We start from the raw sequence: 922,746 nt of genomic DNA on the forward strand, positions 1-922,746 counted from the left end.
CGTTTTTGTTTTGTGAAAAGTAGATATGTGAACTATTACTCATGCTAAATAGAAGGGATGTATTCATCTTAACTTTATCTTAATATAATTATTATCAAATTTAAAAAACCGGCAGCCCCATTTAAGAGCTACCGGTTTCAAATTTTATTTCTTCGTATTATCCACAAATGCCCCGTACTGTCTGCGCTGATGTTGCACGGACAGCCATTTCAAGGTAGTGAATTCCTCTAGCACCCATTCGCCGTTAAAGCGGCCGAGGCCGGAGTCTTTTTCGCCGCCGAATGGCATATGCGCTTCGTCGTTGACCGATTGGTCGTTGACGTGAATCATGCCTGTCTCGATTTGGTGGGCGATGTTCGTGCCGTGTTCGATATTCACTGAATGCACAGCACCACTCAAACCAAACGGGTATTTATTGGCTTGTTCGACCACTTCTTCGTCGCTGTCGAACGGAATGAGAATCGCGACAGGGCCGAAGATTTCGTTCTCTGCAAGCGGCATGTCGTTCGTGACGCCGGTTAAGACTGTCGGCTGGAGGACATTGCCGTCCGCTTTGCCGCCAAGGCGGATCTTCGCGCCTTGTTCGACAGTGGCGTCAATGTCTTTTAGGATACGGTCGACTTGGTCGCGGTTGATAAGCGGCCCGACTTGCGTATCTGCTTCTGCAGGGTTGCCGTATTTCAAGTTGCCGGCGCGTTCAATGAACTGCTCGGCAAATTTGTCGTAAATGTCCTTGTGGACGAAAATACGGTTAATCGACATGCAAATCTGTCCTTGGTGATAGAACTTGCCGAATAGGGCAGACTCGACTGCCTGGTCGACATCAGCGTCTTCAAGGACGATGAAATTATTATTGCCCCCAAGTTCCAAAGCGGTTTTCTTCAATGCGCCACCAGCAAGTTCGCCGATGTGTTTGCCGACAGGCGTCGAGCCTGTGAACGAAATCAAACGCGGCGTTGGATGAGTGACGATGTCATCACCAATTTCAGAACCGCGGCCGACGACAACATTGAGCAATCCTTTAGGCAACCCAGCTGCTTCGAATAGGCTCGCGAACAATAGCCCGCCAGTGACAGGCGTATCGGTCGCCGGTTTGATGACGACGGCATTGCCAGTGGCAAGTGCCGGCGCGATAGAGCGAATCGCCAAGTGGAACGGGAAGTTCCATGGGCTGATGATGCCGATAACGCCAAGCGGGTTGCGGTAGACGCGGTTTTCTTTGCCCGGCTGTTGGGAAGGCATGATTTTTCCTTCCATGCGGAACGGGAACGTCGCCGCTTCTTTCAAGATGTTCATCGATGCGCCGAATTCGACGGTCGCTTTGATTTTCGTACTGCCGGCTTCTTTGATGAGCCATTCGATAATCAATTCTTTGTTTTCTTTCATGACTTCAATGGCTTTTTCCATGACCGCTTGTTTTGCTTGCGGCAATTCCTTCGCCCACTCAAGTTGGGCGGTTTCTGCTGCTTTATAAGCGGCGTCCAAATCGTTCTTGTCGGCTGCTTGTGTCGTGACCAATTCTTCGCCGGTGAACGGATTGGTGTTTTTCATTTGGCTATCGCTGGACCCGGAAGTCCATTCTCCGTTTATAAAAATCTTGGAAAAATCGGTTTTCATTTAAATCGTCTCCTTCTTTTTCTTAAGGCTGTTGTCTCGGACGGATCAAGATTTCGTTAACGTCGACGTGTGATGGCTGTTCCACCGCATAGCCGATAGCATTCGCGATATCTTCTGCCTGCAGCGGTTCCATGGATTCGGACATGCTCTTGAAGCTGTCGAGTACATCATCATCCGTGATGGTATCTGTCAATTCGGTTGCGACTGCACCCGGCGATACGATGGTCACGCGGATTTCATGCGATGGGTCGATCTCTTGGCGCAGACCGTCTGAAATGGCGCGCACGGCGTATTTCGTGCCGCTGTATACGGCGCTGCCTTTCATAACTTGATGGCCTGCCACAGAGGAAACGTTCAAGATGTGGCCGGATTTCTGCTCTTCCATGATCGGAAGAACAGCCGCGATGCCGTAAAGGACACCTTTAATGTTAACGTCGACCATCTGGTCCCATTCATCGAGTTTCAACTTATTCATATAGGACAATGGCATAAGTCCGGCGTTATTGACGAGAATGTCAATTTTTCCGGTTTTCTCTAGTGCTGCTTGCGCCAGTGATTTCATCTCGTCGGCTGAGGTGACGTCGGTTACTTTATAATCCGCGCTTCCACCTTCAGCTTCGATTTCTTTTTTCAGGTCCACTAAGCGCTCTTCGCGCCGTGCAGCGAGCATGACGTGGTAGCCTCTTGCTGCCAGTTCCTTTGCAGTAGCTTGACCGATACCACTGCTTGCCCCTGTAATGATTGCGGTATTTTTCTGTGTCATATCTATTCAGCTCCAGTTCTGTTTTAAGTGATGGCGAAAATGTCCTGAAATAAAGACATCTTACTTTCCTTACCCGCATGAACGGCTTTTCTAAACAAAAGATGCTTGGGCACAATTAAATCCCTTGCTGCCAAAGCGCAGGAGTAGATTGAATGAGCTCTAATTCTTTATAATGAAAAGAATAGAGTAAAAGAATTAGAACCCAAAGCCGTCTAAGTTGATTCAGTCCATTCTCGTAGGCAATTGGGCTTAATTTCCATTGTTTCGTTCCACAGGGTGATGGGTATTTGATATTGAACCTAAGCGCTTTAGTTGATATACAATTCAGACAGTTGACAAGCGCGCCAATGTTCCGTAGCGTTATATCTTGTGAAGAAATTCAAAGGAGGAGACTATATGAAGAAAGTAACAAATGTGTTTTGGATTGCGATCGTCCTAATTGCTTTGGCAGTTGGTTACGGTGCGCTTGCTCCAGAACATTTTGCGGAAGTTACCGGCAATATGGAATCATTCCTGACTACTTCGTTCGGTTGGTATTATTTATTGATCGTTTCAGTAATGGTTATCTTTTGCTTGTACTTCCTTGTTAGTCCAATGGGACAAATTCGATTAGGGAAAGACACAGACAAGCCGGAATACTCATTTGCAACATGGATTGCGATGCTGTTTTCAGCGGGCATGGGTATCGGGCTCGTATTCTGGGGTGCGGCAGAGCCGCTATCGCATTTCGCGATCGACCCGGCGACAGCTGAGCCGGGATCTCAGGAAGCGTTCCGGGAATCCATGCGTTTTACATTTTTCCACTGGGGCATCCATGCCTGGTCGATTTACGCAGTAGTTGCGTTATCGCTGGCATACTTCCAATTCCGTAAAGGTGAGCCGGGACTCATTTCCTCGACGCTTCGCCCATTGTTCGGCGACCGCATGAAAGGCCCTTGGGGTGTTCTTGTCGACGTTATCGCCGTATTCGCAACAGCGGTCGGTGTCGCAACAACGCTCGGCTTTGGCGCTATCCAAATCAATGGAGGGCTCGCTTATTTGTTTGACGGCATCCCAGGAGATAGCCTGATTACACAAATCATCATCATCGCAGTCGTTACTGTGTTGTTCATGATTTCATCCTGGTCAGGCATCAGCAAAGGGATCAAGTATTTGTCGAACACCAATATGGTGCTCGCCATTGCATTGCTGGTTTTGGTCATCGTTCTTGGCCCGACCTTGTTGATTTTCAATATGTTCACCGATTCACTCGGAAGCTATTTCCAGAACTTGATCAATATGAGTTTCCGTGCAGCGCCAATCGATGGAGAAAACCGGTCATGGATTGACGGCTGGACCATCTTCTATTGGGCTTGGTGGATTTCTTGGTCACCATTTGTCGGGATTTTCATCGCCCGCGTTTCCAAAGGCCGGACCATTCGTGAATTCCTGTTTGGCGTCTTGCTCATTCCGACGTTTATCAGCTTCATCTGGTTCGCTGCATTTGGTACAACGGCAATCGATGTGCAAAGCAGCGGCGTCGATTTGACTGGATTGTTGACAGAAGAAACTTTGTTCGCAGTGTTCAATGAATTGCCTCTTGGCATGTTGTTGTCAATTGTAGCAGTATTGCTCATTTCGACTTTCTTCATCACATCTGCCGACTCGGCGACATTCGTTCTCGGCATGCAAACTTCCAACGGCTCGCTAGACCCAGCGAACGCTGTGAAGCTGACATGGGGGATTGCGCAATCGACCATCGCGGTCATCCTGCTCTTTGCAGGCGGACTCGGGTCCTTGCAGACGGCATTGATCATCGCCGCCTTCCCATTCTCGTTTATCATGCTATTGATGATGGCGTCGTTCTATAAAGCCTTGACCCTTGAATACAAAGCAATCAAGCGCAAACGATAAGCTATTAAAAGATGCTGAACTAGAGGATAGCTTTCTATTTGTAAAAGTGAGCAAAAGCTTATCCTGTATAAAAAATTCAGTGAACTGTCTAAGTGTTTGGAGAAGCGTTTGCTCGTAACCCCTTCTGCTCAATAATGCTACGCATTACTTCGCAAAGATAAGTTCTCACATAGTTCGATCTTATCTTTCCTGTGGGATCAGCGGGTTTGAGAGACCCCGCAGGCAATGATTAAGCGAAGCATTGCTGAGTCTAATCATTTGCGACGCATCTGCTATGCAGATGTGAGAGCACAAAGGTTTCGAAGCGGTTGAGGAGGCTCGATTCCCGCCCCACGGAAAGCAAGCAAGTAGCTTCGGAAAACACAGAACGAAAAGGGTGCCGGAAGTCCGGCACCCTTTTTCTATGGAAAGTCGCGTATAATGAATAAAGGAAATCGTGTTGAATGGGGGAATTTTTGTGGAAAAACCACATATTATGCTTGTAGACGGAATGGCGGTCTTGTTCCGTTCGTATTTTGCCACAGCAGGCGTCGGACAGTTTTTCCGCACAGAAAGCGGACTTGCCACAAATGGCGTACAAGGATTCGCGCGCCACGTGCTCACTGCGAAGTCATTGATGAAGCCGACCCACATTGCCGTATGCTGGGACATGGGCGCGCATACTTTCCGCACCGAGATGTTCGACGGCTATAAAGCAAACCGGCCGGCGCCGCCTGAAGATATGGTGCATCAATTCGATCAGGCGCGTGAAGTGTCCGAGCTTCTCGGCTGGAAAAATTATGGAGAAAAAGGCATCGAAGCGGATGATTTTATCGGCTCGTTCACAAAAAAATGGCCGGACGAAGCGGATTACACAATCATTACCGGAGATAAAGACATGCTTCAGCTATTGACCCCGTCGGTCAAGATCGCTTTCATGAAAAAAGGCTTCCACATCTATGATCTTTACACCGAGGCGCGGTTCGGGGAAGAATATGGCATCTTGCCGGAGCAATTTGCTGATGTAAAAGCATTCATGGGCGACCCGAGTGACGGCTATCCGGGCGTCAAAGGCATCGGCCCGAAGACGGCGCTTCAGTTGATCCAACGCTACGGCTCGGTCGAAGGCGTCCTGGAACATATCGAGGAACTGAAACCAGCGCAGAAAAAGAAAATCGAAGAGAATCAAGACATGCTCGCGCTATCGAAAAAGCTGGCGGTCATCAAAGATGACCTCCAGCTCGATGTGGCACTCGACGAAATCGCAGTGCCGAATTATTCTTCTGATTTGGTAAGGTTATGCGACGAGCGGGAATTCCGCCTGCTCGCAAGACTCTTGGAAAAATCATTTATCTGACTTGGACACCGGCGCAATCTGGATGAAACTCAATACGCCCTGGTTTTCCCGGAACGACACCGCCCGCAGTTTGCTCGGGCGGTTTTTTTGTCCGTTGTCATGAATGTACAACAGCAAATCGTCCCCAGTTTCCTTGTAGCCGATGAGCGGGACCCAGTGATAGGCGAAAGTGGTTTTTTGGCGCCAGCGCAATGAAAAATAGCGGTCGAACTTTACAGCAAGCGGATAGCCGGCATCGAGCTGTTGTTTAATGTGTTCGATTGAATGAATCCGCTTAATATCGTAACGCGGCCCGGCCAGTTTTCTCAGCCGCCGGATTAGGCAAAACGCGCTCAAGCCGATCGGCGTCGCTCCGAGCAATTTATAAAGCGGCCCGATCCCCGGTGCCACGCCTTCATGGTAGAGCAGGATGGAGGCAGTGGTGACCGGCCCGCATGCAGAAGCTCGGTAGGCGGCCGGTACATGTTCAGCGTATTGGTTCATTGCTTGAAAAGGCAGCAGCGCTTTCATGATGCATCCTCCTTCTACACGGTTCAGCGCAGCTTGGCTTCTCGTTCATCGAGCAAAGTTTGCAAGGCGCTGCGGAATGTCGTATAAACTTCCAAGTCAACGTGAATGCCGGCATGGACTATCTCCCTGACAAAACGAGGGTTGAAGCCGACATAGATGCCGCGCAAGCCCATCAGTTTCAAGGCGCTGTTCAATTGAGTCAATTCAAGTGCGAGTTCATTGAAGTCAAATGACTGGACATCTTGCATCGTCACGCCGGTAAAGTCGAAGACCACTTGTTCTGTATCGCGATGGCTATCAGCATAATCGAGCACTTTCGTCCGGATCGTCTCGAAACGGTCGCGGAAAATGTACCCGGCAATCGGCACGAGAATGGTATTCGGGACGATCGACGGGATGATCGGTGCCGACATATTGTAAATGACGTCTTGGTAGTACGCCACGAGTTCTTGCAATTCCTTAATTTCTTGTTGTGGATCCATTTCGGCACCTCTGCTTTATAATATTCGTGAATGTTTCGGACGTCTGTCTTTAAGTTTGTTGATCTTCCAGGAAGTGGATGACAGAAGCCGGGGTTTTGGCATTAGCACTGTGGAGGTGCGCTTGTTTTACGCCGTCCTTGAAGATCAATAGGCTTGGGATGCCCATTACTTCGTATTGCTCTGCAATTTCCGGGAGTTCGTCGCGGTTGACGTCAACCCATTGGTAGTTGTCGTATTGTTCGATGATCGGGTCGATGAACATATCCATGCGTGTGCAATCAGGGCACCAGCCAGCCTGGAATTTCACGATGACCGGTTCGCCGTTTTGGATTGTATCGTTGAACTGTTCAGTTGTTTTTAGGGATTTCATTGAATTGCCTCCTTTAATAGTCTTTTTAATCTTACCCTTTTTTTGCATTCTCTCCAAGCGCTTGGATAAAAGCGGGAGAAAAATCTTCCGATTAAATATTGCGAAAATAAGCAATTTAATTTACACTAAGAACAAGAAGGACAGCATTTCTTTTTTTTACCCAGAAAATGAATGAGGGTTCATTCAAAAACAGGAGGGTTTGCCCGTGTCATACAAAATCAAAAAAGCGGCTGTGCTCGGATCAGGCGTCATGGGATCCGGAATCGCAGCGCATTTAGCCAATATCGGAATTCCGGTCATGCTGCTCGACATTGTCCCGAAAGAGGCAACGAAGGAAGAGCAAGCGAAAGGATTGACCTTGGAGGACAAAGCAGTCCGCAACCGGATCGCAGCGACTGCCACCCAAAAGCTATTAAAGCAAAAACCTGCTCCGCTGACACAAAAGAAAAACTTGCAATTGATCACGCCAGGCAACTTGGAAGATGATCTCGAAAAGCTATCCGACGTGGATTGGATTATCGAAGTCATCGTCGAAAACCTGGATATTAAGAAATCACTCTATGAAAAGGTGGATGCAGTCAGAAAGCCCGGCACCATCATTTCCTCCAATACATCAGGCATCAGCATCAATGCGATGTCAGAAGGGCGCTCGGAAGATTTCCAGAAGCATTTCCTTGGCACCCATTTCTTTAACCCGCCGCGCTACTTGAAATTGCTTGAAGTCATTCCGGCACAGGCAACAGCTCCGGAAGTCGTTGAATTCATGCAGCAATTCGGTGAAGACCGCTTAGGCAAAGGCGTCGTTTTGGCAAAAGATACGCCGAACTTCATCGCTAACCGCATCGGCACGTACGGCTTGCTCGTCACGGTGCGCGAAATGCAAAACCGCGGCTATTCTATTGGTGAAGTAGATTCCGTTACCGGCCCATTGATCGGCCGCCCAAAATCGGCGACATTCCGTACACTCGATGTTGTAGGTTTGGATACGTTTATGCACGTATCGAAAAACGTCTACGACCAAACCGAAGGCGAAGAACAGCAAGTATTTAAAACGCCTGAATTCATGAAGAGCATGGTCGAAAACGGCTGGATCGGCGCCAAAGCCAAGCAAGGCTTTTTCCAGAAGAAAGACAAAGAAATTCTGGAGCTCGACCCGGACACGATGGAATACCGCCCGGCGCAAAAATTGAAAACGCCTTCACAGGAGGTAGCCAAGCAGCAAAAAGGCTTGTCCGCAAAAATGAAGACACTCGTTTATGCAGACGACCGCACAGGCGAATTGCTGTGGAGCATCCTCGCTCCGACACTCGTCTATTCGGCGCAATTGCACGGCGAGATTGCAGACGATATCGTCGCCATCGACAACGCCATGAAATGGGGCTTCGGATGGGAACAGGGACCGTTTGAAGTTTGGGACGCAATCGGCGTCAAGCAGTCGACAGAAAAAATGGCCGCACAAGGTTTGGAAGTACCAGCATTTGCACAAGCCTTATTGGATAAAGGATTTGATTCCTTCTATAAAGAAGAAAACGGCGATCTGTATTATTTCGACGGGACCGATTATCAGCCCGTTCCGGTCAATGAAAAAGTGATCGACTTGAAGAGCTACAAGAAAAAGCATGGCGTCATCAAATCGAATTCCGGCGCAAGCTTGATCGATCTTGGGGACGGCATCGCATTGCTCGAATTCCATTCGCGGTCGAATGCGATCGGCCTCGATATCATGCAGATGATCAATTTCTCGGTCGATGAAGTCGAGAAAAATTATAAAGGGCTCGTTATTGGCAACCAAGGCAAAAACTTCTGTGTTGGCGCCAACCTCGGCATGATTTTGATGGAAGCTCAAGACGACAATATCTTTGAACTGGATTTGACGATCCGCACCTTCCAGAACGCCATGCTGAAATTGAAATATAGCTCGAAACCGGTTGTTGCGGCACCATTCGGCATGACACTCGGCGGCGGGGCAGAAGTCATCTTGCCAGCAGCACGCGTGCAGGCATCCATGGAAACTTATATGGGCTTAGTGGAAGCAGGCGTCGGGCTCATTCCAGGCGGCGGCGGAAACAAGGAACTTTATATGAAGCAATTAAAAGGCTTGCCGAATCATGTCACGGCTGACTATGTCAATGTAGCAGCGGGCGTGTTCGAATCGATCGCGACTGCGAAAGTGTCGACCTCAGCAGACGAAGCACGTGAAAACAATTTCCTGAACTTCGTCGACGGCATCAGCGTCAATAGCGACCATTTGATTTATGATGCGAAGCAATTGGCATTGTCGCTCCATGATAATGGCTACCAGGCGCCAAGAAGAGAAAAAGTGCCAGTCGCAGGGGAAGCGGGCTATGCCGCGATGCTGCTTGGGGCTGAAGGCATGTTATTATCCGGCTATATCAGCGAACACGATATGAAAATCGCCAAGAAACTGGCGTATGTATTATCAGGCGGCAAACTGCCATACGGCACGAAAGTCGATGAGCAGTATTTGCTCGATTTGGAACGTGAAGCATTCCTGAGCCTCGTTGCTGAACCGAAGTCACAGCAGCGCATGCAGCATATGCTTGTCAAAGGGAAACCATTACGCAATTGATCGCCGATTAGATAGAGGAGGAAATGATATGCGCGAAGCAGTAATTGTGGCCGGAGCCAGAACACCGGTCGGTAAAGCAAAAAAAGGTTCTCTCGCCTCGGTGCGCCCAGATGATTTCGGGGCACTTGTCGTACGGGAAACATTGAAACGGGCTGGATATGACGGCCCCATTGATGATTTGATTATGGGCTGTGCCATGCCAGAAGCAGAACAAGGCATGAACATCGCCCGCAATATCGGGGCGCTCGCAGGGCTTCCGGATACGACGCCGGCCGTTACCGTCAACCGTTTTTGTTCGTCAGGCTTGCAGTCGATCGCTTATGCCGCTGAACGAATCATGGTCGGCCACGCCGAAGCGATCGTTGCCGGCGGCGTCGAATCGATGAGCATGGTGCCGATGATGGGCAATGTGCTGCGGCCGAACGCCAAAATCGCCGAAACCGCCCCGCAATATTACATGAGCATGGGCCATACGGCAGAACAAGTGGCGACACAATACGGTGTCAGCCGGGAAGACCAGGATGCATTTGCGGTCCGGTCTCATGAAAATGCAGCTAGGGCTATCGAAAAAGGACATTTTGTCGATGAAATCGTGCCAGTTGAAGTGATCCAGCGCTATGTCGATAGCCAGAATAAATACCAAGAAAAATCGTTCATGTTCGAAATGGATGAAGGGGTGCGCCACGGCACATCCATCCAGACGCTCAATAAATTGCGCTCAGCATTCTCAGCGCGCGGCACGGTGACAGCGGGTAATTCTTCGCAGACTTCTGACGGCGCAGGTTCTGTGCTTGTCATGGACCGTGAAAAAGCGGAAGCGCTTGGCCTTAAGCCAATCGCGAAATTCCGTTCATTCGCAACAGGCGGCGTGCCGCCGGAAGTCATGGGCATCGGCCCGGTCGTTGCGATTCCTAAAGCCTTGAAACTGGCCGGCTTGACGAAAGACGATATCGACGTCTGGGAACTGAACGAAGCCTTCGCTTCACAGTCGCTCGGCGTCATCCGCGAGCTTGGCTTGGATATGGATAAGATCAATTTGAACGGCGGCGCCATCGCACTCGGCCATCCGCTCGGTGCAACAGGTTCGATTTTGACTTTGCGCATGCTTAGTGAATTGAAGCGCCAAAACAAACAATTCGGTGTCGTCACAATGTGCATCGGCGGCGGAATGGGCGCAGCCGGCGTCTTCGAAATGTTGTAAAGAGAACTTTAGGGGATACGGTTAACAGGGGATTCAAGATAAACGATAAATTGGGAGGAATAGAAAATGGAACAAGAAAAAACATTGATCAAAGGCGGAAGCTTTTTGATCGAAGATGCAGACCTATCGCGTGTGTTCACGCCGGAAGATTTCACAGAAGAGCATAAAATGATCGCCAAAACGACAGAGGATTACGTCAACACAGAAGTTATGCCTTTGGTCGAAAAGTTGGAGAACCATGAATTTGAGCATTCCGTTAAGCTCTTGAAAAAAGCAGGCGAACTTGGCCTTCTCGGCGCAGACGTTCCAGAACAATACGACGGGCTCGGGCTCGACAAAATCGCCTCTGCCTTGATTGCTGAGAAGATGTCCAAAGCGGGCGGTTTCTCCATCACACACGGCGCACACGTCGGCATCGGTTCTTTGCCGATCGTCTTATTCGGTAACGAGGAACAGAAAAAGAAATACTTGCCGGTTCTTGCAACGGGCGAGAAAATCGCAGCTTACGCCTTGACTGAGCCGAGCTCCGGATCAGATGCTTTGGGTGCGAAAACAGTCGCGAAACTGAACGAAGCGGGTACGCATTACGTCTTGAACGGCGAAAAGCAATGGATCACAAACGCAGGATTTGCGGATGTCTTCGTGGTCTATGCAAAAATCGACGGCGAACAATTCTCAGCATTTATCGTCGAGCGCGACTTCGGGGGCGTATCGGTTGGCCCGGAAGAAAAGAAAATGGGCATCAAATCGTCTTCTACACGTACATTGATCTTGGAAGATGCGGAAGTACCAGTGGAAAATCTTCTCGGCGAAGCAGGGCGCGGACACATCATCGCCTTCAATATTTTGAACATCGGGCGCTATAAACTGGGCGTCGGCACAATCGGCGCATCCAAGCGCGCAATGGAATTGACGATTCCTTACACGAACCAGCGCCAGCAATTCAAGACGCCGATCTCTTCTTTCAACCTGACAAAAGAGAAATTGGCGACAATGGCCTCTAAATTGTATGCCGTGGAAAGTTCCGTGTACCGTACAGTCGGCTTGTTCGAAGATCGCATGAGCGGCTTCACGGATGAGCAGCAGGCAGACGGCAAACTGGTCGCGGATTCTATCGCGGAATTTGCCATCGAATGTTCATTGAATAAATTCTTCGGAACGGAAACTTTGGATTATATCGTCGATGAAGGCGTACAGCTTCATGGCGGCTACGGCTTTATGCAGGAATATGAAATCGAGCGCATCTACCGCGATTCCCGCATCAACCGAATCTTCGAAGGAACAAATGAAATCAACCGCCTGCTCGTGCCGGGAACATTGCTACGCAAAGCGATGAAAGGCGAATTGCCGCTATTGCAACATGCGCAAGCTTTGCAGGAAGAATTGTTGATGATGATGCCTGAAGAAGTCGGCACGGAAGCGTTGGCACAGGAAAAAGCATTGGTGAAAAACGCCAAGAAAATCGCCATCCTCGCTGCAGGCCTTGCTGCACAGACTTACGGCAAGAAACTGGAAGCAGAGCAGGAAGTGCTCGTGAACATCGCGGATATCGTCAGCAATGTCTTCGCAATGGAATCGGTTGTCTTGCGCACTGAAAAAGCAATCGCAGCAAGCGGCGAAGAAAAGGCGAAGCAGAAACTTCTTTATACGCAGATCTTCTGCCAGGAAGCTTTAGAAGAAATCGAGAAAGACGCGAAAGAAACCTTGATCGCAGCAATCGATGGCGATAACCAGCGCATGATGTTGTCTGCACTTCGCAAGTTGACGCGTTCAACACCGTACAACTTGATCGCGAAAAAACGCGAAGCATCCGAAAAATTGATCAGTGTAGAAAAATACGTCGTCTAATAGATTGCACAAAACAGGAAGGGGAAACCCTTCCTGTTTTTTTAAGGTTGTCGATATAATTGTGAAGTCGTATTTTCCGAAGCTTATCGCTCGCTTTTCGTGGGCTCGCACCCAAGCCTCCTAAGCCTCCTCAGTATCTACGAAACCTTTGTGCTCAACTCTCACTGCGTTCGAGCATCGCAGAAAACCCGTTTGCTCTAACATCTACCTGGCAGATGCGTCGCAAATGAATGTTCTCAGCTAAGCTTCGCTCATTCATTCCTTGCGGGGGCTCGGTTGTCTCGTCGCTTACGCTGCTCCACTGGAAAGATAAGGTCGGCCTACGGGAGACATTATCTTTGCGAAAGTAATGCGCAACATTAGTGAGCAGAAGGGGTTACGAGCGAACAATTTTCCAAATACTTAAATAGGTCTTTGATTTTGAATGTCGAAAAGATGGTCCGATTTTAATTTATACCGACTTATTAAACTTCTTCAACACTCTGAGAATGGGAAGGAAAAACCTTTTCCTTTTTTTGTTTAAGACATGCACGAAGAGGAGTTATATAATTTTTGTATAAAGTGTTTCTTCTGAGAGCAACAGAAACGGTGAGATTTAATTAGCATTTAAGGTTTTTCCTTCGTTCAATACACAATACCGGATGGGAATGGAGACGGCGACTCCTGCGGAAATAGCACGAGCTGAAGACCCTGGACTGAGCGCAGCGAAGGAAGCGGCTGAAGCCGTGTCCTGGCAGCTGGCACCGCGACGTCCTGTCGCGCCAGCTGCATGACCCACATCCTGTGGGCCCGAAAGCGTCCGTCGAAATGGACATCCGATTTTTCATACAAGAAAGTCACATTTTCAATTCAATTTTCACTAACTCCCTTCCAGTCGACTGCTCCGGGGCATTTTGATATGCTTGATTTACAAGACAGGAGGAGATTTGATGATCCAGTATTACGCTTACCCGAAATGCTCGACCTGCCAAAAAGGCAAGAAATGGCTTGAGGCAAATGATGCGGAGTTCGACTATATCGATATCTCGCAAAATCCGCCTTCCGCGGCACAGCTGAAAGAGATCCACCAAACGAGCGGCATCGAGCTGAAGAAGTTTTTCAATACGAGCGGCAAAAAATACCGTGAACTCGAACTGAAGGAAAAGCTGCCGGAAATGTCAGCAGATGAGCAATACAAATTGCTAGCATCAGACGGCATGCTCATCAAACGCCCGCTTGCATGGGACGGCTCTCAGGCGACACTTGGCTTCAAGGAAGAGGCTTACGGAAATACATGGAGCTGACAAGTTTGTCATCTTGTTTTTCATCCTTGGTTGTGGCAAACTAAAATTGAGTCAATTACATATTTGGAGGGGTTTGGATGAGCACACCACAAGAGCTTCGCTATTCAAAAGAACACGAATGGGTCAAAGTCGAAGACGGCAAAGCACGTATCGGCATTACTCATTTCGCGCAAGATGAACTTGGAGACATCGTATTTGTCGAGCTTCCGCAAGTCGGCGACGAGCTGAAAAAAGACGAGCCATTCGGCAGCGTCGAATCCGTTAAAACAGTATCGGAATTGTATGCGCCAATCAGCGGGAAAATCGTCGAAGTCAATTCTGAGCTTGAAGACAGCCCGGAATTCGTCAACGAATCACCTTATGAAAAAGCGTGGATGGTCGTTGTGGAAGCCCCTTCCGAAGATGAGGTCAATGCATTGATGTCAGCTGACGAATATAAAGAAATGACAAACGAGTAAGTTCTGAAAGCGCCTCTTTATGGCGCTTTTTTTCATATAAGGTTTTCTGGGGGGATACGTATGGAGAAAGTGATAGTGGTTGAAGGGATCAGCGACAAAACCCGGATAGCGCCATTGATTGCAGAACCCGTGACGATTCTTTGCACAAATGGTACAGTGAGTGCTACAAGACTCGAGGAAATGCTGCTGCCTTTTGAAGGGCAGGATATCATCATCCTGGTCGATGCGGACGCTTCAGGCGATAAATTGCGCAAGCTCATCAAGCGTGAGTTTCCGGAAGCCCGCCATTTCCATGTCGACCGAAGTTATAAAGAGGTGGCGACGACGCCGCTGCGGAAGCTGATCGATGTGCTCATCGCAGCAGATGTACGGGTCTTAAATCCAGTAGCAGGGAATGACTAGCATGAATGAATGGACACATAAAGAATGGCTGAAGGAAAAAAACACACAGCCTGTTTCAGCTTATTATCTGTATACGCCGATGTGCGGCACGTGCCAAGTGGCCAGCAAGATGCTCGGCGTGGTGGAAGAGCTTTTGCCAGACCTTCCAATGGGCAAAGCCAATTTGAATTATGTACAGGAAGTGGCGGAGCTTTATGAAGTGGAAAGTGTGCCGTGCCTGTTGATTTCACAGAATGGCAAAGTGACAGACAAGGTTTATGCTTTCCAGTCGGTGCCGTATTTGTACGAGAAATTGAAAACGGTTGACGAATACAGCCAGCCATGATAAATTTAATTTCTGAAATTAACTTAATAGCGTAGCTCTTATAAAGAGAGGTGGAGGGAAGTGCCCGATGAAGCCCGGCAACCGTCATGAAAATGAAATGGTGCCAAGTCACTCAAAGTGAAAACTTTGAAAGATGAGAGAACGGTTTATTGTGTTTACACATGTGCCTTTCTGCTTATCTGAGCAGGAAGGCTTTTTTATTAGCAAAAGATTTAGGAGAGTGCCCAATCATGATTGAGTTAAAAGGATTGACAAAAGTTTTTGATACTGGCAAAGCGCGCTTGACGGCTGTCGACCATGTCGACTTAACGGTGCCGGTCGGTGAAATTTTTGGCATTATCGGCTATAGCGGAGCGGGGAAAAGTACCTTGATCCGCCTGCTAAATGGTTTGGAAAAACCGAGCGAAGGCTCCGTTGAAATCAACGGCCAGAACATCACGGCGATTTCGGGGCCGAAACTCCGCAAAGCCCGCCAAAAGGTCAGCATGATTTTCCAGCATTTCAATTTGCTGTGGTCGCGGACCGTCCGCGAGAACATTGAATTCCCGCTTGAGATTGCAGGAGTCGGGAAAGAGGAGCGGCGCAAGCGTTCTGCAGAGCTGATCGAACTGGTTGGCCTCGAAGGACGCGAAAGCGCATATCCAGCCCAGCTTTCCGGCGGTCAGAAGCAGCGCGTCGGCATTGCCCGTGCGCTGGCGAATGACCCGGAAGTGCTTTTGTGCGATGAAGCGACATCGGCTCTTGATCCGCAAACGACCGATGCGATTTTGGAATTATTGGTCGACATTAACAAGCGCCTCGGCTTGACGATTGTTTTGATCACGCACGAAATGCACGTCATCCGCAAGATCTGCCATCGCGTGGCAGTGATGGAAGGCGGACGCGTCGTTGAACTTGGCGAAGTGCTGCATGTCTTCCAGCATCCGAAGGAAACGATCACGAAGCGCTTTGTTGCCCAAGTAACCGAGACGGAAGATTCAGCAGAGACCGTCCGCCATCTGCGCGAGCAATATCCGGAAGGGCAATTGGTCAAGTTGATATTCGTCGGGGACCAGGCAGAGCAGCCGATCCTGACTCAGCTGATCCGGGAATATAAAGTGGAAGTCAATATTGTCCACGGCAACATCTCCCATACCCAACGGGGTGCTTATGGAACGCTCATCCTTCAACTGAAGGGCACTGCAGATGAAATAAACAAAGCTTTAGCTTTCCTCGGTGCACATGATGTACAGACGGAGGTGATGGGCAATGCTTGAGACCTTATTCCCGAACGTAGATTGGGCGGATATGTGGGAAGCAACACTCGAAACCATTTATATGACGGCCATGTCCACGTTTTTCACATTTGTTATTGGTTTGGTCCTGGGGATCGTCTTATTCCTTACCGCACCGAACCAGTTATGGGCAAACAAAATCGTCAACTGGCTGACGGGTGCTTTCGTTAATATTTTCCGTTCGATTCCCTTCATTATTTTAATTATTTTGCTGATTCCGTTTACGAAATTTTTGATCGGCAGCATTCGCGGACCGAACGCTGCGCTTCCGGCATTGATCATCGGGGCAGCTCCTTTCTATGCCCGCATGGTGCTTATTGCGTTAAAGGAAATCGACAAAGGCGTCATCGAAGCTGCCCGGTCGATGGGAGCGACGACTTGGACGATCATTCGCAAAGTATTGCTTCCTGAATCCAAGCCGGCATTGATTTCTGGGATTACGGTGACAGCTATCGCATTGGTGGGCTACACCGCAATGGCTGGCATTATCGGCGCAGGAGGGCTAGGGACCCTTGCCTTCCTGGACGGTTTCCAAAGAAGCCGAGAAGACGTCACCTTGATGGCGACGATTGCGATTCTGGTCATTGTATTCATTGTCCAATTTATCGGTGATTACTTAACTAGAAAAGCAGACAAGCGTTAAATTTCGCACCGTCATGGAATTACTGGAGAAAATAGGGCTTTTTAGTCCAAAAAAATAAAAACTACATTTAATAGAAGAAAAGGGGAAATTTGTAATGAAAAAATTAGTATTTGGTTCATTTGCAGCAGTATTGGCATTATCCGCTTGCGGGGCAGAGGAAGAAAACAACAGCGGCGCATCAGAAGGAGAAACGAGCACATTGACAGTTGGGGCTTCGAACGTTCCGCATGCTGAAATCCTTGAACAGGCTAAACCGATTTTGGAGGAACAGGGCATCGAGTTGGATATTCAGACATACCAAGATTACATCTTGCCAAACCAAGACTTGGAATCAGGCGATTTGGATGCAAACTATTTCCAACATACGCCTTACCTGGAATCGCAAATTGCTGATCATGGCTATGACTTTGTAAGTGCTGGCGGCATTCACATCGAGCCGATCGGCGTTTATTCTCAAGACTACTCGTCTCTTGAAGATTTGCCGCAAGATGCGACAATCCTCATGAGTAATTCAGTCGCTGACCATGGCCGCATCCTGGCTATGCTCGAAGCGGAAGGTTTGATCACGTTGGAAGAAGGCATCGACAAGACGACGGCCGAAACTAGCGATATCGTAGAAAATGAGAAAAACCTGCAGTTTGATACAGAGTACGAAGCAGCTTTGCTTGTGCAAATGTATGAAGCGGGTGAAGGCGATGCGGTATTGATCAACTCGAACTATGCAATTGATGCTGGATTGAGCCCGATGGAAGATGCCATCGCTCTTGAAAGCTCAGATTCTCCGTACGCCAATGTCATTGCTGTTCAAGCGGGAGACGAAAATAACGAAGACATTCAAGCCTTGGTTGACGTATTGACGTCGCAAGAAATCCAAGACTTCATCTTGGAAGAATGGAACGGGTCAATCGTTCCAGTCGAACAATAAACCTTTTAGCCAGCCTATTCTCTTTAGAATGGGCTGGTTTTTTCGTGCGCATAAAATGCCCTGGTTCAGGTGAAATGCCGTGGTAAGTAGACTAAAACTAAGCGTGAAAGTTTTTAGGTCATTTTTCCAGAATAATAAAAATATTACGTGATTTAGAAAAAAGCTATTAGCTTTTCGAAAACTATGGTAATTTCACATAATAACAAATAAACAACTGTTTACACAGGGAGGACAAGAACATGAAATTTCAATTCGGTTTGCTGCCGCGGATTGTGCTGGCCATTGTGCTTGGCGTACTCATCGGCTCTGTGGCGCCAGAGGAACTCGTCCGTGTATTTGCTACGTTCACAGGAATTTTCGGCGGGTTCTTGAATTTTATCGTGCCATTGATTATTCTCGGTTTTATTGCACCAGGCATTGCAAAGCTTGGAAAAGGTTCAGGGAAATTATTGGGGCTTGCGACTGCAGTTGCGTATTTATCGACCATTGTGGCAGGCGTCCTGGCATTTATCGTGGCTTCTTCCCTTTTGCCGAATTTGATGGAAGGCGGTTCATTGAGCAATTTGGATGATCCCGAAAATGCTCTCGCTTCCAGTTTCATTGCTTTGGAGATTCCTCAATTGTTCGGGGTCATGAGCGCCTTGATCTTGGCATTTCTGCTCGGAATCGGCATGGCTTCTACAGGAAGCAAGACAATGGCATCGTTTTTTGAGGAATTCCAAGAGATCATCGAAAAAGTTATTTCATACATCATAATCCCACTATTGCCTTTTCACATCTTCGGTATTTTTGCGAATATGGCATACGGCGGTGCAGTGTTTGAAATCCTTTCTCTCTTTGCGGTAGTTTTCATCCTGATCATCGTTTTGCACTGGGTCATGCTTACGGGCCAGTACACCACTGCGGGGATACTGAGAAAGAGCAATCCGTTCGCTTTGATCCGGACGATGCTGCCGGCTTACTTCACGGCGCTCGGGACACAGTCTTCAGCAGCTACCATCCCGGTCACTTTACGCCAAGCACGTAAAACAGGCGTGAAAGAACGTGTGGCGGACTTCACGGTCCCGTTGTTTGCAACGATTCATTTGTCAGGCAGTACCATTACGCTCGTCACTTGTGCGATCGGCGTAATTTTATTGACAGGGGATGCGCCATCATTCGGCAACTTCTTTCCATTCATCCTCATGCTTGGAGTGACGATGATCGCAGCTCCCGGCGTTCCGGGCGGCGCTGTCATGGCAGCCATCGGTTTGCTGGAAGTGATGCTCGGCTTCGACGAGACGATGGTCGCTTTGATGATCGCGTTGTACATGGCTCAGGACAGTTTTGGGACTGCAGCCAATGTGACGGGAGACGGCGCGCTCGCAAATATCGTCGACCGTTTCACTCCATCCCAAAAAGTATGAATTGTGCCGGAATTCAATGAATTCCGGCTTTTTAATGCTCTCTATACGGATAAATCTGGCTATGCTATCATATGCTGGATATGAAATTCAGGAGGCACGAACATGAAAAAGATGACAATTCTTAGCCTATCTGCTGCTTTGATGCTTGCAGCATGCGGAAACGAACAATCTACTGACACAACTGAAACGGATTCTGGATCTGCCACTATGGAATCTGGAAAAGAAAGCGTTAAGAGCCAATTGATGCAATTTTATCTTTCCGTTTCTAAAGAAATAAACAAAGAAGATGCACCATTGAATGATTTTGAAATCGCTCAAGCTGAAGAGACGCTGCCAAGCGGCGCAGAACTTTCAGAGTTGAAAGAAGCTGCTGCAACGTCTGCTGAACAAGCGAAGCAAGCGGTAGAATCGATGGAAGTGCCGGAATCACTAAATGATTACCAGGAAGAAATCGATGGGGCATTGGCTTCAATTACTGAATCTTATGAGATGAAAATCGAAGAACTTGGAACAGAAGCACCTGATTTTCAAGCAGCTGCCGATAAATTTGCCGAAGCTGACGCTGCTTTCAATGAAATATTAGAAGAAAACGGCTTGGTTGCGTCTAACCTCTACAACGAAGTAAGCCAATAATTTGTGAAAGCTGCCCATATAACGGGCAGCTTTTTCTATATATTCCCATTAACTATGACGATAGGTCTATTTTCAGATAAATTAGATTATTACTCTTGTTTAACTTTCGAACGGTCGGGTATACTTGTAAAAGTAAAATAAGATAACTCGAAAGGAATGGTTTATTATCGATTCTCAAGGTATTGAAAAGACGGAAAAAATAGAACAGGCATTCAGAGACGTACACGGGTACGGACTGAACGAATACCAAAATGACCCGCAAAAAATCCTTGAAGTTGAACAGCGCCGTGAGCAAGATTATCGCCAAGGCCAGTCGGTTGCGGCACAAATCGAACGCCAAGCGCACCGCGAATAGCAATAGATACACGATCCACATACATTCAAACATTCAAATGAAGCTGCCGGACAGAGTGAACATCTCTGCCCGGTTTTTCTATGTCGAAGCACAGGGAATCCAGTGGCTTGAACGCAGTTTATTGAAATGAATTCTCATTTAGCCTAACTTTATTGAAAATGCAGGAAATAGGCAAAGCTCTCTGGAAATAGCTGCCTGACAGCAGGAAATCCGGATTTCAAAATGGTTTTTGGCGGAGGCTTGCGGCCGATTTTAACATTTGCTACTGAAGTCGATATAAGTTAAGATTAGAATGATACTAATTAAGAGTGCGAGGCATTCTTCAATAACATTATGGAGGTATTTACATGTCAACTTTGGTCATTAAAGATCTACACGTTGAAATCGAAGGAAAACAGATTTTAAAAGGTGTAAACATCACAATTAACACGAGCGAAATCCATGCCATCATGGGGCCGAACGGTACAGGGAAATCTACCTTGGCGTCAGCAATCATGGGGCATCCTAAATATGAAGTAACACAAGGCACGATCGAATTGGACGGAGAAGACGTATTGGCGATGGAAGTCGACGAGCGCGCACGCGCAGGACTCTTCCTGGCTATGCAGTACCCGAGCGAAATTTCAGGCGTCACAAATGCTGACTTCATGCGCTCTGCGATGAACGCACGCCGCGAAGAAGGCAACGAAGTTTCATTGATGAAATTCATCCGTGAACTTGACAGCAAAATGGAAACTCTTGCAATGGACCAGGACATGGCACAGCGCTACTTGAACGAAGGATTCTCCGGCGGCGAGAAGAAACGCAACGAAATCCTCCAAATGATGATGATCAAACCGACATTCGCTGTACTCGATGAAATTGACTCCGGTCTTGATATCGATGCATTGAAAGTCGTTTCTGACGGCATCAATCAAATGAAGGGCGAGAACTTCGGCTGCTTGATTATCACTCACTATCAGCGCCTGTTGAACTACATCACGCCAGATCACGTCCATGTTATGATGCAAGGCCGCGTCGTTAAATCCGGCGGACCTGAACTTGCGCATAAATTGGAAGCGGAAGGCTATGACTGGATCAAGGCAGAACTCGGCATCGAAGACGAGACTGTCGGACAAGAAGCATAATTGGAAGGAGAGACTAACGTGACGGTTGAAACAAAACTAACGATGACCGAGCAGGATGTACGCTCCTTCTCGGCTTCGCACTCAGAACCAGAAGAATTTACAAACTTGCGCGTACAGGCTTTGGCTGCTGCCGAAGCGTTGCCGCTCCCAAAACCCGATAAAACGAAAATCATCAACTGGAACTTCACGGACTTCCCGGTCCATACAGTAGAAAGCTCTACGTATGGGTCGTTGGATGAATTGCCGGAGCAGGTAAAGTCCATTGTTGATACGGATCAAAAAAATCTATACATCCAGCACAACAATACGCCGGCTTATATTTCCTTGGATAAAAATCTGCAGCAACAAGGCGTTATTTTGACAGATATCCAAACGGCGATCCGTGAGCACGGTGATTTGGTCGCTAAGTATTTCATGACAGAAGCGGTCAAAGCGGAAGAACATAAATTGACGGCTCTTCATGCAGCGCTTCTAAATGGCGGGATGTTCCTATACGTGCCGAAGAATCTTGCCATAAAGAATCCGGTGCAAGCGATCTTTGTACATGACAATGAGGAAGCTTCTCTGTTCAATCACGCATTGATTGTTGCCGATAAAGGCAGCGAAGTAACTTATGTGGAGAACTATATTTCCACAGTACCGAAAGCAAAAGGCCAAGCGAATATCGTTTCAGAAGTCTTTGCAGAAGACAATGCGTCTGTCACTTACGGCGCAGTGGACGTACTCGCTGAAGGATTCACGACTTATGTGAACCGCCGCGGAGTAGCTCAGCGCGATGCACGCATCGAATGGGCTCTCGGCATGATGAACGATAGCGATACCATTTCCGATAACACGACATTCCTAATCGGCGATAATTCAGTCGGCGATACGAAAACAGTAGTAGTTGGAAGAGGCGCGCAAAAGCAAAACTTCACGACACAAGTCATCCATTGGGGCAAAAACTCCGACGGCCAGATCTTGAAGCACGGCGTCATGAAAGATTCCGCTTCTGCTATCTTCAATGGCATCGGCAAAATCGAACATGGCGCGACTAAAGCCAACGCAGAACAGGAATCCCGTGTTCTGATGTTGAGCCCGAAAGCGCGCGGCGATGCAAACCCGATCCTCTTGATCGATGAAGATGATGTAACGGCAGGACATGCGGCATCAGTCGGACGCGTAGATCCGCTTCAATTGTATTATTTGATGAGCCGAGGCATTACAAAACAAGAAGCTGAACGTCTTGTTATTCACGGCTTCCTGGCACCGGTTGTAAACGTGTTGCCAATCGAAGGCGTTAAAAAGCAATTGACGGAGGTTATCGAAAGGAAAGTCCGCTAATGAATCCAGAGATCAAGAGCTATTTTCCGATACTCAACCAGGAAATCAATGGACATCCGCTCGTCTATTTAGACAGCGCGGCGACTTCCCAGAAGCCGATGCCAGTCATCGAAGCGCTGAAAGAATATTACGAGTCTGATAATTCCAATGTCCACCGCGGCGTTCACACGCTCGGCAACCGGGCGACAGAGAAATATGAAGGCGCCCGCGAGAAGGTGCAACAATTCATCAACGCGAATTCGACGCAGGAAATTGTCTTTCTCCGCGGCACGACGACCGCGATCAACTTGGTCGCGCAAAGCTATGGCCGTGCCAATGTAGAAGAAGGCGATGAAATCGTCATCACGTATATGGAGCATCACTCGAACATCATTCCTTGGCAGCAGCTCGCAAAAGAACGCGGCGCTGTCTTGAAATACATCGAGCTCGAAGAAGACGGCACCATCTCACTTGAAAATGTCCGTGCAGCCATCACCGACCGGACAAAAATCGTGTCGATGGTTTACGTATCCAACGTGCTTGGCACGATGAACCCGGTGAAGGAAGTGGCGAAAATCGCCCACGAACATGGCGCTGTCATGATGGTGGACGGAGCACAAGCTGCGCCTCACTTGAAAATCGATGTCCAGGACTTGGATTGCGACTTCTTCGCATTTTCCGGCCACAAAATGGTCGGCCCGACTGGCATCGGCGTCTTGTATGGCAAAAAGTATTTGCTAGAAGCCATGGAGCCTGTGGAGTTCGGTGGCGAGATGATCGACTTTGTCGGATTATACGATTCGACATGGAAAGAGTTGCCTTGGAAATTCGAAGGCGGCACACCGATCATTGCCGGGGCAGTCGGTTTGGCTGCGGCCATCGACTTCCTGCAGGAAATTGGATTGGATGAAATTGAAAAACATGAACACCATATGGCAGCCATCGCGATGGACAAGATGTCGGCTATTGAAGGGCTTGAGATTTACGGCCCGAAAGACCCGGCGAAACGTGCAGGAATCGTCACTTTCAATTTGAAAGAAGTCCATCCCCACGATGTAGCGACTGTGCTCGATATGAGCGGCATCGCTGTCCGCGCAGGCCATCACTGCGCACAGCCATTGATGAAATGGCTTGACGTGACAGCGACAGCACGCGCAAGCTTCTATCTTTATAATGACGAATCGGATATCGATCGCCTAGTGGAAGGTTTGCGTTCTGCAAAGGAGTATTTTAGCGATGTCTTTTAATAATTTAGATCAATTATATCGACAAGTAATCATGGACCATTACAAGACGCCCCGCAACAAGGGTGCGCTTGAACAGGACAGTGTCAATATCGAAATGAACAACCCGACTTGCGGCGACCGCATCCAATTAACGCTGCAAGTGGAAGATGGCATCGTCAAAGACGCCAAATTCGACGGGGAAGGCTGCTCGATTTCAATGGCATCTGCTTCTATGATGACGCAAGCCGTCAAAGGCAAAGATGTAGATACAGCATTGAAGCTGTCCGAGATTTTCTCGGACATGATGCTTGGCAAAGAGTACGACGATTCAGTGGACCTTGGGGATATTGAAGCATTACAAGGTGTATCCAAATTCCCGGCGCGTATCAAATGCGCGACCTTAGCGTGGAAAGCCATGGAAAAAGGTGTGCACGACGAAGAAAAATCGTAACAGAGAACGGAGGAACGACGATGGCGAAAAAAATGCCGGAAATCGGAGATTATAAATATGGGTTCCATGACAAGGATGTCTCCATCTTCAGATCCAAACGCGGTCTGACGGAAGACATTGTCAGAGAAATTTCGAAGATTAAAGAAGAACCGGAATGGATGCTCGAATCACGCTTGAAAGCGTTGAAACTATTCTATTCCATGCCAATGCCGCAATGGGGCGGAGATTTGAACTCGCTGGATTTTGACGAAATTACCTATTACGTCAAACCTTCTGAAGCGAGCCAGACTTCATGGGATGAAGTTCCTGAAGAAATCAAGCGTACGTTTGATAAACTGGGAATTCCTGAAGCTGAACAGAAATACCTCGCAGGTGTTTCTGCACAGTACGAATCCGAAGTTGTTTACCATAACATGAAAGCGGATCTTGAAGACATGGGCATCATCTTTAAAGATACGGATGCAGCGCTTCGTGAAAACGAAGACCTCTTCAGAGAAAACTTCCAGACAGTCATTCCAGCAGCAGACAATAAATTCTCTGCATTGAACACGGCTGTTTGGTCGGGTGGTTCGTTCATCTATGTACCGCCAGGCATCAAAGTGGAATCGCCGCTGCAAGCCTATTTCCGCATCAACTCGGAAAACATGGGCCAATTCGAGCGTACGATGATTATCGTCGACGAAGGCGCAAGCGTCCATTACGTAGAAGGCTGTACGGCACCAGTTTACACGACGAACTCGTTGCACTCAGCAGTAGTTGAAATCATCGTGAAAAAAGATGCTTATTGCCGCTATACAACGATCCAAAACTGGGCGAACAACGTATACAACCTGGTAACGAAACGTGCTTTCGTTGACGCGAACGGCACGATGGAATGGATCGACGGCAACATCGGTTCGAAATTGACAATGAAATATCCTGCAGTCTTCCTTAAAGGCGAAGGCGCACGCGGCATGACGTTGTCGATTGCGATCGCCGGCAAAGGCCAGCACCAGGATGCAGGCGCGAAAATGATCCACTTGGCGCCGAACACATCTTCATCAATCGTCTCAAAATCGATTTCGAAGCAAGGCGGGAAAGTTTCTTACCGCGGAATCGTGCATTTCGGCCGCAAAGCGGACGGCGCACGTTCGAACATCGAATGCGATACTTTGATTATGGACAATCAGTCAACATCCGATACAATTCCTTATAACGAGATCATGAACGACAACGTATCGCTTGAACACGAAGCGAAAGTGTCGAAAGTCTCCGAAGAGCAATTGTTCTATCTGATGAGCCGTGGCGTTTCTGAACAGGAAGCGACAGAAATGATCGTCATGGGCTTCATCGAGCCATTCACTAAAGAATTGCCGATGGAGTATGCAGTCGAAATGAACCGTCTTATCAAGTTCGAGATGGAAGGTTCGATCGGTTAATCAATCAATTAATCAATCCCCGGCATGGAAAATGCCGGGGATTTTTTATGCCGTTTTGGAGGAGTGGATCTCCTCGTTTGCACGTACTTCGTTTTACTGCTTTTCCTAAGGGTATACAAGGGGTGAAGCAAAAATTTGAGGAGGGATTTTTCTAATGAGCCAAACTTTTGATGCGTTAAAAGAGAAAATCAGCAACGCTGACATGGGAGAAGCGAAAGAAATCATCACTCAAGTCAAGCAAGCATACGATGACGGCAAGATTGATGAAAGCGAAAAAAACGAATTGATGGATCTCGCAAAATCCAAAATCGGCGGCGGTGGGCTTGGAGGATTATTCTAAAAGCCTGCAGCTCAACTGAAAAAATAAGCTTTGGCATCTGTTAAGGATGGCCAAAGCTTATTTTTTCATGTGTTTTAAAGCTTCCCGCCTGCTCAGTGGCTGAAGCGTATGGGTAGAAACGAAGTCCAAGACCCAAATGGGATCTGTTTTTGCATATTCCCGCAAAGCCCAGCCGATGGATTTCTGAATGAAGAATTCGCGGGATTCGGCATGTAGAGAGATGATAGAGCCGAGCATTTCCCTGTCGGTCTGTTGTTTGAATTTCAACTGGTGCAAGATGGCTGCTCGCTGGGTCCATAAGTTTTCTGCATGTGCCCACTCAATAAGGATCGGGGCAGTAGTTTTTCGGTCGAGCAATACAATATGACCGGCGAGTTTCGGGGCAATGGCATCGACAGTGTCCCACCAGGAATTGGATTCGATTAGCAGGCGCAAAAACGGTAGGTCCTCCTGAGCCAATTCTTTTTTTGCTTTTTCCAGCAATTCAATGGCCGCGTAATGATATTCGCGTTCTGGCATTGCATACAATGCTTGGACGATGGACTTCAATTGTGCTTTTTCAGGGAGGAGATAGGCGGATAGCTGCTCTTTCATTAACGCGGTACGCAGAGGTTTCTGAATTCCTAAAAATGGGAAGTGGTGTTTCATATAAGCGGCCATCGGAGCGGCAAGCTCCGGGTTGCGATTGTCTTCAAAGCGTGCGATTAGGGCAGCTGTGTCCCATGGTTTTTTCATTTCCAAATACCTCCTGAAAAATAGATTGATGTGCGATTGTAACCATGTTTGAAATAGGGTGGGCTTTGCCTGGCATTGCATTAGCGAATCTCAAAAAGGACGCCTGTTTTGTTCTATGCTATCATAAAATAATAACGAAAATGGAGGCAGGGCGATGATTTATGTTGGATTGACGGGCTGGGGAGATCATCCAGATGTGTATAGCCCCGGGTCGAAACAAAAAGATAAATTGGTCGATTATAGTGCGCATTTTCCGATTGTGGAACTGGATTCTTCATTTTACGCAGTCCAGCCTGAGCGCAATATCAGCAAATGGATCCGCGAGACGCCGGACAATTTCCAATTCGTCGTAAAAGCATATCAGGGCATGACTGGGCATCAGCGCGGGGAAAATCCATTCGAGACCCGCGAGGAAATGTTCGAAGCTTACAGGTTGTCTGTCCGGCCGCTGAAAGAAGCGGGGAAGCTAGCCATGGTACTGTTGCAATTTCCGCCGTGGTTCGACTGCCAGAAAGATCATGTCGATGAAATCCGCGCCATTATCGGCGAATTGCAGGAATTCGACTTGGCGATCGAATTCCGCCATCAATCTTGGTATGCGGATGGCATGAAAGAAAAAACGCTGGAATTCCTCCGCGAACACGGGTTGATCCATTCGGTCTGCGATGAGCCACAGGCAGGGGATGGCTCAGTTCCGCTTGTCCCCGAATCCAGCCGTCAAGATAAAGTGCTGCTGCGTCTGCACGGGCGTAATGTCCACGGCTGGCTGAATCCCGGTAATGCTGAAAAATGGCGGGAAGTGCGTTATCTATACGATTATAACCGTGAGGAACTAGAAGAGATCAGCCGGGCTGTGAAGCATCTTGAACAGCAGGCAGAGCAGGTATATGTGATCTTCAATAATAATTCAGGCGGACATGCAGCGGGCGATGCAAAACAGTTCCAGGAATCAAATGGTTTGCATTTCGAAGGCTTGTCCCCGAAACAGCTCGACCTGTTTGAAGGCGGGTTCTGATGGTATTCCTGATCCTTTTAGTAGTCGGACTTGCTTCAGGGATCGTCGGCGCGCTTATCGGCCTTGGAGGAGGCGTCGTCTTGGTGCCGGTGCTGCTATTCCTCAGCTCTTCGGTAAGTGTATTTCCAAACTTATCGCCTCAACAGATTGTGGGGCTATCGGTCGTTATGATGATCTTCATCGGCTTATCTTCAACGATTGCCTATATGAAGGTTGGCACTGTCGACTACCGAAGCGGGTTCATTTTCTTTATCGGCAGTGCGCCTGGAACGGTTTTAGGCGCCTTCGTCAACAGCAGTCTTGATGTGCCGTCCTTTCAATTGTATTTCGGCCTGCTATTGGTGTTCTTATCGTTGCTGCTGTTGCTCCGGGATCGCTTAAAGGCGGTGAGCTGGTTCGTTGATCACGGCAAAAAGCTAAGTTTCCATGACCGTCGAGCTGATCAGGAATATGTCTACGGTTACCCGATATGGTTTGCGCTCTTATTGACTTTTTTCGTCGGCTTTGCGTCCGGGCTATTCGGCATCGGCGGGGGTTCGATTCTCGTACCCGCCATGATCTTGCTGTTTTTATTTCCGCCTCATGTAGCCGTTGGGACGTCGATGCTGATGGTCTTTCTGTCGGCCATCGTTAATTCCATTACGCATATTTCACTCGGCAATGTCCCGTGGATCTATACTTTGGCCATTATCCCCTCAGCCTATATCGGCGCGAAAATCGGTGCCAAGCTGAACCGCAGTATCAAATCCGACACACTGGTCCTCGTGCTGCGGCTCGCATTATTATTACTCGGGCTCCGCTCGATTTACGAAGGAATTTTCAGTTCATAATGAGGTGTTTGACATGAGTGAAATCATCCATATTTATCATACGAACGACCTGCATAGCCATTTTACACACTGGCCCCGCATCAAATCCTTGCTGACAGAGCGCAGGCATTGGCACGAGGAAGCGGGCGACGTGTGTTTAGTCCTCGATATTGGGGACCACGTTGACCGTTCGCATCCTTTTACGGAAGGAACGGCCGGCAAAGGCAATGTGCAGCTGCTCAATGAAGCGGGTTACGATGCCGTGACTATCGGCAATAATGAAGGGATTACACTGTCCAAAGCAGAACTGGACGAATTGTACGTGCAGGCAGATTTTTCTGTAGTGGTTGCGAATCTATTGGATTTGGATGGCAAGCAGCCGGAATGGGCAAGCCCGAACCAAATCATCGTAACGAAGGATGGCACGAAAATCGGCATCATTGCAGCAACAGCGGAATTCACTCCGTTTTACCGCCGTCTCGGCTGGCAAGTGACGAACGGCAGGGAAGTGATTAAGCGGGAAGCGGCCGAAATCCGCCAGTCGGTCGATTTTCTTATCTGCATGTCCCATCTTGGCATCAGGGAAGACGAACTGTTGGCAGCAGAATGCCCGGAACTCGACATTATCTTGGGGGCGCATACCCATCATCTATTCCATCAAGGAAAAGAAATGGGCGGGACCTTGCTCGGTGCTGCCGGTAAGTTCGGTTATTATATCGGCCATATTGAAATTGATATAGCGACACGCAAGATGACCGCGGAAGTGATTGAAACCGACCAGTTGCCAGAAGCTGATGAAGGGTTCAATGAATACTTGGTCGGCGTCGGCAAGCAACAAATGGCTGAGACGGTTTTCTACAATGATCGGCATTTAAAAGCTGAATGGTTCAAACCTTCTCCTATGGCAGAATTATTTGGCGATGCCTTGGTTTCGTTCGCCTCGGCGGATTGCGGATTGTTCAATGCCGGCATTTTCATGGAAGATATGCCAAAAGGCGAGATGACGCGCTACGATTTCCACCGCATGCTGCCGCATCCGATCAATCCGTGCGTCATCGATCTCAGTGGCGCGGAGCTAAAAGAAATTTATCTTCAATCCTTGAACGAAGACTGGCCGCAGCTCGAGCTTAAAGGTATGGGCTTTCGGGGAGCGGTGTTCGGCCGGATGATTCATAGCAACATGGATATGGACGAGCATCAACTGATGGTCGGGGGCGAACCTGCTGACCCGAATCGCATTTACCGGCTGGCGACACTTGACCTGTTTACATTCGGCTACTTTTTCCCAGCATTGAAGCGGGCGCAGAAGAGCTATTTCATGCCTGAATTCCTGCGTGATGTTTTCGGTGATTATTTTCGCATGAAAGCCATTAAATAGAAGGAACATTCAAAATGGACTGTTAGTTGATTTCGTGTGCTTTTTGGGCTATGCTTTTTATGAATTAGATATCGATGGGTAGAGGCTGCAGCCTTCATCAGTAGAATGTGCGAGTTTGACCGCGTTGACCACATTCGAAAGGGAAGCTTGCCGAAATCACTGTTTCCGGGTCAGGGGAGCGGAGATTGGGGGCATTTCGAACAGGAATGCCACTGTCATTTGCAGTTTACTGCGGATGGAGAGCTACAGGGTTGTTTGATGCTTGTGCACACAGACGAATTGTAGGAAGCCGGTTTATCCCTTGGATAAACCGGCTTTTTTGGTCTAAGCCTTACCATCAAAACGAATAGGAGGAAATCTAATTATGGAAAACACAATCTTTTCGATACTGCCGCCAATTATCGCGATTGCGATGGTCCTGTTGACGCGTCGCGTATTGCTGTCGCTCGGCGTCGGCATCGTAGCGGCTGCGCTGATCTTGACTTCGTTTGCGCCAGTTGAGGCAGCGAATGAATTATTTACTTCATTTGCAGTGATTTTTTGGAATGAAGGCTTTAACGCTTACAATGTCTTCATCATTTTGTTCTTGTTATTGCTGGGAGTGATTACAGCATTCGTCAGCTTGTCTGGCGGTAGCCATGCATTTGCCGATTGGGCATCTGCGCGTGTGAAAACACGCCGCGGGGCGAAATTGGTTACGGTATTTCTCGGCATCTTGATTTTCATCGACGATTACTTCAATGCCTTGGCCGTCGGGCAAGTCGCACGGCCGATTACGGATCGCTATAAAGTATCGCGTGCAAAACTAGCTTATTTCATCGATTCCACGGCTGCACCGATTTGTGTCGTGTCTCCCGTATCCAGCTGGGGAGCTGCCATCATCGGGATCATCGGAACGATTTTAGCTGGACAGACCTTCTTGGAATACTCAGCGCTGGAAGCCTTCCTATGGATGGCACCGATGAACTTCTACGTCATCGCGGCACTCGCCATCGTATTCTTCGTCGCGATCCGTGATGTGGATTTCGGGGAAATGAAAAAACATGAACGCCTGGCGATTACAGAAGGCCAGTTGTTCAATCCAGATAAAGTGATTCCCGGGGAAATGAAAGAAGATTTCCCGAGCCACGCACACGGACGTGTCCGTGATTTGCTGTTGCCGATCCTGTTATTAATCGTCGGGACAGTCGCAGCGATGATGTGGACAGGATATGTAAATGCCGATAGAGTATTTGACATCTGGCTCATTTTCGAAAACACGGATGTGCCATTATCCTTGATCACAGGCGGAATCATCGGTGCGCTTGCTGCGATTATCCTGTACGCCATCCAGATCAGACGAAACGAAGTGGCAAAAGTGCAGTGGATCGGCAGAGGCATCTGGGCTGGCATTCAATCGATGGCTGGTGCAGTGTTTATCTTGATCTTTGCGTGGTCGCTGACTTATTTGATCGACGCGTTGCAAACTGGGACTTATCTTGCCGATGCAGTGGCACGCGGCAATGTGCCGACTAGTGTACTGCCGGTTCTATTGTTTGTGCTAGCAGGAGTCATGGCCTTTTCAACAGGCACTTCTTGGGGCTCGTTCGGGATCTTGCTGCCGATCGCTGGAACGATCATGATCCAGGCAGAACCTGAATTATTGCTCGCTTCTTTGTCTGCTGTATTGGCAGGCGCGGTATTCGGAGATCACTGTTCACCGATCTCAGATACCACCATTTTGTCGTCAACAGGTGCAGGAAGCAACCATATGGACCATGTCGTCACACAGTTGCCGTATGCATTGACTTCTGCAGCGATCGCAGCGGTAGGGTATATCGTCATAGGCTTTACCGGCTCCTTGCCTCTGGCTCTCGGAGCGGTAGCAATCGTCTTGGCAATACTATTCATTTTCTGGTCTAAACGCACAACTTTAATGGAGAAACATGAACAGAACTAAGATTTGAAAGGTGGAGATACTATATCTCCACCTTTTTATTATTATAATAATAGTTTTTCTGAGAAATTTTCAGAAATTATCTTTACTTTGAACAGGGTCCTAGTTATACTAAATTTAGATTCCAAAATAATCTGAATATAAACAAACTTCCTATTTTTCTGTTAAAAAATTGGAAGCTACCAACAAAGGGGGAAGAGAAATGGAACGTTCTACATGGGGAACGAGAGCCGGTTTTATCATGGCGGCGGTCGGTTCAGCAATAGGACTAGGGAATATTTGGCGGTTCCCGTATGTAGCATATGAAAATGGTGGGGGCGCATTTTTTATACCGTATTTGTTTGCTCTTTTAACAGCCGGGATTCCAATTCTTATATTGGAGTTTACTATCGGCCATCGTTATCGCGGATCCGCACCACTTTCATTCTTTAGAATGAGCGGCAAGAAAGCCGAATGGCTCGGCTGGTGGGCGATGTTCGTGTCGTTCGTCATCTCAGTGTATTACGCGGTTATTATCGCTTGGGCGATGCGTTATACCTTGTTCTCATTCAATCAGGCATGGGGGGAAGATACAGAAGGCTTCTTATTCAATGACTTCCTTCAACTAACAGTGAATCCAGGTGAGACAGGGGGAATCGTCTGGGGCATTTTCATTCCGTTAGTGATTGTTTGGGCCATCACACTCGGCATTTTGCTTGCCGGCGTTAAAAAAGGAATTGAGATGGCCAACCGCATTTTCATTCCGACTTTGGTATTGATATTCATTGTTATCGTTATCCGTGCGGTCACATTAGACGGGGCAGCGCTTGGACTAGAGGCATTCTTCGAGCCGAACTTTGATGCCATCATGGATCCGACCGTCTGGGTTGCGGCCTATGGGCACATATTCTTCAGTTTATCGGTCGCCTTTGCGATCATGATCACATACTCTAGTTATCTGCCGAAAAAATCGGATATCACAAACAACGCGTTCATCACCGGTTTTGCCAACTCAAGCTTTGAATTGCTTGCCGGTATCGGGGTGTTTGCGGTACTTGGTTTCATGGCGACGCAATCCGGCGTAGAAGTGGCGGATGTGGCATCTGCCGGGGTTGGGCTCGCGTTCGTCGTATTCCCGGCGATAATCAATGAATTCCCAGGGTTCAACGGCCTCTTTGGCTTCTTGTTCTTCCTGTCATTGACATTAGCGGGACTTACATCGCTCATGTCGATCACAGAAACGTATGTCGCTGGATTCAGTGAAAAGTTCGGCATTTCGCGCCGCAAAGCAGTTGCATTCGGCGGCGGCCTTGCCGCATTGATTTCCGTCCTATTCGCTACTCAAGGCGGATTGTTCTTCTTGGATATCGCCGATTACTACATCAACCAATTCGGTGTCGCGGCAGTCGGTCTTGTGGAAGTCGTCATGGTTGTCTGGATCTTGCGTAAAGCAGGCGATTTGCAGAACCATGCAAACGAAATCTCGGATATCCACCTGGGCGGTTGGTGGAAATTCAGCCTTGGCGTTATCACACCACTCATTCTCGGGTATATGATGTTCGGCTTGCTGCGCTTGAATATCTTCCAGCAATTCGAAACGGAAACAGGAAACTATGAAGGCTATTCCAATATGTTCACTTTATTCGGCGGTGTGGCTGTCGCAGCAGGAGCCCTGCTCTTCGGCATCTTGTTCTCGCTCGGCAAATGGCATAAAAACTATCGCTATTACGACGAGCATTCCGAACATCCGGCGAAAGAAAAAGAATAAGGAGGGATTGACATGTCAGTTAGCGCAATTGTAGTCATGATCATCGGGATGGTCCTCCTATGGGGAGGGCTTGCAGCAAGCATTTTCCACGCTGTGAGATCGAGCAAAGCAAATAAAGCAGAAGATTTAGGATAGAATGGGAAACCTCCGGCAAACACTCTGCCGGAGGTTTTTGTTTATCTGGGCACCTATAGCGCAGCTTGTCCGCATAGCCTTGGTGTGATACATTTGAAGCAGGATTCTAGCAGGAAAAGCAGAATGATGCGAGCCTAGGCTTTTGTCATTACTAGGTATGGATGGTGAGAATATTGATCACAATTGAGAAATGGAATTACGAGGTGATCGTGGATCATCGCGAAGGATTTCAGGAAGAAGCGTTCCAGAACAGGTACAGCGATATTCTGTCCAAATACGATTACATCCTGGGTGACTGGGGATACGGGCAGCTTCGCCTAAAAGGCTTTTTTGAGGATAGCAACAACAAAGCGAGCTATGATACGAAAATCAGCACGCTCCAGGATTATTTATACGAATACTGTAATTTCGGATGCTCTTATTTTGTCTTGAAAAAGGCCGGAAAAGCGCCAGAACCAGAAGTACAGGAACAACCAGAACCAGAAGTGCAGGAACAACCCGAATCCCCTGAGGCAGATTGAGCCGCTGGGGGTTTTTTTGGGTCCATATGATATGATAGAGAAGAAACGAAACAGCGAGCAACAGCAAAATGGAGGGACTCAATATGTACTTTATCGACCGCGGAAAAATCAAGCAAGCCATCACTTATATGGATGCGCTCATAGCTTTATATGAAGAGAATGGCCAGTGGGATTCGTTGAAAGATCAATTGGCTCTGGAGCGTCTCGCACTCGGGGCGATTGAAGCAGTGATCGATGTCGGGAATTCCATGATAGATGGTTTCATTATGCGCGACCCGGGTAGTTACGAAGATATTATCGATATATTGGTGGATGAAAAAGTGATTACCGAAGAAATGGATCACCCCTTAAAAGAGCTCGTCGGGCTGCGCAAGATGCTCGTACGTGAATTCATAGCCGTCGACCACGGAGAAATCGAACGCGTGATGGATGCACATTTGGATAGCCTGAAACAATTCGGCCCTAAAGTGGCCCATTACCTTGAACATGAACTTGGCCCGGTCTCGGCGTTCATTCCGGAGAACGAGAATGGAAAAAATTAAGCGCTATAAGGCGTATTGCCTGGATCTGGATGGCACGGTGTACCGGGGCGAGGCGCCTGTAAAAGAAGCTGCCGAATTTGTCAGCCGTTTGCAACAACAAGGCATCGAAGCTTTTTTTGTCACGAACAACGCTTCCAAAACGCAGGGGCAATTGCATGAAAAGTTGAAAAGAGTCGGTGTCAATGCCGATAAATCGCGCATCATGTCTTCGGCGGTCGCTGCTGCGAAATACATCAAGCGTTGGTATCCGGGCCGAACGGTTTATCTGATCGGTTCGGATGGCTTACATGAAGCACTTAATACCGAAGGAATTGAATGCGTCGAAAAGCAGGCAGATATCGTCCTAATGGGGCTCGACCCGCAGATCTCCTATAAAAAGCTTTCGCGTGCTTGCCTTGAGGTGCAGAATGGAGCCGTGTTCTTGTCGACTAACCAGGACTTGGCATTCCCTTCGGAAGAAGGATTTCTTCCAGGCAACGGAGCGATAACGGCCGTCGTGTCAAAAGCGACAGATGTCGATCCGGTATTTATCGGCAAGCCGGAAATCCATATGCTCGAAGCCATCCAATATGAATGGGGATTTGAAAAAGAGGAGATGGTGATGATCGGGGATAATTACGACACCGATATCCAGGCAGGGATCCGCTTTGGCATCGATACGGTGCACGTCAATACCGGCGTGACCCCGATGGATGCGGTGTTGCAAAAAGACCATCCTGCGACACATATGCTAGAAAACCTCAGTTTTTGGAAGCATTAAAAAAAGCCGTCCAACAGGCGGCTTAAAATAACGGGTTTTCTTCTATGAACTCATATATTTTCTTGGTTAGCTCTTCAGGGGTATCCGCTTCCACAATTTCACCGTTCACAAGTGCAAACAAGGATTCGGCACATTGGCTGCAGTAGCTTAAACAACCATATTCGAGTACATCCAAATTCGGGTCCTGCTCTAATTTTGCAAAAGACTCTTCCGAACCATTGGCGAGATTGCTCATGCAAAATTCAATAATCGGGTTCATTCCAGCTCACCTCACTACAAGGAAATCCTACCGTGTTTCCGTGCAACCGTCAATTAATTGATTTTGCCGTGAAAGGATTGTGAAAGTTATCACAATCAGCTATACTCATATTTGGAATCAACAGCAGAATGACGGGCTAAAGGAGAATTATATGAAAAAACTAGTCTTACTAGGTGGCGGCTATGGCAATATGCGGGTCTTGCTTCGGCTCTTGCCGAATAATTTCCCGCAAGACATGGAAATTATCCTCATTGACCGCACGCCTTTTCACAGCATGAAAACAGAATTTTACGCACTTGCTGCAGGCACAGAATCAGACCACGAGGTGCGTGTTCCGTTTCCGGAGCACGAACGCTTGAAAATCGTCAATGGCGAAATTCGGGAAATCGGCCTTGAAGAAAAATGCATCTTTTTAGAAGACGGCCAGCGCATCGCTTATGATGAATTGGTCATCGGGCTCGGGTGCATTGATAAATACCACGGGGTCCCGGGGGCGGATGAGTTCACATATAGCATCCAGACCATCGGCAACTCCCGGAAAACCTACGAAGCCTTGCTTGGCTTGAAATCAGGGGCCACTGTTGGGGTGGTCGGAGCAGGGCTCAGCGGCATCGAACTTGCCAGTGAATTACGCGAAAGCCGCAAAGATCTGCAAATCAAGCTGTTTGACCGCAGCCCGCGGATTTTGCGTGACTTCCCGGAGCGGCTCAGCAATTTTGTCAAGAAATGGTTCGACAATAATAACGTTGATGTCGTGTCCAATTCGAACATCACCAAAGTAGAGCCGAATCTGCTCCACAACCATGAAGAAACGATCCCGGTCGATGCAGTCGTCTGGACGGCGGGCATCCAGCCGGTCAAACCGGTGCGCGACTTGAATTTGGAAAGCGACAGCAGCGGGCGTGTTATCATCAACCAATACCACCAATTGCCGAACGACGACAATGTCTATGTCGTCGGGGATTGTGCCGCACTTCCAATGGCGCCTTCTGCACAGCTTGCGGAAGAGCAAGCCGAACAGATCGTCAAAGTGCTGCGCATGAAATGGAAAGGCGAGGCATTGCCAGAGACGATGCCGGAGATCAAGCTGAAAGGCTTCCTCGGCTCGCTCGGGAAAAAACAAGGCTTTGCCTACCTCGCAGACCGCACCGTCACTGGACGCATTGCGCGTCTGATGAAATCGGGCGTCTTGTGGATGTACAAATGGCATAATGGGTAAAGAAAAAAACGCTCCCCGGAGCGCTTTTTTTTATTCAGCAGCGGCAAAGCCGTGTTTCTCGAGCTCCTGGTAGACGGGCTTCAATTGAATATAGCCTTCACCGACGACTTCGCCTTCGATCAGCACAAGTGGATAGAAAAATTCATCTTCCAAGATGCGCTCCGCGTATTCTTGCTGCTTGGCATCTTGCAACGGTTTCTCAATATCGATATAGCTTATTGAAAATGGCTGATCTTTGTATTTTCTCGAGATGGCTGCCTCGAGCCATTCGTAGGTATCCTTGGATGACGGAGCGTTTACACAGCTGGCACAGATCTGATCGGTTCCATAAACTTCGATGTTCGGTTTTTTTGTCATGAATATTGGCCTCCTGAAAATTCATTATTGGCTTTTTGTGCTTATTCACATTATAATGATTGTAATGAAAGGAGTCGATAGAAATGACTGAAGCTATGATGGAAGATCAAGTAATGGAAGTCTTAGATAAATTACGGCCATTCCTTTTGCGCGACGGGGGAGACTGTGAATTGGTGGATGTAGAGGACGGCATTGTAAAATTGCGCCTACTCGGTGCTTGCGGCAGCTGCCCAAGTTCGACCATCACATTGAAAGCGGGCATCGAACGCGCGCTTGTCGAGGAAGTTCCTGGCGTCGTTGAAGTGGAACAAGTCTTTTAATGTCCAGGGGCCTTCTACAGGTCCCTTTTTATGTCCGCCATCAATCAGGCGGTAAAATGGAAAAGAAAGGGTGAACGTAGATGACACAAGTTGTAGAAATTACAGAAGCCGCTTCTTTCCAAGTGAAGGAAATGATGCGCCATAACGAAGAGGAAGGTTCTTATCTGCGCGTGGCTGTAAAAGGCGGCGGCTGCAGCGGCCTGACATATGGCATGGGTTTCGAGCCGGAAGTGGCAGAAACGGACGATCAATACGAACAGCACGGCATCCGCATTTTGATCAATAAAGAAGATGCGCCGATTTTACAAGGGACTATAGTGGATTACAAGCAATCCTTGATGGGTGGCGGATTCACCATTGATAACCCGAACGCTATCGCCTCATGTGGCTGCGGCACAAGTTTCCGCACCGCCAAAAAAGCAGGGACTCCTGAAAACTGCTGATGCAAGAACCCGCTTTGTGACAAAAGCGGGTTTTTTTAATTTTCGTTTTTGCTGTGCATCCCGTGTAAGGGCATTCAACTGTTGAAAAGCATTTGCAAAAGGGCTAATATAGAGGGTAGGTGTTTACTGGAATCTGTTTTATTATTTCCGGTACATAAAATGACTTGAAGGTGGTTGCGATTGTGTTGAAAAGACCGTCAATATTAGTATTAGGTGCAGGCTATGGTGGATTGACTACTGTAGTGAACCTGCAAAAAGAATTTGGGACAGACGCTGCGGACATTACGCTTATCAACAAAAACGAATATCATTATGAAAGCACATGGCTCCATGAAGCGGCAGCGGGAACACTGCTTCCGGAACAAGTGCGCTATGATATCGCAGACGTCATCGATACGGGCAAAGTGAACTTTGTTCAAGCCACTGTCGAAGGCATCGACGTAGACAGCAAGAAAGTTTCGACGGACAATGGGGAATTCACGTATGACTTCCTTGTCATCGGACTTGGCTTTGAAGGGGAGACTTTCGGAATCGAAGGACTCGACACATATGCGTTGTCGATTGCAAACGTAAAAGCTGCGCGTTACATCCGCGAGCATATCGAATTCCAATTTGCGACTTGGTCCACTGAAGAAGTGAAGAACGACAGCCGTTTGACGATCGTTGTCGGCGGAGCCGGCTTCACAGGAATCGAATTCCTTGGGGAACTTGCAAATCGTGTGCCGGAACTTTGCAAAGAGTATGACGTGCCGCGCGAAAAAGTACGTGTCATCTGCGTAGAAGCTGCACCGATGGTCTTGCCAGGATTCGATCCGGAATTGGTAGACTATGCAGTCGGCCATCTTCAAGCGAAAGGCATTGAGTTTTCTATCGGAACGCCGGTCGTCGAAGCGACTCCTGAAGGCGTGAAGATCAAGAAAAATGACGATGAGTTCGAATTCATCCATGCCGGAACTGTCGTTTGGGCAGCAGGCGTCCGCGGCAACCGCTTGATTGAAGAGACATCCATCGAAAGCATGCGCGCGCGCATTAAAGTTGAAAAAGACATGCGTGCACCAGGTTATTCCGATGTATTCATCGTCGGGGACTGCGCATTGATGATCAATGAAGAAACAAATCGTCCGTACCCGCCAACTGCACAAATTGCGATGCAGCAAGGCGAACGCATTGCGAAAAACATCAAAGCACTTGCAGGCGACGGTACGACAGAAGAGTTTGTTCCTGATTTGAAAGGAACTGTCTGCTCACTTGGCGAAGAAGATGCGATCGGTGTTGTCTTCGGCAAGAAAGTGACTGGCAAGCGCGCGTCGTTCATGAAGAAAATGATCGATAACCGAGCATTGTACATGATCGGTGGGCCTGGATTGGTCTTGAAAAAAGGTAAATTCAAGGTACTATAAAAATGAAAGCCTCCCAGTGCGGGGGGCTTTTTTTCACATCGCAATAAGGAGTGGAAGCCATGTCGAGAAGCAAAAGGGGAGATGTCTGGCTCGGTGCTGCCGGGCTGGTCGTAAACCAACGGAACGAATGGCTCGTCGTCAAGAAGCGCTACGGCGGGCTTCACGGAAAATGGTCTTTGCCAGCAGGATTTGTCGAAAAAGATGAAACAGTGGACCAAGCAGCCTTAAGGGAAGTCAAGGAAGAGACCGGTATCGATTGTGCAGTGCTTGGCATGATCGGTTTCCGCTCGGGAGTGATCAAGGAGAGGGTCAGCGACAATATGGCGGTCTTCCTGCTGCGTCCGCTCGAAGAAGAACAACCCATCCTAGCACAGCAAGAAGAGCTTTATGAAGCCGCGTGGCGCTCTCCGCAAGACTTATCGGAAGATCAAGATGCCTCGGTCATGCTCCATGAAATGGCTTCGTACATAGTAGAGGAAGGGTTCGAACCAATCGAAGACGTCGACCCCGGTCATATTTTCGGCTACACCGACTATAAACTGTTTTTCAGGCATAAATACTGAATATTAATTAACAGATAATTTAGAAAAAGAAAGAATGATAAAGAATAAAAGAGAATAACGGAGATAAATACGTTTGTATCCGTTTACAAACGTCTTTTTTTATTTGCAGTGGTTTGCGATACGTGATATATTACCAATTATCAGAATATTAAAAACAGAGGAGGTGTTTCGAATGACAGTCTTCAAGAAGAGAACAACTGCAACCCATTGCCCATATTGCGCGGGCCAAGGATATTTCCAACTACGGTTGGGCGGCTCCGAAACGTGCTCCTGCTGTTCAGGATCCGGGAAAAACAAATAAACTGTGAAAATGCCAAAGGGGCTGTCCCATAAGCCCCTAAAATAAAGCAGACGGAGAAAAAGAATTTCTTTTTCTCCGTCTGTTTTTCATTTATTGGTGAGGTCACTGAAAGTAGCCGGCGCATGCCGGCTACTTTCAGGAGGTTGTGGGCCAATGCCACAATCCCGAACTCTGTATGCACTTTCTCTAAGCCCCGGAGGAGAAATCGGCGGAACGACCGATTGCCCTTGATATGACCGAACACACTTTCTACGTCAATTTTGCGTTGGGCGTAGATTTGTGTCTTCGTTTCATCTTCAAGAGCTGCTTTGGCCTTCGCTTTCATTTCTTCATAAATGGGATTCCATTGGACTTGTCGGTTGCCTTTTGCTTTCGTGCAGAGGGCTTTTAACGGACAATCCGAACAGTCTTCGCATTCATAGATTTTTAAGTTTTGTTCGTAACCGGAGGCATTCTTTTTATTCAGGTATTTTTTAAATGCGACACGCCGACCATTCGGACAGATGAAACAATCTTCCTCCTCTAGGTATGTCCAATTTTTCGCGTGTTTGATATTCTTCTTGTAACTCGCTGATTTTTCCTTCAGATACATTCCATATGGAATGAGAAAGTCGAAATGCGGCTCTTTTTCATCGCCCAACGCATACAGGTAATTCTCTTCACTGCCATAGCCTGCATCGGCAATGACCGTCTTCGGCATGGGCAGGCTGGAAGCCGCTAGTTTCTCCAGATGCGGAAGAAAACAGCGCGTGTCCGTTGGTCGCTGATGTATCGAATAATAAAGAATGAACTGATTTTCTGTGGCCATTTGTACATTATAAGCTGCTTTCAATTGACCATTTTTCATGTGATCATCTTTCATTCGCATAAAGGTCGCATCCGGGTCTGTTTTCGAAAAGCTGTTTCGATCACCGAAGATCTCGTGGTACTGACTATATTTCTCCAGACGCGGAAGGAAATCTTCGCGAATCGCTTTGACCGGCTTTTTCCACTCACTGCGCTTGGACCGGAGTTGCTTTCGTTTTTCGGTATCGTCTTCCAGATCAAGGGCTTCCGTGAATGCGTCAATCTGTTCTTCCATGGCTTCCGCCATTTCTTCCAGCTGTTCAGGCGTTGCTTCTTCTACCTGTTCGTTGAGTGGAATCGCTTCAGCTGCGGCCAGTTCATGGATATGCTGAATCGTTTCGGCAATCTTTACCTTCAACTTGCCTTCGAAATTCTGTGTCGCTTTTTTCCAGACGAATGAATACTTATTGGCATCAGCTTCAATTTTGGTGCCATCCAAAAAATAATGCTCCATAGTGATGTAGTTCTGTTCGATCAGCTGGTGAATCATCTGTTCAAAAAGGGAGTCCATCATCGCTTTTAAGTGGTCCGAACGGAACCGGTTAATCGTTCGGTGATCTGGTTGTTGGCCAGCTGCGAGCCACATGGACGGAATGTGTTCAGTAAGTGTTTCTTCAATACCTCGAGAAGAATAGATTTTCTTCGAATAAGCGTAAAGGATAACTTTGGTCATCATCTTTGGATGGAAAGAGCTTCTTCCGCCGCCTTTATAGTGCGCGAAAAACAGCTCATCATCAATCAATTCCACCATTTCGTCGATGACCCGGGCGACATGGTTGGCTGGCACAAGATCTTGTATATCAAAGATGGCAAAGCCTTGTTGGTTGTTATAGGGAATGAACGTAGGACTCGCTTTTTTGGATAGCGGAACGCCAGTTCCTTCTCCCAGAGCGAGTGGAAATGCGGCTTGTTCAGTGTTATAATTTGAGGAAGTAATCTTCGGATTGCACATAAAAATCGTCCTTTCTCTAATGGTGGTGTGGTAACTCCCATTTTACAGAAATGGACGATTTTTTTGTATCCTTTTTTCTTTTTAAACCGGCTGATGGGAATGGAGACGGCGACTCCAGCGGGAACAGCGCGAGCCGAAGACCCTGGACTGAGCGAAGCGAGGGAAGAGGCTAAGGCCGTGCCCGCGGAAAGCGTCCGTCGAAATGGACATCAGCCTTTTCTTTAGAAGACGAAAATGGACTGCCCCTAAAAGTCACTTTTCATGACCTTTTGGGACAGCCCCTTTTTTATATGGACTGGGCTTCTGTGACAAAGTCATGAATACTGTCCCTCCACATTGAAAGGGCTTTGTCTTTCGGGTAAACTGAGGAAAGGAATAACGGAGGTTAGAGTCCATGAACAGTTCATTTACCATTGTCCAATTGATCATTTCCATCTTGCTTTTCTACGTGATGTTTTTCGGCATCGGCTTTTTGCTGAACATGCTGCTGCGCATGACATGGCTGATGGCGGTTGTATATCCGGTTGTCATCTTGCTCGTCATTGACGATGTTGGCGTCTTTGATTATTTTACGGCTCCAGGCGAATCCTTTTCCATGCTTGGGGAGACAATCCGTTCATTGACGGGAAGCGATATTGCCGTACTGACGGCTGGGTTCCTCGGGGCAGTTACTTCTGGAATCGTTATGAAAATATTGCGCAAGATGGGGTATCAAATGTTTTGATGCCGCTTATAGAAAAGCCGGTCCGCATCTGCGGGCCGGCTTTTTTTCTAGAGCATGCTGTAGAAGACCACGGACAGCGCGATTCCTGTCAGCGCCCCCATGAACACTTCGCTCGGTTTGTGGCCGAGCAGTGTTTTGAGCTCTTCAATTTTCTCTTCTTCTTTCTTTGATGGCCATTTACGGGTTTCTTCCATAAAATTATTCAAATCCTGGCGCAAGCGGTTGATCGTCAATGCTTGTTGTCCAGCCTGAAAACGCACCCCTGTTGCGTCATACATGGTAATCACCGCAAACAAGGCGGAGACTGCGAATACTGTGGATGAAATGCCTGCTTCATAGGCAACTGCGGTTGTCAATGAAGTCACCGCAGCGGAATGAGAACTCGGCATTCCGCCGGTCGATGTGAAAAGTCCCCAATTCAATTCCCGAGTGACCGCGAATTGAATGGGAATTTTAACGAATTGGGCGAAAAAAATCGCGAACAGCGCAATCATTAATGGCGTATTGGATAAGAGTTCCATTTGGCAAGCAGCCCCTTCCACTTAAATTCCGTACAGAAAGTATAACATACGCCTAGGGCGGCACGCGCTTAGTCAAGCTATTCCGGAAGCCGAAGTAATGTTACACTGGATATGCAGTTAAAAGGAGGATACTTATGGAAATCAATGTATTGAAACCAGAACAACAAAACGAAGCAGAAATTCTAATCGTCGGCTTGAGCCGCCATGCCGAAAACGCAGATGGCTGGAAAGGCTTGGAGAAGCGCTTTGACGGGCATCTTGCCGGCTGGATAAAAGGTGGGTTATCCTTCGATTCAAACTCGCTGAGCATTTATCCTACTTTAAAAGGGGATATTTCGCGTGTGCTATTTGTCGGAATCGGCGACCGTAAAAAACTGACGGAAGATGATTTGCGCCGTTCATTCGGCATCGCCGGAAAGCAATTGGTCAAAGAAAAAATTCGCCATGCAGCCATCTACACGGCTTCTTTCGAAAATGAGGATGTGAACAGCGAACAAGTCGCGCACGTAGCAGCTGAAGGCATTCAAATGGGCGCTTACCGCTTTGCCGATTATAAAACCAATTCCAACGAAGTGGATCACCGTGTGGAATCGCTGAGCTTTCTGACAGACCAGCCGGCCGATGCCATTCGCCAGGCGGCTTTCGTCGGCACAGTTCATGCAGAGGCAGTCAATGAAGCGAGAACGCTGGTTAATATGCCGGCAAATATCCTGACTCCGACAGCGATGGCTGAATATGCACAGGAACTTAGCGAAACTTACGGATTTGAAACGGATATTCTGGGGCGCAGCGAAATCGAAGAGCTCGGCATGGGCGCACTGCTTGCAGTCAACCAAGGTTCAGTCGAAGAACCACGTCTCATCGTCATGAAATACAAAGTGACAGACAGTTTTGAAGCACCACTTGCACTCGTTGGAAAAGGCATCACCTTCGACACAGGCGGTTATTCCCTTAAGCCGAAAGACGGCATCGTCGGCATGAAAGGGGATATGGGCGGAGCAGCGGCTGTGCTCGGCGCGATGCGTGTTATCGGTGAACTGAAGCCGGATAAGGACGTAGTAGCTGTCATTGCATCGACTGACAATATGGTATCAGGCAATGCCTTCAAGCCGGATGATGTCATCACTACGATGAGCGGCAAGACCATCGAAATCCTTAATACCGATGCAGAAGGGCGTTTGGTACTAGCGGATGCTGTCACGTACGCCAAGCAGCTCGGCGCAAGCCAAGTGGTGGATGTGGCGACGTTAACAGGCGGCGTCATCGTCGCACTCGGCAAAGACAAAACGGGCGCATTGACCAACGATGACGCCTTTTACGGAAAATTGCTGGACGTCTCGAAGAAAACCGGTGAGTTCGTCTGGCAATTGCCGCTCACGGAAAACGACAAAAAGCGGCTGCGCAAAAGCGATGTCGCAGACTTGAACAATTCGCCCGGGCGCGACGGCCATATGATCTTCGGCGGCGGTTTTGTCGGGGAATTCGTCGGCGACACGCCGTGGATTCACCTCGATATCGCCGGAACCTCACACGCCGATGCAGCGCATGATCTGGGCCCTGCTGGAGGCACTGGCGCCATGGTAAGAACACTGGCGTTATTTGTGGAGAAGTTAGGCAATAAGGAATAAAAAAACGCAGCCAAATTGGCTGCGTTTTTTTTATTCGTTTTCGAGTTCTTCCTGCTGGTTGTTTTTGCGTTTTTCAATCGCTGGGCCCATATCGTCGCGCACCGTTTCTTCCGCGACTTTGATGCCTGTCATATAAGCGGCACGGCCGATCAGATGGCCGGCGACGGGCTGCGTGATAAACAGGAAGGCGATGGCTATGACCATCTGCGTATTGAAGATGCCTTCATTAAACCAAAAATGGACGAAGGTACCGAGCAGGATCGATAACACACCGAGTGTCGAGCTCTTAGAGGCTGCGTGTGTCCGTGTGTAGACATCCGGGAGCCTGATGAGCCCGAGGGCGGTGACGGCACTGAAAATGACGCCAGAGCCGATTAAAATGATTATGAGGATATCAACGAGGATCTCGATCGAAAATCTCCCCTCTCTCCAGGAATTTCGCAAAGGCGGCTGTTCCGATAAAGGACAAGATGCTCATCAATAGAATGACCTCCAGGAAAAACTCCGTCTCAATGATGAGTGACAACAAAGCGACGATCGACACCAGTGTGACACCGATTGCATCAAGTGCGACAACACGGTCTGCAACTGTTGGTCCTTTGACAAGGCGGAACAACAGGCCAGCAAAGGAAATGCTGACGATGAATAGGGCAACCCAGTAAAACATCATCATGACCGGCTCACCTCCAATATCGCCCGTTCAAACGTATTCTTGATGGATGAAACGGCCGAGTCAATGTCTTCGAAATCCAAGGCATGGATATACAGGCGTTTTTGGTCTTCAGAAATGCCGATAACCAAAGTGCCTGGCGTTAATGTAATCAAGGCCGACAGCAAGGTTACTTGCCAGTCGTCATCGAGTTCCGTCTCCATTTCAAAAATGGCCGGTTTGATGTTCATATTTGGGCTTATAACGATCGACAGCACCTGGATGCTTGACTTGAAAAGTTCACGAAGGAACAACAGGAACAGTGAGATCAACGCCCAGACGCGAAGGATGTACAACCGTTTTGAGAAAAACCGGCGCATCAAGATGATGATGCCGAGGCCAATCAAAAAGCCGATGACGAATCCGGAAGGAGTGAACGACACGGTCATGAACATCCAGACGAGCGCCAGGAAGAAATTCAATAGAACTTGTAAAGACATATTGACCTACTCCTTTAATACCGCGTCAATATAAAGCGATGGATTCAGCAGCACTTCACCTGCGTCCGAAATGAACGGCATGAAGAGTTCCGCGCCGGCGCCGAGGAATACAGTCAAGGCGACGAGTATAGCTGTAGGAACGAACATCGATAGATAATGTTTTCGGTCGATCGTGACAATCTTCACCGGTTCGCCCCAGAACGCATAGATGAAGATCCGCACGACGCTGAGCAACACGAGCAAACTAGTCGCCAGGATCACGAGGCTGCCCCAGAAATGGGTGCCTTCGAAACCACCTTGGACGATCAGCAATTTGCCGGGGAATCCGCTAAGTGGGGGAATGCCGGCAAGGCCAAATGCTGCAACAAGGAAGGTCCAGCCCAAGAGCGGATAGCTCTTGATTAACCCGCCCATCTTGCGCAAGTCGCTCGTTCCGAAAATGACGGTTAAGATACCGACTAGAAGAAACAGCGCCGCTTTAATGAGCATGTCGTGCACTAAATAGAAAATGGAGCCTTCAACACCGGCTGCGTTCATTTGCGAAATGCCAAATAGGATAACGCCGACCGCGATGATGATGTTGTAGATGATGATCTTTTTCACATCAAAATATGCAAGGGCACCGACACAGCCTGCCAGGATCGTCAAAATCGCGATGATCGCCAGCAGTTCGTGGGTAAAACCGGTATTCATTGTGAAGAATAACGTATAGGTTCTCATGATGGCGTAGACGCCGACTTTCGTCAGCAATGCGCCGAACAAGGCGAGAATTGCCATTGGCGGTGCAAAATAGGAACCTGGCAGCCAGAAGTAAAGCGGGAAAATTGCCGCTTTGAAACCGAAAACGACCAGGAACAAGACGGCAATGACTGTCAGGATGCCGACTGCTTCGATCTGTGGGATCTTGACAGCCAAGTCGGCCATATTGAGCGTTCCGGTAACAGAGTAAAGGTAAGCAACAGCAGAAACGAACAAGGCCGATGAAATGATGTTCACCAGCAAGTACTTAATTGACTCGCGCAGCTGCGGCTTTTCACCGCCGTGAACGATCAATGCATAAGAAGCCATCAACAGCACTTCGATGAAGACGAACAAGTTGAAGATATCGCCTGTTGTGAAGGCGCCGTTAACTCCGGTCATCAAGAACAGAACAGCTGGATAGTAGAACGACTGCTCGCGCTTCACGCCAATCGTCGGGATGCTGTAAAACAATACGAACAGTGTGACGATGGTGGAACTCAGTACCAATAGCACCGAGAACATATCGGATACCATAGAGATGCCGAACGGGGCAGGCCAGCTGCCGAGCGTGACAGCTTGGACGCCATCACTGTTAACTTTCGAGAATAGCACAAGCGCTGAAGCGAGTGTCGCGACAACGCCGGCAATCGCCACTGCGCGCTGCATGTGCAGCTTTTTCGGGAACAGCATCAAGATGGCGGCAAAAATCAATGGAATGACTACGGGGAACAAAGCTAAATTACTCATAATCTTCTGTACCTCTCAATAGCTCCATATTGTCTGTGCCAAGTTCCTGGTAGGCGCGGTAGGCGAGTACCAGGAAAAATGACGTGACCGCGAACGAAATAACGATCGCTGTCAGGATCAGCGCCTGTGGCAGAGGGTCGGCATAATCGCTAACCGTTACCCCATCAGCCACAACAGGCGGTGCAGTGCCGCCGAGGCCGCCCATTGTCAATAGCAAAAGGTGGGCGCCGTGGCTCAAAAGGCCTGTGCCGATAATGATGCGAATCAAACTTTTCGATAGCATTAAATATACAGCCGCCATGAACAATAAGCCGATGGCAACCGACATGACTATTTCCATTATTCATCCTCTCCAATCGTTTGAATAATGGTCATCGTTACTCCTACAACAACCAAATAGACGCCTATATCAAATAACAATGCCGAGTGCAGGGAGGTTTCGCCGAACAACGGCAAATCGAAATAATCATAGGCATGTGTGAAGAATGGGACATCAAAAAAGATCGATGCGCTGGCGGTTGCGATAGCAATCAACAAGCCGACAGCGGTCAGCACGACGTAATTAATCGGCAGGATTTTCTTGATGGTCGGGATGTCGAACGCAAGCATCAGCAAGACGATGGCACTTGCGGTTAGCAATCCCCCAACAAACCCTCCGCCCGGCGTATAGTGGCCGGCGAAGAAAATATGGACAGCAAACATCAAGATGATGAAGGTCACCACTTTCGTGGCGGTTTGAAGCATGACATCATTTGTTCTCATGCTGACCCTCCTTTTTCGTGAGGCGAAGGCGGATCATCGTAATAATCCCGATGCCCGCAATGCCGAGTACTGCAATCTCGAACAAGGTATCAAACCCGCGGTAATCGACGAGAATGACGTTGACGATATTCCCGCCGCCCGCTTCTTTATAAACCGTTTCCTTGTAGAATTCGGAAATCGAAGGCATAGCTTTTTGTGAATGGGCCGACAAAGCAACTAAGGTCATCGTAACACCGACGCCAAGTGCAACGAGTGCATTGCCAAAGCGGAATTTCATGCGCTCTTCCTTGCGGCTGATCTGCGGCAAGTGATAGAACGCCAGCAAGAACAAGGCGACCGAGATGGTTTCGATGACGAGTTGAGTCAACGCCAAGTCAGGTGCGCGGAAGATGACGAACAGCAGTGCCACTGAATAGCCGACAGCCCCGAGTGCGATAATCGCGGTCAAGCGAGACTTGGAACCGAGAATCGTCAAGGTTGCGCCGACCAATGCCAGCAGGATGACGATTTCGTAGACGCCAATTGGCGCCAAATTGCTGAAATCGATCTGGAACGCTTCGTTCAAGAACAAGGTCAGCAAAACGATAAAGGTCATGAAGCTGAACATATAGACAAGGTAGGACCGAATAAAGCCCGTCATATAGAGCCGGGAGAAGCGGTTGGCCCCTCCGTCGCTGAGCAGCATCATTTCATCGTAGAGACGGTTCAGTGAAATTGAATCGGGATACAAATCGTATAGATGCTGCCATTTGCGCAGCGTCCAGAACATCAAGCCGCCGATTGCAAAAATACCGAGCGTCATGAACAATTCGGTATTGAATCCGTGCCATGCGGAAACGTGAATATCCACGTTCTGCGGTGAATCGTAAAGAAACGGCTGGATTGCGGCAACGGCTGGTTTGACGAGCCAATCGCCGATCAAGTTCGGGATGAAGAAAATCAACACGACCAGTGCGGCAAGGAAAACCGGTGAAATAAGCATGCCCACCGGTGCTTCATGCGCTTGTTTTGGCAATTGCTCCGGCTGATGTTTGCCGGCAAAAGTATGGAACACGAAATACAAGCTGTAGATGAACGTGAAGACCGAGCCGATCCAAGCGATGATCGGGAACAATACCCACCAGACGTCCATTGAGAACATATTGAATTCCTGCAGCGACAGCATCGCCGTCAAGAACATTTCTTTACTGAGGAATCCGTTGAAAGGCGGGAGGCCAGCCATCGACAAGGAGCCAATCAATGCGACCGTGAAACTGACCGGCATCAAACTCATCAAACCGCCGAGTTTCCGGATATCGCGCGTTCCTGTTTCATGATCGACGATGCCGGCGATCATGAACAGGCTTCCTTTAAAGGTTGCGTGGTTGATCAAATGGAAGATCGCCGCGAACGCTGCGTATTTTAAGTAAGTATCAGCAGCGCCTTCCACGTGATAAGCTGCTGCGCCAACACCAAGCAGAGACATGATGAGGCCCAACTGGGATACGGTCGAGAAGGCCAGGATTCCCTTCAGGTCCTTTTGCTTCAAAGCAAAGAACGACGCCCATACCATGGTGAACAACCCGACGCCGGCGACGAGCCACATCCACACTTCAGACAAGGCGAAGACAGGGGTTAAGCGGGCGACTAAATAAATGCCGGCTTTAACCATCGTCGCGGAGTGGAGATAGGCGCTGACAGGCGTGGGCGCTTCCATCGCATCTGGCAGCCAGATATAGAATGGAAACTGTGCTGACTTCGTAAATGCGCCGAGCAGCACGAGCACCAATGCCCAGATGAAGAAATCATGCTGTGCTAGTTCCGGGGCCTGGGCGATCAATTCGCGGATCGAATACGTGCCGCCCATGATGCTGAGCAATACAAAGCCCCCGAGCATCATCAAGCCGCCGAAGACGGTGATCATCATCGACTTCAATGCGCCAAATCTGGAGCGGTCGCGCGTATACCAATAGGCGATCAACAGGAATGAAGAAATCGAAGTCAATTCCCAGAACAAGTACAGCGTAATCAGATGATCTGATTGCACGACGCCAAGCATGGCGCTCATGAAGATCAATAGATATACATAAAAATTATGTAATTGTTCGCGGTGCTTGTCCAAATAGAAAATCGAGTAAAGCACGACGAGCGCGCCGATTCCGGTGATCAGCAATGTGAACAATAGACTCAGCCCATCGAGATATGCAACAAAGGCGATATCGAGGGAAGGGATCCAGGAAAATTCAGATACATAAGTGCCACCTTCCATAACTGAAGGAAGGCGGGTGGCGTAGTAGAAGAACAGCGCTGCCGGAACCAGCAAAACGAACCAGCCTGTATGGATCTGGCCGAGTCGTTTGAATAGCAGCGGAATAAACAACGCTGCAAGGATCGGTATAAAAATCAGAAATACAAGAGACAAATGAATCCTCCTTCCAAAGTGGTACGTGATGAGTTTCTAATTAAAAAGTATAACGCATTCAGAGCGGTTTTGCACCGCACACCCTCGCGGCAAAGAGAAGCGGCGTGAAGATTTCCAGCGTTTTGTAATAGGAAGAAACTCTGTAATCTGACTATTGCGGATTTAAAAATGCGCAAAAAAAAAGACCGGTTGAAGGAGTGTCACTCTTTCAACCGGTTCTTTTTGACTGAAGTTAGGAATGTTTTAATTCCTGTTCCAGGAGCACATCCTCGAAATCCTGGTCTGGTTGTTTTTTCGTATACCAAAGGAAAGCGAAAGCAAAAACAAATAATGAGCCGGTTACGATGAAAACGGAAGAAATTCCGATAAACCCGCTGATGATGCCGCCGAACATCGGCCCGACGATATTGCCGAGGAACCGGAAGCTGGTGTTATAGCCCATCACTTCACCTTGGATGTCGATTGGTGCTTCACGGCGCATCAGGGCAGTCGTCGTCGGAATCATGCCTCCGACTGCTACACCGAAGAACAAGCGCAAAACGATGAGCTGCCATAGCTCGGTAACAAAAGCTTGTGGGATGATGAATACAAACGCGAGAAGCAGCAGCAAGCCGAGAATCTTCTCGTAACCGACCGAATCCCCGAGCCGCCCCCAAAGCCTAGCGAACAGCAGATTGCCAACGCCTGTCGCACTGAAGGTGACGCCTGCGAGAAAGGCTACTTGGGCGGTGCCTTCCGTCAATTCCGCTACGTATAGAGACAATAAGGGCTGGATGCTGAAATTGCCGATTTGGATCAATGCTGTGATGATCATGACATTGAGCAATAGGCGGTGGTGCAAGATCCCGTGGATCACGGTGCTGCGCGCATAGACATGGGCGCCTTTTCGTTTTGTCTTGCGGATTTCTTTCAGCCCGAAGACGACGAACAATGCGGCGATGCCAATGATGCTTGCGGTAATGAGGAAGGTGTATGTGAAACCGAACGCATCCGCCATCAAGCCGCCGATTACCGGCCCGAATAAAGTGCCTGATACACTGCCCATTTGAAGCGTGCCGAGCGTTTTGCCGGCGGTCTCCTTGGACGTCTGGGAACTGACGAAAGCTAGTGAAGTCGGGATGAATCCCGTCACGACCCCCATGAACAAACGGATCATGAATAATCCGAGCACCGAATCGGCCGTCCCCATCAAAAAGATGCTAGTGGCAATCCCGAAGCCGTTGATGATCAATATCGGTTTGAAACCGTATTTGTCTGCGATGCGCCCCCACACCGGCGACATGAACAATGCGGCAACGAAGGTCACGCCAAACACCAGCCCTGACCAACGCTGCACATATTCATCCGAAAAATTGCCGAGTGATTCAATGTACAGCGATAAAAACGGCATAATCATTGTCGTGCTGCCGGCGACCAGGAAATTGGTGAACATGATAATGTAGAAATTTCTTTTTTGAGTATCCAGTTGGAACCCCTTCTTTCTGAAAACCAAATCTCTTCCTATATCATATAATAGTTCGTTACCCGAAAAAAGCAGAATAAATTACCACTGTATTCTGAATTATTCTGTGCTAGAATAAAGCGGGGTGAAACGAATGAAAAAAAGTTTATGGTCAATAATGCTCCTGGTCTCTGCAGTTGCGCTAGCAGCTTGCGGCAGCTCGGGAGAACAACAGGAGACAGGCGGGGCGGAGCCTGCTTCAACAGAAGAAGTGCAAGGTTATCCGCAGCTGGAACAAGGCATTACAGAAGAAACGGTTGTGGATTTAAATACATCTGAAGGCACGATCCGCATCCGGCTATTCCCGGAAATCGCGCCAAAAGCGGTAGAGAATTTCCTCGGGCATGCCGAATCCGGTTATTATGAAGGCGTCATTTTCCACCGCGTCATTGAGGACTTCATGTTGCAGACCGGTGATCCAACCGGCACAGGAGGCGGAGGCGAGAGCATTTACGGCGAGCCGTTCGAAGACGAATTCAGCGATCAGCTGTTCAATTTCCGCGGCGCTTTGTCGATGGCAAATGCTGGGCCGGGAACGAATGGCAGCCAGTTCTTTATCGTGCAGGCCAAAGAAATAAAAGAAGGCAGCGCCTCTGATTATCCTGAAGAAATCACTGCCGCTTACAAAGAAATGGGCGGAACGCCTTGGCTTGACGGGATGCATACCGTCTTCGGCCAAGTCGATGAAGGCATGGACGTCGTCGACAAAATCGCAGCTGTTGAAAAAGGCGCAAATGATAAACCGCTTGAAGACATCGTCATCGAATCGATCGATATCATCGAGCAATAAGAAAAAGCTATCGCCTCGAGCGATAGCTTTTTTCCTGTTTATAATGAATCATCAACGGAGTGCGCGGATAATTCGGCTAACGCCATCTTCCAAGGTCTGCCTAGGGCACGCGATGTTCATGCGCAAGAAACCGCGGCCGGCTTCACCGTATTTCGATCCCGGTTCAAGCGCCACTTTGCCTTTTTCAAGCAGGCGTTTCATCACTTCGTCTTCACTGAAACCGAGCGCCCGGTAATCGATCCATAATAAATACGTCGATTGCGGCTTGCGGATCTTCAAGCCAGGAACTTCTTGTTCGAGCCGTTCCACCGCATAATCGATATGGTGGGCCAATACTTCGAGCAATTCAGTCAGCCATGGTTCGCCCTGTTCGTACGCGGCTTTCCAGGCAACAGGCGCAAATGCATTCAAAGAGCCGGTGCCGTGTGCTTGCATATGCTGTTCCAAACGCAAGCGCTTATTCGGGTCGGGAGCGACAATCATCGCTGCTTGAATACCGGCCAGGTTAAAGGTTTTCGTCGGCGCGATGCACGTGAAGATGCGGTTTCGCTCGCTGCCGGCAGCCGACAGCAGCGGTGTATGGCTTTCTCCTGCATGGATTAAGTCGCTATGGATTTCATCCGAAAGAATCAACACATCATGGCGTGTGCACAACTGGACGATGTTCTCCAATTCAGCAGGTGTCCATAATTTGCCTCCGGGGTTGTGTGGATTACATAAGATGAACAAACGGGCTTTTTCAAGCTTGGCTTCGAAATCAGCCCAGTCGATGGTGTACTCGCCGTCTTGCTCTGTCAATTCGGAGTATAGGACGTCGCGCCCGAGATTTCTAGGGATGGAGAAAAATGGCGGATAGACAGGCGGCGTCACCAGCACTGAATCGCCTACTTCAGTAAAGACATCAATGATGCTGGCCATGGCCGGGATAACACCTTGGTGAAACAGCATCCAATCTGTTTCGACTGTTAAGCCGTGGCGTTTTTTCAGCCAATTTGCAGCTGCGGTTTTGCATTCCTCGCATATGTATGAGTAACCGAAAATCGGACGTTCCAATCGTTCTCGCAAAGCGTCAGTCACTGGAGGCGGAGCCGGAAAGTCCATATCCGCTACCCACATCGGCAAAATGCCGGATGCATCCTGGATTCCGTAGATTTTCTCCATCCGTTCCCATTTCACGGAACGGCTTTTCCTGCGGTCATGCACTTGTTCGAACAAATTCAAAGCAATCTCCTCATTTCTTTTGGGTTTCTATGATATTATAGCTGGTAACGATACAGGAATGATAGGTGAAAACGAATGGATACGGTGGACATGGATAAAAGAGCGCTAAGGATTATGGAAGGGTGGGACCCCTTTTCTGTCGGTACGGCCGAATACAGTACAGAAGCGGGCGATGTCATCGACAAGCTGCACGATATCGACCATCCATCAGATTTAGCGAAAGCGATCCAGGGTATATACGAATCAAGCTTCAAGCAATGGATTCCGCTGGAAAAATGCGTAGAAGTTTCCTATAAGCTATTGGCCGTAAAGTATGAAGCGAAACACATCATTTGAAAAAAGCCAAAATAAAAAAGCTTCGGCACATTGCCGGAGCTTTTTTATTTTGTTGTTTCCAACCCGTCAAGCAAATTGGAAGCAGGAACTTCGAGTGCATTCGATAGCACAAGGATCGTTTGAACGGATGGAACTTCTTCGCCGCTTTCATAGGATTCAAGACGTGCTGTGCCGATGCGTGTCTTTAAGGACAAGTCATCGAGCGACAAATTGCGTTCTTCCCGCAGCATTTTCAATTGGGTGTGCAAATCTTTTTTCAAAGTCATACACTCCTTTTCTTAAAGACTTCCTTCTAGCTCTATTATACCACGCGGGAGTGTTTTCTTATATAAAGAGTTGTGGCATTTTTCGAACAATGGAATCAAGTAAAGATGTCGATCATGCCGTTGATGAAGACAATGACGATAGCGGCAGGCGCAACATAGCGCACCAATACACGCCACACTTCGACCCACGTCTTTTGCTGCGTCAGTTCATTGTGCGCATCTTTATTGCTGAGGACATATCCTGCAAACAAAGAGATGAACAATGCTCCGAGCGGCAAGCCGATGCGGCTCGTCAAGATATCCACGAAGTCAAAGAAGGTATAGCCGAAGAAAACGGGCTCGCTCATGACGCCAAACGATAGGGCGCTTGGTATGCCGACAACGAAGATTGCCAAGCCGATAATGAATGCCAAACGGCGGCGGCGGTCGTATTTGTTTTTGACGGCGATCGATACCGTAATCTCAAGCATCGAGATGGATGAGGTCAAAGTAGCGAACAATAATAGGATGAAGAAAATGATGATCAGGAATTGCCCCATGAACAATTGGTCGAAAATGGCCGGCAAGATGATAAACACAAGGCCCGGCCCTTGATCCGGCAAGTAATCAAGTGCAAATACTGCCGGGAAAATGATCAATCCGGCCATGATGGAAATGACGATGTTCAAAGTCACAACGCTTACAGCTGAACGCGTCAAATTCTCGGATTTCTTGAGGTAAGACGCATAAGTGATCATTCCGGCAACGCCGACACTCAAGGAGAAGAACGCTTGCCCAAGAGCGACAAGTGCCGTTTCGAAATTGAAGAACGACCAGTCAGGCACGAACATAAAGCGAACGCCTTCCATCGCGCCGTCGAGTGTCAATGAACGGATCATCAAGATGACGAAGAAGATAAGCAAGGCCGGCATCATGATTTTGCTGGCGCGTTCAATACCGCCCTTGATGCCGCCTTGGACAATCCAGATGGTCAAGGCCATGAACGCCGCTTGTGCGATCAATACTTCCCATGGATTGCTGATGATGCCGCCAAACAACTCGGCAAAATCTGCATCGCCCAGCCCCGACAATTGCAAGGTAACGGCGCGTACTAGATACGATAGCACCCAGCCGCCGACTACACTGTAAAAGGAAAGGATCAAGAAAGAAAAAATAAATCCGGACCAGCCGATCAAATACCAAGGCTTTCCGGGGGCTTGTTTTTTGAGTCCGCTAACGGCATCTGCCTGTCCGCGGCGCCCGATGACGAATTCAGCAAGCAAGATCGGCAAACCGATCAAGACGGTGCTCAAGATGAACAGCAAAATGAATACGCTGCCTCCGTTTGCGCCGGTTTCGTATGGGAACTTCCAGATCGCCCCGAGGCCGATTGCACTGCCGGCTGCTGCGAGTATGAAACCGATCTTGGACGTCCATTGTTCACGTGCTTTCATAATTGGTTCCTCCTAAATCGATTAGATTTCACTATTTTACACGAGCCCCCCAGAAAAAAATAGAATTATTTAAAAATGCATTGAATTTCTTCTGTATAATAGAAATAAAAGGAAATTCACCAGAAAGAGAGCTGATGGGGAGATGGGTAAAAACAGCAATCCAGTAAGCGGGAATAACCGAAACGAGGAAAGGGACATGGACCAACTGTTAGAAGCGCTCAGGCGATTTGCTTATCAAAATGGCATGGCGGCCGAAAAGACGGATGCCTTTGCCAAGCAGGTCCAGGAACGTGTAGTTAAAACGGATATTACGGGCGATCAGGAGATAAATCTCTATCGTGCCGCTGCAGCGCAATTAGCGCAATTTCCCGATCTGCAAAACGACGGCAATTTGATTGGCTTTCAAGAAGATCGTGAAAGCCATTTGGCGCTGCAATCACTTCCGGTCAATAAGCGCATGGCAGCTGTTCTCCATTTGGTAAATGGCCATAAAATATCTTTTGCATCACGAGTGCTGCAACTGGAAGAACAAGAGATGCTCGGTTACATAGACAGCGCAAAAAGCGAATTGGCGAAAAAGTTGGCCATAGAGGATCAGCAAGAACTGATGCAACGGCTGCAATTTCTGGACAAATCCATCAAGCGGATCAAGCTCCCGGATAGTAAGGAGCCGGTTGCTGAAAGCCCGATTATTGATGAACAGCAAAAAGAACTAGTACCGAAAGTGAAAAAGCCGGCCATCTGGCTTGTCGCGGCATCGATCGCCCTGCTAGCCGGAGTCGTCGGGGCATCCTTTTTCTTCGACAACTTCCGCCTGCCATCTGCCTCGGAAGCTTCAGAAGGGCAGCTGACGCAGGAAATGGCAGATGAGATGGAACAGCAATACGAGGAAACGAGGGAAAATGCCAAACAACGCCTAGGGGTGGAAGAAAGGCAATTTGCGGAGTTTACCTTTGTAGCTAACGCCGATCAAGAAAAAGACGAGCTGTTCAGCCGGAGCGAGCTGCAGCAACACAAAGACGACGCGGAACTTTTCACTCAACAGATGGAAGAGTTGATTTGGATGATCGAAACGCCGAAAGGAATGGGCGAATCCTTGGCGAACTCAGGCCATATGCCAATCGATGAAATGGACCGTTTTATGGAACTATATTTGATGAAAACAAATGAACTGCAGGATTTTGCAGAAAACATTTTAAAAAATAATGAAGAACAATTACCCGCTGCATCCGAACATTATGGCGAGCCGCAGTTATTAATAGAAGATATCCCAGACGCATCTGCTGAACTGGAGCAATTGCTTGCTGCATGGCCAGAATACGGGTTGCGTTTCCGTCTGTCAGATCCTGACAGGATGCATTTGTTGACGAAGGATATTGAACAGTTACAGCAGCTTCCACAATTCCAGACACATCCATTTGCAGGGATGTATCTACCATTGTTCATGTTCCACCCTTATTTTGATGAACAAGGCTGGCTGGTCGAGCCGAACCATATGATTGGCGCATTCGACGCTATGCTTTATTTATTGATTGATGAACCAACGGACAGCGCTTTAAAAACTGAGATCGAAGTGATGTATGAGCAGATCTTCTGGCAAATCACCAAAGGTTCGGACAGCGAAATTTATGAAGAGGGCACCGTTAAGCCCAAAATCCGCAAACTCTGGAAGACGCTCTCCTCATATGACCCAGTGGCGGCAATCTTATTGCCGGTGATCGATGAAATGGAAGACAGCGGCTGGCAGCAATCCGACTCTTTGGATCGCTTGGAGTACGGAGACAGCCTGAAGATGCTCAAACTGGAACAGCAAGGGCAGCTGAGTTCAACCTTGCCGAACGGTGATTTTCCATTAGAGTCGGAATTGGTAGACTTGGCGGACTTCGATTACGATCGCGTCAAGGAACTGTATGCGCGTTTCAAACAATCCTATGATATGGATTTGCTAGCCGGCGTGCAGCCGCTGGATATTTACTTCCTTTATTTTTATGCCAACCACGAGAAAGACCCGGAAACGATGTACCATCTGTTGGCGGACAGCAAACTTAAGCCAAGCCTGGAGCAGTATAAGGCAGACTGGGAGCCGATTCCTGAATTGACGGAAAATGCACTTTGGGTAGAAATTCAGCAAGAAATGACGCAGCGCATCTACAAGAAAGTGATGATCCAGCCGACAGTGGCGTATGAAGAGCAGGATATCGGGTTCCGCCGGTCCAATCCGCTTCAGCCAGCTTTAGTAACGGAACAGGACCATATTTGGCTCGTTCAATACGAGCAGCAAGAATTCTTGCAAGCGCCGGATCCTGAGTTGCAGAAACAAGGCATGGAGGCGTATAAAGCATTGGCGAATCAAGAGAAACTGCCGAAAAATACGTCACCGCTCGTCGTCACATATGCCTTATTGCATGCGATCGAACAAGAAGACACAGCGGTCGCCAATGCCTTGCTGGCACCCGGGACCGAGGGCCAGGAAATAGAGTTTTGGCGTAATTTTGCCGGCAGTCATCAAGTCGCCGGTTTCGATAATTTAAGGTCAGTGTCATTCACAGCAACGGATTTAAATATCGAAAATGAAGTAGATGCCAGTCTTGAAATCTTATATGAAATAGAGGACGCCAGTGAATGGTACGAACATTTGAATATGAAGAAAACGCCGGATGGCTGGCGCTTCGAGTTGTTTCCTAGTTACTGATTTTACTCTTACAAGGAACCTGTGCTATAATATACAGATGCCAATAGGTGTACAGTAATTAGATATAGACTAGGAGCGGTTAACTATGACAAAAACGTATCAAGCAGGAGATAAAGTCTCCGGTAAAGTAACAGGAATCCAGCCATACGGTGCATTCGTTGCACTGGACGACCAAACACAAGGACTTGTCCACATTTCAGAAATCACACACGGTTATGTGAAAGAAGTCAGCGAATACTTGTCTGTTGGACAGGAAGTAGACGTGAAAGTTTTGGACGTCGATTCTAAATCGAAAAAAATCAGCTTGTCGATCCGCGCGTTGCAAGAACAGCCGCCGGCAGCTCAAAAAAGCGAAAAACCACGTCAATCTCTTCAATCACACGTGAACGAGAATGACTCTGAAGGATTCAACTCCTTGAAAGACAAAATGCAGGAATGGATCAAACGTTCCGGCCAATAAGCATATTAAAACGCACAACCGACTTTAAGTCGATTGTGCGTTTTTTTTGATTTTCCGCAAACGGTATTGAAGGTTCTGGCGGCTCATGCCGAGTGCTTGGGCAGCCTTCGTCACATTGCCCCCAAACAAGTCCATCGCCTTTTCCAGGTAATACATTTCCGCCTCTTGCAAGTATTCCTCCAAGGGCAGCAAATCCTTATCGGAGCGGACCAGGAAATCTTCCGGCTGCAGCGAGCCGCTTTGAGTTTTCAGCTTAAAGTGATGCGGCAGCATGGAAGCTGTCACGATTTCCTGTGTCGTGATGAGCGACGTGATTTCATCCAGCAGCAATTCGAGTTCTTTTAGGTTGCCCGGCCAGTCATAGCTGAGGAATAATTTCTCCACTTCATCCGACAAGGAACGGATGACCGACCCGACTTTCATGCGGTGGCGGGAGAAATAATCTTCGACAAACGGCAAAATGTCTTCTTTTCTGCGGCGCAGCGGCTCGACTTTAATGGTCATCGCCGAGAAGAAGTAATACAAGTCTTTCACCAAGGTATTGGAAGAAATCAATTCGACCGGATCATCGCCGACGCTCGCAACAAAATAGCACTCGCCTGCTGCATGCCGCTCGACCACTTCAAGCAATTGAATCTGCAAGGCGCGCGGCAATAAATCGATACGCTCGCAGTAAATCGTGCCGTACTGCATGCGTTCGATGTCCTTATCCAATTCAACAATCAAACTGCTATCGGTGCCGTGGCAATACAAAATATGCAGTGGAAGCTCGGAAGCGTGGGCGGAGTGAATCGCTTCTGCAAGCAGCTCTTTGCCGGTTCCGGACTCCCCGACCAATAACACCGGCAGTTTGGCAGCGGCAGCTTTTTCTGCACGCGCAATGATGTTTTTCATACTTGCCGATACGGCAGTCAGGCTGGCGAAAGTTATCGGCTCCTCGTATTTCTTCAACGGTTGGTAAATGACCCGCTCCAAGGTCGTGACATCCCGTGCGAGCTCAATCGCCCCGATCAGCATTTCGCCTTCAAACACTGGATAACTGTCGTTGATGGTAGTGATTTCTTGCCCTTTGCGATTCCAATATGTCTGCTTGATGTTCAATATGGGGGTTCCGCTCGTCAGCACTTGAAGCAATGTGCTCTGCGTTTGATCAAAACGGAACATCTCCAAAAGCGACCGGTCCGTTAATTCCTGAAAATCGAAGCCTTCGATTTCCCGCATCTTGCGGTTATATAAAATGGTCTTCCCTTTGCTGTCGATGGCGTGTAAACCTACAGCCACGTGGTCTCCAGCGAATTTATAAAAAGGGGCCAAGTCTATTTGCGCATCGTTCATGGCCATCACTCCAAAACTTTTTTGACTTTTTAGATTAAAATACTTGAAAAACGCAATAATCTTTTGCATTATTATAAGTGGAAACAGATTAAGAGTGCAAATTTTTTTTGCGCTCGCTCAATTATAAGGAGGATTCCCAATGATTCCCTACAAACATGAACCATTCACAGATTTCTCGATCGAGGAGAATCGCAATGCATACTTGGAAGGCCTGAAAACGGTTGAAGGATACCTCGGCCAGGATTACCCGCTAATTATCGGCGGAGAACGCGTAACGACTGAAGACAAAATCGTTTCATTCAATCCGGCGGATAAAGAAGAAATCGTTGGGCGCGTCTCCAAATCAAATAAAGAACTCGCAGAAAAAGCTATGCAAGAAGCGGACGCTGCATTCAAAACATGGAAAAAAGTGAAACCTGAAGTACGCGCAGATGTCTTGTTCAGAGCAGCTGCAATCATTCGCCGCCGCAAGCACGAATTCTCGGCGCTACTCACAAAAGAAGCAGGTAAACCTTGGAATGAAGCGGATGCAGATACTGCAGAAGCGATCGATTTCCTTGAATATTACGGCCGCCAAATGCTGCGCCTAAAAGACGGCATGCCAATGGAAAGCCGTCCAGGCGAGTACAACCGCTATGACTATATTCCACTCGGTGTTGGCGTTGTCATCTCTCCTTGGAACTTCGCATTCGCGATCATGGCGGGTACAACAGTTGCAGCGATGGTAGCAGGCAACACGGTGCTCTTGAAACCAGCTTCAACAACTCCCGTTGTCGCATATAAATTCATCGAAGTATTGGAAGAAGCAGGCATGCCTAAAGGCGTCGTCAACTATATCCCAGGGCCGGGATCTGAAGTCGGCGACTATTTGGTCGACCACCCGAACACTCGCTTCATTTCATTCACTGGTTCAAAAGAAGTTGGCTTGCGCATCGCAGAACGTTCTTCAAAAGTAAATGAAGGCCAAATCTGGATGAAGCGTTTAATCGCTGAAATGGGCGGCAAGAATACGATGGTCGTCGACAACAACGCAGACCTTGAACTTGCGGCACAATCCATCGTAAAATCCGCTTTCGGCTTCAGTGGCCAGAAATGTTCTGCAGGATCACGTGCTGTCATTGTAGAAGATGTCTACGACGAAGTACTTGAGCGCGTAGTGGAATTAACAAATGAACTGACGATCGGCAACACAGTTGACCAGTCGAACTTCATGGGTCCTGTCATTGACGGAAACTCATACAAAAAAATTATGGATTATATCGAAATCGGCAAAGGCGAAGGACGCCTAGTTGCTGGTGGAGACGGCGACGATTCCACAGGATTCTTCGTGAACCCAACGGTCTTCGCTGACTTGGATCCACAAGCCCGCATCATGCAGGAAGAAATCTTTGGGCCGGTTGTCGGCTTGATGAAAGCAAAAGACTTCAAAGAAGCGATTGATATCGCCAACAACACAGAATATGGCTTGACTGGCGGCGTGATCACCAACAACCGCGAACACCTCGAGTATGCGCGCGACGAGTTCCATGTCGGCAACTTGTACTTTAACCGCGGCTGCACAGGCGCAATCGTAGGCTATCAGTCATTCGGCGGATTCAACATGTCCGGAACCGATTCAAAAGCAGGCGGGCCAGACTACTTGGTTCTTCATATGCAAGCACAAACAACTTCTGAGATGTTTTAATTATTCGGTTGATGGTATAATAATGCACAAAAGGCAGACTCCGTGTCTGCCTTTTTTTAAAAAGGGTACCGTTAAGCGCATACATTTACAGGAAATGCTTACTAGTTTCTAAAGCTCAGCGGGTTTTACCTTAATTTTAAGGAGGAATTTGGAATGACACAAACACAGTCAATCATTGAAAAAACAGAACAGTATGGGGCGAAGAACTACCATCCACTGCCGATCGTCATCTCAAAAGCGGAAGGCGTATGGGTAACAGATCCAGAAGGCAATAAATTCATGGACATGCTCTCTGCCTATTCAGCAGTGAACCAAGGCCACCGCCATCCACAAATCATCCAGGCATTGAAAGACCAAGCCGACCGGGTGACTCTCACATCGCGCGCATTCCACAACGATCAATTGGCGCCATGGTACGAAATGATCTGCAAGATTTCAGGCAAAGAAATGGCCTTGCCGATGAATACAGGTGCGGAAGCGGTCGAAACAGCCATCAAAGCTGCCCGCCGCTGGGCATACGACGTTAAAGGTGTTGAAGAGAACAAGGCAGAAATCATCGCATGCGAAGGCAACTTCCATGGCCGTACGATGACTGCTGTCTCACTTTCATCTGACCCTGAATACCGCAGAGGCTTCGGCCCGATGCTTCCAGGAATCAACATCGTTCCATTCGGTGATATGGAAGCATTGAAAAATGCCATTACGCCAAATACTGCAGCTTTCCTCATCGAGCCGATCCAAGGTGAAGCAGGTATCATCATGCCGCCAGAAGGTTTCTTGAAGGCAGCGCGTGAACTTTGCCGCGAGAACAATGTTTTGTTCATCGCTGACGAAATCCAGTGCGGCCTTGCACGTACCGGAAAAATGTTCGCTTGTGAATGGGAAGATGTAGATCCGGATATGTACATTCTTGGTAAAGCGCTTGGAGGCGGAGTATTCCCGATTTCGTGTGTTGTCGCAGACCACGAAGTGCTTGGCGTCTTCAATCCAGGGTCACACGGCTCCACATTCGGCGGCAATCCGCTTGCTTGTGCCGTATCCATTGCTTCCATGCAAGTCATTCAGGATGAAAACCTTACAGGGCGTTCTCAGGAACTCGGCACTTACTTCATGGATGAACTTAAAAAACTCGATCATCCTGTCATCAAAGAAGTCCGCGGCCGCGGACTGTTCATCGGAATGGAGCTCACTGAAGCTGCGCGTCCTTATTGCGAACAGTTGAAAGAACTCGGGCTTTTGTGCAAAGAAACCCACGATACCGTCATCCGATTTGCACCGCCATTGATCATCACAAAAGAAGAGCTGGACTGGGCACTTGAGCGTATTCACCAAGTGTTCACAAAATAACAATCGATGTGGCAAATGGAAGTTTGCCATGTTACACTAGATGCGGGTAATTACTAAAACACAAAGAGGCGAAACTAAACAATGGCTGAAAACTTGAACTTGTTGACGTCAACGCAGGATGTCATTAAAATTGCATTGGATAAACTTGGATACGAAGATTCGATGTATGAACTTCTGAAGGAGCCGATGCGGATCTTGGAAGTGCGTATCCCGATCCGGATGGACAATGGGAAAACCAAAGTGTTCACGGGATTCCGTGCCCAGCACAATGATGCTGTCGGCCCAACGAAGGGTGGAGTCCGCTTTCACCCTGATGTGAACCGCGACGAGGTTATCGCGCTTTCCATGTGGATGACATTGAAATGCGGAATCGTGGACTTGCCATATGGCGGCGGTAAAGGCGGCATCATTTGCGATCCGCGCGAAATGTCCATGCACGAAATCGAAAAGCTGAGCCGCGGTTATGTACGCGCCATCAGCCAGATTGTCGGGCCGAATAAGGATATCCCTGCGCCGGATGTATTCACAAACTCGCAAATCATGGCATGGATGTTCGACGAATACAGCAAGATTGACGAATTCAACTCACCAGGATTCATTACAGGTAAGCCGATTGTGCTGGGCGGCTCACAAGGCCGTGACAAAGCAACTGCACAAGGCGTCACGATTGTGATCAATGAAGCAGCGAAAAAACGCGGCCTTGATATGAAAGGCGCACGCGTTGTTATTCAGGGATTCGGTAACGCAGGAAGCTTTTTGGCGAAGTTCCTTCACGATGCAGGGGCCAAAGTAGTCGGCATTTCAGATGCTTACGGGGCACTGCACGATCCAGAAGGACTCGATATCGATTATCTTCTTGACCGCCGCGACAGCTTCGGGACAGTCACAACGCTTTTCGACAATACAATCACAAATAAAGAATTGTTCGAAATCGATTGCGATATCCTTGTGCCGGCAGCGATCGCCAACCAGATCACAGAAGAAAACGCACACGATATCAAAGCTTCTATCGTAGTCGAAGCTGCAAACGGGCCAACAACGGCTGAAGCAACGAAGATTTTAACGGATCGCGGAATCTTGCTTGTGCCTGACGTGCTTGCAAGTTCCGGCGGTGTAACAGTTTCATACTTTGAATGGGTGCAGAATAACCAAGGTTATTATTGGACGCAGGAAGAAGTGGACGAGAAGCTGGAGAAAAAATTGGTGGAAGCTTTTGAGAACGTATACAATGTAGCCACCAACCGGAACATCGACATGCGCCTTGCAGCGTATATGGTCGGTGCAAGAAGAACTGCAGAGGCATCACGCTTCCGTGGATGGGTATAAGAACCAACCGCTCGGCATTAGCCGGGCGGTTTTCTTGTGCTCAAATTTTTGCTTTTTAAGGACCGGAAATTCATAATGAAAATTGAACGCATTTCGGAGGAGGAGATTATATGAACGCATTTTCTTTTTATAACCCTGTAAAACTGATTTTCGGTAAAGGGCAGTTAGAAGCTTTGAAAAAAGAAATACCAAATTACGGTAAAAAAGTATTAGTCGTTTACGGTGGCGGCAGCATCAAGAAAAACGGCCTATACGATGAAGTCATGTCGACATTGAATGAAATGGGTGTCGAAATCCATGAACTTTCTGGTGTAGAGCCAAACCCACGCCTTTCAACGGCAAAACGAGGAATTGAAATCTGCAAACAGGAAGACATCGACATGCTGTTAGCTGTCGGCGGTGGTTCTGTCATCGACTGTACGAAACTCATCGCAGCCGGAGCAAAATACGATGGCGATGCATGGGATTTTGTCACACGCAAAGCGACACCTGAGGAAGTCTTGCCGTTTGGCACAGTCTTGACTTTGGCGGCTACAGGCTCAGAAATGAACGCCGGTTCTGTTATCACAAATGAAGAAACAGAAGAAAAATACGGCTGGGGCAGCCCGCTGACATTCCCGAAATTCTCTATTTTGGACCCAACATACACGAAATCTGTGCCGCGTGACCACACAGTATACGGCGTAGTGGACATGATGTCCCATATGTTCGAGCAGTATTACCATAATGCAACGAACACGCCAGTACAGGACCAGATGATCGAGGGCGTGCTGCGTGCAGTGATTGAGACAGCTCCGAAGCTCATGGAAGACCTTGAAAGCTACGAGCACCGTGAAACGATTCTATTTGCCGGAACGATGGGGCTTAACAACTTCCTGCAGATGGGCTATAACGGAGACTGGGCATCCCATAACATTGAGCATGCGGTTTCTGCTATTTATGACATTCCACATGCAGGCGGCTTGGCGATTTTATTCCCTCAGTGGATGCGCCATAACGTTCCAGTCAACCCGTCACGATTTGCACAAATGGCCATCCGTGTATTCGGCGTCGATGCTGCAAACAAATCCGAAGAACAAATCGCAAACGAAGGAATTGACCGTCTAGTAGAATTCTGGACGTCGATTGGGGCTCCAAGCAGCCTGAAAGATTACGACATCGATGATTCCCGCTTCTCTGACATCGTTGACAAAACACTCGTCTACGGCGAATTCGGCAACTTCAATAAATTGAATGGGGAAGATGTAGAGAAAATCCTGCAAGCTTCGCTATAATATAAAAAATCCCGATGCATGATGCATCGGGATTTTTTTATTCGGGTTTCTTCAGTGAATCAGGACGCTTACTAACGTGTACCCAGTGTTTTTCGCCATCGTCTGCATCGAGTGAGACAATCACATCGTCCACGCTAGGCTGGCTCAAAATAAGTTCAGCCAAGCGGTTTTGCAATTCGTCAGCTTCCTTAACGGTTAGGTTAGGGTCAACTTCCACCAAAGTTTCAACGTGTAAAAATTCACCCTCTTTAACTACTTCCAGTTCACGGATATCTTTGACAGCAGGTCTGTCGGAAAGGAGATGTGCAATATGGTTAACCATTTGTTCATCCGTTTCTCCAATGACCCCACGTGCATTATCCAAGAAAATTTTCGTCACGACGTAGAACATCATCAAGCCGATTGCGATGGATGCTGCGCCTTCAATTTGCAGGAATCCGGTATAATGTGCGATCAAGACAGCAACTAGAGCCAGCAAACCACCAGAAGTTGCAACCAAGTCTTCCAGGAACACCAGTTTTGTAGCTGGTTTTGCGCGGTTCAAATGAGTAAAACTCGTAGTGAGCGGGGCAAGTGCGCCGCCTTTCACGCCAGCTTCATGCAGTACTTCCTTACCGGCTTTATAAAGAACGAACAATTCAAGTAAAATGGCAATTGATAGAACGACAACGCTAATAATAAAGCCTTCTGCCTCAATAGGGTGCAACATTTGGTGCCAGCCCTCACGGATGGTTTCATAAGCCATGATTCCCACGATTAGAACAGCTGCAAGCAAAACTAAATTTAACAGCCGACCAAAACCATTTGGAAAACGCTTAGTCGGCGCTTTTTTCGATAATGCAGATCCAATAAAAACGAAGTATTGGTTCGCCGCGTCACCGATCGAATGCATCGTTTCGGCAAACATGGCAACATTTCCGGTAAAAGTAAAGGCGACGCCTTTCATAATAGCAATAAACGTATTGATAAGTGCTGCGTAAAGAGATGGTTTATTTCCTCCCTTTAACAATCCAAAAAATTCTCCCAAAAAAATTCCCCCTTCAGTTAATCATTTCGATATCCACTTGCTTTACGTTATTAATAGAAGAAACCTCCTTATACAATTCGATAGTTTCTTTTTCTTGTGCGTAAGACATGCGGATCGAAAGTTTGTAGTACCAATTTCCGTTTTGCTGCTCAGGATGAAGAATTGACAAGTTTTCAATGGTCATGCCACCATACTTCAGCTCTTTCATTACTTCACTGATGGCTTCCTCATCCGTAACATAAACGGTGAGTCTTGCTTCTATCTGCCTCAGGCGTTTTGGTCCAAAATGGAAAAGGAGAGGAGGGATGACCTCGATCCCAATAATGACTAGCAAAACTGCGGTCAATGCTTCAATATAAAAGCCGGCGGCAACAGCAATGCCAATTCCGCCAGATCCCCAAATCATTGCTGCTGTCGTCAGTCCCGATATTGAATCATTCCCTCGCTTCAATATCACTCCAGCTCCTAGAAATCCGATACCTGAAACAATTTGTGCTGCAAGCCGGAGCGGATCCATTGTAATATTTACACCTTCATGGCTACTCGATTCTGCAATATAAGCAGATTCAATTGAAATAATGGTCAATAAGCAGCTGAATGTGGCAATGACCAAGCTTGTCTTCAACCCAACAGGCTTCCTCTTTAATTCCCTTTCCAACCCTATAACTAAACTTAAAACGGCAGCAATCGCTAATTTCATAAATGTTTCGAATGAAGAAATTTCGAGTGTGCTGAAAAATTCCAAAATCACGACCTCCATTTCACTTTGCGGTTGAATGTGGAGCCGGCAAATGGCAAACTGAAAAGTGATGTCAAAATCTGATGCAGCAAGAGGTGCCTAATGGAAAAACCAACGATTCATCCTTATATACCCATTCTGATCGGAGTTATCTCAGTTGCTATGTCTGCAATCTTTGTTAAAATGACCACAGCAGATGCGGGTGTTACTGCCTTTTACCGGATGTTATTTTCTATTCTATTAATGTCCCCGGTATTCCTCTATAGCTATCTGCCTGAAGTAAAGAAACTAAATAGAAGAGACTGGTCTTTTTCAGCAATTGCCGGTATCTTTTTGGCTTTCCATTTTATCCTCTGGTTTGAGTCACTTAACTATACTTCTGTAGCGAGTTCTACTGTTTTAGTAACATTGCAGCCTCTTTTTGCATTTGCTGGCACATATTTTTTCTTTAAAGAGCACCTCTCTGCAAAAACCTTAATCTCTGGGGCAGTTGCCATCACAGGAAGTATTGTAATTGCTTATGGAGACTTTCAGGTAAGTGGAAGTGCTTTATTTGGTGACATATTGGCGCTCATCGCTTGTGCATTGATTACTGCTTATTTATTATTTGGTCAAGATGTGCGGAAGCGATTGTCTTTAGTGACATATACATTTATTGTTTACAGTTTTAGTACAGTAACGCTATTTTTCTATATTATTGCTAAAGGAGAGACGTTTGGTCCTTATCCAAAGGAAGAGTGGATGTGGTTTCTTCTATTAGCTCTTATCCCAAATCTCCTTGGGCATACTTTATTTAATTGGGCAGTGAAGTGGGTGAGCACAAACGTAATTTCTATCGCTATCCTGTTTGAGCCAGTAGGTGCAGCAATCCTGGCATATTTTATACTCGGAGAACTGGTTAGTAAATCACAAATTATTGGTGGAAGTATTGTAATCGCAGGGTTATTATTTTTTGTAACTGATTATAAAAGAATTAGAAAAATCTTTTTTCGGGAAACTGCTTGATTTTTTTTATCAGGCAGTTTATAGTAATAAATGTCCTCGAAACAAGCTGTTAAAAATATTTCGAAATAGTATTGACAACACGTTTTAAAAAGGATATAGTAATCAAGTCGCCGAAACAAGGCGCACAACATGAACCTTGAAAACTGAACAGCAAAACGTCAATAATACAGCCGCGAGTGATCGCGGCAAACGTACTGATCAGCGTATGCAGATCAAAGCGAATCGCGCGTCTTTTAGACGGCGATACGCCAGCAACTATTGAGCAATCAATACTACTCTATAATGGAGAGTTTGATCCTGGCTCAGGACGAACGCTGGCGGCGTGCCTAATACATGCAAGTCGAGCGGAGATAGTGGAGCTTGCTCCATTATCTTAGCGGCGGACGGGTGAGTAACACGTGGGCAACCTGCCCTGCAGATCGGGATAACTCCGGGAAACCGGTGCTAATACCGAATAGTTTGCGGCCTCTCATGAGGCCACACGGAAAGACGGTTTCGGCTGTCACTGCAGGATGGGCCCGCGGCGCATTAGCTAGTTGGTGAGGTAACGGCTCACCAAGGCCACGATGCGTAGCCGACCTGAGAGGGTGATCGGCCACACTGGGACTGAGACACGGCCCAGACTCCTACGGGAGGCAGCAGTAGGGAATCTTCCGCAATGGACGAAAGTCTGACGGAGCAACGCCGCGTGAGTGAAGAAGGTTTTCGGATCGTAAAACTCTGTTGTGAGGGAAGAACAAGTACCAACTAACTACTGGTACCTTGACGGTACCTCACCAGAAAGCCACGGCTAACTACGTGCCAGCAGCCGCGGTAATACGTAGGTGGCAAGCGTTGTCCGGAATTATTGGGCGTAAAGCGCGCGCAGGCGGTCCTTTAAGTCTGATGTGAAAGCCCACGGCTCAACCGTGGAGGGTCATTGGAAACTGGGGGACTTGAGTGCAGAAGAGGAAAGTGGAATTCCACGTGTAGCGGTGAAATGCGTAGAGATGTGGAGGAACACCAGTGGCGAAGGCGACTTTCTGGTCTGTAACTGACGCTGAGGCGCGAAAGCGTGGGGAGCAAACAGGATTAGATACCCTGGTAGTCCACGCCGTAAACGATGAGTGCTAAGTGTTAGGGGGTTTCCGCCCCTTAGTGCTGCAGCTAACGCATTAAGCACTCCGCCTGGGGAGTACGGCCGCAAGGCTGAAACTCAAAGGAATTGACGGGGGCCCGCACAAGCGGTGGAGCATGTGGTTTAATTCGAAGCAACGCGAAGAACCTTACCAGGTCTTGACATCCCGCTGACCGCCTAGGAGACTAGGCTTTCCCTTCGGGGACAGCGGTGACAGGTGGTGCATGGTTGTCGTCAGCTCGTGTCGTGAGATGTTGGGTTAAGTCCCGCAACGAGCGCAACCCTTGATCTTAGTTGCCAGCATTCAGTTGGGCACTCTAAGGTGACTGCCGGTGACAAACCGGAGGAAGGTGGGGATGACGTCAAATCATCATGCCCCTTATGACCTGGGCTACACACGTGCTACAATGGACGGTACAAAGGGCTGCAAACCCGCGAGGGGGAGCCAATCCCAGAAAACCGTTCTCAGTTCGGATTGCAGGCTGCAACTCGCCTGCATGAAGCCGGAATCGCTAGTAATCGCGGATCAGCATGCCGCGGTGAATACGTTCCCGGGCCTTGTACACACCGCCCGTCACACCACGAGAGTTTGTAACACCCGAAGTCGGTGGGGTAACCCTTACGGGAGCCAGCCGCCGAAGGTGGGACAGATGATTGGGGTGAAGTCGTAACAAGGTAGCCGTATCGGAAGGTGCGGCTGGATCACCTCCTTTCTAAGGATTATATCGGAACCGATTCTTAACGGATCGGGTTGACGTTTTGCGTTCAGTTTTGAAGGTTCACTCCTTGCGGAGCACTTTCAAACTTGTTCTTTGAAAACTGGATAGATCGACATTGATTAAGAAACAAGCATCAAGTAGCGTGATCGCTTTGCGATCAACTTATTTTTTTGACCATTCAGTGGTTAAGTTAATAAGGGCGCACGGTGGATGCCTTGGCACTAGGAGCCGAAGAAGGACGGCACTAACACCGATATGCCTCGGGGAGCTGTAAGTGAGCTGTGATCCGGGGATTTCCGAATGGGGAAACCCACTGTTCGTAATGGAGCAGTATCCATGTGTGAATACATAGCACATGAGAAGGCAGACTCAGGGAACTGAAACATCTAAGTACCTGAAGGAAGAGAAAGCAAATGCGATTCCCCAAGTAGCGGCGAGCGAAACGGGATCAGCCCAAACCAGAAGGCTTGCCTTCTGGGGTTGTAGGACACTCTATACGGAGTTACAAAGGAATGGATTAAGCGAAGCGACCTGGAACGGTCCGCAAGACAGGGTAATAGCCCCGTAGCTGAAAGTTCATTCCCTCCAGAGTGGATCCTGAGTACGGCGGAACACGAGAAATTCCGTCGGAATCCGGGAGGACCATCTCCCAAGGCTAAATACTCCCTAGTGACCGATAGTGAACCAGTACCGTGAGGGAAAGGTGAAAAGCACCCCGGAAGGGGAGTGAAATAGATCCTGAAACCGTGTGCCTACAAGTAGTTAGAGCCCGTTAATGGGTGATAGCGTGCCTTTTGTAGAATGAACCGGCGAGTTACGATTGCATGCAAGGTTAAGGTGAGAAGCCGGAGCCGCAGCGAAAGCGAGTCTGAATAGGGCGAATGAGTATGCAGTTGTAGACCCGAAACCAGGTGATCTACCCATGTCCAGGGTGAAGGTAAGGTAACACTTACTGGAGGCCCGAACCCACGCACGTTGAAAAGTGCGGGGATGAGGTGTGGGTAGCGGAGAAATTCCAATCGAACCTGGAGATAGCTGGTTCTCTCCGAAATAGCTTTAGGGCTAGCCTCAAGAAGAGAATCCTGGAGGTAGAGCACTGTTTGGACTAGGGGCCCATCCCGGGTTACCGAATTCAGACAAACTCCGAATGCCAGTGATTTATGCTTGGGAGTCAGACTGCGAGTGATAAGATCCGTAGTCAAGAGGGAAACAGCCCAGACCACCAGCTAAGGTCCCCAAATATCCGTTAAGTGGAAAAGGATGTGGCGTTGCTTAGACAACCAGGATGTTGGCTTAGAAGCAGCCATCATTTAAAGAGTGCGTAATAGCTCACTGGTCGAGTGACACTGCGCCGAAAATGTACCGGGGCTAAACGGATTACCGAAGCTGTGGATGGACATCGTAGATGTCCGTGGTAGGAGAGCGTTCTAAGGGCGTTGAAGTCAGACCGGAAGGACTGGTGGAGCGCTTAGAAGTGAGAATGCCGGTATGAGTAACGAAAGACGGGTGAGAATCCCGTCCACCGAATGCCTAAGGTTTCCTGAGGAAGGCTCGTCCGCTCAGGGTTAGTCGGGACCTAAGTCGAGGCCGATAGGCGTAGACGATGGACAACAGGTTGATATTCCTGTACCACCTCCCCGCCGTTTGAGTAATGGGGGGACGCAGAAGGATAGGGTGAGCGTGCCGTTGGTTGTGCACGTCCAAGTTGTGAGATGAGAAACGAGGCAAATCCCGTTTCTATGTACATCAAGCAGTGATGGCAAGAGGTTTAACCTCAGAGTCCCTGATTTCACACTGCCAAGAAAAGCCTCTAGCGAGGCGGGAGGTGCCCGTACCGCAAACCGACACAGGTAGGCGAGAAGAGAATTCTAAGGTGAGCGAGTGAACTCTCGTTAAGGAACTCGGCAAAATGACCCCGTAACTTCGGGAGAAGGGGTGCTCTGGTAGGGTGTTACAGCCCGAGAGAGCCGCAGTGAATAGGCCCAGGCGACTGTTTAGCAAAAACACAGGTCTCTGCAAAACCGTAAGGTGACGTATAGGGGCTGACGCCTGCCCGGTGCTGGAAGGTTAAGGGGAGTGCTTAGCGCAAGCGAAGGTGCGAACCGAAGCCCCAGTAAACGGCGGCCGTAACTATAACGGTCCTAAGGTAGCGAAATTCCTTGTCGGGTAAGTTCCGACCCGCACGAAAGGCGTAACGATCTGGGCACTGTCTCAACGAGAGACTCGGTGAAATTATAGTACCTGTGAAGATGCAGGTTACCCGCGACAGGACGGAAAGACCCCGTGGAGCTTTACTGTAGCCTGATATTGAATTTTGGTGCAACTTGTACAGGATAGGTAGGAGCCAGAGAACCCGGAGCGCCAGCTTCGGGGGAGGCGTCGGTGGGATACTACCCTGGTTGTATTGAACTTCTAACCCACAAGCCTTAGCGGCTTGGGAGACAGTGTCAGGCGGGCAGTTTGACTGGGGCGGTCGCCTCCTAAAGAGTAACGGAGGCGCTCAAAGGTTCCCTCAGAATGGTTGGAAATCATTCGCAGAGTGTAAAGGCGCAAGGGAGCTTGACTGCGAGACGGACAGGTCGAGCAGGGTCGAAAGACGGACTTAGTGATCCGGTGGTTCCGCATGGAAGGGCCATCGCTCAACGGATAAAAGCTACCCCGGGGATAACAGGCTTATCTCCCCCAAGAGTCCACATCGACGGGGAGGTTTGGCACCTCGATGTCGGCTCATCGCATCCTGGGGCTGTAGTCGGTCCCAAGGGTTGGGCTGTTCGCCCATTAAAGCGGTACGCGAGCTGGGTTCAGAACGTCGTGAGACAGTTCGGTCCCTATCCGTCGCGGGCGCAGGAAATTTGAGAGGAGCTGTCCTTAGTACGAGAGGACCGGGATGGACACACCGCTGGTGTACCAGTTGTTCTGCCAAGAGCATCGCTGGGTAGCTATGTGTGGCCGGGATAAGTGCTGAAAGCATCTAAGCACGAAGCCCCCCTCAAGATGAGATTTCCCATTGCGCAAGCAAGTAAGATCCCTCAAAGACGATGAGGTAGATAGGTTCGGGGTGGAAGCGTGGCGACACGTGCAGCTGACGAATACTAATCGATCGAGGACTTAACCAATAACTGAAACGCAAGTTTCCCCCAATGTCGATTTATCCAGTTTTGAAAGAATAAGAATTTTTGCCTTCGGGCAAAAAAGACTTGTAAAACTCGTCAGAGTTGGTATAATAAATCTTGTCTTTCAAAAAACCTTATAGTCCAGTGATGATGGCAAAGAGGCCACACCCGTTCCCATCCCGAACACGGAAGTTAAGCTCTTTTGCGCCGATGGTAGTTGGGGGGTTCCCCCTGTGAGAGTAGGACGTCGCTGGGCATACATACGGAGGATTAGCTCAGCTGGGAGAGCATCTGCCTTACAAGCAGAGGGTCGGCGGTTCGATCCCGTCATCCTCCACCATTTTTTCTCCATGCCGGAGTAGCTCAACTGGTAGAGCAACTGACTTGTAATCAGTAGGTTGAGGGTTCAAGTCCTTTCTCCGGCACCACTCATGTTTGAGCCATTAGCTCAGTTGGTAGAGCATCTGACTTTTAATCAGAGGGTCGAAGGTTCGAATCCTTCATGGCTCACCATTTTAATTTCATAATTGCCACGCGGGTGTGGCGGAACTGGCAGACGCACTAGACTTAGGATCTAGCGCCTTCGGGCGTGGGGGTTCGACTCCCTTCACCCGCACCAAGCGGAAGTAGTTCAGTGGTAGAACGCCACCTTGCCAAGGTGGAGGTCGCGGGTTCGACCCCCGTCTTCCGCTCCAATTTTTTATCTGTCCAATGCCCCGCCGGGGTGGCGGAACTGGCAGACGCACAGGACTTAAAATCCTGCGGTAGGTGACTACCGTACCGGTTCGATTCCGGTCCTCGGCACCACTGTTTTATAAAATTTTATATTATGCGCCCGTAGCTCAATTGGATAGAGTACTTGACTACGAATCAAGCGGTTAGAGGTTCGAGTCCTCTCGGGCGCGCCATATTTTGTCATCATCCTATTTAGTCGGGAAGTAGCTCAGCTTGGTAGAGCACTTGGTTTGGGACCAAGGGGTCGCAGGTTCGAATCCTGTCTTCCCGACCACTTTATGGGGCCTTAGCTCAGCTGGGAGAGCGCCTGCCTTGCACGCAGGAGGTCAGCGGTTCGATCCCGCTAGGCTCCACCAACTATACTATTTAAAGATCCTGGCGGCGTAGCTCAGCTGGCTAGAGCGTACGGTTCATACCCGTAAGGTCGGGGGTTCGATCCCCTCTGCCGCCACTTTTTTAGGACCTTTAGCTCAGTTGGTTAGAGCAGACGGCTCATAACCGTCCGGTCGCAGGTTCGAGTCCTGCAAGGTCCACCATTTAATGTTTATCACGGAGGAATACCCAAGTTTGGCTGAAGGGATCGGTCTTGAAAACCGACAGGGGAGTCAAATCCCGCGGGGGTTCGAATCCCTCTTCCTCCTCCATTTTTTAAAAATGAGTGGACAATTTTTATTCAATACTATTATCGCGGGGTGGAGCAGTTCGGTAGCTCGTTGGGCTCATAACCCAAAGGTCGCAGGTTCAAATCCTGCCCCCGCAACCAAATGGTCCCGTGGTGTAGCGGTTAACATGCCTGCCTGTCACGCAGGAGATCGCCGGTTCGATCCCGGTCGGGACCGCCATTTTTATGAATATGTGGGTCAGTAGCTCAGTCGGTAGAGCATTAGATTGAAGCTCTAAGTGTCGGCGGTTCGATTCCGTCCTGACCCACCATATTGCGGGTGTAGTTTAGTGGTAAAACCTCAGCCTTCCAAGCTGATGATGAGGGTTCGATTCCCTTCACCCGCTCCAACAATGGGCCTATAGCTCAGCTGGTTAGAGCGCACGCCTGATAAGCGTGAGGTCGGTGGTTCGAGTCCACTTAGGCCCACCATTGTTCCGAAGTAGCTCAGTGGTAGAGCACCGCACTGTTAATGCGATGGTCGTAGGTTCGAGTCCTACCTTCGGAGCCATACTGGGGAAGTACTCAAGTGGCTGAAGAGGCGCCCCTGCTAAGGGTGTAGGTCGGTAACACCGGCGCGAGGGTTCAAATCCCTCCTTCTCCGCCAGTATTTGGCCCCTTGGTCAAGCGGTTAAGACACCGCCCTTTCACGGCGGTAACACGGGTTCGAATCCCGTAGGGGTCATATTAAAAAGCGTTATGCATTCATATGCATAACGCTTTTTTCATTTTCTGAATTTTGTTCATGACGGGAAGCAAAACTGTGTACTGCCATTCCTAGTATTACCATTGTTAAGCCAATTAATGCTACGGGAGATGGAAATGCAATGTTTAAAAGAAAAAGTTCACCTATCAATGTAAATATAACTTCCATAGACTGTGTGGCTTCAACTGCGGCAAGCTTTGACATGTTGTTTCTGACCATATCGGTAGCCATAAAGAATAGAACTGTCGCTACTACTCCCGAACTGATTGCAACTATCAAAGATTGATAAATTTGAGAATTAGAAGGTAATCCAGTTGTCGAGAAGCCATAAATAGAGAGAACCAACCAAAGGGGGAGACTAGCAATTGTCATTCCAAGCACGCGTTGATATGCGTCTAACCGACCTTCGCAAACCTCCATCATTTTCCGATTTCCAAGTGGGTAAGCGAAAGCTGCAATTAAAACAGGCACTAGCCCAAGCAACAACGTGGAAGTAGTAACATTAGTTAGATGATCAAGTTGAAGAAGAGTTATTCCAGCTAAGATAATAGTTGAAAATAATAACCCTTTTATTGGTATACATTGTCTGTGTATTACGGTGTGGCCGGATATATGAACTTTAATGAAAAAAAGAGGAGCGAGTAAAGTGCCAGCGATAATTGTGAATTGCCAAGTTCCGGCGATTAGCCATCCCGGAGAGTAAGCCGCTGCAAAACATAAAGGGGCATAAAAAAGACCGAATCCTACGAAACTCCATAACAACCATTTTACTTTATATTTCCTCATTTCCTGGAGGAGTGGGCGTAAATTACCCCTGAGAATTACAATTAATAAGAGGAATGGGATCATAAATAGATAGCGCAGGGACGCGCTCCATACCCAATGACCTCCTTGCGCTTCCATTAAAGCATTAACAACAAAAGTGACTGCAAAAAACATTGCTCCGGCTAGGCCCAATACAATTGGTTTCATGGAACCCTCCTTTTTTATATATTATATACAATATATCGCAATAAGGATGGTTTCACCACCGCTATTTATAGAGAAGCCTTCTTTTAACTATTTCTACAATAAAAAGCTGATGGGCTTATTGCCATCAGCTTTAAGGGGTTAAGATAAAAAGTAATCTACTAATAAACCAATTGCCAGGAGGAAGTTGAATAAAGTATTGGTGATTCCTGTATCTTTCATAGCTGGCATTACTTGCATTGGTTCAGTGTACCGCTTAAATGTCATGATTACTTTCAGTGGTTTAATGACACTTAATAGTACCAATAAAGCCCAGGGCGTCACGATGCCGAGCAACACCAATAAAATAATCCAAGCATAAGACAAAATAAAAAACCACGTGAAAATTGTTACTGCAGCCGGTCGACCGGCTAGGATTGCTAAGGTGCGACGCCCGCTTTTTTTGTCTCCGACCATATCACGGATGTTATTGGCCATCATTATTGCTGCTACGAGCAATGTGCTGGGTACGGCCAGCATAACAGCGGTGGAGGTGATCGTTTCTGTTTGAATATAGAAAGCGACGATCACGATGAGGAAACCCATGAACAATCCTGAAAACAGTTCACCTAATGGCGTGTAAGCAATCGGGTATGGCCCCCCGGTGTAAAAGTAACCGACAAGCATACCAATTCCTCCGACTGCCAATAGCCACCAACTGGTAGAAGCCGCAATATAAAGCCCTAAGACCGCAGAGATCGCGTAAAGCAGGAATGCCAGGACCAAAACGGTTTTAGGTGAAACGCCATTCCGGACGATAGCGCCACCAATGCCAATGGATTCTTCAGTATCGAGCCCTCTCGCATAATCATAATATTCATTGAACATATTAGTTGCTGCTTGAATCAGTAAGCTTGCGATAAGCATGGCTAAAAATAGCGTCCAATTTAAAGCGGTATAATGAATCGCGATCATGGTCCCAAGAAATACCGGGGCGAAAGATGCCGTTAAAGTATGAGGCCGGGTGAGCTGCCACCAGACGCGCCATCCGCTGTCAGCTTGTATGGAATGTGTCATTTCTATCTCTCCTATTCATTTCTTTCCAACCTATATTGTACTTCAAAACGCAGAGATTTACAGCATATGTTGTGCTGAATTTCGGAGAAAGGGGTATGATAGAAGATAGAGATTAAAATGTATCGCAGTGAATTGAAACTGCAGTAAACGGAGGTAATCCGGTGAATTCACAATCGTATTCATCAACTGAACAGATGGAAGCGAACCGTTTTGACGGCTATCGCTTTTATACAGAAACTATTGAAGTATCTACAATGTCCGCTCTGGCATTTTTTGAAGCAGGGCAGACCCAATATGAAGGCAAGCGTATGTTTTGGCAGAACCGTGAAAAGTCCTTTACGATGGTAGGCCTTGGACATGCTTACGTGCTAACGGCTGATGACTATAAAGGGCGTTTCAGCAACATTCAGAAGGATTGGAAGGCCTTGAGTGCCCAATTGGTGAATGAGGAGACAGCCGTGCAGCCAGTGTTGTTCGGTGGTTTTTCATTTGACCCTCTGAACGATCAGCCGAGCGAGTGGCGAAATTTCCCACAGGCTTATTTTGCTGTGCCGACGTTTCAGCTTATTATCAAGGGGGAGCAGGCATATGTCAGCGTCCATTTAATCACTAAGCTACCAAACAGCTTTATGGATTTTGAAGTGCTGCGGAAAGAACGTGACCGACTGATTCACGGCGCGCAAGTTTCAGAGCCAAAAGCATATCAAAAACCCAAAGTTTCAGAAAAGAAGGAACTGAAGAAAGAAGAATATATGCGGTCCATCGAAAAAGTGACAGACGTAATCCGTGCAGGCGAAGTCGATAAGGTAGTTATCGCCAGAGCGCTGGAACTTCATTTTAAAGAAGCTTTAGCGCCCGCATCGGCCCTTTATCAGGCAGCGAATGAACAGCCTGAAAGCTTTTTGTTCGGGCTAGAAGCTGGCGAACAATTCTTTTTCGGGGCAACTCCAGAACGCCTCGTTAAAGTGGAACAGCAAAAAGCTTTGTCTACTTGTTTAGCAGGTTCTACACCTCGCGGTCAATCCGTTGAACAGGATGAAGCCTTGGGGCAAGCCTTATTAAATGATTCGAAAAATCGTTCCGAGCATCAGTATGTTGTCCAAATGATCGGCGATGTGTTCGAGGAGCATTGTTCTAATCCGCGCATTCCGCAAAAGCCTAAGCTAATGAAAATTCGAGATATACAGCATTTGTATACGCCTGTGGAAGGCGAGCTGAAAAATGGCAGTTCGCTATTGGATCTTGTCGAAGCGCTGCATCCAACACCTGCGCTTGGCGGAGAGCCGAAACTGCAGGCATTGAGCTTAATCCGTTCTTATGAACCTTTAAATAGAGGGTATTATGCAGCACCAATCGGCTGGATTGATGCAAAAGGCGATGGTGAATTCGCTGTAGCGATCCGTTCTGCTTTGCTGGATGGAGATAAAGCTTATTTATTCGCGGGCGGCGGCATTGTGGCAGACTCCACGCCAGAAGCTGAATATGATGAGACATGGGTGAAGTTCCGCCCGATGCTTCGTGTACTGGGAGGAAATTTGCATGACGAATCGTGAGTTTTTAACTGAATATGTTTCGGCGTTTACGCATTCCTTACTCCACGCCGGGGTGAAAAAAGCGGTTATCAGCCCGGGCTCGCGTTCAACGCCTCTTGCTTATGCCTTTATGAAACAGGAAGGGATAGATACGTATCGGCAAATAGATGAACGTTCGGCTGGGTTTTACGCGCTTGGCTTAGCAAAAGCTTCGAACAGTTCAGTTGTATTGATTTGTACATCAGGGACCGCGGCAGCCAATTATTTCCCTGCGATTGTGGAAGCCTATTACGCACGTGTCCCACTTCTTGTCGTGACAGCGGACCGACCTCATGAACTTCGTGAAGTTGGGGCTCCGCAAGCAATCAACCAAATCAATCTTTTCGGCTCCCATGTCAAATGGTCGGCCGATCTGCCATTGCCGGAGCAAGGCAACCGTTTGGACTTTCTGAAGCGGCATTTGGGGCGTGCTTCAGCCATGGCTGAAAGCGCGCCAAAAGGTCCGGTTCATTTGAATGTGCCGTTCCGTGAACCGCTCGGAATTGACTTTAACCAGCCATATGAAAGTCAAGGAGAACTATACCGTTTTGAAAGTGGCCAGCAGCTGACTGATGAAGCAGCTAGTTTTTTAAAGGAAGTGTTCGGACAGTCTCGAGGCCTATTAATTGCAGGGGAAAACGCCGGAAAGATTTCAACAGAGCAATGGGAGTTTATCCGACGCCTCGGTTGGCCAGTGCTTGCCGATCCGTTGTCGAATCTGCGTTCGAATGTACCTGATGATCTAATGGGTGTCATCGTCGATTCGTATGATGCCTTGCTGAAGAACGAGAAATTCGCTACTAGTGTATCGCCGGACGTAGTGGTAAGGATTGGGCCTCAGCCTGTATCCAAGCCACTCAGCCTGTTTTTGGGGAAAGCCGAGCTTGCGAGTTATGTCGTGCTCGATGAAAGCCCGATGCTCAGAGATCCGCAATCTGCTGTCACGCATCACATCCAACAGCATGCTTCTGCCCTATGGAAGTTGAGTTTGGAAGCGAAATCGTCGAATCCGTATCTCGAACGATGGATAAAAGCAGGGGAATTGGTGCAGGAGACGATGTCTATCCATTGTCAGCAAGAATTGGATGAAGGCGTATTGGCGAAAGCCTTTTTTGATGAGCTCGATGGGTGTGATTTAACTGTTAGCAGCAGTATGCCGATCCGGGATGCCGATACGTATTTCCAGGTGACGCAGCGGGACGTCCAGATTTATGCCAACCGCGGCGCCAATGGCATAGACGGAGTGGTATCGACTGCTTTCGGGATCCAGGCAGCGAATAAACGTCCTAGCTATCTATTAATCGGTGATTTGGCTTTGCTGCATGATATGAACGGTTTGCTTGCTTCGAAACTGCAAGCTGCCGATATGACGATTGTCGTCATGAATAATGACGGCGGCGGGATATTCTCTTATTTGCCGCAGTCGAAAGAAGAGCGCTATTACGAGGAACTTTTTGGTACACCGACTGGAATCCAATTTAAAGCAGCAGCTGAAATGTACGATGCGGAATATTTCTCTGCGGAGACTGTAGAAGAATTGCAGTCGGCGCTCAGAACGCCGAAAGAAAAGCCGGTACGCATCATTGAAGTGGCGACGGACCGCGCCAATAATGTAACGATTCACCGGAAATTGTGGAGCCGGCTGGATGAGGGGCTAAACACATGGAATTGATGGCAAATGGAGTTCACTATCATATTGAAGTGTCGGGAGATGAAACCCTTCCTGTCCTAGTCTTGCTCCATGGCTTTACGGGCAGCACCGCTACATGGAAAACGGTCATTGAAAACTGGAGAGACTATAGGATAGTGGCGATCGACTTGAACGGGCATGGTCAGACAGAAAGCCCGGCAGACGAAAGCCGTTATGCGATGGAGCGGCAGCTGGATGACCTTGATTTCATTTTTAAGGAAATGAAGTTGGAGAAATTCACATTGCTCGGCTATTCGATGGGCGGGCGTACGGCACTTGGCTATGCATGTGAATTTCCAGACCGCATTGACCAGCTTATTTTGGAAAGTGCTTCACCTGGCTTGAAAACAGAAGCTGCAAGAGAAGAGCGCCGAGAACGGGATGCGCAGCTAGCCATTAATATTGTTGATGGTGGACTAGAGCAATTCGTTGAGAAATGGGAGAATATCCCGTTGTTTGCCAGCCAGAAATTCTTGTCGGAACACGTGCGGCAGCAAATAAGACAAGAACGGCTGGCACAATCTGTGCTAGGTTTGGCGAATAGCTTGAAGGGCATGGGCACAGGTTCACAGCGATCTTATTGGGACTGTTTGCCGGAATTGGATATGCCAGTTTTGCTGGTGACCGGGGAACTGGATTCGAAATTTTGCGCCATCGCGCGTGAGATGGAGGAATTATTGCCAAACGCGGAACACCGCATCATTTCCGCGGGACATGCGATTCATGTGGAAAAACCGGCTGAATTTGCTACAATGGTTATGGAACGATTAAATGGAATTAATGAGGAGGACTAGTATGTCAACACGTCAATGGGTTACAGAACTTACATATGAAGACATTAAATACGAAACATATAATGGGATTGCAAAAATCACCATTAACCGTCCGGAAGTGCGCAATGCATTCCGCCCGAAAACAGTCCATGAATTGATCGACGCGTTTTCACGCGCGCGCGACAACTCGGATGTCGGCGTCATCGTCTTGACAGGCGAAGGCGAAAAAGCATTCTGTTCAGGTGGCGATCAATCCGTCCGCGGACATGGCGGCTACGTCGGGGAAGATGAAATTCCGCGCCTTAACGTCCTGGACTTGCAGCGTTTGATCCGCGTCATTCCAAAACCGGTTGTTGCAATGGTTGCTGGATTCGCGATCGGCGGCGGACACGTGCTTCACGTTGTTTGTGATTTGACGATTGCTGCAGACAACGCACGCTTCGGCCAAACTGGACCGCGCGTCGGTTCATTTGATGCAGGCTATGGCTCCGGCTATTTGGCACGCATCATCGGACATAAGAAAGCTCGCGAAATCTGGTACTTGTGCCGCCAATACGATGCACAGGAAGCGCTTGATATGGGCCTTGTTAACACAGTTGTGCCTTACGAGCAATTGGAAGACGAAACCGTGAAATGGTGCGAGGAAATGCTCGAAATGAGCCCGACTGCATTGCGTTTCGTCAAAGCGGCAATGAATGCGGATACGGACGGCCTTGCTGGACTTCAGCAAATGGCTGGAGACGCGACTTTGCTTTATTACACAACGGATGAAGCGAAAGAAGGCCGCGATGCGTTTAAAGAAAAACGCAAACCGGACTTCGGCCAATTCCCGCGTTTCCCTTGATTATATGAATGAATTGAGCTGTCTTCTTCGGAGGCAGCTTTTTTTCAATCAATGGCTAATAAATGAACTTGCTTGAAGAAAGGATTTTGAAAATGACGTATCCGAATTGGCTGTCGCAGCGTGCTTACCTGACGGGAAATCAATTGGCCTTATCATTCGGCGAGGATGAATGGACATTTACACAAGTGAACAAGCTCGCGCTCGATTATGCCGGGAAGCTGGCGCATTTTGGCGTCACGGAACATTCGCGTGTGGCCTTGCTCGCTAAATCGAATGCCGAGTCTGTTTTTGTTATGTACGCCTGTCTGCATATCGGCTGTGAAATGGTCATGCTCAATGAACGGCTGGCGGGAGCGGAATTAGCGTATCAGATTGAAGACGCAAAGGTGGACCGAGTATTTGTGGGTGCTGAGTTATTCGAAAAAGTGGCAGCAGTGCAGCCGGTTTCTTTTGAGCAATTGAGGCAGGCGCCATCTACGGACTTTAATTTGCGGGCAGAATGGGCGAAAGACCGGACTGTGTCGATCATGTATACTTCGGGTACGACGGGCAATCCGAAAGGGGTTCGGCAGACAGCTGAAAACCATTTTTCGAGTGCGGTGTCTTCTGCGCTGAATTTGGGTGTGTCGCCTGACGATGTCTGGCTCTGCACGGTGCCTTTGTTCCATATCAGCGGATTCTCGATTTTGATGCGGTCGCTTGTTTACGGAATGGGTGTCCGGCTTTACGAGAAATTCGACGCTGTGGCGTGTGCGGATGAATTATGCAAAGGGCAAGTGACGCACAGTTCGATGGTCGCTGTCACGCTTGATCAAGTACTTAGGGAAATCGAGCAGCGCGAACTGCGCGTTTCGCCACGTTTTAAGCAGATTTTGGCGGGAGGCGGCCCGGTTCCGGTGTCTTATTTGCAGCGTGCGGAAGCGCATGGCATTCAAGTGCTCCAAACCTACGGCATGACCGAAACGTCTTCGCAGACGACGACCTTGCAGCCGGCTGATGCGAAAACGAAGATCGGTTCTGCGGGCAAGCCGCTATTTTTATATCAGGTGAAAATCGAAGAAGCGGCTACAGGGGAAGCGGGAGAGATCCTCATCAAGGGGCCTCAAGTGACTCCTGGCTATATCGGCAAGTTCAAAGACCGGGCCGTGCAAAAAGACGGCTGGCTCGCAACGGGTGATGTCGGTTATTTAGACGCAGAAGGATTTTTATTCGTCGTCGACAGGCGCTCGGATCTGCTCGTTTCTGGCGGAGAGAATATTTATCCGGCAGAAATCGAGAAGGTGTTGATGGCACATCCTTCCGTCCGGGAAGCCGGGGTTTGCGCAATGGCAGACAGCACGTGGGGAGAAGTGCCGGCTGCGTTTGTCGTGCTCGATGAACCTGAAGTGTTGGATGAGCTGGCGGAATTTTGCCGCGGTCAGCTGGCCGGCTATAAAGTGCCAAAACTTTTCCGTGTGGTGAATGAGCTGCCTCGGAACGCGTCGAATAAATTGCTCAGAAGGGAATTGAAGACATGGCTGTAATTGCCGGCATTGAATTCCATAAGGTGAAGCAGCCTTTGAACCAGCCTTTCATTACTGTCTTGCAGAAAGTACAAGAGCGGGAAGTGACGATAGTGATTGTCCGGGACGCTGAAGGGCGCGAGGGCTACGGTGAATGTGTTGCTTTTGATACGCCTTGGTATACCGAAGAGACCGTGACCGGCAGCCGCTTTGTGATGGAGCAGGTGCTCGCCCCGCTATTGCTGGGTGGGCAAATGGAGCATCCGGCTGAGACGGCGTGTTTATTTTCAACAGTAAAAGGCAATCATATGGCAAAAGCGGCTGTTGAAATGGCTGTATGGGATTTATTCGCCAAGCGACAAGGCTTGCCGCTTTATGAATTTATCGGGGGAGTCTATGCCCCGATTCCTGCAGGAGTGGTCGTCGCAGGGGAAATGGAAGATTTGTCGCAGAATATCAAAATGGCGATCGACAGTGGTTATCGGCGCATCAAACTGAAAATTTCACCTGATACCGATGTGGCTTTATTGAAAAGCTTGGTTGCGGCCAATCCAGAGATCTCGTTCTATGCCGATGCCAATGGCAGTTTTTCAGGACGCGCATTGGAGGAATTGCTGGCATTTGATCAGGCCGGTTTTGTGTTGATTGAGCAGCCATATGGAGAACATGAGTGGGAGGCACACCGGATTGCACGTTCAAAAATGACGACGCCAATCTGCCTGGATGAAAGCATTCATAGCCTCGAAGATGTAAAACGCATGGCGGAACAGCAAGCAGGGGATGTCATCGTCTTGAAGATGGGGCGTCTCGGTGGTTGGGCAGAAACCTTGAAGGTCGTCGAGTTCTGCAGAAATGAACAGATCGGGATGTGGGTCGGCGGCATGATCGAGTTTGGCGTCTCGAAAGCGCATAATCTGGCGCTTGCCTCGCTGCCGGAAGTGAAACTGACCGGGGATTTTTCAGATTCAGGCCATTTTTGGCAGACAGATATCGTCTCTCCGGAAATCTATGTGGAGCACGGGAAAATCAAATTAAGCGAAAGCCCGGGAATCGGATATAGGCTGAACATATAAAAAACTCGCCGAATGATCGGCGAGTTTTTTTATTTCAAGACTGTTTCGAGTGCTTGCAGATTTTTTTCCATCAAGGTGAAATACGTTTCATCGTTGTCGATGTTTTCTTGGGTCAAGACTCCGAGATTATGCATTTCAATCGCTTCGGCGCCGACTTCGTTTTGGATGACTTCCGTCAAATTCGACGAAACATTTTGTTCAAAGACGATGTATTGAATATCTTTTTCACGCGCCATGTCGACGATTTCCGTCAATTCTTTCTGGGACGGTTCATCTTGGCTGTTCAAACCTGCGATAGCGACTTGCTCAAATCCGTAAGGTGCTGCAATATAGCCGAATGCTGAGTGGGACACAAAGAAGATGTCGCGTTCGACTTTTTCGTTCAAGTTTTGGAAGGATTCATCAAGGGCTTCTAGTTCAGCGACGAGTTCTTCATAATTCTTATCGAATTCCTCTGCGCCTTCCGGGTCTTTTTCCGTTAAAGCATCACGGACAGAAGCGGCGAGATCCTGGCTTAAGACAGGTGAGATCCAGACATGTGGATCAGTGGAGCCGTGGTCATGGCCTTCGTGGCCTTCTTCCTGTTCATCATGTCCTTCTTCTTCATGAGCATCTTCCTCTTCATGCCCATGCTCGTCTTCACTTTGTGTCTCGGCTTGTTTACCAGCCGCAGCTTCGAGTTGTTCATCGGTGATTCCGTCTGCCGTAGCGACAAATTCGAGATCTTCATTTTGCAGCGTTTCCTGTGCGCTGTCGATAAAGCCTTCAAGTCCTAAACCAACATAAAAGAGCAGATCGGCGTCCGCCATATTAATCATGTCTTTTTGGGTTGGTTCAAAGCTATGCTCGTTGGCGCCAGCCGGGTAAACGGATTTGACGTCGACACGCTCGCCGCCGATGCGTTCTGCAAAATAGACGAGCGGATAAACCGTTGCGTATACATCAAGTTTCCCTTCGGTTGCATCGCCTTCAGCCCCGCTGTCGGTTTCTGTGTTGCTGCCGCACGCAGCCAATAATAAAATGAGTGCTATTCCTGCAAATAATGCTAGTTTCTTCATGAAATGTCCCTCCAAATTATAATACATGTTCATAAAATGTAATCGTTACGTTTTGTTGGCTCTTAGAATCATACAATAGAATCTTCTTGAACACAAGAAAAAAACCCACCTATTTTTTAGGGGGCCATTCTTCCGGAACAAAATCCACTCCGCCTTTATGGAACGGATGGCAGCTCAATATGCGGCGAATTGCGAGATAGCCGCCTTTTAATGCACCGTGTTTTTCCACCGCTTCGATCCCATAATGGGAGCAAGTCGGATAGAATCTGCAGCTTGGCGGCGACAAGGGGGAGATGAAGCGTTGATAAAAACGGAACAGCTTCACTAATGCAGTTTTCATCGTGATTCCACTCTTTTCTTGTTTAGTTACGGTTCGTTGATGTTTATTGTAGGGCTTTTAGAGGTATTTATAAAGTACAAGAGCTTATAAAAAATGGAGAGTGATGAATTGTGTCAACAGCATTAAATGAAGAATTAAACGTACAAGTCGCTACATGGTCAGTGGTCTATACGAAACTACATAATTTCCACTGGTATGTCAAAGGGCCATCTTTCTTTACCTTGCATGTAAAGTTTGAGGAGCTGTATAACGAAGCGACGCTCCATATGGATGAAATTGCGGAACGCCTGCTGGCACTCGGCGGCAAGCCGGTAGCGACAATGAAAGAGCAGCTGGAATTGTCGGTCGTAGATGAAGCGACAAGCAGCGAGAGCGCGGAGCAGATGGTCGATACCATCGTTTCCGATTACGACAAAATCATGAAATCCTTGAAAAAAGGCATGGAACTTGCTGCTGGAGACGGCGATGACATGACAGAGGATATGTTCAATGCCATCCATCAAAACTTAGAGAAGCATTCGTGGATGCTGTCTGCATTTCTTGGCGAAAAGAAGTAGAATAGAAGAAATGGGCGTACGACCGTTAGCCGGTTGTACGCTTTTTCTGAAGCCGGGAGGATGTTTGATGGAATATAAGGACTTGAACGGCTGCACTTGCCGTTTATTTTTTGAAAAAGGACAGTCGCAGATCGAAAGCCGGCATGTGCTGGTCATAGGAAAGTATAATGGCAGCTGGCTGTTGACGAGGCATTCCATGCGCGGCCTTGAATTTCCCGGCGGCAAAGCCGAGCCAGGCGAATCGCTGGATGAGGCAGCGAAGCGGGAAGTATACGAAGAAACCGGAGCCATTGTGAATGAATTAAGTTGGCTTGCGGAATATACGGTTTATACAGATAAACCTTTCAGCAAAACGGTATTTACGGCCACGATTGAGGACATGAAGCAAGTGGAGTGGATGGAAACTGACGGCCCGGCGTTGGTGCCTGAACTTGTGATCGATGAAAATTACAGCTTCCTCATGCGTGACTCGGGCATGGAAGCGATTATAGAGAAGGTGAAGACTGTTGAAAAATGGTGATATTGAATCGATGAGATGGTATCCTTCGCCGAATCCAAACGTGCGCTTGCGGGAAGTGACGTATTGGTCTGAAGGTTTGCGTATTAAAGGCTTGCTGGCGCAGCCGAAAAAAGATGATGCCGGGAGTGGAATCTTGTACCTGCGCGGTGGCATCCAGTCCATCGGCATGGTGCGGCCGGCACGGATCGCGCAATTTGCAGGAATGGGATTTACCGTTTTTGCACCTTATTACCGCGGCAATCGTGGCGGCGAAGGGAAAGATGAGTTTGCCGGTGAAGACCGCTATGATGCTGTGAATGCCGTGGAAGTGCTGAAAAAATTCAGTGCAGGGCCTGTGCATTTGCTGGCATTTTCAAGAGGCGGCATTATGGCGCTGTGGACTGCTGTGCTGAGAAGCGATATTTGCTCCGTCGTCACATGGGCAGGCGTCACGGATACGGTGCTGACGTATAAAGAGCGGCTGGATATGCGCCGCATGATGAAGCGTCTTTACGGCGGCACGCCGAATACGGCGCTTCCGGCATTTGAAGAACGCAATCCCTTGATGCGCATCGGAGAGAGCGATGCTGCTTACTTGATTATCCATGGCTTGAAAGACGACAATGTTTCGCCTCAGCAAGCCTTCTTGTTGGAAGAAGCGTTACAGCTCAACCATCAGCCGTGTGAAACGTGGTATTTCCCGGAGTACACACATTTTTTCCCTCCTACGGCAAATCGCAAGACTGCGAAGGCCTTGACGGTATGGATGAAAGAGCAGGAAAAGCGTGACAGGGCATAGTCAAGCCTGGCCATGATAAAGCAGAGGCTTAGCCAAGGCGATCAGTAGTTAAATAAACACAAAAAAGGATCAAGAGAAATAATGCATTTCTCTTGGTCCTTTTTGATTGGATTAATTATGGGTAGGCCCGCCTTTTTGGCTGATGCCAGCATCCACAGTGCCGAATTTTTCAAAGTTGTCTTTGAATTTCTTCGCCAATTCCTGTGATTTTTGGTCATAAGCTTCTTTATCAGCCCATGCATTGCGCGGGTTCAATACTTCAGTCGGCACGCCTGGGATTTCTTTTGGCATGTTCAAGCCGAAGACGGATTCGTGTTCCATTTCCACGCCGTTCAAGTCGCCGCGGATCGCTGCGCGGACCATTGTGCGAGTGTATGACAGTTTCATGCGGCTTCCGACGCCGTATACTCCGCCAGTCCATCCCGTGTTTACTAGGTAGACGTCTGCGCCGTGCTCATCAATTTTATCGCCGAGCATTTCTGCATAGACAGTCGCGTGAAGCGGAAGGAATGGTGAGCCGAAGCATGTCGAGAATGTCGCTTCCGGTGAAGTGACGCCGCGTTCTGTGCCGGCAAGTTTCGATGTATAGCCGCTAAGGAAATGATACATCGCTTGTTCTTTCGTCAATTTGCTGATTGGAGGCAATACGCCGAATGCGTCCGCAGTCAAAAAGACAATCGTTTTCGGGTGGCCTGCAACAGAAGGGACAACGATATTATCGATAGCATCGATCGGGTACGCTGCACGCGTGTTTTCTGTCAATGATCCGTCGTCGTAATCCGAGATGCGCGTGTCTTTGTCAACGACGACGTTTTCAAGAACAGAGCCGAAACGGATGGCATCGAAGATTTGCGGTTCGTTAGCACGTGACAAGTTGATCGTTTTTGCATAGCAGCCGCCTTCGATGTTGAAGACGCCGTTATCGGACCAGCCGTGCTCATCGTCGCCGATCAATTTGCGGTCTTCGTCAGCCGACAAAGTCGTTTTCCCTGTACCGGAAAGGCCGAAGAACAAGGCAACGTCATCGTTTTTGCCGACGTTCGCCGAGCAGTGCATCGGCAGGATGCCTTTTTCAGGAAGGATGTAGTTCATGATCGAGAAGATGGATTTCTTCATTTCGCCTGCGTATTCTGTACCGCCGATCAAGATGATTTTCTTTTCCATCGAAACGATGATGAATGTTTCGGAATCCGTTCCGTCCACTGCAGGATCTGCGTGGAAAGTCGGGGCGTAAACAACAGTGAATTCAGCTTCATGCGCCTTCAGTTCTTCCGCAGTCGGGCGGATGAACAATTGATGGGCAAACAGGTTATGCCATGCATATTCGTTGATCGTCTGAATCGCCAGACGGGACTCAGGATCTGCACCGGCAAAACCTTTGAAGACATACAAAGCGTCTTTTTCTTTCAAATGATTAAGGACTTTAGCATATAGGTTTTCAAAGATTTCAGCGGAGATTGGGCGGTTGACGCTGCCCCAGTCAATTTTATCTTTCGAAATCGCCTCTTCTACCATATACTTGTCTTTAGGCGAACGGCCCGTGTATTTGCCGGTTTCCGCTTTGACCGCGCCTTCACGCGTCAATACTGCCTCCCCGTGGGATGTTGCAGCTTCCACCAATTGTGGAACGGATAATTGCATATTGATATTCGAGCCGTTCAAAAGCTCTTTCAAATCATTTGCTAGGTTCACTGAAGTCATATATATGTACCTTCCTTTTCGTTTATTCCCAAATGAATGGGGAAGATCTATATTCGAACATTAGTATAACACATTGACGCGATTAGTCTATACTAATAACTAGAAATCTGTCAATGTTCATGATTTGTGTTCTTTCAATAGTAGAAAAAGATGCATGCTTAAAAGTCTGACAATCGTTTCCGGTAAAAACGTTGACAGTGCTTGTTGCATTCCGTATGATGGGAAATTGAACGGATACTCTTATTCCGAGCTGGTGGAGGGTGCAGGCCCAATGAAACCCGGCAACCTGCTGCAATTGCAGCGATGGTGCCCAACCTGAAGCAAGGCGAATGCCTTGGACGATAAGAGTGAAAGGTGCTTATGATGATTATTCCTTTCCTCATTACTAATGGATGAGTGAAGGGATTTTTTTATGGAATGCCCTTAATCCTCGTGTGCAGGCTGAAAAAGCTGGAAGTTCAATTCCTATAAACGGAAACGGACTTGACATGGGAAAACGAGTACCGTATCAATTTCGAGAGCAATCTCGCAGGATATAAGGAGGAACTTTTTTTGACAAACCGTCGATTATTCACATCAGAATCAGTAACAGAGGGCCATCCGGATAAGATTTGCGACCAGATTTCAGACGCAATCCTGGATGCGATCCTAACAGAAGACCCGAATGCGCGTGTCGCATGCGAAACGACCGTAACGACAGGGCTCGTCCTTGTTGCCGGCGAAATCACGACATCCACATATGTAGACATTCCGAAAGTAGTCCGCCAGACCGTTAAAGAAATCGGCTATACACGCGCGAAATACGGATTCGATTCCGAGACAAGCGCAGTGTTGACAGCGATCGATGAGCAGTCGGCAGATATCGCTGCAGGCGTCAACGTGGCACTCGAAGCGCGTGAAGGCCAGATGACCGATAAAGAATTGGATGAGATCGGAGCAGGCGACCAAGGCTTGATGTTCGGTTATGCGTCAAACGAAACAGAAGAATTGATGCCATTGCCAATCAGCCTGGCGCACAAGCTCGCACGCCGCTTGGCAGAAGTGCGCAAAGAAGAAATCTTGCCGTATTTGCGTCCTGATGGCAAAACGCAAGTAACGATTGAATATGATGAGAACAATAAACCAGTGCGTGTCGATACGATCGTCATTTCGACACAGCACCATCCAGAAGTCAGCCTAGAGCAAATCCAGCGCAACTTGAAAGAATATGTCATCAATGAAGTCGTGCCGGCTGAACTGCTAGACGCTGAAACCAAATACTTCATCAACCCGACAGGACGCTTCGTCATCGGCGGGCCTCAAGGAGATGCAGGGCTTACAGGCCGCAAGATCATCGTCGATACGTACGGCGGTTATGCACGACACGGCGGTGGGGCATTCTCCGGTAAAGACGCGACGAAAGTCGACCGTTCGGGTGCCTATGCAGCACGCTATGTGGCGAAGAATATCGTCGCTTCTGGGCTTGCCGACAAATGTGAAGTACAGCTCGCTTATGCAATCGGCGTAGCACATCCGGTGTCGATTGCTGTCGATACGTTCGGCACTGGGAAAGTCAGCGAAGACAAATTCATCGAACTCGTACGCGCAAACTTCGACTTGCGCCCAGCCGGCATCATCAAGATGCTCGATTTGCGTCGCCCGATCTACAAACAGACAGCGGCTTATGGCCATTTCGGCCGTACGGATGTCGACCTTCCGTGGGAACGCACAGACAAAGCGGATGCTTTGAAACAACAGGCTAACGCATAATAAAAAGCAGGCGGATATTTTCCGCCTGCTTTTTCTATTGAAGTGATTTATAATAAGCTGCTTTTTCTGCGTACTCCCGGACGATGCGTTCCATATCCTTTTTGTCTGCTTCGTTCAGTTCACGCACTACTTTTGCTGGGCGCCCGAATGCCAATGTGCCCGGCGGGATTTTCTTTCCTTGTGCCACAAGGCTTCCTGCGCCGATAAATGCTCCTTCGCCAATTTCTGCACCATCCAAAATGATTGAGCCCATGCCGATCAGAGCGCCTTTTCTAATTTTGCAGCTGTGAAGCGTCACTTGGTGGCCGATAGTGACATCGTCTTCTAAGATGAGCGGGTTGTCCGGACTTTGGTGGAGCATCGACAAATCTTGGATATTGGTATTTTTCCCGATGACAGTCGGTGCGACGTCGCCGCGGATGACTGTGTTGAACCATACAGAGGAGTTCTCGCCGATCGTCACATCTCCTGTGACGGTCGCATAATCAGCAATGAATACCGATTTGTCAATCTTTGGTGATTTGTCTTTATATGGATAGATCATGGCAAAGCTCCTTTATCATTGATAAGATGTAATTAGTTCTAATCGTATCAAAACAACGGAAAAGGTCAATCGATCAAGCTGTATAGGGGAGGCGCGGATTATGTGGAAATGGCAAGCGGAAGGCGATGCAAAAGGCGTTATCGTGTTGATCCATAGTGCATACGAGGAGCATAAGCGCTATGCATGGCAAATCGAGAAATGGCGCAGGAGTGGGTTTCACGTCTATATGGGCGATCTGCCAGGACATGGGACACAAGCAGCAGATGATTCTGTGCACCGCGAACAATTTTTCGAGTACGATAAAACAGCCGCTGAGCTGCTGCGATTGGCAGCAGGAAATGACTTGCCGATTGTACTCGCGGGACACGGGCTTGGAGCAGCGATTGCCATCCATGCCCTTGCTGAAAACCGCCATCCGATAGCAGCGCTTATTGTCACGTCACCATGGTTTGAATTGCAAAAAGTGCCGAGCAAGCCAACGCTTGCATTGTCCGGCATCAGCAAGCTTACCGGAAAAGGGAAAATCGACCATGGCATCGAATTGCGCCATTTGACGAGACGCAAGTTCCAGGACGAATCGGCGGGTGCCGATCGAGCGATCCAGTCGCTCAGTTCACCGGCCTGGTGGAAGGAATTGCAAGGCTATTTGGAACAAGCAGCACAAACACAGCTTCCTGATTTGCCGGTCATGCTCCACGTTGGCCAGCGCGATTTGATTACGCGGACGACAGCTGGTCGCACTTGGCTGTCCAAGCAAGCGGTCAATGAGTTCCATTTCAAGGAATGGCCGTTTTGCTACCACGACCTCTTGCAGGAACCGGAACGGGACGAAATTTTCCGGTCGGCGCTACGCTTTGCCGAATCGGCAGCGGAATCCGAGAAAAGTCGCCGCAGCCAATAACACTTCATGATCAGCCTCTGTATTAAATGATAGAAAGGAAAGATCAAGATGCCACTTCGCTTCAGTATATTAGACCAATCCCCGATCTCGCGGGGCCAGACAGCCCGCGAAGCTTTAGCCAATACGGTCCAGTTGGCGCAACACGCAGAACAATGGGGCTATACGCGCTTTTGGGTATCGGAACATCACGATGCCAAAACTTTGGCGGGCTCTTCTCCGGAGATCCTGATCAGCCATATCGGCGCCAGGACTTCATCAATCCGTTTGGGGTCCGGGGGCGTCATGCTGCCGCATTATTCGGCGTTTAAAGTGGCAGAGAACTTCAATTTATTGGAGAACCTGTATCCCGGACGCATCGATGCGGGAGTGGGACGTGCGCCAGGCGGCATGCCAAGAGCATCGTTCGCTTTATCGAATGGCCGCTTGCGGGATGCGGGCCGCTTTCCTGAACAACTGGATGAACTGCGCATGTATTTGGAAAACAGCATTCCGGAGTCGCATGACTATTATGGAATGACTGCAACCCCTGTGCCACCGCAAGCACCGCCGATCTGGATGCTTGGTTCAGGCGAGGGGTCTTCGCAACTGGCCGCGGAAAAAGGCTTGCCTTATATGTTCGCGCATTTTATCAATGGCGAAGGCGGGCAGGAATTTACAGCCAATTACAGAAAAAATTTCATTTCCCATAATGGCAATGAACCGTATACTGGCTTTGCGATTTTCGCCGTTTGCCAGGAAACTCGTGAACAGGCGGAATATGTCGCTTCTTCACTCGACCTGTCGCTTGCGATGGGAGCGCAGGGCATGCCGTCTGACGGTACGCCGCCTCCGGAACAGGCAGCCGCTTACGAATACTCGAAATTCGAAAAGCTGCTCGTTGCGGATAACCGCCGGCGCATGGTCGTCGGCGACCCTGTGCAAGTAGTGGATCATTTGGAAGCGCTCGGGGAAGAATATGGCGCCGATGAAGTGATGATCGTTTCCGTCGCCTATGATTTCAATGATAAGTTAACGACGTTCCGATTGATCGCTGAAGAAATGACCAAAAGAACGTCCGAAAAAAAGCAGTAGGCTGAAAAAACAGCTTGCTGCTTTTTTGCATGTTTGCCAAAAAAGGTTTAGAGATGAGCTGGAGGGATAAAGAGATGGAACAACAGAAATAAGGAAAGAAGGAATGTATATGTTTGAACGCACGGCAGGAAGCCACGTTGTCGAGCTATTGAAGCAATGGAATGTAGACCATATATACGGAATGCCTGGAGATTCCATTAATGAATTGATGGAGGAACTGCGCAAAGTGGAGATTCGCTTTATCCAGATCCGCCACGAAGAGACAGGGGCGCTCGCTGCTTCGGCCTATTCGAAATTGACTGGGCGCATCGGCGTATGCCTATCGATCGCAGGACCTGGAGCAATCCATCTGCAAAACGGGTTGTATGATGCAAAGAAAGACAAAACACCGATGCTCGCGATTGTCGGGCAAGTGACAAGCAGTTCTGTCGGGACCGATACCTTCCAAGAGTTGAAATTGGAATCAATGTTTGAAGACGTTTCGGTCTATAACCGCCGCGTGCAAAATGCCGAGCAATTGCCGGATATGCTCAATCAGGCGGTGCGCGCAGCTTATGCAGAAAAAGGCCCGGCTCTGCTCGTTGTGTCGGACAATCTATTTAGCACGAAAATCAAGCGGGAAAAGGAGATGACCTCGCCGGAATATTCCGTGCCGCATATCCGGGCGGCGGAAGAAGATTTGAAGGAAGCGCTGAAGCTCTTGGAGACTGCGAAAAAGCCAGTCATCTTGGCAGGCAAAGGCGCACAGGATGCACCTGGCGAAGTATTGGCATTTTCGGAAAGGCTGAAAGCGCCAATCATTGCATCGCTTCCGGCTAAAGGTTTGATTCCAGATGATCACCCGAATAACCTAGGGCAGCTTGGGCAACTCGGGACAGAACCGGCTGAACAGGCGATGAAACAAGCCGACTTGGTGATCCTGGCCGGCACAGCCTACCCGTACCGCGAATATTTGCCGGACAAAGCGCCGGCCATCCAAATTGATCTCGAGCCGCGCGTGATCGGAAAATATTATCCGGCGACGGTAGGCGTAGTCGGGGAACTCGGGCCAGCGCTTGCCTGGTTGACAAGCAAGCTTGGTGAAAAAGATCCGGGATTCTTGAATCAATTTCAGGAGAAAAGAAGTGCTTGGCATGACAAGCTGCGTGCTGATATCGATAAGCAAACCGACATGCTCCAACCCCAGCAAGTGTTGGGCGAAATTCAGCACATCATGGAGCGGGACGCTGTTGTTTCACTCGATGTCGGGAGTATCACCATTTGGTCAGCGAAATACTTGCAGCTGACTGGGCAAAAACTGGTCTTATCTTCATGGCTCGGGACGATGGGCTGCGGTTTGCCGGGAGCCATTGCAGCGAAACTGGCATATCCGGAAAGACAAGCCATCGCAATCGTCGGGGACGGCGGATTTTCCATGGGCATGCAGGATTTTGTCACTGCAGTTAAATACGAACTGCCGATGATCATCGTCGTCTTCAACAACCAGAAGCTTCAATTGATTGAAGACGAACAAAAAATGGCAGGCAATAAGCCGACCAATGTCGAGCTTGCCAATATCGACTTTGCGGCGTTTGCCATTGCTTGCGGCGGTGAAGGCTACACAGTAAAAACACGTGCCGAATTGCAGGATGTTTTATCAAAAGTGAAAGCAAGCAAACAGCCAGTCGTCATCGATGCATACGTGGAAGACATCTCGGCTGTACTATAGAAGAAATTGCAACATGCATATGAATAGATGAAAGGAAGGCGAAATGGATTGAATTCGAAAATGATAGCACTTGGATTTTATAAACCCGGAAATACGGAACAACCGCCTCAGTTCGAAGCGGTGGAATTGGACAAGCCAGAGCCAACAGGTCACGATTTGCTTGTGGAGGTAAAGGCGGTATCGGTGAATCCGACCGATTACAAAACGCGTGATTCGAAAAAACCGGACGACGATTCCTTGACGATCGTCGGCAGGGATGTCGCGGGTGTTGTAGTATCGACGGGAAGCGATTGTTCCTTGTTCAAAGAAGGCGATGAAGTATTTTATGCAGGCACCAATGTACGGGCAGGCGGCCATAGCGAATTTCATTTAGTTGATGAGCGCATCGTCGGCCACAAGCCAAAAAACTTGGATTTTGCGCATGCAGCCGCATTGCCATTGACGGGATTGACCGCAATGGAAGCCCTGTTTGTCCGCTTGGGCATCTCGAAAAACCCGCAGGACAATGAAGGCAAGAACATTCTAATCATCGGCGCTGCGGGAGGTGTCGGTTCGATCGCCACGCAGATCGCCAAATTAGCAGGGCTCACTGTAATTGGGACAGCATCAAGGCAGGAAACGGTCGAGTGGGCCAAAAAACACGGCGTCCATCACACGATTAATCATCACCAGGAATTGCTGCCTCAATTGAAGGAACTGGATATTGACGGCTTGGACTATATTTTCTGCCTGACCAATACTGACGACCATATGGCAGGCATGGCGGACGCGATCCGGCCGCAAGGAAAAATCTGTTCAATCCTGCCGGCGTTCGAACCGCTCGCTCCAGGATTCTTCGGAAAAAGCGTGACCTTCGTCTACGAATTGATGTACACGCGCTCGATGTACCAGACCGAAGACATGATCGAGCAGCATCATTTATTGAATGAGCTGTCAGAGTGGGCAGATAGCGGCAAGGTCCAGTCGACGCTCAATGAAACGATGGCACCAATCAATCCAGAAAACTTGAAAGAAGCTTACGGAAAACTGATGTCTGGCAAGACGATCGGGAAAATTGTTCTCGAAGGCCCTGTCGAGAAATAAGTGAAAGAGCAGCGTGCATGGGCACGCTGCTCTTTTAGATTTAGCCATTATTTCTTTTGGCGCTGCTGTTTTTTCTCGATTGCGACCAAAAATGGGGGTGAATGCTGTTGGTTGATGAATTCATATTTCATGACGTCGTAGCGGGTTTGCGGCAATTGCTTGACGTAATCCATCACCGCGTCGCGCTCTTCGCTGCCGCCATCGTGGCCAGAATAAATGACGACTAACACCAAGCCGCCTGTCTTTAAGCGCTCGAGGCATTGGCCGATTGCCTGCAAGGTGCTGTCCGCTTTGGTGATGATGGCGTGATCGCCTTTTGGCAAATAGCCGAGATTGAAAACGGCGGCTGCGATTGGTTCTGTAACGTATTGTGCAATTTTCGCGTGGCTGTCGCAAATCAATTCAACATGACGAAACGCTTCTGTGCGCTGTCTAGTCGCTTCGATCGCTTGTTGCTGGATATCGAATGCATAAACTTTTCCAGATGCACCGGTAAGACCTGCCAGGAAATGGGTATCATGCCCGTTTCCGGCAGTGGCATCTACCACGCTGTCACCTTCGTAAACGACTTGTTCGAGCAAAGATTTGGTGAAAGGCAAGACGCGCTGCAAAGTCATAATGCCACACTCCCCGCATAATGCTTGCCTTGCCAGCTGCCACGCATCTCGAGTTCCTTATCGATGCCGTTCAGCACTTCCCATTTATTCGTACTCCACATCGGGCCGATCATCAAATCGATCGGGCCGTCGCCGGTGATGCGCTGGACGACCATGTCAGGCGGAATGATTTCCAGCTGGTCGGCGACGAGTTGGATATAGGCGTCCTTTTCCATGAATTCGACTATGCCTTTTTCGTATTGCTTGACCATTGGCGTGCCGTTCAACAAATGCAGCAAGTGGATCTTGATTCCTTGGACGTCGAGTTTTGCGACCGTCTGTGCCGTTTCCATCATCATATCTTTGTCTTCAAGTGGCAAACCGTTAATGATGTGGCTGCAAATATTGATGTCGTGTGCCCGCAATTTGTCGACACCTTTTTTGTAAGTGTCAAAATCATGCGCACGGTTGATGAGCTGCGCAGTGCGCTCGTGGACAGTCTGCAGTCCGAGTTCCACCCATAGATAGGTGCGTTCGTTGAGTTCAGCTAAGTATTCAACAACTTCATCCGGCAGGCAGTCGGGCCGCGTGCCGATGCTGATGCCGACCACATTTTCCTGTGCGAGTGCCGCTTCAAATTGTCTTTTGATGACGTCGATCGGCGCATGGGTATTCGTATAGGCTTGAAAATAGGCGATGTATTTGGCGTCTTTCCATTTGCGGTGCATTTTCGCTTTCACCTGCTCGAATTGCACAGGAATCGGGTCAACGCGGTCTCCGGCAAAATCACCGGAACCAGCGACCGAGCAAAACGTACAGCCGCCAAAAGCAACTGTGCCGTCGCGATTCGGGCAGTCAAATCCAGCATCGAGCGAGATTTTCATGATCTTTTCGCCAAACTGCCCGCGCAAATGGCGGTTCCACGTATAATAACGCTTCCCGTCACTCGGGAAGGGGAATTCATTGTCCATAATAAAACCACTCCTTAGCTGTCATTATAGCACGCAGTTGACGGCCGAAAAGCTGCCAAAAATCGTGCGCCCATTGTCCTTGTTGCGTTTCCCATGGAGTTTTGGTTAAATTGTAAATGGAAGCGTTTTATTGAATTAAAATTCAGTTAATGTTGCAGAGGGGGAAACGCGCGATGAAACCGATTTACAATTCTGCCAAAGAGGCAGTTGAACCGATACAAGACGGTGCCACCATCATGGTTGGAGGATTCGGGCTGGTCGGCATTCCAGAACAGCTGATCCTAGCGCTTGTCGATAAAGGGGTAAAAGATCTAACAATAATTTCCAATAACTGTGGGGTCGACGAATGGGGCCTTGGTTTATTGCTGAAAAACAAGCAAATCAAGAAAATGATCGGCTCGTATGTCGGCGAAAATAGAGAATTCGAACGCCAAGTATTGTCAGGCGAAATCGAAGTGGAACTCACGCCACAAGGTACGCTCGCTGAAAAAATGCGCGCAGGCGGAGCCGGAATTCCGGCATTCTTCACACCGGCAGGCGTCGGCACAACCGTCGCAGAAGGCAAGGAAATCCGTGAATTCGATGGCAAGGAACACGTGCTCGAAATGGCTTTGAAAGCAGATTTCTCACTGGTCCGTGCACATACTGCAGATAAAATGGGCAATCTCGTCTACAACAAGACGGCACAAAACTTCAATCCGCTAGCGGCAGCTGCCGGGAAAGTGACAATTGCTGAAGTCGAGCATGTAGTGGAAATCGGCGATATCGACCCGAACCACGTGCAAACGCCGAGCATTTACGTACAAGGCTTGTTGCAAGCAGACCAAGAAAAACGAATCGAGCGTTTGACGACGCGTTAAGAAAGGGTGGGGACAGCAGTGGATAAACAGGCTATCAGAGAACGAATCGCAAAACGAGCGGAAAAAGAAATCAACGATGGAGATTACGTCAACCTGGGCATCGGCATGCCGACTTTGGTTGCGAACTTCATTTCCGATAATAAGCAAGTCGTCTTGCAGTCCGAAAACGGATTGCTCGGCATTGGGCCGTATCCGACAGAAGACCAAGTCGATCCCGATTTGATCAACGCCGGAAAAGAAACTGTCACGACTATTCCAGGCTCCGCATTCTTTACGAGCGCAGAGTCATTCGCCATGATCCGCGGCGGTCATATCGATGTCGCGATCCTTGGCGGCATGGAAGTCGCAGAAAACGGCGACCTGGCCAACTGGATGATTCCAGGAAAAATGATCAAAGGCATGGGCGGCGCGATGGATCTCGTGCACGGAGCGAAGAAAGTCATCGTTATCATGGACCATGTCTCGAAAGACGGTTCAGCGAAAATTAAAAAAGCATGCGAATTGCCGCTTACGGGGAAAGCGGTCGTCAATTTGATTATCACGGAACGCGCGGTGATCGAAGTGACGGATTCCGGCCTCGTGTTGAAAGAAGTATTCGAAGGCCACACAGTAGACGACGTCGTCGCTGCAACCGATGCCAACTTGAACACAGACAGCGTGAAAGTGCACTGAGCTATTGCATAAAAACAGGCGCTCAGCTAAAATGAAATCAATAGCAAATGGCCGTGAAGAGGAGCAGTAGGACATACAATGCATAAAAGAGAGCCGGCGGATGGTGCGAGCCGGCATGCAGGATGTTTGAACTCGCCTTGGAGTCTGCGCAATGATTGCGTCGTTTTCCGCGTTAAGGAATCAAGTTGGGCGCCTGAGCGCTAATTTGGGTGGTACCGCGGGAAAAATCCCGTCCCTTAGTTTAATTTAAGGGGCGGGATTTTTTATTTTGCTGAAAACTATGCAGGGCATGCGGACATCCGCTTGTATTTAGAGGAGGAAAATAGGAAATGTCTTTTAACCACAAGGAAATCGAAAAGAAATGGCAGCAGCATTGGCAAGAAAACAAAACCTTCAAAACGGAGAACACGCCGGGCAAGGAGAAATTCTACGCACTTGATATGTTCCCGTATCCGTCAGGCGCCGGGCTTCACGTCGGGCATCCGGAAGGCTACACAGCGACCGATATCTTAAGCCGCCAAAAACGCATGCAAGGCTTTGATGTGCTTCATCCGATGGGCTGGGATGCATTCGGGTTGCCAGCTGAGCAATACGCGCTTGATACCGGCAATGACCCTGCGGAATTCACGGCGAAAAACATCGAGACCTTCAAGCGCCAAATCCAGGAACTTGGCTTTTCATATGATTGGGACCGTGAAATCAACACGACCGACCCGAACTATTACAAATGGACGCAATGGATTTTCATCCAGCTTTATAATAAAGGTTTGGCATATGTCGATGAAGTAGCGGTTAACTGGTGTCCGGCACTCGGCACCGTCCTTGCCAATGAAGAAGTGGTCGACGGGGTTTCTGAGCGTGGGGGCCATCCAGTCGAACGCCGCCCGATGCGCCAGTGGGTGCTGCGGATCACGGAATACGCAGACCGCTTGCTTGAAGACTTGAACGAACTTGATTGGCCGGAAAGCTTGAAGGACATGCAACGCAACTGGATCGGCAAATCCGAAGGGGCCGAGCTCGATTTCAAAATCGACGGCACTGGGCTTTCTTTCCGCGCCTTCACCACGCGCCCGGATACGATTTTCGGCGCAACTTACGCGGTGCTTGCTCCTGAACATAAATTGGTCGGGGAAATCACGACATCCGAACAAAGTGAAGCAGTTGCTGCCTATATCGACAAAGTAAAAACGAAAAGCGATTTGGAGCGTACGGATCTTGCAAAAGACAAGACGGGTGTCTTCACCGGAGCTTATGCGATCAATCCAGCAAGCGGCGAGAAAATGCCGATCTGGATTGCCGATTATGTCCTCGCGACATACGGGACAGGCGCGATCATGGCCGTGCCGGCACATGACGAACGCGATTATGAGTTCGCGAAACAATTCGAGCTGCCGATCGTCGAAGTCGTCTCAGGCGGCAACATCGACGAAGAAGCTTACGCTGGCGACGGCGAACTCGTCAACTCCGGTTTCCTTGACGGCTTGAACAAAACCGAAGCGATTGGAAAAGCGATCGACTGGCTCGAGCAAGAAGGCGTCGGCGAGAAGAAAATCACCTACCGTTTGCGCGACTGGCTGTTCAGCCGCCAACGCTATTGGGGCGAACCGATTCCGATCATCCACTGGGAAGACGGCACGATGTCTCCGGTCGATGATAAGGATTTGCCGCTGGAACTTCCGGTCACAACGGATATCAAGCCGAGCGGGACAGGCGAATCACCGCTTGCCAATATCGAAGAATGGGTTAATGTCACGCATCCTGAAACCGGCATGAAAGGCCGCCGCGAAACGAACACGATGCCGCAATGGGCAGGCAGCTGCTGGTATTATTTGCGCTTTATCGATCCGACAAACGACGAAGCGATCGCGGATCCGGAATTATTGAAACGCTGGCTTCCGGTGGATGTCTATATCGGTGGTGCGGAACACGCCGTCCTTCACTTATTGTATGCGCGGTTCTGGCATAAAGTTCTGTATGACCTTGGCGTCGTGCCGACGAAAGAGCCATTCCAAAAATTGTTCAACCAAGGGATGATTCTCGGTGAAGGCAATGAGAAAATGTCGAAATCCAAAGGCAATGTCGTCAACCCGGACCAAATCATCGAAAGCCACGGCGCGGATACGCTGCGCATGTACGAAATGTTCATGGGGCCGCTCGAAGCGTCCATCGCCTGGTCGACAAACGGACTAGACGGATCTCGTCGTTTCCTTGACCGCGTGTGGCGTTTGCTCATCGAAGACGATGCGATTTCGAGCAAAGTCAGCGACCAAAATGACGGAAAACTGGAGAAAATCTACAACCAGACCGTCAAGAAAGTGACCGAAGACTTCGACGGCCTTCGTTTCAATACAGCGATTTCGCAAATGATGGTATTCATCAATGAAGCGTATAAAGCCGACAATTTACCGAAAGAGTACATCGAAGGCTTCGTGAAGATGCTGTCGCCAATCGCGCCGCATTTGGCCGAAGAGCTTTGGAACAAACTTGGGCATAGCGAGACGGTAACGTATGAAGCGTGGCCGACATATGACGAGTCGAAACTGGTCGATGACGAAGTCGAAATCGTCGTCCAAGTGAACGGCAAAGTGAGAAGCAAGCTGACTGTCGCAAAAGACAGCACGAAAGAACAACTGGAAGAAGCGGCACTCGCCGACGAGCACGTCCAAAAAGCGGCAGAAGGCAAGCAAGTCCGCAAAGTCATCGCCATTCCAGGGAAATTGGTTAATATCGTTGTAGGATAAATAATGAAAGCCGCCAGGGAAATTTCTCTGGCGGTTTTTTATATTGAATACCAATGTGACAGTGAAATTTTAGAAATCCTTGAGACTGTAAGAGTCAATTTTAGAAAAGTGAGTGGAAAAGCTTCTGCTTTTCGACTGCGTTGCAGGGGGCTGCTTGCCGTGGGGCGGGTGTTGAGCCAACGTGTCGCAAAGTGCGCGACACGTTTGTCTCGCCAGCCCGCTCGGTCCCACAGGCGTCAGCCCCCTTCCACTCCGTCTTCTAGTTTTAGAGTGGAAGTTAATTTTTTTAGTTCAATCAGCTGAAGGTTTGGAGATGGATTATATTCTCGAGCTTGCTTCAACCAGATCTGAGAATGAAGTCACATCGGTTTTCAACCGCTAAACAAAACAAACATTTTTCCAATTCAAGGACTGGCCGGTCAGGTGCTTCATCTCGGGAAGCGATTTCCCCGCTAGCCGGCAACTGAATAAAGAAGCTAATCTGCTTAAACCGTCTTCATACAATGAAATCTCTTAGCCGCCGAGCGTAAAGGGGTGAGCCGACGCAATAAGACAGACGTTCTTTCTGGCTTATTGCCAAAGGCCAACCCAAAGCCGAGCGGCGACTATGAAGGGAAACTGTACTTCAATATTCAGTAACATTTTCACGAGAAAACTCCCGCTATCTTTGATTCTGTCTACTTTAAGAAGTGAGTCCTCATTTGCTCTTTCAACTTTACTCCAAAGAAAAAAGCCCGATTGCTTATGCAATCGGACTTTCGGTTTGATAAGATGCAGCGAACTCGGCTGCGTTTTTTCCTGCGACGTGTCCGGTGACAAGCGCGGACGTGATATTATAGCCGCCGGTGTAGCCGTGGATGTCGAGGATCTCACCGCAGAAGAACAAGCCGGGCTTTTTCTTCGAATGCATCGTCTTCGGCTCGATTTCCTTAATCGATACGCCGCCGCCCGTGACGAACGCTTTTTCGATCGGCTGCGTGCCGGAGACGGTCATCGTGAATGCCGTCATTTCAGCCGCGAGCGCACGGACTTTATCCGACGGTAATGCTGCACCGGTCAGCTGCGGGTCAATGCCTGCTCGGTCCAATAGGAACAACAGCCAGCGTTCTTGCGCCAGACTTTTCCAAACGTTCTTCAACGCTTTTTTTGGTTCGTCTTTCATTAGCTTATTAAGCAGCTGGAAAGCCGATTCCGCATTGTCCTCCGGCATGGAATTGATGCGGACGGTGACAGCTTGGCCGCCGTTTTTCTTCATTTCCTTGACGACGTACTGGCTGCAGCGCAGGATGGCAGGCCCGCTCAGCCCGAAATGGGTGAACAGCATATCCATCTGGTGCGTGACGAGCGCTTTGCTTTTTTTGTTGAGCACCGTCACGGCGACATCGCGCAGGGCAAGCCCTTGTAGGTCGCGTGATTTGATGAACGGTTCATTCGACAATAAAGGAACTTCCGTCGGATACAGGTCGGTGACGGTGTGTCCCGCTTTTTCCGCCCACGGATAGCCATCTCCGGTCGATCCAGTTTGCGGCACCGCTTTGCCGCCGACTGCGACAACGACCGCGTGCGATTCGAATTCTTCGCCTGAGTGCAGGCGGATGCCGGTCACTTTATTGTCGTTCATCAGCAAGCTTTTGACGGGGGAATCGAGTTTTCGCTCGACGCCGAGCCGGTCCATCTCGCTAAACATCGCATCCGCGACGTCTTGAGCGCGGTTTGACACAGGGAACATGCGACCGTGGTCTTCTTCTTTCAAGGCGACGCCAAGGTTTTCAAAAAACTCGATGATGTCTTCGTTATTGAATACGGAAAACGGGCTATACATAAAGCGTCCATTTCCAGGAATGTGGCGGACGATTTCTTCTAAAGGCAGGCGGTTTGTTACATTGCAGCGGCCGCCGCCGGAGATGATCAATTTCTTGCCGAGCTTTTTGCCTTTTTCGACGAGCAGCACGCGCTTGCCGTTCGATGCGGCAGCGATGGAGGCCATTAAGCCGGATGGGCCTCCGCCGATGATAATGATGTCATACATATAATAAAAACTCACTTTCGTTTTTCTTTTCAGTATACACGATGAGGCAAAACACGTTGAGTAATTTTGTCTATAGGTGTAAACTATCGTGTAGATTGCTTTTTATTTTGAACAAAGTCAGGGAGTGCAAAATGTCCTCATTAATTAAAGGTACCGCCATTTTAACTTTAGGTTTATTTCTGTCGAAAGTGCTCGGCGTCATCTACATCATCCCGTTCTACAGCATGGTTGGAGCAGATAATATCGGACTTTACCAGTACGCATACATACCGTATAACTTGATGCTTGCGCTGGCGATTTCCGGAGCGCCCATTGCGTTTTCCAAGTTCACGGCTAAATACAATTCACTCGGAGATTACGAAACCGGGAGGCGATTATTGCGCTCAGGCTTGCTGACGATGATGATTACCGGCTTTATATCGTTTTTGGCGCTTTATGTGCTGGCTGAACCGCTCGCGCGTATTACCATTTCGGAAGATGAAATCCTCTATTCGGTAAACGATATCGCTGATGCGATTCGCTGGGTCAGCTTCGCGTTGATCGTCGTGCCGTTCATGAGTCTGTGGCGCGGCTTTTTCCAAGGCTATAACTATATGATGCCGACCGCCGTGTCGCAATTGATCGAACAGATCGTCCGCATCATCTTTCTGCTCGGTGGCGCATTTGCCGTCATTTACCTTTTTGACGGCACGCCGAAGACCGCGATCCAGTTTGCTGTATTGTCCGCTGCAATCGGTGCGCTCGGCGGGCTTGTCACTTTGTATTATTTCTGGCGTAAAAAGAAGCCGGAATATAATCAGCTACTCGCAACATCCGTTGAATCTTATGATGTGCGGTTGCGGGATATGTACCGTGAAATCCTGCTATACGCCGTACCGGTTATTTTCCTCGGCATCGCCAATCCTCTGTTCCAGTTCGTCGATTTGATGACCTTCAACCGAGCAATGGCAGCCGGCAATAATATCATGGAGACGGACCTCCTCGGAATCTTGAATTTGACTGCCCATAAACTGGTCATGATTCCGGTAATGCTTGCGACAGGATTCTCGATGGCGCTCATTCCGCTCATCACGAAGCATTTCACGCGCAACGAACATCTGCAAGTGACGAAAACATTGGACCAGTCGTTCCAGCTGATTTTGTTCTTGACCTTGCCTGCCGTCATCGGCATGACGATGCTGTCGGATGAGCTTTATCATGTCTTTTATCAAGTGAGTGAGATTGGTTCGGAGATTTTGGCGCATTATTTACCGGTTGCGATTCTTTTTGCCGCATTCCCTGTGACAGCTTCCATCTTGCAGGGGATCAATAAACAGAAATGGATCATCATCAACTTGCTCATAGGTCTCGGCTTGAAAGCATTGCTGAATACGCCGCTGATCATGTGGTTCGAGACGGACGGTGCGATCGCTGCAACGATCATCGGCTATGTCGTTGCGATCACGATGAACATGATCGTCATTTCAAAGGCAATGAATTACCGCTCGAAAATGGTGTTCCGCCGCATTTTGCTCATTCTCATCTTGAATGCCGTCATGGCGTTCGCTGTGTATTTTGCAATGAACGGTCTCGATTATATTATCGGCATGGACAATAAATTATTGTCGATGATCCGCATCATCTTAGTCGGCGGGGTCGGCGCTATTGTTTACGGATACCTCAGCTTGAAGACAGGGCTTGCCCAGAAGCTGCTCGGCGCGAGAATTACGCGCATTACAAGACGCTTCGGCTTCTAGGAGGAAATGATATGAGAATCGATAAATTATTGTCGAATTCAGGATTCGGCTCAAGAAAAGAAGTTAAGATTTTACTGAAATCGAAAGCGGTGGAAGTGAACGGCGAAACGGTGCGCGATCCGAAGTTTCACGTTGATGAGAAAGCGGATGACGTATCGGTCGCCGGTGAACCGGTCGTCTACCGGGAGTTTATCTATTTAATGATGAACAAACCGCAAGGCGTCATTTCAGCGACAGAAGACCGCTTCGATGAAACCGTCATCGATTTACTGACGGAAGATGAGCAGCGATTCGAGCCGTTTCCGGTCGGGCGCCTCGATAAAGATACGGAAGGGCTGTTGCTGATCACAAACGACGGCAAATTGGCTCACGAGTTGCTGTCGCCGAAAAAGCATGTCGATAAAACCTATTACGCAAAAATCGACAGCCCCGTAACTGATGAAGACATAGAAGCATTCAAACAAGGCGTCGTGCTCGATGATGGTTACGAAACAAAGCCTGCGCAGCTGCACATTTTACGCAGCGGGGATGAATCCGAAATCGAATTGACCATTACGGAAGGGAAATTCCACCAGGTCAAGCGCATGTTCGAAAGCGTGAATAAGCAAGTGGTGTATTTGAAGCGTTTGTCGATGGGCATGCTCCAATTGGACGAAACGCTTGAGCTTGGGGAATACCGTGAATTGACGGAAGACGAATTAACTAAATTAAAACAAAGAAAATGACCGCCTGGGCGGTCATTTTCTTTGTTTTCAGGACGTCATTTTGACTTTTTTCTCCGTCGTTGTCCATTTGCCCCGAACTGGGCTTTTTATCAGTTCGTTAAAGGCCAACACATTCAAATCCCTTTGAATGGTGCGAGGAGTGATGCCGAATTCATCGACCAGATCCTGTGTGGTCACAGTCCCGTTCTCGAGAATGTACTTGTACATGTCTTTGATTCGAATGAGCATGCGGTCAGTTGTGGGTTTCATAAGTTAAGAACCACTCCTTCATCTTTAATACCAATGGCAAAGACTAGCGGACGCGTGAGTGTGGTGTATACAGCGATTAAGGAATAATAGCGGTAGACAGCTCCTTTTTCTAGAAAATCCGTCAATTTGACTTGTCTGACAATTTGATTATATCGAAAAAACGTCTCAGATTCCATGATTTCGAGTTTTCTTTACTGGAACTTAATATGAATGAAATAGAAAATATCTACAAAAAATAACCGGCTGTTCTTTAAATAATTTGAAAAAGGTGTACAATAGCCATAACAAAAAGGAGTGTGAGGCATGGATTGGCAGCAGGAAGCAGAGCGGCGTAAAGAAGAATTGCTCAGTGAATTGCAGGAGTTGATCGCAATTCCGAGCGTATTAAACGAAGACGGAAATCCTGGCGCTCCTTACGGAAAAGAAGTGCGAGAAGCGCTCGATTGGTTTTTGGAAAAAGGAGAGCGTGCAGGGTTTAAGGTGAAAAATGTCGATAACGTGGCAGGGCATCTGGAGACCGGAGAAGGTGATGAACTTCTCGGAATTCTTGGCCACGTGGATGTCGTGCCGGCTGGAGACGGTTGGACAAAAGACCCGTTTGGCGGCGAGATCGCCGACGGGAAATTGTTCGGGCGCGGGGCCATCGATGATAAAGGCCCGACAATCGCTGCATGGTTGGCGCTGAAAATGGTCAAGGATGCAGGATTCGAGTTCAAGCGTCGAGTCAGGTTAATCATCGGCACTGACGAGGAAAGCGGCTTCCGCTGCGTGGAGCGTTATTTCCAAACAGAGGAAATGCCGGATATCGGATTTGCGCCGGATGCGGATTTCCCAATCATCAATGCGGAAAAAGGCATCGCGGACCTCCAGTACACGCTTGGATCTGCAAAAACCGGTGAATTGCTGGAATTTACTTCAGGTGAACGGACCAATATGGTGCCGGACCGTGCGGTGGCAAAGCTAGCACTGGAAAGCGGCGAGATTGATGCGACCTTCCAGAAATTTTGCGAAATGGAAAAAGTGTCGGGCGACTGTACGTCGTCTGCTGACGGCGCCGTGTTGACTGTATACGGCAAATCGGCCCATGCCATGGAACCCGACGCAGGCGTCAACGCGGGCATTGTGCTCGCGAAATTTTTGCAAGATAAAGTTACGGGAGACGGTTCTGAGTTCGTCCGCTTTATCGCCGATTATTTCAGCGGCGATTCCAGAGGCCGAAAGCTCGGACTCTCGTTTTCGGATGATGCGTCCGGTGACACGACATTCAATGCCGGCATCATGCGGTTCAAGGCGGGAGAGCGTGCCGATGTACGCGTCAGCATGCGCTATTCCGTCAGCTGCCCATTTGATGAATTGATGGCAGGACATCAAATAGAAGGCATTAAAGTGGATATAGTATCCAATTCGCAGCCGCATCATGTGGATGCAGCCGATCCGTTTATTCAAACACTGCAGCAGGCTTACGAGAAGCAAACCGGCGAGCCGGCAGACTTATTGGCGATCGGTGGCGGCACTTATGCACGCGTGCTTGATAAAGGCGTCGCTTTCGGGATGTTGTTTCCGGGAGAACCTGATGTCGCGCATCAAGCCGATGAATTCGTTGATATTGACAATTTGGTAAAAGCAACAGCGATATATGCAGAAGCCATTTATCAATTGGCTTGCAAATAATTACAGGAAAGAAGGAATGGCAATGAAATGGATTTTGTCTAACGGCGAGATTGTAAAAGAACAGGATTTGGAGATTTCAAAAGAAGACCGCGGGTATCAGTTCGGCGACGGCATTTATGAAGTCATCCGCGTTTATGAAGGGGATCTGTTCACGGCAACGGAACACACCGACCGTTTCTATGCCAGTGCAGAGAAAATCCGCATTACGGTTCCTTACACAAAAGACGTATTTCATAAGATGCTCTACGACTTGGTTGAACTGAATCAGATCGACAACGGTCAAGTGTATGTTCAAATTACCCGGGGAGCGGCTCCTCGAAATCATCAATTCCCGGAAAATGCAGAGCCGGTTGTGGTCGGTTACACGAAATCGGTCGAACGCCCTGTGACATTCCTGAAAGAAGGTGTGAAAGCGGTCTTGATTGAAGACATGCGCTGGTTGCGCTGCGACATCAAGAGCTTGAACTTGCTTGGCAATGTTATGGCGAAACAACAGGCTTATGAAGAAGGTTATTTCGAAGCGATTCTTCACCGCGGCGATACGGTAACGGAAGGTTCATCGTCGAATATGTACGGCATCAAAGACGGTGTTCTCCATACCCATCCAGCGACCAACTTGATCTTGAACGGCATCACGAGACGCGTCATATTTGAGCTATGCGACGAATTGGGGATAGACGTAGTGGAGACGGCGTTCACGAAGCAGCAAGCACTTGAGATGGATGAATTTTTCCTGTCATCCACGACTTCCGAAGTCATGCCGGTCACTGAGATTTCCGGTCAGAAAATTGCGGATGGCAAGCCTGGCGAATTGACGCGCAAACTGCAAAAAGCTTTTGAAGCGCGTATTAAATTGGGCGTTATTTCCTGATTCCTGCACTTATTATGCAATCCCGGGACCGGCAAAGAGCCGGTCCTTTTTTTGCGCCCGTCAGTTATAATAAAGTGAGGTGATGATTATGAGCACGCATTATTTTATCGGAATTCGGATTCCGCAAAAAATAGCAGAAAAAATTGGGCAAGCGAGAGATTCCTGGGAGCTGTCTACCCATAAGCGTTTAACTCCTCCTGGAGACATGCACATTACCTTGGTCTTTATTGGCGAAGACCGCTATGGCGAATTGGGAGAGATTGTTGAACGTCTCCGGCAAATTGATCAAGCGCCGTTTCGCTTGCAACTCGACGGCGTGAAGACTTTCGGCAATCCTGAAACTCCGCGCATTGTCTATGCTGCGTTGGCTGACAGCCCTGGGTTGATGGAACTTCAACAGGCTGTAGAGCAACAGCTGTGGCCATTGCAACTGTCTACTGACCCGAAACCTTTTGTTCCGCATATTACACTCGCCAGCCGCTGGAAAGGCGGCGAATTGGCAGGGAACTGGCAGCTGGAAGAACTGGAATTTGAGGTTGATTCATTCTCTTTATTCGAAATTCATCCACGGGAAACCCCGCGATACAAAGAAATCCAAACTTATCGATTGAAAGGCGGCGCTTAAGCGTTAGGGGGGAAATATGGAGATTGTCTTTATCATTAACCCAACAGCCGGCAACGGGGCGGCACTTAGGAAATGGCGCAAGTTTTCCGAAGCGATCGATTTTCCTTTCGAGCAATTCGTCACCCGCTCTCCAGGGCATGCATTTCAATTGGTCGAACAATTGAAAGAGAGGGAACGGAAGACTTTGGTGATCGGCTTTGGCGGAGACGGGACGATGCGTGAAATTGCCGCAGCTGCGGCCGGCTCGAAGCATCTATTCATCGCTTCGGTTCCCGCCGGGTCGGGCAATGATTTCGCGCGTACGTTCAGTTGTTTTTCCTCTACGCAGGAAATCAGCCGTTTTTGGGCAAGCCCTAAAGGCCAGCTGACCGATATCGGTCAGCTGGGCGTTCAACCTGAGCAGCTGTTTGCCAGCAGTTCAGGCCTCGGCTTTGACGCAGCCGTCGCACATGCTGTCAATCGTTCGAGAACGAAGCTGTGGCTGAATAAATTCGGGCTCGGCAAATTGGCGTATTTGATTTTCGTCGTCACGACCTTGTTTGCATTCAAGAAGTTCTGCCTGACGGTCGAATTGAATGGCGCAGTTTATCATTATGAGGATGTGTGGCTCGCTACTGTCAGCAATCAGCCGTATTTTGGCGGCGGTATGAAGATTTCACCTAATTCTTCTGTCCACGATGGCCTGCTCGAATTGACGGTCGTCCACCGTCTGCCGAGATTGAAACTACTCACCGTTTTTGGTACGGTATTTAGCGGAAGCCATACGAAATTTCCGGAAGTCGTACAGTTCAGCGGCAATCATTTTTCGCTCGCCGTGGATCGCCCAGTACCGCGTCATGTGGACGGGGACGACGCGGGAATGGCAGATGCGCAAGAACCACTTGAGTTTTGTGTTTCAGCTAAACAATGGCAACAAGCAAAATTATAAGCAGAAAGAGGATGTCTATACATGAGAGCAAGATATAAACCATGGGCGGCAGAGTTGATCGAAGCCCATCCGGAGATCGTCATTCCTAATCCGGAAGCGCTAAAAGGCAAATGGCACGAAAAGTTTGGCAATGACCGCCCGATCCACATCGAGGCCGGAAGCGGGAAAGGTCGTTTCATTACGGGCATGGCTCAAGCCAATCCGGACATCAATTACATCGGAATTGAATTGTTCGAAAGCGTGATCGTGACGGCGCTTCAAGGGGCGTTAGAGCCGGAAGGCGGCATTCCGAACTTGCGCCTCTTGCAAGTGAATGCACAAGAGCTTGAAACGTTTTTCGAAGCAAGCGAAATCGATCGCGTCTACTTGAACTTTTCGGATCCTTGGCCGAAGACGCGACACGCGAAACGGCGTTTAACGCATGAGAGTTTCCTGAAATTGTACGAGCGTGTGTTGCCTGAAGGCGGCGAAATTCATTTCAAGACTGATAACCGCGGGCTTTTTGAATATTCGCTCACGAGCATTTCCGAATATGGTATGTTATTGAAGGATGTATCGCTGGATCTTCATGCCAATGAACCGGAATGGAATATCATGACGGAATATGAAGAGAAGTTTTTGAAAAAAGGACAGCCGATCTACCGGCTGGAGGCGAAATTCCAGGCGTAACATCAACTCATAAGGGGGAGTTTGTATGCAGAAATTTCAATTTCACGACATGTTGTTAACTTGGCTTGATGGGGGAACGACTTGGCTTGATGGGGGAACGATGTTCGGCGTCGTCCCGAAAGTGGTGTGGTCGAAACGCTATCCTGCAAATGAGCAGAACCAGATCGAATTGCCGACACATCCGATTTTGGTGCAGTTCGATGGGCATAACATCCTCGTCGACAGCGGCCTCGGCAATGGCAAATTGACCGATCGCCAAAAGCGCAATCTGGGCGTTTCCTCGGAATCACTTGTGGAAGAGCAGCTGGAAGAGTTTGGCTTGTCTGCACAAGATATCGACACGGTCTTGATGACGCATCTACACGGCGATCACGCGGCTGGCCTGACGAAAAAACGGGGCGAGGATTACGTGTCTGCGTTCCCAAATGCCAAAATTTACGTGTCAGCTGTGGAATGGGAGGAAATGCAAAACCCGAACATCCGCTCACGCAATACGTATTGGAAAGAAAATTGGGAGCCGATTACCGGACAGGTTGAAACCTTTACCGACAAAGTGACCGTGTTCGATGCCATCACCATGATCCACACGGGCGGCCATTCGAACGGCCATAGCGTCATCAAGTTTGAACAGAACGGAGAGACGATTCTCCATATGGGGGACATTATGCCGACCCATGCCCATCAAAATCCGCTGTGGGTATTGGCATTCGATGATTATCCGATGGACTCGATCTATGCAAAAGACAAGCTGATGAAAGAAGCGCTGCCGGGCAATTTCTATTTCAGCTTCTATCACGATGCCTTTTACCGACTCATCAAATGGAACGAGGACGGCAAAGAAATCGTTGATGCGCTCGAACGCAAAGAAAAAGTGTTTGAATAAAAAGAAAGCAAAACGCCCTGCGGACATATCCGCAGGGCGTTTTAATGTGTTCTTTTATGATTTGGTGACTTCCAAGACGGCTCCTGTATAGGCATCGGCCAGAAACTCGTACTGCTCGAGTTCATCGTCGCGGTGCCGCGTGATGCCGCCTTTATACACTTCCGTCTTGACCGCGTGCTGATTGTAAGGCTCGGTTTTCATAAAGATCCACGAACCGTCGATCGGTCCTTCTTCTTTGAAGGACTGTTTGACTTTCTTCAACACATCATCGGCCGGGTAAAGCGTCTGTTTGTTTTCGTAAACTTCCTTAGCGATATAGGCTGCTGCTGCACCGGCAGCAAATCCAACGAGCAAATCACGATTTTTCATGAAAACCCCTCCTTTGCATTCTGGCTAAATTGTACCATAAAGCGGAAAAATACACCCAATGAACGGTGAACACTCAAAATATTTCGTTAATCGAACTACCTGAACTGGCATTCATAACGAAAAAGCTCTAAACTGATAAAGGATGCACTTACATATTTTATCAAGGGGGAACCAAAATGAACCAGGATACAAGAGTGATGTTTAAAACCTTAACCGAGCTTCCAGGAGCACCTGGCAATGAATACGCGGTGCGCAAGTTCATGCGCAGTGAGCTTGAAAAATATTCGGATGAACTGATCCAGGACAATCTCGGAAGTATATTTGGCGTCAAAAAAGGCGCACACGATGGGCCGCGCGTTATGGTAGCCGGCCATATGGATGAAGTCGGCTTCATGGTAACGCAAATCACTGACAATGGCATGCTGCGCTTTCAACCACTCGGCGGCTGGTGGAATCAAGTCATGCTGGCGATGCGTGTGGACGTGGTTGCAGGAGACCGCATCGTTCCGGGAGTCGTCGGGTCAATCCCGCCGCATCTGCTAGATGAGGCGACGCGCCAAAAGCCGATGGACATCAAGAACATGCTAATCGATATCGGCGCAGATGATAAGGAAGATGCATTGTCAATGGGCGTTCTCCCTGGACAGCAAATCGTCCCATACAGCCCGTTCACGCCGATGGCCAATGACAAGAAAATCATGGCAAAAGCATGGGACAACCGCTATGGCTGCGGATTGTCGATTGAATTGCTAAAAGAATTGCAAGGCGAGTCTTTGCCGAACCAATTGTTCTCCGGTGCAACGGTCATGGAAGAAGTGGGACTTCGCGGTGCGCAGACAGCCGCCAATTTGATCCAGCCGGATATCTTTTATGCGCTGGATGCAAGTCCGGCAAACGATGCGACAGGGGACAAGAACGAATTCGGCCAGCTAGGAAAAGGGGCGCTGTTGCGCATCCTCGACCGCACGATGGTTACACACCGCGGTATGCGCGAATTCATTCTCGATACTGCTGAAACACATAACATCCCTTACCAATACTTTGTCTCGCAAGGCGGGACAGATGCTGGGAAAGTTCATATCGCCAATGAAGGGATCCCAAGTTCTGTTATCGGCATCTGCTCACGCTATATCCATACTTCCGCTTCGGTCATCCATACAGACGATTACGCAGCGGCCAAAGAGCTGCTCGTTAAACTAGTGAAGGCAACAGACCAATCGACGATTGACACAATCAAACAAAACGTCTGATGAAAAGCGGCCCCCGGGCCGCTTTTTGTCTGGCTGCGGATAAAAATTTTACATGAAGCAAAGGAGAGAAACAGATGAAATTATGTGTAGCATCAACCAATCCAGCTAAAACCGGGGCAGTCGCGTCAGCTCTTGAGAAATTAGGCATCCAGGCAGAGATCAACCAGCAAGAAGCACAATCAGGAGTTTCGGCACAGCCTTTTTCTATTGAAGAAACCAAAGCCGGGGCGATCAATCGCGCACATCATGTGCTTGCTGATTGTGACGCTGCAATTGGATTGGAAGGGGGCGTCTTCGAACTCGACGGGACGATGTATCTATGCAATTGGGGAGCCCTGGTTACATCCGATGGAGATGTTTACGTGGCAGGCGGGGCGCAAGTGCCGTTGCCTGCGGAAATTGCCATGCTGTTGCGTGCTGGCGAAGAACTCGGCCCTGTCATGGACCGCTATGCACAGGAAACAGGCATCCGCCACCATAAAGGAGCGATCGGCATTTTGACAGCCGGCAAGTTGAACCGGGTTGAGCTATTTTCTCAAATCGTTGTCTTATTGTTCGGGCAATGGCAAGCAAACAGCGATTAAGTTGCATGTGCCCACAAACATCTTTAAAATGTAGCTAGAAAAGAAAAGCTTATTCAATCATGCCTGTTTCACTGCTTTAATCAGGAAACGGGAAGCCGATGGAGAAAAAGAGGGGGAAATGCTGTGCTTCGAATGGGTTTACAAATGATGTTGTTTTCGTCAGTCCTGGTTCTCGCTGGCTGTGTCAGTCCTGAGGACAATCTGGTGGAAGGCGTTTCAAGCGCCAGGGCGGCATTTGAAGAGGAAGCGCCGAAACCGAATGAAACGGCCGGCGAAACGGAACTCTATGTTCCCGGGGGCTATGAAGTGCAACAGCCTTCAGATGATCATAATGTATTGATCACCCGCGGTAGCCAAGCGTTTGCGTTGTTCCTCAACCCAAACGAAGCACCGGACAGCACGTTCTTCTATGATTTGCAAAAAGCGAAGCCGGAAGAAACCTGGCTTGCGGATGAGAAATTCAGCCAACATGGCCGGTTCGGGTTCGTCACGGTCCGGACGATTGCAGAAGACCGCTATGAATTGGTGGTCAGTTCCGGAGGCGCGAAACTTTCAACGATTACAGAGCAAGCCGCGCTTCGAAACCATATGGAATGGATGATGGAAACCGCCCGTTCCATCGAAGCGGCACAAGAGGAGTGAACAATATGGAAAAATTGCAGTCAGTCGAGCAATTTACGCAACTAGCAAACTCAGAGAATGTCATCTTCATGTTTACAGCTGGATGGTGCCCGGATTGCCGGGTGATCGATCCCATCATGCCTGACATTGAAGAGAAATTCAGCGACTATACTTTTGTCTCAGTCGACCGAGATGAATTCATCGATTTGTGCATCGAAAAAGATATTTATGGGATCCCGAGCTTTCTTGGATTCCGTGGAGGCGAGGAGCAAGGGCGTTTCGTCAGCCGCGACCGCAAGACGCAGGAGGAAATTGAATCGTTTATCTCCAACCTGTCGAAATAAAAGGGAAAACGGTTCTCCTGTATGCAGGATGAACCGTTTGTTTGTGAAAAGGAGGAAAATAGGAATGAAATCCGCCGAGTTATTTACTATACTGAAAGAGCGGGTTGCAAATGACCAGTTGAACTGGACATTGGACCGCCAAAAAGATATCGCAAATGTTAGGCATAAAAAGCTGGGGAAAGGCATGACCATTTCCTTGCCGCAAGTAATCAACCGTTTTGAAACGAAAGGTGATTCAGCGATCGAAGAAATCACTTATACCATTTCCGAGACCTTCCAAGCGATGGAACGCGAGTCAGCTGGGGAATTGCCGGGCGAGCAGCATATTTACCCGGTTATCCGTTCGACTTCGTTTCCGGAAGAATCGCGTGAAGGCCATCGCTTCCTGACTTCGCCCCATACAGCAGAAACGCGTGTTTATTATGCACTCGATGCAGGGACGACTTACCGGCTGATTGATGACAAAGTGTTGGAAAGCCTAGCGCTGACAGCCGATCAAGTACAGGAAATTGCCAAATTCCAAGTGAAGAAGTTAAAAACTACTGTCAAAGAAGACCATGTAGCAGGAAATGTTTTTTACTTCCTGAATGAAAATGATGGTTATGATGCCACACGCATCTTGAATGAAACATTTTTGAAAGACATGAAAAACAAAGTACAAGGGGACATGACCGTCTCAGTCCCCCATCAGGACGTCTTGATCATCGGCGATATCCGCAACGAGACCGGATACGACGTGCTTGCCCAGATGGCAATGCATTTCTTCACGAACGGCAAAGTGCCGATTACATCCTTATCGTTCGTCTATGAAAACGAGGCGCTTGAACCGATATTCATCTTAGCGAAAAACAGACCCGAGAAGGAGAACGATAAAAAATGAATGCATTCTATAATAAACAAGGCGTCGGCGATGTGCTGCTTGTCCAATTGACATTGGACAAGCCGGAAAAAATCCATACGGAACAATTTGGGGATGTGACTTTGATCAAAAATGGCCAGCAGGAAATCGCCGGTTTCAACTTGTTCCAAGCAAGCGATTATGCAGACTTGCCGGAAGGTCAGCCTGTAGAAGTGACGGAAGCACTCGTGACGGCGCTTCAAAATGCATTGGAGAAAAACGGTGTCTCCCATACGCTGGAAGTTGATTTAACACCAAAATTCGTTGTCGGCTATGTAGCGTCGAAAGACAAGCATCCGAATGCCGACAAATTGAATGTGTGCCAAGTGGCAGTCGGCGAAGAAACCTTGCAGATTGTTTGCGGTGCGCCGAACGTAGAAGCAGGCCAAAAAGTGGTCGTCGCTAAAGTCGGGGCGGTCATGCCTTCTGGTATGGTTATTCGTGATGCAGAACTGCGCGGCGTCGCTTCTAGCGGAATGATTTGCTCAGCGAAAGAATTGGACTTGCCGGATGCGCCGGCGGAAAAAGGAATTTTGGTATTGCCGGAAGATGCGCAAACAGGATCTCCATTTGAAATGAAGGTGTAACGATGAGCTGGATGAAAAATATGTGGAATAAAATGTTCACAGAAGACACGGAAACAGAAGAAAAGCCGTTTGTGCACAGTGAGGAAATACAGCATTCCCAGACGAAACCACAGGACAGCAAACCGGCCCCGTTCCGGTTTCCGCTTATTTCTGATGAAGAAGCGAAAGGCATGCCTGTAGAAAACCGTAAACCTGAACGAAGGGAAGAAAAGCCGCGTTTTGATGCGCCTTTAAAAGAAACGGAAGAAAAACCATACGAACTCGATGCCTTGGAGCCGAGTGGTAAATTGCCGAAACCAAATGCAGGGCGCAATAAGAAAAAACGCCCCCATGTGCCGAAAACAGCTGAACCGCAAGGCCTTGATTTGCCGGGCAACACGACGCGGCGCTTCCAGCCGACGCGTGTAGCTTCCCCGGTGCACGGATTTACAGACCGTCCGGCGCCAATCGATGAATTATTGGAACAGGAAGCGAAAAAGAGAGCCGAACTTGAACGCAAAAACGATTGGTCGCAGCGCAGCCTGCAAGAATTGTACAAGAAGAGCGATGATCGGTTGCCACAGGCGAAAAAACCGAATTCCACTATGGAAACAACGGTGTATAAGCCTGTAGAACAAAAAGAGCAGGCTCCCGAAACGGCATCTGCCAGTGAAAAACCACATGAGAATGCATTAGCGGAAGAAGACCAGCAAGTGGAAAAAAAGCCTGAACCGCATTATGAATGGGCAGACCGCAGCCTTCAGGATTTATTGCCGAAAAACCAAAAAGTTGACCAAGAACCTGAAAAAACGCCTGAACAAGAATCTGAACAAGCGGAAGTGACGGTATACCGCACAGCCGATCAAGAACAGCCTTCAAATGAGTTGGCGGATGCTGGCAACCCTGAAGAAAATGGCGAAGTCTTCGAGGAAGGCACAGGCAAAGGCGGCCCAACGGCAATTGTTGAACCGCCTGTAACGGAATCAAAAGCGCATGAAAACACGGCGGTAACTGCAAAGCCGGAATCCGAGCGTGAAGACCATATACATAGCCCGGATCCGAAACCAGTATTGCCGCAGGCGAAAACACAGGATAAAGGCAAAAAAGAACGAACAGTGCCATTCAATGTGTTGATGTTGAAATCGGATAAAGAACGTTTGCCGAAACAGCAGCAAGCTCCGATAGCGGAAAAAAAAACGGCATTAATAGAGGAAACCGCAGCTGAACCAGCAAATCTTACTGATTCAAGCCATGCTGGTTATCAATTGCCCGCGCAAGAGTATCTCTTAGAGCCTGAGAACGACTTGAAAGATGAAACATGGATGGAAGAACAGGGCCATCGCCTAATCGAAGCTTTGTCCCACTTCCAGATCAAGGCGGAAATTGTCGGAACGGTGCAAGGGCCGGCCGTCACCCGTTTTGAGCTGCGTGTCGCGCAAGGAATCAAAGTGAGTAAAATCCGCAACTTGGCCGACGACTTGAAATTGGCGCTTGCGGCACGGGATATCCGCATACAAGCCCCAATTCCTGGGAAAAGCTCTATTGGCATCGAGATTCCGAACCGCCAAAGCCGCGCAGTGCGCTTGTCGGAAGTTATCGGAAGCCCGAACTTCAAAGCATCGGATTCACCGCTTGAAGCAGCACTCGGGCTCGACCTGGCCGGGAATCCAGTTACGCTTGATTTGCGCAAGATGCCGCACGGTTTGATCGCGGGTGCTACAGGCTCCGGAAAAAGCGTATGCATCAATTCGCTGCTCATCAGCCTGCTGTACCAATCCTCGCCGCGCGACTTGAAAATGCTCTTGATCGACCCGAAAATGGTCGAGTTAGCTCCTTATAACCATATTCCGCATTTGGTCAGCCCGGTCATCACAGACGTCAAGGCAGCGACCGCTTCCTTGAAATGGGCAGTGGAAGAAATGGAACGTCGTTATCAGCTATTCGCCCATACTGGGGTCCGCGATTTGGATCGTTACAACAAAATGGTCAATGACAAAGGACAGCCGGCACAACATCTGCCGTATATCCTGATCGTCATCGATGAATTGGCCGATTTGATGATGATGTCGCCTTCGGATGTGGAAGATTCCATTTGCCGCATCGCCCAAAAAGCACGTGCCTGCGGAATCCATTTGGTAATTGCTACCCAACGCCCATCTGTGGACGTCATCACAGGCTTGATCAAATCCAACATTCCGACGCGCATCGCTTTTTCTGTCTCGTCGCAAGTGGACAGCCGGACGATCTTAGATACCCAAGGAGCAGAGCGTTTGCTTGGGCGAGGGGACATGCTGTATTTGGGGAACGGCATGGCCGCACCGAACCGCTTGCAAGGAACTTTCGTGACGGATGATGAAATCGAAAAAGTCATTGCCCATGTCCGTGCGCAAGGAGAGCCCGATTATATTTTCAAAGAAGAGGAATTGATGCAGCGCAGCCAGTCGCCTGCCGAACAGGATGATTTGTTTGAGGAAGCCTGCCGGTTTATCATGTCACAAGGAAGCGCCTCGACTTCATTGTTGCAGCGGAAATTCCATATCGGCTATAACCGGGCCGCGCGCTTGATGGACCTGATCGAAGAGTACGGGTTCATCTCCGAACAGAACGGCAGCAAAGCGAGAACGGTGCTAATTACGGAAAGCGATATCGAAGAAGTGTTCCGTTGAACCTAGAAGCCGCCAGAATTACAGGAATTATTGATTATTTCAGTGCCTCTATACTTTGTGATATAATCGGAGCATTGTGAAAAACTACCCAGCTATTGATTCCGCATCGGCGGTTTGACTAGACTAATTTTCCACTCCCACAGGAGGTTCATTTATGACAGTATTACATTTTACGGGCATTAAAGGCTCTGGCATGAGCGCGCTGGCCCAAATCATGCATGATATGGGCGAGTCGGTACAAGGTTCTGATATCGCGCAGCATTTCTTCACGGAAGAGCGGCTGCGAGACAGAGGCATCACGATTTTGCCTTTCGATCCCGAAAACATTTCGCAGGACATGACAATCGTCGCCGGGAATGCATTTAACGACGAACATCCAGAGCTGGTCAAAGCCCGTGAAAGCGGCGCGACCATCATCAGGTACCATCAATTCCTTGGCGATTTGATGAAGCAATACGTATCGGTCGCCATCACCGGCGCACACGGGAAAACTTCGACGACCGGGCTTATGGCACATGTGCTGAACGGCTATAAGCCAGTTTCTTACCTAATCGGTGACGGAACAGGGTCGGGCCAGGAAAATTCCCATTTCTTCGTAGCGGAAGCATGCGAATACCGCCGCCATTTCTTGGCGTATCACCCGGATTATGCGATCATGACCAATATCGATTTCGACCATCCCGATTATTTCGGCAGCGTTGACGATGTCTTCAAGGCATTCCAGGAAATGGCGCAGCAAGTGAAGAAATGTATCATCGCTTGCGGAGATGACGAATATTTACAGCAAATCCAAGCGCCGGTTCCGGTCGTCTATTACGGTTTTGGTGAGGAAAATGATTTCCAGGCACGTAATATCGTCAAAACGACGGAAGGCACGACGTTTGATGTCGTTATCCGTAACGAATTCTTCCATACGTTCACCATTCCGATGTACGGCGACCATGCTGTACTGAATGCACTCGCTGTCATTTCACTTTGCCAGTATGAAAGCATCCCGGCGGATATCATCCAGCGCCAATTCGTGAGCTATGAAGGCGTCAAGCGTCGCTTTACGGAGACGGTCATCGATGACCGTGTGCTGATCGATGATTATGCACATCATCCGACAGAAATCCGTGCCACTTTGCAATCGGCGAGTCAGAAATATCCTGAGCGCGAGCTGATCGCGATTTTCCAACCGCATACATTCAGCCGCACCCAGACCTTCCTCCAGGAATTTGCTGATTGCCTGCAGGAAGCAGATCATGTCTATTTATGTGATATCTTCGGTTCAGCAAGAGAAGAAGCGGGTACTTTAACGATCCGGGACCTTCAGGAAAAAATCGAAGGCAGCCAGCTCCTTCAATTGGAAGACATTGGAAAACTAACTATCCACAATAACGCAGTATACCTTTTCATGGGAGCTGGAGATGTAACGAAATTCCAGCAAGCCTATCAAGAAGTATTGACCATACCGAAAAAAGCCTAACCATTACATATGGTTAGGCTTTTTCTTTTGGTGAATAAAAAAGTCATTACGAACATAAAAATATTCGGCGAAGTGGGAGGGCATTTAAAAGCTTTTGCCGAATAATAAATTAGTGGCGTGTTTAAACCCATATAGGGCAGGGTAGAAAATAGGTATACAAAATTTAACTAAACCGAAGGAGGAAACAGAAATGGATTGGTCAATCTTGCTTTACATTGCCGCGATTGTTGCTGCTGTTGGATTTTTAGTTTTATGCGTAGCGCTGGCGATGACTTTGAATTCACTCAAGAACACATTGAAAGAGGTTTCCGGCACTGTTTCAGGGCTGGAGAATCAATTGCAGGGAGTCACGTTGGAGACGACGAACTTATTGCATAAGACGAACGAACTTGCAGAAGACATCACAGTCAAATCAGAGAAATTGAATGGGGTTGTCGATGCAGTTAAAGGCGTCGGAAACTCCGTAACAGACCTGAACTCTACAGTACGCCACATCACTTCACGCGTCGGCGTGCAAGTTGAGCAGAACGAAGATAAAATTGCTCAAGTGGTCCAGTGGAGCAATGTTGCAATGGGCATTGCTGATAAATGGAAAGAGCGCAAAGTATATCAAACACGCAGCACAGAGCAATACACGCCGGTTCCTGGCCAGAAGAAATTGCCAGGCAGCAGCGATCAGTACTAATACCATCAAATCACCAATATAATGGAGGAATGAACAATGGGAAAAAACAAAAATACTTATTCGAAACCTGATTATAATGAATCCCAGTACAATGGCGAGTATTATACGCAAGGCGGCAAATACAGCGACCAAGGCGGACAATACGAACAAAGCCAATACGTACCGCAATCATACGGTTCATCAAGCCGCTATGACGATCTATACGATTACGAAGAATCGAACGGCGGATCAGGCTTCTTAACAGGCATGATCGTCGGCGGTCTTGTCGGAGCGGCGGCAGCATTGTTCTTCGCGCCTAAAGCAGGCAAAGAGTTGCAAGCTGACTTAAAGACACAAGCGACTACTATCAAAGAAAAAGCGCAACAGTCGAAAGACACAAGCGATTCAAATGACGGCCCTGGTTTCACTCAGCAATTGAAAGAGCAGTCGACAAAAGTGGTCGATAAAGTGAAGAACATGAAAGGCAGCAATTCACCGATGGATGACGGTACCGCTTCATCTGAAGGCGAGGAAAGCGTAGAATTGCTGGAAACAGTACAAAACAAAGTAGATAACGGCGACAAAGCCGGAAACGATGCGTTCACATCTACAGCTAATGCTTTGAAAGAAGCGGTTGAAGAAGTGAAGGAAGAAAACAAATCAAGCCATAACGACTCGAAGACATCAGCAGGTACAAATGCATCTGCAAGCCTTCAAGGTTCAGCTGATGCAAAATCTTCCTCAAGCGCTAAAGGCTCTACATCTTCACAAGGGTCTTCAAATGCCAAAGGCTCTTCAAATTCACAAGGGTCTTCAAATGCAAAAGGGTCTTCTAATTCACAAGGATCTTCAAATGCAAAGGGGTCTTCTAATTCACAAAGCAATCAGAACAAAAAGAATTAATTTTGGGAGCGGTTGAAATGGAAAACTTTGTACATGTAAGAAACTTGGATGAGCTTAAGCAAGCGGTCGGCAATGAACAGCATTATTGGCTCCTCAAGCATAGCAGCACTTGCCCGATTTCAGCAGGCGCATGGAAAGAATATTCAGAGTATGCCTCATTGCATCCCCATCAGCTATTCCTTTATCTAGTCGTCCAGGAAGATAAAGAACTTTCGACGTCAGTTGAAGAAATTACTGGGGTTCGCCATGAGTCTCCTCAACTCTTCCATTTTGCCAGCGAGCAGGTTGACTGGCATGCAAGCCATAACAAAATTAAAAGCAAAGCGATGGAGGAATTCATCGCCTAGCCCAAATGCTTAAACAGGAAACGCGGATGGACTTGTTCCATCCGTTTTTCTATGGAAAAAATATTTTCTATAAAGGCTGTGAACCCCGCTGCGAGTACATTCTAGCTTCGATAACTGTAGCGAAAACGCTTTAGCGCGTTGAATCGCTAAACAAATCTCGTGACTTTGCTGAATAGTTTGCTTATAATGGTCATATCGTGTTAATATGACACCTATTATAGGGTCACTCTTGAAAGGGGAAGTGTAGAATGAGTCAGACAGAATTGGAACAGCTTAGAGAACAAGTGGATGCAGTAAACCTGCAAATTCTTTCTCTTATCAACGAGAGAGCTTCTGTGATCCAAGAGATCGGGAAAATCAAGGAAAAGCAAGGTGCTGCAAAATACGATCCATTACGCGAGCGTCACATGCTTAATCTATTGAAAGACAATAACAATGGTCCACTCGATCAAAAGACGGTCGACCATATTTTCAAGGAAATCTTCAAATCGGCACTCGATATGCAAGAAGAGGATAGCCGCAAAGCACTTCTCGTTTCCCGTAAGAAAAAAGCGGAAGATACGATCGTTTCCGTCAACGGCGAGAACATCGGCGAAGGCGCACCATCATTCATCTTCGGCCCATGTGCTGTTGAGTCGCAAGAGCAAGTTGACCAAGTGGCACAAGCTATCAGCGACAAAGGATTGAAACTGATCCGAGGCGGGGCATATAAGCCGCGTACATCGCCATATGATTTCCAAGGCTTGGGCTTAGAAGGCTTGAAGATGCTGAAAAAAGCAGCTGACCAGTACAAGCTGGGTGTGGTATCTGAAATTGTTACACCGCATCATTTGGAAGAAGCACTGGATTATGTGGATGTCGTCCAAGTCGGTGCACGTAATATGCAGAACTTTGAACTATTGAAAGCTGTAGGGCAGATCAACAAACCGGTGCTATTGAAGCGCGGCATGTCTGCTACGGTCGATGAGTTCATCAAAGCAGCTGAATACATTATCGCCAACGGAAATGACCAAATCATCCTTTGCGAGCGGGGCATCCGCACATACGAAAAAGCGACGCGCAACACGCTGGATATTTCCGCGGTGCCGATCTTGAAACAAGAAACGCATTTGCCGGTATTCGTAGATGTCACGCATTCTACTGGCCGTCGCGATTTGCTATTGCCTGCAGCTAAAGCGGCAATCGCCATCGGAGCTGACGGCGTGATGGCAGAGGTTCACCCAGATCCTGCAGTCGCACTTTCTGACGCACAGCAGCAAATGAGTTTGCCGCAATTCGATGAATACTACGATTCATTGATGAAATTCATGAAGCAGTACGAATTGAAAGTATGAGCAAAAGCCGGACTCGTTCCGGCTTTTTTGTGTTTTAAAAGCCAGGCAGCGGGAAAAGGTCATGGAATAAGTATTTAAAGATGGACAGTTTAATGAACTTTCCAGGTAAGTGCTGCTGCATTACATAATAAGAGTTGATATTCATAAAGCGGTTATCGTATCATTGAATGAAAGAATGGAACAGGAGGGAGCAAAATGACCGTTACGATTTATGATGTGGCACGTGAGGCAAATGTTTCCATGGCTACCGTATCCCGGGTAGTGAATGGCAACCAAAATGTAAAACCAGCCACAAGAAAAAAAGTACTGAAAGTGATCGAAGAACTCGGCTATCGTCCGAATGCCGTAGCTCGCGGGTTGGCGAGCAAGAAAACAACAACGGTCGGCGTCATTTTACCGGATATATCCAATAGCACGTATTCTGAATTGGCACGGGGCATCGAAGATATCGCGACAATGTATCGCTACAATATCATCCTGTCCAATTCTGATCAAAACCCGAACAAAGAGCTTCAATTGCTTGAAACGATGCTCGGCAAGCAAGTGGATGGCATCGTCTTCATGAGCGATGTGATTTCCGATGAATTGCGCAAGGAGATGGAACGTTCCCCGACACCGATCGTATTGGCAGGGTCGCTCGATGATACAGCATCGATCGCTACTGTGAATATCGATTATTACGCGGCGGCCTATGAAGCCGTGCAAAAATTCATCGATAGCGGCCATAAGAAAATCGCTTATATTTCAGGGCCCTTGTCTTCTGAAATCAACCGTGAACATAAGCTGAAAGCTTATCAGGATGCATTGAAGGAAGCAGGGCTTGATTATGACGAGCGCCTTGTCGTCGAATGCAATAACACATACGAAGAAGGCCTTGAAGCCGTGAGTACGTTGGAATCCATTGAACCGACAGCATATTTTGTCAGCAATGATGAAATGTCGATCGGCGTCATCCATGCAGTGGAAGCGCTCGGTAAAAAGATTCCAGAAGATGTGGAAGTGATCACTTATGAAAACTCCAAGCTCGCTCGCATGGCACGACCGATGTTGACAGCTGTGGCACTGCCGCTTTATGATATCGGCGCGGTGTCGATGCGTTTGTTGACAAAATACATGAACAACGAAGAAATTGAAGAAAACCAAGTTGTGCTGCCTTACCGCCTCGAAGAACGGCAGTCGACGAAACACGAGTAGCCTATAGTGGCTGCCGCTGGCCAATAGAAAACCGCCCTTGCGACGGGATTGAATCCAATCCTGAAGCAAGGGCGGTTTTTTTATTTAAGCTGCGGAATATTCCGACTACATAAGCCGTGATTTATTGGTTGCGAATCATATACAATGCCTTATCGAGCATTTGCTGGTTTTTTTCGGTGATTTCCTCTTTTCGGGGAATCGGCTTATACATATTCTCTGGATCTTCCCATGTCTCGATCAAGGGTACAGGGGAATCGGGCTGCCAGCGCTTGAGCCATGCTTCAGGCAGCTTCCCGTGGGGCAACGGATGGCTGTTCATTTCCATCCATAGCAGCGACCAGGCGCGCGGCACGACCCGCCAGATGTCATAGCCGCCGCCGCCGACCGCAATCCACTTGCCATCGCAAAACTCATGCGCCAATTCATGGGCAATCTTCGGGATTTCGCGGTAAATTTCCATTGTGCTGCTCAGATGGGTCAAGGGATCCAAATAATGCGCATCGGCGCCGTTTTGGCTTAAAATAACATCCGGCTTAAAATGTTCGACGATTTCACGCATGGCGGTCCGGTAAATGTCCAGAAACGATTCGTCTTCCGTGAAGGCATCGATCGGGAAGTTGAATGAAGTCCCGTAGCCTTGGCCGCTTCCGCGCTCGTTGATATTGCCGGTGCCAGGGAAGAGATAGCGGCCCGTTTCGTGGATTGATACTGTGCACACCTCTGGATCGTCATAGAAGCACCATTGCACACCGTCGCCGTGATGGGCGTCCGTGTCGATATACAGGACGCGTGCGCCGTATTTCTCTTTCAAATAATGAATGGCGACTGAACTGTCGTTATAAATGCAAAAACCGGACGCCTTTCCACGGAAGCCATGATGCAAGCCGCCGCCGAGATTCAAGGCATGTTCTGCCTTGCCTTCCATCACTTGGTCAACAGCGGTCAATGTGCCCCCGACCAAACGCGCACTCGCTTCGTGCATGTTTTCGAAAATTGGCGTATCTTCCGTACCGATGCCGTATCCTTCGCCGGCTTCTGGCGTGACTTCGCCGCGGCTCGCTTTTTTGACGATATCGATATAGCGCTGGTCATGCGCGAGCAATAGTTCTTCATCTGTCGCAGTCCGTGCAGGCACAATCAACTCTTCTGGAAGAGCGTCCATTTCCCTGAGTAAATCAATAGTAAGAATGAGCCGTTTTTGGTTGAACGGATGCGTATCAGAAAATTTATACCCCAATTGATCTTCTGAATAGATGAAGACAGCGTGTTTTTTCATTCTTGCATGAGATTCGGCCATAAGACATCGAAACCTTCTTTACGCAGATCTTCAATGATGGAAATGGGGTTCATCGTTTTGATACGAAAAGCCAAGATCTTATTGGAATTGTCTTCCCGGTCAGGGTAGACGAGTACGCTCAATACATTGACTTTGTGCTCGTAGAACACTTTGCTCACTTCATAAAGGGCGCCTGAACGGTTCGGGACTTTAATTTCGATTTGGGAGCCCGGTTGGTGTGCGCCGGTCAATTCGATGTACGTATACAACAAGTCGGTTTCTGTCAGAAAGCCGACGAGTTCATTTTGGCTTACGACCGGAAGGCAGCCGATCTTCTGTTCATAGAACAGCAAGGCAATCTCTTCGACAAAATCGAGCGGATGGGCAATCATCGGATTTTTGGTCATGATCTCCGATACTTTCTTTTTATATGGTTCGCCTTTTGGAGACACCGTGAACATGGAAGGCATGGCATCTTTCAAGTCGCGGTCGGTGACGATGCCGACAACTTTCCCGTCATCGACGATGGGCGCGTGGCGGATCCGTTTTTCTTCGAACAGATCCAGTACGTCTTGGACGGTCTGGTCTGAGCGCAGCGTGAAAACATCTTTCTTCATGATTTCTTCTACTAGCATACAAACACCCCTTCATTAATCAGTACATATAGCGGTTCATGAAACGCAGCTGGTCGAATTTTTGGACCGATTCTGGATCGACGCGAGAACCGATGCGTGCCATCAACGTGTTGGCTGGATGCGAGCTGATTTCCGGATCATCTGTGGCGAAATATTCGAGACCGCCCGCTTGCATCATCTTTTCCATAATCTTTCGATATTCCCATACATTGAGCCCTGTCCCTTTTAAATCCCAATGCCAATAATATTCAGTTGTGATGACGATGAAATCATTAAAGGCATCATCCATCATCGATACTTGCAGCAGCGCTTTACCGACGCCAGTCCCGCGGTATTTCGGAATGACTTCAATCGCCCCGAGCTCGATCAAATTTTCCATCTTCCCCTCGGACCAGCGTTCAAGCGGGTCCGGATAGAGGTATGTAACATACCCGACAATCGTGTTTTGATCGCGCGCAATCAAAATGCGCCCTTCCGGCAAGTCCGCAATTTCCGTGATGGCTTTATGCTGCTGTTCCGGTGGGCGGAAAGCGACCAAGTCTTCATGGAAATCAAGCTCTTTCAATTCCTTTGATGGGACCGGTCCTTCGATGATGAGCGGCCCGTGTTTCGTTTTCAATTCCATCGCATTATACGTCTTCTTATGTTCCATCATTTCACCGCCTGTGGTTGCAATTAGCTCCATTATACATGAAGGGCAGAAGGAAAAGAAAGTTGCTTGGATAAATACACCGTATTTTCTAAAGAATTAAAATTATTAGCATTTCCCTTCCAGGTTGATGTAGAATATAGAGAAACAAAGGGAAAGGGTGATTTAGGTGAAAGTGGAAGCATTGCCAGCAAAACCAGGAGAGCATTACTTACATAATTACGAAGAGCAGTCGGCGGGTTTCGATTGGTCGGAAGTTGAAAAAGAGTTCAGCTGGTCCCAAACGGGAAAAATCAATATGGCCCATGAGGCGATTGACCGCCATGCTGAATCAGACCGCAAAAACAAAGTCGCTCTCTATTATAAAGACCAGCATCGTCATGAAACCTATACATTCTATGAGATGAAACGCATGACGAACCGTGCGGCTAATCTCTTGAAATCACATTCCGACTTGGAGAAAGGAGACCGCATCTTCATCTTCATGCCGCGTTCTCCTGAATTATATTTCCTCATGTTCGGCGCACTTAAGATGGGGTTGATCGTTGGCCCGTTGTTCGAAGCTTTCATGGAAGGGGCCATCTATGACCGTCTGGATGACAGCGATGCAAAATCGATTATCACAACACCGGAATTGCTGCCGCGCATCCCGAAAGACCGCCTTCCGAACTTGAAGACAATCTTCCTTGTGGGGGCAGAAGGAGCCGAAGAAAGCGGGGGGCACGTTGATGTGCTCAAGCATCTCGATTCCTGCTCGGATCAATTCGATGTCGAATGGCTCGAAAAAGAAGACGGATTAGTGCTTCATTATACTTCCGGTTCTACAGGCAAACCAAAAGGCGTCCTGCACGCGCAATACGCCATGGTGCAGCAATACCAGACAGGTAAATGGGTTTTGGATTTCCAGGAGCAGGACATCTATTGGTGCACCGCTGACCCTGGCTGGGTGACGGGAACGGCTTACGGTGTGTTCTCTCCATGGCTGAATGGCGTCACGACTGTCATTCTCGGTGGGCGCTTTTCTCCGGATGCTTGGTACCAAGCAATCGAAGATTTTGGCGTCACGGTCTGGTACAGCGCCCCGACCGCGTTCCGCATGTTGATGGGCGCAGGGGATGCATTAGTGAAAGAATACGACCTGTCGACATTGCGCCATGTTTTGTCCGTGGGCGAGCCGCTGAACCCAGAAGTGGTCAAATGGGGAGCGCAAGTTTTCGATAAACGGATCCACGATACATGGTGGATGACGGAAACTGGTGCACAAGTCATTTGCAATTACCCATCGATGGCGATCAAGCCAGGTTCGATGGGTAAACCGATCCCTGGCGTCGAAGCAGCGATTGTCGATGACCAAGGCAAGGTATTGCCGGCCAACCAAATGGGCAATCTGGCCATTAAAAAAGGCTGGCCATCCATGATGCGCCAAATCTGGAACAATCCGCAAAAATACGATTCTTACTTCTTAAATGATGAATGGTATGTATCGGGCGATTCAGCTTATATGGATGAAGACGGGTATTTCTGGTTCCAGGGAAGAGTGGACGATGTTATCATGACGTCAGGCGAGCGTGTCGGGCCATTCGAAGTCGAAAGCAAACTACTCGAGCATCCGGCAGTCGCTGAAGCAGGGGTCATCGGAAAACCTGATCCGGTGCGCGGGGAAATCATTAAAGCGTTCGTCGCGCTAGTAGAAGGCTACGAGCCATCCGATGAATTGAGCGAGGACATTCGGCAGTTCGTCAAGAAAGAACTGGCCGCCCACGCAGCACCGCGTGAAATCGAGTTTAAGGACAAGCTTCCGAAAACGCGAAGCGGCAAAATCATGCGCCGTGTACTGAAAGCTTGGGAGTTGGATCTGCCGACTGGCGATTTATCCACAATGGAAGATTAGAAAAAGCCCCTCTGCATTTGCAGAGGGGCTTTCGTTATGCTGCGTCTTCTTCACTATCCGGAGCTTCCGTGTCCGGTTCTGACGGCTCTTCAGGTGGTGCTTCTTCCACCTCTTCAGGTTCTTCCGGAGCTGGAGTTTCTTCGGCCGGTTGTTCCTCAGCCGGTTCTTCTTCAGGCTCTGCTTCCGGTTCTTGTCTTTCTGTTTCTTGCGGTGGCGCTGGTGTTTCTTCTCTTTCCGGTGCAGGAGCAGCTTCCGGTTCAGGTGTTGGTTCTGGTGTTGGATCAGGAGCAGGTTCCGGTTTTGGCGCTTGAATCGTTACGCCGTTGGACGCTGCCGATTGACGTCCTGTAATGTCCACTGCGACGACTGTATACGTTCCAGGACCAGGCGCGCTATAGGAATTGCTGCTTGATTCAGAAACAGAAGCGACTCTGCTTCCGCTGCGGAATACACGATAGCCGACGACATCGTTCGAAGCGGAATCGCTCCAAGTGATCGTGCGTCCATTAATCGATGTTCCGACCGGTGCAGGAGCTGCGCTGTCTGCGTTGAAATTAGCGCTGGAAACCACGTTGCTAAATCGTGAACTGCCAGGGAATAGTTTGCCAGCATCTCCGCCAAACGGGGCGAGCATGCGGTCGACGTATTCTTCTGAAACGCCCAGGCCGCCGCCAGAAACAAACTCACTTGGCGTATTCGATAGGGCAGCATAGCGTTTGCCGTTGATGGTCGTGTACGATCCGCTGCTCAAGCTGTCATCGCCGTCTTTTGGCGTCATGATATCAGCGATGAATAAATCGGAACGGACTAAGCCGGCTTTTTGGCAAGCATCGTTCGGAGCGAATCCGGAGATGCCGCAGAATGAGCGGGAGACAACGCCTTCAGGTTCCTGGAATTTATCGCCGGAGCCGATGGCGTCAGGTACCACGTCATACGTTGCATTCATCAAGTTAGCCCATAATTGATTAACACGGACTGATGGCTGCAAGTTCTGGTTTTTGAAATTATCCAGAGAGTATTTCTCTTTATCGTAGCCGAGCCATACGCCCATCGTGATGTTCGGGTTATAGCCAACGAGCCAAACGTCGCGTGTTTCTTGTGTAGTTCCAGTTTTTCCGGCAAAGTCCGCATTGAACTTCAGCATGCCATTTGCACGGTTAGCTGTTCCGCGGTCTGTCTTGAAGACGTCGCGCAGCATATCGGTCAATACATAAGAAGCTTGAGGCGTGAAAACATCTTTCGCTTCGGCTTTGTGTTCATAGATGACATTGCCGTCTGCGTCTTCGATTTTATCAATCATCGTCGTTTCCATATGCTTGCCGCCATTGGCGAGGGAAGCGTACGCGTTGGCGACTTCTTCAACGGAGCCTTCGATGCCGCCTCCAAGTGCTGAGGAAACGACGCCATCGCCTTCATCGACTCGTGAGAAGCCATTATCAATCAAGTATTGGATCGGCATGTCATCGCGCATTTGCGCAAACAAACGCAAAGCGGGAAGGTTCTGGGATTGCGCGAGCGCATCGCGCGCAGGCATGATGCCTTGTTCGCTTGTCGGAATAAAGTTTGTCGGTTCATAGCTATTGCCGTTATCGTTCATCGTAAATTTCACATCGACCACCGGACTGCCGGCGCCGATTAAGCCATTTTCCAGTGCTGGACCGTAGACAAGCAAGGGCTTGACCGTCGATCCGATCGAGCGGTAGGCCTGCGTTGCGTGATTCAAGTTCTCGATTTCATGGTCACGCCCGCCGACAAAGCTCAAAATCCGGCCCGTGTCGTTTTCCAAGGTGACACTGCCGACTTGAACAGGCAATTGGCGGGTTTGGGTTTCGCCGTCTTCATCGAGATAATCTTCCGATAGGGTCGTACCATATCCTTGATAGGCTTTCTGCGTTTCTTCTTGTGCTTCGTATAGTTCTTTATTGATGCTGGAATGGATGCGGTAGCCGTTCGACCGGACGGCGCGGTCCGCTAAAATCGCATATTCCTCATACAAGTTTTGGTCTTGATCGAGATTTTCAGGGTCTACACCGTTTTGTTCAGCTAAGACATCCATAATAATGCGGGTGGCACGTTTCTCTAACTCTGCCGTTACAAAAGGATGGTCCTCGTATGAACGGGTTTCGCCTTCACGAAAATCTGCTACGATGTCGTACGTTAATGCTTCTTCATATTCAGCTTCTGTAATATAGCCTGTTTCAAGCATTCGGTAAAGGACCGTCTTCATCCGATTCAAGCCCGGTGCTAATCCTTCTTCTTCCTTTATTGCTCCAGTATTCGTATAAGGAGTATAACTAAACGGCGCTTTCGGGATCCCGGCAATGAATGCCGCTTGCGGCAAGTTCAATTCGCTGGCTGGAACATTGAAGATGCCTTTAGCCGCCGTCTCGATTCCTGCAATATTTGTGCCAGCTGAATTTCGGCCATATGGAATGATGTTCAAATAAGCTTCCATGATGTCTTCTTTGTTCATGAATTTCTCGAGACGCATGGCCAAAAGAATTTCTTTTGCTTTACGTTCGTAAGAGACTTCATTTGTCAAAATTTGGTTTTTGATTAATTGCTGTGTCAAAGTTGAGCCACCGGATTGGCTGTCTGAATTGGAAACATCCTGGAATAATCCACGCATGATTGCTTTTGGGACAATTCCTTCGTGTTCAAAGAAATACTCGTCTTCAGTGGCCAGTACTGCGTCTATGGCAGTATCGGAGACATCTTCCAAAGTCGTTTCTTCCCGGTCTAGGTCAGTCTGCAATTTGCCGAGATACGTATTGTCGGCAAAGTACAATTGAGAAGTTTCTTCATAGCTATAGATGTCCGACAGCATTTCATCTTCGGTCCGCAGCTGTTCTTCATCCACTAGGGAAGCGAAATAGCCAGCTCCGGCCGATGCAGCAAAGACGCCGCCTGCCACCAGTATAATAGCTAGAATGATTGCCAAATTCCAAATGACGCCCGTCGTGATTTTAAAACGCCTAAACCACTTATGGGACGTCCATCTATCGGTTGTTTCTTCTGCCTTCAATAACCATCTTCTAAACTTATCGCGCACGTTATCAACCTCCTAAAAATCTTTTTCATTATAGCATAATCCGATAATTGAAACGAAAGATATTGACAATCTTTAGGATTGAAGTACACTACATAATAGAATCTTCATATTTCAAACGAAGAAAAGTCCGAAGTAGGGCATGCGATTTTGAACCAAGAGAGCCGGTGGGTGGTGCGAACCGGCCAAAACGCATGCGGCGAATTACAGGCTTGGAGTTTGCGGAAGTGCCCCGTCTGGCACATTCGAGTGGGAGGATACGTCCTCCAAGCTGGGTGGTACCGCGCATATGCGCCCCTGCATGAATTTCATGCAGGGGCTTTTTTGTGTCCCGGCAATCAGGTGATGGAGAAAGAGGAGGAAATTTACATGACGAATTCATTGATCGAAGATTTAAACTGGCGCGGGCTTCTATACCAGCAAACAGACGAAGAAGGAATGGCGGAAGTGCTGGACCAGGAAAAAATTTCATTATACTGCGGGGTCGACCCGACAGCTGACAGCATGCACATCGGACATATCGTGCCGCTTTTGACGCTGCGCCGTTTCCAATTGCATGGCCATCGCCCGATTCTTTTGGTTGGCGGAGCGACGGGCATGATCGGGGATCCTTCCGGCCGCAACGAAGAGCGCCAATTGCAATCGACGGAACAAATCGACCGCAATGTGCAAGCCATTAAAAAACAAATGGAACAGATTTTTGATTTCCAGACGGAGAACGGTGCGAAAATGGTCAATAACCGCGACTGGATCGGCGACATGAGCGTTATCGAGTTTCTGCGTGATTTCGGCAAATTGATCTCCGTCAACTACATGCTGGCGAAAGACTCGGTTGCCTCGCGGTTAGACAGCGGGATTTCATTTACGGAGTTTTCCTATACCTTGATCCAGGCGATCGATTTTAACCATCTCTATAATGAATACAATTGCCGTGTGCAGATCGGCGGTTCGGACCAATGGGGCAATATCACTTCGGGCCTTGAGGTCATCCGCAAGACACACGAGGAAGAAGCGAAAGCATTCGGCATCACCATCCCGCTCGTGACAAAAGCGGACGGCACAAAATTCGGCAAGACAGCGGGCGGCGCAGTTTGGCTTGATGCGAAAAAGACCTCCCCTTACGAGTTCTACCAGTTCTGGATCAATACGGCTGATGCAGATGTCGTGAAATACTTGAAGATTTTCACGTTCCTCGAAAAACAGGAAATTGAAGCACTCGCCGAAAGCGTTGAAACGGAAGCGCATCTCAGAAAAGCGCAAACCGTGCTCGCTGAAGAAATGACTAAGCTTATCCATGGGGAAGAAGCGCTCGCGGATGCACAGCGCATCACGAAAGCCTTGTTCAGCGGCGACCTGAAAAGCTTGAGCGCAGACGAAATGAAGGCGGCTTTCAAAGACGTCCCTTCTGTCGAGATGGCGAAACAAGCGAAGCCGATCGTTGATTTGATCGTTGATGGCAAAGTGTCTCCTTCAAAACGCCAAGCCCGTGAAGATATCACGAACGGCGCGATCTCTATCAACGGCGAGAAAATCCGCGACCTCGAATACGTCGTCGATGGAAAAGACCGCTTGGACGATGAGTTCGCTATCGTCCGTCGCGGAAAGAAAAAGTACCATATGATTCATTTCATCTAAATGCGAATGCCGTTTGCACATGCAAGCGGCGTTTTGTATTTATTGGTGAATGTTTAACGTCCCTTCGACCGGGAAACACAATTACTAGAAACATGAACAGGATTCCAAACTGATAAGGGAGGACGAAGGACATGTCACGAGTTGTTGGATCGTACGGTACGGAGATGGAAGCAGTGGAGGTCATAGAAGATCTTCAGCGACAGGGCTACCGGGATGAAGATATTTCGGTTCTCAGTAAAGATAAGGGAGACGTGGATCGTGTTACGGAAGAAACTGGTACGCAAGCCGGTGAAGGAGCAGCTGCGGGTGCTGCTACAGGAGGTGCACTAGGCGGTCTCGGCGGCGTCTTGGCAGGCCTCGGTGCGCTGGCGATTCCTGGCATCGGGCCAATTGTGGCAGCGGGCCCAATCGCAGCTGGACTTACAGGCGCTGCAGCGGGCGCAGGCGTCGGCGGCATAGCCGGTGCTTTAATCGGACTCGGTGTGCCAGAAGACGAAGCGGAAACATATGAAGCTGAGTTTAAGGAAGGGCGGATCCTTGTCTTGGTAGAAGATGAGGAAGCGAAGCAACCTGACAGCAACGATGTAGATAGGTTCACTGATCGGGAAGATCCGTTGATCGGAACGGAACGGACCACGAACATCCGCGGAGATGCTGGAACGCGACGCGGCCGGCTTTAATTTCCAATAGACTAGCAAACCCCACGGCGCTTTAAAAGTGCCGTGGGGTTTTTTTAGATATGCGATTGCTTTTCCTTAATGAAGGAAGGAAGCGGGAAATCCTCAAAGGCTTGTGGGTGGACCAGCTTACCTAGTTTGATGGCTCCTTCTAGCAAGCGAGGAGAAGGCCGGCAGAACAGAGCTTCTTCCATGACGTGGATCTGTTCAATGCCTTTCATCGACTGCCAGTCCGGACGTTTCAATACAAGTTCCGGTTTCACTTTTGAGGTCATGATGCCGACCCATGCCAAAAGGATATAATCTGGCTCGCGTTCTCTCACGGCTTCCCAATCGGTTTGGATGTTGGCGGTTTTTTCATCTTCGAAACAATTGCGCGCGCCGACTAGCCGGCTGATTTCGCTGAGCCAATTGACGCCTCCTGGAGTGAACACCGGCTTCGGCCACCATTCCCAGTACAAGGATGGAGAAGAGGCAGCCGTTTCTCCGCGTTTCTTCAGTTCGGCAATGGTTGCATCATATTCCACAAGAACCGTCGAGCTGTCGAAATGGATCGCTTCGGCCACCGTCTCCAGGTCGTGGCGGATGTCTGCGAGCGATTGCGGGTCCAGGATGAGGTGTGGAATCTTGCGTTTTTTTAGCTCTTCGATATTTTTCTCCATGCCGGGTACGCTGAGCGATGCCAGCACAAGGTCCGGAGTGAGTGCTTCGACTTCATCCATGCGAATGGATAGGTCCGGTCCGAGACGCGGAAGCTTTTCGATGCTCTTCGGCCAGTCGGAATAATCATCGACGCCGACCAGCAAATGATCGGCATTCAAAAAAGCGAGCAATTCGGTGTTGCTTGGGCAAATGGATACGATTCGCATAAAGACGCCTCCTTTATGGATTCAGTTTAGCACAGCTCGAGAAAGGAATCGACGAAACCAGGGAGCCTGGCATCTTTAAAACTAAAGGCTGACAAGATGCTTGCGAAATAAACGCCATAGAAAAAACCCTCCAGGTACGCCTGGAGGGTTTTCATCAATCGATTAACGTGAGTAGAACTCAACGATCAATTGTTCGTTGATTTCAGCAGACAATTCGCTGCGCTCTGGGAGACGAACGAATGTGCCTTCTTTTTTGTCAGCGTCGATTGAAACGTATTCTGGAACGAAGCTGTTTACTTCGATCGCTTCGTTAACAACATCAAGGTTGTTAGACTTTTCGCGGAAAGCGATTGCTTGTCCTGGTTTCACGCTGTAAGACGGGATGTCTACGCGTTTGCCATCAACAAGGATGTGGCCGTGGTTTACCAATTGGCGAGCTTGGCGGCGAGTGCGCGCAAGGCCGAGGCGGTAAACAACGTTGTCAAGGCGTGTTTCAAGCAAGATCATGAAGTTCTCGCCGTGTTTGCCTTCCATTTTACCAGCTTTGTTGAACAAAGTTTTGAACTGGCGTTCGTTAACTCCGTACATGAAGCGTAGTTTTTGTTTTTCTTGCAATTGCAAACCGTATTCAGAAACTTTACGGCGTTGGTTAGCACCGTGTTGACCTGGTGCGTAAGGGCGTTTTTCGAGTTCTTTACCTGTGCCGCTCAAAGAAATTCCAAGGCGACGTGACAGTTTCCATGCTGGACCTGTATAACGAGACATAATGAGTCTCCTCCTCTAATTTGGTTTTTAGAGTAAAATAAAAACCAGATGTATTCATGCTGTAAGCCATTTTGTTTTCATGTACCTTCGCTCAGCAGCCAAGAGTTACGCGATACACCTCCGCAGAGGAACAAAATGGGCAAACCCGCACATACAACTGCTGCGATTATTTTACACAAAAGCTAGTATAACCGAAAGTGACTGTGGCAGTCAATGGATAATGGGCAACAAGCGTAAAAATGAAGCTTTCTTTTTTTATCTCCTCAGAGTAAAATGAAGATAGTTGTAAATGTAAGCGCTTTCTATTTTAGTGAGGGGTGTATGAATAATGAAACGAAAGAACAAGTTTGAAACGGCCGTGATCCATGAGGGCTATGACAGTTCTGTGCATCATGACAGTTTGGCTACGCCGCTTTATCAGACGTCTACGTATTCGTTCGCGAATGCAGAACAAGGAGAAGCCCGTTTTGCTGGGGAACAAAGCGGAAATATCTATTCGCGTCTTGGAAATCCGACGGTGCGCGTGTTGGAACAGCGCATGGCGGAGATCGAAGGCGGGGGAGGCGCGCTGGCATTTGGTTCGGGGATGGCTGCAGTCAGTGCTATTCTGGTTCATTTAACGAAAGCAGGCGACCATGTGCTATGCTCACGCGGAATTTATGGCTGCACGTTCGGCTTATTGGAAATCATGGAAGAAAAGTACGGCATTACGCATTCACTCATTGCAATGACGACGCAACAACAAATCGAACAGGCGATCCGTCCGGAGACAAAAGTCATCTACGTCGAAACGCCGATCAACCCGACCATGGAATTGGTCAATCTGCGCGCGGTTGAGGCGGCCGCAAGAAAACATGGCTTACGGGTGGTGGTCGACAATACGTTCAGCTCGCCGTATCTGCAGAATCCGCTCGAGTTCGGCGCTGATTTCGTGCTTCATAGCGCGACCAAGTATTTGAATGGCCATGGCGATGTCGTCGGCGGGGTACTCGTCGGGGCAGATGCGGAGGAAATGCAAACGATCCGCATGACTGTGCAAAAAGATTTCGGGGGCATCATGTCACCGTTCGATGCCTGGCTGTTGATCCGCGGATTGAAAACTTTGCACGTGCGGATGGACCGCCATATCGACAATGCGGAAAAGATCGTCGCGTTTCTACATGGCGAACAGGCGGTCAAGCGCATTTTGTATCCATTTGATGCCAGTCACCCGCAAGTGTCGATTGCCAAAGGCCAGATGCGCCGCGGCGGCGGATTGATTTCATTTGAGCTAGAAGGCGGAAAAAAACAGGCGCAGGAATTTTTGAATGCCTTGTCACTCATCAAGATTGCCGTAAGCCTGGGAGATGCCGAAACCTTGATCCAGCATCCGGCAACGATGACCCATGCGGTCGTCCCTCCGGAAGAGCGGGAACGGATGGGCATCCGAGATTCACTGGTGCGCTTGTCGGTCGGGCTTGAGAACGTCGAGGATTTAATGGCCGACCTTGAGCAGGCTTTCGCTCAAATCAAATCCAATTTGCAGGAAATCTAAAAAAGATCCCGGCAGACTTTGAACTGACCCGGTAATTTGAGACATTAGAAAAAGCACTAGGCTGCCATTGTCCGATACTCAATCGGGGAATGGCAGTTTAATTTTTGGAACGGTCGGATGTAGTTGTAATAATACATGTAATCTTCTGTTTTTTGTTGTACAATGGCATTGGTTAGGTGCACCCTTTCTAGGGTGTAGAATTCTTCCGACTTTAGCGAGGAGTGGAAGGATTCGATGACGGCGTTATCAAAGCAGTTTCCTTTGCGGGACATGCTGGTGATAATGCCGTTTTCTTTTGTCGCCAGTTGGAATGCACGCGATGTGTACTGAGCCCCTTGGTCACTGTGCAGAATGATTCCGGCGGTGTTCCGTTTCCGGCAAGCAATCTCCAGGGTATCCAACACGAGCTGGGCATTCTGAGTGTCACTGACTTTGTAAGCAATCACTTCGTTGTTATACAAGTCCAGAATGGTCGACAAATAAAGCATGCTTTCCCCGAAGGGAAGATACGTAATATCCGTCACCCATTTTTGATTGGGGGCGTCCGCTTTGAAATTCTGTTCCAACAGGTTTGGCACCACCAAGTGCGTCTCACCGGTCATCTTCTTCGCTCGCTTGGGTTTCACCCGGCACTGGCTGTTGTATTTCTGCATGATGCGCTGCACCGTCTTCCGATTGACAAGGATGCCGGCATTTTTTAACAACCCTTTCACCGTCCGGTGACCTGCCCGAAATTTCAGCTGTTCACAGATTGCGATAATCTCTTTCTCCAATTCCGTTTTGCCGAATTTTTTCTGGCGCCACCGGTAATAAGTAGGGCGAGGGACGCCCATGCATTTACAGATCATCGTGATGGAATATTTCTCTTTGAACAATTCCACCAGTTTTAGGAAGAGGGGCGGTTCCACCCCCTTTCCAGTTCCCGGTACTTTCCCATCAGTTCTTCTTTGATTTCGTAATACAGCACCTTTTTCCTTAGCTCTTCCACCTCACTCAACTTCTTCTCATAAGCGTATTGTTTCCCCACACCTTGTGCGAGCCGATGGAGCTCGTCTTTCTGGTACCACTGCATCCACCTCTTAATTTGCGTCACACTTTTAATTTGGTGAATCTCCATGATCTCGGCGTTGGTGTAGTCCCCACTCAATTTCATCTCGATGACCTCTAGTTTGATTTCCTCCGGATAGAATCGCTTTTTTGAACCCATACAGAAAAACACCTCCAGTTTGTCGTTGTTACTACATACGACTTTGGGGGTGCTTTTTCCTTGTCTCATTTTATTGGGTCACTCTACTTCCTGCCGGGATCTTTCGTATGTTTAGATGTGCTTCAATAAGGTTTCTGCAAACTTTTCAAGCCCGATGCGGTCTTCTTCTGTAAAGCGGGCAAGTTCCGGGCTATCGATGTCGAGCACGCCGTAAGCTTCGCCGTCTTTGAATAGCGGGACCACAATTTCAGAGCGGGAAGCAGCATCGCAGGCAATGTGGCCAGGAAAAGCATGGACGTCATCGATGAGCATCGTTTCATTTTTGTCGATGGCCGTGCCGCATACCCCTTTTCCGACTGGGATGCGGACGCAAGCAGGCATTCCCTGGAATGGGCCGAGGACAAGCTCGCCTTCTTCCATTAAATAAAATCCGACCCAGTTGATGCGGTCGAGGAACTGGCCAAGCAATGCCGAGGCGTTCGACAAATTGGCAATGCGGTTCGGTTCGCCCGCAAGCAAGGCGTCGAGTTGTTTATTCAGCAGATTGTATTGTTCTTCGCGTGTGCCGCTGTAAGTGGATGTAGCAAACATGGAATCATCTCATTTCTAAAAGTTTCTATTTAATAGTGTTCAGTATAAAAGCGATCTGCGTATTTGTGCAAGCCTTCAGCACTGTGGGCATCCGAACCGAAAACAAGCGGGATGCCGAGCTCTCGTGCATAGGCGATGTAAGGCTCCGGCGGATAAAATTCCAAGCAGCCTGGTTTCGATAAGCCTGCTGAATTGACGTCCAGTTCATAGCCGTGTTCTTTTATCATTCTCAGGATCTTGCGGATGCGGGCATCGTCATCGATTCGTTCCTGATGGACATGCTGGAATTTATGGCATAAAGTCGGGTGGCCGATGCGTTTCGGTTTATAGGGGCCGAGGTCCGCCAATATGGAAGCTTCGACCGTGTCATAATATAGATCATAGACGGCCTGTACCGAACCCATGTCTTTTGCGAGTTCTATAAATACTTGTGCGCTGAAATCCGAACAGATCCAGCGGTCCTGATAGTGCAGGAAATGGACCGACAGAATAGCGTCATCCAGTTTTGGGCCGGCGTGTTCGAGTAGTTGGGCGGTCTGTTTTTCGAACCCTTGAATAAAATCCACTTCCAGGCCGCTGCGGATCCGCATGCCCGGAGCTTGCGTTTTTACCTCGGCAAGCGCCTCGAAATAGGCGGGCAACTCGTCTATATTCATGCCGCTGTCTTGATCAGGCGTCGTATCCGTAAAGCCGTCGGGTAACGGGGCATGCTCGGTAAAGCTGATGTCGGTAAATCCATTTTTTTCCGCTTTTTCGATATAGGCGTAAAAGGGATCGCTAGTACCGTGAGGGCAGAAAGGGGTATGAATATGGCCGTCGCGTTTATTCATAAAGTTCACCATCTTTTCGATTTGATAAAATTATTCCCTGTTTTCTTCTAATTTGGCAAACAAAAGAGTAGAATACATGTTAAAATAAAAGAATCATTAAACATACTTATGTAACCGGTAATGTATTTGGAACAGGGGGCTAAATGACTTATGATGGAGTATATCATCATTGCGGTCATCATTCTATTGGCGCTGCTTATTATCGGCATGGTGTTTCGAAAAAAACACAATGCGGAAATTGAGCGTCTGGAACAACTGAAACTGCAACTAAAAGAGAAACCAATTATGGAAGAACTTACTAAAGTGAAACAATTGAACTTGAATGGCCAGACAGAGGAAATGTTCGAGCGCTGGCGCAATAAATGGACTGAAATCATGGATGTCGACATCCCGAAAATAGACGCAACACTCTATGACGCAGAAGAATCGATCAAACGTTTTAATTTCCCGAAAGCTTCCAAGCTCGAAAAACAAGCTGAAGTGAAAATAGATGACGCTGACCAGCAAATTGCGGTCATTTTCGCAGAGCTGGACGAATTGATCGGCAGTGAAGAGAAGAACCGCAGTGAAATGGATTTGATCCAGGACAAATACGTCCGCGCCCGTAAAAACCTGCTCGCGCATAAATCTTCATACGGCGCAGCCGCTGAGCCTCTCGAAAAGCGCCTGGAATCATTTGTCCAGCGCTTTGAGGAATACGATCAGCTGACAGGTGAAGGCAACTATTTAAGAGCACGTGAGACGGTCATCAATTTATCCGCAGACAGTTCACAAGCATTCATGCTGGTGGACGATATCCCAATGATGCTGACGGAAATCGATGAGAAAATTCCACAGGATTTGGCGCAGCTACGTCAAGGCAAACAAGAAATGGAAGAGCAGTCGTATTACCTTAACCATCTTGGGTTGACCGAGAAAATCGAAGAAAGCGAACAAGAGCTGGCTGTCTTGAAAAAACAACTGGAAACCCTGGAAGTGACCGATAGCAACAACCGTGTCGACGAAATCAAGGACCGGATCGATGCCATGTACGACCTGCTTGAAAAAGAAGTGGCGGCAAAGCATTATATCGACCAGCATCTCATGGATACCGAGCGCCATCTGCAAGTGGTCGCGCGCGATACCCAGGAACTGGAAGAAGAAAGCCGTTACGTGCAGCATAGCTACAAAATAACGGATCAGGAAGCGGCGATTCCGAAAACCTGCCTAGAGAAAGTCGAGCAGCTGGCGAAGCGTTTCGAACTATTGTCGAACCGACTGGAAGAAGACCAATCGGCCTACTCGAGCCTTCAGGACGAACTGATGCATATCCGTGAAGATTTAACGATTGTCGATTCCACACAGATGGACTTTACCGATGCGTTGAAAAACCTGCGCGTCGAGGAAAACAAAGCCCGTATTCATGTGGAAGAACTGAGACGCCGCCTTCAGGAAACGGATCGCATGCTGCATAAAGCGAATATCCCCGGCATTCCGGAAGATATGGATGTCCGCCTCGAGGAAGCGGAGGAGCATTTGTTTGTGGCAATGCGTGCGCTCCGTGAAGTGCCCCTTAATATGAAACTAGTCGATAATTATATGGAGCAGGCAGAAACCAGTATTACGGATGTGGAGATCAAAGCAAAAGAAATGGTCGAAAACGTCTTGCTGGTGGAACGCATCATCCAGTACGGAAACCGTTACCGGAAGACGAACCCACAGCTTCACGCCCATCTTTTGGAAGCCGAGGAATCGTTCCGCCAAATGCGCTATACGAAATCGCTCGAAGAAGCGGCGACAGCTGTTGAGAATTTCGAACCCGGTTCGATGAAACGGATTGAAGTGCTCGTAAAAGATAAGGACTAAGAAAATAACGAAACCACCAGCAGACGAGCTGGTGGTTTTCTTTTCGGAGGGATTGCAATGATTTATTTGGATAATAGCGCAACGACCGAACCCGACCCGCAAGTGCTCGAAACCTTTGTCAAGGCGAGCAGCCGCTATTTCGCAAATCCAGCTTCGCTTCACCGATTGGGAAATGAAGCGGAAGATTTGCTTGAATCGGCGCGCAGCCAGATCAAAGGCCTGCTCGGTTATGAGCGAGTCATTTTCACATCTGGAGGCACCGAAGCGAATAACTTGGCGATACGCGGTGCGGCTTATGCCAATCAAGAAAAAGGCCGCCACATCATCTCGTGCAAAACCGAGCATCCATCGGTTTTGGAACCCTTGAAGAAACTGGAAAAAGAAGGATTTGAAATTACCCTGCTGTCAGTCGATCGGAAAGGCGCGATCGATCTTGCTGAACTGCAGCAGGCGCTTCGGGAAGATACGATATTGGTCAGCTTGATGCAGGTCAATAATGAAATCGGCACGATTCATCCGCTGTCAGCTATTCGGCGCATGCTTAACAACCACCGTGCGCTGTTTCATGTCGATGCAGTGCAAGGCGCCGGCAAACTGCCGCTTGATGAGCAGGAGATGCCGGATTTATTGACTGTCTCTGCACACAAACTTCATGGATTGAAAAACAGCGGGATCCTGGCCGTCAATAAAGCGCAACTCGAGCCAATCCTGTTCGGGGGCGGCCAAGAAGGCGGGCTTCGCAGCGGGACAGTCTCGGTTCCGAACGCTGCAGCACTGGCAAAAGCGTTGCGCCTTGCAACACCAAAGCCTGATCATCTACAATGGAATGCGGAATTGCGCAGCTTTTTCTCTGGATACAAAGACATTTACATCGTCAGCCCATCCGGCGCCGCGCCGCATATCCTGGCGGTGGCGATCGCTGGCATGCGCGGGGAGACTTTGGTCGGCGCGCTGCAGCAAGAAGGCGTCATCGTCTCCACTTCGAGTGCCTGTTCTTCCAAGAACAAGCAGGCAAGCCACGTCATTGAAGCGATCGGCTTGCCGCGCGAATACCGGGACGGCACGATCCGCATCAGCTTCGGCGCCGTGACCAGCCACGAAGACATCATCGAATTGAAGAAACGTTTCCATAAAGCGCATCAAACGATCAAAGGAGTCGAACAATCATGAAAACCAACCAAATTCTTATCCGCTACGGCGAGCTGTCGACAAAAGGCCGCAACCGAAAAGCGTTCATCTCACGGCTTCGCAATAATATCCAGACTTTGTTCGCAGGTACGCCGACTTTGCGCATCAAAGCAGAACGTGACCGAATGTTCTTGTTCTGCGACGACGAACAAGGCATGGAAGACATTGTGTCTCGCCTGCCTTACGTGTTCGGTATCCAGTCGTTTAGCCCTGTGACACAGACCAGCCTGGAATTGGATGATATGAAGCATACCGCTTTAGCGATCGTCAGCAAGATGGATACCAAGGACAAGAGCTTTAAAGTTTCCGTCAAAAGGCCGAATAAGGAATTTCCTTACGAAAAACCGGAGATCATGCGCACAATCGGGGGGTATGTACTCGGCAATACACCCGAACTGACAGTCGCCATGAGAAACCCTGACATCGACTTGAATGTCGAAATCCGCCAAGACGCCGCTTATATGATGGCTGAAACGATCCAAGGCGCAGCCGGCTTGCCGATCGGCGCAGGCGGCAGGGCGCTCTTGATGTTATCAGGCGGCATTGACAGCCCTGTCGCTGGCTATCATATGCTGAAGCGCGGAGTAAGGCTTGAACTGATTCACTTCTTCAGCCCGCCGTTTACGACGGAGCGCGCAAAAGAGAAAGTGCTCGATCTCGCGGAGAAATTGAGCGGCTTCGGAGCTCCCGTCACCTTGCACATCATCCCATTCACAGAAATTCAGCAGGAAGTCCATAAACAGGTGCCGGATAATATCACGATGACATCCACGCGCCGAATGATGATGCGCATAGCGGACGCCGTGCGCGCAAAAACGGACGCTAAAGCAATCATCACTGGCGAAAGCCTCGGCCAAGTCGCCAGCCAGACGCTTGAAAGTCTGCAGGCGATCAACGCTGTGACAAATACGCCGATTTTACGTCCCTTGATCGCACAGGACAAACTCGAAATTATTGAAACGGCGCAAGCCATCGGCACATACGATATTTCCATCCGGCCATTTGAGGATTGCTGCACGATCTTCACGCCGGCCAATCCGAAAACGAAACCGAAAACGGATAAAGTGGAGCATTACGAGAGTTTTGTATCATTTGACGAGATGATCGATCGAGCGGTAGCCGAGCGCGAGATCATCGAATTCCCAAGAAACAAACAACAGCGTTTCGAAGATTTGCTGTAATCCGATTCATTCGAATAGCCCAGCCAAGAACAAGCATCCTGTTCTTGGCTGGGCTTTTGTAATGAAGAGAATTCATTATTCTATTAGAACAATCACTTGAAATATGGATATTGGTTTTAGATGGAAATGAATGGAGACAAAACAAACAAGCAGGAAAATCAACCACATTTAAGGGCTCTTTATTTTAAATAATTATTTTGAATAATTAAATATTTATTGTATAATAATATAAGAATAATATTAGTTCATTGGCAAAGGGGAGATTGGAATGAAACGCGAACAATTGCTGGCACCTGAAAACTATAATTTGGTGGAGGAATTCGAACGCTTTGCGACAGGAGATGGGCGCAAGGCGATCATTTGGGAAAATGACCAAGGGGAAAAGAAAGACCTTACATATGACGATTTGATCCAACAAGCGAACCGTGCAGCGAACAGCTTCGAGAAAGCGGGCCTTAAAAAAGGCGATGTCGTATTGGTCATGGTGCCTCGCCTCATTGAAGCCTATGTTGTCTACACAGGGGCATTGAAAGCAGGGCTCGTGGTCATTCCAAGTTCTGAAATGCTGCGGGCGAAAGACATCTCTTACCGGCTGAATCATAGCGAAGCCAAAGCGGTCATTGCGTATGAACCGTTTCTGGGCCAGTTCGAGGGAGTGGCGGAAATGTATGGGCTGACGAATTTCGTCATCGGCCAAGGATCGGATTCCTGGATTTCATTGACTGACGAAATGGCTTCAGCTTCTGATCGTTACGAAGCGGCGCCGACCAAGAATGATGATATGGCGTTTCTTTCTTATACATCGGGGACGACCGGCAATCCCAAAGGCGTGGTCCATAGCCATGGCTGGGCGTACGCACATTTGCGCACCTCAGCAGAGCATTGGCTCGGGGCAAAAACAGGCGATTTGGTGTGGGCGACGGCGAGCCCGGGCTGGCAAAAATGGATCTGGAGCCCGTTCCTTGCGACACTTGGAAGCGGAGCGACGGCATTTGTCTATAACGGCAAATTCGACCCGGCACTATACTTGGAGTTGCTGGAACAGCGGAAAATCAATGTGCTATGCTGCACGCCGACAGAATACCGCCTGATGGCCAAGCAGAAAGATTTGGCGAAATATGATTTGAGCGCGCTCCACAGTGCCGTCTCGGCCGGTGAGCCATTGAATGCGGAAGTGATCGATGTGTTCCGGAAGCATTTCGATTTGGATGTGCGCGACGGGTATGGGCAGACTGAAAATACATTGCTTGTGGGCACGATGAAAGGCACAGAAGGGCGCACAGGCTCGATGGGCAAACCGACGCCAGGCAACCGGGTGGAAATCATCGACGATAACGGCGAGCCTTGTCCAATCGGAGAAGTCGGGGACATCGCTGTGCACGTCGAGACGCCGGCCTTGTTCAAGGAATATTTCAAAGACGCCGAGCGGACGCAAATGCAGTTCCGCGGTGATTATTATGTAACGGGCGACAAAGCGTCGAAAGACGAAGACGGCTTTTTCTGGTTTGAAGGGCGCGGCGATGACATCATCATTTCCTCAGGCTACACGATCGGGCCGTTCGAAGTAGAAGATGCGCTCGTTAAGCATCCTGCCGTGCAAGAATGTGCCGTCGTCGGTTCGCCAGATGAAATCCGTGGGACGATCGTCAAAGCATTCGTCGTCTTGACTGAAGGACATGAAGGCGGAGAAGAGCTCATTACGGAACTCCAAAACCACGTAAAGGAATTGACGGCGCCGTATAAATATCCGCGTGCGGTCGAGTTCCGCAGCGAGTTGCCAAAAACCGCATCCGGCAAGATCCGCCGCGTCGAACTGCGGCAAGCCGAAAACGCAAAAAAATAATATTTTAGCCAAAAGCCTCCGTAAGTATCGGGGGCTTTTGCTGTATTTACTTTCCAATAGGGCAGGCATATAATGGGTCTATTATTTCGTGAATAAAAATAATTTAAGAATGGTGCGCGATGCGAAGATGACTGATGAGAAAAAAGGGACATTGTTGACGATTTTGACTTACACGATTTGGGGATTTCTCCCGATATTCTGGAAGCAAGTCGACCATGTGCCCGCTGATGAATTATTGGCTGGCCGTATTTTTTGGGCGTTTTGGCTGACGCTTGGCTTTATTGTGCTGACAGGGGGCGGCAAGCGGTTTATGGATGATGTAAAGTCTTTGTGGAAATCGAAGAAAACCTTCTTCCTGCTGATGCTTGCTTCGTTCCTGATTTCGGCCAACTGGTTTTTCTATATATATGCCGTGACCAACGACCGGATCGTTGAAACCAGCCTCGGCTATTACATCAATCCGCTGATTTCCGTGCTGCTCGGCTCGTTCTTTTTAAAGGAAAAGCTGTCGCCAGCCGTGAAAATTGCATTCGTACTTGCCGCAATCGGCGTCTCGGTCATTACGATTTCCTATGGGACGCTGCCTTGGCTGGCGCTTGGCATGGCATTCAGCTTTGCGTTCTACGGATTGATCAAGAAGACCATTCAATTGAATGCGCTGAGGGGGCTCGCGATCGAGACGCTGTTCGTATTGCCGTTTGCGACCGCTTACTACATCTATTTGTTTTCGATCGACCGTGCGGCATTTCTGCATAGCGGGGTGTCGACCGACTTGCTCGTCATCCTCAGTGGTTTCCTGACTGCTTTGCCGCTATTGCTATTCGCCATGGGCGCGCCGCTCATTCCGTTGTATATGATCGGCTTCCTTCAATACATTGCCCCGAGCTTGATGCTGTTGATCGGCGTCTTTCTGTACGGGGAGCAGTTCGGCTTGATATCGGTCATTTCCTTCTCGTTCATCTGGAGTGCCTTGATCCTATTTACCGGCTCAAAAATCATGGAGGCCAGGCGGACGAGAAAGAACCGCCATTTAGTTGGTGCCGAATTTAGCGGAAAGTGAAACATTTTGAATGCTATGCCGTATAGTTAAATGGAATACTTAAGGAGGGAACTGAAACATGATGAACACAAAACGATGGATCGCCTTACTGGCCGCTGCTGCCTTGCTGGTGATATCTCTAGTCATTAACTCGGCCTTTTCAGTGCTGCAGTCGGATTTCACTTCGGGCTTTGACGATTGGACAGGCATGGAACAGACGGCTTTAAGCGAACAAGTGGTTGAATCAGGCGATGCTTCCAACCGGATTGCCGTGTTGAACGTGGACGGAGCGATCCAGGATACGGGAGAAGCTTCCGTTTTTGCCGCTGCCGGCTATAACCATGATTTGTTCATGGAGCAATTGCAAGCTGTTAAGGAAGACAGCAGCGTCAAAGGCGTTGTCTTGAAAGTCAATTCACCTGGGGGAGGGGTCGTTGAGTCTGCGCAGATTCACGACAAGATTAAGGAAATCCAGGAAGAAACCGGCAAGCCGCTTTACGTTTCGATGGGCGCAATGGCTGCCTCAGGCGGTTATTATATTGCCGCACCGGCTGAAAAGATCTTTGTCAGCGAAGAAACTTTGACAGGATCAATCGGCGTCATCATGCAAAGCGTCAATTATGGCGAACTTGCTGAACGCTACGGCGTGGATTTTGTCACCATCAAATCGGGGCCATATAAAGACATTTTGAGCCCAACGCGTGAAATGACAGATGACGAGCGTGCCCTCTTGCAAGAGATGCTCGATAGTTCTTATGAGGAATTCGTTGATGTCATCGAAGAAGGGCGCGACATGACGGAAGCAGAAGTAAAAAAATATGCGGATGGGCGCATCATGAACGGCCGCCAAGCGGTTGAAGCGAACCTGGCGGATGATTTCGGCTTTGAAGAAGATGTCATCCAGGCAATGCGCGATGATTTCGATTTAGCAGGCGGCGAAGTCTTTGAATATGGTGCCGGTGACGACTGGTCTTCACTCTTTGCGATGAAGGCAGGATCATTCTTCGGCATGGACATGGAAACGAAGTTCATCTCGGATATGCTGTCCCAAAATAGCGGGCCGCGCATGATGTATCTATACGGTGAAAACTAAGGAGGTGGAGAAGCATGACTGATCACGTCAATAATGATGCGGCGGAGCGAGCGGCTGCAACTCCGCCGGTCCGGCCGGAAAACGATAGAATCCTTTTTTATGAACGCAAGCCGGCTGGTTTCTGGATGCGCTTCTGGGCGTATTTGATCGATATCTTGGTCATTTCAGCAGTTTCTTCTATTTTAATCCGCCCGCTGTTTGCGCTCTTCGGGTGGGAGACGGCTGAGACGGCATGGTACGCCCCTTATGCGATCTTGACAGCAATTGTCTTTTACGGCTATTTTGTCTTGATGACTAAGTTTTTCGCACAGACGGTCGGCAAAATGATATTCGGTTTGCGCGTCGTTTCACTGAAAACAGAGCGTTTGTCATGGTCCACTTTATTGTTCCGCGAATGGATCGGCCGCTTCATATCAGTGACGATCTTGCCTTTGTACTGGATTGTCGGCTTTACGCCATTGAAGCAAGGCGTACATGATTTTATCGCGGATACGACGGTTGTCCACGAGGAATCTTACCGCAAACAGCAGATGGCGAGAAAACGGCTGGAAGGGTCTCAGTTGCAAGAGAGCGAAAGCATTTAGTATGATGAAGGTAATCTGAAAGGGAGGCGTTGCAATTTGGTACAAATCACATTCAAGCAAAACCCTGTAACATTGCCAGGCAATGAAGTGAAAGTAGGCGATCAGGCACCGGATTTCACGGTGTTATCGAACAGCCTGGAACCGAAGACCTTACAAGATTTCAAAGGCAAAGTGCTGTTGCTGAGTGTCGTTCCATCACTCGATACAGGAGTGTGTTCCGATCAGACAAAACGTTTCAGTGAAGAAGCGGCATCACTCGGAGAAGACGTCGAAGTGCTGACGGTTTCCTGCGATTTGCCATTCGCGCAGAAACGCTGGACAGAAATCAACGGTGTAGACTCCATCACGACATTGTCCGACCACCGCGACCTTTCATTCGGTGAAGCGTACGGCTTGACGATGCAGGAGCTGCGTTTGTTGGCACGTTCCATTTTCGTAGTCGACACAGACGGCAAAGTGGCATATGTGGAATATGTGGCAGAAGGCACCGATCACCCTGATTACGACAAAGCGCTCGAAGCAGTCAAAGCACTGACAAACTAATACCAGGAAACCCACTCTTGCCGAGTGGGTTTCCTTATTGAGGACGGAGATTTATGAATTCATCTATGGAAAGCATTTTTACGGCAATCGACAATGAAACGGTGTCGATCCAAAGACAGGAAGAAACTTCCTATTTAGAAAGTCTGCTTACGACGACCGAGCGCTGGCTGGACGGGCAATTGAGTATCGCAGAAGGCGCAACGAAAGAAGATATGCGAAAAGCGCTTCAGCTGTCGATTTTGAAAGGCATGAAAGAGCATGTCCAGCCCCATCACCAAATGACGCCGGATGCTCTCGGGTTGTTGATCGGCTACCTGGTAGAGCTATTCGTTAAGGAACAACAAGCAACTGTCCTGGACCCGGCTGCGGGCACGGGAAATCTGCTGTTCACGGTGATGAATTATTTGGACGGCCGCATGAACGGGACAGCTGTTGAACTGGACGATTTGTTGATCCGCCTGGCTTCGAATATCGGCAATTTGATTGAGCAGCCGGTGACATTTTATTTGCAGGATGCACTGCAGCCATTACTGATCGATCCGGTCGATTGCGTCGTTTCCGATTTGCCGGTCGGTTATTACCCGGACGAAGCGACTGCCTCAAATTATGAATTAAAAGCGGAGGAAGGCATGTCCTATGCCCATCATCTGTTCATTGAACAATCCTTGAAGCATACAAAAGAAGGCGGTTATTTGTTCTTTGTCATTCCAAGGAATATTTTCGAATCGCCGCTTGCCGGGCAATTGCACAGTTTCCTGAAACAACAGGCGCATATCCAAGCCGTGATGGAACTGCCGGAGAACATCTTCAAAAATGCCCAGCATGCCAAAGCCGTGTTGGTTTTGCAGAAGAAACAGGATGGCTTGAAAGCACCGAAAGAAGTGCTCCTTGCGCGCGTCCCGAATATGTCGAAGCCGGAGACGATGGCGAAATTCTTCACGCAAGTCAACGGATGGTTTAAAGAAAACAAATCATGACACAAGCCGGCCCTATCCGGATAGGGCCGGTTTTTTCGTTTCTGGAAAAAGGCAGGAACTTTCAAGCAAACGGCGAATAGCGTAAAGAGACAAGAGAACGATCAGCTTGAAAGGAGTGGGACTATGTATCAGAACATCTTATTGGCCGTTGACGGTTCGGAAAATTCCATTCGTGCAGCTAAAGAAGCAGTGAAGATCGCTAGTTTTGCCGATGGGGCGGAAGTAACGGTCGTCTATGTTTCCGATTATAAGGAAGATGAGAATGAAGTGATTCACGACGCATCAGCGATGGAATTCGATTTGGCCAGAAAGAAAAAAATTCAGCCAATTGCGGAAATGCTCGACAGGGAAAAAGTATTTCACCAAATTGAAGTGTTGCATGGCATTCCAGGCCCCGCCATCGTTAAGATGACCAAGGAAAAGGCATATGATCTTGTTGTCATCGGCAGCCGTGGGTTGTCGCCGATCCGCGAAGTGATGCTCGGCAGCGTCAGCCATAAAGTCGTCAATCATGCAGAATGCCCTGTACTTGTAGTCAAATGAAAATTGGCCCTTGCGCCTCGCGGTGATTTGGTATACTAAGAACATCTATCGGTACAAAAAGTGCCGTGAATTATGGGAGATGAGTAGATAGATGATGGAGTTGCCGAATTGCCCGACATGCGGTTCACAGTATACGTATGAAGATGCGGGGATGGTGGTGTGCCCGGAATGTGCACATGAATGGAACCCGGTTGAACAACCGCAAGAAGAAGCAGTGCGTGATGCCGTTGGAAATGTTTTGAGGGATGGGGACGCTGTTACGGTCATCAAGGATTTGAAAGTGAAAGGCAGTTCCAATACCTTGAAAATCGGCACGAAAGTCAAAAGCATCCGGCTCGTGGACGGTGACCATAATATCGATTGCAAGATCGATGGCTTCGGCGCGATGCAGCTGAAATCGCAGTTTGTGAAAAAAGCCTGATTGTTTGAATATGGATCGCACTAAAATAAAAACCGGCCATCTCCCAATTTTTAGCGGGATGGCCGGTTTTTTGTTGCTATTTATACGCCGCGCTTATTGCCCCATAACAGTGTGTGGAGTTGCGGCAGCACTTTTGCATCGTTGAGAGCGGCGGAAACCAAATGCCTGTCGATGAGCCATTGATAGCGCTCAAGCAGATGCTGGACCAGTTTCTCGTCTTCTGTCGTCTGCGTGTCATCATTGCCGACTTGCAAAAAGAATGGGAATGACGGATAACGCAGGTGCAGCTGTTCCGCGAAAAAGAAATCGGCTTCGTCAAAAACGACGACTTTCAAGCTGGCTTGAGCCGATGATAGCTTGCCGAGCATGGCATCCAGCTTAGAGTAGTCCAAAATCATGCCCGAACTCGGGGGCTTCGGAGAGACGGTGACTTCATCGATCTCCGGTAGCCAGTCTTGCCAGATGCTGCCTTGCGTTTCGACAGCCGTGCGCCAGCCATTTTCTTGGCATAGGGCAACCAGTTCCGCAATGCCTTTATGAAGTGCCGGATTGCCTCCTGAGATGGTGACATGTGAAAAGGCATCTTTGCCGAGCTCCTCAAGCTGCTGGATAATTTCGTCTGCGGTCATCATGACGCTTTTTCCTGTGCCGTCCCAAGTGAATTTGGAATCGCACCATGAACAGGAATAATCGCAGCCGGCCGTTCGGACGAACATTGTCTTCTGGCCCATGACCATGCCTTCGCCTTGGATTGTCGGGCCGAATACTTCCATTACAGGTATCTTCATGAAGACACCTCTTTCGGCCGGTATATAACATAGCTTGTCGGGGTTTCCCGAACGATGACTTGTACACAAGCAGGCTGGTTATCCGAACGGTCGAGCGTATCCTGAATCAGCTTGTGTATTTGCTGTGCGAGCTGCTCGGTCGTCGGAAAGGTATCTGTGAATTCCGGATGGTCATTCAATACGCTATGGTCGTAGCGTTTATGGATCAAGTCTTTCAATTGTTTGAAGTCGATAAGAAAGCCGGTGCCGTTCAATTGGTCGCCGGCAATCGTGATATTTAAATGGTAGGTATGGCCATGCATTTTGGCGCATTTGCCGACTTCTTCGGCAGGAATATAATGCGCAGCGGAAAAATGCATATCTTTATTTAATTCAAAGCTATAGGGGTGCGGGACCGATGGGTAGAATTGCTGCATCAAGCTTCCGCACCTGCCTTTTGGGCCAAGTACGTCTGCAAGCCTTCGTTTCGCAGTACGCAGGACGGGCATGTGCCGCATCCTGCAGCCGGAATGCCGTGGTAGCAGGTCAAGGTCTCGGTCTGGACGAACTCGAATGCGCCAAGCTTGTCGGACAGTTCCCAGACACCTGCCTTATCGAGCCACATGAGCGGCGTATGGATGACGAATTGCTTGTCCATCGATAAGTTGAGCGTGACATTGAGCGAACGGATGAAGGTATCCCGGCAATCCGGATAACCGCTGAAATCCGTCTCGCTGACACCGGTCACGAGGTGGCGCGCGCCGAATGCATCGGCGTAAATTGCCGCAAAAGACAGGAACAATAGATTGCGCCCGGGAACGAATGTGGAAGGAAGGCCATCCTTTTGCTCTTCCACTTCAATCGAATCGCGTGTCAAGGCATTAGCGGATAATTGGTTGATGAGCCCCATATCAAGGACTTGAAGCGAAACGCCCAGCGTCTCTGCGATGCGTTTGGCATGGTCGATTTCCTGCGCATGGCGCTGGCCGTAATCGAAAGTGACGGCGAGCACTTCGCTGAATTGTTCCAATGCCCAAAATAAGCAAGTAGTGCTATCTTGCCCGCCGCTAAAAACAACGACTGCTTTTTCATTTTTCATTATAACTACAGCTCCTTAGTTTTTTAGAGAGGGAGTTTGCGAACCTCTTTTATGAAACAGTTACCATAATAGCATAATTAGGCAAGTTCCTGTGCTTTTTTAGGTGTAGTGAAATGAAGTCAGGGTATACAGGTGGTAAAAGGGAGGAGTGGCTGCAAATGAAAGCTATAGTCATCGACCAGTACGGAGGAAAAGAGCAATTGAAAGAACGTGAAGTGGAAATGCCAGCCATTTCAGCGCATCAAGTGTTGGTGGAAGTTCACGCAACTTCAGTCAACCCGATTGATTGGAAGCTGAGGGAAGGCTATTTGAAAGAAATGCTGCCATGGGAATTCCCGATTATTCTCGGATGGGATGTTGCCGGAGTCGTCAAAGAAGTAGGCGATGAGGTCAAGCATTATCATCAAGGCGACCGGGTTTTTGCGCGTCCGGATACCACGCGTCAAGGAACATATGCAGAATTTGTCCCAGTTGATGAAAATCTGCTGGCGCGCATGCCGGAAAGCATGAGTTTCGAGGAAGGCGCAGCGATTCCATTGACTGGGCTAACTGCATGGCAATGCCTGGTGGAGATTGGGCATATCAAGAAAGGCGATAAAGTGCTGATCCATGCGGGAGCTGGCGGTGTCGGAAGCATGGCGATCCAGATCGCCAATAGCGTCGGCTGCTATGTAGCGACAACAGCGAGCGATAAAAATGATGAACTCGTCACTTCTCTCGGCGCGAACCGCGTCATCGATTACCACGAAGAGGATTTCTCAGAAGTGCTGGAAGATTTTGATTTCGTGTTGGATACGATGGGCGGCGAAACGCTTGAAAAAAGTTACGGCGTATTGAAGCGCGGCGGCAGGCTTGTCAGCATAGCCGGACAGCCCGATGAAGAACAAGCGGAAAAGCTCGGCATCGACGTCAGCAGTTTCTGGCTCGAGCCAAATGGCCAGCAATTGAAAAAACTGGGCGATTTGTTCGTCAGCGGGGAAGTGAAGCCGGAAGTCGGCCACATCTATCCATTGACGGAAGAAGGCGTACGAGAAGCGCATGAATTAAGCGAATCCCATCATGCCAGAGGAAAAATCGTCATTAAAGTGAAGTCATAGTACATATAAAAGCACGCGGCGTAGTTGGCCGCGTGCTTTTATATGTGTTATTCAGTTTTTCCGGAACGTTCTTCCGAATAATAATCGTCTGGTGCATCGCTTTGGGCTTCGTCTGTACGGACGACGAGCACATCGCATTTAGCAGAACGGACGATATGTTCTGAAACACTGCCGATGAGGAAACGTTCGACTGCATTCAAACCGGTCGCGCCGCAGACGATCAAGTCGGCTTCGACTCTTTTAGCGAGTTCACGAGGAATCATTGTCTTAGGGGAACCGTAATCGACCACGATATTGACTTTTTCAACACCGCCGGCTTCGGCTTCTTTTTTATAATCCCCAAGCAAGTCTTCAGCGAATTTCTGCGCTCGGTCAGCAATCGAACGGTCATACGCTTCAATTGCGGCGAACGAACGGGTGTCGATCACGTTTACCAGATTCAGCGTCGCGTGGTTGCGTGTTGCGATGCCGATGGACTTTTTGAAAGCCCATTCCGCTTCTTTCGACCCGTCGACTGCTACCATGATTTGATTATACTTTAATGTCATCTGTACATTCCTCCTTTGTCTATACTGTAACTTTCGAGGCATAGGCAAATTGTTCCTTCCTAAAAGAGGTAGATTTATCGATTTATTTACCAAGTTATTTTCTTTCGCTATATGGATATATCTTTACATCATTATGCAAGCGCTTTCCTTTACTCTTTTGACGGTTAAAAAATTATCTCTTGATAACACAAATTAATGGAGCAATATCAAATAGAATCTGTTAGAATGGATGTGGTTTCAAATGCTGATAGTTTGGTTCATTTTATTATTTCAGACACAATATAATGGAGGGTTTTGTAATGCGTATCGGGGTACCTACAGAAGTTAAGAACAATGAAAATCGTGTGGCTATGACACCGGCGGGAGTAGTAAACTTGGCACTTTTCGGCCACGAAGTTTTCATCCAATCGGGTGCGGGGCTAGGATCCGGTTTTACGGATTTTGATTATGAAGCAGCTGGCGCTGTCATCGTCGCTGATGCTGACCAAGCGTGGGCGCAGGATATGGTCATGAAAGTGAAAGAGCCGGTAGCTAGCGAATACAAGCATTTCCGTGAAGGCCAAGTGCTCTTCACTTACTTGCATTTGGCGCCGGAAGTGGCATTGACGAATGCTTTGCTCGAGTCGAAAGTGACAGGCGTGGCTTATGAAACGGTCCAACTTCCAAATAATTCATTGCCGCTCCTTACGCCGATGAGCGAAGTGGCTGGCCGCATGTCGACGCAAATCGGTGCTCAATTCCTCGAGAAAATTCACGGTGGCGGCGGCATCCTGCTTGGTGGCATCCCTGGCGTTTCACGCGGTAAAGTGACGATTGTCGGCGGTGGTGTAGCTGGAACCAACGCTGCGAAAGTAGCGATCGGGATGGGCGCAGATGTAACGATCCTTGACTTGAACCCAGAACGCCTGCGCCAACTGGACGACCTGTTCGGCAAAGATGTGCAAACATTGGTTTCTAATCCGCTTAACATCGCACAATCGGTTAAAAATTCGGATCTAGTCATCGGAGCGGTATTGATTCCGGGAGCGAAAGCACCGAAATTGATCACTGAAGACATGATCAAATCGATGAAGCCAGGTTCTGTTGTAGTGGATATTGCCATCGACCAAGGCGGCATCTTCGAGACAAGCGATCGCATCACGACCCACGATGCACCGACTTACGTAAAGCACGATGTTGTTCATTATGCCGTTGCGAACATGCCGGGTGCCGTTCCGCGCACATCGACGATCGGCTTAACGAATGTAACGGTCCCTTACGCAGTACAAATCGCCAACAAAGGGCTTAAGCAAGCAGTCCTCGATAACGAAGCATTGAAAAAAGGCGTCAACACGATGGATGGCCAAGTCACGTATAAAGCCGTGGCTGACGATCAAGGCCTCCAATACAAATCAGTCGACGAATTGCTTCAATAACAATGGAAAAGAGCTGTTCCTGGAAAATCCCCCATAAGGATTTTCGGAACAGCTCTTTTTTATCGGTTGATGATGGTCAATTCTTTTGGATATTTGGTCAGCACTTCGTAGCCGTCTTCTGTAACGACCAAATCGTCTTCGATGCGCACGCCGACTTGATCCGTGACATAAATGCCGGGTTCGATCGTAAATACCATACCCGCCTTGAGCGGCATATCGTTGCCTCCATGGATCGACGGGAATTCATGGACAGAAATCCCAAGGCCGTGGCCAAGGCGATGCGTGAAATATTCCCCGTAGCCTGCGTCTTCGATGGTCTTGCGGGCAATCCCGTCAAGTTCCGCCGCTGTAACGCCAGGTCGCACCGCATCAAGTGCTGCTTGTTCTGAGCGCTTGACGATATCGTATACTTCTTTCGCTTGTTCGCTTGGTTCGCCGAACGCCAATGTGCGGGTGATGTCCGAGCAATAGCCTTCGTAAATGACGCCGAGGTCCATTAGCACGAGATCGCCGCGTTCAATTTTGCGTTGCCCTGTTTTGCCATGTGGAGAAGCGGCTTTCGGGCCTGTCAGGACGGTGGTGTCAAAAGACATATGGGTGATGCCGCGTTTTTTCAATGCCGTTTCAATTTCGGTCATCAATTCGATTTCGGTCATCCCTTCTTGCATCACGTCGGCTGCCACTTCGATGGCGTAATCCGCAAGTGAGGCAGCATGGCGCAAGATGTCAAGTTCTGCTTCATCTTTGATGACGCGCATGGCATTCATCTGAGCATCGATCGAATGGATTTCGGGCGACTGGAAATAATGGTTGATCGCGTCGTAGCGCTCGACGATCATATGTGCTTTCTCGATAGCGATGCGCTTTGTCGGCTGATTGCGTTTGGCTGCCGTTTCGTACAACACTTGCATCGCATCTTGCGTATCGGCGTGTCCCGCAATTTCGCCTGTCCAGCCGGCAGCTTTCGCATCCGGCGCTTCCATTGCCGGGCAGATGAGGAATGGTTCTGCCTCCGCGAACACCATAACGGCGAGCAGCCGCTCTTTCGGATCGCTATTAAAGCCGGTCAAATAGAAGATATTATGCGGGTCGGTGATGAGCGCCGCATCGAGTTGCTGCTGTTTCAAAAATTTTTGCAAGTTAGTCAATTTGTTCATATGTATTCCTCCCCTTCATGTGTAGCATATCAAAAATCAGGGTATAAAACAGCAGAAAGCAATGAGCCAAAACTCTATTGGAGGGATATCATGAAAATCTCATATCACGGCCATTCGGTGGTAAAAATTCAAACCGGAGGCAAAACGATCCTCATCGATCCGTTTATCACCGGAAACGAATTAACGGACCTGACGGCAAGCGAAGAAAAGCCGGATGCAATCCTGTTGACGCATGCGCATAATGACCATGTCGGCGATACGGTGGACATCGCAAAATCAAGTGGTGCAGTCGTTGTGGCGCCTGTGGAGCTCGCAAACTACCTTAGCGGACAAGGCTTGGATGCGGTCGGCATGAACCTCGGCGGCGCCAAAGAGTTCGAATTCGGCAAAGTGAAATTCACGAAAGCGTTCCATAGCTCCTCCTATACGACAGAAGACGGGGAAGTCATCTACGGCGGCATGCCGGCCGGTATTCTGTTCGAAGCGGAAGGAAAGACGGTGTATCATGCTGGGGATACGGAAGTGTTCGGGGACATGGAAATCATCGGAAAACGCCATTCGATCGACTTGGCGTTTGTCCCAATCGGCGATTTCTTCACGATGGGCCCAGAAGATGCGGCTTACGCCGTGGAACTGATCAATCCGAAGACGGCGGTGCCGATTCATTACAACACCTTCCCGCCAATCAAGCAGGACCCAGAACAATTCAAGCAAGCAGTCAAGCAGGCGGATGTCCAGATCATGGAGCCTGGAGACAGCATCGACTTATAAAATACAATAGCAAACAGGCAAGGGGAGACAATCATTCCCTTGCCTGTTTTTTTAATTACCGAGAGCCAAGCCCTGCTTTTCAAAGGCTGCCGCCGGATTGTCGACTTCCATTCGGATTATGATAAACTAAGGGGTAGAGGATAGCAGAAAGATTGGTGAAACAATGGCGACGAAACACGAACAGATTTTGGACTATATCGAAACTTTGGCTGTGGGGGAGAAAATCTCCGTTCGCCGGATTGCCAAAGAGCTTCAAGTATCAGAAGGCACCGCTTACCGGGCTATTAAAGAAGCGGAAAACAAGCGGCTGGTTTCGACGATCGAACGGGTCGGCACCATCCGCATCGAGCGCAAGAAGAAAGAGAATATCGAACGGCTGACGTACGCGGAAATCGTCAAAGTCGTAGACGGCCAAGTGCTCGGCGGGCGTGCCGGGCTTCATAAATCATTGAACAAATTCGTCATCGGGGCCATGCAGCTCGAAGACATGATGCGCTATACGGAAGCGGGCAACCTGCTCATTGTCGGGAACCGTTACAAAGCCCATGAATATGCTTTGCAGGCAGGGGCAGCAGTTCTTGTGACAGGGGGCTTTGACGCTTCTGACCAAGTAAAAAAGTTGGCTGATGAACTGGAATTGCCGGTCATCTCCACCAGCTACGATACGTTTACCGTGGCCACGATGATCAACCGGGCGATTTATGACCAATTGATCAAAAAAGAGATTCTGCTCATTGAAGACATCTTGATCCCGCTGGAAAACACTCATTTTCTTCACGTTAAAGATCCGATCAGCCGCTACAATGAACTGAACAATGAAACGACGCATGGCGGTTTTCCAGTCGTCGACAGCAGCGACAGGCTGGTCGGGATCGTTACTTCACGAGACGTCATCGGCGCGTCAGATACAGAATTGATTGATAAAGTGATGACCAAGGACCCGATTACTGTGTCGCTGCAGACGAGCGTTGCGGCAGCAGGGCACCGGATGATCTGGGAAGGAATCGATTTGCTGCCGATCACTGACGACAACCATCATTTGATGGGCATCATCAGCCGGCAGGATGTATTGAAAGCGATCCAAACAGCCCAGCGCCAGCCACAGCAAGGCGAGACGATCGACGACATCATCAAGAGCCAATTGAACCAAGTGCAAGAAGACAAGCTCAGCCTGGAATTTCGCGTCACGCCCCAAATGACCAACGCGTACGGCTCGCTGTCGTACGGAGCTTATACAATGGTGCTGACAGAAGCGGCGGCCACGGCACTCAAGACAAAAAATCGCAAAGACAGCGTGCTGGAAAACATCACCGTTTATTTCCTGAAACCTGTGCAGCTGGACGCGGCATTGATCATCCGGCCGACAATCCTGGACATCAGCCGCAAATCAGCGAAAGTTGATGTCGAAGTGCTGTACGAACAGCAAGTAATCGGCAAAGCGATGCTGACGTTCCAATTGCTCGACCGCTAATGAGCGCTAGCTTGACTGAATAGGAGTCTGTGACATGCAACAATCGCCCACAAAAAAACCTCTCCGCAAGGGAGGGGCTGTTTTATGGGTTCAAGCGGGTTTCTTCGTCAAGAAACGCTTGGTAGTGGCGGTTCGCCTTGAAATTATGGACGATCAGCGCCAAGCCAAGAACAATAAAGATGCCGGCGATGATATAGGTGACGACGGTTTGGAAAATGAACAGCTGGTTGATGCCGAAAAAGGCGATAAAACTGCCGAGCGCAATTTGGGCGCGGCTTGCATACCAATTTTTTCGTACAGGCAGACGCGTTCGAATCTGTTTCGTTTTATAGTAAAGATAGAATACAGCAGAAATAATAATCAAAAATATGAATATGAGCATGGGGAACCTCCTGTTATGCAAATCTATTTCCATTGTAATGGGGATGATCAGAAAATGCGAATGGATTTCCCTGTCCACTGGAGGATTGAAGCAATGTATAGTCAAATCATCGACACAATTAAACAATTCGATACGATCATCATCCACCGCCATGTGCGTCCGGACCCGGATGCCTATGGATCCCAGATCGGCCTGAAATACATATTGAGCCACAACTACCCGAACAAGCGCGTGCTTGCAGCTGGAGAGCATGATTACACGATGGATTTCCTTGATTTTCCGGATATGGTCAAAGATGCGGATTTCGAAGGGGCGTTGGTCATTGTTACGGACACGGCGAATACGGACCGAATCGACGACCAGCGTTATCACAGCGGGGCGAAATTGGTGAAAATCGACCATCATCCGAATGATGATAATTACGGCGATATTTGCCAAGTGGATACACGAGCGAGTTCTTCTTCCGAAATGATCTATGAATTGTTTACATATGGGCAAGCGGAAGAAAACTGGTCCATGCCGGATGCGGGTGCCAGGCTGCTCTATGCAGGAATCATCGGCGATACCGGTCGTTTCCTGTTTCCAAGTACGACGCAGAAAACCTTTGACGTGGCGGGCGAATTGATCAAATATGATTTTGACCGCAACGAACTCCATAACGGTATGTATGAGATGGATCGGAAATTGCTTCATCTCCAAGGGTATATGTACCAAAATTTCCAAATAGATGAAAATGGTGCGGCTTTTGTTAAAATTACACAAGACATTTTGGCGAAATTCGATGTCACTCCGACAGATACGTCTTTGCTGGTCGGTTCGCTTGGCAACGTCAAAGGCATCAAAGCCTGGGTTATTTTAATAGAAGAAGATACTGAAATACGTGTCCGGCTGCGTTCAAAAGGGCCAGTCATCAATACGCTCGCAAAAGAATTCGGGGGCGGTGGGCATCCGATGGCGTCCGGCGCAGTCGCTTATTCCTGGGACGAAGCTGACCGGGTCATCCGGCGCCTGGAGGAAATTTGCGCGAAGGCATAAGGAAAGAAGGTGTTGAAATGGTCTACCCGCATATCGTGACGGCGGCTGATCCGCTTAAAAGCACGATTCGCCTCGAAGAACTGTTTGCAGTTCTCGCCGAACAAGGCGCCAGCGCGGCAGCCTTAGTCAATTCCAAATTATACGGCGTCCTGCCATTTTGGGACGCTTGCAAAAAGGCCGGCATCCACGGGGTGCTCGGCCTTTCCGTGCCCGTCGACTTTGACGGTGCCGCGCTTCCTGTGGTGCTGTATGCGCAGAACAACACCGGCTACCATATGTTACTGAAACTGACGAGTGCATTATCGACTCGTGACGTAGAAGCCATCCCGCAAAAATGGCTGGCAGCTTATCAGGAAGGTTTATTATGTGTAATTCCCGATAATACGGCGTGGGTGCTGACAGACCGCAGCGCAGCGCTCGGTATGCTGTCGGGGTTGTTTGGCGAGCGCTTATTCGCCAGCATCGAACGGCCTGGAGGAAGTGTACAGGGGACCGAAGAAGCATTTACTGAATTCTGCTCGACGTTCGGCCTCAAATTTATGGCAAGCCATGAATGCCGATATGTGAAGCAAGAAGATGCCTTTGCGTATGAAGTGGCGAGGTCAATCGGGGACGGCTTCAAGTTAAGCGATCCTGAACGCCCGAAGCCTGAACATTCAGCGGCATTCGTGCCGACGCAAGCACAATTATCGGAATGGTTCTCAGACCATCCTGAATGGCTGGAACAAAGCCGTGCACTGCTCATGAATTGCCGAGTCACCATCCCATTGAACCGCCAATTGCTGCCGAAATATCCTGTAAAGGAAGGCGGCGACAAAAACGAGCTGATCCGTTCGCTTTGCCTGAAGGGGCTGGAAGAACGCGTCGGGAAATTAGCACAAAGCTATTCGGCCAGGCTCGATTATGAACTGGGCGTCATTTCGGCCATGGGATACATCGATTATTTCCTCATCGTTTCGGATTTCATGGCTTATGCGAGAAAAAGAGCCATCCTGACAGGACCGGGCCGCGGATCCTCTGCCGGTTCGCTCGTGGCCTTCGCGTTGCGCATTACGGATGTCGACCCACTCGCCCATGGATTGTTATTCGAGCGCTTCCTGAATCCGGAGCGCGTCACTTTGCCGGATATTGATATTGACTTCGCAGACCACCGACGCCACGAAGTTGTTGAATACGTTGCGAAAAAATACGGTGCCTTACAGACTGCACAAATCATCACATTCGGCACCCTGTCTACAAAAGCGGTCGCGAGAGACACGGCGAGGGTATTCGGTTTCGAAGCCGAAGAGCTCGACAAGATCTCCAAACTCATCCCGAGCCGGCCGGGTATCACTTTGCGCGAAGCTCTCCGCGAATCGAAAGCGCTGGAGGATTGGATCATCGGCAATGAAACCCGTGAACGCTGGTTCAAGACGGCGCTGAAGCTGGAAGGCCTGCCACGGAATTCGTCGATTCATGCAGCAGGTGTCATTTTGAGCCCGGGCCCATTGGTGGATTATGTTCCGATCGAAAAAGGCAATGATGATATTTTCATTACCCAATGGCCGATGCAGGAACTTGAAGCAATCGGCTTATTAAAAATGGACTTTCTCGGATTGCGAAATTTGACGATTCTTGAAAACATGGCACATATGCTAAAACGCGACCGGAACTTGGTGATTGATTACCGAAGTTTGCCGCTCGACGACAAAGAAACCTATGCTTTACTGGCGAAAGGCGATACAGCGGGTATTTTCCAGCTGGAGTCTCCTGGCATGCGGCGCGCGTTGATGCTCATCAAACCAAGCGCTTTCGGCGATATCGTCGCAGTCAATGCTTTGTACCGTCCAGGCCCGATGGAATTCATTCCGCTTTATGCGAGGCGTAAGCACGGCGAAGAGGCGGTAGCCTATATCCATCCGGTACTGGAGCCGATTTTATCGGAAACGTACGGCGTCATCGTCTATCAAGAGCAGATCATGAAAATCGCCGCCGAAATGGCGGGCTTCAGCTTAGGCGAGGCCGATTTATTGCGCCGCGCTGTCAGCAAAAAAAATCGCCAAATCCTTGACGAAGAACGCCAGCATTTCATCGGCGGAGCCACCGCGAAAGGCTATACTGCAAATGAAGCGGGAGACGTCTATGACTTGATCGTGCGATTTGCTGATTACGGCTTCCCGAAAAGCCATGCGGTCGCTTACAGTATGATTTCCTATCAGCTGGCCTATATGAAAGCCCATTATCCTGTGCAGTTCTATGCTGCCCTATTATCGAACACCCAAGGGAATAATGAGAAAACGGCCCAGTTTATGCGTGAAATGAAAGAGCGTGGAATTTCACTTGCCGCACCGTGCATTGCAAATAGCCGCTATGGGTTTTCGTCAGAGGCACAACAAGTACGGGCAGGCCTCAGCATCGTAAAAGGCGTTCCGGGAACGGCGGTCAAAGCCATCTTAGCAGCGAGAAAGGAAGGGCCTTTCCAAAGCCTGTTCAATATCGCTGAACGGATATCAGCAGTGCATTTCACCCGTAAGGCTTTCGAACCGCTTATCAAAGCGGGGGCACTGGACGTACTCGGAAAAGACCGTGCCGTCCTGCTCGCGTCTCTTGACAGCGCGATCAAGCATGCGGAACTGGTAAAGCCGAATGAAGACCCTGGGTTATTTGATGACATGGGATCTAGCTTCATGAAACCGAAATATACCAAAGCCGAACCGATGCCGGATGGGCTTAAGCTCGACTTTGAAAAAGAAGCGCTCGGTTTTTATTTGAGCACGCATCCCGTGGAACGGGAAAAAGAGCAGCGCAACAAAGCCTATACAGCACTCAATGACCTGCCGAAGAAAAAAGACCGTGAGCGTGTGGAAGTGCTCGGGTTGGTGGAAGACGTACGGCGCATCCGCACGAAAAAAGGCGATGCGATGGCGTTTGTCACCTTGCAGGATGAAACCGGCGTGGCGTCGGTTACGCTGTTTCCGAAAGAGTATGCGCAATACAACGAAATTCTGGATAAAGATGCCTTGCTCGAAATTCTAGGAACAGCCGAAACTCGCCAAGGCAAGACGACCATCATCTGTAAAACCATTGTGTGAAGGTATGGAATAGCCTACATTCATATAAGATAATCAATAACGGACTGCATTTCTTAAAAAGAAATGCAGTTTTTTCTTTACGGCAGCCGAAATTTTTTGTAAGGTATAGAAAGATTAGTGGTCAGACCACTTTCAAAAAAATGGAAACAAAAGGAGTTTTCATGAATCAGCCAAAACGCTATTTAAATATTGTAAGTGAAATGCGGGACATGATTCGGGAACAGAACATTCGACCGGGCGACCGGATCCCTTCAGAACGGGAGTTGGCTGAAAAGCTGGCGGTCGGCCGTTCGACGATCCGCGAGGCGCTTCGGAGCCTGGAATTGCTGGGGCTCATCGAAACCCGTCGAGGAGAAGGGACATTTTTAACTGACCCAAGAAAACACCGGCTCGTCGAATTGCTCGCGACCTTCATATTGCAGGACAATAAAACCCTGGAAGATGTGCGGGAAACGATGTGCATACACGAAACTGCGGCCATCCAGGTTATCTGCGCAAGCGATGCATCCAAACTTCCGGTATGGGAAAGTTTACGTGAGCGGCTGGATGGGCATGAATTCATAAGGGAAGATTTTGTCCGCGAATTGATGGTGCTGTCTGGCAACCGTCTTTCGCTGAAAATTTGGTTCTTATTAAAGCAATACGGGGGCAATCCTTATGACGGCGAAGTCATGCCGGAAGAGAGACCCTTGCTGAAAAACATCCTGCAGGCGATCGAGCAGCAGGATGCTGAAACGGCCATCCGGGATTTTAAAGCCTGGAGCAGTGTCTTAATTAAAGGAGAGAATGCGCAATGGCAATGATACGCGATATATTCAAGAAAAAACGAGATGAAAAAGAAGCGACGATTCCTTCCAAAGCGGCAAAAGATGTGCCGGAGGGCTTGATGACAAAATGCCCAAACTGCAAACACATCACCTTGACGAAAGAATTGGAGAATTTGGGGAAAGTCTGCCCTAAATGCGATCATCATTTCAAAATGACGGCCCGCGAGCGAATCGTCCACCTTTTGGACGATTCGAGCTTCGATTCAGTAGACGATCATTTAAAATCTGAAAACCCGTTGAATTTCCCGGGTTACAGCGAAAAAGTCCAAGCCGATAGCGAAAAAACCGGCTTGAACGAGGCGGTGTTGACAGGGACCGGTTCGATCAAAGGCCAGCAAGTGGTCGTGGCCGTAATGGATTCGCATTTCCGCATGGGCTCGATGGGCTCAGTGGTTGGGGAGAAAATCACGCGCGCTGTCGAGTTGGCAACTAAATTGAAAGTGCCATTTTTGATCTTTACTGCAAGCGGTGGAGCGCGTATGCAGGAAGGCGTGCTGTCGCTCATGCAAATGGCGAAAACGAGTGTTGCGTTAAAACGCCACTCGAATGAAGGCTTATTGTTCGTATCCATCTTGACGCATCCAACGACTGGCGGCGTATCTGCCAGCTTTGCTTCTGTCGGCGACATCAATTTGGCGGAACCGAAAGCATTGATCGGCTTTGCAGGGCGGCGCGTCATCGAACAGACGGTGCGTGAGAAATTGCCGGAAGACTTTCAGACGGCGGAATTTTTGCTTGACCATGGCCAGCTCGATGCGGTCGTGCATCGCTCTAAAATGCGCGAGACGCTGTCGACCATTGTGCAATTGCACGTGAAAGGGGCTGGATCCAATGCCTAAAAAGAAAATGAAGACGATGGCGTTTGAAGAACCTTTGATTGAATTGAGAAAAAAGATTTCAGAGTTGAAGGAATATACGCAAACGGCAGATGTCGATCTTAGTTCGGAAATCACTTCTTTAGAAGAGCGTTTTGCGAAACTCGAGGAAGAAATCTATGAGAACATGAAACCATGGGATCGCGTTCAAGTGGCGCGCCACCCGGAACGACCGACGACTTTGGATTATTTGCCGCTCGTCTTCAAGGACTTCATCGAACTGCATGGAGACCGTGTCTACGGGGATGACGAGGCAATCATTGGCGGCATCGGGAGTTTTGAAGGACAGCCAGTGACGATCATCGGCCATCAGCGCGGCAAGGACACGAAAGAAAATGTCCGCCGCAATTTCGGGATGCCGCATCCTGAAGGCTATCGGAAAGCGCTGCGCTTGATGAAGCAAGCTGAGAAATTCGGACGCCCGGTCATTTGCCTGATCGATACAAAAGGCGCCTATCCGGGAAGAGCTGCAGAAGAACGCGGGCAAAGCGAAGCAATCGCGCGCAACCTGGTCGAGATGGCCGGGCTTGAAGTGCCGGTGCTGTCCATTGTCATCGGAGAAGGCGGAAGTGGCGGAGCACTCGCGCTTGGTGTCGGCAACCAAATCTTGATGCTCGAAAACTCGACGTTCTCGGTCATTTCGCCTGAAGGAGCGGCGTCGATTCTTTGGAAAGATGCGGCGCTTGCGAAAACTGCAGCGGAAGCCATGAAAATCACGGCGCCTGATCTATTGAAGATGGGCATCATCGAGCATATGATTCCCGAAGTACGCGGCGGCGCTCATCACGACACCTCTCGCCAGGCACAATTGATCAGCGGAGCAATCCGTTATTCATTGAAGGAATTGGAAGGCTTGAGCGCAGAACAATTGATTTCACAGCGCTATGATAAATTCAGGGCGATCGGCGTTTTCACAGAATAAAAATCAGGCCGCGTAATGCGGTCTTTTTATTTTTCGGAATTCAATAAAAAACGCATGCTGAACAGGAGTTATAGACTGACAGCACAGGCCCTGCGTGGTAAGGTGAATAAAGTAAAAAGGAAGTGCAGGAGGCGGTTTTGGTGAAGAAAATTGGAGTGTTGACAAGTGGCGGCGATTCGCCGGGGATGAATGCGGCGGTTCGCGCAGTCGTCCGGAAAGGGATTTACCATGGCATCGAAGTGGCTGGCGTCTATTATGGCTACCAAGGCTTGATTGAAGGCAATATTAAAGACCTGCAAGCCGGAGATGTCGGCGATATTATCCAGCGCGGCGGCACAAAGCTCTATTCGGCCCGCTGTGACGAATTCCGGACAGATGAGGGGCAATGGAAAGCAATTGAACAGATGAAAAAAAAGGGGCTTGAAGGCTTGGTGGTCATTGGCGGGGATGGTTCATACCGCGGGGCGATGGCTTTGACGAAAAAAGGATTCCCGAGCATCGGGGTACCGGGAACGATTGATAACGATATTCCGGGGACAGATTATACAATCGGTTTTGATACGGCATTGAATACTGTCATCGAAGCGATCGATAAGATCCGCGACACGGCGACGAGCCACGAGCGGACATTCATCATCGAAGTGATGGGCAGAGACGCCGGCGATTTGGCTTTATGGGCTGGGCTTGCCGGCGGTGCCGAAACGATCCTCATCCCCGAAGACCCGTACGACATCGATGATATGCTTGAACGCCTCGAAAGCGGGCGCAAGCGCGGCAAGAAACATAGCATCATCATTGTGGCCGAGGGCGTCATGAGCGGCGGAGAACTGGCTGAGCTCATCTCGGACAAGACCAATGTTGAAACGCGTGTTTCGGTCCTTGGCCATATCCAACGCGGCGGCACGCCGACTGGACGCGATCGCGTGCTCGGCAGCCTGTTCGGCGCACGAGCAGTGGAAGTGCTGCTCGAAGGAAAAGGCGGCCTGGCGATTGGCATGAAAAATCATCAGGTGGTAGACTATGATATGACAACGGCGTTCGAAAAAGAGCACGATGCCGATATGAGTTTGTACAAGCTTTCTAAAGAATTATCAATTTAAACAGTTAATTGGAGTGAGTCTATTGAGAAAAACGAAAATCGTCTGCACAATCGGACCGGCAAGTGAATCACCGGAAGTACTAGAACAATTGATGAAAGCGGGCATGAACGTTGCCCGCCTGAACTTCTCGCACGGCGACCACGAAGAGCATGCCTTGCGCATCAAGCGCATCCGCGAAGCTTCAGAGAAGACAGGCATCACAGTGGGGATTCTTTTGGATACAAAAGGCCCGGAAATCAGAACCCATAAAATGGAAAATGATTCCATTGAACTTGAAACCAACCAGGAAATCACCATTTCGATGACAGAAGTACTGGGCACAAAAGAGATGTTTTCGATCACGTATGAAAAATTGATTGAAGATGTCCATGAAGGCTCGATGATTTTACTGGATGATGGCTTGATCGAATTGCGCGTTACAAGCATTGACAAAGAACGCGGCCAAATCCATACGGTCGTTGAAAATGCCGGTACATTGAAAACGAAAAAAGGCGTTAACGTTCCAGGCGTATCCGTTCAATTGCCAGGAATCACTGAAAAAGACGCGGCCGATCTTCTATTCGGTATTGAACAGGATGTCGATTTCGTTGCTGCATCCTTTGTCCGCAGACGTTCAGATGTTATGGAAATCCGCAGCTTGCTGGAGAAAAATGGCGGAGCTCATATCCAAATCATTCCGAAGATCGAAAACCAGGAAGGCGTCGACAACTTAGATGAAATCATCATGGTTTCAGACGGATTGATGGTTGCACGTGGAGATCTTGGTGTAGAAATTCCTGCAGAAGAAGTGCCGATCGTACAAAAATCGATGATAAACAAATGCAATAGTGCAGGAAAGCCGGTAATTACGGCGACTCAAATGCTGGATTCCATGCAGCGCAACCCGCGCCCGACACGCGCAGAAGCAAGCGATGTCGCGAATGCCATCTTTGACGGCACGGACGCCATCATGCTATCAGGCGAAACGGCAGCAGGGCTTTATCCGGTAGAATCAGTCGAAACGATGCACCGCATTGCAGAGACAACGGAAGCTGCACTTGACCATAAACAAATCGTTTCCAACCGCCGCAAAGAAAAAGAATCGAATATGACAGAAGCGATTGGACAGGCAGTTGCATACACCGCGCTTAACTTGCGCGTGCAGGCAATTTTAGCGCCGACCGAAAGCGGCCATACGGCTAAAATGATTTCGAAATACCGTCCAGGTTCGCCAGTCATTGCAGTGACATCAACTGCACGAACTGCACGCAAACTGACTTTGATCTGGGGCGTTCAGCCGATTGTTGGAACACGCGTTGAATCGACAGATGAAATGCTTGATGTCGCAGTGGTAGAAGCGCTTAAGCACGGCTTGATCAAGCACGGTGACCTTGTCATCATCACAGCGGGCGTTCCAGTGGGTGAAGCAGGAACAACCAACTTAATGAAACTGCGCGTCATCGGTGACATCTTGGCGAAAGGGCAAGGGATCGGCAAGAGCGTCGGCTTCGGCGAAGCAGTGGTTGTGCGCAATGCTGAAGAAGCATTGGCAATGGATACCGAAGGCAAAATCATCGTCACTTACGGTACCGACCGCGACATGATGGATGCTATCAATAACTGTGCAGGCATCGTGACAGAAGAAGGCGGTTTGACAAGCCACGCTGCGGTAGTGGGGTTAAGCCTTGGGATTCCTGTAATCGTAGGTGTTAAAGATGCAGTAACGAAAGTGGAATCCGGCCAGGATATCACGATCGATGCAGATGCAGGCGTCATTTATCACGGTCATGCAAGCGTATAGTAAAGAAAACATGGAGGTCGATTGACTATGATGAAATGGATCTTTCTGGCATTGGTGATCGTACCGACTCTTGAGCTTGCGATTCTAATTTGGGCAGGCGGGCAGATCGGATTCTTCTGGACACTCGCCTTGATTGTGACGACTGGATTGCTTGGGGCTTACTTGGCAAAACGCCAAGGGCTGAAAGCGATCCGTGATATTCAATCGAGCATGAACCAGATGCAGCCGCCAGGCGATCGCTTGATCGGCGCTGCTTTTATCCTAGTGGGCGGAACATTGCTGCTGACGCCTGGATTTATCTCAGATGCGGTCGGGTTTAGCTTATTGTTCGCTCCGACTCAAAAGCTCTACAAGCCGTTCGTTTATCGGATGCTGCAGAAAAAGATGAAAAATACCCGGATTATTGTAGGATAATCCGGGATTCATTCATCATAAGCCAATCGTTTTTAAATTTTACCAAGCGTTTTCATTCACAAATTATACAAAGTTGATTATAATGACTAGGTAAGTCCATTTACGGAAAAGTGCATGAAAGCAGATGGCTCATCGTTCTGTTTTTTTTTTGGAATGATGAAGTAGAATGTAGAAGGAGAGATTTACATGACATCATCAAAAGGTTTAGAAGGTGTAGTCGCAACACAATCGGCGATCAGCTCGATCATCGATGATACCCTTACATACGTCGGCTACAACATCGACGATCTGGCGGACAACGCCAGCTTCGAAGAAGTGATTTACCTGTTGTGGCACCAGCGTTTGCCGAAGGCAGACGAACTAGCGGAGCTCAAACAGCAGCTTGCTGACAACATGGCAGTGCCGCAAGCGGTGCTCGACCACTTCAAGACATACGACATCAAGCACGTCCACCCAATGGCGGCACTCCGTACAGCGGTCTCTATGCTCGGCCTCTTTGACGAAGAAGCGGAAGTCATGGAACCGGCGGCGAACTACCGCAAAGCCATCAAAATCCAGGCGAAGATCTCGACGCTCGTAACGGCATTCGGCCGCATCCGCGCCGGTAAAGAACCGATCCAACCGAAAACGGATTACAGCTTCGCGGCAAACTTCCTGTACATGCTGTCTGGTGAAGAGCCAAAAGACATCGAAGTTGAAGCGTTCAATAAAGCGCTTGTGCTTCACGCCGACCACGAACTGAACGCTTCGACGTTCACGGCGCGTGTCGCAGTTGCGACTTTGTCCGACGTCTATTCCGGCGTAACCGCCGCAATCGGCGCCTTGAAAGGCCCGCTGCACGGCGGTGCCAACGAGCAAGTCATGAAAATGCTCACAGAAATCGGTTCTGTCGACAACGTCGAGCCGGTCATCAAAGAAAAACTGGCGAACAAAGAGAAAATCATGGGCTTCGGCCACCGCGTCTACCAAAAAGGCGACCCGCGTGCGAAGCATTTGCGTGAAATGTCGCAAAAGCTCACAGAGCTTCGCGGCGAATCGAAATGGTATGACATGTCCGTGAAAATCGAAGAATTGGTGACCAGCGAAAAACCGCTTCCGCCAAACGTCGATTTCTATTCGGCTTCGGTCTACCACTCGTTGAACATCGAGCATGACTTGTTCACGCCGATCTTCGCGGTGTCCCGTGCGTCGGGCTGGCTCGCGCACATCCTGGAGCAATACTCGAACAACCGCTTGATCCGCCCGCGTGCGGAATACATCGGGCCTGGCATGCAAACTTACGTGCCGGTTAAAGAACGTTAATTCAGGCAATACAATAAAATTTGATGGGGCTGACACAATGTGCAGCCCCATGACTTTGAACTCAGGAGGAACTTACACATGACTAACGGAGAAAAAATCTCAGTAGAAAATGGCGTCTTGAACGTCCCTAACAATGCAGTCATCCCATACATTATCGGTGATGGAACTGGGCCGGATATCTGGAACGCAGCTTCACGCGTATTGGAAGAATCGGTAAACAAAGCTTATAACGGCGAAAAATCAATCGTCTGGAAAGAAGTTTTGGCTGGCCAAAAAGCTTTCGACGAAACTGGCGAATGGCTTCCAGAAGAAACACTTAACGTTATCCGCGAATACTTGATCGCAATCAAAGGGCCTCTTACTACGCCAATCGGCGGCGGTATCCGTTCATTGAACGTGGCACTTCGCCAAGAGCTTGACCTATACACTTGCTTGCGTCCTGTACGCTATTTCGAAGGCGTGCCTTCACCAGTTAAACGCCCTGAAGATACTGACATGGTCATCTTCCGTGAAAACACTGAAGATATCTACGCTGGTATCGAATACGCTAACGGCAGCGACGAAGTGAAAAAATTGATCTCATTCCTTACTGACGAAATGGGCGTCAAAAACATCCGCTTCCCTGAATCATCAGGTATCGGCATCAAACCGATTTCTGAAGAAGGAACAAAACGTTTGGTACGTGCTGCAATCAACTACGCGTTGACTGAAGGCCGCGATTCCGTAACACTTGTACACAAAGGGAACATCATGAAGTTCACTGAAGGAGCTTTCAAAAACTGGGGCTATGAAGTGGCTGAGCAAGAATTCGGCGACAAAGTCTTCACGTGGAACGAATACGATGCAATCAAAGACGAAAAAGGAACAGATGCTGCGAACAAAGCGCAAGAAGATGCTTTGGCTTCAGGCAAAATCCTTGTTAAAGATTCCATCGCTGACATCTTCCTTCAGCAAATCCTTACACGCCCAAGCGAGTTCGATGTTGTTGCAACGATGAACTTGAACGGTGACTATATTTCCGATGCCCTTGCTGCGCAAGTCGGCGGAATCGGGATCGCGCCTGGCGCGAACATCAACTACGATACAGGACATGCAATCTTCGAAGCGACTCACGGTACGGCTCCGAAATATGCTGGACTGGATAAAGTAAACCCTTCTTCTGTCATCCTTTCAGGCGTCTTGATGCTTGAACACCTTGGCTGGACAGAAGCTGCAAAATTGATCTCCGATTCAATGGAGAAAACAATTGCGTCTAAAGTTGTTACTTACGACTTCGCTCGCCTAATGGACGGTGCGACAGAAGTGAAAACATCTGCGTTCGCTGATGAGCTAATTAAAAACATGTAAAATGAAAGAGGAGGCTTTTGCCTCCTCTTTGTTGTATCATCCGAAGGAAAGGGGAGTTTTTCATGACATTCAAACGCAAAAAGATTTCGGTAATCGGTTCTGGATTTACAGGCGCCACGACAGCATTCCTGCTGGCGCAGAAAGAATTGGGGGATGTCGTCATCGTTGATATTCCTGCAATGGAAGATCCGGCCAAAGGAAAAGCGCTGGATATGGCGGAAGCAGCGCCTGTGTTGAATTTTGATGCCCATATTACAGGAACTTCGGATTACGGGGACACGAAAGATTCCGACCTCGTCATCATCACGGCGGGCGTAGCGAGAAAACCGGGCATGAGCCGCGATGATTTGGTGCAGACCAATCAGAAAGTCATGAAATCTGTCACAAAAGAAATCGTCGCCCACTCGCCAAACGCGACAATTCTGGTGCTGACTAATCCGGTGGATGCAATGACTTACACTGTTTTTAAAGAATCCGGCTTTCCGAAAGAACGGGTCATCGGCCAATCCGGCGTGCTTGATTCAGCACGTTTCCGCAGTTTTGTAGCGGAAGAGCTCAATCTGTCCGTCAAAGACATTACAGGATTCGTGCTGGGCGGCCACGGGGATGATATGGTGCCACTTGTCCGCTATTCATTTGCTGGCGGAATTCCGCTCGAAACCCTTATCCCGAAAGAACGGCTCGAGCAAATTGTGGAACGGACGCGAAAAGGCGGGGCAGAGATCGTCAACCTTCTCGGAAATGGCTCCGCGTATTATGCGCCTGCCGCCTCTTTGGTGGAAATGGCTGAAGCGATTCTTAAGGACCAAAAACGCGTCTTGCCTTCGATCGCTTATCTTCAAGGCGAGTACGGCATGGATGGCATCTATCTGGGTGTGCCGGCAGTGCTCGGTGCATCCGGAATTGAAAAGATCATTGAAATCGAGTTGAACGAAGAAGAAAAACAAGCTCTCGACAAGTCCGCTGCATCAGTGAAAGCAGTCATGGATGTATTAGCGTAAAACATGGAGCCGGGCAGGAAATCCTGTCCGGCTTTTTCTGTACATATATGCAAACTGGATTCGGGCATTGATTCACGGAGTTGCAAAGCGAGCGAGCTTGCACTTGTGCTCATGAAATTGATACTATAAGGGTATGAACCACTTAGGGGAGGGAAAGCCTGTGTTGCTCGGAAAAAAACGCAAATTAGGCAGAAAGATTGAAGATATTACGGTCGGTGAGAAGTTGAAGTTGACGGAAAAGGTCGAAGATAAGGACTTGCTTTTGTATCTCGGTCTGACGAACGATGGAAATCCATTGTATATCCAGCATGATTTTGCATCAACGACCAGTTTTGAAAAACCGGTTGTGCCGAACATCATGTTGACGGGAATCGTCACATCAGCAGTATCCAAATACATGCCAGGCCCAGGTTCGTATATTTGCGAACAGCATTTGGTTTTTAAAAAGCCGGTCTACCATTATGCGACAGTCGATTTTCTATTGGAAGTGGCCGATGTGGATGTAAGGGGTAATTTGGTGACCATCCGTGTAGAAGGCACCGATGAAGAAGGCGCAATTTGTATAGAGGGAAAAATTGTGGCACAACCGCCAAAGACCTCAAACAAATTGACGACGCAGGCGATGGAGAATTTTTAAAGCGGTTTGGGATGGGGGTTCCAAATTGAGTGTGGAGGATGCAAAATGCCGAAGAAAATTTTGATCATTGAAGACGAACATTCAATCGCAACGCTATTATCGTATAATCTGGTGCAGGCTGGATATGAAACAATCATCGCGAATGACGGTAAACAGGGCTATGACCTTGCACTGAGCGAAAAGCCGGATTTGATCGTGCTGGATTTGATGCTGCCATCAATGGATGGCGTGGAAGTGTGTAAATCACTGCGCCAGCAGAAAGTAAACATCCCGATCATCATGTTGACGGCAAAAGGCGATGAATTTGATAAAGTGCTTGGCTTAGAACTGGGCGCCGATGATTATATGACCAAGCCGTTCAGCCCGCGTGAAGTAGTTGCCCGCATCAAAGCGGTGTTGCGGAGGGCTGAGACAAGCCCTGTCATCCAGCAGGACGGGTCAGCCCCATATGTCTTCGGTAAACTACAAATTTTCCCAGACAGATTTGAAGTGTTTTTGGATGACAAGCAATTGGAATTTACACCGAAAGAATTCGAATTGCTTGTCTACTTGGCAGAAAATAAAAATAGGGTATTGACCCGCGATCAATTATTGAGTGCTGTGTGGAAATACGATTTTGCGGGCGATACCCGGATCGTCGATGTCCATGTCAGCCATTTGCGTGAAAAGATTGAAGCGAATACGCGCAAGCCGACTTATATCAAAACGATCCGTGGCTTGGGCTATAAATTCGAGGAGCCGAAAAGTTCATGACTTTCCGGCGCCGCCTGCTGATCTCTTTGCTGCTGTGGATCGGTACGTTGCTCGTCGGACTCTATTTGATCGTGCTTCAGTTTCTTCCTTTATATGAAGTGGCGGCAAATAAATCCGCTGTGTGGTTGGCGTTGGGGCTTATTTTCCTGATAGGGCTCGGGGCATCGGCCGTCATCGGTAATCGTATTATCCGTTTGCAAGTAGAGCCGGTGGAAAATGCCACGGCGACTGCAGTGGAGCTCGTGAAGGGGAACTACCGTGCACGCGCTTATGAATCCGATGCCCAGGGCAGCTTGGAGTTGAACAAGACGATCAACGTGCTTGCCCGCAATCTGCAGGAAGTCGCAACTGTCCGCCTTATGGAGCAAGAGCGGTTGAAAACCTTGATCGAGAATATGGGCAGCGCACTGGTCATGATTGACCGGCAAGGGACGATTTCCCTGGTCAACCGTGCCTTTCTCGAAGAAACCGGCTTGAGCAGTGGTGCGGTTCTTGGCAGTTTGTACCGTGAAATCGATATCGCGCCCGAGCTGAAATCCTTCATTGAAACAGTATTCATGACTGAGACCCGTTCGCGCGATCAAATCGAGTTTGCTGAAGGGTTGAAAATGAAGAACTTGGATGTCTACGGCGCACCGGTCATCGGCGAACACGAACGCTGGCTGGGTGTAGTCATTGTTTTCCACGATATTACCGAGCTGAAAAAACTAGAACAAGTGCGCAAGGATTTTGTGGCGAACGTTTCCCATGAATTGCGCACGCCCGTCACCTCCATCAAAGGTTTCTCGGAAACCTTGCTGGATGGCGCTTATCAAGATACAGATACCTTATTGTCCTTTTTGGAAATTATCCAGACAGAAAGCAACCGCTTGGAAATGCTCATCAATGATTTGCTTAACCTGTCGAATATGGAGCGTTCCGCATTCCACATCGAGTTGGAGCCGACGGACATGAAAGCGGTCATTGAACGGGCCGTCGAAACGGTGCACCCGAAACTGGCAGAAAAGAATATTAGCCTTGAATTGGATCTGGCACCGGTTATCGTGAACGGCGACGGGAACCGGCTCATCCAAGTCATCGTCAATTTATTGATCAATGCTTCCACTTATTCACAGGAAAACACCAAAGTGTCGCTGAAGCTTTATGCAGAAGGCGATCAGGCCATCGTGAAAGTGGAAGATCAAGGAATCGGCATCGAAGCATCCGAAATCGGCCGCTTGTTTGAGCGCTTTTACCGAGTTGACCGGGCCCGCAGCCGGAATTCGGGCGGCACTGGCCTCGGGCTTTCGATCGTCAAACATATCATTGAAGCGCATCATGGCAATGTCGAAGTGGAAAGCGAAGTCGGCGTCGGGACGACCTTTACCGTTCATTTGCCACTTGCGGAAGAAATTTAGGAGGAACATATGGAAACCAAACACCCATTTTTGCCGATCATTGTCGGCACCGATATGAATGCTTACAATATGGCAATTTCATTTCATGAAGCTTACGGCATCAAGCCGATTTTGATCGGCAAGGAGCCATTATCCTTCACGGAGATGAGCTCGATCACTGAAACAATCGAATTTGATAAAAAATTATCGGAGCCTGAACATTTCGCTGATATTTTAATCGCCATGGCAGACAAATACAGAGCTCCCGGCAAAACTTTGCTGCTAGTCGGCACGAACGATTTATACGTACGCTTGATCATCGAAAATGCCAAAGTGCTGCGTGAGCATTATGTGTTCAATTATCCGAACGAAGCATTGATGAACCAGCTGCAGATGAAAGCGAATTTCTATGAATTGTGCAAAGAGCACGGCATCGATACACCGACGACTTATTTTTACGACTGCAGCCAGGATGTGCCGTTCGATGATAGCGACATGATGTATCCGGTCGTTGTCAAACCAAGCAATGGCATCGAATACAGCCGCAATAAGTTCGAAGGCCAGGAAAAAGTCTATAAAGTGGACAGCCCGAAAGAATTATTCGAAGTCGTCCAGAAAATCAAGGCAAGCGGCTACCGCGATGAATTAATCATTCAGGATTTCATTCCGGGCGATGATACATATATGTGGGATTCCGTCATTTACGCCAATTCGAAAGGCCAGACGCAATTGGTGACATTCGCACAAGTCGTACTGCAAGAGCACACCGTGACGGCGATCGGCAATTATACGGCGCTCATCACGCGTTTCGACAAGGAAATGATGCAAAAGCTCCAGCATTTCCTGGAAGCTGTCGACTATACCGGTTTCGCCAATTTCGATTTAAAATACGATTCGCGCGACAAGAAATTCAAGGTCTTCGAAGTGAATATCCGCCAAGGACGCTCCAGCTATTACGTGACGGCGCTTGGCCATAATATGGCACAGTACTTAGTCGATGATTTAATCTACAAAATGGAAAAGCCGATCACTTATTTAAATGAAGATTTCCTGTTCACTGTCGTTCCAAAAGTGGTATTGCGCAATTTCGTCCAAAACCAGGCGGTCCAAAAAGACATCAAGCGCTTGATCAAGGAAAAGAAATACGGCAATCCGCTATTTTATAAAAAAGACACCCATATGAAACGCAAACTGTATCTTTTTGCGCGCCAAGTGAATTATTATAAAAAATACAAAAACAATCAATGGTAAGTTTACAAAGGCTTAACACCAGCTTCACAATCAGGTGCTATTCTTAAATAGAACCCCCTTCAACCGCATGACTTGAAAAAGAGCCCCTCCCCGGGCTCTTTTTCTATTTTACTGAAACTATTTCACTATCATTCCGTATACATAGTTATAAAGATAAAAAGGGGGAAACACCATGACTACGAAACGAGTGCTGTCGATTATCGGTTTATCGGTTGCCGGCATACTTTTATTGGTCGCTGTCTTTACTTCCTGGTATACGGTTGATGAATCGGAGCAGGCAGTCATTAATACATTCGGTGAAGCGGGGGAGCCGGTCACAGAATCAGGCCTTCATTTCAAGATGCCTTGGCCGATTCAAAAAGCGGAAGTGATGTCAAAAGAAACTTACAGCCTTCAATTCGGCTATGACCAAAACGAGGATGGCGAAGTCACTTCATACGACAAAGAGACCAAGATGATCACAGGAGACGAGAACATCGTTTTGACGGATCTCGTTGTGCAATGGAAAATTACTGACCCGAAGAAATTCCTGTTCAATGCAGAAGATCCTCGTGAGATGCTCCATGATGCCACATCCGCCTCGATCCGTTCAATTATCGGCAGTTCCTTGATCGACGATGCCTTGACTTCAGGAAAAGCGGAAATCGAAGCGGAAACACGCGACTTGCTATCATCGCTTATCGAAGAATACGATATCGGCATTACCGTCTTGGCAGTGAAGCTGCAGGATGTGGAGCTGCCGAACGAAGAAGTCCGCGCAGCGTTCACGAACGTGACGGATGCACGTGAGACAATGAACACAAAAATTAATGAAGCGAATAAATACGAGAACCAGAAGCGCAACGAAGCCTTAGGTGAGAAATCGGCCATTAATTCACGGGCAGAAGCGCAGAAAGTCGAGCGGGTCGAGCAGGCGACAGGGGATGTTGCGGTATTCGATAAACTGTATGCCGAATACGAAGGCAATCCTGAAGTAACCAGGCAGCGCTTGATCATGGAAACCTTGGAATCGGTGCTGCCGAATGCCAAACTCTATATTATGAATGATGACGAAGGAACAATGAAGTATTTGCCGCTCGGTGAAATGCAGACTGTGGTACCGCCAGCAGCGGAAGAAGAAACTGAAGAAGGGGGCGGCAACTGATGGATCCGAAACAGCCATTCGGCAATTCCAATACGACGGACATCTTCGGCAATAAAAACCGGGCAAAAAAACCGAGAGAGCCGAGAGAACCAATCAATTACAAGAAATACTGGAAACCGATCCTCATCTCGACAATCGTCTTTTTCTCACTGCTGATCGTCTTGACCAATACCTATGTTGTAAAAGAAAACGAATACCGCGTCGTCCGCCAGTTTGGCGAAGTCGTCAAAGTTCAGGAAGATCCCGGCATCAAAATGAAGGTTCCGTTCATTCAAAGCGTGACGACCATCCCGAAATACCAGATGACCTATGATGTGACGGAAGCTGAGATCAACACGCGGGACAAAAAGCGAATTCTCATCGATAATTACGCAGTTTGGCATGTGACCGACCCGTTGAGTATGATTTCCAATGCCGGCACGATCATCAACGCCGAATCGCGCATGGAAGAGTTTATCTATTCCGTCGTGCGCACCGAGCTTGGCCAACTGAATTATGATGAAATCATCAATGATGAAAATTCCTCGCGCGGCAGTTTAAATGATACGGTGACTACAAGAGTCAATGAATTGCTAGAAACGGATCAATATGGCATTGAAGTCGTCGATGTCCGCATGAAACGTACCGATTTGCCGGCAGAAAACGAACAAGCCGTCTTTACGCGGATGATCTCAGAACGTGATTCGACTGCGCAGGATTACTTGTCGCAAGGCGATGCACGCAAGCGTGAAATCGAAGCGCAAGCCGACCGCGAAGCACAGGAAGTCATTGCGACCGCCAAAAAAGAAGCAGCCTTGATCCAAGCAGACGGGGAAGCAGAAGCTGCCCAGATCTACAATGAATCGTTCTCGAAAGACCCTGAGTTTTATGAGTTATACCGTTCACTCGAATCGTATTCGAAAACGGTCGGTGAAGATACAGTTATCATCATGCCGTCGGATTCACCTTATGCAAGACTGTTATCTGGAAATCTTGAATAGCTAATGAGCCGTCATTTCTCTTCTATTTGCCTGCGTGGTAAAATAAAGGGAATGACGGCTTTTTTTATGGAAAGGGGTAATTTTGTGTCAAAGAAAATCTTATTGCTCGATGGCAACAGCCTGGCATACCGCGCATTTTTCGCGCTGCCGCTATTGACCAACGATAATGGTGTGCACACGAATGCAGTATACGGCTTCACGACGATGCTGCAAAAGCTATTGGAGGAAGAAAAGCCGACACATATGATGGTGGCATTCGATGCCGGGAAAACAACTTTCCGCAACGAAGCCTATAAAGAATACAAAGGCGGACGGCAAAAGACTCCACCCGAACTGTCCGAGCAATTCCCGTATTTGCGCAAGCTGCTTGCTGCATACAAGATCAAACAATACGAACTCGATAATTACGAAGCGGATGATATCATCGGTACGCTGAGCCTTCAAGCCGAACAAGCAGGCGACCAGGTCGTCGTCGTTTCGGGAGACAAGGATTTGACGCAGCTCGCCTCAAACTCGACGGTTGTCTACATCACCCGCAAAGGAATTACCGATATCGAGAAATACACAGTAGACCATATTCAAGAGAAATATGGCCTGACGCCGTTGCAGATTATCGATATGAAAGGCTTGATGGGTGATTCCTCCGATAATATTCCAGGCGTGCCGGGCGTCGGCGAAAAGACAGCTTTGAAGCTGCTCGCCAAACACGGGTCGGTTGAAGGCGTCTATGAAGCAATCGAGGAACAAAAAGGCAAAATGAAGGAAAAGCTCGTGGAAAATGAAGAGCTTGCCTATCTGTCCAAAAAGCTGGCAACAATCGAACGCCAAGCACCCGTGGAAGTATCGATCGATGAACTCGATTATGCAGGCCCCGACCAGGATGAATTGGTGCGCATTTGGAACGAGCTCGCTTTTAAATCATTGCTGGAGAAATTGGATTATACGGCAGAGGAAACCGATAAAGAAGAGCTGCATTTCGAAGTGCTCGAATCAGTCGATCAGAGCCTGCTTGAAGATGGCATGGCGGTCCACTTGGAATTGTATGATGAACATTACCATAGCTGCGATTTGCTGGGTGTTTCATTGGCATCTGAAAAAGCCACCTATGTCATCCCAATGGAAGTGGCGGAACAATCAGAAGCGCTGAAGGCGTGGCTCGAAGACGCGGTGGCCGCCAAATATATGTCCGATTCAAAAGCCGCGACTGCGGCATTCCTCAGAAAAGGCATTAAGATCGATGGAGTCGACTTTGATCTGATGCTCGGCGCCTATATCGTCAATCCGTCGCTGAAGTATACGGACTTGGCTGATATTGTCCGTGAATACGGTTATTCGGATGTCTCGACCAACGAACAGGTCTACGGCAAAGGGGCAAAGAAAAAAGTTCCTGAAGCGGCTGAATTGAATGAACATATGGCGAGAAAAGCGAGAGCAATCTATAATGTGCGCCCCGTGGTCGTCAAAAAGCTGGAAGAAAACGAGCAATTTGACTTATACGATAAATTGGAGCTGCCGCTCGCAAAAGTGCTCGGGCAAATGGAATCGCTCGGCGTCAAAGTAGACCGCGGCCAATTGACTGACATGGGCGTGGAATTGAAGCGCAAGCTCGGCATGATCGAACAGGAAATCTATTCGCTTGCCGGACAGGAGTTCAATATCAATTCGCCGAAGCAGCTTGGGGTTATCTTATTCGAGCAATTGGGCTTGCCGGCGATCAAAAAAACCAAAACCGGCTACTCGACTGCAGCGGATGTGCTGGAGAAATTGGAAGGCAAACACGAAATCATCCACCATATCCTGATGTACCGCCAGCTCGGCAAATTGCTGTCGACGTATATTGAAGGTTTATTGAAAGAGATTCACGAAGACGGCAAGGTCCATACCCGTTTCCAACAAGCCTTGACGACAACCGGCAGGCTCAGTTCCACGAACCCGAACTTGCAAAACATCCCGGTACGCCTGGAAGAAGGCCGCAAAATCCGCAAAGCGTTCGTCCCATCAGAACCTGGATGGGTCATGGTCGCGGCGGACTATTCACAGATCGAATTGCGCGTGCTTGCTCATATGTCGAAAGACGAGAGCTTGATCGAAGCATTCCAATCGGATCTGGATATCCACACGAAAACAGCCAGCGACGTCTTCAATGTGTCGCTCGAAGAAGTGACTTCCGACATGCGCCGCGCGGCTAAAGCGGTCAATTTCGGCATCGTCTATGGTATTAGCGACTACGGCTTGTCGCAAAACTTGAATATCACCCGTAAAGAGGCAGCTGACTTTATCGAGCGGTATTTGGCAAGTTTCCCAGGCGTGCAGGGCTATATGACCTCAATTGTCGAACAGGCGAAAAAAGATGGTTTTGTCACGACCTTGATGAACCGCCGCCGCTATTTGCCGGACATCAATAGCTCGAACTTCAATTTGCGCAGTTTTGCGGAACGCACCGCGATGAATACGCCGATTCAGGGAAGTGCGGCCGATGTTATCAAGCAGGCGATGATCGAAATGGATATCGCCCTTGAACGTGAAGGATTGCAGTCGAAGATGATCTTGCAAGTGCACGATGAATTGATTTTTGAAGCACCTGCCGAAGAACTCGAAAAACTCATGGAACTGGTTCCTGAAGTAATGGAGTCGGCTGTGAAACTCAATGTGCCTTTGAAAGTCGATATCGCGTCAGGCGATACTTGGTACGATACAAAATAAGGAGGAATTTGTAATGCCGGAACTTCCGGAAGTAGAAGGGGTGGTCCGGCAAATCCGCCCCGTGTCGATCGGCAAACGCATCGTCTCGGTCGATGTGTCCGATACGATCCGAAAATCAAAGCAATCGGGTAAAGAAGCGATCTTGAAACGCATCGAAGCGGATGACTTTCAAGAGCGTCTGACCGGTGCCCAAATACTCGCCGTCGAACGGCGCAGCAAATATATTTACATGACCATGAAAGACGAGCAGGAATTCCTGCTCGTCAACCATCTGGGCATGTCGGGGGCATGGTTTTTCGTCGATAGCCTGCTGTCGATTCCAGAAGATAAGTTCAGGCGCCACGTACATGTGGTGCTGACGCTTGATGACGGCAATTTGTTGGCGTTCTCGGATATCCGGCGTTTTGGGGAAATGCGCGTGCTCACGAGCGAAGCGGATTTTCCGCCGCTTCTGTTAATGGCGCCAGAGCCTTTTGCTGACGAGGCACTTGAATGGTTTTTGCAGCAATCGGAAAGCCCAAAATTTCGCAATAAGCCAATCAAAGAAGTCATCATGGACGGTACGGTCATCTCAGGATGCGGCAATATCTATGCGACAGAAGCGCTGTTCCGTATGAAAATCCATCCGAAGCGCGCAGCAAGCCGCATTAGCCGCAAGCGCAAAATTGAATTGTTCCAGGCCATTGCCGCTATTCTGCTCGAGAGCATCGAAGCAGGTGGCAGCACGATTTCCGATTACCGCAATATCAACGGGGAATCAGGCAGCATGCAGAATCGTTTTGGCATGTACGGCAAGAAGACGTGCACGGTTTGTGGGACAGAGACTAAAACAGTAAAAATCGCGAGCCGGGCGTCCGTCTATTGCCCATCTTGCCAGAAATGAGGAACATACATGATCATTGGACTCACCGGCAGCATTGCGAGCGGCAAGAGCACTGTCTCACAAATGCTCAAGGAATTGGGATATCCGGTCGTTGACGCAGATCTGGTCGCTAGACAGGTTGTCGAGCCCGGAACGGAAACATTGAACAGCATCGCGCAAGCTTTCGGCCCGGAAGTGATCCTTGCTAATGGATCGATGGACCGCGAAAGAGTCGGGAAGATCATCTTCAACGATCCAACGAGCCGAAAAAAATTGAACGACATCATCCACCCGGCAATACGCCGGGAAATGCTTAGGCAACGCCAAGCATTTTTGGATGAAGGATATGAAACCGTTATCATGGACATTCCGCTGTTATTCGAAAGCAAGCTCCAGCGTATGGTCGACAAAATCCTGGTAGTCAGTGTATCAGAACAACAGCAATTAAAACGCCTCATGGAGCGCAACGGATTGGCCGAACAGGAAGCCAAAGCACGAATTGCTTCGCAGCTGCCCTTCAGTGTCAAAGAACAAGGTGCAGATGAAGTGCTGGATAACAACGGTTCTGTGGATAACACAAAGCGCCAATTAATGCGCATATTGGACAATTGGCAGACACATCCATAAAAAAGTATGCGCTTTCTTTTGTTTTCAGGTTCTCTAAAAAGAATAATGTGTTATACTATATATCGAATTGAAAATATGAGTATGACTTATTTAAATGGGGGACAAATACATGACAGTTTCGATTGCAATTAACGGGTTTGGCCGCATCGGCCGTATGGTTTTCAGACAAGCAGTTTTAATGGATGACGTGACAATTTCGGCGGTCAACGCCGGTTATCCAGCAGAAACACTTGCTCACTTGATTAAGTATGACACAAATCACGGTACCTTCTCCGGTGAAGTGAAAGCGGAAGAAAATGCGTTGGTTGTAAACGGAAAGCGTATTCAATTGGTTAACGAGCGCGACCCATTGAAACTCCCTTGGGAGGAAATGGGTGTCGATATCGTCATCGAAGCGACAGGCAAGTTTAACTCGCGCGATAAAGCTGCTCTTCATCTGGAGGCAGGAGCGAAGAAAGTCATCTTGACTGCTCCAGGCAAAAATGAAGACATTACGATTGTAATGGGCGTCAATGATGACAAATTGGATGTCGAAAAACACCACATTATCTCGAACGCCAGTTGCACGACGAATTGCTTGGCTCCTGTCGCTAAAGTGCTGAATGATGCATTCGGGATCGAAAACGGATTGATGACGACTGTCCATGCGTATACCAATGACCAAAAGAATTTAGACAACCCACATAAGGATCTTCGTCGCGCGCGTGCTTGTGCGCAGTCGATCATTCCGACCTCAACAGGAGCTGCCAAAGCGTTGTCACTTGTTCTCCCTGAACTGGAAGGGAAACTGCACGGCCTGGCTCTTCGCGTCCCGACACCGAATGTGTCGCTCGTTGACCTTGTCGTCGATGTCCAGCAGGATGTGACAGTAGAAGATGTTAACCGGGCATTCATGGATGCGTCGGAAGGGGCGCTTGCAGGCATCCTCGATTTGACGATGGAGCCATTGGTGTCGATCGACTTCAATACAAACCCGAGTTCTGCAATCGTTGACGGCTTGACTACCATTGTCATGGGCGACCGCAAAGTGAAAGTGCTCGCTTGGTATGATAACGAATGGGGCTACTCTGCCCGCGTTGTCGACTTGATGAAAAAAGTAGCCAATTCTATGGCTGTCGCTTCAAAATAATGCAAAAAGATTCCGCTTTTCTTCTTACTAGAAAAGCGGAATCTTTTTTGTTGTTGTATTGAAAAAAATATCGGATAGAGCATTTATTTATTGCATTTCGAAAACATTCATCATATACTATGAATCGTAGCCAAAAACGGCTGCCACTTCTCAATTTCTATTTACTGGAAGAGCAAGGAATTAGGAGCGTATATTATTATTCTTTTGACTGCTTAAAGGGTTAGGACCTCTTTGGACTAACTTTCCCCCGTGGTAGTCAGCTTTGAATATTTTGCGCAAAACCAAAATGTTATCAAAGGGGGAAACGAACCATGGAAACTATGGGACGTCACGTAATCGCAGAACTTTGGCAGTGTGATTTTGACAAATTAAACGATATGGACTATATCGAAAAGACTTTTGTTGATGCAGCACTCAAATCAGGTGCGGAAATCCGCGAAGTCGCTTTTCATAAATTTGCACCACAGGGTGTCAGCGGCGTAGTCATCATTTCGGAATCACACCTGACTATTCACAGCTTCCCGGAACACGGGTATGCGAGTGTCGATGTGTATACTTGCGGAGATCTTGATCCAACAATTGCAGCTGATTACATCGCGCAAGCTTTGGACTCAAAGCAAAGCGAAGTAACTGAAGTGCCACGCGGCATGGGGCCAGTCGGCGCCGGAGCTACAAAAGTATCACTGACGGTGTAACTGACCGCTAATAACGCAAAACACAAGCAGAGGAGAAAATCCTCTGCTTTTTCTAATGTTTGGGGAATTTTTTTGTTATACTGTTACTACCAGATAGAGAATTTTCGGGGAGATGTCTACCATGAAATGTCCAGCTTGCCAGCATAACGGCACCCGCGTAGTAGATTCGCGGCCAATAGATGAAATGAAATCAATCCGCAGGCGACGTGAATGCGAAGCGTGTGGCTACCGCTTCACCACGTTCGAAAAAGTGGAAGAGATGCCGCTGATCGTCGTGAAAAAAGATGGCTCCCGTGAAGAATTCAGCCGCGAGAAGGTGTTGCGCGGATTGATTCGCGCGTGTGAAAAGCGCCCAGTCTCGCTTGATATGCTTGAAGGGGTCGTTTTCGATATCGAAAAAGAACTTCGCCGGAGCGGAAATCCTGAAGTGAAATCGGAAGAAGTCGGAGAACTGGTCATGAACCGTTTAGCGGATATCGATGAAGTGGCCTATGTCCGCTTCGCATCCGTCTATCGCCAGTTCAAAGACATTACGGTCTTCATCGATGAACTTAAGGATCTGCTTGACCGCAATCCCGGTGATAAGGACAGCAAATAAGGCGGTGAGCACATGACGATGTACAAAGAACTCCAGCCCGCCGACTTGTACCGGATCCGCATGCCGTATCCATTTTCCAATTACGACCGACAATTGCTGACACTGCTCTATCAGCCGATGATTGGTTCGGATGCCATCTCCCTCTACTTGACGCTGTGGGCGGATGGGGAAATGCGCTCCGAGGATTCGACCCATTACACGTTAATGAATACACTCGGAAAACCGGTCAAGGCGATTTTCGAATCCCGCATCCAATTGGAAGCGATCGGTTTATTAAAAACTTACCGGAAAGACGGGGAAGACCGTTCCTTTATCTATGAACTGTGTCCGCCGCTAGACCCGAAACCTTTTTTTGCCGACCCGCTATTGTCGATGTTCCTGTTCAGTAAAATAGGGGAATCGTCTTATCGGAGGGTCCGCGACCGTTTTATCATCCAGACGCCGCTTACTGCTGGATACGAGGAAGTCTCCAGAACCTTCACGGATATTTTCCAACCGGTGCATGCGAAGTCCGGTTACCCTGCAGACCAAAAAGAGCTAGAATCACGGACAGACGGGGAATATGAGATGGAACAGGACTTTGATTTTGCGCTGTTGCGCCAGGGCCTATCTGAACAACTTGTGCCAAAGCGTGTGTTGACGCCGGCCATCCGCAACTTTATCGTCAAACTGTCATTTCTCTACGGTTTTGGGCCGCTTGAAATGCAAAAAGTCGTATTGCTGGCGATCGAAGATGATTACCGGATAGATGAAGAGGGGCTGCGCAAGGCTGCTTCCGATTATTATAAAATGACCGTCACGACAACTGCACCGAAACTCGAGCCGGTTAAAAAGGCAGAACCGAAAACGCAACAACCTGATGCACAACAAGGGCCTGTAAATAAAGAAGACGAGTTGATCGCATATTTGGAATCAGCATCACCGCTTCAAGTACTGCGCGATATCGCGGACGGCAAAGAACCGCTGCCGGCCGATGTGCAATTAGCGAACCAGTTGGTGACGCAGCATGGCATGGAGCCGGCTGTCGTCAATGTATTGCTTCAATACGTCCTGTTGCGTACGGATATGAAACTGACAAAAGCGTATGTAGAAAAAATTGCCTCACATTGGTTGAGGAAAAATGTCACGACTGCTAAACAGGCGATGGAATTTGCACGCATCGAGCATACACAGTATATGAAATGGAAAAACGAATCAGGTGCCGCGCCTAAAAAATCGGCATCTTCCGGCCGCAAGCCGATCCGAGAAGAAAAGCTGCCTGAATGGTTCAATAATAAAGACGAAGTGGAAACGCCTGGACAAGGGGCTTCAAGTGAACAGCTCGAACAGGAAAAACAGAAATTGCTTGCGAAGCTTGCGTTGAAGAAAAGAAAGGGTGATTAGATGGAACCGATTCGTGAAACGATGAAGCGAGTGGTCAATGCGCCCTCATTTTCCGAGCGCTATGATGCAATGAAGAAAGAAGTGCTGGAACATCCCGGCGTCCTTAAATTCCTTAAAGAGCACGAAGAGGAAATTGACGGGCCGACAGTGGAAAAAGGGATGGGCAAGCTATACGAATATATCGACCAATCGCATGACTGCAATAAATGCCCGAACCTCGGCGGCTGCATCAATCATCTAAAAGGATTCGAACCGAATCTCGTATTGGAGCGCGGCAATATCGGTATTTCGTACACCAAATGCCGGTTGAAGACTGCTGAGGACAATAAGCGGCATGCATCTTCCTTGATCCACAGCATGTACATGCCAAAAGAAGTGATGGCAGCGAGAATCGAAAACTTTGAGCTGGACGACCGCAGGCTGCCTGCTTTCCGTGCAGTTGATGACTTCTTGGAGAAAGCGACCGGGCCAGACTCGCTCCCTGAAAAAGGCTTGTATTTATATGGCAAGTTCGGGACTGGTAAATCCTATTTGCTGAGCGCTGTTGCGAATGAGCTGGCAGAGATCAACGTCAAAACGGTTCTCGTATTCGTGCCGGAATTCATGCGCGAAATGAAGCAAGCGATCGGCGACCATACACTTCAGGAGAAAATCGAATACGTCAAACGAGCCGATGTGCTCATGCTCGATGATATCGGGGCTGAAGCGATGTCGAGCTGGACGCGCGACGAAGTGCTCGGTACGATTCTTCATTACCGGATGGCGGAGAAATTGCCGACTTTCATGAGCTCGAACTTCAGCTATTCTGAACTCGCGCACCATTTGACTTATTCACAGCGCGGCGAAAAAGAAGACTTGAAGGCAGCACGCATTATGGAACGGATCCAGGCATTGACCGTCCCAGTCAAACTTGAAGGCGAAAACCGCCGCAACAAGTAAGAGAAACTATTGCCTTTTGATTTTTTTCATCGTATAGTAAGAAACATCAATAATGATTTACATGCAATGACAAGGACATGAGCGATCGCGCGCGGCACACAGAGAGGGAAGACACGGCTGAAAGCTTCCCGGCACAGCGTTTTCGTTTACCCCCTTCGAGCAGCGCCTGCGAACTTCAGTAGCAGGCGACGGTACCGGCCCGTTAGCCGATGCAGAGCTTCATTCCGCACGCAAAAATTGTGTGGAAGAGAAGAAGGGTGGAACCACGAACAGAGCTTCGTCCCTTTTGGGATGGGGCTTTTTGTGTGGAAAAAAAGAAAAGCGGAAGCTGCCGAAAGCGGAAGCTAACCTAAGTGCGCGACGTCCTGTCGCAACGGTTAGCTGACCCACATCCTGTGGCCCTCCGAAAGGCTTAAGGCGCACTGGCGAAGCGGCGCTTTCTGCCGCACAGCCAGGGTGACTTAAGACCCCGAGGAGCTAGGCGCTGAAGCTACCGTTCTGGCTCGACAGGCATAAGCTGGGTTCCCGAAGCGGCGCTCTTTGCCGCACAGGGAGACTGGCTTACGACCCGAGAGGCAGGCAGCAGAAGCTAGACAACAAAAAACCTGAAGCGCTGAACCAGACCCTGTGGTTCTCGATTCACCCGATATCATTCAAAGGAGAGATTCATATGGCAGACATGATTCAATTAAAATTCCCAGACGGCGCAGTAAAAGAGTTCGCCAAAGGAACATCTACAGAAGAAATCGCTCAATCCATCAGCCCAGGCCTTCGCAAAAAAGCGGTAGCAGGAAAGCTTTCCGGCAACTTAGTCGATTTGAAAGCCCCTCTTGAGGCGGATGGCGACATCGCGATCATCACACCGGAATCCGAAGAAGCATTGGAAGTACTTCGCCACAGCTCAGCGCATTTGATGGCTCAAGCAGTCAAACGCTTGTATCCGGATGCCAAGCTTGGCGTTGGGCCGGTCATCGAAAACGGCTTCTATTACGATATCGATACAGAGTCGGCGATTACAGCTGAAGATTTGCCGGTCATTGAAAAAGAAATGAAGAAAATCATCAACGAAAACTTGGACATCGTCCGTGTGGAAGTATCGAGAAATGAAGCGCAGCAACGATTTGAAGCGATCAACGATCCATACAAGCTGGAGCTTCTAGAAGCGATCCCAGAAGATGAGCAAGTGTCGATCTACGAACAAGGCGAATTTTTCGACCTGTGCCGCGGCATCCACGTGCCATCGACTGGCAAATTGAAAGAATTCAAATTACTAAGTGTCGCCGGTGCTTACTGGCGCGGCGATAGCGACAATAAAATGCTTCAGCGCATCTACGGAACAGCTTTCTTCAAAAAAGAAGAATTGAAAGCCCATCTTGAAATGCTGGAAGAAGCGAAAGAGCGCGACCACCGCAAAATCGGCAAAGAGCTCAATTTGTTCATGAACTCCCAAAAAGTCGGGCAAGGCTTGCCGATGTGGCTGCCGAAAGGCGCAACAATCCGCCGCATCATCGAACGCTATATTGTCGACAAAGAAGAGCGCATGGGCTATGACCATGTTTACACACCGGTCATGGGCAGTGTCGAATTGTATAAAACGAGCGGCCACTGGGATCATTACCAAGAAAACATGTTCCCAGTCATGCAAATGGACAACGAAGATTTGGTGCTGCGCCCGATGAATTGCCCGCATCACATGATGATCTACAAGCAAGGCATTCATTCCTACCGCCAATTGCCGATCCGTATCGCAGAACTTGGGCTGATGCACCGCTACGAAATGTCAGGTGCCTTGTCGGGCTTGCAACGCGTGCGCGGTATGACATTGAACGATGCCCACCTGTTCGTGCGCCCGGACCAGATCAAAGAAGAATTCAAACGCGTCGTCAACCTCGTCATCGACGTATACAAAGACTTCGATTTGAAAGACTATTCGTTCCGCGTATCCTACCGCGACCCGGCGGATAAAGAAAAATACTACGACGATGACGCCATGTGGAACCGTGCGCAATCGATGCTGAAAGAAGCGATGGATGAACTCGGCCTCGATTATTTCGAAGCAGAAGGTGAAGCGGCATTCTACGGGCCGAAACTTGATGTTCAAGTGAAAACAGCGCTTGGCAAAGAAGAAACTTTGTCGACTGTCCAGCTCGATTTCCTCTTGCCGGAGAAATTCGATTTGACATATATCGGTGAAGACGGCAAACAGCACCGCCCGGTCGTCATCCACCGCGGCGTCGTCTCTACAATGGAACGTTTTGTCGCATTTCTCATCGAAGAATACAAAGGCGCATTCCCGACTTGGCTCGCGCCAGTACAAGTGGAGATCATCCCGGTATCGCTTGATGTGCACAGCGAATACGCAAAAGAGCTTCAGGAAAAAATGCAACAGCATAAATTGCGCGTCGATATCGATGAGCGCGACGAAAAGCTCGGCTATAAAATCCGCGAAGCACAGATGCAGAAAGTTCCATATATGCTAGTCATCGGCGATAAGGAACTGGAAAGCGGCTCAGTCAATGTCCGCAAATACGGTGAGCAGAACTCCGAGAGCATGCCATTCGAGGACTTCCTTAAACTCGTTCAATCCGAACTTCACTAAAGTGCTTGACAGTAAAAGTGCTGCGTGATATTCTTATTTAGGTTATTGAATACTTATATGTGCAAGCAGGAGCGCCCGCTTCTCACCTGATCGACCGATTGTTGGCAGGTAGACACGATTGACTTTTACATGCATCTAGCATGTGTCATATTATGGCGGGCGGACTCCTCGGGGTTCGCCCGCTTTTTGTTTGCACCTGTGAACCGGATCGTCCGGTTTACACATTTAAGCTATTCGCGACACTACCCGGAGGTGGATCATTATTAGCAGAGACAACAATGTAAACGAAGGCATTCGTGCACGTGAATTACGGGTTATTGACCAAAATGGTGAACAGCTCGGCATCAAATCACGCAACGAGGCGCTCGAGATTGCAGCCCGTGTCAACTTGGATCTAGTACTAGTGGCTCCTCAAGCTAAGCCGCCGGTCGCACGGATCATGGACCACGGCAAGTTCAAATTTGAACAGCAGAAAAAAGAGCGCGAAATTCGTAAAAACCAAAAAATCATCAACGTCAAAGAGGTTCGCTTGAGCCCTGGCATCGATGACCACGATTTTAACACGAAGCTCCGCAATGCCATCAAGTTCCTTGAAAAAGGCGACAAAGTGAAAGCTTCAATCCGTTTCAAAGGCCGTGCGATCACGCACAAAGAAATCGGACAACGTGTCCTTGAGCGCTTCGCAGAAGAGTGCAAGGAAGTTGCGACGGTTGAACAGCGCCCGAAAATGGAAGGCCGCAGCATGTTCTTGATGCTGAACCCGGTCAACGAGAAGGAATAATAGCATAATTGTTTAGGAGGAACCCGAAATGCCGAAAATGAAAAGCCACAGTGGAGCGTCTAAACGCTTCAAGAAAACTGGAACTGGTAAAGTAAGACGCAACCGTTCCCACACTAGCCACTTGTTCGCAAACAAATCGACTAAGCAAAAACGTAAGCTTCGCAAGAGCTCATTGGTTTCTGCAGGCGATTTGAAACGCATCAAATCATTGATCTACAACATGAAGTAAAACTAGAAAAGCGCAAGCGCCCGGTTAGATTCGACGGGCATAAGACGAAGGGGCGAAGCGGCGCTTTTTGCCGCACAGCCACTTTGACTTATGACCCCGAGAATCTGGGCGCTGCAGTCTAGACAACACCCACAACTACAAAAATCGAATTTTTCATATTCAAGCAGGAGGTAATTCAATATGCCACGCGTAAAAGGCGGAACAGTGACGCGCAAGCGTCGTAAAAGAGTATTAAAATTAGCTAAAGGTTATTACGGTTCCAAACACTTACTATTTAAAGTAGCGAACCAACAAGTTATGAAGTCAGGTAACTATGCTTACCGTGACCGTCGCAACAAAAAACGTGATTTCCGCAAATTGTGGATCACACGCATCAACGCAGCAGCTCGTTTGAACGATATTTCTTACAGCCGCTTGATGCACGGATTGAAACTTGCTGGCATCGACATCAACCGCAAAATGCTAGCTGAAATCGCTGTATCTGATGCAGCTGCTTTCACAGCTTTGGTTGACCAAGCGAAAAAAGCATCTAACAACTAATTCACACTGGGCCTAGCGCCTGGTTCGATAGAAAGGAGGTCGGCTAATTGCCGGCCTTTTTTTATTGAAGCCGATGGGGAGGGAAGATAATGATCATTTTGGCAGCTTATTTGGCCGCCATGTCGAGTTTTGCCTTTATCATGATGTGGGCGGACAAACGGCAGGCACAAGCACGTGGCCCGCGCATCCCTGAAAAACGCCTATGGCTGGTGGCAGCAATCGGCGGGGGCATCGGGGCATATCTGGGAATGATGCTGTTCAGGCATAAAACAAAGCATACGAATTTCCGCATCGGATTCTTTGTCTTAGCCTTGATCCAAGCCAGCCTGCTAGTTTGGATAGCATCTCAATAACAAAAGAGGAAGAAGCTCAGGCTTCTTCCTCTTTTTTCATCAATTGTTCAATTGGGCTTTTCCAGGAAATTTTCGCATCGGGGTAATTCATGCGAATTTCCTTCTCCAGAAAATGAAAATCTTCTTTTGAAAAGCCGATCAGTTTATCCGGCGTCTCTGTCCACACGAAAATGGAGACGACATCGAATGCTTCTTTCGTTGTACCTAAATATTTCTCGCCTTCAAACAGAACGCCGCGCATGGCAATGAAAAAGTTCTTGCGGACATTTCCTACATCGTCATGGAAGTAATAAGTGCCGGATTCAAGCGCAGCGTCGAGCTTGCGCTTCGGGTCAAATATGAATTTGAGGAGACGGTAAAATAAGTAGATGATCAAGGCGATGATGATCAAGCGGATCAAAAATGCCATCGGATTGCCCCCCTTATCAAGATAGTCTTGTGTATAATACGTAGCAGAAGCTTGGAAGTTTCACTATTTTAATCGAAAAGGAGAAAGTCTATGAACTTACAGGAATTATTTCACATGCAGCGGGAACTCGACCGCTATATTCAATCCAACCGAAATGTCGAGGAATCGGTGTTCCGTAAGAAAGTGCTGGCCCTTCAAGTGGAATTATCGGAGCTTGCAAACGAAACGAGATGCTTCAAGTTCTGGAGCACGAAGGCACCATCAGATAAAAGTACCTTGCTCGAGGAGTATGTCGATTGCATTCATTTCATCCTATCGCTCGGCATTGAAAAGGGCTTTGATTCTCTAGAACAATGGCCAGCCCCGACGAGTGAACAAGACCTGACGGAACTGTTCCTCTCTGCGCATCAAGGTGTCGGCCGATTTGCAGAACAAGCAACGTTCGAAGAATACCTGAGTTTATGGCGGACATTCGGCGCATTGGCAGAAGCGCTTGGCTTCAGCTATGAGGAAGTGCTGACGGCATATGTGGAGAAGAATGAAACCAATTACAAGCGCCAGCAGCAAGGGTATTAAATGAATCTTTTGATAACGTAACCGCTTTCCTATATACTGAAAAAGCAATGACTATTTAGGAGGTCGAAATAATGTCGAAATTAGATGAAACGCAACAAATGTTGAAAGAGCTTACAGATGCTAATGGCATTCCCGGCAATGAACGCCAATCCCGCGAGGTTATGAAGAAATACATAGAGCCATTTGCCGACACGATCGAGACGGATAATCTTGGCAGCTTGATCGCCAAAAAAGAAGGGCTTGCAGACGGGCCGAAAATCATGGTTGCTGGACATTTGGATGAAGTCGGTTTTATGATTTCCCAAATCGACGACAAAGGATTCTTGAAATTCCAAACGGTCGGCGGCTGGTGGAACCAAGTCATGCTTGCTCAGCGTGTAACGATTACCACGCGCAGCGGAAAAGAAATCACAGGGGTTATCGGATCCAAACCGCCGCATATCCTGTCTCCGGAAGCACGCAAAAAACCGGTGGAAATCAAGGATATGTTCATCGACATCGGCGCATCTTCACGTGAAGAAGCGAAAGAGTGGGGCGTAACGCCAGGCGATATGGTCACTCCTTATTTCGAGTTCACGGTCATGAACAATGATAAACTATTGATGGCGAAAGCTTGGGACAACCGCATCGGCTGCGCAATTGCCATCGATGTCTTGAAAGGCTTGAAAGGCGTCGACCACCCGAACGTCGTTTACGGCGTCGGAACGGTCCAGGAAGAAGTTGGCTTGCGCGGCGCGAAAACGGCGACTTCATTCATCCAGCCGGACATCGGGTTTGCAGTGGATGTCGGCATCGCAGGAGACACGCCAGGCGTCACCTCAAAAGAATCCAATAGCAAGATGGGCGACGGCCCGCAAATCCTGTTGTTTGACGCTTCGATGGTGTCTCACCGCGGCTTGCGTGAGTTGGTTGTCGATACAGCGGAAGAATCAGGAATCCCGTTCCAGTTTGAAACGATTGCAGGCGGCGGAACAGATGCCGGCTCGATCCATTTGACGGCAAACGGCGTACCGGCCTTGTCGATCGGTGTAGCAACACGCTACATCCATTCACACGCAGGCATCTTGCACCGCGACGATTACGAAAATGCTGTAAAATTAATCATTGAAGTAATCAAGAAGCTCGACCGCGACACGGTAACAAAAATTACATTCGACTGAATAATGAAACCCCTCCAATTTTTGTGGAGGGGTTTTTATTGGTTAAAAGCCGAAGTGAAATTGGCAAAAAAGCGTTTATATTTCACAAATAAAATAAGCCGATTGGCAAACAACTAGAGAAATACCACAAATAAACCATAGGATTTTGCAAAGAACGTTAACCATCTCGCAAACAAAATGATCGGAAAAGTCCATAAGCGCCAATTTGTGGTGAAGGAGGCCTCGCGGAATGCTATACTTCAACTATCATATTAGGAGGTGTTCAATGGGCAAAAAAGAAATAGCATTATTGTCTGAAATAGAGTCACTGGAGAGGTTATTATATCGATTGCCTGACAATCATTCGCGCCGGGAATTTATTCAAGTTGAAATTTTCAAGGCAGCGGCCGGAAAAAGAGGCGAAGAGAGGCTGCACCGGAAACTGATTGAATTCGAGACAGAGGAACAGCACCGATTTTTGAAAAATGTATGTTTGTCAAGAGATCGGTGGAAAGTCCAAGTGGATGGATTGTTATTGACGGAGCGCGGGGCGATCGTCATCGAATCAAAAAATATTAGCGGCCAACTTTATTTTGATGATGACACCGGTGAGTTTTCAAGAACCAATATAGAAGGCGTAAAAACGATAATGGAGGACCCGACGATCCAGTTAAACAAGCATATTCGTTTCTTGAGGTTATTTTTCAAACAGCAGAATATCGATTTGCCCATTTCGGGGATTGTCGTATTTACATCTAAACATTGTGAATTTCTGGCTAAGCCAAAGCAACACCACGTCTGCAAAACATATCAATTGGTCGATTATTTATTCAACATCATTCAGGAATTCCCCCTAAAAAATACCCCTCACAATTTGTCGAAAATCCAGAAACTCCTCGAGCGATCTCGGGCCCCTTATGAGAGGAAACCGTTGTGTCATTTATATTCAATAAAAGAAACCGAACTGCTTATGGGCATCTTGTGTAAAAGTTGTAAAAGTCTTAACATGACGCGGAAACATAAGAAAGGATGGGTTTGTGCAGACTGCCGGGCGGTGGATCCGCTCGCTTTTCAACATACAATCCAGGAATATTTTTCGCTGATTAATACACATCTTAGCAATAGGCAGCTCCGGAAATTTTGCAAGCTGGAATCGCCTTATGTTACTTCCCGTCTGTTGGCGGCATATGAGTTAGAGTCTGCTGGCGCTTTGCGCAACCGGACATACTCCATAAAGAAAAAAGACTAGCTTTTCACGAAATGTGAAAAGCTTTTATGGGGTTATGCAAATAAATCGATGTATTCTACAAACAATAAATAGTATTCCGCAAATAACTCAACGAATTTCACTAATAAGCTAATGCATTCGACAAAGAATCCTCCATATTCCGCAAATATATCGAAACTCCCCAATTAAATAATTGCATCTACATTAGCTTTGCTTGATAAAATGTTAAGTTTAGTATACATTATGTTATATAAACCTAACATTTTTATAGAAAGGATGAAGCGGATGCTAAAAAACCGGGTGAAAGAGCTGCGGGCGCGATATGGCTTTACGCAAAGCGAGCTGGGCAAGCAAGTGGATGTGACGCGGCAGACCATTGCGTTTATCGAGAAAGGCGAATTTTCACCGTCAATTACATTGTCTTTGAAGCTCGCTAAGGTTTTGCAAGTGGAAGTAGGCGACTTATTTTGGTTGGAGGAGGAATAAAGATGAAACAAGATTTCCGCATGACATACCCGCTTTGGAATATGGCATTTATCTTGATACTGGCCGTGATGGCGGTCGGATTCACTTCAAGCTTCGTCAATGTCACCAAGACGGAGGCGAGCCTGAGCATCGAAGCGCAGGCATTGGAAGGGTTTTTGACCTTCGCTGCGCTGATTGCCTATTTGGTGTTGATCACCATCTATCTGTTTGCATTGCAATCCTATAACCGGAAAAATCCAGACAAGAAAATTTCTCCATTTTCAATGCGCCCTCCTGAATACATGGAACAAGACGAGGGCATGACGTTCATCACAAGAAAAGCTGTACAGAAAGTGTATACCTTCATTACCTGGACATTGCCGTTCTTCGCGTTGATTGTAATGCTTTTCCCGATTCCAAGACTCTTTATCGTCTGGGGAATTCTTGCGGTCGCATTTGGCCAGAACCTAATTTACTATATGGAGATGCGCAGGCATCTGAAGGAGGCGGCTGAATGATATATGAATACGCATTAATTTTCCTCGGGGCGGCGATTCCGTGGTTTGAAATCGCACTCGTCATCCCGCTTGGCATTGTCTGGGGCTTGTCGCCGGTATGGGTCATGATCACGGCCTTCGTCGGCAATATGCTGACGGTGATGCTGCTCATTATCGGCTTCGACAAATTCCGCATCTGGTACGACAAGCGCCAGCAAGCGAAAGGCAAGGAGCCGTCGAAGAAAAACGAACGCGCGGTGCGCATCTGGAATAAATACGGGCTGCCGGGGCTATCGCTTTTAGGGCCAATCCTGATCGGTACGCATATCGCGGCGTTCATTGGCATGACTTTGGGTGCGACGAAGCGCAATACGACCGTATGGATGATTATCAGCATCGGGATCTGGACGCTCGCGTTCGGGATTTTGACAGCACTTGGTTTTGATTTCTTTACTGCGTAAATCGGCCCTATGCTATACTGGAGCTATTCTGAAAAAAGTGGTGAACGTATTATGAAACGAATTGAATCATTGCAGAACTCACTCGTCAAACATTGGAAGAAACTGAGCACGACCCGTAAAGAGCGTGATAAATTCGGGGAATTTCTCATCGAAGGATTTCATTTGACGGAAGAGGCATTGAACAAGAAAGATGGCATCAAAGGCTTGATCGTCCGAGAAGGCACAGATATTCCGGATGCTTGGGACATTGAAGGACTGGAGCTTTATGTAGTGACGGCGCAGATCGCCAAGGAAATTGCGGAAACTGAGCATACGCAAGGGATATTCGCACATTGCACACAGTTGGAGTACGATGAATCTATTCAAGAGCAATGGCAGACCTTGCTCTTGATCGACGCCGTACAAGACCCTGGCAATGTCGGGACGATGATTCGCACCGCCGCAGCGGCCGGGATTGACGCTGTCGTTCTCGGCAAAGGTTCGGCGGATGCGTATAATCCGAAAACAGTCCGTTCGGCGCAAGGTGCGCATTTCCAAGTGCCGATCGTCAAAGGCGATTTATTCGACTGGGTTGAACGCTTAAAGAGCCGAGACATTCCGGTTTACGGAACGGCGCTTTACCAATCGGTGCCGATGTACGAAGCAGGGTCGAAAGAGCGGTTTGCGCTCATTGTCGGAAATGAAGGAAGCGGCGTCGAGCCCCAGCTTTTGGAGCAGACCGACCAGAATCTCATGGTGCCGCTTTACGGACCGGCAGAATCATTGAATGTAGCCGTAGCAACTGGAATTCTATTGTATAGCCTCGTTCCAAAAACTGGTGTTTGATTAACAGGCGAAAGTTCATTATAATAGAAGAGAAATAAACAAGCGTTGACCGGGAAAAGTACGTAGTCCCCTGCATCCAAGGAAGTCCGCCCTCGACTGAAAGCGCGGATATGCAGGAACTCCGGAAGTTCACCCCGCGAGCTGCCAGACGGGGACCGGCCGAGTGCCGTAAAGTCTGGCCGGTGATGAGCCGTTATTCAATTGAGTGATCGCCTACGCGCGATAACTAGGGTGGTACCGCGAATCAATGCCTCGTCCCTTTTTGGGGGCGGGGCTTTTTTATGTTCAAGGAGGAGAGAAAATGGAAGCAAGATTGCAGGAATTGAAAAATGAAGCATTGGAGAAAATCCAAGCGGCGCAAACGGTCAAGGAATTGACGGACGTGCGCGTAGCGTATTTAGGGAAAAAAGGGCCGATCACCGATGTCTTGAAAGGCATGGGTAAATTACCAGCGGAAGAGCGCCCGAAAATGGGCGCGCTCGCAAACGAAGTGCGTGCGGAAGTGACAGAGTCGCTCGAAGCGCGCATGGTCCTTTTGGAAGAGCAGGCGATCAACGAAAAGCTGCAAAGCGAAACGATCGATATCTCCTTGCCAGGGCGCCCTGCGAAGACAGGCAATCCCCATCCGTTGACGCGAGTTGTCGAGGAAATCGAAGACTTGTTCTTGTCGATGGGCTACGAGATCGCAGAAGGCCCGGAAGTCGAAAAAGATTATTATAATTTCGAAGCACTCAATTTGCCGAAAGGGCATCCAGCACGCGATATGCAGGATTCCTTCTATATAACAGAAGATATTTTACTGCGTACGCATACGTCACCGGTACAGGCGCGCACGATGGAAACAAAAGGCGGAGAGCCGATCAAGATCATTTGCCCGGGCAAAGTCTATCGACGCGACAATGACGATGCAACTCATTCGCATCAGTTCACGCAAATCGAAGGGCTCGTTGTTGGCGAGGATATCCGCATGAGCGATTTGAAAGGGACTTTGTCCGTCTTTGCCAAGAAGATGTTCGGCGAAGATCGCGAAATCCGCCTGCGTCCGAGCTTCTTCCCGTTCACGGAGCCTTCCGTTGAAATGGATATTTCCTGCTTTAAATGCGGCGGGGCTGGCTGCAATGTCTGCAAAAAGACCGGCTGGATCGAAATTCTGGGCGCTGGCATGGTGCATCCGAACGTTCTGGAAATGGCCGGCTATGATTCGAAGCGCCTCACAGGATTTGCATTCGGCATGGGGCCGGAGCGTATTGCGATGCTGAAATACGGCATCGAGGACATCCGCCATTTCTACACGAACGACGTGCGTTTCTTAACGCAATTTCAACGGACGGAACTTTAAGGAGGAACTTTCATGTTAGTATCGACAAAATGGTTGAAAGAATATATAAATACACAAGATTTGCCCCCAGCAGAACTCGGGGAAAAAATCACGCGCGCAGGAATCGAAGTTGACGCCGTAATCGACCGTTCGGAAGGACTGGCGAATTTGGTCGTCGGTTATGTAACGGATTGCGTGAAGCATCCGGAAGCCGATAAACTATCGATTTGCCAAGTAGATGTAGGTGGCGGGGAAATCGACCAGATCATTTGCGGCGCTCCGAATATCGCTAAAGGGCAGTCGGTTATCGTGGCGCGTCCGGGCGCGAAACTTCCAGGCGGCATGAAAATCAAAAAAGCGAAGCTGCGTGGAGAAATATCGAACGGCATGATCTGCTCGCTTCAGGAACTGGGCATTGAAACGAAACTTGTGCCAAAAAGCTATGCAGAAGGCATTTATGTCTTGCCTGAAAAAGCAGAGCCCGGCACAGATGTGTTGTCTTATCTGGACTTGGACGATACGGTCCTTGAACTTGGCCTCACGCCGAACCGTGCGGATGCGATGAGCATGCTCGGTGTCGCTTATGAAGTCGGCGCCATTTTGGGAGAAGAGGTTAGCTTGCCGGAAATCGAATATGCTGAAGCGGCAGACTCAGCGGAAAGCATGCTGTCGCTCGAAGTGGATGCACCAGAAGCGAACCCTCTTTATGTCGCGAAAGTCGTGCGCAACGTCAAAGTGAAGGAATCCCCGCTTTGGCTGCAACAGCGCTTGATGGCTGCCGGCGTGCGCCCGCATAATAATGTCGTAGACGTGACAAACTATATTTTGATGGAATACGGCCAGCCGCTTCATGCGTTTGACTATGATTCCCTTGGTTCTGGAAACATCACCGTTCGCCAGGCAAAAGAAGGCGAAAAAATCACAACCCTTGATGACACGGAACGCACCTTATCTGCGCATCAATTGGTCATCACCAACGGCACAGACCCTGTTGCACTTGCCGGTGTCATGGGTGGTGCAAATTCGGAAGTGAGCGACGAGACGACAACGGTCGTCATCGAGTCCGCTTATTTTGCTTCAGATTCGATTCGCCGTACGTCGAAAGAACATAACTTGAGAAGCGATGCAAGCTCACGCTATGAAAAAGGCGTCGACCCGAACCGCGTCATCCCGGCTGCGGAACGTGCTGCACAATTATTGGCTGAATTGGCGGAAGGCGAAGTACTTGCCGGATCGCTCATCTTCGACCAGCTCGATAAAAAAGAGCGCGTTGTCAAAGTTTCTCCGGACTTCATCAATAGCCGCCTTGGCATGAAGATCCGCCTGGAAGACATGCTCGATATCCTCAGCCGTTTGAAGTTCAATACGGAAGCGGCGAACAACCAATTGATCATTGAAGTGCCAACGCGCCGACAAGATATCCAGATTGAAGAGGATGTCGTGGAAGAAATCGCACGCCTTTACGGTTACGACGAGATTCCGGCAACGTTGCCACGTACCGATGCTACACCTGGCGGATTGAGCCCTTACCAGGCGAAACGCCGCATTTCACGCCATTTCCTTGAAGGGGCTGGGCTGCTTCAAGCTACAACCTATTCCTTGACCTCGGAAGCTGCTGCGACGCAATTTGCGCTGGAGCCGACGGAAACAACCCATCTGTTGATGCCGATGAGCGAAGAGCGCAGCATTTTGCGCCAAAGTTTATTGCCTCATTTGCTCGAATCGCTTTCGTACAATACGGCCCGCCGCACCGATTCGGCAGCTTTGTATGAAACGGGTTCGGTGTTCTTGAAAGGGCAGGATGAACTGCTCGATGAACAAGAACATTTGGCGATCGTCATGACGGGACTGTGGCTCGACCATAGCTGGCAGGGCGAAAAGAAAGCTGTCGACTTTTTCGTGGCAAAAGGCATCGTGGAAGGACTTGCTGAAAAGCTGGGCCTTGAATTGTCATTCGAACGCGGCGAAATGGACGGTTTGCATCCAGGCAGAACCGCATTCATCCTGCTCGATGGCAAGCGCATCGGTGTCATTGGCGCCTTGCACCCGTCCGAGCAGAAAAAACGCGATTTGAAAGAAACGATCGTGGTGGAATTGAACTTGGCGACGTTGCTGACGCGCGAAACGGAAGCGCTTATCTATACACAGGTATCCCGCTACCCGACGATTTCTCGCGACGTGGCGTTGGTCTTGTCGAATATCGTGGAAGCGCAGACGATTGAAGGAGTCATCCGTAAAGCGGGCGGCAAGCTTTTGAAAGATGTCCGCGTCTTCGACCTATACGAAGGCGACCGCATGGATGAAGGCAAGAAATCCTTGGCGTTCTCGCTAAGATATTTCGACCCAGAGAAAACACTGACCGATGAAGAAGTGAACGCAGCGCATGAGAAAATCATCAAAGCGCTCACGGAATCAGGAGCGGAACTCCGTTAAAACCAAAAAGCTGGGGCTGTCCCAAAAGGTCATGAAAAGTGACTTTTAGGGGCAGTCCATTTTCGTCTTCTAAAGAAAAGGCTGATGTCCATTTCGACGGACGCTTTCCGCGGGCACGGCCTTAGCCTCTTCCCTCGCTTCGCTCAGTCCAGGGTCTTCGGCTCGCGCTGTTCCCGCTGGAGTCGCCGTCTCCATTCCCATCAGCCGGTTTAAAAAGAAAAAAGGATACAAAAAAATCGTCCATTTCTGTAAAATGGGAGTTACCACACCACCATTAGAGAAAGGACGATTTTTATGTGCAATCCGAAGATTACTTCCTCAAATTATAACACTGAACAAGCCGCATTTCCACTCGCTCTGGGAGAAGGAACTGGCGTTCCGCTATCCAAAAAAGCGAGTCCTACGTTCATTCCCTATAACAACCAACAAGGCTTTGCCATCTTTGATATACAAGATCTTGTGCCAGCCAACCATGTCGCCCGGGTCATCGACGAAATGGTGGAATTGATTGATGATGAGCTGTTTTTCGCGCACTATAAAGGCGGCGGAAGAAGCTCTTTCCATCCAAAGATGATGACCAAAGTTATCCTTTACGCTTATTCGAAGAAAATCTATTCTTCTCGAGGTATTGAAGAAACACTTACTGAACACATTCCGTCCATGTGGCTCGCAGCTGGCCAACAACCAGATCACCGAACGATTAACCGGTTCCGTTCGGACCACTTAAAAGCGATGATGGACTCCCTTTTTGAACAGATGATTCACCAGCTGATCGAACAGAACTACATCACTATGGAGCATTATTTTTTGGATGGCACCAAAATTGAAGCTGATGCCAATAAGTATTCATTCGTCTGGAAAAAAGCGACACAGAATTTCGAAGGCAAGTTGAAGGTAAAGATTGCCGAAACGATTCAGCATATCCATGAACTGGCCGCAGCTGAAGCGATTCCACTCAACGAACAGGTAGAAGAAGCAACGCCTGAACAGCTGGAAGAAATGGCGGAAGCCATGGAAGAACAGATTGACGCATTCACGGAAGCCCTTGATCTGGAAGACGATACCGAAAAACGAAAGCAACTCCGGTCCAAGCGCAGTGAGTGGAAAAAGCCGGTCAAAGCGATTCGCGAAGATTTCCTTCCGCGTCTGGAGAAATATAGTCAGTACCACGAGATCTTCGGTGATCGAAACAGCTTTTCGAAAACAGACCCGGATGCGACCTTTATGCGAATGAAAGATGATCACATGAAAAATGGTCAATTGAAAGCAGCTTATAATGTACAAATGGCCACAGAAAATCAGTTCATTCTTTATTATTCGATACATCAGCGACCAACGGACACGCGCTGTTTTCTTCCGCATCTGGAGAAACTAGCGGCTTCCAGCCTGCCCATGCCGAAGACGGTCATTGCCGATGCAGGCTATGGCAGTGAAGAGAATTACCTGTATGCGTTGGGCGATGAAAAAGAGCCGCATTTCGACTTTCTCATTCCATATGGAATGTATCTGAAGGAAAAATCAGCGAGTTACAAGAAGAATATCAAACACGCGAAAAATTGGACATACCTAGAGGAGGAAGATTGTTTCATCTGTCCGAATGGTCGGCGTGTCGCATTTAAAAAATACCTGAATAAAAAGAATGCCTCCGGTTACGAACAAAACTTAAAAATCTATGAATGCGAAGACTGTTCGGATTGTCCGTTAAAAGCCCTCTGCACGAAAGCAAAAGGCAACCGACAAGTCCAATGGAATCCCATTTATGAAGAAATGAAAGCGAAGGCCAAAGCAGCTCTTGAAGATGAAACGAAGACACAAATCTACGCCCAACGCAAAATTGACGTAGAAAGTGTGTTCGGTCATATCAAGGGCAATCGGTCGTTCCGCCGATTTCTCCTCCGGGGCTTAGAGAAAGTGCATACAGAGTTCGGGATTGTGGCATTGGCCCACAACCTCCTGAAAGTAGCCGGCATGCGCCGGCTACTTTCAGTGACCTCACCAATAAATGAAAAACAGACGGAGAAAAAGAAATTCTTTTTCTCCGTCTGCTTTATTTTAGGGGCTTATGGGACAGCCCCAGCTTTTTTTAATTGCGTTTTTTCTTCGCTGCCAAAGCTTGCGCTTTTTTCGTGTTGGCAAAATGAGCTTTTGTGATACTTTTCAGGAAGGTTTCGCCGCGCGACAACAGGATCTTCGCTGCTGCTTCGTCAACAATCGCGCCGGCGCCTTTTGGCAAAGAGACGCCTGCAACTGTGCTGAGACGGTCCATTTCCTCTAAGAAAGCGACACGGGCAATGATCGATGCACAGGCGACCGAAACATGAAGATTTTCCGCTTTCGTGGAAAACAGCACATTCTCGCGGATGATGTCTGTTTCTTTGGCGATATGCCGATAGTAGATGCCACGCTCTGCGAATTGGTCGATCAGGATCGCTTCGGGTTTTTCCGGCGCTATCTTTCGCAAGACATGTTTCAGTGCCTGATTGTGGAGCAATGCTTTGATCTTGCCTTGCGACCAGCCTTGCGCCTGCACTTGATTGTATTTCTCATTGTCCAAGGTTAGGACGCTATAGGTGAACGCCGCTTTCAAATCTGGCGCGATTTTCCGCATATAATCATCCGTCAATTGCTTGGAATCCTTGACGCCGAGTTCTTTTGCAAGTTCAACTTGCTGTGCGGGCACATAGCAGGCGGCGACGGTGATCGGGCCGAAAAAATCGCCTGTGCCGGTTTCATCTGAGCCGAGCACAGAGCGGTTGGCAAAATCGGGCGGCAATTGATCGCCTTTCGCTGTTGCGGTTTTCTCTTTGATCTTGTCAGCAGCGCCCCATTTTGCTGTTTCGCGTTCAGCGCCAGCGCCTTGGAACATGACTTTGCCGGATGTGTAAACGGTAATCATCGCATCGGGCAATTTAGCGGCAAAGCGGGCATGGGGATTCTTGGTGTTTATTTCCTTATTCTGGTAGTGTGAAATTAGCCGTTTCAAGGCTTCTTCTGGCAGTTTCAGGACGCTATTGGTCATTGGGAGTCCCCTTTCTTATGATTCACAATCCGCTCGTGTTCGTGTTATGATGGTCTATAGAATTCCAAAGGGGGAACGCGCATTGCAAGAGCAGCATAAAATTCGCACTGTCGTTGATATATATGGCCATACATACAAGATGCTCGGTACTGAGACATCCGGCCATATGAGGCTTGTCGCTTCCATGGTCGACAGCAAGATGCGGGAGATCAACGCCGCCAATCCATCGCTTGACCAAGCGAAACTAGCCGTATTGACCGCGGTAAATGCGACACATGAATATCTTAAACTGAAAGAGCAGCTAGAACAAATGGAAATTGAATTGAATAACTTGAAGGGCTGACGGATATGCTTGATTTAATCTTATTGGTATTGCTTCTGGCGGGAATTTTGGTCGGCTTTAAGCGAGGGCTAGTGCTGCAGTTTCTGCACATGGTCGGCTTTGTTGTCGCGCTCATTGTCGCCTATACGTATTATAAACCGCTATCGGAAAACTTTGTGTTATGGGTTCCATACCCAACAGTCGACGAAACCTCGCGCTTTGCGATGGCTTTCGAACAATTGAATCTGGACCAAACTTTTTATCAGCTATTGGCATTTGCACTTATTTTCTTCGTTGTGAAATTTTTGCTGACGCTGATTGCATCGATGTTCGATTTCATCAAATACATACCGGTGCTCGGCTTCCTAAGCCGGATTTTCGGTGCTGTCCTTGGGCTCATCGAAGCACACATCCTGTTGTTCATCGGCTTGTATGTATTTGCGCTATTGCCAGTCGATGTCATTCAAAACCAAATCGACAACTCCGGAATTGCACGCGCGATCCTGGAGCATACGCCTTATTTCTCTGAGAAAGTGAAGGAATGGTGGTATATTTATATGTAGTAGGAACTTCTCTCTTACGAGGGAAGTTTTTTTATGAACCGATATTAGGGAGGTTTGTTTCGCATGAATAAAAAAATCATTATCCGCACATTGGAAAATATTGCGTTATACATGGAATTAAAAGGGGACAATCCGTTTAAAGTATCGGCTTTCCGCAAAGCCGCCCAAGCACTTGAACTCGACCAGCGCAGCCTGGATGAGATTGAAGATGTCACGAAGCTGAAAGGCATTGGAAAAGGAACGGGCGATGTCATCACGGAATTGCTTACCGACGGCAAATCTTCTGTTCTCGAAGAACTCCAGGAAGAAGTGCCAAAAGGGCTTGTGCCAATGCTGAAACTGCAAGGGCTCGGCGGCAAAAAAATTGCCAAGCTCTACAAAGAACTCGGCGTGGATTCAATGGAATCTTTGAAGCAGGCGTGCATTGACGGGCGCGTACAGGCGCTTCCGGGATTCGGCGCAAAATCCGAAGAGAAAATCCTGCTTGAGCTGGAAAACTTCGAAACTGACCCGGGACGCCATCCGATCTGGAAAACGGAAGAAACTGTGGCATTCATCGAAAACTTGCTGACGACGATTTCCGATGTTACTGAGTTTTCAGTTGCCGGAAGCTTCCGCCGGACGAAAGAAACGAGCAAAGATCTCGACTTTATCGTAGCGACCGATGAACCGGCAAAAGTGAAAGAACAGCTGCTCGCCGGCTTGCCAGTAAAAGAAACCATCGCATCAGGGGACACGAAAGTCTCTGTTGCGGTAGAAGTGGTTGAGCCGATCGATGTCGATTTCCGCCTCGTTGCACCGGATGAATTTGCGACAGCGCTGCATCATTTTACCGGGTCCAAAGATCATAATGTCCGCATGCGCCAATTGGCCAAAGCGAAAAAAGAGAAAATCAGCGAATACGGCGTGGAACAGGAAGACGGTTCCGTGTTGACATTCGAAACAGAAGAGGCATTTTTCGCCCATTTCGATTTGCCTTTCATCCCGCCGACCGTGCGCGAAGATGGCCGTGAAATCGACCGCATTGGTGAATTGCCGTCGCTCGTCTCACTCGACGATATCCGCGGCGATTTGCATATGCACACAACCTGGTCGGACGGTGCGCATTCCATCGACGAAATGATCAATGCTTGTCAAGACCGCGGTTACGAATACATGGTCATCACCGATCATTCACAATACCTGAAAGTCGCGAACGGATTAACGCTTGAGCGCTTGATTGAACAAAACGGGAAATTGCGTGAGGCCAATAAACGCCATGATGGCATCGAAGTGATGTCCGGAACGGAAATGGACATCTTGCCGGATGGCAGTTTGGATTTTGACGACGAAGTGCTCGCGCAATTGGATTTTGTCATCGCGAGCATCCATTCCAGTTTCCAACAGCCGCAAGAACAGATCATGGCGCGCATTTTGACTGCGATGAAAAACCCATATGTGCATATGATCGCGCATCCGACCGGCCGCATCGTCGGAAAACGCGACGGCTATAATCCGGATGTTGAACAGATTTTGGATTGGGCGAAAGAATACGGCAAAATCGTTGAGTTAAACGCGAGCCCGTATCGCCTCGACCTCGCCGTCGAATGGCTGGTCATGGCACAGGAAAAAGGCGTGCCGGTCGCCATCAATACCGATGCCCATGCAATCGAAGGGCTGGAGGTCATGGCAACTGGCGTACGCCACGCGCAGAAAGCATGGCTCAAAAAAGACAACGTGGTCAATACCTGGCCGCTTGAGAAGTTACGAGATTTCTTGAAACGATAAAGGAGGAGTTTATATGATCGCAGAGCGCGCATTACGAACTCTCGAATTTTATAAAATCCGTGAAGAAGTGGCTGCATTTTGCACTTCATCACTTGGAAAAGATTTAGTGAAAGGGCTTTTGCCGTCGACAGAGATCGCGGAAGTGAACCGTTTGCTGGAAGAAATGGACGAAGCGGCGCAATTATTGCGCATCAAGAACAATGTGCCAATGGGCGGGATCTCCGATATCCGCCCCCACGCCAAACGCGCACAAATCGGCGGCAGTTTGAGCCCGGTGGAATTGATGGAAGTTTCCTCGACGATCCGCGCAAGCCGCATTTTACGCCATTTCCTTGAAGCCATCGATGCGGAAGAAGATATCGACATTCCCCATTTCATGGAGAAAAAAGAAAGCATGCCGATTTTGACGCAGCTCGAGCACGATATCAATGCCTGCATCGACGATAACGGGACAGTGGTCGACAGCGCCAGCTCGGAATTGCGCAGCATTCGCCAATCACTGCGCGCGCAGGAAAGCCGCGTGCGCGAAAAACTGGAGAGTTTGATCCGCGGCCGCAATGCATCGAAAATGCTGTCGGATTCGATTGTCACCATCCGCAACGACCGTTTCGTCATCCCTGTCAAACAGGAATACAGAAGCCATTACGGCGGCATCGTCCACGATCAATCATCTTCAGGCCAGACGCTTTTCGTCGAGCCGGATGCCGTCGTGCAGGCGAACAATGAAGTGCGCCGCCTCAAACTGAAAGAAAAAGAAGAAATCGATCGCATCCTTCAAATGCTGTCCGCTAAAGTACAGGAAGTCGCACATGAATTGTTTACGTTGGTCGGCGTGTTGGCGGAAGTCGATTTAATCCTGGCCAAAGCGAAGTATGGCCAAGCGCATAAATGTTCGAAACCTGAAATGAACACGGAAGGCTATATCAATTTAAGAAAAGCGCGCCATCCGCTTATTCCACAAGATGAAGTGGTGCCGAACGATATCGAGTTCGGCCGGGACATTACGGCGATTGTCATCACCGGACCGAATACAGGCGGAAAGACCGTTACTTTGAAAACGGTCGGCTTGTCGACTTTGATGGCGCAGGCAGGGCTTCCTGTCCCGGCGCTCGAAGGTTCGGAACTGGCTGTATTCGACCAGATCTTTGCCGATATCGGCGATGAGCAATCGATCGAGCAAAGCTTGAGTACGTTCTCCTCTCATATGGTCAATATCGTCGACATTCTCGAGAAATTCGATGAGAACTCACTCGTCATTTTCGATGAGCTCGGTGCCGGTACTGACCCGCAAGAAGGCGCAGCGCTTGCCATTTCTTTATTGGACGAAGTACATGGCAGAGGTGCACGCGTCATCGCGACGACCCATTATCCGGAACTGAAAGCTTACGGCTACAACCGGGAAGGGGTCGCCAATGCCAGCGTCGAATTCGATGTGGAAACTTTGAGCCCGACTTATCGCCTGTTGATCGGGGTGCCGGGACGCAGCAACGCGTTCGAAATCTCCAAGCGGCTCGGGTTGCCGGAGCATATCATTTCCCATGCGAAAAGCTTCACCGGAACCGACCGCAAAGAAGTCGACTCGATGATCGCTTCGCTTGAGCAGAGCCGTCGCGAGGCAGAACGGGATGCAGAAGAAACCCGTTCTGTGCTCGAAGAATCTGAGACCTTAAAAGAAGACTTGGCGAAACGCCTTGCGGACTATGACAGCCGCAAAGAGCTGCTTGAAGACAAAGCAAAAGAAAAAGCGCGCAAAATCGTCGATCAGGCGCGCGCCGAAGCGGAAGCAGTTATCAAGGAACTGCGCCAAATGCAGCTCACCCAGCAGACAGGCGTCAAAGAACATCAGCTGATCGATGCGAAAAAACGGCTGGAAAATGCGATGCCGGAAAACCGCGTCTTGAAAAAAGCGAAAAAGCAAAACGAGCCGGTTGCTTTGAAACCGAACGACGAAGTGAAAGTGCTGTCTTACGGGCAAAAAGGCAGCCTGGTCGAAAAAGTTTCCGACACTGAATGGATTGTCCAGGTCGGCATTTTGAAAATGAAGTTGCCTGAATCCGACCTCAGCTATACAAAACCTGAAAAGCAAAAAGAAACCCGCACGATGACCAGCTTGAAAGGCCGTGAAGGTTATACGAAAATGGAATTAGACCTTCGCGGAGAGCGCTACGAGGATGCCCTTTCACGCGTGGAGAAATATTTGGACGATGCCTTATTGGCGAATTACCACCAAGTCTCTATCATCCACGGTAAAGGAACCGGTGCACTTCGCCAAGGGGTGCAGCAATATTTGAAAAAACATCCACGCGTCAAAAGCTATCGCTTTGGCGAACCGGGTGAAGGCGGCTCGGGTGTAACAGTCGCTGAATTGAAGTAAGGGCGGAAGGGGAGCTTGGAGATGTTCGAGGAAGGATTTTGGACCCATCCGCTCGTTGAGACAGCTGGCTATTTCAGTGTAGTGGTCTTATGCTTGATCGTAGCGATGGTCATTTTTGAAATCGTAACAAAATATAAGAACTGGGAAGAAATCAAAAGCGGCAATTTGGCCGTGGCGATGGCGACTGGCGGAAAGATTTTCGGCGTCACGAATATTTTTCGCTTTTCGATTGAACAGCACACGACGCTGTTTGAAATGATTGGCTGGGGATTGTTCGGATTCGTGCTGTTGATTTTTGCATACATTCTCTTTGAATTTCTGACACCAAAGTTCAAAGTGGATGAAGAAATCGCCCGGGACAACCGTTCGGTCGGCTTGATTTCGATGACCATCTCGGTCGGGCTATCATATGTCATTGGAGCGAGTATTTCATAGGAGTTGGAACGAATGGAAAACCTGATCAAAATCTTAATCGTTTTTTGCATCTTGTTTGTACTTGTAGGAATCGTCTTCCTATTCGTGTTTTAAAAACGGCCATTGAGCCGTTTTTTTTTATGGATTAAAACTCCTTAGAAAATAATGTTTGAAAGCGTTATCATAATTCTTTATACTTAAAGTAGGAATATTCTCACGATTCAGATAAAAGAGGGGGAGGTAGAAAGTATGTCCGAAAAACCGTGGTTAGCTCATTATCCGGCGGAAGTACCGCACACGCTAACGTATCCGAGCATGCCAGTCCAGGAATATTTGACGAAAGCCTATGAAGACTTTCCGCAAAAGACTGCAATTCATTTCCTGGGCAAGGATCTTAGCTACGAAGAATTGTACCAATCTGCCATGAAGATGGCCAATTACCTTCAAAAGCTAGGTATCCAAAAAGGCGACCGGGTATCCATCATGCTGCCGAACTGTCCACAGGCGGTCATCAGTTTTTATGGGATTCTTTACGCTGGGGGCGTCGTCGTCATGACAAATCCGCTTTATACGGAGCGGGAAATTTCCTACCAGATGAAGGATTCCGGTGCCAAGGCGATCATTGCACTTGATATTTTATTCCCGCGGATCAATAAAGTGATCAAAGAAACGGATCTTGAGAACGTTATCGTCACGGGCATCAAAGATTATCTGACATTCCCAAAAAACCTGGTGTACCCGTTCATCCAGAAAAAGCAATACGGCATGACGGTGAAAGTTGAGCACCGGGGGATCAATCACCTCTTTACGGAAATCATGAAAACAGCTTCGCCGCAAATTACTAAGCCGCCATTTGATTTTGAGGAAGACTTGGCGCTGCTGCAGTATACTGGCGGAACGACCGGATCGCCAAAAGGTGTCATGCTGACGCACCGCAATTTAATCTCCAATGCGACGATGTGCGACGCTTGGCTTTATAAATCGACGCGTGGGGAAGAAACGATCATGGGCATCATTCCCTTATTCCATGTGTACGGATTGACGACTGTCTTGATTTTGTCCGTCATGCAGGGCAATAAAATGGTGCTATTGCCGAAATTCGACCCAGAGCAGGCGCTCAAAACCATCAACAAACAAAAACCGACCTTGTTCCCTGGCGCACCGACGCTGTACATTGGCCTACTGAACCATCCGGACATCCAGAAATACGATTTGTCTTCCATTGAAGCATGCTTGAGTGGATCGGCACCATTGCCGACGGAAGTACAGGAGAAATTCGAACGCATTACGGGTGGCAAGCTCGTCGAAGGCTATGGCCTGACTGAAACATCACCCGTTACCCACTCGAATCTCGTATGGGGCGAACGGACAAAAGGCTCGATCGGCATGCCGTATCCAGACACGGATTGCGAAATCTTCCTTCCGGGAACGACTGATCCTGTACCAAACGGGCAGATCGGGGAAATCGCCATTAAAGGGCCGCAGGTGATGAAAGGCTATTGGAACCGTCCGGACGCTACGGCGGCTACGATTGTCGACGGCTGGCTATTGACTGGGGATCTTGGCTATATGGACGACGAAGGGCAATTCTTTATCGTCGACCGCAAAAAAGACATGATCATCGCAGGAGGCTTCAATATCTATCCAAGGGAAATCGAAGAAGTGCTGTATGAACACGAAGCAATCCAGGAATGCGTCGTCGCAGGAATCCCGGACCCGTACCGAGGCGAAACAGTAAAGGCATACATCGTATTGAAAGAAGGGTATACTGTAACAGAAGAACAATTGGATAAACATTGCCGCGAACATCTTGCTGCATTTAAAGTCCCGCGTATTTATGAGTTCCGCAAAGAACTTCCGAAAACGGCGGTCGGTAAAATATTGCGCAGATCGCTGGTGGATGAAGAGATCGCCAAACGCGACGAAGCAGTTCCTTCTTAACTAAGGCAAAAGCTTGACACAATTTAAACAAAACGATAATATGAAAATATGAATGAATCGCCATTCATATTTTCATATTTTTTTGGGTGGTGACAAGATGGTAAAGAAGGATAAACCGAAATATAAACAAATCATCGATGCTGCGGTTATTGTTATCGCAGAGAATGGTTACCACCAAGCGCAAGTTTCGAAAATTGCCAAGCAAGCCGGTGTAGCGGACGGGACGATTTATTTGTATTTTAAGAACAAAGAAGACATTCTTATTTCCGTCTTCCAAGAGAAGATGGGCGTGTTCGTCAGTGAGTTGGAAAAAATTATTGCCAAAGATGCAAGTGCTGCCGATCAGCTCGGCATGATGATCAACAGCCATTTCAGCTTGCTCGCAAGCGATCTGCACCTAGCGATCGTGACACAGCTTGAACTTCGTCAATCCAATCATGACATCCGCATGAAGATCAACAATGTATTGCGGGGATATTTGAAATTGATGGACCGGATTTTAATCAGTGGCATCGAGTCAGGAGAATTTGATCAAAATATGGATATTCGTTTAGCCCGCCAGATGGTTTTTGGTACAATGGATGAGACCATTACTACCTGGGTGATGAACGATCACAAGTATGATTTGGTCGAACTCGCACCGAAAGTGCAGCGCTTATTGCTGAAAGGCATGCAAGCGTAAAGGGAGGGGATGAGCAGGTGGAATTTATCAGCTGGAAAAAAGAAGATGGGATAGCGATCGCGACGATCAATCGGCCGCCGGCAAATGCATTGTCTCGCGCGCTGATCTTAGAAGTCGATGCGCTTCTGGATGAAGTGAAAAACGACTCGGATGTCCGCGCAATTGTCTTGCACGGAGAAGGGCGTTTCTTCTCGGCAGGGGCCGACATCAAAGAGTTTACGGAAGTGTCCTCAGGGGAAGAATTCTCGAAACTGTCGGCGAGTGGCCAAGCCGTATTTGAACGCGTGGAAACATTCCATAAGCCAGTCATTGCCGCGATACATGGTGCCGCACTCGGCGGAGGTTTGGAGCTCGCCATGAGTTGCCATATGCGTTTTGTCACAGAAAATGCTAAACTGGGATTGCCGGAACTGCAATTGGGCTTGATTCCTGGATTTGCTGGAACACAGCGCTTGCCGCGTTATGTCGGAGTGGCCAAAGCCGCTGAAATGCTCTTGACGAGTGATCCGATTACAGGCGAAGAAGCAGTGCAGCTCGGTCTTGCCAACCGTTCGTTCGGCGAAGAAGACCTTCTTTCGCAAACGCTTTCAATTGCGAAGAAAATTGCGAAAAAGAGCCCGGTATCCGTCAAGGCGGCCATCGACATGCTTCAGTATTCGAAGCGCGGGGCATTTGAAGAAGGGGTCAAAGCAGAAGCAGATTCGTTCGGTACGGTCTTCGTATCGGAAGACGCGAAGGAAGGCATTAGCGCTTTCCTGGAAAAACGCGAAGCACAATTTAAAGGGAAATAATACTTGGGAGGTTTACGTTCATGAACATTTATGTATTGGTAAAACGTACGTTTGACACAGAAGAAAAGCTGGTTGTCTCCGGTGGCCAGATTCAAGAAGATGGTGCTGAATTCATCATTAACCCATATGACGAGTATGCGATCGAAGAGGCCATCACGGTCCGAGACGCTCACGGCGGCGAAGTGACAGTAGTCACAATCGGCGACGAAGAAGCTGAAAAGCAATTGCGCACAGCACTTGCAATGGGCGCTGACAAAGCGGTCTTGATCAATACAGAAGATGATGTCGAGGAAATGGACCAGTTTACGGCAGCTTACATACTGGCAGAGTACTTGAAAGACAAAGAAGCGGACTTGATTCTTGCAGGTAACGTAGCGATCGACGGTGGATCCGGACAAGTCGGCCCGCGTGTAGCTGACTTGCTTGATATCAACTACGTGACGACGATCACAAGCCTTGAAATCGAGGGCGAAACAGTGAAAATCGTCCGTGATATCGAAGGGGATGCAGAAGAGCTTGAAACTTCATTGCCTTTATTGGTTACAGCTCAACAAGGCTTGAACGAGCCGCGCTATCCATCGCTACCAGGAATCATGAAAGCGAAGAAAAAACCGCTTGAAGAGCTTGAGCTCGATGATCTGGATATTGAAGAAGACGATGTAGAAGCGAAAACGGAAACGATCGAAGTTTACTTGCCGCCGAAAAAACAAGCCGGCCGTATTTTGGAAGGCGAAATTCCAAGCCAAGTTTCTGAACTGGTCAGCTTGCTTCGCTCTGAAGCGAAAGTTATATAAACGTACGCCAATCATTCATTTTCACATCTACTTAGGGGGTTAACGGACTATGTCGAAAAAAGTATTAGTATTGGGCGAAACGCGTGAAGGCGCTTTGCGCAACGTATCATTTGAAGCAATTGCCGCAGCCAAGAAAATTTCAGGCGGCGGAGAAGTTGTTGCTGTCTTGCTTGGGGAAGCAGTGAGCGAGTTTGGAAACGAATTGGTAGCTTACGGCGCTGACCGTGTCATTACGGTTGAGCACCCACACTTGAAATCCTATACATCTGATGGTTACGGCCAGGCGTTCATGGCGGTCGTCGACCAGGAACAACCTGAAGCAATCGTCTTTGGCCATACTGCGGTCGGCAAGGACTTGTCGCCAAAAATCGCATCGAAATTGCAAACCGGCTTGATTTCAGATGTAACGGATATCGAAGGGGAAGGTGCTGACGCTGTTTTCATCCGCCCAATCTATTCCGGTAAAGCATTCGAAAAAGTGAAACTGAAAGAAGACGGCGTTGTCTTCATTACCGTGCGCCCGAACAACATCGCGCCGCTTGAGCGTGAAGAGCGTTCTGGCGATGTATCGAGCTTGTCGGTCGATATTACGAACTTGCGCACGATCATCAAAAACGTTGTCCGCAAATCAGCAGAAGGCGTCGACCTTTCTGAAGCGAAAGTCATCATCGCCGGCGGACGCGGCGTCAAGAGCAAGGAAGGCTTCGAGCCATTGCAGGAACTGGCCGACCTTCTCGGCGGCGCAGTCGGAGCATCACGCGGTGCGTGTGACGCAGATTACTGTGATTATTCCTTGCAGATCGGACAGACAGGTAAAGTCGTTACACCTGATCTCTACATCGCAGCAGGAATTTCCGGTGCGATCCAGCACATGGCAGGGATGTCCAACTCCAAAGTCATCGTTGCGATCAATAAAGACCCAGAAGCGAACATCTTCAAAGTAGCAGACTACGGAATCGTCGGAGACCTATTCGACGTCATCCCATTGCTCACAGAAGAATTCAAGAAAGTTATGTAATCACAGCAACCCGCATTTATGCGGGTTGTTTTTTAATGATGAAGGGCATGATACAGTATGTTGATCAAGGCTTCCGGGTTCGTCTAACTTTTTCTAACGGAGATGTAAAAGAAGGAGGTGTGAGGAAATGTTGAAAATACTAAGCGGAATCTTATCTTTTATTGCCTTAGTTCTTATTATCTGGGATCTATTCAATGCGGACATAATGATTTTATATAATGTCATTTATGGCCTATTAGCAGCATCGTTCCTACTCAGTGGTATTGCGGATATTAAAGAAGGCAACAAGTCGACGGCTTATTTATCGCTCCTTGCCTCATTTATCCTTTTAGTACTTTTTGCAAAGTACACAGTAGGAAGCTCCTGAGAATGAAGGTTCCTATGTTGCCGGTTAAATGAGATCGATAATGAGCAACTCAGGGGGGGGGAGTAACTGAAAATTTAAGCTTGAGATGTAAAGCGTGCCCTTGCAGTGAAAGTCCCTGGACTATAACCATCCTCATAATCCATCGACCCCAGTCCGTTTAACGGCAACAACAGCCGGGTATGGAAGGAGTAGGCAAATAAATAGCTAGCGTAAATCACGTCTGCTATAATCGAAATATAGTTTGGTTATCACTTAAGGAGGAATTATACATGGCAATCGTTAAAGGAACAGATCAGAATTTTAAACAAGAAGTTTCAGAAGGTCTCGTATTGGTAGACTTTTGGGCAGCATGGTGCGGGCCTTGTAAAATGATCGCTCCAGTTCTTGAAGAACTTGATGCAGATATGGACGATAAAGTGAAAATCGTGAAATTGGATGTTGATGAAAACCAGCAGACAGCTAGCGAATACGGCATCATGTCCATCCCGACACTTCTTTTGATGAAAAACGGCGAAACAGTCGATAAAGTCGTCGGCTTCCGTCCAAAAGAAGCTTTGGCTGAATTGGTTGAAAAACACGCATAATTCCAAAACCGGGTCCCATTCGTGGAACCCGGTTTTTTAAATAGGGTGAGGAAATGAAAAATGAGATGATTCAACATAAATTGGCAGTATTGCCGGACCAGCCGGGCTGCTATTTGATGAAGGACCGCCAAGGGACCGTTATTTATGTCGGCAAGGCAAAAGTGCTGAAAAATCGGGTGCGCTCTTACTTTACCGGCAGCCACGATACGAAAACCCAGCGCCTCGTCAATGAAATCGAGGACTTTGAATACATCGTCACGTCTTCAGACAAAGAAGCGCTGATCCTTGAATTGAACTTGATCAAAAAGCACGACCCGAAATACAATATCCGTCTGAAAGACAATAAGACCTATCCGTATTTGAAAATCACGGGTGAACGCCACCCGAAACTGGTTATCACGAGGCAGGTCAAAAAAGATAAAGGGAAATATTTCGGCCCTTATCCGAACGCCTATGCAGCGAGTGAAACGAAAAAGCTGCTGGATCGGTTGTACCCGCTTCGTAAATGCCATACGATGCCGGACCGCGTCTGCCTGTATTACCATCTCGGCCAATGCCTGGCGCCTTGCGTCAAGCCGGTGGAAAAGGATACGTACCGCGAAATGATCGATGGCATCAGCCGGTTCCTCAACGGCGGCTTCCGTGAAGTAAAGCAGGAGCTGACAGAAAAGATGAGCGAGGCGGCGGAGAACCTGGAGTTCGAACGGGCGAAAGAATACCGCGACCAGATCAGCCATATCGAATCGGTCATGGAAAAGCAGAAAATGGCGATGAACGATTTCACCAACCGCGACGTCTTTGCTTACGCTGTTGATAAAGGCTGGATGTGCGTGCAAGTATTTTTCGTGCGCCAAGGAAAGCTCATCGAGCGCGAAGTGTCGATGTTTCCCTTGTACCGAGACCCGGAAGAAGAATTCTTGACATTCCTCGGCCAGTTCTATGAAAAGCCGGATCATATTAAACCGAATGAAATCCTGTTGCAGGAAGCGGAAGACGAAGAATTCCTGAAAGAGTGGCTCGGCGCGAAAGTACTCGTCCCGCAGCGCGGCAAGAAAAAAGATTTGGTGTTGCTCGCGCGCAAGAACGCGGAAATCGCCATCAAGGAGAAATTCCAATTGCTCGAGCGCCAGGAAGAACGTACGGTTGGTGCCTGCAATGAATTGGGCGAAGCGATGAACATCCACACGCCGCTGCGCATTGAGGCATTCGATAACTCCCATATCCAAGGGGCGGATGCAGTGTCTGCGATGGTCGTCTTTATCGACGGCAAACCGTCGAAGAAAGACTACCGGAAATACAAAACCCGCTCCGCGCAGAAGCCCGATGATTATGCGGCAATGCGTGAAGTGGTCCGCAGACGCTACAGCCGTGTGCTGAAGGACGGCTTGCCGCTGCCCGACTTGATTATCATCGATGGGGGCAAAGGCCAGATCGAATCGGCGCGCGAAATCATCGAAGACGAACTCGGGCTCGACATTCCGATTGCCGGCCTCGCGAAAGATGCCAAGCACCAAACGTCCCAGCTTCTGTACGGAAATCCGGTCGAGATGGTGGAGCTCAAACGCACGAGTGAAGCATTTTATTTATTGCAGCGCATTCAAGATGAAGTCCACCGTTTTGTCATCACCTTCCACCGTCAATTGCGCGGCAAGAATTCGATTCAATCCGCGCTCGACGGCTTGCAAGGCGTCGGCCCGAAACGTAAGCAGCAATTGCTGAAGCATTTCGGCTCTGTACGGAAAATCAAGGAAGCGAACGCTGACGAAATTCAGCAGGCCGGCATTCCCGAGAAACTGGCCGTGGAAATCGAGCGGCATTTCAAAGAACAGCCGTTGCAACAGGAATAACTTCGTGGTATTGTAAGAACACAATTGAATCACTTGTAAAAAGTGATGATAGAGGAGCGGCCGTCAATAGTAAGCATTCCGAGATTTGCAGAATCTGTGAAGGATGCCGAAAGGGACGCCCGCCGAAGTTTACGGCGCACTGCTTGCGCGTATGCTGGTCCTGCATTTAAGAGATGCAGGGCTGTCAGAGTTTGACTCTGGAGGGCTATCTCACATGGACGTTTGAAATCGTACATGAGAAGAGAGGTAGCTTGCCGGGCAATCGGCGAGTTGCCTCTTTTTTGTTGAGGGCCACTTACTTTAAGTGGGAGTGGAGAGAATGACAACAATCGTAATGAAGTTCGGGGGGACGTCCGTAGCGTCTCCGGAAAAAATCCTAGGCGTGGCAAGACGCGCCATCCGGGAAAAACAACAAGGCAAGCGCGTCGTCATCGTCGTCTCGGCGATGGGCAAAACGACAGACACGCTGCTCGGCCTTGCGGGAGAGATTTCCGGCGAGCCGCCAAAGCGTGAAATGGACATGCTGCTCGCTACAGGTGAACAAGTGACCATTTCGTTGTTGGCGATGGCGTTCAAAAAACTAGGCCACGATGCCTTGAGTTTCACAGGCTGGCAGGCGGGCATCGAAACGGAATCCGTCCCGCGCAATGCGCGCATCGAAACAATCCACACACAGCGCTTGGAGGAGGCACTTGACCTTGGCTTGTTCTGTGTGGTCGCAGGATTCCAAGGCGTTGACAAGAGCGGCAATATCACAACGCTCGGCCGCGGTGGATCCGATACGACCGCTGTGGCGCTAGCAGCTGCTTTAGGCGCTGAAAAATGTGAAATCTATACGGATGTTGACGGAGTTTACACGTCTGACCCGCGTTATGTCACAGGCGCCCGCAAACTTGAACAGATTTCATACGACGAAATGCTCGAATTGGCCAATCTCGGGGCGGGAGTCCTTCATCCGCGAGCTGTGGAATTCGCCAAAAACAATCAAGTGCCCCTCTCTGTGCGGGCAAGCTACTCGGATGAACCGGGGACTATCATACAAGAGGTGATCACTGTGGAAAAAAATCTAATCGTGCGCGGCGTAGCATTCGAAAAAGACATCGCCCGCATCACTGTCAGTTACACTAAGCCATTCAATGGCTCGCTCGCCAATATCTTCACGAGCTTGGCAGATCATTTAATCGATGTCGACATCATTGTGCAAAGCATCAGTGAGGAGTTTCCGCCATCTGTTTCCTTTTCGATTAAAGAAGACAGCCTGGCAGAAGCGCAGCGCGTGTTGTCGGAAGCGCAGGAACAGATCGGCTATAACACCATCGATATCGAAACCGGCTTGGCGAAAGTGTCGATCGTCGGATCCGGCATGGTATCGAATCCAGGCGTCGCGGCAAAAATGTTCGATATTCTCCGTGCGCAGGATGTGCCGGTAAAAATGGTCAGCACTTCCGAAATCAAAGTATCTGTCGTAGTCCCGGCGAGTAAAATGGAACGCTCAGCAAATGCGCTCCACGATGCATACGGACTGACGCCAGCGTCTGTCAGATAAGGAAAAGCCCAGCCAAGCTGGGCTTTTTTGCGTTCCCAAGAGTTTGTGTAAAAATTCACATTTTGTTCAAATTTTAAATAACGCCATTACGGTCCTATATGAGCTTATAAAACAGTGAAACGGATGCCTATATCTCGCCTGTTTCGAAATAAAAATATAGCTTTTCATGATTTCTTTCCTATTTAATATCCGTAAAAACCTTCACAGACCCTAGACGGGATGCGCTCAAAAAGGCTTACTTGCCTTGACGCTCCTAGAGGGGGGGAGTACAATAAATATGTCATATTCTTGTACATGATGCTTATAGCAACGCGGAGATATTTTCCTGATATAGGAAAACTTTGTGCTGCCAACTAATGTTTTTGAGGGGGGTAAAATTTTTGGATAACAATCGTGAATTTTTAATGCGCAGGCTGCACTCTTTACTCGGGGTCATTCCAATCGGATTGTTCTTGACGCAGCATTTGATCGTCAACCATTTCGCTACGCAGGGCGTGGAAGCGTTTAACCAAGCTGCCCACTTCATGGCGAATCTTCCATTCGTCATTTTCCTGGAGATTTTCGTCATCTACTTGCCGCTCATGTATCATGCTTTCTACGGTTTATACATAGCGTTCACGGCGAAAAACAACCCGGGGCATTACAGCTACATGCGCAACATTTTATTTGTTGCACAGCGCTATACCGGAGTTTTCCTAGTGGTCTTTATCGCATGGCATATTTTCGAGACAAGATTCCAAGTTGCGATTGGAGCGGGAGAAGCAGATTTCAACATGATGGAAAACATCCTGACGAATCCTCTCATGTTCGCGTTCTACGTAGTGGGTGTCTTGTCCGCAACATTCCATTTTGCGAACGGATTGTGGTCTTTCTTTGTAACGTGGGGAATCACGGTTTCCGAGAAAGCACAGCGCTACTCAACTTACTTCACACTTCTAGTCTTTATTGTATTATCGATCATTGGTATCAGAGCATTGTTTGCATTCGTTTAAGGATGTCCCAAACATTGGTGAATTAAAAGAGGAGTGAACACTACAATGGCGAAAGGCAAAATTTCTATCGTCGGTGGGGGCCTAGCTGGCCTAATGGCAGCAATTAAAGTTGCTGAAGCAGGAGCACCTGCCGATCTATTTTCCATCGTTCCCGTTAAACGGTCTCACTCTGTGTGCGCACAGGGCGGCATTAACGGAGCGGTGAATACAAAAGGTGAAGGGGATTCCCCGGCAATTCACTTGGATGACACCGTTTACGGCGGTGACTTCCTAGCTAACCAAAAGCCGGTTAAAGCAATGGCTGATGCAGCACCTGGCATCATCCGCCTGCTTGACCGCATGGGCGTCATGTTCAATCGTACGCCTGAAGGGCTTCTTGACTTCCGTCGTTTCGGGGGCACGATGCACCACAGAACAGCATTTGCAGGCGCAACAACTGGCCAGCAATTGCTTTACGCACTGGACGAGCAAGTCCGCCGCTATGAAGTCGCAGGCTTGATCACAAAATATGAAGGCTGGGAATTCCTTGGCCTCGTCATCGATGACGAAGGCATTTCAAGAGGGATCACTGCACAGAACTTGACGACAATGGAGATCAAATCGTTCCGTTCGGATGCTGTTATCATGGCAACTGGCGGACCAGGGATCATCTTCGGAAAATCCACGAACTCTGTTATCAACACAGGCTCTGCTGCATCGATCGTATACCAGCAAGGCGCTTATTATGCGAACGGCGAATTCATCCAAATCCACCCGACAGCGATTCCTGGCGACGACAAGCTCCGCTTGATGTCAGAATCTGCACGCGGTGAAGGCGGACGGATCTGGACGTATAAAGACGGCAAGCCTTGGTACTTCCTGGAAGAAAAATACCCGGCTTACGGAAACTTGGTTCCTCGTGATATCGCGACACGCGAAATCTTCGATGTGTGCGTTAACCAAAAACTCGGCATCAACGGCGAGAACATGGTGTACTTGGACCTTTCCCATAAAGATTCGAAAGAACTCGACATCAAACTGGGCGGCATCATCGAAATCTATGAGAAATTCACAGGCGACGATCCGCGTAAAGTTCCGATGAAAATTTTCCCGGCAGTCCACTATTCAATGGGCGGACTGTGGGTCGACGATCATCAGATGACGAATATCCCTGGCGTATTGGCAGCTGGTGAATGTGATTATTCCCAGCATGGTGCGAACCGTCTCGGCGCAAACTCGCTCTTGTCAGCCATCTACGGCGGTATGGTCGCTGGACCGAATGCCCTTGATTACGTCAAAGGCTTGGAAGTCCTAGCGGAAGACTTGCCAAATGATATTTACGCTCAGCACGAAGCTGAAGAGCAGCGTAAATGGGACGAGATCCTTGCACTTGACGGAACTGAAAATGCTTACGTCCTGCACAAGGAACTCGGCGAATGGATGACGGACAACGTGACGGTCGTACGTTATAATGACCGCCTCGAAGAAACAGACCGCAAAATCCAAGAGCTTCTTGAACGCTTTAACCACATCAGCATGACGGATACGCAACTTTGGAGCAACCAAGGGGCAATGTTTACCCGCCAGCTGAAAAATATGCTACATTTAGCACGTGTCATCACGATCGGTGCGTTGAAACGCAACGAAAGCCGCGGCGCTCATTACAAACCGGAATTCCCGGAACGTAATGATGAGGAATTCCTGAAGACGACTATGGCAAAATTCAACGGTTACGATGCGCCGATCTTCCATTATGAAGAAGTCGACACTGGCTTGATCCCGCCACGCAAACGCGATTATTCCGCGAAAGCATAGCAATAAAGAAGGGAGCTAATTTACCATGGGTGAAGCAGCAAAAACGGTTATTTTCGAAATCGAACGCCAGAACTCTACTGACGAAAGTTCGTACTGGGAAAAGTTCGAATTGCCATATCGCGCCAACATGAACGTCATTTCCGCGTTAATGGAAATCCGGCGCAACCCGGTCAACATAGAAGGAAAGAAAACAACTCCAGTCAACTGGGACATGAACTGCCTTGAGGAAGTTTGTGGCGCATGTTCAATGGTCATCAACGGCAAAGCACGCCAGTCGTGTACAGCTCTTGTCGATCAACTGGAACAGCCGATCCGCCTTCAGCCAATGAGAACATTCCCGGTCGTCCGCGACTTGATCGTAGACCGCAGCCGCATGTTCGACTCACTGAAGAAGGTCAAAGCGTGGGTGCCGATCGACGGTACGCATGATCTGGGCGAAGGTCCGCGTATGCCTGAGCGTAAACGCCAATGGGCATATGAATTGTCTAAATGTATGACGTGCGGCGTATGCCTCGAGGCTTGCCCGAACGTCAACGATAAATCCGACTTTATCGGTGCAGCTCCGCTTTCCCAAGTCCGCTTGATGAACGCGCATCCGACAGGCGCCATGAACCGTGACGAGCGTTTGAACGCGATCATGGGCGAAGGCGGCCTTGCGGATTGCGGTAACTCACAGAACTGTGTGGAATCTTGCCCGAAAGGCATTCCATTGACAACGTCAATCGCAGCTTTGAACCGCGACGTGAGCATCCAAATGTTCCGTAACTTCTTCGGAAGCGATCATATGGTCGACTAATCTACACTCCGCCTTTATGGCGGAGTTTTTTTGTTTCAGTTGAAAATGCCTGAGCTTGGCTGAAACAGATGTTCTTTGCGCCAGTTTTTGCTATACTAACAAAATGAGAAACGTTTTACAGGGGGAACTGGAATGAGAGCAGCATACATAGAGGATTTCACTAAATGGCAGCAGGGCTTCACCTTTTACGCACCGGTGCACGTGCGCTTTTCGGAAACGGACATGTTTGGGCATGTCAACAACACGGTACCGATCGCTTATTTTGAATACACCAGAATCGAATTCATGAAAGAAATCGGTTTAATGCAAGACTGGCTTTCAAAAGACAGCGATTTGATTCCGGTCGTGGCGGACATGCAAGTTGATTTCGTCCGTCAAGTATTTTTTGATGAACAATTGAAGATTTACGTGAAAGTGCAATCAATAGGAAACTCATCGGCAGACATCCATTATTGGGCAGTAAACGATCAGCAGGAGACTTGTTTCACTGGCAGGGGCGCCGTGGTCCAGATCTCTAAATCGAGCGGCAAAGGCCATCCGTGGAACGACTCACAGAAAACAATGTTGCAGAGTGGAAGTCTGACTTCTTCCGGTAAATAATACGGCTCTTGCCTTAGAGGCTCGAAAGCGTCACGATGGAACAAATACCAGTAGCTAGGGAGTGAACCAAGTCTATGACTGAAGACAACTTAAACCGCCGCCACGATTTAGAGCGTGTGGCATTTATGGAAAAGGAATTGCGTTATATATCCGGGATCATCAAACAAAAAGGCCGTGAAATCTTAAATTCGTATACCATCACGCCGCCGCAGTTCGTGGCCCTTCAATGGCTGTTCGAACATGGCGACATGACTATTGGTGATTTATCGAATAAAATGTTTTTGGCGTTTAGCACAACGACCGATCTGGTCGACCGGATGGAGAAGAACGATTTGGTCGTCCGTATCCGCGAGGAGCAGGACCGCCGGGTGGTGCGTATTAAATTATTGAAAGAAGGCGAACGGATCATTGAAGAAGTGATCAAGAAGCGCCAGGATTATTTAGAAGCAGTACTCGAAGACTTCAGTGAAGAGGAAGTCGAGCAATTTTCAAGCTTGTTGGAGAAAATGCATATCAACATGAAATAGGAGCGGGGCTATGACATTGAATGCGCCAATCGGAGTCATTGATTCGGGCGTCGGCGGGTTGACCGTCGCCAAAGAAATCATGAAACTTTTGCCTAATGAGAAAATCTGTTATATCGGCGACAATGCACGCTGTCCGTATGGCCCCCGTCCGCTTGCGGAAGTGCGGCGCTATACGTGGCAGATGGCAGAAGCGCTTATGAAAATGAATATTAAAATGCTGGTCATTGCCTGCAATACGGCAACGGCCGCAGCGCTCAATTCCTTGCAGAAAAAATTGCCGATCCCAGTCATCGGGGTTATTTTCCCTGGAGCACGCGCCGCCATCAAATCCTCTTCGACAAAGAAGATTGCCGTGCTCGGCACATTCGGAACGGTCAAAAGCGGCGCTTATGAAACAGCCATCAAATCGCTCGTGTCGTCTTCGGACGTCGTCCAATTGGCGTGCCCGCGTTTTGTTCCGCTCGTGGAAAGTGATGAGTATGAAGGGGAGTTCGCCCGCCGTATGGTAGCCGAGACTTTATCGGCAATCAAATCGAAGGAATTCGACACGGCCATCCTCGGATGCACCCATTATCCGCTGCTTCAAGGATTTATTGAGCAAGAGCTTGGCGGCACCGTAACGGTTCTGTCGTCAGCGCAAGAAACAGCTAAAGACGTTTCGCGCCATTTGAGCTACCAGGACAAATTTGCGGATCGCCGCAAACCGCCCGTCCATCAATTTTATACATCCGGTTCGACGGAGATTTTCCGCACAATCATCAAAAAATGGCTTGCCATCGACGATCCGTGCATCCGCTCGATCCAGTTCCCAAAGACCTGACGGCTCAGCCGCCGGGTTTTTGTCGTTAAGGCAGAATTATGGTAAGATTTTTTGAGTACATGAGGAGGATTCAATGATGACAAGAATTGATAATAGACAAGCAAATGAACTGCGCCCGGTGGAGATAGAGACGGATTATTTGATCCATCCGGAAGGATCGGTCCTGATTACGGTCGGCCAGACGAAAGTGATTTGCACAGCGACAATCGAGTCGCGTGTCCCAGGCTTCTTGAGAGGCCAAGGCAAGGGCTGGGTAACGGCGGAATATTCCATGTTGCCACGCGCGACAGGAAGCCGCAACCAGCGTGAAGCGACGCGCGGCAAGCTCGGCGGGCGCACGATGGAAATCCAGCGCCTGATCGGCCGTTCCTTGCGCGCTGTCGTCGATCTCGAGAAGATTGGCGAACGCACACTGTGGATCGATTGCGACGTCATCCAGGCGGATGGAGGGACGCGTACAGCGTCCATCACGGGAGCTTTTATCGCCATGACCATCGCACTCGGCAAATTGGACGTGCCGGTATTCCCGGTGACGGATTATTTGGCCGCTACAAGCGTCGGCATCAATAGCAGCAAGCAAGCTATCCTGGACTTGAATTACGAAGAAGATTCAACGGCAGCGGTCGATATGAACCTGGTCATGACAGGGGCCGGTGAATTCGTCGAAATGCAAGGCACCGGCGAAGAAGCGACATTCAGCCGCAAGGAATTGAACGAAATGCTCGATCTCGGTGAAGCAGGGATCCAGCAATTGATCAAAATCCAACAACAAGCGATCGGCGAATTGTCGTCGCGGATCGGCGAAAAGGTGGAATCTGCCCTATGAAAAAAATCGTCATTGCGACACAAAACAAAGGAAAAGCCAAAGACTTTGAAACTTTGTTGTCTCCTCTAGGCTATGAAGTATTGACCTTGAGAGATGTGGCACAAGACCTCGACATCGAAGAAACCGGCACGACATTCGAAGCTAATGCGATCCTGAAAGCGGAAGGCGTCGCTAAAGAACTCGGCATCCCGGTCATCGCGGATGACAGCGGCCTTGAGATCGATGCATTGGACGGAGAACCAGGCGTCTATTCTGCCCGCTATGCGGGGGGCGAAAAGAGCGACGACGCCAATATCGATAAAGTGCTGGAGAAATTGTCTGGTGTACCGGAGGGAGAGCGCAGTGCGCGATTCCGCTGCGTCTTGGCGGTCGCGGCGCCGGGAGAACAAACCCAAACATTCTCCGGGTCATGTGAAGGCGAAATCCTGCGCTTGCGCAGAGGCGACAACGGCTTCGGCTACGACCCGATCTTTTACGTGCCTGCCCAGGAGCGTGCCATGGCGGAACTCGAACCCGAAGAAAAAGCGGCCATCTCCCACCGCGGCCAAGCATTACGCGAGCTCAGCGAAGCGATGCCGGAGTGGCTGAAATAAGAATTTAGATATTTTTTTGAAATAGCATTGACTTTTCCTCGGATGATTTCTATAATTAAAATTGTCTTTCGTGAGGAAAGTCATGTCTCAGTAGCTCAGCTGGATAGAGCAACGCCCTTCTAAGGCGTCGGTCGGGGGTTCGAATCCCTCCTGGGACGTAATTGTAGTTTAGAGCAACTTAATCAGTTCAACGGTTTGATGATCTCAGGTATTTCTAAAGGTATTCTAACTTTAAAAAGTATCTCCGATTAATCATCCAAACAAATTAACCTCCCAATTTTATAGTTGGGAGGTTTTTTTATGTCGAAAAAGTGGCTTATTTGATGCGTCAATCAAAACAGCAGCTGGGGGCTCCCTAGCTGCTGTTCTTCGGTAACACTATTAATGGCCGGTCGAAAGTTTCCGTATAAAATCGTCCAAAGTATCACCGTTCAGGATCATGAAGCGGGGAAGCTCGTAACGACTGTCCTCGTCAGTACTCACGCCCCCCTCTATTGTGAATGCTCCTTTAAATCCAAGATTTTCAACGACTGCAAGCGTGTCGTCATTGTAAGCTCCGTAAGGGTAAGCGAACACTTCCGTCGTTTCGCCGGTAATAGATTTGAGTGTTGCCGTCGCATCATTAATTTCGTTGTATTGTTCGTCGTAGCTCAGTTGATCGAGAGACGGGTGTGTTGATGTATGGTTTTGGATGTCGATGCCTTTCTCCATGACGGTTGTAATTTCTTCAGCCGTCATGCTCTGACTATCGTTTACCCAATCTGCAATCGTAAACTGGGTTGCTTTTAAATCGTATTTTTCCAGGATTGGAAAGGCGTTCGGATAAAAATCATCGGTACTGTCATCAAATGTGATGAGGATCGGTTTAGCTGGCATAGCTGCTGTTCCATCCAAAATTTCGAAGTACTGATTGATGCTCAATGAACTGTAGCCATTTTCCTTCAAGTAAGCCATTTGTTTCTCGAATTCTTCTACGCTGTACTGATATAGATTATTCGGCTCGGGATCATAGGAAATAACATGATAATTCACCACAGGAATTTCAATGTCAGCTGCGGCCGCGTGAGTGCTGAACCCTGCTATGAACAAGGAAACGAGAAGCAGGGAAGCTACCAGTAATTTTTTCATGAAAATCATCCTTTCCAGTTTGGAGTTGTGGTCGCCATAAAAAGTGCTGCAGGGATGGAGGTAAGCTATCTACTGCTTTAGAAGATGTTGCCTCAGCTCTCCTTTCCTGTTCTCTTCTGCAGCATTATTCGAAGAAGAAAAGAGAACATAAACCGTCTTTAGTTTAAATTCGCTGTCATTGTAACACTACTTGATCATTTAGTGAGGTTTAAAGTCTCTTATTATCTGAATTTTCTTATTATTTAATTGGAAGAGGGCGCCTGGTTATTGCTCGTGGCAGTAAATATTCTAAACCGTTTCAATCACCATGGTTGATTTGCACCCAGTAATGAAGTTATGTAGGGGTTTTTTCATGACTATGTGCATGTGAAATGAAACAGCGGTAAAAAGGGAATCAGAATGGAACATCGAAATAAATAGAGTAGCTCTCTTAATATATGCCGGTTGTCGCAGCAACTTTTTTTCGAATGGTTGTTCAATACCGGAAATGATACAGGCAACTGGAGAAACGAATAATTCCAACAGGAAGAACATGTTAAGGTAAGCAAACAAAACCGTTGTAAGAAACTTGTCGAAAAAATAGATTATAAGGAGAATGGTGATGAAAACCTTAAATTATACATTGGCAGATGTTTTTACTGACACGCCTTTCGGTGGAAATCAATTGGCCGTCGTGGAAGGAAGAAACGGTTTGACAAGAGAAGAAATGCAGAACATCGCCCAGGAGTTGAACTTATCTGAAACAGTATTTGTTTTTCCTCCAGCTAAAGAGGCGAATGTCAGGAAGCTGCGGATCTTCACACCGCAAATGGAACTCCCGATGGCAGGACATCCAACAATCGGGGCAGCGTATATTTTAGCTTCTTCTGGTGCAGTGCCTACGGAAGAAGGATGGAATGAATGGGTGCTTGAAGAAGGAATAGGGGAAGTCCCAGTAACAGTCCATAAGGAACGAGGGCGGATTCTTAAGGTTGAAATGAAACAACCGGTGCCCATTTTCGGGGAAGAGTTTCTGGATAGAAAAATAGCTGCCGGACTGCTTTCATTAGCAGCCGATGATCTTCATCCGGATTTTCCGGTTCAATCTGTGTCCTCGGGTGTGCCTTTTCTGTTCATCCCGCTGCGTTCACTTCAAGCGATTCAACGGATTCATTTCCGGCTGGATGTATGGGAGCGGTATTTTAGTGAAAATCCAGATACTCAGCACATTTTCACATTTACGACGGAAACTGAAAATCGAGATGCTTCTGTACATGGAAGAATGTTTGCGCCGGCAATGGGAATTGCCGAAGATCCGGCAACCGGCGCAGCTAGCGGCCCGCTTGGTGCATATTTGGTTGAACACCAAATACTGCATGCTCATGAGAATGGAATACATGTCATCCGAAGTGAACAGGGCTATGAAATGAAACGGCCAAGCGCAATTGATATCAAGGTTATTGGCCACACCGGCGCTATTTCAGAAGTGAAAATTGCGGGCAATTCGGTCATAGTCGGGAAAGGACAGCTGTTCCTCTAAGGATGTATCGATTTTTCGCTGATTTTTGGTGCATTAACGTTTTTCCCCATAGTATAAAACTTAGCTTACAGTTTGTGTTCAAATGATGGACATTTGATTTTTCACTGTTTATTTGCGAAATATGTCGTATAATGGAAAAAGATAGAGAAAAAACAGACCTAAAGGTGGAAATGACACGTGTTCAGAAACAAATGGAAACGGATTTTGATCGTACTTTCCCTTATATTAACCATTTTAATTGCGGCGACGGCGACGAGCATTTGGACCTTTGCCAGTGAATCCGAGTTGATGGAAGCTGATGCGGCGATCGTGCTCGGCACGAAAGTCGTCGGCGGAGAGCCTTCGCCGGTACTCGAGCAGCGCATTCGCCACGCCATCGATCTATACGAGGCGGGCTATGTCGAGAAGATCATCTTTACAGGAGGCATCACGGACGGGGCGGACCTCGCCGAGTCGGTCGTGAGCCGAGACTTTGCCATCCGCAATCATGTCCCGGAAGAGGATATCCTGATTGAGACTCAATCGCTCATCACAGAAGAGAATTTTCGTTTCGCGGGTGAACTGGCGGATGAAAACGGTTTGTCGAGCTTTCTCGTTGTCAGCGACCCCTTACATATGAAACGGGCGCTGCTTATGGCGGAACACGCCGGGATCGATGCCCATTCCTCGCCGACGCCTTCGACTGAATTCAAGGGCTTTGCGAACATCGCCCCTTTCTTTGCCCGTGAAGTTGTTTGCTATATGGCCTACGTCGCGATGCACGCCGTCATTTAATGAAACTGTCCCGCTGATGCGTGGACAGTTTTTTATTTAACAGATGAACAGCGCAGCCCTGAGTGATACACTGATAAAAATGCTGTGAGGAGTGTGTTGTAGATGGAAACCGATCAACTGAAGCTCAGCACGAAATGGCAAGGGGATTTTGTATTTGAAGCTGCGGGTCAAGGCGGCCATACGCTCCGGATGGATGCTCATCAGGGAGTCGGGAACGGCCAAGGGTTGCTTCCGATGCAGGCGCTGCTCGGCTCACTTGCCGGATGCTTCGGCATGGACGTCGTGATGATTCTGCGCGCCAGGATGAAAGAGGTTCGCTCTATCGAAATCGTCACGCAAGGGGACAAGCGCCGAAATCCGCCGAAGGAATTTTTGGCGATTACCGTGACCTTTATTGTCGAAGGCGACATCGACGCGGATAAAGTCTGGCATGCCATCGAAGTGAGCGGGGAGAAATACTGTCCGGTTGCCCATTCCTTAAAAGCGGACGTCGTGTACAAATTGGTTTTGAACGGCGAAGAGGCTGGCGCAAAATAGCGCCAGCTTTCGTTTTCACAGTGTATTTCCCTATGGTATGATGAATGGACAAAGAGGTGGTAGGATGCGGAAGAAATTTGGGGATTTGAAGCGCAAGGGCAATGTCATCGTCTTTCCGACAACGGTCACGCGGCTGCTCTCGGAAGGGATGACCAGTCTAAAGAATGAACAATACGCCGATGCCCGCGATAAACTGTACCAAGTGCTCGTCTACGAGCCGGACCATGCAGCGGCGCTCGGCGGATATGCCTACAGCTTGTACGAGCTGGGGGAATTCGAGGAAGCGCTCGAAGTCGTTCAGGAATTGCTGCGCGTCGGGCCGATCCATTATTTGGAGACGATGGAGCTATACATAAGCATTTTAATGCAAGTAAAGGAATTTGAAGAAGCCGAGAAGATGATCGAAGTGCTCATCGAGGAAAACGTCTTGCCAAAAGAGCGTTTGGAGCAATTCCATCAATTGCGCGACCTTAATGAACGCATCGCTGAAAGCGCAGCCTCTGCCAAACGGGAAACGGGCCAATTCAGCTTGGAGCAATTTTTGCCGCTTAGCGCTGCCGAACAGGAGCAGCGGGTGACTGAATTGCCAAAAGAAGCGTATGGTGCCATGAAGAAGCAGCTAATCGAATTGATCAAGCATCCGGAAGTGGATTGGGTGGCGAAATCCTATCTACTGCTCATGCTCCGTGAACAGCAGATCAGCGGGACGGTGAGTGTCGAAAAGTTCCATTATTCAAATGAGCTGGCGATTGACGAGCTGCCTGATCCATTGAAGGATGCTCGTCTGCTTGGAATTCGCAAGCGCTTGGAGGAGGCTTTGGAGAAAGAGCCCGCTAAGCTGCAGATGGCAATGGAACTGGTCGACCGGCATATTTACCTGCTCTACCCGTTTTTCTGGGAAGAGTTTGAGGAAGCGGAGATCGCTGAAGTCTACCACGCGTATCTCGATAGTTTGTTCAGCGGAGAAGTAGGAGCAAAAGCCGATCCGAAATTGCTGGAATTGCTCATGCAGGCCGAGGCATACATAGAATTGCGCAACGGTTAGAAATAGTTGAACCTGCTCGTATGTGTGATATAATGTGGAGGTTGTCAAAAATCGTACAAATTTCGTACATGACTTTGTAAAAAATTGTTTGGAGGGCTTATACATGTCAGCAAAATGGGAAAAGCAAGAAGGTAACGTCGGAGTACTTACAGTAGAAGTACCGGCTGAAGAAGTAAACGGCGCGCTTGATAAAGCGTTCAAAAAAGTCGTTAAAGAAATTAACGTACCAGGATTCCGCAAAGGGAAAATGCCACGCCAAATGTTTGAAAAACGTTTCGGTGTAGAATCTCTTTACCAGGATGCACTTGATTTCATCCTGCCTGACGCTTACGCGAACGCAGTCGAAGAAGCAGGCATCAACCCGGTTGACCGCCCTGAAATCGACATCGAAAAATTAGAAAAGAACGAGCCATTGGTATTCACTGCTAAAGTAACAGTGAAACCTGAAGTGGAACTTGGCGAATACAAAGGGCTTGAAGTTTCCAAAGAAGACATGAACGTGACGGATGAGGAAATCGAAGAGCAATTGAAAGAAAGCCAAGAACGCATGGCTGAATTGACTGTCAAAGAAGACGGACAAGTTGAAAACGGCGACACTGCTGTTATCGATTTCGAAGGATTTGTAGACGGAGAAGCGTTTGAAGGCGGAGCAGGCAACGATTACTCCCTAGAAATCGGTTCTAACTCATTCATCCCAGGCTTCGAAGAGCAATTGGTCGGCGCTAAAACTGGTGAACAAAAAGACGTAGAAGTCACTTTCCCTGAAGAATACCACGCTGAGGAACTTGCTGGAAAATCAGCAACGTTCAAAGTAATGGTAAACGAAGTGAAAGCAAAAGAACTCCCTGAACTGAACGATGAGTTCGCTAAAGAACTTGACGAAGAAGTAGAAGGTCTTGACGCACTTCGCACGAAAATGAAAGAAAACTTGAAAGCGGAGAAAGAAAACGCTTCTGAAACAAAAATGCGCGACGAGCTTGTACAAAAAGCGGCAGAAAACGCAACAGTCGAAATTCCGCAAGCAATGATCGATTCTGAAATCGACCGTATGATGCAAGACTTCGAACAACGCCTAAGCCAGCAAGGCATGAACAAGGAATTGTACTTCCAGTTCTCAGGTCAAGACGAAGATGCACTTCGCGAGCAGATGAAAGCTGACGCTGAAACACGCGTACGCGTATCATTGACGCTTGAAGCAATCGCTAAAGCGGAAAACATGGAAGTCACTTCTGAAGACATCGACAAAGAGCTTGAGAAAATGGCTGGCCAATTCAACATGGACGCTGAACAAATCAAAACAGCTCTAGGCGGCACTGAAATGCTAGAAAACGACATCCGTATGCAAAACACGGTTGAGTTCCTAGTGGAGAACGCTAAAATCTCTGACGCAAAAGCTGCTGAATAACACATAAGATTCTTAATAAGACAAGGTGCGGCAACCGCACCTTGTTTTCTATACATAATTGCAACAAAAATGAATGGCTTATGCTGATCTCATAAAGATTAATACTTATAATGTGTCTAAATCAGCCGTAATACTACGAAGACTCCCGCGGGAAATGAATGAGCGAGGCATTACTGAGCGCATTCATTTGCGACGCATTTACGCAGTAAATGTGGGAGCAAAGCTATAACGTCATGCTCGATCTAAAAGAATGGAGTTTTTTGTAGCAGTTACGGCGATTTTACCAGCTGAAAAGGTTTGGTTTTCTAAACAACTGAGTTATGACACTGCCGACAAATTCACGTTCCTACATATAAAGGCAGTTTCTTTGGCATAGTTCTAATTAGTTGATACAATCAAAATAATCTTGTAACATAATGGCTTGAATAGGGGTGACTACATTGTTCAAATTTAACGATGAAAAAGAACATTTGAAATGTTCGTTTTGCGGAAAACCGCAGGAACAAGTTCGTAAACTGGTCGCAGGGCCAGGTGTATATATTTGCGACGAGTGTATCGAGCTTTGCACAGAAATCGTAGAAGAGGAACTCGGAACAGAAGAAGAAACTGAGTTCAAAGAAGTACCGAAACCTAAAGAAATCATGGATATCCTTGGCGGCTATGTAATCGGCCAGGACAAGGCGAAAAAATCCTTGGCAGTAGCGGTTTACAACCATTACAAACGCGTCAATTCACAAAGCAAGATCGACGATGTCGAACTTTCGAAATCGAATATCGTCTTGATCGGGCCAACAGGAAGCGGGAAAACTTTGCTCGCGCAAACACTCGCGCGTATCCTGAATGTGCCGTTTGCAATTGCGGATGCAACATCGCTTACTGAAGCTGGTTATGTCGGGGAAGATGTCGAGAACATCTTGCTCAAATTGATCCAAGCTGCAGACTACGATGTAGACCGTGCAGAAAAAGGCATCATTTATATCGATGAAATCGATAAAGTGGCACGCAAATCCGAGAACCCGTCGATTACACGCGACGTTTCCGGCGAAGGCGTACAACAAGCTTTATTGAAAATCCTGGAAGGCACAACAGCAAGCGTTCCCCCACAAGGCGGGCGTAAGCATCCTCATCAGGAATTCATCCAAATCGATACGACGAATGTCCTGTTCATCGTAGGGGGCGCGTTTGACGGAGTCGACCAAATTATCAAACGCCGCCTCGGCAATAAAATCATCGGCTTCGGCGCAGATCCGAACAAAGAAGAAATGGATGAAAAATCCCTTCTTAGCCAATTAATCCCAGAGGATTTGTTGAAATTCGGCTTGATCCCTGAATTTATCGGCCGTCTGCCAGTGCTCGCAAGCCTTGAGCAATTGGATGAAAATGCACTCGTGCAGATTCTGACAGAGCCGAAAAACGCACTCATCAAGCAATACCAGAAGATGATGGAGCTTGATGGTGTTACATTGACATTCGAACACGACGCGCTGATTGAAATTTCCCGCCTCGCGATCGAGCGGAAAACAGGCGCACGCGGATTGCGCTCAATCATTGAAAACATCATGCTTGATGTGATGTATGATTTGCCATCCCGTGAAGATATCGTCGAATGCATCATTACAAAAGAAACAGTGACCGAGAATTCTCAGCCGAAATTGATGCTGGAAGACGGCACTGAGTACGATAACGGCAATAACGAAAAAACATCCGCTTAAAGTTTGGCTGATGCACAAGAATAGGATGATACGGGCTGACTCTGAATCGTGCACATCCGCGCGTATGGGGGTCAGCCCTTTTTCCACGAAAAAACCACAGTCTTCGAGATAATTGGCGCAGACTGACAGAGAGAAAGAGAAATGACGGAGGTGCACTTAGTTATGGCGAAGAAAAAAGTGACAAAACAAGTCCCGCTCTTGCCACTCCGCGGGCTGCTCGTCTTCCCGTCGATGGTCCTGCATATTGATGTTGGCCGGGAGCGTTCAGTAGCAGCGCTTGAGCAAGCGATGATGGATGACCAGCTCGTCTTTTTGGCGACTCAGAAAGATATGGCAGTGGAGCAACCAGACAAAGACGATTTGCATAAAATTGGTACCTTGGCTTACGTAAAACAAATGCTGAAATTGCCGAATGGCACGATCCGCGTACTAGTGGAAGGCCTTGAACGTGGCCAGTGGAACCAATACGAGGACGGCGAAAAATTCACGCAAGTGGAAGTGACGTCGTTCCCGGATGAGCCGGAACGCGATGCAGAGCAAGATGCGTTGATGCGCATTTTGCTGGAGCAATTTGAAATCTTCGGCAAAGGCTCGAAAAAAGTGACGACCGAAACTTTCAATACGGTAGCGGATATCGAAGAGCCGGGCCGTTTGGCGGATATGATTGCGTCACATCTATCGCTGAAATTGCAAGGGAAGCAGGAAGTGCTCGAAACTTTCGACATCACGAAGCGCCTTGAACTCTTGATCAGCCGCCTGCATAACGAGCAGGAAGTAGCGGACATCGAGAAACGCATCAACGACCGTGTGAAAAAAGCGATGGAGCAAACGCAAAAAGAGTTTTATCTTCGCGAACAGATGAAAGCGATCCAAACCGAACTTGGCGACAAGGACGGCAAAGGCGCAGAAGTGGCCGACTTGAAAAAACGCATCGAAGAAGCCGGCATGCCGGAGTCGACCGAAAAAACGGCGTTGAAGGAATTAGACCGTTACGAGAAATTGCCTTCAGCTGCAGCGGAAAGCGGCATCATCCGCAACTATATCGAATGGCTTGTAACGATTCCTTGGTCTGAAACGACTGAAGACCGCCTCGATATCAATTATGCGGAAGAAGTATTGAACCGCGACCACGACGGCCTTGAAACGGTAAAAGAACGCGTGCTTGAATATTTGGCTGTCCAACAGATGACCAATTCGCTGCGCGGGCCGATTCTTTGCCTTGTCGGGCCTCCGGGCGTCGGGAAAACTTCGCTTGCCCGTTCAATCGCTGATTCGCTCGACCGCAATTTCGTCCGCATCTCACTCGGCGGCGTGCGCGATGAGTCTGAGATCCGCGGCCACCGCCGTACGTATGTCGGCGCAATGCCGGGACGCATCATTCAAGGAATGAAAAAAGCAGGCACCGTCAATCCGGTCTTCCTGCTTGATGAAATCGATAAAATGTCCAATGACTTCCGGGGCGACCCTTCGTCAGCGATGCTTGAAGTATTGGATCCGGAACAAAACAATTCCTTTAGCGACCATTACATCGAAGAAAGCTATGACTTGTCGAATGTGTTGTTCATTGCGACCGCCAATGACCTCGGATCGATTCCAGGGCCGCTGCGGGACCGCATGGAAGTCATTTCGATTGCAGGTTATACAGAACTTGAGAAGAAATTGATCGCCAAAAACCATTTGGCGCCAAAACAATTGAAAGAACACGGCTTGACGCCGGAGCAATTGGATTTCCAAGAAGAAGCGTTCGTTTCCATGATCCGCTATTACACGCGGGAAGCTGGCGTGCGCGGTTTGGAACGCCAAATCGCTTCTGTTTGCCGAAAAGTGACCAAGCAAATCGTTTCGAGAGAAAAAGAGCACGTGACGGTCGGCGCGGAAGAAGTCGAGAACTATCTCGGCAAGAAGAAATTCCGCTACGGCGTGGCTGAAAGTGAAAACCAAGTGGGCGTTGCGACTGGCCTCGCCTATACCGCTGTCGGCGGTGACACTTTACAAATCGAAGTGTCGCTATCTGCAGGCAAAGGCAAGCTGCAATTGACCGGTAAACTGGGCGACGTCATGAAAGAGTCGGCACAAACAGCGCTATCGTTTGTCCGTGCCCAGGCGGAATCGCTTGGCATCGACCCGAATTTCCAGGAAGCACACGACATTCATATCCACGTGCCGGAAGGAGCCGTTCCAAAAGACGGCCCATCCGCCGGTGTGACAATTGCGACAGCGCTCGTTTCCGCACTTACGAAGCGGCCCGTGCGCCGCGACGTCGGCATGACAGGGGAAATCACGCTTCGCGGACGTGTCTTGCCGATCGGCGGGCTGAAAGAAAAAACTTTGAGCGCCCACCGTGCAGGATTGAAGACGATTATCGTCCCTGCGGAAAATGAACGCGACCTCGACGATATTCCAGAAACAATTCGTAAAGAATTGGAATTCCACCTCGTCAGCCAAGCGGAACAAGCGCTGGAAATTGCGCTGGAAGGAGCAAAAGAATGAAGGTCCATAACGTAGAACTGGTAATCAGTGCGGTTCGCCCAGCGCAATACCCGGAAACCGAGCTTCCCGAGTTTGCGCTCGCTGGACGCTCAAATGTCGGAAAATCGTCTTTTATCAATAAGCTCATCGGCCGCAAAAGCATGGCGCGTATTTCGTCCAAGCCCGGCAAAACGCAAACTTTGAACTTTTATAAGATCGAAGAGGACTTGTTTTTCGTCGACGTTCCAGGCTACGGATACGCAAAAGTATCCAAAACCGAACGCGAAGCATGGGGCAAGATGATCGAGACCTATATTACAAGCCGCGAGCAATTGCGCGCGGTGGTCCAAATCGTCGATCTTCGCCATCCGCCGAGCAAAGATGATCAGATGATGTATGATTTCATGAAACATTACGGTATCCCGTGTATCATCATCGCGACGAAAGCCGACAAGATCCCGAAAGGCAAATGGGACAAGCATAAGAAAATCGTCCGTGAAGGACTGGATATGGAGAAAGGCGATCCATTAATCGTCTTTTCTTCCGAAACCGGGCTCGGTCAAGAAGCCGCCTGGCAGGAAATCGAAAAACGCATGTAAGCAAGCAGGGAGTTCACCTGACTGGCTTGAAATAAAACAGGACCCGGAAAATCATTGATTTTCCGGGTCCTGTTTTTTAGTTGCAGCGAATAGCTGACACACCTTGTAGACAAGATAATTAGACAAGCGAGCGAGATGAATGGCTCGTCGGTTATTTCTTCATAAAATAGTCGCCTCCCGCTTTGGGCATGCCTCTTGCAATAAGCCGAGAAGAGCACTCGTCTTATTGCGTCGGCTCGCCCGTGTGCGCGGTTCGGCTTTTAGATTTCATTGGATATTGCGTGCGAAGACGTATCACTGTTGATTGACTTCATCCGCTGGTGGGGGGCACCTAGCTGGACTTGATAGTGAAATGAATCAGCCGATGATTACTTCATCGTGAAGCTAGTCGCCTCCCGCTTGGGGCATGCCTCCCGCAATAAGCCAAGAAGAACACTTGTCTTATTGCTCCGGCTCGCCCGTGTGCGCGGTTCGGCTTTTAGATTTCATTGGACATTGCGTGCGAAGACGTATCACTGTTGATTGACTTCATCCGCTGGTTGGGGGGCACCTAGCTGGACTTGATAGTGAAATGAATCAGCCGATGATTACTTCATCGTGAAGCTAGCCGCCCTCCGCTTGGGGCATGCCTCCCGCATTAAGCCAAGAAGAACATTTGTCTTATTGCTTCGGCTCGCCCGTATGCACGGTTCGGCTTTTAGTTTTCATTGGATGTGGTTTGCGATGAAGTGTCACTGTTAATTGTTTTCATCCGCTCTTGGCGACGCTTAGCTGGACTGATATTGCAGAGAAGTTCCGTGCGCTGTTCAATTTGAATTTACGAAGACGATTAAAATTTTTCACGCTTACTTCAGTGTGTGATGAATTTCATTTCCTCTCTAAAACTAGAGATGGAGCGGAAAGGGGCGACTCTGGAGGGATCAGGACGAGCTGAAGACCCTGGACTGAGCGCTAGCGAGGGAAGCGGCTGAAGCCGGCCCCCGGGCAGCCGAAAACGCGACGTCCTGTCGCATCGGCTGCATGACCCGCATCCTGCGGGCCTAAAGCGTCCCCTTGAAGCGCAATCTCCACCACAAGAATTTCCTGTTTAAATTCGGTAATTCACATAACTTCTTCCCGATTCAACACCATGAAAATCACCATTCATTGTGCATAAGTTCACAGTCAATTCCGACTACGAGCGTTATACTTGTGACACCATAATCGCTTTGCTAGAATTGTAATTAGCTTAAGTTTAGAATGATTATAAAGTGGAGTTTCCACAGCGGAAACCCTTGTACGATAAAGCAAAGTTCAAGCAGGTTCATGCCTTGTTCACAAAATCGCAGGCATAATCTGATGGAAAAGTGGTATACTTAGGGAAATGAAATATTGAACGCGAAAGGTGTTTTAAGCCCATGCATACACTCGTAGTCGGGGTCAACTACCGTTCAGCGCCTGTATCGATCCGTGAGAAGCTATCGTTCATTGAAAGCGAGCTTCCGCAAGCGATGCAAGCCCTGCAACAACAAAAAAGCATATTGGAGAACGTCATCGTATCGACATGCAACCGGACGGAGATCTATGCCGTCGTGGACCAGCTGCATACCGGCCGTTTTTACGTGAAGCAATTTCTGGCTTCCTATTTCGACATTCCGATGGAGCAGTTCTCCCAGTATTTATTCCTTCATGAACAGGACGAAGCGATTGATCATTTGTTCCGTGTCACTGCCGGAATCGATTCGATGGTCCTTGGCGAGACGCAGATTCTCGGCCAAGTGAAATCCAGTTTCCTCGCAGGCCAAGAGATCGGTACGACAGGAACCGTGTTCAACCAATTGTTCAAGCAAGCGGTGACGCTGGCAAAACGTGCGCATAACGAAACAGCGATCGGCGAGAATGCAGTATCGGTTTCTTACGCAGCGGTTGAGCTTGGCAAAAAAATCTTTGGTTCATTGAAAAACAAGCATGTCGTCATTCTCGGCGCAGGGAAAATGGGCGAACTCGCCATTAAGAACCTGCAAGGCAGCGGAGCGGACCGCATTACGGTCATCAACCGCACATTCGAGAAAGCGGAAGTGCTCGCTGATAAATTCGGCGGAATGGCCAAACCTTTGAATCAATTGCAATGCGCATTACTGGAAGCGGACATCTTGATTTCATCTACAGGCTCGACGGATTTCGTCATCGATCTCGAATTGATGCAGTTTGTCGAGAAGCTGAGAAAAGGCAAGCCATTGTTTATGGTCGATATCGCGGTACCGCGTGATATGGATCCACGCATCGGCGATCTTCAGAATGTCTTCCTATATGATATTGATGATATGCAAGGCATCGTCGAAGCGAACCTCGCTGAACGTGAACGCGCGGCGAAACAGATCGCCGTCATGATCGACCAAGAAGCAGAGCAGTTCAACGACTGGCTCGGCACGCTAGGCGTTGTTCCGGTCATTTCCGCATTGCGTGAGAAAGCGCTTGGCATTCAGGCGGAAACGATGGAAAGCATCGAGAACAAAATGCCGGATTTGACAGATCGCGAGAAGAAGATCCTTAATAAGCATACGAAATCGATCATCAACCAATTATTGAAAGAGCCGATTTTGCAGGCCAAGGAAATGGGTACAGCGAAGAAATCACGCGAACAGCTTGAAATGTTCATGCAGATTTTCGGCATTGAAGAAGAAGTCGAGGAGCAGCGTGAAAAACAAGCGCTTGCGACGCGCCAAAAAGCGGAGCGTGCACGCCTTGAAAAGCAGCAAGAAGCGCTGCAAGGACAAGAAAATCCAGGCTATACTGTTTAAAAATATTTCCAATTAGCGTGGATTTTCATCTCCTCGCTGTAAATGACCCAACCGGGCCGCAAATGCGGGATAGAGCTATCTTATAATGAGGCGTTTTCGAATCTATATGTTAAAATGTAGAGGCGAAACGCCTTTAATTATGGAAACGAAGGGGAATAGGATGGCTGATATAACAATGGCAAGGCTGCATGAAGCTATGGTTATACTATATGCTATCAGCCTTGTCTTTTATTTTGTCGATTATTTATATACTACGAAAAAAGCCATCCGGATTGCCATGTCACTTCTTGGGGCCGTGTGGTTATTGCAGACCGTGTTCCTGGTGCTCTACATCGTAGAGACACAGCGCTTTCCGGTACTGACTTTGTTTGAAGGCATTTATTTCTATGCGTGGTTATTGGTTACGCTATCGCTCGTCTTGCGGATTTTCTACCGTTTTGATTTTGCGGTATTTTTGATCAATATCATCGGATTCATCTTTATGGTTATCCATACATTTGCGCCGGTTCAGATCGAACGGTCGCCGGTCGGGGAAGCCTTGGTGTCGGAGTTGTTGTTCATCCACATCACGTTCGCCATCCTGTCCTATGCGGCATTTTCGTTATCGTTCGTTTTTTCTGCGCTTCACCTGCTGCTGTACAGGCTATTGAAGCAAAAGAAATGGACCAAGCAATGGAGCAGCCTGCCGTCACTCGGGCAGACCGAACAGGGCATGACCATTTCCGTTTTGGTCGGCATCCCGATGCTGTTCGTCTCACTCGTTCTCGGCTTCCAATGGGCAGTCGTGTCGCTCGAGGAATTTTCCATTTTAGATGTAAAAATTGTGGGTTCGTTTATCCTGCTGATTGTCTATAGCTTTATTCTATGGCGTCACCGGCGAGGCAACTTGAATGGCATGAACTATGCCTGGGCCCATTTGTATGCGTTTTTGATATTGCTGATTAATTTCTTTTTCGGCAGTCGTTTATCGGAATTTCATTTTTGGTATTAATAGAAAGGTAGGATTCAGTTGAGAAAAATCATTGTAGGGTCAAGAAGAAGCAAGCTTGCGTTGACGCAAACCAACCAATTCATTGAGAAAATGAAAGCGGCAGGTGCGCCGTTTGAATTCGAGATTAAAGAGATTGTCACTAAAGGCGACCGCATCCTGGATGTTCAATTGTCAAAAGTGGGGGGCAAAGGGCTTTTCGTCAAAGAAATCGAAGAGGCGCTTTATGCCAAGGAAATCGATTTCGCCGTCCACAGTATGAAAGACATGCCAGCTGTTCTTCCCGAAGGTTTTGTCATCGGCTGTATCCCGGACCGGGAAGACCCGCGTGACGCCTTCATTGCGAATGACCATGTGAAATTGATGGATTTGCCAGTCGGCGCTGTCGTCGGCACAAGCAGCTTGCGCCGGAGCTCGCAGTTACTTTTACTGCGCCCGGACCTTGATGTCCAGTGGATCCGCGGGAATATCGATACACGCCTCGCGAAGCTCCATGCAGGTGATTTCGATGCCATCATTCTGGCAGCTGCTGGGTTGAAACGTATGGGCTGGAGCGATGACATCGTCACTGAATTCATGAATACAGAAGACTGTCTACCGGCGATCGGGCAAGGCGCACTCGCCATTGAATGCCGTGAAGACGACGAAGAGCTTCTTGCGGAACTAGCGAAAGTGAACGACAAAGAAACAGAACTGGCCGTGACGGCGGAGCGTAAATTCCTTAAAGACATGAACGGTAGCTGCCAAGTGCCGATTGCAGGATATGCGACGGTTTCAGGTGATGAAATCTCCTTCACAGGATTGATTTCGGCTCCAGAAGGCGACCAAGTGTACAAAGAATCAGCGGCTGGCAAAGACCCGATTGAAGCAGGCCGCATCGTAGCTGAAAAAATCAGCGCACAAGGCGGATATGATTTGATCCAGCGTGTCATCGCCGAAAACAATGTGTAAGAAAAAACCGGTCATCATTTTTACCGGCAGCCGTTTGCCGAAAGAAGCGGCAGAGCTTGCGCTGCAGAACGGGGCGCAGGTGGAATATTATCCACTGATCGAGACGGTACTGCGAAACACCCGTGCGCCTAATTTTGAGCGTTATGGCTGGCTGATTTTCACGAGCCGCAACAGCGCAGAAGCTTTTTGCAAGCTGCGTCCAGAAACCGATGCGAAAATAGCGGCTGTCGGTGATAAGACCGCTGAAATACTGGAAAAACACGGCTATCCGGTCGACTTCATCCCTTCAACGTTCAGTGCCGATGTCTTTGTCCAGGAATTTCCGGACATCGCCGGCAAGGAACGCTGTTTGTTTGTCAGGGGGGCTCTCGCCAAAGACACGATTTTGTCGATGCCGCTAGTGATCGATGAATGGACTGTCTATGATACCGTCAAGAAGTACAACAATGCACAAGCGCTCGCCGGGATGTCCGATGTCACGATTATTTTCGCTAGCCCTTCGGCAGTTTCTGCTTACCGGGAAGCGGGTGGAAATTTCAAGGACATCCAGACTGCCGCGATTGGGCATATTACCGAACGAGCCATCATCGAAGCGGGTGGAGAGGTCCATTTCCGCCCTGAAACTTATACGTATCTTGAAATCATCCAGACAATAGCGAAAGGAAGTTGCAACTTATGAAAGACTTGAAATTCGATCGTCACCGCCGTCTGCGCGGTTCAGCGAATCTTCGTGCAATGGTCCGTGAAACCTCCGTACAAAAAGAGGATTTCATCTATCCGATTTTTGTTGTGGAAGGCGAAAACTATAAAAAAGAAATTTCTTCAATGCCAGGAGTCTACCATTATTCAATCGACCGCCTTGGCGAAGAATTAGATGAAGTGGTTGAGCTCGGCATCCCGTCCGTCATTCTTTTCGGTGTTCCGAAAGATAAAGACCCAGTCGGTTCGCAAGCTTATCACGACCACGCGATTACACAAGAAGCGATCCGTTTTGCCAAACAGCGCCATCCGGAACTCGTTGTCATCGCCGATACGTGCCTATGCCAATATACAGACCACGGGCATTGCGGCGTCATCGAAGACGGCGTCATCTTAAACGATGAGTCACTCGACTTGTTGGCGCGTACAGCGGTATCCCAAGCAAAAGCCGGTGCAGATATTATCGCGCCATCGAACATGATGGACGGCTTTGTCGCAGCGATCCGCTACGGCCTTGATGAAGCCGGATTCAGCCATATTCCAATCATGTCATACGGCGTGAAATATGCTTCTGCTTACTACGGACCGTTCCGTGAAGCGGCGCATTCTACGCCTCAATTCGGCGACCGCAAAACCTATCAGATGGACCCGGCAAACCGCATGGAAGCACTTCGCGAAGCATCATCCGATGTTAATGAAGGCGCAGATTTCATGATCGTCAAACCGGCGTTGTCTTATCTTGATATTATCCGCGAAGTTCGCGATAACTTTGACATCCCGATCGTCGCTTACAATGTTTCGGGTGAATACGCGATGGTTAAAGCAGCCGCGCAAAACGGCTGGGTCGATGAAGAAAAAATCGTTCTTGAAACTTTGCTCAGCATGAAACGTGCTGGGGCAGATATTCTGATGTCGTACCACGCAAAAGACGCGGTACGCTGGCTGGAGGGAAAATAATATGGGATACGAACACTCTAAACAAGCATTCGAAGAAGCAAAACCACTGATGCCAGGCGGCGTCAACAGCCCGGTGCGCGCCTTTAAATCGGTCAATATGGAACCGATTTTTATGCAATCCGGCAGCGGAGCAACCATTACGGACATCGACGGTAACACGTATATCGATTACGTCTTGTCTTGGGGCCCGCTGATTCTGGGCCATGCCCATCCTGAAGTGGTGAAAGCCATCCAGGAACAGGCAACACTTGGCACTTCATTTGGCGCACCGACGATCCTTGAAAACGATATGGCAAAACTCGTCCAAGAGCGCGTGCCATCAATTGAAATGGTCCGTATGGTATCGTCCGGTACAGAAGCGACGATGAGCGCACTTCGCGTAGCGCGCGGCTATACAGGACGCAACAAGATCCTGAAATTTGAAGGCTGTTACCACGGCCACGGCGATAGCCTATTGATCAAAGCGGGATCTGGCGTTGCGACACTCGGCTTGCCAGATTCTCCAGGCGTACCGGAATCTGTGGCGAAAAACACGATTACGGTTCCTTATAACGATTTGGAAAGCGTGCGCCTAGCGTTCCAGGAGTTCGGAGATGATTTGGCGGCAGTGATCGTCGAGCCGGTCGCCGGCAATATGGGCGTCGTTCCGCCAGCTGAAGGATTCCTTCAAGAGCTGCGCAACTTGACGCATGAAAACGGCACCGTCTTGATCTTCGATGAAGTCATGACTGGCTTCCGCGTCGGCTATAATTGTGCACAAGGCCATTACAGTGTCACGCCGGACATGACGTGCCTCGGCAAAGTCATCGGCGGCGGGTTGCCTGTTGGCGCATTTGGCGGCAAACGCGAAATCATGGAACAAGTCGCACCAAGCGGCTCGATCTACCAGGCGGGCACACTGTCCGGAAACCCGCTCGCGATGCGTGCAGGTTTTGAGACATTATCGCGTTTGAACGAAGCAAGCTACGAAACATTCGTTGAACGTGGTGACCAGCTGGAAAAAGGTTTCCGCGAAGCGGCTGAAAAATACAATATCCCGCATACGGTCAACCGTGCTGGTTCGATGATCGGCTTCTTCTTCACGAATGAGGAAGTGACGAACTTTGAAACGGCTTCGAGTTCCGATCTGGAGTTGTTTGCGGAGTACTATCGTTTAATGGCGGAAGAAGGCATTTACTTGCCACCATCCCAGTTTGAAGGCATGTTCCTATCGACTGCCCATACACCTGAACATATCGAACGCACAGTGCAAGCATTCCATAATGTGTTTGCGAAACTGGCAAGATAAATTAGAAGAATCGTCCTTGAAGGCTAGAAAGACTGGCTTTCGGGGGCGGTTTTTTTATAAACAAATCTTTGCACTGTTTCCGGATAGCGGAAGGAAGAGCAATATATTGACCATAAGCGTGACAAAACTTATGAGTTGATGGATTGATTTATAGAGGGAAATTCATTTTATGTCTAATAGTCTGGTAATATAAAACTAATAGATCTTTTAATTAGTGAAAGTTGGTAACGCATTGAAACGTTTTCTAATGACTTTGGCCATCGTATTGGGCGCTGGCTTTTTGTTGAGCCTGACTGGTTTGTTCCTGCCGTGGCTGTTGGGCCCGATGGCGGCTTTTCTTATCTTGCGGCAAGTGACCGATATGAAGTTCCACTGGCCGAAAGTATTCCGGACGCTTGGGTTGTTGCTGCTTGGCGTGCAGATCGGCGCAGCCTTTACCCAGGAGTCGGTATTGTTGATGGCGGCGGATCTGCCGTATATGTTTATCATGACCATCGCGGTCGTCGCGTTTTCCTTAGGGCTCGGCTGGTTGTTCCAGCGCATGACGCGCGTGACGATGTCGACGGCGTTGCTCGGATCGATGCCGGGAGGCTTGTCGCAGATGGTGCTCATTTCTGAAGACGTGAAATCCGCCAATGTGACGATCGTGTCGGTCATGCAGACTTTCCGCATCCTGCTTATCGTCTTTACCGTGCCGCTCGCTGCAGGACTTTTATCAGGGCGGGCTTCTGGCGATATTGTGGAGGCGGGCTTCCAGTTCTCACCTTACGCATTCGGCATTGCCCTTGTCTTCGGCTACGTATTATTCTGGATCATGAAGCGCATTTCTTTTCCAGCACGTGAATTGATGGCGCCGGTTCTTGCGATGGCGGTCGTCCAGACCTTGACCGGCAGCGATTTAATTGATTTGCCGAGTCTCGTCATCATTATCGCGCAAGTGTTGATCGGGACGCATCTTGGTTTATCGATGGAAAAGCTCGGCGATTCCTTGGACGGGCGGATTGCGGGGGCGGTGTTTCTCAACACGGTACTGCTGATCGCTTTTTCTGCGGGTATTGCCTACGGGCTCGAATGGTTATTGCCAGAGTATCTATTCCTCGACTTTTTCTTGAGTGCAGCTCCCGGCGGCATGGCCGAGATGACGATTACCGCACTCGAAGCGGGGGCGGATGTGCCGCTGGTGACGAGCTTACATCTGTTCCGGCTGTTCTTCATCTTGCTCATTGCGGCACCACTCGTCGCCTACTACGTGAAAAAGCTTGACGCTAAATCAGGCTATTGAGTACAATAAGCTTAACAGGATATTGATGCGTTGATGAGGATAGTAAAGTGTCCGGGACATTTCAGAGAGAAAGCCGAGTGGTGAAAGGCTTTCATGTTCCGCATTTGAATGTCACCTCGGAGCAGTTGCCGTGAAATGAGTAGCGGGAACCGGATGCGAATCCGTTATCGAACTTGAGAGCCAGGCGAATTCTGCCTGTGTATAAAGGTGGTACCGCGAAAAACTCCTTCGTCCTTTACGAGACGACAGGAGTTTTTTTGTATTCATTTTTAAGTTCGACAGAAAATGTGCCGCATGTTGGCCAAGAGGAGGAATTTGGATGAGCAAGCAATTATCAACGAAATACGAACCGCAAGCAATCGAACAAGGGCGTTACGACTGGTGGGTGGACAATAAATTCTTCGAAGCGAAACCGGAAAGCGGCAAAACGCCATATACCATCGTCATCCCGCCGCCGAACGTCACGGGCAAGCTTCACTTGGGGCATGCTTGGGATACCACCTTGCAGGACATCATGACCCGCATGAAGCGCATGCAGGGCTATGATGCGTTGTGGCTGCCTGGCATGGACCATGCCGGCATCGCGACACAGGCGAAAGTCGAAGGCAAGCTGAAAGAAGAAGGCCGTTCACGCCACGATATGGGCCGCGAAGCGTTCCTTGAGGAGTCGTGGAAATGGAAAGAAGAATACGCAGGCCATATCCGCCAGCAATGGTCGAAACTTGGCCTGGGGCTTGACTATTCACGCGAGCGTTTCACTTTGGACGAAGGCTTGTCCAAAGCGGTGCGCGAAGTATTCGTCAAATTATACGAGAAGAAATTGATTTACCGTGGCAAATACATCATCAACTGGGACCCGGCGACACAAACAGCAATCTCGGATATCGAAGTGATCTACAAAGACGTACAAGGTGCGTTCTATCATATGCGCTATCCGTTGGCTGATGGTTCTGGCCATATTGAAATTGCGACGACTCGCCCTGAGACGATGCTTGGCGATACGGCAGTCGCGGTTCACCCGAGAGATGAACGCTATCAGCATTTGATCGGCAAAAAAGTCATCTTGCCGATCATCGGCCGTGAAATTGAAATCGTTGCAGACGATTACGTCGACCGCGAATTCGGAAGCGGTGCCGTGAAAATCACGCCGGCCCACGACCCGAACGACTTTGAAATCGGCAATCGCCACAATTTGGAACGCGTTCTCATCATGCATGAAGACGGCTCGATGAACGAAAACGCCGGCAAATACGAAGGCATGGACCGCTTCGAATGCCGTAAAGCAATTATCAAAGACCTTCAGGATATGGACGTTTTATTCAAAATTGAAGAACATCTTCATTCCGTCGGGCATTCCGAGCGCAGCGGTGCAGTCGTCGAACCGTATTTATCGACACAATGGTTCGTGGACATGCAGCCACTCGCGAAGAAAGCGGTCGACAGCCAGAAGAGCGAAGACGGCGTCAATTTCGTGCCGGACCGTTTCGAAAAAACCTATTTGCACTGGATGGAAAACATCCGCGATTGGTGCATCTCGCGTCAATTGTGGTGGGGACATCAGATTCCGGCTTGGTACCATAACGAAACCGGCGAAATCTATGTCGGCCACGAAGCACCGGCGGACGCAGAAAACTGGACGCAAGATGAAGATGTTCTCGATACGTGGTTCTCATCCGCCCTATGGCCGTTCTCGACACTCGGCTGGCCGGAAGAAAACGATGAGTTGAGCCGTTACTACCCGACCGATGCACTCGTGACGGGCTATGACATCATCAACTTCTGGGTATCGCGCATGATTTTCCAGGCACTTGAATTCACTGGTGAAAAACCGTTCAAAGACGTGCTCATCCACGGCCTCGTTAGGGATGCGGAAGGACGCAAAATGTCGAAATCACTCGGCAACGGCGTCGACCCGATGGACGTGATCTCGGAATACGGTGCAGATTCCTTGCGCTACTTCCTGGCGACTGCATCATCTCCAGGGCAGGACCTGCGCTACTCGAACGACAAAGTCGAGTCGGTTTGGAACTTTGCCAATAAAATCTGGAATGCCTCGCGCTTTGCAATGATGAACATGGAAGGCATGGAGCACAAAGATATCGGTTTGTCCGGCGAGAAATCCGTGGCTGATACATGGATCTTGACGCGCCTCAACGAAACGATCGAACAAGTGACAGACCTTGCGGAACGCTACGAGTTTGGGGAAGTAGGCCGCTTGCTTTACAATTTCATCTGGGATGATTTCTGTGACTGGTATATTGAAATGGCGAAATTGCCATTGTACGGAGAAGACGAGCAGGCAAAAGCGATGACGCGTTCGGTGCTCGCTTACGTGCTCGATAACACAATGCGTTTGCTACACCCGTTCATGCCGTTCATCACTGAAGAAATCTGGCAGAACTTGCCGACTGAAGGCGAATCCATCACGATTGCCGCTTGGCCGACAGCCGACCCGGCACTGAGTGATGTGAAAAAAGCCGACAGCATGAAGCTATTGATGGACGTTATTCGTTCGGTCCGCACGATCCGCGCGGAAGTCCAGACGCCGATGAGCAAGAAAGTGCCGATGACGATCAGCGCGAAAGACGCGACAACTTTATCGGTGCTCGAAGAAAACGCAGCGTATATCGAACGTTTCTGCAACCCGGAGACGTTGACGATTGGCCACAACATCGAAGCACCAGAGAAATCGATGTCAGCGGTCGTGTCCGGAGCGGAATTGTTCATGCCGCTTGAAGGCTTGATCGACATCGAAGAAGAATTGAAACGCCTGCAAAAAGAACTCGACAAATGGGCGAAGGAAGTCAAACTCGTTCAAGGCAAATTGTCGAACGAACGCTTCGTGTCGAAAGCACCGGAAGCGGTAGTGGCAGAGGAACGCAAGAAAGAAGCGGATTACCTCGAGAAGCACGCAACCGTTGAAAAACGCATGGAAGAATTGAAGAACCTGTAATAGAAAAAAGCGATTCCCGAATTGGGGAATCGCTTTTTTAGTTCCGGTCACTTTCGCGGAACGGATAGTTTTGTTCCAGTTTCGTAAAATGTTGTGCCAAGAGCTCGGCGATATTGTCCTCATGTGTTTGATAAAAGGAGCGGGCGCCGACGGGGTCTTCAAGTTCATTGAACACATGGCGGCCGTCTTCCAACAACAAAAAATCGATGCCGATATAATCACTCTTCAACGCTTTGGCAATGTTTTCAATGTCTCGCCGTTGGACAGCCGTCAGTTCAAAGCTTTCAGCGCTAGCACCAAGTGAATAATTCGCTTTGAATGAATCAGTGGCACTGCGTTTGACTGCACCGACGATTTCCTTGCCGATGACGTATGCCCGGACATCGGCTATATGCGGGATGACAGGCTGATAGAGGAGAGGTACTTTAGTGTCCGGCATATCTTGAGCGGATTTCACGAGCCAAACTTCCTGGCCTCCATGGCCGTCTGCAGTTTTGCTTACATAAGGCACTGGGAGCGGCGTTTTCTGTGTCGGGATCACCGGCACGCCGAGCAGTTGCAGAAATTGATGGCTCTGCCATTTGTCGTTGGCGATGCGGTTCACTTCTGCACGGTTGATGAGCCGTACGCCGCGGTCTTCCAAAAAACGCGCCGCATGCGGCTGGCGTACGCGAAAAAACACCGATTGCCCCTGGACACGCTTAAGTAATTGTTCCAGCCCCGAATCGCTCCAATCGTCCCAGGTGAGTAACTCAATTGAACAAAAGCGCTTTAATTCATCAATAAAACCTTGATTGTGCTGCGCAGCGGCGGATTCGTATAAAAAGATCATGCCAAATCCTCCTGGATATAGCGGATCATCTCATCTGCGACATTGATGCCTGTGACATTGAGGATATTGCGGATATGTGCAGCCGCATTGACTTCACAGACGAGCGTTTGGCCGTCCGGTCCGTATAGCAGATCGACGCCGGCAAATACGGCACCGACTGCTTGTGCCGCCTCCAGTGCGAGTTGTTGTTGCTCGGGAGTCAGTTCGACTGGGAACGCCCGGCCGCCGTTTGTGATGTTCGCACGGAAGTCGGTATCGGATTGTCGTTTCATGGCCGCAACGATTTTTTCTCCGACGATATTGACACGGATGTCGCGCCCGCGGCTTTCCGCGATGAATTCTTGGAATACGTAATCGATTCCGGATAGGCTTTCGACTTTTTCGTAAAACTCAATTTCCGTTTCAATCAAATACACTTTCATGCCAAACGACCCGTGCCCTTCCTTGATGATCATCGGCAAGCCGATTTGAGCCAATACGCCTTCAAAATAGCCGGAACCTTGGATCGTGAAGTTCGGATACACTTTCGGAGCGACGATCGTCTTCGGCATCGGGATTTTTCTTTCCGCCAAGCGGATGTATTGCGTGGCTTTGTTATCGCATAAGTCGATGATCGCCGGATCGTTATAAACGGGAACCCCACGGCTTTTAAGAAAATAGCCGAGCAAAATGTCTTTGTCGAGCAGCACCGCAAAATCGGGAAACGACTGCTGTTCAGACAGCGACATTTGGATTTCGTAATTTTTCTTGATTGACACTTGGATGCCTTGGCGCTCGGCGGCTTCTGCCATCAATTGCGCTTGGTCTTGAAATTTATCGGAAACGAGGCTTCCGTTATAGATAACCCAACAACTCAGCATTTCCATTCCACCTTCATGATATACTCATACGTAAAAAGTGTATCATGTTTACTTACGGAAAGAGGTTTTTTTATGATTACAGGACTCGATCACTATAAAGATAAATGGGGTGTCCGGTCGGATGCTTCGATTCAACCTGGACTAGAAGCGATGGAATCCGCTTTGGCTGAGTTGGGGAACCCCCATCAAGGACTGTCCTTTATCCACATCGCAGGAACCAATGGCAAAGGCTCCACGGCAGCTTTAGTTTCCTCCATTCTTATGGCGCACGGAAAACGGGTCGGCAATTTCTTTTCCCCTGCGATCGAAGATGTCCATGACCAAATCCAAATCGATCGGCTGCCGGTCGGAGCAGCGGAAATCGACCAGGCAATGGAACAACTGGCGAACGTGAAAACGCCATTGACGGATTTTGAATTGCTGACGGCTGCTGCCTTTCTTATATTTAAAGAAAAATCGTTGGACTACATCGTTATCGAAGCGGGCATGGGCGGCAGATTCGACAGCACCAATGTGATCGACCCGCTCATTGCGATCATCACGAGCATTTCCAAGGAACACACAAAGTTTCTCGGCGACAGCATTGAAGAAATTTCCTGGCATAAAGCCGGCATTATCAAATCAAACAAGCCTGTCATCATCGGGCAATTGCCGGATCCTGCCCGCATGATAGTCAATGAAATTGCGAATGAAAAAAATTCTGCTGTCTTTGCTGTTCAAGAGGGCTATAGCGGTCCTTTGAAACTGAAAGGGGATCATCAGAAAATCAACGCCTCTTTGGCATGGATGGCTGCTGAGCAATTGCTGGCAGGAAACTTTGATGAAGAAAAAGCGGTTTACGGCTTATCTCACGCTTCTATTTCATTCCGCTTTGAAGAAGTATTCCGCGATGTTATTTTTGACGGGGCACACAATGAAGCGAGCATCAAAGCTTTGGTGAAAACCATACAGCAAAATTACCCAAATAAAAAAATCTGTATCGTAATGGGGTTAATTCAAGGTAAGGACTATTTATCTATTTTAAGAGAGCTGGAAAAAATTAGCACTGATTTTACGTTTATTGATTTCAGCGAAGACCGTGCAATGCCGGCGCATATTTTATTTTCAGAAAATATAAGTAAAATAAAGACAATTCGAAATGATTATGATATATTACCTGTACAAGAAGATAGGGAAGTGACAATAGTCACAGGTTCTCTTTACCTACTTAGTATTTTAAAACAACAAAATTATGAAATGTTCCGGCATTACAAAAACCGCTGATCATCAAAATGGGGGCGCTGCAAGAACATAGCAAGGGAGAAGAGCGATGGATCCATTATCAAAAAGAAAGAGAATTCTTTGGACGGCATGGTTGTTAATCGTTCCGCCAGGACTCTACCTTATCTATCAATATTACCCGCCGCCTGCTATGGAAATGGCCGATATGTTAGCCTATTTGGCTTTTTTCGTTCTGGCTTGCTTGTTCCCGATGAACATTGGCGGCGTGCCGACGTACCTTGTCCAATGGCTAATGGTTGCCGTGTTCTTGAAGTACGGGCTATTCGTGGAAGTCATACTTTCCCAAGTAACGATGCTCATCGTTATTTTACGGTTGCGGACTTCTGAAAGCCTGTCGGTGCGAATTCCGTTCAATTCCATGATGTTTTATTTTATTTCTGTAATTGCCGGTTTGTCATTTATGCTTGCAGGCGGTGAGATCGGTTCGTTGAATCTGGGAGATGTTATCTTGTTCGGCCTGTTGTTCCAGACCGTCTCTTTCGTCGCAAATCAATTGATTCTCTATGGCTATATCCGCATCCTTGGTGAACATAAAGATTTTTTCTCACTCGATACCATTTGGGATTTCTCCATTACATTTTTAGTTTTCCCATTCTCTATCGCCCTTTATATGTCAGAAGCTTATTTCGGCTTGGCGGCATTGCTGCTGCTCGGCATTCCGTTCTTTACGATGACTGCCATTATACATATGTACACCAATTCTGAAAAAGTGAACAACGATTTGAAAAAAGCGGGGGAGATCGGACATCAACTGGCTGCCCGCTTGTCTTCCGATGAAGTGCTCGACCAGTTCGTCATTCAAGTCGCTGAACTTTTTAAAGTGGATTATGCCTATGTAATCGATTACCGGAACAACGAATTATTGATCATGCTGCGCATGTTTGAAGACAATGAATTCAAACCAATCGACATAGAGCCGGTCAACTACGACCAAGGGATCGCGGGAAAAGCAATCATTGAAAACGATTCTTTTATTTTCAGCAGCAAAGCCCAGTGGAAGAACATACCAACAGAGTATATCCATGCGGAGTCAGAGAGCCTCATGGCGATGCCCATTTCGAGAAACAATAAAATCGAAGGGGTGTTGGTTCTCGCCACACGCCGGAAGCACGCATTTCTTCACCACCAGCTTCAAATTTTGGACATCTTAAGCACTTATTTTGCCGTTTCCTTGGAAAAAGCGGTGCTCGTCCAAAAAGCGATCGCTAAGAGCGAACGCTGCGGGCTGACCAAATTATACAATTACCGCTATTTGGACGAAGCGATCGGCAAATGCATGGAACAAGTGAACAACGGAGAACTCGACAACTTATCCGTCATCATGATGGACATCGACTATTTCAAAACAATCAACGATAAATACGGGCACCAAAGTGGCAATGAAATCTTAATCGGTCTTGCCAAACTATTAACTGACATGGTCGGAAGCGAAGGAACCATTGCGCGCTATGGAGGCGAAGAATTTGTCATCCTGCTGCCAAGCTACGGCAAAGAATTGGCGCTGTTGTTCGCTGAAAACATTCGCAAGGAAATTGAAAAGCACGAATTCACCATCCACAGCGATCTGGATGAACATCGAGGCCCTACCAGCATCAAGATCACCATGAGCATCGGCGTCTCCTCAGCACCACAAGACAGCGATGACGCCATGGCCATGATCCGCAATGCGGACCGGGCTTTGTATATTGGGGCGAAGCAAGCGGGGCGGAATAAGGTTGCGGCTTATACGAAATAAGACTACAGATGGGCGCTCCCCATTTCTAGTCTTTTTTTTGTGGGCATTTTAAATGATTGGAATAAAACAATGCGAAAATACAAAAAAAATGCAATAATAGTGATGAATACATGTATGATATGAAATAAATTACATTTAATTGATAAATTAATAATAAGTGACATTGTTGATGAGGTGAAGGTATTTGAAATTTCTATTAAACAATCAAGAAGGCTTATCCATTTTAGAGATTCTTGCTTCAATTTTATTGTTATCAATTATAATTATAGGTTTTATGCCTTTGCTTTTTCATTCAGGTAACGCCATTGAGAAATCCGGTGTTGTAATAGAAGGAACATATATTTCTCAAAACTTAATTGAAGAAGTATACGAAGTTGTCAGCAGTGATGTGGGCTTTAGCGACTGGCTAGATGATCCTGAAACAATAAGTACACAGTGGGATTACGTGACATCTGATCGGGATTGCCGTATGCATTTTCAAAACACTTCCAATGGCATTGTTGCCAATATGTATATTAACGCGGCATCTGACGAAGGTCCATCATGCGAAGCGCTGGATGAGACTGCCATGAAGAATGTTCTTATTACTGTCTCGACATCCAATAAGCCGACAATAATCGAATCACAAATGGAGACTATCTTAGTATGGGAAAATTGATGCGTATTGCAAGGTTGGATTCCAAAGGTTTGACGCTGGTGGAAATTTTAGCGGTTCTAGCATTGCTAGGTATCATCATCACCTTGTCGATGAATATATTTGTCACCGGAAAAAACACAGTGGATAGGCAGAACACGGAAGCTGATATGCAAGATTCAGTGACTTTGGCTATGAAAGATATCACTAAGCAAATTCGAAGTGCTGAAGAAGTGACATTAGAAGAAAATGATATTGTTTCAGAAACGGGAGCTTGCACCTATCAATTTGCCAATGCCCAAGGGACTACTTTAGAAACAGAATCCTTTAACTATCGATTTTCCAATCAAAAGATATACAAAAATGACGTAATGCTCGCTGAAAATATTGGAGCTGCTGCATTTTTGAAAAAAGACAATATAGTATTAGTGAAAATAGAAAGTCTGGACAAAGAGATTTCTCTTTGTACTAAGATCCTCATAAGAGAGTAGGTGGAATTAATGAAAAAACATTCTGGTAACCCATTAAAGATAATGACCAACAATGAAGGCATTTCTTTGGTTATGGTGCTTTTTGTTTTAGTAGTTATTTCTATTCTCGGACTTTCTATGATGGGGATGGCCGCCAACAACTTGACACAAAGTACTGGTGAACAAGACTTCCAATCGGCATTTTACATCGCTGAAGGCGGAGCAGTAAAGGCGATGGAAGAAATAAATGAAGAGAAAATAAAAATAGAATCAAATACAACTTCATCGGATAATTTCTTTCAGGAATTTGAACTTGCCCTTGCTGACCTGAACTCTCGTGTAATAGACTCTTTTGCTCCACATGCTGGAGAAACTCCGGTTGCTACTATTACTATAGAGAAAATCTCACTTGGGAAATACAAGCTGACATCTGTAGGAGAGATTGGCAGCCGTAAACGGGAAGTTTCAGGACATTTCAACGTGCAATACACACAAGGAAGCCGGTTTTCAATTCCGACAAACTTATCTTTGTACACTGAAGAGCAAATCGAGTTGACTGGCGGTGCGCAGGTTAATGGAAGTGTTGGTACTGAATTAACCTCAAACGGCTCCATCAAAATGGATGGTGGAGCAGGAATTTCAAATCAAATACTTGTTCCTGTCGGTTCTTCTCCCAACCCTATAAATGCTCCAAACGATTTGCTGAGCAAGCATGTTTCCAAAATTTCAAATTATAGTGGACAGCTGGTGCCACGTGAATTGCCGGCATTCCCTGAATATCCCTCATACCAACAAATGGCAGATGTCACAATCGGTGGTCAATACAATCGATTCAAGGTTATTGATAATGGAAACTTGAATATTACTTCGTGGCAGGCACAGAATTATATTTTAAATTTAACTAGTGATGTTTATTTTAAAAATATAAATGTAGCGCAAAATATTAAATTGACCATAGAAACGGGCAACAAAGACAGGGCGATCGTTGTAGATAATTTGAATTTGGCCACCGGTCAAATCCAGATAACCGGAACAGGAAAGTTAACGATTTATGTGACGCAAAATATGGCATTTGGCAGTGGTAATTTTAATCTGGATGGAAGCAGAGACAAACTGGAAATATTCTTGAAAGGAACAGCTGGAAACACTGCTAAGAAACACATCAATATTGCTGCTGACATGAAAATCAACGGTTCATTATATGCTGAAAATGCAAATATAACGTTTACAGGTGGAGGAGGCTTTTTAGGGCATGTGTTGACTGGTGGGGATAACCTTACAATTTCAGGTGGCGCCCGAGTGGGAAGTTCTCTTATTTTTGCACCAAATGCAGGTGTAAAATTATTAGGTGGTGGAAAAGTGGATGGATCCATCATCAGCAAAAGTTATTATGCCAATGGGGGAACGATTTTGAAATATGTTCCAATAAATCATGAAAGCATACCAATGATCGGAGAGCTTGGCTCAAGTGAGTCCGAGGTTGAAATTATTCCAGATCCATTTAGAGAATCGTGATTGCTACAACGAAACAAATAGATAAAAACTTATAGGGGGTATTCGTCGTTGGTTTATATTCTGATTTTCATTATCATCTCGGCAGTGGTTTTGCCGCTCACATATTTGCTTTTCAAACAGGTGCCGCTCGCAAAGCGGATGACAATTGTCGTCGGGGGACTTGCCACTGCGGGGGCAGCACTCATGATGCAAGGAATATATGCTTGGTACATGGTAATGCTGGCGCTTCTCGGATTGTCTTTTTTGGTTGCTTTTGCATACATGAAACTGACCGAGAAAGAACAAAAAGAGAGGCAGCGCTTGGCTGAAGAGCGCCGCGAGCTCAAAAGGCAAAACACAAAAACTTATTTAGCGACGCCAGAAGAAATACCCGCATTTGCAGAACCCGCTGAAAAGCCGAAACCGTTCGGCATGCATTCGATTGATTCTGGGCGAGAGGAGATTACCCGTGGACAATAAATTATTTGGACTGGCGTTTGCGATAGTTTTCGGCTTAGCGGTTTCAGTCTATAGCACGGCCAATGCCGGGGCTTATGCTGTAGATAACTGGCTGTTTCCAACAGAGGAATTTGGCGACAATACTTATATTGGCACGACCGATGTATCTAATATGGCAGTAGAATCGGCGAAAATGATGTTTGCTGGCCAGTCAGAAACGTGGCGCTCAAATGCTGAACTTCTTGTTACTTACCAGGATGTAACAGAAACTTATCCATTGGAAAATGCGGAAATTCTTTTGGATGAAACAGTGCGCAATGCCAAAACAGGTACTCAAAATAGTTTTGTTTTCGAGTTGCCGTCGTCCACGACGCGTTCTTTTTTAAGTGAACATTTTCCGGTAGCTGATTTTTCTGAAGGGGATATTGACGCCATCAACGGAAAATTGGAAACAGCTCTTCAAGGAGGGCAGATAAAAACGCAAGTCTCGATCAGTGATGATAGCCTGAGCATTGATCGTGAGCAGCTGGCAGCGGTTGCATTTCCATCTACGCTTTTAAATGAAGGCAGTTCCGTTGTGATCGAAGCTTTGGACGGAATTCAACTGGCACCAGAATCTCAATTCTCTTTTCTTGAATTTGTTGCCGGACTTCCACTGAATGATGTCAGCGATGCTCAGCTGACGCAAATCGCATCCGCAATTTATAGCACAGTGCTTCAAACCAACTTCCTAATAGATGAGCGCAGTATCGGTTCTCAGGTGCCGGACTCGATTCCATTAGGACAAGAAGCGTCAATAAACCGCCAACTTGGCATCGATTTGATCTTTACGAATCCAAATGAAAGTTCGTTCACTTTGAATTTATCTATCGAAAGCGACTCTTTGAACGCGTCCATCGCAGGATACCCTTATCAGTATTCATATACGATTGGAATTACTGAAGAAACGAATATCGAGCCACGATTGATTAAGCAATTCAGTGCATTTGTTTCCAGTGGCAATCAAGTTGAGTCAGAGGGACAAGCCGGAAAACGTTTGAATGTCATCCGAACAATTTTTGATGGTGGAGAAGTGATGGAAGTCGAAACGGTATCGAATGATTTCTATCCGCCAGTCCACCGTGTCGAAGTGCATGCGTTGGCTCAGTCGGAAGCAGAAACGTCAGTGCCGGTTGCCGGAGAACCCGGGTTTATCGATACTGATGGCGATGGCATTCATGATGAAACACCAATCAACAGTTTTCCGACAATAGGCCAGCCAGGTTTTATCGATCTAAATGGTGATGGTGTCCATGATGGAATTATAACCTTGCCCACCATCGGCCAGCCAGGTTTTGTAGATGAGAATGAAGATGGAATTCATGACGGAACACCGGCTATTACCGTTCCGGTTGAGGGGCAGCCTGGTTTCGTGGATGAAAATGGCGACGGTATCCATGACACGATAACGATTACGCCGACAGTGCCATCGGCTGGACAACCCAGTGATTCAGTTTCTGACGATCCGACAGCTCCTGAACCCACTGAAGATGAAAATACAGCTGACGAGGTGCCTATTTACGATAAAGGCGGCAAGCTGATTCCTAAGTAACTGTAAGAGAGGGGAGCTCGACATGGCGATTGTCAGAAAAAGACTAGGCGATATATTGGTCGAACATGGATTGTTAACGGAAGCGGATTTACAAGAAACATTGAGCGGCAAGCAAACCGATCAAAAGCTTGGAGATGCACTCCTGCAGCGCGGTATCATCACAGAGCAGCAATTGATCGAAACGCTGGAAGTCCAGCTGGACATCCCTCATGTATCACTTTTTCGCTACCCGTTCGATCCGATGCTTTTCAACGTAGTGCCTAAAGAGTTTGCTAAGCGCAAGCTTTTGGTGCCGTTGAAGACGGAAGGGGACCGGTTGTTTATTGCCATGAACGACCCGACGGATTTTATAACGATAGATGATCTCAGGCTGACAACCGGCTTCCAGATCGAGCCGACGATTGCTTCCAAAGAAGATATCGTTCGGACTATTGCCAAATACTATGATGAAGAATCGTATGACGAGTTATTGGAAGAATTACCTCAGGTTGCGGAAGAGCAGCAAAGAGAATTGAATGATCTGGATGCACCGATTGTCCGGCTGGTCAACCAGATACTCTCGAACGCCGTTGCCCAAAAAGCCAGTGATGTCCATTTTGATCCGCAGGAAAACCGGGTTCTGGTGCGCTATCGAATTGATGGCACGCTCCGCACTGAGCGGGTTTTGCCTAGAAATATGCAACAAATGATTACTGCAAGAATCAAAATTTTGGCGAACTTGGATATTACCGAGAATCGTATTCCCCAGGATGGCCGCATCAAGACAACGGTAGACTTTCGCGCCATCGATTTGCGGGTATCCTCTCTGCCGACAGTTTTTGGTGAAAAAATTGTCATGCGGATTTTGGACTTAAGCCAAAATCTTACCGACATTTCAAAGCTCGGTTTTAATGACTTGAACATGGAGCGGTTTTTGAACGAAATTGATAAGCCCAATGGCATTATCCTCATATCCGGCCCGACCGGTTCCGGGAAATCTTCAACGCTTTACGCTGCATTGAACAAGCTTAACTCGGAAGAAGTCAATATTATCACCGTAGAAGACCCTGTTGAGTACCAACTGGAAGGAATAAACCAGATTCAAGTAAATGCCAATGTCGGATTAACATTTGCAGCCGGTCTTCGGTCGATTTTGCGACAGGATCCGGACATCGTCATGGTCGGTGAAATCCGTGACAAGGAAACGGCGGACATTTCCATACGTGCTTCTTTAACCGGCCACTTGGTGTTAAGCACAATCCACACAAATGATTCGATCGCTTCGATTACGCGGCTGATGGATATGGGAATAGAGCCCTTCCTCGTCACAGCATCTTTAAATGCCGTCGTGGCACAACGCTTGATCCGGCGTGTCTGTCGGGACTGCAAGGAAAATCAAATCGCTACCGTGCGAGAAAAAGCGATTTTTGCCAAGCGTGGCATCTCAATCGACACAGTCTCGCGTGGAAAAGGCTGCCCTCAATGCAATATGAGCGGCTATAAAGGACGCATGGCGATCCATGAGGTGCTGGTAGTAGATGATGCCATCAAAGACATTATCAACCGAGGCGGCACTGCAGCGGAAATCCGAGAGATCGCCGTCAAAAATAAAACCATCTTCCTCATAGACGATGGACTATTAAAAGTAAAGGAGGGCATGACAACGACGGAAGAAGTGCTTCGCGTTGCCATGACAGACTAGCCTATGCCTACAACTACATTTATCGATCACGTATTGACCGAAGCCAAAGAACGCAATGTCTCCGATGTCCACATGACAACCGGCATCCCGCCGGTTTTCCGGATGAATGGCACGCTGGTTCAATTTGGTGAAAGTAAACTCATGCCCGACGACACGATGGCCATTGCAAAAGCCTTAATGCCGGAATCTTTGTGGGATACCTTTCTTGAAAAAGGGGAGATGGATTATTCCTACTCGATTGCCGGTGTGGCTCGCTATCGAGTCAACTCTTTCCACCAACGCGGCTCGATTTCGCATGCCTTTCGAACAATTCCGTCGCGAATTCCAACTATCGACGATTTACAAATGCCGGATACATTAAAAAAACTGGCAGATACACATCAAGGGTTGATCTTAGTGACCGGTCCGACCGGTTCCGGAAAGTCGACAACTCTAGCCGCCATGATTCGCTATATGAATGAAAATATGACCAAGCACATCATTACACTTGAAGATCCGATCGAGTATATGCATCGACATGGCACGTCGGTCATCGATCAGCGCGAAGTCGGCTTTGATACAAATTCATTCGCCAACGGGCTGCGTGCTGCCCTTCGGCAGGATCCGGATGTTATTCTCGTCGGCGAGATGCGGGATCTGGAAACTATCACAACCGCCATCACCGCTGCGGAAACTGGCCATTTGGTTATGGGCACCTTGCATACGTCCAGTGCTGCTTCGACAATCGAGCGGATTATCGACGTTTTTCCGCACGAACAACATGCCCAGATACGAACACAGCTCGGTGGCATTATTAAAGCGGTCATTTCCCAGCGCTTATTGCGGACAGCGGACGGCAAAGGTCGAGTTGCTGCAACAGAAATCATGATCTCTAATCCCGCAATCTCAAACCTAATCCGTTCTGAAAAAGTTCACCAAATCCCGAACGTCATCTTGACCAACAGGGCAGCGGGCATGCACATGATGGAGACTTCTGTGCAGGAATTACTGAAAAAGGGCAAGATCACGCGTGAAGTCGCCCAGCCATACTTGAAAGGAGCGGAGTAAGGTGGCCCGCTATAAATATGAAGGCCGGGATCGAAAAAAAATCCGAAGCGGCATAGCTGTAGCCAATAGCCGACGAGAAGCGGTAGAGAAACTTCGCGATGATGGAATCCGCGTAATCGACATCCGTGAAATGCCTGCCACTACGCTGCAAAAAGATATTGTCATCGGCAATCCCGTTAAACGCGACCAGTTTATTATGTTCCTGCGCCAGTTTTCAACCTTAATGCGGGCAGGCGTAACGATTGTTGATTCGATTCATATCCTGTCCCAGCAGGTCGAATCGAAAGCTTTGCGAAAAGCGCTATCGGAAATCGCGGAAGAACTGCGAAAAGGCAATTCCTTGTCCGACTCGCTGGCAAAATACCCGAAGATTTTCGAGCCGTTGACGATCAATTTAGTGAAAGCGGGAGAGTTATCGGGAAATATCGATGAATCACTGGACAGTCTAGCGACGCATTACGATAAAGCCTATCAGACAAGGCAAAAAGTGGTGTCTGCAATGTCCTATCCGGTTGTGGTCGGCGTCCTGGCGATCGGCGTCGTTATTTTCCTATTATCTTCGATCGTTCCGATGTTTGCTGATATGTTCGAAGGCTTTGGTGGCGAACTGCCGATGATCACACAAATTGTCATGGCTGCTTCAGGCTTCGTGATGAGCTATTGGTATTTACTCATATTGGCCGTATTAGCAATGACGTCAGTTATTTGGCTGATGCGCAAAAATCCGAAAGGCAATATGATTCTTGATACTTTGCTTTTAAAGCTGCCTATATTCGGAAGGATTTTGCAGAAATCTGCACTCGCCCGGCTTACGAGAACATTGAGTTCACTGTTTTCCAGCTCGGTGCCTATTCTACAATGCTTGACGATGACCGAAAAAGTTGTCGGCAACGCCGTCATGTCGAAAGTTATCCTGGCTTCACGGGATTCACTGGAACGCGGCGGCTCGTTAACTGAACCGATGCGCAAACATTGGGCATTCCCTCCGCTAATCCCTCATATGATTGCCATTGGGGAACAGACCGGATCACTCGATCATATGCTTAGCAAAGTGGCGGAGTTTTATGAGAAGGAAGTGGACGCTGAAACCGACCGTTTGAAGGCATTGATAGAGCCGCTCATGATCGTTTTTCTTGCTGCATTAGTCGGGACTATAGTTCTAGCTATAATGATGCCGATGTTCGAAATGTTCCAAAATGTAGACAATTTGTAGTCTTATTCCATAATTTGTATTAAAACTATTTCGTATAAAAACAAGAAAAAGCTATTGCTATAATTGGTACTATTGTTATAATTGAGCTGTACTCAAAGTAGTATTTAATAGTAAAAAAATAGGGGGAAAGAAAATGAAAAAATACTTGCAGAAGAAATTAAACAATGAGAAAGGCATGACATTGATCGAGCTTTTGGCCGTTATCGTAATCATTGCGATTATTGCTGCAATTGCTATTCCGGCGATTGGGAATATTATTGAAAATAGCCGTGTAGGAGCTGCCAAATCAGATGCTTTAAGCGCAATTTCTGCTGCAGAATTGTACTTGGCCGATAATCCTACTGCTACAACTGTTTTACTTGCTGACCTTGAAGATGGATATATTGACGATGCTGGAACTCTTACTGGCTTTACTTATACGCCTGCCGGAGCAGCAGATGCTAGTTTTGCTGGTGCTTCGACAGTAGATGGAGGCATTGCGATTACTTATGCTGCTGGCACTACTAAAGCTGATGTTTCTGCATTACCTAATAACTCAGAAACTGGCGACGGTGATACTATTTCAATTACTGGTCGTTAAATTTTTAAGGAGCTGAAAACATGGCCTTATCGTTTTTCTCGAGAAAAGCACGCGTCGTCACCATCACTATAGAAGAAGACGCGATCCGTCATGTCGACCTGAAATCCTCTATGCCGATTGAGCTGAATTGTGCGGAAGAATTGCTTCTTCCCGAAGGCATCATCGAAGAGGGCAAGATTGTTGACGCGGATGCGCTGGCTGCGGAACTCGGTAAGGCTGTCAATCAGTGGGGTCTCTCTAAGAAGTCAGTCCGCTTCCTCGCCCCTGACGAATTCGTTATTATCCGCAAAGTACCATACCCCGAAGAAGTCGAAGCCGATGAACTGAAAGGCCATTTCTTTATCGAAATCGGTTCGACGCTTTACCTGCCCTTTGAAGATCCCGTCTTCGATGTGGTGCCGTATCATCCTGATGATGAAGAACGGGAAGCGATCATTATCGCTTCTAAGGAATCAGTCATGCAGACCTATGAAGATGTGTTTGACCAAGTGAAACTGAAGGCCTTGGTTGCAGATATTACGCCGCTTGCTCTTTACCGGTTAGCGTATCTTGAACATGATTTTCATGAAGATGAACACATCATGCTTATCGATTTGCAGTCGAAAAAAATGACCGTTTCCATTTTTCATGAACATTACCCGATGTTTATGAGGCCGGTGGATTTGGAAGTTTCAGATCCGTATATGTCCGATCGCTCCGCTGTTATGGAGACCATTGAAATCGAAGCTGAAAAATTAGCGAACTTCTACCGCTACAATATGAACAGCGGAGAAATGGGAATCACTAAAATCATCTGCAATGGTGAATTTTATGATTGGCGATCTTTCCAGCGAAACTTGGAAGTCCGTTTTCAATTGCAAGTGTTGCCATTGGTTTTGAACGTCATTCCCTGCGGTGACGAAAAAGATGTTTCAAGACGCTTTAATCGGGCCATCGGTCTCGCGCTGAAAGAGGTGTAAGGATTTATGTTGGTTGATATTAACTTGTTGCCGCAAAAAGAACGGGACCGCCCCGCGTTTTTGATTGCGGCGATTTCCATTTTATTATTGGCCGTCATTATCTGGGCGGTTTTGGCGTTTATGGCTAGTTCCCATGAAAATGAACAGCAAGTTTTGAATGCGCAAGCTGTGCAAGTAGCAGCTGAACAAGCGGCAATCCGCTCTCAATTGGAGGTAGCCCAGGGCATGAACGAAGAGCAGCAATTGAAAGCCACTGTGGATTGGGCGGAAAGCTATCAATTCGATACCGTTCCATTATTGGAAGAGTTGGTATCCATTTTGCCGGAGCGCGGATTTTTTGACAATTTCTCATATACCGGCTTGGACGAGGTGGTTTTGTCGGTCCAATTCGATACAACACGGGAAGCTGCTTATTACTTGGCGCAGTTGAAAGCATCAGAACTGATTGAGTCGGCGATGTTAGACACCGTTGTACAAGAAGAGTTTGATACTGAAGAAGTTGAAGAAAATATCGATAATGAAGAAATTGTTATTCAGGAAACGCCACGCTATATCGCTACCTATACAATTATCTTCATTGACGACCGCCTGCCGACAGAAGATAGTGCTGTCGCTGGTGAAGCGGCAAATGAAGAACCGGGAGACGAAGTCCTGGATGAACCTGCAGAAGATGGAGATGCGGATGTTGAAGTCGATGTAGAACCTGATGAGCCTACGGCAACCACGGAACCGGCTGAAACCACTCCAATAGAAATAGGGGGGGATGGCCAATGAGCAGCTTATCAAAAACCCAAAAAGAAAAAGGCTTAATCGGCTTAGCGGTTATTTTACTTCTGGCTATCGCGGCATACTCGTATTTCTTTCTATATGCACCAGCAAAAGAAGCCAAGCTGCAAGCAGAACAGATTTTGAGTTCTGAGCGGGACGTATTGGTTACTCTGCAAACGCAACTAAGGGAATTGCCGGAAGGTGAGAGAGTCAGCATCAGAGAATTGCAGAAAAAAGTATCAGTGGAAGCATTGACGGAAATGATTGTACTGCAAGTCGAACAAGCTGAATTGCTTTCGAATACATTGATCAATAATATCGGCATCACTGAAGGCGTGGTGGAATTGCCAGTCGCGGTGGAAGGGCTTGAAAACCTCCAGGAAGTCTTAACGACGGTGACAATCAACGCCAATGAATACCAGGATATTACTACATTCATCGACGAAGTCGAATCAATGGAGCGCATCTTGATAGTCGAAGCAATTGATTTTGATTCTACCGAGGAAGTTATTGCCATTGATCAGGAGATTGATCCCATCGAAGCAACACTCACTTTTTCAGCCTATTTCCGTCCGGATCTCATTGAGTTAGCAGACAGTTTGCCCAAACTAGATGCACCGGCGCCTGCAGGCAAGGTCAACCCTTTGCCTCAAAATGACGGAACGGATTTTGCTGTAGAGTTTGAAACGGCAGAAGATGAAGGCGTTGATAGTGACTCAGAAAATGAAGACGAAGAAAATGCAGCCGTTACAGAACAATGAACGAAAGAGGGAAATCACTGTGATTTCTCTCTTTTTAATAGGGCTAAATCAAGGGGTTCAAAAAAGTAATAAGAAAAAACTGTTCTTTTATACTCCCTTGTGCAGTTGCAAGGTTATTTTCATAAGAAGCTATATTAATTTTTAAAACTTACCATTAATTTAAAGTAAAGAGGGTTTCTATGATACTAACTTATTCAATTTTTTTCTCACTATTTGGCCTGGTGTTCGGCTCGTTTTATAATGTCGTTGGCTTGCGTGTCCCCAAAAAACAATCAATCGCTTATCCGCCATCTCATTGCACGAACTGTGAGCGGCGCTTGACGGCCATTGACTTGGTACCTGTCTTTTCTTATTTATTCCTCAAAGGCCGATGCCGCACGTGCGGTTCAAAGATTCACTGGGTCTATCCGATGATGGAAGCGATCACCGCCGTTTTGTTCACGATTGTGTTCTTGAAGTTTGGCTTGACGCCGGAATTGATCATCGGCCTGTTGTTCGTGTCGCTGCTCGTCATCATCACCGTGTCGGATATCGCCTATATGCTTATACCGGATAAAGTGCTATTGCCGTTTGCGGCGGTGCTGCTCATATTGCGTTTCGTCATTCCGCTCGATCCGTGGTGGGATTCGCTCGTCGGTGCGTCGGTCGGATTTTCCGTCCTGCTGTTGATTGCCATTTTATCTAAAGGAGGCATGGGCGGGGGAGATATCAAATTGTTTTTTGTCATCGGGCTCGTGCTCGGAACGGCCGGGGCTTTGCTGACGTTGTTCTTCGCCTCATTTATCGGTGCGATCGCAGGAATCATTTTGCTTCGAGTAAGAAAACAAGGCCGAAAAACACCGATTCCGTTCGGCCCGTCAATCGCTTTATCCGCCGTCCTCGTCTATTTATGGGGCGAACAATTTATTGGTTGGTATTTCAATTTATTTATGTAGATTATAACTTTATTATGTAATCTTAAAAGATGACATAGTAATAATTATCGTTTTAACATACAATATATGGAGCAGAACACCTGAGACTCCCGCGGGAAGCGAGAAAGATGAGACCCCGCAAGTCGAGAAGCGACTGAGGAGGCTAAGCGCTCACCCGCAGGAAAGCGAAGGTGTTCTGTGGAATATCAACACGCTGAATCCACAAAAAAAAGCGACAGAACCAAATCGGTTCTGTCGCTTTTTACTATTATCCGTTATAGCGGATCGGTGAAGCTGGCCCAAGATCAAGACCGAACAACATCCAGACGATCAACATGATGGTCCAGAAAATCATGAAGAAAATCGAGTATGGGAACATGACCGAGATCAATGTACCGATGCCCATTTTCTTGTCGTATTTCTGTGCGAATGCGATAACAATCGCAAAATACGTCATAAGCGGTGTGATGATGTTGGTTGATGAATCAGCGATGCGGTAAGCCATTTGCGTCAGTTCCGGCGAATAGCCGAGCTGCATCATGATTGGCACGAAGACCGGTGCAAGCATCGCCCATTTTGCGGAAGCGGAACCGATGAACAAATTGATGATCCCGACTACGATGACAAAGCCGATGATCAACGGGATGCCCGTCAGGCTCATGGATTCTAGTGCCTGGGCACCATAGACGCCGAGCACCATGCCCATGTTTGATTCAGCGAAGTAAGCGACGAATTGTCCGGCTGTGAAAGCCAGGACGATGAAGACGCCCATTGATGCCATTGTGTCAGACATTTGTGCAGCGACGTCTTTGTCGCTCTTGATGTTCTTCGTCGCGATACCGTAAGCAAGGCCCGGCAAGAAGAACAGGATGGTGATGATCGGAACGAGTGAGCTCATGAACGGAGATTGGACGATGCCGCCGTCTTCTCCGCGCAATACGCCATTTTCCGGAACGATGAGAAGAGCCGTCAAAATGACACCGATTAGCGTTGTGATCCCAGCCCATAGCAGGCCTTTTTTCTCAAGCGTTGTCAGGCCGGTCATTTCTTCGCGGAACTCGCCTTTGTATTCGCCAAGGCGTGGTTCGACGACTTTTTCCGTTACGACAGCGCCGACGATCGTCAACAAGAACACAGAGACGATGATGAAGTAATAGTTCATCGCGATGTTCATGCCTTCAGCATAGCCCGGATCGATGATCGAAGCGGCTGCGATGGTCAGTTCCCCGAGCATCGCGTCCGTTGCCGATAGCAACAAGTTGGCAGAGAATCCGGCAGAGACACCGGCAAACGCCGCGGCGAGGCCGGCAAGCGGATGGCGTCCAAGTGCGATAAAGATCACTGCGCCGAGTGGAGGCAAGACGACATATCCAGCATCCGATGCAACACTCGACATGATACCAGCGAAGACGAGCCCGCCAGTGATGAGGAATTTCGGAATCGACAGGACGAATCCGCGCAACACAGCGGAGATGAGGCCTGTGCGTTCCGCAACCCCGATCCCGAGCATCGTCACGAGCACGACGCCGAGCGGTGCGAAGCCGATGAAGTTATCGACCATGCTCGCGAAGATGTATTGAATGCCTTCTGCGTTCAATAAGTTCTTCACTTCCACGATTTCGCCTTCTTGGCCTGGGTGTTCGACTGAAATGCCGAGGTTCGCCAGCAAAGCGGAAACCGCGAGGACGACGATTGCGAGAACCGCAAACAAGGTCACCGGATGCGGCAGTTTATTACCGATCGTTTCGATGCGGTCGAGGGATTTTTGGAACAATCCCCGTTTTTGGTTTTTCAAAATAGACAAACTCCCTTCAAGCATAAATGAGAAAACAACTATTAAATTATTGTGTAATAGTAATTTTCAAAAAATTAAAGACTCTACCCATTATAAAACCTTAAGAAACATAAGAAAAGCTATTTAAGGAAGTGCCAATTGCGCTAATTTTGGATAATGTTTGACAAGTCTTGAGAATGCGCTCGGGGCGGGCAATAGAGAAGCGTGCAATAACATTATCAAAACAATAAAAAAGTTAAGTTGATCCTTGATTGTGTGAAAACGCTATCATCAAAAAAGGGATTTATAGGCTGGTTTTGAATGAAATTCAGTATTTCGCCATTTTGCCCCGGCTTTTTGATAATGGTATGATGGCTTGAAAAAAGGAGGTTTTATTTCATGAAGTTCACAGCGAAACATCCGCTTATCCTGGCCTCGCAATCACCGCGCCGCCAAGAACTGCTTGGCCTGCTCGGAATTCCGTTTGACATTGTGCCAAGCGATATCCCGGAACCCGATCCGCAAGATTTCAATTCACCGGTTGATTACGTCCATGCGTGCGCTGTACAAAAAGCGAAAGATATCGCAGGGAAGCACCCTGAAGCGCTCGTCATCGGATCGGATACTGTCGTCGTATTAAACGGGGAAATTTTATTGAAGCCAAAAGACCAACAGCAAGCGTCTGCGTATTTGCGCAAATTGTCGGGCAAGACCCACGAAGTCATCACTGCCGTTTGCGTGCGCCGTGGCGATGAGGAAATGGCGTTTCATGAACGTGTACAAGTGCGTTTCTACGAATTGCCTGAGGCTTGGATCGATGCCTATACCGACACTGAAGATCCTTACGACAAAGCCGGGGCTTACGGCATCCAAACCGTATCGGGCTTGTTTGTGGAAAAAATCGAAGGCGATTACAACGCAGTCGTCGGCTTGCCTATAGCAAAGCTGCTCCAGCACTTGACTCATGCGGGCTATGTAAAAGTCGAAGGAGCGCATGACTATGCCCAATGACCAAGCGTTGATGATCCGCGATGTCCATATAGCCGACCGGCCGCGCGAACGGCTTATTAAACAAGGAGCGGTGAGCTTATCCAATCAAGAGCTCATCGCCATCCTGTTGCGCACGGGCACCCGCGAGGAATCGGTTCTCCATCTCGCGAACCGTGTGCTCAAGCAATTCGAACATCTTCATGAATTAAAGCACGCCGCCATCGAAGAAATGACAGCGATCAACGGCATCGGCGAAGCAAAAGCCGTCCAGCTGCTCGCCGCCATTGAGCTGGGGCGAAGGCTCGCTTCCAAACAGACCGATGAACGCTTTACGATCCGCTCCCCGAAAGACGCCGCCAATTATTTAATGGATGACATGACGTCGCTCAAGCAAGAGCATTTCGTCTGTTTATTCCTCAACATCAAAAATCAAGTGATGCACCGCCAAACCATTTTTGTCGGGAGCCTCAACGCCTCCATCGTCCATCCCCGCGAAATTTTCCGCGAAGCCGTCAGACGCTCGACCGCATCGATTGTCTGTGCGCATAACCATCCTTCTGGAAATCCTGCCCCATCTCCTGAAGACATCGATGTCACCAAGCGGCTCATGGAAGCCGGCTCGATCATCGGCATCGAACTGCTCGACCATATCATCATCGGCGACCATCAATTCACTTCATTAAAAGAAAAGGGGTTCATGTAGCACTGTATATTTTTTTCCGGATGTTCTATAATGGGTGGTATTGCGCAAAGCTGTTGCCGGTACCCCCGGTTTACATAAGAAAGGACCGATTCATGTGTTTGGATTTGCTTCAAAAGATATCGGCATCGACCTCGGGACGGCGAATACGCTCGTTTATTTAAAAGGGCGCGGCATCGTGCTCCGGGAGCCATCGATTGTCATCAAGAATACCCGTACGAATGAAATCGTCGCCGTCGGAAAGCGCGCGCGCGACATGATGGGCAGAACACCAGGCAATATCGTCGCGTTGCGTCCGATGCAGGACGGCGTCATCTCCGACTACGACACGACGCTTGCGATGATCAAACATTGCATCAGTGAAGCGACTGGCAAAGCGCCGGGCAAATGGCGCGGCGGCAAAGTGATGATCTGCGTGCCTTATGGCGTGACATCAATTGAACAGCGCGCCGTTTTGGATGCTGCGCGTGCGGTTGGGGCAGCGGAAGCTTATACGATCGAAGAGCCTTTCGCCGCAGCGATCGGCGCAGGGCTCCCGGTATGGGAACCTGTCGGCAGCATGGTCGTCGATATAGGAGGCGGAACGGCGGAAGTCGCCATCATCTCGCTCGGCGGCATCGTATCGAGTGAATCGATCCGCGTCGGCGGGGACGAGATGGACGAAGCGATCAAGCAGTACGTCCGCAAGCGCTATAATGTCGTCATCGGGGAACGCACAGCCGAAAACCTGAAAATGGGCATCGGCACCGCTGCAGTCTTGAGTGATGAGGAAGCGCAAGCGGAGATGGAAATCCGCGGGCGCGACCTCGTGACCGGCTTCCCGAAAACCTTGACAATCACCGCAAAAGAAATGGAAGAAGCGTTGAAAGAATCCGTGTCGCGCATCGTCGAAGGCCTCGGTACCACGCTCGAGAAGACGCCGCCTGAACTGGCATCCGATATCATGGACCGCGGCATCGTCTTGACGGGCGGCGGGGCACTGTTGAAGAATCTCGATAAAGTGATCGCGGATGCGGTTGGAATGGCGGTGTTCACCGCGGACCAGCCGCTCGATTGTGTCGCGCTCGGAACAGGGCGCGCACTTGAAAACTTCGACCGTTACCGTACGGCGATCGAAAGACGCTAAGTTCTACTGCTCTACACGAGCCAATCAATAAGGAGGATGGCCTCACATGCCACAATTTTTATCGAATAAGCGGCTTATCCTGCTGTTGATCGGCGTCATCCTGCTCGTCGCTTTGATTTCCTTGACGCTCCGGGACCGCGGCCAAGTGTCGCTGCCCGAACAGATCGTCAAGGAAGCGGTAGGCGCCGGGCAATCGGTATTTTCACGGCCCGCACATTTTGTGACCGGTGTTTTTGACAATATCGACTCGCTGATCAACACATTTGAAGAAAACCGCCTGCTGAAAGCGCGCCTCGAAGAATTCGCGGGCGTGCAGGCAGAAGTGACCGATCTCCGTTCCGAAAACGAGGAACTGAAAGAACTCGTCGGCAAAGAAGAAGATTTACGTGAATACAACCCGATCCAAGCGGTCGTCATCGCCCGCAACCCGGATCAATGGGAAGAAAAAATTATCTTGAACCGTGGGACCAATCACGGCGTCAAGGAAAATATGGCCGTCATGACCGCCGGCGGCTTGATCGGCAAAGTGACAATTGTTACCCCGACTACGTCGACGGTGGAACTGGTAACGACGCAAAACCCGAACTACCGCGTATCAGCGATGGTGCTCGGCGAGGATGATGTGTTCGGGTTGATTGAAGGCTACGATGCCGAGCGCCGTGAGCTGCTGCTCAAGCGCATCGATTTCTCGGTCGACTTGAAAGAAGGCGACCAGGTCGTCTCGAGCGGGCTCGGCGGCATCTTCCCGAAAGGCATCGTCATTGGGGAAATCACCGAAGTGACAATCGATGAATTCGGCTTGACGAAATTGGCGTATGTGAAACCGGCAGCTGACTTCTCGATGCTCAACCATGTCGTCATCGCAGACCGCCTCGCTCCAGAAGTTGACGGGGAAGACAATGGTGTGACGGAAGAAGAGGAAGAGGAATCATGATCCGCTTCCTCGTGCCCATCGTCTGCCTTGTATTGTTTTTCGTCGAACCGATTTTCGGGCTGTTTTCACCGCTGTCAATCGGCGGCTCGCTGTATTACGTCGTCCCGCGTTTCCTCATTTTATTCCTGATTTTCCTGACTGTTTTCTACGAACTGCGTCATGCGTTGTTTTACGGTTTGTTCTTCGGCCTCTTGTATGATGTCTTTTACATTGATATTATTGGATTATATTCTTTTCTGTATCCGGCCGTCTGCCTGATCGCCGCGTACTTTTTCAAAAAGATTCCACAAAATCTGCTGTCGGCGACGCTGCTGGCACTCGGTCTCCTTATCGCGATGGAAGTGGCACTTTACCTATTCTTCCAATTGATCGGATTGACCGACGCGCCAGCCGGGACGTTTTTGACATCCAGATTGTGGCCGACCTTAATCGCCAACGCCCTTTACTTAGGATTGCTTGGCTGGGTGTTCAGGTCGATGATGGTCACGCAAGATCCACAGCGTGGCACTAAGTTCGGGTTATATTAATGAAAGCGCAGGTGACAGGTTTTTTGAAAAATATCGTGAATATCAAAGGAACGAACAAAGGGCTTCTCATCCAGCTCAATGATATGGCCTCCTATACGGAAATCCTCGATGAGCTGAAGAAGAAAGTATCCGATCCTGCGCTCGAAGGGGACGCGGAAGTACAGGTCCAATTGGCAAAGCGCCATTACAGCAAAGCCCAATTGGAAGAAATCAAGAAAGTCATCCATGATAATTCGAAGATGAAAGTGATCGGCACGAAATGCGATGTCGTCACAGTCGAAGAATGCAATCGGATGATCGCTGAGCGCCAGTCGGAAACTTATGTCGGCATCGTCCGTTCAGGGCAAGTCATCAAGGCAAAAGGCGACCTCGTCGTTATCGGCGATGTGAATCAAAACGGCCGCATCGAAGCGGGCGGCAATGTCTATGTGCTCGGGCGCCTCAAAGGATTTGCCCACGCAGGCGCAAGCGGCAATAAGGAAGCGGTCATCGCCGCATCTTGGCTTGAAGCGACGCACCTGAAGATTGCTGATGAACTCGAGACGATGACTGATGAACTCGACAGCTTATCGGAGCAGCCTGAAATGGAATGTGCTTATTTACATACCAGCGGCAAAATCATCATCGACCGTTTGCAGGAACTGAGATTCCTGCGGCCGCAAATTTCTACGTTTAAAGGAGGAAGCTAGTGTGGGAGAAGCTATCGTAATTACATCAGGCAAAGGAGGCGTCGGCAAAACGACGTCTACTGCGAACCTCGGCACTGCATTGGCTCTTCAAGGCAAAAAAGTGTGCTTGATCGATACTGATATCGGGCTTCGCAACCTGGATGTTATTTTAGGCCTCGAGAACCGCATCATCTACGATTTGATCGATGTGCTCGAAGGCCGTTGCAAAATCCATCAGGCGCTTGTCAAAGACAAGCGCTTCGAAGATAAATTATTCCTGCTTCCGGCAGCACAGACGGCCGATAAAAACGACGTCAACCCGGAGCAGATGAAAGAATTGATCGAAGGGATGAAAGCGGACTACGATTTCATCATCATCGACTGCCCAGCCGGCATTGAACAAGGCTATAAAAACGCCGTTGCCGGTGCAGATCGCGCGATTGTCATCACGACTCCGGAAATCTCCGCAGTGCGCGATGCTGACCGCATCATCGGCTTGCTGGAATTGGAAGAAAACCTGGAAGCGCCAAAACTCATCATCAACCGCATCCGCCCGCATTTGATGGAAGCGGGCGACGCGCTCGATGTCAATGAGATCACGACGCATTTGTCGATCGACTTGCTCGGCATCGTGCCAGATGACGAACGTGTCATTTCGAGTTCGAACAAAGGCGAACCAGTCGTCATGGATCCATCGAATCCTGCAGCACTCGGCTACCGTAACATTGCACGCCGCCTGCTAGGTGAATCGGTTCCGCTCATGACCATGGACAAGCCAAAGCCCGGCATGTTCGGCAAACTGAAATCCATTTTCTCAAGCAAATAAGTTATTAATAGTAGAAACGCCACTGCATATGCGGTGGCGTTTTTTGTGTTGTAGAATTTAATAAAGAAGAAGTGTAGTGGCTGGCTTGCGCTCCGGGCGGATGCTTTCCGAGGGGTGGGAATCGAGCCTCCTCGTCGCAAAGAACACGCTCCTGCGGGGTCTCTCAAACCCACTGATCCCTCAGGAGTCACCGCCCTGCGCTCCAGCCATTGTTGTAAACGGGATCTTTACAACCTCACTGTCGGTTTGAAGTAAGAGATATAGTTAACAATTCATAACATATTGTTGAAACAGGGATTTTTATAAACGCAGAATCTTGCTAGTGCTAAACCAAAAAGATGTATAGTCTTTTTTCTATGACGGAAAGCATGGCAAGAAGTCTAGCAATGGCGAAAACCCTGAGCCCTGCACCAATATTCCAAAATGACACGTATTCTCTCAGTCATAACACCGCTCAAATTGGATCTCGCAAAGCACACATCATGACAGGGAAGTGATTCCCCCACTAGTCGGCAACTACCTATAGAAGCAGATCCGTTTAAACAAACACGAATCAACGGAATCTCCCAGCCGACCAGCGCCCAGGGTGAGCCGATGCCGTAAGACAAGCGTTCTTCTTGGCTTATGGTAAGGGGCCAACCCAAAGCCGGGAGGCGACGCTCCACAATGATGCAAATTCGGACATAAGAAACATAGCCACACACTTTACCTTGCAAATTGCATAAGTCAGCAGGGAAGCGATTCCCCCGCTAGCCGGCAACTAACTATAAAAGCAGATCTGTTTAAACAAACATAAACCAATGAAATCTCTAAGCCGACCAGCGCCCAGGGTGAGCCGAAGCAATGAGACAGATGTTCTTTCTGGCTCATTGTGAGAGGCCATCCCAAAGCAGTGAGGCGGAATTCTAAAATGACGAAAACTCGAACACAAACAACATCGCCACACTCTTCATTCTCAAAATCACAAACTAATAAAGAAGCGATATTTAATTCCTTTAACCACAATCCAAGGAATCGAAAGAACGCATCACCAACTCTTTTCAGTTCTCTGTTGACGCGGGTCTCTCCCGCATGATATTATTCTAATGTTATGTTTGTAGCGCACCCGTGCTACAACCGCTCGAACCAGGTTGTTAAGCATCGCAAGATCACCTGGAGAGGCGAGTCTTAGTCTAAGAGGAGGTGCAAGGATATGTACGCAATTATTGAAACTGGTGGAAAACAAATCAAAGTGGAAGCTGGCCAAGAGATCTACGTTGAGAAAGTGAACGCAGAAGCTGGCGACACAGTAACATTTGACAGAGTTCTATTTGTAGGTGGAGACGATACTAAAGTGGGTGTTCCTTTCGTAGAAGGAGCAACTGTTACAGCGAAAGTTGAAAAACAGGGCCGCGGCAAGAAAATCACTGTCTTCAAATACAAAGCGAAAAAGAACTATCACAAAAAACAAGGTCATCGTCAGCCATTCACGAAATTGACTGTTGATGCAATCAACCTGTAAAAATGATCCAGGTGACTATTCATCAAACCGGCAGCTATATTAAAGGCTTTGAAATGTCGGGGCATGCGGATTTTGCCGAACATGGCAAGGATCTGGTATGCGCCGGGGCTTCCGCTGTTTCCTTCGGGGCAGTGAACGCCATTATGGAGCTGACGGGAATTGAGCCGGACATTGAACAGGCGGATAGCGGTTTTTTGAAAATCGCCTTTCCGGAGAACATGGACAAAAAGACGGATGAGCAGGTTCAACTGCTTGTACGCGCTATGATCATTTCTCTGGAAACGATTGAACATGATTATGCAGACTTTATAAAAATAACCTTCACAGCTTAGGAGGTGGGACATATGTTGAAATTAAATCTTCAGTTTTTTGCATCCAAAAAAGGTGTTGGTTCAACGAAGAACGGTCGTGATTCGGAATCAAAACGCCTTGGCGCAAAACGCGCTGACGGACAAATCGTAACTGGCGGATCTATTCTTTACCGTCAACGCGGTACGAAAATCTATCCAGGCGAGAACGTTGGACGCGGCGGAGATGACACACTTTTCGCGAAAATCGATGGAACAGTACGCTTCGAGCGCTACGGCCGCGATAAGAAAAAAGTGAGCGTCTACCCGGTTGCTCAGGAAGCTTAATAAAAAACGAAAAGGGCTGCTTTCGCAGTCCTTTTTCTTTTGAAACAAGAGACTAACCAAAACCCGCGCCGGGAAATCCGGCCGGAAACTTGGTATACTGGTTTAAAGTGCGTGAAAAGGAAGTGCATTATGGACGACAGGCTAACGGTGGCACAATCGCTTCGGCATGCGCGCCATGACTTTTTGAATGAGCTGCAGATGATCAAATTGAATCTGGATTTGGGGCGCACAGATAGAGCCCAGGCGCTCATTCGTACGTATGCCGAAGCGGCTATGCACCAAAGCCGGCTGTCGGCTCTCTCTATGCCTGAAACGGAAGAGTGGCTATTGACGGCTGGCTGGCGTTTTCCGGAGTTGCGCTTAGCGATGTCCTGCGAAGCACAAAGAGCGCCGCATGAGTTGGATGCGGCATTCTGCAGCTGGCTCGAGACATTTGCGGAAAATGTAAAAGAAGCATTTTCTGACGCTTGGCCATATCCGGTAGAACTGCGCATAATGGAGGCGGACGGCCGGTTTTCGCTGGAGCTTTCAGGCCCTGGCGACTGGTCGTCACTGATTTTGGATTCACCGCAATTAGCAATTGGTAAAGCGTGCGGATCGGATCGCTCGAAAGTTGAGATCCACGCACAGATGGAGGGATAATATGTTTGTCGATCACGTAAAAGTATATGTAAAAGGTGGCGACGGCGGGGATGGCATGGTAGCATTCCGCCGCGAAAAATATGTACCGAACGGCGGGCCAGCCGGAGGCGACGGAGGGAAAGGCGCTGATATCGTCTTCCAAGTCGATGAAGGCTTGCGCACGTTGATGGATTTCCGTTTCAAACGGATCTTTAAAGCCGAGCGCGGAACGCACGGCATGAGCAAAAACCAGCACGGCGCCAAAGCGCATGACACGATCATCAAAGTTCCGCCGGGCACTGTCGTCAAAGACGCAGAAACTGGCGAAACGATTGCCGATTTGGTCGAAGAGGGACAATTGGCTGTCATCGCACGCGGCGGGCGAGGCGGACGCGGAAACTCGCGTTTTGCGACGCCTCAAAACCCGGCTCCTGAACTTTCGGAAAAAGGCGAACCGGGCCTAGAGCGCAACGTCATCCTGGAATTAAAAGTACTGGCGGATGTCGGTCTGGTCGGCTTCCCGAGTGTCGGGAAATCGACGCTATTGTCGGTCGTTACTGCGGCTAAACCGAAAATCGGCGCGTATCATTTCACGACGATCGTCCCGAATCTCGGAATGGTCCAAACAGAAGACCAGCGCAGCTTCGTCATGGCCGATTTGCCAGGATTGATTGAAGGCGCACACGAAGGAATCGGCCTTGGCCATCAATTCCTGCGCCATATCGAACGGACGCGCGTTATCGTCCACATCATCGATATGTCGGGCATGGAAGGCCGCGATCCTTATGAGGATTACGTGACCATCAACGAAGAATTGAAGCAATACAATATGCGCTTGACTGAACGCCCGCAATTGATTGTGGCGAACAAGATGGACATGCCGGATGCGGAAGAAAACTTGGAAGAATTCCGCAAAAAATTGCCGGAAGACGCGAAAGTGTTCCCGATTTCCGCATTGTCGAGAAAAGGCTTGAACAATCTGATGTTTGCGGTAGCCGACTTGCTTGAAGTGACGCCTGAATTCCCGATGGAAGACGAGGCAGATCCGGATGCAGCGGATACAGTTCTTTACAAGCACGAATTGCAAGGCGACGGATTCGATATCTCACGCGACCCGGACGGTGCTTTTGTCCTTTCCGGTTACGCAATCGAGCGGATGTTCAAGATGACCGATTTCTCTCGTGAAGATTCGATTCGCCGATTCGCCCGCCAAATGCGCGGCATGGGCATTGATGATGCTCTTCGGGAGCGCGGGGCAGAAAACGGCGACACGGTCCGTTTGCTTGAATTTGAGTTCGAATTCACCGACTGATGCGGAGGGTACTTGAATGAAGGATATTTCGGAACAACGCTATTACCTGGTGCGGGAAGATGTACTGACGGAAGCGATGGTCAAGACGCTGGAAGTGAAAAAACTGCTTCAGCGGGACCGGATGTCCATTTTGGATGCGGTCGCACAGACCGGTTTATCGCGCTCGGCATTCTATAAATACCGTGACGCGGTTTTTCCGTTTCATTCTATCGTCAAAGAGCGGATCTTGACGGTTTTCCTGCAATTGGAAGACCGTTCCGGCACGCTTGCGACTTTGCTTCAATCCGTTGCGGAAATGGGCTGCAATATTTTGACCATTCACCAGACTATTCCGATTCAAGGGCGCGCGAACGTTACCTTGTCACTCGATGTGACGGCGATGGACGTCGACTTGGACATGTTTTTGCAGCAATTGAAAAAACTCGACTTTGTTGAGTCGGCCGATGTGGTATCAAGCGGTTCGTCATAAATGTAGGGGGAATGAGTCCATGACTAGAGAGAAAAAGAGAATTTCGTTTTTAGGCCCGGAAGCGTCGTTTACGCATTTGGCAGCTTCCAAAGTATTTCCAACAGAACAGCTGATGCCGTATACGACCATTCCCGAATGCATTGAAGCGGTCGCGGATGGCACGGTCGATTATGCGGTTGTGCCGCTGGAAAATGCGCTCGAGGGATCTGTGCCGCTGACGGTGGATTATTTGTTCCACGAAGCGGAGCTCTATGTGACGGCGGAAGTGCTGTCGCCGATCGAGCAGCATTTGCTGGTCCATCCGGAAAACCGCGGCGCGGAATCGTTCGAAGCGATCTATTCGCATCCGCATGCCTTGGCACAATGCCATAAATTCCTCTACTACACCTATAAGCACACGCCGCTCGAGCAATACAGTTCAACAGCGGCAGCCGCTAAAATGGTGGCGGAATTGCCGGAGCGCAATATTGCGGCGATCGCCAATGATTACGCAGCGGAAAAATACGGATTGGACATCGTACAGCGCGACATCCACGATTTTCATTTCAACCACACGCGCTTTTTCGTCCTGTCGAGAAGCAACCACAAATTGACCGATCCGGGACACGAAGCACAGATCAAGACGACCTTGATGATCACGCCCCCAAAAGATGACCGGTCCGGCGTGTTGCACCAGGTGTTGTCAGTTTTTGCTTGGCGCCAATTGAACTTATCAAAGATCGAATCGCGTCCTTTGAAGACAGGGCTCGGCAATTATTTCTTTATCGCCGACGTGTTGGAAGACGAGAATGCGGCGATGATGCGCGGTGCGTTTGAAGAGCTCAAGGCTCTCGGCTGCGGCGTTAAGACGCTCGGTTCCTACTATACGTACAATTCATAATCAGCAAGCATGCAAAAATCCCCGGACGCCTTAGCGGCATCCGGGGATTTTTCTTATTCGGCTTCTTCGAGCAAATAGCCGTGCTGTTTCATCGCTTCGACGGCGTTTGCAAGTGTTTCAGGAAGATCTGCCGTGATGGTGTGAATATGCGTGCCTTCGGTCAGCTCGAGCAGGTAACTGGCACCGGTATCGCGTATACGCTGCATGAACAAATCGACATCAAGCGGCGTCGAGACGTGTATCCCCGCTGTCAGTTCGCCGTAGACAGGATGTTCGATCGAAACATCTTTGACCGTGACGCCGCAGTCGACCAATAACCGCAGCTCGGCTTCTGTTTCTTCTGGCTTGTGATTGCAGGCGATGCGCCGGCTCACTTGTTTATTGCCGCTTGGGTCCAAGTACAGGTAGCCTTGGCTCGTCGCGATGATCGGCTCGCCTTTCGCTTTCAATAAGGTCATGTCGCCGACCACCACTTGACGCGACACTTGCGCAAGTTTTGCCAGTTCGCTGCCGGTCATCGGCCGACCCGCCTGCTTCAGTTCATCCAACAAAACATTGCGGCGTTCTTCACCGTATAACTTTTTCATAAAAACCCTCCGTTGCTCCATATTGCTATACTTTATTTTAGCATAAAGAGAAACTTCAATCAGCGGGGAGCTCTTTTAACGCTTCACAATGTCCAGCTGAACCGAATAGCTTTCTTCGTAGGAGCGGCCGGAATATGGTATAATCAATAGGTTGAAAATGAAAGGGCGAGTGCAATGTACGATTACATAAAAGGCCAAGTCACGCGTGTGACGCCTGAATATTTAGTAGTGGAACAGCAGGGAGTCGGCTGGCAGATCTTTGCCCCTAACCCGTATTCATTCGGATCCGATGAACTGCAGATTTTTGTGCATCATCACGTGCGGGAAGACGCACAATTTCTCTTCGGCTTTCCGACGCTCGAGCAGCGGGAATTGTTCCGAAAGCTCATCAGCGTCTCGGGCATCGGTCCTAAAGGCGCTTTGGCAATTTTGGCATCCGGCCAGCCGCAATTCGTCATCGAGGCGATCGAGCAGGAAGATGAGAAGTATTTGGTAAAATTCCCTGGGGTCGGCAAGAAAACTGCCCGCCAGATGATTTTGGACTTGAAAGGCAAGCTGACGGACTTCTTCGGGGAATCCTATGCAGAAGCCGGCCAGCCGGACTTGTTCGGCGGCGACGAATCAGAATTGGAAGAAGCGATGCTCGCACTTGGGGCGCTCGGTTATTCGGAACGCGAGATCACGAAAGTGAAGCCTCAATTGAAAGGCCTGGAACTCGACACCGAAGGCTATATGAAAAAAGCGCTTCAATTATTATTGAAACAAACTTAACGAGGAGGCGAACGCCATGGAAGAACGCATTATCGACGGCGAAATTTCGGAATTCGATGAGCGCTTTGAACAATCGTTGCGTCCACAGCGTTTGTCGCAATATATCGGCCAGCAGAAAGTAAAGCACAATCTGGAGATTTTCATCGAAGCGGCGAAGATGCGCAACGAATCGCTTGACCATGTGCTGCTTTACGGGCCGCCGGGTCTTGGGAAAACGACGCTGGCGACCGTCATCGCCAATGAAATGGAAGTCGGCGTGAAGATGACGTCTGGCCCGGCAATTGAACGGCCCGGTGATTTGGCGGCAATTGTTTCGTCACTTGAGCCGGGAGATGTATTGTTCATCGATGAGATTCACCGATTGAACCGTTCGATCGAAGAAGTGCTGTATCCGGCGATGGAAGATTTCTGCCTCGATATCGTTGTCGGAAAAGGACCGACTGCGCGCTCTGTGCGGCTCGACTTGCCGCCGTTCACGTTGATCGGGGCGACGACGCGTGCGGGAGCATTATCGGCACCGTTGCGCGACCGTTTCGGTGTCTTATCAAGGCTCGAGTATTACGACACGGAAGCCTTGACGGATATCGTCGAACGCAGCGCCGCCTTGTTCGAAGCCGATATCGACCCGCATGCCGCCATTGAAATCGCACGCCGTTCACGCGGCACCCCGCGTATTGCGAACCGTTTGCTAAAGCGTGTGCGCGATTACGCGATGGTGCGCGGCAATGGCTCGATCACCACCGAAATGGCCGAGCAAGCGCTAGAGATGTTGCAAGTCGATCCGCTTGGACTTGACCATATTGACCACAAGCTATTGACCGGCATGATCAGCCGTTTTCGCGGCGGGCCTGTCGGCGTGGACACGATCGCCGCAAGCATCGGCGAGGAATCGACGACAATCGAAGATGTCTATGAACCGTATCTATTGCAGATCGGCTTTATTCAACGGACGCCGAGAGGCCGCACGGTGACACCTCTTGCATACGAACACTTTAAAATGGAGATGCCTGAATGACTAAACTAACAAATGAACAGCAATTGAATGTAAATGATTTTGATTTTGACTTGCCGGAGGAATTGATTGCACAAACCCCACTTCTTGACCGGACTTCGAGCCGACTGCTCGTGATGGATAAAGAAACGGGCGCGGTCGAACACAAACATTTCCGCGACATCCTCGGCCATCTGCATACTGGCGACACACTCGTGTTGAACGATACCCGCGTGCTTCCGGCGCGCCTCATGGGCACGAAAGAAGAGACGGGTGCGAACATCGAAGTGCTGCTATTGAAGCAGACGGAAGAAGATGTATGGGAAACGCTCGTCAAGCCGGCCAAGAAAGTGAAAATCGGCACGGTCGTGTCGTTCGGCGACGGCTTGTTGCGCGCTGAATGTACAGGTGTCTTGGACCACGGGGGCCGCCATTTTAAATTCATCTATGATGGTATTTTTTACGAGATCCTTGACCAATTAGGTGAAATGCCGCTGCCGCCTTATATCCGTGAAAAGCTGGAAGACCAGGACCGTTACCAGACGGTGTTCGCGAAAGAGCGGGGCAGTGCCGCAGCGCCGACAGCCGGGCTTCATTTTACAGATGAATTATTGGAAGAAATCCGCAATAAAGGCGTCAATATCGCGTTCATTACTTTGCACGTTGGGCTTGGCACGTTCCGCCCGGTGTCGGTGGACTCGATCGAAGACCATGAAATGCACGCGGAATTTTACCGCATTACAAAAGAAACCGCGGATCTGATCAATGAAACAAAACAGCAAGGCGGCCGCGTCATCTCTGTCGGCACAACATCGACGCGCACGCTTGAGTCGGTCGCGAAGAAATTCGGCGGCAAATTGCAGGAAGACAACGGCTGGACGGATATCTTCATTTATCCTGGATACCGTTTTGAAGCCGTAGACGGCCTCATCACCAACTTCCATTTGCCGAAATCGACGCTCGTCATGCTCGTCAGCGCCATGTCGAACCGGGATGCCATTTTGAATGCGTACCATGAAGCTGTTCAAGAGCGCTACCGCTTTTTCAGCTTTGGCGACGCAATGTTTATTGAACCGCAGAAAAAGGAGACCGAATCATGACCCATGCAGTAACGTACGAACACATCAAAACATGTAAACAAACAGGTGCCCGCCTCGGCATCGTCCATACACCGCACGGCTCTTTCGAAACGCCTGCCTTCATGCCAGTTGGCACACAAGCGACCGTCAAGACGATGAGCCCGGAAGAATTGAAGGCGATGAACGCCGGCATCATCTTAAGCAATACGTATCACCTGTGGCTGCGTCCAGGGAATGACGTCATCAAGGAAGCAGGCGGCCTGCACAAATTCATGAACTGGGACCGCCCGATTTTGACCGATTCCGGCGGATTCCAAGTGTTCTCACTTAGTGAGTTCCGCAATATTAAAGAAGAAGGCGTTCATTTCCGCAACCATATGAACGGCGATAAATTGTTCTTGAGCCCTGAAAAAGCGATGCAAATCCAGAATGACCTCGGCTCCGACATTATGATGGCATTTGACGAATGTCCGCCATACCCGGCGACGCATGAATACATGAAATCCAGTGTCGAGCGTACATCGCGCTGGGCAGAACGCTGCCTTGCAGCACACGAACGCCCGCAGGACCAAGGGCTCTTTGGCATTATCCAAGGCGGCGAGTACGAAGATTTACGCCGCCAAAGCGCGGAAGACCTTGTCGCGCTCGAATTCCCGGGGTATGCGATCGGCGGTTTATCGGTCGGTGAACCGAAAGATGTCATGAACCGTGCGCTCGAATTCACGACGCCGTTCATGCCATTTGACAAGCCGCGTTATTTGATGGGTGTCGGCTCGCCCGATTCCTTGATCGACGGCGCGATCCGCGGCATCGATATGTTCGACTGCGTTTTGCCGACACGCATCGCCCGTAACGGTACGCTGATGACAAGTGAAGGGCGCCTGAATTTGAAAAACGCTAAATTCAAGCGCGATTTCACGCCGATTGACGAGAAATGCACATGCTATACATGTACCAATTACACGCGCGCATATGTGCATCACTTATTGCGTGCAGATGAAACCTTCGGAATTCGCCTTACGAGTTATCATAACCTGCATTTTCTGTTAAACTTAATGGAACAGGTGCGTCAAGCGATCCGCGAAGACCGCCTGGGAGATTTCCGCGAAGAATTTTTTGAAGCGTACGGATTCAATAAGCCGAATGCAAAAAATTTCTGAGTTCGAAACGATAGAGAACACGAAAGGGGGAAATTGAACAATGGAAACATTAATTGCGTTATCGCCTTTACTATTGATGTTCTTGCTGATGTGGCTCTTCATCATCCGCCCGGCGCAAAAACGCCAAAAAACGACAGCCAATATGCAGTCGGAATTAAAGCGTGGGGACCGCATCGTGACGATCGGCGGCTTACATGGCCAAGTCGATGCAGTAGACGACTCTACAATCTATATTACGGTAGCAGACGGCACGCGTATGCAGTTTGAGCGCCAGGCAATCGCCCGCATCGTTGAATAAGCAACCGCAAAAATCGTCTTCCTTTCGGGAGGCGTTTTTTTCGTCCAAGGGGAAATCCTTCTGATTGGACGGCTTGATTAACACTCAAAATAAATTAAACAATTTTCCAAAAATTTTCATGCATTTGTTCTAAAATTTCCATCTGAGAGTTACAATGGAAACAGAACTGCAGAAAGGAGAACCGACATGATGAGCTATCCGGAAAAGTACGAGCAGGTGCTGCCGGCATTGGAGAGCAAATGCAGCGAATTCACGTATTTGCAATATGAAACATTCACCCCGGAAGCTTTGTGGGATTACTGCCTGAAAAAAGCGTGGAAAAAGAAGAACATCGAAGCTATGCGATTGCATGAAATGGTATCGGATATCATGGATCTTACAGCCTCCGATTTTGTCGCTTACCATCAGGTGGAAGCCTTTAAAACCGCGAACTTTTTCACGGAAGACAGCATGGAGGACCTGCAGCAGCTTCTTCGTCCGGCGCGCCAGAAACCGCGTGGGATTTGACACCTTTTGGCACGTCACCGATAATGTAAGTGCTGTGTTCTATATTGAGGAGGAACTATACATATGAAAGCAAGATCTCGCATCATCGCCTTTTTCCTGCTGGTATTTATGCTCGTTGGCTTGATTGGTACGACCAGCCTGCCGATCGCCAAAGACATCAATCTCGGGCTTGATCTGCAGGGCGGATTTGAAGTTCTTTATCAAGTCGAACCGCTAGAAGGCAGTGAGAAAGAAATTACAGAAGAAGTCGTCTCTGATACGACGGATGCGCTGAGAAGCCGCATCGATGTGCTCGGTGTCAGTGAGCCGAGCATCCAAATCGAAAGCGGCAACCGCATACGTGTCCAATTGGCGGGCATTGAAGACCAATCGTCCGCCCGTGAGCTGCTTTCAACAGAAGCGAATTTATCGTTCCGCGATGCGAATGACAATGTCATGTTATCGGGAGATGACCTCGCGCAAGGCGGCGCTACGGCTACTTTCAACCAGGAAGGCCAGCCGATTGTCACACTTGAATTGAATGAACCGGGTAAATTCGCCGAAGTGACTGGCGAAATCGCTCAAATGCCAGCGCCGGATAATGTTCTGGTCATCTGGCTCGATTTTGAAGAAGGCGTTGATTCCTATCAGGAAGAACGCCTGAAAGCGGATCCGAAATTCGTTTCCGACCCGCGCGTTTCACAGCGCATCAATTCACCAAGCGTTGAAATCTCTGGATCCTTTACAGTTGAGGAAACGCAGAATTTGGCTGGTATTTTGAACGCTGGGGCGCTTCCAGTAAAACTTACAGAAGTGTATTCGACATCAGTCGGGGCACAATTTGGTGAACAAGCGCTAGACCAGACGACATTTGCTGCTGGAATCGGCATCGCGGCTGTTCTCATCTTCATGCTGTTGTTCTATCGTTTCCCAGGCGCGATTGCAGTCATCACGCTTTCAGCTTATGTCTATTTGATCCTTGTGATCTTCGAGTGGATTGGCGGGGTGCTGACTTTACCGGGTATCGCAGCAATCATGCTCGGCGTCGGGATGGCAGTGGATGCCAATATCATCACTTATGAGCGCATACGAGAAGAACTGCGGACAGGGCAAACTGTGCGGGATGCTTTCCGTACAGGAGCAAGGTCTTCATTCTCGGCAATCATTGATGCCAATATCACGACGCTTCTCGCTGCTGCCGTGTTGTTCTATTTCGGCACAAGCTCCGTTAAAGGTTTTGCGACGATGCTGATTATTTCCATTCTCGCAAGCTTTCTGACGGCTGTATGGGGTTCTCGCCTCATGCTCGGACTCTGGGTCTGGAGCGGTTTCCTGGACAATAAGCCAGGATGGTTCGGCTTATCGAAAAACAAGATCCACACGAAAGAAGAAAATCTTCACATCACGGATTTGTCGACGCCATACGACCGCTTTGATTTTGCCGGCAACCGCCGCAAATTCTTCGCTGCCTCGCTTGCGCTCATTTTATCCGGAATGGTCGTGCTATCGGTTTTCCAATTGAACTTAGGAATCGATTTCTCCAGTGGTACACGCGTTGAAATCACTTCTGAATCTTCATTAACAAAAGATGAAGTGGAGAACTTCGTGGAAAGTGCAGGCTACCCGTCTGACGATATCGTTATGGCAGGTGAAGGTTCTTCCATTGGGGTTGTTCGCTATGCAGAGGAATTTAACCAAGAGGAAATCGAGGAGTTAAAAACGGCGGCTGTGGATGAATACGGGATCGAGCCAAACGTTTCGACCGTATCGCCGACCGTCGGCATTGAACTGGCGCAAAATGCCTTGTATGCACTTGCCATCGCAGCAGTCGGCATTATCATCTATGTGGCATTCCGCTTTGAATGGCGTATGGGTGTTGCTTCTGTTGTAGCATTGCTGCACGATGCGTTCTTTATAGTTGCGGCATTTAGCATTCTGCGTCTTGAGGTGGATATCACCTTCATCGCGGCCGTACTGACGATCATCGGGTATTCAATCAACGACACGATTGTCACATTTGACCGCATTCGCGAAAACATGCGCCGCGTCAAAAAAGTGGAGACGGTGGAGCAATTGGAGAGAATCGTCAATACTTCGCTCCGCCAAACATTGACACGCTCGATCAATACTGTCATGACTGTATTCCTGGTCGTACTGGCGCTTCTGATTTTCGGGGCTGCCTCGATTACGAATTTCTCGATCGCTTTATTGATCGGCTTGATTGCAGGGACGTATTCCTCGATCTTCATCGCTGCCCAGCTGTGGCTCGTGTTGAAAAAACGCGAGTTGAATAAGAAAGGGCCAATCGATATCGAGAAGAAAGAACAAGAGTCTAAATGGGGCTCTGACGAACCGGTCGTATAAGTTTAATAGGAGAAAGGGACAGGGTATAGAGTATTGATACCTTGTCCCTTTTTTATGCAAAAAAGAGGTAAGGTATACACAGCTTGAAAAAAAGAAGGGATGGTTCACATGAAATTGCAATGGCTCTTATTGCTTGGACTTGTTTTTGCTATCATCATCGCAGTATTTGCAGTATTTAATGTCGATAATGTGCCGGTCAATTATGTGTTCGGCGAAGCCGAGTGGCCGTTGATCCTGGTCATTCTCGTGTCCGCATTGCTCGGTTTCTTATTGTCGAGCATTCTCGCCATGACACGCACATATCAATTGAAGCGCAAAGTGAAGACGCTCCAGAAAGAAGTGGCGGTCAAGGAATCACTTATCGCCACACAGCAGAACGAAATCGCTGAGTACCAACGTGCAGGCGTCACACCTGATGCCATGGTCGTCACCGGGGAAGAACGGACGCACGATGCGGACGACTCGCTCCGGTCACAGCCTAAACGCGACGAGTTTGGCGTCAACGACACAGAAGACCGCCGTCCGGACACGCGCCGCGACGGGATATAAAAAATGAACCTTTCGGCTAAGCGCCGAAAGGTTTTTGTCTGCCCGCTGATGTTGTATAATGTACGGGTGAGGAAGTGAGATCCAATGATTGAATCGAAAAAAAGATGGCAATTGACAAACCCGGATGAACAAGCCGTCCAGGAATTACAAGAAGCGCTATCCTTGTCATCTGTGCTGGCGAAGATCCTCGTTACGCGCGGGATCGATACGGTGGAAAAAGCACAGGAATTTCTGGATGTCGAATTATCCGGCATACATAATCCGTTTCTGATGAAGGATATGGACGTCGCAGTGGCGCGTATCCAGCAGGCGATTGAAGCGGAAGAGAAGATTCTCGTCTACGGCGATTACGACGCAGACGGAGTGACCAGCACGACGGTCATGATGACAGTGTTGCAGGACCTGGGTGCAGATGTGTCCTTCAAGATCCCAAATCGCTTTGACCATGGCTATGGCCCGAATGCAGAGCTGTTCAAAGAAGCCCATTCAGAAGGCATTACCTTGATCGTCACGGTCGATAACGGCGTGTCAGGAATCGAGCCGGTGCGCTTGGCGAATGAACTGGGGATGGATGTCATTATCAGTGACCATCACGATATCGGCGATGAGCTCCCAGCAGCACTCGCGGTCATTCATCCGCGGCATCCGGAAGGCAAGTACCCGTTCGGCGAACTGGCCGGTGTCGGCGTCGCATTCAAAATGGCACAGGCGCTCTACGGGGACATCCCGGACCATTTGACGGAGCTGGTCGCGATCGGTACGATTGCCGATTTGGTGCCGTTGCACGGTGAAAACCGCGTGCTCGTCAAAGAAGGCTTGCGTGCCTTGCAGGATTCGCCGATACCCGCCATTGCGGCGCTCGCGGATGTTGCAGGTGTCAAGCAGCGCGACATTACAGAAGAAACGATTGGCTTCATGTTCGGCCCGCGCATCAATGCGATCGGCCGCCTGCAATCAGCAGACCCTGCTGTGCGGATGTTCATGACCGATGATCCTTCGGAAGCGAGATCGCTTGCAGACGGGTTGGACGTCTTGAATAAAGAACGCCAGGCGATCGTCAAGGCAATTTCACAGCAAGCGATCGAGCAAGTGGAAGCGCGCTACGGGGAACAGCTGCCGCACGTCATCGTCGTTGCGCAAGAAGGCTGGAATCCCGGCGTCGTCGGGATCGTCGCCTCGAAATTGACCGAAAAGTTCTACCGCCCGTCGATTGTGTTATCGCTCGACTTGGCAAACGGCAAAGCGAAAGGTTCGGCACGCAGCATCGAAGGCTTTCACCTATACAACGAACTCGCCAAAAACCGCGACATCCTGCCGCATTTCGGCGGACACCCGATGGCAGCGGGCATGACGCTTGCTGCGGGAGACGTTGATGAATTGCGCGAGCGTTTGAACGAACAAGCGAAAGCTTCATTAACCCCAGAAGATTTGGTGCCGGTCGTATCGATCGATATTCCTGTGACACTTGATGAAATAGATACGGAAACCATTGAAGGCATGCGCCGTCTAGCGCCGTTTGGCATGGGGTTTGCCAAACCGAAGTTTTATCTGGATGGCGTCAAAGTCGCTGGCATTCGTAAAATCGGCGCCAGCCAAGCCCATTTGAAGATGGAGCTGGCGCAAAACGGCTCCACCTTGGATGCGGTCGGCTTCGGCATCGGAGAGCTCGGCGATGAACTGACGCCTGATGTGAAAATCGATGTCATCGGCGACCTGCAGATCAACGAATGGAACGGCCGCAAAAAACCTCAGCTGTTAGTGGAGGATATCCGCACGGACGAATGGCAATTATTCGACATCCGCGGCATTCGCCAAGTCAGTCGCTGGTCGAAGCTCATCCCAAAACAAAACCAGGTATTCGTCGCTTTCCAAAAAGAAACGGAAGCGGTGTTCAGCTCATTGCTTGAAGGGCCGATTGTTACGGTACAAGCTCTCGCTGAATCAGATTCTGTGAAAGACCATCTTGTGCTGCTGGATCTGCCGGACTCTGAAGAGCAGTTGTCGTCCGTACTCAAACAGCTGCAGCCAAAGCGTGTCTATGCCCACTTCTATGCGCAGGAATCCCAGTATTTCGAGCGCATCCCGGATCGTGACCAATTCAAATGGCTGTTCGGCTTCGTCAAGAAGCGCGGCACCTTCGATTTTAAAAAGAATGGCGAAGAACTCGCTAAACACAAAGGCTGGAGCCGGGAAACATTATTTTTCATGCTTCAGGTGTTTTTTGAACTCGGTTTTGTTACACTTAACAATGGAATTACCGAGATTGCACAGGCTCCGGGAAAACGTGATCTTTCAGAAGCGCCGGCTTATAAAAAGCGCGAACGGCAGATTGCTTTGGAACAGAAGCTCTTATATGCATCCTATCGGGATCTAAAAGACTGGTTTGACGCCCAAGTGTCAGCCAAGGAGGAAGAATTATGGATTTAAAGCAATATATAACCATCGTAGAAGATTGGCCGAAGCCAGGAATCAAATTCAAGGATATTACATCTTTGATGGACAGCGGCGAAGCCTATAAATACGCAACGGATCAAATCGTCGCCTATGCAAAGACGGTTGATGCAGAACTTATCGTCGGGCCGGAAGCTCGCGGCTTCATCATCGGCTGCCCAGTTGCTTACGCCCTTGGAATCGGCTTTGCGCCAGTCCGTAAAGAAGGCAAATTGCCGCGTGAAGTGATTCGCGCACAATACGGCCTGGAATACGGAACAGACGTCTTGACGATGCATAAAGATGCCATTAAACCGGGACAGCGCGTCTTGATTACGGACGATCTTTTGGCTACCGGCGGAACGATCAACGCGACGATCAACCTGGTTGAACAGCTTGGCGGCGTGGTTGTCGGCTGCGCATTTTTAATCGAGTTGACTTATTTAGATGGCCGCAAGAATCTCGACGGCTATGATGTCACAACTTTGATGCAATATTAAGAAAATCACTTTGCCTTTTCGGGCAAGGTGATTTTTTTTTCTGACTGCGGGGTATGGTAGAGAAAGAAACTTGCGAGAGAGGTGATTTCCATGATCGAATTGGACAGACGGTATGACCCTGTACAAAATAATGAATTGATCGGGCAGCTGCTAAACGATGCGACTCCTTTAGAACAGACTACCCGGGAGACCGAAGCACTGTTCAATGACATCAAGAAAGATCTTCCCCGCGCACGTATTAAGCGTCCAATCCATTTCTTCGAAAAACTATGGTCCGTTTTCGCCGATGAGTATGAAGTCGCGGATGATAACGGCTATGGCACTATCGTGTTCGGACAGGACCTGTTTCCGGAATGGAAAGGCAAACTTGACCGTGAATACAAGAAACTGGATTCAACAATCAACCGTCGCGTCAACATCCGGGATTACGGGGCGGTCGGTGACGGCGTCACAGATTGCACCGAAGCATTCAAAAAAGCGATTGGCAATGGCCGGGTGGAAGTGACGGTTCCGCCCGGCGTCTATATCGTCAAAGGCATCCGCGTCCCATCATGGAGCCGGATCGTCGGGGCGGGCAAGACCGCTTCGGTCATCAAGCTGCATCCGAAAGCGCCAAAGCGTTCTCGTTTATTGACAAACTCCAATTATGTGAATGGCAATCGCAATATCTCGATTGAGAGCTTGAGCCTCGATTGGAATGTAGAACGCCTCGGACATGCGGAACGCACCAATTCTTGGGGCAATTATTCGAGTTGCCTAACTTTTGCAGGCGTTACCTACGGTTGGGTGCGGGATGTAGAAGCGATCAATCCCGGGCTTCACTGCGTCGATATCACCTCGCCGCTTTATAATTACGCAGGCGACGGGATGCGCGGAAGGGGCGGCAGCAAATATATCTGGGTCGACCAAGTGAACGGCTTCGGCTTCGGGGACGATGGTTTGACGACCCATCACAGCGATTATGTCTTCGTCTCCAATTGCCATTTCTCCGACCCGAGCGGAAGAGCCCATAAAAAAGGCTATTCGAATTCCAATGGCATTGAAATCGATGATGGCTCCAGGCATGTCTGGCTGTTCAATAATTCCACCTCGCGTTGCTTTGGGGGCATTGAGGTTAAAGCGCACGCCAATTCGTCGGCAGCGTCCGGTGTTTTCATCTCGGGCCATTTGTCGGTCAATGACAATCGTTCGTTCAATTTCCGCCATATCGGCCATCATCTCCGCGAAGATCCGGAATCCTTGTCGGCCTACAATATCAAAGCGCAGCGTCTCGTGTCTCTGGCACCGGTCGAAACGCGGCTCTATAAGGACTCGTCGCCGCGCTCGCTGGTTATTTCCGGCTACCGCAATGTCTCGATTAACCGCTTCCTGTTCGAAGGCGATCCGCTCTATGATTACAAAGGACGCCCCGCTTCCGCTGTACAGTACCGTGCCGAGCATATATCGCTGTCAAACGGCGTCGTACGTGGATTCCGCACGGCGGGATCGGATATTTCAATCATGGGCGGAAAGCAAAGCGCACGCAATGTCCGTGTCAAAAACATTATGAGTATCGATTCGTCAAACAAGACCGTCGCAGTTGGCGATGACAGCAAATGGATCATGGTCGACGGCATCCGCAAACAGAAAGCTGAACGCCTGTAGCCCCTGGGGTATTTCCGGGAGATAGATGAAAACACGCAAAAGCTTTACTTTTTAGCGGAAAGTTATCTATAATAAAGAAATACTCTTCTGGAAATAAATAAAGCAAGGTGGGCAATTATGGCGAAAGATCAAGTGAGAACAGTTGAAGATGTATTCGAAATGGTTGCGTCCTATATGAATGCAGAGCACGTAGAAACGATAAAAAAGGCGTACCAGCTTGCCTATGAAGCCCATGATGGCCAATTCCGGAAATCCGGCGAACCCTATATTGTGCATCCGGTGCAAGTGGCCGGGATCCTCGCAGAATTGCAAATGGATCCCGCCACAGTCGCAGCGGGTTTTTTGCATGACGTCGTAGAAGATACCGACGTCAGCCGCGAAGACATCGTCCGCGAATTCGATGAGGAAGTCGCATTATTGGTCGATGGCGTGACGAAACTAAGCAAGATCAAGTATATGTCGAAAGAAGAACAGCAGGCGGAAAACCACCGCAAAATGTTTGTCGCGATGGCGCAGGATATCCGCGTCATCCTCATCAAGCTGGCGGACCGTTTGCATAATTTGAGAACTTTGAAATACCAGTCGGTCGAAAAGCAGCGCATCAAAGCGAATGAGACTTTGGAGATCTTTGCGCCGATTGCACACCGCTTAGGGATCAATACGATCAAATGGGAGCTCGAAGACACGGCTCTCCGGTATTTAAATCCCCAGCAGTATTACCGCATCGTCAATCTAATGAAGAAAAAACGCACGGAGCGGGAAGATTATTTGAATAATGTCATGGGCGAAATCCGCGTCCAGTTGGATGAGGTCGGCATTGAAGCCGATTTATTCGGACGTCCAAAGCACATTTACAGCATCTACAAGAAAATGGCAATGCAGAACAAGCAGTTCAACGAAATCTACGACTTGCTTGCTGTGCGCATCACGGTCGACAGCATCAAGGACTGTTATGCAGTGCTTGGCATCATCCATTCCACGTGGAAGCCAATGCCTGGGAGATTTAAGGATTACATCGCCATGCCGAAACAGAATCTGTACCAGTCGCTCCATACGACGGTCATTGGGCCGCAGGGCGATCCTTTAGAAGTGCAAATCCGCACGGAGGAAATGCATCGCATCGCCGAGTACGGGGTCGCGGCGCACTGGGCTTATAAAGAAGGCAAAACTTCTGACAAGCCGCTCAGCTCGGTTGATTCCCGTCTGTCGTGGTTCCGTGAAATCCTTGATTTCCAGAATGAATCCGACAATGCGGAAGAATTCATGGAATCGCTGAAATTCGACTTATTTTCAGATATGGTCTATGTGTTCTCCCCGAAAGGCGACGTTATCGAAATGCCGGACGGTTCCTGCCCGATCGATTTTGCTTACCGTGTCCATAGCGAAATTGGCAATAAGACGATCGGCGCGAAAGTGAACGGCAAAATGGTGCCGCTTGATCACGAATTGCATACGGGCGACATCGTTGAAATTTTGACGTCCAAGCAATCGATCGGCCCGAGCCGAGATTGGCTGAACATTGCCAAATCGACGCAGGCAAAAAACAAGATCAAGCAATTCTTTAAAAAGCAAGTGCGCGATGATAATGTCCATAAAGGGCGTGAACTCGTCGAAAAAGAGATCAAGGCACAGGAATTCACCCAAAAAGAAGTGCTGACAGCAGAGAATATTAAACGCGTCATCGAAAAATACAATTTCGCCAGCGAAGACGATATGTATGCGGCTGTCGGATTCAACGGGATTACCGCCCAGCAAGTCGTCAATCGTTTGGCTGAGCGCCAGCGCAAAAAGCGTGAGCAGGAAGAAGCCATCGAAAAAATCACCGTGGAAATGAAGTCCAACCAGCCGAAAAAACAGACGGAATCCGGCGTGATTGTGCGCGGCATCGACAATATGATGATCCGTTTGTCGAAATGCTGCAACCCGGTGCCGGGTGATGCCATCCTCGGCTTTATCACCAAAGGCCGCGGCGTCTCCGTCCACCGCGCGGATTGCCCGAATATCCAAGCAGACGAATCCGATCGGTTGATTCCGGTCGAGTGGGAAAATGCAGGATCGCCTGAAAACAAATCGTATCAAATCGATATTGAAGTACAGGCTTATGACCGCACTGGCTTGATCAACGAAGTGATGCACATGGTCAGTGAGACCAAAACAACGATCACTGCCGTCAGCGGGCGAGCTGATAAAGACAAGATCGCGACGATCAATTTGTCGATCATGATTCCGCATATTTCCCACCTGAACCGTGTCGTGGAACGCATCAAGCAAATTCCCGACGTTTATTCGGTAAAACGTGTGACGAATTAAGGAGGAGCCATGAAAGTCGTATTGCAGCGTTCAAAAAAAGCGTCCGTCACCGTTGACGGTCAAATTACAGGAGCCATCGATTCCGGCTATGTCTTATTGGTCGGCATCACCCATATCGATACACAAGCGGATGCGGTTTATGCCGCCAAGAAGATTGCCGGCCTTCGCTTGTTCGAAGACGAAGACGGCAAGATGAATCATTCGATCGAGGAAGCGGGAGGCAGCGTGCTGTCTATTTCCCAGTTCACCTTGTATGGAGATGTAAAAAAAGGGCGGCGCCCGAGCTTTGTCGAAGCGGCGCGCCCGGAACAAGCAGAACCGTTGTGGCTAAAATTCAACGAGGAGTTGACAAGCCACGGCCTCCAAGTTGAAACCGGCGTATTCGGCGCGATGATGGATGTCCAACTCGTCAACGACGGGCCGGTCACCATCATCGTCGATTCGGACGGTGCTAAGAAATAAGGTCGGAAAGAGGCGAGCAGAACTGCTTGCCTCTTTTACAATAGAGAAAATAGCTGGAAATGTTTGCTTGAAGCTTTCAGCGTCAAGTGACAATCTATTTAAAACAAAAATGCCCCGCTTCTCATTTGAGAAGCGGGGCATTTGATTTTATTCGCTTAATTCAGAATCGAAATAGCTGATGATGCCGTTGTAAAGGCCAAGTGCCGCTTGTTGGCGGAATTGGTCGCTCGAGACGATGCGTTCTTCGTTGAAATTGCTGAGGAAGCCAAGTTCGACGAGCACTGCGGCCTGGCGATTATCCCGCAAGACGAGGTAATTGCCTTTTCTCGCGCCGCGGTCATCGAGCGTTAATTTACCGGCCAATCCTCCATTGAGGTGCTCGGCCAATTTTTGCTGGTACGGATGCTGATAATACGAAGTGAAGCCTGAAACTGTACTGTCTTCCGTGGCATCGTAATGGATGCTGATGAAGGCGTCGGCTGCCACTTGATGGCTTTCGGCAACACGGTGGCGAAGATCGACATAAACATCGGATTGCCGCGTCATGACGACTTCCGCCCCTGCAGAGCGCAAGTGATGGGACAGGATTTCGGCAGTTTTCAAGGTCAGGTCTTTTTCATTGGTTTTTCGGACGCCGACAGTGCCGCCGTCATTGCCCCCGTGGCCCGGATCCAAGACGATCGTCAAGCCGTTCAGTGAGCCGGCTTTTCTTGCGGGTTGTTCTTTTTCGGCCTCGGCTGTTTCAGTGGCTTTTCCTGTGCGTACGACCCAATCGGCAATATAAGCTTGGCGGCCATCTTCAAGCGCCACTAAATACCATTGGCCTTCTTTTCCTGCTACCGACAGCTGCATACCGGCATCCGCCCGTGTGACCACTTCTGAAGATGTGTTCGCTTGTGCGCGCAGATTCGTGCCGTCGGTAAGGACGGTCACTTGTTCATCGGTGGAGCTCGCTTGTTGTGCGGGCTGGTCGGACAATTCGCCGTAAAAGGCGTAGACCCAGCCGGTTTCACCTTCTGCAAGTTCAAGCTGGACCCAATTGCCGTCCATTCCTTTTACGTTGAATACTTGGCCTTCTTTAACAGAAGCTTGGATTTCCGCGTTTAAACTCGGTTCGGCACGGACATTCAGCGCGTCGACCGCGATGTGGAATGAAGAAAGTTTTTCAAGAGCTTGAGCAGTTTCTTCCGGTTCTTCGGAAGACGAGTCTTCAGGAGATGCCGCTTTTTGCTCCGTTATGCTTATGTACTGTGTCGAGACGAAGCCGCGGACATTGCGGAATTGCACTTCTGTCCAGTCGCCGTGGTTCGCGATCACTTGTGCTTGTTCACCGGCGTTCATTTTTGACAGCACCGCGGAAGATAGATCTGCCTGTGCGCGGATGTTCAAGCTGTCGACGGACGATACAGCGGTTTGGGCTGAAGTGTCTTGCGCTTGTTCTGTATTGACAAGCCAGGAAGCGACCCAGCCTTCTGTATTGCCGTGGCGGATCTCAATCCAATCGCCGCTGCGTGAAACCTGTTGTGCTTTGTCGCCTTGTTTCATCGAGCCGATCACTTCATAGCTCAAACCCGGACCGGTTCGGATGTTGACCTTTGAGCCCGTGGCTGATACTTCGCCGTTATCTGCAAGGGCAGAATTCGAAACGGCTAATGGGATCGTGCCAGATAAGGCCAAAATAAAAACCAGCAAGGTGAGTAATAATCTTCGTTGCATAGCGGCCCTCCTAAATTAAGTTCATCTTCATCATAATATCAAAAAAATCAGGCAATGTATGCAAAAGCTTGACAAGATTTCTTCCGCTGATTAAGATTGATTTATTCTACTTATATAATTTTTGCTGAAGACGGAGAAAGTAGTTGTGAGCATCGACTGAAAAGAGAGGGAAAGCCCCGGGCTGAAAGCTTTCCTGCAGGGATCTGCAACGAACAACACTCTTGAGGTTCTTTACTGAACGGCGCCTTGCGCTTATTAGGCTAAGACGGTTCCGGCCGTTATCCGGACAGAGAGGGCGCAGAAACTTGCGTCAACTAGGGTGGAACCGCGGAAGCTAATTTTTAGCTCTCGTCCCTTGCGTAAGCAAGGGGCGGGGGCTTTTTTGTATGGAAAAGGAGAGATGAAAATGGGCAATATCCAAGCACCGCGCGGCACATATGACGTGTTGCCGCAAGAATCTGCCAAATGGCAGGAAGTCGAACGGACGATCAATGAATTATGCAACCTGTATCAGTATAAGGAAATCCGCACGCCGGTTTTCGAACACACGGAATTGTTCCAACGCGGCGTCGGTGACACGACCGATATCGTCCAAAAGGAAATGTATACATTCCAGGACCGCGGGGATCGTTCCTTGACATTGCGCCCGGAAGGAACGGCCTCCGTCGTGCGTTCGTACGTCGAACATAAACTTTTCGGCCAACCTGACCAGCCGGTGAAGCTGTATTATACCGGCCCAATGTTCCGCTATGAGCGGCCACAAGCAGGACGCACACGCCAGTTCGTGCAGTTCGGCGTGGAAGCGATCGGCTCAAAAGATCCTGCCATCGATGCGGAAGTCATCGCGCTCGCCATGGACGTCTATAAATCGAGCGGGCTGAAAAGTTTGCGGCTCGTCTTGAATTCACTTGGCGATACCGAAAGCCGCTTGGCGCATAAGCAAGCGCTGATTGAACATTTCGCGCCGTCGATCGAAGAATTCTGCAGCGATTGCCAAAACCGCCTGGAGAAGAACCCGCTGCGCATTCTCGATTGCAAAGTAGATCGTGAGCATCCCTTGATGGCAACAGCTCCTTCCCTTGCGGATTATTTGAACGAAGAATCGGCCGCTTATTTTGCTCAGGTTAAGGACTATTTGGACGAGCTCGGCATCAGCTATGTCGTCGATCCGAACCTGGTTCGCGGGCTTGATTATTACAACCACACCGCTTTTGAAATCATGAGCGAGGCGGAAGGCTTCGGGGCGATTACAACGCTTGCAGGCGGCGGCCGCTATAACGGGCTCGTCGAAGACCTCGGCGGCCCGGAATCGCCAGGCATCGGTTTTGCGATGAGCATCGAGCGCTTATTGCTCGCTTTGGAAATGGAGAAAGTGGAAATCGGGCAAGATCAATCGCTTGATGCATACGTCATCGCGATGGATGCGGCTTCAAAAAAGAAAGCTGTCTCTATTGTTCGCGACTTGCGCGCAAACGGTATCTCGGCGGATATGGATTTCACTGACCGTAAGATGAAAGCACAGATGAAGTCTGCAGATCGTAAAAATGCCCGGTTTGTCATCGTCATCGGTGAATCGGAGCTCGAGAGCGGCAAAGCGGCCGTCAAAGAAATGGCGACGCGTGACCAGCAGGAAGTGCCATTCGATGAATTGGCTGACAACATCCAGAATAAGAAATCATTGGAGGAATAAATATGTCGAGAACACATTATTGTGGAGAAGTGAACGAAACGGCAATTGGCCAGCGCGTATCATTAAAAGGGTGGGTCCGCAAACGCCGCGACCTCGGCGGATTGATCTTCGTCGATGTCCGCGACCGTTCAGGAATTGTCCAAGTGGTCTTCAACCCGGAAATTTCAGAAACAGCGTCAAAAATCGGTGAATCGTTGCGCAATGAATTTGTCGTCCATATTGATGGGCTTGTTGTCGAACGGGCTGAAGGCCAAGTAAACGCAGCGATGAAAACAGGCAAAGTCGAAGTCCAAGTGGATAATGCAGAAATCATCAACGCTGCGAAAAACCCGCCGTTTGCAATTGAAGATCAAACGGGTGTCAGCGAAGACTTGCGCTTGAAATACCGTTATTTGGACTTGCGCCGCCCAGCTATGTTCGAAACTTTGAAAATGCGTTCGGACGTTACGAAAACGATCCGCAATTTCCTCGACAGCGAAGGATTCTTGGATGTAGAAACACCAATTTTGACGAAGTCCACACCGGAAGGCGCACGGGACTACTTAGTGCCAAGCCGCGTTCATGACGGCGAATTCTATGCCTTGCCGCAATCGCCGCAATTATTCAAGCAAATGCTCATGGTTTCAGGAGTAGACAAATATTACCAAATCGCACGTTGCTTCCGCGATGAAGATTTGCGTGCTGACCGCCAGCCGGAATTCACTCAAATCGACATGGAAATGAGCTTCCAAACAATGGAAGGCATTATTGAATTGAACGAACGCTTGATGATTCGGGTGATGAAGGAAGTCAAAGGCATCGACATTGCAGCAGGATTCGAGCGCATGAGCTACCGGGATGCCATGGAACGTTTCGGTTCCGATAAGCCCGATGTCCGTTTCGGCATGGAATTGACCGATGTATCGGAACTGGTGAAAGACTCCGCGTTTAAAGTCTTCACAGGTGCCGTCGAATCGGGCGGGCAAGTCAAATTGATCAATGCCAAAGGACAAGCCGCCAATTATTCACGCAAAGACATCGATGCCCTCGGCGAATTCGCTGCTCGTTACGGCGCAAAAGGCTTGGCATGGCTGAAAGTGGAAGAAGGCGGCGTCAAAGGGCCGATTGCCAAATTCTTCGAAGGCGAGATGGCTGATAGCTTGATCGCAGCAGCACAGGCAGAAGCAGGAGACTTGCTATTGTTTGTCGCCGATTCCAAAACAGTGGTGGCAGATGCTCTTGGTGCCTTGCGCATGAAACTCGGCAAAGACTTGGACCTGATCGACCAATCGATCTTCAAATTCCTGTGGATCACCGACTGGCCGCTGCTTGAATATGACGACAAAGACGGCCGCTACTACGCGGCGCACCATCCATTCACGATGCCGTTCGAAGAAGATCTCGATAAGCTGTCGACGGAACCGCAAAACGTCCGTGCACAAGCTTATGACTTGGTGTTAAACGGCTATGAACTGGGCGGGGGATCGGCGCGGATTTACAAACGCGACATCCAGGAGAAAATGTTCGAAGTGCTTGGTTTCTCGAAAGAAGAAGCGACAGAGCAATTCGGCTTCTTGCTCGAAGCATTCGAGTACGGGACGCCTCCACACGGCGGCATTGCATTCGGCCTTGACCGCTTGGTGATGCTGTTGGCAGGGCGTACCAATTTGCGCGATACGATCGCATTTCCGAAGACTGCTTCTGCGAGTGATATGTTAACAGAAGCACCGAGTGCAGTATCATCGGCTCAATTAGAGGAATTAAACCTAGCGGTGACTAGTCAGAATAGTGAAAAAGATACAGAGTAAAAGGCTTGTACATCTTTTTCGGTTATGCTACTATACTTGTAGAGAGAATCCTGATGTGTTCGTTTTTAGCAATTCGATTTTGACCCAACATTTTGTCGTCGGGAGACCTACATATCGCCATGGCTAACATGCCTTAACGGGAAGTTATAAGTGGTGATGCGGTCACCCACCTGCTATAAGCGGGTTCAAACGATGCGCAACACAAAGGACGGCACGATCGGGATTCTTCTTACATAAGCAATTCAAATCCCTCCGGCATTTGCCGGAGGGATTTTCTATGTGTATAATCCCTAGTATCCCTATTTAATATTGAACCTGAAAGGCAGTGTGAATATGTTACATCAATTTTCAAGAAATGAACTCGCCATCGGCAAAGAAGGAATGGACCTGGTGAAAGGTTCAACGGTCGCTATACTCGGTGTCGGCGGGGTCGGGTCATTTGCAGCCGAGGCTTGCGCAAGAAGCGGCGTCGGAAAAATCATCCTCGTCGATAAAGATAACGTCGATATCACCAACATCAACCGCCAATTGGTGGCGAACCTTTCCACGGTTGGCCAGTCCAAAGTCGAAGTGATGAAAAAGCGTATTCTGGATGTCAACGCGGAGTGTGAAGTGGTGACGCTCCATATGTTCTATACAGAAGACACCTATGAAGAATTTTTCAGCCACAAGCCCGATTATGTCATCGATGCCTCGGATACATTGATCTATAAAGTGCATTTGATCAAAGAATGCTATAGCCGACGCATCCCGATTATCTCGAGCATGGGCGCTGCCAATAAAACGGACCCGACGCGCTTTAAAATCGCCGACATCTCGAAGACCCATACCGATCCTTTGGCTAAAATGATCCGCAAGAAACTGAAGCAAGCGGGCATTCGCAAAGGCGTACCGGTCATCTTCTCTGACGAAAGCCCGATTGTGGTGCGTGAAGATGTGGTCGAAACCGTCGGCAAAAAAGACGCAGCGATCCGCAAAGCGCAGATGCCGCCATCTTCCAACGCTTTCACTCCATCAACGGTCGGCTTGATCGCCGCGAGCTGGGTCGTCAACCAGATCACCAAATCGATCCATATCCAGCGCGTCAATCAATAGATAATAGAAAAAAGGCCGGAGAATGATTACATTCTCTGGCCTTTTTGTGCATTATTTTTTGCGGAAGCCTTTGAGCTTTTCGTAGATGCCCGCGAATTTCTTTTCTTCTCCGGCGACGACTGGTTTATAGAACTCCGTTTTTTTCAATTCTTTCGGCAAATAATCCTGGTCGGCCCAGCCGCCGAACGAACCGATCGGCGTATCGTGGGGATATTTATATCCGCCGTGTCCGAGCTCTGCGCTGCCTGCGTAATGCGTATCGCGCAAATGCGCCGGGATGTCCCCGACTTGGCCTTTATTGATGGCGGCAGTGGCCGCATCAATCGCCCGGTAGGCGGAATTGGATTTCTCCGACAAGCACATCTCGGCGACTGCCTGTGCGAGCGGGATGCGCGCTTCCGGCAATCCGAGGCGGTCCGCCGCCTGGCAAGCCGCGAGCACATGCCCGCCGACAGCTGGATTGGCGAGGCCGATGTCTTCATATGCCATGACGAGCAAGCGTCTTGTCACAGCGGTCAAGTCGCCATTTTCAAGCAAATGGGCGAGATAATACATTGCCGCGTTGACATCGCTGCCACGCACAGATTTTTGGAGCGCAGATAACAGGTTGAAGAAATGGGAGCCTTTCTTATCGCCGAACACGCCGACGCGTTTGATCATCTGTTCGATGATGCCATCATCCACGAGATATTTGCCGTCTTCTTCATCCGATGCGATGACGATCGATTCGAGCATCGTCAAAGCTTTTCTCGCGTCACCGTTCGTCCCTTCGGCAATGCGGGCGACTTGTTCTTTGGATATCCGGATCTTCTCGCGGCCGAGCCCGCGTTTTTCATCCGCCAGGGCGCTGTTTAATAGTTCCACTATGTCTTCTTGCGTCAGCCGCTTGAGCTGCTTGATTTCGCCGCAGCGCGAACGGATCGCCGGATTGACGTCGTGAAATGGATTTTCCGTCGTCGCGCCGATGAGCACGATCGAACCGGATTCGACATGCGGCAACAGTGCATCTTGCTGCAATTTATTGAAGCGGTGGATCTCATCCAAGAACAGCAACACCTTGCCGGTCATGCGCGCTTCTTGAACGACCGATTCGACATCTTTCTTGCCGGAAGTCGTCGCATTGAGCGCGATGAACGGCAGATCGGACGTGCCGGCGATGGCGTGCGCGATTGAGGTCTTGCCGATTCCTGGGTCGCCGTATAGGAGCATGGACGGCACGTGGCCGCTTTTAATCATTTTATACAATGCAGTTGAGGGGCCAATGACATCTTTTTGGCCGACAACTTCGTCGATGGTCCGCGGACGCATGCGGAAAGCGAGTGGTTCATTGTGCACGAGGAAAACTCCTTCCGTCTATTCATTTCATCAGTATAGCGAATCGGGCGCCGAAAGTCATTGAAAGCCTATGTCCTGTGAGATATGCTATACTTATTTGAAGAATTGAAGATCAGGTTCCGGAGGAGTAGTTTTAGATGAAAATATCAACGAAAGGCCGTTACGGCTTAACAATTATGATCGCATTAGGAAAACAATACGGGGCAGGTCCGGTGCCGCTGCGCAAGATTGCTGCAGATAATGAATTGTCGGAAGCTTATCTCGAACAGCTCGTGGCACCGCTGCGCAATTCGGGACTGGTGAAAAGCGTGCGCGGCGCATACGGCGGCTATATGTTGACGCGCCATCCGAAAGAGATTTCAGCAGGAGACGTCATCCGCGTGCTCGAGGGGCCGATCCAGCCGGTCGAAGGCATCGAAGACGAAAAGCAGCCCCAGCGTGAACTGTGGGGACGCATCCGCGATGCCGTGAAGAATGTCTTGGACACAACGACGATCGAAGATTTGGCACAGACAGAAGAAGGCGACACTGAACATTATATGTTCTATATATAAGGAGTTAATGAATCATGAAACAAATTTATTTGGATCATGCGGCGACGTCGCCGATGCATCCGCAAGCAGCTTCGGTATTCGCTCAAGCCTTAAGTGAGCATTACGGCAATCCATCGAGCATCCATCAAACGGGCCGCGATGCAAGGCGTATTTTGGACGATGCACGGCGCACGCTCGCCATTAGCATTCACGCAGACGATAACGAAATTATCTTTACATCCGGCGGAACAGAGGCGGATAATTTGGCGATCTTCGGAACAGCCAGCGCCAAAGAAGGCCGCCACATTATCACCACACTAGCGGAACATCATGCGGTCCTTCATGCTTGCGAAGAGTTAGCGAAACAGGACTATGATGTGACGTATTTGCCGGTAGACGAAAAGGGCCGCGTCAAGCCAGAAGACGTGAAACAAGCGCTCCGGGATGATACGATTCTCGTGACGGTCATGCTCGCCAATAATGAAATCGGCACAATCCAGCCGATTGCTGAAATCGGGGAGCTCTTGAAAGGGACGAATGTCACTTTCCATACCGACGCAGTCCAGGCTTACGGCTTGCTGTCGATCGATGTGGACGAGTTGAACGTCGACTTGCTTTCGGTCTCTGCCCATAAAGTGAACGGCCCGAAAGGCATCGGTTTTTTATACCAACGAAAAAACACGGCGCTCAAACCTTTGATGTACGGCGGCGAACAGGAACGGAAACGCCGCGCCGGAACGGAAAACGTGCCGGCCATTCAAGCGTTCGCAAGCGCAGTGAAAATCGCGCAGGAAACGATGGAAGATAAACGTCAAGCTTTCAATGGATTCAAGGAGATTTTCCGTGCCGAATTCAATGAAAATGGCATCGACTTTAAAGAGAATGGCATCGATCAATTGCCACATATTTTCAATGTGTCCTTGAATGGCATCGATATTGAATCGTTTTTAGTCAATTTGGATCTATCCGGCATTTCTGCATCGAGCGGTTCGGCATGCACGGCCGGTTCGATCGACCCGTCACACGTCCTCGTGGCGATGTACGGGCAAAATGCAGCAGAACTGCGCAATTCGATCCGTTTCAGTTTCGGCATCGGCCTGACCGCCGCGGACATTACACAAGCAGCCGAAAAAACGGCTCAAATCACGAAGCGCCTGGCGCAAAAATAGAAAAGGTGAATAAAAATGGAAATAAAAGCTCCACAAGATACACGCGTAGTCGTCGGCATGTCCGGAGGGGTCGACTCTTCGGTTGCCGCTTATTTATTGAAGCAGCAAGGCTATGACGTCATCGGCATCTTCATGAAAAACTGGGACGATACCGATGAAAACGGCGTCTGTACCGCGACGGAAGATTACGAAGACGTCATCCGCGTCTGCAACCAGATCGGCATCCCGTATTATGCGGTCAATTTCGAAAAGCAGTATTGGGATAAAGTGTTCACGTATTTCCTCGAGGAATACAAAGCCGGCCGCACGCCGAACCCGGACGTCATGTGCAATAAGGAAATCAAATTCAAGGCATTTCTTGAACATGCTTTGAGCCTCGGTGCGGATTATCTGGCAACGGGCCATTACGCACGCGTCGAAACGGACAAAAACGGCGTCACGCACATGTTGCGCGGCATCGACAATAATAAAGACCAAACGTATTTCTTGAACCAGCTGAACCAGGAACAATTGTCGAAAGTCATGTTCCCGCTCGGTGCGATCGAGAAGAAGGAAGTACGTGAAATCGCCCTTGAAGCAGGACTTGCGACAGCGACGAAAAAAGATTCGACGGGCATTTGCTTTATTGGCGAACGCAATTTCAAGGAATTCCTTAGCCAATATCTTCCAGCTCAACCGGGATCCATGGAAACTTTGGAAGGAGTCAAAAAAGGCTCTCATGACGGGTTGATGTATTACACGATCGGCCAACGCCAAGGCCTGGGTATCGGCGGAGCCGGCGACCCGTGGTTCGTCATCGGGAAAGATTTGGAGAAAAACGTCTTGTATGTCGGGCAGAACATCCACCACGATGCACTGTTTTCCGATAGCTTGACAGCGGTCAATTTAAGCTTCACAACAGGTGATGCACCGTCCGCGAGCTTCCAGTGTACAGCGAAATTCCGCTACCGCCAGCAAGACGTAGGCGTCACGGTCGACATGAAAGATGGCGAAGCGGTTGTTACATTCGATGAGCCGGTCCGTGCAATCACACCGGGCCAAGCAGTCGTTTTTTACGACGGGGACGAATGCCTCGGCGGCGGCACGATCGACCGTGTCTTCAAAAACGGTTCACAGCTGGACTATGTAGGATAATGGGGGAATCGGCGATGAATTATAACGAAATGGGCATCAAAGCCTTGCAAGAAGGCAGGGCTGAAGACGCGATCCAGGCGTTTACGAATGCCATTGAGGAACAGCCAGAAGACGCGCTCGGCTATATCAACTTCGGGCATGTATTGGCGTCAATGAACGAAACCGAGCGCGCCGAGCGCTTTTTCCAGAAAGCCTTGACACTCGATGAAACGTCCGCGACCGCTTACTACGGGTTGGCAAATCTCTATTACAACGCGGATCGCTATGAAGAAGCGTTAAAATTATACGAAAAAGCGATTCAAAACGGCATCGAAGGATCGGACGCCCATTATATGGTCGGAAAATGCTTCGAACGCATCGACCAGCCGAAACTCGCTTTGCCTTATTTGCAGCGCGCTGTCGAATTGGATCCGAACGACCTGCAAGCGCGGCTCAGCTACGGCATCGCGCTGGCTTCGATGGAACTATTCGACTTGGCCGAAGAACAATTTGTTTATGCGCTTGAAATCGATGTGGATAACTCAGATGTCCATTACAACTTGGGCGTTTTGTATGCCGTATCGAGCGACCGTACGGAAGATGCCATGTACCATTTGCAACGTGCGTACACATTGGATGACAAAAATGAAATGGCGCGCTATGCCTACGATATGATCAACGAACGCTTGAATTGAACAAATGAAAGAGAGGAGACGGCTGCATGTCCGGACAGATCGATTTATTCCAAAAAGAAAGTGAATTTGTGCTGGGGCGTCCGGTCGTCTCGATTTTTCACAATCCCCAAAACCTCTTCTCCATCATCAAAGTAAAAATCCAGCAAACCAACACCCCGTACACCGAAAAGGAAATTATCGTCTCCGGTTATTTCCCGAAGCTATCGCTTGAAGAGCAGTACAAATTCACCGGCAGCGTCAAGAACCACCCGAAATACGGCGTGCAGTTCCAGGCGGAAACCTTTAAGAAAGAAGTGCCGGAAACGGAACAAGGCGTCGTGCATTACCTATCGAGCGATTTGTTTAACGGCATCGGGCGTAAAACCGCCGAGACGATCGTCAAGAAACTCGGCAGCGATGCCATCAAGAAAATCCTGGAAGACCCCGATGCGCTCGATGGCGTTCCACGCCTGTCGGACGAGAAAAAAGACACGATCCGCTCGACATTGCAGATGAACTTAGGCCTTGAACGCGTCATGATCCAATTAAACGATTGGGGATTTGGCCCACAAATCGGCATGAGGATTTACCAGGCTTACCGTGAGGAAACAATTGATATCCTGACGAAAAACCCGTTCCAGCTCATCGAGGAAATCGAAGGCATCGGGTTTCACCGGGCGGACGAGCTCGGTTCGAAACTCGGCATCACCGGCAGCCATCCCGACCGCATCAAAGCAGCGATCCTGCATGTATTGAATCAGGCGTCGTTGTCAGAAGGGCATGTCTTTGTCGACGCAAAGAATTTGATTCCCCTCGTCAAACAAATGCTCGAAGCGAGCCAACGGGAAGATATCCCAGTCGACTCGATTTCCAAGGCAGCGATTGAATTGAACGAGGAAGGCAAAGTGGCGGGGGAAGAAACCCGCCTTTATTTGCCGTCACTCTATTATTCGGAAGTCGGCATCGCGACGAAGCTCGAGACATTAATTGCCGAGCAGGAGACGCGCGATGGCTTCCCGTCATCCGAAATCCGCAAAGCGCTCGGTGAAGCCGAAGAGCGGCTCGGCGTGAATTATGCCGAGACGCAAATCGACGCCATTGAGAAAAGCTTGAATTCGAGCGTCATGATCCTTACCGGAGGACCCGGAACCGGCAAGACGACAGTCGTCCGCGGATTGGTCGAAGTATATGCAGAACTCCACGGCCTGTCGCTCGACCCGAAAGACTACGCCAAGAAAAAAGAACCGTTCCCGATTATTTTGGCAGCTCCCACAGGGCGTGCGGCAAAACGTTTGAGTGAATCGACCGATTTGCCGGCGATGACGATTCACCGTTTGCTCGGCTTTAACGGGCAAGAGCGGGAAGAGGAAACGGAAAAAGACATCGAAGGCAAGTTGATCATCATCGATGAAATGTCGATGGTCGACACGTGGCTTGCCCATCAATTATTAAAAGCGATCCCTGTCGACGCGCAGCTGATCTTTGTTGGCGACCAGGATCAATTGCCGCCGGTCGGCCCCGGCCAAGTACTTCGGGACATGCTGGCATCCGGCCGCATTCCGACGGTCGAGCTGACGGAAATCTACCGCCAAAGCTCAGGTTCGTCGATCATCGAACTGGCCCACCAAATGAAAGCCGGAAAACTGCCGGACAATATCGAAGCGAAGACGTCCGACCGATCGTTCATCCGAGCGGGTGCAGACCAAATTCCACTGGTCGTCGAAAAAGTGGTTAAGAGCGCATTGTCAAAAGGCCATACGATCAAAGACATCCAAGTGCTTGCACCAATGTATAAGGGGCCAGCCGGAATCGATGCGCTCAACCAGATGATCCAGCAAATGGTCAACCCGAACGATGACGGGTCCCGCAAAGAGCTGGTGTTCGGCGACATCACGTACCGCATCAATGACAAAGTGCTGCAGCTGGTCAATCAGCCTGAGAGCAATGTCTTCAACGGCGATATGGGGGAAGTGGTCGCTATCATGAAAGCGAAAGAGACGGTGGAAAAGCAGGACCTGCTTGTCGTGTCGTTCGATGGCATCGAAGTGACCTACCAGCGCAGCGATTTGAACCAGTTGACGCTCGCCTATTGCTGTTCGATCCATAAAGCGCAAGGCTCGGAATTCCCGACGGTCATTATGCCGGTTGTCCGCGGCTATATGAAAATGCTGCGGCGCAACCTGCTCTACACAGGCATCACGAGAAGCCGGGATTTCCTCATCCTGTGCGGCGACCCGGGCGTGTTCCGATATGGCGTCGAGCGCACAGACGATTCGAGCCGCCTGACGACCTTGGCAGACCGGCTGGGCATAGCGGCTGTTCCGGATGAAGGCGCGGCCTCGGATGCACTAGAAGCATCGACCGAAAAGGCGGAGCCAGAAGCGGAAGCTGCGGGACCGAAAAGCCTAACGCAGCAAAATGCCCACCGTATCCATCCGATGATCGGCATGGAAGGCATCACGCCGCGCGACTTCCAAGAAGCGTGAGCGTGCTTGACAAGGCCCGCGTGGTTTTCTATAATTCAATTTATAACAGATAGACAACACCTAGACGGAGACAGTAGATAGATTCCGGCTGCTTAGAAAAAGGCTCCCCTTGGCTGAAAGGGCCTTCTGCCGCATCTGTTGAACGCTACTCCCGAGTGCAGCTAATCACTGCCGTCCCGCCGCGTTAAGGCGCTTGAGAGACACAGGATATTTTTCCTGTGTAACCAGGGTGGTACCGCGAATCGAGCCTTCGTCCCTTTTTATTAGGGGGATGAAGGCTTTTTATTATGCAGAAGGAGGAATTTTGATGAAGAATTTGAAAGCTGAAGAAATCAGAAAGCTTTATCTCGACTTTTTTAAAGAAAAAAACCACGACGTGGAACCAAGTGCGCCGCTTGTGCCATTTGAAGATCCGTCTTTATTGTGGATCAACAGCGGAGTCGCGACCTTGAAGAAATATTTTGACGGGCGCGTCATCCCGGAAAATCCGCGCATCGTCAACGCGCAAAAATCGATCCGTACGAACGACATCGAGAACGTCGGCAAAACGGCTCGCCACCATACATTCTTCGAAATGCTCGGCAACTTCTCAATCGGTGAATACTTCAAGAAAGAAGCGATCCATTGGGCGTGGGAATTCCTGACGGACGACAAATGGATCGGATTTGATGCCGATAAGTTGTCGGTGACGATCCACCCGGAAGATGAGGAAGCTTATGCTATCTGGCTCAACGAAGTCGGCGTGCCGGCTGAACGCATCATCCGCCTGGAAGGAAACTTCTGGGATATCGGGGAAGGCCCGAGCGGACCGAACTCTGAGATCTTCTATGACCGCGGCGAAAGCTACGGCAACGACCCACAAGACCCTGAATTATATCCGGGCGGCGAGAATGAACGCTACCTGGAAATCTGGAACTTGGTGTTCTCCCAGTTCAACCATAACCCGGACCATACGTACACGCCGCTGCCGAAACAAAACATCGACACGGGAATGGGCTTGGAACGCATGGCTTCAGTTGTGCAAGACGTGCCAACCAACTACGATACGGATTTGTTCGTACCGATCATCGAGAAGACGGCGGAAATTTCCGGCAAATCCTACGGCGAGAGCCAGGAACAGGACATGGCATTTAAAGTCATCGCCGACCATGTGCGCACAGTCGCATTTGCCATTGGAGACGGCGCTTTGCCATCAAATGAAGGCCGCGGCTATGTGCTGCGCCGGCTATTGCGCCGCGCCGTCCGCTATTCGAAGAAACTCGGGATCGAAAAACCGTTTATGTACCAGCTTGTGCCGGTTGTCGGCGACATCATGCAGAGCTTCTACCCAGAAGTCAAAGACAAGGAAGATTTTATTGTCCGCGTCATGAAACTTGAAGAAGAACGCTTCCTGGAAACTTTGCATGACGGCTTGGAAATCCTGTCAACGGTTGCCGAAAAGCAAAAACAAGCCGGCCATAGCGAAATTCCTGGCGAAGATGTGTTCCGTTTGTATGATACCTACGGATTCCCAGTGGAGTTGACGGAAGAATATGCAGAAGATGTAGAAATGACCGTCGATCATGCAGGATTTGAGCGTGCAATGAACGAACAGCGTGAACGTGCAAGAAACGCGCGCCAAAACGTCAATTCCATGCAGACGCAATCCGAAGTGCTCGGCAATATTAAAGAAGAAAGCGAATTTATCGGCTACTCGCACACAGTCGCGGATGCTGAAATCGTCGCTATCGTCAAAGACGGGGAATTGGTCGACAGCGCACAAGAAGGCGAAGAAGTGCAGCTCGTGCTGGACCGCACGCCGTTCTATGCGGAAAGTGGCGGACAAATCGCCGATAAAGGAACCTTGTCAAATGACTTGGTGACTGCTTCAGTCCTCGATGTGAAAAAAGCGCCGAACGGCCAGAACTTGCATAATGTGCGGGTTGATTCCGGCGAATTGACGAAAACGGCCGTTAAAGCGAAAGTTGATGCATCCGAGCGCCGTCATACAATTAAGAACCATACGGCGACTCACCTCTTGCACCAGGCATTGAAAGACGTACTCGGCACGCACGTTAACCAGGCAGGATCATATGTCGGCCCGGACCGGCTGCGTTTTGACTTCTCCCACTTTGGCCAAGTGACAAAAGAAGAACTGGCGACGATCGAGCAGGCAGTCAATGAAAAGATCTGGGAAGGCATCGAAGTCGAATCTGGCTACCATAATCTGCAGGAAGCAAAAGACATGGGCGCCATGGCCTTGTTCGGCGAAAAATACGGAGATGTCGTCCGCGTCGTCGCCATCAGTGATTATTCGCTTGAATTATGCGGCGGTATCCACGTAGCGAACACTTTTGAAATCGGCGTTTTCAAAATCGTTTCAGAAGGCGGCATCGGTGCCGGCGTCCGCCGCATTGAAGCTCTGACTGGAAAAGGCGCTTATGTGAATATGAAACAAAGCGAGAAGACTTTGGATGAAGCAGCGTCCCTCTTGAAAGCCAATCCGCGCGACCTCGTGCAAAAAGTCGAAACAACGCAAGCTGATATCAAATCCTTGCAGCGCGAAAATGAATCGCTGTTGCAGAAAATTGCCAATGCACAGTCCGGTGAATTGCTGGAGTCGGCGAGAAAAGTCGGAGATGTGACAGTATTGTCCGCAAAAGTTCAAGCAAAAGACAATAATCAGCTGCGCCAGATGGTCGATGACTTGAAAGCGAAATTCGAGCAGGCGGTCATCGTCCTCGGCGCGAGCGACGGCGACAAAGTCATGCTCGCAGCGGGCGTATCGAAAAACATTGCCGGCAAGGATTATCACGCAGGCAATATCGTCAAAGCAGTCGCTGAACAATGTGGCGGCAAGGGCGGCGGGCGTCCGGACATGGCGATGGCCGGAGCGAAAAATCCGGAGCAATTGGATGCAGCGCTCGAATCGGTCTACACTTTAGTCAAATAGGTTTAACAAATCTGCGCTTTCAGTTATAATGGGATTCAGCAAGAGGAACGAATTGCCAATACACATTCCGAAAGTGAGGTGCTTGTCGTGAGCTCATTTGATCGCACGATGAAATTCGATTCATCCGATGAATCGATGGAGCAGGACGTAAAGCAGGTTATGCTGCAAGTCCATGCTGCTCTAGAGGAAAAAGGCTACAACCCGATCAATCAGATCGTCGGGTATCTACTTTCAGGTGATCCGGCTTATATCCCTCGCCACCAGGATGCCCGGAACATGATCCGGAAACTGGAGCGGGATGAAATTTTGGAAGAACTGGTAAAGTTCTACATCAAAAAGAATAACGAGGAATAATTATGCGAACAATGGGATTGGATGTCGGCTCCAAAACGATCGGAGTGGCGATCAGCGATGCACTGGGCTGGACGGCACAAGGCATCGAAACCGTCAAAATCGACGAGGCGAACGGCCAATTTGGGCTTGAGCGCCTTGGCGAATTGATCAAGGAATACAAAGTAACGGAAGCGGTCGTGGGCTATCCGAAGAACATGAACAACTCAATCGGGCCACGGGCGGAAGCTTCCGAAAAGTTTGCAGCATTGCTAAAAGAAGGATATGATATACCGGTAGTGCTTTGGGATGAAAGGCTGACGACGATGGCAGCAGAGAAAATGCTGATTTCTGCCGATGTCAGCCGGAAAAACCGCAAAAAAGTGATCGACAAGATGGCCGCAGTGATGATTTTGCAAGGCTATCTTGATTCAAAAAAATGATGAGGTGACACGAATGGAACATGGTCAAGAGCATATTACAGTAGTGGACGAGCACGGAAACGAACAATTATTCGAAGTGCTGTTCACATTTGAATCGGAAGATTTCGGAAAATCATACGTCTTGTATTTCCCGGTTGGCGCAGATGAAGACGAAGAAGGCGAGATTGAAATCCACGCATCTTCATTCACTGAAAACCTGGATTCTGAAGAGAACGTTTCCGGCGGCGAACTTCGCCCGGTCGAAACGGAAGAGGAATGGGACATGATCGAAGAAATGCTCAATACTTTCCTTGAGCAAGAAGAAGAAAACGAAGAGCAATAACCATAAGGGGGACGGAATTGAACCTTGATTCCGTCCCTTTCGTTTGAATCGCCTTCTGTTTGGGAGAGACGAATAGCTGAGGGGGAACACCCGTGGAGAAGCAGTCAAAAAAAGATGTCATGTTCGACAGGATGAAGGAAAAGAAAAAAGAAGTGAGAGTCGTGCGGCGCATCGTGCTGATCGTAGCGCTCGTGCTTCTTGTGGTCGTCGGGGTTGCAGGCTGGCAAGCTTATAGTTATGTCACGAATGCACTCGAGCCTGTCGATCCGAATTCCGAGGAAGTCATCGATATCGAAGTGCCGATCGGTTCTAACTTGGACAGCATTGCCGCCTTGCTTGAAGACAATGGCGTCATTAAGGATGCCAGAATCTACAAGTATTACGTCAAGTTCCAAAATGAATCGGAATTTCAGGCAGGCAGCTATGGCTTGACTCAATCGATGACATTGGACGAAATTACGGAAAGCTTGAAAACCGGAAAAGTTTACCATGAACCGTTATATACGATCAATGTACCGGAAGGGCTGACCTTGGAAGAAATTGCCGAGCGCGTGATTGCGGAAAATACGGAATACACCGCTGAGCAGTTTATGGAACAAGTGCAAGATGAAGCGTATATCGATGAATTGATGGTCAAATACCCTGATTTGCTAACAGATGAGATCAAAGGGGAGAACGTTAAATTCGCGCTAGAAGGCTATCTATTCCCTGCCACTTATCCGATTTATGAGGAAAATCCTTCACTTACCGTGTTGATTGAGCAGATGCTTGATGCCACGAAAGCGAATATTGAACCGTACCAAAGCGTCTTGCAGGAAGAAGAAAAATCGCCTCATTGGCTATTGACTTTCGCTTCGCTATTAGAGGAAGAAGCGACTGCGAAATCAGACCGCCAAACCATTGCAAGCGTGTTCTACAACCGCATGGATCAAGACATGCCGCTGCAGACAGACCCGACCGTCATTTATGCGATGGGCGAGCATAAGGACCGCTTGTTCAACTCGGATTACGAGTTCGAAGATCCTTACAGCACCTATACGAATAAAGGCTTGCCGCCAGGGCCGATCGCTGCTGCCGGCGCATCATCCATCGAAGCGGTGCTTGACCCGAACCAAACGGATTATCTGTACTTCCTGGCTGACTCAGAAGGCAAAAACTACTTCTCGACCAGCTACGAACAGCATCTTGAATACCGCGATGAACATATCGGAAATTGATCTAAGAAGGAAGGGAGCGTCCGTTTCCCTTCTTCTTTTCTGTTCAAATGAAGGACTAGAGCGTGAAAGGAGCGGACATCCGCAATGCCTGATTCATCAATAGAAGCATTATTCGAAACGATGCGCTCCTATGCGGCAGAGAATCATGTGCCGATCATGGAAGAGCAGGGCATCGGGGAGCTGCTGGAATTATTGCAGCGCCAAAAGCCGCTGCGCTTGCTTGAACTGGGAACAGCCATCGGCTATTCGGCACTCCGGATGGCCGATGCCTTGCCTGAGGTCAGCATCGACACGATTGAACGGGATGAAGAACGTTACAGCAAAGCGCTTGGATTCATCCGGGGATCGGGGATGGAAGAGCGTGTACGTGCTATCTGTGCCGATGCGCTCGAACTGGACCTTGCTGAGTTGACACCGTTTTACGATGCCATGTTCATCGATGCAGCCAAAGGGCAATATGAGCGTTTCTTCAATAAATATGAAAGTTTATTGTCTTCAGGCGGCATCATTTATTGTGATAATATGTCAATGCACGGCATGGCAGAACAGCCGATCAAAGAAGTGCCGCGACGCAAGCGCACAATGATCCGCAATATCCGCTCGTTCCGTGAAACCATGGACGGGCATCCCGGTTTCGACTGTGAGCTTTTGCCAGTCGGTGACGGGCTTCTCGTCTGCAGAAAAAAATGAAAATCGATACACAAGGAGTTAACGTATATGTCTAAAAACAGACCGGTCGTCATCGGCATCGCTGGCGGTTCAGGATCAGGCAAGACCAGTGTCACCAATTCCATTTACGAAGTGTTCAAAGAGCATTCCGTAGTGGTCATCGAGCAGGATTACTATTATAAAGACCAAAGCCACCTTGAGTTTGAAGAGCGCCTTGAGACTAACTATGACCATCCGCTCGCTTTCGATACCGATCTATTGATCAAGCATGTCAACGAATTGCTCGAACGGCGTGCGATCGAAAAGCCGATCTATAATTACGCCTTGCATACCCGTGCCGAAGAAAGCATAGTGATCGACCCGAAAGACGTCATCATCCTTGAAGGCATTCTAGTCTTGGAAGACGAACGCCTGCGCGAATTGATGGACATCAAGCTATTTGTCGACACTGATGCGGATCTTCGCATCATCCGCCGCTTGATGCGTGACATCAATGAGCGTGGCCGCACAATCGACTCGGTCATTGAGCAATATTTGACAGTCGTCCGTCCGATGCATAATCAATTCATTGAACCAACGAAGCGCTATGCAGACGTCATCATACCGGAAGGCGGCCAAAACGAAGTCGCAATTGATCTAATGGTTACAAAAATTAAAACAATTCTTGAATAGATTGGTAATTTATAATAGAATGATACGAGACTGACGGGTGTTAGCGCATCCATAGTCAGCAGTTGAAGGAGTGGGAAGAGTATGGCAAACGATAAACAATTTCCGATGACAGCTGCCGGAAAGCAGAAGTTGGAAGATGAACTGGATTATTTGAAAACGGTCAAACGCAAAGAAGTGGTGGAACGCATTAAAGTCGCAAGAAGCTTCGGGGACTTGTCCGAGAACTCCGAATATGATTCCGCTAAGGAAGACCAAGCCTTTGTTGAAGGGCGTATTTCTACATTGGAATCCATGATCCGCAATGCGGTAATTATAAATGAAGAGGAAGCTGGCAACGATGTCGTGCGCCTCGGGAAAACAGTTACGTTTATGGAAATTCCAGGCGGCGATGAAGAAGCTTATACCATCGTCGGTTCTGCAGAAGCAGACCCGCTGGAAGGGCGTATTTCGAACGACTCGCCGATCGCCAAAAGCATGCTTGGCCGCACTGTCGGCGACCGTGTGAAAGTATTGACTCCGGGCGGGGAAATGGAAGTCAAGATCGTTTCGATCAATTGATGCACCCAGCCATTCCTTTGGGAGTGGCTGTTTTTTTGATGGATGAAACAAAACTTTAGTTGAAACGTCAAATTTGTCATGGGCTAAATATGATAAAATACATGTAAAGGGGGGCTTTCCATGGCTAACGAAGAAAAATCTTATCCCTCTCGTTTGAATAAGAATAAGAACAATAAAAATCGTTCGAATTCAATCCTCAATATCATGATCGCCTTAGTATTTACTTTGGTGGTTATCATCGGGGCAACATTGCTATTCGGAGGCGGCGACGATTCAGCAGATCCTGAATCGGCAGAAACAACGCCGGAAACAGAAAGCCAAACGAGCGGCGATGAAGATACGCAAGTAACAGCAGAAGAAAATGATCTCGAGGCTGAAGAGAAAGCTGAAGAGGAAGCCAAGGCTGAAGAAGAAGCTGCAGCTAAAAAAGAAGCTGAAGAAAAAGAGCAAGAAAAAGAAGAAGAGGAAGAGGAAACCAAAGGCGGTACCATCACACGTGAAGAGTCCAACGACCCGATCGTCAGTGAAACCATCGTCAACACCAGCTGGGAGCCTGTTGGCACAAGCCAAAGCGGCGACCATGTTTCTTCATACCAGCAAAATTCAGTTGATTGGAACGAAAAAATTGAAGCGGTCACGTATGCTACCGGATTGTCCCAAAATGACATGTATGTCATGATGGTCCAAAATGGCGGCGGCCCGCAAAAATCCATCGCGACAGTCCAGTCGAAAGACCAATCTGAGAAGTACCGCGTTTATCTCGAATGGGTAGACGGTGAAGGTTGGAAACCTGAGAAAATGGATGTACTCAAAACGCTGGACGGCGCCTATTAACATGGCGCCGTTTTTCCGGCATAATCATGCAGGTAAGGAGCGGATACAATGAGAATCGGTGTAATCGGCGCAATGGAAGAAGAAGTAGAGTTGTTGCGCAATCAATTAGCGAACACATCTGTCCGTGAAATCGCCAATAGCGAATTCACGACAGGTACATACAAAGGCCAGGAACTCATCCTATTGAAAAGCGGCATCGGCAAAGTCAATGCGGCGATGACAACTACAATCCTGATGCAGGAGTTCAAACCGGATCTTGTTTTAAACATCGGTTCTGCAGGAGGCTTTAATGAGGAGCTGGAAGTCGGCGCTGTGGTCATTTCGGATGAAGTACGCCACCATGATGTCGATGCGACAGTGTTTGGCTATGAACTGGGGCAAGTGCCGCAAATGCCCGCTGCTTATATCGCCAACAAAGAATTGATTGAACTGGCGGTCCAAGCGGTTGACGAAATCGGTGAACACCAACACGCAGTTGGGCTTATCGCAACAGGTGATTCGTTCATGAGCGATCATGAGCGTGTGGCATTGGTCAAGCAGCAGTTTCCAGAAATGAAAGCAGCAGAAATGGAAGCGGCTGCCGTCGCGCAAGTCTGTTTCCAATACGATACGGCGTTCGTCGTTATTCGTGCTTTGTCGGATATCGCCGGCAAGGAATCCTCGATCTCGTTCGATGAATTCCTCCCGGTTGCCGCCAAGCACTCAACTGAAATCGTTCTGCGTGTCATCGAAAAGATGCTTCAGCGCATATAAAAGAAACTTCATCCCAAAACAAGCAAAAAAGCTGAGGGCATCAAGCCCTCAGCTTTTATACTTTCCGTAATGAAAATGTGCTGATCATCAATAGTGAAGAAATCAATAAGATGAACATATACACAGCGGGCGACCAGTGGCTAAACCCGAAATATGACAAAGTTAGCACAGTTCCGGCTGCAGTGATCGGCAAGCCGGTGAAATAACCATTTGATTCAGTGATATTAAAGCGTGCTAGCCGGAAAGCGCCGCATGAAATATAGATAACAGTGAACACCATGCCAGCCAGCCCAAAATCCTGCAAAGCGAGCTGATGGATCAACAGTGCAGGGGCCACGCCGAATGAAATGATATCCGCCATGGAATCCAATTGTTTGCCGAGTTCCGATTCTTGATTATATTTTCTCGCGACCATGCCGTCAAAACGATCCAAAAATGCAGCAATAAAAATAAATAGCACACTGTAACTATAGTATTCGTTCAAAGTTGCCATCAATGAGGCGCCACCGAACACCATATTGCCAATGGTCAATGTGTTGGCTGCCTGGCTTTTTAGCCGTTTAATGGTGTGGTCCATTTTGTCGATCAATATCAATGCAAGCGCTCCTTTTGTCGATATGCTTTCGACAATTATACTGCGAATCGACAAAAAATGGTAGACTATTTTAACGACGGAGGTACAAGAATGAAAAAACGCCTATACCAATCGATGATCGAATTGGGCAACGGAAAAGCCAGTTCCGCTGCGTTGAAACGCTTTGCCCAATCAGCAATTAGCCGAAAGCTTATTCCTGGATTCATTAATGCTTATAAAATCGAACTTGGCGAGATTGATCGCCCAAACGAACAATACAAAAGCTTGCATGACTTCTTCACGCGCAGTTTGAAAACGGATGCGCGGCCGGTTGCCGATGCCGGACTGGTATCTCCAGTCGATGGTCGCCTCGAGATCCACGGAGCTATCCAAAACGATAGCCGGTTCAAGGTCAAAGGCATCGAATATTCACTCGCTGAACTGCTCGGCAGTGAGCAATCGGCGAAGCGCTACGCGGACGGCCAATATGCGATCCTTTATTTGTCGCCTGCCGATTACCACCGCATCCATAGCCCAGTAGACGGCGAAGTGGTAAAGCAATACATGCTCGGCGAAAAATCCTACCCGGTCAATCGGCTTGGGCTGACTTACGGCAAATCGCCGATCAGCGGCAACCGGAGGCTTATCACTGAACTCGAAACGCCGCATGGCCGCGTATTGGTCGTAAAAGTCGGGGCGATGTACGTCAATTCCATCGAATTGACGGAGTTCGGATCCGAATGGAAAAAAGGCCAGGAAGTCGCTTATTTCAGCTTTGGTTCAACGGTCGCTTTGTTCTTTGAAGGCGGGCATCTTCAATTCGATGCGAAAATCAATGACGGCGACCGGGTCAAGGTGGGAGAACCCCTTGCATATATGGTATAATCAATGGACTTAAGTCCCTAGAAACAGGAGTTGTTATGTGTGTATCGATATTTTATTCCAAGGCAATACGTTAAAGAGGTTTTTGACATTACGCCAGAATCATTGAGAGAAAAAGGGGTACTTGGCATCATCACCGACCTGGACAATACATTGGTCGAATGGGACCGCCCTGAAGCGACGCCGCGATTGATCGAATGGCTGAAATCAATGAAAGATGCGGGAATTCAAGTAGTCATCGTTTCAAATAATAATGAGATGCGCGTGAAGTCGTTTGCAGATCCGCTCGGCATCCCATTTATTTACCAGGCAAGAAAGCCGATGGGCAAAGCGTTCCGCAAAGCGCTGAAAATCATGAGCGTCAAGCGCGAACAAGTCGTCGTTATCGGCGATCAGATGCTGACCGATATTTTTGGCGGCAACCGCAATAAGCTTCATACGATCCTCGTACTGCCGGTCGCGCAATCAGACGGCTTCTTTACGCGTTTCAACCGGCTGGTCGAGCGTCGGATCATGAAAAGATTGAAAGAAAAAGGACAATTGATGTGGGAGGAAGAAAATTGACAGAAATGCCATATTGCATCGGTTGCGGTGTACAGATCCAAACAGAGCGGAAAGACGATATTGGCTATGCGCCGCCGTCTTCGCTCGATAAAGAAGAAATCATCTGCCAGCGCTGCTTCCGGCTGAAAAACTATAATGAATTACAGCCGGTTTCTTTGACAGATGATGATTTCCTGCGTATTTTGAACGGCCTTGGGGAACGCAAAGGGCTGATCGTGAAAATTGTCGACATTTTCGATTTCAATGGCAGCTGGCTCCCGGGCTTGCACCGCTTTGTTGGAAACAACCCGATCTTGCTCATCGCCAATAAAGCGGACTTGCTTCCGAAATCGGTTAAAGAGAAAAAGTTGATCAATTGGATGAAACAAGAGTCGCGTAAATTGGGCTTGAACCCGATCGACATTTTGGCGGTTTCCGCCCATAAAGGGACGGGCGTCGCAGAAGCGATGGATGCGATTGAACAATACCGCGACGGCGGCGATGTGTACGTGGTCGGCTGTACGAATGTTGGGAAATCCACATTCATCAACCGTGTCATCAAACAGGCGACAGGCGAAGGAGATGTCATCACGACTTCGCATTTCCCGGGCACGACGCTTGATATGATCGGCATCCCGCTCGATGATGAGCGTTCGCTATATGATACGCCGGGCATCATCAACCATCATCAGTTGGCGCATCATCTGCATACGGAAGACCTGAAGGCGATCATGCCGAAAAAAGAAATCAAGCCGCGCGTCTTCCAATTGAATCCTGAACAGACATTATTCATTGGCGGTTTGGCGCGTTTCGATTTCATCAGCGGCAAACGTTCGTCCTTCACGGTGCATGCCGCAAATTCACTGAATATCCACCGGACCAAATTGGACAATGCAGATGATCTATATGCACAGCATCTGGGCGACATGCTTGCCCCGCCTTCTGCTGAATATAAAGAAGATTTTCCTGAATTGGTGCGTCATGAATTCCGCATCAAAGAAGGTAAGACAGACATCGTCTTTTCCGGGCTCGGCTGGATCACGGTCCAGCATGATGACGTAACGATCGCTGCCCACGCACCAAAAGGGGTAGAAGTCATCGTCCGCCCGTCTCTTATATAGGAGGTTTTCACAATGAAGAAATGGTATGCGGTCATCGGAGATCCGATCTCTCATTCATTATCGCCTTTTATGCACGATCATTGGTTCGAAAAACACGGCATCGATGCTTCCTATATCCCGGTGCATGTAGAACCGAAACAGCTGGAACAAGCGTTTCATTCGATGAAATTGCTTGGAATCAGCGGGTTTAATATCACCTTGCCCCACAAGCAGGCGGCAATCCCGCTATTGGATGAGCTGGACGACACGGCACGCCTCATGAATGCGGTCAATACAGTCGCTGTAGAAAACGGGCGGTTGAAGGGATTCAATACAGATGGTGACGGGTTTGTCCGTTCGCTATTAAGTTATCCTGTCGATCAAGATCGCGCGTTGCTAGTGATCGGTGCAGGCGGGGCAGCAAGAGGCATCAGTTTTGCGCTCTCGCGTGCCGGATTCAGCAATATCACCATCACCAACCGCACATTCCGCAGGGCGCAGGAACTGGCGGATGAAACCGGCAGCAAGGCGATGGTGCTGGCAGAGGCCGAAGCGAACTTGAGCGAATTCGCCACGATCGTCCAGACCACTTCTGTCGGGTTGACTGAAGAAGCATTGCCGCTGTCCTTAACACATCTTGGAAGCGGCTCGGTCGTTGCGGACATCATTTACAACCCGCTCGAAACGCCATTTCTGAAAGAAGCGAAAGCGAGAGGCTGCCTGGTGCTGAACGGCGTCGGCATGTTCGTCAATCAAGGCGCTATCGCGTTCGAAAAATGGACCGGCATCCGCCCGGATACAGAAGAAATGATTCAATTGATTACGGAAAAATTAGGAGGAAATCATGTTAACAGGTAAACAAAAACGTTTTTTAAGAAGTGAAGCGCATCATTTGGACCCGATTTTCCAAGTCGGAAAAGGCGGCGTCAATGAAGCGATGCTCGTCCAGATCGGGGAAGCCCTTGAAAAACGCGAACTCGTAAAAATCAGTATTCTGCAAAACAATGAAGACGGCAAGCACGAAGTGGCTAAGCATTTGGCAGAGGGAACAAAAGCGCAATTGGTGCAATTGATTGGCCATACTGTCGTTTTATACAAAGCATCCGTCAACAATAAACGGATTGAGCTTCCGTGAAAAAACGCAAAATCGGCATTCTCGGCGGCACATTCAATCCGCCGCATTTTGGCCATTTGATTATGGCGAATGAAGCCTATTACGCATTGGGCTTGGATGAAGTGCGTTTCATGCCGAATGCCATCGCCCCTCATAAGGAATCGAGCGGCATCGATACAGAGACGCGTGTCAAGATGACGCGGCTTGCGATTGAGGGACAATCCCATTTCCGTCTAGAAGACATTGAAGTGTCGGGCGGTGGGGTCTCTTATACGTATGAAACGATGGTCAATCTCATCGAACGGGAACCGGAATGTGAATTTTATTTCATCATCGGCGGCGATATGGTCGAGAGCCTGCATACCTGGCACCGCATCGGCGAGCTGGCTGAATTGGTCCAGTTCGTCGGCATTGGGCGGCCGGGTTATATTGCTGAAACGGATTATCCGGTGATGATGATCGATTCGCCGGAAATGCATTTATCTTCGACGATGTTGCGGGAGCGCGTTTTGGCTGGCAAGCCATTGACTTTTTTCGTTCCCGAACACGTGGAAACTTTTATCCGGAAGGAGCGATTGTATGGACCCGAGCCTGATGCTCCAAAAAGTCAAAGAACGCCTTCCTGAAAAACGATTCAACCATGTGCTGGGCGTGATGAATACAGCGGTCGCGCTCGCGAAACAATATGAGGTGCCAGAAGAGCAAGCGCGCATTGCAGCCATTCTCCATGACGTAGTGAAATTCGCCGACCGTGAATGGATGCGCGGCATTATCGAAAAAGAAAGCATGGATCCGTTATTGCTCGACTATCATCACGAATTATGGCATGCTCCAGTCGGCGCTTATGTGGCTAAGCATGAATTCGGAGTCGAAGATGAAGAAATCCTCGACGCAATCCGCTATCATACGACAGGGCGTGCAGGCATGTCGGATCTTGAAAAAATCATTTACATTGCAGACATGATCGAGCCGAGCCGCAAATTTCCGGAAGTCGACCAGTTGAGAGCCATGAGAAATGATGGCCTCGACCGCTTGATGGAAGCGTCGATCCGGCAATCGATCGAGTTTCTCGCAACAAAAAATCAGCCGGTTTATCCGGATTCCTTAAAATGCCTCAAGCATTTTGAGCAACAGAAAGGGAACGTGAAGAATGACTAAAGATACATTATTGCAAGTGGCGTACCAAGCCGCAGAGGATAAAAAAGCAGAAGACATCGTTGTATTGAATATGGAAGGCATTTCGCTTTTGGCGGATTACTTCCTGATTTGCAGCGCGAACTCGGATCGCCAAGTACAGTCGATCGCCCGTGAATTGATGGATAAAGCTGGAGAAGCTGGCTATGAAGTCAAAAGTGTCGAAGGCTTCGACGCAGCACGCTGGGTCTTGGTCGACCTTGGCGATGTCGTGGCACATGTCTTCCATCGCGATGAGCGCTCGTATTACAACCTAGAGCGTCTATGGCGCGACGCCCCGCAGCTCGAAGTATGAACTACGGACGGTTTGCGGCAGTTTACGACGACTTGATGGAAGATATTCCATATGAACAATATGTGGAATGGATTGCTGAAACGATGCGCTCTGGATCTGTACTCGATCTTGCGTGCGGCACAGGCGTGCTGTCTGAATTGATGGCTGAACTCGGCTATGACGTGACGGCGAGTGATTTATCCGCTGACATGCTTACCGTTGCACAGAAGCGCTTCAAAGAATCGGCGTTGGATATTCCGGTGCTTCAATTGTCCATGGACAACCTGGAAGGCCTGGAAGGCTTCGACGCCGTGACTATCGCAATCGATTCGTTGAATTATTTAGCGAAAGAAGAGCAAGTCAAAAAGACATTTGAGCAAGTTTATGCGGCATTGAATGCGGGTGGATATTTCTTTTTTGATGTCCATTCGGTATTCAAGGTCGACGAGATTTTCATGAATAGCCCGTTCGTTTACGATGGGGAAGATCTTGCCTATATGTGGCATACTGAAAAAGGCTCAGCGCCTCACAGTGTCATTCACGATTTAACGTTTTTCGTGCGTGAAGGCTGGATGTTCGAGCGCTTTGAAGAAACACATGAACAACGGACTTTCCCGGTTGAAGTGTATAAAGAATGGCTCACGGAAGCCGGATTCACGGTGGAATCAGTGACTGCTGATTTCACTGTGGATGCACCTAATGACGAAAGCGAACGGATCTTTTTCCGTGCCAAAAAATAATCAGCAACACCAAACCCGCATATTTTTGTATGCGGGTTTTTTTCATGGAGTGATGGACTTTCGATCGGTTGTTATTATATAATTCAGACAGCTTCAGCTGTTTGCTTTCTGCGGAAACGAGGGATGCCCACTGAATATTTCTCCGCAAATCGCCAAATACGGCCGCATTGCTGTACCGATCGCCGCGGTTTTGGCGCTTCTCTATTTCTTTCTCCTGCACGAACCCCCTGAGGCCACGAGCCTCGACGAACTCACTTCCGAAACTACTGAACAACCGCCGCCACCGGAAACCGATCCAGCGGTCCCGACAAGCGTCATGATTGACGTGAAAGGCGCAGTCCAAAACGAGGGCTTATATGAATTGCCTGCCGGTTCGCGCATTAACGATGCTATCGAAGCTGCCGGCGGCTTTTTGCCGGAAGCAGACAGCCGCTCGATCAATCTGGCGGTCATCGTGCTCGATGAATCAGCGGTCTATGTGCCGAAACAAGGCGAAGAAAACGTGGAGCTGACAGGTGCAGCGCCTGGCGGCAGCGCAGAGCCCGGCCTTATCAATTTGAATACGGCAACCGAAGATGAATTGACCGATCTTCCTGGAATCGGGCCGGCTAAAGCAGCGGCAATCGTGGCGCATCGGACTGAAAACGGGCCCTTCAAAAGCACTGAGCAATTGATGGACGTGACAGGCATCGGCGAAAAGAGCTTTGAACAATTGAAGGAACTTGTCCGTGTCAGATAAGGACGGACGGCCCTTGACGAAACAACTGCCTCTGCTACACTTAATTTAACGAAACAGCAGGAGGCAATCAGATGAAGCGAATAACGTGGGATCAATTTTTTATGGCTCAAAGCCATCTTTTAGCGCTAAGAAGCACTTGCACAAGGCTGGCCGTCGGAGCGACGATCGTCCGGGACCGGCGCATCATGGCCGGGGGCTATAACGGCTCGATTTCCGGTGGGGACCATTGCATCGATAAAGGCTGCTATGTCGTCGATAACCATTGCGTGCGGACCATCCATGCGGAAATGAATGCACTGTTGCAATGTGCCAAATACGGGGTCAGCGTCAACGGCGCCGATATGTATGTCAGTCATTTCCCTTGCCTCCAATGCACGAAATCCATTATCCAGGCAGGCATTTCGCGCCTTTATTATGCAGCCGATTACAAAAACCATGAATATGCGATCGAACTGCTGGAACAAGCAAATGTCGAAGTGATCCAAGTGATGTTTGATGAACGGATGATCGATTTCCTTAGCGTCGAGAAAACGGCGCTTTATATGGAATTGATTGAAAAGCTTGGCGCAAAAGGGGCGAGCGAAGAAGAATTGTCCCATTATAAAGAACGGGTGAAGGAATTATTTGGAGAACTTCTCGTTTAACAGAAGCGTTATTTCTCTATGCAGCAATTGCAACGGCAATTGCCGCACAAGCAGCACATGGCTCAGCTGATCAGCTTTTGCTCATGGTGCTGCTTTTTTGCTGGATGATATACCGGAAAGAGCCGGGCGCTTGGCTGGCGGTCGTTTTCGCGGTGTCGTTGATTTCCTTCATTAATATAGATGCCCGTCTTGTGGAAGGGCCCTTTTTGACCGGGAGCTTTCACGGTGCGCTTGTTTTTAATGAAATGGCACTCGACGGCGACCGCTTGTCAGGGTTTGCGACTGCCGGTTCTGGCCAAATCGTTTATGCGAGCTACCGAATTCGTTCGATTGAAGAACAGCAGCGGTTGCAGGAGCTCGGCCCATCTGCAGAGCTGCAGGTGTCAGGAACATTTACGGAGCCGAGAAAGCCTGCTCATCAATACGCGTTTGATATGCGGGGCTACCTGGAGCGCCATAATGCAGCTGGCATGCTCGAGGTTGAATCGCTCGAGTCGGCGATATCGGGCACAGGCTTCCGTGCACGCTTGGCCAGGCAGCGCAGCGAGTTAATCGAACATATCGAGTCGTCCTTTCCTGAATCGTTGACAGTGGAAGCCCAGGCGCTGCTGCTCGGGGATCGCAGCGGCATGGATGCTGAACAGGCCAGGATCCAGCGGACGCTCGGCATCACGCACCTTTTTGCGATCTCTGGTTTGCATGTCGGCATCGTCACCGGCATGATTTATTTTGTATTGCTGCGCTTGCGGGTCAGGAAAGAAAGCGCAACGGTGTTGTTGCTGATTGTGCTGCCTTTGTATGCCGTGATGGCGGGCGCTGCCCCATCGGTCCTGCGGGCTTGCGCCATGGTGGTTTTAGTGTTGGCCGCGCGGCTTTTTGGTCTGCATGTGTCAGCCATGCAAGCATTATCAGCAAGCTTCATCTTGTTCTTATGGATGGACCCCGGCCTGTTGCAGGATATCGGCTTTCAATTGTCTTACGGAGCGAGTTTTGGAATCATCGCTTCGCTGAAATTGATGGAAGGAGCTTCTTTTATTAAAAGCGGTTTGATCGTTACGGCCGTTTCCCAGCTATGCCTTTATCCTCTTTTGCTGTTCCACTTTTTTGAAATCTCCCTATCCTCCTTTTTGGTAAATGCCATCTATGTCCCGTTGTTCACGCTGGTGATTTTGCCGGCGAATTTCATTTTATTGGCTGCAAGCTTTCTGCCGCTGGGTGTCGACGCTATCCTCTTTGCGGCCTATGAGCCGCTGCGCAACTGGATGGAAGGGGTGACTTCGTCTTTGGCGGGCTTGCCCAATCAAGTATGGACGCCAGGCAGGCCATCTCTTGGTTGGCTGTTGTTCATGGCTGCCGGTGTACTGCTATTTTTTGTCCAGGCGGAAAAGCGCTTTCGCCTGCGTTTATTGCTCGTCCTGCTCATTCCGGCACTGCTGCTGGCGTTAAAGCCGTATATCGATCCCAGGCTTCACGTTAGTTTTATCGACGTCGGACAGGGCGACAGCGCTTTGATTGAGCTGCCTTACCGCAAGGCGGTGTATTTAATCGATGCAGGCGGCGTATTGCGCTTTGATGGTGAGCCATTCCAGGAAAGGAGCCGGCCATTTGAAGTGGGGCGTCAAACCGTGGTGCCGTATTTGAAAGCGCGCGGCATCTCCCGCATCGATCTTTTCATTTTGAGCCATCCGGATGCGGACCATGCTGAAGGGGCGGATGAAGTTTTTGAAGAACTGGCTGTGGAGCTTCTGCATATTACGCCCGGCTCTGAAGCAAATGCTTTGATGACAGAGCTTGCGCCGTCTGCTCGTGAAGCCCGAGTGGAATTGCCAATGAGCGGTGCAGGCTGGCAAGTGGGTGATACGGAATTTTCGTATTTGTCGCCAGAAGATGAATTATATGAAGGCAATGATGATTCGCTGGTGTTGCTGATGGAGCATCAGGGGCAGCGATTCCTCTTTACGGGAGACCTGGAAAGTGAAGGCGAATCCAGGGTGGTGGAGCGCTACGGTGAACAACTAGCCGACATGACAGTCCTGAAAGTCGGACATCATGGGAGTAAGACATCGAGCTCACAACTTTTTCTGGAAGCCCTGCGGCCGCAAGTTTCAGTCGTTTCAGCAGGGATCGACAACCGCTATGGGCATCCAAGCCCTGAAGTGACGGCGCGGTTTGGCGAATTGGGTCTACGGCTCTTGTCGACAGCTGAAAATGGGACCATTCGCATGACGATCGAAGATGGGCGAGTGACAGTTGACACCAGCCGAAAATAAAAAAAGCCCCGGCCTATGCCGGAGCTTTTTTTGTAATCAGCGGGCTACGAATTGTACGACGCCAGCGATGATGAAAATAAGTGCGAAGAAACCAAAGGAAACGACGAAGCCCATCCCTGCATCGATGGCATCGTTGCGTTTGGACTGAACGTTCTGTTCAAATTCATTCATTGAAAATCCCTCCTAGTTGATTTTATTATAAGGGAACGATAACGAAAAATCCATATCGAACTAAACAATGTCCGCCGATTTTGGCCGACGTCACACAACTGTCAAAAGCGGACTTGCCCTGCGAGGCAGACCGATAGGGAGAAATCCGGTATAGTTAAGAACAGAGGGAGTGAAACGTATGATTACATCAATTTGGAAGTCGATACGCGCGGATAAAATCGATCCGGTTTATCTGATTGTCGGGACGGAGAGTTATTTCATCACCAAGACGATCGAATTGCTGAAAGCGCAAATGGCGGAAGCAGGGGAAACGGATGTCTCCAATTTTGACTTGGATGAAGTGCCGGTCGGCCATGTGCTGGAAGAAGCAGACACGATCCCGTTTTTCAGCGACCGTAAGCTGATCATCGCGCGCAATGCTTCGTTCCTGAAAGCGGCGGAACGCGGAAAAGAGAAAATCAACCACGACCTCAAATCCTTGGAAGCGTGGCTCGAGAATCCCCCAGCGACGAGCGTGACGGTTTTTGTGGCACCGTATGAAAAATTGGATGAACGCAAAAAAATCGTCAAGCTGATGAAAAAGAATGTCGTGCTCATCGAAGCAAAGGCGCTGCAGCCGCATGAATTGGAAAGCTGGATTGCCCACGAGGCAAAATCCCATGGCAAGACGCTGGAGCGGCAAAGTGCACAAAAGCTCATTGAAATGGCGGGCACCAATCTGACTTTGCTCGCTTCGGAGATCGAAAAGATGTCCTTATACCTCGGTTCGGAGCAAGAAGAGATTTCACAAGCGCTCATCGAAGACATGACTGCGCGGACGCTCGAGCAGGATGCTTTCAAAATGCTGCAGGCTTATCTCGACGGGGACATCCAGACGGCGCTCAGCGTCTATTACGACTTGCTGCGCCAAAAGGAAGAGCCGGTCGCACTCGCGGCACTGCTGGCGTCGCAGATCCGCTTTATGGTGCATGTCTATTATCTGCAGAAAAAAGGCTATCATGCGCAGCAAATTTCCAAACAGCTCAAGGCGCATCCCTACCGCGTCAAACTATTGGTGGAAAAGCGCCGGCAAATTTCGGAAGCCCGATTGCTTCAAGTGCTCGGCGATTTGGCGGATATCGACTTGCAATTGAAAACGGTGTCCGGCAACCGGGAACGGGTGCTGGAATTCTTTCTCATGAAACGCGCCGGGCATAATAAGCAATCGTCTTGAATAAGGAATCATCTATCGGAAAAAGCGCTGCCTGCTGAAGCGGGCGCCGCTTTTTCGTTTTTCACACAGAAAAAAGCCGACCCAATATAGGGCCGGCTTTTTGATGCGTTTTACGCTTTTTTCATGAGGCTTGATTTTCTACGGGCAGCAGTGTTTTTGTGGATCAAACCTTTAGAAGCTGCTTTCTCAACTTGTTTGATTGCTGCTTTAAGGGAATCCCCTTTGTTTTCTTCATTATTGGCTACAGCTTTCTCAGCCTTTTTCACAGAAGAACGCATTGCAGTTTTAACAGATGAGTTCTGAGCATTTTTCGTATCGTTCGTGCGAACACGTTTGATTGCAGATTTAATGTTTGGCATATCTTTCACCTCCTAGACAATTTGAGCGGCAGGCATAAGCCCTTGCTCTTCAGTGTCTCTATACAACAAAAGTTATTTTATCAAATCGGCTGGCCGAATGCAATAGTTACGTGCAAAGAAGTTTGCCTTGACACTGAAAGCTTTATGCGGTCATTCATTGCCCAATACCCACTTGACTGCTATAATTCAAAGTAGTTTATATGGGAGTGAAGAAAATGGACCAAGAACAGAGATTAGCGAGACAACAGAAGATCCGCAACTTTTCCATCATCGCACACATCGATCATGGGAAATCGACGCTGGCCGACCGCATTTTGGAAAGAACCAATGCACTGACAGCACGCGAAATGAAATCCCAATTGCTCGACTCCATGGATTTGGAGCGTGAGCGGGGAATCACCATTAAATTGAACGCCGTCCAGCTCAATTATACAGCAAAAGACGGAGAAACATACATTATGCACTTGATCGACACGCCAGGCCATGTCGATTTCACGTACGAAGTATCAAGAAGTCTCGCAGCATGTGAAGGCGCTGTTTTGGTCGTCGATGCGGCACAAGGAATTGAAGCGCAGACGCTTGCCAATGTCTATTTGGCGCTCGACAACGATCTCGAGATTCTTCCGGTCATCAATAAAATCGATTTGCCTGCAGCTGACCCTGAGCGCGTGCGCCAGGAAGTCGAGGACGTCATCGGCCTTGATGCGTCTGAAGCGGTGCTGGCTTCCGCAAAAGCGGGAATCGGCATCGAAGAGATTCTTGAACAGATCGTCGAAAAAGTTCCACCGCCGACAGGTGACCCATCAGCACCGCTCAAAGCGATGATTTTCGATTCTTTGTATGATCCGTATCGCGGCGTTGTTGCTTATATCCGGATCATGGAAGGCACAGTCAAGCCAGGCGATAAGATCAAGATGATGGCGAGCGGCAAAGAGTTCGATGTCGTCGAAGCAGGTGTCTTTACGCCGAAAGTGACATTGCGCGACGAATTGACCGTCGGCGATGTTGGTTTCCTGACGGCTTCCATCAAAAATGTCGCGGATTCACGCGTCGGGGATACGATCACGCTTGCGGAAAACCCGGCACAACAAGCACTGCCTGGCTACCGCCGCTTGAACCCAATGGTTTATTGCGGGATGTACCCGATCGATACATCGAAATACAATGATTTGCGCGATGCACTGGAAAAATTGGAGCTGAACGATGCAGCATTGCAATTCGAGCCTGAATCCTCACAAGCGCTTGGCTTCGGCTATCGCTGTGGGTTCCTTGGCCTATTGCATATGGAGATTATCCAGGAACGCATTGAACGTGAATTCAATATCGATTTGATCACGACAGCACCAAGTGTTATCTACCATGTCCACATGACGGACGGGGAAGTGCTTAATATTGATAACCCGGCGATGATGCCGGACCCGCAAAAGATTGAATATGTCGAAGAGCCATATGTCAAAGCGACTGTCATGGTCCCGAACGATTTCGTCGGCGCCGTCATGGAAATCTGCCAACAGAAGCGCGGTAATTTCATGACCATGGATTACCTCGACAACTCACGCGTCAGCATTATTTACGAATTGCCGCTTGCGGAAATCGTCTATGATTTCTTCGATCAGTTGAAATCGGGCACAAAAGGTTATGCCTCGTTCGATTATGAATTGATCGGCTATAAAGATTCCAAATTGGTGAAAATGGACATTCTCCTGAACGCTGAGAAAGTCGATGCCTTGAGCTTCATCGTCCATAGGGATTTTGCTTACGAGCGCGGGAAAATCATTGTCGACAAATTGAAGACATTGATTCCACGCCAGCAGTTTGAAGTTCCGATCCAAGCCGCTATCGGCCAGAAGATCGTGGCTCGCCAAACAATCAGTGCCATCCGGAAAAACGTCCTCGCGAAATGTTATGGCGGCGATATTTCCCGGAAGCGTAAATTGTTGGACAAGCAGAAAGAAGGGAAAAAGCGGATGAAGCAAGTTGGCTCCGTGGAAGTCCCGCAAGAAGCATTTATGGCTGTTCTCAAAATGGATGACCAATCCAAATAAACGAAAAAAAGGAGGCGGTTTTTCTGCCTCCTTTTCCTATTAGAAAGAAGGATTTTTTATGGTAAAAGGCATGTATATCCATATCCCATTCTGCCACCAGATTTGTTTTTACTGTGATTTTAATAAAGTATTCTTCAAAGACCAACCAGTGGACGCCTATATTGAATCGATCGGCAAGGAATTGGCGCTGTGGAAGCAAGAAGGCGCGCTGGATGAGCCGCTTGAGACGGTTTTTCTCGGCGGGGGAACACCGACGGCCCTGACGCCTGAGCAGCTCGAGCGCTTGCTTGAGTTGATCCATCAATACGTTCCGATGACCCAAGATGTGGAATGGAGCTCTGAGGCGAATCCGGATGAATTGACGCGTGAAAAAATGGAAGTGCTGTTTAAAGGCGGCATCAACCGGCTGAGTATGGGCGTCCAGACCTTCGACCAGGATTTATTGAAGCGGCTCGGTCGCACGCACGCCAATGAGGATGTATTACGAGCTGTCGAAACCGCTCGGGAAGTCGGATTCACGAATATCAGCTTTGACTTGATGTATGGGCTGCCTGGACAGACGATGGCGCAATGGGACGAAACGCTTGAGCGGGCATTCGCATTCAACATGCCGCATTTCTCAGCGTACTCATTGATCATCGAACCGAAAACGGTATTCTATAATTTAATGGTCAAGGGCAAGCTCAATACAGTGACCGAAGACTTGGAAGGCGATATGTACGAGCGACTCATGGATGAAATGGAAAAGCATGGCTTGCATCAATATGAAATTTCCAATTTCGCAAAGCCTGGGCATGAATCCCGCCACAATCTCCTGTACTGGGACAATGAAGAATATATCGGTGTCGGCGCCGGCGCTCACGGCTATGTGAACGGCATCCGCTATTCCAATCACGGGCCTTTGAAAAAATACATGGAACCGCTCGAATCTGGAGTGCGGCCAGTGCTTGACGCTACTGACGTTTCTGTGAAAGCACAGATGGAAGAGGAAATGTTCCTCGGCCTGCGGAAAACGGCTGGTGTGAACATGGCGCATTTCGAAGAAAAATTCGGTTCGCCGCTTGAACAGGTGTATGGAGAAATTCTGCAAAATGAAAAAATGAAAGGCAATTTGGCTGTTGAACGAGGGTATGTCAAATTGACGCAAAAGGGCCGGTTTGTCGGCAATGAAGTTTTCGAGCAATTTTTGCTTTCATAAGAAGCGCTTCCGTTGACAAGCAAAAAAAGATTTGGTAATTTTAGTGTAGTCTTAGCACTCGAACTCATAGAGTGCTAACAGAGGTGATGATCATGTTAACAGAACGGCAGCTGCTCATTTTGAAAGTGACAGTCGATGATTATATCCAATCAGCGCAGCCGGTAGGATCGAACCAACTAGCTAAAAAGCCAAGCATCACTTCCAGTTCAGCGACCATTCGCAACGAATTGGCTGAGCTCGAAGGCCAGGGCTACCTCGAAAAGACTCACACATCCTCGGGCCGGATTCCGTCTCAAAAAGGCTATCGCTATTATGTGGACCATTTGCTGACGCCGAATCCAGTACCGCAACAGGACATTGTCCAGCTTCGTTCGGTTTTCGAGGAGAAAGTGACCGAAACCGAGGAAATCATCAAACGTTCGGCTGGCATCCTGTCCGAATTGACGAATTATACGTCGATTCTGCTCGGGCCAGATATCCGCAAACACATCGTCAAGAAATTGTCGATTGTGCCCTTGTCTCCGGGAATGGCGGTGGCGATCATCGTCACCGATTCGGGCCATGTGGAAAACCGGGTATTCTCCATCCCGCCGGATTTGGATCCATCTGACATCGAAAAGATGGTCAATATCTTGAACGAGCGGCTCATCGGCGTCTCGCTGCATGATTTGCACAAACGCCTTGAGCAGGAAACGCTCGCTCTCTTGCGCCAGCATATCGAGCGCTACGGGGAATTATTCCGTACATTCCAGCAGGCTTTGCTGCTTCCTCGCTCGGAGAATGTGTATTATGGAGGCAAGCTGAACATTTTGAAGCAGCCGGATTTTCATGATATTCAAAAAATCCGTGAGTTGATGGATGTGATGGAAGAAGGGAAGCACATTCCTGAAATTCTGCCAATCGGCGCTCAAGGGCTCCAAATTCGCATCGGTTCGGAAAACGCGTTGGCGGCCATGGAAGATTGCTCGGTTATCACGGTATCTTATGATATCGGGGATGAGCAGATGGGTTCCATCGCAATTGTCGGGCCGAAAAGGATGGATTATCGACGGATCGTTTCGCTGCTCGATTACGTAAGCGGCGATCTATCGAAAGAGCTGACGCGGCTATTTCAAGGAAAGTGAACCAAAGGAGGCACATATTTTGTCGAATGAAAAAGAAACAATCAAACAACAAGATCTAGAGCAAGATCCTGCACAACGTGAGGCGCAGGAGACTGTGGATGCAACAGCAGAAACAGCTGAAGGAGCAGAGCCGGGGACAGTGGAATCATCCGATCAGGCACAATCGGAAGAGCCGGTAGATGAGAAAGCCCAGCTTCAAGCCCAGCTTGAAGAAGAGCAGAACAAATACTTGCGTCTTTTGGCAGATTATGACAACTTCAAACGCCGCACGAAAAAAGACCAGGAATTGGCAAAGCAATTCCGTTCCCAATCATTGTTGACGGATCTTTTGCCAGTCATGGATAATTTTGACCGTGCGCTTGCTGTTGAAGCGAAAAGCGAAGAATCTGCCTCTCTTTTGAAGGGCCTCGAAATGGTCAAGAAATCCTTGGCTGACGCTGTAGCGGCGGAAGGCTTGGAAGAGATCAAAGCGGTCGGCGAACCATTCGACCCTCATTTCCACCAGGCAGTCATGCAGGAAAGCGATGCAGACAGCGAGCCGGGAACGGTGTTACAGGAGCTGCAAAAGGGGTATACCCTGAATGGCAGAGTGCTTCGCCCGGCAATGGTAAAAGTGAACGAATAATTGAAACTCAAGAATCTAACGTTAATGGAGGAATTTTAAATGAGCAAAATTATCGGAATTGACTTAGGTACAACAAACTCAGCGGTCGCAGTCTTAGAAGGCGGCGAGCCGAAAATCATCCCAAACCCGGAAGGCAACCGCACGACACCATCGGTCGTATCGTTCAAAAACGGCGAACGCCAAGTCGGTGAAGTCGCAAAACGCCAATCCATCACGAACCCAAACACCATCCAATCCGTAAAACGCTTGATGGGTACACAGGAAAAAGTGACGGCTGAAGATAAAGAATACACACCACAGGAAGTTTCAGCGATGATCCTTCAATACATCAAAGGCTATGCTGAAGATTATCTCGGCGAGAAAGTGACGAAAGCTGTTATCACGGTACCGGCATATTTCAACGATGCAGAACGTCAAGCGACAAAAGACGCTGGGCGCATTGCAGGCCTTGAAGTGGAACGCATCATCAACGAGCCGACAGCGGCAGCGCTTGCTTACGGCCTCGATAAAATGGAAAAAGACGAAACAGTTTTGGTCTATGACCTTGGCGGCGGTACATTCGACGTATCGATCCTTGAACTCGGCGACGGCGTTTTTGAAGTAAAATCGACTGCCGGCGATAACCGTCTGGGCGGCGATGATTTCGATAAGTTAATCATCGACTATTTGGTCCAGGAATTCAAAAAAGAAAACGGCATCGACTTGTCGAAAGACAAAATGGCGACACAGCGCTTGAAAGATGCAGCTGAAAAAGCGAAGAAAGATTTGTCAGGCGTTACATCGACTCAAATTTCATTGCCGTTTATCACAGCTGGTGAATCTGGCCCGCTTCATATGGAAATGAGCCTATCCCGCGCGAAATTCGACGAGTTGACTTCTTCTCTAGTCGAACGCACAATGGGGCCGACTCGCCAAGCCTTGAAAGATGCAGGCATTTCTGCTTCAGAACTTGACCGCGTCATTTTGGTCGGCGGATCTACACGCATCCCATCTGTCCAAGAAGCTGTTAAAAAAGAAACAGGCAAAGACCCTCATAAAGGCGTAAACCCGGATGAAGTTGTCGCAATGGGTGCTGCTGTACAAGGCGGCGTATTGACTGGAGACGTCCAAGACGTAGTATTGCTTGATGTAACTCCATTGTCTCTTGGTATCGAAACGATGGGCGGTGTGTTCACGAAATTGATCGAGCGCAACACGACGATCCCGACATCTAAATCACAGACATTCTCTACTGCAGCGGACAACCAGCCGGCAGTTGACATCCATGTCTTGCAAGGTGAACGCCCGATGGCAGCGGACAATAAAACACTCGGCCGCTTCCAATTGGCTGATATTCCGCCTGCACCGCGCGGCGTGCCGCAAATCGAAGTCAGCTTCGATATCGACAAAAACGGCATTGTCAGCGTAAAAGCGAAAGATCTCGGCACGCAAAAAGAACAAACGATCACGATTCAATCCAACACGACGCTTACGGATGATGAGATCGACCGCATGGTAAAAGAAGCGGAAGAAAATGCCGAAGCAGACGCGAAGCGTAAAGAAGAAGTAGAACTTCGCAACGAAGCGGACCAAGCAGTCTTCACGACAGATAAAACGATCGAAGACCTTGGTGAAGCAGTTTCTGAAGACGAAAAGAAACAAGCTGAAGAAGCGCGCGATGAATTGAAAACAGCGCTTGAAGGCACGGACATCGAAGATATCCGTACGAAGAAAGATAAATTGCAGGAGCTTCTTCAAGGCTTTGCCATGAAAGCTTACGAGCAGGCAGCCCAGAACCAGCAAGGGGCTGAAGGCGAAGGCCAGCAAGGAAATGACGATGTCATGGATGCTGAGTTCGAAGAAGTAAACGACGATAAAGACAAGTAAGATATGCAAGGCCGAAAAAGTCAAAGCAAAGCAACTGCTTTGGCTTTTTCAATGTCTTTGCAAGCGCAATTTAAACCGTGTACAATTACAGTTGACTGCAAGAGGGAGAGTGACCTATGAATAAGCGAGACTATTACGAAGTCCTTGGCGTTTCTAAGGATGCTTCAAAAGAGGAAATCAAGAAAGCGTACCGGAAGCTTTCCAAACAATATCACCCGGACATCAATAAGGAAGCGGATGCTTCCGAGAAGTTCCAGGAGGTCAAAGAAGCCTACGAAGTGTTGAGTGATGAGCAAAAACGCTCCCAGTATGACCAATTCGGCCATCAGGATCCAAACCAAGGCTTCGGTGGCGGCGGATTTGGCGGTGCGGAAGGATTCGGATTTGATGATATTTTCAGTACCTTCTTCGGCGGCGGCACGCGTCGCCGCGACCCGAATGCACCTAGAAAAGGCGATGATCTTCAATATTCCATGACCATCGATTTTCTGGATGCCGTATTCGGCGAGGAGACGGAAATTGAAATTCCGAAAGATGAAACATGCGAAACTTGCGACGGCTCAGGAGCGAAGCCCGGAACGAGCAAGAAAACTTGCCCGTATTGCGAAGGAACGGGCCAGTTGAATGTCGCGCAAGATACGCCATTCGGCCGCATGGTCAATCGCCGTGCATGCCATCACTGTGAAGGCACCGGCCAAATCATCGAAGAAAAATGCACAACTTGCCGTGGTGCAGGTAAAGTGAGAAAAATGAAGAAGATCAAAGTGACGGTTCCAGCCGGCGTCGATGACGGGCAGCAATTGCGCGTATCAGGACAAGGCGGGCCAGGCTTTAACGGCGGGACAGCCGGAGACCTATACGTGCTGTTCCGTGTCAAACCCCATGCGCAATTCGAACGTGACGGGGACGACATTCATTTGGAATTGCCAATCACTTACCCGCAAGCAGCACTTGGTGACGAGATCGAAGTCCCGACTGTTTCCGGTAAAGTAAAACTGAAGATTCCGGCCGGAACGCAAAACGGCGCCCGTTTCCGCTTGCGTGGAAAAGGCGTACAAAACGTTCACGGCTATGGCGTCGGCGATCAACACATCACCATCAAAGTGAAAGTCCCGACCAAGTTAAGCGAAAAGCAGAAACAATTGCTGCGTGAGTTTGCCGAAATTTCCGGAGATATCCCGGAAGAGCAAAGCAGCTCATTGTTCGATAAGATTAAAAGAACCATCAAAGGTGATTAATAGACAGGTATAGCCTTGGACAAATGGAAAACTCCCGTGAAGCAGGGAGTTTTCTGTCTGTTACATAATTGTTCAATAAAGGAGCTGGTCGCAAGTGAAATGGTCTGAGCTGTCGATTCATACAACGAACGAAGCGATTGAATCAATTTCCAACATTCTGCATGAAGCAGGGGCGAGCGGAGTCGTCATCGAGGACTCCGAAGATCTGACGAAAGACCGCGAAGATGTATTCGGTGAAATTTACTCACTCGATCCTGAAGACTTTCCGACAGAAGGCGTCATTTTGAAAGCGTATTTGCCGGTAAATAGCTTTCTCGGGGAAGCCGTCGAAGGCATTAAACTGGCGATCAATAATCTGGCAGAATTCAATATCAATGTCGGGCGCAATGTCGTCACAATCAGTGAAGTGAATGAAGAAGATTGGGCGACGTCATGGAAGAAGTATTACCATCCGGTAAAAATTTCCAAAAGATTCACCATTGTGCCGACATGGGAAACCTATCATCCAGTTTCAAGCGATGAATTGATCATCGAACTCGATCCGGGCATGGCATTCGGTACGGGAACGCATCCGACAACTGTTATGAGCCTGCAAGCACTTGAAAAGCATGTCGATAAAGGCAATACGGTCATCGATGTCGGCACGGGGTCAGGAGTGCTTGCAATCGGAGCTGCTTTACTCGAAGCACAATCAGTAAGAGCACTAGATCTTGATGAGATTGCCGTAAAAGCAGCAGGGCTGAATGTGAAGTTGAACAAAGTACAAAACCGTGTCGATGTATTCCATGGCAACTTGCTCGAAGCAATTGATGATCCCGCAGATGTAGTCGTAGCGAATATTTTGGCGGAAATCATCATGTCGTTTACAGACGATGCGTATCAAGCGGTCAAACCTGGCGGAATTTACATCACGTCAGGAATCATCGCCCAGAAGAAAAACGATGTGAAGCAAGCGCTCGAAGCTTCAGGCTTTATCATTGAAGATATTATGATGATGGAAGACTGGGTAACGATCATTTCAAAAAAACCGCTATAACGGGGTGCGACCATGCAACGATATTTTTTGGAAGATAAAGAATCCGCCAATGGCTATATGACGATTACAGGCGACGACGCTAAGCATATTGCCAAAGTGATGCGCCAATCAGTAGGTGACCAACTGATTGCCGTTGTTTCCGGCAAAGTCCATTTGGCGGAGGTCACGGATATTGACTTGGATATTCAAGTCAAGCTCATCCGTGAGCTCGAGGACCGCAGCGAATTGCCGAAAAAAGTGACCATTGCTTGTGGCCTGCCAAAAGGCGATAAGCTCGAGCTGATCACCCAAAAAGCAACGGAATTGGGGATGAGCGCGCTATTGCCCTATTCGGCGGAGCGCTCGATCGTTAAGTGGGACGGAGCTAAAAGTGCAAAAAAAATAGAGCGGTTGAAAAAAATCGCCAAGGAAGCGGCTGAGCAATCGCATCGCAGCCGCATTCCTGACATACATACGGTGCACAGCTTTAAAGAGCTGGCGATTGAAGCAGAAAATTATGATGCGGTTATTGTCGCCTATGAAGAAGAGGCAAAAAAGAGCGGCGGAAAGCGGTTTGCCGAAATTCTGGAATCATTGTATGATAAAGACTCAATATTGCTTGTTTTCGGGCCAGAAGGCGGCATTTCGGAAGTGGAAGCGGCCGTACTCAAAAAGGCAGGCGCACAGTTCACTGCGCTTGGACCGCGTATTTTGCGCACAGAAACAGCACCGCTTTATGCATTGTCTGCAATTTCCTATGAATTTGAATGAAAGAGGTGGCACTTGATGTCAACAGTCGCATTTCATACATTAGGTTGCAAAGTGAACCATTATGAAACCGAAGCGATTTGGCAATTATTCAAAGCACAGGGTTATGAGCGCACTGAATTTGAGCGTCTTTCCGATGTATATGTCATCAATACCTGCACCGTCACCAACACTGGCGACAAAAAGAGCCGGCAAGTAATACGCCGTGCCGTCCGCTCCAATCCGGATGCGGTCATTTGCGTGACAGGCTGCTATGCCCAGACTTCGCCCGCTGAAATCATGGCAATTCCCGGCGTCGATATCGTCGTCGGTACGCAAGACCGGACAATGCTTCTGGAATATATTGAGCAATATCGTGCAGAGCGCAAGCCGATCAATGCCGTGGGCAATATCATGAAGAACCGGGTCTATGAAGAATTGGATGTGCCCGCATTCACAGACCGTACGCGTGCTTCGTTGAAAATCCAGGAAGGCTGCAATAATTTTTGCACATTTTGCATCATTCCTTGGGCGCGGGGATTGATGCGCTCGCGTGACCCGCAGGAAGTTATCCGCCAAGCGCAGCAATTGGTCGATGCCGGCTATCAGGAAATCGTTTTGACCGGTATCCATACAGGTGGCTACGGTGAGGATCTTAAAGAGTATAATCTGGCGCAGCTTTTGCGCGATTTGGAAGCGGACGTGAAAGGCTTGAAACGCCTGCGCATTTCTTCGATCGAAGCAAGCCAGCTGACTGATGAAGTCATCGCGGTCTTGAAACAATCCGAAATTGTTGTGCGGCACCTCCACATTCCGATCCAATCCGGTTCCGACACGGTCTTGAAGCGGATGCGGCGAAAGTATACGATGGCATTTTTTGCGAATCGCCTCGAACGCTTGCGCGATGCCTTGCCGGATTTGGCGATTACGTCTGACGTCATCGTCGGGTTTCCTGGAGAAACGGAAGAAGAATTCATGGAGACCTTCAATTTCATCCGCGACCACAGATTCTCGGAGCTACATGTATTCCCTTATTCGATGCGCACCGGTACACCGGCAGCGCGTATGGATGACCAGATCGATGAAGCGATCAAGAATGAACGCGTCCACCGCCTGATCCAATTGAACGATCAGCTGGCGAAGGAATATGCCAGCCGCTATGAAGGCGAGCTCCTTGAGATCATCCCTGAAGAAGAGTCGAAAGACTATCCGTCAGGCGGCATGCTTGTCGGCTATACGGATAATTACTTAAAAGTCGCCATTGCCGGCGATGAATCGTTGATCGGGAAAATCGTTAAGGTGAAAATCACCAAAGCGGGATACCCATTGAACGAAGGGCAGTTTGTCCGCGTGATGGACAGCTTGCCGGCTTGAAAGAAAACCAACTAGTAGAATGGAGAACTGAATCATGACGAATATTGCATCTTTAATCGACCATACATTATTGAAAGCGGAAGCTACAGCCCCACAAATCGAACAGCTTTGCAAAGAAGCGGCGGAATACAATTTTGCTTCTGTCTGCGTCAACCCGGCATGGGTCGCGCTTGCAGCCAAACAACTCGACCAGAGCGAAGTAAAAGTCTGCACGGTTATCGGGTTCCCGCTCGGTGCCTCGACTTCTGAAACGAAAGCGTTCGAAACTAAAGATGCCATCGAAAAAGGCGCAGGCGAAATCGATATGGTCTTGAACATCGGCGCATTGAAGAGCGGCCAAGAAGATGTCGTAAAAGCAGATGTCGAAGCAGTCGTGAACGCAGCAAAAGGAAAAGCAATTGTAAAAGTCATCCTTGAAATCTGCTTGTTGACGGATGAAGAAATCAAATTGGCCAGCCGCCTGTCAAAAGAAGCGGGAGCCGATTTTGTCAAAACTTCTACTGGCTTCTCTACCGGCGGCGCAACTGTCGAAGCGGTGCGCCTGATGCGCGAAACAGTCGGCCCGGATCTTGGCGTGAAAGCTTCTGGCGGCGTCCGCAGTCTTGAAGATGTGGAGAAAATGGTTGAAGCAGGAGCGACTCGCATCGGTGCAAGTTCCGGAGTCCAGATCATGCAAGGCCTCACTTCAGACAACGATTATTAAGTATTGACGAAGGTCAAATCATGCGTTATAATTTTCTAGTATATAACACTTGTTGTTATTTGCTTCAACGTGTGTTCGGAGGGAGGGAAAAAGAGATGTCAAAAACTACAGTTCGTAAAAACGAATCAATTGAAGATGCTCTTCGCCGCTTCAAACGCACTGTTTCGAAGTCCGGAACAATGCAAGAGGTAAGAAAGCGCGAGTATTATGATAAGCCGAGCGTGAAACGTAAATTGAAATCAGAAGCTGCGCGTAAACGTAAATTTTAATTGACTTTGCTCTTAAATGACTTTTAAAAATAGCAACGAACAGCTAAGACCGGAAGCACAAATGTGCTTCCGGTTTTTTTATGCCTTAAAACGGTCACTAATTGATAAAGATGTAAGCGCATTCCATCGTAACTTGGAGAAAATTGCTTTATAATGAAAAAAGAAGCCGACTTTTGAAACCGCAGCCCGATTCAACCGTATACATAATTATCCTAAAGTTTTCATGAAGGAGAGGGGGAACTTGCCGTGCGTAGAAAAAAAGCTTGGATCGGCTTTTTGTTCCTGGTGATGGCATTCGCTTTAGCGATTCCGGCCATCTCGGCGGATAACGGAAAAGTTTATGTCATCCCGATTGAAGCGGAAGTGGAGCGGGGGTTGCAGTCGTTCTTGGAACGGGGCATTGAGGAAGCCGAAGAAGCCGGTGCGGAAGCCATTGTTTTTGAGATCGATACACCGGGCGGTTTCGTTAATGCAGCAGATAGCATTGCTCGCCTGTTGGATGAAACCGAGACTGAAACACTCGCTTTCGTCAACCAGGATGCCCTCTCGGCCGGCGCTTTTCTGGCCTTGCATAATGATGAAATCTATATGCATCCGAATGGACGGATGGGCGCCGCGCAAGTCATTGACCAGTCGGGCAACGCAGCTGCCGATAAGGCGAACTCTGCTTGGCTGGCTTCAATGAGAAGCGCTGCGGAATCGTCAGGCCGGGATCCGCAATTTGCCTTGGCGATGGCGGATGCCAGTATCGACCTTCCGGAATACCGGGCTGCTGAAGGTGATTTATTGACGCTCGGTGCCCAGGAAGCACTCGAAGTCGGCTACTCGGAAGGAACGGTCACGTCTCTCGATGAACTTCTTGAAATCAAGGGCTTATCCGGCGCTGAAGTTATTCAAGTAGAAGAAAATTGGTCAGAGACTCTGGCTCGTTTCCTGACGAGCCCGATTGTGGTTCCGATTTTACTATCAGTGGCCGGGCTTGGCTTATTGCTTGAGTTGTTCACGCCTGGAGTCGGGATTCCCGGATTCTTCGGCCTGTTTTCGCTAATGCTGTTCTTTTACGGCCATTTGGTGGCAGGGCTTGCCGGATATGAATCGATCCTGCTGTTGGTCTTCGGCCTCGGTTTGATCCTGCTGGAATTTTTCGTTCCGGGAGGCATACTGGGAATTCTCGGAATACTGGCAGTCCTCGTAAGTGTTTTGTTAGCGGGTGAAGATGTCCAGTCAACAGCAGTCGCGATTTTGATTGCATTACTTGTAGCTTCAGCAGGGATGGTGATTTTAGTGAAATTTTTCGGGAAAAAGTTGAACATGTTCAAGCGAATTATCCTGACCGATGCCACCGATACGGAGCATGGTTATGTCTCGGCCGTCAACCGGCTAGAACTTATCGGCCAGATTGCCCGTACCATCAATGCCCTGAGGCCTTCTGGCACCATCCGTCTCGGTGATGAATACATCGATGCAGTATCCGAAGGGCGGTTTATCGACAGCAACAAAGATGTTAAGATTATCAAGGTAGAAGGGTCTCGCATCGTTGTGCGTGAACTCGAAAAACAAGAGGAGGAAGAGTAAATGGGACTTGAAGCAATCGGCTTAGGCGCCGCGATAATTGGTATTATCGTTGTACTTGCCATCTTTTTCACATTCGTACCGGTCACATTATGGATCTCGGCTTTAGCTGCCGGCGTCCGCATCAGCATCTTCACATTAATTGGGATGAGATTGCGCCGCGTTATCCCGTCGCGCATCGTCAACCCATTGATCAAGGCTTCCAAAGCCGGTCTTTCCGTACAAATCAACCAATTGGAAAGCCATTACTTGGCTGGCGGTAACGTCGACCGTGTCGTCAACGCATTGATCGCTGCACACCGTGCCAATATCGACTTGCCGTTCGAACGTGCAGCGGCAATCGACCTAGCCGGCCGTGATGTACTTGAAGCGGTTCAAATGTCGGTTAACCCGAAAGTCATCGAAACGCCATTCATTGCCGGTGTTGCGATGGACGGGATCGAAGTGAAAGCAAAAGCGCGAATTACCGTGCGCGCCAATATCGACCGCCTCGTCGGTGGTGCTGGTGAAGAAACAATCGTCGCCCGTGTCGGTGAAGGTATCGTTTCGACACTCGGTTCAAGCACGAACCATAAGAAAGTTCTTGAAAACCCGGATCTCATCTCCCAAACCGTACTTGGAAAAGGATTGGATTCCGGTACAGCGTTTGAAATCTTGTCGATCGATATCGCAGACGTGGATATCGGTAAAAACATCGGTGCCGAGCTTCAGACCGAACAAGCGGATGCCGATAAGAAAATCGCACAGGCCAAAGCAGAAGAACGTCGTGCAATGGCTGTCGCTAGCGAGCAGGAAATGAAAGCGAAAGTCGTCCAGATGCGTGCGAAAGTTGTCGAAGCCGAAGCCGAAGTGCCGATGGCGATGTCAGAAGCACTCCGTTCAGGAAACATCGGTGTAATGGATTATATCAATTACAAAAATGTCCAAGCTGATACAAGCATGCGTGAATCCATTTCGAAAAGCGGAACGGAAAAACAAGAGGACGAAAACTAATAAATTCCGCCATAACTCAAGGGAGGTTTTGGAATGGAACCCCTCATCATGATGCTGATCATTGCGGCTGTCAGTGCATTGTTCAGTAAAAACAAAAAGCCTGATGCAAATCAGCAGACCGCCCAGCCGACAAAGCGCCAACAAGTCCCAGGCGCTCCTTCTCGACAGGCACAGCAAAGACAAGAGCAGACGCCAAGAGGCGGGCAGCGTAGCTTTAAACGCATTGAAGATTACGCCAAGGAAATATACGGTGAATTTCAATCCCAGATGGAGAGCGATCCGAAACGGGCGGAACAGGCACGCCAAGTCAAGCAACAAGCGGAACGGGCCAAGTCCCGGGCAATGGAAGAAGTAGAGAAACGTACTCCAGCCCAGGCAAAGCAAGCCGCTGAGCCGAAAAGCCGCCCCGGAAGATTAAGCGCTCATCAAAAAGAGCCATTGAAACGGGCAATTGCAAAAGAAGAAGAGCGGGATCTATTCCCTCTAAATGAACAAGATGTAAGAAAAGGCATCATCATGGCAGAGATTCTGCAACCGCCTAAATCAAAGCGTCAAAAGCAAGGCCGGCATATTTAATGCCGGTCTTTTCTTTTTGGATAATTAATTTTTATATTAATATTATGTAAACTTGAATCATCTGAATTAATTTACATTTATATAAAGAAAATGATAGAGTTGAGGAGAAGTAAAAACACGATCCAAGGAGCGTCTAAATGACAGAAAATAGCCTACTCGAATTGCATGTGAAAGACCCGAATGAAGCAGTCCTGCTTCTCGGCACATCCGACAGCCATCTGTCGCTGATCGAAGAAAGTTTTGATATACACATTATCACCCGGGGTGAAGTGATTCGCCTCGAGGGGTCCGAGGAAGGACGCCAAACGGGTAAATTGCTATTGGAGCAATTGTTGAAAGTCATCCGCAAAGGCATCAATATTGACCAGCGGGATATCGTTTCGGCTATCGAAATGGCGAAAAATGGGACAATTGAATATTTTGCTGAACTTTACGATGAAGAAGTGGCGCGCAGTGCGACCGGCCGTTCCATCCGCGCCAAAACGATTGGGCAGCGCCATTATATCCACGCCATCAAAAAAAGCGATATGGTATTTGGAATCGGCCCGGCCGGAACCGGAAAAACCTATCTGGCCGTTGTGTTAGCTGTGCAAGCCTTGAAAAACGGCCATGTGAAAAAGATTGTTTTGACGCGCCCTGCAGTCGAAGCAGGAGAAAGCCTCGGATTCTTGCCGGGCGACTTGAAGGAAAAAGTTGATCCGTATTTGCGCCCTTTATATGACGCTTTGCATGACGTCATGGGGCAGGAACAGACCAACCGCCTGATTGAACGCGGTACAATCGAAGTGGCCCCGCTCGCTTATATGAGAGGCCGTACGCTTGAAGAAGCGTTCATCATTCTGGATGAAGCCCAGAATACAACGAAAGCACAGATGAAAATGTTTTTGACGCGCCTCGGCTTTAACTCGAAAATGATTGTCACAGGCGATAAAACACAGATTGATCTGCCTCGTGGGGCAGAATCCGGATTGATTGCTGCAGAGAAGAATTTGCACGGCGTCAAAGGCATCGAATTTCAGTATCTTGAAAAAGGCGATGTCGTCCGGCATCCGCTTGTATCTAAAATTATCGAAGCTTACGAGAACCAGCCTAGCTAAGGCTGGTTCTTTTTTGGGGCCTGAAAAATAACTTGCAGAACATTTGCTGTTGCTTCTCTATGGCATGAAGAAGCGGACAGCGAAGCAAGGACGGTCCAGGAAACTGTTATTAATTTGTAAGGGACGATGAAAAAAGCACGAGGTATTGGTATGATGAAAGGAGAATAGTGAGGTGGTCAAATGGCGGGATGGATCAGGCGCATTTATTTGCGGTTCGGGGCTCCTGTAGTCTTGATCGGCATTAGTTTCATGACAGCGCTGCTCATGTTTGGATTCTTATACGATACGATGGCAACCGATACATATGAAGTGGAATTATTCCAGTTGTCAGAGGAAACCATACGGGCGGCAAAAACTGTGGAAGACCCTGTGAGGACTGAGCTTGAACGCGCACGGGCAGCAGCGGAAGTACAGCCGAGCTACCGGTATATCGAAGAAATTGCCGATAACCAAGCGGCAGTGGTCGATTCACTGTTCGGCTATGTGCTTGAAGCGAAGCGGACAACTGAAGCAGATGGAGAGGATGAACCGGATCCGCGTGATACGGAGGAGGCTTTAAGCAGCCTTCGCGAATCGATCCGTTTGCTCGAACAAAATGAAAATGGGCTTCGCTTAACGGACGACATGCTCTTATCGCTGCTTGCCTTAGAAGATGAAGTGCTTTTGCGCGTCGAACGCGAAGTGCGCAATCAAGTATTGGCGGTTTTGCAGGATCCACTCCGCGAGACCGGGCTTACGCAGGCACGCAATTCGGCCGAACAGGAAATTCGCGGGGATGACCAGGTGCCAGCTTCCGCAATTCCGGCGGCAGTGGCCATTGCCAGGGCTAATATTGTCCCGAACGAACTCATCAATGAGGAATTGACGGAACAGCAAACCGAACAAGCTCAGGCGAGTGTCGAGCCGACGCGCATTTTGCAGGGACAAGTCCTTATTCAGGAAGGCCAATTGATCGACCGTGAAGTCTATCGCCAGCTTGAACTGGCAGGAATGACCGAACAACAATCGAATTATCGGCCAGTACTCGCGTTGGCCCTGTTTGTGTTAATTGCAGCAGGCTTATTGCTGCTGGTACTGCAGAGCGCGAAAGTCGAAGGCGTCAAAAAAGCCATTCGGCTGACGATTATTTTTTTCGTTTTTGCTTTGTCTTTGGTAATCATGAAGCTGCTCGAAATCATCAGCGGTAATTTCGGGGTGGTTATCGATTTTATCTACCCGACAGCGCTGGCCGGCATTTTGGTGCGTTTATTGATCGATGAGCGAACGGCGGTCTATGTGACGATTTTGCTCAGCGCTTGTGCAGGAATGATGCTGCAAAGCGGCTATGCCGGCGTTTTTCAGATGGATTCCGCTTTATATGTGTTGTTTGGCGGCCTGACGGGCATATACTTAATACGTAATGGGCATAGAAGCATCCGCATCTTGCCGATCAGCTTGGCAGTCGGCGGGGTTCATTTGCTTTATGTGGCATTTTACCTGCTTATGAACCAAAGCCAGTATACGGCGGAAGAAATCGCTTTTTATGTAGCAGCGGCTTTGGCATCCGGCCTTTTGTCCGGGACGCTTGCGACCGGTTTATTGCCATTGTTTGAAACGTCATTTGGCATTCTATCGACGATGAAGCTGCTCGAATTGTCGAATCCAAACCATCCTTTGCTGAAGAAGATTTTAACTGAGACGCCGGGAACGTATCATCATAGTGTCATGGTGGCAAATCTTTCGGACGCAGCGTGCGAAGCGGTCGGGGCGAACGGTTTGCTTGCGCGGGTCGGTTGTTATTATCACGATATCGGCAAGACCATTAACCCGCAATACTTTATCGAAAATCAATCGCATGGCAATCCGCATGATCATCTAACGCCGCAGCAAAGCCGCGATATTATTCTAGCGCATGGCAAAGACGGGGCGGCCATTTTGCGCGAGCAGAAAATGCCGAAAGAATTGATCGATATCGCAGAGCAGCATCACGGCACAACCTTATTAAAGTTCTTCTATTATAAAGCAAAAGAGCAAAATGAGGACCTGCCGGAACAACAATACCGCTACACGGGACCGAAACCGCAAAGCCGGGAAATCGCTATTATTATGATCGCCGATAGCCTGGAAGCGGCTGTGCGTTCGATGGAATCACCGAGTACGGAAAAAATTCGCAAGATGGTCGATTCCATAACGGAAGACAAGTTGAAAGATGGACAGTTTGATGAATGTGATATAACGTTAAAAGAACTGAAACGGGTCAAAAGCGTCATGTGCGAAACCTTGAATGGAATCTTCCATTCGAGAATCGCCTACCCTGATGATCAAAAATAATTTAATGGAGGAGGGAAAGCGATGCTGACAATCGATTTCATAGACGAAACGGAACAACTGGATGACAACGCGCTAGCCTTTGTAAGCAAGGTATTGGAGCATGCGTCCCAATACGAAAAAACAGGGGAAGCGGAAGTATCGGTGACATTTACGGATGATGAATCGATCCGTGCGATCAACCGGGATTACCGGGAGAAGGACCAGGCAACGGATGTCATTTCCTTTTCAATGGAAGAGCAAGGGGAAGACGAAGTGGCCATTATCGGTGAAACCGGCCCGCGCCTGCTCGGGGATATTATCATCTCCGTGGAGCGTACCAAACTCCAGGCAGAGGAATACGGGCATAGCTTCGAACGCGAACTTGGCTTTTTGGCGGTGCACGGATTTTTGCATTTGCTGGGTTACGATCATTTGAATGAACAGGATGAAAAAGAAATGTTTGGCAGGCAGGAAGAAATTTTAGCTTCCCTTGGCGTTACGCGTGATGCGCATGAAGCTGAGTAAGTTTCTCTCCTCATTCAGGTTTGCCGCACAAGGGGTTGGCGCGTCCATAAAGCAGGAACAGAATATGAGAGTGCATGCGTTCTCGGCAGTGATCGTTTTGATCGCTGGAATCTGGACTGGCCTCGAGCCGATTGAGTGGATGTTGGTGATAGTGCTGATCGGCGGCATGCTGGCGCTTGAACTGGTCAATTCCGCATTGGAGCGGACGGTCGACCTTGTTACGAGAGAGCGCCATCCGTTGGCGAAGCAAGCGAAAGATATGGCAGCAGGAGCCGTTTTGGTATTTGCTGTGACAAGTGCTATAATCGGTTTGCTGATCTTTTTGCCTAAATGGCTTTAAACATCGTACGGCAGCTGGATGCTGCTATGATCATAGAAAAGTGAGTGATGAAAATGGACAAACAACAATTGATGGAACAAGCAATCTCGGCGCGCGGCAATGCCTACGTGCCATATTCGAAATTTCCGGTAGGAGCAGCGCTATTGTCTAAAGATGGCACAGTATATACGGGATGCAATATTGAAAATGCCGGCTATTCGCTGACCAATTGTGCAGAACGCACAGCTGTCTTCAAGGCTGTATCGGAAGGCGTCAAGCAGTTCGAAGCATTGGCAGTAGCTGCCGATACTAAAGGACCGGTCGCACCGTGTGGGGCATGCCGCCAAGTACTGGTGGAATTTTGTGCACCGGACATGCCAGTTTATTTAACGAATTTAGAAGGAGCGGTGTCTGAGACGACTATCGCAGAATTGCTTCCAGGCGCCTTCACGACGGGGGATTTAGACTATGCATCAAGGAAATAACGGATATAAATCAGGATTCATCTCCATCATTGGCCGTCCAAATGTTGGGAAATCGACCTTCTTGAACCGTGTGGTCGGCCAGAAAATCGCCATCATGAGCGATAAGCCGCAGACGACGCGCAATAAAGTACAGGGCGTCGTAACAAACGACAACAGCCAAATGGTCTTTATCGACACGCCGGGAATCAACGAGCCGAAGCATAAGCTAGGGGATTTCATGCTGAAAGTGGCAAAAAACACCTTCCGCGAAGTGGATGTCCTGTTGTTTGTCGTTAGTGCAGCAGACCGCATCGGCAAACAGGACCGTTATGTGCTCGACATGCTAAAAGGAATTGATGTGCCGGTATTTTTGGTGCTCAACAAGATCGACCAAGTGCATCCAGACAATTTGCCGAAAATCGTGGAATCCTATCGCAACGAATTCGATTTCGCTGAAGCGATTCCCATCTCCGCCTTGCAGGGCAATAATGTCGAGAACTTGCTCGCGAAAATCGAGGAGCGTTTGCCGGAAGGGCCGCAATACTATCCGTCCGACCAAGTAACGGACCATCCGGAGCGTTTCATTATTTCGGAATTGATCCGCGAAAAGGCTTTGCACCTGACCCGCGAGGAAATCCCGCATTCAATCGCCGTTGTCATCGATAAAATTGCCAAAGATGAAGAAAACGAAAACATGATTCGCGTCCAGGCGACGATCATGGTCGAACGCGATTCCCAAAAAGGCATCGTCATCGGCAAAAAAGGCGCGCTTTTAAAGGAAATCGGCACGCGTGCGCGCAAGGACATTGAAAACTTGCTCGGCACGAAAGTTTATTTAGAGCTTTGGGTCAAAGTCCAGAAAGATTGGCGCAATAAAGCAATGCATCTCCGCGATTTCGGTTTCAGAGACGACGAATACTAAGGAGCCTGGCTCATGCAGAACCAACTCGAAGCCATTGTTATCCGTACACGTCCCTATGGGGAAAACAATAAAATCGTCACTTTGTTTACAAAAGAAGCAGGGAAGATCACATGCATGGCGCGCGGGGCCAAGAAGCCCGCAAGCCGCCTAGCAGCGATTACCCAGCCTTTTACGCACGGCGTCTTTTCAATCTACAAAGGCCGCGGTATGGGCACGTTGCAGGCAGGTGACCAATTGGAATCGCTGCGCCATATCCGCGAGGACATCATGGCTACCGCCTACGCGAGCTATGTTACAGAACTGATTGACCGGCTCACGGAGCAAGACGAACCGCAGCCGGCCATCTACGACATGCTGTATCAGGCGCTGCATGCGATTGCGGACGGCTATGACCCGGAAGCGATCACCTTGTTTGTCGAGTGGAAAATGCTGCGTGTGGCGGGGCTGACGCCTACATTGCATGAATGCGCCAATTGCGGAGCGACAGAAGGGGAATTCGCCTTCTCGTTCCAGGAACTCGGCTTTTTATGCCATCGCTGTTTCCATCTCGACCGCTACATTATCCGCTTGAGCCCAGCGCTCGTGAAATTGATCCGCACGTTTTATTTCGTGCCGATCGAGCGGGTCGGGGCATTGACCTTGAAAAAAGAGTCGAAAACCTTGCTCAAGCAAATCGTCCGGACAATCTACGAAGAACAGGCGGGCATCCGGCTGAAGTCGCGTTCGTTTCTCGAGCAGCTCGAACGGACGCCGGAATTTTTCCCGGAACCTAAAAAAGACATCCCTGAAGGCGATTAGCCTTGGGATGTCTTTTTTTGATTAGAATTGGATATGCTGTTCGATATACGCTTGCACGTCTTTGATCGGCATGCGGACTTGTTCCATGGAATCGCGGTGGCGAACGGTTACTTCACCGTCTTCGACTGAATCGAAATCGTAAGTGATGCAGAATGGCGTGCCGATTTCATCCTGGCGGCGGTAGCGTTTCCCGATGGACTGAGATTCGTCGTAATCGACCATGAAATGCTTCGCAAGGTCCGCGAATACTTCCGTCGCGCCTTCAGAAAGTTTTTTCGACAAAGGCAATACCGCTGCTTTGTATGGCGCAAGTGCCGGATGGAATTTCAGCACAGTGCGCGTATCATCATTGTCCAAGCTTTCTTCCTGGAATGCATCCACAAGGAAAGCGAGTGTCACGCGGTCTGCACCAAGTGATGGTTCGATGCAATACGGTACGTAGCGTTCGTTTGTCTGTGGGTCGATGTAATTGAAATCTTCGCCGGAATATTCCATGTGGCGCTTCAAATCGAAATCGGTGCGGTCAGCGATGCCCCATAGTTCGCCCCAGCCGAACGGGAATTTGTATTCGATGTCGACAGTGGCGTTCGAGTAATGGGACAACTCATCGGCGTCGTGCTCACGCAAACGCATATTGTCTTCGCCCATGTTCAGCTCGAGCAGCCAGTTTTTACAGAAATCGCGCCAGTAGGCATACCATTCAAGGTCTTCGCCTGGTTTGCAGAAGAACTCAAGCTCCATCTGTTCGAATTCACGCGTACGGAAAGTGAAGTTCCCCGGTGTGATTTCGTTGCGGAAGCTTTTGCCAATCTGGGCAATCCCAAAAGGCATTTTCTTGCGCATGGAGCGCTGGACATTTTTATAGTTGACGAAGATTCCTTGTGCCGTTTCCGGGCGCAAATACACTTCGTTGGTCGATGATTCAGTAACGCCTTGGAAAGTCTTGAACATCAAATTGAACTGGCGGATTTCAGTGAAGTCAGCTTTGCCGCAAGTCGGGCACGTGATTTCATGTTCGTCGATCAATTCCTTCATGCGCTCGAACGACAAGCCGTCAACGATCAGTTCGATGCCTTTTTCATCCAATGCATTTTCGATCAGCTTGTCGGCACGGTGACGCGATTTGCAGGCTTTGCAATCGATCATCGGGTCGTTGAAGTTGCCGAGGTGGCCGGATGCTTCCCATGTTTTTGGGTTCATCAGGATGGCAGCATCCAATCCGACGTTGTGGACGGATTCCTGGACGAATTTCTTCCACCATGCTTTTTTGATATTGTTTTTCAGCTCGACGCCGAGTGGGCCATAATCCCACGTGTTGGCGAGCCCGCCATAAATTTCAGAGCCCGGGAAGACGAATCCCCGGTGTTTGGCTAATGATACTACTTTTTCCATTGACATCTTATTACCTCCATAAAATAAAAAAATCGCACACGCCACGGACAAATGTCCGAGGACGAGTACGTTACCCGCGGTTCCACCTCGATTGGCTGAAAGTCCAGCCCGCTCGCATTAGCTATGGCTCCAGATTGCCGTTTCCCGCAGATTGCAGGCTTTCACCATCCCTGCTCGCTTGACGTGCGGTACTTATTGATCCATCATTGCCATTATTTGATTCCCGATTATTGTATCATGGCAATCTTTTCTTCGCAATATGGCATGTAATAGTATATAATAATTGGTATTGAGTATAACATATTTGAATTTGAGGCGGTGAGTCCAATCGAACTCAATAAGCGGCAAGAGGAAATTTTACAGATCGTCAAAGGAAATGGCCCCATTACAGGCGAGCAAATCGCAGACCGTCTGAATTTGACGCGTGCAACGCTCCGGCCGGATCTGGCAATTTTGACGATGGCAGGCTTTTTAGATGCCAGGCCGCGTGTCGGTTATTTTTATTCGGGCAAGAAACCGGGCCAGGATATTACCGATACGATGAACAATATGAAAGTGAAGGATTTTCAGTCGATCCCTGTCGTAGTCAGGGAGGATGTCAGCGTATACGACGCCATCAGCCAGATGTTTCTGGATGACGTCGGGACGCTTTTTGTTGTGGATAAAAAATCCTGCCTCGCAGGTGTCCTGTCGCGCAAAGATTTATTGCGTACCAGCCTCGGCAATCAGGACTTGAACGCCATTCCTGTACATATCATTATGACGCGCATGCCGAATATCACTTATTGTTTGCGCAATGATTCACTCATACAGGCTGCGAACCGGCTGATCAACCAGCAAATCGACGCATTGCCGGTCGTCGAAGAACAACCGGAAGGGTATAAGGTCGTCGGCAGGCTGACAAAGACCAATATTACCCGGGCGTTTTTATCCCTTTCGGAAAACCACGAACTGTGAGGTGCAGAATATGAGTTTATTGCGTGTTTTTATCGTCTCCGATTCCGTGGGCGAAACAGGAGAGCTTGTCGCGAAAGCGGCCATTAGCCAATACTTGAACACAGAACAGAATGCCGTCTTAAAGCGGTTCCCGTATATTGATTCTATTGAACATTTGCAGGAGATCATCAAACTGGCGGAAGGGCAGCGGGCAGTGATCGTCTATACGCTTGTATCGAAAGAGCTGCGCCATTTCGTTGAACGTGAAACGGCGCGCAACGGCATCAAAGCGATCGATTTGATGGGGCCATTGCTCGATGCGCTGGAAGAGGAACTGCATTCTGCGCCGATCGGCGAAGCCGGGCTGGTGCGCAAGCTCGATGACGATTATTTCAAGAAAGTCGAAGCGATCGAATTTGCTGTCAAATACGACGATGGGCGCGACCCACGCGGCATCTTGCTTGCGGATATCGTCTTGGTGGGGGTGTCTAGAACATCGAAAACCCCATTATCGCAGTATTTGGCCCATAAACGGCTGAAAGTTGCCAATGTGCCGTTAGTGCCTGAAGTGGACCCGCCGGATGAGCTGTTCGACGTGGATCCAAAAAAATGTTTCGGTTTGGTCATTTCCCCGGAGAAGTTGAACAATATCCGCAAAGAGCGTTTGATTGCGCTCGGTTTGAACGATGATGCCAATTATGCAAAATTGGACCGCATCCATGAAGAAATTGTCCATTTCCGCAAAGTGGTCGACCGCATCGGCTGTGAGACGCTAGATGTCACCAACCGCGCCGTTGAGGAAACTGCGAATTTAATTCTCGGAAAACTGCAGAAACAATAAGAGGATTCCGCCTATCAGGGCGGTTTTTCTTATGCTTGTATAATAGAAAGACCGTTTTTCTACGCCTTTCTATGGATTTTTACAAAAAAACGTTTTATAATGAAGAATTGTGGCTAAAGCTTACTAACAACATGATAAGCTTTCCCATCTTTTTGTCGAAATTTGAAGGATTTTAGTGGGTTTCAACGAATAAAGTAAAGTAAGCAAATAAAGATGGTGATAAGGTGTCCAATCGAATTCCTGAAGAAGTGATCGAAGAAATCCGTTCCAAAGCGGATATTGTGGACGTCGTGGGCGAATATGTCCAATTGACGAAAAGAGGCCGCAATTGGTTTGGCCTTTGCCCTTTCCACGGGGAAAGTACACCGTCCTTTTCTGTGACAGCCGATAAGCAGATTTTCCATTGCTTCGGCTGTGGGGCTGGCGGCAACGCCATCACATTCTTGATGGATATCGAAAACATCAGCTTCCAGGAAGCGCTGGCCAAACTCGGCGAGCGTTCAGGGATTGAAATCGATGTCCAGCCAGGCGAAGGCAAAGGGGCGGCCCAGGCAAGAAATGACGATCCGCTCATTTTGATGCATGAATTCGCTGCAGATATGTATCATCACATTTTGCTGAATACAGAAGAAGGGCAAGCAGCTCTTGATTATTTGGAGAATCGGGGATTCACCCAGGAAATCATCGAAAAATACCGGATCGGCTGGGCGCTTCCTGAATGGAACTATATGGAAGTCGCCCTTCGCAGAAAAGGCTACGATGATGAACAATTGGAGGCGAGCGGGCTGGCCATCAAGCGTGAGAAATCCGATGGCTGGTTCGACCGTTTCCGCGGCAGGATCATGTTTCCGATCATGAACGAAAACGGCAAGGCCATTGCGTTTTCGGGAAGGGTGCTTGAGCAGTCGAAGCAGGAAGCGAAATACATGAACAGCCCAGAATCACCGATTTTCCAAAAAAGCCAAGTTCTCTATAATGTTCATCTGGCACGCGGGGCCATCCGGAAAAACCGGAAAATTGTCCTGTTTGAAGGATTCATGGATGTCATTGCTGCCGGAAAGGCTGGCATCGACAATGCGCTCGCGACCATGGGTACATCGCTAACCTCACAGCATATCCGCCAAATGAAGCGTTTTGCGCAGGAAGTGGTCGTTTGCTTTGATGGTGATGATGCCGGATGGGAAGCGGCCAAACGAGCGGCGGTGCCGCTTGAGGAAGCGAATTTCAAAGTCGGGATTGCGGTGCTGCCGAATGGCATGGACCCCGATGACTATGTCCGCCAAAACGGCGCCGATGCTTTTCGGGAGAACGTCATCGAAAAGCCGCAAACCTTTATCGCATTCGCGATGATGCATGCGCGCCGCCATAAGAACTTTCAATATGAAAACGATCTCCTTCAATATATCCAAGAGGTGCTCCAATTATTGGCCGGTAAATCCTCACCTGTTGAAAGGGATTTGTATATTAAGCAGCTGTCGGCCGAAACAAAGCTTTCAGAAGAAGCCATATTGCAGCAGTACAGGCGCTTAGAAACACGCAGCATCGAACGCAGTCGTCCAAAAGCCGCTGAATCGGTCCAGGCAGCCCCGAAAAGGGAGCAGAAGAAAATTACGTCGCTGCACCGCGCAGAACGCTTGCTGTTCGCACATGCGCTTGCAGACCCGGCCGTGATGGACAAGCTTGCCCGTGAAGTGGAAACCATCCCGTTCATCAGTGAAGAATACCAGGCGCTTTACGTCCAGCTGCTCGGTTTTTACGAGGAATGGGAAAAGGCGGATTTCCATAAGTTTTTGGAAACCCTGACAGATCAGGAACTCCGGAAGTTAGTGATGGAGACGGCCTTGGCCGAGAGAGATCCCGAACATCCGGAAGAAGAGATCGAAGATTGCCTGAAGCATTTGAACAAGCATCGCATCGAGCAACAAATCAATTTAAAAATCCAGCAATCAAAAGAAGCGGAAAAACAGCATGATTTGAAGCGCGCTTTGCTTCTAGCACAAGAAGTGATTGCTTTACGGAAATCATTGTAGATTATTCCGGTTTTTTCTAAAGGAGGAAGTTGTATGGCTGAGAAATCTGAACGCCAAACAGAAGTCGTAACAAACAGCATCCCGTTGCCTGCTGAAGGCCCGGAAGCAAGTGTAGAAGACGCGAAAAAGCAATTGATCGAACAAGGGAAAAAAACCGGAGAATTGAACTACGAACAGATTGCCGATAAATTGGCTATTTTTGAAATGGAATCGGACCAAGTAGAGGAATTCATTGATCAATTGGAAGGGCACGGCATCGAACTTGAACGCAAGAGCGACGATGAAGAGCATTTGGACCGTCTTATGAAGCCGACGGAAGAGAAGTTCGACTTGAACGACTTGAGCGTTCCGCCAGGCGTCAAGATCAACGACCCGGTCCGCATGTATTTGAAAGAAATCGGGCGCGTCGACCTATTGAAGGCCGAAGAAGAAGTGCGCCTTGCGAAACTCATTGAACAAGGCGATGAGGAAGCGAAAAAACGCCTCGCAGAAGCCAACTTGCGTCTCGTCGTCTCGATTGCGAAACGCTATGTAGGCCGCGGCATGCTGTTCCTGGACTTGATCCAGGAAGGGAATATGGGGCTTATCAAAGCAGTCGAGAAATTCGACTACTCGAAAGGCTTTAAATTCAGCACCTACGCCACGTGGTGGATTCGCCAAGCCATTACGCGCGCCATCGCCGACCAGGCGCGGACCATCCGCATCCCGGTCCATATGGTTGAAACGATCAATAAACTGATCCGCGTACAGCGCCAATTATTGCAAGACCTTGGACGCGAGCCTTCGCCGGAAGAAATCGGCGAAGAGATGGACCTGTTGCCTGAGAAAGTACGTGAAATCCTGAAGATCGCCCAAGAGCCGGTATCGCTTGAAACACCGATTGGTGAAGAAGACGATTCGCATTTGGGAGATTTTATCGAAGATTCCGATGCACAGTCGCCATCTGACCATGCTGCTTATGAATTACTGAAAGAGCAGTTGGAAGATGTGCTCGACACATTGACCGACAGAGAAGAAAATGTTTTGCGCCTGCGTTTCGGCTTGGATGACGGCCGCACGCGGACACTCGAAGAAGTCGGCAAAGTATTCGGCGTGACGCGCGAGCGCATCCGCCAAATCGAAGCGAAAGCACTTCGCAAACTGCGCCATCCATCGCGCAGCAAGCGCTTGAAAGATTTCTTGGAGTAAACGGAATAAATCCTTCCAGGCCAAAAGCCTGGAAGGATTTTTTTGCGTTCCACGAAGGCGATCAAGCGGTTTAACCATTCGTAGAAAAGCACGCATTTCGCATGCGCGACGACATATTGGAATAACTTTCCGTTATGCCTTGCTTGTGTCGGAATTTTAGCTATATAATGAATATTGTAAGCGTATTCACAGCAAAGGGGATGTAAGATATGAATTTCGATTTGACACAAGAACAGCAAATGATCAAGAAAACGATGCGGGAGTTTGCCGATAAAGTGGTCGCTCCCGGTGCCGTCGACCGCGACCGCACGAAAGAATTTCCGAAAGAAGCCTTTAAGCAGCTGTCCGACATGGGGATGATGGGATTGCCGTTTGATGAAGCTTATGGCGGGGCTGGAGCGGATTCGACAAGTTTTGCCATCGTCACAGAAGAATTGAGCCGTGTCTGTGCATCAACAGGCATCACATATTCTGCCCATATTTCGCTTGGCGGCGCACCGCTCAGCTTGTTCGGGACAGAAGAGCAGAAACAGAAATATTTGACGCCGATTTGTTCGGGAGAATCGTTTGGCGCGTTCGGGCTGACTGAGCCGAATGCCGGATCGGATGCCGGGGGAACAGAAACCCGCGCAGTGGAAGACGGCGACGACTGGGTGATCAATGGATCGAAAGTATATATCACAAACGCTAGCCATGCGAAGCATTTGGCGATTACCGCCATCACCGGCATGAATGACGGTAAAAAAGAAATCAGTGCCATCATCGTGCCGACGGATGCAGAAGGCTTTACCATCATCGATAATTACGAGAAAATGGGCTTGAATGCATCGAACACGACTGAATTGGTACTGGAAAATGTCCGCGTACCGAAAGAAAACCTGCTTGGCAAACGCGGTGAAGGTTTCAAGCAATTCCTGGTGACGCTTGATGGCGGGCGCATCGGCATCGCAGCGATGGCCGTCGGGATCGCGCAAGGCGCGTTCAATAAAGCACTCGCTTATGCCAAAGAACGCAAGCAGTTCGGCAAAACTTTGTCAGAATTCCAAGTGACACAATTCAAGCTCGCGGATATGGCGATGAAGATCGAACTCGCCCGCAATATGGTCTATAAAGCGGCATGGCTGAAAGACCAAGGGCGCCCGTTCACAAAAGAAGCGTCCATGGCTAAATTATATGCTTCCGAGATGGCGATGGAAGTGGCTGATGAAGCTATCCAGATCCATGGCGGCTACGGCTATATGAAGGAATACGAAGTCGAACGCTATATGCGCGACGCCAAGCTTCTGGAGATCGGCGAAGGAACATCCGAAGTGCAGCGCATGGTTATTTCACGGCTTGTCGGTTGCTGATTGAATCATCAAAACTGTGAAGCTTTACCTGCTTGATGAGTGCCGTCAACTGAATCCTTCGAATTTACCGATTTTGTCACAATACGGCAATTATTATTCGTTATGGCTTTTCGTTTACTGGATAATACAGTACAATAATGAATGATACTTATACTATCATCAAGCAGAACACAGTAGAAGGAGGGTTACGGATGCAAAAGAATGCAATTGTACCTTATATCTTAATCATGGCTTTTGGTATTGGCCTGATTTTCTTCCTGTCATTGGAAGGAGTCGGCAACGAAGCTGAAATTGCTGAAGAACATGCGGCAGAAGAAGGCGGCGGAGAAGAAGCAGCTGAAGGTGAAGGCGGAGAAGAAGCGGCAAGCGGCGACTTCGACCCAGCAGCTACAGCAGAAGCAAGCTGTGTTTCTTGCCACGGTTCAAGCTATGAAGGCGGAGTCGGCCCATCATTAGTGGCTACAGAGCTTGGTCAAGAAGAAATTGAAGAAATTTTGATCAATGGTAAAGGAACAATGCCTCCAGGTCTTGTGCCTGAAGAGAACGTTTCAGCAATGGCTGAGTGGGTACTTTCACTCGAATAGCATCAAAAACCCTTAGTTCTTCAAGAGCTAAGGGTTTTTTGTCAATTAGGAGGAACTTTATGAACGCGCAGCAATTATCAGTTCGATTAATGAAAGTGGCAGAATATGTGCAAGCAGGTGCGGTCGTGGCGGATATCGGCTCCGATCACGCTTATTTGCCCTGCCACCTTCTCCATCACGGCATCGCCAGCCGTGCGGTTGCCGGAGAGATCGTCAAAGGCCCTTATGAATCGGCGAAAAAGCAAGTACGCGCAGAAGGGCTTGAAGACAAAATTACGGTCCGGCTCGCCCCTGGGCTTGAAGCGATCGAGCCGGCAGACGGGATTACGGCGGTGACCATCGCCGGCATGGGCGGTTCGCTGATTGCGTCCATCCTGGAAGAAGGAAAAGGCCGGCTCGAAGGCGTGGAGCGCTTGATCTTGCAGCCGAACGTCCACGCCCAAGCGATACGGCAATGGGCAGTCCAAAACGGCTGGCACATTGTCGCAGAAGAGATCTTGAAGGAAAAAGACAAGATCTATGAGATCCTCGTGCTGGAGCCGACTGCTGAAGAAGTGCAGCTAGATGCGAAAGAGTTGCTATTCGGCCCGGAGCTATTAAAACAGCAAACCGAAATTTTCAAGGAAAAGTGGCAACGCGAAGCGACACAATGGAAAGCCATCGCCGAGCGCTTGGAGAACACACAACAAACCGAAGACATTCGTACGAAAAAAGAGCAATTGCTCGAAAAAATCGCATTGATGGAAGAGGTGTTCGCGGATGAAAATTCCTAACGGGCAACAGATTATCGAACAGTTCGAGAAATGGTCGCCGAAATATTTGGCGATGGAAGGGGATCCGATCGGGCTGCACGTTGGTACCTTGAATAAAAAGATTGAACGCGTATTGGTGACGCTCGATGTTGATGATGCGGTAGTGGATGAAGCGATTGAAAAAGGCGCTGGCCTCATCATCGCACACCATCCACCGATTTTCAGGCCCTTGAAAAATCTCCAGACGGATTTTCCTCAAGGTCAATTGATGGAAAAATTGATCAAAAACGATATTGCCGTATATGCTGCACACACCAATCTCGATGTTGCGTGGGGCGGCGTCAATGACTTGTTGTCGGATGCACTCGGATTAAGCGACACGGAAGTATTGGTGAAAACATACGAAGCGGAGCTCGTGAAGATCGCGGTATTCGTGCCTGAAAGCCATGAAGACCAAGTGCGAAAAGCGTTCGGCGAAGCGGGTGCCGGAGCAATCGGCGATTATGAGTATTGCAGCTATACCTTGTCTGGCACCGGGCGCTTCCGGCCGAATGCTTCAGCCGATCCGTATATTGGGGAAGCAGGGAAAATGGAAGAGACAGCGGAATCGAAAATTGAAGTCGTTGTCAGGAAAGCCGAAAAAGACCGGGTGATCCGCGCGATGATCGCAGCCCATCCTTATGAGGAGCCGGCATATGACGTGTTCACCTTGGAAAATAAAGAGCTGCCGATGGGGCTTGGCCGCATCGGGCGCTTGAAAGAAGAGATGCACTTGGATGCGTTTGCGGAGCATGTGAAAAAGAGTTTGGATGTACCGTTTGTCCGTGTCGTCGGCACTGGCGAAGAAACGATCAAAAAAGTTGCGGTGCTTGGCGGCGACGGCAATAAATACATCCAGCAGGCAAAACGCGCCGGAGCGGATGTCTACGTAACGGGTGATCTGTATTTCCACGTCGCACAAGATGCACAAGCAATTGGCTTGCCGGTGATCGACCCTGGGCATCATGTCGAGAAAGTGATGATCCAGGGAGTCGTAGACCATATGACGGAAAAAGGCGCTAACTGGAAATGTGAATTCCTGGCGTCTGAAGTGAATACCGAGCCGTTTCGCTTAAAGTGAACATGAAAAAAGAGGCCCCATTCAGGGCCTCTTTTTTCACAGGCTGTCGAGAAACCTCGGCAGCTTTTTTGCGTTTCGCTCCAGCCGGACGCTTTCCGCGGGCACGGCCTCAGCCGCTTCGTCGCTCGCGCTCCTGCAGGGTCTTCGGCTCGCGCTGTTCCCGCAGGAGTCGCCGTCTTCCGCTTCACTGGCGATTTTTTGACTACTCAATTCCCGCGAACCGGCGTATACTGACAAAAAGAAAAGGAGTGAGCGAACCATGCTGGGTTCTGTTCAAAATCATCGTCATGACCAAACCACGGTGTCCATTGATGAGCTAGTGCCACGTGACCACTTCCTTCGGACCGTTGACGAGTTAATCGATTTCTCCTTCATTGAACGGATTACGACGCCTTATTACTGTACGGATAATGGACGCCCGTCCATTGCCCCAGTAACGTTGTTCAAAATGTTATTTCTCGGCTACCTGTATGGCATTCGTTCCGAGCGTCAATTGGAAAAAGAAATTCAAGCGAACATCGCGTATCGATGGTTTTTGGGCTATTCGTTGGTGGACCGAGTGCCGGACCATTCAACGATTAGCTTTAATCGCAAAGGCCGCTTTGAAGATACGTCGGTCTTTGAGGAAATCTTTGATGAGACCGTTCGCCAAGCCCAAGCTGAAGGCTTTGTGAGCGGGCGTGTCCTGTTATCCGACTCGACACACGTAAAAGCAAACGCCAATAAAAATAAATTTTTGCGTGTAGCGAAGACTGAAAAGGTCGTTCGCTATCTTGGTGAACTCGAACGAGCGGTCCAACAAGACCGGGCGGCCCATGGAAAAAAGCCTTAAAGCCGAAAGCCACCCGCCCGACGTTGCACAAAAAAGCGTCGTTGACGCGGGTCAGTAAAACGGATCCTGATAGTGGCTTCTTAATGCGGGACCACAAGCCACAAGGTTTCTTCTACCTCGACCACCGAACGGTGGATGCCAAGTACAATTTCATCACCGACACCTTTATCACACCTGGCAACGTCCATGATACGGACCCTTATCTAGAGCGACTGAAACACCAAACCAACCGATTTTCGTTCCCTGTCGAAGCCATTGCACTCGATGCCGGGTATTTCACGGGGCATATTTGTATGACACTTCAGAAAGCCGGTATCTTTGTGGTGATGGGCTATCGTCGATTCAAGAGCCGAAATACCGGGATCCCCAAAGGTCGATTTACGTATGTGGAATCGATGGATGCCTATGCATGTCCAATGGGATGTAAACTCGCGTATGCCACAACGGATCGGTCTGGGTATCGTCACTATAAAAGCCGGAGGCAAGATTGTATGAACTGTCCATTGCGCTCCGACTGTTTTTCTGCGAACGCGACACAGCGGACCGTCACTCGGCATATTTGGGAATCTTACAAGAGACAGGTCCGCGACCAAACCAACACAATCAGTGGAAAAAAACTGTACCGTCTGCGTAGCCAAACCATTGAACGTAGTTTTGCCGATGCGAAAGAACTGCATGGTTTTCGATACGCAAGGCGACGCGGGCATCGGTCTGTCCAAGAACAGGCGTATCTGACGGCTGCGACGCAGAACATCAAGAAAATGGCCCTCTTGCTTAGCAAGAGGGCCTAAAAAATCAACTGGAAACCGATATATTTCTGACACGACAATAATCAGCCAAATATAAAATGGGTTTCTCAACACTCTGTGAAAAAAGAGGCCCCATTCAGGGCCTCTTTTTTCAGGCTGTCGAGAAAGTTAAAAAGTCGTATTTTCCGAAGCTTATCGCTCGCTTTCCGTGGGGCGGGAATCGAGCCTCCTCACCCGCTATCGCGGTCTGCGGGGTCTCTCAAACCCGCTAATCCCACAGGAGTCGAGCGAACGCTTCTCCAAATACTGAGATAATTCGTTGATTTTTAATTGTGAAATAGTGTTACACTCTTTTCATTTATAGAAGATTACAGACTTCTTCAGCACTCTGAAAAAAGAGGCACCGTTCAGGGCCTCTTTTTTAGGTTTTATTCATTTACCGGATACGGTTCGATGCGGTCCGATGGTTTCGGATGCTTGATCTTCGGCAAGATTTTATTAAGTGGGACAGAACGCTCGAGTGTGTGCGTTTCCGGATCTTCCGGATCGTATTGATCCAAGAACTTCATCACTTCTTTGACGATTGGAGTAGGCGTCGATGCACCAGCGGTCAAGGCGACCGTTTCGATGCCTTCCAGCCATTCCAATTTCAATTCAGACAAATCAGAGATGCGGTAAGCGGGCGTGCCTGCGATATCTTGTGACACTTGTGCCAAGCGGTTGGAGTTGTTGCTCATCGGGTCTCCGATGACCAATAGCAAGTCGGTATCCCCAGCTTGCTCAGCGACCGCTTCCTGGCGAACTTGTGTGGCAAGACAGATCTCTTTGTGAACTTCTGCCTGCGGGAAACGTTCTTTCAAGCGTTCCATCAAATGGACGACATCCCATTGGCTCATCGTCGTTTGGTTGGTGATGATGATCTTATCTTCATTCAGCTCAAGGGCATTGACGTCTTCGAGCTTTTCAACCAAGTGGACGAGGTCTGGAGCAACGCCGATTGCACCTTCTGGTTCCGGGTGTCCGCTCTTGCCGATGTAGATGATATGATAGCCTTCCGCAGTCTTCTCACGGATTAAGTCATGCGTCACGGTGACATCCGGGCATGTGGCGTCGATCGAAACGAGCCCTTTTCTGCGGGCAAGTTCACGCACTTGCGGGGAAACGCCGTGTGCTGTGAAAATGACGGTGCCAGTTTCAACCTTCTCCAAAATTTCTAGGCGGTTGGTGCCGTCAAGAGTGATGATGCCATCTTGTTCAAATGCATCCGTCACATGTTTATTGTGGACAATCATGCCGAGTATATAAATCGGGCGCGGCAATGTTTCATCCATGGCTGCATTTTTCGCGATGACCATGGCATCCACTACCCCGTAGCAATAGCCTCTTGGCGATATCTTTTTTACTTTCATTATCAAACCGCACTCCTTTCAACATCATGATTTCATTATAACGGAGACGCCGTCTCTTTACAAAAGATGCATCGCTAAGAAGAGCCATTTTATGCTATAATAGCTAGAGCTTAAGGAGGGAACTATATCCCATGACAAAATTCAACGAATACCGTCTCAAGCCATTTTTGCTTGAAGCGGTCGAAAAACTCGGTTTCACAGAACCGACAGCGATCCAAAAGGAAATGATTCCACAAATCATGAGTGGAAACAGTGCCATTGGCCAGTCCCATACAGGTACAGGCAAGACCCATAGCTTTATCATCCCGATCGTCGAACGCATAGATGTGTCGAAACAGGAAGTCCAAGCGGTAATCGCTGCCCCGACGCGTGAACTCGGGACGCAAATCTTCAACGAAATCCAAAAACTGATTGGCGATTCCGGCATCGAAGTGAAATCGTTCATCGGCGGAACGGATAAACAGCGTTCAATCAATAAATTGAAAACCCAGCCCCATATCGTTATCGGTACGCCAGGACGCTTGAAAGACCTCGTCAACGAAAATGCGTTGCTCGTCCATACCGCTAAGATCCTGGTCGTCGATGAAGCCGATTTGGCATTCGACATGGGCTTTATCGAGGAAATTGATCAAGTCGCCGGGAAAATGCGCGACGACCTGGAAATGTATGTTTTCTCTGCAACGATTCCAGAGAAACTCAAGCCATTCTTGAAGAAATACATGGCCTCCCCGGCTCATATCAAAATCGGCGACAAACGCCCCACGGCTGAAGGCCTGGACTTTTACTTGGTGCCGGTGCGCAGCAAGAAAAAAGTCGAGCGTTTGCAGGAAATAATGAAAATCATCAATCCTTATCTCGCGATTATCTTCGTCAATACGCGTACCAATGCCGATTATGTTGCAGAAGAATTATCGAAAAGCGGCATCCGCGTAGGGAAGATCCACGGTGACTTGGCGCCGCGCGAACGCGTCAAGATGATGAAGCAAGTACGCGACTTGGAGTATCAATACATCGTAGCGACAGACCTTGCCGCACGCGGAATCGATATCCAAGGCGTCAGCCATGTCATCAACTACGAATTGCCGGAAGACCTGGAATTCTTCATCCACCGCGTCGGGCGAACGGCACGAGCGGGCCTCAAAGGCGTCGCGATCACTTTATTCAGCCCGGAAGACGAGGATGCAATTGTCCGTGTCGAGAAGATGGGCATCCCATTCCAGCAAAAAGACATCGTCAAAGGCGAATTTGCCGACATGAAAGAACGCCATGGCCGTAAAAAACGTGTACGCACGGAGAACGAAGCCGATACTAAGGCGAAATCGATGGTCCACAAACCGAAGAGCGTCAAACCGATGTACAAGAAGAAAATGAAATGGAAAATGGACGAAATCAAAAAAGCGGAACGACGCAAAAACCGCAAAAAATAAGGGGTTTTGTAAATGCTATTAGGATCGCATGTCTCGATGAGCGGCAAGAAGATGCTTCTCGGCGCGAGCGAGGAAGCCGCTTCCTACGGCTCTACGACTTTCATGATCTATACGGGCGCACCGCAAAACACGCGCCGTAAACCGATCGAAGAACTGAATATCGAAGCGGGACGGGCGCATATGGCTGAACATGGCCTGTCGAATATCATTGTTCACGCGCCTTATATCATCAATATTGCCAACACGACCAAACCGGCAACATTCGAACTCGGTGTTGAATTCCTGCAGTCGGAAATCGAACGCACCGCAGCGCTTGGGGCGGAACAAATCGTGTTGCATCCCGGTGCACATGTCGGCGCGGGAGTAGAAGCCGGAACGCAGAAAATCATCGAAGGCTTGAACGAAGTGCTAACGCAGGATTTTCCGGTCAATATCGCCCTTGAGACGATGGCTGGAAAAGGCAGTGAAATCGGGCGTAATTTCGAGGAACTGGCAGCGATCATCAACGGCGTGACACATAACGAACGTTTGTCGGTCTGCTTCGATACATGCCACGTACACGATGCCGGTTATGACATCAAGGAAGATTTTGACGGGGTGCTGGCGGAATTCGACCGCATCATCGGAATCGACCGTTTGCAAGTGCTGCACATCAACGACAGCAAGAACGTGCGCGGGGCAGGAAAAGACCGCCACGAAAATATCGGCTTCGGCGAAATCGGTTTTGATGCACTCAATTCGATTGTCCACCATAAACAATTGATGCATGTGCCGAAAATACTCGAGACACCGTATGTCGGGCTGGATGCGAAAAAGAAAAAAGCACCTTATGCGTATGAAATCGAGATGTTCAAAAACGGTAGCTTTGCGCCTGATGACATCGAGAAGATGAAATTGCCGATCGAATCGCAATAACTATAGGGCAAGGCTGTTCCGAAAAGTCATGAAACATGGCATTTCGAACAGCCTTTTTTCTATTTGAAAGCAGGGGCAGCCTAAATCGGAAAAAGCTACATAAGATAATGAACAATGGGCCTTTACGATTTGCAATTAGCTGTCCCGACTTCCAACAGCGTTATTTTAAAGCCCAAACGGTTTACAGGAGCATTCAACTGCTCTATACTTTTTATAGTAAATCGTAATCATTCTTATTGGAAAAGGGGCGTCCCTATGGCAGCGCCATTAATCAACATTAAAGAAGTCAGCTATGAATATGAACAAACAAAAGCACTGGACCGTATTTCAATGAAAGTGGAGGAAGGCGATTTCCTGGCGATACTCGGCCCGAACGGATCGGGGAAATCGACTTTATTGAAAATCATGCTCGGGCTCATCCGGCCTTCCGAAGGCAGCGTGGAATTGTTCGGCATTGATTCAAAGCAGTTTAAACACCGCGAATGGATCGGCTATGTATCGCAGAAATCGAATTCGTTCAACTCGGCTTTTCCGGCTACTGTGCAGGAAGTGGTGGTAGGGGGCCTGGCGAAAAAAGCCGGCCTATTCCATAAGTTGCCAAAAAACACAGCCCAGCAAGTCGAAGAATCGCTCGATGCAGTGGGCATGAAAGCCTTTAAAAACCGCAGCATCAGTGAACTTTCCGGCGGCCAGCAGCAGCGCGTCTTTATCGCGCGCGCACTTGTCGCTAAGCCTAAAGTGCTGATACTTGATGAGCCGACAGTCGGCATCGATGTCCAGAACGTCCAGGCGTTCTACGACATGCTCGCCGCGCTCAACCGGGAACGTAATATTACACTGGTGCTTGTGACGCATGACGTCGATACGGTAACCGACCGCATCTCGCACGTCGCCTGCTTGAACCAAACTATCCATTTCCACGGCTTTAAAGACCAATTGCATATGATGAGCGATGAGAAGCGCGAAGCGTGGTATGGCCATTCCGTCCGGAAAATCCATCATACAGAAGGAAGCCATACGCATGCTTGACGCCATACTGTCTTATGAATTCCTGCAAAACGCATTCGCATCCGGCTTGATCATCGGCGTCATCGCGCCGCTGCTCGGCGTCTTCATCGTCGTCCGTCGGCTGTCGCTGATCGCAGACGCGCTGAGCCATGTGACGCTTGCCGGCATTGCCGGAAGCCTTTATCTAAGCCAAAGTGTCGGGGCGCTCGCGCTATTGAACCCGTTGTACCTCGGGATTGCCTCGTCGGTGATGGGCTCGATGCTCATCGAACGGCTGCGCAGCGTCTATAAGCATTACGAAGAACTGGCCATCCCGATCATTCTTTCCGCAGGCATCGGCTTCGGCGCCATTTTTATTTCCCTGGCAGAAGGATTTTCGAGCGATTTGTTTGGCTACCTCTTCGGCACGGTGTCAGCCGTCAGCCGCCAGGATTTATTTATCGTCGCAGGAATCGCCGTGATCGTGCTGGCGTTTATACGTATTTTCTTCAAGGAATTGTTTGTCCTGTCCTTCGATGATGAATACGCACGGGCATCCGGCCTGCCGGCAAAATGGATCCACTTTCTGTTCATGATCGTCACGGCCTTAGTCATTGCCGGTTCAATGCGCATCGTCGGCATTCTTCTCGTATCATCATTAATGACCATTCCGGTGGCGACGGCCATGCGCGTCGCCAAAAGCTTCAAGCAAACCATCTGGTTATCAATCCTGTTCGGTGAAATATCGGTCCTGACCGGGCTGGTCGCTGCCTTTTACTTTGATTTGGCGCCAGGCGGCACGATCGTCGTCACATCCATTGCTATTTTGCTGGTCATTCTGGCTTATCGAAAAATCTCGTTATCTAAGAAAAGGGGGGCAGCCGCATGAACTTAACGAAAGCGTGGGGCATCCTGAAAGAAAACGGTTTTAAGGAAACGACAAAACGCAATCAGATTCTGGAAATTTTCGAAGGGGACGAACGTTATCTGACCGCACGTGATATATTGGATGTCATGCAAAAAGATTATCCAAGCATGAGCTACGATACTGTCTACCGCAACTTGGCAACATTTGTGTCACTTGATATTTTGGAGGCGACCGAGTTGTCCGGCGAAAAGCATTTCCGCATGCATTGCGAAAGCGACCATCACCATCATCATTTCATTTGCATGGACTGCGGCAAGATCAAGGAAATTCCGCTATGCCCGATGGACTTATTGGGTGCGGCATTGCCGGCCTATGAAATCGACAACCATAAATTCGAAATCTACGGGAAATGCCCGGACTGTAAATAAACGCTAGTACTGAAAAGGGCCTGACAGCTAATGCTGCCAGGCCCTTTTTATCTACTCACAATAGAAACGGACAAATAAAAAAAGAGCGCAAGTCTGACTTGCGCTCTTCGTTTACCGCTTGAGCATTTCCTGTTGGATGCCGAACTCTTTTTTCACCCATTGATCGGCTTCGAGCCAATCATAGACGCGGAATACTTTATTCGGCACCGGCTCACGGTTGTAAGGGGTGTCGAACAAAATGACCGGAATGTCCAGTTCCTCGGAAATCTCTACCGCATTGTCGTGTTTGTCTTCGAAGAACAAATCGACATTATGCGCTTTGGCGGTGCTGATTTTTTTATGCGTGCCGATCAATTCGATATGGTCGTAGGCAATTGCATGCTGTTCGAACCAATCGAACGTGACGTTTCGAACATTGTCTCCGCGTGCGGAGATGAAATACAGTTCGTATTGGTCTTTCCAGTTATTGATAATTTGCTTGGCGTCCTTCGAAATCGGGGACGCCGCGTAAATTTTCGGTTCGTGCTTTTTGAACCAGGAGTAGAACTCTTTTTTATCGAGCTGCGGCAAAGCCGCTGTCAGGTCGTATTCCCGGATATCTTCGATGGTCAGCTCGCTGCCGAATGCTTCATTGATATGGGGAATCAGCGAAGTGGGGCAGGTGACGGTGCCATCGATATCAATGCCAAATCGGTACATATGATCACAACCTTACGCTTGTTGTTGTTCCAGTTCCTTTTGTTTTTTCTCTTCCGCTTGTTTGGCGAAGTATTCTTCAGCTAATTTATCGATCTCGATCTTCAATTCTTCGACCATGGTTTCTTCAGGCACTTTACGGACTGTTTTCCCGTGCATGAACAAGAGGCCTTCACCGCGTGCGCCAGCGATGCCGATATCGGCTTCGCGTGCTTCACCCGGGCCGTTGACGGCACAGCCGAGAACAGCGACTTTAAGCGGTGCTTTGATGTGGGAGATGTATTCTTCCACTTCGTTCGCGATGGAAATCAAGTCGATCTCGATGCGTCCACAAGTCGGGCATGAGATGAGCGTCGCTGCGTTGGAAGACAAGCCGAAGACTTTCAATAGTTCACGAGCCACTTTGACTTCTTCGACAGGGTCTGCACTCAAGGAAACGCGGAGTGTATTGCCGATGCCTTTTGCAAGCAATGCCCCAAGCCCTGCAGAACTTTTCACGGTTCCGGAGAACAATGTGCCGGATTCCGTGATGCCGAGGTGGAGTGGGTAGTCGAATGCTTTCGACGCTTTTTCGTATGCTTCCACAGCAAGGCTCACGTCGGATGCTTTGAGCGAGACGATGATGTCATGGAAATCAAGGTCTTCCAGGATCTTGATATGGTGCAATGCTGATTCCACCATGCCGTCCGCTGTCGGATAGCCGTATTTCTCGAGGATTTTGCGTTCGAGCGAACCGGCGTTTACGCCGATGCGGATCGGGATGCCTTTCGCTTTCGCTGCATTGACGACCGCTTCAACTTTTTCGCGGCGGCCGATATTGCCTGGGTTGATGCGGATTTTATCGGCACCTTGCTCGATGGCGATCAAAGCCAGTTTGTAGTCGAAATGAATATCGACAACGAGCGGGATATTGATGCGTTTCTTGATCTCGCCGATAGCATAAGCTGCCCGCTCATCAGGACAAGCGACACGGACGACTTGGCATCCGGCTTCTTCGAGACGGAGAATCTCCGCTACCGTTGCTTCTACATCGTGTGTTTTCGTTGTCGCCATACTTTGTATGAATAGTTCATTGCTGCCGCCAATCGTTATATCGCCGACTTTGACGGGGCGTGTTTTTGAACGGTGAGTCATTTCGCTCATGTTAAAAATCTCTCCTTTTTGTGAGTTTCCGGTAAACCGGACGATTACTCAGCTTACCCTTGCACAAAATTTATGTGTGGGTCTATTTCTCTTGCCTATAGCCATTTTAGCAGTGTCTCGTTTGAAAAGACAAGAAAGACGGCTGTTCCTTACAGATTCTTTACAGCTTTGCAATATTAGCTCGGTTTTTTTGCTGGAGGGGCTTTCGGGTAGAAACGCGCTGCACTATATAGAAGGAACAGTGTCCATAAACTCGTTAACAGCGAAACCCATAGGCTATTGACCCAAAAGCTCGCCACATACGCAGCGATAGTCGGCACCGTAACGGCGAGTGCCGCTGTGCGCCACATATGCCGGTATTCCCCGCGCCGCTTGAGCCAGGCGAGAAAGCCATAGCCGAATGCCGCAAACACGCTGATTTTGATAAAATGATAAAGTGTCGTTGAAACGAACAAAAAAACGAGCGCAAACGGGTAAAGCAGCCATTCGATTTCTTCTATGAATTGCAGCAGGCCTTCTAGTTCCGATGAGCTTGAGCCGATGCCAAGCACGAACTCAGCGAAAGAGATAAGCGAAAGCAGGGCGATAAACCAGAAAACGAATTTCATGATGCGGCCGATTGGCATAATGCGGACCGCTGCCCTTTTTTTCGGTTCCATAAAGCTTGCTTTCAATAGTTGGTAGAGATTCACAGCAATCTTCCTTTCCGTGTGTAGTGTAATATTATCATGACTGAAACGGAAAAAATCGGCTTATGTTACGGGTTTGTAAATTTTCACTAAAGGTATTTACATTTACTTAGCGAAGTCTTCATAATAGGTGAGGTGTGATTACGTTATATTTAGGAGTTGAATGTGAATCGTGGAAATGAATTGGCAGGAATTGCTGTTTACCTTCTTTGGGGGACTCGGTATTTTCCTATTCTCAATCAAGTATATGGGTGACGCTTTGCAGAAAGCTGCGGGCGATAAACTGCGGGACATTTTGGACCGTTTTACGACCAATCCGTTCATGGGTGTCTTGGTCGGTATCGTAGTAACGATTCTGATCCAGTCGAGCTCAGGGACGACTGTTATCGTCGTTGGCCTTGTAAGCGCAGGCTTCATGACGCTGAGACAAGCAATCGGCGTCATCATGGGTGCGAATATCGGAACGACCGTAACAGCATTCATCATCGGCCTGGACGTCGGTGCCTACGCATTGCCAATCATGGCGGTTGGTGCATTCTTGATTTTCTTCATCAAGAAAAATCAAATCCAAAATATCGGTCAAGTCATTTTCGGTTTTGGTGGATTGTTCTTCGGGATGGAAACGATGAGCGGGGCAATGAAGCCGCTGCGTGAATTGCCGGCTTTCATCGACATGACGGTCAATTTGAGTGAATTCCCGATTCTCGGCGTCGCAGCCGGAACAATCTTCACTTTCATCGTCCAAAGCTCCAGCGGGACGATCGCCATCCTCCAAGGTCTCTATGCAGAGAACTTAGTTACGCTTGATGCCGCATTGCCGGTTCTATTCGGTGACAATATCGGGACGACCGTGACAGCTGTGCTCGCTGCACTCGGTACATCCATTGCCGCGCGCCGTGCAGCAGCTGTCCATGTCTTGTTCAACGTCATCGGTTCCATTATTTTCCTTATCTTGCTCGTGCCGTTTACAGCATATGTCGAATGGATTACCGGCGTTTTGAATCTGGAAGCGAAAATGCAGATTGCTTTTGCGCACGGAACGTTTAACATTGTAAACACCCTGATCCAATTCCCGTTAATTGGCGCTTGGGCATATCTTGTGACAAAAGTGATCCCTGGCGACGAAGTGCTGATCGAATTCAAGCCGAAGCACCTGGACTTGAATTTCATCGAGCAATCGCCATCAATCGCTCTTGGCCAAGCGAAAGAAGAAGTCTTGCGCATGGGTAAATATTCTGTGCAAGGATTGGAAGAAACGTATGAATATTTGAAAACGAAAAGCAAAAAAAATGCTGAAATGGGCTACCAACTGGAAGATGCCATCAATAACCTGGATGGTAAAATCACCGATTACTTGGTGCTCATTTCTGCAGAGTCGATTTCAGCGGCAGATTCCACCCGCCACACGATGCTGATGGAAACGGTCCGTGATATTGAACGGATCGGCGACCATTTCGAGAACATCATCGAATTGATCGATTACCAGGAAGCCAATAAGGTGAAATTGACCGGCGAAGCGATGGAAGACTTGGACGAAATGTTCACATTGACCATTGCCACGGTTTCGAAATCACTGGATGCACTCGACACGACAAGCCACGAGCTAGCGCGTGAAGTGGCAGAGCAGGAAGACCTGATCGACAAAATGGAACGCAAATTCCGTAAGAAACATATCCTTCGCCTAAACGAAGGCGCATGTTCCGCACAAGCGGGAATCGTCTTTGTCGATATCGTCAGCAACTTGGAGCGGATCGGCGATCACTCCGTCAATATCGCGGAAGCCATTCTCGGCAACCGCACTTGATCCATACTCCCTTTCATCCTTTACATTTTCTGAAATGTAGGGCACGATGAAAGGGAGTTTTTATATCGGAAAAGGAGGGTTCGAGATGCTCGAAATTGTCGGCTGGGTTTTTGTGCTTGTGTTTTTTGCCATCGGTTTCATCGGACTAGTGTACCCGGTCATCCCAGCGTCGCTGTTCATTTTCGGCGGATTTATCATTTATGGCCTGTTTTTCAGTTTTGCTGATTTGCCGTGGTGGTTCTGGCTCATCGAGATCTTATTTGTCCTACTGCTGTTCGGGGCAGACTTATTGGCCAATGCAGTTGGCGTGAAAAAATTCGGCGGTTCAAAAGCAGGTTTAGTGGGCAGTACGGTCGGATTGATCTTCGGCCCATTCATTATCCCGTTTGCCGGCATTCTCATCGGCCCGTTCCTCGGCGCCATCATTGCAGAGATGCTCGTCAACAAATCATCGATCAAAAAGTCGATCCGCTCGGGAATCGGCTCGGTGGTCGGTTTTATCACCTCTGCATTGACCAAAGGCATCATACAGGCCGTGATGGTCGGCTTGTTCTTCTGGGTGATTTGACTGCCTTCTCCGACTAAGGTCTGAAAAGTATATGCCAATATGCTTTATATTTGTATCGGTCTGAAAATTTTGATACGCTAACAAAGTAGAACAATAGACTCAAGGAGGAATTTAATCATGGCATACGAACTACCGGAACTACCATACGCGTACGATGCGCTAGAACCGCACATCGACAAAGAAACAATGAACATTCACCACACGAAACACCACAACACGTACGTAACAAACGTAAATGCGGCCTTGGAAGGTCATGACGATCTTTCTTCAAAATCAATCGAAGAATTGGTTTCTGACTTGAACGCAGTGCCGGAAGATATCCGCACAGCTGTCCGCAATAACGGCGGCGGCCACGCGAACCACTCGCTATTCTGGCAGCTTCTTTCCCCAAATGGCGGAGGACAGCCAACTGGCGCAGTAGCTGACGCAATCAACAGCAAATTCGGAAGCTTTGACGAGTTCAAAGAAAAATTCGAAGCTGCTGGCAAAACACGTTTCGGTTCTGGCTGGGCTTGGCTAGTCGTTTCCAACGGCGAGCTTGAAGTCACTTCAACACCAAACCAGGATTCTCCACTTTCTGAAGGCAAAACGCCGATTCTTGGAGTGGACGTTTGGGAACACGCATACTACTTGAAATATCAGAACCGCCGCCCGGACTATTTGGCAGCATTTTGGAATGTTGTAAACTGGGATGAAGTTTCCGAGCGCTACGAAGCTGCTAAATAATTGTTAAATATTGAAACCTGGACACACACTTTTTCGTCTGAAAAAGTGTGTGTTTTTTTATGTCCGTGCTATACTAACAACTGGATATTTTTTTGAAAGGAGCTACGTGCTCATGAAAACCCCTCAAAAACGTCGTGTTTCGCTGGCGAAGTCCAAACTCCAGTCCAATACGACCTTTCGGATGAACATTCTCTTTTTTGCTATTTTTCTGCTGTTTTCCATGCTCATCCTGCGCCTAGGGTATTTGCAAATCGTCAAAGGGGAAGATTATGCCCGTGCGATTGCCAGAACCGAGGAAGTGGCGGTCAACACCAGCGTGCCGCGTGGACGGATTTTTGATTCTGCCGGACGCTTGCAAGTCGATAACGAGCCTGTCAACAGCATCACGTATACGAAGATGCAGACGACTAAAAGCAGCGAAATGCTTGAAGTGGCTGAAGAGCTCGCCAAATTGATTGAAAAAGATACTGAAAAAGTGACCTTGCGCGACAAGCAGGACTTTTATATACAATTGAATACGGAAAGCGCAACTGAAAAAGTGACAGCTGAAGAACGCGCTGCAATTGAAGCGGAAGACGTGCCCCAAAAGGAAAAGCAGCAAAAGCTCGATGCCTTGGTCCGTGAGAAAATCACCGACCAAGAACTCAACAGCCTGACGGATGAACAATTGGAAGTTCTCGCAATTTACCGTGAAATGACTTCTGGCTATGCGTTGTCGCCGCAGATCATCAAAGGTGAAGGCGTCACCGATGAAGAATTCGCCATCGTATCAGAGCACTTGACGGATCCGAAACTGGAAGGCGTCAATACGGTCACTGACTGGAAGCGCGTAAAAATGACCGATTTGACGATCCTCGGCAGTACGACGACGCCTGACCAAGGGATCCCGGCCAACCGCCTCGATTATTATTTAAGCCGTGATTACTCCCGCAATGACCGTGTCGGCACAAGCTTCTTGGAACAACAATATGAAGATGTGCTGCAAGGCCAGAAATCGAGCGTCAAAAACGTCACCGACGGCCGCGGCCGCGTCATCGAGACAGTGCCGGTAGATGAGGGCGAACCTGGAAAAGATTTGGTCTTGACGATTGACAGCGAACTTCAATATGAGCTGGAAAAAATTGTGGAAGAAAAATTGCTTGCATTAAAAGCAGGGCCAAATTCACAGCTTGTCAAAGACGCGTACTTGGTCATGATGAATCCACAAACTGGGGATGTGCTGTCGATGGTCGGTAAACGCGTCGGCGAAGATGAAAACGGCAGACGCGTCGTCAACGACTATGCGTTTGGTACGTTTACGGCTGCCCATGAAATGGGATCAACCATCAAGGGCGCGACTTTGCTGACGGGATATGCACAAGACGCTGTCGAGATTGGCGAAGTGCAAATCGATGAACCATTGAAGTTTGCAGGCACAACCCAGAAAAACTCGATTTTCAATACGACACCATTCAATCGCATTCCGATGAATGATTTGATGGCGATTGAACGGTCGTCTAACGTTTATATGTTCAAAATTGCTATGGATATCGCCGGTAAGCAATATCAATACAACCGAGGATTGAGTGTCGACCCAGAAAGTTTTGCCTTGATGCGCAACTCCTATGCTCAGTTCGGCCTTGGTGTCGAGACCGGCATCGATTTGCCGAATGAAGGCACCGGCTATCTGGGTGGTGTCAGTCCGGGGACAAAGCTTTTGGACCTTGCAATCGGCCAGTATGATACGTATACAACAATGCAATTGGCGCAATATATCTCCACTATCGCCAATGATGGTTACCGAGTGCAGCCGCATATCGTCAAGGAAATCCGCAAACCTTCTCCTGACGGCGAGACACTTGGGCCGATCGAGACCATCATCGAACCGAAAATCATGAACCGCGTCAATAATACGCAAGAAGAAATTGACCGTGTCAAAGAAGGTATGCGCAATGTGTATATCGGCAGCTCCGGATCGGCACGCGCGCAGTTCAGCGATACGCCTTATACTGCAGCCGGCAAGACCGGTACAGCAGAAGCTTATTATTTTGAACGCGGTAATCCATTTCATAACACCGTGAACGTCAATATCGCACATGTCGGGTTCGCCCCTTATGAAAATCCGGAAATTGCATATGCCGTTGTCATTCCTTATGTGACGACTGATCCAACCAAGGTGCCAAAAACAAATAATGAAATTGCCCGTGCTGCAGCAGACAAGTATTTTGAGTTGAAAGCGCAGCGCAGCGAAGACGAAGCGAATGAAATCAAGCCGCCTTTTAGCGGAACACGAATTGAATAAACAAGCCTTCTATCTAGATGAAATAAACCGCCCAACCAAAGTCCTGAAACGGACGCTGGTTGGGCGGTTTTTATTTTTTTCAATAAGACTTTCGTCATTTACAATTTCTTAACAATGGCTTCATATGTCCTCAACAATAGAATCGTATAGTTGGTCTTGTAAACAACAAACCATATTAGGGGGAAACATTAAAATGAGAAACTGGAAGTTCGCTATGGCATCAACAATTCTTGGAACGGCATTTCTACTTGGCGCATGTGGCAGCACGGAAGAAACTGCAACAGGCAGCGAAACGGCTGATTCCTCATCAGACGAAGCAGTACTGGAAGGTTCGGTCACTGGTGATGGATCATCTACAGTCGCGCCAATCCTTGAAGGCATTGTTGAAGAATACGCAGCAGTTCAACCTGAAGTCCAAGTAACGGTCGGTGTTTCCGGTACGGGCGGTGGATTCGAAAAATTCATCCAAGGTGAAACAGCTTTCTCGAATGCTTCTCGACCAATTAAAGAAGAAGAGGCGGCTGCTCTAGAAGAAGCAGGCATCGAATACACAGAATTCCTTCTTGCTTATGACGGGCTATCGGTAGTCGTCAACCAGGAAAACGACTGGGTGGAAGATTTGACGGTGGAAGACTTGAAAAAACTTTGGGTAGAAGATGGCAGCACAAAAATGTGGTCAGACATCAATCCGGAATGGCCGGATGAAGAAGTCGTATTTTATGCGCCAGGAACAGCTTCTGGAACATACGATTATTTCAATGAAGTCATCCTCGAAGAAGAAGACATCGTCGAATCAGCGACATTGTCTGAAGACGACAACACGCTTGTTCAAGGAATTCAAGGAGATCCAAATGCAATCGGATTCTTCGGCTATGCTTACTACATTGCGAACCAAGATACATTGAAAGTCGTAACTATTGATGGCGTCGAGCCAAACCCGGAAACAATTGAATCCGGTGACTATTCGCCACTATCACGCCCGCTCTTCACTTACGCCAACAATGCGAAAATTGCTGAAGATGAAGCGGCATACGATTTCATGCAGTTCACTTTAGAGAATGCAGGGCAAATGGCTGAAGCTGTCGGATACGTGCCATTGGCAGAAGAGGATTACGAGCAAGGCTTGGCAGATCTTGAGGCGTTGAAATAAATCAAGTTGCAAGTTCAGTCTTAGGGTGAGCAGCTGCTGCTCGCCTTTTGCGGTTGAAAGGGGATTCTATTATGCGGACATCGGTTCAGGAACTGATCGCAAAGTCGAAAGATAAGAAAAGCAAAAAAATTATTGAGAAACTCATCCCGATCCTATTGTTTTTGATCGCTTCTGTTTCGGTTTTGACAACCATCGGGATTGTCCTGACATTAATCATTGAAACCATTACCTTCTTTACAAGAGTACCACTGTCTGACTTCATCCTTGGCACGACTTGGCTGCCGTTCGCCAATAGCGGAGCCCAGTTCGGCATTTGGCCGTTGATCGTCGGAACACTGAAAATCACCGGTATCGCGATCGTCGTGGCTGTGCCGATCGGCATTTCAGCTGCCATTTACTTGAGTGAATACGCTTCTGACAACGTCAGGCGCATCGTCAAGCCAGTTCTTGAAGTTTTGGCGGGAGTCCCGACCATCGTTTACGGCTTTTTCGCCTTGACGTTCGTGACGCCTGTATTGCAAAGCTTTTTTCCGGAAATCAAGATCTTTAACGCGATTTCACCAGGGATCGTCGTTGGCATCATGATCATTCCGATGATCGCTTCGCTGTCGGAAGACGCCATGTCGTCTGTTCCGAAAAGCATTCGCGATGGCGCGCTTGCCATGGGTTCGACAAAATTTGAAGTCGCCTGGAAAATCACCGTCCCGGCAGCATTGTCCGGCATCATTGCCTCGGTAGTGCTCGGCTTGTCCCGCGCGATCGGCGAGACGATGATCGTTTCGCTTGCAGCAGGGTCAACACCGAAATTCGATGGTGATTTCACTGGATCGATCCAGACGATGACCGCCTATATCGTGCAAGTATCCAAAGGTGATGCCGGCTATGGAACGACGATTTACTATTCCATCTATGCAGTCGGCTTCACATTATTCCTCTTCACGATGGCGATGAATATCCTTGCTGGGTATATGTCAAAACGTTTCCGGGAGGAATATTGAGATGAGATACATTGAACAGGAAAAAGTCGTCCGGCGTATGAACGGCCGAATGGTCGTCAACCGGGTCTTTCAAGGGCTCTTTATGTTTGCAACAGCGCTCGCGCTGCTTGCACTGGTGATCTTGCTGTACCGGATTGTCAGTCAAGGGGCAGGACATCTGTCGCTCGACTTCCTTACCAACTTTGCTTCACGGTTCCCGGATCAAGCGGGAATTAAAGCGGCGCTCGTCGGGTCGATCTGGCTGATGGCAGTGGTCGCTCCTACATCCATTTTGCTTGGCGTGGGATCAGCGATCTATTTAGAAGAATACGCCAAAAAAGGGCGCATCACGACATTTATCCAAATGAATATTTCCAACTTGGCGGGGGTTCCGTCAGTCGTCTTTGGTCTTCTTGGACTGACGATCTTTGTCCGGGCGCTGGCGCTCGGCAACAGCATCCTTGCGGCAGGCTTTACGATGAGCTTGCTTATCCTGCCGGTCATTATCGTGGCGGCACAGGAAGCGATCCGTTCGGTTCCGGGCGAATTGCGTGATGCATCCTACGGTATGGGTGCAACCAAATGGCAGACCATCGTGCGCATCATCTTGCCGGCAGCGATTCCCGGCATCCTGACAGGGAGCATTCTTGCTTTGTCGCGAGCCATTGGCGAAACAGCACCGCTGATCGTTGTCGGCATCCCGGTTATCATCCAGTTTTTGCCGGAAGGTGTCATGGACACATTCACCGCCTTGCCGATGCAAATCTATGACTGGTCGAGCCGTCCGCAAGCTGAGTTCCAGACGGTCGCAGCTGCTGGGATCATCGTCTTGATGGTCGTGTTGCTATTCATGAATTCAATAGCAGTCTTCATTCGGAACAAATTCGATAAATCCTATTAAAGTGTCATGCGGAAGGGGAGTTCATTATGAACACAGCAACGATCAAAACGAAAATCAATACAGCACAGCCTACCTCAGTAGAACAAGTTGAGAAGGAAAGTGTTTATAGCACGCGCCAATTGAATTTATGGTATGGCAATAACCATGCCTTGAAAAACATTGATTTGGAAATCGGGGAAAACGAAGTCACGGCGATTATCGGGCCATCAGGGTGCGGGAAATCAACTTATTTGAAAACATTGAACCGCATGGTGGAACTGGTGCCTTCTGTGAAGACTTCAGGGGAAATCCAATACCGCGGCCGCAATATCTTTGAATCCAGTTACGGAGTTGAAGAATTGCGCACACGCGTCGGCATGGTGTTCCAAAAGCCGAATCCGTTCCCGAAATCGATTTATGATAACATCGCTTACGGCCCGCGCATCCACGGCATCAAAAACAAGAAAATCTTGGACGAAATCGTCGAAAAAAGCTTGCGCGGCGCAGCCATCTGGGACGAAGTGAAAGACCGCCTGAACGAAAATGCATACGGCATCTCGGGCGGCCAACAGCAGCGGATCTGCATCGCGCGCACATTGGCGATTGAACCGGACGTCATCTTGATGGATGAGCCAACATCTGCACTTGACCCGATTTCTACTTTGAAAATCGAAGAACTAGTGCAGGAATTGAAAGAGCAATACAGCATCATCATCGTAACCCATAATATGCAGCAAGCTGCGCGGATTTCCGATAAAACTGCCTTCTTCTTGAACGGGGAAGTCATCGAATATGACCGTACGGATACAATTTTCTCTAACCCTGCCGACAAACGGACAGAGGATTATATTTCAGGTCGATTCGGCTGACCGAAAACTGCATTCAGCAGGAACAGTTTCCTGCTGGCCGTAATCAAAAGAAGAATGGGAGGAACAGTAAATGGCAGTACGCGAAAAGTTTGAATATGAACTGCATTCAGCACAAGAACAATTGATTACACTGAGCACGATGGCCATCGATGCGCTCGACAAATCGATGAAGGCGCTTATCGCCCACGATATCGACAAAGCGCTTCAAGTGATCGACGATGACGCCAACATCAACCGCCTCGAAGAAGAACTGAATGACCAGGTGATCTTGTTGATTGCTAAGCAATCACCGGTTGCGACCGATCTCCGGCGCTTGATCGTCACGATCAAAGTAGCGTCGGATATGGAGCGCGTCGGGGATTACGCCGTCAATATCGCAAAAGAAACGATCCGCATCGGGCAGCAGGACCTGCTTGAACCGATCAGCAAAATCCAGCGCATGCACGAACTCGCGACTTCCATGCTGCGCCAAGGCATAGATGCCTTGATCGAGGAAGATGTGGAAAAAGCCAAAGAAATCGCCGACCTCGATGATGAAGTAGATGATTTGTACGGTGAAGCGATCCGGCTATTGTTCCAGCACAGCGCCAAAGAGCCCGAAAAGCTTAGCCAAGTGACACAATTGGCATTTGTCTGCCGCTATATGGAACGATCTGCAGATTATGCGACCAATATCGCGGAGCAATTATTCTACCTCGTCCGCGGCCGCCATTACGATCTAAATAAATAAATGAATGAATGAACAAAAACCACAGCCTGGGCTGTGGTTTTTTATTTAAGGAAATCAATGGGAAGCGGCATTTTTCAGTAGACAAACACTGAAGGTATGCTATAATAATTAAGTCGTATAGATCACGCTTATTAATGAAATGGATTTTTTGAAAGAATTGGGAGGGATATCGATGCGTGTAAACATTACACTAGCTTGCACAGACTGTGGCGAAAGAAACTACAGCACTGTTAAAAATAAGCGCAACAACCCTGAGCGTCTTGAATTGAAAAAATATTGCTCACGTGAAAAGAAAATGACAACACACCGTGAAACGAAGTAAGTAATTGACTGCCAAAACCTCTCGGGGTTTTGGCTTTTTCTTTTGTTATGCGCAGTTTATTATAGAAGTGATACATAGAGGCAATCCACAGTTCAGCAGAAGGGGCGTTTGCGTTATGGAAAAAGCAGTGTTGAGGAAATCGGTCATCGGCCAAATGAGTGAACTTACAAAAACACAACATGCCGATATGTCATCGGCGATTTTGGAGAAACTTCTGGAAGATCCCGATTTTCAAAAAGCCCAAACCATTGGAGTGACTATCTCGCGCTGGCCGGAAGTCAATACGATCCCGCTGATCGAAGCGTGTTGGCAGCTGGGAAAAAGAGTCGCCGCGCCGAAATGTTTTGCAAAAGACCGGACGATGGATTTCCGGCTGTTCAACAGACTTGGCCAATTGGAAATCGTCTACATGGACTTACAGGAACCGATTGAAGCCGATACGGAATCTGTCAGCCCGGAAAGCATTGATTTATTGATCGTGCCCGGCGTTGTCTTTACGCAAAGCGGCTACCGCATTGGTTTCGGTGGAGGCTATTATGACCGCTATCTGAGCGGATTTAGCGGCCATACCCGGTCGCTTGCATTTGATTTCCAACTGGCTGGCGAATTGCCTATCGAAAGCCATGACATATCTGTCGATGGCATCATTACGGAAAAAAGAACAATCGACTCGAAGGCGGTGAGAGCATGAAAGACCTTTACGATGTAATGCAATTACTGAAAAGGTACGGCACGATCATTTATACTGCGGATTTCATTTCGGATATCGATTTGATGGAATCCGACATTCGCGACCTATACGACCACGATTTCATCACGCCGCGTGAATACGCGTCTGCCTTGATGATTTTGCGGCAGAAACGCACAGAATATGAGAAAAAAGGAAAATCATGAAACCGAAAGCGTTTTGGCGCGTCTATTAAGGGTAATTGCTTTCGCTCGAGGGTGATTTGTTCTATACTATAAGGTATTGAATTTCCATTTTACTTGAAACTGAAATTCGCACGAACCGGACAAACGCTCCGGTAAGACGAGGAGGATGTGCGGCAATGAAAAACAAAGAATGGCCTAAGCATTCGGTCCTGGCCATCGCAGTCATCGCGACATGGCTGACGACATATGTCGTCTACAAAACGGCCTTTTCCATTACAATCGACAATGCATTGCAGGAATTCATCCTGTTCTTGAACCCCTTAAGCTTACTATTATTCGCCTATGGAGGCGCGCTCTTCTTCAAGAGCAAGAAAGCAAGAAATCGCTATATCCTAGCCATCGCCGTTTTGACTTCGGTCATTTTATACGGCAATGTGGCGTTCTACCGTTTCTTTACGGATTTTATCACGCTGCCCGTATTGTTCCAAACGGATAATTTTGGTGACATCGGCAATAGTGCTGCTGCGAGCATCTTCTGGAGCGATATTCTCTATTTCGCTGACATCATCATCATCCTGTTGGCGATGCGCTTCGTGAAGGAGAAGGAGACAGCAGTCAAATCGGCAGCGACACACCGCAAAGCATATTTTGTCTTGTCAGCAGCTGTGCTGTTCTTTAACCTCGGCCTTGCCGAAGCAGAACGCCCACAACTATTGACGAGAAGCTTTGACCGCGAAATGCTCGTCAAGAACCTGGGGATGTATAACTACCATCTGTATGATGTTTATATCCAATCGAAATCACAAGCACAGCGAGCGCTTGCGGACGGCTCCGAATTGACGGAAGTGACCAACTACGTCCGTTCGAACCAAGCGGAACCATCTGAAGAAATGTTCGGCGCTGCGGAAGGGCGTAATTTGATCGTCGTGACACTCGAGTCATTGCAGACCTTTGTTTTGAACAATGAAATGAACGGCGAGACCATCACGCCTTTCATGAACGAATTGACACAAGACGAAGATACGATTTACTTCCCGAACTTTTACCACCAGACCGGGCTCGGGAAAACTTCCGACTCCGAGTTCCTGCTTGAGACTGGCATGTATCCGCTGAGCGGAGGCGCCGTGTTCTTTACGCACAGCGGTAATACATTTAATTCCATGGCGGAAAAGATGGGCAATGAAGGTTATTCGACCAATGTCCAACACGCCAATACGAAAAGCTTCTGGAATCGCGACATGATGTACGAATCACTTGATATTGACAAGTTCTATGATATCCAGAGCTATACAGTAGGCGAAGGGCAAGCCGTCAACTGGGGCATGAAGGACATTCCGTTCTTCGAGCAATCAGTCGGCCATATGTCTGAAATGCAGCAGCCGTTCTATACGCGCTTGTTGTCGCTTACGAACCATCATCCATTCACATTGGATGAGGAAGACAAACTGATCGATGAGTTCGATTCCAATTCAGGCACGTTGAACCGTTATTTCCAAACGGTGCGTTATTTGGATGAAGCGGTCAAATCATTGTTCGAAGATTTGAAGGAACAAGGATTGTATGAAAACTCCATCATCGTGATGTACGGCGACCATTATGGCATCTCCGACAACCACAACGAAGCGATGGCGCAGTATCTAGGCAAGGAAATTACGCCGTATGAATCGGCGCAATTGCAAAAAGTGCCATTTTTCGTCCATATCCCAGGTTATGAAAAGGGCTATGTAGATGAGGAAATCGGCGGCCAAGTGGATATGCGTTCGACGATCCTTCATTTGATGGGCATGGAAACCGAAAAAGACATTCAATTCGGGGGAGATTTATTCTCTGAAGAACACGAGGAATTCGTCATTTTCCGTGACGGGCGCTTTGTGACCGATGAATATGTCTATGCGGCGAATGTCTGCTACGATATCGAAACGGGCGAACCGATGGAAGACCAAAGCGTGTGCGATCCATACGCTGAACAGGCTCTTGAGGAGCTCCAGTATTCCGAATCGATCATCAATGGCGATTTGCTGAGGTTCTATGAAGAGGAAAACGGCCAATTGAAAACATTGGATGAACAAGAACAACCGTAAGACAAAAAGGGCTGCCAAACCGATATGGTTATGGCAGCCCTTTTCTTTATGGCCAATAAAAAAACCGGCGCAATGAATGCGCCGGTTTCTTTTTTCTTAATGAAGGCCAGGTGGGTAACCGTGTGTAATGAGAGTTGCAACGGTGAAACCGCCGAAAATAACAAAGGTCCCAAAATTAAATAAGAATCCTAAAACTTCTTTGTTTCTTAGGGTTTGAACTGTACCGATTGCAGCAAGAACTGCTGTGAGGCCGAAAATAACCATCAAAATCCAACTCATCTTATGACACTCCCTTCAACTTTAACAGCCAGTGCCGTCTTCTACTCTTTATATTGTAAAGAAATTCTGCAAGTTTGTCGAGGCGTAAAAATGTCATTCTATTGAACAAGCAAAAGAATGTGTTCATGATATACTGCTAATGAGGTGAAAGTCATGTTAAAAATTGATCGGCTGGAACTAGGCCCAGTGCAAACGAATTGCTACATCATATCAGGGGAAGGCAAGCAATGCGTCATTTTCGATCCCGGTGAGGAAGGTGGGAAAATCCAGGACCTGCTGAAACGCAAGCAATTGACGCCGCTTGCGATTCTTCTGACACACGCTCATTTCGACCATATCGGGGCGGTAGACGAATTGAGGGAGCTATATAAAATCCCTGTCTACCTTCATTACAAAGAACGCGATTTCCTTGGACGGCCGAATTTGAATGGCTCGGGTAAATATGCGGCATTGCCGGATTACCGTGTAGCGGATGCGGACGAATTGATCACCGATGAACAATCGCTTGAAATCGGGCCGTTCAAAATGGAGTTGTTCCATACACCTGGGCATTCGCCAGGCAGCGTGAGCTTTTATTTTCCAGAGGACCGTTTCGCGATTGTCGGGGACACCTTGTTTTCCGGAAGCATTGGACGCACCGATTTGGCGGAAGGCTCAGAACAAGTGCTGCTAAAATCAATCCGTGAATCGCTATTGACGCTGCCGGAAGAAACCTTCCTGTTCCCCGGGCACGGCCCGGAAACGACCCCAAAACAGGAACAACAGCATAATCCTTTCCTGCGTATGTAAAGGACATAAAAAAAAACGGCCGAGATGGCCGTTTTTTTGCGTTCACATTCAATTACTATTAATGACCTGCTCCTGGGACGTGGATGAACGTAGAGTAGTAAGTAAAGCCAACGAAAAAGACTGTCAGATAGGCTCCAAAAATATACATGTACATGCGTTCAGAAATGTTTAAGTATCCAAGAAGAACGAAGAAGCCGGTATTGGCAACCATCAACAATGATACTTCTACCATATCGCCGACATAAAATAAAATTGCAAAGATTCCAGTCCACCATCCCATTAATTTAAACATATTATCCATGGGTAATCCCTCCTTTGCCACAATACAATAATCTCCTATTCATTATATAGGAAGACGAGTCTATGTGTAAACAAGGACTTCGGGCTAGTTTGTGACAAAGCGGTGTAGGCGTATCCATAAAGCGTTCTCTTGCTATGGATACATGCCCTGAAAACCTGGATTTCCGGCCGTAAAGGCGTTCAAATAATTATTTTGGTATTTTCGATATTCAAGGGCCATCCATGTGCTTATACTAATGGGGAGCGGAGAGGCAGCCTCCGCTCGGAGACCCGGACAGGAGGTGAATATGCAAGATATCATTGAACGGCGATGCTTCGATCTATTGCATTCCGCCGTAGAAGAAAAAACCACCGATATCCACATCAGGCCAGAACCCCGCGATTACAGTATCACCTACCGGACGTACAACCAGTTCAAGCCGGTAACAAAAATCCCCTTCGATTTAGGCGATCGCATGATTGCTTACTTCAAATACCTCTCCCTTTTGGACATGAGCGAAAAACGAAAACCCCAAACCGGCTCATTCCATCTCCAGATGAATGGGCATACCCACCATTTCCGAATTTCAACATTGCCTTCAGTGATGACGAAAGAAAGCATCGTCATCCGTGTCATTCCCGACAGCACAGCGTTGTTCCTCGACGAATTGGCGGCATTCCGCGATTCGGCCAGGCTGCTCGAGAAGCTTGCCGGCGAACGGCAGGGCTTGATGCTTTTGACAGGCCCGACCGGCTGCGGCAAATCGACCACTTTGTATTCTCTTTTGCGTCATTGCTCCGAACGGCTCCACCGCAATGTCATCACGTTGGAAGATCCTGTGGAGCGCCAAAATCCCGCCTTTCTTCAAATTCAAGTAAACGAAAAGTCGGGAATGAATTATGCGACCGGCTTGAAAGCGATTTTAAGGCATGATCCCGACATTATCATGATCGGCGAAATCCGTGATGCCGAAACTGCTGAAATAGCCGTCAGGGCTGCGTTGACAGGGCATTTGGTGTTTTCGACGATCCATGCCAGGCATTCGGTCGGCTGCCTCCACAGGCTCCATGACCTGGGAATCCCTTATGAAGACATGCTGCAGACGCTCATCGGCATCGCTGCCCAGAAAATTGTGCCGATGTACGAGGATTTGGACCAGCTCGAGATGAAGCATCGTGCGTTATATGAAATTCTGTGCGATTCAAGTTTGGCGGACGCCATCCGTTCAGCGAGACAGCAGCAGGATTATCAACTGCCGGAGCATTTATCGTTCGGCGGTCAGATACGGGAAGGGGTGAGGATCGGTGCGCTTCATTCCGGTTTCGAGTTCTAGGCGCTTGCCGTTTCGTGAGCGCGCCCAATTTCTGACGAGGCTTTCGGTTTTGATGTCGGAAGGCTATTTGTTTCCCGTCGCCATGACGCTGCTTTTGCCTATGCATACAGAGCGTGTGGAAGAAGCGCTTACGGGCATGGACCGCATCTTGAAAGGCGGCGGCAATGCTGCCGAAGTGCTGAAATTTCTCGGGTTCCGCGAACGCGTGCTATTTCCGGTCGAGATTGCCGAGTTCCATGGCAAGCTCAGCGAAGCGATTCATGGCATTGCTGCCGGATTCAAGCGGACGGAAGAAGTACAGAAGAAACTTCGCAATATCCTCGTCTATCCTGTCTCACTATTGATTCTTACCGCCGCCTTGTTCTTGTTTTTCAGGACCAATTATGTGCCCAATCTGACTGCCCTGATGTCTTCGCTGCAGCACGGCGAAGAAGGCGAAGGGGTTCCGGTTTATTTGCTGCGCATTCCGGACATAGCGATTGCTGTCTTCACGGCTGCTGCGTTATTGGTTCTTGGCTTTCGTGAATATCTAAAGCGGCAGCCTGCCGAGCGCCAAATGGCCTTATTGATTAAGCTGCCGGTTATCGGACCTGTTATGCGACTTTATTGGTCGCAGCTCGCCTCCAGGGAGCTTGGAACGCTTTTGCATAGCGGAATTTCCTTGCAGGAAGCGCTGATGCTTCTGCGCAAGCAGCGCCATCATCCCATCATCAGCCAAATCGCTGAATCGCTGCATGACGAAGTCAAGACCGGCATCGCGCTGTCATTTGCTGTAGATCGCCATGCATTTGCAGCGAACGATATGGCGGCATTCATCCGCCACGGGGAAGCGACCGGCATGCTCGGAAAAGAGTTGATGCTCTATAGCGAAGTGTTGCTCGACAGAATTGAACTGCAAGCCCAGCGTTCATTGAAAATCATCCAGCCCAGTTTCTTTGTGTTGATTGCGGTTTGTATTGTCGCCGCCTATTTGGCGATTCTCTTGCCGATGTATAATCTCGTCCATACGATATAAGGAGGAATACGATGAAACGATTAAAAAACCAACGGGGCTTTACGCTCATCGAAATGCTGATCGTCATGTTGATCATTACGGTATTGATCGCCATCGCCATCCCGAATGTCTCGAAACAGACTTCGGCTGTCGATGAAAAAGGCTGCAAGGCATTCGTCCAGATGGTCCAGGGCCAAGTGGAATCCTACCGAATGGATAAAAAAGCGGTACCGGTGATGGCGGACTTGGTTTCCGAGGGCTATTTGAAAACAGGTGAAACGAGCTGCCCGAATGGAGAAGTGATCAATATTTCAGTTGACGGCGTGGTGACCTCATCAAAAGCCTCCTGAAAAGCAACTCAGGATTTACCTTAATTGAAATGTTGCTCGTGTTGATGGCGGTCGGAATCAGTGCCTCACTTGTTGTGGCTTCTGTTGCATCGCTCGAAAGAAAGCGCGAAGAAGACCGTTTTTTTGTGTTGCTGGAACAAGACATCCATTATGCCCAAAGCCAAAGTTATTCACTCGGTACGTCCGTAACTTTGGTTTTCTGGAATCACAAGCCAGGTTATGAAGTGATGTATGGATTAAGTTATCCGGGATATGCCAGGACCATGCCGAAGTCGATCAGCTTGAACGCGGCCAGCAATATTCGTCAAGTATATTTCACGCCGAGTGGTTCGATCCACCAGCCAGGCACCATGCGCTTTTCGACCAGCAGCGGTGAAAGGACGGTGACGGTCCATCTTGGAAAAGGGCGCGTGGTGGTTTCAAAATGACAAGGGCATCTCCATGGCGGAAACGATGCTCAGCCTGTTTATGGTATTTCTAGTGTTCGGTTCGCTCCTGCCACTCGTCCATGATATGCAGGTCAGGCTCGAACTGAAGAAAGAGCGTCTCGCGGCTTATGAGACTTTGCATGAAGCGGCAAAAACCATTGCCTCTACAGGCAGCGCTGAAGGCCAACGCTCAGTGAACGGCATCTTGTATTCCTGGCAAGCGGAAGGCCATTGCGTCGAGTACGTGGATTTTCAAGGGGAGCAGGTGCGCTTATGCATCGAGTGAACATCCGGTCATCAAAAGGGTTTACGTTTCTGGACAGCCTGTTGGAGTTGTTGGCATTATCGATTATGCTGCCGCTTGTCGCGATGTTCTATCTATTCAGCTCGCAATTTTTGATGGATTTGGATTCCGGCGCGACAGAGTTCCGTCTGTTTGCGCTGGAGCTGCAGCAGTATCTGGATGGCAGTGAACAAATTTACATTATGCGCGATGGAAAAGGCGTTCGCATTGTTCGTGAAGGCGTTGTTTACGATATCGAATTGTATGGTAGCGTCGTGCGCAAGCGAAAAGATCAGCTGGGCCATGAAATCATGCTGACCGATGTAAAAAACAGCATTTTTCAACTGGAAGGCAAGCGTTTGACCATCCAGCTGGAGTTCCAAAGCGGCGCAAAAGAGGAGGCCGATTATGCGCTCTCGCTTCCTGACTAGCCAATCCGGCGCAGTCTATCCACTGTCACTTGTGTTTTTTCTGTCCGCACTGACCCTGTTATCCCATATGGTGCTGCTTTATGCGATTGAATATCAGACTTATGATAGTTTGGAAAATGTTCATAGAAATGCTACTATACAACTACTGATGGAAATTGGGCAAAATAAAATCCCTGAGCAGGGTAGTACGGGTGGGAACAATGAACAGAATATATTTGATCGGTTTTATGGGCTGCGGTAAAAGTGCGGTCGGCAGGAGGCTAAGTTTTTTATTGAAAATGCCGTATTATGATATGGACAAAGAAATCGTCCGACAGATGGGCATGGCGATACCTGAAATCTTCGAGCGTTTCGGTGAAGAATATTTCAGGAATCTCGAAACGGAATTTTTGCAAAATTTGCAACAGGATCATTGCATCATTTCTACGGGCGGTGGCGTCACGATGCGTAAAGTGAACCAGCGCCTCATGCGCCAGACGGGGCTCGTGTTATTCCTGGATGCGCCTTTCAAGGAAATTTGGCGGCGCATCCATAAAGACCCGAACCGCCCAATTGTCAGGCGTTCGACGCGCGAGGAAATCGAAGCGCTCCATAAATCGCGTTACCGTGATTATAAACGGACGGCGCATATCACCATCCGGACCGAGCACCGCACGCTGCGGCAGATTACCCAATATGCTGCATTTCAAGTTAAACGCCTGAAAACGAATGATCAGCACGCATAATAGCGGAACATTCGTGTTTGAGGCGTTAAGGTAAAAAAGATTGCGCTTTCGTTGATTCAATGTTAGGATGTAGTCGAAGTTATACTATTCTGTATAGCGGGATGGACCAATTCAACATTGATTTGGGCGGATGATTGTACGGGGAGAGAACGCATTGGGCGTCGCCGAAGGAGCAAATGATTAAATCATGAATCTCTCAGGCAAAAAGACTCGTACAGGACGCATCTCTGGAGAACGCTGACGATGTGCAGCTACCGATGAGGAAAGCCGTTACGGTAAACTTTCAGGTGCCAGGACAGAGAATTCCCTTTTATTGTAAAGGGGATTTTCTGTCCTTTTTTGTGCGCTTTGAAAACAGGAGGGAAAGAGATTGGGACAATTGAAGCGAACACCTTTGTTTGACTCGTATGCCCGCTACGGCGGCAAGACGATCGATTTCGGCGGATGGGAATTGCCGGTGCAATTTTCTTCCATCAAGGACGAGCATGAAGCAGTCCGCACTAGAGCAGGATTGTTTGATGTTTCCCATATGGGCGAGATATTCGTCTCGGGCCCGGACAGCCTATCTTATTTACAGAAATTGCTGACCAATGATGTATCAAAGCTTCAGGATGGCCAGGCGCAATACACGGCGATGTGCTATGAAGATGGCGGCACGATCGATGATTTGCTTGTCTACAAACTCGAAGATGAGCGCTATTTGCTGGTGGTCAATGCATCGAATATCGACAAGGATTTCGAATGGATGCAAAAACATCACGATGGCCAAGTCGAACTTGATAATGCCTCGGAACGTTTTGGCTTGTTGGCGCTGCAAGGGCCGCTGGCTGAAAAAGTATTGTCTGCGTTAACGGAAGAAGATTTATCGGCGATCCGCCCATTCCGCTTCAAGAACCAAGTAGAAGTCGCTGGGCAGCAAGTATTGGTTTCGCGGACCGGCTACACAGGGGAAGATGGGTTTGAAATCTACGGCAGCCCGCAAGCCGTCACGGCTCTATGGGACCGGATCTTGGAAACAGGTGAATCGGAAGGCGTCGTGCCGGCAGGACTCGGTGCACGCGATACGCTGCGTTTTGAAGCAGGGCTTGCGCTATACGGCCAAGAATTGTCAAAAGAAATCACACCGCTCGAAGCGGGCATCGGTTTTGCGGTCAAATTGAAAAAAGAATCCGACTTTATCGGGAAACAGGCTTTAGTGGATCAAAAAGAAGCTGGGGTACCCCGCAAATCCGTCGGCATTGAAATGATCGACAAGGGCATCCCGCGCCACGGCTATGCAGTTTACACGGGCGATGAGAAAATCGGCGAAGTCACGACCGGTACACAGTCGCCGACATTGAAAAAGAATATCGGGCTGGCTTTGCTGGATGCTGAGCATAATGAGCTGGGCACGGAAGTGGATGTCGAAATCCGCAATAAGAGGCTAAAAGCAAAAATTATCGCAGCGCCATTTTATAAACGCTCTAAATAATCCGAATAAAGAAGGGGACTGCACACGATGAAACATCGCTATCTACCAATGACTTCCCAAGATGAAAAAGACATGCTCGAGACGATCGGCGTCCAATCGATCGACGAATTGTTTTCGGACATTCCTGAAAAAGTACGCTTTAAAGGCGAATACAACATCAAGCCTGCAAAATCCGAATCGGCCTTGACGAAAGAGTTGGCACAGCTCGCCGGCAAGAACGCGGATTCTGTCCGCTACGCCTCTTTCCTCGGCGCGGGTGTCTATGACCACTACAAACCGATCATTGTCGATCACGTCATTTCCCGTTCCGAATTTTACACAGCCTATACGCCTTACCAGCCGGAAATCTCCCAAGGGGAATTGCAGGCGATCTTTGAATTCCAGACGATGATCGGTGAACTCACCGGCATGGATATCGCGAACTCTTCCATGTACGACGGCGGAACAGCGCTCGCAGAAGCGGGCATGCTTGCAGCCGGCCAGACGCGCCGCAAGAAAATCCTCGTTTCCCGTGCTGTCCATCCGGAGTCGAGAGACGTTGTCCGCACTTATGCACTCGGCCAGTCAATCGATGTGGTAGAGGTTCCGCTCAAAGACGGCCGCACGGATATCGAGGCCTTGAAAGAAATGGTCGATGAAAACACCGCGACCGTCATGGTCCAATACCCGAACTTTTTCGGTCAAGTGGAAAACTTGAAGGAAATCGAACCGATTGTCCACGAAGCAGGCGCTTTGTTTACGGTATCATCCAATCCTCTGGCACTCGGCGCACTTACGCCTCCAGGTAAATTCGGCGCAGATATTACAGTCGGCGATGCACAGCCGTTTGGCATTCCTGAAGCATTCGGCGGGCCCCATTGCGGCTATTTCGCCGTAACGCAGAAATTGATGCGCAAAGTTCCGGGGCGTCTTGTCGGCGAAACGACAGACGATGAAGGCAGACGCGGATTCGTATTGACTTTGCAAGCGCGCGAACAGCATATCCGCCGTGACAAAGCGACATCGAATATTTGCTCGAACCAAGCATTGAACGCCTTAGCGGCATCTGTTGCCATGACGGCGCTCGGCAAGGAAGGCGCGAAAGAAATCGCGGTGCAAAACATCGCCAAGACGCAATACATGAAGCAGCAGCTGAAGAAATCCGGCTTCGAGATCGCATTTAATGGCGCCCATTTCAATGAAATTGCCGTCAAGCTCGGCTCATCGGTCAAGGAATTGAATGCGGCTTTATTTGAAAAAGGCATGATCGGCGGCTATGATCTCGGCTTGAGTTACGATGAGTTGCAAGGACATATGCTGATTGCGGTCACTGAGCAGCGTTCTAAAGAAGAAATCGACACGTTTGTACAGGAAATCGATGCATTCGTGCGAGAAACGGAGGCTTCCCATGCATAAAGACAACCAGCCACTCATTTTTGAAATGACCAAACAAGGCCGTGTCGGCTACAGCCTGCCGGAACTTGATGTGCCGGAAGTGGATTTGACTGAATTGCTCGGCCAAGAACTAGTACGCGATGAGTTTGCGGAATTGCCGGAAGTCTCGGAACTCGACATCATGCGCCATTACACAGCGCTATCAAAACGCAACCACGGCGTCGATTCCGGATTCTATCCGCTCGGCTCGTGCACGATGAAATACAACCCGAAAATCAATGAATCCGTTGCCCGTTTCTCAGGCTTCGCGAACATCCACCCGCTGCAGGAAGAATCGACTGTCCAAGGCGCGATGGAATTGATGTATGACCTTCAGGAACACTTGAAGGAAATTACCGGCATGGACGAAGTGACACTTCAGCCGGCCGCTGGTGCACACGGTGAATGGACGGGCCTCATGATGATCCGTGCTTTCCACGAAGCGAATGGTGATTTCAACCGCACGAAAGTCATTGTGCCGGATTCTGCCCACGGAACAAACCCAGCTTCTGCGACAGTCGCTGGTTTCGAGACCGTGACTGTGAAATCGAACGAGCACGGCTTGGTCGACCTGGAAGACTTGAAGCGCGTAGTCGGCGACGATACAGCAGCACTCATGCTGACGAACCCGAACACGCTCGGCCTTTTCGAAGAAGATATCCTAGAAATGGCATCGATCATCCACGAAGTCGGGGGTAAGCTGTATTACGACGGAGCGAATTTGAACGCGGTCATGTCAAAAGCACGCCCTGGCGATATGGGCTTTGATGTCGTCCATTTGAACTTGCATAAAACTTTCACCGGCCCGCACGGCGGTGGCGGCCCAGGATCCGGACCAGTCGGCGTCAATGCAGACCTGATCCCGTATTTGCCGAAGCCGATCCTCATCAAAACCGATGAAGGCTTCACATTCGATTACGACCGCCCTGAGTCCATCGGGCGCGTCAAGCCGTTCTATGGCAACTTTGGCATCAATGTCCGTGCCTATACCTATATCCGCACAATGGGGCCGGACGGCTTGAAGAAAGTGACTGAATACGCTGTATTGAACGCCAATTACATGATGCGCCGCCTTGCGCCTCATTTCGATTTGCCGTACGACCGCCACTGCAAGCATGAATTTGTGTTGAGCGGCCGCCGCCAGAAGAAACTTGGCGTCAGAACGCTCGATATGGCGAAACGCCTGCTTGACTTCGGTTACCATCCGCCGACGATCTACTTCCCGCTCAACGTGGAAGAAGGCATGATGATCGAGCCGACCGAGACCGAATCGAAAGAAACGCTCGATGACTTTATCGATGCGATGATCCAAATTGCGCGTGAAGTGGAAGAAAACCCGGAGATCGTCCAAAATGCACCGCATACGACGGTGATCAACCGGCTGGATGAAACGAAAGCGGCTCGCAAGCCAGTTCTTCGTTATCAGAAACCGTCAGACAGCGAATGATATAAAAAAACCCCGGAAGCAATTGCTTCCGGGGTTTTTGATTATTTGGATTTGATTTTGCCTGTCCATTTTTTGAAGCCGCCCTGCAATTGGAACAATTGCTCATAGCCTTTTTTCTTCAGGAACAATGCAACGCGTCCGCTTCTTGCCCCGTTCTGGTCATACAGATAGACCGGTTTGTCGGCACGGATTTCCTTGTAGCGCTGGCGCAATTGCGATTGCGGGATGTTGCGCGCCCCAAGAATATGGCCGGCTGCGAAATCTTTTGGTTCCCGGACATCGATGAGCTGCGCTTTTCGGTAGCCTTGAATGAATTCTTCCTGGTTCAGATCGGTGACTGCTTTGCGGATGCGCAGGAAGGAGACGACCGCAAAGATGAGGATGGCGATGACGACACCCAATGTGATATACAATAATTCCACTGTTCTTGCCCCTTTCTATACTTACTCATTATAAGAGATATGGTGACGGATATTCAATGGCTATGTTACAGTAATCTGGGCAAATCAGAGGCAATCCTGTGAAGCCTGCGGGCAGGAAGCGCGCTGCGGCTGGAGTTTCAGTTGTCAAGTGCTTTCAACAGGAAAATAAATCGATTTTTGTGCTGAATTATGCGAACATACGTGTCTTTCGTCTCATTTTAACGAAAGGGAAAACGCAGAACCCTTGCCATTGCTCGATTATCCAGCCGCGCAAATTTTCCATCAGAAAAATGTTATTGCGAGTGAGTTTCAATATATAGTATCATGGGAATTGTAATAATACTATATATAGTGTTAAGCCCATATAATATAAAGGAGGATTTGTCAAATGGTTTCCGCCACACAATCCGAATATACATTAAACGTCGAGTCCCTGAACAAAGACATTGAAGCTTTCCCGCAAGTCCACGCGGTAACGAAGGACATGAAGAAAACCCATAAAGGCGTATCCCGCCTGGTCATGATCGACCGCTATTCCTTCAAGGACACTAGCAAAAGTACATTGAAGCCTGGCGATTTCGTCGTGTTGACGGTCAAGGAAGACCCGAAATTTCCAGCACGCGGCCTCGGATATATCGTCTCGATCGACCAAGACGCGAACAAAGCACGCGTGTGGATCGAAGAAGATTACCGCAGCGCCATCGACAACCCTGAAGAAGTAGAGCAAGGCATCGTCAACCGGCCGATCGATGTCATCGAAAAACCGCTCGAAGTATTTTACGAGCAAATCGCCAAACGTAATGCCACTGGGCTTTCTGCAGTCGAGAAAACTCCTGAAAAGCAAAGCGAATGGTTCACGAAATTCTACGAGCAGCTCGTCAACTTGAATTTCGTCCCTGCCGGCCGTGTGCTGTACGGGGCAGGCGCTGACACCGATGTCACGTATTTCAACTGCTACGTCATGCCGTTTGTAGCTGATTCACGCGAAGGCATCTCAGACCACCGCAAGCAAGTGATGGAAATCATGAGCCGCGGAGGCGGTGTCGGAACGAACGGATCGACTCTTCGCCCGCGCAATACACTCGCTCGTGGCGTCAATGGCAAATCATCCGGTTCTGTTTCATGGCTCGATGATATCGCGAAACTGACGCATCTGGTCGAACAAGGTGGTTCACGCCGCGGTGCCCAGATGATCATGCTTGCTGACTGGCATCCTGATATCGCGGAATTCATCATTTCCAAAATGCAAAACCCGCGTATTTTGCGCTATTTGATCGAAAACACCGAAGACGAAACGATCAAACGCTTGGCGAACGATAAATTGAAGTTCAAACCTTTAACTGAGCAGGAAGAAGCGATGTACCAAGGTTTGCTTAACTACCGGACGATTCCGGGCATGGGTGGATTCAACGAAAAAATCATGCGCGATGCAGAAACGAAACTGCGCGATGGCGGGACGTTCTCTGTCCATAACGAAGAATTCCTCACCGGCGCCAATATTTCCGTTACCTTGACGAAAGACTTTATGGAAGCAGTCGAAAAAGACGAGGACTTCGAATTGCGCTTCCCGGCAGTTGAAACGTATTCGAAAGAAGAGATGGCGGTTTATAACGAGGAATGGCATAAGATCGGCGATGTCCGCGATTGGGAAAAAATGGGCCATAAAGTCCGGACCTACCGCGTGATCAAAGCGCGCGAACTATGGAACTTGATCAATGTATGCGCGACATATTCCGCAGAACCTGGCATCTTCTTTATCGATAATGCCAATGAAAAAACGAACGCCACTGCATACGGCCAAAAAGTCGTAGCGACGAACCCATGCGGTGAGCAACCGCTTGCGCCTTATTCCGTGTGCAACTTGGCAGCCGTCAACCTGGCACGCTTTGCAGATCCAAAAACGAAGCAAGTCGATTTTGAAGCACTTAAAGAAACAGTGCGCGTCGGCGTGCGCATGCAAGACAACGTCATCGATGCAACGCCATATTTCCTGGAAGACAACCGCATCCAGGCACTTGGCGAACGCCGTGTAGGACTTGGCGTCATGGGCCTTGCCGATTTGCTCATCTATTCGGACCGTGAATACGGCTCTCCGGAAGGCAACGAGCTGGTCGATGAGATTTTCAAGACGATTGCAGTCGCAGCTTACGAAGCGTCAACGGAACTCGCGGAAGAGCGCGGCAGCTTCCCGTTCCTCGTCGGCGAAACAGATGCAGAAACCGAGAACCTGCGCCGTGCATTTACCGAAACCGGCTTTATGCAAGGGATGCCGGAAGAAATCCGCCAAGCGGTGCTCGACAAAGGAATCCGCAATTCCCATCTATTGACGGTGGCACCGACAGGGTCGACTGGCACGATGGTTGGCGTCTCGACAGGATTGGAACCGTATTATTCATTCACATATTACCGCAGTGGGCGTCTCGGGAAATTTATCGAAGTAAAAGCGGATATCGTCCGTGAATACTTGAAGAACAACCCGGATGCAGAAGAAGACAATTTGCCGAAAGCGTTTGTCACTTCGATGGATCTTGCCCCTGAAGCGCATGCTGATGTGCAATGCATCATCCAGCGCTGGATCGATTCCTCAATTTCGAAAACGGTCAATGCGCCGAAAGGCTATACCGTTGAACAGGTTGAAGGCGTCTATGAGCGTCTCTACAAAGGCGGTGCCAAAGGCGGCACAGTCTACGTCGACGGCAGCCGTGATTCGCAAGTGCTGACTTTGAAGGCTGAAGACAATACATTCGAAGAAGACCATAAAGAAGAAGACACTGGCAAACGTCCCGTCGTCTTGATCGACACGATCCAAGACTTGCGCTCGACCAATGTCACGATCGGATCGGAAGTAGGCAATACTTGCCCTGTCTGCCGCAAAGGGACAGTGGAAGAAATGGGCGGATGCAATACCTGCACGAACTGCGCAGCCCAATTGAAATGCGGACTGTAACAAAAAACTTCAAATAGCCGGAGTCATATTCTCCAGTTACAAAAGCGGAAGCCAAAATAGGCTTCCGCTTTTTTTTAGCTTGTCGAGTAAGTTAAGAATACGTATTTTCCGAAGCTTATCGCTCGCTTTCCGCGGGCGGGAATCGAGCCTCCTCAACCGCTTCGAAACCTTTGTGCTCTCACATCTGCACAGCAGATGCGTCGCAAATGATTAGACTCAGCAATGCTTCGCTTAATCATTGTCTGCGGGGTCTCTCAAACCCGTCGCTTCGCTGCTCCCGCAGGAAAGATAAGGTCGAACTACATGAGATCTTATCTTTGCGAAGTAATGCATAGCATTATTGAGCAGAAGGGTTTACGAGCGAACGCTTCTCCAAATACTGAGATAGTTCTTTGATTTTTGATTGTAGAAAGGACTATCCCCTTTCGATTCATAGCGGCACATATAATTCTTCAACACTATTTTGTCTGCACACGCGTCTCCGTCTTCTGGCTTGCTGCTAATTGAACGTATGCTAAAATGGAAAAGGAAAGTCAAGAAAGGGGTGCAAGAGCATGAGAGTCTTGGTGTTGAACGGTCCCAATTTAAACCGTCTCGGCAAACGCGAAAAACAAGCGTACGGAAGTTTTACTTTGCAGGAGTTGGAGCAGGAACTGTCGGAATTCGCAGAAGAGGAAGGCTTTGAACTGGTCTGCCGGCAGTCTAACCATGAAGGCGAATTGATCGATTGGATCCATGGCGCGGACGATGATGCCATATCGGGCATTGTGTTAAATGCCGGTGCCTATACGCACACGAGCATTGCGATACGCGACGCCATCGCATCGGTCCAAGTGCCGGTCGTTGAAGTACATATTTCCAATATCCATGCCCGTGAAGAGTTCCGCCACTATTCCCATATCGCGCCGGTAGCTACCGGGCAAATCGCCGGATTCGGCAAGGATGTTTACCGGCTAGGGCTCCAGTCGCTCTTGCTTCGACAACAGAAAGGATGAAACTGATGAAATTGATGAAACTGCGCGAACAAATGCAAAAGCGGGAACTGGATTCCCTGCTGGTGACTAATCCGTATAATCTTCGTTTTATTACAGGCTTCACCGGAACGGCTGGGCTTGCGCTCATCACGCCGAATGATGCTTGGTTCATTACCGATTTCCGCTATACCGAACAGGCGGGAGAGCAAGTCACAGAATTTAAAGTGGTCCAAGCACAAAAAGGATTGATCGATGAAGTGGCGCGCATTGCTGGGGAAGCGGCAGTCGAGCGATTGGCATTCGAACAGGATTACATGACCTTTGCGACCTATTCGCAGTATCAGGAAAAATTATCTGCGACGCTCGAACCGGTCAGCGGGTTGATCGAAAAGCTTCGTATGGTGAAATCGCCTGAGGAACTTGAGGTGCTAAAAGCGGCAGCCAAGATCGCCGATGATGCATTTGAGCATATTTGCGATTATATCAAAGCCGGCATGACGGAACTGCAAGTCTCCAACGAATTGGAATTTTTCATGCGTTCACAAGGCGCAACTTCTTCTTCATTCGACATCATCGTCGCATCGGGCTTGCGTTCGGCATTGCCGCATGGCGTTGCATCCGACAAAAAAATCGAACAAGGCGACTTGATCACGCTCGATTTCGGCGCATTATACAACGGCTATGTCTCAGACATCACGCGCACGGTGGCAGTCGGCGAACCGTCCGACAAGCTCAAGGAAATTTATCAGGTGGTATTGGATTCACAAGTATTGGCACTTGAGAAAATCAAGCCGGGCATGACGGGAATCGAAGCAGATGCCATCGCACGCGATTACATCAAGTCGAAAGGCTACGGGGAAGCATTCGGGCATTCGACGGGCCATGGCATCGGCCTTGAAGTCCATGAAGGCCCAGGGTTGTCGTTCCGCTCCGAAACCGTCCTTGAACCCGGGATGGCTGTCACGGTCGAACCGGGCATCTATTTGCCGGGAATTGGCGGAGTGCGCATCGAAGATGATATACTGATTACCGAAACGGGGAATGAGCGCTTGACGCATTCTTCAAAAGAGCTTCGCATTTTATAACAAACGGAGGAACTATTATTATGATTTCAGTAAACGATTTTAAAACAGGATTGACCATCGAAGTGGACAACGATATTTGGCGCGTCATGGAATTCCAGCACGTCAAACCGGGCAAAGGGGCTGCATTTGTCCGTTCGAAGCTTCGCAATTTGCGTACCGGATCGGTCAATGAAAAGACATTCCGCGCTGGTGAAAAAGTCGCGAAAGCGCAAATCGACAACCGCAAAATGCAATATTTGTATGCGAATGGCGATATGCATGCATTCATGGACACAGAAACTTACGACCAGATCGAATTGCCGGAAAAGAGCATCGCATATGAACTGAAGTTCTTGCAGGAAAACATGGATGTACAAGTCATCCAATACCACGGCGAAGTGTTAGGCGTCGAACTGCCGAACACCGTCGTGTTGGAAGTTGCTGAAACGGACCCAGGCATCAAGGGAGATACGGCAAGCGGTGGATCAAAACCCGCAATCTTGACAACCGGGCTTTCTGTCCAGGTGCCATTCTTCATCAACCAAGGGGATAAACTAATCATCAATACGACCGATTCTTCATACGTTTCGCGTGCCCAATAAGTAGAAAAGGCCTCTTTTAAGGGGCCTTTTTTTAAAATGTCGGCCTTACTATTTCAAAATGATTCGAAAAAGTCTAAAATGATGAAGTAGCTAAAACTAATTACATAATAGGGGAGTAGGTATAACATGAAAATCCAGGAAATTCGCGAAATCATTAAATTGGTGGACCATTCATCCATCGACGAATTCAGCTATGAATTCGACGGTGTCAAAGTCAAGATGAAGAAAAATTCATCCAATCCTTCACAACCGGCAGCCGTGCAATCAAAAGCGGCAGAAGAGCCTGCACAGGCACCTGCACCAGCAGCTCCAAAACAAGCTGAAGCAGCTGAAGCGGCACCGACAGAACAGCCGGTCAAAACGGAAGCGGCTGGAACTGGCGACGCATCGAATGAAGACTTGCACAAAATCCTGTCTCCTATGGTGGGCACGTTCTATCAATCGCCATCACCGGAAGAAGAGGCTTATGTAGCTGTCGGGACGAAAGTTGCTGCAGACCAAGTCGTTTGCATCGTTGAAGCGATGAAGCTCTTTAACGAAATCGAAGCAGAAGTGGATGGGGAAATCGCTGAGATCCTAGTCAAAGATGGCCAATTGGTCGAATACGGTCAGCCTTTGTTCCTCGTAAAAGCAAACTAAGGGGGGCTGACAATGATGAAAAAAGTATTGATTGCCAACCGCGGGGAAATCGCCGTCCGGATCATCCGTGCATGCAAAGAGCTCGATATCCAAACGGTAGCGGTTTATTCAGAAGCGGATAAAGAAGCGCTCCATGTTGAATTAGCCGATGAAGCTTATTGCATCGGGCCAAAACTATCAAAAGACAGCTATTTGAACTTTTCCAATATCATCAGCGTCGCAAAACTGACGAATTGCGACGGCATTCATCCGGGTTATGGCTTTCTTGCCGAAAACTCGAGCTTTGCCGAATTATGCGAAGCGTGCGACATCATGTTCATCGGTCCGACAGCCGCGGCGATTTCGAAAATGGGCACAAAAGACGTAGCCCGCGAAACGATGCGCGCGGCAAATGTACCGGTTGTTCCGGGATCAACTGGAATCGTTGGAAGCGAAGAAGAAGGCTTAGAAATCGCCGAGAAGATCGGTTTTCCGGTCATCATCAAAGCGACCGCGGGCGGTGGCGGCAAAGGGATCCGCGTGGCGAGAACGCGTGAAGATTTCGTCAAAGGCTTGAATATGACGCAAAAAGAAGCAGCTGCAGCATTCGGCAACCCCGGCGTCTATATCGAGAAATTCATCGAGGAATTCCGCCATATCGAAATCCAAGTGCTTGCCGATTCGCATGGCAACGCCATCCATCTAGGAGAACGCGATTGCTCGATCCAGCGCCGCATGCAAAAGCTCGTCGAAGAAGCGCCGTCTCCTGCTTTATCAGCCGAACTAAGAGCTGAAATGGGCGAAGCAGCCGTAAAAGCAGCGCAAGCGGTCAATTACCGGGGCGCTGGGACGGTCGAGTTCATCTTTGACGTAGAAAACCAAAAATTCTACTTCATGGAAATGAATACACGCATCCAAGTCGAACACCCGGTCACCGAAATGATCACAGGCATCGATTTGATCCAGCAGCAATTGAAAGTCGCTTCTGGCGAAACACTTGCCTATAAACAGGAAGACGTGACGTTCAAAGGCTGGTCGATCGAATGCCGCATCAATGCCGAAAACCCGCTGAAGAACTTCATGCCTTCTGCAGGCCGAGTGGATATGTACTTGCCGCCAGGCGGTATGGGCGTGCGCGTCGATTCAGCGATGTATTCAGGCTATACAATCCCGCCGTATTACGATTCAATGGTAGCTAAGCTCATCACATTCGCTGATACGCGCGAAGAGGCCGTGGCCAAGATGAAGCGTGCGCTGGATGAATTCGTGGTAGAAGGCGTCTTCACGACCATTCCATTCCATCTCCGCCTCATGGATCATGAGGTATTCAAATCCGGGGATTTCAACACGAAATTCCTGGAAAAATACGATGTAATGGGCTCCTGAGGAGGAACATTCAAATGGCAGAAAAAGTAATCCCCTATGTAAAAATGAAATCACCCGGTGCGCAAGATCTCGGGAATATTGAAGTCGCGTCGGAAGTGTTGGAAATAATCGCCAGCATCGCTGCGACCGATATCGAAGGCGTTGCCAGCATGCGCGGCAATTTTGCTTCAGGCGTCGTTGAACGGTTGGGCAAAAAAGTCCACGGCAAAGGCATCAAAACCGAACTGTCGGATGAAGGCCTGGCGATTGACGTCTATTGCGTCATCGATTACGGCGTATCGATCCCGAATACTGCCAAAAAAATTCAAGAACAAGTCCGTCAGACCTTGGAGACAATGACTTCCCTGCAGACGCAGGAAGTGAATGTGCACATTACCGGTATACATTTCGACAATCCCCAAGTGGACTGATAAGCAGGCTGCCCGCACATGCTGACGCGTGTGTCGGCCAGCCTTCTTTTTTATGGATACGCTGTGCCCATGGTGATTTGTTGGAACATTTCAAACTTGGAAGTTCCACGGGATTACCTGTATAATGAGGGGATAATCAGCTTGAAAAAGGAGACCGGAATTATGATGAAACGACACGAAGCACGGGAAAAAGCGCTTCAGACGCTATTCCAGCTCGATGGAACCGAATTGACGATCGAAGAAGCGATGGAACATGTCATGGACGGGGAAACCGACCAGTTCTATAAACTGCTGGTAGAAGGCACCAACAGCAAGCAACAGGAAATCGACGAAAAACTGAAAGGCCATTTGCAAAACTGGTCACTCGAGCGCTTGCCGAAAGTCGAACGCACCATTTTACGCATGGCTGTTTTCGAACTTGAATATATGGACGATGCGCCGAGCCGCGTCGTGTTGAACGAAGCGATCGAGTTGAGCAAAACTTTTGGGGACGATAAATCAAGCCGTTTCGTCAACGGCGTGCTATCGAAATTCACTGACCAAACTGCGAACTAATCATTGGAGGAATCTACGTGACTGCTGAATTGATTGATGGAAAAGCCGTAAGCCTGAAAATTAAAGAGCGAGTGCAACAACGTGTAGAGAAACTGAAAACAAACGGAATCATCCCTGGCCTGTCGGTCATTTTAGTGGGCGATGATTCCGCTTCGCAAACCTATGTCAAAAACAAGAAGAAAACATGTGAATCACTGGGCATGCGTTCGGATCTTCATTTATACCCTGCTTCACTGACCGAGCAAGAGCTGCTCGAGAAAATTGAAGAATTGAATAACGATCCGGACATCCACGGCATTTTGGTGCAATTGCCGCTTCCTGCCCAAATCGACGAGTTCAAGATCATCACGGCAATCGCTCCTGAAAAGGATATCGACGGCTTCCACCCGATTTCAGTCGGCAATTTGATGATCGGCAAGGACACTTTTTTGCCATGTACGCCTCACGGAGTGGTGGTGCTTCTTGAGCATTACGGCATCGACCCCGCAGGCAAGCATGCTGTCGTCATAGGCCGCAGCAACATCGTCGGCAAGCCAGTCGGTCAATTGCTGCTGCAAAAAGATGCGACCGTGACCTATTGCCACTCAAAGACACCGGATTTGAAGGCGATGACCCAGCAGGCGGACATCATCATTGCGGCAATCGGCCGTGCAAAGTTCATCGTGGCAGACCATATTAAAGAAGGCGCGGTCGTCATCGATGTCGGCATGAACCGTGATGAAAATGGCAAGCTGTGCGGCGACGTCGATTTTGAGGCAGTGCGCGAGCGTGCCAGCTTCATCACCCCTGTGCCGGGCGGCGTTGGGCCAATGACCATTGCAATGCTGATGGAAAATACATTGCTGTCGGCTGAAAAAGGATTATCGAAAGACAAAGCTGCTGAAAGCGTGTAAAATGAATAGCAAATAGAGCTGTTTTTCGAAAGAAAGACAGCTTTTTACTTTCTATAGACAGGGGTTGACATTTTGGCGACCGACCCGTACTTAAGTGTTGCAGCGTTAACGAAATACATAAAAAAGAAATTCGATGCCGATCCTCATTTGCGTGATGTTTACGTAAAAGGGGAACTGTCGAACGTGAAAATCCATACGAGCGGGCATATTTATTTCACGTTAAAAGACCAGAAAGCACGCATGCCAGCGGTGATGTTCTCAGCGAAGGCTAAATCGATGAAGTTCCGTCCAGAAAGCGGCATGACCGTTCTGATCCGCGGGGATATCTCCGTATACGAAGCATCGGGGCAATACCAATTATATGCCCAGTCGATGCAGCCCGATGGCATCGGCGATTATTATTTGGCATTTGAACAGTTGAAAGAAAAGCTCAGCAAAGAAGGCTTATTTAATGCTGAGCGTAAACAGCAGCTGCCTGAGTTCCCTGAAAAAGTCGCAGTCATTACGGCACAGACTGGGGCTGCGGTGCGCGACATCATCACGACGCTCAGGCGGCGTTACCCGCTTGCGCGGATTGTGTTGTTTCCCACATTGGTGCAAGGGCAAGGGGCCGTCCAGTCGATTGTCCAATCGATCCAACAAGCCAACCGCACTGACAGCGACGTCTTGATCGTTGGGCGCGGCGGCGGGTCGATCGAAGATCTGTGGGCATTCAACGAAGAAGCAGTGGCGCGGGCGATTTACGATTCAAATATCCCGGTCATCTCTGCGGTCGGTCACGAAACCGATACGACAATCGCTGATTTTGTGGCCGATTTGCGTGCAGCTACCCCGACAGCCGCAGCAGAGCTCGCGGTTCCGAGCCGCATCGAGCTGCTCGAGCGCGTCATGGGGCAGCGCCAAGTAATGTTCAGGCTCATGTCGAACGATTTGGAACAGCGACGCATCCGCCTGACGCAGCTGCAAAATTCCTATCCGATGGCCTATCCGGACCGGCTTTACCGCCCTTTCATCGAACGCATCGAACGGGCAACGGATGCGCTGCAGCGTGAGACTGTGCTGACAGCCAGGCGTTCAAGCGACCGCTTGGCCATGCTTTCACGCCAATTGGAAAATCGCAAGCCGTCTGACCGCATCCGCCAGGCTGAGCGTGATTTAGCCAGTCTCGGAGACCGGCTCGACCAGCGCATCACCCAAGTCTTCCGGCAGCGGGACCAGCAATTGAAATCTGCGATCCGCACACTGGATGCGCTCAGTCCCTTGAAGATTATGGATAGGGGTTATGCGATTCCGTTTAAAGAAGGCGGAGTGGTGAAATCGGTTGATCAGCTGGAGCTTGGCGACCGGCTGAGCCTTTCATTGAAAGACGGGGACATCGAAACCGTCATCGAAGCGATTAACCCAAAAGATAAGGAGCGCGACTAAATGGCAGAAAATAACATGATGTTCAACGACGCAATGGAGCAGTTGGAGGAAATCGTCAAATTGCTCGAACAAGGCGATGTGCCGCTCGAAGAAGCGCTGACGCTTTACCAGAAAGGCATGGAGTTATCGAAGCTATGCCACGATAAATTGAAAAATGCCGAAACCCAGCTGGTGACAATGATGAAAGACGGAAAAGAAGTGCCTGCTGAAATCGAAGGGGAAGGTAATGCACAATGAACTTAAAACAATTCAGAACCCATTATGAACCGGTTATCCAGCAAGAGATGGCGGAATTGATCAGTGCATTGGCCATTCCGGAATCATTGAAGGAATCGATGCATTATTCGCTTCAGGCAGGTGGCAAACGCATCCGTCCGATGCTTGTGCTTGCCACCATGCATGAACAAGGCGCAGCCCACCCAGATGCTTTGAAAGTGGCAGCAGCGATCGAAATGATCCATACATATTCCTTGATCCATGATGATTTGCCGAGCATGGACAACGACGACTTGCGCCGCGGCATGCCGACCAATCATAAAGTGTTTGGGGAAGCTGTCGCTATTTTAGCGGGAGATGCCTTATTAACCTTGAGCTTTGGCATCTTGGCGCGTCTAGAAGACGTTACTGCGGAAGACAAAGTGCGGCTCATCGACTTATTATCGACAGCTGCTGGTGCAGAAGGCATGGTCGGCGGACAGGTTCTCGATATCGAAGGGGAAGAAAAGCAGTTGGGTTTGGAACAATTGGAGCAAGTGCATTTGTTGAAGACAGGGGCTTTATTGACCTATAGCATCATTTCAGGAGCCATCCTTGCAGGCGCAAATTCTGAGCAATTGGTGACGCTTTCAACTTTCGGCCGCCATCTCGGGTTGGCCTTTCAAATCCAGGATGATATCTTGGATGTCACAGGCACTTCCGAGGAACTCGGAAAAACAGCCGGCAAAGACGAAACGAGCGATAAAAGCACTTATCCCGGCATCTTGACCTTGCCGAAAGCGAAAGAAAAACTGGATTATCACGCACAACAAGCGCTCGATGCGCTTGCGGAACTACCTGGTGAACAGCAGCTATTGAAAGAATTGACCGAGCTGATCGTCCAGCGAAAAAGCTGAAAATAGGGCTCTTGTTTGTACATTTGCCCAGTCTTGCTATAATATGGGGAGACAACAATACAGGAAAATATAGAAAAAAGGTGTGTGATGGCAAATGGATCTTCATTCGATAACTGGTCCATCTTTCCTAAAAGAGCTGAATCCAGAGCAATTGGAGCTCTTAAGCGAAGATATCCGTCGATTTCTCATAGAAAATCTTTCGAAAACCGGTGGCCATATCGGCCCGAACCTCGGCGTGGTGGAATTGACGATTGCACTTCACCGTGTCTTCGACAGCCCAGACGACAAACTGATTTGGGATGTCGGGCATCAGTCCTATGTCCATAAAATTTTGACGGGGCGTGCAGATCAATTCGACACGCTGCGTAAATTCAAAGGCTTGTGTGGATTCCCGAAACGCAACGAAAGTGATCACGATGTCTGGGAAACCGGCCATAGCTCGACGTCGTTGTCCGCAGCAATGGGCATGGCGGCAGCTCGCGATATTAAAAAAGACAAAAATTACGTCATTCCGATTATCGGCGATGGCGCATTGACTGGCGGCATGGCATTCGAGGCGCTGAACCATATCGGGCATGCACAGACCGACATGACCGTTATCCTCAACGATAACGAAATGTCGATTGCACCGAATGTCGGGGCGCTCCATAGCGTTCTTGGGCGCATGCGGACTGCTGGAAAATACAATAAAGTCAAAGACGACCTTGAGTACTTGCTGAAAAAAGTGCCGGCAGTCGGAGGCAAGCTTGCTTCAACGGCAGAGCGCGTCAAAGACAGCCTGAAATATTTGGTCGTTTCCGGCATGTTCTTCGAAGAGCTCGGATTCACGTATCTCGGCCCGATCGACGGGCATGACCTTGAGGAACTTGAAGACAACCTGGAATATGCAAAGAAAACAAAAGGCCCTGTCCTGCTTCACGTCATCACGAAAAAAGGCAAAGGCTATTTGCCGGCTGAACAGGATAAAATCGGCACGTGGCACGGAATTGGGCCATATAAAATGGAAACTGGCGATTTGGTGAAATCTTCCTCTACAGCTCCTTCGTGGAGCGGCCTGATCGCTGAAACGACACGCAAGCTCGCGCGGACAGATGAGCGCATCGTCGCCATTACCCCAGCAATGCCTGTTGGATCTAAATTGGAAGGATTTGCCTCTGAATTCCCTGAGCGCATGTTCGATGTGGGTATCGCTGAACAACATGCGACCACGATGGCCGCAGGACTTGCAACGCAAGGGATGAAGCCATTCCTGGCCATTTATTCGACATTCCTGCAGCGTGCGTATGACCAAGTCGTCCACGATGTTTGCCGCCAGAACTTGAATGTCTTTATCGGCATCGACCGTTCGGGCCTTGTCGGAGCGGATGGCGAAACGCATCAAGGAGTATTTGATATCGCCTTCTTGCGCCATCTGCCCAACATGGTCGTGATGATGCCAAAAGACGAAAACGAAGGGCAGCATATGGTGAAAACGGCAATCGATTACAATGACGGCCCGATTGCATTGCGCTATCCGCGCGGCAACGGCCTCGGAGTGCCGATGGACGATGAGCTGAAGGCTATCCCAATTGGCAGCTGGGAAGTGTTGGAAAAAGGAAAGGATGCCGTCATCTTGGCATTCGGCACGACGATTCCAATGGCACTTCATGCAGCTGAGCAATTGCGCGAAGAAGGAATCCAGGTAGAGGTGGTCAACTCTCGCTTCATTAAACCGTTGGACGAAGAGATGCTCGCATCGATTTTCGGCCGCAATGTGCCAGTTCTGACGATCGAGGAAGCGGTATTGCAAGGCGGCTTCGGCAGTGCTGTACTTGAGTATGCGCACGATAACGGCCACGAGGGCGCTGTCATCGACCGTATGGGCATTCCAGACCTCTTCGTTGAGCACGGCGATGTTGCCGAGTTAATGGATGAAATCCACCTCAACAGCGACGAAGTGGTCAAGAAAGTGAAAATGCGTGTAAAGCAGAATTCACAACAGCAGGAGCGATCGAACGCTCTATGAATAAAGTGAGAAAAGAACGGGTGGATGTCCTGCTAGTAGAACGGGGCATTTGCGAAACACGTGAAAAAGCCAAGCGCGCCATCATGGCCGGGGTTATTTTCTCAGGCACTGAACGCCTTGAGAAACCCGGCGAAAAAATTCCTGAAGATGCGCCGCTTGAAAAAAAGGGCAACGATTTGCGCTATGTCAGCCGCGGAGGCTTGAAACTGGAAAAAGCGCTTGCTGAATTCGCCGTTACCGTGGAAGGCAAAATGATGCTTGATATCGGTTCATCGACTGGCGGCTTCACCGATTGCGCGTTGCAAAACGGCGCACGCCATGGCTACGCGCTCGATGTCGGCTATAACCAGCTGGCCTGGAAAATCCGCCAAGACCCGCGCGTGACTGTCATGGAGCGCACCAACTTCCGCCATTCGAAACCTGAAGATTTTCAGGAAGGCTTGCCGGAAGTGGCGACCATCGATGTTTCCTTCATTTCGCTGCGCATTATCCTGCCGGTGCTGAAGACCATTTTGGTCCCAGGCGGCGATTGCATCGCACTCGTTAAGCCGCAGTTTGAAGCAGGGCGTGACAAAGTCGGCAAAAAAGGCATCGTCCGCGACCCGAAAGTGCATCAGGAAGTGCTGCAAAAAGTAGCTGCCTATGCCATCGACTGCGGTTTCGAAGTAAAGGCCATGACTCATTCGCCGATAACCGGCGGTGAAGGCAATATCGAGTTTTTATTCCATCTTGTTTCCAATGAACAGGCAACAAAAAGTGAATTGCCGGATGCGCATTCGTTTGCTCAAACGGTCGAGCATGCCCATTCTGCATTCAAGGAAAAAAACACACAATCCAATTAACAGGGCAGGGGAATTTATTCCCTGCCCCTTTTTTCTGCCCGGCAGTTGAAAATGAGTGAAGCTTGCTCATAAGGGGTAAATAGTTCTAGTATGGGCAGGGAGTTTCCTTGTTTTCAAAGCGGTTTAGATGTACGATATAAAGCATATGGAATAATTATTCACTCAAGGGGGAGCACCATGAATAAAGGACAACGTCATATCAAAATCCGCGACTTGATTTCCAATCGCGAAATCGAAACGCAAGATGATTTGGTCGACTTATTGAAAGCTGCAGGCTATGAAGTGACGCAAGCGACCGTTTCGCGCGATATTAAGGAACTGCATTTGGTGAAAGTTCCTTTGCAGGACGGGCGCTATAAATACAGCTTGCCGGCGGATCAGCGCTTTAACCCAATGCAGAAACTGCACCGCGCGCTCACTGATGCATTCGTCAGCATTGATGGAGCCAGCCATTTTTTGGTCATGAAAACCTTGCCGGGCAATGCCCATGCCATCGGTTCATTGATCGACCATTTGGATTGGGAGGAAATTTTAGGGACCATCTGCGGTGATGATACATGTTTGATCATTTGCCGTGACGTGGAACACCGCGAAGTGCTGAAACAGCGTTTGATTGAAATGCTTTAATTAAAGAGGTGGATGTATATGCTGCGAGAATTGGATATCCGCAATTTTGCGATTATCGATACATTATCAGTCAGTTTTACAGAAGGCATGACAGTTTTGACAGGGGAAACCGGTGCAGGGAAATCGATCATCATCGATGCCGTGCACTTATTGGCCGGAGGGCGCGGAAGCCAGGAATTCATTCGCCACGGTGCCCAAAAAGCTGAGATTGAAGGCTTGTTTCATATCGAAGGCGAAAAGCATCCGGTCTATAAAAAACTAGAGGATTTTGGAATCCAGGTGAGCGACGGCGATGTTTTGCTGCGCCGGGAGTTGAATGGCAAAGGCAAGAACGTCTGCCGCATCAACGGCAAGCTCGTGACCATTTCCATTTTACGTGAAGTGGGGGCTGCGTTGATCGATATCCACGGCCAGCACGAGACGCAGGAATTGATGGATGAAAAGCAGCATCTTCATCTATTGGACCAATTTGCCGGAAAATTATTGACCAAAGCCAAAGAAGGCTATAGCCATACTTTTGAAAAATACACGAAATTAAAGCGTGAATTTGCCAGCTATAATGAAAACGAGCAGCAAATCGCACAGCGTATCGACTTGTTGACTTTCCAATTGCGTGAAATCGAAGAAGCCCAGCTCGTGCCAGGAGAAGAAGAAACTTTGCTGGAGGAACGCAAACGGCTGCAGAATTTTACCAAAATCTTCGAGTCGATTTCACAAGCCCATGAAGCGATTCAAGGGGAGTCGAAAGGGCTGGATTGGGTCGGCAATGCGATGAGCGAACTGGAACACGCCGCAGCGGTCGATGAACAATTCAAAGAAGCGTCGGAATCGGTTGCAGGGGCGTTCTATCAACTGCAGGACACGTCAACTGAGATCAAGCGCATCCTGGACCAATTGGAATTCGACCCGGAACGGCTCAATGAAATTGAACAGCGCGTGGCATTATTGCAATCGTTGAAACGCAAATACGGCGCGTCGGTCGAAGACATGTTATTGTATCAGGAAGAGCAGGCGGACGAACTCGATAAACTGCTCAACCGCGACCAGCGCCTGCGCCTCGACCAGGAGAAACTCAAGGAATTGACCGAGGATTTGCGCATCGAAGCGGAAGAACTGACGATGCTGAGAAAGCAGGCGGCAGCCAAATTATCAAAAGCGATCATGGAGCAATTAAAAGAGCTCCATATGGGCAAGGCTTCGTTTTCGGTGCAATTCAATTTGCTGCCTAAGGGCAAGTTTGACCGCTTTGGCCAGGACAGCATCGCATTCCATATTTCAACGAATGTCGGGGAACCTTTGAAGCCGCTGACAAAAGTAGCTTCAGGCGGTGAATTGTCGCGCATGATGCTTGCGCTGAAGACGATTTTTTCCAAGCACCAAGGCATCACATCAATTATTTTCGATGAAGTCGACACGGGAGTCAGCGGGCGCGTGGCCCAGGCGATTGCCGAGAAAATCGCCGCCATCGCCCGCCATTCACAAGTGTTGTGCATTTCCCATTTGCCACAAGTCGCTGCCATGGCAGACCAGCATTTGTTTATCGAGAAAAAAGTATCGAAAGACCGCACGACAACATCAGTGAAAGAACTGGCAGGGCGCAAGCGCACGGAAGAAATGAGCCGTATGCTGTCGGGGGCGGAAATCACCGAATTGACCTTACAGCATGCTGATGAATTGCTGACTTTGGCGAGGGACCGGAAGCTTTTGATGAAATAAGGGTCCGGAGCCTGTATTTTAGGAGAGAAAAATATGGAGAAAATAAAAATCGCCATTGCCGATGACAACCGCGAGCTTGTCGAATTGATGACCGAATTTCTCGAATCACAGCCGAATATGGAAGTGGTGGGCGTTGCTTACGATGGCAGGGAATGTATTGGCATACTGGAACAGACCGAAGCGGATATTTTGCTTCTCGACATCATCATGCCGTATCTCGATGGAATTGCGGTGCTTGATGTCTTGCGTTCCGATGAGCGCATGAGCAAGATCCATGTCATCATGCTTTCCGCATTTGGCCAGGAGTCGATCATGAGCCAAGCTGCTGATTACGGGGCTTCTTATTTCATTATGAAGCCATTCGAGACTGAGCGGTTGGTGGTCCAGATCAACCACATCATGAAAAATGGCGACCAAGCAGCTAAGGGCGGCATGGTGACAAAAGACGAACTCATTACCTTGAGATTGAAAGACATCGGCGTACCCCCGCATTTGAAAGGCTATATGTATTTGAAAGCAGCCGTGTCGATCGTCGTGGATGAACCTTCTGCACTTGGCAAAGTGACGAAAGAGCTGTACCCGAAAATCGCCTTGAAGTTCGATACGACGGCAGCGCGGGTCGAAAGATCGATTCGCCATGCCATCGGGCAAGTGTGGGTGCGCAGTGAATCCGTCGCGCATATCGCAAGCGTCTTCGGCTATAGTGAATCACACCTTCAGTCGAAGCCATCCAATTCCGAATTCATCGCCATGATCGTCGACAGCCTCGGCACGAATGAATAATGATCGGTACGAACCGGCGCCTATAAAAGGCACCGGTTTTTTTATTGTTGTGCGCGACAGCGCATCAGTAATAAATGTACTAAACTACATAAGGAAATATAGAAAAATCAAAAAATCGCCCACAAGAAAGCCAAACACTTGCAGCTTGTTAATGAGATGATAAAATAAATGATTAAAACTAGGCCCTATCTAAAAGGGGAGGAAACTATGTCTGAAATCGAAATCTATGCGCATCGCGGCGTCTCAGGCCATGCGCTTGAAAACACATGGCAGGCATTTGAATTGGCGCATCAATTGCAAGTTGGCATCGAGCTGGATATCCAGATGACCCGGGATGGAATTGCGATCATTTACCATGACGATCAATTAAAGCGATTGGCGGGGCTACAAGCAGATGTTTACAAAATGCCTTATGAATCGCTGAAGTCGCTGTCAATTCGCAAAAAGTTCAAGCGTTTCGGTCGCCACTCGATTCCGCTGGCTTACGAAGTAATTGACTGGGCAAAAAAGAAAAGCATTCCCTTAAATATTGAATTGAAGTCTTCCGTTGCCAGGCATCCGGAGGGTCCTGAAATCGTCTGCGCTTTATTGGAAGGTGCAAAAGATGTCCATCTCTCCTCTTTTGATGCGGAGCTTCTTAAAAAGATGAAAAGCTTAATGCCGCATATGGAAATAGCGTGGATCCTGAAACGCGCCATACAGTGGAACGAACTGGAGAATTGCCAGTGGTTCGATAGCTTTCACTTCCACAAAAGATTCCATAAGCCGAGATGGCTCGAACCGATAGCTAAATTGGATAAACCGGTGCGGCTTTATGGCATAGCGGGGAACGAGCGCATCTTGCGAAATCTTCATCCTTCTGTCAAAGGGATCATCACGGATTATCCTGCGCGCGTGAAAGCTCTATGGGAACAGGAAACAACGGAATTGCATCTGTAATAGCAAAAGAATGCCAGGAACCAAGGTTCCTGGCATTCTTTTTAGTTTGTTCAAATACTTGCAGTCATTTATCGCTTCTGGAACCGTTCAGATACATTGCCTTTTTTACGGTCGCGGTTTAACAGGAATCCAGCAAAAAAGCCGATGCCGATTACTGTAAAGAGCGTTCCAAGCGTAAATTGCATCCACAAGGCCGGATACGGTTCGAGCAATTTATTGAAAAGGGTATCCCGCATTAATTTAATGCCGTAAGCGGCCATCACACCAGGAATGAGCAAAATGATAAATGCAATCAATCGTCCCATCTATTCCACATCCTTCATGTTCCATTGTTTCCAATCTGCTCAAAGTTGTCAAGAATTGTCCCCTGCGGTAGTCTAGAAATATGTGTGCAGTCTATTGCATGAATCACAATAGAAAGGTTTGAAGATAATTGCAAAAAGTGATCATTATCGGCGGTGGAATCGGCGGGTCTGCGATCTTAAAATTGCTTGTCGAGTCCGGATGGTTTCATGTCGAAGGAGTCGCAGATATCCAAGCAGATGCGCCGGCATTAAAAGAAGCAGAAAAATTTCGCATTGCCACAGTCGCAGATTTCAAGGAATTGCCGAAAATGGTCGACATCGTCTTCAACGTAACCGGTGACGATGAATTGACGCAACGGCTGCGGCGCTATTATCCGCCGCGGACCGTTATCATTCCTGGCAGTGTCGCCAATATCTTTGTCCGCCTGATGGATGAGAAAGAACATTACATCAATCGATTGAGCAACGAGAGCCACAAAGGGTCGATCATTTTCAACTCAATTGATGAAGGCATGGTCGGCATCGATCTCGACAACCATATCCATTTCATCAACCGCAGTGCCGCACGGATGCTTTCGGTCAAGCAGGATGAAGCCATCGGCCGCCATATCCACGAACTGATTTCGATGAGCGAATTGCCGAGGATTATCGAAACGGGCAGGACGGAATTGAACCGGGAGCTTGAACTGAAAGACGGATCGAAAATCGTCACAAGCCGTTTCCCCATGATTGATGAAAACGGCGAATTAATTGGTGCGTTCGCAGTGTTCAAGGACATTACGGAAGTCGTTTCGCTCGCAGAGGAAATTACCGACTTGAAAGAAATCCAGACGATGCTGCAAGCGATCATTCAATCCAGCGATGATGCGATTTCGGTAGTGGATGAAAAAGGCAACGGCTTGCTTGTCAATCCGGCCTATACAAGAATCACGGGGCTTGAGATGGAGCAAGTGATCGACCGGCCGGCATCTGCGGATATCTCGGAAGGTGAAAGCATGCACTTCAAAGCTTTGCAAACCCGCAAGCCAGTGCGTGGCGTCAATTTAAAAGTCGGCCCTGCAAAACGGGAAGTCATTGTCAACGTAGCGCCGATAATCGTCGATAACCAGTTAAAAGGAAGCGTCGGAGTCATTCACGACACGACGGAGATCCGGTCGCTCATGAAAGAGCTGGACCGGGCGAGGAGCATCATCCGGACGCTTGAGTCAAAATATACATTCGACGACATCATCGGTTTATCTTCTGAGATGCAATTGTCGCTGCAGCAAGCGAAACTCGCAGCCCAGACGCTTGTGACGGTGCTGCTGCGCGGAGAATCAGGAACGGGCAAGGAATTGTTCGCCCACGCAATCCACAGCGACAGCGAGCGCCAATTCAACAAATTTGTTCGCGTCAATTGTGCGGCAGTGTCGAGCGAACAGCTCGATGCCGAATTGTTCGGGTACGAGGAAGGCGCGACGCTTGAAAGCCGAACCGGGGCGAAGCGCGGTTTGTTGGAAGAAGCGAATAATGGCAGCATCTTCCTCGATGAAATCGGGGAATTGTCACCGCAGATCCAAAGTAAATTGCTGCGCGTTTTGCAAGAACACGAAACGATGCGGATTGGCGGGACCAAACCGATTCCGGTCAATGTGCGTGTTATCGCATCGACCAATGCCAATATGGAAAAAGCGCTGCTAGACGGGACCTTCCGTGAAGATTTGTATTATCGGCTGAACCGCATGCCGATCTTGATCCCCCCGCTGCGCAGCAGGAAGCAGGACATTCCGCGCATCGTCGACCGTCTGTTGTTAAAGCTTAATCAGGAATACGGGCGGAATGTAGAAAGTGTGTCGGAGAAAGCTTTGCAGTTTCTGAAAATGTACGATTGGCCAGGCAATGTGCGGGAACTGGAAAATATCTTGAGCCGCTCGATGATTTTCATGCAGATGAACGACAAAACGATGACAGAAGAGCACATCCCTTTGGATATGCTGAAAGCGAAAGAAGCAAAGAACGAAGTGGTCATTCCAGCATCAGCTCCTCTGCAGGAGCAACTGGAAACAGTTGAGCGTGGAATCCTCCACAGAGCGTTGGAAGAAGCGAAAGGGAACAAGTCAAAAACTGCTAAACAGCTTCAAATTTCCTTGCGCACTTTATACTATAAATTGGAAAAATTCGGACTACTATAGGGTTTTGCAACTCCTTGCAAGGTTTTGCAATAATTTGCAAAGAGAACTACTGTATTTTGCAAATAAAACGCTTACATCCCTTATATCTCAGGCTTTCATCTGTTTTAATTAAAAAGAATGAGGTGATAGATATGACCACTTTACAGACCATCGTCGATGAAATCGACTTGCAGGAAGAGCACGCCGTGGCTGTGGCAGCAGCTGCTGACCACGCAGTATTGGAAGCCATTTCATTAGCGCTCGACCAGAATCTCGCAAGCTTTCATCTATATGATGATGAATCAACACTAAAGCAATTAATCGCTGCTGATTTCCCGCATTTGAAAGGCCATCCGAAACTGATGATCCATCATGCTAAGGGGCCTCAATTGGCGGCAAAAGAAGCGGTGCGGGCGGTTTTCATGAATGACGCCAGCGTCTTGATGAAGGGACATATCCCGACCGCAACCTTGATGAAAGCGGCACTCAATGCTGATTACGGCCTTCGCACAGGCTCGGTGCTGTCCCATGTAGCGGCTTTTGAAGTCGAAGGCTATGACCGGCTCATTTTCGTCACCGATGCCGGTATGAACCTTGAACCGTCGCTTCAGGAAAAAGCTCAAATCATCCGCAATGCCGTACAAGTGGCGCGGGCAACTGGTGTCGAATTGCCGATCGTCGCGGCCCTTGCGGCTGTGGAAGTCGTTAATCCTGCGATGGAGGCGACTTTGGATGCTGCAGCATTGACCGCCATGAACAAGCGCGGGCAAATTACGGATTGCATCGTTGATGGGCCGCTTGCCTTGGATAATGCAATTTCCGTTGAAGCGGCAAAGCATAAGCGCATCGAAGGGGATACGGCAGGGCATGCAGACATTTTGCTAGTGCCGAATATCGAAGCCGGCAACATCCTCTATAAATCGCTTGTCTATTTTTCCAAAGCAAAAGTTGGAGGCATCATTGCGGGAGCTAAAGCACCGATTGTCTTAACATCGCGCGCTGACAGTTCAGAAAGCAAATTATTTTCTCTCGCTTTAGCCTTGCGCTCAGCGACTTTATAAAGAGCAGCTTCAATTCAAGGGAACCCTTGAAGAACGGCGGCCAATAACCTTACAAGCAATAAAATAGCATAAACTACTAGGAGGAATTTACGATGGAAATTTTCAAAAAGATGGAAGAACACGATTACGAGCAATTGGTATTTTGCCAAGATAAAAATTCTGGTCTAAAAGCCATCATCTGCATCCACGACACGACGCTCGGGCCAGCACTTGGCGGCACGCGCATGTGGAACTACGAAACTGAAGAAGAAGCGATTGAAGACGCGATTCGCCTAGGGCGCGGCATGACTTACAAAAATGCAGCAGCCGGTCTTAACCTCGGCGGCGGAAAAACCGTTATCATCGGCGATCCATTGAAAGATAAAAATGAAGAAATGTTCCGCGCTTTTGGCCGTTTCATCCAAGGGTTGAACGGGCGTTACATCACAGCTGAAGATGTGGGTACAACTGTCGCTGACATGGACATAATCCACGAAGAAACTGATTTCGTTACAGGTATCTCACCGGCATTCGGTTCATCAGGCAACCCGTCACCTGTTACTGCTTATGGCGCTTACATCGGCATGAAAGCGGCAGCTATGGAAGCTTACGGCGATGATTCACTAGAAGGCAAAACAGTAGCAGTACAAGGCGTCGGAAACGTCGCTTACCCGCTATGCGAATACTTGCACAAAGAAGGCGCGAAATTGATTGTCACTGACATCAACAAAGAAGCGGTTCAACGTGCTGTTGAAGCATTCGGCGCTACTGCTGTCGAGCCAAACGAAATCTATTCGGTAGAGGCGGATATTTTCGCGCCGTGTGCAATGGGTGCCATCATCAACGATGAGACAATTCCACAATTGAAAGTGAAAGTGGTCGCAGGATCTGCGAATAACCAATTGAAAGAACAGCGCCACGGCGATGAGCTCGAAGCACGCGGCATCGTTTACGCACCGGACTTCGTTATCAACTCAGGCGGTGTCATCAACGTAGCGGATGAGCTTTATGGCTACAATAACGAACGTGCGATGAAACGCGTCGAAACGATCTACGACAGCATTACACGCATTTTTGAAATTGCCAAACGCGACGGAATTCCAAGTTATATTGCAGCTGACCGCATGGCGGAAGAGCGCATTGAGCGCGTACGCAACTCAAGAAGCCAATTCTTGCGCAACGGCCACGGCCATGACATTTTAAGCAGACGCTAAGATTGAAGAAAGAAACGGAGGAATCGATGTGCAAAAACAGCTGAATCGAATTCTGGTCATTAACCCCGGCTCAACTTCGACAAAGATCGGCGTTTTTGACAACGATGTCCAGATCCTTGAAAAGACTATCCGCCACTCGACAGAAGAGCTGGCGGATTTCCCTGCCATTATTGACCAGTTTCAATTTCGAAAACAAAATATATTAGAAGCGCTTGATGAGGAAGGCATGAACGTCTCGAAACTTTCTGCGGTATGCGGAAGAGGGGGATTGCTGCGGCCGATTGAAGGCGGAACCTACGCCGTCAACGAAGTGATGCTCGAAGACTTGCGCGAAGGCTATTCCGGCCAGCACGCTTCCAATCTCGGCGGCATTATCGCCCATGAAATTGCCGAAGGGCTTAATATCCCGGCATTTATCGTCGATCCAGTCGTCGTCGATGAATTGTCACCTGTAGCGCGCATTTCCGGCTTTTCATTGATCGAGCGAAAATCGATCTTTCATGCCCTGAACCAAAAGGCAGTCGCAAGGCGCTATGCGAAGGAATCAGGGCGCGCATATAAAGACCTGCGCCTCATCGTCACGCATATGGGCGGGGGCATCACGGTCGGCGTGCATGAAGATGGCAAAGTCGTTGATGTCAATAACGGCTTGCATGGCGACGGCCCTTTCAGCCCAGAGCGGGCAGGGACCGTGCCGGCAGGCGATTTGGTCGAATTGTGTTTTTCGGGCCAATATTACCGCCACGAAATCATGAAAAAACTAGTCGGGCAAGGTGGATTAGTTGGCTATCTTGGCACGAATGACGCCGTGACGGTCGAAAAACGCATTCAAAAAGGTGATAAAGAAGCAGCGTTGATTTACGATGCGATGGCTTATCAAGTCGCGCGGGAAATCGGTTCTGCAAGCGCCGTGTTAAAAGGGCAAGTCGATGCCATCATCTTAACGGGTGGCCTCGCTTATGGAAAAGACTTCGTTAAATCGATCTCAGACCGGATTTCTTGGATCGCCGATGTCGTCGTCCATCCCGGCGAAAACGAACTGCAAGCACTCGCAGAAGGCGCCAGCCGAGTCCTCGACGGCGAAGAACAAGCTCGAATCTATCCAAACGGTTAATCATTCCAAAGGAGGAATACCCCATGGCTCAAAATTACGATGTCGTCATCCTAGGCGGCGGTACGGGCGGTTATGTAGCGGCAATCCGCTCAGCCCAGCTCGGCCTCAAAACTGCGATTGTCGAAAAAGGAAAACTGGGCGGCACATGCTTGCACCAAGGCTGCATCCCAAGTAAAGCATTGCTCCGCAGTGCGGAAGTGTATGCAACAACCAAAAACCACGCAGCCGACTTTGGCGTTAACACGGGTGAAGTTTCACTCGATTTCTCACGCGTTCAACAGCGCAAACAAGGAATCGTCGACCAGCTCCATGCCGGCGTACAAGGCTTGATGAAAAAAGGCAAAATCGATGTTTACGAAGGTATTGGCCGTATTCTTGGGCCATCGATTTTCTCGCCAAACCCAGGAACGATTTCCGTCGAAATGAACAACGGCGAAGAAAACGAGATGCTCATTCCGAACAACGTTATTATCGCTACCGGTTCCCGTCCACGCACGTTGCCGGGCCTTGATATCGATGGGGAAGTAGTCATGAGTTCTGAAGAAGCGCTCGCGATGACCGAATTGCCAAAATCCATTTTAATTGTTGGTGGAGGCGTTATCGGAATTGAATGGGCATCAATGCTTAATGATTTCGGCGTCGATGTGACGGTGCTTGAATACGCAGACCGCATCATACCGTCAGAAGACAAAGACATCTCCAAAGAAATGCAGAAACTATTGAAGAAAAAAGGCGTCAAATTCGCAATAAGCGCGAAAGTTTTGCCAGAAACCGTTGAAAAAGGCGATGGCCAAGTTTCAATCCAAGCCGAAATCAATGGCAGCAACGAAACTTTCACTGCTGAAAAAATGCTGGTATCGGTCGGACGCCAAGCGAATGTGGAAAATATCGGAATTGAAAACACGGATATCCTCATCGAAAAAGGCTTTATCCACGTGAAGAACACGTTCCAAACAAAAGAATCCCATATTTACGCAATCGGCGACGTCATCGGCGGCATGCAGCTGGCTCACGTAGCTTCTCACGAAGGCATTACAGCTGTTGAGCATATTAAAGGCAACGCGCCGCATGCTATCAATTACGATCTAGTATCTCGCGCTGTCTATTCGAATCCCGAAGCGGCAAGCGTTGGCATTACGGAAGACCAAGCGAAAGAGCAAGGCTATGAATTGAAAACCGGAAAATTCTCATTCAAGGCGATCGGCAAAGCGCTGGTCTACGGAGAATCGGATGGCTTCGTGAAAATCATTGCAGATAAAGAAACGAACGATATCCTCGGCGTCCATATGATCGGCCCACACGTGACGGACATGATCTCAGAAGCCGGGCTTGCCATGGTACTCGACGCAACGCCATGGGAAATTGCAGATACCATCCACCCGCACCCGACGCTTTCAGAGGTCATGGGCGAAGCAGCTTTAGCCGTAGACGGCAAAGCGATTCATAGTTAAAGGAGGAAATTCAATGGCTACGAAACACGAAGAAGTAGGTTTGACGAACGAAGATGTCTTGAAAATATATGAAACGATGTTGACGGCACGCCGCGTCGATGAACGCATGTGGCTCCTGAACCGTGCAGGGAAAATTCCTTTCGTTATTTCTTGCCAAGGACAGGAAGCAGCACAAGTAGGAGCTGCTTATGCGCTCGACAACACGAAAGATTACGTCGCGCCTTATTACCGCGACCTTGGTGTGGTCATCCACTTCGGCATGACGCCGAAAGACCTGATGCTGTCGGCATTTGCCAAAGCAGAAGATCCAAACTCCGGCGGCCGCCAAATGCCTGGGCATTTCGGCCAGAAGAAAAACCGCATCCTGACAGGTTCTTCGCCTGTAACGACGCAGCTGCCGCATGCAGTGGGCGTTGCGCTGGCTGGAAAAATGAAGAAACAGGATTTCATTACATTTAATACACTCGGGGAAGGTTCTTCCAACCAAGGCGATTTCCACGAAGGCTTGAACTTTGCCGGCGTCCATAAATTGCCGGTCATCACGATGGTCGAAAACAACCGCTATGCGATTTCTGTGCCCTTTGAACGCCAAGTGGCAAGCAAAAACGTTTCGGATCGTGCGGCAAGCTATGGCATGCCAGGTGTCACAATCGATGGAAACGACCCGATCGAAGTGTACAAGCACGTAAAAGAAGCAGCAGACCGCGCACGCAACGGCGAGGGCCCGAGCTTGATCGAGACGGTTTCAGAACGCATGACGGCCCACTCATCTGATGATGACCATCGCCAATACCGTTCAGCGGACGAACTCGCTGCACAAAAAGAAAAAGACCCGATCCTGTTGTTCGGTGCTTATTTGAAAGAAAACGGCATCATGAACGACGATCTTGAAAAAGAAATCAACGACCGCATCATGGCGTTGGTCAACGAAGCGACAGACTATGCAGAAAACGCGCCATATGCAAAAGCAGAAAGTGCAATGGAACACGTCTATGCTGAAGAAGGAGGAAACGAATAATGGCAGTTATGAGTTATATCGATGCCATCACGCTTGCCATGAAAGAAGAAATGGCACGTGACGAAAACGTTTTCGTGCTCGGGGAAGATGTCGGGAAAAAAGGCGGCGTTTTCAAAGCGACGCAAGGGCTTTACGACGAATTCGGCGAAGACCGCGTAGTTGACACGCCACTCGCTGAATCGGCTATTGCAGGTGTTGGAATCGGAGCCGCGATGTATGGCCTGCGCCCAATCGCTGAATTCCAGTTCGCGGATTTCATCATGCCGGCAGTCAACCAAATCATTTCAGAAGCTTCACGCATTCGCTACCGTTCAAACAATGACTGGTCTTGCCCAATCGTCTTCCGTGCCCCATTTGGCGGCGGCGTCCACGGCGCTTTGTACCATTCGCAATCGGTCGAAGCGGTATTTGCCAACCAGCCTGGATTGAAAATTGTCATCCCATCCACACCATATGACGCGAAAGGGCTATTAAAAGCCGCGATCCGCGACGAAGATCCGGTCATGTTCTTCGAGCACAAGCGCGCTTACCGCTTGATCAAAGGCGAAGTGCCGGAAGATGATTACACAATCGAAATCGGTAAAGCCGATGTTAAACGCGAAGGCGAAGACATCACCGTTATCACGTACGGATTAGCTGTCCACTTCGCGTTGCAAGCTGCAGAGCGCCTGGCTGAAGATGGCTACTCAGTTCACATTCTGGATCTGCGCACCATCTATCCATTGGATAAAGAAGGCATCATCGAAGCAGCGAAAAAGACCGGAAAAGTCCTGCTTGTCACAGAAGACAATAAAGAAGGAAGCATCATCGGAGAAGTAGCAGCAATCATCGCTGAAAACTGCCTATTCGACCTTGACGCGCCGATCAAGCGTCTCGCTGGACCGGACATCCCGGCGATGCCGTACGCACCGACCATGGAGAAATTCTTCATGATCAACCCGGACAAAGTAGAAAAAGCCATGAGAGAACTAGCTGAGTTTTAAGAAGAAAAGCGGAGTTGCCCATCTAGCCCCGACAAGCGCTGGAGGTCATGTCAGCACTGGCGCTTTTTGCCAGTGCAGGCGGGACCGAAGCGACCTCGAGGGGCTGGGCAACGGAGCTGGACAGAAGAAAAGCGGAAATGGCCGGTAAGGTTCGACAGGCATAAGACAGGCTGGCGAAGCAGCGCTTTTTGCTGCATAGCCAGAATGGCTTATGACCCGAGAAGCTGGCCATTGCAGCTAGACAGAAGAAAAGCGCAGTTGCCCATCTAGTCCCGACAAGCGCTGGAGGTCACGCCAGCACTGGCGCTCTTTGCCAGTGCAGGTGGGGCCGAAGCGACCTCGAGGGACTGGGCAACGGAGTTAGACAGAAGAAAAGCGGAAATGGCCGGTAAGCTTCGACAGGCATAGGCCTGAGGAGCTGGCCGTTAACGCATAACCCTTATAAATGAATATGCATCACAGATTGAAAAGGAGGAATCCCTTTGGCTATTGAAAAAATCACGATGCCCCAACTTGGCGAAAGTGTGACAGAAGGCACAATCGAAAAATGGCTCGTCCAGCCAGGCGACCATGTAAACAAGTATGACCCGTTGGCGGAAGTCAATACCGATAAAGTAACAGCAGAAGTTCCTTCATCCTTTACAGGGACGATCAAGGAATTGATTGCATCTGAAGGCGATACATTGGAAGTCGGCGAAGTGGTCTGCACCATCGAAACTGAAGGTGGAGATTCTGAACCAGTTGAAGAAGCAAAACCCGCTGAAGGAGAAAAAGCCAATGAAATGCCGGCTGCAGGAGCCGCACCGACCAAAAAGCTCGAAGGTGAAAAAGGCTCTTCAAAACCAGCGAAGCCACAAGGCGGCAAAGCACGTTATTCACCGGCTGTTCTTCGACTCGCACAAGATCACGATATCGACTTGAACCAAGTTGAAGGATCCGGAAACGAAGGCCGCATCACGCGCAAGGATTTGATGCAATTGATCGACAGCGGCAACATCCCGCAAGCTGGCGGCGAAACTACACAAGCGGCTCAAGCAACTGAGTCAAAAGAGCCTGCTCAACCAGCTGCGCCGCAACAAGCACCAAAAGCCCCAGCTGCCAAGGAAGAATCGATTGAATCGGCTCCTGGCGATATCGAAATCCCAGTCACCGGCGTGCGTAAAGCGATTGCAGCGAATATGCTCAAGAGCAAGCACGAAGCACCGCATGCGTGGATGATGATCGAAGTTGACGTGACAGACCTTGCGCAATTCCGTGATTCCATCAAAGGCGATTTCAAGAAAAAAGAAGGATTCAATATCACGTATTTCGCTTTCTTCGTCAAAGCGATCTCCCAAGCATTGAAAGAATTCCCAATGATGAACTCGATGTGGGCAGGAGACAAGATCATCCAGAAGAAAGACATCAACATCTCGATCGCTGTCGCTTCGGATAATGCCTTGTTCGTTCCAGTTATCAAGAACGCTGATGAAAAATCCGCGAAAGGCATTGGCCGCGAAATCAACGAACTGGCGCAAAAAGCGCGCACAGGCAAGTTGAAGTCGGCTGATATGCAAGGCGGCACGTTCACCGTCAACAACACCGGTTCATTCGGTTCTATCCAGTCAATGGGCATCATCAACCACCCGCAAGCTGCGATTATCCAAGTGGAGTCGATCGTTAAGCGTCCAGTCATCATGGATGGCGGCATGATCGCTGCACGCGATATGGTGAACTTATGCCTGTCGCTCGATCACCGTGTGCTCGACGGCCTCGTGTGTGGACAATTTTTGGCTCGCGTCAAAGAAATTCTCGAAAAAATGAACAAAGACAATACATCTGTGTATTGATGAAAAGTTTGGAGTCTTCGGACTTCAAGCTTTTTTTTCTTTCAGTAACTTGCTGTGTCAGGTAAAATGAAGACAGAAAGCTTTGAGGAGGGAATAGTTTGACGATTGAATCGATGAAAAACATTCAGTTTCCTGAGCGTACATACGAAGAATGGAAACAAGCGGCGGAAGCTGCATTGAAAGGGAAAGATTTTGAAAAGGTGATGAAAACGGACACCGTTGAAGATATCACCCTCGAACCCCTCTATACAAAAGACATGCTGGAGCGATCCGTATCCGACGTGGATGCCCAAGTAGCTGCTGTCCAGGGTGGAAAGTACAGCCCTTCCTGGATTGTGGCGCAGGAAATTACGGCGCATGATGCTGAGGAATTTTTGGCCGTGACAAAAGACGATTTGTCCCGCGGCAATGAAGCGGTCGTCTATTCCGGTGCTCAGCCTTACAACTGGACTGAAACGCAGCTAGAACAGCTTGCAGACTTGATCGTCCGCTATCCAATATATTTCAAAGTGACAGAAGACGCAGATCCGATTTTGCGCGTGTTCGAACATCTAACTGCCGAACAGCGGGCAAGTGTGCAAGGCGTCATTTTCACGGAAGAGCCAATTCAGGTACCTGAAAATGTCCGTACTGGGTTGATCGATACACTGCCGACGCACAATGCCGGAGGGACGATTATCCATGAACTTGGTGTAGCGCTTAGCATGATGGCTGAAGCGCTGGACCAGCAGAATTTCGAAACAGCGGCGAAGAGCTTTTGGGTGCGTTTTGCAGTCGACACCCATTTCTTTCAGGAAATTTCCAAAATACGGGCGTTCCGTGTATTATGGCAAGCATTCTGCTCCGCCTACGGCAAACAAGCGCCGCGCATTCCGGTGTTCACGGAAACTTCGGTGCGTTCGTATTCCAAATTGGACCCTTATGTCAATTTGCTGCGGGCAGGCAATGCGACTTTTTCCGCCGTCCTTGCGGGAACGGATGGCCATACCGTGCACCCACATGATTTCCTGACAGTTCCGACTGGCTCAAGCCGGCGCATCGCACGCAATGTGCAATTGGTCATTAAAGAAGAATCCCATGTGTCGCATGTCACCGATGCTGCAGCTGGATCTTATTACATCGAAAGCCTGACGCGTGAATACGTCGATGCAGCCTGGAGCTACTTCTTGGAAATCCAGGAAGCAGGAGGCTATTCTACAGTGAAGCGGACTGGCTGGCTGACAGACGACATTCAAGCCAAATGGCTCGATCGCGAACAGCAAGTGGCCAACCGCAAAGCTTCCTTGATCGGCACGAATATTTACGCCAATCCACAAGAACCGGTGAAAGACGCAAAAATCGATACAGCCCATTTGGAGTATATGACAGCCAAACGCTTGGCGACGCCATTCGAAAAATTACGTGCGAAAAGCCGTGAAACGAGCATCAAATCGGCCGTTATCTTGTTGGAGCCATTAAAAGCCGTGAAACCGCAGGCAGATTTTGTACAAGGTTTCCTATCCGCGGCGGGAATCGAACCCGAAATCAGCCCGTATCTTTCATCCGCTGATGAACTAAACCGATACATCCGTTCTGAAGAGCTCGACTATGCCGTTCTGTGCGGGAGCCGTGACATCTTCGAAAAGATCATTCCGCAACTCAATGCAAAAGCAGCGATCGACGTTGCCGGTAAAATCGATGCGGAAACGTTAAAAACTTGGGAAGCAAACGGCATTCGTGACTCTCTTTATGCCGGCAAACCGTTAATTGACAAATTGGAAGAAGTTTTGTCACTTGGAAAGGAGGCGCTGTAAATGACGACACCTGATTTTACGAAAATTGACGTCACTAAACTCGATACGGCTAAATTGGGCGACCGGGATGAGAGCGCTTTTATGACCAATGAAGGCATTGCCGTGAAACCGTTTTATTCTTCGAAAGACTTGAAGAAAGAACAAACGAGCTATCCGGGATTCGCGCCGAATGTCCGGGGGCCATACCCGACGATGTACGTGTCGCGGCCGTGGACTGTGCGCCAGTATGCCGGTTTCTCGACAGCTGAAGAAAGCAACGCCTTCTACCGCCGCAATTTGGCGATGGGGCAAAAAGGCTTGTCAGTGGCATTCGATCTCGCGACGCACCGCGGCTATGATTCAGACCATCCGCGCGTTGTCGGCGATGTGGGCAAAGCAGGTGTAGCCATTGACAGCGTCGAAGACATGAAAATTTTGTTCGACGGCATCCCACTTGACCAAATGTCGGTCTCGATGACGATGAATGGTGCAGTCGTGCCGATCATGGCATTTTTCATTGTCGCTGCAGAAGAGCAGGGCGTATCTCCCGAGCAATTGGCGGGCACGATCCAAAATGATATTTTGAAAGAATACATGGTGCGCAATACGTATATCTACCCTCCGGCGATGTCGATGCAGATCATTGCGGATATCTTTAAATACACATCTGACCATATGCCGAAATTCAACTCAATTTCCATTTCGGGCTACCATATCCAAGAAGCGGGAGCTACAGCAGATATCGAACTTGCCTATACTTTAGCAGACGGCTTGGAATACGTACGCACCGGGTTGGATGCAGGAATCGGCATCGACCAGTTCGCGCCGCGCCTGTCATTCTTTTGGGGCATCGGCATGAACTATTTCATGGAAGTCGCAAAAATGCGGGCTGGACGTGAAATCTGGGCGAAGATGATGAAGAGCTTCGATCCGCAAAATGCCAAATCCTTGGCGCTCCGCACACATTCCCAAACTTCGGGGTGGAGCTTGACCGAGCAGGACCCGTTCAATAACGTAACGCGCACGCTGCTGGAAGCGAATGCGGCGGCGATGGGCCATACGCAATCCTTGCACACAAATGCACTCGATGAGGCGATTGCCTTGCCGACCGATTTCTCCGCACGCATTGCGCGTAATACGCAATTATTCCTTCAGGAAGAAACCTTGATGAACAATACGATCGATCCGTGGGGGGGTTCGTATTACGTCGAAAAATTGACCGAAGAATTGATGGAAAAAGCCTGGACATTGATCGAGGAAGTCGAGGAACTAGGCGGCATGGCGAAAGCGATTGAAACGGGCCTTCCGAAAATGCGCATCGAGGAAGCAGCTGCGAAAAAGCAAGCGCAAATCGATTCGAATGAGGAAACGATCATCGGCGTCAACCGCTACCGTCTCGATGAGGAAGATCCAATTGATATTTTGAATATCGACAATACAATGGTTCGTAAAAAGCAGATCGAGCGACTTGATCGAATGCGCGATACGCGCGACCAGAAAAAAGTAGAGAAAGCGCTGCTGGAGCTGACAAAAGCGGCTGAAACTGGCGAAGACAATATTCTCGCCTGCGCGATTGAAGCAGCGCGCCACCGGGCATCACTCGGCGAAATTTCGGATGCGATCGAAAAAGCTTCCGGCAGGCATAAGGCGGTGATCCGTTCCGTGAGCGGTGTATACAGTTCAAACTTCTCCAACCAGGAAGAAATGCAGATCGTCAAACAAATGACGGAAGAATTCATTGACAATGAAGGCCGCCGCCCGCGGATCCTGATTGCCAAGATGGGCCAGGACGGGCACGATCGCGGCGCGAAAGTCATTTCGACCGCGTTCGCCGACCTGGGCTTTGATGTGGATATTGGACCATTGTTCCAAACACCTGCAGAAACAGCACAGCAGGCAGCGGAAAACGATGTCCACGTCATCGGTGTCAGTTCGCTTGCGGCTGGCCATATGACACTTGTGCCGGATCTCGCGGCAGAGTTGAAAAAAGTGGGGCGTGAAGACATTTTGATCGTCGTTGGCGGCGTCATTCCGGCACAGGATTATGAATTCCTGCGCAATAACGGCGCGAGTGCGATCTTTGGGCCGGGGACGGTCATCCCGGTTGCGGCCCAAAAAGTCATCGAAGAAATCTATGCGCGCCTCGGGTACGAGGAAGAGGCAGACTGATGGATCGCGAGAAGCAGTCCAGACAAGTCATGTCGGGTGTTTCGGATAAGCATGATGGCATGAAAGCATTGCCAAGGAAGAAATTCAAGAAGCCGAGTACAAGCCAGTTTGATTTGGGCGAACTCGTACGCGGCGTCGAAAGCGGATCGCGTCTTCACTTAGGGAAGGCGATCACCTTGCTTGAAAGCACCAATCCCGAGCATAAAAAGCGCGGCCAGGAATTATTGAATGCGCTGTTGCCGAAAACAGGCAATAGCATCCGCATCGGCATCACCGGAGTTCCAGGAGCCGGCAAAAGCACGTTCATCGAAACCTTTGGGACGATGCTGACAGAGCTTGGCCACCGGGTTGCGGTGCTTGCGATCGACCCGAGTTCCTCGCGAACCGGCGGCAGTATACTCGGCGACAAAACGCGCATGGAAGAACTGGCGCGAAACCCTAAAGCGTTCATCCGGCCGTCACCAACTGCAGGAACGCTGGGCGGTGTCCATAAAAAGACACGCGAAACGATGCTCTTGTGCGAAGCGGCAGGCTACGATGTCATTTTGGTCGAAACGGTTGGTGTCGGGCAGAGCGAGACGCTCGTGCGCGGAATGGTCGATATGTTCCTGTTGCTTGTGCTGACGGGTGCTGGAGATGAATTGCAGGGCATGAAAAAAGGCATTTTGGAATTGGCGGATGCAATGATCGTCCATAAAGCGGACCGGGATAATTTGCCGCTCGCCAAGAAAACGGTGCGTGAATACAAGCAGATGCTGCATTTTTTGCAGCCTGCAACAGAGGGATGGACGACACGCCCGTTGGCTGTCTCATCCATTGAAGGAACCGGCATGCAGGAAATCTGGGATATGGTGAAGGAATTTGAGCAAGCAGTTCAAGAAAGCGGCTACTGGAACACTAGACGCCAGGAACAGACACGTGATTGGTTCCATTCAATGATCACCGATGAATTGCTTGGCCGTTTCTACGGAGACCCTGAGCGCAAACAGCAGGTAAAAGACATGGAACAACGCATTCTTAACGACCGATTGACGGTCTCACAGGCGGTCACGGAACTGTTCAAGTAAGCTTTTTTGCAACTGTGCCGCCGTCCTGATATGATAAGAACAGCAATAATGAAGGAGTGGTACAGATGAGCATGGATTTTAATTTCCTGATGAATGATATTGTTACACAAGCCCGCCAAGAACTAGCAGACGGTGGCTATACACAGCTCGAAACGGCTGAAGACGTGCAAGAGGCATTCGCCAAACCCGGCACAAGCCTTGTCATGATCAACTCAGTATGCGGATGTGCAGGCGGCATCGCACGCCCAGCTGCTCTTCACTCGGTCCATTACGACAAACGCCCGGATCACTTGTATACGGTATTTGCCGGCCAAGACAAAGAAGCGACCGCGCAAGCACGTGATTTGTTCGGCGATGATCATTTGCCATCTTCACCATCGTTCGCTTTCCTGAAAGACGGAAAATTAGTGGATGAAATCGGCCGCCACGAAATCGAAGGGCACGATCCGATGTCGGTCATTACGCATATCCAGTCAATTTTCGAAGAGCATTGCGAAGAAATGTAAGAAAAAATGCCCCCGGCAGCGGGGGCATTTTTGTATTTTGAGGGGAGACGCCTATGAAACTGAAACCTTATCGCATCGGCTATCGGACGATGAAAACAGCGCTCGGGGCCGCCATCGCCATTTATTTGGCCCAGTTAATCGGACTCGAATATTATGTGTCGGCCGGCATCTTGACGATTCTGTGCATCCAGCCAACGAAAAAGAAGTCGGTTCGTGCCGCGTTCTCCCGCTTTGTCGCCAGCATGATCGCCGTCGGATTTGCCTTAGTCTTTTTCGAACTGGGCATGTATCATCCTGTCACGCTCGGTATTCTCATCTTGCTGTTCATTCCGGTGCTTGTGAGCCTGGGCTTTTCGGATGGCTTTGTATCCAGCGCAGTTATTTTAATGCACCTATATGACGCAAAGAATTTGACAATGGGGTTATTCCTCAATGAAGTCCTGTTGATGGTGATCGGTTTCGGCACGGCGTTGATCGTTAATATGTACATGCCAAGCATCGAGAAGAAACTCGACCGCTACAGGGAAGAAGTTGAGCGGCTGTATTCGACGATTTTCCGGGAAACGACCATTTTCCTGCGACACGGGGAATCGGGATGGACCGGCAAGGAACTGATGGAATCGGAAAAGCTGATCGATAAAGCCAAAGCGCTCGCTTACCAGGATGTTGAAAATCACTTGTTGCGCCATGAAAACAAGTATTACCATTATTTCGACATGCGCGAGCAGCAACTTCAAATCATCGAACGGATCTTGCCAAAAATCACGGCACTCCCAGTGATTGTCGGGCAGACCCAGCTCGTTGCTGACTTTTTAGAAGACTTATCGGAACATGTACATTCCGGCAATACAGCTGATCAGTATATCCATAAATTGGACCAGCTGAAAGCAAACTTTGCTGAGATGCCGCTGCCGGACACGCACGAAAAATTCCTCGCAATGGCCGATCTGAATGCCATCATTCAAGAGATGGAAACATATTTGGAGATCAAGCAAAGTTATAAAGGCTTCCATAATAAAAAAGGGCTCAACCCCAGCCCGGCTTAAACTTAAACAGCCCAGAGAGTCATGCTCTCTGGGCTGTTTATTTTTCTGTGAAACGTAAAAAGGGCATCCAACCGCATACTGCATGCGTTGTTAAATGACCTTTAGCAAATTCATATTAAATGACGAAGCTTAAGCCCATCATCAGGCTCGACAGCAACATCAATCCGACCATTGCGTAGACAATGACTTTACGGAAAGCTTGGTTTCTCATGGATAGCATAGCTCCTTTATTCCTGTACTTTGAAAGAATCATACCACATCCGGGCAAGATTTTAAACTGCCAGCTTTGCCGTTTTCTTAATATTCGATAACAACTAGAGTTTTTGCCTTTGAATGGGTACAATAAAGAGGAAGCCAAAAAAGGAAGTGAATAAGGATGAAGAAAGTCGATCATATCGGAATCGCGGTTAAAGATTTAGAGCAGGTCTTGCCTTATTACACAGAGACACTCGGGTGCCCGTTGATGAAAATCGAGGAAGTCGAGGGGCAGAAAGTGAAAGTGGCGTTCATCGATGCCGGCAACATCAAGCTGGAATTACTCGAGCCGATGAGCGAAGACAGCCCGATCCATAAATTCATCGAGAAAAAAGGCGAAGGCATCCATCATATCGCATTCGGTGTCGACGGCATTGAAGAACGCATGGCGGAACTTCGTGAAAACGGTGTCAAATTATTGAGTGATGAACCGAAACCGGGTGCGGGCGGGGCAATGGTCGCTTTTTTGCACCCGAAATCATCAAACGGCGTCTTGTACGAACTTTGCGAAAAGAAGTGACAGAGGAGTGGGGAAATGGACATTTATGAACGCATCAATGAGTTGTATGACAGAAAAAGAGAAATCGAACTGGGGGGCGGAGAAGCCCGGATCGATAAGCAGCACGCAAAAGGCAAACTGACCGCACGCGAACGTATCGACTTGTTGCTCGATGAAGACAGCTTTGTCGAGCTAAGCCCATTCGTTGAACACCGGACGACTGATTTTGGCATGGCTAAAGGGCCAGGTGAAGGCGTCGTTACTGGATATGGGAAAGTAAACGGCCGCCCAATTTACTTGTTTTCACAGGATTTCACCGTTTTTGGCGGCGCATTGGGTGAAATGCACGCGAAAAAAATCGCCAACGTCATGGACATGGCGGCGAAAAATGGTGCTCCGTTTATCGGCTTGAACGATTCCGGCGGCGCCCGCATCCAGGAAGGCGTGTTATCGCTTGATGGCTACGGACATATTTTCTACCGCAATTCGATTTATTCGGGGGTCATCCCGCAAATCTCCGTGATTATGGGGCCATCTGCAGGCGGTGCGGTCTATTCTCCGGCGATCACAGATTTTGTCTTCATGGTCGACAAAACGAGCCAGATGTTCATCACGGGACCGAAAGTCATCGAAACGGTCACCGGAGAAAAAATCTCCTCTGAGGATCTCGGGGGATCGCGTGTACATACCGCCATCAGCGGAAACGCCCATTTCCGTTCAGGTTCAGAACAAGAAGTTCTCGAAATGGTGCGCCAATTGGTCAGCTATTTGCCGCAGAACAATCAGGAGATGCCGCCGCGTCTTGAAGTCGACAATGAAGACGATTACCGCCCGGATCTGGCTGATATCGTCCCTTACGAAGCCATTCGCCCATATGACGTCCGGAAAGTCGTTGAACAAGTTGTCGACAAGGACAGCTTCATGGAAGTACAACCGGAATTCGCCCGCAATATCGTCATCGGCCTTGCCCGTATCAAAGGCGAAACGGTCGGGCTCGTGTGCAACCAGCCGAAAGTGATGGCAGGCGGACTCGATATCGATTCTTCCGATAAAGCAGCGCGGTTCATCCGCTTCTGCGATAGCTTCAATATCCCGCTCATTACGTTCGAAGATGTCACTGGGTTCTTCCCGGGCATCAAACAAGAGCACGGCGGCATCATCCGCCACGGGGCAAAAATCCTCTATGCATATTCGGAAGCGACCGTTCCGAAAATGACCGTCATTTTGCGCAAAGCTTACGGCGGTGCCTACGTGGCGCTTAACTCGAAATCGATCGGAGCGGATTTGGTGTTCTCTTGGCCGAATGCCGAAATCGCGGTCATGGGCCCGAACGGCGCAGCGAATATCATCTTCGCACGTGAAATCGACGCAAGCGATGATCCGGAAGCGACGCGTGCGGCAAAAATCGAAGAATACCGCGAGAAATTCGCAAATCCTTATGTTGCCGCATCACGCGGCATGGTTGATGACGTCATCGACCCACGTGAAACCCGCATCAAACTCATCCAAGCGCTCGAGATGATGCGCAACAAAAAAGACGAACGGCCGAAGAAAAAACACGGCAATATGCCGTTATAAAAGACTTTACGACCAATCTCTTCCTGTTAAAGGGAAGAGATTGATGCGTTTTGCATGAAGTCGACAGGGGCTAAGGCTATAATAGGAACTGGACTAAATGGAATAGAAGAGGAGTTTTTGGAATGAAAACCGATCGCTTATTGGAAGAATTTTTGGAGCTTGTACAAATTGACTCCGAAACAAAAGAAGAAGCCGCCATTGCGGAAATATTGACGAACAAGCTGGAAGCTCTTGGCTTCAGCGTAGTCGAAGACGATTCGAAACAACGCACGGGACACGGCGCAGGAAATTTAGTGGCGACACTTGAAGGTGCGAAAAAAGACGCGCCGCCGATTTATTTCACCGTACATATGGATACAGTCGTGCCAGGCAAAGGCATCAAGCCGGAAGTCCGCGACGGCTATGTATATTCAGACGGCACGACTATCCTCGGAGCTGATGACAAGGCTGGCATCGCAGCGTTATTGGAACTTGCACGCCATTTGTCAGAAGAAAACGTCGAGCACGGGGATATCCAATTCCTCATCACAGCTGGCGAAGAAAGTGGATTGGTCGGGGCGAAAGAATTCGACGCATCCCTATTGAAAGCGAAATTTGGCTACGCAGTCGATAGCGACGGCCAAGTTGGCGGAATCGTCACATCTGCGCCGAATCAAGCGAAATTATGGACAACGATCTACGGCAAGACCGCCCATGCCGGCGTCGCGCCAGAAAAAGGTGTCTCCGCCATCACCATCGCTTCAAAAGCAATCGCGCGCATGAAACTCGGCCGCATCGATGAAGAAACGACCGCCAACATCGGCCGCTTCGAAGGCGGCAAAGCGACCAACATCGTTTGCGATGAAGTCCATATCTTGTCTGAAGCGCGCTCGATCAGCGAAGACAAACTGGCAGACCAAACGGCGCATATGGAATCCGTATTCGAAGATATTGCCAAGGAAATGGGCGGTCGTGCGGAAACAGACGTCCAACTCATGTACCCAGGCTTCCGTTTTGATGAAATGGACCCTGTTGTAGATATCGCGAAAACCGCAGCTGATCGCATCGGGCGCCCATCGCCTGTGCTTACAAGCGGAGGCGGAAGTGATGCCAATATCATCAACGGCCACGGCGTCCCGACGGTCAATCTATGTGTCGGCTATGAAGAAATCCACACAACGAACGAACGCATGCCGGTCCTAGAGCTTGAGAAACTGACCGAGCTATTGGTCGAAATCGTCAAAGAAGCAGCCACGCGTTAATCAAACCATAACAACTGCCCTCGAAGACCATTCAATATGGTTTTTGGGGGCAGTTGTTTGTGTATAGAAATGTTCTGGAGATTGCGCTGCAAGGGGACGCTTTCCGGAGGGCTCGCATTGAGCCGCTTCGATCGCTGCGCGCTCTGCAGGGTCTCAATTGTCTCGCTGATCCTCCCGGAGTCGCCCCTTTCCGCTCCATCTCTAAGTGTAGTGTGGAATTGAAATTCTTCTGACATTGAAATTAGCATGAGCAGTTTTGGACAGCTTTGAATATATAAATTGAATAGATACTAAGCATCTTTGTATCTATCAAGTTCAATTAAGCGTCTCCAAATCGGATGAAGACAATTAACAATGGTACTTCCTCGCATGCAAAATATAGTGAAATCTAAAAGCCGAACCGCGCATAAGGGCGAGCCGACGCAATAAGACAAGCGCTCTTCTTGGCTTATTGCCAAAGGCCAGCCCAAAGCGGAAGGCGGCTACTTAAAGGTGAAACAAACAGTGAACAACACACCACGCTCACAAGTCTAAATAAGCGATGTCCACCAGTGGATGAATTCAAACGAAAAGACACATCATCGCATGCAATATCCAATGAAATAGAAAAGCCGAACAGCGCATAAGGGCGAGCCGAAACAATAAGACAAGTGTTCTTCTTGGCTTATTGTGAGAGGCCAGCCCAAAGCGGGAGGCGGCTATTCAAAGATGAAAAAAACAACGGTCAGCACACCACGCTTACAAGTCCAACTAAGCACTAATTCTATTTAGCAAAGTTTATTAAATCTAGCACAAATCCATTGAAACTGGAAAGGGTGAACAGGATGCCTGTTCGCCTATTTTTTGATACACTGAAAGAAAAAGGAAAGCGAAGCGATTGTTATGGCGGGGCGAGTTATTTTCCACATTGATATGAATAGCTTTTATGCATCCGTCGAGCAGGCACATGATCCGTCGCTGAAAGGAAAAGCTCTGGCGATTGCGGGAAATCCGAAAGAACGCAAAGGCATCATCGTCACTTGTTCTTACGAGGCGCGGGCGCATGGCATATACACGACAATGCAAGTGCACGAGGCGAAGAAGAAATATCCGGGGCTGTTGCTGATGCCGCCGAACTTCGACCGCTACCGGGAAGCGTCGCGGCAAATGTTCGAGATCTTGCGCACCTATACCGATGCCGTCGAGCCGGTGTCGATCGATGAAGCCTATATCGACGTGACGGAACTATCGGCTGACCGGCATCCGGTGGATATTGCTGAAGAGCTGCAGCAGCGCATCCTGAAGGAATTGGACCTGCCGTGTTCCATCGGCATCGCGCCGAATAAATTCCTCGCCAAAACGGCGTCCGATATGAAAAAGCCACTCGGCATCACTATTCTCAGGAAACGCGATATCCAGCGCATCCTATGGCCAAGAGAAGTCATTGAAATGCACGGCATCGGGGAAAGCACCGCGAAAAAGCTCAATAGCTTGAAACTGTATACCATCGGCGATTTGGCGAAGGCGCCCGATGGCTTGATTAAAGAGAAAATGGGGAAAAACGGCGTGCGGCTGCAGGCGCGCGCCAGAGGGGAAGACAGCCGTGAAGTCGATCCAGATTCGATTTATGACCGCAAAAGTGTCGGCACCTCGACAACTTTGCCATTCGATGAGACTGACCTGGATAGCTTACAGAAAATATTCCGAACACTTAGCGCGAAAGTCGCGGCCAGGCTCCATGCGAAAAACCTGGCAGGGCCAACTGTCAGCATCCAAACGCGCAGTGGAGACTGGAAAAACCGCACCCGTAGCGTCACCTTGAACAATACCGTATGGAAAGAGCAAGACATCATGGTACAGGCGTGGCAATTGTTCGAAACGCATTGGAACGGGGAACCGCTACGGCTTGTTGGCGTGACCGTCTCAAATGTCGTCGATAAAGGCGACATGACTGAGCAATTATCACTCTTCAATTTTGAAGAACACGCGAAAGATGAACCGATTCTGGATTTGGTCGCCAAACTCGAAAGCCGTTTCGGCAAAGGCTCCGTCTCTAGGGGAATACCGTATCATCAATCGAAGCATGACGCACAAACCAGCTTAAGCAAAGATTTCTTGAGCGATCATGAGAGGAAGAAACGCTAATGCAAGTTTTATTTTTAGGAACAGGGGCGGGCATGCCGTCGAAACAACGCAATACTTCGGCGCTCGCCTTGAAATTACATGAAGAACGGGGAGCTGTCTGGCTGTTTGACTGCGGGGAAGCGGTCCAGCATCAGATCCTCGAAACGACCCTCAAGCCGAGAAAAATTGAGAAGATCTTCATTACCCATATGCACGGTGACCATATTTTTGGCTTACCGGGGCTGTTGGGATCGCGTTCGTTCCAAGGCGGCGATGAACCGCTCGACCTGTACGGGCCGAAAGAGCTGAAGGAATACGTGGAGATGACCCTGCGCTTAAGCCGGACGCATTTGACTTACCCGATCCGTTTCCATGAAGTAAAAGAAGGTATTATTTTTGAAGATGACACGATGACCGTCGAAGCGGGTCTCTTGGCGCACGTCATCCCGACTTACGGCTATCGCATCAAGCAAAAACCGTTATTGCCGAAGCTCGATATGGACAAAGCGAAACAGCTCGGTGTTCCGAAGGGCCCGCTGCTTGCCAAGTTAAAGGCGGGCGAAACCATAGAACTTGAGGATGGCCGAAAAGTGGAATCCAAAGAAGTGACGGACCCGGCAGAACCCGGCTTTACGGTCGCGATTCTCGGTGATACCCAGTACTGCCTTAAGTCGGAACAATTATCGCAAGATGCCGACCTGGTCGTCCATGAAGCGACGTTCGACGGCGAAACGGAAAAACTCGCTAAGGAATACGGCCATTCGACGACTTTGGATGCGGCCAACGTGGCGAGACGTGCCGGTGCACAAAAGCTTATCGTCAACCATATGAGTGCGAGGTTTATGCCGGAACATGAGAAGGATTTATTGAAAAGCATGCGTCAAGTCCATGAAAACAGCGAAATTGCCCACGATTTTGATGAATTTGGTTGGAATAAAAAAGATCGTCAAATGGTAAAAATTCTAGAAAATTAATGTAACAAGCGTTTTCCGGTTGTTTTCGATAGAATCGAACGAAGCAGCAAGGAAAACGTTTTTTATTAGCGAAAGGAAGTGCGGAACATGGATTTCCATACAGTCATGCAAGAACTGGAAGCTTTAGGGAAAGAACGGACGAAAAAAATGTACCTGTCGAGCGGAGCGAAAGAACCGGTGTTCGGCGTAGCCACAGGCGCGATGAAGCCGATTGCCAAGCAAATCAAAATCGATCAGCCTTTAGCAGAACAATTGTATGCGACCGGCAATTACGACGCCATGTATTTTGCAGGCATTATCGCCGACCCGAAAGCGATGACGGAAGCTGATTTCGACCGCTGGATGGACGGGGCTTATTTCTATATGCTGTCAGATTATGTTGTGGCGGTCACCTTGTCGGAATCCGATATCGCGCAGCAAGTTGCCGATAAATGGATTGCAAGCGGCGATGAGCTGCGCATGTCTGCCGGCTGGAGCTGTTATTGCTGGCTGCTCGGCAACCGCAAGGACAGTGAATTCAAGGAAGACAAAATTTCCGCCATGCTGGATACGGTGAAAGAAACGATCCACGAATCCCCTGAACGGACGAAAGCATCGATGAATAATTTTCTCTACACCGTTGGTATTTCCTATAAGCCTTTGAGCGACAAAGCTGCCGAAACTGCAAAAGCTGTAGGGAAAGTCGAGCTCAAACGGGAAAACAGAAAACCAACACAGCTCTATGCCTATGACAGCATCCAGCAAGGCTTAGAAAAGGGACGCCTTGGATTTAAGCGCAAATTTGTTAGATGTTAATACAGTATAGAAAAAGTGCCATCATAAAAAGGATTGGCGCTTTTTTTGTTGAATGACTACTAGTTGACTTCATACATCATTGGAGGAGATGAGACTTTGTTCAGAGGAATCAGCTTTGAATTACCGAATGACTATGGGAGTTATCTGAAGGACATATTTCAGCCAATCAATATTCAAGGCTTTGAGTGGCACATCGATAATGTAGAAGCCTTTGCAAGTAGGAATGGAAGTCATACGAACGAGCTGTTTCCACTTAATAGAGAGCGACTGACAGGTTTAGAGCTCAAGAAAGTAATCGAAACCGAACAGGCTTATGTGATTTTTGCAGAACTTCGCTCTTTTCAGGGGCCTGTTACTTCACATCCTGAAACTTACGAAGAGTTTGCTGCAAGCGACTGCCAATTGGTCCTACTAATAGTCGATACGATCTATACGACGATCTATTGCAAAGATCAGCAAATGCTCCATGCGCTCTATGAGAACGCACGCAGTTTTGGTTTTCGTGATTTGGAATATTTGAATGAACAAAACGATTCGCGTACCAGGCTTTCAGTGTGGTGAATGAGGAGGGTATCTATGGCCGAGCGAATTGAGGAACAAGTGCTATATACTGTAGAGAAAAAAGAAACTGGATCTGTGCAAATATTTGATGCAGATTGGACAGTAAATGATGGGTTAGCCATTGTTTTAGAGAAGAACAAACAATCGTGGATCCAATTAAATGGTGTAGATATAAAACTGAGCTTTCAAAGAAACTTCCACAGTATTAGATGGATTGATTCAACAAATTTAATCGTGAGTGCTTTTTCTGATCACCCCACCAGAGAAAACAGCAACCTGGAACAATTTATTATAAATAGAGAAGGCAAGATTATGGAAACCCTTTACGCAGGTGAGTATGTGGCGGATCAAGTTGCCTGTAAGGAAGGCATTTGGTTCAGTTATTATGATGAAGGAATATTTGGCGGCGGGATTGATAAAGAAGGCTTGATATTGAAAAATTTATCAGGTAAGACTATTTTCAGGTATCATAGCGATTTACTTGATCGGCCGGATATAGATGACTGTTACGCAATCTGTAAAGGGAAGGGCAGGGAACTATGGTTGTTCCCATATCCGACTTTTCAATTAGTTGCTGTTGACCCACATAAGCGGGGCATGTGGTTGTTTAATGTCCCGGAAATGCTCAACGGTTCAGCTGGACTTTGTGTTCGCGGGGCTTATGCGTACTTTTATAATCCATACGATAGCAACGGAAAATTGTATCAGCTGAAAATAGGAACAAGTCAATTAGAGGTGCTAGGGACATTTTCTGGGCGTCTTAGAGGAATGCCTCCTTCAGAACAGGCCCATTTTATTTCAATTGAAGAGAGCACGGTGAAATTATTTAAAATATTGAACAAAGATGAATACATATATTCTTAAGAACTTCATCATAAAAGGAGGACCATTATGAACGCATTAGTGATTGGTGCCACAGGAGCGACAGGAAAAGACCTTGTAGCGCAATTGATAAAAGACGATTCATTTGAAAAAGTCGATGTTTTCGTAAGGCGTCAACTGGATATTCAGCATGATAAATTAACAGTCCATATCATCGATTTTGACCGGCCGGATGCGTGGCGCGACTTCGTGAAAGGGGATGTGCTGTTTTCCTGTTTGGGTACGACGATCAAAGCGGCAGGAAACAAAGAGGCGCAATGGAAAGTCGATTATGGCTATCAATATGAATTTGCGAGAGCCGCAAAAGAAAACGGAGTCGGCCGGTATGTATTGGTATCAGCTGAGTTTGCTTCGCCAAAAGCCCGCAGCTTTTACTCAAAGATGAAGGGGCAGTTGGAAGAAGCGGTCAAAGAGCTAGGCTTTCCAAAGTTAACCATCATCAAGCCTCCGATCTTGATGCGAAAGGATAGCGACCGCACCTTCGAAGTACTAGGCCTAAAAGTAATTCAATTTATGAATAAAGCAGGCTTATTCCGCTCCCAACAGCCACTTCCCACTGAAATGTTGGCCAAGGCTATGATTAATTCGGCTAAACAAATAAAAGAGGATAGCGAACCATTGATAGGAAATGCCATACGCGAACGCGCTACTTCGAAATCGTTTTGAATATAACTATTCAAAAAACGAAAAGTGATAGAATCCGCATAATGAATATTATTATTCATCATCATCTTATTTAGTGAGGAGGTGTGCTGGTGAAAAGGAAAATAGGGTTCCTGGCTTTCCTGGTTTTTATTGCAGTTTTCATTTATTGGGTTATTCATTATTATTCAGAAGAAACGAGTGAGCAGACGGGAAATGCCAGCATTCCCCACAGCGGCACAAGCTATGACATTAACCTAAACATGACAGAATCAGGAGTTTTCCAGGTTTCTGCAGACATCCTAATTACAAATGACTCACAGAAAAGTTGGGCAGACATCGCCTTCCACTTTGTTCCCAACGCAATGAATCCGGAATTGACTGCTGGTTATTCAGATGAATCAGCTGGTGTTGAAATGAATTCAATCACTTCTGGCGAAGATGAATTGTTTTATGAATTGAATGGCAGCGCTCTATTCATCGAACTTGAATCGGATTTAGCGCCAGGCGAGCAGCAGACTGTCACGATCGAATACACTCTTACTGTGCCTGAAGACGGCATGCGGTTGGCGCAAGTGGAAAACAATTTTTACTTGGCCCATTGGTACCCGATGCTTGCTGAATATGACGACGGCTGGCAGGTCAATGACTATGATCCCAAAGGGGAATCTTATGAAACAGGGTATGGCGATTATACCTTCACTTATCAATTGCCAGACGATTACCTGGTCGCCACTTCTGCACCAGATAGGCTGGCGGAAGCCAGTTCATCTGGAACCTTAACAGGAGAAGCTATCAAGGATTTTTATGCGGCGTTTTTGGATCCAGCCGATTGGCAAGTCGCAGAGCGCAAGTCTGGAAATACGAAGTTGCGTGCGTTTGTACCGGCGGAATCGGAAATCCTGGAGGAGACGGCTGAGTTGTCAGTCGAAGCATTTGCTTATTTCGAAGAAAACATTGGCGATTATCCGTTTGCTGAATTGGATTTGATCGCAAATGATGGATATATGGAGTACCCGAACATTGTAGAAGTGCCGATGGATGAAGACTTGCTTGATTCGATCCTGGTGCACGAAATCGCCCATCAATGGTTTTACTATTTGGTCGGCAATGATCCATACGAAAACGCTTGGCTCGATGAGAGTTTGACCGAGTTCAGCACCGGTTTATTCCTCAGCGATTATTATGGTGATGAAGACAGCGGTTTTCAAAATGCAAAGGCCTATGAAGAATCTTACGAAACGGAAACCTATGCTGATTTGGCGCTTGATGAATTTGACACACCGGCCTATTATGCGACCGTGTACGGCAAAGTCCCTTTATTGCTGAAAGACTTTTTCGACGAACGGGGCGGAAATGAGGAAGCGCTGGAGTTTTTAGCGAATTATTACGAAGAGTTTCAATTTCAGCGGGTGACAAAACAACAATTCAGGGAGTTCTTTGAGGATTCTTTCGAAGGGGACCAGCAGGAGTTTTTGAATAGTTGGCTTCAATAAGACAATAAGCATTTTTAGGCGGGGAACTTAGCTGGAATTGAGCGGCTTCTCCGTCTTTTGTTTATACCGCATCCGTTTAATAAAGCAGGGGCTGGGTATTTGGGGGATATGAAGAATCCAGAGAAAGCAGGAAGGGGGTCCTGAAATGCTTGATACGATTATATTCGATGGCTGGAAAAGTGTGCTGCGCATCGCGATCATGTCTATGCTGGCGTACCCTTTTCTCATCATTCTGTTGAGGATTTTTGGAAAACGCAGTTTAAGCAATGTGAACATCTTCGATTTCGTTATCACCGTTACATACGGGGCAACACTCGGCAGCATCATCACCAGTGACAAAATGTCTTTTGCAGACGGGGTGGCGGTTTTGTTTATGCTTACTTTGTTGCAGTATATTGTTTCTAAACTGTCGGTGAATTCCAAAGGATTCGCTGATTTGATCAAGGCCAATCCGAGTTTCATTTATCATAATGGCGAGTTTTACGAAGCCAGCATGAATAAGCACCGCATCCGAAAAGACGATTTGCGCGGGAAAGTCCGACAGCAGGGCTTGAGCTCCTTTGAACAAGTGGAAGCGATCGTTTTGGAAGGCGATGGTTCATTATCGATTATCAAAAAACAGGAGACTCAGTCAAAAGATGCCTTCGAGGGCGTTGAACGTTCCGATGCTTGAAACTCCCCCTATATAAATGGAGCTATTGCTCATAATCCCGCTTTCAGATACGAGAGCGGGATTTTTTATGCTATGATGTATTGAGAACTATTATCAATTAAAAGAGGTGAATGCCGTGCTGGGGAAATTACATACCTTTCAAATGCTGGCTGAATGCGGATCTTATACCGAGGCGGCGAAAAAACTATATTGCTCACAACCTTCTGTCAGCCAGCAGATTCGCTATTTGGAAGAATACTATGGCGTGAGGCTCATCGTCCGCAAAAAGCAACGCATCGAGCTGACAGAGCACGGCGTTCTATTACAGAAACAGGCCGGGCAGCTGCTCGATCTGTTTGAGCAGACGCAAGAACTGATGACCACTCCTGCGGCCCAAAAGCCAGTTTCCATCTACATGAGCAATCATATTGCTGAAAGTTATTATGAGGAGTTGTTCGATTTGAGTGCTCCTTGCTGCAGGGCTTGCCCATTTGAAATCAATGGCCGTTGCTATATGGAACTGCGCGAACAGTTACTGGCCAAAAAAGCCAAGTTCGCCGTAATGCCGATTTACGCCGATGATGGACTTCACAAATCGTACAATATCCAAGGCTTGTTTGAAGAGGAATTCCAATTGGTCTTCTCCGCCAGCCACCCTTTGGCGACGCGAAAAGTAATCTATGCAAAAGACCTGCAGCATGCGGCCGTGTTGCAGACACAAAGCAGGCATATGCAAGCGCTCATCCAGCAGGCGCTTGAAGCGAAAGGCGTTGAGGCTTTTTATATGCAGATGACTGATTTCAAGATTATCAAAAAAGCACTGAGGCAAAGCGACTCGGTTTCCTTTCTGCCGCTAAAAGCGCTGGATTCAACTGATGCGTCATTGGTTTACCGTTCTGTCAAAGGGCTTCGGATTGTCCGGCAAAACGGGCTGGTCATTGATCCGGAACAACAGTTAAGCCAAGCAGAACAAGCCTATTGCGACCATATTACGGAAAAGCTCTCTTCATTTTGATGAAGAGAGCTTTTCGGTTATAAGAAATCCTTATACAGCCATCACGAAAAATAATGCAAGTGGCCGCACCGTATATCGGAACAGAAAAAATCGACAGTTGCTTTGCAAACACTAGTTGATAACGATTCTCAGTGGTGGTAGATTAAAGTGGCAAAGCGAAGAGAAACCCCGATTTACGCTAGCTTCTTAAGAAAAGCTTTCAGTTCCACTGAAGAAATGGGGCGAGCAAATGAAGAAAATATTATTGTTTTTGGTTGTCGGCCTGTCGCTTTCCAGCCCAGCCTGTGCTGAATTGCTTGATGGTTTATGGAATGAACTAGGAAACGGTGAAACATTATCAAGCTACGATGAGGCTCCGATTCGTTTAGAATGGCCTTCTGCTTTAACTGGTGTATTGAGCGCAAATACTGAGGCGAACGTTCTCATTAAAGAAGAGATCGATGAACAAGCTGGAAAAGTAAATGGGATGACACTTGCTGTCATGGCAGCCGCTGCTGTCTTTGTCTATTGGCTGAACAGAAAGAAAAAGCAGGAATTTGATTAAGCCACAATAAGAAATTCAGAAAAAATCTTATATATCCATCATTTATTGCAGGAGGTATTGGAAATGACAGCTATTCAAATCTATGATGAGCAGGAATTGGTCCATATCGCTTTTGACGATATTCGTAAATACCACGGAACCAAAGAAATGGCGGCGGTTGCGGTCGCTTACCGTATGGCAGAAGCGGCATTTGAAGCACTTTACGGCATGGACGTGCCGGAGCGGCAGGAACTAGCGATCCAAGCAGGACAGGACTGCGCGGGATTCCGAGATGCCTTCGAATTCATCACAAGAGCCGAAACGCGCGGAAAATATTTCGTAGATCCAGACTATCCTGCTGCCAGGTTCGATCCTTATACGCGAAGCTCTTATGCATTCATCTTTTCGCGTGCCACAGGAGAAGAAGTGGAAGTCAGCTTAAAAAAAGATTTCCTGCCTGCTGCTTTTTACGACTTGGCGAAGAAAGACCGGGACTGCCTGATGACGCAGGAAGAAGTACAAGCTTTCGAAACGCTCAAGAAAGACTTATGTTTGCGCGCGTTAGAGCTTCCTTTAGATGAAGTCGTGGAAGTGCGCTGAAGAATTGAGTTCGCTATAAAACGAGGATGGCAAATGAAAATCTCAATAAGCCCACACAAAAAGAGGAAATGCTGAGACATTCAGCGTTTCCTCTTTTTCGTTTCAGGATAGAAACTGTCCGTTTACACGTATGCCTTTCATCCTGCCTGTAGCTGTTTTTCGTAAATCCAATATTTCCCTATATGTAGATGGATAGAAGCTCGCTAAAAATTGATAGGTATTATTTTTCAAATATACCAAATAATCTGTAATCTTATTGCTTGTCCAAATTTACTTCGGTATACTAAATTTTATTAAAGTCGAGGAGGAAAAAATTTGAAGAAAAAATATATTGTACCGGTCATTTTATCATCTGCTCTCGTCGCAAGTTCGTTCACAGCCAGCACCACATTAGCAAATGGCCAACAGGGGAATGGAGCTTCAGATAAAACATGGAATGAAAATGCCAATGTCCCTGTATTCGTCAAAGAGAAAATCGCTGAGAAGCGGGCTTCCAGTAATGCGTCGAATGCGCTTGATTATCTAGCGGACAACGAAAATAAGACCGGACTGAAAAACCCAAAGAAAAATTTAAAGCAAAAAGAAATTGAAAAGGATTCGCTCGGCATGACGCATGTCCGCTTTAACCAAGCAGTCAACGGCGTCCCAGTGGAGGGAGCGGAAGTAGTCGTTCATTACAACGAACAGGATGAATTGGTTTCCGTTAACGGCGGCCATTTCCCTGAAGCGTCCGCCAGCAGCGTTGACACGACGCCGACTGTGAGCGTCGTCAAGGCCGTTCAAACAGCGAAAGAGGCAGTCGAAGCACCGGAAGAGCTCGAGTATGCACCTGAATCGGAAGTCGTCGTCTATCCGTTTGACGGTGAAAACCATCTGGCTTATAAGGTCAATGTCAACTTCCTCGGAGACCAGCCCGGCAACTGGTTTGTCTTTGTGGATGCGAAAAGCGGTGGAGTGATCGACCAGTATAATGCGATCATGCATGCGGAAGACATTCATCAATCCGTCGGTACCGGCGTACTTGGCGAGCAGCGCAAGATCCACACGACAAAGAGCAAAGAGGTCAAGGGAGGCACGACTTTCAGCCTCTCCGATGAGTCGCATGACGGCTTGGAAGGCATCTATACTTTTGATGCAAACGATGGGGAAATTGTCACGAACCATAGCGCTTCGTGGAAAAATGAATATTTGCGACCGGCCGTCGATGCGCATTATAACTCAGAACAAGTGTATGAATATTTCCATGATGAACACGACCGCAACTCGCTCGACGACAACGGAATGGCGATCATTTCCTATGTCCATTACGGCGAAAACTATAATAACGCATTCTGGAATGGGCGCCATATGACTTATGGCGACGGCGATGGCTCGTTCATGGTGCCATTATCGGCAGGCTTGGATGTAGCGGCGCATGAAATGACGCACGGCGTGATCTCCAATTCGGCGAATCTCCAGTACCGTTTTGAATCTGGCGCGTTGAATGAATCCTTTGCGGATATTTTCGGCGCTTTGGTTGATGAGGACGATTGGGAAGTCGGGGAAGATATCATGGGCCCTGAGGCTAAAGAAGATGGCCGGGCCTCATTGCGCAGCTTGAGCGATCCAAGCAAATATCCAGTCAAAGCGGACTATATCCCTTATGGCGACGGGGAAGGCAATTATCCTTCCCATATGGATGAATTCTATGACTTGCCAAGAAGTTTGGATAACGGCGGCGTCCATATCAATTCGTCCATCACCAACCATGCCGCTTACTTGATCGGCGAAGAAATCGGCAAGGAAAAACTTGGCCAGATTTTCTACCGCGCATTGACGGTCTACTTGACGCCAACTTCCAACTTCAGCGAAGCCCGCAAGCTTATTGTCCAATCAGCGGCTGATATCTATGGAGAAGGCAGTGCGGAAGAGCAAGCCACGGCTAAAGGATTTGACGATGTAGGCATTAACGAATAAGGATTTTTAAACCCGCGAGTTGTTTGTCTTAATAGACAGACGACTCGCGGGTTTTGGTTTTCAGAGAAATTAGTTGAGAAAGGTGCTGGAGCAGTCGTTTATGCAAGAAATCGAGAACCAATTGGACTGAAGAAAAATAAATTTAAAATTAGAACTTTGTGCGGAACCAATTTTAAAAAATGAGCGTCTTCATATTGTCAGTCTACTACGTTTAGAAGGAGCAACTATGGAGATCATCGAAATATTGAAAGCATTGGTGCTAGGAATAGTGGAAGGCCTAACCGAGTTTGCACCTATCTCATCAACAGGGCATATGATCATCTTTGATGATTTATGGCTCAACACGGAAGGATTTTTAGGCGGGCCGTCAGCCAATACCTTCAAAATCGTCATTCAGCTCGGATCTATACTCGCGGTCGTCTTCGTCTTTTGGAAACGTATGCTGAGCCTTGTCGGCTTATACCAACTAGAGCAAGACACGCCCACGACATTCAATATTTTGCACGTCTTGATCGGCATCATTCCAGCTGGGGTTTTCGGCTTGATGTTTGAAGACTTCATCGATGAGCACCTATTCAGCATTGAAACCGTGCTGATCGGTTTAGTCATCGGGGCATTCTTCATGATCATCGCTGATAAATTCGGGCCCAAAAAACCGTCGATCAATTCACTGGACGAAATCAGTTACCTTAAAGCCTTAACCGTGGGCACCGTTCAATGCTTCTCCTTGTGGCCGGGTTTCTCCCGTTCAGGCTCGACCATTTCAGGCGGCGTGCTGCTCGGGCTGGATCATAGAACCGCAGCGGATTTCACCTTTATCATGGCCGTTCCGATCATGCTCGGAGCTTCGATCGTCTCGCTCGTGAAAAATTGGGAAGCGATATCATTCGATCATCTCAGCTTCTATGCCGCAGGATTTGCCACTGCTTTTGTATTTGCATTGATTTCCATGAAGTTTTTCTTGAAATTAATCTCACGCATCAAACTGGTGCCCTTCGCCATTTACCGTCTTGTGCTCGCCAGTGTTTTGGCGTTCATTGTGTTTCTTTGACCAACAGTGCGATGGCATTGGAATAAATAGATGTAGTTGAATATAGATAGAACCAGTAACGAAAAAGAATTTCTTATGAGATTCTTTTTTTTTTTTTTGAAGTATGCTGCTGCGTGTTTAAGCAAAAACAAGTTCCCAGACAAACCTGCTTTTTCACACGGCAATTCAAAAGATTACAGCTAATATTTTCTAATTTGATTCGAAGTCGAAGTTGCAAATAAATAGAAAAACCAGACCTATGAATGAATTTAAATTGAAAATTTTAGGATATACTAATTTTAACTAGATAACTGGAATAGGAAGGATGGAGAACATGAACAAGTTTATTTGCAATACATGCGGCGTACAAACCGAAAGTGCTGGGGCAGCACCTGAGCATTGTTCGATCTGTATAGAAGAGCGGCAATACGTCAGTACAAAAGGGCAAAGTTGGACGACTTTGGAAGAGATGGTTCAATCCGCTGCTTATCAGAATGAGATTACGTCAGAAGAACAAGGGCTCTCGAGTATAACGACTGTGCCAAGTTTTGCGATTGGTCAAACGGCGTATTTGGTTCAAGGGGAGAACTTCAATATCCTGTGGGATTGTTTAACATATCTCGACGCTCCAACTATTGAAAAAATTAAAGCTCTGGGAGGAATCGATGCCATTGCCTTGTCCCATCCCCATTATTATTCGACACAAGTAGAATGGGCTGAAACCTTCGATGCCGCAATCTACATTCACGAAGATGATAAGCAATGGGTAACCCGGCCAAGTGAGCGCATTATCTTTTGGTCAGGCGAAACACTCGAAGTTGCGGCAGGGTTCACGCTGCACCGGATCGGCGGCCATTTCAAAGGCGCAGCCATCCTGGAATGGAAAGATGGTAATGCCGGCAAAGGTGTATTACTGACAGGTGATATCGTCCGCGTCGTGGCAGACCGCGAGTGGGTCAGTTTTATGTATAGCTACCCGAACTTCATTCCGTTGCCAGGATCTACCGTCGAAAGAATGGCGGCCCAATTAAATGAAATCCGCTTTGACAGAGTGTATGATGCGTTCCATCGAACCGTAGTGAAGGATGCGGGAGAAGCCGTGCAAAGATCAGCTAAACGGTATGTGGATGCGTTGAATGGCGTACTTTTCAAGACCTGATGTAAGGCTTGTGTTTTATCTAAATTAATAAACCAGACATTAGAATAAACCAAATTAAAAAGGAGAAAAAAATGCATCAATCATTCTATCTTAAGAAACCGAGTACTTTTACATTCGATAAGAACTATAAAGTGTTTATTAAAGAAGGGAAGCTTTTCTTCTTTAAAATTGACTATAAATTCGATGAGGACAATGACGTTTGGTTTTCCTATTCGGGTTTGATTTACATGTTGCGTGATATGATTTACAAAAAATCAGCTAAGCGCAGCGAAAACAAGATTGACCAGGCAGTTCAAAACAATCAAATAGAACTACTAAAGCATAAAAATAATTTTCAACTCAATATAGTTGATATCAAAAGAGTCGAAGTAAATGAAAAACCCACTTCTCATTCATTTTTGCAGGATAACGGGACATTGTTGTTTATTTTAGATGACAATAAGCGTTATCGGTTTATTATGCCTTCGAGTATATCGAGAGAACTTATCATGAATTTACTGGAAGAGGCAGGGGTTTCACTCGAAATTCAACACCTTAATAAGTATTAACAGGAATTTTTAAAAGATATGATTAAATTGCCACCACCACAAAATCTACTTGATTTCTGTACGGATTTGTTTAAAAGGAGGAATTCTGTGCCAAGAACTAATATGGGCAAAATCTCTTTTGCCGTGCTTTTGATTCTCATCATTCAAATCATCTCGATCGTAAACATGTTGTTCATCAATGGCTTAGGGGCTTTAACGATTATTTTGTATTCATTTGTTACCGCACCTCTCGGACTGCTTTTTGGAATAAGCGGCATAGTAAAAGAATCCGGCAGAAGCCTCATCGTACCTTGGGTGACCACAATTGTTAGCGTCATTTTACTCGCGCTATTTTTGATTACTTTATTTGGATTCTCTTTTGGTGATTAGATGCTCAAGGTCATTAGTGAAACTTTTCTATATCAATCAATGTGTAGATAGAAACAAGTCATTTAGACTCAATTTAGGGTTTACATGAAGATCATTGTAACTAGTAATGAAATATTTTCTAATAAATATTTACTTTCCAAATACTAGTGGTATTCTATTAATAGCTAAAATAGTAAACGAATTCCTTAAATAAATTCAATTTTAGTTGCAGTCTATTTAGGGAGCGAAGGCCGGGTGTCTCGAGAAAGCGTGAAGTTGATTTTATCCGTTGTTGTCATCATTTTAGTTGTGGGGCTTGGCATTTACCTCCAGAAAGTGGATGCTCCTATGTATGGCATTCCGGGTCTTCTAGAGTCTGTAATCAAGAACTGAAGCATTAAGCTGCAAACTCATTTCATTAGATTTCATAACTGATGAAATGAGTTTTTTTATTGCAGCTTACCTATATCGTACTCAGTTTCAGTGAACTGAAATTGTCTCAGGAAGAACTGCAGAACCTAATTGATCCCGCGGCCCCGCTCCAGCTTATTAACGAAGGAGAAGATAGTGCTTATGTTGTTTATTAGTTTGAAGCGGTCGTGACTGCCGATATTGAAGAAGATGGGGAAACGATAGAAGTGAATTTGAATGTGGCTGAAGAAGGGGAGAACTGATCTGAGCAAACCATCTACAAATTAACCCTCGATGAAGATCACGAAATCATTGAGGTTTTTGTAAATGATGAAGCTACACCGATTGATGTGGCCTCAGGGATTTAACACAATTCACGCCATCATGTTATCGCAGAAGTGGAACTGTTTTGGAAGCCATATTGGGGGAGGCTAAAAACGCAAATGATGAAACCATTCGTACCTGTTATGTCGATAATGATGAGCATCTTCCTATGCAGTGGCTGTTCTAGTGCTCCGGACGGATTAGAAGAAGTAGAGGGGACAGGGCTGACTTTCAGCGAAAATTTCAACGTTTATGACGGGTTGAATGAGAGAGAACATGTGGAGTTTTATAAACCTGCAGAAGCACAACCATTGCCTCCTTCGATTTTAGGTGAACATCACCTGCTCGAAAAGGGGATCGATTCTGATTTGCTCCCTTTTGAAGTAGATGAGGAAAATGCGTATGTAGTCACTTCCGAAGACCGAACCGGAAAAGTGACTCATCAAGTCCAGTTAAGCTATCTTGGGCAATCGGAGGAGGGCATTGTAGATGAGTTTTTCATCATCTCGATAACTGAAATGGAGAAAAATCCGGTCGAGAATTATGAAGTTGCAGAAGCAACCGATTCGGTTGGAAATAAATTTGAAAAACAGAAGTTAATTGGGGAGGATTCCATTTTCCAGCAAGTGCTAACCACAAATAGTGCTTTATTGTACCGGTATTATGAATATGATGCAGCGGAAGAAAAATTGAATGTGGTCGGTACCGCCGCTAACGAATTTTATTCGTATCACGATGGATTCGTTTACCACGTTGGATATTTAATTGATCGACAAAAGAATACTGAGAAGGTACAAGACAATATGCTCAACTTGACGCGTACTATTATTTTGGGGAAAGATCTCGTACATCAAGGAAGATGACCATGACTAAAAGAGAGGAAAAACCATGATTAAAAATAAAGCGGCATTCGTTGGTTCGTTTATTATATTCGCTATTTGCATGTACTTATTTTTTCCGTTTTCAAATACAGCGATAAAAGAGGCTCAATTTGTCTTTATGTCGTTTCCCATTCAAGATCAAGAAGGATATAACTTGTTGGGAATCATAGGGTCTATCATGTTTATTGGCGCTATCATTTTGTTGTTCAATAGCCTGGAAAAATATCGATTTCGGATAGTGGTCGCAGTCGTTATTGTCTATATGTTTTTACCGAATCTATTGATTGCGACATACCAGGAAACTCTAGCAAACGGCATTGCAGCCATCTCTTATGACGGAAATGGCCAGTGCGACTTTGTCACGATGGATGATTGCATGGACGCCGAATGCAATCTGGTATTACATAATCGCAGTGATGAGGCTGTGACAGTGGAATTGGAATTTATCGATTCGTTGTTTATGGAAGAAGAAGACATGCGGATGGAGTCGCTTATGAACTTGGCGGGTCCATACACGATTACTTTGGCGCCCAATAGTCAAAAGCATATTCATCTAGAAGAATTACTCGACTTGTCGAACGTTCCCAACCATATCGACTCAGGGACGTCATTCAGTATCCACATTAAACTGATAGACGGTAATGAAACACGGATTTTGTAATTTCTAAAAGAGCTCTTCTAATCTCTAGTGTTGTACTGATAAGGCTGACAAGTGCTTCATAATCTCATAGTTTACATCCTTAGGATTGTCGAGATTTGTTGCATGGTGCGCATTTTTTATATAAATCATTTTAGAGTGAGGAATACGGTTGGCCATTTCTTTCTGTTGTCTTTCAGTCATACTGTCATGATCACCTTGGAGAATGAGAGTAGGACAATTTATTTTACTTAAATCCTTTCCGCTTTCCATTTTTGAAACCGAGTCCCATATACGTATCCAGTAGTTTAAAGGGATCGAACTAACGGTTTCTTTAATATATTGCTTATTATTGTGATTAAATTTTGAAAGAGTTTTTGCTTGAAAGCTAGCCATCATGTACATAGGTATAAATTTACTTGACCATCTATTTATAGGTACAAACACTTTTTCAATCCAATTATATGAATTGGTGTAGGGAGTACCAATTAAAATGAGGGATTTCACCAGCTTGGGGTACCTGACCGCAGTTTGAAGCGAAATATGGCCACCCATAGATAACCCACAAAGGTGCGCTTGCTTTACTCCTAAGTGCTCCAGTAAACCTACTAAATCTTTAACAAAATCTTCGGAGTCTACTTTTCCTTTTGGCAATGAAGATTTCCCATGGCCACGCACATCCCATGTAATAATTTCATAGAATTTTGATAGCTCTTCCACTTGAGGTTGCCATTGTTGATGGTCCCATGAAGCACCGTGTGTAAAAATAAGCGTTTCACCAGCACCAGAAACTTCATAATGTAATATGGCATTATTTATTTCGATAGTAGGCATTCTATCCTTCCATTCTCCATTGATTTTGATCTTCATTATATATATAAATTAATGATTTCGTGCTGGTTTCATAGTGTACCCAATGTACAAAAAGACGAACCCAGTGATACACGTAGCGGCTCCAAATAACAACCCAGCAGCAGCCGAACCCATTCCAGCGCCTGTTAAAGCACCTACAATACGAGCAAAGAGAAAGAAGACGACCAAAGGAAGGACAAAAGCGGTAAGAAACCCGGCATTGATCCACTTCTCCCTATTTTTTCCTGCAAACTTATGGACTGCAAAACTTAATAAGGCAATATAGGCAGCGAGTATGAGATACATTCGATTCCTCCTAATCAGCAGTATTGAAAATCTACTTATATTCTTTATCCAGTAATATACAAAGTATACCATTTCCATAAATTAGGTGAAATGAAAAGCGGCATATAAAACCATTCTTTTTGCTATATTCAGCCCTTTTTAAAAATCCGTTTGGTAAAATATAGATATACAAGCTATTTTGGTTGTGAGGTGAAACGATGAATATTCTTAGAAATTCCATTTTAATTGTTCTATCGCTGCTTTTGTCCCAAATTTTGATGTATTACATCATTGATGAAATAATTGTGATATTCACTGTGTCCCCAGCGCCCTATATACTCGGCCGATTCCTGCTGGCTTTCTTCATTTTTATGGGTTTCAAGTTTTTATTGAAAGAATATGAAGTCGATCCGATCTATATAGATTTGACGTTGGTCCTTTACTTAATCTTTTTGTTCTCTGCGACTCTTTATAGAGGAGATGGAAAAACAAGCGATTATAACCTGATGCCGTTTGACTTTTTAAACTATATTTCTGAGGTCAATCTCTCAACATTTATCGCGGCTTTGCTGATTAATATGATGCTCTTTGTACCTGGAGGAGCTTATTTATACATAAAGAGAATCAAGTTTGCTTATTCGTGGCAGATTCTTCTCTCTAGCAGTCTGGTGATAGAATTGCTGCAGTTTTTCACTAAGCGCGGATCGTTTGATATTGATGATTTACTATTAAATACGGCTGGTGGTTGTTTAGGCTTTCTATTGGCAAAATTTGTCCATATACGAATCACACAAGAAAAACAAACAACAGCTTCAAAACTGTCTCATCGGAACAAATACAAGTCCGAATTCAAATAAAAGAAGGGTCAATTATCAACGGATAATTGACCCTTCTTTGTTGTTCCTGCAGTCGCTGTCTCACAAGGGAGGAGAACCAAGCTCAGCATATCTTTCTGTTCGCATTTTAAAAGCCTGCTCAAGGAATTTGGGCTGCTTCGCATAGAGCTGAATGACATCTTTAATTTCTTCGGCCATATAGACTTGGTTTCGATTTTCGGCCAGGTCTGGGTAGCCGGAACCGCGCTGCAAGTAATCGGAACTGGCGACTTTGTACCACTGCTCGTCCTGTATTGATTTACCATCAATCAGGATGTCTTGAACAAGGTTGCCATCATGGATGATCGCAGCTCCTGAAATGTGTAGGCGGCCGACAAATTTCCCGCGGAATCCAGGTCCACGACCATCCGCCAGGCACGCTTGTGCATCCAAGGATTGTGTGAAGGCTTTTTTTAGCTGCTTGCCTTGAACTTCAAAAGAAGTCGGATTCAGTGGAGATGGACAAATTTCAATCAGTTTTTGACGGGAAATATTGTGAAACAGGCCTGCGTTGGCGATGCCGCTATTGATCAAACCGATATCGCATTGCATCATGTCCCGTAAGCCGTCCGCGATCAAATTGGTCAATGGATTTTCTTCAATGACGTCGTGCCAAAGCGGCTCCGGTAAATCGTATAGGGACTTCCCTAAAGAAGCGAGGGCTTTCGCTTTATTATCTTTCAAAATATCCATTACCACAGAATTCGGCGCAGCGTCTTTTGTTGAGTACGTGGCCGAATGAAGAAGCTCAACCTTGCCGTTCGCCACTTCAAGGTCGATCATACCGATATGTTCAGCGTAATTTCCTGCGCTGTTCATGACGGTCTCGTTCACCAGTTTGGCTTCTGAATACAGCTGGTGATCATGTGCCGAAATCACGACATCAATTTCTGGAATCGCTCGAGCTAGTTCTTCATCCGCGACTGTGCCCACGTGGCTCAACAAGATGCAAATATCATACGAACCGGCGCGATTTGCGATTTCTTGTTGTGTCATAATGACGTAATCCGAAACACTGATTCCAAGTCCGTCATTGAAAACATCCATGTCGGGAGAAGATCCTGTTACTAATACACGCAAGCCATCTTTATGTAAAATTACGCTTTTGACAACACCTTGAATTTCACTTCCATCTTTTTTTCGGAGATTGTTGCTAATGAAAGGGAGTGGGCTGGTTGTAGCCATATGCTCCAAGGTCTCTATGCCATTGAACATCTCGTTATTCCCAATCGTCAAAGCGTCATAGCCGGTCGACTGGAGTAGTTCAAGCGCAGCCACGCCGCGCGTTCCTTGCAATTCAATGCTTTTGAAATCGGCGAAATCGCCGCCATCAAGGATGAGTGTATTTTCATCTTTCAATTCCTTGATCATGCTTGCTGCTCGCGCAAAGTTTTCATAATTACTATGAACATCGTTCGTGTGGATGATTTTCAGTTTCATAAGAACCTCCTGTTAGTTATTTCCTTTTAAAGTAAGACCAATAGTCTACCACTAAGGTTTCAAAAAATCCTTATCAATTTTCTGACTATTCAATGCCGCGTAATGGGTTCTGGCTGTTGTAGGAATTAATATCATGCTAGAGAGAAAAGGACAGAAGAAATCACTCTTCTGTCCTTTTATCTAAAATTAGAATCAGTCCTTCATCAAACATTTGGCCGCACCCACAAGTTGGAATAGTCGACATATCCGAAATGGCTGATGTTAATATTCATTAAATCTGCGGAAAAGGGAACATGGCGCTTCTCGTAATAAAGCGGAATCATGATCGAAGACTCCAATAATAGCTTCTCGACCTGTAAGTTTAAAGAAGTCCATTGTGCGAAAGGCGTCTGTGCATACTGGTCAAGGCACTCGAGTACTTCTTTGTGTTTCGATATCGCCCCAGCTAAAGGTGAGTAGCTATTCTTCAGAAAATAAAAGAATGAGAAGTTTTGGTTCATTTCCAATACTTCTCCATGAATAAATAAGTCTCCTTGCTGTTCTGTCCCATGATCCGATAGCTTTTCTGCAAAAGACATCCAATGTACTTTTACGGGAACTCCTTCTTGTTCGAGAGCCTCTTTCAACCATATTGCAGATTGTTCGGAGTGCTTGACCGCTTTTAAGACTAAGGCTTGATTAAAGTGGGGGCGTTCCATTTCTGGTACGGTAAAACATTGGTCGTATCCAACTAAGCAACTCTTGCCATTCGGTAATGCACGCTTATGATAATCACTTATCGTACGCCGGTGTTTCGCGATGACATAGTGAACATAATCCCGCACTTCTTTCCGCTGGATATCGGTAGGACGGAACGCATTCATCACGACGACGCCAAATCCAGTATCACTTTCCACTTGAAACGTGGCTGCTTCTTTCGTATGGCTTGATGAACGATAAGTGATTTCAAAATCTCTCGGAACCTGGACAAAATCAACGACATCGAGCAATGGCCTTTTCTGAAAGTATTCATCGAAGGCTTTTAAAGACGTTTTGTCTTCTGAATTTTCCGCTTCATAAAATGCACCGGTTCCCCAAATCCTGCCGTTGCTTTCTTTATAAATACTCGAATTCATCATGCCGAGCAATTGAAGACAGTAGCTGCATCCCTTAGGAAAGAACAGGTCGACCACTAACGGAGCAGCTGATTTCACTTCAGCCACCGGTTCCCACAAGGAATTAAAATACACATGCTTTCGCAATCGATTGAGACAAGTTACCACATCATCGGCAGTTAATGTAGAGCCATCATGAAACTTGACGCCTTTATGCAAATAAAGCCGAAGATGAAATTCGCCGACATCCCAAGCGTGGGCAAGTTCGGGTTTGATTACGCCGTTTTCATCCACAGCCACCAGACGGTTAAATACATTGGCCACCATATTGGCGCTTTGCATATCGATCGCTTTCAGAGGATGCAAAGTCAGCAATTTATGGCGCCTTGGAACGATCAACTTATCGATTTCATCGGCGCTTTGAAAATACCCAAATCTCAGGCGGAATTGGTTGAGCAGCCTCAATTTACTGTCACTGGACCAATCGTACAGTAAGTATTTGCTGCTTTCCTCTACAGCTTCTTGATCGATGATGCTCAACAACTGTTTTTCGAATACTTCTTCCACATTTTTCAACCAGATCAATTTGGATAGGTTTCCTCTACCTCGTCCCGCTGTATACTCGAGCCATCCTTGACCAACCCATTTTTTAATGTAGCGAGTGGTCTGTTTCGTGCTGAGATCGAGGACTTTGGCTATTTCTTCGTGCTTTACATCTCCTGAAGATACGCTGTTCCATAAGGTTAATAACTGCTTATCCATTTGTTTCTCCTTTAAAAGTGGACAAGTTCTCTTGAAATTGTCCATTTTTTCAATATTTTGTCTGGTTTAATATACAGAATATGGAGGGGGAATTCAATATGAAATGGCAAGAATATCCACGGAACATCAAAGTGCGTCTCATTACTTCTTTTTTCAATCGGGCGGTATCCTCTGCAGTTATGCCGTTCATGGCGCTGTTTTTTGCAGAAGAAATAGGGAAAGTGGCGGCGGGGATGTTCTTGATCTTTACGGTCGTCATCGGGTTTGTGATTAATTTAGTCGGCGGCTATATTTCCGACCGCTTGCCAAGAAAGAAAGTGCTAATGGTAACCTCTTCGCTAAGTGCGGTGTTTTTTTACGTGATGACAATCAGTTTGGTGCCGGATTCGAATTGGATTTGGTTGTTCGCTTCAGCCTATATCGCTTATATCATCACCAGCAGCCTGGGAAGGCCGGCCATCCATGCGATTATTATTGATTCGACTACACCGGAAAATCGCAAAGCTGTCTATGCGATCGATTATTGGTTAGTCAATTTATCGCTAGCTGTTGGAGCGGCTTTAGGCGGGTTATTGTATATGAATCATCAAATCGAATTATTTCTATTATTATCTATAACATCGGCATGCCTTCCCATAGCGTATGCAATTTGGCTCGAAGACCTGCAAGTCAGTCGCTTGGAAAAGCAGCATAAAAATGTATTTCTCGATGTGCTCCAAAATTATAAAGTGGCATTTCAAGACAAGCCCTTCGTAAAAGTGGTCATCGGGTCGATGTTCATTTTCGCTGCCGAGTTTTCGTTAAACAGCTATATCGGCGTTCGGTTGGCAGAGAGTTTTCAACCCATTTCGATTGAAGGATTTGAAATTGGCGGCGTTCGGATGCTGAGCATACTCAATATCCAAAACATGCTGTTGGTCGTCTGCTTTACCTTTTTGATCAATAAAATCACGGATCGGTTCAACAAGAAAAAGGTCCTTCTCTACGGACTGTTCATTTACAGTGTTGGCTATATCGTCATGACTTCAGCTAATTCATGGTATTTGCTGCTTCTTTTCAATGTGATCGCGACACTTGGGGAATTGATGTACTCGCCAATCCGCAATGCGGAACAAGCGAATATGATGCCGTCAGATAAAAGAGGCTCTTACTCAGCGTTTTCCGGTATCGCATTTAGCGGTGCAGACTTGATTGCCCGCTCGACGATCATTCTGGGAGCTTACTTAATCCCAACAATGATGTCCGTGTATATGGGCCTTATCCTGATGCTTGGCACATTGCTTGTGTATACTGGGCTATTTGGCAAAAGGACTGAAAGCAAAGCATTCGCAGCGAGTAATGCAAGTTTATGATTATAAGGTGTTTTTGATTAGATTTTACCGAATGTCCAGAATGTAAATGAAATGGTAAAGTGAATATAGAAATCGAAGAGGAGTAGCTCAATGACGCATCCTTATACTAAATATGAAAATACAGAAATGTGGAAACGAATAGAACGACTCATAACTGAACTAGTGGACAATCACGATATTGAAGAAAAGACAAAGCGAGAATATATTGTCGGATACATTTGCAAGGATCTTTTAGAAGCGGAAAAAGTAAAGCACACTATGAAGGAATAGTCGTTAAGTTTTTAGCTGAAAGTACTTGAATATCGGTAACCCAATTCACAAGTAAAGCGAGAATATGAGTTTCTATTGTACAAGACCATAGGGGGAACACAGGATGGAATTATGGGATTTAGTAGATGCATCAAGAAAACCGTTAAACAAATTACATACGCGCGGAGAGGAACTTCAACCGGATGAATTTCATGTCGTTGTGGAGGTTTATACAATTAATGCAGACGGCCGCATGTTGATGACTCAAAGAGACGCCGCTAAGCCTTTCCCATTGCTTTGGGAAAGTACAGGAGGTTCAGTACATGCAGGGGAAAGCAGCGTAGAAGGTGCTGTCAGAGAACTCGCTGAAGAAACGGGGATTGCCGTGGCAGCAGCGGATCTTCAATACTTGGGCGAGAGGTCGAAGGGCAAATCATTTCTGGACAGCTATTTGTATATAAGCCATCGAACTATTGAAATCAATGAACTAACTCTGCAGCCTGGGGAAGTCTGTGATGCCAAATGGGTCCGAGTTGAAGAATTGAAGGAAATGAATCGAACAGGCCAGGTAGTGCCGCCGGTTTTGGAAAGGTATCAACTGTATTGGGAAAAATTAAGTGCTTATATTTTGAGTGAAAAATAGTAGTTCACATAATTTGTGATAGGTGGCGAAAAAGTGATCTTCAATGCAAAAGAAGATGTGATTAATACTTTCAAACAACTTATGAAATTAGAAAACGCAGGGAAGCGACAGCAGAAGACCTGGCTAGTAGGGATTGATGGATGTGGCGGTTCAGGTAAAAGTACATTGGCCAATGAATTGGCAAAAGACTTTCCTGGTGTAACAACGATTGTGCGTATGGATGACTTTTATTTGCCCACTTCGCAACATATCAATTCGCCTCCAAAACTAAAGCCGGTTGGGGCTGATTTTGATTGGAGACGATTATTAAAAGAAGTTATTGAACCTATTCGTCAAAATAAAACTGGATATTATCAGCGATATGATTGGAATAGGGATGAGTTGATTGATCCGAGTAAAGTTTCGGTTGGTGGAATCGTTATAATCGAAGGGGTTTATTCGCTTCGTAATGAATTAATCGATCATTATGATTGCTCAATATGGGTGGAATGTCCCCGTGAGTTAAGGCTTGCACGAGGATTGGACAGAGACGGAGTAAATGCACGCAGTATGTGGGTGAATAATTGGATGGTCTCCGAAGATCTCTATACTCGAGAACACAAACCATTTGATAAGGCTGATTTCATCATTAATGGTGCCCACTGATTTACTTAATGAAAATAGTGAGGAGGTGAACGTATGGCCGCTAATAAGGATGGAGAAAAACTAAGTGGAGGCAATGTCTCAGACGTGTATCGGTTTGGGAACACCGTTCATCGTGAATTAAAACCTGAGAGTTTTCAAATTCACCTGCTTCTGAATCATTTAGAGAAAAAAGGATTTCAGCACGCGCCGCAAGTAGTGGGTGTAGAGAATGGGAAAGAGATTTTAACGTATATGGAAGGCGAAGCTGGCAATTATCCGCTAAAAGAATATATGAGGTCAGATGAAGCGTTAAAAGAAATAGCAAAGATGCTGAGACTCTATCACGATTCGGTAAGTGATTTTTCGTTTAATGAGGATTGGAAGCCGCTGGATCATACACCCCGTCCATATGAAGTTATATGCCATAATGATTTTGCTGTGTATAATATCATTTTTAACAACGAGAAGCCTATTGGCATTATTGACTTCGACAATGCTGCACCAGGTCCAAGACTTTGGGATATTGCTTATACTCTCTATACTTGCATCCCTTTATCCAGGTACTATCTGGCACCTTCAGATGGAGAAATAGTCTATCATGATTCCGCTCAGGATAATCGGATTAAACAGCGAATAAAGCTATTTTTTGAAGCCTACGGACAGGAAGTAGCAGAAAACTATTTGGAAATGGTAGTGCTGAGGTTAAAAGGTTTGTGCAAGAAAATCCGTAGAAAAGCTGAAGATGGAGATTTAGCATTTCAAAATATGATAAAAGATGGCCATTTAAAGCATTACGAGAAAGACATTAACTTTACCCAAGCGAATGGACATAGATGGACTTGAAGAAATATCAAATTATGGGTGGTTGAGTGAAATAGCAATAGGGAGGTTCTGTTTCGTTTAATTGACTTCGTATTTATAAAGGATTCATTGAACTTCTTTAATCACTTTAGAGCTTGCAAGGTATATAGCAGCAATTGTAAGAATGACTATTCCACAAAGTACCATGATATTGGAAATCGTAATCTGCATGACAAGAGCTAACGATACAAATGCATATGACAAAGGCACGAGTCCGTTAGAGGATGCATTGACCAAACTCATGACGCGTCCGATTTTTGTTGAATCTGACTGTGCCTGGATCATGGAAATGAGAGAGACGTTGATGAATGAAGATAATATCCCCATAACCAAAAGCAATAAAATTCCTTGCCATAGAAAGCCAATCTGCCCTAACAAAGTCAAACAAAGTCCCAGAACTCCAATCATCACCAGCATGCTGATCCCACGTTTTTTATTCAGATTTAAAATGCCCACCAACACCGCTCCCGTAAGCATTCCGCCTTGATACGAACTTTGAAGAAAGCTTAAATCCAGTACCTCTCCTTTAAGTACACTATCCACGAGCAAAGGAATCCCCATTAACAATGGACCAAAAAAGAAAAAATTGATGATGATCAGGATCAATAGCATATTTTTCAAAAAAGGCATGTCCCATACATAAGAAAAGCCTTCTTTGAGCTCTGATTTCATTGAAGCTTTACTGACCGAAGCTGTTCTTTTTTCTTCCTTGATAAAAAATGAGAACAGAAGTGTCAGCAATAAAAATCCAGCAATGACCGTAAACAGCAAGCTAAAAGAACCGATTGAGAGAATCCAACCGCCTAGCATAGGACCGGAAAAAAGAGCGATTTGATTGGAACTTTGGATAAATGAATTCGACCGTGGAAGTACATCTTTCGCAACTACAGCAGGCAACAGGGAAGTGTTCGCAGGAGAAAAGAACGCGTCCACAATCCCAAAACACAGGGCGAAGACAATCAGCGGCCATAGTTCCAGCAAGCTGAGCTGCAATAGCAGGATCATGGCAAGGACTAACAGGCAACGCACCAGGCTGGAAATCAACATGATGCGCGAACGCCGGAACCGGTCTGCCCAAACACCGCCAATCATCATGAATAAAACTCGAGGAATCATCGTCATCATCATGACAATGCCCAGTGCACTTTCTTTTTGCAGAACAGTGATGATGTACCACTGTTCTGCAAAAAGGTAGGTTGATAATGCCAGAAAAGAAGCCGTACTGGAAAGCCAAAGGAAAATGAATGAACGGTTTCCGAATAAACTAGAAACAGATTTCTCCTGCAAAGATGATTCAACTCCATGATTCATTGCCATATGCTTCTCCTTTCAGTCAGCTGCCGTTCTTTTAAACAGTAAGTCTTCGATTTGGAAAGCAGTAGACATCAAATAATAATTCTTCTTATCAGGCTCGTCACTGTCTTCTTCCAGCGTAGCTAGAAGTTCACGGTGCTTCTTGGTGAATTCTATAAACTTCTTCTCGCTGACGCTAAATTCAGTTTGGATAGATAGGTTATTCCATTCTTCTACATTCGAAGACTGAAGTTCGAACGATTCGTCTGGTGCCGTCAAAACACGGGTTTTTGCTCTGTCGATCACTTCTAAATAGGACTGACGAGTAGCTTCTTTGGATTCTACATACGTAAGTAAATGATCCGCTGGTATAAATCCTCTTGCTACAGCTTGATAAAATTTGAGTATGTTTCCTCCGCGTTCTTCTTTGCGCACTAATTGGATGATGCCGTATTTCTCCAACTCCCTGAGGTGGTAGAGAACTTTGGCGCGCGAAAGGTTTAGTTCCTGGGCCAACATCTGTCCTGTGTGCGGTTGTTCGACTAAGTACATCAACATTTTTGTCCGAAGTGGATCGCTGATGACTTTTAATTGCTCATACGTTTCAAGAATGAAAATAGATTGTTGTTTCATTTTTATATCCCCTTTCTTAACCGGTTAACTTTTATTAACATGAGTATATACTTAAAATGGAAAAAGCACAATAAATGAATGAGTCTACTATTTTTGCTGTCTTTAAGAGGGATGTGAAGGAAAGTAATGGTATGCTTTCCAAGCAGAGTTAGTTATTTACAATAATTGAAGACTGGGAGGTAAGGATATGAAATTAAAGTTTAGACCGATGTCAGAAAAAGAATTCGATCAGTTTATGGCGTTCTTAATTCCTGATTATGCGCAAGACTTATCGGAAAACTACATGATTCCAGAGGATGCAGCGATGGAAGAATCAAGAGCTTTAATGGCACAACTGTTTTCAAACAAACAGAATACAGAGGAACAATCAGTTTGTCATGTTGTCTCAATGGAAGAAGATAAAGTAGTTGGCTCCCTTTGGTACAATATCCAATCTACTACAAACAAAGCTTACATCTATCATATTTTAATTGGAGAAGAGTATAGAAAACAGGGGATTGCTACAGCGGTATTGCAGAAACTAGAGGAAGACATGCGAAATCGCGGCGTCACTTCCATGGGGTTGAACGTGTTCGGGACCAACCCGAATGCTTATGAACTTTATGAAAAACTTGGCTATCAAGTGCAGTCAATATCCATGGGGAAAAGAATATGAATCGAAAAACTTTAGTCTCTAACTTTATGGCATAAGGGTTTCCACGTAGACGAAATTACACATACGAAAAGACAAGAAATTCGAAAATGAATTTCTTGTCTTTTTAATTTGTATCATCCTCATGCTGAGAACTGATTATTTCATTTCAAAAACTAAACAATAAAACTATTGCTAGGCAGTGACGTCATATCTTCTATCGTACTACCTTCATTTTTTTCTAAATACCATTTCACCAAATAGTAGCCAATGGAATAACCGGCCCAAAAAGGTATATTTACTTCTTTGCTGCCAAACATATAGACATCTGTTTTTTCGCCCACTTCATTGCGGTTAAGGTGATAAGTGGTCTCCCATAGGACTCGGGCTTGTTTTTCCGTGAGTGCATCTTTATAAGGGCCAAGATAGTCATCGCCCAACCTGATTTTCACAAAATGCTCTGCTAGGCCTTCCAATATTAACCGGTCTAACAAGGTTTGATTTTGCTCTGTAATAGTTAAGGCATGTGTTCGCCAGTGATGATGGTACTCATGAGTAATGACTGACTTAAGCATAGAGCGGACTTGAGCATCGGGCAACACCGCGAAAAAAAGTCTGCCGTTCCAATCGGTATAGGCTGAAACCCCGCCAAGTTTTTCTCTAACAAAGTGATCTTTGTCGTCTAGAATGAACAATTCAAACTCTAAAGCTTTTGATACTGGAAACTCCAATTGCAGAAGGGTTAGTTCGTCTTTGATGAACTTTTCATAAGCAAGACAGTGCATTTCTTGGAATTGTTTCTCGAGAGTTTCGATCTTATTTTCAAGATCGAATATACCGAAAAACGTCATCGTTTCAAATTCCTCATTCGATACCTTGAATATATCGAGAAACAAGTCTTTTCTATGGGCCTGTGGATTTGAAGCTGCTGCTTCAAGAAAAGTCTCCATCTGCTTGAGCCGAGGGATTATGTTAATTGAATTGTGTTGTATGTCGATGTTCGACCGCTCCTTTAAAAACAAACTATGTGTAGATACATGTAATTTCTTTAAATTTACAAAATAGTAATTATATATATCAAAATTCAACGAGATATTAGTATAATGTAAAAAGTGCAAAAATTCAAAAGCGGCTGCTGGTTAGCTGCCCAAAGGAGTGTCTGGATGAAAACGTTGAAAAGAGTATTGATTAAGCTCAGTGGTGGGGCATTGGCAAGCGAAAGTGGAGATAGCTTTGACCACCAAAAGCTGGACCATATCGCTGATGAGATTCTTTCCATTGCCGATATGGACATCGAAGTGGCACTTGTAATTGGCGGCGGCAATATCTTCCGCGGCAGCTTGGCGGAGCAATGGAATATCGACCGCGTTGAAGCGGATAACATCGGAACACTTGGCACCATCATGAACAGCTTGATGTTGAGAGGCGTTTTGAAAAGCAAAACCACTAAGGACGTCAGGGTGATGACTTCGATACCGGTACCGTCCGTAGCCGAACCGTATATTCAGCTACGAGCCAAGAAGCATTTGGAAAAAGGCTCCATTGTCATCTTCGGTGGCGGCAACGGGCAACCGTTCGTGACGACTGACTACCCAAGCGTCCAGCGGGCAATCGAAACGAATTGCGATGCCATTTTCGTTGCCAAGCAAGGCGTGGACGGTGTATTCGATCTGGATCCGAATCAGCACAGTGAAGCGAAAATGTATCGGACATTGCATTTCGACGATATCTTAAAAGAAAACATCAAAGTCATGGACCAGTCTGCTCTTCTTCTGGCAAAAGACTTCAATATCTCCGTCAATATCTTCAACTTCGATAAAAAAGGTGAAATGAAGAAAATCGTCGAAGGCAAGCAGACTGGAACCTTGGTTTCGCAACAAGCTTCAGAGTTCTATATGAAGAGCTAGTCAGCACAAACTCGTAGGATGTGAGCATAAATGGATATAACGGAAGTGCGTAAAAAAATGAAGATACTACAAATTACGGAACCTTTCGAAAATGAAGCGAGGACAGTCGTTTTAAAAGGCTTAGAGGAGCGATTCGGATTTATTGATCCTTCCTATAACCCTGATTTAAAAGATATATTGAGCAGTTACAGCCTGGAGAAGACGATGTTTTTTGTTTGTGTCTTTGATAATGCAGTAATTTCTACTGGAGCGGTTTCGTATGAAGGCCCTGGTGTCGGCAGAGTTGAACGAATGTCGGTCCTTAAGAAATACAGAAGGGGCGGAATCGCCAAAGTAATGCTCCAACATTTAGAATCGTGGGCACAGCAACAGGGCTACGAAAAAGTGGTTCTGGAAACAAATAAAAGCTGGACGAGTGCGATTGAATTTTATAAGAAGCAGCAATACGAATCCTACTTGGCCGAAGGGGAGCGAATTTACTTTTCCAAGCATTTGGTTTAAAACAGGTAATGAAGATTACTGTGCCATTGTTTTTCGATGAAGAATTAAAAACTTAGAAACAACGTAACTATATTTAGATTATTTGGCATTTAGCAATTCAGTCGACCAAAGCAGATTGCTTACATTTAAAAATTTACTGATCGGAGAGGACTTGAATGATGACGCGTTCAAAGAAGGAAAAAAATGAGCTATGGGAATGGGGAAAAGCGCTTTTCATTGCTTTTGTTGTTGTAGGGTTCGTTCGTTTTTTTCTTTTTGCCCCAATTGTTGTCGATGGTGAGTCGATGATGCCAACATTGGAAAATGGAGATCGAATGATCGTAAATAAAATTGGTTATTCGATTGGAGAGCCTGATCGATATGACATAATAGTTTTTCATGCTACAGAAGAAAAAGACTTTATTAAAAGAGTGATCGGACTACCAGGGGATCACGTGGCATACGAGGATGGCCAACTGCTAATAAACGGAGAAGCACAAAAAGAACCTTATGATGGCGACATAGAAACATTCACTGAAGATTTCTCGCTTGAAAAAATAACAGAATTTGAAACGATTCCAGAAGGCTATGTGTTTGTATTGGGCGATAATCGAAAAAACAGCACGGATAGCCGAATCATTGGGCTGATACCAATCAAAGAGATAGTGGGCAGCACAAATTATGTTTTCTGGCCATTGGATGACTTGGGCTTTGTTGAATGAAAAAGTTACTGTTAGATTGTATTTAAAGTGAATGTGAATACGAAGGTTTTATCTATAATTGCAGCTCATCCATCATGCAATATGATGAATTACATTATAGAAAGCAGGTGTTTTAGTTTGAGAGCACTTTTAGTTATTGATGTGCAAAATGGTTTAGTGGAAAAAGGGAACTTCCAAAAAGAATTGTCATTGATCGAAAGAACCATCAAAGAGTTTCAAATCAATGGTGATCCAGTTATTTTTATGAAGCATTTGGACGAGGAAGAACAAAGCCCTCTCTATAGAAATTCTGACAGCTCTGACCTGCATAGCTCGTTAGAAAAGTATGCAAAACATATTATCGAAAAACAAACGCCAAGTTCTTTCTTCAATACCGATCTATCGTCATTGTTAGAAGGTATGGGGGTCAGTCACATCTTTATCTCGGGGTTCAATACGGAATATTGCTGTATGTTCACAGCTATCGCCGCTTTTGATAGAGGCTATAAAGTCACCTTTTTGGAGGATGCCACTGCTACGGTGAATAGTGAGGAGACTTATGAAATGAAAGGCTTGGACATTAACGACTTCGTAGGCTCTGTATTGTATTCATCAAACGTTATTGAAGTATTGGATGATGAAGAATACGTAGAGCAGTATAAAGTAAATAATTTAAATTAGAATAAGATGGGCTCATTTTGCAAGCAACTAAATCGTTTTCATCAAGGAGTGGTGAAATGTCAGAAATCACCTTCCTAGCATCTTCAAGACCGTTTATCATCCCGCATGTCATAGAAGAGTATAATCAGCGCATGAAATATCGGACTGAAGAAGACTATATGTTCTTCTCAGTGCAAATAGCAGATGAGGCATGGCTTGAAGAAGTTCAAGGCCTTTTCTCTTTGCCCTATCTTTATGTAGCAGAAGGAGTGGGGAATCGGATCTTTTTAACCTACCTTGAAAAATATATGGAAATCGGTGATGTGATAGAGGTTTATAGCGTTCCGAATCAGCATGCCTTATCAGCTTATAGGGAAAAGTTTGAGGAAGATTTAGAGTATATTGAAGTGAATGCTGGGAGTTATACGTATCGAGATCGATTTGGATTCTTTCAGTTCAATCCAAAGAAATGGATAGAGGAATTGAGCAACCGAAACTATATGAGGCATAATGCAGTTACTACTTTTATTAAGTATTAATTTTCAAAGTTAAAGATACCGTACAGTGGTAAATCATACTTCAATGAGAAAGGTTTTTGGAACATGAGGCCGCAGTCAATTGTGGTGCTTTTTCTGCAGCTTTATTGAAGTGATACTGGAAATCGATTGGAGATATCGAGATGAGATTAAGCGGAAAAGAAATGGAAATGAAACTCATGGAAACTGATTATATCGATACGCAATTAGTAGACTTAATTTATGACAATAAACAGCATGTAGTCACAATGAAGTTTAAAGCGATGGGCCTGAATGAAGAAGTACAAACTGTTATATTTAATGATTGTTTTTTTACAAGCTTCAATACCTGGTTAGAAGGCATGGAAGGGAATATTCCTCAATCCCCAAATGAATCAGCATTCTTTTTTCACGATATTTCAATCCAGGATATCGAAATTAATGGTGTATTGCTTTATCAATGCAAAATGATTATTCCGATGATGGACTGCCATATCAACTGCAAGGCGATTGAAATTCAATAAAGTTCATTCAGATGAAGTTAAAGGATGTTGAAGATAGCCTGTTTAAAGAGGTAGATTGCCGCTGAGGAAAGATCGTGAGTCATTAAGCGCGTCTGCTATATGGAATCCGCACTTACACATTCTAAAAGAGATTAAAAATGGCTGGCATACACTCCGGGAAATACCGGAAGTATGCCAGCCATTTAATTGAATCAATAACCTTGATTTGAAGAGACCACTTTTATGAGCAATTCAATCATTAAAGATTTTAAAATAGTTGATTAAAATGCTGCTGTCCATCCAGCATCCGCTGTAATGACGGTGCCATTAACAAAGCTCGAATCATCAGATGCCAAGAACAAAGCAACTTGTGCGATTTCATCTGGTTGGCCAACACGAGGCATAATGGCTTGAACCGGCTGAGTACGGCTTGCACCGAATTGATTGAAATTGGTGATAGACGAAGTGATGTTGGTGGCAACGCCTCCTGGTGCGATCGCGTTGCAGCGGATGCCTTCTTTAGCATACATATAACCGGTGTTTTTCGTAAGCCCAACGACGGCATGTTTGGACGCGCCATAAGCCGCTCCAGCGTGTGCGCCATTTAATCCACCAGTTGATGCGGTGTTAATGATCACGCCTTTGCCTTTTTCAAGGAAGATCGGGATTGCTTTTCGGGTAGCGCGCATGACTGCTTTTGTGTTGATATCGAAAATCAGATCCCACTTTTCATCTGTGATGTCGCCGATTGGTTCAAAACTATCCATGATGCCGGCATTGTTGACGAGAATATCCAAGGTGCCATATTCGTTCACCGCAGTATCGATCATGGTGTCGGTGTCCTGTTGTTTTGCGACGTTAACTTGCAACGCCTTAGCTGTGCCGCCGTTTGCCACGATTCCCTGTGCCACAGCTTCTGCGCCTTCGATGTTCAAGTCCGCCACAATGACTTTGGCTCCTTCAGCTGCGTACAATTCTGCGATGGCTTGACCCATTCCTCCGGCTGCTCCTGTTACGATCGCTACTTTTCCTTCTAATTTCATTTCTATCGCCTCCAATTTTATTGAACATGTGTATAATAAAATTATATGTTGTGAAAGTAACCGTTTGCAATGGACAAAAAATAGAGAACTGTTCAGTAATCAACAGAAAAGAACATTATGTCCGATAAGAGGTGAAAAAACGTGAAGGAAATTGATTTGCGTATCGTCAAAACAAAAGGGGCGTTGCAAGAGGCTTTGCTCAGTATGTTGAAGAACAAGCCGCTGCATATGATCAGTGTCACAGCTATTTGCCGGGAAGCGAAGATCAACCGGGGAACTTTTTATATGCATTATGGAAAAGTCGAAGATTTATTTGAAGAATATTTCAAGGAAATCATGAAAGATTTGACGGACTCCTATATGGAACCTTATAAGCATGTACAGATATTACTGTCCAATGAGCTGGATCCTTCCACCATCCGGATCTTCCATCATGTTGAGAAATACAAAAAGTTTTACCGCATCATTTTCTCAAAATATGTGCCAATGGCGTATTATTATTTGTTATTTGATCAAGTAAATCAATTGTTGAATCAGGACATTGATGAAAAACACCATGCTGAAAATAAGAATATGTTCAGCGCTTATCAAGCAAATGCCATTTTGGGAATGATCATCGAGTGGCATCGGCAGGATTTTCAAAAAACCGCTACAGAAATGAATAATTTGTTTGTGGAAATACTGAATTTCCATTTTCGAAAATAAAATCGTGTATCAAGTATAGCCCCACTAAGGAGGGAGCATTAAAAATGAACATCCGAAAAGCGGATCACAGCGACTTGAACGCCATTTTATCCTTGTCGCCGCAAGCTATTTACGATGGAACTTTAGGAGAAGTGATGCCTTCTAAGGAAAAAATCGATAGTTTGGTTAAGCCTTTATTGGATAAAGGCGGCTTTTATTTTCTCGCAGAAGAGAAAGATGAAATCCTTGGTTGGGTTCTAGTCGGCACCACAAAAGACCAGTTTACTGAAAAGCGGAGTGGGTTTATCTACGAACTGTATATCCGGCAACCATACCGCGGCAAGGGGCATTCAAAACGATTGATGAATGCGGCCATTGAACATTTTCAACAGGAAGGGCATGCAGAAGTCCGGTTAAGTGCAAAAGCAGAAAATCCAGCTGTGCGTATGTACGAGAATATGGGATTTGCAACAAGGACGGTCAGCATGAGCTTGAGTATAGAATGAAAAAGAGTGTGGAAGAAATGCTGATCCTTCCACACTCTATCAATCCTAATGAAATTAAGAACGGCTTCCTTTTTTAATGAAAAACCTTATTACTATAAGTAAGACCATAAAAAATACAAAGGTGAAAATAATATCTCCCCAGTTAAAAAATTCAAAAGACTCCATAATTGTTCACTCCTTAATTTATCTATATGGTTATACTGAAAAAAGAAGAAATGGTTTCACACTTCCTAACTAAAATACATAAAAATCGCAAAGTAACTAATGAAAAGAGGTACACCATGAAAATTGAAAATCACTTAAAAGACATGCCCTCATTCGAAACTGATCGTCTTCTATTAAGAAAAGTGACACGGCACGATTTAGATGATGTGTTCGAATTCTCTTCCGACCCCGAAGTGGCGCAACGCATGACCTGGGGGAAGAACGATTCCAAAGAAGAAACCTTGTCCAACTTCCTGCAGCCGACTGTGGACGGTTATAAAGATGGCCAAAGCGGTGTATGGGCGATTGTCTATAAAGAAAGCGAGAAAGTCATCGGGACTTGTTCGCTGGTTGACTGGTCGAATGAACATCAAAAAGCAGAAATAGGCTACGTGCTAAATCGCGAATTTTGGGGAGCGGGGATCGCTACAGAAGCGTTACAGGAGGTACTGAATTACGGTTTTGACGTACTTCAATTGAACCGGATCGAAGGCGGGTGCGATTTAGACAATATCGGATCGGAAAAAGTCATGTTGAAAGCCGGCATGATCTTTGAAGGCGTTTTGAGAAAGAATGAACGCATCAAAGGAGAATTTCGGGACACCAAAATCTTTTCTATTTTAAAAAGTGAATACAATTCTTTGACCAGAGGAGGTAGGCAATAATGAACTCAGGCACAGTCTCGGTCGCAGCATTTTTGATTTCTTTAGCTGTTTATGCAGTTTGGTTCTTTAATGAAGACGTATTCTCTAATTCAGCAATGATTGTAGCTATTGCTCTACCGCTTATCGGAATCGTGGCAGCACTCTTTGCCAAGAACAGATCGCTCAGAGTAGTGGGCTTAATTGGAAATTCTTTGGTTCTTGTTGTAGCCGTCATTATTCCATTTCTCTCCACATTGTTTTGGAGTACTCTTTGAACTGACAAGATTGCCGTCCATAAGAAAAGACTGCTTTATCAGCAGTCTCTTTTAGCAAAGCTTACGTATGCCTCGAGCGGTATTCTCTTCGCAAGATAAATAGAACGTGAAATCCAATTAATGCAGGGACGAGGCTAATGTTTAATAATTCAACATCAGTAAGTGTGAATACTTGAAACATCGCAAAGAATACAAGGCTTGTAAATAAGATGTATAAGGCGAGCTTGCAGCAATAAGCGACAATCCAATTTCGCGACGGTACCAAGCTCATAAGGAAGTCCACCAAGTACGACATCGGAATGCCCATAACGAAAAATACTGGAAAAATAAATACGTAAGTGACCCAAAACGCTTTAAATAAGGTAAGTTCAGACAACAGGTCCTGTTCATTCGCAATGACAAGCTGCCACAAGAACATCAACATCACGTAAAGCGGGGCAGAAATAACGGCACTGAAAAATCGTTCGAGAAAACTTTTTATCATATCATGGCTCCCAGCATCTAAGAATCTCCTACCTACATAATGTAATTATAACAATCTGGAGTGAAGGATCGTAATAATAGTTAAGAGGTGAACTTTGATGATGAAGTTTCTAGTATTATTTGCTGCATGTCTTCCGATAGTGATAATGATGGGATGTTCTGAAGAAGAAGTGGTTCGTGTGGGTACTCCTTTTGACAATGGAGGTACGACAGGAGCGGAGTTCAATACGGGCTTCACAGACTCAGAAACACTATCTGAGTTGCGGAAGATTATTGAGATGGAAGAAAAAATAGAACCGCCAAATGAGTTAGCTCCAGTCGCGGATCTTGTTCTTACCTTGGATAAACCGGAAGAAAATGTTTCTGAACTTTGGCGGTATGTATGGTATATGGATGATGGCAGTGCTGTTTTGTCCAATAGAGGAAACGCAGTGGAAGAAGAGCAAGAGTTCTATGCTTTAAATGAAGAACAAACAAAAGAGTTGAAAAACATATTGGATTAAACACATCATACGAAACACAGAGAAGCTTATGAATAGCTTCTTTTTTTCGATAATTAAGCATTAAAATGGATAAAGTTATTTAATAATTGTGATTTTAGTACTGTATTTAAAAATATTAAATGGTAAAATAAGTATGTATAAAAAGGGGCATCTTATGAAAAAGGAAATCATTAAATTTGATAACGGATTACAGATAGGCATGCGCTCATGGGGGAACATGAACCACACAACGCTTCTTTTTTTTCACGGCCTTGGGAGTTCGGCAGCCAGCTTTACTGAATTAGCCAACTTACTTTCTTCAGAATACAGAATCATCGCATTAGATTTGCCTGGGCATGGTTTATCTACAGCTGAACAATTTGAAGAATCCTTTTCAGTAGCGTCGATGGCTAGGTGGGTAAAGGAAGCAATGGAACAACTTGATATTAAAGATCTTCATGTCATTGGACATTCAATAGGTGGGAACATAGCGTTGGCGTTTGCCAAAATTTTCTCGGTTCAATCAGTCATTCTCTTGGACGGCGGGTATATACGCTCAAGCAATATTCCCGGTAGTTCTATCACTGAAGAGATTCGATTCGCAAAAGAGCATTGTGATAATCATGCTTTTTCATCCTGGACACAGTTCGAAGAAAAGATGGCCGAGGACGGTTTGACGGAACGATTAATTGAAATGGCGGAACCGAGCATGCAAGCAGAACGTGATGCCATTAAGTTGATTTTAACGAGTGAACATGCCGGATATTATGTGAAGCAACATTTCAATGAGCCGAGCATGGATACCTTAAGTGATATCGATGTACCGGTCTTGCTGCTTAGAAGCACTTTGCCGAAGGCGTTTAATTCCCATCGTGAAAGCGAAACTGCGAGACTCCAACAGTATTTGGCTCTCTCTGTGGAAGAAGTGAAAGATACTTCCCACGATATCTATTGGGAGAACCCGGAAGTGGTGAGCCAAAAAATCTCGCAGTGGATCAGCCGTAAAAAATAGATCTGATAGCTTAATAGTATCTCTACCATAATGAGCGGGGGATTCAAAGGTGAAAACATGGGAGACGCTCTCTACAGAATATTTGTATGAAAATCCGTTCGGGAATTTGAGTAAAGAGCAGTGTAGGCTGCCAAACGGAATCGTCATTGATAACTTTTACGTAAATGAGTATTCGGATTGGGTGAATGCCGTAGTCCTGACCGACAGAAATCAACTCGTACTTGTAAAGCAATATAGGCATGGGACAAGAGGTTTTTATTTAGAAATTCCTGCTTGAAAGCTTGAAGAAAACGAAACCAGTGAGGAAGGAATTCTAAGGGAAGTTCTTGAGGAGACCGGATTCACTTCAAATGAAAAACCCATCTAATTGGGAAAGTATATGGTGAATCCGGCCGTTCAGAACAATAAAATTTCTACATACCTAATCACTGATGCATTCAAAACGAGCGATCAACAATTAGATGACACCGAAGAAATCGATGTTAAACTGATCGATTTCGAAGAGTTTGACTGAATCGGACTATCGAAACACAGTTGTTTACAGCCAGCGCTTACTATATGGCCAAGTCATTTCTAAATAAATAAGGGTGCAAGTGAAATTTGAAAGGGGACCGTACCAATGAACAAGCAGAAAAAGAAAAACACAAATAAGACTGATTTTTTCGATGTAATCTCATTTTGGATCCCAGAATTGCTATTTCTTCCCTTCAGAATCCTGTTTATGGCGGTAAGGGGAATCGTTAGGTTAATTGGTGGCTTTTTTGATGTTGTCTAATTACCGTATTATATGGGTCTGATAAGTTCTTTACGTATTTAGTAAGGTCGGGAAGTGATGAGATGAACCGATTGTGGAAAGTGTTGCATAAGTGGGTTTTCGAAAAATACGACCAGTTCTCCAACGAATTAGGCTACGCAGACTGGAAGATTACTTTAGAAAACACTTTTGGCATTTTTCAAATGGAGGGAGATGCATTTTACCATGCCACACAGCTCTCCAACAGCGAATGGGCGGTTTGGAATGACAATGGTGGAGACCCGCCCTATGAATTCCAAGTATTTTCGACTTGGGCTGAAGCGATCAGCCATCTCCGAACATTGTTTGAGGAAAGCCAATTGCCTGAAAGTTATTGGCGTCCTGAAGGATTTGATGTGGGAGAAGATGTTTTTTCAAAAGAGCCAGATCGAGAAAAAATGCTTTAAAAGCATAAAATGAGAAATGGGGAATGTAGTTTGATGTTGCTTGAAGTCATTGTAGTTTTACTCATTATTTCATGTTCGCTATTTATACATGAAATGGGACATGCTGTTGCCACAGTAACGGCGAACAAAAATTCCAAAGCTGAAATCTTTATGGGTTCATCCAGCAAAGCGAACAAGCTAAGGCTATCTTTTGGAAGAATTACTTGTTATCTGACCGTCGCTATATCTGGCTATTGTGAGTATTCCATCCCAAAAGAGTACCCAGCGTTTACATACAAACAAAAACTCTTCTTCTACCTCGGCGGGCCACTCGCGTCATTACTTGGTTTTGTGACATTATTCATTGCCTCTCATTTTATATCCGGAATAGCGGGAAATATCATCATCAATAGCGCAGGAGCAAACTTTTTTCTCTTTATCACGTCATTGATTCCGTGGACTTATCCCCGCTTATTAGGTGGCCTTCCGAGTGATGGATTGCAGACTTTGAACTTGGTGAAAGCGAACCGAAAAGAGCGAAAGTTTATTACGTAATAAATTGTAGCTTGCCTGACCTTCAGAACGAATCATTATAGTGGTAAAAGCGGCTTTTCAAAATACATAAGTACTGTGAAAGGGGGAAGCTCGAATATGGGTTTTTCCCTTTTTGATTAGAAATAAATTTTCAGTGGAGCTTACTTAAGAAATTGCTAGTTATCTTACGATCGTCTTCGTATAGTTAATATACATAAATATAAAATCATATAGGAATTATATCGATTGGAGACCTGAAATGAAGAAACATTACTATACTGGAAAGAACTTTTGGCGATACGATACCAACGATTCTAGACCTCTTTATCCATGCAATAATGAAATCATTGAAAAAGCTGAGTTAGTCTTGGGAATCCGTTTTCCTAATTCTTTTAAAGACTTGATGAAAAAGCGGAACGGGGGAGAACTTCATTACCCATATTTTACTGTTCCAGCAACTAGAGCAAATAGCAGATCAGGTGAGGTATTTCATTTGCCATGTATTGAACCTATACATTTTGAAGTGGATAACACCTGTATTTTATCATCCAAAGAACTGATTACCTCTACAAATGATGAGCGGGGCGGTAAAGCACTTTCTGACAAGCTCATCGTGCTTTGGACTGATTTTCATCATTGGCTTGTATTTGATTATAAAAATCAAAAAGAAACCCCCTCGGTATTATTGATTGTTGAGAATTACGATTCACCGGAAATAGTTTGGGAAATCATTGAGCTCGCCGAGTCCTTTGATCAATTCCTAGAGCAATTATTCCTGGAAACGAATTAAAGCGGTGACTCCCGAATGCTCTTTATATATTTTATGATTTCGAGTGAGCAGTCTCGTGATGAGAAAGGAAAGATTAGGGAAAATGCATATTACATGGAGTCCGCTTTGGTATGGATTAGATCAAGCGATTGTGGCAGGAGATATTGATTATTATTACCTGTCTAATGACGGTGCAGAATTTGCGAATGGTGAAGCAAGCGCTGAGGATAAGGAAATATACGCTAAAATAGTGAATATTATCCATCCGGAGATTGGCAAAGTGCGAGGCATCCTTACAGATGAATTGAGTTATAGAGTGTTTCTTGAAGATGGAGATATTATCCGGATCGATGCAGAAGAAAATACCGGATTGGTAGAATATTCAGCCGATTGCGGAATAAGTGAATGGACTTTCGAAGTGGAAATCGAGATCCTGAAGTTTACTTGATACTCATCTGAGGAGCGGATGGCTCTTACGAAGGGCAAGGCGTTACAGGTTTGGCAGGCAGCAAGGGAAGTAAAACACAATTGCATGTTAAACATATAGAGAGTCTCAGTATTCTAAGGAACTGCAGACAGTGAAACGGAGCGATGGCCAATGGAATACTTTTATTTGTTTTTAAAGATTTCACTCGTAGGTTCGACAATTTTATTCAGCGATTTTATTTTTGGCCAAATTGGCTGGTGGTTCGCAGTTGTCATGATTCTCGCATTATGGGCATCAGGTTATTTCGATAAAAAATCGATTCAAATAAAAAAACAAAAACTGACTGAAAGGTTTTCGATTCTAAAAACCTTGGACAGCGGACAATCAGTCAATGTCGAACTAAAAAATGGCGAGTTGTTTTCGGATTACAATTTCAGTTCTTTCAATGAGGACGAAATAACTGTCGCTAAAAAACTAGAGCGAGAACAAATTATGCAAGGAGGAGATAACGTTCGGGAGATCAAGTTCACTAAAATTCAGTCAATCACGAGCTCTGATGTTCAAGTTGCAAGAAGAAGACGGCGATTTTAAAAGGTAGTCTTAAAAAATCTACTGATTGTTACGGGCAAACCAATCAACCAAGTGAAGATAGAAAACAGTTGATACGTATCATGCAAAAACTTTTTCTCAGATAATTAGCTTTAAAAAGTTCGTAAAGGTGGCTTTAATTTCACGAACGTTCGTAAAGTGTTTTGAGACGTTTACGAACGTTGGTGTACTTGGTTTTTAGCACTTTAAAAGACGTTCGCAAAGGTGTACTTTTACGAACGCTTTGACCTAGGAAAACTATGAAGTTAAGAAAGTGAAACAATCGGAATTATTTTGAATATCGAAACTTATCACAGGAGCAGGTTTTCCTTTATTTTGTGGAAGACGAATATATTGAGCAATGACTTGTTTACTAGTTAGAAATCAGGGAAGCTAAGAAATAGGAAGTATATGGATTAATTTCAAAAGGGAGGATAGTAAGTAATTTTTAGTATTAGGAAGATTTGCTCGGAAATTAAAGAACCACTTAAGTAGTGGAATCAAAAAATGATAGGAGCGATATACATAATGAAAAAGACATTGTCTCTTTTTAGCGTAGTGGTTTTTGCAGGATTCGGTTTCGTGGCCCCAGCTTTGGCAAATGAGAATGAGGAGGGTTTAGTCTCTAACGGAATTGAAGTATCAGAAATCATTGAGAAAACAGAAATCCCTGTATTGTATGAGGATACTGATTTATTTGAAGTGAAGACTCATCCCGATCACCAGGAAATTTCAGTGGGTGCCTATTTGGGAGAAGACTCTACTGAGAACAATTTTGTTCCTGAATACGAAAACAATTCAGCTATCTTTGACTTCAGTGAGGTTGAATTAAAGGCAGGCGATACGATTACGTTCTTTATTCAAGATGGCCTTGTCTTCAGCGAAGAATTTGTCAGAACTATTCAGCCAGCAGAAGCAGCTGCTGAGGAAACTGTTGATGAAAATAGCGAAGAGGGCGGAGTACTTCCGAATACAGCAACCAATACGCCGATGATGATGGTAATGTCTATTTCCCTAGTCGTCCTAGGTGGAGCTTTGTTGGCCGTACGCCGCCGTAAATCATCTACTATGTAATTTGTTGATTGATACTTGAAACCTACTAAAAGAAGAATGAAAATTCTTCGGCATGAGTAAAAAACCAGTTGCATTCATTGCAGCTGGTTTTTTTATGTAATGAATAATCTTTAACTTGTTTTACTGTAGCTGTATTGAGCGTTTCATTTTAGAAAAAAATAACGATTCCGTCTATGCGCATTGGGAAGTATTGATGATCTGAATATAAACAACAAATCAAAAAATTTCCTACAAAAAGAATATAGCGAGGTTTTCTTATAGAAATTAAATAAAAAATTCAGCTATAACTTAAAAAGTTTAAACAGACCTATTTTCTTATTTTCAATTAAGTTACATTCGTTTCCTTGATTTAATTGATATATCATAGTTGACCGGAAGAGAGGAAACCTTAGGTGTGTTTCTTCCCTTTTTCTAGCACATGCTTTTGTTTTTAAAGCAAGAAATTGATTGTACAATAACCAGAATACGGGAGAACTTAAAATAACAAATAGCGTCCTCTTTTTATAAAGTTGATCAAGAAAGAAAGCATTGGCTAGATGGCATTGCTTAATTTTGCTGCTGAGTTTCTTACCACAATGTAACAGCTTACTCATTATAGTAAATCTCTAATAAACTACTGAGCTGGGTCAGGTTTTAAATCTTTCTCGTACAATGAAATTTCTTCCTTCTAATTTCAAAAGATGTTTTTGGGTAATATCTATTCGGTCTAATTTCCATTATGCTATTATTAATGGAAAAACATAGCAATTAGTTGAAACATAAGAGGCTAGGTGAATTTATGCTAATAGTGAGTGATTTGCAGTTGAAAACAAAAGAAACATTATTATACGGAGCCATCATGCAATTGAAGAAAGGAACAATCTATGGCTTATCCGCCCGGAACGGTAGTGGTAAAACCACATTGCTCCGAACCATCAGTGGACTGAGAAGCGAGCCTCTAGGTTCGATATCTATTCATGAGAACGATCACATATTATCTGCACTGGAAGTGAAAAAACAGTTGTTCTACTTTGAGACGGTGGAATGGTTTGACCCTAATTTATCCGGATGGGATTATTTGCGGTTTACACAGGCTTCTTGGAACCAGTCTGCCCGTCCGATTGACGAAATCGTCTCTTTTTGGGAAATGAAGTCGTACATCAAGACACCCATCAAAAAATATTCGCTTGGCATGAAACAAAAGGTGTTGCTCGCCATGTATGACGTGAGTGGGGCAAGCTATTGGCTGCTTGATGAGCCAACCATTGGCTTGGACACCAATAGCCTGAAGAAATTTCAAACGTATTTGCTAGAGGCTAAACAAGACGGGGCTTGCATTTTATTTTCTTCTCACCAGAATGATAGTTTGTATGCGGTCTGCGACTACATTTACGAAATGGAAGATGGCTCCTTAATTCTGTCCACGATAAGAAAGGGGGAGGACAAGGAGTGAATTATTATCGATTCCTCTTCAAAAAGACCGTAAAAAATCGGGCCACTTCTGTTCCGTTGGTTTTGCTGTTGGTATCCATTGTCGGTCTGTATGTGATTAACCAAACCTCAGGCAATTTTTTTAGCTATAAAGGGAGTCTAACTGATTATCATGAGCAAACGAAGGAGTTGGAAGAGTACTACGTGGGCTTGCAGAATGATGGTGTGGAGTACTCAGCTGATGAAGTCGCATCATTCGAAGCAGGCTATGATGATGTAATCGAGCAGTCGATGTGGTCAGCAAAAGCTCTCCAATTAGCAGAGGAAGAAAAGTGGGACGAGGCGTTGAGTTATTCGATCAATCTCTTGAACCGGCAACTGGAAGCCAATGAGCAAGCGGAGGGATCGCTGTTTCCTGCTGAACATGTAGCCGTATTAAAAGGTGATATCGAAATGTACGAACAGTTACAGGCGCTTGAACAAGAGCCAGATACTGCGGGGTACGAGACGTTCGGGTTCAACTACGTCTTTCGGGTAATGGATTCACTGTTCCCAGTGTTATTTATGCTGATATTAGCTGTTCTGTTGACAGAGATTTTTTTGAACTCATATAAAAAAGGAATGAACATCAATGCGTTGTTGCCGATGAGCTTTGTGCGCCTTACAGCCAAACGGATTTGGTTCAGCAGTCTGTTAGCCGGTACTGTTTACTTGTCCACGCTTGCCATCAGTTTAGCCATGGCAAGCCTCGTGAAAGGCTCGGGCCATGTGCTCTACCCAGTCTTGCTCTATTCGACGGGATTGCCAGAGACGTCGCCCATCTGGATCGTTTTGGTGAAGATGCTGATTCTCCAGTTATTGGGCATACTAAGCCTGGTTCTCCTCGTCTCGCTGATCAGCTTTTTCGTCCAGAACCATCTAGTCAGCTTATTGATCACACTGGTCGTCGTTATTGGTTCACCGATGGTCTTTAAATCCATTGAGGCCTTTCATTCCATTGCCCATTTGAATCCCTTTACGTATTTGGCAAGTGGGGATGTGGTGACACGGTTTATCATGCAGGATGTTCCTAATTCCCGGGCTACGTTTGAAATGGGAATCGTTTCACTGGGTGTGTTTTCTTTCATGCTAGTCCTAATAAATGTGGTTCTTGCTTTCCGGCATGAGAAGAAACCAATGTATGCAGCAAAAACATAAACTGACAAAGGCTCCTGCTGGATATCCTAAGTTGAAACTTGGAAGTTCAATAACAGAATCCAGTTTACATATGACGAATCACCAGAAGCTAATCATAATGCAAGGAGAAAAGAGTCTGTATTCAGCATACCTTTTCTCCTTTTTATTTGCGAAAGAGTACTTTTACGAACACTTCTATATTTAGAAAGAAAAGGCGAATATTCTATCTATGCAGTATGATAATTAATGCTAATCTGAATACAGATAATCTTTAAAGGAGAGCGTAAAATATCTTGTGTAAATGAATAAATAGAAAAAGGAAGACCTTTTCTTGTAGAATTAAGTCACCACAACCAATTCACAGAAAAGAGGCCTTCCCTATGACTCAGTTTACAACAGATATTATGCAAGCTCTAGTAAAAAAAGAAGACATCTCCGAAGTTTTTCGCAAACATTTGGAGACGGCGGTGAATACACTTCTTCAAACGGAACTAACAGCGTTCCTGGATTACGAAAAATACGACCGCATCGGGTTTAATTCCGGCAACTCACGCAATGGTGTCTACACGCGGACACTCCATACGGAGTATGGGGATTTAGAGCTTTCGATGCCACGGGACCGGAACGGCGAATTCAACCAACAGACGGTCGCTCCGTACAAGCGCTCAAACGATACGCTGGAAGCCTTCGTTATTCACATGTTTCAAAAAGGCGTGACCATGTCCGAGATTTCGGACCTGATCGAGAAAATGTACGGCCATCATTACACGCCACAAACCATTTCCAATATGACGAAAGTCATGAGCGAACAGGTCGAGGCGTTTAAATCTCGTCCGTTAGAACAGCGTTACGCGTGTGTCTATCTGGATGCAACTTACATTGCCCTCAAGCGCGACACGGTCTCGAAGGAAGCCGTCTATATTACGATTGGCATCCGAGAGGACGGCTCAAAAGAAGTCTTGGCCTATACAGTGGCACCTACGGAATCCGCATTTGTTTGGGAAGAAGTCCTGTTGGACTTGAAAGAGCGCGGTGTCGAAGAGGTGCTTTTGTTTATCTCCGACGGCTTAAAAGGCATCACTGATCGCATCTTCGCGGTCTTTCCCGATGCTCAATATCAGGCGTGCTGCGTCCACTTGTCGCGTGGGATCCGCCACAAAGTTCGCGTTACCGATCGCAAGGAGATTCTGGATGATTTCAAATCGGTCTACCGGGCAGAGAACCAAGAACTGGGTGAAAAAGCGTTGAAAGCCTTTGTCGACAAATGGAAAACGGCCTATCCCAAAGTGGCGAAATCGTTGGAAGCGAATCCCTATATTTTCACTTTCTACAGCTTCCCAAAATCCATTTGGCGAAGCATCTATTCAACGAACCTGATCGAATCGTTCAACAAGAACGTAAAGAAATACAGCAAGCGCAAGGAGCAATTTCCGAACGAAGATTCCTTGGATCGCTTCCTGGTTTCCCAGTTCGAAATCTATAACCAGAACTTCTCCACCCGTTGCCATATCGGATTCGATCAAGCTCGTGCAGAGCTGACTGAGATGTTCAAGCAAACCTAATCGATATACATACAAGAAAAGGATTTACTTATTTACACATAATTATTGACGGTCTCTTGCTTACCTATACATAAACGATTTAAATGAATGTGAAGATATCATCCAAGAAGTATTCATTAAATGCTATCACCAGTTGGAAAATTTCCGATTTGAATCTAATGTCAAAACTTGGCTAATTCGAATTACTATCAATAAATGCAAAGACTACCACAAGTTATGGCGAGTGAAAAAACTAATTTATCGACCGTTCCTTATCTCCGAAAGAAAAGATGCTTCAGCTGAAGAGCGTTATCTTGAAGAAGAGACTTCCTCTGAAATCATTTCCAGCATTCACCTTCTATCACCTAAGTACAAAGAAGTTTTAATTCTTTATTATTATCAAGAGATGACCATGCAGGAAATCAGTGACGTATTATCCATTAGCATTAATACAGTTAAATCTCGACTATTGCGAGGAAAACGCACGCTTCAAACGCAATTAGAAAGGATGATTGATCATGGACAAATTTGATCGCGAAATACGAAGCAAAATCAATCGAGATTTAGAAAAAGAAGTTCATTTCTCATCGGCTGAACGAATCAAAATTCAGCGACGTATTCATGAACATAGAAACAAAAAGGTTTCTTTTAATCCTATTTATTGGACAGTCCTCGTTTCAGCTGTTGGGCTGATGATGGTGTTTGGACTTATCTATATGGGGGATCGCTCAGCTGTCTCTACCGACTCTCCTGCCATCGCCGGTGAAGAAGAAACGATCTCAACTGCCACTACAACAGCTCTTCAAAAGCCCGAGAGTATATTGCCCCAAGAGCAAGAATGGACCAAAGAGGATGCAGCAAATCCCAAGAGTGGTATGTACCAAATGGAAGTTTCCGAGTTTGCTAGTGTAGCAGAGTACTTAACTGTTATGACGGAACATTGGCATCACGGCAATGATAGCGGAGATCCAGAAATAGACCGAAAAATTTCGATTGCCTTTACTACAATCAGTTACCTCAATTATTATGAAAATGAGTTCCAAGAGTTTGAGGCAACAGCGATAGCTGACGAGCTCCAACGAATTGCGCTTGATATTAGCATGCACTATAGCGAACTAACTGATGAAGAACTACGAGTAGCCTTTCAAGAATTTGAAGAACAATTAGCTGATCTCAATGACGTGATACAATAAAATATGGTAAAAGAAAGAATCATCCATAAATACTGCTTTATACTCCTACGATCGATGTTCTTGTGCATAGTTCTTTAAGAGAAAGGAATTGTATTCATTGAAGTTGCATTATCAACTAACTTACTCTGACTTTTTAGCTCTTCAACGAGATTCTATTAAGCATTTGAATTATCACAGAAAAAGGGCTCTGGTTACGTTCTGCATCCTTGAGTTGCTTATTTTCTGGGTTGGACTCAGTCTGGCTGAACATATATTGCCTACTGATTTATCTTCTAGTTTGACGTGGGGGCTTCGTATCAGCGCTGGAATTTTACTAGCTGTCTTACTTGCCCCGCTTAGCAAAAAGGGTTATGGACTATTGACCAACTGGCAGTATAAATTGTTGCTACGTAAGGAAAAACATACAATCTGGCCAAAGGATGTTACGGTGACTTTGGATCAAGAATACTTGAGAGTACAGACACTGCAGAATGGATTGAAAACAAATACTGAAATTCAGTGGGGAAAGATCCAAAAAGTAAGTGAAGACCATCGCCATTTGTACTTATACTATGACGAACTAAATGTAATGATTGTGCCGAAGAGCAACTACAAGGCGAGTAATGAAGAGAAAGCAAACATTGAAAAATTACTCAGTCACAAACTCGGCCATTTGCGTATCTAAAAAGCGATGAGAATAATAAAGGAGTGGAACGATGCAGATTCAATATCAATTGACATACGACGATGTGTTAACTTTTCAAGAGTACGAGACAAGATATTCCACTCGTCACAAGATAAGGGGTGGGGTCTTCCACGTTCTTATCACTCTACTTGTTTTCATAGTAGTTGCTTCAATTATCATCATACTAATACCTATACTGTTTCAATTTGAAAATCAGCCTATTCCATACACGCCAATATTTATAACGGCTGTATTAATCGCTTTGATTTCAGCTCCATTTCTAAAGAAAATCTATGTACCAGTGATTCTATGGCAATATAAGCAAATCTTTAAAAAAACGAAGGACAGAAGATGGCCAAGACCGATCGCAATCATCTTGAAATCTGAAGGACTGAATGTGAAATCTGTTCACAATGGTATCAAAGAAGACATTGATATTTCGTGGGAATCCATTCAAAAAGTAATAGATTATGGAGATTTGTACTTCCTCTATATTCAAAAAAGAGAAGCGCTCATCATTCCGAAAAAAAACCAAACTATTACCACTGAGCAACAGGAGAAACTTCGTGAGTCGCTAAAGCAACATTTCCCAAATATCACCTGAATGAATACTTAATAAGCTGTAAGCTCTCGGTATTGAGAACTTGCAGCCTATTTAAAAGCAATGGCTCTTTTGAGAAGAGACAAACGCGTAAAAGCTGATAGGTTATTTTTTTGAATTAACGAAAGCTCTTTAAATTCTTATGTCTTTCTAGGAGCATGTCATCAATTTAGGGTTTCATTTACTTATTTTACTCGGTCCTCTCTCTTTCTATTCCTCAGCATCTTCCGTCTTTGAAGAACTTATATCAGATTCTCATTGAGTTGAATTTAATGTAAGTTCTTCTTTTCTTCTTACGACATGACTAAAAATCTCTTAACATGCAAATTTGTGAAAGCAGATTATTTGGATAAAAAATGGAATGTCTTGTGCTACAATAGTGGGTATACGTAGGAGGGGTTTGATGAAGAAAATCATGATCGGTATTCCTATTGCTGTTTTCTCTGTCTTGGTACTGTTGATCGCTTGGGTTAGTCTAGTACCGGAAGAAAATATTTCTACAGAAAAAGCGACTACTGAAGGAAATGCAAAAGAATATATAGCAACTGCTTGGAATAGATGGAATGGTAGTACACTTGATGAAGAGAATATTGAAAAAGAAACTACTTTTATTGCACTCAACTCGATTGACGGTAATGAAATGAAAACTTTAGGAATGGAAACAGAGTTTTTGGAACTTCAAGAAGTAGCTGGCATCATTAGCGGTGATTTTGGAAGACTTACGGATGAAGAAAAACAAATACACTATAAAGAATTCGAAGACAAATTACATGAAATTCACAACTCGATTAATTGAAAGATAAAAGACCTTGAATAGAAAACAAACTACTATTTGATTAGAATAAAAATGTTTTTTTGTAATGGAATCCTTCCATAAAGGTACATTTTCAAAAAAAGGGATAGAAGATGCGGCTCGATTAGCATCTTCTACCCCTTTTTGTTTTTGCAGCTTCCGATGACTGCACGATATGTAAACTAAATATTAGAAAAGTCTTCCCTTTCTACCCCATTTACACAAGATATTTTACCCTCTCGTAAGCAATTCGCTTTAATTCTAGTCCATAATCCTCCATCAATTGGGCGATTACTGTTTCATAATCATAAGGTTCGCCATTTTTATTAGCGTTATCCGGCCAAGGCATCAAGACTCAACTCCTTTCTATAGTAATTAGACGGTTGTCACTTCCGTTTTGACCCCTAGTATTCAAATTATTTCGCATATGCTATTTCCAGATTATAGAGATACGGGATATAAAGTTCCGATTTTGAAACCATAGAGCAGTGAGACTCGTCTTAGGGGCAGCTCATTTCACCTTTAATTAAAATTTTATCAATAGATAGAAGGGAGGCAACGCTTTGACCGACGAAAACAATTTGCCTTTAAAAATTCAAAAAGAAGCCTGGTTAGAAAATCTAATGGATCAATATGGCGATCGCCTAACAAAGCTCGCTTATAGTTATTTGAAAGATTGGGGAAGGTCACAGGAAGTTGTCCAAGATGTATTTCTGACCTGTTATCAGCAATACGATATATATGAAGAAATTAACTCCTATAAAGCGTGGATTTATAGAATTACCATTAACCGCTGTAAAGATGTCCTGAAAAGTTCTTGGGCCAAACGGGTTGTCCTGAATAATCAGTTGTTTCAGTACATGCAGACAAAGGAACCTGCACCAGACCTGGCGTCACTTCAAAGAGAAGGAGATGAAGAACTGGCAAATTCCGTATTGTCTCTTCCAATCAAATATCGTGAAACCATTCATCTTCATTACTACGAAGATTTGTCGATACCCGAGATGGAAGCTCTGTTAAAAATTAATCAGAACACCTTGAAAACTCGTTTGCGAAGAGGCCGGAAGCTACTGGGAGAGACTATCAAAAGAGGTGATGTATATGAAGGATAGATTGACTGAGTATCGCGAGGCGATGGATAGAAGTGTCTTCAAAGATCAACAATTCACTGGGAAACAAAAACAAGATATTTTAAAAAAGATTAATGAGCCACCTCAACGAAAAGAGAAAGCTGAGTGGATTCCTCGGAGTCTGAGCGTCGCTTTTCTAGCCATCCTTTTGCTAATTGGAGGCTATCTATTAAAAGCACAAATTGAAGATAAGGTTCTGCATACGACAGAAAGTACAGTGGAGCAACCGTTACCCGAAGCCAGTAAACCAGAAGTAACCGCAGGTGATGATAGTCAAAAGGAAGAAGAAACTCTAGAGTCCCCATATAGAGAGATTAAAACGTATTTTGAGGACTATGATCTTCCTCAGGAAGGTAGATTACCTGAAAGTGATACAATAAATGGGATTAGTTACGAGAATGGATATACATTTGACCGAGACACCAAGGCTATGGTTTCTCGAGTGTGGAATAACGGAGAAGTAAATGAACCCTCTGAAGGACAGAAAGTAGGCGTCATAATGGGGTGGTTAAACGATGCTTCAGGAATTCCTGACTTGGAAAGCATGACCATAACGAATGATCCCAATCAATTTCAGCAGCCCATTTCTAGGCTCGAACAAGTAAAAGAAGCGACGGAGTTTGAACCGTTGAAAAAGTGGACTTCAGAAACGATCGAAGTTCTTGCGTCAGCTCAAAAAACAGAAGATATGGATGCAAGGCAGGAATTAATAGAAGAGGGGTATACCAGGCTACAAAAAATGACTTCCTTAATCACAGAGGAAGACAAGTAATAGAAGAAAAAATATGTAGAGATATGTCGTAGAAATATGTTGGTATTCCAGGTACAGACAATTGGAACATTTACTTTTAAACACTATAATGAGGTGCATCTTTTGATTTTAAACTATCAGTTAACAGTCGATGATTTATTCGCGCTCCAGAAAAATTATTTTCGTACTAGTGAGTATCATATTAATAGAGGCAAGCTAGCTTTTGTTGTCTTGATGTTGTTTTCCTATTTTGTTTTTAGCTCCTTCTTGCTGAATATTTTGCCGGGAAATGTCTCTCCTGATTTAATTGTTCCAGTCTCTATAGGAGGAGGCATCCTTTTGGCTTTGATTCTCCTGCCATTCGTCCGAGACTTATATTTTAAAATACAGATATGGCGATTTAAAATAGCTTTTAATCGATTAAAAAACAACGGGTGGCCGAAGGAGTGCATCACCAAACTGACTCCTGAAGGCATCGAACAGCATGTTCACAACAGCCAACTTGAAGGAAAGACTCAATTGAACTGGAGTGCATTTCAAAAGGTAGGAGAAGACGAGCGCCGATTTTTCCTCTATCACACAGATACGGATGCTGTAGTCCTGCCAAAGCAAACAGAATCACTTAGTGAAGAAAGTCATAAAGAACTGAGAGATTTGCTCACCCAACATATCGGTCATTTGCTTAACACAAACTCGAAGAAAACAGCCAATGCTTTATAGATGAGGCCGATCAGGATCTGATTGAAGGTTGTAAGGCTATTATCGATGCCATAACTTATATCGGATGAATCATGCAGAGACTAATCACTGTGATTGGTCTTTTTTTGATACTTAAGTTTCTTTTTCGAACGGTTTTTCAGCTATGTAAATATAGAAGCTAAGTCTTTATGTAGTTGATAACTTCTTGTAAATAAGTTTCTATAGGCTTGCTTGTATCTACGGTCAAGATTTTCCTCAGTAAGGGTTTCTTGCTGTTTGCAATTGTATAATGGAAGGCTTCTAAGGAAGACACTTCTTTAATTTGGCTGATCATTCTCTGGCGTTCTCTTAATCTACGATTGATTTCTTCCATGTCATCCAGATAACATTCTACGTATTTATACTTAATCGGGTATTTTTCGCTTAAGGCAATTCCTTTTTCGATGAGTTCATCATAGAGACAAGGGCTATCTAAAATGACATTATGTCCTTGGGATAGATAAAATTCTACGAGTGACCAATCGATATTATAAGATGCTTTTCCAGCAAGTTTAGGATCAATTGGAACTTCCAAAAGAGACTCCATCAGAGACGACTTAACGATATCATGGTCAACAATAACTGCTTTAAGATGCTTAGCAATTTCACGTGAAAGTGTCGACTTTCCCGAACCGGGGAAACCGGACATTTGAACAAAAAACATGTACAGACCTCATTTCCAGTTACTTGGATAAGTTATTCTGAATTTAAATAAAGTGATGTCCCCCTAATATACCACTTAGAGATAGGGGGAAAAGGAGGTTCCTTGTTTTCATCAATTCAATTAAGATTTGAAAAGAATAAGCCAATAATTGAAATAGGAGAAGAATCTATATCCTTTGATTAAAGCAGAAGAATAAACCCTTCTCCTTTTTATCTGTCTATTTCAGAGTATATGTATTAGAAACAAAATAGGAAAAAAATTTATGGGAGTATTCTATTTATACCTAATATTATAGAGACTCATATTAAAGAATTACCTAGTGGAAGAATGAAAATCTCCTGATGATGATGTATGATGCATATTATAGTTCTGCCAGACATGACTTAAGAAGCAATCACAAAGATATTTTCAAATATTGGTAGTCCCCTTTGTCTAACTTTAGTTGCTTATAGGACAGCTATTATTTTCTATTTGAAATGGAGTTGAGAAAGTGGATGTATTAATTTATGCATTATTGTTGTTTGTTATTCCGTTTATCTATCAATACAAACTTACACAATTTTTTTGGTTAAAATGTAAGTCTTTACTAGCCGCAATATTTCTTACTAGTTTAGTTAACTTTATTTTTTACGTTGGCAGCTTTACGGGCTGGATCTATTATAGTTTTAATGCAAATGTAAAATGGGATACTGAAACTTTAACTTTGGCTGGGATATTTTTTACATTCCTCGTTTTCGTAACGAATTTATTTGTAATAATAATATGTTTTAATGTTAGAAAACGCACTACTTTTAATAAAGAAATGCTGAGTAGATAAGGACGAAAGGTTATCAGAGGAGTGAAAGCAGATCTGCATATTGAAGCATATGCGATAGGATAAAAGCCAATAGCTGAATTTCCTGAAAAACATGTTATGAAATGAATATTAAATTGAGCTAAATTCTATTGAGTGCATAGCGAACGCTTGTGGAGTGCCTATCTGTCCATAAGAAGGTCTTATGTATAGTTGCGATGCCGAAAACATCAATAATTATGAAGAGACAAGGTGAATTATTTTTAGAATATTAGAATATATATAACCTATTGGATCCCATTTTTTAGTTTATAATAAGTGGAGAATAAAATAATGGGAGGTTAGGTAATGGGTAAATATCCATCTTTAAAAATTTTTCAATCGAATAGCAGAGACTGCTATTTGATTGAAAAGTATTAGTTCCCAAATTATTTTAAATAGGAGTCTTTGCTTATATCTTATATTAAAATCCAGAAGGGGCAAAGACATGAGATACATTAATGCGAAGAGTATATTACCTAAGGAAGTTCTAAAATTGATACAGAAATACGCGGATGGAGAGTATCTCTATATTCCAAGAATTGAAGGCGAAGAAAAATCGTGGGGAGAAAAAAACGGCACGAAAAGTAGATTAATAAAAAGAGACAAAGAAATCTATGAAGAGTACCAAAAAGGGTACACTTATGCAGATTTATCAGCAGCTTATTTCTTATCTGTTAAAAGCATTCAAAGAATTGTTAGCAAGGAAAAAAATATGTATTAAGAAGAAGGATATCAAATTTGAATTTGATATCCTTCTCTTTTTTTTGCTCATGTATGATTGATAATTGATTTTTAGGTAGGTATTAAAAGAATATTGGATTAAAGTTAAAGTATACAAATCAGTTCAAATAGGGGGAAGTAAGATTGGATTTTTATTTAAGGTCGAGAATAGAAGAAGATACAAAGGAATTTTTAGGCTGGAAGTATGAAGGTATATATTCATTTTATGATAATGATATTCAAAAAGAAAAGATTGAGGCTATCGAAAAAGCGACTAGTTCTGATTATGCATTTACAGTAATTAATGAACTTGATGAGATTGTTGGTAACTGTGAGTTTTTCTATGTAAATGAAGAAGATGAAGAAGATGAAGAAGAAGTTTTAGCAGTAAGTGTTCAAATGAAACCATCATTGACAGGTGAAGGTTATGGTACGGAATTCTTTAAAGTAATTGTAGAGCAAGGAAGAGAGCGTTTTCATTACAACTACTTAGAGCTGATGGTTGTCGAATTTAATAAACGGGCAATCCGTGTGTATGAAAAATTAGGTTTTCTTATAAAAGAAGAAGTTGAAAATGTAATAAGAGGGGAAAAGTATAGATTTTTAATAATGGGTAAACAAATGGATTGATGTTTTTGACCTCATGTAACGGTTAGTAACTCCTTAAAGTTAACGTTTTATGTATGCAGTTAATTGGCTGGCATAACTCCGAGATAGCGCCGGACTTATGCCAGCCTGTTTTTGTTTGATGCGTTCGTTGCTGTAGTAGGTTATGTAATGTTCGATCCGCTGTTTTAATTCTTTCTACTATACCAATGCTCCTCCGTTTTCGTTTATCTAAGTACTTTTACGAACGCTTTAAAATTACAAAGTTACTTCGGTAATGAAGACAATTTAAACAAAAAAGCTGAGTAACTGGGAGAACTCTTTAGGAACTGGATAAATTGGTTTTATTTGGTATATTAGTGTTGGAAATCAAGATATGGTTCTGAAGGAGGAATTCACAATTAGTGAAAAACCGACAGTGATGATTCTTGGCACAAGTCATTTAGCAAATACTGATAATGGAGATCTGTTTGTGGTGGATACCGATGATGTGCTTGCGGAAAAAAGGCAATTAGAAATAAAGGAACTGATAGTAGCGCTAAAAAAATTCAAGCCAACGAAGGTCGCTTTGGAAGTTCTCACAAAGGATGTGGATAGACTCAACCGCAACTACCATGCCTACTTATACGGCGACTTTAGTTGACTCAATCTGAACATCAACAGATTGGGTTCCGCTTAGCCAAAACAGCTGAACTCACAGAAGTGGCTGCGATTGATTGGAATGAAACTATTGAAAGCATCCCCGATATCGGCACTTGGGCAGAGGAAAACAGCTCTTCTCTTTTTAATGAAGTGATAAATGATCTAAGAATTATGACGGAGGAGTCGGAAAGGTTCTTGGAAACTCACACATTAAAGGAATACCTGCTCTGGCTCAATCAACGGGAGATGGTTCAACGAAATCAAGAAAGCTACATGAAAATAGTGTTGCTTGGCGATGAAGTGAATCCGGTGGGGGCCATGTGGACAGCCCAATACTGGTACTATCGAAACATGCTCATATATAAGAACATCATTAAATTGGCTGCTTCATCAAACGAACGGATCTTCGTCCTGTATGGTGCAGGACATCTTCATTTATTGATTCATTTCTTGGAAGAAAGTGGTCTTGTGAATGTGGAAATGACTCATCATTATCTTCTAAATTAAACAGTTGATAAGTTTTGATGTTTTCCTATAGATAGGAAGGAGCAAGATGGAGAAAAGTGGTGATCTGAATGTAACTTAAGGGCAGTTAAGTTTCATTCACTTTACTTAAGGTAGAAGGCTAAAAGGATAACAAAGGTAAAAAGAGACGAGGAAACAAAAGTTAATACAATTTGGCTCACATCGTCTTTTATATTGATTACGTGGAGTATCGCTATTATAGCTTCGATAGAAGTTTACTAAAACATCTAGAAAGTTTTTAAGCAGCAAAACTAGTGAGTTAAGATGGTATCGGAACAGGAGCGGGGCAATGAGTTTGATTCAGGAAAAATTGGAGTTCCTACATGCTGAAATTAATAGAATGGGCGACATGTTGGACTTAGATTGGTGCGGTAAATTGTTATATACATATTACAAGCATTTTAATGATATTGATTCTAGGTCTAGAGCAGGTTCGCTTCTTGCTTTTTCGGGTCTTCTTATGGAGTGGGAAAACGAAAGTAGATTTCCATTTTGCACAAGTATTCAAGAACGAAATTGTCATAATTTTGCTGAATATCTACAAGAGTTTTTATCATACTCTACAAAGATTAAAAAGCAATGCCCAAATACATACCGGGTTATTGTTACATCACTAAGGCAGTTAGATGAAAGAGAAAATTTCGAGAATATATTCTCTCATATTCCAAGTAGCCTATTTAATTCGGCTAGAAAAACTGTATTCCAAGACGGCGCTAAAAATCTAGAAGATGATATTTATGAAAATGCTATAAAAGAGGCGTACGAAAACAAAGACTTTAAGTGAAAATATGATTTCACGTTTAGACAATTAAAGGAAAAGTGAATTTATCAGAAAGAATAATACTTTCAAACCTAATATCTGATTCTTAAAAAATTCCTTTTATTCTTTTCTGGATTAATGCATCCGCGTTTTGTTGTTTTAAGATTAATTTAGATATGAAGGACTAACAAAAACTGTTCTAATAAGAAAGGAGTAAAGATGTGACCATAATGCATTTCGCCTCCTTTCTTATTTTAAAGCGTACCTTTCCGAATGGTTTCTATTTCCAAAATTAACTAGCTATCTCTAGACCGGCTTAGTATATTTGAAATATAGAAAAAATCTAGCCAATTGAATTTTTGTAAAAGAACCAGTTAAAAGGAGCAGTAACGATGAGCGAAAGTGATCAAGGTTATTTCTGTAAGACTTGTGGAGAATACCATAAGGAGCTTCCGATGAGTTATGGCAGCCCTGTGCCCGATTACTGCGAGGACATTCCAGAAGAGGAATGGGCAGGCCGAATTGAGATGAATGAAGATTTGTGCATTGTAGATGATGAACATTTCTTCATACGCGGAGCGATTGAAATTCCCGTAACTGATGGCGAAGGGCCTTTTATCTGGGATATCTGGGTTTCCTTGAGTGAATCCAATTTTGATTTGACTACGGAATACTGGGAAACGGAAGGACGAGAGCGAAAATTGGATCCTATGTTTGGCTGGCTATCAACGTCCATTCCATGTTATCCCGAAACGCTGGAATTGAAAACGATGGTCCACACGCGTGCAGTGGACATACGTCCTTTCATTGAATTGGAACCGACGGGCCATCCAATGGCTATTGAGCAAAGAAACGGCATCACCATAAATCGGATCAAGAAGATTGCAGAAGAATTATGCCACCGCGGTGAGTAATTCATAGATTCGGTATGGAAGGAAATGGTTTAAGGAAAGTAAAAGGAAACGCGAAAGTTAAAATGTGATTGCTTCTTGAAGATGTAAGGTTTTGAAAGTAACGTATGTGCAGTTAAGCAATATTCAGCTGACATTGTAAAGGTTGAATAAGAGAAATTAATAGGAATAAGGTGACATTTATCAAAACATACGAGAGTTACGTAAGAAAGGCTAACTTTTATGAGGTATTGAGGTTTAAAAGAAAAGCTATTGAAGTTATGAAGGAAATCTCCTCTCAACCATTTTCAAATTTAGAAATAGGCAGTGGCTATATTTATATTGGATTTATGTATAAAGATTTAAAGGATCTAACTTCTGCAAATCACTACTTTGAATCTGCTTTAAACCTTTGTAAACACGAACGTTACCCCTACAGTTCGGATTACAAGAAAATCATTGAAAATTTCGTTGGAAATGGTGAGTTTGAGAAAGCTTCGAAATGGAACGAACACCTAATTGAGCGGGCAAGCTATGAAAAGAAATTTTTGAGCTTAAAGGAAATCAATTTAAAATAGACTTCTATTCTAGAGAAGTCTTTACCTCGATACGCTTTTCAATTGGATAACCTTCGAAAATCTCTCCAAGTTATATACGACTACTTTAAGACGACAGCAACTTTAAAATAAACTCTGTGGAGATTCGACTGAAAAGATTCTATTCAATTTGAAAAGATTGTTATGCACCTTAGGTAGTAATAAAAGCACTTCTAAAATTGACTCATAATAAATTAATCTGACAGTTAGAGCAGGTGAAAGAAAATTGATGGAACTACTCGGTGTATTTTTATTAACGATTTTATGCTTTATATTATGTATAGCAGGTTTTCTACATATAAGAAAGACTCAAAAAAATAAACCTTTACCGCATATCAAATATTATGGAATTCAAATTATCCTTATACTATTTGCACTTTTATCTTTCGTCGTGTTTTGGGATGCTTCAACAGTAATGCCTAAGATGATAAAGGGAGATCACGACACAGTAATGGGGGCATGCTCTGTTGAATATTGGACCACTCCAAAAGATTCTTTTTTAGATATTCATTTTTCAGAAAATGTATTTTTTAGTGTAGCTCCAAATTATTGGGATAATGGTTCATTGGCAAAAGCGTACTGCGAAGTTATTTATTACGAAGGTTCTGATTTTGGCATACATTATAAAATTTATGATCAAAAGAATGGTACATTGCTACAGCAACATTAGTCGTTACGATAACTATAAAGTATTGCTAAAGAATGGAACAGTTAGGACGTCGATTTGATATGGGGAAAAGCGCTGCTACTAAACTAAGAAATTAATAGAGGCTGCGTGATACTAGATATCACGCAAGGCCATGAGGAGTAGAGTATTGAATGTTATTTAGAGGCTTTAATTTTCAAGATCGTTCACCACAACACCATAAACCTAAACAAGGTCAGTTTTATGTAGAAACCAACTGCATTGTGTATCTCTTTGAACAGTTTTTACCTAAATTTTATTTTGATGATGTAAATAGTGTCCGATTTGAGTGTTACCCAAATGCCGAATTGGCTTGTCAACCTGTCATCATGGACGGGTTACTACCTGTAACGATCCCCTACGATGTAAGTGATTTTTACCAGCTATCCGATTTAGAGAAAAAGAAAAAGACACTTGACCTAATGATGGATGGATTACGGGTTATTTGTAAAGACAAGAGTTGGGATGAAGATCCTTTTTTATATGCGTATCAAAAGGTAGTCGAAAAAAATTATACATTCAAAAAGACGTATAAAAAGCCTAAATCCAGCCCTAATCGTAAATTGAAAGCAAAAATTGAAATAGAGATTGGGATATATGATTGTACGGCTTCACTAGTAGTTGAAGATAAAGAACAAAAGCACATCTATTCAGAAGTGCTATATCATGAAAAGCCAATATTCGAATTGCTCTATCCATTATTAGGAGATATTAAATGGATTAGTAATGATGAAGTCCGGGTTCATGAAAGAAAACCAAGCGAACATCAGTTTAAAACAGTTTATATACAGTGAAGAAAAAAAGTGCAAATTCTTATGTCGCAACTTCGAGAACAATATTTTACTGATGATTGATAGAGTTCTTAATCGCCAAAAGGCAAAAGCTCAAGTATGAGCTCTTTGCCTTTTTGGTTTGTCAAAGTGTACTTTTACGAACGGTTATATTTACAAAAAGACACTAGTTTTCCATACTTTTCCTAAGTATAGTTAAAGTGAATATTGAATTTCGAAAATTTAATCTAAGGGGAAACAAAATGTCTGCACATCTAATTGCGGAACAGGGATGGTCGTATAAGGAATTATGGGAAGGTGCCATTCTAGCATCTATCGCTCATGCTATTTTTGTCGCCGATGCTCCAGAACTTGCCCATGAAAATTCTTGGGATGGCTTTAATTATAATTTCAATGACAGTCAAGGAATCAGAGGAACTATTACCTTTCATCCCGACTTCTTTGTGGCGGCATTTAGGAATGATGAAGTTTTAGCTGACAGTTTGAATTTTGAAGATTATTTTCATCAAGCGCCAAAAAAAGTCCTTCAACTTGCTGAAGAGGAAGCCCTTCAGTATTTGCTGGATGATGTAAGGGGAAAGACTCTGCCTTCAATCACTACAATAATTTGGGGAGAGAAAGAACAAACTTTCTCCAGCCATCGATTTGATGAAATGCTTGAAAACGGAGGAAAAATTTTAGCTATTCAGTCCATGAATGTCACTGAATCTTTGAAGGCTTGTGAAGAGGAATTTGAATTTACACAAGAGCAACTGATGCTGTTGAAAAAACTCTATCATTTGAAAATTGCACAGCCTAACGAAAAAATCACTTTGAATCAAAGTGATATAGAGGCCATTGGATCAAAAAATGAAGAGGGAATTAACGAAAGCAAGATTTTATTTGCTGAAATTGGTATCGAGTGGATATAAATCTACTATGAAGTAATAAAGAATTCCCGGAAAAATCCAAGGGGAATTGCTGGCTGAAAGACTTGGGGTTGAATGTAACTTATATGTAGAAAAGATACATTCATTTCTGGACAATGATTTAAATGAACGATTCTTTGGAGGGATGTTGTTATGTTGTCGAGCGAAATAGTCTGGGAGAATAAAGAAGCTCTCGGCTGCGAATATTTAAGACTATTCTTCGAAAAAAATACTATCCATGTAGAAAGTACAGTAATCTATTTGGAACCAAGTTCTCCCATACAAATTGATTATCAGATTGATTTGGATAGTTCATGGAGGACAAAAAGGCTGAACATACAAAATAGAAGAGGAGAAATTTTACATCTCGCTTCTAGTGGTGAAGGAGAGTGGTTTAATCAGCAAGGAATCAGAATTGATGAGTTGAATGGAGCAATTGATGTTGATATATCAGCCACACCTTTCTCTAATTCATTGCCTATCAATCGATTTGATTGGGAACCTGATCAAAAAAGAGAATTTGAAATGGTCTATATTTCTATTCCAGCATTAGAAATAAAAAAAGTGAAACAGACGTATACATATATCGAACGCAAGGAGAACACTAGGGTTTTTAATTATCAATGTCGAGATTTCGAGTCATCAATCTCGGTCGATGAAAAAGGTTTTGTTATTGATTATCCTCAATTATTTACCAGAAGATATTAACGTTTACCAATTGCTATAAGTAAACAACTGAATGTAACTTATTGTGAATTAAGTTACATTCAACGACTTTTGTTAGTTTAAAGTGGTGAAGTGTAGCGCTGATCCGCTGATCCCTAACAATAATGGAGTGATAAAATGAATCGTTTTTCAGAAGCATTAAATTATATAAATAAGATGATTTATGAACCTAAACAATTAACAATAGAGTCTATTAAAGAAGAAAAACAAAACTATGAATATGGTGCTGGTGTGTTTCGATTGTCTTCTAAAACGATTCGATTTAGAGTAGCGAATACTACACCTACAAAAATAGGACAGTTTGTTGCTTTTTGGGAAAAAGGTAGCGACAATAAAAACCGTCCTTTTTTATCCGAAGAAGCACCTGAGTTATTAGTTATAACAACTTTTAAAAATAATAATGAATTTGGGCAATTTGTTTTCCCAAAGGAAATTCTTATTAAAAAAAATGTCCTTCGATCCCAGAATACTAAAGGAAAAATGGCTATAAGAGTCTATCCTAGTTGGGATAAACCAACTAGCAAACAAGCAATCGACACTCAAAAATGGCAACTACCTTATTTTGTTGATATGAGTACTCTTAATCAAACGTCTATAGATAAAATAATAGAACTATACTCTCTGTGACGAAGAATAAATAGAAAAATAATTTAGATCTGAATGTAACTTAATAGTAATTAGGTTACATTCAGATCAGGTCAGATCAAGTGATTATTCTTCGTCACTAAAGTTGATCATTACGCCGACTATCTCTTTGAAAACATTGTATTTAATACTTACATCATACATGCCATCTCAGTATCCTGACATGGCTACCGCGCCCCCAGGGATTGTCCCACTTTGGTCATTCGATGCCACCGTGTCCGAACAGGCGACATAGTATTTCAATCCCTCTTCATCCATCTCGATGCCGTAAACGTTTTCTACTTCACCGGGAATACTTTCATCCTTCCCGAATACAGCAGCATCGAATATTCCGGCCTGCGCAGAATCAACACCAATCAGCCGATCGCAGACATGCCATTTGCCACTCGGTTTCTTTTCTGCGAAATAGGCCGTTAACGTTTCAACGGTCTCATCGTCTGTATAAGAAATGGAGGCTGTCCATTGTCCTTTTTTTACATTGGCTAAATGAACTTGCATCTCTGTGTCCTCGATTGAGTAGCATGGATCTGTCACTACCAGCTTTCCACTTTCTACTGCAAAATGACCGATTCCTTGAGACTTGCCGGCATTCTTTTTGGGAATAAACCAATCGATGAACTCATATAACGTGGACGCTTTATTTTCTATATTTCCACTTTTGGCTGTCCAACGGTAGACATGCTCCTGCATCCACCTTTTTCGGATGCGGTAGCAAAGTTTATCGCCACTCTTATTCTCTCCAATACAAACCATATCAGCAGGTAAGTTTTCAGGTCTGTTGGATTGGTTTTGAATCATAATGAGTGAACGTAAGACCCATTCTCCAAACTCAGCACCATTTGTTTCTAAATAAAGGTCTTTGAATTCACCTGGAAAGAGTGCGCCAAGCTCTTTTTCAGCTTTCTGTAAATCAATCAATGAAACGCCTGTCGTTATTGATTTCGAATCAATCATATCAATTACTTTTTTCATGCCTCATCCTCCATTTGCAATCCGATTGAGAAAGCGAAATTTTGTATTTGTTTTACTTGAAAGAGCTACAAAATCGATTATCCCTATTTTAGCAAAATCAAGAAGGTGGGAGTTTTAAATAATTTTTGAATGTAACTTAATCCTAATAAGGTACATTCAGATTTTTCATATTTTTAATTTCATTGACTTGATCAGAAGATGAAGCGAAATTGAACTTGCTAGAATAAATAATACATTCAAAAGACAATTCTATAAGGTTTTAGAGACGGAATTGTGAAGTGTATATTTGGCATCTCAAGGCCATCAAGAGAAGGAGCTTCAATTGAAGTTTCTCCTCTTTTTTGTTTGTAGTAGTATACTTTTATAGACAGTTTGGTTTTTGTATCTATCTATCGATCGTTTGAAGTTCTAAGTATATTTACTGTAAGTGTATCGCTTCCAATAATATAAGATAAAAACAGCCCTAGCACAATTTAAGGGAAGTTATTCGGTAGAGACTAGAAATCGACTTTCATTTTTTAAAACCCTTGTCAGCTTAAAAAGTAGTTGTCAACAGTAACTTTATTCATTTGCTTGCTTAAGCCATTTAGTATCTCTATCAACTCTTTCTGCTTTCCAACCAATCGATAAATCAGATAATGACCAAAGAGAACTATCTACCCTTAAAATTTCTTCGATCGTAACTATTCTGGCATTGTCTATATCAAGTTCATCAGAACCATCGAGAAATTGCCACATTCCATCTTCTTCATCACGTGATACATATAATACGGGCTTTTTTCCATCCAATATTTCTTTCAGTGTAATAACCATCGTGTTGGGAAAATCATTAAACTCACTCATAGGAACACTCTCCATTATATATTTAAATGTAATTATCTCATTGTTTTAATGAGATAATCTGGCGTATATTTAGTTATGAAAAAGTCGACTACTTAACAGCTAAAAAGCTTAAAATGATTTTAACCAGCAAAGAAAAAAGAAATGTTTTCTCTTTTTCAAGAAGATAAGAGCGCTTTTGCTCTCAACAATACTGCTGATTTGAAAGATGGAGATATTACGAATATGTTTAGAGGATTTGTTGTTATATATATTGTATATGAACCATGGTTAAATACCAGCAGATAAAAGATCATTAAGGGGTGCTTATGAAGAAGAGTAAAGTTCTTATAAGAAATGGTAAAAATGGAGCCACAGTACTAATTGGCAAACATAATTTACAAGAATCTATTCATTATATCCAAGCACATCAGATTACAAATATTGAAATTACCTATCGTTATGACAAAGTACAAATAGACTTCTTGAGTGAATGTCCAGGTATTGAAAATATAATACTAGAAGGGCAAAGTGTGGAGAATTTTGAAGGAGCCTATCACTTGAAAGGTCTCAGAACTTTAATAATTAATGATGCTTCCCTTGCCTTAAAAATTGATCTTAGCCAATTAACTTCTTTGGAAGAGATTTTCGGCAAATTACCTCCCAAAACCTTAGCAATTGAAAGTCTGATCAATTTAAAGAAAATGATGATATGGGGTTACGAGTCAAAAGAGCAAAACTTGAAAGAGTTCGCAGGTTTTAAAAATCTTGTGCATCTTGAGCTCATTAATTCTAATATTATTTCTTTAGAAGGAATACAGGAATTGAAGATGCTGAATTTTCTAGGACTATCCAGAATGAAAGGCTTAACAGATATTGAAGCGATACAGCATCTAACGGAAAACCTGACAAAATTACAAATACATTTGGTCAAAAATATACAAGACTTTTCTCCAATTGAAAAGCTTCGAATGCTCGAGTATTTGAGTTTAAATTCCTGTGGGGATATTCCATCTATTCGGTTTACAAAGCATCTTCACAACTTAAAAACTTTAATTTTTGAAGATTCCAATGTCGTTGATGGGGATGTCTCTCCCTGTGTAGGGTTGGAGCATGTTTATTTTACAGATAATAAGCACTACTCCCACGGGCTAAAAGAGGTGATTTCTACTCCTGACGGTTCCTCACTTATAGAGAGCATAGTAGAGAAAAAGACTAAACCGGATCTAAAAAATAAAGACGGGAAAGAACATCTAATGCTTACGCAAAAGTGGATAATGAGGATGGGCGATGGAGACGATCAATTTACAGAAGAAAACATAGCTGAAACAGAAATAGTTCTCCAAAGCTATGCGGATGAAGTTTCTCGTCTTGAAGAACCGTTTGATGAAAATATCTTTGAAAAGGTAAAGCAAACAGTACTCTATTTAAATACGTTAAATGAAAAACATGACTTTTTTATTGAGACATTGGAGCGAGAGGAACTTGTTACTTTCATCATAGAAAAAGCAAAGCAAGCGGGGTTGGATATAAAGGAAGACATTACAGAAAGATGGCGCGAATGGTAAATTGAAAATACACAATTTCACAGACTCTGAAATTCATATTAGAAAATTGAAAGATTAAAGTTTTGATTAAGCCGTCTTGAAACTAAGTCTACATATCATCAGGCTATCGGTAGAAAAGGGGTATAATCAAAGAATGACGATCTTAAAGTTAGAATACAATTTCTAAGTAACAAGTGATGAAAAGTATGAACAATTTGGAGTTGGATATGAAAAGACTACTAATGGTTTGCGGCATTGCAGTTTGTATTCTACTATTCGGTATATTCTACATGAATGAAGGGCAGCGTGAGGAAATCTATGTAGCAGTAGATGGAAGTGACGGAAACAATGGATCAAAAACAGAACCGTTTCGCACCCTAAAAAAAGCATCCTCTGTCGCTGTAGCAGGTACAACTGTCTATATCCGCGAAGGAGTTTATAAGGAAAAACTCGTCGTCCAGCATGACGGAGAGGTTTTTAATGAAGTCATTTTTAAGCCGTATAATAAGGAAATGGTCATTCTAAGTGGAGAAGATATAAAAAGTGAAGAGGGCGATACTTCAATTGTTACGCTTGAAGATAAAAGTCATATAACTATTGAAGGATTGATTATAAAAGATTTAAGAACCGACTTAGAAAATGAAACGGTTATGGGGATTTTGGTAACTGGTTCCGGAAATCACATTACGCTGAAGGACAACCATGTGCAGCAGATTGAAACTCATTCAAAAAACGGGAATGGTCACGGCATTGCAGTATACGGAACCGATTCCATAAAAAATATGACAATTGTAAACAATATCTTAGAAAATTTAAAGCTGGGAGCAAGTGAAGCGCTTGTACTAAATGGCAATGTAAGCGATTTTGATATAAGCCAAAACATTGTGCGCAGTAGTGACAATATCGGAATCGATTTGATCGGTTATGAAGGTGTTTCTTCTGATGAAAGAGTGGATTTTGTGCGCAATGGAGTAGTTTCCAAAAATACGATCCACAACATTTCCACTTTTGATAATCCGGCATACGGCAAAGAGTATAATGCTGGAGGCATTTATGTAGATGGCGGAAAAAATATAAAAATTGAAGAAAATATTGTATATCACAGTGATATTGGCATCGAAGCGACTTCCGAGCACAAAGGAAAGTATGCTGAGAACATCGAAATTGTAAACAATAAAATTTACGAGAACTTTTTCACAGGCATATCAATTGGCGGCTACGATGAGGAGCGAGGGGGCACTCGAAATTCGACCATCTCTCAAAATCTGTTGTATCAGAATGACACCATGGGATTGGGTGGAGGACAGCTTTTGATTCAGCATGACGCAGAATTTAATGCAATTGAGGAAAACACCTTCATTGCTGGACCTTCACGGATATTTATAGCAAACTACTTTTTAACCAGCAACCACAACGAAATGAACCAGAATCTATTTCATAAAGATAGAGGCAAAGAAGGAGTTTGGATTTGGGAAGACGAAGAAACCACTTCATTCTCAGATTTCAAATCAGTGTCTGAAAGTGACGAAAAGTCGAGGTACCTAGACTCTGGTTATACCCATTCAAAAACGTTTGAACTCAACTAGTAAGCAAACTTACTAATAGAGATTCCCTCTCGAAAAGATTATTGTCATATGAATCAGTGTTATTAATTAAGGAGAAAGAGTGCTAAACGAGCATAATCTTTCTCCTTTTGTTCGTTTATGTATACTTTTACGTACGGTTTTAATGTTAATACAAAAAATTCAGAACATATTGGTATATTTTGGTATAATACATATGAAACCAGACTGACAATTTATATAAGAAGACAACTTGAAAAATAGGGGAGGAATAAAATGAACAAATTCGGTTTATTGTCTCTACTAATGTTTGGTATAAATGTCGCTGCATTCTTTGTTATGAGAGGACCAGATGGAGATGTTTATTTAGGAATAATAGTATTAAGCGTCCTTTCAGTTATTGGCCTGGTATTTGCAGCATTATCCAAACAATTGCTATGGACGATTCTAGGTATCGGCGTAAATTTGATCCCATTAATTTTTGCCTCTCTACTGTTACTCGCAATGGGAATAAGTGAGCCTTAAAAAATTAGATGAAACAAACAAATCTGTAAAAGGGGATAAATATGAATTACTTTGATAAAGACCCTCAGTATTTGTTCAGGATCGATAACCGTCCTGTCGAAATTGAAGATCTTAACGACATAGATCAGAGTTCCGAAGAAATAGTGATATATGGAAAAACCAAAGGGATAGACTTGTTGGCTTCTTTTTCACACTTAAAAAAGTTATGGATTTGTTCCGTCAATCAACAAGAATTTGATCAGATTCTAAGCCAAGTCAACCCAGAAATGTTGTCCGTCTACAATATGCGAGTAGAAAATCTGTCTCTTCTCAGCACTTTATCGAATCTGCAAACACTGAGTCTAGAGTGGAACACGAAAGCCTCAAGTTTATGGGATGTATCAAAAAACACGTATCTCAATGCATTGTCTATTGAAGGGTTCTCTAAAATCAGGGATATTGAGCCTCTGATGCAAGGCAATAAAATCGAATATCTGAATTTACAGGGAGACCAAAATAACACGCTTAAAATACAAACTCTTGAGCCGTTAAAATACTTACAACAGCTAAAATATTTGGGACTATCATTTATTAAGGTGGAAGATGAGTCATTAAAACCAATTTCGTATTTAAAAGGGCTCAAAGTACTTGCCATTTCAAATCAGTTTCCAACCGAAGAGTATGCAAAACTGTCTGTGGATTTGCCTGAGACGAAGTGTAGTAAATTCGCTGCTTACGAACGATTGCATCAGGCTATAAGTGGCATGAATATAATGGTAGTAGGAAAACGCAAGCCTAACTTAAACTTACAGAAAGACGCTGAAAAAGTTAAAAAGTATGAAAACCAATTCAAAGAGTTGCAAAAGGCTTATAAAAAAGTAAATAAAATAGGATAGTGAAGTCTGTATATTTTTTCTCATATAAGCAACTCTTATTAAGAAATGAATCTCACATAATGTTAATCGTTATACATTCAAATTCGTCATTATTTAAGAAGACATGTAAATGAATGAGGTGTTATTTAGGAGTTAGCAAAATGGAATTGGTTTTTAGTCGTCATCGGTAAGGAGTACATTTATTTTTGAGGATTCACAATAAGTCATCTCCTATAAATGATAATTAAGTTTCATGTCTAGACCTGAAACAAGGAGGAACGGGAAGATGAAAGCCAAATTATTATTATGGATGTTGGTTATTTTTGTCACAGTTGGCTGTTCTTCAGAAAAGGAAGTTATTAGGCATGAAGAAAGCAATAGTACTTCTGCGGAAAATAGAAAAGATATATCTCAAAAACCACCCAGCTTAAAAGTAAATGTAAACGGAGAAGAATTTTTTGCTGCTACAAACGGCTATTCGTGGAGTTATTTTGATGAAAAAGAAAAGAGCATGGCCGGTATAGAGGCTGAGGTTGTACCTGTTTCTGATTTAATCGGGAACCGGATAGGTCCTGCCGTAAATTCGGATACGTCTATTGAACTTAAGTTTGAAGAAGAACCGATCTCTTACGAGGTATATGTGTTGGGATCTCCCCCTCATAACAGGGGGACTGACGTAGATGTAGGGAAACAAACCGGGAGGACTATATATGAAGTTAAAGCCACTTGGGAACAAGGAACTGGATACTATATTTTCCCTTTAACGATTGAATAGACTCTTTTACCGTCACTTTACACCTCGCTATAGATATTCTTTACTTTTCACAAAAAATTTTTAAGTAACTGTACATAATTTATTTTTTCGAAAAATTTGTAGTAGGAAGAAGGGAGAGCGTAAAATATCTTGTGTAAATGAATAAATAGAAAAAGGAAGACCTTTTCTTGTAGAATTAAGTCACCACAACCAATTCACAGAAAAGAGGCCTTCCCTATGACTCAGTTTACAACAGATATTATGCAAGCTCTAGTAAAAAAAGAAGACATCTCCGAAGTTTTTCGCCAACATTTGGAGACGGCGGTGAATACACTTCTTCAAACGGAACTAACAGCGTTCCTGGATTACGAAAAATACGATCGCCTCGGGTTTAATTCGGGCAATTCGCGGAACGGCGCCTACACGCGGACACTCCATACGGAGTATGGGGATTTAGAGCTTTCGATGCCACGGGACCGGAACGGCGAATTCAACCAACAGACGGTCGCTCCGTACAAGCGCTCAAACGATACGCTGGAAGCCTTCGTTATTCATATGTTCCAAAAAGGCGTGACCATGTCCGAGATTTCGGACCTGATCGAGAAAATGTACGGCCATCATTACACGCCACAAACCATTTCCAATATGACGAAAGTCATGAGCGAACAGGTCGAGGCGTTTAAATCTCGTCCGTTAGAGCAGCGCTACGCTTGTGTCTATCTGGATGCAACTTACATTACCCTCAAGCGCGATACGGTCTCGAAGGAAGCCGTCTATATTACGATTGGCATCCGAGAGGACGGCTCAAAAGAAGTGTTGGCCTATACAGTGGCACCTACGGAATCCGCATTTGTTTGGGATGAAGTCCTGTTGGACTTGAAAGAGCGCGGTGTCGAAGAGGTGCTTTTGTTTATCTCCGACGGCTTAAAAGGCATCACCGATCGCATCTTCTCGGTCTTTCCCGATGCTCAATATCAGGCGTGCTGCGTCCACTTGTCGCGCGGGATCCGCCACAAAGTTCGCGTTACCGATCGCAAGGAGATTCTGGATGATTTCAAATCGGTCTACCGGGCAGAGAACCGAGAACTGGGTGAAAAAGCGTTGAAAGCCTTTGTCGATAAATGGAAAACGGCCTATCCCAAAGTGGCGAAATCGTTGGAAGCGAATCCCTATATTTTCACTTTCTACAGCTTCCCAAAATCCATTTGGCGAAGCATCTATTCAACGAACCTGATCGAATCGTTCAACAAGAACGTAAAGAAATACAGCAAGCGCAAGGAGCAATTTCCGAACGAAGATTCCTTGGATCGCTTCCTGATTTCCCAGTTCGAAATCTATAACCAGAACTTCTCCACCCGTTGCCATATTGGATTCGATCAAGCTCGTGCAGAGCTGACTGAGATGTTCAAGCAAACCTAATCGATATACATACAAGAAAAGGATTTACTTATTTACACATAATTATTGACGGTCTCGAAGAAGGAGGTGGAAGGTTTTTGAGGGAATATGGTATTGGTTTTGCCTTATCTTTTGTAGTTTTGCTTCTTCTCCTGATTTTGAATGCACAGCTTTATCACAATGTGATGCCATTGAATGCTCCCATCATCTTCTTGACGCTTCATGTAATGATCTACAGGTACCTTAAGCGAAGACCACACCTCTCTTCTCTTTGTTCCAGACTCTGGAAAGATTCTCGAACTTAACCATTGAAGAAAACCCTTTAATACTCTTTTAATTAATATATTGCAGCTTATGGTAAGGCAAGAAGGTACGAGGAAAAGCTCGCTGCCTTTTGGTTTCGGCATGAGTACTTTTACGAACGTTAAAAATAACGCTTAACGATCACCTAAGGATGAGCTGGGTGGCCGTGTGCTCTCTTTGTGGGGTAATCACTTTTTCGAATATTATTTAGCGCTCGATTCAAATCTTTCGATTAACAAATATTGTTTTTCGGAGCTGCATACGTCAGAAGCTTTTACCCGTTATACGAGTAAGCTGTTTGCGAAGACGGTAGTAGCAGAAGAAAATTTGATGCAGTTTTAATGAAAAATAACAAGTTATGAAGATTTCTAAACTGGATAAAATTTTCCGGTTCTGAGTAGAACTTTTCCATTCAAAATTTCAAAGTTTTAAGAACACATTCAGAGATTCATAAATCAGAGTGGGGGATATTAATGGACAACTGGACTCCTTTATCAAATCAAGAGTATGACCGGATTTGGAGCAGGATTTATAGAGACATCAAATTTAAACCAAGTATGTCTATCTTTCCTTCATTTCAGTTGCCAACTCCCTTTATAAGCTATGATATTTCAGAGTATCTTATAGATTCAAGAGACTTAGATGCTGGTAGCACTGAATTTTCAGTGGATCTGGATGCTTACGATAACCTTGAAGAAAAAGCATTAGATGCATTCAAAGAGCTCACATTAGTTGGCGAGTGTATGCTAGCACTCAACTGGAAACATGAATGTTATTGGGTAAATCCGCGTTTGGAATTCGTAAAAAATGAATTCGGGGAATGGACAATACCGATCTTTCCAAATGGGGATTACTATTTCTTTATTGAGAAAGATTTTAAATGGGGCTATTTGGGGCACCCTTGGGAAAAAAGCATAACTGTATTCGGAAAAGAACTCATTAATGCTTTTGATAAGCACAAGCCAAGAAAGTTTCATACGATTTTAAGACAAGGCTGATTCGTAGTCGACTGCGACTTAATCTGAATTAAGATTTATTCGATCATAAAAGAACCAAATGTTTTAAGCGGAAGGAGGGAATAGCTTGACCGCAACAGAAGTCATGGCATACTTCAGCATAATCGGGGATCAGTTTCCACTTGAAGAAATCACTGAAGAACTTGCCATCCAACCCACTGAAACTTATCTCAAAGAAGAAATTCTTAATGAATTCACAGCTCCTTCTTCATCAGAAGTCAGAAGAAGGAGAGAAACCGATTGGACATTGAGTACGGGATATCAGAAATCATACGATATCAATGATCAATTGAAATCACTTTTAATTTCCTTTGAAGAAAAACAACAAGACTTAATCTTGCTGAAAGAGAAATATGGATTAAGCTATCTTTTTATGATTGTTATTAAAATTGAAAACAATAAAAAACCTGCTATGTATCTGGAAAAGGATATTATTGACTTTGCTAGCAAGATCGAAGCCGAAATACACTTCGATCTTTATATAAACAGCTGAAAATTAATGAGTTTTGAAACTGCGCCGTGAATCTGGAGAGAAAAAGCGAAAGATGTTCCGCTCGGAGATGTTGAGTCACCACATTTAAGGACGTTAAATATAACTTATTAGCAACTAAGTTATATTCATTCTTACTACAAAACTTGATGAATCATAGCCTTGCTTTAAAGGAGTAGATGTTGCATGAAGCTGATTTGTCGTACTTGCAAGGTAGAAATTTCAAACGAGCTAACTAAATTAGAGAATTTGAGTCTACTTAATATAAATGATGGCCAAGATTACATTCCTGAAGGTTTTTTTATAATTGATAGCAAAAAAGCAGATATAGAATTAGAAGGTGCCATCATTATCAATATTAAAGATTTAACAAATTCAGTTTACCATCCAGACGATAGTAGGTTGAACGGGTGTTGTGGTTATGACGGCTTAGACGGGATGAACCGTGTCTGTTTAAATAATCATGAAATTGGGACCGAAAATTCGGATTGCTGGATGTTTCATTTTGTTTCATTAGATCCAGAACTAGTGGATTTCCACTGATTTATCCTAATAATTTTCCGGCAAGAAGCTTGCAAGGTCAATACTTTATATTTTTTTTATTGAGACAGAGGCGAATTTAGTGTCCCCTAAAAGAAAGACAGAAGAAACATTAAAACAGATAGATCTGTTAAAAGTAAAAGACATTATAGTAGTAGACGTAGAAGCTGCTGTAGCAAGAGAACTAAGAAAAAAATGGGAAAGTGCATTTGCGAACGATTTAACTCGAAGTGAGAAAAATCAAAACAGTAGTTGCATTCAATAAAGGGGAGGAATTGTTATCATGAACTCTGGAATAATGGAGAGTTTAATTGTATACGCTCCAATTGTATTTTTATTCTTTGCTTGTATCGGGATTGTATGGAGCCTATTGGGAAATAGAAAATATTTAATAGGATCAATAATTATGTTGTTAGGTGTAGGGGTTTATTACTGGGGTTTATATGTAGGTGAATGGGAAGGAATGGGCGTATCATTATTTTTGGGTGGTGGGATGCTTCTTACTGGGATATTGACTCTTCTAATTACCTTTCTTTATTCAAAATCGAGGGCAACTAAAAACAATCGGGAAGTTTAATTGAAAAGCTCGGTCCAAAAAAGAACTTGCTTGGAATTGAAGTTCTTTTTTACTTGTCACTACCGATTGGACAACTTCTAAAAGAAATGGTGAAAGTAAACTGAGAATACTAGCATGGAGGAGGTTAACTATGAATACATTCATTTACATGGTAAGACATGGTGATTCCCCGAAGGAAGGAAATGAGAGAACGAGAGGATTAACTGAAAAAGGCGAAACAGATGCTCGACAACTAGCTGCAATATTGAAGGCTGAAGAAGTTAATGTAATCACTTCAAGCCCCTATACGCGTTCCATACAAACGGTTGAAAAATTAGCTCATCAAATAGGAGAAGAAATTATAGTGTTTGAAGATCTAAAAGAGAGAGTATTTACTTTGGAAGATGAGCGTATATCTGACCGGAAGTTGCTTCCACTCTTAGAAAAATCATTTGTAGATTTCAATTACTCTTTAGAAGGCGGAGAATCAAACGCTGAATGTCAAAAAAGGGCGATAAAAGTTTTAAAGGAGATACTATCTGTTTATAAAGAACAGAAAATTGTAATTGGAACTCATGGAGCTGTTATGACTTTGATGATGGCCTTTTACGATAACAAATATGATTTAAAATTTTTACATAGCACGTCTAAACCAGACATCTATAAAATGGGATTTAAAGATCAGACTTTATTAAGTGTTCAAAGAGTATTGGTCAAAACAGGGGGGATTAATAACAGTTAATGAGCTAAGTTTACGTAGCGTCATTGAATATGGCATGAAAAAAATGACAGAGTAAATTACGCCATCTGCCATTTTATTAAGAGCAATAAAAAATCGCTTGTTAAAGTCGATCAGCAGCTCAATCAAATAAAGTTGCTTTAGTCGGATTCCTCTCAAATTCAAAGAGCATATGCAGCTGTGACTCGATATTCCGATTCAAGGATAGTTCCGGTAAATCGTATTCAGGAAAGAAATCCACTTCCTTTGTTTCGACACCGGTTTTTGCCTCACCGCCTACAATTTCGCACTGAATGAAAAGCTTATAATAATGAAAAGCTTGGGGTGGATGCGGATGTTTATTCATATCCAGTAAGGCAAGCATTTTTGTCGGCACCACAAGATAGCCGGATTCTTCCTGTATTTCTTTCGTAATGTTTTCAGCTGGAGATAAGCCAATATCGCAAAATCCGCCAGGTAAAGCCCATCTATTGTCGATGTTTTCGCGAACCATGAGAATCTTTCCTTTATCGAAGACAGCACCCCGCACATCCATTTTGGGCGTCTGGTAGCCTTCATCATTAGCAAATAACTCTTTGATCTTTTGCATTTCCTCGCCGGTATGTTCTTCCATGATTTCCACACTGATTTTCCGTAACTCTTCGTAACGTTCCAAATCAAAGACATCTTTTGAAAAAGTCAGTCCGGATTGAGAAAGCGATTGGATTCGCTTAGCCCAGTCCAGCCATTTAAGACTCATAATGGCCATCCGTTTCCAAGGATTCCATAAATTCAGCCACAGTTCGGTATGAGGAATTCGGTGCTACTGCAAATTCCAAGGTTTGATAATCAGGCAACCAATGCACCCCGACGGTTAAAACGTTCGCGCTAATTCCAGCTTGAATGTCAGCATCACTGTCTCCGATGAACATTGCTTCCTGAGGGCTAACATCCAATATAGCTAAAGCTTTGAACAAACCTTCTGGATCCGGTTTAGGTTGTGTCACATCGTCCCCTGTAATGATGGCATCGAAGAAATGCTCCATTTGAAGTGCTTTTAAGGAGATATCCAGACTTCTTCTGGCTTTTCCTGTGAAAATTCCCAATTTAACCCCTTTTTCTCTTAGATGCAGCAATAACTCGTGAATTTCATCGTTGTGGTCAACGAGTTGTGCATGCTGTTCTAGATATTTTGTATAATACAGTTCAATTGCTTCTTCTGTATCTTCATGAAGCAAATTCTTCCGGATAATTCCCGTTTCCGATGGGCCAAACATGGCGCGAATTTCAGCAGAAGAGAGCTCGCGCTGGTCGAATTCCTTGAAAACGTGTTGGAAAGCATAGTCACAGACAGGTAATGTATTAGCTAATGTGCCGTCAAAATCAAAAATAATCGCTTTTATTGGAAACACCATCCTTGTTTTTAATATCTAAAGTTAAAGAAGTGAGTAATACTTGCTAGTTCAAATTAGCTGACAATTTTCATGCTATAGCAACTCGGCTGGTTTTTCCAGTTAATCCTATTTACTGAAATTAAATTTCATATTCCTCTTACTGAAAGAAAAGAAGCTCAAGGTTGAGCTTCTTTTTATGTGTAAACGGGTACTTCTGCAATCAGTCTCCGAAAATTTCACTTCAATATAAAATTTAAATATGAATATGAATATGAATTCTAAATGTTAAAATCAATTATAGTAATAATATTCCATAATCTGCTAATAAATTGTGGTTATATAGGGAGATGATTTTTTGAAAAAGACAATGGTATTGTTGTATCCAGAGTTTAGTGAATATGAACTCAGTGTCGCTTTGTCTATATTAATGCAGGGGCAAAAACCGATGATTACTGTAGGTCTTACTGAAGATCCTATAAAGGGCGAATCAGGATTAACGTGTATAGCTGATACTACTGCAAGAGAAGTTAACTTGAATGAAATTGATAGTGTTTTACTGCCGGGCTGTATGGATGTTATTACTTTAATCAATGAAGAAGCCCTGGTTGATTTAATAAAAGAAGCAGCTTCAAAAGATATGGTTATTGCTGCAATTTCTAGTTCTCCTACCTTATTAGCTAAGGCTGGTATTTTGAAGGGCCGGAAGTTTACTGTTGGAATGCCTGAAGAAGGCAGAACAAAATTAGGCATCTTTGAGGAAAAGAATTATTCTGATGAAGTAGTGGTCCGCGATGGAAATATAATCACTGCTAGAGGAAAAGCTTTTATCCGTTTTGGAATTTCTCTAGGGGAAGCATTAAAGATAGATTTTGATGAGGATTGGTATATTGAACCGCCTCAAAAGAAAGTATTTAGTAAGTAAATTTAAAACGAGCTGGAATTAAGAAGATGTATGACTCATAACAGCTTTTCAAAAAGGTGGAATGGAGGAGATACAATGGGATGGATCTTTTTATCCGGAGGTGGAGACAAACAACATACGGAAAAGTTTGATCAAAAATTCAGGGCACAAATTGGTGTATCGAAGCCATTGTTATATATTCCAGTTGCCATGAAGCACCAGAACTCGTATGTGGATTGTTATTTTTGGATTAAGAGCGTATTTAATCCACTAGGTCTTCAAGAAATTGTCATGTGGACCGATTTGCATCAAAAATCTTTAAAAGACTTGGAGCGGTTTTCTTCAGTCTATATCGGAGGCGGGAACACATTTTCATTGTTGAACGACATACGCAGCTCTGGCTTTGATGAAATTCTGAAAAAATATATTCAAAGTGGAGGAACAGTATACGGGGGAAGTGCAGGGGCTATAATTTTGGGTTCTGATATTATGACTTGTGCTCATCTTGATTATAATGAGGTAGGTTTAGTAGACCATGAGGGGTTGAACTTAATTTCTGATCTTGCAATATGGTGCCATTATGAACCGGAAAATGACGAGCAGATAAGAAAGTACATACAAAGTCATCAGAAGTCTGTCCTTGCTTTACCTGAAGAAACTGGGGCTTACTATAATGATGGATATCTAAAAATAACGGGGACAAAATCAGCATTTCTCTTTCAAGAAGAAAATAAGCTAGAATTATTGCCGGATTCTGAACATCCAGCGCCATGATTTTTACTTTTAATGAAAAACTATTTTTAAGTTTTAGGATGATAAATAGTTTACCTAAAGATCGCTAAGGGTTAAAGATAACTTATTTGTTATGAAGATAACTTGAAATTAACTAGCTATTTATATTATGGAGGTTAAATGATGAATGAAATTATGGACTTAGTAGATACAAATAGAAAAGGTGTAGCGGAAGCTGCGATAAGAGAAACAGAACAGAAATTGGGTATTCGTTTCCCGGATCAGTACGTTCAATTGTTTAGATTGGCCAATGGCCCTGAAATTGGCGCGTGGATTTTATTTCCCGTCAAAGATCCTGATAATGAGAAAAAAACATGGGATGATGTAGTCAGACAAAATAAGGAAGTTTTAGATAGAGAGTTCCCTGACAATCTGCTTGCGATCGCTGAAGACGGTACTGGGGATTACTTATGCTTGAAAGTAGAAGATGAAAAAGCGGTGGATTCAATTTATTTATGGCTCCATGAAACAGATGAAACAGAAGAGTTAGCTCCCACTTTAAAAGACTTAATCCTAAATATGATCTGAAAGGAGTCTCTTATGAAACGAATAGCTTTAGGAGCGTTGCTTTTTGTGTTTATACTCGGTTTCTTTATTGTGCAAAATAATGTGGAACTCGCAATGAACATAACCGGCGTAATAGGGCTTGGCGGCATATTACTCGGGGGCTTTTTGAAAACAGGATTCGTGAGCCCAAGTGCCCCTGTGATTGGGAATCTGGCAGTTATAAAATTAGACAAGAAAATGGATTTATCAAATACCATTTTGTTAATAGCTTTACCTCATATCATCGGTTCTTTGTTATTGTTTTTTTATACTCGGTAAGAGGTTTTTCTTTCACTAAATGTACATTCGATGATTATGTGAGGGTGTTAAAGTGCGATTAATTGGCTGGGTTCCTATGCTGATCTTAATTCTTTGCTCGGGATGTTCTTCAATTACTATAGAAGATGCAGAAACTGTGCGATTGGATTATTGGAGCGGAGAAGTTACAGAAGAAATACGAGAAGAATACATAGATGAAAATAATGGCCTCGATTATTTTGTGGATGCTGTGAATGCTGCAGAAGAAGTAACCGGCCAGCGTGTTATCACAACAAGACCACTGCTTTCACTTGAGTTTGTAATGGAAGATAAAGAGAACCGGAACTACCATCTGTGGGTAACAGATAGGGGAGAAGGATTTATCCAAAGCTTACAGCCACATAAAAGTCTTACATATAGATTGGGTCCTGATTCTGTAAAGGAATTGAAAGACTTCTTTGAAACGAAAGAAAGTGTAGAGGTTTTAAAAGGTGAAATTGAGTTTGAGCAGTGACAGTAAAAAAACTACAAAAGAGCTGATAGTTTGAAAAAGTTTCGCGGGAAAAGACGTTATTTCCGTAATTTGCATAAAGCAGCTGCCACGGAACATCTCCGGTTGGACTTCGGAAAAGGCGGCTGGTTTGATCTTTGGCACACCCACCTGGATTTTATTGGACATGGAAATAGAAGCATAAAAATCAGGAGAGAGCATGTCAAAGCTCATATAGCTTTATACAAAAGTTTACTAAAGAACTTGGAGATTTTCGAAAAGCCTTTTCAATCTTGGATTGAAATAGACGGACAGGATGCCGGATCAGATGCTGTTTATATTCATAGTCCCAATCCGAACGAAGACAATTTTCCTTTGAAGAAAGAGAATATCGATTGGGAAGTTGAACTTCCTTTATACCTCAAGGGTTTAATCGACACACAAGAATTTGACATTGGTCGATACCTCTCGGAGACAGAAGTGCACTTTATAATTCAAGCCAAATGTCTAAAGAATCGACTTTAGGTCGTTTTAATTGGATTGAAGTAATGCGCCGATTCAGTTAGATGTGTTTGAAGATAAAACATTTGAATGATTCCATTAGAATTCAATAAAGAATAAAAATTGAGGGAGTGAGTAACGATCTTATTAAAAGTTGTTTTTCCCTTAATAATTTTAAGCACAGGGTTGGTCATGGCTTATAAGTTGAGCAGGCATAAGTCAGAGAAAAAGAAGCAGATTATATTGGGAATCACTCTGATAGTGGTGGTTGCACCCTTTCTTTCTTGGCTTGTCGGGGGCTTGTATGCAACATTTGGATCTATTGAAACTACAGGCTGGGCAGAAATCGTTTATCCTATGATTATTTTTCCTTTGATCGGCTTGCTTGGAGTTGGATGGTTGGTAAAAGGGGTTCTTAAGAAGAAGGAAGCCAATTAGTTTGAAAGGGATAGAATTGAATCCAATGTTTCAGGAAATTATCCTATTTTCTTTACTCGTTTCTTGTCTGCTAACTTTTTAGATTGTAAAAACAAAAGCAAGTAACTGAACAAGAATTTTGTCGGCCTTTTTCGTAAATTCACTTATCCTTTTTGTTGCTTCAGTTTATCTTTACAAGTAAGCCTAACAACTTTGGGAAAGTCGTTCTTTTTAGTACAACAATTCTTAGGTAAGATAAAAGTGAGGTGACTAATTATGCAATTTGTATTCGATCTTGACGGAACCATTTGTTTTAAAGGACAACCTTTACCCCAAGAAATTTGTGCTGCTTTGGATGGGTGCCAGGCAATGGGCCACGAAATCATCTTTGCATCTGCAAGACCGATACGTGACTTATTGCCGGTGCTGCCGGAAAAATATCACCGGTTAAGAATGGTCGGTGGAAACGGGGCTTTTCGAAATGAGGATGGCTCAATCGACGTAAACAGTTTTGACGAGAGCACTTGCAAGCAACTGTTCAATATTATTAATACGCATGAGCTTCCGTATTTAATTGATAGCAGCTGGGATTACAGCTATACCGGAGAAGAGACCCATCCGATCTATCAAAATATCGATCCGTTGAAGAGTGCGAAAAATGTGCCGATTGATTTGCTGGAAAATGTAGTGAAAATGGTTCTTTTCACAAGCGATCCGGAGATACAGAAAAGCTTGGAAGTCCTTCCCCTGACCCTGCATCTTCACCAGAATGAAGGAATTCTTGATTTGAGTCCTGAAGGCATTGATAAATGGGCAGGGCTACAACAACTAGGGCTCAAAGCAAATGAATTCATTGCCTTTGGAAATGACTCAAATGACATTTGCATATTTGAAGCTGCCAAAGAAAGTATCTGCATTGGTACCCATCCTGTTGCAAAACAACATGCAACCTTACAAATTACAGAGGATGAAGTGGCAAAAATGATTTTACGTATGAGTGATAAGTATCTTCTGCAAGAGATTGAAGTTAAATAGTGTAAGCAAAATTGTGTATACACTTTCAAACGCAGTTAAAATTAGAAAAGATATCTACAGATTGTCAGTTTACATATGACCTCTTATTGATAACTATGATTTTGATAGTGAAGATTAAAATATATTTTTTATACTCGAAGAATTCAATTTTAGTTGAAGATTTCTGCGTTAAACTAACCATCTAACATTTTAATGACTTACATAATCACGATATTGTTGGACAACAAATTGAAATGAAACTTTCTTACATACAGTCCGTATTAATTGGAAAGGAGTGGAAAGATATTGAAAAAATACATCGTATTTATTTTAAGCTTAATCCTGTTGTATATTGGAGTTCAATTTGTATCAGGGTGGATCTTAACAACTCTCTATACTCCTGATGTATCTGTATTAAATACTAATCCAGCGGAAGGATCAGTTTTTGAACTATCTCCAACAATTCAATTACTAGTTGTCTTATTGATCGCAACGCTATCCTACTTTATTTCTCAAAAGCTATCAGCAACTCCAAGTAAATAATTTTGTCTATAAAGCCGTTCTGATACAGAATGGTTTTTGTTCTATCCAACAATGAAATTACATGTCGAATGTACCTTCTTATGAAATGAGTTACATTGAAATCCAGTATGAAATGAAAGGTTTATTCAGTAAACTTAAAAGGAGGGTTACATTGAGAACTTTCTCTGAGAAGGTAGTTTATTATTTAATAACTTTTTTTATTTTCTTTTTGCTTTTTAAAATTGTTGCCTGGTTGGAGAATACTTATATCCCTTTGAACACCCAAACTCAATTGATCTCTGGCATTATTCTTATTCCTGCAATTGTTATTCTTTCGTTTGTTTTATCCAGTTTACTTTTTAATAGCTTAAAAGAATCCAAGTGAAAAACTAAAAGCTTGTAAATTCGGTATTTGAATTATTTACTCCGGTATTAAAAAACTTAGTATTTGAAGCGAGATAATCTATGCTATTAAGGCGATTCCAGGATCATCATATGATCGGAGGCAGGAAACTTATGGACAACATAATCATCCAAAAATCATGAAATTATCTGAACGAACAAAGGAGATTTTTGTTTTAGTGCTCTCGTTACTTGTCTTTATATACGCCATAGTAGATATCTTCCACCAAATACAACTAGATATTTTTCCAAGAATAACTTCATGGGCTGTGTTAATTTACAGTTTTGTAATCATGTTTGCTATAATAAAAGATTGGAATATTGATGAAGAGTAATAAAGAAAAATTTTTCCGATTATTTAGATTCTCTTATTTTAGGAAAGATAAAGTTATCATAGTTCTGGATATAGAAAGCTACAAAAATAGAAGGAATAGAAGACGCCGATAAGGCACATTTTCTATCCCTTTTTATTTTCCTCTAAAAGCGAGGGCTGTGTGTGGAAACGCATTCGTGTTTTTCATAGTGCTGTTACTGAAATAAGCACCACATCGTGGCAAACACATCTTCATTCACTATTACTGAAGTTTCGCCGATCGGCAGAAGCTACAACTTCTTGTATTTTCTCTTTCATCATGCGAAAAAGTCAAATTGTTTTCTATTACCCTAAAATTATGATAACGTTATTTACAAATGTGTTTCATATGTTTCATTATGATATAAAAGTCTTAACCATTTTAGATGTTAAATTTCGGGAAACTGAAATTTGATATATATTCGGTTGAATATTCTAGAAATGGGGAGGAAAAGCTATGTCGAAAATTTCGTGGTCAAGATTAATGTCCCTCACAGTGTTAAGTTCTGTGTTGGCTTTGGCAGCATGTGGCAATGACGATGCTTCGAACGAAGAGTCAACGAATGACTCGGATGCTGCAACAGAAGAAAGTGCCGATGAGGGCACTACAACAGAAGAAGGTGCAGACGAAGGCGCTAACGAAAGTGCAGAAACTGAACCAAAAGTTACTGAGTTTGAACCGGCATTTCCGGAACAAACAAGAGCACCTGCAGTAGAGACTGAAACAGAACTTAATGAGGAAGTTGTTGTTGATGGTTTAGGCGTGACTTGGGGTATGGTAGAGTTTGAACCAAACCGCTTACTTGTGACGCAAAGAGATGCAGCAGAACTTCTTATTGTAAACCTTGAAGAGGGCTCTGTTTCAGATCCAATCGAAGGTACGCCAGAAGTAAATAACTCAGGCCAAGGCGGTTTGCTTGATGTAGCCGTTGCACCTGATTTTGACGAATCAAGATCAGTATTCATGACGTTTTCACAAGATATTGAAGGCGGTACTGTCACTGCTGTAGGTAAAGGTGTTTTATCAGAAGATGAAACTTCACTTGAAGATTTTGAAGTCATCTTCCAGGCAACACCAGCATATGATGGCGACTTACACTATGGCGGCCGTATTATCTTCGATGAGGAAGGCAACCTTTTCCTAACAACTGGTGAGCGTTCAGATGATCCAATTCGTGAACGTGCACAAGACTTGGATGCTTACTTAGGTAAAGTCATTCACATTACACAAGACGGGGAACCAGTAGATTCAAATCCATTCGTCGAAGATGAAGACGCACTGGATGGGATATATAGCTATGGCCACCGTAATATTCAAGGCATAGACTACAACCCTGAAACAGGAGACTTATGGATCGTGGAATTCGGTCCACAAGCTGGTGACGAACTGAATATCATCGAACCAGCGAATAACTATGGATGGCCTATTGTTTCTTATGGTATCGAGTATACTGGTGAATTAATCAATGATGGTATCTCAGAACACGAGGCGCAAGGCTTTGTTGAACCAAGATATTATTGGGATCCAACAAGTGCGCCAAGTGGTATGTCCTTCTATGATAATGACGCAATTCCTGAATGGGAAAACAATTTGTTCATCGGTGGTTTAGCGCCGAACTATATTGTTCGTGTCGTTATTGAAGATGACATCGTTGTTGGAGAAGAACGACTATTGACTGATGAAGCGCAACGTTTCCGTGACATTCTTGTAACTGAAGATGGCACGCTAATTGCGAGCACTGATGGCGGTCTGATTTACCAGATTACTGCAGCAGAATAATTTATTATTCTCTAAAAGAACCTAATCTTAGGTAAAAACTACGACGGTCAATAATAGTATAGAAGCAGGTATTTATGGGAATCCATGAATGCCTGCTTTTTTGTGCCTGAACAGCTTGAAAGTATAAAGGTAGATGATCGAAATAAAGAGAAAAGCATTACACCCATCAGCATCTCCCATTTATTTCTATGGTATAATTACCCAAATTGATAAAAGTTTGTAGACTGCTAAAATACCCTTATATTTTATTTATGCTTTTTAGTCTGTTTTATGAAGGGAGAATGTTTCTTTATGAAATTAACCATCATACTTCTGCGTTTTGTATACCTTCCTTTAGCGGGACTTTTTATACTTCCCGTATCTTATTGGTTTGCAGCTGGCTTCATCTCTGAATATGGACCGGAAGCGCCTGATATTATCTTCCCACTCTGGCTAATCCCCGCTGCTGTGTTTTTGCTCGGCGTCGTCATACAATGTTGGAGAAAGTATTTTTGGTTAGGAATAGGGATTACTGCGTTTTCGTTTGTTTTATTCTTTACGGATATTATTCCTTATAGAGCAATTGATTTGTTTTGAATCAATGGAACAAGTTTATGATGAAGAGGAAGAAGAGAAGCGAAAATAAACAAGCCCGGCGCAGTTTATAACTGTGCCGGGCTTGTTTTGGTATCTACCATTCGAACACAAATTTCAGTGTAATCGTAATCGCAGAGTATATGATGACAGAGATAAGGAAAGTCGGGAAATGCGTGTCCTTTTCGCTCGGCAGTTCGTGCTTGAAAACCGTGTAGATCATCGCACCGGAAACGAGCGAGAAGACGATCGATTTGAACAGCGGCGTCAGTTCAGTCGTCAAAGCGACGATCCAGCCCGCGACAATTCCGACAGCCAGTATATAACGGCCGTATTTATTGTATTCCACGGGAAACTTCCGCCACATGTCATGAGCGACCGCCATGAAATGTGGACCGATCGCGACGCAGTAAAACAAGGCTTGAACAGCCGATACTTCAAATGACAGCACAGAGTAGGAAACCAGCGCGTTGTAGAATGCATAGAACACGATGACCGACCAGAAAGTAGAGGTATGGGAAATATAATTTTGCTGGATGACAATTTGAATGCCGACAAACAAGACGACACCGAGAAGGCCGACGAAATAGATTTCCGACTCCATCGTTAGCTGCCGGTAGGGTTCTTGGATCGCCGCTTGCTGTTTATGAAGAGTAGGGAGCAAGTAAATGAAAATATACGAAACGGCAAGCCCGCCTGAAAACGAGAACCATTTCACTTGCTTCAGTTTATCTCGAGGCACCAGGACGCTGGCGAAGAAATGGATCAAGATGAATACAATGCCGATCAAAAACGGAATCAATAGCATGACCCAAGCCTCCTGTCAGATGAAATGATCTGGTGAAATGGCGAGATTTTGTTAAGTAAAAAATATCGTAAATAGTGTGCGATGATTTTCTATATTGTATTGCTTCGACTCTAAATAATGAATAACCTTTTAATATTTAGAAGTCTTGCGTAGTTGAAACTATATTTAACAAGACGATAGGATTTTTTAGCGAAGAAAGAGAATCTAGTCCAATGACTTAAATTCCGGAGGTTGAAGATGAAACACAATATGCACTATGAACTTACAAGCATGGCGGACACGCCTGAAACATTTTCTTACGCAGAAGACTATTCGTTTTGGATACCGATGATCGAGCATTTCTTTGCGCATGCAGATTCATTCGAAATCCATTGTTGGAAAGAAGAAAGCGCAAAATTCGAAGATATTTTAAATGAGTTGTCGAGTGTAGAACGTGATGAAGATGGCCAGTTGTTTATTGCAAGTGGGCAATTAAATGAAAAAGCGAAAGAATTCATTCTTTCGCGATCTCTTGACACCAAAGGCAGGTTGAAGTGGTTCTCCTTATTTTTAGAAAAGCAAGGCGAATCACTATTTTCGTCTGAGCATTATGGAGTGGAATTGATCGGTTACAAGTTAAACGCAGAACAAATAGCCTTTTTAGAAAAGGTTCTTCCTGAAGACGTTCGTCATTTCGAGTGGTGAATTGAAAGGTGACTTCGTCTATCAAGATGGAAGCCACTGCTTGCCTTTACTAAATAGAATTCGACAACTTATTAGTCTTTTTTACTCTATTAGAAAACAGTTTCTATCTCTCTGCTGATGCCAATCGGCTAAGCCGAATAAATTCCTCGGCGTCTTTCACACATAGCGTCATGCCTTTTTCCCAGAATTCTTTTTGGGTGATGTCTTCACCCAGATGCTTCATCGCCAGCTCTTCTACAGTAAGTTTTCCGGTATCGCGGAGCAGCGCCAAGTATTGCTGCTCGAAGCCCGAGCCTTGTTCCAGCGCTTTGGCGTAGACACTGACGGAAAACAGATAGCCGAACGTATAAGGGAAGTTATAGAAGGGCGAACTGGTTATGTAGAAATGCGGCGTGGAAATCCAATAATGCACTGGCAGGTCATCAACCGAACTGGCGTAGCCTTCTTCCAGTGAAGCTTTCATCAGTTCGTTCAATTGCTCCGCACTGATCATGCCTTCCTTGCGCTTTTCGTAAAGTTTTTCTTCAAACAGGAATCTCCCGTGCAGGTTCATAAAGTTCATGACGCTTCGTTTTATTTTTTCGTCCAGCAGCATGAGTTTTTCTTTCGGCCTATCTGCTTTTTGGATGGCTGCATCCAGCACGAGCATCTCGCAGAATGTCGAGGCGGATTCAGCGGTCGTCATGCCGTATTTGCGATTGAGCGGCTCAACTTCTTTCATCGCATGGTTATGGAAGGCATGCCCCAGTTCGTGTGTGAGAGTCAACAAGCTGGTCATCGATCCGTCGAATGTCAAAAACACCCTGGATTCGCCAGTGGCAGGGAAGCCGGCGCAAAACGCGACGGAGCCTTTTCCCGAAGAGTTGGCGGATTCAATCCAGCCTTCTTCAAAAGCAGTACGTGCAAATTGTTCCACTTCCGGACCGAATTGACGGAATTGCTCCATGAGAAATTCGGCCGCTTGCGAATAATCCATGGAGGCTTTCTCCTGGTCAAAAGGCGCCCAGAAATCATGAAAAGACATCTTATTGCCCCTGGCCTTATGCGTTAAATAAAAGGCAAAGCTGTTCTTGTTTTCACTGACGACTTGCCACATAGCCTCCAAGGTTTCTTTTTGTATCCGGTTGTCTTGTAATGGCTTGTCGAGTCCATTCGGGATTCCTCTGTTTTTATCTGCTTGCAGCCGGAACCCTGTGAGGTGATTGAGGATGCGGGCCATGGTATCCTGCTGATTTCGCCATGTGTTTTCTAAGGCTTGTGCTGCTTGATGACGAAGCTTTTTGTCTGGGTGGGAGCGCAGGTTCGTCGCTTGGGCTATGGAATAATCTTCTATGGTTCCGTTTATTTCAATAGAGACGGTCAAATTATTGACGGTTGATCGATAGAGATCGCCCCAGGCATGATATCCATCGACCATCAAATCAGACAAGAGATGTTCCAATTCTACAGACAATGGTGAATCGGCTTGCTCGCGCCATTCATTTAAGATGAACTGATAATCTTTCAGTTGTTCCAATTCCATTAAGGCATTCCACTGGGGTTTGTCGATTTCTGATAGCAGCTGCTGGAAACGCGTCAGAATCGCATTGTATTCTGTTTGAAGCGAGGCCGTTTTTCCGCGCAGTATCAATACTTGGGAGTCTTTCGGACTTTCTGCCAGCAGGCACGTGACAAACGAGCTCATCTGCGAAAGCGATAGCTGGACGATTCCAAAGCCATTTAAGTTTTCCACCAACATTTTCTCGATGGAAAAACTTTTCGAATTGATGGAATCAATCAGTTCAGACAGCTCTTGAATCTGGCTTTTCGTCTGCTCCATTAATTGAAAAAATTCAGGCGAGTTGCTCTTGCCATTAAATAAAGCATCCAAGTTCCAATGCTCGGGGTAGGTTGTGGTGTTCATTGAATTTCTCCTTTCGGTATTCCGGATAGAAACGCGTGTTCTGTTTTAGTTTACAGCAATGAATAAGAGAAGTCGAAATGATTTGAAAATTCCGTGCTCCCGTGGCCGTATTGAAAATGAATTAGATAATAATCTTAAATTGGAGGAAACCCATGAAGCTAATCAATGAACGGATATACTTGAGGCCAGTAGAGGCAGAAGATGCACAGCTGTTCTTGAACCATACCGAAGACGAAGAAATTCGCTACATGACCGGAACAAAAGCAAGATTTTCGGTCGAGCAAATCAAAGACCATATCGAACAGATCCAGCAGGACGACTCGCGCTACGATTTTACGATCTGTTTGAACGCAACGGATCAAATGATCGGCGAGTTGTCGGTGCTGGATATTGATCTGGGCAACCAAAGTGCGGGGTTCAGGATCACCATGAATGCGATGGCACTGACGGGGAAAGGCTATGGCACAGAAGCGATCGAGCTGGTGCTGAAATTTGTCTTCAACGAGCTTAAACTCAACCGCCTGCAATTGGAAGTGTTCAGCCATAATGAGCGGGGCATACGCGCTTATGAAAAGAACGGCTTCAAAAGAGAAGGGGTCTTGCGGGAAGCGCTCCATTACAACGGGATGTTTTCAGACGAAATCATCATGGCAATTATCCGAAGAGATTATATGACTGCAAAAACATGAAAGGCTGCAGAAGCCTTTCTTTTTTTGTGGATAAAAAATCCCTTGAAACTTTCTGGTTGCATTTTTTCTTTAACGGGTTTATATTATGTGAGGCATCAATTAATGAGGGGTCAATTAATATCTCTCAAAACTATTAGGGTAGAAAAAGGAGCAATTAAGATGAACACATTACAAAACAAAAAAACCAATGATTTCAATGAAATCGTCAATGGGCGCCGTTCCATTAAGCAATACGATCCGGATGTGAAAATCAGCCGCGAGGAAATGACCGAAATCCTGGAACAGGCATCCACGGCACCATCTTCCATCAATATGCAGCCTTGGCGTTTTGTCGTTATCGACAGTGCAGAAGGAAAAGAAAAGCTAGCGCCGCTGGCATCGTTCAACTTGGAAAAAGTGATGAGTGCATCAGCTGTCATCGCCGTGTTCGGCGACCTCAACAACATTGAGTACGCAGAAGAAATTTACGGAAAAGCCGTAGAACTCGGTTATATGCCAGAAGAAGTAAAAGAATTCCAAGTCGGCTACTTCAAACCTTTGTATGAAGGCATGTCGAGTGAGCAAATGAAAGACATCGTGCTATTGGACTCAGGACTTGTGTCCATGCAATTGATGCTCGTTGCCCGTGCATTCGGCTACGACACCAACCCGATCGGTGGCTACGACAAGGAAAAAATCGCTGCAACGTTCGGCCTGGACCAAGAGCGTTATGTGCCAGTCATGCTTCTCACGATCGGTAAAGCCGCGAGTGAAGGCTTCCAGTCATACCGCTTGCCGGTCGAAACGACCACGACCTGGAGCTAAACCAGCTGACCTTGAGTATTCGGGATTTATGTATTATATTTGACTGGTCAATGAATAGTGGGCACAGCTATCAATTGACTTCACCGATCATTTAGGAGGTCTTTTTATGCCGTGTTCATTTTCAAAGCAGGAACAAGTGCTGCATCAGTTTAAGGGCCTGACCAATCAAATCAGCCCGAAGTTCGAGCGTTGCACAGGCATCAGTGCATCGCGCTATGAATTATTGTCCCAACTTTATAAGGTAGAAGAGATCAACCAGTCGACGCTTCAAAAATTGGTCAATATCGATAGTGCCGCGGTTACGCGCCACTTGAAACAGCTTGAAGCGAGCGGCATGGTCACGAAGCGCAGAAATCCAGAAGACAATCGCGTGATTTTTGTCAGCCTGACCGATGAAGGCCGCGAGCGCATCATCGAATACCGGAAAGAGAATATGGGCTTCGTCAAGCAAATGCTAAACGACTTCACCACTGACGAAGTGAATGCGCTTAGCGATATGCTCCAACGCATGCAAGACAATATTGTCGATTATTAAAAAACTAAATTAAAGGATGGCGAAATGAAATGATGATTATTCACGCACATTTACAAGTGAAACCTGACCAGGAACAAGCCTTTTTAAACGAAAGCAAGATCCTGATCGAAGCATCGCGTCAAGAACCAGGCAATGTCCAATACGATTTAATGAAATCGGTCGAGCAGGAAGGCCATTTCACAATGGTAGAAGTATGGAAAGATGCGCAAGCGATTGAAGCTCATAACACGAGCGAGCATTTCACGGCATTCTCTAAAAAAGCGGCCGAATTCATGAGTGCGCCGATCGAACTCAAAGTTTACAGCGGTGAAGCTGTTCCAATGTAAGGAAAGCTTGTTTATTCAAACGAGATGCCAGACAGAGCTTGAACATCTCGGTGAACTGTGACAATATAGACCTTGAAAGACAAATGCTAATTTCATAAAACACATGTGGGGGAATCGGTGTTGCCGATTGAGAGAATATCCGTGAGATATTGACCCTTGGAACCTGAACTGGCTAATACCAGCGGAGGGAACATATTCAAATCGGTCTATTCTGCGATGATATGCGCCCAAGGTTTCTATAACCTTGGGCGCTTTTTTGTATCCGCAATTGGATATGTCCCCTGACTCAGCTCCTGAAATCATCTTTTATGAATTCATTCAGAGGGGGAAACAATATGAAAAAATGGACGATTGCCATTGCACCGGTATTGCTGCTGGCGGCATGCACAGACGAAGCGCAAAATCCGGGAAGCGATGTGGCAAATGAACAGCAGGAATTACAAGAAGTGACAATGGTCTTGGATTGGACGCCTAACACAAATCACACCGGATTGTATGTGGCACAGCAAAAGGGCTATTTTGAAGAGCAAGGGCTCGATGTCGAGATCATCTTGCCGGGTGAAGCGGGCGCCAATCAATTGGTGGCTTCCACCCAGGCGGAATTCGGCATCGGCGCACAGGAAAGCTTGACGGAAGCGAGAGTGCAGGGCATTCCGATCGTCTCAATCGCGGCGCTCATCCAGCACAACACGTCCGGATTTGCCTCACCTAAAGACAAAGAGATCGAGTCGCCGAGCGATTACGAAGGAAAAACTTACGGCGGCTGGGGAGCGCCAGTCGAAAAAGCGGTGCTTGGGTCCATCATGGAACAGGAAGGGGCCGATGTGGAAAACGTCGACATCGTCAATATCGGCAATAGCGACTTTTTCACGGCGGTCGAACGCGACATCGATTTTGCGTGGATCTATTACGGCTGGACGGGCATTGAAGCTGAACTGCGCGGCGACGAATTGAACATGCAGTATTTGACGGATTACTCGGAGAAACTGGATTATTATACCCCTATCCTGATGACCAATGAAAACATGATTGCAGAAGATCCGGAAACCGTCCGTGCATTCACCAAAGCAGTGTCGCAAGGCTATGAATTCGCCATCGATGAGCCGGAACAAGCAGCGGACATCCTCATCGAATCGGTCCCGGATTTGGATCCGGAACTGGTGAAAGCGAGCCAGAAATGGCTGTCGCCGAAATATCAGGACGATGCAGCGAAATTCGGCGAACAACAAGAGCAAGTATGGGCGGATTACGCTGCCTGGATGTTCGACAATGGATTACTGGATGAGGAATTGGACGTCGAGCAGGCGTACACCAATGAATTTTTACCGGAGGAGGAAAACTGATGGGCAACGCATTATTAAGTATTCAAATCATCCCGAAAACGAAAAACGGGGAAGACGTCATTCCGTATGTAGATAAAGCCATCGCCGTCATTGAAAAGTCAGGTGTCCCTTACCAAGTCAATCCATTGGAGACGACGATGGAAGGGGATCTGACGCAGTTGTTTTCGATCGTCGAGGAAATGAACGAGGCGATGATCGAAAACGGCAGCCCGAACGTCATCTCCCAAATCAAAGTGCTGTATCAGCCGAGCGGCGCATCGATGGATAAATTGACGGAGAAATACCGGCCGTGAAGATTATGCAAAAAGGATGGAGACCGGTTCTGGTCCTCATCCTTTTATTGATCATCTGGCAAGTGCTGGTGCCGCTGTTTGAAGTGCCGGACTGGCTATTGCCGACCCCTTATCAGATCGGGGTAGAAGCGGTAAAAAGTTGGCCAAACTACAGCGGGCATTTATTTGCGACGATCCGGTTGTCGATCCTCGGCTTTTTCATCGGATCGTCGATCGGCCTTGGCGTCGCGATGATTCTTCATCTCGTGCCGAAACTGCGGGAGACTTTTTATCCTTTGCTGATTTTATCGCAAAATATCCCGATCATCGTGTTGGCGCCGCTATTGGTCATTTGGTTCGGCTTTGGCTTATTGCCAAAACTGATCATCATCATTCTCGTGTGCTTTTTCCCGATCACCATCGCGGCACTTGACGGGTTCAGGCAGACGAGCGGCGAGTTGCTGCACTATATGAAAATGGCAGGAGCTAACAGACGCCAGATCTTTTGGAAGCTCGAATGGCCGCATGCGATGCCGTCGATCTTTTCAGGATTGAAAATTGCGGCGACCTACAGCGTCATGGGCGCCGTCATTTCCGAATGGCTCGGAGCGCAGGAAGGCATCGGCGTCTATATGACGCTCGCCTCGTCGTCGTTCCGGACGACGCAAGTTTTTGTCGCGATCTTGTTGATCATGTGTTTAAGCATGATATTCTTTGCAGCGATTGTGTTACTCGAAAAGCGGGTCATCCGCTGGAAAACGAGCGGGGGAGGAGATGCGAATGGCTGAACTGGTAATCGAGCAATTGACCAAAAGCTTTGACGGGGCCGAAGTGATAAAAGAGCTGTCGCTGCAAATCCAGGAAGAAGAATTTGTCGCCGTGCTCGGCCCTTCCGGCAGCGGAAAAAGCACATTATTTCATTTGATCGGCGGGCTGTATGAACCAGATGCAGGAACCATTCTATTGGGCGGCGAGAACATAAACGGCCAAAAAGGCTCCGTCAGCTATATGCCGCAAAGCCCGTCACTGCTTCCGTGGCGCACAGTGCTGGACAATGTCTTATTAGGGGCTGAGATCGTAGGACGTAAAGATCAGCAAGCGGCCGTAGAAATGATGGGAAAAGCAGGACTGGCAGGATACGAGCAATCATATCCACACCAATTGTCAGGCGGCATGAAGCAACGCGCCGCCTTTATCCGCAGCCTGTTGAGCCCGCAGCCGCTCATTTTGCTGGACGAGCCGTTTTCAGCACTCGATGAATTCACTCGTTCGGAAATGCAGAAATGGCTGCTTGATATTTGGCAGCACAATAAACGCTCGATTCTTTTCGTCACGCATAATATAGAAGAAGCTTTGTTTCTCGCAGACCGCATCCTGGTATTATCGGAAAAACCTGCGCACGTTGTTGCTGAATTTAACGTAGGATTCGCGAGGCCGAGAGCACAAGACATCATCCTGACAGAAGAGTTTCTGCAATACAAAAAAGATATTTATAAAGTATTGAAAAAAGCCGCACCAAAATAATAACGATCCAGGCCGTCGAGAAATCTCGACGGCCATTTATATGCCCTTTTGCGCTTCACCGATAGTTTTTTCAACAGTATACCCCTGCACTTAATTGGGCGGAGGCAAGAATTCCTTTTCGTCCAAGTTTGTCGTTATCCATTTCCTCAAGAGGCGATTGAATTCTGTGGCCTGCTGAATGGGCCAATCATGACGGGCTCCTGGGATCAATATTCCAATAGCGTTTGGCATGACAACAGGCGCAATTTTGATGGAAGCGATTATGGCACGAGATTCTTTTTCCCCTGCAGCAAACAGCGAAGGTTTATGGAAATGCCCATACGATGCATCGAGGCGGAATCGTATGATTTCCTTCCAGATGGTTTCATACGTTTGAAGGGTTAGAAGTTGGTAATTCGAGATGAATTCAGGGATCTTTTCGGGAGGCAGCCGGTAGTATTCACGGGCTATCTTTTCGAGATACGGCTTGTTGCGAATGTTCCGCTGGACAGCGCGTGATTGCAGCTTCAATAAAAACCCATAATGCAAGGGCTTCACCGTAATGCCGCTAATGAAAAGGCTGAGTACCTTTTCAGGAAAATGCTTAGCCAATTCCAAGGCAATGTGGCCGCCTAAAGAAAGCCCCACCACGTGCACAGCACGATTTCTAATCACTTGTTGGGCGATTTGTTCGGCAGTATCCGCTAAACTGACCCATGGAGTAGCCGCAATTTTTCCATGGCCGGGCAAATCGACCATGATTAATGGGTAATCTGAAAACGCGCTCTCTTGTTGCCACCACATCCATCGGCTTGCACCAAGGCCGTGGATAAAGAGGATAGGTTCTTTACCAGTAAACGCCGTCTCTGAGTAATCGATCATGTTAGACACCTCTCCATTCCGGTTATGGACACCTGTCGGACAAATGTCTCATTACTGAAGAAATCTTGAGCTCATCTTAAGTGATGAAAGTAATGCCACGCTTACATAAAACGGGGAAACAGGCAATATTGCTTTTACCATTCCCCAATTCAACGGCTTTTAGTGTTTTAATGGAATACTCGTAACTGTACTCATATTTGTATCAACTTGGAATCAAGCGATTGGATTGTTGCCAGCAGCTAGCGAAAATAAAGCTAGCTGAAACAGCAGGAATTGAATTCCGTACGAAGAAAATAATGATAAGATATGATCACAATAGTTTTCGGGAGGGGCAGCGATGGACACATGGTTTGGCGCAAGATCCGATTATCCGTTCGAGCTTTTTTCCGTGAGCCATCTAGTCGTATTGGCAATCGCAATGATAGGATTCTTATGCCTGATTCTATTAAGAGATAATTTATCGGCCAAAGATGCCTTGTTCCAGCAATTGCGCTGGCTGCTGTTTTTTGTCCTGCTCATCTCTGAAGTGTCGTATCAATATTGGGCCATCAGCCATGATTTTTGGAGCTTCAACCGCTATATGCCGCTTCATTTATGCGGTATTGCCTCTGTCACTGCCATGATCGGCTTAGTAACTTTGCGCCCGTTTTGGGTCCGTATGTCTTTTTTCATCGGCATTGTCCCAGCGGCACTGGCACTCGTCACACCGGACATGCCTTATGATTACCAGCATTACCGGTTTTGGAAATTCTTTGTCCATCACACCGCCATCGCATGGGCATGTTGGTTTTTGGCTTTGGCGATGCCAAACGCACTCACATGGCGCTCGGTGTTTTCAGTTTATGGCATTTTGCTCGTCTATGCCGCGTTCATCGGCTTTTGGGTCAATCCACAGACTGGCTCGAATTATCTTTACTTGTCGCAGCGGCCATCTACCGTCTCGCCCTTGGATTTTTTCGGGGACGGCGTTTGGTATTATATCAATTTATGCTTAGTTGCTTTTTTCTTATTTGCAGCTCAGTATGGGATATTCCGCTGGCTATTTAAGAAAACCGGTGCTGAAGAAAAATGAATAGGGCCATAAACCAGCTGCCGAGACGGAAATGCTTCCGTCCACGGCAGTTTTTTCTTACGATTAGTCAATAGTTTTTAATCAATTTCAAAGAGGTTTTTCCGTGAGGTCTTATCTTTTAGGAGGCGGAAATTAATCATAACTAAAAATAGGCATGCCAAAAAACCTCCGGCTTTTTCTTTTTTTTAGCAGGGGCAAAATGTGTTAAACTTTAGGTGCCACGGTACAGGGGCTTAGCCTGTAATCGTAGCGTAATTGGTGTGTGACCAAGTGGTGAATCGTTTTGAGCAGCTTGTTCATGCAGGCCACCACGGCAACCTTATGACATTTGTTATAAGGTTGTTTTTTTAATTTCTGATAATAATCCACCAGGTGGTTCTGAGACAGGCGCTTCTGTTTAAGCATGTTCATAATGATAATGTAAAGCAGTTTGCGGAGGTGTTTGTTTCCGCGTTTATTGATGCGGTCCCTTGCGAGAAACTTACCGGATTGGTAACGGCGAATGTCGATGCCGGCAAAGGCATTCAACTGCTTATGATTCTCAAATCGCCCGATATCGCCAATCTCAGCTAGCAAGCGAACGGCGGTATTGTCTCCGATGCCTGGAATACTTAACAGAATGGCATACTCGTCCAACGGAGAAGCAAGCGCGGCCATTTTCTCGATACACGCCTCTTTCAGAAAGACAAGCTCCTGGAACCGCTTAGCGTACAGTCGAACCAGCTCACAAGCAAGGTCATCGACCTTTACCGCAGGGTAGGAACTATTGGCGGCATCCAGCAGTTGGATGGCTTTTTCTTCTGCTTTTTTAGTGGACGTTCGCTTTTCAGTATTGGCGAGAATCCGGTTTCTAAGCAACGTTTTGGAGTTCCCTAACACGAGGTCGGGATGCGGAAACAACTGCACTAACCGAAGAAAGAGGTCCGATTTTGTCGTGAACAAGTCAGTCAGTTCCGGGAAAGTGAGCTGCAGTTCCGTGTGCAGACGTCCCCTGACGACGGCCAGCTCCGCATCCAGATCCGTGTAATGCCGGGATAGTTTCTTGAGTTGCCGGTAGACATCTAATGACGGTGTCTCCAGGCGACGTTCATTTTGGAAGTGGCTGCTTGCGAGCTGATGAGCGTCTGCGCGGTCCGTCTTATGTTTCCGCAACCGGTCATTCTGCAGTTTGGCTTCCAGGGGATTCATCAGATAATACGGATAACTGTTTTCTTGCATGAAGCGTTCGAGTTGGCGTGAATAAACGCCGGTGGATTCAAATACCAGGTGTGGCACCTCATCATAACCTGCGGTTAGGTCGTCAATCAGCAGCTTCAACGCAGCAAAATCTTCGCGCGTGTGCTGGATTTCTTTTTCAGCGATACAGGTTTTCAGCGCGTTATAGACCACAATATAGCTTTTCCCCATACTGACATCAAAAGCGATGACATGTTTCATCTCCCACACTCCTTCATTTTGATTGGAAGCTTCACCGATCCTTACCGATTCCCATTTCTTCTACACGATCTCAATGGATCCCACATACTCAAACCTGATTCAGATAAGGTGGGTGAAGGAGGTCCGTTTTATTTACGGATTCAAGATCCCAAAACTGCCTCGACCTCCGCTTCACCTCTACTATAAAAAAATAGTAGGACAAACCAATGCCTTGGTTCGTCCTACTAATCTTAGTATGTTTTCTTTGCAATAGAGGACTATTTGCATATTTAGAGAATAAAGGGGGACATAGCGAAAGGGGTGGGGGGGAATGGATTGGCTAGTCATACTGAGCTGGACCTTGAACTCTTTATTGTTGTTGAACATCGTGCTCGCACTTATCATCATCTTCAATGAACGGCGGGATGCAGGGGCTACGTGGGCATGGCTGTTGATTTTGTTTTTCTTGCCGATTCTCGGATTTATCGTCTATTTGTTTTTCGGGAGGCATTTAACGAACAAAAACTTCTACAATTTAAGTGAAGATGAACAATCCTATTACACGCGCCAAGTCGATTCTCAAGTCCAGCGCATACGGGCAGGGGAAGCGGAGTATGATGAAGAGCTGCTGAACAAATACGAGCAATTGCTAATCATGAATTTACAGTCTTCCAAATCACTCGTCAGTTTCTACAACGAAACCCGGATATTCTCTGAAGGCAATGAGAAATTCGACACGATGATCGAAGACATCAGCCATGCGCAGGAAGAAGTCAATGTCCAATACTACATCATCAAGCGGGATGCGCTCGGCCAGCGGCTTTTCGATGCCTTGCTCGAGCGGGCCAAGGCAGGAGTCAAGATACGTCTCCTATACGATGCAGTCGGATCGAAGAGTTTAAAACAATCGGATTTTAAGGAATTGATCGAATATGGCGGCGAAGTGGAAATCTTTTTTCCGTCCAAATGGGGAATCAATTTCCGCCTCAATAACCGCAACCACCGGAAAGTGTGCATCATTGACGGGAAAACCAGCTATATCGGCGGGTTCAATGTTGGGACGGAATACTTAGGGGAAGTGGAGAAGTTTGGCTATTGGCGCGATGTCCATTTGCGCATAGAAGGGGATGTCGTCCAACACATCCAGGACCGTTTCGTATTGGACTGGAACTATGCCAACCAGTATAAGAGCCGTGATGACATCTTCTGTTTTCCCACGCACCAAATCAGGAACTTTTCGCCGATGCAAATCGTCACGAGCGGGCCGAATTCCGATACAGAGCATTTGAAAAACATGAAAATTAAAATGATTTCTTCGGCAAAGCGAGAAATCTACATCCAGACGCCGTATTTCATTCCGGACAAAAGTTTTATGGACGCCTGTAAAATGGCTTTGCTGAGCGGTGTTAAAATGAGTATCATGATTCCAGGAAAGCCTGACCATCCCTTTGTCATGTGGGGATCGTGGTCGTTCCTCGGCGAGTTGCTCGATTACGGGGCGGACGTTTATCTTTACGATCGCGGCTTTTTGCACGCCAAGACGATGACCGTGGACGGCGAGATTTCAACTGTCGGGACCACCAACCTCGATGCCCGCAGCTTCCGACTGAATTTCGAAATTAATACGCTCGTGTTCAACCGCCGGATTGCGCTCGAACTGGAGTCCTTGTTTGAGTCGGATACAGCCGATTGCCGAAAATTGACGAAAGAACTCTACGCAGAGCGCGATTGGACCATCAAGCTGCGCGAAGGATTTGCCCGCTTATTGAGCCCAATCTTGTAACTTATGATAGCTAAGTGTTGAATGACATACGAAAAAGCTGAAACCACTTTAGGTTCCAGCTTTTTTATTTGTCTAAATTTTTCAGGACCTACAAGCGCTTCTGTGACATGGCTTCGCGCATATGGCGCAGCGCCGTCTTGCCTTCGTCTCCGCGAGCGATCATGACGTTCGTGTAAAGCGCATCGATTAAGCTGAGCTGCGCAATGCGGGAAGCGAGGGCTTCTGAACGGAAATCCGTTTCTTCCGATAACGTGTACAAGACAATATCCGCCTCTTTGGATAAAGGTGATTTGGCGAAATTGGTCACGCAGACGATCGTCACTTCTTTTTCCTTCAACACATGAAGCACTTCTAGGACATCGCGCGTGCTGCCGGAGTGAGAGATGACGATGGCGACGTCGCCTTTGGTAAGCTGCGATGCGGACATGAGCTGCAGGTGGGCGTCCATATTCATCGCTACATGAAGGCCGAGGCGGACGAATTTATGATAGCCGTCCATGGCGATCATTGCAGACCCGCCATTTCCGAAAAACTCGATCTTGCGGGCGGACAGCACTGAGGCAACTGTTTGTTTCAAGGCCTCTTCGTCGATGATCTGCAAAGTATCTTCGAGCGTCTTGATGTTGGAGCGGAACACTTTTTCCGCCACCGTTTTCACTTCGTCGCCTTCTTCGATCTGTTCATGGATGTCTTTTAATGGCGCCACGACTTCCGCAGCCAAAGCGATTTTGAACGCCTGGAAGCCTTTAAAGCCAAGGCGCTGGCAGAAGCGGAAGACGGTCGACTCCGCAAGCCCAAGTTCATCGGCGATTTGATTGATCGTCAGATGGATGATATTGCGGGGGTCATTCAAGATGTAATCGGCGATTTTCTTTTCCTTTTCACTGAAATTGCGGTAACTGCCACGGATGGCTGCCAATGCGAATTGTTGTTGTTTCATCCTGCCACGCCTCTTTCTATTGCTTGAAGTATTTTTATATTTCTATCATAACATGCTTGTGTATGGAAAAATATTTGATATACTTAATTCATTAAGGAAAAATATTCTTTTATTCTACAGGAGGTTTTCAAATGGAAATCGGAATTATCGGCTTGGGCAAGATGGGCAAGAACTTGGCACTCAATTTAACAGATCATGGCCACACAGTGGTAGGGCATGATGCAAACGCGTTGGAAGTAAGCGATTTCAAAGTAGCCGGATCACTCGAAGAATTGGTGCAGAACCTGCAAGCGCCACGTACAGTGTGGTTGATGGTGCCGGCCGGAGAAATTACGGAATCGGTCATCGCACAATTGGTGCCGCTGTTGGACAAAGGCGATGCCATCATTGACGGAGGCAACTCGAACTACAAAGAATCGGTGCGACGCGCTGAGGAATTGAAAGCGAGCGGAATTTATTTCTTCGACTGCGGCACAAGTGGCGGGACAGAAGGTGCACGCCACGGAATTTGTGCCATGATCGGCGGAGACGAGGAGAAGTTTACCGACATCGAACCGCTGTTCCGCGACATCTCAGTCGAAGGCGGCTACCTTTATGCAGGCAAATCAGGCAGCGGGCATTTCATGAAAATGATTCACAACGGCATTGAGTACGGCATGATGCAGTCGATTGCTGAAGGATTTGACATCCTTCACAAAAGTGATTTCGACTATGACTACGAAAAAGTGGCCGGCGTCTGGAACAACGGCTCGATCATCAGCTCTTATTTGATGGGTTTGACGCAAAATGCCTTCTCGAAAGATGAAAAGCTCGATGGCATCAAAGGGGTTATGAACTCATCAGGTGAAGGGAAATGGACAGTGGAAACGGCACTCGACTTGAATGTGCCGGCACCGGTCATCACAATGTCACTGATGATGCGCTACCGTTCGCTCGAAGACGACACGTTTACAGGAAAAGTCGTCGCAGCACTTCGCAATGAATTCGGCGGGCACGCAGTCGTCAAAAAATAAACCATTGTTTATCGGATAGGGGGAAATCACATGGCTGGTTCAACATTGATTATTATCGCGGTCGCAAGTATTTTCGTTTTGCTATTTTTGGTCATGCGCACGAAATTGCATGCGTTCGTCGCGTTATTATTGGTAAGTTTACTGCTCGGCATCGCGGCAGGCATGCCGCTTGGGGATGTTATTCAATCAATTCAAAACGGCATGGGCGGAACACTCGGCTTTGTCGCAGTGGTCGTCGGCCTTGGCGCTATGTTTGGGAAAATGCTTGAAGTTTCCGGCGGCGCTGAACGCTTAGCCGCTACATTAATTGCGAAATTCGGAGAAGATAAAGCACCATGGGCTCTTGGCGTCACAGGTTTCATCGTGGCCATTCCTGTATTCTTTGATGTCGGCTTCATCATTTTGGTGCCAATCGTCTACAGTTTGGCGAAAAAGACCGGCAAATCGCTTTTGCATTACGGGATTCCGCTGTTAGCGGGTCTTGCTGTTACACATAGCTTCATCCCGCCGACTCCGGGACCGATTGCGGTTGCGGAACTGGTTGGGGCAGAACTTGGCTGGGTTATCCTGTTCGGGGTGCTCGCAGGGATTCCATCGATGATTTTAGCGGGACCAGTTTTTGGACGCTACATAGGGAAGCGCATTCATCTAACGATTCCGGATTACATGGATATCAAAGAACAGGAATACGATAAGGAATTGCCAAGTTTCGGCATGATCATTTCCTTGATCTTGATTCCGCTTGTGTTAATCCTGTTCAACACCTTGTCAGCCGTCGTATTGGATGAAGGGAACCAGATCCGTGAGATTTTGACTTTCCTTGGCCATCCATTCGTCGCCTTGACGATCGCTACGATCCTGACGTTTTTCTTCCTCGGCACACGCCGCGGCTATTCACGCCAGGAAGTACAAGACATTGCAACGAAAGCACTTGAACCTGCAGGGATCATCATCCTCGTTACAGGGGCTGGCGGCGTGTTCAAACAAGTACTTATCGACTCAGGTGTCGGCGATGTGCTTGGCCAAATGATGGGCGATTCTGCACTTCCGCCGATTGTTTTGGCATTCTTGATCGCTTCAGCGGTCCGTGTGGCTCAAGGCTCGGCTACCGTTTCCATGGTAACGGCTGCAGGATTGATCGCACCGCTTCTAGAAATTACCGGAACAACTGGCCCAGCACTTGGTTTAATCGTTATTTCCATCGCTGCAGGCGCCACGGTTTTATCTCACGTAAACGATTCCGGCTTTTGGCTTGTTAACCGCTATTTCGGAATGAGCGTCAAAGATACCTTGAAATCCTGGACCATGATGGAGACCATCATCGGCCTCACCGGATTCGTGGTAGTATTGATTTTGAGTTTCTTTATTACATGAGTACAGAAAAGAAAAAGGGATTCTCCTTTTTCTTTTTCTGTTATAAGGAAGGAAGAAGAACATGCCTGAACAATCCTATTATTTAGGGGTCGATATAGGGACCACTTCCACAAAAGCTGTCCTGTTCAATAAAGCGGGGCAAATCAAAGACAGCCATACCGTTTTCTATCCCTTGCACACACCGAACCAATTGACCGCCGAGCAGGACCCGGAAGAAATTTTCCGCGCCGTCCTGACAGCGGTCCGGGAAACCTTAAGAAAAAGCGACATTAGCAAAGAGTCATTAAAGCTCTTGTCGTTCAGTTCGGCGATGCACAGCCTGATTGCGGTGGATGCACAAGGAGAGCTTTTGACCAATAGCATCACTTGGGCAGATACGAGAAGCTCAAAGCATGCGAAGCACATCAAAGAAAACTTGAACGGCCATGACATTTATTTGCGGACCGGTACGCCGATCCACGCGATGTCGCCGTTATCGAAACTTTTGTGGCTGCAGGATGAAAAACCGGAAATCTGCCAAGCTACCGCGAAGTTCATTAGCATCAAGAGCTATATTTTCCATAAATTTTTCGGGGAATACGTCGAAGACCATTCCATCGCCTCCGCTACCGGCTTGTTTAATTTGGAACAGCTCGACTGGGACCAAGGCGCACTGGATGTATCTTGTGTCACGACAGAGAAATTGCCGCGCCTCGTGCCGACGACCGAGCAATTTACAGGAGTCGCGCCGGAATTCGCTGCATTCATGGGTGTCCGGGAAGACGTTCCGTTTGTTATCGGGGCAAGCGACGGCGTATTGGCCAATCTTGGCGTCAATGCCATCGACCCCGGCGTCATTGCTGTGACCATCGGGACGAGCGGTGCCATCCGCACGGTGTCTCCGGTGCCGAAAACCGACCCGAAAGAGCGGACTTTCTGCTATGTGTTGACGGAGAATCACTGGGTGATCGGCGGTCCGGTCAATAACGGTGGCATCATTTTGCGTTGGCTTCGCGACGAATTCGCATCATCTGAAGTGGAAACAGCGAAGCGCCTCGGGATCGATACATACGATGTGTTGACGAAAATCGCCGCAACGGTTAAACCAGGAGCTGACGGGCTGTTGTTCCACCCTTATTTGACAGGCGAACGGGCGCCGCTCTGGGATGCTAACGCGAGAGGATCGTTTTTCGGCCTGAGCATCCATCATCAGAAGCAGCATATGATTCGCGCTGTATTAGAAGGCATCGTCTTCAATCTCTATACCGTGCTTCTCGCCGTTGAGGAATTGACGGGGGAGCCGGCACGCATCCAGGCTTCCGGCGGTTTTGCCCGCTCGGAGTTGTGGCGCCAGCTGTTGGCTGACGTCTTCGACAAGCCGGTCATCATCCCGGAAAGCTTTGAAAGTTCTTGTCTCGGCGCAGTGGTTCTCGGCATGTATGCCACTGGCGAGATCGAGGATTTCAGCATCGTCTCTGAGATGATCGGCAGCACACATACGCATCATCCGGAAACAGAAGCAAGCAATATTTACCGCGAACTGCTTCCGATTTATATCCGTTTGTCGCGACTTCTGACAGAGGAATACGAAAGCATTTCCGATTTCCAGCGCAAGCATATGAAATAAGAAGAAACCCGAAGCTTAATGGCTTCGGGTTTTTTTAATTCCACGATTCATTTTCCTCATGAAGCCGATCTATATTTTGTAGAAAAGTTCTGAAAACGGATCGAATTCGAAGACGCTTTTGATATACTAATATTTACAAGTACAGGTGGTTGCTGGGAGAAATTGATTACCGGCAGCTACGATTGGAGGCGCTATGAAACTCTTATTATTATTCGGCCCGCAAGCAGTCGGTAAAATGACTATAGGCCATGAATTGGAAAAGATAACGCACCTCAAATTACTTCATAATCATATGACGATTGACTTGCTGCACCCATTCTTTGGCTTCAGCGAAGACACATGGCGAATCTCGACTATCATTCGGGAAGAAATATTTAAAGCGGCCGTTAAAAGCGATCTGGAAGGCATTGTGTTCACTTTCGTCTGGTCATTTGAGTCAACAAAGGATTGGGAATTTGTAAGCCATATTCGCTCTATTTTTGAACAAGCGGGTGGAGAAGTCTATTTCGTAGAACTTGAAGCACAGCAGAGCGAACGTTTGCTACGAAACCAAACGCCTCATCGCCTTGCACATAAAGCAACGAAGCGCAATGTGGCAGAATCCGAAGTGCATTTAATCGAAACGCATAAACTGAACCGGCTTAACTCTTTGCCGGAGGAAATTCATGAAGAAAATTACATACGAATCGATAACACAAAGCTAGACCCGCAAACTGTCGCTCAAATGATTAAAGACTGCTTTGCATTATAGAAAATCGGTAGCCGGCCTGTTATACAACCAGCCAGAAAGACATTAGGGCATTTATAACAAACGAGGTGAGAGACCCATGTTGGATCAAGTATTGAAGCAATTCCGTTTGGAAGTCGTTACTGTCAATGAAGTCGAAGATTCTTTCAGTTCAACCGTATATAGATGCACTTTAATGAACGGGGACACTGTCTTCGTAAAAATACCGTATACCCGTGTGAAATACGAGCGCGAGCTAGCTGCTTATGAAATCCTCGCTGGATATGTCCCGATTCCAAAGCTGCTCGATTATTGGGCGGGTGACGCTAAATGTCCGGGGGCTTTACTGCTGTCCGAACTGAAAGGGAAGCCTTTGTCCGCAACAGCTTCTCCAGAAATTGCGTATCAAATCGGTGCAATGCAAGCGGCAATGCATCAAATCAAACCTTCGAACACGACAGAATCCAGCGCGATAAAAAATGAATTTGACAATTGGCATGAATTTATCGAAAGGCAGTTTTATAGCTTCGCAGAAGATGCAAAAGAAGTATTGGATGAGGATTTATATATGGCCAGCTTGCGAAAATTTGAGCAAATGAAGGGCGAGCTTCCAGAACCAGACGGGCCGAGTTTTGTCCATATGGATTTCCGGCAAGCCAATATCATTGTGGAGGAAGGCCGGGTTTCCGGCATGATCGATTTTGAAAGTGTCCGCTTCGGGTCGACAGACATTGATTTCACTAAAATTCACCGTGATTTTCTCAGCACAAATTCGTCATTATCTGACTCCTTTCAGATGGGCTATAACAGCATCCGGCCGATGATTGACTTGCAATCCGTTTTGCCTTTTTACCGTTTCATTGATGCCTTTAATAGTATCGGCTGGAGCCAAAGGCGGGGGCTGCAGGAAAATGTCGCGTTCTATGAAGCCAATTTACGGATATTAAAAGGGATGCTGCAAGGAGATCGGCTGGAAAAATGAATTCTAAACTCTGGCTATCAAGAAAATCGGCGAATGCCAAATCTAGCAGATTGGAGGGAGATTGTTGAGAACCCTTTGTTACATCTTACTGTTAGCTGTTTTTTTGTTAGCGGCATGCAATGAAAATCAACAAAAAAGCGCCGCGGTTCTGGAAGCGGAAGCTTATTTGGAAAGCCAAGGATATACGTCGATTTCCGTGGTAGAAGAAAAATCGTTGCTTTCAACGAAACAAAATTTAGCGGACCCGGCCTACACGCCGATTTGGCAAGTTCAACCCTTAGATTCCGCTCAATACATAGACAAAGAGCTTACTTCTGTGGAATTAATCGTACAAAATCACCCGCTTGAACTTCTCTATAACAATAAAAAAACAAGTACTATCGTCTATCTCTATCACAATAAAGTAATAGGCGGATGGTCTTTTCCAGTCAGCTCAAGCGAAGCGCTCGTCGGCAATGTGTATTCCTTGGATGGAAAAACGGGGGAAGAAGTGAAGGAAGAAAAGGACAATCCTGAATAAAAAAATATCTAAGGTAACGGTAGAACATTTTTAGCCAATCAAGCTGGCGATAGGAGAACAACAATCATGCTGAAATATACTTTGTGCTTAATTCGAAATGGCGATAAGATTCTGCTTCTGAACCGAGAGAAGCCCCCGCAGATGGGCATGTGGAATGGCGTTGGCGGAAAAATCGAGCCCGGCGAAACATCCCTTGAAAGTGCCATCAGGGAAACTTTTGAAGAGACCGGCATCCGACTGATAGACATGGTGTATGCTGGGAATGTTATTTTCACAAGTGAAAACAGCCGGCAAGGCATGTACTTGTTTATGGCGGAAATGCCAAAAAATCAGTTATTGGCTACGCCTTTCGGAACATGTGAAGGCATATTGGATTGGAAATCGATCGGCTGGATCATGCAAAAAGACAATCGCGGGGTAGCCGCTAATTTACGTGCCTATCTGCCTTCGCTGCTGAATGGCGATTTGGGATTGGAACATAGCTTCATTTATAAAAATCGGGAAATCGCAGCGTACACAGTTGTAGCACTTTCAGAAGCAATAAAAACATAGAGAGGAGTGGATTCAATGAATTTCAAGCCGATCAATTTCAATGAAAAACTTTCGAAATTCGACGATCTTTGGTCGCCAAAAATCATTGCAGAAATGAATGATTATCAATTCAAAACCGTAAAAGTGCAAGGGGAGTTTGTCTGGCATAAGCACGAGGACACCGATGAAGTGTTCATTGTACTAGAAGGCGAACTGGTCATTGAATTTCGGGACGGGGAAGTGGTCTTGAAAGAAGGCGAAATGTTTGTCGTTCCAAAGAATACCGAGCACAAGCCATATGCCAAAACACAAGCGAGCATCTTGCTGGTTGAACCTAAAGGGGTCGTCAATACAGGCGATACGGAAAGTGAACGGACGGCAGAAAATGATGTGTGGATCTAAACGGGTTTTTCGTAAATTTTGCGCTGCTTACTCTTCAAATAAGGTAAAATAACAGCATACTTTGTTTTAGGACGTGATTTTCTTGCCGGATTGGACTTATCATACGATGTTTGAACCGACACTTTCCCGCTTGCCGGCAAAAACCGGGAGAGCGTTTATCCATAAGGGCATGCATCGGATTGCCTCGATTCCCGGCGGAAGCAAACTCATCGAATATTTGGGGCACACGGCTCCAGCCAAGCAGCTGGAAACGGAGCTGTTCGGTTTGAAGATCGCCAACCCCGTCGGCTTGAGCGGGAAAATCGATCCCTTGCTTTCCGGAACGAAGGCATTCAGCCATTTGGGAATGGGCTTTATCGAAATCGGCCCGGTGTCATGGGAGCCAGTGGAAACGGGTTCGCCATCATTCAGCGACTCCAAAGATAATTTGGTTTTTCCATACCATCTGGAATCACCTGGCCTCAAGCAAACGATCGATAAACTGGACAAGCTAAAGCCGTTCAACAAGCCGATTTTCATTCGCGTAGGAAAGAACGGCTCTTTTGAACAAACGCGTTCTTTATTGAACAAGTTGTCTGCGTATGGAGAAGCTTTTATCATTGAAGAGCCGTTCAGCGAGGAACAGTGGCAGTCTTTTAAAAAAGCGATTAACGGCAAGCCGATGTTAACTGCCAGTTCCGCGCATGGAACCGATTCGGCTGTTATGGAACTGGCAGCTAATGAAACATACATAGACGGAATCGTCATCGATGAACAGGGAACAGACACGGGCGAAGGCATGAAATATGCGCTTGACCAAACCCTTCTACTGGCTGAACAAGTATCATCCATCCGGCAGCACAGCACAATTCCGATCATCGTCTCGGGCGGAATCGCTGAACCGAAAGATGCACTGGCTTTATACGAGGCAGGAGCTGATTTGGTGATGCTTTCGGGCGGCTATGTCAGGACCGGCCCCGGTTTGCCGAAGCGCATCAATGAAGGTTTGCTGGACCAACGAATAGCTTCGCCTCCTGTGTACGATGGCTGGATTTGGCATTGGCTATTCGGCTTGTTCATGTTCCTCGGCGGGGCAGTGGCAATGCTCGTCAGCATGACCATCGTCCTTATGCCGTACGATGAGGCATTTTTGAATTTAACGCGAGAAGAACTCATGGCGATCAATCCGAATATTTACTATTTTATGCAGCATGATCGGATGACCGTAGCCGGTGCGATGGTTTCCGGCGGCATTCTCTATATGCAATTGGCGAGGCACGGCGTCCGTTACGGGCTGGAATGGGCAAAACGCGCCATTCACATCGCAGGCGTATTGGGGTTCCTCGGCATTTTATTGTTTATCGGATTCGGTTATTTTGACTGGCTCCACGGCATTCTTTGGCTCATTCTGCTGCCGTTTTTCTGGAAAGGCTACCAGGCATCCAAAAATCATAGCGAACATTCGCCATCACGCAACCGGACGAACCATCTGGCATGGAAGCGCAGCCTCTGGGGCCAGCTGGCGTTTGTCGCACTCGGATTTGCGCTCGCAGCAGCAGGGCTGGTCATTTCGACAATCGGCGTAAACGGCGTATTCGTCCAAACCGACATCGCTTTTATTTGCATGAGCCCTGAACAAATCGCTTCCATTAACGAACGGCTCATCCCTGTGATTGCGCATGACCGTGCAGGGCTTGGCAGCGCCTTGGTCAGCGTCGGGCTGCTCGTCTTAATGCTTGCGCTGTGGGGATTCCAGGAAGGGCAGCGGTGGGTGTGGTACACATTTCTTTTCGGCGGGCTGCCGGCGTTCGGTGCGGCCAACATCATTCATTACGTGATCGGCTATACGAACTTTATCCATATCCTGCCGGCTTACGTAGCTTTAGTGCTATTCGCAAGTGGTTTGGCCTTGTCCAAGAAATTCTTTTTCATCAAATAGCAACTTGCCGGCAAATGAGCCGGCAAGTATTTTTTTGTATAAAAAAAAACAGCCTCGAGGGCTGCTTTGAACTGAGCCCCATTTTGTGGACAATTTAATAAAAGCACCCGGCAGCTAAGCTGCGATCAGATGACTTCGGTATTGTGCCGGAGTCATCTTTTTTAGATTCCATTGTTTGCGCGTTCCATTGTAATACGCCATGTACTCATCCACCAGTGCTTTCAATTCCTCTAGGCTGGTTGCCTGTTTAAAGTCGACATCATCTTTAAAGTGACCAAAAAACGATTCGATGGGGGCGTTGTCGAGACAGTTGCCCCTGCGGGACATCGATTGGGTCAATTTCATTTTCTTCACGCGTCGTTGGTATTCGGGGTGGGTGTAGTGGAAGCCTTGATCGGAATGGATCATCGCTTCCGGGTGAACATTGTCATCCAATGCTTCCTTCAGTTTTCTTAACGTGCGGTACACAATTTCCATCGTAAGCGTCGTCGTCACTTCGTAGGCGACGATTTCGCGGGTGGCGACATCTTTCACAGCGGACAGATACGCCATCTGTCCCGAACGGTTAGGGAGATACGTTATATCCGTGACGAAGACCTTGCCGGGTTCGTCTAGTTTAAACTTACGGTCTAACAGGTTTGGACAGACGGCGTGTTCCTGTGTGGCTTTGGCGATTTGCTTATAAGGATTCGCTCGCCGGATTTTGGCAAAGAGATTGAATTTGCGCATGAGACGTAAGATTTTCTTATGATTCATCGGCGTTTACAGCAGTTCAGTAAGGATCATATAAAAGGTGCGATACCCGACTTTCCCACGATGCGCATCGTAGATGCTTTTCAGCAACAGGTAATCTTCATAGTCCTGTTCTTCGCGAATGGCGTGCTGTTCCACTTTCTTCAGCCAAGCATAGTAGCCACTTCGACTGACTTCCGCTGTTTGGCACAAAGCCCCCACCAAATTCTTCAGTCGGAATTTCCGGACCACTGCATTGATCGCTTCGAATTTTTCCGCTGGGGTCAATTGCGTTTCTTCGCCTGCCTCTCGAGTTCCTCGAGCTTCTTTAGCAACTCATTTTCGGCTTCCAGATATTTGATGCGTGCTTTCGCCTTCTCCAGCTGTTTCTCGGCAGAGAGTTCTTGGGTAGAGGGCCGGCCGGTACTGCCTTTTCCACGGCGCTCTTCCCAAAACCCTTCCTCGCCATAAAGGTCGAATGTTTTCCGCCAACGCTTCAATGTCTCTTTGGGTTTTTTCGCCCCAATGACCATCAGGTCGAATCCGTTTTCAACAAAGATTTGCGACGGTCCTTTGCCTTGCAAATTCTCTTGGACAGCCTTCACCTTAAATTCAGGGATGTATTGAATCGTTCGATCGGTGACCGTTTTAACATTCGGGTTCGCTTCCAAGATGCGTCGTTGGTGTTCGTTAAAGATAATTTTACTCATAACAACCTCTCCCGTTCCAGTAGATATGTTTAGTATACCGGGGTCTGAAAACAGAAAAAACCCCAAATGGGGGGCACTTTTTAAAGTGTCTACCATTTGGGGTTCAGTTCACTTTTCAATGTTAATAATTTTTGGATACCTGTTGTGTAGCTGGGGGTTCCGGATTATAAGTTGCAGTTGTTTGATCCTGGTTTTTCTTCTTATCCAAGTAGTTCATCAAGCCGGCTGCGTTGTTGCTGTATTGGTTGACTTGGAAGCGGTTGGCAGGGTCGTCTTCGACTTTCTTTGAAATGTCCGAAGTAATGCTGCGGACCACCGAATTCATGTCGATGACTGAATTAATCGTTCCTTTTGCCCCGTCGACCAGGACGGCCACTTTCTCGGATTTCTGTTGGATGTCTTCTTTCAATTCATTCGTTGTGTGCTGCAAATGAGTTGTCTCAAGAATTAGCTTGTCCATACGGCCTTTTAAGTTGTCTGCCGAACCTTTCATTTCTTTCATCGGCTCTTTGATGCCGGATAGCAACATCACCACACCGACGATGGCGACGATCAGGCCAAGGACAATGATTCCAAGCGCTATGTAAAGCCAGATTATAGGATCCATCGGGATTTCCTCCTCTATAGTTTGTGTATTAAGTAGACCATACCCGTTTTTAAGAGGCTTTAACACATAAACTATGACTAATCAGCTCGATTTGAGTTCCATTACGGTTTGTAAAAGGCAGATGGAACTATGAGCCGGATTGGTCATATGTATAGTATAAGAATTTTAAATAAATGCATGAATCACGAAATAAAGAATTTATTTTTGCATTAACGCATTTCCGATTTCAATACAAAAACAATATATCCAAGGTCCTGTTCGAAGTTCCAATCCATAAATGTTTCAATGATTTCCCGGCCCAATGCTTTAGACAAAGGCGCTTCGTTTAGCAATTGCTGCTCAAGCGGTCTTTTGGTCAACTTAAGAATCTCCATATAACCATTTTCGATTAAAGCCCTCTCAATGCCGACAAGAATACCGCTTCGCTTTACTAGCAATGTTCTATTGCTGAGCCAAAAAGTCTCAATAAGGTCAGGTTTTCGTTCAGCTTGTTCATTCACTTGCTCGATGAGTGCATGAAAACTTTCCTGTTGTGAACTTGCTGGCCAACCATAAGCGACTGTTGGAGATTCCTTGCCAATTACCCCAATAAACATGCCGGTTTTATGGACTAAGTTCCAATCGGCGTACAATTCCGTAAACTCCAATTGTGTGAAGTTCAAAAGCTCATTTAAAATTTCGGATTTTAATGCATTGAACATAAAATCCCTGGTTTCCAGTACCCGCTTCCATTCATCTTGATCGAGAAGGATTTTCTCCATCGGGCTGACAAATCCCCGAAAATGGATGGTGACATAGGGTCTTTTAATCGTGACATAAACAGAAGTCGGTCCTTTCCCAAAATGTTGGCGAAGCAAATTCGAAATATACCCCGATACTTCTGATTGAACAGATCTTTCTTCTTGCATAGATGCTAGCTCCTTCCCGGCGTAACATAACCGGCTATTTGCGATTTCTTAACTACGTACTTTCAACATTCATTCCTCGGTTAAAATGAAAACCATATAGCTGCGGTCTTGGGGAAAATCCCAATCGACAAACAAATCTTCTATCTGTCGATTTAAGTGGCCTTCTAGGTTGAATAAAGTGAGGATTCGTCTCTCCATTGGCAGCTTGGCTAAACGCAGTTCTTCGTTTAGGCCATTTTTTAGCAATTGTTTTTCAATGTCTACTAAAATACCTATTCGCTCGACTAGAAGAACTTGGTCGCTCAACCAATAGAAATTAATTTCATCCGGCTTTCTTTGCGAACGCATGCTGTTCATCAAGACAATTTCGTAGAGAGCTTCTTGGTTAAGCGACTGTGGCAATGGATAGTCAGATTCACCTTTTTCCATTTTGACAATCAATAAACCTGTTTGCTGATGCAGGTTCCAGTCTGCGTACAAATCCAATAATTTAATGTCTGTAAATTGCTGAATTTCTTCCAATAAAGTTGGCTTAACTGATTGGATGAGAATATCACGCGTTTCTATAACCTTCTCTAATTGCCCTTTCTCTACAAAGATTCGCTCTGTCGGAAGCAGGAAACCGTTTAGATGGATAAGCAAAAACGGTGGGGCATAGGTTACTCTTATTTGATTGGCTTTTTCACCAAAATGGTCGACAAGAAATTTTTCGGTATAGTGCCTGATTTTCATGTCATTAATATGGTTTACATTCAATGTAAAGGCTCCTTTTCGAGTTTTTTAAAAGTATTGGTTTAGCAAAGTGCAGACGATTGGAAGTTCGGAAGGTTAGATGATAGTAACGGATTTTTTAACTGGCATAGAATAAAAAAAGACGCCAAAAAGAATGATTCATTCTCTTTGGCGTTATTCCCAGCTCTATTGTCAGGTTTATACTCTGCGCAATTCCAATATGGCAGCCCATGCTGCATTTTTATCATTTCATTTAACTATGTGCACTGAAGCCCGCTTGATGTTCGCGCTAGATGATTCAACTACTGTATTAAGAATTATAGCGAGAAAGGAAAAAAATTTCAAGACGCTATTCCGGAAGGGGCGTACGCTTCTCGTACGGGAATAAAGGAGGCTTTAGGCAAGCAATATTGAAAAGCTATTAGCCATTGTCGCATCATGGACGGAAAAAAGCTTACCTATAAATCGTTTGATAGGTCGTCATGAATTTCTTGTCGATGTACTGCTTGAGTTTCCAGGGGGTTTTTCCGTGCACACTCCAATTTCCGTAAGTCAAGAACGCTTCGCCGCCGCCCGTGGAAAGAATCGCGACGTAGCGCTTTTGCGGAACGAAAGGGGACAATGCATTTCCGTCGAGGAAATTTAATAGATTGCCCCACAAAACAGGGCCTTGGCGAACCGCATAGACCCCGTTTTTCGCAAGGTCCGGATAGCGGTCGATCGAGACGCAATCGCCTGCACCGAAGACTTCGGGGTAACGGAGCGATTGAAGTGTTTCATGGACAGCCAGAAATCCAGAACGGTCGACTGGCATGCCCGACTGTTCGAACAAGCTAGGGCTTTTTGGTCCGGTCAACCAGAGCACGTCTGACTGGGGATAAGAAGTGCCGGTGCTTGTAGTGACGGAAGTTGCGTCAATATCTTCTATAGTTACATCCGTGAAAAAAGGCAATGCTTTTTTCCGGGCGACTGCCTCGATTTTTCTCGAAACGGCCGCTCCTTGAGCCGATAGCAGAGCTCCGGAACTAAACAGTAAAGCGTCGCTCAAATGCCGTCGCATTCGCCAGGCGTATGTAGAGAAAGCCAATTCCACGCCCGATGCGCCGCCTCCGACAATGACAGGCTTGGCGGATTTTCGGAACTTTATTAGTTGATCTGGAAAATGATAATTGGGCTTGATCGGTGAGATGTAGTTTCTAAGCGCTTCCGGACTATCTGTCTGCGACCCGATGTCAAAAGACACTGCATCATAGGGATAGGTCTCGCCATGTTGGCCAATCAGTGTGCGAGAGTTCGCGTCGATGGCGCAGATGGTGTCTTGATAGAAAGCCGCGCCGATTTTTTGGGCGAGCTGTTTCAAATCGATGCGGATCTCATCCAAACCGTAAACACCTTCAGTGAATCCGGAAAACATCCCCGAATAGTATTGATGCACCGCAGGCGAGATGAGCACCAGCTGCACATCTTCCCGCGGTTTTTTTGCAAATTGTGAAAGGCTATGCAAATGTGCATGGCCACCTCCAACCAGGACAACAATCTTCATGTTAAACACTCCTTACGACAAAATCCGTTTGGCCTCGGCCATGCGCTGAATAATGGTGAAAATCTGCACGGCGATGAACAAAAGGGTGATCGCCGTCAAGTATGGAGAAAAGACGATCATCAAAGTAAACAGGATAAACCCTTCTGTCCGTTCAGCAAGACCGGCTTGATAATAGAATGATTTCATCCCTTGTTTTTCGGATAATGCCCCGACGGTTAAAAAAACGGTCATGGCGACGATGATCGATGCACTTAGTAGCAGCAAAGCCCACATCGAGTCCGGAAAGCGGAAAGCGAGCCCCAAGATCACGCTGATTTCCACCAAGCGGTCAAAACTGATGTCGAGCAGCGTGCCCCAAGGGGAAGGCTTCGTTTTTCTCGCCATCGTCCCGTCGACCACATCCAAAAATCCGGATAGCCAAAGCGCGAAGAGCGCCAGAACCGGTAAGTCCAAATAAATGAAAATACCGGAGGACAAGCCGATGGCAAAAGCGGTCTTGGTCACGCCATCAGCAGTGCAGCCTTTTTTCAATAGATAATCAGCGGTCTTGTCGACAGCTGGTTGTACATGTTTTCTTGCGTATGTATCGAGCATATAATTCACCTTTTCATGTAAAAGATATTCTAAGTATAAAGCATATTGTCGTATAGCCCCCCTGCAGAACTCTCTGAACTGAGGGGATTTTTTTTAAGCAGACTAAGCGAGGGTAAATAGGGGTAAGTATATAGAAGTGTTTGTTAAGATATATTTAATTCACGATACAAGAAAGGAATTGATGGATATGACCAAGAAATACGATATCGCAATTATTGGAGCGGGCGCAGCAGGCCTGACTGCCGCTTTTACAGCCGCAGGATTTTCGAAAAAGACCGTGCTGATCGACAAGAATCTGCCAGGCGGGGAATGTACATGGTCCGGCTGCATTCCGAGCAAATCGCTTATCAATATCGCGAAGGAAGTCCATCACGCCAAAAAATATTCACCTGAGCTGAAAGTCGATACATCAGAAGTGTTGAAAGATATCCAAAAAGTCATTCAAAAAGTATACGCTGGGGAATCGCCGGAAGTCTTGCAAGAATCCGGCATCGACTTTATCAACGCTTACGCCACATTCACAGGGCCGAATACCTTGGAAGTGGACGGGGAAACGATTGAAGCGAAAAAAATCATCCTCTCTACTGGCTCGACTCCGCTAGTGCCGCCGATCGATGGCTTGAGGGAAGTGGATTACCTGACCAATGAATCCATCTTCAAATTGGAATCATTCCCAAAAACGATGACCATTCTCGGCGCAGGCCCGATCGGTGTCGAAATGAGCCAAGCGCTCAACCGTCTCGGCGTTAAGGTGACGCTGGTTGAAAAATCGGATCGCATCTTATCAAACGATGACGAAGAACTTGCGCTGATGATCCAACAGCGGCTCGTCGAAGAAGGCGTCACGATCCATGCCGGTGTGGCAGCAGTGAAAGCTGCTCAACAAGGCAGCCAAATTGAACTGACGGTCGAAAAAGACGGCAAGGAAATGACTGTTTCAAACGAGGGGCTCCTCGTAGCGCTCGGACGGCAAGCAAATGTATCCGGCTATAATCTGGAAACAGCTGGGGTCGAGTACGATAAGAAACGCATCCAAGTAGACGAACATATGGAAACGACGGCCAAAGGCATCTATGCCATTGGAGATGTGGTCGGCCCTTATCAACTCTCGCATATGGCCAACGCACAAGGCATCACAGCGACTCAGAATGCCATTTTGCCAATCAACCGCAAGATGAATTACGACAATGTGACCTGGTGTACATACACGGATCCGGAACTCGGCCACTCTGGCTTGTCCGAAGCTCAGGCACGCGAACAACACGGCGATTCAATTCGCGTTTACGAACAGGATTATGCGGATATCGACCGTGCAAATACGAAACAAGGGTCTATCGGCAAAGTGAAGATCGTTCTCGATAAAAAAGGCCATATTCTCGGAGCGAGTATTTTGGGCGACAGAGCTGGTGAAATCATTAGCCAAATTCAGACACTCAAAACTCTTGGGATCAATATGGGTAAATTATCCAGCGTAATCCACCCGTATCCAACTTATAGCGAAGTGCTGGTGAAAATCGGCAAGAAGGTCTATGTCGATAACCTGCTCAACCAACCGGTCGTCAAAACCTTCAACAAAGCTAAAGCAGGAGAGTTGCCTGTGAAAAAAATCGGCTTGTATGGCGCTGCAGCAGCCACCGGATTTGGCATTGCCAATATGGCGATACAAAACAACACCAAGCCACAACTTGGGGTTGAAAATGGCCGTCTCACAGAAGTGCCTTCTACGCCGAATGCCGTTTCTTCGCAAACGACGTCGCGAAGCAAATCCGTGCCGGCATGGCCGTACAATGGCAGCAAAGAGCAAGCGAAAAAGAACTTGATCGGCATGTTGAAAAGCTATGAAGGCATCCGAATTGCACAAGTGAATAACGATTACGTTTACGCAATTGCTTCGAGCAAACTGTTGAAATTCAAGGATGACATCGAATTTTACTTTAATGATGCCGCGCAGCAAATCGAATTCCGCTCAGCATCACGTGTCGGTTATTCAGACCAAGGAGTCAACCGCAAGCGCTATAATGAAATGAAAGAACTCTATTCAAGTATTTCGACCCACACGCGCAATTCATGAATAAAAAACGCATCGCCAAATGGCTGCTGGTGGCTGTAGCCATCGGCTTGGGTATCTGGCTCAGCCGTTCCGTTTTTGATGTAGAAGCGGAAGACCTTCGCAGCTGGATTTTATCGTTCGGGTTATGGGCGCCTGTCATTTACATTATCGTTTACACCATCAGGCCGCTGATTTTCTTCCCGGCCTCGGTGTTATCGATTGCCGGCGGCTTGGCTTTCGGTGCTTGGATGGGAACCTTTTACACCATCATTGGCGCGACTTTGGGGGCAATGCTGTCCTTTCTTGTCGCAAAGGTGGTCGGCAGAAGCATCGTTACAAAAGAGTGGACAGGGAACGCTGCCAAATTTCAGGCGCAAATGGAACACAACGGATTTTTATATGTGCTGTTGTTTCGGCTGATCCCGGTTATCAACTTCGATTTGATCAGCTATATGGCAGCGATTGCCAAAGTACGTTTCACATCGTTTGCCTTGGCGACCTTGATCGGCATCATTCCCGGAACCTTCGCCTATAATTTTCTCGGCAGCAGCTTTGTCAGCGGAAACCCAAAAATCATTGCAGCGGCGATCGTCGTATTCGTTATTTTGACGGTCGTCCCAATTTTGATCCGCAATCGCTGGAACCGGAAAGCAGGCGGCGATTCAGATAAATCGAATTGATTGCTCTAATAGTTAAGCCATTGTGGAGGCTTGAATAAGAAATACAGAGAAGCAGCATAAAAGGGATTAGGAAGTGGGACAAATGAAACTATATCCAATAACGGCAATTGGCATGCTGGCACTTGCCTTGTCAGCGTGTTCATCTGAGGAAGCAGGAAGTGCAACCGATGCAGATAGCTTATTGACGGATGACTGGGGCGTTATTCAAGACAACGCACAAGGCCAGGAAGTCAATATGTACATGTGGGGCGGAAACGACAACATCAATAATTATCTGGATGACTGGGTCGCACCGCGCATGAAAGAACAGCACGGCATCGAGTTGGTGCGCGTGCCAATGAATGATGCACAAGACATCATCAATCAATTGCTCGATGAAAAAACGGCCGGCAAAACGGATGGCAGCATAGACATTGTCTGGATCAACGGTGAAAATTTCAAAGCTGCGAAAGACAATGACTTGTTGTGGGGAGATTTCACCGGACAATTGCCGAACTTCAATGACTACGTCGATGCGGATGCACCGGAAGTTTCACAGGATTTCGGAGAACCGGTAGAAGGCTTGGAAGCACCGTGGGGCAAGGCGCAATTCGTCTTCGTGCACGATGCGAACCAACACGAGAATCCGCCCAAGTCAATGACAGAACTTGCTGATTGGGTGAAACAGAATCCGGGCCAGTTCACATACCCCGCACCGCCTGATTTCACAGGAAGTGCTTTTGTCCGCCAGGTGTTGTATGAAACGACCGGGGGACACGAGCAGTATCAGCAGCCTGCAGCAGACATTGAAGATTTGGAAGAACGCCTTGAGCCGATGTGGCAATACCTGAACAGCATTGAGCCGTATTTGTGGCGGGAAGGCGAAACGTATCCGGAAAGCTTGGCGAAACAAGACCAATTGTTTGCGAGCGGTGAAATCGGCATGACCATGAGCTACGACCCGGCACTTGCTGCAAGTGAAGTGTTGAAGGGACGCTTTCCGGAGTCGACCCGCACCTATCTATTAGACGGCGGAACACTTGCGAATACGCATTTCCTGTCGATTCCGTTTAATGCCTCGGATAAAGCGGGAGCGCTTGTCGCAATCAATGAACTAATGTCGCCTGCCGCCCAAACCGCTAAATTATCACCAGAGAATTGGGGCGACTTAACGGCACTCGATTTGGAAAAATTATCGCCCGAGCAGCAACAGACGATGAATGAAGTGGATCTGGGGGAAGCGACACTTTCAATAGAAGAATTGGAACAAAATCGCTTGCCTGAATTGTCCTCGGATTACATTGATATCATTGAAAAAGGATGGACGGAACATGTGGCGAAAGAGTAAACCGTATCTTTTGCTGCTGCCGGCCGCCGCTACCTATATCCTCCTGTTTTTCGGGGGGATTTTTGACGGGCTGTTGAAAAGCTTCGGCTATTTTCCGGCGATCGGGGAAACGGAGTTGAACCTTGCGGCCTACGACAGGCTCCTGCATTCCGCCTCTTTCTGGGAATCGATGGAACTCACGCTGCGGGTAGCTGCCTTGTCTTCGCTCCTATCAGCCGTTATCGGGGCGCTAATTGCTGTAGCTTTGTTTTTTCTCAATGAATCTACGAAAACGACCTCGCCAAAAGCTTGGCATCGCTTGTTCCAATTGCCATTGACCATACCGCATCTGGTCGCCGGCTATATCGTCGTACTGCTGTTCACCCAAAGTGGATTTGTATCGAGAATACTTGTAGCGTTTGGGTGGATCGACGGCATCACGGCTTTCCCGGTGCTCGTCAATGACCCGTTCGGATGGGGAATCATCCTCACGTATGCTTGGAAAGAAGCGCCTTTTGTGGCGCTTATGCTGTATCCGGTGCTGTCGCGGATCCACGGCTCCTGGCGTGAAGTGTCGCGCGTTTTCGGTGCGGGTAATTGGCAATTTGTCCGGGAAATAGTCGTGCCGGCCATAATGCCGGCGTGGGCGATTGCGACGTTCATCGTCTTTGTGTTTACTTTTTCCGCTTTTGAAGTGCCTTATCTGCTGGGTGTCACTTATCCAAGCGTATTGCCGGTTTACTCGTATCAGCTGTACACAAGCGGCACGCTTTCGGATCGCCCCGAAGCGCTCGCGGTCAACATGATTCTCGCGGCTATCACGATTTTACTGGGCCTAGTGGCGTATTACTTCAGTAAGCGCTGGAACGTACTCAAGGGGTGGGGCTAATGAAAAAACATCCGCAGCTTCTGTCCTTGTTTGCATTCATCGCATTAATCATTTTTGTCGTCGTCCCATTTGTTCCCTTGATTTTATCTAGCGTGTCATTCAGTTGGCGCTGGCCGGATGTGTTGCCTGAGTCATGGAGTTTTCGTGCCTGGGAATATGTATTGAATGACGGGCGAACATGGCAAGCGGTCGGGATCAGCTTATGGATTGCCTTGATTGTAACAGCCGTGAACATCTTACTGGCGCTCCCGGCGGCCAACGCGTTGGTGCGTTATTCAGTCCGCGGCAGATGGCTATTCGAAGCGGTCATTTTTGCGCCAATCATCATTCCGCCTTTTATCTCAGTCATGGGGATCCACTTGACCTTTTTGCGGCTCGGATTGACTGAAACTGTTCTTGGGGTCGTGTTGGCACATATCGCGCCGACTTTGCCATATATGTTCCGTGCAGTCATGATTAGCTATCAAACCTTGTCAGCGGATTGGGAAGACCAAGCGCGCATGCTAGGGGCGCGTGCGCTGCCGCGATTCTTTCACGTCGTGCTGCCGCATCTGTTGCCAGGCATATTGGCAGGCGCAAGTTTAAGCGTCTTGATTTCCTTGAGCCAATACTTGATCACCTTCATCATCGGTGCTGGCCAAGTGGTTACCTTGCCGATTTTGCTGTTCCCGTTTGTCAGTGGAGGAGACCCAGGCATTGCATCGGCTTATTCATTGCTCTATGCAGCCATTGCTATTGCGGCTTTAGTTGGAATGGACGCCGCTTTAAAACGTTATTATCAACTGAATAAAGCCCCACAGGACTCGGGGAAAGGAGTGAAACCGTGAGTGATTTGCGCATCATCGATATAGAAAAGCGGTACCAAGCCGTACAGCCGAAAAACGATGCGTCGTTCATGCTTCGCCCAGTCCGGCTGTCCATTCGCGAAGGAGAGTTCTTCTCGCTTCTTGGGCCTTCCGGCTGCGGCAAGACGACTTTGCTGAAATTGGTTGCTGGCTTATTGAAAGCAGATGGCGGGGAGATTTGGGTAGGGGATAAAAACCTGACAAATGTGCCGCCTGAATCGAGACAATTTGCCATGGTGTTTCAGCAATCGTTGCTGTTTCCGCATAAAACCATCGAAGACAATGTCGCTTTTGGCTTGAAAATGCAGAAAGTCGGCAAAAAGCAGCGCTTGAAAGCTGCGCACGATATGCTTGAACATGTAGGGCTCAACGAATTCGGCCGCCGCTTTCCTGACGAACTCAGCGGCGGTCAGCAGCAGCGCGTGGCACTCGCCCGGGCTTTGGTGGCGAATCCGCGCGTCTTGTTGATGGATGAACCATTCAGCGCGCTCGATCCGGGCTTGCGGGAAGAAATGCGCGAGCTGCTAAGCCGCATCCAAAAAGATTTTCGCGTTACCGTCTTGTTCGTTACGCATGACCGCGACGAAGCTTTCGCATTATCTGATCGAATCGCGGTCATGAGCGAAGGGCAATTGCGCCAGGTCGGCAGTGCTAGAGAATTGTACGAACGCCCCGAAACTACAGCGGTCGCTTCTTTCCTTGGCTTGCGGAATATCTTGAGCGGCGTACTGAAAGATGGCCGTTTTGTCTCCTCTGACGGAATGATTGAAGCGGATGTTGCCAAGCAGCTGGCAGACGGTGATTATTTTATGGTCATCAGGCCCGAAGCGATCAAAGCTGCGGAAGGCGACCAATTGGGCCATGTCCCGGTTAAGGGCATTGTCGAGGAAATGAAATATGGCCGCGGCATGTACAGCCTGAAAGTAAATACAGGGAATCAGTTGCTGGAATGTGTAGTTACCACACCACAAGCTGAAGAAACAGCAGTCGGAGAACCGATCAGTTTGCTAGTGGATATGCAGAAAGTCTGGTTCCTGAAAGAATAGCATCATTCAAGTACAAAGCCCCTTGCCACAATGATGGCGAGGGGCTTTGTATATGCGTCCTACTTAACAAGAGCATGCCTTCTGAAAAGGGAGCATCCTAGAGAGCGTTGCTTGAAATTGGGTTATTTTTACTGATTATTTTTACAGTTATTAATAGAACAAGTGTTCTGTTTGTGTTAAAATAGAGGTACAGCTGCATGAGGGCGGTTTGGCCATTCCCTATAGAAAGGGGGTGGTAGCATGACCATGGCAGAAGCATTTTCGCTTGTGTTCACGAGTGTCGGGTTGACGATTAGCGCATTGACGCTCGTCTTATCCTTGATTCTGGTCATTCCGAAAAAAAAATAACCGTCCCATTGGCGTGGGCTGACGGTTATTTCGTAAACCTATAGTGTCCAGCCGACCGCCCTCGAAAGGCGGCATGCAGCTGGCCGGATGCACACAGCATCCGGTTTTTTTTCGTTACTTTCAGTATACTAAATTACAGCTATTTTGCAACTGTCTCATATCCAACCCCGCTCATAAGGCACAGGAGCTTCGATATCGGCTCCAAGCGTCTGAGCGGCAGTGTAGGCCCAATACGGGTTACGCAGCAATTCGCGTGCCAGGAAGATGAAATCGGCACGGCCATTCTGGAGAATTTCTTCAGCATGGCGCGGCTCCGTGATCAAGCCGACAGCGCCGGTTGCAATCGGTGTTTCTTTTTTGATCGTTTCTGCAAAATTCACTTGATAGCCAGGGAACACCGGAATCTGTGCCGGCACGACAGCCCCTGAACTGACATCAATCAAATCGACGTTCTGCTGTTTCATCCATTTGGTCATCTCTACGTATTGTTCAGGCGTCATGCCGCCGTCTGTGTAATCTTCTGCGGAAATACGCACGAACAGAGGCCCTTCCCAAACTGCATTCACTTCATCCAGTACGCGGCGCAGCAGGCGGTAGCGGTTCTCGCTGCTGCCACCGTACTCGTCGGTGCGTTGGTTGGTCAACGGAGATAAGAACTGATTGATTAAATAGCCATGGGCAGCATGAATTTCGATGACATCGAAGCCGGCTTGTTTCGCTCGCACTGCGCCGTCTCGGAATGCTTGGACGGTGTCATCGATTTCTTCAATTGTCATCGCTTTCGGGGTTTTGTATTTATCGTTAAAGGCAATCGCGCTCGGTGCCTGAATATCGCCGTCGACGGTCGCTTTTCTGCCGGCATGCGCCAATTGGATGCCGGTTTTCGCACCGTTTGCTTTCATCAAGCGGACGATTTCCGCCTGTCCATCGATATGGGCATCATCCCATATGCCGAGATCTCGGGATGAAATGCGCCCGATCGGCTGAACGGCGGTCGCTTCGGTGATGATCAACCCGACGCCGCCGACTGCCCGTGTCGGATAATGGACGCGGTGCCAATCGGTGACATGTCCGTCTTCTTTATCGCTTTGATACATGCACATCGGCGCCATGACGATGCGGTTTTTGAAATGGACGCCTTTTAGCTCGAATTCTTCAAAAAGTTTTGCCACGTAAAATTCCTCCTTCAGTATCTATACAAGAAATTAGTATACCGGAAATCCTGCGTGGCTTCGATTCGAAAGCCTTGCTGCCATGGTTCTTTAGCAGCCCGAACATCCATGTAAATGGAAACACCCCGCAAAAGTCGTCGCTTCTGCGGGGTGTTAGGGGTTTCTTATTCGAATTCTTTCCCGAGTTCACGGGAGCGGTTGGCGGCGGATGTGACGCAATCACCGACGATGCGCTTGAAGTCGTTATCGTAGAGGGCTTGAAGTCCAGCGGCGGTCGTGCCGTTCGGGCTCGTGACACGTTTGCGCAATTCGCCGAAATCTTCTTGCTGGAGCATTTCCGCTGCACCATCGAATGTTTGGCGTACAAGTTTTTTGGCATCTGCAGACGATAAGCCGTTGTCGATTCCCGCTTGTACCATGGACTCCGCGAAGTAATAGAGATACGCTGGGCCGCTTCCGGCAATGCCAGTCACTGCGTGTAACTGGTCTTCTTCCACGACTGTCACGCCGCCGATCGATGACAAGAGCTTTCTCAGCAAGTGCTGCTGTTCTTTGGTGACAAATTTGCTCCAGGCGACGCCTGTGGCCGATTTGCCGATTTGTGCCGACGTATTCGGCATGGCACGGGCAACGGCGAAATCACCGACATGTTTTTGGATCGTCTCAATCGAAACGCCTGCCGCGACTGAAACGATAACAGTATCGCCGCTCAATTTTTCGCGAATGCCTTTCAAGGCCACTTCGACATCTTTCGGTTTCATCGCGAGCAGAATGAAATCAGCATCTCGTAGTTCAGTCTTGTCATCGCAAACGATATTGACGCCGTATTCATCGTGGAGAAATTCCAGACGGTCCTGATCTGACCGGTTCATGACGGAAATTTCATCCGGTTTCATAATTCGCTTGTTAATCCAGCCATGGATCATGGATTCGGCCATCGATCCGGCCCCCACACATACAATTTTCATACATTCCACTTCCTTTTCTCAAAATAAAAAGCGCAATCATCCCTGTTACTCCAAGGACGAAAACGCTTGTTTCCGCGGTACCACCTAAGTTTGCACATTTGCACAACTCGATATCCTTATCGCGGACAGACGGCCGTGTTTGCACGGCAGCTCAGAAGCAGGTTCAGGAAGGGAGCGGGGGTGCGGCGTTTCAGCGTTGGCGGCACTCTCTTGTACCCATCACCTTCCGTACTAATCTTCATCTACGCTTACATATGTTATTAAATTATAAGTAAACAAATTTTATTTGTCAAATTGGCCAGCCGGCGTGACGGCGCTTGCCTTTCAAGGTATGATAAGTGAATAGACATTCAGTTTAAGGGAGTGGGAATGATGGAACCGATCAAAATCACCATCCCGACGCCATTTGCGGTCGGAGATGTCAATTCTTATCTATTGAAAGGCGACGCGTTGACGTTGATTGATGCTGGACCGAAAACACCGGAAGCCTGGGAAGCGCTCAAGGCCGGGTTGAAGGCGGCAAATGTCGCCCCGGAAGACATTGAACAAGTGGTCTTGACGCACCACCACCCGGATCACGCAGGATGGGTCGACGGATTTGATGCCGCAAAACTGTATGGCCATCCATACAATGATTTATGGCTGCGCCGGGACAAAGCTTTTTTCGATTACCATGACGCGTTTTATCAGGAGCGCTTGAAAGAAGAGGGCGTGCCGGGCGATTTGATGTTTTGGATGAAAAAGATGAAGCGGCCGCTCAATTTGATGGGCAACCGCCCGCTCGATATGGCCATCAATGAAGGCGATACGATTCCAGGGCACGCGGACTGGCACGTTATGGAGACTTTGGGACATGCCCAAAGCCATCTATCGTTTTGGAATCCGGAGGAACGCACGATGATCGGCGGCGACCACGTCATCGCGAAAGTGTCGTCAAATCCGCTCATTGAACCGCCGTATCACCCAGAAGAAGGACGCCCGAAGTCCTTGCTGCAGTACAACGCTTCCCTCGGCCGGCTATTGAAGATGCCGATAGACGTCATCTACAGCGGCCATGGGGAAGACGTGCGCAATGTCCACGAACTCGTTTCCACACGCCTCGAAAAGCAGCACTTGAGGGCGATGAAAGTGCTAGACATGCTCGACCGATCGAGCGAGCAGTCGGTTTACGAATTGACGCAGCAGCTATTTCCGCATGCCTACGAGAAAGAACTCGGCCTGACATTGTCTGAGACGATTGGCCAAGTCGATTACTTGCTCGAAGACGGTTTGATCGAAGAGCGGCTTGACGACCGCGGCATTTTTGTCTACCGCCAGGCGTGATGTACAGAGTTGCATGCGCAAGCTTCAGCAGGTAAACTGAAAATTAAGAGTTGCAACAAGAATCTAAGCGTAAAGGATTGGGATAAAGTGAAAAAAGCTAGTTTATTTCTTGCAGGATTCCTGCTATTGGCGGGTTGCTCCGACGATGCCGCACCGTCAGAACCTACGGAACCGACAAGCAAGGAGGAAGAGCCGGAAATTGCAGTTGAACAGGAAGGTTTAACGGAAGAAGGCTTTATTACACAGATTGGGGAAGGGCGCATCCTCATCAATAATATTTACTTCTCTGTACCGGAAGATGTTGAAGTCCAGTTTGCAGAAGGCGGCGAAACGACAGAAGCCGTTATTAGCGACTTGCGTACCGGCATGAAAGTTTCAACAGATTATACAGGACCGCTCGAAGAATCGTTCCCGATGCAAGGCGAAGCGGAAAAGATCACCATTTTGCAGGACGAAGAATCCCTGCGCCAATCAGAAGCATTGCAAGCGTTCATCAACGAAGAACAATTATCCAAATTGATCTTGATGGGGCAGCCGATCGTACGCGGTGATGAAATCGGGTTTTTGTTCAATAATATGGAAACAGGCGAATTGACGGAAGTGCGCATCGACATGAACACATTGGAATATACAATGGGCAATGAAGAAGACCAAGAACAAACAGAAGACACAGAGGAATGACCCAGCACAGAAAAACCCGGATGGCGACGAGCCGTTCGGGTTTTTGCGTGCGCAAAAGTTGATTTTTCTTATTATAGAAGAAACACAATATTTTTGCATAATCTCTAAAAAACATGAAATTTTATGCGCGTCTTCCCTTGCGTTATAAAAATCACCATGTTATTATGTGTATATTCATCGCATATAACGCATAAAAATACAGGAGGTCATATTATATGAACAAAAAAATCGTACTCGCATACTCAGGTGGACTAGATACATCGGTGGCCATTCCATGGCTCAAATCACAAGGCTATGACGTCGTCGCCGTTTGCCTCGACATCGGAGAAGGAAAAGACTTGGACTTCATTAAACAAAAAGCGCTGCAAGTCGGAGCGGTCGAAAGCTATATGATTGATGCCAGAGACGAATTTGCCGAAGACTATGCACTCATTTCGCTTCAAGCCCATACATTATACGAAGGCAAATACCCGCTCGTTTCTGCATTGTCTCGTCCGTTGATTTCCAAAAAACTCGTGGAAATTGCAGTGGAAAGCGGCGCAACAGCTGTGGCCCACGGCTGCACAGGAAAAGGCAACGACCAAGTTCGTTTTGAAGTTTCCATCAAATCCTTGAACCCCGACCTTGAAGTCGTCGCACCTGTTCGCCAGTGGGGCTGGTCGCGTGACGAGGAAATCGCTTATGCCAAACAGCATGACGTGCCGGTTCCGGTCAACTTGGATTCCCCGTTTTCCATCGACATGAACCTATGGGGCCGTGCCAACGAATGCGGCATCCTCGAAGACCCGTGGGCCACACCGCCAGCAGATGCATATGATATCACCAATGCACTCGAAGACACGCCGGATACGCCGGATATCGTGGAAATCGAATTCGTCAAAGGCGTGCCGACTAAATTGAACGGCATCGACTATAAATTAACGGATCTGATCTTTGAATTGAACCATGTCGCAGGCAAACATGGCGTCGGCAGAATCGATCATGTGGAAAACAGACTGGTCGGCATCAAATCCCGTGAAATCTATGAAGCACCGGCAGCGATGACTTTGATCGCCGCGCACAAAGAACTTGAAGATATCACCTTGGTAAAAGAAATGGCTCATTTCAAGCCGGTCATCGAGAAGAAAATGACGGAATTGATCTATGAAGGGCTTTGGTTCTCTCCACTGCGTATCGCACTTGAAGCGTTCCTGAAAGAAACACAGGAATTCGTCAACGGCACCGTGCGTGTCAAACTATTCAAAGGGCACGCCATCACGGAAGGGCGTAAGTCGCCGAACTCCTTGTACAGCGAAGAACTGGCGACGTATTCAACAGATGATACGTTCAACCACGAGTCTGCGGTCGGATTCATCGAGCTATGGGGCTTGCCGACAGTCGTCAACTCGAAAATCAACAAGAAAGAAGTTGCGGTCACGGCACAAGTCAAAGAGGAGGTACAGCTATGACCAAGCTGTGGGGCGGTCGTTTCCAAAAGACAGCTGAACAGTGGGTCGACGAGTTCGGGGCTTCCATTTCCTTTGACCAGAAATTAGTGCTCGAGGACCTCCAGGGCAGCATGGCGCATGTACAAATGCTGTCTTCCTGCAAGATCCTGCCGCAGCAAGACGCTGACTTGATCTTGTCAGGGCTTCAGACGCTGCAGAAAAAAGCGGAGAACAGAGAACTTGAGTACAGCGTATCGAACGAAGACATCCACTTGAATTTAGAAAAACTCCTGATCGATGAGATCGGCCCTGTCGGCGGCAAACTGCATACCGGCAGAAGCCGCAACGACCAGGTCGCAACGGATATGCATCTCTATTTGAAAAACCGCGTGACGGAGATCATCGAGCTGATCGAAGCCTTCCAGTCAGCGATCGTCGAACAGGCAGAAACGCATGTCGAGACGGTCGTGCCGGGGTATACGCATCTCCAGCGCGCGCAACCGATTTCATTCGGTCATCATCTGATGACTTATTTCTGGATGTTGCAGCGCGATAAAGAGCGCATGCAGGAATCCTTAAAGCGCATCGACGTGTCGCCACTCGGGGCAGGGGCGATGTCTGGGACGAGTTTCCCGATCGACCGCGAACTGTCCGCTGAGCTGCTCGGCTTCTCAGGCGTCTATCAAAACAGCCTGGATGCCGTCAGCGACCGTGACTTTATCCTGGAATTTCTCAGCAACTCATCGATGCTCATGATGCATTTATCCCGTTTTGCAGAGGAGATCATCCTGTGGTCGAGCGAAGAGTTCCGTTTCATCGAACTCGATGATACATTCTCGACCGGCTCGAGCATCATGCCGCAAAAGAAAAATCCGGATATGGCGGAACTTGTCCGCGGCAAGACAGGACGTGTCTACGGCAATCTATTCGGCTTGCTGACGACTTTGAAAGGCTTGCCCCTTGCCTATAATAAAGATATGCAGGAAGACAAAGAAGGGATGTTTGACACGGTCCATACCTTGATGGGGTCTTTGCCGATCTTTGAAGGGATGATCCGGACGATGAATGTCAACACCGCCTCCATGGAAAAAGCGGTGAACTCCGACTTCTCAAATGCCACAGAGCTTGCGGATTATTTGGCGGCGAAAGGCATGCCATTCCGCGAAGCGCATGATGTGACCGGCAAGCTGGTCTTCACGTGCATCCAGCGCGGCTATTATTTGAAAGACCTGCCGCTTGAGGATCTCCAGGCAGCCAGCCCGCTCATTGAAGACGATATTTACGAAACCTTGCTTCCGCAGACGGCCGTCAAACGCCGCAATTCACTCGGCGGGACAGGATTTGATCAAGTACATCATCAATTGGGACTAGCCAAGAAACTCATCGGGTGATCATTAGTCCATTTATATGCGCGCTTGCTTTGTTCGGTACAACAGGCAGGCACTTGCGCCCGGCTCTCTTCCCCCTAAAGAGAGCCGGTTTTTTTTATGGCGCTTGGGCATTTTCTGTCTGCCTGCAAATTATAGGGCGAAAGCGTGAAGATTACGAAAATGTCCATAAAGATTTCACAGGCAATTTGGCAGTTTTTGCGCATCATCTCTGATAAGATAGAGTTCGTGAGAGAGAGGAGCGTGTTCGCATGGCAACCGATATTAATTTACTTTTGGCTTTCGGTGCCGGATTCTTGAGTTTCATCTCGCCATGTACATTGCCTTTGTATCCTGCCTTTTTATCCTATATTACAGGCATGACCATGGATGAGATTAAAAATGACCGAAAAGTGATGCAACGCCGTGGAATGTTCCATACCTTATTTTTCCTATTGGGCTTTTCCACCATTTTCATCGCGTTGGGCTTCAGCACATCGTTCTTTTATGAATGGTTTGTGCGCTACGATGAATTAATCCGCCAAGTGGGCGCTTTGTTCATCATTATTTTCGGCCTGATGATCGTCGGGGTCTTCACCCCGAAATTCTTGATGCAAGACCGCAAGTTCTCGTTCAAGAACCGGCCTTCCGGATTTTTGGGCACTTTCGTTATCGGCCTCGCGTTTGCGGCTGGCTGGACGCCTTGTACCGGACCAATCACAGCGGCGATCTATGCACTTGCTGCGACCAACCCGGGTTCAGGCATTTGGTATATGCTCGCCTATGTACTCGGCTTTGCGATTCCATTTTTCGTGCTGTCGTTTTTCGTGACCCGCCTCGGCTGGCTGCGCAAGCATCACAGCACGATCATGAAAGTCGGCGGATTCATCATGATCGCGGTAGGGGTCTTGCTGTTCTTTGACGGCATGACATACATTATCCGCATTTTGAGCCCGATTTTCGGGGATTTCCAAGGATTCTAAAAAGTAGGTGACGAGATGGAAACCATTTCTTCAATGGATCAATTCCAACAGAAAATAGAAAGCGGCGAATCGTTTCTGCTATTCGTCAAAACCGATCATTGTTCGGTATGCGAGGGCCTGAAGCCGCAAGTTGAAAGGTTGGAACCAAACGCATCCATTCCATTCTATTTGGTGAATGCAGCGCGCGTTCCGGAAATCGCCGGACAGTTGATGTTGTTCACGGCACCTGTGGTCATTCTTTTCAAGCAAGGGAAAGAACAGCTGCGGTTCGCCCGTTTCGTGCGCATGGATGAGTTGGAGAGCCGCCTCGGTGAATTGGAGGCAGAATTGGATGGATGAATTATTCAATAGCATCCCGCCGGCTGTCTTTCTTGCTGTGACGACCATCGGCGCTCTCGTCATGGGGACGCTCGCGATCATTGTCCGGTCAAAATCGGCAAAGAAGCCGGCATCGGTCAAAAAGATCATCTTGCCGCCTTTGTTCATGTCGACCGGCGCCTTAATGTTCATATTCCCGTTTTTCCGGGTGGCGCCGCTTCAAATTGCCGAAGCGCTGTTCGTCGGGGCTTTGTTTTCGATTATCTTGATCCGCACATCGAAGTTCGAAGTGCGTGACGGGGAAATTTATTTAAAGCGCTCCAAAGCGTTCGTCTTCATTTTGCTTGGGTTGTTGCTCGTGCGACTGCTGGCGAAAGTTATCCTTAGCTCTTCGATTGACGTCGGGGAGCTCGGCGGCATGTTCTGGCTGCTCGCTTTTGGCATGCTTGTGCCGTGGCGTCTCGCGATGCTGCGCAAATACCAATTGATTGCAGGACAAAAAAACGCTGTTCCCGAATAGGGAGCAGCGTTTTTTTATGGTCATTGTTCGAAATATTGCTCATACGGCGTGACATCGATTTCGAGTTCGGCCATTTTTTTGCGTAAAAATTTGTGATCGCGTTTTGGCGTCGCTTGGATATAGCCGCGGATAATGTGTTGCATTTCCATTTTCTTGGCCTTTTCCTCAAGCAGGATTTCGCCGATGCGCCCTGCGATTTTTTGTTTTGCTACTGGGCGGAACAGGTCCGGCACCGGCTGTACGAGTTCATTCAATAGCTCTTTTTCTTCGGCTCCCCATAGGTGGATCGTTTTTTCTACGTAGTATTCTTCCCAGTTCAGATCCGACAAGCCGTCTTCTTTTGGCATCGATTTCAGGAATTTCCGGAACATAAAATAGCCGCCGATCGCGAACAGCCCGACCAACACAACGACCCAGAATAATATGAACCATAAAAACCAGCCTTCTAATTCCACTTCGTCTCACCTCAATCATTCTCTATACCATTATAGAAGCCCACGAAAAAAAATTCACCTGAAATGTATCCTTTTTTCGCGTTTATGTCTATATAGCGAATGAAAGGGGGTGAGCAATATGGCATTCAGCGATTTTAAGAACGCAAGCATGCGCTTGACGTTTGACAACGGGCTTGATGAGCAAGGGCGCTTAAAGCGCAAAGTGAAAGCGTACCAAAACGTGGCGGAAGCGGCAACTGCCGATGGGATTTTCCAGGCAGCGCAAGTGTTGGAAACATTCGGCACGAAACCGCTTATGGAATTGGAGAAAATCTCCGGTTCAAGCATCTACCAATAATAAAGAGGAGTGGGACACATGGCGAAAACATTGGAATTGATTTTTGAAACGGCTGCAAACAAAGCGGTCACCTTGACGGTCGATGAACCGCGCGAAGACTTGACGGCGCAGGAAATCATCACCGGTATGCAGACGATAGTCGCCCAGAACATTTTTGAAGTCGGCGGATCGCCGTTTGCGCTCGCTAAAGGCGCACGCGTCGTCGAACGCACTATCGTCGAATACGAAGTCTAATGAACAGGACCTTCCCGCAATAGCGGGAAGGTTTTTTTTAGAAGGAAAGGAGGCGCTGGAATACAAGAGTGGATGCAGTGGATACAGGAACTCGGGTTTCCGATATTCGTTTCGTTTTACCTGATGCACCGTGTGGAGGGCAAGCTTGTGGCGATCCATGACGCGCTCATTACGATGAAGACGCCGTAATTCACAAAGTTGTGATTTCTAAAGCGGGAACCTGGATTGTTTTCAGGTCTTTGTTCGGCTATGATATAGGCAGTTACGAGAGTGGGGGCAATGATATGAAGTGGAAATGGGCGGTGCTGCTGTCGGCGCTGATGTTGTTTCTCGCAGCATGCGGCGCGGATACGGTCGAAGATTTCAATTACACCGACCACCGCGGCGAGCAAGTAAGCAAACAGCAATTGGAAGGGACGCCTTGGCTGGCAACATTTGTCTTCACAAATTGTGAGACGGTATGTCCGCCGATGACTTTCAATATGGCAGATTTGCAGAAGGAAATGGAAGCGCAGGGCTTGAGCGACTATAAAATTATCGCATTCAGCGTAGACCCAAAACAAGATACGCCAGAGAAAATGCAGGAATATTTGTCGCATTACCCGATTCCCGATGAAAGCAAATGGCATTTACTGACGGGTTATTCGCAGGATGAAATTGCGGAGTTTGCGACGGAGAATTTTAAATCCTTGGTCAAGAACGATCCGAACAGCGACCAGGTCATCCACGGAACTTCCTTTTACCTGGTTGACCAAGAAGGGGAAGTCGTGGGCAATTACGACGGTTTTGAACAAGTGCCGACAGCGGAAATCATTGAAGACATGCAGGAACTGGCAGGGTGAAATAAATAAAAAGCTGCCGAATCGATTCGGCAGCTTAAGGAAAACCGGTCATTGGCCGGTTTTTTCTTTTGATAAAAGATCGCGAATTTCAATCAGCAGCTCTTCTTTCTTGTCGAGCACTGCCGGTTCTTCTTCCGCCGGCACATCTTTTTGGCGTTTCATGCGTGTAAATAAACGAATCACCAGGAAAATGGAGAACGCAATAATGAAAAAGTCGATAACGGATTGTGTGAACGCGCCATAACGGAGTTCGGCACCATTAAATGTATAAGTCAAATCTTCGACGCTGAATCCACCGAGTAAAATCCCCACGCCAGGCATGATGATGTCCTCAACAAGTGAAGTAACAATCTTCCCGAATGCGGCGCCAATGACCACCGCCACTGCCAAGTCCAGAACGTTCCCTTTTAAAGCGAATTTCTTAAAATCTTCCCACATAGGTTATTCCTCCTTCCAATTCCCATTATACATATTCTTCCCGAATAATTATTCTCCTGCTTGAGGTTATGCCAATTGCTGGCGGCATACGGGCAAAGGCGGTGCGGCTGTGGTAAACTGAGGCAAATGAAACTATAGGTGTGAACATATGAAACAGACAAAACGAAAAAAATCCTCGCTAGTTTTGAGATTCCTCTTGTTACTGGCTTTTGTTCCGGCAGCGATTGTGGGCTTCACGCTCATTGCGGTAGTGGCGTATTCCTATTATGGCGACACCGTCAAGGAAACGGTGCAAAAAGGGCAGGACCGCGTGTTTGAAGTGCCATTTCCGGAAGAAAACATTGCGCTTTACCAGGAAGCGGCCGATCGTTACGAAATTCCATGGACGCTACTGGCTGCCCATCACCGCATCGAGACGAAATTCTCGACGATGGATCCCTTGTTGTCACCCGTAGGGGCAGAAGGACATATGCAGTTCATGCCCTGCACGTTTGTCGGCTGGAGCCATCCCACGTGTTCCGGTCAAGGACAAGGAGAAATTCCGCAAGCAGACAAAACCAATCCGGAAGTCATTGCGAAATACGGAGGCTACGGCGTGGATGCCAACGGCGACGGTTTAGCTGACCCGTACGACCTAGAAGATGCACTCCACAGCGCCGCCAACTATCTGGCACAAAACGGTGCGGCGGAAGGGGATTTGGAGCGGGCGATTTACCGCTACAACCATAGCGATGAGTATGTAGAAGACATCCTTCATTATTACGGGCTTTTTGAAGAACAATACAATAATTCATAATAAAAAAGAGTGGACCGAAGTCCACTCTTTTTTATTATGCGCGTTTGCGTCCTTTGTTCATTGATCCAAGGATCAAGCTAAGAACGAAGACGAAGATCAATGCGCCGATCAATGCCGGGATGATTGCTACGTCCCAGATGACTGGTCCCATGTCTCCTAGAAGCAAGCCGCCTAGCCATGCACCGATGATACCTGCAATGATGTTACCGATGATGCCGCCAGGAATGTCTTTCCCGAGGATTAGGCCGGCTAGCCAACCGATGATACCGCCCATGATTAGATATAAAATGATTCCCATGATTCTTCCAGCTCCTTCAAAATGTTTTATTGTTATGAGTGCTACACTCTAGGTATAACCACATTCAGGACTTTTAAAACATGGAACAGTAAATATTATCGTATTTGGGCGCCTAAAATAGTTTCAAAGTGCCGCATGGCATACCGATGGCCGGCATCATCGAAACTTGCAACGGCCTGTTCGTGGATGACAATTTGATACCCTTCATTATAGGCATCGATCGCTGTGTGCAGCACACAAATGTCTGTACAAACGCCGATAATATGAAGTTCTTCGATATTACGCTCCCGCAGCATCAGTTCAAGGCGGGTTCCGGCAAACGCGCTGTAACGGGTTTTGTCCATCCAGATAATGTCCTTTTGATGGCGGTCGTATACTTCCTGGAGACGGCCGTATAATTTGCGGCCATCTGTTCCTTTGATGTTATGGGGAGGAAAGAGCTTGGTTTCGGGGTGATAGGGATCATTTTCTTCATGCAGATCCACAGGCATGACCACAAAATCGCCGTTTTCGATAAATTGCTCTGTGATGAAGCATAGCGCTTCCTCGATTTCCTGGCCGGGTGCGCCGCATGTCAATGCGCCGTCTTGCGCGACAAAATCCACCGTATAATCCACTACCAGCAATGCTTTTTTCATGTCAATCGCCTCCAATTTTAGTTATAGTATACCTGTTTCTACTATAACTGTTAACAGACACAACAAGGAGGGGAACGCAAACTATTATCTTGCCAATTTTCTGAAAAATACATATAATAGACAAAACAGAAAAGGGGTGTGTCACATGCAATACGAAAACCTGGAAAAACTCAATAAACAAGGACTATGGTTCACAGTCATCCACACACTCATCATTTTCAGCTTTGCGCTCGATTTTGGTTTTTTTGCCTAACAAGTGGACCGGCGGAAGGGAATCACCCAAAATTAAACCGAATTCATAAAAATGCACCCACTCCAAATGGAATGGGTGCATTTTTATGAAGGGGGATGGGCTTGGCGTTTCATGCGCACAAGTGAATCCTTCAGCATGCGGGAAGCGGAATCGAGGGAGACACCGAGGATTTCCTGGATCTCCTCTAGATTCTTGTGCTCGACCGCATACAAGTGATGTACATACGCAAAGCGGATATCACCCGAACGCATCGGGGCGCCGACAAATTCGGCGAGTGCCTCTGTGTAGTCGGACAGGGAGCCCATCTGGAAGTTGGTGAATTGGTCTTTTACTTTCGACGACAGCAGGAAGGACGTGCCGCGCATTTTCGCCCGTTCGATCCCTTGTTCCATCACTGCTTCTTCGTGTTCATCAAAATGCAGCGTGCAGTGATAGCCGTCTTTCTTCTCGACGTCCAGATGGAGGCCGTCTGCGTCAGTCAAAAAATTATCGATATCGATTGTCACCATATCGCGAAGGCGCAAGCCCTTGAGGTAAAAGACGTAAAGCAGTTTGGCATTGAGCGGCAGCTTCGCAGACTTCAGCACATCCGGTTTCTTTTCCAAAAGATGTGCGTAATCAACCTCGATGTCATGGGGCTTTAAATCAAGCTTATGGTTTAACTTGAATTTCGGCATAAAATCATTCGGGATTTTGCCAATCTGCCACATATAATCGAACCAGCGGCGGATGTATATTAATTTGCGGTTCAAGGTGCTGTCCTTGATGCCGGCTTCTTTTTGTTCCAATAGGAATTGTTGAATGTCGGAAGGACGGATTTCGTGCGGCTCCACTGATTTTTTATAGGTTTTGCGCAAAAAGGCAAAAAGCGCACGGATCAATTGGACTTCATGGACCACTGTGTTGGGGCTGATGCCGTTATCCAACCTGTATTTTTCATAACCGTATGGCATGGACATTCACCTCTTTAACTGGGTTTTATTCATTGTACCAGTTTTGAGGCAATATAGAACGTACTTTCCCTTGCCAGGCAAGGAAATGACTTGAAAAGTTCGTTATTCATTCATAAGTAATAAACTACTTAAGGATATTACATAAAAATCAAAAAAAGCCAGCAAGCAGTTAAAATGGAAAATGAAAAAACGAATGATAATCGACAAAGCGGGTATAAAGAAAGATAATGGGAAATAGAAATGAGGTGCAGCAATTGCAAAATGAAGAAACCGCAAGAATACGGCATACCATCTTAAAGAAAGTGGAATCGTATAGCGACACGGAACTTAATGAAAAACCGTCGGCCAGTGAATGGTCCGCCATGCAGATTTTGGATCATCTCCATAAAATGGAGGAGACGATTGCCGCTGGAGTCGCAAAAACAGCAGAGAAAAACCAACAGAAAAAAGCTTTGAAGAAACCGATTCAAGTATCGGTCAGCCGCAAAGTAAAAGTAGAAGCGCCAAAACATACGGTGCCTGAGGAAAAATTCATTCGTTTCGATGAGATGAAAGAGAAGTTGACGGCTTCGAGAAACCGGCTGTATGAAGTTTACTCCCATACGGACGAAGACACCTTAAAAAACAATTCCATGCCCCATCCTGTTTTTGGTGACGTGCCGCTCGTTCAATGGTTTCCGTTTGTCGGCTACCATGAGAAACGCCATTTTCTTCAACTGGAAGAGACCTTAAGAAAAATCGATGAGAAAAACAAATAGTCATTAGTAAAACTTATCGGAATGTATAATTTTAATGTAATTTACTTATGCACATTGTTTCGGTATGATGAAAGAGGAGAAAAGACGCGGTTACACGCCTTTTCAGAAGATTTAAAGGAGGAACACGATTATGGCAAAGAGCAGTTTGCACAACAGCCGCACGTCGTTCGAGCTCAATGGCAAGACGTATAATTATTATCGTCTCGCTGCACTCGAAGAAGCAGGGATCGCGAAAGTATCTCGCCTTCCGTACTCTGTAAAAGTACTATTGGAATCCGTATTGCGTCAGCACGACGGATATGTCATCAAAGACGAACATGTAGAAGAACTAGCGAAATGGGGCAAGGACGCGAACAAAGAAGCGGAAGTGCCATTCAAACCTTCCCGTGTCATCCTTCAAGATTTCACCGGCGTACCGGTAGTGGTCGACTTAGCGGCGCTTCGTTCAGCAATGGCTGAAATGGGCGGCGACCCGGACAAAATCAACCCTGAAATTCCAGTTGATTTGGTTATTGACCACTCAGTACAAGTTGACCGTTACGGCACTGAAGATGCACTGCGCGCGAACATGGAATTTGAGTTCGAACGCAATGCAGAGCGTTACCAATTCCTTAACTGGGCTCAAAAAGCATACGACAACTACCGTGCGGTTCCACCAGCAACTGGTATTGTCCACCAAGTAAACCTTGAGTACTTGGCGAATGTTGTCCACGCTCTTCCAAACGAAGACGGCACATTCGAAGCTTTCCCGGATACACTTGTCGGCACGGATTCCCATACGACAATGATCAACGGGATCGGCGTTCTTGGATGGGGCGTCGGCGGAATCGAAGCGGAAGCAGGCATGCTCGGACAGCCTTCATACTTCCCGATTCCTGAAGTTATCGGCGTGAAAATGACTGGTGAATTGCCAAACGGCGCAACGGCGACGGATTTGGCACTCAAAGTCACTGAAACTTTGCGTAAAAAAGGCGTAGTCGGCAAATTCGTCGAGTTCTTCGGACCTGGCGTTACGACATTGCCGCTTGCAGACCGTGCGACGATCGCCAACATGGCACCTGAATACGGCGCAACTTGCGGATTCTTCCCAGTGGATGAAGAAGCATTGACTTACATGCGTTTGACTGCCCGTACTGAAGAGCAAATCGCTGTCACGAAAGAATACTTAAAAGCGAATGATATGTTCTTTACAGTCGACAACGAAGATCCGATCTACACGGACCTTGTCGAGATCGACTTGACGACAATTGAACCGAACTTGTCCGGCCCGAAACGCCCGCAAGATTTAATTCCATTGTCTCAAATGAAAAAAGAGTTCAACACAGCGGTTACCGCTCCAGAAGGCCCGCATGGCTTCGCGTTGGATCAAAACGAAATCAACAAAACAGCGACTGTTAAATTCAACGACGGCAAAACAGCTGAAATGAACACTGGCGCTTTGGCGATTGCTGCTATCACATCTTGCACCAACACGTCCAACCCGTACGTTATGCTCGGCGCTGGCTTAGTTGCGAAAAAAGCAGTTGAAAAAGGCTTGACGCCGCCGCCATACGTGAAAACGTCACTGGCACCAGGTTCGAAAGTCGTTACAGGCTACTTGAGCGATTCTGGCCTGCTTGACTACATGAACCAAATCGGCTTCAACTTGGTCGGTTACGGCTGTACAACATGTATCGGTAACTCCGGCCCGCTCCTTCCTGAAATCGAAGAAGCGATCGTTGAAAACGACTTGCTCGTGTCATCTGTATTGTCCGGTAACCGTAACTTTGAAGGACGCATCCACCCGCTTGTAAAAGCAAACTACTTGGCATCCCCGATGCTTGTTGTAGCTTATGCACTTGCTGGTACAGTGGATATCGACTTCGAAGTGGACCCAATCGGTCAAGACCAAGACGGCAATGATGTATTCTTCAAAGACATCTGGCCTTCAACTGAAGAAGTGAAAGACGTTGTACACAACACGGTAACGCCTGAATTGTTCCGTAAAGAATACGAGCATGTCTTCACTGAGAACGCTGAGTGGAACGCCATCGAAACAAACGATGATTCATTGTATGCATTCGATGACAATTCTACGTATATCCAAAACCCGCCGTTCTTCACTGGCATGTCGAAAGAACCGGCACCGATCCAGCCGCTATCCGGCCTTCGTGTCATGGCGAAATTCGCTGATTCCATCACGACAGACCACATTTCACCGGCAGGCGCAATCGGCAAAGATACACCAGCTGGCTTGTACTTGCGTGAAAACGGCGTTGAGCCGCGTAATTTCAACTCTTACGGCTCCCGTCGCGGTAACCACGAAGTCATGATGCGTGGTACGTTTGCGAACATCCGCATCCGTAACCAAGTCGCACCAGGCACAACTGGCGGCTTCACGACATTCTGGCCGACTGGCGAAGTTATGCCGATCTACGATGCATGCATGAAGTATCAACAGCAAGGCACTGGCCTTGTGGTTCTAGCCGGTAAAGATTACGGCATGGGCTCTTCCCGTGACTGGGCTGCTAAAGGAACATTCCTTCTGGGCGTCAAAACAGTCATCGCGGAAAGCTATGAGCGTATCCACCGTTCGAACCTTGTGATGATGGGCGTCTTGCCGCTTCAATTCGTCAACGGCGACAGCGCTGATTCTCTTGGTCTTACAGGCCACGAAGCCATCAGCGTCAACTTGTCCGACGATGTGAAACCGCGCGACGTACTGACGGTCACAGCTACGGCTGAAGATGGCAAAGTCACGGAATTCAAAGTCCTCGCACGCTTCGATTCTGAAGTGGAAGTCGACTACTTCCGTCACGGCGGCATCCTGCAAATGGTGCTCCGCAACAAATTGCTAGAAGCATAAAAAAATAAAAAGGCTGCCTTCGGGCGGCCTTTTTATTTTGGGGAGAATCGCATTGACATGGAATCTGGCGAAATGTGAGAAACACAGCTTCAGGACCTTGTGCTTTTTGATCGCAAGGCATGTCCTGTATACTAGAAGAGAGGTGAAGAAAATGTACATAAGCGAAAAAGAAATTGAGATCCGCTACGCGGAAACGGACCAGATGGGCGTCGTCTATCACGCCAATTACTTGATCTGGCTCGAGCTTGGGCGCACTCAATTGATCGAGGATCTCGGATTTACGTACGCCGGCATGGAATCGCAAGGATTCTTGTCCCCGGTGACGGACATCTCCATCCAATACAAAGCAGCGCTGCGCTACGGGCAAAAAGCACGCGTCAAAACCTGGGTGGAGTCTCACGACCGCTTGCGGACCACATACGGCTACGAGGTACTCCACGAAGATGGCACACTGGCCGCTAAAGCGACCTCTGAACATGTCGTGGTGAAAAAAGACACTTTCCGGCCGGTCCCGCTCGCCAAAGTGGCACCTGAATGGGATGCAAAATACAAGGAAGTGGTAAGGGGGGCAGCAGATGGCGTTCGGAATCCGACGACCTGAATTGGAACGCTGGAAACAAGATGTGCAAGACGGCCATATTTCCTTTCTTACCCATTACTGGGTAGACCATCGATTCCCCGGCTGCACCACGGTAACGAAAGTGGGCTGCAGCGACATCGATAAACTCGCCGATTGGGGCAGCCGCTACGGCTTGCGGCGCGAATGGCTGGATTTGCGCAATGACTACCCGCATTTCGACTTATTCGGCGACAGGCAAGCGGCAATCCTGAAAGCGGAAGGCCGCTTGGATCAGTTGAATCGCTTAACCAAAAACAACGATGAATAAAATGAATAAAAAAAGAAGCATGACGCAACTTCGCGTCATGCTTCTTTTGATTCGTATGAATAACTCAATTCACCTAATGTATCATCCACGGTGACGTGCAGGTCGTGCTCATCGAAATACCATTGATCAGCTTCTTCGATGAAATAAAGCACGTCATCTTCCTCAAGACGGACCACTGCTTCATAAGGGCTGTCTTTCGTGACGCCGAGCGAAAAGCCCGGCTGCAAACCAGCGCCTCCGTAGCGGACGAAAAACCGCACCGTTTCCCCAGCCGCGACTTCCATTTCGTTGTGGAACCAATCTCGTGCATCTTTGCTCAAATGAATCTCCATGCAAACACGTCCTTTCGGGTTCTACCACTTGATCTTCGGTTCGGTGCCTGCCCGGATTCTCGCGATGTTCGCGCGATGCCGGTAAATGATGAACGTGGCCAGTGTAAAAATGACAGCCATGAACAGGTAATCACCGGTATTGATCGTGTAGATGATCGTATAGATAACCGAGACGACAGCCAAGATGATTGACGACAAGGATACCATCTTGGTGATCTTCAACGCAATCAACAAGACCGCCACGGCGAGTAAAAACAAGGGCCATTGATAGCCGAGCAAGATCCCGCCGGATGTGGCCACGGCTTTGCCGCCTTTAAAGCGCGCAAATACTGGGAACATATGGCCGATGACCGCGATGACTCCCAAAATAAGCGGGTGGACATCGGTCACCATAACGAGCGGCAACAGCGTCGCGGCTGTGCCTTTTAGAATATCCAGGATGGTGACGACAAATCCCGCTTTTGGCCCCAGCACGCGGAATGTGTTGGTCGCCCCTAAATTGCCGCTGCCCTTCGTCCGAATGTCCGTGTTGTAGAAAAGTTTTCCGATCCATAATGCTGAAGGGATGGATCCGAGTAAATAAGCGATAATTACCGGAAGCAAAATGTTCATGATTGACTCCTTTGGGGTACACTGTTTTCTTTTCTACAGTTTACCATGACCGAAGAGACAGAAACAATAGATGGCGGATTATTCAACAAACGGCCCCGTTTCATGTATGATAGACTAAAAGGACAGGTGATTTTGTTGAAAAACCCAGAACGCACAGAAATCAAAGAAGTGCTCGACACGGCCAAGACCATTGCCGTTGTCGGCTTGAGCCCGAATCCGATGAGAACCTCGTATATGGTATCCAAAGCCATGCAAGATGCCGGCTACCGCATCATCCCGGTCAATCCGATGGCGGATGAAGTGCTCGGGGAGAAAAGCTACGCGACGCTTGCGGACATTCCGGAACCGGTCGACATCGTCAATGTGTTCCGCCGCAGCGAATTCTTGCCGGCCATTGCCGAAGATTTCCTCAAGATCAAAGCGCCGGTGTTCTGGACGCAGCTGAACGTCGTCGATGAAGAGGTCTTCAATCGCCTCCACGCGGCCGGGCACACGGTCATCATGGACCGCTGCATCAAAGTCGAACATGCCATCCTGAAATAGCAGCTTTCACGAAGGGCGCCTAGCGCTCTTTTTCTATGAACATTGACAGGAATGCCTGGAATGGCATACGATTAAAAGAAGAGAGTATACGAACAAATGTTTGTTGGAGGGAAATAGATGGCTAAAACGAACAGCAATGCATACAACGAAGAAGCGATCCAAGTTCTAGAAGGGCTGGATGCCGTACGCAAACGCCCGGGGATGTACATCGGTTCGACCGATGCCCGCGGGCTTCACCACTTGGTCTATGAAATCGTAGACAATTCCGTTGATGAGGCGCTTGCCGGCTTCGGCGACCGCATCACAGTGACCATTCACGAAAACAATAGCATCAGCGTGCGCGACTATGGCCGCGGCATGCCGACCGGAATGCATAGAAGCGGCAAGCCGACACCGGAAGTCATTTTGACGGTGCTCCACGCCGGCGGGAAATTCGGGCAGGGCGGCTACAAGACAAGCGGCGGGCTCCACGGCGTCGGCGCATCTGTCGTCAATGCCTTGTCGAGCTTTTTGGAAGTGACGATCCACCGCGACGGGCGCAAATACCGCCAGCGTTTTGAAAACGGCGGCAAACCCGTCACGACTTTGGAAGAGATCGGCAAAACGAAAGAATCGGGCACCTTGATCCACTTTCTGCCCGATGAAAGCATTTTTAGCGTAGCCAAGTACAATTACGACACATTGAGCGAACGTTTGCGCGAATCCGCGTTCCTCATGAAAGGCATGAACATCGAGTTGATCGATGAACGCAGCCAAACCGGTGAGAGCTTCTTTTATGAAACCGGTATCAAAGCCTTTGTTGAATACTTGAACGAAGAAAAAGACGTGCTCCACAAAGTGGCGTATATGGAAGGGCAGAGCGATAGCCTTGAAGTCGAATTCGCGTTCCAGTTCAACGACGGCTATTCCGAAACGATCCTGTCGTTCGTCAACAATGTCCGCACACGCGACGGCGGGACGCACGAAACCGGTGCGAAAGCGGCGATGACCCGTGTATTCAACGATTACGCACGCAAAATCAATTTATTGAAAGATAAAGACAAGAACCTCGAAGGCTCCGACATCCGCGAAGGCTTAGCGGCCATCGTGTCGGTGCGCATCCCGGAAGCTTTGCTGCAATTTGAAGGCCAGACCAAGAGCAAACTCGGCACAAGCGAAGCCCGCGGTGCCGTTGATGCGGTCATCTCCCAGCAATTGATGTACTTCCTCGAGGAGAACGCCGAACACAGTGCATCACTCGTCCGCAAAGCAATACGGGCGTCTCAGGCGCGTCTCGCCGCACGAAAAGCGCGGGAAGATGCTCGAAATGGCAAAAAACGCAAGAAATCCGATACGTTATTGTCCGGCAAATTAACGCCGGCGCAGTCGCGCAACGCCAAAAAGAACGAATTGTACCTGGTCGAGGGTGACTCGGCCGGCGGTTCGGCCAAGCAAGGCCGCGACCGGACGTTCCAGGCGATCTTGCCGCTGCGCGGAAAAGTCGTCAACACCGAAAAAGCGAAATTGGAAGAAATCATGAAAAACGAAGAAATCGCCACCATCATCCACGCGATCGGCGGCGGCGTATCTTCCGACTTCTCCGTAGACGACATCGCCTACAACAAAGTCATCATCATGACCGATGCCGATACCGACGGCGCGCATATCCAAGTGCTGCTGTTGACGTTCTTCTACCGCTACATGAAGCCGCTCATCGAAGCCGGCAAAGTGTTCATCGCGCTGCCGCCGCTTTATAAAGTGTCGAAAGGCGTCGGCAAAAAGGAAGTCGTCGATTACGCATGGACCGAAGCGGATCTTGACGAGTCGATCAAGAAAATCGGCAAAGGCTATATGCTCCAGCGCTATAAAGGCCTCGGGGAAATGAACGCCGACCAATTGTGGGAGACGACGATGAACCCGGAATCGCGCACCTTGATCCGTGTGACGATCGAAGACGGCGCGCGCGCTGAACGCCGCATCACGACCTTGATGGGCGATAAAGTCGAACCGCGCCGCAAATGGATCGAAAACAACGTCGACTTCGGCTTGGAAGACGACAGCAATATTCTCGAAAATGATTTGATTCACGCTGAGGAGGAACTCGTATGACACAAACCGAACGTTTCCAAGATCTGCCCTTAGAAGAAGTCATCGGCGATCGGTTTGGCCGCTATAGTAAATACATCATCCAGGACCGCGCGCTGCCGGATGCCCGCGACGGGCTCAAGCCGGTACAGCGCCGCATCCTGTATGCCATGCACCACGAAGGCAATACCAACGACAAAGCGTTCCGGAAATCCGCCAAAACGGTCGGGAACGTCATCGGCAACTATCACCCGCACGGCGATAGCTCCGTTTACGAAGCGATGGTGCGGCTCAGCCAGGACTGGAAAATCCGCCATATGCTTGTGGAAATGCACGGCAACAACGGTTCGATGGACGGGGATTCCCCGGCCGCGATGCGGTATACGGAAGCGCGGCTTTCCGCGATTTCCGGCGAATTGTTAAGAGACATCGAAAAACGCACCGTTGAATTCATCCCGAATTTCGACGATGTGGACGTGGAACCGACCGTACTGCCGGCGCGTTTCCCGAACTTGCTCGTCAACGGCTCAACTGGGATCTCCGCTGGGTATGCAACCGACATCCCGCCGCATGCGCTGCACGAAGCACTCGATGCTGTCCTCATGCGCATCGACAAGCCGGATGTAACGATCGATGAATTGATGACAGTCATCAAAGGCCCGGATTTCCCGACCGGCGGCATCATCCAAGGCGTCGAAGGCATCAAAAAAGCCTATGAAACGGGACGCGGCAAAATTGTCGTCCGTTCCAAAGCGGCCGTTGAACCGTTAAAAGGCGGCAAAGAACAGATCGTCATCACGGAAATCCCATTTGAGGTGAACAAAGCGAGCCTTATCAAGAAAATTGATGACCACCGCTTCGACCGCAAACTCGACGGCATTTCCGAAGTGCGCGATGAATCCGACCGCACGGGCCTTCGCATCGTCATCGAATTGAAAAAAGAAGTGCAGGCAGCCGGCATCTTGAACTATTTGTACAAAAACACCGACCTGCAGATCAGCTATAACTTCAATATGGTGGCAATCCATCACCGCCGCCCGACAATGATGACCTTGCCGACGATGCTCGATGCCTATATCGAACACCAAAAAGAAGTCGTGACGAAACGCTCGGAATTCGACCTGCAAAAAGCAAGCGACCGCATGCACATCGTCGAAGGCTTGATCAAAGCGTTGTCGATCCTCGATAAAGTGATCAAGACCATCCGTGCGTCCAAAGACAAACGCGACGCAAAAAACAATTTGATCGCGAAATTCGAGTTTTCGGAAGCGCAGGCAGAAGCGATTGTCTCCTTGCAGCTTTACCGACTGACGAATACCGATATCACCGAGCTCGAAAAAGAAGAGGAAAGCTTGCGCAAATTGATTGCCGAGCTGACCGGTATCTTGACGAGCGCGACGAAATTGAAAAACGTCATCAAGAAGGAATTGCAGGCGATCCGCAAGAAATTTGCTGAGCCGAGACGCTCCGAAATCGAAGAAAAGATTGAAGAATTGACCATTACGCGTGAAATCATGATTCCAAGTGAAGAAGTGGTCGTCACTGTCACGAAAGAAGGCTACGCCAAACGGACGAGCCCTCGCTCGTATGCCGCTTCGAACGGCAAGGATTTCGCCATGAAAGACAGCGATCATCTATTGTTCGAGGGCAATCTCAATACGCAGCATACCATCTTGATCTTCACGACCGGCGGGAATTTCGTGTTCCAGCCCGTCAATGAATTGCCGGACATCAAATGGAAAGACCTCGGCCAGCATTTGTCGAGTATCGTCACATTGGACTCCAACGAATCGGTGCTCGCGGTGTTCCCGTTTGAAGACTTTGAACAGGATGCGACCATATTGACCGTCTCCAAGTTCGGCCAGGTGAAGCGTTCGGCGCTGAAAGACTACCAGGTGCAGCGCTATTCACGCGCCATCAAGACGATGAACTTGAAAAAAGGCGACGACATGATCTTCGCAGGGCTCGTGACGAACGAAACCGAATTGTTTTTGGCGACGAAAATGGCGTATGGCGTTCGCTTCCCGCTCGAAGAAGTGCCCGTAACAGGGCTGCGGACGGCCGGCGTCAAAGGCTTGAACTTGAAAGAAGGCGACGAGGCGGTGTCTGCGGTCATGATCAATGCAGCACAGCAGCCAGATCTCGTGCTCGCGACGCAGCGCGGAGCCGCCAAAAAAATGAAACTGACGGAATTCGAAAGCGGCAGCCGTGCCAAACGCGGGGTCATCATGCTGCGGGAATTGAAATCCAATCCCCACCGTGTAGTTGCTGTCCTCGGCACAACCGGAAAAGAAGAAATCCTGCTTGAAACCGCCAAAGGCTTGCGCATCCCGATTGCGCCAGGCCGCCTGAAAGCGGTCGACCGTTATTCCAACGGGTCGTTTATCGTAGACGAAGCAACAGACGGCGCCGTCACGGCAGCTTACTTAGTGCCCGTTACCGAATAACCCCAAAAGGCGTTGAATGAATAAATCATTCAACGCCTTTTTATTATAGATTCATCTATTCATTGGAAAAATCGCCACAATGATTACTGAATAGCGTATTGAATACATTCTTTTTGCCAGCACCCAAGCCAATATGAAGCACCAAACAGGAGGCGTGTATATGACGATATTGGAAACCGAACGGCTGTGGTTGAAGCCTTATCAAGCGGACATGGCGGATAGCGTTTACGCCGTGATTCAAAAACGCGAAATTGCCGATACGATGCTGATGGTGCCGCATCCGTATCCGAGAAAACAGCTGGATGGGTGGCTCGACTATGTCCAAAAAACTTTGACATCGGCCACGCCTTTGAATACGCAGTCTTCACGAAAGACCAGCCTGCCCGCTATATTGGCAATTGCGGATTGGTCGCGGTGTCAAAAGCCCATCACTCCGGAGAAATCGGCTATTTCATCGATCCTGCCGAGTGGGGGCAGGGCTATGCGACAGAAGCGTGCCGATGAGTGCTGGAACAGGCATTCACTGAACACGGCCTGAACCGCGTATTCGGCCGCTGCCTCGCGCGCAACCCAGCGTCGAGGCGAGTGCTTGAGAAGGCGGGCATGGCGTTTGAGGGACGGTTCGAACAGGAGTTTTTCATGGACGGTGCCTATGAAGATATCGAGTATTTGGCGCTACTGAAACAGGATTACGGCACGACGCAACAAGACACGCCGTTTTGAATGCCTGCCGCTCCTCTCGAATTAGTCAGCAGCTAATGCAAAATTGATTAGCTCGTAGTGAAAGAAATTGTGCTATAACACACAATATCTATTGTTTGATTTTTCCTGCAATTCCGAAAATTCCGTTGACAGCCCGTGTTTGGCTTTCTATACTTGATATATAACAGTTGGACACAAGAGACACGAGAGGGGTTTTCGAAATGATCGTACCATTGACACCGCTGGACTGGAAACGACGCGCGGCAAAATATTATCCGGAGAAAGTAGCCGTGATCGACGGAGACAAGCGTTTTACGTATAAGGAGTTTGCCCGCCGCTCTGACCAGTTGGGGATTGCCCTACATAATGCAGGCATCCAGGAACAAGACCATGTCGCTGTGATGCTGCCGAATACCCATTATATGCTCGAAGCGTTCTATGGCATCCCGCCGCTCGGGGCGGTCATCGTGCCGCTCAATTACCGTTTGTCTGCCAAAGACTTGGGCTATATCATCAAGCACAGCGACGCGAAGATGCTAATTGTCGATGCGGAATACGCCAAGATCATTGAAGAGATCCAAGACGACTTGCCGATCGAGAAATATATTATCGCGCCGGCTGAAGGGCATGAGACAAATCTTGCGGGCATTGGCTACGAGGAATTTATCGGAGCGGTCACAGACGATGAACGATTGCCGGCTGTGGAACTGGATGAAAACCAGATGCTGTCGCTCAATTACACGAGCGGCACGACGTCAAACCCAAAAGGCGTCATGCAGACGCACCGGACGAATTATTTGAACGGCGCCAATTTCCTGCATCATTTGGAGATCAAATTTGACGATGTCTATTTGCATACTTTGCCCATGTTCCACACGAACGGATGGGGCGGTGTCTGGGCGATCACAGCAGCTGGGGCCACGCATGTGTGCTTGCGCAAAGTCGACCCGCCACTCATCCTCGATCTGTTTGAAAGCCACGGCATCACCTCCTTGTGCGGTGCACCGACGGTCGTCAATATGCTGGTCAATGAACCCAAAGCAAAAACCATTGAATTGAAGACCAAGATCCGCATGGGCACGGCCGGTGCGCCGCCTGCTGCGGCACTGATTGCCAAAGCCCAAAAGACACTCGGCCTCAACATGATGCACGTTTACGGGCTGACTGAGACCTCTCCATTCATTTTGTACTGCGAATGGAAAAACGAATTCGATGCATTGGATGCTGACCAACAAGCGAGCATCAAGGCGCGCCAAGGCATTGAACTGGCTTTTAACGGGGAAACGAAAGTCGTTAATCAGGGAGACGGAAAAGAAGTCGCCTGGAACGGCAAGGAACTCGGGGAAATCATCACCCGCGGCAACGTCGTCATGGCGGGCTATTACAAAGACCCGGAAAAAACCGCGGAAGCGATCCGCGATGGCTGGTTCTATACCGGCGACCTCGCCGTGACGCATCCGGACGGGTTTATCGAAATTCAAGACCGCATCAAAGACATGATCATCTCAGGCGGTGAAAACATTTCGTCTACGGAAATCGAAGGCGTGCTCTATAAGCATCCGGCGATCGCAGAAGTGGCGGTCATTGCCGTACCGGACGAGAAATGGGGCGAAGTGCCAAAAGCCATCATCGTGCTCCACAAGGGAGCGGAAGTGACCGAACAGGAAATCCTCGACTATACGCGTGATCATATGGCACGCTTTAAAGTGCCGAAATCGGTCGACTTCGTGGAATCCTTGCCAAAAACCGCAACCGGTAAGCTACAGAAGTTCCAATTACGTGAAATGTATTGGGGCGGCGGCAAGAAAGTCAATTAAGGCATCTAAAAAAGCGAGAACTCCTCAACCGGGAGCTCTCGCTTTTTTTATTGGGAAGCATTCTTTTTCGGGCTGCGTTTACGGATCAACGCAATCAATAGCAAAATCACCAAGCACATGCCGAGTACGCTATACAACAGGGAGCGCGGCAGCCACAACACCAACCCGAACGCGACCGCAATTTCAATAGCCACTGCCGGCAATTTCCCAAGCGAACTCGCCGCGAAAAAAGCAGGCGCCGAAATCCGTGTTAAGGCAGCGCCTGCCGTGACGGCACCGGACGGGACAAATGGCAAGATGCGCAGCGACAATACGGCCCACCAAACGCTTACAGGGGATTGATTGCGGAAAAACCGGAACCAGGAACGCTGCTGCCACGCATCCGGGATATGCTTTGCCCCGTAGCGGTACAGCCAAAATCCAAACAGTGCGCCGAAGATTTCCCCGCTGATGGACAATGCGCTGCCGCCGATCAACCCGAAGCGGTCGAGGTTGATTGGGGTGATGAGAAGGCTCGGGATGAATCCAAGCGTGCCGATGGCGATATTGGCGATTAACAATAAGATGAATTCCAACGAGCGGAGCAGCCCTTCCATTAGCGCGTCACCTTATTTACCGGCCCAATAGATGCGCTCATCGCTTGGCCTCGAGGTTTTGCTGTTGCTCACGAAACCGTTTTGGCGTGCTGCCATGATGGCGTGTAAAAGCAGCGTGAAACTGTGTGGCGCTCTTGTAGCCGCAAAGCCTGGCAATGTCCGCCACAGATTGCTCTGAAGCCAGGAGCAGCTGCCTCGCGCGTTCCATGCGGCAGCTGATGACGAATTGCAACGGCGTCCGGCCGACCGAGTCCTTGAAATGGCGGCTGAAATGGAATTTGCTGAGTCCGGAAGCGGCAGCGGTGGATTCAAGCGAAAACGGCAAATGACAGGTTTCTTCCATGTGATGCAAAATAGGCGCCATGTTGGAAGGGATAGCTGCTTGAATCGGGACGCTTTGTGGTTTTGCCGCAGTCCCGTAAAGCCAGTGGAGCAAAAGCTGTGCTTGTTTCGACGAAGCAGGAGCGCTATGTTGCAGCTCACGGCCCAGTTCGTCAATCACGGAAGCGAGAAAAGCGGGATGAGCAGGATAAGTGAAACAGATCGCGTTATTTACTGACTCAAGGGGATGCGTGACCAGCAGTCTTTGATAGCGCTGTTCACTGCTTGAAGCAAAAGACAGCGCGTGCCATTGGCCAGGAGGAATCAGCGCAAGTGCTCCTGGCCCAAGCGTTAGGCATTCGGCGTTTGCGGTGAGTTCAAGTTCCCCCGATTCCACCCACAGCCATTCTGCCAGTTGCTGGTGGCGGTGGAGCGGGATGTGCGCGGACTTTCCGGTTGCGACGGTCATCGATTCAATGGCATGCAATTCAAACGTACGGGTCATGTTCAGCCAACTTTCAGGGAAAGAATATGTTTATTATAGCAAGAAATGAGAAAAAGATCGGAAAAATTGCGGGGAAAAGACCGAAACAGACTATATTAACCGCAAGAATTGATAATCACAACTGGTTTCGCACAAGCACGATCCACTTTATTGGAAATAAAGGAATGTTCCGCTGCATGCCCATAAAAAAGAGGCTTCCGGTGAACGGAAACCTCTTTTAAAAACGGATCGTGACTGTTCAGCACACCGAATCGTTGGATTTCGGGACCGACAAGCCGAACAAGGGCCGCAAGTACAAGGCGAAGAACGTACCGGCGAGTGCCAGAATGCCCCAAATATAGCCGTGCAAGCTAAAGGAAGCGATCCCGCCGAAATATGCGCCGATGTTGCAGCCGAACGCAAGACGCGCCCCGTAGCCCATCAGCAAGCCGCCGACAACAGATGCCCAGAAATTGCCCATCGTGATTGTGGTGAACTTGAACAAGCCGCCAGCTGCTGATGCGAGAAAGGCGCCGAGGATGACCCCGAAATTCAACACGGTCGTGGAATCCGCGAAAATGGACGATTCAAGCATCGCGGCGTTCGCCCCTTGCCAGTAGCCCCAGCTTGCGACGTCCATGCCGAAGAACTCAGCAATTTTCGAGCCCCATAATGCGAATGCGGAGGTGATGCCCCAAGGCGTTCCGCGCGTCATCAAGGTCAATGCGTTCAATACAGCGAGTGCGATCGCTGCGGCGAACAACGGCCAAGATCCGCGGAAAATGCGTTTCCATCCCGTGGTGGTCGGAAGCGGCGCCATTTTCGGTGCGCGTTTCTTTTTCTCGATAATCAAAGTAATCCAAGCAATAAGCCCGAACAACGCAATCGACACGAGCCATGCACCGCCATAGCCAAGTCCGGTCGAGGTGGCCAGTGACACCGGTTCAAAAGCCGGTAAATCTTCTGTCCAAAACGGCAGATGATACGCGCCGACCGTCGCACCGATAATAAAGAACAATAGCGTGATGAACATGACCGAACGTCCGCCGCCGATCGCATACAGCGTACCGGAAGCACAGCCGCCGCCGAGCTGCATGCCGATGCCGAAAATGAACGCACCGACCACCAAGCTGACGCCGACCGGGGAGACATATCCCGAGACGCCGGTGCCGAAGAATGAATAGCCATACGCCAGAATCGGCGCGAACAAGGTCACGGCGACTGCCAGCATGAGCATATGCGATCGCATTGCCTGGCCGTTTCCGACCGACATGAAGCGGCGGAATGCGGAGGTAAAGCCGAACCGTGCATGGAATAAGGTATAGCCGAGCAATAGCCCGATGCCAAGCAGCACAGTTTGTGCGATATGCTGCGTAGCGAGTAAATACACCGTCAACAACGCCGCTACCGCAATGCCCCCGGCAATCAAGGATTTCTGCGGTGCGTTCAAGGCGGTTGTGTCGCGGTAGACGGGATCGTTTACTTCATTGACGGGTTGGACCCGTGTGCTAGTCGTCATGTAAAACATCCTTTTCTGAGTGATATAGTAGGGAATAAAACATTATATTAAAGGAGCGTTTAGGGAAAGTCAACGAAGCGGCTCGCACTTGGCAAGCACGCGGCTAGTGCCTGTCAGAGAGGTTAGTAAAAATGAATTCAGGGAATAGAAAGATAATAAAAACTGCTTTTACCTTTAGGTGAAGGAGGCGGGCGAGAAACTAATGAACAGAGGATGCTCAACGATTTTGGCCATTTGGTTTTAGTGATGGAAGTGAGGTGAAGCACCATGGACAATACGTTGTGGATCAATTTGCCGGTAAAGGATCTGCAGGCAGCCCAGGCTTTTTATGAGCAAGCGGGGTTCTTGATGGCAAAGGCGGATTCGAGCAATGCCCAGCAGGCGGCGTTTTACGTGGAAAGCCAACAGCTCTATGTAATGCTGTTTCCGCAAGAAAGTTTTAAAGCCTTTACGCAGCAAGACATAGCAGATACCTCAATCGGTTCTGAGGTATTGTTTACGCTATCCGCCAAAACCCGTGAAGAAGTCGATAACTTCATGTTCCGCATCGAACAGGCAGGCGGCACTGTCTATGCACCGCCGGGTGAACGAAACGGCATGTACGGAGCGGGGTTTTCGGATGTGGACGGTCATCGGTGGAACTTTCTGGTGATGGACATTTAAGCCGGTAACTCAAGATGAAACCGGAAGCGCACATGAGGAGGCGCTTCCGGTTTTTTTCTATGGCATGCGAATGAATAACTGTGGATTTTATCGATATGGAGACAAGTGGAGCGGAATTGCGGTACGATGGATGAATAGATCAAAGGTTTTGACTATTTCTGGATGATTTCTTTCATGCAGCTAGGAGCGGGTGCACTGTGAACAATAAATTCCTTTTCGCGTTTCTCGTCATCATCACCACCAGTTTGATGGGTTCTTCGTTTGCGGTCGGCAAAATCGGCCTTGAACACGTCTCGCCGCTGCTGTTGGTCGGGATCCGTTTCACGATTGCGGGCATTTTGATGGCCCTATTCGTCAAGCTGTTCAAGCGCAAGCACCCACGGCAGCGTTCCGAATGGCTGTATATTCTCGTCATCGGCTCTTTCCAGACCGCTGGCGTCATGGGCTGCATTTTCCTGAGCCTGCGGACGATCACGGCCGGGGAATCCGCCATTTTGACGTTCACCAATCCTTTATTGGTGGTCATTTTCGGCACTGTCGCACTCGGCATCCGCTACCGATTGGTTCAATGGGGAGGGGTGCTGCTTGGGTTTTTCGGCGTTTTTATTACGATGGGCAGCCAAGTGAACTTGGAAGTCGGCACCTTGTTCGGCTTCGGCAGTGCCGTCTCCTGGGCAATCGGCACGTTGTTGATCAAGCATTGGGGCATTCGGTTCGATACATGGGTGCTGACGGCGTATCAAATGCTGTTTGGCGGCTTGATTTTGCTGATGGCGAGCAGCTTGTTGGAAACCCAGCGACTGACGATCAATCCCGAATCGCTGTTTATCATTTTTTGGCTGGCGATTCCGGCATCGATCATTCAGTTTGCAATTTGGTTTTTCCTGCTGCAAAACGGCAATCCTGGGAAAGTGAGCGCCTTTTTATTTCTGGCGCCATTTTTCGGCGTCATCTCAGGATGGCTCATTTTAGGGGAGCAAGTCGGGGTGTCGCTGATCATTGGGGGCGTGTTGATCTTTGCAGGCATTTTCATGGTGAACTGGCCGGAAAAGCGGCCGGAAGCGGCAATTCCTGGAAAAGCGATATGAAAGGGCACATTAGTGATTGTATGTAAATGAAGGATATTGTAGACCGATAACAGGCAGCAACTAAATCTAAACTGCAGCTAGAAGCCAGCGGAGCGGTTTATGGACAACTTTAAAAAAACATTCGATCTAAAAGACGTATGAATACAGCGATGCATAATTGAGTGTCAGAATCATCAACAGGCTGACGACTACGAGTCGAATTGATTTGCGAGAAGCTGACAAGAAATTAAACCCAAACCAGAACGGCTGACCAACAGCTGAACCGGTTTGGGTTTTTAATTTACTCATCATTTTAATTGGCGCAACGTTCATTGCTAAAAACTGATAAAATCATTCAAACAAACGAATTACTCAGTGAACGGAAAACTAGCCGGTTTCACTAAAAAAATCGGTTTCATCTCACTGTCTTGAGTATACTTATTAAATGAAACGCAACTTCCTATAATTTATATTATGTAAACTAAAATTTAAAAACAGCCTTTATAAATGTTCAACCGGTCCCCCTCGTCCGTATCTAGTGTTGCCTGAAACTGGTTTGAGTTTATATCAACTTCTCGTTCTGCACTCCGGATTTCTCGCGATGTACTTTTTTCGGTATGCACCTTCTCCTAACGCTGCAACTAATTTAAAATGCGCTGCAAGCTCCAACTGGCTTCGCTTAGTGCTTATTCGACTTGTGGCGGCACCTTGCCATTGATAATTTATTGCTGAGCTCATCCCAAAATCCATCATAGGCATCAACTAGTCCATTCAAAAACCCATCCCGGAATCGATTCCAGGATGGGTTGTCACTCTATTTTCCCATTATTTATATTGGTTGCTGCGTTTCATATCGCGAATGGCCTGAATCGATAACCTGACGAGCAAAATGACGCATAAGAACAATCCCCCGTATGCGGCTGTATTCAAGTAAATTGCGTACACCGTATCGATGAATTGGGCAATCGCCAGCAAGGCTGCTGATATGAACCCGAACGTAATTCCCGACATCAATAAGACGAACCTGGAAAATAACTGCATGACGAATCCGGAGTTATGCTTATCGGAAAACACGTCATGGTGCAAAATAATCTTGCCGCCTTCTACTCGACGGATCAATTGGTCGATGCGTTTCGGCAGTTTGGCGACTTCCGGCAAGATGAGCACCAATTCCTCCTCGATGCGTTCTTTTGTCGCGAGCGGCTGTTTAAATGGTTTTTTCAACACAGAGGTTTTGTATTCTTTCGCGAAGCTTTTCGCTTCCGTGAACATATCAAAATTCGGGTCGATGGTGTGCAGGGTGCTGTCGAGGCTGATCAACGACCTTAACGCAATCCCGACGGACGGATAAAACGCCAAACCGAATTCGCGAATGACATCGAATAAGGAATGGATCAATTCGGCGGTTGGTATGCGGTCGACATAGGAAATCTTCAGTAAAATCTCCCCGATAGCCTGTTCAAATTTCGCCCCGTCGATTTTCTCGCTGTTTTCCACCAGCTTTCTGACCGCATCATGGACGATGCTTGCATCGTTTTGCTGGATGCCGATGATGAAATGATTGAGCGCTTCTTGCTGAGGCGCTGTTAAGCGACCGACCGAACCAAAATCAAGCAAAATGGGTTTGCCATCCGTTTCATCGATGAAAATATTCCCAGGATGCGGATCGGCGTGAAATATACCCGAAAACAGCATTTGTTCCAGAAATGAAAACAGCACCGTGCGACCGAATTTTTTCGGTTCGACATTGAAATGGCGAAACACCGCATCGCCTTTTGAAATGCTTTTGCCCTGGAAATACTGCATGACAATAATCGTTGAATTGCTGTATTCCCGGTAGACTTTCGGGATTTTGACTTGATTTTTGCTGTCTTCCAGGGCATTTCTCACTTGGATCATATTGCGCATTTCGATTTCGAAATCGATTTCCTCGCGCAAGCCGTTGGCGAATCCGACTGCCAATTCACGGAATCCGATATTTTGTGCCCATGTGGATTTGCTGGACACCCATTCGGCAAATTCCACGAGAATATCTAAATCGTCTCGCATGATGGCGCTCACTTCCGGCCGCTGCATCTTGATGATGACTTCTTCATTGGTCTTGCGCAGCACACCGCGGTGTATTTGGCCGATTGATGCCGAGGCGAGCGGTTCTTTCTCGAGCTTGGAAAATACTTCTTCAATGGGCTGTGCCATGGATTTTCTCAAAATTGCCGTCACTTGCTCTTTTGGCAAAGCTCTGACGTTTTGCTGCAGCTGGCTCAGTTCCTCGATGAAGACAGGTGCGAACAAATCCGTCCTCGTCGACAATACTTGGCCGAATTTGATGAACACGCCCCCGGCTTCTTCAAGCGTCCTGCGGAAAGCGACCGCAAGCTCCCGGTTGTTTTCGCGGTGCCGCGCATACTTCAATGTGCTGGAAATGCCGTTCTTGACTGCAATCTCCAGCACTTTGCTTAAGCGTTTCTGGCGTCTCCAACGGCTGCGCAGCCTTTTCCAGATGAATTTGCGGTTCGTGATGCGTTCACCGCGGTCACCCAGTTCAATCGGATCGAATAATTCCAGTATCAAGTAGAATAGCATCGAAATCATCAACATGCTGCCGATCCAAATGACGGTGCTGGTGTCTGTCAGCATCGTTGCGAAGGCATCGTCCATGAATTCGGTATAACGCAAATAGGAATACCAATAGACAAATGTCGTTAGGACAATCCCCAGCACGACGGACAATATACGTTTTGTGAAATTCACTTTCGACCCCATCAACCGGCCGCTGACGAAATAAATAAAAATGGCGATGACCAGCATTTCAGCAATCATCCGTACATATATGACCATTCGCGGACTCCTTTCGCTGAACCATAGAACCAACGATAAATTGCTGGTTCGTTTTTTAGAATACAACTATATTCCTTCTACATATGTACTTTCGAGGTATCGCCATACCCTTCCTGCTTTTTGTTTGCTGTGAATGAATTTTGCTTGTTGGCGGTTTTTTCTTTTTCATATTAAACCTTATGTAGTTTATTACATTTATATTTTATATCCAGCTTATCCTGCTGAATTATCTTTTTCACTCGTGGGATTCCGCTTGCTCCTTGACCCTGTTCATGAAGTTCAACACGGTATTTCGGGCTGCTTTTTTGCTGCCTGCCAAAAGCATCATTTTCCCTGTGACGCTCATGCCTTTGTTTTGCCCTTCATAAACAAAACGCGTGCTCTGCGCTGACTCTTTTTCCAAACTGAACGCATAGCGTACTTTGAACATCTGCCCCATCTCAAAAGCCGTCTCCCTGTATTTTCTTTCCGGTTCATCCACATACGACAAGGTTTCAACAATATAGCGTTGCTGCTGTTTGCCCTCCGTATACACTTGCGCGTGTTTTGCGCCTGCTGCATTATTCTCCCCTTCGAGCAGATCGTGTGATTCCACTTTTGGCATGATGCGCTGGATCTCTTCGTCCTGGAACAGTTCCCAAACCCGGTCAATCGGTGCTTCGATGACCATTTGCTCTTTCCATTTGACCATTTTTCTCATCCTTTCATGAACTCTTTTCTACAATTTCTTCAAATGCATACCGCTGTCCGCCAATTCCGTTACAATGGAAAAAGTACAACGATATGGAGTGATCTGATGAGAACCTCAACGATACTGTTTATTTTTTTACTGGTGATGCATCTATTGACCGTCCTCAACACCTTGTTGTTTGGCGGCAATTTAAATGATCTCGTGTTCTGGTTCAATTCCGCCTTATTTATGGCGGCGCTCGCTGTGTTTGTTTACCGGCGCGGCATATTCGACGCCAAAGAAACGCCTGCTGGCGAAACTGCCAAAAAACACAAATGAATTGCTGCCATCAGCAATTCATCAATCCCCTGTAAAACACCGCCTGAGATGGGCGGTGTTTTTTCAATTAATTCTTTTCATATGATTGAAGAATTTCTTCACATTTACCGGACAGCATGCCAGACCCAGCGAAACCTCGCAGCAAGCCTTTGACGGTCAGGTTCGTGAATTTAGGACCCATGCCCGCTGCCTGCTGTTCAAAAGCTTTTATATCGCCGCTATAGCCACGGATCAATTGCGTGAATACCTGCAGTTCAGCTTTTGACAAATCATGCACCACGATCGCCTCGTGGATCGTTGGCTCTTGCATTTTCTCTTCCAATAGATTCCCGAGCAACACTAACAGAGTCCGGTTATGAAACTTCAGTTTTTCGATTTCCTGATGCAAGCGCTCGGCTTCATCGTGTCCCATCTGCCAAGCTCCCTTTACTTCATTGTAATCACTTTGTATTCGTATCCTTCAGTTCGAGGTGATCAATGAAATTATATTTTTGGATCTCCCAGCGCTGGCTGGCATAAGACAAGTGATTCATGCCGCCATTTTGCAAACGGACTTCGCCGTCGTATTCCCCGTACGCCAATTGTTCCAGTATGGCATTGATGACGCCACCGTGCGCCACAACGAGCACACGCTGGTTCCCGAAGCGTTCATTGAGTTGAGCAAGCCCATTTGACAACCTGCCGTGGAATTCTTCCGGCTGTTCCTGGCCAGGGTAATTCTTGTCCGGATACAAGCCGTAACGCTCTTCCGCTGTCATGCCTTCTGCTTTGCCGAAATGCTTTTCCTGGAACTCTTCCATTTCAAATACCGGCAAACGCATCGTTTCGTTGATGATCGCCGCGGTCTCTTTGGCGCGCTTGAGCGGGCTCGTCACGATGACGTCCCACGCTTCTCCCGTCAAATGATATCCACACGCGCGTGCTTGCAACTTCCCTGTGTCGTTCAGCGGCACGTCCGTCGTTCCTTGGATGCGGCCTATCTTATTCCATTCTGTTTCTCCGTGCCGAATCAGGCAGATTGTCGTCATCGTCCTCTACTTCCCTTCTGCTGTTAGTTGATTAATTGCTGCCAGCCATCAATCTTCGCGTTGTTTTGTTTTGCGTTGTTTGCTCCAGCGCCAGAACATAATCGCTTCCCCGATCACCACACCAATCGCACCGGCAGCGACCAAGGTCGATGTATCCGGGTCATCGTTGATCAAAAATGCAATGATGACGCCCACTACGAGTCCGCTCAGTAGAACGGCATATGCATTTTTGCGTGATTGCAGATAATCCACTTTCTCGCACCCTTTCTTGTTGCTTATTATTCCATCTTGCCGAAGTTTTCCTGAGAACGCAAGAATTGTCAGCATCCAGAGTTGCCTGTACTGCTATATTGTCTTGTATGCTGGTTTTAATTTTTTCAATAACCTTATGTAGTTTAATACATGTAAATTAAATAAAAAGATATTAAAAAAATAGAGCCAGTTTCGGCTCTATTTCGTTTCAACCACGAACGATGTCATTTTTGTGATTTGCAGCTCGCCGTCTCCTTGCCATTCATAAAAATCGCAATAACAGTATTTACGCTCCCTATCATTTCCGCCTGTTGCGGTCATGACGCCTTTTACCGCACCTTCCTGCCCCGCCGCAATGATGGTGTCGATCTCAAACGCCATCTGCGTGTAATCCTGCATCCCAAAAGCCGCATCCACTACTGCCTGCCTTCCCTTTAAAGGCATCGTCCCGACCATGATCCATTCCACATCGTCCGAAACATGCTGTTCAATGAATTCTTTCTTGCCTTTGAAAAAAGCATCGTTGAAATCCCTTAAAAAATCGGTGGTACTGCTCGTCTTCATGGTTTTCCACTCCCTCATACTAGTAAGGATTCATTGGCTGAACAGCTGATGCTTTTTTTATCTGAATATTCAACTTATTTACAGTTTACTCTCTTTGCTGCACCCTGCCTAGCCTATTGTTTCCGATTTCCCCTGTTTATTTCGCTTCCAACTCTTCAAGCTTGATTTTTTCGTTGCTTGTCTCCCTTAAATGGTTATAATGGAAAAATGCATTGTTACATTAAGCACTGGGAGGATACATCCATATGGCCAAAAAACAATTTTTCATTACCGCAGAAGAAGGCTTGCATGCGCGTCCTGCTGCAGCACTTGTCAGTGAAGCGAACCGCTTCCAATCAGAACTCTCGCTCGAATTCAAAAACCGGACTGTCAACTTGAAATCCATACTCGGCGTCATGGGGCTTGGGATTCCGACCCGCTCTACCGTCACGATCCATGCGGACGGTGAGGACGCACAACAAGCAATACTTGGCACAACCGCCCTATTGGAAGCGCAAGGCATGATCGATTCAGGGCAATAACGCCTTTGAGCGCATTTAACAGCCGCTGTTCCATAGGCACAAAAAAACCGCCATCCGGTAATTACCGGATGGCGGTTTTTCAATTATGCAGCTGTCGTGATATTTTTCTTCAGCAAGCCGACGAGAATCGCTGTCACGAATGAACCAGCGAGGATAGCGGCCAAATACATCAAGATACTTGAAATTGCACCGCCGTCTATTAAGCCAATGACGAATACGCCGCCGTGTGGTGCACGAAGCCCGATGTCAAACAACATGACGAGCGCGCCGGTCGTGGCCGCACCTGCAACTGCTGACGGGATGACACGAGCCGGGTCGGCTGCAGCAAACGGGATGACGCCTTCAGTGATGAAACTAGCGCCGAGAACATACGCCGTCTTGCCGGCTTCGCGTTCCGGCTTGGTGAATTTCTTCTTGAACATCGTTGTTGCAATGGCCAGTCCAAGCGGTGGGACCATGCCCGCTGCCATAACGGTTGCCATGAAGTTGAAGTTCTGTGCATCGAGCATGGCGATGCCGAATGTGTAAGCGGCTTTGTTGACCGGGCCGCCCATATCGACTGCCATCATGCCGCCAAGTAAAAGTCCGACAAGAACCAGATTGGTGCCGCCAAGGCTTTCAAGGAAAGCGGAGATTCCAGTATACACTTGAGTCAAAGGCGGGTTGATCAGCATCATGATGACCCCTGTGATCAGAATGCTGAATACCGGGTAGAACAATACCGGTTTCAATCCTTCCAGGCTTTGCGGAATGCCCGAGAACACTTTCTTCACTAGCAACGTCACGTAACCGGCAAGGAAACCAGCGATTAAACCGCCGAGGAAACCGGAACCGCCGCTAGCTTCTTCAACGCCTGTGACCGTGATTGCAAGCAAGCCACCGATCATCCCTGGAGCAAAACCTGGACGGTCAGCAATGCTCATCGCGATAAATCCGGCAAGGACAGGAACCATCAAGAAGAACGCCGTGCCGCCGCCGATGGTTGACAGCATCGCAGCAAACTCATTGTATTCCGGGCTATTCGGATCTGCCGCGTTAATGCCAAAGAAGAACGACAGGGCGATCAAGATCCCGCCGCCGACGACGAATGGCAGCATGTTCGAAACGCCGTTCATCAAATGCTTGTAGAATCCTGATTTTGTCTCTGTGCCGGCATCCGCATCTTTGGTACGGTCATGCTTATAGACAGGCGCATCTTGTGCCAGTGCGCGGTCCAAAAGCTGGTCCGCTTCGTAGATCGCTTTGCCGACTTGCGTTTGGATGACGTGCTTGCCATCGAATCTTGCCATTTCAACTTTTGTATCGGCAGCGACGATAATGGCATCCGCTTCCGCGATTTCTGCATCAGTCAAGCGGTTTTTCACGCCGCTCGATCCGTTCGTTTCCACTTTCAAGTTGATGCCGCGCTCTTTCGCACGCCCGTTAAGCTTCTCAGCCGCCATATAGGTATGTGCGATGCCTGTCGGGCAAGCCGTAACCGCTAGGATCTTGCCGCCTGTAGCGGGTTCTGCTGTGCCGGCAACCGGTGCGCTGTCATCTGCTTGTTCTGGGCCGTCCACTTCCGCTTCTTTCGCAGAGACGATATCAAGCACTTGCTGTTTCGACTCGGCTTCTAGGATATTGACGCGGAATTTCTCATCCATCAAAAACGTTGCGAGGCGAGACAAGGCTTCCAAGTGATCATCATTTGCCCCGGCTGTTGCCGCAATCATGAAAAACAGCTGTGCCGGCTGCCCGTCCAACGATTCAAAGTCAATCCCGTCAAAAGAACGGCCGAACGCAATGGCCGGTGTTTTGACCGCTTCGGATTTTGCGTGGGGAATGGCGATGGTATCGCCGATCCCTGTCGTGCTTTGTTCTTCGCGTGCCAGGATATCTTTCGTGAATTGCTTTTTGTCTTTCAATTTCCCGGCCTGGTCCAGTTGCCCAGCCAGTTCGTCCAATACTTCCCGTTTGGAGCGGGCTTTCAGATCCAGAATGATGGTGTTTTCCGTCAATAATTGTGTAATTCTCATTTTGTCACATCCTTTTCTTCGAATGGGGTTACGGTTACTTCTGGGAGCAATTGTTCCACATCTGCCTGTTCGCATAAATCGGTCCGAAAAGCAGTGGCGCTTCCGCTGGCGACGCCGTATTGGAACGCTCTATCTGGCTTTTGATGCTGAATATAAGAAGCGATGAATCCTGAGACTAAGGAATCTCCAGAGCCGACGGTGTTGACGACTTTGCCTTTTGGCACCTGGGCTGTGTAGCGATGTTCACGGGAAGCATAGATGGCTCCTGCCCCGCCCATGGAGACGACGACATGTTGGACCCCTCTTTCCACCAGCAGGCTGGCATAATGGAAAGCTTGTTGTGGGGTGGTGATTTCCACCCCGAACATCTCTCCGAGTTCATGCTCGTTCGGTTTAATGAGGAAAGGCTTCGTGTCCAGCAATTCCTTCAGCGCGGGACCTGACGTGTCGAGCACGAAATGAATGCCCCGCTCCTGGCAACGATCGGCGAGATCCTTGAAGAATTGGGTCGGAACCGATGACGGCAAGCTGCCCGCCAAGACGAACCAATCGCCTTGTGCCATAACGGCAATCTTTTCTTTCAATTGTTCAAGCTGCGCTTCCTCCAGCACCGGGCCTGGCCCATTCAATTCGGTTTCTTCGTCGGTCTTGATTTTGACATTGATTCGCGTGATGGCGCCGGTATCGATAAAATCGGTTTCGATGCCTTCTGCGTCCAGGAACTCTTCAATAAAGCGCCCTGTAAAACCACCAGCGTATCCGAGCGCACGGCTTTTCAGGCCCAAACGGCTGAGTACGCGCGAGACATTGATGCCTTTGCCGCCGGGGTAATAATACACTTCATCCGAACGGTTCAAGGCGCCGCTTTCAAAATGCGGCAAATAGGCTGTGTAATCAATGGATGGAGCGAATGTGCATGTGTAGATCATTGTGTCACCACCTTAATTGTCGTTTGTCGTTCGATTTCTACTAATGCATCATCCGGCAAGCCGTCGATGATAAGTGCGGACCGGCTTAAGTCGAATATGTGCGCAAAACTGACTTTGCCGAATTTTGATTGGTCCGCCAGCACATAACAGCTTCTGGATAATTCCCCGGCTCTTCGTTTGACGGCCGCTTCTTCGGGGTCCGGTGTCGTGAACCCGTGGCCGGGGTGAATCCCGTTGACGCCAAGAAAGCTTTTATCAAAGCGGTAATTCTCCAGCGACTGGTTGGCCTGAGGACCAACCAAAGCACCCGTGCGCGACTTGATGAATCCGCCCGTCAAATAAGAAGTGATCCCATGCTCGATCAAGGCTTCCAGATGGCTCAGGCCATTTGTGACAACGGTTACATCTTTATCTTTTAAAAAAGGAATCATTTGCGCCGTCGTCGTGCCTGCATCCAGGAACAGCGAGTCTCCTGTTTTGACGAGTGAGGCCGCATAGCGCGCGACCAGCTGTTTTTCCTTTAGGTTCTTTGCTGCCTTATCCGACAGGCTCGGTTCTGGCACATTTTGGGCGACCCGGCTGGCGCCGCCAAAAACGCGTTCCAGCTTCTGTAATTCCTCAAGTTCCGTCAAATCCCGGCGGATGGTGGATTCTGAAGCCGCTGTCAGTTCGACCAGCTCCTGGATTTTAATGCTCTGCTTTTCTTTCAAAAGGTTTAAAATCAGTTGATGCCGCTCCGTGGTCAGCATTCCCTCACCTTCTTTTCTTTTCTGATTAAATAGATAATACTTGAAATCGTTTTCAAAATCAATCACAATCTTTCATAAGAAGTCAAATTCATTCAAAAAAAGAATGAATACCGCTCAAATACGTTCATCCATAGGAGGAAATCAACATGGTAGAAAAACAATATACAATTACTGACGAAGCAGGCATCCACGCTCGCCCGGCATCCGCACTTGTCGGTTCGATTTCAAAATTCCAATCGGACATCACGCTCGGCTTCAATGGCAAACAAGTCAACTTGAAATCGATTCTCGGCGTCATGTCGCTCGGCATTGCATCAGGGTCAACCGTGACGATCGCTGCGGACGGAACGGATGAAGAACAAGCGATGGCCAAAATCGACGAAGTGCTGAAAGCGGAAGGAATCTCCAACCAATGACAAGCCCTCTCTCCGGTATCGCAGCCTCCACTGGGATCGCCATCGCCAAAGCGTTCCGCCTGGAAAATCCGGAATTGACCGTTGAACAGCAACAAGTGGGCAATCCTGCAGAAGAAATCGCCCGCTTTGATGCAGCCGTGGCACAAGCGGCCGCCGAACTTGTAATTATCCAGCAAAAGACCGCACAACAAATCAGCGATAAAGAAGCCGCGATTTTCGGCGCCCATTTGCTGGTCTTGAGCGACCCAGAACTGATTGGGCCAATCAAAGAGCGCATTTCAGCGGAAAGCGTCAATGCAGAATTCGCGTTGCGGGAAACAAGCGATATGTTCATCACAATGTTTGAAGCGATGGACAATGAGTATATGAAAGAACGCGCTGCTGATATCCGGGACGTTCGCAAACGCTTGCTGTCCCATCTGCTCGGCGTCAAAATCCAAGACCCGAGCATGATTGATGAGGAAGTCATCGTCATTGCCGAAGATTTGACACCTTCCGATACCGTTCAATTGAATGCCCAGTTCGTCAAAGGCTTCATTACCGATATCGGCGGGCGCACTTCGCATTCGGCTATCCTTGCGCGCACCTTGGAAATCCCGGCAGTGGTCGGTGCCCAAAACGCCATGGCCACGATCCACAATGGCCAAACGGTAATTATCGATGGCTTGGCAGGCAAAATCATCGTCGACCCTGACGCAGCGACCATCCAGGAGTTCGAGCAGGAAAAGTTGGCTTATGACGCCCAAAAAGCCGAATGGGCCAAGCTCAAAGATGAGCCGACGATAAGTGCAGACGGGCAGCATGTGGAACTTGCCGCCAATATCGGCACGCCAAAAGACCTTGCCGGCGTGCTCGAACATGGCGCGGAAGGCATCGGCCTTTACCGTACCGAGTTTCTCTATATGGGAAGAGACGCCTTCCCGACAGAAGACGAACAGTTTAACGCCTATTCTAAAGTGTTAAAAGGCATGGACGGCAAGCCGACCGTTGTCCGGACACTCGACATCGGCGGCGATAAAGAACTCACGTATCTGGACTTGCCAAAAGAAATGAATCCGTTTCTTGGCCTGCGCGCGATTCGATTGTGCTTAGAGATGCCGGAGCTCTTCAGAACGCAGCTGCGTGCCTTATTGCGCGCAAGCGTCCATGGCAATTTGAAGATCATGTTCCCGATGATTGCAACGCTAGAAGAATTTCGCCAAGGCAAAGCTTTGCTGGAAGAAGAAAAGGCCAAGTTAACGGATGCCGGCATCCCGGTGAGCGACTCCATTGAAGTCGGCATCATGGTGGAGATTCCTTCTACCGCCGTTATGGCGGATGTCTTCGCGAAAGAAGTGGATTTCTTCTCCATCGGCACGAATGACTTGATCCAGTACACGATGGCTGCTGACCGCATGAACGAACGGGTGTCGTATCTGTACCAACCGTTCAATCCGGCCATCTTGCGCTTGGTGAAGATGGTTATCGACGCAGCGCATAAAGAAGGAAAATGGGCTGGCATGTGCGGCGAGATGGCCGGCGACGACATCGCCATTCCGATTCTTCTCGGGCTCGGCTTGGATGAATTCTCCATGAGCGCTTCTTCTGTTTTGAAGGCGCGTGCACAGATCAGCCGTCTGTCAAAACAAGAAATGGCTTCGCATACCGACCAAATTCTCGCGCTTTCGTCCTCTCAAGAAGTCGAAGCGTATGTTAAAGGAATCAGCTGAAAAAACCCCTGAATGCCAAAAAGGCGTTCAGGGGTTTTTCGTGTGATTAAAATGGGTTGGTCGCCCATTGTTTTGACAATGGAATAAAGATGCGCGGGTTCAATTTCAGTTGCGAAACGATGTATTCCGCGATGTCTTCCGGCTGCATGAACTTTTCTTTTTCCTGTTCCGTTTCATTGCCGGAATCGGTCATGCTTGTCACGACACGGCTCGGTGCCAAAGCGAAAACACGGATATTGTCGGGGCGCACTTCCTGCATCAAAGCCTCGCTCATGCCGAGCACTGCGAATTTCGACGCGCTATAGGCGCTTGAGCCTTTCGTGCCTTTGAGCCCTGATGATGAGGAGATGTTGACGATGTCGCCCCCTTGTTTTTCCACCATCTGCGGCAGCACCGCTTTCGTCATATGGACCATGCCCATCAAATTGATATTGAGCATATTTTGCCAATCCTCGGTTTCGAGTTCCATGAACTTGCCGTATTTTCCGATTCCTGCATTATTGATGAGGATATCGATCGTGCCGAGTTCATCGGTCAATTTCTCGACGGCCGCTTCGACTTGCTTGGGGTCCGACACATCCGCAACCGCAAATGCTGCGCGGCCCCGCAACGATTGGATTTCTTTCGCTAATTGCTCGATTTCTTTTTGTGTCCTAGCGATCAACCCGACGGCCACGCCTTCATTGGCCAGTGCCAGGGCGGTTGCCCGGCCGATGCCGCGCCCTGCTCCTGTTATAATTGCTGTCTTTTCTGTTAACACTTGTCCCACTTTATTTTCCGCCCTTCAGTTAAATGAATTTTCTCTGCTCTAGTCTTTGCCCCTAAACGGGCGGCGGTAAACCGGCGGATTGCCTGAGGATTAAAGTTTTTTTCAGCAAACAGCCTCAGCCTTGCTTTTGGAAATAATCCAACAAACCTTGCGCGCTGACCTGTAAGTCCATTTCGATATAGGGCATCACGCGGTGCGGCTGCTTGACGCCTTTCTCTGCCAGCTGCGCCATGACCGGTGCCAACAGCCGTTTCGCCAATTGGTCCGCGGATTCTTCCTGGCGGTAGGCAGCCGCCCCTTGTTCGACAAACAGTTCGAGCCATTCCAGCACCTGCTCTAGCGCTGCATCAGGGTTATGCGCAGCGCTGAAATGCCCGAAATAAAGTACATCAAGTTGCTGCCGTTCCATCCGTTCGATGGATGCCTTCATCGCCTTAGGGTCGAATTGGTTTGGCGAGGTGGACGGCAAGTAAAAATCGATGCCGTCTTCGATCAGCTGGGCATAGCGGATGCCGGCTGTATCCCCTGCGAAAAACCCGTTTGACACAGGGTCATAGATGCCGAAATGATGCTTGGCATGGCCCGGCGTATCCCAAAACTCAAGCGTACAGTCCGGGCCGATCTGCAGCCGGTCGCCTTCCGTTTTGATATCGATGCGGTGTTCGGGCACCGGGACAATCGGATTGAACAAGTCATCGAATTGGTCACCGTATACTGCGCGCGCGCCGGCGATGAGACGGCTCGGGTCTGCCAGGTGCCTGGCGCCTTTCGGGTGGACGATGAGTGTCGCGTTCGGGCAGTCCTGCAAGAGTAAGCCCGCTCCCCCGGCGTGGTCGAGGTGGATGTGGGTCACGATGATGTAACGGACCTCATCGAGTGAGATGCCGAGTTCGTTCAATCCTTGTTTCACATGCTCCACCGACGGGCTCGGTCCTGTTTCAATAATGGTCAGCTGCTGTTCCATGATGACGTAGCTGCCTGTTCGCTGTTCGAGGCCGAGATCGAAACCGTCGATCAATTGAATGCGGTCGTTCAACTTGCTAATTGCCATGCTGGCACCCCTTTCTGTTTGTTTTCAGTCTACCAAAGCCCGGGCTTGCCTCACAACTCGGCACATAAAAACGCCGCCAGAATTCGGCGGCGTTTCCCATCAATTGCTGGATGGGCTATAGGAAGTCAATGGAATGTCTTCATAGTCTTCCGGGTCCAATGAGTAGACGCTGTCATCGGCAACGCCTTCGACAATGGCCGTCAAGCCGCGCTCCACCGATTTGACCAATTGGCCTTTTTCTTTTTGCCCAAGCGACTGGGTTTGGCCGCGTACTTCAAACAACACGGTGCCGCTGCCATTCAGCGCATAGCTGCCAAGCGCTGTGCCCGGCAAATCGAGCCCTTGTGAATAAAGCGAGATATTGGTGAATTTCGAATTGCCGTAGGACTGCAGCTCCTCATACGCTGCTACATTCAGCTGACGTGAAAAATCATAATTGTAGCGGTCTGCATATTCGCTGTATTTCGCCCCTTCAGCAGTCGATGGGTCCGGGACGAATTGTGCGGACAGCGATAATGTCACTGGATCCGGCGTGCCATCGACATAATACATCCCTTGGTGATGCAGGTCGATAAAGACGTCGACGGTGCCGTATTCCGCTTGCAACGATTTATAGACCTCGCGTGACACTTGGGCTTCTTTCGTGATAAACCAGCCCGGTTCGTTCGATGCGCCAGGGAAATCTTCGGCTTGTGGTACATAGTCCAGGTCCGGGTTAAAATCGCGGTTGACATCAAAGCCTGGGTTGGCGCCGTAATCATAGCTTTGGCTGATTCCGCGATCCAAATAATTCCATGATGGCGTTGCAGCGGCGAGTTCCGGATAATCCGCCACGACATCGCTCCATGTCATGCTATTGCGGCGCTTATCGCCTTCTGAGGCATCCGGATTCATCATCGGCATGAAGACGATCGTCACTTCGTCGCGCAAGGCTTTCGCCGCTTTCGAGTTGCCGGATAGGGTTTTCAACATATTCAAAATGGCCACAGTGCCTGTTTTTTCGTTTCCGTGAATCTCACTTTGGATCAGCAGCACTTTATCGCCGGTCCCGACAGTCGCCGTATAAATATCGCGGCCTTCAAAGGATTGGCCGGCAACATCCACGGAAACCGAGCCTTTGCTGTTGGCTTCGATGCGTTGAAGTTCTTTTTGCAACTCCGCATAATCGATAAATCCGGAAATGGCGTTGTCATGATGGTGTTCAGTCGGCTGTGCAGGCTCTGCTGCTTGCACCGGCATCGCAAGCATCGCACAAAGCCCCGCCATCGTCATTGTCTTGAATATGTGTTTTTTCACTATCCCCACTCCTTTTCATTGAATAGGCTGAGTATAGCAAAGCTTGTCAATCTCGCCTATAGTTGTCAGAAATTTCAGTTCTTTGGATATATAATCCACAGCGTCAATCGCCCTTCGCCCGTTACCATTGCCGGAGCGCAAATTTCGAGCTCGCTGATTTTAATTGTTTCGTGGGACGAAATACCTGCAGCATCCAGTTGGCAACTGAAGATATTCATCAGTAAAATACTGATTTCTCCGTTAGTTTCTATAAATGGCGCTTTAGGGTTTGCCTATTGCCCTGAATCGGCTACAGTTATACCATCAAGGAAGAAACTGGAGGTTTTCATATGAACGATCCACAAATCCCGCAAGACAGCCTCATCTGGTCTCAGGAAATGGTACGCAGCACATTGCCAAAACGCGCACAAGACAGCCATAAAGGTGTGTTTGGAACGGCGCTATTAGTAGCCGGAGGCCCGGATATGCCCGGGGCTGCCTTGATTTCCGGGCTCGGCGCGTTAACAAGCGGCGTCGGGAAATTGGCAATCGGGACATACCGCGAAACCATCCGCAGCATCGCTCACGCGGCGGCCGAAGCGACGTATGTACCGGATGCGCTGATCCATATCGCCAACGGCACCCATTCACTCACTTCCTATAAAGCCATCGCCTGTGGGCCTGGCACCTTGCCGGATGCCTTGACCGAAGCCGCTATTGACAGTTTGCTGAAGTCTTCTGCCCCACTCATTCTCGATGCAGGTGCATTGAGCGAACGAAGCTATGCCAAAAGAAGCGCCCCGCTTATCTTGACGCCGCACGCCGGTGAATTCAGCCGGATCTCTGGTTATTCAATGGAGCAGCTTAGCGAGTCTCCCGGTTCGTGTGCTTCTGCATTTGCCACGGAACACAATTTGACGCTCGTCTTGAAAGGCCCCCGAACAACTATCGCGTTTCCGGACGGCGAACTGTTCCGCAACCCGACAGGAAATGCCGCGCTTGCAAAAGGCGGCACGGGCGATATGCTGACCGGCATAATGCTCGGCATGCTATGCTGCCATGAAAACTGGCGCTACGCCGTTTTGAATGCCGTTTACTTGCACGGAGCGTGTGCGGACGAATTCATCAAAACCCGCTCCCCCCACACCATGTTGGCACGCGATATTGCGGAGCTGCTGCCGGAAGTATGGAAACAATTCGAGTGATCTGTTGTTCGGAAAATCGTCACATGCGTAATAGCCTGGCTGTGAATTAGTTCACAGCCAGGCTATTTTTTGTTTGTTAGGCTGAAAGTGACTTGAAAGGAGTGTTCGACATGATGAAAAGACTTGGCTACGGCAGCATTTTTCTGTTGATTCTCGCTGTCATTGCCATCGGCGTCTTATCCAGTGAACTGTCTGCTGAAAAATCGATAACAGCGGAAGGCCAGCTAGATAAGGTTGAAACCGCCCAAACAGACCAAGCGACAGCAGGCGTCGCCCACAATCCGCCGTCTTTGGATGAGGTACCGGAAGGACCTGAAGGCGAAGCGGTGAAACGCGGCTATGAACTGGTTAATAACACTTCGGAAGTATTGCGCGCAGATGCCGCCAGCGTAGACGATGGCCAACAACGCGTTAATGAATTGTCCTGTACTAGCTGCCATGCAGGAGCCGGGCTTGAGAAAGATTCCTCTTCACTCGTCGGCATGGCTTCCGCTTACCCGATGTATATCGGGCGTTCGGGTGAAATGGTCACACTCGAAGAGCGCATCAACGGCTGCATGGTCCGTAGCATGAACGGTGAAATGTTTGCAGAAGACGATGAGGACATGGATGCCATGGTTGCCTACTTCAAATATATTTCCGAAGGCATTCCGCAAGGTGCAGAAATGCCTTGGCGCCACCAGAATACCATGGAAGACGTTCCGGTGCCCGATGTCGATAATGGAGAGAAGCTTTACCAGGCAAGTTGTGTAGCCTGCCACGCAGCTGATGGCGCCGGCACCGGCTCGAACAGCGGTCCTGCCCTATGGGGAGAGGGCTCGTTCAACGACGGTGCAGGACTTGCACGCATGTCGAAGATGGCCGGCTATTTGCAGAACAATATGCCAAAAGGCGCTGAGAATACATTATCCGACCAGGAGGCTAGCGACCTGGCTGCTTTCGTCCTGTCACAGGATCGCCCCGAATGGAAAGGGCATGAACAAGATTGGCCAAACGGCGACCGGCCCCCGGATGCCATGACTAAAGAACGGCGTGATCAAGTGACAGACGGCACGATCGATTGGAACGAAGTGCTCGGAAAAGATGCCAAGTAAAAAACACCCATCGCCAAAAATCGGTGATGGGTGTTCTCTTGCCTATCATTCCACAGGTTTTTGGCAAGCGAGCTGGATGACATGCGACAAGCCATTATGCAACTTGCCTTCATGCCGCTCGACTTCCCCTGTGAAAAAATGGGTAATTTTAAACTCCTGAAAAGCCTCGAGCACTTCTTCTGGACGGTACAGGAATGATTCCTGTTTCGGGCCGCCGGTGCCATAAGCGGATTGGTCGACGGAATATACTTCCATCAGGAAATGGCCGCCCGGTTTCAATGCATGCCGGATGCCATCGAATGTTTTGTGCTGCACGTCTTTTGGATAATGGCCGAATACGCAAATGATGAGGTCCCAGGCTCCTTCTGCCCATTCAGCGTGTGCCAGGTCTACTTGCTCTGTCAAAACCGCCACGTGGCGTTCTTCTACCAGCCGCTCCGTCTTATCCAATCCGCTTCTCGCCAAATCCCAAGCGGTGACATCCATGCCCTGTTCAGCCAGATAGACGGCGTTGCGGCCCTCGCCTTCCGCTATCGCAAGCGCTCGTCCAGACAGCCTGAGCTTATTTTGCATCATTTCGATAAACTGGTTTGGGTCTGTCCCATATACATATTCAGTTGTTTGAAAGCGTTCATGCCATGTAGCCATATAGCACCTCCTGATGCAGTCTTGATTCAATCATAATCGACAAACAAAAAAGATGAAAAGATTGTGCTTTCCGCTATAATGGAAAGCGCCAGGCATAAGATTTTCAATACGGACGGAGGTATCTTTATAATGAATAGACACCGTACTGGACAAAGCCATTGAGCTATGTTCCGATACTGCACCTGACCGTTCCTGCGGTATGGGTTTCTGTACTTTTGGCAGCCGCAGCGGCAAGCCTGCTGATGCGCGCCGCGAATGGGCATAAACCTGGCGAATGGTACTGGAACGCTTTGGCGCTTTACGTCCTGACATGGAAGCTCAGCTACATCGTTTTCCATTTGCCGCATTTTCTTGACATGCCTTTATCCATTCTTTATTTTAACGGCGGATTGTACGGGCATTTGCTCGCCATAGTATCGCTTATCGGCTATTTGGCCTTAGCACAAAGAAAACAGGCTGCCGTGGCGGAACAGGCTGCCACTGCCTGGCTATTGTTTTTTCTGGCATATCAGTCCATCCTGCATTATTTTGACGCCCAGTTTATGCAAGCAGCCCTTCAAACCGCGCTTTTCGCAGCAGCTATCGTGGCCATCCGCATGCTGGGAAAACGGTCAGACGTCCCGAATGGCTTATTGCTTACCGCGTTTTTCACAGTGGAACTGCTCATCCTAAGCGCATTCGGCCCGCTAGTGACTTGGCAAAATGCGACGCTCATTGTTGTTGCCGCATTCACGATCGCCATGTACATACGTTTTGAACAGAAAGGACCGAGCAAATGATAAAAAAAGCCATCATCGGCATATTGCTGGTTGCAGCGATCGCCATCATTGCCATTAATTTCTTTGAAGAAGATGCTCAGCCAATCGACACGAGCGAATCCGCCACTTCCGCAAGCGCACAAGACGCGTCACTTGCCGAAGGCCTCTCACAAGGTCAGTTAGCCCCCGATTTCACATTGACTGACCAAAACGGCGAAACGGTCAAACTATCCGATTACCGCGGCAAAAAAGTCATCTTGAACTTCTGGGCGACCTGGTGTCCCCCATGCCGAGCTGAAATGCCGCATATGCAGGAATTTCACGAAAACAACGCAGACGGCGATGTCGTTATCCTGGCAGTTAACCTGACCGCACAAGATAACGGAGATGAAGCGATTCGCTCGTTTATCGATGAATTCGGTTTGACGTTCTCCATTCCAATGGACGAAACCGGAAGCACCGCCCAAACGTATCAAATCCGTACTGTGCCGACAACCTACATCCTCAACACGAAAGGCGAAATCGCCCAAAAAATTGTCGGCCCGATGGATGAACAGATCATGAAAGACCAGACAGACAGCATCGACTAAGTTTCTCCGTAAGGCTTGCATGAACTTAAGGGTTTAAAGAAAAGCCATTTGCGGAATACAAGTAGCAGGACTTGCAATGAAATGGAGGATTTTTTCATGGAACTTGATTTAGCTAAAGAACAATTGCCATCGACACAATCTAAAGTGAACGACCACACACCTGACCACATCAATCAGCAAATCGAACGGGAAACGGAAGCTTCGGTCAATTACTACAAGCGCCAAGGCGAAAGTGAAATCCGGGCGCGTATTAACGAGTTGGACAACGAATGGGACACTGAACGCCTAATGAAAGTAAATATGGCGTCCGTTGCAGCCCTTTCCACTCTTTTGGCAGTAAAGGGCAACAGAAAATGGGCGCTTCTAGCGGGAGCGTCAAGTGCAGCCATCATTCAGCACGCGCTGCAAGGCTGGACACCGGCGATCGTCATTTTCCGTAAACTAGGCGTCCGCACCGTCGACGAAATCAACCGTGAAAAAAAGGCTTTGCAGAATTTATTGAATAAACCTGAATAAGATAAAATCCCCTAAGCCTTAGCGCTTAGGGGATTTTTAAGTATTTTTCGTCGCAGCGTCTGTATCACTACTTGGTGCCACACTAGGTGTTTTGTTTCGCTGCAGCCAGCCTTTAAAGATTCGGTGCAGCGGCAGTTCGAGCTTGAAATGCGCCAAAATCCCGAAAAACATCATCAAAGCCACGAGTACCATGCTCATGCCGACATTGCCCAATACTTCATGCAAACCGACTTGATCCATCCATTCAGAGAATACATCGAGCACTACATTATGGACGAGATAAATCGCAAATGCGGCGTTGCCGAGTTGATGAAACGCGTTCGGAATATGGATATCTTTTTTCAAATCGACCACGCCAAGCCCAATCAACAACAACATGATCGAGATGCTGGCGCTCATTTCAAAACTGACTTCCATAAACGGATTTATCGCATTCATCCATGTCACAGGAAAACCAATCAACCCACAGGCGATGAATAGATACCCGATGATGACCGGTATGTCGGCGTGGAGAATGAGCCATGCACAAAACACACCCGCTATGAACATTAAATTATAGGAAGCAAACAGAAAGTCGAACAGAAAATGATCGATATAGACGATGCCGATGACACCCAAAAGCGAAAGGATGCCCCAGGCGGCGAATAGTATCTTCCCGAGCAGGCGCGGGCTTAAAAACAACACGGAAAACATCAGATAAAAATAAATGGTGTATTCCAATGACCATGCCACGATCAAGAACGGGTCTTGCCATTCAGGATTCGGGACTAGGAAAATCGAAGTCAAAATGACAGCCATGTCCCGCTCCGCCCCCGTTGCAAACCATGGGAAGAGAAATGCCAGGAGTAGAAACGCCAAGGTCACAACCCAGTACAGTGGATAGATTCGAATAAAGCGATTGATCAGAAAATCCGATAATTGGCCTCTTTTTCCGAATTTTCGTCGGTAAATATAATAAGCCATAAACCCCGACAAGGAAAAGAAATAATAGACGCCGCCGGTCAGCGGCAAATACGCCAGGTTCCAAATGTTAAACCCGTAGTAATCCATCATGGTCGTCGATAAATGGTGAAGCATGACCAATATCGGCACCAATGCCCTGGACAATTGGATCAGTACCAGCTTCCTTCTCATGCGCCCCACCCCTCTATTGCAAATTCAAACACTCGGCAAAAGACCTAATGTAAACCATGAGCCTCATCAGAATTTAAAATTTATAGACATAATATACCACGTTTCTTTAAAACCACAAGCATTTTCTCCCACTGCCTGCTAGAGCATCTAACGCTGGCATATTTCAAGCATCAAAAAACCCGGAAACCATAAATGGCCCGGGTCTGGTCGTTCATCGACGATCTTTTACAACTGCTATGCCGGTTGTCTGCAAGGTTTCCAGCAGCAATTGATGCATGATCGCATAGCCTTCTTCGTTCGGATGGATCGAATCCAGCCAAATGGACGGCACTTTCCCCATTTTCCGCGTGTTCGTGACGATGACGCCTTTCGCGCCGATTGCCGAATTCCACATGCGGAACAGCAGGTTGGTGAAACCGAAATACTGCACTTCTTTTTTCATCGAATTATATAAGCTGTTTTGGACGATCAACACTCGATTGTTGCCAGCTTGAATATGCCCGTAAATCTCCAACAAATTGCGGCGGTATTTCTTTTTCAATGCAGCAAACTGGCGGATCAATTCACTTGCGCCTCCATCCTTGTATTGACGCAGCAAATCGTTGCCGCCGATATTCAGCAGCACGAGATCGGCTTGAGCCAATTCCGACTGCCAATGATCGGCCCGGAGCCGTTCGACGAGGCCATCACTCGTCAATCCATTGATGCCGAAGTTCAGCACCTCACTAGCCGGAAAGCTGTCTTCCAAATGTCTTGCAATTCCGCCCTTTGTCCCGTAGCCATACGCTACGGAATCGCCGAGAATGACGATCTTATCTATATGTCGCGGCCTTGCCGCATTGCGTTGTTTACGTCTGAGTGCCTTTTGATAAAGGGCACTCGACCGGAAATTCTTGCCCAATCTTCTGCACGCCCCCCTCGCTTTCGTATCTCTTCATTTTAGCATATCTGCTTGTTTCTTTTCCCTTTTCACGCTTATATGCATAACCTATAGGACTGGAAGGGTATGGACAAGTAGAACAGATAAGGAGGAATGTTGATGGATCAGTTTTATCTACTTATCGGCATCATCATCGTCGTCCTCACACTGATCGATTTCATCTGGACGACTTTATGGGTCGATGGCGGCGCCGGCCCATTGACCCATAAGCTCACTTCCGCCTACTGGACGCTCCATAAGCAAGTGAGCCGGAATAACTCGAAATTCCTGAGCCTCGCGGGGCCGATTATTTTGGTCTCCACCTTGGCGACATGGATTTTCCTATTATGGGCAGGCTGGACGTTCATTTTTGCCAGTTCCGACATGATCGTCGATACTAAGGACGGCGGGCCCTTGTCGTGGGTTGAATATGCTTATTTTGCAGGCTACTTAATCTTTACACTCGGCAACGGCGAGTTCTCCCCGGATGATGGCATCTGGCAGATCGTAGCAATCTTTGCGACCGGTACCGGCATGCTATTCATTACCTTCGGCGTGACTTATTTGCTGCAAGTGCTGAGCGCCGTGTCAGAAAAACGCTCGCTTGCCTCGAGCATTAGCGGCATTGCAATGGATCCCGCTTCCTTTGTCAACAAGTCATGGAACGGGAAGAATTTCGACAACCTCAATCTATTGCTCGATACGTTCGCGAATGAATTAAGCGATGCCGTATCAAAATACAACGCTTACCCCGTACTCCATTATTACCGCAGCTCGACGCATGACCGTTCACTGCCGGTTAATATCGTCGTACTTGATGAATCATTGACTTTCTTGAAGCATGGCATACCGGAGGATATTCAGCCTAATGCTTTATTGATGCAGGAACTCTCAAGCACCATCACCAGTTATTTGGATACCTTGCATAGCTCATCCATCGATGCATCCACCGTGGTTCCGCCCCATCAAGTGCTGGCAAATCTCGATGGGACGATCCCAACAATTGATGCAGAAAGCTATGAAAAAACGATGGAATCATTTGAACTGCGCAGAAGAAAGCTTCTCGGCCTCGTGGAAATGACAGGCGAAGAGTGGCCAGGCACAGCAAACGACCTTGAATGAATTGGAATTGCCTTAAAAAATTGAATAACTGGTGATGAAAAAGCGCATTTTCCTGGCGCTTTTTCATTTTCTGTTTTTGTCGTTATTTCCAACAACTAAATAAACAAAGGGTGTTTCAATTAAAATAATTCAGGGAACAATTGGAAGGATGAGATTTTGAAATTGGAGGCTAAGTAATGCAAACGACCATACCTACTTTATTGACAAAAGAAGATTTCACAAACCGCCACGACTTGCCCGACTGGTTGCTGCGCGAATATAAAACCTTTCATGAAACGGTTACAGACAAGACCTTCCCGTGTTATTTCGGCAGAAGCGGCGAGTTGAAAAGTGAGCTGCGCTATGCATACATAAGCCAAGACGATTGGTCAAACTTGCCTGGAGCCGTTGCGGAATTTTTGACTTTATTCGAAGACCCGAAACATAAGCGGCATGGGCTGTTTGTGTTTGTGGAACCATTTGAAAACGAAGGGCCGCTAGATGCTTACCGCAAGCAGTTCTGGGAGATACTGCAGTATCTTCATGATATGGACGATACCGAATGGCCGGAACAAGCGCCGCGGGATCCGGATCATTATTTATGGGATTTCAACTTCAAAGGGGAGCCCATTTTCATCTTTGGCAACGCTCCTGCCTATAAACAGCGCCGCACGCGCCACCTTGGCAATTCGATGGTGCTCGGGTTCCAGCCAAGAAGGATTTTCGAAGGGCTGACGGGGACCGAAAAAGGCGGCATCATGTCGCGCGAGAAGGTAAGGGAACGTGTTGAGAAATGGGATGAATTGCCGACCCATCCAGACATTAGCCATTTTGGCGACCCTGAACATAATGAATGGAAGCAGTTCTTCATCGGGGATGATGTTGAGCCGGTCAAAGGCAAATGCCCGTTTTCCCATAAAGAACTTTAACCAGTAAAAAAAGCGCCCATACAGTATTGAACTGAGCCCCATTTTGTGGACAATTTAATAAAAGCACCCGGCAGCTAGGCTGCGATCAGATGACTTCGGTATTGTGCCGGAGTCATCTTTTTTAGATTCCATTGTTTGCGCGTTCCATTGTAATACGCCATGTACTCATCCACCAGTGCTTTCAATTCCTCTAGGCTGGTTGCCTGTTTAAAGTCGACATCATCTTTAAAGTGACCAAAAAACGATTCGATGGGGGCGTTGTCGAGACAGTTGCCCCTGCGGGACATCGATTGGGTCAATTTCATTTTCTTCACGCGTCGTTGGTATTCGGGGTGGGTGTAGTGGAAGCCTTGATCGGAATGGATCATCGCTTCCGGGTGAACATTGTCATCCAATGCTTCCTTCAGTTTTCTTAACGTGCGGTACACAATTTCCATCGTAAGCGTCGTCGTCACTTCGTAGGCGACGATTTCGCGGGTGGCGACATCTTTCACAGCGGACAGATACGCCATCTGTCCCGAACGGTTAGGGAGATACGTTATATCCGTGACGAAGACCTTGCCGGGTTCGTCTAGTTTAAACTTACGGTCTAACAGGTTTGGACAGACGGCGTGTTCCTGTGTGGCTTTGGCGATTTGCTTATAAGGATTCGCTCGCCGGATTTTGGCAAAGAGATTGAATTTGCGCATGAGACGTAAGATTTTCTTATGATTCATCGGCGTTTCCAGCAGTTCAGTAAGGATCATATAAAAGGTGCGATACCCGACTTTCCCACGATGCGCATCGTAGATGCTTTTCAGCAACAGGTAATCTTCATAGTCCTGTTCTTCGCGAATGGCATGCTGTTCCACTTTCTTCAGCCAAGCATAGTAGCCACTTCGACTGACTTCCGCTGTTTGGCACAAAGCCCCCACCAAATTCTTCAGTCGGAATTTCCGGACCACTGCATTGATCGCTTCGAATTTTTCCGCTGGGGTCAACTGCGTTTCTTCGCCTGCCTCTCGAGTTCCTCGAGCTTTTTTAGCAACTCATTTTCGGCTTCCAGATATTTGATGCGTGCTTCCGCCTTCTCCAGCTGTTTCTCGGCAGAGAGTTCTTGGGTAGAAGGCCGGCCGGTACTGCCTTTTCCACGGCGCTCTTCCCAAAACCCTTCCTCGCCATAAAGGTCGAATGTTTTCCGCCAACGCTTCAATGTCTCTTTGGGTTTTTTCGCCCCAATGACCATCAGGTCGAATCCGTTTTCAACAAAGATTTGCGACGGTCCTTTGCCTTGCAAATTCTCTTGGACAGCCTTCACCTTAAATTCAGGGATGTATTGAATCGTTCGATCGGTGACCGTTTTAACATTCGGGTTCGCTTCCAAGATGCGTCGTTGGTGTTCGTTAAAGATAATTTTACTCATAACAACCTCTCCCGTTCCAGTAGATATGTTTAGTATACCGGGGTCTGAAAACAGAAAAAACCCCAAATGGGGGGCACTTTTTAAAGTGTCTACCATTTGGGGTTCAGTTCATATTGCTGTATGGGCGCTTTTTTCTATGCTCAAGCTTTATTTTTTTGCCGCTCCTTAAACTTTTTCACTGTTGTGCCCTTTTCGAGCTGCAGCTCGTCCTCGACAGCTTGCATTTCCGTTTCGTTTCTTTCGATTTGCTGAAGCAGGCGGTCAACTACCTGTTGGGCAAATGGCTGTATAGTGGATGGCGGCTTGACGGCAGTCAATTCAGCGCCATCGCCTTCTTCTGCCCCCCCTACCACCACGATGCTGATATCTTTCGGCACTTTGAATCCGGCGCTTTTCAAGGAATTGAGTAAGTGCAGACCGTCTTCATAACTTGCAGCAACAAACGCGCTAGTCGGTTTTTTGAAGGAACGCAATTCAGCCGCAATGGCATCGAAATCCGCTGAGCTTTGAACCGAATGAACTCGTTTTTTTCTCAGCTTCAATTGATGATGCGCCATGGCTTCATAGTATCCTTGAAGCCTTTCGCCGCCATCCGGTAAATCTCCCCCCACCCAAGCGATCTGTTGATGATCTTTTTCAGCAAGATGACTTGTAGCAAGATATGCCGCTTTACGCCCGTCAAATGGTTTCCCTTCATCCGCAGCTTCTTCGGCTTGCAAAAAGGCAGTTGTTTCACTTAAATAATCCTTCAGTTCAACCGGAAGGGCGCCAATTCCGATGACGCCAGCAACCCCATTCACTAAAGCTCTGCTGTCTTCCACTGATTCACTGCCAGTCAATGCATGGCCCGTCAGCTGGTAGCCATATGCCTGTGCCAATTCGTTAAATTCGCGCAAGCGGGCGAATTCTTCAGGTGCGCACTCCTTCGAAAAAAGCACAGCTATGTGTTTTGACGTTTCGGTGGGTTGTACGTTTGCAGCGCTGGCATTACCGTAATCCAATTCAGCTAAGGCTTTCATCACTTTGTCATAAGTCTCCTTTTTAACTTGCTCCGGCCTATTCAATACCCGGGATACTGTCGTTTGAGAGACTCCTGCATGCTTTGCAACTTCTGTAGTCGAGACCATTTTTGCCACCCTTTCTATTCATTATTTTATTGAATATACTATACCACATCAAACTTCAATATTCAGGGTAATATTCAAAAAATGATCTCCCATTAATTTCACCAGAGAACTCACTTTCAGAAAAACAGACCGTGCGATGGATCCGCAGTGTTTTAAAATGAATAACTTAACCATAAAAACTAACGGTATATTTCTATTCATTTATATTCAGTATAAATGAAATTATTATTCATTCATAACTAACCAACCCACTCGATCATTGTTCTGGAGCCGTTTTTTATGAATATTTTTTTAAATATAAAAAACGCACAGCAATTGCTGTGCGTTCTACTGACTATTCACCATTAAAAAAATTATTTCTATGCCACCTGAAAAAGGCTGTATTTGACTGCTTGGCAGGGATGCGCATATTTTTTTTCAAGCTATACTGGCTCGCTTGTGGTTGAATGGCTGCTGACATCCTCAGCGTACCGGCTCCGGTAAAGGAAATTTGCCCGCTTTCATAAAGCGCTGCATGATTGGCGCATAATAACACGCCATTCGCTGGGTCTATCCGTTCTGCATCACTGCTGTCTTTCCAAGGTTTGCTGTAGGCTGCCTTCAGCAGCGCAGGGTTATCGAGGCCGCAAATGGCACATTTATTGTCCCAACGCTCCAGTTGCACTGCTTTAAACTGCCTCTTCAAGTCCCTGAACTTTCGCCGCAGCAAGTATTCGGAATCCATCATCCAGGCAGTCAAGGAATTGTATTTTTCCTCACGCACGGCATCGTAAACAAACTCCAATTGCTCGATATTTCGCCATTTGGATGACGACAATAATTCCAAAAACACCAATGCCAATGACTCATTGCACGGATATACATAGCCTGAGTTGCCATTGCCGTCCGGCTGAAAAGCGGAATACTTGATTGGCAAATGTTCTGCCACTATTTTGATGCAAGACGCAATTTCCAATGGGTCGTCAAGTTCCAAATATTCACAAGGCGCAAGCCATTCAGCTTCTGGCGTACCTGCTGCCTGCTCGCGGGCATCTTCTTGGATGGTGCCGACTGCAACAAGTGCCCCCCTGACGTAATGGAAGGTCCGATCCCCTTTTTGCAGCGATTTTACGCGTTCCCACGAATGTGGCGTGGCCCCTGATTTATCTTTCATAGGCGCCCGGAGAATTCCGAGGCGCTTTTCTTCTCTATAGGTTTCCCCCTGCATGACGATGTAGCTATTCATTACGTGCCTCCTGACCATTGCTTTCTTCTATTCTACCATCATTTTGCCGAATTCGCCCGGTCACACTGCCAACAAAACCACTGAAGGCCAAGAAAAAAACCATCTCCTAAAAGGAAATGGCCATCAAACGGCACGGGCGATTCGACCGGGTGCAGTCGCCTTGTACCAGCTCAAGCAAAAAAGGATAATGAGTGCCAAATCGATGACATCGCCCCCATAGTACATGATCAGCGCTCCCATTTCCCCATCTCCGGTAGTGACTCCAGCCGGAGGCATCGCGTAAAGCGACTTCGCCAACACTTTATGGCTTGCAAACGCCACGATCAAAACCGCTGCGCGCATACGGAACGAATGCCGATGGCCAGTCAGGTCAGTGTATAAGATTGACCAAGTGAATACATAGCCTGCCAGTAAAACATGAATATGGACCAAGGCGTAAACCCATGTTGATTGGTGCATCCACACGAACAGATCCGTTCTATAAAGAATAACCAATCCACCAAAATTCAAGAAAGCGGTGCTGATGGGATGGCTGGCGATTGAAATGAATCGGCTATTCAATAGATGGCTCAAGCGGCGTGCAGATTGTGTCGGCAAGCCCCTCATCATCAACGTCAATGGTTTGCCGTGCAGCAATAATAGCGGTGCCAGCATGCCGAGTAGCAAATGCACTATCATATGGGCGGAAAAACTTGTATGCGCTGTGTTCGCCAAAGGGCCGACTAATGAAGCGCTTGCCGTGATCACGCCAGCGAACCAAAACATGTAACGGTGGGTGGGCCATTTTTTATAGCGTTCGTTGGTCCAAATCGCAAGCATCGGGTAAAACATCATCGCCCAGGCAAGCAATAACGCTGCTGTCAGCTGAAACCAAGGTTCTATGGGGCCGAGGTAATGGTGGATCATCGCTTTATGCGGACCGCCTTTCCTTGGCGGATTTTGCAAGGATGATCCCGGCAATTAGCAAAGCTGCGCCAAACAAATTCCAGCTCAAGTCATATGGCCATAATTCCACCTGATAACGTACCTGGTGAATCCTGAACACCTTATGGTCAATGATGCCGTCAAACAGCTGGAATGCCCCGGCGCCGATGAGGATAGAGCCAATCCAATACCGCATGCGGAGCGCTTGCCGCCTTCTCAAGTCTGCGAACATAAATAGCCCGCCGATCGCTGCAAACCAAGCAAAAGAATTCAACAAGCCGTCTGCAAAAATGCCGATTTGTGGGGTCGCCAAATCATAGAAATGATGCCATTGGAGCAACTGGTGAAAAATAACTTCATCGACAAATGCCATAAAGCCGATCCCGAACAGTAAACCCGCCCAAAAATTCCTTTTATTGAGCCGTGAGCTTATTTCTCCAACTTTCGATTGTTCCGCCTTTTCCATCTCCACACCTCTCCTTCTGACAATAGCCATCCTTACCTAATATGTACCCAATCAGTTTTTATGGAAACGAAAAAAAGAGCCTCTGGCCAGGCTCTTCACTCGATTTCGATACGTTTGCCATTGCCGGATTCTTTTTCTGCCGGCTTTGGTACAGTCAGTTCCAAGACGCCATCCTTGAAATTTCCTTTGATGGCCTGGTCATCTACATCACCGATATAAAAACTTCGCTTGAAGGAGCCAAAAGAGCGTTCCTTGCGGATATAATGTCCTTCGTCTTCTGAAGTTTCTGAGCTCTGTTCTTTTTTTCCGCTGATAGTTAGATACCCGTCTTTAAAATCAACTTGAATATCATCTTTCGAAAAACCTGGAACATCGACCACTACTTCATATTTTCCGTCTGCCTCTTTTACATCGACCTGAGGGTAATTGCTTTCCTTGAAGAACCGGTCAAAGAAATCCGAATCCAAATCGCTCTGGAATAGTTTCGGGAAAAAATCTTCCCTTTTTCTTGGCATAAGTTTCATCATTATTCCTCCTCATTTCTTTAATTAGGTCTAATAGGCCAGATTTTCATAAAATAATTATCTTACTAATTGCATTATAGAACTTTATACTTAGAAGTCAAACAATTTTCTAACAATTCAGAATTAAGAAGTTTCTATTCTATCCTTCCGTGTCCTGTTTTTCTTTTGTTTGCTTTCCATAGACCCCTTCACTTATCGAATTCCCTCGGGTTCCTCGGGTAGTTATGTATAAGATGCGGCACTCGTGAGGTTTAAAAAATATGAATTACAGGAATACTACAGAAAGCATATGTGTACTACTTATAATGATTTCCCTGTTATAATGGGAGATATCACTGAAGGAGATGATAGCGATGGAAATGGGTACAATAAAAGGTTCGAGCATGATGGTGAAAGTAGTACGTTCCCTTATGGAAGAAGGCTGGTCTTTTACACCGAACGAATTGGACATCATCGTCCGCGCCGAGCATCCTGAAACCGGCGAATCCATCTCCTTCCCTTCATTCGGGAGCCTGAAAATGTGGCTTTACGAAAAAGGGCTTAGCTATTAACTGAAAAAGCTGCCCCTCTGCCGAATCGGCAGCAGGGACAGCTTTTTTTGTTGGTCATTTCAAGTTCATTCGCGGCATGTGCTAAAGTTTAGGCAAACGGCCCAAGAATTGCCGGCTTTTTGCATAGTGAAGCGTTAACGCCTTGTTTTCGCAGTTCGGAAACAATGGCCCCGTTGGTTTTTCTGCACACTTCATACGATTCATCGAACATTCTCTTTAACTGCTTCATTTGATTGGATTGACGGTTCATTCGACACACCCTCCACTCGGATGACTTCCTAGACCAGTATACAGGGCAACTATGAACAAACTATTAACAAACGGAAAAAACTTTCAATATGAGCGATTTTCTGTTGCTGCGCTCTCCAAGTAGCTGTAGATGCAGCTTGTATTGCTTCCTAACTGTCAAAAATCCGCCTGCGAGAGGCGGATTTTTCTTTTACATGCGTAAGCTAATCCCTGGCCCGATCGGAATCCCAGTCAAGGCGAAGATGATCATCATGACAAGCCATACGCCGAAGAAGATAAGACTATACGGCAACATCAAAGAAATCAAGGTGCCGAGTCCCGCTTTTTTGTCGTATTCGCGCATGAAGGCGAGCACGATCAAAATATAAGGATTGAGCGGCGTAATGATATTCGTCGATGAATCCGCGATGCGGAACGCCAATTGGACAAATGCCGGATGATAATCCAGCAGCATGAACATCGGGATGAAAATCGGTGCCATCAATGCCCATTGTGCAGATCCACTGAAAATCAATAGATTCAACAATGCGGCGAGAACACTGAAGCCAACCATGACCGGCAAGCCTGTCATATTGATGCTCGTCAAGAATTCAGCGCTGTTGACGGCGAGCCAGATGCCCAGGTTGCTCCAGTTAAAATAACTAATAAACTGGGCTGCGGCGAAGATCAAGACGATATAGCCGGACATGTCTTTAATGGCATCTCCCATATAAGCAGGAATGTCTTTGGATTCGGTGATTTTCTTGACGGTGATGCCGTATGCGACAGCCACTGTAATGAAGAAGAACAGAATAATTGGCACGATGCCAGAAAGGAATGGCGACGGGATGATACCGCCGTCTTCATTGCGGACAGGTGAACCTGGGAAGAACAACAATAAGACGATTAAGCCGATGTATACAGCCCCCGCGATAACGGCATTCAGCAAGCCTTTGTTTTCCTGTTTCGTCACCGGTTCAAATGAATTATCGGCTTTGCCCGTGTATGTACCAAGGCGCGGTTCGACCAATTTTTCGGTAATGATCGCCCCAACGATCGCCATAACGATAACGGAAGCACTCATGAAATACCAGTTATCGACAGGTGTTACGACCATGGTATCATCGATGGCTCTGGCAGCTTCTGTGGAAATCCCAGATAGCAGTGCGTCTGTACCGGTAATCAGGATATTTGCTGTAAACCCAGCGCCGGTTCCGGCAAATCCTGCCGCAAGTCCTGCGAGTGGATGCCTCCCGACAGAAGCGAAGACCATTGCCGCAAGCGGCGGCACTAGGATAAAGGCGGCGTCTGACGCCAAGTTCCCCATGATCCCTGTGAAAATGACCGCATAAGTGATCAGTGATTTCGGTGCATTCAGGATGGATTTTTTGATGGCGGTCTCCATCAGTCCGACACGTTCAGCCAAGCCGATTCCGAGCATCATGACGAGCACAAGCCCGAGTGGTGCAAAGCCAGTGAAGTTGTTGATCGTCTCTGCGAGGATATAACGGATCCCTTCGCCTGAAACGATGCTTTGAATCGCCAGTTCCTCGCCCGTTCCCGGATGGACGACGGTCGTACCAAGTGAACTGACCAGCCATGACAGCAATACGACAAAAACTGCTAAGTATACAAAAATGAAGAATGGATCGGGCAAGCGGTTGCCCCACTTTTCAATGAAATTCAAAAATCCTTTTTTGTCTTGTTGTTCAGTCGATGTTGCCATTCCCATTCCTCCCTTTTCGTTTTATGCACCGAATAACAAACGGTACAATTTCCGCGGCCGGCCGCGACGCCCAGCTTCTTCCCCCGCCACTTCGACGAGGCCGATGCTCTCAAGCTCCGTTAAGATCCTGCGCGCATTGCGTTCTGTGCTGTTCATCCATTGCGATAATTCCAAGGCGGTGAGTTCAACTTTCGCATAATGATGGGACAATGATTCAATGCGGGAAATGACGGTCTGGCTGATCGCTGCGCCTTTCAGCGCTTCCTGCCATTTCGACTCGGAACTGCGGCGGCTGTAGCGAAGGCGGTCGCCTGATGAGTTGATTTCCGTCACTTTTCCGCCTTCGTCGATATTGATGACCACGCCGTTCTCTTTTTCTCGGGCGTAGTCAAGCGCCAGCCGGACATTCTGCTCGGATTCTGTGACGGTCCGGCCATAGCCGATGCCGATGCGGACCTGGAACTTGCTGTTGGCAAAAATCTCTTCCTTCAGCTCTTCCGGATGATGTGATTTGCTGTAAAGCTCCAATTCTCCGCGAGTCGTATAGATGAAGTAAATGCCATTGCCCATTCCGACTTTTGAGCCTTTGACTTCTTCGGCAAAATCGATGAGCACCCGGTTCATCGCCAGTTCCTGCCGTTCGATCTTGAACGGCGTTTTGCGCTGCTGCGCTTGGCTCGGGTAGATGATTTCGATGCCAATCATCGCCAATTGCTTCATTCGGTACAAGTCTGACAGGCTTCTTTCCTTAATGACTGAAATCGCACGGTGGGCGGCGAGTTCCGATACGCTGATCCGGTAGACAGGCACACCGCGCTCCTTTAAGCCGTTATAGGCGGCGTGGACGCAAGTGAGCGCTGCTTGTATATGCCCTGAGCGATACAATTTCTCGTGGTAGTCGATCAATTCTTCAGCCGGGATATAGCCGAGCTCCGGCGCGGTATGAATCTCCAATTTTTCCAAGTCGAAATCCTTGAGCATTTTCAGCACTTCGCGGCGCGGAACCGAATCGACACTGATGCTCGATAACACAGCGCCTTCTTGCATAAAAGCATCGAGCATCGTCCCGAGCAGGCTTGACCCATGCAGCAGGATATAATCCGCATGATCCGCATCGATTAGCTTTTCTTTCAAAGCAAAATGATAAGGCGCCGGGCCTGAAAAGAGCCAATGGCCGATGCGTGCTGAATGTTGGTTGATGATGTTTTTCGTTTCTTCCGTATGCTGATAAATGAAGGGAATGAGCTCGATGCCTTCCAAGCTGCCAGCTGCTTTCATCGTTTCATTGACCGAATCATTTGGCCCGATCAGCCCAACTTTAACGATCTCTCTCATTTGCAGTAGCCTCCATCAAAAAGCGGGACAATAATTCGACGCCCATCTTCAAATCTTCAGCAGTGGCAAATTCGTCAGGGTGATGGCTCAGTCCATCCTTGCAAGGGATAAACAGCAAACCGCTTGGCCAAGCTTGCGCCATGTTCATGACATCATGCCCTGCGCCGCTGTCCATCCGATGCGCCAAATAGGCTTCGTGATCGCCGGCATCGACCAATTGCTGGGCGATTCCGTCATCGAGCAAAACAGATGGGTTGTCGACCAGCACTTCGATATCAATCTTCACGCCTGTCGTTTCTTCAATGCGCTTCGCTTCGCTCTGTACGGCATCTGCCATCTTCTTTTTCAATACATCATCCACACTGCGGATATCGACTCCTGCGGTGACCGTTTGGGGAATGACGTTCATCGAATTCGGCGAGGCCGTCAAGGTCGACACGGTCGCGACCAGTGATTTTTCGTAGGCATCATTCATTTGAAGCGCCGTCTCCTGGACGAATGAAATGAACGGCGCGGCGGCAGCCAGTGCATCTTGCCTTTGGTCCATTGGCGTCGTTCCCGTATGTCCCGCTTTTCCGTTGAAAGTAACCGCTAAACGCACGGGGCAAGCGACGCCTTTCACTACCCCATAATCTTTTTCATGATTGACGATGTGCATCCCTTGCTCGATATGCAACTCGACAAAGCATTCCAACTCGTGTTTCGGGCGCTTCGCGTTGACGAGATCCTGCCACAGGAATCCTTGGCTTTCGACAGCTTGGGCGAGTGTGACGCCATGCTGGTCTTCAAGCGTGCCGATGGATGGATCCAATAATCCGCTCATCGCTTTGCTGCCAATCGTCGAGACGCCGAAACGCGAAGATTCTTCCGAACGGAAGCAAATGATTTCGATGGGGCGCTGCGGTTTAAAATCGGCTTCCTTCAACATCTTGATAGCCCCAAGTCCGCAGACGACACCAGCGCCACCGTCGAATGCCCCGCCGTTTGGCACAGTGTCGAGATGAGACCCTGTTGCTACTGCCGCTTTCCCGCCCGTGACGTTCCAGCGGGCGATGACATTTCCTGCGGCATCCTCTGAAACGTCGAGCCCCAATTCTTCAGCAATCGCTTTAAAGACTTCGATGGCCTCTGTTTCTTCCGCTGTATAACCTTCCCGCGTAAACCCTTGCGGCTGGACCAATACATTGCTTAAGTTCATCCGCTGCAATTGCTCAATCAGCCAGTTTTTCACGGGTCTCATCCTCCTTCAGCAAATAATCGGTCGTCCGGATCAACGTTTCCAATCCTGCCGACAAGGCCTGTTCCTCATAATCAAAGCGCGGGTGGTGATGTCCGGCTGGCAAGGGGCTGGCAAAAATCATAAATGTCGCTTTGCCGCCACGTTCGCGGACGCGCTCCATCATATAGGTAACGTCTTCTGATGCGCCGATTGGCAAATGCGACACAATGTTCAAGCGTTTCGACGCAGTACAGGCACGTTCCACAATTTCAGCGAACTCAAAATCGGCATCTGCCGAAATCGCTTTCCCCCTATGCTCGATGTCCACTTCGACATCAAACATCGCTGCGCTCGCCTGTAGGATGCGCAATGCATTTTCCTGCATGTATTCATCCAATTCATTGGTCTCGCCCCGCGTCTCGATTTCCATCAACGCACGATCTGCGATGATATTGCGTCCCGAGCCGGCGTGCAAAGTCCCGACATTGACGCGCGTCGCCCCGTCTTTATGGCGCGAAATGCCGTGCAAATGCATTATGGCGGATGCCGCTGCGAGCAAAGCATTGCGCCCAGCATTCGGCTCTAATCCGGAATGCGCCGATTTGCCGCTGAATTTCGCGTTGATTTTGGAACTCGCCAAGAACTTCGACGTGGCCGCGGCGACGGTCCCGGACGGCAGATCATGTATACCGACATGGCCGCTCAAGAAATAATTGGCATCATCGAGCCAGCCTTTCTCGACAACGGCCTTTGCCCCGCGCCCACCTTCTTCGGCTGGTTGGAATAAAATCGTATATTTGCCCCGAAGGTTGTCTTTTTCTTTCGCTAGGTATTCAGCCAGCCCGAGCCCGACAGCGGCATGCCCATCGTGGCCGCATGCGTGCATCATGCCGGGAACATCCGAGCGGAAATCTCGCTTAGCCGGCACATGGCCTGAGGTATCGTCTTCTTCAATCGGCAAGGCATCGATATCAAAGCGATATGCGAAATTCGGCCCTTTTTTTCCAGTATCGAGCACAGCAGCAAATCCGGTATGCCCGCCTTTCATCCGCTCCAGAAAATCAGGAGGGACGCCATAGTCGAGTGCACGTTGTTCTTGTTGTTCCAGAAATTGCTCATCCGGCACACCCATGCGTTCATCACTGGCCAAAAAATCGGTACCATAAAACAATTCGAAACCTTTACCGGCCAGTTGTTCGCTTAACTCATACGTCGTCACATATTCCGCAAATCCGATTTCGGGATACTTATGCCGGTTGCGCCTTTGTTCCATAAGATGTGGCTCTATTTCTTCCATAAACCGATCAATAGTATCTGCCATGTCCATTCCCCCTATTTGTTCAATTCCGTGAGTACATCAAGCGCTGCTTGTGCCATCAAGCCCGTACCGATCGGCAATGCCTGTTCGTCGATCATAAAGCCCGGGTCATGAAGCGGTTTTTGGTGTTCGCCAACAGATGTTCCGAGCCAGTAATAAACGCCTTCGTATTTTTTCAAGAAGCGCCCGAAATCTTCGCCTGCCATGCTGCCGATCACTTCAGGAACAGCTTCCGTGCCCAATTGCTTTGTAGCAGAGTCACGGACTACTTCAGCCCAGCGTTTCGTGTTGACAGTTGCCGGATATCCATCCGAATAATCGATTTCACACGAGCCGCCCATCATTTCAGCTGTGCCTTTGACGACTTCGTGGAAGCGTTTTTTCAATAATTTCTTCGTTTCATTTGATAACGAACGAATTGTGCCTTCCAATACCACGCTATCCGCCACGACATTATAACGGTAGCCTCCCGAAATCTTTCCGATCGTGATGACCCCAGAGTCCATCGGGTTGGCATTTCGGCTGATGATGGTCTGGATTGCCGACATCACTTGGTTCGCGATAACGATTGCATCAATTGTCTGATGTGGCATTGATGCATGGCCGCCCGCTCCGTTGATCGTTACGTGAAAACGGTCAGAATTCCCCATAATCGCCCCGTCGATGACGCCGACTTGCCCAGCCGGAAGCCCAGGCCATACGTGCTGCGCCAATATGACATCTGGCTGGTATCGATTGAACACGCCATCAGCCATCATCTGGTCTGCTCCGCCAGTCGGCGCATTTTCTTCGGCTGGCTGAAAAATAAGCAGTACCGTTCCTGCGATCTCGTCTTTTTGTTGCTGGAGCAATTTCCCAACTCCCAAAAGCATAGCGGTATGGGCATCGTGGCCGCATGCATGCATTTTTCCGTCAACTTTGGATTTGAACGGAACATCTGCTTTCTCTGTAATCGGCAAGGCGTCGATGTCGGCACGCAAACCGACCGTTTTCCCTGGCTTGCCGCCTTCAATAACGCCGAGCACACCTGTTTTTGCAAATCCACTAAAGAATTGAATACCGTATGCTTCGAGCTTCTCTTGGATTTTCTTCGAAGTTTCCATTTCTTCTCCGCTCAGTTCAGGCTGTTCGTGGAGATGGCGGCGAAACGCGCGAACTTCTTCAAATACCTCTTGTGCTTGTCGTTTCATAGCTGTCACCTGCTTTTCGTATTTAAGGAAATAAACCTTAATCATTCCGTTAATAGAAAGTGTACCGTACTTGTCTTATGAAATGCTACCCCCATTTTGATTTTTCTGAATATCCGTCCAAAAAAAAAAAGCCTCCGCTATAGCGAAGGCTTCTTTATAGATCGGAATCTTTTGATTCTCCAGTACGGCCGGATAGTATGGAAAGATAAATTATTCGTATAATGCGGCGAATTGATTTTTGCGCTGCTCGATAACGGTGAAAATCAAAATGTCATGCACTTCGTTGTATTTGACGCCGAGTGTTTCCAAATATTCAGCCAGTTCGGTGTACAGTTTCTCATAGATTTCCATGAATGCTGGACCGGTAAGTTCCCTGATCGTTTGCGTATAGTCATCTGCCTGTTCCGTTTCGCCTGCTTGCCTCATGACGTACAGCTCGCTCAAAGTGTGGATCACATGGCGGAATGTCCCTGTAAGATATGGCGCAGAAAAACTGTCTTCCTTTTTCGCCAAGACAAACGGCAAGGTTTTCAAAAATAAATCTGTCGAACCTTCCTGTCCGCGCCGAACCATCGTGCTGTGGACCTGGCAGAAGTATGTTTGCCAACATTGATAGCTATCACTTTTGTCCAGCTCCTGCCATTCGGCGTGACGGCGGATGTCCATGTTCTGCTTGAAATGTTCAATCGCCTGGCCAATAACGAAAGCAATCAAGGGAATGGTATCATCTCCTGATATTTCAATTCCGATGATGCTTTTGACGCCAAACGGATGATGGACGGCTTTCTTGCCGTCAAATTCATCATCGATAATTCCGTATTCAGTGAAGATCGCATGACTGAAATCTTTGCGTTCACTATAAAAGAAAAGAAGCTCAATTTTATCTTTGAAATTAAACGGTTTATAAGCTGTTTTTGCTGTTTTCACCATAGCGGGAATATCAATTTCTTGCTCCCCATCCATCAATTCAATATAGCGGATCCCTTGTTCCGTAGTTTTCAATGGTTTAACTCCTTCTCTGTATGTCCATCTTCCTTCATTTTTCAAGTCATTCCATTCTCATATGGTTAGCCTTATTATATGAAAAATCTTTTCCATATTACAAGTACATACAAGTAAGAGATTTTTCCCTTTTTCCGCAAGGTGTAAACATTTACTCTGCTAAATCTTGTTAGCGTTTCCGCTTTCATCCTTGTGAATTCCCTATCTGCTTAAATACGCCATTTGAAACGGATCAATTAGCAGCATACAATGGTTCAGCGCATCAATTAACTGCCTCAAGACGTATTTCTGTGTTTCAGCCCAACAACTCCTGCCATTTGCTTATATCCTGTAAACTTGCATAATAATCAGTTAAATTATGTCGAGAAAGAGCGGTTTTTATTTTTAGAACCGAATGAAAGCGCTTTAAAACGTAGTAGCTAAAGCCCTTCAAAGCCCTCGACTGGCAACTACAACGATTAAAAAGGAGAGATTTACATGACATCATCAAAAGGTTTAGAAGGTGTAGTCGCAACACAATCGGCGATCAGCTCGATCATCGATGATACCCTTACATACGTCGGCTACAACATCGATGACCTGGCGGACAACGCCAGCTTCGAAGAAGTGATTTACCTGTTGTGGCACCAGCGTTTGCCGAAGGCGGACGAACTAGCGGAGCTGAAACAGCAGCTTGCTGACAACATGGCAGTGCCGCAAGCGGTGCTCGACCACTTCAAGACATACGACATCAAGCACGTCCACCCAATGGCGGCACTCCGTACAGCGGTCTCTATGCTTGGCCTCTTTGACGAAGAAGCAGAAGTCATGGAAGACGCAGCGAACTACCGCAAAGCCATCAAAATCCAGGCGAAGATCTCGACGCTCGTGACGGCATTCGGCCGCATCCGCGCCGGCAAAGAACCGATCCAACCGAAAACGGATTACAGCTTCGCGGCAAACTTCCTGTACATGCTGTCTGGCGAAGAGCCAAAAGACATCGAAGTCGAAGCGTTCAATAAAGCGCTTGTACTTCACGCTGACCACGAACTGAACGCTTCGACGTTCACGGCGCGTGTCGCAGTTGCGACTTTGTCCGACGTCTATTCCGGCGTAACCGCTGCAATCGGCGCCTTGAAAGGCCCGCTGCACGGCGGCGCCAACGAGCAAGTCATGAAAATGCTCACAGAAATCGGCTCTGTCGACAACGTCGAGCCGGTCATCAAAGAAAAACTGGCGAACAAAGAGAAAATCATGGGCTTCGGCCACCGCGTCTACCAAAAAGGCGACCCGCGTGCAAAACATTTGCGCGAAATGTCGCAAAAGCTCACAGAGCTTCGCGGCGAATCGAAATGGTATGACATGTCCGTGAAAATCGAAGAATTGGTGACCAGCGAAAAACCGCTTCCGCCAAACGTCGATTTCTATTCGGCTTCGGTCTATCACTCGTTGAACATCGAGCATGACTTGTTCACGCCGATCTTCGCGGTATCCCGTGCGTCGGGCTGGCTCGCGCACATCCTGGAGCAATACTCGAACAACCGCTTGATCCGCCCGCGTGCGGAATACATCGGGCCTGGCATGCAAACCTACGTGCCGGTTGAAGAACGTTAATAGGAATTCCGAAAGCTTGAGCCTCACCTTTAGATAGGTGAGCAGCTCAAGCTTTTCTATTTCCACAAGCCAGTCTCATATATTTGTTTCATGTTTTTCATTGTGGCTATAATAACAGAAAAGAGTTGCACGAAAAATTGACATTAGGAGGCGCTCCCATGAACTACACAGATATCGGCTGGAAATTGCAGAACAGTTACGCTGGCCTGCCGAAAACCTTATATGCCCCGATGGAAGCCAACCCGGTTGTATCGCCAAAGCTGGTCATCGCAAACAAATCACTGGCCACAACACTTGGCCTAAATACCGAGCAGTTGTATAGCTCCGACTCGCTAGAGATTTTTGCGGGTAATCGATTCCCCGAGGGTAGCTTCCCGCTCGCCCAAGCCTATGCAGGCCATCAATTCGGCCAATTTACGATGCTCGGCGATGGCCGTGCCATCCTAATCGGCGAACAGCATACACCGGATGGCGAGATTTTCGATATCCAATTGAAAGGCGCCGGCGTCACGCCCTTTTCGAGAAGCGGAGATGGCCGCGCGGCACTCGGTCCCATGCTGCGGGAATACATTATCAGTGAAGGCATGCACGCGCTCGGGATTCCATCGAGCAGAAGCCTGGCAGTCGTATTGACAGGAGAAAAAATCCAGCGCTACTCCGCAGAGTCTGGAGCGATCCTGACACGGGTGGCTTCGAGCCATATCCGTGTCGGCACTTTTCAGTTCGCCGCGAAATATCGCTCGACTGAAGATTTAAAAGCTTTGGCGGATTACACGATCAAACGGCATTTCCCAGACATCACGGGGCCTGACCGCTACATCGAATTATTCCGCCAAACCGCGCAACAGCAAGCTTCACTCATCACGAAATGGCAGCTCGCAGGATTCGTCCACGGGGTCATGAACACGGACAATATGGCGATCAGCGGTGAAACAATCGACTACGGGCCATGCGCTTTTCTGGACCGCTACGATGAGTCCGCGGTCTTTAGCTCAATCGATGCCGGCGGCCGTTATGCTTATCGCAACCAGCCGCTCGTCGGAGGATGGAATTTAGCTCGTTTTGCGGAATCTCTGTTTCCACTGTTAAATGAGATTCCTGAAAAACAAGCCTTGGCGTCTCTCCAAGGGGCGCTCGAGGAATATGTCAGTTTGCAAAAAAACTTGTATTTGGCAGGCATGCGCGAAAAACTCGGCTTGTTTACCGAAATGCCAGAAGATGAACAACTGATAGATGCGTTGCTGGAATTGATGCAAGAAAAGCAAGCGGATTATACCAATACATTCCGTTCCTTGACTTTCGACGCAGTAGAAGAGCCCCAACTGGCAAACGATCTGGATTTCAAAGCTTGGCACAGCCGCTATAAAGCCCGCCAACAGCAAGAAGGCCGCTCAGCACACGAAATCCTGGAAATGATGAAAAGCCGGAATCCGGCTGTCATCCCGCGCAATCACCGCGTGGAAGCGGCACTCGAAGCTGCAGCGCAAGGCGATTATCAGGTAATGGAAAAACTATTGGAGATCCTCCGGAATCCATATGCCCATTCCGAAGAGCAACTGCCCTATACGGCCCCGCCACCGCCTTCAACGCCGCCATACCAGACCTATTGCGGCACATAAAGTTTAAAAATCCCCTGCCTTTTCTTCGGCAGGGGATTTTCTTGCTGGCGCTTGTCAGTTCGATCACTGGCCGTCTGTGACTTCATTAACACTGACCATTTTGACTTCGTCCATCTTGAATTGGTAATACGTATCGTTGTCGCCGATAAATTCGCGGAAATCATCCGCATCCAAACCGCTGACCGCTTGTTTCGGGGTATCAGCTTCGACGGTGCTGACCGCCTCGACGCCTGCGCCGAAATGATAAACGACGCGGAATTTTTTTGTTGATGCCATAGTTATTGGATTCCTCCTCAAATGCTTGTCTGCTTTAGGTTTACCCGATTTTTTAGGGAGTATTCACCTCAGCCATCATTTTCTCATTCTCGATGAAAATAGTAGAATCCCTTTACTTGGGAAAGTATTTGACTTACACTTTAGCCATCGGGAAAACCCGACACTTAAAACCGCATACCGTTTTTCTGCACTGGGGGTGCATATTTTGCTGAGATGAGAGCTTTCGCTCCGATCCCTTATGACTCGATCAGGTTAGGACCTGCGTGAGGAAGTGCGGTGACTTTCCGACATGACTACGAAATATGGAATAGTGGCTGCATCTTCACGGATGCGGCTTTTTTGTGCATATTTTTAGGAGGGATTCCATATGGAACCATATTCATGCGGCACCAGCCCGATCGTAGGATTTCGCTTTTCCTTACATCCGATGAGCGGAAATTTTATCAGTATCATCAAAAGTGCGTTGAAGGACACCGATACATCCCATGTCTGGATGCAAACCGACGACGTCTCCACCGTCATCCGAGGCAAACAACAGCATGTTTTCAATGTCGCGAAAGCGCTGACGCTTCATGCCGCGAAAACGAAAGAACACATTGCCCTGTCCGGCACCTTTTCAGCTGGCTGTCCAGGTGATACAGCGGGTGATGCGTATTTGGACGCCCCCGATGAACCGGCAAACGAAGACGCCAGCAAGCAATACGTTTCATCCCAATTCGCCCTTTATCCGATGAACAATCCCGATTATATGGAAGTTATCTACCGCGAAGTGGAACGTGCCAAAGAGTTCGGTGTGTGGAATGATTCCATGCATTATGCTAGCGGCATCCACGGGGATATCCATGAGGTCTTTGCTTTTTACGAAACGAGCTTTTCCAGCGCGCGCTCCGCTAAACACCCCCACCTCGTGATGACTGTATCCATGAGCATCAACAGTCCTTCACACAAAACAGGCGGTGAAGATCATGCTTAAGGAATGGAAACTGAAAGAAATTGTCCTCATGTCATTATTTGGCGTCGTGTTCGGCATTGTTTACTTGCTCTTTTTGCACATTGGCAACTTATGGGCAGGCGTCATCGGGCCGCTCGCTTATGAATGGATGTTCGGCATCTGGTTTATCGTCTCCATCATTTCGATGTATATTATCAGAAAGCCTGGCGCTGCTTTATTACCAGAAATCTTGGCCGCAGCTATCGAAGTGATGCTCGGCAATGCGATCGGCCCGAGGCTTATCCTATCAGGCATCATTCAAGGCCTCGGAGCAGAAGCAGCGTTCGCGCTGACTCGTTACCGGCATTTCCATGTTGGCATCTTGATGCTTGCAGGTGCTGGTGCTGGAGTTTTCAGTTTTGTTTACGGCTATTTCCTATCGGGCTATGCTGCATTGGATCCTTCTTTCGTCGCCTTGATGTTCACACTTCGCGTCGCAAGCGGTGCGATCATTGCCGGCATCGGCGGCAAATATATCGCCGATTCACTGCTCGCAACTGGATCACTACGGGGCTATGCTATCGCTAAGGCGGAAAAAGGCGATGTCCGTGCTTAATCCGGTTTTTCAATTAGACAACTTCAGCTTTCGCTTTCCGGAGTCAGTAGAACCGACCTTACGCCATATTACGCTCGCAATCCATGCGCAAGAACGGGTGGTCATTACAGGGCCAAGTGGATGCGGAAAGTCCACGCTTCTCTATGTGCTGAACCGGCTGTACCCGCATAATTGCGATGGCCAAGTTTCTGGCACCGTCAGGATCTTCGGGCGTACATCACAAGAATACGAACCTGGTGAAGCCAACCGGAAAGTCGCAACGGTTTTTCAAGATCCCGACAGCCAATTTTGCATGCCGACGGTCGAAGAAGAACTGGCGTTCACTCTGGAGAATCTTCAAGTGCCCCGGGAAGAGATGCCAAAACGCATCGACCGGATTTTGCGCATGACGGGCCTGGACGATATTCGCCATGGTTCCATTCAAACCTTCTCAGGCGGGATGAAACAACGCATCGCCACAGCTTGCGCCTTGATTATGGAGCCTGACTGTTTGTTGCTCGATGAACCTCTCGCCCATCTCGACCCGTTGACGGCGAAAGAGTTTGTCGCTTGGTTGGATCAATTGCAACAGGAAAACGGTCTTGCAATCGTCGCCGTCGAGCATAAATTAGAGCTATGGGGAGAATTTTTCGAACGGGAGATCAGCCTTTCGGAAAACGGCGCCATACAGAAAGACCAAGCCTACACCAGAAGGAATGCTCCTTTCCTGCCGAAGCGTGAGACGGCCAAACAGCCAAAAGTCTTGTTTGAGGCAAGGGATCTATCCATTACACGAGCTTCAAAAGCTTTGCTGCGCGGTGCCAGCCTGCAGCTTTATGCGGGTGAAGTGATGATCATTGCAGGACCGAACGGAAGCGGGAAATCGACTTTGCTGAAAGCCTTATGCGGCATCATGAAACACGATAGCGGGACGATTTCAGGAGAGTTTGCCGGATTTGTCCCACAATCGCCCGAGCAGCTGTTTCTGTCGAAGACTGTAGAAGAGGAATTATCGTATTCCGGAAATTCCTCTCCTCATGATGTGAAAGATCTTCTCGAGGCACTTGCCTTGGATCCTATTGCTCAAGCCCATCCTTTTTCCGTGAGCCATGGCCAAAAGCGCCGTGTGGCCATCGGCGCGATGCTAGCAGACCGTCGCCAAGTTTTGTTGCTAGATGAACCGACGGCAGGGCAAGACCTCAACGCATTGATGGAGCTCCATCACCAAATCACTTGCCGGGCGCAAGACGGCTGCGCGTTGGTTGTGGTGACGCACGATATGAATTTTGCCTTGAGCATTGCGGATACGATCTGCCTAATGAAAGACGGCAGATTATCCGCTCCTCTTGAACCACAAGAGCTTTTTTCAAGCCCTGTCCTGCTGGCAGAGCACCGTTTATATTGGCCGGAAAAGGAGGAATCCTATGCGCCGTCTTTTACATGAAATGAACCCCAGCTTGAAATTTCTTGCTGTCACTGCATGTATGCTGGCGCTCGCGTTTTTTTTCAATCCTTGGACGCCACTGATGTTTTTCCTAGGCATCGTATTGGTACAATTGCTGTTTAGCCAAACCAATTGGAAACTTTGGTCACTTGTTATGCTGCCTTTTGTGATCGGCGCATTCGGTTATTTCTGGACTACCTTGGTGTTCGGTGAGTCTGGTGATGGGACTGTGTTATGGACAATCGGCATGATCGAAATAACCGCTCAAAATTGGGAGCATGCCTGGTCATTATCATTCCGCGTCCTGGCGTTTTCAAGCATTTCGTTATTATTTGCTTTCACTACCGATCCTGTCCGGTTTATCCAAAGCTTGATGCAGCAAGGAAAACTGTCTCCGAAACTTGCTTTCAGTGTGCTGATCAGCTATCAATTCCTTCCTGTTCTAAAAACGGAATTCGAGCAGTTGCAGCAAGCTCACCGTCTCAGGGGTCCGGGTGCGAAACCAACGCCATTCAAACGAATAACAGCCTTGCGCCGCCTGCTCATCCCCCTGCTTGCCGGTGCTGTCAGAAAAGCCGAGCGCGCCGCCTTTGCGATGGAAGCGCGGGCGTTTACAGACGCAGCAAGATCTCATTACCGGGAAATCAAGATTGAGCACAAGGATTATGCATTGCTTGGCATGTTTTCATTGGTGCTCGTCTTAAGTTGCAGTGCAGTTTTTTGGACTTAATAAAACAACACCTCCGCAGTGAATGATCCAACTGCGGAGGTGTTGTTTGGGTTAACATAATAAGATTATCATCAAGCTATTGTAAATTGTCTTCAGCTGTCTATTTTACCGTAAGTGATTTCATCCTCGTCCTGGACATTGACGCCGTTTTTCACGTGAACAATCGTCCGTAAAATCAACTTGGCATTCACATTCTCGAGCACCCAGCGTTCATCCGGCACAATTTCGAATTGCTGCATGACGGTGTTCTTTGATTTTACGGATCCCGCAAATTCCAAGCTCTGCTTGGCAACTGGCGTTTCATAAAAATCAAAATCGCTGTCTTGCCGGTAATCTTCCACTAAGCGAATCACTTGAAGTTCGATATAATCGATTTCCTGATCGCCGCTTCCTCCGTCCAAGTAAACCGTGCCGTTCAAGGTTTCACCTTCTTCAAGATGCGGCCTCTCCACTACAGTGTCCACTTTGATCGAACCGATGCCGATCGAAGATAAAAAGTCTTTGAATTTCATAAAATCTATACCCCCAAAATTTGATAATTCTCCATACCACTTTCCTGTGCCTTATAAACAGGAAGCTTAAAGCTCGGTGTAGTCGTATTGATTATCCAAGTCCGTTTCGTATCGGTTATAACGCCGTTTGAACAGCTTGTACAGATGGCTGACGATGACCCGCAGCAAGGCATACATCGGAATCCCTAAAATGACCCCCACGACGCCAAACAAGGAGCCGGCCGTCAACAGGACGAAAATGATCGTGACAGGGTGGATATACATCGTCTTGCCCATTACTTGCGGCGAGATCAAATTACCTTCCACCAGCTGTACGACGGTCCACACAATTGCGAGTTTCACAAGCATGAACGGCGAAGTAACGAGTGCGATAATGGCAGCGGGCGTAATCGCGATAGCTGGACCGATATACGGCACGATGCTTGTCACCATCGCCAGCGCGCCGAGCAGCAGTGCATAATCCATACCGATGATCAAAAAGCCGATATAGACCATCACGCCGATGCAAAATGCGACGATGAGCTGGCCTTGGATATAAGCCCCCAATTGCTTGTCTGCGTCCCTTAAGACTTCTCTTGTATCGTCTCGAAATCTTGGCGGCAGCAACTTCAGGAAATAGTCCGGAAGTTTATCACCGTCTTTCAATAGATAAAACAGGATAAACGGCACGATGACAATCGACAGGATGACACCCGTGATCGTCGAAATCCAGCTGGTGACGCGCGTAATGATGCCCGTCACTGTCGCTTGAAGTGTATCTGCGATGCTGGTCGGCAAGGTAGCGATCAAGGCCTCGATATTAAAGTCTGAATCCTGGTAATAATCACCGACCAATGAATTGCGCAAAAACTGATCGGTATTGTTCAATAAGCGCATGAAATAATCTGGAAATTCCTCGATTAAGTTCTGGAATTGGTCTCTCACATATGGAAACACCAACAAACTCAATAAAGTCAATAACCCGATGCCGCCAAGGAAGATGATCAAGATGCCCCAAATTCTTGGAATTTTGAAACGTTCCAGCAAACGCAGCACCGGCCGCAGCAAGTAGTAAAAAATAAGAGCCAAGACGACTGGCAAGACGACCGTTTTCATGAATACATTGAGCGGATTGAAGATGAACGACACTTCCCTGAAGATGAATACGACGAGCCCGATTAAAATCAAGATCAATAAGGTGAAAAGCGTGTTCCTCCCGCCCAGGAAGCGGATATAGTTAGTAGCAAAAAACGGCGGTCTATTGTCATCTGGCGGCATGGCGATCCCCTTCTTTGTATAGGCTTCTACCTATAGTTTACCATATTATCTGAAAAATTAGTTGAGAGGCTGAGACAAAAATTCTTCCAGCGCACGGCGATTTTGTTGTATATCGATTTCAAGAACCGAGCCGGCCTGTGGATAATTCGCATAGCTGTATCCACCTTCCACCGGAATCGTCAAGCGTTCGATCTCCCCGCTGCCACCGGTGCCAAGCTGTGTCGCCAATTTGATTTGATCGACCAACGGCATATCGGTCTGCACATAGCCTTGAGCCGCTCCTGCCAATTTCGGCAGTTTCGGGATTGACGACACGCTGATCAATTCATCCTTTAATGCAGCGATCACTTGCTGCTGGCGCCGCACACGGCCGAAGTCGCCTTCATTATCCGAACGGAAGCGCGCGTAGCCCAGCAATTCCTGGCCATTCAAATTCTGCACGCCTGGAGACAAAGTTACGCCGATCTTCTCGGACATTTCCTTTTCGACATCGATTTCGACACCACTCGGCGCTGCGATGTCGACAAGCGTTTCAAAGCTCTTGAAGTCGACAAGTGCGTAATTATGGATTTCCACACCAAACATTTCACGCAAAGTCGACGCCAGCAAATCGACGCCTCCCAAATAATAAGCGGTGTTCAATTTATAAGATTGGTACCCTGGAATATCTGCATAAATATCACGCATGAACGAGGTGATTTTCACTTCATTGTTTTCGCGGTCGTGAGTCACCATCATCATCGTATCCGTCCGTGATTGTGCTTCACCGCGCGAATCCACCCCGAGTACAAGGATATTCTGGTATCCACTATTGTCTTCATCTCCTGCAAACGGTTCCGCTTCGATTTCGGTTTCATCAGCTATGTCCTGGCCTTGTTGATATTGGATAAAGAAGTAAATTCCAGCACCGAGCAATAAAATGATCAATAATAAGAAAAGCTTGCCGATCGGGCGGAATCGTTTGCGTTTTCTGGTCTGCCTTGTTTCGTATTGTTCTTCCATGATGTTTACATTCCTTTCTGAGCTGTACAATTTGTTTAGACGCATATGAATAGATGGAGGTTTCCTTCCGTAATACGTTTTTATTGTTTGTGCCTCACCGGAGTGGTAAAATTCTTCTTATTCTCAAGTGGGCCATTATGCCTCTATGGAAATGTCCAGGCGGCGCTTCAAAGCCGCAGACATCTTTACATAAAAGTAAAATGGTGGCCTATATTATAGAAGGAGGCAATCCAATGTTAGAAAAAGCAACATTCGCTGGCGGCTGTTTTTGGTGCATGGTCAAGCCATTCGATCAATTTGACGGAATCGAGTCCGTAATTTCCGGATATACTGGCGGCCATTTGGCGAATCCGTCCTATGAACAAGTGAAAAGTGGACATTCCGGCCACCTGGAAGCGGTTGAAATTACATTTGATCCGGCCGTTTTCCCATATGAACAATTGCTGGATATCTTTTGGCAGCAAATCGACCCGACTGATAATGACGGGCAATTCCAGGACCGCGGAGCTTCCTATCGCCCTGCCATCTTCGTGCATAATGAAGAGCAGCGGAAATTGGCGCTTGCTTCCAGAAAACAACTCGAAGAAAGCGGCCGCTTCGATAAACCGGTCATCACCGAGATCCAAGATGCCGAGCCCTTCTATCCGGCTGAAGATTACCACCAGGATTTCTACTTGAAAAATCCAGATCATTACGCACAAGATCGTGCCGAATCCGGTCGCGATGAATTTTTGGATAGTGCGTGGAAGAAAGCCGACGCTTGATGCGCCGGCTTTTTCTATGGCTGAAAATCAGCGAACAGAGCGAACCCAATTGCCCGCTGATCAATATAAAAAACTTCTCACATAAATATTTTAATTGACAGATTATTCGATTAGTCTAAAATCAGGATACGCGGGTCTTTCCGCAAAAATGCGCTAAACAGGAGGCATTATCATGCAATGGCTCAGCACTTTGGACATCTTTTTCGTGCAATTAATCCTTTTTCCACCGTTTGTTATTTTACTGGGCGTTGCAGCGGCGATACTGTCGAACAGGATTTTCATTGGCCCGCTCGTCACGCTCGTTTCATCGCTCGAACTGAATTATTGGTATTTTTCAACTTTACTCCCAGAAGCGGAAATTCCATACATGATGATTGTTTCATGGGCAATCCTGTTTCCGCTCTTGTCGCTTTATGTCTCCTGGGTGGCCGTTGCGCCGTCCCCTAAAAAAACTCATCAGGGTTTTCGATGGAGCAAATAAGCAAAAAGAATCATCAACATGACAAATGCCAAGAACATCCATAAGGTAATATCATGGTTGCCGGTCTGGTCATAAACCACTCCGATGATGAACGGCATGAATGCCGAAATCAAATATCCCCCGGATTGTGTCATCGCAGCCCAGCTATTTGCTTCATCTGCAGAATCCGTCGCATCGAGCGGCAAAAGTAAAGCGATTGGAAACAAGCCACCGAGCGCAACACCAATCAAAGCAGCAGCAACCCACACCGCCCATGTTCCGGCAAACATCAACAACAGGATTCCGCCTGTACCGAACGCCAGTACAGCCAACACCCATAGAAAGCGGTTCGGGTAGCGGCTGAACAACAGCGGGATGGAAATATTGCAAACGATCTGGACCGCCGTCATGACAGTAACAACCGCTCCTGCCGACAGCACACTCAAGCCCTTATCGATTGCGATAGGTGCAAGCCATGTCAGCATCGAGAAAAAGAAAGCCGCTTGGAAGCCGAAAAACAACAGCATGTACCACGCCTTCACGTTTTTCCACGGGCTTTCTGTGATCGGCAGCGGATCTTCTGGCATTGCTTGCGTTTTTGTTTTTGTTTTTGTTTTCGCTTCAGGCATTCTCAGCCATACAATAAGGGCAGCAATCGCCAAACCGGACCAAACCGCAAGCCCCGCCGGCCAGCCGGAAGCTGCGTAGACGACACTCGTCAATCCTGCGGCGAGTGTCGCACCGAGCCCCATGCCAAACGAATAGACGCCGATCAACGAAGCCGTCCGAGTGGGGAAATCCCGCTTGATCATGGCAGACAACATCGGCCCGATGATAGCAATCGCGATGCCGATAAAAAACGAACTGAGCAATAAATTAAAATAACTCGGCCAAAATCCGCGCCCTAAAGTAAAGACACCAATGATGGCCAGCAAAAAACCAATGGAACGCTTCAAGCCGAAGCGGCGATTGAAGACGATCGCAAATGGCGCGAACAGTCCCATGCACAGGACGGGTACAGCGGTCAATAAACTGACTTGCCCGTTCGTCAGCCCAAGATCCGTCCGAATCGGTTCGAGCATCGGCCCGATTGAAGAAATGGCCGGCCTTAAATTGAGCGCCACTAATAGAATGGCAAAGATAACGCCGGTCAGTGCTGGTCTTGTCCCAATTCCCCTCATATTTTCTCTCTCCTTATCCTTCAGCACCAAACTTGTGTTCCTGCTGCCACTTACCTTAAAATAAAACAGGAAAGGCGGGTTGCTGGATGAAGCTCATAAATTGGAGCTACGCAAAACGATACAATATCAAAGCCACTTTTGACGAATTTCCGCACGTGGTCGTGCTATTCCGCCAGATTGGCGGCTATTACTTTATTTATTCGATGAAAGGCCTGACACCGGAACACGTTCCGGGCAGGCGCGAATATGTACAGATGGAGTACCTCCTGAATAAAGAGCTTGGCCAATTGGATGCTTATCTTCGCAGAAAAAGCCGCTAAAGCTTATCCTTTATTAGTTTAGCCGACACGGGCTTTGAACGCTACCGGTTTGGGACGCATTCGTGTTATACTATTCATATTGTGAATTTTAGGAGGACGAATAATAATGATAGCAGTAAATGATGTATCTTTGCGTTTTGGCGACCGCAAGTTATTTGAAGATGTCAACATCCAGTTTAACCCAGGTAATTGCTACGGCTTGATCGGTGCGAACGGCGCCGGCAAATCAACGTTCATCAAAATCCTTTCCGGCGAACTTGATGCACAGTCCGGCAACGTCTACATGGGCTCTGGCGAACGCTTGGCCGTATTGAAGCAAAACCACTTTGAATATGAAGAGCATGCGGTTTTAGAGACAGTTATCATGGGCCATAAGAAACTCTATGAAGTCATGTCCGAAAAGAATGCCATTTATATGAAAGAAGATTTCTCCGACGAAGACGGCATGCGTGCAGCTGAACTTGAAGGCGAATTCGCGGAACTGAACGGCTGGGAAGCAGAATCAGAAGCCGCCATCCTCTTGCAGGGCCTTGGCATTTCCGAGAATCTGCATGACAAGAAAATGGCGGAACTATCCGGATCTGACAAAGTCAAAGTGCTTTTGGCACAAGCGCTATTCGGCAAACCGGATGTTCTTCTTCTGGATGAGCCGACCAACCATTTGGACTTGAAAGCTATCCAATGGCTGGAAGAATTCCTAATCAACTTTGACAACACTGTCATCGTCGTATCGCATGACCGCCACTTCCTCAACAAAGTATGTACCCATATCGCCGACCTTGATTTTGGAAAAATTCAGCTTTATGTCGGCAACTACGACTTCTGGTACGAATCCAGCCAATTGGCAACTCGCTTGGCATCCGACCAGAATGCTAAAAAAGAAGAGAAGATCAAAGAGTTGCAGGCCTTCATTGCCCGTTTCTCTGCCAACGCCTCGAAATCCAAGCAGGCAACTTCACGGAAGAAAATGCTCGATAAAATCGAGTTGGACGATATCCGCCCATCTTCCCGAAAATACCCGTTCGTCAACTTCACCATCGGCCGCGAAATTGGCAATGATGTGTTGACAGTTAAAGACTTGAGCCAAACCGTCGACGGCAATCAATTATTGAATAACGTCAGCTTCAATATGAACAAAGACGATAAAATCGTCTTGATGGGCGACCCATTGGCGAAATCGGCACTCCTTCGCGTACTTGCTGAAGAAGACGAGCCGGCTTCCGGTTCTGCCCGTTGGGGTGTCACCACTTCACGCGCCTATTTGCCAATTGACAATACCGAATACTTCGAAGGCAGCGAAACTTCCTTGGTGGATTGGTTGCGCCAGTACTCGCCGGAAAATGAAAGCGAAACTTTCCTTCGCGGCTTCCTTGGGAGAATGCTGTTCTCCGGTGAAGAAGTGAAAAAGAAACCTTCTGTTTTATCCGGTGGCGAAAAAGTCCGCTGCATGCTATCGAAAATGATGCTGTCGCATGCCAACGTGCTGCTATTGGATGAACCAACCAACCACTTGGATCTTGAATCCATCCAAGCCTTGAACAATGGCATGATCGCTTTTAAAGGGGCCATGGTCTTCACTTCCCATGACCATCAGTTTATCCAGACCGTTGCCAACCGCGTCATCGAAATCCAAGAAGATGGCTCGATTCTCGACAAGCAATTGACCTACGATGAATTTTTGGAATGGAAAGAAACACAAGGCATCGCCAAATAATTTCTTGCCACACGAAAACCCCTCAGAAATATCACATTTCTGAGGGGCTTTTTCTATGCGTTGGTTTATTTCAGGAAGCGTTTCACGGCTTTTCCGGCCGGCAACTTCGCTGCCCATCGGTCACCAGAATTCGCCAGTTTGCTGAGCACTTTCAACAGATCTTGGTCTCCCGCCCAGTGCTCTGTCACCACTTCTTTCGGGAATCGGTTCAAGACCGTATTGACGACGTATACTGCGACGATGACATCGTCCATGAATCCGCCTGGGCCGACTAGAATTTCCGGCAAAAAATCGATCGGCGCCATGAAATACAGCACACCAGCCCCAACGTAAGCCTTGCTTTTCTTATCGATGCGGCTGTCCAAAAGCAAACGGGTCAATAAATGGAAAAGGTCCGGTGCAAATAACACGAACTGGCCAGCAGAATCCAGTTTTGACGATTTGCCTTCGAGCCAGTTGTGCACCCTGAAACGAAGCTTTTGATAGAAATCCCGCTGTTTTTCTTCACTTGGCAATGCCGTGCTTAAATATTCGTTACCCATGTGCATTCCCCTTTCATCCGGCAATTAGAAGACTAATGTGACGTTGGTTGCAACCCGTTCTTTATCGGGAGCCCCGTCGTAAATGGTAAATTCAACATGTTGGTTCGGCATGAAGCGGCGGAACCCTTCTTCATTGATGTTGATCGTTTCGAAATAGAACAACTCGCCCGTATCGCCTTCGATATAGCCGAATCCTTTATCGTCATTAAACTCTTTCACTTTTCCTTGCATGGATAAATCCCCCTTCAATATTCTTGGTATTCTAATTTAGATATACCCGAATGAGCGGGAATATTAAACAATGGAAACTTCAAAGAAAAAATCCATCAAAAAAGAACTGCCATTACGGCAGTTCTTGGATTGGAGAATTAAAGTTTAGTTACGTTAGTAGCTTGAGGTCCGCGGTTGCCTTCCTCTACTTCAAATTCTACGCGCTGTCCTTCGTCAAGCGTTTTAAAGCCTTCGCCTTGAATCGCTGAGAAGTGTACGAATACGTCGTCGCCGCCTTCAACTTCGATGAAGCCAAAACCTTTTTCTGAGTTAAACCATTTTACTGTACCTTCTTGCATGTTAAATTACCTCCTGTGGTAAACAAAATTTTTCAATATGCGAACTTTCATAAAAAAAATTCACATATTCCCAAAAGTACCGACACTTGCTGATCACTTTTGGGAATATGTGAATAGCTATTGCGGAAGTTCGTATGTTGAATTACCTTAATTATATCAAATTGACTATAAAAGTCAAACAAATCTAAAAACTTTCTGAATGTTTTCCAAACTTTTTTTAGCTCTCTAAAAAATCCTTATAAGCATTATGCCAAATTAATGGGAATTTGTAAAGCATTAATGTGTCAGCCCGCTAGCGGTCCTGAAGTTTGTATTGGCTCTCCCGTTCACGTAAAATAAGGGATATAGACGCGCACCATGAAACTTTTCCCTGCGCCACACGTATAGTTTAGTAGCCGTTAAGGAGGTTAAAGCATGAAACCCATTAAGCCGATCGAAAACTTCATCAAGAGACAATCGGTCAGCCTCCCTCTCATGTCCGCCATGTTCCCGATTCTCTATTTAGGAGCAGAAATCGGGCTGCTTGCTTCCGGTGCTGTTGCAGCCGGCACTTATTTTGCCAGCAATACATCGATGAAGCAATACCAGCTGTCGAGCGATTCCAAACAGCTCGGCATGACCAGAAGTGAATACCGGAATATCCGCGTGCAAATCAAGGAAGGCAAAGAAAAAATTAAAACCTTGCAAAGCCAATACTATAAAGTACGGTCCATTTCTTCATTTAAGCAATTGATGGATATGGTCAAAATCGCCACTAAAATCCTGACAATCGTCCAGCAAAACCCGCGCAAATTCTACTTGGCAGAACCGTTCTTCTATTCGCATCTGGATTCTGCCATCGAATTGACCGGCAAATATACATTATTGGTCGGGCAACCAGTCAAAGACATGGAGATGCGCATTGCGCTCCAGGAAACACGCGAAATGCTGCGTTCATTGCAGCAAGTAATGGAAGCCGACCTGAAGCGCGTGCTGTCAATGGACGTGGAGCAACTGCGTATGGAACTCGATTATGCGCGGCTAGCTGTCGACCAGCACAATACGAGAACGATCGATCAGCAACAGCAAATCGAACATAAAGGAGACATGGAAAATGACCAACAATCAGACGAGAAATGAGTTGGATGAGCTTCTCGGTACCCCGTTTGGTATGGAAGAAACATCCCAGCAAACGCAATTGGCTCAGACGGAAGGACAGCCTGTTGCACTGCTTGAACGCTTAAGTGCAGAAGAACAGGAAAAAGCCCGCGAATTGGCTAAACAGATTCCGACCGGAAATCGTGAAGCCATCCTCACATACGGCGCCAATGCGCAAAACCAGTTGAGCCAGTTTTCGCATAAAATGCTCGATCATGTCCAGCGGAAAGACATCGGCCCTGTCGGTGATGTGCTCCATGACCTCATGAAAAAGCTTGAACAACTAAACCCCGAAGAATTGACGCAGAAAAAGCAAAAAGGTCTGCGCAAAGTTTTCAACCGCGCGAAATATTCAGTCCAGGAAATGATGAGCAAATATCAAAAGTTAAGCACACAAGTCGACCGCATCAGCGTCCAGCTAGACCATTCAAAACGCGGCTTGCTGGATGATGTTCAGATGCTGGAACAATTATACGACCAGAACAAGACCTATTTCCAGGCCTTGAATGTCTACATCGCGGCAGCTGAAATCAAACGGGATGAAATCATGAATGAAACCATTCCTGCTTTGCGCAGAAAAGCCGAAGCCTCTAACGACCAGATGGCCTATCAGGAAGTGAACGATATGGTCCAGTATGTCGACCGTTTGGAAAAACGCCTGTATGACCTGCAATTGTCGCGCCAGATCACTATTCAAAGTGCGCCGCAGATCCGCATGATTCAGCAGACCAACCAAACACTCGCTGAAAAAATCCAATCGTCTATCATGACATCCATTCCGTTATGGAAAAACCAGATTGCCATCGCTTTGACCTTGAACAAGCAGATGAAAGCGGTCGAAGCGCAAAAACAAGTAACCGCCACTACCAACGATCTGTTATTGAAAAACTCGGAAATGCTTAAGATGAATTCAATCGAGACTGCGCGCGAAAACGAGCGCGGAATCGTTGAAATCGAGACCTTGAAGCAGACACAGGAGAATTTGCTTGAGACGATTGAAGAAACCCTGAAGATCCAGGCAGAAGGCCGCCGCAACCGCAAAGCGGCAGAGCTTGAAATTGGCCGCATGGAAGAAGACTTAAAGCAACGCCTGCTCGCCATCCACGATGGCCAGGAAAAGAACTGATAAAAACCCCTTCGCAAAAAAATTGCGGAGGGGTTTTTAGGTTCTTCCTTATAATGCCTGTACGACTAAATGCAAGGTGCGTTTCAATAAGCGCAGCGTCTGCTCGACAAATTGCTCCAGTGAATCAGCGCTGACCGATTTATTGCCATAAAGCATGCGATAAAACGCTGCCTGTTCCTCGCTTGTTGATTCACCGCTCAAGAATAGATGCATCACTTCGATGCCCATCTTCTCGGTTTCCGAAACGGCTTGGGCCGTATCGATGATGCCGTTGTCGGCATAATTATAAGCAGACGGCTCACCGTCCGAAAAGACCAGCATGAAGCGGTGCTTTTCCGGGCGCTGTTTCAGCCGATCCGCCATCCAGCGAATCGCAAAACCATCGCGGTTGTCTTCATGGGCATCGAGCGAAAGAATCTCAGCTGCATGGTCTGCCGAGCCGTCGGTGAATTTATGCAGCCATTCAAAATAATTGGGCTGTTGAGCGTCCCCCGCTTCATAGGCATCTTCATAAAACACCGCGATTTCATGAGGAATCTTGAGCGCTCTGAGCACATCGTGGAATAACAGCACCGACTGCTTCGTTTCGTCGAGCTTGTCGACCATTGAAGCGGAACCGTCAATCATCAAGCTGAAGACCGCATCCAATTGCTTGGAAGGGGCGGTTTTCCGGTAGAAAGGCTTTGGCCGTTCGTCGGTGACGAGCGGTAACAGGTTTTTCGATAATCGCCCAGCATGCAAATTCGTCCGTTCGCTTTCGATACGCTGCTGCATGCGCTTTTGCATTTCTTTCAACAATGCGCGTACAAATGGCGCTTGTTCGCTGCGCCAACGCTGCAGCTGCTGACGGTCGACAGGCAATGTGTCGATGCGCGATTCGTAATAAACGACGCCATCGTTCGCGGAACCGAATCGGCCATTTGCTTTTTTCGGTTTCTTTTCGTCTTTTCTCTGTTCGTCAGGTAAATTATCTTCCCGGTGTTCGCCTTGTGACTCACCTGTTCCTGTCTGTTCGACTTCCCCGGCACCTTCTTCTTCCCTGCCCCCATCGGCAAGCTTCGAATCACCGCGTTCAAGTTCATACTCAAGGGCGGCGGCATCATTCAATTCCGTTTCACGGTGCCAGGATTGAAACCATTCTTCGATCGTGTCAATTTCCTCTTCTTCTTCAGACTGCTCCGCCTCGATGCCTTCGTGATACCTTGGCGGCGGCGTTTTTTCAGCCGGTTCCCCGAACGTATAATACGTATGGAGGGCATCCGAACTCAGCAAATATTCCAGTTGCGGCAAAATTTTCTGGATGGTTCGTGCAGAATCTCCGGTGGCATCGGAACTGAATATTTCCGTCCAAGCCATAAATAGAGGATCCAGTTCGTCGCTTAACGAAACGTCTTTGCCGCGCAGTTTTAAATAAGCGGCATTCAGGAAGGCATCTGCCCAAAATCCCTTTTTGCGATTTTGTTCCAGCTGATCGGAATGAAAACCGGAGACGATTTTCTCTCTCACTTCAAAGGCATGCTTCGTCCCCGGGCGTTCCGCTACGATGCGGTCGCTCAAGCGGAATTCTTCCGCCATCAACAGCAATTGCGTGGCGAGTTCAGGCAAACGGGTCTCCGCCTGTTCAAAATTGCGCCAAGAACGCAGGCTGAAATGACGCCAAAATCCAGCGCTCACCAAATAGATATCTGAGAGATACCCCGCCTGCTCGACCTCTTTTGGCCGATGGCGCCAAAATACGCTCATCGAGACGGCGCCTTCAGAGGGCCTGAATTCCCATAGTTTCCTGGTCGTTAAGCGCAGGTAAGGCGCGGATGACAATGCTCTGGAAAGCTGTTCCATCCGGTTGAGGAGCCTCGTATCAACCGTTTCATTATTAAATTGGATAAAGCGATTGATTGATGTCATCCTGCATCCCTACTTTCGCCAAGTATTCGCCAAATCCATCAATAAACTCCGTTCACTTTCATCATCCAGTTTTTCAGCGATAGCGTAACGGACAGCACGCAGTGTATCGATATGCATTGCAAGCGCGGTTGCATCCAGCAAACTTCGGATCGAGGCGGCTTCTTCCGACATGAGGCCGTTTTCCACTTGCTTCATCAAATCCGCTGCCAAGTTCAGCATGAAGGTTTTCAGCTTCGGATCGGCCTCCGGAAATTCCCTGTCCCATAGGCCACGGAGCTGCTCGCCTGACAAGTAAGGAATTGGATAGGAGATGAAACGGTTTTTTAGCGCTTCATTCATCGGCGATGTTCCGATATACCCTTCGTTGATGGCAGCGAGTACCGAGAAGTCCGCATGCGCTTGGATCACTTCACCGGTGAATGGATTGGTCAGCATACGGCGATAGTCGAGCGCACTATGCAGGATTGGCAAGGTTTCGGCTTTCGCCATATTGATCTCATCGATGTAAAGGATATGGCCTTGTTTCATGGCAGTCACCACAGGCCCTTCAACAAATTCGATCGCGCTTTGGCCATCGCGCTGCACCAAGGTTTTAAAGCCGAGCAGCGCTTCCGCGTCCAAGTCGACCGAACAGTTGATGCTTTGAATGGGCTGTTGGAACAGCTCGGAAATGCTTTCGGCGAGTTTCGTTTTCCCTGCTCCTGTCGGCCCTTTCAATAGCACTGGCTTTTTCAACACGACCGCTGTCAGGATATCGTTCCATAAATTTTCATCAGGCGAGATATAACCGCCTTCCCCTATCAAGTTCGAATCTTCTGCGTGGTCCCGCTGCGTCCGTTTTTTGATTTCTTCATCAATAATCGTCATCTGCTCCACTCCTGTCTCCATAGAAAAAACCGATGGATTCATCGGTTTTTGTTCATCATTCGAAATAAGTTTTGTAATAGCCGCCGACTTTTCCTGTGTTGTCGACTACAAACAAAAATTCTTCAGTTTCATTTTTCACATCGTATTGCTGTCCTGCTGTCAGCACATTCGATACTAAAAATTTGTCGGCATCGGTATGCTTGCACGTAACGGTGCGGACAGATTCTTTTTCGAGCCAATTGGTATGTATCATCGGTATCATCCTTTTCTGTCATTGTGAATGTGTTGTTCTGCTGCTCTTTTCAGTATAAGGAAAATTGCACGGGAATTCAAACTTGCCCTCCCTTGCCGCCTTTTCGAACGATTGCCAGATACCCGATCAACCCGATGACTGCGATAATCGATAAGGCGATCAGAAACCATTGCAGATGTCCAAGAATCGCTTCATAGGCATATGGAAAACTGCGGCCCAATGTGAAATAAGCGAATGTCCAGACAAAGCCTGCTGGCATGGCGAACAGCAAATAACGTCCGAGCGGAAAGCGGTCTGCCCCTACAACATAAGGCATCGCCCAGCGCACGCCTGGAAGAAAAAAACTGAATGCGATCGCCCAATTGCCTTTATGGGACAAAAATTGCCGAAATCGTTCAATGCCACTCTGCAGAAATGTCGTCTGCAGCCAAGCGATCAAGCGATGGCCGAATAGCCACCCGAGAGCGTAAGCGAATAAATTGCTCGTGATCAGCCCGCTGTATGCTGATAAAAAGGCTGGAAGCGGCTTGAAATCGCTCGTTTCCGTTACGACGCCTGAAAATGCTGCAGCGAATTCATTTGGGATCGGCAGGCCAAACAACAATAGCCAATTCACTAAGAACATGCTCAAATACCCGTATTCCATTGCCATTTCCCATAAAAAATCCAGCTCCATCCAAATCCCCCGTCTCTATGCCACATTATCCCATAACAAAAGGCAGCCCCGCAATGGAGCTGCCGAATGGTGTGGTCTTAAGATTCAAGCAATAGGTCTTCTGGGTTCTCGATCAATTCTTTCACTGTTTTCAAGAAGCCAACAGAATCGCTGCCATCGATTACACGGTGGTCATACGATAGCGCTACGTACATCATTGGACGGATTTCCACATTGTCGCCAACTGCGATCGGGCGCTTCTGGATCGTGTGCATGCCGAGGATCCCGACTTGCGTACCGTTCAAGATCGGTGTAGACAAGAGTGAACCGAAGACGCCGCCGTTTGTGATCGTGAACGATCCGCCGGTCATATCGCCGATCGACAATTTCTTGTCGCGTGCTTTTGTCGCCAATTCACCGATCGACGCTTCGATTTCTGCAAAGTTCTTTTTATCCGTATCGCGGACGATCGGCACGACAAGGCCTTCTTCAGTCGATACAGCAATCCCTACATCATAGAACTGCTTCAAGAGCACGTCTGTGCCGTCGATTTCAGCGTTAACGTATGGGTATTTTTTCAATGCAGCAGTAACTGCTTTTGTGAAGAATGACATGAAACCAAGCTTGACGTCGTGGTCTTGCTGGAATTTGTCTTTCTTGCGCTTGCGCAGTTCCATTACATTGGTCATGTCAATTTCGTTGAACGTCGTCAGCATAGCCGTCGATTGCTTCACTTCAAGCAAACGCTTGGCGATGGTCTGGCGGCGTCTAGTCATTTTCTGGCGGACGATGCGGCCGCTTTCTTCATCAGAAGAAGGAGCTGCAGATGCAGAAGCTTTCGGTGCCTCCTGTTTAGCTGGAGCTGGAGTCGCTGCCGGTTTCGAACCGTGTGCTTCAACGTCTTGGACGCGTACGCGGCCCATTGGGTCTACTGGCGTAATAGAAGCCAAATCGATGCCTTTTTCACGTGCCAATTTGCGGGCTGCCGGGCTTGCGATTGTGCGGTCGGAAGACGTGCTGTCTTCTTCTGTAGGCGCAGCTTCCTGGTCGGCAGGAGCTTCCTGCTTCGCTTCTTCTTTAGCCAGATCTTCTTTTGGTGCCTCTTCTTTTTTAGCTTCTTCTTTCGGGGCTGAAGCTGCCGCTTCGCCAGAGCCTTCTCCGACTGTTGCGATTACTTGGCCGACTTCAACTGTATCGCCTTCTTCTGCAAGCAGTTCCTGAACGACGCCGGCTTCTTCAGAGATAACTTCAACATTGACTTTATCTGTCTCTAGTTCAACGATGAACTCCCCTTTTTCTACTGTATCGCCCGGCTGTTTCAGCCACTGGGCGATTGTTCCTTCTGTAATCGATTCTGCTAATTCCGGTACTTTGATCTCTGCCACAATTAATTCCTCCTTAAAAGTTCATCATTTCGATTTAGCTAGAGCTTCATCGATGATGCGTGCCTGTTCGACTTTATGTGACTCGCCGTCGCCTTCTGCAGGGCTTTGGCGCTTCATGCGTCCGTAGTATTTCACTTCTTTACCATCTGCAAGTTCGCGCAAGTATGGGTCGGCGAATGACCAAGACCCCATATTTTGCGGCTCTTCCTGCACCCAGGCCAATTCCTTGGCGTTCGGGTAGCGGTCGACAATCGCTTTGATTTTTTCGGCCGGGAACGGATACAATTGCTCAACGCGGACGATATGCGCCCACTCGTATCCTTTTCCGTCTTTGACGCGTTCCGCCAAATCGATGGCCATCTTACCGCTAGCAAATAGCAGGCGTTTCACTTTCTTCGCATCCTGCCCCATGTTCGGCTGTTCGATAACTGTCTCGAACTTGCCTTCTGCCAATTGATCGACTTCAGCCCCAACAAGCGGGTGTCTCAGAAGTGACTTCGGCGACACGATAATTAACGGGCGGATGGCTTCTTCCCCTAGCATTTTTGCCTGGCGGCGCAGAATGTGGAAATAGTTCGCTGCGCTGGATAGGTTTGCGACTGTCCAGTTGTTTTCTCCAGCCATCTGCAAATAACGCTCGAGACGTGCACTGGAGTGTTCCGGGCCTTGCCCTTCATAGCCGTGCGGAAGCAGCATGACCAAACCGGATTTTTGGCCCCATTTTGCGCGGCCGGACGAAATGAATTGGTCGAACATGACTTGTGCCATATTGGCGAAATCTCCGTATTGAGCTTCCCAAATGACCAATGCTTTGTCGTTCTCTACATTATAGCCGTATTCGAAGCCAAGAATGGAAGCTTCACTTAACGGGCTGTTGTAGACGACGAATGATGCTTTCGAGTCGGAAATGTGGTGAAGCGGAACAAGTTCGTTGCCGTTCTTCTCATCATGCAGCACAAGATGGCGGTGCGCAAAGGTTCCGCGTTGTGCATCTTGCCCTGTCAGGCGGATCGGGTTGCCTTCTTGCAAGATGGCACCGAACGCCAATGTTTCTGCATGGGCCCAATCGATTTTGCCTTTTCCTTTGAATGGCTCTTCGCGGCGTTTCAGGATACGCGCCAATTTGCCGAACGCAGAAAAGTCTTGTGGCCATGACAATAGTTCTTCGTTCAATTTTTCAAGAATGTCTTTGCCGACGCCGGTTTCGATTTCCGGGAAACCGTTCAGGACAGCTTCCGGCATCTCTAATTTCGGATGATCGTCGGATTTATTTTCTTTTACTTTATCATACGCTTCCTGCATCACTTTTTGGATGTCAGAATCGAGTGTTTTAACTTCATCTTCAGAAAGCACGCTTTCAGAAGCCAATTGTTTTCCGTACAATTCACGGACCGTATCGTGCTGATGAACGCCGTGGTACATCATCGGGTTCGTCACTAACGGCTCATCCATTTCGTTATGGCCGTAGCGGCGATAGCCAATCAGGTCAATCAGGATGTCTTTGCCAAATTTCTCGCGGTATTCAAACGCCAAGCGTGCAACGGCTACCACAGCTTCGGGATCGTCTGCATTGACGTGCAGTACCGGAACTTCAAAGCCTTTTGCCGGGTCGGATGAATAATGAGTCGAGCGTGAATCGTGCTGTTCCGTCGTAAAACCGATCAGGTTATTGGCGATGATATGAATCGACCCGCCAGTTTGATAACCGTTGATACGGCTGAAGTTCAATGTTTCCGTCACAATGCCTTGACCCGGGAACGCGGCGTCGCCGTGAACGAGGATTGAATAGGCTTTATTCGGGTCCTGTGGTGCCAAGCCGCTCTTGGAAGTCATTTCTTGTGCAGCACGCGTCTGTCCTGTAACAATCGGGCTCACGACTTCTAAGTGGGACGGGTTATAGGCAAGCTTGATCTTGGTGCCTGCTTTAGAACTGTGGGCTGCGCCCATATGGTATTTCACATCGCCGAACCAGCCTTTGGTGATTTCAAGCGACCCGTCTTCAGGAAGGAACGCTTCATCGCCGACATGCGCGAATCCTGCGAACATCATTTCATACGGTTTATGGAGAATGTGCGTCAAGACATTCAAACGACCACGGTGGGCCATGCCGATCATGATGTTTTCCGTACCGGCTGATTCAGACATGCGAACCAATTCATCCATCAAGACGACAAGTGAATCGACGCCTTCGATAGAAAAGCGCTTTTGCCCGACAAATGTGCGGTGGACAAATTTTTCAAATCCTTCAACGCGCGTCAAAAGATCCAATACCTGCTTTTTCTTGTCAGCATCGAGTTTCGGCTTCATATCGCCCGCTTCGATTTTCGTTTGGATCCAGCTGCGTTCCTGTGGCTGGATGACATGTGCGAATTCGTAAGCGATTTTGTCCGTGTAAAGTGACTTCAGGTAATTGATTGCATCAAGGCCGTTTTTCACTTCGGCTGGAGCGTTTTCCAGGATTAAGGATACTGGGACATCTTTCAAATCGGCTTCAGTCAAGCCATATTTTGAAATTTCCAGTCTTTCCGTATCCCGAGGCTGGTCTTGCAACGGATAGATATCCGAAGCCAAATGGCCGTGTGCACGGATGGCTTCCGCCAAATTAACCGCTGCGAGCACTTTTTCAAAACGGTTCGGTTCGACCGCCACACCGGATGCAGCGCCAGTGGCATCGCCTGTCTGAATGGCAGGCTGCTCTGCAGGCGGTCCATATTGTTTGAATAGCTCCGCAAACTCAGGATCGATCAACTCAGGGGAATCCTGGTAAAGGTCGTACATCTCCATCACGTACCCCAAGTTCGGGCCGGTGATGGAATTCCACGGGGACTTTGTGTCCGGTTGATTGGTAGACATTGAATAACCTCCAACTATTTGCCTTATGGCATTCACTTTTATTTATAGGTCTTTCCTATTTTAGCACGCCCCTCGCCCGACTTAAAGCGGCAGGGCTGTAGCAGTACTGAACGAATTTCCATATCAATCTTACTACTTCCACTGAAAAAAACAATGCTTTTGATTGAAAAGATTCAGCTAAAGCGCATTGAAGCGCTTACATGCATACAAGGTGGCAGAATTCCCTTCTCCTATGGAAGAAACTTATAATTCACCATGAAAACAAACGATGCCGCCGCCCTTTTTCTTTGCTTCATAAAGCGCATGGTCGGCTTTCTGAATCAGCTCCTCAAATTCGCTCCCGTTTTCGGGATACAAAGCGCTGCCAATTGAGCACGTTGGGGAAAAATGCTGGCCGTCGATAACCCATCCATCTTTCAAAGTATGCTGGATGCGAGAAATGATGTTCTCGATCTGTTTCCGGCTATTGATGGCGGATATGCCCGGCAATAAGATGAGAAATTCATCGCCGCCGATGCGCGCCGCCACATCGTACTTTCTGATGCTGCGCTCAAGTGCGCGGGCGAATTGGTGGATGAATTCATCACCGATTTCATGGCCATGCAGGTCATTGATTTCCTTGAAATTATCGCCATCTATGTATAAAACAGCGACTAGGTCACCTGTCCGGAGGCTCTTGGCTTCCATTTCGCGGAAATGCTTGACCATCATCCGTCGGTTCGGCAAATTCGTCAACGGATCGTGATACGCCATGTGATGCAATTGTTCTTCCATTTCCTTGCGGTCGGTAATGTCGAATAAGATGGACAGCATTTGATAGATGCGCCCGTCTACATCAAACAGCGGAATAATTGTAGCATCCACCCAGAACGGCTCGCCATCTTTCTTTAAGCTGCGCACTTGCCCACGCCAGATCTCGCCTTTTTTCAAGACCGACTGGAGATGGACAAGTTGCTGGCCCGACATGATCGACTGGCCGATCGACTGGATATTCATTCCAGTTAACTCACTGCTGTCAAAGCCCGTCAACTTCTTGAAATTTTCATTGGCAAATTCAATCATACCGGAGATATCCCAAATGAGGACGAGCGCTGCGTAATTCAGTGCATCTTTGTAGCTTTCCAGTATATTCTCCGTCCGTTTCAGTTCATGCTTCAATAATAATTCATTGGTCAGCTCACGGAACACGACATGGAAAGCCCGAATGATCCCATCTTCTTTAATCAATGAATAACTGGCCGAAAACTTCGCCTCGCGTCCATCGCTTTTAATGCGGCTCAGGAAAATCGAGCTCACTTTATGGGTGCTTGTGCTGGTTTCAAGCAGAAGCTTACCCATTTCAAAGAATTTTTGCTTGTCTTGGGGAATGTCTTCGTAACTTCGGCCAAGCCATTCCTTACGGTGCACGCCAAAGGTTTTTTCGTAAGCTGGGTTCATATCAAGGATCGTAAAATCTGCTGAAATCATCAACATCGGATCGACTGAATTTTGGACAAGTGATTGATAGAACAAATAATCTTCTTCAATTTTCTTTTGTTCAGTCACATCTTTCGTGATGGCCAGCACGTATTGCGTACCCTCATGCTTAAATGGCGTCAGCTCGGTTTCCATCGCGGTTCCACGGTCAGAGAACAAGCTATAGTCCCTGTACAGATGACGTTCGTTGCGCTTGATCGCAATCCGGTATTGCTTATGGATTTCAAGCGCCAATTCCCTTGGCAAGCATTCTTCTACGGTGCGGCCCGTTAGATCCATCCCGAAAATCTTCTGGCAGACCGGGTTGACCCAAACATAAATAAAGCCGTTGCCCTGCTGCTGCATGAAATAGACCGGGTCGGCCGCTTTCCCGTACAGCATATCCATTTGCTCTTTCGTAAAAGGTCCCGACATCTAATCCACCGCTTTCTGTTATCTCAGCTCTGCTGTCGCGCCGCTGATTTTCTCAATGAATTTTTCATAAGCTAACTGCTCATCTGTCTGTTTTACCAGTTCCAGTTCACCAGTTGTTAAACCAGCACCTGCATGGAAGCGATAAACACCTAAATATGTTGCATTACCGCTCAACTTCAATCGATAATGGCCGTCCTCGGATTTTACCGAACAGTTAACCATACCACCTGGGTTAAAGACGGAAACGTCCCCGAATGGCACCAGCCCCGCGAGACAGCTGACCAAAGCGGAGGCCGTCATGGCCGTACCGCAGGCGTCCGTAAAGCCGACGCCTCTTTCATAGGTCCGGACAAAAATCCCTTCTTTTAATGGCGTCACATAACTTAAATTAACTCCGTCCGAGAAATAAGGGTTATCGCCGTTAAAATAAGCGGCCCATTTCTCCTGATGGGATGGGTCTTGCTGCAATTCCTTGCCGACAATCCCGATCAAATGAGGATTTGGCACGGCAACTGCCGTAAACGGAATGTCAGCATCGATGAAAGGCAGTGCTTGCTGGCGCCATTCTGAATGCTGATCGAATACCATCGGCAAATCGGTGAGTTCGAAAGACACCGGTGAAATTTCCACGCCGTACATGTTCACGCCCGCATCGATCTCCAATTCTTTCTGTACAGCCAAATCCGCTTTCATCGTTTCGATTACGGCTTGATTGATGCCTTCCCGCTCGCAAACAAAGCGCGCCACACAGCGCAAGCCGTTGCCGCACATGGAAGCTTCCGAGCCGTCTGTATTGAAAACGCGCATTTTCGCATCAGCGTGCGTGGACGGAGAGACGGTCAAGAGGCCGTCTATTTCCGGATCCAGTGCCGCCAGCCGCTTGGTTAATTGCGGAAAATCCTCGCGTTCGTTTCCTTCATAGAGGAAAAATGTATTCATTGAACCATGTACTTTCAATAATTCCATAACGACACCTCTTCAGCTCGAGTTTATTTTGTATGAGCAGCCACTAGTTTCGCCATTTCATAGGCGGTTTTCGGCGCTTCTGCTTCTGTCATTGCATGGATTAATTGCTCCTCTTCAGCTACCAGGCGTTCAACCGCCGCCATGAAGCTTTGTGCATTCACTTGTTCTTCTTCCAGCACATGGGCAAAGCCTTGCGCTTCGAACAAATTGGCGTTTAAGATTTGGTCACCTCGGCTTTTTTGCTTTGATAAAGGAATGAGCAGCATTGGCTTTTTCAGTGCAAGAAATTCAAAGATCGAATTCGACCCTGCCCGGGAAACGACCAGGTCCGTCAAATGCAAAAGATGCGATAATTCATGCGTCACATATTCAAACTGGCAATATTGTTCGTGGCCCTCGAGGCGCTCATCGATATTGCCTTTTCCACATAAATGAATGATATTGAATTGTTTGGTCAAGGTGTCCAGGTTTTCGCGCACCGCATCATTGATGATCGAAGACCCTTGGCTTCCGCCCATGATCATCAATACTTTATGGGTATTGTCGAAATGGCATAACTCCCTGCCGCTTGCTGCTGAGCCGTCGAGCAATTCGCTGCGGATGACCGAGCCTGTACAAGTCGATTTCTCTTTCGGCACATGGGTCATTGTTTCCTTGAAGACCGTAAAGATATGATCCGCAAAGGGAATCGCCAATTTATTCGCAAGGCCTGGCGTGACATCGGATTCGTGAATTATGACAGGAACACCTGCCAAACGCCCCGCCATCGCGACCGGCACCGAGACAAAACCGCCTTTTGAAAAGATTGCGACAGGCTTCACTTTGCGGATGATGTTCAAGGCTTGCGTCAATCCGGCACCGACACGGAACGGATCCGTAAAGTTTTTGGTCGAGAAATAACGGCGCAGTTTGCCGCTTGAAATGGCGTGATAGGTGATCTCTGGATATGAATCGCGAATCAATTCATTTTCGATTCCTTCTTTTGAGCCGATATATTCAACGCGGAACCCGAGTTTTTCCAGTTCCGGAATGATTGCTTGGTTTAATGAAACATGGCCGGCTGTCCCGCCGCCCGTTAAAATGATTGTCTTATTTTCCATCTGTTGTCCTACTCTCCTACTATGCGCATATGTGTCTTCGTCACTTTGCACGGTTTGTGTGATATACTCGTTTTATTTGGTATTGCAAGTGTATTGGGAGGCTATGTATATGTACGAAACGAAAACGACTCAAGAAAAACTTAAATTGTTAATGAAAATCGTCCTGCCGATTCTCATCACCCAAGTCGCTATGTATATGGTGACTTTTTTCGATATTTACATGACCGCCCGTTACGGGACCGAGGATCTTGCCGGTGTGTCGATCGGATCCTCTTTTTGGGTTCCGGTGTATATCGGACTTGCCGGCATCCTCATGTCCATTACTCCAATTGTAGCACAATTGATGGGGGCCAAGAAAAAAGATGGCGTGAAAGATGCGGTGCAGCAAGGGATTTACTTGGCGGTTATCCTGGCGGCGATCGTCTTCTGTTTCTTCTTCTTCGGCATCGACTGGCTGCTTGGTTTCATGGACCTCGAACCAGCCGTCAACGACGTTGCCAGCCGCTATATTTTCGCAATGAGCTTAGGCTTGGTGCCGCTGTTTGCGTATAATGCACTGCGCTCGTATATCGATGCACTCGGTGCCACGCGCGTGACGATGTTCATCACGTTGATGTCGGCACCGATCAATGTGTTCTTCAATTATTTACTGATTTTCGGGAACTTCGGCTTTCCTGAACTTGGCGGACCGGGTGCTGGAATGGCGTCAGCAATCACCTATTGGCTCGTGCTAGCGATTGCCGCATTCATCATCCACACGAATGAACCGTTCAAATCATTTGGGATTTTCCGCAAATGGGCGCGCCCTTCCTTAACCAGGTGGAAGGAAATCACCGGCATCGGCGTGCCGATCGGCATTTCGATCTTCGCCGAAACAAGTATCTTTTCAGCAGTCACCTTCATGATGTCTGTGTACGGGACGATCACTATCGCTGCCCACCAGATCGCCTTGAACTTTGCATCGCTCCTCTATATGCTGCCGCTCAGCATCTCGATGGGCGCGACGATACTGGTCGGGTTTGAAGTTGGGGCAAAGCGCGCATCACACGCTAAGCAGTACAGCTGGCTTGGTGTCGGTGCAGCCGTAACGCTCAGTGTTATCTCGTCGGGCATCCTCTATTTCCTGCGGGAGCCAATCGCCGAATTGTACTCATCCGACCCCGCCGTCATTGGGCTCGCGGTCCAGTTCTTGATCTTCGCAGCCTTGTTCCAAGTGTCGGACGCCGTCCAAGCGCCGGTCCAAGGGGCGCTGCGCGGCTATAAGGACGTCAACATCACGTTTATCATGGCGCTCATTTCCTATTGGGTCATCGGGCTGCCTTCAGGCTATCTGTTCGCCACGTTCACCGACCTCGGTGCTTTCGGCTATTGGGTCGGCCTCATCGCCGGACTCACAGCAGGCGCCATCACCTTATCGATCCGCCTGTTGATCATCCAAAAAAAACTTGCCGCTCAATGAGCGGCAAGTTTTTTGTATAGCTGGATCAATTGCGTTTTTTCCTCTTCGGTAAGCGCTGACTCCCCGATCCGTTCGACCGCCAACTCCAGCTTTTCTTCCACTGATTTGCGGACGCGCGGATGGGTCAGTTCGTCGTTCAATTCGATGCGTATGCTTGTCTCCAACTCGTCTTGCGTGTTAATGCGCTGCACCCCTTGACGGTCCGGCCATAATCGTTTATACGCCTCGATCACGGCATGTCCAGTCCTTCTAGGTTTTCACCAATCAGCACAATCTGGTTGCGCAGCTTCATGTATTCCGGCAGCCATTGCACCATGCCATAAGCATATTGGAAAGAATGCGGATAGCTATGGCCTGAGAGCGTGATATAGCCTTTGATGCGATAGACCGTATCCGGCAAATTGCGCAGCCATTCCTCAAACGCTTCACGCTCGATTGGCTTATCAAATGAAACGATCTTCGTCTGCAAGTTCAATTTCGACACCGGTGCTTGTTCGACGGGCCCGCGTTCTGCAGGGCTAATGGATTCAAGCAATTTCAGCGGCACTTTGGCATGGACCGTCTGGACGATGCGCGCTGTCGGATTGATTTGCTGGATCTCAAAAATCGCCTGGCTTTGTTCCGATTCGCTCAGCAAATCCGTTTTATTCGCCAATAATAAATCGGCGTGGCGGATTTGCTCTATGAACAACGAGCGGATTTGCGGGGACAATTGCTGGCGTTCCAAAAAGCGTTTGCTGTCAGCCACTGTGACAATGCCGCGGAAGTTCAAGCGCTCCGCGAACAGCGGTGAGAAAATGGCGTCGAGTGCTTCGACGGGATGCGCAGCTCCTGTCGTTTCGATGAGCAGCACATCGAACTCGGACTCTGCGAGCAAAGTCTGAATCTGCGCTTCCGATTTTTCAGAGCCGCTGCAGCAAATGCAGCCATCCAGAATTTCCTTGAGCGGCACACCGTCCCCGACCTCTTCCGAATCGAAATTCATCGATCCGAGCTCATTCATAAATATTGCCGGCTTCAAGCCTTTTTCTTTAAATTCCACGATCATTTTCTTCAGCAAGGTCGTTTTCCCGCTGCCGAGAAATCCGCTGAACAAATACACATCAACCATCAACTCATCCTTTCTCTCCTATTGAAAGAAAAGGCCCGCCGGAAGCGGGCCTTTTCAGTTATCTTATTCTTCTGTATCGGCTTCTTCTTCATCAGCCGGTTCTTCAGTTGTTAAGCCAGCCTGCTCCATCAAGATATCTGTTGCTTCCTGGAGCTGTGGATCTTCGGTATTGATCTTTTCACGCAATTGGTCCATGACCGCATATACGGTATCTTCGGTCAATACACCATCCGTTTCCAAATCATTCGCTTCCTGGAACTCCATAACGGCCTGCTCCATCTCTTCTTCGAACACGCCATCGATTTCGCCGACTTCATAACCGAGTGCATCCAGCATTTTCTCAGCAGTTTGCACTTGTTCGGATATGCTGCCATCTTTCAACTCAACTGATGGGTCAAGGAATGGCAGAGACGCATATTCTGGATATGGAACCACTACATCCGGCTCGATGCCTTCTTCGTGGATCCAATTGCCATCCGGCGTCAACCATTTAGCGGTCGTGAACTTCAAGTTCGAGCCATCCGAAAGGTCATTTGCCGTTTGGACGGTCCCTTTCCCGAAGGTTTTTTCGCCGACCAAGGTCACGTCTGCGGATTCGCTCATCGCTCCTGCCAAAATTTCAGAAGCTGATGCACTGCCTCCATCGATCAATAATGTGACCGGGATATCCAGTTTATCGCCGTCTGTAGCTAAATACACTTCCGGCTCTTCGCCTTTTGCCTGCACTTCGAACATTTCCTTGCCTTCTTCAATGAAGAGGTTGGAAATATCAAGCGCCGTATTCAACAAGCCGCCTGGATTCTGGCGCACATCAAGGACTACCGCTTCCATGCCTTGTTCTTCCATTTCAGCAATGGCATCCTGCAATTCATCGTAAGTGTTTTCCGAGAAACTGGTGATATTGATGTGGGCGACTTGGTCATTGACCATTTCCGCATACACGGTTTCGATCGGGATCTCGTCACGGACGATCGTAATCTCAATCGGGTCAGCATTTTCACCGCGCTGGATCGTCAAGGTCACTTCGGTTCCTTTTTCCCCACGGATCAACATGACCGCTTCGGTCGTAGAGAACCCTTGGATGCTTTCACCGTCAACTTCCAATATTTGGTCATTCGGCAAGACGCCTGCTTTTTCAGCCGGCGAGTTCTTGATCGGTGAAACCACCGTTACATAACCATTGCGCTCCTGGACTTCTGCACCGATTCCTTCAAAACTGGATGAAATGCCTTCCATAAACTGGGCTGCTTCGTTTTCATCCATATAGTCGGAATATGGGTCGCCAAGTGCGTCGACCATGCCATTGATGGCACCATTGATCAAATCTTCTTGCTCTATTTCTTCAAAATACTGTGCTTCTATCTGGTCGTAAGCAGAATATAATTTTTGGAATTCCTGTCGTTCAGGACTGTTCACCTCCACTGCCTTATCTTCTCCGAAAGTCAAAGCAAAAACGGTAATGCCCGCTGTCGCGATAATCAGGAAAAAGACAAGCATGATGAAATAGAAGGTTTTCATTCGAATAAAATGCGGCTTCGGTTCCTCTGCCGCCTGCGCTTCGGGTTGCTGTTCTTCGCCCGGTCGCTTCTCGTCCATATGTTTCACCACTTTCTTCATTCACCTGACAGCAAGTTTCAAAAATTCTCCCAAAACTTGCCGGGTTAAAAGAAAAAGACTGCCTCGACAGTCTTTTTTCCTGTTAGTCTTGGATCGCTGCGTCCAATGCCACAACAATCATATCGCTGAAAGTTGTTTGGCGCTCTTCTGCAGAAGTTACTTCTCCAGTCAATAAATGGTCGCTGACTGTCAAAATCGATAGTGCTTTGCGCCCGAATTTCGCCGCTAGCGTGTACAACGCGGAAGATTCCATCTCTAGGCCAAGAATTCCGTATTGTGCCCATTTTTCGTGCTCAGCGTGTTCATTGTAGAATACGTCTTCAGTGAATACGTTCCCGACACGCAAGTTCAAGCCTTTTTCCTGCCCGGCTGCATAAGCCTTTTGCAGCAAGTCGAAGTTTGCGATCGGCGCATACGTGATACCGTTGAAGATGATATCGTTCATTTTTGAATCCGTTGATGCTGCTTGCGCAAGGATAACATCACGCACTTTGACGTCCTTATGGATCGAGCCGCATGTACCGACACGAATCAATTTCTGCACGTCGTATTCTTGCATCAATTCCGTCACATAGATCGAGATCGACGGGACGCCCATGCCCGTTCCTTGAACGGAAATGCGTTTGCCTTTGTATGTACCCGTATAGCCGAACATATTGCGGACTTCGTTATACAATGTTACGTCTTCAAGGAATGTTTCCGCGATGTACTTCGCGCGAAGTGGATCTCCAGGAAGTAGAATAGTATCGGCGATATCGCCTTTTTTAGCATTAATGTGAACACTCATCATAAAACCTCACTTTATTTTAGTCGATTTAATCATACTGTTTTTTATCGCCAAGTGCAATGAAGAGCTTTAACCTGCTTCGTATTCTTGCCATATTCGGTCAAATGTGGAAGCTTGGAGAACTGGATGCGCCTTTTCTTCAACGTATTGGGAGAGTTCCTGGAAATCTGTGCTCGTTTTTGGGAAACTATGATCCAAAAACATCGCTTCGGCAAATTGGGAATATTCATCTTGTATAATCTTGCCGCGGTATTTCAATGCAAATTGGTAAAATGAGCGCTCCATAAGAAGCTCCTCCTTTCAGCAAAAAGCCCGGACCGGAGTCCAGGCTTTCCTTTTATTCGAATAGTTGCAAGTATTCGCTATAGCCTTGTTGTTCCAATTGGTCTTTTGGGACGAAACGCAATGCCGCGGAATTAATGCAGTAGCGTAAGCCGCCGAGTTCAGATGGCCCGTCTGGGAACAAATGCCCGAGATGCGAATCGGCAGAAGCGGAGCGTACTTCAGTCCGTCTCATGCCATGGCTCGTATCGAAGCTTTCCTTCACTTCTTCCCCTTCGATCGGTTTGGCAAAACTCGGCCAGCCGCAATGGGCGTCAAATTTGTCTTTCGAACTGAACAAAGGTTTGCCCGAGACGATGTCGACATAAATGCCTTCTTCAAAATGCTGGTCGAATTCGCCTTGGAACGGCGGTTCAGTTCCGTTTTCCTGCGTAACATGGTATTGCATTGGCGTCAATTTCGTTTTCAAATCGTCTTTCATTTCGATTCCCCCCAATGGTTTTGGATAAATGTCTTGCGACCGGATCCTGTCGCATAACGGTTATAATGTGTTGGGTTTTTCTGGTAATAATCTTGATGATAGGTTTCGGCCGGATAGAATTCTTTCGCTTCCAGAATATCGGTGGCAATCGGCTTAGTAAACTTGCCCGATTGCTCCAACTGCTGTTTGGATTTTTCGGCAGCGATGCGCTGTTCTTCCGTATGGTAATAAATAGCCGTTTTATAAGAATCGCCGCGGTCGAAAAACTGTCCGCCCGCATCGGTCGGGTCAATCTGGGACCAATACACTTCAAGCAGTCGCTCATAGGGATAAAGCTCCGGCTGGAATGTGATTTCCACAGCCTCCCGGTGGCCGGTCACATTCGTGCACACTTGTTCATATGTCGGGTTCGGCAAATCGCCGCCTGTATAGCCACTAACGACCGCTTCGATGCCCTCGAGCGAATCAAACGGCTGTACCATGCACCAAAAACAGCCGCCAGCAAATGTCGCTTTTTCTGTCTTCATCTTACCCCTCCTCATATTATGGCTGAATCGTTACTAAAAGACGGATGTCGTCTTCTTCAAGGTCGAACGATGTTGCACGTACTGAAACGCCGCCGTTGATGGGAATTTCGGTGAGATTCAGCAAGACTTCCTCTTCTTTCGGCATGACTTCCATAAATTCTGGAAGATCCACGGAGTCTCGAAGCAATTTTAACGCTGATTCCGGTGGTATGTCGAGCCGTCCGACTTCAACCGAACGCTGTTCCAACAATAAATTGCCATCGGGCAGCACGACCGGGTCAAAAGTCAACAAGATCGGCAAAGTCACCCCAAATACCGTGAGTTCGGTAGACAAACTGACATTGTCAGTCACCGCCAGGCGCAAAGGAATCGGCTGGCCTTCCATCGCATCTGCGATATAGGTATTCGCAATCCCTTCAAAATCGGCTTTGGTCGTATTGACGACGACTGTATTGCCTTCAGGAGGCGGGCTGCTTTCCGCTTGATAGGTTTTAAAATTATCGGATGGTGTCGTAATGAACAGAAAAAATCCAATGACGGCAACTAGGTTCAACACCAATAGCACAAAAAATGCAAAACGCCATTTTTTCATTTTTCCACCTCCTATCCTTGGAAGCTAATGCCGCATTGCTCCATTGTTTCGGATACCCGTTCAGCCATCAGGTCATAGCCTTTGCTGTTCGGGTGGAAGAAATCGGTATGATATACCAAATTCTCATTGCCGACGAATAAATCGCTGACGGGCACGAAACAGGCGTGCGGATCTCCTTCCACTGTTTCTTGCATGACTCCATTATAGGAGTCGATGATTTGATCGAATTCCTCTACTTCATCCGTTACCAGTGAAAACGGGTTGTATAGGCCGACAACGATGAGCGGCGCGGACGGATTCAACGAGCGGATGGATGAGTAGATGGTCTCGAAGCGGCTCTGGTAAAGAATCAATTCTTCGGTAAAAGCTTCGATATTCAACGAAAATAAATCCCGTTTGACGATACGCATGACGTCGTTGCCGCCGATCGTCATGAAAATATAATCAGATGCGAGCAGCGGGCCGGACAGCTTGCCTTGCTGGAACAGCGACAATAATTGATCACTTCTCCTGCCGCGTTTCGCTGTATTTTCAAGGGCGATGCCTTCTATCCCAGGCCATTCCGCCATTTCGAGCGCCAAACGGCCGACATATCCCCCGCGGTTTTCTGTATCGCCTACGCCTTGTGACAAAGAATCCCCAAGTGCAGTGATGATCACAGTCTGCGGGATGAAGTTCGGCGGGACCGTATAGGGGGCGAACTCCACCGGCAGACGCGGCGCCGCTTCTTCTTTACCGAAATTGAACGTCGAAGCACATCCCGCAAGCACAATCGATAAGGCAATGACAATATACAGGATGCGTTTCACGTCCGTCTCTCCTTCGTGATTCCTTTAGTTTACTCCGTGTAATACATGAAACCGATGGCGCCGATTCCCGTGTGCGTGGAAATGACCGGAGTCGTGAAATCATAACGGATATCAGTGAATCCGGTTTCCTTGATTTTTTCGCGCAGCGGCTCGGCCATTGCCTGGCCGTTCGCCTGGGCGATGCCGACGCCTTTCACCACCTTGCCTTTCGTGCGTTCGGCAAAATCTTTCACCAAATAGTCCACCACTTGCTTATGGCTGCGCATTTTGGCGACAGGGGTGTATTCGCCGTCGTCAAGCGAGGCAATCGGCTTGATCTTCAGGAACGACCCGATCATGGCACGGCCTTTGCCGATGCGCCCGCCTTTGACCAAATTATCGAGCGTATCGACCACTACATACAGTTTCGTGTTGCGACGCACCTGATCCACGCGCTCGACAATTTGCTCGACCGTTTTCCCTTGTTTCGCCATCGTTGCCGCTTCAAATACTTGGAAAGTCAAAGCGTGAGAAATATAACGGGAATCGATGACTGTGACATCGGAATCCGTCAATTCCGCAGCGGTGCGCGCAGATTCCACGGTGCCGCTCATGCCACCGGTCATATGGATGGAAATGATTTGGCTTCCGTCCTTGCCGAGTTCATCATAGAGCTCCTTGAAGACGCCTGGCGCCGGCTGGGAGCTCTTTGGAAATTCATCTGAATTCTTCATCAGTTCAAGAAAAGCTTCCGGTTCCAAATCGACGCGATCCAGATAGGTCTTGCCCCCGATCTGGATCGACAAAGGAACGACGTGAAGCCCATGTGCTTCTATTTCTTCTGCTTTCAAATCAGCAGTCGAATCCGTTACAATGTGAATTTTCGACATTCGATCACTTCCATTTCATCTGCTTATAGGATCTTTCTCTTCTTATAAAAATCTACTGAAGGTCAGCCAGTGCCTGCTCGATGCGGCTTTTGACCAATTGCGCCGCTTTCACGCCCGCAGCGTCCAGTTGCTGCGGTGTAAAGGGTTCAAGCACTTGAACCTTTACATGGGCCGGGCGGATTTGATTGTTGTTGTTTTCCATAATGCGCGATGTGCCTTCGATGGCGATCGGCACAACCGGTACGCCTGCTTCTTTGGCGATGCGCATAAATCCGGCTTTAAAGTCCTTGAGCCCTTGCCCTTTGCTTCTCGTGCCTTCCGGAAAAATCAAGATGGAATGGCCTTCGTGAAGCTTTTCGATGGTATCGGTGATGGACTTGAACGCGCTTCGGCGGTCGGTGCGGTCGAGGAAGACGCAATTCATCTCTTCCATATAAGACGGGATGATCGGGAATTTCCTCACTTCTTCTTTGGAAATAAAGCCGAACGATTTCGGGATGGACGACAACAGTACCGGAATATCAAAATTGCCTTCGTGGTTGCTGACAAACAGCACCGGCCCTTCCGGTAAGCGTTCGAGTCCGCTCACTTCGACTTTGCTGCCCGTGCGCTTCATGATGCCAGACGCCCATTTCTGGGGTTCGCTATGGATCAGCTCGCTATATTCCTGTTGGCCCATCCCCGCTTTACGCTTTTTGAACTTCGCCAAATTGGCGGCGGCAATCGGCAAATAGCCGAATAAATAGGAGAACGTGCGGGCAGACTTAAGCACCTGTTTCTCCCCCTGTGTTGCGTTCGAACACCAAATACGAATACGGGATGCCGTTCGAGTCATGGCGTTCAGACTCCGATACTAACTTCCATTCCCTTCCGTATTCAGGAAAAAACGTGTCTCCTTCGAAAGCTTGGTGAACCAGTGTAATATACAGCCTATCCGCAATCTGCAAGGCTTCACGAAAAATCTGCTCGCCGCCAATGACCATTACTTCCTCATGCTGCTGCTTGGCCAATTCGATGGCATCTTCCAGGTTGTGGGTGATATCGGCGCCTTGTGCCGTATACTCGGTGTTGCGCGTCACGATGATATTGCGCCGCTTCGGCAAGGGACGGCCAATCGATTCAAAGGTATTGCGCCCCATCACCATGCCTTTTCCAAGGGTATGTTTTTTAAAATATGCCAAATCTTCCGGAATATGCCACGGCAATTGATTGTCTTTGCCGATTACGTGATGCGGGTCATGCGCCACCATTAATGAAATCATAAGTTCTCCTCCTTGGCCGTTATACAGCAACAGGTGCTTTGATCCGTGGATGCGGGTCATAGCCCTCGATTTGAATGTCTTCCATTTCCATGTCGAACATCGATTTGCCCTCTGTTAATTTCAAAGACGGCAATGGGCGTGGGTCTCTGCTCAATTGCTCCTGCACTTGCTCTAAATGATTTACATAGAGATGCGTATCGCCGGTCGTGTGGATGAACTCACCGGGTTCGAGCCCGCATTCCTGAGCGACAAGATGCGTCAGCAATGCGTAGGACGCGATATTGAACGGCACGCCCAGAAAGACGTCTGCGCTTCTTTGGTATAGCTGGCATGACAATTTACCGTCTGCCACATAAAACTGGAACATGATGTGGCAAGGCGGCAGCGCCATGTCATCGATGAATTCCGGATTCCATGCCGTCACCAAATGGCGGCGTGAGTCCGGATTGTTCTTGATCGATTCGACAACATTTTTCAGCTGGTCAATCTGGCCGCCGTCAGTCGCTGCCCACGATCGCCATTGCTTGCCGTAGACCGGCCCCAAATCACCGTATTTTTTCGCAAACTCGTCATCTGCCAGCACTTTTTCCTGGAACCGCGCCATTTGCTCTTTATACAATTCCGCAAATTCCGGATCGCGCTGTGCCCGCCGGCCGAAATCATTCATGTCCGGCCCGTCGTATTCATCGCTTTCGATCCACTGGGCAAATGCCCACTCGTCCCAGATGTGGTTATTATCCTTCAATAAAGTCTGGACATTTGTATCGCCTTTAATGAACCAGAGAAGTTCCGAGACAATCAGCCGGAACGCTGTTTTCTTGGTGGTCATGAGCGGGAAGCCCTCCGCCAGGTCAAAGCGCATCTGATGGCCGAACACGCTCAGCGTGCCGGTTCCCGTGCGGTCTTCTTTCTTGGCTCCTTGATCCAGGATATGTTCACACAACGCTAAATATTGTTTCATGCAATTCCCTCCATTATTAGTAACATCATAACAAAAACAACTCGTATAAGAAAAACTTTAAGAATACCATATGTCCGGAAACAAATGGGCGCATTAAAAAAAACCGTTATGGTGATAACGGTTTCAGGAAAGCCATTTAGGCGGGGTGTCTTTGGACCAGTAGATGTCCCCGATGCTGATGTGTCTCTGGTACTCGTCGCTTGCCAAATGGTAATGGAAATTGAACGAATAGCCTTCAAGCGGTTTTTTCTCCGTGCGTACATGGAAGCGGATTTCATCTTGCCCGCTATCTTTGTCATAGACGTGGAAAATTTTCTCGGCGTGGTCGCCGGACGGTTTTTCGGAAATTGCCAGATTACGCAATCTGTCTTTGCCGTAGGCGGCCAGCTCCGTATCGATGACATCCTGGATTGTCGGCAAAATGCGCGTGCGGAATTCCGAATCGATCACCGGGCCGATGCGCGAACCGAATTTCATGTAGGACTGTTCTTCAGCGGCTTGGCGGAAATCGGCAAGAATTGTGTCTGCCGTGACATAATATTCTGCAGGATCGATCCATTCAAGTGTATATTCTTTTGTTTGCCCTTGGCTTGCATGTGTTTTTGGGCCATCCTCTTCATCCAGCAGGGACTCCCAAATCATATGGTTTGGCGTAATGGCACCTAGCGTCAGAACCGTTACAGCAACCATCAAGGACTTCTGCCACCAACTCTTCACTAAACATCACCCTCAATTTTGAACATTTTGTCAAGATAGTTATAGTAATAAACGATTTGTATGTGGAAAGGTTTCATCTTGTTCCATTTCATTGTACAATAAAGCAAGTAAGTACGCCTTGTTTTTTTAAAAAAGGAGGAATTTTCATGGACGCTTCATTATTGATCGGATTGGGTCTATTGTTTATGCTTGTGTATTTGACTTCTCTATCCATCACAGACTAAAAAAATCTCCCGCTTTGGGAGATTTTTTTATGATATCGAGAAACTCATGGACACGTATTTTCCGAAGCTTATCGCTCGCTTTCCGTGGGTTCGCGTCCAAGCATCCTCAGCCGCTATGCGTCTTACGGGGTCTCGGCCGTCTCACTAATCCACAGGAAAGATAAGGTCGACCTACGGGAGACATTATCTTTGCAAAAGTAATATGCAGTATTACTGAGCAAAAGGGTTTACGAGCGAACGCTTCTTCAAATACTTAAATAGAACATTGATTTTTGAATGCGGAAAAGATAATCTTCGTTTAATTTATTATGGACTACAGACTTCTTCAACACTCCGAAAAAAATCTCCCGCTTTGGGAGATTTTTTTATTTACTCTTATTCATTTGTATGACGCCGAAATGGAATTTCGTATTTGGGCGCACGCGCCGCTTGAAGCCGAACGCCTCAAAATCAGTTGAGCGGAAATGCGCTTTCAAAACGACGCTTTTCCTTGCGACGCGCTTCGCTTGCTCTACCCACTCCCTCGTCAATTGCCCGTGGTCCGCATTGTTCCGGAGCGGCGCGAAGTTCGATGCTTCGGCAATCTGTTCCGTGAACATCGGGTCCATGTAAACGACATCGAAGGAATTCTCATCAAGCCCTTTCAAATAATCGACTGCATTTTGCGGGACGACTTGGATGCGCCTCATCGAATCGTGCAGTTTCGGCATGTCCTGATAATTTTTTAAGCCTTCACGGATGACATGGGCGATGACCGGGTCGCTTTCACAGCCAACCACTCGCCCCGTATCATTAACGACAAGCGAAGCAATGAGCGCATCACTCGCCATGCCGAGCGTGCAATCGAGGAATGCGTCGCCCTGCTCGAGTCCTGACACTTCAACGAGCGGATCGTTTCCGAGCGGCCGCTTCGAGCGAAATGCCGCCGAATTGGGATGAAAAAAGAACGGCTCGCTTTGTCCGACTGGATAAAGCTCGAGCCGTTCTTTTTTGCAGACGATAACGTCCGCTGCTAGTTCTTCGTGCAGTTTGTAGATCGGCCGCTTATTGCGCTCGACTGCCTGCAGGCCAAGGAGCTGTGCGGTCTCTTGTGCACAGCGCTTAGTCGCATCCGTCGGCCGGTAAGCGGTCGTGACGATCGTCTTCACTGCGCTGCTTCCTCGATTGCTTGTTTCACGGCATCACGCACTTGCTCCATTTCAAAACCTTCGATTTCTTCGCGCGGGATGAAATGCGCTAGCTGCCCATCTTTTACGACTGCGATCGAAGGAGACGATGGCGGCACTTCCTCGAAATACTGGCGCATCTGCGCTGTCGCTTCCTTGTCTTGTCCTGCAAATACTGTCACCAAATGGTCAGGCTTGTGTTCAGCCAATTCCACCGCTTCGCGTACGGCTGGGCGTGCAAGCCCTGCGGCGCATCCACAGATTGAGTTAATGATCACGAGACTCACACCTTGTGAGTTGCTCATATGTTCGTTTACGTCTTCTGCCGTCGTCAGCTCCGTAAATCCGGATTCTGTCAGTTCTTTGCGCATTGGGACGACAATGCCTTTCATGTACTCATCGTATGCTTGCATGGTTTCGCCTACTTTCATATATTAGTGTTTTTGCTTGTTTTAAAGGGATTACTCACTGTTTACTATAACGTAGTTTCATTGACTTTCATATCTTGCCGTTTGAAATGTGATTTTTTTGTGAGTATTCCAGGAATTGTTTTCTTCTATAACATTAGTCTTTTCATAACTCATTTTATCACTAGTTAATAGTAAATAAAGTTTTCGTGCATATGTCGAAACAGTTGGTAAGTTAATCCATCAACCTCACAGAAGTTACCTCATTTACTGATAACTTCTTGGTTGATAATAAATCATCATAAACAATAGTACGAGTCTGGATATCCAAGCTAATAATCATTCCGGTGTAGTAGTGAAATTGATGATCCTTCAATATTTGAATCTCGACTTCGCATCTTCGGCTCATGGCAATTTCGATATTCTCTTGAAGTGTTTGCAAATCAAATTCATCCAGTTCGGGTTTCGGCACCCTGTTATCTTCCTCCTTCCATTCCCTCAGCATTCGAATATGTTCCGGCAGCATAAGAGATGTCCATTTCAAGGCTCCTCTATCTTGGATGCCTCCCACCATTTTACGATCTTTGTTTATACTCATTTACATCACTCCTTATAAGAACATTCGTTCTTAATATACCACGATGATTGAGTAAAACAACCTATAAAATTAAAAGTAAATGTATCAAAAGTACTTGCTATTGATATACTATCTTTATAACATGTAAGGGGATAGTTTGATGGATGTTACATTTAGGGAGTGGCTTTACCAATTTTAAAACGATTACTTTCGAGTCGGCACTCTTGCCAGGCACGCCTACTGAGGTGCATATTTTCCTGATACAAGAGAGTTCGACAAAGTATACCATTACTTGAAATTCACAGCTGGCGCCGGTCCCGAGTTGATTGCAGGTTTTAAATTCGCTTATGACACCTATAGACATTCTACTAACGTTTACATTTATCTCGAAAAATAAAAAAAGCCCCTCAACATCGACTATGAACTGAGCCCCATTTTGTGGACAATTTAATAAAAGCACCCGGCAGCTAAGCTGCGATCAGATGACTTCGGTATTGTGCCGGAGTCATCTTTTTTAGATTCCATTGTTTGCGCGTTCCATTGTAATACGCCATGTACTCATCCACCAGTGCTTTCAATTCCTCTAGGCTGGTTGCCTGTTTAAAGTCGACATCATCTTTAAAGTGACCAAAAAACGATTCGATGGGGGCGTTGTCGAGACAGTTGCCCCTGCGGGACATCGATTGGGTCAATTTCATTTTCTTCACGCGTCGTTGGTATTCGGGGTGGGTGTAGTGGAAGCCTTGATCGGAATGGATCATCGCTTCCGGGTGAACATTGTCATCCAATGCTTCCTTCAGTTTTCTTAACGTGCGGTACACAATTTCCATCGTAAGCGTCGTCGTCACTTCGTAGGCGACGATTTCGCGGGTGGCGACATCTTTCACAGCGGACAGATACGCCATCTGTCCCGAACGGTTAGGGAGATACGTTATATCCGTGACGAAGACCTTGCCGGGTTCGTCTAGTTTAAACTTACGGTCTAACAGGTTTGGACAGACGGCGTGTTCCTGTGTGGCTTTGGCGATTTGCTTATAAGGATTCGCTCGCCGGATTTTGGCAAAGAGATTGAATTTGCGCATGAGACGTAAGATTTTCTTATGATTCATCGGCGTTTCCAGCAGTTCAGTAAGGATCATATAAAAGGTGCGATACCCGACTTTCCCACGATGCGCATCGTAGATGCTTTTCAGCAACAGGTAATCTTCATAGTCCTGTTCTTCGCGAATGGCGTGCTGTTCCACTTTCTTCAGCCAAGCATAGTAGCCACTTCGACTGACTTCCGCTGTTTGGCACAAAGCCCCCACCAAATTCTTCAGTCGGAATTTCCGGACCACTGCATTGATCGCTTCGAATTTTTCCGCTGGGGTCAATTGCGTTTCTTCGCCTGCCTCTCGAGTTCCTCGAGCTTCTTTAGCAACTCATTTTCGGCTTCCAGATATTTGATGCGTGCTTTCGCCTTCTCCAGCTGTTTCTCGGCAGAGAGTTCTTGGGTAGAGGGCCGGCCGGTACTGCCTTTTCCACGGCGCTCTTCCCAAAACCCTTCCTCGCCATAAAGGTCGAATGTTTTCCGCCAACGCTTCAATGTCTCTTTGGGTTTTTTCGCCCCAATGACCATCAGGTCGAATCCGTTTTCAACAAAGATTTGCGACGGTCCTTTGCCTTGCAAATTCTCTTGGACAGCCTTCACCTTAAATTCAGGGATGTATTGAATCGTTCGATCTGTGACCGTTTTAACATTCGGGTTCGCTTCCAAGATGCGTCGTTGGTGTTCGTTAAAGATAATTTTACTCATAACAACCTCTCCCGTTCCAGTAGATATGTTTAGTATACCGGGGTCTGAAAACAGAAAAAACCCCAAATGGGGGGCACTTTTTAAAGTGTCTACCATTTGGGGTTCAGTTCACTATTTTATGCTCGACGCGAGGGGCTTATATTATTTAAGTCCAAATGTGGTTATTGATTAAACAAAGCCAACATCAAAGTAACCAAAATAGCTACTAGAGCCACAAAAACCGTGATGTTACCCCAAAAGTTTTGAGTTTTAATGCTTTCAAAATACTTAGCGTGGTCTTCAACTTTTGAGTTAACTCCATTTATCATCTTTTCGATTCGCTCTTCTCTCTCCTTGGTTTCTTGCCTAATACGTTCTTCTCTTTGTTGAGATTCTTGAGCAAACCTTTCAAGTTGACGTTCATATCGTTCTTCACGGTCAGAAATTTCTTTTCTTGATCTTTCTTCACGTTCTCGCATATCAATTTTTAATTCTTTAAAGAGGGTGTCTGTAGAATTTTGGTTGTTCATTGTCTCTTCATCCCCTTTTTGTTCTAAAGAATTTACAAAACTGTGAAAATAAGAATGCACTGTTGGTCCAGCACTCTCACCTTCTTCACTAATTATCTTTGCTGATTTATTTCCGTATATGTATCCATCAACTTTTGAATAAGGATGCTTTTCAATAAAGTCGATCAACTCTTGCGGTGCTTTAACACCATCAGAACTTTGTGATTTTTCTCTGATTGCATTCAACGAAGAAGTAACTATAGTTTCGACCATTTTAATCACCTTCTATCAATTTTAAATGACCTTTTTTATTACTGGAACTATCAAAGTTTTCTCTTCATCATTCAGTTTGACAGAGATAATATGATTTCCTTCTTCTTCTATAATTGCATTCCGAAAATTCACGTTAAAACCACCATCAGAACTAGTTAATCCATCTGTCGGGGGCCCTATTTCGAAGTCCATTGTATTAAGCGCTATTTCTTTTCCTGAAGGACTCGTTACTTTTACAATTGTTTTATACTCTTGTTGCTTTAAATTAATCATTCCTACAGCTACTACGAATGAATAATAAGTTGGAAGTGCCAATGCGATTATTGAGTTAATGGGTTGTTTTAAAATCAATTCACCGCTGGGGGTATTGAATGCTTCGTTACATGCTATTACATGTCCAATATTGTTAGTCAAAAGAATTGACCTCCTAATACAAATTGTCTTTCAAATTTATTATAACATTAGATAGGATAAGCATTGAACTATTTTAATGTTCGAGTATCAGTTTCTTTATAAAAAAGCCCTCAGTAATTTTAAATTATCACTATAGGGCTTTGAATAAAAATATTATTTTCGACTTACTATTCTATTTTATATTTTTTTCAGATATCCTTCCACGTTCTGAGCTGTTTTGAATCGCGTTCCGCCCGATAGATCTGTTACCTTATCGGCTTTTAAACCTTCAGCGTCACCGCCGACCACCAGTAGCTCTTTCGCTACTTTTCCAATGACGGACTTTCTCGGATAGATCGGCGCTTTCAATCGCACGGAAAGAATTTCTGCTGCCGAGTAATCATTTAGTGATCCAATGACAATTGCTTGTTTTAGCATTTCATCGTCCTCCTTGGGGTTTTGGGCTGGTTTGGCTGGTGGCTGCGATTTCCTTTCAAGCTCGGCCCAAGTCGCTGCACCAATAATTCCATCGTCGACAAGCCCTTTTGCTTTCTGGAAAGCTTTTGTTTTCTTATCTGTGTCTTTTCCGAAGATGCTGTCTACATCGGTTTCATGTCCGTGTCTGCCAAGTGCAATTTGAGCATACTTCACATCGGCTCCGCGGCTGCCAATTTTCACTACTTCACGGCCATCAGGAAGCACGATGGAATCGAGTGCTGTATCGAGTGCTTTCTTGCCGAAAAACTCCAGGGCAATGTTCGCGTGGATCTTCATGAGCACTTTCTGAACCTTTGGATTGAGCAAGTAGTTCTCCAAATCCGAGCGAGTGGTGAAGAAAAAGCTTTCCGTAAGAACAGCTGGCATTTCCGAGTATTTAAGCATATTAAAAAGACGACCAGCCGGTCGCCTGCGATGCGTATGTGCCTCCCGACCACGTCGGCAGCCCATTTGCTTTAATATGCTTAGCGAAGATGTCCGCTGCCTTTTTACCAGCTGCGCTATTGTACCAATAGAAGGCCGCTGCGCCTGTCGCTGTCCGGCTGGCTGAGGCATTGCTATGGACATCAATCATTAGGTCAGCGCCATGTGCGTTCGCGTAATCGATCCGTTGCTTTAAAGTCATGTGGTGTTTGTCTTCCTGCGGGAAGAGGACTGTGAATCCGGGTTGTTTCCGCAGCAGTTCGACCGCCCCTTTGGCGATGATGTAATTAGTATCAAATTCCTCGTAGACACCATCAACCTCTAAATTTGTGCGGACGCCCTTGCCGCCTGTTTTCTCCCATGTATCGTGGTCGTGACCTGCAAATATGACTATTTTCGGCATTTATTCCACCCCTTCATTTTTCTTTGCCTCTCGCAATTCGTCATCTACCTTGCTACCAGTCAACTCTTCCTTGAATTGGCTACCGATCGACGCGTTCTCACTCGGCTGCATCACTTTCAGCTTTTCCGCAATTTCTTTTGGTACCAATACGCCGATTTCAGCTAGGTTTTCTGTAATCGATAACACCTCATTTGCGATGTAGAAAATCACAGTGGCGTACGTAATCGCCCCGTTCAGTCCCAAAATCTGATCGATGATATTGGCAACAATGATCACACCAAAAATAAGTATCTTCCGGGCATACCCGAACAAGCTCTTTCGTGACCATAGGTTTCCGTTTTTTATTGCCTTAAAGATTCCCGTCAAAATATTAAATGCCATCAGCACCATAAGAAAATCCAAAAACTTGACCGGGCCAAACAAATACATACGCGCTACTTCCAAGTGTTCCAAATCAGCACCTCCGAGATTTAATAACAACAAATTGTCCATTATGATCTTCCTTTCGATTTTTAAAATGGACCCCCTAAAACTTTTCTTCTCTAAATTAAGCAAAACAAAAAGAGCACCAATTTAGGCGCTCTTTAAGAATAATTATTTTCTTCTTATTTTTTCAGGTCTCTACTCTATTTTTTAGTGCAGTGATATATGCTACTAAATTAACACCAAATTCAAGTGCAGTAACTATAATTAATACCCCACCAATTACATATTCAAAATCTAAATCACTAAATAAGATTTTATTTCTTTGTAGCACTAAAAAAGTTCCCAGCACGCCATAACCGACAGTTTTTAATAAGTATATACCAGACATGAAAACCCTCCAGTTCTCTCGATTAGTACTATTTCGATACTAAACAGAGGTTTCCCTTCTCTCCAATCTATTCTGTCAGCTTGGTAATTGAAAATACTTTTGGTATTTCATCGAAATGACTAAGCCGATGCTCTGTAAGTGATTTTTATACCGTCATCCCTTAATTCCCCCTATGTCACTATTTTTGGGTATATAAAAAGAGCACTGGTAAAGGCGCTCTTTTGTTATTGCTTTTAAATTTTTGAAGTTATCGATTAGATTCTTAAATTAATCAAAAAGATTAAAATAAAGAATGGTGACAGAACCAGGTTCCAAATTGTTTTCTCTCGCGATTTGTTCTGCGATTTCCGTCACTTGCTCAATTCCTTCGATTTTTTGTTCCCTTGTAATGTCGCAATTTCCAAAACCTAAATTTCTTTGGCCTGAGTCTTGCAAAACATTAAAGGAAATGAAGTATTTATACATCTTTAGCCTCCTTAAAAAAATTTTGAAATCTTCCTAATTTTAACACAAAAGGAATTCGATATTGAATTAAAATTTAAAAAATTTTATTTTTTACAACAGAATCAGCTTAATAATTTAACAGCTCGCATTTTTCCCAAAAGACTGTTGAAATCAGCTCGCAACGCAGCAACATCTGTGGCTGTGCTATCTGCTAGAACCGATGCTTTTTTGTTTTGAAGCTCCCATCCAGCAGGGCTTACATCCGATGATGGTGTCACTTTTGTATAAGTGAGTCCGTTATAAAATACTGTCGACCCTTCACTGCCATAGGTAGCATACCCAGCGTCTCTTCTTCCGTGATGAACTACACAGAACACACCTCCATCAATTCTCACGTCGTGGGAGTGTGCATTATTTCGGCATATCACATCTCGGATAATTGTGTCATCGGTCGTTCCGTGTACTCTGATGCTGGCATAGTGATGCTTCACAGTAGCTATAAAGTCACCGACTGTCGCGTAGTCATCCAATCCGCCATCGATAATCCCCATAGCTATTCTGTTCTTCTTGCCATGCGGGCTGATACCGTTGTAAACCCCGGCCTGCTTTTGACCGTTAGCAATTAGAGTGGGGGCGATAACGCTAAAGCCGTAGCTTGTTGGGGAGGTTTTAATGCCATCCTCTTGGTTTTCTTTGCACATAGGAGAATGCAACGCTACGTTTCTTTCTCGTACATAAATGCCGTTAGCGCCATTTTTTTCGTATATTCCACCGAATACATTTGCCTGAGCTACCAGTGGGTATTGGTTTGTATCACCGTCAACTCGGTTGATGTCAAGGCCTGAATGCGTATTCCCTCTGCACCTAGGGCTTCTTATTTCAAGGTTTCGGACGTTTGTTAACTCTGTCTGATCCGCTGTATTCAGGGGTCCGGTTTTAACATAGACCCCTGCGCCTTGGTTATATTCTGCAATCAACCCATCAATAATAAATGACTCGCCACCTGCATAAGCGTCAATCCCGTTACCATTACCTCCTGTGCCAAGAATGTTTGATTGTCCGTTGTGACTCGAACGCCCCCCTCTGACTATCACGTTAATGGTTGATTTTTCACTTTTAATACCATCTAACCAGTTGTATTCGAAAACACAATCATCGAGCAGTAGACCATCTAAATACTTAGAAGTAATACCGTAGCCCTTAGAGTAGGTGCCTCTACATTTCCGAAGAGTAATGTCCTTATTCTTAGAGGTACTGCCACTACTTCTAGTAATTTGGAAGGCATTCGCAAACCCTTCCACGTATACATCGTCGAAAAGGAGACTTATAGATTGCTCAATGTAAATTCCCGCTGCCGTCGCGGTGAAATTGTGATCTTTCTCCCTCAATGTAAAGCCTTTGAATGTCTTATCCGTGATGCCCCTTGCAATAAACGGAGCTTTAGACACTCCCTTAGGAAATTCAAAAATTGTCCGTCCTGCACCTTGTCCACTAATCGCGACTCCCTGCGGTATTACAATCGTATCCGTTAGAACATAAACGCCTTCAGGGAGATAAATGTCACCTTTGCCAACCGTCGAGATAGCATTTTTTAAAGCTTGCGTTGTATCGGTTACGCCATCTCCAATAAAACCCATTTTTTTCACGTTCGTTACGATATCATCCAGTTGATTAGTAACTTTTTCATTAAAAGTGCGTAAGTTTACCTCGTCCATTCGAGCATCTAAAACTTCCATGTCCTCTGTGAAGGCGCCGATTCCATTTTCAACTCGCTGCTTTAACTCGTCGACCTGTGGTACTATTGCCAATTCGAATTGCTGCTGCTTTATTTCCTGCTCAGATCGTAATTGTGCTACCGTCGTTATACTTGCCCCGACATAATCCAAATTATCAGCTGATAGTTTAATAGTGAGCTCCGAGGCATAATCTTCTGTCGGGAATTTCGTTCTATACTTAGGGTCTGCTGCATCTGTGACTGTAAACTCCAATTGGAACTTCCCGTCACTTAGAACCCGCTTAATTGTAAAGAGTATTTTTCCGTCCACAAAACTTGCTGGCCCCTCATATATAACCCCAATATTACCATTGAATATGGCAACTTCTATTTGCTTGTTTGTTAAATCGACTGACGAGCCTTTATAATCACGAGTAACAAAACCGAAGGTGACATCGTCACCTTGCTTAAAGATGTTTCCACCCTCCACTAGATCAAGGCGCGTGTTTTGTTCATGGCCATTCGGTTATCTATCCTTTCCTCTTAACTCAATTACTCCGCTTTTCGCAAAGCTGTATGTTTTTTCGCCCTTTGATGCAAGCATCTTTCCATGGCTTTCAATCGCTGTCGCAATTTCTTCGTCGGCTGTGTCTGCATTAAATTCGAGGTATGCCGTGTTCTTGAAATTAGAATCAGCTGCCGTATAAACGACTGTAAAAACAACTGCCTCTCGACTTCCGGCAGCAGAGCTATGTGTTTGATGCTGAATGTCCGTCACTTCATATTGCATGTTTCTCTCCCCCTAACGAGTGCCAATTACTTGGATGCTTATGGGTACAATCGTTCCAGTTGAAGCGTAGGCATAGTACGGGCTAATTCTGATGGTCAATGACGATAGCTCCCCTTGCGTAAATGCTCTGCTGTCTTTTCGCTCGTATACATACTATTCTTTTGCTTCAGACTGCACGAATACTCCTAAGACTTTCGTTATTCCAACCGTTGTAGGTTCAACAATGGGCACATTAACTTCAATGAAGTCGCCTGGCGAATAGTTCCCGGTTGAGACTGGAATGTCGAGCCAGTGCGTATAGGTTTTGCCAAAAGCGAAGTCCAGACTCTCATTATCGTGCATTTCCGGCAGCACGCTAAATACACTGAACAGCGTACGTTCGTTACCTTGGATATAACCGTTATCGATAGTGATTTTGCTGGCGCCATCACCAGAAGAAAGGGCACCGGAGAAACTTCCTCCAGCACCCTCTAAATCACCTTTGAACTTCAAGTTGCCATCCACATCGAAATATAAGACCTTGTTGAATGCTTCATTAAGAGTTTTTCTCGCTTCGATACTAATACCTTCCGTTGCATTTACTATGGTCCGGACAAGCTCATCTGTCCGATCAACAACGATGCCTTCTTCCTCTGAGCAGGAAACGCCATTGTATTGTTTATTCCGTTCGATACCGCCAATTTCACCTGCAGTTTGTGCTGATGCCGGCTTCCACGTCTGGCTATTCATATCCGGAATGTGAGGAATTTCTAATTTATCCGGTTCTTCGGGATTCGTTTGAAACCATATAGCTTTTTGAATTGGTGGAGGCAATGGGCTGCGCAGTATTTTAGTGCCATAGCGAGCCTGAGCCTTTCTCGCATTTTGTAGCACTTCGTCTTCTTCCAATTCGGTGATCTCGCCAATCGTATAGGTTTTCTGCAAGTCTTCGCGTCCTATTCTCTTTTTCACAAAAATGGCACGCGACTCCGCATACAATGGCGGTTCGAAGTTTTCATCTTTAATCCTCAATGTGTCCCCTAATTGAACATCATCTTCTAAAACCGCAGCCTCTATTTCATATTCCACGACTGCATTGATTCGTTTCTTTAACTCGGTTGTGCCCAGGCTGCGAAGTCGTTCTTCTGTCATTTCGGCGTCTGTACTTTCCGGCTCGTAAAAGTCCCAAATATGATTGTTGTTTCGATTCCATCTTTGGAACGCTTCGTCATCTGTCACCCGAATTTCAAGCCGAGAGCCATCTTCTCTTTCGGGCCCTCGACTGTCAACGCCGGTTTAATTTTGGTTCTTCCGCAATTTTGGTGAAGTCTCTTTTGGGAATTATAGTAGTAAAAATTCTTAAGGAGGCGTTAAACTATGAATCTGCAGTTCTTCTACCCGACTTGGACAGTTTTGCACGTTTCTGTTTCTAATGATGCCTTTCATTTGTATATAGAATCTATTCAACATGGGAGCCGTTGTCCGGCGTGCCGCCATATTTCCTGCCGGATTCACAGCCGATATTGGCGAACACTCAAGGATACACCACTTCATTCAATGCCTGTTTCCCTGCATGTAAGAGTAAGAGCTCGCAAATTCTTCTGTCACCAGCCCGACTGCCATCAGCGTATCTTTACAGAGCGACGGCCGGAATGGTGGAACGCCTATGATCGAAAAACCTTGCGGTTAGCTGCTTGCTTTCGGCAGCTCGCTTTTTCTCTTAGTGCTGAAGCAGCGAGTTGTATCTCTTCAAAATACGGGGCCCCACTTAGTGGAGATCCCTTTCTTTACTTGATCCGAAAGGAACAACTGCCCTCCATAGCAGAGCCACGTGTGATTGGACTGGATGACTGGGCCTTGAAACGAGGTATGAGATACGGAACCATTATTTGCGATCTCGAACGGAAACAACCAATTGAGCTATTGGAAAGTCGGAAAGAAAAAGTGGTCAGTAATTGGCTTAAGAAACATCCTTCCATTCGAGTTTCGTCAAGGGAGGGCTCGACGGAATATGCAAAAGCCCTTTCGACAGGAGCGCCGAAGGCGATCCAAGTAACCGACAGGTGGCACTTGTTTCATAACCTTAATAAACGCATCGATCAGTTCCTGAAACGAAAATTCCCTTTGGGAATCAGTTGGAAAGAAAGCACCACTACAGAGTCTTCTCCTAAATCCTCCGATAAGATACTGACAGAAAGCGAAGAAAAGAAGTGGCAACTCATCCAACAAGTGCAGCACCAATACCGGAAGGGTGTACGAATAGCAGACCTCTGCCGAACATTCTCGCTTAACCGTAAAACCGTATCTCGATATGTGAGTATGGAAAGGCCGCCTCAAATACAACGGAAGCGAACCCATAGCGCCGATCCGTATTATTCGCTTATTGTTTCTTTAGTAATGCAAGATGTTTCACGAAAACGTATTTTTGAAGTACTACAGGAAAAGGGCTACCAAAAATCATTTTCGACATTGAAAGACTACCTCAACAAGTTGCAGAAACACCAAGGTAACAACAAACAAAGTCAGACAATCCATAAGGTGCCAAGGCAGAAGCTCCACAGTTACTTGTGGTCAAAGCTGCCCGATGGGCAGGAGAAGCATGCAATCGACTTGCTTCTAAAAGAGAATGTGGAGCTAAGAGAACTACAGTTACTCCTCGACCAGTTTCAGCAGATTATGCGCATCCAAAGAGAACCGGATGCGTTGGCAGCCTGGATTGAATGCACAGAAAAAACTGGAATCAAGGAGCTGAACCAGTTTGGACATTATTTGCGGTCGGATTGGCAGGCAGTTCAAAATGCCATAGTTTATCAATGGAGTAATGGGTTGGTCGAAGGCCATGTGAATCGAATCAAAGTAATCCAACGGCAGATGTATGGTCGAGCTAATTTTGATCTACTTCGTCTAAAAGTTTTATATCACACTCATTAATATTCTTTTTAAAAAACAAATTAAACTCTTCAAAGGCGCCTACGACACACTTCACCAAAATTGCAGAAGAACCTTTATCACCGGCAGTGACATTGATATATTTTGGTGTTTTATCATTTGATATTCGATTCGAAGACGAAATCAATTGTTTAATAATAAATACATAAATGAGAAGTTTTTTGCTATAAGATTATCTCTCATCTGATAGGATATAGGTAACTTCTTCTTATTCGTTTCTGATCGTCCCATTCTCTACTTGGCGATCCACTTCAAAAGAGCTGCAAACATCAACCTGGTTCAAAATCCTTTTAGAAATATTCAATCGACTAAAAATAAGAACGTCACTCTTTATCTCCGTAATAAACCTGCTTATGCCAAAAAGCGTTTCATTCTGGAGATCCATCTCCAAAATGAAACGCTAACTTTTATAGAGCAGCAATGCGCTCCCGCTCACTTGCCGTTAGTTCAAAGTCGAAAATATTCAAACTTTGTGCTTGACGATCTTTATCGTGAGACTTAGGGATGACGATAATGTCTTGTTCGATTTGGTACCGCAATACAACTTGAGCGTAGGTCTTGCCGTACTGGCGGCCGATCTCTTGCAACGCTTGCTTGGCTTTATCATCAATACCGCCTAACGGTGACCAAGCTACAGAAGCAATCCCGTTATCCTTATGATAAGCAATCAGCTCCTCATTCCACTTTCCAACGTGGGATTCAATTTGGTTCACGGCTGGTTTGACTTTACCGTTTTCGAGGATCAAATCAAGTTGCTCTTTGTTGAAGTTTGATACACCGATGGACTTGAACACGCCCCGGTCATAATGGTCTTCAAGAATGCGCCAAGCTTCCAACATCTCATTATTATTGTCCCAGGGGAAATGAATGAGAAACAAATCAATATAGTCAGTCTGTAATTTGGCTAAGCTTTTTTCGATTTCAGCTACTGCCCAATCTGTACTGCTTATTCCTTTGCGAGTACTTAATTTAGTAGTGATAAAGAAATCTTCGCGCGGTATTGAGGATTTGTAGATTCCTTTTCCTACAACTTCCTCATTGGAATACAGTTGAGCAGAATCGAAATGACGGTAGCCATTTTCAATAGCCCAATCGATTTCTTCGGTGTCCCTTCTTAAATCACCAGAGAATTGATTTCCTTCTTTGCCGAAAGTGTTAGTTCCGCTGCCGACAATCGGGATCTCGACATTATCGTTTAATCGAATAGTTTTCATGCTCTTTCCTCCTATACTATGTATTATCATTATCCGGCATATAATACCTACAAGAACTATAACTTGCGCCTCACAGGATTTATAAAGCCGTATTATGTATTTTACCCACCCCGATATCTTTTTGAACATTACTACAGTAATATCGAAATTTGAAGCGCAGGTCCTAATCTTACATAGCAACAAAGGAGGGATTAAAATGAAGCCAAGAATCTCTGTCATCACTATTGGCGTGGACGATCTCAAGCGAGCGCTGGAATTTTACCGGGACGGCTTGGGCTTACCGACAGAAGGAATTGTCGGGGAAGAGTTCGATAACGGAGCCGTGGCCTTTTTCGATCTACAGCCAGGGCTGAAACTCGCCATTTGGAAACGCCAAGACATCGCCCACGAAACGAAAGTATCGATGGGCCCGCCAAGTCCTACAGAATTCACGCTCGGCCATAACGTCAACAGCAAAGCCGAAGTCGATGCGGTAATTGCACAGGCTGAACAAGCTGGAGCCCTTATAATCGACCCGGCACATGATACGTTTTGGGGCGGTTACTCCGGCCATTTGTGGGAAGTTGTATGGAATCCTGCATGGGGAGAAGTGGATTAATTCCTGTTTTAAACTAAAGGGGGATTGACATGAAATTACGCAATTTCTTTTACGAGTCTTTCTTGTTCCTGCTGGTGATCGTTTCCGTCATCATTGCGCTCGTTTCCAACGAACGTTTCACCTTGGTTCATTGGATCATCTGGGGGATTTTCTTCTTTGATTATTTCATCCGCTTCTTTGCCGCTGAACACAAATGGCATTTTATTAAATCCCATCCGCTCGAATTGATCGCCATCATTCCGCTGGATGCGATTTATCAGGCGGCGCGCTTTTTTATGTTTTTCCGGATGTTGAAATTATGGGGCATCCTCCCCCGCTTTTTGAGGCCTGTGTATGCCGTCTTAAAAACGAATGGCTTGGAAAAGCTGCTGATTTTCGCGGTCATTTTGATTTTTCTCGTGCCAATCCCGATGATTATGATCGAACCCCAAATCGTTAATTATACGGATGCCATCTGGTGGGCGATCGTGACGATTACGACTGTCGGATATGGCGATATCACCCCAGAAACCGGTGTCGGGCGCTTGCTGGCAGCTATTTTGATGTTTGTCGGAATTGGTATTATCGGAACGTTCACCAGCGCCATTTCTGCCTATTTCGCCTCCCGTAGGCGAGCAATGGAAGAAGACCACGTGCTCGATATCGTCAATTCGATCAAAAAAATCGAAAAACTGACTGCAGAAGACCACCAGCTCATCCAACGCTATTTGAAGAAAAAAATGGAATGATATGCCTCTAGAAGTTTATACCGCTATGCAAAAAGAGTCGGCCGCCTGTGAATTCCACATGCGGCCGACTCTTTTTTATTCGCATTAAGTTCTTATTTGTTCTTATATTGCCCATTGATATACGACAGCATATCTCCAAAACTATCGTAATGGAACCAGTCGTAGCGCATTTTCTGGTCCACTTCGCCTTCGTCGTCGATATGCATGGAATTGGCGCTCAGCTGCAGGATTTCCGTATCTTCCACATCTGTCGGTTCTTCTTCGAATGCATGATCGGCGAATTTCTTCTTCACCGACTCATAAAACCTGTCGCGCTCCTCTTCTTTTTCAAATTCCCACGACTCGTATTTGCCGCGGCAAAGCACTTCTATTGAATACACTTGTTTTTCAGCCATGTTCTCTCTCCTCCAAGTAAAGCGTCGTATTGCTCTTTACCTCAAGGAGACAGGCGGGAAACATTTGCCTCTTATTTATTGTCTTTCATCGTCTGGCGGGCTTCAGTCATTTGCTTCCATACCGAGCCGCGCGCTTCTTCGCCTTGTTCGATGCGGGCGATCGCCATCTTGATCTGGAGCTTCACTTCGAACTCAGGGTCATTTTCCGCTTCCTTAAGTGCAGGAAGCGCTTTTTCTGTCCCGGTTTCATACAAGAACATCGCGGCACGCCAGCGCACGAGCTTGTTCTTGTCTTGCAAGGTCTCGATCATGATCGGTTCGAACGCTTCGAAGCCAAGGTCGCTGATGGTGTCGCCTGCTGTGCGGCGGACCGCCCATGACTTGTCTCTCATCGCCTGTTCAGCGTAAGGTACGACCGCTTCGTCGTCAATGTCGCCGAGATAGATGGCTGCTTGGCGGCGGATCGACATTTTGTCGTCTTCCAATGCCTTGCCTAACAGCGGCAAATCCTCAAGATCCGCTTCAACCAATTGACCGAGCAATTGGAAGCGTGTCTCCCAGTCGGGTGCGTCGAATTCTTCCAGCGACACTCTGCGTTTGTTGATTTTGCCAGCCGATTCATTCGATTCGGTTTTGCTCGTCAAAGATTCCAAACGGTCATCGGGGTAAGCCGCTTCGATTTCCTCGACGATGCTTTTGCCAATTTCCGCTTTTTCACCGTAGCGGACGCCGTAATCCGCCCATTTGCGCTGGAAAATGAAGTTTTCATCGGTCGGATCCATCACTTTGTTCATCGCCTGCACAAAACGTTCCGGCATCGCAAAGCGCTCTTCCGATTGCGAATCGAACACTTTTACTTGCAACGGAATGCCTTTGAATTCCTGGACATGAACATACACTTCGCCGAAATGCTCATCGATCTCGAGTTCTTCCTCGGAGCCATTGCCTTCGCCGAAGACGCGCCGCACATCCGCAAGAATGCCTTCCCAGTCGGATTTCGCATTGCGTTCGACTGCCAGGAAATCTGCCACATGGTAGACGCCTTTGACGCCATCGATCTCTAAGATTTGCTGCACTTCTTTCGGTGCGCCTTCTGTTTGGTCTTTCTTGTAATTATGGCTTTTCCCGAACGGCAATTCCTGGTCGATGATCACTTTCATCGTATTCGGGCTTGGAGTCGGTTCAATCGCTAGTATTTTCAAGATAATCCCTCCTGTGTAAATTACGCTTCTGCCAGTTCCTGCAAATAGCTCCACCGTTCGATCAATTCATCATATTCGACGGTGTAAGCATCGATTTGGTCAGTCAATTCCTGCAATTTATCAAAGTCAGACCCAGCTTTGGACATTTGTGCTTCGGTCTGTTCGATTTTCTCTTCCACTTCCGCAATTTTGTCGAGTATACCGTCATATTCCTTTTTCTCGAGGAAACTCATCTTTTTCTTTTTTTCAGTTGCTTGCGGTGCAGAGTCTGCAACCGGTGCGTCATTTGCCACAGTAACAGCTTGCGGCTCAACTACCGGCTTTTTTTCTTTCAGCCAGTCCGTATAGAGTCCTTGGTATTCGTCGACCGTGCCGCTGCCGAGCGTCCATAGCTTTTTCGCAATTCGGTCAAGGAAAAAGCGGTCATGAGAAATGGTCAAGACGACGCCTGGGAAATTTTCCAAAAAGTCCTCTAAGACAGATAAAGTCTGGATATCCAAATCATTCGTCGGCTCATCGAGCAAGAGAATATTCGGTTTTTCCATCAATAATTTCAGCAAGTACAAGCGCTTGCGCTCGCCTCCTGACAATTTGCCGATCAAGGTACCGTGTGCATTCGACGGGAAAAGGAATCGTTCAAGCATTTGGGTCGCGGACAGGCGAACGCCTTTTTCCGCTTCGAAATCACTTGATACTTCCTGGATGTATTCGATCATGCGCTGGGATTCGTCCATTTCCGGCAAACGCTGCGTGAAATGCGCGATCTTGACGGTGCTGCCGTAGTCCAACGTGCCACTTGTCGCTTCCAAGTCGCCAGCGATCAATTTCATAAGTGTCGATTTCCCTGCGCCGTTCGGTCCGACGATGCCAATGCGGTCGCCGCCTTGCAAGAGGAAGTCAAACGAATGGAAAATTTCATGGTCGCCGTATGAAACGCCCAGATTTTCCCCTTCAATAATCTTCTTGCCCAGTCGCTGGCTCTGCATCGATAATTCAAGGCTCGTGTTATCGGACGTTGATTGCAGATCTTCTGATAACTGGTCAAAACGCTGGATGCGCGCTTTTTGTTTCGTGCTGCGGGCTTTCGCGCCGCGACGGATCCATTTCAGCTCCGAACGGAAACGGTTGTGCATCTTCTGTTTCGTCGCTTCGGCCATTTCTTCGCGCACGGCTTTTGCTTCCAAATAATCGCCGTAATTTCCTTTATGCGTATACATCGTCTGATCCGCCAACTCAAAGATATGCGTCGAGACAGCATCGAGGAAGTAGCGGTCATGCGTCACGAACAGCATGGCGCTGTTCATGCGCAATAGCGTTTCCTGCAGCCATTCCGTGGAGCCTGCGTCCAAATGGTTGGTCGGCTCATCCAAAAGGATCAAGTCGGCCGGTTCAATCAAGGCTTTCGCGAGTGCTACTCGTTTACGCTGGCCGCCGGACAATTCGCTGATCTGCTGGTCGTACATATCGATGCCAAGTTTGGTCAAGGCCGTTTTCGCCAAGGCGTTGATGTCCCAGGCATTTTCGCGTTCCATGCCTTCCTGGATTTTCATCAATTCTTCCTGCAATTGTTCGGACCCCGAATCGGCGATCATGTTTTGCAGCGCTTTTTCATAAGAGCGGTTGAGTGCGAGCAGCGGCGAGTCGCCGGAGAAGACAGTCTCAAGGACGGTCAACGATTCATCGAACTCAGGCTCCTGCATCAAGTAGGTAATCCGGTATTTTTTCGGATGGTCCATTTCCATCGTGTCGGATTCGAGATCTCCTGCCAGGATCGACAAAAGAGTCGACTTGCCGGTGCCGTTGACGCCGATCAAACCGGCGCGTTCTCCCGGGTACAGCGAAAACTCGACATTGGTAAAGAGGGTCTTGACCCCCACTGATTTGCTTAAGTTTGTTACGTGTAAGTGGCTCATTTTTTCCCATCCGTTTCGTTTTGTAGTTGCTCTAGAAAGGATAGCATAAATCGGTGGCGTTCTTCAGCCATTTGCTTTCCGCTATCCGTCACCATGCGCTCTTTCAACAGCAAAAGCTTTTCGTAAAAATGCGTTACGGTGCTCGTATCGCCGTTCCGGTATTCGCTTTCGGTCATCGCTGTGCGTGCTTGTTCATCCCGGTCATATAATTTACGACCTTTTGCGCCGCCGTAGGCAAAGGCACGCGCGATGCCGATGGCGCCGATGGCATCGAGACGGTCGGCGTCCCGGACGATTCTGCCCTCGATCGATTGCGGTTCCTCGTTCGTGCCGCCTTTAAAGGACACGGTCCGGATGATCGAACGGATGTCGCTGCGCTCTTTGTCCGACAGCTCGAGCTGCCCGAGGATTTCTTGTTCCGGGTCTTCCCCTGCTTTTTTGTATTTCGGATCGGAGACGTCATGCAACAGCACGGCAAGCTCGATCAGCGCCAGATCGCCGCCTTCCGCCTGTGCAATATGGCGGGCATTCTCCAGCACGCGCTCGATGTGTTGCCAGTCGTGGCTCGCGTCAAACTGTTCATAGATGCTTTTTACTTTCATGCGGCAGTTCGCAATTACTTGGGGATTCATGGATTCTCTCCTTTAAGGTGTCCTGACTCCATTATAACGTGAAACAGGCTGAAACGGCGCTCCATCGCTGTATTGACCTTGTATGCACCATCATGTATAGTTAAGCCATCCATTGGCTCTAAGGCCGAGGGTCCGACAATCTGAATATTAGGGGGAAGGTCCATGCACCACGGAATTGTGAAATGGTTCAATTCAGAAAAAGGCTATGGCTTTATCGAATGTGACAACGGTGATGATGTTTTTGTCCATTTTACCGGCATCCAAGGTGATGGTTTCCGATCGCTGCAAGAAGGCGCAGCCGTTTCGTTCGATATCATCGACGGCAATCGCGGGCCGCAAGCAGCAAACGTCGTGCAGGACCAACCATAAAAATTGAAACAGCAAAAGACCCAGGAATTTTTCCTGGGTCTTCTTTTTATGGATTCACGTCCAAGTATAAGTCTGGCCCCAGCTTTCGCGGGCTAATTTTTCGACTTGCTCCACATCGCTTTCCTCTACCATATACGTGTCGCCCTGTTCGTAAGGGTTGTAATGGAACGCATACATCCTGGCGACAAATTGATGGAATGGCAGGGATGACTCGCCTTCGAGTTCGCCATTCCCGGCGACACTCGTTTCGATTCCCTGGCCCCAGTTCTGGCCGCTGTCATTGTTCGGGTTGTAGAAGTAGATGCGGTATTCCTCATCCGGATCTTCTGCCACGCGCTGGATGGATACCGCATGGAGCCCGAGTAATTTGCCGTGGACATTGGTGATGTAGATGCCTACAGGGTTCGGGTAAATCAATTCATGGCCCTCGTTATATTCGGGATGATGTGTCGCGTAGAACAAGCGGACGAATGCATCATAATCCGTTACAAAGCCTGTGAGCGAGTCAATGATATTGGCGAATCCACGCGGGATCCATTCGCCGTAAAATTCTGGATTGACCCATTTGTGGCCGTCCTCGCCGCGCAGGAAGGTCTTCTTCATCATTTCGTTGTAGATTTTATCGAGATGCGGAACGAGTACGCTCGACACCGGATCCAATTCATGATGGATTTCGGCGGCCACACCATCTTCGATAACATTTGAATGGACTGCTTCGCCTTCAAAGATCATGTCGATATCGTTTTCACGCACCGCGCGTGCCACGTAATCGAGCAGCTGTGAGATGCCGTGCTGCGCCCATAAGCTGATGGCGCGAGCCGATTGGCAAGTCGGGTTCAAGCCTTGCCCGATGCCTAGCGGCTGGCCAAGAACCGAGATGACGCCACCGATGAGCACGCCATTTCCAGACAATCCACCTTTTCGGAATTCCGGGCGCAAAATCCGTTTTTTCACTTCCGGGCGGATATCGATATCGAATAATCTACGGATGCCTGGGATGATTGGATCCTGTGTCAATACGCCGCGGTCGAGCATGCGGGACAAACCGTAAACTACGCGGCTTGTCTGCGGATAGACCGCAAAATGGATCATGTCCTGCACCAATTCCTGGTTGGCGTTAAAACTGGCCACGCCCATTTCGGATAAGTCCAAGAATTCCGGGATGAGTTCCGGTTTGCTTCTATTAATAAAGCGCAAGTAGATAGCCGCAATAGGTGCCACGAGACCCGTTTTGTTCATGGACGCCGCATATTCACGTGCTTCCTGCTTGAGCGCTTCGTCATCTGCATCAACCAATTTTTTGCGGTACGCTTTCAAGTCCGGTTCTTGTGCACTTAACGCAGTAGGCGCAGTGACCGCCTTCTCGAAATAATGCAAGGTGTCTTTCGTATTGTCATCAATGTCTTCATCGACCATCTGCGTTGCTGCATCGATCATCGAGACGATGCGGTCGACCATGATCGGCCGCTGTACCGTCAGCCGCTCGATCTCTTCAACGAGTTTTTGCGCAACCGCCCGGTAAGACAATTTATCGCCGAGAAAGCGGAAAAGGCGTTCGCCGCGTTCAAGATGCGCTCCTCCGCCTTCAACCCGTGCTTCTTCGGTCTCTGCAGGAAACAATAAATCCAAATTCAAAGCCAATACTTCATTCAAGAAAGCGCTGGCTTCTTCTGCCGACACTTTTTCATGTGTGTACTGCGCTTCTGAAATCGACAGCATACGCAGCTCGCTCATCAATTCAACCACTGAATTGAGCCCTTTGACGTGAAGCGATCCGCCGACAAATGCCGGCTCCAAATTCTCCGCTTCTGCCCATGGCCCACCGTTGAATACGCCAGCTTTGTCAAAATCAGCTGCGTAATCGTAGAGCATCGCCAATCCTTCGTCGGTTCCTGCCAGTTCCGTCGCCAGCTGGAACACTTCCGTTTGGTACATGCTTTTCGCAAACGGTTTTGCTTCTTCTAGCGTACGGAGGGCTTGTCCGAATTTTTCTTTTAATGTAGATGCTTCAGTTGCCATTGATAAACCCCCAGATTTTTAATGGTAGAAATCGTAATTCTCATAAGTTTTCAGCAAGTCTTCCATTTGCTCGCTATCGTCCCCGAAGAAGAACAGCGTGCCGTAATGGTTGCCGAATCCGACGCGTTCCGCCACTTTGGACGTGACCGGAATGAATAAATCGTGCTTTTCGAAATAAGAATTGTTCTTCAGTTCCAATGGGACGTCCAACTTCTCGATCAATCGGACACGCGGATACACCATCAAACTGCCGGCATAACCCGTAGCTGAGCTGACTTCTTCCGGGAAAAATTCTTCCAGCTCTTCAGCTGTCGTATCCGGGTCGCTGCATAAGATCTGTGCTTGGAAAGCGTTAAATCCATAGGCACGTTCGATCAAGTCGAAGATGTGGCCGCCAGGGACGCGTGCTGCCACTTCACCGAAATTCAATGTCCCATCATGGGAAATGAAGTATTCCGGATGGATGACGCCGTATTTGATTTCGAACGAGTCGATCAGCTTTTGGATCTGTTCTTTAATTTGAGGGCGCCATTCTTCGAGCGCCGGTGAAGCCGGCACGAAATTGGAATGCCCGAGTTTGACGTATTCCGTGATGTTGAGGAATTTGATTTCCCCATCATGGACGAATACTTCACAAGAAAATTCCTGCCCGTCCAGATGGCTCTCCATCAAATAAGGGAATTCCTGCACTTCGATTTTGTCGATATCGTTGGCGTCCTGGATCATCATATGGCCGACTGTGCCTGCTTTATTCAATGGTTTAATGTGGATCGGGTCATTGGTATCCCCGTCTATTTTAATCAAAGCATCATTGACGCGCTTCAAGAAGCGATGGATATCATCTTTTGAATAAGCTTCTTCAAATACGCCGACTTTAATGCCCGACATTTGCGCTTTGCGTTTCATCAAGCCTTTATCACGCAGTAACAGCGACCGGTTGAATACGCGCGGGTCGTCGAAAAAGCGTGCGTTTAAGACTCCGGCCCATTCTACGGTCTCTTCGTAAATCGGCACCGACAGTTTTACGCCCATTTCGTTGAGTCGCTCGTATAATTCATCGGACCCTTCGTTCAAGCGGTCGAAATCCCATGGAATGAATGGAATATCGTGTTCTTTGGCAAAACTGATGAAATCCGGTGGCCCGACGACGACAAATGGCCTGTTCAATTTGTCCATCGCTTCAATCGCTGGAATGCTCCAGCCCAAAATAGCAGTCTTTTTTGATGTCGTGTTCACTTCTGTCATAAATCTGCTCCTCCCTTTCGCAATATTTTCATTATACAGTTTATTATTGCCTAATCAAATGGCGATAAACATTCTTCAGGTCACAGTTGCGTGTGAACAAATCAAAAAACGCCCCCTATGGAGAAACGGATATTTCTCCATAGGGGGCGTACGGGTTCACTTTCCGCCCGTGCCAATTTTATTTAATTCCTGCCCCAAAAACTGCAATTGGGTGCCGACTGTGCATTCGCTGATGCAAAAGCGGTGCGCCGCTGTTTTTCCTTCGTCCTTGCGGAGTTGGGCTTTGACAAAGCAGCCTTCACAATACGTATTGAGCATTTCATCGATTTCGTTGATGATGGATACTTTTTTCATTCGGGTCCCTCCGCAAAATGTCATTCTATTATTCTACTATGAATTTGTTTTTTTCCGCAACAATCGGTATACTGGCTTGGGACATTTTCGTCCATCAGCGGTTCGAAACTTCCCGCTCTACCAAAACTAAGGAGGAGGCAGTTTGTTTAATGAATTCTTAGGGCTCGGCTTCGCCCTGTTCAATTTTGTGTTATTGCTCATCATGTATAAAGTGTTCGGCAAGACCGGGCTGTTCGCCTGGGTCGCGTTCGCCACCATCCTGGCGAATATCCAAGTAACGAAAACGATTGAAATCATCGGTTTGACCGCAACGCTCGGCAATAGCTTGTATGCCTCGACTTTTCTCGCAACCGATATCCTCAATGAAAAATACGGCAGAAAAGAGGCAAAAAAAGCGGTATGGCTCGGCTTTTCCTCGCTTTTGATCATGGTCGTAACGATGCAGTTCGGCCTTCAATTCATCCCGGCGGAAAGTGATTTTGCTCACGAAGCACTCGAGACAGTCTTCGGGTTGGTGCCGCAGATCGCCATTGCCAGCATGATCGCCTATTTGCTCGCACAGCATATCGACGTCATTGTCTTTTCTGCTTTGCGAAAAATCTTTCCGAAAGACAGCCAATTCTGGATCCGCAATAACGGCTCGACCTTGCTTAGCCAATTGATCGATACCTTAATCTTCACATCGATCGCTTTTTTCGGCGTCTTTCCGTTCGACGTCTGGATCCAGATCTTCATCTCGACCTATGTCCTGAAATTTATCGTGTCGGTATTGGATACGCCGTTTGGCTATATCGCGAAGAAAATCCGGCCGCTCGATGAACAGGAGGCCGCGCAATGATCGAATTGTTCGTGGACGCATCGACTGCGGGCGGTGTCAACGTCAGCGCGGTTGGCGTGTTTTTAAGAGGCGAAGGGCATTCCATTAAATGGAGCGAATACGTCGGCGAAATGGATAATCACCAGGCCGAATTTACAGCGCTGTTAAAAGGGCTGGAGCTCGCTCGTCCGCTCGCGACCGGCATGGTGTCCATCAAATCGGACTCAAAACTCGTCGTCGATGCCTTCGAAAAACGCTTCGTGAAAAATCCGGTTTACCGAAAGCTGCTTGATGAATCCTTGTCGATTGCGGACGGATTCGATTATTGCTTCATCAAATGGATTCCGGATTCCCAGAACAAGGCGGCACATACGCTGGCCAACGACAAACTCAAAGAGCATAAATAAGGAAAGCAGCCGTTCGACTTTGAGTGGCTGCTTTTTGCTTTGGGATGCCAGAAGTTGCGCGATTCTGATATGATGGTGTCATACTGATTTACTGGAGGCTATATATGAGATCGAAACTAGGAACCGCACTCGATATTTTCATCATCCTGATCGGCCCATTCATCATCTACGCCCGCATCGTGGACATCATGCAAAACGGCGTATCGCTCTATCCGTTATTGTCGGTGATCATTGTCGGGCTCGCACTCGCTTTCGCCGTCTTCAATTTGGTCCAGCTGTTGAAAGAACGGCAAAACAGCACTCCGCGCAAAAAATAGCAGAAATGAGGATCTCCCTTGAAAACGCTTTTATTGTATCTCGTTCCATTAATCGTTTACGCACTGATGAATAATCTGGTCAACGACAGCTTTACCTGGCCGCAATACTTGATACTATTGTTCGCTTTTCTGGCGTTTCAGCTCGGCCGGCTGCGCTATCCGAAAAACGAAGTGCCGCCAGCTGCAAAAGTGACGCAGGCCGTCTTTTATGTTTTGACGGTCGCAATCATTTTCCGCGATAAGTACCTGGACGCCGGGCTGGTCAATTTGATGATCGCCCTTGTGGCAGTATTTGTCATCGTCGAATGGATCATCGCCAAACCGCAACAGAAAGCAAATACGTAAACGCAAAAACGCGAAGCCGCTATCCCTGGGCTTCGCGTTTTCCTATGCATATTCTTTAAATGACATACCATAGGATAAACAGCACGACCGCAATGCTGACCCATGTGATGATGCGGACCAAATTGCGTTTTTTGCGCAATTCTTCTTGTTCTTTGACGTCTTTTAGCAGCGGCATTTCTTACCCTCCTTGCTGTATTTCATTTCCCAATGCTTCCTGCTTCGATTATGATGAATAAAAAGGAGGTTTTCAAGTTGAAAAAATGGCTTTTCCCCGTGATTCTTGCAGCAGCACTTGCCGGATGCAGCAATGCGCCGGCGAATCCCGATGAAGCGACCGCCCCTGCAGATGTAATCGCCACAGACCTTGAAGCCCCTTGGTCAATCAATAAGCAAGGAGACGACTTCTATATCTCAGAACGCCCAGGGACAGTTGCTTATATTGATGCAGAAGGAAAGTTGGAACGCCAGGACGTCAATTTCTCTTCGCCTTTATCCTCTGCTTCTGAAGCTGGATTTCTCGGGTTCGTACTGAAACCGGATTTCGCTGACTCACAGGAAGCTTACGGCTATTATGTTTATGAAGATAATGGCAATTCTTATAATAAAATTGCGGAATTTCGTTTAGACGGGGGAAGCTGGTCGGAAACGGCCGTTCTCTTGTCAGGTATCCCGACAGGCAATGTCCATCACGGCGGCAGGTTAGAATACAGCGAAGACGGCACCCTATATGCCACAATCGGAGACGCATCTGAACCAGATCTTGCGCAGGACCCCGCTTCAGTCAATGGAAAGATTCTCCGCCTCAACGAATTCGATGAATTTGAAATCTATTCGCTTGGCCATCGCAATCCACAAGGCTTGGCATGGGACGAGGAGACGATGTATGCCTCGGAGCATGGCCAATCCGCAAACGACGAAATTAATATCATCGAACAGGATGCCAATTATGGCTGGCCCAATATCGAAGGGGATGAAACGGCCGATGGTTTAAAAGCGCCGCTTGTCACGAGCGGTTCAGATGATACATGGGCGCCAAGCGGGATCGATTTCCACGACGGTGCGCTGTATATCGCAGCACTTCGCGGGACAGCGATTAAAGTGATGGATCCAGAATCGGCAGAAATCACCGATTCCATTGAAGGATACGGGCGTATCCGCGACGTCTATTCGGACGGGGACGATTTGTATTTCATCACGAATAATACCGATGGCCGGGGAACCCCGACAGAAGGCGACGACAAATTGTATATTTTAAATGAGCAATGAAAAAAGCGGAGACCAGTGTCTCCGCTTTTTTATTTCATTTCTATAGTTTCAGCACCATCAACAATTCATCGATGTAACGGCTGTCCGCCTTTTGGGCATTCGGTGTCGTGCCGATGCGCCGAAAGCCGGATCGTTCGTAAAAACGAATCGCATGCGGGTTTGCTGAATTGACGGCCAGTTCAAGCTGTTCGAGCCCATCCCATTCATTTGCAAAGGACAGCAACTGATCAAAAAGCGTTGACGCAACCCCTGTCCCTCTTGTTTCTTCCGCTGCATAGACGGCGAGTACTTCGGCTCTGTGGCTGGTCTTCTTCCCCGACAATCTGAGCAGTGTCATCATGGCGAGCAAACGGTCTTCGTCGTACGCACCGAAGGTCACGGCTGAAGGATTGGCGAGATTGTTAGCGGTCGCACTCACCGGTCTTTGGCTTGCTTCATTGAAATCAGTCGAAAACGCATCGGCATCTGTCTGCAATGCCGTTAAGCGAAGTTCCCGATACTGTTCAGCATCTTCATGTGTTAATCGTCGATAGTCCATGACACTCACCCTTTCTTTAGCGGAATTCCTGGACGACACGCCCTTTTCCATCGTCAACGTGGAAAGTCGCATGCGCCCCGTTGACCAAAATCACTTGCGGCGGTTGATGGCCGATATCGGCATCATAAACGATGGGGATTTTTAATTGCTCCGCCAGTTCCTGGTACACCATCTCCGCAGTATAGCTTTGTACGGCATCGTTCGCTTCGCTTCTGCCGAAGACGATTCCGGAACAATTATCGAACCAGCCTGCATATTTCATCTGCAGCAAACTGCGCTTCAAATCCGGTGTGTTCATTTCGCAGTTTTCCAAGAACCAGACAATCGGTTCACCTGGAATGGATTTTTTCCGGAAAGCAGCGACGTCCCCATATGGCGTACCGATAAGGTGGCGGATCACATCGATGCATCCCCCGAGAAGACGGCCTTCCAACCGTTCCCCTTGTCCCGATACGGTTTTCCAAACGGTCGGCTCGGTCAAGTGGAAAACGCCAGGAGCCGGCTTGTCATGGCTCCAATTTTTTTGGTACCGCTCAGAAGAGACTTGTTTAATGACCGTGCCTTTCGTCGAAGACAGCATATCCACCCAGCGCGCAGTAGTCGGATCGGTTTCGCTGCCGCGCAAGTCGACGATATTGGTGCCATGTGCTGTCGCGATCCCGGTATTTAACGTAATCGCCAAGGCCAGCAAGCTCACGTCCGAATACCCAAGAAGCCATTTCGGGGTGAACTTCTGGAAATCCACATGCTCCAATACTTCCAATAACAACTCACCACCCCATGGCGGGATGATCGCGTCGACTTTGGAATCACGCCAAATGTTGATCAGTTCTTTCGCGCGGATGGCTGCAGGGGACGACTTGGCTTCTTTTTGGGTCCAGGCATTCGCCGTGGTCTTAACAGCAAAGCCTTGCTGCTCCAATTGGGCAATCGCCCCTTCAAGCAAATGATGGAGTTCTTCAGAAACCCCTGATGAAGGTGCCGTAACGCCGATGGTTTTTAGCGCTCGATCGGGATAGCGGATCATCGTCTCTCCTCCTTACCAATTAATATAATTGAACAACACATAAACGATGCCCAGCAGTAAAGCAGCTCCAAAACCGGTTAATACCACATGGACCAATCCGTCAACTAACAGATTTGGCTGCTTGTCGAGACGCTTGCCTTTAAACTGCGAAAAATCCGGTGGCGTTTCTTTCAGATTACGTTGCTGGATAGACAGGTCAGTATCCTCGAATTGCTTGCTCATATATATACACCCCTATAATTTAACATTTTAAAATTATTTAACTTTTTACAAGTATACTAAAAACTCCGCCAAGAAAACATGCTAGTTTTTTGCATCATATCCTATATTTTGGCTATAGCCCGATTTTTCGGGTATAGGGTGTAGGTAGCCATATTTTAAGGAGGAAATTGAAATGAAAACACTCGTAATCGGAGCAAACGGCAAGATCGGACAGCACTTGGTGCGCCAGCTTGCGAAACATCCAGAGCATACTGTGAAAGCGATGATCCGGAAAGCCGAGCAGCGCCCGTTTTTTGAAGAGCTAAAAGCGGAAACCGTTGTGGCAAGCCTCGAAGGAAGCGTGGAAGAACTGCAAAAAGCGATGGCTGACTGCGATGCAGTGGTCTTCACTGCTGGCAGCGGTGCTTCGACCGGTGCAGACAAAACGATGACTGTCGATTTGGACGGTGCGGCAAAAGCAGTTGAAGCCGCAGAATTAGCCGGCATCAATCGCTTCATCATGGTCAGCGCCATCCATGCCGATGACCGCTCCCATTGGACCAAGGAAATGACGCCGTACTATATCGCCAAACACCACGCCGATCGCATCTTGCAATCGAGCAGCTTGGCGTATACAATCGTCCGGCCCGGCTTATTGACAGACGATCCGGGAACAGGGCAAATTGCCGCAGGCGGGAAACTCGATGTCGGCAGCATTCCGCGAGAAGACGTCGCAGCTGTCATCGTCGCGTGTCTCGAATCCACAGATCTCACAGACAAAGTATTCCAACTAACTTCAGGGGACAGCCAAATCGAAGACGCCTTGAAAAATATTTGATAAAACGAAAAAGCAGGTGAAGAATTTCTCTTCACCTGCTTTTTTCATGCTTTTGTATAATCATGGCCTTTCCAATTGCGGTAGCCGATCACCATTTGGAAAACGAATGCGATCGAACAGACCAAAATGGCGAGATAGCCGAGCATCGTAATCGGCTGCATCAAAATCGACTGCACGACCAGCAGCAGCATCAAAGCAGCGATGCCAAAATTGACGATATAGGGCTTATCGTAGAATTTCTTCGAGGCGATCCCGACAAAAACCGCCACCCCGATAATTGCGATAAATAACAACATGTCCATTGAATTCCATCCTTTTTTGAAAGATTAACTCATTTCCTAAAATCAACTATAGCATAATTCCAATCCTGAAAGCGTCTTGCTTTCAGCTGAATCGACACATAGAAAACCCCCAATCCACAAATAGCTGATCGGGGGGTTTGGCTTAATGTGCTTTCAATTCCGCAACAAGCTTGCGGTAAGTATCAAAATCGAATTCGACGCTTCCTTTTTTATAAAACCATAGCACAGCATCTTTGTCGCCGCGTGCGAGCATGTGCGTAATGACGGCTTTCGGGCTCGACACATCGACACCCGCTTGGTCCGCTTCACGCAATTTCGCCAGCTTTTCCTGTTTCGTAGCCAATTGGGCTTCCCCCTTCTTCATTGCGGCAGCTCCCTTAAATCAAGCAGTACCGGCAGCGAATGAAAGTCCGGGCGTTTCATCAATTGAATCAAGCCAGACGCTGTGTCTTCCGGGCTGCTGAGTTTGCCGCTGCGCTTATAGTCACGGAAATGCTCAATCTGAGGAAAATCCTCTTCCCCGCTTTCCCGGATTTTTTCTTGCATACCGGTATCGATAATCCCGGGTGCGACCGAAACTGCTTTAAGGTTTTCATATTCAGCATCCAGACAGGTCGTGTAATGGTCGAGACCCGCCTTGCCTGCGCAATAGGCGCTCCAGCCTTTGACCTGTTTTCTGCCGGCACCTGATGAGATATTGACGATGCGGCGCGTCTTTAAGGACTCTGTCCCGCGCAAGAATGCGGAAGACAAAGCCATCGGCGCCGTCAAGTTCAAGGTGATGCTCTTCGCGATGTCCTGTCCGTCGTTCGCGCCAGCAAAGCCGATCGGTTCGACCGTTCCGGCGTTATTGACCAAAGTAACCGCTTCGGCTTCAGCTGAAATTTCTTTTGCCGCTCGTGACATGACTTGGGAAATCCCGGCGATATCGGTCAAATCATGGGTAATGAACAGTGCACCCGTCCAGTCTTCAGGCTCCGTGCGCGCGATGCCGATTACTTGATGGCCGGACGCTGCCAATTGTTTGCTGAGTGCAAGGCCGATGCCTTTCGAAGCACCGGTAATGATAAATGTTTCCATCTTCACACCTCCACTCCATTTTTCTCATACATGACTTCGCCTGCAATGACTGTCATTTCCACTTCAGCGCTTAGCAATTGCTCATCTGGCCCTTCGAACAAATCACGGTCGAACACGGTGAAATCCGCATCGAATCCTTCTTTGATGAGGCCGCGGCGATGCTCCATGCAAATGGCTTGTGCGCTGCCATACGTGTAAAGTCGGATCGCTTCGAAGCGGCTAAGTTTTTGTTCAGGCAAATACCCTTCGTGTGTCTCTTCTGGTTTTCTGCGTGCGACAGCCGCAAACAAGCCTTGGCGCGGGTCGACTTCCTCAATCGGCGCATCGGATCCGCCTGCGCAGATGATGCCCTCATCCAATAGCGTCTTCCAGGCATACGATAACGCGAGACGGTCATCGCCGAGACGCTCCACTACCCACGGGAAATCCGAAGGCACAAAACTTGGCTGGAGATCAAGCGCCACATCAAGACGTTTCAAACGCTCAAGCAAATCTTCTCTCAGCACCATCGCGTGAATGAGCCGATCCCGTTTGCCTTCAGGCGTTGGATGGGCTTCAATCGCATCGAGCGCTTTTTCCATCGCGAAATCCCCAATGACGTGGATCGCAACCGCTTCCCCGTGTTTTCTTGCTACGGACACGAGGCGTTTCAATTCTTCGTCGGAATGAATCGCCACACCGCTAGTCGATGGGTCGTCTGTATAAGGGCGGCTAAGCAATGCCGTCCTGCCGCCGATCGAACCGTCAGCGAATAATTTCATCGGGCCCGGATCGATAAACGGTTCCAAATACTTGGCGTCTTCCATCATTTCCTCAAAAGCACTATGGGCGCGCAGCAAATGGGCACGGAATTTCGTTTCCTTGCCGATGACATTATGGAAAGCTTGCAGTGGCCGTGAGTAATGGCCGTAATACCCCATATCTTCTGTATGGCCTCCAGTAAGCCCGAGCTTGAGCAAATCGTCGACTGAAGTTTTCAGCGCTTTCGTCAAATAATCGACGCTCACTTCAGGCACGACATTCGCAACGAGATCCTGGGCTGCATCGAGCAAATACCCTGTTGGTTCGCCGTTTGTATCCCGTACAATGACGCCGCCTTCTGGATCTTCGGTTTCTTTCGTGATGCCTGCCAGTTCAAGTGCACGCGAATTGGCGAGCACTGCATGGCGGCAAACGCGTTTTAACATCATCGGCGATTCACAGATGGCATCGAGTTCGCTGCGGTGGAAAATTTTCCGGTCCGGGAAATTGTTTTCATTCCACCCTTCTCCGATAAACCATTCATCCCCGGAATGCCCTTCCGTCGAGCGGATCAATTGCTCTTTCATGCTGTCTGAACTATCAATTTTCGACAAATCGACGCGCATCAATTTTTCTCCGTGCTGAATCAGATGCAGGTGGCTGTCGACCAGCCCCGGGTACATGGTGCGGCCGGCCAAATCAATTTCCTTATCGGCTAGTTGACGCAATTCTTCGTAAGACCCTGTTTTTTCTATGCGGTCATCAGAGACCAGCACCGCTTCTACGGTCTCGCCTTCTGTTTCCATTGTATAAATCTGTCCCCCGTAAATAAGCACCTTCATCTAAAACCACTCCTTTTCTCTTTGTTCATCATAAATATATTTTTCAGTGCATTCAATAAGTTTGGCTGGAAATGACTAAATTTTTCTGCGCCTGCCCGCAGATACAAGCTTCCTCATTTATGATATACTATGCACAACTTTAGAAAGCTGAGGTGAGCTCCCGGACATGGGGGACGAATTGGACAGTATATTTTATCTTTATATCGCAACCGCAAGTATTCTTTTATTTTTTACCGCTTTTTTTGTAGGAGCGGAATTCTCCATCATCCGGGTGCGCTTGTCGCGCATCGAACAAGCCTTATCGGAAGGGCGCAAAAATGCCAATTGGCTGGAAAAAATCAGCAATAACCTGGACTATTATTTATCCGTTTCACGCTTTGGCATCGCCGTCACGGCAATCGGCCTTGGCTGGCTGTCAAAAAACATTGCCGAATTGCCTTCTGTACAGGCGGTGGCCGATAATGCCGGATCAAATGCGGCAGGGCCGATCGCATATATCACAGTGCTCGTGCTGGTCTTTTTCATCCGCGCCATCATCGGGGAACTGGCGCCGAAAGCGTTGGCAGCTCAGTATGCAGAACGCGCGGCCTTCCGCCTCGCTCCCGCGCTGAGTCTTGCCGGCAGTGTATTCGCACCCATACTTTGGCTGCTCAATGCAGCGGCACGGCTCCTCTTACGGCCGCTGGGCATCCGGACTTTACAGCCGGAATACGGCCATTCCGAAGAAGACTTGAAGCATTTGATGCACGAGAGTTACCAGAGCGGTGAGATCAACCAGAATGAATTGGCGTATATGCAAAATATCTTTTCGTTTGATGAACGGCTGGCGAAAGACATCATGCTGCCGAGAACGCAAATGATTACCATTTCGCTGGAAATGGATCATGATGAATTAATGGAAATTATTGAAGAACATCAATATACACGCTACCCCGTAACCGAAGACGGCGATAAAGACGCCATCATCGGCTTTGTTAATATCAAGGAATTGTTGACGAGCTACACCACGGCCAGGGATCTCTCCAAAAGCTTGACGATCCATGACTTGCCATTCGTCCATGACCAGGCGCCAATCCAGGATGTGCTGCTGCGTATGCAAAGCCAGCACGTTCATATGGCAATCGTTGTCGATGAATACGGCGGGACGGCCGGCGTCATCACAATGGAAGATATCCTGGAAGAAATTGTCGGTGAAATCCGCGATGAATTCGACCACGACGAAACCGATGATATCAAACGGATAGATCATCATAATTTCCTTGTCAACGGCCGGGTGCTGTTGTCTGAACTCGAAGCCCGCTTCCCGATCGAATTCGAAGAAAGTGAAGACATCGACACTGTCGGGGGCTGGGTCCAGATGATGGACACTGACATCGCAGAAGGCGGCGTCATCGATTTGACCGACTTCCGCTTTATCGTGCGCGAGATGGAGAACCACCAAATCATCACTGTCCAATTGAACAAGAAAAACAAATCATAAAAAAACGGCATTGCTAATCATTAGCAATGCCGTTTTTTTATTTACTTTTTATCATTCAATAGCGATTTTTCGTATTCGAATTTCTTCATCAGCATCTCGCCGGTGTAGCCTTCTTCGATCAATTTCGCCAATACCGCTTTGGTCTGGTCATCGGCTGCTTCTGGATGCTCATTGCGGTCAATTTCAACGACACTGTCCTCATCGGAGATCCAGTCAGAATAGCTGCCCACATAAAGCTTCAAGCCTTCATGCTGTTTTTCAGCAAGCATGGCATACAGCGCAGCTGCCGTGACGCCGCTGCCGCAGTAGACGACAGCCGGTTCTTTCGGCTGCAGCAAGCTGCCGAACTCTTCGTCGGTACGAAATGCTCCATTCGACACCAATTGCGACCAATCGTAATTGCGCGCCCCCGGTATGCGCCCGGCGACCGCATCGATCGGTTCGTTGATGCCAGCGTAGCGCTCAGGAGAACGGGCATCGATCAAGACACCCAATTCTTTGCCATCAACGATTTGCTGAACGTCTTTACGCGTTGCAAACAAATGATCTTGAAACTCCGGCGCCACCGCTGAAGCCGGATAGGAAGTGGATTCATTCGAAGTCGCAATGCCTTGCTGCTTCAGTTCGTCAAAACCGACGCGGCTGATATACGCGTTTTCAAATCCGGCATAAGCCAGCAGCCACCATGCCCGCGCGGCATAGGGAGAGCCGCCCTGGTCATAGACGACGATCGAATCCGTCAATTCCAAACCTGCTGCTTGAAATAATTGTGTCAGCTGTTCTTTACTTGGCATCGGATGGCGGCCGTTCGCAGACGCCATATCGGATAAATCGTTCTCCAAATCCCAGTGGATCGCCCCTTCCACATGTTCCGCCGCAAAGCTTTCGCTTCCCCATGCGGAATCCTTCAAGTCAAAACGCGCATCGATCCAACGGTAATTTTCTGTATCTATCGTTTCAATAAAAACAGTCATATTTATCCCCTGCCTTCCATCAATTTTTCATGCAATTGCTTCCATTGCGCCAAAATTTCGCTTTGCTGCAACAGGCTGCGCTCGGATTCAATCTGCTCAATGGCCTGGCGCAGCAGATGCTGACGCAGTCCTTCTGCTTCCTGTTCAATCCAGAACTCGGCCCATTCGATCAAAGCGGCTTTTTCCCGTTCCAAATAACGGCCGGCGTCCGGTTCCATCATTCCCTGCAGTGCGTCGCGCATCGTTTCTTTTTCGTTTTTCTCGAAAAAGCTCTTATTGTTCTTATAATACGATTTAGCCGTAGAATAATCGGCATCGCCGAACGGTTGTCCCGCTTCGAGCAATTGTGCTTCTGTCACTTCATATGGAAGAAACGAAAACTCCGAATTCCAGTCCTTCAGTTTGGCAGCATCGTCTTTAAAGCGTTCCGTCAATTTCTTCTCGACAAATCGAGCAAGCCGCAGATTGGTCACTCTCATCTCCTGTTGGAAATCAAATGCCGTCATTTCCCGCAAATCACGCAATGCCGTATCGAGCGCTTGCTTCGAGGATTCCTTTGCGAACAGCGAAGGATTGAAAGCTTCCTTGAAGAAATCATTGAAGCGGTAGAAGACGCGCTGCTTCACATAATACAGCAATTCGCCAAGTTCTTGGCTCGCTTCTTGTTCCAATACCGGTGCCATCGTTTCACTATAGCGTTTACGGACTTTCTGTTCCAATTGCTTTAATTCTTCCAGGCGCTCGTCTTTACGTTCCAAGTTCTTTTCGGTCGACTGAATCAAATTGCGGAAACGGTCCACTGTTTTCTGTTCTTCTTCTGACAGCGACTGGACCGCAATCCCTTTTAGTTCTTCTTTCAGGAAATGCTGGAAGTTTTCTTCGAACTCCGGCATGCCGGAAATGTCGCGATCTTTCAAGGCTTGCAGGCTCGAAACGCCGAACAGGCGCGGGAAGCGGATGCCGAAGCGCTGCAATTCATTGCCGACATAATCGATGACTGCTTGTTTTTCCTCTTCATTATTCGCCAAATCGATAGCATTGACGACAAAGAACATCTTATCCATTTCGAACGCGTCTTTCACGCGGCCGAGCTGGATCAAAAATTCACGGTCCGCGCGGGCAAACGCGTGGTTGTAATACGTGATGAACAAGACAGCATCTGCATTGCGGATATATTCGAAGGCAACATTCGTGTGACGCGCATTGATGGAATCCGCACCTGGCGTGTCCACTAGGGTAACACCGTTTCTGGTCAGCTCGCAATCAAAATAAAAGTCGATTTCCTCAACAAAACAACTGCGTTCTTCTTTAGCGACATACAAGCTGAATTCTTCGCGATTTACGCGCAAAGTTTCGCCCAGGTTTTCGGAAAAGGCTTCATAGCCACCTTTAAAGGCCAGCAGGAACGATTTGTGGATTTGCTGCTCAGTTGTTGCCTCATCCGGCAGCGCATCGGTTTTCGCATAGGCCTGTTCCAGCGTCTCGACTTTCACACCGAAAATGGCAAATGAGTTTTTAACATCTTCCGTCATCGCCGAAACGGTTTTCAAACGCACATCGGCGGTTTCATGCGGATGGGCGTCGGTCACCGGGCGGATGCGATTGATGGTCGCGGTCGTCGGATTCGGGGATACTGGCAGCACCGTCTCGCCCATTAATGCATTCGAGAACGAGGATTTCCCGGCACTGAAAGCGCCAAACAAGGCGATGGTAAATTCCTGGCCTTCCAAACGCTTCGCTTTCCGTTTCAAATAGGCTACCGTTTCCGAAAACCCGCGCACCGGCTCTAAAATATCGGCCGTTTGTTTCACACGCGACAGCACTTGCTGTTCATCAAAAGAGGCCAGTTCGTGTGTCGGGGCGCTGTCGCCATCGTCCCATTGCTGTTGTTCTTCCTGTTCGAGCATCGATGGTGTAAATTCCACCATGTCTTCAGCCGACAAATGAAAGGCATCTTGCCAGTCAGCCACTTGTTTTTCTGCCGCATCCATCTGCTTCGGCAAAATGGCAGTGAAGGATTTTTTCACTTTATCAATCGCTTCGTCCATTTCCTCGAGCGTGCGGATCGCTAGCACCTTTTGTTCAAGCGACTCGGATTTCATGTCGATCTCCGTTCCCGCATCGTCCGGAAGCCCTTCGAAGCCCTCCTGTTGGCGGGCTTTCCATGGATCGGTTTCCTGGATGAGCCAGCGCTGTACTTGGGCAGTCAGGCTCTTGCTGACATTAAGTACGGTATCCGCCGTCATCGTTGCCGTTTCGGGAACATTCTCCTCAACGACTGAAAACGGCAAGTCAAATTTCATTTTGTCGATTTCAAGCGACTCGGTATCTGTCAATAAGCCCGCTTCTCGCAGCGATGTTTTCATCAACTTTTTCAAATGGCCTGACATTTGTGAGTCGATCGTTTTCGACAGCTTGTCTTGAAGGTCTTTTTTGCGGTTTTCCCGCTCTTCTTCGGTTTTCTTGCCGCTGAACAATAAGCCCACTTTAAATCCGGGTTGGCGCGCTTCTATATAAGGACTCAGCGAATCCCTCACTTCATAAGGCATGATATTGGCGTTTTCGAGCAGCTCTTTGCGCTTTTTCTCGAAATTCGATTGCCAATTGTCGTAATCTTGGACAGAACTGCGGCGCTTGATCAGTTCATGTTCTTTTTTTAGGTCTTCGCGCGCAGCCCATTCTTCCTCAGACAACACATTCGCGAAGGCTTCCAGCCGCTCCGCTTTTTCATCTTCCAAAAACCCGATGTGCTCATCTTTTAATTGACGAAGTGCAGATGCCGAAGCTTCCCCGAGGTGCCCTTGCCAATTGTCCATGACGGAGGAGACGAGCTGTTTCACTTCGGAGAATTCATTGCCCGGGAAGTCGTGGACTTTTAATGAAGTAAAAAAGATGCCTTTCGGTTCGACGCCCCAAGCGGCAAAACTATCCGCAACCGATTGCTGGAATTCCGCAAATGACATCTCGCTTTCTTGATGCTTATCGATCTGGTTGACGATCAAATAAAGATCCGTGTATTTCTGCAATTCCTTTGTGAAATTAAAATTGAGCTCGGATTGCACATGGTTGTAATCCATGACATAAAACACCATATCGGCCACATGCAAAGCCGATTCAGTCGACATTCTGTGGGCATCATCCGTTGAGTCGACACCCGGCGTATCCATGACAGTGATGCCTTCTGGCAACACGGAAGTCGAATGTCCGATGTCGATTTGCGTGACGTCGCCGCTCTTGCAGAAATCCTTGACCGCCTGGAAATCATAGTTTTCAGGGAAATACACAGGACGGTCTCCCCTGCGGTTGACGGTGGCATAGTCTTTTTCAGCCTTATGGACATTGACGATGTTTGCGCTTGTCGGAATCGGGCTCGATGGCAATAGCGTCTCGCCCGTCAAAGCGTTGATCATCGACGATTTTCCGGAGGAGAAGTGGCCGGCAAATCCGATAATGAATTGGTCTTTCAAAATTTTACGCGCAAATAATTCCGCTTTTTCTTCACGTTCCGTGTCGTCATTATCCTTGAAAATTCGGTAAAGATGCGCTGTTTCGATTAATTCCTGTTTATGGTCTGTCGCTGTCATATGTATATCTCCTTCACCGTTACTTCTATTCATCATATCATTTTTTTCAACAGAACGAAAAACATCCTTCCATCTCTGGAAGGATGTATCCTCAGGAAAATCCGTGGATCGACATGCCGCCGTCGATGAACAAGGTCTGACCGGTGATATAGCCCGCTGCATCCGATGCAAGGAACACAACAGGAGAAGCTACTTCCGGCAATTCGCCGACGCGTTTGAGCGGTGTCACTGCAAGGATTGAATCCAAGTATTCCTGGTCTGAAAGCAAATTTTCCGTAAGCGGCGTACGGAAATACCAAGGGCCGATCGCATTGACGCGGATGCCCCGATCGCCCCATTCCATCGCCATCACTTTAGTCATTTGAATAATCGCTGCTTTAGAAGCCGCATAGACGACGCCTGTTTTCAGGGCGCGGTCTCCGCCGACGGAACTGACGTTGATGATTGACGCTCCCTTATTCATATACTTGGCCGTTTCTTGGGAAAACATGAATACACTTTGCGCATTGGTATCCATGATTTTATGCCATTCGCTGTCTGTCGCATCATCCAGTTTGGAACGAATATTCATCCCTGCATTATTGACCAGAATATCGACGCTGCCAAACTGCTTGACCGCCTTTTCGACTGCCGTTTGGATTTCATTGCGGTCAGTCACATCCGCAACTGCATAAGCTGTGCGATCGTTAGCCATTTCCTGCATGACTTGCTTCAGGTCGCTTTCGGTCCTTGCGACCAGCAGGACATTGGCCCCTGCTTCACCGAGTGCTAACGCAATCGCGCGCCCGATGCCCTTTCCGGCTCCGGTAACGATTGCGGTCTTGCCTTCTAAACGAAAAGATGCCAACACAAGTAAATCCCCCTTTTAGTCATTTCCTATTCACTTTTCACTTTAATCCAATTGATATATTTTGGCGTATTTCGCTTCCAAGTATTCTGCTAGATGATTTCCATTCAAGCTCTCACCCGTCGCTTCTTCTAAAAGCTCAAGCGGCTTCTTGACAGCTCCGTGCCGGTGAACTTTATCAGTCAGCCAATCAGTGATCGGGCCGATCTCTCCGTTTGCCAGCAATTCATCATAATTCGGGATGTCTTTTTGCATGGCATTTTTGAACTGTGCTGCATACAGAAGCCCCAGTGCATAGGAAGGGAAATAGCCAAAGCTGCCACCTGCCCAGTGGACATCTTGAAGCACGCCTTCACCGTCATGTTCTGGTCGGATGCCTAGATATTCCTCGTATTTATCGTTCCATAAAGCTGGGAGATCCTTGACTTCATAGTCGCCATCGAACAAGCCTTTTTCTAATTCATAACGAATCATGATATGAAGTGCATAAGTTAATTCATCGGCTTCGATGCGGATCAATGAAGCTTTGGATTCATTGATGGCTTTGAGGAATTCATCAAGCGTTACCTGCTGGAACGAATCCGGTGCATAAGATAGGAATTTCTCGTAATTATGACGCCAGAATGACTCGTTGCGCCCAACAAAGTTCTCAAAGAACAAGGACTGTGATTCATGGATGCCCATCGAGGAGCCCCCGTCCACCGGCAATCCGCTCAAATCACTGCTGATGTTTTGTTCATACAGAGCATGGCCTGCCTCGTGAATCGTACCAAAAACAGCCGTACGGAAATCCCGTTCATCGTATTTTGTCGTCACTCGGACATCGCCGCGGTTCACTGCGATCATAAACGGATGGACCGTTTCGTCAAGTCTTCCCGCTTCGAAATCATAGCCCAATTGGTTCAGCACATCCAAGCTGAAATCCTGCTGGGCTTGTTTAGGGAAATGCCCATACAAAAATTCGGTGTTCGGCTGATTCTCAGACTCTTGGATTTGTTTGACGAGCGGCACGATGCGGTCTCTCAATTGCCCGAATACCTTATCCAGTTGCTCAGTCGTGATGCCTGGCTCATACTGGTCCAGCAAAGTGTTATAGACGCTGCCGTTTTTCATTCCCCAATAGCCGACAAAGCGGCGCGTCGTTTCCACGAGCTGTTCAAGATAGGGTTGGAACATGGTAAAATCCGCCTGCTCCTTCGCCTCTTCCCAAACGGATTCCGCTTTGCTTGTCAAGACAACGAACTTACGGTATTCCTCCGGTGGAATTTTGGCGTTCAATTGGTACTCACGGTCCGCTTCTTCCACAGAGCGCTGCATCGCGGTTGACAAGCCGTCCTGCTTTTTCAGTTCAGCGATCAGCTTGCCATATTCTTCGGAAGTCGACATCGCAAAAAGTTCTGAAGACAAGGTCCCGATCGTCTCTGAACGCAAGTCTTGGCCTTTCTTCGGTGCGCCTGTTCGCATATCCCAATACAGCAAGGAGATGGCTTCGTTATAACTTGTCATTTTCTGGTGTAGTTCCCTGAATTGTTGTTCCATTTACACAATATTCCTCCTTCTTTTCCGGTCTATTGTATCATATGGAAGCTTTTGTCCGCCCCCACAGCTTTCAAGAATTTCATTTCTATAGGCGGAACAGCGGAACAGATATAAAAAAATGGGGCTGTCCCAAAAGGTCATGAAAAGTGACTTTTAGGGGCAGTCCATTTTCGTCTTCTAAAGAAAAGGCTGATGTCCATTTCGACGGACGCTTTCCGCGGGCACGGCCTTAGCCTCTTCCCTCGCTTCGCTCAGTCCAGGGTCTTCGGCTCGCGCTGTTCCCGCTGGAGTCGCCGTCTCCATTCCCATCAGCCGGTTTAAAAAGAAAAAAGGATACAAAAAAATCGTCCATTTCTGTAAAATGGGAGTTACCACACCACCATTAGAGAAAGGACGATTTTTATGTGCAATCCGAAGATTACTTCCTCAAATTATAACACTGAACAAGCCGCATTTCCACTCGCTCTGGGAGAAGGAACTGGCGTTCCGCTATCCAAAAAAGCGAGTCCTACGTTCATTCCCTATAACAACCAACAAGGCTTTGCCATCTTTGATATACAAGATCTTGTGCCAGCCAACCATGTCGCCCGGGTCATCGACGAAATGGTGGAATTGATTGATGATGAGCTGTTTTTCGCGCACTATAAAGGCGGCGGAAGAAGCTCTTTCCATCCAAAGATGATGACCAAAGTTATCCTTTACGCTTATTCGAAGAAAATCTATTCTTCTCGAGGTATTGAAGAAACACTTACTGAACACATTCCGTCCATGTGGCTCGCAGCTGGCCAACAACCAGATCACCGAACGATTAACCGGTTCCGTTCGGACCACTTAAAAGCGATGATGGACTCCCTTTTTGAACAGATGATTCACCAGCTGATCGAACAGAACTACATCACTATGGAGCATTATTTTTTGGATGGCACCAAAATTGAAGCTGATGCCAATAAGTATTCATTCGTCTGGAAAAAAGCGACACAGAATTTCGAAGGCAAGTTGAAGGTAAAGATTGCCGAAACGATTCAGCATATCCATGAACTGGCCGCAGCTGAAGCGATTCCACTCAACGAACAGGTAGAAGAAGCAACGCCTGAACAGCTGGAAGAAATGGCGGAAGCCATGGAAGAACAGATTGACGCATTCACGGAAGCCCTTGATCTGGAAGACGATACCGAAAAACGAAAGCAACTCCGGTCCAAGCGCAGTGAGTGGAAAAAGCCGGTCAAAGCGATTCGCGAAGATTTCCTTCCGCGTCTGGAGAAATATAGTCAGTACCACGAGATCTTCGGTGATCGAAACAGCTTTTCGAAAACAGACCCGGATGCGACCTTTATGCGAATGAAAGATGATCACATGAAAAATGGTCAATTGAAAGCAGCTTATAATGTACAAATGGCCACAGAAAATCAGTTCATTCTTTATTATTCGATACATCAGCGACCAACGGACACGCGCTGTTTTCTTCCGCATCTGGAGAAACTAGCGGCTTCCAGCCTGCCCATGCCGAAGACGGTCATTGCCGATGCAGGCTATGGCAGTGAAGAGAATTACCTGTATGCGTTGGGCGATGAAAAAGAGCCGCATTTCGACTTTCTCATTCCATATGGAATGTATCTGAAGGAAAAATCAGCGAGTTACAAGAAGAATATCAAACACGCGAAAAATTGGACATACCTAGAGGAGGAAGATTGTTTCATCTGTCCGAATGGTCGGCGTGTCGCATTTAAAAAATACCTGAATAAAAAGAATGCCTCCGGTTACGAACAAAACTTAAAAATCTATGAATGCGAAGACTGTTCGGATTGTCCGTTAAAAGCCCTCTGCACGAAAGCAAAAGGCAACCGACAAGTCCAATGGAATCCCATTTATGAAGAAATGAAAGCGAAGGCCAAAGCAGCTCTTGAAGATGAAACGAAGACACAAATCTACGCCCAACGCAAAATTGACGTAGAAAGTGTGTTCGGTCATATCAAGGGCAATCGGTCGTTCCGCCGATTTCTCCTCCGGGGCTTAGAGAAAGTGCATACAGAGTTCGGGATTGTGGCATTGGCCCACAACCTCCTGAAAGTAGCCGGCATGCGCCGGCTACTTTCAGTGACCTCACCAATAAATGAAAAACAGACGGAGAAAAAGAAATTCTTTTTCTCCGTCTGCTTTATTTTAGGGGCTTATGGGACAGCCCCATTTATCAATTCTATTTTATTCATCGATTTTTCGCCGCTACTGGCAAAACATTCTGCCAGAGATGTTCAATGCGCAATTCCTCTTCGGTCAATAGCAAATGGATTTGGCCATGGTCAGATGAAGAGCGGATCAACCGCCCGACGCCTTGCTGCAAGCGCAGCTGCATAAACGGCAAGTCGATCTCTTCCAGCGGATGCTCGCTGAATTTGCGTTTGGCATCGAATACCGGGTCGCTCGGCGGCATCGGCAAATCGACAATGATAACCTTAGTCAAGGCGTCTCCCGGCAAGTCCATTCCTTCCCATAGATGATGGGAGCAAAGCACTTGGAATTTGCCATCCTGGAAATCGCGCACGACAGACGATAGCTCACGGTCGCCTTCAAACTCGAGTGCAAGCGGAGAATCTTTCGGCACTGCTCGTTTGAAAGATTGCATGGCGGCTTTTGATTTGAACAATACCAAAGTCTGTCCGCCTTCCGCTGCCAGTTCCAGTACTTTTTGCGCTTTTGCCTCCTGTGCGACAGGATGCTTGAAGATCTCCATCACTTCTTCGTATTCAAACGGAGACGGCACCGAGAACGATTCGAAATTGTCGATCCCTAAGGTATCCGCTAAATAAGTGAAATCCTTCGCGACAGACAATGTGGCGGAAGAAAAGACAATCGGCAGTTTGCCATCGAATAATTTCTCATCGAGAATATCCGTCACAAGGCGTGGCATGATGACCAAAGTTTCAATTTCATCTTTTTCTTCAAGCCAGCTAATCGCGTCGCCGTTTTCGACAAATAAGCCCATCGAGAAGTTATACTGCTCGAAATACTCCTCAGCCAGATTCAGTTCGTATTCCGGAATGCTGAACAATTCCCCTTCGAAGACGAATTCTTCCAACAGGCTGTCGACGGTGCGGATCAATTCCGTCCCGATGCGTTTCAATAGCGGGTCTTCTTGTATCGCTTTGCGGTCTTCTTCGCTAGGGATCAAGTTACTGCGCAGCACACGGAAAAACTCAGTATGCAAATCGATGGTCCGTTCAATGAGCCCGAGCGTCTTTTCGCGAACCCCGTCGACCATGACTTTTTCCGTCACGTCATAAAGCGAGCTTTCCTGTACTTCATAAGTAAGCGCGCGCTGTGCCGCGAATTCCAGTAAGTGGCCTTCATCGAGTACAATTTGTGAAACTTCCGGAAGCAATGGCGCCTGGCCTTCGTGCTTGCGGTTTTCTTTTGTCCAAATATGCTCCATCAGGAAATCATGTGAACAGATGACCAGGTCGGTCGCTTCCCGGTAATGGTTGCGATGCAAGGTCAATCCGCATTTATTGCGCATATCGCAAGCGTTGCAGTTTTGGATCGGATGGTAATTGACTTGTTGCCACTGATCATCCGTGAGTTCCGGATAACTTGAGCGTTCGCCATATGGATACATTTGCTGCATCGAATAAGTTTTGTTGACGAATTCGGGAAGCGTATCTTCGATATGGTCGAGGAAATCCGCTTCGCTGCGTTTTTTTGCCCCTTCGAAGCGTTGCAGGCATAAATACTGGTCGCGTGATTTCGCGAGGCGGACGTCCAGGTTCAAATTGAACAATTCGTCCAAACGGTCGATATCCCCGCCTTTTTTCACCAATTGTTCGATCAATGCCTCATCTGCACAAGAAATGAGGGCAGGTTTGCCTGTGTAGCGGGCATATGCAATCGCTGGCAATAAATAGGCCATCGTCTTGCCTGTGCCGACGCCAGCTTCTGCAAATAGCACTTGTCGTTCTTTCAGTGCTTTTTCCAATTGAAACGACATAAAAATCTGTTCATCGCGAAGTTCATACCCTTTTTCAGGCAGAATATCGTAGAAGATATCCCCGATCCAGTCGTTCAATGAGTCAAAGAACGTTTTATCTTTGGATAACGGAAATGGCAATGCTTGTCTCATATAAAACCCCTCACAGAGAAACGGAAGGGCACACGCCCTTCCGTTTTCCTCATTTATTTTTTGGACGTTCTCCCCAGAATTGGAACAGGTCCGTGCGGATAAAACCATTATATAATTTGCGTTTTTTCGTCGCTTTTTGGCCGTAGAGTTTTTCAAAGCCTTCCATCGAAGACAGCATATAAACAGACCATGTCGGGTATTTCGAGAACATTTGTCCCATATCCCCAATCATTTCTTCGATGACTTCCACTTCACCGATCCGCTCGCCGTACGGCGGGTTCCCGATGACAACACCGTTCTCTTCAGTTGTCGTGAAATCTGTCACTTGGCGCTGCTGCAAACGGACAATTCCTGCAAATCCAGCTTCAATTACGTTTTCTTCGGCGATTTGGATCATCCGGTGGTCGATATCCGTGCCGAGAATATTAAGCGGCTGGTCGTAATTCGCTTGCTCTTCCGCTTCTGCACGAACTTCATCCCAGATCTTGGAACCAATCCATGGCCATTGTTCGCTATCGAATTCCCGGTTGTAGCCCGGGGCGATGTTCTGGCCGATCATTGCTGCTTCGATGACGATTGTCCCTGAACCGCAGAACGGATCGACAAATGGGCGATCTGGGCTCCAGCGCGACAATTTGATAAGCGCTGCCGCCAAAGTTTCTTTTAGTGGTGCTTCGCCTTGCCCGACGCGGTAGCCGCGTTTATGGAGTCCGGCTCCGCTTGTATCGATCGATAACTGCACTTTGTCTTTTAGAATCGACACTTCTATTTTGAATCGAGGTCCCGATTCGTCTAAAAAGGCATTGCGGTGATATGCTTTTTTCATGCGCTCGACAATTGCTTTTTTGACGATCGACTGGCAGGTCGGCACACTGTGAAGCTTTGATTTAACCGATTTTCCTTGAACAGGGAATTCGGCATCGACTGGCAAGTATTTTTCCCATTCAATCGCTTTTGTCTGTTCAAACAGCTCATCAAAAGTGGTCGCTTCGAATTCGCCGGCGATCAATTTCACGCGGTCAGCGGTGCGCAGCCAGAGATTCGTTTTCGCGATATCGCGGGCAGTTCCTTCAAAAAATACTTTGCCGTTGTCTGTCGTCGTTTCGTACCCAAGTTCTTTTACTTCATTTGCCACGATGGATTCCAGACCCATCGCCGCAGTGGCCAGTAATTTATAACTAGTCATAACAACTTCCTTTCCGTCTTCCTAATACCTGTTTTAGTCATATAGCAACGACTGCTGACAATACCGGATGTTGATAGACAGCAGCTTGGACCATATATAATTTTTCACTTCAAATTTTTCTTCATTCATATGAAGAAAGGCTCCCCAGCAGGAGAGCCTTTCAAAGATAATAAGTTAAGACCATTCAAAATTCTATAAGCCATGTTTTGTCTCCACGTACTCAAACAGCCAAAGCCTCGTACTAGCGGATGGCAATCATCTATCTGCGGATTCGCTCCGCCTCTTCCGTCGGTTCATTTCCCTTGGAAAAGTGCCCCTACCATAATTTGGGTTTCTCACTCGCGGGGTTTACCTCGTTCCACCTGCATAGTTTCCTAGACAGCTCCGTCACTGTGGCACCTTCAGGGTATTTCGGCCATATCCGAAGACTTAGGCGTTCTACCCGCCGTCAGCATAAATGCTGCCCCAGCTTATTGTTTCGCTGAGCGCGATCACTACGGTCATCGCAGATCCGTGTGAGCATGGACTTTCCTCTCCCGCATCAAGTGCGGGAGCGATTGCCAGAATTTCAAATGGCTAACTAAGTATACGCTATTCGGCGACTATTGACAAGCTTATCATCTATTGTCGAGCTTATTGCCGAATACATGATTTTCTAAATGGGACAACCTGCGCAGAATGTCAAAATTGGTCGTTCCAGGCGCGGGAGTTGCTTGCTTTTTTGGCGATTCCTCCAGCTCCGCGCGCAATCGGCGGTTTTCATTTTGCAATTGTTCGATTTTTTTGTTGTACAATTCATAGTCTTGAATGATTTCATCCAGGAAATGGTCTACTTCATCCTGGTTGTAGCCGCGCATGGCTGTTTTAAAGTCTTTTTCTAAAATGTCTTTTGCTGCATATTTAATATCCATTCGAATCGTCCTTCCATTAAAAGAAACTTCGTGAAATATGTCTATTCCTTACGGTTAGTATAGCATAAGCGATATTTATCGTGTTCTGTGAACCGTAGATTCGGCGGCTTTTTTTCGTTTTTTCTCCTCGAGCCGCAATTCACGCTTGACCAAGTCGTCCACTATCGACTTCCTGACTTTCGTATGGCTGGCTGCTTCTTTTGCAAAGCCGGTCATGACGAGTGCCTGCGTTGGATCTTTGAATTGATGTTCGTGAAGTTTCGCCAAATGTACCCACGCCTCCACCTCCACCGGGCCGCGCAGATGGGGCGCTGCTTCTTTAAACAATTGAAGCGCTTCCGCAAATTCGCCTTTGCGCTTTTTTTGGACTGCCAGCAAAAAGCGGGCAAGCGCCCCGGCATCTCCGCGCTCAAGCGTGACATGTTCGAGGTAAGCGGCGCTTTGGTCGAATTGCTTCAAGTCCGCATACCATTTGCCAATATTCGTGTAGGCGCCGCTCGATTCGCTCGAGAGATCCTCCATCAACAAATCGGATGAACGGATATAAAGCGATACGAGCGACAGGATATCCAATTCATTATGGTACAGCACTTTCGCCAAGCCTTCCGGAAATCCGCTTTTGACCGCATCGAGATAAATTGCGGGGATCAAATACCCCGGCACGTCCCCGCTGCGGGCAAAGCCGAGCTTTTCTTCTTCGATGACGCTGAGCTTGAGCCGCTGCAATTCGTTTTTCCAGATCCGTTTCGTGCCGTGGAATAAATCAATCTGCTTCGGGTCCGGCAGTTTCGGCAAGGCCCCGCGGTGCATCGTCCAGCGCGAATGGAGCTGCGGCCAGTCGAAGCTTTTGCCATTATAGGAGAAAATGACCGAGTCCTGTGCCTGCCATAAATTCGACTCATAGAGAAAAGCCGCTTCTTGCGAAGGATCCGGCATGATCCATTGAGTCATTTCAAAACGGTCTGGTTTTCGTTCCAATACGCCGAGCAGAAAAATATATGCCCCCGTCCCACCGAGCCCTGTCGTTTCCGTATCGAAAAACACCAGAGGGGCTTCTTCTGAGAGTTTGAATGGATGCTCGTAATCAGTATTCTGCCATGCCTTAAGCACACGGTCGAGTTCGCCCAGCACGACATTGCCGTGGAGGTAATCAAGTGGATACGCGATTTTTTTCTCAAACACAAAACCGAATTTATTTTCCTTTAACGTCAAGCCAATTTCTTTCCATTGCATTTCATGAGACGGCCGTGCAGGAGTCGTTTGCGCTTTTCGGGCTGCCGGTTTTTTATTCAGCATGCCTTTCATTTGCATCAGCTTGTTTTCAAAAGACATACGCTCACCCCTCTTTCTCCAATTCCACGAGCAATTCGATGACGCGCCCTTTCATATCCATCGCTGCATCCTGTGCGCCGATACACGACGGGCACCCGTCGAAACATGGGCATTCCGTGACGTGCTGGCGCGCTTTTTCAAGCAGCGGCTGCCATAACTCATAGATGCGTTCGCTGATGCCGATGCCCCCTGGGTAAGAATCGTGAATGAAAAATGAGGGCTGGTCGTTGTGCGGTGATTTCACTTGCGGCACGACGTGGACATCGCGCCGGTCGCATTGTACGAATATCGGGATAAAGCTTTCGATTGCATAAGCTGCGCCGGTCATCATATCCGACAAATCTGAATCGCTGAAATCGGCTGGCTTGTCGAAACTGAGCCAAGTCGATGAGGTATGCAATTCTTCTGCAGGAAGTGAAATCGGCCCTGAGCCGATATTGTCATGCGTATCGAAACGGATTTTCTTGAAGATCGTCGGCATGGCCAGAACCGCCACATCGCCGTAAAACACATTGGACTGGTGGAGCTTGCGATGTTTGTCTTCGCTGATCACTTTCAGTTCGATCGCCAAGTTCGCGTCGGTGAAATAATCGACGTCCACCTCGCGCACATACGCTTTTTTCTCTTCCCAATCCAAGATCTCGACTTGGAACTGGGTGCCTTGGTGAAGGTAGATCGCTTCTTCATGCAAAAGCGTCATGGCGCTGAAGCGGTCCATCTCGCCGATGACTTTCGTGTCGGCCGGAACCGATTGATCGACGATGACGACGTTTTCCTGTGTCGCCGAGCGCAAGGAAATATCGTGCGCCGGGAAACGGTCGCTCATCCAATGCCAACGGTCTGATGTCCGGACGAGAACCCCTTCTTCCTGAAGATATTCAAGCAAAGACTGGACATCGAATTCTCCGTACATATCATCTGTCGAAAACGGCAGTTCGAATGACGCGCATTTCAAGTGATCCATCAGGATGATGATGTTCTCCGGATGGATGCGCGCTTCTTCCGGGGATTGGTCGAGAAGATATTCCGGATGGTTGATGATGTATTGGTCGAGTGCTGTCGACTGGGCGACATAGACGACGAGCGATTCGTCCTGGCGCCTGCCCGCACGGCCCGCCTGCTGCCAGGCGCTCGCGATATTGCCGGGATAGCCGGTCATGATGCACGCTTGCAATTGGCCGATGTCGACGCCGAGTTCTAACGCATTGGTCGATACGACGCATTGGATCGAGCCGTCGCGCAAGCCTTTTTCGATGGCACGCCGCTCCGAAGGCAAATAGCCGCCGCGGTAGCCTTTAATCGATTCGTCCTGCAACTTATATTTCGTAATTTCGTTTAAATAAGTTACCAGCATTTCCACACGCACGCGTGATTTAGCAAAGACGATTGTCTGGACGCCTTGCTTGACGAGATATGTCGCCAGATCACGCACTTCGAGCACCGCACTGCGCCGGACGCCGAATGTCGGGTGGACGATCGGCGGATTATAGAACAGGATATGCTTCTTGCCTGCTGGCGCGCCGTTCTGGTCAATCAACTCGTGGTCGGTATTGGTCAAACTTTCAGCCAGCTGCTTCGGATTGGCAATGGTCGCCGACGTACAGATAAAGACCGGATCGCTGCCGTAAAAGTTGCAGATGCGTTTCAAGCGGCGGATGACATGCGCCACATGGGTGCCAAATACCCCTTTATAAGTGTGCAGTTCATCGATCACTATATAATGAAGGTTCTCAAAAAGAGACACCCATTTCGTATGATGCGGCAAAATGCCGGAATGGAGCATGTCGGGATTGGTCATGACGATTTGCCCGGCTTTCCGCACTTTCGTCCGGATCGACGGGGACGTGTCGCCGTCATAGGTATAGGACAAGATCGACTGCTCGGTCTTTTCGATTAAATCGTGCAAATCGCTTTTTTGGTCTTGCGCCAAAGCTTTTGTCGGAAACAGATACAAGGCGCGCGCATTCGGGTCATTCAATATTTTATGCAGCACCGGCAAATGATAGCAATACGATTTACCGGATGCGGTCGGCGTTACTGCCGTAAACGAATTGCCCGCTTGCGCCAAGTCGAACGCCTGCCTTTGATGGGTATACAATTGTTCGATGCCTTTTTTGCGTAAAGCTTGTTTCAGGCTATCGTGCATCGCTTCCGGGAAATCGGCATAGCTTGCCGGCTTCTCAGGCTTCGTATGCCAATGGTAAATGCGCTCCATCATCTCCGGCTCCACTTTCCACTCTTTAAGGATTTCCGGTATTGTCTTTTTGATTCTCATTGTTTCTCATCGCCCTTTTCATCTATCGCTGTAAGCAAAGTCTGTATCGTGTACTGAGCCGCTTGGATCGTCTGGACAAAACGTTTTTTGCTCGTATCTTTATAAAAACTTTGGACGAATACTTGCCCCATACCTTCTGCCGCATTATCGATTTGCAGCTTGTGGACGTATTTCGGCCGTTCGTTCCGGATAAACATAAGCGAAGCATCTTTCCATTCATCTATGGCAGCATGCCATTCATCGGCATACGGTTTTACATCTTGAAAAAAATCAGGATCTGCGTCCAGTTCACGCATTTTCTTAAAGCGTGAAAGACACATATCGCATTCTTCGTATAGCTTGGTTGATAATTGCTTGAGGTCCATTTTATTCCCCCTCCATAGCCATTAGTTTATCACAATCCGGCAAGCCATATATAGTTTGCCGAACAGGCATTCTTTTCAGTTGGAGATGGCTCCAAAATCCGCTATTATTAGGAATAAAGTTCGGAAACCTTTCATCATATTCGTCGTCTATGTGCGTGTGATATGATAAAGTAAGCGAGGTGTATCACAAATGGCAATAAATTATCCAAACGGAAAGAAGTTTTCTCCACCGAAGGATCAGCCGGTGCAGAAAAAGAAGAAAGATGTTTCCTTTAGCAATCGCGGAAAAACGCTGGAGGATGAACTGAACGAAACAAATAGTTTTTATTTACAGCGCGGGCTTGCCGTCATCCATAAAAAGCCCGTGCCGGTGCAAATCGTGCGTGTCGAATATCCGTCACGAAGCGCTGCGGTCATCCGGGAAGCTTATTTCCAAGCACCGTCGACGACTGATTACAACGGCATCTGGCAAGGCCGCTACGTCGATTTCGAAGCGAAAGAAACCGAAATCCGGACGTCTTTTCCGCTGAAGAACATCCACGAACACCAAGTGCATCATATGGCAGACATCATCCGCCACGGAGGCCTGGCCTTTTTGATCATCCGATTCTCTTCACTCGACCGCTATTTCGTTTTGCCATTCGAAATATTGGAAACCTATTGGAAGCGAATGTCAGCAGGCGGCAGAAAATCGATGACTTTAGCGGAAGTGGAAGAAGCCTCGGTTGAAGTAAAGCCAGGCGCTTTCCCGAGAATTGACTATTTATCCGTGCTCCATCAGCTAATGAAATAGCATATACATGAAAGTGAGGAAGCGCTTGTGAGTGATAAGAAAATATCGCGTGAAGAACGCAGAAAATCAATTGAACGGCAACGGAAAAATTCCAACAAACAAAAGAAATCCGGTGCAAAAACCTGGATCAAAAGAGGATTCTTGGCTATTGCGGCACTTGCTGTAGCCGGCTTTTTGTTCGGGGTCGTCCTGTTCGCCGTTTATGCGTCCAGCGCACCTGAACTTGATGAAGAGTTGTTGAGAGACCCAATCAGCCCGGTATTCCTGGCAAATGACGGTGAAACGGAAATCCCATTTTTCACAGCTCAAAACCGGGAATACGTAGAATATGAAGACATTCCACAAGTCATGGAAGACGCGATCCTCGCAACCGAAGATAATCGCTTCTATGACCACTCCGGAATTGACTTGATCCGCCTCGGCGGTGCAGTCGTCGCCAATGTCACAGGCGGTTTCGGTTCTCAAGGAGCCAGCACCATCACCCAGCAGGTCATCAAGAACTCTTTCCTGTCCAATGAAAAAACATTGAAACGTAAAGCACAGGAAGCTTACTTGGCCTTCAAGCTCGAACAGGAATACTCTAAAGAAGAAATTTTTGAGATGTATTTCAACAAGATCCTAATGTCAGGAAATACGTACGGCTTCGGTACTGCTGCTGAGCAGTTCTTCGGAAAACCAGCGGCTGAACTGGAACTTCACGAAGCTGCCCTGCTTGCCGGCATGCCGCAAAGCCCGAACCGCTACAATCCGTTCAAGAACCCGCAAGCCGCTGAAGAGCGCCGCGATGTCGTCTTGAATTTGATGGAACAGCATGGGAAAATCGATGCAGCTCAAAAAGAAGAAGCATGGAACACTCCAGTCGAATCGACTCTTCTTCCGGAAGATCAGCGCACCACAACGGAAGAAAGCACCGAATACACGGCATTCATGGAAATGGTTGTCGATGAGCTCGAAGCCCTCGAAGGCGGTTATTCGCTGGATGAAGGCTTGACCATTTACACGACGCTTGAGCCGTATGTACAAGAACGCGTCAACGAGACGATGGCTTCAGACCTCTTCTTCGACGACGAAGTCGAGTCTGCCATGACAGTCGTCGATACGCAAACTGGCGGCATCAGCGCAGTCGGGGCGGCCCGTGAGTACGAAGGCGATGTGCGCAGAAACTTTGCGACGGCTAGAGACCGCGTCATCGGTTCAACGATCAAACCCCTAGTCAGCTATGGACCGGCCATCGAACATTTAGGTTGGTCGACTGGACAGACATTGGTCGATGAAGAATATTCTTATAGCAGCGGTCAGGAAATCCGTAATATTGACGGTGAATTCCTTGGGCCAATGACGGCACGTGAAGCCCTGTACCGCTCACGCAATATCCCTGCAGTTAAAGCTTTAGCTGAAGTAGGATCTGATAACGCAAAAGACTTTGTTCAAAAAGTTGGATTGGATTTAGAAAATGTCTATGAATCCACAGCACTCGGTGCAGATAATATTTCCACTGTTGAACTGGCCGGTGCTTTTGCTGCTTTCGGCAACAATGGGGTATTCACTGAACCTCATACTATCAAAAAAATCGTCTTCCGCGACGGTTCGACAGAAGAAGTCGTCGCCCCTGAACCAGTTACGGCGATGAAAGACAGCACCGCCTATATGGTGACAGACATGCTTCGCGACGTCGTCGATACGAGCATTTCGGGAGCGACAGGCAAAGAAGCCGCCATCAGCGGATTGGACATGGCCGGTAAAACCGGTACATCTAACTATTCTGCAGAAAAACTCCAAGAATATAATCTTGATGCGACTTCTGCCCGTGATGTTTGGTTCGCCGGATACACAACTGACTATTCCATCTCAGTTTGGAGCGGCTATCCTAATGTTGAAACACCGATTGACACCGCTTCAAACGAACGCTTGCTTGCACAGCGTTTGTACAAGCAAGTGATGAGCCAGATCTCTTCACCGGAAACGGCAAGCTTCCAACAGCCGGATTCGGTAACCGAGGAAGTCATTGAAGTCGGCACTGAGCCGCTTCGCCTGGCGAGCCCGTTCACCCCATGGAGCATGCGCAGTGAAGAATTATTTGCAAGGGGGACGGAGCCCAGTACAATATCAGAGCGATTTGTGGCAGACCCTGACCGACCTTCTGGATTAAGAGCAGACGTCAGCGGCTCAACAGCTAACTTGAGCTGGAACCATGGTTCAGATGATGTATCATTCGAAGTCTCCGTCAACGGCGAAGTGCTGACGACGACAGACAACACCAGCTATTCCTATAATGGGCTAGAAGAAGGCGTCACTTATACATTCCGCATCGTTGCCACTCAAAATGGCAGACGCAGTGACCCTGCTTCCACCACCATCGAAATCACGCCTCCTCCTGAAGAGGAGCCTGAGGAAGAGCCAGAAGAAGAACCGGCTGAAGAAGAGCCGGTGGAAGAAGAACCAGCCGAAGAACAACCGGCTGAAGAGGAACCGGCTGAAGAACAACCAGCTGAAGAAGAGCCTGCCGAAGAACAGCCTGCTGAAGAGGAACCGGCTGAGGAAGAAGAAGCCGTAGAAACTCCAGATGAACCCGTAGACATTCCTGAACAGCCGGAAGAACCGGAAGAAGGAGACCAAGAAGGATCAGGCAGCAATGCCTCGTCCAATGAAAATGGGAACGGCAATGGTAATAGTAACGGCAATGGCAACGATAATGGCGATAATAACGGAAATAACTCAAACAGCGAGGATGATGAAGACGCATCTTGATCTTCCATCCCAATTTTAAAAGGCCTGCCCTAGACTCTGGGGCAGGCTTTTTTTGCGCAAAAAAACCCAGGGCAGAAGATACTTCTGCCCTGGGTTCCATTATTCACTCAGCTGGGTAGCCGATCTTTATGCGCGCGACTTTCTTTTTGAGCTCCCCAAATAATTGCTCGAGCTGCCGAGAAGCTGCGTGTGCGCTTTTGGAGTTTCTCACAAACTCAAGCCGCTCGTTTTCATTCAATGGAGACGGCGCAGCGCTTCCAAACAAGCCAACGAGCGTTTTTTGCAATGCTTTGTAAACCCCATAACCTTGTGCAATAAGCTCACGGCAGTCACCCGCCTGCTGCTGAAAGCAGGATTGCATCTGCTGCCTTAAATCAGCCCATTCCTCATAGAACGGCGAAACGGCCTGATCAATTGATTTCCGTGACAGCGTCATGTTTCACAAGCCCTTTTTTATCGCGTTTTTTCCCTTCGCGGCAACGGTCGAACAACGGACACACATGACAGCCAGGATTCTGCGCTTTGCAATGGTAGCGGCCGAAGAAAATGATTTGATGATGGGTTTTTGACCAATCCTCTGCAGGGGTTTTTTTCATGATGGTCTCTTCGACTTGCAAGGGAGAATCTTTCCAGCGGCATAAGCCGAGCCGTTTTGAGACGCGTTCGACATGGGTATCGACGGCCAGCGCCGGCTTATTGAATGCGACCGAAACAACCACATTGGCGGTCTTTCTCCCGACACCTGGCAAGCTCATCAATAAATCACGGTCTTCCGGCACACGCCCGCCGTACTGATCGATCAGTATGCGGCTAAGCGCTTGGATGTTCTTCGCTTTATTGCGGAACAAGCCAATCGACCGGATGTCCTGTTGCAATTCTTCTAAAGGAACCGAAAGATAATCTTCCGGTGTATGGTATTTTTCAAAAAGATCCGCCGTCACTTTATTGACGAGCTTGTCGGTGCATTGTGCAGACAATAATACCGCAATGACCAAGTCGAACGGGTTGCGGTGGATCAATTCACAATGGGCATCCGGAAACATATGGTCCATTTCCTCCAGGCAAGCAAGCCATTCCTTTTTCGTCATCATCCTATCACCTGCTAATTCCGTTCTTCCAACCAATTATAGAATTGCACTTTTTTTGCGGTGCTTTCCTGCGGCTGGATGCGGATGTTTTTTTCCCGGAACGAATTCGCATGCCGTGACACTTGGCTCGACGTCCGGATATTCTTTTTCTTCCATTCGAATAAAATACGATCGACATAGCGCAAGCTGATTTTCTGCGCGATGACAGCTTCCTTCAAAGCCATGCGGATGACTTCCGGCGTATGGCCGTCCTGGTCCATCCACATGGAAATTGTTTCAATTTCCATCGGCGATAGAAAACGTCCGAACTCTTGTTCAAATAGTTGGAAGATCTCGCCTTCCTGTTCTTTTTGCGTATGCTCTTTTTCGGTTTGCGCTTGAACTTCCAGGCAATCTACGAGCTTGTCCCATAAAGGCTGGAGCGAAATCGTCTCTGTCAGCATGCCGTCTGCCGTTTCCTGGCGTATCGACAAATAGCCTTGCTGCATCAATTTCTGCAGCATCGTCGTCACGCTATTCTGGCTGGCGGACATCCTTGAGGCGATTTCATCCGGTGTCGGAAACACGTTCCCTGCCTGTTGGAAGGAATGAATCTGCAATAGCATGATTGCTTCTTCGTCACTAATCTTCAAGCGCCGGTAAAACTGAAAAAAAAGCTGGGAAATGGTCACATTTCCCTGCTCAATCCATTGCTGCAATCGGTCAGACTGTTTCATATCCCAACCACCTTTCTGTATGCAAATTTCTAGCTGTCTAAATCTATTAGGATATTTCATTTACCGCGGCAGAAAACCTGTTGAAAGGATTTCTGCCGGACAGCTTGTTATTGTCTTGTTTAACTTTTTTAAGGGTATAGACGGTTCAATAAACGCGGGAATGGAATCGATTCGCGGACATGTTCTGCTCCGCTGATCCAAGCGACAGTGCGCTCAAGGCCTAAACCAAATCCTGAATGCGGCACCGCTCCGTATTTGCTGAGGTCCAAATACCATTCATACGCAGCTTCGTCCAAATTATGCTCTTGGATGCGCTGTTTCATCAACTCGTAATCATGGATGCGTTCAGATCCACCGATGATTTCCCCGTAGCCTTCAGGTGCGATCATGTCAGCGCATAGCACGACGTCGTCGCGGTCTGGATGCGGCTGCATATAGAACGGTTTGATGCCGATCGGGTAATGCGTGATGAAAATCGGCATATCGTAACTTTCTGCCAATGCAGTCTCGTGAGGCGCACCGAAATCTTCGCCCCATTTGATATCGTCAAAGCCGTTGTCGTTCAGCCATTTGATCGCTTCATCATATGTGACGCGCGGGAACGGGGCTTGGATTTTTTCCAACTTCGTTGTGTCGCGGCCAAGGCGCTCGAGTTCTAGCTGGCAATTCTTTAAGACGGATTGCACGATATGGGCCACGTATTGCTCTTGGACTTCCAAGCTCTCTGCATGTTCCACAAAGGCCATTTCCGGTTCGATCATCCAAAATTCGATCAAGTGGCGGCGGGTTTTCGATTTTTCGGCACGGAAAGTCGGGCCGAACGAGAACACTTTTCCTAATGCCATCGCAGCCGCTTCCATATAAAGCTGGCCGGATTGTGACAGATATGCATCTTCATCGAAGTATTTTGTTGCAAACAATTCCGATGTGCCTTCAGGAGACGATCCCGTCAAAATCGGCGGGTCCACTTTGACGAAGCCATTGTCGTTGAAGAATTCGTAAGTGGCACGGATGATTTCATTACGGATTTTCATGATGGCGTGCTGTTTTCTTGAACGCAGCCACAGGTGGCGGTTGTCCATCAAGAATTCAGTACCGTGTTCTTTTGGCGTGATCGGGAAATCTTTCGCTTCCTGGATCACTTCAATATCTGAAATCGAAAGCTCGTAGCCAAAGGCAGAGCGCTCGTCTTCTTTCACTTCACCTGTCACGTACAGGGAAGTTTCTTGCGTCAATGCTTTCGCTTTGGCAAAGATCTCTTCGCCCGCTTCTGCTTTGACAACGACGCCTTGCACGAAGCCGGAACCGTCGCGCAATTGAAGAAAGGCGATTTTTCCGCTAGAGCGTTTATTGGCGACCCATGCGCCGAGCTTGATGGTTTGTCCGTTATATTTTGCCATTTCGGCGATAGTGATTTTTTTCATCTATTCAATAGCCTCCAAATGTATAGTGCTTATTCTTTCCAATTCTTGTGGACGAATTGACTGATGCGTTCGACTGCTTGTTCCAACAATTCAAGAGATGTTGCATAGGACAAACGAATAGTCGAATGCGCACCAAATCCAGATCCTGGAATCACCGCTACGTTCGCTTCTTCGAGCAATGCTTTCGCAAAATCATCTACTGAAGAAAAGCCGGTTTTCGCTGCAGCTTCTGAAACGTCCGGTAGCAAATAGAATGCCCCTTGAGGACGCAAAACGGTGAATCCTGGAATTTCTTCCACTTTAGGGAAAATAGCTTCCAGGCGGCTTTCAAATGCCTGGCGCATTTCTTCCACTGCATCTTGAGGCCCGTTATAGGCTTCGATTGCAGCGTATTGTGACGTGGTCGTCGGGTTCGAAGTCGAATGGCTCGCAAGGTCAGTCATTGCTTTGATCAATTCCTTATCGCCGGCTGCATAGCCGATGCGCCAACCGGTCATCGAATGCGATTTCGACACGCCATTAATGATTACCGTACGGTTTTTCGCATCTTCTGACAGTTCAGCCACGGAAATATGGGTGGCATCCCCGTAAATCAATTTTTCATAAATTTCATCGGAAACGATGAGGATATCCGCTTCGCGGCACACTTCAGCGAGTGCTTCGAGCTCTTCTTTCGTATACAGCATGCCTGTTGGATTGCTTGGCGAGTTGATGATGACAGCTTTTGTGCGGTCTGTAATCGCTTCGCGCAATTGTTGGGGAGTGATTTTATACGATTGCCCGGCTGTTGATTCTATGTAAACCGGCACGCCTCCAGCCAATTTCACCTGTTCCGGATAGCTGACCCAATAAGGGATCGGGATAATGACTTCATCGCCTTCATTCAACAATACTTGGAATAACGTATAAAGTACATGTTTTGCCCCGACGCCGACCAGGATTTCATTTTTATCGTAGCTTAGTCCCTGGTCGCGCTGCAATTTGTCCTGGATCGCTTGCTTTAGCGCCGGCAACCCGCCAGCAGGCGTATATTTCGTCTTGCCTTCTTCCATGGAGCGCTCGGCTGCATCGAGAATGTTTTGAGGCGTGTTATAATCCGGCTCTCCTGCACCGAGCCCGATGACGTCGACGCCTTGTGCTTTCAGTTCATTCGCTTTTGCCGTAATCGCCAATGTCGTAGATGGCGTCAAGGTCTGTACACGGTTTGCTAATTTCAACAAATTGATCAACCCTTTCACAAATTCAATATGCGTTTCCACCAAGTGCCGTCTTCCGCCAAGAGATAGACGTAGTTCAAGCGCCCTGCTTCGTTCAAAAAGGCGATTTCCCATACAGCCCCGGCCTCTTCCATGCCAAGCTTCGTATGAAGGATTTCCTCGACTTCCATATCCTCTTGAACGATTTCGCGCGCTTGTTGAGCGGTCAGTTGGTCTTCAAGCATTAATGCTTCCATGTCCCCTTCTTCAGGAACGAAGGCGGCTTTTATCTGTCCTTCCCCATCCGTTCCAAGAACCGTCACCGATTGGGTCGAACTGGAATAGACGTATGCCCGCTCCACTTCATCGAGCAGCCCTTCCGCTTCCACTTTTTCAACGGCCGCTTGTTCTGCTTCCGAAAACGGTTTATTGCCGAGGAATAAAATGACCAGCACAATGGCTACAGCCAAAAAAGACAGAAAAACGATGATGAATTTCGTCCATTCTTTCATATGATCACCTAGGTTTTATAAATTGTGAAAACCGCTTTTGACTGGTCGTCTTTATCGAGCGCCAGGCCAAACATCAAATCGCGGTCTTTCAATGTCCGGTTCAATGCATCGACCACTTTGTACAGGTCGGATTGATAATCGACTTGCACAGTATTTAATACTTCGATCTTGGATTCCATTGTTCGGCACTTCCTTTCGATTGAGGGAACCGTTCTTCCCCCTTTATCCTTGCTTATTATACCAATGTTCAATATCGGTTACCATCTTTTCCAAAGACACTTTGGCGACCGGCACGTCCGGCAAGGCATGCAGGAATTCCTCGCCGTATGATTTGGTTTCAATGCGGCGGTCCAGCACGATAAACAAGCCCTTGTCCTTTTTCGAACGGATCAGCCGGCCGAACCCTTGGCGCAAGCGCAGCACCGCTTCCGGCAGCGCATAATGCATGAACGGATTGATGCCTTCTTTGGATATAATCCGTGATTTCGCTTTAAAAACAGGCTCTTCAGGCGATGTAAAGGGCAACCTTACGACGACAACAGCTCGCAGCGCATCACCCGGAACATCGACGCCTTCCCAGAAACTATTGGTCCCGAACAACACCGATTTCTGGAACCGCTGGAACGACTTCAATAATTTCATGCGGCTGCCCGAAGACATGCCTTGCGCAAACAGCATATAATCATCGAGCAGCTGGGAATCTTGGATCAAATCGACCGTTTTCCTGAGCATGTCCTGGGAAGTGAACAAGACAAAGCAGCGCCCTTCGGTAACGAGCACCGTTTGGGTGACCGCATCCGCCACGGATTCGATGTATTCCTGCTGGGACACTTGCTGGATATCCGGCATGTCCTCGACGATATAGACTTTCGCGCCGCTGTAGAATTGATCGGCAGGTTCGAATTTATCGATCGGCACATGATTCGGTATACCGAGCTGATTGACAATAAAACGCTCATTCGATGGGACGCTCATTGTGCCCGACAGCCAAATAACCGCTTTTTCACCTCTCGCCTGGCCGATGACCTTATCGACAAGCGACGCGACTTCATATGGCCGTTTGTAGAGCGATAAGCTCGTCGGCATGCTGCGCAAGTCGCCTTCGATCCAGGAAACTTCATCTTCTTTCGGGAACAGGAAAATTTCACTGAACTCCACCGATTTCAGCATCAACTCTTCAGTCCAATAACGGAAATCCGCAAGCACCAGCCGTTCATTCATCGTCAGTTCCGTAAAGCGTTCTGCTTTTTGCAGAATGGCCTGGGCGATGTCGATCCAACTGTTCAAGAATCTCAGGAAATCCATGAAACTTTCCCGTTCAAAATCCAATTCATCCAATAAAGATGCACATTTTCGTGTGCGGCTATTATGGAATTTGTTCTGGAAAGCCTGTGCAAGATAAAGCGTCACTTCATCGAATAAACTGGTGTACTTTAAATACAAAGATTCCATTTGCAATAGATCGGGCACTCTGGCAAAACCATGCGATTCGGCAACGCGGTAGAATTTTGAAAACAGCTGATTTTCATCAAAGCTTCCTAATTGGCCGAATACATAGCGCCATTGCGTGTAGACAAAGGTTTTCTCTTTATAGGCCACTGCCGCCTGCACCACTTGGTGCGCTTCATCCCATATATAGGCCTCAACATTTTTTAAGATTGCCCGCTTTTGGTTATGCGGATTCAATAGGAATGCATGGTTGGTCACAATGATATCGGCATGTTCAGCTTCAGTCAGTGCATATTCATAGAAATCGACGGTTTTTTCAAGCTTTGTCAGTTTCCTTAAATGCGAACGGCGCACTTTGTCGACGAGCAACTGGCCACCGCTCGATACATTCAATTCGTTTAAATCGCCGGTCTTGGTCGAAGTCAACCAGACCATGATCTGCATGATCGTGAACGTTTCGTCATAGGACTCATCTTCCCCGTGAAGCAACTCGAAGAAACGGCCTAAATCGATATAATGCGACAGCCCTTTGATAAGCGCCACGTGGATGTTTGAGCCAAGAAATTCTTCAGCGAGCTTGACTTCCTTAGTGACGAGCTGATCCTGCAGGTGAGTTGTATACGTACTGATGACCACTTGCTTGCTCGATTCTTTGGCATAAGCGGCTGCCGGCAAAAGGTAGCCGAGTGTCTTGCCCATGCCGGTCGATGCTTCAATTACCAATTCACTTCGCTCACGGATGGAACGCTCCACCGCTTGCATCATCGCGACTTGGCTCGGCCGCTGCTCGTATTCCGGCTTGACCATCTCCAAGCCTTTTCGCCAAGCAGACTGCTGCGGCGAATCATCGGAAACTTGCGCGCGCTCCGCTTTCGGGACAATCGGAATGCCGCGGAAACGTCCGTATCTATCGGCTTGGCCATTGCGTTTTTGCTGTGTAATTTCAAACAGCAGCCGCGACAAGTCCGATTTCAATTGGAAAGAGCGCTTATGCAAAAGGACGAGCGTATCATAAGGAAGTTCAACCAGTTCCTGTTTCGCACGTAAAAACAATTCAGCCGTCGCCAAGGCATCGTCATCGGCGCGATGCGCATTGGTCAAGCTGATGCCTTGTTCCGCCGCTATGTCCTGCAATTTATAACTGAAGGCAGTCGGATAAACGAGACGTGAAAGCTCTACTGTATCCATGGCCAGCCCCTGCCATTTCGGCATTCCGGCACGGCTCAGTTCTGCCTGAAGAAACGGCAAATCAAAATGGATATTATGGGCAATGAAGATGGCGCCTTCCAATTGCCTATAAATTTCCTCGGCGTACGCTTCAAAAGGCTCTGCACCTTCAACGTCCCGCTCCGTTATATTGGTCAAATCCTGGATAAACGCCGGAATTTTCCGTTGCGGATTGATGAATTTCGTATATGTATCAACGATTTCTCCTTGTTCGATCGCCACCATCGCCAGTTGGATAATCCGGTCACCTTTTGCAGGGGAATGGCCCGTTGTTTCGATATCGACAACGACATATTTTTGGGAATTCATGATAACCCCTCTTTCTCAGGTGATTCTCTCAGGAAAAATTGTAACATATTCGCCCGCTGTTCGCCGGCGGGAACACGGCAAAATAACAAACACTCCACCAGGGAAAGATTTTCCCTGGTGGAGTGTTTCCGTCTCCATCCTTACATGACCGTCGCTTCCGGTTCGTAATGGATGATTTCTTTAATGGAATTGTCCGCATCCATGATGGCCACTGTCGGTTTATGGCTGCGCGCGTCTTTGTCCATGACATAACCGTAAGACAAGATGATGACGATGTCCCCGCGCTGTACGAGTCGCGCTGCTGCCCCGTTGACACAGATAACGCCGCTTCCCCGTTCCCCCGCGATGATATAAGTCTCGAAGCGGGCGCCATTATTATTATTGACGATATGGACTTTCTCATTCGGCAGCATGCCGACTGCATCCAATAGATCCTGGTCAATCGTGATGCTGCCGACATAATTCAAATCGGCTTCAGTTACCGTCGCACGGTGGATTTTGGAATTGAGCATCATTCTAAGCATAGGTCAGTTCTCCTTTAAATTAAAAATGATATTGTCGATGAGCCGGGCTTTTTGGAATTGGACAGCGAGCGCGAGGATCGCCTGTCCGTTCGGCGCTTCGGTCAAGTCCGGGTAAGACAGCAGCTCGATGTAATCGATTGTACCGGAAGTTTCCGACTGGATGAACCGGGTCATCTCCGGAATTGGGTCTTTGCCGTTGCGAGCAATCGTCACTCCCCGTTGCAAGGCTTGATAAAGTTTTGGCGCTTCTGCGCGTTCTGTTTCGCTCAGATAGACATTGCGTGAACTTTTGGCAAGCCCGTCCGGTTCACGGACTGTTGCGATGCGGCGGATGTCCAACGGGAAATCGAAATCCCTCACAAGCGACTCAATGATCGCCAGTTGCTGTGCATCTTTCTGGCCAAAATAGGCCATATCGGGTTGAACGAGATGGAATAATTTCGTCACTACTTTCAGCACGCCATCAAAGTGTCCCGGTCGGCTTTTTCCGCACAAGACATCTGCAAGTGTTCCCGCTCCCATCGTGATTTGCGATTCACGCGGATACATTTCTTCTACTGACGGGGCAAAAATCACGTCGACACCCGCTTTTTCAGCGAGCGTGCTGTCGCGGTCGAAATCGCGTGGATAGCGGTCAAAATCTTCATTCGGGCCGAATTGTGCCGGGTTGACGAAAATGCTCATAACCACCAAGTCGTTCTCCGATTTTGCGGATTCAACAAGCGCTAAATGCCCTTCGTGCAAGAAGCCCATCGTCGGCACCAACCCGATTGACTGCCCGCTTTCTTTTGTGCTCAGAACCCAATTCCTTAAAGCTTTCACTGTGTTTACGACTTGCATGTTTCCCTCTCCTTTTGAGGAGAAAACCATATAAAAAGCCTTCTGTCAGAAGACAGAAGGACAGAAAATTCCAATTCGGTTTCCTCCGTCCCTGTCACGTAATGATCAAGGCAGAATCATATTCATTTATTGCTTACTGTTACGTGCCACGGTGCAGTTCGCTATCGGATACTGCCCGTCATTTTCACTATAGCAGAATTCCTGGAAAATGCCTATATCCTTTACTTCAGCTCGATATCCGCTGAATAAATGCCGTGAAGCTTACCGTCAGCAGTACGCAGCTGCAAGACCCCATCTTCTGTAATGCCTTCAGCTACGCCTTCCAAGGTTTCACGCGACATGCGGGCGCGAATGGCTTTGCCGATTGTCGCGGAATGCCCTTCCCACAATATTTTTAACGGGGCAAATCCTTTTTCAATATACAGCTCTGTATAGATTTCAAGAAAGTGCAGGATTTCCTGCACTAATTCCCTGCGGTTTACTGGCTGGCCGGACTCGAGGCGTAAGGAAGTCGCGATGTCCTGGACGTCAGCATCGAAATCTTCCCGCTCTTGATTGACGTTGACGCCGATGCCGATGATCAGCGCTTGGATCCCGTCAGCGTCCGATTGCAGCTCTGTCAGGATGCCTGTCGCTTTTTTCGCGCCGAACAGGATATCGTTCGGCCATTTGATCGATGCTTCTAGACCCGTCACTGTTTGAATCGCCCGGACGATCGCCACCGCAGCGACCAATGTGAACTGAGGCGCTTTATGGGGCGGGACATCCGGACGCAAGATAACGCTCATCCAGATGCCTTGGCCCTTCGCCGAATCCCATTTTCTCATCAAACGGCCTCTGCCTTCAGTCTGAAGCTCCGCAATGACGACCGTTCCATCCGGCGCACCTTCTTGTGCCAATTGGTGCGCAACGATTTGAGTCGAGGCACATTGTTCCATATACTCAATCCGCTTGCCGATTTTTTCTGTCTTGAGCCCGGCTTGGACAAGAAAAGTTTCTAGGCTGTCTGGGCTGTTTTGGATGCGGTAGCCTTTTTTGCGCACCGATTCGATTTCATAGCCCATTTCTTCGAGTTCTTTCATATGTTTCCAAATCGCCGTTCTCGAAACCCCGAACTCGTCTGCCAATTGCTGGCCGGACACCGGTTCCGTCCCTGCTTCTAATAGCCGTGTCGCTAATTTATGTGTGACGGTGATATTCATCTATGAACCAGTCCTTTATACGTTCTTTATCATTGGCCAAGCGACGTTCAACCACTGCTTTTTCGATATGCAAGGTCCACTCTTTCAGCCAAGGCCCCGCCTTTTTTCCCGTCCATTCCATCAAATCGCGCCCATTGGCCGCAAGCTCCGATTTCGAGTGGATCGGCAACGCCTGTTGACGCTCTTTCACCGCTTCTGTTTTATGCGACGCCGCCTGCGCAATCATCAATTGGCGTTCTGTGAAGCTGTAATAAGCCCAATCGTCCCAAAATGGCAGACGGCTCGCTTCAAGTGCATATTGAAGGTCTTTTTTATCCTGGTTGGAAAAACGGTATTCGCGTATCGCACCAAAAGTCTCGTTATTTTGATGCAATAGGTAAAACCAGCCCGACAATGGATCTTTGCCGGCTGTGTAGCGAGACCAATCCAACTCAAATAATCTGCCTGAGGGCAAAAATTCGTTCAGGCGGGTTTCGATCAAATAACGCATGCTGATGCGTGGGGCTGCAGAAACCATGACTTTGTCCAATTCCGTCTTGATGCGCTCCATCGCGACAGACTGTATCCTTTCAGCATGCTCAATGATGGCTTTTTTAGTCGCTGGATCGATGTGGAAATTCAGCTGGCCCGAAAATCGGATCGCCCGCAACATGCGCAGCGCATCTTCTGCGAAACGCTCTTCTGGAATACCGACCGCACGGATAATGCCTGCACTTAAATCATCTCTGCCGCCGAAAGGGTCGATAATGTCCATCTGTTCCGTCATCGCCATTGAATTGATGGTGAAATCACGGCGTTTTAAATCTTCATACAATGAATTGACGAATTCCACTTTATCCGGCCTTCGATTATCCGAATAGCCGCTTTCTGTGCGAAATGTGGTGACTTCGGTTCCCTGTCCCTCGATGAGGATCATGACGGTCCCATGTTCGATCCCAGTGTCAATCGACCGTTCGAATAAGGCTTTCACTTGCTCAGGGGCTGCGGAAGTCGCTACGTCGATATCATGAGGCACGGTTCCGCGCAAATAATCCCGCACAGCTCCTCCGACCATATAAGCTTCAAACCCCGCTTCTTTTAAGCGCTCGATGATGTGCTTGGCCTGTTTCATTGCTTATCGGCCTGTTTCAGCAACCGCGCATAAAGCGTTTCGTATTCGGCAAGAATTTTCTCTGAACTGAAGCGTTTGTTCACGGTTTCTAAAGCCGCCCCCGACATTTTTTCATGGAGCATATCGTCGGTCAATATGCGGATTGCCGCATTTGCCGCAGCGTCGATATCGCCGAGTTCCACCAAAAAGCCGTTTTCACCCGGTTCGATGATTTCGGGGATGCCGCCGATTTGCGTACCGATTGCCGGAACGCCGCAAGCCATCGCCTCAAGCAAGACCAGGCCGAACGCTTCTTTTTTAGACATCAGCAATTTTACATCGCTCATGCTGTAAAGCTCCGATAAATTGTCACGCTTGCCGAGGAACAAGACTTCCTGTTCGATATGGAGGTCTTTCACTTGCTGGTGGATGCGGCTCATTTCTGGACCGTCACCGACTAGCAATAATTTAGCGCCGATATTTTTTTGTACTTTTGCAAAAGTGGCGACGACATCTTCCACGCGCTTCACCTTGCGGAAATTCGACACATGGATCAATACTTTTTCGTGCGCTTCAATGCCCAGCTCTTCCTTCAACTTGGCTGAATCGTGCTGATGATATTCCCGTTCGTCGACGAAGTTATGGACGGTTTCGATCTCTTTATCCGGCGCGATCATATCGTAGGTTTGCTGTTTCAATGAATCCGACACCGCTGTCACGATATCGGATTTTTCGATACCGTAGCGAATCGCATCTTTCAGTGAACTGTCCGTGCCGAGTACGGTAATATCAGTGCCGTGCAAAGTCGTGACGATGCCGATGTCGGATCCGGCCATATCACGTCCCAATATCGCACAGACGGCATGAGGGATAGCGTAATGCACATGCAAAAGGTCCAATTCCTCGTTTTTGATCACTTCCGCAATCTTGGTTGCCAGCGCGATGTCATACGGTGCATATTGAAACACTGAATAGCTGTTGACATCCACTTGGTGGCTGAATATATTCGCATACAGGCGGTTCAGCCGGAACGGCGTACTTGAGGTGATGAAATGGATTTCATGGCCTTTTTCAGCCAGCATTTTCCCCAGTTCTGTCGCCACTACGCCAGATCCGCCGACTGTCGGGTAACATGTAATTCCGATCTTCATTTTTCGCAAAATTTCTCCTCCTATTTCCGGCGGTCGCTAAGGAGCCGCCAATCGACCAATCCGTTTTCCAAGCCTTTCAGGAGGACTTCAGCTGTTCCCATATTGGTCGCAAGCGGGATTTGGTATACATCACAGAGACGTATCAAAGCCGTGACATCCGGCTCGTGCGGCTGGGCTGTCAACGGATCGCGGAAAAAGATAATCATATCCATTTCATTCTGGGCAATCATCGCCCCGATCTGCTGGTCACCGCCAAGCGGCCCGGATTGAAAACGATGGACCGCCAATCCTGTCCCTTCAACTAACCGGGAACCGGTCGTTCCTGTTGCGTACAACTGATGCTTCGCCAAGATAGGCTTATAAGCTAGTGCAAATTGTATCAAGTCATCTTTTTTCCGATCGTGCGCAACCAATGCGATATTCATCCAATCGCCTCCATTATTTTAGCCAATGATGTGTTCCAGGCCATAAATTAATTCCTTGCGCTCTATCACTTCGCGAATCGACAAACTAACGCCTGACATGAAGGAACCACGGTTGAACGAATCGTGGCGCAATGTTAAAAGCTGGCCTTCTCCGCCAAGGAGCACTTGCTGATGGGCAACTAAGCCCGGCAGCCGGACGCTGTGAATGCGCATACCTTCGTAGTCTGCGCCGCGAGCGCCTTGCAAAGTTTCCTTCTCATCTACATGGCCTTGCTGGTGTACCGGCCGCGTTTCGCTCATCATATGCGCCGTCTTCATGGCAGTGCCTGACGGGGCATCCAGTTTTTGGTCATGATGCATTTCGATAATTTCCACATCCGGCAAATATTTTGCCGCCTGTTCTGCAAACTTCATCATCAACACTGCCCCCACTGCAAAATTCGGCGCGATAATGCAGCCAAGCTCTGAGGTTTTGGCGAGTTCTGTTAATTCTTCCAACTCCTCAGTGGAAAATCCCGTTGTCCCGACGACCGGGCGAATGCCGAGCTGCAGTGCTTGTTTGGTATGCGCATAGACGTGCTCAGGCGTCGTCAAGTCGACGAGGACATCCGGTTCATGCTGGCCGTGAAGCGCTTCGAGATCGGTAAAGACCGGTACTTGAAAACTTTCAGGAAACATGCCCGTCTCGGCTAATGTCGCGCCAATGTCTTTATAGTCCAATGCTGCCACCAATTCCATATCGGCATTTTCCATTACAGTATGTACAGCTTCTTTGCCCATTTTCCCGCGGGCTCCAGCAATCGCTACTTTTATCGTCATCATTGTTCTTCCTTTCTCGTCCAGCGGTCTTTATCACGGGTCCGGAATTTTTCCATGACCCCATCATGGGCTTCCTGCAAATCGATATTCATGGAGTTGGCCATGCAGATCAAGACGAAGAGCACGTCGCCCATTTCCTCTTCGATCAGCTTTTCGGCTTCTGACTCTTTTTTCTTTTTCGGCCCGTACACATGATTGACTTCGCGTGCCAGTTCCCCGAGTTCTTCAGTCATCCGCGCAAGCATCTCCATCGGCGCAAAATACCCTTCTTTAAACTGCCCGATGTGGCGGTCCACTTCTTGCTGTAATTGCCTCATGCTTTTATCTGCGTTCACTATCATCACACTCCCATTCAATCGTAAAGAAAACAGGGGGTGTTGTCAAAAACGGCAGCATGGCAGATAATACAGAAGTTGATGACAAAAAAGGGAGGCTGCTTTTTTATGAAAGATCTTCAGTTGAAAAACATCTTTTTCATCCTGCTCGGCTCAGCTATCTATAGTTTCGGCTTTGTTCATTTTAATATCCAAAATGAGCTAGGGGAAGGCGGCTTCGCCGGGATTACGCTGATTTTGTATTTCCTATGGAACTGGGATCCGGCTTTAATGAACCTGCTATTGAACATCCCCTTATTCTTTATCGGCTGGAAACTGCTTGGGCGCAAGGTATTTCTTTATACGATCATCGGCACGGTCGCTGTTTCTGTCTTCTTGAAAATCTTCCTTGTCTACGAAGTCCAAATTCCGTTGCGAGATGATTTATTTCTTGCCGCTTTGTTTGCCGGTGTCTTTGTCGGGATGGGGCTCGGCATTATTTTCCGCTACGGTGGGACGACCGGCGGGGTTGACATTATCGCCAGGCTCGTCCAGAAATATTTCGGCTGGAGCATGGGCAAGACAATGTTTCTATTCGATGCATTGGTCATCATGCTGTCGTGGTTGACGTTCCTCGATTACCGCTCCATGATGTATACGCTCGTCGCAGTATTCGTCGGTGCCCGTGTCATCGACTTCGTCCAAGAAGGGGCTTACTCTGGACGCGGCGCATTGATCATCTCTAATTCACAAGAAGAAATTGCGAGCCGCATCGCCATTGAAATGGATCGCGGCATCACCATTCTCCGTGGCTATGGCCATTTCACCAAAGAAGAGCGCGAAGTGTTGTATTGCGTCGTTGCCCGCAATGAGCTTGTGCGGCTGAAAAACATCGTCAATTCCGTCGATCCCCACGCTTTCGTCTCGTTGATCGAAGTGCATGACGTGATGGGTGAAGGGTTTACGCTCGACGAACAGAAACAGCCTCTTTGATGCGATTATGCCAAATAAAAAAAGGGCGGGAAAAGCAAATGCTTTTCCCGCCCGTTTCGTTTTATTATGAACGATCCATGCTTGTGTAGATCAAGATCAGACGAGCAAGTTCGATCACTGCAACTGCAGTAGCTGCTACATAAGTCATCGCTGCTGCGTTCAATACTTTTTTCGCATGCCGCTCTTCATCGTTACGGATGACGTTATGAGACAACAGCTGGTCCATCGCGCGGTTCGAAGCGTTAAACTCGACCGGTAAAGTGACCAATTGGAACAACACACCGACTGCTAGAAGCGCGATACCGATCAACAATGCGCCGCTCATCTGTGCAAATATGCCGATCATGATGAATACCCAGGACATATTGGAAGAAATATTGACCATCGGCACAAGGCGGTGGCGGAAGCGCAGGAATGAATAATCCGTTGCATCCTGAATCGCGTGCCCTACTTCGTGCGCTGCGACAGCAGTACCAGCAACCGATGGCTCATGGTAGTTATGGCTGCTAAGCGCGACTGTTTTGGTCATCGGGTTGTAGTGGTCGCTAAGCATGCCGCGGCTTTCAACGACTTTGACATTACTCAAGCCATTTTGGTCAAGAATAATGCGAGCCACTTCGGCCCCTGTATGACCGGAAGTCGACCGGACTTTAGAATATTTCTTATACGTGCTTTTCAATTTCATTTGAGCCCAAATCGGCACAATTAACAAGACGATAAAATAAATTATATAGCCGCTCAATCCCATTTTATTGATCAACCTCTCTTTGTGTTTCTATATGTCTATTTTACTTGTTTTTCTGACTTTCGGTCAACTGATACGCCGCGGTTCCAGGTGGCGGTTCTGTGACGCTGTGAACCAGGCGAACGCGATGCAGGCAATTGACAGCCAGAACGTGAAATAACCGATTTGTGCGCTAAATTCGCTCAAGCTCGAGTAAATCGGCATCTGCCCAAACACATAATCGATGACATCGTTATGTAAAGTCCAAATAGCAGTAAGTGCAACAGATATATAGCCAAATCGGTAATGTTCAAAATAAAGCACAGCTTGCAGCGCCATGGCGAAATGGGAAGCGACGAGCATCCAGCCAAGCCAGCCGATCGACCCGGTTTGCAACAGTGTCAATAAATTCATGACAACCGCCCATAAGCCATACTTGATCAACGTGACAAAAGCGAGCGCTTCAATCAGCGGGCTGTGCTTGCCGATGATCCATAGGCCCAGCACTATCGTGAAAAACAGGCTGGCCGTTGGGCTGTCCGGCACAAAGATAAGGAAAATCGGTTCGGTGATGCGCAATTGCCAGCCGTACCAAATGTAACCGTAAATCGTGCCTCCTAAATTAACAAAGAACAGCAATATTAAAAAGGGCCGGAACATCAGCCAAGCAGAAATTTTTGCTGTGAATTCTACCATCCAACCTTCCTTTCTTGTGCAGAAAAAAAGAGCCGGTTTCCCGGCTCTTTTTCTGTAAGTTTATTCAGCTTCAAGTCCAGCAATGAACTCTGTCATGACTTGAAGGTCTTCGTCGGTTCCGTCCCAAGAAGGCGGCATGGATTGCACTCCACCTTCTTCGATACCATTCACGGCAATTTCAGCGATTTCTTCTGCTGACAAGCCAGTTCCGATTAAGCTCGGTCCGACTGCCCCTTCCAAGTTATCGCCGTGGCAACTGATACAAGCCGCTGCTGAATAGATTTCGTATCCAGGATCCGCTGTATCGATTTCCACTTCTTCCGTGATCTCCCCTTGGCGAGCCGCTGCTTCCCAGTCATGGTTAGCTACTGATTCCCAAGTCAGGAAAACGATGGACGCGATTGCCAAAAGCATGAAGCCAGTCGGCAATGGGCGTTTCGATGGACGGCGTTCCGGTCCCCGGTCAAGGAACGGTGCAAGCATCAAAGCACCGAACGCCAAGCCCGGGATGATGATTGCGCCGATAACGTTGAACGGTCCGGACGCGAATTCATATTTCAATAATTGATATAAGAACAAGAAATACCAGTCTGGCAATGGAATATATGCTGTGTCTGTCGGATCAGCCTGGCCTTCAAGAGGCGAAGGGTGGGCGACAGTCAAGAGCAAATACCCAATTAGGAAGACAGAACCGATCATCCATTCTTTTAGAAGGAAGTTCGGCCAAAAGGCTTCTGTTTTGCCAGGATATTCGGAGTAATCTTTCGGGATATTCGGTTTCCGAAACTCTTTGCTCGGAACACGTGAATCCCCTACAAATTTCATCCCTTTTCCGCGATGCATAGTGTCCCCTCCTTAAAATCCTTGGTCAAGGATGAATTACAATGGTCCTGAAATACCTTGTCTTCTGATCATGATAAAGTGTGCTGCGAGCAACCCAAGCAAAGCAGCAGGCAAGAAGAAGACGTGAATCGCGAAGAAGCGAGTCAAAGTTTGTGCGCCGAGAATCGTTGAATCCCCTGCAAGCAAAATTTTGATCGTATCGCCGATCACCGGTACAGAAGCTGCAATTTCAATCCCAACTTTTGTTGCGAACAATGCTTTCATATCCCATGGAAGCAAATAACCTGTGAAAGATAGACCGAGGATTACGCCGAACAGCAATACGCCGACGACCCAGTTCAATTCACGAGGTTTTTTATATGACCCTGTGAAGAATACACGCAGCGTATGAAGGAAAATCATAACTACTACTAAAGAAGCTCCCCAGTGGTGCATCCCACGCACGATTTCCCCAAAAGCGACTTCATTCTGGAGATAATAAACCGACTGCCAAGCATTTTCAATATCCGGCACGTAATACATGGTAAGGAACATGCCAGATAGGATCTGGATGACTGTAATAAAGAATGTCAGTCCTCCGAAACAATAAACAAATGCTGAAAAGTGGTGTGCGGGGTTAACGTGTTCCGGTACTTCATGGTCTGCAATATCGCGCCAGATCGGCGTGATGTCCAATCGCTCATCTACCCAATCATATAACTTGTTTAGCACTGGTGTCGTACCCCCTAACTATTAAACTAAAGTGTTTTCTCTTACTGCTCCGATGGCAACAAAACCATCTTGTTCTTCAACTTGATACTCATCAAGAGGTCCGAGCGGCGGTGTACCTGCGATGTTCTGGCCATTCTTCTCATAGCGGCCAGCGTGGCAAGGGCAGAAGAACTGTGTCGGGTTTTCTGGATCCCCGCCCCAGTTGACTGTGCATCCCAAGTGTTTGCAGACAGGTGAAAGTGCGATTAGTTTATCGCCTTCCTTGTACACCCATGCAGAATTCGTGACTTCAGATGTATACCATGCATCTACTTGTTCGTAGGTAAAGTCGACGCGTACTGGTTCTTCTGTAATGTCGGCTACTGCTTTGTCAGTCAAAACATAATCTCCAGCGTCGTGTTGCTGTAGAATTGGGTCGACTGCAAAACGCACCATCGGCATTAACATACCTGCTGCCATGAAACCACCCACACCTGTAAGTGTGTAACCTAAAAATTGGCGTCGTGATACACGATTATTACTCATTCTTTTCCCCCCTCTAACATTCAAGGTCAGTCCATTGGACATAGTCATTCAAATATAATTACTAGGACAACCTAATGATATATCAATCAAAACTTAAGGTCAATATTGCATTCAGTCTATTGGAACAGTTTGTGAACATTTCATGAATGATGTGTCCATTCTTTGGTGAACAGCGGCAGCACTTGCCGCAGCTGGTCTTCCATGACGGATTTCTTGAAAGATTGGTCCATATCCCCAGTCGGAATCGCCGGCAGCCATAGTACATTGTCCAGTTCTTCGACAGCTCGCCATTTCGAGTCAGTCGTCAGGTAGAAAATATGCTTGAACCCTGTTTCCGACAGCTCTTTCTTCAATTGTTCGCCGAGCTCTGTCCGGTCTGCCGCGCGGACATAAGAAATAGGCGGAAGCAAAAGTATCCGCCCTTTGAATTGCTTTTCCAATATAACAGTCAAGGACTGCAAATATTCAGAAGCCCCTGCGCTTGCTTTCATGCCTGAAGCGCTCAAGTCCAATTCGATCAGCGGCACGACCGCGGTATCGACGTAATCTTTTTGATTTACATATAAATCGATGTCTTTGCTGTTGAAATGCATGTATTTAGTCACTCTCCATTTTTTTCGCCGATTTCACAACAGACAACAGGGCAGACAGTTCAAAGAACCGTTCCTTATCTCCTGCGTCCAGTGCTTCGTCGATTTTTTTGAGGATCGTTTCTTCCTGATATGACGACAAACTTTCATTCAATACCTTTTCGGCAATCAGGCGGTCCTGTTCGCTGACCGACGCCCCTTTAGGCATATGCGGATTTTCTTCCAGTACCGCAAGATATAGCGCCGCGGGCGGAATGCTTGGAAAATTCAATTGTACATATAAAGGCTCATCAGGATGGAGCCTGAGATCGTGGAAAGACTTTTCAGCATCGGCGGTCATCAGCTTGCCTTTATAGAACTGGAACGGGATTTCCTTCGATTCAGTTGTCGACATGACCATGGCGCGGGGACAATAATGCGCTTCTTCGACAAAATGCGTTTTCTCCAGCAATTCATCATTACTCAACAGGTAATTGAGGATCCAAATGCATTCACGCCTTTTCATCTTATAAGACCCGAGGAACCAGCGGACAAATTGTTTTTTCTCGCCTACAGAAACGGATGCAGTCATATCGTCTCCCCCTTTCATTCAAACGATTGCAGCCAATCGAACCATTGCGGGTTTTCAGGCTCCAGCGCTTGAAGCTGTTTGATTATTTCGAGAGCGCGGTCGCGTTTCCCTTCCTCCACTAAAAATAAGGCATAGGATTCGAGGAATTCGGGATCGTCGGAAAAGGCCGGATAGGCTTTTTCATAATACTCCAGAGCTTTGCCGAATTGTTCTGTCCGATCGTACGCTCTCGCGATCATCGGATACAGCGCATGCCAGTCGTTTCCGCTTTCGACAGCCATCGAGGCAAGCTCAAGCAATTCTTCGTCGCGCTCTTCTGTATGCAAATAAGATATCAACGCATAAAGGGCTTCCATGTATTCGGGATCGAGTGCGATCGCCTGGCGGAGCATTTCGACGCCTTCTTCGCCTTTGCCGAGCTTCAACGCGAGTTTCCCTGCAAACAAATACAATTCCTTGTCGAACTCATCCCGTGCGAGGCCTTCTTTGATGGCATCGTAAGCACGTTTATAGTCTTCCATCATATTGAAGCATTGCGCTTTCAATAAATAAGCAGAGAAGTAATCAGGATCGGCATCCAAAAGTTCATCCAGACGCTTCACGGACAATTCATATTGTTTCGCCTGGAAAGCGGCAAATGCTGCGCCGAATAATACGTCGGGCTGCGCTTCGTCTTCCAGTGCACGCTCATAATAAGGCAAGGCTTCCTCGTAAGCTGCCCCGGCGCTATACACTTCCGCAAGCCGTTCACTGAGGTTGACGCCTTCGATTTTGACATTGCGGCTTTCCAGTTCCTGATAGATCCGTGCAGACTCCAGGTAGCGCCCGGAGTCGAGTAACAATTCCGCTTTTGCCTGTTGCAGGAGCGGTTCATCAGGCATCAGGCCGATCGCTTCGTCCAGCCGCAATTCCGCTGCCTCAAGAAGCCCCTGCAGCTGAAACAGATCTGCTAGTGTGACAAGTGCCTGAGGGTATAATTCATCGTCTTTCGGTATGGCCATCAGCTCATTGAGCGCCTCATCTTCACGATCGGCATCGATCAGCAATTTCGAACGGTCGACGCGTAATTGCGCCTCTTCCGGAAACATGTACTGCAGATGCTCCACCACACGGAGCGCTTCTTCGATAAAGCCGATCTCCTGCAGCCATTCCATGACCGCATATTGCTCATCGGGATCGCCTTTTAACAAATATTGTTCGAGCAATGTATCAAGTGCAGCCGTATCTCCAGCCTGCACAGCTTCTTGGATCTTTTGTAAAGTTGCCATTTGCATCACCTATTCCTTGCCGTTATATAGTTATCGTACACGAAACCATCATCCTAGCATAATAAAAACTCCCCCGAAGGAGAGTTATTGTGTCAGCTTATCCAGATGTTCAAAAAAGTTAGGGTATGAGATCGAAATACAGCCTGGGTCGTCAATCGTCACAGGGCCGTCTGCGATTAATGCAGCGACTGCGGCCATCATACCGAGGCGGTGATCGCCGTAGCTATTCATCGCTGCGCCAGTCAGTGGTGTCGGGCCTTGTATGACCATACCGTCTTCTGTCGCTTCGATATCCGCACCGAGTTTTTTCAACTCGGTAACGACTGCCTGTATGCGGTCGGTTTCTTTGACGCGCAATTCTTCTGCATCGCGAACGACCGTTTTGCCGTGAGCTTGCGTTGCCACGAGCGCAATCAATGGAATTTCGTCGATTAATCTCGGTATGACATCCCCGCCGATTTCCGTACCCGTCAACTGAGTGCTGCGGACCGTCAAATCAGCGGCTTGCTCGCCTTCGGATGCATGGCCAGTTGCTTGGATGTCCGCGCCCATGGCTTTGAAAACATCGAGTAAGCCTGTACGCGTCGGGTTGACGCCAACGTTTTTCAATTGGATCTCGCTGCCTTCGGCAATGAGCGCCGCACCGATCATAAACGCAGCGGAGGAGATATCACCTGGCACTTGGACATGCGCAGCATGAAGCTCCTGTCCACCAGTCAATGAAATGACATCGCCCTCGCGAGAAATGTCCGCCCCAAAATGCTTGAGCATGATTTCCGTATGGTCGCGAGACGGCACCGGTTCATGAACGGTTGTGGTCCCTTGCGCCGATAATCCGGCGAGCAACACGGCCGACTTCACTTGTGCACTTGCGACAGGCATCGTATAGTCGATGGCTTGAAGAGTTGTCCCTTGGACCGCGAGCGGCGTGAAATGGCCATTGGCGCGGCCGCGGATGTCCGCCCCCATCAAGCGCAGTGGTTCAACGATGCGCTTCATCGGGCGGCGTGCGATGGATTCATCCCCTGCCATGACCGAATGGAAATCAGTGCCTGCAAGCAAACCGAGCATCAAGCGCGTCGTTGTGCCAGAATTTCCGGTATCCAATACGGCATCCGGCTCTTTCCAGGCTTTTCTGCCGCCGCTTTTCACCGTCACGTGTTCGCCGTCTATTTGGATATCGATTCCGAGCGAACGAAAACAGCTGATGGTGCTCAGGCAATCATCTCCCATCAAGAAGCCTTCGATGGTCGTCGTTCCCTGTGCCAGCGCACCGAACATGACGGCTCGGTGTGAGATGGACTTATCCCCAGGCACTTGAACGCTGCCCGTTAACGCAGGTTGTGCGTAGCTGATCGTTTTGGACATGTATTTCATTCCTTTCAGGAGATATACGTATCATAAGAGGTGCGTTCGGAAAAAACGCGCTGCGCATTTTTCCGGTCTTGTGCTGTCTGAAAACTAATGACGAGAATCCCGAATACATCTTCACGCGTCTCCAAGATCCTCAAATTGACGATGCTGATGCCGGCTTCCGCCAGATAGCCCGTCATTTCCGAGATGATCCCCGGCACATCGGGAATATCGATATACAAATCGAATACGGAATACATGGCGCCGTGCCCTGCAACCGGCAGTTCATCACGCGTTTCCTTCGCTTTCGCGAAAAAGCGGTGAATCGGCTCGGGCTCGTTGTTCTGCAGGATCTCGCGCAAATGCGTCATCTGGTCCATCCAATGGTCCAGCTGCTCAACAATCATTTCATTGTTTTGCGTGGTAATATCGCGCCACATGTCCGGGTTCGCAGAAGCGATACGCGTCGTATCGCGGAAACCGCCCGCTGCAAGCTGCCGCGCAAAGGGAAATTGCTCTTCCCGGTCCAGTTGATGGACCAAAGCAGCTGCAATCAAATGCGGAAAATGGCTGACAATCGCCGTCATATGATCGTGTTCTTTTGCTTCGAGCACTTTAATTTTCGCTTTGGTGACAGATAACAAACCAATCAATTTCTCCACGTCTTCCTCAACCGCCTGCTTCCCGGGAGTTAAAATATAGAAGGCATTTTCAAAGAGCACCTCTTTGGCAGCTTCGACACCACTTTTATGGGAACCGGCCATCGGATGCCCCCCGATAAAGGTATGGGCCAATTTCGCTGAAGCTTCCATAATTTGGACTTTTGTGCTGCCGGTATCTGTCAAAATGACATTTTCTTTTAAATTCCAGTATTTGCTCTGTTCCATTAATTTGATGGTTGTCCCGACGGGTGTGGCAAAAACGATGACATCAGCCGCGGCGGCTGCCTGTTCAAGAGCAGGCGGCGAGCTTTGGATGATGCCCATTTTGAAAGCTTTTCTGGCAGTCAATGCATCCACATCATAGCCCGACACGTGAACATCTTCGTTGCGCTGCAATGCTTTTGCTAAAGATCCACCAATCAATCCAAGGCCGATTATAAGGACTTCTGTTTTCACGCTTGGCTCACCTGGCTTTTCTGGGATAGGTCGGGACGCAGTTTCACAGCATCATTCATATAAATATGATGAATTTTATCCTGTGCCAGTTTTGTATTGACGTGCATCATGACACGAATGCATAGGGGCATGCTGCCGGGCACATCCATTTCATGTGTGCACATAACCGGCACGTATGTCCAGCCTTCGATGGTGCGTACGGCTTTTGCAGGAAAAGCTGCAGAAATATCTGTTGTCGTCGATACGATGACCGAAGCCACTTCATCCGGTTCGATGCCATTTTCTTTGGCCATTTCCAAAACCAAGCGGCGCGTTTGCTCCAAAATTTCAGGCGCTTCATCTTTTGTAATGGTGATGGCACCTCTGACTCCTCGAATCATCAGATCATCTCCTTGATCGTTTTTCTTAGCTTATCGTAAGCCGCTTGTGCTCGTTGTTCTGTAATCGTTTCAATATACGGCCGGCCCACTGACCCAAGCAAAACGAAGTTCAGTGCAGCAGCGGTCGCTTTTTTATCTTTTTTCATATATGGCAATAGTTCATCGAATGGCATGTGCGTCAATAGCGATAGCGGATAACGATTTACTTTCGCCCAGTTTAAAAAACGCGGCAATTGCGGGCTTTCGGACAATTCAAGTGCATAGGCCATGCCGAGCACGACAGCTTCTCCGTGCGTCAGTTTGCCATAACCCAAATGCGCTTCGATGGCATGGGCCAGTGTATGGCCGAAATTGAGGAATTTGCGGACACCGCCTTCAAACTCATCTTCTTCGACAATCGCTGATTTGACGGCAATTCCTTTTTCCAGATGCCCTTCGAGTTCCTGTCCAGACATTGAACTGAAATCTTGATACGCCATCAGTTCATCCAGCCAGCCTTCGTTTGAAATGAACGCATGCTTGATCACTTCAGCCATTCCCGAGCGGATTTCATTTTCAGGAAGCGTCTGGAGAAAGTCGCCATCGTAAACGACCGCTCGCGGCTGATAAAAAGTGCCGATCATGTTCTTGCCGAGCGGATGGTTGATGGCGGTTTTGCCGCCCACAGCACTGTCATGGGCCAAGATGGTTGTCGGCACTTGGATAAAAGGCACTCCGCGCATGAAAGTTGATGCGACAAAGCCAGCCAGATCCCCGACTGCGCCTCCACCGAAAGCAAGAATGACCGTATTGCGCGAGCAATTTTCTGACAGTAAAAAGCTATGGCAATCCATAAAACTTTCAGCGGATTTCGCTCCTTCACCTGCTGGCACGCGGAAAACTTTCGGCTGAAAGTCCGTAAGCGCCCCGATCAGCTGCGGCAAATGCAGATCGGCCACTTGGCTGTCTGCAATGACGACGACTTGGTCAGCTGCAGTGAGCAACTCACGATAATGCTTTGACAGCAGCTTGACCGCCCCTTGACCGATATGCACCTTATATGGATGTTCAGTCTCGACCCGCAACTCCCTCATGGATTAAAACTCCTTTGTATAGGCTTTATAGCTCTCGATATTTTCTTTCAGACGCGGCAATTGATCTGCGTCGAATTGTTCTAGCAATGCGTTGGCCGCTTCAAAGGCGACGACATGTTCTGCAACGATTGAGGCTGCCGGAACTGCACAGCTGTCTGAACGTTCGATGCTTGCCTGGAACGGCTCTTTCGTTTCGATATCCACGCTTTTAAGCGGCTTATAAAGCGTTGGGATTGGCTTCATCACACCGCGTACGATGATCGGCATGCCTGTTGTCATCCCGCCCTCAAAGCCGCCGAGGTTGTTCGTGCTGCGGGTATAGCCCGCTTCTTCATTCCAAATGATTTCATCATGGACTTCACTGCCTGGGCGGCGCGCCATTTCGAATCCAAGGCCGAACTCCACTCCCTTGAATGCGTTGATGCTCATGACGGAAGCTGCGATTTTAGCATCCAGTTTGCGGTCGTAATGCACATAACTGCCGATTCCGGCTGGCATGCCTTCGACGATGACTTCTACCGTCCCACCGATCGAGTCTCCGTTTTTCTTCGTCGCATCAATCAAATCGGTCATTTCTTTTGTTTTTGATGAGTCTGCGCAATAAACAGCATCCTGTTCGACGATGTCACGGATTTCATCTGCGGACTTTCCGAGATAAGTTGTTGGGTCGACTTTAATACCGCCGATTTCTGTCACATGTGACACAATCTTTACGCCAAGTTCAGCGAGAAGCTGCTTTGCCACTGCGCCGACAGCCACGCGTACGGTCGTTTCACGTGCAGAAGAACGCTCCAATACGTTCCGCAGGTCACGATGGCCATATTTCATGCCGCCGTTCAAATCAGCGTGTCCTGGACGTGGGCGTGTCAATTGACGTTTCACTTCATCGGTTTCTTCGATCGGCTCGATGCCCATAACATTTGTCCAATGCTTCCAGTCATCATTTTTGACGACCAATGCGACTGGGGAACCCAAGGTCTTTCCGTGGCGGACGCCTGAAACGATCTCCACCGTATCTGTCTCGATTTGCATGCGGCGGCCGCGGCCATGGCCTCCCTGGCGCCGTTTCAACTCTTTATTGATCATTTCCGCCGTCAAAGGCAATTGCGCTGGCAACCCTTCAATAATGGCGGTCAATTGTGGACCGTGAGATTCTCCTGCTGTTAAGTAACGCATGTACACTTTCTCCCTTCAACGTGCTAAAGTATTTAACTATCACTATACCACATGGCATTTGTTCAATTCTATCCTAAATATGAAGAAAACTAAACATTCGAATAGCAACAAACCCGCGCCAATAAAAGAAATCGCTTTCATTTTCCAGCTCACTCGTTCGCTTCTTGTTTCTCCAATTGCTCCGTAAATAAAAAAACTGCGGCCGATTGCACGGCCGCAGTTTCAATAGTTGGATCAGTTGACCCAGCTGTTCATTGTTTTTTCGTAAGATACCAATTCTTCTTCTTTGAAGAACAAGCCGATTTCGCGCTCAGCGCTTTCAGCTGAATCAGAACCGTGAATCATGTTTTTGCCGACAGTAACTGCGAAGTCGCCGCGGATGGTTCCTGGAGCTGCATCTTTCGGGTTAGTAGCTCCCATCATTTGACGCGCAGTCAAGATGACGTTTTCGCCTTCCCAAACCATTGCGAAAACTGGCCCAGAAGTGATGAATTCTACAAGTTCGCCGAAGAATGGGCGCTCTTTGTGCTCGCCGTAATGCTGTTCAGCAAGTTCAGTTGGGATTTGCATCAATTTAGCGCCTGCCAAATGATATCCTTTTTTCTCGAAACGAGAAACGATTTCACCGATAACATTGCGTTGAACACCATCAGGTTTTACCATCAAAAATGTTTTTTCCATTTTAGAACACTCCTCTGTTAAAAAGCTCGGGCACTTTGCCCACCTTAAAAAATACTATCATTGTCCCATCATTTGTCAACCGGAAACTAAAACTTTCGCTTGCCGATGAAAAAGGCGATTTTGCGCATCGTTTTCATCGCGGGACCTTTCGGCAGATCATCCAGTTCTTTCAGCGCCTTCTCCAAATAACGCTCGCTCATGCGCTTCGCTTCATCAACTGCGCTGCTTGTGCGGATCGTGCGGACGATTTCCAGGCGTTTCTCATCGGAAATGTCCTGGTTTAAATTATCCCGCAGCATCTGGTAGATCTCGGGATCACGGCGCGCGTACAAAATCGGCAAGGTGATGTTGCCTTGAATAAAATCGCTGCCGGCCGGTTTGCCCAAATCCTGGTCGCTGGCGGTGAAATCGAGGATATCGTCGATAATCTGGAACGACATGCCGATAAAATAACCGAAACGGCGCAAATGCGCGGCAGTTTTCTCATCGGTTCCCGACACCAAAGCCCCCAATTCACAGCTCGATGAAATCAATAAGGCGGTTTTGCGTTTGATGCGCCGCAAATAATCCCGCAAGCTTTGGTCGAGCCTGTATTTATCTTCAATCTGAATAATTTCCCCACGGCACACTTCGATCAAGGTCTTCGACAGGATGTCATGGATCCTTGGTGATTCAATTTCCGTGATCCGCTCCAGTGCCCTGGCCAGAATGAAATCCCCGGTATACATTGCCACACTATTATTCCATTCCGATTTAACGGTCGGGCGCCCTCTACGGATCTCCGAATCATCTATGACATCATCGTGGACCAAAGACGCCATATGTATAAGCTCCAACGGCACAGCGACACGCTTCAGCAATTCGATATCATAATTCCCGAATTTTCCGGCAAGCAAAACAAAAACAGGGCGGATCCGTTTTCCTCCGGCCTGCAATAAATGAAGAGAAGCATCATTTAATAGAAGGGATTCGGAATCCACTGCCTGTTCCAATTCTTTTTCGATCAGTTCCAGCTCTGGTTTCAGGTCGGAATAGAGCAATTTCAACTTCATCTTTTCCACTTAATAACCTTCTCCCGCTTGTTTACTTTTTCAATCCCATATGGAGGGCAGCAGCCCCTCCTGAATACGGTTTGTATTTCACTTTGTCGAATCCGACTTTGCTGAACAGTTTCGCCAGCTCTTTCATGCCTGGGAATGTTTTAGCTGACTCCTGAAGCCACGAATACTCTTTATAGCTTTTCGCGAACAGCTTGCCGAATACTGGCATGACAAAACGGAAGTACATCCGGAAAAACGGCTTGAACACCAAGCTTTCAGGCTGTGAAGTTTCCAAGCAAGCAATCATGCCGCCAGGTTTCAAGACGCGGTGCATTTCTGATAACACCTGTTCATAATCGGGCACATTGCGCAACCCGAAGCCGATTGTCGCAAAATCGAATGAATTGTCCGGGTAAGGCAAAGACATTGCATTTCCTTGTACCAATTCGATTTGAGGCATATGGGCTGTTTTTTGATGTCCGACGTTCAGCATGTTCTGGCTGAAGTCCAATCCGACCACGCGCCCTGTAGGCCCTGCAGCTTCTCCAAGCGCAATCGTCCAGTCTGCCGTGCCGCAGCAGACATCAATGCATGCTGCACCTTTGGCCACTTGCATTTTATGCATCGTGTCGTTGCGCCATTTATTGTGTTGCTGAAAACTGATGACTGAATTCATCTGGTCATAGTTTTCGGAAATTTTTTCAAACACTTCGTGAACTCGTTGTTCTTTCGTTTTCTGCATCATCGTCATCCTTCTCGCGTCAGCGGTTCAGCGCTATGCCGATGCGGAATAATTTGGTGGAGCAAGATATTCTTGAGTTCGAAATCCAGCTCGCAATCATTGAGGGACTCCACTATTTCATTGCCCAAAATTTCCAGGCGGCCAGTAAGCCAACGCTCGATGAATGTCGAGTGAATCAAGGTTTCGCTGAGCAATCTCAGGAGATAGCTGAACTCCCCTTTCTTCAGCGCTTCCAACTCTTCCGTATAGCGGATATACAGCAAAGATTGTTCCATCAGCTGCTTATAATGGCTGAAGCCATTCTCTTTATAGAAAGCATTCAGTAAAGCTGTTTCAATCACTGTCGCTGTTGCTTCCACTTGCTCTGGCTGTTGGATCGCACGTTCATGGAAAGAGGCTTTCTTTTCGCTTACCTGGATGATTGCTGTAGCAAGCTTCTGAACCATTTCGATATTTTTTCCTTCAGCCAGCAATTGATAATAGATGCCGCTGTAAAAATCTCCGGCGAGCACTGTCAATTGCTGTTCTTTGCTGATAGGCATTTCTTCTTTCACCCGGTCATGTGCATGCAACGCAGCGTAAACGATTGCCACTGTCCGGGCGCTTGTCTCCATTTTATCCGACCATTGCTCTCCGTTAAAAAACGGCAGCAGCAAGAAAAACAGGCGCGCCTCTTTAACAAAAGGCCCTTCCGTCAACTGGTCTAATGTTCGTTGGCGAACTGCTTTTAGTACGTCGATTTCCATGGAGATGATTTTGGATTGTATTTGTTGTCCGTTCATACTGCCTGCTCCATTCATAGGTTAGCCATAGCTCATATTATAGCATAATGCCCTTATGGCCTTCACCATTAACGCTTATTTTTTCGCGTCGCTTTCAATGATGCCATGTGCGGAATGGATTTCCGCTTTGCCGCGAATCTTCATCGCTGATGTATGCTCGGTGAATTGGGCGATCATCACTTCGCCGCGGTCAAGCTTTTCTGTATGATGGAATTTTGTATCATTGCCGCGCGTCAGCCCGATGACATTGACGCCATCCTCTTGTGCACGGATAATCACATATTCAGTTTGTGCCATTGTTTACACCTGCTTTTTCATAGTTTTAGTTCATATTGATATAGGTAATAACTTCCGAGCGTTTGATGTCATCTGTCTCCAATACACCTCTTGACACTGCCGTAACGGTCTTCGAACCTGGCTTCTTGATGCCACGCATCGTCATGCACATATGCTCGGCCTCGATCATGACGTACACGCCATGAGGATTCAGGGTCTCCATCATCGAATCGGCAATGGTGGAAGTGATCCGCTCCTGCAGCTGAGGGCGTTTTGAGATTGTTTCAACCGCTCTCGCCAATTTGCTGAGTCCTGTGACCACCCCATCACGCGGGATATAAGCGATGTGCGCTTTTCCAAAAAACGGCACCAAATGATGCTCACACATCGAATAGAATGGAATGTCCTTGACCAATACGAGTTCTTCGTGGTTTTCATGAAACACTGTGCGGAAATATTCTTTCGGGTCTTCCTTCAACCCCGCAAAAACTTCCGCATACATTTTCGCGACGCGTTTCGGGGTGTCCTGCAGCCCTTCACGGCCCACATCTTCACCGACTGCCTCCAAAATCATCCCGACAGCTTGCTCTATTTTTTCCAGATCTACGTTATGGCTTTTCATATCTATCACATTGTTTCCTCCTGTAGAAAAATCACTCTATTTGGGGCAGCGGTTGAAAACAACCATCGATCATTGCAGTTTCACGCGCCTCTATAGCCGAGCCGAGAGACAACTCCGCTTTTCTCACCTGAATTGTAGCATTTACGGGGGGTATTGGCAAAAACGGGGCCGAAAAAAAGAATGGCCTTTGCAAGATTAGATCTCGCAAAAGCCATTCTATGTACAGTAGTCGAAGCTTATTTCACTGCGTCTTTAAGTGCTTTACCTGGCTTAAAGGCAGGAACCTTGCTTGCGGCGATCTCGATTTCAGCACCTGTTTGTGGGTTGCGTCCTTTACGGGCCGCGCGCTCACGAACTTCAAAGTTACCGAATCCGATCAATTGTACTTTGTCACCTTTAGTTAGAGCATCTTGAATCGCTTCAAATGCAGCGTCAACTGCTTTCGCAGCATCTTTACGAGAAAGTTCAGCCGCTTCTGCAACAGAGTTCACTAATTCTGTTTTGTTCATGCTATTCACCTCCTCTCAAAGGGGATGCTTGCCATCAATCCTGTAAAAAGAGTATCACAACGAAAATCGCATAGCAACAACAAATAGGCCGCATTTCAAAGAAAACCACCAAATACTCCCAATATTTTCAAAATCATGTGGATTTCGGGCAAATCCGTGCTGTATCAGGGTTTTTCATCCGTCAGAAAAATAGGTTCTCCGTTTTCATCAATTGTGTATGGAAGCGAATAAGCAGGAACGATTGGGCTGTTTTCGTAAAGGATAAACCGAATATCCTGCCCTTGTTCGAGTTCACCTTCATAACTTTGAATTGCTTCATACAAATCGATGGAATAATCGATGTAGACATCGCCCCGTCCAGTAATGACCATGGGCAGCATTTTACCGCTGTAAGGGCTTTGCACCATCGGCTCTTCACTGAAGCCCATTGCTTCATGATTGAATTTGTACACATTGTCGGCAATGATCTCAGAAATCGGGGCCCTGCCGCCATTTGCGCTCTTTCTGACATTGACAGAACGGATGCCTTCCGCTAACCGAAGGTCGACGAGCTTGACGGTAGGATTCTCCTCTACGTCCATCAGCACGTATTGGTAGATTCCACCGACTTCAAAGGCGTTGCTCGGTATCTCGGCTGTAAATTCCGGCACGACTTTCGAAAAGTCGACTGGATATTTGATGAATTGATCGACGTCCATATCCCGTGTCTTGATCGGCAACAAGCCACCATTTGCTTCTTGGTAACGTTCAACCGCTTGTTGTGCAGTGGCTAGCTGATCTTCATAGGGAATCTGATTTTCCGCCCGTTCGCTGCTGGGGTACCCACAAGCCGTTAAGAAACTTGCCATTAGCAGGACGAGCAGCAACGCTGTTGTTTTTTTCATTATGTCCATCCCCTCAGGCGCCACCGGTCGGTCCGCTGAATACAGTGAAAACCATAATAAAGAAGCCCAAGATCAGCAGAACGTACGCGATCAGCGCAAATAGAAATTTCAGGATGCCGTTTTGCAATTTGTATCGGCTCAAATAGATCAATCCCATGGAAATGATCAAAAAAGCGATGCCTGCAAACGATACCCACATTTTATCCAAAGAACTCATGAATAAGCCGCCTTTCGTGGAGTTTCAGTCCATAGTATAGCATAAAAAAAGAAGGGGCAGCAGCAAGCAGCCCCTCCGTTTGTGACAATTACAGCAAGTCGATCAAATCTTCCATTTCATTTTTCTTCATGCGGCCCATCAGCTCTTCCACGGCATTCTCCGGCTTGACGCCTTCAAACAATACCGCATATAAAGCTTCCGTTATCGGCATAGGCACTTTGTATTCAGCAGCCAATTGATGGGCAGCCTTTGTTGTCCGGATTCCTTCGACAACCATGCCCATTTCAGCCAGCACTTCTTCGACGCTCTTGCCTTTGCCAAGCATGTTGCCTGCCCGCCAGTTGCGCGAATGGACGCTCGTGCAGGTAACGATCAAGTCACCTACACCCGATAAGCCAGAAAAGGTCAGAGGCGTTGCGCCCATCTTCACGCCGAGGCGTGCAATTTCAGCCAGGCCTCGCGTCATAATCGCAGCTTTTGCGTTATCCCCATAGCCGAGGCCATCGGTAATCCCGACCGCTAAGGCGATGATATTCTTCAAAGCCCCGCCGATTTCCACCCCGATGACATCGGTATTTGTATAGACACGGAAATAGGAATTCATGAACAGATCCTGGACACGATTTGCCGCTTGCGTGTTTTCACACGCTGCAGTGACGGTTGTCGGATGCTCCTGTACAACTTCTTCCGCATGGCTTGGCCCCGACAAAATGACGACTTCTTCGATCAAATCAGCCGGGATTTCTTCACGGATCATCTCGCTGATCCGCTTAAGCGAATCCGGTTCGATGCCTTTCGACACATGGACAAACAAGCCTTTTTTCGTCATGCGCCCACGGATATCCCGTGCCACTTCACGAATGGCTTTCGTGGGAACGGCCAATACGAAAATATCGGCATGTGCCACCGCTTCATCTAGATTCGCTGTCGCTTTTAAAGACTCCGGTAAAATGGTTTCTTTTAAATAGCGCTTGTTCGTATGTTGATTGATCTCATCCGCCTGGTCTTGGCGATGGGTCCATAATAGAAGATCGTGGCCATTTTGCGCCAGTACATAACTGAGCGCCGTTCCCCAGCTCCCTGCACCAAATACAGTGACTTTTTCCATCTTTATCTCTCCTTTATCCTGCTTTAGCAGAAAACCAAACTCCCACCTCTTCAAGTGGGAGCCATGATGTTCCGTAAAGTCCGATTGGATCAATTAATATCAGCAGGAAAGTGAAAACACCCGCTGATTGAAGTTAAGTACGTGCGCGTGTAATTAAATGCAACGGGGTGCCTTCGAAATCGAAGCTTTCCCGGATGCGGTTCTGCAAGAAGCGCTCATAACTGAAATGCATCAACTCCGGCTCGTTGACAAATACAACGAAAGTCGGCGGCTTGACGGCCACTTGCGTAACGTAATAAAGACGCAGGCGGCGGCCTTTATCAGACGGTGCCGGATTCATCGCTACAGCATCTTCGATTACTTCATTGAGAATGCTCGACTGGATGCGGCGTGAATGGTTGTCATTGACGCGGTTGATGATTTCAAGAATATTGTGCACACGCTGCCCGCTGATTGCGGAAACGAAAATAATCGGGGCATAATCCAGGAACAGGAAATGCTCGCGAATCTGCTGCGTGAATTTATTCATGGTTTTGTCATCTTTTTTCAAGGCATCCCATTTATTGACGACGATAACGATTGCTTTTCCTGCCTCATGGGCATAACCGGCAATTTTCTTGTCTTGTTCCTGGATGCCTTCTTCGGCATTCAGGACGACTAAAACAACATCAGATCGTTCAATCGCGCGCAATGCGCGCAGGACGCTGTATTTTTCGGTACTTTCATATACTTTCCCTTTTTTGCGCATACCGGCTGTATCGATAATGACATATGGTTGCTCGTCGTATTCATACTGTGTATCGACGGCATCCCGTGTTGTTCCTGCCACTTCGCTGACGATGACGCGGTCTTCGCCAAGGAATGAGTTGACCAATGAAGATTTCCCGACATTCGGGCGCCCGATCAATGAAAACTTGATGACATTGTCCGGATATTCCTCTTCGTCCTCTTTCGGGAAGTGGTTAGCCACTTCATCCAAAAGATCCCCTAAGCCAAGCCCGTGCGATCCGGAAACCGGGTAAGGTTCGCCGATTCCAAGGGAATAGAAATCATAGATCATGTGGCGCATATCGGGATTGTCAATTTTATTGACAGCCAACACTACAGGTTTTTTTGTGCGGTACAGGATTTTCGCTACTTGCTCGTCCTGTTCCGTCACTCCGTCCCGCCCGTTGACAAGAAAGATAATGACATCCGCTTCATCCATCGCCACTTCTGCCTGGCTGCGGATTTGTTCGAGGAACGGCTCGTCGCTAAGGTCGATGCCGCCTGTATCGATGATATTGAATTCATGCGTCAGCCAATCTGCCGAACTGTAGATGCGGTCACGCGTAACACCTGGAATATCTTCCACGATGGAAACGCGTTCTCCTACCACGCGATTAAAAATCGTGGATTTCCCTACATTCGGCCGGCCAACAATTGCTACTACCGGTTTTGACATAATTAATTCATCCTTCCACTTCTGATAAGCCTATTATACACGAAAAAGAGGATGGCATCTGAATAATGTCCATCCCCTTAAATTGTCCAATATTCAGTTTTTCAAAGGAACTGCAAAATGTTCCGGTTCAAAGCCTCGCTGCTGCAAATGGGAAAGCAATTCCCCGGTGATGACAGCAGGGGCGGAGCGGATCTCTTCAATTGTACGGGCGCCAAGTGCAGTCATCAGCATGCGCAAATCTTCGTGGAGCCCATCGATCTCTTCGATCAAGCCGGACTCCCCGAGACTCACTGCATGCTTCAGGAAACTGCCTGCAATGCCTGCAGCATCTGCGCCGAGCCGCAATGCCCGGACCACGTCTCCTGCGTCTTGAAGCCCGCCTGAGCCCAATACGGTGCGGTTGAAGCCATTTCTGCATTCAACGATTGCGGCAGCCGTCGGGATGCCCCAATCTTCGAAATAAGCCAGCTTGCGTTTTCTGCGTTCATTTTCAATGCTCGCAAAATTGGTGCCGCCAAAGCCGCTTGCATCGATGGCCGCCACTTGAGTTTTTTCCAGTGCCACTGCAGTTTCTTGTGAAATGCCAAACCCAGTTTCTTTGACGATGACCGGCACATTCGATGCTTCAGCAATCATGGCAATGCGTTCAAGCGCCCCGTGGAACTGCCGGTCGCCTTCAGGCATCGTCAATTCCTGGACGACATTCAAATGAATTTGCAGCGCATCCGCTTCGATCATCTCGACCGCTTCGAGAGCTTGCCCAACGGTCGCTTCACTCCCAAGGTTACCAAAGATGATTCCGTCCGGATTTTCTTTCCGTACGATACGATAGCTTTCGCGCTCCTGCTTGTCTTTCAGTGCGGCCATTTGTGAACCGACCGCCATAGCGATCCCCGTTTCTTTTGCAGCACGCGCAAGCATGGCATTCAACTGTAGAGTCTCGGAACCGCCGCCTCCAGTCATGGCATTAATAAAAACAGGTGATTTCAGTTTCAAATCACCTGTTTTGGGTTCCAACGATACATCAGCGACGCCGATTCCCGGCAGCGCCTGATGGACAAAACGGACGCAGTCGAGCCAAGTAGCCCGGCATTGCCCGGTGGACAGTGCGTAATTGATATGATCCATCTTTCTTTTTGCCCGTGACATTTATTCGGATTTGAACCCTTTTAATTTATCTCCGATAACATCACTAATCGAGAATCCGGATGCTTCTTCCGGCATATCGTATTGTGAGAAATCCTGTTCCGCTTCTTTTTCCTGAAGCTCTTTGATGCTGAGGGACAAGCGCTTGTCTTCTTTGTTGACTTCCAGCACTTTCACTTCAACTTCCTGGCCTTCCTGAAGCACTTCATTAGGCGTAGCGATATGCTTGTGCGCGATTTGCGAGATGTGCACAAGGCCCTCTACTCCCGGAAGCACTTCAACAAACGCTCCGTAACTGACTAGGCGCTTCACTGTTCCTTGGTGGACAGAGCCTTTTGGAGCCTTCTCGTCGATGGCATCCCATGGCCCTGGCAAAGTATCCTTGATCGACAGCGAAATGCGTTCAGAGTCACGGTCAACTGAAAGTACTTTGACTTTCACTTCCTGGCCTTCCGTTACGACGTCCGACACTTTGTCGACATGCTCGTGTGACAATTGGGAAATATGGACAAGCCCGTCCACTCCGCCGATATCAACGAATGCACCAAAAGATGCGATGCGTTGGACTTTGCCGTCAAGCACGTCTCCTGCATTAATCGAATCCATCACTTGTTCTTTCTTGGATTCTTTTTCGCCTTCCACGACGGCACGGTGGGAAAGGATCAAGCGGTTGTTCTCTTTTTCCATTTCGACAATTTTAAAGGTCATGACACGGCCTTTGTAATCCTCAAAAGATTCGACGAAATAATCTTCCACAAGTGAAGCCGGCACGAAACCGCGCACGCCCAGGTCAATGACCAGGCCGCCTTTGACGACATCCTTCACTTCCGCTTCGATGATTTCACCGGATTCGAATTTCTTCTCGAGATCATCCCAAGCGGATTCGGCATCGACTTTGCGTTTAGACAACACAAAGTTCTCGTCTTCCACTTTCGTGATGATCAACTCAAGCTCGTCTCCTTCTTGGACCGAGTCTGAAGCTTTTTCGATATGGAGGCTCGATAACTCGCTGATCGGGATGATCCCGTCGAACGGCGCTCCATCAATTGTCACCGTCACCGCTTTTTCCTCGATTTTGGCGACTATTCCTTTTACGCGATCTCCTGTTTGGAAGTCACGGTTTTCCATCAAATTCATATCCTCTGACATAAGTAGCCCTCCTTCACAAACTATCCATCTTCTATTTTATTCGAATTCTCTAATAAAAACAAAAATAATCACTTATTTTCGGCGTTTTCATCCAGAATCTTTTGAATACTGGCCATGATGGCTTCTGTTACTTCTTCTGCGGAAGCTTTGCGTTCACGATAAGGGTCCATCAGGATCGGGTCGCCGTAGACCACCTTTACTTTTCCGAACGGCTTATACGGCCCGATGATGGCGCATGGCATGACATCTGCATTGCCGCGAAGGGCAAAGAACCCGGCGCCGCTCAAGCCTTTTTTCAACACGCCGTCAGTCGAACGGGTGCCTTCCGGAAACAACCCGACGACTTCCCCGCCTTTCAGCAATTTCAACGCTGTTCGCAGCGCCTCCCTGTCGCTCATGCCGCGTTTCACCGGAAAGGCGTTGACCTTCGGCAAGATCGAGCCGAGCACCGGCGCTTTGAACAATTCCTCTTTCGCCATGAAATGAACGGTTCTCGGCGCTGTCATGCCGACCACCGGCGGGTCGAGTGCATGGATATGATTGCTGCAAAGAAGCACTCCGCCCGTTTCCGGAAACTTTTCAGTACCGCTCACCTGGAAACGATACAGTGGGCTCAGCGCAGTCTTCACAAGTGTTTTTCCTACTGCATACAAATTCATGACGCCATCAGCCTCTCTTCCGCTAATTTCAAAATGGCCTGCGCCGCTTCTGCAATCGTCAAAGGAGTCGTATCCAAAAACACGGCATCCTCCGCTTGCTTCAATGGCGCCACTTTACGTTCAGAATCCATCTTGTCGCGCATGGCGATTTCCTCCTGCAGCTCGACAAGCGGCGTCAGGATATCGCGTTTTTTGTTTTCCTCGAAGCGGCGTCTTGCGCGTTCTTCGACTGTGGCGGACATAAATACTTTGAGTTCAGCGTCAGGCAAGACATGTGTGCCGATGTCGCGGCCATCCATGACGACGCCGCGCTCTTCAGCCAGCTTCTGCTGAAGCTCAACCATGCGCTTTCTGACCAATTCATGGGCAGCCATTTCCGAAACCGCCTTCGTCACATACTGGGAGCGAATCGCTTCCGAAACGTCTTGCCCATCAAGCAGCACTTTCTGTCCGCCTTCCACAGGAATCAAATCGATTTCGGTCTCCTCAAGCAAAGCCCCCGCTTCTTCATTGTCCGCCAGGTTGATGCCTGCGTTCAATGCCTTCAGCGTAATCGCGCGGTACATCGCGCCAGTATCGATATAAACATAACCTAATTTTTCTGCCACTATTTTAGCGATCGTGCTCTTGCCCGCTGCAGCAGGCCCGTCGATCGCGATTTGTATAGCTTTCGTCAAAACTGTCACCTCATCTTATGTAATGATTTCATTTTATCACAATATGCAACAGGTTTCGGGCAAAATCAAAGCGTCCTTCGAATAGTTCCGGAGCCAAAGCAAGACAAAAAGAAAAAGCCTTCCAGTAGAAGGCTTTTGTCTAATCAATTAGGGGTGTGCTTATGATAATGGCTGACCGATAATTGGTGAGCCTGGCGGACTTTCCGCAAACCGAACCACCACAAGAACAGCATGAACGGAACTGCTCCATACAATAGATTATCGTAAGCATAAAGCGAAGCATTATAGGCGGTATGCAATAGCAAGGCCGCAAACAAAGCTGCCGCCAGCCACCATTTGCTCTCCTTTTTTTCGGTAAATTTTGCTTTGCCGTAATAAAAGCCCATGACCACACCGAATAAAGCATGGCTCGATACTGGCAGAAATGCCCGCAGGAAAGCCGCGCCAAGCCCGAACTCCAGAAGGTATAAAATATTTTCGACTGTGGCGAATCCGAGTGATAAACTCGCGCCGTATAAAATTCCGTCATACGGGTCTTCAAAATCAATATGGCGGAATACTGCTGCAAGCAAGACGATCCACTTGAAGAATTCTTCCAATAAACTCGAGAACAAGACGGATTTCACGAAGGTATTTTGGAATACATTCTCGGCTTCAAACACATATTGGATAAATAAAATCGGGAATGTCAGAAGAGCGCCGTATAAAAAGCAATGGAAGATCAGTTTCGACGGTTCTCCTGCAAATTGATCACGCAAATAAAAATAACTGAACAATGCGAGCCCGGGCGCAATAGCCACCGTCAACAGCTCTAACATAGACGCCCTCCTCCAATCACCCGTTGCTGTTAAATTTCAAATGCTTCCTTGTCGATTGCTTCATTGCCCGACAGCAGGATCGCCAATTTGATGCGCGCTTTCTTGCTGTCATAATCGCTGCCCAAAATGACGCCACGCGTCAGCAAATCGTGAGCGCTTCCGGGATAGCTGTAAGCCGGATAGGCATTGCCTTCTTCGGCGCTCGTCGTCAACACAACGGGAATACCGGATTTCACAGCGCGTTCGACCGCCTCCACCATATGAGGAGAAATCTGGCCGCGGCCAGCCGCTTCTAAGACGATGCCTTTCGATCCACTTTCAGCCAGCATTTCGACAATCGATCCTTCTTGGCCAGAGTAGCATTTGACGATATCGACACGCGGCATACCGCCTGGCACTCGATGCACTTCACGCAGCACCGGCTTTTGGTAGATGCGGACCTTGTCGTTATCGATAATGCCCAAATAGCCATGGCCAAATGAATCGAAGCCTTGCAAGTTGCTGGCATGCACTTTTTTGACATACTTTGCGCTGTAAATTCGCTCATTGAAGACGACCACCGTTCCAACGCCTTTGATTACCGGATCGACAGCAACATAAATCGAGTTGCGTAAATTAGAGTAAACGTCTGTCCCAACTGCTTCTGGCGCACGCTGGCTTCCTGTCACTACTACCGTCCGCTCATCGCCAACAGTCAAGTCGAGGAAATAAGCGGTTTCTTCCAATGTATCGGTGCCATGCGTCACTACGACCCCTGCCACTTCTGGGTCTTCCAATTCTTTCAAAATCGCTTCCTTAACGATGTTCATTTCACCAAAGCCAATATGCATGCTCGGCAGCTGATAGACGTCGATAACTTTCACTTCAATCTCAGAAGGCAATTGGCAAAGCTCTGCCAGATCTTTTCCAGAAATAGCGCCGGATTTCAACAAACCGTCGTCTGAAATGGCTTTACTTGCAATGGTGCCTCCTGTCGTAATTAACGATACTTTCTTTTTCATACTGCACCTCTTTTGGATAATCTAATCTGTTGAATTTTTCAGCGCTTGTTTTTTCGCAATCGCCGCTGCGATTTGCTGGCCGTGGAAACGGCCATTTTCGATAAAGATCTCGTTAGCATTGTTTCCGGCAGCGATGACACCTGCGATAAATAAATCCTCAACGTTCGTCTCCATCGTTTCTTCATTGAAAGATGGCCTGCCGCTTGCCGCATCGATGTCGATCCCCATCTGCCGGAGAAAGCTGTGATCTGGATGATAGCCAATCATGGCAAAAACAAAATCATTCGCGAAGGTTTCTTTCGTATCGTTCACGGTCAATTCCACTTCGCCTTCACGAATCTCATCGACGATGGAATCGAACAACATGGTAATTTCGCCTTGGCGCACGAGCCCGTCGAATTCCGGCAAAATCCACGGTTTGACACTTTTTGAATAACTGGTGCCGTGATAGGATACCGTCACTCGGCTGCCGGCTTTATGCAGTTCCAGCGCCGCGTCCACCGCCGAATTCTTGCCCCCGATCACTAACACGTCACAGTCGAAATAAGGATGCCCTTCCTTGAAATAATGCCTCACTTTCGGCAAATCAGCACCCGGCACTGCAAGCTTGTTTGGGTGGTCATAATACCCTGTCGCGACTATCACATATTTCGCCTTGTATTCATTTTTGGTTGTTTTAACAAAGAATCCGTCCGATTGTTCAATCGATATAGCTGTTTCAAATGCCCGTACATCTAGTGCGTGCCGCTTCACCACTTCACGGTAATAGACGAGCGCTTGATTACGCTTCGGCTTGCGGTCTTCGGTAATGAATGGCACGTCCCCGATCGACAATTTTTCGCTGCTGCTGAAAAATGTCTGATGCGTCGGATAATGATAGATGGCGTTGACGATATTTCCTTTTTCGAGAATGACGGGGTGCAAGCCCATTCTCTGTATTTCGATGGCGGCCGATAAACCGCACGGCCCGCCCCCTACGATAATGACATCTGCATGTTCCATTTCAACCACTCCTGTAATAATGTCCATATCCATCTTAGCCGATTGCAGAGCTTTGTGCCAAATGCTTGTTGCCCGAAGCAGGATGAATTTCAAGGACATGGTATTGCGCTTTCGCGCCCAGCCTTAACGGCAATGTCGTCGTGCCGAATCCATTACTGATGAGTTCGGTGATTCCTTGCGCAACAGTCAAAGAGCCCCGGTCGAATATTCCGAACGGCCCGAGCCTGATTTGGCCTCCATGAGTATGGCCGGCAATCATTAGGCTGACTGGATAATGTTGTTTTACGTGCTTAAAGACAAAAGGCGTATGGGAGATGAAAATGACGGAATCGCCTTTTTCGACAGTGCGAAAAGCATCTTCCACACTATGTTCCCGAAAAGCAAAATAATCGATTCCGGTCAATTTAAGCTTTGCATTTCCGAACAATTCAACCGATTCATCATCAAGTATGACGGCGCCTTGTTCTTCGAGCAATGCCCTCAATCGTTCTTCGCCGATTTCCCTGTCATTGTTTCCGAACACGTAATACACCGGGGCAAGTTCACTCAACACCCGCAAGTTTTCGCGGATGCGTCGTTCTGGAACTCCCCGTTCGACGAAATCCCCGCCGATGACGACAAGATCGACGTGATCGTCGAAGCTATCACGCCGAAGTTTGCGCCGGTGAACGTCGGAGATAAAAAGCAGCTTAAAAGGAGAAAATTGAGCGGTTCCCGACAACTGGACGACCGCCGCCTCCTTTTTTTCGCTGTGAGCGGCACGAAACATCCATGCCATTAGAGCCAAGCCCGCAAACCCGATGCGTAAAATCCATTTCATTATGTACATCCTTTCCGAAGCAACAAAAAAACATAAGCTGCGCTTATGTTTTCCTGTTCAAGCCGCTATTCAATCTTCAGTGATATCAAGAATACGGAAGCCGGATTTTTCCAGTTCCTTCGTGAATTTGTCGATATTGTTCTTTTTCTTAACCTTCAGGACAATGCGGCGCACCATTTTGTCCGTTTCATCAAACGTGACAAGTGAAACGACCGATTCCTTGTATTTCTCAATGATTTCCCCAAGCCGCCCAATGCGGCCTTCCGATTCAACGGATGTAACGGTAATGCGCACCCCGGATTGCTGCATGCCAAATGCGCTTTGCAATTGGTTGACGACATCGAAGCGAGTGACGATCCCTAGGAATTTTTCTTCGTCGACTACAGCGATAATCGGGAAATCACGTAATTCGACCAAGGCTTTTTCATAAACATCATCGATATTTAAGTAGACATCCTGATTGACCATAACATCCTTTACTTTAGTCGAACGGATAAATTCATCTTTTCTAGCATCTGAATAGAAGAAAGCCCGATACGCATGGTACCAAGTAAAGATTCCTTTAAATTTGTCGCCATCGACGACTGGCAACGCATCAACGGAATGCCGCTCTAGCAACTCCACACCTTTTTCCATCGTGTCTTCTGGATTCACTGTAATACATCTTTCTTTTTTCACTAATGCACTTTTAACAAACATCTGCTCACCTCTTTATTAGATTCTTTTTATCTTTTCCCTAACAGGAGGCATTTAATCTCGCCTTATGGCAAAATCAATGTTTGTCCAGGGCTGATATCGTTAGATGCCAATCCATTGGCCTGTTTGATTTTCTCAACAGCGGCCGCTGCACCGCTCGCGCCGTAATTATTGACTGCGATGCGGTAAAGCGTTTCACTCGATTGGACGGTTACTGTCTTGCCGCCGGCAGTCGGTGTTTCTTCCTGCTCTTGTTGCTGCTCTTTTTCTTTTTCTTCGGCTTGTGCACGTTGTTCAGCTTCAGCTTTTGCCTTTTCTTCGGCTTCGGCTTTGGCTTTGGCTTCAGCTTCTTCACGCGCTTGTTGTTCTGCCAGCGCTGTTTCCTTGGCTTTTTCCGCTGCTTGTTGTTCCGCGGCCGCCTGCTCTTTCTCTTTCGCTTTGGCAGCTGCCTTTTCTTCACGCTCACGCGCTTTTTCTTTCAGCTCTTGTTGTTCTTGCGCTTCTTTAGCTTTGGCATTTTTCTTTTCTTCTTCGTCTTTCTCCTGGTCGTCTGCAGCGGCAAGTACTGTGCTGTCAGAAGGTGGCTGGGAGTTCAGTTCGAAGCTTACTTCATTTTCGTTTGTTTTGGCAGTTAGCGTGTCATCCGGTTCAAAGTAAAACGCAACATAGATCAGCAAAGTGACCGGAATCAAGATAAAGATGAAAAACAAGGAAGGTAATAATAAACCCCTGCTTTTTGGCTTGGGCATTTGGCGTGCGCGCCTCGTCAATTCTGCCATTCGTTCCTGTGACAATTCCTGGCGATTCTTTTCCATTGATTCATGATAATTATCGTTTCCCATTTTCACGACTACCCCTATCTGTACTAATATATCTATTATGACGAAAAAAGGCTTATTTGTAAATAATAGAAATACAGATTTTCATATAGGAAGAAGGACCTTCAAGCGCTCTTTCCAAGACCCTTTTGGCGAAGCTTTCGGTTCACTGTGAAGGCCTTTGAAGAGACTGTAGTCAATCCCATGAAAACTGCAGCAATTAGGCGGTATTTCAAGGTTTTCCTGGTCGAAGCTCCTGCTGATGTATTGCCGTATGCAAGCGCTTGTGTGGACTAGCCCACGGATGGAGGCAGCTTGCCGTTGTTTTTCTTTTTTCAATTGTTCGATCTGGTTCAATGTGCCTCCAAGCGGGAGGCGCTCACGCCAATAGGAAATGATGCGATACGCCGTTTCCCTGATCATCCCCTGCTCGATCAATTGTTTTGCTTCTTCGCCCCGCTCATAAATCAGTTCAATTTCATGTTTTTCAGGCAAATCATCCATGATTAGACTCTCTACGAGCCGCTCGTCCCCTGCGGCATACAATAAAGTCGCAAGTGAAGGCAAAGAATCCCGGCCGGCGCGCCCCACTTCCTGAACATATCCTTCTATAGAAGAAGGCAATTGGAAATGGATGACTTGGCGGATATCGGGAATATGGACCCCCATGCCGAACGCATTGGTCGCACATACCCACTCCAGCTCCTTATTGGCAAATTGCTGCTGGACAAAAATTCGGTCCTGCTGCTCCATCCCGCCGTGATAAAATGCCGCCCGTATGCCGAGAGCGAGAATTCGCTCCGCCAATTCCTGCGATTTCCGCCGCGTTCCGGCATAAATGATGCCTGGTCCTCCATATGTCGCCACTATGTTTAATAGTTCTTCCAATTTATCGCTGTCATTGTCGAATTTGCGGATATCGTAGCTGATGTTCTTTCGGTCCATCGGATGTGAATAGACGAACGGGTCAATCAATTTTAAATAACGCTTAATTTCATCTGTTACTTTATCGGTCGCCGTTGCGGTCAGCGCCAAGGTTTGTGGATTGCCAAGCTTGGGCAGGACCTCTGCAATGCGCAAATAGTCCGGACGGAAATCGAAGCCCCATTGAGAAATGCAATGTGCTTCGTCCGCAACAAGCAGCGAGATGCCAAGTGCATTCAATTTACCGAGTACATATGGCTGTACAAGCATTTCAGGAGCGATAAAGATGAATTTATAAGTGCCGAGCGTGTTCCAAACCCTTTCGCGATCTTCCGGTTTCATAAAGGAATTGATGGCAATGACCGATTTTTCTCCCATCTTCTTTAATTGGGCAACTTGGTCTTGCATCAGCGATAAAAGCGGCGAGACGATAATGATGGCGCCTGGCAAGATTTTCCCGGGCAGCTGGTAACACAGCGATTTCCCCATTCCGGTCGGCAACAGCGCCAGCACATCACGCCCCGCCAGCACTTGCTCGATCACTTGTTTTTGGCCAGGGCGGAATTCTGTGTAGCCATAAGCGTCGTATAATAACTTTTCAAGATTCATGTGACGTCACCTCTCATCGCTAGCGCCAGCCGGATTTGAAAATAACTGGCTTCCGGCAACCGTTCTTTGATATCCCGCAAGCGCATCGTCTTCAACTCCTTGCTGATATGATGGATGGATTGAAATAAGCGCTCATCCATAAAGGGCGCAGAGCTGAACGCTGGATCGTTCATCGCCATCTCCACGAAATGATCCTCGATTGTACTTGTTTTCAGTTGCCGAAGCTCAGCAATCTGCTGAAGCGAAAATCCTCGTTCGGACAAGTTTTGCGTTCGTTTTGCTGATTCCGTCAAAGCGGATTGCTGGATGATGCCTTCAAGCAAACCCGCGAGCAAGGGATATTCCATGCCTTCAAGAACGTCCAGCCATGCATGCAATGCTTCGACAGCGGCAATTTTCACATCTATCGGCAAGAGGCCATGCTCCATGGCCAATTGATCCCAAGTGAGCCCACCGACACCACACCCCGACAACCGCTCCATTAGGATAGCTTTATGGGCTTCGCTTGTTTTTGCTAATGCTAAGCTGTTTTCGAGTTGGTTTTTGAACGCTTTTTGAACAGCGGATGAACGAAAGTCGATGCGCTTCAAATAAGCCTTGGCCCACGCCTGTACCGTTTCATCGCTGACGACTGGATCAAAGCGCTTTTGGCCTTGCATGAAATTGGACATCGTCTGGACCACCAACGATAGTCGCGCAAAGAACCGATTTTCATTGCCCCTGTACTTCCAGCCGTTCAAGGGCGCAGGTGGAATTTCAAGAGCGAATGCAGAGCCATGGAGCTGGACCTTGTTGTCATTCGGAATCAACAAGCCTTGCGCCTGCAACCTGTCAATGGACGCTAGATAGTCTTGCTTGTCCAGTTTAGGGAGCACTGCAAAATAAGGATGCAGCTTAAAATAGCCAATATCCTGAATCGTTTGCCCTGATTTCTTTCCTTTAATTAAATGATAAGGGGAAGAAACGGTCCGTTGACCGTCTACCGCTTTCATAATCGCTAAAACGACTTCATCGAATCGCACTGAATTACCCTCCTGGCGGTTTTGGGTTGAAAAAATCACGAAATATCTATAGAATAAACACGATAGTATAACTGAACTTGTTCGGAGATAAAGGAGAGGAACTGGAATGGCTAAATATACCATTGTTGATAAAGATACGTGTATCGCATGCGGAGCTTGCGGAGCGGCAGCACCAGACATTTACGATTATGATGATGAGGGCATCGCCTTTGTTATTCTTGATGATAACACGGGGACTGAACAAGTGCCAGATGAGCTGATGGAGGATATGGAGGACGCATTTGAAGGATGCCCGACCGATTCCATTAAAGTTGCAGATAAGCCATTTGAAGGAGATCCACTTAAATACGAAGACTGATCAAAACATAGTCAATAGAAAAAGCGGCCGGAAGAATTATCTTCCAGCCGCTTCTTTTTATGATAAGTAATAGGAACGTTGTTTTTCTATCCATGTATGCATGCTGCCGAAGATCAACAAGACGACGGTCGTAAGCGCCAAGCCTTTGATCAAGTTAAAAGGCAAGATTCCGAGAACAATGGTCGTGTAGAATGCGTTTCCGGTCTGTTCAGGCATATTCAGGAAATACGTATACATCGGTAAGAACACGAAATAATTCAGCAAACTCATGCCAATTGCCATCGTCAATGTACCGATGATTAACCCGAATGCGATTCCTTTTTTTGTGGAAACTTTACGGTAAATGGCATAGACCGGCAAAATGAACAATAGGCTCGTCGCAAAATTCGCCATATGCCCTACAGGCACGCCAGTCGGGCTCCCTGAAAAAATCCAGTCCAATACGTTTTTAAAGAATGCTACCAAGACGCCAGCTACTGGCCCCATCGTGATCGCAGCGATCAACGCTGGCACGTCACTAAAATCCACTTTCAAAAATGCTGGCAACGCCGGCAGCGGAAAATTGAATAGCATCAACACAAATGAGATGCTGCTCAACATCCCGATGACGATCATCGATTGCAATTTCTTGTTCTTCATGTTCCTCTCTCCTTGTCGTGATTCACCAGAAGAAAGGTTCGGAGCGCATGCTGCCCTAAAAAATCCCTTAAGCAAGAGTCGCTTAAGGGAGAGTCAGGCACACTGAATAAACGGTCCGTTGTTAAAAAACGGCATGCGTCCGCACCTTCACCTTCTCCCATCCAGACTATACTGTCGGCTTTGGAATCTCACCAAATCCTGCTTTTTACGGCTCGCGGGCTGATGGACCATGATGTCCAATTACCGCCGGTAGGGAATTGCACCCTGCCCCGAAGATGAATCGATATTTTTTTATACAAGTTAATCTTATAAAAAAAAGACCGCAATGTAAACCATACTGCTTACATTGCGGTCTTTTTTATTTTTCTGGCCAGTCAATGCGGTTGGGCGAAACTGGCAGTTCCAGTTCTTTAGAGAAATCGAAGCCTGCCCATTCCGATTGGATAGTATTGGATATCGCCAGCGATGAACCATATGATTCTGCCGTGAGCGCCATGCTTTCGATCATCTGCATCGCCGCCGCTTTATCCAGTGTCTCCAAATCCAATTGCTCTTCAAATATCAAGTCGGCGTTTGCCCCGTCCACTTCGACGCGGTAGCTGACCCCTTCAGGAACCGGCGAACGGTAATCGTCATTCGGTGATTGCTGAAGCGCCAGTAGCGCATCTTTTACATTCCCAGGCGACATGCCGTAAGCCGGCGCCAAATAAGCTTCACCTGCAGACGATTCTAGCAAATAAAAACTTTGCCCCTTTTCGCCCGGAACGAGTGGTTCCACTGTGCCCATATGGGATAATTGCGCCGCCTCGCCAGCTTCATTCAAGACGCGAATCTCTTGTTGATTCATGAACGTTTCCTCCAGGCTGTAAAGATACAGCGAAGTGGAAGCTGAACCTTGATCGTAGGTTTGGCTATTCGGAAGGAAATGGCTGATGGTCGATCCGTTTTGCTGGAGCTCGCCTTCATATGGATGATAGTCATCAAAACCCAACCCGGATTCATCGATTTGCCCGGAGAATGTTTCATATAACTCGAGCGCAGTTGGCTCTGCCATATCGGTCAGTTGTGTTGGAATGACGAAACTGACCGGCACAACATAACCGTGATAAGCAAGCCCAATGCGCAACACATGTGCATCTTCCAGTTCGCTTTCATAAACTGCGCTCCGCTGTATTTGCGGGTCTTCCGGAGCCAAACTTACTGCCTCGTTAGGCTCTTGATTATCTCCTTGCGCTTGTTCAGCCTGTTCCGTCTGAGCTTCATCTGTCGCCATCGTCGACTCCGCGTCCCTGCTTTCAGTCTCACTGCTGCTAGAGTCGGTGCCATTCTGCTGCAGCAATGAGGCTACGAGCACCGAGATGCTCAGGAATGCGACGATAGCAACCAGCAGCGGCAGCCAGCGCTTTGGCTGCCTTGGAGTTTGTTCTTTATGGGAAAGCTTTTTATACACTTCGGCTTTGGGGCGCTTGTCTTGTATTTTGGGGAAATCGCGCAACAAATTTTCGATTTCTTCATCGTTCCATTTGTCATTCGGCATATTCTCCTCCCCCTTCTGCTTCTAGTAGTTTTTGGCGGAGGGACCGGATTGCCCGGTGCTGTGTCGTTTTGACTTTGCCTTCCGACCACTCCAGGACTTCAGCAGTTTCCGCAATGGAGAGATCTTGGAAATAACGCATAATGATGACCAGTTTCTGATCACCTGTACACAAATCGAGCATTCGGTACAAGCGGACCTTGTCTTCATTGAGCAATGAAACTTCTTCAGGTATTCGTTCAGTTGATACCAATTGCTGGGTTTCCCAGTCAAAAAAATCCATCGAATGCTTTTTCCTCACTGCCGTCTTGCGAAAATGATCGATGGCGACATTTTTGGCGATTGAAAAGAGCCAGGTCTTTTCTGAACTCTTTCCTTGGAACCGGTCGTAAGCGCGCAACACCCTCACATAAACTTCATGCATCAGATCTTCTGCCACATGCCGGTCCTTCACTAAATACACCAAAAACTGAAAGACATCTTGATGATATTGATCGTACAGCCGATGAAACACGGAGTCATTCACGCAACTCCCCCCGTTCCTTGGATTAGTCGTCACGACAACAGAAAAGTTACATCGCCTTCAGCGGCAATGTGAAGATAAACGAAGTGCCTTCGCCAAATTTGCTTTCGGCGCGGATTTCGCCTGAATGCGCTTTGATGATATTGCTGGCAATCGCGAGGCCGAGACCTGTGCCGCCTTTGCCGAGCGTTCTTGCCTTATCGGCTTTATAGAAGCGCTCAAAGACGAACTCCAAGTCTTTTTCTGTAATTCCAGCGCCTGTATCGTTGATCGAAACTTTTGCGTAGTCTCCCATATTTTCGACATGCACTTGCACTTGCCCTCCCTGCGGAGTATGGCGAAGTGCATTATCGATCAAATTCGTCATGACCTGTTCGATGCGGTCTTCATCCAGTTCGGCTGCCGCCCAGTCGTCGAGTTCTGTCGTGAAGCTTAGTTCGATGCCTTTCTCTTTCGCAGCTTGGCTGAATTTCAAGCTCATCCGCTCGAGGGCATTATTGAACTGCACCAATTCTTTGTAGAGGCGCATATGGCCTGATTCCAATCGTGCCAAGTTCAATAGGTCCGTGACGAGACGTCCCATGCGCTGGGATTCTTCATAGATAATTTTGGTCATTTCGTTGCGTTCTTCTTCGCTTGCGCCAACGTCATCGAGTAAGGCTTCGCTATAGCCCTGGAGCATGGCAATCGGCGTCCGCAATTCATGAGATACATTGGCAATGAAATCTTCGCGCAGCTTCTCAAGGCGGTGCTGTTCCGTCATATTATGGAGCACAGCCACTGCCCCGCGAATGCTTTCGCCGCTGTAAAGCGGGCTGAAATTAACCGCATAGTAAGCGCCTTCGATTTCAAGCTCTTCCTCGATTTCCTCCTGGAATGTCAGGACGTGGTCGAGCATATGCAGCATTTCCGATGGCAACGCATTGGCATCGGTCGTGCCGTCTTTGAAGAGCCATTGCTGCAGCAGCTTCTCTGCCGGCGGATTGCTCAACAGGATTGTCTTATCCTGGTTGAATGTGATTACGGCATCCGCCATCGAAGTCAAGATGCTCGATAATTGCTCTTTTTCCTGATTGATCACTTCCAAGTGATGTTTTAATTGGCGTCCCATCTGGTTAAAGGCAATCGCCAATTGGCCAATTTCATCTCCAGACGATACTTTCACTTTTGTATCGAAATTCCCTTTCGCCAACTCAAATGCCCCTTCGCGCATATTGCGCAGCGGGGAAGTGATGCGGGTGGATAGGAAAAATGCGAAAAACGTCGTCAGCAATAACGCGATAAATGCTGAGAGGAAAACGATATTGGTCGTTCTTTCAGCCGTGCGGTCCATCACTTCCAATGATTGGTAAATGAAAACCGTCCCGTGAAGCTCATCGCTGGTTTGAAGGGGCGAAGCCATGACGATATACGATTCCATGCGGTCTGCTTCCGATAAAGACGGCAAGAGCATTTCCTTCGTCACGGTTTCATCGCTTTCGAACACTGTTTGAAATTCGTTTTCGCTGACAATCTTTTCCCTAATCTCTTCGCCATTCAAGCCATCATGCAAATAATAGGAAATTTCCCCTGGTTCTTCAGCGATGACCGCATTGGTTTCAGGCCCTAACACCTCGTCAACAATAGACAAATTGTCTTCATTGCCATGATCATTGAAGATTCTCGCGATCATATTGGCTTCGTTATGAAGGGATTCTTCCACTGTTTCGCTATGGAAATTCCCGAGAAACTCCAATAGCAGCACCGTCACAATAAACAGGACAAAGGAAACGAGAAGCAAAATGGTTACCCACAGCTTCCCGACGATGCTATTCCATATTCTATTCATTGCCAACCTCGAATTTGTATCCGACACCCCATACGGTGACGATCATTTTAGCAGCGGATTCGGAAACGCGGTTCAATTTTTCACGCAAGCGTTTGACATGAGTGTCCACGGTACGCAAATCGCCGAAAAAGTCATAATGCCATACTTCTTTGAGCAAATGCTCCCGGTCGAACACTTTATCCGGAGATTTTGCCAAGAAATATAAAAGTTCATACTCTTTTGGTGTCAAATTCACTTCAACCCCGTCCGCTGTCACGCGGTGTGCATCGTGGTCGATCGTAAGATGCGGAAAGACGACCAAGTCTTTAGACACAGTCGAACTTGTAGAAGGCGAATAAGCAGACGACCGGCGCAAAATCGCTTTTACGCGCAGCACGACTTCCCGCGGGCTGAACGGCTTGACGATATAATCATCCGCTCCGGATTCAAACCCTTCTACGCGGTTTGCTTCCTCCCCTTTGGCCGTCAGCATGATGATCGGCGTCATTTTCGTCTCTCGAAGTTCGGTTGCCACTTCGATGCCATCTTTTTCCGGCATCATGAGATCAAGCAGGATGCAATGGTAATCCGTCTCCATCGCTTTTTCCAATGCTTCCACGCCGTTTTCGGCTTCTTCCACCATATATCCTTCACGTTCGAGATACATTTTCAACAGGCGGCGGATTCTTTCTTCATCATCCACTACAAGAATTGTAATTTCTTCAGACATCCTAATCCCTCCAACTTTCATCTCTATAACTTTCATTGTACCGATAAGGGTCCCAAAAATAAACGAAAAGCCTTTTCCTATGGAAGGAAAAGGCTTTTTGTCGTCAAGCGTATGAATGCAGTCCGGCAATAATCAAGTTAACTGCCACCAAGTTGAACATGATGATGACAAAACCGATGACTGCGAGCCAAGCAGACTTTTCGCCTGCCCAGCCTCTGCCAAGCCGCAAGTGCAAATACGCTGCGTAAAACAAGAATGTAACGAGTGCCCACACTTCTTTCGGGTCCCAGCCCCAGAAGCGCGACCAGGCGATTTGCGCCCAGATCATGGCAAAGATCAACGCCCCGAGTGAAAAAATCGGGAAGCCGATGATGATCGAACGGTAATTGATCTCATCCATCAGCTGCAGATTGACGTTCTTCGTAAATGGCTGCAGCATTTCGGAAATGCGTTTGCGGAAGATGAGCCGGATCAATGCGTAAAGCACCGTCCCGACCGCGACCGACCAAAGTACAGTCGTCAATTTCCCGGCATGGACAATCGGCGGCATTTCCAATAACGGCGTAAACGCGCCGTCTGTCATTGGCTCGAATTCGTTCATCCCGAAAATCGCCGGCATATTGTAAGTAATTTCTGAAGGCTGCCCGTCTTTATTGACATAAGCGAAATCCGCTTCATAATTCGTCAAGGTAAAGAATGTGCTGGTCACAACAAAGCCCAGGACCAAGACGAGTGAATACATGATAGCCTCAAGCCAAAAGCGCTGCTTCGACTTTTTCTTTTGGTCGACGACTTTGAGCAAATAAATCAACCCAGCTGCCGCACTGATCGCGAGAATCCCTTCTGCGATGACGACCGTGATCACGTGAATCGCCAGCCAGTTTGTCTGAAGAGCCGGGATCAACGGGCTCACTTCACTCGGGAACATGCTTGCGTAAGCGATGATCAATAACGCGATCGGCAAAACGACCATCCCGAGTACTGCTGTTTTATACAACGCATAAAGAATGATGAATCCGCCGACAAGCGTCATTCCGAATGCTGTCGTGAATTCGAACATATTACTGATCGGTGCATGGCCTGTGACCATCCACCGCGTGATGAAATATCCTAATTGCGCAATAAAGCCGATGACCGTGATGGTGATAGCAACTTTACCCCAGCGCTGTTCAGATCTGTAGGTGCCTTTTTTATTGCCTTTTACAGCCCCACCGAATACGAATGTTGCGATCAGGTAGGCGATGAAGGCTACGAATAATAGATTGGAACTGATATCGGCTAATGTCATGTCAATTGTTCACCTTCCCTTTTCTCCTGTGCTTCCATGTCTTCCTGTTGGTCGCGATATGCCGGAAGAGAAGCGTGTTCAGTCACCTGGTCCAGATCTTTTTTCAGACCGAACCAGTTTTTGTTCGTATGGCCCGCAAGTAAAATGCTGCCATCCGCCTGCTGCTGGATCCAGAAGCGGCGGTGGTTGAAGTACATTCCTTGCGCGACGCCGATCATGAAGATTAAGCCGCCGAGCCCGAGAATCGGCAAAGTGCGGTCTTTGCGAACCGTCAAGCCGGATGCATCCCGCGTCTCGACTCCTTGGAAGGCAAGCTTATAGTCGTTATCGCCCAATGGTTCAACTGTGTTCTGAATGGTAATAAAACTAGTTTCACCGTCCGGTGTATCGGGCGTCGTCATTTTCACGAGGAAGCCCGGGTTTTTCGGCAGCGGTGTCGCTGTTTGCGGTTCACCGTTTTCAAAACCGGAGAAATCAGGATAATAACCAAGCAATTCCACAACAGAGCCGTCTTCGAGCTCATAATTGGTTTCAGGATTCACCAAATCGATCGTTAACTCTCCTCGGCTTTCACCTGTTTCCTTATTCTGAAGCGCAAAACTCATCGTTTTCAGCTCATCTTGTTGGAAATCCATCTGATACAAAGCGTAGCCGTCGAATTTGAACGGCTGGTTGACGCGGATGGCGTGTTCTTCCACCATTTCCATATCCGCTGTATCGCCGGGCAATGCACCTTCAGGAATTTTGTAGAGAACGACATCCGTCTGGTAGTTTTTCGCTACCGTTCCGACGCGGTCGATCGCTTCACCGAACTTTTCTTCCTCGCCTTCACCTGTGTAAGTTTCCAAAGTAAAGCCTTTGCTTTCTAACACATAGCCAGGGGCATCGGGAATTGCACGCGTTTCGCCTTCACGGATCCACAGTGTTTCATCTACATAAAAACCGGGCATCATGCGCAACATGACGCCGAATAGGAAGATAATCAGACCAATATGGTTGACATAAGGGCCCCACCGCGAAAAACGGCCTTTTTCAGCAAGCAAGCCATTTTTATCGGTCGACACCTTATATTTCAAATCGGCCAGTTTTTCTTCAGCTTTTTTTAAGGTATCCGGGTCTCCCGGCCCTTCCGCCAAAATACGCTGTTTGCGCATAAAGCTGGAATGGCGCAGCACGCGCTGGTTCTTCAAAGATCTATAGAGCGGCACAAACCGGTCTAGGCTCGCAATGATCAACGAGATCGCAAGCATGCCGACCAACCCGATAAACCAGAAGGAATTGTATAAATCATGGAAGCCAAGCGCATGATATACAGTCCCGACACTTCCATAGATATCAGTGTAATAAGCTTCGATATCCGCTTCTGTCGTTGCCGGCACGTATTGTTTCTGTGGCAGGATCGTGCCGAGGGCAGCAGCGATCAATAAAACGATAATGATTCCGACGCCAACTTTAACGCTGGAAAAGAAATTCCAAATTTTGTCGATGATCGACTTGTTATAGGTTTGGGAACGTCTTGCCGTTCCTTCATAGCGCATGTCCGCCAATTGTTTGTTTTGTTCCTGTTCATTGAGCGGCCGGCCGCACGATTCACAGAGAACCGTTCCTGGCGGGTTTTCATGGCCGCATTTGCAAATCAATTTGTCCATCCCAAAAATCTCCTTATTCAGGTTTGATTTCTTCCATAAAACCTGCGATATCCTGCTCTGTCATTTCACCGGTTACGATGCGCTGGATTTCGCCTTGCGGATTCACCAGCATGGTCGTTGGAAGCGGGCGGATATTATATGCAGTCATGACGCTTTTATCACGGTCGATGACAATCGGGAAGTTAAGTCCGTATTGACGGGCAAACGTCTCTACTTCAAAATTCGATTGCGCAATATTCACCGCAAGGACTTGGACGCCTTGATCTTCATATACTTCGTACTGGTTGGCCATCGCGGGCATTTCCTTGATGCACGGTTCACACCATGTGCCCCAGAAATTAAGGAACACGCCCTGCCCTTTATAATCGGACAGCTTATGCGTTTCACCGTCAAGATCCGTCAGCGTAAAATCCGGTGCCGGATCTCCCACTTTCAGCACTTCCACTTCATCGGCCGTCACACTATTGTAGATCGTATAACCAATGGCCGCGACCAATAGCAGTAAAATAACGGACCGCATGATCGTCCGGTTTTTCTTTTTGTTTCTTTTTTTCTCCGTACTCATAAAGATCCTCCTTCGAAGGATTGGATGCACATCAATTATAGCAAAGTTTCAATGAGCGCCTGCCCACAGTTTTGAAGGGTTTGTGAACGTTAGCGGCGTTTGCCGGTATCTGCAAGCACACGCAGCTGCTTCACTTCATGGGGGCTGAGCTCTCTCGATTCCCCAGCGTTCAAGCTATGCAATGTCAAAAATGCGAATTGTTCACGGCTTAGCTTCTGTACCGGGAAGCCGATCGCCTCGAACATGCGGCGGACTTGGCGGTTGCGTCCTTCATGGATTGTAATTTGGACAATCGCTTTTGCCGCTTTCGTGTCGGCTGACAATAATTTCACTTTTGCCGGTGCTGTCATGCCGTCTTCCAATTTGATGCCGCGTTCAAGTTTCTGGAGATCTTCCTTGGTTGGAATGCCTTTTAAGCGCGCGACATAGGTCTTATCAATCTCGAATTTCGGATGTGTCAGGCTATTGGCGAATTCACCATCATTCGTTAATAACAATAATCCTGAGGTGTCGTAATCGAGACGGCCGACAGGATAGATGCGTTCCTCGACGTTCGGGAAGAAATCCGTTACGACTTTGCGGTTCTTATCATCGGACACTGCCGATATGACGCCGCGCGGCTTGTATAGTAAAAAGTAAACTTTGCGTTCTTTTTCCATTTGGACGCCTTCGACTTCGATTTTATCGGACGGTGTCACTTTGACACCCAATTCTTTTACAGTTTTTCCATTAACTTTTACTTTACCATCTAAAATCATTTGTTCTGCTTTGCGCCTAGATGCAATTCCTGCATGCGCCATCACTTTTTGCAATCTTTCCATTTCCAGTTCACCCCATCTAATTAAATACCGGCTGCATAGGCAGCCGACTCACGTTCTTCGCGGTCTTTCTAACCGGAATTATGGCATAATTCCAGCCAAAGAGAAAGCGCATCGCTCAAAAGAAAAGAAGACTGTTAATGCGTCCCAGTCTTCCCAGTAAGCTCCTATGCATTTACTTCTTCTTTGAATGCTTCTTGAAATTTTGTCATGAAGAGATCAGTGTCTTCTTCCGGTTCTTGTGTCATTTCTTCAGGCAACGGAGGCAATTCCTCTAAATTTTTCAAGCCGAAATAATTGAGAAATTCGTCGGTTGTGCCATACAAGATGGCACGGCCCGTTCCTTCAGCACGCCCACATTCCTGGATCAAGCCCTTGGCTGCGAGCGTCGCCAGCGCTTTTTCGCTCTTCACGCCGCGTAAATCCTCCAGCTCGACCCGGGTAATCGGTTGTTTATAAGCTACGATTGCCAGGACTTCAAGCGAAGCCTGCGACAACGATTGTGGAGTCGGGTTTTCAACCAGCTTCTGAATGGTTTCCGCCATTTCCGGCTTGGTTACCAATTGATACACGCCTGCCAATTCTTTTAGCGTCACGCCAAAAGCATCCTCACTGTAGCGTGTTTTTAGCTCCAAAAGCGCCTGCTCCACTTGTTCTGCATCAGCTTCCGTCAAAAACTGCAATTGGCTGAAACTCAAGCCATCGTCTCCTGTGACAAAAAGCAATGCTTCAATTTGGCCTAAAAGGTTCTTCTTCATCTTGCCACGTTTCCTTTCTCAGTTCCACCGACAATTCGGTGAAATTCTTTTGCTGTTCGACCGCAATTACTTGCCGCTTCATCAACTCGAGCAAGGACAAAAACGATACGACGAGCACCGCCTGGTCATCAGACGGGAAAAGTTCGGAAAAATTAGCCCGCCCTTTAAAAGATTTTAGCCGTGCGACCATCGAGCCCATCTGTTCTTTGATGGATACTTCCTGGCGTGCGACACGCGTCGAAAGCGGCGCCCTCAATTGCTTTCGGCGCAGCATCTTCTGGAATGCCCCGAGCATATCATAGGCATTGGCATCACACTCCATGGCATCGGGCTGCTGGAGTTCCGACAAATCCGCAGGCGCTTTTGAATAAAGCACTGCCCGTTCATTCTCCAGTTTCTTCAGTTCACCAGCCGCTTCTTTGTATTTTTTGTACTCAATCAGCCGCGACACCAATTCGTCGCGGGGATCTTCATCATCGAATTCATAATCGACTTCATCGATTTCCCCTTCATGCACCGGCAGCAGCGTCTTGCTCTTAATCGCCAGCAAAGTCGCCGCCATCACCAAGTATTCACTCGCCTCATTAAGTTCGAGCACTTGCATTGCACGGATATGCTCCATATACTGTGTAGTGATTTGAGAAACGGGTATATCGTAAATATCGATTTCCAAACGATGAATTAAATGCAATAATAAATCAAGCGGGCCTTCAAAGGCGTCCACTTTCACTTTATAAGACATGTGACTACCACCTGACTGTTCATATTCCTACTATACTTGATTATAGAAGAAAGGAGATTGAAATGCATCCGCTTAACCATCCTTTATTCCTTCAGTACATCATCCACTTCAATGATGAAAAAGATTATTTCGAATGCCATGAAGTCGGCGAAGAGTATTGGAAACAAATCGCCCCGAAAGACAAAACGCATCCACTGACCGGGTGGATCCAATTGGCGGTCGGCATGTACCATTGGCGCCGCAGCAATTATCCCGGAGCACTACGCTCACTTATACGGGCCAAACCGAAACTCACTGAAGCAGGCATTTGGACCGAGGGCTTCGACCAGCAGCAATTGACACGGCTCCTTACCGAATCGATACAGGGAGTCACAGACCGCGAGCCATTCGAGCACCGCGACCTGCCCCTTGTGCCAGGCGAGCTTGTCCAGGCAATCGAAGAAAGGAAGCACCAATACTTGGCCCCTGCACACGATGAGCATTATTTGATGCACAAGCACCGGTTGCGTGACCGGTCGGAAATCATTGCGCTCCGGCAACAGAAAAAAAGGCGGAACCTTTAAGAATTAAAGGCCGCCTTTTTTTACTGGGCATTTATTCAGGAAAGCTTCGGTTTCATCTGTAGCGCGCATTTCCCGGTGCTGCATCATGTCTTGAATCTTATCAATCATCTGATGTCCGATCCCGTCGCCCCGATGGGATGGATTCACCGACACGTGATGGATGGTGTAATGATCATCTGCGACTTCCACACCTAACAACCCCACAAAATCGTCCTCTTTTTTCCATAGGAACAATTGCCATTCTGGGTTTTCTTCATAGATGTGCATGGTCTGCTGCAGCTTTTTCAGTTCGCGTTCTTTGGGCATGAACGACAATAAGCCCATGGCGATCTTTTCAAATGATTTTTTGTATCTGTATAACATAATTGATCCCTCATTTTCATCTTAAAAGCAGCTTTACCCATACTACTATAAACTCCCCAATAACTCAAGTTTACGCAGGATTAGCCGCCTGTGAGATTGTCTGCAAAGAATAGCCAGTAGGCGATGCCCCAGGCGAACGCCATCAACAGGACGAACAGGAACAGCATAATGTTCTGCTTTCTCAACGCTTAGCCTCCTCTTGCATATAACCCACTTCATTCTTCACCAAGTCTTCAAAACTTTCCCGCCGAATAACGATCTGATGCTTGCCGCCTTCTGCAAAAACGACTGCCGGCCGGGTGATCCGATTGTAATTGCTCGCCATGGAATAGCCATATGCACCGGTACAGAAAACAGCTAGGATGTCGCCGGCAAAAACTTCCGGCAACTGGGCTTCTTCGATGAGCTTATCGCCGGATTCACAGCATTTCCCGGCAATTGTATAAACTTGTCCCGCCTGTTCTTGAGCACGATTGGCAAGCAAGGAGCTGTATTTCGCCCCATACAGAGCAGGGCGGATATTATCGGACATGCCGCCGTCGACCGCTGCATAGCGGCGGGTGTCGGGCACGTCTTTTGTCGATCCGATCGTATAGAGCGTCGTGCCAGCGTCACCGATCAATGAACGGCCCGGCTCGATCCAAATTTCCGGCACCGGGAACCCGGCCTCTTCGGATGCGATTTTGACCGTGCGGATCATGTCTTTCACATACACGGCAGGCTCAAGCGGAGCGTCTTCTTCCGTATAGCGGATGCCGAAGCCGCCGCCTAGATTCAATACACTGCATGTGTAGGAGTGGTCTTGTTTCCATGTCGCCATTTTCAATAGCAATTTTTCAGAAGCCATCTGGAATGCCGCGGTTTCAAAAATTTGCGACCCGATATGGCAATGGAGCCCGATCAACTCGAGATGTTCGTGTGCATAAGTTTCCTTGAAAGCACGGTCTGCCTGGCCGTTGTTCAAATCAAACCCGAATTTCGAGTCTTCCTGGCCGGTCGTGATGTAGTCATGGGTATGGGCTTCAATGCCTGGCGTGACGCGCAACAAGATGTTCATCTTCTGTTGGCGCCGTTCCGCTGTTTTTTTCAGCAGCTCGATTTCATGGAAATTATCGACGACGATGCAGCCGATTTCTTCATCAAAAGCCATATCAATTTCCGCTTGGCTCTTATTATTACCATGGAAATGGATTTTCTCTTTCGGGAATCCGCTTTGGATTGCCGTGTAAAGTTCACCGCCGGACACGACATCGAGCGACAGCCCTTCTTGTGCTGCGACTTGATAGATGGCGATGCCGGAGAAAGCTTTGCTGGCATAAGCGACTTGATAGCCGACTTGTTCGTTTTCGAATGTTTTTTGGAATGCCTGTGCGCGTTCACGGAATAGCGCGATGTCATAGACAAAAAGCGGTGTGCCGTATTGTGCTGCAAGATCTACCGCGTCTACTCCCCCGATTGTCAAATGGCCATTTTCGTTGATTGATTGTGTCCCGTATAGATGCATGTCGACTCCTCCTGAATGGGCTATGTATAGTAAAAATCTTGCTGAGCCTAGACCCAGCAAGATTCGTTTAATCGGTGATCAAAGCAGAGACGAGTTGAATCGCTTCAACCGGCTCGTTTGAATACTCGATACTATTGTATAACATTTCCTGGCATTCCGCGAGGTCCTGTGTATTGGAATAAATTGTGGCCAAAGCTTCGCCTTTTTTAACGAAATCGCCGACTTTCTTGTTGAGCATCAAACCGACCGACAGATCGATGACCGAATCCTTCGTTGCACGGCCTGCGCCAAGCACCATGGCCGCTGTCCCGATTTCATCTGCTTCCATAAAGGAAATATAGCCGTCCTGTTTCGCCGGAAGTTCGGTGACAAATTTCGCTTGAGGCAACAAGCTAAGGTCATCCACTACAGCCGGGTTACCGCCCTGGTCTTCGATCAATTGGCGGAACGCTTCTAGTGCTGAGCCGTCTTTGATGACACCTTCTAACATGGCACGCGCCTCTTCCAAAGTGTCCGCTTTGCCACCGACAACGACCATTTGGCTGCCGAGCACTAGACACAGCTCCGTCAAATCTTCTGGCCCTTTTCCTTGCAGCGTTTCAATCGCTTCTTTCACTTCCAGCGCATTGCCGATTGCAAATCCTAGCGGCTGGCTCATGTCTGAAATGATAGCCATTGTTTTGCGCCCTGTCGCATTGCCGATGCCAACCATGGCATGTGCCAGTTTTTTGGCATCTTCTTCGGTTTTCATGAATGCGCCTTCGCCTGTTTTCACATCAAGGACGATGGCATCAGCGCCGGCTGCGATTTTTTTGCTCATAATCGAACTTGCAATAAGCGGGATGCTGTTAACGGTTGCCGTTACATCACGCAAGGAATACATTTTCTTATCGGCGGGCGTCAAATTGCCGCTTTGGCCGATTACCGCCAATTTGTGTTCGTTGACTTGACGGATAAAATCTTTTGTCGACAGCTCGACGTGGAAACCATCGATCGCTTCGAGTTTGTCAATTGTCCCGCCGGTGTGTCCGAGGCCACGCCCGCTCATTTTTGCAACTGGCACGCCGCATGCTGCGACAAGCGGCCCAAGGACTAGCGTCGTTGTATCGCCGACGCCTCCTGTTGAATGCTTATCCACTTTGATGCCTTCAATGGCTGACAAATCGATTTGATCTCCTGATTCAGCCATCGCCATCGTCAAATCTGCCCGCTCACGCTCACTCATATCCTGGAAAAACACCGCCATTAAAAATGAGCTCATTTGATAATCGGCAATTTCGCCATTCGTATAGCCAGAGACGATAAAACGGATTTCTTCTGTGGACAGCTCATGGCCGTCCCGTTTCTTTTCAATCAAGTCCACCATTCTCATAAATCATTACCGCCTTTTCAGTTTAGTTTCGATAAAAAGCTTGTGCCGAATTTCGGCAATTCGCAAGCGAAATTATCGGCAATAGTCGCACCGATGTCCGCAAATGTCGATCCTGTCCCAAGATCGGCCCCCCCGTTAAAACGAGGAGAAAATGCGAGAAGCGGAACGTATTCACGTGTATGGTCGGTTCCCGGGAAAGTCGGGTCGTTTCCATGGTCTGCCGTAATAATCAACAAGTCATCTTCATTTAAGCCTTCCAGCACTTCCGGTAAGCGTTCATCAAATGCTTCTAGCGCTTTTCCGTAACCTTCTGGGTCTCTGCGATGGCCGAAGAGCGCGTCAAAATCCACCAGATTCAAAAAGCTCAAACCGTTGAAATCCTTGCCGACCACTTGCACGAGCTTATCCATGCCGTCCGCGTTATCCGTTGTTCTCACAGCTTCTGTCACGCCTGCGCCATTATAAATATCGTTGATTTTACCAATGGCGATGACATCTTTGCCGGCATCCTGCAATTCGTTCATGACAGTGCGGTCAAAAGGCGTCAAGGCATAATCGTGGCGGTTGGATGTGCGTTTAAACGCGCCAGGTTTGCCAAGGAATGGACGCGCGATAACGCGTCCGACCAAGAATTCCGGGTCCAAGGTCAATTCACGCGCCGTTTCACAAATCCGGTATAGTTCATCCAGCGGGATCACTTCTTCATGTGCGGCAATTTGCAGAACCGGATCAGCCGATGTATAGACAATCAATGCCCCAGTCTCCATATGTTCTTCGCCGAGTTCGTCGAGGATTTCAGTACCGCTCGCCGGTTTATTGCCGATGATTTTTCGGCCTGTCGCCTGTTCAAGCTTATCGATTAGTTCTTTCGGAAAACCTTCTGGATAGACTTTGAACGGTGTATCGATGTTAAGTCCCATGATTTCCCAGTGTCCTGTCATCGTGTCTTTTCCGACAGAAGCTTCTTCTAGACGTCCAAAATGGGCAGCTGGCGCATCTTGCGCTTCAAGCCCTTTGACCGGAACGATGTTCGCTAAGCCCAGCTTCTCCATATTCGGCATCGAAAGTCCGCCGACAGATTGCGCGATATTGCCGAGCGTATCCGCCCCTTTGTCTCCAAAAGCGTCAGCGTCTGGCGCTTCGCCGATGCCAACAGAATCCAATACGATTAAATGTATGCGAGTAAACGGTTTCATTGTCATGTAAGTTCCTCCTTATTTGCCCTTTTATTCTATCATATAACTAGTCCTTGTCGGAAGTCAGACCTCTATCATGCACGAGGATGAAATTGCGAGTACACGTCTTTCAACCGAGTCTTGCTGACGTGGGTATAAATTTGGGTCGTTGAAATATCGGCATGCCCGAGCATTTCCTGCACGGCTCGCAGGTCTGCTCCGTTTTCGATCAAATGTGTCGCAAATGAATGGCGCAATGTGTGCGGGGTCAATTCTTTCTGGATGCCCGCTTTCTGGGCGTGCTGCTTCAACAATTTCCAGAACCCTTGCCGCGTCAAGCGCTTTCCTCTTTGGTTGATGAACAGTGCATCGGTTTTCTCAGATGAATTTCTCAAAGCGAGACGTCCTGATTCGATGTATTCGCGGTTCGCCTCAAGCGCAGCCCTGCCAAGCGGGATGATCCGCTCCTTGCCGCCTTTTCCTATGCAGCGCACGAATCCCATCGTCAAATGGACATCTTCCATATCCAGATTGATGCATTCACTGACGCGCATACCGCTCGCATAAAGCAATTCCAGCATGGCGCGGTCACGCAGCCCACTGGCTTTTGACGTATCCGGTGAATTCAATAAGGCATCGATTTCTTCTATAGATAAGATGTTCGGCAGCTTCTTGTCCATTTGAGGCATTTCCAAGTGAACGGTCGGATCTGAATCACTGCGTTTCTCCCGTATCAAGAATTGGTGAAAACTGCGGATCGAAGAAATATGCCTCGCCACTGTACGCGATGTTTTCGCCATTTCCTGCAAATGGCGCAGGTGATTCAAAATATGGACCCGCTCAATTTTCCCGAGCCGTTCCAATTGTTCGACTTCACTCATATATTGTATGTAGCCTTTCAAGTCGCGTTCATAGGAAGTTAGCGTATTATCAGCCAACTGCCTCTCCACGCGGAGAAAATGCAAATAATCATCCAGTGCATCTTTCGCGTCTTTCATCGGGATTCCTCCTTTTTACGCTGTTTTATTGAAGATGAAAAAAAGACGGCCTACGACAGGCCGCCTTTTAAGCGTCTTTTTCCGGCTTATCAGCACCCGAATCATGGCAGCGCCAACAAATGCCATGGAAAGTCAGACGGTGGTCTTTGATCTGGAAGTTCCAGCGCTTTTCCACGACTGCTTCGACATCTTCAAGCAAATCTTCTTGTATTTCATCCACAGCCCCGCACTCTAAGCAAACCAGGTGATGATGGAAGTGTGCTGCGCCTTCCTGACGCAAATCATAACGGGAAACGCCATCCCCAAAATTTATTTTATCAACAATTTTCAATTCGGTCAGAAGTTCCAATGTACGGTATACTGTGGCCAAGCCGATTTCCGGTGCGATGTCCTTGACCAAAAGATAGACATCCTCAGCACTTAGATGGTCTTCTTCATGATCCAATAAAATTCGTACCGTTGCTTCACGCTGTGGCGTCAGCTTATAACTCGCAGCGTGTAATTGCTTTTTTATACGATCTATCCTTGTTTCCATGCGACGCCCTCCCTCAAACTGTATTCATTATATCAAAAGGGCGTTCTCGATTACAACAATCGATGCCGTTTATTATTTAGAATCATTCTTAACTAGTAATTGGATTAATTCTTATCTGATAAGTAGTTTTTAACCCATTGTACAGCGTAAGCAGTTTTCGCGTCGTAAATCCGTTCATTATCAATCAAGCCTTGCGCTTCCTCTACCGTCATTTCGAGCAATTCCACGAACTCATCATCATCCGTCACTGCGCCGTTCTCCGCACGGTGCAAGCCGGTCGCAAAGAAAACATGCACCACTTCATCGGCAAATCCGGGAGATGTCGAGAAGCTGATCACTTTTTCGAGCTTTTCCGCTGAATAGCCTGTCTCTTCTTCTAGCTCCCGCATGGCCGTGTACTCCGGAGCTTCGCCGGGTTCCAGTTTTCCGGCTGGAATTTCGACAAGTGAGCGTTCAAGGGCTTTGCGGTATTGTTCAACCATGATGATTTTCTTGTCACTCGTTAATGCGATGACCGCTACCGCACCTGGGTGTTCGATCAATTCGCGCTTCGACTGTTTGCCATTCGGCAGCTTCACATCGTCGACTTTCAAATTAATGACCTTGCCTTCGTACAATCGTTCACTATGAATTGTTTTTTCTTCAAATTTCTTCATGCTGGCCCTCATTTCATTTGTAGTTTCAATACCGCAAAGTATACCATAGGGGAAACAAATATTTACAATGAGGTGAAAAGATGAAATACAACACACTCGGAACTAGCGGATTTGAGGTCAGCGAAATCGCACTTGGCTGCATGTCCCTGCCAGAAGACCCGAAACAAGCAGCAGCGATTATCGATGAAGCGATGGACAATGGTGTCACTTATTTTGACACAGCCGATTTTTACGGCAAAGGAAAGAATGAGGAAATCGTTGGGGCCGCACTTGGCAAACGGCGCAAAGACATCATCCTCGCCAGCAAAGTGGGCAATGAATGGTCCGAGGAGTCGGATGAAGTAACATGGAATCCGACAAAAGCTTATATCAAAGAACAAATCCATAACTCGCTGCGCCGCCTTCAAACCGATTACTTGGACTTGTACCAACTTCATGGCGGAATGATTACCGATAACTCGGAAGAAACGATCGAAGCGTTCGAGGAATTGAAAAAAGAGGGCTTGATCCGCGCTTACGGAATCTCGTCCATTCGGCCGAATGTCATCCGGCGCTATTTGAATACTAGTGAGATTGCTTCCATCATGATGCAATACAGCCTGCTCGACCGGCGCCCAGAAGAATTCCTCACAGAAATTGGTCAATCCGGCCGCTCTGTCGTGGCACGAGGCAGCCTGGCAAAAGGCTTGCTGACGGCTGAAGGGCTCACCCGCGCTGAAAAGATGGGCGATTATTTGCAGTATGGCTCAGATCAACTGCCGTCCGCTTTGAAGAAGCTGTCCGCCATCCATGATAATGTCCATGCACTCGCCCTGCATGCGGTACTGTCAGACAGCACCGTAGCAGCGGCAGTAACTGGCGCGAGCAGCCCTGGACAATTACGTGAAACGCTGCAAGCTTATCAACAGACAGTCACTGCACAGCAGATTGAAGAAGCCAAGAAAGCGACGCGGCTGGATCGCTATGAACAACATCGCGATTGACCAGCTGCTTTAAAAAGAATGGCGTCCCGCCTGCTGCGGGGCGCTTTTTTGTTCCGTGTCTGTCTCTTTAAAGCCAATTTAATCCCATTAAGGACGTTTGTACCTTTTTTCACAGGCAAAGCTTATACATGAAAATTATACGGTTGTGCGATTAAAAGCTAACCCCATTTACATCACGGGTTTGCTTATTTTTTTGAGCTTTTTTTCGAGAAATATAGAGTTTATACCTAGAGGGTTTTATTTATCGAAAAGGACTTTTGAAGGTTTGAAAGAATACCTAGAAGTGAATATACTGATTACGACTGAAATTTTCAAACCTTAATTTCAAGAAATCGGGGGCGTGCAAAATGATGAATTTTTATTTGACCCAATCCAAAAAGTCTTATCAGTCAGCAGACGGAGATGCCATTTCGATGCATTCATACCTCGTTGTTGAATCTGTGACAAGATCCCTTGGACAGGAGTTTAAAAATCATAAGCTGGCTTGGGAAGCAGAAGACTACTGGCTGCTTGCAGACGCCCCAGAGAAGATCATTCATATGCCTAATGGCTATCAGCGTTTCGAACTCTCTGAGCCGGTCTTTGCCTCCTTGCGCTTACTCGCTGAAACCCAGCCAAAAGAGCTTCATACCTTGACGCCTTTTTCCAGAAAACGCACTTCCGAAACATTCATCGAACAGCAGCAAGCTGAGGCACGGAGGGAATTTCATCTGAACGACGTAGCCAAGAGCTTAAAGCAGATGTTTAAGGACATTATGACTGTCTAGAACATCTGCCATATAAAAAAGACGGAGAACATAATCTGTTCTCCGTCTTTTTGTGTTTACTTCGCTTTAAATTTGTTCTGGATCTTCTTTGGCTGCTTTATCTACAGGCTGGTCATTCACTGGTTGGTCGACCGGGTGGCTAACCGGTTGTATAGCCTGAGTATTTCTCGATGTGTAGGTCTTCAGCATGTCAGCAATATCAATGCCCGTCATTTCTTTCAACGGCTCTTGCATGTCCACCATTGTGCGCGTTACGCTTCTGCCGAACGATGGAACGCCTTGGCCGTTTCCGGAATCGATGATTTTCACGGAATCGATATTGTTGAGCGGCTGTGCCACTTTTTCGGCGAATACCGGCAGCATATCGATCAGTTTCTCTGCAATGATGACATCGCCATGTTCTTCCATAGCTTCAGCAAGCAATTTACGGGATTCCGCTTCCGCTTTACCGCGTTCACGGATGACTTCCGCTTCGGCAGCCCCTTCATCGCGCTTGATCTTCGCTTTCGCTTCCCCGTCAATGACAGAACGTCTCGCTTCCGCTTCTGCCGTACGTGTCGTTTCGTAATAGCTGGCATCCGCTTTTGTTTTGCGGACTTTGCTTTCTTCTTCTTCAAGGCGCACTGCACGTTCGCGCTCCATGAACTGCTTGTTCAGTTCTTCTTCCTGGATTTCCATCGCGAGTTTCGCTTTCTCCAGTTCATACGACTGCTCGGACTTGGCGCGGGCACGTTCAGTTTCTTCCTTGAATGCCGCATCTTTCAAGTCTTTTGATTTACGGGATTCAGCAATGGAAATTTGGCGTTTGTATTCTTCTTCTTTCGCTTCCTGATCGGTCTGCGCACGGTGAATGCGTGTTTCCCGTTCCGTGTTCGCTTCCGCAATTTCCGCTTGCTTGCGGACTTCAGCGATGCGTGGGCGACCCAGGTTCTCAAGATAGCCGTTGTCTTCATCAGCATCACGAAGATCGGTCAACCCGAGTGATGTAATTTTAAAGCCCATTAAATCAAGTTGTTTTTGTGCGATTTCCTGGACATCGGTATTGAATTTCTCCCGGTCGCTATTGATGTCTTCAACGGTCATCTTCGACAAGATGGCACGCAAATTACTGCCGAGCACTTCGATGATCTCAACTTCAATTTCCTCTTGCTTTTTCCCAAGGAATTGCTCGGCGTAATTAGCAATGCCGTTCAAGGTATCTGCAACTTTCACCATTGCGACGGCATCCGCCACGATCGGCACACCCGCATTCGTGTAAACACGCGGCGTCGACAACTTCAACTGGAACGACGTTAGATTGACTGGCGTTGATGTCTGGAAGCGGCGCAGCAAATAACCACCGCCGCGGATGATCTTCATGGATCGCCCTTCATCGTCCGTAAAGATGTTCGTATCTTTGTTCGGATCCCCAAGTTTCGGCCCTGTAATGATCAAGGCTTCGTTCGATTTGGCTGTGCGGTAGCGGATCTTCATCCAAAAGAAATAGCCGACGCCCGCAACTGCCGCCAAAATGAGAATCACAATTAAAATTGAAATAATTCCGATTGACTCCATCTTATCCCATCCTTTTCAATAAGCTGATTTTCTCCTGCCTTATTCTATACGGTTGAGTCAGTAAGATGTTTCAAAAAAAGGAAAAGAATAGCCATTCTTTTTTACAAACTAGTCTGCCATTACTTTAATCAATGAAAAAACAACGGATAATACCATCAACACAAACACAAAATAACCGAAATGGATCCATGGTTTTGCATGCGGCTGGATCAGCCTTGGTTCCATTTGTTCCTGGTCTTTCTCCACCCCCGGGCTTGGCGGCATCTCTTCATCCCTCATCATCTGTTCCTCCTGCGCTCGAATTTTCCCCTTTTTAAATCTTGAAGCCTGCGTTGAATGATCTTGATAGTAAATTGCACTCCTTCCATTATATCAATTGACGGTAAATGGAATATAAAAATATTTTGGAAATCATTAACTAATTCAAAATTATGAAGCCTGGGAACTGATTATTTGATAAGATAGAAAAAATGCTGCATGTCAAAAGATGGTTATTCTCTTAGAAATGGGGTGGGCAGTCCATGAAACTTATCGATGATTTAGCTGGTGCGATTTACGATGTTTTGAGTTGGATTTTATGGGGGTTTTCTTATTTTGCTGCTGGGGTTGTCATTATAGCCACTCCTTTATACTTAATCACCTTTCTGTTGGAATGGTTAGCCTGAACGAAGAACCCCCTGTCACAATTGTGACAGGGGGTTCGCTGTTAATATTTAGTTCCTGAATCTCCATGGCGCTCGAGCAATTCGGCAAACGACAGGTTCTTCTCGCGCTCTTTGCGTTCAAACTGGCGCTGCGCTTCTTTTTCTTCTTCGAGCTTCTGCTGGTCTTTCACTAACTCTTTTTTCGTGGCTTTGAGCTTCGATAGCTGCTCTTCCGAAAAAAGGCCGTTATCGTTGAGTTTATCTTTCGCCATCCTATTCTCTCCTTATGGGCGTTTTACGATTGTAGCGACGCCTTGTCCGCCACCGATGCAAAGTGTCGCAAGGCCCGTCTTGGCGTCGCGCTTTTTCATCTCGTGCAGAAGCGTCACGAAAATCCGTGTACCGCTCGCGCCAATCGGGTGGCCGATTGCGATGGCGCCTCCGTTGACATTCAATTTTTCATGGTCAAACTTCAATTCACGGTCGACCGCTATCGATTGTGCCGCAAACGCTTCGTTCGCTTCGATCAAATCGATATCGCCAAGCGTCATATTGGCTTTCTTCAACGCGTTTTTCACCGCTTGTACAGGGCCGATGCCCATGACAGCAGGATCGACGCCTGCGTTGCCGTTCGCAGAAATGACCGCCAGCGGTGTGATGCCAAGCTCGTCGGCTTTTTCTTTCGTCATGACGATCACTGCTGCCGCGCCATCGTTAATGCCGGATGCGTTGCCGGCTGTGACTGAGCCGTCTTTCTTGAACGCCGGGCGCAGTTTCGCAAGCTTCTCTTCGGTTGAAGAAGCTTTCACGTATTCATCCGTTGTGAAAACAACCGGATCGCCTTTGCGCTGAGGGATTTCGACCGGCACGATTTCTTCGTCAAAACGCCCGCCTTCGATTGCCGCTGATGCCCGGGCTTGTGAACGGGCCGCAAAGCGATCTTGTTCTTCGCGTGAAATCTCATAGCGGTCGCACAGGTTTTCGGCTGTCACGCCCATATGGTAATCATTGAATGCACACGTCAAGCCGTCATGAACCATGCTGTCGACTACTTTCTGGTCGCCCATGCGGTAGCCGTCTCTTGCGCCTTCTAAAAGATACGGCGCACGGCTCATATTTTCCATACCGCCTGCTACGACGATATCGGCATCACCCGCAAAAATCGCCTGGTAAGCCAAGTGGATTGATTTCAAACCGGATCCGCATACTTTATTGATGGTCATCGCTGGCACCGTCTCGGGAAGACCTGCTTTGATGGAAGCCTGGCGCGCCGGATTTTGTCCGAGCCCCGCTTGCAGGACATTGCCCATGATGACTTCTGATACTTGGTCGCCCGCTACCCCTGCGCGCGATAAAGCTTCCTTAATGACGATGGCCCCGAGATCTGTCGCCGGAACATCTTTCAGCGCCCCCTGGAACGAACCGACTGCTGTTCTGACAGCGCTTGCAATTACGATTTCTTGTGACATTTCTGTTTTCCCCCTTGTCTGCTTCTTGCTCTTTTATCCCCCCTATCGCTACAATAAAGTTAAGGGGGGATAGTATGTTTAGTTTACCAAAAACAGCTACGATAATCGAGGTCGGGCCGCGCGATGGCCTGCAAAATGAAGCCAGGACCGTCAACACCGAAGACAAACTGGATTTTATCAAGGCCTTGCAAGAAGCAGGATTAAAGGAAATGGAGCTAACTTCGTTTGTGTCGCAGAAATGGGTGCCGCAAATGGCCGATGCACGGGATATCGTTGCCGGTGCAAAAAAAACCGGCCGCCAGCTGGTACTGACGCCGAATGAACGCGGCATCACATCCGCTTTGGAAGCCGGTGCCGATTCGATTGCTGTCTTTGTCGGAGTTTCCAATTCATTCAATGAAAAGAACATCAACAAGACGACAGCCCAGTCCATGGAAACATTGAAGCCATTGATTGAAAAAGCCAAACAGGACGGCATCTTCGTCCGCGCCTGTATTTCAACAGCGTTCTACTGTCCGTTTGAAGGAGCAGTAGATCCGCAACGAACGATTGATTTATGCCGCCAATTCGTCGATTGGGGAGTCGATGAATTGAGCGTCGCCGATACGATCGGCCTGGCGAACCCGCAAGAAAGCCATGAGTTGTTCAGCCGATTGAAAGAGCAATTTCCAGATGTCCTGATTGCAGCGCACTTCCACGACACGAGACGCATGGCGCTCGCCAATGCCTATGCAGCACTTGTTGCCGGAATCGACCGGTTCGACGCTTCCGCTGGCGGTCTCGGCGGCTGCCCATTTGCACCGGGTGCTACCGGCAATGTCGCGACCGAAGATTTGGTCCATATGTTCCACCGCATGGGCGTCGACACCGGGGTCGATCTCGAGAAACTTTACGAAGCGATCTCGCTCATTGAACCGCATGTATCGAATCCGCTGCAAACAGGCATGTATACGTTATACAAAAACAGAAAATGAGGTGTGTGCGCCGTGAAAAAGCGACTATTGTTGACTTCAGCCATCGTCTCGAGCACATTGACTGCTTCTTTTGCCGCGTTGGGTTTTGCCGCAAGCAACCGTCTGATGTATGTAAAGAATAAAGACGCATCCTTGATTTTGGAACGGGAAACGAACGCCAAACGCTATGATGAAGCTTGGTATGCCAACGCCAAGAAAAGCGAACAATGGATCGAATCCGCTAACGGCTATCCGATCAAAGCGATTTTCCTGGAGCCGCACACCACAAACCGATACGTCATCATTTGCCATGGTGTCACCGAAAGCAAAGTGAACTCGTTTAAATATGCGCGCATGTTTGAACGCCTCGGATTCAACTCTGTCGTCTATGACCACCGCCGGCACGGCGAGTCCGGGGGCAAGACGACGAGCTTTGGACATTATGAGAAGCTGGATCTGCAAGCAGTTGTAAAGGCCTTGAAACTCCATGTCGGGCCATCTTTGTTCTTCGGCATCCACGGGGAATCAATGGGCGCCGCAACGACGCTATTATATGCTGGAATGGAAGACTCGGCGGATTTTTACATCTCCGACTGTGCCTATTCCGATATCAGCGAACAGATCCTGCACGTCATGCGCACGACAACGCCGATGCGCACTTCTTTAGCGCTTCGCCTTGCCAATGTATTCCTGAAACTGCGCGACGGTTATTCCATTACCACCGTATCGCCCCGGGAAGTCGTTAAAAAGATTGCAAAGCCTGTGCTGTTCATCCATAGCCTACCTGATGAGTTCGTCTTGCCGAAAATGACGAAAGAATTATTCGAATTGAAACAAGGCGCCAAACAACTGAAATTGTTTGATGAAGGCGAGCATGCCCAGTCGTTCAATAAAAATCCGGAAGAATACGAAGGGACGGTTGCAGAGTTCTTGACGGCCTATGATTTATTAATGCCCAAACCTGCTGCCGGCGTTACACAAATCTCCAGCTGACCCAAAATAAATTTACAAAAAAGAACCACCGTTCAGAAGTAGAGTGACCCAATAAAATGAGACAAGGAAAAAGCACCCCCAAAGTCGTATGTAGTAACAACGACAAACTGGAGGTGTTTTTCTGTATGGGTTCAAAAAAGCGATTCTATCCGGAGGAAATCAAACTAGAGGTCATCGAGATGAAATTGAGTGGGGACTACACCAACGCCGAGATCATGGAGATTCACCAAATTAAAAGTGTGACGCAAATTAAGAGGTGGATGCAGTGGTACCAGAAAGACGAGCTCCATCGGCTCGCACAAGGTGTGGGGAAACAATACGCTTATGAGAAGAAGTTGAGTGAGGTGGAAGAGCTAAGGAAAAAGGTGCTGTATTACGAAATCAAAGAAGAACTGATGGGAAAGTACCGGGAACTGGAAAGGGGGTGGAACCGCCCCTCTTCCTAAAACTGGTGGAATTGTTCAAAGAGAAATATTCCATCACGATGATCTGTAAATGCATGGGCGTCCCTCGCCCTACTTATTACCGGTGGCGCCAGAAAAAATTCGGCAAAACGGAATTGGAGAAAGAGATTATCGCAATCTGTGAACAGCTGAAATTTCGGGCAGGTCACCGGACGGTGAAAGGGTTGTTAAAAAATGCCGGCATCCTTGTCAATCGGAAGACGGTGCAGCGCATCATGCAGAAATACAACAGCCAGTGCCGGGTGAAACCCAAGCGAGCGAAGAAGATGACCGGTGAGACGCACTTGGTGGTGCCAAACCTGTTGGAACAGAATTTCAAAGCGGACGCCCCCAATCAAAAATGGGTGACGGATATTACGTATCTTCCCTTCGGGGAAAGCATGCTTTATTTGTCGACCATTCTGGACTTGTATAACAACGAAGTGATTGCTTACAAAGTCAGTGACACTCAGAATGCCCAGCTCGTGTTGGATACCCTGGAGATTGCTTGCCGGAAACGGAACACCGCCGGAATCATTCTGCACAGTGACCAAGGGGCTCAGTACACATCGCGTGCATTCCAACTGGCGACAAAAGAAAACGGCATTATCACCAGCATGTCCCGCAAAGGAAACTGCTTTGATAACGCCGTCATCGAATCCTTCCACTCCTCGCTAAAGTCGGAAGAATTCTACACCCTAGAAAGGGTGCACCTAACCAATGCCATTGTACAACAAAAAACAGAAGATTACATGTATTATTACAACTACATCCGACCGTTCCAAAAATTAAACTGCCATTCCCCGATTGAGTATCGGACAATGGCAGCCTAGTGCTTTTTCTAATGTCTCAAATTACCGGGTCAGTTCAAAGCGAACGGTGGTTCTTCTTGTATTCATCACCTATGGGCGAATAATTGCATAAGCGTTTATTTTTTGCCCGGTTTTGTCGAGGCTTTGTTCATTTGAGCCATCATTTGGTTGATTTTCTTTTGAGATGGTTTTTGTCCCATTTGCATCATCATAATCCGCAGCATCTCTTCGTTGATCGGTGGGTTGTCCTGCAAATATTTCATCATGTATCGGCGAGCGATAAAGAATCCAAGTGCAACACCTGCGAGTAAAGCCACAATAACGATAACAATCCAGATCCATGTATCCATACAAATTACCTCCTTCGTGTTGCCAATTAAATCATGCACCAAAAAGGATTATACTATAAATTTCAGGACGTGACTATATGAACGGCATTAAAATTGCGGAGAAACAAAGACTGCCTCCCATCACACCCTGAGCAGCGACGGTACGCTCACTCGCCGGACGAATCTAAGGGCACATATCCCGCTTTTTCAACCAAGCGCTGCCCTTGACTGGAAGTGAACCATTGTGCCAGTTCCAAAGCTTCCGGACTGCTATGCTGCGTAGTGACGATATAAAACTCCGAAGTTAGGGGATATTCATCGTCTCGAATGGCGTCAACTGAGGGAACAATGCCGTCGATTGCCACATATTGGATTGACTCATTGCTGGCCATTTCCTCCCCGTAGAAACGGAATGTAAAGCCGAGCGCATTTTTGTGGTTTTTATATTCTGCTACCTGATCAATGATGCCTCCCATGCCTTCTTCTATGTTTTCACGGGGAGCCTCCATCACCGGCACCTCGCCCATGAACTGAAGCAGTGCTGTTTGGCTGCCGCTGTCTTCAGGCCGCTGGAAAGCCCTAATCTCTTCAGCATCTCCACCAACTGAAGACCAATCGGTGATTTCGCCGCTATAGATCATGCGAAGATCTTCAGAACTCAATGACTCGACCGGGTTGTCTGCATGGACGAAAAAGACGAAAGCCTCTTTCCCGATCGGCGTCAGTGTAAGCTCGAGCCCCTTGGCATCTGCTGTTTTCAACTGCCCCTGTGATGGCGCAGCGGCAAAAATTGCATCCACCTCTCCTTCAAACAAATTGGAATAAGCAAAAGGAGTGGTATTGACCATCACTTCGCTGTCGGATGGTTCATACCAATCTTCTGGATAAATCATTTCTGCAGCGGCTGCATATATTGGGTAAAGTGCCGTCGCCCCGTCGAGCCTTGGCAAATCCCCTTCAAACTGGAGTTCGGGCTCCTCCTCCAACACATTCAACTTGGAGTCTTCTTGAAACGGCATATACGAATAGATGTCCACTTCAGCCGAAACGCCCGGGATGGAATCCAAATATGCTTGGTAAAGCGGCCAAACGGTAAGCATGATGGCGAGAACAACGAACACTATCGCTGTCTGTTTCCACCTTTTTGCGTCGCCAATTCGCTTGGATAATAAAAAAATGAAAAACAAAAACAGCAGAACAAAGAAAAACAGCGGCAACCACGCCCTTTCCCCCGAGAGCAATAACATGATGCCTCCAAAAAAGCCGACAATGCTTATAGCGATGAAAATAGCAAACGCTGGTATTAAACTCCATAATTTCTTCATAATTCCACCTCTTAAAATGATTATAACCGGACAGGGCTATAAAATGATCGAACAAAAAATTTTCCACTAAAAAAGCCGCCAGAAGTTAACTTCTGACGGCTTCATCTTATTTCAAGACTTTCTTTTCGTTCTCAAAACCGGAATTCATCCGTTGATCAATTGCTTCACTTTGGATGCAACATTTTCAGGCGTGAAACCGAATTCTTCCATGATTTTCTCACCAGGAGCACTTGCACCGAAGTGATCGATCGCGAGGATATCGCCTTCAAATCCAGTGTAGCGGTCCCAACCGAATGAGGAGCCCATTTCGATGGCGAGGCGTTTTGTGATGTTTTTCGGCAAGACGGATTCTTTGTACTCTTTATCTTGCTGTTCGAAACGATCCCATGATGGCATCGACACAACAGACACCGAGATACCTTGTTCTTTCAAATGTTTCTGTGCTTCTACAGCTAGGCTGACTTCAGATCCAGTCGCTAGAAGCAAGGCTTGTGCGTCATCAGCTGGAGACACGACGTAAGCTCCTTTTTCGACGCCTTCTTCTGCTTTTTCACCAGTCGTTTCGAGAACCGGCAAGTTTTGGCGGGACAATACAAGCAAGGTCGGCTTGTCTTTAGACGTAAGCGCCAAACGCCATGCCGCTTTTGTTTCGTTCGCATCGGCTGGGCGGATAATGCCCAAGTTTGGCATAGCGCGAAGTGATGCGAGTTGTTCGATCGGTTCATGTGTCGGGCCGTCTTCTCCGACCGCTACGCTATCATGCGTGAACACGTAGGTAACTGGAAGCCCCATCAATGCGCCTAGACGGATCGCTGGGCGGACGTAGTCACTGAACACGAAGAACGTACCACCGAAGACATGCAAGCCGCCGTGAAGCGCCATGCCGTTAAGTGCAGCGCCCATCGCGAATTCACGAACGCCGAACCAGATATTGCGGGCTTCTGGATGCTCAGCATCGAAGTCGCCGCCGTCTTTGATATTGGTTTTGTTCGAACCAGCAAGGTCAGCGCTGCCGCCGAAGAACGAAGGAACCGTCTTAGCGATGGCATTGACCATATCACCGGATGATGCACGTGTCGCTTGTTTTTTGCCGACTTCGTATTGTGGGAACTGTGAGTCGAAATCAGCAGGCAAGTCACCGCGGATCGCTGCTTGCAGCTGGGAAGCAAGTTCAGGATGCTGCTCTTCGTACTGCTTGTACAATTCGTTCCAAGCTGTTTCCGCTCTAGCGCCTAGTGATTCTGTCGCTTCTTTGAAGGTTTCGTAAACTTCTTCCGGAACATGGAAATCTTGATCGAACGTCCATTTATAATATTCTTTCGTCAATTTCATTTCATCTTCGCCAAGTGGTGCACCGTGCGAATCCGCTTTACCGGATTTGTTCGGGGAACCATAGCCGATGACCGTCTTGACTTCCACCAATGTCGGTTTGTCCGTAGATTTTTTCGCTTCAGCGATTTTTGCAGACAAATCGTCCATATCGTTGCCGTTATCCACACGGAGATAGTTCCAGCCGTATGACTCGAAACGCTTCTGGATGTTCTCTGAGAAACTCATCGACAAATCGCCGTCGAGTGAAATATCGTTGCTGTCATACAACACGACCAATTTGTCCAATTTCAGGTGTCCTGCAAGAGAAATCGCTTCCCCGGCAACTCCTTCCATCAAATCACCGTCTCCGCATAGAGCGAACGTGTGGTGGTCAATGATATCGAGGCCATCTTTATTGTATGTAGCTGCCAAATGGCGTTCTGCCATTGCCATGCCGACAGCCATGCCGATCCCTTGGCCAAGCGGTCCAGTTGTCGCTTCGACTCCAACTGTGTGCTTGTATTCAGGATGCCCTGGCGTCTTCGAATCCCATTGGCGGAAGTTTTTGATTTCCTCCATAGGCAATCCGTATCCACTTAAATGAAGCAGGCTGTAAAGAAGCATGGAGCCGTGTCCTGCTGACAGGACGAAACGGTCGCGGTTGAACCAGTCTGGGTTGTTCGGGTTGTGGTTCATATGTTTTGTCCAGAGTGTATACGCCATTGGAGCGGCGCCCATTGGAAGTCCCGGGTGTCCGGAATTGGCTTTTTCAATCGCATCGATGGAAAGTGTTCGAATGGTATTTACTGCAAGTTGATCTGCATGGTTTGACATAGTGACATCCTCTCTGAAACTAAATTTAATCCTATTCTAGTTTAGTCAACTCTAGGGAAGAATACAACGAAAAAGAGAATAAGTATTAATTCAAATACTTATTCTCCCGTTTATTTTTAATTTTGTCTGGCGTTACGTCTTTTCCTTCCGGATCGATGACGGTAACATTTTCAATTGTCCCACGCATCGACTTGCGGAAACTTTGCAAGTATTCCTGGCGCAGCGCCGATTGTTCTTTTGCTTCTTCTTGCGTCAGTCCGTCACGCTTGGACTTTTTCGATAGTTCATTGATGCGTCCGATCTTATCTGGAGATAGCATGTAAAGTCCACCTTTCTACTGCTTCATGTTACAAAAAAAAGGCGGGACAGTGCAAGATTTCAGCTTTCTTTCATTTGCTGGTATTCGCGAAAACGGCGGTGCACCGTCGCTTTGCTTGCTTGGTAGCCGAAGCCTTGCAGCGTAACGGCGATTTCGTGAAAGGTTAAGCCGCTCGCTTTTAAACTGACGATCTGGTCTACCGGAAGATCCAACCGCTCGCGGCCGTCCGGGTTGCCTTTTCCTTTTAAATTGCGTTCCGGCTTATAGCCATTCTCCACCGCACGCTTCATGCCCCGTTTGATCTTGGCGTTGTGGATTTTGCGCTGGTATTCTTCCACGATCGCCAAGATTTCAAGGACCATGTCATCCATATCGTTCAAAGCGATCGGGCCATGGTCGGACAGCGTATAGACATCGACCTCATGTTTTTTCATGACATGCAATAAAGCGATACGTGCATGCCCCCTGCCTAGACGCGTCTCATCCTGGATGAACACGGCATCGACCTTTTCGCTTTTAACTTGATTGAGCATCTCGAGAAGCCCTTCACGATCCATTTCATAGCCGCTGTGCTGGTCACTATAAACGTCTTCCACCAGGTAACCTTGCTCGAATGCAAACGACAGCAGTTCTTCTTCCTGCCGTTCGAGTGAAGTTTCCTGCTCGTCCTTAGTGGTACTGACACGGCAGTAAACTAGAGCTTTTTTCTTCATTCTGCATCACCTGCATAGTATTTAGTTTCATCCGGCGAGAAGTTCAGCTGTTCTGCCGGAATCTTCAATGATTGCCCTGCCACGATTTTCGTCGTCTTCAAATTATTCACTTCCATGATCTCTTCTATCCATTCATGATGGGGAGTTTCGCCGCTGAACGATTCAGCCAGCTCCCATAGCGTATCACCTTTTTCAATTTGCAGCTCGCCCAATTGCTGCTTTTCGGCATTATGGCTGATTACCGCGTAAAATGTAAACACTACTATGAGTGAGAAAAAGAAAACCAAATATGAGTTCCGTCGAAAGAATGTCATTCAAGCCGCCTCCTTTAGAATATTTGTTCGGAATGTATGTTCTCATATTAAAGCGAACAGGCGTTTCTTGTCAAGATTAAATTCGAACCTATGTTTGCATTTCAATGCCCGAGTTGCTATACTATAGATAGTTAATCTTGAATAAATCCTATAAAGAGGTGAAACTGGTGAAAAAAGTATCTAAGCGTCAGGAAGACATCCTGAATTTCATAAAAGATGAAGTCCGTGCAAAAGGCTATCCACCCTCCGTTCGGGAGATTGGCGAAGCGGTCGGCCTTGCATCCAGTTCGACTGTCCACGGCCATCTAGCGAGACTCGAAAGTAAAGGGCTGATCCGCCGCGACCCGACCAAACCAAGAGCCATTGAAATCATTGGTTCGGAAGAAGCGCTCATCGACAAGAGCCCTGTCCTCCATGTACCGCTTATCGGGAAAGTCACAGCGGGCATGCCGATTACCGCCATCGAAAACGTTGAAGAATACTTCCCGCTGCCGCAAACTTACGGCACGGAAGAAGACCATATCTTCATGCTGGAGATCATGGGTGAAAGTATGATCGAAGCTGGCATCCTAAATGGCGATTACGTCGTCGTCAAGCAACAGCAGACTGCGGATAACGGAGACATTGTTGTCGCCATGACCGAAGAAAACGAAGCGACTGTCAAACGGTTCTTCCGTGAGGACAATTACTTCCGACTACAGCCTGAAAATTCATCAATGGATCCAATTATTGTTGACCAGGTTAGCATTCTTGGAAAAGTCGTCGGTGTCTATCGCCAAATCCATTAAGCATTTAGCTTCAATACAAAAAACGATAGAAAAAAGGAGGAAAGCATGACTTCCTCCTTTTTTCTATCGTTTTTTCTCAACCTATAATTATCTTATGTAATCTTAATAATGAAAAAGCAGCCGGGGATAAACATCATCCCCGGCTGCTTTATTGTCTTTTACTTTGTTTGAGTTTCTGTCACGACGATGTATTTGACCAAGTTGATGGTAATGCGGTAAATCTTGCCGTTTGCTTCGTCCGTCAATTCATAAGTGCCGTTCGATGGCACTTGGCTTATAGCCGATTCCTTGTCAATCGCTTTCACTGTATGCACGATGGTATTTCCTTGATCAAAGAAGAATTCTACTTGAAACGTTTTCACCGAGATTCCTCCCTTCGAAATGAATGGAAATGCTTATATTAGTGTAGCATAAACTTTCGCTTAGTTTCGGTTTTGCCATTCCTTGAAGATCATTACTTTCAAAGCCAGCATTTCCTCCTCGTTTAAATCGTTGTCGAGTTCGTCCATCACCTGTTCAGCTGTCATGGTATCGTTTTCAACTGCATTTTTCATTTTCAGTAAATTGCGGAAGCCGACTTTTTCAATCATGACACTGGCTGCATCTTCCTTAGTGTCAAAAGCCAACTCCTGCTCTTCTGGTACTTGTGGCGGGTCGATCCCTTTAGAATCAGAATCGCTTTCATTGATTGCTTCTTCTTCCAACTGCCCGTCCATCCCGCTTTCTTGCGATTCTTCCGGAATCTCTTGCTGAGACTGCCATTCTTCCATATAACGGCTAACTTCTGGGTCAGCTTCGATTTGCTGGACCATTTCCTCCATTTTGCCGCTTTGCTCGAGTTCTTCAAATGCTTTTTGCGCTACTGCCTCCGAAGATAGATTCGGCCCCACTGCATACAAGGCGATTCCCGCGAACGAAAAGGCAATGAGAAAGACGATGATGACATTCATAAACCGCATTTTATCCCTCCAGATATTAAAAGTTCTTTCATATAAGTAAAATCTTACCACGTTTTCACCGCTCAGCGTATGTGTGAAAGGGCACAATCTTTAGACAGTTTTCCTTGAGTTCGCCTTATGCCTCTTACCGTATGGCCTAAGCCATTTTCCATCATAAAAAAACCGGAGCACTGGGCTCCGGTTTTCTCGCTATTAATACATTTTCAAGTATTGCTCGCGTTCCCATGGGTGGACGCTTGTTCTGAACATATCCCATTCGATTTCCTTCGCTTCCACGAAGTTATTCAAGATGTGTGAACCGAGCGCTTTTGTCATGACTTCATCGTTTTGCAACTCATCAAGCGCTGCATACAATGTGCCTGGCAGATCTTCGATGCCGACTTCTTTGCGTTCCTTGCGGTTCATCGCATAGATATTGCGGTCAACAGCTTTAGGCGGAGTCAAGTCACGCTTGATGCCGTCAAGGCCAGCGCCAAGCAATACAGCCATTGCCAAGTAAGGGTTCGCAGCAGGGTCAACTGAACGCACTTCTACGCGTGTAGACAATCCGCGTGAAGCAGGGATACGGATCAACGGGCTACGGTTTTTACCTGACCAAGCAATATAGCAAGGTGCTTCATAGCCTGGTACAAGGCGTTTATACGAGTTGACTGTCGGGTTTGTAACAGCCGTGAAGGCTTTCGCATGCTCGATGATGCCTGCCATGAACTGGTAAGCCGTTTTGCTTAACTTCAAATCGCCATCTTCATCCAGGAAAGCATTTTCGTTGCCTTTGAACAAAGAAACGTTCATGTGCATGCCAGATCCGTTGACACCGAACAATGGTTTCGGCATGAATGTTGCGTGAAGGCCGTGTTTACGGGCAATCGTTTTAACCACTAGTTTAAAGGTTTGGATATCATCGCAAGCTTTGATGGCATCTGCGTATTTAAAGTCAATTTCATGTTGTCCTGGTGCCACTTCGTGGTGGGAAGCTTCGATTTCAAAGCCCATTTCCTCCAGCTCAAGCACGATGTCGCGACGGCAGTTTTCGCCAAGGTCCATCGGTGCCAAGTCAAAATAACCGCCATGGTCATTCAACTCAAGAGACGGCTCGCCTCTTTCATCAAGTTTGAACAGGAAGAATTCCGGCTCTGGCCCTAGGTTGAAGTGAGTGAATCCAAGTTCTTCCATCTCTTTCAAGACACGCTTTAAGTTTGTACGTGGATCGCCAGCAAATGGCGTGCCGTCTGCATTGTAAATATCGCAGATCAAACGCGCAACTTTCCCTTTTCCGGTAATCCATGGGAATACTACCCACGTATCAAGGTCTGGGAACAGGTACATATCGGATTCTTCGATGCGGACGAAGCCGTCGATTGAAGATCCATCAAACATCATTTTGTTGTCGAGTGCTTTTTCAAGCTGTGATGTTGGGATTTCTACGTTTTTGATAACGCCGAGAATGTCGGTGAATTGCAGGCGGATAAAATTGACGTCTTCTTCTTTTACCAATCGAATAATGTCTTCTTTTGAATACTTGCTCATGTACTGTTCACTCTCCTAGGTTATATTATGTAGCCCGCTTATTTAAAGAAACGGGATAAATCACCGTGTCGTTGGGATGCCTGGCTAAACGGCCGTGCTTGATGCTTCATCTCCTCACGCAATAAGCTGCGGAGTTCTGCATCACTCAATGTCTTCGGCTCGGCTTGATCGTTTTGCGGCATCTCTTTGGTTTCGTACAGTTTTCTGATGCCCGCGACATTAAGGCCCTGCTCCAGATAATCCTTAATCTCGAGCAGTGCATCGACATCATTTAATGAAAACATGCGCTTATTGCCTTCTGTCCTGGCCGGACTGATCAGCTTCTGCTCTTCGTAATAGCGTATTTGCCGCGCTGTCAAATCCGTCAGTTGCATTACGATGCTGATCGGTAGAATGGGCATGGTGCGGCGAACCCGATTTGTCATAAGTTTCACCCATTTCACTAATTACTACATTTTCAGTTTATTACATGTTAGGTTATTTGTCAAACAGATGTTAGATTTTCTAACACAACTTTTGCAGACTGTTTTGAAAATCACTTACAGCAATTGTTCTTTCTCCAAAGCTTGCAATGCGTTGACGACCGCCAGCTTCACATGTTCATAAGTCAATCCGCCCTGTACAAATGCGGTAAATGGCGCACGAATCGGCCCGTCAGCAGTCAATTCGATGCTCGCGCCCTGCACAAAGGTACCGGCTGCCATAATGACATCATCTTCGTAGCCCGGCATATAAGCAGGCTCGGGCAGAAACTGTGCATTTACCGGGGAATTCGCTTGGATCGCACGGCAAAACGCCACCATCTGTTCGGCGGTCTGGAACGATACCGATTGGATCAGGTCTGTCCGTGCCGCACTATAATGAGGACTGGTTTTCATGCCGGCCGTCTCCAATAAAGCTGCGGTGAAAACCGCCCCTTTCAAGGCTTGCGACACGATATGCGGAGCCATGAAAAACCCTTGGTACATGTCCGCGAGCGCGTTGAGGGAAGCTCCAGCCTCCCCTCCTATACCCGGAGAGGTCATCCGATAAGCGCATTTTTCAACAAAAATGCGTTTGCCAGCGATGTATCCGCCAATTTTAGCCAGGCCGCCTCCCGGATTCTTGATTAAAGAGCCGGCTATGAGATCGGCACCCGCTTCAATCGGTTCTTCGGTTTCTACGAACTCGCCGTAGCAATTGTCGACGAATACGACAGCGTCCGGCTTGATTTCACGGATTTTTTCGACCATGCCCTTGATTTCGCTGATGGTGAAAGAAGGCCGGTTATCGTAGCCTCTCGAACGCTGAATCGCGATCATTTTAGTATTGTGTGTGATGGCTTGTTCAACGGACGGCCAATCCACTTTCTGCTGTTTGTCCAGGTCCACATGCTTGTAGGAGATACCGAAATCCTTGAGAGACCCTGTATCTTCCTCTCCGCCTGAGACGATCGAAGCGAGCGTGTCATAGGGCTGGCCAGTGATATATAGCAGTTCATCCCCCGGTCGCAAGATGCCGAACAACGAAATGGTAATAGCGTGCGTGCCTGAAATGATTTGCGGGCGGACAAGCGCCGCTTCCGCTTTAAATACGTCGGCATAGACCCGCTCCAACGTATCTCTGCCTTCATCATCATATCCATAGCCTGTCGACGGGTGGAAGTGATGGTCGCTGACTTTCTGGCGATGGAAGGCTGCAAGCACTTTCTGCTGATTGTGCAATGCGATATCATCTGCTGTTTCTAATTGCGGTCGAATCATATCTTCTGTTTTTTTGATCATGTTATACATAGGAATCTCCATTTCTCTTCGGTGGTTGATTGCTCATTAAGCTATTTGAAAATGACTCCAATTCTGCTACAATTCATAGAGTTGTTTAAGTTAAGGAGGGCGTCGAATAATGGCTTGGGAAGTACTAAGCGCCATCGGGACCATTGCTTTCGCGGTATCCGGGGCGATCATCGCCATGGAAGAGGAATACGATATTTTCGGCGTCTATCTGCTTGGCGTCGTTACCGCATTCGGCGGCGGGGCCATCCGCAACCTATTGATTGGGGTGCCCGTCTCCGCTCTGTGGGAGCAGGAATTCATGTTCCAATTGGCGCTCATCTCCATCACCATCGTGTTCTTATTCCCGCATAAAACACTCGGCCATTGGAATCGCTGGGGCCATTTCTTCGATGCCATCGGCTTGTCTGCATTTGCGGTGCAGGGCGCTTTATTCGCAGTCGAACTGGGTTTGCCGTTTTATGCGGCGGTCGTGGCCGCAGTGCTGACAGGATCCGGCGGCGGCATGGTACGAGATCTTCTCGCCGGAAGAAAGCCATTGGTATTGAAGGCGGAAATATACGCTGTCTGGGCGGCAATTGCAGGGTTATTGATCAGCATTGATGTCATCCGGACCGATTTTATGCTCTATGCCTTGTTTTTAGGCATTACACTGCTGAGGATCTTATCCTATACGTACAAGTGGAAATTACCAACACGCAAAATCCTTACGACATCATAAAAGCCGATCGGCAATTGCCGATCGGCTTTTTCTCATCCGTAAACTGTAACGCCGCGCCATGACGACATGCCGCCATCGACATTGACCGAATGGAATCCATTCGATTCCAAGTATTCTGCAGCTTTTGCACTGCGGCCGCCTGCCTGGCAAACAATATAATACTGTTTCGAGGAATCCAGTTCCCCGGTGCGCTCTGGCAATTCACCGAGCGGGATGTGCTGTGCTCCCGGGATCATCCCTGCAGCCAATTCATCTTTCTCACGGACGTCGATGATGTGGAGTTGGTCTCCAGCACCCACTTTCTGGTCCAGTTCATCTGTAGTGATTGACTTCATCCGCTATCCCTCCTATCCGTACTGGTCGATTGCTCCGTTTACTCTTGGTGTTCGATCGATACGGGCTTTGCCGGTGAAAAAGTCGAAATGGCATGCTTGTAGATCAATTGCTGCTTGCCTTCCGTCTCTACAAGTACCGTGAAATTATCGTAAGATTTAATGGTGCCTTTCAATTGGAAGCCGTTCAGCAAAAACACCGTGACGAAAATATTGTTTTTGCGCAGCTGGTTTAAATATACATCTTGGATATTAACCGGTTTCATGGAACTCCCCCTGTTTCTCTAGCGTATAGTTTTGGCCATTTGTTCAATTCGACGGTTGCGGTCGTTTTCCTGCCAGAAGCGCATAATTTCTTCCATATTGTTTTCCTGGTCTGCTGTTGCATCCAGCCAAAGAATTGGCATTTTATTGCGGAAATATGTGAACTGGCGCTTGGCGTATTTTCTCGAATTGCGTTTTAGTTTCGCAACCGCCTCTTCCAATGGATACATGCCATCGAAATACCCATACAATTCCTTATAGCCAATCGCCTTGATGGATTGAACATCACGCAGCCCATTGTCGTACAGATTACGGACTTCATCCAGCAAACCGGCATCCATCATCGAGTCGACGCGGCTGTCGATGCGCTCATACAGTTTAGCCCTCGGCACATCGAGGCCGATAATCAATTCATCGTACATCGGTGCCTGCGCTAGGCTGCCATCCTCTTTTTCCTCACCGCTCAATAAAATCTCCAAGGCACGCAGGACGCGCCGCGTGTTGTTCGGGTGGATATCGATCTCCGGATCGAGTTCCAATAATTTGCTATGCATCGCCTCGGGTCCTAAGCGTTCAAGTTCGGCATGCAGCGTTCGCCTGAGGTCTTCGTTGACTTGCTGCTTAGAAAAACGGTAATCGAACAGCACCGACTGGACGTATAGCCCTGTCCCGCCGACGATGATCGGAAGCATGCCACGCTGTTGAATTTCGTCGATTTTTTGTCGGACCAGCTCTTGGTATTCAGCCACCGAAAATGATTCTTCAGGGTCCCGGATGTCGAGTAAATGATGCGGGATGCCAGCCATTTCCTCCGGACGGATTTTAGCCGTCCCAATATCCATTCCCCGATAAACCTGCATTGAATCCCCATTGATGATTTCGCCGCCCAAACGCTTGGCAAGTTCGATGCTAAGCGCGGTTTTGCCTGAAGCTGTCGGTCCGACAACGGCAATTACTTCAACCATGCTCATTTACCCAATCAATGATGACTTGCTGATAAATTTCGGCATTCAACTCATGCAACACTTCGTGGCGCTTCTCTTCTGCCATATAAACTTTCACTTTTTCAATGCCCGCTTTATCGAATTGGGCTGCTGCTTCAAATACGCCGCTCCCTTTCCTTCCGACAGGATCCATAGAGCCACTTATGAACAATACGGGCAGGTTTCTAGGAATTCTTCTGACTTCATCCATTTGGTGAATGATCCCCAAGCCTTCAAACAAGTCGACATAGAACTGGTTCGTCATTTCAAATCCGCACCACGGATCTGCTTCGAATTGGTCAACCGTTTGCCGTTTGCTGCTCAGCCAGGAAAACTTTGATTTTTCATCAAGAAAATCCTTGTTGTAACTGCCAAAAATCAAATTTCCTAGAACCGGATTGATGGCTGTTTTCCCCTCTAACTTGCTGAAGCTCTTCGCGGCTGCAATGCCTGCCGACAAAGAAAACCCCGGATGCCCGCCTGTGCCAGACAGCACTGCGCAATCCACTTGATTGCCATATAATTGCAAATAACGCCTGGAGACAAACGAACCCATCGAATGCCCGATTAACGTAAATGGCAGTTTGCCTATCTTCTCTTGTGCATGGCGGATGGCCTCATGTGCATCCTCCACGACACGCAAGAACCCCTCAGACTCTGCAAAATATCCAGCCGTTCCATTGCGCTCGGCCGTTTTGCCGTGGCCTCTTTGGTCATGGGCGGATACAGTAAATCCTTGTTGGTTAAGTGATTGGATAAAATCCTGATAGCGGCCGCTGTGTTCAGCCATGCCATGGATAATGTGCACATGGCCTTTTGGATTGAGCACCTTGTGCAGACTGCAATAGAGTTCATGCCCATCTGACATCTGAACGAATGAACTTGTCATTTCCATTGGTTCACACCCTTTCTGATTTTTCATCATAAAACTTCTTCATTTCTTCCCTTAAGTACTTACCGCTCAGTATCGATATTCAATTCATTACACGTTTAAACATTTTTTCGATATCGTAGGTTTTGAAATGGATGATGACCGGGCGTCCGTGGGGGCAAGTAAACGGCTGTTCCGCCTTTTTCAAATCGGCCAATAAACGTTCCATATCATGCTTTTGCAAAAAGTGGTTCGCTTTGATCGATCGCTTACAGCTCATCATGATGGCCGCATCTTCACGCAATTTCTTGATATCGACTTTGCGCTCGGCCAGCACTTGCTCAATCAAGTCCTCAATGACTTCCTGTTCAAAGCCCTTCGGAAACCACGTTGGGTATTCCCTGACAATGAACGTCGTATCGCCGAATTCCTCAAGAAATACGCCACTTTCTTCCAGAGCATTCAATTGATCTTTCAAATGGAGCGCCTCATCGCGGCTGTAGTGGAAGGTTAACGGCAAAAGCAGCGACTGGCGTTCGTTTGAATCTGTATCGCCGACTTTTTCACGAAAAAACTCATACTTGATGCGTTCTTGAGCTGCATGTTGATCAATCAAATAAAAGCCGTCCGAACTTTGTGCCACAATATAGGTCCCGTGAATCTGGCCTACCACTTCCAGTTCCGGAAATTGCGGACCGTCGTCAATCGCTTGACGGCTTTCGGGTTCATCAAATGGCCCCTGCACTTCTTCTACCGGTTCTCTAGCCGGTTCAATGATTGGTTCAAGCCTTGGCTCCAGATGGAATTCCTCGACACGTTCCTGCAGTTTGTCCTGTTTCCAATCCATCGATGACAGGGGTTCCGGTTGACGGCGCACCGTTTCTTCCACTGGGCGCTTCCACAAGTCCAATTGCCGGCTCTGCGCCTGCTTGACCGGTTTTGGCTTTTCGATGACCGGCGCGCGTACGGCAGTCTGGATGGCACGTCGAATCGTGTCGTGGACCAGTTCGAGCAATTCCTTTTCTTTGCTTAGACGGATTTGCTGTTTCGAAGGATGTACGTTGACATCGGTCAAATACGGGTCCCCTTTGATGTTCAAGACGACAATCGGCTGGCGTTCAAGCGGCAGGAATGTGTGGTACGCCTTATGCACCGTATTGGCGATGGCGTAATGCTTGACCCAGCGCCCATTGACGAACAGTGAAATGTAGTTTTTGTTGGCGCGTGTAATTTCAGGCAGTGAGGCAAATCCTTCGATTTGGTAATCATGCGATTCGCCTTCAAAAGCGATCATTTTCTTGGCGATGGCGACACCATATATATCCGCCAGCACACGGCGGATCTCACCGCTACCCGCAGTCTGAAGCAATTGCTTTCCGTCATGGACCAAACGGAATGAAATTCCCGGGTAACTGAGCGCAAAGCGGTTCATCAAATCGATCGTATGCCCGAGTTCAGTCTGCAAGGTTTTCATATACTTCAATCTTGCCGGCGTATTGAAAAACAATTGGCCGATGCGGATATCCGTGCCTTGCCGCAGGGCCCCGGCGCGATGTTCTGTGGGCCGGCCACCTTCGATTTCCAGATAAGTGCCTGACTCACCGTCGGATGTCTGCAGTGTAACTTTCGAGACAGAAGCGATACTGGCGAGTGCTTCCCCACGGAATCCAAGTGTCCGGATGCGGAACAGATCGTGTTCATTTTCAATTTTACTTGTAGCATGGCGTGAAAAGGAGAGAACGGCATCTTCTTCATCCATGCCCGCTCCATTATCAATGATCTGTATCGATGTCAGCCCTGCTTCTTGCAAAAGCACTTCTATAGCCGTACTGCCGGCATCGATCGCATTTTCCACCAATTCCTTGACCACTGAAGTCGGCCGTTCGACGACTTCCCCTGCCGCGATTTTATTGGACAGCGGTTCGTCCATTAACCGGATTTTGCCCATAGGATCAGCCTCCTCCGCTTATTTTCTCCTGCAAATTGTTGATCAGCTGCAACGCTTCAAGCGGCGTCATACGTGAAATCGACGCATCTTTGATGGATTGCAACACTTCTTCGTTCACCGTATCCCGTTCATCAAAAAACGATAATTGTTCTGCCTGCTGCTGTGTTTTGTGGTTATCTGCCTCGAAACTAAGCAATAATTCGCGTGCGCGGCGCAAAATCGCTTCCGGCAAATTGGCGAGTTCCGCCACGTGGACCCCGTAGCTCTTATCGGCCGGCCCGCGTTTCACTTTATGCAAAAAGACGACTTTTCCCGATTGTTCCATTGCCGAGACATGGACATTGCTTAGCTTCGGCAGTGTTTCTTCCAATGCCGTCAACTCGTGGTAATGCGTTGAAAACAAAGTATTGGCGCCAATTTCTTCATGGATGTATTCAATCATCGACTGTGCCAGCGCCATGCCGTCGTAAGTCGATGTGCCGCGCCCTATTTCATCGAACAGCAATAAACTGCGTTCTGTCGCATGGGTGATGGCGTATTGCGATTCCATCATCTCGACCATGAATGTACTTTGGCCCGACACGAGGTCATCCGCTGCGCCGATGCGCGTGAAGATCTGATCGACGATCGGCAATTCCGCAGAAGCTGCTGGGACGTAGCTGCCGATTTGTGCTAAGACGACCGTTAAAGCGACTTGCCGCATATAAGTGCTTTTCCCCGACATGTTCGGGCCAGTAATCAATAGCATATTCCCGTCATCGCCAAGTTCACAGTCGTTCGGTACATAATGCTGTTTGTTAAGCATTTTCTCGACAACCGGATGGCGGCCTTCACGGATCGAAATTTTCCGGCCGTCGTTAAAAGCCGGTTTTGTGAAGCGGTATTTTTCCGCAACTTCGGAAAAACTGATATAAACGTCGAGCGCGCTGACTTTTGAAGCCAATTGCTGGATGCGTGAAATGTATTCCTTCACTTGCTCGCGCACACTGACGAATAATTCGTATTCGAGTGTCAAACTTTTCTCTTCCGCCGTTAAAATCAAGGTTTCTTTTTCTTTCAACTCCGGCGTGATATAGCGCTCAGCGTTGGCCAAGGTCTGTTTTCTTTCGTATCGATCAAGGTCTGCCAAATGCATATTGGCTTTTGAAATCTCAATATAATAGCCGAAAATACGATTATAGCCGATTTTCAAGGACCGGATGCCCGTTTTCGCACGTTCTTTTTGCTCAAGTTCTGCAATCCAGTCCTTGCCGTTTCGAGAAGCGTCCCTGTATTCATCCAATTGCGCGTTGAAGCCGTCACGGATAATGCCGCCTTCTTTCGCCGATAACGGTGGATTATCGCTGATCGCTGCCAGCAACTCGCAAACTTCCGGGCAAGGGTCCAACCCGGCGCTGAATTGCTCGAGCGAGGCGTGGCCTGAATCCGCAAGCTCACGTACGAGTTCTGGAATCTTCTCCAAGGAATTGCGCAGCTGCGCCAAATCCCGCCCGCTCGCGCTGCCGAATGCCACCCGTCCAGATAAACGCTCCAAGTCATACACTTGTTTCAGTAATTGCTGCAATTCCACGCGCACGAAATAACGGTCCATCAAAGCTTCGACCATTTGCTGGCGTGCTTCGATCGCGAAGCGGTCCGCCAAGGGCTGATGCAGCCATTGTTTTAATTTGCGGCTGCCCATGGCCGTGACTGTTTCGTCCAATAGCCATAATAACGTGCCTTTATTATCTCCTCCTCGAATGGATTCGATTAATTCCAGATTGCGTTTTGAGTAATAATCAATTCCCAGGATGCGGGCATTTTCACGGAATGTGAAGGGCTGGATATGGCCGAGCGATTGCTTTTGGGTCGCTGAGATATAGGCAAGCAAGCGTTTGCCGCACATTTCGAGCTCGCTTGGGCATTCGGCGAATAAAGCCGGGTCCGCCGAAAAAGGCGCTTCCATATGCTCCACTGATAAAATTAGCTGCTGGTCTTCTTCTGCTAGTAATAAGCGCAATTGCTCGGAAACGACCAGTTCGCGGATGTGCAGTGCCTGTAGTTCGTTGAGCAATGCTTTTTCATTGCCTGCTATGTAGGTGGCAGTCGATTCGCCCGTTGAAATGTCTAGATACGCAAGGCCGAAACCGCCTGCCACTTCATCGGCCGCCGCAATAAAATTATTCGCTTTGGCGTCGACACTTTTGCCTTCGGTATGGGTACCAGGCGTGATGAGCCGGACCACTTCGCGTTTGACCACACCTTTCGTCGTTTTTGGGTCTTCCACTTGTTCGCATACCGCGACTTTGTGGCCTTTTTGAATCAGCTGGTCAATATAGTTTTTCGCGGAATGATGCGGCACCCCGCACATTGGAATGCGGTCTTCCCCGTTGCCGCCGCGGCTCGTCAATGTGATTTCCAGCAACTGCGACGCTTTGATGGCATCGTCGTAGAACATTTCATAAAAATCGCCCAAACGGAAAAACAGGAAGGCATCCTGATATTCGGATTTCACTTGCAAATATTGTTGGATCATTGGTGTCGGTGCCATTGTCTACCCTCTCTCATTCAATCAATTGTTCGTTTCCCCATTATAACAAACTCGCAGGCAGAAACGAAAAAACTGAAAGAGCTGGGCTCTTTCAGTTTTTATGGATCACTGCGCCTTTTGTTTCGCGCTGTGGATTATGAGCAGCCTCCGCCGCCATCGTTTCTTACTTTGGATCCTGTTTCGCCGCGCAGCAAGTCGCCGCCGGTATCTGTGATGATATTGTTCGTCACTTGATTGGCGATTGCCGTTGAAACCATCTGCAACAGCGAGTTGACATCGCTTTGTGATTGCTTGAATTCCTGAACGATCGGCACAGCGTCGATTTCCTCTTCGATTTTCTGGATTTTCTTCTCGATCAATTCAAGCGCGCGTTCTTTTCCGTAATGCTGGAAATTGACCGCTTGTTTTTGAAGGCTTTTCAAGCTGGCGATTTTTTCGCGGATCTGCTGGTTTTCATTGATTTGCGCTTCCGCACGCTTAAAGAAATCCACTTCTTCTGTTTCGGCGATCATGTCCGCCACTTCACGCGCTTTATCGACGATTTGTTGTTTTGTGTAAGTCATTACCGTAGACACCCATTTCCTGGTCCGGTGCCGGCAACCGGCATCAGACGCTGTATTTTGATTTTCTTTATCTGTCAGAACACTTTCGCTTACGATTGTACAGTGAATCCGCTAAGCTCGACAACAATTTCGTCTCAAGCCAGCCATTCGACGATCTCTACCCATTATACTGAACGAATGAGGCTCGATACAAGCTGTCCGGACAATTGTCGTTAATTCGACACCAGCTTACTTATGCCTGGAAAGGGTAATCTTCGTTGATGTAGATTCTCTCGCAGCTCAAAGCTTTCCCTGTATTGTCGTCAATCTCCGTGAAAAATCCGCTGACGACCGAACGGCCCGATTTAGGCACTTCAAAGCGCGTCGGCATATTCGTCTTGAAACGGTACAAAACGGAATCCTTTTTCATGCCGAGGATTTCGTCGTATGGGCCGGTCATGCCGACATCCGAGATATAGGCTGTACCACCCGGGAGAACACGTGCATCCGCTGTCTGGACATGGGTGTGCGTCCCGACGACAACTGAAGCACGGCCATCCAAATGCCAGCCCATCGCAATCTTCTCGCTTGTCGCCTCCGCATGGAAGTCGACGAAGACCAGTGGCGATACTTGCTTCGCTTCTTCGATCAATTCATCTGCCATCTTGAACGGATCATCATGCGCAGGAAGGAACACGCGGCCGTGTAAATTGATGACCGACAAGGTTTTGCCGTTTTTCGTCACTGTCGCCATGCCGCGGCCAGGTGCCTCTTCTGAAAAATTCGCCGGGCGGATCAAGTAATCCACATCGTCGATAAAATCGAAAATTTCTTTTTGGTCCCACGTATGGTTGCCCATCGTCACCATGTCGACTCCCATAAACAATAAATCCTGGTAGATCGATTTGGTGATGCCACGGCCTGCAGCGGCATTTTCACCGTTCGCAATGACAACATCCGGTGTATATTTGCGCTTCAATCTCGGTAAATACGATTCCAATGCCTCTCTTCCGATCGACCCAACAATATCCCCAATAAATAAAATTTTCATGCAATCACCTTTCTCCATAAGAAAAAGGCTTCTTTGAATGGATATTCAACGAGGCCTTTTTCGTTTTTATTTTGCGTATTCAACGGCACGTGTTTCGCGGATGACCGTCACTTTGATATGTCCTGGATAATCCAGTTCTTCCTCGATGCGCTTGCGGATGTCGCGCGCAAGGCGGTGAGCTGTCATATCGTCGATCTGCTCCGGACGAACCATGATCCGGATTTCGCGGCCTGCTTGGATGGCGAACGATTTCTCGACGCCTTCGTAAGACTCTGAAATCTCTTCCAGCTTTTCAAGCCGGCGGATGTAGTTCTCGAGCGTTTCGCTTCTGGCACCTGGGCGTGCAGCGGATAGTGCATCCGCTGCTGCGACGATGACCGAAATGACCGACGTCGCTTCCGTGTCCCCGTGGTGGGAGGCGATGCTGTTGATGACGACTGGATGTTCCTTGTATTTCGTTCCGAGCTCGACACCGATTTCCACGTGGCTGCCTTCGACTTCGTGGTCGATGGCTTTGCCGATATCGTGGAGTAGACCGGCACGTCTTGCAAGTGTCACATCTTCTCCAAGCTCTGCTGCCATGAGGCCTGACAAGAACGCCACTTCCATTGAGTGTTTCAGGACATTCTGGCCATAGCTTGTGCGGTAGCGGAGTCGACCGAGTATTTTAATCAAGTCTGGATGCAAGTTATGTACACCTACGTCAAATGTGGTTTGTTCCCCAATTTCACGAATTTGTTCATCGACTTCACGTCTTGACTTTTCAACCATTTCCTCGATTCTCGCTGGATGGATGCGCCCGTCCGACACCAATTTCTCAAGTGCCAGACGTGCTGTTTCGCGGCGGATCGGGTCAAATCCAGAAAGAATGACCGCTTCCGGCGTATCATCGATGATTAAATCGATGCCCGTCAAGGTTTCAAGCGTGCGGATATTGCGTCCTTCACGCCCAATGATGCGGCCTTTCATCTCATCGTTCGGCAAGTTGACCACGGAAACAGTCGTTTCCGCTACATGGTCTGCAGCAAAGCGCTGCATCGCGAGCGACAAGATGTTCTTCGCTTTTTTGTCCGATTCTTCTTTGGCACGGGCTTCCGATTCCTTGACCATAACTGCGATGTCTGTCGACAATTCATTTTCCACTTGCTCGAGAATGATGCTTTTCGCTTCCTCGCGTGTCAAAGATGAAATCCGTTCCATTTCGGTTTGTTGCTGCTGAACCAACTCTTCAGCTTTGCTCTCCATCTGTTCAATATGCTGTTGTTTTTCGGCAAGCGCCTGATCTTTGCGTTCAAGTCCGGCCTCGCGTTTGTTTAATGCATCATCCTTGCGATCCAAATTTTCTTCTCTTTGCAACAACCGATTTTCGTGTTTCTGCATTTCCGATCGGCGTTCGCGAATTTCAGATTCAGCTTCAGTACGCAATTTATGATTTTCGTCTTTCGCTTCCAACAAGGCTTCTTTTTTCAGCGCCTCTGCTTCCCGTTTTGCATCTTCGACGACTTGCTCTGCGGAATGTTTGGCGCCTGCCATTTTGGAATCGTTTGCCTTTTTCAATGCAAAATACCCAACAACTACACCGACGATGATACCAAGCAAAGCGAAGATGAACTCAGTAATACCCATTCGGACACCTCCTCTTGCTATTGATTTTTACATTTTCAAAGGATGAATCAATAACTCTTTGTCTTTCATCAATCGTTTAAAAATTAGTAAATAATACAATTTTAATTGTATAGATGGACCTATGCCCTGTCAACCCTGCCAAGCCGGCGCCGCTTGCTTGTAAAAAGACTGCGAAGCAAATGCTTCGCAGTCTTTACGGCAAGCCTCTATAAAGTTTCAGACGGAGCCTATTCCTCTTCGTCGACAAGCAAGTTAAAGTCTTCTGCTTCTTTCTTGTCATCTTTAGGGACGGACACTGAATAGGAAGCAGCTGTCATGCCGTAATGTTCACGGACTTTTCCTGCGATTTCGTTGCGGATGTCTTCATGCTCTCGCATGAATTGCTTGGCGTTTTCACGGCCTTGCCCGACACGTTCGTTGTTGTAGGAGTACCATGAGCCGCTCTTTTGGACGATATCCAAATCAGCCGCCAGGTCAACGATCTCACCTTCACGCGAGATCCCCTGTCCATACATGATGTCCACTTCCGCTGTGCGGAACGGCGGAGCTACTTTGTTTTTGACGACTTTGATCTTCGTCCGGTTACCGATGATGTCGTTGCCGGATTTCAAAGCTTCGGCACGGCGTACTTCGAGGCGTACGGATGAATAGAATTTCAACGCGCGTCCGCCAGGAGTGACTTCCGGGTTACCAAACATAACGCCGACTTTTTCTCGGATTTGGTTGATGAATACAGCAATGGTGTTCGATTTGTTGATAGCACCCGACAGTTTACGGAGAGCCTGTGACATGAGACGGGCTTGTAGGCCGACGTGTGAGTCGCCCATTTCGCCTTCGATTTCCGCTTTCGGCACAAGTGCCGCTACGGAGTCAATGACGACGATATCTACAGCACCGCTTCGTACGAGCGCTTCTGCGATTTCCAGTGCCTGCTCGCCTGTATCCGGCTGAGACAGCAATAGTTCATCCAAATTGACGCCAAGCGCTTTTGCATATACTGGGTCAAGGGCGTGCTCCGCATCGATAAATGCAGCCGTCCCGCCTGAAGCCTGTACTTCTGCAATCGCGTGAAGGGAAACCGTTGTCTTACCGGAACTTTCCGGCCCGTAGATCTCGATAACGCGCCCACGCGGATAGCCGCCTATGCCGAGTGCGATGTCAAGAGACAACGAACCACTTGAGACTGTTGAGACATTATGGCCTGTGCTTTCACCCAATTTCATGACAGACCCTTTACCGAATTGCTTTTCTATTTGTTTTAGTGCCATATCCAGCGCTGCTTTACGATCGCTCAAAAGAAATCCTCCTCTTATGTGAAAACCAATTTTCTAACTGATTTCAGTATACTAGTTTATTGAGAAATTTACAAGAAAAAAGCGAACGTTTATTCGTGTTCGTATAAATGTTTTCCGAATTTGATCGCCGCTATCCTATCATTCCCCCAAAATGGGCGTGAAAAAACACGCAAAATTAAATTTTGCGTGCATCTTCATCTGCTAGTGTTCGTATCAAGTAGTACAAGGCCAGTTTCACGGCACGGATGCGGTTTGTATTCCTCATCCCGGATAACTGAAGGCGATGGGCCGTGGTTCCTTCAGCGCTCGCAATGCCGATCCATACCGTGCCGGCTGGTTCCTCGCCGTGTGCATCGGGCCCAGCCGCCCCGGTTAAACTGACGCTGATATCGGTATTGAACTTCTCCCGGACAGCCGAAGCCATCGCTGTAGCCGTTTCTTCACTGACGACAGAATGCTCTTCGAAAAATTTCTGTGTCATGCCGAGCTGCTGGATTTTCATTTGTTCGGTATAGGTGACGACGCCGCCATTCAAGACAGCACTCGCCCCTGCGACAGAAGCGAGCTCGGACTGGAACAGGCCAGCCGTCAAACTTTCTGCCGCCGAAACCGTTTTGCCTTGCTGTTTCAATAAATCGATGGCTTTCGATGCCAAAGAATCATCATCATAGCCGTACAAATAATCGCCGACACGCTCCATGATTTCTTCTTTTGCGCCGTCGATCAATTTCCAGGCTTCATCCGTGGTATCCGTTTTTGCCGTGATGCGCAGCGTGACTTCACCGGCGGATGCCAGCGGAGCAATTGTGGGGTTGGTCTGTTTGTCCAAGATATCCTGCAGGCGGTCTTCAAGTTCCGCTTCCCCGATGCCGTAAAAACGCAAGACATGCGACAGGATAATATTTTCTTCATTGAGCATGCGCACCAATTTCGGTTTCGCCTCAAACTGGAACATCGGCTCCAATTCATGTGGCGGCCCAGGCAGCAGCATATACATATGATCGCCGTTTTGATACATCATTCCCGGCGCCATGCCGTTCTCGTTGAACAGCACCTCGCTGCCTTCAAGTACGAGCGCCTGCTTTTTATTGTTGTCGGTCATCGGGCGGCCAGCACGTTCAAAGTAGGCAGCGATTGACACCATGGCTTCTTCGTCCATTGCCAAAGTCGTGCCTAGATGATTGGCGATGGTCTGCTTGGTCAAATCGTCTTTCGTCGGCCCGAGCCCTCCAGAGAAGATGATCAGGTCTGCACGGGATTCCGCGACAGCGATCGTTTCTTTCAGGCGCTCCGGGTTGTCGCCTACTACCGTATGGTAATAGACATTAATCCCGATTTCAGCGAGATGCCCCGAAATGAAACGGGCATTCGTATTGGTGATCTGGCCGAGCAGGAGCTCCGAGCCAACTGCGATAATTTCAGCGTTCATAGCGGTCTTCCTTTCATGTGGCGCTTATTTGGACGTCATAAGCCCTTTGCGGTTGGCATAGAAATAATCCCATCCAGACCATACCGTAAACAGCAAAGCGATATAAAGCATGATCTCGCCGAACGGAATGCCGACCAAGGCGAAGAGCATATTGTACAGCAAGAGCGAAATGATCGCGAAAAGTTGTGTGACGGTCTTGATTTTGCCCAAGTTGCCGGCTGCCACGACTTCCCCTTCGCCTGCCAGCACCAAGCGCAAGCCAGTGACGGCGAATTCGCGGCTGATGATGACGATAACGACCCACGCCGGCGCAAAGCCTAGCTCGACCAAGATGATCAATGCCGCAGAGACGAGGAGTTTATCGGCAAGGGGATCCAAGAACTTGCCGAAGGTCGTGACTAAATTGTATTTGCGCGCGTAATAGCCGTCGACCCAGTCGGTGGCGGAGGCAAAAATGAAGATCAATGCGCCGATAAAGTGCGCGACCGGTAGCGTTGCCCCTAAAAGCGTCATCTCTCCCCAGCCGAAATCGATGAGCATGAAAGCCATGAAAATCGGGATGAGCAAGATTCGTGAAATTGTGATTTGGTTTGGAATATTCATTTGTTTTTCTCCTTTCAATCCTTGCAGAAAAATAGCCATCGGGTGATGGCTACTCAGCATCATCAAAACGGATGATGATGTTTTGCGGTTTACGTTCTTGTTCATACGGCACTGTTTCACCGTTCAGTTCAATGGAAAGCATCGCGTAATCCCCAACCCGCATGAAAACGTCCGTTTCCTCAGAGACATCAATAGCTTCTGTTTCTCCAGCCTCGAACACGCGAGCGAGGCTTAATAGTTCAGCTCCGTCATCATTTAAAACGGTCAGCCAGGATTCACCGTTTGCGGTAAATTCAAGCTGTTTATCAGCCGGGCCAGTGAACGTATAAGTCGTCGTTTCACCCGATACGCTCTCAAGTTCCAATTGGGCTTGTGGCTCTTCGGGTTCGGGTTGTTCTTCCGGTTCATCAGCGGGCGCTTGTTCTTCCTCGGCCGCTTCCGGCTGTTCTTCCGCTTGTTCAGCCGGCTCCTCGTATTCCACATCGCCGCCTTCTTGTTCCTGTTGGATATCGTTCCCCGATGTGCTGAGCAGATAGAAATACCAAATAACCAATAATATAAAAACGATAAATAATGCCACCAACACTTTCGGCATTGATTCTGCGACGGGGCCAGAGCTGCGTTTTTTCTTCTCGGGCCTGCGCGTTAAATGCTCAGCAGGAGCGGCATCTGGGGCATCTTCAGGCAACTCGCTTTTGTGCTCACTTAACAGGGCATCGCCGTCCATACCGACGGCTTGTGCATAGCGCTTGATAAATGCACGCACATAAAAGCTGCCAGGGATAGCCGAATAATCTCCTGTTTCGATGCCTTCCAAATGATGCTTTTGGATTTTTGTCCGCTCATTGAGCTGTTCTAAGCTTAAGCCTTGTTCGAGCCTTGCCTGTTTCAGCTTCGTGCCCAATTGTCCCATCGTCATCACCTGCCTGGTTAAAAATTGAAACCGTCGCCGAACATATCCATTTGGTCTTTATTGTCCATAAACGTGTTTTTCTCCAATACTTCATACGTGATCTTTTCTTCCGGATGATGGCGCAATTCGATAATATAATCGAAATCGTCGATGCTGTACTCGGAATGCTCCACGAACTTATCGGGATGCTCAACCACTTTGATGGTTGGCATGCGCATCATCTCCCGTACGAGCTGAAGATGGCGTTCATCGGCTGAGCGCCTTGTGACGATGCCGTCCAAGATGAAAATATTATTGTCGTTGTGTTCATCGCCCATCAATTGGTTGCGGACGGTTTGCTTGATCATCGTAGACGACAGGAAAATCCATTTCTTGTTGGCACTGACGCTTGCCGCGACGATTGACTCGGTCTTGCCGACACGCGGCATGCCCCGCAGTCCGACCAGCTTATGGCCTTCCTGTTTGAAGATTTCCGCCATGAAATCGACGAGCAGCCCGAGTTCATCCCGCACAAAGCGGAAAGTTTTGCGGTCGTCTGCGTCGCGTTGGATATAACGGCCATGCCGCACCGCGAGAATATCCCGCAATTTCGGTTCGCGGAATTTCGTCACAGCGATCGTTTCAATCGTCGATAAAATCTGTTCGAAGCGTTCAATCTGAACATCATGCTCTGCACGCAACAGCATGCCGCGGCGTCCCTGGTCCACACCGTTGATGGTAACGATATTGACACGCAGCATGCCGAGAAGCGATGCGATGTCCCCGAGCAGGCCCGGGCGGTTGACTTGGATTTCATACTCAAAATACCATTCTTTCATGCTTCACTCTCCCTTCCCAGATATGTCTTATCCTATGGTCCATTGCCTTTATGATAGCCTACATCAACAATGAAGAAAAGCTTGCGTACACTAAATGAGCCAGCCGCCGTTCACACGAATCGTCTGCCCGGTAATATAATCCGCTTTGCCGCTGGCTAAAAACGCCACCGCGTGGGCGATATCTTCAGGAGACCCTGCCCCGAGCGGAATCTCTTCTTCGAGCGCCAGCCAGTCTTCATCTGTCAATCCGGCATTCATTTTCGTGCGGATCAATCCGGGCGATACCGCATTGACACGTGTGCCGGACGGCGCCATCTCTTTGGCATAAGCCTTCGTGAATGCGAGTTGTGCGCCTTTCACGGCTGAATATGCCGTTTCCATTGAAGCGCCGGTTTCACCCCAGATCGATGCAATGAAAATGACATAGGATTTGGCATGCCTCTTGAAATAAGGAGACAATAGCCGCACCGTCTCGATTGGATTCTTTACATGGACACGCCATAAAGCGTCCTGCTCGGCGCTGCTGGTGTCCTGCAACAGTCCTGACAGCGCATGGCCGTTCGCACAAACGATGCACGAACAGTCGAATACTTGGTTTGCGACTTGCTGGGCGCCGCCGTCATTCGTGAAATCGCCCTGTACCGAAATGAACTCCTGCTTTGGGTAATGCGCGCTGAGCTCCTCCGCAAATGCTTCAAGGGCGTTCGAATGATAATGAAGATAAAGCGACCAGCCCTCGTCCGCCATCTGTCTGGCAATAGCTCCGCCGATGTCTCCCGATGCCCCCAGAATCAGAGCGAATTGCTTCACGCCTGTTCCTTCTCCGGTGATTTGATCGTAAAGACCGATTGCTGGCTTTCTGCACTGACTAAAGCGAATGCGTTTTGCAAATCGGCCACTTCGATCTGTTCAAGCACCGGCACGACATCGAAAAGGTTCATGCCGTTGAACGCATATTGCGTAAATTGGTTGGCAATATATTCCGGTGAATTCAACGCGCGCATGAAAAAGCCGATTTTCTTGCGGCGCACGCGGTCCAGGTCTTCCTGACCGAACGGCCATTTTTCCACTGCCTGATGGATCGCTTTCTTAACCTCTTCTGCAAACTTTTCAGGATAGTTCGTATCCGTCCCGATCAGTGCATAGCCGAATCCGCTTTCCAACGAATAATCGAATGAATACGATTCATCGATCCAGCCGTTCTCGTAAGCTTCATGGTAGAAGTTCGAAGTTCTGCCAAACAATAACTCGTACGCGAGCTGCGCGGATAATTCATGCTTGAGCATTTCCGGCCCGTGCAGATCAAGCCGCTCCGGTTTGACGCCGACAAAGACTTTCGGTTTTTGGACTGCCATTTCTAATGTCCGTTCTTTGACCGCCGCTTCCTTCGGCTCTTGCGGGAAAATGCGCTCGATCGGTGCCGGCGCATCGAATGTTTTCGCCGCCTGGTTGTCTTTGACGAATTGCATCATGCTGTCGGGCTCGACGTTTCCGACGATGAACAAAGCCATATTCGACGGGTGGTAGAACGTATGGTAGCACGTATACAGATGCTCTGCTGTAATGTGCTGAATCGACTCGACGGTGCCCGCAATATCAATTTTCACCGGATGGTTCTTGTAAAGATTTTCGATCATGCCGAAATACAAACGCCAATCGGGCTGGTCGTCATACATGGTGATTTCCTGTGCAATGATGCCTTTTTCCTTTTCTACCGTCTGTTCAGTGAAGTACGGGCTTTGGACAAAATCCAGCAGGGTGGTGACATTTTCCTGGATGCGCCCTGTCGCGGAAAAGAGATAGGCCGTCCGCGTGAACGAAGTGAACGCATTGGCAGAAGCGCCATTTTTGCTGAACTCCTGAAAAATGTCGCCTTCTTCTTTTTCGAACATTTTATGCTCGAGAAAGTGGGCAATGCCATCCGGCACTTGAATCGCTTCTTTTTCACCGAGCGGTACGAAATGGTTATCGATCGAGCCATATTTCGTCGTGAACGTCGCATAGGTTTTCGAAAACCCGCGTTTCGGCAGGATGTAAACCGTCAAGCCGTTAGGCAATTGTTCGTGATAAAGTGTTTCTTCCAGTTGGTTGAATTCCATTTTATTCATCTTTTGCTTCCTCCTTGCCAGACAAGAAATACGTCATTTGCAAACTCATATTGTTTGCTGCCTGCGCAATCTGCTCTTTTGTTACGCTTTCCCATCTTTCAATCAAATAGGCAGGTTCAAAGTCTTCCGAAAGCTCCATGTATTGATCGTAAATATCGATTTGGCCTCTTGCCGAATCGAGCGCTTCTTTTAATTGGTTGGTGAGCAGGGCTTTCGTCTGATCCAATTCGGTATCGGTAATATGCCCTTGCTTGATTTCATCCAATTGGCCAAGAATCAGCGAAACTGCTTTTTCTTCCAACTTGCGGTCAATCCCGGCAAGAACAAACATCAAGCCGAACTGCGAAGCGTAGGAACTCGAAACGTAATACGCCATGCTTTCCTTCTCACGGATATTGGCGAACAATTTTGAATGCGCGTATCCGCCAAAAATGCCGTTCATCAATTGCATGACCGGGAAATCCTCGTCGCGGAATGTGACCGGTGTGAAGAACATCATATGCAATTTCCCTTGTTTCATGTCCTCGAATTCAAGCACCCGGGACTGCTCAGGCGGCTGCAATTGGCTTTCTGTTTTTTCAGGAAGCTCCTTGCGGTCGGCAAAGTGGAAATAATCGCGGATATGGGAAGTAATCAATTCCGGTGAAACGTCTCCCACCACGTAAATCTCCACTTCATTATTTTCCAGCATACGGTGGTATGCAGCGACAAGCGACTCATTGGTCACTTGCTTGACTTGTTCGATTGAACCGTTCGAAGTGATCGACGCAGGATGGCCGGGAAGCCCGAGTTCCATCATGCGCTGCTGGGCGTAGCGGGTTTTATCGTCAAATACCGATTCGATACGCTGAACGATGGATTCCTGTTCCCGCTTGAAAATGCTCTCCTTGAACAGCTCATTCTCGAAATTCGGCTTGAACAGGACGATATACATCAAATTCATCACTTTCTCAAGAACGCCTTCATCCGATAGATATTGGTCATTAACGGTTTCGACATTCAAATTGAGGATATGGTCGTCTCCGCGTTTGGTGGAATCTATGTATAAGGAGGTTCCGTATAAATCATCGAGCACCATGCGCAGTGCTGTATGGGATGGATACATTTCGTTGCTGTGCTGCAAGACATTTGCCAGAATCGCGCGTTCGGAAGCATTTTTCACGGTAAGACGGTCCTTGAAGCGGATCGAAAAATTAATCGTTTTGAATTGCGTCGTTTGGTGTACGTGAACATGGACGCCTTGTGCAATCTTATTGGTTTCAAACATGTTGGATCCCCTCTCGTAATTCTTACACTAACTATACCGGACTTTTTCCTTTAAATGCAATGAAACCGGAGGAAACCACTGGAAAAAAGCAGGCGGATTTCAAGCGATTCCTCGATTATGCGAATTCCTTGCAACATCTCAGCCTCCAGCACGCTATTTAATGAAGGTTTTTCCAACCGCCATACCCGCTGCTTGATTTTTTCCATAAAAAAAACTGGCGGGGAACTCCCCGCCAGTTTTCAGTCCGCTGATATGCGGCATCTGTTTAACGCTGTCCTTTAATATACGGTTTCCCGTTCGCTTTCGGAGCATTGGCGCGGCCGATGAAGCCAGCCAGCGCGAAGATCGTCAAGACATACGGCAAAATCAACAGGAAGACGTTCGGAATTTCTTGGATATACGGAATCGAAGAACCGACAATGCTCAAGGATTGCGCGAAGCCAAAGAATAAAGCCGCGCCCATAGCACCAAGCGGATGCCATTTTCCGAAGATCATTGCAGCAAGCGCCATAAAGCCTTGGCCGTTGATCGTCGCATGGCCGAAGTCTCCAGTAATCGTCTGCGCATAGATCGCGCCGCCGATTCCAGCGAGTGCGCCGGAAATCATGACTGCTACATAGCGCATTCTTGCGACGTTGATCCCCATTGTATCAGCTGCCATCGGATGCTCGCCGACTGCGCGCAAACGCAAGCCGAACGGCGTCTTGTAGATGACGAACCATGCCAGGATCGCCACACCGATCGCAAAGAATGAGGTATTGTAAACCGATGTGAAGAATAATGGGCCGATGACAGGAATTTCAGATAACACCGGAACGTTATAACGTGCAAAACGTTCGGTGATGAAATCCGTCTGGCCTTTATCGAAAATGCTTTTCACCAAGTACAGTGCCAGTGCAATCGCCAATAAATTGATGGCAACCCCTGAAACGACTTGGTCCGCGCGGAATGAAATCGATGCAACGGCGTGAAGCAGCGACAACAGCATCGCGGCAACCATCGCGGCGATCAATGCCAGCCAAGGCGTCATTCCGCCGAAAGTATCGGCGAACAGCAAGTTGAACAAAATCCCGACAAATGCGCCGATGACCATCAAGCCCTCTAAGCCGATGTTGACAACGCCGGAACGTTCAGAGAACACGCCGCCGATTGCAACAAGAATAAGCGGTGCTGCATAAAAAATTGCCGAAGGGACGATGAAGTATAGGATTTCCAAAAAGCTCATATCACTTCGCCTCCTTCTTTTTGCCGGCCGCTCGGAGCAGCAGCAAACGAATGATATAGCCAGATGCTACGAAGAAAATGATTACGGCGATGACAATTTCAACAATCTCGATCGGAATGCCTGCAGCATTCGGCATATTGAGAGCGCCGTATTTCAAGGAACCGAATAACGTAGCCCCGAAAATGACACCAAGCGGCGTATTCATTCCGAGAAGCGCGACGGCGATGCCGTCAAAGCCGATTCCGGTGAAACCACCTTTTGACGAAACGTACTCAAACGTCCCAAGTGCTTCCATCGCACCCGCAAGACCGGCAAATGCGCCGGAAATGACCATCGCCATGACGATGTTTTTGTTAACGTTCATCCCTGCATATTCAGAAGCATGCTGGTTGAAACCGACCGCTTTCAGCTCGAAGCCGAGCGTCGTCTTCTCCAGGATGAACCACATGACGGCGACCATGATCAGCGCCAGCAATAAGCCCAAGTGCAACCGGGAAAATTCTGTCAAGTTCTCCAGAAATTCAGAACGAAGGGAAGCACTGGCGAAAATCCGCTCCGTGCGGTCTCCTCCTTCGGATACCGTTCGGATTAAGGCATTGGTAACATGAAGTGCAATATAGTTCATCATGATTGTGACAATAACTTCGTGTACGCGGAACTTGGCTTTCAATAGCCCCGGAACAAAGCCCCATAATGCACCTGCTACAGCCGCTGCCAAAATCGCTAGCGGCAAATGGATAATTTTCGGCAGTTCAACCGCTACGCCCACATAAGCTGCGGCGAACCAGCCGACGATCAATTGCCCTTCGACCCCGATATTGAAGAGCCCTGAGCGGAAAGCGAATGCAACGGCTAAACCAGCCAATAGATAAGGTGTAATTTGGCGAAGCGTTTCGCCGATTGTGTAAAGGTCCCCAAAAATACCGTTCCATAATGCAGCATAGCCTTCGATCGGGCTATAGCCGCTGACGAGCATGATGATCGCCCCAACGATCAGGCCAAGCACGACGGAAACGATCGGGACCAGCAAGTTTGTCGCTCTATTCGACACGGTGCTTCCCGCCTTTCTTGTCTTTGTCCGCATGTCCTGCCATGAGAAGACCCAGTTGTTGTTCAGTCGTTTCTTCAGGAATGACCACATCGACGATTTCACCGTCGTGAATAACGGCGATCCGGTCGGAGACATTCATGACTTCATCCAGTTCGAAAGAAATCAATAGAACCGCTTTGCCGTTATCGCGCTGTTCGATCAAACGGCTATGGATAAATTCGATAGCCCCTACATCCAAACCGCGCGTCGGAAGTGCGGCAATGAGCAGATCCGGATTGCGGTCGACTTCACGGCCAATGATCGCTTTTTGCTGGTTGCCCCCAGACAAAGCGCGGGCCGGTTCATGTGGCCCTTGCGTCCGGACATCGAAATCCTTGATGATTTGCTGGGCTTTTTCTGTAATCTTGTTATAGTCCATGATGCCGGACTTCGAGATCGGCGCTGTATAGTAAGTTTGCAATGCAATATTGTGGCCGATCGGGAAATCAAGTACCAAGCCGTGCTTATGGCGATCTTGCGGGATATGGCCGACGCCGGATTCCGTCACTTTGCGCGGTTTCATCCCGGTAACGTCTTTGCCGTGGATTATAACTTTCCCGCTCTTGACTTTTCTAAGCCCGGTAATTGCTTCGATCAATTCGGACTGCCCGTTGCCGTCGATTCCCGCAATTCCGACAATTTCACCTTTACGAACGGTCAAATTCAAGTTTTTCACCTTGGCGATGCCGCGGTAGTCCTCGACAACGAGATCTTTGACAGACAAGATCTCTTCCGTTGGGCTTGCCGGCCCTTTTTCGGTCTTGAATGTAACTTGGCGACCGACCATTAAGGCTGCCAAATCATTCGGGTTGGTTTCCGATGTCGTCACCGTCCCGATGCCTTGACCTTTACGTATTACAGTCACACGGTCTGAAACATCCATGATTTCTTTTAATTTGTGGGTGATCAAAATGATCGACTTGCCTTCTGCAATTAAACGCTTCATAATCTGGATCAATTCCGTGATCTCCTGAGGCGTCAGTGAAGCTGTCGGCTCATCGAATATCAAAATTTCTGCGCCGCGGTAAAGTGTTTTCAAAATTTCCACGCGCTGCTGCATGCCGACTGAAATGTCTTCGATGATGGCATATGGATCGACATTCAAGCCATATTGCTCAGATAATTTCGCCACTTTTTGTGCGGCATCTTTTTTGTTGGTGACGCCCATTTTAGTCGGCTCGCTGCCGAGTATAATGTTTTCGGTGACACTGAAATTCTCGACCAGCATAAAGTGTTGGTGCACCATGCCGATTCCGAGATCGTTCGCTACGTTCGGGTTGGAAATATCCACTTTCTTCCCTCTGACCCGGATTTCGCCGCCTTCCGGTTGATACAATCCAAACAAGACGTTCATCAAGGTGGATTTTCCTGCCCCGTTTTCACCGAGCAGTGCATGAATTTCCCCTTTTTCAAGCTGCAAGGTGATATTGTCGTTGGCGACAAAGTTCCCGAACTCTTTGCGGATATTCAGCATTTCAATAACATATTCCACGGTTTTCACTCCCTCGGAGACTGGTTGTTTCTTAATGTAATGAATTAATACATGAAAGGCTTCTTTTAGCAGAAACCTTTCATCTATTAATCTTTCGAAAAATAGACGAAAAAAAATCATAAAGACCGGATACCCGGTCTTTATGATGACCGTATTTGACTACAGCTTATTCAGAGACTGTTTCAGGAACTTCGATTTCTCCTGAAATTACTTTCTCTTTGTACTCTTCAATCTGGCTCATGACATCTTCTGGAATCGCGCCGCGTGAATCCGCAAGGGCTACTCCATCGTCAGACAAACCATAAGTAACCGTTTCCCCACCTGGGAATTCGCCGTTCATCGCTTGTTCAGAAATGTTGATAACCGCTGTATCTACGCGTTTTAAAACTGAAGTCAATGTAACGTTTACATCGCCAGCTTGTCCTTCTTCGTATTGGTCAGCATCAACGCCGATAACCCATACTTTTTCATCAGGGTTAGCTTCGATGCGCTCTTTTGCTTCAGTGAATACACCGTTACCCGTTCCGCCTGCAGCGTGGAAAATGATATCTGCCCCAGCACTGTACATGCGGTTAGCAGTTGTTTTACCCAATTCTGCTTTATCAAAAGCACCTGTATATTGAACATCGACTTCGATTGAATCATCAACAGCTTTTACCCCTTCAAGGAAGCCGGATTCAAAGCGTTCGATAACTGGGATCTCCATGCCGCCGACAAAACCGATTTTATCGGTTTCTGTCATTAATGCTGCAGCAACCCCTGCAAGGAATGCCCCTTCTTGCTCTTTGAACAAGACACTTGCAACATTCGGAGCATCAACTACCGCATCGATGATGGCGATTTGTGCATCCGGCTGCTGTTCAGCGATTTCTTTGACAGCGCCTTCCATCAAGAAGCCAATCCCGAAGACCACATCGAAATCACGGCGGATCAAGTTATTCAAGTTGGTGTTGTAATCAGCGTCAGAAGCAGACTGAAGGTAATCGAACCCGCCGTCGCCTTTTTCAAGGCCATTTTCTTCACCGAATTGCTGAACGCCTTCCCAGGCAGATTGGTTGAAGGATTTGTCATCGACGCCTCCGACATCCGTAACCATCGCTACAGAGAAATCGCTTGCTTCTTCAGTGCCTTCTCCGCCTTCAGCAGAGTCGCCGCCGTTCGAAGTATCTTCTTCGCTGCCGCATGCTGCAAGAACTCCAGCCGCCAGCATTAATGATAAGCCTACGCCAAATTTACGTTTAATCAATGTGATAACCCCCAAGGTTTTTTTGATAATAGCAGGAATCAGATGTTTACAGACGTTTGCGAACTACGTGGAAGCTGAACTTGTCAGCACGGAAGTAGTTCTTGGAATATAGCACCAAGCGATCGTTTTCATCATAATGATGCTGTTTTAAGACAAGTAATGCAGTTTCCGGGTCGCATTCGAGAATCGGCGACGCTTCTTCGTGATACCCTGTCGGGTCGATGAAGGTGACCGCATAGGAAATGCGGATATCGCCGGATTCTTCAAGCGCCGAGAAAATGGAGCTTTCTTTGCGTCCGAGAAAACCTTCGGGCATGTAGACGGAAGGCACTTTGTCGATGCAATAGACGACAGGCTCCCCGTTTGCCGTTCGGACGCGTTCAATGGAAATGACAGTATCATCCGGATTGCAATGAAAGCGGTTAACATCTTCTTCAGAACAAATGGACTCCGAAGTGCTCAGGTAGACCACTCCGGGTTCCATTCCCGCCTGCCGGATCATATCGGAGACGCTTGTCAATTCCTCGATGCCCGATGAAAATACCGGTTTCGAATTGACAAACGTCCCGACACCGTGGCGCCTGACGATTACATTATCTTCTTCCAGGAGCCGCAGCGCCTCGCGTAGAGTCGCACGGCTCACTCCAAGTGATTTCGATAATTCGAACTCGGATGGCAATTTCTCTTTCTCTTTATAGACACCCGAAGCAATATCCTGCTTCATTCGATCGATCACTTGGAGATACAATGCACGGTGATCCGATTTGATTGTCATACGATTCACCACCCATGACAGAGATCAGACATCTGATGTAAAACATTCCTACTAATCAGAATTACTATACCATTTAATAGAAATGAAATAAATAGCAATTTGTCGAATTCTGCGAATTTTCCTCCACAAGCTTTCTCAAATACTAAACATTTTGTCACAAATCAGCTATTGACCAATCAGTATTCTTCCTGCTTAGGAACCAGTACATGGCGCGGCTTACTGCCTTCATATGGTCCGACGACCCCGCGCTGCTCCATTTGGTCTATGATTCGGGCGGCACGGGAATAGCCAACACGGAACCTGCGCTGCAGCATCGATACGGATGCCGTCTGCATTTCTGTGACCAATTGCACCGCTTCCTCATAAAGTTCGTCTGTTTCCTGGTCGATGCTTACTTCTTCCACATCTGATGGGATCATGTCTTCCTGGTATTGCGCTTTTTGCTGTTCGATTGAAAAGTCGACGATTTTTTCTACTTCAGTATCTGACAGGAACGCCCCTTGCACGCGCACCGGTTTTGATTGTCCGGCACCGAGGAACAGCATATCGCCACGGCCGAGCAATTTCTCTGCCCCGCCCATGTCGAGAATGGTGCGTGAGTCGATTGCGGATGACACCGCAAATGCGATGCGCGACGGGATGTTCGCCTTGATAACGCCGGTGATGACATTTACGCTCGGGCGCTGTGTGGCGATGATCAAATGGATGCCGGCAGCACGCGCCATTTGCGCAAGCCGCGTGATGGCATCTTCCACTTCGTTGGACGCGACCATCATCAAATCCGCCAATTCATCGACGATGACAACAATAAACGGCAGCTTCGGATGCTTTTCTTCGTTTTCTGCGTTGAATGTGTCGACATAATCGTTATAGCCTTCGATATTGCGTGTACCGGTATGGGAAAACAGCTCATAGCGCCGCTCCATTTCCGAGACGATTTTCTTTAATGCTTGTGCCGCTTTGCGTGGGTCTGTCACTACTGGTGCGAGTAGATGAGGAATGCCATTGTAGACATTCAGTTCGACCATTTTCGGGTCAATCATCATCATCTTCACTTCATGTGGCTTGGCGCGCATGATGATGCTCGTGATAATGCCGTTGATGCATACCGATTTCCCGCTGCCTGTAGAACCTGCCACGAGCAGATGGGGCATTTTATTGAGTTCGGTCATGACCGCTTGGCCCGTGACGTCGCGGCCGAGACCGAACAATAATTTCGAGTCGGGACGGTTGTTTTCTTCCGATTCTAGTACTTCCCGAAGGCTCACGACTGCGACTTCGGTATTCGGCACTTCAATGCCGATCGCCGATTTTCCAGGAATCGGTGCTTCAATGCGGATATCGCGAGCGGCAAGCGCCAATGCCAAATCGTCGTGAAGGCTGACGATTTTGCTGACTTTCACGCCGACATCCGGCAGCACTTCATATTTCGTCACGGCAGGCCCCAAATGGACTTGCGTCACTTTTGCGCGAACACCGAAGCTTTGGAAGGTTTTCTCGAGTTTTTTGGCGTTTTTTTGGATGCCTGAATATTCACCGCTTTGGTCGCTATGCGGCGGCAAGGTCAATAGATCGATCGGCGGCAAGGCATAATCTTCGTTTTCCGCTTCTTCTTTCATCGACATGACCGGCTCTTTCAAGATCTCTCCCGTTTCTGGGTCAACATGCCTGATTTCTTCGGAAGCCTCGGTTTTCGGTTTTTCCTTCTCTGCCTCCTGGCGCTTCGGCTTGACCTTTTCTGTAAATGCCGAAATGATCGGCTCTTTTTCCTCTTCCGGCTCACGCTCAGTCTCTTTATCAAAGACCAGCGTCGTCTCTGTCTCTGTCTCTGTTTCTTCCAGCGCATCGTCATAAGCCAATTGCTCATTCATTTCCAATACCTTTTCAGGGGCATTTTTTCTGCGCGGCTGCTTTTTCGCCGGTTTGCGTTCCGGCTTGAAGCGTTCTGCGAGTGACCGCATCGCTTCGCCGACGACCGGCAAGCGCTCTGCAATGACTGGCGCAGCCGTTTTGCCAGTTAAGATGATCGCCCCGATCGACAATAGGATGATGGCGATGACCCATGTGCCGGCTGTCGCAAATAGCACGTGAAGCAGCGCATACAGCACGGCGCCGAAAAACCCGCCGCCGGTCGCTTCGTAATTCCCCCAGATTGTGCCGGTCATTTGCGTCATTTTCGACGTTTCCGACAAGACATTTGCAGAAGTGATCGGCAAGATCGAACCTGCTGCCCAGATCAAATGGCTGATCAATAAAGCGCCAGCAAGGAGAAATATAGAGCCGGCTGCAATTTTCGCGCGGATTTTCGGCAAGCTACGTTTGACCATGATGTGAAGTGCGGCTGCGATCAATGCCAGTGGTGCGAGAAAGGCCAAATAACCGAGCAGATACTCAGCCATATTGTTGAACATGCGGCCGATCAAGCCGAGCCTAAAGACCATTAAGATCGCGATCCCGATCATGATGAGGCCAGTGACTTCATAGGCGATCATCGGAACCGGTTGGCGTTTTTTCTTCGCTTTCGCTTTCGGCTTCGGTTTCGTGCGCGGCTTAGTACGCGGCTTGGTGGTGGTGGTGGTTTTTTTGTTTGTGCGGCTTGGCGCCATCGGATTCCCTCTTTTCTTACGTAATGAAAAAGGATTCCTGCCGACAGAATCGGTATGGAATCCCTTTACTTGTATTCTTAGTATTCCATGATGATCGGAATGATCATCGGACGCCGCTTCGTCTGCTGGTACAGATACGAGTTGAGCGTATCGCGAATTTCCTGTTTGATGTTGTTCCATTCGAATGCATCACGCGTCACATATTTATCGACGACTTTGCGTACCAATTGGCTCGACTCATCGAGCAATTGCTCCGATTCGCGGACATAGACAAAGCCTCTGGAAATGATTTCAGGCCCTGAAGCGATGCGTTTTTCTTTGCGGTTCAAGGTAACAACGATGATAAAGATCCCATCCTGCGACAAAAGCTTGCGGTCACGGAGGACGATGTTGCCGACATCCCCGATGCCGATTCCATCGATCAAGACATTGCCTGTCGTGACACGGCCGCTCATGCGGACTTTTTCTTTTCTGTATTCGACGATATCGCCTTTATCGGCAATAAAGATATCCGATTTTGCGATGCCGACTTGCTGTGCGAGTTTTGAGTGGGCGATGAGCATTTTGTATTCCCCTTGGATCGGGACAAAATACTTCGGCTTCATCAAGTTCAGCATCATCTTCAAGTCTTCCTGGCTGCCGTGGCCGGAAACGTGGACTTTCTTGTTCGATGTCAGCACTTTCGCGCCGGCTTTTGCCAATTTGTTCATTGTCTGGAACATCGGCACTTCCATGCCCGGCGACGGCGTAAAGGTGATCAATACCGTATCCGTCTCATTGATGCGCACATCTTTATGCTGGCGTCTGACCATTTTGTCAAGCGCTTCAAGCGGTTCACCCTGGTTGCCGGTCACGATGATGACAACTTCATCGTCATTGTATTTCTCCAAGTCTTTCAAGGAAATAACCGTATCTTCATCGACTTCTAAATAGCCAAGGCGCAAGCCGACTTCATAGCTCTTCTCGAGGCTTTTACCAATCACGGCGACTTTCTTGCCGGTTTGATGCGCGATGTCGAACACTTGCTGGATACGGATAAAGTTGGATGAATAAAGTGATACGAGAATACGTCCAGGCGCCTGATGGAATGCCGTCAGGATATGATCAGCAACGACCGTCTCAGATGTCGTATAGCCCGGGCGTTCGGCTTCGGTGGAATCTGACAACAGCATCAAGACGCCGTCTTCGCCGAGCTTCGCCATTTTGGCATAATCCGGGCGGTAGCTGCCTTGCATTGACTGGTCGAATTTAAATTCACCGGTATGAACGATGGCGCCTTCCGATGTATGGAAGACAATGCCGAGTGCATCTGGAATGCTATGTGTCGTATGGAAAAAGGTGACGTGTGTCTTGTCGAAATTCATGCGGCTCTTATTCGTGACTTCAAAGAATTTATGGTGCTTGAGCGAGCCGAGCTCTTTTACATGCTCTTTGGCAAGCGCGATAGTCAGCTTCGAACCGTACACCGGTGCTTGGACTTTCTTCAATAGATAAGCAATCGATCCGATCGCATCTTCATGGCCGTGCGTCAGGAAGATCCCTTTGACACGGTCTTTGTTTTCTTCGAGATAGGTGACATCCGGAATGACGATATCGACGCCGAGCATCTCATCTTCCGGGAACATCAATCCGCTGTCGACGACGAACAGGTCATCGTCGATATCGATGACGTACATCGCTTTCCCGATCTCTCCTACTCCGCCAAGCGGAATGACTCTTATGACTTCATTTTTAATTTTACTCAATTGATTTCCTCCTAAAAATATTTCACCCGTACAGATCCATAGACTTCATTATACGGTAATCACCGGTAACAGTCCAAAGAAAAAATATCTGCAGCCATTTGCCCCACGTGCCTGCCGAAAAAAATCCTTTTGCTAAACAAAAAAAAGCCATCCGCACGCACAAGGAAGACACAACTTCCAAGCGGCACCGGATGGCCAGAGATTTTACATGCGTCAGCCAATCAGATGGTGGGCCAACAATTTACAGCAATTGTTCTTCGATGAGCGCTTCAGCGATTTGAACTGAGTTCAATGCCGCGCCTTTGATCAAATTATCGGAGACGACCCATAAATGATAGCCATTCGGGTTGTCGAGGTCTTTGCGGATACGGCCGACGAACACCTCGTCTTTCCCTGCTGCCATCAAAGGCATCGGGTATTCCTGATTGGCGGGATTGTCTTGCAGCACAACGCCTGGCGCGCCGCTCAGCGCCTCTCTCACTTGCTCGATGGACGGCGTGCCGCCCAGTTCCACATAGACGGATTCGGAGTGGCCAGTTACGACCGGCAAGCGCACACAAGTCGCCGCTACTGCCAAGCCTTGGTCGCTCATAATTTTCTTCGTTTCGTTGATCATTTTCATTTCTTCCAAGGTATAGCCGTTGTCAGCGAATTGGTCGATTTGCGGGACTGCATTGAAGGCAATCGGGTAATGGCGCTCAGCTGACTTCACAGGCAAAACTTTCGCTTCTGCGGTTGCTGCGTTATCGAAATCCGCTGATTGTTCTTTCAACTCATTGATCGCATCGATGCCAGCGCCCGAAACCGCTTGGTAAGTGGAAACAATGATTTTCTGCAAGCCGAATTGCTCTTTTAGCGGCTGCAATGCGCATACCATTTGGATCGTCGAGCAATTCGGGTTGGCGATCACGCCGGAATGGCCTTTTAGCGCCGATTTATTCACTTCAGGAACCACGAGCGGTACATCTGCGTCCATGCGGAATGCGCTCGTATTGTCGACCACGACAGCGCCTCGCTTCACGGCTTCAGGGGCAAATTTCTCGGAGATGCTGCCGCCTGCGCTGAACAAAGCGATATCTACACCCTCAAATGATTCAGGCACCGCTTCTTCCACTGTATAGGATTGTCCGTTGAATTCGATTTCCTTGCCGGCAGAGCGGGCAGAAGACAGGAATTTGATGTCCCCGACAGGGAAATTGCGCTTCTCCAACTGGTCTTTCATTTGCTGACCGACGGCACCAGTTGCGCCCATGATCGCTACATTATAGGTTTTCACTCGACTCTCTCCTTCATGGCTAATTTGCGTTATTGTAACATAATTTATCGCATCAGCGCGACAAATTGTCGCAATTCATTATTCATTGGGAACGGATGATGGAGACGGCTGGTGAACCGGAAGTTAATTGTATCAAATCAAGTACATGTTCACGCTCGACTGCATCGATTAAGTGGATGATGTCATCGGCCGACTGGTGTTTGCCGTGAAGCAATTCATATTTTCCGTTGCGGCTCATGCGGGACCCCGTGCTTTCAAGCCCAAGCAGCAAATTGCCTTTCAACTGCTCGCGGGAATCGGAAATTTCTGCCTCGCTAATATCGCCTTGTTGCATCCGTTGAAGTGATGTGCGAATCAATTCTTCCACTTCCCCGACTTGGTGGTCGGCAGTGCCCCCGTAGATGGCGAACGTGCCGTGATCTGAGTAAGCTGAATGGTAGGAATAGACCGAATAGGCAAGGCCGCGGTCTTCGCGGATTTCCTGGAACAGCCTGGACGACATCGAGCCGCCGATGATGTTGTTCAATACCGCCATCGTAAACAACTGATCGTCTTGCAGCGACAATCCCGGATATCCAAGACAGATATGGGCTTGTTCCGTTTCTTTATGCTTGATCGACTGCCCAGGCACAAAGGTCGGCATGACATGCGCGTTTTCGGGGCTTTTCCGTTCAAATGAACCGAATAAAGTTTCGATCTGGCTGAGCAATTTGCCATCGATGTGGCCAGCCACGGAAATGACTGTATTTGATGGCGTGTAATGGCGCTCCATATAATCCATGATCTGCTGTCTTGAGAAACGGTCCAGTGTTTCGGTAGTGCCCAAAATTGGAGCGCCGATTGAATTGTCAGGATACATGACCCGCCATAATTGCTCGTGGACATCGTCATCCGCCATGTCTTCAGTCATGCTGATTTCTTCTTTGACGACAAGGCGCTCTTTATCGATTTCCACCGGGTCCATCACCGAATTGAAAAACATATCCGCCAATACCTCGACTGCCAGCGGCGCATGATGGTCAAGCACTTTGGCGTAATAACAAGTGTATTCTTTTGAAGTATAGGCGTTCAAATCGCCGCCGATGCGGTCGAATTCACGTGCGATGTCTTTGGCGCTGCGTTTTTCGGTACCTTTGAACAAGAGATGTTCAATGAAATGCGTGATGCCGTTTTCTTCTGTGCGCTCATCGCGCGAGCCTGTATTGACGAATACGCCGACCGCTACTGAGCGAAAGTGCGGGATATGTTCAGAGACAATGCGCAAGCCATTTTGGCAAGTATACGTGGTAACCATTGAATGCCCTCCTGTATATGAAAAAAATTGCCGGTGAATACCACCGGCAATTTTTCCACTTTGTTTTTATCTAGCGTTTCAAGCCTTTTCGGCTGCTTCTTTTTCTTCTTTCAAAACCGTTTTGCGGGACAAGTTGACGCGTCCTTGGCGGTCGATTTCGATGACTTTCACTTTGACGATATCGCCCATTTTCAAGACGTCTTCCACTTCTTTCGTCCGTTCTTCCTGGATTTCAGAGATGTGAAGAAGGCCGTCTTTGCCCGGGAACAACTCGACGAATGCGCCGAATTTTTCGATGCGCTTAACTGCGCCTTCGTAATATTCGCCGACTTTCGCTTCACGTACGATGTTCTCGATCATCGCTTTCGCTTTGGCGTTCATTTCTTCATCAACAGAAGAGATGAAAATCGTGCCGTCTTGCTCGGTATCGATCTTGACGCCCGTTTCGTCGATGATTTTATTGATGACTTTTCCGCCAGGCCCGATGACGTCGCGGATCTTGTCTGGATTGATTTTCACCATGATGATCTTCGGCGCAAATTTAGACAAAGTTGTACGCGGTGTGTTGATCGTGGCAATCATTGATTCCAGAATGTGCAAACGGCCGATTTTTGCTTGCGTCAAGGCTTCTTCCAGGATTTCGCGGGACAAGCCGTCGATTTTGATGTCCATTTGTAGCGCTGTAACGCCTTCAGCTGTTCCAGCTACTTTGAAGTCCATATCGCCGAGATGGTCTTCCATTCCTTGGATATCGGAGAGAACTGTGTAGTTCTCGCCTTTTTTCACAAGGCCCATCGCAATGCCGGCTACCGGTGCTTTAATAGGCACACCTGCATCCATCATCGCCAAAGTTGACGCACAGATGCTTGCTTGTGATGTGGAACCGTTCGATTCCAATACTTCGGAAACGAGGCGGATCGTATATGGGAAATCTTTTTCATTTGGAATGACTGCTTCAAGCGCACGTTCGCCTAGAGCGCCGTGGCCGATTTCGCGTCGGCCGGGGCCGCGCAAGAAGCCGGTTTCCCCAACAGAGAACAACGGGAAATTATAATGGTGCATGAAACGTTTTGTCTCTTCCAAGCCGAGGCCGTCGATGATTTGTACATCGCCGAGAGCGCCCAGTGTACAGATGCTCATCGCCTGCGTTTGGCCGCGCGTAAATAGGCCGGAGCCGTGAGTGCGCGCAAGGACGCCAACTTCAGAAGAAAGCGCGCGGATTTCAGATGGGCCGCGGCCGTCCGGGCGGATCTTTTCATCCGTGATCAGGCGGCGCACTTCATCTTTGACCATTTTATCGAGCACTTGGCCCGCTTGTTTCTTGATATCGTCTTCTGAATCTGCATATGCTTCAAGCGCACGTTCGCGGACAGCCGCAATGGCTTCATTGCGGGCCTGCTTTTCGTTCACTTGAACTGCAGCGTTCATGTCTTCTTCAACGGCCATTTTCAATTCAGCCGTCAAGTCAGCATCCAATTCGTATAATTGGACAGCCGATTTCTCTTTGGCCACTTCCGCAGCAATTTCTTCCTGGAAAGCGATCAATTTCTTGATTTCTTCGTGGCCGAACATGATCGCTTCAAGAATCACTTCTTCAGACACTTCTTTCGCGCCGGCTTCTACCATATTGATGGCGTCTTTCGTGCCAGCAACCGTCAAGTTGATCGAGCTTTTCTCCATTTGCTCGCCTGTTGGGTTGATGATGTACTCGCCATCAACCATCCCGACGATGACGCCCGCGATCGGCCCGTCAAATGGAATATCTGAAATCATCAATGCTAAGGAAGACCCGAACATCGCTGCCATTTCAGATGGGCAATCCTGGTCGACTGACATGACCATTGAAATGACTTGCACCTCGTTGCGGAATCCGTCTGGGAACAACGGACGCAGCGGACGGTCGATCAAGCGGCTGATCAATGTCGCTTTCTCGGATGGGCGTCCTTCGCGTTTAATGAATCCGCCCGGGATTTTTCCGACAGCGTATTGGCGCTCTTCGTAGTTCACCGTCAGCGGGAAGAAATCCAAAGGCTTCGGTGATTTTGATGCGGTTGCAGTGGATAGCACTGCTGTATCGCCATAACGGATCAATGCCGCTCCGTTTGCTTGTTTCGCCAGTTGACCGACTTCGACCTTCAGTTCTCGGCCAGCCCAGTCAAATGTGTAAACCTTTTTTGTTTGCTCCATGGTCGAGCTCCTCTCTTACCGTGTTTCGTGTAGTATGTATCTTTAAATAGTGTATCAAAAAAGCACATCAAGTGCGATTCAATGATAAGTTTTAAGCATAAAGAAAAAGCGGGACGAATCCCGCTTTCTCTGCTTGCTATTATCGGCGTAGGCCAAGTCTTCCGATTAACTCACGGTAGCGTTGTACATCGTTCTCGCGTAGGTATTTAAGCAAGTTACGACGGCGTCCAACCATTTTGAATAGACCACGACGTGAATGGTGATCTTTCTTGTGGGTACGCAAGTGCTCGTTCAAGTTGTTGATGTCTTCTGTAAGAATGGCGATCTGAATTTCTGGAGAACCAGTATCAGTGTCATGCACTTTGTATTCATTGATCAATTCATTTTTACGTTCTTGAGTGATTGCCATGCTGTTCCACCTCCTAATCTCTGATAGCCCCTATTACCTAGCAAACGTTGGTGATTCGATGTGCCAAGCAACGGTTAGTACGTTCAGTACTTTGATATCATAGCACAGGGATTTCCTGAAATCAACTGTCCGCCTTACACTTCGAAATATTGCTTTGCAGTATCTTTATCCTGCCCGATTTGGGCTTTCAATTCATCGATGCCGGAAAATTTCTGTTCATCGCGGATGCGCTTATGCCATTCAACGACGACTTTCTCACCGTAGATCGACTTATCGAAATCCAGGATATGGACTTCGATGACCAGATTTTTGACATCGGGATTATTGAATGTAGGTTTGTAGCCGACATTGCAGACGCCATCGAAATAGGCGCCTTGCACTTCAATCCGCACAGCATAGACGCCGCGCTTCGGAACGAATGTGCCGAGTTCGGGTTCGACGTTCGCCGTCGGAAAGCCAATCGTCCGCCCGCGCTTGTCGCCATTGACGACGGTGCCGGAAATCCGGTAGGGCCTGCCGAGCAGATGATGGACAGGCTCAACTAGCCCATCTTTCAACAAGTGTCGGATGCGGGTCGAACTGATCTTTTCATTTGCTTCTTCGATTTTGCCAACTGTAGTGACATTGTACCGGCCACTACCGTACGATTCCATCAACGCCATATCCCCGCCGCCTTTATAGCCGAACGAAAAATCAAAACCGGCAACGACTTCCTTGATACCTAAGCCGTCGATGAAGTGCTCGATGAAGTGCTCGGGGGAAAGTTTGGCAAACTCTGAAGTAAAACGGACGATATAGCAAATGTCGACGCCCATTTCCTGCAAGATTTCCATTTTCTGGCCGAGCGGTGTGATATAGAAAACTTCTTCTTTCCTGCCGCCAAGTACGAGCGATGGATGCGGGTCGAAGGTCATAACAGCGGATTTCATTCCGCCTGCCTGTGCTTTGTCAATTGCCGTGCCAATTACTTTCTGGTGGCCGCGGTGAACGCCGTCAAAAAAGCCGATTGCCATCGACAGCGGGCCCTGTTCTTGTGCTTTCATCTCGTGAGGATAACTCAAGTGAATGATTTTCATACTACACCTCGTCCGTTGGAGGAAATCCAAACATTTTTTCGGGTTTCATTTTGCCCGGCTTATCCGGATGCCTTTTGTATAACGCTGCCGGTTTGCCTTGATATGTGAAAACGACAAACGGTTCCGTTTTTAAGACCGGATGTTCCTCAAGTACTTGGCCATTTTTGATGCCAAACAGCAAATCCGCTGTGATTTCTTCAAAAGGAAAAGAACTCAAGCCATAGGAAAGAGGCTGCAAAATAGAACCGATATCCCCATTTTGCGCAATTTCCTCCACTTCGGCAAGCGTCACACATTGTTCTTTCGTAAAACTGCCGGATTGTGTGCGTGTCAGCTGTGACATATGAGCCGGATAGCCAAGCGCCTCGCCGATTTGAACAGCGAGTGTCCGGATATAAGTCCCTTTCCCGCAGCGGATGCGGATGCGGAAACGAATATTCTGCCCTTCCCAAATATCTCCGTCATCCAATAGTTCAATTGAGTCAATGTGTACCGTCCGCACCGGGCGTTTCACTGTCTCCCCTTTACGCGCATATTCATAAAGCTTTCTGCCGTTCACTTTGACGGCAGAGTACATCGGCGGAATTTGTTCAATGTCGCCGGTCAGGCTTTGCAATGCATCTTCTAACTGCTTGCGGCTAATTGTTTTGTCGCTCGCATCTTGTTCTACTACTGCGCCTTCCGCATCTTCTGTTTCCGTTGAAAATCCGATCAATACTTCCGCTTCGTATGTTTTTCCTTGATCAGTAATATACTCCGCCACTTTGGTCGATCGCCCTAAACAAATCGGCAGAACGCCGTCCACTTGGGGATCGAGTGTCCCGGTATGCCCGACTTTTTTCGTTTTCAGGATTTTCCGCAAGCGAAAAACGCAATCGTGGGAGGTCATGCCCGGTTCTTTCCATAATGGAAGAATCCCATTCGGTTCCATATCGGAAGCCCCTCTCTTCATCGGTACTATGACCGAACTATATAGTATGTAGAAAAAAGCCTGCTGTCTAAAAATAGACTGGCAGGCTTTCGGTTTACTCTTCTGTTGGATCTTTGATATCCCGCAGCAATGATTCAATCCGATTGCCGTATGCGACAGACGAATCGATTTCAAACGCCAATTCAGGAGTCTTGCGCAAACGGATCCGCTGCCCGATTTCCGAGCGGATGAATCCTTTGGACTTGGCAAGGCCGAGCAAAGTCTGCTCTTTCTCTTTATCGTCGCCCAATACGCTGATATAGACTGTTGCTTGCTGAAGGTCGCCCGTCACTTCGACATCCGTCACTGTGACAAAGCCGATGCGTGGATCTTTCAATTTTCTGCCGATAATTTCGCCGAGCTCTTTTTTCATCTGCTCAGCTACACGATTCGAGCGCATTGATGACATTTCGAATCCACTCCGTTCTTACAAATATTCTTTCTTTATTTCCATGCATTCCCACGACGGGTTGCTTTCTAGAAAGCGCAGCACATGTGCCATTTCACGCTCAGCTGCTTCTTTCGAAGAAGAGACCGTGACAAACGCAAGGCGCGTGCGCTGCCAAACTTCCTGATGCTCGACTTCCGCCGCCGACACATTGAACTTTTGTTTTGTGCGGGTCATCATGCTTTTGACGACTGCACGTTTATCTTTCAATGAATGCGCGGTAGGGATGAAAAATTCGCATTCCATCGAAAGGATCATTTTCGTTCGATTTCTTCCATGATGTACGCTTCGATGATGTCGCCTTCTTTGACATCGTTGAAGTTTTTGATTGTCACACCACATTCGTAGCCTTTGGCAACTTCTTTCGCATCATCCTTAAAGCGTTTCAAGGTATCGATTTCACCTTCAAAGACGACAATGCCGTCACGGATGACTCTCACGCCGCTATCGCGCGTGATCTTGCCTTCCGTTACATAGCTTCCGGCAATCGTTCCGACTTTGGACACTTTGAATGTGCTGCGGATTTCCGCTTGGCCGATGATTTTCTCTTCGAACTCTGGGTCCAAGAGGCCTTTCATCGCTGCTTCGATTTCTTCGATCACTTTGTAGATGATGCGGTGCAAGCGAATATCGACGCCTTCTGCATCCGCTGCGCGCTTGGCGTTGACATCCGGGCGTACGTTAAAGCCGATGATGATGGCATTAGAAGCTGCCGCTAGGGATACATCGGACTCTGTGATCGCTCCAGCACCCGTGTGGATGACTTTTACGTTGACGCCTTCTACATCGATTTTCAAGAGTGAAGCAGCCATGGCTTCGACTGTCCCTTGAACGTCTGCTTTAACGATCAAGTTCAATTCTTTCATTTCGCCTTGCTTCAATTGATCGAACAAGTTATCAAGTGTAACGCGGTTCTTTTCAGAACGCATTTCCTGCAAAGCAGTAGCCGAACGCGCTTCACCGATTTGGCGGGCTGTTTTCTCGTCTTCAAAGACGACAAAACGGTCGCCGGCTTGCGGCACGTCGCTAAGTCCAGTGATTTCAACTGGTGTCGAAGGCCCGGCTGTTTTCACGCGGCGGCCAAGGTCGTTGACCATCGCACGGACGCGTCCGAACGTATTGCCGACAACGATTGGGTCGCCGACATGCAAAGTGCCATCTTGCACGAGCAATGTCGCGACAGATCCACGGCCTTTGTCAAGTTCTGCTTCGATGACCGTACCGATTGCGCGGCGGCCAGGGTTCGCTTTTAGTTCTCCAACTTCAGAAACAAGCAGGATCATTTCAAGCAATGTATCGATACCTTCGCCGTTCAAAGCGGAAAGCGGAACGAAAATCGTCTCGCCTCCCCATGCTTCGGGTACCAAGCCATGCTCAGTCAATTCCTGCATGACGCGGTCCGGATTCGCGGAAGGTTTGTCCATTTTATTGACTGCGATGATGATCGGAACTTCTGCAGCTTTGGCATGGTTGATCGCTTCCACTGTCTGTGGCATTACGCCATCATCAGCTGCAACGACAATAATCGCAATATCCGTTACTTTTGCACCGCGTGCGCGCATCGTCGTGAACGCTGCGTGGCCCGGTGTATCAAGGAACGTGATTTTTTTGCCATCTTCTTCGACCTGGTAAGCGCCGATATGCTGTGTGATTCCGCCTGCTTCTCCAGCAGTGACTTTCGTATGGCGGATTGAATCCAGCAATGTCGTTTTCCCGTGGTCAACGTGGCCCATGATCGTAACGACAGATGGGCGTTCTTCTTTTTTAGCTTCTTCTTCAGGCTCGAAATAGACTTCCAGATCGGTTTTGTCGACCAAGATCTCTTCTTCTACTTCTACATCGTATTCTGCACAGACGAGTTCAATGGCATCTTTATCCAACTCTTGGTTGATCGTTGCCATTACGCCGAGCATGAACAATTTTTTGATGATTTCTGAAGGCTCGCGCCCTAGTTTTTTCGCCAAATCGCCTACAGTCAAAGATTCACTGAACGTGATTTTTGACGGCAATTCTTTTTCTCTTTTCGGCATTGGCGGCATCGGGTTTACCGGACGCTGCTGTTTGCCTTTACGGTTGCGGTTTTGCCCGCCGCGTCCCGGCCCATTCGAACGGCCGCGCTGTCCTGGCCCTGGAGCCGGTTTTGCAGCTTTTGGCGTAAAGTTGGAACCGCGGCCTGCTTGAGCATTCGCTGCTGCGCCTTGCTGAGACGATTGTGAACGGTTTTGTCCACCCTGTGTGCGGTTTTGGCCGCCCTGTCCACCTGTACGGTTCTGGCCTTGTCCGCCTTGAGGACGGTTTTGCCCGCCTTGGCTGCCTTGTCCGCTTTGTCCACGGCGCTGGTTTTGACCTTGCGGACGGGATTGTGAACCTTGAGCACGGTTTCCTTGTGCAGGTTTTTTATAAATGCCGTCCAATTTCGTCACAGCGTTATCTTCTAAAGTAGCCATATGATTATTGACCTTGATATTCATTTTTGACAATTCGTCGATGATGTCTTTGCTCGGTTTATTTACTTTTTTTGCGTATTCATGTACTCGAATTTTGGTCATCTGCTCACCCCCGGTTATTTTTCGTCAAACAAGCTCGTCATTTTCTTGGCAAAACCGTTATCGGTAATCGCTAGAACGACGCGTGCTTCTTTTCCTATCGCATGCCCAATTTCATAGCGGCTGGCGCCTATGCGCACTGGGACGTTATAGGAATTACATTTATCGTGCAGTTTTTTTCTCGTGTTTTCAGACGCATCTTCAGCCACAATGACTAATTTCGCGTTGCCGCGGCGCACTTCGCTGATTACCAGTTCTTCACCGGTTACCAGTTTGCGTGCACGCGTGGCAAGTCCTAAAAACTGCAGGATTTTTTCTTTATTCATGATTTCAGCTGCTCTCTGCGTACGGCATGGACGAGCTCTTCATAGATTTCGCCTGGAACTTTCACTTCAAGCTGCTTGTCCAAAACCTTCTTTTTGCGTGCCATTTCGATGGCATCTTCCGATTTGGAAACATAAGCGCCTCTTCCTGACTTTTTGCCTGTCAGGTCGACAAATACTTCTCCTTCTTTGGAGCGCACCACGCGGATCATGTCCTTTTTCGGAAGCATTTCACCAGTCGCGACGCATTTTCTCAACGGAATCTTCTTTTGCATAGCCAACGGATATCACCTTCTCAGCTTATTCTTCTTCGTCGTAAAAATCAAAGCCATCCGCATCTTCATCTGCGCTTGTTTCGGCAGAAGCTGACTCTGCAGACGGATAAATTCCTAGTTCACGGGCATCCGTTTCACTCTTGATATCGATTTTCCAGCCTGTTAATTTCGCAGCCAAACGAGCGTTTTGCCCGCGCTTGCCGATTGCAAGAGACAATTGGTAATCCGGTACGACAACTGTCGTGGATTTATCGTCTTCACTCACTTGCACATCCAAAACTTTGGATGGGCTAAGGGCGTTCGCTACGAATACGACCGGGTCTTCTGACCATTCCACGATATCGATTTTCTCGCCGCCCAGTTCGTTGACGATGGTTTGCACTCGGCCGCCTCGTGATCCGACGCATGAACCGACTGGATCCACTTCTTCGTCGTTTGCGTGGACGGAGATTTTCGAACGGTCTCCCGCTTCACGCGCAATCGATTTGATCTCGACAATGCCGTCATAAATTTCCGGCACTTCGTTCTCAAACAAACGGCGCAACAGCCCTGGATGTGTACGTGAAACGAACACTTGCGGGCCGCGTGTGGTACGTTCGACTTTAGTGATATAGACTTTGATGCGGTCATGCGGCTGGTAGCTTTCGTTCGGCATTTGTTCCGTCTGCGGCAATACCGCTTCGACTTTGCCTAAACCGACATACAGGTTGCGGGCGTCCATGCGTTCCACGATACCGTTGACGATATCATCCGCGCGGTCTACATACTCTTCAAAGATCAAGCCACGCTCTGCTTCACGCACGCGCTGCGTAACGACTTGTTTCGCCGTTTGGGCAGCGATGCGGCCGAAGTTGCGCGGTGTGACTTCCTCTTCCACAATATCGCCGATTTCATAAACCGGGTTGAGTGCATGCGCATCCTCTAATGAGATTTGCAGACGGTCATCCTCGACTTCCTCGACAACATCTTTGCGGGAGTAGACAAGCATCGTCCCGGTATCAAGGTTCAAATCGACGCGGACGTTCTGTGCTTGGTTAAAATTGCGCTTATAGGCTGTGACAAGCGCTGCTTCGATCGCTTCGATCAGCACGTCACGTGATATACCTTTTTGTTTCTCTAACACTTCTAAAGCATCCAATAGCTCACTGCTCATGTTTTTCACTCCTAAATTCTTCTATTCAGCTTGCAGAAAAATCGATCGCCAGACGAATCAGGGCAATTTTATTTCTCGGGATGCTGATGGTTTTTCTACGAGTTTTGATTTTGACCTCAATCTCTACTTGTTCTTCATCATACGACTTCAAGTAACCTTCGAATTCTTTGGCATCTTCAATCGGTTCGTACGTTTTGATGTAGATGAAGTTTTCCAAAGCTTTTTCGAAATCCTTTTCCTTCTTCAATGGGCGCTCTGCTCCTGGTGAAGAGACTTCGAGGAAATAGTTCTGCTCGATCGGGTCGGTCGCATCCAACTCTTCACTTAAGCGTTCGCTGACGATTGCGCATTGATCGATGTCGATCGGCTCCTGTGGATTGTCCACATAAACGCGCAAGAACCAGTTCTTGCCTTCTTTCACAAACTCGACATCGACTAGTTCAAGTTCCAGCTCATCGACGATTGGTTGTGCCATTGCTTCAATTTGTTCTGTAATTTTGCTCATAAAATGCCTCCTGCCAATAATATGCCATAACAAACAGAAAAGAGCGGGAGAACCCACTCTTCTGCGACAGAGCTATCAGTAAATGTTATTACAATAATACCATGCTTGGCGGTGCGGCGCAACTGACTAGAACAAGGATAGCTGATTGGCATCAGGCATCCCTTCTAGGCAGCCATGATCATCCATGTACTCGATGATTGTTTTTGAAACGCGGCCGCGCTGCTGCAAATCTTCCTTCGACAGGAATTCGCCTTCCGCTCTCGCAGCAACGATTGACTTCGCAGCATTCGTGCCGAGCCCTGGAATGGCATTGAACGGCGGGATCAATGTATTGCCTTCAATCAGGAATTGATCCGCGGACGATTTATACAAATCGACTTTCTGGAATGAATAGCCGCGTTCGACCATCTCAAGCGCCAGTTCCATGACCGTCAGTAAGTTCTTTTCTTTCGTCGAAGCTTCGAGTCCTCTTGAGTTGATTTCGTCCACTTTGGCACGGATTGACTGGGATCCTTTTGCCATGGCGTTGACATCGAAATCTTCTGCCCGCACCGTGAAGTACGCGGCGTAGTAAAGGACCGGGAAATGAACTTTGAAATAAGCGATGCGGACCGCCATCAAAACGTAAGCGGCGGCGTGCGCTTTCGGGAACATGTATTTGATCTTTTTGCATGACTCGATATACCAGTTCGGGACGGCTTTCTCTTTCATTGCCGCTTCCATCTCCGGCGTCAAGCCTTTCCCTTTCCGTACCGATTCCATAATCTTAAACGCCAAAGATGATTCAAGCCCTTGATAGATCAAGTAGACCATGATGTCATCCCGGCAGCCGATGACGTCGGACAGTTGGCAAGTGCCGTTGTGGATCAATTCTTGGGCATTGCCGAGCCAAACATCCGTGCCATGCGACAATCCGGAAATTTGCACGAGTTCAGAGAACGTTGTCGGTTTCGTATCTTCAAGCATTTGGCGAACAAAGCGCGTCCCGAACTCCGGGATGCCGAGCGTTCCGGTTTTACAGCCGATCTGCTCTTTCGTGACGCCGAGCGATTCGGGACCTGCGAAAATCTTCATCACTTCCGGGTCATCTGTTGGGATCGTCTTCGGATCGATACCGGACAGATCCTGCAGCATACGGATCACTGTCGGGTCATCATGCCCGAGAATATCGAGCTTCAATAAATTATCGTGGATCGAGTGGAAGTCGAAATGAGTCGTCTTCCATTCGGAATCTTGCGCATCCGCCGGAAATTGGATTGGCGAGAAATCGTAGATGTCCATATAATCGGGCACAACGATGATGCCGCCTGGGTGCTGGCCTGTGCTGCGCTTGACGCCAGAACAGCCTTGCACCAAACGGTCGATCTCCGCGCCGCGCATCGTCATATCGCGGTCATTGGCATAGCCGCGCACATACCCGTAGGCTGTTTTTTCTGCTACCGTCCCGATCGTACCGGCCCGGAAGACATTGTCTTCACCGAACAGCACTTTCGTGTAATTATGTGCTTGCGGCTGATATTCGCCACTGAAGTTCAAATCGATATCGGGAACTTTGTCTCCTTTAAACCCAAGGAAGGTTTCAAAGGGGATATCCTGTCCATCTTTCTTATACGGAATCCCGCAATCCGGGCAATCCTTATCTTTCAAGTCAAAACCGGAACCGACAGAGCCATCATCGAAGAACTCGGCTTTCTTGCATTTGCGGCAAACATAATGAGGCGGCAAGGGGTTGACTTCCGTGATTTCTGTCAGCGTCGCAACAAGCGACGATCCGACAGAACCCCTGGAACCAACGAGATAGCCGTCATCAAGCGATTTTTTCACCAGTTTATGCGAAATCAAATAGATAACTGCAAAACCATGGCCGATGATCGACTTCAATTCCTTCTCGATGCGCGCCTCGACGATTTCCGGCAAGTCATCTCCATAAATCGAGCGGGCCATCGTGTAGCTGAGCTCACGGACTTCTTCATCTGCCCCTTCAATTTTAGGTGTGTACAATTCGTCTTTGATCGGTTTGACGACATCAATCATATCAGCGATCTTCAAGGAATTGTCGACCACAATTTCACGCGCCGTCTCTTCTCCGAGAAAATCGAAGGCGTCGAGCATTTCATTTGTCGTCCGGAAATGCACTTTCGGCAATGTCGAACGGTTCAACGGATTCGCGCCGCCTTGTGAACCAATGAGCACTTGGCGGAAGATGGCGTCCGTTTCATCAAGATAATGGACATTGCCTGTCGCGACTAGCGGCTTATCGAGCTTACGGCTCACTTTGGCCAGCTTGCGGATGATGTCTTCTAGATTCCATTCGTCGCGAATCAATTCGCGATCGATCAATGGCTGATACACTTCTTTCGGATGCACTTCCAAATAATCATAGAACTGCGCCGTGCGTTCCACTTCTTCCATCGATTTCTGCATGACCGCTTCGAACACTTCGCCTTTATCGCAGCCCGAACCGACAAGCAAGCCTTTCCGGTGGCGCTGCAACAATGAGCGAGGTATGCGCGGGACGCGGTAGAAATAATTGATATGGGAAGCTGAAACGAGCTTGAACAGGTTTTTCAAGCCTTCCTGGTCTTTTGCCAGCAAAGTGCAATGCGTCGGCCGTGAGCGCTTATAGGAATCGCCCGTCCCGACATAATCATTCAATTGATCGTGGTAGAGGATGCCTTTGTCGTCCGCTTCTTTCAATAGATGCGTCAACAAATAAGCGGTCGCCTCTGTATCGTAGATGGCGCGGTGATGCTGTGTCAGTTCAATATTGAACTTTTTCGCCAGCGTGTTCAAACGGTGGTTTTTCATTTCCGGGTGAAGCATGCGGGCAAGTTCTAATGTATCAATCGTGGCATGTGTTTTATCGATGCCGTATTTCTTATAGGCAACATATAGGAAGCCCATATCGAACGAAGCATTATGCGCAACCATGATATGATCGCCTGCCCATTCGTGGTATTCGCGAATAACTTCTTCGACTTCCGGTGCGTTGCGGACCATATCATCCGTGATGCCGGTCAAGTCGATCGTCGTTGCCGACAAAGGATGGTGCGGATTGGCGAAACGCTCGAATTTATCGATGATATTCCCGCCTTTGATCTTGACCGCTGCCAACTCGATGATCGTGTCATAGACAGCGGATAATCCGGTCGTCTCCAAGTCAAAGACGACAAAGGTCTCTTCTTCGAGCAAAGCATGGCGTTCTTCATAGGCAATCGGGACGCCGTCATCGACCAAATTCGCTTCCAATCCGAATATCGCCTTGATGCCGTGCTTTTGGCTCGCGGCATAAGCGTCCGGAAATGCTTGGACTCCTGCATGGTCCGTGACTGCAATCGCCGGATGGCCCCATTTCGCCGCTTGGGCGACCAATGATTCGATAGATGATACAGCGTCCATCTGGCTCATCGGTGAATGCAAGTGCAATTCCGCGCGTTTGACTTCGGCGGTGTCTTTACGGACGGATGGATTGATTTCGACCATATCGTTCGACATCATGACAAGATCCCTGACGAATGTATCGGTTTGGATGGAGCCTCTCGCTCTCAGCCACATGCCTTTTTTCGCTTGGGCCATGAGCTCCGCGTCTTCTTTATCACGCGAGAACATTTTGACGAGGATTGAATCCGTGTAATCGGTCATCTTGACGGTCAAAAGTGAACGGCCGCTGCGCAGTTCGCGGACTTCGACATCGAAAACGAAGCCTTCGATGGTGACGCGGCGTTCTTCGTCGACAATCGAACGGATCTCGACAATCGGCTCATCCGGTTTGATGGCAGAGCCCATTTGGAAAGGCCCTGATGGCACGCCATTCTCTTTGCGCTCGGTTTCTCGTTTCTTCATGTCTGCGACAGCTCTTTTGGCCATCGCTTCTTCTTCGGCTTTACGCTCTTCCATAAAGGCAGCACGCGCTTCCTGTTGGTCTTCTGCCGATAGCTGGAAGTCGATCGAAAATGCTGGAAATCCGAATTGCTGAAAAACCTGGCTTAGTTTTTCGGTGTATTTGGATTTCAATGCCATCATTTCATGTTCATGGCAGCAGTCGACGATCAATTTATTGCCATTCCATACAGGCGCTTGCGACAGCAGGCGCTCGCGTAGAGGCGGTGCCATATCCGCCAATTCGTCGACGACATGCCGCCAGTAGGCGGAAACTTGCTCGCCGTCAGCTTGTTGCGTGGGTGTTTCTATATGCACTTGAACGCTTGCAATCGTTGAAAACTTGGCTTGCAGCCGCTCGCGGAAAATAATAAATAATTCAAGCGGCAGCACTTGCTTGAGTTTGACGATAAAACGCCATGCCCGGTCTTTCTTATGAACGGTCATGCGTGTGAGTTCCGCCTCTTCAAAATATGGCATATGGACATCATCGGTTAACTCCAGATGCTGCAGCAGCAATTTAAATCTCATTTTGGCGTCTTGCTCATTTATCATGATTATCCCCTTCGCCATTTATTTCAGAAAAAGAAAGGAAAGTACGTTTGTACTTTCCTTTTATCATATCAGATTATTATTCATTTCTTAAAGAATTCGCGTACCTTGTCAGACACTTCATCTTTATGCCATTCGACTGTCTCGTTGGTTTCGCGGATTTTCACTTCCAGAATTCCTTCAGCGGCACGTTTGCCGACAGTGATGCGGAGTGGCAAGCCGATCAAATCGGCATCGGCGAATTTCACGCCGGCGCGCTCTTTGCGGTCATCGAGCAGTACTTCGAATCCTTGTGTTTTCAATTGTTCATAAATTTCTTCCCCGGTTTCGCGTTGCACGTCGTCTTTGACGTTGACCGGCACGACGTGGATTTCATACGGTGCGACCGCATTCGGCCAAGTGAACCCGGAATCGTCCTGGAATTGTTCAGCGACAGCCGCGACAATGCGTGAAACGCCGATGCCGTAGCAGCCCATGATGTAAGGCATCGCTTTGCCTTGGTCATTGAGGAAGGTCGCTTTCATCGGTTCGCTATAAGTCGTGCCGAGCTTGAAGATGTGGCCGACTTCGATTCCTTTAGCGAATTGAATCGTGCCGTTTCCGTCAGGCGATGGGTCGCCTTCTTTTACAAAACGCAGATCTCCGTAAGCTTCTACCGTGAAATCTTCGCCAGGTGTAACATTTTTGAAATGGACACCGTCTTCATTGGCGCCTGTCACGCTGTTCACAATCGATTTGACGGCATTGTCTGCAAATACGCGGACGTTTTCAGGCAAGTTCACTGGACCGATCGATCCGATATCACAGGACAGCAACTCGCGTATATCTTCAGGTGATGCCAAGTCGATCAGCTTAGCTCCTGAAATGTGCTTGACTTTCACATCGTTTACTTCATGGTCGCCACGTGACAACACGACGATGAGGTCGTCGTCCGCTTTGAACACAAGCGTTTTAATGCAGTTTTCAGGCGTCGTGTCGAGGAAATCCGCCACTTGTGCAATGGTCTTCTGGTCAGGTGTCGCAACTTTCTCGATTGGGTGCGTTTGTTCATCGGATTCAGGATAATCCACATTTACTGCGGCCATTTCAATATTCGCCGCGTATGGCGAACTGTCCGAATACGCAATCGTGTCTTCCCCAATTTCCGACAGCACCATGAATTCGTGATTGTCCTTGCCACCGATTGCCCCTGAATCCGCGATGACGGCACGGAAATTCAATCCGAGGCGGCTGAAAATATTGCTATAGGCTTGCATCATATCGTCGTAGGTTTTATCCAGGCTTTCCGGCGTCGCATGGAAAGAATACGCATCTTTCATGAGGAATTCGCGTCCGCGCAACAATCCAAAGCGTGGGCGCTTTTCATCACGGAACTTTGACTGGATTTGATACAAAGTCAAAGGCAACTTCTTATAGGATTTGATTTCATCGCGCAATAGGCTTGTGATGATTTCTTCATGGGTTGCACCTAATGCAAACTCACGGTCGTTGCGGTCTTTCAAACGCATTAATTCGTCGCCGTAAGAATACCAACGTCCTGTCTCTTGCCAAAGTTCAGCTTGCTGAAGCGCAGGCATGAAGACTTCGACGCTATTGATTGCTTCCATTTCCTCACGGATGATTTTCTCGACTTTGTGCAGAACACGTTTACCGAGCGGCAGGAATGAATAGATTCCGCTTGTATTTTGGCGGATGAACCCTGCCCGCAACAATAATTGATGCGATTTTACTTCCGCATCAGCTGGAGTTTCCCTTAAAGTCGGGATAAAGCTTAACGTTTGTCTCATTTCCGAATACACCTCGACTGGTTATTGTATTTGTAAATCTCTATGTAGCAGAGAAAGGAAAGCGATAGACGCTTTCCTTTCGTTCCTTAAAAGAAAAATCGTTGAATGTCATTCCATGTAACGACAATCATCAAGAGCATCAACAGCATGATCCCGACAAAATGGACCATTCCTTCTTTTTGCTTATCGACTGGCTTGCCTCTCAGCGCTTCAAGAACGAAGAACATGAGGCGCCCGCCATCAAGCGCAGGCAGCGGCAACAAGTTCATGATCCCCAAGTTGATGCTGAGCATGCCAGCCCAACTCATGAGTGTAAAGATACCGTACTGGGCGACTTCTTCAGTCGTTTTGTAAATACCGACAGGGCCGGACAGGGCATCGATTGTGAATTGGCCTGTCACAAGCATGCCAAGCAGGCGGAATATCTCTTTGAACCAAAAGACTGTTTGTTCAGCACCATAAGCGAATGAACCGAAAAAGTCTTTTTCCACCGGGCTTTGATACAAGACCCCGATGACGCCTACTTCTTCAGCTGCTTGCTCGGACAGTTCAGGCGTAATCGTGAAGTTCAAAGGCTCGCCGTCACGCTCTACTTGGAAATCAAGCGCTGTTCCTGCACTGTCTTGGACAGATTCCACCAGTTCGTCCCATGTAGTGATAGATTGGCCTTCGATCTCCGTCACTAAATCGCCATCCTGCATCCCTGCCTCTTCGGCAGGGCTGTCTTCTGTCACTTCGGTAATGACCGGCTCGAAAGTTGGCACACCTTGCATCATGCCGATCGCCGTGAAGATGAAAAATGCCAGGATAAAGTTAAAGAACGGTCCAGCAAAAATCGTCATGAAACGGTTCGGCAAATTTTTTGCGTCGAATGTGCGGTCATAAGGCGCCAAGATCGTTTCACGCCCGTTTTCTTCCACTACCGCATCTCGGGCGACTTTGATATTCACCAATTGCTCGTCTTCGTCATAGCCTTTGATGTAAAGATCTTTTTCGAGGTCTGCTTGCTCCACTTCCAAAAACAGGATATCAGGATAGACATGCTTTTGGTTAAGGATGACTTTCTTTGCCTGCCCCTTTTCATCCAATAGCAATCCGATGCGATGGCCTGCCTGCAGATGGATGGCATCCATTTCTTCCCCCGCCATGCGGACATATCCGCCAATCGGAAGCAATCTAATCGTATACAGCGTCTCGCCTCGTGTAATGCCTAAAATCTTGGGGCCCATTCCGATAGCGAATTCACGAACGAGGATTCCGGCCCGCTTAGCGAACAGGAAATGGCCCAGCTCGTGGAAAAACACTAACGCGCCGAAAATGATGATGAACGCTAATACTGTCTCCATATTGAACCCATCCTTAATAAACCTTATTCGGTTTTAATCTGTCGCTATTTTAGCATGTTTTCCACAGTTTTTCTCGTTTCAGAATCTGCCTCAAGGATCGTTTCGAGATCCGGCGATGCAATCGCTTGGTGGTCAAGCATTGCCTGTTCGATGAATTCTTCGATTTGCAAAAAGCCGATTTGACGGTTCAAGAACATTGCGACCGCCTGCTCATTGGCGGCATTTAAAACAGTGGTCATCGTGCCGCCTTCCCGCCCAGCGTCGAATGCCAGCTTCAATGCACGGAACCGTTCGTAATCCATTGCCCGGAAATTCAGCTGGGCGATTTCCGCCAAGTCCAGCCGTTTGGCAGTTGGTCGCGGCAGGCGGTCTGGATAAGACAGTGCATACTGGATCGGCACTCTCATATCAGGCGTCCCGAGCTGCGCCATGACGCTCGTATCTTGAAATTCAACCATGGAGTGGATGATGCTCTCCCGGTGCAACAGCACATCAATATCATCATAGGCAAAATCGAACAGCACATGCGCTTCGATCACTTCCAAGCCTTTATTCAACATCGTCGCGGAATCGATCGTGATCTTGGATCCCATCGACCAATTCGGGTGATTGAGCGCATCTTCAACTGTGACATTTGCAAGTTCATCGCGCGTTTTATCACGGAAGCTGCCGCCTGAAGCCGTCAGGATCAATCGGCTTGCCTGCTCAAGCTTTTCTCCGTTGAGCGCTTGGAACAAGGCTGAATGTTCACTATCCACAGGCAAGATATCAGCTCCGTACTTTTTGGCGCTTTGCATGACGAGATGCCCCGCTGTCACAAGTGTTTCTTTATTGGCGATGGCAATCGTGCGGCCGAGTTTAATTGCTTCCAAAGTCGGCTCAAGCCCGACACTGCCGATTACTGCATTGACCAAGACATCAGCCTCGTATGTCGAAGCATCAATCAAGCCTTTACTGCCATGGGCAAAATGAATGCCCTTGAATTCCTGTTGTAATTGTCGCGCGTCCTCAGCAAGCTGGACGCAGACGATTTCTGGCTGGAACTCTTGAATTAGCTCGCGTGTTTTTTCAATGTTTTTACCGGCAGATAATCCGACCAGCGAAAATTCTTCGGGATGTTCCCGAATGATATCCGCTGTCTGGATGCCGATCGAGCCGGTCGCGCCAAGCAATATGATTTTTTTCATCTATTAAACAACCCTCTCTTAAATAAAATGCAGGAAATGCAATAGTGGCATAACAAAAAGAATACTGTCGAACCGGTCTAAAATGCCCCCATGCCCCGGCAGCATTTTTCCGGAATCCTTTACATTGAAATGGCGTTTTAAGGCCGATTCCACCAAATCGCCCATTTGACCGAAAATCGAAGCGACGATCGCCACAATGATGACCAATAGCAGTGGTTGTTCCATGCCGGCAAAATACGCGAAAATCAAGGCGATGCCGATTGCCCAAATAATGCCGCCGACAAACCCTTCAATGGTCTTATTCGGCGAAATCTCAGGCCATAATTTCCGTTTGCCGATTTTACGTCCCGTAAAATAAGCGCCGGAATCGGTAAACCAGACGACAAGAAGCGCAAAGATTAACACAGTGAGGCCTGCTTCTGATTCCCGTGTTTCGATTAAGTAGTAAAACCCTAAGCCCACATAAAGCGTACCAAGGATAGCGAACGCGGCATCGTCAAAAGTAAAGCTGTTTTTGACGATGACCGTATGTATTAGCAATAAAATGACCGCCATGAAAACAAATTCGACTTTCAAATAGCCGGTCCATTCGTACACCTGCTGCGACCAATCACCAGGCAGCATAAATGCGTACAAAGCCACAAGAGAAATAAGGCCGGGCACACTCATGAGACTCCGGCCTTTCATTTTAAGTAATTCTTGAAAACCAATTGTTGCAAGGACGTATACCAAAAGAATAAACGGAATCCCGCCGATAATAACAAATGGAATAAATAGAGCAGCTGCTACGGCTCCCGTAATAATACGTTGCTTCAATTTGCTTCTTCCCCCTTCAAGCCACCAAAACGCCGATTTCGTTTCTGATAAACCTCAAATGCTTCAAGCAAGCAGTCTTCACCGAAATCCGGCCACAGCGTGTCAGTAAACCAAAACTCCGTATAAGCCAATTGCCATAGCATGAAGTTGCTCAAACGAACCTCCCCGCTCGTTCGGATCAATAGATCAGGTTCCGGTAAACCGCTCGTCATGAGGCGGCTCGTGATCATTTCTTCTGAAATTTCGGACGGGTCCAGTTCACCCGCCTGTACGAGTGCTGCTATGTTTTTGACAGCGTCGACAATTTCGGCGCGACTCCCGTAATTCAATGCAAAATTCAACACCAAACCATCGTTATGCTTGGTTGCTTCTTTCGCTTTTTGGATCGCTTGGATCGTATGGGCAGGCAAATCATCCACATAGCCCATCATTTCCACGCGAACGTTCTCTTCAATCAGCTCCGGCAAGAAACTGGACAGAAACTCTTCCGGCAAACGCATCAGAAAGTCCACTTCCATTTTCGGGCGCTTCCAGTTTTCCGTCGAAAAGGCATATAAAGTCAATACATCGACGCCAAGATGGCTCGAGAGCTTCGTGATTTTGCGGACTGTTTTCATTCCTTCGTGATGGCCTGCGACTCTCGGCATGGACCGCTTTTTCGCCCAGCGCCCGTTGCCATCCATGATGATCGCTACATGCGACGGTACGCCTGCACCAGCTACAGCCATAGCACGTTCGCCATATTCCACCACTACCGGCTCTATATTTCTCTTTAATAGTTTATTGAACATAATTAATCCTCCACTTGTAACCAATCGGAATGTCTATTGCTTATCATATCAAAAAAATGTACGTTGTGCGTGAACTTTCAAGGCACTTCCGAAATTTTGGCATGAAAAAAGCGTCCTGTTATACAGGACGCCCGGAAACAGATGAAGTTCGCTTAAACTGCCATGATTTCAGTTTCTTTGTCTTTGGCCATGTCGTCGATCTTGGCGATATGCGTGTTCGTCATATCTTGCACATCATCCGAGTAGCCGCGCAAATCGTCGGCTGTAATTTCGCTCTTTTTCTCCAACTTTTTCAAATCGTCATTGGCATCGCGGCGAATATTGCGGATAACGACTTTTGCCTCTTCCGCCTCTTTTTTCACTTGTTTGACCAAATCTTTGCGGCGCTCTTCAGTAAGGGCCGGAACCGCAAGACGAATGACGTTGCCGTCGTTTGAAGGGCTGAGTCCAAGATCTGATTTCATGATGGCTTTTTCGATTTCAGGCAATACGGTTTTGTCGTAAGGCTGGATCATGATCAAGCGAGCTTCCGGTACGGAAATACCCGCAACTTGGTTGATCGGTGTAGGAGCCCCGTAATATTCGACCGTGATCTTATCGAGCAATGAAGGCGTCGCACGCCCCGCGCGGATAGAAGCCAAATCACGCGAAAAAGCTTGAATGGCATTGCTCATTTTCGTTTTCGTATCGTTCATGATTGTTTTCGGCATTATAATGATCTCCTCACTACTGTCCCGATCTTTTCACCCAGAACAGCTCGTTTTATGTTTCCTTTTTCCATTATAGAGAATACTACGAGTGGAATATCATTGTCCATACATAATGTGGAAGCTGTCGAGTCCATCACTTGAAGACCTTGCTGAATCACATCGAAATACGATAGTTCATCGTACTTGACTGCTTCAACATCGGTTTTTGGATCAGCAGAATACACGCCATCCACGTTGTTTTTCGCCATCAAGATGACATCAGCCTCGATTTCTGCCGCACGCAAGGCAGCTGTCGTATCTGTTGAGAAGTAAGGATTTCCAGTTCCGGCCGAGAAAATGACCACACGCTTTTTCTCGAGGTGGCGAATCGCTCTTCTGCGGATATACGGTTCAGCGACTTGGCGCATTTCAATCGAAGACAATACGCGCGTTTCTACGTCTTGCTTCTCGAGCGAATCCTGCAAGGCTAGTGAGTTCATGACGGTTGCCAGCATCCCCATATAGTCTGCAGTCGCACGGTCCATGCCCATTTCCGAACCTACTTTGCCGCGCCAGATATTTCCTCCGCCGACCACTACTGCTACTTCAACACCGAGGTCTACGATTTCTTTCACTTGCGCTGCGACAGATTTAATGATTTCAGGGGAAAGACCGAAACCTTGTCCGCCTGCCATCGCTTCTCCACTTAATTTCAGTACAATGCGTTTGTATTTTGGAACACTCATCGGTACCCTCCGTTACACGTTTATTGAAAAACAGGGAACACAACATTGTGCTCCCCGGATAACTCTTATAAAAGTTGGATTATTTTTTGTTAACTTGGCTCATAACTTCGTCAGCGAAGTTGTCTTCGCGTTTTTCGATGCCTTCGCCCACTTCGTAACGGATGAACTCTTTTACCGTGCCGCCAACAGATGCTGCGAAATCGCGGACTTTCTGGTCAGAGTTTTTGACGAATGCTTGGTCAAGCAAGCAGATGTCTTCGAAGTATTTTCCAAGGCGGCCTTCAACCATTTTTTCAACGATTTTTTCTGGCTTGCCTTCGTTCAATGCTTGTTCAGTCAATACACTGCGCTCGCGTTCTACTTCATCAGCAGAGACTTCGTCACGTGAAATGTATTTCGGGTTAAGTGCAGCGATGTGCATTGCGATATCGCGTGCAGCTTGTGAATCGGATGAACCTTCCAATACAACTAGAACGCCGATACGGCCGCCCATGTGCAAGTAAGGGCCAAAAGCGTCGTTGTCCGATTTTGTGCGGACTTCAAAGCGGCGCAATGTAATTTTTTCGCCAATTTTAGCGATAGCGTTCGAGATGTGGTCTGCTACTGACAAGCCGTTAGACATTGTCGAAGCGTTCGCTTCATCGATTGTTGCCGGTTTAGTTGCAAGCAAATGCTCGCCGATTTCTTTGACCAAAGTCTGGAAGCCTTCGTTTTTCGCTACGAAATCAGTTTCTGCGTTGACTTCATAGATGACTGCTTCGTTTCCTTCTTCAAGGATTGACGTGATCCCTTCAGCTGCGATGCGATCTGCTTTTTTAGAAGCGCTTGACAATCCTTTTTCGCGAAGGAAATCTTGAGCTGCTTCAATGTCACCGTCAGTTTGTACCAATGCTTTTTTGCAATCCATCATACCTGCGCCTGTTTTTTCGCGCAATTCTTTAACCATTTGAGCTGTAACTGCCATGATTAAATTCCTCCTTCAACTTGTCTGTGTTTTCTCAAAAAAAGGTGATAAGTGGGGTTGGCCGCTTATCACCTGTAAACATTGCGAATTACTCAGCAGTTTCCGCTGATGCTTCTTCGTCTTCTTCTGGCTTAGACTCAAGAAGAGCGTCAGCCATTTTGCCAGTCAATAGTTTGACCGCACGGATAGCATCATCGTTTGCAGGGATTACGTAATCGATTTCGTCCGGGTCGCAGTTTGTATCAACGATACCTACGATTGGAATGTTCAATTTCATAGCTTCTGCTACTGCGATGCGTTCTTTACGTGGGTCTACGACGAACATTACGTCTGGAAGACCGTTCATGTCACGGATACCGCCTAGGAATTTCTCCAAGCGTTCGTGTTGTTTTTTCAATTGGACTACTTCTTTTTTCGGAAGGACATCGAAAGTGCCGTCTTCTTCCATGCGCTCGATCTGTTTCATGCGGTTAACACGTTTTTGGATCGTGCCGAAGTTAGTCAAAGTACCACCCAACCAGCGTTGGTTGATGTAGTAGTTGCCAGAACGTTCTGCTTCTTCTTTGATAGCGTCCTGAGCTTGTTTTTTTGTTCCTACGAACAAGACTTTACCGCCTTCTTCGCCCACTTGCTTCATGAAGTTATAAGCTTCCTCAAGTTTGCGGACCGTCTTTTGAAGGTCGATGATGTAGATGCCGTTACGTTCCACGAAGATGTATTTTTTCATTTTCGGGTTCCAGCGGCGCGTCTGGTGGCCAAAGTGAACACCAGCTTCAAGCAATTGTTTCATTGAAATTACTGCCATGATGTGTTTCCTCCTAATAGGTTTTTGTTTGCCTCCGCACTCTTCGCTTCTGAACCGTTACCCATACAGGCACCTGCGGAACAGATCGGAATGCGTGTGTATTTAACACCATTTGAAATTATACCACGCAGTTGCTGGTGCCTGCAACTGATATTTATAAAAGCTTGGAAAAGGTATAGGGGCTTTTGAGAAACCTCGGCTATTTTTTCGTTCCGCTCCAGCCGGACGCTTTCGGGCCCACAGGATGTGGGTCATGCAGCTGGCGCGACAGGAGATCGCGTTGCCAGCTGCCTGGGCACGATTCGTCGAGTAAGCCCCGCATAGAAAGCCGCTGCTCCCACATCTGCTAGCAGATGCGTCGCAAATGAACATACTCAGCAAGGCTTCGCATATTCATTAGTCGCCGGCTTCCGCTACACTAGCGCCGGAGAATTATTTCTTCAACACCCTTTTAAATTCGCTTGATTATAAACAGGAGATGAAACAGAAAATTTGTAATGAAAAGCTGTAACTTCTTTATCATTCCGAGGTAGTACAAAACGCAAAAACCGCCCCGGAACTATTGGATAGTCCGGGGCGGCGTGTGAAATTAATTCATTTTTAATTGCTCGAGCTCTGCAAGGAATTTCGTATTCAATACTTTGATATACGTTCCTTTCATGCCGAGTGAACGTGATTCGATAACGCCAGCACTCTCAAGTTTGCGGAGTGCGTTGACGATAACCGAACGCGTGATGCCGACGCGGTCAGCAATTTTAGATGCCACAAGCAATCCTTCGTTGCCATCGAGTTCTTCAAAGATATGCTCGATTGCTTCAAGTTCGCTGTATGAAAGCGAGCTGATCGCCATTTGGACAACAGCTTTGCTGCGGGCTTCTTCTTCGATGCGGTCACCTTTTTCACGGAGGATCTCCATGCCGACAACTGTTGCGCCGTATTCACCAAGGATCAAATCGTCGTCGCCGAACTGGTCGTTAACACGGCCAAGCAACAATGTGCCAAGGCGCTCACCGCCGCCGATGATTGGAACGATTGTGGTCAAGCCGTTTTTGAATAGTTCGCGCTCTTCGACAGGGAAGATTGTGTGCTCACTGTTCACATCCATGTTAGCGGATGTTTCTGTAACGTTCGAAAGGTTTTGTGTGTATTCGACCGGGAATTGGCGTTCTTCCAACATGTTCTTCATACGGTCGTTTTCGATCTGCTGGTTGACAGCGTAGCCAAGAACCTTCCCTTTGCGGCTGACGACGAAGACATTTGCCTCGATGACTTCGCTCAATGTTTCAGCCATGTCCTTAAAGTTTACCGGCTTGCCGGCTGCTGCTTGCAACATAGAGTTAATGCGTCTTGTTTTTCCCAATAAATTCATAATTATGAACCTCCTACATGATTCGTACGTATTTCGCACCGTTTATTCAATATTCTAAAGGTTTTTACACTTTAATGAAACCAATACGCCTTGTTCTACAAGATAAATTGTGACAAATCTTTGTTTTTCGCCACATTTTCAAGTTTTTCATTAACGTATTGAGGAGTGATATCGATTTGAGCAGGTGAAATCTCAGATGCCTCAAATGACAGGTCTTCCAATAAGCGTTCCAATATTGTATGAAGTCGGCGAGCGCCGATATTATCCGTCTGTTGATTTACTTCATAAGCAATTTCCGCAAGTCTGACGATTGACGCATCAGTAAAGTGTACCATAACTCCCTCGGTTTCGAGAAGGGCTTTATACTGATTGAGCAAGGAATGTTTTGGTTCCGTCAAAATTTTCACGAAATCATCGACTTCCAGCTTGGTCAATTCGACGCGGATCGGGAAACGGCCCTGCAATTCCGGGATCAAGTCGGAAGGCTTTGACATATGGAAAGCACCGGCTGCGACAAACAGTACATAATCGGTTTTCACCGCGCCATATTTTGTCGATACAGTCGAGCCTTCGACGATCGGCAGGATGTCGCGCTGTACCCCTTCTCTTGAAACATCTGCAGAAGAACTGGAACTTTTGCTGGCGATTTTGTCCATTTCGTCGATGAAGATGATGCCATGCTGCTCAGCGCGGCGAATCGCCTCAGACGAGATTTCCTCACTGTCGACCAGTTTTTCCGATTCCTCGGCCGTCAGTACGCGCCGGGCGTCTTTCACTTGCATGCGGCGCTTTTTCTTTTTCTTTGGCATCAAGGAAGATAAGGCATCCTGCATATTTTCGCCCATCTGCTCCATTCCCGAGCCTTGGAAAGCGTCAAACATGGAAGCCGTGTTTTCCGTCACTTCCACTGTCACCCACTCGTCTTCCAACTTGCCGGCTTTCAGGTCAGCGGCAATTTCGCGGCGCTTGACGCGCACTTCCACTTCAGCTTCCGGATCTTCCTCTTCCTGTTCTTGTTTTTGGCCAAAGAACATTTCAAGCGGGTTTTGCGCCGTCTGTTTTTTCTTCATTGACGGCGCCAGCAATTTCACGAGTCGGTCATTGGCAGAGGATTCTGCACGCTCTTTCACAGCTTCGTATTTTTCTTCTTTGACGATGCGCACCGATGCTTCCACTAAATCACGAACCATCGACTCCACATCGCGACCGACATATCCGACTTCCGTAAACTTCGTCGCTTCGACTTTGATGAACGGCGCGCCAGTCAGTTTTGCGATGCGGCGCGCGATTTCCGTTTTCCCGACGCCTGTCGGACCGATCATTAAAATATTCTTCGGGATAACTTCATCTTGCATTTCTTCATCGAGACGGCTGCGGCGGTAGCGGTTGCGCAGCGCAATCGCGATTGAGCGCTTGGCGTCTTTTTGCCCGACGATGAAGCGGTCCAAGTGATCGGTAATCTGCCGGGGAGTTAAATCGGTTTGTGTTTTCATTCTGACAACTCCTCCATGATGATTTGGTGGTTGGTATAGACGCAAATATCTGCAGCCGTTTCAAGCGCGGATTGGGCAATTTCGCCTGCCGTCAGCTGGTCGCCTGCATATTTTTTCAATGCCCGGCCAGCCGCAAGCGCATAATTGCCGCCTGAGCCGATTGCCAAGATCCCGTCATCAGGTTCGATGACTTCACCAGTGCCTGAGACAAGCAATAGTTCATCTTTGTTCATGACAATGAGCATCGCTTCCAGCTGCCGCAGCATTTTATCGCCGCGCCATTGCTTCGCAAGTTCGACGGCAGCGCGCTGAAGATTGCCGTTGTATTCAGTAAGCTTGCCTTCAAACATTTCAAACAGCGTAAAGGCATCTGCCACAGAACCGGCAAATCCAGTCAGCACTTCGTTGTTATAGAGCCTGCGGACTTTTTTCGCGGTATGTTTCATGACGACGGCATTGCCGAATGTCACTTGCCCATCGCCTGCCATAGCCGATTTGCCTTTATGCTTTACGGCAAAGATCGTGGTTGCATGAAATTCCTGCATGTTAAGGTTCTCCTCCTTATGCCCTTGGATGGGCTTTTAAATACGTATTGCGCAAATGGTCTTTTGTCACGTGCGTATAGACTTGCGTGGAACTGAGATGCGCATGGCCCAATAATTCCTGGACCGTGCGCATATCCGCCCCGTTGTTCAAAAGATGGGTAGCGAATGTATGGCGGATCATATGGGGGTAGATCGATGAATTGAGCGATGCCTTTTTCATGCATTCGTTCAAAATATGGCGGATCCCGCGGTCCGTCACCCCATCCCCCCGGCTATTGACGAATAGCATGTCGTGCTCTTTCGACTTCATCAACCTTGGACGGGCCGAGTCGATATAAAGTTCCAATGCGTCGTGGGCAAACTGGCCGTAAGGGATGTAACGCTCTTTTCTGCCCTTGCCGAGCACTTTGACAATATGCATATGGCGGTCCAAATCTTTCATCTTGATCGATACGCATTCACTGACGCGCATGCCGGTTGCATAAAGCAGCTCCAGCAAAGCACGGTTCCTAAGCGACAGCGCATCTTCCCCCGTGAGTGACGCGAACAGCTGCTCAAGCTCTTCTTCGTAGAAAAATTGCGGCAGCCGCTCTTCTTTCTTCGGATGGAACAGCGAACGAAATGCTGCTTCACTGAGCCCGAATTCGCGGTTGCCATAGCGGAAAAACGAGCGGATAGCAGAGATTTTCCGAGAGATTGACGTTCTGGATAATTCGGCTTCATATAGTTTCGTTACATAATTTCGCGCATGAAGGTATTCGACTTCGTGCAGATCGCTCACGCCTTCTTGTTCCAAAAACAGAAAAAAACCCTCCAGATCCTGTAGGTACTGGTGGACAGTGTGGGCAGAGTAATTCTTTTCCAATTGGATATAGCTCATGAACGATTCGAGCATCTGTTCTTTCGTCATCTGGCACGCCGCCTTTCAGGCAATTAAAAAAGCCTCTAAAGTATACCAATACTTAGAGGCTTTTTTCAATTAAATCGTCACTGAATTCATATAATTTTGAATTGATTCCAAAGCGCGGTTGGCGTGGCGTTCAGCGCGTTCCTGCTTGGACTTGATGCGTTCCCCAAGATCCGGGAACAATCCGAAATTGATGTTCATCGGCTGGAAGTTCTTCGAATCCGCTTCAGTAATATAACGCGCCATGCTGCCAAGTGCAGTTTCTGCAGGCAATACGACCGGCTCTTCGCCAAGTGCCAGTTTCGCCGCGTTGATGCCTGCGAGCAATCCGCTTCCCGCAGATTCCACATAGCCTTCGACGCCTGTCATTTGGCCGGCGAAGAAGATATTCGGATCGGCTTTCAACTGATAGGTCGGCTTCAAGACATTCGGTGAGTTAATGAATGTATTGCGGTGCATGACGCCGTAGCGGACGATCTCGACATTCTCTAGCCCCGGAATCATGCGCAGGATTTCTTTTTGCGCTCCCCATTTCAAATGGGTCTGGAATCCGACGATATTGTACAGCGTGCCGGCTGCATCGTCCTGGCGCAATTGCACGACTGCGTAAGGCCGCTTGCCAGTTTTCGGATCTTCGAGCCCGACAGGTTTCATCGGCCCAAAGGTTAAGGTCTTATCGCCTCTGGCAGCCATCACTTCGACCGGCATACAGCCTTCGAAATAGATTTCTTTTTCGAATTCCTTAAGCGGTACGACTTCCGCTTCGACCAAAGCCGTATGGAAGCGGCGGAACTCTTCTTCGGTCATCGGGCAATTCAGATAAGCGGCTTCGCCTTTATCGTAGCGCGATTTCAAATAGACTTTGTCCATATCGATGCTGTCTTTTTCGACGATCGGTGCTGCCGCGTCGTAGAAATAGAGATATTCTTCGCCAGTCAGCTTGCGGACTTTTTCGGCAAGCGCGGGCGAAGTCAATGGGCCAGTTGCGATGATGGTGATGCCTTCCGGGATTTCTGTCACTTCTTCATTGATCACTTCGACGAGTGGGTGATTGCGGACATTTTCCGTGACCATTCCTGCAAACTCGTGACGGTCGACTGCAAGCGCGCCGCCAGCAGGCACTGATGCTTTATCGGCTGCATCAATGATGACTGAATCCAACTTGCGCATTTCTTCTTTGATGACGCCGACCGCATTGGTCAATGAATTGGCGCGCAGCGAGTTGCTGCAGACCAATTCCGCAAATTTATCCGTATGGTGTGCCGGCGTTTGTTTGACCGGGCGCATTTCATAAAGCCTGACATTGACGCCGCGTTTGGCGATTTGCCATGCCGCTTCGCTTCCTGCAAGTCCGGCACCGATTACATTTACAATTTTCGTCATGATAAAACACCTCTATATAATTATTGAACTTCTTCTTTATAGTCGCATGCTGTGCAATTGATCTGCACGCCTTTTTTCACTTTCTTTTCCACCATCAAGCTGCTGCATTTCGGGCAAGGGCGTTCGATCGGCTTGTCCCAAGACACGAATTCACATTCCGGATAGCGTTCGCAGCCGTAGAATACGCGGCGCTTCTTGCTTTTCCGTTCGACGATCTCGCCTTCTTTACAAGTCGGGCACTTGACGCCGATATGTTTGACGATCGCTTTCGTGTTGCGGCATTCCGGGAAATTGCTGCAGGCCATGAACTTGCCGTAGCGCCCAAGCTTGAACACCATCGGCGAACCGCACTCCTCGCAATCTTCTCCAGCGGGCTCGTCTTTGATCTGGACTTTCTCCATTTCATTTTCCGCCACTTCGAGATCTTTGGCGAACTCTTTGTAAAAGACATCGATGATCGCGCGCCAGTCGACTTCACTTTCTTCGATGCTGTCCAAATCGTTTTCCATTTTCGCGGTAAACTCGATATTCAAAATATCCGGGAAGAAATCACGCACCAATTGATGGACGATTTCTCCAAGTTCGGTCGGGATGAAACGCTTCGCATCGAGTGCCACATAGCCGCGTTTTTGGATGGTATCCAAAGTCGGCGCATAGGTTGACGGTCGGCCTATCCCAAGTTCTTCCAAAGTGCGTACCAATCGCGCTTCCGTATAGCGCGGAGGCGGCTGGGTGAAATGCTGGTTCGGCGTGATTTCAGTCGCTTTGACTTTGTCGCCTTCCTTCATTTCCGGGAGGATGTTGTCTTTTTCTTCTTTTTTATCATCGGTCCCTTCAATATAAAGCTTCATGAAACCAGGAAACTTCACTTGAGAACCATTGGCACGGAAAATCGCTTCGCCGTTTTGCAGCTCTGCCATTACCGTATCAAGGACAGCCGGTGACATCTGGCTCGCCACAAAACGGTCCCAGATCAGCTTGTACAAGCGGTAAAGGTCGCGGGATAAAATGCTCTTCAACGATTCCGGCGTACGGTGGACGCTAGTCGGTCGGACAGCTTCATGGGCATCTTGCGATTTTTGAGATTGTTTTGCTGCAGGCTTCTGCGTCAAATATTCCTCTCCGTATTTGTCGAGGATAAACCCGATCGTATCTTGCTTGGCCGATTCGGAGATCCTGGTGGAATCCGTACGCATATACGTGATCAAACCGGTTACGCCTTCTTTTCCGACCGAGATCCCTTCATAGAGCTGCTGGGCGAGCATCATCGTTTTCTTGGCACGGAAGTTCAACTTGCGCGCTGCTTCCTGCTGGAGAGAGGATGTGGTGAAAGATGGGGAAGGATTTCGTTTGCGTTCTTTTTTGACAACGCTCTTCACTAAGAAATCCTTGCCTTTCATCGTAGCCAGCACGGCTTTGACCTCTTCTTCATTCGAGAGCTTCAGTTTCTTTTCGGGAGTTCCGTAAAACTGTGCCTCGAAAGTTTTTTTCGCTTTTTCGAACTCACCGGTAATCGACCAATACTCTTCCGGTTCGAAATTCTTGATTTCGTTCTCGCGGTCGATGATCAGGCCCAACGCAACCGATTGCACACGGCCAGCCGACAAGCCTTTTTTCACTTTTTTCCATAGAATCGGGCTAATGCTATAGCCGACGAGGCGGTCAAGGATGCGTCGCGCTTGTTGGGCATCGACTAAATCCATATCCAATTTGCGCGGTTGCTTAAACGCATCTTTTACTGCGTCTTTCGTAATTTCGTTGAATACGACGCGGCAATCCGAATCGACGTCCACTCCGAGCGCGTTCGCCAAATGCCAGGCGATCGCTTCACCTTCTCTGTCGGGGTCAGCCGCGAGAAAGACTTTTTTCGCTTTTTTCGCTTCTTTTTTTAGATCCTGTAAGATCGGGCCTTTTCCGCGAATCGTAATATAGCGGGGTTCGTAATTATTTTCAACATCTACCCCCATCTGGCTGCGCGGCAAATCGCGCAAATGGCCGAGTGAGGCTTTCACTTTATACTTTTTTCCCAAATACCGTTCAATTGTCTTCGCTTTTGCAGGCGATTCGACAATCACCAAATAATCTGCCATTCATACTCCTCCTCATAGAGGTCTCTTCAAATTGTGTAAAGAATCACCTGATGCAAAATGTATAACAGTTTTTGGCTGATTGCAAGGCTTTTCGTCGAACCGCCAGTTTTCAGCTTCTCAATTGTCGGTATTCTTCCAGCACTTGAGCCCCATTCCAGATGGGTTTTGCGCCTTCTGCAATTAATTTATGCGGACCGGCCGAAAGAGGGGAAAAGATATTCCCGGGAACGGCGAAGATATCTTTTCCATGATCCAATGCATGCTCAATCGTGCTCAAAGTGCCGCTTTTCACTTCTGCCTGAGTAACGATGACCCCTTTCGACAAACCGCTGATGATACGGTTGCGCATCGGGAAATTCCACTTTCTAGGGGGCATATACGGTGGGTACTCTGTGATCAGCAATTGAGTTTCTTCTATTATAAAGGACAATTCACCGTTCACTTTCGGGTAGCGATGCAAAAATCCACTCCCGATGACAGCAATGGTTTTACCGCCGAAATCAATGGCGCATTGATGCGCCATCGCATCGGCTCCTTTCGCTAATCCACTGACGATGACGAAGCCTTCTGCCAGTAAGGGTGGAAGCAAATGCTGAATAACCGATTTCGAATAGCTTTCAGCTTTTCGCGAACCGATGACCGCTATTTTTTCTGGTGCATCCAGTAAAGTGGAATCGCCTTTCAAATAAAGTACAGCGGGTGGATCAATCAAATCGTGCAAAGAAGATGGATAAAGGGGGTCACGGAAAGTAAGGGGATTGATTCGCTGTTGGTTGTAGATTTTCAGAAAAGGGGTATTTGCGTAATTCAGGTAGGAGCGCTTCAAGGCACTCGCTTTCTCCAAGGGGATTTGCATCGTTTCTGCAAGGTCGCCAGGGCTTCGAACATGCAAATATTCGAGGTTCGGGTCATCTTTCATCAGCCTGGATAATCGGTTCAAAGGCTTTGGATACACATAATGCAGGGCAAGCAAACGTTGAGTGAATTCATCGTTCATGACAGTCCTCCTCCGGTAAAGTCAGCGCAAAAAAGCTGTGCCTAAACTTATCATAGAGCTTCAGGTACAATTCGTAAATATTTTTAAAAATGGATTTTCGCTTTATTGCGATGTGTATACCGTTTATTGTAATGGTCATGGAATTGTTCGACTGCTTTCAACTCCGATTCCCCTTGCGCTTCCTTTTCAAATGCCTGGAAAATGATGCGAACGAAATTTCCTCGGCGCTCATCGCGCAGTTCATCATCTGCCATCATTTCACGGAAAACCCCAACTTCAATTTCTTTCAATACATCAGCAAAATACGAACTGTGGTGAATTAATTCAGGAACGCTGGCGGGTGCATCGGCCTGTAATTCCTCATGGCAAATACACCACACCGCCAATTGTTTCTCAAGCAGCCTGGCTTCACGCAACAACGGATTCGATGGAGGCAGTACATCCTTTATTATCCCGTTCGAAAAATCAAGATACCAAAACAAGAACTTGAGCAGATCGTGTTGGCTGTTTTGTGCACCTTGTGCCAAACTCTGTAAGCGGCTCAGCGCTTCATGGCGGTCAAAGCGCCGATATTCCTCGGTGAGGCACTGCTGAAAAATCCCGTTCACCAGCTTTTCGTTGTCTATAGCTGAAAGCGGATCTTTTCCCAACACTTCCAAATGGTAAAACCCCATCACGCCTGGCAGGAATGGCACAACGAATTCATCCATAATGGTCTGTTCTGCGAGTTCCTGCTTTTTGCTTTTCGTCCTATCGTTCGCCATCTTCACCCCAGAAGCTGCAGCGATTGCCCCTGCCGCTATCCCTAAGACCCATTCTGCTTCCATTCCGTGCCCTCCTACTTACGCATCATGCTATTCATTCCATTATAGATGACAATGAGTCAAAACCGCCGGAAATTGGCTTGAATTCTTTTTTGATTGCCAAAAGAAAAAATCCCCGAAGCATCAGTAAAGATGCTTCGGGGATTCGTTTATTAATGCGTCTTACAAGCGTCGTAAAGGCCTTTTTCCTTGATCACGTTGATCAAGGTTTCGCCGATGACGGAAGGAGTATCTGCAACTTCGATTCCAGCAGCGTTCATTGCTTTGATCTTGTCTGCAGCTGTCCCTTTGCCTCCAGAAATGATCGCACCAGCGTGGCCCATGCGTTTTCCTTCTGGAGCCGTTTGGCCGCCGATAAAGCCGACAACAGGTTTAGTCATGTTTGCCTTAACCCATTCTGCAGCTTCTTCTTCAGCTGTTCCGCCGATTTCACCGATCATGACAACCGCATACGTATCTTCATCTTCATTGAATTCTTTCAATACATCGATAAAGTTCGTTCCGTTGACCGGGTCTCCGCCGATACCAACAGCCGTTGATTGGCCGATACCTTCTTCAGACAATTGGTGAGTCGCTTCATACGTCAATGTACCAGAGCGAGAAACAACGCCGACATGTCCTTTTTTGTGAATGTAACCAGGCATAATGCCGATCTTACACTCGTCCGGAGTGATGACACCCGGGCAGTTCGGGCCGACAAGACGTGTTTTCTTGCCTTCCATATAACGCTTCACTTTGACCATATCCAGTACCGGAATATGCTCAGTGATGCAGATTGCCATATCCAACTCAGCTTCTGTTGCTTCAAGAATTGCGTCAGCAGCAAAAGGAGCCGGCACATAAATTACAGATACATTGGCGCCTGTTGCTTCAACGGCGTCTTGAACTGTGTTGAATACAGGTACGCCTTCCACTTCAGTTCCGCCTTTGCCTGGTGTTACGCCCGCAACGATTTTCGTTCCGTATTCAAGCATTTGCTTTGTATGGAAAAGGGCAGTTGACCCTGTAATTCCCTGTACAAGCACTTTTGTGTCTTTATTAATGTATACGCTCATTTTTGTCCCTGCCCTTCTTTAGCCTACAAGTTCTACGATCTGTTTCGCGCCATCTGCCATAGTGCCAGCAGCTACGATGTTCAGACCTGATTCGTTCAGCAGTTTTTTACCGATTTCTACGTTTGTGCCTTCAAGACGGACGACAAGTGGCACTTCCAGGCTAACTTCTTTAGCCGCTTGGATAACGCCTTCCGCAATGATGTCACACTTCATGATCCCGCCGAAAATGTTAACGAAGATTCCTTTGACATTCTTATCGGAAAGAATGATCTTGAATGCTTCCGTTACTTTCTCAGCAGTGGCACCGCCCCCAACGTCAAGGAAGTTAGCGGGTGAGCCGCCGTAATAGTTAATCGTATCCATTGTTGCCATAGCAAGGCCGGCACCGTTAACCATACAGCCGATGTTTCCGTCCAAAGAGATGTAGCTCAAGTCATACTTGGAAGCTTCGATTTCTTTAGCATCTTCTTCGTCGTAATCGCGCATTTCCATAATGTCCTGGTGACGGTAAAGAGCGTTTGCATCGAAGTTGAACTTCGCATCCAAAGCCACTACCTGCCCGTCGCCTGTAACGACCAATGGGTTAATTTCAACGATTGCTGCGTCTTTTTCCACATAAGCCTGATAAAGGCCTAGCATCAATTTCGCGGCTTTGTTGACAAGCTTAGCCGGGATGTTCATGTTGAATGCCATACGGCGAGCTTGGAAGCCAGTCAAACCGACAACGGGATCGATTGCTTCATAGAAGATACGCTCCGGTGTGTTTGCTGCCACTTCCTCGATGTCCATTCCGCCTTCTTCTGATCCCATCAAGTTGACTAGGGAAGTTTCACGGTCAAGAACTAATCCAAGATAGTATTCTTTTTCGATGTTGCTGCCCGCTTCGATGTAAAGGCGTTTAACTTCTTTGCCTTCTGGGCCTGTCTGATGCGTTACGAGGACCTTGCCAAGCAATTCCTTCGCATATTCACGCACTTCGTCCAAGTTTTTCGCCAGCTTGACGCCGCCTGCCTTGCCTCGTCCACCTGCGTGGATTTGAGCTTTAACAACGACAACATCCGAACCAAGTTCTTTCGCTGCTTTGACTGCTTCTTCAGGTGAAAAAGCAACATGGCCTTCTGGAACTGATACGCCATATTGTTTCAGGACCTGTTTTCCCTGATATTCATGGATATTCATCTGTCATCCTCCAATCAAACATCTGTCTCTTAATTTTATTGCCTTTACCATTGTATTAAAGTTGCCATAGAATGTCCACAGCTTACAGCCACTCTGCATAAAACTTCGAATTTTCCGTCTCTTACAATTTTTGGGCCATTGATTTTACCGGCTCAAAGCTCTTGCGGTGAATCGGGCACGGGCCATGCGCTTCAAGCGCCGCAAGATGGTCTTTCGTACCGTAACCCGCATGTTTCGAAAAACCGTAATGTGGATACATCTCGGCATATTCATCCATTAAATCATCGCGGCCGGTCTTCGCTAGAATCGACGCGGCAGCGATGCATAAACTTTTTGCGTCGCCCTTTATGATCGATTCACACGGCATCCCAAGCGCCAGTTGCATGGCATCCGCCAATACGATATCAGGTGCGGTAGCTAAGCCGTTCGCGGCGGCTTCCATCGATTGTTTTGTCGCCTGGTAAATATTCAGCCGGTCGATGGCTTCAGGCGGCTGGATGTGGACTGACCAACTGATGGCCTGTTGTTTGATAAGCTGCGCCAATTCGTTGCGCTTCGCTTTCGCTATTATTTTCGAATCGTCCAATCCAATGAATGCGCTGCAATCTTCCGGCAAGATGACGGCCGCCGTCACGACCGGTCCGGCAAGCGGCCCGCGACCTGCCTCATCGATGCCAGCGACGAGCGAATCTGCCTGTGCCTTGAACTGCCGATCGAAGCCCTGCTTTTCTTCCAAATTCCGCAGCAAGAAAAGTTTTTTGTCGAAACGGCGCTGCCAGGAGGAAAGCAATTGCTGGACGCTTTTGCGCGAATCGCTTTTCAGTTCCTCCATCCACGGCTCGAATGTTTCTGCTTGCAGTAATTTTTCCTTGATTGATGCTGTCGTTTCCATGTCGCCACTTCCTTTTCACAAAGAAATAGCGGGCCCCGTTTGTAGGACCCGCTGTTTTATGCCAATTCGTCTTGCTCTGTAATCATTTCATCCCGGTAATCGAATGTAATGCGCCCGAGATGCTGGTTGCGGATATCGCGGATGATGATCTCCGCTGTCATTTCATAATCGACTTCGTTGTCTGGGCCGATCATATAGCGTTTTTTGCCGATATGGTCGAAGGTCTTCACCAAGTCTTCATCGATATGGTCAATGCCGTAACGGTCCATTAAACGGTCCGGATAACGCTTTTCTAAAAACTTCAGCGCATAGATCGCCAATTCCTGCATTTGAATGACCGAATCCTTGATTGCACCAGTGACCGCCAGTTTCTGGCCGGTCTCCTGGTCCTCAAATTTAGGCCAAAGAATCCCTGGCGTATCGAGCAATTCGATTTCCTTGCCGACTTTGATCCATTGCTGTGCTTTCGTTACGCCCGGCATATTGCCGGTTTTCGCCAGGCTTTTCTTGGCAAGGCGGTTAATCAATGTCGATTTTCCGACGTTCGGAATGCCGACGATCATAGCACGGATGGCGCGCGGCTTAATGCCTTTCGCTTCCATCCGGTCCCATTTCTCTTTAAGAATCTCCTTCGAAGCTTTGGTGACTGCCTGAAGCCCTTTTCCCTCCAAGGAATTGATTGCTACAGCGCGTGTGCCTTCACGTTCGAAATGCTCGATCCATTTTTTTGTTTCCCGCTCGTCTGCCATATCCATTTTATTGAGAATGATGAGGCGGGGCTTTTGCTGGATCACTTGGTCGATCATCGGGTTGCGTGATGACAGCGGCAATCGTGCATCCACCAATTCAAAGATAATATCCACCAACTTCAGTTTTTCTGTTACTTCCCGGCGCGCTTTCGCCATATGTCCGGGAAACCATTGAATCGTCATGCCATCACTCCTTAATTTACAATGCCGGCTTCATCCACCGGCCAAAAAACGAAATTCGTATTGCCGATCACTTCATCGATCGGCACCAGCCCGATATGGCGGCTGTCTTTGCTAGCTCTGCGGTTATCCCCCATGACGAATACATAGCCGTCCGGAATTGTAGAATAGCTGGTGATGTCTTCGAGCACAAAATCTTCTGTCAAGGTGCCGGTAATGCCGGTCTTGTACTGGTCGAGATAAGGTTCTTCCACTGCTTCTCCATTTATAAAGAGCTGGTCTTCCTCATAGGCAACATGGTCGCCCGGTAATCCGATGACCCGCTTAATATAGTCTTTTTGTTCCGGGGCATGAAAAACGATGATGTCGAAGCGATCCGGTTCACCTATGTCATAGCCGATTTTATTGACGATCATCCGGTCGCCGTGTTCAAGAGTCGGCATCATCGATTCCCCGTCCACCACAATCGGGGTGAATAGGAAAAACCGGATAATTGCCGCAAGGCCGAACGCGATCAATAGAGCTTTGGACCATTCCCACACTTCATTCTTCTTCTTCCCTTCAGCTTCCATGCGTGTTCCTCCCCGCGCTTAATGCTTTAATTGTACAGCGAAACAAGGTGTTTAGCAAAGAAAAGAAAAGCTATCTCCTCGCATTCCTTATGCCCTTAGCGCTTGATAAACCGCACAGTAAAAGGCCCAGGCGATGAGCCCGGGCCTTTTAAATGCAAAGGAAGAAGGCTTAACGCCTTCTTCCTTGTTTGCGATATTAACGGATTTCTTTGATACGAGCTGCTTTACCGCGTAGGTTGCGCAAGTAGTACAATTTAGCACGACGTACTTTACCACGGCGAGTAACTTCAAGCTGAGCGATTTTCGGCGTGTGTACAGGGAATGTACGTTCAACACCTACACCGTACGAGATTTTACGGACAGTGAATGATTCACTGATTCCGCCTCCGCGACGGCTGATAACGACTCCTTCGTATACCTGGATACGTTCGCGAGTTCCCTCGACAACTTTCACGTGGACGCGAACAGTATCTCCTGGACGGAAATCTGGAAGATCCGCACGAAGTTGTTCTTTAGTGATTTCAGCAATGATGTTTTGCATGTTTTTTCTCTCCTTCTACAGATGCTCTTGCAATCCGTAATCTTTGCAGCGGAACACCGTGATTCGTGTACTTTACATAAAAGTACATTCTCCATACTATCACTTCATGCGTCTGGCTGCAAGAGCTATCGTGATTTATTTTTCGGCTTGTAAACGAGCCAATATGGTTTTCTGCTTATCGCTAAGTTCGACATGGTCGAGAAGGTCCGGACGGCGTTCGAGCGTGCGCTTCAAGCCTTGCTCTTCGCGCCAGTCTTCAATTTTAGCGTGGTTGCCAGAAGTCAATACGTCCGGGACGGCCATGTCTCTATAGATCGCTGGACGCGTGTAATGCGGATGCTCCAAGAGGCCGGTCGAAAAGGAATCGCGGACCGGTGAATCGCTATTGCCAAGCACACCCGGCAACAGCCTTACAACGCTGTCGATCACGGTCATGGCCGCCAGCTCCCCGCCGGTCAATACGAAATCGCCGATGGAGATCTCGTCAGTGACCAAATGTTCCCGGATGCGTTCATCGTAGCCTTCGTAATGGCCGCAAATGAACACCAGTTCCTCTTCAAGGGCAAGTTCTTCCGCCTTCTTCTGCGTAAAGCGCTCGCCTTGCGGGCACATCAAGATGACGCGCGGCTTCTTGCCGTCATTTGTGATGCTTTCGACCGCATTGAACACCGGTTCGGGTTTCAGCACCATGCCGGCGCCCCCGCCGAACGGGTAATCATCCACTTGGCGCTTATTGTCGGCAAACTCGCGGATGTCGACAACTCCTAAAGTGACCGCGCCTTTATCCTGCGCTTTTCTCATGATCGAATGCTGGAACACCCCTTCGAACATGGGAGGAAAAAGAGACAACACTTGGATGTTCATCATGATAACAAGCCATCCAATACATCGATGGTGATTTTCTTTTCATCGATATCGACTTCTTTGACCACATCTTCGATATAAGGGATATAATGCTTTTTGCCTTTTGCCGGCGTTACTTCCCAGACGTCGTTGGCGCCGGTCTCCAAAATCTCGGTCACTTCGCCAATTTCCTCGCCTTCAACAGAAAACACTTGGCAGCCGAGAATTTCGTGATGGTAAAAAGCGCCTTCCTCCAAATCGCCGAGATCGTGTTCAGCGATCTTCAGGTAGCCTTCCTTGAACGGTTCGACATCATTGATGGTCGGATAGCCTTCAAAAGATAAAAGATTGAAGTTTTTATGGGTACGGTGGCTCGCCACTTTCACCATGATCGGCTTTTTCGCACCGGCGGTAAACAAGCCGAGCTTATTGCCGATCGCAAACCGTTCTTCCGGGAAATCGGTACGGGACATCACGCGCACTTCGCCACGGATCCCGTGCGTATTGACTATTTTTCCTACATTAAACCATTCCACGCATAAACACCCTTCCTGCATTTTTTCCTGAAAAAAAAGGAAGGAACCGGGGCTCCTTCCTTTCAATCCACAATATCAAGGTACGTTTTTTTCTTATGATAATTTCCTGCTGCTGAATAGACGACAGAGCGTACAGCTTTCGCCACACGTCCTTGCTTGCCGATCACTTTCCCTGTATCGCTTTGATGCACGGAAAGCTTGTAGACGACTCGGTTAGTGTTTTCGTCTTTTTCAATACGAACTGCTTCCGGATAATCAACTAGCGGCTTGACGATCGTTTCAATCAGCTGCTCCATAAGAACGCTCCCTTACTTGTTTAGTTTTTCGTTATGGAATTTCTCCATAATGCCGTTCTGAGAGAACAAGTTGCGTACTGTGTCAGATGGTTTAGCGCCATCGTGAAGCCATTTCAACGCCAATTCTTCGTCGATTTTCACTTCAGCTGGAACTGTCAGCGGGTTGTAAGTACCTACTGTTTTGATTTGACGGCCGTCACGTGGAGCACGTGAATCAGCGACTACGATACGGTAAAAAGGAGACTTTTTAGCTCCCATACGTTTTAAGCGAATTTTTACTGCCATTTTATAAAGCACCTCCGAATAGTTTCACACAAGATATTATATTAGCAAGCTTTAAAAGGTTTGTAAAGTATTTTTTCTTAACACTACCAAATTTACTTGAAAAGCGAGTCCAGGCCTGGCATCGACATCTTTTTCTTGCCCTTTTTGCCGGCCATTCCGGACATTTGTTTCATCATTTTCTTCATGTCTTCAAACTGCTTGAGCAGCCTGTTGACGTCTTGGATGGACGTTCCGGAACCGCGGGCAATCCGTTTTTTGCGGTTTGCATTGATGATTTCGGGAGTCGTCTTCTCCTGGATCGTCATCGAGCGGATGATCGCTTCGACACGCCCCATTTGGCTCTCGTCCACTTGGGCATTTTCGAGGCCTTTAATTTTACCCGCGCCTGGGAGCATCTTCAAAATTTCATCGAGCGGCCCCATTTGCTTCACTTGATCCAATTGCTCCAAGAAATCATCGAATGTGAACGAAGACGTGCGGAATTTTTCTTCCAACTCCTTCGCCTTGGCTTCATCGACGTTCGTTTGCGCTTTTTCGATCAAGGATAGCATATCGCCCATGCCGAGTATGCGGGAAGCCATGCGCTCTGGGTGGAATGGCTCAAGCGCGTCCATCTTCTCGCCTGTCCCGATATACTTGATCGGTTTTTCGGTGACGGTACGTATCGACAATGCTGCACCGCCGCGCGTATCGCCGTCAAGCTTCGTCAAAACGACACCTGTGATGCCGACTGCGTCATCGAAGCTCTGGGCCACGTTGACTGCATCCTGCCCGGTCATCGCATCGACAACAAGGAAAATCTCATCCGGCTCTTTAATCGACCGGATGTCCTTTAGCTCTTGCATCAATTGCTCATCGACATGCAGGCGGCCCGCCGTATCGATGATGACCGTATCGAGATGTTCCGCTTTAGCGTGTTCGATCGCTTCACGGGCGATGTCGACAGGGTTTGCTTCCGTGCCTTTGGAGAACACCGGCAATGATAATTGCTTACCGATCGTCTCGAGCTGGTTGATCGCAGCCGGGCGGTAAACGTCCGCCGCGACGAGCAACGGCTTGCGGTTATTCTTTTTGCGGAGCACACCTGCAAGTTTACCGGTCGTCGTTGTCTTACCGGCCCCTTGCAAACCGACCATCATGATGACGGTTGGCTGGCGTGTCGCAAATTCGATTTTGCTTTGTTCGCCGCCCATCAGTTCAGTCAGTTCATCTTTAACGATTTTTACGACTTGCTGGCCTGGCGTCAAACTCTCCATCACTTCAAGTCCGACAGCGCGTTCGCTGACTTTCTTGATGAACGATTTGACGACTTTCAAGTTGACATCCGCTTCGATCAAGGCAAAGCGGACTTCGCGCATCATCTCTTTTACGTCTGCTTCGGACAATTTCCCTTTACCTTTGATTTTGGTCATTGTCCCTTGCAGGCGTTCAGATAATCCTTCAAATGCCACTATATACCGCCTCCTAGTCCCATTCCTTCAATTCGTCCAAAAACTTCTGGACATTGTCATCGGTGAATGGCTGTTTTTCAAAAGTCGAGACGAGCTGCTGGCGCCGCTGGAATTTCTCGAACAGCTGCAACTTCTCCTCATATTCTTCAAGCATCGCTTCGGTCCGGCGGATATTGTCGTACACCGCTTGGCGGGTGATTTCATACTCTTCGGCAATTTCGCCGAGCGAATGGTCGTCCAGATAATACAAGCTCATATAGCTGCGCTGTTTGGGCGTTAGCAGCTCCTGATAGAAATCAAAAAGATAATTCATTCGTGTCGTTTTTTCCAGTCCCATCAATGACGCTCACCCCATTCATACTCCTGTATACCATACTGAATCCCGAAGCTACCGTCAAGTAATTTTACTTGTCTGAATCTGTTTCTTCTTGCTCTTCACGGTCTAAGCCCTCGGCAAATAAACCGTAGACGTATTTCTGCGGGTCGAATGGCTGTAAGTCATCGAGTTTTTCGCCGAGTCCGACGAATTTCACCGGGATATTGAGCTTGTTGCGGATGGCTAGGACGATGCCGCCTTTTGCGGTTCCGTCGAGTTTCGTCAAGACGATGCCTGTCACTTCCGTCACTTCTTTAAAGGTTTGGGCTTGGATCATGGCGTTTTGCCCTGTCGTCGCATCAAGTGCGAGCAACACTTCATGAGGCGCTCCTGGAATTTCACGGGCAATGACGCGGTGCACTTTCTGCAATTCATTCATCAAATTGACTTTGTTCTGAAGACGGCCTGCCGTATCGCAGATCAAGACATCGATATTGCGCGATTTCGCGGCCCGCACGGCGTCGTACATGACCGCTGCCGGGTCGGAGCCTTCGCTTTGCTTGATGGTTTCAACGCCGACGCGCTGCCCCCACACATCGAGCTGGTCGATCGCTCCGGCGCGGAACGTGTCACCCGCTGCGAGCATGACGGACTTGCCTTCATTTTTCAGGCGCTGTGCCAATTTCCCGATGGTCGTCGTTTTTCCGACGCCGTTGACGCCGACCATTAAAATGACGGTCGGGCCGGATTCGGCAAAGGTCAATTCGCTTAATTCCTGATCGCCTGCCTCATAGATTTCGACAAGCTTTTCAGAAATGACCGACTGGACATTGGATGTGTCTTTGACATTCTGGCGCTGCACTTCATAACGCAGTTCTTCCATTAATTCGATGACCGTCTCAAAGCCGACGTCTGCCTGAAGCAGCACTTCTTCCAATTCTTCGAAAAAGTCTTCGTCGACTTTGCGGTAACGAGCGACCAAATCATTGATCTTCGATGTAAAGCCGGTACGCGTTTTGCTCAAGCCTTCGCGGTATTTTTCTGTTGATTGTTCTTCTTCTACATTATTGCTGAATTTATCTTTTAACTTCTTAAAGAAACTCATCGACTCACTCCTTATTTGATGTCTTCCTGCAATTTCACGGAAACCAGTTTGGAAATGCCGGATTCCTGCATCGTGATGCCGTATAGCACGTCAGCACCTTCCATCGTGCCTTTGCGGTGGGTGATGACAATAAACTGTGTGTCTTCACTGAATTTTTTCAAGTATTGACTGTAACGCACGACATTCGATTCATCAAGCGCCGCTTCGACTTCATCGAGAACACAGAACGGCACGGGGCGCACTTTCAAGATAGCGAACAGCAAGGCGATCGCCGTGAGCGCCCGCTCCCCTCCGGACAACAAGCTCAAATTCTGCAGTTTCTTGCCTGGTGGCTGTGCGATGATGTCGACGCCCGTCATGAGCAAGTCGGATGGTTTGGTCAACACGAGATCCGCAGATCCCCCGCCGAACAATTCACGGAAGACATGACGGAAATGGCTGCGGATAGCGTGGAATGTTTCGTCGAAGCGCAAAGTCATCTCTTCGTCCATTTCCTCGATCAAGGTGCGGAGTGTATTTTTCGCTTCATTCAGATCATCCCGCTGCTCGCTCAGGAAGCGGTGGCGTTCTGCGACATGGTCATATTCCTCGATAGCGCCTATATTGACGCTGCCGAGTTCTTCAATCGATTGTTTGAGAAGCTTCACTTGCTTTCTGACAGTGGCTTCCTCGCCTTCTAGCGGATAGCTGCTTGCTGCTTCAAGATCCATTTCGTAATGATCCCCGAGCTGCCCGAGAAGCCCCTGCAATTGCACATCAAGGCGCGTCGTCTTCACTTCACAAATGCGCACAGCTTCCGTAAATCCTTTATGGATGCGGCTTTGTTCACGCAGTTGCTGTTCTTCTTCGTCGAGCGCGTGCTGCAGCTTTTGACGCTCTTTCCGGGAGGCATCGACCGTTGTGTTTGCCGAACTGCGTGCCTCGGACCATTTTTGGATTTCCGCCTCGATTTCTTCATCCGAAAAGCTTTTGGAAGCTTCATCTGATTGAATCCATTCCAGCTCGCGTTCAAGCTCACCGAGCCTATTGCGGCTGGCTATGCGGCGTTCCAATAATTCATCCACTTGCGCAGTGAGCTGCTGGATGCGTTCTTTGCGGACCGCCATGTCTGATTTGAATTCGGCGAGTTTCGCCAGCAATTCGCCTCTGGCCGTTTCTTTTTGTTGCTTGAAGCCGGTCAATTCCTCGATTTCGCTATTCAAGCCTTCCAGTTCGCTTGCGATAGCCTCCATGCGCTCAGCTGCCTCTTCCCTGCGTGAAGCAAGTCCGGAAAGATCCTGCTTGGTCTGCTGTTCAGCACGGAATAGCGCAAAGCGGCTGTCGGTCGTTTTCCACACCGCTTCGATTTCACGAAGATGAATTGCACTTTCCGCCTCAAGTTCCCTGTAGCGCTCTCCTTCTGTGCGAAGCTGCTCCAATTGCTCTTTCGCGATTTCCGCGCGCGATTGCAATTCACGGACTTTCTGTTCGGCTTCTGCAATGGTGCCTTGAAGGTCAGCTGCCTGCTGCTGCAATTGTTCCAGTTCTGCCTTTCTCGTAAAGAACGAAGCCTGGTTTTTCGTCGCGCCGCCTGTCATGGAACCTCCGGCATTGATGACATCGCCTTCCAATGTCACGACGCGGTACCGGTGGCCAATCGCTTTGGCTATCGAAGTCGCGCCCTCGAGATCTTTTGCCACAAGGACATTGCCGAGCAGGTTTTGGAAAATCATCGCGTACTGTTCGTCATAGCTGACAAGCTGCGAAGCGGTATCCACAAATGAAGGATGCGCCGAAACCGATTGCACCACTTGCTGGGAGATCTGCCTCGGTTTCATAACCGTCATCGGCAGAAACGTTGAACGCCCTGCGCGTTTGGTTCTCAAAAAGCGGATCGCTTCACTGGCACTTTTTTCATCACTCGTGACGATGTGCTGGCTGGCTGCGCCAAATGCCGTTTCGATCGCTTTGGCGTAGGGCTTTTGGACATCTGCCAACTCTGCCACAGCGCCGATGATGCCATTTAGTTCATTGCGCTCCCTTGCCTGCAAGACTTCACGCACCCCATGGAAGAATCCGGAGTAATCCGCTTCCAAGTCCTGCAATGTCTCAATGCGTGCTGATAACTGTTTATGGGATTGATACGCCTGGAACAGTAAGGATTTCTTGTGGTCGTAATCCGCTGCCAATTGTTTTGCTCCGGCTTCTTGTTCTTTAAAATGCTGGCGTTTTTTGTCAAGGTCCTCACGAATTTCTTCGTAAGCTTTTTGCGCTTGCTGTTTCTCTTTCAACAGGCGGGCAAGTTCTTTTTCAAATGATGCTTCTTGCGCGGCGATTCGGCCACTCGATTCCGTCATTTGCTGTTGCTGGAAATCGATGTTTTTCAGTTCGTTCTTCAAACCTGCCTGCTCGTTCATCAATTCGATATAGAGGGATTTCTTTGCTTCAATTTCATTATCGATATCGGCAGGCGTCAAGTTCAATTGCGCCTCCAATTGCTGAATCGACTTGCGGATCTGCTGCTGATCCATTTTCTGCTGTTCAAGAGATTCACTTTGTTCCGCATGGCGCTGTTCAAGCTTGGCAGTTTCTTCGCGCTCAGCCTTGATAGACTCTTCCAATGCATGGCGCTGGCGGTCTGCATTATGCTTTTTCTCGGACATGAGCAATTTGCGGCCTTCCCATTTTTCAGACTCTGAGCTAGCTTCGACCAATGCCGCTTGTGCCGCGTCGATTTTTTGATCCAGCGCATGCACCGATCGCTTCGAAGCGGCTATCAATTGTTCCGTTCCCGAGATTTCACCCGCTAGCCGCCGTTCTTCCGCTGCGTGCTGCAAAGCTTCTTGCGACAACTCGGAAAGTTGTGCCTTCAATGCATTGGCATCGTGTGCCAACAACGCTATATCCGCGTCTTTCAATTGTGCGCTCATGTCGAGATAATCGCGTGCTGCGGATGCTTGCATTTGCAGCGGCTCCATTCGCCCGTCGAGTTCATGCAGGATATCCAGCACACGGTTCAAGTTCTCGTCTGTTTCATTCAATTTGAACTCGGCTTTCCGTTTGCGCTGTTTGTATTTCAATACCCCAGCCGCTTCTTCGAAAATGGAACGCCGCTCGTCCGCTTTGCTATTGAGGATTTCATCAACACGACCTTGGGAAATGATAGAAAATGCTTCCTTGCCCAGTCCCGAATCCATGAACATATCGGTGATATCCTTTAATCGGCACGGCTGTTTGTTCAGCAGATAGGCACTTTCCCCACTGCGAAAAACCCTTCTCGTTACGCTGATTTCGCTGTAATCGAGAGGGGCTTCTCCGTCCGTGTTATCCAAAATTAATGTGACTTCCGCAAAATTAAGCGCTTTCCTTGAATCGCTTCCGGCAAAAATCACGTCTTCCATTTTTGCCCCACGCAGCGATTTTGCGGATTGCTCGCCGAGGACCCAACGGATCGCATCGGTTACATTACTTTTGCCGCTGCCATTTGGCCCGACAACGGCGGTGACGCCAGGGACGAAATCGATGCCGACACGGTCAGCGAACGATTTAAACCCAATTACTTCCAGTCTTTTCAAAAACATGTTCAATCCTCCGCTGTTTCCTGCAATTTAAGGATGGCAAGCTGCGCTGCCTTCTGCTCCGCTTCTTTTTTGGAGCGCCCGTCGCCTAGACCCAGTTCCTGGTCGCCCAAAGAAACGCGCGTCACAAAAATCCGGCTATGTGCAGGACCCTTTTCTTCGATGATTTCATAATTCAAGGTGCCGGTATTTTTCTGCTGCACCAGCTCCTGCAATTGGCTTTTATAATCCATCGCATGAGAAAAAGCACCGACTTCCACTTTCGGGAATAGCACTACCTCTAAAAAGGCCACGACCTTCTCCAGTCCCTGATCCAAATAAAGCGCTCCGACGAATGATTCGAAAACGTCCGCAAGAAGTGCTGGGCGCGTTCTGCCTCCTGTCAATTCCTCGCCTTTGCCGAGCAGAATGTATTTGCCAAAGCCCAGTTCGTTGGCGAATAGGACAAGAGACGGCTCGCATACGATCGATGCGCGAAGTTTGGTCAGTTCGCCTTCCGCCATTTCGGGATATTTCATATAGAGGAAATGCGATACCGACAATTCCAATACGGCGTCGCCTAAAAATTCCAGGCGCTCATTGTCCGTGAATTGTCTTCTTCGATGCTCATTCACATAAGATGAATGGGTAAATGCCTGCTGCAGAAGGGCAGGTTGTTCAAACTGGATGTCCAGCTCTTTTTGCAATTGCTCAAATGCCTGTTTCGCGCTTTCTTTAAGCGCCATTTGTTTGGTGTGTTTCGGTTTTCGTTTCATCGCCATTTTTATCTGCCTTCCTCTATTGTTCTCCTGTTGATTTTACCTGTTTTTCAGGCATTGTGCAAAAAGAGAATTGACGCACAGCTAGGCTGTGCGTCAATCTTTTGTGCTATCAAGCTGGGACGGATCCCGTTTATTCAACTTAAGCTTGTTTTTTTTCGATGTAAGTTACTGCGTCGCCTACTGTTGACATTCCTTCTGCATCTTCATCGGAAATTTCCATGTCGAATTCGTCTTCTAGCTCCATGACCAATTCAACTACATCCAATGAGTCCGCTCCAAGGTCGTTTGTGAAAGATGCTTCAGGTTTCACTTCGCTCTCTTCCACACCAAGACGATCTACGATTACTTTGGTTACTCGCTCCAATACTGTTGACAATGCCGTCACCTCCCCTCAAATCAGTATACATAATTGTAGACTACATGACCATGCCGCCGTCCAAATGTAAAGTCTGGCCGGTTACATAACTTGCTTCGTCCGAAGCCAAGAACAATGCCGCATTCGCTACATCTTCAGGCGCCCCGAAACGGGCAAGCGGAATCTGGGCAAGCATGGTCGATTGTACGTCGTCGCCGAGCTTTTCTGTCATATCAGTTGTAATAAACCCAGGAGCGACTGCGTTAGCGGTAATTCCGCGGCTCGCAAGTTCTCTCGCTGTCGTCTTCGTCAAACCGATGACGCCCGCTTTCGCTGCTACGTAATTCGCTTGTCCTGCATTGCCCATGACGCCGACGATCGAGGCGATATTGACGATGCGCCCCGCACGCTGTTTCATCATTTGGCGTGTCACAGCTTTCGTGCACAGGAAAACGCCTTTCAAGTTCGTATTGATCACATCGTCCCATTCGTCTTCTTTCATGCGCATCATCAAATTATCACGCGTGATGCCGGCATTATTGATGAGGATGTCGATCGAGCCGAATTCCTTCATCGCTGCATCCGCCAGCGCTTTCACTGCATCGGCATCTGCGACATTGGCTTTGACGGCAATGGCTTTGCCACCCGCTTGTTCGATCTCAGCTACGACGGCTTCCGCTTTGTCCTGGCTGCCGCTGTAATTGACGACGATATTTGCGCCTTCTTCAGCAAAGCGCCGGGCAATGGCAGCGCCAATACCTCGCGATGCCCCTGTAACGATGGCTGTTTTTCCAGTTAATTTGCTCATGTTGTCAACTCCTCTACCGCTTTTTCGAATGACGCCAGGTCATGGACCGGAATCACTGTGACTGAACGGTCGATTTTTTTCACCAAGCCGCTCAGCACTTTGCCAGGTCCAACTTCGACAAAGGTAGTGACGCCAAGGTCAATCATCTTCCGCACCGATTGCTCCCATAGGACTGGCGAGTACAATTGGTGAATCGACATGTCTTGCAATTGCGTCGCGTTTGTTTCCGGCTCGGCCTTGAAATTCGTTACGACGGGAACTTTCGCATTAAGCAAAAATGAATCACTTAGCACTTTTGCCAAGTCATGAGACGCGGAACGCATCAATTCCGAATGGAACGGGCCGCTGACATCGAGCGGAATGGCACGTTTTGCGCCGCGCTCTTTTGCCAGTTCACACGCTTTTTCCACTCCCGCTTTCGTTCCGGAAATAACGATTTGCCCCGGGCAGTTCAAGTTTGCCAATTGGACGACTCCTGCGCTATTGGTCGCATCATCCGTCACTTGTTCCAGCTTGTCTGCGTCCATCCCCAGAATGGCGGCCATCGCGCCTTCACCTGCAGGCACTGCTTCATTCATGAATAATCCGCGCTTATGGACCACTTCCACCGCTTTTGGAAATTCCAGGACATTCGATGCGACGAGGGCACTGTATTCACCAAGGCTATGCCCCGCTGTATAATCCGGTCGGATGCCTGCACGAATCAATCGTTCCGTGATCATCGAGCTGACAGTCAAAAGCGCCGGCTGTGCGTGATAAGTCAAAGTCAATTCTTCCTGCGGGCCTTCGAGCATCAATTTCGACAAGCCCATCCCAAGCACTTGGTCGGCGCTTTCGTAAAATTGGCGGCTCTTGTCATCTTCCAGAAAGCTTTCGCCCATGCCCACTGCCTGTGAGCCTTGCCCAGGATAAATAAATGCGATTTGCTTTCTCATGACGATTGTTCCTCCTTCAAGGTACTGTAAATCTTGCCGGCCACATCGTGCTCGACCATTGTGCGCGCCTGGCGGATGGCGTTATAAAATGCGGTGCCGTTGGATGAACCGTGCGCTTTGATGACCGGCGCCTTCAGCCCGAATAATCCTGCACCGCCGTACTCGCTGTAATCCAGCATGCCTTTTAACGCACTCAAATCATTTTTCACGAGCATTGCCGCTATTTTAGTTTTAGTTGAAGCCATAAAAACATCTTTGATCATCGAGAATACATTCATCGCAGTCCCTTCGATCGTCTTTAAGACCATATTGCCGGTAAAGCCGTCAGTGACGACTACATCAGCAGCACCGTTCAGCAAATCACGCGACTCCACATTTCCAATGAAGTTAACAGGTGCTTCTTTAAGCAGCGGAAATGCCGCTTTCGTCAGTTCATTGCCTTTTTTCTCTTCTGTCCCGATATTCAGCAAGCCGACAGTCGGATTGCTGATACCTCTCACTTTTTCGGCATAGATGCTGCCCATGATAGCGTATTGCACAAGGTGCTCCGGCTTAGCATCGGCATTGGCACCGAGATCCAGCATAAGAAAGCCTTTTCCGTCCATCGTCGGCAAAGTCGGTGCCAGCGCCGGGCGGTCGACACCGTCGATACGTCCGACGATAAACAAACCCGCTGACATAAGGGCTCCTGTATTGCCTGCGGATACTGCCGCGTCCGCGGTTCCTTCTTTGACCGCTTCAGCCATACGGACCATCGATGCATCTTTTTTGCGTCGCACCGAACGGACCGGATCGTCTTCCGATTCGATCACTTCAGCGCAATGGGTAATGGTCAAACGGTCTTGCGGTTTTATGTATTCGTCAATTTTGTCCTGTTGCCCGTAAAGCAAAATCTCCACGTCGCCAAATGCTTCGAGTGCTTGTTTGACACCTTCGATAATTTCTTTCGGGGCGTTGTCCCCGCCCATTGCATCAATCGCTATTTTCACGAATTGTCACCTTCACTTTGTTCAGTCATGCGGTACATTTCAAATGTCCCGATAAAAACTACTGCCTGGTCAACCGTCGACACCACTTTGACGAACGCGCGGTGCTTTTGGGGCTGCCTGTCGGTCACTTGCGCTTTCGCGACGACCCGCTGCCCGGCTTTAACCGGCTTCAAAAATTGCAATTCCGATTTCACCGTCAACGCCAATTCTTCGTTCATCACCGCTACCGCCAAGGAATTCGCCTGTGCAAACAGATGATGACCCCTGGCAATTCTATTGCGCTGGAAAACGTGTTCCGGTTTGACATCAAAAATCGAAATGGCTTTATTGTCCAATTCTATATCGATAATCTCGCCAATCACTTCGTCAATCGGCAAAGATTTCACTTCATCATCAAAAGTCTTCTCGGCAACATGTTTAATGCGCTCCCGAAGTTCAGGAATCGAAAGCTCCATCCTGTCGAGACGGATGGTCTGGACACTGACCCCGAACTCCGCCGACAATTCTTCATCGGTCACAAACGGATTGTCTTTGATAGAGGATTTCAGCGCAGCCTGCCGCTCTTTTTTAGGTTTTCTCACTATGTCACCGCCCGCTATTAGCACTTGGTACTAATATGAGTATATAAACAACAAAAAAAGAATGCAAGGAAAATCGGTCTCCCTGCATCCTAATCAAGCCTTCCGCCTTCGAGAATGCCGGACTCTTCAAGCATCTCCCGCAGGCATTTCGTTTCATCCGAGACCCAAAACGACTCGCTTGCAATCAATGCTTCCGCGTCTTTTCTCGCCGCTTCCAGCGCACGGTAATCATGGACCAAATCCGCCATGCGGAATTCCGGAATGCCACTTTGCTTGCGGCCGAAGAAATCGCCAGGGCCGCGCAGCTCCAGATCCTTTTCGGCAAGGATAAAGCCGTCGTTCGTTTCCGTCATCGAATTCATGCGCTCTTTGCCAATCTCCGTTTTCGGGTCCGCCAGTAGCACACAATAGGACTGCTCGCTGCCACGGCCAACGCGCCCACGCAATTGATGGAGCTGGGACAACCCAAAGCGTTCCGCGTCATAAATGAGCATGAACGAAGCATTCGGGACGTTGACGCCGACTTCGACGACGGTCGTCGATACAAGCACTGCAATCTTTCCTTCCGCAAATTCGCGCATCGTTTGCTCTTTTTCGTCAGGATGCAGACGGCCGTGCATCAACCCCACGGTATGGCGGCCTTCGAAATACACCGTCAATTGCTGGTACAGCTCGACCGCATTCTGATATTCCAAAGTTTCGGATTCTTCGATTAGCGGTGCGATGACATACGCCTGCCGTCCGGCGAGAAGTTCTTTTTCCATGCGGCCGACAATTTTGCCGAACATTTCTTTTTTCATCCAATAGGTTTCGATCTCTTTTCGCCCGGCTGGCATTTCATCGATGATCGAGACGTCCATTTCACCGAAAGCCGAAATCGCGAGCGTACGCGGAATCGGCGTGGCGGTCATGAACAGGACATCCGGGTTCAAGGCTTTATCTTTCAGCACACGCCGTTGATCCACGCCGAAGCGATGCTGCTCATCTGTGATGACCAATCCTAGGCTTTTGAACAAAACTTCCGGCTGGATCAAAGCATGGGTGCCGATCAGAATGTCGATTTCGCCGTCTACTAGACGCTTCAATACTTCCTTGCGCCTCTTGCCTTTGACCGATCCTGTTAGTAAGGCGACGCTGACGCCAAAGGGCCGGAACCATTCCTCGAGCGTATTGGCATGCTGCTCAGCAAGGATTTCCGTCGGTGCCATGAGCGCTCCTTGTTTGCCTGCTGTAACGGCGGCATATAAAGCGATCGCGGCGACGACGGTCTTGCCGGAACCGACATCCCCCTGCAATAAGCGGTTCATCCGGAACGGCTCTTTCATGTCGCGGCAAATTTCATTGACGACGCGTTTTTGGGCACTGGTCAAATCGAACGGCAAGGCCTCGATGAACGCTTTCAAACGATTCAAATCGTAATCAATGAACGACCCGCCCTCCGCTTCCCGGTTCTTTTTGCGCAGCGCCTGCATCTTCAATTGAAACAGCAATAGCTCTTCATACACAAAGCGCCGGCGTGCCTGCTTGAGCGATGCCGCATCTTCCGGAAAATGGACAGTCTCGAGCGCTTGTTCAAACGGCAGCAGCTGGTATTCTTCACGGATGGAAGCAGGCAGGCAATCCTGAAGGCCGCCTTTTGTAGCATCCAGCGCCTGCCGCATGAGCTTGCGGAACGTTTTCTGGTGCATAGAACCTTTCAGGCTGTAAACTGGTTCAAAATCCGCGCCATCTGTCCGCGGGCCAATCGAATGGCTGGAAACCGTGATCAATTGGCGGCCCCGATCCCATTTGCCGGTCAAAGTGACAATCGCGCCTATTTGAAGTTTGGCTTTCACGTAATGCTGGTTGAAGAATACCGCTTTGACGAGATGGCGGCCGACAAGCACCGTCACGGTCGTCCGCGATTTATTTTTTCCTAAAAAAAGGACGGAAGGCTCATTTTCGACCCTTCCCTCCACCGTTACCCGTTCATTATGGGGCGTTTCAGCCAGATCTTTGAGCTGGAAATCCTCGTGGCGATACGGGAAGGTCATGATCAAGTCTTCAAGACTTTCAATCTTCATGTCCCGCAAGGTTTCAGCCGCTTGCTTCCCGACCCCCTTCAATGAAGAGACCGGTGCTTTATTGTCCACTGCCGACTACCGACCCGCCGAAGATTTTTGATTCTAGCCATTTGCCGGTAGGTGTCGCAGCCAATCCGCCTTTTGCCGTTTCGCGGAACGCACTAGGCATCGCTTGCCCGATTTCGAACATCGCGCTGATGACTTCGTCGCACGGGATGCGGCTGGTCACGCCAGCGAGCGCCATATCGGCAGCGACAACCGCATTGGATGCACCCATTGCATTGCGCTTCACGCATGGCACTTCCACGAGCCCCGCCACAGGGTCGCAGACTAGACCGAGCATATTCTTCAAGGTAATGGCAAAAGCTTCAGAACTTTGCTGAGGCGTGCCGCCGGCCATTTCAATGATGGCAGCAGAAGCCATCGCCGCTGCAGAGCCGACTTCCGCCTGGCATCCACCAGCTGCTCCGGAAATCGAGGCGTTATTGGCCACGACAAAGCCGAAAGCACCGGATGTGAACAGGTAACGAATCATCTGTTCACGCGTCGGGTTCAATTTATTCTTCACGGCAAACAAAGTACCCGGGACAACCCCTGCGGATCCTGCAGTCGGCGTCGCGCAGATCGTGCCCATCGCCGCGTTCACTTCATTGGTCGCGACAGCTTTGCTGACGGCATCAAGCAGCAGATCTCCGGACAGGCTATTGCCTTGCTGCATGTATTTTTGAAGCAGCACCGCGTCGCCACCAGTCAAGCCGGAAACGGAATGAACGCCTTGCAAGCCTTTTTCGACCGCTTCTTCCATGACAGTCAAATTGCGCTCCATTTGCTGCATAATATCTTCCCGCGAACGGTCTGTGATGAGCATCTCCTGTTCGATCATGATCTCGGAAATGAGCTTGCCTTCTTTCTCTGCCCGTTCGACGAGCTCCCTTACATTTCGGAATAGAACATCCATTTCTCTTACCTCCAGTTTAGTCGGCGATGCGTGTGACTTGCGTAATATTTGGCAACTCGCGCAATTCGCCCATTACATCTACATCTACCGTCTGATCGACTTCGATGACCATCAACGCCATGTCTCCACGCTCTTTGCGAGATACTTCCATATGGCCGATGTTGATGTCGTATTTATATAAACAATTCGCTACGTTTGCGATACAGCCCGAGCGGTCGTCGTGGACGACGAGGATCGCCGGGTGATTGCCGGATAGCCTGAGCGGGAACCCGTTCAGTTCCGTAATTTCGATTTTGCCTCCGCCGATGGAAATTCCCATCATCGACATTTCGGATTTTTCATCCCCGATGACGATGCGCGCGGTATTCGGATGATCGACATTCCCCGTTTCCGGAATGAACTCATAGCTCATGCCGAGCTTTTCCGCTTCTTCAAAAGCGGTTTTGATGCGCTCGTCGAATGTATCGTAATCTAGTAAGCCGCCGACAATCGCCACATCGGTCGAATGCCCTTTATAAGTTTCTGCGAAAGATCCGTATAAATGGATCTTCGCCCACGCCGGCTGCCTGCCAAACAAATCCCTCGCTACCCTTCCGATGCGTGCGGCCCCCGCCGTGTGCGAAGATGATGGCCCGATCATTACCGGGCCGATTATATCAAAAACAGATTTGAACTTCATGCTCAAACCCCTCACTTTCTTTCTCGTATAATTTCATTTTACATGAAAAGCACAACGGAAACAAAGATAATAAAGCGCATACATTGTCTTAACCGTGGGCTTTTTCAACTACTCGCCAAAGCTTTTCCTATTTGGAGCTATTTCGCACTTTTCTATTGTGGAAAAATAAAAAAGCGGAAGCCCGGTGTCTTGTTCCCGGACCTCCGCCTAACATTATTCAACTGCGAGAATATATGGATAGAGCGGCTGTTTGCCGTTGTGGATTTCCACTTCGACGTCGCCATTCAATGTTTCGATGAACGCGCCGAGCTTTTCGGCATCCGCTTCACTGACATCCTCACCGAAGAGAATCGTGACGATCTCTGCATCCGCATCGACCAGCGTTTTGCATAATTCTTCTGTGACTTTTTCAAGGCTTTCATCCGACACGACGATCTTGCCTTCTGAAATTCCCATGAAATCGTCTTTTTTGATGGAGACGCCGTCAATCGATGTATCGCGCACCGCAAAAGTGACCGACCCTGACTTGACGTGCTTGATTGCATCCCCCATCGCTTGTTGGTTGTCCGCGACAGCCGCTTCCGGATTGAAAGCGAGAAGAGCTGACATGCCTTGCGGGACATCTTTTGTCGGCACGACAGCCGCTTCGATATCAAGGAGCTCTGCCGCTTGTTCCGCCGCCATGATGATGTTTTTATTGTTCGGCAAGATCAGCACGCGCTCTGCGCCGATCGAACGAACGGCATTGACAATATCTTCCGTTGATGGGTTCATCGTCTGGCCGCCTTCGATAACGTAAGACGCGCCGATTGACCGAAGCAATTCCGCTACGCCTTCGCCCATCGCTACCGTGACGATTGCATATGGATGCTTGGCTTCTTCAACTGCAGCGGTCTTTTTATGGCCTTCGCCGACAATATCGGTATGCTGCTGGCGCATGTTTTCGATCTTCATGCTGATCAGACTTCCGTATTCCTGGCCGTATGTAAGGACTTTCCCCGGCTCTTCGGAGTGGATATGGATTTTCGCGATCTCTTCATCTGAAATGACCAGAAGGGAATCGCCGTAAGCGCTCAAATCTGTCCGGAACGCTGCTTCATTGAATGAGCGTTTGCCATCTTCGAATTTGACCATAAATTCTGTGCAATAGCCAAATTCGATATCTTCCGTGTTCATGAAACCGGCAATGTTCTTATGGTGCTCAGCACTGACCAGTTCATCCATCGAATTATCGACATGCTTCTCTGGCAATGCTTCGCCTTTCAATGAAGCAAGGAAGCCTTCATAGACATAGACAAGCCCTTGTCCGCCGCTGTCAACGACGCCAACTTCTTTCAGTACCGGCAATAGGTCCGGTGTTCTCTCAAGCGATGCTTGCGCTTCAATAACGACCGCTTCGAACAGCACGATAATGTCTTCTTCATTGTCTGCCAGGCTCATGCCTTTTGCTGCGGCATCTTTGGCGACTGTCAGAATGGTACCTTCAACCGGTTTCATGACAGCTTTGTAGGCGGTCTCGACGCCATGTTGCAAAGCTTCTGCCAATTTTTTTGCAGATAGTTCCTGCTCATCAGCGATGAATTTGCCGAATCCACGGAACAATTGGGACAAAATGACGCCCGAGTTGCCGCGTGCTCCCATCAGGAGGCCTTTCGATAAAGCGCTTGCTGTTTTCCCGATATGTTCTTGTGCATGGGTTTCTGTCTCTTTTGCACCGGATGTCATCGATAAATTCATGTTTGTCCCAGTATCGCCGTCCGGCACCGGGAAGACGTTCAATGCATCCACATAATCCGCGTTTTGGTATAGATGATGCGAACCCATCTGAACCATTTCAGCGAATTTCACTCCGTTTAATGACTTCATAACCGAATTTTCCTCCTCTTACGGGTTCGTCACACGAACGCCCTGGACATAAATGTTTACCGCACTAACCGGCATGCCCAATGTTTTTGTAATTGTATATTTCACTTTGGATTGGACTTGATACGCCACTTCCGAAATTTTCGTTCCGTAGCTGATGATTACATACATATCAATGACCAAATCGCCATCTTCCTGGCGCACAAGGACCCCTTTGGCAAAGTTTTCTTTGCGGAGGATATCCGTGAGGCCATCGCGGATCTGGTGTTTGGTTGCCATCCCTACGATGCCGTAGCATTCGATTGCAGCGCCGCCGGCTATTTGGGCTATCACATCATTGGAAATATCGATTTGACCATATTCATTATTTAACTCAATCGACATTAAAATTCCTCCTCGAGTCCTATTTCACTCTTTTCATTCTACATGAAAGCCCTTTATAAGAAAAGCCAACGTTTTAGCCTGTAAAGGTTTTTTTCTTGAAAGGCTGTGAATTTCACTTGCGCCCGTCTTTTTTCTATGGTAAATTATTAAAGTATGTGAAACGAAAAACGAACTGAAATTCTATTATAATTTTCAGCTTCACTTGTGAGGAGGGACTTACATGCCAAAAGTATGTGCAGTATCTGGACGTAAAGCTCGTGCAGGAAACAGCCGTTCACACGCGTTGAACTCGACAAAACGTACATGGGGAGCAAACCTTCAAAAAGTTCGCATCCTTGTAGACGGCAAGCCGAAACGTGTATGGGTTTCCGCGAGAGCATTGAAATCAGGAAAAGTTGAGCGCGTCTAAACCGCTCATGAATAATGCCAGGTCTGACATTCGTCAGCCTGGCATTTTTTCGTGCGTTCAATCTGAACTTTCGATGACGATCAAATGGCCGCCCGTGAATTCAAGCTTTGCCTCCTCCAGCAATTCGTTGCTGATAAAGCGTGTCGAGCCGAACGGAATCTGCTCCTCTGTCACTGGATATTTAACTCCTTCTATCGTAAAGCCGCTCACTTCTTCCGCGAACGGATAAAAGGAGATGTATTTAAAAGCTTGATCGGCTTCCAGGCGATACGTTCCGGGTTCCATGAAACGGATGCGGTTCTGCTTGTTCACGATCATGAAATCGATTTTTGGATAGCTTCTTTGATAGGCAAAGACGATGTGCAAGGCGGCCATATAATGGTCGAGCCTGCCGCCGGTCACACCGGTAACAATGACAGTGTCCGGATTGTAATGCATCGCTTTTTTCAACGCCAATTCTGTATCCGATTCATCTTTTTCCGCCGGCGACCGTTCAAGTGACGGGAAAATCGAGCGGATTTTTTCGTACTCGCTGTCTGTCACCGAATCAAAATCCCCGATTGCTTCCACCGGTTCAATGCCGAGCCCAAGCAACGTCATGACCCCTGCATCCACCCCGATATAGGACGCTCCTTCATATGAAGAAAGGTCCGGCAGTTCGTCTGCCGGACCTCCTGCTGTTACTACGATAATCACGAGATAACTCCTTGCCCCGCTTTTTTGATCGCCTGCAACGCTTGCGTGCGGTCTTGTTTGCCGAAAATGGCAGAACCGGCCACAAACACGTTCGCCCCTGCTTGCGCGCACGGAACGATCGTCTCTTCATTGATGCCGCCGTCGATCTGGATATCGACAGACAAGCCTTTATCTTGGATCAATTGCGACAATGCCTCAACTTTCGGGACCACTGAATGGATGAACTTCTGTCCACCAAATCCAGGGTTAACGGTCATGAACAGCACCAAATCGATATCTTCCAGAACATGCTGGATCGTTTCGATGGGCGTGTGCGGGTTCAAGACGACACCCGGTTTGACGCCGAACGAACGGATCAATTGGATGGTGCGGTGAAGATGCGGGCACGCTTCGACATGGACGGTAATATAATCCGCACCAGCCTTGGCAAAATCCTCGATATAACGGTCCGGGTTCTCGATCATCAAATGGACATCGAGCGGAAGCTGTGTCAACGGGCGTAGCGCATCGACCACAATCGGCCCCATCGTGATATTCGGGACGAAATGGCCGTCCATAACATCGATGTGGATCCAATCGGCTCCAGCTTTTTCGACTTCCTGTACTTCTTGTCCAAGTTTTGCAAAATCTGCTGCTAGAATAGACGGTGCAATTTTAATCATGTGAATACCTCGGCTTTCGATTCATTATTTCTTCCAAAAATTTCAAATAGTGCTTATAGCGGTATTCCGGAATATCCCCGGTTTCCACCGCTTTTTTGATGGCACATTTTGGTTCATTCAAATGCAGGCATTCGCGAAATTTGCAGCCTCCTGCACGCTCTTCCATTTCCGGGAAGCATGCTGACAATTGTTCTTTCTCCAGTTGTTCAAAATCGAACGAGCTGAATCCCGGCGTATCCGCCAGCAACCCGCCGTTTACTTCGATCAATTCCACATGGCGCGTCGTATGCTTGCCGCGATTCAAGGCTTGTGAGATGTCATCGGTCTTCAACTTCAACGACGGCAAAATCGTATTCAGCAAAGTCGATTTCCCGACACCTGACTGCCCGGCAAGAACGCTTGTCTTGCCTTCTAGGACCGGCATCAGCCTTTCCTGCAATGTCGGGTCGTCTATGAAAGATTCAATGACATCGTAACCAATCGTCCGGTAATCGTCTGCATAGCGGTCCAGTTCTTCGCGTTCCGCTTCCGACAACAGGTCGGTTTTCGTCAAGCAAATGACCGGCTGGATATCGAACGATTCAACAGCTACTAGAAAACGGTCCAATAGCAGCGGATGGAAATCGGGCTGTTTGGCCGAAAACACGAGAATCGCTTGGTCGATATTGGCGATCGGCGGGCGCACCAGTTCATTTTTGCGTTCTTCAATATCCAGTATCGTCCCTTCGCGCTCGTTATCCGCTTTGTACTCAACAAAATCCCCGACAAGCGGCGTGATTTGGCGGTTGCGGAAAATCCCGCGGCCGCGGCATTGCGTGTAACGCTCCCCATCTTCATCGAGTACATAATAGAAGCCGCTTAACGCTTTTCTGATCTGACCTTTCGGCATAGCACCACCCCTTATCCTTTATTGTAATTTCCTTAATCGGCGTTCTCGTAGTCCACTGTCTCTTCCAGAATAATCGTCGCATCCCTGACAATTCGGTAAGAAGCACTGCCACCTTCGACAATCTGCATTTCAATCTGGTGTTCGGTCGTCTCCGTGATGGTGAATTCCTCGACGGGTTCGACCATGGTTTGGTTCTGGTCCTGAATATAGACGCGGATTGTCTGCTCAACTGGGTCTTCGCCTTCCTCTGCAGGCTCTGACGGCTCATAAGGAATTTCCACAGTATCGACATAGGTTTTCACCGGCAGTTCCGCGCTGCCGGAAGATAAGACGACTTCAATCGTGCTTCCGACTTCGAGCATCTCCCCGCCAGCGACATTCTGTGACAGCACCAATCCAGCTTCCACGGTATCGGATTCTTCTTCACGGACGATGCGAATATTGAATCCCGACGACCGGGCGTATTCGTTCAATTCCGCTTCCCCGTAGCCACTCAAATCTTCCACTTCACGCATGTCCGGCCCTTTGCTGACAACGAATTCAATTTCCGTTTCACTGATGACAACTTCGGTTCCCGCTTCAGGGACTTGACTCAAGATCGTGCCGGGCGCTTCATCGGAAAATTCCTCACGCACATCCGGCGAAGGAAAATTCGTTCCGTCTAGCATACGCTGTGCCTGTTCAAGCGAGTCGCCGACATAATCACCAAACTCGGTTGTTTCTTTGCCCATGCTAATGAATAGGCTGATGCTTGACTCCGGATCTCGCATTTTCCCCGCTTCTGGGATGGTGCGAATCACATGATTTTCATCAACTTCTTCTGAGAATTGTTCCGATTCTTCCTCAACGACAAAACCCGCAGCGGTTAGCTCTTCGTGTGCCGCTTCCCGTTCCATGCCGGAAACGTCCGGTACAGCTACTTGCCGCGGCTGGAACAATTCAGGAAAAGCAAATGCCAGGATCAAGCCAATTAATACTAAAGCTGCAATAATCGCCAAGACGATCGGTGTCTTCTTGCGTTTTTTCTTTTCAGCTGGTTTTTTCGGCGCTTGTTGATTTTCTTTAATCGGCAGCGCCATCGTTTTGGTCGCATCGGTTTGTTCGTATGTGCCCGAATCTTTGATTGCCGGCATGGCCCGGGTTTCCCCTTCGTCTACCGGTACCGCAAATTTCGGTTCGTTGATTCGCTCTGGCGTGAGTGCCGTCGAAAGATCTTCTGCCATTTCATCCGCTGAGGCATAGCGATATTGCGGATTTTTGGCAGTTGCTTTCAATACGATATTTTCCAAGCTTTGCGGCAGGTCCGGTACGGTCTCCTTCAATGAAGGCGTTTCCGTCTGCAAATGTTTCAAGGCGATGGCCACAGCCGATTCACCTGAAAACGGCAGCTTTCCAGTCAATAATTCATACATGACGATGCCGAGCGAATAAATATCGGATTTTTTATTGGCCGTGCCGCCTCTCGCCTGTTCAGGGGACAAATAATGAACGGTCCCAAGCACTGAATTGGTCTGTGTATAGGAAGTGGCACTTAATGCCATGGCAATGCCGAAATCCGAAATTTTGACATTGCCGTCTTCATCCACCAGCACATTTTGCGGCTTGATGTCCCGGTGGACGATATGGTTATGATGGGCATGTGCAAGCGCCGATGCCAATTGCTTCATGATTTCCACGGCGCGTTCCGGTTCGACCGGAGAATGTTTGATGATGTATTCTTTCAATGTATCTCCAGGTACATACTCCATAACGAGATACGGCAAGGCATTGTCTTCCCCGACATCGAAAATGCTGACGATGTTCGGATGGTCGAGGCTTGTCGAGGACAGCGCTTCCCGTTTGAAGCGGCGCCTCAACTCCTCTTCATTGCCGAAGTCGTAGCGCAGCACTTTGATGGCGACGTCCCGGTCAAGGATCATGTCATGCGCCAAATAGACATTGGACATCCCGCCGCTGCCGATCGCTTCAAGCACCTTATAGCGACCATTGATTCGTTTTCCGACTAACATCGCTACACCTCCTCACCAAGCGCCGTCAACAATACAAATGAAATATTGTCTTCTCCGCCGAGGTCATTGGCCAGCGCGATTAAGGCTTTGCCTTTTTGGGACAGTGAAGCTTTCGAGCGAACAATCGACGACATGTCCCGCTCGCTTAATTTATTGCTCAAACCATCTGTGCATATCAGAAAATAAGCAGTGCCAGCAAGAGAAAAATGGTGCATTTCCCGCTCGATGTCCGGCTCCGTGCCAAGTGAGCGCAAGATCCAGTTTTTCTTCGGATGGTCTTCTGCCTGCTGTTGTGTGATTTCCCCGTTATCGACCAGCACATTGACATAGGAATGGTCCCGCGTTACTTGAGCCATCGACGGGCCGATGACATACGCACGGCTGTCGCCGATATGGCACAGCACGCAATCATCCCCTTCAATCAATGCGGCGATCAGAGTCGTTCCCATCCCTTTGCATTCGCTATGGGTGATGGAATGTTCATAAACAAGCCGGTTGACTTGCAACACTTGTCCAGATAGCCAGGCTGTCTTTTCTTCCGTGGTCAAGAAGGTTTCTTCGTCCGCTTCCATGAATCTTCTGCTGAGCTCATCGACTGCCATACGGCTCGCGACATCCCCCGCATTATGGCCGCCCATGCCGTCTGCGACAAGTGCCAGCAATAACCCGCTGGGGCGTTTGAGCACAGCGACGCGGTCTTCATTGACTTCCCTTTTTCTACCGGTATCGCTTTCAATTACATACTGAAACAATAGTGGACACCCCGCTTTTTAGCTTTCGGCAACTTTGCCGTCGGTTTTTCTGAAGCTTGCGATAAAAAATCCGTCACTCCCGAAATCCTGCGGGAATACTTGGACAAAGCCCTGGCCTTTGCTCTTGAAAGCAGCAGGCAATTCAGCAGGGATCTGTTCCATTTGCGGATGTGTGTTCATGAATTTCTCGGCAGTTCCGCGGTTCTCTTCGGTATCGACCGTACACGTGCTGTAGACGAGAATGCCGCCCGGCTTCAACAGCTTCACCGCTTCATCGAGAAGAGCAAGTTGAATCGTCTGCAAGCGACCGAAATCATCTGGCGTTTTCGTGTATTTGATATCCGGCTTGCGCTTGATGACGCCGAGCCCGCTGCACGGGGCATCCACCAAGATGCGGTCAAATTTTTCTTCGCCGAAGCGCTCGCTGCTGTCCCGGCCGTCTCCGACGGTGGTTTCGATTGTCTGATGGCCTAAGCGCTTGGCGGTTTCTTCAATCAATTTGACTTTATGGGCATGCAAATCCATCGCTAGTACTTTCCCCCGTGCTTCGAGCTTTTCGGCGATGTGGGTCGTCTTCCCGCCAGGTGCCGCGCACATATCAAGGACGTTCATGCCTGGTTCCACTTGCAGGGCATAAGCCGGCAGCATGGAACTTTCGTCTTGTATGGTAATAAAGCCTTTTTCGAATGTTTGCGTGCGCACCGGCTGCCCGCCCGTGACGACGAGGCATTCCGGGATAATCTTGCTCGGTTCGGCAGTCAGCCCTTCCGACTCGAGCATCTCGATCACTTGTGCCGGCGTCGCCTGGACAGTATTGACACGCACCGTCTGAAGCGGCGCTTTATTGTTCTCAAGTGCCATTTCGCGGGCTTTTTGCATGCCGAATTGTTCCGACCAGCGCTTGATCATCCAAGCCGGATGGCTCGTTTCGATGGAAATCTTTTCGATCGGGTCGGCAATTTCATTGAATGAACGCACGCCTGACCGCTGGACGGAGCGCAGAATGCCGTTCACAACAGACGCAATGCCGCCGTGTCCGCGCCGTTTGGCGATTTCCACCGCTTCGTTAATGACGGCATGGAACGGGATGCGGTCCAAGTAAACGATCTGATAGAGCGATAAGCGCAGAAGCGTCCGCACCCATGGATCGAGCTTGCCTTTGATATACGGTTCTAAATAATAATCCAAGGTCATTTGATGCTGCAGCGTGCCATAAGTGATTTCCGTCAACAAGCCTTTATTTTTGGCGGAAATGCCGTAGCTGTCCATTGTCGTATTCAATAAGAGGTTGCTATATGCCTGTTTGTTTTCCACGGCATAGAGAATCGACAATGCTGCATCTCTTACGTTGCCGTGAATTTTTTTGTTTTTCATTCGAATCGGTCTCCTGCCTGTAATTTCGGCCCGCGCAAATAATCTTCAGCCGTCATGCGTTTTTTCCCGGCCGGCTGCAATTCCTTGATGGCAAGCGCTCCTTCGCCCGTTTGGACGATGATGGCATCTTTTGTCAATTCGATGATTTCACCCGGCGCGCCGGTTTTCTGGCTGTCGGCGATTTCCGTCCACCACAGTTTGACATTGGCATCTTCTAAAGTAGTGAATGCGACCGGCCATGGATGCAATCCGCGCACTTGGTTATAAAGCTCGCGTGCGGATTTGTTCCAGTCGATGCGTTCCTGCTCCCGTGAAATATTGCGCGCAAAGGAGACACGCTCTTCGTCTTGAGGGATCCGGGGATTGCTTCCATCAATGATCGATGGCAAGGTCTCCTTCAATAATTCCATTCCTGCCGCACTCAATTTCTTGAACATGCTGCCAGTATGGTCCTTTTCTTCAATCGGCACCGATTTTTGAGAAATGATATCCCCCGCATCCAAGCGGTCGACCATGTACATGATCGTCACGCCGGTTTCTTTTTTGCCATCGATGATCGCTTGGTGGATCGGTGCACCGCCCCGGTATTCCGGAAGCAGCGAGGCGTGCACATTGATGGCGCCCAGTTTCGGTGCTTCAAGTACGGATGTCGGGAGAATTTGACCGAACGCAGCCGTGATAATTAAGTCCGGCTTAAGATCAAGGATTTTTTGCGCCTGTTCGGGATCTTTCAGTTTTTCCGGTTGGTAGACCGGCAAGCCAAGTTCTAACGCTTGTTCTTTCACCGGCGTCGGCGTCAGGATTTTCTTCCTGCCGACAGGGCGGTCGGGCTGTGTGACGACCGAGATGATGTCATATCCTTCATCGGCAAGCATCTTCAAGATTGGAGCCGAAAATGCCGGCGTTCCCATGAAAACAATTTTGGTCAAAGCAAATCCTCCTCTTCCTGCTGGCGGATCATTTCATCCAATTCTTCCTGCGTGACATATTTCTCGATTTTGCTCGTGAACAGCACGCCGTCCAAATGGTCCATTTCGTGAAGGATGGCCCGCGCTTCGTAGCCTTCCGCTTCCAGCTCATACCAGGAGCCGTCGCGTTCCTGGGCTTTGATTTTGATGCGGCCGTGGCGCTCGACTTCGCCGAAAATACCCGGGAAGCTCAAGCAGCCCTCGATATCCATCTCTTTTCCTTCGAATAAAGCGAGTTCCGGGTTGATCATTTCAATCGGTTCCTGCCCTTCCTGAAAATCGACGATCGCGACGCGCAGCGAGACACCTACTTGCGGCGCGGCAATGCCGACGCCGTCCGCTTCGATCATCGTCTCGTGCATATCGTCCAAGAGGACAGCAAGCTCGCGGTCGAATTCAGTGACCGTCTTGCACGGGGTTTCCAATACTTCGTTCGGGTGTTTCACAATTTCACGGATTGCCATTTCTATTCCTCTTTTCTGCTACATGACTGCTGTTGGATTCATGTCGATGGACAAAGTCGCACCCGTTTTGATCCAGTCGCTGCGGTAAATTTTGATTAATTGCTGCAGCACTTCAGCCAGCTTCGGTTCATTTTTGTATTTTATCAAACATTGATAGCGATATCTATTGTTCACACGGGCGATAAGCGATGCGGAAGGCCCGATAATAATGGTTTTGGGCGACAGGCGGTGGCGCAGATATTCGGTCATCTGCTGGGCATATCCCGACACCGTCATCAAATCTTCATGGGTGAACTGGATATTGACGACATAATAATACGGAGGGTATCCGCTCGCCCGCCGCATAGCCATTTCCTGCTCATAGAACGGTTCGTATAATTGGTCTTTTGCGAGCGTAATCGCGTAATGCTCCGGTGTATACGTCTGCACATACACTTCCCCGGGCAATACGTCGCGTCCTGCACGACCGCTCACTTGCGTCAATAATTGGTAGGTTTTCTCGGCTGCACGGAAATCCGGCAAATGCAAAGTCGTATCCGCCGACAAGACACCGACCAAGGTGATATTCGGGAAATCCAAGCCCTTGGCGATCATTTGCGTGCCGAGGAGAATATCGGCTTTGCCTTCGCCGAACGCTGACAAGATCTTTTCATGTGCGCCTTTATTGCGGGTCGTATCGACATCCATACGCAGAACACGCGCATCCGGCACGAGCTTTGCCAGTTCCTCTTCAACTTTTTGTGTCCCTGTGCCGAAAAAGCGGATATGGTCGCTTTCGCATTCCGGGCAAGTCGTCGGCACGGGTTCATCATAGCCGCAATAATGGCATTTCATGCGTTCGCTCGCCCGGTGATAGGTTAGCGAAATATCGCAGTTCGGGCATTGCAGCACCGTTCCGCAATCGCGGCATAAGACGAATGACGAGTAGCCGCGCTTATTCAAAAACAGCACGACTTGCTCTTTACGCGCCAGGCGCTCGCGTATCGCTTCCGCCAATTCCACGGAAAACATCGACCGGTTGCCGGTCCGCAGCTCTTCGCGCATATCGACAATATGAACCTCAGGCAGCGGCTGGTTTTTCGCCCGGTTTTTCAGCGCGAGTAATTCATAGACGCCTTTTCGGGCGCGCGCATACGATTCAAGTGATGGCGTCGCGCTACCAAGAATGACGGGGCATTGATGCTGCTGGCTGCGCCAAATCGCTACATCCCGTGCGTGGTAACGGGGTGAGTCGTCTTGTTTATAGCTCGATTCATGCTCTTCGTCGAGGATGATCAACCCGAGATTTTGAAACGGCGCAAAAATCGCCGAACGGGCCCCTACGACGACTTTCACTTCCGCACGCTGGATTTTTCGCCATTCATCGTATTTTTCCCCTGCCGATAAGCCGCTGTGCAGCACGGCGACCAAATCACCGAAACGCTCCTTAAAGCGGATGGTCATCTGAGGGGTCAAGGAAATTTCCGGGACGAGCATGATCGCTTCCTTGCCTTCTTCAAGCACTTGGGCGATCGTCTGTAAATAAATCTCTGTTTTCCCGCTGCCGGTGATGCCATGAAGCAAAAAGGTTTTTTCCGTGTTGAGCGAGGATTGAATAGCATCGAATGCCGTTTGTTGTTCATCCGTCAAATCCAAGGCGATCTTTTGTTCAATAGCGGTCAGAAGTGAAGGATCCCTGTACGATTCCATAGACGAAAAATTGGCCAAGCCTTTTTCCGCCAGAGCGTTAACCGTCGGAAGCGAAACACCTGCCTGTTTTTGCAGTTGGGAAGATTCAAAGCTTTGGCCCACGTGTTTCAAGAAAAACTCCTGTAGCTTTAATTGCTGCTTGGCGTTCGCCCTTATAGAAATATTTTCTATATCTCCTATGGAATCTGTAATATGGACCATGCGTATTTTTTTCACGCCGGTTTTCTGCTGGATATTGGTATCCGCCAACACGGTGCCTTTGTCCATTTCCTTTTTCATGAGCCCATATACGGATTCCGCTTCCTGGGCACGGACAAAGTCACGAGTGCCGAAATACGGATGCAGCTCTTTCGGCAGCTCGTCGATAGGAGCATTCAACACGAACCGCTTCTCGTATTTGGCGCGAAGTGCTGCTGGCACCATGACTTGCAGGGCATCGATTTCAAAACACACCGTCTGGCGTTTCATCCACTGTGCAAGTTCGAGCATTTCCCCGTTCAATACCGGAACGACATCCATCAATTCGTGGATCGGCTTGAGCCGTTTTGGGTCAAATTCGGATGTTTCTTTGATATTTGTAATAAAGCCGAGCACTTTGCGGTTGCCAAAAGGCACTTTGACGCGCATGCCCGGCTCTGTGAGTGCCTGGAACTTTTTCGGCACTGCATAATCGAACGGCCGGTCAATCGGATGTGCGGCAACATCGACGATGACTTCGGCAATCATTTTGCAAATTCCTTTTCAGTGATGAGCGATAGCAAATCGAGCGCAAGCGCTTTTTTCGGCATGACCGGGAAGGTTTTTTCGAATTCCCCTTGGCCATATACCGTCACTGCATTCGTATCATGGTCAAAGCCCGCCTGCTCTGCGCTGACGTCGTTGGCGATGATGTAATCGGCGTTTTTTCGCTCAAGTTTATCTTTTGCATATTGCGCCACATGATCGGTCTCTGCCGCGAAACCGACCAGGATTTGATGGCTCTTCAGTTGGCCGAGCTGCTGCAGGATATCTACTGTGCGCTCCAGCTCAAGGACCGAATTGCCTTCTTTTTTCTTGACCTTCTGCCCGGCGATAGCCGACGGACGGTAATCTGCGACAGCTGCTGTCTTGACGACCAAGTCTGCGCTATCGTATTCACCAAGCACCGCTTCGAGCATCTGCTGGGCACTTTCAACTTGAATTCGCTTAACGCCGCTTGGCACTGGCAATGAAACTGGGCCGCTGATCAAAATTGTCTCAGCCCCAAGTTCCGCTGCCGCTTCAGCCATAGCATAGCCCATCTTGCCGCTCGAAAAGTTTGTCAAAAACCGCACCGGGTCGATTCGTTCACGCGTCGGCCCTGCCGTCACGATTACTTTCTTGCCTTTCAGCGGTTTGTTTTTCGTAAAATGGCCGGCCACCAGTTCGGTGATTTTCTCCGGTTCCTCCAAACGCCCTTTGCCGACATAGCCACAGGCCAAAAAGCCTTCAGACGGCTCAATGAAACGGATGCCGTCATGATGCAAACGGTCGATATTGCGCTTGACTGCCGGATGGTCGTACATATGGACATTCATTGCAGGCGCAACCCAAATCGGCGCAGTCGTCGCAAGTAGCACCGTTGATGCCATGTCATCGCCTAAGCCATTCGCCATTTTTGCGATCATATTGGCTGTCGCAGGCGCAACAATCACAAGGTCCGCCCAGTCCGCCAAATCAATATGGGCGATGACCGACGAATCTTTTTCATCAAATGTATCAAAATAGACATCGTTTCTGGACATGACCTGGAACGATAAAGGCTGGACGAATTGCTTCGCTGATTCTGTCATGATCACTTTCACGTCCGCCCCTGCCTGGGACAATTTGCTGACGAGTGCGACCGCTTTATAGACGGCGATGCCACCGCTTACACATAATAGGATTTTTCGATTTGCCAACACCGCTAAACACCCTTTCTAAACAACAAACTCCCAAAGAACAGTTTCGCTCTGGGAGTCGTCAATTGAGATCATAAGTTAAATTTCGTCTTCGTAAATCGCGGATGCATCTTGCTGAACCGGCGTCAATGAGCCAGCTGCAATCTCTTCAAGCGCTTTTCCAACTGCTTTATGGGATACGTAGGAATCCAGTTTCTCATCGCCATGTTCGTGCAATTGGCGGGCTCTCTTGGACGCCAAAGCGACCAGGGAGTATTTCGAATCGATGCGGCTTTTTAGTTTATCAACGGATGGGTATAACATCAGGCATTCTCCTTTAGCATATCTAAGTATCTTTTTTCGACGCGTTCCCGCTTGCAATGTTCTGCAATGATGATGGCATTGATGCGGTCGCATGCATGTTCGACTTCATCGTTTTCGACGACGTAATCGTACAGGTTCATCATCTCGAGTTCTTTTCTGGCAGCGTGGATGCGGGAAGCGATCACTTCATCCGACTCCGTGCCACGGCCGACCAAGCGCTCTTCAAGTTCCGAGAGGCTAGGCGGCGCGAGGAAGATGAACAAGCCATCCGGCACTTTGTCGCGCACTTGCGCTGCCCCTTGCACTTCGATTTCCAGGAATACATCGCGCCCGGCATCGCGCATTTTATTGACGTATTCGAGCGGCGTGCCATAATAATTGCCGACATACTCGGCATATTCAAGCAATTGCCCTTGGTCGATCAGTTCTTCAAACTCATGACGGGTCTTGAAGAAATAATCGACTTCGTCCACTTCCCCTTCACGCGGCGCGCGTGTCGTCATGGAAATGGAATATTCATAATTTGTATCTGGCTGTTGGAACAGCTCTTTTCGCACCGTGCCTTTGCCGACGCCCGAAGGCCCGGACAGCACGATGAGCAGTCCACGATGTTTTCTCATTTTATCCCTCGCTTGCCTCATCATCATTTTCTTCAATCCGCGCAAGGGCCGTCTCGACCGACAAAGCGGAAATGACCACATGATCGCTATCCATGATAAAGATCGACTTGGTCTTCTTGCCGCCTGTCGCATCGACGAGCAAGCCTTTGCTGCGCGCTTCTTGCATCAAGCGCTTGGAAGGCGCCGAGTCCGGCTGGATCATCGAGACGATGCGGTCCACTGACACCGCGTTGCCCGCCCCGATGGATATGAACTTCGACTTTCTTTTCATCTTCCTCACCGCCATCGATGCTCAAGTAATATATTCACGCTTAAAACTAACTGTCTTATTATATCATATTCTTCCATGAAAATGATAAGATGGAACAAAACGATTTGAAAGAGGGATTTTTCATGGCATTTGATGGATTATTTACGAAAGCGATGACGAGCGAATTGCAACAGCTCATCACTGGAAGGATTTCAAAAGTTCATCAGCCTAATCAGCTCGAACTGCTCCTGCATATACGCGCACAAGGCAAGAACCATAAATTGCTCATCTCGATCCACCCGTCCTATTCACGGATTCATTTGACCAACACGGCAAACGTCAACCCGTCAGAACCACCGATGTTCTGCATGCTGCTCCGCAAGCATATTGAAGGCGGCGTCATCACGGGTGTCGAGCAGCACGGCTCCGACCGGCTGATCATCCTGCGCATCCGCGCCCGCAACGAAATCGGCGATGAAATCGACCGCGAGCTTCATGTCGAAATGATGGGCCGGCATTCGAATATCATTTTAGTCGACGCCGAGCGCGACATGATTCTCGACAGCCTCAAGCATTTGCCGCCGAGCGTCAACTCCTACCGGACGATTTTGCCGGGCCAGGATTATATTTTTCCGCCTTCCCAAGACAAACAGGACCCATTTGCGGCGGATGCTGACTTCAGCGGGCTCACCGACAAGGAAATCGTTTCAAGCTTTGCTGGCTTTTCCCCACTGACGGCGAAAGAGCTGAACTATCGGCTAGAACAGGACCCGGAAAGCGCAGCTGCCTTTTTGCAGGATTTCAATGCTCCGGAACCGGCCGGCTATTACGTCGAACAGCAAGGAAAAAGCTATTTTTCTGCGACTGAATTGACGCATCTCGGACAAGACAATATGCGTTTTGACAATTTGTCTGAACTGCTCGACCGGATTTATTATGCGAAAGCCGAGCGCGATCGCGTTAAGCAACAGGCAGGTGATTTGGAGCGCTGGCTGCAGAACGAAATCGCCAAACTGAAATTGAAGCTGAAAAAATTGCAAAAAGAGCAGGATCAGGCGCAAAAACGTGATCAATTGCAATTGAACGGCGAATTGATCATGGCCAATCTGCACACCATTAAAAAGGGAATGAAACAAGCGGAAGTCGTCAATTATTATAATGAAGAAACTGTGACGATCACACTCGACCCACGCAAGACACCGATCGAGAATTCCCAGAAATACTATTCACGATACCAAAAAGCCAAAACGGCTGTCGTCAAAACGCATGAGCAAATCGAAAAGACCGAAGAAGACATCCGCTATTTCGAATTGCTCATGCAACAAGTGCAGCAGGCCGGGCTCTCCGATATCGAAGAGATCCGTGAAGAATTGGCGGAGCAAGGCTATATGAAAGCACAGAAATCGAAGAAAAAGAAAAAGCCGCAAAAACCGAATGTCGAGCATTATGTATCGAGCACCGGCATTCCGATTTCAGTCGGCAAAAACAATAAGCAAAACGATTATGTGACCTTCAAGGTCGCATCGAAATCCGATACCTGGCTGCACACGAAAGACATCCCGGGGTCGCATGTCATCATCCATTCCCAAGAACCGGATGAAGACACCATTCTAGAAGCTGCCAGCATCGCCGCTTATTTCAGCAAAGCACGCGAATCGGCATCCGTCCCGGTCGATTACACTGAAGTCCGCCAAGTGAAAAAACCGAGCGGCGCCAAACCTGGATTCGTAATTTATTTCGAACAGAAAACCGTCTACGTCACGCCGGATGAAGACCTGGTGTTGAAATTGAAAAAATAAGTTTGGACATGCCCGTACTGGTTTTTGCAGTGCGGGTTTTTGCTTACCATAAATTAAGTTTACATAATAATATTATAAAATAAATAGTACGACAAAGCATTGCTCCGAGCTATAGTTAATGCTATCTTTTTATAGGACATCAATTAAGGGGGCCTATCATTGAATATCATGACGAAACGAACATACATAACTGCCGCCCTGTTCAGCACGGCAGCAATTGCATTATCAGCTTGCGGAAATGACGCTGCTGAAACCGAACAGCCGTCGGAATGGGACCGCATCCAGGAGGAAGGCGTCTTAACTGTCGGTACATCCGGCACGCTGTTGGCGACTTCATTCCGCGACGAAGAAAGCGGCGAATTGACGGGCTTTGAAGTAGAAGTCGTACGGGAACTCGGCAAACGCCTGGATCTTGACATCGAATTCCGCGAACTCGGATTCGACGAAATGCTGACAAGCGTCAGCACAGGACAGCTCGATATGGCAGCGAACGATATCGAAGTGACGGAAGAAATGACCGATCAATTCCTGTTTTCTACACCGATCAAATATTCCTACGGCACCGCCGTCGTGCGTAAAGACGACCTGTCCGGAATCGAATCCCTCGAAGACTTGGAAGGCAAAAAAGCAGCCGGCGTCTCAACATCCGTCTATATGCAGATCGCCCGCGATTATGGGGCGGAAGAAGTGACGTATGACAATGCGACGAATGAAATCTATTTGCGTGATGTGTCTATCGGACGGACCGATGTTATTTTGAATGATTATTATTTGTCGAAATTCGGCGTGGCCGCTTTTCCGGAATTGAACATCACCATCCATCCGGATATCAAATACCTACCATCTGAAGTCGGCCTGGTCGTTAATGAAGATAATGAAGAACTTCTCGAACAAGTCAATACCACACTTGAGGAAATGCTTTCCAACGGCACCATCAGTGATATCTCAGCCGAATTCTTCGACGGGGCGGACGTTTCCGTCGAACCGGATGTCGAAGAGGCAAATTAAAGGAGGGCCATCTGTATGAACGATATCGAATGGGGGCTGTTGTTCGATCCCGAACTTGCCATCAATTCCTTGCCCTATGTGCTTGAAGGCATTTGGTTGACGCTGTTGATTTCGATGGGCAGCATGCTCGGCGGACTGGTCATCGGCTTTTTCATGGCGCTCGCCAGGACGTCAAAACAGCCGCTGCTCCATCTGCCGGCGCGCCTTTATATATCATTCATGCGCGGTGTGCCGATTCTCGTCATCTTGTTTTTGCTGTATTTCGCACTTCCTGTCATCGGCCTCGAATTCACCGCCTTGCAAGCAGCGCTCATCGGCTTTACGATCAATAGCGCCGCCTATATCGCGGAAGTGTTCCGGTCAGCTCTTGCGTCTGTCGACAAAGGCCAATGGGAATCGTCCACCGCACTTGGCCTTAGCTATTGGCAGACGATGCGCCGGATCATCTTGCCGCAATCGGTGCGCATTGCGGTGCCACCCTTATCGAATGTCTATTTGGACCTGATCAAGGCATCATCGCTCGCGGCCATGATCACGGTCCCGGAGATTTTCCAAAAAGCGCGCATTGTCGGCGCACGTGAATACGACCTGTTGACATTGCTCATCCTGGTCGCGCTCATCTACTGGGCCATCTGCACAGTCATGACCGTGCTTCAGAACTACCTGGAAAAACGCTATGCTGAATACTTATAAAACTAAAACCGCACCGGAATTTTATTCGGTGCGGTTTTCAGAGTGTTGAAGAAGTCTATTAATCCGCTATAAATGAAAAAGGAAAGCACCATTTCTACATTCAAAAATCAATGTGCTATCTGAGTATTTGGAGAAGCGTTCGTTCGACTCCTGTGGGACTAGCGGGTTTGAGAGACCCCGCAGGAACGTAGTGACGAGGAGGCTCGATTCCCGCCCCACGGAAAGCGAGCGATAAGCTTCGGAAAATACGGTTTCCTGAGTTTCTCGACAGCCTAAAAGGGGCTGTCCCAAAAGGTCATGAAAAGTGACTTTTAGGGGCAGTCCATTTTCGTCTTCTAAAGAAAAGGCTGATGTCCATTTCGACGGACGCTTTCCGCGGGCACGGCCTTAGCCTCTTCCCTCGCTTCGCTCAGTCCAGGGTCTTCGGCTCGCGCTGTTCCCGCTGGAGTCGCCGTCTCCATTCCCATCAGCCGGTTTAAAAAGAAAAAAGGATACAAAAAAAATCGTCCATTTCTGTAAAATGGGAGTTACCACACCACCATTAGAGAAAGGACGATTTTTATGTGCAATCCGAAGATTACTTCCTCAAATTATAACACTGAACAAGCCGCATTTCCACTCGCTCTGGGAGAAGGAACTGGCGTTCCGCTATCCAAAAAAGCGAGTCCTACGTTCATTCCCTATAACAACCAACAAGGCTTTGCCATCTTTGATATACAAGATCTTGTGCCAGCCAACCATGTCGCCCGGGTCATCGACGAAATGGTGGAATTGATTGATGATGAGCTGTTTTTCGCGCACTATAAAGGCGGCGGAAGAAGCTCTTTCCATCCAAAGATGATGACCAAAGTTATCCTTTACGCTTATTCGAAGAAAATCTATTCTTCTCGAGGTATTGAAGAAACACTTACTGAACACATTCCGTCCATGTGGCTCGCAGCTGGCCAACAACCAGATCACCGAACGATTAACCGGTTCCGTTCGGACCACTTAAAAGCGATGATGGACTCCCTTTTTGAACAGATGATTCACCAGCTGATCGAACAGAACTACATCACTATGGAGCATTATTTTTTGGATGGCACCAAAATTGAAGCTGATGCCAATAAGTATTCATTCGTCTGGAAAAAAGCGACACAGAATTTCGAAGGCAAGTTGAAGGTAAAGATTGCCGAAACGATTCAGCATATCCATGAACTGGCCGCAGCTGAAGCGATTCCACTCAACGAACAGGTAGAAGAAGCAACGCCTGAACAGCTGGAAGAAATGGCGGAAGCCATGGAAGAACAGATTGACGCATTCACGGAAGCCCTTGATCTGGAAGACGATACCGAAAAACGAAAGCAACTCCGGTCCAAGCGCAGTGAGTGGAAAAAGCCGGTCAAAGCGATTCGCGAAGATTTCCTTCCGCGTCTGGAGAAATATAGTCAGTACCACGAGATCTTCGGTGATCGAAACAGCTTTTCGAAAACAGACCCGGATGCGACCTTTATGCGAATGAAAGATGATCACATGAAAAATGGTCAATTGAAAGCAGCTTATAATGTACAAATGGCCACAGAAAATCAGTTCATTCTTTATTATTCGATACATCAGCGACCAACGGACACGCGCTGTTTTCTTCCGCATCTGGAGAAACTAGCGGCTTCCAGCCTGCCCATGCCGAAGACGGTCATTGCCGATGCAGGCTATGGCAGTGAAGAGAATTACCTGTATGCGTTGGGCGATGAAAAAGAGCCGCATTTCGACTTTCTCATTCCATATGGAATGTATCTGAAGGAAAAATCAGCGAGTTACAAGAAGAATATCAAACACGCGAAAAATTGGACATACCTAGAGGAGGAAGATTGTTTCATCTGTCCGAATGGTCGGCGTGTCGCATTTAAAAAATACCTGAATAAAAAGAATGCCTCCGGTTACGAACAAAACTTAAAAATCTATGAATGCGAAGACTGTTCGGATTGTCCGTTAAAAGCCCTCTGCACGAAAGCAAAAGGCAACCGACAAGTCCAATGGAATCCCATTTATGAAGAAATGAAAGCGAAGGCCAAAGCAGCTCTTGAAGATGAAACGAAGACACAAATCTACGCCCAACGCAAAATTGACGTAGAAAGTGTGTTCGGTCATATCAAGGGCAATCGGTCGTTCCGCCGATTTCTCCTCCGGGGCTTAGAGAAAGTGCATACAGAGTTCGGGATTGTGGCATTGGCCCACAACCTCCTGAAAGTAGCCGGCATGCGCCGGCTACTTTCAGTGACCTCACCAATAAATGAAAAACAGACGGAGAAAAAGAAATTCTTTTTCTCCGTCTGCTTTATTTTAGGGGCTTATGGGACAGCCCCTTTATTATTCAAAGGCCTCGTCTTCCATATACATGACTTCCCATAAATGTCCGTCCGGGTCGTGAAAACTCCAGGAATACATAAACTTATTGTCCATCGGCTCGTTCGCGGAACTGCCACCGGCTGCCATCGCTTTTTCCACCCATTCATCAACGGCCTCCCGGCTAGACGCCGATAGAGCAATGATCGCCTCTGCGCTGTTGGAGGTATCGGCAATGTCTTTATGGGTGAAGCTTTTGAAGAAGTCTTCTACCAGCAGCATGGCGTACATATTTTGGCCGATGATCATGCAAGTGGCGTTATTATCCGTCATCCGCTCATCGAAATCAAAGCCCATTTCGCCAAAAAACTTCATCGATCTTTCCAAATCCTTAACCGGCAAATTAACGAAAATCTGGTTCGCTTGAATGGCCATGTTTCCGCTTCCCTTCTTTTTCGTTTATCGTTCACTCTTCTATTCGTGGAATGAACTGAAAATCCTCCCTATCGTTTCAGTTTCTTTACCCCTCTTGCATAAAATCCGGCCATCTCTTCCTCGGGCACGAGTGCCCCTCCTGTCAGCCAGACGATATGTGTCGCTTTTTCCACATCAATGTCATGTTCTTCAGCGTAGTTTGTCGCTGCCATCATAAATGGCCCGGCAAATCCGGCTGCTGCGGAAGGTTCGATTTTGATTTCTTCACTATCTTTCAGCATGGCGAGCAGCGGAAACAACTCTTCGTCTTCGAACGTCGCAATGCCCGATATCAATTGTTCAGAACTTGCGGACGCGAAGCTTGATGCCCTGCCGACTGCGAGCCCGTCCGCCTCCGTCCTATTGTCGATGCCGATGTCCTGGACGCAGATGCCGCTCTTCAAGCCTGTCATGAGACCGAGCAAGACGGCAGGTGAATGCGTCGGTTCGATGAACACCGGATGGACGTGATCGCCGAACAGGTGTCGTAGCCCGAATGCGATGCCCCCTGGCGCCCCGCCGACACCGCATGGCAAGTAGACGAATAGCGGATGCTCTTTATCTACCGGAACTTTCTTTTGTTCCAATTGCTGTTTCAAACGAAGTGCCGCCACGCTATAGCCGAGAAACAATTCGCGGGATTTCTCGTCATCGACAAAATAGCCGTTCGGCAGATGGAGCGTCTCTTCGCGCCCTGCCGTGACCGCTTCACTGAAGTCGCCGCTGAATTCGACGACGCGAACTCCCTTTTTCCGCAGCAGCTCTTTTTTCCACCCTTTGGCATCCGCTGACATATAGACGGAGACCTTGAAACCGAGTTCAGCGCTGATGATGCCGATGCTCAAGCCTAAATTCCCGGTCGAGCCGACGCCGATGGAATGGAGTCCGAAGAACTTTTTAGCTTCGTCCGTTGCAAACCATTCATAGGAATCCTCACGCGTGATAAGCCCTTCTTCCAGCGCCAGGTTCTCTGCATAGCGCAGCACTTCAAAAAATCCGCCGCGCGCCTTCACCGATCCTGCAACAGGCAGTTCATTGTCGCATTTAACGAATAACTTCCCTGGCAGCTGCTCGCCGTAATACACTTCCAGTTGACGTCGCATGTGGCTAACTTCCCGCAATTCCGATTCGATGATTCCTCCCGTTTCAACCGTCTCGGGGAACACTTTCATCAAATACGGGGCGAAGCGCAGCCATAAGCGTTCTGCCTCCTGCAAATCATGCATTGTCACTGGCAAGCCCTGTACCTGATCCATTTCCCTGCGCTTTGGGTTCAGCCAGACGACCGGCTTCAAGTCGAGTAAATCCCCCATCAGCGGATGTTCATCCGTCCATTTGTGGATTTCATGTTTGGTAAGTCCCATGTCTACCGCCTCCTTATCGTTAGTTGTACCATACCCCTTTTTGCTTTCTTTATTTAACTAAAAAACGGAAAAAAACCTTCGCCCATCCTGTCGATGTGCGAAGGTTTTCTTATGAAGTCAATGCGCCAGCTTTCAGTTTTTCGTGCCATTCGCTGAGCATCGGCAAATCCTCTGCCGCTATCGCTCCGCTTTCCCTGGCTTGTTCAACCAGTGCCGGGAAATCCGTCAAGGTGTGGAAGGTGAATCCCGCTTCCTGTATCGCTTGCTGTGCTTGAGGCAGCCCGTAAGTGAAGATCGCAGCAATTCCAGCCACTTTAAAGCCGGCATTTTGTAAGGCTTGTGCCGCCTGCAGCACGGATCCGCCTTTGGAGATCAAGTCTTCGATGACGACGGCTTTTTGTCCTGGCTCGATTTTTCCTTCAATCAAATTCGATTGCCCGTGGCCTTTCGGTTTCGAACGTACATAGACCATTGGCAGATCGAGGCGTTCGGCAACCCATGCCGCATGCGGGATGCCCGCCGTCGCGGTTCCCGCAATTACTTGCGCATCGGGATACTCGCGGCGTATCGTTTCCGCGAGCCCATCAGCGATCGCCTTGCGGACTTCCGGATAGGACATCGTCAGCCGATTGTCGCAGTAAATCGGCGATTTGACGCCTGATGCCCAAGTAAAGGGGTCGTTCGGGCGCAGCTCGACCGCGCCGATTGATAATAGCTGTTGTGCGATTTGTTTTTTCATAAACGACCGCTCCATTCTCCGTTGATGTAGTCATAGCTTTTTTGCGGGTTTTCCGAGCGGGTGATGGCTCTTCCGACGACGATATGGGTCGAGCCTTGCGCTTTTGCATCTTTTGGTGTCGCGATGCGCTTTTGGTCATGGCTTTCCGATGCAGCTGGGCGGATGCCCGGAGTGACGCGCAGGAAATCTTCGCCGCATGCCACGCCGATTGCTTTCGCTTCATGGACCGAACAGACGACACCATCAAGCCCTGCCTGTTTCGCCAGTTTCGCGTAATGCAAGACCGATTGTTCCAGGCTCACCGAAATCAATTGCTCTTGTTGCATCTGTTCTTCGCTGGTCGAAGTCAATTGC

At 47.9% G+C, this 922,746-nt stretch carries 930 protein-coding genes, 21 tRNA genes, 3 rRNA genes, 2 other RNA genes, 6 pseudogenes, 9 riboswitches and 5 other annotated features (1 of these 976 only partly in view); of the genes and pseudogenes, 569 read left to right on the forward strand and 393 right to left on the reverse strand.

What is annotated here, in order from left to right; all coding sequences use genetic code 11:
- Positions 1 to 144: 144 nt before the first annotated feature.
- Together G3255_RS06145 and G3255_RS06150 are read right to left on the reverse strand one after the other, a co-directional pair.
- Positions 145 to 1,617 carry an aldehyde dehydrogenase family protein gene (locus G3255_RS06145; RefSeq protein ID WP_211653730.1) on the reverse strand — a complete coding sequence of 491 codons (1,473 nt, stop codon included), beginning with the start codon at positions 1,615 to 1,617 and terminating at the stop codon, positions 145 to 147.
- Between the two features lie 22 nt (positions 1,618 to 1,639).
- On the reverse strand, positions 1,640 to 2,380 hold the full coding sequence (locus G3255_RS06150) for an SDR family oxidoreductase (protein WP_211653731.1): 741 nt from the start codon (positions 2,378 to 2,380) through the stop codon (positions 1,640 to 1,642).
- A 396-nt stretch (positions 2,381 to 2,776) separates the two neighbouring features.
- Between G3255_RS06150 and G3255_RS06155 the strand changes: the two genes are divergently transcribed.
- Together G3255_RS06155 and G3255_RS06160 are read left to right on the forward strand one after the other, a co-directional pair.
- Complete coding sequence (locus G3255_RS06155) at positions 2,777 to 4,273, forward strand: glycine betaine uptake BCCT transporter (protein ID WP_211653732.1); 1,497 nt, start codon at positions 2,777 to 2,779, stop codon at positions 4,271 to 4,273.
- A 457-nt stretch (positions 4,274 to 4,730) separates the two neighbouring features.
- Complete coding sequence (locus tag G3255_RS06160) at positions 4,731 to 5,609, forward strand: 5'-3' exonuclease (protein ID WP_349291426.1); 879 nt, start codon at positions 4,731 to 4,733, stop codon at positions 5,607 to 5,609.
- Here G3255_RS06160 and G3255_RS06165 read toward each other — a convergent pair.
- Genes G3255_RS06165 through G3255_RS06175 form a run of 3 tightly spaced genes read right to left on the reverse strand, consistent with a single transcriptional unit; the run spans position 5,598 to position 6,971 of the window.
- Positions 5,598 to 6,119, reverse strand: a complete 522-nt coding sequence (locus tag G3255_RS06165; protein WP_211653733.1) for a C39 family peptidase — start codon at positions 6,117 to 6,119, stop codon at positions 5,598 to 5,600. The two genes, G3255_RS06160 and G3255_RS06165, sit on opposite strands and share 12 nt — an antisense overlap.
- A 23-nt stretch (positions 6,120 to 6,142) precedes the next feature.
- Positions 6,143 to 6,601, reverse strand: coding sequence for an STAS domain-containing protein (locus G3255_RS06170; protein WP_211653734.1), 459 nt, complete (start codon positions 6,599 to 6,601; stop codon positions 6,143 to 6,145).
- Between the two features lie 49 nt (positions 6,602 to 6,650).
- Positions 6,651 to 6,971, reverse strand: a complete 321-nt coding sequence (locus G3255_RS06175) for a thioredoxin family protein (RefSeq protein ID WP_211653735.1) — start codon at positions 6,969 to 6,971, stop codon at positions 6,651 to 6,653.
- Between the two features lie 205 nt (positions 6,972 to 7,176).
- Here G3255_RS06175 and G3255_RS06180 point away from each other — a divergent pair, with 205 nt between their 5' ends.
- The 3 genes from G3255_RS06180 to G3255_RS06190 all read left to right on the forward strand — a co-directional run bounded on the left by G3255_RS06180 (position 7,177) and on the right by G3255_RS06190 (position 12,610).
- Complete coding sequence (locus G3255_RS06180) at positions 7,177 to 9,561, forward strand: 3-hydroxyacyl-CoA dehydrogenase/enoyl-CoA hydratase family protein (RefSeq protein ID WP_211653736.1); 2,385 nt, start codon at positions 7,177 to 7,179, stop codon at positions 9,559 to 9,561.
- A 28-nt stretch (positions 9,562 to 9,589) separates the two neighbouring features.
- Positions 9,590 to 10,762, forward strand: a complete 1,173-nt coding sequence (locus G3255_RS06185) for an acetyl-CoA C-acetyltransferase (protein ID WP_211653737.1) — start codon at positions 9,590 to 9,592, stop codon at positions 10,760 to 10,762.
- A gap of 66 nt (positions 10,763 to 10,828) precedes the next feature.
- Positions 10,829 to 12,610, forward strand: a complete 1,782-nt coding sequence (locus G3255_RS06190) for an acyl-CoA dehydrogenase FadE (protein WP_058381222.1) — start codon at positions 10,829 to 10,831, stop codon at positions 12,608 to 12,610.
- 624 nt (positions 12,611 to 13,234) lie between these two features.
- Here the strand turns inward: G3255_RS06190 and G3255_RS06195 are convergent.
- On the reverse strand, positions 13,235 to 13,381 hold the full coding sequence (locus G3255_RS06195; RefSeq protein ID WP_211653738.1) for a hypothetical protein: 147 nt from the start codon (positions 13,379 to 13,381) through the stop codon (positions 13,235 to 13,237).
- 155 nt (positions 13,382 to 13,536) lie between these two features.
- Between G3255_RS06195 and G3255_RS06200 the strand changes: the two genes are divergently transcribed.
- The 17 genes from G3255_RS06200 to G3255_RS06275 all read left to right on the forward strand — a co-directional run bounded on the left by G3255_RS06200 (position 13,537) and on the right by G3255_RS06275 (position 26,178).
- A complete protein-coding gene (locus G3255_RS06200; RefSeq protein WP_211653739.1) occupies positions 13,537 to 13,893 on the forward strand; it encodes an arsenate reductase family protein in 357 nt (118 codons plus the stop codon).
- Between the two features lie 77 nt (positions 13,894 to 13,970).
- Complete coding sequence (gcvH, locus tag G3255_RS06205; protein WP_058381220.1) at positions 13,971 to 14,351, forward strand: glycine cleavage system protein GcvH; 381 nt, start codon at positions 13,971 to 13,973, stop codon at positions 14,349 to 14,351.
- A 60-nt stretch (positions 14,352 to 14,411) separates the two neighbouring features.
- Positions 14,412 to 14,753 (forward strand): ribonuclease M5, encoded by a 342-nt coding sequence (locus G3255_RS06210; RefSeq protein ID WP_211653740.1) that lies wholly within the window; start codon positions 14,412 to 14,414, stop codon positions 14,751 to 14,753.
- 1 nt (position 14,754) lies between these two features.
- Positions 14,755 to 15,078, forward strand: coding sequence for a thioredoxin family protein (locus G3255_RS06215; RefSeq protein ID WP_211653741.1), 324 nt, complete (start codon positions 14,755 to 14,757; stop codon positions 15,076 to 15,078).
- 35 nt (positions 15,079 to 15,113) lie between these two features.
- Positions 15,114 to 15,218: riboswitch (SAM riboswitch) on the forward strand.
- Between the two features lie 90 nt (positions 15,219 to 15,308).
- Positions 15,309 to 16,334 (forward strand): methionine ABC transporter ATP-binding protein, encoded by a 1,026-nt coding sequence (locus tag G3255_RS06220; RefSeq protein WP_211653742.1) that lies wholly within the window; start codon positions 15,309 to 15,311, stop codon positions 16,332 to 16,334.
- Complete coding sequence (locus G3255_RS06225; RefSeq protein ID WP_211653743.1) at positions 16,327 to 16,995, forward strand: methionine ABC transporter permease; 669 nt, start codon at positions 16,327 to 16,329, stop codon at positions 16,993 to 16,995. The genes G3255_RS06220 and G3255_RS06225 overlap by 8 nt, the downstream gene beginning before the upstream one ends.
- Positions 16,996 to 17,089: 94 nt before the next feature.
- Positions 17,090 to 17,920, forward strand: coding sequence for a MetQ/NlpA family ABC transporter substrate-binding protein (locus G3255_RS06230; protein ID WP_211653744.1), 831 nt, complete (start codon positions 17,090 to 17,092; stop codon positions 17,918 to 17,920).
- Between the two features lie 239 nt (positions 17,921 to 18,159).
- Positions 18,160 to 19,326 carry a dicarboxylate/amino acid:cation symporter gene (locus G3255_RS06235; protein ID WP_211653745.1) on the forward strand — a complete coding sequence of 389 codons (1,167 nt, stop codon included), beginning with the start codon at positions 18,160 to 18,162 and terminating at the stop codon, positions 19,324 to 19,326.
- 102 nt (positions 19,327 to 19,428) lie between these two features.
- Entirely contained in the window at positions 19,429 to 19,959 is a 531-nt protein-coding gene (locus G3255_RS06240; protein WP_211653746.1) for a hypothetical protein, read from the forward strand.
- A gap of 142 nt (positions 19,960 to 20,101) precedes the next feature.
- Positions 20,102 to 20,314: a YuzK family famiily protein gene (locus G3255_RS20460; RefSeq protein ID WP_503423058.1), complete on the forward strand. Its 213-nt coding sequence runs from the start codon at positions 20,102 to 20,104 to the stop codon at positions 20,312 to 20,314.
- Complete coding sequence (locus G3255_RS06245) at positions 20,211 to 20,444, forward strand: hypothetical protein (protein ID WP_211653747.1); 234 nt, start codon at positions 20,211 to 20,213, stop codon at positions 20,442 to 20,444. The genes G3255_RS20460 and G3255_RS06245 overlap by 104 nt, the downstream gene beginning before the upstream one ends.
- Before the next feature lie 217 nt (positions 20,445 to 20,661).
- The gene (gene sufC, locus G3255_RS06250) at positions 20,662 to 21,441 is read left to right on the forward strand and encodes a Fe-S cluster assembly ATPase SufC (RefSeq protein WP_058381212.1); all 780 of its coding nucleotides are present in this window, start codon (positions 20,662 to 20,664) and stop codon (positions 21,439 to 21,441) included.
- Positions 21,442 to 21,459: 18 nt separating this feature from the next.
- Positions 21,460 to 22,764, forward strand: a complete 1,305-nt coding sequence (sufD, locus tag G3255_RS06255) for a Fe-S cluster assembly protein SufD (protein WP_211653748.1) — start codon at positions 21,460 to 21,462, stop codon at positions 22,762 to 22,764.
- Positions 22,764 to 23,990 (forward strand): cysteine desulfurase, encoded by a 1,227-nt coding sequence (locus G3255_RS06260; RefSeq protein ID WP_211653749.1) that lies wholly within the window; start codon positions 22,764 to 22,766, stop codon positions 23,988 to 23,990. The genes sufD and G3255_RS06260 overlap by 1 nt, the downstream gene beginning before the upstream one ends.
- Entirely contained in the window at positions 23,980 to 24,420 is a 441-nt protein-coding gene (sufU, locus tag G3255_RS06265; RefSeq protein WP_058381209.1) for a Fe-S cluster assembly sulfur transfer protein SufU, read from the forward strand. Before G3255_RS06260 ends, sufU begins: the two co-directional genes overlap by 11 nt.
- 20 nt (positions 24,421 to 24,440) lie before the next feature.
- Complete coding sequence (sufB, locus tag G3255_RS06270) at positions 24,441 to 25,838, forward strand: Fe-S cluster assembly protein SufB (protein WP_058381208.1); 1,398 nt, start codon at positions 24,441 to 24,443, stop codon at positions 25,836 to 25,838.
- A 154-nt stretch (positions 25,839 to 25,992) separates the two neighbouring features.
- Positions 25,993 to 26,178 carry a hypothetical protein gene (locus G3255_RS06275; RefSeq protein ID WP_211653750.1) on the forward strand — a complete coding sequence of 62 codons (186 nt, stop codon included), beginning with the start codon at positions 25,993 to 25,995 and terminating at the stop codon, positions 26,176 to 26,178.
- Between the two features lie 57 nt (positions 26,179 to 26,235).
- Here the strand turns inward: G3255_RS06275 and G3255_RS06280 are convergent, their stop codons facing one another.
- A complete protein-coding gene (locus tag G3255_RS06280; protein ID WP_211653751.1) occupies positions 26,236 to 26,913 on the reverse strand; it encodes a DNA alkylation repair protein in 678 nt (225 codons plus the stop codon).
- A 154-nt stretch (positions 26,914 to 27,067) separates the two neighbouring features.
- On the opposite strand from G3255_RS06280, the gene G3255_RS06285 reads away from it, so the two are divergent.
- The 9 genes from G3255_RS06285 to G3255_RS06325 all read left to right on the forward strand — a co-directional run bounded on the left by G3255_RS06285 (position 27,068) and on the right by G3255_RS06325 (position 35,756).
- The gene (locus G3255_RS06285) at positions 27,068 to 27,928 is read left to right on the forward strand and encodes a DUF72 domain-containing protein (RefSeq protein WP_211653752.1); all 861 of its coding nucleotides are present in this window, start codon (positions 27,068 to 27,070) and stop codon (positions 27,926 to 27,928) included.
- Positions 27,928 to 28,758: a sulfite exporter TauE/SafE family protein gene (locus G3255_RS06290; protein WP_211653753.1), complete on the forward strand. Its 831-nt coding sequence runs from the start codon at positions 27,928 to 27,930 to the stop codon at positions 28,756 to 28,758. Before G3255_RS06285 ends, G3255_RS06290 begins: the two co-directional genes overlap by 1 nt.
- A gap of 13 nt (positions 28,759 to 28,771) precedes the next feature.
- Complete coding sequence (locus tag G3255_RS06295; RefSeq protein WP_211653754.1) at positions 28,772 to 30,115, forward strand: bifunctional metallophosphatase/5'-nucleotidase; 1,344 nt, start codon at positions 28,772 to 28,774, stop codon at positions 30,113 to 30,115.
- Between the two features lie 71 nt (positions 30,116 to 30,186).
- Positions 30,187 to 30,369, forward strand: a riboswitch (Lysine riboswitch).
- Positions 30,370 to 30,479: 110 nt separating this feature from the next.
- On the forward strand, positions 30,480 to 32,054 hold the full coding sequence (locus G3255_RS06300) for a Na+/H+ antiporter NhaC family protein (protein ID WP_211653755.1): 1,575 nt from the start codon (positions 30,480 to 30,482) through the stop codon (positions 32,052 to 32,054).
- Positions 32,055 to 32,253: 199 nt separating this feature from the next.
- Positions 32,254 to 33,798, forward strand: a complete 1,545-nt coding sequence (locus G3255_RS06305) for a sodium-dependent transporter (protein ID WP_211653756.1) — start codon at positions 32,254 to 32,256, stop codon at positions 33,796 to 33,798.
- A gap of 12 nt (positions 33,799 to 33,810) precedes the next feature.
- Entirely contained in the window at positions 33,811 to 33,933 is a 123-nt protein-coding gene (locus G3255_RS06310; RefSeq protein WP_157073458.1) for a methionine/alanine import family NSS transporter small subunit, read from the forward strand.
- Positions 33,934 to 34,106: 173 nt separating this feature from the next.
- Positions 34,107 to 34,454 carry a YutD family protein gene (locus G3255_RS06315; protein ID WP_211653757.1) on the forward strand — a complete coding sequence of 116 codons (348 nt, stop codon included), beginning with the start codon at positions 34,107 to 34,109 and terminating at the stop codon, positions 34,452 to 34,454.
- 83 nt (positions 34,455 to 34,537) lie between these two features.
- Positions 34,538 to 34,996, forward strand: a complete 459-nt coding sequence (locus G3255_RS06320) for a DUF86 domain-containing protein (protein WP_211653758.1) — start codon at positions 34,538 to 34,540, stop codon at positions 34,994 to 34,996.
- On the forward strand, positions 34,983 to 35,756 hold the full coding sequence (locus G3255_RS06325; protein ID WP_211653759.1) for a TIGR01457 family HAD-type hydrolase: 774 nt from the start codon (positions 34,983 to 34,985) through the stop codon (positions 35,754 to 35,756). Before G3255_RS06320 ends, G3255_RS06325 begins: the two co-directional genes overlap by 14 nt.
- A 22-nt stretch (positions 35,757 to 35,778) precedes the next feature.
- Here the strand turns inward: G3255_RS06325 and G3255_RS06330 are convergent, their stop codons facing one another.
- Positions 35,779 to 36,015: a YuzB family protein gene (locus G3255_RS06330; RefSeq protein ID WP_058381198.1), complete on the reverse strand. Its 237-nt coding sequence runs from the start codon at positions 36,013 to 36,015 to the stop codon at positions 35,779 to 35,781.
- 151 nt (positions 36,016 to 36,166) lie between these two features.
- On the opposite strand from G3255_RS06330, the gene G3255_RS06335 reads away from it, so the two are divergent.
- Entirely contained in the window at positions 36,167 to 37,234 is a 1,068-nt protein-coding gene (locus tag G3255_RS06335) for an NAD(P)/FAD-dependent oxidoreductase (RefSeq protein ID WP_211653760.1), read from the forward strand.
- A 30-nt stretch (positions 37,235 to 37,264) separates the two neighbouring features.
- Here the strand turns inward: G3255_RS06335 and G3255_RS06340 are convergent, their stop codons facing one another.
- Entirely contained in the window at positions 37,265 to 37,591 is a 327-nt protein-coding gene (locus G3255_RS06340) for a YuzD family protein (RefSeq protein ID WP_211653761.1), read from the reverse strand.
- Between the two features lie 83 nt (positions 37,592 to 37,674).
- Between G3255_RS06340 and G3255_RS06345 the strand changes: the two genes are divergently transcribed.
- The 5 genes from G3255_RS06345 to G3255_RS06365 all read left to right on the forward strand — a co-directional run bounded on the left by G3255_RS06345 (position 37,675) and on the right by G3255_RS06365 (position 40,618).
- Positions 37,675 to 37,911: a NifU family protein gene (locus tag G3255_RS06345; RefSeq protein ID WP_058381195.1), complete on the forward strand. Its 237-nt coding sequence runs from the start codon at positions 37,675 to 37,677 to the stop codon at positions 37,909 to 37,911.
- Positions 37,912 to 37,991: 80 nt separating this feature from the next.
- Complete coding sequence (locus tag G3255_RS06350; protein ID WP_058381194.1) at positions 37,992 to 38,354, forward strand: HesB/IscA family protein; 363 nt, start codon at positions 37,992 to 37,994, stop codon at positions 38,352 to 38,354.
- A 185-nt stretch (positions 38,355 to 38,539) separates the two neighbouring features.
- Complete coding sequence (locus tag G3255_RS06355; protein WP_211655780.1) at positions 38,540 to 39,754, forward strand: NAD(P)/FAD-dependent oxidoreductase; 1,215 nt, start codon at positions 38,540 to 38,542, stop codon at positions 39,752 to 39,754.
- A 59-nt stretch (positions 39,755 to 39,813) separates the two neighbouring features.
- Positions 39,814 to 40,317 (forward strand): NUDIX domain-containing protein, encoded by a 504-nt coding sequence (locus tag G3255_RS06360; protein WP_211653762.1) that lies wholly within the window; start codon positions 39,814 to 39,816, stop codon positions 40,315 to 40,317.
- A gap of 172 nt (positions 40,318 to 40,489) precedes the next feature.
- Positions 40,490 to 40,618 (forward strand): YuiA family protein, encoded by a 129-nt coding sequence (locus G3255_RS06365; protein ID WP_167456537.1) that lies wholly within the window; start codon positions 40,490 to 40,492, stop codon positions 40,616 to 40,618.
- Between the two features lie 139 nt (positions 40,619 to 40,757).
- Here the strand turns inward: G3255_RS06365 and G3255_RS06370 are convergent.
- Positions 40,758 to 42,416: pseudogene (locus G3255_RS06370) on the reverse strand (IS1182 family transposase); the annotation flags it as partial.
- Between the two features lie 394 nt (positions 42,417 to 42,810).
- Here G3255_RS06370 and G3255_RS06375 point away from each other — a divergent pair.
- Positions 42,811 to 43,140 carry a YuiB family protein gene (locus G3255_RS06375; protein WP_058381191.1) on the forward strand — a complete coding sequence of 110 codons (330 nt, stop codon included), beginning with the start codon at positions 42,811 to 42,813 and terminating at the stop codon, positions 43,138 to 43,140.
- Between the two features lie 47 nt (positions 43,141 to 43,187).
- Here G3255_RS06375 and G3255_RS06380 read toward each other — a convergent pair whose 3' ends face one another.
- Positions 43,188 to 43,661: a divergent PAP2 family protein gene (locus G3255_RS06380; protein ID WP_211653763.1), complete on the reverse strand. Its 474-nt coding sequence runs from the start codon at positions 43,659 to 43,661 to the stop codon at positions 43,188 to 43,190.
- Positions 43,662 to 43,795: 134 nt separating this feature from the next.
- Between G3255_RS06380 and G3255_RS06385 the strand changes: the two genes are divergently transcribed.
- On the forward strand, positions 43,796 to 45,289 hold the full coding sequence (locus G3255_RS06385; RefSeq protein WP_211653764.1) for a leucyl aminopeptidase: 1,494 nt from the start codon (positions 43,796 to 43,798) through the stop codon (positions 45,287 to 45,289).
- Positions 45,290 to 45,319: 30 nt separating this feature from the next.
- On the opposite strand, the gene mnhG is transcribed toward G3255_RS06385, so the two are convergent.
- The 8 genes from mnhG to G3255_RS06425 form a co-directional block, all read right to left on the reverse strand.
- Positions 45,320 to 45,733, reverse strand: coding sequence for a monovalent cation/H(+) antiporter subunit G (gene mnhG, locus G3255_RS06390; protein WP_249222076.1), 414 nt, complete (start codon positions 45,731 to 45,733; stop codon positions 45,320 to 45,322).
- Entirely contained in the window at positions 45,684 to 45,962 is a 279-nt protein-coding gene (locus G3255_RS06395) for a Na(+)/H(+) antiporter subunit F1 (RefSeq protein WP_211653765.1), read from the reverse strand. The genes mnhG and G3255_RS06395 overlap by 50 nt, the downstream gene beginning before the upstream one ends.
- Positions 45,959 to 46,438 carry a Na+/H+ antiporter subunit E gene (locus tag G3255_RS06400; RefSeq protein ID WP_211653766.1) on the reverse strand — a complete coding sequence of 160 codons (480 nt, stop codon included), beginning with the start codon at positions 46,436 to 46,438 and terminating at the stop codon, positions 45,959 to 45,961. The genes G3255_RS06395 and G3255_RS06400 overlap by 4 nt, the downstream gene beginning before the upstream one ends.
- A gap of 6 nt (positions 46,439 to 46,444) precedes the next feature.
- A complete protein-coding gene (locus G3255_RS06405; protein WP_211653767.1) occupies positions 46,445 to 47,926 on the reverse strand; it encodes a Na+/H+ antiporter subunit D in 1,482 nt (493 codons plus the stop codon).
- The gene (locus G3255_RS06410) at positions 47,919 to 48,266 is read right to left on the reverse strand and encodes a Na(+)/H(+) antiporter subunit C (RefSeq protein WP_121301099.1); all 348 of its coding nucleotides are present in this window, start codon (positions 48,264 to 48,266) and stop codon (positions 47,919 to 47,921) included. Before G3255_RS06410 ends, G3255_RS06405 begins: the two co-directional genes overlap by 8 nt.
- Entirely contained in the window at positions 48,266 to 48,688 is a 423-nt protein-coding gene (locus tag G3255_RS06415) for a Na(+)/H(+) antiporter subunit B (RefSeq protein ID WP_121301100.1), read from the reverse strand. The genes G3255_RS06410 and G3255_RS06415 overlap by 1 nt, the downstream gene beginning before the upstream one ends.
- Positions 48,675 to 51,089: a Na+/H+ antiporter subunit A gene (locus G3255_RS06420; protein WP_211653768.1), complete on the reverse strand. Its 2,415-nt coding sequence runs from the start codon at positions 51,087 to 51,089 to the stop codon at positions 48,675 to 48,677. The genes G3255_RS06415 and G3255_RS06420 overlap by 14 nt, the downstream gene beginning before the upstream one ends.
- Before the next feature lie 232 nt (positions 51,090 to 51,321).
- The gene (locus G3255_RS06425; RefSeq protein ID WP_211655782.1) at positions 51,322 to 52,554 is read right to left on the reverse strand and encodes an MFS transporter; all 1,233 of its coding nucleotides are present in this window, start codon (positions 52,552 to 52,554) and stop codon (positions 51,322 to 51,324) included.
- Between the two features lie 130 nt (positions 52,555 to 52,684).
- Here G3255_RS06425 and G3255_RS06430 point away from each other — a divergent pair, with 130 nt between their 5' ends.
- Positions 52,685 to 53,380 (forward strand): peptidylprolyl isomerase, encoded by a 696-nt coding sequence (locus G3255_RS06430; protein WP_211653769.1) that lies wholly within the window; start codon positions 52,685 to 52,687, stop codon positions 53,378 to 53,380.
- Positions 53,381 to 53,431: 51 nt separating this feature from the next.
- Here G3255_RS06430 and G3255_RS06435 read toward each other — a convergent pair whose 3' ends face one another.
- Positions 53,432 to 54,601, reverse strand: coding sequence for a MalY/PatB family protein (locus G3255_RS06435; protein ID WP_211653770.1), 1,170 nt, complete (start codon positions 54,599 to 54,601; stop codon positions 53,432 to 53,434).
- A 75-nt stretch (positions 54,602 to 54,676) separates the two neighbouring features.
- On the opposite strand from G3255_RS06435, the gene G3255_RS06440 reads away from it, so the two are divergent.
- Positions 54,677 to 54,937, forward strand: a complete 261-nt coding sequence (locus G3255_RS06440) for a DUF1871 family protein (protein ID WP_211653771.1) — start codon at positions 54,677 to 54,679, stop codon at positions 54,935 to 54,937.
- Positions 54,938 to 54,981: 44 nt separating this feature from the next.
- Here G3255_RS06440 and G3255_RS06445 read toward each other — a convergent pair whose 3' ends face one another.
- Positions 54,982 to 55,197 carry a helix-turn-helix domain-containing protein gene (locus G3255_RS06445; protein WP_171900955.1) on the reverse strand — a complete coding sequence of 72 codons (216 nt, stop codon included), beginning with the start codon at positions 55,195 to 55,197 and terminating at the stop codon, positions 54,982 to 54,984.
- A 101-nt stretch (positions 55,198 to 55,298) separates the two neighbouring features.
- On the reverse strand, positions 55,299 to 56,636 hold the full coding sequence (locus G3255_RS06450; RefSeq protein WP_211653772.1) for a sodium-dependent transporter: 1,338 nt from the start codon (positions 56,634 to 56,636) through the stop codon (positions 55,299 to 55,301).
- A gap of 196 nt (positions 56,637 to 56,832) precedes the next feature.
- Between G3255_RS06450 and G3255_RS06455 the strand changes: the two genes are divergently transcribed.
- Positions 56,833 to 59,328, forward strand: coding sequence for a hypothetical protein (locus G3255_RS06455; RefSeq protein ID WP_211653773.1), 2,496 nt, complete (start codon positions 56,833 to 56,835; stop codon positions 59,326 to 59,328).
- A gap of 85 nt (positions 59,329 to 59,413) precedes the next feature.
- Positions 59,414 to 59,788, forward strand: a complete 375-nt coding sequence (gene yugI / locus G3255_RS06460; protein WP_211653774.1) for a S1 domain-containing post-transcriptional regulator GSP13 — start codon at positions 59,414 to 59,416, stop codon at positions 59,786 to 59,788.
- Positions 59,789 to 59,812: 24 nt separating this feature from the next.
- On the opposite strand, the gene G3255_RS06465 is transcribed toward yugI, so the two are convergent.
- Positions 59,813 to 61,123 (reverse strand): AAA-type ATPase lid domain-containing protein, encoded by a 1,311-nt coding sequence (locus G3255_RS06465; RefSeq protein ID WP_211653775.1) that lies wholly within the window; start codon positions 61,121 to 61,123, stop codon positions 59,813 to 59,815.
- A 139-nt stretch (positions 61,124 to 61,262) separates the two neighbouring features.
- Between G3255_RS06465 and pruA the strand changes: the two genes are divergently transcribed.
- The 4 genes from pruA (at position 61,263) to G3255_RS06485 (ending at position 66,754) form a co-directional block, all read left to right on the forward strand.
- Positions 61,263 to 62,807, forward strand: a complete 1,545-nt coding sequence (gene pruA, locus G3255_RS06470) for an L-glutamate gamma-semialdehyde dehydrogenase (RefSeq protein ID WP_121301109.1) — start codon at positions 61,263 to 61,265, stop codon at positions 62,805 to 62,807.
- Positions 62,808 to 62,960: 153 nt separating this feature from the next.
- Entirely contained in the window at positions 62,961 to 64,154 is a 1,194-nt protein-coding gene (locus tag G3255_RS06475; protein WP_211653776.1) for an ornithine--oxo-acid transaminase, read from the forward strand.
- A gap of 81 nt (positions 64,155 to 64,235) precedes the next feature.
- Positions 64,236 to 65,480 carry a Glu/Leu/Phe/Val family dehydrogenase gene (locus G3255_RS06480; RefSeq protein WP_211653777.1) on the forward strand — a complete coding sequence of 415 codons (1,245 nt, stop codon included), beginning with the start codon at positions 64,236 to 64,238 and terminating at the stop codon, positions 65,478 to 65,480.
- Between the two features lie 110 nt (positions 65,481 to 65,590).
- Positions 65,591 to 66,754: an iron-containing alcohol dehydrogenase gene (locus G3255_RS06485; RefSeq protein WP_211653778.1), complete on the forward strand. Its 1,164-nt coding sequence runs from the start codon at positions 65,591 to 65,593 to the stop codon at positions 66,752 to 66,754.
- A gap of 37 nt (positions 66,755 to 66,791) precedes the next feature.
- Here the strand turns inward: G3255_RS06485 and G3255_RS06490 are convergent, their stop codons facing one another.
- Both G3255_RS06490 and G3255_RS06495 read right to left on the reverse strand, forming a co-directional pair.
- Positions 66,792 to 67,781, reverse strand: coding sequence for a cation diffusion facilitator family transporter (locus tag G3255_RS06490; RefSeq protein WP_211653779.1), 990 nt, complete (start codon positions 67,779 to 67,781; stop codon positions 66,792 to 66,794).
- 13 nt (positions 67,782 to 67,794) lie between these two features.
- The gene (locus G3255_RS06495; RefSeq protein ID WP_442757071.1) at positions 67,795 to 68,526 is read right to left on the reverse strand and encodes an MgtC/SapB family protein; all 732 of its coding nucleotides are present in this window, start codon (positions 68,524 to 68,526) and stop codon (positions 67,795 to 67,797) included.
- Positions 68,527 to 68,622: 96 nt separating this feature from the next.
- Between G3255_RS06495 and G3255_RS06500 the strand changes: the two genes are divergently transcribed.
- The 24 genes from G3255_RS06500 to G3255_RS06615 all read left to right on the forward strand — a co-directional run bounded on the left by G3255_RS06500 (position 68,623) and on the right by G3255_RS06615 (position 76,555).
- Positions 68,623 to 69,525: a DMT family transporter gene (locus tag G3255_RS06500; protein WP_211653781.1), complete on the forward strand. Its 903-nt coding sequence runs from the start codon at positions 68,623 to 68,625 to the stop codon at positions 69,523 to 69,525.
- 279 nt (positions 69,526 to 69,804) lie between these two features.
- Positions 69,805 to 71,355: ribosomal RNA gene (locus G3255_RS06505) — 16S ribosomal RNA — on the forward strand.
- Between the two features lie 189 nt (positions 71,356 to 71,544).
- A 23S ribosomal RNA gene (locus tag G3255_RS06510) occupies positions 71,545 to 74,477 on the forward strand.
- 137 nt (positions 74,478 to 74,614) lie between these two features.
- A 5S ribosomal RNA gene (gene rrf / locus G3255_RS06515) occupies positions 74,615 to 74,730 on the forward strand.
- Together the 16S, 23S and 5S rRNA genes with 20 tRNA genes alongside form the textbook arrangement of a ribosomal RNA operon.
- An 8-nt stretch (positions 74,731 to 74,738) precedes the next feature.
- A tRNA-Val gene (locus G3255_RS06520) sits at positions 74,739 to 74,814 on the forward strand.
- 12 nt (positions 74,815 to 74,826) lie between these two features.
- Positions 74,827 to 74,902: transfer RNA gene (locus tag G3255_RS06525), tRNA-Thr, on the forward strand.
- Positions 74,903 to 74,911: 9 nt separating this feature from the next.
- Positions 74,912 to 74,987, forward strand: a tRNA-Lys gene (locus tag G3255_RS06530).
- Positions 74,988 to 75,008: 21 nt separating this feature from the next.
- A tRNA-Leu gene (locus tag G3255_RS06535) sits at positions 75,009 to 75,093 on the forward strand.
- Between the two features lies 1 nt (position 75,094).
- Positions 75,095 to 75,169 (forward strand) — tRNA-Gly (locus tag G3255_RS06540).
- A 23-nt stretch (positions 75,170 to 75,192) separates the two neighbouring features.
- A tRNA-Leu gene (locus G3255_RS06545) sits at positions 75,193 to 75,281 on the forward strand.
- Positions 75,282 to 75,305: 24 nt separating this feature from the next.
- A tRNA-Arg gene (locus G3255_RS06550) sits at positions 75,306 to 75,382 on the forward strand.
- A 24-nt stretch (positions 75,383 to 75,406) separates the two neighbouring features.
- Positions 75,407 to 75,483: transfer RNA gene (locus G3255_RS06555), tRNA-Pro, on the forward strand.
- Positions 75,484 to 75,489: 6 nt separating this feature from the next.
- Positions 75,490 to 75,565, forward strand: a tRNA-Ala gene (locus G3255_RS06560).
- Positions 75,566 to 75,586: 21 nt separating this feature from the next.
- A tRNA-Met gene (locus G3255_RS06565) sits at positions 75,587 to 75,660 on the forward strand.
- 8 nt (positions 75,661 to 75,668) lie between these two features.
- Positions 75,669 to 75,745, forward strand: a tRNA-Ile gene (locus G3255_RS06570).
- A 15-nt stretch (positions 75,746 to 75,760) separates the two neighbouring features.
- Positions 75,761 to 75,853 (forward strand) — tRNA-Ser (locus G3255_RS06575).
- Between the two features lie 42 nt (positions 75,854 to 75,895).
- A tRNA-Met gene (locus tag G3255_RS06580) sits at positions 75,896 to 75,972 on the forward strand.
- Positions 75,973 to 75,975: 3 nt separating this feature from the next.
- Positions 75,976 to 76,051 (forward strand) — tRNA-Asp (locus G3255_RS06585).
- A 15-nt stretch (positions 76,052 to 76,066) separates the two neighbouring features.
- Positions 76,067 to 76,142: transfer RNA gene (locus tag G3255_RS06590), tRNA-Phe, on the forward strand.
- A 4-nt stretch (positions 76,143 to 76,146) separates the two neighbouring features.
- Positions 76,147 to 76,220: transfer RNA gene (locus G3255_RS06595), tRNA-Gly, on the forward strand.
- Between the two features lie 5 nt (positions 76,221 to 76,225).
- Positions 76,226 to 76,302: transfer RNA gene (locus G3255_RS06600), tRNA-Ile, on the forward strand.
- A 4-nt stretch (positions 76,303 to 76,306) separates the two neighbouring features.
- Positions 76,307 to 76,381 (forward strand) — tRNA-Asn (locus tag G3255_RS06605).
- A 4-nt stretch (positions 76,382 to 76,385) separates the two neighbouring features.
- Positions 76,386 to 76,477 (forward strand) — tRNA-Ser (locus G3255_RS06610).
- Positions 76,478 to 76,483: 6 nt separating this feature from the next.
- Positions 76,484 to 76,555: transfer RNA gene (locus tag G3255_RS06615), tRNA-Glu, on the forward strand.
- Between the two features lie 12 nt (positions 76,556 to 76,567).
- On the opposite strand, the gene G3255_RS06620 is transcribed toward G3255_RS06615, so the two are convergent.
- Both G3255_RS06620 and G3255_RS06625 read right to left on the reverse strand, forming a co-directional pair.
- Positions 76,568 to 77,548 carry a DMT family transporter gene (locus G3255_RS06620; RefSeq protein ID WP_211653782.1) on the reverse strand — a complete coding sequence of 327 codons (981 nt, stop codon included), beginning with the start codon at positions 77,546 to 77,548 and terminating at the stop codon, positions 76,568 to 76,570.
- Positions 77,549 to 77,686: 138 nt separating this feature from the next.
- Positions 77,687 to 78,601, reverse strand: a complete 915-nt coding sequence (locus G3255_RS06625; protein ID WP_211653783.1) for a 1,4-dihydroxy-2-naphthoate polyprenyltransferase — start codon at positions 78,599 to 78,601, stop codon at positions 77,687 to 77,689.
- Between the two features lie 161 nt (positions 78,602 to 78,762).
- Here G3255_RS06625 and G3255_RS06630 point away from each other — a divergent pair, with 161 nt between their 5' ends.
- From G3255_RS06630 to menC, 6 genes are all read left to right on the forward strand, one after another.
- Entirely contained in the window at positions 78,763 to 80,154 is a 1,392-nt protein-coding gene (locus tag G3255_RS06630) for an isochorismate synthase (protein ID WP_211653784.1), read from the forward strand.
- A complete protein-coding gene (gene menD, locus G3255_RS06635; protein ID WP_211653785.1) occupies positions 80,141 to 81,844 on the forward strand; it encodes a 2-succinyl-5-enolpyruvyl-6-hydroxy-3-cyclohexene-1-carboxylic-acid synthase in 1,704 nt (567 codons plus the stop codon). Before G3255_RS06630 ends, menD begins: the two co-directional genes overlap by 14 nt.
- Positions 81,835 to 82,656: a 2-succinyl-6-hydroxy-2,4-cyclohexadiene-1-carboxylate synthase gene (gene menH, locus G3255_RS06640; RefSeq protein WP_211653786.1), complete on the forward strand. Its 822-nt coding sequence runs from the start codon at positions 81,835 to 81,837 to the stop codon at positions 82,654 to 82,656. The genes menD and menH overlap by 10 nt, the downstream gene beginning before the upstream one ends.
- Position 82,657: 1 nt before the next feature.
- A complete protein-coding gene (gene menB, locus G3255_RS06645) occupies positions 82,658 to 83,479 on the forward strand; it encodes a 1,4-dihydroxy-2-naphthoyl-CoA synthase (protein WP_058381162.1) in 822 nt (273 codons plus the stop codon).
- Positions 83,480 to 83,571: 92 nt separating this feature from the next.
- Positions 83,572 to 85,002, forward strand: coding sequence for an o-succinylbenzoate--CoA ligase (locus G3255_RS06650; protein ID WP_211653787.1), 1,431 nt, complete (start codon positions 83,572 to 83,574; stop codon positions 85,000 to 85,002).
- Positions 84,993 to 86,054, forward strand: a complete 1,062-nt coding sequence (gene menC / locus G3255_RS06655) for an o-succinylbenzoate synthase (protein ID WP_211653788.1) — start codon at positions 84,993 to 84,995, stop codon at positions 86,052 to 86,054. Before G3255_RS06650 ends, menC begins: the two co-directional genes overlap by 10 nt.
- A gap of 29 nt (positions 86,055 to 86,083) precedes the next feature.
- Here the strand turns inward: menC and G3255_RS06660 are convergent, their stop codons facing one another.
- Together G3255_RS06660 and yidD are read right to left on the reverse strand one after the other, a co-directional pair.
- Positions 86,084 to 87,112, reverse strand: a complete 1,029-nt coding sequence (locus G3255_RS06660; RefSeq protein ID WP_211653789.1) for a metal ABC transporter solute-binding protein, Zn/Mn family — start codon at positions 87,110 to 87,112, stop codon at positions 86,084 to 86,086.
- Between the two features lie 109 nt (positions 87,113 to 87,221).
- Positions 87,222 to 87,452 (reverse strand): membrane protein insertion efficiency factor YidD, encoded by a 231-nt coding sequence (yidD, locus tag G3255_RS06665; RefSeq protein WP_058381158.1) that lies wholly within the window; start codon positions 87,450 to 87,452, stop codon positions 87,222 to 87,224.
- A 110-nt stretch (positions 87,453 to 87,562) separates the two neighbouring features.
- Between yidD and G3255_RS06670 the strand changes: the two genes are divergently transcribed.
- The 3 genes from G3255_RS06670 to G3255_RS06680 all read left to right on the forward strand — a co-directional run bounded on the left by G3255_RS06670 (position 87,563) and on the right by G3255_RS06680 (position 89,307).
- Positions 87,563 to 88,009 carry a Dps family protein gene (locus G3255_RS06670; RefSeq protein ID WP_211653790.1) on the forward strand — a complete coding sequence of 149 codons (447 nt, stop codon included), beginning with the start codon at positions 87,563 to 87,565 and terminating at the stop codon, positions 88,007 to 88,009.
- A 67-nt stretch (positions 88,010 to 88,076) separates the two neighbouring features.
- Positions 88,077 to 88,529 carry an NUDIX domain-containing protein gene (locus G3255_RS06675; RefSeq protein WP_211653791.1) on the forward strand — a complete coding sequence of 151 codons (453 nt, stop codon included), beginning with the start codon at positions 88,077 to 88,079 and terminating at the stop codon, positions 88,527 to 88,529.
- Positions 88,516 to 89,307, forward strand: coding sequence for an alpha/beta hydrolase family protein (locus G3255_RS06680; RefSeq protein ID WP_442757072.1), 792 nt, complete (start codon positions 88,516 to 88,518; stop codon positions 89,305 to 89,307). The genes G3255_RS06675 and G3255_RS06680 overlap by 14 nt, the downstream gene beginning before the upstream one ends.
- 111 nt (positions 89,308 to 89,418) lie before the next feature.
- Here the strand turns inward: G3255_RS06680 and pckA are convergent, their stop codons facing one another.
- Positions 89,419 to 91,008, reverse strand: coding sequence for a phosphoenolpyruvate carboxykinase (ATP) (gene pckA, locus G3255_RS06685; protein WP_211653792.1), 1,590 nt, complete (start codon positions 91,006 to 91,008; stop codon positions 89,419 to 89,421).
- Positions 91,009 to 91,245: 237 nt separating this feature from the next.
- Positions 91,246 to 91,356: riboswitch (SAM riboswitch) on the forward strand.
- Between the two features lie 204 nt (positions 91,357 to 91,560).
- On the opposite strand from pckA, the gene metK reads away from it, so the two are divergent.
- Positions 91,561 to 92,757 (forward strand): methionine adenosyltransferase, encoded by a 1,197-nt coding sequence (gene metK / locus G3255_RS06690; RefSeq protein WP_101190043.1) that lies wholly within the window; start codon positions 91,561 to 91,563, stop codon positions 92,755 to 92,757.
- Positions 92,758 to 92,791: 34 nt separating this feature from the next.
- On the opposite strand, the gene G3255_RS06695 is transcribed toward metK, so the two are convergent.
- A complete protein-coding gene (locus tag G3255_RS06695; RefSeq protein ID WP_211653793.1) occupies positions 92,792 to 93,301 on the reverse strand; it encodes a gamma carbonic anhydrase in 510 nt (169 codons plus the stop codon).
- Positions 93,302 to 93,401: 100 nt separating this feature from the next.
- Between G3255_RS06695 and G3255_RS06700 the strand changes: the two genes are divergently transcribed.
- From G3255_RS06700 to G3255_RS06715, 4 genes are all read left to right on the forward strand, one after another.
- On the forward strand, positions 93,402 to 94,202 hold the full coding sequence (locus tag G3255_RS06700; RefSeq protein WP_211653794.1) for an alpha/beta hydrolase: 801 nt from the start codon (positions 93,402 to 93,404) through the stop codon (positions 94,200 to 94,202).
- A 48-nt stretch (positions 94,203 to 94,250) separates the two neighbouring features.
- Positions 94,251 to 95,273, forward strand: a complete 1,023-nt coding sequence (locus G3255_RS06705) for an LLM class flavin-dependent oxidoreductase (RefSeq protein ID WP_211653795.1) — start codon at positions 94,251 to 94,253, stop codon at positions 95,271 to 95,273.
- A gap of 109 nt (positions 95,274 to 95,382) precedes the next feature.
- Positions 95,383 to 96,981 (forward strand): pyruvate oxidase, encoded by a 1,599-nt coding sequence (locus G3255_RS06710; protein WP_211653796.1) that lies wholly within the window; start codon positions 95,383 to 95,385, stop codon positions 96,979 to 96,981.
- Positions 96,982 to 97,041: 60 nt separating this feature from the next.
- Positions 97,042 to 98,064, forward strand: coding sequence for a zinc-binding alcohol dehydrogenase family protein (locus G3255_RS06715; RefSeq protein ID WP_211655784.1), 1,023 nt, complete (start codon positions 97,042 to 97,044; stop codon positions 98,062 to 98,064).
- A 47-nt stretch (positions 98,065 to 98,111) separates the two neighbouring features.
- Here the strand turns inward: G3255_RS06715 and mnmM are convergent, their stop codons facing one another.
- The gene (mnmM, locus tag G3255_RS06720) at positions 98,112 to 98,681 is read right to left on the reverse strand and encodes a tRNA 5-(aminomethyl)-2-thiouridylate-methyltransferase MnmM (protein WP_211653797.1); all 570 of its coding nucleotides are present in this window, start codon (positions 98,679 to 98,681) and stop codon (positions 98,112 to 98,114) included.
- Positions 98,678 to 99,631: a tRNA modification radical SAM protein MnmL/YtqA gene (gene mnmL / locus G3255_RS06725; protein WP_211653798.1), complete on the reverse strand. Its 954-nt coding sequence runs from the start codon at positions 99,629 to 99,631 to the stop codon at positions 98,678 to 98,680. Before mnmL ends, mnmM begins: the two co-directional genes overlap by 4 nt.
- Before the next feature lie 173 nt (positions 99,632 to 99,804).
- On the opposite strand from mnmL, the gene G3255_RS06730 reads away from it, so the two are divergent.
- The 3 genes from G3255_RS06730 to leuS all read left to right on the forward strand — a co-directional run bounded on the left by G3255_RS06730 (position 99,805) and on the right by leuS (position 103,904).
- On the forward strand, positions 99,805 to 100,491 hold the full coding sequence (locus G3255_RS06730) for a CoA transferase subunit A (RefSeq protein WP_211653799.1): 687 nt from the start codon (positions 99,805 to 99,807) through the stop codon (positions 100,489 to 100,491).
- An 18-nt stretch (positions 100,492 to 100,509) separates the two neighbouring features.
- Positions 100,510 to 101,163 carry a 3-oxoacid CoA-transferase subunit B gene (locus tag G3255_RS06735; protein ID WP_211653800.1) on the forward strand — a complete coding sequence of 218 codons (654 nt, stop codon included), beginning with the start codon at positions 100,510 to 100,512 and terminating at the stop codon, positions 101,161 to 101,163.
- Between the two features lie 44 nt (positions 101,164 to 101,207).
- Positions 101,208 to 101,403: a binding site (T-box leader), on the forward strand.
- Between the two features lie 89 nt (positions 101,404 to 101,492).
- On the forward strand, positions 101,493 to 103,904 hold the full coding sequence (gene leuS / locus G3255_RS06740; protein WP_211653801.1) for a leucine--tRNA ligase: 2,412 nt from the start codon (positions 101,493 to 101,495) through the stop codon (positions 103,902 to 103,904).
- Positions 103,905 to 104,646: 742 nt separating this feature from the next.
- Here leuS and G3255_RS06745 read toward each other — a convergent pair.
- On the reverse strand, positions 104,647 to 105,933 hold the full coding sequence (locus G3255_RS06745; protein WP_211653802.1) for a BaiN/RdsA family NAD(P)/FAD-dependent oxidoreductase: 1,287 nt from the start codon (positions 105,931 to 105,933) through the stop codon (positions 104,647 to 104,649).
- Between the two features lie 131 nt (positions 105,934 to 106,064).
- On the opposite strand from G3255_RS06745, the gene G3255_RS06750 reads away from it, so the two are divergent.
- Positions 106,065 to 107,669 carry a putative polysaccharide biosynthesis protein gene (locus G3255_RS06750; protein WP_211653803.1) on the forward strand — a complete coding sequence of 535 codons (1,605 nt, stop codon included), beginning with the start codon at positions 106,065 to 106,067 and terminating at the stop codon, positions 107,667 to 107,669.
- Positions 107,670 to 107,680: 11 nt separating this feature from the next.
- On the forward strand, positions 107,681 to 108,394 hold the full coding sequence (locus G3255_RS06755; RefSeq protein ID WP_211653804.1) for a pseudouridine synthase: 714 nt from the start codon (positions 107,681 to 107,683) through the stop codon (positions 108,392 to 108,394).
- 27 nt (positions 108,395 to 108,421) lie between these two features.
- Here G3255_RS06755 and G3255_RS06760 read toward each other — a convergent pair whose 3' ends face one another.
- The gene (locus G3255_RS06760; protein WP_058381140.1) at positions 108,422 to 108,643 is read right to left on the reverse strand and encodes a DeoR family transcriptional regulator; all 222 of its coding nucleotides are present in this window, start codon (positions 108,641 to 108,643) and stop codon (positions 108,422 to 108,424) included.
- Between the two features lie 303 nt (positions 108,644 to 108,946).
- Between G3255_RS06760 and pepV the strand changes: the two genes are divergently transcribed.
- The 6 genes from pepV to G3255_RS06790 all read left to right on the forward strand — a co-directional run bounded on the left by pepV (position 108,947) and on the right by G3255_RS06790 (position 114,290).
- Positions 108,947 to 110,314, forward strand: coding sequence for a dipeptidase PepV (pepV, locus tag G3255_RS06765; RefSeq protein WP_211653805.1), 1,368 nt, complete (start codon positions 108,947 to 108,949; stop codon positions 110,312 to 110,314).
- Positions 110,315 to 110,336: 22 nt separating this feature from the next.
- Positions 110,337 to 111,185 carry a D-amino-acid transaminase gene (dat, locus tag G3255_RS06770; RefSeq protein WP_211653806.1) on the forward strand — a complete coding sequence of 283 codons (849 nt, stop codon included), beginning with the start codon at positions 110,337 to 110,339 and terminating at the stop codon, positions 111,183 to 111,185.
- 88 nt (positions 111,186 to 111,273) lie between these two features.
- The gene (gene thpR, locus G3255_RS06775; protein ID WP_211653807.1) at positions 111,274 to 111,810 is read left to right on the forward strand and encodes an RNA 2',3'-cyclic phosphodiesterase; all 537 of its coding nucleotides are present in this window, start codon (positions 111,274 to 111,276) and stop codon (positions 111,808 to 111,810) included.
- A gap of 16 nt (positions 111,811 to 111,826) precedes the next feature.
- A complete protein-coding gene (locus G3255_RS06780; RefSeq protein WP_211653808.1) occupies positions 111,827 to 112,738 on the forward strand; it encodes a diacylglycerol/lipid kinase family protein in 912 nt (303 codons plus the stop codon).
- A 21-nt stretch (positions 112,739 to 112,759) separates the two neighbouring features.
- On the forward strand, positions 112,760 to 113,407 hold the full coding sequence (gene trmB / locus G3255_RS06785) for a tRNA (guanosine(46)-N7)-methyltransferase TrmB (RefSeq protein ID WP_211653809.1): 648 nt from the start codon (positions 112,760 to 112,762) through the stop codon (positions 113,405 to 113,407).
- A gap of 25 nt (positions 113,408 to 113,432) precedes the next feature.
- Complete coding sequence (locus G3255_RS06790) at positions 113,433 to 114,290, forward strand: YtnP family quorum-quenching lactonase (RefSeq protein WP_211653810.1); 858 nt, start codon at positions 113,433 to 113,435, stop codon at positions 114,288 to 114,290.
- A 54-nt stretch (positions 114,291 to 114,344) separates the two neighbouring features.
- On the opposite strand, the gene G3255_RS06795 is transcribed toward G3255_RS06790, so the two are convergent.
- Positions 114,345 to 114,659, reverse strand: a complete 315-nt coding sequence (locus G3255_RS06795; protein WP_211653811.1) for a PepSY domain-containing protein — start codon at positions 114,657 to 114,659, stop codon at positions 114,345 to 114,347.
- A gap of 176 nt (positions 114,660 to 114,835) precedes the next feature.
- On the opposite strand from G3255_RS06795, the gene G3255_RS06800 reads away from it, so the two are divergent.
- The 13 genes from G3255_RS06800 (at position 114,836) to ccpA (ending at position 127,498) form a co-directional block, all read left to right on the forward strand.
- Entirely contained in the window at positions 114,836 to 115,909 is a 1,074-nt protein-coding gene (locus tag G3255_RS06800; RefSeq protein ID WP_211653812.1) for a M42 family metallopeptidase, read from the forward strand.
- Between the two features lie 74 nt (positions 115,910 to 115,983).
- Positions 115,984 to 116,493 carry a DUF84 family protein gene (locus G3255_RS06805; RefSeq protein ID WP_211653813.1) on the forward strand — a complete coding sequence of 170 codons (510 nt, stop codon included), beginning with the start codon at positions 115,984 to 115,986 and terminating at the stop codon, positions 116,491 to 116,493.
- Positions 116,494 to 116,625: 132 nt separating this feature from the next.
- Entirely contained in the window at positions 116,626 to 117,135 is a 510-nt protein-coding gene (locus G3255_RS06810) for a hypothetical protein (RefSeq protein WP_211655785.1), read from the forward strand.
- A gap of 5 nt (positions 117,136 to 117,140) precedes the next feature.
- Complete coding sequence (locus tag G3255_RS06815; RefSeq protein WP_211653814.1) at positions 117,141 to 117,458, forward strand: thioredoxin family protein; 318 nt, start codon at positions 117,141 to 117,143, stop codon at positions 117,456 to 117,458.
- Between the two features lie 64 nt (positions 117,459 to 117,522).
- Positions 117,523 to 118,338: a DUF1444 family protein gene (locus tag G3255_RS06820; RefSeq protein ID WP_211653815.1), complete on the forward strand. Its 816-nt coding sequence runs from the start codon at positions 117,523 to 117,525 to the stop codon at positions 118,336 to 118,338.
- The gene (ytpR, locus tag G3255_RS06825; protein ID WP_211653816.1) at positions 118,335 to 118,943 is read left to right on the forward strand and encodes a YtpR family tRNA-binding protein; all 609 of its coding nucleotides are present in this window, start codon (positions 118,335 to 118,337) and stop codon (positions 118,941 to 118,943) included. Before G3255_RS06820 ends, ytpR begins: the two co-directional genes overlap by 4 nt.
- 2 nt (positions 118,944 to 118,945) lie before the next feature.
- Positions 118,946 to 121,588 carry a DNA translocase FtsK gene (locus G3255_RS06830; protein ID WP_211653817.1) on the forward strand — a complete coding sequence of 881 codons (2,643 nt, stop codon included), beginning with the start codon at positions 118,946 to 118,948 and terminating at the stop codon, positions 121,586 to 121,588.
- Positions 121,589 to 121,742: 154 nt separating this feature from the next.
- Positions 121,743 to 123,056 (forward strand): UDP-N-acetylmuramate--L-alanine ligase, encoded by a 1,314-nt coding sequence (murC, locus tag G3255_RS06835; protein WP_211653818.1) that lies wholly within the window; start codon positions 121,743 to 121,745, stop codon positions 123,054 to 123,056.
- A gap of 190 nt (positions 123,057 to 123,246) precedes the next feature.
- Positions 123,247 to 123,741: a DUF948 domain-containing protein gene (locus G3255_RS06840; protein ID WP_211653819.1), complete on the forward strand. Its 495-nt coding sequence runs from the start codon at positions 123,247 to 123,249 to the stop codon at positions 123,739 to 123,741.
- A 36-nt stretch (positions 123,742 to 123,777) separates the two neighbouring features.
- The gene (locus tag G3255_RS06845) at positions 123,778 to 124,623 is read left to right on the forward strand and encodes a YtxH domain-containing protein (protein ID WP_211653820.1); all 846 of its coding nucleotides are present in this window, start codon (positions 123,778 to 123,780) and stop codon (positions 124,621 to 124,623) included.
- Positions 124,624 to 124,640: 17 nt separating this feature from the next.
- Positions 124,641 to 124,970: a bacillithiol system redox-active protein YtxJ gene (gene ytxJ, locus G3255_RS06850; protein WP_211653821.1), complete on the forward strand. Its 330-nt coding sequence runs from the start codon at positions 124,641 to 124,643 to the stop codon at positions 124,968 to 124,970.
- A 248-nt stretch (positions 124,971 to 125,218) separates the two neighbouring features.
- Entirely contained in the window at positions 125,219 to 126,304 is a 1,086-nt protein-coding gene (locus G3255_RS06855; RefSeq protein ID WP_211653822.1) for a bifunctional 3-deoxy-7-phosphoheptulonate synthase/chorismate mutase, read from the forward strand.
- A gap of 195 nt (positions 126,305 to 126,499) precedes the next feature.
- Positions 126,500 to 127,498 carry a catabolite control protein A gene (ccpA, locus tag G3255_RS06860; RefSeq protein ID WP_211653823.1) on the forward strand — a complete coding sequence of 333 codons (999 nt, stop codon included), beginning with the start codon at positions 126,500 to 126,502 and terminating at the stop codon, positions 127,496 to 127,498.
- 121 nt (positions 127,499 to 127,619) lie between these two features.
- Here the strand turns inward: ccpA and G3255_RS06865 are convergent, their stop codons facing one another.
- The 3 genes from G3255_RS06865 to G3255_RS06875 are packed head-to-tail and all read right to left on the reverse strand — an operon-like array spanning position 127,620 to position 130,061.
- Complete coding sequence (locus tag G3255_RS06865; RefSeq protein WP_442757073.1) at positions 127,620 to 128,795, reverse strand: acetoin utilization protein AcuC; 1,176 nt, start codon at positions 128,793 to 128,795, stop codon at positions 127,620 to 127,622.
- Positions 128,771 to 129,409, reverse strand: a complete 639-nt coding sequence (locus tag G3255_RS06870; RefSeq protein WP_058381120.1) for an acetoin utilization AcuB family protein — start codon at positions 129,407 to 129,409, stop codon at positions 128,771 to 128,773. Before G3255_RS06870 ends, G3255_RS06865 begins: the two co-directional genes overlap by 25 nt.
- 19 nt (positions 129,410 to 129,428) lie before the next feature.
- Entirely contained in the window at positions 129,429 to 130,061 is a 633-nt protein-coding gene (locus G3255_RS06875) for a GNAT family N-acetyltransferase (protein ID WP_211653824.1), read from the reverse strand.
- Between the two features lie 166 nt (positions 130,062 to 130,227).
- Here G3255_RS06875 and acsA point away from each other — a divergent pair, with 166 nt between their 5' ends.
- Positions 130,228 to 131,949, forward strand: a complete 1,722-nt coding sequence (gene acsA / locus G3255_RS06880) for an acetate--CoA ligase (protein ID WP_211653825.1) — start codon at positions 130,228 to 130,230, stop codon at positions 131,947 to 131,949.
- 34 nt (positions 131,950 to 131,983) lie between these two features.
- Here acsA and G3255_RS06885 read toward each other — a convergent pair whose 3' ends face one another.
- Positions 131,984 to 135,001, reverse strand: a complete 3,018-nt coding sequence (locus tag G3255_RS06885) for a transglycosylase domain-containing protein (RefSeq protein ID WP_211653826.1) — start codon at positions 134,999 to 135,001, stop codon at positions 131,984 to 131,986.
- Between the two features lie 366 nt (positions 135,002 to 135,367).
- Here G3255_RS06885 and tyrS point away from each other — a divergent pair, with 366 nt between their 5' ends.
- Both tyrS and G3255_RS06895 read left to right on the forward strand, forming a co-directional pair.
- Entirely contained in the window at positions 135,368 to 136,633 is a 1,266-nt protein-coding gene (tyrS, locus tag G3255_RS06890; RefSeq protein WP_211653827.1) for a tyrosine--tRNA ligase, read from the forward strand.
- 131 nt (positions 136,634 to 136,764) lie between these two features.
- Positions 136,765 to 137,313 (forward strand): general stress protein, encoded by a 549-nt coding sequence (locus tag G3255_RS06895; protein ID WP_211653828.1) that lies wholly within the window; start codon positions 136,765 to 136,767, stop codon positions 137,311 to 137,313.
- 53 nt (positions 137,314 to 137,366) lie between these two features.
- Here the strand turns inward: G3255_RS06895 and G3255_RS06900 are convergent, their stop codons facing one another.
- Both G3255_RS06900 and rpsD read right to left on the reverse strand, forming a co-directional pair.
- Positions 137,367 to 138,179, reverse strand: a complete 813-nt coding sequence (locus G3255_RS06900; RefSeq protein ID WP_211653829.1) for a helical backbone metal receptor — start codon at positions 138,177 to 138,179, stop codon at positions 137,367 to 137,369.
- A 162-nt stretch (positions 138,180 to 138,341) separates the two neighbouring features.
- A complete protein-coding gene (gene rpsD, locus G3255_RS06905) occupies positions 138,342 to 138,944 on the reverse strand; it encodes a 30S ribosomal protein S4 (protein WP_211653830.1) in 603 nt (200 codons plus the stop codon).
- 328 nt (positions 138,945 to 139,272) lie between these two features.
- Here rpsD and megL point away from each other — a divergent pair, with 328 nt between their 5' ends.
- Positions 139,273 to 140,478: a methionine gamma-lyase gene (gene megL / locus G3255_RS06910; RefSeq protein ID WP_211653831.1), complete on the forward strand. Its 1,206-nt coding sequence runs from the start codon at positions 139,273 to 139,275 to the stop codon at positions 140,476 to 140,478.
- 56 nt (positions 140,479 to 140,534) lie between these two features.
- On the opposite strand, the gene G3255_RS06915 is transcribed toward megL, so the two are convergent.
- From G3255_RS06915 to hisJ, 3 genes are all read right to left on the reverse strand, one after another.
- Positions 140,535 to 141,685 (reverse strand): IS3 family transposase gene (locus tag G3255_RS06915; RefSeq protein WP_211653052.1). Its coding sequence is split into 2 segments (ribosomal slippage): positions 140,535 to 141,412 and positions 141,412 to 141,685, totalling 1,152 coding nucleotides; the frame shifts between segments, so codons are not numbered across the junction.
- Between the two features lie 111 nt (positions 141,686 to 141,796).
- Positions 141,797 to 142,276, reverse strand: coding sequence for a free L-methionine (R)-S-oxide reductase MsrC (gene msrC / locus G3255_RS06920; RefSeq protein ID WP_101190076.1), 480 nt, complete (start codon positions 142,274 to 142,276; stop codon positions 141,797 to 141,799).
- 29 nt (positions 142,277 to 142,305) lie between these two features.
- Positions 142,306 to 143,106 carry a histidinol-phosphatase HisJ gene (hisJ, locus tag G3255_RS06925; RefSeq protein ID WP_211653832.1) on the reverse strand — a complete coding sequence of 267 codons (801 nt, stop codon included), beginning with the start codon at positions 143,104 to 143,106 and terminating at the stop codon, positions 142,306 to 142,308.
- Between the two features lie 150 nt (positions 143,107 to 143,256).
- On the opposite strand from hisJ, the gene ezrA reads away from it, so the two are divergent.
- From ezrA to G3255_RS06980, 11 genes are all read left to right on the forward strand, one after another.
- The gene (gene ezrA / locus G3255_RS06930; RefSeq protein ID WP_211653833.1) at positions 143,257 to 144,951 is read left to right on the forward strand and encodes a septation ring formation regulator EzrA; all 1,695 of its coding nucleotides are present in this window, start codon (positions 143,257 to 143,259) and stop codon (positions 144,949 to 144,951) included.
- Positions 144,952 to 145,008: 57 nt separating this feature from the next.
- The gene (locus tag G3255_RS06935) at positions 145,009 to 146,121 is read left to right on the forward strand and encodes a cysteine desulfurase family protein (RefSeq protein ID WP_211653834.1); all 1,113 of its coding nucleotides are present in this window, start codon (positions 145,009 to 145,011) and stop codon (positions 146,119 to 146,121) included.
- Complete coding sequence (gene thiI / locus G3255_RS06940) at positions 146,118 to 147,320, forward strand: tRNA uracil 4-sulfurtransferase ThiI (RefSeq protein WP_211653835.1); 1,203 nt, start codon at positions 146,118 to 146,120, stop codon at positions 147,318 to 147,320. The genes G3255_RS06935 and thiI overlap by 4 nt, the downstream gene beginning before the upstream one ends.
- A 268-nt stretch (positions 147,321 to 147,588) precedes the next feature.
- A complete protein-coding gene (mbcS, locus tag G3255_RS06945) occupies positions 147,589 to 149,163 on the forward strand; it encodes an acyl-CoA synthetase MbcS (RefSeq protein ID WP_211653836.1) in 1,575 nt (524 codons plus the stop codon).
- Positions 149,164 to 149,290: 127 nt separating this feature from the next.
- The gene (rarD, locus tag G3255_RS06950; protein ID WP_211655787.1) at positions 149,291 to 150,223 is read left to right on the forward strand and encodes an EamA family transporter RarD; all 933 of its coding nucleotides are present in this window, start codon (positions 149,291 to 149,293) and stop codon (positions 150,221 to 150,223) included.
- A gap of 61 nt (positions 150,224 to 150,284) precedes the next feature.
- Positions 150,285 to 151,295 (forward strand): signal peptide peptidase SppA, encoded by a 1,011-nt coding sequence (sppA, locus tag G3255_RS06955; protein ID WP_211655788.1) that lies wholly within the window; start codon positions 150,285 to 150,287, stop codon positions 151,293 to 151,295.
- 14 nt (positions 151,296 to 151,309) lie between these two features.
- On the forward strand, positions 151,310 to 151,879 hold the full coding sequence (locus tag G3255_RS06960) for an RDD family protein (protein ID WP_211653837.1): 570 nt from the start codon (positions 151,310 to 151,312) through the stop codon (positions 151,877 to 151,879).
- 36 nt (positions 151,880 to 151,915) lie between these two features.
- Entirely contained in the window at positions 151,916 to 152,422 is a 507-nt protein-coding gene (gene tpx / locus G3255_RS06965) for a thiol peroxidase (protein WP_211653838.1), read from the forward strand.
- A 53-nt stretch (positions 152,423 to 152,475) separates the two neighbouring features.
- The gene (locus G3255_RS06970) at positions 152,476 to 153,399 is read left to right on the forward strand and encodes a class I SAM-dependent methyltransferase (RefSeq protein WP_211653839.1); all 924 of its coding nucleotides are present in this window, start codon (positions 152,476 to 152,478) and stop codon (positions 153,397 to 153,399) included.
- Between the two features lie 123 nt (positions 153,400 to 153,522).
- Positions 153,523 to 153,942 carry a universal stress protein gene (locus G3255_RS06975; RefSeq protein ID WP_211653840.1) on the forward strand — a complete coding sequence of 140 codons (420 nt, stop codon included), beginning with the start codon at positions 153,523 to 153,525 and terminating at the stop codon, positions 153,940 to 153,942.
- A gap of 91 nt (positions 153,943 to 154,033) precedes the next feature.
- The gene (locus tag G3255_RS06980; RefSeq protein WP_211653841.1) at positions 154,034 to 154,363 is read left to right on the forward strand and encodes a zinc ribbon domain-containing protein YjdM; all 330 of its coding nucleotides are present in this window, start codon (positions 154,034 to 154,036) and stop codon (positions 154,361 to 154,363) included.
- 80 nt (positions 154,364 to 154,443) lie between these two features.
- Here the strand turns inward: G3255_RS06980 and queE are convergent, their stop codons facing one another.
- The 3 genes from queE to queC are packed head-to-tail and all read right to left on the reverse strand — an operon-like array spanning position 154,444 to position 156,229.
- Entirely contained in the window at positions 154,444 to 155,151 is a 708-nt protein-coding gene (gene queE, locus G3255_RS06985; RefSeq protein ID WP_211653842.1) for a 7-carboxy-7-deazaguanine synthase QueE, read from the reverse strand.
- Positions 155,148 to 155,570, reverse strand: a complete 423-nt coding sequence (gene queD / locus G3255_RS06990; protein ID WP_211653843.1) for a 6-carboxytetrahydropterin synthase QueD — start codon at positions 155,568 to 155,570, stop codon at positions 155,148 to 155,150. The genes queE and queD overlap by 4 nt, the downstream gene beginning before the upstream one ends.
- Positions 155,567 to 156,229, reverse strand: coding sequence for a 7-cyano-7-deazaguanine synthase QueC (gene queC / locus G3255_RS06995; RefSeq protein WP_211653844.1), 663 nt, complete (start codon positions 156,227 to 156,229; stop codon positions 155,567 to 155,569). The genes queD and queC overlap by 4 nt, the downstream gene beginning before the upstream one ends.
- Positions 156,230 to 156,238: 9 nt before the next feature.
- A riboswitch (PreQ1 riboswitch) is annotated at positions 156,239 to 156,282 on the reverse strand.
- Positions 156,283 to 156,387: 105 nt separating this feature from the next.
- On the opposite strand from queC, the gene G3255_RS07000 reads away from it, so the two are divergent.
- Positions 156,388 to 157,326, forward strand: coding sequence for an NADP-dependent oxidoreductase (locus G3255_RS07000; protein WP_211653845.1), 939 nt, complete (start codon positions 156,388 to 156,390; stop codon positions 157,324 to 157,326).
- 47 nt (positions 157,327 to 157,373) lie between these two features.
- Here G3255_RS07000 and G3255_RS07005 read toward each other — a convergent pair whose 3' ends face one another.
- The gene (locus G3255_RS07005) at positions 157,374 to 157,874 is read right to left on the reverse strand and encodes a universal stress protein (protein WP_211653846.1); all 501 of its coding nucleotides are present in this window, start codon (positions 157,872 to 157,874) and stop codon (positions 157,374 to 157,376) included.
- 299 nt (positions 157,875 to 158,173) lie between these two features.
- Here G3255_RS07005 and ald point away from each other — a divergent pair, with 299 nt between their 5' ends.
- Entirely contained in the window at positions 158,174 to 159,289 is a 1,116-nt protein-coding gene (gene ald, locus G3255_RS07010; RefSeq protein WP_211653847.1) for an alanine dehydrogenase, read from the forward strand.
- A 59-nt stretch (positions 159,290 to 159,348) separates the two neighbouring features.
- Here ald and G3255_RS07015 read toward each other — a convergent pair whose 3' ends face one another.
- Positions 159,349 to 160,446, reverse strand: coding sequence for a M24 family metallopeptidase (locus G3255_RS07015; protein WP_211653848.1), 1,098 nt, complete (start codon positions 160,444 to 160,446; stop codon positions 159,349 to 159,351).
- Positions 160,447 to 160,536: 90 nt separating this feature from the next.
- Between G3255_RS07015 and G3255_RS07020 the strand changes: the two genes are divergently transcribed.
- On the forward strand, positions 160,537 to 161,217 hold the full coding sequence (locus tag G3255_RS07020) for a metal-dependent hydrolase (protein ID WP_211653849.1): 681 nt from the start codon (positions 160,537 to 160,539) through the stop codon (positions 161,215 to 161,217).
- A gap of 163 nt (positions 161,218 to 161,380) precedes the next feature.
- On the forward strand, positions 161,381 to 162,688 hold the full coding sequence (locus G3255_RS07025) for a DRTGG domain-containing protein (RefSeq protein WP_211653850.1): 1,308 nt from the start codon (positions 161,381 to 161,383) through the stop codon (positions 162,686 to 162,688).
- Positions 162,689 to 162,770: 82 nt separating this feature from the next.
- On the opposite strand, the gene G3255_RS07030 is transcribed toward G3255_RS07025, so the two are convergent.
- Positions 162,771 to 163,070, reverse strand: a complete 300-nt coding sequence (locus G3255_RS07030) for a YtpI family protein (protein ID WP_211653851.1) — start codon at positions 163,068 to 163,070, stop codon at positions 162,771 to 162,773.
- A gap of 93 nt (positions 163,071 to 163,163) precedes the next feature.
- Between G3255_RS07030 and G3255_RS07035 the strand changes: the two genes are divergently transcribed.
- The 30 genes from G3255_RS07035 (at position 163,164) to G3255_RS07180 (ending at position 196,323) form a co-directional block, all read left to right on the forward strand.
- Entirely contained in the window at positions 163,164 to 164,105 is a 942-nt protein-coding gene (locus tag G3255_RS07035) for a DHH family phosphoesterase (RefSeq protein ID WP_211653852.1), read from the forward strand.
- A gap of 17 nt (positions 164,106 to 164,122) precedes the next feature.
- The gene (gene dnaE, locus G3255_RS07040; protein WP_211653853.1) at positions 164,123 to 167,176 is read left to right on the forward strand and encodes a DNA polymerase III subunit alpha; all 3,054 of its coding nucleotides are present in this window, start codon (positions 164,123 to 164,125) and stop codon (positions 167,174 to 167,176) included.
- A gap of 161 nt (positions 167,177 to 167,337) precedes the next feature.
- Positions 167,338 to 167,979 carry a FadR/GntR family transcriptional regulator gene (locus G3255_RS07045; protein ID WP_211653854.1) on the forward strand — a complete coding sequence of 214 codons (642 nt, stop codon included), beginning with the start codon at positions 167,338 to 167,340 and terminating at the stop codon, positions 167,977 to 167,979.
- Complete coding sequence (gene accD, locus G3255_RS07050) at positions 167,970 to 168,842, forward strand: acetyl-CoA carboxylase, carboxyltransferase subunit beta (protein WP_211653855.1); 873 nt, start codon at positions 167,970 to 167,972, stop codon at positions 168,840 to 168,842. The genes G3255_RS07045 and accD overlap by 10 nt, the downstream gene beginning before the upstream one ends.
- Entirely contained in the window at positions 168,835 to 169,800 is a 966-nt protein-coding gene (gene accA / locus G3255_RS07055; RefSeq protein WP_249222077.1) for an acetyl-CoA carboxylase carboxyl transferase subunit alpha, read from the forward strand. The genes accD and accA overlap by 8 nt, the downstream gene beginning before the upstream one ends.
- 140 nt (positions 169,801 to 169,940) lie before the next feature.
- The gene (pfkA, locus tag G3255_RS07060) at positions 169,941 to 170,900 is read left to right on the forward strand and encodes a 6-phosphofructokinase (protein WP_211653856.1); all 960 of its coding nucleotides are present in this window, start codon (positions 169,941 to 169,943) and stop codon (positions 170,898 to 170,900) included.
- A 22-nt stretch (positions 170,901 to 170,922) separates the two neighbouring features.
- Positions 170,923 to 172,680: a pyruvate kinase gene (gene pyk / locus G3255_RS07065; protein WP_211653857.1), complete on the forward strand. Its 1,758-nt coding sequence runs from the start codon at positions 170,923 to 170,925 to the stop codon at positions 172,678 to 172,680.
- 27 nt (positions 172,681 to 172,707) lie between these two features.
- Positions 172,708 to 173,094 carry an FxsA family protein gene (locus G3255_RS07070; protein ID WP_211653858.1) on the forward strand — a complete coding sequence of 129 codons (387 nt, stop codon included), beginning with the start codon at positions 172,708 to 172,710 and terminating at the stop codon, positions 173,092 to 173,094.
- Between the two features lie 186 nt (positions 173,095 to 173,280).
- Entirely contained in the window at positions 173,281 to 174,396 is a 1,116-nt protein-coding gene (citZ, locus tag G3255_RS07075) for a citrate synthase (protein ID WP_211653859.1), read from the forward strand.
- Between the two features lie 78 nt (positions 174,397 to 174,474).
- Positions 174,475 to 175,743 (forward strand): NADP-dependent isocitrate dehydrogenase, encoded by a 1,269-nt coding sequence (icd, locus tag G3255_RS07080; RefSeq protein WP_068488502.1) that lies wholly within the window; start codon positions 174,475 to 174,477, stop codon positions 175,741 to 175,743.
- A 62-nt stretch (positions 175,744 to 175,805) separates the two neighbouring features.
- Entirely contained in the window at positions 175,806 to 176,744 is a 939-nt protein-coding gene (gene mdh, locus G3255_RS07085; protein ID WP_211653860.1) for a malate dehydrogenase, read from the forward strand.
- Between the two features lie 160 nt (positions 176,745 to 176,904).
- Positions 176,905 to 177,381 carry a MaoC family dehydratase gene (locus tag G3255_RS07090; protein ID WP_211653861.1) on the forward strand — a complete coding sequence of 159 codons (477 nt, stop codon included), beginning with the start codon at positions 176,905 to 176,907 and terminating at the stop codon, positions 177,379 to 177,381.
- Positions 177,382 to 177,426: 45 nt separating this feature from the next.
- On the forward strand, positions 177,427 to 178,134 hold the full coding sequence (locus G3255_RS07095) for a response regulator transcription factor (RefSeq protein ID WP_211653862.1): 708 nt from the start codon (positions 177,427 to 177,429) through the stop codon (positions 178,132 to 178,134).
- On the forward strand, positions 178,131 to 179,531 hold the full coding sequence (pnpS, locus tag G3255_RS07100) for a two-component system histidine kinase PnpS (RefSeq protein WP_211653863.1): 1,401 nt from the start codon (positions 178,131 to 178,133) through the stop codon (positions 179,529 to 179,531). Before G3255_RS07095 ends, pnpS begins: the two co-directional genes overlap by 4 nt.
- 9 nt (positions 179,532 to 179,540) lie before the next feature.
- The gene (locus G3255_RS07105; RefSeq protein WP_211653864.1) at positions 179,541 to 180,761 is read left to right on the forward strand and encodes a carboxylate--amine ligase; all 1,221 of its coding nucleotides are present in this window, start codon (positions 179,541 to 179,543) and stop codon (positions 180,759 to 180,761) included.
- A 172-nt stretch (positions 180,762 to 180,933) separates the two neighbouring features.
- Positions 180,934 to 181,905, forward strand: a complete 972-nt coding sequence (gene hflK / locus G3255_RS07110) for an FtsH protease activity modulator HflK (RefSeq protein WP_211653865.1) — start codon at positions 180,934 to 180,936, stop codon at positions 181,903 to 181,905.
- Complete coding sequence (gene hflC / locus G3255_RS07115) at positions 181,905 to 182,885, forward strand: protease modulator HflC (protein WP_211653866.1); 981 nt, start codon at positions 181,905 to 181,907, stop codon at positions 182,883 to 182,885. The genes hflK and hflC overlap by 1 nt, the downstream gene beginning before the upstream one ends.
- Positions 182,886 to 182,951: 66 nt before the next feature.
- Positions 182,952 to 185,588: a DNA polymerase I gene (gene polA / locus G3255_RS07120; RefSeq protein ID WP_211653867.1), complete on the forward strand. Its 2,637-nt coding sequence runs from the start codon at positions 182,952 to 182,954 to the stop codon at positions 185,586 to 185,588.
- A 13-nt stretch (positions 185,589 to 185,601) separates the two neighbouring features.
- Complete coding sequence (gene mutM, locus G3255_RS07125; protein ID WP_211653868.1) at positions 185,602 to 186,471, forward strand: bifunctional DNA-formamidopyrimidine glycosylase/DNA-(apurinic or apyrimidinic site) lyase; 870 nt, start codon at positions 185,602 to 185,604, stop codon at positions 186,469 to 186,471.
- A 9-nt stretch (positions 186,472 to 186,480) separates the two neighbouring features.
- Positions 186,481 to 187,077 (forward strand): dephospho-CoA kinase, encoded by a 597-nt coding sequence (gene coaE / locus G3255_RS07130; RefSeq protein ID WP_211653869.1) that lies wholly within the window; start codon positions 186,481 to 186,483, stop codon positions 187,075 to 187,077.
- A gap of 109 nt (positions 187,078 to 187,186) precedes the next feature.
- The gene (locus G3255_RS07135; RefSeq protein WP_211653870.1) at positions 187,187 to 188,206 is read left to right on the forward strand and encodes a glyceraldehyde-3-phosphate dehydrogenase; all 1,020 of its coding nucleotides are present in this window, start codon (positions 187,187 to 187,189) and stop codon (positions 188,204 to 188,206) included.
- A 311-nt stretch (positions 188,207 to 188,517) separates the two neighbouring features.
- A complete protein-coding gene (gene speD / locus G3255_RS07140; protein ID WP_068868886.1) occupies positions 188,518 to 188,901 on the forward strand; it encodes an adenosylmethionine decarboxylase in 384 nt (127 codons plus the stop codon).
- A 121-nt stretch (positions 188,902 to 189,022) separates the two neighbouring features.
- Entirely contained in the window at positions 189,023 to 189,499 is a 477-nt protein-coding gene (gene nrdR, locus G3255_RS07145; RefSeq protein WP_101190108.1) for a transcriptional regulator NrdR, read from the forward strand.
- Between the two features lie 12 nt (positions 189,500 to 189,511).
- Positions 189,512 to 190,882 (forward strand): replication initiation and membrane attachment family protein, encoded by a 1,371-nt coding sequence (locus G3255_RS07150; protein ID WP_211653871.1) that lies wholly within the window; start codon positions 189,512 to 189,514, stop codon positions 190,880 to 190,882.
- On the forward strand, positions 190,883 to 191,821 hold the full coding sequence (gene dnaI / locus G3255_RS07155) for a primosomal protein DnaI (protein WP_211653872.1): 939 nt from the start codon (positions 190,883 to 190,885) through the stop codon (positions 191,819 to 191,821). It begins immediately after the preceding gene.
- Between the two features lie 670 nt (positions 191,822 to 192,491).
- Positions 192,492 to 194,420, forward strand: a complete 1,929-nt coding sequence (gene thrS, locus G3255_RS07160) for a threonine--tRNA ligase (RefSeq protein WP_211653873.1) — start codon at positions 192,492 to 192,494, stop codon at positions 194,418 to 194,420.
- 262 nt (positions 194,421 to 194,682) lie between these two features.
- A complete protein-coding gene (gene infC, locus G3255_RS07165) occupies positions 194,683 to 195,201 on the forward strand; it encodes a translation initiation factor IF-3 (protein WP_083509123.1) in 519 nt (172 codons plus the stop codon).
- Between the two features lie 28 nt (positions 195,202 to 195,229).
- Entirely contained in the window at positions 195,230 to 195,430 is a 201-nt protein-coding gene (gene rpmI, locus G3255_RS07170; RefSeq protein ID WP_101190111.1) for a 50S ribosomal protein L35, read from the forward strand.
- 180 nt (positions 195,431 to 195,610) lie between these two features.
- Entirely contained in the window at positions 195,611 to 195,970 is a 360-nt protein-coding gene (gene rplT, locus G3255_RS07175; RefSeq protein ID WP_058381063.1) for a 50S ribosomal protein L20, read from the forward strand.
- A gap of 89 nt (positions 195,971 to 196,059) precedes the next feature.
- Complete coding sequence (locus G3255_RS07180; protein WP_249222079.1) at positions 196,060 to 196,323, forward strand: DUF1294 domain-containing protein; 264 nt, start codon at positions 196,060 to 196,062, stop codon at positions 196,321 to 196,323.
- Between the two features lie 16 nt (positions 196,324 to 196,339).
- Here the strand turns inward: G3255_RS07180 and G3255_RS07185 are convergent, their stop codons facing one another.
- On the reverse strand, positions 196,340 to 196,732 hold the full coding sequence (locus tag G3255_RS07185) for a sigma-w pathway protein ysdB (protein ID WP_211653874.1): 393 nt from the start codon (positions 196,730 to 196,732) through the stop codon (positions 196,340 to 196,342).
- A gap of 90 nt (positions 196,733 to 196,822) precedes the next feature.
- Here G3255_RS07185 and G3255_RS07190 point away from each other — a divergent pair, with 90 nt between their 5' ends.
- The 10 genes from G3255_RS07190 (at position 196,823) to G3255_RS07235 (ending at position 207,825) form a co-directional block, all read left to right on the forward strand.
- The gene (locus G3255_RS07190; protein WP_211653875.1) at positions 196,823 to 197,308 is read left to right on the forward strand and encodes a dUTP diphosphatase; all 486 of its coding nucleotides are present in this window, start codon (positions 196,823 to 196,825) and stop codon (positions 197,306 to 197,308) included.
- Between the two features lie 71 nt (positions 197,309 to 197,379).
- Positions 197,380 to 198,468 carry a M42 family metallopeptidase gene (locus G3255_RS07195; protein ID WP_211653876.1) on the forward strand — a complete coding sequence of 363 codons (1,089 nt, stop codon included), beginning with the start codon at positions 197,380 to 197,382 and terminating at the stop codon, positions 198,466 to 198,468.
- 265 nt (positions 198,469 to 198,733) lie between these two features.
- Entirely contained in the window at positions 198,734 to 199,696 is a 963-nt protein-coding gene (locus G3255_RS07200) for a nuclease-related domain-containing protein (RefSeq protein ID WP_211653877.1), read from the forward strand.
- Between the two features lie 264 nt (positions 199,697 to 199,960).
- Positions 199,961 to 200,161: a helix-turn-helix transcriptional regulator gene (locus G3255_RS07205; RefSeq protein WP_058383657.1), complete on the forward strand. Its 201-nt coding sequence runs from the start codon at positions 199,961 to 199,963 to the stop codon at positions 200,159 to 200,161.
- A gap of 2 nt (positions 200,162 to 200,163) precedes the next feature.
- Positions 200,164 to 200,658, forward strand: a complete 495-nt coding sequence (locus tag G3255_RS07210; RefSeq protein WP_211653878.1) for a hypothetical protein — start codon at positions 200,164 to 200,166, stop codon at positions 200,656 to 200,658.
- Positions 200,655 to 201,098: a small multi-drug export protein gene (locus tag G3255_RS07215; protein ID WP_211653879.1), complete on the forward strand. Its 444-nt coding sequence runs from the start codon at positions 200,655 to 200,657 to the stop codon at positions 201,096 to 201,098. Before G3255_RS07210 ends, G3255_RS07215 begins: the two co-directional genes overlap by 4 nt.
- Positions 201,099 to 201,149: 51 nt before the next feature.
- Entirely contained in the window at positions 201,150 to 201,923 is a 774-nt protein-coding gene (locus G3255_RS07220; protein ID WP_211653880.1) for a TrmH family RNA methyltransferase, read from the forward strand.
- A 36-nt stretch (positions 201,924 to 201,959) separates the two neighbouring features.
- Positions 201,960 to 202,186: a binding site (T-box leader), on the forward strand.
- Positions 202,187 to 202,224: 38 nt separating this feature from the next.
- Positions 202,225 to 203,262 (forward strand): phenylalanine--tRNA ligase subunit alpha, encoded by a 1,038-nt coding sequence (pheS, locus tag G3255_RS07225; protein WP_211653881.1) that lies wholly within the window; start codon positions 202,225 to 202,227, stop codon positions 203,260 to 203,262.
- A gap of 12 nt (positions 203,263 to 203,274) precedes the next feature.
- Positions 203,275 to 205,674, forward strand: coding sequence for a phenylalanine--tRNA ligase subunit beta (gene pheT / locus G3255_RS07230; RefSeq protein WP_211653882.1), 2,400 nt, complete (start codon positions 203,275 to 203,277; stop codon positions 205,672 to 205,674).
- Between the two features lie 294 nt (positions 205,675 to 205,968).
- Positions 205,969 to 207,825 (forward strand): IS1182 family transposase, encoded by a 1,857-nt coding sequence (locus tag G3255_RS07235; RefSeq protein ID WP_249222080.1) that lies wholly within the window; start codon positions 205,969 to 205,971, stop codon positions 207,823 to 207,825.
- Here the strand turns inward: G3255_RS07235 and rnhC are convergent.
- Positions 207,758 to 208,693 carry a ribonuclease HIII gene (rnhC, locus tag G3255_RS07240; RefSeq protein ID WP_211653883.1) on the reverse strand — a complete coding sequence of 312 codons (936 nt, stop codon included), beginning with the start codon at positions 208,691 to 208,693 and terminating at the stop codon, positions 207,758 to 207,760. The genes G3255_RS07235 and rnhC overlap by 68 nt on opposite strands.
- Before the next feature lie 82 nt (positions 208,694 to 208,775).
- On the opposite strand from rnhC, the gene zapA reads away from it, so the two are divergent.
- The 23 genes from zapA (at position 208,776) to G3255_RS07355 (ending at position 230,809) form a co-directional block, all read left to right on the forward strand.
- Positions 208,776 to 209,036, forward strand: coding sequence for a cell division protein ZapA (zapA, locus tag G3255_RS07245; protein ID WP_058381052.1), 261 nt, complete (start codon positions 208,776 to 208,778; stop codon positions 209,034 to 209,036).
- Positions 209,037 to 209,041: 5 nt separating this feature from the next.
- Positions 209,042 to 209,578, forward strand: a complete 537-nt coding sequence (locus G3255_RS07250; RefSeq protein ID WP_058381051.1) for a CvpA family protein — start codon at positions 209,042 to 209,044, stop codon at positions 209,576 to 209,578.
- Between the two features lie 63 nt (positions 209,579 to 209,641).
- A complete protein-coding gene (gene polX, locus G3255_RS07255; protein WP_211653884.1) occupies positions 209,642 to 211,345 on the forward strand; it encodes a DNA polymerase/3'-5' exonuclease PolX in 1,704 nt (567 codons plus the stop codon).
- Positions 211,346 to 211,358: 13 nt separating this feature from the next.
- Complete coding sequence (locus tag G3255_RS07260) at positions 211,359 to 213,719, forward strand: endonuclease MutS2 (protein WP_211653885.1); 2,361 nt, start codon at positions 211,359 to 211,361, stop codon at positions 213,717 to 213,719.
- Positions 213,720 to 213,740: 21 nt separating this feature from the next.
- Positions 213,741 to 214,154 carry a DUF350 domain-containing protein gene (locus G3255_RS07265; protein WP_211653886.1) on the forward strand — a complete coding sequence of 138 codons (414 nt, stop codon included), beginning with the start codon at positions 213,741 to 213,743 and terminating at the stop codon, positions 214,152 to 214,154.
- 228 nt (positions 214,155 to 214,382) lie between these two features.
- A complete protein-coding gene (locus tag G3255_RS07270) occupies positions 214,383 to 216,074 on the forward strand; it encodes an AMP-binding protein (protein WP_211653887.1) in 1,692 nt (563 codons plus the stop codon).
- A 97-nt stretch (positions 216,075 to 216,171) separates the two neighbouring features.
- On the forward strand, positions 216,172 to 216,756 hold the full coding sequence (gene fadR / locus G3255_RS07275) for a fatty acid metabolism transcriptional regulator FadR (RefSeq protein ID WP_058381046.1): 585 nt from the start codon (positions 216,172 to 216,174) through the stop codon (positions 216,754 to 216,756).
- A gap of 17 nt (positions 216,757 to 216,773) precedes the next feature.
- On the forward strand, positions 216,774 to 217,547 hold the full coding sequence (locus G3255_RS07280) for an enoyl-CoA hydratase (RefSeq protein WP_211653888.1): 774 nt from the start codon (positions 216,774 to 216,776) through the stop codon (positions 217,545 to 217,547).
- Between the two features lie 20 nt (positions 217,548 to 217,567).
- Positions 217,568 to 218,341: an electron transfer flavoprotein subunit beta/FixA family protein gene (locus tag G3255_RS07285; RefSeq protein WP_101805170.1), complete on the forward strand. Its 774-nt coding sequence runs from the start codon at positions 217,568 to 217,570 to the stop codon at positions 218,339 to 218,341.
- Between the two features lie 49 nt (positions 218,342 to 218,390).
- Complete coding sequence (locus G3255_RS07290) at positions 218,391 to 219,359, forward strand: electron transfer flavoprotein subunit alpha/FixB family protein (protein ID WP_211653889.1); 969 nt, start codon at positions 218,391 to 218,393, stop codon at positions 219,357 to 219,359.
- Between the two features lie 127 nt (positions 219,360 to 219,486).
- A complete protein-coding gene (locus G3255_RS07295; RefSeq protein WP_211653890.1) occupies positions 219,487 to 219,726 on the forward strand; it encodes a hypothetical protein in 240 nt (79 codons plus the stop codon).
- Positions 219,727 to 219,995: 269 nt separating this feature from the next.
- On the forward strand, positions 219,996 to 220,310 hold the full coding sequence (trxA, locus tag G3255_RS07300; RefSeq protein WP_058381042.1) for a thioredoxin: 315 nt from the start codon (positions 219,996 to 219,998) through the stop codon (positions 220,308 to 220,310).
- 53 nt (positions 220,311 to 220,363) lie between these two features.
- Entirely contained in the window at positions 220,364 to 222,157 is a 1,794-nt protein-coding gene (gene uvrC / locus G3255_RS07305; protein ID WP_211653891.1) for an excinuclease ABC subunit UvrC, read from the forward strand.
- Between the two features lie 41 nt (positions 222,158 to 222,198).
- A riboswitch (Lysine riboswitch) is annotated at positions 222,199 to 222,373 on the forward strand.
- A gap of 103 nt (positions 222,374 to 222,476) precedes the next feature.
- Positions 222,477 to 223,703, forward strand: coding sequence for an aspartate kinase (locus G3255_RS07310; protein ID WP_211653892.1), 1,227 nt, complete (start codon positions 222,477 to 222,479; stop codon positions 223,701 to 223,703).
- A gap of 380 nt (positions 223,704 to 224,083) precedes the next feature.
- Positions 224,084 to 224,695: a succinate dehydrogenase cytochrome b558 subunit gene (locus G3255_RS07315; protein ID WP_283092913.1), complete on the forward strand. Its 612-nt coding sequence runs from the start codon at positions 224,084 to 224,086 to the stop codon at positions 224,693 to 224,695.
- A 45-nt stretch (positions 224,696 to 224,740) separates the two neighbouring features.
- Positions 224,741 to 226,489, forward strand: coding sequence for a succinate dehydrogenase flavoprotein subunit (gene sdhA, locus G3255_RS07320; protein WP_211653894.1), 1,749 nt, complete (start codon positions 224,741 to 224,743; stop codon positions 226,487 to 226,489).
- 25 nt (positions 226,490 to 226,514) lie between these two features.
- Positions 226,515 to 227,285, forward strand: a complete 771-nt coding sequence (gene sdhB / locus G3255_RS07325; RefSeq protein WP_211653895.1) for a succinate dehydrogenase iron-sulfur subunit — start codon at positions 226,515 to 226,517, stop codon at positions 227,283 to 227,285.
- A 132-nt stretch (positions 227,286 to 227,417) separates the two neighbouring features.
- Positions 227,418 to 227,885 carry an acyl-CoA thioesterase gene (locus tag G3255_RS07330; protein ID WP_211653896.1) on the forward strand — a complete coding sequence of 156 codons (468 nt, stop codon included), beginning with the start codon at positions 227,418 to 227,420 and terminating at the stop codon, positions 227,883 to 227,885.
- A 74-nt stretch (positions 227,886 to 227,959) separates the two neighbouring features.
- Positions 227,960 to 228,412 (forward strand): MarR family winged helix-turn-helix transcriptional regulator, encoded by a 453-nt coding sequence (locus G3255_RS07335; protein ID WP_058381035.1) that lies wholly within the window; start codon positions 227,960 to 227,962, stop codon positions 228,410 to 228,412.
- A 16-nt stretch (positions 228,413 to 228,428) separates the two neighbouring features.
- Positions 228,429 to 229,232 carry a glutamate racemase gene (gene racE, locus G3255_RS07340; RefSeq protein WP_283092937.1) on the forward strand — a complete coding sequence of 268 codons (804 nt, stop codon included), beginning with the start codon at positions 228,429 to 228,431 and terminating at the stop codon, positions 229,230 to 229,232.
- A gap of 76 nt (positions 229,233 to 229,308) precedes the next feature.
- The gene (gene rph, locus G3255_RS07345) at positions 229,309 to 230,058 is read left to right on the forward strand and encodes a ribonuclease PH (RefSeq protein WP_211653898.1); all 750 of its coding nucleotides are present in this window, start codon (positions 229,309 to 229,311) and stop codon (positions 230,056 to 230,058) included.
- Positions 230,055 to 230,651: an XTP/dITP diphosphatase gene (locus G3255_RS07350; RefSeq protein WP_211653899.1), complete on the forward strand. Its 597-nt coding sequence runs from the start codon at positions 230,055 to 230,057 to the stop codon at positions 230,649 to 230,651. The genes rph and G3255_RS07350 overlap by 4 nt, the downstream gene beginning before the upstream one ends.
- 84 nt (positions 230,652 to 230,735) lie before the next feature.
- Positions 230,736 to 230,809 (forward strand) — tRNA-Arg (locus tag G3255_RS07355).
- 223 nt (positions 230,810 to 231,032) lie between these two features.
- Here the strand turns inward: G3255_RS07355 and G3255_RS07360 are convergent.
- Positions 231,033 to 231,779 (reverse strand): polysaccharide deacetylase family protein, encoded by a 747-nt coding sequence (locus G3255_RS07360; RefSeq protein WP_211653900.1) that lies wholly within the window; start codon positions 231,777 to 231,779, stop codon positions 231,033 to 231,035.
- 601 nt (positions 231,780 to 232,380) lie between these two features.
- Here G3255_RS07360 and G3255_RS07365 point away from each other — a divergent pair.
- From G3255_RS07365 to G3255_RS07440, 16 genes are all read left to right on the forward strand, one after another.
- Entirely contained in the window at positions 232,381 to 233,298 is a 918-nt protein-coding gene (locus tag G3255_RS07365; protein WP_211653901.1) for a PhzF family phenazine biosynthesis protein, read from the forward strand.
- Positions 233,299 to 233,475: 177 nt separating this feature from the next.
- Complete coding sequence (locus G3255_RS07370; protein WP_211653902.1) at positions 233,476 to 234,072, forward strand: YdcF family protein; 597 nt, start codon at positions 233,476 to 233,478, stop codon at positions 234,070 to 234,072.
- A gap of 102 nt (positions 234,073 to 234,174) precedes the next feature.
- Entirely contained in the window at positions 234,175 to 234,609 is a 435-nt protein-coding gene (locus G3255_RS07375; RefSeq protein WP_211653903.1) for an OsmC family protein, read from the forward strand.
- A 64-nt stretch (positions 234,610 to 234,673) separates the two neighbouring features.
- Entirely contained in the window at positions 234,674 to 235,654 is a 981-nt protein-coding gene (locus G3255_RS07380; RefSeq protein WP_211653904.1) for a tetratricopeptide repeat protein, read from the forward strand.
- A 103-nt stretch (positions 235,655 to 235,757) separates the two neighbouring features.
- Entirely contained in the window at positions 235,758 to 237,059 is a 1,302-nt protein-coding gene (tig, locus tag G3255_RS07385) for a trigger factor (RefSeq protein ID WP_211653905.1), read from the forward strand.
- A 440-nt stretch (positions 237,060 to 237,499) separates the two neighbouring features.
- Positions 237,500 to 238,771 carry an ATP-dependent protease ATP-binding subunit ClpX gene (gene clpX, locus G3255_RS07390; RefSeq protein WP_101190147.1) on the forward strand — a complete coding sequence of 424 codons (1,272 nt, stop codon included), beginning with the start codon at positions 237,500 to 237,502 and terminating at the stop codon, positions 238,769 to 238,771.
- Between the two features lie 162 nt (positions 238,772 to 238,933).
- A complete protein-coding gene (gene lon, locus G3255_RS07395) occupies positions 238,934 to 241,261 on the forward strand; it encodes an endopeptidase La (RefSeq protein ID WP_211653906.1) in 2,328 nt (775 codons plus the stop codon).
- The gene (gene yihA / locus G3255_RS07400) at positions 241,258 to 241,839 is read left to right on the forward strand and encodes a ribosome biogenesis GTP-binding protein YihA/YsxC (RefSeq protein ID WP_211653907.1); all 582 of its coding nucleotides are present in this window, start codon (positions 241,258 to 241,260) and stop codon (positions 241,837 to 241,839) included. Before lon ends, yihA begins: the two co-directional genes overlap by 4 nt.
- Before the next feature lie 1,397 nt (positions 241,840 to 243,236).
- The gene (gene hemA, locus G3255_RS07405; protein ID WP_211653908.1) at positions 243,237 to 244,619 is read left to right on the forward strand and encodes a glutamyl-tRNA reductase; all 1,383 of its coding nucleotides are present in this window, start codon (positions 243,237 to 243,239) and stop codon (positions 244,617 to 244,619) included.
- Positions 244,620 to 244,779: 160 nt separating this feature from the next.
- Positions 244,780 to 245,610, forward strand: coding sequence for a cytochrome C assembly family protein (locus G3255_RS07410; protein ID WP_211653909.1), 831 nt, complete (start codon positions 244,780 to 244,782; stop codon positions 245,608 to 245,610).
- A gap of 18 nt (positions 245,611 to 245,628) precedes the next feature.
- On the forward strand, positions 245,629 to 246,558 hold the full coding sequence (gene hemC / locus G3255_RS07415; RefSeq protein WP_211653910.1) for a hydroxymethylbilane synthase: 930 nt from the start codon (positions 245,629 to 245,631) through the stop codon (positions 246,556 to 246,558).
- On the forward strand, positions 246,551 to 247,237 hold the full coding sequence (locus G3255_RS07420) for a uroporphyrinogen-III synthase (protein ID WP_249222081.1): 687 nt from the start codon (positions 246,551 to 246,553) through the stop codon (positions 247,235 to 247,237). Before hemC ends, G3255_RS07420 begins: the two co-directional genes overlap by 8 nt.
- Complete coding sequence (hemB, locus tag G3255_RS07425; protein WP_211653912.1) at positions 247,234 to 248,214, forward strand: porphobilinogen synthase; 981 nt, start codon at positions 247,234 to 247,236, stop codon at positions 248,212 to 248,214. The genes G3255_RS07420 and hemB overlap by 4 nt, the downstream gene beginning before the upstream one ends.
- A 1-nt stretch (position 248,215) precedes the next feature.
- Positions 248,216 to 249,502: a glutamate-1-semialdehyde 2,1-aminomutase gene (gene hemL, locus G3255_RS07430; protein ID WP_211653913.1), complete on the forward strand. Its 1,287-nt coding sequence runs from the start codon at positions 248,216 to 248,218 to the stop codon at positions 249,500 to 249,502.
- Between the two features lie 232 nt (positions 249,503 to 249,734).
- Complete coding sequence (locus G3255_RS07435) at positions 249,735 to 250,784, forward strand: AbrB family transcriptional regulator (protein ID WP_249222082.1); 1,050 nt, start codon at positions 249,735 to 249,737, stop codon at positions 250,782 to 250,784.
- Positions 250,785 to 250,805: 21 nt separating this feature from the next.
- Positions 250,806 to 251,023 (forward strand) — a binding site (T-box leader).
- 80 nt (positions 251,024 to 251,103) lie between these two features.
- The gene (locus G3255_RS07440; protein ID WP_211653914.1) at positions 251,104 to 253,737 is read left to right on the forward strand and encodes a valine--tRNA ligase; all 2,634 of its coding nucleotides are present in this window, start codon (positions 251,104 to 251,106) and stop codon (positions 253,735 to 253,737) included.
- 37 nt (positions 253,738 to 253,774) lie between these two features.
- Here the strand turns inward: G3255_RS07440 and G3255_RS07445 are convergent, their stop codons facing one another.
- Both G3255_RS07445 and G3255_RS07450 read right to left on the reverse strand, forming a co-directional pair.
- Complete coding sequence (locus G3255_RS07445; RefSeq protein ID WP_211653915.1) at positions 253,775 to 254,569, reverse strand: ATP-grasp domain-containing protein; 795 nt, start codon at positions 254,567 to 254,569, stop codon at positions 253,775 to 253,777.
- Positions 254,566 to 255,429 (reverse strand): ATP-grasp domain-containing protein, encoded by an 864-nt coding sequence (locus G3255_RS07450; RefSeq protein ID WP_211653916.1) that lies wholly within the window; start codon positions 255,427 to 255,429, stop codon positions 254,566 to 254,568. Before G3255_RS07450 ends, G3255_RS07445 begins: the two co-directional genes overlap by 4 nt.
- 72 nt (positions 255,430 to 255,501) lie before the next feature.
- Between G3255_RS07450 and G3255_RS07455 the strand changes: the two genes are divergently transcribed.
- From G3255_RS07455 to G3255_RS07525, 15 genes are all read left to right on the forward strand, one after another.
- Complete coding sequence (locus G3255_RS07455) at positions 255,502 to 256,692, forward strand: bifunctional folylpolyglutamate synthase/dihydrofolate synthase (protein ID WP_211653917.1); 1,191 nt, start codon at positions 255,502 to 255,504, stop codon at positions 256,690 to 256,692.
- A gap of 46 nt (positions 256,693 to 256,738) precedes the next feature.
- A complete protein-coding gene (locus tag G3255_RS07460; RefSeq protein ID WP_211653918.1) occupies positions 256,739 to 258,445 on the forward strand; it encodes a sensor domain-containing diguanylate cyclase in 1,707 nt (568 codons plus the stop codon).
- Positions 258,446 to 258,629: 184 nt separating this feature from the next.
- Positions 258,630 to 259,103: a hypothetical protein gene (locus G3255_RS07465; RefSeq protein ID WP_211653919.1), complete on the forward strand. Its 474-nt coding sequence runs from the start codon at positions 258,630 to 258,632 to the stop codon at positions 259,101 to 259,103.
- Positions 259,091 to 259,570 (forward strand): PilW family protein, encoded by a 480-nt coding sequence (locus G3255_RS07470; protein ID WP_211653920.1) that lies wholly within the window; start codon positions 259,091 to 259,093, stop codon positions 259,568 to 259,570. The genes G3255_RS07465 and G3255_RS07470 overlap by 13 nt, the downstream gene beginning before the upstream one ends.
- 9 nt (positions 259,571 to 259,579) lie before the next feature.
- Positions 259,580 to 261,064: a DUF7305 domain-containing protein gene (locus G3255_RS07475; protein ID WP_211653921.1), complete on the forward strand. Its 1,485-nt coding sequence runs from the start codon at positions 259,580 to 259,582 to the stop codon at positions 261,062 to 261,064.
- 48 nt (positions 261,065 to 261,112) lie between these two features.
- The gene (locus tag G3255_RS07480) at positions 261,113 to 261,523 is read left to right on the forward strand and encodes a hypothetical protein (RefSeq protein WP_211653922.1); all 411 of its coding nucleotides are present in this window, start codon (positions 261,113 to 261,115) and stop codon (positions 261,521 to 261,523) included.
- The gene (locus tag G3255_RS07485) at positions 261,513 to 263,093 is read left to right on the forward strand and encodes a VanW family protein (RefSeq protein WP_211653923.1); all 1,581 of its coding nucleotides are present in this window, start codon (positions 261,513 to 261,515) and stop codon (positions 263,091 to 263,093) included. The genes G3255_RS07480 and G3255_RS07485 overlap by 11 nt, the downstream gene beginning before the upstream one ends.
- Positions 263,094 to 263,115: 22 nt before the next feature.
- Positions 263,116 to 264,774, forward strand: a complete 1,659-nt coding sequence (locus tag G3255_RS07490; protein ID WP_211653924.1) for a GspE/PulE family protein — start codon at positions 263,116 to 263,118, stop codon at positions 264,772 to 264,774.
- A 3-nt stretch (positions 264,775 to 264,777) separates the two neighbouring features.
- On the forward strand, positions 264,778 to 265,821 hold the full coding sequence (locus tag G3255_RS07495; RefSeq protein ID WP_211653925.1) for a type IV pilus twitching motility protein PilT: 1,044 nt from the start codon (positions 264,778 to 264,780) through the stop codon (positions 265,819 to 265,821).
- A gap of 1 nt (position 265,822) precedes the next feature.
- Positions 265,823 to 267,034, forward strand: coding sequence for a type II secretion system F family protein (locus G3255_RS07500; RefSeq protein ID WP_211653926.1), 1,212 nt, complete (start codon positions 265,823 to 265,825; stop codon positions 267,032 to 267,034).
- A 133-nt stretch (positions 267,035 to 267,167) separates the two neighbouring features.
- Positions 267,168 to 267,614, forward strand: a complete 447-nt coding sequence (locus G3255_RS07505; protein WP_211653927.1) for a prepilin-type N-terminal cleavage/methylation domain-containing protein — start codon at positions 267,168 to 267,170, stop codon at positions 267,612 to 267,614.
- A gap of 20 nt (positions 267,615 to 267,634) precedes the next feature.
- Positions 267,635 to 268,573 carry a type IV pilus biogenesis protein PilM gene (gene pilM, locus G3255_RS07510; protein ID WP_211653928.1) on the forward strand — a complete coding sequence of 313 codons (939 nt, stop codon included), beginning with the start codon at positions 267,635 to 267,637 and terminating at the stop codon, positions 268,571 to 268,573.
- A 6-nt stretch (positions 268,574 to 268,579) separates the two neighbouring features.
- Positions 268,580 to 269,347 carry a PilN domain-containing protein gene (locus G3255_RS07515; RefSeq protein WP_211653929.1) on the forward strand — a complete coding sequence of 256 codons (768 nt, stop codon included), beginning with the start codon at positions 268,580 to 268,582 and terminating at the stop codon, positions 269,345 to 269,347.
- Complete coding sequence (locus tag G3255_RS07520) at positions 269,344 to 270,102, forward strand: pilus assembly protein PilO (RefSeq protein WP_211653930.1); 759 nt, start codon at positions 269,344 to 269,346, stop codon at positions 270,100 to 270,102. Before G3255_RS07515 ends, G3255_RS07520 begins: the two co-directional genes overlap by 4 nt.
- 179 nt (positions 270,103 to 270,281) lie before the next feature.
- A complete protein-coding gene (locus G3255_RS07525; RefSeq protein WP_211653931.1) occupies positions 270,282 to 271,037 on the forward strand; it encodes a prepilin peptidase in 756 nt (251 codons plus the stop codon).
- Between the two features lie 247 nt (positions 271,038 to 271,284).
- Here the strand turns inward: G3255_RS07525 and G3255_RS07530 are convergent, their stop codons facing one another.
- The gene (locus G3255_RS07530) at positions 271,285 to 272,811 is read right to left on the reverse strand and encodes an AbgT family transporter (RefSeq protein ID WP_211653932.1); all 1,527 of its coding nucleotides are present in this window, start codon (positions 272,809 to 272,811) and stop codon (positions 271,285 to 271,287) included.
- Between the two features lie 378 nt (positions 272,812 to 273,189).
- Between G3255_RS07530 and G3255_RS07535 the strand changes: the two genes are divergently transcribed.
- From G3255_RS07535 to pheA, 14 genes are all read left to right on the forward strand, one after another.
- Positions 273,190 to 273,801 (forward strand): Maf family protein, encoded by a 612-nt coding sequence (locus G3255_RS07535; RefSeq protein WP_211653933.1) that lies wholly within the window; start codon positions 273,190 to 273,192, stop codon positions 273,799 to 273,801.
- A complete protein-coding gene (gene radC / locus G3255_RS07540) occupies positions 273,791 to 274,483 on the forward strand; it encodes a RadC family protein (RefSeq protein ID WP_211653934.1) in 693 nt (230 codons plus the stop codon). Before G3255_RS07535 ends, radC begins: the two co-directional genes overlap by 11 nt.
- A 94-nt stretch (positions 274,484 to 274,577) precedes the next feature.
- A complete protein-coding gene (locus tag G3255_RS07545; RefSeq protein WP_211653935.1) occupies positions 274,578 to 275,606 on the forward strand; it encodes a rod shape-determining protein in 1,029 nt (342 codons plus the stop codon).
- 46 nt (positions 275,607 to 275,652) lie between these two features.
- Positions 275,653 to 276,540, forward strand: coding sequence for a rod shape-determining protein MreC (gene mreC / locus G3255_RS07550; RefSeq protein WP_211653936.1), 888 nt, complete (start codon positions 275,653 to 275,655; stop codon positions 276,538 to 276,540).
- Positions 276,537 to 277,067: a rod shape-determining protein MreD gene (mreD, locus tag G3255_RS07555; protein WP_211653937.1), complete on the forward strand. Its 531-nt coding sequence runs from the start codon at positions 276,537 to 276,539 to the stop codon at positions 277,065 to 277,067. The genes mreC and mreD overlap by 4 nt, the downstream gene beginning before the upstream one ends.
- Positions 277,067 to 277,756: a septum site-determining protein MinC gene (minC, locus tag G3255_RS07560; protein WP_211653938.1), complete on the forward strand. Its 690-nt coding sequence runs from the start codon at positions 277,067 to 277,069 to the stop codon at positions 277,754 to 277,756. Before mreD ends, minC begins: the two co-directional genes overlap by 1 nt.
- 1 nt (position 277,757) lies before the next feature.
- A complete protein-coding gene (minD, locus tag G3255_RS07565; RefSeq protein WP_058380996.1) occupies positions 277,758 to 278,561 on the forward strand; it encodes a septum site-determining protein MinD in 804 nt (267 codons plus the stop codon).
- A 1,104-nt stretch (positions 278,562 to 279,665) separates the two neighbouring features.
- Positions 279,666 to 279,739: a sequence feature (ribosomal protein L21 leader region), on the forward strand.
- A 14-nt stretch (positions 279,740 to 279,753) separates the two neighbouring features.
- Entirely contained in the window at positions 279,754 to 280,062 is a 309-nt protein-coding gene (gene rplU, locus G3255_RS07570) for a 50S ribosomal protein L21 (protein ID WP_058380995.1), read from the forward strand.
- Between the two features lie 2 nt (positions 280,063 to 280,064).
- Complete coding sequence (locus G3255_RS07575) at positions 280,065 to 280,394, forward strand: ribosomal-processing cysteine protease Prp (protein WP_211653939.1); 330 nt, start codon at positions 280,065 to 280,067, stop codon at positions 280,392 to 280,394.
- 12 nt (positions 280,395 to 280,406) lie between these two features.
- The gene (rpmA, locus tag G3255_RS07580; protein WP_068461850.1) at positions 280,407 to 280,697 is read left to right on the forward strand and encodes a 50S ribosomal protein L27; all 291 of its coding nucleotides are present in this window, start codon (positions 280,407 to 280,409) and stop codon (positions 280,695 to 280,697) included.
- Positions 280,698 to 280,826: 129 nt separating this feature from the next.
- Positions 280,827 to 281,339, forward strand: a complete 513-nt coding sequence (locus G3255_RS07585) for a Spo0B domain-containing protein (RefSeq protein ID WP_211653940.1) — start codon at positions 280,827 to 280,829, stop codon at positions 281,337 to 281,339.
- 1 nt (position 281,340) lies between these two features.
- Entirely contained in the window at positions 281,341 to 282,630 is a 1,290-nt protein-coding gene (obgE, locus tag G3255_RS07590) for a GTPase ObgE (protein ID WP_211653941.1), read from the forward strand.
- A gap of 16 nt (positions 282,631 to 282,646) precedes the next feature.
- Positions 282,647 to 283,099, forward strand: a complete 453-nt coding sequence (gene thrR / locus G3255_RS07595; RefSeq protein WP_058380990.1) for a transcriptional regulator ThrR — start codon at positions 282,647 to 282,649, stop codon at positions 283,097 to 283,099.
- A 19-nt stretch (positions 283,100 to 283,118) separates the two neighbouring features.
- Positions 283,119 to 283,979, forward strand: a complete 861-nt coding sequence (gene pheA / locus G3255_RS07600) for a prephenate dehydratase (RefSeq protein ID WP_101190171.1) — start codon at positions 283,119 to 283,121, stop codon at positions 283,977 to 283,979.
- Positions 283,980 to 284,032: 53 nt separating this feature from the next.
- Here the strand turns inward: pheA and G3255_RS07605 are convergent, their stop codons facing one another.
- Complete coding sequence (locus G3255_RS07605; protein WP_442757074.1) at positions 284,033 to 284,566, reverse strand: transcription repressor NadR; 534 nt, start codon at positions 284,564 to 284,566, stop codon at positions 284,033 to 284,035.
- A gap of 174 nt (positions 284,567 to 284,740) precedes the next feature.
- Between G3255_RS07605 and ruvA the strand changes: the two genes are divergently transcribed.
- From ruvA to dtd, 13 genes are all read left to right on the forward strand, one after another.
- Positions 284,741 to 285,337, forward strand: a complete 597-nt coding sequence (gene ruvA / locus G3255_RS07610; RefSeq protein ID WP_058380987.1) for a Holliday junction branch migration protein RuvA — start codon at positions 284,741 to 284,743, stop codon at positions 285,335 to 285,337.
- Positions 285,338 to 285,353: 16 nt separating this feature from the next.
- A complete protein-coding gene (ruvB, locus tag G3255_RS07615) occupies positions 285,354 to 286,352 on the forward strand; it encodes a Holliday junction branch migration DNA helicase RuvB (protein WP_058380986.1) in 999 nt (332 codons plus the stop codon).
- A 23-nt stretch (positions 286,353 to 286,375) separates the two neighbouring features.
- Positions 286,376 to 287,428: a tRNA preQ1(34) S-adenosylmethionine ribosyltransferase-isomerase QueA gene (gene queA / locus G3255_RS07620; protein WP_211655792.1), complete on the forward strand. Its 1,053-nt coding sequence runs from the start codon at positions 286,376 to 286,378 to the stop codon at positions 287,426 to 287,428.
- The gene (gene tgt / locus G3255_RS07625; protein ID WP_211653943.1) at positions 287,425 to 288,567 is read left to right on the forward strand and encodes a tRNA guanosine(34) transglycosylase Tgt; all 1,143 of its coding nucleotides are present in this window, start codon (positions 287,425 to 287,427) and stop codon (positions 288,565 to 288,567) included. The genes queA and tgt overlap by 4 nt, the downstream gene beginning before the upstream one ends.
- 40 nt (positions 288,568 to 288,607) lie before the next feature.
- Entirely contained in the window at positions 288,608 to 288,865 is a 258-nt protein-coding gene (gene yajC, locus G3255_RS07630; RefSeq protein ID WP_058380984.1) for a preprotein translocase subunit YajC, read from the forward strand.
- A 186-nt stretch (positions 288,866 to 289,051) separates the two neighbouring features.
- Positions 289,052 to 289,372, forward strand: a complete 321-nt coding sequence (locus tag G3255_RS07635; protein WP_211653944.1) for a post-transcriptional regulator — start codon at positions 289,052 to 289,054, stop codon at positions 289,370 to 289,372.
- Positions 289,373 to 289,435: 63 nt separating this feature from the next.
- Positions 289,436 to 291,715 carry a protein translocase subunit SecDF gene (gene secDF, locus G3255_RS07640; RefSeq protein ID WP_211653945.1) on the forward strand — a complete coding sequence of 760 codons (2,280 nt, stop codon included), beginning with the start codon at positions 289,436 to 289,438 and terminating at the stop codon, positions 291,713 to 291,715.
- Positions 291,716 to 291,823: 108 nt separating this feature from the next.
- Positions 291,824 to 292,264: a LapA family protein gene (locus G3255_RS07645; RefSeq protein WP_211653946.1), complete on the forward strand. Its 441-nt coding sequence runs from the start codon at positions 291,824 to 291,826 to the stop codon at positions 292,262 to 292,264.
- A gap of 84 nt (positions 292,265 to 292,348) precedes the next feature.
- Positions 292,349 to 294,691, forward strand: coding sequence for a single-stranded-DNA-specific exonuclease RecJ (gene recJ, locus G3255_RS07650; protein ID WP_211653947.1), 2,343 nt, complete (start codon positions 292,349 to 292,351; stop codon positions 294,689 to 294,691).
- Positions 294,682 to 295,194 carry an adenine phosphoribosyltransferase gene (locus G3255_RS07655; RefSeq protein WP_058380980.1) on the forward strand — a complete coding sequence of 171 codons (513 nt, stop codon included), beginning with the start codon at positions 294,682 to 294,684 and terminating at the stop codon, positions 295,192 to 295,194. Before recJ ends, G3255_RS07655 begins: the two co-directional genes overlap by 10 nt.
- Before the next feature lie 90 nt (positions 295,195 to 295,284).
- A complete protein-coding gene (locus G3255_RS07660) occupies positions 295,285 to 296,838 on the forward strand; it encodes a glycosyl hydrolase family 28-related protein (protein ID WP_211653948.1) in 1,554 nt (517 codons plus the stop codon).
- A gap of 117 nt (positions 296,839 to 296,955) precedes the next feature.
- On the forward strand, positions 296,956 to 299,148 hold the full coding sequence (locus G3255_RS07665) for a RelA/SpoT family protein (protein WP_211653949.1): 2,193 nt from the start codon (positions 296,956 to 296,958) through the stop codon (positions 299,146 to 299,148).
- A gap of 9 nt (positions 299,149 to 299,157) precedes the next feature.
- Positions 299,158 to 299,610 (forward strand): D-aminoacyl-tRNA deacylase, encoded by a 453-nt coding sequence (gene dtd / locus G3255_RS07670; protein ID WP_211653950.1) that lies wholly within the window; start codon positions 299,158 to 299,160, stop codon positions 299,608 to 299,610.
- 147 nt (positions 299,611 to 299,757) lie between these two features.
- Here dtd and G3255_RS07675 read toward each other — a convergent pair whose 3' ends face one another.
- Complete coding sequence (locus tag G3255_RS07675; RefSeq protein WP_211653951.1) at positions 299,758 to 301,326, reverse strand: N-acetylmuramoyl-L-alanine amidase family protein; 1,569 nt, start codon at positions 301,324 to 301,326, stop codon at positions 299,758 to 299,760.
- 118 nt (positions 301,327 to 301,444) lie between these two features.
- Positions 301,445 to 301,685, forward strand: a binding site (T-box leader).
- 47 nt (positions 301,686 to 301,732) lie between these two features.
- Here G3255_RS07675 and hisS point away from each other — a divergent pair.
- The 4 genes from hisS to G3255_RS07695 all read left to right on the forward strand — a co-directional run bounded on the left by hisS (position 301,733) and on the right by G3255_RS07695 (position 305,898).
- The gene (gene hisS, locus G3255_RS07680) at positions 301,733 to 303,016 is read left to right on the forward strand and encodes a histidine--tRNA ligase (RefSeq protein ID WP_211653952.1); all 1,284 of its coding nucleotides are present in this window, start codon (positions 301,733 to 301,735) and stop codon (positions 303,014 to 303,016) included.
- A 2-nt stretch (positions 303,017 to 303,018) separates the two neighbouring features.
- Entirely contained in the window at positions 303,019 to 304,803 is a 1,785-nt protein-coding gene (gene aspS / locus G3255_RS07685; protein WP_211653953.1) for an aspartate--tRNA ligase, read from the forward strand.
- A gap of 44 nt (positions 304,804 to 304,847) precedes the next feature.
- Positions 304,848 to 305,031, forward strand: a non-coding RNA gene (ssrS, locus tag G3255_RS07690) — 6S RNA.
- Positions 305,032 to 305,136: 105 nt separating this feature from the next.
- Positions 305,137 to 305,898 carry a tRNA threonylcarbamoyladenosine dehydratase gene (locus G3255_RS07695; RefSeq protein ID WP_211653954.1) on the forward strand — a complete coding sequence of 254 codons (762 nt, stop codon included), beginning with the start codon at positions 305,137 to 305,139 and terminating at the stop codon, positions 305,896 to 305,898.
- Positions 305,899 to 305,949: 51 nt separating this feature from the next.
- On the opposite strand, the gene G3255_RS07700 is transcribed toward G3255_RS07695, so the two are convergent.
- Positions 305,950 to 307,233 (reverse strand): replication-associated recombination protein A, encoded by a 1,284-nt coding sequence (locus G3255_RS07700; protein WP_211653955.1) that lies wholly within the window; start codon positions 307,231 to 307,233, stop codon positions 305,950 to 305,952.
- Positions 307,234 to 307,370: 137 nt separating this feature from the next.
- Here G3255_RS07700 and cymR point away from each other — a divergent pair, with 137 nt between their 5' ends.
- From cymR to mtnN, 15 genes are all read left to right on the forward strand, one after another.
- Positions 307,371 to 307,787 carry a cysteine metabolism transcriptional regulator CymR gene (gene cymR / locus G3255_RS07705; protein ID WP_058380971.1) on the forward strand — a complete coding sequence of 139 codons (417 nt, stop codon included), beginning with the start codon at positions 307,371 to 307,373 and terminating at the stop codon, positions 307,785 to 307,787.
- Positions 307,788 to 307,801: 14 nt separating this feature from the next.
- Positions 307,802 to 308,935, forward strand: a complete 1,134-nt coding sequence (locus G3255_RS07710) for a cysteine desulfurase family protein (RefSeq protein WP_211653956.1) — start codon at positions 307,802 to 307,804, stop codon at positions 308,933 to 308,935.
- Between the two features lie 15 nt (positions 308,936 to 308,950).
- On the forward strand, positions 308,951 to 310,069 hold the full coding sequence (mnmA, locus tag G3255_RS07715; protein ID WP_211653957.1) for a tRNA 2-thiouridine(34) synthase MnmA: 1,119 nt from the start codon (positions 308,951 to 308,953) through the stop codon (positions 310,067 to 310,069).
- 14 nt (positions 310,070 to 310,083) lie between these two features.
- On the forward strand, positions 310,084 to 310,743 hold the full coding sequence (locus G3255_RS07720; RefSeq protein ID WP_211653958.1) for a tetratricopeptide repeat protein: 660 nt from the start codon (positions 310,084 to 310,086) through the stop codon (positions 310,741 to 310,743).
- Between the two features lie 26 nt (positions 310,744 to 310,769).
- A complete protein-coding gene (recD2, locus tag G3255_RS07725; RefSeq protein WP_211653959.1) occupies positions 310,770 to 313,208 on the forward strand; it encodes an SF1B family DNA helicase RecD2 in 2,439 nt (812 codons plus the stop codon).
- 307 nt (positions 313,209 to 313,515) lie between these two features.
- Entirely contained in the window at positions 313,516 to 316,140 is a 2,625-nt protein-coding gene (gene alaS, locus G3255_RS07730) for an alanine--tRNA ligase (protein WP_211653960.1), read from the forward strand.
- Between the two features lie 87 nt (positions 316,141 to 316,227).
- Positions 316,228 to 316,494 carry an IreB family regulatory phosphoprotein gene (locus G3255_RS07735; RefSeq protein ID WP_058383651.1) on the forward strand — a complete coding sequence of 89 codons (267 nt, stop codon included), beginning with the start codon at positions 316,228 to 316,230 and terminating at the stop codon, positions 316,492 to 316,494.
- Between the two features lie 2 nt (positions 316,495 to 316,496).
- Complete coding sequence (gene ruvX / locus G3255_RS07740; protein ID WP_068461903.1) at positions 316,497 to 316,913, forward strand: Holliday junction resolvase RuvX; 417 nt, start codon at positions 316,497 to 316,499, stop codon at positions 316,911 to 316,913.
- A 13-nt stretch (positions 316,914 to 316,926) separates the two neighbouring features.
- Positions 316,927 to 317,235, forward strand: coding sequence for a DUF1292 domain-containing protein (locus G3255_RS07745; protein WP_112232425.1), 309 nt, complete (start codon positions 316,927 to 316,929; stop codon positions 317,233 to 317,235).
- Positions 317,236 to 317,327: 92 nt separating this feature from the next.
- A complete protein-coding gene (mltG, locus tag G3255_RS07750) occupies positions 317,328 to 318,452 on the forward strand; it encodes an endolytic transglycosylase MltG (protein WP_211653961.1) in 1,125 nt (374 codons plus the stop codon).
- A gap of 84 nt (positions 318,453 to 318,536) precedes the next feature.
- Entirely contained in the window at positions 318,537 to 319,142 is a 606-nt protein-coding gene (locus G3255_RS07755; RefSeq protein ID WP_211653962.1) for an O-methyltransferase, read from the forward strand.
- Between the two features lie 6 nt (positions 319,143 to 319,148).
- Complete coding sequence (gene udk, locus G3255_RS07760; protein ID WP_442757086.1) at positions 319,149 to 319,793, forward strand: uridine kinase; 645 nt, start codon at positions 319,149 to 319,151, stop codon at positions 319,791 to 319,793.
- Positions 319,794 to 319,874: 81 nt separating this feature from the next.
- On the forward strand, positions 319,875 to 320,351 hold the full coding sequence (gene greA, locus G3255_RS07765; protein ID WP_211653963.1) for a transcription elongation factor GreA: 477 nt from the start codon (positions 319,875 to 319,877) through the stop codon (positions 320,349 to 320,351).
- 120 nt (positions 320,352 to 320,471) lie between these two features.
- Positions 320,472 to 321,185, forward strand: coding sequence for a YrrS family protein (locus G3255_RS07770; RefSeq protein ID WP_211653964.1), 714 nt, complete (start codon positions 320,472 to 320,474; stop codon positions 321,183 to 321,185).
- A 48-nt stretch (positions 321,186 to 321,233) separates the two neighbouring features.
- A complete protein-coding gene (mtnN, locus tag G3255_RS07775; protein WP_211653965.1) occupies positions 321,234 to 321,938 on the forward strand; it encodes a 5'-methylthioadenosine/S-adenosylhomocysteine nucleosidase in 705 nt (234 codons plus the stop codon).
- A gap of 55 nt (positions 321,939 to 321,993) precedes the next feature.
- Here mtnN and pssA read toward each other — a convergent pair whose 3' ends face one another.
- Positions 321,994 to 322,515, reverse strand: coding sequence for a CDP-diacylglycerol--serine O-phosphatidyltransferase (gene pssA / locus G3255_RS07780; RefSeq protein ID WP_442757087.1), 522 nt, complete (start codon positions 322,513 to 322,515; stop codon positions 321,994 to 321,996).
- A 108-nt stretch (positions 322,516 to 322,623) separates the two neighbouring features.
- Here pssA and G3255_RS07785 point away from each other — a divergent pair, with 108 nt between their 5' ends.
- The 12 genes from G3255_RS07785 to G3255_RS07840 all read left to right on the forward strand — a co-directional run bounded on the left by G3255_RS07785 (position 322,624) and on the right by G3255_RS07840 (position 332,012).
- Positions 322,624 to 323,397 carry a phosphatidylserine decarboxylase gene (locus tag G3255_RS07785; protein ID WP_211653967.1) on the forward strand — a complete coding sequence of 258 codons (774 nt, stop codon included), beginning with the start codon at positions 322,624 to 322,626 and terminating at the stop codon, positions 323,395 to 323,397.
- Between the two features lie 39 nt (positions 323,398 to 323,436).
- Positions 323,437 to 323,958 carry a YqeG family HAD IIIA-type phosphatase gene (locus tag G3255_RS07790; RefSeq protein WP_211653968.1) on the forward strand — a complete coding sequence of 174 codons (522 nt, stop codon included), beginning with the start codon at positions 323,437 to 323,439 and terminating at the stop codon, positions 323,956 to 323,958.
- Positions 323,955 to 325,058 (forward strand): ribosome biogenesis GTPase YqeH, encoded by a 1,104-nt coding sequence (yqeH, locus tag G3255_RS07795; protein WP_211653969.1) that lies wholly within the window; start codon positions 323,955 to 323,957, stop codon positions 325,056 to 325,058. The genes G3255_RS07790 and yqeH overlap by 4 nt, the downstream gene beginning before the upstream one ends.
- Before the next feature lie 12 nt (positions 325,059 to 325,070).
- Entirely contained in the window at positions 325,071 to 325,895 is an 825-nt protein-coding gene (gene aroE, locus G3255_RS07800) for a shikimate dehydrogenase (RefSeq protein WP_211653970.1), read from the forward strand.
- The gene (yhbY, locus tag G3255_RS07805; protein WP_211653971.1) at positions 325,882 to 326,172 is read left to right on the forward strand and encodes a ribosome assembly RNA-binding protein YhbY; all 291 of its coding nucleotides are present in this window, start codon (positions 325,882 to 325,884) and stop codon (positions 326,170 to 326,172) included. The genes aroE and yhbY overlap by 14 nt, the downstream gene beginning before the upstream one ends.
- Positions 326,169 to 326,777 (forward strand): nicotinate-nucleotide adenylyltransferase, encoded by a 609-nt coding sequence (locus G3255_RS07810; RefSeq protein ID WP_211653972.1) that lies wholly within the window; start codon positions 326,169 to 326,171, stop codon positions 326,775 to 326,777. The genes yhbY and G3255_RS07810 overlap by 4 nt, the downstream gene beginning before the upstream one ends.
- Positions 326,731 to 327,309 (forward strand): bis(5'-nucleosyl)-tetraphosphatase (symmetrical) YqeK, encoded by a 579-nt coding sequence (gene yqeK, locus G3255_RS07815; RefSeq protein WP_211653973.1) that lies wholly within the window; start codon positions 326,731 to 326,733, stop codon positions 327,307 to 327,309. The genes G3255_RS07810 and yqeK overlap by 47 nt, the downstream gene beginning before the upstream one ends.
- Positions 327,302 to 327,640: a ribosome silencing factor gene (rsfS, locus tag G3255_RS07820; RefSeq protein WP_211653974.1), complete on the forward strand. Its 339-nt coding sequence runs from the start codon at positions 327,302 to 327,304 to the stop codon at positions 327,638 to 327,640. Before yqeK ends, rsfS begins: the two co-directional genes overlap by 8 nt.
- The gene (locus tag G3255_RS07825) at positions 327,637 to 328,359 is read left to right on the forward strand and encodes a class I SAM-dependent DNA methyltransferase (RefSeq protein WP_211653975.1); all 723 of its coding nucleotides are present in this window, start codon (positions 327,637 to 327,639) and stop codon (positions 328,357 to 328,359) included. Before rsfS ends, G3255_RS07825 begins: the two co-directional genes overlap by 4 nt.
- A 190-nt stretch (positions 328,360 to 328,549) precedes the next feature.
- Positions 328,550 to 329,098, forward strand: coding sequence for a helix-hairpin-helix domain-containing protein (locus tag G3255_RS07830; protein WP_249222084.1), 549 nt, complete (start codon positions 328,550 to 328,552; stop codon positions 329,096 to 329,098).
- Between the two features lie 71 nt (positions 329,099 to 329,169).
- Entirely contained in the window at positions 329,170 to 329,742 is a 573-nt protein-coding gene (locus G3255_RS07835; protein ID WP_211653976.1) for a ComE operon protein 2, read from the forward strand.
- A 104-nt stretch (positions 329,743 to 329,846) separates the two neighbouring features.
- Positions 329,847 to 332,012, forward strand: a complete 2,166-nt coding sequence (locus tag G3255_RS07840; RefSeq protein WP_249222085.1) for a DNA internalization-related competence protein ComEC/Rec2 — start codon at positions 329,847 to 329,849, stop codon at positions 332,010 to 332,012.
- Positions 332,013 to 332,048: 36 nt separating this feature from the next.
- Here G3255_RS07840 and G3255_RS07845 read toward each other — a convergent pair whose 3' ends face one another.
- Positions 332,049 to 332,183: a YqzM family protein gene (locus tag G3255_RS07845; RefSeq protein ID WP_082799234.1), complete on the reverse strand. Its 135-nt coding sequence runs from the start codon at positions 332,181 to 332,183 to the stop codon at positions 332,049 to 332,051.
- A 178-nt stretch (positions 332,184 to 332,361) separates the two neighbouring features.
- On the opposite strand from G3255_RS07845, the gene holA reads away from it, so the two are divergent.
- A complete protein-coding gene (gene holA, locus G3255_RS07850; RefSeq protein WP_211653978.1) occupies positions 332,362 to 333,396 on the forward strand; it encodes a DNA polymerase III subunit delta in 1,035 nt (344 codons plus the stop codon).
- 110 nt (positions 333,397 to 333,506) lie between these two features.
- Here the strand turns inward: holA and rpsT are convergent, their stop codons facing one another.
- Positions 333,507 to 333,755 carry a 30S ribosomal protein S20 gene (rpsT, locus tag G3255_RS07855; RefSeq protein WP_101190205.1) on the reverse strand — a complete coding sequence of 83 codons (249 nt, stop codon included), beginning with the start codon at positions 333,753 to 333,755 and terminating at the stop codon, positions 333,507 to 333,509.
- Positions 333,756 to 333,970: 215 nt separating this feature from the next.
- On the opposite strand from rpsT, the gene lepA reads away from it, so the two are divergent.
- The 21 genes from lepA (at position 333,971) to recO (ending at position 355,514) form a co-directional block, all read left to right on the forward strand.
- Entirely contained in the window at positions 333,971 to 335,800 is a 1,830-nt protein-coding gene (gene lepA / locus G3255_RS07860) for a translation elongation factor 4 (RefSeq protein WP_211653979.1), read from the forward strand.
- 58 nt (positions 335,801 to 335,858) lie between these two features.
- Positions 335,859 to 336,998, forward strand: a complete 1,140-nt coding sequence (gene hemW / locus G3255_RS07865) for a radical SAM family heme chaperone HemW (protein ID WP_211653980.1) — start codon at positions 335,859 to 335,861, stop codon at positions 336,996 to 336,998.
- Positions 336,999 to 337,090: 92 nt separating this feature from the next.
- Entirely contained in the window at positions 337,091 to 338,122 is a 1,032-nt protein-coding gene (gene hrcA / locus G3255_RS07870) for a heat-inducible transcriptional repressor HrcA (protein ID WP_211653981.1), read from the forward strand.
- A 19-nt stretch (positions 338,123 to 338,141) separates the two neighbouring features.
- Positions 338,142 to 338,747, forward strand: a complete 606-nt coding sequence (gene grpE / locus G3255_RS07875) for a nucleotide exchange factor GrpE (protein ID WP_249222086.1) — start codon at positions 338,142 to 338,144, stop codon at positions 338,745 to 338,747.
- Between the two features lie 39 nt (positions 338,748 to 338,786).
- A complete protein-coding gene (dnaK, locus tag G3255_RS07880) occupies positions 338,787 to 340,613 on the forward strand; it encodes a molecular chaperone DnaK (protein ID WP_211653982.1) in 1,827 nt (608 codons plus the stop codon).
- A 116-nt stretch (positions 340,614 to 340,729) separates the two neighbouring features.
- On the forward strand, positions 340,730 to 341,851 hold the full coding sequence (gene dnaJ / locus G3255_RS07885; RefSeq protein WP_211653983.1) for a molecular chaperone DnaJ: 1,122 nt from the start codon (positions 340,730 to 340,732) through the stop codon (positions 341,849 to 341,851).
- A gap of 94 nt (positions 341,852 to 341,945) precedes the next feature.
- A complete protein-coding gene (gene prmA, locus G3255_RS07890) occupies positions 341,946 to 342,887 on the forward strand; it encodes a 50S ribosomal protein L11 methyltransferase (protein ID WP_211653984.1) in 942 nt (313 codons plus the stop codon).
- A gap of 12 nt (positions 342,888 to 342,899) precedes the next feature.
- Positions 342,900 to 343,637 carry a 16S rRNA (uracil(1498)-N(3))-methyltransferase gene (locus G3255_RS07895; RefSeq protein ID WP_211653985.1) on the forward strand — a complete coding sequence of 246 codons (738 nt, stop codon included), beginning with the start codon at positions 342,900 to 342,902 and terminating at the stop codon, positions 343,635 to 343,637.
- Between the two features lie 15 nt (positions 343,638 to 343,652).
- On the forward strand, positions 343,653 to 344,987 hold the full coding sequence (gene mtaB, locus G3255_RS07900; RefSeq protein WP_211653986.1) for a tRNA (N(6)-L-threonylcarbamoyladenosine(37)-C(2))-methylthiotransferase MtaB: 1,335 nt from the start codon (positions 343,653 to 343,655) through the stop codon (positions 344,985 to 344,987).
- Positions 344,988 to 345,021: 34 nt separating this feature from the next.
- Positions 345,022 to 345,690 carry a deoxyribose-phosphate aldolase gene (gene deoC, locus G3255_RS07905; protein WP_211653987.1) on the forward strand — a complete coding sequence of 223 codons (669 nt, stop codon included), beginning with the start codon at positions 345,022 to 345,024 and terminating at the stop codon, positions 345,688 to 345,690.
- A 95-nt stretch (positions 345,691 to 345,785) separates the two neighbouring features.
- Positions 345,786 to 345,959 carry a 30S ribosomal protein S21 gene (gene rpsU, locus G3255_RS07910; protein ID WP_006828698.1) on the forward strand — a complete coding sequence of 58 codons (174 nt, stop codon included), beginning with the start codon at positions 345,786 to 345,788 and terminating at the stop codon, positions 345,957 to 345,959.
- 288 nt (positions 345,960 to 346,247) lie between these two features.
- Positions 346,248 to 347,534, forward strand: coding sequence for an NfeD family protein (locus tag G3255_RS07915; protein WP_211655795.1), 1,287 nt, complete (start codon positions 346,248 to 346,250; stop codon positions 347,532 to 347,534).
- The gene (floA, locus tag G3255_RS07920; protein WP_058380934.1) at positions 347,535 to 348,524 is read left to right on the forward strand and encodes a flotillin-like protein FloA; all 990 of its coding nucleotides are present in this window, start codon (positions 347,535 to 347,537) and stop codon (positions 348,522 to 348,524) included.
- Positions 348,525 to 348,557: 33 nt separating this feature from the next.
- On the forward strand, positions 348,558 to 349,100 hold the full coding sequence (locus G3255_RS07925) for a YqfB family membrane protein (protein ID WP_211653988.1): 543 nt from the start codon (positions 348,558 to 348,560) through the stop codon (positions 349,098 to 349,100).
- Between the two features lie 137 nt (positions 349,101 to 349,237).
- Positions 349,238 to 350,197, forward strand: coding sequence for a PhoH family protein (locus G3255_RS07930; RefSeq protein ID WP_211653989.1), 960 nt, complete (start codon positions 349,238 to 349,240; stop codon positions 350,195 to 350,197).
- A 180-nt stretch (positions 350,198 to 350,377) separates the two neighbouring features.
- Positions 350,378 to 352,507: an HD family phosphohydrolase gene (locus tag G3255_RS07935; protein ID WP_211653990.1), complete on the forward strand. Its 2,130-nt coding sequence runs from the start codon at positions 350,378 to 350,380 to the stop codon at positions 352,505 to 352,507.
- 21 nt (positions 352,508 to 352,528) lie between these two features.
- Positions 352,529 to 353,011, forward strand: a complete 483-nt coding sequence (ybeY, locus tag G3255_RS07940) for an rRNA maturation RNase YbeY (RefSeq protein ID WP_211653991.1) — start codon at positions 352,529 to 352,531, stop codon at positions 353,009 to 353,011.
- Positions 352,998 to 353,351, forward strand: a complete 354-nt coding sequence (locus G3255_RS07945) for a diacylglycerol kinase family protein (protein WP_211655796.1) — start codon at positions 352,998 to 353,000, stop codon at positions 353,349 to 353,351. The genes ybeY and G3255_RS07945 overlap by 14 nt, the downstream gene beginning before the upstream one ends.
- Positions 353,352 to 353,404: 53 nt before the next feature.
- Positions 353,405 to 353,815 carry a cytidine deaminase gene (locus G3255_RS07950; protein ID WP_058383646.1) on the forward strand — a complete coding sequence of 137 codons (411 nt, stop codon included), beginning with the start codon at positions 353,405 to 353,407 and terminating at the stop codon, positions 353,813 to 353,815.
- On the forward strand, positions 353,799 to 354,716 hold the full coding sequence (gene era, locus G3255_RS07955) for a GTPase Era (protein ID WP_211653992.1): 918 nt from the start codon (positions 353,799 to 353,801) through the stop codon (positions 354,714 to 354,716). The genes G3255_RS07950 and era overlap by 17 nt, the downstream gene beginning before the upstream one ends.
- 12 nt (positions 354,717 to 354,728) lie before the next feature.
- Positions 354,729 to 355,514, forward strand: a complete 786-nt coding sequence (gene recO, locus G3255_RS07960) for a DNA repair protein RecO (RefSeq protein WP_211653993.1) — start codon at positions 354,729 to 354,731, stop codon at positions 355,512 to 355,514.
- A gap of 21 nt (positions 355,515 to 355,535) precedes the next feature.
- On the opposite strand, the gene G3255_RS07965 is transcribed toward recO, so the two are convergent.
- The gene (locus G3255_RS07965) at positions 355,536 to 356,912 is read right to left on the reverse strand and encodes a glycine--tRNA ligase (RefSeq protein ID WP_211653994.1); all 1,377 of its coding nucleotides are present in this window, start codon (positions 356,910 to 356,912) and stop codon (positions 355,536 to 355,538) included.
- Between the two features lie 312 nt (positions 356,913 to 357,224).
- On the opposite strand from G3255_RS07965, the gene ccpN reads away from it, so the two are divergent.
- The 9 genes from ccpN (at position 357,225) to G3255_RS08010 (ending at position 367,329) form a co-directional block, all read left to right on the forward strand.
- Positions 357,225 to 357,863 carry a transcriptional regulator CcpN gene (gene ccpN / locus G3255_RS07970; RefSeq protein WP_101190223.1) on the forward strand — a complete coding sequence of 213 codons (639 nt, stop codon included), beginning with the start codon at positions 357,225 to 357,227 and terminating at the stop codon, positions 357,861 to 357,863.
- Between the two features lie 10 nt (positions 357,864 to 357,873).
- Positions 357,874 to 358,683 carry a pyruvate, water dikinase regulatory protein gene (locus G3255_RS07975; protein WP_058380925.1) on the forward strand — a complete coding sequence of 270 codons (810 nt, stop codon included), beginning with the start codon at positions 357,874 to 357,876 and terminating at the stop codon, positions 358,681 to 358,683.
- Positions 358,684 to 358,907: 224 nt separating this feature from the next.
- Complete coding sequence (gene dnaG / locus G3255_RS07980; protein WP_211653995.1) at positions 358,908 to 360,713, forward strand: DNA primase; 1,806 nt, start codon at positions 358,908 to 358,910, stop codon at positions 360,711 to 360,713.
- A gap of 33 nt (positions 360,714 to 360,746) precedes the next feature.
- Positions 360,747 to 361,901 carry an RNA polymerase sigma factor RpoD gene (gene rpoD, locus G3255_RS07985; RefSeq protein ID WP_058380923.1) on the forward strand — a complete coding sequence of 385 codons (1,155 nt, stop codon included), beginning with the start codon at positions 360,747 to 360,749 and terminating at the stop codon, positions 361,899 to 361,901.
- Between the two features lie 209 nt (positions 361,902 to 362,110).
- Positions 362,111 to 363,250, forward strand: a complete 1,140-nt coding sequence (locus G3255_RS07990; protein WP_211653996.1) for an acyl-CoA dehydrogenase — start codon at positions 362,111 to 362,113, stop codon at positions 363,248 to 363,250.
- 191 nt (positions 363,251 to 363,441) lie between these two features.
- Positions 363,442 to 363,834: a cytochrome c550 gene (cccA, locus tag G3255_RS07995; RefSeq protein WP_211653997.1), complete on the forward strand. Its 393-nt coding sequence runs from the start codon at positions 363,442 to 363,444 to the stop codon at positions 363,832 to 363,834.
- Between the two features lie 59 nt (positions 363,835 to 363,893).
- Positions 363,894 to 364,607, forward strand: a complete 714-nt coding sequence (locus G3255_RS08000) for a tRNA (adenine(22)-N(1))-methyltransferase (protein ID WP_211653998.1) — start codon at positions 363,894 to 363,896, stop codon at positions 364,605 to 364,607.
- Entirely contained in the window at positions 364,594 to 365,706 is a 1,113-nt protein-coding gene (locus G3255_RS08005) for a Nif3-like dinuclear metal center hexameric protein (RefSeq protein WP_211653999.1), read from the forward strand. The genes G3255_RS08000 and G3255_RS08005 overlap by 14 nt, the downstream gene beginning before the upstream one ends.
- 259 nt (positions 365,707 to 365,965) lie before the next feature.
- Positions 365,966 to 367,329, forward strand: a protein-coding gene (locus tag G3255_RS08010; RefSeq protein WP_249222087.1) for an IS1182 family transposase whose coding sequence is annotated in 2 segments (ribosomal slippage) — positions 365,966 to 366,536 and positions 366,536 to 367,329 — 1,365 coding nt in all. Because the reading frame shifts where the segments join, the coding sequence is not laid out codon by codon here.
- Between the two features lie 386 nt (positions 367,330 to 367,715).
- Here G3255_RS08010 and G3255_RS08015 read toward each other — a convergent pair.
- Entirely contained in the window at positions 367,716 to 368,696 is a 981-nt protein-coding gene (locus G3255_RS08015) for a 4-hydroxy-3-methylbut-2-enyl diphosphate reductase (RefSeq protein WP_058380918.1), read from the reverse strand.
- A gap of 131 nt (positions 368,697 to 368,827) precedes the next feature.
- On the opposite strand from G3255_RS08015, the gene G3255_RS08020 reads away from it, so the two are divergent.
- From G3255_RS08020 to G3255_RS08040, 5 genes are all read left to right on the forward strand, one after another.
- On the forward strand, positions 368,828 to 370,123 hold the full coding sequence (locus tag G3255_RS08020) for a DEAD/DEAH box helicase (protein ID WP_211654000.1): 1,296 nt from the start codon (positions 368,828 to 368,830) through the stop codon (positions 370,121 to 370,123).
- 12 nt (positions 370,124 to 370,135) lie between these two features.
- Positions 370,136 to 371,038, forward strand: coding sequence for a deoxyribonuclease IV (locus G3255_RS08025; RefSeq protein WP_211654001.1), 903 nt, complete (start codon positions 370,136 to 370,138; stop codon positions 371,036 to 371,038).
- A 255-nt stretch (positions 371,039 to 371,293) separates the two neighbouring features.
- The gene (locus G3255_RS08030; RefSeq protein WP_211654002.1) at positions 371,294 to 372,067 is read left to right on the forward strand and encodes a metal ABC transporter ATP-binding protein; all 774 of its coding nucleotides are present in this window, start codon (positions 371,294 to 371,296) and stop codon (positions 372,065 to 372,067) included.
- On the forward strand, positions 372,060 to 372,914 hold the full coding sequence (locus G3255_RS08035) for a metal ABC transporter permease (protein WP_058380914.1): 855 nt from the start codon (positions 372,060 to 372,062) through the stop codon (positions 372,912 to 372,914). Before G3255_RS08030 ends, G3255_RS08035 begins: the two co-directional genes overlap by 8 nt.
- Positions 372,911 to 373,321, forward strand: coding sequence for a Fur family transcriptional regulator (locus tag G3255_RS08040; protein WP_121299997.1), 411 nt, complete (start codon positions 372,911 to 372,913; stop codon positions 373,319 to 373,321). Before G3255_RS08035 ends, G3255_RS08040 begins: the two co-directional genes overlap by 4 nt.
- Before the next feature lie 111 nt (positions 373,322 to 373,432).
- Here the strand turns inward: G3255_RS08040 and G3255_RS08045 are convergent, their stop codons facing one another.
- The 3 genes from G3255_RS08045 to G3255_RS08055 all read right to left on the reverse strand — a co-directional run bounded on the left by G3255_RS08045 (position 373,433) and on the right by G3255_RS08055 (position 375,852).
- A complete protein-coding gene (locus tag G3255_RS08045) occupies positions 373,433 to 374,020 on the reverse strand; it encodes a hypothetical protein (protein ID WP_211654003.1) in 588 nt (195 codons plus the stop codon).
- Positions 374,021 to 374,032: 12 nt separating this feature from the next.
- Positions 374,033 to 375,160, reverse strand: a complete 1,128-nt coding sequence (gene ispG, locus G3255_RS08050; protein WP_058380911.1) for a flavodoxin-dependent (E)-4-hydroxy-3-methylbut-2-enyl-diphosphate synthase — start codon at positions 375,158 to 375,160, stop codon at positions 374,033 to 374,035.
- 176 nt (positions 375,161 to 375,336) lie between these two features.
- Complete coding sequence (locus G3255_RS08055) at positions 375,337 to 375,852, reverse strand: DUF1189 family protein (protein WP_211654004.1); 516 nt, start codon at positions 375,850 to 375,852, stop codon at positions 375,337 to 375,339.
- 169 nt (positions 375,853 to 376,021) lie between these two features.
- Between G3255_RS08055 and G3255_RS08060 the strand changes: the two genes are divergently transcribed.
- The 13 genes from G3255_RS08060 (at position 376,022) to G3255_RS08120 (ending at position 389,110) form a co-directional block, all read left to right on the forward strand.
- On the forward strand, positions 376,022 to 377,653 hold the full coding sequence (locus tag G3255_RS08060) for a Na/Pi cotransporter family protein (RefSeq protein ID WP_211654005.1): 1,632 nt from the start codon (positions 376,022 to 376,024) through the stop codon (positions 377,651 to 377,653).
- Positions 377,654 to 377,738: 85 nt separating this feature from the next.
- Positions 377,739 to 378,221, forward strand: a complete 483-nt coding sequence (locus G3255_RS08065) for a DUF456 domain-containing protein (RefSeq protein WP_211654006.1) — start codon at positions 377,739 to 377,741, stop codon at positions 378,219 to 378,221.
- A 117-nt stretch (positions 378,222 to 378,338) separates the two neighbouring features.
- Positions 378,339 to 378,947, forward strand: coding sequence for a superoxide dismutase SodA (gene sodA / locus G3255_RS08070; protein WP_211654007.1), 609 nt, complete (start codon positions 378,339 to 378,341; stop codon positions 378,945 to 378,947).
- A 112-nt stretch (positions 378,948 to 379,059) separates the two neighbouring features.
- Positions 379,060 to 381,228 carry a peptidoglycan D,D-transpeptidase FtsI family protein gene (locus G3255_RS08075; protein ID WP_211654008.1) on the forward strand — a complete coding sequence of 723 codons (2,169 nt, stop codon included), beginning with the start codon at positions 379,060 to 379,062 and terminating at the stop codon, positions 381,226 to 381,228.
- 193 nt (positions 381,229 to 381,421) lie between these two features.
- On the forward strand, positions 381,422 to 382,378 hold the full coding sequence (locus G3255_RS08080) for a PstS family phosphate ABC transporter substrate-binding protein (RefSeq protein WP_211654009.1): 957 nt from the start codon (positions 381,422 to 381,424) through the stop codon (positions 382,376 to 382,378).
- Positions 382,379 to 382,449: 71 nt separating this feature from the next.
- Positions 382,450 to 383,376 (forward strand): phosphate ABC transporter permease subunit PstC, encoded by a 927-nt coding sequence (gene pstC, locus G3255_RS08085; protein ID WP_211654010.1) that lies wholly within the window; start codon positions 382,450 to 382,452, stop codon positions 383,374 to 383,376.
- 1 nt (position 383,377) lies between these two features.
- Positions 383,378 to 384,256 carry a phosphate ABC transporter permease PstA gene (gene pstA, locus G3255_RS08090; RefSeq protein WP_058380903.1) on the forward strand — a complete coding sequence of 293 codons (879 nt, stop codon included), beginning with the start codon at positions 383,378 to 383,380 and terminating at the stop codon, positions 384,254 to 384,256.
- A 26-nt stretch (positions 384,257 to 384,282) separates the two neighbouring features.
- Complete coding sequence (gene pstB / locus G3255_RS08095; RefSeq protein ID WP_249222088.1) at positions 384,283 to 385,104, forward strand: phosphate ABC transporter ATP-binding protein PstB; 822 nt, start codon at positions 384,283 to 384,285, stop codon at positions 385,102 to 385,104.
- A gap of 70 nt (positions 385,105 to 385,174) precedes the next feature.
- Positions 385,175 to 385,834, forward strand: coding sequence for a phosphate signaling complex protein PhoU (gene phoU / locus G3255_RS08100; protein ID WP_211654011.1), 660 nt, complete (start codon positions 385,175 to 385,177; stop codon positions 385,832 to 385,834).
- A 172-nt stretch (positions 385,835 to 386,006) separates the two neighbouring features.
- Entirely contained in the window at positions 386,007 to 386,156 is a 150-nt protein-coding gene (gene rpmG, locus G3255_RS08105; protein ID WP_082799233.1) for a 50S ribosomal protein L33, read from the forward strand.
- Between the two features lie 115 nt (positions 386,157 to 386,271).
- Positions 386,272 to 386,847, forward strand: a complete 576-nt coding sequence (locus G3255_RS08110; protein ID WP_211654012.1) for a 5-formyltetrahydrofolate cyclo-ligase — start codon at positions 386,272 to 386,274, stop codon at positions 386,845 to 386,847.
- Complete coding sequence (locus G3255_RS08115; protein ID WP_211654013.1) at positions 386,844 to 387,050, forward strand: YqgQ family protein; 207 nt, start codon at positions 386,844 to 386,846, stop codon at positions 387,048 to 387,050. The genes G3255_RS08110 and G3255_RS08115 overlap by 4 nt, the downstream gene beginning before the upstream one ends.
- A 155-nt stretch (positions 387,051 to 387,205) precedes the next feature.
- Entirely contained in the window at positions 387,206 to 389,110 is a 1,905-nt protein-coding gene (locus G3255_RS08120; protein ID WP_211654014.1) for an LTA synthase family protein, read from the forward strand.
- A 96-nt stretch (positions 389,111 to 389,206) separates the two neighbouring features.
- On the opposite strand, the gene G3255_RS08125 is transcribed toward G3255_RS08120, so the two are convergent.
- Positions 389,207 to 389,389, reverse strand: coding sequence for a DUF2759 domain-containing protein (locus tag G3255_RS08125; RefSeq protein ID WP_058380897.1), 183 nt, complete (start codon positions 389,387 to 389,389; stop codon positions 389,207 to 389,209).
- Between the two features lie 153 nt (positions 389,390 to 389,542).
- Here G3255_RS08125 and G3255_RS08130 point away from each other — a divergent pair, with 153 nt between their 5' ends.
- Positions 389,543 to 390,178 carry an MBL fold metallo-hydrolase gene (locus G3255_RS08130; protein ID WP_211654015.1) on the forward strand — a complete coding sequence of 212 codons (636 nt, stop codon included), beginning with the start codon at positions 389,543 to 389,545 and terminating at the stop codon, positions 390,176 to 390,178.
- Positions 390,179 to 390,236: 58 nt separating this feature from the next.
- Here the strand turns inward: G3255_RS08130 and G3255_RS08135 are convergent, their stop codons facing one another.
- Positions 390,237 to 390,479, reverse strand: coding sequence for a DUF2626 domain-containing protein (locus G3255_RS08135; protein ID WP_058380895.1), 243 nt, complete (start codon positions 390,477 to 390,479; stop codon positions 390,237 to 390,239).
- Between the two features lie 286 nt (positions 390,480 to 390,765).
- Here G3255_RS08135 and comGA point away from each other — a divergent pair, with 286 nt between their 5' ends.
- The 10 genes from comGA to gcvPB all read left to right on the forward strand — a co-directional run bounded on the left by comGA (position 390,766) and on the right by gcvPB (position 399,333).
- Positions 390,766 to 391,791 carry a competence type IV pilus ATPase ComGA gene (comGA, locus tag G3255_RS08140; protein WP_211654016.1) on the forward strand — a complete coding sequence of 342 codons (1,026 nt, stop codon included), beginning with the start codon at positions 390,766 to 390,768 and terminating at the stop codon, positions 391,789 to 391,791.
- Complete coding sequence (comGB, locus tag G3255_RS08145; RefSeq protein WP_211654017.1) at positions 391,763 to 392,806, forward strand: competence type IV pilus assembly protein ComGB; 1,044 nt, start codon at positions 391,763 to 391,765, stop codon at positions 392,804 to 392,806. Before comGA ends, comGB begins: the two co-directional genes overlap by 29 nt.
- A gap of 11 nt (positions 392,807 to 392,817) precedes the next feature.
- On the forward strand, positions 392,818 to 393,135 hold the full coding sequence (comGC, locus tag G3255_RS08150; RefSeq protein WP_211654018.1) for a competence type IV pilus major pilin ComGC: 318 nt from the start codon (positions 392,818 to 392,820) through the stop codon (positions 393,133 to 393,135).
- Positions 393,132 to 393,563: a competence type IV pilus minor pilin ComGD gene (gene comGD, locus G3255_RS08155; protein WP_283092938.1), complete on the forward strand. Its 432-nt coding sequence runs from the start codon at positions 393,132 to 393,134 to the stop codon at positions 393,561 to 393,563. The genes comGC and comGD overlap by 4 nt, the downstream gene beginning before the upstream one ends.
- A gap of 13 nt (positions 393,564 to 393,576) precedes the next feature.
- Entirely contained in the window at positions 393,577 to 393,849 is a 273-nt protein-coding gene (locus G3255_RS08160; RefSeq protein WP_249222089.1) for a hypothetical protein, read from the forward strand.
- Positions 393,837 to 394,277, forward strand: a complete 441-nt coding sequence (comGF, locus tag G3255_RS08165) for a competence type IV pilus minor pilin ComGF (protein ID WP_211654020.1) — start codon at positions 393,837 to 393,839, stop codon at positions 394,275 to 394,277. The genes G3255_RS08160 and comGF overlap by 13 nt, the downstream gene beginning before the upstream one ends.
- A 200-nt stretch (positions 394,278 to 394,477) precedes the next feature.
- A complete protein-coding gene (locus G3255_RS08170; RefSeq protein ID WP_211654021.1) occupies positions 394,478 to 395,002 on the forward strand; it encodes a shikimate kinase in 525 nt (174 codons plus the stop codon).
- Between the two features lie 130 nt (positions 395,003 to 395,132).
- Positions 395,133 to 395,224: riboswitch (glycine riboswitch) on the forward strand.
- Positions 395,225 to 395,372: 148 nt separating this feature from the next.
- Complete coding sequence (gene gcvT, locus G3255_RS08175) at positions 395,373 to 396,473, forward strand: glycine cleavage system aminomethyltransferase GcvT (RefSeq protein WP_211654022.1); 1,101 nt, start codon at positions 395,373 to 395,375, stop codon at positions 396,471 to 396,473.
- Positions 396,474 to 396,500: 27 nt separating this feature from the next.
- Positions 396,501 to 397,868 (forward strand): aminomethyl-transferring glycine dehydrogenase subunit GcvPA, encoded by a 1,368-nt coding sequence (gene gcvPA / locus G3255_RS08180; protein WP_211654023.1) that lies wholly within the window; start codon positions 396,501 to 396,503, stop codon positions 397,866 to 397,868.
- Positions 397,861 to 399,333: an aminomethyl-transferring glycine dehydrogenase subunit GcvPB gene (gene gcvPB / locus G3255_RS08185; RefSeq protein ID WP_211654024.1), complete on the forward strand. Its 1,473-nt coding sequence runs from the start codon at positions 397,861 to 397,863 to the stop codon at positions 399,331 to 399,333. The genes gcvPA and gcvPB overlap by 8 nt, the downstream gene beginning before the upstream one ends.
- A 41-nt stretch (positions 399,334 to 399,374) precedes the next feature.
- On the opposite strand, the gene G3255_RS08190 is transcribed toward gcvPB, so the two are convergent.
- Positions 399,375 to 399,755 (reverse strand): rhodanese-like domain-containing protein, encoded by a 381-nt coding sequence (locus G3255_RS08190; RefSeq protein ID WP_058380884.1) that lies wholly within the window; start codon positions 399,753 to 399,755, stop codon positions 399,375 to 399,377.
- 388 nt (positions 399,756 to 400,143) lie between these two features.
- Between G3255_RS08190 and G3255_RS08195 the strand changes: the two genes are divergently transcribed.
- From G3255_RS08195 to G3255_RS08280, 18 genes are all read left to right on the forward strand, one after another.
- Positions 400,144 to 402,702: a vitamin B12-dependent ribonucleotide reductase gene (locus G3255_RS08195; RefSeq protein ID WP_211654025.1), complete on the forward strand. Its 2,559-nt coding sequence runs from the start codon at positions 400,144 to 400,146 to the stop codon at positions 402,700 to 402,702.
- A gap of 554 nt (positions 402,703 to 403,256) precedes the next feature.
- On the forward strand, positions 403,257 to 403,697 hold the full coding sequence (gene aroQ, locus G3255_RS08200; RefSeq protein ID WP_211654026.1) for a type II 3-dehydroquinate dehydratase: 441 nt from the start codon (positions 403,257 to 403,259) through the stop codon (positions 403,695 to 403,697).
- 5 nt (positions 403,698 to 403,702) lie between these two features.
- Positions 403,703 to 404,761: a M24 family metallopeptidase gene (locus G3255_RS08205; RefSeq protein ID WP_211654027.1), complete on the forward strand. Its 1,059-nt coding sequence runs from the start codon at positions 403,703 to 403,705 to the stop codon at positions 404,759 to 404,761.
- A 20-nt stretch (positions 404,762 to 404,781) separates the two neighbouring features.
- A complete protein-coding gene (gene efp, locus G3255_RS08210; protein ID WP_211654028.1) occupies positions 404,782 to 405,342 on the forward strand; it encodes an elongation factor P in 561 nt (186 codons plus the stop codon).
- A gap of 126 nt (positions 405,343 to 405,468) precedes the next feature.
- The gene (gene accB / locus G3255_RS08215) at positions 405,469 to 405,981 is read left to right on the forward strand and encodes an acetyl-CoA carboxylase biotin carboxyl carrier protein (RefSeq protein WP_211654029.1); all 513 of its coding nucleotides are present in this window, start codon (positions 405,469 to 405,471) and stop codon (positions 405,979 to 405,981) included.
- 12 nt (positions 405,982 to 405,993) lie between these two features.
- The gene (accC, locus tag G3255_RS08220; protein ID WP_211654030.1) at positions 405,994 to 407,346 is read left to right on the forward strand and encodes an acetyl-CoA carboxylase biotin carboxylase subunit; all 1,353 of its coding nucleotides are present in this window, start codon (positions 405,994 to 405,996) and stop codon (positions 407,344 to 407,346) included.
- A 14-nt stretch (positions 407,347 to 407,360) separates the two neighbouring features.
- A complete protein-coding gene (locus G3255_RS08225; protein WP_058380877.1) occupies positions 407,361 to 407,756 on the forward strand; it encodes an Asp23/Gls24 family envelope stress response protein in 396 nt (131 codons plus the stop codon).
- A 165-nt stretch (positions 407,757 to 407,921) separates the two neighbouring features.
- On the forward strand, positions 407,922 to 408,311 hold the full coding sequence (gene nusB / locus G3255_RS08230; protein WP_211655799.1) for a transcription antitermination factor NusB: 390 nt from the start codon (positions 407,922 to 407,924) through the stop codon (positions 408,309 to 408,311).
- Positions 408,312 to 408,328: 17 nt separating this feature from the next.
- Positions 408,329 to 409,204 (forward strand): bifunctional methylenetetrahydrofolate dehydrogenase/methenyltetrahydrofolate cyclohydrolase FolD, encoded by an 876-nt coding sequence (folD, locus tag G3255_RS08235; protein WP_211654031.1) that lies wholly within the window; start codon positions 408,329 to 408,331, stop codon positions 409,202 to 409,204.
- A 72-nt stretch (positions 409,205 to 409,276) separates the two neighbouring features.
- Positions 409,277 to 410,629, forward strand: coding sequence for an exodeoxyribonuclease VII large subunit (gene xseA, locus G3255_RS08240; RefSeq protein ID WP_211654032.1), 1,353 nt, complete (start codon positions 409,277 to 409,279; stop codon positions 410,627 to 410,629).
- Positions 410,630 to 410,866 carry an exodeoxyribonuclease VII small subunit gene (gene xseB, locus G3255_RS08245; protein WP_058380874.1) on the forward strand — a complete coding sequence of 79 codons (237 nt, stop codon included), beginning with the start codon at positions 410,630 to 410,632 and terminating at the stop codon, positions 410,864 to 410,866.
- Positions 410,863 to 411,741, forward strand: coding sequence for a polyprenyl synthetase family protein (locus tag G3255_RS08250; protein WP_211654033.1), 879 nt, complete (start codon positions 410,863 to 410,865; stop codon positions 411,739 to 411,741). Before xseB ends, G3255_RS08250 begins: the two co-directional genes overlap by 4 nt.
- 94 nt (positions 411,742 to 411,835) lie before the next feature.
- Complete coding sequence (gene dxs / locus G3255_RS08255; protein ID WP_211654034.1) at positions 411,836 to 413,746, forward strand: 1-deoxy-D-xylulose-5-phosphate synthase; 1,911 nt, start codon at positions 411,836 to 411,838, stop codon at positions 413,744 to 413,746.
- Complete coding sequence (locus G3255_RS08260) at positions 413,743 to 414,588, forward strand: TlyA family RNA methyltransferase (RefSeq protein ID WP_211654035.1); 846 nt, start codon at positions 413,743 to 413,745, stop codon at positions 414,586 to 414,588. Before dxs ends, G3255_RS08260 begins: the two co-directional genes overlap by 4 nt.
- 177 nt (positions 414,589 to 414,765) lie before the next feature.
- Complete coding sequence (gene ahrC / locus G3255_RS08265; RefSeq protein ID WP_058380870.1) at positions 414,766 to 415,215, forward strand: transcriptional regulator AhrC/ArgR; 450 nt, start codon at positions 414,766 to 414,768, stop codon at positions 415,213 to 415,215.
- A gap of 18 nt (positions 415,216 to 415,233) precedes the next feature.
- Positions 415,234 to 416,931: a DNA repair protein RecN gene (gene recN / locus G3255_RS08270; RefSeq protein WP_211654036.1), complete on the forward strand. Its 1,698-nt coding sequence runs from the start codon at positions 415,234 to 415,236 to the stop codon at positions 416,929 to 416,931.
- A gap of 33 nt (positions 416,932 to 416,964) precedes the next feature.
- Positions 416,965 to 417,714 (forward strand): sporulation transcription factor Spo0A, encoded by a 750-nt coding sequence (spo0A, locus tag G3255_RS08275; protein ID WP_211654037.1) that lies wholly within the window; start codon positions 416,965 to 416,967, stop codon positions 417,712 to 417,714.
- A gap of 207 nt (positions 417,715 to 417,921) precedes the next feature.
- Positions 417,922 to 418,653, forward strand: a complete 732-nt coding sequence (locus G3255_RS08280) for a glycerophosphodiester phosphodiesterase (protein WP_211654038.1) — start codon at positions 417,922 to 417,924, stop codon at positions 418,651 to 418,653.
- Positions 418,654 to 418,721: 68 nt separating this feature from the next.
- Here G3255_RS08280 and G3255_RS08285 read toward each other — a convergent pair whose 3' ends face one another.
- Positions 418,722 to 418,958, reverse strand: a complete 237-nt coding sequence (locus G3255_RS08285; RefSeq protein ID WP_101190263.1) for a DUF2627 domain-containing protein — start codon at positions 418,956 to 418,958, stop codon at positions 418,722 to 418,724.
- 128 nt (positions 418,959 to 419,086) lie between these two features.
- On the opposite strand from G3255_RS08285, the gene G3255_RS08290 reads away from it, so the two are divergent.
- From G3255_RS08290 to G3255_RS08350, 13 genes are all read left to right on the forward strand, one after another.
- Positions 419,087 to 421,129 (forward strand): sigma-54 interaction domain-containing protein, encoded by a 2,043-nt coding sequence (locus G3255_RS08290; RefSeq protein WP_211654039.1) that lies wholly within the window; start codon positions 419,087 to 419,089, stop codon positions 421,127 to 421,129.
- 107 nt (positions 421,130 to 421,236) lie between these two features.
- Complete coding sequence (yqiS, locus tag G3255_RS08295) at positions 421,237 to 422,169, forward strand: phosphate butyryltransferase (protein WP_349291462.1); 933 nt, start codon at positions 421,237 to 421,239, stop codon at positions 422,167 to 422,169.
- A 92-nt stretch (positions 422,170 to 422,261) separates the two neighbouring features.
- Positions 422,262 to 423,362, forward strand: a complete 1,101-nt coding sequence (locus G3255_RS08300; protein WP_211654041.1) for a Leu/Phe/Val dehydrogenase — start codon at positions 422,262 to 422,264, stop codon at positions 423,360 to 423,362.
- Positions 423,363 to 423,390: 28 nt separating this feature from the next.
- On the forward strand, positions 423,391 to 424,476 hold the full coding sequence (buk, locus tag G3255_RS08305) for a butyrate kinase (RefSeq protein WP_211654042.1): 1,086 nt from the start codon (positions 423,391 to 423,393) through the stop codon (positions 424,474 to 424,476).
- A 23-nt stretch (positions 424,477 to 424,499) separates the two neighbouring features.
- Complete coding sequence (lpdA, locus tag G3255_RS08310; protein ID WP_211654043.1) at positions 424,500 to 425,927, forward strand: dihydrolipoyl dehydrogenase; 1,428 nt, start codon at positions 424,500 to 424,502, stop codon at positions 425,925 to 425,927.
- 13 nt (positions 425,928 to 425,940) lie between these two features.
- Complete coding sequence (locus tag G3255_RS08315; RefSeq protein WP_211654044.1) at positions 425,941 to 426,945, forward strand: thiamine pyrophosphate-dependent dehydrogenase E1 component subunit alpha; 1,005 nt, start codon at positions 425,941 to 425,943, stop codon at positions 426,943 to 426,945.
- Complete coding sequence (locus G3255_RS08320; protein ID WP_058380859.1) at positions 426,945 to 427,928, forward strand: alpha-ketoacid dehydrogenase subunit beta; 984 nt, start codon at positions 426,945 to 426,947, stop codon at positions 427,926 to 427,928. Before G3255_RS08315 ends, G3255_RS08320 begins: the two co-directional genes overlap by 1 nt.
- Positions 427,929 to 428,410: 482 nt before the next feature.
- Positions 428,411 to 429,757: a dihydrolipoamide acetyltransferase family protein gene (locus G3255_RS08325; RefSeq protein WP_211654045.1), complete on the forward strand. Its 1,347-nt coding sequence runs from the start codon at positions 428,411 to 428,413 to the stop codon at positions 429,755 to 429,757.
- A gap of 98 nt (positions 429,758 to 429,855) precedes the next feature.
- Positions 429,856 to 431,550 (forward strand): methylmalonyl-CoA mutase family protein, encoded by a 1,695-nt coding sequence (locus tag G3255_RS08330; protein ID WP_211654046.1) that lies wholly within the window; start codon positions 429,856 to 429,858, stop codon positions 431,548 to 431,550.
- Positions 431,551 to 433,698, forward strand: a complete 2,148-nt coding sequence (gene scpA / locus G3255_RS08335) for a methylmalonyl-CoA mutase (protein ID WP_211654047.1) — start codon at positions 431,551 to 431,553, stop codon at positions 433,696 to 433,698. It begins immediately after the preceding gene.
- Positions 433,698 to 434,765 (forward strand): methylmalonyl Co-A mutase-associated GTPase MeaB, encoded by a 1,068-nt coding sequence (meaB, locus tag G3255_RS08340; protein WP_211654048.1) that lies wholly within the window; start codon positions 433,698 to 433,700, stop codon positions 434,763 to 434,765. Before scpA ends, meaB begins: the two co-directional genes overlap by 1 nt.
- A gap of 65 nt (positions 434,766 to 434,830) precedes the next feature.
- On the forward strand, positions 434,831 to 435,271 hold the full coding sequence (locus G3255_RS08345) for a BrxA/BrxB family bacilliredoxin (protein WP_211654049.1): 441 nt from the start codon (positions 434,831 to 434,833) through the stop codon (positions 435,269 to 435,271).
- Positions 435,272 to 435,324: 53 nt separating this feature from the next.
- Complete coding sequence (locus tag G3255_RS08350; RefSeq protein ID WP_211654050.1) at positions 435,325 to 436,317, forward strand: aromatic acid exporter family protein; 993 nt, start codon at positions 435,325 to 435,327, stop codon at positions 436,315 to 436,317.
- Between the two features lie 115 nt (positions 436,318 to 436,432).
- On the opposite strand, the gene prli42 is transcribed toward G3255_RS08350, so the two are convergent.
- Positions 436,433 to 436,528, reverse strand: a complete 96-nt coding sequence (prli42, locus tag G3255_RS08355) for a stressosome-associated protein Prli42 (protein ID WP_156889046.1) — start codon at positions 436,526 to 436,528, stop codon at positions 436,433 to 436,435.
- 165 nt (positions 436,529 to 436,693) lie between these two features.
- Here prli42 and mce point away from each other — a divergent pair, with 165 nt between their 5' ends.
- The 21 genes from mce (at position 436,694) to G3255_RS08460 (ending at position 457,451) form a co-directional block, all read left to right on the forward strand.
- Entirely contained in the window at positions 436,694 to 437,092 is a 399-nt protein-coding gene (gene mce, locus G3255_RS08360) for a methylmalonyl-CoA epimerase (protein WP_068462108.1), read from the forward strand.
- 15 nt (positions 437,093 to 437,107) lie between these two features.
- Positions 437,108 to 438,649 carry an acyl-CoA carboxylase subunit beta gene (locus tag G3255_RS08365; RefSeq protein ID WP_211654051.1) on the forward strand — a complete coding sequence of 514 codons (1,542 nt, stop codon included), beginning with the start codon at positions 437,108 to 437,110 and terminating at the stop codon, positions 438,647 to 438,649.
- Positions 438,650 to 438,771: 122 nt separating this feature from the next.
- Entirely contained in the window at positions 438,772 to 439,890 is a 1,119-nt protein-coding gene (locus G3255_RS08370) for a M20/M25/M40 family metallo-hydrolase (RefSeq protein WP_211654052.1), read from the forward strand.
- Between the two features lie 882 nt (positions 439,891 to 440,772).
- Positions 440,773 to 442,014 carry a DNA polymerase IV gene (locus G3255_RS08375; protein ID WP_211654053.1) on the forward strand — a complete coding sequence of 414 codons (1,242 nt, stop codon included), beginning with the start codon at positions 440,773 to 440,775 and terminating at the stop codon, positions 442,012 to 442,014.
- Positions 442,014 to 442,967: a ribonuclease Z gene (gene rnz, locus G3255_RS08380; RefSeq protein ID WP_211654054.1), complete on the forward strand. Its 954-nt coding sequence runs from the start codon at positions 442,014 to 442,016 to the stop codon at positions 442,965 to 442,967. Before G3255_RS08375 ends, rnz begins: the two co-directional genes overlap by 1 nt.
- Before the next feature lie 87 nt (positions 442,968 to 443,054).
- Entirely contained in the window at positions 443,055 to 443,762 is a 708-nt protein-coding gene (locus G3255_RS08385; RefSeq protein ID WP_211654055.1) for a DNA alkylation repair protein, read from the forward strand.
- 96 nt (positions 443,763 to 443,858) lie between these two features.
- Complete coding sequence (locus tag G3255_RS08390; RefSeq protein ID WP_211654056.1) at positions 443,859 to 444,323, forward strand: DUF2691 family protein; 465 nt, start codon at positions 443,859 to 443,861, stop codon at positions 444,321 to 444,323.
- Between the two features lie 15 nt (positions 444,324 to 444,338).
- Entirely contained in the window at positions 444,339 to 445,187 is an 849-nt protein-coding gene (locus G3255_RS08395; RefSeq protein WP_211654057.1) for a YxiH-YxzG fusion protein, read from the forward strand.
- 27 nt (positions 445,188 to 445,214) lie between these two features.
- A complete protein-coding gene (locus tag G3255_RS08400; protein WP_211654058.1) occupies positions 445,215 to 445,871 on the forward strand; it encodes an NAD(P)H-binding protein in 657 nt (218 codons plus the stop codon).
- 89 nt (positions 445,872 to 445,960) lie between these two features.
- On the forward strand, positions 445,961 to 447,343 hold the full coding sequence (locus tag G3255_RS20295; protein ID WP_211654059.1) for a M1 family metallopeptidase: 1,383 nt from the start codon (positions 445,961 to 445,963) through the stop codon (positions 447,341 to 447,343).
- A 145-nt stretch (positions 447,344 to 447,488) separates the two neighbouring features.
- Entirely contained in the window at positions 447,489 to 448,016 is a 528-nt protein-coding gene (locus G3255_RS08410; protein ID WP_211654060.1) for a DUF421 domain-containing protein, read from the forward strand.
- Between the two features lie 115 nt (positions 448,017 to 448,131).
- A complete protein-coding gene (locus tag G3255_RS08415; protein ID WP_211654061.1) occupies positions 448,132 to 449,010 on the forward strand; it encodes a LysR family transcriptional regulator in 879 nt (292 codons plus the stop codon).
- 229 nt (positions 449,011 to 449,239) lie between these two features.
- Positions 449,240 to 449,554 carry a hypothetical protein gene (locus G3255_RS08420; RefSeq protein WP_211654062.1) on the forward strand — a complete coding sequence of 105 codons (315 nt, stop codon included), beginning with the start codon at positions 449,240 to 449,242 and terminating at the stop codon, positions 449,552 to 449,554.
- A 63-nt stretch (positions 449,555 to 449,617) separates the two neighbouring features.
- Positions 449,618 to 450,133 carry an FmdE family protein gene (locus tag G3255_RS08425; RefSeq protein WP_211654063.1) on the forward strand — a complete coding sequence of 172 codons (516 nt, stop codon included), beginning with the start codon at positions 449,618 to 449,620 and terminating at the stop codon, positions 450,131 to 450,133.
- A 315-nt stretch (positions 450,134 to 450,448) separates the two neighbouring features.
- Positions 450,449 to 452,089 carry a M4 family metallopeptidase gene (locus G3255_RS08430; protein WP_211654064.1) on the forward strand — a complete coding sequence of 547 codons (1,641 nt, stop codon included), beginning with the start codon at positions 450,449 to 450,451 and terminating at the stop codon, positions 452,087 to 452,089.
- A 226-nt stretch (positions 452,090 to 452,315) separates the two neighbouring features.
- Positions 452,316 to 453,140, forward strand: a complete 825-nt coding sequence (locus tag G3255_RS08435) for an undecaprenyl-diphosphate phosphatase (RefSeq protein WP_211654065.1) — start codon at positions 452,316 to 452,318, stop codon at positions 453,138 to 453,140.
- A 313-nt stretch (positions 453,141 to 453,453) separates the two neighbouring features.
- Positions 453,454 to 454,278 (forward strand): MBL fold metallo-hydrolase, encoded by an 825-nt coding sequence (locus G3255_RS08440; RefSeq protein WP_211654066.1) that lies wholly within the window; start codon positions 453,454 to 453,456, stop codon positions 454,276 to 454,278.
- A gap of 71 nt (positions 454,279 to 454,349) precedes the next feature.
- On the forward strand, positions 454,350 to 454,826 hold the full coding sequence (locus G3255_RS08445) for a hypothetical protein (RefSeq protein WP_211654067.1): 477 nt from the start codon (positions 454,350 to 454,352) through the stop codon (positions 454,824 to 454,826).
- Positions 454,827 to 454,913: 87 nt separating this feature from the next.
- The gene (locus G3255_RS08450; RefSeq protein ID WP_211654068.1) at positions 454,914 to 455,195 is read left to right on the forward strand and encodes a hypothetical protein; all 282 of its coding nucleotides are present in this window, start codon (positions 454,914 to 454,916) and stop codon (positions 455,193 to 455,195) included.
- A gap of 833 nt (positions 455,196 to 456,028) precedes the next feature.
- On the forward strand, positions 456,029 to 456,772 hold the full coding sequence (locus tag G3255_RS08455) for a hypothetical protein (RefSeq protein ID WP_211654069.1): 744 nt from the start codon (positions 456,029 to 456,031) through the stop codon (positions 456,770 to 456,772).
- A gap of 172 nt (positions 456,773 to 456,944) precedes the next feature.
- Positions 456,945 to 457,451, forward strand: coding sequence for a hypothetical protein (locus G3255_RS08460; protein WP_249222090.1), 507 nt, complete (start codon positions 456,945 to 456,947; stop codon positions 457,449 to 457,451).
- Positions 457,452 to 457,475: 24 nt separating this feature from the next.
- Here G3255_RS08460 and G3255_RS08465 read toward each other — a convergent pair whose 3' ends face one another.
- Positions 457,476 to 458,261, reverse strand: coding sequence for an alpha/beta fold hydrolase (locus tag G3255_RS08465; protein ID WP_211654071.1), 786 nt, complete (start codon positions 458,259 to 458,261; stop codon positions 457,476 to 457,478).
- 48 nt (positions 458,262 to 458,309) lie between these two features.
- A complete protein-coding gene (locus tag G3255_RS08470; RefSeq protein WP_211654072.1) occupies positions 458,310 to 458,585 on the reverse strand; it encodes a hypothetical protein in 276 nt (91 codons plus the stop codon).
- A 197-nt stretch (positions 458,586 to 458,782) separates the two neighbouring features.
- On the opposite strand from G3255_RS08470, the gene G3255_RS08475 reads away from it, so the two are divergent.
- The gene (locus G3255_RS08475) at positions 458,783 to 459,421 is read left to right on the forward strand and encodes a VanZ family protein (RefSeq protein ID WP_211654073.1); all 639 of its coding nucleotides are present in this window, start codon (positions 458,783 to 458,785) and stop codon (positions 459,419 to 459,421) included.
- A gap of 60 nt (positions 459,422 to 459,481) precedes the next feature.
- On the opposite strand, the gene G3255_RS08480 is transcribed toward G3255_RS08475, so the two are convergent.
- Both G3255_RS08480 and G3255_RS08485 read right to left on the reverse strand, forming a co-directional pair.
- Positions 459,482 to 460,879: a bifunctional metallophosphatase/5'-nucleotidase gene (locus G3255_RS08480; protein ID WP_211654074.1), complete on the reverse strand. Its 1,398-nt coding sequence runs from the start codon at positions 460,877 to 460,879 to the stop codon at positions 459,482 to 459,484.
- 203 nt (positions 460,880 to 461,082) lie between these two features.
- Entirely contained in the window at positions 461,083 to 462,735 is a 1,653-nt protein-coding gene (locus G3255_RS08485) for an ABC transporter substrate-binding protein (RefSeq protein WP_211654075.1), read from the reverse strand.
- A 98-nt stretch (positions 462,736 to 462,833) separates the two neighbouring features.
- Here G3255_RS08485 and G3255_RS08490 point away from each other — a divergent pair, with 98 nt between their 5' ends.
- From G3255_RS08490 to G3255_RS08505, 4 genes are all read left to right on the forward strand, one after another.
- A complete protein-coding gene (locus G3255_RS08490; protein WP_211654076.1) occupies positions 462,834 to 464,087 on the forward strand; it encodes an MDR family MFS transporter in 1,254 nt (417 codons plus the stop codon).
- Positions 464,088 to 464,460: 373 nt separating this feature from the next.
- A complete protein-coding gene (locus G3255_RS08495; RefSeq protein ID WP_211654077.1) occupies positions 464,461 to 464,979 on the forward strand; it encodes an NUDIX hydrolase in 519 nt (172 codons plus the stop codon).
- An 81-nt stretch (positions 464,980 to 465,060) separates the two neighbouring features.
- Entirely contained in the window at positions 465,061 to 465,624 is a 564-nt protein-coding gene (locus G3255_RS08500) for a uridine kinase family protein (RefSeq protein WP_211655800.1), read from the forward strand.
- A gap of 33 nt (positions 465,625 to 465,657) precedes the next feature.
- Positions 465,658 to 466,446, forward strand: a complete 789-nt coding sequence (locus tag G3255_RS08505; RefSeq protein ID WP_211654078.1) for a phosphotransferase — start codon at positions 465,658 to 465,660, stop codon at positions 466,444 to 466,446.
- 84 nt (positions 466,447 to 466,530) lie between these two features.
- Here the strand turns inward: G3255_RS08505 and G3255_RS08510 are convergent, their stop codons facing one another.
- Both G3255_RS08510 and G3255_RS08515 read right to left on the reverse strand, forming a co-directional pair.
- Positions 466,531 to 467,781, reverse strand: a complete 1,251-nt coding sequence (locus G3255_RS08510) for an MFS transporter (RefSeq protein ID WP_211654079.1) — start codon at positions 467,779 to 467,781, stop codon at positions 466,531 to 466,533.
- A gap of 12 nt (positions 467,782 to 467,793) precedes the next feature.
- Positions 467,794 to 468,390: an ArsR/SmtB family transcription factor gene (locus G3255_RS08515; RefSeq protein WP_211654080.1), complete on the reverse strand. Its 597-nt coding sequence runs from the start codon at positions 468,388 to 468,390 to the stop codon at positions 467,794 to 467,796.
- 187 nt (positions 468,391 to 468,577) lie between these two features.
- On the opposite strand from G3255_RS08515, the gene G3255_RS08520 reads away from it, so the two are divergent.
- Positions 468,578 to 469,045 (forward strand): GNAT family N-acetyltransferase, encoded by a 468-nt coding sequence (locus tag G3255_RS08520; protein ID WP_211654081.1) that lies wholly within the window; start codon positions 468,578 to 468,580, stop codon positions 469,043 to 469,045.
- A gap of 152 nt (positions 469,046 to 469,197) precedes the next feature.
- Here G3255_RS08520 and G3255_RS08525 read toward each other — a convergent pair whose 3' ends face one another.
- Complete coding sequence (locus G3255_RS08525; protein ID WP_211654082.1) at positions 469,198 to 469,971, reverse strand: DUF2268 domain-containing putative Zn-dependent protease; 774 nt, start codon at positions 469,969 to 469,971, stop codon at positions 469,198 to 469,200.
- A gap of 213 nt (positions 469,972 to 470,184) precedes the next feature.
- Here G3255_RS08525 and pyrH (G3255_RS08530) point away from each other — a divergent pair, with 213 nt between their 5' ends.
- From pyrH (G3255_RS08530) to G3255_RS08555, 6 genes are all read left to right on the forward strand, one after another.
- Complete coding sequence (pyrH, locus tag G3255_RS08530) at positions 470,185 to 470,928, forward strand: UMP kinase (RefSeq protein WP_211654083.1); 744 nt, start codon at positions 470,185 to 470,187, stop codon at positions 470,926 to 470,928.
- A 30-nt stretch (positions 470,929 to 470,958) separates the two neighbouring features.
- On the forward strand, positions 470,959 to 471,429 hold the full coding sequence (locus G3255_RS08535) for a GNAT family N-acetyltransferase (protein ID WP_211654084.1): 471 nt from the start codon (positions 470,959 to 470,961) through the stop codon (positions 471,427 to 471,429).
- 158 nt (positions 471,430 to 471,587) lie between these two features.
- Positions 471,588 to 472,130 (forward strand): signal peptidase I, encoded by a 543-nt coding sequence (lepB, locus tag G3255_RS08540; protein WP_211655801.1) that lies wholly within the window; start codon positions 471,588 to 471,590, stop codon positions 472,128 to 472,130.
- Positions 472,131 to 472,247: 117 nt separating this feature from the next.
- Positions 472,248 to 472,790, forward strand: a complete 543-nt coding sequence (locus G3255_RS08545; RefSeq protein WP_211654085.1) for an isochorismatase family protein — start codon at positions 472,248 to 472,250, stop codon at positions 472,788 to 472,790.
- Between the two features lie 56 nt (positions 472,791 to 472,846).
- Positions 472,847 to 473,308, forward strand: a complete 462-nt coding sequence (locus G3255_RS08550; RefSeq protein WP_211654086.1) for a hypothetical protein — start codon at positions 472,847 to 472,849, stop codon at positions 473,306 to 473,308.
- 140 nt (positions 473,309 to 473,448) lie between these two features.
- Positions 473,449 to 473,808 (forward strand): PIM7 family immunity protein, encoded by a 360-nt coding sequence (locus tag G3255_RS08555; RefSeq protein WP_211654087.1) that lies wholly within the window; start codon positions 473,449 to 473,451, stop codon positions 473,806 to 473,808.
- 260 nt (positions 473,809 to 474,068) lie between these two features.
- Here the strand turns inward: G3255_RS08555 and G3255_RS08560 are convergent, their stop codons facing one another.
- Positions 474,069 to 474,830, reverse strand: coding sequence for an SDR family oxidoreductase (locus G3255_RS08560; RefSeq protein WP_211654088.1), 762 nt, complete (start codon positions 474,828 to 474,830; stop codon positions 474,069 to 474,071).
- Between the two features lie 141 nt (positions 474,831 to 474,971).
- Here G3255_RS08560 and G3255_RS08565 point away from each other — a divergent pair, with 141 nt between their 5' ends.
- From G3255_RS08565 to G3255_RS08580, 4 genes are all read left to right on the forward strand, one after another.
- Positions 474,972 to 475,535 (forward strand): TetR/AcrR family transcriptional regulator, encoded by a 564-nt coding sequence (locus G3255_RS08565; RefSeq protein ID WP_211654089.1) that lies wholly within the window; start codon positions 474,972 to 474,974, stop codon positions 475,533 to 475,535.
- A 44-nt stretch (positions 475,536 to 475,579) separates the two neighbouring features.
- Complete coding sequence (locus G3255_RS08570) at positions 475,580 to 476,020, forward strand: GNAT family N-acetyltransferase (protein WP_211654090.1); 441 nt, start codon at positions 475,580 to 475,582, stop codon at positions 476,018 to 476,020.
- Positions 476,021 to 476,301: 281 nt separating this feature from the next.
- Complete coding sequence (locus G3255_RS08575) at positions 476,302 to 476,889, forward strand: GNAT family N-acetyltransferase (RefSeq protein WP_211654091.1); 588 nt, start codon at positions 476,302 to 476,304, stop codon at positions 476,887 to 476,889.
- A complete protein-coding gene (locus tag G3255_RS08580) occupies positions 476,889 to 477,143 on the forward strand; it encodes a hypothetical protein (RefSeq protein ID WP_211654092.1) in 255 nt (84 codons plus the stop codon). Before G3255_RS08575 ends, G3255_RS08580 begins: the two co-directional genes overlap by 1 nt.
- Positions 477,144 to 477,204: 61 nt before the next feature.
- Here G3255_RS08580 and G3255_RS08585 read toward each other — a convergent pair whose 3' ends face one another.
- Positions 477,205 to 477,627 carry a hypothetical protein gene (locus tag G3255_RS08585; protein ID WP_211654093.1) on the reverse strand — a complete coding sequence of 141 codons (423 nt, stop codon included), beginning with the start codon at positions 477,625 to 477,627 and terminating at the stop codon, positions 477,205 to 477,207.
- A 97-nt stretch (positions 477,628 to 477,724) separates the two neighbouring features.
- On the opposite strand from G3255_RS08585, the gene G3255_RS08590 reads away from it, so the two are divergent.
- The 19 genes and pseudogenes from G3255_RS08590 to G3255_RS08675 all read left to right on the forward strand — a co-directional run bounded on the left by G3255_RS08590 (position 477,725) and on the right by G3255_RS08675 (position 491,072).
- Positions 477,725 to 478,129, forward strand: coding sequence for a hypothetical protein (locus G3255_RS08590; protein ID WP_211654094.1), 405 nt, complete (start codon positions 477,725 to 477,727; stop codon positions 478,127 to 478,129).
- Positions 478,130 to 478,283: 154 nt separating this feature from the next.
- Positions 478,284 to 479,120 (forward strand): alpha/beta fold hydrolase, encoded by an 837-nt coding sequence (locus tag G3255_RS08595; protein WP_211654095.1) that lies wholly within the window; start codon positions 478,284 to 478,286, stop codon positions 479,118 to 479,120.
- Positions 479,121 to 479,169: 49 nt separating this feature from the next.
- The gene (locus G3255_RS20060) at positions 479,170 to 479,397 is read left to right on the forward strand and encodes an NUDIX hydrolase (protein WP_249222091.1); all 228 of its coding nucleotides are present in this window, start codon (positions 479,170 to 479,172) and stop codon (positions 479,395 to 479,397) included.
- A gap of 105 nt (positions 479,398 to 479,502) precedes the next feature.
- Positions 479,503 to 479,634, forward strand: a complete 132-nt coding sequence (locus G3255_RS20225; protein WP_283092915.1) for an NUDIX hydrolase — start codon at positions 479,503 to 479,505, stop codon at positions 479,632 to 479,634.
- 105 nt (positions 479,635 to 479,739) lie between these two features.
- Complete coding sequence (locus tag G3255_RS08605) at positions 479,740 to 479,895, forward strand: hypothetical protein (protein WP_211654096.1); 156 nt, start codon at positions 479,740 to 479,742, stop codon at positions 479,893 to 479,895.
- Positions 479,896 to 479,957: 62 nt separating this feature from the next.
- A complete protein-coding gene (locus G3255_RS08610; protein WP_211654097.1) occupies positions 479,958 to 480,320 on the forward strand; it encodes a hypothetical protein in 363 nt (120 codons plus the stop codon).
- Positions 480,321 to 480,353: 33 nt separating this feature from the next.
- Positions 480,354 to 480,854 carry a zinc metalloprotease gene (locus G3255_RS08615; protein ID WP_211654098.1) on the forward strand — a complete coding sequence of 167 codons (501 nt, stop codon included), beginning with the start codon at positions 480,354 to 480,356 and terminating at the stop codon, positions 480,852 to 480,854.
- A 238-nt stretch (positions 480,855 to 481,092) separates the two neighbouring features.
- Complete coding sequence (locus tag G3255_RS08620) at positions 481,093 to 481,623, forward strand: SMI1/KNR4 family protein (RefSeq protein WP_211654099.1); 531 nt, start codon at positions 481,093 to 481,095, stop codon at positions 481,621 to 481,623.
- Positions 481,624 to 481,681: 58 nt separating this feature from the next.
- Positions 481,682 to 482,050, forward strand: a complete 369-nt coding sequence (locus G3255_RS08625) for a hypothetical protein (RefSeq protein ID WP_211654100.1) — start codon at positions 481,682 to 481,684, stop codon at positions 482,048 to 482,050.
- A 150-nt stretch (positions 482,051 to 482,200) separates the two neighbouring features.
- Positions 482,201 to 482,620, forward strand: coding sequence for a hypothetical protein (locus G3255_RS08630; RefSeq protein WP_211654101.1), 420 nt, complete (start codon positions 482,201 to 482,203; stop codon positions 482,618 to 482,620).
- A gap of 525 nt (positions 482,621 to 483,145) precedes the next feature.
- Positions 483,146 to 483,691, forward strand: coding sequence for an LPXTG cell wall anchor domain-containing protein (locus G3255_RS08635; protein WP_211654102.1), 546 nt, complete (start codon positions 483,146 to 483,148; stop codon positions 483,689 to 483,691).
- Positions 483,692 to 484,493: 802 nt separating this feature from the next.
- Complete coding sequence (locus G3255_RS08640; protein ID WP_211654103.1) at positions 484,494 to 485,123, forward strand: ATP-binding cassette domain-containing protein; 630 nt, start codon at positions 484,494 to 484,496, stop codon at positions 485,121 to 485,123.
- Positions 485,120 to 486,298 carry a hypothetical protein gene (locus G3255_RS08645; protein ID WP_211654104.1) on the forward strand — a complete coding sequence of 393 codons (1,179 nt, stop codon included), beginning with the start codon at positions 485,120 to 485,122 and terminating at the stop codon, positions 486,296 to 486,298. The genes G3255_RS08640 and G3255_RS08645 overlap by 4 nt, the downstream gene beginning before the upstream one ends.
- A 359-nt stretch (positions 486,299 to 486,657) precedes the next feature.
- A complete protein-coding gene (locus G3255_RS08650) occupies positions 486,658 to 487,839 on the forward strand; it encodes an IS256 family transposase (protein WP_211652904.1) in 1,182 nt (393 codons plus the stop codon).
- Between the two features lie 61 nt (positions 487,840 to 487,900).
- Positions 487,901 to 488,350 (forward strand): annotated as a pseudogene (locus G3255_RS08655) (RNA polymerase sigma factor); the annotation flags it as partial.
- Positions 488,337 to 489,011, forward strand: coding sequence for a hypothetical protein (locus G3255_RS08660; RefSeq protein WP_211654105.1), 675 nt, complete (start codon positions 488,337 to 488,339; stop codon positions 489,009 to 489,011). The pseudogene G3255_RS08655 and the gene G3255_RS08660, both read left to right, overlap by 14 nt.
- A gap of 97 nt (positions 489,012 to 489,108) precedes the next feature.
- Positions 489,109 to 489,675 (forward strand): YcxB family protein, encoded by a 567-nt coding sequence (locus G3255_RS08665; RefSeq protein WP_211654106.1) that lies wholly within the window; start codon positions 489,109 to 489,111, stop codon positions 489,673 to 489,675.
- A 31-nt stretch (positions 489,676 to 489,706) separates the two neighbouring features.
- Positions 489,707 to 490,279, forward strand: a complete 573-nt coding sequence (locus G3255_RS08670; protein WP_211654107.1) for a YcxB family protein — start codon at positions 489,707 to 489,709, stop codon at positions 490,277 to 490,279.
- A gap of 400 nt (positions 490,280 to 490,679) precedes the next feature.
- Complete coding sequence (locus G3255_RS08675) at positions 490,680 to 491,072, forward strand: hypothetical protein (RefSeq protein WP_211654108.1); 393 nt, start codon at positions 490,680 to 490,682, stop codon at positions 491,070 to 491,072.
- Positions 491,073 to 491,286: 214 nt separating this feature from the next.
- Here the strand turns inward: G3255_RS08675 and G3255_RS20230 are convergent, their stop codons facing one another.
- Positions 491,287 to 491,418, reverse strand: coding sequence for a hypothetical protein (locus G3255_RS20230; protein WP_283092916.1), 132 nt, complete (start codon positions 491,416 to 491,418; stop codon positions 491,287 to 491,289).
- Positions 491,419 to 491,632: 214 nt separating this feature from the next.
- On the opposite strand from G3255_RS20230, the gene G3255_RS08680 reads away from it, so the two are divergent.
- The 3 genes from G3255_RS08680 (at position 491,633) to G3255_RS08690 (ending at position 493,670) form a co-directional block, all read left to right on the forward strand.
- The gene (locus G3255_RS08680; RefSeq protein WP_249222092.1) at positions 491,633 to 492,181 is read left to right on the forward strand and encodes a sigma-70 family RNA polymerase sigma factor; all 549 of its coding nucleotides are present in this window, start codon (positions 491,633 to 491,635) and stop codon (positions 492,179 to 492,181) included.
- Entirely contained in the window at positions 492,171 to 492,971 is an 801-nt protein-coding gene (locus tag G3255_RS08685) for a hypothetical protein (RefSeq protein ID WP_211654109.1), read from the forward strand. Before G3255_RS08680 ends, G3255_RS08685 begins: the two co-directional genes overlap by 11 nt.
- Before the next feature lie 102 nt (positions 492,972 to 493,073).
- A complete protein-coding gene (locus G3255_RS08690; RefSeq protein WP_211654110.1) occupies positions 493,074 to 493,670 on the forward strand; it encodes a YcxB family protein in 597 nt (198 codons plus the stop codon).
- A 157-nt stretch (positions 493,671 to 493,827) separates the two neighbouring features.
- On the opposite strand, the gene G3255_RS08695 is transcribed toward G3255_RS08690, so the two are convergent.
- Positions 493,828 to 494,352: a P-loop nucleotide/nucleoside kinase family protein gene (locus G3255_RS08695; RefSeq protein WP_211654111.1), complete on the reverse strand. Its 525-nt coding sequence runs from the start codon at positions 494,350 to 494,352 to the stop codon at positions 493,828 to 493,830.
- A 1,280-nt stretch (positions 494,353 to 495,632) separates the two neighbouring features.
- On the opposite strand from G3255_RS08695, the gene G3255_RS08700 reads away from it, so the two are divergent.
- Together G3255_RS08700 and G3255_RS08705 are read left to right on the forward strand one after the other, a co-directional pair.
- Entirely contained in the window at positions 495,633 to 495,908 is a 276-nt protein-coding gene (locus G3255_RS08700) for a CD3324 family protein (RefSeq protein WP_211654112.1), read from the forward strand.
- A gap of 143 nt (positions 495,909 to 496,051) precedes the next feature.
- Entirely contained in the window at positions 496,052 to 496,537 is a 486-nt protein-coding gene (locus tag G3255_RS08705) for a GNAT family N-acetyltransferase (protein ID WP_211654113.1), read from the forward strand.
- A 39-nt stretch (positions 496,538 to 496,576) separates the two neighbouring features.
- Here the strand turns inward: G3255_RS08705 and G3255_RS20385 are convergent.
- Positions 496,577 to 496,702, reverse strand: a pseudogene (locus tag G3255_RS20385) (hypothetical protein); the annotation flags it as partial.
- Between the two features lie 187 nt (positions 496,703 to 496,889).
- On the opposite strand from G3255_RS20385, the gene G3255_RS08710 reads away from it, so the two are divergent.
- The 10 genes from G3255_RS08710 (at position 496,890) to G3255_RS08755 (ending at position 503,663) form a co-directional block, all read left to right on the forward strand.
- On the forward strand, positions 496,890 to 497,156 hold the full coding sequence (locus G3255_RS08710) for a hypothetical protein (RefSeq protein WP_211654114.1): 267 nt from the start codon (positions 496,890 to 496,892) through the stop codon (positions 497,154 to 497,156).
- Entirely contained in the window at positions 497,153 to 497,662 is a 510-nt protein-coding gene (locus G3255_RS08715) for a DUF5694 domain-containing protein (protein WP_211654115.1), read from the forward strand. The genes G3255_RS08710 and G3255_RS08715 overlap by 4 nt, the downstream gene beginning before the upstream one ends.
- Positions 497,663 to 497,969: 307 nt before the next feature.
- A complete protein-coding gene (locus G3255_RS08720) occupies positions 497,970 to 498,464 on the forward strand; it encodes a hypothetical protein (RefSeq protein WP_211654116.1) in 495 nt (164 codons plus the stop codon).
- 368 nt (positions 498,465 to 498,832) lie between these two features.
- On the forward strand, positions 498,833 to 499,354 hold the full coding sequence (locus G3255_RS08725; protein ID WP_211654117.1) for a DUF2199 domain-containing protein: 522 nt from the start codon (positions 498,833 to 498,835) through the stop codon (positions 499,352 to 499,354).
- Positions 499,355 to 499,524: 170 nt separating this feature from the next.
- Positions 499,525 to 499,908, forward strand: a complete 384-nt coding sequence (locus G3255_RS08730; RefSeq protein ID WP_211654118.1) for a hypothetical protein — start codon at positions 499,525 to 499,527, stop codon at positions 499,906 to 499,908.
- 247 nt (positions 499,909 to 500,155) lie between these two features.
- Positions 500,156 to 500,596, forward strand: a complete 441-nt coding sequence (locus tag G3255_RS08735) for a flavoprotein (RefSeq protein WP_249222265.1) — start codon at positions 500,156 to 500,158, stop codon at positions 500,594 to 500,596.
- Between the two features lie 149 nt (positions 500,597 to 500,745).
- The gene (locus tag G3255_RS08740; protein WP_211654120.1) at positions 500,746 to 501,405 is read left to right on the forward strand and encodes a hypothetical protein; all 660 of its coding nucleotides are present in this window, start codon (positions 500,746 to 500,748) and stop codon (positions 501,403 to 501,405) included.
- 239 nt (positions 501,406 to 501,644) lie between these two features.
- On the forward strand, positions 501,645 to 502,313 hold the full coding sequence (locus G3255_RS08745; protein ID WP_211654121.1) for a hypothetical protein: 669 nt from the start codon (positions 501,645 to 501,647) through the stop codon (positions 502,311 to 502,313).
- Positions 502,314 to 502,463: 150 nt separating this feature from the next.
- Positions 502,464 to 503,018, forward strand: a complete 555-nt coding sequence (locus tag G3255_RS08750; RefSeq protein ID WP_211654122.1) for a putative glycolipid-binding domain-containing protein — start codon at positions 502,464 to 502,466, stop codon at positions 503,016 to 503,018.
- 135 nt (positions 503,019 to 503,153) lie between these two features.
- The gene (locus G3255_RS08755) at positions 503,154 to 503,663 is read left to right on the forward strand and encodes a MepB family protein (protein ID WP_211654123.1); all 510 of its coding nucleotides are present in this window, start codon (positions 503,154 to 503,156) and stop codon (positions 503,661 to 503,663) included.
- A gap of 168 nt (positions 503,664 to 503,831) precedes the next feature.
- Here the strand turns inward: G3255_RS08755 and G3255_RS08760 are convergent, their stop codons facing one another.
- A complete protein-coding gene (locus tag G3255_RS08760; RefSeq protein ID WP_249222093.1) occupies positions 503,832 to 504,653 on the reverse strand; it encodes an SMI1/KNR4 family protein in 822 nt (273 codons plus the stop codon).
- Between the two features lie 561 nt (positions 504,654 to 505,214).
- On the reverse strand, positions 505,215 to 505,496 hold the full coding sequence (locus tag G3255_RS08765) for an immunity protein Imm33 domain-containing protein (RefSeq protein ID WP_211654124.1): 282 nt from the start codon (positions 505,494 to 505,496) through the stop codon (positions 505,215 to 505,217).
- A gap of 305 nt (positions 505,497 to 505,801) precedes the next feature.
- On the opposite strand from G3255_RS08765, the gene G3255_RS20065 reads away from it, so the two are divergent.
- The 11 genes from G3255_RS20065 (at position 505,802) to G3255_RS08820 (ending at position 515,759) form a co-directional block, all read left to right on the forward strand.
- The gene (locus tag G3255_RS20065) at positions 505,802 to 507,040 is read left to right on the forward strand and encodes a leucine-rich repeat domain-containing protein (protein ID WP_249222094.1); all 1,239 of its coding nucleotides are present in this window, start codon (positions 505,802 to 505,804) and stop codon (positions 507,038 to 507,040) included.
- A gap of 185 nt (positions 507,041 to 507,225) precedes the next feature.
- Positions 507,226 to 508,605: a right-handed parallel beta-helix repeat-containing protein gene (locus tag G3255_RS08775; protein ID WP_249222095.1), complete on the forward strand. Its 1,380-nt coding sequence runs from the start codon at positions 507,226 to 507,228 to the stop codon at positions 508,603 to 508,605.
- Positions 508,606 to 508,857: 252 nt separating this feature from the next.
- Complete coding sequence (locus G3255_RS08780) at positions 508,858 to 509,106, forward strand: hypothetical protein (protein WP_211654125.1); 249 nt, start codon at positions 508,858 to 508,860, stop codon at positions 509,104 to 509,106.
- A gap of 41 nt (positions 509,107 to 509,147) precedes the next feature.
- On the forward strand, positions 509,148 to 509,981 hold the full coding sequence (locus G3255_RS08785) for a leucine-rich repeat domain-containing protein (protein ID WP_211654126.1): 834 nt from the start codon (positions 509,148 to 509,150) through the stop codon (positions 509,979 to 509,981).
- Between the two features lie 265 nt (positions 509,982 to 510,246).
- The gene (locus G3255_RS08790) at positions 510,247 to 510,735 is read left to right on the forward strand and encodes a hypothetical protein (protein WP_211654127.1); all 489 of its coding nucleotides are present in this window, start codon (positions 510,247 to 510,249) and stop codon (positions 510,733 to 510,735) included.
- 216 nt (positions 510,736 to 510,951) lie between these two features.
- Entirely contained in the window at positions 510,952 to 512,133 is a 1,182-nt protein-coding gene (locus G3255_RS08795; protein WP_211654128.1) for an IS256 family transposase, read from the forward strand.
- 755 nt (positions 512,134 to 512,888) lie between these two features.
- Complete coding sequence (locus G3255_RS08800; RefSeq protein ID WP_211654129.1) at positions 512,889 to 513,413, forward strand: DUF2716 domain-containing protein; 525 nt, start codon at positions 512,889 to 512,891, stop codon at positions 513,411 to 513,413.
- Between the two features lie 103 nt (positions 513,414 to 513,516).
- Positions 513,517 to 513,924 carry a DUF4279 domain-containing protein gene (locus G3255_RS08805; RefSeq protein WP_211655806.1) on the forward strand — a complete coding sequence of 136 codons (408 nt, stop codon included), beginning with the start codon at positions 513,517 to 513,519 and terminating at the stop codon, positions 513,922 to 513,924.
- A gap of 183 nt (positions 513,925 to 514,107) precedes the next feature.
- Positions 514,108 to 514,464: a hypothetical protein gene (locus G3255_RS08810; RefSeq protein ID WP_211654130.1), complete on the forward strand. Its 357-nt coding sequence runs from the start codon at positions 514,108 to 514,110 to the stop codon at positions 514,462 to 514,464.
- Between the two features lie 280 nt (positions 514,465 to 514,744).
- Positions 514,745 to 515,038, forward strand: coding sequence for a hypothetical protein (locus G3255_RS08815; RefSeq protein ID WP_211654131.1), 294 nt, complete (start codon positions 514,745 to 514,747; stop codon positions 515,036 to 515,038).
- 130 nt (positions 515,039 to 515,168) lie between these two features.
- Positions 515,169 to 515,759 carry a histidine phosphatase family protein gene (locus tag G3255_RS08820; RefSeq protein WP_211654132.1) on the forward strand — a complete coding sequence of 197 codons (591 nt, stop codon included), beginning with the start codon at positions 515,169 to 515,171 and terminating at the stop codon, positions 515,757 to 515,759.
- 118 nt (positions 515,760 to 515,877) lie between these two features.
- Here the strand turns inward: G3255_RS08820 and G3255_RS08825 are convergent, their stop codons facing one another.
- Positions 515,878 to 516,495 (reverse strand): NUDIX hydrolase, encoded by a 618-nt coding sequence (locus G3255_RS08825; RefSeq protein WP_211654133.1) that lies wholly within the window; start codon positions 516,493 to 516,495, stop codon positions 515,878 to 515,880.
- Positions 516,485 to 517,138 (reverse strand): HAD family hydrolase, encoded by a 654-nt coding sequence (locus G3255_RS08830; protein WP_349291464.1) that lies wholly within the window; start codon positions 517,136 to 517,138, stop codon positions 516,485 to 516,487. The genes G3255_RS08825 and G3255_RS08830 overlap by 11 nt, the downstream gene beginning before the upstream one ends.
- Positions 517,139 to 517,484: 346 nt before the next feature.
- On the opposite strand from G3255_RS08830, the gene G3255_RS08835 reads away from it, so the two are divergent.
- The 11 genes from G3255_RS08835 to G3255_RS08885 all read left to right on the forward strand — a co-directional run bounded on the left by G3255_RS08835 (position 517,485) and on the right by G3255_RS08885 (position 525,680).
- Complete coding sequence (locus G3255_RS08835) at positions 517,485 to 518,051, forward strand: DJ-1/PfpI family protein (protein WP_211654135.1); 567 nt, start codon at positions 517,485 to 517,487, stop codon at positions 518,049 to 518,051.
- Between the two features lie 75 nt (positions 518,052 to 518,126).
- Complete coding sequence (locus G3255_RS08840) at positions 518,127 to 518,804, forward strand: Type 1 glutamine amidotransferase-like domain-containing protein (RefSeq protein ID WP_211654136.1); 678 nt, start codon at positions 518,127 to 518,129, stop codon at positions 518,802 to 518,804.
- 141 nt (positions 518,805 to 518,945) lie between these two features.
- Complete coding sequence (locus tag G3255_RS08845; RefSeq protein WP_211654137.1) at positions 518,946 to 519,350, forward strand: SMI1/KNR4 family protein; 405 nt, start codon at positions 518,946 to 518,948, stop codon at positions 519,348 to 519,350.
- A 12-nt stretch (positions 519,351 to 519,362) separates the two neighbouring features.
- Complete coding sequence (locus tag G3255_RS08850; protein ID WP_211654138.1) at positions 519,363 to 519,647, forward strand: hypothetical protein; 285 nt, start codon at positions 519,363 to 519,365, stop codon at positions 519,645 to 519,647.
- A gap of 52 nt (positions 519,648 to 519,699) precedes the next feature.
- Positions 519,700 to 520,140 (forward strand): YhfM domain-containing protein, encoded by a 441-nt coding sequence (locus tag G3255_RS08855; protein WP_211654139.1) that lies wholly within the window; start codon positions 519,700 to 519,702, stop codon positions 520,138 to 520,140.
- A 30-nt stretch (positions 520,141 to 520,170) separates the two neighbouring features.
- The gene (locus G3255_RS08860) at positions 520,171 to 520,641 is read left to right on the forward strand and encodes a hypothetical protein (protein WP_211654140.1); all 471 of its coding nucleotides are present in this window, start codon (positions 520,171 to 520,173) and stop codon (positions 520,639 to 520,641) included.
- Between the two features lie 168 nt (positions 520,642 to 520,809).
- Positions 520,810 to 521,055 (forward strand): hypothetical protein, encoded by a 246-nt coding sequence (locus tag G3255_RS08865; protein ID WP_211654141.1) that lies wholly within the window; start codon positions 520,810 to 520,812, stop codon positions 521,053 to 521,055.
- 255 nt (positions 521,056 to 521,310) lie between these two features.
- Positions 521,311 to 522,069, forward strand: a complete 759-nt coding sequence (locus G3255_RS08870; protein WP_211654142.1) for an HAD-IIB family hydrolase — start codon at positions 521,311 to 521,313, stop codon at positions 522,067 to 522,069.
- 285 nt (positions 522,070 to 522,354) lie between these two features.
- Positions 522,355 to 522,591: a hypothetical protein gene (locus tag G3255_RS08875; RefSeq protein ID WP_211654143.1), complete on the forward strand. Its 237-nt coding sequence runs from the start codon at positions 522,355 to 522,357 to the stop codon at positions 522,589 to 522,591.
- Positions 522,592 to 523,781: 1,190 nt separating this feature from the next.
- On the forward strand, positions 523,782 to 525,104 hold the full coding sequence (locus G3255_RS08880; protein WP_211654144.1) for a PQQ-dependent sugar dehydrogenase: 1,323 nt from the start codon (positions 523,782 to 523,784) through the stop codon (positions 525,102 to 525,104).
- A 291-nt stretch (positions 525,105 to 525,395) separates the two neighbouring features.
- Positions 525,396 to 525,680 (forward strand): hypothetical protein, encoded by a 285-nt coding sequence (locus tag G3255_RS08885; RefSeq protein WP_211654145.1) that lies wholly within the window; start codon positions 525,396 to 525,398, stop codon positions 525,678 to 525,680.
- 94 nt (positions 525,681 to 525,774) lie between these two features.
- On the opposite strand, the gene G3255_RS08890 is transcribed toward G3255_RS08885, so the two are convergent.
- Positions 525,775 to 526,485 (reverse strand): hypothetical protein, encoded by a 711-nt coding sequence (locus G3255_RS08890; RefSeq protein ID WP_211654146.1) that lies wholly within the window; start codon positions 526,483 to 526,485, stop codon positions 525,775 to 525,777.
- Between the two features lie 237 nt (positions 526,486 to 526,722).
- On the opposite strand from G3255_RS08890, the gene G3255_RS08895 reads away from it, so the two are divergent.
- Entirely contained in the window at positions 526,723 to 527,169 is a 447-nt protein-coding gene (locus tag G3255_RS08895) for a hypothetical protein (protein WP_211654147.1), read from the forward strand.
- A gap of 103 nt (positions 527,170 to 527,272) precedes the next feature.
- Here G3255_RS08895 and G3255_RS08900 read toward each other — a convergent pair whose 3' ends face one another.
- Positions 527,273 to 529,072: a M3 family oligoendopeptidase gene (locus tag G3255_RS08900; RefSeq protein ID WP_211654148.1), complete on the reverse strand. Its 1,800-nt coding sequence runs from the start codon at positions 529,070 to 529,072 to the stop codon at positions 527,273 to 527,275.
- A 152-nt stretch (positions 529,073 to 529,224) separates the two neighbouring features.
- Between G3255_RS08900 and G3255_RS08905 the strand changes: the two genes are divergently transcribed.
- From G3255_RS08905 to G3255_RS08940, 8 genes are all read left to right on the forward strand, one after another.
- Complete coding sequence (locus tag G3255_RS08905; protein WP_211654149.1) at positions 529,225 to 529,761, forward strand: GNAT family N-acetyltransferase; 537 nt, start codon at positions 529,225 to 529,227, stop codon at positions 529,759 to 529,761.
- A 159-nt stretch (positions 529,762 to 529,920) separates the two neighbouring features.
- A complete protein-coding gene (locus tag G3255_RS08910) occupies positions 529,921 to 530,565 on the forward strand; it encodes a nitroreductase family protein (RefSeq protein WP_211654150.1) in 645 nt (214 codons plus the stop codon).
- A 106-nt stretch (positions 530,566 to 530,671) separates the two neighbouring features.
- Entirely contained in the window at positions 530,672 to 531,100 is a 429-nt protein-coding gene (locus G3255_RS08915) for a MarR family winged helix-turn-helix transcriptional regulator (protein WP_211654151.1), read from the forward strand.
- Between the two features lie 29 nt (positions 531,101 to 531,129).
- Positions 531,130 to 531,426: a putative quinol monooxygenase gene (locus G3255_RS08920; protein ID WP_211654152.1), complete on the forward strand. Its 297-nt coding sequence runs from the start codon at positions 531,130 to 531,132 to the stop codon at positions 531,424 to 531,426.
- A 97-nt stretch (positions 531,427 to 531,523) separates the two neighbouring features.
- Positions 531,524 to 531,633, forward strand: a riboswitch (TPP riboswitch).
- A 128-nt stretch (positions 531,634 to 531,761) separates the two neighbouring features.
- Positions 531,762 to 532,769 (forward strand): ABC transporter substrate-binding protein, encoded by a 1,008-nt coding sequence (locus G3255_RS08925; RefSeq protein WP_211654153.1) that lies wholly within the window; start codon positions 531,762 to 531,764, stop codon positions 532,767 to 532,769.
- Positions 532,769 to 533,062: a thiamine-binding protein gene (locus G3255_RS08930; protein ID WP_211654154.1), complete on the forward strand. Its 294-nt coding sequence runs from the start codon at positions 532,769 to 532,771 to the stop codon at positions 533,060 to 533,062. The genes G3255_RS08925 and G3255_RS08930 overlap by 1 nt, the downstream gene beginning before the upstream one ends.
- 5 nt (positions 533,063 to 533,067) lie before the next feature.
- On the forward strand, positions 533,068 to 533,829 hold the full coding sequence (locus tag G3255_RS08935; protein WP_211655807.1) for an ABC transporter permease: 762 nt from the start codon (positions 533,068 to 533,070) through the stop codon (positions 533,827 to 533,829).
- Positions 533,822 to 534,565, forward strand: coding sequence for an ABC transporter ATP-binding protein (locus G3255_RS08940; RefSeq protein ID WP_211654155.1), 744 nt, complete (start codon positions 533,822 to 533,824; stop codon positions 534,563 to 534,565). The genes G3255_RS08935 and G3255_RS08940 overlap by 8 nt, the downstream gene beginning before the upstream one ends.
- A gap of 90 nt (positions 534,566 to 534,655) precedes the next feature.
- Here the strand turns inward: G3255_RS08940 and G3255_RS08945 are convergent, their stop codons facing one another.
- The gene (locus G3255_RS08945; protein WP_211654156.1) at positions 534,656 to 535,426 is read right to left on the reverse strand and encodes an alpha/beta fold hydrolase; all 771 of its coding nucleotides are present in this window, start codon (positions 535,424 to 535,426) and stop codon (positions 534,656 to 534,658) included.
- A 337-nt stretch (positions 535,427 to 535,763) separates the two neighbouring features.
- Here G3255_RS08945 and G3255_RS08950 point away from each other — a divergent pair, with 337 nt between their 5' ends.
- Positions 535,764 to 536,498, forward strand: a complete 735-nt coding sequence (locus G3255_RS08950; RefSeq protein ID WP_211654157.1) for a YwaF family protein — start codon at positions 535,764 to 535,766, stop codon at positions 536,496 to 536,498.
- A 204-nt stretch (positions 536,499 to 536,702) separates the two neighbouring features.
- Here the strand turns inward: G3255_RS08950 and G3255_RS08955 are convergent, their stop codons facing one another.
- Positions 536,703 to 537,935 (reverse strand): IS110 family RNA-guided transposase, encoded by a 1,233-nt coding sequence (locus G3255_RS08955; RefSeq protein WP_211654158.1) that lies wholly within the window; start codon positions 537,933 to 537,935, stop codon positions 536,703 to 536,705.
- 310 nt (positions 537,936 to 538,245) lie between these two features.
- Between G3255_RS08955 and cls the strand changes: the two genes are divergently transcribed.
- A complete protein-coding gene (cls, locus tag G3255_RS08960; protein ID WP_211654159.1) occupies positions 538,246 to 539,697 on the forward strand; it encodes a cardiolipin synthase in 1,452 nt (483 codons plus the stop codon).
- Positions 539,698 to 539,785: 88 nt separating this feature from the next.
- On the opposite strand, the gene G3255_RS08965 is transcribed toward cls, so the two are convergent.
- Positions 539,786 to 540,637, reverse strand: a complete 852-nt coding sequence (locus G3255_RS08965; protein WP_211654160.1) for a MurR/RpiR family transcriptional regulator — start codon at positions 540,635 to 540,637, stop codon at positions 539,786 to 539,788.
- A gap of 131 nt (positions 540,638 to 540,768) precedes the next feature.
- On the opposite strand from G3255_RS08965, the gene gnd reads away from it, so the two are divergent.
- The 9 genes from gnd (at position 540,769) to G3255_RS09010 (ending at position 549,710) form a co-directional block, all read left to right on the forward strand.
- Entirely contained in the window at positions 540,769 to 541,650 is an 882-nt protein-coding gene (gnd, locus tag G3255_RS08970; protein ID WP_211654161.1) for a phosphogluconate dehydrogenase (NAD(+)-dependent, decarboxylating), read from the forward strand.
- A 30-nt stretch (positions 541,651 to 541,680) separates the two neighbouring features.
- Positions 541,681 to 543,024 (forward strand): GntP family permease, encoded by a 1,344-nt coding sequence (locus G3255_RS08975; RefSeq protein WP_211654162.1) that lies wholly within the window; start codon positions 541,681 to 541,683, stop codon positions 543,022 to 543,024.
- 61 nt (positions 543,025 to 543,085) lie between these two features.
- The gene (gene gntK / locus G3255_RS08980; protein WP_211654163.1) at positions 543,086 to 544,630 is read left to right on the forward strand and encodes a gluconokinase; all 1,545 of its coding nucleotides are present in this window, start codon (positions 543,086 to 543,088) and stop codon (positions 544,628 to 544,630) included.
- 193 nt (positions 544,631 to 544,823) lie between these two features.
- On the forward strand, positions 544,824 to 545,381 hold the full coding sequence (locus G3255_RS08985; protein WP_211654164.1) for a shikimate kinase: 558 nt from the start codon (positions 544,824 to 544,826) through the stop codon (positions 545,379 to 545,381).
- A gap of 76 nt (positions 545,382 to 545,457) precedes the next feature.
- Positions 545,458 to 546,339: an aminoglycoside phosphotransferase family protein gene (locus G3255_RS08990; RefSeq protein WP_211654165.1), complete on the forward strand. Its 882-nt coding sequence runs from the start codon at positions 545,458 to 545,460 to the stop codon at positions 546,337 to 546,339.
- A 64-nt stretch (positions 546,340 to 546,403) separates the two neighbouring features.
- Positions 546,404 to 546,859 carry a hypothetical protein gene (locus tag G3255_RS08995; RefSeq protein WP_211654166.1) on the forward strand — a complete coding sequence of 152 codons (456 nt, stop codon included), beginning with the start codon at positions 546,404 to 546,406 and terminating at the stop codon, positions 546,857 to 546,859.
- Positions 546,860 to 546,925: 66 nt separating this feature from the next.
- Positions 546,926 to 547,411: an NUDIX hydrolase gene (locus G3255_RS09000; RefSeq protein ID WP_211654167.1), complete on the forward strand. Its 486-nt coding sequence runs from the start codon at positions 546,926 to 546,928 to the stop codon at positions 547,409 to 547,411.
- 15 nt (positions 547,412 to 547,426) lie between these two features.
- Positions 547,427 to 547,792 carry a cupin domain-containing protein gene (locus tag G3255_RS09005; protein ID WP_211654168.1) on the forward strand — a complete coding sequence of 122 codons (366 nt, stop codon included), beginning with the start codon at positions 547,427 to 547,429 and terminating at the stop codon, positions 547,790 to 547,792.
- 82 nt (positions 547,793 to 547,874) lie between these two features.
- Positions 547,875 to 549,710, forward strand: a complete 1,836-nt coding sequence (locus G3255_RS09010; protein ID WP_211654169.1) for a beta/alpha barrel domain-containing protein — start codon at positions 547,875 to 547,877, stop codon at positions 549,708 to 549,710.
- Between the two features lie 114 nt (positions 549,711 to 549,824).
- Here the strand turns inward: G3255_RS09010 and G3255_RS09015 are convergent.
- The 6 genes and pseudogenes from G3255_RS09015 to G3255_RS09040 form a co-directional block, all read right to left on the reverse strand.
- Positions 549,825 to 551,152 (reverse strand): annotated as a pseudogene (locus G3255_RS09015) (IS3 family transposase).
- A gap of 121 nt (positions 551,153 to 551,273) precedes the next feature.
- On the reverse strand, positions 551,274 to 551,759 hold the full coding sequence (locus G3255_RS09020; RefSeq protein ID WP_211654170.1) for a DUF948 domain-containing protein: 486 nt from the start codon (positions 551,757 to 551,759) through the stop codon (positions 551,274 to 551,276).
- 209 nt (positions 551,760 to 551,968) lie between these two features.
- Positions 551,969 to 552,667, reverse strand: coding sequence for a Na-translocating system protein MpsC family protein (locus G3255_RS09025; protein WP_211654171.1), 699 nt, complete (start codon positions 552,665 to 552,667; stop codon positions 551,969 to 551,971).
- A 69-nt stretch (positions 552,668 to 552,736) separates the two neighbouring features.
- Positions 552,737 to 553,423, reverse strand: a complete 687-nt coding sequence (locus G3255_RS09030) for a Na-translocating system protein MpsC family protein (protein WP_211654172.1) — start codon at positions 553,421 to 553,423, stop codon at positions 552,737 to 552,739.
- Positions 553,424 to 553,853: 430 nt separating this feature from the next.
- Positions 553,854 to 554,942: an FAD-dependent oxidoreductase gene (locus tag G3255_RS09035; RefSeq protein ID WP_211654173.1), complete on the reverse strand. Its 1,089-nt coding sequence runs from the start codon at positions 554,940 to 554,942 to the stop codon at positions 553,854 to 553,856.
- Positions 554,943 to 554,954: 12 nt separating this feature from the next.
- Positions 554,955 to 555,536: a CDP-alcohol phosphatidyltransferase family protein gene (locus G3255_RS09040; protein ID WP_211654174.1), complete on the reverse strand. Its 582-nt coding sequence runs from the start codon at positions 555,534 to 555,536 to the stop codon at positions 554,955 to 554,957.
- Between the two features lie 187 nt (positions 555,537 to 555,723).
- On the opposite strand from G3255_RS09040, the gene G3255_RS09045 reads away from it, so the two are divergent.
- The 6 genes from G3255_RS09045 to G3255_RS09070 all read left to right on the forward strand — a co-directional run bounded on the left by G3255_RS09045 (position 555,724) and on the right by G3255_RS09070 (position 562,352).
- The gene (locus G3255_RS09045; protein ID WP_211654175.1) at positions 555,724 to 557,607 is read left to right on the forward strand and encodes an FAD-dependent oxidoreductase; all 1,884 of its coding nucleotides are present in this window, start codon (positions 555,724 to 555,726) and stop codon (positions 557,605 to 557,607) included.
- Positions 557,604 to 558,266, forward strand: coding sequence for a TVP38/TMEM64 family protein (locus G3255_RS09050; protein ID WP_211654176.1), 663 nt, complete (start codon positions 557,604 to 557,606; stop codon positions 558,264 to 558,266). The genes G3255_RS09045 and G3255_RS09050 overlap by 4 nt, the downstream gene beginning before the upstream one ends.
- An 82-nt stretch (positions 558,267 to 558,348) precedes the next feature.
- Entirely contained in the window at positions 558,349 to 559,593 is a 1,245-nt protein-coding gene (locus tag G3255_RS09055; protein ID WP_211654177.1) for an ABC transporter substrate-binding protein, read from the forward strand.
- Complete coding sequence (locus G3255_RS09060) at positions 559,577 to 560,461, forward strand: ABC transporter permease (protein WP_211654178.1); 885 nt, start codon at positions 559,577 to 559,579, stop codon at positions 560,459 to 560,461. The genes G3255_RS09055 and G3255_RS09060 overlap by 17 nt, the downstream gene beginning before the upstream one ends.
- Entirely contained in the window at positions 560,461 to 561,288 is an 828-nt protein-coding gene (locus tag G3255_RS09065) for an ABC transporter permease (protein ID WP_211654179.1), read from the forward strand. The genes G3255_RS09060 and G3255_RS09065 overlap by 1 nt, the downstream gene beginning before the upstream one ends.
- Positions 561,285 to 562,352: an ABC transporter ATP-binding protein gene (locus G3255_RS09070; protein WP_211654180.1), complete on the forward strand. Its 1,068-nt coding sequence runs from the start codon at positions 561,285 to 561,287 to the stop codon at positions 562,350 to 562,352. Before G3255_RS09065 ends, G3255_RS09070 begins: the two co-directional genes overlap by 4 nt.
- A 503-nt stretch (positions 562,353 to 562,855) precedes the next feature.
- Here the strand turns inward: G3255_RS09070 and namA are convergent.
- Positions 562,856 to 563,872, reverse strand: a complete 1,017-nt coding sequence (gene namA / locus G3255_RS09075) for an NADPH dehydrogenase NamA (RefSeq protein ID WP_211654181.1) — start codon at positions 563,870 to 563,872, stop codon at positions 562,856 to 562,858.
- A gap of 164 nt (positions 563,873 to 564,036) precedes the next feature.
- Positions 564,037 to 564,840: a pyrroline-5-carboxylate reductase gene (gene proC / locus G3255_RS09080; RefSeq protein WP_211654182.1), complete on the reverse strand. Its 804-nt coding sequence runs from the start codon at positions 564,838 to 564,840 to the stop codon at positions 564,037 to 564,039.
- A gap of 372 nt (positions 564,841 to 565,212) precedes the next feature.
- Between proC and G3255_RS09085 the strand changes: the two genes are divergently transcribed.
- The 7 genes from G3255_RS09085 (at position 565,213) to G3255_RS09115 (ending at position 571,459) form a co-directional block, all read left to right on the forward strand.
- The gene (locus tag G3255_RS09085; RefSeq protein ID WP_211654183.1) at positions 565,213 to 566,163 is read left to right on the forward strand and encodes an MBL fold metallo-hydrolase; all 951 of its coding nucleotides are present in this window, start codon (positions 565,213 to 565,215) and stop codon (positions 566,161 to 566,163) included.
- Positions 566,164 to 566,250: 87 nt separating this feature from the next.
- Positions 566,251 to 566,844 carry a DUF3221 domain-containing protein gene (locus tag G3255_RS09090; protein WP_211654184.1) on the forward strand — a complete coding sequence of 198 codons (594 nt, stop codon included), beginning with the start codon at positions 566,251 to 566,253 and terminating at the stop codon, positions 566,842 to 566,844.
- A 215-nt stretch (positions 566,845 to 567,059) separates the two neighbouring features.
- On the forward strand, positions 567,060 to 568,292 hold the full coding sequence (locus tag G3255_RS09095) for an argininosuccinate synthase (protein ID WP_211654185.1): 1,233 nt from the start codon (positions 567,060 to 567,062) through the stop codon (positions 568,290 to 568,292).
- Positions 568,289 to 569,662: an argininosuccinate lyase gene (argH, locus tag G3255_RS09100; protein WP_211654186.1), complete on the forward strand. Its 1,374-nt coding sequence runs from the start codon at positions 568,289 to 568,291 to the stop codon at positions 569,660 to 569,662. The genes G3255_RS09095 and argH overlap by 4 nt, the downstream gene beginning before the upstream one ends.
- Positions 569,663 to 569,910: 248 nt before the next feature.
- Positions 569,911 to 570,621, forward strand: a complete 711-nt coding sequence (locus G3255_RS09105; protein WP_211654187.1) for a cytochrome c biogenesis CcdA family protein — start codon at positions 569,911 to 569,913, stop codon at positions 570,619 to 570,621.
- Positions 570,622 to 570,636: 15 nt separating this feature from the next.
- Entirely contained in the window at positions 570,637 to 570,960 is a 324-nt protein-coding gene (locus tag G3255_RS09110; RefSeq protein ID WP_211654188.1) for a thioredoxin family protein, read from the forward strand.
- Positions 570,953 to 571,459 carry a CcdC family protein gene (locus tag G3255_RS09115; protein ID WP_211654189.1) on the forward strand — a complete coding sequence of 169 codons (507 nt, stop codon included), beginning with the start codon at positions 570,953 to 570,955 and terminating at the stop codon, positions 571,457 to 571,459. The genes G3255_RS09110 and G3255_RS09115 overlap by 8 nt, the downstream gene beginning before the upstream one ends.
- 20 nt (positions 571,460 to 571,479) lie before the next feature.
- Here the strand turns inward: G3255_RS09115 and G3255_RS09120 are convergent, their stop codons facing one another.
- Positions 571,480 to 571,914, reverse strand: a complete 435-nt coding sequence (locus G3255_RS09120; RefSeq protein ID WP_083509134.1) for a DUF2621 domain-containing protein — start codon at positions 571,912 to 571,914, stop codon at positions 571,480 to 571,482.
- Between the two features lie 118 nt (positions 571,915 to 572,032).
- On the opposite strand from G3255_RS09120, the gene G3255_RS09125 reads away from it, so the two are divergent.
- The 4 genes from G3255_RS09125 (at position 572,033) to G3255_RS09140 (ending at position 573,327) form a co-directional block, all read left to right on the forward strand.
- Positions 572,033 to 572,251: a DUF1659 domain-containing protein gene (locus G3255_RS09125; RefSeq protein ID WP_058380731.1), complete on the forward strand. Its 219-nt coding sequence runs from the start codon at positions 572,033 to 572,035 to the stop codon at positions 572,249 to 572,251.
- 18 nt (positions 572,252 to 572,269) lie between these two features.
- Positions 572,270 to 572,485, forward strand: a complete 216-nt coding sequence (locus tag G3255_RS09130) for a DUF2922 domain-containing protein (protein WP_211654190.1) — start codon at positions 572,270 to 572,272, stop codon at positions 572,483 to 572,485.
- Between the two features lie 60 nt (positions 572,486 to 572,545).
- The gene (locus G3255_RS09135; RefSeq protein WP_083509135.1) at positions 572,546 to 572,674 is read left to right on the forward strand and encodes a YvrJ family protein; all 129 of its coding nucleotides are present in this window, start codon (positions 572,546 to 572,548) and stop codon (positions 572,672 to 572,674) included.
- Positions 572,675 to 572,769: 95 nt separating this feature from the next.
- Positions 572,770 to 573,327, forward strand: a complete 558-nt coding sequence (locus G3255_RS09140; RefSeq protein ID WP_211654191.1) for an SCO family protein — start codon at positions 572,770 to 572,772, stop codon at positions 573,325 to 573,327.
- Between the two features lie 48 nt (positions 573,328 to 573,375).
- Here G3255_RS09140 and mscL read toward each other — a convergent pair whose 3' ends face one another.
- Positions 573,376 to 573,765, reverse strand: a complete 390-nt coding sequence (gene mscL, locus G3255_RS09145; RefSeq protein ID WP_211654192.1) for a large conductance mechanosensitive channel protein MscL — start codon at positions 573,763 to 573,765, stop codon at positions 573,376 to 573,378.
- A 148-nt stretch (positions 573,766 to 573,913) separates the two neighbouring features.
- Here mscL and G3255_RS09150 point away from each other — a divergent pair, with 148 nt between their 5' ends.
- Positions 573,914 to 574,561 (forward strand): lytic transglycosylase domain-containing protein, encoded by a 648-nt coding sequence (locus tag G3255_RS09150; RefSeq protein ID WP_211654193.1) that lies wholly within the window; start codon positions 573,914 to 573,916, stop codon positions 574,559 to 574,561.
- A 34-nt stretch (positions 574,562 to 574,595) separates the two neighbouring features.
- Here the strand turns inward: G3255_RS09150 and G3255_RS09155 are convergent, their stop codons facing one another.
- The 3 genes from G3255_RS09155 to G3255_RS09165 form a co-directional block, all read right to left on the reverse strand.
- The gene (locus G3255_RS09155; RefSeq protein ID WP_068869160.1) at positions 574,596 to 574,859 is read right to left on the reverse strand and encodes a GlsB/YeaQ/YmgE family stress response membrane protein; all 264 of its coding nucleotides are present in this window, start codon (positions 574,857 to 574,859) and stop codon (positions 574,596 to 574,598) included.
- 95 nt (positions 574,860 to 574,954) lie between these two features.
- Entirely contained in the window at positions 574,955 to 575,497 is a 543-nt protein-coding gene (locus G3255_RS09160; protein ID WP_211654194.1) for a cysteine hydrolase family protein, read from the reverse strand.
- Between the two features lie 336 nt (positions 575,498 to 575,833).
- On the reverse strand, positions 575,834 to 576,703 hold the full coding sequence (locus G3255_RS09165; protein ID WP_211654195.1) for a site-specific integrase: 870 nt from the start codon (positions 576,701 to 576,703) through the stop codon (positions 575,834 to 575,836).
- 227 nt (positions 576,704 to 576,930) lie between these two features.
- On the opposite strand from G3255_RS09165, the gene G3255_RS09170 reads away from it, so the two are divergent.
- The 4 genes from G3255_RS09170 (at position 576,931) to G3255_RS09185 (ending at position 581,193) form a co-directional block, all read left to right on the forward strand.
- The gene (locus G3255_RS09170; RefSeq protein WP_249222097.1) at positions 576,931 to 577,461 is read left to right on the forward strand and encodes a DinB family protein; all 531 of its coding nucleotides are present in this window, start codon (positions 576,931 to 576,933) and stop codon (positions 577,459 to 577,461) included.
- A 130-nt stretch (positions 577,462 to 577,591) separates the two neighbouring features.
- Positions 577,592 to 580,306, forward strand: coding sequence for an aconitate hydratase AcnA (gene acnA / locus G3255_RS09175; protein ID WP_211654196.1), 2,715 nt, complete (start codon positions 577,592 to 577,594; stop codon positions 580,304 to 580,306).
- Positions 580,307 to 580,457: 151 nt separating this feature from the next.
- Positions 580,458 to 580,907, forward strand: a complete 450-nt coding sequence (locus tag G3255_RS09180) for an acyl-CoA thioesterase (RefSeq protein WP_211654197.1) — start codon at positions 580,458 to 580,460, stop codon at positions 580,905 to 580,907.
- Entirely contained in the window at positions 580,882 to 581,193 is a 312-nt protein-coding gene (locus G3255_RS09185; protein WP_211654198.1) for a hypothetical protein, read from the forward strand. The genes G3255_RS09180 and G3255_RS09185 overlap by 26 nt, the downstream gene beginning before the upstream one ends.
- Positions 581,194 to 581,228: 35 nt before the next feature.
- On the opposite strand, the gene G3255_RS09190 is transcribed toward G3255_RS09185, so the two are convergent.
- Complete coding sequence (locus G3255_RS09190; protein WP_211654199.1) at positions 581,229 to 581,525, reverse strand: HesB/YadR/YfhF family protein; 297 nt, start codon at positions 581,523 to 581,525, stop codon at positions 581,229 to 581,231.
- Between the two features lie 21 nt (positions 581,526 to 581,546).
- Positions 581,547 to 582,137, reverse strand: coding sequence for a glycerol-3-phosphate 1-O-acyltransferase PlsY (plsY, locus tag G3255_RS09195; protein WP_211654200.1), 591 nt, complete (start codon positions 582,135 to 582,137; stop codon positions 581,547 to 581,549).
- Positions 582,138 to 582,266: 129 nt separating this feature from the next.
- Between plsY and G3255_RS09200 the strand changes: the two genes are divergently transcribed.
- From G3255_RS09200 to G3255_RS09220, 6 genes are all read left to right on the forward strand, one after another.
- A complete protein-coding gene (locus tag G3255_RS09200) occupies positions 582,267 to 582,680 on the forward strand; it encodes a CoA-binding protein (RefSeq protein WP_211655809.1) in 414 nt (137 codons plus the stop codon).
- A gap of 117 nt (positions 582,681 to 582,797) precedes the next feature.
- Positions 582,798 to 584,768 carry a DNA topoisomerase IV subunit B gene (gene parE / locus G3255_RS09205; RefSeq protein ID WP_211654201.1) on the forward strand — a complete coding sequence of 657 codons (1,971 nt, stop codon included), beginning with the start codon at positions 582,798 to 582,800 and terminating at the stop codon, positions 584,766 to 584,768.
- Positions 584,765 to 587,191 (forward strand): DNA topoisomerase IV subunit A, encoded by a 2,427-nt coding sequence (gene parC / locus G3255_RS09210; RefSeq protein ID WP_211654202.1) that lies wholly within the window; start codon positions 584,765 to 584,767, stop codon positions 587,189 to 587,191. Before parE ends, parC begins: the two co-directional genes overlap by 4 nt.
- Before the next feature lie 160 nt (positions 587,192 to 587,351).
- On the forward strand, positions 587,352 to 587,729 hold the full coding sequence (locus G3255_RS20390) for a GNAT family N-acetyltransferase (protein WP_442757075.1): 378 nt from the start codon (positions 587,352 to 587,354) through the stop codon (positions 587,727 to 587,729).
- Positions 587,696 to 587,914 (forward strand): GNAT family N-acetyltransferase, encoded by a 219-nt coding sequence (locus G3255_RS20395; RefSeq protein WP_442757076.1) that lies wholly within the window; start codon positions 587,696 to 587,698, stop codon positions 587,912 to 587,914. Before G3255_RS20390 ends, G3255_RS20395 begins: the two co-directional genes overlap by 34 nt.
- 200 nt (positions 587,915 to 588,114) lie before the next feature.
- Positions 588,115 to 589,710, forward strand: coding sequence for a long-chain-fatty-acid--CoA ligase (locus G3255_RS09220; RefSeq protein ID WP_211654203.1), 1,596 nt, complete (start codon positions 588,115 to 588,117; stop codon positions 589,708 to 589,710).
- A gap of 47 nt (positions 589,711 to 589,757) precedes the next feature.
- Here the strand turns inward: G3255_RS09220 and G3255_RS09225 are convergent, their stop codons facing one another.
- The 3 genes from G3255_RS09225 to G3255_RS09235 all read right to left on the reverse strand — a co-directional run bounded on the left by G3255_RS09225 (position 589,758) and on the right by G3255_RS09235 (position 592,630).
- Complete coding sequence (locus tag G3255_RS09225) at positions 589,758 to 590,306, reverse strand: TVP38/TMEM64 family protein (protein WP_211654204.1); 549 nt, start codon at positions 590,304 to 590,306, stop codon at positions 589,758 to 589,760.
- A gap of 37 nt (positions 590,307 to 590,343) precedes the next feature.
- Positions 590,344 to 591,132, reverse strand: coding sequence for a helix-turn-helix transcriptional regulator (locus G3255_RS09230; protein ID WP_211654205.1), 789 nt, complete (start codon positions 591,130 to 591,132; stop codon positions 590,344 to 590,346).
- Positions 591,133 to 591,370: 238 nt separating this feature from the next.
- On the reverse strand, positions 591,371 to 592,630 hold the full coding sequence (locus G3255_RS09235; RefSeq protein ID WP_211654206.1) for a YeeE/YedE family protein: 1,260 nt from the start codon (positions 592,628 to 592,630) through the stop codon (positions 591,371 to 591,373).
- A 267-nt stretch (positions 592,631 to 592,897) separates the two neighbouring features.
- On the opposite strand from G3255_RS09235, the gene G3255_RS09240 reads away from it, so the two are divergent.
- Both G3255_RS09240 and G3255_RS09245 read left to right on the forward strand, forming a co-directional pair.
- Complete coding sequence (locus G3255_RS09240) at positions 592,898 to 593,293, forward strand: VOC family protein (RefSeq protein WP_211654207.1); 396 nt, start codon at positions 592,898 to 592,900, stop codon at positions 593,291 to 593,293.
- A gap of 197 nt (positions 593,294 to 593,490) precedes the next feature.
- Positions 593,491 to 594,381, forward strand: coding sequence for a DMT family transporter (locus G3255_RS09245; RefSeq protein WP_211654208.1), 891 nt, complete (start codon positions 593,491 to 593,493; stop codon positions 594,379 to 594,381).
- A gap of 804 nt (positions 594,382 to 595,185) precedes the next feature.
- Here G3255_RS09245 and G3255_RS09250 read toward each other — a convergent pair.
- Entirely contained in the window at positions 595,186 to 597,198 is a 2,013-nt protein-coding gene (locus G3255_RS09250; protein ID WP_211654209.1) for an ABC1 kinase family protein, read from the reverse strand.
- A 235-nt stretch (positions 597,199 to 597,433) separates the two neighbouring features.
- Complete coding sequence (locus G3255_RS09255; RefSeq protein WP_211654210.1) at positions 597,434 to 597,889, reverse strand: SRPBCC family protein; 456 nt, start codon at positions 597,887 to 597,889, stop codon at positions 597,434 to 597,436.
- A 105-nt stretch (positions 597,890 to 597,994) separates the two neighbouring features.
- Here G3255_RS09255 and G3255_RS09260 point away from each other — a divergent pair, with 105 nt between their 5' ends.
- The gene (locus tag G3255_RS09260) at positions 597,995 to 598,207 is read left to right on the forward strand and encodes a hypothetical protein (RefSeq protein ID WP_211654211.1); all 213 of its coding nucleotides are present in this window, start codon (positions 597,995 to 597,997) and stop codon (positions 598,205 to 598,207) included.
- A gap of 67 nt (positions 598,208 to 598,274) precedes the next feature.
- Here G3255_RS09260 and G3255_RS09265 read toward each other — a convergent pair whose 3' ends face one another.
- From G3255_RS09265 to G3255_RS09280, 4 genes are all read right to left on the reverse strand, one after another.
- A complete protein-coding gene (locus tag G3255_RS09265) occupies positions 598,275 to 598,619 on the reverse strand; it encodes a hypothetical protein (RefSeq protein ID WP_211654212.1) in 345 nt (114 codons plus the stop codon).
- 28 nt (positions 598,620 to 598,647) lie between these two features.
- Complete coding sequence (locus G3255_RS09270) at positions 598,648 to 599,235, reverse strand: histidine phosphatase family protein (RefSeq protein WP_211654213.1); 588 nt, start codon at positions 599,233 to 599,235, stop codon at positions 598,648 to 598,650.
- A 48-nt stretch (positions 599,236 to 599,283) separates the two neighbouring features.
- Positions 599,284 to 599,487, reverse strand: a complete 204-nt coding sequence (locus tag G3255_RS09275) for a hypothetical protein (RefSeq protein WP_211654214.1) — start codon at positions 599,485 to 599,487, stop codon at positions 599,284 to 599,286.
- A 198-nt stretch (positions 599,488 to 599,685) separates the two neighbouring features.
- Positions 599,686 to 600,051, reverse strand: a complete 366-nt coding sequence (locus G3255_RS09280; RefSeq protein ID WP_211654215.1) for a nuclear transport factor 2 family protein — start codon at positions 600,049 to 600,051, stop codon at positions 599,686 to 599,688.
- 245 nt (positions 600,052 to 600,296) lie between these two features.
- Between G3255_RS09280 and G3255_RS09285 the strand changes: the two genes are divergently transcribed.
- Positions 600,297 to 600,572: an HPr family phosphocarrier protein gene (locus tag G3255_RS09285; RefSeq protein WP_211654216.1), complete on the forward strand. Its 276-nt coding sequence runs from the start codon at positions 600,297 to 600,299 to the stop codon at positions 600,570 to 600,572.
- 83 nt (positions 600,573 to 600,655) lie between these two features.
- On the opposite strand, the gene G3255_RS09290 is transcribed toward G3255_RS09285, so the two are convergent.
- From G3255_RS09290 to G3255_RS09300, 3 genes are read right to left on the reverse strand one after another with little or no spacing between them, the layout of a single operon-like run.
- Complete coding sequence (locus G3255_RS09290) at positions 600,656 to 602,587, reverse strand: PTS fructose transporter subunit IIABC (RefSeq protein ID WP_211654217.1); 1,932 nt, start codon at positions 602,585 to 602,587, stop codon at positions 600,656 to 600,658.
- Positions 602,584 to 603,516, reverse strand: coding sequence for a 1-phosphofructokinase (pfkB, locus tag G3255_RS09295; protein WP_211654218.1), 933 nt, complete (start codon positions 603,514 to 603,516; stop codon positions 602,584 to 602,586). Before pfkB ends, G3255_RS09290 begins: the two co-directional genes overlap by 4 nt.
- Positions 603,513 to 604,265: a DeoR/GlpR family DNA-binding transcription regulator gene (locus G3255_RS09300; protein WP_211654219.1), complete on the reverse strand. Its 753-nt coding sequence runs from the start codon at positions 604,263 to 604,265 to the stop codon at positions 603,513 to 603,515. The genes pfkB and G3255_RS09300 overlap by 4 nt, the downstream gene beginning before the upstream one ends.
- Positions 604,266 to 604,411: 146 nt before the next feature.
- Between G3255_RS09300 and G3255_RS09305 the strand changes: the two genes are divergently transcribed.
- Both G3255_RS09305 and ptsP read left to right on the forward strand, forming a co-directional pair.
- The gene (locus tag G3255_RS09305) at positions 604,412 to 604,681 is read left to right on the forward strand and encodes a phosphocarrier protein HPr (protein WP_211654220.1); all 270 of its coding nucleotides are present in this window, start codon (positions 604,412 to 604,414) and stop codon (positions 604,679 to 604,681) included.
- Complete coding sequence (gene ptsP / locus G3255_RS09310; RefSeq protein ID WP_211654221.1) at positions 604,678 to 606,390, forward strand: phosphoenolpyruvate--protein phosphotransferase; 1,713 nt, start codon at positions 604,678 to 604,680, stop codon at positions 606,388 to 606,390. Before G3255_RS09305 ends, ptsP begins: the two co-directional genes overlap by 4 nt.
- A gap of 46 nt (positions 606,391 to 606,436) precedes the next feature.
- Here ptsP and G3255_RS09315 read toward each other — a convergent pair whose 3' ends face one another.
- The 3 genes from G3255_RS09315 to G3255_RS09325 all read right to left on the reverse strand — a co-directional run bounded on the left by G3255_RS09315 (position 606,437) and on the right by G3255_RS09325 (position 609,449).
- A complete protein-coding gene (locus G3255_RS09315) occupies positions 606,437 to 607,159 on the reverse strand; it encodes a 3-ketoacyl-ACP reductase (RefSeq protein ID WP_211654222.1) in 723 nt (240 codons plus the stop codon).
- A 115-nt stretch (positions 607,160 to 607,274) separates the two neighbouring features.
- Complete coding sequence (locus G3255_RS09320) at positions 607,275 to 608,210, reverse strand: MBL fold metallo-hydrolase (protein WP_211654223.1); 936 nt, start codon at positions 608,208 to 608,210, stop codon at positions 607,275 to 607,277.
- A gap of 99 nt (positions 608,211 to 608,309) precedes the next feature.
- Positions 608,310 to 609,449 carry a M14 family zinc carboxypeptidase gene (locus tag G3255_RS09325; RefSeq protein ID WP_249222271.1) on the reverse strand — a complete coding sequence of 380 codons (1,140 nt, stop codon included), beginning with the start codon at positions 609,447 to 609,449 and terminating at the stop codon, positions 608,310 to 608,312.
- A gap of 386 nt (positions 609,450 to 609,835) precedes the next feature.
- On the opposite strand from G3255_RS09325, the gene G3255_RS09330 reads away from it, so the two are divergent.
- Positions 609,836 to 610,690, forward strand: a complete 855-nt coding sequence (locus tag G3255_RS09330) for an NAD(P)H-hydrate dehydratase (protein WP_211654224.1) — start codon at positions 609,836 to 609,838, stop codon at positions 610,688 to 610,690.
- Between the two features lie 110 nt (positions 610,691 to 610,800).
- A complete protein-coding gene (locus G3255_RS09335; RefSeq protein ID WP_249222099.1) occupies positions 610,801 to 611,784 on the forward strand; it encodes a c-type cytochrome in 984 nt (327 codons plus the stop codon).
- Positions 611,785 to 611,829: 45 nt separating this feature from the next.
- Here G3255_RS09335 and G3255_RS09340 read toward each other — a convergent pair whose 3' ends face one another.
- Positions 611,830 to 612,432, reverse strand: coding sequence for a class I SAM-dependent methyltransferase (locus G3255_RS09340; protein WP_211654225.1), 603 nt, complete (start codon positions 612,430 to 612,432; stop codon positions 611,830 to 611,832).
- A gap of 158 nt (positions 612,433 to 612,590) precedes the next feature.
- Between G3255_RS09340 and G3255_RS09345 the strand changes: the two genes are divergently transcribed.
- The 3 genes from G3255_RS09345 (at position 612,591) to G3255_RS09355 (ending at position 614,296) form a co-directional block, all read left to right on the forward strand.
- A complete protein-coding gene (locus tag G3255_RS09345) occupies positions 612,591 to 613,211 on the forward strand; it encodes a hypothetical protein (protein ID WP_211654226.1) in 621 nt (206 codons plus the stop codon).
- The gene (locus G3255_RS09350) at positions 613,208 to 613,780 is read left to right on the forward strand and encodes a peroxiredoxin family protein (RefSeq protein WP_211654227.1); all 573 of its coding nucleotides are present in this window, start codon (positions 613,208 to 613,210) and stop codon (positions 613,778 to 613,780) included. The genes G3255_RS09345 and G3255_RS09350 overlap by 4 nt, the downstream gene beginning before the upstream one ends.
- Before the next feature lie 96 nt (positions 613,781 to 613,876).
- The gene (locus G3255_RS09355; RefSeq protein WP_121299640.1) at positions 613,877 to 614,296 is read left to right on the forward strand and encodes a DUF2892 domain-containing protein; all 420 of its coding nucleotides are present in this window, start codon (positions 613,877 to 613,879) and stop codon (positions 614,294 to 614,296) included.
- 36 nt (positions 614,297 to 614,332) lie between these two features.
- Here G3255_RS09355 and G3255_RS09360 read toward each other — a convergent pair whose 3' ends face one another.
- Both G3255_RS09360 and G3255_RS09365 read right to left on the reverse strand, forming a co-directional pair.
- Positions 614,333 to 615,430, reverse strand: coding sequence for an acyltransferase family protein (locus G3255_RS09360; protein ID WP_211654228.1), 1,098 nt, complete (start codon positions 615,428 to 615,430; stop codon positions 614,333 to 614,335).
- Between the two features lie 211 nt (positions 615,431 to 615,641).
- On the reverse strand, positions 615,642 to 616,331 hold the full coding sequence (locus G3255_RS09365; protein ID WP_211654229.1) for an SGNH/GDSL hydrolase family protein: 690 nt from the start codon (positions 616,329 to 616,331) through the stop codon (positions 615,642 to 615,644).
- Positions 616,332 to 616,469: 138 nt separating this feature from the next.
- On the opposite strand from G3255_RS09365, the gene G3255_RS09370 reads away from it, so the two are divergent.
- Both G3255_RS09370 and G3255_RS09375 read left to right on the forward strand, forming a co-directional pair.
- On the forward strand, positions 616,470 to 617,471 hold the full coding sequence (locus G3255_RS09370) for an ion channel (protein ID WP_211654230.1): 1,002 nt from the start codon (positions 616,470 to 616,472) through the stop codon (positions 617,469 to 617,471).
- Between the two features lie 176 nt (positions 617,472 to 617,647).
- The gene (locus G3255_RS09375; protein WP_211654231.1) at positions 617,648 to 618,379 is read left to right on the forward strand and encodes a YqcI/YcgG family protein; all 732 of its coding nucleotides are present in this window, start codon (positions 617,648 to 617,650) and stop codon (positions 618,377 to 618,379) included.
- Positions 618,380 to 618,453: 74 nt separating this feature from the next.
- Here G3255_RS09375 and G3255_RS09380 read toward each other — a convergent pair.
- The 6 genes from G3255_RS09380 to G3255_RS09405 form a co-directional block, all read right to left on the reverse strand.
- Positions 618,454 to 619,781, reverse strand: a protein-coding gene (locus G3255_RS09380; protein WP_211654232.1) for an IS3 family transposase whose coding sequence is annotated in 2 segments (ribosomal slippage) — positions 618,454 to 619,403 and positions 619,403 to 619,781 — 1,329 coding nt in all. Because the reading frame shifts where the segments join, the coding sequence is not laid out codon by codon here.
- Between the two features lie 140 nt (positions 619,782 to 619,921).
- On the reverse strand, positions 619,922 to 620,908 hold the full coding sequence (locus G3255_RS09385; protein WP_211654233.1) for a LacI family DNA-binding transcriptional regulator: 987 nt from the start codon (positions 620,906 to 620,908) through the stop codon (positions 619,922 to 619,924).
- Between the two features lie 334 nt (positions 620,909 to 621,242).
- Positions 621,243 to 622,133: an HNH endonuclease gene (locus G3255_RS09390; protein ID WP_211654234.1), complete on the reverse strand. Its 891-nt coding sequence runs from the start codon at positions 622,131 to 622,133 to the stop codon at positions 621,243 to 621,245.
- Positions 622,134 to 622,256: 123 nt separating this feature from the next.
- The gene (locus tag G3255_RS09395; RefSeq protein WP_211654235.1) at positions 622,257 to 623,039 is read right to left on the reverse strand and encodes a cytochrome c oxidase assembly protein; all 783 of its coding nucleotides are present in this window, start codon (positions 623,037 to 623,039) and stop codon (positions 622,257 to 622,259) included.
- Between the two features lie 4 nt (positions 623,040 to 623,043).
- Positions 623,044 to 623,523: a DUF2243 domain-containing protein gene (locus tag G3255_RS09400; RefSeq protein ID WP_211654236.1), complete on the reverse strand. Its 480-nt coding sequence runs from the start codon at positions 623,521 to 623,523 to the stop codon at positions 623,044 to 623,046.
- A gap of 95 nt (positions 623,524 to 623,618) precedes the next feature.
- On the reverse strand, positions 623,619 to 624,047 hold the full coding sequence (locus G3255_RS09405) for an Hsp20/alpha crystallin family protein (RefSeq protein ID WP_211654237.1): 429 nt from the start codon (positions 624,045 to 624,047) through the stop codon (positions 623,619 to 623,621).
- A 353-nt stretch (positions 624,048 to 624,400) separates the two neighbouring features.
- Between G3255_RS09405 and G3255_RS09410 the strand changes: the two genes are divergently transcribed.
- Positions 624,401 to 624,598 carry a hypothetical protein gene (locus G3255_RS09410; protein ID WP_058380680.1) on the forward strand — a complete coding sequence of 66 codons (198 nt, stop codon included), beginning with the start codon at positions 624,401 to 624,403 and terminating at the stop codon, positions 624,596 to 624,598.
- A gap of 88 nt (positions 624,599 to 624,686) precedes the next feature.
- Here G3255_RS09410 and G3255_RS09415 read toward each other — a convergent pair whose 3' ends face one another.
- From G3255_RS09415 to G3255_RS09445, 7 genes are all read right to left on the reverse strand, one after another.
- Positions 624,687 to 624,848, reverse strand: coding sequence for a hypothetical protein (locus G3255_RS09415; protein ID WP_211654238.1), 162 nt, complete (start codon positions 624,846 to 624,848; stop codon positions 624,687 to 624,689).
- A 189-nt stretch (positions 624,849 to 625,037) separates the two neighbouring features.
- The gene (locus G3255_RS09420; protein WP_211654239.1) at positions 625,038 to 626,552 is read right to left on the reverse strand and encodes an AbgT family transporter; all 1,515 of its coding nucleotides are present in this window, start codon (positions 626,550 to 626,552) and stop codon (positions 625,038 to 625,040) included.
- Positions 626,553 to 626,573: 21 nt separating this feature from the next.
- Positions 626,574 to 627,887, reverse strand: a complete 1,314-nt coding sequence (locus G3255_RS09425; protein WP_211654240.1) for a helix-turn-helix domain-containing protein — start codon at positions 627,885 to 627,887, stop codon at positions 626,574 to 626,576.
- A complete protein-coding gene (locus G3255_RS09430) occupies positions 627,871 to 629,118 on the reverse strand; it encodes a M20 family metallo-hydrolase (protein WP_211654241.1) in 1,248 nt (415 codons plus the stop codon). The genes G3255_RS09425 and G3255_RS09430 overlap by 17 nt, the downstream gene beginning before the upstream one ends.
- Positions 629,099 to 630,427, reverse strand: a complete 1,329-nt coding sequence (locus G3255_RS09435; RefSeq protein ID WP_211654242.1) for an amidohydrolase — start codon at positions 630,425 to 630,427, stop codon at positions 629,099 to 629,101. The genes G3255_RS09430 and G3255_RS09435 overlap by 20 nt, the downstream gene beginning before the upstream one ends.
- Before the next feature lie 11 nt (positions 630,428 to 630,438).
- Positions 630,439 to 631,614: a M20 metallopeptidase family protein gene (locus G3255_RS09440; RefSeq protein WP_211654243.1), complete on the reverse strand. Its 1,176-nt coding sequence runs from the start codon at positions 631,612 to 631,614 to the stop codon at positions 630,439 to 630,441.
- A gap of 210 nt (positions 631,615 to 631,824) precedes the next feature.
- A complete protein-coding gene (locus tag G3255_RS09445; RefSeq protein WP_211654244.1) occupies positions 631,825 to 632,616 on the reverse strand; it encodes a hypothetical protein in 792 nt (263 codons plus the stop codon).
- Between the two features lie 477 nt (positions 632,617 to 633,093).
- Between G3255_RS09445 and citZ (G3255_RS09450) the strand changes: the two genes are divergently transcribed.
- Together citZ (G3255_RS09450) and G3255_RS09455 are read left to right on the forward strand one after the other, a co-directional pair.
- A complete protein-coding gene (gene citZ / locus G3255_RS09450) occupies positions 633,094 to 634,209 on the forward strand; it encodes a citrate synthase (protein WP_058381083.1) in 1,116 nt (371 codons plus the stop codon).
- A 158-nt stretch (positions 634,210 to 634,367) separates the two neighbouring features.
- Positions 634,368 to 635,828, forward strand: a complete 1,461-nt coding sequence (locus tag G3255_RS09455; protein ID WP_211654245.1) for a protein adenylyltransferase SelO — start codon at positions 634,368 to 634,370, stop codon at positions 635,826 to 635,828.
- A 63-nt stretch (positions 635,829 to 635,891) separates the two neighbouring features.
- Here the strand turns inward: G3255_RS09455 and G3255_RS09460 are convergent, their stop codons facing one another.
- On the reverse strand, positions 635,892 to 636,104 hold the full coding sequence (locus tag G3255_RS09460) for a hypothetical protein (protein ID WP_211654246.1): 213 nt from the start codon (positions 636,102 to 636,104) through the stop codon (positions 635,892 to 635,894).
- A gap of 182 nt (positions 636,105 to 636,286) precedes the next feature.
- A riboswitch (TPP riboswitch) is annotated at positions 636,287 to 636,391 on the forward strand.
- Positions 636,392 to 636,471: 80 nt separating this feature from the next.
- Between G3255_RS09460 and G3255_RS09465 the strand changes: the two genes are divergently transcribed.
- Genes G3255_RS09465 through G3255_RS09480 form a run of 4 tightly spaced genes read left to right on the forward strand, consistent with a single transcriptional unit; the run spans position 636,472 to position 639,804 of the window.
- On the forward strand, positions 636,472 to 637,077 hold the full coding sequence (locus tag G3255_RS09465; RefSeq protein WP_211654247.1) for a YkoF family thiamine/hydroxymethylpyrimidine-binding protein: 606 nt from the start codon (positions 636,472 to 636,474) through the stop codon (positions 637,075 to 637,077).
- The gene (locus G3255_RS09470) at positions 637,070 to 637,651 is read left to right on the forward strand and encodes an ECF transporter S component (protein WP_211654248.1); all 582 of its coding nucleotides are present in this window, start codon (positions 637,070 to 637,072) and stop codon (positions 637,649 to 637,651) included. Before G3255_RS09465 ends, G3255_RS09470 begins: the two co-directional genes overlap by 8 nt.
- Complete coding sequence (locus tag G3255_RS09475) at positions 637,638 to 639,074, forward strand: ABC transporter ATP-binding protein (RefSeq protein WP_249222101.1); 1,437 nt, start codon at positions 637,638 to 637,640, stop codon at positions 639,072 to 639,074. The genes G3255_RS09470 and G3255_RS09475 overlap by 14 nt, the downstream gene beginning before the upstream one ends.
- Positions 639,055 to 639,804 (forward strand): energy-coupling factor transporter transmembrane component T family protein, encoded by a 750-nt coding sequence (locus G3255_RS09480; RefSeq protein ID WP_211654249.1) that lies wholly within the window; start codon positions 639,055 to 639,057, stop codon positions 639,802 to 639,804. The genes G3255_RS09475 and G3255_RS09480 overlap by 20 nt, the downstream gene beginning before the upstream one ends.
- A gap of 92 nt (positions 639,805 to 639,896) precedes the next feature.
- Here the strand turns inward: G3255_RS09480 and G3255_RS09485 are convergent, their stop codons facing one another.
- The 3 genes from G3255_RS09485 to G3255_RS09495 form a co-directional block, all read right to left on the reverse strand.
- Positions 639,897 to 640,316 (reverse strand): sporulation protein, encoded by a 420-nt coding sequence (locus G3255_RS09485; RefSeq protein WP_211654250.1) that lies wholly within the window; start codon positions 640,314 to 640,316, stop codon positions 639,897 to 639,899.
- A 66-nt stretch (positions 640,317 to 640,382) separates the two neighbouring features.
- A complete protein-coding gene (locus tag G3255_RS09490; protein ID WP_211654251.1) occupies positions 640,383 to 641,573 on the reverse strand; it encodes an AI-2E family transporter in 1,191 nt (396 codons plus the stop codon).
- A 57-nt stretch (positions 641,574 to 641,630) separates the two neighbouring features.
- The gene (locus G3255_RS09495) at positions 641,631 to 642,575 is read right to left on the reverse strand and encodes an LCP family protein (RefSeq protein ID WP_211654252.1); all 945 of its coding nucleotides are present in this window, start codon (positions 642,573 to 642,575) and stop codon (positions 641,631 to 641,633) included.
- 233 nt (positions 642,576 to 642,808) lie between these two features.
- Between G3255_RS09495 and msrA (G3255_RS09500) the strand changes: the two genes are divergently transcribed.
- Both msrA (G3255_RS09500) and G3255_RS09505 read left to right on the forward strand, forming a co-directional pair.
- Positions 642,809 to 643,339 carry a peptide-methionine (S)-S-oxide reductase MsrA gene (gene msrA, locus G3255_RS09500; protein ID WP_211654253.1) on the forward strand — a complete coding sequence of 177 codons (531 nt, stop codon included), beginning with the start codon at positions 642,809 to 642,811 and terminating at the stop codon, positions 643,337 to 643,339.
- A 172-nt stretch (positions 643,340 to 643,511) separates the two neighbouring features.
- On the forward strand, positions 643,512 to 643,820 hold the full coding sequence (locus G3255_RS09505) for a DUF2651 family protein (protein ID WP_211654254.1): 309 nt from the start codon (positions 643,512 to 643,514) through the stop codon (positions 643,818 to 643,820).
- Here G3255_RS09505 and G3255_RS09510 read toward each other — a convergent pair.
- A complete protein-coding gene (locus tag G3255_RS09510; protein ID WP_211654255.1) occupies positions 643,796 to 644,980 on the reverse strand; it encodes an MFS transporter in 1,185 nt (394 codons plus the stop codon). The genes G3255_RS09505 and G3255_RS09510 overlap by 25 nt on opposite strands.
- 86 nt (positions 644,981 to 645,066) lie before the next feature.
- On the opposite strand from G3255_RS09510, the gene G3255_RS09515 reads away from it, so the two are divergent.
- On the forward strand, positions 645,067 to 645,300 hold the full coding sequence (locus tag G3255_RS09515) for a protein YuzH (protein WP_058380663.1): 234 nt from the start codon (positions 645,067 to 645,069) through the stop codon (positions 645,298 to 645,300).
- A 106-nt stretch (positions 645,301 to 645,406) separates the two neighbouring features.
- Positions 645,407 to 647,014, forward strand: coding sequence for an ABC-F family ATP-binding cassette domain-containing protein (locus tag G3255_RS09520; protein ID WP_211654256.1), 1,608 nt, complete (start codon positions 645,407 to 645,409; stop codon positions 647,012 to 647,014).
- A gap of 65 nt (positions 647,015 to 647,079) precedes the next feature.
- On the opposite strand, the gene G3255_RS09525 is transcribed toward G3255_RS09520, so the two are convergent.
- The 3 genes from G3255_RS09525 to G3255_RS09535 form a co-directional block, all read right to left on the reverse strand.
- Complete coding sequence (locus G3255_RS09525; protein ID WP_211654257.1) at positions 647,080 to 647,556, reverse strand: YkvA family protein; 477 nt, start codon at positions 647,554 to 647,556, stop codon at positions 647,080 to 647,082.
- Between the two features lie 24 nt (positions 647,557 to 647,580).
- Complete coding sequence (locus G3255_RS09530) at positions 647,581 to 647,787, reverse strand: cold-shock protein (protein WP_101190390.1); 207 nt, start codon at positions 647,785 to 647,787, stop codon at positions 647,581 to 647,583.
- 137 nt (positions 647,788 to 647,924) lie between these two features.
- Positions 647,925 to 648,125 (reverse strand): cold-shock protein, encoded by a 201-nt coding sequence (locus G3255_RS09535; protein ID WP_033541967.1) that lies wholly within the window; start codon positions 648,123 to 648,125, stop codon positions 647,925 to 647,927.
- A gap of 414 nt (positions 648,126 to 648,539) precedes the next feature.
- Here G3255_RS09535 and G3255_RS09540 point away from each other — a divergent pair, with 414 nt between their 5' ends.
- Positions 648,540 to 649,244 (forward strand): 5-bromo-4-chloroindolyl phosphate hydrolysis family protein, encoded by a 705-nt coding sequence (locus G3255_RS09540; RefSeq protein WP_211654258.1) that lies wholly within the window; start codon positions 648,540 to 648,542, stop codon positions 649,242 to 649,244.
- Positions 649,219 to 650,388, forward strand: a complete 1,170-nt coding sequence (locus tag G3255_RS09545) for a toxic anion resistance protein (protein WP_211654259.1) — start codon at positions 649,219 to 649,221, stop codon at positions 650,386 to 650,388. Before G3255_RS09540 ends, G3255_RS09545 begins: the two co-directional genes overlap by 26 nt.
- Positions 650,389 to 650,436: 48 nt before the next feature.
- Here G3255_RS09545 and G3255_RS09550 read toward each other — a convergent pair whose 3' ends face one another.
- The 9 genes from G3255_RS09550 to murG form a co-directional block, all read right to left on the reverse strand.
- On the reverse strand, positions 650,437 to 652,293 hold the full coding sequence (locus tag G3255_RS09550; protein ID WP_211654260.1) for a vWA domain-containing protein: 1,857 nt from the start codon (positions 652,291 to 652,293) through the stop codon (positions 650,437 to 650,439).
- A gap of 9 nt (positions 652,294 to 652,302) precedes the next feature.
- Positions 652,303 to 653,160: an ATP-binding protein gene (locus G3255_RS09555; protein ID WP_211654261.1), complete on the reverse strand. Its 858-nt coding sequence runs from the start codon at positions 653,158 to 653,160 to the stop codon at positions 652,303 to 652,305.
- 55 nt (positions 653,161 to 653,215) lie between these two features.
- Entirely contained in the window at positions 653,216 to 653,413 is a 198-nt protein-coding gene (locus G3255_RS09560; RefSeq protein ID WP_211654262.1) for a DUF6501 family protein, read from the reverse strand.
- Positions 653,414 to 653,489: 76 nt separating this feature from the next.
- The gene (locus G3255_RS09565) at positions 653,490 to 654,089 is read right to left on the reverse strand and encodes a DedA family protein (RefSeq protein WP_211654263.1); all 600 of its coding nucleotides are present in this window, start codon (positions 654,087 to 654,089) and stop codon (positions 653,490 to 653,492) included.
- 77 nt (positions 654,090 to 654,166) lie between these two features.
- Positions 654,167 to 655,453: a 2-oxoglutarate dehydrogenase complex dihydrolipoyllysine-residue succinyltransferase gene (odhB, locus tag G3255_RS09570; protein WP_211654264.1), complete on the reverse strand. Its 1,287-nt coding sequence runs from the start codon at positions 655,451 to 655,453 to the stop codon at positions 654,167 to 654,169.
- 24 nt (positions 655,454 to 655,477) lie between these two features.
- A complete protein-coding gene (locus G3255_RS09575) occupies positions 655,478 to 658,306 on the reverse strand; it encodes a 2-oxoglutarate dehydrogenase E1 component (protein WP_211654265.1) in 2,829 nt (942 codons plus the stop codon).
- Between the two features lie 243 nt (positions 658,307 to 658,549).
- Entirely contained in the window at positions 658,550 to 660,196 is a 1,647-nt protein-coding gene (locus tag G3255_RS09580; RefSeq protein ID WP_211654266.1) for a sensor domain-containing diguanylate cyclase, read from the reverse strand.
- Between the two features lie 18 nt (positions 660,197 to 660,214).
- A complete protein-coding gene (dapF, locus tag G3255_RS09585; protein ID WP_211654267.1) occupies positions 660,215 to 661,162 on the reverse strand; it encodes a diaminopimelate epimerase in 948 nt (315 codons plus the stop codon).
- 23 nt (positions 661,163 to 661,185) lie between these two features.
- On the reverse strand, positions 661,186 to 662,262 hold the full coding sequence (gene murG, locus G3255_RS09590; protein WP_211654268.1) for an undecaprenyldiphospho-muramoylpentapeptide beta-N-acetylglucosaminyltransferase: 1,077 nt from the start codon (positions 662,260 to 662,262) through the stop codon (positions 661,186 to 661,188).
- 109 nt (positions 662,263 to 662,371) lie between these two features.
- Here murG and G3255_RS09595 point away from each other — a divergent pair, with 109 nt between their 5' ends.
- The gene (locus tag G3255_RS09595; RefSeq protein ID WP_211654269.1) at positions 662,372 to 663,721 is read left to right on the forward strand and encodes an MATE family efflux transporter; all 1,350 of its coding nucleotides are present in this window, start codon (positions 662,372 to 662,374) and stop codon (positions 663,719 to 663,721) included.
- Here G3255_RS09595 and yoyC read toward each other — a convergent pair.
- The 28 genes and pseudogenes from yoyC to G3255_RS09735 form a co-directional block, all read right to left on the reverse strand.
- Positions 663,715 to 663,954 (reverse strand): protein YoyC, encoded by a 240-nt coding sequence (gene yoyC, locus G3255_RS09600; protein ID WP_211654270.1) that lies wholly within the window; start codon positions 663,952 to 663,954, stop codon positions 663,715 to 663,717. The two genes, G3255_RS09595 and yoyC, sit on opposite strands and share 7 nt — an antisense overlap.
- Positions 663,951 to 664,832 carry a CobW family GTP-binding protein gene (locus tag G3255_RS09605; protein ID WP_211654271.1) on the reverse strand — a complete coding sequence of 294 codons (882 nt, stop codon included), beginning with the start codon at positions 664,830 to 664,832 and terminating at the stop codon, positions 663,951 to 663,953. Before G3255_RS09605 ends, yoyC begins: the two co-directional genes overlap by 4 nt.
- Before the next feature lie 63 nt (positions 664,833 to 664,895).
- Positions 664,896 to 666,428: a lmo1851 family serine protease gene (locus G3255_RS09610; protein WP_211654272.1), complete on the reverse strand. Its 1,533-nt coding sequence runs from the start codon at positions 666,426 to 666,428 to the stop codon at positions 664,896 to 664,898.
- A gap of 103 nt (positions 666,429 to 666,531) precedes the next feature.
- Positions 666,532 to 667,236, reverse strand: coding sequence for a purine-nucleoside phosphorylase (gene deoD, locus G3255_RS09615; RefSeq protein WP_211654273.1), 705 nt, complete (start codon positions 667,234 to 667,236; stop codon positions 666,532 to 666,534).
- A gap of 69 nt (positions 667,237 to 667,305) precedes the next feature.
- Entirely contained in the window at positions 667,306 to 667,521 is a 216-nt protein-coding gene (locus tag G3255_RS09620) for a YozE family protein (RefSeq protein WP_211654274.1), read from the reverse strand.
- 52 nt (positions 667,522 to 667,573) lie between these two features.
- Positions 667,574 to 667,999: a peptide-methionine (R)-S-oxide reductase MsrB gene (msrB, locus tag G3255_RS09625; RefSeq protein WP_211654275.1), complete on the reverse strand. Its 426-nt coding sequence runs from the start codon at positions 667,997 to 667,999 to the stop codon at positions 667,574 to 667,576.
- Positions 667,996 to 668,526 carry a peptide-methionine (S)-S-oxide reductase MsrA gene (gene msrA / locus G3255_RS09630; protein ID WP_211654276.1) on the reverse strand — a complete coding sequence of 177 codons (531 nt, stop codon included), beginning with the start codon at positions 668,524 to 668,526 and terminating at the stop codon, positions 667,996 to 667,998. Before msrA (G3255_RS09630) ends, msrB begins: the two co-directional genes overlap by 4 nt.
- Before the next feature lie 16 nt (positions 668,527 to 668,542).
- Positions 668,543 to 669,118: a YpmS family protein gene (locus G3255_RS09635; protein WP_211654277.1), complete on the reverse strand. Its 576-nt coding sequence runs from the start codon at positions 669,116 to 669,118 to the stop codon at positions 668,543 to 668,545.
- A gap of 11 nt (positions 669,119 to 669,129) precedes the next feature.
- Positions 669,130 to 669,927: a GDSL-type esterase/lipase family protein gene (locus tag G3255_RS09640; protein ID WP_211654278.1), complete on the reverse strand. Its 798-nt coding sequence runs from the start codon at positions 669,925 to 669,927 to the stop codon at positions 669,130 to 669,132.
- A gap of 29 nt (positions 669,928 to 669,956) precedes the next feature.
- Positions 669,957 to 670,796 (reverse strand): DegV family protein, encoded by an 840-nt coding sequence (locus tag G3255_RS09645; RefSeq protein ID WP_211654279.1) that lies wholly within the window; start codon positions 670,794 to 670,796, stop codon positions 669,957 to 669,959.
- A 52-nt stretch (positions 670,797 to 670,848) separates the two neighbouring features.
- Positions 670,849 to 671,568 (reverse strand): lysophospholipid acyltransferase family protein, encoded by a 720-nt coding sequence (locus tag G3255_RS09650; RefSeq protein WP_349291429.1) that lies wholly within the window; start codon positions 671,566 to 671,568, stop codon positions 670,849 to 670,851.
- Positions 671,561 to 672,058, reverse strand: coding sequence for a dihydrofolate reductase (locus G3255_RS09655; protein ID WP_211654281.1), 498 nt, complete (start codon positions 672,056 to 672,058; stop codon positions 671,561 to 671,563). The genes G3255_RS09650 and G3255_RS09655 overlap by 8 nt, the downstream gene beginning before the upstream one ends.
- 19 nt (positions 672,059 to 672,077) lie before the next feature.
- Entirely contained in the window at positions 672,078 to 673,019 is a 942-nt protein-coding gene (locus G3255_RS09660) for a thymidylate synthase (protein WP_211654282.1), read from the reverse strand.
- A 123-nt stretch (positions 673,020 to 673,142) separates the two neighbouring features.
- On the reverse strand, positions 673,143 to 673,736 hold the full coding sequence (locus G3255_RS09665; protein WP_211654283.1) for a YpjP family protein: 594 nt from the start codon (positions 673,734 to 673,736) through the stop codon (positions 673,143 to 673,145).
- Positions 673,737 to 674,325: 589 nt separating this feature from the next.
- Entirely contained in the window at positions 674,326 to 675,108 is a 783-nt protein-coding gene (locus G3255_RS09670; protein ID WP_211654284.1) for a class I SAM-dependent methyltransferase, read from the reverse strand.
- On the reverse strand, positions 675,105 to 675,539 hold the full coding sequence (locus tag G3255_RS09675; RefSeq protein WP_058380632.1) for a BrxA/BrxB family bacilliredoxin: 435 nt from the start codon (positions 675,537 to 675,539) through the stop codon (positions 675,105 to 675,107). The genes G3255_RS09670 and G3255_RS09675 overlap by 4 nt, the downstream gene beginning before the upstream one ends.
- Positions 675,540 to 675,768: 229 nt before the next feature.
- Positions 675,769 to 676,131 carry a YolD-like family protein gene (locus G3255_RS09680; protein ID WP_211654285.1) on the reverse strand — a complete coding sequence of 121 codons (363 nt, stop codon included), beginning with the start codon at positions 676,129 to 676,131 and terminating at the stop codon, positions 675,769 to 675,771.
- A 446-nt stretch (positions 676,132 to 676,577) separates the two neighbouring features.
- Positions 676,578 to 677,905, reverse strand: a protein-coding gene (locus G3255_RS09685; protein WP_211654286.1) for an IS3 family transposase whose coding sequence is annotated in 2 segments (ribosomal slippage) — positions 676,578 to 677,518 and positions 677,518 to 677,905 — 1,329 coding nt in all. Because the reading frame shifts where the segments join, the coding sequence is not laid out codon by codon here.
- A gap of 161 nt (positions 677,906 to 678,066) precedes the next feature.
- Complete coding sequence (locus G3255_RS09690; protein ID WP_211654287.1) at positions 678,067 to 678,666, reverse strand: hypothetical protein; 600 nt, start codon at positions 678,664 to 678,666, stop codon at positions 678,067 to 678,069.
- A 21-nt stretch (positions 678,667 to 678,687) separates the two neighbouring features.
- The gene (locus tag G3255_RS09695) at positions 678,688 to 679,080 is read right to left on the reverse strand and encodes a DUF6941 family protein (protein WP_211654288.1); all 393 of its coding nucleotides are present in this window, start codon (positions 679,078 to 679,080) and stop codon (positions 678,688 to 678,690) included.
- Between the two features lie 177 nt (positions 679,081 to 679,257).
- A complete protein-coding gene (locus G3255_RS09700; RefSeq protein ID WP_211654289.1) occupies positions 679,258 to 679,941 on the reverse strand; it encodes a peptidoglycan-binding domain-containing protein in 684 nt (227 codons plus the stop codon).
- A gap of 1 nt (position 679,942) precedes the next feature.
- Positions 679,943 to 680,383 carry an N-acetylmuramoyl-L-alanine amidase family protein gene (locus G3255_RS09705; RefSeq protein ID WP_211654290.1) on the reverse strand — a complete coding sequence of 147 codons (441 nt, stop codon included), beginning with the start codon at positions 680,381 to 680,383 and terminating at the stop codon, positions 679,943 to 679,945.
- Positions 680,384 to 680,875 carry a phage holin family protein gene (locus G3255_RS09710; protein ID WP_211654291.1) on the reverse strand — a complete coding sequence of 164 codons (492 nt, stop codon included), beginning with the start codon at positions 680,873 to 680,875 and terminating at the stop codon, positions 680,384 to 680,386. It lies immediately after the preceding gene.
- 121 nt (positions 680,876 to 680,996) lie between these two features.
- A complete protein-coding gene (locus tag G3255_RS09715) occupies positions 680,997 to 681,197 on the reverse strand; it encodes a hypothetical protein (RefSeq protein ID WP_211654292.1) in 201 nt (66 codons plus the stop codon).
- A 267-nt stretch (positions 681,198 to 681,464) separates the two neighbouring features.
- The gene (locus G3255_RS09720; RefSeq protein ID WP_211654293.1) at positions 681,465 to 681,662 is read right to left on the reverse strand and encodes a hypothetical protein; all 198 of its coding nucleotides are present in this window, start codon (positions 681,660 to 681,662) and stop codon (positions 681,465 to 681,467) included.
- Positions 681,663 to 681,763: 101 nt separating this feature from the next.
- On the reverse strand, positions 681,764 to 683,845 hold the full coding sequence (locus tag G3255_RS09725) for a glycosyl hydrolase family 28-related protein (RefSeq protein ID WP_211654294.1): 2,082 nt from the start codon (positions 683,843 to 683,845) through the stop codon (positions 681,764 to 681,766).
- Between the two features lie 36 nt (positions 683,846 to 683,881).
- Entirely contained in the window at positions 683,882 to 684,145 is a 264-nt protein-coding gene (locus G3255_RS09730) for a hypothetical protein (RefSeq protein ID WP_211654295.1), read from the reverse strand.
- 153 nt (positions 684,146 to 684,298) lie between these two features.
- Positions 684,299 to 685,393: pseudogene (locus G3255_RS09735) on the reverse strand (phage tail spike protein); the annotation flags it as partial.
- Positions 685,394 to 685,501: 108 nt separating this feature from the next.
- On the opposite strand from G3255_RS09735, the gene G3255_RS09740 reads away from it, so the two are divergent.
- Positions 685,502 to 687,055 carry an ISL3 family transposase gene (locus G3255_RS09740; RefSeq protein ID WP_211654296.1) on the forward strand — a complete coding sequence of 518 codons (1,554 nt, stop codon included), beginning with the start codon at positions 685,502 to 685,504 and terminating at the stop codon, positions 687,053 to 687,055.
- Positions 687,056 to 687,480: 425 nt separating this feature from the next.
- On the opposite strand, the gene G3255_RS09745 is transcribed toward G3255_RS09740, so the two are convergent.
- A complete protein-coding gene (locus G3255_RS09745) occupies positions 687,481 to 688,287 on the reverse strand; it encodes an aldo/keto reductase family protein (protein ID WP_211654297.1) in 807 nt (268 codons plus the stop codon).
- Positions 688,288 to 688,483: 196 nt separating this feature from the next.
- On the opposite strand from G3255_RS09745, the gene G3255_RS09750 reads away from it, so the two are divergent.
- The gene (locus G3255_RS09750) at positions 688,484 to 688,885 is read left to right on the forward strand and encodes a VOC family protein (RefSeq protein ID WP_211654298.1); all 402 of its coding nucleotides are present in this window, start codon (positions 688,484 to 688,486) and stop codon (positions 688,883 to 688,885) included.
- Positions 688,886 to 688,914: 29 nt separating this feature from the next.
- Entirely contained in the window at positions 688,915 to 689,613 is a 699-nt protein-coding gene (locus G3255_RS09755) for a potassium channel family protein (protein WP_211654299.1), read from the forward strand.
- Positions 689,614 to 689,705: 92 nt separating this feature from the next.
- On the opposite strand, the gene G3255_RS09760 is transcribed toward G3255_RS09755, so the two are convergent.
- The 4 genes from G3255_RS09760 to G3255_RS09775 all read right to left on the reverse strand — a co-directional run bounded on the left by G3255_RS09760 (position 689,706) and on the right by G3255_RS09775 (position 693,755).
- A complete protein-coding gene (locus tag G3255_RS09760; RefSeq protein ID WP_211654300.1) occupies positions 689,706 to 690,008 on the reverse strand; it encodes a hypothetical protein in 303 nt (100 codons plus the stop codon).
- 71 nt (positions 690,009 to 690,079) lie between these two features.
- Positions 690,080 to 691,210: a conserved virulence factor C family protein gene (locus tag G3255_RS09765; protein ID WP_211654301.1), complete on the reverse strand. Its 1,131-nt coding sequence runs from the start codon at positions 691,208 to 691,210 to the stop codon at positions 690,080 to 690,082.
- Between the two features lie 20 nt (positions 691,211 to 691,230).
- Positions 691,231 to 693,123 carry an ABC-F family ATP-binding cassette domain-containing protein gene (locus G3255_RS09770; protein ID WP_211654302.1) on the reverse strand — a complete coding sequence of 631 codons (1,893 nt, stop codon included), beginning with the start codon at positions 693,121 to 693,123 and terminating at the stop codon, positions 691,231 to 691,233.
- Positions 693,120 to 693,755 (reverse strand): HD domain-containing protein, encoded by a 636-nt coding sequence (locus G3255_RS09775; protein ID WP_211654303.1) that lies wholly within the window; start codon positions 693,753 to 693,755, stop codon positions 693,120 to 693,122. The genes G3255_RS09770 and G3255_RS09775 overlap by 4 nt, the downstream gene beginning before the upstream one ends.
- A gap of 162 nt (positions 693,756 to 693,917) precedes the next feature.
- On the opposite strand from G3255_RS09775, the gene G3255_RS09780 reads away from it, so the two are divergent.
- Positions 693,918 to 694,124, forward strand: coding sequence for a cold-shock protein (locus G3255_RS09780; RefSeq protein WP_058380613.1), 207 nt, complete (start codon positions 693,918 to 693,920; stop codon positions 694,122 to 694,124).
- Between the two features lie 54 nt (positions 694,125 to 694,178).
- Here the strand turns inward: G3255_RS09780 and G3255_RS09785 are convergent, their stop codons facing one another.
- From G3255_RS09785 to G3255_RS09795, 3 genes are all read right to left on the reverse strand, one after another.
- Positions 694,179 to 696,143 (reverse strand): hypothetical protein, encoded by a 1,965-nt coding sequence (locus G3255_RS09785; RefSeq protein ID WP_211654304.1) that lies wholly within the window; start codon positions 696,141 to 696,143, stop codon positions 694,179 to 694,181.
- An 18-nt stretch (positions 696,144 to 696,161) separates the two neighbouring features.
- A complete protein-coding gene (locus tag G3255_RS09790; protein ID WP_211654305.1) occupies positions 696,162 to 697,388 on the reverse strand; it encodes an ATP-grasp domain-containing protein in 1,227 nt (408 codons plus the stop codon).
- A 156-nt stretch (positions 697,389 to 697,544) separates the two neighbouring features.
- Complete coding sequence (locus G3255_RS09795) at positions 697,545 to 697,742, reverse strand: zinc-finger domain-containing protein (RefSeq protein ID WP_058380612.1); 198 nt, start codon at positions 697,740 to 697,742, stop codon at positions 697,545 to 697,547.
- 142 nt (positions 697,743 to 697,884) lie between these two features.
- Here G3255_RS09795 and G3255_RS09800 point away from each other — a divergent pair, with 142 nt between their 5' ends.
- The 5 genes from G3255_RS09800 to G3255_RS09820 all read left to right on the forward strand — a co-directional run bounded on the left by G3255_RS09800 (position 697,885) and on the right by G3255_RS09820 (position 700,894).
- Entirely contained in the window at positions 697,885 to 698,580 is a 696-nt protein-coding gene (locus tag G3255_RS09800) for a queuosine precursor transporter (protein ID WP_211654306.1), read from the forward strand.
- Complete coding sequence (locus tag G3255_RS09805) at positions 698,577 to 698,966, forward strand: ribonuclease HI family protein (protein ID WP_211654307.1); 390 nt, start codon at positions 698,577 to 698,579, stop codon at positions 698,964 to 698,966. The genes G3255_RS09800 and G3255_RS09805 overlap by 4 nt, the downstream gene beginning before the upstream one ends.
- A gap of 104 nt (positions 698,967 to 699,070) precedes the next feature.
- Positions 699,071 to 699,283, forward strand: a complete 213-nt coding sequence (locus G3255_RS09810) for a hypothetical protein (RefSeq protein ID WP_058380609.1) — start codon at positions 699,071 to 699,073, stop codon at positions 699,281 to 699,283.
- An 18-nt stretch (positions 699,284 to 699,301) separates the two neighbouring features.
- The gene (locus G3255_RS09815) at positions 699,302 to 699,628 is read left to right on the forward strand and encodes a hypothetical protein (protein WP_211654308.1); all 327 of its coding nucleotides are present in this window, start codon (positions 699,302 to 699,304) and stop codon (positions 699,626 to 699,628) included.
- A gap of 252 nt (positions 699,629 to 699,880) precedes the next feature.
- Positions 699,881 to 700,894, forward strand: coding sequence for a PQQ-dependent sugar dehydrogenase (locus G3255_RS09820; protein WP_249222102.1), 1,014 nt, complete (start codon positions 699,881 to 699,883; stop codon positions 700,892 to 700,894).
- Positions 700,895 to 700,934: 40 nt separating this feature from the next.
- On the opposite strand, the gene G3255_RS09825 is transcribed toward G3255_RS09820, so the two are convergent.
- From G3255_RS09825 to G3255_RS09835, 3 genes are read right to left on the reverse strand one after another with little or no spacing between them, the layout of a single operon-like run.
- Positions 700,935 to 701,432 carry a GNAT family N-acetyltransferase gene (locus G3255_RS09825; RefSeq protein ID WP_211654309.1) on the reverse strand — a complete coding sequence of 166 codons (498 nt, stop codon included), beginning with the start codon at positions 701,430 to 701,432 and terminating at the stop codon, positions 700,935 to 700,937.
- 16 nt (positions 701,433 to 701,448) lie between these two features.
- On the reverse strand, positions 701,449 to 702,459 hold the full coding sequence (locus G3255_RS09830; protein WP_211654310.1) for a S66 family peptidase: 1,011 nt from the start codon (positions 702,457 to 702,459) through the stop codon (positions 701,449 to 701,451).
- Positions 702,460 to 702,471: 12 nt separating this feature from the next.
- Positions 702,472 to 702,681, reverse strand: coding sequence for a hypothetical protein (locus G3255_RS09835; protein WP_211654311.1), 210 nt, complete (start codon positions 702,679 to 702,681; stop codon positions 702,472 to 702,474).
- Between the two features lie 172 nt (positions 702,682 to 702,853).
- On the opposite strand from G3255_RS09835, the gene G3255_RS09840 reads away from it, so the two are divergent.
- On the forward strand, positions 702,854 to 703,498 hold the full coding sequence (locus G3255_RS09840; RefSeq protein WP_211654312.1) for an SDR family oxidoreductase: 645 nt from the start codon (positions 702,854 to 702,856) through the stop codon (positions 703,496 to 703,498).
- 44 nt (positions 703,499 to 703,542) lie between these two features.
- Here the strand turns inward: G3255_RS09840 and G3255_RS09845 are convergent, their stop codons facing one another.
- From G3255_RS09845 to G3255_RS09860, 4 genes are all read right to left on the reverse strand, one after another.
- A complete protein-coding gene (locus G3255_RS09845; RefSeq protein ID WP_211654313.1) occupies positions 703,543 to 703,800 on the reverse strand; it encodes a hypothetical protein in 258 nt (85 codons plus the stop codon).
- Between the two features lie 142 nt (positions 703,801 to 703,942).
- Positions 703,943 to 704,143 (reverse strand): hypothetical protein, encoded by a 201-nt coding sequence (locus G3255_RS09850; protein ID WP_249222103.1) that lies wholly within the window; start codon positions 704,141 to 704,143, stop codon positions 703,943 to 703,945.
- 17 nt (positions 704,144 to 704,160) lie between these two features.
- Positions 704,161 to 704,880 carry an SDR family NAD(P)-dependent oxidoreductase gene (locus G3255_RS09855; protein ID WP_249222104.1) on the reverse strand — a complete coding sequence of 240 codons (720 nt, stop codon included), beginning with the start codon at positions 704,878 to 704,880 and terminating at the stop codon, positions 704,161 to 704,163.
- 2 nt (positions 704,881 to 704,882) lie between these two features.
- Complete coding sequence (locus tag G3255_RS09860; protein ID WP_211654316.1) at positions 704,883 to 706,463, reverse strand: amidohydrolase; 1,581 nt, start codon at positions 706,461 to 706,463, stop codon at positions 704,883 to 704,885.
- A gap of 166 nt (positions 706,464 to 706,629) precedes the next feature.
- On the opposite strand from G3255_RS09860, the gene G3255_RS09865 reads away from it, so the two are divergent.
- A complete protein-coding gene (locus G3255_RS09865; protein ID WP_249222105.1) occupies positions 706,630 to 707,943 on the forward strand; it encodes a hemolysin family protein in 1,314 nt (437 codons plus the stop codon).
- Between the two features lie 41 nt (positions 707,944 to 707,984).
- On the opposite strand, the gene G3255_RS09870 is transcribed toward G3255_RS09865, so the two are convergent.
- From G3255_RS09870 to G3255_RS09885, 4 genes are all read right to left on the reverse strand, one after another.
- Positions 707,985 to 708,917, reverse strand: coding sequence for a sulfurtransferase (locus G3255_RS09870; RefSeq protein WP_211654317.1), 933 nt, complete (start codon positions 708,915 to 708,917; stop codon positions 707,985 to 707,987).
- 2 nt (positions 708,918 to 708,919) lie between these two features.
- Positions 708,920 to 712,501, reverse strand: a complete 3,582-nt coding sequence (locus tag G3255_RS09875) for a dynamin family protein (protein WP_211654318.1) — start codon at positions 712,499 to 712,501, stop codon at positions 708,920 to 708,922.
- A gap of 91 nt (positions 712,502 to 712,592) precedes the next feature.
- Positions 712,593 to 713,351, reverse strand: coding sequence for an SDR family NAD(P)-dependent oxidoreductase (locus tag G3255_RS09880; RefSeq protein ID WP_211654319.1), 759 nt, complete (start codon positions 713,349 to 713,351; stop codon positions 712,593 to 712,595).
- Between the two features lie 42 nt (positions 713,352 to 713,393).
- The gene (locus tag G3255_RS09885; RefSeq protein WP_211654320.1) at positions 713,394 to 714,887 is read right to left on the reverse strand and encodes a carboxypeptidase M32; all 1,494 of its coding nucleotides are present in this window, start codon (positions 714,885 to 714,887) and stop codon (positions 713,394 to 713,396) included.
- Between the two features lie 402 nt (positions 714,888 to 715,289).
- On the opposite strand from G3255_RS09885, the pseudogene G3255_RS09890 reads away from it, so the two are divergent.
- A pseudogene (locus tag G3255_RS09890) lies at positions 715,290 to 716,948 on the forward strand (IS1182 family transposase); the annotation flags it as partial.
- A 142-nt stretch (positions 716,949 to 717,090) separates the two neighbouring features.
- Here G3255_RS09890 and G3255_RS09895 read toward each other — a convergent pair.
- From G3255_RS09895 to G3255_RS09925, 7 genes are all read right to left on the reverse strand, one after another.
- A complete protein-coding gene (locus G3255_RS09895) occupies positions 717,091 to 718,998 on the reverse strand; it encodes an ATP-dependent DNA helicase (RefSeq protein ID WP_211654321.1) in 1,908 nt (635 codons plus the stop codon).
- A 49-nt stretch (positions 718,999 to 719,047) separates the two neighbouring features.
- On the reverse strand, positions 719,048 to 720,184 hold the full coding sequence (locus G3255_RS09900) for a THUMP domain-containing class I SAM-dependent RNA methyltransferase (protein WP_211654322.1): 1,137 nt from the start codon (positions 720,182 to 720,184) through the stop codon (positions 719,048 to 719,050).
- Positions 720,185 to 720,374: 190 nt separating this feature from the next.
- Positions 720,375 to 720,753, reverse strand: an RNA gene (gene rnpB, locus G3255_RS09905) — RNase P RNA component class B.
- Positions 720,754 to 720,801: 48 nt separating this feature from the next.
- On the reverse strand, positions 720,802 to 721,095 hold the full coding sequence (gene gpsB, locus G3255_RS09910) for a cell division regulator GpsB (protein ID WP_068869266.1): 294 nt from the start codon (positions 721,093 to 721,095) through the stop codon (positions 720,802 to 720,804).
- A 75-nt stretch (positions 721,096 to 721,170) separates the two neighbouring features.
- Positions 721,171 to 722,427 carry a ribonuclease H-like domain-containing protein gene (locus tag G3255_RS09915; RefSeq protein WP_211654323.1) on the reverse strand — a complete coding sequence of 419 codons (1,257 nt, stop codon included), beginning with the start codon at positions 722,425 to 722,427 and terminating at the stop codon, positions 721,171 to 721,173.
- A gap of 4 nt (positions 722,428 to 722,431) precedes the next feature.
- Entirely contained in the window at positions 722,432 to 724,702 is a 2,271-nt protein-coding gene (locus G3255_RS09920; protein ID WP_211654324.1) for a DEAD/DEAH box helicase, read from the reverse strand.
- Positions 724,699 to 725,067 (reverse strand): YppE family protein, encoded by a 369-nt coding sequence (locus G3255_RS09925; protein ID WP_211654325.1) that lies wholly within the window; start codon positions 725,065 to 725,067, stop codon positions 724,699 to 724,701. The genes G3255_RS09920 and G3255_RS09925 overlap by 4 nt, the downstream gene beginning before the upstream one ends.
- Before the next feature lie 190 nt (positions 725,068 to 725,257).
- Here G3255_RS09925 and recU point away from each other — a divergent pair, with 190 nt between their 5' ends.
- On the forward strand, positions 725,258 to 725,860 hold the full coding sequence (gene recU, locus G3255_RS09930) for a Holliday junction resolvase RecU (RefSeq protein WP_211654326.1): 603 nt from the start codon (positions 725,258 to 725,260) through the stop codon (positions 725,858 to 725,860).
- Positions 725,861 to 725,887: 27 nt separating this feature from the next.
- On the forward strand, positions 725,888 to 728,608 hold the full coding sequence (locus G3255_RS09935; protein ID WP_211654327.1) for a PBP1A family penicillin-binding protein: 2,721 nt from the start codon (positions 725,888 to 725,890) through the stop codon (positions 728,606 to 728,608).
- A gap of 103 nt (positions 728,609 to 728,711) precedes the next feature.
- Here G3255_RS09935 and G3255_RS09940 read toward each other — a convergent pair whose 3' ends face one another.
- The 16 genes from G3255_RS09940 to G3255_RS10015 all read right to left on the reverse strand — a co-directional run bounded on the left by G3255_RS09940 (position 728,712) and on the right by G3255_RS10015 (position 742,921).
- Positions 728,712 to 729,044: a YpoC family protein gene (locus G3255_RS09940; RefSeq protein ID WP_211654328.1), complete on the reverse strand. Its 333-nt coding sequence runs from the start codon at positions 729,042 to 729,044 to the stop codon at positions 728,712 to 728,714.
- Complete coding sequence (nth, locus tag G3255_RS09945) at positions 729,019 to 729,699, reverse strand: endonuclease III (protein ID WP_211654329.1); 681 nt, start codon at positions 729,697 to 729,699, stop codon at positions 729,019 to 729,021. Before nth ends, G3255_RS09940 begins: the two co-directional genes overlap by 26 nt.
- 11 nt (positions 729,700 to 729,710) lie before the next feature.
- The gene (locus G3255_RS09950) at positions 729,711 to 730,412 is read right to left on the reverse strand and encodes a DnaD domain-containing protein (RefSeq protein ID WP_211654330.1); all 702 of its coding nucleotides are present in this window, start codon (positions 730,410 to 730,412) and stop codon (positions 729,711 to 729,713) included.
- Between the two features lie 128 nt (positions 730,413 to 730,540).
- On the reverse strand, positions 730,541 to 731,836 hold the full coding sequence (gene asnS / locus G3255_RS09955; protein WP_211654331.1) for an asparagine--tRNA ligase: 1,296 nt from the start codon (positions 731,834 to 731,836) through the stop codon (positions 730,541 to 730,543).
- 29 nt (positions 731,837 to 731,865) lie between these two features.
- Positions 731,866 to 733,056, reverse strand: a complete 1,191-nt coding sequence (locus tag G3255_RS09960; RefSeq protein WP_442757088.1) for a pyridoxal phosphate-dependent aminotransferase — start codon at positions 733,054 to 733,056, stop codon at positions 731,866 to 731,868.
- A gap of 14 nt (positions 733,057 to 733,070) precedes the next feature.
- Positions 733,071 to 733,544, reverse strand: a complete 474-nt coding sequence (locus tag G3255_RS09965) for a cell wall elongation regulator TseB-like domain-containing protein (protein ID WP_211654332.1) — start codon at positions 733,542 to 733,544, stop codon at positions 733,071 to 733,073.
- A gap of 8 nt (positions 733,545 to 733,552) precedes the next feature.
- Complete coding sequence (locus G3255_RS09970; protein WP_211654333.1) at positions 733,553 to 733,723, reverse strand: YpmA family protein; 171 nt, start codon at positions 733,721 to 733,723, stop codon at positions 733,553 to 733,555.
- Positions 733,724 to 733,766: 43 nt separating this feature from the next.
- Positions 733,767 to 736,529 (reverse strand): ATP-dependent DNA helicase DinG, encoded by a 2,763-nt coding sequence (gene dinG / locus G3255_RS09975; protein WP_211654334.1) that lies wholly within the window; start codon positions 736,527 to 736,529, stop codon positions 733,767 to 733,769.
- A gap of 140 nt (positions 736,530 to 736,669) precedes the next feature.
- A complete protein-coding gene (panD, locus tag G3255_RS09980; protein ID WP_058380581.1) occupies positions 736,670 to 737,053 on the reverse strand; it encodes an aspartate 1-decarboxylase in 384 nt (127 codons plus the stop codon).
- A 3-nt stretch (positions 737,054 to 737,056) separates the two neighbouring features.
- Positions 737,057 to 737,893 (reverse strand): pantoate--beta-alanine ligase, encoded by an 837-nt coding sequence (gene panC, locus G3255_RS09985; protein ID WP_211654335.1) that lies wholly within the window; start codon positions 737,891 to 737,893, stop codon positions 737,057 to 737,059.
- Positions 737,894 to 738,114: 221 nt separating this feature from the next.
- Positions 738,115 to 739,095: a biotin--[acetyl-CoA-carboxylase] ligase gene (locus tag G3255_RS09990; RefSeq protein WP_211654336.1), complete on the reverse strand. Its 981-nt coding sequence runs from the start codon at positions 739,093 to 739,095 to the stop codon at positions 738,115 to 738,117.
- The gene (locus G3255_RS09995) at positions 739,073 to 740,206 is read right to left on the reverse strand and encodes a CCA tRNA nucleotidyltransferase (RefSeq protein ID WP_211654337.1); all 1,134 of its coding nucleotides are present in this window, start codon (positions 740,204 to 740,206) and stop codon (positions 739,073 to 739,075) included. Before G3255_RS09995 ends, G3255_RS09990 begins: the two co-directional genes overlap by 23 nt.
- Complete coding sequence (gene bshA, locus G3255_RS10000; protein WP_211654338.1) at positions 740,203 to 741,345, reverse strand: N-acetyl-alpha-D-glucosaminyl L-malate synthase BshA; 1,143 nt, start codon at positions 741,343 to 741,345, stop codon at positions 740,203 to 740,205. The genes G3255_RS09995 and bshA overlap by 4 nt, the downstream gene beginning before the upstream one ends.
- Positions 741,346 to 741,356: 11 nt before the next feature.
- Positions 741,357 to 741,761: a methylglyoxal synthase gene (gene mgsA / locus G3255_RS10005; protein ID WP_068462627.1), complete on the reverse strand. Its 405-nt coding sequence runs from the start codon at positions 741,759 to 741,761 to the stop codon at positions 741,357 to 741,359.
- Positions 741,762 to 741,779: 18 nt separating this feature from the next.
- On the reverse strand, positions 741,780 to 742,580 hold the full coding sequence (dapB, locus tag G3255_RS10010; RefSeq protein WP_211654339.1) for a 4-hydroxy-tetrahydrodipicolinate reductase: 801 nt from the start codon (positions 742,578 to 742,580) through the stop codon (positions 741,780 to 741,782).
- Entirely contained in the window at positions 742,580 to 742,921 is a 342-nt protein-coding gene (locus G3255_RS10015) for a nucleotide pyrophosphohydrolase (protein WP_211655823.1), read from the reverse strand. Before G3255_RS10015 ends, dapB begins: the two co-directional genes overlap by 1 nt.
- Before the next feature lie 102 nt (positions 742,922 to 743,023).
- On the opposite strand from G3255_RS10015, the gene G3255_RS10020 reads away from it, so the two are divergent.
- Entirely contained in the window at positions 743,024 to 743,887 is an 864-nt protein-coding gene (locus tag G3255_RS10020) for a YitT family protein (protein WP_211654340.1), read from the forward strand.
- A gap of 64 nt (positions 743,888 to 743,951) precedes the next feature.
- Here G3255_RS10020 and G3255_RS10025 read toward each other — a convergent pair whose 3' ends face one another.
- The 36 genes from G3255_RS10025 to G3255_RS10200 form a co-directional block, all read right to left on the reverse strand.
- Positions 743,952 to 744,635, reverse strand: a complete 684-nt coding sequence (locus G3255_RS10025) for a zinc metallopeptidase (protein ID WP_211655826.1) — start codon at positions 744,633 to 744,635, stop codon at positions 743,952 to 743,954.
- A 63-nt stretch (positions 744,636 to 744,698) separates the two neighbouring features.
- Positions 744,699 to 745,307, reverse strand: coding sequence for a lipoprotein heptaprenylglyceryl N-acetyltransferase LhaT (lhaT, locus tag G3255_RS10030; RefSeq protein ID WP_211654341.1), 609 nt, complete (start codon positions 745,305 to 745,307; stop codon positions 744,699 to 744,701).
- A 60-nt stretch (positions 745,308 to 745,367) separates the two neighbouring features.
- Positions 745,368 to 746,150 (reverse strand): menaquinol-cytochrome c reductase cytochrome b/c subunit, encoded by a 783-nt coding sequence (locus tag G3255_RS10035; protein ID WP_211654342.1) that lies wholly within the window; start codon positions 746,148 to 746,150, stop codon positions 745,368 to 745,370.
- 36 nt (positions 746,151 to 746,186) lie between these two features.
- Positions 746,187 to 746,861 (reverse strand): menaquinol-cytochrome c reductase cytochrome b subunit, encoded by a 675-nt coding sequence (gene qcrB, locus G3255_RS10040; protein ID WP_211654343.1) that lies wholly within the window; start codon positions 746,859 to 746,861, stop codon positions 746,187 to 746,189.
- A 21-nt stretch (positions 746,862 to 746,882) separates the two neighbouring features.
- On the reverse strand, positions 746,883 to 747,386 hold the full coding sequence (locus G3255_RS10045) for a QcrA and Rieske domain-containing protein (protein ID WP_211654344.1): 504 nt from the start codon (positions 747,384 to 747,386) through the stop codon (positions 746,883 to 746,885).
- A 140-nt stretch (positions 747,387 to 747,526) separates the two neighbouring features.
- On the reverse strand, positions 747,527 to 747,991 hold the full coding sequence (locus G3255_RS10050) for a YpiF family protein (RefSeq protein WP_349291430.1): 465 nt from the start codon (positions 747,989 to 747,991) through the stop codon (positions 747,527 to 747,529).
- Positions 747,984 to 748,547, reverse strand: coding sequence for a ReoY family proteolytic degradation factor (locus G3255_RS10055; protein ID WP_211654345.1), 564 nt, complete (start codon positions 748,545 to 748,547; stop codon positions 747,984 to 747,986). The genes G3255_RS10050 and G3255_RS10055 overlap by 8 nt, the downstream gene beginning before the upstream one ends.
- Positions 748,548 to 748,561: 14 nt before the next feature.
- Positions 748,562 to 749,815 carry a tetratricopeptide repeat protein gene (locus tag G3255_RS10060; protein WP_211654346.1) on the reverse strand — a complete coding sequence of 418 codons (1,254 nt, stop codon included), beginning with the start codon at positions 749,813 to 749,815 and terminating at the stop codon, positions 748,562 to 748,564.
- Between the two features lie 84 nt (positions 749,816 to 749,899).
- A complete protein-coding gene (aroA, locus tag G3255_RS10065) occupies positions 749,900 to 751,183 on the reverse strand; it encodes a 3-phosphoshikimate 1-carboxyvinyltransferase (protein ID WP_211654347.1) in 1,284 nt (427 codons plus the stop codon).
- A 14-nt stretch (positions 751,184 to 751,197) separates the two neighbouring features.
- Positions 751,198 to 752,286 (reverse strand): prephenate dehydrogenase, encoded by a 1,089-nt coding sequence (locus tag G3255_RS10070; protein WP_211654348.1) that lies wholly within the window; start codon positions 752,284 to 752,286, stop codon positions 751,198 to 751,200.
- Positions 752,283 to 752,666, reverse strand: coding sequence for a chorismate mutase (aroH, locus tag G3255_RS10075; RefSeq protein ID WP_211654349.1), 384 nt, complete (start codon positions 752,664 to 752,666; stop codon positions 752,283 to 752,285). The genes G3255_RS10070 and aroH overlap by 4 nt, the downstream gene beginning before the upstream one ends.
- Entirely contained in the window at positions 752,666 to 753,739 is a 1,074-nt protein-coding gene (gene aroB, locus G3255_RS10080; protein ID WP_211654350.1) for a 3-dehydroquinate synthase, read from the reverse strand. Before aroB ends, aroH begins: the two co-directional genes overlap by 1 nt.
- A 3-nt stretch (positions 753,740 to 753,742) precedes the next feature.
- Complete coding sequence (gene aroC, locus G3255_RS10085) at positions 753,743 to 754,915, reverse strand: chorismate synthase (protein WP_211654351.1); 1,173 nt, start codon at positions 754,913 to 754,915, stop codon at positions 753,743 to 753,745.
- Between the two features lie 234 nt (positions 754,916 to 755,149).
- Positions 755,150 to 755,596, reverse strand: a complete 447-nt coding sequence (gene ndk, locus G3255_RS10090) for a nucleoside-diphosphate kinase (RefSeq protein ID WP_211654352.1) — start codon at positions 755,594 to 755,596, stop codon at positions 755,150 to 755,152.
- An 86-nt stretch (positions 755,597 to 755,682) separates the two neighbouring features.
- Positions 755,683 to 756,657, reverse strand: coding sequence for a heptaprenyl diphosphate synthase component II (hepT, locus tag G3255_RS10095; protein ID WP_211654353.1), 975 nt, complete (start codon positions 756,655 to 756,657; stop codon positions 755,683 to 755,685).
- 22 nt (positions 756,658 to 756,679) lie between these two features.
- A complete protein-coding gene (locus G3255_RS10100; protein ID WP_211655828.1) occupies positions 756,680 to 757,378 on the reverse strand; it encodes a demethylmenaquinone methyltransferase in 699 nt (232 codons plus the stop codon).
- 5 nt (positions 757,379 to 757,383) lie between these two features.
- A complete protein-coding gene (locus G3255_RS10105; protein ID WP_211654354.1) occupies positions 757,384 to 758,160 on the reverse strand; it encodes a heptaprenyl diphosphate synthase component 1 in 777 nt (258 codons plus the stop codon).
- Positions 758,161 to 758,235: 75 nt separating this feature from the next.
- Complete coding sequence (gene mtrB / locus G3255_RS10110) at positions 758,236 to 758,457, reverse strand: trp RNA-binding attenuation protein MtrB (RefSeq protein WP_211654355.1); 222 nt, start codon at positions 758,455 to 758,457, stop codon at positions 758,236 to 758,238.
- A 25-nt stretch (positions 758,458 to 758,482) separates the two neighbouring features.
- Entirely contained in the window at positions 758,483 to 759,058 is a 576-nt protein-coding gene (gene folE, locus G3255_RS10115) for a GTP cyclohydrolase I FolE (protein WP_211655830.1), read from the reverse strand.
- 236 nt (positions 759,059 to 759,294) lie between these two features.
- On the reverse strand, positions 759,295 to 759,567 hold the full coding sequence (gene hbs, locus G3255_RS10120) for a non-specific DNA-binding protein Hbs (RefSeq protein ID WP_052651392.1): 273 nt from the start codon (positions 759,565 to 759,567) through the stop codon (positions 759,295 to 759,297).
- Between the two features lie 164 nt (positions 759,568 to 759,731).
- Positions 759,732 to 760,451, reverse strand: coding sequence for a YphF family lipoprotein (locus tag G3255_RS10125; protein ID WP_211654356.1), 720 nt, complete (start codon positions 760,449 to 760,451; stop codon positions 759,732 to 759,734).
- A 13-nt stretch (positions 760,452 to 760,464) separates the two neighbouring features.
- Positions 760,465 to 760,668 (reverse strand): DUF2768 domain-containing protein, encoded by a 204-nt coding sequence (locus tag G3255_RS10130; RefSeq protein WP_211654357.1) that lies wholly within the window; start codon positions 760,666 to 760,668, stop codon positions 760,465 to 760,467.
- 88 nt (positions 760,669 to 760,756) lie between these two features.
- Positions 760,757 to 761,776: an NAD(P)H-dependent glycerol-3-phosphate dehydrogenase gene (locus tag G3255_RS10135; protein WP_211654358.1), complete on the reverse strand. Its 1,020-nt coding sequence runs from the start codon at positions 761,774 to 761,776 to the stop codon at positions 760,757 to 760,759.
- A gap of 133 nt (positions 761,777 to 761,909) precedes the next feature.
- Positions 761,910 to 763,220, reverse strand: coding sequence for a ribosome biogenesis GTPase Der (der, locus tag G3255_RS10140; protein WP_211654359.1), 1,311 nt, complete (start codon positions 763,218 to 763,220; stop codon positions 761,910 to 761,912).
- A 93-nt stretch (positions 763,221 to 763,313) separates the two neighbouring features.
- Complete coding sequence (gene fni / locus G3255_RS10145) at positions 763,314 to 764,369, reverse strand: type 2 isopentenyl-diphosphate Delta-isomerase (RefSeq protein ID WP_211654360.1); 1,056 nt, start codon at positions 764,367 to 764,369, stop codon at positions 763,314 to 763,316.
- Positions 764,370 to 765,515: a 30S ribosomal protein S1 gene (rpsA, locus tag G3255_RS10150; protein WP_211654361.1), complete on the reverse strand. Its 1,146-nt coding sequence runs from the start codon at positions 765,513 to 765,515 to the stop codon at positions 764,370 to 764,372.
- Between the two features lie 68 nt (positions 765,516 to 765,583).
- Entirely contained in the window at positions 765,584 to 766,174 is a 591-nt protein-coding gene (locus tag G3255_RS10155) for a lysophospholipid acyltransferase family protein (protein ID WP_211654362.1), read from the reverse strand.
- Positions 766,171 to 766,851 (reverse strand): (d)CMP kinase, encoded by a 681-nt coding sequence (cmk, locus tag G3255_RS10160; RefSeq protein WP_211654363.1) that lies wholly within the window; start codon positions 766,849 to 766,851, stop codon positions 766,171 to 766,173. Before cmk ends, G3255_RS10155 begins: the two co-directional genes overlap by 4 nt.
- Before the next feature lie 143 nt (positions 766,852 to 766,994).
- Positions 766,995 to 767,669: a glutamic-type intramembrane protease PrsW gene (prsW, locus tag G3255_RS10165; RefSeq protein WP_211654364.1), complete on the reverse strand. Its 675-nt coding sequence runs from the start codon at positions 767,667 to 767,669 to the stop codon at positions 766,995 to 766,997.
- A 29-nt stretch (positions 767,670 to 767,698) separates the two neighbouring features.
- On the reverse strand, positions 767,699 to 768,670 hold the full coding sequence (locus tag G3255_RS10170; protein ID WP_211654365.1) for an asparaginase: 972 nt from the start codon (positions 768,668 to 768,670) through the stop codon (positions 767,699 to 767,701).
- Between the two features lie 21 nt (positions 768,671 to 768,691).
- A complete protein-coding gene (locus G3255_RS10175) occupies positions 768,692 to 769,672 on the reverse strand; it encodes a YpdA family putative bacillithiol disulfide reductase (RefSeq protein ID WP_211654366.1) in 981 nt (326 codons plus the stop codon).
- A gap of 34 nt (positions 769,673 to 769,706) precedes the next feature.
- Positions 769,707 to 770,492: a metallophosphoesterase gene (locus G3255_RS10180; RefSeq protein WP_211654367.1), complete on the reverse strand. Its 786-nt coding sequence runs from the start codon at positions 770,490 to 770,492 to the stop codon at positions 769,707 to 769,709.
- A 69-nt stretch (positions 770,493 to 770,561) separates the two neighbouring features.
- On the reverse strand, positions 770,562 to 771,191 hold the full coding sequence (locus G3255_RS10185; protein ID WP_211654368.1) for a CBS domain-containing protein: 630 nt from the start codon (positions 771,189 to 771,191) through the stop codon (positions 770,562 to 770,564).
- Positions 771,192 to 771,253: 62 nt separating this feature from the next.
- Positions 771,254 to 772,030 carry a LysM peptidoglycan-binding domain-containing protein gene (locus G3255_RS10190; RefSeq protein ID WP_211654369.1) on the reverse strand — a complete coding sequence of 259 codons (777 nt, stop codon included), beginning with the start codon at positions 772,028 to 772,030 and terminating at the stop codon, positions 771,254 to 771,256.
- Between the two features lie 81 nt (positions 772,031 to 772,111).
- On the reverse strand, positions 772,112 to 773,539 hold the full coding sequence (locus G3255_RS10195) for a RecQ family ATP-dependent DNA helicase (protein WP_211654370.1): 1,428 nt from the start codon (positions 773,537 to 773,539) through the stop codon (positions 772,112 to 772,114).
- Positions 773,536 to 774,561, reverse strand: coding sequence for a YpbB family protein (locus tag G3255_RS10200; RefSeq protein WP_211654371.1), 1,026 nt, complete (start codon positions 774,559 to 774,561; stop codon positions 773,536 to 773,538). The genes G3255_RS10195 and G3255_RS10200 overlap by 4 nt, the downstream gene beginning before the upstream one ends.
- A 106-nt stretch (positions 774,562 to 774,667) precedes the next feature.
- Here G3255_RS10200 and G3255_RS10205 point away from each other — a divergent pair, with 106 nt between their 5' ends.
- Positions 774,668 to 774,919, forward strand: a complete 252-nt coding sequence (locus tag G3255_RS10205) for a ferredoxin (RefSeq protein ID WP_211654372.1) — start codon at positions 774,668 to 774,670, stop codon at positions 774,917 to 774,919.
- A gap of 57 nt (positions 774,920 to 774,976) precedes the next feature.
- On the opposite strand, the gene G3255_RS10210 is transcribed toward G3255_RS10205, so the two are convergent.
- From G3255_RS10210 to G3255_RS10260, 11 genes are all read right to left on the reverse strand, one after another.
- Positions 774,977 to 775,558, reverse strand: a complete 582-nt coding sequence (locus G3255_RS10210) for an ECF transporter S component (RefSeq protein ID WP_211654373.1) — start codon at positions 775,556 to 775,558, stop codon at positions 774,977 to 774,979.
- Between the two features lie 145 nt (positions 775,559 to 775,703).
- Positions 775,704 to 775,839: riboswitch (FMN riboswitch) on the reverse strand.
- 77 nt (positions 775,840 to 775,916) lie between these two features.
- Positions 775,917 to 777,095 carry a hypothetical protein gene (locus G3255_RS10215; RefSeq protein WP_211654374.1) on the reverse strand — a complete coding sequence of 393 codons (1,179 nt, stop codon included), beginning with the start codon at positions 777,093 to 777,095 and terminating at the stop codon, positions 775,917 to 775,919.
- Positions 777,085 to 777,618 carry an RNA polymerase sigma factor SigX gene (gene sigX, locus G3255_RS10220; protein WP_442757077.1) on the reverse strand — a complete coding sequence of 178 codons (534 nt, stop codon included), beginning with the start codon at positions 777,616 to 777,618 and terminating at the stop codon, positions 777,085 to 777,087. The genes G3255_RS10215 and sigX overlap by 11 nt, the downstream gene beginning before the upstream one ends.
- A 46-nt stretch (positions 777,619 to 777,664) precedes the next feature.
- On the reverse strand, positions 777,665 to 779,443 hold the full coding sequence (locus tag G3255_RS10225; RefSeq protein ID WP_211654376.1) for an ATP-binding protein: 1,779 nt from the start codon (positions 779,441 to 779,443) through the stop codon (positions 777,665 to 777,667).
- Entirely contained in the window at positions 779,436 to 780,152 is a 717-nt protein-coding gene (locus G3255_RS10230) for a response regulator transcription factor (RefSeq protein ID WP_068485838.1), read from the reverse strand. The genes G3255_RS10225 and G3255_RS10230 overlap by 8 nt, the downstream gene beginning before the upstream one ends.
- A 103-nt stretch (positions 780,153 to 780,255) precedes the next feature.
- The gene (gene ccsB, locus G3255_RS10235; RefSeq protein ID WP_211654377.1) at positions 780,256 to 781,440 is read right to left on the reverse strand and encodes a c-type cytochrome biogenesis protein CcsB; all 1,185 of its coding nucleotides are present in this window, start codon (positions 781,438 to 781,440) and stop codon (positions 780,256 to 780,258) included.
- Complete coding sequence (locus G3255_RS10240) at positions 781,437 to 783,089, reverse strand: cytochrome c biogenesis ResB family protein (RefSeq protein ID WP_211654378.1); 1,653 nt, start codon at positions 783,087 to 783,089, stop codon at positions 781,437 to 781,439. Before G3255_RS10240 ends, ccsB begins: the two co-directional genes overlap by 4 nt.
- 13 nt (positions 783,090 to 783,102) lie before the next feature.
- A complete protein-coding gene (gene resA / locus G3255_RS10245; RefSeq protein WP_211654379.1) occupies positions 783,103 to 783,654 on the reverse strand; it encodes a thiol-disulfide oxidoreductase ResA in 552 nt (183 codons plus the stop codon).
- A gap of 89 nt (positions 783,655 to 783,743) precedes the next feature.
- Positions 783,744 to 784,475: a pseudouridine synthase gene (locus G3255_RS10250; RefSeq protein WP_211654380.1), complete on the reverse strand. Its 732-nt coding sequence runs from the start codon at positions 784,473 to 784,475 to the stop codon at positions 783,744 to 783,746.
- Between the two features lie 164 nt (positions 784,476 to 784,639).
- Positions 784,640 to 785,230 (reverse strand): SMC-Scp complex subunit ScpB, encoded by a 591-nt coding sequence (gene scpB / locus G3255_RS10255; protein ID WP_211654381.1) that lies wholly within the window; start codon positions 785,228 to 785,230, stop codon positions 784,640 to 784,642.
- Complete coding sequence (locus tag G3255_RS10260; protein ID WP_211654382.1) at positions 785,202 to 785,972, reverse strand: segregation/condensation protein A; 771 nt, start codon at positions 785,970 to 785,972, stop codon at positions 785,202 to 785,204. The genes scpB and G3255_RS10260 overlap by 29 nt, the downstream gene beginning before the upstream one ends.
- 62 nt (positions 785,973 to 786,034) lie before the next feature.
- Here G3255_RS10260 and G3255_RS10265 point away from each other — a divergent pair, with 62 nt between their 5' ends.
- A complete protein-coding gene (locus G3255_RS10265) occupies positions 786,035 to 786,535 on the forward strand; it encodes a DUF309 domain-containing protein (protein ID WP_211654383.1) in 501 nt (166 codons plus the stop codon).
- A gap of 3 nt (positions 786,536 to 786,538) precedes the next feature.
- On the opposite strand, the gene G3255_RS10270 is transcribed toward G3255_RS10265, so the two are convergent.
- The 7 genes from G3255_RS10270 to G3255_RS10300 all read right to left on the reverse strand — a co-directional run bounded on the left by G3255_RS10270 (position 786,539) and on the right by G3255_RS10300 (position 793,138).
- Positions 786,539 to 786,898 (reverse strand): GNAT family N-acetyltransferase, encoded by a 360-nt coding sequence (locus tag G3255_RS10270; RefSeq protein WP_058380529.1) that lies wholly within the window; start codon positions 786,896 to 786,898, stop codon positions 786,539 to 786,541.
- Positions 786,899 to 787,079: 181 nt separating this feature from the next.
- On the reverse strand, positions 787,080 to 788,402 hold the full coding sequence (gene lysA, locus G3255_RS10275) for a diaminopimelate decarboxylase (protein WP_211654384.1): 1,323 nt from the start codon (positions 788,400 to 788,402) through the stop codon (positions 787,080 to 787,082).
- A 67-nt stretch (positions 788,403 to 788,469) separates the two neighbouring features.
- Complete coding sequence (locus tag G3255_RS10280) at positions 788,470 to 789,774, reverse strand: pyrimidine-nucleoside phosphorylase (protein ID WP_211654385.1); 1,305 nt, start codon at positions 789,772 to 789,774, stop codon at positions 788,470 to 788,472.
- A 17-nt stretch (positions 789,775 to 789,791) separates the two neighbouring features.
- Positions 789,792 to 790,976, reverse strand: coding sequence for a phosphopentomutase (gene deoB, locus G3255_RS10285; protein WP_211654386.1), 1,185 nt, complete (start codon positions 790,974 to 790,976; stop codon positions 789,792 to 789,794).
- A gap of 68 nt (positions 790,977 to 791,044) precedes the next feature.
- Complete coding sequence (xerD, locus tag G3255_RS10290; RefSeq protein ID WP_211654387.1) at positions 791,045 to 791,947, reverse strand: site-specific tyrosine recombinase XerD; 903 nt, start codon at positions 791,945 to 791,947, stop codon at positions 791,045 to 791,047.
- Between the two features lie 67 nt (positions 791,948 to 792,014).
- Positions 792,015 to 792,482 carry a ferric iron uptake transcriptional regulator gene (gene fur / locus G3255_RS10295; protein ID WP_101805095.1) on the reverse strand — a complete coding sequence of 156 codons (468 nt, stop codon included), beginning with the start codon at positions 792,480 to 792,482 and terminating at the stop codon, positions 792,015 to 792,017.
- A 104-nt stretch (positions 792,483 to 792,586) separates the two neighbouring features.
- Complete coding sequence (locus G3255_RS10300; protein ID WP_211654388.1) at positions 792,587 to 793,138, reverse strand: NUDIX hydrolase; 552 nt, start codon at positions 793,136 to 793,138, stop codon at positions 792,587 to 792,589.
- An 80-nt stretch (positions 793,139 to 793,218) separates the two neighbouring features.
- Here G3255_RS10300 and G3255_RS10305 point away from each other — a divergent pair, with 80 nt between their 5' ends.
- Positions 793,219 to 794,121: an aldo/keto reductase gene (locus G3255_RS10305; RefSeq protein ID WP_211654389.1), complete on the forward strand. Its 903-nt coding sequence runs from the start codon at positions 793,219 to 793,221 to the stop codon at positions 794,119 to 794,121.
- A gap of 347 nt (positions 794,122 to 794,468) precedes the next feature.
- Positions 794,469 to 794,888 (forward strand): hypothetical protein, encoded by a 420-nt coding sequence (locus tag G3255_RS10310; protein WP_211654390.1) that lies wholly within the window; start codon positions 794,469 to 794,471, stop codon positions 794,886 to 794,888.
- Positions 794,889 to 794,954: 66 nt separating this feature from the next.
- Here G3255_RS10310 and G3255_RS10315 read toward each other — a convergent pair whose 3' ends face one another.
- Both G3255_RS10315 and G3255_RS10320 read right to left on the reverse strand, forming a co-directional pair.
- A complete protein-coding gene (locus tag G3255_RS10315) occupies positions 794,955 to 796,442 on the reverse strand; it encodes a flotillin family protein (RefSeq protein WP_211654391.1) in 1,488 nt (495 codons plus the stop codon).
- Between the two features lie 108 nt (positions 796,443 to 796,550).
- Positions 796,551 to 796,721, reverse strand: coding sequence for a hypothetical protein (locus tag G3255_RS10320; protein ID WP_211654392.1), 171 nt, complete (start codon positions 796,719 to 796,721; stop codon positions 796,551 to 796,553).
- 242 nt (positions 796,722 to 796,963) lie between these two features.
- On the opposite strand from G3255_RS10320, the gene G3255_RS10325 reads away from it, so the two are divergent.
- Positions 796,964 to 797,107, forward strand: coding sequence for a hypothetical protein (locus tag G3255_RS10325; protein ID WP_211654393.1), 144 nt, complete (start codon positions 796,964 to 796,966; stop codon positions 797,105 to 797,107).
- Between the two features lie 41 nt (positions 797,108 to 797,148).
- Here G3255_RS10325 and G3255_RS10330 read toward each other — a convergent pair whose 3' ends face one another.
- Together G3255_RS10330 and G3255_RS10335 are read right to left on the reverse strand one after the other, a co-directional pair.
- Positions 797,149 to 797,358, reverse strand: a complete 210-nt coding sequence (locus G3255_RS10330; RefSeq protein WP_211654394.1) for a DUF3886 domain-containing protein — start codon at positions 797,356 to 797,358, stop codon at positions 797,149 to 797,151.
- A 12-nt stretch (positions 797,359 to 797,370) separates the two neighbouring features.
- Positions 797,371 to 798,555: an acetyl-CoA C-acetyltransferase gene (locus G3255_RS10335; protein ID WP_211654395.1), complete on the reverse strand. Its 1,185-nt coding sequence runs from the start codon at positions 798,553 to 798,555 to the stop codon at positions 797,371 to 797,373.
- Between the two features lie 74 nt (positions 798,556 to 798,629).
- On the opposite strand from G3255_RS10335, the gene G3255_RS10340 reads away from it, so the two are divergent.
- The 3 genes from G3255_RS10340 (at position 798,630) to G3255_RS10350 (ending at position 801,777) form a co-directional block, all read left to right on the forward strand.
- Positions 798,630 to 799,529: a hydroxymethylglutaryl-CoA lyase gene (locus G3255_RS10340; protein WP_211654396.1), complete on the forward strand. Its 900-nt coding sequence runs from the start codon at positions 798,630 to 798,632 to the stop codon at positions 799,527 to 799,529.
- 12 nt (positions 799,530 to 799,541) lie between these two features.
- Complete coding sequence (locus tag G3255_RS10345) at positions 799,542 to 800,501, forward strand: alpha/beta hydrolase (RefSeq protein WP_211654397.1); 960 nt, start codon at positions 799,542 to 799,544, stop codon at positions 800,499 to 800,501.
- A gap of 125 nt (positions 800,502 to 800,626) precedes the next feature.
- A protein-coding gene (locus tag G3255_RS10350) for an IS3 family transposase (RefSeq protein ID WP_211653052.1) occupies positions 800,627 to 801,777 on the forward strand; the annotation gives its coding sequence in 2 pieces (ribosomal slippage) (positions 800,627 to 800,900 and positions 800,900 to 801,777; 1,152 coding nt in all).
- Between the two features lie 95 nt (positions 801,778 to 801,872).
- Here the strand turns inward: G3255_RS10350 and G3255_RS10355 are convergent.
- From G3255_RS10355 to yneA, 6 genes are all read right to left on the reverse strand, one after another.
- Positions 801,873 to 802,106: a YneF family protein gene (locus tag G3255_RS10355; RefSeq protein ID WP_058380516.1), complete on the reverse strand. Its 234-nt coding sequence runs from the start codon at positions 802,104 to 802,106 to the stop codon at positions 801,873 to 801,875.
- A 146-nt stretch (positions 802,107 to 802,252) separates the two neighbouring features.
- Positions 802,253 to 803,410, reverse strand: a complete 1,158-nt coding sequence (locus G3255_RS10360) for a PstS family phosphate ABC transporter substrate-binding protein (protein WP_211654398.1) — start codon at positions 803,408 to 803,410, stop codon at positions 802,253 to 802,255.
- A 144-nt stretch (positions 803,411 to 803,554) separates the two neighbouring features.
- Positions 803,555 to 805,555, reverse strand: a complete 2,001-nt coding sequence (gene tkt, locus G3255_RS10365) for a transketolase (protein ID WP_211654399.1) — start codon at positions 805,553 to 805,555, stop codon at positions 803,555 to 803,557.
- An 85-nt stretch (positions 805,556 to 805,640) separates the two neighbouring features.
- Positions 805,641 to 805,874 carry a DUF896 domain-containing protein gene (locus G3255_RS10370; RefSeq protein ID WP_068462747.1) on the reverse strand — a complete coding sequence of 78 codons (234 nt, stop codon included), beginning with the start codon at positions 805,872 to 805,874 and terminating at the stop codon, positions 805,641 to 805,643.
- A gap of 59 nt (positions 805,875 to 805,933) precedes the next feature.
- The gene (locus G3255_RS10375) at positions 805,934 to 806,587 is read right to left on the reverse strand and encodes a YneB family resolvase-like protein (protein ID WP_101190489.1); all 654 of its coding nucleotides are present in this window, start codon (positions 806,585 to 806,587) and stop codon (positions 805,934 to 805,936) included.
- Positions 806,584 to 806,901, reverse strand: coding sequence for a cell division suppressor protein YneA (yneA, locus tag G3255_RS10380; protein ID WP_211654400.1), 318 nt, complete (start codon positions 806,899 to 806,901; stop codon positions 806,584 to 806,586). Before yneA ends, G3255_RS10375 begins: the two co-directional genes overlap by 4 nt.
- A gap of 167 nt (positions 806,902 to 807,068) precedes the next feature.
- Here yneA and lexA point away from each other — a divergent pair, with 167 nt between their 5' ends.
- Positions 807,069 to 807,689 carry a transcriptional repressor LexA gene (gene lexA, locus G3255_RS10385; protein ID WP_058380510.1) on the forward strand — a complete coding sequence of 207 codons (621 nt, stop codon included), beginning with the start codon at positions 807,069 to 807,071 and terminating at the stop codon, positions 807,687 to 807,689.
- A gap of 158 nt (positions 807,690 to 807,847) precedes the next feature.
- On the opposite strand, the gene G3255_RS10390 is transcribed toward lexA, so the two are convergent.
- From G3255_RS10390 to G3255_RS10410, 5 genes are all read right to left on the reverse strand, one after another.
- The gene (locus tag G3255_RS10390) at positions 807,848 to 808,051 is read right to left on the reverse strand and encodes a hypothetical protein (RefSeq protein ID WP_211654401.1); all 204 of its coding nucleotides are present in this window, start codon (positions 808,049 to 808,051) and stop codon (positions 807,848 to 807,850) included.
- A 60-nt stretch (positions 808,052 to 808,111) separates the two neighbouring features.
- Positions 808,112 to 808,648: a hypothetical protein gene (locus G3255_RS10395; protein ID WP_211654402.1), complete on the reverse strand. Its 537-nt coding sequence runs from the start codon at positions 808,646 to 808,648 to the stop codon at positions 808,112 to 808,114.
- A gap of 192 nt (positions 808,649 to 808,840) precedes the next feature.
- A complete protein-coding gene (gene glnA, locus G3255_RS10400) occupies positions 808,841 to 810,175 on the reverse strand; it encodes a type I glutamate--ammonia ligase (RefSeq protein WP_058380507.1) in 1,335 nt (444 codons plus the stop codon).
- Positions 810,176 to 810,213: 38 nt separating this feature from the next.
- The gene (locus G3255_RS10405; RefSeq protein ID WP_211654403.1) at positions 810,214 to 810,600 is read right to left on the reverse strand and encodes a MerR family transcriptional regulator; all 387 of its coding nucleotides are present in this window, start codon (positions 810,598 to 810,600) and stop codon (positions 810,214 to 810,216) included.
- A gap of 114 nt (positions 810,601 to 810,714) precedes the next feature.
- Entirely contained in the window at positions 810,715 to 811,938 is a 1,224-nt protein-coding gene (locus G3255_RS10410; protein WP_442757078.1) for a methionine gamma-lyase family protein, read from the reverse strand.
- Positions 811,939 to 812,056: 118 nt separating this feature from the next.
- Between G3255_RS10410 and G3255_RS10415 the strand changes: the two genes are divergently transcribed.
- On the forward strand, positions 812,057 to 812,665 hold the full coding sequence (locus G3255_RS10415; RefSeq protein WP_211654405.1) for a trimeric intracellular cation channel family protein: 609 nt from the start codon (positions 812,057 to 812,059) through the stop codon (positions 812,663 to 812,665).
- A gap of 32 nt (positions 812,666 to 812,697) precedes the next feature.
- Here the strand turns inward: G3255_RS10415 and G3255_RS10420 are convergent, their stop codons facing one another.
- The 80 genes from G3255_RS10420 to G3255_RS10815 all read right to left on the reverse strand — a co-directional run bounded on the left by G3255_RS10420 (position 812,698) and on the right by G3255_RS10815 (position 900,989).
- A complete protein-coding gene (locus G3255_RS10420) occupies positions 812,698 to 813,000 on the reverse strand; it encodes a rhodanese-like domain-containing protein (protein WP_211654406.1) in 303 nt (100 codons plus the stop codon).
- A 38-nt stretch (positions 813,001 to 813,038) separates the two neighbouring features.
- On the reverse strand, positions 813,039 to 813,263 hold the full coding sequence (gene hfq, locus G3255_RS10425) for an RNA chaperone Hfq (RefSeq protein ID WP_058380502.1): 225 nt from the start codon (positions 813,261 to 813,263) through the stop codon (positions 813,039 to 813,041).
- A gap of 18 nt (positions 813,264 to 813,281) precedes the next feature.
- Positions 813,282 to 814,226 carry a tRNA (adenosine(37)-N6)-dimethylallyltransferase MiaA gene (miaA, locus tag G3255_RS10430; RefSeq protein ID WP_283092917.1) on the reverse strand — a complete coding sequence of 315 codons (945 nt, stop codon included), beginning with the start codon at positions 814,224 to 814,226 and terminating at the stop codon, positions 813,282 to 813,284.
- Complete coding sequence (locus G3255_RS10435; RefSeq protein ID WP_211654408.1) at positions 814,219 to 815,139, reverse strand: alpha/beta fold hydrolase; 921 nt, start codon at positions 815,137 to 815,139, stop codon at positions 814,219 to 814,221. Before G3255_RS10435 ends, miaA begins: the two co-directional genes overlap by 8 nt.
- A gap of 79 nt (positions 815,140 to 815,218) precedes the next feature.
- Positions 815,219 to 817,063 (reverse strand): DNA mismatch repair endonuclease MutL, encoded by a 1,845-nt coding sequence (gene mutL / locus G3255_RS10440; protein ID WP_211654409.1) that lies wholly within the window; start codon positions 817,061 to 817,063, stop codon positions 815,219 to 815,221.
- Between the two features lie 4 nt (positions 817,064 to 817,067).
- Entirely contained in the window at positions 817,068 to 819,593 is a 2,526-nt protein-coding gene (mutS, locus tag G3255_RS10445; protein ID WP_211654410.1) for a DNA mismatch repair protein MutS, read from the reverse strand.
- Positions 819,594 to 819,727: 134 nt separating this feature from the next.
- The gene (locus G3255_RS10450; RefSeq protein ID WP_211654411.1) at positions 819,728 to 820,156 is read right to left on the reverse strand and encodes a YlbF/YmcA family competence regulator; all 429 of its coding nucleotides are present in this window, start codon (positions 820,154 to 820,156) and stop codon (positions 819,728 to 819,730) included.
- A gap of 232 nt (positions 820,157 to 820,388) precedes the next feature.
- Positions 820,389 to 821,186: a TIGR00282 family metallophosphoesterase gene (locus G3255_RS10455; RefSeq protein WP_211654412.1), complete on the reverse strand. Its 798-nt coding sequence runs from the start codon at positions 821,184 to 821,186 to the stop codon at positions 820,389 to 820,391.
- A gap of 66 nt (positions 821,187 to 821,252) precedes the next feature.
- Positions 821,253 to 822,812, reverse strand: a complete 1,560-nt coding sequence (rny, locus tag G3255_RS10460; protein WP_211654413.1) for a ribonuclease Y — start codon at positions 822,810 to 822,812, stop codon at positions 821,253 to 821,255.
- A gap of 227 nt (positions 822,813 to 823,039) precedes the next feature.
- Positions 823,040 to 824,107, reverse strand: a complete 1,068-nt coding sequence (gene recA / locus G3255_RS10465; protein WP_211654414.1) for a recombinase RecA — start codon at positions 824,105 to 824,107, stop codon at positions 823,040 to 823,042.
- A gap of 175 nt (positions 824,108 to 824,282) precedes the next feature.
- A complete protein-coding gene (locus G3255_RS10470) occupies positions 824,283 to 825,536 on the reverse strand; it encodes a competence/damage-inducible protein A (RefSeq protein WP_211654415.1) in 1,254 nt (417 codons plus the stop codon).
- Positions 825,537 to 825,560: 24 nt separating this feature from the next.
- Positions 825,561 to 826,139, reverse strand: a complete 579-nt coding sequence (gene pgsA / locus G3255_RS10475) for a CDP-diacylglycerol--glycerol-3-phosphate 3-phosphatidyltransferase (RefSeq protein ID WP_211654416.1) — start codon at positions 826,137 to 826,139, stop codon at positions 825,561 to 825,563.
- A gap of 49 nt (positions 826,140 to 826,188) precedes the next feature.
- Entirely contained in the window at positions 826,189 to 827,052 is an 864-nt protein-coding gene (locus G3255_RS10480; protein WP_211654417.1) for a helix-turn-helix domain-containing protein, read from the reverse strand.
- A gap of 17 nt (positions 827,053 to 827,069) precedes the next feature.
- A complete protein-coding gene (locus tag G3255_RS10485) occupies positions 827,070 to 827,870 on the reverse strand; it encodes a YmfK family protein (RefSeq protein WP_058380490.1) in 801 nt (266 codons plus the stop codon).
- A gap of 90 nt (positions 827,871 to 827,960) precedes the next feature.
- A complete protein-coding gene (ymfI, locus tag G3255_RS10490; protein ID WP_211654418.1) occupies positions 827,961 to 828,680 on the reverse strand; it encodes an elongation factor P 5-aminopentanone reductase in 720 nt (239 codons plus the stop codon).
- The gene (yfmH, locus tag G3255_RS10495; RefSeq protein ID WP_211654419.1) at positions 828,677 to 829,978 is read right to left on the reverse strand and encodes an EF-P 5-aminopentanol modification-associated protein YfmH; all 1,302 of its coding nucleotides are present in this window, start codon (positions 829,976 to 829,978) and stop codon (positions 828,677 to 828,679) included. The genes ymfI and yfmH overlap by 4 nt, the downstream gene beginning before the upstream one ends.
- Positions 829,971 to 831,245, reverse strand: a complete 1,275-nt coding sequence (gene yfmF / locus G3255_RS10500; protein ID WP_211654420.1) for an EF-P 5-aminopentanol modification-associated protein YfmF — start codon at positions 831,243 to 831,245, stop codon at positions 829,971 to 829,973. Before yfmF ends, yfmH begins: the two co-directional genes overlap by 8 nt.
- 265 nt (positions 831,246 to 831,510) lie before the next feature.
- The gene (locus tag G3255_RS10505) at positions 831,511 to 832,470 is read right to left on the reverse strand and encodes an ABC transporter permease (RefSeq protein WP_211654421.1); all 960 of its coding nucleotides are present in this window, start codon (positions 832,468 to 832,470) and stop codon (positions 831,511 to 831,513) included.
- A gap of 1 nt (position 832,471) precedes the next feature.
- Positions 832,472 to 833,521: an ABC transporter permease gene (locus G3255_RS10510; protein ID WP_211654422.1), complete on the reverse strand. Its 1,050-nt coding sequence runs from the start codon at positions 833,519 to 833,521 to the stop codon at positions 832,472 to 832,474.
- The gene (locus tag G3255_RS10515) at positions 833,511 to 835,052 is read right to left on the reverse strand and encodes an ABC transporter ATP-binding protein (RefSeq protein ID WP_211654423.1); all 1,542 of its coding nucleotides are present in this window, start codon (positions 835,050 to 835,052) and stop codon (positions 833,511 to 833,513) included. The genes G3255_RS10510 and G3255_RS10515 overlap by 11 nt, the downstream gene beginning before the upstream one ends.
- Positions 835,053 to 835,218: 166 nt before the next feature.
- Positions 835,219 to 836,298, reverse strand: coding sequence for a BMP family lipoprotein (locus tag G3255_RS10520; RefSeq protein WP_211654424.1), 1,080 nt, complete (start codon positions 836,296 to 836,298; stop codon positions 835,219 to 835,221).
- A gap of 46 nt (positions 836,299 to 836,344) precedes the next feature.
- Positions 836,345 to 837,073: a GntR family transcriptional regulator gene (locus G3255_RS10525; protein ID WP_058380482.1), complete on the reverse strand. Its 729-nt coding sequence runs from the start codon at positions 837,071 to 837,073 to the stop codon at positions 836,345 to 836,347.
- A 176-nt stretch (positions 837,074 to 837,249) separates the two neighbouring features.
- Positions 837,250 to 839,679: an FtsK/SpoIIIE family DNA translocase gene (locus G3255_RS10530; RefSeq protein ID WP_211654425.1), complete on the reverse strand. Its 2,430-nt coding sequence runs from the start codon at positions 839,677 to 839,679 to the stop codon at positions 837,250 to 837,252.
- A gap of 77 nt (positions 839,680 to 839,756) precedes the next feature.
- Positions 839,757 to 841,424 (reverse strand): ribonuclease J, encoded by a 1,668-nt coding sequence (locus G3255_RS10535; RefSeq protein WP_101805104.1) that lies wholly within the window; start codon positions 841,422 to 841,424, stop codon positions 839,757 to 839,759.
- Between the two features lie 241 nt (positions 841,425 to 841,665).
- Positions 841,666 to 842,676 carry an aspartate-semialdehyde dehydrogenase gene (locus tag G3255_RS10540; RefSeq protein WP_249222290.1) on the reverse strand — a complete coding sequence of 337 codons (1,011 nt, stop codon included), beginning with the start codon at positions 842,674 to 842,676 and terminating at the stop codon, positions 841,666 to 841,668.
- Positions 842,677 to 842,782: 106 nt separating this feature from the next.
- Positions 842,783 to 843,994 carry a M16 family metallopeptidase gene (locus G3255_RS10545; RefSeq protein WP_211654427.1) on the reverse strand — a complete coding sequence of 404 codons (1,212 nt, stop codon included), beginning with the start codon at positions 843,992 to 843,994 and terminating at the stop codon, positions 842,783 to 842,785.
- 78 nt (positions 843,995 to 844,072) lie between these two features.
- Positions 844,073 to 846,181: a polyribonucleotide nucleotidyltransferase gene (gene pnp, locus G3255_RS10550; RefSeq protein WP_211654428.1), complete on the reverse strand. Its 2,109-nt coding sequence runs from the start codon at positions 846,179 to 846,181 to the stop codon at positions 844,073 to 844,075.
- A 139-nt stretch (positions 846,182 to 846,320) separates the two neighbouring features.
- A complete protein-coding gene (gene rpsO, locus G3255_RS10555) occupies positions 846,321 to 846,590 on the reverse strand; it encodes a 30S ribosomal protein S15 (protein ID WP_068462811.1) in 270 nt (89 codons plus the stop codon).
- A gap of 134 nt (positions 846,591 to 846,724) precedes the next feature.
- Positions 846,725 to 847,666: a riboflavin biosynthesis protein RibF gene (ribF, locus tag G3255_RS10560; RefSeq protein WP_211654429.1), complete on the reverse strand. Its 942-nt coding sequence runs from the start codon at positions 847,664 to 847,666 to the stop codon at positions 846,725 to 846,727.
- A 1-nt stretch (position 847,667) separates the two neighbouring features.
- Entirely contained in the window at positions 847,668 to 848,597 is a 930-nt protein-coding gene (truB, locus tag G3255_RS10565) for a tRNA pseudouridine(55) synthase TruB (protein ID WP_211654430.1), read from the reverse strand.
- Between the two features lie 94 nt (positions 848,598 to 848,691).
- Entirely contained in the window at positions 848,692 to 849,045 is a 354-nt protein-coding gene (gene rbfA, locus G3255_RS10570) for a 30S ribosome-binding factor RbfA (RefSeq protein ID WP_068462817.1), read from the reverse strand.
- 18 nt (positions 849,046 to 849,063) lie between these two features.
- Positions 849,064 to 849,342, reverse strand: coding sequence for a DUF503 domain-containing protein (locus G3255_RS10575; protein ID WP_211654431.1), 279 nt, complete (start codon positions 849,340 to 849,342; stop codon positions 849,064 to 849,066).
- Positions 849,339 to 851,633 (reverse strand): translation initiation factor IF-2, encoded by a 2,295-nt coding sequence (gene infB / locus G3255_RS10580; protein WP_211654432.1) that lies wholly within the window; start codon positions 851,631 to 851,633, stop codon positions 849,339 to 849,341. Before infB ends, G3255_RS10575 begins: the two co-directional genes overlap by 4 nt.
- 14 nt (positions 851,634 to 851,647) lie before the next feature.
- Positions 851,648 to 851,956, reverse strand: a complete 309-nt coding sequence (locus tag G3255_RS10585) for a YlxQ family RNA-binding protein (RefSeq protein WP_211654433.1) — start codon at positions 851,954 to 851,956, stop codon at positions 851,648 to 851,650.
- Positions 851,953 to 852,234, reverse strand: a complete 282-nt coding sequence (rnpM, locus tag G3255_RS10590) for an RNase P modulator RnpM (protein WP_211654434.1) — start codon at positions 852,232 to 852,234, stop codon at positions 851,953 to 851,955. Before rnpM ends, G3255_RS10585 begins: the two co-directional genes overlap by 4 nt.
- A 19-nt stretch (positions 852,235 to 852,253) precedes the next feature.
- Positions 852,254 to 853,381: a transcription termination factor NusA gene (gene nusA / locus G3255_RS10595; protein WP_211654435.1), complete on the reverse strand. Its 1,128-nt coding sequence runs from the start codon at positions 853,379 to 853,381 to the stop codon at positions 852,254 to 852,256.
- Positions 853,382 to 853,406: 25 nt separating this feature from the next.
- Positions 853,407 to 853,886: a ribosome maturation factor RimP gene (rimP, locus tag G3255_RS10600; protein WP_211654436.1), complete on the reverse strand. Its 480-nt coding sequence runs from the start codon at positions 853,884 to 853,886 to the stop codon at positions 853,407 to 853,409.
- Positions 853,887 to 854,012: 126 nt separating this feature from the next.
- Positions 854,013 to 858,320, reverse strand: a complete 4,308-nt coding sequence (locus tag G3255_RS10605; RefSeq protein WP_211654437.1) for a PolC-type DNA polymerase III — start codon at positions 858,318 to 858,320, stop codon at positions 854,013 to 854,015.
- A gap of 80 nt (positions 858,321 to 858,400) precedes the next feature.
- Entirely contained in the window at positions 858,401 to 860,104 is a 1,704-nt protein-coding gene (locus G3255_RS10610; protein WP_211654438.1) for a proline--tRNA ligase, read from the reverse strand.
- An 86-nt stretch (positions 860,105 to 860,190) separates the two neighbouring features.
- On the reverse strand, positions 860,191 to 861,450 hold the full coding sequence (gene rseP / locus G3255_RS10615; protein WP_211654439.1) for an RIP metalloprotease RseP: 1,260 nt from the start codon (positions 861,448 to 861,450) through the stop codon (positions 860,191 to 860,193).
- A 44-nt stretch (positions 861,451 to 861,494) separates the two neighbouring features.
- A complete protein-coding gene (gene dxr, locus G3255_RS10620; RefSeq protein WP_211654440.1) occupies positions 861,495 to 862,637 on the reverse strand; it encodes a 1-deoxy-D-xylulose-5-phosphate reductoisomerase in 1,143 nt (380 codons plus the stop codon).
- Between the two features lie 18 nt (positions 862,638 to 862,655).
- Positions 862,656 to 863,453, reverse strand: coding sequence for a phosphatidate cytidylyltransferase (locus G3255_RS10625; protein ID WP_211654441.1), 798 nt, complete (start codon positions 863,451 to 863,453; stop codon positions 862,656 to 862,658).
- A complete protein-coding gene (gene uppS / locus G3255_RS10630) occupies positions 863,450 to 864,244 on the reverse strand; it encodes an undecaprenyl pyrophosphate synthase (protein ID WP_211654442.1) in 795 nt (264 codons plus the stop codon). The genes G3255_RS10625 and uppS overlap by 4 nt, the downstream gene beginning before the upstream one ends.
- A gap of 152 nt (positions 864,245 to 864,396) precedes the next feature.
- A complete protein-coding gene (frr, locus tag G3255_RS10635; protein ID WP_211654443.1) occupies positions 864,397 to 864,954 on the reverse strand; it encodes a ribosome recycling factor in 558 nt (185 codons plus the stop codon).
- Entirely contained in the window at positions 864,954 to 865,679 is a 726-nt protein-coding gene (gene pyrH, locus G3255_RS10640; RefSeq protein ID WP_101190520.1) for a UMP kinase, read from the reverse strand. The genes frr and pyrH (G3255_RS10640) overlap by 1 nt, the downstream gene beginning before the upstream one ends.
- Positions 865,680 to 865,758: 79 nt before the next feature.
- Positions 865,759 to 866,643, reverse strand: coding sequence for a translation elongation factor Ts (gene tsf, locus G3255_RS10645; RefSeq protein WP_211654444.1), 885 nt, complete (start codon positions 866,641 to 866,643; stop codon positions 865,759 to 865,761).
- A gap of 88 nt (positions 866,644 to 866,731) precedes the next feature.
- On the reverse strand, positions 866,732 to 867,448 hold the full coding sequence (rpsB, locus tag G3255_RS10650) for a 30S ribosomal protein S2 (protein ID WP_058380458.1): 717 nt from the start codon (positions 867,446 to 867,448) through the stop codon (positions 866,732 to 866,734).
- Between the two features lie 589 nt (positions 867,449 to 868,037).
- Positions 868,038 to 868,817: a GTP-sensing pleiotropic transcriptional regulator CodY gene (gene codY, locus G3255_RS10655; RefSeq protein ID WP_058380457.1), complete on the reverse strand. Its 780-nt coding sequence runs from the start codon at positions 868,815 to 868,817 to the stop codon at positions 868,038 to 868,040.
- Positions 868,818 to 868,912: 95 nt separating this feature from the next.
- The gene (hslU, locus tag G3255_RS10660) at positions 868,913 to 870,310 is read right to left on the reverse strand and encodes an ATP-dependent protease ATPase subunit HslU (protein ID WP_211654445.1); all 1,398 of its coding nucleotides are present in this window, start codon (positions 870,308 to 870,310) and stop codon (positions 868,913 to 868,915) included.
- A complete protein-coding gene (gene hslV / locus G3255_RS10665; RefSeq protein ID WP_211654446.1) occupies positions 870,307 to 870,855 on the reverse strand; it encodes an ATP-dependent protease subunit HslV in 549 nt (182 codons plus the stop codon). The genes hslU and hslV overlap by 4 nt, the downstream gene beginning before the upstream one ends.
- A gap of 16 nt (positions 870,856 to 870,871) precedes the next feature.
- Entirely contained in the window at positions 870,872 to 871,765 is an 894-nt protein-coding gene (xerC, locus tag G3255_RS10670; RefSeq protein WP_211654447.1) for a tyrosine recombinase XerC, read from the reverse strand.
- A gap of 69 nt (positions 871,766 to 871,834) precedes the next feature.
- Entirely contained in the window at positions 871,835 to 873,145 is a 1,311-nt protein-coding gene (gene trmFO / locus G3255_RS10675; RefSeq protein ID WP_211654448.1) for an FADH(2)-oxidizing methylenetetrahydrofolate--tRNA-(uracil(54)-C(5))-methyltransferase TrmFO, read from the reverse strand.
- A 20-nt stretch (positions 873,146 to 873,165) separates the two neighbouring features.
- Positions 873,166 to 875,235 carry a type I DNA topoisomerase gene (topA, locus tag G3255_RS10680; RefSeq protein ID WP_211654449.1) on the reverse strand — a complete coding sequence of 690 codons (2,070 nt, stop codon included), beginning with the start codon at positions 875,233 to 875,235 and terminating at the stop codon, positions 873,166 to 873,168.
- Between the two features lie 109 nt (positions 875,236 to 875,344).
- Positions 875,345 to 876,232: a DNA-processing protein DprA gene (gene dprA / locus G3255_RS10685; protein WP_211654450.1), complete on the reverse strand. Its 888-nt coding sequence runs from the start codon at positions 876,230 to 876,232 to the stop codon at positions 875,345 to 875,347.
- Between the two features lie 83 nt (positions 876,233 to 876,315).
- Positions 876,316 to 877,059, reverse strand: coding sequence for a hypothetical protein (locus G3255_RS10690; protein ID WP_211654451.1), 744 nt, complete (start codon positions 877,057 to 877,059; stop codon positions 876,316 to 876,318).
- 149 nt (positions 877,060 to 877,208) lie between these two features.
- Positions 877,209 to 878,111, reverse strand: coding sequence for a succinate--CoA ligase subunit alpha (sucD, locus tag G3255_RS10695; RefSeq protein ID WP_211654452.1), 903 nt, complete (start codon positions 878,109 to 878,111; stop codon positions 877,209 to 877,211).
- An 18-nt stretch (positions 878,112 to 878,129) separates the two neighbouring features.
- Positions 878,130 to 879,290, reverse strand: a complete 1,161-nt coding sequence (sucC, locus tag G3255_RS10700; protein ID WP_058383573.1) for an ADP-forming succinate--CoA ligase subunit beta — start codon at positions 879,288 to 879,290, stop codon at positions 878,130 to 878,132.
- Positions 879,291 to 879,411: 121 nt separating this feature from the next.
- Entirely contained in the window at positions 879,412 to 880,182 is a 771-nt protein-coding gene (gene rnhB / locus G3255_RS10705; protein WP_211654453.1) for a ribonuclease HII, read from the reverse strand.
- A 56-nt stretch (positions 880,183 to 880,238) separates the two neighbouring features.
- Positions 880,239 to 881,114, reverse strand: coding sequence for a ribosome biogenesis GTPase YlqF (gene ylqF / locus G3255_RS10710; protein WP_211654454.1), 876 nt, complete (start codon positions 881,112 to 881,114; stop codon positions 880,239 to 880,241).
- An 11-nt stretch (positions 881,115 to 881,125) separates the two neighbouring features.
- The gene (lepB, locus tag G3255_RS10715) at positions 881,126 to 881,683 is read right to left on the reverse strand and encodes a signal peptidase I (RefSeq protein ID WP_211654455.1); all 558 of its coding nucleotides are present in this window, start codon (positions 881,681 to 881,683) and stop codon (positions 881,126 to 881,128) included.
- 196 nt (positions 881,684 to 881,879) lie between these two features.
- Positions 881,880 to 882,224: a 50S ribosomal protein L19 gene (rplS, locus tag G3255_RS10720; RefSeq protein WP_058383570.1), complete on the reverse strand. Its 345-nt coding sequence runs from the start codon at positions 882,222 to 882,224 to the stop codon at positions 881,880 to 881,882.
- A gap of 135 nt (positions 882,225 to 882,359) precedes the next feature.
- Entirely contained in the window at positions 882,360 to 883,088 is a 729-nt protein-coding gene (gene trmD, locus G3255_RS10725) for a tRNA (guanosine(37)-N1)-methyltransferase TrmD (protein ID WP_211655833.1), read from the reverse strand.
- Positions 883,088 to 883,603, reverse strand: a complete 516-nt coding sequence (gene rimM, locus G3255_RS10730) for a ribosome maturation factor RimM (protein ID WP_349291431.1) — start codon at positions 883,601 to 883,603, stop codon at positions 883,088 to 883,090. Before rimM ends, trmD begins: the two co-directional genes overlap by 1 nt.
- Positions 883,604 to 883,665: 62 nt before the next feature.
- Positions 883,666 to 883,899, reverse strand: coding sequence for a KH domain-containing protein (locus G3255_RS10735; protein WP_101190532.1), 234 nt, complete (start codon positions 883,897 to 883,899; stop codon positions 883,666 to 883,668).
- 12 nt (positions 883,900 to 883,911) lie between these two features.
- Positions 883,912 to 884,184 carry a 30S ribosomal protein S16 gene (rpsP, locus tag G3255_RS10740; RefSeq protein ID WP_058383567.1) on the reverse strand — a complete coding sequence of 91 codons (273 nt, stop codon included), beginning with the start codon at positions 884,182 to 884,184 and terminating at the stop codon, positions 883,912 to 883,914.
- Between the two features lie 92 nt (positions 884,185 to 884,276).
- Positions 884,277 to 885,635 (reverse strand): signal recognition particle protein, encoded by a 1,359-nt coding sequence (gene ffh, locus G3255_RS10745; RefSeq protein WP_211654457.1) that lies wholly within the window; start codon positions 885,633 to 885,635, stop codon positions 884,277 to 884,279.
- Between the two features lie 13 nt (positions 885,636 to 885,648).
- On the reverse strand, positions 885,649 to 885,972 hold the full coding sequence (locus G3255_RS10750) for a putative DNA-binding protein (protein ID WP_058383565.1): 324 nt from the start codon (positions 885,970 to 885,972) through the stop codon (positions 885,649 to 885,651).
- Between the two features lie 67 nt (positions 885,973 to 886,039).
- Entirely contained in the window at positions 886,040 to 887,056 is a 1,017-nt protein-coding gene (gene ftsY, locus G3255_RS10755) for a signal recognition particle-docking protein FtsY (RefSeq protein WP_211654458.1), read from the reverse strand.
- Between the two features lie 11 nt (positions 887,057 to 887,067).
- On the reverse strand, positions 887,068 to 890,616 hold the full coding sequence (gene smc / locus G3255_RS10760; RefSeq protein WP_211654459.1) for a chromosome segregation protein SMC: 3,549 nt from the start codon (positions 890,614 to 890,616) through the stop codon (positions 887,068 to 887,070).
- A 2-nt stretch (positions 890,617 to 890,618) separates the two neighbouring features.
- On the reverse strand, positions 890,619 to 891,374 hold the full coding sequence (gene rnc, locus G3255_RS10765; RefSeq protein WP_211654460.1) for a ribonuclease III: 756 nt from the start codon (positions 891,372 to 891,374) through the stop codon (positions 890,619 to 890,621).
- A gap of 139 nt (positions 891,375 to 891,513) precedes the next feature.
- Positions 891,514 to 891,750 carry an acyl carrier protein gene (locus tag G3255_RS10770; RefSeq protein WP_058383561.1) on the reverse strand — a complete coding sequence of 79 codons (237 nt, stop codon included), beginning with the start codon at positions 891,748 to 891,750 and terminating at the stop codon, positions 891,514 to 891,516.
- A 40-nt stretch (positions 891,751 to 891,790) separates the two neighbouring features.
- Positions 891,791 to 892,537, reverse strand: coding sequence for a 3-oxoacyl-[acyl-carrier-protein] reductase (fabG, locus tag G3255_RS10775; RefSeq protein WP_211654461.1), 747 nt, complete (start codon positions 892,535 to 892,537; stop codon positions 891,791 to 891,793).
- Positions 892,534 to 893,472, reverse strand: coding sequence for an ACP S-malonyltransferase (fabD, locus tag G3255_RS10780; RefSeq protein ID WP_211654462.1), 939 nt, complete (start codon positions 893,470 to 893,472; stop codon positions 892,534 to 892,536). The genes fabG and fabD overlap by 4 nt, the downstream gene beginning before the upstream one ends.
- A complete protein-coding gene (gene plsX, locus G3255_RS10785) occupies positions 893,469 to 894,461 on the reverse strand; it encodes a phosphate acyltransferase PlsX (protein ID WP_211654463.1) in 993 nt (330 codons plus the stop codon). Before plsX ends, fabD begins: the two co-directional genes overlap by 4 nt.
- Positions 894,458 to 895,042 (reverse strand): transcription factor FapR, encoded by a 585-nt coding sequence (gene fapR / locus G3255_RS10790; protein WP_211654464.1) that lies wholly within the window; start codon positions 895,040 to 895,042, stop codon positions 894,458 to 894,460. The genes plsX and fapR overlap by 4 nt, the downstream gene beginning before the upstream one ends.
- An 89-nt stretch (positions 895,043 to 895,131) precedes the next feature.
- The gene (gene recG / locus G3255_RS10795) at positions 895,132 to 897,174 is read right to left on the reverse strand and encodes an ATP-dependent DNA helicase RecG (protein ID WP_211654465.1); all 2,043 of its coding nucleotides are present in this window, start codon (positions 897,172 to 897,174) and stop codon (positions 895,132 to 895,134) included.
- Positions 897,164 to 898,063 carry an L-serine ammonia-lyase, iron-sulfur-dependent, subunit alpha gene (gene sdaAA, locus G3255_RS10800; protein WP_058383555.1) on the reverse strand — a complete coding sequence of 300 codons (900 nt, stop codon included), beginning with the start codon at positions 898,061 to 898,063 and terminating at the stop codon, positions 897,164 to 897,166. The genes recG and sdaAA overlap by 11 nt, the downstream gene beginning before the upstream one ends.
- 16 nt (positions 898,064 to 898,079) lie before the next feature.
- The gene (sdaAB, locus tag G3255_RS10805) at positions 898,080 to 898,742 is read right to left on the reverse strand and encodes an L-serine ammonia-lyase, iron-sulfur-dependent subunit beta (protein WP_211654466.1); all 663 of its coding nucleotides are present in this window, start codon (positions 898,740 to 898,742) and stop codon (positions 898,080 to 898,082) included.
- A gap of 213 nt (positions 898,743 to 898,955) precedes the next feature.
- On the reverse strand, positions 898,956 to 900,608 hold the full coding sequence (locus G3255_RS10810) for a DAK2 domain-containing protein (protein ID WP_211654467.1): 1,653 nt from the start codon (positions 900,606 to 900,608) through the stop codon (positions 898,956 to 898,958).
- Between the two features lie 18 nt (positions 900,609 to 900,626).
- Positions 900,627 to 900,989: an Asp23/Gls24 family envelope stress response protein gene (locus G3255_RS10815; RefSeq protein ID WP_058383552.1), complete on the reverse strand. Its 363-nt coding sequence runs from the start codon at positions 900,987 to 900,989 to the stop codon at positions 900,627 to 900,629.
- Between the two features lie 220 nt (positions 900,990 to 901,209).
- On the opposite strand from G3255_RS10815, the gene rpmB reads away from it, so the two are divergent.
- Positions 901,210 to 901,398 carry a 50S ribosomal protein L28 gene (gene rpmB, locus G3255_RS10820; RefSeq protein ID WP_058383551.1) on the forward strand — a complete coding sequence of 63 codons (189 nt, stop codon included), beginning with the start codon at positions 901,210 to 901,212 and terminating at the stop codon, positions 901,396 to 901,398.
- A gap of 57 nt (positions 901,399 to 901,455) precedes the next feature.
- Here rpmB and G3255_RS10825 read toward each other — a convergent pair whose 3' ends face one another.
- The 13 genes from G3255_RS10825 to G3255_RS10885 all read right to left on the reverse strand — a co-directional run bounded on the left by G3255_RS10825 (position 901,456) and on the right by G3255_RS10885 (position 914,014).
- Positions 901,456 to 902,094, reverse strand: coding sequence for a thiamine diphosphokinase (locus G3255_RS10825; protein ID WP_211654468.1), 639 nt, complete (start codon positions 902,092 to 902,094; stop codon positions 901,456 to 901,458).
- Entirely contained in the window at positions 902,091 to 902,756 is a 666-nt protein-coding gene (gene rpe, locus G3255_RS10830) for a ribulose-phosphate 3-epimerase (protein WP_211654469.1), read from the reverse strand. Before rpe ends, G3255_RS10825 begins: the two co-directional genes overlap by 4 nt.
- Positions 902,749 to 903,645 (reverse strand): ribosome small subunit-dependent GTPase A, encoded by an 897-nt coding sequence (rsgA, locus tag G3255_RS10835; protein WP_211654470.1) that lies wholly within the window; start codon positions 903,643 to 903,645, stop codon positions 902,749 to 902,751. The genes rpe and rsgA overlap by 8 nt, the downstream gene beginning before the upstream one ends.
- 32 nt (positions 903,646 to 903,677) lie before the next feature.
- Complete coding sequence (gene pknB, locus G3255_RS10840) at positions 903,678 to 905,654, reverse strand: Stk1 family PASTA domain-containing Ser/Thr kinase (RefSeq protein WP_211654471.1); 1,977 nt, start codon at positions 905,652 to 905,654, stop codon at positions 903,678 to 903,680.
- Between the two features lie 2 nt (positions 905,655 to 905,656).
- Positions 905,657 to 906,406: a Stp1/IreP family PP2C-type Ser/Thr phosphatase gene (locus G3255_RS10845; protein ID WP_211654472.1), complete on the reverse strand. Its 750-nt coding sequence runs from the start codon at positions 906,404 to 906,406 to the stop codon at positions 905,657 to 905,659.
- A gap of 18 nt (positions 906,407 to 906,424) precedes the next feature.
- Entirely contained in the window at positions 906,425 to 907,780 is a 1,356-nt protein-coding gene (gene rsmB, locus G3255_RS10850) for a 16S rRNA (cytosine(967)-C(5))-methyltransferase RsmB (protein WP_211654473.1), read from the reverse strand.
- Entirely contained in the window at positions 907,777 to 908,709 is a 933-nt protein-coding gene (gene fmt / locus G3255_RS10855) for a methionyl-tRNA formyltransferase (protein WP_211654474.1), read from the reverse strand. The genes rsmB and fmt overlap by 4 nt, the downstream gene beginning before the upstream one ends.
- The gene (gene def / locus G3255_RS10860) at positions 908,706 to 909,212 is read right to left on the reverse strand and encodes a peptide deformylase (protein ID WP_211654475.1); all 507 of its coding nucleotides are present in this window, start codon (positions 909,210 to 909,212) and stop codon (positions 908,706 to 908,708) included. Before def ends, fmt begins: the two co-directional genes overlap by 4 nt.
- 18 nt (positions 909,213 to 909,230) lie before the next feature.
- Positions 909,231 to 911,627 (reverse strand): primosomal protein N', encoded by a 2,397-nt coding sequence (priA, locus tag G3255_RS10865; RefSeq protein ID WP_211654476.1) that lies wholly within the window; start codon positions 911,625 to 911,627, stop codon positions 909,231 to 909,233.
- A complete protein-coding gene (coaBC, locus tag G3255_RS10870; RefSeq protein ID WP_211654477.1) occupies positions 911,624 to 912,823 on the reverse strand; it encodes a bifunctional phosphopantothenoylcysteine decarboxylase/phosphopantothenate--cysteine ligase CoaBC in 1,200 nt (399 codons plus the stop codon). The genes priA and coaBC overlap by 4 nt, the downstream gene beginning before the upstream one ends.
- Positions 912,824 to 912,898: 75 nt before the next feature.
- Complete coding sequence (rpoZ, locus tag G3255_RS10875) at positions 912,899 to 913,123, reverse strand: DNA-directed RNA polymerase subunit omega (RefSeq protein WP_211654478.1); 225 nt, start codon at positions 913,121 to 913,123, stop codon at positions 912,899 to 912,901.
- Positions 913,123 to 913,743 carry a guanylate kinase gene (gene gmk / locus G3255_RS10880; RefSeq protein ID WP_211654479.1) on the reverse strand — a complete coding sequence of 207 codons (621 nt, stop codon included), beginning with the start codon at positions 913,741 to 913,743 and terminating at the stop codon, positions 913,123 to 913,125. Before gmk ends, rpoZ begins: the two co-directional genes overlap by 1 nt.
- Position 913,744: 1 nt before the next feature.
- Entirely contained in the window at positions 913,745 to 914,014 is a 270-nt protein-coding gene (locus tag G3255_RS10885) for an extracellular matrix/biofilm biosynthesis regulator RemA family protein (protein ID WP_211654480.1), read from the reverse strand.
- A 122-nt stretch (positions 914,015 to 914,136) separates the two neighbouring features.
- On the opposite strand from G3255_RS10885, the gene G3255_RS10890 reads away from it, so the two are divergent.
- From G3255_RS10890 to G3255_RS10905, 4 genes are all read left to right on the forward strand, one after another.
- Positions 914,137 to 915,792: an Rqc2 family fibronectin-binding protein gene (locus G3255_RS10890; protein WP_211654481.1), complete on the forward strand. Its 1,656-nt coding sequence runs from the start codon at positions 914,137 to 914,139 to the stop codon at positions 915,790 to 915,792.
- Between the two features lie 168 nt (positions 915,793 to 915,960).
- The gene (locus tag G3255_RS10895; RefSeq protein ID WP_211655834.1) at positions 915,961 to 916,800 is read left to right on the forward strand and encodes a transporter substrate-binding domain-containing protein; all 840 of its coding nucleotides are present in this window, start codon (positions 915,961 to 915,963) and stop codon (positions 916,798 to 916,800) included.
- Between the two features lie 15 nt (positions 916,801 to 916,815).
- Entirely contained in the window at positions 916,816 to 917,493 is a 678-nt protein-coding gene (locus G3255_RS10900; protein ID WP_211654482.1) for an amino acid ABC transporter permease, read from the forward strand.
- Positions 917,494 to 918,054: 561 nt separating this feature from the next.
- Complete coding sequence (locus G3255_RS10905) at positions 918,055 to 919,881, forward strand: IS1182 family transposase (protein WP_249222108.1); 1,827 nt, start codon at positions 918,055 to 918,057, stop codon at positions 919,879 to 919,881.
- Here the strand turns inward: G3255_RS10905 and G3255_RS10910 are convergent.
- From G3255_RS10910 to pyrF, 4 genes are all read right to left on the reverse strand, one after another.
- The gene (locus G3255_RS10910) at positions 919,840 to 920,250 is read right to left on the reverse strand and encodes a VOC family protein (RefSeq protein WP_121297743.1); all 411 of its coding nucleotides are present in this window, start codon (positions 920,248 to 920,250) and stop codon (positions 919,840 to 919,842) included. The two genes, G3255_RS10905 and G3255_RS10910, sit on opposite strands and share 42 nt — an antisense overlap.
- Before the next feature lie 68 nt (positions 920,251 to 920,318).
- A complete protein-coding gene (gene dsdA / locus G3255_RS10915; protein WP_211654483.1) occupies positions 920,319 to 921,653 on the reverse strand; it encodes a D-serine ammonia-lyase in 1,335 nt (444 codons plus the stop codon).
- 109 nt (positions 921,654 to 921,762) lie between these two features.
- Complete coding sequence (gene pyrE / locus G3255_RS10920) at positions 921,763 to 922,392, reverse strand: orotate phosphoribosyltransferase (protein ID WP_211654484.1); 630 nt, start codon at positions 922,390 to 922,392, stop codon at positions 921,763 to 921,765.
- On the reverse strand, positions 922,389 to 922,746 hold the 3' portion of the coding sequence (pyrF, locus tag G3255_RS10925) for an orotidine-5'-phosphate decarboxylase (RefSeq protein WP_211654485.1). It continues 335 nt past the right edge of the window; only the last 358 of its 693 coding nucleotides appear in the window; its start codon lies off the right edge, out of view; its stop codon occupies positions 922,389 to 922,391. The genes pyrE and pyrF overlap by 4 nt, the downstream gene beginning before the upstream one ends.

Source organism: Planococcus sp. MSAK28401 (genome assembly GCF_018283455.1).
GTDB lineage: Bacteria > Bacillota > Bacilli > Bacillales_A > Planococcaceae > Planococcus > Planococcus alpniumensis.

Bases quoted from the DNA above. Each gene is read 5' to 3' on its own strand.
- miaA (WP_283092917.1), bottom strand. From the start codon at position 814,226: ATGGTTGAAGTAATTGCCGTTGTCGGACCGACAGCTTCAGGCAAAACC.
- G3255_RS09840 (WP_211654312.1), top strand. From the start codon at position 702,854: ATGAAAACACTCGTAATCGGAGCAAACGGCAAGATCGGACAGCACTTG.
- der (WP_211654359.1), bottom strand. From the start codon at position 763,220: ATGTCAAAACCGGTAGTAGCAATTGTTGGCCGGCCGAATGTAGGGAAA.
- hflC (WP_211653866.1), top strand. From the start codon at position 181,905: ATGGATCCGAAACAGCCATTCGGCAATTCCAATACGACGGACATCTTC.
- G3255_RS09415 (WP_211654238.1), bottom strand. From the start codon at position 624,848: ATGAACCGTCAATCCAATCAAATGAAGCAGTTAAAGAGAATGTTCGAT.
- rplT (WP_058381063.1), top strand. From the start codon at position 195,611: ATGCCACGCGTAAAAGGCGGAACAGTGACGCGCAAGCGTCGTAAAAGA.
- G3255_RS08075 (WP_211654008.1), top strand. From the start codon at position 379,060: ATGAAAACCCCTCAAAAACGTCGTGTTTCGCTGGCGAAGTCCAAACTC.
- G3255_RS10415 (WP_211654405.1), top strand. From the start codon at position 812,057: ATGGCTTGGGAAGTACTAAGCGCCATCGGGACCATTGCTTTCGCGGTA.
- G3255_RS06330 (WP_058381198.1), bottom strand. From the start codon at position 36,015: ATGAACCCGATTATTGAATTTTGCATGAGCAATCTCGCCAATGGTTCG.
- G3255_RS08710 (WP_211654114.1), top strand. From the start codon at position 496,890: ATGGTTCTGAAGGAGGAATTCACAATTAGTGAAAAACCGACAGTGATG.
- G3255_RS07975 (WP_058380925.1), top strand. From the start codon at position 357,874: ATGAGTTTATTGCGTGTTTTTATCGTCTCCGATTCCGTGGGCGAAACA.
- G3255_RS10905 (WP_249222108.1), top strand. From the start codon at position 918,055: ATGTGCAATCCGAAGATTACTTCCTCAAATTATAACACTGAACAAGCC.
- G3255_RS07785 (WP_211653967.1), top strand. From the start codon at position 322,624: ATGAAAAAACGCCTATACCAATCGATGATCGAATTGGGCAACGGAAAA.
- G3255_RS09060 (WP_211654178.1), top strand. From the start codon at position 559,577: ATGTGGCGAAAGAGTAAACCGTATCTTTTGCTGCTGCCGGCCGCCGCT.
- G3255_RS08965 (WP_211654160.1), bottom strand. From the start codon at position 540,637: ATGAAACAACAACAATTCGCATTGGCAGCCATCCGTGGCAGTTACCGC.
- G3255_RS06215 (WP_211653741.1), top strand. From the start codon at position 14,755: ATGAATGAATGGACACATAAAGAATGGCTGAAGGAAAAAAACACACAG.
- nth (WP_211654329.1), bottom strand. From the start codon at position 729,699: ATGATGACGAAAAAGGAATGGCTTGCTTGCCTGGAGGAAATGGACCAT.
- xerD (WP_211654387.1), bottom strand. From the start codon at position 791,947: ATGAAAGACGCGAAAGATGCACTGGATGATTATTTGCATTTTCTCCGC.
- infB (WP_211654432.1), bottom strand. From the start codon at position 851,633: ATGACCAAAATTCGAGTACATGAATACGCAAAAAAAGTAAATAAACCG.
- G3255_RS09885 (WP_211654320.1), bottom strand. From the start codon at position 714,887: ATGGAACAACAATTCAGGGAACTACACCAGAAAATGACAAGTTATAAC.
- G3255_RS09220 (WP_211654203.1), top strand. From the start codon at position 588,115: ATGATCGTACCATTGACACCGCTGGACTGGAAACGACGCGCGGCAAAA.
- G3255_RS06795 (WP_211653811.1), bottom strand. From the start codon at position 114,659: ATGAAAAATCGTGATTTGCTCGTTGGATTTGCTGCCGGTGCAGCAGCA.
- G3255_RS08760 (WP_249222093.1), bottom strand. From the start codon at position 504,653: ATGAAAAAAGTAATTGATATGATTGATTCGAAATCAATAACGACAGGC.
- G3255_RS06275 (WP_211653750.1), top strand. From the start codon at position 25,993: ATGAGCCAAACTTTTGATGCGTTAAAAGAGAAAATCAGCAACGCTGAC.
- rnhC (WP_211653883.1), bottom strand. From the start codon at position 208,693: ATGACCAATAGCGTCCTGAAACTGCCAGAAGAAGCCTTGAAACGGCTA.
- tkt (WP_211654399.1), bottom strand. From the start codon at position 805,555: ATGTCAAACCATGCAGATCAACTTGCAGTAAATACCATTCGAACACTT.
- G3255_RS09525 (WP_211654257.1), bottom strand. From the start codon at position 647,556: ATGGGTAACGAATATTTAAGCACGGCATTGCCAAGTGAAGAAAAACAG.
- deoB (WP_211654386.1), bottom strand. From the start codon at position 790,976: ATGACAATGAAACCGTTTACTCGCATACATTTAATCGTATTGGATTCT.
- G3255_RS08805 (WP_211655806.1), top strand. From the start codon at position 513,517: ATGGCATACTTCAGCATAATCGGGGATCAGTTTCCACTTGAAGAAATC.
- G3255_RS10815 (WP_058383552.1), bottom strand. From the start codon at position 900,989: ATGTCGATTGAGTTAAATAATGAATATGGTCAAATCGATATTTCCAAT.
- G3255_RS08555 (WP_211654087.1), top strand. From the start codon at position 473,449: ATGAGATTAAGCGGAAAAGAAATGGAAATGAAACTCATGGAAACTGAT.
- lepB (WP_211655801.1), top strand. From the start codon at position 471,588: ATGACGCGTTCAAAGAAGGAAAAAAATGAGCTATGGGAATGGGGAAAA.
- rpoZ (WP_211654478.1), bottom strand. From the start codon at position 913,123: ATGTTATACCCATCCGTTGATAAACTAAAAAGCCGCATCGATTCGAAA.
- G3255_RS08675 (WP_211654108.1), top strand. From the start codon at position 490,680: ATGAAGAAAATCATGATCGGTATTCCTATTGCTGTTTTCTCTGTCTTG.
- gcvPA (WP_211654023.1), top strand. From the start codon at position 396,501: ATGAAACATCGCTATCTACCAATGACTTCCCAAGATGAAAAAGACATG.
- G3255_RS07150 (WP_211653871.1), top strand. From the start codon at position 189,512: ATGACGATGTACAAAGAACTCCAGCCCGCCGACTTGTACCGGATCCGC.
- G3255_RS09225 (WP_211654204.1), bottom strand. From the start codon at position 590,306: ATGGAAGGGCTGCTCCGCTCGTTGGAATTCATCTTATTGTTAATCGCC.
- queE (WP_211653842.1), bottom strand. From the start codon at position 155,151: ATGAAGATACCTGTAATGGAAGTATTCGGCCCGACAATCCAAGGCGAA.
- G3255_RS07925 (WP_211653988.1), top strand. From the start codon at position 348,558: ATGGAACCCCTCATCATGATGCTGATCATTGCGGCTGTCAGTGCATTG.
- G3255_RS08485 (WP_211654075.1), bottom strand. From the start codon at position 462,735: ATGGATAAGCAGTTATTAACCTTATGGAACAGCGTATCTTCAGGAGAT.
- dapB (WP_211654339.1), bottom strand. From the start codon at position 742,580: ATGACGATAAAAGTAGCGATTGCTGGAGCCCGCGGGAAAATGGGCAAA.
- pckA (WP_211653792.1), bottom strand. From the start codon at position 91,008: ATGACTTCAGTGAACCTAGCAAATGATTTGAAAGAGCTTTTGAACGGC.
- G3255_RS08500 (WP_211655800.1), top strand. From the start codon at position 465,061: ATGAAATTAGAAAACGCAGGGAAGCGACAGCAGAAGACCTGGCTAGTA.
- G3255_RS10485 (WP_058380490.1), bottom strand. From the start codon at position 827,870: ATGAAAGAATGGTATTTTGAGTATGAAATCCAAGTCAACCGCCCGGGC.
- xerC (WP_211654447.1), bottom strand. From the start codon at position 871,765: ATGACGAAAGAACAGATGCTCGAATCGTTCATGAGCTATATCCAATTG.
- G3255_RS07660 (WP_211653948.1), top strand. From the start codon at position 295,285: ATGATCGAATTGGACAGACGGTATGACCCTGTACAAAATAATGAATTG.
- G3255_RS09860 (WP_211654316.1), bottom strand. From the start codon at position 706,463: ATGAAGGTGCTTATTTACGGGGGACAGATTTATACAATGGAAACAGAA.
- comGA (WP_211654016.1), top strand. From the start codon at position 390,766: ATGCAAGATATCATTGAACGGCGATGCTTCGATCTATTGCATTCCGCC.
- G3255_RS10045 (WP_211654344.1), bottom strand. From the start codon at position 747,386: ATGAGTAATAATCGTGTATCACGACGCCAATTTTTAGGTTACACACTT.
- G3255_RS09755 (WP_211654299.1), top strand. From the start codon at position 688,915: ATGAAATTACGCAATTTCTTTTACGAGTCTTTCTTGTTCCTGCTGGTG.
- G3255_RS08205 (WP_211654027.1), top strand. From the start codon at position 403,703: ATGAAATTGATGAAACTGCGCGAACAAATGCAAAAGCGGGAACTGGAT.
- G3255_RS09330 (WP_211654224.1), top strand. From the start codon at position 609,836: ATGAACGATCCACAAATCCCGCAAGACAGCCTCATCTGGTCTCAGGAA.
- G3255_RS07015 (WP_211653848.1), bottom strand. From the start codon at position 160,446: ATGAACAAATTGACTAACTTGCAAAAATTTTTGAAACAGCAGCAACTC.
- G3255_RS09805 (WP_211654307.1), top strand. From the start codon at position 698,577: ATGATCGAATTGTTCGTGGACGCATCGACTGCGGGCGGTGTCAACGTC.
- G3255_RS09965 (WP_211654332.1), bottom strand. From the start codon at position 733,544: ATGAAAGAATGGACGAAATTCATCATCGTTTTTCTGTCTTTTTTGGCT.
- ytxJ (WP_211653821.1), top strand. From the start codon at position 124,641: ATGGAAAACTTTGTACATGTAAGAAACTTGGATGAGCTTAAGCAAGCG.
- G3255_RS10470 (WP_211654415.1), bottom strand. From the start codon at position 825,536: ATGAACGCTGAAATTATCGCAGTTGGCTCGGAGCTCCTGCTCGGCCAG.
- G3255_RS06260 (WP_211653749.1), top strand. From the start codon at position 22,764: ATGAATCCAGAGATCAAGAGCTATTTTCCGATACTCAACCAGGAAATC.
- G3255_RS10585 (WP_211654433.1), bottom strand. From the start codon at position 851,956: ATGAATAAAGAAAAAATCCTGCAGTTTTTAGGACTTGCCACGCGTGCA.
- msrC (WP_101190076.1), bottom strand. From the start codon at position 142,276: ATGTTTGCTACATCCACTTACAGCGGCACACGCGAAGAACAATACAAT.
- G3255_RS07845 (WP_082799234.1), bottom strand. From the start codon at position 332,183: ATGAATGAATTTGAACAGAACGTTCAGTCCAAACGCAACGATGCCATC.
- thrS (WP_211653873.1), top strand. From the start codon at position 192,492: ATGGCAGACATGATTCAATTAAAATTCCCAGACGGCGCAGTAAAAGAG.
- lysA (WP_211654384.1), bottom strand. From the start codon at position 788,402: ATGCATCTATACGGGACACAATCAATCAACGAAAATGGCCATTTGACA.
- G3255_RS07265 (WP_211653886.1), top strand. From the start codon at position 213,741: ATGTTCGAGGAAGGATTTTGGACCCATCCGCTCGTTGAGACAGCTGGC.
- G3255_RS09740 (WP_211654296.1), top strand. From the start codon at position 685,502: ATGAATCTGCAGTTCTTCTACCCGACTTGGACAGTTTTGCACGTTTCT.
- G3255_RS08955 (WP_211654158.1), bottom strand. From the start codon at position 537,935: ATGAAACATGTCATCGCTTTTGATGTCAGTATGGGGAAAAGCTATATT.
- G3255_RS07835 (WP_211653976.1), top strand. From the start codon at position 329,170: ATGAAGCGAATAACGTGGGATCAATTTTTTATGGCTCAAAGCCATCTT.
- G3255_RS07945 (WP_211655796.1), top strand. From the start codon at position 352,998: ATGAAGCTGAGTAAGTTTCTCTCCTCATTCAGGTTTGCCGCACAAGGG.
- dnaI (WP_211653872.1), top strand. From the start codon at position 190,883: ATGGAACCGATTCGTGAAACGATGAAGCGAGTGGTCAATGCGCCCTCA.
- G3255_RS07380 (WP_211653904.1), top strand. From the start codon at position 234,674: ATGCGGAAGAAATTTGGGGATTTGAAGCGCAAGGGCAATGTCATCGTC.
- pnp (WP_211654428.1), bottom strand. From the start codon at position 846,181: ATGGAGCAAACAAAAAAGGTTTACACATTTGACTGGGCTGGCCGAGAA.
- G3255_RS07330 (WP_211653896.1), top strand. From the start codon at position 227,418: ATGAGAGCAGCATACATAGAGGATTTCACTAAATGGCAGCAGGGCTTC.
- G3255_RS06855 (WP_211653822.1), top strand. From the start codon at position 125,219: ATGAGTCAGACAGAATTGGAACAGCTTAGAGAACAAGTGGATGCAGTA.
- thpR (WP_211653807.1), top strand. From the start codon at position 111,274: ATGAGCACGCATTATTTTATCGGAATTCGGATTCCGCAAAAAATAGCA.
- mnmL (WP_211653798.1), bottom strand. From the start codon at position 99,631: ATGGACAATGAATTCCCCTTCCCGAGTGACGGGAAGCGTTATTATACG.
- queC (WP_211653844.1), bottom strand. From the start codon at position 156,229: ATGAAAAATGAAAAAGCAGTCGTTGTTTTTAGCGGCGGGCAAGATAGC.
- G3255_RS09005 (WP_211654168.1), top strand. From the start codon at position 547,427: ATGAATTTCAAGCCGATCAATTTCAATGAAAAACTTTCGAAATTCGAC.
- G3255_RS06360 (WP_211653762.1), top strand. From the start codon at position 39,814: ATGTCGAGAAGCAAAAGGGGAGATGTCTGGCTCGGTGCTGCCGGGCTG.
- G3255_RS06310 (WP_157073458.1), top strand. From the start codon at position 33,811: ATGTCAGTTAGCGCAATTGTAGTCATGATCATCGGGATGGTCCTCCTA.
- sufB (WP_058381208.1), top strand. From the start codon at position 24,441: ATGGCGAAAAAAATGCCGGAAATCGGAGATTATAAATATGGGTTCCAT.
- speD (WP_068868886.1), top strand. From the start codon at position 188,518: ATGGAAACTATGGGACGTCACGTAATCGCAGAACTTTGGCAGTGTGAT.
- pgsA (WP_211654416.1), bottom strand. From the start codon at position 826,139: ATGAATATTCCAAACCAAATCACAATTTCACGAATCTTGCTCATCCCG.
- rph (WP_211653898.1), top strand. From the start codon at position 229,309: ATGACAAGAATTGATAATAGACAAGCAAATGAACTGCGCCCGGTGGAG.
- G3255_RS08515 (WP_211654080.1), bottom strand. From the start codon at position 468,390: ATGAAACAACAATCTATTTTCATTCTTGAAACGTATGAGCAATTAAAA.
- G3255_RS09040 (WP_211654174.1), bottom strand. From the start codon at position 555,536: ATGCTCGATACATACGCAAGAAAACATGTACAACCAGCTGTCGACAAG.
- rpsP (WP_058383567.1), bottom strand. From the start codon at position 884,184: ATGGCAGTAAAAATTCGCTTAAAACGTATGGGAGCTAAAAAGTCTCCT.
- G3255_RS09870 (WP_211654317.1), bottom strand. From the start codon at position 708,917: ATGACTGTTTTTATTGAAACGATAGATACAGAAAATTACCGTTGGATC.
- G3255_RS08685 (WP_211654109.1), top strand. From the start codon at position 492,171: ATGAAGGATAGATTGACTGAGTATCGCGAGGCGATGGATAGAAGTGTC.
- G3255_RS09780 (WP_058380613.1), top strand. From the start codon at position 693,918: ATGCACCACGGAATTGTGAAATGGTTCAATTCAGAAAAAGGCTATGGC.
- G3255_RS08080 (WP_211654009.1), top strand. From the start codon at position 381,422: ATGAGAAACTGGAAGTTCGCTATGGCATCAACAATTCTTGGAACGGCA.
- G3255_RS06295 (WP_211653754.1), top strand. From the start codon at position 28,772: ATGAGTGAAATCATCCATATTTATCATACGAACGACCTGCATAGCCAT.
- G3255_RS09165 (WP_211654195.1), bottom strand. From the start codon at position 576,703: ATGCCATACGGTTATGAAAAATACAGGTTGGATAACGGCATCAGCCCC.
- G3255_RS09025 (WP_211654171.1), bottom strand. From the start codon at position 552,667: ATGCAAGAAGAAAGATCTGTTCAATCAGAAGTATCGGGGTATATTTCG.
- ruvB (WP_058380986.1), top strand. From the start codon at position 285,354: ATGGAAGAACGCATTATCGACGGCGAAATTTCGGAATTCGATGAGCGC.
- thiI (WP_211653835.1), top strand. From the start codon at position 146,118: ATGAAAACCAACCAAATTCTTATCCGCTACGGCGAGCTGTCGACAAAA.
- rpmB (WP_058383551.1), top strand. From the start codon at position 901,210: ATGCCAAAAGTATGTGCAGTATCTGGACGTAAAGCTCGTGCAGGAAAC.
- fadR (WP_058381046.1), top strand. From the start codon at position 216,172: ATGGTAAAGAAGGATAAACCGAAATATAAACAAATCATCGATGCTGCG.
- G3255_RS08385 (WP_211654055.1), top strand. From the start codon at position 443,055: ATGGATTTCCATACAGTCATGCAAGAACTGGAAGCTTTAGGGAAAGAA.
- codY (WP_058380457.1), bottom strand. From the start codon at position 868,817: ATGAATTTATTGGGAAAAACAAGACGCATTAACTCTATGTTGCAAGCA.
- hfq (WP_058380502.1), bottom strand. From the start codon at position 813,263: ATGAAACCGGTTAATATCCAAGATGTATATTTAAACCAGCTGCGCAAA.
- G3255_RS06185 (WP_211653737.1), top strand. From the start codon at position 9,590: ATGCGCGAAGCAGTAATTGTGGCCGGAGCCAGAACACCGGTCGGTAAA.
- G3255_RS08000 (WP_211653998.1), top strand. From the start codon at position 363,894: ATGAACGCGCAGCAATTATCAGTTCGATTAATGAAAGTGGCAGAATAT.
- G3255_RS08130 (WP_211654015.1), top strand. From the start codon at position 389,543: ATGTTAAAAATTGATCGGCTGGAACTAGGCCCAGTGCAAACGAATTGC.
- G3255_RS09455 (WP_211654245.1), top strand. From the start codon at position 634,368: ATGAACTACACAGATATCGGCTGGAAATTGCAGAACAGTTACGCTGGC.
- G3255_RS06335 (WP_211653760.1), top strand. From the start codon at position 36,167: ATGAAAAAACTAGTCTTACTAGGTGGCGGCTATGGCAATATGCGGGTC.
- G3255_RS08030 (WP_211654002.1), top strand. From the start codon at position 371,294: ATGGCAGCGCCATTAATCAACATTAAAGAAGTCAGCTATGAATATGAA.
- G3255_RS06290 (WP_211653753.1), top strand. From the start codon at position 27,928: ATGGTATTCCTGATCCTTTTAGTAGTCGGACTTGCTTCAGGGATCGTC.
- G3255_RS08505 (WP_211654078.1), top strand. From the start codon at position 465,658: ATGGCCGCTAATAAGGATGGAGAAAAACTAAGTGGAGGCAATGTCTCA.
- mutS (WP_211654410.1), bottom strand. From the start codon at position 819,593: ATGGCACCGACACCAATGATCCAACAATATTTGCAAGTGAAATCCGAA.
- G3255_RS09790 (WP_211654305.1), bottom strand. From the start codon at position 697,388: ATGACAGAAGTGAACACGACATCAAAAAAGACTGCTATTTTGGGCTGG.
- G3255_RS08480 (WP_211654074.1), bottom strand. From the start codon at position 460,879: ATGAAACTGAAAATCATCCACACGAACGATGTTCATAGTAATTATGAA.
- G3255_RS06325 (WP_211653759.1), top strand. From the start codon at position 34,983: ATGGAAAAAATTAAGCGCTATAAGGCGTATTGCCTGGATCTGGATGGC.
- gcvPB (WP_211654024.1), top strand. From the start codon at position 397,861: ATGCATAAAGACAACCAGCCACTCATTTTTGAAATGACCAAACAAGGC.
- topA (WP_211654449.1), bottom strand. From the start codon at position 875,235: ATGGCAGATTATTTGGTGATTGTCGAATCGCCTGCAAAAGCGAAGACA.
- G3255_RS09375 (WP_211654231.1), top strand. From the start codon at position 617,648: ATGCAAACGACCATACCTACTTTATTGACAAAAGAAGATTTCACAAAC.
- G3255_RS09440 (WP_211654243.1), bottom strand. From the start codon at position 631,614: ATGAAACGACAAGCACAAGAGGTATTTGAAGAAGTTCGCGCGTTTCGC.
- G3255_RS09305 (WP_211654220.1), top strand. From the start codon at position 604,412: ATGGTAGAAAAACAATATACAATTACTGACGAAGCAGGCATCCACGCT.
- G3255_RS09350 (WP_211654227.1), top strand. From the start codon at position 613,208: ATGATAAAAAAAGCCATCATCGGCATATTGCTGGTTGCAGCGATCGCC.
- G3255_RS10015 (WP_211655823.1), bottom strand. From the start codon at position 742,921: ATGATAGTGAACGCAGATAAAAGCATGAGGCAATTACAGCAAGAAGTG.
- G3255_RS08735 (WP_249222265.1), top strand. From the start codon at position 500,156: ATGGAACTACTCGGTGTATTTTTATTAACGATTTTATGCTTTATATTA.
- G3255_RS09830 (WP_211654310.1), bottom strand. From the start codon at position 702,459: ATGATCCGCTATCCCGATCGAGCGCTAAAAACCATCGGCGTTACGGCA.
- G3255_RS06980 (WP_211653841.1), top strand. From the start codon at position 154,034: ATGATGGAGTTGCCGAATTGCCCGACATGCGGTTCACAGTATACGTAT.
- gpsB (WP_068869266.1), bottom strand. From the start codon at position 721,095: ATGGATATTAAATATGCAGCAAAAGACATTTTAGAAAAAGACTTTAAA.
- G3255_RS09340 (WP_211654225.1), bottom strand. From the start codon at position 612,432: ATGGCTACATGGCATGAACGCTTTCAAACAACTGAATATGTATATGGG.
- G3255_RS08260 (WP_211654035.1), top strand. From the start codon at position 413,743: ATGAATAAAGTGAGAAAAGAACGGGTGGATGTCCTGCTAGTAGAACGG.
- G3255_RS09565 (WP_211654263.1), bottom strand. From the start codon at position 654,089: ATGGAGCTGGATTTTTTATGGGAAATGGCAATGGAATACGGGTATTTG.
- G3255_RS09485 (WP_211654250.1), bottom strand. From the start codon at position 640,316: ATGAAATTCAAAGACTTTTTATCTTCGATCGGCATCGGTTCGATCAAA.
- G3255_RS10305 (WP_211654389.1), top strand. From the start codon at position 793,219: ATGAAATACAACACACTCGGAACTAGCGGATTTGAGGTCAGCGAAATC.
- aroE (WP_211653970.1), top strand. From the start codon at position 325,071: ATGAAGAAATGGTATGCGGTCATCGGAGATCCGATCTCTCATTCATTA.
- dtd (WP_211653950.1), top strand. From the start codon at position 299,158: ATGAAAGTCGTATTGCAGCGTTCAAAAAAAGCGTCCGTCACCGTTGAC.
- G3255_RS06800 (WP_211653812.1), top strand. From the start codon at position 114,836: ATGAACCAGGATACAAGAGTGATGTTTAAAACCTTAACCGAGCTTCCA.
- mbcS (WP_211653836.1), top strand. From the start codon at position 147,589: ATGAAACGCGAACAATTGCTGGCACCTGAAAACTATAATTTGGTGGAG.
- phoU (WP_211654011.1), top strand. From the start codon at position 385,175: ATGGCAGTACGCGAAAAGTTTGAATATGAACTGCATTCAGCACAAGAA.
- G3255_RS10190 (WP_211654369.1), bottom strand. From the start codon at position 772,030: ATGGGAAACGATAATTATCATGAATCAATGGAAAAGAATCGCCAGGAA.
- pknB (WP_211654471.1), bottom strand. From the start codon at position 905,654: ATGTTAGTCGGAAAACGAATCAATGGTCGCTATAAGGTGCTTGAAGCG.
- G3255_RS09555 (WP_211654261.1), bottom strand. From the start codon at position 653,160: ATGACGATTATTGATGAAGAAATCAAAAAACGGACGCAGCGGGACCAC.
- G3255_RS09250 (WP_211654209.1), bottom strand. From the start codon at position 597,198: ATGGTCATATATGTACGGATGATTGCTGAAATGCTGGTCATCGCCATT.
- trmD (WP_211655833.1), bottom strand. From the start codon at position 883,088: ATGAACATCCAAGTGTTGTCTCTTTTTCCTCCCATGTTCGAAGGGGTG.
- G3255_RS09900 (WP_211654322.1), bottom strand. From the start codon at position 720,184: ATGACTAGTTATAAATTACTGGCCACTGCGGCGATGGGTCTGGAATCC.
- G3255_RS09110 (WP_211654188.1), top strand. From the start codon at position 570,637: ATGGAAACCATTTCTTCAATGGATCAATTCCAACAGAAAATAGAAAGC.
- G3255_RS07035 (WP_211653852.1), top strand. From the start codon at position 163,164: ATGTATAGTCAAATCATCGACACAATTAAACAATTCGATACGATCATC.
- mnmM (WP_211653797.1), bottom strand. From the start codon at position 98,681: ATGACTTTGCAGCGCGTCTTGCCTTTCACCAAATCTTTGCTCGAACAA.
- G3255_RS09580 (WP_211654266.1), bottom strand. From the start codon at position 660,196: ATGTCGGGACCTTTTACGAAAGAGCAAATGGATATGCTGTACGGGAAA.
- G3255_RS06340 (WP_211653761.1), bottom strand. From the start codon at position 37,591: ATGACAAAAAAACCGAACATCGAAGTTTATGGAACCGATCAGATCTGT.
- G3255_RS07445 (WP_211653915.1), bottom strand. From the start codon at position 254,569: ATGATCTTTTTATACGAATCCGCCGCTGCGCAGCACAATCAAGGTTTT.
- G3255_RS07525 (WP_211653931.1), top strand. From the start codon at position 270,282: ATGATACTAACTTATTCAATTTTTTTCTCACTATTTGGCCTGGTGTTC.
- G3255_RS10330 (WP_211654394.1), bottom strand. From the start codon at position 797,358: ATGGCGAAAGATAAACTCAACGATAACGGCCTTTTTTCGGAAGAGCAG.
- G3255_RS09185 (WP_211654198.1), top strand. From the start codon at position 580,882: ATGGCGTTCGGAATCCGACGACCTGAATTGGAACGCTGGAAACAAGAT.
- G3255_RS08015 (WP_058380918.1), bottom strand. From the start codon at position 368,696: ATGAAAGTAAAAAAGATATCGCCAAGAGGCTATTGCTACGGGGTAGTG.
- menC (WP_211653788.1), top strand. From the start codon at position 84,993: ATGGCTGTAATTGCCGGCATTGAATTCCATAAGGTGAAGCAGCCTTTG.
- G3255_RS09620 (WP_211654274.1), bottom strand. From the start codon at position 667,521: ATGGAGCGCTCATTTTACCAATTTGCATTGAAATACCGCGGCAAGATT.
- G3255_RS10690 (WP_211654451.1), bottom strand. From the start codon at position 877,059: ATGGAAGCAGAATGGGTCTTAGGGATAGCGGCAGGGGCAATCGCTGCA.
- G3255_RS09180 (WP_211654197.1), top strand. From the start codon at position 580,458: ATGTACATAAGCGAAAAAGAAATTGAGATCCGCTACGCGGAAACGGAC.
- G3255_RS06285 (WP_211653752.1), top strand. From the start codon at position 27,068: ATGATTTATGTTGGATTGACGGGCTGGGGAGATCATCCAGATGTGTAT.
- accD (WP_211653855.1), top strand. From the start codon at position 167,970: ATGGCAATGATACGCGATATATTCAAGAAAAAACGAGATGAAAAAGAA.
- rseP (WP_211654439.1), bottom strand. From the start codon at position 861,450: ATGGAGACAGTATTAGCGTTCATCATCATTTTCGGCGCGTTAGTGTTT.
- G3255_RS08750 (WP_211654122.1), top strand. From the start codon at position 502,464: ATGTTGTCGAGCGAAATAGTCTGGGAGAATAAAGAAGCTCTCGGCTGC.
- G3255_RS09065 (WP_211654179.1), top strand. From the start codon at position 560,461: ATGAAAAAACATCCGCAGCTTCTGTCCTTGTTTGCATTCATCGCATTA.
- G3255_RS07515 (WP_211653929.1), top strand. From the start codon at position 268,580: ATGTTGGTTGATATTAACTTGTTGCCGCAAAAAGAACGGGACCGCCCC.
- G3255_RS09255 (WP_211654210.1), bottom strand. From the start codon at position 597,889: ATGGTCAAATGGAAAGAGCAAATGGTCATCGAAGCACCGATTGACCGG.
- G3255_RS09605 (WP_211654271.1), bottom strand. From the start codon at position 664,832: ATGGTTGATGTGTATTTGTTCAGCGGATTTCTCGGCAGCGGGAAAACG.
- G3255_RS06875 (WP_211653824.1), bottom strand. From the start codon at position 130,061: ATGGAACATAAGAAGACGTATAATGCGATGGAATTGAAAACGAAACAC.
- G3255_RS06365 (WP_167456537.1), top strand. From the start codon at position 40,490: ATGACAGTCTTCAAGAAGAGAACAACTGCAACCCATTGCCCATATTGC.
- G3255_RS10225 (WP_211654376.1), bottom strand. From the start codon at position 779,443: ATGAATAGAATATGGAATAGCATCGTCGGGAAGCTGTGGGTAACCATT.
- mtnN (WP_211653965.1), top strand. From the start codon at position 321,234: ATGAGAATCGGTGTAATCGGCGCAATGGAAGAAGAAGTAGAGTTGTTG.
- G3255_RS09795 (WP_058380612.1), bottom strand. From the start codon at position 697,742: ATGAAAAAAGTATCCATCATCAACGAAATCGATGAAATGCTCAATACG.
- G3255_RS09395 (WP_211654235.1), bottom strand. From the start codon at position 623,039: ATGATCCACCATTACCTCGGCCCCATAGAACCTTGGTTTCAGCTGACA.
- G3255_RS10375 (WP_101190489.1), bottom strand. From the start codon at position 806,587: ATGAAGAAAAAAGCTCTAGTTTACTGCCGTGTCAGTACCACTAAGGAC.
- sucC (WP_058383573.1), bottom strand. From the start codon at position 879,290: ATGAATATCCATGAATATCAGGGAAAACAGGTCCTGAAACAATATGGC.
- G3255_RS09495 (WP_211654252.1), bottom strand. From the start codon at position 642,575: ATGGAAGAACAATACGAAACAAGGCAGACCAGAAAACGCAAACGATTC.
- pyrE (WP_211654484.1), bottom strand. From the start codon at position 922,392: ATGAAAAAACAAATCGCACAACAGCTATTATCAATCGGCGCGGTCGAG.
- sdaAB (WP_211654466.1), bottom strand. From the start codon at position 898,742: ATGAAGTTCAAATCTGTTTTTGATATAATCGGCCCGGTAATGATCGGG.
- G3255_RS10910 (WP_121297743.1), bottom strand. From the start codon at position 920,250: ATGGCCATTCAAGCGAACCAGATTTTCGTTAATTTGCCGGTTAAGGAT.
- G3255_RS10575 (WP_211654431.1), bottom strand. From the start codon at position 849,342: ATGATCCTTTCGATGGAATGCGAATTTTTCATCCCTACCGCGCATTCA.
- G3255_RS07770 (WP_211653964.1), top strand. From the start codon at position 320,472: ATGGCTAACGAAGAAAAATCTTATCCCTCTCGTTTGAATAAGAATAAG.
- truB (WP_211654430.1), bottom strand. From the start codon at position 848,597: ATGGAACCGAATGGGATTCTTCCATTATGGAAAGAACCGGGCATGACC.
- G3255_RS08560 (WP_211654088.1), bottom strand. From the start codon at position 474,830: ATGAAATTAGAAGGAAAAGTAGCGATCGTAACAGGAGCAGCCGGAGGA.
- G3255_RS06840 (WP_211653819.1), top strand. From the start codon at position 123,247: ATGGATTGGTCAATCTTGCTTTACATTGCCGCGATTGTTGCTGCTGTT.
- G3255_RS08890 (WP_211654146.1), bottom strand. From the start codon at position 526,485: ATGCTATTGATTCCGTTTTTGATCGGCATTGTATTCATCTTGATCCAT.
- G3255_RS06675 (WP_211653791.1), top strand. From the start codon at position 88,077: ATGGAATATAAGGACTTGAACGGCTGCACTTGCCGTTTATTTTTTGAA.
- thrR (WP_058380990.1), top strand. From the start codon at position 282,647: ATGAAGGATATTTCGGAACAACGCTATTACCTGGTGCGGGAAGATGTA.
- ribF (WP_211654429.1), bottom strand. From the start codon at position 847,666: ATGAAAATCATTCACTTGAGTTATCCTCACGAGATGAAAGCACAAGAA.
- G3255_RS10320 (WP_211654392.1), bottom strand. From the start codon at position 796,721: ATGAGGGATGAAGAGATGCCGCCAAGCCCGGGGGTGGAGAAAGACCAG.
- G3255_RS06810 (WP_211655785.1), top strand. From the start codon at position 116,626: ATGGGTTTACAAATGATGTTGTTTTCGTCAGTCCTGGTTCTCGCTGGC.
- folE (WP_211655830.1), bottom strand. From the start codon at position 759,058: ATGAAAAGCCATAACGTAGATCTGGAAAAAATAGAGCAAGCTGTCGGG.
- G3255_RS06195 (WP_211653738.1), bottom strand. From the start codon at position 13,381: ATGCAGCTGGCGCGACAGGACGTCGCGGTGCCAGCTGCCAGGACACGG.
- G3255_RS08040 (WP_121299997.1), top strand. From the start codon at position 372,911: ATGAACTTAACGAAAGCGTGGGGCATCCTGAAAGAAAACGGTTTTAAG.
- G3255_RS08765 (WP_211654124.1), bottom strand. From the start codon at position 505,496: ATGAGTGAGTTTAATGATTTTCCCAACACGATGGTTATTACACTGAAA.
- G3255_RS07635 (WP_211653944.1), top strand. From the start codon at position 289,052: ATGATGAGCTATCCGGAAAAGTACGAGCAGGTGCTGCCGGCATTGGAG.
- G3255_RS09530 (WP_101190390.1), bottom strand. From the start codon at position 647,787: ATGCAAGGAAAAGTGAAAGAGTTTAATGACGATAAAGGATTCGGCTAT.
- prli42 (WP_156889046.1), bottom strand. From the start codon at position 436,528: ATGAGAAACCAAGCTTTCCGTAAAGTCATTGTCTACGCAATGGTCGGA.
- G3255_RS07475 (WP_211653921.1), top strand. From the start codon at position 259,580: ATGAAAAAACATTCTGGTAACCCATTAAAGATAATGACCAACAATGAA.
- G3255_RS07335 (WP_058381035.1), top strand. From the start codon at position 227,960: ATGACTGAAGACAACTTAAACCGCCGCCACGATTTAGAGCGTGTGGCA.
- G3255_RS09045 (WP_211654175.1), top strand. From the start codon at position 555,724: ATGACCAAGAAATACGATATCGCAATTATTGGAGCGGGCGCAGCAGGC.
- G3255_RS20230 (WP_283092916.1), bottom strand. From the start codon at position 491,418: ATGCCTTGGCCGGATAACGCTAATAAAAATGGCGAACCTTATGATTAT.
- msrA (WP_211654253.1), top strand. From the start codon at position 642,809: ATGTTAGAAAAAGCAACATTCGCTGGCGGCTGTTTTTGGTGCATGGTC.
- G3255_RS07895 (WP_211653985.1), top strand. From the start codon at position 342,900: ATGCAACGATATTTTTTGGAAGATAAAGAATCCGCCAATGGCTATATG.
- G3255_RS09690 (WP_211654287.1), bottom strand. From the start codon at position 678,666: ATGGTCGAAACTATAGTTACTTCTTCGTTGAATGCAATCAGAGAAAAA.
- G3255_RS07575 (WP_211653939.1), top strand. From the start codon at position 280,065: ATGATCCAGGTGACTATTCATCAAACCGGCAGCTATATTAAAGGCTTT.
- comGC (WP_211654018.1), top strand. From the start codon at position 392,818: ATGAAACGATTAAAAAACCAACGGGGCTTTACGCTCATCGAAATGCTG.
- G3255_RS06465 (WP_211653775.1), bottom strand. From the start codon at position 61,123: ATGAACGATGCGCAAATAGACTTGGCCCCTTTTTATAAATTCGCTGGA.
- G3255_RS09480 (WP_211654249.1), top strand. From the start codon at position 639,055: ATGCGCCGTCTTTTACATGAAATGAACCCCAGCTTGAAATTTCTTGCT.
- aroC (WP_211654351.1), bottom strand. From the start codon at position 754,915: ATGCGTTACTTAACAGCAGGAGAATCTCACGGTCCACAATTGACCGCC.
- G3255_RS08115 (WP_211654013.1), top strand. From the start codon at position 386,844: ATGAAAGACCTTTACGATGTAATGCAATTACTGAAAAGGTACGGCACG.
- G3255_RS08755 (WP_211654123.1), top strand. From the start codon at position 503,154: ATGAATCGTTTTTCAGAAGCATTAAATTATATAAATAAGATGATTTAT.
- G3255_RS07935 (WP_211653990.1), top strand. From the start codon at position 350,378: ATGGCGGGATGGATCAGGCGCATTTATTTGCGGTTCGGGGCTCCTGTA.
- pnpS (WP_211653863.1), top strand. From the start codon at position 178,131: ATGACTTTCCGGCGCCGCCTGCTGATCTCTTTGCTGCTGTGGATCGGT.
- G3255_RS09405 (WP_211654237.1), bottom strand. From the start codon at position 624,047: ATGAAACTTATGCCAAGAAAAAGGGAAGATTTTTTCCCGAAACTATTC.
- G3255_RS08350 (WP_211654050.1), top strand. From the start codon at position 435,325: ATGAAACTGAAACCTTATCGCATCGGCTATCGGACGATGAAAACAGCG.
- G3255_RS10325 (WP_211654393.1), top strand. From the start codon at position 796,964: ATGAAACTTATCGATGATTTAGCTGGTGCGATTTACGATGTTTTGAGT.
- G3255_RS07490 (WP_211653924.1), top strand. From the start codon at position 263,116: ATGGCGATTGTCAGAAAAAGACTAGGCGATATATTGGTCGAACATGGA.
- pstB (WP_249222088.1), top strand. From the start codon at position 384,283: ATGAACACAGCAACGATCAAAACGAAAATCAATACAGCACAGCCTACC.
- coaE (WP_211653869.1), top strand. From the start codon at position 186,481: ATGATCATTGGACTCACCGGCAGCATTGCGAGCGGCAAGAGCACTGTC.
- G3255_RS06745 (WP_211653802.1), bottom strand. From the start codon at position 105,933: ATGTATGACATCATTATCATCGGCGGAGGCCCATCCGGCTTAATGGCC.
- G3255_RS09390 (WP_211654234.1), bottom strand. From the start codon at position 622,133: ATGAATAGCTACATCGTCATGCAGGGGGAAACCTATAGAGAAGAAAAG.
- G3255_RS08615 (WP_211654098.1), top strand. From the start codon at position 480,354: ATGTTGCTTGAAGTCATTGTAGTTTTACTCATTATTTCATGTTCGCTA.
- G3255_RS09235 (WP_211654206.1), bottom strand. From the start codon at position 592,630: ATGACGACTAGCACACGGGTCCAACCCGTCAATGAAGTAAACGATCCC.
- G3255_RS08850 (WP_211654138.1), top strand. From the start codon at position 519,363: ATGAAACGAATAGCTTTAGGAGCGTTGCTTTTTGTGTTTATACTCGGT.
- fni (WP_211654360.1), bottom strand. From the start codon at position 764,369: ATGTCACGGGCAAAAAGAAAGATGGATCATATCAATTACGCACTGTCC.
- accA (WP_249222077.1), top strand. From the start codon at position 168,835: ATGCCTAAAAAGAAAATGAAGACGATGGCGTTTGAAGAACCTTTGATT.
- rbfA (WP_068462817.1), bottom strand. From the start codon at position 849,045: ATGTCATCAATGCGCTCGAATCGTGTAGCTGAGCAGATGAAAAAAGAG.
- G3255_RS07295 (WP_211653890.1), top strand. From the start codon at position 219,487: ATGTTGAAAATACTAAGCGGAATCTTATCTTTTATTGCCTTAGTTCTT.
- G3255_RS09715 (WP_211654292.1), bottom strand. From the start codon at position 681,197: ATGTCTGGTATATACTTATTAAAAACTGTCGGTTATGGCGTGCTGGGA.
- rarD (WP_211655787.1), top strand. From the start codon at position 149,291: ATGACTGATGAGAAAAAAGGGACATTGTTGACGATTTTGACTTACACG.
- G3255_RS09680 (WP_211654285.1), bottom strand. From the start codon at position 676,131: ATGAGTATAAACAAAGATCGTAAAATGGTGGGAGGCATCCAAGATAGA.
- sdhA (WP_211653894.1), top strand. From the start codon at position 224,741: ATGGCGAAAGGCAAAATTTCTATCGTCGGTGGGGGCCTAGCTGGCCTA.
- aspS (WP_211653953.1), top strand. From the start codon at position 303,019: ATGTCGAGAACACATTATTGTGGAGAAGTGAACGAAACGGCAATTGGC.
- mce (WP_068462108.1), top strand. From the start codon at position 436,694: ATGAAGAAAGTCGATCATATCGGAATCGCGGTTAAAGATTTAGAGCAG.
- dnaE (WP_211653853.1), top strand. From the start codon at position 164,123: ATGGTCTACCCGCATATCGTGACGGCGGCTGATCCGCTTAAAAGCACG.
- scpB (WP_211654381.1), bottom strand. From the start codon at position 785,230: ATGAAGAAGAACCTTTTAGGCCAAATTGAAGCATTGCTTTTTGTCACA.
- G3255_RS09995 (WP_211654337.1), bottom strand. From the start codon at position 740,206: ATGAAACAGGCCAAGCACATCATCGAGCGCTTAAAAGAAGCGGGGTTT.
- ispG (WP_058380911.1), bottom strand. From the start codon at position 375,160: ATGAGCGAAATGACTCACCGTTCAAAAACACGCCCCGTCAAAGTCGGC.
- G3255_RS09130 (WP_211654190.1), top strand. From the start codon at position 572,270: ATGGCGAAAACATTGGAATTGATTTTTGAAACGGCTGCAAACAAAGCG.
- G3255_RS07585 (WP_211653940.1), top strand. From the start codon at position 280,827: ATGGACGACAGGCTAACGGTGGCACAATCGCTTCGGCATGCGCGCCAT.
- G3255_RS06730 (WP_211653799.1), top strand. From the start codon at position 99,805: ATGAAACCGATTTACAATTCTGCCAAAGAGGCAGTTGAACCGATACAA.
- ndk (WP_211654352.1), bottom strand. From the start codon at position 755,596: ATGGAAAAAACATTTTTGATGGTAAAACCTGATGGTGTTCAACGCAAT.
- G3255_RS06870 (WP_058381120.1), bottom strand. From the start codon at position 129,409: ATGCTAGTAGAAGAAATCATGAAGAAAGATGTTTTCACGCTGCGCTCA.
- G3255_RS08005 (WP_211653999.1), top strand. From the start codon at position 364,594: ATGAAAATTCCTAACGGGCAACAGATTATCGAACAGTTCGAGAAATGG.
- cls (WP_211654159.1), top strand. From the start codon at position 538,246: ATGGATTGGCTAGTCATACTGAGCTGGACCTTGAACTCTTTATTGTTG.
- fur (WP_101805095.1), bottom strand. From the start codon at position 792,482: ATGGAAACAAGGATAGATCGTATAAAAAAGCAATTACACGCTGCGAGT.
- G3255_RS08925 (WP_211654153.1), top strand. From the start codon at position 531,762: ATGAAAAAATGGACGATTGCCATTGCACCGGTATTGCTGCTGGCGGCA.
- ahrC (WP_058380870.1), top strand. From the start codon at position 414,766: ATGAATAAAGGACAACGTCATATCAAAATCCGCGACTTGATTTCCAAT.
- G3255_RS07520 (WP_211653930.1), top strand. From the start codon at position 269,344: ATGAGCAGCTTATCAAAAACCCAAAAAGAAAAAGGCTTAATCGGCTTA.
- G3255_RS10525 (WP_058380482.1), bottom strand. From the start codon at position 837,073: ATGACAATCAAATCGGATCACCGTGCATTGTATCTCCAAGTGATCGAT.
- G3255_RS08495 (WP_211654077.1), top strand. From the start codon at position 464,461: ATGGAATTATGGGATTTAGTAGATGCATCAAGAAAACCGTTAAACAAA.
- mutM (WP_211653868.1), top strand. From the start codon at position 185,602: ATGCCGGAACTTCCGGAAGTAGAAGGGGTGGTCCGGCAAATCCGCCCC.
- G3255_RS09260 (WP_211654211.1), top strand. From the start codon at position 597,995: ATGAGAACCTCAACGATACTGTTTATTTTTTTACTGGTGATGCATCTA.
- G3255_RS09810 (WP_058380609.1), top strand. From the start codon at position 699,071: ATGAGATCGAAACTAGGAACCGCACTCGATATTTTCATCATCCTGATC.
- cymR (WP_058380971.1), top strand. From the start codon at position 307,371: ATGAAAATATCAACGAAAGGCCGTTACGGCTTAACAATTATGATCGCA.
- G3255_RS10450 (WP_211654411.1), bottom strand. From the start codon at position 820,156: ATGACTTACACAAAACAACAAATCGTCGATAAAGCGCGTGAAGTGGCG.
- G3255_RS08440 (WP_211654066.1), top strand. From the start codon at position 453,454: ATGAACAAGTTTATTTGCAATACATGCGGCGTACAAACCGAAAGTGCT.
- mreC (WP_211653936.1), top strand. From the start codon at position 275,653: ATGCCACAATTTTTATCGAATAAGCGGCTTATCCTGCTGTTGATCGGC.
- yfmF (WP_211654420.1), bottom strand. From the start codon at position 831,245: ATGTTTGAAACCAATAAGATTGCACAAGGCGTCCATGTTCACGTACAC.
- G3255_RS06440 (WP_211653771.1), top strand. From the start codon at position 54,677: ATGGATACGGTGGACATGGATAAAAGAGCGCTAAGGATTATGGAAGGG.
- G3255_RS08195 (WP_211654025.1), top strand. From the start codon at position 400,144: ATGGTTTCCGCCACACAATCCGAATATACATTAAACGTCGAGTCCCTG.
- sucD (WP_211654452.1), bottom strand. From the start codon at position 878,111: ATGAGCGTATACATTAATAAAGACACAAAAGTGCTTGTACAGGGAATT.
- mscL (WP_211654192.1), bottom strand. From the start codon at position 573,765: ATGTGGGAAGATTTTAAGAAATTCGCTTTAAAAGGGAACGTTCTGGAC.
- G3255_RS07105 (WP_211653864.1), top strand. From the start codon at position 179,541: ATGGAAACCAAACACCCATTTTTGCCGATCATTGTCGGCACCGATATG.
- G3255_RS08985 (WP_211654164.1), top strand. From the start codon at position 544,824: ATGAAACTCTTATTATTATTCGGCCCGCAAGCAGTCGGTAAAATGACT.
- G3255_RS07195 (WP_211653876.1), top strand. From the start codon at position 197,380: ATGTCGAAATTAGATGAAACGCAACAAATGTTGAAAGAGCTTACAGAT.
- G3255_RS07020 (WP_211653849.1), top strand. From the start codon at position 160,537: ATGAAAATCTCATATCACGGCCATTCGGTGGTAAAAATTCAAACCGGA.
- G3255_RS06960 (WP_211653837.1), top strand. From the start codon at position 151,310: ATGACTGATCACGTCAATAATGATGCGGCGGAGCGAGCGGCTGCAACT.
- G3255_RS06975 (WP_211653840.1), top strand. From the start codon at position 153,523: ATGTATCAGAACATCTTATTGGCCGTTGACGGTTCGGAAAATTCCATT.
- nrdR (WP_101190108.1), top strand. From the start codon at position 189,023: ATGAAATGTCCAGCTTGCCAGCATAACGGCACCCGCGTAGTAGATTCG.
- G3255_RS10505 (WP_211654421.1), bottom strand. From the start codon at position 832,470: ATGAGCTTTTTGGAAATCCTATACTTCATCGTCCCTTCGGCAATTTTT.
- G3255_RS06170 (WP_211653734.1), bottom strand. From the start codon at position 6,601: ATGGATCCACAACAAGAAATTAAGGAATTGCAAGAACTCGTGGCGTAC.
- lpdA (WP_211654043.1), top strand. From the start codon at position 424,500: ATGGCTCAAAATTACGATGTCGTCATCCTAGGCGGCGGTACGGGCGGT.
- accB (WP_211654029.1), top strand. From the start codon at position 405,469: ATGAAAATCCAGGAAATTCGCGAAATCATTAAATTGGTGGACCATTCA.
- G3255_RS10240 (WP_211654378.1), bottom strand. From the start codon at position 783,089: ATGGACAAATTGATTTGCAAATGCGGCCATGAAAACCCGCCAGGAACG.
- G3255_RS10270 (WP_058380529.1), bottom strand. From the start codon at position 786,898: ATGTTATACAGATACAAAAAATCATTTGAAAAGATCGCCATGGGCTTA.
- rplU (WP_058380995.1), top strand. From the start codon at position 279,754: ATGTACGCAATTATTGAAACTGGTGGAAAACAAATCAAAGTGGAAGCT.
- floA (WP_058380934.1), top strand. From the start codon at position 347,535: ATGGGACTTGAAGCAATCGGCTTAGGCGCCGCGATAATTGGTATTATC.
- sppA (WP_211655788.1), top strand. From the start codon at position 150,285: ATGAACACAAAACGATGGATCGCCTTACTGGCCGCTGCTGCCTTGCTG.
- rsmB (WP_211654473.1), bottom strand. From the start codon at position 907,780: ATGAAAAACAAAAAAATTCACGGCAACGTAAGAGATGCAGCATTGTCG.
- G3255_RS06620 (WP_211653782.1), bottom strand. From the start codon at position 77,548: ATGAAACCAATTGTATTGGGCCTAGCCGGAGCAATGTTTTTTGCAGTC.
- G3255_RS09290 (WP_211654217.1), bottom strand. From the start codon at position 602,587: ATGAGAATTACACAATTATTGACGGAAAACACCATCATTCTGGATCTG.
- G3255_RS10750 (WP_058383565.1), bottom strand. From the start codon at position 885,972: ATGGGACTGGAAAAAACGACACGAATGAATTATCTTTTTGATTTCTAT.
- rplS (WP_058383570.1), bottom strand. From the start codon at position 882,224: ATGCAAAACATCATTGCTGAAATCACTAAAGAACAACTTCGTGCGGAT.
- G3255_RS07310 (WP_211653892.1), top strand. From the start codon at position 222,477: ATGACAACAATCGTAATGAAGTTCGGGGGGACGTCCGTAGCGTCTCCG.
- pyrH (WP_211654083.1), top strand. From the start codon at position 470,185: ATGAAAACGTTGAAAAGAGTATTGATTAAGCTCAGTGGTGGGGCATTG.
- G3255_RS10155 (WP_211654362.1), bottom strand. From the start codon at position 766,174: ATGAATTTGTATGCAGTAGGAAAAACACTTGTGAAGACTGCGCTGAGC.
- G3255_RS09925 (WP_211654325.1), bottom strand. From the start codon at position 725,067: ATGGACCTCAAGCAATTATCAACCAAGCTATACGAAGAATGCGATATG.
- dxs (WP_211654034.1), top strand. From the start codon at position 411,836: ATGGATCTTCATTCGATAACTGGTCCATCTTTCCTAAAAGAGCTGAAT.
- G3255_RS09280 (WP_211654215.1), bottom strand. From the start codon at position 600,051: ATGAAGACGAGCAGTACCACCGATTTTTTAAGGGATTTCAACGATGCT.
- G3255_RS08065 (WP_211654006.1), top strand. From the start codon at position 377,739: ATGCTCGAAATTGTCGGCTGGGTTTTTGTGCTTGTGTTTTTTGCCATC.
- G3255_RS09460 (WP_211654246.1), bottom strand. From the start codon at position 636,104: ATGGCATCAACAAAAAAATTCCGCGTCGTTTATCATTTCGGCGCAGGC.
- G3255_RS08975 (WP_211654162.1), top strand. From the start codon at position 541,681: ATGGCTGGTTCAACATTGATTATTATCGCGGTCGCAAGTATTTTCGTT.
- recO (WP_211653993.1), top strand. From the start codon at position 354,729: ATGCAGAACCAACTCGAAGCCATTGTTATCCGTACACGTCCCTATGGG.
- pruA (WP_121301109.1), top strand. From the start codon at position 61,263: ATGATTCCCTACAAACATGAACCATTCACAGATTTCTCGATCGAGGAG.
- G3255_RS10360 (WP_211654398.1), bottom strand. From the start codon at position 803,410: ATGAAGAAATTATGGAGTTTAATACCAGCGTTTGCTATTTTCATCGCT.
- G3255_RS07285 (WP_101805170.1), top strand. From the start codon at position 217,568: ATGAACATTTATGTATTGGTAAAACGTACGTTTGACACAGAAGAAAAG.
- G3255_RS09660 (WP_211654282.1), bottom strand. From the start codon at position 673,019: ATGAAACAATATTTAGCGTTGTGTGAACATATCCTGGATCAAGGAGCC.
- G3255_RS09950 (WP_211654330.1), bottom strand. From the start codon at position 730,412: ATGAAACAGTCTGACCGATTGCAGCAATGGATTGAGCAGGGAAATGTG.
- G3255_RS09595 (WP_211654269.1), top strand. From the start codon at position 662,372: ATGTACGAAACGAAAACGACTCAAGAAAAACTTAAATTGTTAATGAAA.
- G3255_RS10035 (WP_211654342.1), bottom strand. From the start codon at position 746,150: ATGCATCGCGGAAAAGGGATGAAATTTGTAGGGGATTCACGTGTTCCG.
- G3255_RS09270 (WP_211654213.1), bottom strand. From the start codon at position 599,235: ATGACGACAATCTGCCTGATTCGGCACGGAGAAACAGAATGGAATAAG.
- G3255_RS09775 (WP_211654303.1), bottom strand. From the start codon at position 693,755: ATGAATCCCCAAGTAATTGCGAACTGCCGCATGAAAGTAAAAAGCATC.
- G3255_RS08990 (WP_211654165.1), top strand. From the start codon at position 545,458: ATGTTGGATCAAGTATTGAAGCAATTCCGTTTGGAAGTCGTTACTGTC.
- G3255_RS07825 (WP_211653975.1), top strand. From the start codon at position 327,637: ATGAACTACGGACGGTTTGCGGCAGTTTACGACGACTTGATGGAAGAT.
- G3255_RS08425 (WP_211654063.1), top strand. From the start codon at position 449,618: ATGACAGCTATTCAAATCTATGATGAGCAGGAATTGGTCCATATCGCT.
- G3255_RS10455 (WP_211654412.1), bottom strand. From the start codon at position 821,186: ATGAAAATTTTATTTATTGGGGATATTGTTGGGTCGATCGGAAGAGAG.
- G3255_RS09855 (WP_249222104.1), bottom strand. From the start codon at position 704,880: ATGGAAACATTTATCATTACCGGTGCTTCGAAAGGCATCGGCCTTGCA.
- G3255_RS08420 (WP_211654062.1), top strand. From the start codon at position 449,240: ATGAAGAAAATATTATTGTTTTTGGTTGTCGGCCTGTCGCTTTCCAGC.
- G3255_RS06380 (WP_211653763.1), bottom strand. From the start codon at position 43,661: ATGGAACTCTTATCCAATACGCCATTAATGATTGCGCTGTTCGCGATT.
- G3255_RS09035 (WP_211654173.1), bottom strand. From the start codon at position 554,942: ATGAAGATTGTTGTCCTGGTTGGAGGTGGCCATGCACATTTGCATAGC.
- G3255_RS08570 (WP_211654090.1), top strand. From the start codon at position 475,580: ATGAACATCCGAAAAGCGGATCACAGCGACTTGAACGCCATTTTATCC.
- ruvA (WP_058380987.1), top strand. From the start codon at position 284,741: ATGTACGATTACATAAAAGGCCAAGTCACGCGTGTGACGCCTGAATAT.
- ytpR (WP_211653816.1), top strand. From the start codon at position 118,335: ATGAATGCATTCTATAATAAACAAGGCGTCGGCGATGTGCTGCTTGTC.
- G3255_RS10545 (WP_211654427.1), bottom strand. From the start codon at position 843,994: ATGGTTACCACGTATACTTGCCAAAATGGCTTGCGCATTGTCTCTGAA.
- parE (WP_211654201.1), top strand. From the start codon at position 582,798: ATGGCTAAAACGAACAGCAATGCATACAACGAAGAAGCGATCCAAGTT.
- G3255_RS09770 (WP_211654302.1), bottom strand. From the start codon at position 693,123: ATGAGCCACTTACACGTAACAAACTTAAGCAAATCAGTGGGGGTCAAG.
- G3255_RS07200 (WP_211653877.1), top strand. From the start codon at position 198,734: ATGGGCAAAAAAGAAATAGCATTATTGTCTGAAATAGAGTCACTGGAG.
- ccsB (WP_211654377.1), bottom strand. From the start codon at position 781,440: ATGACATTAGCCGATATCAGTTCCAATCTATTATTCGTAGCCTTCATC.
- G3255_RS06145 (WP_211653730.1), bottom strand. From the start codon at position 1,617: ATGAAAACCGATTTTTCCAAGATTTTTATAAACGGAGAATGGACTTCC.
- trmFO (WP_211654448.1), bottom strand. From the start codon at position 873,145: ATGACGAAAATTGTAAATGTAATCGGTGCCGGACTTGCAGGAAGCGAA.
- G3255_RS10310 (WP_211654390.1), top strand. From the start codon at position 794,469: ATGATGAATTTTTATTTGACCCAATCCAAAAAGTCTTATCAGTCAGCA.
- G3255_RS08660 (WP_211654105.1), top strand. From the start codon at position 488,337: ATGGACAAATTTGATCGCGAAATACGAAGCAAAATCAATCGAGATTTA.
- G3255_RS08365 (WP_211654051.1), top strand. From the start codon at position 437,108: ATGGACATTTATGAACGCATCAATGAGTTGTATGACAGAAAAAGAGAA.
- lepB (WP_211654455.1), bottom strand. From the start codon at position 881,683: ATGGAAGCTGAAGGGAAGAAGAAGAATGAAGTGTGGGAATGGTCCAAA.
- gntK (WP_211654163.1), top strand. From the start codon at position 543,086: ATGCCTGAACAATCCTATTATTTAGGGGTCGATATAGGGACCACTTCC.
- G3255_RS08025 (WP_211654001.1), top strand. From the start codon at position 370,136: ATGCTATTAGGATCGCATGTCTCGATGAGCGGCAAGAAGATGCTTCTC.
- G3255_RS06705 (WP_211653795.1), top strand. From the start codon at position 94,251: ATGCCACTTCGCTTCAGTATATTAGACCAATCCCCGATCTCGCGGGGC.
- G3255_RS10895 (WP_211655834.1), top strand. From the start codon at position 915,961: ATGACGAAACGAACATACATAACTGCCGCCCTGTTCAGCACGGCAGCA.
- G3255_RS07915 (WP_211655795.1), top strand. From the start codon at position 346,248: ATGGCATTCGCTTTAGCGATTCCGGCCATCTCGGCGGATAACGGAAAA.
- G3255_RS08110 (WP_211654012.1), top strand. From the start codon at position 386,272: ATGGAAAAAGCAGTGTTGAGGAAATCGGTCATCGGCCAAATGAGTGAA.
- spo0A (WP_211654037.1), top strand. From the start codon at position 416,965: ATGGAGAAAATAAAAATCGCCATTGCCGATGACAACCGCGAGCTTGTC.
- efp (WP_211654028.1), top strand. From the start codon at position 404,782: ATGATTTCAGTAAACGATTTTAAAACAGGATTGACCATCGAAGTGGAC.
- G3255_RS06400 (WP_211653766.1), bottom strand. From the start codon at position 46,438: ATGTCTTTACAAGTTCTATTGAATTTCTTCCTGGCGCTCGTCTGGATG.
- tsf (WP_211654444.1), bottom strand. From the start codon at position 866,643: ATGGCAGTTACAGCTCAAATGGTTAAAGAATTGCGCGAAAAAACAGGC.
- sufU (WP_058381209.1), top strand. From the start codon at position 23,980: ATGTCTTTTAATAATTTAGATCAATTATATCGACAAGTAATCATGGAC.
- G3255_RS06410 (WP_121301099.1), bottom strand. From the start codon at position 48,266: ATGGAAATAGTCATGTCGGTTGCCATCGGCTTATTGTTCATGGCGGCT.
- G3255_RS09335 (WP_249222099.1), top strand. From the start codon at position 610,801: ATGATGAAAAGACTTGGCTACGGCAGCATTTTTCTGTTGATTCTCGCT.
- G3255_RS09055 (WP_211654177.1), top strand. From the start codon at position 558,349: ATGAAACTATATCCAATAACGGCAATTGGCATGCTGGCACTTGCCTTG.
- G3255_RS06220 (WP_211653742.1), top strand. From the start codon at position 15,309: ATGATTGAGTTAAAAGGATTGACAAAAGTTTTTGATACTGGCAAAGCG.
- G3255_RS07045 (WP_211653854.1), top strand. From the start codon at position 167,338: ATGAATCAGCCAAAACGCTATTTAAATATTGTAAGTGAAATGCGGGAC.
- G3255_RS09645 (WP_211654279.1), bottom strand. From the start codon at position 670,796: ATGTCGAAAATTCACATTGTAACGGATTCGACTGCTGATTTGAAAGCA.
- G3255_RS08035 (WP_058380914.1), top strand. From the start codon at position 372,060: ATGCTTGACGCCATACTGTCTTATGAATTCCTGCAAAACGCATTCGCA.
- megL (WP_211653831.1), top strand. From the start codon at position 139,273: ATGAAACGAAAGAACAAGTTTGAAACGGCCGTGATCCATGAGGGCTAT.
- G3255_RS08535 (WP_211654084.1), top strand. From the start codon at position 470,959: ATGGATATAACGGAAGTGCGTAAAAAAATGAAGATACTACAAATTACG.
- G3255_RS08590 (WP_211654094.1), top strand. From the start codon at position 477,725: ATGATGAAGTTTCTAGTATTATTTGCTGCATGTCTTCCGATAGTGATA.
- G3255_RS06190 (WP_058381222.1), top strand. From the start codon at position 10,829: ATGGAACAAGAAAAAACATTGATCAAAGGCGGAAGCTTTTTGATCGAA.
- acnA (WP_211654196.1), top strand. From the start codon at position 577,592: ATGGCAAAGAGCAGTTTGCACAACAGCCGCACGTCGTTCGAGCTCAAT.
- G3255_RS10265 (WP_211654383.1), top strand. From the start codon at position 786,035: ATGCATCCGCTTAACCATCCTTTATTCCTTCAGTACATCATCCACTTC.
- G3255_RS08475 (WP_211654073.1), top strand. From the start codon at position 458,783: ATGAATATTCTTAGAAATTCCATTTTAATTGTTCTATCGCTGCTTTTG.
- G3255_RS09325 (WP_249222271.1), bottom strand. From the start codon at position 609,449: ATGCCGGTGCAAGCAGCAGAGCCTGCACAGCCGACTGAACACCATCAT.
- polA (WP_211653867.1), top strand. From the start codon at position 182,952: ATGGAAAGGGGTAATTTTGTGTCAAAGAAAATCTTATTGCTCGATGGC.
- G3255_RS08815 (WP_211654131.1), top strand. From the start codon at position 514,745: ATGAACTCTGGAATAATGGAGAGTTTAATTGTATACGCTCCAATTGTA.
- G3255_RS06210 (WP_211653740.1), top strand. From the start codon at position 14,412: ATGGAGAAAGTGATAGTGGTTGAAGGGATCAGCGACAAAACCCGGATA.
- G3255_RS06715 (WP_211655784.1), top strand. From the start codon at position 97,042: ATGATAGCACTTGGATTTTATAAACCCGGAAATACGGAACAACCGCCT.
- tgt (WP_211653943.1), top strand. From the start codon at position 287,425: ATGACCCATGCAGTAACGTACGAACACATCAAAACATGTAAACAAACA.
- G3255_RS06805 (WP_211653813.1), top strand. From the start codon at position 115,984: ATGAAATTATGTGTAGCATCAACCAATCCAGCTAAAACCGGGGCAGTC.
- hisJ (WP_211653832.1), bottom strand. From the start codon at position 143,106: ATGAATAAACGCGACGGCCATATTCATACCCCTTTCTGCCCTCACGGT.
- G3255_RS09465 (WP_211654247.1), top strand. From the start codon at position 636,472: ATGGAACCATATTCATGCGGCACCAGCCCGATCGTAGGATTTCGCTTT.
- G3255_RS08650 (WP_211652904.1), top strand. From the start codon at position 486,658: ATGACTCAGTTTACAACAGATATTATGCAAGCTCTAGTAAAAAAAGAA.
- tig (WP_211653905.1), top strand. From the start codon at position 235,758: ATGTCAGCAAAATGGGAAAAGCAAGAAGGTAACGTCGGAGTACTTACA.
- uppS (WP_211654442.1), bottom strand. From the start codon at position 864,244: ATGTTCAATAAACTATTAAAGAGAAATATAGAGCCGGTAGTGGTGGAA.
- G3255_RS10180 (WP_211654367.1), bottom strand. From the start codon at position 770,492: ATGAAATGGATTTTACGCATCGGGTTTGCGGGCTTGGCTCTAATGGCA.
- G3255_RS07665 (WP_211653949.1), top strand. From the start codon at position 296,956: ATGGCGAAAGATCAAGTGAGAACAGTTGAAGATGTATTCGAAATGGTT.
- rsfS (WP_211653974.1), top strand. From the start codon at position 327,302: ATGACTAAAGATACATTATTGCAAGTGGCGTACCAAGCCGCAGAGGAT.
- G3255_RS07375 (WP_211653903.1), top strand. From the start codon at position 234,175: ATGGAAACCGATCAACTGAAGCTCAGCACGAAATGGCAAGGGGATTTT.
- G3255_RS08780 (WP_211654125.1), top strand. From the start codon at position 508,858: ATGAACAAATTCGGTTTATTGTCTCTACTAATGTTTGGTATAAATGTC.
- rpsO (WP_068462811.1), bottom strand. From the start codon at position 846,590: ATGGCAATCACTCAAGAACGTAAAAATGAATTGATCAATGAATACAAA.
- G3255_RS08125 (WP_058380897.1), bottom strand. From the start codon at position 389,389: ATGAGTTGGATTTTGATGGTTATTTTCGGCCTCACAGCAGTTCTTGCT.
- G3255_RS09940 (WP_211654328.1), bottom strand. From the start codon at position 729,044: ATGACGCTGTCACGGAAATCAATTGATCAGGCCGTTTCGCCGTTCTAT.
- G3255_RS08945 (WP_211654156.1), bottom strand. From the start codon at position 535,426: ATGATCGATTACTCAGAGACGGCGTTTACTGGTAAAGAACCTATCCTC.
- G3255_RS09510 (WP_211654255.1), bottom strand. From the start codon at position 644,980: ATGAGGGGAATTGGGACAAGACCAGCACTGACCGGCGTTATCTTTGCC.
- leuS (WP_211653801.1), top strand. From the start codon at position 101,493: ATGTCTTTTAACCACAAGGAAATCGAAAAGAAATGGCAGCAGCATTGG.
- pilM (WP_211653928.1), top strand. From the start codon at position 267,635: ATGGCCTTATCGTTTTTCTCGAGAAAAGCACGCGTCGTCACCATCACT.
- G3255_RS06845 (WP_211653820.1), top strand. From the start codon at position 123,778: ATGGGAAAAAACAAAAATACTTATTCGAAACCTGATTATAATGAATCC.
- hslU (WP_211654445.1), bottom strand. From the start codon at position 870,310: ATGAAAACACAAACCGATTTAACTCCCCGGCAGATTACCGATCACTTG.
- ruvX (WP_068461903.1), top strand. From the start codon at position 316,497: ATGCGAACAATGGGATTGGATGTCGGCTCCAAAACGATCGGAGTGGCG.
- G3255_RS10420 (WP_211654406.1), bottom strand. From the start codon at position 813,000: ATGAAGTCAATCACTACAGATGAACTGGACCAGAAAGTGGGTGCTGGA.
- rnz (WP_211654054.1), top strand. From the start codon at position 442,014: ATGCAAGTTTTATTTTTAGGAACAGGGGCGGGCATGCCGTCGAAACAA.
- G3255_RS10195 (WP_211654370.1), bottom strand. From the start codon at position 773,539: ATGAATCTTGAAAAGTTATTATACGACGCTTATGGCTACACAGAATTC.
- G3255_RS07180 (WP_249222079.1), top strand. From the start codon at position 196,060: ATGATCATTTTGGCAGCTTATTTGGCCGCCATGTCGAGTTTTGCCTTT.
- G3255_RS10610 (WP_211654438.1), bottom strand. From the start codon at position 860,104: ATGAGACAAACGTTAAGCTTTATCCCGACTTTAAGGGAAACTCCAGCT.
- G3255_RS09540 (WP_211654258.1), top strand. From the start codon at position 648,540: ATGAAACCCATTAAGCCGATCGAAAACTTCATCAAGAGACAATCGGTC.
- G3255_RS09760 (WP_211654300.1), bottom strand. From the start codon at position 690,008: ATGGCTGAAAAACAAGTGTATTCAATAGAAGTGCTTTGCCGCGGCAAA.
- G3255_RS08775 (WP_249222095.1), top strand. From the start codon at position 507,226: ATGAACAATTTGGAGTTGGATATGAAAAGACTACTAATGGTTTGCGGC.
- G3255_RS07215 (WP_211653879.1), top strand. From the start codon at position 200,655: ATGATATATGAATACGCATTAATTTTCCTCGGGGCGGCGATTCCGTGG.
- deoD (WP_211654273.1), bottom strand. From the start codon at position 667,236: ATGAGTGTTCACATTAATGCTAAAAAAGGCGATATCGCCGATACTATT.
- hemB (WP_211653912.1), top strand. From the start codon at position 247,234: ATGAAAGACTTGAAATTCGATCGTCACCGCCGTCTGCGCGGTTCAGCG.
- recU (WP_211654326.1), top strand. From the start codon at position 725,258: ATGGCAATAAATTATCCAAACGGAAAGAAGTTTTCTCCACCGAAGGAT.
- G3255_RS10215 (WP_211654374.1), bottom strand. From the start codon at position 777,095: ATGCCGAATGACAAATGGAACGATGAAGAAATCGAAAATTTGTTGCGC.
- G3255_RS09160 (WP_211654194.1), bottom strand. From the start codon at position 575,497: ATGAAAAAAGCATTGCTGGTAGTGGATTATACGGTGGATTTTGTCGCG.
- G3255_RS08740 (WP_211654120.1), top strand. From the start codon at position 500,746: ATGTTATTTAGAGGCTTTAATTTTCAAGATCGTTCACCACAACACCAT.
- G3255_RS09115 (WP_211654189.1), top strand. From the start codon at position 570,953: ATGGATGAATTATTCAATAGCATCCCGCCGGCTGTCTTTCTTGCTGTG.
- hemL (WP_211653913.1), top strand. From the start codon at position 248,216: ATGGGATACGAACACTCTAAACAAGCATTCGAAGAAGCAAAACCACTG.
- G3255_RS07990 (WP_211653996.1), top strand. From the start codon at position 362,111: ATGAATTTCGATTTGACACAAGAACAGCAAATGATCAAGAAAACGATG.
- panC (WP_211654335.1), bottom strand. From the start codon at position 737,893: ATGCAAGTCGTAAACACAGTGAAAGCTTTAAGGAATTGGGTTCTGAGC.
- menD (WP_211653785.1), top strand. From the start codon at position 80,141: ATGACGAATCGTGAGTTTTTAACTGAATATGTTTCGGCGTTTACGCAT.
- G3255_RS10105 (WP_211654354.1), bottom strand. From the start codon at position 758,160: ATGAACGGACAACAAATACAATCCAAAATCATCTCCATGGAAATCGAC.
- pstC (WP_211654010.1), top strand. From the start codon at position 382,450: ATGCGGACATCGGTTCAGGAACTGATCGCAAAGTCGAAAGATAAGAAA.
- G3255_RS08625 (WP_211654100.1), top strand. From the start codon at position 481,682: ATGAGAAAGGAAAGATTAGGGAAAATGCATATTACATGGAGTCCGCTT.
- yhbY (WP_211653971.1), top strand. From the start codon at position 325,882: ATGTTAACAGGTAAACAAAAACGTTTTTTAAGAAGTGAAGCGCATCAT.
- G3255_RS06780 (WP_211653808.1), top strand. From the start codon at position 111,827: ATGGAGATTGTCTTTATCATTAACCCAACAGCCGGCAACGGGGCGGCA.
- uvrC (WP_211653891.1), top strand. From the start codon at position 220,364: ATGAAAAATGAGATGATTCAACATAAATTGGCAGTATTGCCGGACCAG.
- rpsT (WP_101190205.1), bottom strand. From the start codon at position 333,755: ATGCCAAACATTAAATCTGCAATCAAACGTGTTCGCACGAACGATACG.
- polX (WP_211653884.1), top strand. From the start codon at position 209,642: ATGAATAAAAAAATCATTATCCGCACATTGGAAAATATTGCGTTATAC.
- G3255_RS06750 (WP_211653803.1), top strand. From the start codon at position 106,065: ATGTCCTCATTAATTAAAGGTACCGCCATTTTAACTTTAGGTTTATTT.
- menB (WP_058381162.1), top strand. From the start codon at position 82,658: ATGTCAACACGTCAATGGGTTACAGAACTTACATATGAAGACATTAAA.
- G3255_RS08395 (WP_211654057.1), top strand. From the start codon at position 444,339: ATGGCCGAGCGAATTGAGGAACAAGTGCTATATACTGTAGAGAAAAAA.
- G3255_RS07030 (WP_211653851.1), bottom strand. From the start codon at position 163,070: ATGCTCATATTCATATTTTTGATTATTATTTCTGCTGTATTCTATCTT.
- G3255_RS07710 (WP_211653956.1), top strand. From the start codon at position 307,802: ATGAAACAAATTTATTTGGATCATGCGGCGACGTCGCCGATGCATCCG.
- glnA (WP_058380507.1), bottom strand. From the start codon at position 810,175: ATGAGCAAGTATTCAAAAGAAGACATTATTCGATTGGTAAAAGAAGAA.
- recJ (WP_211653947.1), top strand. From the start codon at position 292,349: ATGATTGAATCGAAAAAAAGATGGCAATTGACAAACCCGGATGAACAA.
- G3255_RS07470 (WP_211653920.1), top strand. From the start codon at position 259,091: ATGGGAAAATTGATGCGTATTGCAAGGTTGGATTCCAAAGGTTTGACG.
- mtaB (WP_211653986.1), top strand. From the start codon at position 343,653: ATGTCAACAGTCGCATTTCATACATTAGGTTGCAAAGTGAACCATTAT.
- G3255_RS07950 (WP_058383646.1), top strand. From the start codon at position 353,405: ATGGACAAACAACAATTGATGGAACAAGCAATCTCGGCGCGCGGCAAT.
- G3255_RS10735 (WP_101190532.1), bottom strand. From the start codon at position 883,899: ATGGAGCAGCTGATTGAAACGATCGTCAAGCCGCTAGTTGATTATCCG.
- G3255_RS08045 (WP_211654003.1), bottom strand. From the start codon at position 374,020: ATGTACCGATTTGGCATTGATATCGATGGCACCGTCACCTGCCCCACT.
- G3255_RS09700 (WP_211654289.1), bottom strand. From the start codon at position 679,941: ATGCTTAAATACTCGGAAATGCCAGCTGTTCTTACGGAAAGCTTTTTC.
- G3255_RS08370 (WP_211654052.1), top strand. From the start codon at position 438,772: ATGAAAACCGATCGCTTATTGGAAGAATTTTTGGAGCTTGTACAAATT.
- G3255_RS08920 (WP_211654152.1), top strand. From the start codon at position 531,130: ATGATGATTATTCACGCACATTTACAAGTGAAACCTGACCAGGAACAA.
- sufC (WP_058381212.1), top strand. From the start codon at position 20,662: ATGTCAACTTTGGTCATTAAAGATCTACACGTTGAAATCGAAGGAAAA.
- mgsA (WP_068462627.1), bottom strand. From the start codon at position 741,761: ATGAATATCGCATTGGTTGCGCACGATCGGAAAAAAGATGACTTGATA.
- G3255_RS08905 (WP_211654149.1), top strand. From the start codon at position 529,225: ATGAAGCTAATCAATGAACGGATATACTTGAGGCCAGTAGAGGCAGAA.
- G3255_RS07365 (WP_211653901.1), top strand. From the start codon at position 232,381: ATGAAAACCTTAAATTATACATTGGCAGATGTTTTTACTGACACGCCT.
- G3255_RS06790 (WP_211653810.1), top strand. From the start codon at position 113,433: ATGCAGAAATTTCAATTTCACGACATGTTGTTAACTTGGCTTGATGGG.
- lhaT (WP_211654341.1), bottom strand. From the start codon at position 745,307: ATGGTAGAATTCACAGCAAAAATTTCTGCTTGGCTGATGTTCCGGCCC.
- G3255_RS09490 (WP_211654251.1), bottom strand. From the start codon at position 641,573: ATGCCGCCAGATGACAATAGACCGCCGTTTTTTGCTACTAACTATATC.
- G3255_RS07755 (WP_211653962.1), top strand. From the start codon at position 318,537: ATGCCTGATTCATCAATAGAAGCATTATTCGAAACGATGCGCTCCTAT.
- G3255_RS09730 (WP_211654295.1), bottom strand. From the start codon at position 684,145: ATGCAATATGAAGTGACGGACATTCAGCATCAAACACATAGCTCTGCT.
- G3255_RS07655 (WP_058380980.1), top strand. From the start codon at position 294,682: ATGGATTTAAAGCAATATATAACCATCGTAGAAGATTGGCCGAAGCCA.
- G3255_RS08845 (WP_211654137.1), top strand. From the start codon at position 518,946: ATGAATGAAATTATGGACTTAGTAGATACAAATAGAAAAGGTGTAGCG.
- G3255_RS08225 (WP_058380877.1), top strand. From the start codon at position 407,361: ATGGCAGAAAAAGTAATCCCCTATGTAAAAATGAAATCACCCGGTGCG.
- aroA (WP_211654347.1), bottom strand. From the start codon at position 751,183: ATGTCCAAAACGATCAGCTACGCACAACCTGCGTTAACGGGCAGCGTT.
- rpmI (WP_101190111.1), top strand. From the start codon at position 195,230: ATGCCGAAAATGAAAAGCCACAGTGGAGCGTCTAAACGCTTCAAGAAA.
- G3255_RS08320 (WP_058380859.1), top strand. From the start codon at position 426,945: ATGGCAGTTATGAGTTATATCGATGCCATCACGCTTGCCATGAAAGAA.
- G3255_RS07290 (WP_211653889.1), top strand. From the start codon at position 218,391: ATGTCGAAAAAAGTATTAGTATTGGGCGAAACGCGTGAAGGCGCTTTG.
- rpsA (WP_211654361.1), bottom strand. From the start codon at position 765,515: ATGTCAGAGGATATGAATTTGATGGAAAACCGTGACTTCCAAACAGGA.
- G3255_RS10250 (WP_211654380.1), bottom strand. From the start codon at position 784,475: ATGGAAAGATTGCAAAAAGTGATGGCGCATGCAGGAATTGCATCTAGG.
- G3255_RS10335 (WP_211654395.1), bottom strand. From the start codon at position 798,555: ATGTCACAAGAAATCGTAATTGCAAGCGCTGTCAGAACAGCAGTCGGT.
- rpsU (WP_006828698.1), top strand. From the start codon at position 345,786: ATGTCAAAAACTACAGTTCGTAAAAACGAATCAATTGAAGATGCTCTT.
- G3255_RS06225 (WP_211653743.1), top strand. From the start codon at position 16,327: ATGCTTGAGACCTTATTCCCGAACGTAGATTGGGCGGATATGTGGGAA.
- G3255_RS08700 (WP_211654112.1), top strand. From the start codon at position 495,633: ATGAGATACATTAATGCGAAGAGTATATTACCTAAGGAAGTTCTAAAA.
- dat (WP_211653806.1), top strand. From the start codon at position 110,337: ATGAAATGGATTTTGTCTAACGGCGAGATTGTAAAAGAACAGGATTTG.
- G3255_RS06755 (WP_211653804.1), top strand. From the start codon at position 107,681: ATGAGAATCGATAAATTATTGTCGAATTCAGGATTCGGCTCAAGAAAA.
- G3255_RS09875 (WP_211654318.1), bottom strand. From the start codon at position 712,501: ATGACAGCGACAGACCATAAACAGGAATTAATCGAAACAGCGCATCTT.
- G3255_RS06150 (WP_211653731.1), bottom strand. From the start codon at position 2,380: ATGACACAGAAAAATACCGCAATCATTACAGGGGCAAGCAGTGGTATC.
- G3255_RS08795 (WP_211654128.1), top strand. From the start codon at position 510,952: ATGACTCAGTTTACAACAGATATTATGCAAGCTCTAGTAAAAAAAGAA.
- rpmG (WP_082799233.1), top strand. From the start codon at position 386,007: ATGCGTGTAAACATTACACTAGCTTGCACAGACTGTGGCGAAAGAAAC.
- G3255_RS06970 (WP_211653839.1), top strand. From the start codon at position 152,476: ATGAATTCATCTATGGAAAGCATTTTTACGGCAATCGACAATGAAACG.
- yfmH (WP_211654419.1), bottom strand. From the start codon at position 829,978: ATGAATAAAATGGAATTCAACCAACTGGAAGAAACACTTTATCACGAA.
- G3255_RS09370 (WP_211654230.1), top strand. From the start codon at position 616,470: ATGGATCAGTTTTATCTACTTATCGGCATCATCATCGTCGTCCTCACA.
- G3255_RS08630 (WP_211654101.1), top strand. From the start codon at position 482,201: ATGGAATACTTTTATTTGTTTTTAAAGATTTCACTCGTAGGTTCGACA.
- G3255_RS07190 (WP_211653875.1), top strand. From the start codon at position 196,823: ATGAACTTACAGGAATTATTTCACATGCAGCGGGAACTCGACCGCTAT.
- G3255_RS09475 (WP_249222101.1), top strand. From the start codon at position 637,638: ATGTCCGTGCTTAATCCGGTTTTTCAATTAGACAACTTCAGCTTTCGC.
- G3255_RS08585 (WP_211654093.1), bottom strand. From the start codon at position 477,627: ATGATAAAAAGTTTTCTCGAACGATTTTTCAGTGCCGTTATTTCTGCC.
- gmk (WP_211654479.1), bottom strand. From the start codon at position 913,743: ATGAGAAAACATCGTGGACTGCTCATCGTGCTGTCCGGGCCTTCGGGC.
- pheS (WP_211653881.1), top strand. From the start codon at position 202,225: ATGGAAGCAAGATTGCAGGAATTGAAAAATGAAGCATTGGAGAAAATC.
- rpoD (WP_058380923.1), top strand. From the start codon at position 360,747: ATGGCTGAGAAATCTGAACGCCAAACAGAAGTCGTAACAAACAGCATC.
- G3255_RS10315 (WP_211654391.1), bottom strand. From the start codon at position 796,442: ATGGAGTCAATCGGAATTATTTCAATTTTAATTGTGATTCTCATTTTG.
- pheA (WP_101190171.1), top strand. From the start codon at position 283,119: ATGACTAGAGAGAAAAAGAGAATTTCGTTTTTAGGCCCGGAAGCGTCG.
- G3255_RS08745 (WP_211654121.1), top strand. From the start codon at position 501,645: ATGTCTGCACATCTAATTGCGGAACAGGGATGGTCGTATAAGGAATTA.
- fabG (WP_211654461.1), bottom strand. From the start codon at position 892,537: ATGAGCAAATTAACTGGAAAAACAGCCATCGTTACAGGGGCATCGCGA.
- yajC (WP_058380984.1), top strand. From the start codon at position 288,608: ATGGAAACATTAATTGCGTTATCGCCTTTACTATTGATGTTCTTGCTG.
- G3255_RS09560 (WP_211654262.1), bottom strand. From the start codon at position 653,413: ATGATACATACCAATTGGCTCGAAAAAGAATCTGTCCGCACCGTTACG.
- G3255_RS08840 (WP_211654136.1), top strand. From the start codon at position 518,127: ATGGGATGGATCTTTTTATCCGGAGGTGGAGACAAACAACATACGGAA.
- G3255_RS09355 (WP_121299640.1), top strand. From the start codon at position 613,877: ATGGAACTTGATTTAGCTAAAGAACAATTGCCATCGACACAATCTAAA.
- recN (WP_211654036.1), top strand. From the start codon at position 415,234: ATGCTGCGAGAATTGGATATCCGCAATTTTGCGATTATCGATACATTA.
- G3255_RS08810 (WP_211654130.1), top strand. From the start codon at position 514,108: ATGAAGCTGATTTGTCGTACTTGCAAGGTAGAAATTTCAAACGAGCTA.
- aroB (WP_211654350.1), bottom strand. From the start codon at position 753,739: ATGAGGGAGTTGCGGGTCGAGACTGAACATCCATATAAGGTGCATATC.
- G3255_RS09635 (WP_211654277.1), bottom strand. From the start codon at position 669,118: ATGAAAAAATGGCGTTTTGCATTTTTTGTGCTATTGGTGTTGAACCTA.
- radC (WP_211653934.1), top strand. From the start codon at position 273,791: ATGCCCAATGACCAAGCGTTGATGATCCGCGATGTCCATATAGCCGAC.
- G3255_RS08250 (WP_211654033.1), top strand. From the start codon at position 410,863: ATGAACTTAAAACAATTCAGAACCCATTATGAACCGGTTATCCAGCAA.
- G3255_RS06935 (WP_211653834.1), top strand. From the start codon at position 145,009: ATGATTTATTTGGATAATAGCGCAACGACCGAACCCGACCCGCAAGTG.
- G3255_RS07270 (WP_211653887.1), top strand. From the start codon at position 214,383: ATGTCCGAAAAACCGTGGTTAGCTCATTATCCGGCGGAAGTACCGCAC.
- G3255_RS20390 (WP_442757075.1), top strand. From the start codon at position 587,352: ATGACGATATTGGAAACCGAACGGCTGTGGTTGAAGCCTTATCAAGCG.
- G3255_RS08575 (WP_211654091.1), top strand. From the start codon at position 476,302: ATGAAAATTGAAAATCACTTAAAAGACATGCCCTCATTCGAAACTGAT.
- G3255_RS06815 (WP_211653814.1), top strand. From the start codon at position 117,141: ATGGAAAAATTGCAGTCAGTCGAGCAATTTACGCAACTAGCAAACTCA.
- G3255_RS08345 (WP_211654049.1), top strand. From the start codon at position 434,831: ATGAGCATGGATTTTAATTTCCTGATGAATGATATTGTTACACAAGCC.
- G3255_RS09155 (WP_068869160.1), bottom strand. From the start codon at position 574,859: ATGGGAATCATTTTATATCTAATCATGGGCGGTATCATCGGTTGGCTA.
- G3255_RS10260 (WP_211654382.1), bottom strand. From the start codon at position 785,972: ATGTCTTATAAAGTGAAAGTGGACGCCTTTGAAGGCCCGCTTGATTTA.
- rny (WP_211654413.1), bottom strand. From the start codon at position 822,812: ATGGGTATTACTGAGTTCATCTTCGCTTTGCTTGGTATCATCGTCGGT.
- G3255_RS06175 (WP_211653735.1), bottom strand. From the start codon at position 6,971: ATGAAATCCCTAAAAACAACTGAACAGTTCAACGATACAATCCAAAAC.
- G3255_RS07095 (WP_211653862.1), top strand. From the start codon at position 177,427: ATGCCGAAGAAAATTTTGATCATTGAAGACGAACATTCAATCGCAACG.
- smc (WP_211654459.1), bottom strand. From the start codon at position 890,616: ATGTTTTTGAAAAGACTGGAAGTAATTGGGTTTAAATCGTTCGCTGAC.
- sdaAA (WP_058383555.1), bottom strand. From the start codon at position 898,063: ATGGATGTTCTATTCCGAAATGTAAGGGAGCTCGTCGAACGGGCAGAG.
- G3255_RS10185 (WP_211654368.1), bottom strand. From the start codon at position 771,191: ATGTTTGTTAAAAGTGCATTAGTGAAAAAAGAAAGATGTATTACAGTG.
- xseB (WP_058380874.1), top strand. From the start codon at position 410,630: ATGGCAGAAAATAACATGATGTTCAACGACGCAATGGAGCAGTTGGAG.
- G3255_RS08580 (WP_211654092.1), top strand. From the start codon at position 476,889: ATGAACTCAGGCACAGTCTCGGTCGCAGCATTTTTGATTTCTTTAGCT.
- G3255_RS10055 (WP_211654345.1), bottom strand. From the start codon at position 748,547: ATGACTGCATCCGTTTCTGTAGGCGAGAAAAAACAATTTGTCCGCTGG.
- G3255_RS10170 (WP_211654365.1), bottom strand. From the start codon at position 768,670: ATGAAAAAGAAAGTATCGTTAATTACGACAGGAGGCACCATTGCAAGT.
- rpe (WP_211654469.1), bottom strand. From the start codon at position 902,756: ATGATTAAAATTGCACCGTCTATTCTAGCAGCAGATTTTGCAAAACTT.
- G3255_RS09990 (WP_211654336.1), bottom strand. From the start codon at position 739,095: ATGAATATCACCGTCACACATAAATTAGCGACACGGCTATTAGAAGCA.
- ftsY (WP_211654458.1), bottom strand. From the start codon at position 887,056: ATGAGTTTCTTTAAGAAGTTAAAAGATAAATTCAGCAATAATGTAGAA.
- G3255_RS08610 (WP_211654097.1), top strand. From the start codon at position 479,958: ATGAACCGATTGTGGAAAGTGTTGCATAAGTGGGTTTTCGAAAAATAC.
- G3255_RS09655 (WP_211654281.1), bottom strand. From the start codon at position 672,058: ATGATTTCATTAATGGTGGCGCATGACCCGCATCACGTAATCGGCAAA.
- G3255_RS07605 (WP_442757074.1), bottom strand. From the start codon at position 284,566: ATGAAAAAGTTATACGGTGAAGAACGCCGCAATGTTTTGTTGGATGAA.
- dnaK (WP_211653982.1), top strand. From the start codon at position 338,787: ATGAGCAAAATTATCGGAATTGACTTAGGTACAACAAACTCAGCGGTC.
- G3255_RS09535 (WP_033541967.1), bottom strand. From the start codon at position 648,125: ATGCAAGAAGGTACAGTAAAATGGTTTAACTCAGAAAAAGGTTTTGGC.
- G3255_RS09095 (WP_211654185.1), top strand. From the start codon at position 567,060: ATGAACAAAAAAATCGTACTCGCATACTCAGGTGGACTAGATACATCG.
- hslV (WP_211654446.1), bottom strand. From the start codon at position 870,855: ATGCAGGAATTTCATGCAACCACGATCTTTGCCGTAAAGCATAAAGGC.
- gcvH (WP_058381220.1), top strand. From the start codon at position 13,971: ATGAGCACACCACAAGAGCTTCGCTATTCAAAAGAACACGAATGGGTC.
- G3255_RS07350 (WP_211653899.1), top strand. From the start codon at position 230,055: ATGAAAAAAATCGTCATTGCGACACAAAACAAAGGAAAAGCCAAAGAC.
- G3255_RS09895 (WP_211654321.1), bottom strand. From the start codon at position 718,998: ATGAGACAAGCATTGCCATTTCCGTTATCCAAAGATAAAACGTTCTTT.
- G3255_RS08410 (WP_211654060.1), top strand. From the start codon at position 447,489: ATGCTTGATACGATTATATTCGATGGCTGGAAAAGTGTGCTGCGCATC.
- G3255_RS07965 (WP_211653994.1), bottom strand. From the start codon at position 356,912: ATGTCAATGGAAAAAGTAGTATCATTAGCCAAACACCGGGGATTCGTC.
- G3255_RS10410 (WP_442757078.1), bottom strand. From the start codon at position 811,938: ATGATCAAAAAAACAGAAGATATGATTCGACCGCAATTAGAAACAGCA.
- holA (WP_211653978.1), top strand. From the start codon at position 332,362: ATGATTACATCAATTTGGAAGTCGATACGCGCGGATAAAATCGATCCG.
- deoC (WP_211653987.1), top strand. From the start codon at position 345,022: ATGACGAATATTGCATCTTTAATCGACCATACATTATTGAAAGCGGAA.
- G3255_RS06300 (WP_211653755.1), top strand. From the start codon at position 30,480: ATGGAAAACACAATCTTTTCGATACTGCCGCCAATTATCGCGATTGCG.
- G3255_RS06430 (WP_211653769.1), top strand. From the start codon at position 52,685: ATGAAAAAAAGTTTATGGTCAATAATGCTCCTGGTCTCTGCAGTTGCG.
- G3255_RS10405 (WP_211654403.1), bottom strand. From the start codon at position 810,600: ATGACAAATCGGGTTCGCCGCACCATGCCCATTCTACCGATCAGCATC.
- tyrS (WP_211653827.1), top strand. From the start codon at position 135,368: ATGACGAATTCATTGATCGAAGATTTAAACTGGCGCGGGCTTCTATAC.
- G3255_RS09230 (WP_211654205.1), bottom strand. From the start codon at position 591,132: ATGACCCGTACGTTTGAATTGCATGCCATTGAATCGATGACCGTCGCA.
- asnS (WP_211654331.1), bottom strand. From the start codon at position 731,836: ATGAAAAAAATCACTATCGCCGAAATGGCAAAATATAACGGACAAACC.
- G3255_RS06625 (WP_211653783.1), bottom strand. From the start codon at position 78,601: ATGACACATTCCATACAAGCTGACAGCGGATGGCGCGTCTGGTGGCAG.
- G3255_RS07450 (WP_211653916.1), bottom strand. From the start codon at position 255,429: ATGCTGAGTTGTTGGGTTATCTATAACGGAAGCCTCGTTTCCGATAAA.
- G3255_RS08170 (WP_211654021.1), top strand. From the start codon at position 394,478: ATGAACAGAATATATTTGATCGGTTTTATGGGCTGCGGTAAAAGTGCG.
- G3255_RS06650 (WP_211653787.1), top strand. From the start codon at position 83,572: ATGACGTATCCGAATTGGCTGTCGCAGCGTGCTTACCTGACGGGAAAT.
- sdhB (WP_211653895.1), top strand. From the start codon at position 226,515: ATGGGTGAAGCAGCAAAAACGGTTATTTTCGAAATCGAACGCCAGAAC.
- G3255_RS10205 (WP_211654372.1), top strand. From the start codon at position 774,668: ATGGCTAAATATACCATTGTTGATAAAGATACGTGTATCGCATGCGGA.
- citZ (WP_058381083.1), top strand. From the start codon at position 633,094: ATGACATCATCAAAAGGTTTAGAAGGTGTAGTCGCAACACAATCGGCG.
- G3255_RS10530 (WP_211654425.1), bottom strand. From the start codon at position 839,679: ATGGCGCCAAGCCGCACAAACAAAAAAACCACCACCACCACCAAGCCG.
- msrB (WP_211654275.1), bottom strand. From the start codon at position 667,999: ATGAAAGACGATTTGAAAACGAAATTGACGCCAATGCAATACCATGTT.
- mtrB (WP_211654355.1), bottom strand. From the start codon at position 758,457: ATGGCACAAACTGAATATGTGATTATCCGTGCACAAGAGGATGGCGTC.
- G3255_RS07205 (WP_058383657.1), top strand. From the start codon at position 199,961: ATGCTAAAAAACCGGGTGAAAGAGCTGCGGGCGCGATATGGCTTTACG.
- hflK (WP_211653865.1), top strand. From the start codon at position 180,934: ATGACTACGAAACGAGTGCTGTCGATTATCGGTTTATCGGTTGCCGGC.
- rimP (WP_211654436.1), bottom strand. From the start codon at position 853,886: ATGAGCAAAATTACAGAACAAATTGAAGCAATGGCACAACCAATCGTC.
- G3255_RS08605 (WP_211654096.1), top strand. From the start codon at position 479,740: ATGAACAAGCAGAAAAAGAAAAACACAAATAAGACTGATTTTTTCGAT.
- era (WP_211653992.1), top strand. From the start codon at position 353,799: ATGCATCAAGGAAATAACGGATATAAATCAGGATTCATCTCCATCATT.
- G3255_RS09170 (WP_249222097.1), top strand. From the start codon at position 576,931: ATGGGAAATAGAAATGAGGTGCAGCAATTGCAAAATGAAGAAACCGCA.
- G3255_RS10605 (WP_211654437.1), bottom strand. From the start codon at position 858,320: ATGATAAATGAGCAAGACGCCAAAATGAGATTTAAATTGCTGCTGCAG.
- G3255_RS09520 (WP_211654256.1), top strand. From the start codon at position 645,407: ATGATAGCAGTAAATGATGTATCTTTGCGTTTTGGCGACCGCAAGTTA.
- ptsP (WP_211654221.1), top strand. From the start codon at position 604,678: ATGACAAGCCCTCTCTCCGGTATCGCAGCCTCCACTGGGATCGCCATC.
- G3255_RS06375 (WP_058381191.1), top strand. From the start codon at position 42,811: ATGAACAGTTCATTTACCATTGTCCAATTGATCATTTCCATCTTGCTT.
- alaS (WP_211653960.1), top strand. From the start codon at position 313,516: ATGAAGAATTTGAAAGCTGAAGAAATCAGAAAGCTTTATCTCGACTTT.
- G3255_RS08160 (WP_249222089.1), top strand. From the start codon at position 393,577: ATGGCGGAAACGATGCTCAGCCTGTTTATGGTATTTCTAGTGTTCGGT.
- G3255_RS08820 (WP_211654132.1), top strand. From the start codon at position 515,169: ATGAATACATTCATTTACATGGTAAGACATGGTGATTCCCCGAAGGAA.
- G3255_RS09400 (WP_211654236.1), bottom strand. From the start codon at position 623,523: ATGGAAAAGGCGGAACAATCGAAAGTTGGAGAAATAAGCTCACGGCTC.
- G3255_RS10395 (WP_211654402.1), bottom strand. From the start codon at position 808,648: ATGCGGTTTATGAATGTCATCATCGTCTTTCTCATTGCCTTTTCGTTC.
- G3255_RS08930 (WP_211654154.1), top strand. From the start codon at position 532,769: ATGGGCAACGCATTATTAAGTATTCAAATCATCCCGAAAACGAAAAAC.
- G3255_RS10480 (WP_211654417.1), bottom strand. From the start codon at position 827,052: ATGGGACAATTGGGCACGAAGCTGAAACAGGCAAGGCTCGAACAAGGC.
- def (WP_211654475.1), bottom strand. From the start codon at position 909,212: ATGGCAATCCGTGAAATTGTGAAACACCCGAACGAAGTATTGGAAACC.
- proC (WP_211654182.1), bottom strand. From the start codon at position 564,840: ATGAAAATTGTATGTGTGGGGGCCGGATCGATGGCCGAATCCATGATC.
- dnaJ (WP_211653983.1), top strand. From the start codon at position 340,730: ATGAATAAGCGAGACTATTACGAAGTCCTTGGCGTTTCTAAGGATGCT.
- G3255_RS09240 (WP_211654207.1), top strand. From the start codon at position 592,898: ATGGACAATACGTTGTGGATCAATTTGCCGGTAAAGGATCTGCAGGCA.
- G3255_RS06695 (WP_211653793.1), bottom strand. From the start codon at position 93,301: ATGATCTATCCATATAAAGACAAATCACCAAAGATTGACAAATCGGTA.
- G3255_RS08635 (WP_211654102.1), top strand. From the start codon at position 483,146: ATGAAAAAGACATTGTCTCTTTTTAGCGTAGTGGTTTTTGCAGGATTC.
- yqeK (WP_211653973.1), top strand. From the start codon at position 326,731: ATGGACCCGAGCCTGATGCTCCAAAAAGTCAAAGAACGCCTTCCTGAA.
- ybeY (WP_211653991.1), top strand. From the start codon at position 352,529: ATGCTGACAATCGATTTCATAGACGAAACGGAACAACTGGATGACAAC.
- cccA (WP_211653997.1), top strand. From the start codon at position 363,442: ATGCAAAAGAATGCAATTGTACCTTATATCTTAATCATGGCTTTTGGT.
- G3255_RS06345 (WP_058381195.1), top strand. From the start codon at position 37,675: ATGACTGAAGCTATGATGGAAGATCAAGTAATGGAAGTCTTAGATAAA.
- ezrA (WP_211653833.1), top strand. From the start codon at position 143,257: ATGATGGAGTATATCATCATTGCGGTCATCATTCTATTGGCGCTGCTT.
- G3255_RS09845 (WP_211654313.1), bottom strand. From the start codon at position 703,800: ATGGACATGTTGTTATTTATCGCAATTATCGGGGTGGCGGTTTTTGTC.
- G3255_RS08825 (WP_211654133.1), bottom strand. From the start codon at position 516,495: ATGAGTCTTAAATGGCTGGACTGGGCTAAGCGAATCCAATCGCTTTCT.
- G3255_RS09505 (WP_211654254.1), top strand. From the start codon at position 643,512: ATGCAATGGCTCAGCACTTTGGACATCTTTTTCGTGCAATTAATCCTT.
- G3255_RS08885 (WP_211654145.1), top strand. From the start codon at position 525,396: ATGAAATTAACCATCATACTTCTGCGTTTTGTATACCTTCCTTTAGCG.
- hisS (WP_211653952.1), top strand. From the start codon at position 301,733: ATGGGCAATATCCAAGCACCGCGCGGCACATATGACGTGTTGCCGCAA.
- G3255_RS09785 (WP_211654304.1), bottom strand. From the start codon at position 696,143: ATGGCAACTGAAGCATCTACATTAAAAGAAAAATTCGGACAAGCCCTC.
- G3255_RS06240 (WP_211653746.1), top strand. From the start codon at position 19,429: ATGAAAAAGATGACAATTCTTAGCCTATCTGCTGCTTTGATGCTTGCA.
- G3255_RS10300 (WP_211654388.1), bottom strand. From the start codon at position 793,138: ATGAAGAAATTTGAAGAAAAAACAATTCATAGTGAACGATTGTACGAA.
- G3255_RS06475 (WP_211653776.1), top strand. From the start codon at position 62,961: ATGACACAAACACAGTCAATCATTGAAAAAACAGAACAGTATGGGGCG.
- G3255_RS06320 (WP_211653758.1), top strand. From the start codon at position 34,538: ATGTACTTTATCGACCGCGGAAAAATCAAGCAAGCCATCACTTATATG.
- G3255_RS07135 (WP_211653870.1), top strand. From the start codon at position 187,187: ATGACAGTTTCGATTGCAATTAACGGGTTTGGCCGCATCGGCCGTATG.
- plsY (WP_211654200.1), bottom strand. From the start codon at position 582,137: ATGAACATTTTGCTTCCGGTAATTATCGCTTATTTACTCGGATCCATC.
- G3255_RS06405 (WP_211653767.1), bottom strand. From the start codon at position 47,926: ATGAGTAATTTAGCTTTGTTCCCCGTAGTCATTCCATTGATTTTTGCC.
- G3255_RS09000 (WP_211654167.1), top strand. From the start codon at position 546,926: ATGCTGAAATATACTTTGTGCTTAATTCGAAATGGCGATAAGATTCTG.
- G3255_RS09385 (WP_211654233.1), bottom strand. From the start codon at position 620,908: ATGGTCTCGACTACAGAAGTTGCAAAGCATGCAGGAGTCTCTCAAACG.
- aroH (WP_211654349.1), bottom strand. From the start codon at position 752,666: ATGATTCGAGGAGTCAGAGGTGCCATCACCATTACAAAAGATGAAGCG.
- trxA (WP_058381042.1), top strand. From the start codon at position 219,996: ATGGCAATCGTTAAAGGAACAGATCAGAATTTTAAACAAGAAGTTTCA.
- mutL (WP_211654409.1), bottom strand. From the start codon at position 817,063: ATGGGCAAAATCCGGTTAATGGACGAACCGCTGTCCAATAAAATCGCG.
- G3255_RS06700 (WP_211653794.1), top strand. From the start codon at position 93,402: ATGTGGAAATGGCAAGCGGAAGGCGATGCAAAAGGCGTTATCGTGTTG.
- G3255_RS07025 (WP_211653850.1), top strand. From the start codon at position 161,381: ATGGCGACGAAACACGAACAGATTTTGGACTATATCGAAACTTTGGCT.
- citZ (WP_211653859.1), top strand. From the start codon at position 173,281: ATGACATCATCAAAAGGTTTAGAAGGTGTAGTCGCAACACAATCGGCG.
- G3255_RS07250 (WP_058381051.1), top strand. From the start codon at position 209,042: ATGCTTGATTTAATCTTATTGGTATTGCTTCTGGCGGGAATTTTGGTC.
- frr (WP_211654443.1), bottom strand. From the start codon at position 864,954: ATGCCGAAAACAATCATGAACGATACGAAAACGAAAATGAGCAATGCC.
- G3255_RS09970 (WP_211654333.1), bottom strand. From the start codon at position 733,723: ATGGAATCCAAGATCGAAGTATTAAATACTGTGCAAGTCGATTATCAA.
- G3255_RS06485 (WP_211653778.1), top strand. From the start codon at position 65,591: ATGAACGCATTTTCTTTTTATAACCCTGTAAAACTGATTTTCGGTAAA.
- G3255_RS08315 (WP_211654044.1), top strand. From the start codon at position 425,941: ATGGCTACGAAACACGAAGAAGTAGGTTTGACGAACGAAGATGTCTTG.
- G3255_RS06820 (WP_211653815.1), top strand. From the start codon at position 117,523: ATGAAATCCGCCGAGTTATTTACTATACTGAAAGAGCGGGTTGCAAAT.
- G3255_RS08720 (WP_211654116.1), top strand. From the start codon at position 497,970: ATGAGTTTGATTCAGGAAAAATTGGAGTTCCTACATGCTGAAATTAAT.
- obgE (WP_211653941.1), top strand. From the start codon at position 281,341: ATGTTTGTCGATCACGTAAAAGTATATGTAAAAGGTGGCGACGGCGGG.
- G3255_RS07260 (WP_211653885.1), top strand. From the start codon at position 211,359: ATGATCGCAGAGCGCGCATTACGAACTCTCGAATTTTATAAAATCCGT.
- G3255_RS10370 (WP_068462747.1), bottom strand. From the start codon at position 805,874: ATGCTATCTCCAGATAAGATCGGACGCATCAATGAACTATCGAAAAAG.
- G3255_RS06660 (WP_211653789.1), bottom strand. From the start codon at position 87,112: ATGAAGAAACTAGCATTATTTGCAGGAATAGCACTCATTTTATTATTG.
- G3255_RS06385 (WP_211653764.1), top strand. From the start codon at position 43,796: ATGGAAATCAATGTATTGAAACCAGAACAACAAAACGAAGCAGAAATT.
- dinG (WP_211654334.1), bottom strand. From the start codon at position 736,529: ATGAATTCCCAAAAATATGTCGTTGTCGATATCGAAACAACGGGCCAT.
- G3255_RS08940 (WP_211654155.1), top strand. From the start codon at position 533,822: ATGGCTGAACTGGTAATCGAGCAATTGACCAAAAGCTTTGACGGGGCC.
- rnc (WP_211654460.1), bottom strand. From the start codon at position 891,374: ATGGCGATGAAACGAAAACCGAAACACACCAAACAAATGGCGCTTAAA.
- G3255_RS06895 (WP_211653828.1), top strand. From the start codon at position 136,765: ATGTCACGAGTTGTTGGATCGTACGGTACGGAGATGGAAGCAGTGGAG.
- G3255_RS09125 (WP_058380731.1), top strand. From the start codon at position 572,033: ATGGCATTCAGCGATTTTAAGAACGCAAGCATGCGCTTGACGTTTGAC.
- G3255_RS06500 (WP_211653781.1), top strand. From the start codon at position 68,623: ATGGAAAAACCAACGATTCATCCTTATATACCCATTCTGATCGGAGTT.
- G3255_RS09550 (WP_211654260.1), bottom strand. From the start codon at position 652,293: ATGACATCAATCAATCGCTTTATCCAATTTAATAATGAAACGGTTGAT.
- G3255_RS10060 (WP_211654346.1), bottom strand. From the start codon at position 749,815: ATGGCAACTTTACAAAAGATCCAAGAAGCTGTGCAGGCTGGAGATACG.
- resA (WP_211654379.1), bottom strand. From the start codon at position 783,654: ATGAGTACGGAGAAAAAAAGAAACAAAAAGAAAAACCGGACGATCATG.
- G3255_RS09470 (WP_211654248.1), top strand. From the start codon at position 637,070: ATGCTTAAGGAATGGAAACTGAAAGAAATTGTCCTCATGTCATTATTT.
- G3255_RS07840 (WP_249222085.1), top strand. From the start codon at position 329,847: ATGATATACCGGAAAGAGCCGGGCGCTTGGCTGGCGGTCGTTTTCGCG.
- G3255_RS08300 (WP_211654041.1), top strand. From the start codon at position 422,262: ATGGAAATTTTCAAAAAGATGGAAGAACACGATTACGAGCAATTGGTA.
- accC (WP_211654030.1), top strand. From the start codon at position 405,994: ATGATGAAAAAAGTATTGATTGCCAACCGCGGGGAAATCGCCGTCCGG.
- G3255_RS10130 (WP_211654357.1), bottom strand. From the start codon at position 760,668: ATGAGTTCTTTGGATAAAATGTGGGTATCGTTTGCAGGCATCGCTTTT.
- G3255_RS08510 (WP_211654079.1), bottom strand. From the start codon at position 467,781: ATGGCAATGAATCATGGAGTTGAATCATCTTTGCAGGAGAAATCTGTT.
- hbs (WP_052651392.1), bottom strand. From the start codon at position 759,567: ATGAACAAAACAGAATTAGTGAACTCTGTTGCAGAAGCGGCTGAACTT.
- nusA (WP_211654435.1), bottom strand. From the start codon at position 853,381: ATGAGCAGTGAGCTATTGGATGCTTTAGAAGTGTTAGAGAAACAAAAA.
- G3255_RS07695 (WP_211653954.1), top strand. From the start codon at position 305,137: ATGTTACATCAATTTTCAAGAAATGAACTCGCCATCGGCAAAGAAGGA.
- G3255_RS10540 (WP_249222290.1), bottom strand. From the start codon at position 842,676: ATGGGCGCAACTGGTGCCGTCGGTCAGCAAATGAAAGACCAGTTGGAG.
- G3255_RS06395 (WP_211653765.1), bottom strand. From the start codon at position 45,962: ATGATGATGTTTTACTGGGTTGCCCTATTCATCGTCAGCATTTCCTTT.
- icd (WP_068488502.1), top strand. From the start codon at position 174,475: ATGACTAACGGAGAAAAAATCTCAGTAGAAAATGGCGTCTTGAACGTC.
- G3255_RS07455 (WP_211653917.1), top strand. From the start codon at position 255,502: ATGATTACAGGACTCGATCACTATAAAGATAAATGGGGTGTCCGGTCG.
- fabD (WP_211654462.1), bottom strand. From the start codon at position 893,472: ATGAGAAAGCAAATCGCATTTATTTATCCTGGGCAAGGCTCACAGGCA.
- G3255_RS09425 (WP_211654240.1), bottom strand. From the start codon at position 627,887: ATGAGAGAGATCGTTAAAGTTGGGCTGATCGGGCCAAATGATTCGGTC.
- G3255_RS08465 (WP_211654071.1), bottom strand. From the start codon at position 458,261: ATGCCTACTATCGAAATAAATAATGCCATATTACATTATGAAGTTTCT.
- panD (WP_058380581.1), bottom strand. From the start codon at position 737,053: ATGCTTAGAATGATGCTCAATTCCAAAATCCACCGTGCGACGGTAACT.
- G3255_RS08135 (WP_058380895.1), bottom strand. From the start codon at position 390,479: ATGGATAATATGTTTAAATTAATGGGATGGTGGACTGGAATCTTTGCA.
- ylqF (WP_211654454.1), bottom strand. From the start codon at position 881,114: ATGACGATTCAATGGTTTCCCGGACATATGGCGAAAGCGCGCCGGGAA.
- rpsB (WP_058380458.1), bottom strand. From the start codon at position 867,448: ATGGCAGTAATTTCAATGAAACAATTGCTTGAAGCTGGTGTTCACTTT.
- ald (WP_211653847.1), top strand. From the start codon at position 158,174: ATGCGTATCGGGGTACCTACAGAAGTTAAGAACAATGAAAATCGTGTG.
- G3255_RS08280 (WP_211654038.1), top strand. From the start codon at position 417,922: ATGTCTGAAATCGAAATCTATGCGCATCGCGGCGTCTCAGGCCATGCG.
- G3255_RS09265 (WP_211654212.1), bottom strand. From the start codon at position 598,619: ATGGGACACGATGAAGCCGAGCGCTTGCATCAGGAAATCGAAAAACTG.
- meaB (WP_211654048.1), top strand. From the start codon at position 433,698: ATGGATCGCGAGAAGCAGTCCAGACAAGTCATGTCGGGTGTTTCGGAT.
- murG (WP_211654268.1), bottom strand. From the start codon at position 662,262: ATGGAAAATAAGACAATCATTTTAACGGGCGGCGGGACAGCCGGCCAT.
- G3255_RS09050 (WP_211654176.1), top strand. From the start codon at position 557,604: ATGAATAAAAAACGCATCGCCAAATGGCTGCTGGTGGCTGTAGCCATC.
- G3255_RS07005 (WP_211653846.1), bottom strand. From the start codon at position 157,874: ATGACATTAAAGTATAATCAAATCATGGTAGCAGTCGACGGGTCGAAA.
- pepV (WP_211653805.1), top strand. From the start codon at position 108,947: ATGGATTGGCAGCAGGAAGCAGAGCGGCGTAAAGAAGAATTGCTCAGT.
- G3255_RS06280 (WP_211653751.1), bottom strand. From the start codon at position 26,913: ATGAAAAAACCATGGGACACAGCTGCCCTAATCGCACGCTTTGAAGAC.
- G3255_RS10125 (WP_211654356.1), bottom strand. From the start codon at position 760,451: ATGAAAAAAACAACAGCGTTGCTGCTCGTCCTGCTAATGGCAAGTTTC.
- dapF (WP_211654267.1), bottom strand. From the start codon at position 661,162: ATGGAATTATTGAAAGTACATGGTTCAATGAATACATTTTTCCTCTAT.
- G3255_RS07930 (WP_211653989.1), top strand. From the start codon at position 349,238: ATGACAGAAAATAGCCTACTCGAATTGCATGTGAAAGACCCGAATGAA.
- G3255_RS09140 (WP_211654191.1), top strand. From the start codon at position 572,770: ATGAAGTGGAAATGGGCGGTGCTGCTGTCGGCGCTGATGTTGTTTCTC.
- pfkB (WP_211654218.1), bottom strand. From the start codon at position 603,516: ATGATCTACACATGCACATTCGCTCCATCCATTGATTACACAGCCTAT.
- G3255_RS10210 (WP_211654373.1), bottom strand. From the start codon at position 775,558: ATGAAGAACAAGAAATTGCAATCGATGATCGTCATCGGGATGTTGAGC.
- scpA (WP_211654047.1), top strand. From the start codon at position 431,551: ATGACGACACCTGATTTTACGAAAATTGACGTCACTAAACTCGATACG.
- G3255_RS07720 (WP_211653958.1), top strand. From the start codon at position 310,084: ATGAATTATAACGAAATGGGCATCAAAGCCTTGCAAGAAGGCAGGGCT.
- G3255_RS07360 (WP_211653900.1), bottom strand. From the start codon at position 231,779: ATGAAAAAATTACTGGTAGCTTCCCTGCTTCTCGTTTCCTTGTTCATA.
- hrcA (WP_211653981.1), top strand. From the start codon at position 337,091: ATGTTAACAGAACGGCAGCTGCTCATTTTGAAAGTGACAGTCGATGAT.
- G3255_RS08435 (WP_211654065.1), top strand. From the start codon at position 452,316: ATGGAGATCATCGAAATATTGAAAGCATTGGTGCTAGGAATAGTGGAA.
- dprA (WP_211654450.1), bottom strand. From the start codon at position 876,232: ATGAACGATGAATTCACTCAACGTTTGCTTGCCCTGCATTATGTGTAT.
- G3255_RS09360 (WP_211654228.1), bottom strand. From the start codon at position 615,430: ATGAGAAGGAAGCTGGTACTGATCCAATTGTCCAGGGCATTGGTGCCG.
- yugI (WP_211653774.1), top strand. From the start codon at position 59,414: ATGACAAAAACGTATCAAGCAGGAGATAAAGTCTCCGGTAAAGTAACA.
- G3255_RS07000 (WP_211653845.1), top strand. From the start codon at position 156,388: ATGAAAGCTATAGTCATCGACCAGTACGGAGGAAAAGAGCAATTGAAA.
- murC (WP_211653818.1), top strand. From the start codon at position 121,743: ATGACAGTATTACATTTTACGGGCATTAAAGGCTCTGGCATGAGCGCG.
- G3255_RS08285 (WP_101190263.1), bottom strand. From the start codon at position 418,958: ATGGGACGATTGATTGCATTTATCATTTTGCTCATTCCTGGTGTGATG.
- G3255_RS09575 (WP_211654265.1), bottom strand. From the start codon at position 658,306: ATGTCTACCAATCAACCGGACACAAAGTCCCCGTGGAATTCCATCACC.
- menH (WP_211653786.1), top strand. From the start codon at position 81,835: ATGGAATTGATGGCAAATGGAGTTCACTATCATATTGAAGTGTCGGGA.
- G3255_RS06155 (WP_211653732.1), top strand. From the start codon at position 2,777: ATGAAGAAAGTAACAAATGTGTTTTGGATTGCGATCGTCCTAATTGCT.
- aroQ (WP_211654026.1), top strand. From the start codon at position 403,257: ATGAGAGTCTTGGTGTTGAACGGTCCCAATTTAAACCGTCTCGGCAAA.
- G3255_RS06760 (WP_058381140.1), bottom strand. From the start codon at position 108,643: ATGAAACCCACAACTGACCGCATGCTCATTCGAATCAAAGACATGTAC.
- G3255_RS08790 (WP_211654127.1), top strand. From the start codon at position 510,247: ATGAAAGCCAAATTATTATTATGGATGTTGGTTATTTTTGTCACAGTT.
- lon (WP_211653906.1), top strand. From the start codon at position 238,934: ATGGCGAAGAAAAAAGTGACAAAACAAGTCCCGCTCTTGCCACTCCGC.
- G3255_RS08445 (WP_211654067.1), top strand. From the start codon at position 454,350: ATGCATCAATCATTCTATCTTAAGAAACCGAGTACTTTTACATTCGAT.
- dsdA (WP_211654483.1), bottom strand. From the start codon at position 921,653: ATGGGACTTACCAAACATGAAATCCACAAATGGACGGATGAACATCCG.
- G3255_RS06415 (WP_121301100.1), bottom strand. From the start codon at position 48,688: ATGAGAACAAATGATGTCATGCTTCAAACCGCCACGAAAGTGGTGACC.
- G3255_RS10340 (WP_211654396.1), top strand. From the start codon at position 798,630: ATGTTTAGTTTACCAAAAACAGCTACGATAATCGAGGTCGGGCCGCGC.
- G3255_RS06865 (WP_442757073.1), bottom strand. From the start codon at position 128,795: ATGGCCGAATCTCATGCAAGAATGAAAAAACACGCTGTCTTCATCTAT.
- G3255_RS08400 (WP_211654058.1), top strand. From the start codon at position 445,215: ATGAACGCATTAGTGATTGGTGCCACAGGAGCGACAGGAAAAGACCTT.
- G3255_RS09320 (WP_211654223.1), bottom strand. From the start codon at position 608,210: ATGGCAATTAGCAAGTTGAACGACCGCATTCAATTGATCGACGGTTTC.
- pheT (WP_211653882.1), top strand. From the start codon at position 203,275: ATGTTAGTATCGACAAAATGGTTGAAAGAATATATAAATACACAAGAT.
- pyrH (WP_101190520.1), bottom strand. From the start codon at position 865,679: ATGAGTGTTCCAAAATACAAACGCATTGTACTGAAATTAAGTGGAGAA.
- G3255_RS06900 (WP_211653829.1), bottom strand. From the start codon at position 138,179: ATGCGAATCGTATCCATTTGCCCAAGCAACACCGAATTGCTCGCTTTT.
- G3255_RS09710 (WP_211654291.1), bottom strand. From the start codon at position 680,875: ATGGACAATTTGTTGTTATTAAATCTCGGAGGTGCTGATTTGGAACAC.
- G3255_RS08785 (WP_211654126.1), top strand. From the start codon at position 509,148: ATGAATTACTTTGATAAAGACCCTCAGTATTTGTTCAGGATCGATAAC.
- G3255_RS08880 (WP_211654144.1), top strand. From the start codon at position 523,782: ATGTCGAAAATTTCGTGGTCAAGATTAATGTCCCTCACAGTGTTAAGT.
- G3255_RS07645 (WP_211653946.1), top strand. From the start codon at position 291,824: ATGAAATTGCAATGGCTCTTATTGCTTGGACTTGTTTTTGCTATCATC.
- G3255_RS07745 (WP_112232425.1), top strand. From the start codon at position 316,927: ATGGAACATGGTCAAGAGCATATTACAGTAGTGGACGAGCACGGAAAC.
- G3255_RS10175 (WP_211654366.1), bottom strand. From the start codon at position 769,672: ATGGAACATGCAGATGTCATTATCGTAGGGGGCGGGCCGTGCGGTTTA.
- G3255_RS10020 (WP_211654340.1), top strand. From the start codon at position 743,024: ATGAAAGATCTTCAGTTGAAAAACATCTTTTTCATCCTGCTCGGCTCA.
- G3255_RS08120 (WP_211654014.1), top strand. From the start codon at position 387,206: ATGAAAAACAAAGAATGGCCTAAGCATTCGGTCCTGGCCATCGCAGTC.
- G3255_RS08865 (WP_211654141.1), top strand. From the start codon at position 520,810: ATGGCTTATAAGTTGAGCAGGCATAAGTCAGAGAAAAAGAAGCAGATT.
- G3255_RS08900 (WP_211654148.1), bottom strand. From the start codon at position 529,072: ATGAACACCACAACCTACCCCGAGCATTGGAACTTGGATGCTTTATTT.
- G3255_RS07070 (WP_211653858.1), top strand. From the start codon at position 172,708: ATGATGAAATGGATCTTTCTGGCATTGGTGATCGTACCGACTCTTGAG.
- greA (WP_211653963.1), top strand. From the start codon at position 319,875: ATGGCAAACGATAAACAATTTCCGATGACAGCTGCCGGAAAGCAGAAG.
- G3255_RS09675 (WP_058380632.1), bottom strand. From the start codon at position 675,539: ATGCAAGCATACGATGAGTACATGAAAGGCATTGTCGTCCCAATGCGC.
- argH (WP_211654186.1), top strand. From the start codon at position 568,289: ATGACCAAGCTGTGGGGCGGTCGTTTCCAAAAGACAGCTGAACAGTGG.
- G3255_RS08490 (WP_211654076.1), top strand. From the start codon at position 462,834: ATGAAATGGCAAGAATATCCACGGAACATCAAAGTGCGTCTCATTACT.
- G3255_RS07410 (WP_211653909.1), top strand. From the start codon at position 244,780: ATGGCTGATATAACAATGGCAAGGCTGCATGAAGCTATGGTTATACTA.
- G3255_RS09720 (WP_211654293.1), bottom strand. From the start codon at position 681,662: ATGTATAAATACTTCATTTCCTTTAATGTTTTGCAAGACTCAGGCCAA.
- G3255_RS09410 (WP_058380680.1), top strand. From the start codon at position 624,401: ATGGAAATGGGTACAATAAAAGGTTCGAGCATGATGGTGAAAGTAGTA.
- G3255_RS08550 (WP_211654086.1), top strand. From the start codon at position 472,847: ATGTCAGAAATCACCTTCCTAGCATCTTCAAGACCGTTTATCATCCCG.
- G3255_RS09920 (WP_211654324.1), bottom strand. From the start codon at position 724,702: ATGAGAATCAAAAAGACAATACCGGAAATCCTTAAAGAGTGGAAAGTG.
- G3255_RS09545 (WP_211654259.1), top strand. From the start codon at position 649,219: ATGACCAACAATCAGACGAGAAATGAGTTGGATGAGCTTCTCGGTACC.
- G3255_RS06455 (WP_211653773.1), top strand. From the start codon at position 56,833: ATGGACCAACTGTTAGAAGCGCTCAGGCGATTTGCTTATCAAAATGGC.
- yidD (WP_058381158.1), bottom strand. From the start codon at position 87,452: ATGAAAACTGCATTAGTGAAGCTGTTCCGTTTTTATCAACGCTTCATC.
- G3255_RS07495 (WP_211653925.1), top strand. From the start codon at position 264,778: ATGCCTACAACTACATTTATCGATCACGTATTGACCGAAGCCAAAGAA.
- G3255_RS08020 (WP_211654000.1), top strand. From the start codon at position 368,828: ATGACAAAATTCAACGAATACCGTCTCAAGCCATTTTTGCTTGAAGCG.
- G3255_RS07185 (WP_211653874.1), bottom strand. From the start codon at position 196,732: ATGGCATTTTTGATCCGCTTGATCATCATCGCCTTGATCATCTACTTA.
- parC (WP_211654202.1), top strand. From the start codon at position 584,765: ATGACACAAACCGAACGTTTCCAAGATCTGCCCTTAGAAGAAGTCATC.
- G3255_RS06165 (WP_211653733.1), bottom strand. From the start codon at position 6,119: ATGAAAGCGCTGCTGCCTTTTCAAGCAATGAACCAATACGCTGAACAT.
- G3255_RS08695 (WP_211654111.1), bottom strand. From the start codon at position 494,352: ATGTTTTTTGTTCAAATGTCCGGTTTCCCCGGTTCGGGAAAGTCGACA.
- trmB (WP_211653809.1), top strand. From the start codon at position 112,760: ATGAGAGCAAGATATAAACCATGGGCGGCAGAGTTGATCGAAGCCCAT.
- msrA (WP_211654276.1), bottom strand. From the start codon at position 668,526: ATGAAGACAGAAAAAGCGACATTTGCTGGCGGCTGTTTTTGGTGCATG.
- G3255_RS08935 (WP_211655807.1), top strand. From the start codon at position 533,068: ATGCAAAAAGGATGGAGACCGGTTCTGGTCCTCATCCTTTTATTGATC.
- G3255_RS08670 (WP_211654107.1), top strand. From the start codon at position 489,707: ATGCAGATTCAATATCAATTGACATACGACGATGTGTTAACTTTTCAA.
- G3255_RS06245 (WP_211653747.1), top strand. From the start codon at position 20,211: ATGACCCGCAAAAAATCCTTGAAGTTGAACAGCGCCGTGAGCAAGATT.
- G3255_RS09285 (WP_211654216.1), top strand. From the start codon at position 600,297: ATGGCCAAAAAACAATTTTTCATTACCGCAGAAGAAGGCTTGCATGCG.
- G3255_RS07505 (WP_211653927.1), top strand. From the start codon at position 267,168: ATGAAAAAATACTTGCAGAAGAAATTAAACAATGAGAAAGGCATGACA.
- G3255_RS08525 (WP_211654082.1), bottom strand. From the start codon at position 469,971: ATGGAGACTTTTCTTGAAGCAGCAGCTTCAAATCCACAGGCCCATAGA.
- G3255_RS09825 (WP_211654309.1), bottom strand. From the start codon at position 701,432: ATGGACTATCGACGATTAACACATGAAGATGCTGAACAGTATCGGGAA.
- G3255_RS08595 (WP_211654095.1), top strand. From the start codon at position 478,284: ATGAAAAAGGAAATCATTAAATTTGATAACGGATTACAGATAGGCATG.
- dxr (WP_211654440.1), bottom strand. From the start codon at position 862,637: ATGAAAAAAATCATATTGCTTGGCGCGACCGGCTCGATCGGCATCCAG.
- G3255_RS09610 (WP_211654272.1), bottom strand. From the start codon at position 666,428: ATGGACGAGAAGCGACCGGGCGAAGAACAGCAACCCGAAGCGCAGGCG.
- G3255_RS06480 (WP_211653777.1), top strand. From the start codon at position 64,236: ATGGCTGAAAACTTGAACTTGTTGACGTCAACGCAGGATGTCATTAAA.
- mdh (WP_211653860.1), top strand. From the start codon at position 175,806: ATGACATTCAAACGCAAAAAGATTTCGGTAATCGGTTCTGGATTTACA.
- G3255_RS06450 (WP_211653772.1), bottom strand. From the start codon at position 56,636: ATGAAAGCACGTGAACAATGGACGTCCAAGATCGGTTTCATACTCGCA.
- mnmA (WP_211653957.1), top strand. From the start codon at position 308,951: ATGGAAATAAAAGCTCCACAAGATACACGCGTAGTCGTCGGCATGTCC.
- ccpA (WP_211653823.1), top strand. From the start codon at position 126,500: ATGACCGTTACGATTTATGATGTGGCACGTGAGGCAAATGTTTCCATG.
- priA (WP_211654476.1), bottom strand. From the start codon at position 911,627: ATGATTGCCGAAGTCATCGTCGATGTTGCCGCACATCCGATTGACCGG.
- G3255_RS09705 (WP_211654290.1), bottom strand. From the start codon at position 680,383: ATGCCGAAAATAGTCATATTTGCAGGTCACGACCACGATACATGGGAG.
- G3255_RS08915 (WP_211654151.1), top strand. From the start codon at position 530,672: ATGCCGTGTTCATTTTCAAAGCAGGAACAAGTGCTGCATCAGTTTAAG.
- yihA (WP_211653907.1), top strand. From the start codon at position 241,258: ATGAAGGTCCATAACGTAGAACTGGTAATCAGTGCGGTTCGCCCAGCG.
- G3255_RS09105 (WP_211654187.1), top strand. From the start codon at position 569,911: ATGGCAACCGATATTAATTTACTTTTGGCTTTCGGTGCCGGATTCTTG.
- G3255_RS10810 (WP_211654467.1), bottom strand. From the start codon at position 900,608: ATGAAGTCATTAAACGGAGTGAAATTCGCTGAAATGGTTCAGATGGGT.
- prsW (WP_211654364.1), bottom strand. From the start codon at position 767,669: ATGTTAGAGCTGTTGACGGTGGCTATTGCGCCCGGGCTCGCATTGTTC.
- G3255_RS08455 (WP_211654069.1), top strand. From the start codon at position 456,029: ATGATGAAACCATTCGTACCTGTTATGTCGATAATGATGAGCATCTTC.
- G3255_RS08910 (WP_211654150.1), top strand. From the start codon at position 529,921: ATGAACACATTACAAAACAAAAAAACCAATGATTTCAATGAAATCGTC.
- G3255_RS07420 (WP_249222081.1), top strand. From the start codon at position 246,551: ATGTGTAAGAAAAAACCGGTCATCATTTTTACCGGCAGCCGTTTGCCG.
- G3255_RS08375 (WP_211654053.1), top strand. From the start codon at position 440,773: ATGGCGGGGCGAGTTATTTTCCACATTGATATGAATAGCTTTTATGCA.
- G3255_RS09915 (WP_211654323.1), bottom strand. From the start codon at position 722,427: ATGTCTTTTGAAAACAAGCTGATGCAAATGAAAGGCATGCTGAATAAA.
- G3255_RS08800 (WP_211654129.1), top strand. From the start codon at position 512,889: ATGGACAACTGGACTCCTTTATCAAATCAAGAGTATGACCGGATTTGG.
- G3255_RS08950 (WP_211654157.1), top strand. From the start codon at position 535,764: ATGGACACATGGTTTGGCGCAAGATCCGATTATCCGTTCGAGCTTTTT.
- G3255_RS06230 (WP_211653744.1), top strand. From the start codon at position 17,090: ATGAAAAAATTAGTATTTGGTTCATTTGCAGCAGTATTGGCATTATCC.
- G3255_RS07220 (WP_211653880.1), top strand. From the start codon at position 201,150: ATGAAACGAATTGAATCATTGCAGAACTCACTCGTCAAACATTGGAAG.
- G3255_RS06235 (WP_211653745.1), top strand. From the start codon at position 18,160: ATGAAATTTCAATTCGGTTTGCTGCCGCGGATTGTGCTGGCCATTGTG.
- G3255_RS09515 (WP_058380663.1), top strand. From the start codon at position 645,067: ATGAAGCTCATAAATTGGAGCTACGCAAAACGATACAATATCAAAGCC.
- G3255_RS09420 (WP_211654239.1), bottom strand. From the start codon at position 626,552: ATGGCAACATCGACTGAACAACAAGACAAAAAAGGATTTTTGAATTTC.
- rsgA (WP_211654470.1), bottom strand. From the start codon at position 903,645: ATGCCGAAAGGTCAGATCAGAAAAGCGTTAAGCGGCTTCTATTATGTA.
- G3255_RS09190 (WP_211654199.1), bottom strand. From the start codon at position 581,525: ATGGAGATTCATTTGAGCAAAGATGCACGAGATTGGTTCCACAACGAA.
- G3255_RS09435 (WP_211654242.1), bottom strand. From the start codon at position 630,427: ATGGCAGATACTATTGATCGGTTTATGGAAGAAATAGAGCCACATCTT.
- G3255_RS07235 (WP_249222080.1), top strand. From the start codon at position 205,969: ATGTGCAATCCGAAGATTACTTCCTCAAATTATAACACTGAACAAGCC.
- G3255_RS10280 (WP_211654385.1), bottom strand. From the start codon at position 789,774: ATGAGAATGGTGGACTTGATTGAAAAGAAACGGGACGGCCATGAGCTG.
- G3255_RS10900 (WP_211654482.1), top strand. From the start codon at position 916,816: ATGAACGATATCGAATGGGGGCTGTTGTTCGATCCCGAACTTGCCATC.
- G3255_RS07675 (WP_211653951.1), bottom strand. From the start codon at position 301,326: ATGCAACGAAGATTATTACTCACCTTGCTGGTTTTTATTTTGGCCTTA.
- lepA (WP_211653979.1), top strand. From the start codon at position 333,971: ATGGACCAAGAACAGAGATTAGCGAGACAACAGAAGATCCGCAACTTT.
- G3255_RS09085 (WP_211654183.1), top strand. From the start codon at position 565,213: ATGGAACCGATCAAAATCACCATCCCGACGCCATTTGCGGTCGGAGAT.
- G3255_RS08895 (WP_211654147.1), top strand. From the start codon at position 526,723: ATGAAACACAATATGCACTATGAACTTACAAGCATGGCGGACACGCCT.
- G3255_RS10230 (WP_068485838.1), bottom strand. From the start codon at position 780,152: ATGTCTGAAGAAATTACAATTCTTGTAGTGGATGATGAAGAAAGAATC.
- G3255_RS09745 (WP_211654297.1), bottom strand. From the start codon at position 688,287: ATGAAAACTATTCGATTAAACGATAATGTCGAGATCCCGATTGTCGGC.
- rnhB (WP_211654453.1), bottom strand. From the start codon at position 880,182: ATGGAAACGACAGCATCAATCAAGGAAAAATTACTGCAAGCAGAAACA.
- G3255_RS10890 (WP_211654481.1), top strand. From the start codon at position 914,137: ATGGCATTTGATGGATTATTTACGAAAGCGATGACGAGCGAATTGCAA.
- nusB (WP_211655799.1), top strand. From the start codon at position 407,922: ATGAAACGACACGAAGCACGGGAAAAAGCGCTTCAGACGCTATTCCAG.
- G3255_RS10025 (WP_211655826.1), bottom strand. From the start codon at position 744,635: ATGGGATTGAGCGGCTATATAATTTATTTTATCGTCTTGTTAATTGTG.
- G3255_RS07440 (WP_211653914.1), top strand. From the start codon at position 251,104: ATGAGCAAGCAATTATCAACGAAATACGAACCGCAAGCAATCGAACAA.
- G3255_RS10100 (WP_211655828.1), bottom strand. From the start codon at position 757,378: ATGCAGAAAACGAAAGAACAACGAGTTCACGAAGTGTTTGAAAAAATT.
- minC (WP_211653938.1), top strand. From the start codon at position 277,067: ATGAAAGCGCAGGTGACAGGTTTTTTGAAAAATATCGTGAATATCAAA.
- G3255_RS06305 (WP_211653756.1), top strand. From the start codon at position 32,254: ATGGAACGTTCTACATGGGGAACGAGAGCCGGTTTTATCATGGCGGCG.
- G3255_RS10135 (WP_211654358.1), bottom strand. From the start codon at position 761,776: ATGGAAAAAGTCACTGTATTTGGTGCAGGGAGCTGGGGAACGGCGCTC.
- G3255_RS09750 (WP_211654298.1), top strand. From the start codon at position 688,484: ATGAAGCCAAGAATCTCTGTCATCACTATTGGCGTGGACGATCTCAAG.
- G3255_RS09835 (WP_211654311.1), bottom strand. From the start codon at position 702,681: ATGAGCAAGCAATTCGAGGATACTGACCTGTCTATCCAGCAACGTAAT.
- recD2 (WP_211653959.1), top strand. From the start codon at position 310,770: ATGTCCGGACAGATCGATTTATTCCAAAAAGAAAGTGAATTTGTGCTG.
- G3255_RS10885 (WP_211654480.1), bottom strand. From the start codon at position 914,014: ATGAAAAGAAAGTCGAAGTTCATATCCATCGGGGCGGGCAACGCGGTG.
- G3255_RS08520 (WP_211654081.1), top strand. From the start codon at position 468,578: ATGAAATTAAAGTTTAGACCGATGTCAGAAAAAGAATTCGATCAGTTT.
- G3255_RS10355 (WP_058380516.1), bottom strand. From the start codon at position 802,106: ATGGATACATGGATCTGGATTGTTATCGTTATTGTGGCTTTACTCGCA.
- G3255_RS07210 (WP_211653878.1), top strand. From the start codon at position 200,164: ATGAAACAAGATTTCCGCATGACATACCCGCTTTGGAATATGGCATTT.
- hemA (WP_211653908.1), top strand. From the start codon at position 243,237: ATGCATACACTCGTAGTCGGGGTCAACTACCGTTCAGCGCCTGTATCG.
- G3255_RS09300 (WP_211654219.1), bottom strand. From the start codon at position 604,265: ATGCTGACCACGGAGCGGCATCAACTGATTTTAAACCTTTTGAAAGAA.
- G3255_RS08620 (WP_211654099.1), top strand. From the start codon at position 481,093: ATGAAGAAACATTACTATACTGGAAAGAACTTTTGGCGATACGATACC.
- mreD (WP_211653937.1), top strand. From the start codon at position 276,537: ATGATCCGCTTCCTCGTGCCCATCGTCTGCCTTGTATTGTTTTTCGTC.
- G3255_RS10435 (WP_211654408.1), bottom strand. From the start codon at position 815,139: ATGGAAATGACAAGTTCATTCGTTCAGATGTCAGATGGGCATGAACTC.
- G3255_RS08725 (WP_211654117.1), top strand. From the start codon at position 498,833: ATGAGCGAAAGTGATCAAGGTTATTTCTGTAAGACTTGTGGAGAATAC.
- G3255_RS06350 (WP_058381194.1), top strand. From the start codon at position 37,992: ATGACACAAGTTGTAGAAATTACAGAAGCCGCTTCTTTCCAAGTGAAG.
- G3255_RS08870 (WP_211654142.1), top strand. From the start codon at position 521,311: ATGCAATTTGTATTCGATCTTGACGGAACCATTTGTTTTAAAGGACAA.
- G3255_RS09150 (WP_211654193.1), top strand. From the start codon at position 573,914: ATGAAACAGACAAAACGAAAAAAATCCTCGCTAGTTTTGAGATTCCTC.
- G3255_RS08470 (WP_211654072.1), bottom strand. From the start codon at position 458,585: ATGTATCTCATACTCGCTGCCTATATTGCCTTATTAAGTTTTGCAGTC.
- G3255_RS20065 (WP_249222094.1), top strand. From the start codon at position 505,802: ATGAAGAAGAGTAAAGTTCTTATAAGAAATGGTAAAAATGGAGCCACA.
- rpsD (WP_211653830.1), bottom strand. From the start codon at position 138,944: ATGTCTCGTTATACAGGTCCAGCATGGAAACTGTCACGTCGCCTTGGA.
- rpmA (WP_068461850.1), top strand. From the start codon at position 280,407: ATGTTGAAATTAAATCTTCAGTTTTTTGCATCCAAAAAAGGTGTTGGT.
- G3255_RS06710 (WP_211653796.1), top strand. From the start codon at position 95,383: ATGTTTGAACGCACGGCAGGAAGCCACGTTGTCGAGCTATTGAAGCAA.
- G3255_RS09020 (WP_211654170.1), bottom strand. From the start codon at position 551,759: ATGGATCCTATAATCTGGCTTTACATAGCGCTTGGAATCATTGTCCTT.
- G3255_RS07535 (WP_211653933.1), top strand. From the start codon at position 273,190: ATGAAGTTCACAGCGAAACATCCGCTTATCCTGGCCTCGCAATCACCG.
- G3255_RS09865 (WP_249222105.1), top strand. From the start codon at position 706,630: ATGGGGGACGAATTGGACAGTATATTTTATCTTTATATCGCAACCGCA.
- secDF (WP_211653945.1), top strand. From the start codon at position 289,436: ATGAAAGCAAGATCTCGCATCATCGCCTTTTTCCTGCTGGTATTTATG.
- G3255_RS07460 (WP_211653918.1), top strand. From the start codon at position 256,739: ATGGATCCATTATCAAAAAGAAAGAGAATTCTTTGGACGGCATGGTTG.
- pstA (WP_058380903.1), top strand. From the start codon at position 383,378: ATGAGATACATTGAACAGGAAAAAGTCGTCCGGCGTATGAACGGCCGA.
- G3255_RS06830 (WP_211653817.1), top strand. From the start codon at position 118,946: ATGAGCTGGATGAAAAATATGTGGAATAAAATGTTCACAGAAGACACG.
- sodA (WP_211654007.1), top strand. From the start codon at position 378,339: ATGGCATACGAACTACCGGAACTACCATACGCGTACGATGCGCTAGAA.
- yneA (WP_211654400.1), bottom strand. From the start codon at position 806,901: ATGACATTCTTTCGACGGAACTCATATTTGGTTTTCTTTTTCTCACTC.
- gnd (WP_211654161.1), top strand. From the start codon at position 540,769: ATGGAAATCGGAATTATCGGCTTGGGCAAGATGGGCAAGAACTTGGCA.
- pssA (WP_442757087.1), bottom strand. From the start codon at position 322,515: ATGGACCACACCATTAAACGGCTAAAAAGCCAGGCAGCCAACACATTG.
- hemW (WP_211653980.1), top strand. From the start codon at position 335,859: ATGGTAAAAGGCATGTATATCCATATCCCATTCTGCCACCAGATTTGT.
- comGF (WP_211654020.1), top strand. From the start codon at position 393,837: ATGCATCGAGTGAACATCCGGTCATCAAAAGGGTTTACGTTTCTGGAC.